The organism is Cryobacterium soli, assembly GCF_003611035.1.
GTDB lineage: Bacteria > Actinomycetota > Actinomycetes > Actinomycetales > Microbacteriaceae > Cryobacterium > Cryobacterium soli.
Window position 1 is genome coordinate 2,456,022 of record NZ_CP030033.1, and the last position, 908,616, is coordinate 3,364,637.

The 908,616-nt window shown below is 68.6% G+C and carries 854 protein-coding genes, 7 tRNA genes, 7 pseudogenes and 2 riboswitches (2 of these 870 running past the window's edge); of the genes and pseudogenes, 449 read left to right on the top strand and 419 right to left on the bottom strand.

All coding sequences use genetic code 11. The features are described from left to right. Both DOE79_RS20550 and DOE79_RS11270 read right to left on the bottom strand, forming a co-directional pair. Positions 1–149, bottom strand: partial view of a hypothetical protein gene (locus tag DOE79_RS20550; protein ID WP_162942718.1) — the 5' portion only. 13 nt of this gene lie to the left of the window's left edge; the window shows 149 of its 162 coding nt (coding positions 1–149); its start codon is at positions 147–149; its stop codon lies off the left edge, out of view. 62 nt (positions 150–211) lie between these two features. Then, positions 212–1,012 carry a class E sortase gene (locus DOE79_RS11270; protein ID WP_245976902.1) on the bottom strand — a complete coding sequence of 267 codons (801 nt, stop codon included), beginning with the start codon at positions 1,010–1,012 and terminating at the stop codon, positions 212–214. An 83-nt stretch (positions 1,013–1,095) separates the two neighbouring features. On the opposite strand from DOE79_RS11270, the gene DOE79_RS11275 reads away from it, so the two are divergent. Next, positions 1,096–1,338 carry a cell division protein CrgA gene (locus DOE79_RS11275; protein ID WP_120338567.1) on the top strand — a complete coding sequence of 81 codons (243 nt, stop codon included), beginning with the start codon at positions 1,096–1,098 and terminating at the stop codon, positions 1,336–1,338. A gap of 189 nt (positions 1,339–1,527) precedes the next feature. On the opposite strand, the gene DOE79_RS11280 is transcribed toward DOE79_RS11275, so the two are convergent. Continuing rightward, positions 1,528–2,376: a rhomboid family intramembrane serine protease gene (locus tag DOE79_RS11280; protein ID WP_120338568.1), complete on the bottom strand. Its 849-nt coding sequence runs from the start codon at positions 2,374–2,376 to the stop codon at positions 1,528–1,530. A gap of 11 nt (positions 2,377–2,387) precedes the next feature. Continuing rightward, the gene (locus tag DOE79_RS11285) at positions 2,388–2,927 is read right to left on the bottom strand and encodes a peptidylprolyl isomerase (protein ID WP_066591458.1); all 540 of its coding nucleotides are present in this window, start codon (positions 2,925–2,927) and stop codon (positions 2,388–2,390) included. Between the two features lie 123 nt (positions 2,928–3,050). On the opposite strand from DOE79_RS11285, the gene DOE79_RS11290 reads away from it, so the two are divergent. Then, positions 3,051–3,587, top strand: coding sequence for a hypothetical protein (locus DOE79_RS11290; RefSeq protein WP_120338569.1), 537 nt, complete (start codon positions 3,051–3,053; stop codon positions 3,585–3,587). Between the two features lie 158 nt (positions 3,588–3,745). Here the strand turns inward: DOE79_RS11290 and DOE79_RS11295 are convergent, their stop codons facing one another. The 12 genes from DOE79_RS11295 to dnaA form a co-directional block, all read right to left on the bottom strand. Then, positions 3,746–4,441, bottom strand: coding sequence for a cation efflux transmembrane domain-containing protein (locus DOE79_RS11295; RefSeq protein WP_120338570.1), 696 nt, complete (start codon positions 4,439–4,441; stop codon positions 3,746–3,748). Next, positions 4,438–4,791, bottom strand: a complete 354-nt coding sequence (gene cmtR, locus DOE79_RS11300) for a Cd(II)/Pb(II)-sensing metalloregulatory transcriptional regulator CmtR (RefSeq protein ID WP_120338571.1) — start codon at positions 4,789–4,791, stop codon at positions 4,438–4,440. The genes DOE79_RS11295 and cmtR overlap by 4 nt, the downstream gene beginning before the upstream one ends. Positions 4,792–4,897: 106 nt before the next feature. Beyond that, a tRNA-Ala gene (locus DOE79_RS11305) sits at positions 4,898–4,970 on the bottom strand. Positions 4,971–5,028: 58 nt separating this feature from the next. Beyond that, a tRNA-Ile gene (locus tag DOE79_RS11310) sits at positions 5,029–5,102 on the bottom strand. A gap of 83 nt (positions 5,103–5,185) precedes the next feature. Continuing rightward, entirely contained in the window at positions 5,186–5,593 is a 408-nt protein-coding gene (locus DOE79_RS11315; RefSeq protein WP_066591452.1) for a DUF3566 domain-containing protein, read from the bottom strand. Next, entirely contained in the window at positions 5,586–8,129 is a 2,544-nt protein-coding gene (gene gyrA / locus DOE79_RS11320) for a DNA gyrase subunit A (RefSeq protein WP_245977323.1), read from the bottom strand. The genes DOE79_RS11315 and gyrA overlap by 8 nt, the downstream gene beginning before the upstream one ends. Positions 8,130–8,169: 40 nt before the next feature. Further along, complete coding sequence (gyrB, locus tag DOE79_RS11325) at positions 8,170–10,149, bottom strand: DNA topoisomerase (ATP-hydrolyzing) subunit B (RefSeq protein WP_120338573.1); 1,980 nt, start codon at positions 10,147–10,149, stop codon at positions 8,170–8,172. A 121-nt stretch (positions 10,150–10,270) separates the two neighbouring features. Continuing rightward, a complete protein-coding gene (locus tag DOE79_RS11330; RefSeq protein WP_120338574.1) occupies positions 10,271–10,759 on the bottom strand; it encodes a DciA family protein in 489 nt (162 codons plus the stop codon). Then, entirely contained in the window at positions 10,752–11,939 is a 1,188-nt protein-coding gene (gene recF / locus DOE79_RS11335; RefSeq protein ID WP_120338575.1) for a DNA replication/repair protein RecF, read from the bottom strand. Before recF ends, DOE79_RS11330 begins: the two co-directional genes overlap by 8 nt. A gap of 6 nt (positions 11,940–11,945) precedes the next feature. Further along, complete coding sequence (gene gnd, locus DOE79_RS11340; RefSeq protein WP_120338576.1) at positions 11,946–12,833, bottom strand: phosphogluconate dehydrogenase (NAD(+)-dependent, decarboxylating); 888 nt, start codon at positions 12,831–12,833, stop codon at positions 11,946–11,948. A 49-nt stretch (positions 12,834–12,882) separates the two neighbouring features. Continuing rightward, positions 12,883–14,031 (bottom strand): DNA polymerase III subunit beta, encoded by a 1,149-nt coding sequence (gene dnaN / locus DOE79_RS11345; protein WP_120338577.1) that lies wholly within the window; start codon positions 14,029–14,031, stop codon positions 12,883–12,885. A gap of 364 nt (positions 14,032–14,395) precedes the next feature. Beyond that, complete coding sequence (gene dnaA, locus DOE79_RS11350) at positions 14,396–15,817, bottom strand: chromosomal replication initiator protein DnaA (RefSeq protein WP_066591434.1); 1,422 nt, start codon at positions 15,815–15,817, stop codon at positions 14,396–14,398. A gap of 396 nt (positions 15,818–16,213) precedes the next feature. On the opposite strand from dnaA, the gene rpmH reads away from it, so the two are divergent. The 8 genes from rpmH to DOE79_RS11390 all read left to right on the top strand — a co-directional run bounded on the left by rpmH (position 16,214) and on the right by DOE79_RS11390 (position 21,256). Next, positions 16,214–16,351: a 50S ribosomal protein L34 gene (rpmH, locus tag DOE79_RS11355; protein ID WP_010204566.1), complete on the top strand. Its 138-nt coding sequence runs from the start codon at positions 16,214–16,216 to the stop codon at positions 16,349–16,351. A 71-nt stretch (positions 16,352–16,422) separates the two neighbouring features. Beyond that, on the top strand, positions 16,423–16,701 hold the full coding sequence (locus DOE79_RS11360; RefSeq protein WP_245976903.1) for a ribonuclease P protein component: 279 nt from the start codon (positions 16,423–16,425) through the stop codon (positions 16,699–16,701). Next, entirely contained in the window at positions 16,698–17,030 is a 333-nt protein-coding gene (gene yidD, locus DOE79_RS11365; protein ID WP_084021326.1) for a membrane protein insertion efficiency factor YidD, read from the top strand. The genes DOE79_RS11360 and yidD overlap by 4 nt, the downstream gene beginning before the upstream one ends. Then, positions 17,018–17,992 carry a membrane protein insertase YidC gene (yidC, locus tag DOE79_RS11370; RefSeq protein WP_120338579.1) on the top strand — a complete coding sequence of 325 codons (975 nt, stop codon included), beginning with the start codon at positions 17,018–17,020 and terminating at the stop codon, positions 17,990–17,992. The genes yidD and yidC overlap by 13 nt, the downstream gene beginning before the upstream one ends. 5 nt (positions 17,993–17,997) lie before the next feature. Continuing rightward, positions 17,998–18,534 carry a Jag family protein gene (locus DOE79_RS11375; protein WP_120338580.1) on the top strand — a complete coding sequence of 179 codons (537 nt, stop codon included), beginning with the start codon at positions 17,998–18,000 and terminating at the stop codon, positions 18,532–18,534. 14 nt (positions 18,535–18,548) lie between these two features. Then, positions 18,549–19,178, top strand: coding sequence for a 16S rRNA (guanine(527)-N(7))-methyltransferase RsmG (gene rsmG, locus DOE79_RS11380; protein WP_120338581.1), 630 nt, complete (start codon positions 18,549–18,551; stop codon positions 19,176–19,178). 87 nt (positions 19,179–19,265) lie between these two features. Beyond that, on the top strand, positions 19,266–20,204 hold the full coding sequence (locus tag DOE79_RS11385) for a ParA family protein (protein WP_120338582.1): 939 nt from the start codon (positions 19,266–19,268) through the stop codon (positions 20,202–20,204). Then, positions 20,204–21,256 carry a ParB/RepB/Spo0J family partition protein gene (locus tag DOE79_RS11390; protein ID WP_120338583.1) on the top strand — a complete coding sequence of 351 codons (1,053 nt, stop codon included), beginning with the start codon at positions 20,204–20,206 and terminating at the stop codon, positions 21,254–21,256. Before DOE79_RS11385 ends, DOE79_RS11390 begins: the two co-directional genes overlap by 1 nt. A gap of 1,099 nt (positions 21,257–22,355) precedes the next feature. On the opposite strand, the gene DOE79_RS11395 is transcribed toward DOE79_RS11390, so the two are convergent. The 6 genes from DOE79_RS11395 to DOE79_RS20895 form a co-directional block, all read right to left on the bottom strand. Beyond that, the gene (locus DOE79_RS11395; protein WP_120338584.1) at positions 22,356–23,315 is read right to left on the bottom strand and encodes a D-alanine--D-alanine ligase family protein; all 960 of its coding nucleotides are present in this window, start codon (positions 23,313–23,315) and stop codon (positions 22,356–22,358) included. An 81-nt stretch (positions 23,316–23,396) separates the two neighbouring features. Beyond that, entirely contained in the window at positions 23,397–24,716 is a 1,320-nt protein-coding gene (locus tag DOE79_RS11400; protein ID WP_120338585.1) for an aminotransferase-like domain-containing protein, read from the bottom strand. Positions 24,717–24,863: 147 nt separating this feature from the next. Continuing rightward, positions 24,864–25,187 (bottom strand): thioredoxin, encoded by a 324-nt coding sequence (trxA, locus tag DOE79_RS11405; RefSeq protein WP_066598673.1) that lies wholly within the window; start codon positions 25,185–25,187, stop codon positions 24,864–24,866. Positions 25,188–25,197: 10 nt separating this feature from the next. Then, positions 25,198–26,172, bottom strand: a complete 975-nt coding sequence (gene trxB, locus DOE79_RS11410; RefSeq protein WP_120338586.1) for a thioredoxin-disulfide reductase — start codon at positions 26,170–26,172, stop codon at positions 25,198–25,200. A 141-nt stretch (positions 26,173–26,313) separates the two neighbouring features. Continuing rightward, on the bottom strand, positions 26,314–27,933 hold the full coding sequence (murJ, locus tag DOE79_RS11415) for a murein biosynthesis integral membrane protein MurJ (RefSeq protein ID WP_342767914.1): 1,620 nt from the start codon (positions 27,931–27,933) through the stop codon (positions 26,314–26,316). After that, positions 27,926–30,304 (bottom strand): DUF6049 family protein, encoded by a 2,379-nt coding sequence (locus tag DOE79_RS20895; protein WP_245976904.1) that lies wholly within the window; start codon positions 30,302–30,304, stop codon positions 27,926–27,928. Before DOE79_RS20895 ends, murJ (DOE79_RS11415) begins: the two co-directional genes overlap by 8 nt. A gap of 91 nt (positions 30,305–30,395) precedes the next feature. Between DOE79_RS20895 and DOE79_RS11420 the strand changes: the two genes are divergently transcribed. The 6 genes and pseudogenes from DOE79_RS11420 (at position 30,396) to dnaB (ending at position 35,803) form a co-directional block, all read left to right on the top strand. Continuing rightward, a complete protein-coding gene (locus DOE79_RS11420; protein ID WP_120340300.1) occupies positions 30,396–31,826 on the top strand; it encodes a CCA tRNA nucleotidyltransferase in 1,431 nt (476 codons plus the stop codon). Positions 31,827–32,142: 316 nt separating this feature from the next. Further along, positions 32,143–32,511: pseudogene (rpsF, locus tag DOE79_RS11425) on the top strand (30S ribosomal protein S6); the annotation flags it as partial. Between the two features lie 141 nt (positions 32,512–32,652). Next, complete coding sequence (locus tag DOE79_RS11430; protein ID WP_066598661.1) at positions 32,653–33,162, top strand: single-stranded DNA-binding protein; 510 nt, start codon at positions 32,653–32,655, stop codon at positions 33,160–33,162. Positions 33,163–33,216: 54 nt separating this feature from the next. Further along, positions 33,217–33,480, top strand: coding sequence for a 30S ribosomal protein S18 (gene rpsR, locus DOE79_RS11435; RefSeq protein ID WP_035835236.1), 264 nt, complete (start codon positions 33,217–33,219; stop codon positions 33,478–33,480). Between the two features lie 11 nt (positions 33,481–33,491). Beyond that, a complete protein-coding gene (gene rplI / locus DOE79_RS11440) occupies positions 33,492–33,941 on the top strand; it encodes a 50S ribosomal protein L9 (protein ID WP_066598659.1) in 450 nt (149 codons plus the stop codon). A gap of 443 nt (positions 33,942–34,384) precedes the next feature. Then, positions 34,385–35,803: a replicative DNA helicase gene (gene dnaB / locus DOE79_RS11445; protein WP_066598657.1), complete on the top strand. Its 1,419-nt coding sequence runs from the start codon at positions 34,385–34,387 to the stop codon at positions 35,801–35,803. A gap of 31 nt (positions 35,804–35,834) precedes the next feature. Here the strand turns inward: dnaB and hrpB are convergent, their stop codons facing one another. Continuing rightward, complete coding sequence (hrpB, locus tag DOE79_RS11450; RefSeq protein ID WP_120338588.1) at positions 35,835–38,393, bottom strand: ATP-dependent helicase HrpB; 2,559 nt, start codon at positions 38,391–38,393, stop codon at positions 35,835–35,837. Positions 38,394–38,600: 207 nt separating this feature from the next. After that, positions 38,601–40,508 (bottom strand): BCCT family transporter, encoded by a 1,908-nt coding sequence (locus DOE79_RS11455; RefSeq protein ID WP_245976905.1) that lies wholly within the window; start codon positions 40,506–40,508, stop codon positions 38,601–38,603. A 429-nt stretch (positions 40,509–40,937) separates the two neighbouring features. Here DOE79_RS11455 and DOE79_RS11460 point away from each other — a divergent pair, with 429 nt between their 5' ends. From DOE79_RS11460 to DOE79_RS11470, 3 genes are read left to right on the top strand one after another with little or no spacing between them, the layout of a single operon-like run. Beyond that, complete coding sequence (locus tag DOE79_RS11460) at positions 40,938–42,083, top strand: Re/Si-specific NAD(P)(+) transhydrogenase subunit alpha (RefSeq protein ID WP_120338589.1); 1,146 nt, start codon at positions 40,938–40,940, stop codon at positions 42,081–42,083. Continuing rightward, entirely contained in the window at positions 42,083–42,391 is a 309-nt protein-coding gene (locus tag DOE79_RS11465; protein WP_120338590.1) for an NAD(P) transhydrogenase subunit alpha part 2, read from the top strand. Before DOE79_RS11460 ends, DOE79_RS11465 begins: the two co-directional genes overlap by 1 nt. Next, positions 42,388–43,761, top strand: coding sequence for an NAD(P)(+) transhydrogenase (Re/Si-specific) subunit beta (locus tag DOE79_RS11470; RefSeq protein ID WP_120338591.1), 1,374 nt, complete (start codon positions 42,388–42,390; stop codon positions 43,759–43,761). The genes DOE79_RS11465 and DOE79_RS11470 overlap by 4 nt, the downstream gene beginning before the upstream one ends. Before the next feature lie 24 nt (positions 43,762–43,785). On the opposite strand, the gene DOE79_RS20555 is transcribed toward DOE79_RS11470, so the two are convergent. Further along, entirely contained in the window at positions 43,786–44,598 is an 813-nt protein-coding gene (locus DOE79_RS20555) for a HEAT repeat domain-containing protein (RefSeq protein WP_220094215.1), read from the bottom strand. 142 nt (positions 44,599–44,740) lie between these two features. Between DOE79_RS20555 and DOE79_RS11485 the strand changes: the two genes are divergently transcribed. The 3 genes from DOE79_RS11485 (at position 44,741) to DOE79_RS11495 (ending at position 48,564) form a co-directional block, all read left to right on the top strand. Further along, entirely contained in the window at positions 44,741–45,340 is a 600-nt protein-coding gene (locus DOE79_RS11485) for a DUF308 domain-containing protein (protein WP_120338593.1), read from the top strand. Next, on the top strand, positions 45,337–45,606 hold the full coding sequence (locus DOE79_RS11490) for a hypothetical protein (RefSeq protein ID WP_120338594.1): 270 nt from the start codon (positions 45,337–45,339) through the stop codon (positions 45,604–45,606). Before DOE79_RS11485 ends, DOE79_RS11490 begins: the two co-directional genes overlap by 4 nt. A gap of 129 nt (positions 45,607–45,735) precedes the next feature. Further along, positions 45,736–48,564: a cation-translocating P-type ATPase gene (locus tag DOE79_RS11495; protein WP_120338595.1), complete on the top strand. Its 2,829-nt coding sequence runs from the start codon at positions 45,736–45,738 to the stop codon at positions 48,562–48,564. Here DOE79_RS11495 and purB read toward each other — a convergent pair. After that, positions 48,509–49,891 carry an adenylosuccinate lyase gene (gene purB, locus DOE79_RS11500; RefSeq protein ID WP_120338596.1) on the bottom strand — a complete coding sequence of 461 codons (1,383 nt, stop codon included), beginning with the start codon at positions 49,889–49,891 and terminating at the stop codon, positions 48,509–48,511. The genes DOE79_RS11495 and purB overlap by 56 nt on opposite strands. Further along, entirely contained in the window at positions 49,888–50,415 is a 528-nt protein-coding gene (locus tag DOE79_RS11505; protein WP_120340302.1) for a low molecular weight protein-tyrosine-phosphatase, read from the bottom strand. The genes purB and DOE79_RS11505 overlap by 4 nt, the downstream gene beginning before the upstream one ends. Before the next feature lie 126 nt (positions 50,416–50,541). Between DOE79_RS11505 and DOE79_RS11510 the strand changes: the two genes are divergently transcribed. After that, positions 50,542–50,838 (top strand): hypothetical protein, encoded by a 297-nt coding sequence (locus DOE79_RS11510; RefSeq protein WP_120338597.1) that lies wholly within the window; start codon positions 50,542–50,544, stop codon positions 50,836–50,838. Further along, positions 50,835–52,439: an alpha/beta hydrolase family protein gene (locus DOE79_RS11515; protein ID WP_120338598.1), complete on the top strand. Its 1,605-nt coding sequence runs from the start codon at positions 50,835–50,837 to the stop codon at positions 52,437–52,439. Before DOE79_RS11510 ends, DOE79_RS11515 begins: the two co-directional genes overlap by 4 nt. A 16-nt stretch (positions 52,440–52,455) precedes the next feature. Here DOE79_RS11515 and DOE79_RS11520 read toward each other — a convergent pair whose 3' ends face one another. After that, positions 52,456–52,851 (bottom strand): phage holin family protein, encoded by a 396-nt coding sequence (locus DOE79_RS11520; RefSeq protein ID WP_120338599.1) that lies wholly within the window; start codon positions 52,849–52,851, stop codon positions 52,456–52,458. 115 nt (positions 52,852–52,966) lie between these two features. Between DOE79_RS11520 and DOE79_RS11525 the strand changes: the two genes are divergently transcribed. Genes DOE79_RS11525 through DOE79_RS11540 form a run of 4 tightly spaced genes read left to right on the top strand, consistent with a single transcriptional unit; the run spans position 52,967 to position 57,750 of the window. Further along, positions 52,967–54,073 (top strand): histidinol-phosphate transaminase, encoded by a 1,107-nt coding sequence (locus DOE79_RS11525; RefSeq protein WP_120338600.1) that lies wholly within the window; start codon positions 52,967–52,969, stop codon positions 54,071–54,073. Positions 54,074–54,083: 10 nt separating this feature from the next. Next, the gene (locus DOE79_RS11530; protein ID WP_425455722.1) at positions 54,084–55,226 is read left to right on the top strand and encodes a thiamine pyrophosphate-dependent dehydrogenase E1 component subunit alpha; all 1,143 of its coding nucleotides are present in this window, start codon (positions 54,084–54,086) and stop codon (positions 55,224–55,226) included. Next, positions 55,226–56,239 (top strand): alpha-ketoacid dehydrogenase subunit beta, encoded by a 1,014-nt coding sequence (locus DOE79_RS11535; RefSeq protein WP_120338601.1) that lies wholly within the window; start codon positions 55,226–55,228, stop codon positions 56,237–56,239. Before DOE79_RS11530 ends, DOE79_RS11535 begins: the two co-directional genes overlap by 1 nt. 26 nt (positions 56,240–56,265) lie before the next feature. Next, entirely contained in the window at positions 56,266–57,750 is a 1,485-nt protein-coding gene (locus DOE79_RS11540) for a dihydrolipoamide acetyltransferase family protein (RefSeq protein WP_120338602.1), read from the top strand. Positions 57,751–57,905: 155 nt separating this feature from the next. On the opposite strand, the gene DOE79_RS11545 is transcribed toward DOE79_RS11540, so the two are convergent. Then, the gene (locus tag DOE79_RS11545) at positions 57,906–58,733 is read right to left on the bottom strand and encodes a CPBP family intramembrane glutamic endopeptidase (RefSeq protein WP_162942719.1); all 828 of its coding nucleotides are present in this window, start codon (positions 58,731–58,733) and stop codon (positions 57,906–57,908) included. Between the two features lie 100 nt (positions 58,734–58,833). Here DOE79_RS11545 and DOE79_RS11550 point away from each other — a divergent pair, with 100 nt between their 5' ends. After that, positions 58,834–59,403 (top strand): TetR/AcrR family transcriptional regulator, encoded by a 570-nt coding sequence (locus tag DOE79_RS11550; RefSeq protein WP_162942720.1) that lies wholly within the window; start codon positions 58,834–58,836, stop codon positions 59,401–59,403. Positions 59,404–59,529: 126 nt separating this feature from the next. Here DOE79_RS11550 and DOE79_RS11555 read toward each other — a convergent pair whose 3' ends face one another. Then, positions 59,530–60,303: a putative protein N(5)-glutamine methyltransferase gene (locus DOE79_RS11555; RefSeq protein ID WP_425455646.1), complete on the bottom strand. Its 774-nt coding sequence runs from the start codon at positions 60,301–60,303 to the stop codon at positions 59,530–59,532. Between the two features lie 80 nt (positions 60,304–60,383). Further along, on the bottom strand, positions 60,384–60,983 hold the full coding sequence (locus DOE79_RS11560; protein ID WP_120338606.1) for a GNAT family N-acetyltransferase: 600 nt from the start codon (positions 60,981–60,983) through the stop codon (positions 60,384–60,386). 224 nt (positions 60,984–61,207) lie between these two features. Between DOE79_RS11560 and DOE79_RS11565 the strand changes: the two genes are divergently transcribed. From DOE79_RS11565 to DOE79_RS11615, 11 genes are all read left to right on the top strand, one after another. Continuing rightward, positions 61,208–61,927: an AAA family ATPase gene (locus DOE79_RS11565; RefSeq protein WP_120338607.1), complete on the top strand. Its 720-nt coding sequence runs from the start codon at positions 61,208–61,210 to the stop codon at positions 61,925–61,927. A gap of 51 nt (positions 61,928–61,978) precedes the next feature. Beyond that, positions 61,979–62,998: a metal ABC transporter substrate-binding protein gene (locus tag DOE79_RS11570; protein WP_245976907.1), complete on the top strand. Its 1,020-nt coding sequence runs from the start codon at positions 61,979–61,981 to the stop codon at positions 62,996–62,998. Between the two features lie 7 nt (positions 62,999–63,005). After that, entirely contained in the window at positions 63,006–63,797 is a 792-nt protein-coding gene (locus tag DOE79_RS11575; protein ID WP_245976908.1) for a metal ABC transporter ATP-binding protein, read from the top strand. Next, on the top strand, positions 63,798–64,721 hold the full coding sequence (locus DOE79_RS11580; RefSeq protein WP_120338610.1) for a metal ABC transporter permease: 924 nt from the start codon (positions 63,798–63,800) through the stop codon (positions 64,719–64,721). Next, a complete protein-coding gene (locus DOE79_RS11585) occupies positions 64,721–65,557 on the top strand; it encodes a metal ABC transporter permease (RefSeq protein ID WP_120338611.1) in 837 nt (278 codons plus the stop codon). Before DOE79_RS11580 ends, DOE79_RS11585 begins: the two co-directional genes overlap by 1 nt. Further along, positions 65,554–65,961, top strand: coding sequence for a Fur family transcriptional regulator (locus tag DOE79_RS11590; protein ID WP_120338612.1), 408 nt, complete (start codon positions 65,554–65,556; stop codon positions 65,959–65,961). Before DOE79_RS11585 ends, DOE79_RS11590 begins: the two co-directional genes overlap by 4 nt. A gap of 176 nt (positions 65,962–66,137) precedes the next feature. Then, complete coding sequence (gene rpmB, locus DOE79_RS11595; RefSeq protein WP_066598603.1) at positions 66,138–66,374, top strand: 50S ribosomal protein L28; 237 nt, start codon at positions 66,138–66,140, stop codon at positions 66,372–66,374. Continuing rightward, positions 66,374–66,541 carry a 50S ribosomal protein L33 gene (gene rpmG / locus DOE79_RS11600; protein WP_066598602.1) on the top strand — a complete coding sequence of 56 codons (168 nt, stop codon included), beginning with the start codon at positions 66,374–66,376 and terminating at the stop codon, positions 66,539–66,541. The genes rpmB and rpmG overlap by 1 nt, the downstream gene beginning before the upstream one ends. A 2-nt stretch (positions 66,542–66,543) precedes the next feature. Next, a complete protein-coding gene (rpsN, locus tag DOE79_RS11605) occupies positions 66,544–66,849 on the top strand; it encodes a 30S ribosomal protein S14 (protein WP_035835254.1) in 306 nt (101 codons plus the stop codon). A 321-nt stretch (positions 66,850–67,170) separates the two neighbouring features. Then, on the top strand, positions 67,171–67,458 hold the full coding sequence (locus DOE79_RS11610; RefSeq protein WP_066598601.1) for an HU family DNA-binding protein: 288 nt from the start codon (positions 67,171–67,173) through the stop codon (positions 67,456–67,458). Between the two features lie 168 nt (positions 67,459–67,626). Continuing rightward, complete coding sequence (locus DOE79_RS11615; protein ID WP_181445820.1) at positions 67,627–69,603, top strand: bifunctional copper resistance protein CopD/cytochrome c oxidase assembly protein; 1,977 nt, start codon at positions 67,627–67,629, stop codon at positions 69,601–69,603. Here DOE79_RS11615 and DOE79_RS11620 read toward each other — a convergent pair whose 3' ends face one another. Beyond that, positions 69,604–70,674: a hypothetical protein gene (locus DOE79_RS11620; protein ID WP_162942721.1), complete on the bottom strand. Its 1,071-nt coding sequence runs from the start codon at positions 70,672–70,674 to the stop codon at positions 69,604–69,606. It lies immediately after the preceding gene. Positions 70,675–70,790: 116 nt separating this feature from the next. Between DOE79_RS11620 and DOE79_RS11625 the strand changes: the two genes are divergently transcribed. The 3 genes from DOE79_RS11625 to DOE79_RS11635 all read left to right on the top strand — a co-directional run bounded on the left by DOE79_RS11625 (position 70,791) and on the right by DOE79_RS11635 (position 74,554). Further along, positions 70,791–71,585: a Gmad2 immunoglobulin-like domain-containing protein gene (locus DOE79_RS11625; protein WP_120338614.1), complete on the top strand. Its 795-nt coding sequence runs from the start codon at positions 70,791–70,793 to the stop codon at positions 71,583–71,585. 131 nt (positions 71,586–71,716) lie between these two features. Then, positions 71,717–73,036 (top strand): ATP-dependent DNA helicase, encoded by a 1,320-nt coding sequence (locus DOE79_RS11630; RefSeq protein ID WP_120338615.1) that lies wholly within the window; start codon positions 71,717–71,719, stop codon positions 73,034–73,036. Positions 73,037–73,162: 126 nt separating this feature from the next. After that, positions 73,163–74,554: a serine hydrolase domain-containing protein gene (locus tag DOE79_RS11635; RefSeq protein WP_120338616.1), complete on the top strand. Its 1,392-nt coding sequence runs from the start codon at positions 73,163–73,165 to the stop codon at positions 74,552–74,554. 8 nt (positions 74,555–74,562) lie between these two features. Here the strand turns inward: DOE79_RS11635 and DOE79_RS11640 are convergent, their stop codons facing one another. The 5 genes from DOE79_RS11640 to DOE79_RS11660 are packed head-to-tail and all read right to left on the bottom strand — an operon-like array spanning position 74,563 to position 76,999. Beyond that, on the bottom strand, positions 74,563–74,736 hold the full coding sequence (locus DOE79_RS11640) for a CsbD family protein (RefSeq protein WP_066598595.1): 174 nt from the start codon (positions 74,734–74,736) through the stop codon (positions 74,563–74,565). Further along, a complete protein-coding gene (locus tag DOE79_RS11645; RefSeq protein WP_120338617.1) occupies positions 74,733–75,422 on the bottom strand; it encodes a hypothetical protein in 690 nt (229 codons plus the stop codon). Before DOE79_RS11645 ends, DOE79_RS11640 begins: the two co-directional genes overlap by 4 nt. Beyond that, positions 75,419–76,081, bottom strand: coding sequence for a hypothetical protein (locus DOE79_RS11650; protein ID WP_120338618.1), 663 nt, complete (start codon positions 76,079–76,081; stop codon positions 75,419–75,421). Before DOE79_RS11650 ends, DOE79_RS11645 begins: the two co-directional genes overlap by 4 nt. Positions 76,082–76,118: 37 nt before the next feature. Then, entirely contained in the window at positions 76,119–76,490 is a 372-nt protein-coding gene (locus tag DOE79_RS11655) for a hypothetical protein (RefSeq protein ID WP_120338619.1), read from the bottom strand. Next, positions 76,487–76,999, bottom strand: coding sequence for an Asp23/Gls24 family envelope stress response protein (locus DOE79_RS11660; RefSeq protein ID WP_120338620.1), 513 nt, complete (start codon positions 76,997–76,999; stop codon positions 76,487–76,489). The genes DOE79_RS11655 and DOE79_RS11660 overlap by 4 nt, the downstream gene beginning before the upstream one ends. A 206-nt stretch (positions 77,000–77,205) precedes the next feature. On the opposite strand from DOE79_RS11660, the gene DOE79_RS11665 reads away from it, so the two are divergent. The 3 genes from DOE79_RS11665 (at position 77,206) to DOE79_RS11675 (ending at position 79,493) form a co-directional block, all read left to right on the top strand. Then, a complete protein-coding gene (locus DOE79_RS11665; protein WP_120338621.1) occupies positions 77,206–77,778 on the top strand; it encodes an RNA polymerase sigma factor in 573 nt (190 codons plus the stop codon). Then, complete coding sequence (locus DOE79_RS11670; RefSeq protein WP_162942722.1) at positions 77,775–78,368, top strand: Asp23/Gls24 family envelope stress response protein; 594 nt, start codon at positions 77,775–77,777, stop codon at positions 78,366–78,368. The genes DOE79_RS11665 and DOE79_RS11670 overlap by 4 nt, the downstream gene beginning before the upstream one ends. Positions 78,369–78,470: 102 nt before the next feature. After that, positions 78,471–79,493, top strand: coding sequence for an arsenic resistance protein (locus DOE79_RS11675; RefSeq protein ID WP_120338623.1), 1,023 nt, complete (start codon positions 78,471–78,473; stop codon positions 79,491–79,493). On the opposite strand, the gene DOE79_RS11680 is transcribed toward DOE79_RS11675, so the two are convergent. The 4 genes from DOE79_RS11680 to DOE79_RS11695 all read right to left on the bottom strand — a co-directional run bounded on the left by DOE79_RS11680 (position 79,456) and on the right by DOE79_RS11695 (position 85,844). Continuing rightward, a complete protein-coding gene (locus tag DOE79_RS11680) occupies positions 79,456–81,888 on the bottom strand; it encodes a glycoside hydrolase family 31 protein (RefSeq protein ID WP_120338624.1) in 2,433 nt (810 codons plus the stop codon). The two genes, DOE79_RS11675 and DOE79_RS11680, sit on opposite strands and share 38 nt — an antisense overlap. Before the next feature lie 66 nt (positions 81,889–81,954). Beyond that, positions 81,955–82,896 carry a sugar ABC transporter permease gene (locus tag DOE79_RS11685; RefSeq protein WP_120338625.1) on the bottom strand — a complete coding sequence of 314 codons (942 nt, stop codon included), beginning with the start codon at positions 82,894–82,896 and terminating at the stop codon, positions 81,955–81,957. Continuing rightward, complete coding sequence (locus DOE79_RS11690; RefSeq protein ID WP_120338626.1) at positions 82,893–84,503, bottom strand: ABC transporter permease subunit; 1,611 nt, start codon at positions 84,501–84,503, stop codon at positions 82,893–82,895. Before DOE79_RS11690 ends, DOE79_RS11685 begins: the two co-directional genes overlap by 4 nt. A 66-nt stretch (positions 84,504–84,569) precedes the next feature. Next, on the bottom strand, positions 84,570–85,844 hold the full coding sequence (locus DOE79_RS11695; RefSeq protein ID WP_120338627.1) for a sugar ABC transporter substrate-binding protein: 1,275 nt from the start codon (positions 85,842–85,844) through the stop codon (positions 84,570–84,572). A gap of 231 nt (positions 85,845–86,075) precedes the next feature. On the opposite strand from DOE79_RS11695, the gene DOE79_RS11700 reads away from it, so the two are divergent. The 3 genes from DOE79_RS11700 (at position 86,076) to DOE79_RS11710 (ending at position 88,337) form a co-directional block, all read left to right on the top strand. After that, entirely contained in the window at positions 86,076–87,107 is a 1,032-nt protein-coding gene (locus tag DOE79_RS11700; protein ID WP_120338628.1) for a LacI family DNA-binding transcriptional regulator, read from the top strand. A 176-nt stretch (positions 87,108–87,283) separates the two neighbouring features. Beyond that, positions 87,284–87,652, top strand: a complete 369-nt coding sequence (locus DOE79_RS11705) for a hypothetical protein (protein WP_120338629.1) — start codon at positions 87,284–87,286, stop codon at positions 87,650–87,652. A gap of 112 nt (positions 87,653–87,764) precedes the next feature. Beyond that, positions 87,765–88,337 carry a YdeI/OmpD-associated family protein gene (locus DOE79_RS11710; protein WP_120338630.1) on the top strand — a complete coding sequence of 191 codons (573 nt, stop codon included), beginning with the start codon at positions 87,765–87,767 and terminating at the stop codon, positions 88,335–88,337. A 24-nt stretch (positions 88,338–88,361) separates the two neighbouring features. Here DOE79_RS11710 and DOE79_RS11715 read toward each other — a convergent pair whose 3' ends face one another. Next, positions 88,362–89,033 carry a response regulator transcription factor gene (locus tag DOE79_RS11715; protein ID WP_120338631.1) on the bottom strand — a complete coding sequence of 224 codons (672 nt, stop codon included), beginning with the start codon at positions 89,031–89,033 and terminating at the stop codon, positions 88,362–88,364. Beyond that, positions 89,030–90,340, bottom strand: a complete 1,311-nt coding sequence (locus tag DOE79_RS11720; RefSeq protein WP_120338632.1) for a sensor histidine kinase — start codon at positions 90,338–90,340, stop codon at positions 89,030–89,032. The genes DOE79_RS11715 and DOE79_RS11720 overlap by 4 nt, the downstream gene beginning before the upstream one ends. Positions 90,341–90,694: 354 nt before the next feature. Between DOE79_RS11720 and DOE79_RS11725 the strand changes: the two genes are divergently transcribed. Both DOE79_RS11725 and DOE79_RS11730 read left to right on the top strand, forming a co-directional pair. Continuing rightward, the gene (locus tag DOE79_RS11725; RefSeq protein ID WP_120338633.1) at positions 90,695–91,447 is read left to right on the top strand and encodes an ABC transporter ATP-binding protein; all 753 of its coding nucleotides are present in this window, start codon (positions 90,695–90,697) and stop codon (positions 91,445–91,447) included. Then, entirely contained in the window at positions 91,444–92,733 is a 1,290-nt protein-coding gene (locus tag DOE79_RS11730; RefSeq protein WP_120338634.1) for an ABC transporter permease, read from the top strand. Before DOE79_RS11725 ends, DOE79_RS11730 begins: the two co-directional genes overlap by 4 nt. A 231-nt stretch (positions 92,734–92,964) precedes the next feature. Here the strand turns inward: DOE79_RS11730 and nhaA are convergent, their stop codons facing one another. Beyond that, positions 92,965–94,356 carry a Na+/H+ antiporter NhaA gene (nhaA, locus tag DOE79_RS11735; RefSeq protein WP_120338635.1) on the bottom strand — a complete coding sequence of 464 codons (1,392 nt, stop codon included), beginning with the start codon at positions 94,354–94,356 and terminating at the stop codon, positions 92,965–92,967. Between the two features lie 251 nt (positions 94,357–94,607). Between nhaA and DOE79_RS11740 the strand changes: the two genes are divergently transcribed. The 5 genes from DOE79_RS11740 to DOE79_RS11760 all read left to right on the top strand — a co-directional run bounded on the left by DOE79_RS11740 (position 94,608) and on the right by DOE79_RS11760 (position 100,428). Then, positions 94,608–95,531 carry a sensor histidine kinase gene (locus DOE79_RS11740; protein ID WP_162942723.1) on the top strand — a complete coding sequence of 308 codons (924 nt, stop codon included), beginning with the start codon at positions 94,608–94,610 and terminating at the stop codon, positions 95,529–95,531. Continuing rightward, the gene (locus DOE79_RS11745; protein ID WP_120338637.1) at positions 95,524–96,225 is read left to right on the top strand and encodes a response regulator transcription factor; all 702 of its coding nucleotides are present in this window, start codon (positions 95,524–95,526) and stop codon (positions 96,223–96,225) included. The genes DOE79_RS11740 and DOE79_RS11745 overlap by 8 nt, the downstream gene beginning before the upstream one ends. 167 nt (positions 96,226–96,392) lie before the next feature. Beyond that, positions 96,393–97,451, top strand: a complete 1,059-nt coding sequence (locus DOE79_RS11750) for an ABC transporter substrate-binding protein (RefSeq protein ID WP_120338638.1) — start codon at positions 96,393–96,395, stop codon at positions 97,449–97,451. Positions 97,452–97,484: 33 nt separating this feature from the next. Continuing rightward, positions 97,485–99,233, top strand: a complete 1,749-nt coding sequence (locus DOE79_RS11755; RefSeq protein WP_120338639.1) for an ABC transporter permease — start codon at positions 97,485–97,487, stop codon at positions 99,231–99,233. After that, positions 99,211–100,428, top strand: a complete 1,218-nt coding sequence (locus DOE79_RS11760; RefSeq protein WP_245976909.1) for an ABC transporter ATP-binding protein — start codon at positions 99,211–99,213, stop codon at positions 100,426–100,428. Before DOE79_RS11755 ends, DOE79_RS11760 begins: the two co-directional genes overlap by 23 nt. Before the next feature lie 27 nt (positions 100,429–100,455). Here the strand turns inward: DOE79_RS11760 and DOE79_RS11765 are convergent, their stop codons facing one another. Together DOE79_RS11765 and DOE79_RS11770 are read right to left on the bottom strand one after the other, a co-directional pair. Then, positions 100,456–100,815 (bottom strand): SdpI family protein, encoded by a 360-nt coding sequence (locus DOE79_RS11765; RefSeq protein WP_120338640.1) that lies wholly within the window; start codon positions 100,813–100,815, stop codon positions 100,456–100,458. Between the two features lie 17 nt (positions 100,816–100,832). After that, positions 100,833–101,927, bottom strand: coding sequence for an SDR family oxidoreductase (locus DOE79_RS11770; RefSeq protein WP_120338641.1), 1,095 nt, complete (start codon positions 101,925–101,927; stop codon positions 100,833–100,835). 360 nt (positions 101,928–102,287) lie between these two features. Here DOE79_RS11770 and DOE79_RS11775 point away from each other — a divergent pair, with 360 nt between their 5' ends. Continuing rightward, on the top strand, positions 102,288–103,547 hold the full coding sequence (locus DOE79_RS11775) for a sodium:proton exchanger (RefSeq protein ID WP_245976910.1): 1,260 nt from the start codon (positions 102,288–102,290) through the stop codon (positions 103,545–103,547). Between the two features lie 33 nt (positions 103,548–103,580). Here DOE79_RS11775 and DOE79_RS11780 read toward each other — a convergent pair whose 3' ends face one another. Continuing rightward, a complete protein-coding gene (locus DOE79_RS11780; RefSeq protein WP_120338642.1) occupies positions 103,581–104,291 on the bottom strand; it encodes a metal-dependent transcriptional regulator in 711 nt (236 codons plus the stop codon). 149 nt (positions 104,292–104,440) lie between these two features. Here DOE79_RS11780 and DOE79_RS11785 point away from each other — a divergent pair, with 149 nt between their 5' ends. Together DOE79_RS11785 and DOE79_RS11790 are read left to right on the top strand one after the other, a co-directional pair. After that, a complete protein-coding gene (locus DOE79_RS11785; RefSeq protein ID WP_120338643.1) occupies positions 104,441–104,728 on the top strand; it encodes a hypothetical protein in 288 nt (95 codons plus the stop codon). A gap of 58 nt (positions 104,729–104,786) precedes the next feature. Next, the gene (locus DOE79_RS11790) at positions 104,787–105,134 is read left to right on the top strand and encodes a VOC family protein (RefSeq protein ID WP_162942724.1); all 348 of its coding nucleotides are present in this window, start codon (positions 104,787–104,789) and stop codon (positions 105,132–105,134) included. A gap of 43 nt (positions 105,135–105,177) precedes the next feature. Here the strand turns inward: DOE79_RS11790 and DOE79_RS11795 are convergent, their stop codons facing one another. After that, complete coding sequence (locus DOE79_RS11795; RefSeq protein ID WP_120338645.1) at positions 105,178–106,089, bottom strand: D-hexose-6-phosphate mutarotase; 912 nt, start codon at positions 106,087–106,089, stop codon at positions 105,178–105,180. Between the two features lie 246 nt (positions 106,090–106,335). Between DOE79_RS11795 and pepE the strand changes: the two genes are divergently transcribed. Then, on the top strand, positions 106,336–107,100 hold the full coding sequence (gene pepE, locus DOE79_RS11800; protein WP_120338646.1) for a dipeptidase PepE: 765 nt from the start codon (positions 106,336–106,338) through the stop codon (positions 107,098–107,100). A gap of 143 nt (positions 107,101–107,243) precedes the next feature. Here the strand turns inward: pepE and DOE79_RS11805 are convergent, their stop codons facing one another. Next, complete coding sequence (locus DOE79_RS11805; RefSeq protein ID WP_162942725.1) at positions 107,244–107,747, bottom strand: MarR family winged helix-turn-helix transcriptional regulator; 504 nt, start codon at positions 107,745–107,747, stop codon at positions 107,244–107,246. Positions 107,748–107,876: 129 nt separating this feature from the next. Here DOE79_RS11805 and DOE79_RS11810 point away from each other — a divergent pair, with 129 nt between their 5' ends. Continuing rightward, positions 107,877–109,349: an MFS transporter gene (locus tag DOE79_RS11810; RefSeq protein WP_120338648.1), complete on the top strand. Its 1,473-nt coding sequence runs from the start codon at positions 107,877–107,879 to the stop codon at positions 109,347–109,349. A 315-nt stretch (positions 109,350–109,664) separates the two neighbouring features. Here the strand turns inward: DOE79_RS11810 and DOE79_RS11815 are convergent, their stop codons facing one another. From DOE79_RS11815 to DOE79_RS21050, 7 genes are all read right to left on the bottom strand, one after another. Next, positions 109,665–110,369 (bottom strand): response regulator transcription factor, encoded by a 705-nt coding sequence (locus DOE79_RS11815; protein ID WP_120338649.1) that lies wholly within the window; start codon positions 110,367–110,369, stop codon positions 109,665–109,667. After that, the gene (locus DOE79_RS11820; protein ID WP_120338650.1) at positions 110,366–113,026 is read right to left on the bottom strand and encodes a sensor histidine kinase; all 2,661 of its coding nucleotides are present in this window, start codon (positions 113,024–113,026) and stop codon (positions 110,366–110,368) included. The genes DOE79_RS11815 and DOE79_RS11820 overlap by 4 nt, the downstream gene beginning before the upstream one ends. Positions 113,027–113,029: 3 nt before the next feature. Beyond that, positions 113,030–113,662, bottom strand: coding sequence for a potassium-transporting ATPase subunit KdpC (gene kdpC, locus DOE79_RS11825; RefSeq protein WP_120338651.1), 633 nt, complete (start codon positions 113,660–113,662; stop codon positions 113,030–113,032). Between the two features lie 75 nt (positions 113,663–113,737). Further along, positions 113,738–115,945, bottom strand: a complete 2,208-nt coding sequence (gene kdpB, locus DOE79_RS11830) for a potassium-transporting ATPase subunit KdpB (RefSeq protein ID WP_120338652.1) — start codon at positions 115,943–115,945, stop codon at positions 113,738–113,740. 3 nt (positions 115,946–115,948) lie between these two features. Next, on the bottom strand, positions 115,949–117,622 hold the full coding sequence (gene kdpA, locus DOE79_RS11835; protein WP_120338653.1) for a potassium-transporting ATPase subunit KdpA: 1,674 nt from the start codon (positions 117,620–117,622) through the stop codon (positions 115,949–115,951). Beyond that, on the bottom strand, positions 117,622–117,711 hold the full coding sequence (locus DOE79_RS11840; protein WP_120338654.1) for a potassium-transporting ATPase subunit F: 90 nt from the start codon (positions 117,709–117,711) through the stop codon (positions 117,622–117,624). Before DOE79_RS11840 ends, kdpA begins: the two co-directional genes overlap by 1 nt. Further along, positions 117,708–117,833 (bottom strand): hypothetical protein, encoded by a 126-nt coding sequence (locus DOE79_RS21050; RefSeq protein ID WP_281270238.1) that lies wholly within the window; start codon positions 117,831–117,833, stop codon positions 117,708–117,710. Before DOE79_RS21050 ends, DOE79_RS11840 begins: the two co-directional genes overlap by 4 nt. Before the next feature lie 145 nt (positions 117,834–117,978). Between DOE79_RS21050 and DOE79_RS11845 the strand changes: the two genes are divergently transcribed. Continuing rightward, on the top strand, positions 117,979–118,395 hold the full coding sequence (locus DOE79_RS11845) for a GNAT family N-acetyltransferase (RefSeq protein ID WP_120338655.1): 417 nt from the start codon (positions 117,979–117,981) through the stop codon (positions 118,393–118,395). Between the two features lie 199 nt (positions 118,396–118,594). Here the strand turns inward: DOE79_RS11845 and DOE79_RS11850 are convergent, their stop codons facing one another. Both DOE79_RS11850 and glgX read right to left on the bottom strand, forming a co-directional pair. Beyond that, positions 118,595–119,107: a septum formation family protein gene (locus DOE79_RS11850; protein ID WP_120338656.1), complete on the bottom strand. Its 513-nt coding sequence runs from the start codon at positions 119,105–119,107 to the stop codon at positions 118,595–118,597. A 242-nt stretch (positions 119,108–119,349) separates the two neighbouring features. Beyond that, complete coding sequence (gene glgX / locus DOE79_RS11855; protein ID WP_120338657.1) at positions 119,350–121,392, bottom strand: glycogen debranching protein GlgX; 2,043 nt, start codon at positions 121,390–121,392, stop codon at positions 119,350–119,352. 197 nt (positions 121,393–121,589) lie between these two features. Here glgX and DOE79_RS11860 point away from each other — a divergent pair, with 197 nt between their 5' ends. The 3 genes from DOE79_RS11860 to DOE79_RS11870 all read left to right on the top strand — a co-directional run bounded on the left by DOE79_RS11860 (position 121,590) and on the right by DOE79_RS11870 (position 123,390). Beyond that, positions 121,590–122,090 (top strand): Dps family protein, encoded by a 501-nt coding sequence (locus DOE79_RS11860; RefSeq protein WP_066598564.1) that lies wholly within the window; start codon positions 121,590–121,592, stop codon positions 122,088–122,090. Between the two features lie 180 nt (positions 122,091–122,270). Beyond that, complete coding sequence (locus DOE79_RS11865) at positions 122,271–122,726, top strand: SRPBCC family protein (protein WP_120338658.1); 456 nt, start codon at positions 122,271–122,273, stop codon at positions 122,724–122,726. Between the two features lie 358 nt (positions 122,727–123,084). Continuing rightward, a complete protein-coding gene (locus DOE79_RS11870; protein WP_120338659.1) occupies positions 123,085–123,390 on the top strand; it encodes a hypothetical protein in 306 nt (101 codons plus the stop codon). A 9-nt stretch (positions 123,391–123,399) separates the two neighbouring features. Here DOE79_RS11870 and DOE79_RS11875 read toward each other — a convergent pair whose 3' ends face one another. Next, positions 123,400–123,780, bottom strand: coding sequence for a DUF5655 domain-containing protein (locus tag DOE79_RS11875; RefSeq protein ID WP_120338660.1), 381 nt, complete (start codon positions 123,778–123,780; stop codon positions 123,400–123,402). A 156-nt stretch (positions 123,781–123,936) separates the two neighbouring features. Between DOE79_RS11875 and DOE79_RS11880 the strand changes: the two genes are divergently transcribed. Continuing rightward, positions 123,937–126,240 (top strand): MMPL family transporter, encoded by a 2,304-nt coding sequence (locus DOE79_RS11880; RefSeq protein WP_120338661.1) that lies wholly within the window; start codon positions 123,937–123,939, stop codon positions 126,238–126,240. A 181-nt stretch (positions 126,241–126,421) separates the two neighbouring features. Here DOE79_RS11880 and DOE79_RS11885 read toward each other — a convergent pair whose 3' ends face one another. Further along, entirely contained in the window at positions 126,422–127,177 is a 756-nt protein-coding gene (locus DOE79_RS11885; RefSeq protein WP_120338662.1) for a DeoR/GlpR family DNA-binding transcription regulator, read from the bottom strand. Between the two features lie 55 nt (positions 127,178–127,232). On the opposite strand from DOE79_RS11885, the gene DOE79_RS11890 reads away from it, so the two are divergent. The 4 genes from DOE79_RS11890 to DOE79_RS11905 all read left to right on the top strand — a co-directional run bounded on the left by DOE79_RS11890 (position 127,233) and on the right by DOE79_RS11905 (position 130,289). Then, entirely contained in the window at positions 127,233–127,631 is a 399-nt protein-coding gene (locus DOE79_RS11890) for a DUF4406 domain-containing protein (protein ID WP_245976911.1), read from the top strand. A gap of 116 nt (positions 127,632–127,747) precedes the next feature. Beyond that, positions 127,748–128,401 carry an NUDIX domain-containing protein gene (locus tag DOE79_RS11895; protein WP_120340307.1) on the top strand — a complete coding sequence of 218 codons (654 nt, stop codon included), beginning with the start codon at positions 127,748–127,750 and terminating at the stop codon, positions 128,399–128,401. A gap of 80 nt (positions 128,402–128,481) precedes the next feature. Then, the gene (locus tag DOE79_RS11900) at positions 128,482–129,051 is read left to right on the top strand and encodes a helix-turn-helix domain-containing protein (protein ID WP_120338663.1); all 570 of its coding nucleotides are present in this window, start codon (positions 128,482–128,484) and stop codon (positions 129,049–129,051) included. Beyond that, positions 129,048–130,289 (top strand): MFS transporter, encoded by a 1,242-nt coding sequence (locus DOE79_RS11905; RefSeq protein ID WP_120338664.1) that lies wholly within the window; start codon positions 129,048–129,050, stop codon positions 130,287–130,289. Before DOE79_RS11900 ends, DOE79_RS11905 begins: the two co-directional genes overlap by 4 nt. A 16-nt stretch (positions 130,290–130,305) precedes the next feature. On the opposite strand, the gene DOE79_RS11910 is transcribed toward DOE79_RS11905, so the two are convergent. The 6 genes from DOE79_RS11910 to DOE79_RS11935 form a co-directional block, all read right to left on the bottom strand. Then, entirely contained in the window at positions 130,306–130,992 is a 687-nt protein-coding gene (locus DOE79_RS11910) for a DUF2306 domain-containing protein (protein WP_120338665.1), read from the bottom strand. 12 nt (positions 130,993–131,004) lie between these two features. Then, positions 131,005–131,235: a hypothetical protein gene (locus tag DOE79_RS11915; RefSeq protein WP_120338666.1), complete on the bottom strand. Its 231-nt coding sequence runs from the start codon at positions 131,233–131,235 to the stop codon at positions 131,005–131,007. Continuing rightward, positions 131,216–131,992 (bottom strand): hypothetical protein, encoded by a 777-nt coding sequence (locus DOE79_RS11920; protein WP_120338667.1) that lies wholly within the window; start codon positions 131,990–131,992, stop codon positions 131,216–131,218. Before DOE79_RS11920 ends, DOE79_RS11915 begins: the two co-directional genes overlap by 20 nt. 164 nt (positions 131,993–132,156) lie before the next feature. Further along, the gene (locus tag DOE79_RS11925; protein WP_220094216.1) at positions 132,157–134,874 is read right to left on the bottom strand and encodes a winged helix-turn-helix domain-containing protein; all 2,718 of its coding nucleotides are present in this window, start codon (positions 134,872–134,874) and stop codon (positions 132,157–132,159) included. Between the two features lie 164 nt (positions 134,875–135,038). Further along, positions 135,039–135,554: a hypothetical protein gene (locus tag DOE79_RS11930; protein WP_120338669.1), complete on the bottom strand. Its 516-nt coding sequence runs from the start codon at positions 135,552–135,554 to the stop codon at positions 135,039–135,041. A gap of 75 nt (positions 135,555–135,629) precedes the next feature. After that, complete coding sequence (locus DOE79_RS11935; protein ID WP_120338670.1) at positions 135,630–136,223, bottom strand: helix-turn-helix domain-containing protein; 594 nt, start codon at positions 136,221–136,223, stop codon at positions 135,630–135,632. 141 nt (positions 136,224–136,364) lie between these two features. Here DOE79_RS11935 and DOE79_RS11940 point away from each other — a divergent pair, with 141 nt between their 5' ends. Further along, positions 136,365–136,613, top strand: a complete 249-nt coding sequence (locus tag DOE79_RS11940) for a putative antibiotic biosynthesis monooxygenase (protein WP_162942550.1) — start codon at positions 136,365–136,367, stop codon at positions 136,611–136,613. Between the two features lie 52 nt (positions 136,614–136,665). Here the strand turns inward: DOE79_RS11940 and DOE79_RS11945 are convergent, their stop codons facing one another. Next, positions 136,666–137,157: an SRPBCC family protein gene (locus tag DOE79_RS11945; RefSeq protein WP_120338672.1), complete on the bottom strand. Its 492-nt coding sequence runs from the start codon at positions 137,155–137,157 to the stop codon at positions 136,666–136,668. Between the two features lie 409 nt (positions 137,158–137,566). Between DOE79_RS11945 and DOE79_RS11950 the strand changes: the two genes are divergently transcribed. From DOE79_RS11950 to DOE79_RS11960, 3 genes are all read left to right on the top strand, one after another. Beyond that, complete coding sequence (locus DOE79_RS11950; protein WP_120338673.1) at positions 137,567–138,472, top strand: hypothetical protein; 906 nt, start codon at positions 137,567–137,569, stop codon at positions 138,470–138,472. 46 nt (positions 138,473–138,518) lie between these two features. Continuing rightward, positions 138,519–138,902, top strand: a complete 384-nt coding sequence (locus tag DOE79_RS11955) for a hypothetical protein (protein WP_120338674.1) — start codon at positions 138,519–138,521, stop codon at positions 138,900–138,902. 140 nt (positions 138,903–139,042) lie between these two features. Further along, positions 139,043–139,363, top strand: coding sequence for a DUF7882 family protein (locus DOE79_RS11960; RefSeq protein ID WP_120338675.1), 321 nt, complete (start codon positions 139,043–139,045; stop codon positions 139,361–139,363). 38 nt (positions 139,364–139,401) lie between these two features. On the opposite strand, the gene DOE79_RS11965 is transcribed toward DOE79_RS11960, so the two are convergent. Beyond that, positions 139,402–140,217, bottom strand: coding sequence for an MBL fold metallo-hydrolase (locus tag DOE79_RS11965; RefSeq protein ID WP_120338676.1), 816 nt, complete (start codon positions 140,215–140,217; stop codon positions 139,402–139,404). A 365-nt stretch (positions 140,218–140,582) separates the two neighbouring features. Next, on the bottom strand, positions 140,583–141,140 hold the full coding sequence (locus DOE79_RS11970; protein ID WP_120338677.1) for a TetR/AcrR family transcriptional regulator: 558 nt from the start codon (positions 141,138–141,140) through the stop codon (positions 140,583–140,585). 88 nt (positions 141,141–141,228) lie between these two features. Here DOE79_RS11970 and DOE79_RS11975 point away from each other — a divergent pair, with 88 nt between their 5' ends. Further along, on the top strand, positions 141,229–142,311 hold the full coding sequence (locus tag DOE79_RS11975) for an SDR family NAD(P)-dependent oxidoreductase (protein WP_120338678.1): 1,083 nt from the start codon (positions 141,229–141,231) through the stop codon (positions 142,309–142,311). 186 nt (positions 142,312–142,497) lie between these two features. Here the strand turns inward: DOE79_RS11975 and DOE79_RS11980 are convergent, their stop codons facing one another. After that, positions 142,498–143,502 (bottom strand): SDR family NAD(P)-dependent oxidoreductase, encoded by a 1,005-nt coding sequence (locus DOE79_RS11980; RefSeq protein ID WP_245976912.1) that lies wholly within the window; start codon positions 143,500–143,502, stop codon positions 142,498–142,500. A 54-nt stretch (positions 143,503–143,556) separates the two neighbouring features. Here DOE79_RS11980 and DOE79_RS11985 point away from each other — a divergent pair, with 54 nt between their 5' ends. Beyond that, entirely contained in the window at positions 143,557–144,201 is a 645-nt protein-coding gene (locus tag DOE79_RS11985; RefSeq protein WP_120338680.1) for a TetR/AcrR family transcriptional regulator, read from the top strand. A 22-nt stretch (positions 144,202–144,223) separates the two neighbouring features. Here the strand turns inward: DOE79_RS11985 and DOE79_RS11990 are convergent, their stop codons facing one another. From DOE79_RS11990 to DOE79_RS12015, 6 genes are all read right to left on the bottom strand, one after another. Further along, entirely contained in the window at positions 144,224–144,634 is a 411-nt protein-coding gene (locus tag DOE79_RS11990) for a VOC family protein (protein WP_120338681.1), read from the bottom strand. Between the two features lie 10 nt (positions 144,635–144,644). After that, entirely contained in the window at positions 144,645–145,112 is a 468-nt protein-coding gene (locus DOE79_RS11995; RefSeq protein ID WP_120338682.1) for a helix-turn-helix transcriptional regulator, read from the bottom strand. Between the two features lie 54 nt (positions 145,113–145,166). Further along, positions 145,167–146,279, bottom strand: coding sequence for a DUF418 domain-containing protein (locus DOE79_RS12000; protein WP_120338683.1), 1,113 nt, complete (start codon positions 146,277–146,279; stop codon positions 145,167–145,169). A 78-nt stretch (positions 146,280–146,357) separates the two neighbouring features. Beyond that, positions 146,358–147,176: a DeoR/GlpR family DNA-binding transcription regulator gene (locus tag DOE79_RS12005; RefSeq protein WP_120338684.1), complete on the bottom strand. Its 819-nt coding sequence runs from the start codon at positions 147,174–147,176 to the stop codon at positions 146,358–146,360. A 115-nt stretch (positions 147,177–147,291) separates the two neighbouring features. After that, positions 147,292–148,242: a carbohydrate kinase family protein gene (locus DOE79_RS12010; protein ID WP_120338685.1), complete on the bottom strand. Its 951-nt coding sequence runs from the start codon at positions 148,240–148,242 to the stop codon at positions 147,292–147,294. Positions 148,243–148,361: 119 nt separating this feature from the next. Next, positions 148,362–150,347 carry a bifunctional aldolase/short-chain dehydrogenase gene (locus tag DOE79_RS12015; protein ID WP_120338686.1) on the bottom strand — a complete coding sequence of 662 codons (1,986 nt, stop codon included), beginning with the start codon at positions 150,345–150,347 and terminating at the stop codon, positions 148,362–148,364. A 289-nt stretch (positions 150,348–150,636) separates the two neighbouring features. Between DOE79_RS12015 and DOE79_RS12020 the strand changes: the two genes are divergently transcribed. The 7 genes from DOE79_RS12020 (at position 150,637) to DOE79_RS12050 (ending at position 158,386) form a co-directional block, all read left to right on the top strand. Continuing rightward, positions 150,637–151,689: a substrate-binding domain-containing protein gene (locus DOE79_RS12020; RefSeq protein WP_120338687.1), complete on the top strand. Its 1,053-nt coding sequence runs from the start codon at positions 150,637–150,639 to the stop codon at positions 151,687–151,689. 164 nt (positions 151,690–151,853) lie between these two features. Continuing rightward, positions 151,854–153,416, top strand: a complete 1,563-nt coding sequence (locus tag DOE79_RS12025; protein ID WP_120338688.1) for a sugar ABC transporter ATP-binding protein — start codon at positions 151,854–151,856, stop codon at positions 153,414–153,416. Then, positions 153,413–154,441 (top strand): ABC transporter permease, encoded by a 1,029-nt coding sequence (locus DOE79_RS12030; protein ID WP_220094218.1) that lies wholly within the window; start codon positions 153,413–153,415, stop codon positions 154,439–154,441. The genes DOE79_RS12025 and DOE79_RS12030 overlap by 4 nt, the downstream gene beginning before the upstream one ends. Before the next feature lie 23 nt (positions 154,442–154,464). Next, positions 154,465–155,571, top strand: coding sequence for an ABC transporter permease (locus tag DOE79_RS12035; RefSeq protein WP_120338689.1), 1,107 nt, complete (start codon positions 154,465–154,467; stop codon positions 155,569–155,571). Then, positions 155,568–156,155 carry a phosphoheptose isomerase family protein gene (locus tag DOE79_RS12040; RefSeq protein WP_120338690.1) on the top strand — a complete coding sequence of 196 codons (588 nt, stop codon included), beginning with the start codon at positions 155,568–155,570 and terminating at the stop codon, positions 156,153–156,155. Before DOE79_RS12035 ends, DOE79_RS12040 begins: the two co-directional genes overlap by 4 nt. A 21-nt stretch (positions 156,156–156,176) precedes the next feature. Next, positions 156,177–157,913 (top strand): dihydroxyacetone kinase family protein, encoded by a 1,737-nt coding sequence (locus DOE79_RS12045; protein ID WP_120338691.1) that lies wholly within the window; start codon positions 156,177–156,179, stop codon positions 157,911–157,913. Continuing rightward, a complete protein-coding gene (locus DOE79_RS12050) occupies positions 157,910–158,386 on the top strand; it encodes a ribose-5-phosphate isomerase (RefSeq protein ID WP_120338692.1) in 477 nt (158 codons plus the stop codon). The genes DOE79_RS12045 and DOE79_RS12050 overlap by 4 nt, the downstream gene beginning before the upstream one ends. 105 nt (positions 158,387–158,491) lie before the next feature. Here the strand turns inward: DOE79_RS12050 and DOE79_RS12055 are convergent, their stop codons facing one another. The 3 genes from DOE79_RS12055 to DOE79_RS12065 form a co-directional block, all read right to left on the bottom strand. After that, on the bottom strand, positions 158,492–158,884 hold the full coding sequence (locus tag DOE79_RS12055) for a hypothetical protein (RefSeq protein ID WP_120338693.1): 393 nt from the start codon (positions 158,882–158,884) through the stop codon (positions 158,492–158,494). Then, on the bottom strand, positions 158,881–159,435 hold the full coding sequence (locus DOE79_RS12060) for a PadR family transcriptional regulator (RefSeq protein ID WP_120338694.1): 555 nt from the start codon (positions 159,433–159,435) through the stop codon (positions 158,881–158,883). The genes DOE79_RS12055 and DOE79_RS12060 overlap by 4 nt, the downstream gene beginning before the upstream one ends. A 75-nt stretch (positions 159,436–159,510) precedes the next feature. Next, the gene (locus DOE79_RS12065) at positions 159,511–159,969 is read right to left on the bottom strand and encodes a MarR family winged helix-turn-helix transcriptional regulator (RefSeq protein ID WP_120338695.1); all 459 of its coding nucleotides are present in this window, start codon (positions 159,967–159,969) and stop codon (positions 159,511–159,513) included. Positions 159,970–160,172: 203 nt separating this feature from the next. Between DOE79_RS12065 and DOE79_RS12070 the strand changes: the two genes are divergently transcribed. Next, positions 160,173–160,988: a bacteriorhodopsin-like gene (locus DOE79_RS12070; RefSeq protein WP_120338696.1), complete on the top strand. Its 816-nt coding sequence runs from the start codon at positions 160,173–160,175 to the stop codon at positions 160,986–160,988. 240 nt (positions 160,989–161,228) lie between these two features. Here the strand turns inward: DOE79_RS12070 and DOE79_RS12075 are convergent, their stop codons facing one another. From DOE79_RS12075 to DOE79_RS12085, 3 genes are all read right to left on the bottom strand, one after another. Beyond that, complete coding sequence (locus tag DOE79_RS12075; RefSeq protein WP_162942726.1) at positions 161,229–161,843, bottom strand: DUF2238 domain-containing protein; 615 nt, start codon at positions 161,841–161,843, stop codon at positions 161,229–161,231. Between the two features lie 10 nt (positions 161,844–161,853). Next, entirely contained in the window at positions 161,854–162,732 is an 879-nt protein-coding gene (locus tag DOE79_RS12080) for an endonuclease/exonuclease/phosphatase family protein (RefSeq protein ID WP_120338698.1), read from the bottom strand. Between the two features lie 75 nt (positions 162,733–162,807). Further along, entirely contained in the window at positions 162,808–163,707 is a 900-nt protein-coding gene (locus DOE79_RS12085; protein ID WP_120338699.1) for a LysR family transcriptional regulator, read from the bottom strand. A gap of 88 nt (positions 163,708–163,795) precedes the next feature. Between DOE79_RS12085 and DOE79_RS12090 the strand changes: the two genes are divergently transcribed. The 6 genes from DOE79_RS12090 (at position 163,796) to DOE79_RS12115 (ending at position 171,169) form a co-directional block, all read left to right on the top strand. Further along, the gene (locus tag DOE79_RS12090) at positions 163,796–165,142 is read left to right on the top strand and encodes an aspartate aminotransferase family protein (protein ID WP_120338700.1); all 1,347 of its coding nucleotides are present in this window, start codon (positions 163,796–163,798) and stop codon (positions 165,140–165,142) included. A 107-nt stretch (positions 165,143–165,249) separates the two neighbouring features. Beyond that, the gene (locus tag DOE79_RS12095) at positions 165,250–166,782 is read left to right on the top strand and encodes a glycoside hydrolase family 32 protein (RefSeq protein ID WP_120338701.1); all 1,533 of its coding nucleotides are present in this window, start codon (positions 165,250–165,252) and stop codon (positions 166,780–166,782) included. A 104-nt stretch (positions 166,783–166,886) separates the two neighbouring features. Beyond that, a complete protein-coding gene (locus DOE79_RS12100) occupies positions 166,887–168,242 on the top strand; it encodes an ABC transporter substrate-binding protein (RefSeq protein ID WP_120338702.1) in 1,356 nt (451 codons plus the stop codon). 61 nt (positions 168,243–168,303) lie between these two features. Beyond that, positions 168,304–169,185, top strand: a complete 882-nt coding sequence (locus DOE79_RS12105; protein ID WP_120338703.1) for a carbohydrate ABC transporter permease — start codon at positions 168,304–168,306, stop codon at positions 169,183–169,185. Further along, positions 169,182–170,093 carry a carbohydrate ABC transporter permease gene (locus DOE79_RS12110; protein ID WP_120338704.1) on the top strand — a complete coding sequence of 304 codons (912 nt, stop codon included), beginning with the start codon at positions 169,182–169,184 and terminating at the stop codon, positions 170,091–170,093. The genes DOE79_RS12105 and DOE79_RS12110 overlap by 4 nt, the downstream gene beginning before the upstream one ends. A 29-nt stretch (positions 170,094–170,122) precedes the next feature. Further along, the gene (locus DOE79_RS12115; RefSeq protein WP_120340310.1) at positions 170,123–171,169 is read left to right on the top strand and encodes a LacI family DNA-binding transcriptional regulator; all 1,047 of its coding nucleotides are present in this window, start codon (positions 170,123–170,125) and stop codon (positions 171,167–171,169) included. Positions 171,170–171,484: 315 nt separating this feature from the next. Here DOE79_RS12115 and DOE79_RS12120 read toward each other — a convergent pair whose 3' ends face one another. Both DOE79_RS12120 and DOE79_RS12125 read right to left on the bottom strand, forming a co-directional pair. Then, positions 171,485–172,525 carry an LLM class flavin-dependent oxidoreductase gene (locus DOE79_RS12120; RefSeq protein ID WP_120338705.1) on the bottom strand — a complete coding sequence of 347 codons (1,041 nt, stop codon included), beginning with the start codon at positions 172,523–172,525 and terminating at the stop codon, positions 171,485–171,487. 198 nt (positions 172,526–172,723) lie between these two features. Continuing rightward, positions 172,724–173,374: an NADPH-dependent F420 reductase gene (locus DOE79_RS12125; RefSeq protein WP_120338706.1), complete on the bottom strand. Its 651-nt coding sequence runs from the start codon at positions 173,372–173,374 to the stop codon at positions 172,724–172,726. Between the two features lie 126 nt (positions 173,375–173,500). Here DOE79_RS12125 and DOE79_RS12130 point away from each other — a divergent pair, with 126 nt between their 5' ends. Then, entirely contained in the window at positions 173,501–173,923 is a 423-nt protein-coding gene (locus tag DOE79_RS12130; RefSeq protein ID WP_120338707.1) for a winged helix-turn-helix transcriptional regulator, read from the top strand. 65 nt (positions 173,924–173,988) lie between these two features. On the opposite strand, the gene DOE79_RS12135 is transcribed toward DOE79_RS12130, so the two are convergent. Both DOE79_RS12135 and DOE79_RS12140 read right to left on the bottom strand, forming a co-directional pair. Beyond that, positions 173,989–174,411 (bottom strand): DoxX family protein, encoded by a 423-nt coding sequence (locus DOE79_RS12135; protein WP_120338708.1) that lies wholly within the window; start codon positions 174,409–174,411, stop codon positions 173,989–173,991. Positions 174,412–174,464: 53 nt separating this feature from the next. Then, entirely contained in the window at positions 174,465–175,223 is a 759-nt protein-coding gene (locus DOE79_RS12140; RefSeq protein WP_157109297.1) for a hypothetical protein, read from the bottom strand. Positions 175,224–175,403: 180 nt separating this feature from the next. Between DOE79_RS12140 and DOE79_RS12145 the strand changes: the two genes are divergently transcribed. Continuing rightward, complete coding sequence (locus DOE79_RS12145; protein ID WP_162942727.1) at positions 175,404–175,697, top strand: hypothetical protein; 294 nt, start codon at positions 175,404–175,406, stop codon at positions 175,695–175,697. Positions 175,698–175,817: 120 nt separating this feature from the next. Here DOE79_RS12145 and DOE79_RS12150 read toward each other — a convergent pair whose 3' ends face one another. The 12 genes from DOE79_RS12150 to DOE79_RS12205 all read right to left on the bottom strand — a co-directional run bounded on the left by DOE79_RS12150 (position 175,818) and on the right by DOE79_RS12205 (position 189,497). Further along, the gene (locus DOE79_RS12150; RefSeq protein ID WP_162942728.1) at positions 175,818–176,606 is read right to left on the bottom strand and encodes a carbonic anhydrase; all 789 of its coding nucleotides are present in this window, start codon (positions 176,604–176,606) and stop codon (positions 175,818–175,820) included. Between the two features lie 174 nt (positions 176,607–176,780). Then, positions 176,781–177,731: a carbohydrate kinase family protein gene (locus DOE79_RS12155; protein WP_245976913.1), complete on the bottom strand. Its 951-nt coding sequence runs from the start codon at positions 177,729–177,731 to the stop codon at positions 176,781–176,783. A gap of 56 nt (positions 177,732–177,787) precedes the next feature. Beyond that, entirely contained in the window at positions 177,788–178,801 is a 1,014-nt protein-coding gene (locus DOE79_RS12160; protein WP_120338711.1) for a glycoside hydrolase family protein, read from the bottom strand. 8 nt (positions 178,802–178,809) lie between these two features. Continuing rightward, positions 178,810–179,601 (bottom strand): carbohydrate ABC transporter permease, encoded by a 792-nt coding sequence (locus DOE79_RS12165; protein WP_420480701.1) that lies wholly within the window; start codon positions 179,599–179,601, stop codon positions 178,810–178,812. 161 nt (positions 179,602–179,762) lie between these two features. Next, positions 179,763–180,716 carry a carbohydrate ABC transporter permease gene (locus DOE79_RS12170; protein WP_120338713.1) on the bottom strand — a complete coding sequence of 318 codons (954 nt, stop codon included), beginning with the start codon at positions 180,714–180,716 and terminating at the stop codon, positions 179,763–179,765. Positions 180,717–180,773: 57 nt separating this feature from the next. Continuing rightward, entirely contained in the window at positions 180,774–182,009 is a 1,236-nt protein-coding gene (locus DOE79_RS12175; protein ID WP_245976914.1) for a sugar ABC transporter substrate-binding protein, read from the bottom strand. Between the two features lie 167 nt (positions 182,010–182,176). Then, complete coding sequence (locus tag DOE79_RS12180) at positions 182,177–183,196, bottom strand: LacI family DNA-binding transcriptional regulator (protein WP_342767920.1); 1,020 nt, start codon at positions 183,194–183,196, stop codon at positions 182,177–182,179. Between the two features lie 191 nt (positions 183,197–183,387). Further along, positions 183,388–184,323, bottom strand: coding sequence for a ComEC/Rec2 family competence protein (locus DOE79_RS12185; RefSeq protein WP_245976915.1), 936 nt, complete (start codon positions 184,321–184,323; stop codon positions 183,388–183,390). Between the two features lie 104 nt (positions 184,324–184,427). Continuing rightward, positions 184,428–185,054 carry a hypothetical protein gene (locus DOE79_RS12190; RefSeq protein WP_162942730.1) on the bottom strand — a complete coding sequence of 209 codons (627 nt, stop codon included), beginning with the start codon at positions 185,052–185,054 and terminating at the stop codon, positions 184,428–184,430. Between the two features lie 25 nt (positions 185,055–185,079). Next, on the bottom strand, positions 185,080–187,146 hold the full coding sequence (locus DOE79_RS12195) for a sensor histidine kinase (RefSeq protein WP_120338718.1): 2,067 nt from the start codon (positions 187,144–187,146) through the stop codon (positions 185,080–185,082). Position 187,147: 1 nt separating this feature from the next. Further along, positions 187,148–188,431, bottom strand: a complete 1,284-nt coding sequence (locus tag DOE79_RS21160) for an N-6 DNA methylase (RefSeq protein ID WP_120338719.1) — start codon at positions 188,429–188,431, stop codon at positions 187,148–187,150. A 619-nt stretch (positions 188,432–189,050) separates the two neighbouring features. Continuing rightward, positions 189,051–189,497: a hypothetical protein gene (locus DOE79_RS12205; RefSeq protein WP_120338720.1), complete on the bottom strand. Its 447-nt coding sequence runs from the start codon at positions 189,495–189,497 to the stop codon at positions 189,051–189,053. Positions 189,498–189,589: 92 nt separating this feature from the next. On the opposite strand from DOE79_RS12205, the gene DOE79_RS12210 reads away from it, so the two are divergent. Next, positions 189,590–190,102: a hypothetical protein gene (locus DOE79_RS12210; RefSeq protein ID WP_120338721.1), complete on the top strand. Its 513-nt coding sequence runs from the start codon at positions 189,590–189,592 to the stop codon at positions 190,100–190,102. Between the two features lie 391 nt (positions 190,103–190,493). Then, complete coding sequence (locus DOE79_RS20560; RefSeq protein WP_162942731.1) at positions 190,494–190,973, top strand: hypothetical protein; 480 nt, start codon at positions 190,494–190,496, stop codon at positions 190,971–190,973. 26 nt (positions 190,974–190,999) lie between these two features. Here DOE79_RS20560 and DOE79_RS21165 read toward each other — a convergent pair whose 3' ends face one another. After that, positions 191,000–191,170 (bottom strand): hypothetical protein, encoded by a 171-nt coding sequence (locus tag DOE79_RS21165; RefSeq protein WP_425455723.1) that lies wholly within the window; start codon positions 191,168–191,170, stop codon positions 191,000–191,002. Between the two features lie 199 nt (positions 191,171–191,369). Further along, entirely contained in the window at positions 191,370–192,236 is an 867-nt protein-coding gene (locus DOE79_RS12220; protein ID WP_120338723.1) for an AraC family transcriptional regulator, read from the bottom strand. Between the two features lie 90 nt (positions 192,237–192,326). On the opposite strand from DOE79_RS12220, the gene DOE79_RS12225 reads away from it, so the two are divergent. The 5 genes from DOE79_RS12225 (at position 192,327) to DOE79_RS12245 (ending at position 200,448) form a co-directional block, all read left to right on the top strand. Next, entirely contained in the window at positions 192,327–195,731 is a 3,405-nt protein-coding gene (locus tag DOE79_RS12225; RefSeq protein WP_120338724.1) for a DUF5107 domain-containing protein, read from the top strand. Positions 195,732–195,766: 35 nt separating this feature from the next. Further along, positions 195,767–196,810 (top strand): substrate-binding domain-containing protein, encoded by a 1,044-nt coding sequence (locus DOE79_RS12230; RefSeq protein WP_220094219.1) that lies wholly within the window; start codon positions 195,767–195,769, stop codon positions 196,808–196,810. A gap of 140 nt (positions 196,811–196,950) precedes the next feature. Beyond that, positions 196,951–198,522 (top strand): sugar ABC transporter ATP-binding protein, encoded by a 1,572-nt coding sequence (locus DOE79_RS12235; protein ID WP_220094220.1) that lies wholly within the window; start codon positions 196,951–196,953, stop codon positions 198,520–198,522. A gap of 26 nt (positions 198,523–198,548) precedes the next feature. Beyond that, entirely contained in the window at positions 198,549–199,586 is a 1,038-nt protein-coding gene (locus tag DOE79_RS12240) for an ABC transporter permease (protein ID WP_198418635.1), read from the top strand. Between the two features lie 10 nt (positions 199,587–199,596). Then, entirely contained in the window at positions 199,597–200,448 is an 852-nt protein-coding gene (locus tag DOE79_RS12245; RefSeq protein ID WP_162942732.1) for an aldose epimerase family protein, read from the top strand. Between the two features lie 14 nt (positions 200,449–200,462). Here DOE79_RS12245 and DOE79_RS12250 read toward each other — a convergent pair whose 3' ends face one another. From DOE79_RS12250 to DOE79_RS12270, 5 genes are read right to left on the bottom strand one after another with little or no spacing between them, the layout of a single operon-like run. After that, complete coding sequence (locus DOE79_RS12250) at positions 200,463–201,281, bottom strand: ABC transporter permease (protein ID WP_120338726.1); 819 nt, start codon at positions 201,279–201,281, stop codon at positions 200,463–200,465. Continuing rightward, the gene (locus DOE79_RS12255) at positions 201,278–202,048 is read right to left on the bottom strand and encodes an ABC transporter ATP-binding protein (RefSeq protein ID WP_220094221.1); all 771 of its coding nucleotides are present in this window, start codon (positions 202,046–202,048) and stop codon (positions 201,278–201,280) included. Before DOE79_RS12255 ends, DOE79_RS12250 begins: the two co-directional genes overlap by 4 nt. Further along, on the bottom strand, positions 202,045–203,439 hold the full coding sequence (locus DOE79_RS12260) for an amidohydrolase family protein (protein WP_120338727.1): 1,395 nt from the start codon (positions 203,437–203,439) through the stop codon (positions 202,045–202,047). Before DOE79_RS12260 ends, DOE79_RS12255 begins: the two co-directional genes overlap by 4 nt. After that, a complete protein-coding gene (locus tag DOE79_RS12265) occupies positions 203,436–204,575 on the bottom strand; it encodes an ABC transporter substrate-binding protein (RefSeq protein WP_120338728.1) in 1,140 nt (379 codons plus the stop codon). The genes DOE79_RS12260 and DOE79_RS12265 overlap by 4 nt, the downstream gene beginning before the upstream one ends. Before the next feature lie 29 nt (positions 204,576–204,604). Then, entirely contained in the window at positions 204,605–205,186 is a 582-nt protein-coding gene (locus DOE79_RS12270) for a helix-turn-helix domain-containing protein (RefSeq protein WP_120338729.1), read from the bottom strand. A 339-nt stretch (positions 205,187–205,525) separates the two neighbouring features. Here DOE79_RS12270 and DOE79_RS12275 point away from each other — a divergent pair, with 339 nt between their 5' ends. From DOE79_RS12275 to DOE79_RS12285, 3 genes are read left to right on the top strand one after another with little or no spacing between them, the layout of a single operon-like run. Then, the gene (locus DOE79_RS12275) at positions 205,526–206,077 is read left to right on the top strand and encodes a dihydrofolate reductase family protein (RefSeq protein ID WP_120338730.1); all 552 of its coding nucleotides are present in this window, start codon (positions 205,526–205,528) and stop codon (positions 206,075–206,077) included. Positions 206,078–206,121: 44 nt separating this feature from the next. Further along, complete coding sequence (locus DOE79_RS12280; RefSeq protein ID WP_120338731.1) at positions 206,122–206,655, top strand: NUDIX domain-containing protein; 534 nt, start codon at positions 206,122–206,124, stop codon at positions 206,653–206,655. A gap of 4 nt (positions 206,656–206,659) precedes the next feature. Beyond that, entirely contained in the window at positions 206,660–207,772 is a 1,113-nt protein-coding gene (locus tag DOE79_RS12285; protein WP_120338732.1) for a hypothetical protein, read from the top strand. A gap of 124 nt (positions 207,773–207,896) precedes the next feature. On the opposite strand, the gene DOE79_RS12290 is transcribed toward DOE79_RS12285, so the two are convergent. The 8 genes from DOE79_RS12290 to DOE79_RS12325 form a co-directional block, all read right to left on the bottom strand. Beyond that, positions 207,897–209,684: an HNH endonuclease signature motif containing protein gene (locus DOE79_RS12290; protein ID WP_162942733.1), complete on the bottom strand. Its 1,788-nt coding sequence runs from the start codon at positions 209,682–209,684 to the stop codon at positions 207,897–207,899. Positions 209,685–209,796: 112 nt separating this feature from the next. Further along, positions 209,797–210,342 carry a nitroreductase family protein gene (locus DOE79_RS12295; RefSeq protein ID WP_120338734.1) on the bottom strand — a complete coding sequence of 182 codons (546 nt, stop codon included), beginning with the start codon at positions 210,340–210,342 and terminating at the stop codon, positions 209,797–209,799. Positions 210,343–210,448: 106 nt separating this feature from the next. Further along, on the bottom strand, positions 210,449–211,624 hold the full coding sequence (locus DOE79_RS12300; protein ID WP_120338735.1) for an alcohol dehydrogenase catalytic domain-containing protein: 1,176 nt from the start codon (positions 211,622–211,624) through the stop codon (positions 210,449–210,451). A gap of 177 nt (positions 211,625–211,801) precedes the next feature. Next, the gene (locus DOE79_RS12305) at positions 211,802–213,085 is read right to left on the bottom strand and encodes a GNAT family N-acetyltransferase (RefSeq protein WP_120338736.1); all 1,284 of its coding nucleotides are present in this window, start codon (positions 213,083–213,085) and stop codon (positions 211,802–211,804) included. 77 nt (positions 213,086–213,162) lie between these two features. After that, positions 213,163–214,389: an ABC transporter permease gene (locus DOE79_RS12310; RefSeq protein WP_120338737.1), complete on the bottom strand. Its 1,227-nt coding sequence runs from the start codon at positions 214,387–214,389 to the stop codon at positions 213,163–213,165. Then, positions 214,386–215,075 (bottom strand): ABC transporter ATP-binding protein, encoded by a 690-nt coding sequence (locus DOE79_RS12315; RefSeq protein ID WP_120338738.1) that lies wholly within the window; start codon positions 215,073–215,075, stop codon positions 214,386–214,388. The genes DOE79_RS12310 and DOE79_RS12315 overlap by 4 nt, the downstream gene beginning before the upstream one ends. Next, entirely contained in the window at positions 215,072–216,199 is a 1,128-nt protein-coding gene (locus DOE79_RS12320; protein WP_120338739.1) for a peptidoglycan-binding protein, read from the bottom strand. The genes DOE79_RS12315 and DOE79_RS12320 overlap by 4 nt, the downstream gene beginning before the upstream one ends. After that, positions 216,196–216,687 carry a hypothetical protein gene (locus tag DOE79_RS12325; protein ID WP_120338740.1) on the bottom strand — a complete coding sequence of 164 codons (492 nt, stop codon included), beginning with the start codon at positions 216,685–216,687 and terminating at the stop codon, positions 216,196–216,198. The genes DOE79_RS12320 and DOE79_RS12325 overlap by 4 nt, the downstream gene beginning before the upstream one ends. 359 nt (positions 216,688–217,046) lie before the next feature. Between DOE79_RS12325 and DOE79_RS12330 the strand changes: the two genes are divergently transcribed. Further along, complete coding sequence (locus DOE79_RS12330) at positions 217,047–217,778, top strand: hypothetical protein (RefSeq protein WP_120338741.1); 732 nt, start codon at positions 217,047–217,049, stop codon at positions 217,776–217,778. Here the strand turns inward: DOE79_RS12330 and DOE79_RS12335 are convergent. After that, positions 217,733–218,623 carry a helix-turn-helix transcriptional regulator gene (locus tag DOE79_RS12335; RefSeq protein ID WP_120338742.1) on the bottom strand — a complete coding sequence of 297 codons (891 nt, stop codon included), beginning with the start codon at positions 218,621–218,623 and terminating at the stop codon, positions 217,733–217,735. The two genes, DOE79_RS12330 and DOE79_RS12335, sit on opposite strands and share 46 nt — an antisense overlap. Before the next feature lie 102 nt (positions 218,624–218,725). Further along, on the bottom strand, positions 218,726–219,673 hold the full coding sequence (locus tag DOE79_RS12340) for a 5'-3' exonuclease (protein WP_120338743.1): 948 nt from the start codon (positions 219,671–219,673) through the stop codon (positions 218,726–218,728). A 205-nt stretch (positions 219,674–219,878) separates the two neighbouring features. Here DOE79_RS12340 and DOE79_RS12345 point away from each other — a divergent pair, with 205 nt between their 5' ends. From DOE79_RS12345 to DOE79_RS12355, 3 genes are all read left to right on the top strand, one after another. Further along, a complete protein-coding gene (locus DOE79_RS12345; protein WP_120338744.1) occupies positions 219,879–222,959 on the top strand; it encodes an esterase-like activity of phytase family protein in 3,081 nt (1,026 codons plus the stop codon). A gap of 290 nt (positions 222,960–223,249) precedes the next feature. After that, positions 223,250–223,612, top strand: coding sequence for a PadR family transcriptional regulator (locus DOE79_RS12350; RefSeq protein WP_120338745.1), 363 nt, complete (start codon positions 223,250–223,252; stop codon positions 223,610–223,612). After that, on the top strand, positions 223,612–224,988 hold the full coding sequence (locus tag DOE79_RS12355) for a permease prefix domain 1-containing protein (protein ID WP_120340315.1): 1,377 nt from the start codon (positions 223,612–223,614) through the stop codon (positions 224,986–224,988). The genes DOE79_RS12350 and DOE79_RS12355 overlap by 1 nt, the downstream gene beginning before the upstream one ends. Positions 224,989–225,106: 118 nt before the next feature. Here DOE79_RS12355 and arr read toward each other — a convergent pair whose 3' ends face one another. After that, the gene (arr, locus tag DOE79_RS12360; protein WP_120338746.1) at positions 225,107–225,535 is read right to left on the bottom strand and encodes an NAD(+)--rifampin ADP-ribosyltransferase; all 429 of its coding nucleotides are present in this window, start codon (positions 225,533–225,535) and stop codon (positions 225,107–225,109) included. Positions 225,536–225,677: 142 nt separating this feature from the next. Between arr and DOE79_RS12365 the strand changes: the two genes are divergently transcribed. Next, the gene (locus DOE79_RS12365; RefSeq protein ID WP_120338747.1) at positions 225,678–226,556 is read left to right on the top strand and encodes an ABC transporter ATP-binding protein; all 879 of its coding nucleotides are present in this window, start codon (positions 225,678–225,680) and stop codon (positions 226,554–226,556) included. Continuing rightward, positions 226,556–227,797 (top strand): ABC transporter permease, encoded by a 1,242-nt coding sequence (locus tag DOE79_RS12370; RefSeq protein WP_120338748.1) that lies wholly within the window; start codon positions 226,556–226,558, stop codon positions 227,795–227,797. Before DOE79_RS12365 ends, DOE79_RS12370 begins: the two co-directional genes overlap by 1 nt. Positions 227,798–227,842: 45 nt before the next feature. On the opposite strand, the gene DOE79_RS12375 is transcribed toward DOE79_RS12370, so the two are convergent. Further along, the gene (locus DOE79_RS12375) at positions 227,843–228,982 is read right to left on the bottom strand and encodes a pyridoxal phosphate-dependent aminotransferase (protein WP_120338749.1); all 1,140 of its coding nucleotides are present in this window, start codon (positions 228,980–228,982) and stop codon (positions 227,843–227,845) included. Between the two features lie 119 nt (positions 228,983–229,101). On the opposite strand from DOE79_RS12375, the gene DOE79_RS12380 reads away from it, so the two are divergent. The 4 genes from DOE79_RS12380 to DOE79_RS12395 all read left to right on the top strand — a co-directional run bounded on the left by DOE79_RS12380 (position 229,102) and on the right by DOE79_RS12395 (position 231,783). Beyond that, on the top strand, positions 229,102–229,605 hold the full coding sequence (locus DOE79_RS12380) for a DUF6328 family protein (RefSeq protein ID WP_120338750.1): 504 nt from the start codon (positions 229,102–229,104) through the stop codon (positions 229,603–229,605). A 108-nt stretch (positions 229,606–229,713) separates the two neighbouring features. After that, the gene (locus DOE79_RS12385) at positions 229,714–230,592 is read left to right on the top strand and encodes a cation-transporting ATPase (RefSeq protein WP_120338751.1); all 879 of its coding nucleotides are present in this window, start codon (positions 229,714–229,716) and stop codon (positions 230,590–230,592) included. Positions 230,593–230,744: 152 nt separating this feature from the next. Then, on the top strand, positions 230,745–231,119 hold the full coding sequence (locus DOE79_RS12390) for a thioredoxin family protein (RefSeq protein ID WP_181445821.1): 375 nt from the start codon (positions 230,745–230,747) through the stop codon (positions 231,117–231,119). Positions 231,120–231,135: 16 nt separating this feature from the next. Next, a complete protein-coding gene (locus DOE79_RS12395) occupies positions 231,136–231,783 on the top strand; it encodes a GPP34 family phosphoprotein (RefSeq protein ID WP_120338752.1) in 648 nt (215 codons plus the stop codon). A gap of 104 nt (positions 231,784–231,887) precedes the next feature. Here the strand turns inward: DOE79_RS12395 and DOE79_RS12400 are convergent, their stop codons facing one another. From DOE79_RS12400 to DOE79_RS12465, 14 genes are all read right to left on the bottom strand, one after another. Then, entirely contained in the window at positions 231,888–232,694 is an 807-nt protein-coding gene (locus tag DOE79_RS12400) for a class I SAM-dependent methyltransferase (protein ID WP_120338753.1), read from the bottom strand. Beyond that, positions 232,691–233,497: an ABC transporter ATP-binding protein gene (locus tag DOE79_RS12405; RefSeq protein WP_120338754.1), complete on the bottom strand. Its 807-nt coding sequence runs from the start codon at positions 233,495–233,497 to the stop codon at positions 232,691–232,693. Before DOE79_RS12405 ends, DOE79_RS12400 begins: the two co-directional genes overlap by 4 nt. Then, positions 233,494–234,504, bottom strand: a complete 1,011-nt coding sequence (locus DOE79_RS12410; protein WP_120338755.1) for an ABC transporter substrate-binding protein — start codon at positions 234,502–234,504, stop codon at positions 233,494–233,496. Before DOE79_RS12410 ends, DOE79_RS12405 begins: the two co-directional genes overlap by 4 nt. A gap of 91 nt (positions 234,505–234,595) precedes the next feature. Beyond that, positions 234,596–235,747: a FecCD family ABC transporter permease gene (locus tag DOE79_RS12415; protein ID WP_120338756.1), complete on the bottom strand. Its 1,152-nt coding sequence runs from the start codon at positions 235,745–235,747 to the stop codon at positions 234,596–234,598. Positions 235,748–235,964: 217 nt separating this feature from the next. Further along, positions 235,965–236,204 carry a hypothetical protein gene (locus tag DOE79_RS12420; RefSeq protein WP_162942734.1) on the bottom strand — a complete coding sequence of 80 codons (240 nt, stop codon included), beginning with the start codon at positions 236,202–236,204 and terminating at the stop codon, positions 235,965–235,967. Positions 236,205–236,285: 81 nt separating this feature from the next. Continuing rightward, positions 236,286–236,957, bottom strand: coding sequence for an HAD-IA family hydrolase (locus DOE79_RS12425; RefSeq protein ID WP_162942735.1), 672 nt, complete (start codon positions 236,955–236,957; stop codon positions 236,286–236,288). After that, positions 236,947–238,014 carry an ABC transporter ATP-binding protein gene (locus DOE79_RS12430; protein ID WP_120338759.1) on the bottom strand — a complete coding sequence of 356 codons (1,068 nt, stop codon included), beginning with the start codon at positions 238,012–238,014 and terminating at the stop codon, positions 236,947–236,949. The genes DOE79_RS12425 and DOE79_RS12430 overlap by 11 nt, the downstream gene beginning before the upstream one ends. Continuing rightward, on the bottom strand, positions 238,011–238,832 hold the full coding sequence (locus DOE79_RS12435; protein ID WP_120338760.1) for a carbohydrate ABC transporter permease: 822 nt from the start codon (positions 238,830–238,832) through the stop codon (positions 238,011–238,013). The genes DOE79_RS12430 and DOE79_RS12435 overlap by 4 nt, the downstream gene beginning before the upstream one ends. Next, a complete protein-coding gene (locus DOE79_RS12440) occupies positions 238,819–239,760 on the bottom strand; it encodes a carbohydrate ABC transporter permease (protein ID WP_120338761.1) in 942 nt (313 codons plus the stop codon). The genes DOE79_RS12435 and DOE79_RS12440 overlap by 14 nt, the downstream gene beginning before the upstream one ends. Beyond that, positions 239,757–241,109: an ABC transporter substrate-binding protein gene (locus DOE79_RS12445; RefSeq protein WP_120338762.1), complete on the bottom strand. Its 1,353-nt coding sequence runs from the start codon at positions 241,107–241,109 to the stop codon at positions 239,757–239,759. The genes DOE79_RS12440 and DOE79_RS12445 overlap by 4 nt, the downstream gene beginning before the upstream one ends. Then, positions 241,106–241,942: an MBL fold metallo-hydrolase gene (locus DOE79_RS12450; RefSeq protein WP_120338763.1), complete on the bottom strand. Its 837-nt coding sequence runs from the start codon at positions 241,940–241,942 to the stop codon at positions 241,106–241,108. The genes DOE79_RS12445 and DOE79_RS12450 overlap by 4 nt, the downstream gene beginning before the upstream one ends. Positions 241,943–242,069: 127 nt before the next feature. Beyond that, positions 242,070–242,969: a LysR family transcriptional regulator gene (locus tag DOE79_RS12455; RefSeq protein WP_120338764.1), complete on the bottom strand. Its 900-nt coding sequence runs from the start codon at positions 242,967–242,969 to the stop codon at positions 242,070–242,072. Positions 242,970–243,083: 114 nt separating this feature from the next. Further along, entirely contained in the window at positions 243,084–243,860 is a 777-nt protein-coding gene (locus DOE79_RS12460) for an SDR family oxidoreductase (protein ID WP_120338765.1), read from the bottom strand. A 120-nt stretch (positions 243,861–243,980) separates the two neighbouring features. Beyond that, positions 243,981–245,255 (bottom strand): MFS transporter, encoded by a 1,275-nt coding sequence (locus DOE79_RS12465; protein ID WP_120338766.1) that lies wholly within the window; start codon positions 245,253–245,255, stop codon positions 243,981–243,983. Between the two features lie 145 nt (positions 245,256–245,400). Between DOE79_RS12465 and DOE79_RS12470 the strand changes: the two genes are divergently transcribed. Beyond that, positions 245,401–246,258: a LysR family transcriptional regulator gene (locus DOE79_RS12470; protein ID WP_120338767.1), complete on the top strand. Its 858-nt coding sequence runs from the start codon at positions 245,401–245,403 to the stop codon at positions 246,256–246,258. A 112-nt stretch (positions 246,259–246,370) separates the two neighbouring features. On the opposite strand, the gene DOE79_RS12475 is transcribed toward DOE79_RS12470, so the two are convergent. Both DOE79_RS12475 and DOE79_RS12480 read right to left on the bottom strand, forming a co-directional pair. Then, on the bottom strand, positions 246,371–246,631 hold the full coding sequence (locus tag DOE79_RS12475) for a GlsB/YeaQ/YmgE family stress response membrane protein (RefSeq protein ID WP_066598486.1): 261 nt from the start codon (positions 246,629–246,631) through the stop codon (positions 246,371–246,373). 72 nt (positions 246,632–246,703) lie between these two features. After that, the gene (locus DOE79_RS12480) at positions 246,704–247,000 is read right to left on the bottom strand and encodes a hypothetical protein (RefSeq protein ID WP_120338768.1); all 297 of its coding nucleotides are present in this window, start codon (positions 246,998–247,000) and stop codon (positions 246,704–246,706) included. A gap of 188 nt (positions 247,001–247,188) precedes the next feature. Here DOE79_RS12480 and DOE79_RS12485 point away from each other — a divergent pair, with 188 nt between their 5' ends. The 4 genes from DOE79_RS12485 (at position 247,189) to DOE79_RS12500 (ending at position 250,152) form a co-directional block, all read left to right on the top strand. Next, complete coding sequence (locus DOE79_RS12485) at positions 247,189–247,734, top strand: MarR family winged helix-turn-helix transcriptional regulator (RefSeq protein WP_120338769.1); 546 nt, start codon at positions 247,189–247,191, stop codon at positions 247,732–247,734. Positions 247,735–247,762: 28 nt separating this feature from the next. Beyond that, the gene (locus DOE79_RS12490) at positions 247,763–248,269 is read left to right on the top strand and encodes a MarR family winged helix-turn-helix transcriptional regulator (RefSeq protein WP_120338770.1); all 507 of its coding nucleotides are present in this window, start codon (positions 247,763–247,765) and stop codon (positions 248,267–248,269) included. Positions 248,270–248,377: 108 nt separating this feature from the next. Beyond that, the gene (locus DOE79_RS12495) at positions 248,378–249,382 is read left to right on the top strand and encodes an ATP-binding cassette domain-containing protein (protein WP_120338771.1); all 1,005 of its coding nucleotides are present in this window, start codon (positions 248,378–248,380) and stop codon (positions 249,380–249,382) included. Beyond that, positions 249,379–250,152, top strand: a complete 774-nt coding sequence (locus DOE79_RS12500; protein ID WP_120338772.1) for an ABC transporter permease — start codon at positions 249,379–249,381, stop codon at positions 250,150–250,152. The genes DOE79_RS12495 and DOE79_RS12500 overlap by 4 nt, the downstream gene beginning before the upstream one ends. A 10-nt stretch (positions 250,153–250,162) precedes the next feature. Here DOE79_RS12500 and DOE79_RS12505 read toward each other — a convergent pair whose 3' ends face one another. Together DOE79_RS12505 and DOE79_RS12510 are read right to left on the bottom strand one after the other, a co-directional pair. Beyond that, the gene (locus DOE79_RS12505) at positions 250,163–253,162 is read right to left on the bottom strand and encodes an ATP-binding protein (protein WP_120338773.1); all 3,000 of its coding nucleotides are present in this window, start codon (positions 253,160–253,162) and stop codon (positions 250,163–250,165) included. Between the two features lie 136 nt (positions 253,163–253,298). Next, on the bottom strand, positions 253,299–254,024 hold the full coding sequence (locus DOE79_RS12510; RefSeq protein WP_245976917.1) for a flavin reductase family protein: 726 nt from the start codon (positions 254,022–254,024) through the stop codon (positions 253,299–253,301). A 171-nt stretch (positions 254,025–254,195) separates the two neighbouring features. On the opposite strand from DOE79_RS12510, the gene DOE79_RS12515 reads away from it, so the two are divergent. From DOE79_RS12515 to DOE79_RS12525, 3 genes are all read left to right on the top strand, one after another. Next, positions 254,196–254,882, top strand: coding sequence for a response regulator transcription factor (locus tag DOE79_RS12515; RefSeq protein ID WP_120338774.1), 687 nt, complete (start codon positions 254,196–254,198; stop codon positions 254,880–254,882). Continuing rightward, a complete protein-coding gene (locus tag DOE79_RS12520) occupies positions 254,879–255,985 on the top strand; it encodes a sensor histidine kinase (RefSeq protein WP_120338775.1) in 1,107 nt (368 codons plus the stop codon). Before DOE79_RS12515 ends, DOE79_RS12520 begins: the two co-directional genes overlap by 4 nt. 125 nt (positions 255,986–256,110) lie before the next feature. Then, complete coding sequence (locus DOE79_RS12525; protein WP_245976918.1) at positions 256,111–256,689, top strand: M15 family metallopeptidase; 579 nt, start codon at positions 256,111–256,113, stop codon at positions 256,687–256,689. Positions 256,690–256,726: 37 nt separating this feature from the next. On the opposite strand, the gene DOE79_RS12530 is transcribed toward DOE79_RS12525, so the two are convergent. The 9 genes from DOE79_RS12530 to DOE79_RS12570 form a co-directional block, all read right to left on the bottom strand. Continuing rightward, entirely contained in the window at positions 256,727–257,722 is a 996-nt protein-coding gene (locus DOE79_RS12530) for an asparaginase (RefSeq protein WP_220094223.1), read from the bottom strand. A gap of 4 nt (positions 257,723–257,726) precedes the next feature. Continuing rightward, complete coding sequence (locus tag DOE79_RS12535) at positions 257,727–258,239, bottom strand: hypothetical protein (RefSeq protein ID WP_162942736.1); 513 nt, start codon at positions 258,237–258,239, stop codon at positions 257,727–257,729. 123 nt (positions 258,240–258,362) lie between these two features. Next, positions 258,363–259,262, bottom strand: coding sequence for a polysaccharide deacetylase family protein (locus tag DOE79_RS12540; protein ID WP_120338778.1), 900 nt, complete (start codon positions 259,260–259,262; stop codon positions 258,363–258,365). Between the two features lie 98 nt (positions 259,263–259,360). Continuing rightward, positions 259,361–260,224: a hypothetical protein gene (locus DOE79_RS12545; RefSeq protein ID WP_120338779.1), complete on the bottom strand. Its 864-nt coding sequence runs from the start codon at positions 260,222–260,224 to the stop codon at positions 259,361–259,363. Next, entirely contained in the window at positions 260,224–261,882 is a 1,659-nt protein-coding gene (locus DOE79_RS12550) for an ABC transporter substrate-binding protein (protein ID WP_162942737.1), read from the bottom strand. Before DOE79_RS12550 ends, DOE79_RS12545 begins: the two co-directional genes overlap by 1 nt. A gap of 32 nt (positions 261,883–261,914) precedes the next feature. Further along, complete coding sequence (locus tag DOE79_RS12555) at positions 261,915–262,793, bottom strand: ABC transporter permease (protein ID WP_120338781.1); 879 nt, start codon at positions 262,791–262,793, stop codon at positions 261,915–261,917. A gap of 3 nt (positions 262,794–262,796) precedes the next feature. Continuing rightward, positions 262,797–263,789, bottom strand: coding sequence for an ABC transporter permease (locus DOE79_RS12560; RefSeq protein WP_162942738.1), 993 nt, complete (start codon positions 263,787–263,789; stop codon positions 262,797–262,799). Between the two features lie 113 nt (positions 263,790–263,902). Beyond that, a complete protein-coding gene (locus DOE79_RS12565) occupies positions 263,903–264,715 on the bottom strand; it encodes an ABC transporter ATP-binding protein (RefSeq protein WP_220094224.1) in 813 nt (270 codons plus the stop codon). After that, the gene (locus DOE79_RS12570; RefSeq protein ID WP_162942739.1) at positions 264,712–265,593 is read right to left on the bottom strand and encodes an ABC transporter ATP-binding protein; all 882 of its coding nucleotides are present in this window, start codon (positions 265,591–265,593) and stop codon (positions 264,712–264,714) included. Before DOE79_RS12570 ends, DOE79_RS12565 begins: the two co-directional genes overlap by 4 nt. Positions 265,594–266,056: 463 nt before the next feature. Here DOE79_RS12570 and DOE79_RS12575 point away from each other — a divergent pair, with 463 nt between their 5' ends. The 4 genes from DOE79_RS12575 to DOE79_RS12590 all read left to right on the top strand — a co-directional run bounded on the left by DOE79_RS12575 (position 266,057) and on the right by DOE79_RS12590 (position 269,205). Further along, on the top strand, positions 266,057–266,821 hold the full coding sequence (locus DOE79_RS12575) for an SDR family NAD(P)-dependent oxidoreductase (protein ID WP_120338784.1): 765 nt from the start codon (positions 266,057–266,059) through the stop codon (positions 266,819–266,821). A 34-nt stretch (positions 266,822–266,855) separates the two neighbouring features. Then, on the top strand, positions 266,856–267,914 hold the full coding sequence (locus tag DOE79_RS12580) for a LacI family DNA-binding transcriptional regulator (protein ID WP_220094225.1): 1,059 nt from the start codon (positions 266,856–266,858) through the stop codon (positions 267,912–267,914). Between the two features lie 145 nt (positions 267,915–268,059). Next, positions 268,060–268,416, top strand: a complete 357-nt coding sequence (locus DOE79_RS12585; RefSeq protein ID WP_120338785.1) for a hypothetical protein — start codon at positions 268,060–268,062, stop codon at positions 268,414–268,416. Between the two features lie 48 nt (positions 268,417–268,464). Then, the gene (locus tag DOE79_RS12590; RefSeq protein ID WP_120338786.1) at positions 268,465–269,205 is read left to right on the top strand and encodes a phosphotransferase; all 741 of its coding nucleotides are present in this window, start codon (positions 268,465–268,467) and stop codon (positions 269,203–269,205) included. 104 nt (positions 269,206–269,309) lie between these two features. Here DOE79_RS12590 and DOE79_RS12595 read toward each other — a convergent pair. Then, positions 269,310–269,383: transfer RNA gene (locus DOE79_RS12595), tRNA-Gly, on the bottom strand. A 69-nt stretch (positions 269,384–269,452) separates the two neighbouring features. Between DOE79_RS12595 and dcd the strand changes: the two genes are divergently transcribed. Then, complete coding sequence (gene dcd / locus DOE79_RS12600; RefSeq protein ID WP_120338787.1) at positions 269,453–270,058, top strand: dCTP deaminase; 606 nt, start codon at positions 269,453–269,455, stop codon at positions 270,056–270,058. Positions 270,059–270,191: 133 nt separating this feature from the next. Then, a complete protein-coding gene (locus DOE79_RS12605; protein ID WP_120338788.1) occupies positions 270,192–270,713 on the top strand; it encodes a hypothetical protein in 522 nt (173 codons plus the stop codon). Positions 270,714–270,719: 6 nt separating this feature from the next. Here the strand turns inward: DOE79_RS12605 and DOE79_RS20900 are convergent, their stop codons facing one another. Next, positions 270,720–271,901 (bottom strand): haloacid dehalogenase type II, encoded by a 1,182-nt coding sequence (locus DOE79_RS20900; protein WP_120338789.1) that lies wholly within the window; start codon positions 271,899–271,901, stop codon positions 270,720–270,722. Between the two features lie 335 nt (positions 271,902–272,236). Between DOE79_RS20900 and nrdD the strand changes: the two genes are divergently transcribed. Together nrdD and nrdG are read left to right on the top strand one after the other, a co-directional pair. Beyond that, positions 272,237–274,486, top strand: a complete 2,250-nt coding sequence (gene nrdD, locus DOE79_RS12615) for an anaerobic ribonucleoside-triphosphate reductase (protein ID WP_245976919.1) — start codon at positions 272,237–272,239, stop codon at positions 274,484–274,486. Positions 274,487–274,495: 9 nt separating this feature from the next. Beyond that, positions 274,496–275,098 (top strand): anaerobic ribonucleoside-triphosphate reductase activating protein, encoded by a 603-nt coding sequence (nrdG, locus tag DOE79_RS12620; RefSeq protein WP_120338791.1) that lies wholly within the window; start codon positions 274,496–274,498, stop codon positions 275,096–275,098. On the opposite strand, the gene DOE79_RS12625 is transcribed toward nrdG, so the two are convergent. Both DOE79_RS12625 and DOE79_RS20905 read right to left on the bottom strand, forming a co-directional pair. Further along, a complete protein-coding gene (locus DOE79_RS12625) occupies positions 275,095–275,592 on the bottom strand; it encodes a MarR family winged helix-turn-helix transcriptional regulator (RefSeq protein ID WP_245976920.1) in 498 nt (165 codons plus the stop codon). The genes nrdG and DOE79_RS12625 overlap by 4 nt on opposite strands. Beyond that, complete coding sequence (locus DOE79_RS20905) at positions 275,585–275,839, bottom strand: SRPBCC family protein (protein ID WP_245976921.1); 255 nt, start codon at positions 275,837–275,839, stop codon at positions 275,585–275,587. The genes DOE79_RS12625 and DOE79_RS20905 overlap by 8 nt, the downstream gene beginning before the upstream one ends. Before the next feature lie 308 nt (positions 275,840–276,147). On the opposite strand from DOE79_RS20905, the gene DOE79_RS12635 reads away from it, so the two are divergent. The 4 genes from DOE79_RS12635 to heR all read left to right on the top strand — a co-directional run bounded on the left by DOE79_RS12635 (position 276,148) and on the right by heR (position 279,478). Continuing rightward, the gene (locus DOE79_RS12635; protein WP_120338794.1) at positions 276,148–277,422 is read left to right on the top strand and encodes an endo-1,4-beta-xylanase; all 1,275 of its coding nucleotides are present in this window, start codon (positions 276,148–276,150) and stop codon (positions 277,420–277,422) included. 174 nt (positions 277,423–277,596) lie between these two features. Continuing rightward, entirely contained in the window at positions 277,597–278,607 is a 1,011-nt protein-coding gene (locus tag DOE79_RS12640; protein ID WP_120338795.1) for a TerC family protein, read from the top strand. Between the two features lie 67 nt (positions 278,608–278,674). Continuing rightward, a complete protein-coding gene (locus DOE79_RS20910; RefSeq protein WP_245976922.1) occupies positions 278,675–278,884 on the top strand; it encodes a hypothetical protein in 210 nt (69 codons plus the stop codon). Beyond that, complete coding sequence (gene heR, locus DOE79_RS12645; protein ID WP_245976923.1) at positions 278,885–279,478, top strand: heliorhodopsin HeR; 594 nt, start codon at positions 278,885–278,887, stop codon at positions 279,476–279,478. A gap of 76 nt (positions 279,479–279,554) precedes the next feature. Here the strand turns inward: heR and DOE79_RS12650 are convergent, their stop codons facing one another. Next, a complete protein-coding gene (locus DOE79_RS12650) occupies positions 279,555–280,496 on the bottom strand; it encodes an SDR family oxidoreductase (RefSeq protein WP_120338796.1) in 942 nt (313 codons plus the stop codon). Positions 280,497–280,657: 161 nt separating this feature from the next. On the opposite strand from DOE79_RS12650, the gene DOE79_RS12655 reads away from it, so the two are divergent. Beyond that, positions 280,658–281,497, top strand: a complete 840-nt coding sequence (locus tag DOE79_RS12655) for a helix-turn-helix transcriptional regulator (protein ID WP_120340320.1) — start codon at positions 280,658–280,660, stop codon at positions 281,495–281,497. Between the two features lie 15 nt (positions 281,498–281,512). On the opposite strand, the gene DOE79_RS12660 is transcribed toward DOE79_RS12655, so the two are convergent. The 4 genes from DOE79_RS12660 to DOE79_RS12675 all read right to left on the bottom strand — a co-directional run bounded on the left by DOE79_RS12660 (position 281,513) and on the right by DOE79_RS12675 (position 284,980). Then, positions 281,513–283,003 carry an MFS transporter gene (locus DOE79_RS12660; protein WP_425455647.1) on the bottom strand — a complete coding sequence of 497 codons (1,491 nt, stop codon included), beginning with the start codon at positions 283,001–283,003 and terminating at the stop codon, positions 281,513–281,515. 111 nt (positions 283,004–283,114) lie between these two features. Continuing rightward, positions 283,115–283,402, bottom strand: coding sequence for a DUF1905 domain-containing protein (locus tag DOE79_RS12665; RefSeq protein WP_120338797.1), 288 nt, complete (start codon positions 283,400–283,402; stop codon positions 283,115–283,117). A 56-nt stretch (positions 283,403–283,458) separates the two neighbouring features. Continuing rightward, entirely contained in the window at positions 283,459–284,232 is a 774-nt protein-coding gene (locus DOE79_RS12670) for an isocitrate lyase/PEP mutase family protein (protein WP_120338798.1), read from the bottom strand. Positions 284,233–284,311: 79 nt separating this feature from the next. Beyond that, complete coding sequence (locus DOE79_RS12675; protein WP_245976924.1) at positions 284,312–284,980, bottom strand: GntR family transcriptional regulator; 669 nt, start codon at positions 284,978–284,980, stop codon at positions 284,312–284,314. Between the two features lie 332 nt (positions 284,981–285,312). On the opposite strand from DOE79_RS12675, the gene DOE79_RS12680 reads away from it, so the two are divergent. From DOE79_RS12680 to DOE79_RS12695, 4 genes are read left to right on the top strand one after another with little or no spacing between them, the layout of a single operon-like run. Next, on the top strand, positions 285,313–286,476 hold the full coding sequence (locus DOE79_RS12680; RefSeq protein WP_245977329.1) for an NRAMP family divalent metal transporter: 1,164 nt from the start codon (positions 285,313–285,315) through the stop codon (positions 286,474–286,476). 28 nt (positions 286,477–286,504) lie between these two features. Next, positions 286,505–287,290 carry a LamB/YcsF family protein gene (locus tag DOE79_RS12685; RefSeq protein ID WP_120338800.1) on the top strand — a complete coding sequence of 262 codons (786 nt, stop codon included), beginning with the start codon at positions 286,505–286,507 and terminating at the stop codon, positions 287,288–287,290. Position 287,291: 1 nt separating this feature from the next. Beyond that, positions 287,292–289,052, top strand: coding sequence for a 5-oxoprolinase subunit B/C family protein (locus DOE79_RS12690; protein WP_245976925.1), 1,761 nt, complete (start codon positions 287,292–287,294; stop codon positions 289,050–289,052). Beyond that, positions 289,049–290,791: an acetyl/propionyl/methylcrotonyl-CoA carboxylase subunit alpha gene (locus DOE79_RS12695; RefSeq protein ID WP_120338801.1), complete on the top strand. Its 1,743-nt coding sequence runs from the start codon at positions 289,049–289,051 to the stop codon at positions 290,789–290,791. Before DOE79_RS12690 ends, DOE79_RS12695 begins: the two co-directional genes overlap by 4 nt. A 100-nt stretch (positions 290,792–290,891) precedes the next feature. Here the strand turns inward: DOE79_RS12695 and DOE79_RS12700 are convergent, their stop codons facing one another. From DOE79_RS12700 to DOE79_RS12720, 5 genes are all read right to left on the bottom strand, one after another. Continuing rightward, a complete protein-coding gene (locus tag DOE79_RS12700) occupies positions 290,892–291,344 on the bottom strand; it encodes a VOC family protein (protein WP_245976926.1) in 453 nt (150 codons plus the stop codon). A gap of 87 nt (positions 291,345–291,431) precedes the next feature. Then, the gene (locus DOE79_RS12705; protein ID WP_120338802.1) at positions 291,432–291,770 is read right to left on the bottom strand and encodes a nuclear transport factor 2 family protein; all 339 of its coding nucleotides are present in this window, start codon (positions 291,768–291,770) and stop codon (positions 291,432–291,434) included. A 58-nt stretch (positions 291,771–291,828) separates the two neighbouring features. Then, positions 291,829–292,677 carry an SDR family oxidoreductase gene (locus DOE79_RS12710; protein ID WP_120338803.1) on the bottom strand — a complete coding sequence of 283 codons (849 nt, stop codon included), beginning with the start codon at positions 292,675–292,677 and terminating at the stop codon, positions 291,829–291,831. A gap of 72 nt (positions 292,678–292,749) precedes the next feature. Beyond that, entirely contained in the window at positions 292,750–293,565 is an 816-nt protein-coding gene (locus DOE79_RS12715; protein ID WP_120338804.1) for a MerR family transcriptional regulator, read from the bottom strand. 54 nt (positions 293,566–293,619) lie between these two features. Continuing rightward, a complete protein-coding gene (locus DOE79_RS12720; RefSeq protein WP_120338805.1) occupies positions 293,620–294,510 on the bottom strand; it encodes an aldo/keto reductase in 891 nt (296 codons plus the stop codon). A gap of 158 nt (positions 294,511–294,668) precedes the next feature. On the opposite strand from DOE79_RS12720, the gene DOE79_RS12725 reads away from it, so the two are divergent. Next, on the top strand, positions 294,669–296,621 hold the full coding sequence (locus DOE79_RS12725; RefSeq protein WP_162942740.1) for a glycosyltransferase family A protein: 1,953 nt from the start codon (positions 294,669–294,671) through the stop codon (positions 296,619–296,621). Positions 296,622–296,624: 3 nt separating this feature from the next. Here DOE79_RS12725 and DOE79_RS12730 read toward each other — a convergent pair whose 3' ends face one another. Continuing rightward, complete coding sequence (locus DOE79_RS12730; protein ID WP_120338807.1) at positions 296,625–297,233, bottom strand: TetR/AcrR family transcriptional regulator; 609 nt, start codon at positions 297,231–297,233, stop codon at positions 296,625–296,627. A gap of 33 nt (positions 297,234–297,266) precedes the next feature. Here DOE79_RS12730 and DOE79_RS12735 point away from each other — a divergent pair, with 33 nt between their 5' ends. Continuing rightward, the gene (locus tag DOE79_RS12735; RefSeq protein WP_120338808.1) at positions 297,267–298,241 is read left to right on the top strand and encodes a DMT family transporter; all 975 of its coding nucleotides are present in this window, start codon (positions 297,267–297,269) and stop codon (positions 298,239–298,241) included. On the opposite strand, the gene DOE79_RS12740 is transcribed toward DOE79_RS12735, so the two are convergent. Continuing rightward, the gene (locus DOE79_RS12740) at positions 298,214–298,594 is read right to left on the bottom strand and encodes a DUF2255 family protein (protein ID WP_120340325.1); all 381 of its coding nucleotides are present in this window, start codon (positions 298,592–298,594) and stop codon (positions 298,214–298,216) included. The genes DOE79_RS12735 and DOE79_RS12740 overlap by 28 nt on opposite strands. 209 nt (positions 298,595–298,803) lie before the next feature. On the opposite strand from DOE79_RS12740, the gene DOE79_RS12745 reads away from it, so the two are divergent. From DOE79_RS12745 to DOE79_RS12755, 3 genes are read left to right on the top strand one after another with little or no spacing between them, the layout of a single operon-like run. Then, on the top strand, positions 298,804–299,928 hold the full coding sequence (locus DOE79_RS12745) for a DNA alkylation repair protein (protein ID WP_120338809.1): 1,125 nt from the start codon (positions 298,804–298,806) through the stop codon (positions 299,926–299,928). Between the two features lie 55 nt (positions 299,929–299,983). After that, the gene (locus DOE79_RS12750; protein WP_120338810.1) at positions 299,984–300,574 is read left to right on the top strand and encodes a TetR/AcrR family transcriptional regulator; all 591 of its coding nucleotides are present in this window, start codon (positions 299,984–299,986) and stop codon (positions 300,572–300,574) included. A 7-nt stretch (positions 300,575–300,581) separates the two neighbouring features. Further along, positions 300,582–301,076 (top strand): FBP domain-containing protein, encoded by a 495-nt coding sequence (locus DOE79_RS12755; RefSeq protein WP_120338811.1) that lies wholly within the window; start codon positions 300,582–300,584, stop codon positions 301,074–301,076. Between the two features lie 9 nt (positions 301,077–301,085). Here the strand turns inward: DOE79_RS12755 and DOE79_RS12760 are convergent, their stop codons facing one another. From DOE79_RS12760 to DOE79_RS12775, 4 genes are all read right to left on the bottom strand, one after another. Continuing rightward, the gene (locus DOE79_RS12760) at positions 301,086–302,171 is read right to left on the bottom strand and encodes a carboxylate-amine ligase (protein ID WP_162942741.1); all 1,086 of its coding nucleotides are present in this window, start codon (positions 302,169–302,171) and stop codon (positions 301,086–301,088) included. A 118-nt stretch (positions 302,172–302,289) separates the two neighbouring features. Continuing rightward, positions 302,290–303,141 carry an alpha/beta fold hydrolase gene (locus DOE79_RS12765; RefSeq protein ID WP_120338813.1) on the bottom strand — a complete coding sequence of 284 codons (852 nt, stop codon included), beginning with the start codon at positions 303,139–303,141 and terminating at the stop codon, positions 302,290–302,292. A gap of 69 nt (positions 303,142–303,210) precedes the next feature. Further along, entirely contained in the window at positions 303,211–304,011 is an 801-nt protein-coding gene (locus DOE79_RS12770) for an isocitrate lyase/PEP mutase family protein (protein WP_120338814.1), read from the bottom strand. Between the two features lie 84 nt (positions 304,012–304,095). Further along, positions 304,096–304,749: a DNA-3-methyladenine glycosylase gene (locus DOE79_RS12775; RefSeq protein WP_120338815.1), complete on the bottom strand. Its 654-nt coding sequence runs from the start codon at positions 304,747–304,749 to the stop codon at positions 304,096–304,098. A 113-nt stretch (positions 304,750–304,862) separates the two neighbouring features. On the opposite strand from DOE79_RS12775, the gene DOE79_RS12780 reads away from it, so the two are divergent. The 3 genes from DOE79_RS12780 to DOE79_RS12790 all read left to right on the top strand — a co-directional run bounded on the left by DOE79_RS12780 (position 304,863) and on the right by DOE79_RS12790 (position 306,385). Beyond that, positions 304,863–305,129 carry a hypothetical protein gene (locus DOE79_RS12780; RefSeq protein WP_120338816.1) on the top strand — a complete coding sequence of 89 codons (267 nt, stop codon included), beginning with the start codon at positions 304,863–304,865 and terminating at the stop codon, positions 305,127–305,129. A gap of 220 nt (positions 305,130–305,349) precedes the next feature. Continuing rightward, the gene (locus tag DOE79_RS12785) at positions 305,350–305,841 is read left to right on the top strand and encodes a hypothetical protein (protein WP_120338817.1); all 492 of its coding nucleotides are present in this window, start codon (positions 305,350–305,352) and stop codon (positions 305,839–305,841) included. Positions 305,842–305,845: 4 nt separating this feature from the next. After that, positions 305,846–306,385 (top strand): hypothetical protein, encoded by a 540-nt coding sequence (locus tag DOE79_RS12790; RefSeq protein WP_120338818.1) that lies wholly within the window; start codon positions 305,846–305,848, stop codon positions 306,383–306,385. Positions 306,386–306,391: 6 nt separating this feature from the next. Here the strand turns inward: DOE79_RS12790 and DOE79_RS12795 are convergent, their stop codons facing one another. The 3 genes from DOE79_RS12795 to DOE79_RS12805 form a co-directional block, all read right to left on the bottom strand. Continuing rightward, a complete protein-coding gene (locus DOE79_RS12795; RefSeq protein ID WP_120338819.1) occupies positions 306,392–307,714 on the bottom strand; it encodes an MFS transporter in 1,323 nt (440 codons plus the stop codon). Positions 307,715–307,789: 75 nt separating this feature from the next. Next, complete coding sequence (locus DOE79_RS12800) at positions 307,790–308,293, bottom strand: GNAT family N-acetyltransferase (RefSeq protein WP_120338820.1); 504 nt, start codon at positions 308,291–308,293, stop codon at positions 307,790–307,792. A 9-nt stretch (positions 308,294–308,302) separates the two neighbouring features. Beyond that, positions 308,303–308,788 (bottom strand): VOC family protein, encoded by a 486-nt coding sequence (locus DOE79_RS12805; protein WP_120338821.1) that lies wholly within the window; start codon positions 308,786–308,788, stop codon positions 308,303–308,305. A gap of 101 nt (positions 308,789–308,889) precedes the next feature. Between DOE79_RS12805 and DOE79_RS12810 the strand changes: the two genes are divergently transcribed. After that, positions 308,890–309,891 (top strand): helix-turn-helix transcriptional regulator, encoded by a 1,002-nt coding sequence (locus tag DOE79_RS12810; protein ID WP_120338822.1) that lies wholly within the window; start codon positions 308,890–308,892, stop codon positions 309,889–309,891. 24 nt (positions 309,892–309,915) lie between these two features. Here the strand turns inward: DOE79_RS12810 and DOE79_RS12815 are convergent, their stop codons facing one another. Then, positions 309,916–310,341: a winged helix-turn-helix transcriptional regulator gene (locus DOE79_RS12815; RefSeq protein WP_120338823.1), complete on the bottom strand. Its 426-nt coding sequence runs from the start codon at positions 310,339–310,341 to the stop codon at positions 309,916–309,918. A gap of 153 nt (positions 310,342–310,494) precedes the next feature. On the opposite strand from DOE79_RS12815, the gene DOE79_RS12820 reads away from it, so the two are divergent. Next, a complete protein-coding gene (locus DOE79_RS12820) occupies positions 310,495–311,367 on the top strand; it encodes an aldo/keto reductase family oxidoreductase (RefSeq protein ID WP_120338824.1) in 873 nt (290 codons plus the stop codon). A 180-nt stretch (positions 311,368–311,547) separates the two neighbouring features. Here the strand turns inward: DOE79_RS12820 and DOE79_RS12825 are convergent, their stop codons facing one another. Then, positions 311,548–311,985, bottom strand: a complete 438-nt coding sequence (locus DOE79_RS12825) for a DUF805 domain-containing protein (RefSeq protein WP_162942742.1) — start codon at positions 311,983–311,985, stop codon at positions 311,548–311,550. A 243-nt stretch (positions 311,986–312,228) separates the two neighbouring features. Between DOE79_RS12825 and DOE79_RS12830 the strand changes: the two genes are divergently transcribed. Both DOE79_RS12830 and DOE79_RS12835 read left to right on the top strand, forming a co-directional pair. Continuing rightward, complete coding sequence (locus tag DOE79_RS12830) at positions 312,229–312,723, top strand: hypothetical protein (RefSeq protein WP_162942743.1); 495 nt, start codon at positions 312,229–312,231, stop codon at positions 312,721–312,723. A gap of 143 nt (positions 312,724–312,866) precedes the next feature. Next, complete coding sequence (locus DOE79_RS12835; protein WP_120338827.1) at positions 312,867–313,493, top strand: hypothetical protein; 627 nt, start codon at positions 312,867–312,869, stop codon at positions 313,491–313,493. Here the strand turns inward: DOE79_RS12835 and DOE79_RS12840 are convergent. Then, entirely contained in the window at positions 313,423–314,703 is a 1,281-nt protein-coding gene (locus DOE79_RS12840) for an MFS transporter (RefSeq protein WP_120338828.1), read from the bottom strand. The two genes, DOE79_RS12835 and DOE79_RS12840, sit on opposite strands and share 71 nt — an antisense overlap. Before the next feature lie 31 nt (positions 314,704–314,734). On the opposite strand from DOE79_RS12840, the gene DOE79_RS12845 reads away from it, so the two are divergent. Beyond that, positions 314,735–315,778, top strand: a complete 1,044-nt coding sequence (locus tag DOE79_RS12845) for a LacI family DNA-binding transcriptional regulator (RefSeq protein WP_220094226.1) — start codon at positions 314,735–314,737, stop codon at positions 315,776–315,778. Between the two features lie 33 nt (positions 315,779–315,811). Here the strand turns inward: DOE79_RS12845 and DOE79_RS12850 are convergent, their stop codons facing one another. Both DOE79_RS12850 and DOE79_RS12855 read right to left on the bottom strand, forming a co-directional pair. Continuing rightward, positions 315,812–316,459, bottom strand: coding sequence for a class I SAM-dependent methyltransferase (locus tag DOE79_RS12850; protein ID WP_120338830.1), 648 nt, complete (start codon positions 316,457–316,459; stop codon positions 315,812–315,814). Continuing rightward, positions 316,456–317,358 carry a LysR family transcriptional regulator gene (locus tag DOE79_RS12855; protein ID WP_120338831.1) on the bottom strand — a complete coding sequence of 301 codons (903 nt, stop codon included), beginning with the start codon at positions 317,356–317,358 and terminating at the stop codon, positions 316,456–316,458. The genes DOE79_RS12850 and DOE79_RS12855 overlap by 4 nt, the downstream gene beginning before the upstream one ends. Positions 317,359–317,430: 72 nt before the next feature. Between DOE79_RS12855 and DOE79_RS12860 the strand changes: the two genes are divergently transcribed. After that, positions 317,431–318,360, top strand: coding sequence for a DMT family transporter (locus DOE79_RS12860; RefSeq protein ID WP_120338832.1), 930 nt, complete (start codon positions 317,431–317,433; stop codon positions 318,358–318,360). Here DOE79_RS12860 and DOE79_RS12865 read toward each other — a convergent pair. Both DOE79_RS12865 and DOE79_RS12870 read right to left on the bottom strand, forming a co-directional pair. Beyond that, entirely contained in the window at positions 318,341–319,690 is a 1,350-nt protein-coding gene (locus DOE79_RS12865; RefSeq protein WP_120340326.1) for an LCP family protein, read from the bottom strand. The two genes, DOE79_RS12860 and DOE79_RS12865, sit on opposite strands and share 20 nt — an antisense overlap. A gap of 175 nt (positions 319,691–319,865) precedes the next feature. Next, complete coding sequence (locus DOE79_RS12870; protein WP_120338833.1) at positions 319,866–320,906, bottom strand: LacI family DNA-binding transcriptional regulator; 1,041 nt, start codon at positions 320,904–320,906, stop codon at positions 319,866–319,868. Positions 320,907–321,017: 111 nt separating this feature from the next. Here DOE79_RS12870 and DOE79_RS12875 point away from each other — a divergent pair, with 111 nt between their 5' ends. The 11 genes and pseudogenes from DOE79_RS12875 to DOE79_RS12925 all read left to right on the top strand — a co-directional run bounded on the left by DOE79_RS12875 (position 321,018) and on the right by DOE79_RS12925 (position 334,293). Further along, positions 321,018–322,211, top strand: a complete 1,194-nt coding sequence (locus DOE79_RS12875; RefSeq protein WP_120338834.1) for a Gfo/Idh/MocA family protein — start codon at positions 321,018–321,020, stop codon at positions 322,209–322,211. Then, the gene (locus tag DOE79_RS12880) at positions 322,208–322,912 is read left to right on the top strand and encodes a ThuA domain-containing protein (protein ID WP_120338835.1); all 705 of its coding nucleotides are present in this window, start codon (positions 322,208–322,210) and stop codon (positions 322,910–322,912) included. Before DOE79_RS12875 ends, DOE79_RS12880 begins: the two co-directional genes overlap by 4 nt. Next, on the top strand, positions 322,891–323,991 hold the full coding sequence (locus tag DOE79_RS12885) for a Gfo/Idh/MocA family protein (protein ID WP_120338836.1): 1,101 nt from the start codon (positions 322,891–322,893) through the stop codon (positions 323,989–323,991). The genes DOE79_RS12880 and DOE79_RS12885 overlap by 22 nt, the downstream gene beginning before the upstream one ends. A 231-nt stretch (positions 323,992–324,222) precedes the next feature. After that, positions 324,223–324,744: pseudogene (locus DOE79_RS12890) on the top strand (recombinase family protein). Between the two features lie 564 nt (positions 324,745–325,308). Beyond that, positions 325,309–326,250 (top strand): carbohydrate ABC transporter permease, encoded by a 942-nt coding sequence (locus DOE79_RS12895; RefSeq protein ID WP_120338838.1) that lies wholly within the window; start codon positions 325,309–325,311, stop codon positions 326,248–326,250. Continuing rightward, positions 326,250–327,167 (top strand): carbohydrate ABC transporter permease, encoded by a 918-nt coding sequence (locus DOE79_RS12900; RefSeq protein ID WP_120338839.1) that lies wholly within the window; start codon positions 326,250–326,252, stop codon positions 327,165–327,167. The genes DOE79_RS12895 and DOE79_RS12900 overlap by 1 nt, the downstream gene beginning before the upstream one ends. A gap of 48 nt (positions 327,168–327,215) precedes the next feature. After that, positions 327,216–328,646 carry an ABC transporter substrate-binding protein gene (locus DOE79_RS12905; RefSeq protein WP_120338840.1) on the top strand — a complete coding sequence of 477 codons (1,431 nt, stop codon included), beginning with the start codon at positions 327,216–327,218 and terminating at the stop codon, positions 328,644–328,646. A gap of 58 nt (positions 328,647–328,704) precedes the next feature. Beyond that, positions 328,705–329,616 (top strand): nucleoside hydrolase, encoded by a 912-nt coding sequence (locus DOE79_RS12910; protein ID WP_162942744.1) that lies wholly within the window; start codon positions 328,705–328,707, stop codon positions 329,614–329,616. Further along, on the top strand, positions 329,613–330,605 hold the full coding sequence (locus DOE79_RS12915; RefSeq protein ID WP_120338842.1) for a LacI family DNA-binding transcriptional regulator: 993 nt from the start codon (positions 329,613–329,615) through the stop codon (positions 330,603–330,605). Before DOE79_RS12910 ends, DOE79_RS12915 begins: the two co-directional genes overlap by 4 nt. Before the next feature lie 151 nt (positions 330,606–330,756). Beyond that, the gene (locus tag DOE79_RS12920; RefSeq protein ID WP_120338843.1) at positions 330,757–333,396 is read left to right on the top strand and encodes an alpha-L-rhamnosidase; all 2,640 of its coding nucleotides are present in this window, start codon (positions 330,757–330,759) and stop codon (positions 333,394–333,396) included. Between the two features lie 72 nt (positions 333,397–333,468). Further along, positions 333,469–334,293, top strand: a pseudogene (locus DOE79_RS12925) (ribokinase). Positions 334,294–334,414: 121 nt separating this feature from the next. Here the strand turns inward: DOE79_RS12925 and DOE79_RS20565 are convergent. The 5 genes from DOE79_RS20565 to DOE79_RS12950 form a co-directional block, all read right to left on the bottom strand. Beyond that, entirely contained in the window at positions 334,415–335,683 is a 1,269-nt protein-coding gene (locus DOE79_RS20565; RefSeq protein WP_162942747.1) for a hypothetical protein, read from the bottom strand. 841 nt (positions 335,684–336,524) lie between these two features. After that, positions 336,525–337,487 (bottom strand): sugar kinase, encoded by a 963-nt coding sequence (locus DOE79_RS12935; protein WP_245976927.1) that lies wholly within the window; start codon positions 337,485–337,487, stop codon positions 336,525–336,527. Next, positions 337,480–338,115: a bifunctional 4-hydroxy-2-oxoglutarate aldolase/2-dehydro-3-deoxy-phosphogluconate aldolase gene (eda, locus tag DOE79_RS12940; protein WP_120338846.1), complete on the bottom strand. Its 636-nt coding sequence runs from the start codon at positions 338,113–338,115 to the stop codon at positions 337,480–337,482. Before eda ends, DOE79_RS12935 begins: the two co-directional genes overlap by 8 nt. Next, entirely contained in the window at positions 338,112–338,879 is a 768-nt protein-coding gene (locus tag DOE79_RS12945) for an SDR family oxidoreductase (RefSeq protein WP_120338847.1), read from the bottom strand. The genes eda and DOE79_RS12945 overlap by 4 nt, the downstream gene beginning before the upstream one ends. Next, positions 338,876–339,904 carry a zinc-dependent alcohol dehydrogenase gene (locus tag DOE79_RS12950; RefSeq protein ID WP_120338848.1) on the bottom strand — a complete coding sequence of 343 codons (1,029 nt, stop codon included), beginning with the start codon at positions 339,902–339,904 and terminating at the stop codon, positions 338,876–338,878. The genes DOE79_RS12945 and DOE79_RS12950 overlap by 4 nt, the downstream gene beginning before the upstream one ends. 211 nt (positions 339,905–340,115) lie before the next feature. Here DOE79_RS12950 and DOE79_RS12955 point away from each other — a divergent pair, with 211 nt between their 5' ends. The 14 genes from DOE79_RS12955 (at position 340,116) to DOE79_RS13020 (ending at position 354,290) form a co-directional block, all read left to right on the top strand. Continuing rightward, a complete protein-coding gene (locus DOE79_RS12955) occupies positions 340,116–341,306 on the top strand; it encodes a CaiB/BaiF CoA transferase family protein (RefSeq protein ID WP_120338849.1) in 1,191 nt (396 codons plus the stop codon). Then, on the top strand, positions 341,303–342,430 hold the full coding sequence (locus tag DOE79_RS12960; RefSeq protein ID WP_120338850.1) for an extracellular solute-binding protein: 1,128 nt from the start codon (positions 341,303–341,305) through the stop codon (positions 342,428–342,430). Before DOE79_RS12955 ends, DOE79_RS12960 begins: the two co-directional genes overlap by 4 nt. Positions 342,431–342,472: 42 nt before the next feature. After that, complete coding sequence (locus tag DOE79_RS12965) at positions 342,473–342,922, top strand: MaoC family dehydratase (protein WP_120338851.1); 450 nt, start codon at positions 342,473–342,475, stop codon at positions 342,920–342,922. A gap of 20 nt (positions 342,923–342,942) precedes the next feature. Beyond that, positions 342,943–343,956, top strand: a complete 1,014-nt coding sequence (locus DOE79_RS12970; protein WP_120338852.1) for a LacI family DNA-binding transcriptional regulator — start codon at positions 342,943–342,945, stop codon at positions 343,954–343,956. Positions 343,957–344,057: 101 nt separating this feature from the next. Further along, the gene (locus DOE79_RS12975; protein WP_120338853.1) at positions 344,058–344,384 is read left to right on the top strand and encodes an L-rhamnose mutarotase; all 327 of its coding nucleotides are present in this window, start codon (positions 344,058–344,060) and stop codon (positions 344,382–344,384) included. Beyond that, positions 344,381–345,271 (top strand): amidohydrolase family protein, encoded by an 891-nt coding sequence (locus tag DOE79_RS12980; RefSeq protein WP_120338854.1) that lies wholly within the window; start codon positions 344,381–344,383, stop codon positions 345,269–345,271. Before DOE79_RS12975 ends, DOE79_RS12980 begins: the two co-directional genes overlap by 4 nt. A gap of 279 nt (positions 345,272–345,550) precedes the next feature. Beyond that, complete coding sequence (locus DOE79_RS12985; protein WP_245976928.1) at positions 345,551–346,897, top strand: ABC transporter substrate-binding protein; 1,347 nt, start codon at positions 345,551–345,553, stop codon at positions 346,895–346,897. A 117-nt stretch (positions 346,898–347,014) separates the two neighbouring features. Next, positions 347,015–347,989, top strand: a complete 975-nt coding sequence (locus DOE79_RS12990; RefSeq protein ID WP_245976929.1) for a carbohydrate ABC transporter permease — start codon at positions 347,015–347,017, stop codon at positions 347,987–347,989. Then, entirely contained in the window at positions 347,986–348,942 is a 957-nt protein-coding gene (locus DOE79_RS12995) for a carbohydrate ABC transporter permease (protein ID WP_120338857.1), read from the top strand. The genes DOE79_RS12990 and DOE79_RS12995 overlap by 4 nt, the downstream gene beginning before the upstream one ends. Continuing rightward, positions 348,939–350,123 (top strand): Gfo/Idh/MocA family oxidoreductase, encoded by a 1,185-nt coding sequence (locus DOE79_RS13000; protein ID WP_120338858.1) that lies wholly within the window; start codon positions 348,939–348,941, stop codon positions 350,121–350,123. Before DOE79_RS12995 ends, DOE79_RS13000 begins: the two co-directional genes overlap by 4 nt. Next, positions 350,120–350,971 carry a fumarylacetoacetate hydrolase family protein gene (locus DOE79_RS13005; RefSeq protein ID WP_120338859.1) on the top strand — a complete coding sequence of 284 codons (852 nt, stop codon included), beginning with the start codon at positions 350,120–350,122 and terminating at the stop codon, positions 350,969–350,971. Before DOE79_RS13000 ends, DOE79_RS13005 begins: the two co-directional genes overlap by 4 nt. A 57-nt stretch (positions 350,972–351,028) precedes the next feature. Further along, positions 351,029–351,778 carry an SDR family NAD(P)-dependent oxidoreductase gene (locus DOE79_RS13010; RefSeq protein ID WP_120338860.1) on the top strand — a complete coding sequence of 250 codons (750 nt, stop codon included), beginning with the start codon at positions 351,029–351,031 and terminating at the stop codon, positions 351,776–351,778. Between the two features lie 170 nt (positions 351,779–351,948). Beyond that, positions 351,949–352,971 (top strand): aldo/keto reductase, encoded by a 1,023-nt coding sequence (locus DOE79_RS13015; RefSeq protein WP_120338861.1) that lies wholly within the window; start codon positions 351,949–351,951, stop codon positions 352,969–352,971. After that, a complete protein-coding gene (locus tag DOE79_RS13020) occupies positions 352,968–354,290 on the top strand; it encodes an L-fuconate dehydratase (protein WP_120338862.1) in 1,323 nt (440 codons plus the stop codon). The genes DOE79_RS13015 and DOE79_RS13020 overlap by 4 nt, the downstream gene beginning before the upstream one ends. Here DOE79_RS13020 and DOE79_RS13025 read toward each other — a convergent pair. From DOE79_RS13025 to DOE79_RS13040, 4 genes are read right to left on the bottom strand one after another with little or no spacing between them, the layout of a single operon-like run. Continuing rightward, complete coding sequence (locus DOE79_RS13025; RefSeq protein WP_120338863.1) at positions 354,287–355,048, bottom strand: FadR/GntR family transcriptional regulator; 762 nt, start codon at positions 355,046–355,048, stop codon at positions 354,287–354,289. The two genes, DOE79_RS13020 and DOE79_RS13025, sit on opposite strands and share 4 nt — an antisense overlap. Next, complete coding sequence (locus DOE79_RS13030) at positions 355,045–355,557, bottom strand: 2'-5' RNA ligase family protein (RefSeq protein ID WP_120338864.1); 513 nt, start codon at positions 355,555–355,557, stop codon at positions 355,045–355,047. The genes DOE79_RS13025 and DOE79_RS13030 overlap by 4 nt, the downstream gene beginning before the upstream one ends. A 59-nt stretch (positions 355,558–355,616) precedes the next feature. Next, positions 355,617–357,239, bottom strand: a complete 1,623-nt coding sequence (locus DOE79_RS13035; RefSeq protein ID WP_220094227.1) for a sensor histidine kinase — start codon at positions 357,237–357,239, stop codon at positions 355,617–355,619. Beyond that, positions 357,236–357,940, bottom strand: coding sequence for a response regulator transcription factor (locus DOE79_RS13040; protein WP_181445894.1), 705 nt, complete (start codon positions 357,938–357,940; stop codon positions 357,236–357,238). The genes DOE79_RS13035 and DOE79_RS13040 overlap by 4 nt, the downstream gene beginning before the upstream one ends. Positions 357,941–358,226: 286 nt before the next feature. Here DOE79_RS13040 and dnaK point away from each other — a divergent pair, with 286 nt between their 5' ends. Genes dnaK through DOE79_RS13060 form a run of 4 tightly spaced genes read left to right on the top strand, consistent with a single transcriptional unit; the run spans position 358,227 to position 362,207 of the window. Then, entirely contained in the window at positions 358,227–360,092 is a 1,866-nt protein-coding gene (dnaK, locus tag DOE79_RS13045; RefSeq protein ID WP_120338865.1) for a molecular chaperone DnaK, read from the top strand. After that, a complete protein-coding gene (locus DOE79_RS13050) occupies positions 360,092–360,778 on the top strand; it encodes a nucleotide exchange factor GrpE (protein ID WP_120338866.1) in 687 nt (228 codons plus the stop codon). The genes dnaK and DOE79_RS13050 overlap by 1 nt, the downstream gene beginning before the upstream one ends. Continuing rightward, positions 360,771–361,784 (top strand): DnaJ C-terminal domain-containing protein, encoded by a 1,014-nt coding sequence (locus DOE79_RS13055; RefSeq protein ID WP_066598365.1) that lies wholly within the window; start codon positions 360,771–360,773, stop codon positions 361,782–361,784. Before DOE79_RS13050 ends, DOE79_RS13055 begins: the two co-directional genes overlap by 8 nt. Before the next feature lie 9 nt (positions 361,785–361,793). Beyond that, positions 361,794–362,207, top strand: coding sequence for a heat shock protein transcriptional repressor HspR (locus DOE79_RS13060; RefSeq protein ID WP_120338867.1), 414 nt, complete (start codon positions 361,794–361,796; stop codon positions 362,205–362,207). A 99-nt stretch (positions 362,208–362,306) separates the two neighbouring features. Here the strand turns inward: DOE79_RS13060 and DOE79_RS13065 are convergent, their stop codons facing one another. Beyond that, a complete protein-coding gene (locus tag DOE79_RS13065; RefSeq protein WP_120338868.1) occupies positions 362,307–363,179 on the bottom strand; it encodes a helix-turn-helix transcriptional regulator in 873 nt (290 codons plus the stop codon). Between the two features lie 101 nt (positions 363,180–363,280). Here DOE79_RS13065 and DOE79_RS13070 point away from each other — a divergent pair, with 101 nt between their 5' ends. The 3 genes from DOE79_RS13070 to DOE79_RS13075 all read left to right on the top strand — a co-directional run bounded on the left by DOE79_RS13070 (position 363,281) and on the right by DOE79_RS13075 (position 365,015). After that, positions 363,281–363,754, top strand: coding sequence for an SDR family NAD(P)-dependent oxidoreductase (locus tag DOE79_RS13070; protein ID WP_245976930.1), 474 nt, complete (start codon positions 363,281–363,283; stop codon positions 363,752–363,754). Beyond that, the gene (locus DOE79_RS20915) at positions 363,715–363,960 is read left to right on the top strand and encodes a Rossmann-fold NAD(P)-binding domain-containing protein (RefSeq protein WP_245976931.1); all 246 of its coding nucleotides are present in this window, start codon (positions 363,715–363,717) and stop codon (positions 363,958–363,960) included. The genes DOE79_RS13070 and DOE79_RS20915 overlap by 40 nt, the downstream gene beginning before the upstream one ends. A gap of 119 nt (positions 363,961–364,079) precedes the next feature. Continuing rightward, the gene (locus DOE79_RS13075; RefSeq protein WP_120338869.1) at positions 364,080–365,015 is read left to right on the top strand and encodes a LysR family transcriptional regulator; all 936 of its coding nucleotides are present in this window, start codon (positions 364,080–364,082) and stop codon (positions 365,013–365,015) included. Between the two features lie 14 nt (positions 365,016–365,029). Here DOE79_RS13075 and DOE79_RS13080 read toward each other — a convergent pair whose 3' ends face one another. The 7 genes from DOE79_RS13080 to DOE79_RS13110 form a co-directional block, all read right to left on the bottom strand. Continuing rightward, positions 365,030–365,332, bottom strand: coding sequence for a putative quinol monooxygenase (locus DOE79_RS13080; RefSeq protein WP_120338870.1), 303 nt, complete (start codon positions 365,330–365,332; stop codon positions 365,030–365,032). Positions 365,333–365,426: 94 nt separating this feature from the next. Beyond that, positions 365,427–366,287: an aldo/keto reductase gene (locus DOE79_RS13085; protein WP_120338871.1), complete on the bottom strand. Its 861-nt coding sequence runs from the start codon at positions 366,285–366,287 to the stop codon at positions 365,427–365,429. A 28-nt stretch (positions 366,288–366,315) separates the two neighbouring features. Continuing rightward, the gene (locus DOE79_RS13090; protein WP_245976932.1) at positions 366,316–367,317 is read right to left on the bottom strand and encodes an NAD-dependent epimerase/dehydratase family protein; all 1,002 of its coding nucleotides are present in this window, start codon (positions 367,315–367,317) and stop codon (positions 366,316–366,318) included. Then, entirely contained in the window at positions 367,314–368,285 is a 972-nt protein-coding gene (locus DOE79_RS13095) for an aldo/keto reductase (protein WP_120338873.1), read from the bottom strand. The genes DOE79_RS13090 and DOE79_RS13095 overlap by 4 nt, the downstream gene beginning before the upstream one ends. Positions 368,286–368,400: 115 nt before the next feature. Further along, positions 368,401–369,372 carry a hypothetical protein gene (locus tag DOE79_RS13100; protein ID WP_120338874.1) on the bottom strand — a complete coding sequence of 324 codons (972 nt, stop codon included), beginning with the start codon at positions 369,370–369,372 and terminating at the stop codon, positions 368,401–368,403. Positions 369,373–369,504: 132 nt separating this feature from the next. Continuing rightward, positions 369,505–370,437 (bottom strand): carbohydrate kinase family protein, encoded by a 933-nt coding sequence (locus DOE79_RS13105; RefSeq protein WP_120338875.1) that lies wholly within the window; start codon positions 370,435–370,437, stop codon positions 369,505–369,507. Positions 370,438–370,579: 142 nt separating this feature from the next. Next, positions 370,580–371,143 (bottom strand): dihydrofolate reductase family protein, encoded by a 564-nt coding sequence (locus tag DOE79_RS13110; RefSeq protein ID WP_120338876.1) that lies wholly within the window; start codon positions 371,141–371,143, stop codon positions 370,580–370,582. A gap of 242 nt (positions 371,144–371,385) precedes the next feature. Here DOE79_RS13110 and DOE79_RS13115 point away from each other — a divergent pair, with 242 nt between their 5' ends. Then, positions 371,386–373,026 carry a carboxylesterase/lipase family protein gene (locus DOE79_RS13115; protein ID WP_120338877.1) on the top strand — a complete coding sequence of 547 codons (1,641 nt, stop codon included), beginning with the start codon at positions 371,386–371,388 and terminating at the stop codon, positions 373,024–373,026. A gap of 162 nt (positions 373,027–373,188) precedes the next feature. Then, on the top strand, positions 373,189–373,566 hold the full coding sequence (locus tag DOE79_RS13120) for a cupin domain-containing protein (RefSeq protein ID WP_120338878.1): 378 nt from the start codon (positions 373,189–373,191) through the stop codon (positions 373,564–373,566). Positions 373,567–373,665: 99 nt separating this feature from the next. On the opposite strand, the gene DOE79_RS13125 is transcribed toward DOE79_RS13120, so the two are convergent. The 3 genes from DOE79_RS13125 to DOE79_RS13135 form a co-directional block, all read right to left on the bottom strand. Next, the gene (locus tag DOE79_RS13125) at positions 373,666–374,166 is read right to left on the bottom strand and encodes a glutathione peroxidase (protein WP_120338879.1); all 501 of its coding nucleotides are present in this window, start codon (positions 374,164–374,166) and stop codon (positions 373,666–373,668) included. Positions 374,167–374,352: 186 nt separating this feature from the next. Continuing rightward, the gene (locus tag DOE79_RS13130; RefSeq protein WP_120338880.1) at positions 374,353–375,201 is read right to left on the bottom strand and encodes a DUF1206 domain-containing protein; all 849 of its coding nucleotides are present in this window, start codon (positions 375,199–375,201) and stop codon (positions 374,353–374,355) included. Between the two features lie 3 nt (positions 375,202–375,204). Continuing rightward, entirely contained in the window at positions 375,205–378,567 is a 3,363-nt protein-coding gene (locus DOE79_RS13135) for a DEAD/DEAH box helicase (RefSeq protein ID WP_120338881.1), read from the bottom strand. 112 nt (positions 378,568–378,679) lie between these two features. Here DOE79_RS13135 and DOE79_RS13140 point away from each other — a divergent pair, with 112 nt between their 5' ends. Further along, on the top strand, positions 378,680–379,837 hold the full coding sequence (locus DOE79_RS13140; RefSeq protein ID WP_120338882.1) for a class I SAM-dependent methyltransferase: 1,158 nt from the start codon (positions 378,680–378,682) through the stop codon (positions 379,835–379,837). Positions 379,838–379,945: 108 nt separating this feature from the next. On the opposite strand, the gene DOE79_RS13145 is transcribed toward DOE79_RS13140, so the two are convergent. Continuing rightward, entirely contained in the window at positions 379,946–380,557 is a 612-nt protein-coding gene (locus tag DOE79_RS13145) for a histidine phosphatase family protein (RefSeq protein ID WP_120338883.1), read from the bottom strand. 46 nt (positions 380,558–380,603) lie between these two features. After that, positions 380,604–381,917, bottom strand: coding sequence for a glycosyltransferase 87 family protein (locus tag DOE79_RS13150; RefSeq protein WP_120338884.1), 1,314 nt, complete (start codon positions 381,915–381,917; stop codon positions 380,604–380,606). A 378-nt stretch (positions 381,918–382,295) separates the two neighbouring features. Between DOE79_RS13150 and DOE79_RS13155 the strand changes: the two genes are divergently transcribed. The 4 genes from DOE79_RS13155 (at position 382,296) to DOE79_RS13170 (ending at position 390,983) form a co-directional block, all read left to right on the top strand. Further along, entirely contained in the window at positions 382,296–384,563 is a 2,268-nt protein-coding gene (locus tag DOE79_RS13155; protein ID WP_120338885.1) for a fibronectin type III domain-containing protein, read from the top strand. A gap of 101 nt (positions 384,564–384,664) precedes the next feature. Next, positions 384,665–388,858 carry a metallophosphoesterase gene (locus DOE79_RS13160; RefSeq protein WP_162942748.1) on the top strand — a complete coding sequence of 1,398 codons (4,194 nt, stop codon included), beginning with the start codon at positions 384,665–384,667 and terminating at the stop codon, positions 388,856–388,858. A 120-nt stretch (positions 388,859–388,978) separates the two neighbouring features. Next, complete coding sequence (locus DOE79_RS13165) at positions 388,979–390,247, top strand: MFS transporter (protein WP_120338887.1); 1,269 nt, start codon at positions 388,979–388,981, stop codon at positions 390,245–390,247. Next, positions 390,234–390,983, top strand: coding sequence for a MerR family transcriptional regulator (locus tag DOE79_RS13170; protein ID WP_120338888.1), 750 nt, complete (start codon positions 390,234–390,236; stop codon positions 390,981–390,983). The genes DOE79_RS13165 and DOE79_RS13170 overlap by 14 nt, the downstream gene beginning before the upstream one ends. Positions 390,984–390,987: 4 nt before the next feature. On the opposite strand, the gene DOE79_RS13175 is transcribed toward DOE79_RS13170, so the two are convergent. Genes DOE79_RS13175 through DOE79_RS13190 form a run of 4 tightly spaced genes read right to left on the bottom strand, consistent with a single transcriptional unit; the run spans position 390,988 to position 396,924 of the window. Beyond that, positions 390,988–392,529 carry an APC family permease gene (locus DOE79_RS13175; protein WP_120338889.1) on the bottom strand — a complete coding sequence of 514 codons (1,542 nt, stop codon included), beginning with the start codon at positions 392,527–392,529 and terminating at the stop codon, positions 390,988–390,990. 35 nt (positions 392,530–392,564) lie between these two features. After that, positions 392,565–393,437 carry a universal stress protein gene (locus tag DOE79_RS13180; protein ID WP_245976933.1) on the bottom strand — a complete coding sequence of 291 codons (873 nt, stop codon included), beginning with the start codon at positions 393,435–393,437 and terminating at the stop codon, positions 392,565–392,567. Beyond that, positions 393,434–395,452, bottom strand: a complete 2,019-nt coding sequence (locus DOE79_RS13185) for a primary-amine oxidase (RefSeq protein WP_245976934.1) — start codon at positions 395,450–395,452, stop codon at positions 393,434–393,436. Before DOE79_RS13185 ends, DOE79_RS13180 begins: the two co-directional genes overlap by 4 nt. Before the next feature lie 29 nt (positions 395,453–395,481). Further along, positions 395,482–396,924 carry an aminobutyraldehyde dehydrogenase gene (locus tag DOE79_RS13190; RefSeq protein ID WP_120338891.1) on the bottom strand — a complete coding sequence of 481 codons (1,443 nt, stop codon included), beginning with the start codon at positions 396,922–396,924 and terminating at the stop codon, positions 395,482–395,484. Between the two features lie 249 nt (positions 396,925–397,173). On the opposite strand from DOE79_RS13190, the gene DOE79_RS13195 reads away from it, so the two are divergent. The 4 genes from DOE79_RS13195 to DOE79_RS13210 all read left to right on the top strand — a co-directional run bounded on the left by DOE79_RS13195 (position 397,174) and on the right by DOE79_RS13210 (position 401,580). After that, positions 397,174–398,553, top strand: coding sequence for an LLM class flavin-dependent oxidoreductase (locus DOE79_RS13195; RefSeq protein WP_120338892.1), 1,380 nt, complete (start codon positions 397,174–397,176; stop codon positions 398,551–398,553). A gap of 37 nt (positions 398,554–398,590) precedes the next feature. Continuing rightward, entirely contained in the window at positions 398,591–399,613 is a 1,023-nt protein-coding gene (locus tag DOE79_RS13200; protein WP_120338893.1) for a methionine ABC transporter ATP-binding protein, read from the top strand. Continuing rightward, positions 399,610–400,389 (top strand): methionine ABC transporter permease, encoded by a 780-nt coding sequence (locus DOE79_RS13205; RefSeq protein WP_120338894.1) that lies wholly within the window; start codon positions 399,610–399,612, stop codon positions 400,387–400,389. The genes DOE79_RS13200 and DOE79_RS13205 overlap by 4 nt, the downstream gene beginning before the upstream one ends. Positions 400,390–400,653: 264 nt before the next feature. Beyond that, positions 400,654–401,580: a MetQ/NlpA family ABC transporter substrate-binding protein gene (locus DOE79_RS13210; protein WP_120338895.1), complete on the top strand. Its 927-nt coding sequence runs from the start codon at positions 400,654–400,656 to the stop codon at positions 401,578–401,580. A 9-nt stretch (positions 401,581–401,589) separates the two neighbouring features. On the opposite strand, the gene DOE79_RS13215 is transcribed toward DOE79_RS13210, so the two are convergent. Continuing rightward, positions 401,590–402,243 carry a TetR/AcrR family transcriptional regulator gene (locus DOE79_RS13215; RefSeq protein ID WP_120338896.1) on the bottom strand — a complete coding sequence of 218 codons (654 nt, stop codon included), beginning with the start codon at positions 402,241–402,243 and terminating at the stop codon, positions 401,590–401,592. Between the two features lie 77 nt (positions 402,244–402,320). Here DOE79_RS13215 and DOE79_RS13220 point away from each other — a divergent pair, with 77 nt between their 5' ends. Continuing rightward, positions 402,321–403,778 (top strand): MDR family MFS transporter, encoded by a 1,458-nt coding sequence (locus tag DOE79_RS13220; protein WP_120338897.1) that lies wholly within the window; start codon positions 402,321–402,323, stop codon positions 403,776–403,778. A 1,138-nt stretch (positions 403,779–404,916) separates the two neighbouring features. On the opposite strand, the pseudogene DOE79_RS21170 reads toward DOE79_RS13220, so the two are convergent. From DOE79_RS21170 to DOE79_RS13235, 3 genes and pseudogenes are all read right to left on the bottom strand, one after another. Continuing rightward, positions 404,917–405,072 (bottom strand): annotated as a pseudogene (locus DOE79_RS21170) (DapH/DapD/GlmU-related protein); the annotation flags it as partial. A 392-nt stretch (positions 405,073–405,464) separates the two neighbouring features. Then, entirely contained in the window at positions 405,465–406,613 is a 1,149-nt protein-coding gene (locus DOE79_RS13230) for a substrate-binding domain-containing protein (protein ID WP_120338898.1), read from the bottom strand. Beyond that, positions 406,610–408,631 (bottom strand): heparinase II/III domain-containing protein, encoded by a 2,022-nt coding sequence (locus tag DOE79_RS13235; protein ID WP_245976936.1) that lies wholly within the window; start codon positions 408,629–408,631, stop codon positions 406,610–406,612. The genes DOE79_RS13230 and DOE79_RS13235 overlap by 4 nt, the downstream gene beginning before the upstream one ends. A 118-nt stretch (positions 408,632–408,749) precedes the next feature. Here DOE79_RS13235 and DOE79_RS13240 point away from each other — a divergent pair, with 118 nt between their 5' ends. The 11 genes from DOE79_RS13240 to DOE79_RS13290 all read left to right on the top strand — a co-directional run bounded on the left by DOE79_RS13240 (position 408,750) and on the right by DOE79_RS13290 (position 420,116). Then, entirely contained in the window at positions 408,750–410,792 is a 2,043-nt protein-coding gene (locus DOE79_RS13240; protein WP_245976937.1) for a DUF2264 domain-containing protein, read from the top strand. A 78-nt stretch (positions 410,793–410,870) separates the two neighbouring features. After that, the gene (locus DOE79_RS13245) at positions 410,871–412,169 is read left to right on the top strand and encodes an ABC transporter substrate-binding protein (RefSeq protein ID WP_120338900.1); all 1,299 of its coding nucleotides are present in this window, start codon (positions 410,871–410,873) and stop codon (positions 412,167–412,169) included. Positions 412,170–412,276: 107 nt separating this feature from the next. Beyond that, on the top strand, positions 412,277–413,224 hold the full coding sequence (locus DOE79_RS13250) for a carbohydrate ABC transporter permease (RefSeq protein ID WP_120338901.1): 948 nt from the start codon (positions 412,277–412,279) through the stop codon (positions 413,222–413,224). Next, positions 413,224–414,141 carry a carbohydrate ABC transporter permease gene (locus tag DOE79_RS13255; protein ID WP_245976938.1) on the top strand — a complete coding sequence of 306 codons (918 nt, stop codon included), beginning with the start codon at positions 413,224–413,226 and terminating at the stop codon, positions 414,139–414,141. The genes DOE79_RS13250 and DOE79_RS13255 overlap by 1 nt, the downstream gene beginning before the upstream one ends. A gap of 3 nt (positions 414,142–414,144) precedes the next feature. Then, positions 414,145–414,831 carry a ferredoxin-NADPH reductase gene (locus tag DOE79_RS13260; RefSeq protein ID WP_120338902.1) on the top strand — a complete coding sequence of 229 codons (687 nt, stop codon included), beginning with the start codon at positions 414,145–414,147 and terminating at the stop codon, positions 414,829–414,831. An 11-nt stretch (positions 414,832–414,842) separates the two neighbouring features. After that, a complete protein-coding gene (locus tag DOE79_RS13265; protein WP_120338903.1) occupies positions 414,843–416,024 on the top strand; it encodes a glycoside hydrolase family 88 protein in 1,182 nt (393 codons plus the stop codon). Beyond that, a complete protein-coding gene (locus DOE79_RS13270) occupies positions 416,021–416,908 on the top strand; it encodes a fumarylacetoacetate hydrolase family protein (RefSeq protein WP_120338904.1) in 888 nt (295 codons plus the stop codon). The genes DOE79_RS13265 and DOE79_RS13270 overlap by 4 nt, the downstream gene beginning before the upstream one ends. Next, a complete protein-coding gene (gene kduD, locus DOE79_RS13275; RefSeq protein WP_120338905.1) occupies positions 416,905–417,669 on the top strand; it encodes a 2-dehydro-3-deoxy-D-gluconate 5-dehydrogenase KduD in 765 nt (254 codons plus the stop codon). Before DOE79_RS13270 ends, kduD begins: the two co-directional genes overlap by 4 nt. A gap of 29 nt (positions 417,670–417,698) precedes the next feature. Further along, a complete protein-coding gene (gene kduI / locus DOE79_RS13280) occupies positions 417,699–418,538 on the top strand; it encodes a 5-dehydro-4-deoxy-D-glucuronate isomerase (RefSeq protein ID WP_120338906.1) in 840 nt (279 codons plus the stop codon). A gap of 10 nt (positions 418,539–418,548) precedes the next feature. Next, positions 418,549–419,472, top strand: coding sequence for a sugar kinase (locus DOE79_RS13285; RefSeq protein WP_120338907.1), 924 nt, complete (start codon positions 418,549–418,551; stop codon positions 419,470–419,472). Further along, positions 419,469–420,116, top strand: a complete 648-nt coding sequence (locus DOE79_RS13290; RefSeq protein WP_120338908.1) for a bifunctional 4-hydroxy-2-oxoglutarate aldolase/2-dehydro-3-deoxy-phosphogluconate aldolase — start codon at positions 419,469–419,471, stop codon at positions 420,114–420,116. The genes DOE79_RS13285 and DOE79_RS13290 overlap by 4 nt, the downstream gene beginning before the upstream one ends. A gap of 11 nt (positions 420,117–420,127) precedes the next feature. On the opposite strand, the gene DOE79_RS13295 is transcribed toward DOE79_RS13290, so the two are convergent. Next, positions 420,128–420,556, bottom strand: coding sequence for a hypothetical protein (locus DOE79_RS13295; RefSeq protein ID WP_120338909.1), 429 nt, complete (start codon positions 420,554–420,556; stop codon positions 420,128–420,130). 108 nt (positions 420,557–420,664) lie between these two features. Between DOE79_RS13295 and DOE79_RS13300 the strand changes: the two genes are divergently transcribed. After that, positions 420,665–421,138 (top strand): MaoC family dehydratase, encoded by a 474-nt coding sequence (locus DOE79_RS13300; RefSeq protein ID WP_120338910.1) that lies wholly within the window; start codon positions 420,665–420,667, stop codon positions 421,136–421,138. Positions 421,139–421,172: 34 nt separating this feature from the next. Here the strand turns inward: DOE79_RS13300 and DOE79_RS20920 are convergent. Then, positions 421,173–421,268 (bottom strand): annotated as a pseudogene (locus tag DOE79_RS20920) (short-chain dehydrogenase); the annotation flags it as partial. A 93-nt stretch (positions 421,269–421,361) separates the two neighbouring features. On the opposite strand from DOE79_RS20920, the gene DOE79_RS13310 reads away from it, so the two are divergent. From DOE79_RS13310 to DOE79_RS13340, 7 genes are all read left to right on the top strand, one after another. Then, entirely contained in the window at positions 421,362–422,276 is a 915-nt protein-coding gene (locus DOE79_RS13310; protein ID WP_220094228.1) for a VOC family protein, read from the top strand. Then, positions 422,273–422,926 (top strand): alpha/beta hydrolase, encoded by a 654-nt coding sequence (locus DOE79_RS13315; RefSeq protein WP_120338912.1) that lies wholly within the window; start codon positions 422,273–422,275, stop codon positions 422,924–422,926. The genes DOE79_RS13310 and DOE79_RS13315 overlap by 4 nt, the downstream gene beginning before the upstream one ends. 151 nt (positions 422,927–423,077) lie before the next feature. After that, positions 423,078–423,455 (top strand): LexA family protein, encoded by a 378-nt coding sequence (locus DOE79_RS13320; RefSeq protein WP_245977330.1) that lies wholly within the window; start codon positions 423,078–423,080, stop codon positions 423,453–423,455. A gap of 7 nt (positions 423,456–423,462) precedes the next feature. After that, positions 423,463–424,758 (top strand): Y-family DNA polymerase, encoded by a 1,296-nt coding sequence (locus DOE79_RS13325; protein WP_162942749.1) that lies wholly within the window; start codon positions 423,463–423,465, stop codon positions 424,756–424,758. A gap of 198 nt (positions 424,759–424,956) precedes the next feature. Continuing rightward, the gene (locus DOE79_RS13330; protein WP_120338915.1) at positions 424,957–427,119 is read left to right on the top strand and encodes an ATP-dependent Clp protease ATP-binding subunit; all 2,163 of its coding nucleotides are present in this window, start codon (positions 424,957–424,959) and stop codon (positions 427,117–427,119) included. A gap of 122 nt (positions 427,120–427,241) precedes the next feature. Further along, positions 427,242–428,894 carry a sensor histidine kinase gene (locus DOE79_RS13335; protein ID WP_120338916.1) on the top strand — a complete coding sequence of 551 codons (1,653 nt, stop codon included), beginning with the start codon at positions 427,242–427,244 and terminating at the stop codon, positions 428,892–428,894. Positions 428,895–429,049: 155 nt separating this feature from the next. Continuing rightward, a complete protein-coding gene (locus DOE79_RS13340) occupies positions 429,050–430,099 on the top strand; it encodes a zinc-dependent alcohol dehydrogenase family protein (RefSeq protein WP_120338917.1) in 1,050 nt (349 codons plus the stop codon). Between the two features lie 110 nt (positions 430,100–430,209). Here DOE79_RS13340 and DOE79_RS13345 read toward each other — a convergent pair whose 3' ends face one another. The 3 genes from DOE79_RS13345 to DOE79_RS13355 form a co-directional block, all read right to left on the bottom strand. Next, positions 430,210–430,785, bottom strand: a complete 576-nt coding sequence (locus tag DOE79_RS13345; RefSeq protein ID WP_120338918.1) for a nitroreductase family protein — start codon at positions 430,783–430,785, stop codon at positions 430,210–430,212. 119 nt (positions 430,786–430,904) lie between these two features. Further along, the gene (locus DOE79_RS13350) at positions 430,905–432,620 is read right to left on the bottom strand and encodes a long-chain-fatty-acid--CoA ligase (protein ID WP_120338919.1); all 1,716 of its coding nucleotides are present in this window, start codon (positions 432,618–432,620) and stop codon (positions 430,905–430,907) included. Continuing rightward, positions 432,617–433,687: a threonine aldolase family protein gene (locus DOE79_RS13355; protein WP_245976939.1), complete on the bottom strand. Its 1,071-nt coding sequence runs from the start codon at positions 433,685–433,687 to the stop codon at positions 432,617–432,619. Before DOE79_RS13355 ends, DOE79_RS13350 begins: the two co-directional genes overlap by 4 nt. A 245-nt stretch (positions 433,688–433,932) precedes the next feature. Between DOE79_RS13355 and DOE79_RS13360 the strand changes: the two genes are divergently transcribed. Genes DOE79_RS13360 through mtnB form a run of 4 tightly spaced genes read left to right on the top strand, consistent with a single transcriptional unit; the run spans position 433,933 to position 437,679 of the window. Continuing rightward, positions 433,933–435,024 carry a translation initiation factor eIF-2B alpha/beta/delta subunit family protein gene (locus tag DOE79_RS13360; RefSeq protein WP_220094229.1) on the top strand — a complete coding sequence of 364 codons (1,092 nt, stop codon included), beginning with the start codon at positions 433,933–433,935 and terminating at the stop codon, positions 435,022–435,024. Then, positions 435,021–436,304 (top strand): phosphotransferase, encoded by a 1,284-nt coding sequence (locus DOE79_RS13365; protein ID WP_120338920.1) that lies wholly within the window; start codon positions 435,021–435,023, stop codon positions 436,302–436,304. The genes DOE79_RS13360 and DOE79_RS13365 overlap by 4 nt, the downstream gene beginning before the upstream one ends. Then, the gene (mtnC, locus tag DOE79_RS13370) at positions 436,301–437,017 is read left to right on the top strand and encodes an acireductone synthase (protein ID WP_120338921.1); all 717 of its coding nucleotides are present in this window, start codon (positions 436,301–436,303) and stop codon (positions 437,015–437,017) included. Before DOE79_RS13365 ends, mtnC begins: the two co-directional genes overlap by 4 nt. After that, entirely contained in the window at positions 437,014–437,679 is a 666-nt protein-coding gene (mtnB, locus tag DOE79_RS13375) for a methylthioribulose 1-phosphate dehydratase (RefSeq protein WP_120338922.1), read from the top strand. The genes mtnC and mtnB overlap by 4 nt, the downstream gene beginning before the upstream one ends. Positions 437,680–437,750: 71 nt before the next feature. Here the strand turns inward: mtnB and DOE79_RS13380 are convergent, their stop codons facing one another. The 3 genes from DOE79_RS13380 to DOE79_RS13390 are packed head-to-tail and all read right to left on the bottom strand — an operon-like array spanning position 437,751 to position 441,426. Next, positions 437,751–438,797: an ABC transporter permease gene (locus DOE79_RS13380; RefSeq protein WP_120338923.1), complete on the bottom strand. Its 1,047-nt coding sequence runs from the start codon at positions 438,795–438,797 to the stop codon at positions 437,751–437,753. Next, positions 438,794–440,356 (bottom strand): sugar ABC transporter ATP-binding protein, encoded by a 1,563-nt coding sequence (locus DOE79_RS13385; RefSeq protein WP_220094230.1) that lies wholly within the window; start codon positions 440,354–440,356, stop codon positions 438,794–438,796. Before DOE79_RS13385 ends, DOE79_RS13380 begins: the two co-directional genes overlap by 4 nt. Beyond that, positions 440,353–441,426: a substrate-binding domain-containing protein gene (locus DOE79_RS13390; protein WP_245976940.1), complete on the bottom strand. Its 1,074-nt coding sequence runs from the start codon at positions 441,424–441,426 to the stop codon at positions 440,353–440,355. Before DOE79_RS13390 ends, DOE79_RS13385 begins: the two co-directional genes overlap by 4 nt. A gap of 155 nt (positions 441,427–441,581) precedes the next feature. On the opposite strand from DOE79_RS13390, the gene DOE79_RS13395 reads away from it, so the two are divergent. Beyond that, a complete protein-coding gene (locus tag DOE79_RS13395) occupies positions 441,582–442,157 on the top strand; it encodes a 1,2-dihydroxy-3-keto-5-methylthiopentene dioxygenase (RefSeq protein ID WP_120338925.1) in 576 nt (191 codons plus the stop codon). A 63-nt stretch (positions 442,158–442,220) separates the two neighbouring features. Here the strand turns inward: DOE79_RS13395 and DOE79_RS13400 are convergent, their stop codons facing one another. The 7 genes from DOE79_RS13400 to DOE79_RS13430 all read right to left on the bottom strand — a co-directional run bounded on the left by DOE79_RS13400 (position 442,221) and on the right by DOE79_RS13430 (position 449,459). Further along, positions 442,221–443,363: an ABC transporter permease gene (locus DOE79_RS13400; RefSeq protein ID WP_425455648.1), complete on the bottom strand. Its 1,143-nt coding sequence runs from the start codon at positions 443,361–443,363 to the stop codon at positions 442,221–442,223. After that, a complete protein-coding gene (locus DOE79_RS13405; protein ID WP_120338926.1) occupies positions 443,360–444,244 on the bottom strand; it encodes an ABC transporter ATP-binding protein in 885 nt (294 codons plus the stop codon). The genes DOE79_RS13400 and DOE79_RS13405 overlap by 4 nt, the downstream gene beginning before the upstream one ends. Positions 444,245–444,350: 106 nt before the next feature. Further along, on the bottom strand, positions 444,351–444,857 hold the full coding sequence (locus DOE79_RS13410; RefSeq protein WP_120338927.1) for a universal stress protein: 507 nt from the start codon (positions 444,855–444,857) through the stop codon (positions 444,351–444,353). Between the two features lie 108 nt (positions 444,858–444,965). Continuing rightward, positions 444,966–445,556 carry a GrpB family protein gene (locus DOE79_RS13415; RefSeq protein ID WP_120338928.1) on the bottom strand — a complete coding sequence of 197 codons (591 nt, stop codon included), beginning with the start codon at positions 445,554–445,556 and terminating at the stop codon, positions 444,966–444,968. Between the two features lie 65 nt (positions 445,557–445,621). Then, a complete protein-coding gene (locus DOE79_RS13420; RefSeq protein WP_162942750.1) occupies positions 445,622–447,202 on the bottom strand; it encodes an HNH endonuclease signature motif containing protein in 1,581 nt (526 codons plus the stop codon). Between the two features lie 131 nt (positions 447,203–447,333). Continuing rightward, positions 447,334–448,038: a response regulator gene (locus DOE79_RS13425; protein WP_120338930.1), complete on the bottom strand. Its 705-nt coding sequence runs from the start codon at positions 448,036–448,038 to the stop codon at positions 447,334–447,336. Then, positions 448,035–449,459, bottom strand: coding sequence for a sensor histidine kinase (locus DOE79_RS13430; RefSeq protein WP_120338931.1), 1,425 nt, complete (start codon positions 449,457–449,459; stop codon positions 448,035–448,037). Before DOE79_RS13430 ends, DOE79_RS13425 begins: the two co-directional genes overlap by 4 nt. Before the next feature lie 129 nt (positions 449,460–449,588). On the opposite strand from DOE79_RS13430, the gene DOE79_RS13435 reads away from it, so the two are divergent. The 4 genes from DOE79_RS13435 to DOE79_RS13450 all read left to right on the top strand — a co-directional run bounded on the left by DOE79_RS13435 (position 449,589) and on the right by DOE79_RS13450 (position 454,785). Further along, positions 449,589–450,233 (top strand): TetR/AcrR family transcriptional regulator, encoded by a 645-nt coding sequence (locus DOE79_RS13435; protein WP_120338932.1) that lies wholly within the window; start codon positions 449,589–449,591, stop codon positions 450,231–450,233. A 100-nt stretch (positions 450,234–450,333) separates the two neighbouring features. Continuing rightward, positions 450,334–452,868, top strand: a complete 2,535-nt coding sequence (locus DOE79_RS13440; RefSeq protein ID WP_120338933.1) for an MMPL family transporter — start codon at positions 450,334–450,336, stop codon at positions 452,866–452,868. A gap of 164 nt (positions 452,869–453,032) precedes the next feature. After that, entirely contained in the window at positions 453,033–453,629 is a 597-nt protein-coding gene (locus tag DOE79_RS13445; RefSeq protein ID WP_120338934.1) for a TetR/AcrR family transcriptional regulator, read from the top strand. A 109-nt stretch (positions 453,630–453,738) separates the two neighbouring features. Further along, positions 453,739–454,785 (top strand): medium chain dehydrogenase/reductase family protein, encoded by a 1,047-nt coding sequence (locus DOE79_RS13450; protein WP_120338935.1) that lies wholly within the window; start codon positions 453,739–453,741, stop codon positions 454,783–454,785. Between the two features lie 80 nt (positions 454,786–454,865). Here DOE79_RS13450 and DOE79_RS13455 read toward each other — a convergent pair whose 3' ends face one another. Together DOE79_RS13455 and DOE79_RS13460 are read right to left on the bottom strand one after the other, a co-directional pair. Beyond that, the gene (locus tag DOE79_RS13455; protein WP_120338936.1) at positions 454,866–455,543 is read right to left on the bottom strand and encodes an SDR family NAD(P)-dependent oxidoreductase; all 678 of its coding nucleotides are present in this window, start codon (positions 455,541–455,543) and stop codon (positions 454,866–454,868) included. Further along, positions 455,536–456,942 carry a DUF6421 family protein gene (locus DOE79_RS13460; protein ID WP_120338937.1) on the bottom strand — a complete coding sequence of 469 codons (1,407 nt, stop codon included), beginning with the start codon at positions 456,940–456,942 and terminating at the stop codon, positions 455,536–455,538. The genes DOE79_RS13455 and DOE79_RS13460 overlap by 8 nt, the downstream gene beginning before the upstream one ends. Positions 456,943–457,267: 325 nt before the next feature. Between DOE79_RS13460 and DOE79_RS13465 the strand changes: the two genes are divergently transcribed. The 6 genes from DOE79_RS13465 (at position 457,268) to DOE79_RS13490 (ending at position 464,114) form a co-directional block, all read left to right on the top strand. Beyond that, the gene (locus tag DOE79_RS13465; protein ID WP_120338938.1) at positions 457,268–457,921 is read left to right on the top strand and encodes a nucleoside/nucleotide kinase family protein; all 654 of its coding nucleotides are present in this window, start codon (positions 457,268–457,270) and stop codon (positions 457,919–457,921) included. Between the two features lie 122 nt (positions 457,922–458,043). Further along, on the top strand, positions 458,044–459,219 hold the full coding sequence (locus DOE79_RS13470; RefSeq protein ID WP_120338939.1) for an ROK family transcriptional regulator: 1,176 nt from the start codon (positions 458,044–458,046) through the stop codon (positions 459,217–459,219). Between the two features lie 70 nt (positions 459,220–459,289). Further along, a complete protein-coding gene (locus DOE79_RS13475; protein WP_120338940.1) occupies positions 459,290–460,639 on the top strand; it encodes an extracellular solute-binding protein in 1,350 nt (449 codons plus the stop codon). A gap of 114 nt (positions 460,640–460,753) precedes the next feature. Continuing rightward, on the top strand, positions 460,754–461,695 hold the full coding sequence (locus DOE79_RS13480; RefSeq protein WP_245977332.1) for a carbohydrate ABC transporter permease: 942 nt from the start codon (positions 460,754–460,756) through the stop codon (positions 461,693–461,695). Continuing rightward, on the top strand, positions 461,692–462,564 hold the full coding sequence (locus DOE79_RS13485) for a carbohydrate ABC transporter permease (RefSeq protein ID WP_120338942.1): 873 nt from the start codon (positions 461,692–461,694) through the stop codon (positions 462,562–462,564). The genes DOE79_RS13480 and DOE79_RS13485 overlap by 4 nt, the downstream gene beginning before the upstream one ends. Beyond that, on the top strand, positions 462,561–464,114 hold the full coding sequence (locus tag DOE79_RS13490; RefSeq protein ID WP_120338943.1) for a glycoside hydrolase family 3 N-terminal domain-containing protein: 1,554 nt from the start codon (positions 462,561–462,563) through the stop codon (positions 464,112–464,114). Before DOE79_RS13485 ends, DOE79_RS13490 begins: the two co-directional genes overlap by 4 nt. Before the next feature lie 22 nt (positions 464,115–464,136). On the opposite strand, the gene DOE79_RS13495 is transcribed toward DOE79_RS13490, so the two are convergent. After that, positions 464,137–465,090, bottom strand: coding sequence for an ROK family protein (locus tag DOE79_RS13495; RefSeq protein WP_245976941.1), 954 nt, complete (start codon positions 465,088–465,090; stop codon positions 464,137–464,139). Positions 465,091–465,222: 132 nt separating this feature from the next. Here DOE79_RS13495 and DOE79_RS13500 point away from each other — a divergent pair, with 132 nt between their 5' ends. Beyond that, on the top strand, positions 465,223–466,251 hold the full coding sequence (locus DOE79_RS13500) for a zinc-binding alcohol dehydrogenase family protein (protein ID WP_120338944.1): 1,029 nt from the start codon (positions 465,223–465,225) through the stop codon (positions 466,249–466,251). Here the strand turns inward: DOE79_RS13500 and DOE79_RS13505 are convergent. After that, complete coding sequence (locus DOE79_RS13505; RefSeq protein ID WP_120338945.1) at positions 466,236–468,590, bottom strand: ATP-binding cassette domain-containing protein; 2,355 nt, start codon at positions 468,588–468,590, stop codon at positions 466,236–466,238. The two genes, DOE79_RS13500 and DOE79_RS13505, sit on opposite strands and share 16 nt — an antisense overlap. Before the next feature lie 140 nt (positions 468,591–468,730). Here DOE79_RS13505 and DOE79_RS13510 point away from each other — a divergent pair, with 140 nt between their 5' ends. From DOE79_RS13510 to DOE79_RS13525, 4 genes are all read left to right on the top strand, one after another. Further along, entirely contained in the window at positions 468,731–470,353 is a 1,623-nt protein-coding gene (locus tag DOE79_RS13510) for a peptide chain release factor 3 (RefSeq protein WP_120338946.1), read from the top strand. A gap of 117 nt (positions 470,354–470,470) precedes the next feature. Further along, the gene (locus DOE79_RS13515; RefSeq protein WP_120340339.1) at positions 470,471–470,647 is read left to right on the top strand and encodes a DUF1059 domain-containing protein; all 177 of its coding nucleotides are present in this window, start codon (positions 470,471–470,473) and stop codon (positions 470,645–470,647) included. A gap of 62 nt (positions 470,648–470,709) precedes the next feature. Continuing rightward, the gene (locus tag DOE79_RS13520; protein ID WP_245976942.1) at positions 470,710–471,744 is read left to right on the top strand and encodes an EAL domain-containing protein; all 1,035 of its coding nucleotides are present in this window, start codon (positions 470,710–470,712) and stop codon (positions 471,742–471,744) included. A gap of 31 nt (positions 471,745–471,775) precedes the next feature. Continuing rightward, positions 471,776–472,270, top strand: coding sequence for a hypothetical protein (locus tag DOE79_RS13525; RefSeq protein WP_120338948.1), 495 nt, complete (start codon positions 471,776–471,778; stop codon positions 472,268–472,270). A gap of 11 nt (positions 472,271–472,281) precedes the next feature. Here DOE79_RS13525 and DOE79_RS13530 read toward each other — a convergent pair whose 3' ends face one another. From DOE79_RS13530 to DOE79_RS13555, 6 genes are all read right to left on the bottom strand, one after another. Continuing rightward, complete coding sequence (locus tag DOE79_RS13530; RefSeq protein ID WP_120338949.1) at positions 472,282–472,722, bottom strand: SRPBCC family protein; 441 nt, start codon at positions 472,720–472,722, stop codon at positions 472,282–472,284. Between the two features lie 84 nt (positions 472,723–472,806). Next, the gene (locus DOE79_RS13535; RefSeq protein ID WP_120338950.1) at positions 472,807–473,889 is read right to left on the bottom strand and encodes a sulfate/molybdate ABC transporter ATP-binding protein; all 1,083 of its coding nucleotides are present in this window, start codon (positions 473,887–473,889) and stop codon (positions 472,807–472,809) included. Beyond that, on the bottom strand, positions 473,886–474,704 hold the full coding sequence (locus DOE79_RS13540) for an ABC transporter permease (RefSeq protein ID WP_120338951.1): 819 nt from the start codon (positions 474,702–474,704) through the stop codon (positions 473,886–473,888). The genes DOE79_RS13535 and DOE79_RS13540 overlap by 4 nt, the downstream gene beginning before the upstream one ends. A 4-nt stretch (positions 474,705–474,708) precedes the next feature. Continuing rightward, positions 474,709–475,506: a molybdate ABC transporter substrate-binding protein gene (modA, locus tag DOE79_RS13545; protein ID WP_120338952.1), complete on the bottom strand. Its 798-nt coding sequence runs from the start codon at positions 475,504–475,506 to the stop codon at positions 474,709–474,711. Further along, the gene (locus DOE79_RS13550) at positions 475,503–475,907 is read right to left on the bottom strand and encodes a TOBE domain-containing protein (protein WP_120338953.1); all 405 of its coding nucleotides are present in this window, start codon (positions 475,905–475,907) and stop codon (positions 475,503–475,505) included. Before DOE79_RS13550 ends, modA begins: the two co-directional genes overlap by 4 nt. Positions 475,908–475,964: 57 nt before the next feature. Then, on the bottom strand, positions 475,965–476,963 hold the full coding sequence (locus tag DOE79_RS13555; RefSeq protein WP_120338954.1) for an epimerase: 999 nt from the start codon (positions 476,961–476,963) through the stop codon (positions 475,965–475,967). A 103-nt stretch (positions 476,964–477,066) separates the two neighbouring features. Here DOE79_RS13555 and DOE79_RS13560 point away from each other — a divergent pair, with 103 nt between their 5' ends. From DOE79_RS13560 to DOE79_RS13575, 4 genes are read left to right on the top strand one after another with little or no spacing between them, the layout of a single operon-like run. Beyond that, on the top strand, positions 477,067–477,342 hold the full coding sequence (locus tag DOE79_RS13560) for a helix-turn-helix transcriptional regulator (protein WP_066598277.1): 276 nt from the start codon (positions 477,067–477,069) through the stop codon (positions 477,340–477,342). Then, complete coding sequence (locus DOE79_RS13565; RefSeq protein ID WP_120338955.1) at positions 477,339–477,824, top strand: hypothetical protein; 486 nt, start codon at positions 477,339–477,341, stop codon at positions 477,822–477,824. The genes DOE79_RS13560 and DOE79_RS13565 overlap by 4 nt, the downstream gene beginning before the upstream one ends. A 52-nt stretch (positions 477,825–477,876) precedes the next feature. After that, positions 477,877–478,470 (top strand): sugar O-acetyltransferase, encoded by a 594-nt coding sequence (locus tag DOE79_RS13570; RefSeq protein WP_120338956.1) that lies wholly within the window; start codon positions 477,877–477,879, stop codon positions 478,468–478,470. Continuing rightward, on the top strand, positions 478,467–479,006 hold the full coding sequence (locus tag DOE79_RS13575) for a TetR/AcrR family transcriptional regulator (RefSeq protein WP_120338957.1): 540 nt from the start codon (positions 478,467–478,469) through the stop codon (positions 479,004–479,006). Before DOE79_RS13570 ends, DOE79_RS13575 begins: the two co-directional genes overlap by 4 nt. Positions 479,007–479,028: 22 nt before the next feature. Here DOE79_RS13575 and DOE79_RS13580 read toward each other — a convergent pair whose 3' ends face one another. The 5 genes from DOE79_RS13580 to DOE79_RS13600 all read right to left on the bottom strand — a co-directional run bounded on the left by DOE79_RS13580 (position 479,029) and on the right by DOE79_RS13600 (position 483,848). Continuing rightward, positions 479,029–480,498, bottom strand: coding sequence for an amidohydrolase family protein (locus DOE79_RS13580; RefSeq protein ID WP_120338958.1), 1,470 nt, complete (start codon positions 480,496–480,498; stop codon positions 479,029–479,031). Between the two features lie 62 nt (positions 480,499–480,560). After that, entirely contained in the window at positions 480,561–480,926 is a 366-nt protein-coding gene (locus DOE79_RS13585; protein ID WP_120338959.1) for a hypothetical protein, read from the bottom strand. Beyond that, positions 480,923–481,783, bottom strand: coding sequence for a DODA-type extradiol aromatic ring-opening family dioxygenase (locus tag DOE79_RS13590; RefSeq protein WP_120338960.1), 861 nt, complete (start codon positions 481,781–481,783; stop codon positions 480,923–480,925). Before DOE79_RS13590 ends, DOE79_RS13585 begins: the two co-directional genes overlap by 4 nt. A gap of 26 nt (positions 481,784–481,809) precedes the next feature. Further along, the gene (locus tag DOE79_RS13595; RefSeq protein ID WP_120338961.1) at positions 481,810–482,601 is read right to left on the bottom strand and encodes a citryl-CoA lyase; all 792 of its coding nucleotides are present in this window, start codon (positions 482,599–482,601) and stop codon (positions 481,810–481,812) included. Further along, positions 482,598–483,848 (bottom strand): CaiB/BaiF CoA transferase family protein, encoded by a 1,251-nt coding sequence (locus DOE79_RS13600; protein ID WP_120338962.1) that lies wholly within the window; start codon positions 483,846–483,848, stop codon positions 482,598–482,600. The genes DOE79_RS13595 and DOE79_RS13600 overlap by 4 nt, the downstream gene beginning before the upstream one ends. Positions 483,849–483,987: 139 nt before the next feature. Between DOE79_RS13600 and DOE79_RS13605 the strand changes: the two genes are divergently transcribed. Both DOE79_RS13605 and DOE79_RS13610 read left to right on the top strand, forming a co-directional pair. Beyond that, positions 483,988–484,794, top strand: coding sequence for an IclR family transcriptional regulator domain-containing protein (locus DOE79_RS13605; protein WP_120338963.1), 807 nt, complete (start codon positions 483,988–483,990; stop codon positions 484,792–484,794). After that, positions 484,791–485,342 carry an NADPH-dependent FMN reductase gene (locus DOE79_RS13610; RefSeq protein ID WP_120338964.1) on the top strand — a complete coding sequence of 184 codons (552 nt, stop codon included), beginning with the start codon at positions 484,791–484,793 and terminating at the stop codon, positions 485,340–485,342. The genes DOE79_RS13605 and DOE79_RS13610 overlap by 4 nt, the downstream gene beginning before the upstream one ends. 236 nt (positions 485,343–485,578) lie before the next feature. Here DOE79_RS13610 and ald read toward each other — a convergent pair whose 3' ends face one another. Continuing rightward, entirely contained in the window at positions 485,579–486,685 is a 1,107-nt protein-coding gene (gene ald, locus DOE79_RS13615) for an alanine dehydrogenase (RefSeq protein ID WP_120338965.1), read from the bottom strand. Between the two features lie 211 nt (positions 486,686–486,896). Further along, positions 486,897–488,600 carry a cation:proton antiporter gene (locus DOE79_RS13620; RefSeq protein WP_162942751.1) on the bottom strand — a complete coding sequence of 568 codons (1,704 nt, stop codon included), beginning with the start codon at positions 488,598–488,600 and terminating at the stop codon, positions 486,897–486,899. 67 nt (positions 488,601–488,667) lie between these two features. Between DOE79_RS13620 and DOE79_RS13625 the strand changes: the two genes are divergently transcribed. Together DOE79_RS13625 and DOE79_RS13630 are read left to right on the top strand one after the other, a co-directional pair. After that, positions 488,668–489,021, top strand: a complete 354-nt coding sequence (locus DOE79_RS13625; RefSeq protein ID WP_120338967.1) for a VOC family protein — start codon at positions 488,668–488,670, stop codon at positions 489,019–489,021. Between the two features lie 157 nt (positions 489,022–489,178). Beyond that, the gene (locus DOE79_RS13630) at positions 489,179–490,558 is read left to right on the top strand and encodes an NAD-dependent succinate-semialdehyde dehydrogenase (RefSeq protein WP_120338968.1); all 1,380 of its coding nucleotides are present in this window, start codon (positions 489,179–489,181) and stop codon (positions 490,556–490,558) included. Positions 490,559–490,584: 26 nt separating this feature from the next. Here DOE79_RS13630 and DOE79_RS13635 read toward each other — a convergent pair whose 3' ends face one another. Genes DOE79_RS13635 through DOE79_RS13640 form a run of 3 tightly spaced genes read right to left on the bottom strand, consistent with a single transcriptional unit; the run spans position 490,585 to position 492,109 of the window. Continuing rightward, positions 490,585–490,998: a TipAS antibiotic-recognition domain-containing protein gene (locus DOE79_RS13635; protein ID WP_220094231.1), complete on the bottom strand. Its 414-nt coding sequence runs from the start codon at positions 490,996–490,998 to the stop codon at positions 490,585–490,587. Positions 490,999–491,014: 16 nt separating this feature from the next. Next, complete coding sequence (locus DOE79_RS21175; protein WP_220094232.1) at positions 491,015–491,173, bottom strand: MerR family DNA-binding transcriptional regulator; 159 nt, start codon at positions 491,171–491,173, stop codon at positions 491,015–491,017. Positions 491,174–491,200: 27 nt separating this feature from the next. Beyond that, positions 491,201–492,109 carry a DUF2268 domain-containing putative Zn-dependent protease gene (locus DOE79_RS13640; protein WP_120338969.1) on the bottom strand — a complete coding sequence of 303 codons (909 nt, stop codon included), beginning with the start codon at positions 492,107–492,109 and terminating at the stop codon, positions 491,201–491,203. 151 nt (positions 492,110–492,260) lie between these two features. Between DOE79_RS13640 and DOE79_RS13645 the strand changes: the two genes are divergently transcribed. Continuing rightward, on the top strand, positions 492,261–492,647 hold the full coding sequence (locus DOE79_RS13645) for a PadR family transcriptional regulator (protein WP_120338970.1): 387 nt from the start codon (positions 492,261–492,263) through the stop codon (positions 492,645–492,647). Then, positions 492,644–493,369 (top strand): hypothetical protein, encoded by a 726-nt coding sequence (locus DOE79_RS13650; RefSeq protein ID WP_120338971.1) that lies wholly within the window; start codon positions 492,644–492,646, stop codon positions 493,367–493,369. The genes DOE79_RS13645 and DOE79_RS13650 overlap by 4 nt, the downstream gene beginning before the upstream one ends. Here the strand turns inward: DOE79_RS13650 and DOE79_RS13655 are convergent. The 4 genes from DOE79_RS13655 to DOE79_RS13670 all read right to left on the bottom strand — a co-directional run bounded on the left by DOE79_RS13655 (position 493,360) and on the right by DOE79_RS13670 (position 495,593). Beyond that, positions 493,360–493,743 (bottom strand): fluoride efflux transporter FluC, encoded by a 384-nt coding sequence (locus tag DOE79_RS13655; RefSeq protein WP_120338972.1) that lies wholly within the window; start codon positions 493,741–493,743, stop codon positions 493,360–493,362. The genes DOE79_RS13650 and DOE79_RS13655 overlap by 10 nt on opposite strands. Next, on the bottom strand, positions 493,740–494,183 hold the full coding sequence (locus DOE79_RS13660) for a FluC/FEX family fluoride channel (protein ID WP_120338973.1): 444 nt from the start codon (positions 494,181–494,183) through the stop codon (positions 493,740–493,742). Before DOE79_RS13660 ends, DOE79_RS13655 begins: the two co-directional genes overlap by 4 nt. Next, positions 494,183–494,929 (bottom strand): 2,3-bisphosphoglycerate-dependent phosphoglycerate mutase, encoded by a 747-nt coding sequence (locus DOE79_RS13665; RefSeq protein ID WP_245976943.1) that lies wholly within the window; start codon positions 494,927–494,929, stop codon positions 494,183–494,185. The genes DOE79_RS13660 and DOE79_RS13665 overlap by 1 nt, the downstream gene beginning before the upstream one ends. Before the next feature lie 35 nt (positions 494,930–494,964). Continuing rightward, a riboswitch (Fluoride riboswitch) is annotated at positions 494,965–495,037 on the bottom strand. Positions 495,038–495,047: 10 nt separating this feature from the next. After that, positions 495,048–495,593 (bottom strand): universal stress protein, encoded by a 546-nt coding sequence (locus tag DOE79_RS13670; protein WP_120338974.1) that lies wholly within the window; start codon positions 495,591–495,593, stop codon positions 495,048–495,050. A gap of 87 nt (positions 495,594–495,680) precedes the next feature. Between DOE79_RS13670 and DOE79_RS13675 the strand changes: the two genes are divergently transcribed. Beyond that, the gene (locus tag DOE79_RS13675; RefSeq protein ID WP_120338975.1) at positions 495,681–496,088 is read left to right on the top strand and encodes a RidA family protein; all 408 of its coding nucleotides are present in this window, start codon (positions 495,681–495,683) and stop codon (positions 496,086–496,088) included. A gap of 32 nt (positions 496,089–496,120) precedes the next feature. Here DOE79_RS13675 and DOE79_RS13680 read toward each other — a convergent pair whose 3' ends face one another. The 3 genes from DOE79_RS13680 to DOE79_RS20570 are packed head-to-tail and all read right to left on the bottom strand — an operon-like array spanning position 496,121 to position 497,743. Continuing rightward, positions 496,121–497,011, bottom strand: coding sequence for an alpha/beta fold hydrolase (locus DOE79_RS13680; protein ID WP_245976944.1), 891 nt, complete (start codon positions 497,009–497,011; stop codon positions 496,121–496,123). 41 nt (positions 497,012–497,052) lie between these two features. Continuing rightward, complete coding sequence (locus DOE79_RS13685; protein ID WP_120338977.1) at positions 497,053–497,397, bottom strand: transcriptional regulator; 345 nt, start codon at positions 497,395–497,397, stop codon at positions 497,053–497,055. Then, a complete protein-coding gene (locus DOE79_RS20570) occupies positions 497,387–497,743 on the bottom strand; it encodes a hypothetical protein (protein ID WP_162942752.1) in 357 nt (118 codons plus the stop codon). Before DOE79_RS20570 ends, DOE79_RS13685 begins: the two co-directional genes overlap by 11 nt. Before the next feature lie 237 nt (positions 497,744–497,980). Between DOE79_RS20570 and murJ (DOE79_RS13690) the strand changes: the two genes are divergently transcribed. Then, positions 497,981–499,558 carry a murein biosynthesis integral membrane protein MurJ gene (gene murJ / locus DOE79_RS13690; RefSeq protein WP_162942753.1) on the top strand — a complete coding sequence of 526 codons (1,578 nt, stop codon included), beginning with the start codon at positions 497,981–497,983 and terminating at the stop codon, positions 499,556–499,558. A 2-nt stretch (positions 499,559–499,560) separates the two neighbouring features. Here murJ (DOE79_RS13690) and DOE79_RS13695 read toward each other — a convergent pair whose 3' ends face one another. Next, positions 499,561–500,415, bottom strand: a complete 855-nt coding sequence (locus DOE79_RS13695) for a siderophore-interacting protein (protein ID WP_120338979.1) — start codon at positions 500,413–500,415, stop codon at positions 499,561–499,563. A gap of 270 nt (positions 500,416–500,685) precedes the next feature. Here DOE79_RS13695 and DOE79_RS13700 point away from each other — a divergent pair, with 270 nt between their 5' ends. Together DOE79_RS13700 and DOE79_RS13705 are read left to right on the top strand one after the other, a co-directional pair. Then, on the top strand, positions 500,686–501,093 hold the full coding sequence (locus tag DOE79_RS13700; RefSeq protein WP_120338980.1) for an SRPBCC family protein: 408 nt from the start codon (positions 500,686–500,688) through the stop codon (positions 501,091–501,093). A gap of 7 nt (positions 501,094–501,100) precedes the next feature. After that, positions 501,101–501,712 carry a YdeI/OmpD-associated family protein gene (locus DOE79_RS13705; protein ID WP_120338981.1) on the top strand — a complete coding sequence of 204 codons (612 nt, stop codon included), beginning with the start codon at positions 501,101–501,103 and terminating at the stop codon, positions 501,710–501,712. An 11-nt stretch (positions 501,713–501,723) separates the two neighbouring features. Here the strand turns inward: DOE79_RS13705 and DOE79_RS13710 are convergent, their stop codons facing one another. The 3 genes from DOE79_RS13710 to DOE79_RS13720 all read right to left on the bottom strand — a co-directional run bounded on the left by DOE79_RS13710 (position 501,724) and on the right by DOE79_RS13720 (position 504,061). After that, the gene (locus tag DOE79_RS13710) at positions 501,724–502,278 is read right to left on the bottom strand and encodes a TetR/AcrR family transcriptional regulator (RefSeq protein ID WP_120338982.1); all 555 of its coding nucleotides are present in this window, start codon (positions 502,276–502,278) and stop codon (positions 501,724–501,726) included. Then, a complete protein-coding gene (locus tag DOE79_RS13715) occupies positions 502,275–503,249 on the bottom strand; it encodes a ketopantoate reductase family protein (protein ID WP_120338983.1) in 975 nt (324 codons plus the stop codon). Before DOE79_RS13715 ends, DOE79_RS13710 begins: the two co-directional genes overlap by 4 nt. Positions 503,250–503,344: 95 nt before the next feature. After that, on the bottom strand, positions 503,345–504,061 hold the full coding sequence (locus tag DOE79_RS13720; RefSeq protein ID WP_120338984.1) for an MBL fold metallo-hydrolase: 717 nt from the start codon (positions 504,059–504,061) through the stop codon (positions 503,345–503,347). A 53-nt stretch (positions 504,062–504,114) separates the two neighbouring features. On the opposite strand from DOE79_RS13720, the gene DOE79_RS13725 reads away from it, so the two are divergent. Both DOE79_RS13725 and DOE79_RS13730 read left to right on the top strand, forming a co-directional pair. Continuing rightward, entirely contained in the window at positions 504,115–504,672 is a 558-nt protein-coding gene (locus DOE79_RS13725; RefSeq protein ID WP_120338985.1) for a TetR/AcrR family transcriptional regulator, read from the top strand. A gap of 97 nt (positions 504,673–504,769) precedes the next feature. Next, a complete protein-coding gene (locus DOE79_RS13730; protein ID WP_120338986.1) occupies positions 504,770–505,285 on the top strand; it encodes a hypothetical protein in 516 nt (171 codons plus the stop codon). Between the two features lie 119 nt (positions 505,286–505,404). Here the strand turns inward: DOE79_RS13730 and DOE79_RS13735 are convergent, their stop codons facing one another. Genes DOE79_RS13735 through DOE79_RS13750 form a run of 4 tightly spaced genes read right to left on the bottom strand, consistent with a single transcriptional unit; the run spans position 505,405 to position 510,727 of the window. After that, the gene (locus DOE79_RS13735; protein ID WP_120338987.1) at positions 505,405–506,316 is read right to left on the bottom strand and encodes a carbohydrate ABC transporter permease; all 912 of its coding nucleotides are present in this window, start codon (positions 506,314–506,316) and stop codon (positions 505,405–505,407) included. Further along, positions 506,313–507,251, bottom strand: a complete 939-nt coding sequence (locus DOE79_RS13740; protein ID WP_120338988.1) for a carbohydrate ABC transporter permease — start codon at positions 507,249–507,251, stop codon at positions 506,313–506,315. Before DOE79_RS13740 ends, DOE79_RS13735 begins: the two co-directional genes overlap by 4 nt. Before the next feature lie 2 nt (positions 507,252–507,253). Further along, positions 507,254–508,564 (bottom strand): ABC transporter substrate-binding protein, encoded by a 1,311-nt coding sequence (locus DOE79_RS13745; RefSeq protein ID WP_120338989.1) that lies wholly within the window; start codon positions 508,562–508,564, stop codon positions 507,254–507,256. A gap of 33 nt (positions 508,565–508,597) precedes the next feature. Beyond that, positions 508,598–510,727: an alpha-galactosidase gene (locus DOE79_RS13750; RefSeq protein WP_120338990.1), complete on the bottom strand. Its 2,130-nt coding sequence runs from the start codon at positions 510,725–510,727 to the stop codon at positions 508,598–508,600. Positions 510,728–510,939: 212 nt separating this feature from the next. On the opposite strand from DOE79_RS13750, the gene DOE79_RS13755 reads away from it, so the two are divergent. Further along, positions 510,940–512,091, top strand: coding sequence for an ROK family protein (locus tag DOE79_RS13755; protein ID WP_120338991.1), 1,152 nt, complete (start codon positions 510,940–510,942; stop codon positions 512,089–512,091). 44 nt (positions 512,092–512,135) lie between these two features. On the opposite strand, the gene DOE79_RS13760 is transcribed toward DOE79_RS13755, so the two are convergent. The 4 genes from DOE79_RS13760 to DOE79_RS13775 form a co-directional block, all read right to left on the bottom strand. Then, positions 512,136–512,333, bottom strand: coding sequence for a hypothetical protein (locus DOE79_RS13760; RefSeq protein ID WP_120338992.1), 198 nt, complete (start codon positions 512,331–512,333; stop codon positions 512,136–512,138). Between the two features lie 99 nt (positions 512,334–512,432). Next, complete coding sequence (locus DOE79_RS13765; protein ID WP_120338993.1) at positions 512,433–513,515, bottom strand: D-2-hydroxyacid dehydrogenase; 1,083 nt, start codon at positions 513,513–513,515, stop codon at positions 512,433–512,435. Further along, a complete protein-coding gene (locus DOE79_RS13770; RefSeq protein WP_120338994.1) occupies positions 513,512–514,540 on the bottom strand; it encodes a sugar kinase in 1,029 nt (342 codons plus the stop codon). Before DOE79_RS13770 ends, DOE79_RS13765 begins: the two co-directional genes overlap by 4 nt. Further along, entirely contained in the window at positions 514,537–515,310 is a 774-nt protein-coding gene (locus tag DOE79_RS13775) for a fumarylacetoacetate hydrolase family protein (RefSeq protein WP_120338995.1), read from the bottom strand. The genes DOE79_RS13770 and DOE79_RS13775 overlap by 4 nt, the downstream gene beginning before the upstream one ends. A 38-nt stretch (positions 515,311–515,348) precedes the next feature. Between DOE79_RS13775 and DOE79_RS13780 the strand changes: the two genes are divergently transcribed. Then, on the top strand, positions 515,349–516,125 hold the full coding sequence (locus tag DOE79_RS13780) for an IclR family transcriptional regulator (RefSeq protein ID WP_220094233.1): 777 nt from the start codon (positions 515,349–515,351) through the stop codon (positions 516,123–516,125). A gap of 25 nt (positions 516,126–516,150) precedes the next feature. On the opposite strand, the gene DOE79_RS13785 is transcribed toward DOE79_RS13780, so the two are convergent. After that, positions 516,151–517,578, bottom strand: a complete 1,428-nt coding sequence (locus tag DOE79_RS13785; protein WP_120338996.1) for an MFS transporter — start codon at positions 517,576–517,578, stop codon at positions 516,151–516,153. A 222-nt stretch (positions 517,579–517,800) separates the two neighbouring features. Between DOE79_RS13785 and DOE79_RS13790 the strand changes: the two genes are divergently transcribed. Continuing rightward, positions 517,801–518,379: a TetR/AcrR family transcriptional regulator gene (locus tag DOE79_RS13790; RefSeq protein ID WP_120338997.1), complete on the top strand. Its 579-nt coding sequence runs from the start codon at positions 517,801–517,803 to the stop codon at positions 518,377–518,379. A gap of 67 nt (positions 518,380–518,446) precedes the next feature. Here the strand turns inward: DOE79_RS13790 and DOE79_RS13795 are convergent, their stop codons facing one another. The 3 genes from DOE79_RS13795 to DOE79_RS13805 all read right to left on the bottom strand — a co-directional run bounded on the left by DOE79_RS13795 (position 518,447) and on the right by DOE79_RS13805 (position 520,825). After that, positions 518,447–519,553 (bottom strand): Gfo/Idh/MocA family protein, encoded by a 1,107-nt coding sequence (locus tag DOE79_RS13795; protein WP_120338998.1) that lies wholly within the window; start codon positions 519,551–519,553, stop codon positions 518,447–518,449. Then, positions 519,550–520,353 carry a sugar phosphate isomerase/epimerase family protein gene (locus DOE79_RS13800; protein ID WP_120338999.1) on the bottom strand — a complete coding sequence of 268 codons (804 nt, stop codon included), beginning with the start codon at positions 520,351–520,353 and terminating at the stop codon, positions 519,550–519,552. The genes DOE79_RS13795 and DOE79_RS13800 overlap by 4 nt, the downstream gene beginning before the upstream one ends. A gap of 106 nt (positions 520,354–520,459) precedes the next feature. Further along, positions 520,460–520,825 (bottom strand): VOC family protein, encoded by a 366-nt coding sequence (locus DOE79_RS13805; protein ID WP_120339000.1) that lies wholly within the window; start codon positions 520,823–520,825, stop codon positions 520,460–520,462. Between the two features lie 61 nt (positions 520,826–520,886). Between DOE79_RS13805 and DOE79_RS13810 the strand changes: the two genes are divergently transcribed. The 3 genes from DOE79_RS13810 to DOE79_RS13820 all read left to right on the top strand — a co-directional run bounded on the left by DOE79_RS13810 (position 520,887) and on the right by DOE79_RS13820 (position 523,845). Then, positions 520,887–521,327: a MarR family winged helix-turn-helix transcriptional regulator gene (locus DOE79_RS13810; protein WP_120340342.1), complete on the top strand. Its 441-nt coding sequence runs from the start codon at positions 520,887–520,889 to the stop codon at positions 521,325–521,327. 135 nt (positions 521,328–521,462) lie between these two features. Continuing rightward, on the top strand, positions 521,463–522,812 hold the full coding sequence (locus tag DOE79_RS13815) for a hemolysin family protein (RefSeq protein ID WP_120339001.1): 1,350 nt from the start codon (positions 521,463–521,465) through the stop codon (positions 522,810–522,812). Continuing rightward, complete coding sequence (locus tag DOE79_RS13820; protein WP_120339002.1) at positions 522,805–523,845, top strand: hemolysin family protein; 1,041 nt, start codon at positions 522,805–522,807, stop codon at positions 523,843–523,845. The genes DOE79_RS13815 and DOE79_RS13820 overlap by 8 nt, the downstream gene beginning before the upstream one ends. A gap of 162 nt (positions 523,846–524,007) precedes the next feature. Here DOE79_RS13820 and DOE79_RS13825 read toward each other — a convergent pair whose 3' ends face one another. Next, complete coding sequence (locus tag DOE79_RS13825) at positions 524,008–525,276, bottom strand: MFS transporter (RefSeq protein ID WP_120340343.1); 1,269 nt, start codon at positions 525,274–525,276, stop codon at positions 524,008–524,010. A 216-nt stretch (positions 525,277–525,492) separates the two neighbouring features. On the opposite strand from DOE79_RS13825, the gene DOE79_RS13830 reads away from it, so the two are divergent. Then, complete coding sequence (locus DOE79_RS13830) at positions 525,493–525,873, top strand: DUF1622 domain-containing protein (protein ID WP_120339003.1); 381 nt, start codon at positions 525,493–525,495, stop codon at positions 525,871–525,873. On the opposite strand, the gene DOE79_RS13835 is transcribed toward DOE79_RS13830, so the two are convergent. The 3 genes from DOE79_RS13835 to DOE79_RS13845 all read right to left on the bottom strand — a co-directional run bounded on the left by DOE79_RS13835 (position 525,870) and on the right by DOE79_RS13845 (position 528,772). Beyond that, complete coding sequence (locus DOE79_RS13835) at positions 525,870–527,030, bottom strand: methyltransferase (protein ID WP_120339004.1); 1,161 nt, start codon at positions 527,028–527,030, stop codon at positions 525,870–525,872. The two genes, DOE79_RS13830 and DOE79_RS13835, sit on opposite strands and share 4 nt — an antisense overlap. 92 nt (positions 527,031–527,122) lie before the next feature. Next, a complete protein-coding gene (locus tag DOE79_RS13840; RefSeq protein WP_120339005.1) occupies positions 527,123–528,115 on the bottom strand; it encodes an LLM class F420-dependent oxidoreductase in 993 nt (330 codons plus the stop codon). 69 nt (positions 528,116–528,184) lie between these two features. Beyond that, complete coding sequence (locus DOE79_RS13845; protein WP_245976945.1) at positions 528,185–528,772, bottom strand: signal peptidase II; 588 nt, start codon at positions 528,770–528,772, stop codon at positions 528,185–528,187. Positions 528,773–529,028: 256 nt separating this feature from the next. Here DOE79_RS13845 and DOE79_RS13850 point away from each other — a divergent pair, with 256 nt between their 5' ends. From DOE79_RS13850 to DOE79_RS13860, 3 genes are read left to right on the top strand one after another with little or no spacing between them, the layout of a single operon-like run. Then, the gene (locus tag DOE79_RS13850) at positions 529,029–530,054 is read left to right on the top strand and encodes a diacylglycerol/lipid kinase family protein (RefSeq protein ID WP_120339006.1); all 1,026 of its coding nucleotides are present in this window, start codon (positions 529,029–529,031) and stop codon (positions 530,052–530,054) included. Continuing rightward, on the top strand, positions 530,051–530,911 hold the full coding sequence (locus tag DOE79_RS13855; protein WP_120339007.1) for an alpha/beta fold hydrolase: 861 nt from the start codon (positions 530,051–530,053) through the stop codon (positions 530,909–530,911). The genes DOE79_RS13850 and DOE79_RS13855 overlap by 4 nt, the downstream gene beginning before the upstream one ends. Beyond that, complete coding sequence (locus tag DOE79_RS13860; RefSeq protein WP_245976946.1) at positions 530,908–531,618, top strand: esterase/lipase family protein; 711 nt, start codon at positions 530,908–530,910, stop codon at positions 531,616–531,618. The genes DOE79_RS13855 and DOE79_RS13860 overlap by 4 nt, the downstream gene beginning before the upstream one ends. 140 nt (positions 531,619–531,758) lie before the next feature. Here DOE79_RS13860 and acs read toward each other — a convergent pair whose 3' ends face one another. Beyond that, positions 531,759–533,909, bottom strand: coding sequence for an acetate--CoA ligase (acs, locus tag DOE79_RS13865; RefSeq protein ID WP_120339009.1), 2,151 nt, complete (start codon positions 533,907–533,909; stop codon positions 531,759–531,761). A 336-nt stretch (positions 533,910–534,245) separates the two neighbouring features. On the opposite strand from acs, the gene DOE79_RS13870 reads away from it, so the two are divergent. From DOE79_RS13870 to DOE79_RS13905, 8 genes are all read left to right on the top strand, one after another. Beyond that, complete coding sequence (locus tag DOE79_RS13870; protein WP_120339010.1) at positions 534,246–535,082, top strand: SDR family oxidoreductase; 837 nt, start codon at positions 534,246–534,248, stop codon at positions 535,080–535,082. Positions 535,083–535,214: 132 nt separating this feature from the next. Continuing rightward, positions 535,215–536,249, top strand: coding sequence for a LacI family DNA-binding transcriptional regulator (locus tag DOE79_RS13875; protein ID WP_120340345.1), 1,035 nt, complete (start codon positions 535,215–535,217; stop codon positions 536,247–536,249). Further along, the gene (locus tag DOE79_RS13880) at positions 536,246–537,751 is read left to right on the top strand and encodes a sugar ABC transporter ATP-binding protein (protein WP_120339011.1); all 1,506 of its coding nucleotides are present in this window, start codon (positions 536,246–536,248) and stop codon (positions 537,749–537,751) included. The genes DOE79_RS13875 and DOE79_RS13880 overlap by 4 nt, the downstream gene beginning before the upstream one ends. 20 nt (positions 537,752–537,771) lie before the next feature. Next, positions 537,772–538,758 (top strand): ABC transporter permease, encoded by a 987-nt coding sequence (locus DOE79_RS13885; RefSeq protein WP_120339012.1) that lies wholly within the window; start codon positions 537,772–537,774, stop codon positions 538,756–538,758. A 47-nt stretch (positions 538,759–538,805) separates the two neighbouring features. Next, the gene (locus DOE79_RS13890; protein ID WP_120339013.1) at positions 538,806–539,750 is read left to right on the top strand and encodes a substrate-binding domain-containing protein; all 945 of its coding nucleotides are present in this window, start codon (positions 538,806–538,808) and stop codon (positions 539,748–539,750) included. Continuing rightward, a complete protein-coding gene (locus tag DOE79_RS13895; RefSeq protein WP_342767923.1) occupies positions 539,747–540,730 on the top strand; it encodes a ribokinase in 984 nt (327 codons plus the stop codon). Before DOE79_RS13890 ends, DOE79_RS13895 begins: the two co-directional genes overlap by 4 nt. Next, complete coding sequence (gene rbsD / locus DOE79_RS13900) at positions 540,727–541,110, top strand: D-ribose pyranase (RefSeq protein WP_120339014.1); 384 nt, start codon at positions 540,727–540,729, stop codon at positions 541,108–541,110. The genes DOE79_RS13895 and rbsD overlap by 4 nt, the downstream gene beginning before the upstream one ends. A gap of 115 nt (positions 541,111–541,225) precedes the next feature. Next, positions 541,226–541,993 carry a VIT1/CCC1 transporter family protein gene (locus tag DOE79_RS13905; protein ID WP_120339015.1) on the top strand — a complete coding sequence of 256 codons (768 nt, stop codon included), beginning with the start codon at positions 541,226–541,228 and terminating at the stop codon, positions 541,991–541,993. Positions 541,994–542,218: 225 nt separating this feature from the next. Here the strand turns inward: DOE79_RS13905 and DOE79_RS13910 are convergent, their stop codons facing one another. The 5 genes from DOE79_RS13910 to DOE79_RS13930 all read right to left on the bottom strand — a co-directional run bounded on the left by DOE79_RS13910 (position 542,219) and on the right by DOE79_RS13930 (position 547,016). After that, positions 542,219–542,926, bottom strand: a complete 708-nt coding sequence (locus DOE79_RS13910) for a M50 family metallopeptidase (protein WP_120339016.1) — start codon at positions 542,924–542,926, stop codon at positions 542,219–542,221. Further along, entirely contained in the window at positions 542,927–543,505 is a 579-nt protein-coding gene (locus DOE79_RS13915) for a GNAT family N-acetyltransferase (RefSeq protein WP_162942754.1), read from the bottom strand. It abuts the gene before it with no gap. A 124-nt stretch (positions 543,506–543,629) separates the two neighbouring features. Further along, the gene (locus DOE79_RS13920) at positions 543,630–544,484 is read right to left on the bottom strand and encodes an ABC transporter permease (RefSeq protein ID WP_120339018.1); all 855 of its coding nucleotides are present in this window, start codon (positions 544,482–544,484) and stop codon (positions 543,630–543,632) included. Positions 544,485–544,548: 64 nt separating this feature from the next. After that, entirely contained in the window at positions 544,549–544,920 is a 372-nt protein-coding gene (locus tag DOE79_RS13925) for a DUF488 domain-containing protein (protein ID WP_120339019.1), read from the bottom strand. Positions 544,921–544,949: 29 nt separating this feature from the next. Further along, positions 544,950–547,016: a heavy metal translocating P-type ATPase gene (locus DOE79_RS13930; protein WP_245976947.1), complete on the bottom strand. Its 2,067-nt coding sequence runs from the start codon at positions 547,014–547,016 to the stop codon at positions 544,950–544,952. A 208-nt stretch (positions 547,017–547,224) separates the two neighbouring features. Here DOE79_RS13930 and DOE79_RS13935 point away from each other — a divergent pair, with 208 nt between their 5' ends. Continuing rightward, positions 547,225–547,458, top strand: a complete 234-nt coding sequence (locus DOE79_RS13935; protein ID WP_245976948.1) for an SHOCT domain-containing protein — start codon at positions 547,225–547,227, stop codon at positions 547,456–547,458. A 28-nt stretch (positions 547,459–547,486) separates the two neighbouring features. Here the strand turns inward: DOE79_RS13935 and DOE79_RS13940 are convergent, their stop codons facing one another. Beyond that, a complete protein-coding gene (locus DOE79_RS13940; RefSeq protein WP_162942755.1) occupies positions 547,487–548,116 on the bottom strand; it encodes a GNAT family N-acetyltransferase in 630 nt (209 codons plus the stop codon). 104 nt (positions 548,117–548,220) lie between these two features. Beyond that, positions 548,221–553,917 (bottom strand): SCO7613 C-terminal domain-containing membrane protein, encoded by a 5,697-nt coding sequence (locus DOE79_RS13945; protein ID WP_120339022.1) that lies wholly within the window; start codon positions 553,915–553,917, stop codon positions 548,221–548,223. A gap of 499 nt (positions 553,918–554,416) precedes the next feature. Between DOE79_RS13945 and DOE79_RS13950 the strand changes: the two genes are divergently transcribed. Continuing rightward, positions 554,417–554,698 carry an HPr family phosphocarrier protein gene (locus DOE79_RS13950; RefSeq protein ID WP_066598207.1) on the top strand — a complete coding sequence of 94 codons (282 nt, stop codon included), beginning with the start codon at positions 554,417–554,419 and terminating at the stop codon, positions 554,696–554,698. A 213-nt stretch (positions 554,699–554,911) separates the two neighbouring features. Here the strand turns inward: DOE79_RS13950 and DOE79_RS13955 are convergent, their stop codons facing one another. Further along, positions 554,912–555,727, bottom strand: coding sequence for an alpha/beta fold hydrolase (locus tag DOE79_RS13955; RefSeq protein WP_120339023.1), 816 nt, complete (start codon positions 555,725–555,727; stop codon positions 554,912–554,914). A 92-nt stretch (positions 555,728–555,819) separates the two neighbouring features. On the opposite strand from DOE79_RS13955, the gene DOE79_RS13960 reads away from it, so the two are divergent. From DOE79_RS13960 to DOE79_RS14015, 12 genes are all read left to right on the top strand, one after another. Next, positions 555,820–556,740 carry an AEC family transporter gene (locus tag DOE79_RS13960; protein WP_120339024.1) on the top strand — a complete coding sequence of 307 codons (921 nt, stop codon included), beginning with the start codon at positions 555,820–555,822 and terminating at the stop codon, positions 556,738–556,740. A 134-nt stretch (positions 556,741–556,874) separates the two neighbouring features. Further along, positions 556,875–557,657 (top strand): BtpA/SgcQ family protein, encoded by a 783-nt coding sequence (locus DOE79_RS13965; RefSeq protein WP_162942756.1) that lies wholly within the window; start codon positions 556,875–556,877, stop codon positions 557,655–557,657. A 65-nt stretch (positions 557,658–557,722) separates the two neighbouring features. Beyond that, positions 557,723–558,907, top strand: a complete 1,185-nt coding sequence (locus tag DOE79_RS13970; RefSeq protein WP_120339026.1) for an SIS domain-containing protein — start codon at positions 557,723–557,725, stop codon at positions 558,905–558,907. Further along, positions 558,900–559,799, top strand: a complete 900-nt coding sequence (locus tag DOE79_RS13975; protein WP_120339027.1) for a carbohydrate kinase family protein — start codon at positions 558,900–558,902, stop codon at positions 559,797–559,799. Before DOE79_RS13970 ends, DOE79_RS13975 begins: the two co-directional genes overlap by 8 nt. Then, positions 559,796–560,533 (top strand): aspartate/glutamate racemase family protein, encoded by a 738-nt coding sequence (locus DOE79_RS13980; protein ID WP_120339028.1) that lies wholly within the window; start codon positions 559,796–559,798, stop codon positions 560,531–560,533. Before DOE79_RS13975 ends, DOE79_RS13980 begins: the two co-directional genes overlap by 4 nt. Beyond that, positions 560,530–562,050 carry an amidohydrolase family protein gene (locus tag DOE79_RS13985; RefSeq protein WP_120339029.1) on the top strand — a complete coding sequence of 507 codons (1,521 nt, stop codon included), beginning with the start codon at positions 560,530–560,532 and terminating at the stop codon, positions 562,048–562,050. The genes DOE79_RS13980 and DOE79_RS13985 overlap by 4 nt, the downstream gene beginning before the upstream one ends. Further along, positions 562,047–562,967 (top strand): polysaccharide deacetylase family protein, encoded by a 921-nt coding sequence (locus DOE79_RS13990; RefSeq protein WP_120339030.1) that lies wholly within the window; start codon positions 562,047–562,049, stop codon positions 562,965–562,967. Before DOE79_RS13985 ends, DOE79_RS13990 begins: the two co-directional genes overlap by 4 nt. Further along, positions 562,957–564,813, top strand: a complete 1,857-nt coding sequence (locus DOE79_RS13995) for an oligopeptide/dipeptide ABC transporter ATP-binding protein (protein WP_120339031.1) — start codon at positions 562,957–562,959, stop codon at positions 564,811–564,813. The genes DOE79_RS13990 and DOE79_RS13995 overlap by 11 nt, the downstream gene beginning before the upstream one ends. Next, positions 564,810–565,673: an ABC transporter permease gene (locus DOE79_RS14000; RefSeq protein ID WP_120339032.1), complete on the top strand. Its 864-nt coding sequence runs from the start codon at positions 564,810–564,812 to the stop codon at positions 565,671–565,673. Before DOE79_RS13995 ends, DOE79_RS14000 begins: the two co-directional genes overlap by 4 nt. A gap of 10 nt (positions 565,674–565,683) precedes the next feature. Further along, on the top strand, positions 565,684–566,670 hold the full coding sequence (locus DOE79_RS14005) for an ABC transporter permease (protein ID WP_120339033.1): 987 nt from the start codon (positions 565,684–565,686) through the stop codon (positions 566,668–566,670). Positions 566,671–566,728: 58 nt separating this feature from the next. Next, entirely contained in the window at positions 566,729–568,321 is a 1,593-nt protein-coding gene (locus DOE79_RS14010; protein WP_120339034.1) for an ABC transporter substrate-binding protein, read from the top strand. A gap of 103 nt (positions 568,322–568,424) precedes the next feature. Continuing rightward, positions 568,425–569,117 (top strand): GntR family transcriptional regulator, encoded by a 693-nt coding sequence (locus tag DOE79_RS14015; protein WP_120339035.1) that lies wholly within the window; start codon positions 568,425–568,427, stop codon positions 569,115–569,117. Between the two features lie 12 nt (positions 569,118–569,129). Here the strand turns inward: DOE79_RS14015 and DOE79_RS14020 are convergent, their stop codons facing one another. Continuing rightward, on the bottom strand, positions 569,130–569,654 hold the full coding sequence (locus tag DOE79_RS14020) for an ASCH domain-containing protein (RefSeq protein ID WP_120339036.1): 525 nt from the start codon (positions 569,652–569,654) through the stop codon (positions 569,130–569,132). A 133-nt stretch (positions 569,655–569,787) separates the two neighbouring features. Here DOE79_RS14020 and DOE79_RS14025 point away from each other — a divergent pair, with 133 nt between their 5' ends. From DOE79_RS14025 to DOE79_RS14040, 4 genes are all read left to right on the top strand, one after another. Then, complete coding sequence (locus DOE79_RS14025; RefSeq protein ID WP_120339037.1) at positions 569,788–570,822, top strand: S41 family peptidase; 1,035 nt, start codon at positions 569,788–569,790, stop codon at positions 570,820–570,822. A 64-nt stretch (positions 570,823–570,886) separates the two neighbouring features. Further along, the gene (locus tag DOE79_RS14030) at positions 570,887–571,891 is read left to right on the top strand and encodes a phosphotransferase family protein (protein ID WP_120339038.1); all 1,005 of its coding nucleotides are present in this window, start codon (positions 570,887–570,889) and stop codon (positions 571,889–571,891) included. A 129-nt stretch (positions 571,892–572,020) separates the two neighbouring features. Next, entirely contained in the window at positions 572,021–573,364 is a 1,344-nt protein-coding gene (locus DOE79_RS14035; protein ID WP_120339039.1) for a sensor histidine kinase, read from the top strand. After that, complete coding sequence (locus DOE79_RS14040) at positions 573,361–574,020, top strand: response regulator transcription factor (protein ID WP_120339040.1); 660 nt, start codon at positions 573,361–573,363, stop codon at positions 574,018–574,020. Before DOE79_RS14035 ends, DOE79_RS14040 begins: the two co-directional genes overlap by 4 nt. Before the next feature lie 22 nt (positions 574,021–574,042). Here DOE79_RS14040 and DOE79_RS14045 read toward each other — a convergent pair whose 3' ends face one another. After that, positions 574,043–574,636: a CGNR zinc finger domain-containing protein gene (locus DOE79_RS14045; protein WP_120339041.1), complete on the bottom strand. Its 594-nt coding sequence runs from the start codon at positions 574,634–574,636 to the stop codon at positions 574,043–574,045. Positions 574,637–574,699: 63 nt separating this feature from the next. Here DOE79_RS14045 and DOE79_RS14050 point away from each other — a divergent pair, with 63 nt between their 5' ends. Next, the gene (locus DOE79_RS14050; protein WP_120339042.1) at positions 574,700–576,022 is read left to right on the top strand and encodes an MFS transporter; all 1,323 of its coding nucleotides are present in this window, start codon (positions 574,700–574,702) and stop codon (positions 576,020–576,022) included. Here DOE79_RS14050 and DOE79_RS14055 read toward each other — a convergent pair. Together DOE79_RS14055 and DOE79_RS14060 are read right to left on the bottom strand one after the other, a co-directional pair. After that, positions 575,970–576,587 carry an antibiotic biosynthesis monooxygenase gene (locus DOE79_RS14055; RefSeq protein ID WP_120339043.1) on the bottom strand — a complete coding sequence of 206 codons (618 nt, stop codon included), beginning with the start codon at positions 576,585–576,587 and terminating at the stop codon, positions 575,970–575,972. The genes DOE79_RS14050 and DOE79_RS14055 overlap by 53 nt on opposite strands. Before the next feature lie 25 nt (positions 576,588–576,612). After that, entirely contained in the window at positions 576,613–577,257 is a 645-nt protein-coding gene (locus tag DOE79_RS14060; RefSeq protein WP_220094235.1) for an SDR family oxidoreductase, read from the bottom strand. Positions 577,258–577,469: 212 nt separating this feature from the next. Here DOE79_RS14060 and DOE79_RS14065 point away from each other — a divergent pair, with 212 nt between their 5' ends. Further along, the gene (locus tag DOE79_RS14065) at positions 577,470–578,033 is read left to right on the top strand and encodes a TetR/AcrR family transcriptional regulator (RefSeq protein WP_120339044.1); all 564 of its coding nucleotides are present in this window, start codon (positions 577,470–577,472) and stop codon (positions 578,031–578,033) included. Here the strand turns inward: DOE79_RS14065 and DOE79_RS14070 are convergent. Then, positions 578,030–578,866: an exodeoxyribonuclease III gene (locus DOE79_RS14070; RefSeq protein WP_120339045.1), complete on the bottom strand. Its 837-nt coding sequence runs from the start codon at positions 578,864–578,866 to the stop codon at positions 578,030–578,032. The two genes, DOE79_RS14065 and DOE79_RS14070, sit on opposite strands and share 4 nt — an antisense overlap. 69 nt (positions 578,867–578,935) lie before the next feature. Between DOE79_RS14070 and DOE79_RS14075 the strand changes: the two genes are divergently transcribed. From DOE79_RS14075 to DOE79_RS14090, 4 genes and pseudogenes are all read left to right on the top strand, one after another. Then, positions 578,936–579,937 carry a TIGR03557 family F420-dependent LLM class oxidoreductase gene (locus DOE79_RS14075; protein ID WP_120339046.1) on the top strand — a complete coding sequence of 334 codons (1,002 nt, stop codon included), beginning with the start codon at positions 578,936–578,938 and terminating at the stop codon, positions 579,935–579,937. A gap of 8 nt (positions 579,938–579,945) precedes the next feature. Beyond that, positions 579,946–580,731: pseudogene (locus DOE79_RS20925) on the top strand (coenzyme F420-0:L-glutamate ligase); the annotation flags it as partial. A 455-nt stretch (positions 580,732–581,186) separates the two neighbouring features. After that, on the top strand, positions 581,187–581,903 hold the full coding sequence (gene cofC, locus DOE79_RS14085) for a 2-phospho-L-lactate guanylyltransferase (protein ID WP_120339047.1): 717 nt from the start codon (positions 581,187–581,189) through the stop codon (positions 581,901–581,903). Next, positions 581,900–582,280 carry a hypothetical protein gene (locus DOE79_RS14090; protein ID WP_120339048.1) on the top strand — a complete coding sequence of 127 codons (381 nt, stop codon included), beginning with the start codon at positions 581,900–581,902 and terminating at the stop codon, positions 582,278–582,280. Before cofC ends, DOE79_RS14090 begins: the two co-directional genes overlap by 4 nt. A 300-nt stretch (positions 582,281–582,580) precedes the next feature. Here DOE79_RS14090 and DOE79_RS14095 read toward each other — a convergent pair whose 3' ends face one another. The 4 genes from DOE79_RS14095 to DOE79_RS21055 form a co-directional block, all read right to left on the bottom strand. Beyond that, entirely contained in the window at positions 582,581–583,309 is a 729-nt protein-coding gene (locus DOE79_RS14095) for a PTS sugar transporter subunit IIA (protein WP_120339049.1), read from the bottom strand. Between the two features lie 175 nt (positions 583,310–583,484). Beyond that, positions 583,485–585,839 (bottom strand): arylsulfatase, encoded by a 2,355-nt coding sequence (locus DOE79_RS14100; protein ID WP_120339050.1) that lies wholly within the window; start codon positions 585,837–585,839, stop codon positions 583,485–583,487. Positions 585,840–585,972: 133 nt separating this feature from the next. Continuing rightward, on the bottom strand, positions 585,973–586,950 hold the full coding sequence (locus DOE79_RS14105; RefSeq protein ID WP_425455649.1) for a formylglycine-generating enzyme family protein: 978 nt from the start codon (positions 586,948–586,950) through the stop codon (positions 585,973–585,975). A gap of 212 nt (positions 586,951–587,162) precedes the next feature. Then, on the bottom strand, positions 587,163–589,094 hold the full coding sequence (locus tag DOE79_RS21055) for an HNH endonuclease signature motif containing protein (protein WP_162942757.1): 1,932 nt from the start codon (positions 589,092–589,094) through the stop codon (positions 587,163–587,165). A gap of 378 nt (positions 589,095–589,472) precedes the next feature. On the opposite strand from DOE79_RS21055, the gene moaA reads away from it, so the two are divergent. Both moaA and DOE79_RS14120 read left to right on the top strand, forming a co-directional pair. Next, complete coding sequence (gene moaA / locus DOE79_RS14115) at positions 589,473–590,537, top strand: GTP 3',8-cyclase MoaA (RefSeq protein WP_425455724.1); 1,065 nt, start codon at positions 589,473–589,475, stop codon at positions 590,535–590,537. A gap of 45 nt (positions 590,538–590,582) precedes the next feature. Beyond that, positions 590,583–591,320, top strand: a complete 738-nt coding sequence (locus tag DOE79_RS14120) for a helix-turn-helix transcriptional regulator (protein ID WP_120339053.1) — start codon at positions 590,583–590,585, stop codon at positions 591,318–591,320. Positions 591,321–591,354: 34 nt separating this feature from the next. Here the strand turns inward: DOE79_RS14120 and DOE79_RS14125 are convergent, their stop codons facing one another. After that, complete coding sequence (locus DOE79_RS14125; protein WP_120339054.1) at positions 591,355–592,008, bottom strand: DedA family protein; 654 nt, start codon at positions 592,006–592,008, stop codon at positions 591,355–591,357. A gap of 152 nt (positions 592,009–592,160) precedes the next feature. Then, positions 592,161–592,499, bottom strand: a complete 339-nt coding sequence (locus DOE79_RS14130) for a non-heme iron oxygenase ferredoxin subunit (RefSeq protein ID WP_245976949.1) — start codon at positions 592,497–592,499, stop codon at positions 592,161–592,163. A gap of 129 nt (positions 592,500–592,628) precedes the next feature. Between DOE79_RS14130 and DOE79_RS14135 the strand changes: the two genes are divergently transcribed. From DOE79_RS14135 to DOE79_RS14145, 3 genes are read left to right on the top strand one after another with little or no spacing between them, the layout of a single operon-like run. Further along, positions 592,629–592,952 carry a DUF2249 domain-containing protein gene (locus DOE79_RS14135; protein WP_120339056.1) on the top strand — a complete coding sequence of 108 codons (324 nt, stop codon included), beginning with the start codon at positions 592,629–592,631 and terminating at the stop codon, positions 592,950–592,952. A 21-nt stretch (positions 592,953–592,973) separates the two neighbouring features. Continuing rightward, complete coding sequence (locus tag DOE79_RS14140) at positions 592,974–594,134, top strand: hypothetical protein (RefSeq protein WP_220094237.1); 1,161 nt, start codon at positions 592,974–592,976, stop codon at positions 594,132–594,134. Next, positions 594,131–596,815 carry a multicopper oxidase domain-containing protein gene (locus DOE79_RS14145; RefSeq protein ID WP_120339057.1) on the top strand — a complete coding sequence of 895 codons (2,685 nt, stop codon included), beginning with the start codon at positions 594,131–594,133 and terminating at the stop codon, positions 596,813–596,815. The genes DOE79_RS14140 and DOE79_RS14145 overlap by 4 nt, the downstream gene beginning before the upstream one ends. A 42-nt stretch (positions 596,816–596,857) precedes the next feature. Here the strand turns inward: DOE79_RS14145 and DOE79_RS14150 are convergent, their stop codons facing one another. The 11 genes from DOE79_RS14150 to DOE79_RS14200 form a co-directional block, all read right to left on the bottom strand. Next, positions 596,858–597,577 (bottom strand): lysoplasmalogenase, encoded by a 720-nt coding sequence (locus DOE79_RS14150; RefSeq protein WP_162942758.1) that lies wholly within the window; start codon positions 597,575–597,577, stop codon positions 596,858–596,860. 106 nt (positions 597,578–597,683) lie between these two features. After that, positions 597,684–598,454, bottom strand: a complete 771-nt coding sequence (locus tag DOE79_RS14155; RefSeq protein ID WP_162942759.1) for a DUF4386 family protein — start codon at positions 598,452–598,454, stop codon at positions 597,684–597,686. Next, positions 598,438–599,391, bottom strand: a complete 954-nt coding sequence (locus tag DOE79_RS14160) for an alpha/beta fold hydrolase (protein WP_220094238.1) — start codon at positions 599,389–599,391, stop codon at positions 598,438–598,440. Before DOE79_RS14160 ends, DOE79_RS14155 begins: the two co-directional genes overlap by 17 nt. A 107-nt stretch (positions 599,392–599,498) precedes the next feature. Further along, positions 599,499–599,984: an ASCH domain-containing protein gene (locus DOE79_RS14165; RefSeq protein ID WP_120339061.1), complete on the bottom strand. Its 486-nt coding sequence runs from the start codon at positions 599,982–599,984 to the stop codon at positions 599,499–599,501. Then, entirely contained in the window at positions 599,981–601,042 is a 1,062-nt protein-coding gene (gene cofD / locus DOE79_RS14170) for a 2-phospho-L-lactate transferase (protein ID WP_120339062.1), read from the bottom strand. The genes DOE79_RS14165 and cofD overlap by 4 nt, the downstream gene beginning before the upstream one ends. Positions 601,043–601,072: 30 nt before the next feature. Further along, entirely contained in the window at positions 601,073–601,885 is an 813-nt protein-coding gene (locus tag DOE79_RS14175) for an ABC transporter ATP-binding protein (RefSeq protein WP_120339063.1), read from the bottom strand. A 164-nt stretch (positions 601,886–602,049) separates the two neighbouring features. Then, positions 602,050–603,174 carry a putative F420-0 ABC transporter permease subunit gene (locus DOE79_RS14180; RefSeq protein WP_120339064.1) on the bottom strand — a complete coding sequence of 375 codons (1,125 nt, stop codon included), beginning with the start codon at positions 603,172–603,174 and terminating at the stop codon, positions 602,050–602,052. A 54-nt stretch (positions 603,175–603,228) separates the two neighbouring features. Beyond that, positions 603,229–604,221 carry a putative F420-0 ABC transporter substrate-binding protein gene (locus DOE79_RS14185; RefSeq protein ID WP_120339065.1) on the bottom strand — a complete coding sequence of 331 codons (993 nt, stop codon included), beginning with the start codon at positions 604,219–604,221 and terminating at the stop codon, positions 603,229–603,231. Positions 604,222–604,705: 484 nt separating this feature from the next. Continuing rightward, positions 604,706–606,016, bottom strand: a complete 1,311-nt coding sequence (locus tag DOE79_RS14190; protein WP_162942760.1) for an FAD-binding oxidoreductase — start codon at positions 606,014–606,016, stop codon at positions 604,706–604,708. Positions 606,017–606,249: 233 nt separating this feature from the next. Then, positions 606,250–606,726, bottom strand: a complete 477-nt coding sequence (locus DOE79_RS14195) for a DUF2231 domain-containing protein (protein WP_120339067.1) — start codon at positions 606,724–606,726, stop codon at positions 606,250–606,252. 246 nt (positions 606,727–606,972) lie between these two features. Further along, entirely contained in the window at positions 606,973–608,310 is a 1,338-nt protein-coding gene (locus DOE79_RS14200; protein WP_120339068.1) for an aminotransferase-like domain-containing protein, read from the bottom strand. Between the two features lie 237 nt (positions 608,311–608,547). Here DOE79_RS14200 and DOE79_RS14205 point away from each other — a divergent pair, with 237 nt between their 5' ends. The 9 genes from DOE79_RS14205 (at position 608,548) to DOE79_RS14245 (ending at position 619,081) form a co-directional block, all read left to right on the top strand. Continuing rightward, positions 608,548–609,426 carry a nitrilase-related carbon-nitrogen hydrolase gene (locus DOE79_RS14205; protein ID WP_120339069.1) on the top strand — a complete coding sequence of 293 codons (879 nt, stop codon included), beginning with the start codon at positions 608,548–608,550 and terminating at the stop codon, positions 609,424–609,426. 186 nt (positions 609,427–609,612) lie between these two features. Beyond that, a complete protein-coding gene (gene hydA, locus DOE79_RS14210) occupies positions 609,613–611,046 on the top strand; it encodes a dihydropyrimidinase (RefSeq protein WP_120339070.1) in 1,434 nt (477 codons plus the stop codon). Between the two features lie 8 nt (positions 611,047–611,054). Beyond that, on the top strand, positions 611,055–612,071 hold the full coding sequence (locus tag DOE79_RS14215; protein WP_120339071.1) for a TIGR03842 family LLM class F420-dependent oxidoreductase: 1,017 nt from the start codon (positions 611,055–611,057) through the stop codon (positions 612,069–612,071). After that, complete coding sequence (locus tag DOE79_RS14220) at positions 612,068–613,012, top strand: ABC transporter permease (RefSeq protein ID WP_220094239.1); 945 nt, start codon at positions 612,068–612,070, stop codon at positions 613,010–613,012. The genes DOE79_RS14215 and DOE79_RS14220 overlap by 4 nt, the downstream gene beginning before the upstream one ends. Continuing rightward, a complete protein-coding gene (locus DOE79_RS14225; protein WP_120339072.1) occupies positions 613,009–613,836 on the top strand; it encodes an ABC transporter ATP-binding protein in 828 nt (275 codons plus the stop codon). Before DOE79_RS14220 ends, DOE79_RS14225 begins: the two co-directional genes overlap by 4 nt. Beyond that, on the top strand, positions 613,833–614,663 hold the full coding sequence (locus tag DOE79_RS14230) for an ABC transporter permease (protein ID WP_120339073.1): 831 nt from the start codon (positions 613,833–613,835) through the stop codon (positions 614,661–614,663). The genes DOE79_RS14225 and DOE79_RS14230 overlap by 4 nt, the downstream gene beginning before the upstream one ends. A 164-nt stretch (positions 614,664–614,827) precedes the next feature. Next, positions 614,828–615,979, top strand: coding sequence for an ABC transporter substrate-binding protein (locus tag DOE79_RS14235; RefSeq protein ID WP_120339074.1), 1,152 nt, complete (start codon positions 614,828–614,830; stop codon positions 615,977–615,979). 87 nt (positions 615,980–616,066) lie between these two features. Next, the gene (locus tag DOE79_RS14240) at positions 616,067–617,419 is read left to right on the top strand and encodes an aspartate aminotransferase family protein (RefSeq protein ID WP_245976950.1); all 1,353 of its coding nucleotides are present in this window, start codon (positions 616,067–616,069) and stop codon (positions 617,417–617,419) included. A gap of 162 nt (positions 617,420–617,581) precedes the next feature. Further along, positions 617,582–619,081 carry a CoA-acylating methylmalonate-semialdehyde dehydrogenase gene (locus tag DOE79_RS14245; protein ID WP_120339075.1) on the top strand — a complete coding sequence of 500 codons (1,500 nt, stop codon included), beginning with the start codon at positions 617,582–617,584 and terminating at the stop codon, positions 619,079–619,081. 112 nt (positions 619,082–619,193) lie between these two features. Here the strand turns inward: DOE79_RS14245 and DOE79_RS14250 are convergent, their stop codons facing one another. Together DOE79_RS14250 and DOE79_RS14255 are read right to left on the bottom strand one after the other, a co-directional pair. Continuing rightward, positions 619,194–619,448: a zinc ribbon domain-containing protein gene (locus DOE79_RS14250; RefSeq protein WP_120339076.1), complete on the bottom strand. Its 255-nt coding sequence runs from the start codon at positions 619,446–619,448 to the stop codon at positions 619,194–619,196. A 94-nt stretch (positions 619,449–619,542) separates the two neighbouring features. Next, positions 619,543–619,821 (bottom strand): GlsB/YeaQ/YmgE family stress response membrane protein, encoded by a 279-nt coding sequence (locus DOE79_RS14255; protein WP_066598176.1) that lies wholly within the window; start codon positions 619,819–619,821, stop codon positions 619,543–619,545. A 145-nt stretch (positions 619,822–619,966) separates the two neighbouring features. On the opposite strand from DOE79_RS14255, the gene DOE79_RS14260 reads away from it, so the two are divergent. The 4 genes from DOE79_RS14260 (at position 619,967) to DOE79_RS14275 (ending at position 623,572) form a co-directional block, all read left to right on the top strand. Further along, positions 619,967–620,629, top strand: a complete 663-nt coding sequence (locus tag DOE79_RS14260; protein ID WP_120339077.1) for a LuxR C-terminal-related transcriptional regulator — start codon at positions 619,967–619,969, stop codon at positions 620,627–620,629. 106 nt (positions 620,630–620,735) lie between these two features. Then, complete coding sequence (locus DOE79_RS14265; RefSeq protein ID WP_120339078.1) at positions 620,736–621,152, top strand: hypothetical protein; 417 nt, start codon at positions 620,736–620,738, stop codon at positions 621,150–621,152. Between the two features lie 61 nt (positions 621,153–621,213). Next, positions 621,214–622,830, top strand: coding sequence for a xylulokinase (locus DOE79_RS14270; protein ID WP_120339079.1), 1,617 nt, complete (start codon positions 621,214–621,216; stop codon positions 622,828–622,830). 37 nt (positions 622,831–622,867) lie between these two features. Continuing rightward, positions 622,868–623,572 carry an alpha/beta hydrolase gene (locus DOE79_RS14275; RefSeq protein ID WP_120339080.1) on the top strand — a complete coding sequence of 235 codons (705 nt, stop codon included), beginning with the start codon at positions 622,868–622,870 and terminating at the stop codon, positions 623,570–623,572. Between the two features lie 12 nt (positions 623,573–623,584). Here the strand turns inward: DOE79_RS14275 and DOE79_RS14280 are convergent, their stop codons facing one another. Further along, the gene (locus DOE79_RS14280) at positions 623,585–624,454 is read right to left on the bottom strand and encodes a helix-turn-helix domain-containing protein (RefSeq protein WP_342767924.1); all 870 of its coding nucleotides are present in this window, start codon (positions 624,452–624,454) and stop codon (positions 623,585–623,587) included. A gap of 132 nt (positions 624,455–624,586) precedes the next feature. Between DOE79_RS14280 and DOE79_RS14285 the strand changes: the two genes are divergently transcribed. Further along, positions 624,587–625,786: an MFS transporter gene (locus tag DOE79_RS14285; RefSeq protein ID WP_245976951.1), complete on the top strand. Its 1,200-nt coding sequence runs from the start codon at positions 624,587–624,589 to the stop codon at positions 625,784–625,786. Positions 625,787–625,843: 57 nt separating this feature from the next. Here the strand turns inward: DOE79_RS14285 and DOE79_RS14290 are convergent, their stop codons facing one another. Further along, entirely contained in the window at positions 625,844–626,779 is a 936-nt protein-coding gene (locus DOE79_RS14290; protein ID WP_120339082.1) for an AraC family transcriptional regulator, read from the bottom strand. A gap of 117 nt (positions 626,780–626,896) precedes the next feature. Here DOE79_RS14290 and DOE79_RS14295 point away from each other — a divergent pair, with 117 nt between their 5' ends. Further along, a complete protein-coding gene (locus tag DOE79_RS14295) occupies positions 626,897–627,634 on the top strand; it encodes an SDR family oxidoreductase (RefSeq protein ID WP_120339083.1) in 738 nt (245 codons plus the stop codon). Between the two features lie 64 nt (positions 627,635–627,698). Here the strand turns inward: DOE79_RS14295 and DOE79_RS14300 are convergent, their stop codons facing one another. From DOE79_RS14300 to DOE79_RS14325, 6 genes are read right to left on the bottom strand one after another with little or no spacing between them, the layout of a single operon-like run. After that, the gene (locus tag DOE79_RS14300; protein ID WP_162942761.1) at positions 627,699–628,106 is read right to left on the bottom strand and encodes an MFS transporter permease; all 408 of its coding nucleotides are present in this window, start codon (positions 628,104–628,106) and stop codon (positions 627,699–627,701) included. Between the two features lie 31 nt (positions 628,107–628,137). Then, positions 628,138–628,755: a hypothetical protein gene (locus DOE79_RS14305; RefSeq protein ID WP_120339085.1), complete on the bottom strand. Its 618-nt coding sequence runs from the start codon at positions 628,753–628,755 to the stop codon at positions 628,138–628,140. Continuing rightward, positions 628,752–629,327 (bottom strand): Asp23/Gls24 family envelope stress response protein, encoded by a 576-nt coding sequence (locus DOE79_RS14310; RefSeq protein ID WP_120339086.1) that lies wholly within the window; start codon positions 629,325–629,327, stop codon positions 628,752–628,754. The genes DOE79_RS14305 and DOE79_RS14310 overlap by 4 nt, the downstream gene beginning before the upstream one ends. Then, positions 629,324–629,719 (bottom strand): hypothetical protein, encoded by a 396-nt coding sequence (locus DOE79_RS14315; protein WP_120339087.1) that lies wholly within the window; start codon positions 629,717–629,719, stop codon positions 629,324–629,326. The genes DOE79_RS14310 and DOE79_RS14315 overlap by 4 nt, the downstream gene beginning before the upstream one ends. Then, entirely contained in the window at positions 629,719–629,907 is a 189-nt protein-coding gene (locus DOE79_RS14320; RefSeq protein WP_120339088.1) for a DUF2273 domain-containing protein, read from the bottom strand. Before DOE79_RS14320 ends, DOE79_RS14315 begins: the two co-directional genes overlap by 1 nt. Continuing rightward, entirely contained in the window at positions 629,904–630,386 is a 483-nt protein-coding gene (locus DOE79_RS14325; protein WP_120339089.1) for an Asp23/Gls24 family envelope stress response protein, read from the bottom strand. The genes DOE79_RS14320 and DOE79_RS14325 overlap by 4 nt, the downstream gene beginning before the upstream one ends. 209 nt (positions 630,387–630,595) lie before the next feature. Between DOE79_RS14325 and DOE79_RS14330 the strand changes: the two genes are divergently transcribed. The 5 genes from DOE79_RS14330 to DOE79_RS14350 all read left to right on the top strand — a co-directional run bounded on the left by DOE79_RS14330 (position 630,596) and on the right by DOE79_RS14350 (position 635,870). Next, positions 630,596–631,042 (top strand): DUF2975 domain-containing protein, encoded by a 447-nt coding sequence (locus tag DOE79_RS14330; RefSeq protein ID WP_120339090.1) that lies wholly within the window; start codon positions 630,596–630,598, stop codon positions 631,040–631,042. Positions 631,043–631,139: 97 nt separating this feature from the next. Beyond that, the gene (locus tag DOE79_RS14335) at positions 631,140–632,429 is read left to right on the top strand and encodes an ROK family transcriptional regulator (RefSeq protein ID WP_120339091.1); all 1,290 of its coding nucleotides are present in this window, start codon (positions 631,140–631,142) and stop codon (positions 632,427–632,429) included. A gap of 80 nt (positions 632,430–632,509) precedes the next feature. Further along, positions 632,510–633,595 carry a sugar ABC transporter substrate-binding protein gene (locus tag DOE79_RS14340; RefSeq protein WP_120339092.1) on the top strand — a complete coding sequence of 362 codons (1,086 nt, stop codon included), beginning with the start codon at positions 632,510–632,512 and terminating at the stop codon, positions 633,593–633,595. 107 nt (positions 633,596–633,702) lie between these two features. Beyond that, on the top strand, positions 633,703–634,569 hold the full coding sequence (locus DOE79_RS14345) for an ATP-binding cassette domain-containing protein (protein WP_120339093.1): 867 nt from the start codon (positions 633,703–633,705) through the stop codon (positions 634,567–634,569). Then, positions 634,566–635,870, top strand: coding sequence for a sugar ABC transporter permease (locus DOE79_RS14350; RefSeq protein ID WP_120339094.1), 1,305 nt, complete (start codon positions 634,566–634,568; stop codon positions 635,868–635,870). The genes DOE79_RS14345 and DOE79_RS14350 overlap by 4 nt, the downstream gene beginning before the upstream one ends. 183 nt (positions 635,871–636,053) lie before the next feature. Here DOE79_RS14350 and DOE79_RS14355 read toward each other — a convergent pair whose 3' ends face one another. Together DOE79_RS14355 and DOE79_RS14360 are read right to left on the bottom strand one after the other, a co-directional pair. Further along, positions 636,054–636,608: a GNAT family N-acetyltransferase gene (locus tag DOE79_RS14355; RefSeq protein WP_120339095.1), complete on the bottom strand. Its 555-nt coding sequence runs from the start codon at positions 636,606–636,608 to the stop codon at positions 636,054–636,056. Between the two features lie 90 nt (positions 636,609–636,698). Next, entirely contained in the window at positions 636,699–637,616 is a 918-nt protein-coding gene (locus DOE79_RS14360; RefSeq protein WP_120339096.1) for a LysR family transcriptional regulator, read from the bottom strand. Between the two features lie 143 nt (positions 637,617–637,759). On the opposite strand from DOE79_RS14360, the gene DOE79_RS14365 reads away from it, so the two are divergent. Further along, positions 637,760–638,722: an NADP-dependent oxidoreductase gene (locus DOE79_RS14365; protein WP_120339097.1), complete on the top strand. Its 963-nt coding sequence runs from the start codon at positions 637,760–637,762 to the stop codon at positions 638,720–638,722. A 36-nt stretch (positions 638,723–638,758) separates the two neighbouring features. Here the strand turns inward: DOE79_RS14365 and DOE79_RS14370 are convergent, their stop codons facing one another. Beyond that, on the bottom strand, positions 638,759–639,685 hold the full coding sequence (locus DOE79_RS14370) for a LysR family transcriptional regulator (RefSeq protein WP_120339098.1): 927 nt from the start codon (positions 639,683–639,685) through the stop codon (positions 638,759–638,761). Positions 639,686–639,818: 133 nt separating this feature from the next. On the opposite strand from DOE79_RS14370, the gene DOE79_RS21060 reads away from it, so the two are divergent. The 3 genes from DOE79_RS21060 (at position 639,819) to DOE79_RS20575 (ending at position 642,504) form a co-directional block, all read left to right on the top strand. Beyond that, entirely contained in the window at positions 639,819–639,941 is a 123-nt protein-coding gene (locus DOE79_RS21060; RefSeq protein WP_255579372.1) for a hypothetical protein, read from the top strand. Positions 639,942–640,012: 71 nt separating this feature from the next. Next, on the top strand, positions 640,013–640,558 hold the full coding sequence (pyrE, locus tag DOE79_RS14375) for an orotate phosphoribosyltransferase (RefSeq protein ID WP_162942887.1): 546 nt from the start codon (positions 640,013–640,015) through the stop codon (positions 640,556–640,558). Then, complete coding sequence (locus tag DOE79_RS20575; RefSeq protein ID WP_162942762.1) at positions 640,558–642,504, top strand: septum formation family protein; 1,947 nt, start codon at positions 640,558–640,560, stop codon at positions 642,502–642,504. Before pyrE ends, DOE79_RS20575 begins: the two co-directional genes overlap by 1 nt. Positions 642,505–642,584: 80 nt before the next feature. Here DOE79_RS20575 and DOE79_RS14385 read toward each other — a convergent pair whose 3' ends face one another. The 4 genes from DOE79_RS14385 to DOE79_RS14400 all read right to left on the bottom strand — a co-directional run bounded on the left by DOE79_RS14385 (position 642,585) and on the right by DOE79_RS14400 (position 646,817). Continuing rightward, on the bottom strand, positions 642,585–643,385 hold the full coding sequence (locus DOE79_RS14385; protein WP_120339101.1) for an HAD-IIA family hydrolase: 801 nt from the start codon (positions 643,383–643,385) through the stop codon (positions 642,585–642,587). A gap of 124 nt (positions 643,386–643,509) precedes the next feature. After that, complete coding sequence (locus DOE79_RS14390; RefSeq protein ID WP_120339102.1) at positions 643,510–644,154, bottom strand: metal-dependent transcriptional regulator; 645 nt, start codon at positions 644,152–644,154, stop codon at positions 643,510–643,512. 26 nt (positions 644,155–644,180) lie between these two features. Continuing rightward, on the bottom strand, positions 644,181–645,461 hold the full coding sequence (locus DOE79_RS14395) for an Nramp family divalent metal transporter (protein ID WP_120339103.1): 1,281 nt from the start codon (positions 645,459–645,461) through the stop codon (positions 644,181–644,183). Positions 645,462–645,470: 9 nt separating this feature from the next. Next, complete coding sequence (locus DOE79_RS14400; RefSeq protein ID WP_120339104.1) at positions 645,471–646,817, bottom strand: MFS transporter; 1,347 nt, start codon at positions 646,815–646,817, stop codon at positions 645,471–645,473. A 55-nt stretch (positions 646,818–646,872) separates the two neighbouring features. On the opposite strand from DOE79_RS14400, the gene DOE79_RS14405 reads away from it, so the two are divergent. Next, on the top strand, positions 646,873–647,829 hold the full coding sequence (locus DOE79_RS14405) for an ArsR/SmtB family transcription factor (protein ID WP_120339105.1): 957 nt from the start codon (positions 646,873–646,875) through the stop codon (positions 647,827–647,829). 25 nt (positions 647,830–647,854) lie between these two features. On the opposite strand, the gene DOE79_RS14410 is transcribed toward DOE79_RS14405, so the two are convergent. After that, a complete protein-coding gene (locus DOE79_RS14410; RefSeq protein WP_120339106.1) occupies positions 647,855–648,148 on the bottom strand; it encodes a DUF7882 family protein in 294 nt (97 codons plus the stop codon). 378 nt (positions 648,149–648,526) lie between these two features. Between DOE79_RS14410 and DOE79_RS14415 the strand changes: the two genes are divergently transcribed. The 6 genes from DOE79_RS14415 to DOE79_RS20745 all read left to right on the top strand — a co-directional run bounded on the left by DOE79_RS14415 (position 648,527) and on the right by DOE79_RS20745 (position 652,689). Then, a complete protein-coding gene (locus DOE79_RS14415; protein WP_120339107.1) occupies positions 648,527–648,940 on the top strand; it encodes a hypothetical protein in 414 nt (137 codons plus the stop codon). Positions 648,941–648,947: 7 nt separating this feature from the next. Next, positions 648,948–649,622, top strand: a complete 675-nt coding sequence (locus DOE79_RS14420) for a hypothetical protein (RefSeq protein ID WP_120339108.1) — start codon at positions 648,948–648,950, stop codon at positions 649,620–649,622. Between the two features lie 166 nt (positions 649,623–649,788). Next, complete coding sequence (locus DOE79_RS14425; protein ID WP_120339109.1) at positions 649,789–651,051, top strand: sensor histidine kinase; 1,263 nt, start codon at positions 649,789–649,791, stop codon at positions 651,049–651,051. Further along, complete coding sequence (locus tag DOE79_RS14430; protein ID WP_120339110.1) at positions 651,048–651,698, top strand: response regulator; 651 nt, start codon at positions 651,048–651,050, stop codon at positions 651,696–651,698. The genes DOE79_RS14425 and DOE79_RS14430 overlap by 4 nt, the downstream gene beginning before the upstream one ends. Positions 651,699–651,764: 66 nt before the next feature. After that, positions 651,765–652,103 (top strand): PadR family transcriptional regulator, encoded by a 339-nt coding sequence (locus tag DOE79_RS14435; protein ID WP_120340354.1) that lies wholly within the window; start codon positions 651,765–651,767, stop codon positions 652,101–652,103. After that, on the top strand, positions 652,096–652,689 hold the full coding sequence (locus tag DOE79_RS20745) for an HAAS signaling domain-containing protein (protein WP_120339111.1): 594 nt from the start codon (positions 652,096–652,098) through the stop codon (positions 652,687–652,689). Before DOE79_RS14435 ends, DOE79_RS20745 begins: the two co-directional genes overlap by 8 nt. A gap of 34 nt (positions 652,690–652,723) precedes the next feature. Here the strand turns inward: DOE79_RS20745 and DOE79_RS20750 are convergent, their stop codons facing one another. Continuing rightward, positions 652,724–653,413 (bottom strand): DedA family protein, encoded by a 690-nt coding sequence (locus tag DOE79_RS20750; protein WP_066598147.1) that lies wholly within the window; start codon positions 653,411–653,413, stop codon positions 652,724–652,726. Between the two features lie 204 nt (positions 653,414–653,617). On the opposite strand from DOE79_RS20750, the gene DOE79_RS14450 reads away from it, so the two are divergent. The 6 genes from DOE79_RS14450 (at position 653,618) to DOE79_RS14475 (ending at position 661,099) form a co-directional block, all read left to right on the top strand. Then, positions 653,618–654,247, top strand: a complete 630-nt coding sequence (locus tag DOE79_RS14450; RefSeq protein ID WP_120339112.1) for a TrmH family RNA methyltransferase — start codon at positions 653,618–653,620, stop codon at positions 654,245–654,247. Between the two features lie 33 nt (positions 654,248–654,280). Then, positions 654,281–654,655: a DUF4440 domain-containing protein gene (locus DOE79_RS14455; protein WP_120339113.1), complete on the top strand. Its 375-nt coding sequence runs from the start codon at positions 654,281–654,283 to the stop codon at positions 654,653–654,655. A 46-nt stretch (positions 654,656–654,701) separates the two neighbouring features. Continuing rightward, a complete protein-coding gene (locus DOE79_RS14460; protein WP_120339114.1) occupies positions 654,702–655,322 on the top strand; it encodes a TetR/AcrR family transcriptional regulator in 621 nt (206 codons plus the stop codon). A gap of 13 nt (positions 655,323–655,335) precedes the next feature. Further along, positions 655,336–657,012, top strand: coding sequence for an MDR family MFS transporter (locus tag DOE79_RS14465; RefSeq protein WP_245976952.1), 1,677 nt, complete (start codon positions 655,336–655,338; stop codon positions 657,010–657,012). A 216-nt stretch (positions 657,013–657,228) separates the two neighbouring features. Further along, positions 657,229–658,416 carry an NAD(P)-dependent malic enzyme gene (locus tag DOE79_RS14470; protein ID WP_120339116.1) on the top strand — a complete coding sequence of 396 codons (1,188 nt, stop codon included), beginning with the start codon at positions 657,229–657,231 and terminating at the stop codon, positions 658,414–658,416. 319 nt (positions 658,417–658,735) lie between these two features. Beyond that, positions 658,736–661,099: a type VI secretion system tube protein Hcp gene (locus DOE79_RS14475; protein ID WP_162942763.1), complete on the top strand. Its 2,364-nt coding sequence runs from the start codon at positions 658,736–658,738 to the stop codon at positions 661,097–661,099. An 87-nt stretch (positions 661,100–661,186) separates the two neighbouring features. Here the strand turns inward: DOE79_RS14475 and DOE79_RS14480 are convergent, their stop codons facing one another. After that, positions 661,187–662,230: a Y-family DNA polymerase gene (locus tag DOE79_RS14480; RefSeq protein ID WP_162942764.1), complete on the bottom strand. Its 1,044-nt coding sequence runs from the start codon at positions 662,228–662,230 to the stop codon at positions 661,187–661,189. 216 nt (positions 662,231–662,446) lie between these two features. Here DOE79_RS14480 and DOE79_RS14485 point away from each other — a divergent pair, with 216 nt between their 5' ends. Next, positions 662,447–663,463 (top strand): aldo/keto reductase, encoded by a 1,017-nt coding sequence (locus DOE79_RS14485; RefSeq protein WP_120339119.1) that lies wholly within the window; start codon positions 662,447–662,449, stop codon positions 663,461–663,463. A 74-nt stretch (positions 663,464–663,537) separates the two neighbouring features. On the opposite strand, the gene DOE79_RS14490 is transcribed toward DOE79_RS14485, so the two are convergent. Then, positions 663,538–665,895 carry a YhgE/Pip family protein gene (locus tag DOE79_RS14490; protein WP_245976953.1) on the bottom strand — a complete coding sequence of 786 codons (2,358 nt, stop codon included), beginning with the start codon at positions 665,893–665,895 and terminating at the stop codon, positions 663,538–663,540. Then, positions 665,892–666,563, bottom strand: coding sequence for a hypothetical protein (locus DOE79_RS14495; protein WP_245976954.1), 672 nt, complete (start codon positions 666,561–666,563; stop codon positions 665,892–665,894). Before DOE79_RS14495 ends, DOE79_RS14490 begins: the two co-directional genes overlap by 4 nt. 76 nt (positions 666,564–666,639) lie before the next feature. On the opposite strand from DOE79_RS14495, the gene DOE79_RS14500 reads away from it, so the two are divergent. From DOE79_RS14500 to DOE79_RS14530, 7 genes and pseudogenes are all read left to right on the top strand, one after another. Beyond that, positions 666,640–667,212, top strand: a complete 573-nt coding sequence (locus DOE79_RS14500; RefSeq protein WP_162942765.1) for a TetR/AcrR family transcriptional regulator — start codon at positions 666,640–666,642, stop codon at positions 667,210–667,212. A gap of 116 nt (positions 667,213–667,328) precedes the next feature. Then, positions 667,329–667,847, top strand: coding sequence for a DUF3151 domain-containing protein (locus DOE79_RS14505; RefSeq protein ID WP_120339121.1), 519 nt, complete (start codon positions 667,329–667,331; stop codon positions 667,845–667,847). Between the two features lie 3 nt (positions 667,848–667,850). Then, on the top strand, positions 667,851–669,137 hold the full coding sequence (locus DOE79_RS14510) for an adenylosuccinate synthase (protein WP_120339122.1): 1,287 nt from the start codon (positions 667,851–667,853) through the stop codon (positions 669,135–669,137). A 78-nt stretch (positions 669,138–669,215) separates the two neighbouring features. Beyond that, complete coding sequence (locus DOE79_RS14515) at positions 669,216–669,881, top strand: GNAT family N-acetyltransferase (protein ID WP_120339123.1); 666 nt, start codon at positions 669,216–669,218, stop codon at positions 669,879–669,881. 92 nt (positions 669,882–669,973) lie between these two features. Next, positions 669,974–670,915: a DMT family transporter gene (locus DOE79_RS14520; protein WP_342767925.1), complete on the top strand. Its 942-nt coding sequence runs from the start codon at positions 669,974–669,976 to the stop codon at positions 670,913–670,915. 76 nt (positions 670,916–670,991) lie between these two features. Further along, positions 670,992–671,318, top strand: a pseudogene (locus DOE79_RS14525) (chorismate mutase); the annotation flags it as partial. A 140-nt stretch (positions 671,319–671,458) separates the two neighbouring features. Beyond that, positions 671,459–672,400 (top strand): SDR family NAD(P)-dependent oxidoreductase, encoded by a 942-nt coding sequence (locus DOE79_RS14530; RefSeq protein WP_120339126.1) that lies wholly within the window; start codon positions 671,459–671,461, stop codon positions 672,398–672,400. A gap of 183 nt (positions 672,401–672,583) precedes the next feature. Here DOE79_RS14530 and DOE79_RS14535 read toward each other — a convergent pair whose 3' ends face one another. Further along, positions 672,584–673,498 (bottom strand): endonuclease domain-containing protein, encoded by a 915-nt coding sequence (locus DOE79_RS14535; RefSeq protein ID WP_120339127.1) that lies wholly within the window; start codon positions 673,496–673,498, stop codon positions 672,584–672,586. A gap of 372 nt (positions 673,499–673,870) precedes the next feature. On the opposite strand from DOE79_RS14535, the gene lhgO reads away from it, so the two are divergent. Next, a complete protein-coding gene (lhgO, locus tag DOE79_RS14540; RefSeq protein WP_120339128.1) occupies positions 673,871–675,079 on the top strand; it encodes an L-2-hydroxyglutarate oxidase in 1,209 nt (402 codons plus the stop codon). A 317-nt stretch (positions 675,080–675,396) separates the two neighbouring features. Here the strand turns inward: lhgO and purL are convergent, their stop codons facing one another. After that, positions 675,397–677,703 (bottom strand): phosphoribosylformylglycinamidine synthase subunit PurL, encoded by a 2,307-nt coding sequence (purL, locus tag DOE79_RS14545; RefSeq protein ID WP_066598116.1) that lies wholly within the window; start codon positions 677,701–677,703, stop codon positions 675,397–675,399. A 310-nt stretch (positions 677,704–678,013) separates the two neighbouring features. On the opposite strand from purL, the gene DOE79_RS14550 reads away from it, so the two are divergent. Beyond that, complete coding sequence (locus DOE79_RS14550; RefSeq protein ID WP_120339129.1) at positions 678,014–678,658, top strand: TMEM175 family protein; 645 nt, start codon at positions 678,014–678,016, stop codon at positions 678,656–678,658. 195 nt (positions 678,659–678,853) lie between these two features. Here DOE79_RS14550 and DOE79_RS14555 read toward each other — a convergent pair whose 3' ends face one another. The 5 genes from DOE79_RS14555 to DOE79_RS14575 all read right to left on the bottom strand — a co-directional run bounded on the left by DOE79_RS14555 (position 678,854) and on the right by DOE79_RS14575 (position 683,775). Then, a complete protein-coding gene (locus DOE79_RS14555; protein WP_120339130.1) occupies positions 678,854–679,657 on the bottom strand; it encodes an energy-coupling factor transporter transmembrane component T family protein in 804 nt (267 codons plus the stop codon). Next, positions 679,654–681,471, bottom strand: a complete 1,818-nt coding sequence (locus DOE79_RS14560) for an ABC transporter ATP-binding protein (RefSeq protein WP_162942766.1) — start codon at positions 681,469–681,471, stop codon at positions 679,654–679,656. Before DOE79_RS14560 ends, DOE79_RS14555 begins: the two co-directional genes overlap by 4 nt. Before the next feature lie 68 nt (positions 681,472–681,539). Further along, entirely contained in the window at positions 681,540–682,166 is a 627-nt protein-coding gene (locus DOE79_RS14565) for an ECF transporter S component (RefSeq protein ID WP_120340357.1), read from the bottom strand. Between the two features lie 184 nt (positions 682,167–682,350). After that, entirely contained in the window at positions 682,351–682,995 is a 645-nt protein-coding gene (locus DOE79_RS14570; protein WP_120339132.1) for a YkoF family thiamine/hydroxymethylpyrimidine-binding protein, read from the bottom strand. Positions 682,996–683,028: 33 nt separating this feature from the next. Further along, a riboswitch (TPP riboswitch) is annotated at positions 683,029–683,138 on the bottom strand. A 166-nt stretch (positions 683,139–683,304) separates the two neighbouring features. Further along, positions 683,305–683,775: a DUF3817 domain-containing protein gene (locus DOE79_RS14575; protein WP_245976955.1), complete on the bottom strand. Its 471-nt coding sequence runs from the start codon at positions 683,773–683,775 to the stop codon at positions 683,305–683,307. A 121-nt stretch (positions 683,776–683,896) separates the two neighbouring features. Between DOE79_RS14575 and mgrA the strand changes: the two genes are divergently transcribed. Next, entirely contained in the window at positions 683,897–684,922 is a 1,026-nt protein-coding gene (gene mgrA, locus DOE79_RS14580; protein ID WP_120339134.1) for an L-glyceraldehyde 3-phosphate reductase, read from the top strand. Positions 684,923–685,009: 87 nt separating this feature from the next. Here mgrA and purQ read toward each other — a convergent pair whose 3' ends face one another. Genes purQ through kynA form a run of 5 tightly spaced genes read right to left on the bottom strand, consistent with a single transcriptional unit; the run spans position 685,010 to position 689,167 of the window. Then, the gene (gene purQ / locus DOE79_RS14585; RefSeq protein ID WP_120339135.1) at positions 685,010–685,708 is read right to left on the bottom strand and encodes a phosphoribosylformylglycinamidine synthase subunit PurQ; all 699 of its coding nucleotides are present in this window, start codon (positions 685,706–685,708) and stop codon (positions 685,010–685,012) included. Then, entirely contained in the window at positions 685,708–685,977 is a 270-nt protein-coding gene (gene purS, locus DOE79_RS14590; protein WP_066598101.1) for a phosphoribosylformylglycinamidine synthase subunit PurS, read from the bottom strand. Before purS ends, purQ begins: the two co-directional genes overlap by 1 nt. 39 nt (positions 685,978–686,016) lie before the next feature. Further along, complete coding sequence (locus DOE79_RS14595; protein ID WP_120339136.1) at positions 686,017–687,345, bottom strand: kynureninase; 1,329 nt, start codon at positions 687,343–687,345, stop codon at positions 686,017–686,019. Next, a complete protein-coding gene (locus DOE79_RS14600) occupies positions 687,342–688,316 on the bottom strand; it encodes an amidohydrolase family protein (protein WP_162942767.1) in 975 nt (324 codons plus the stop codon). Before DOE79_RS14600 ends, DOE79_RS14595 begins: the two co-directional genes overlap by 4 nt. Continuing rightward, positions 688,313–689,167 (bottom strand): tryptophan 2,3-dioxygenase, encoded by an 855-nt coding sequence (kynA, locus tag DOE79_RS14605; protein ID WP_120339138.1) that lies wholly within the window; start codon positions 689,165–689,167, stop codon positions 688,313–688,315. The genes DOE79_RS14600 and kynA overlap by 4 nt, the downstream gene beginning before the upstream one ends. Positions 689,168–689,352: 185 nt before the next feature. On the opposite strand from kynA, the gene DOE79_RS14610 reads away from it, so the two are divergent. Beyond that, entirely contained in the window at positions 689,353–690,054 is a 702-nt protein-coding gene (locus DOE79_RS14610) for a TetR/AcrR family transcriptional regulator (protein WP_120339139.1), read from the top strand. 10 nt (positions 690,055–690,064) lie between these two features. On the opposite strand, the gene DOE79_RS14615 is transcribed toward DOE79_RS14610, so the two are convergent. The 4 genes from DOE79_RS14615 to purD form a co-directional block, all read right to left on the bottom strand. Next, positions 690,065–690,892: a VOC family protein gene (locus tag DOE79_RS14615; protein ID WP_120340358.1), complete on the bottom strand. Its 828-nt coding sequence runs from the start codon at positions 690,890–690,892 to the stop codon at positions 690,065–690,067. 130 nt (positions 690,893–691,022) lie between these two features. Beyond that, positions 691,023–691,829 carry an alpha/beta hydrolase gene (locus tag DOE79_RS14620; protein ID WP_120339140.1) on the bottom strand — a complete coding sequence of 269 codons (807 nt, stop codon included), beginning with the start codon at positions 691,827–691,829 and terminating at the stop codon, positions 691,023–691,025. A 34-nt stretch (positions 691,830–691,863) separates the two neighbouring features. After that, entirely contained in the window at positions 691,864–692,763 is a 900-nt protein-coding gene (locus DOE79_RS14625; protein WP_120339141.1) for a phosphoribosylaminoimidazolesuccinocarboxamide synthase, read from the bottom strand. Continuing rightward, positions 692,763–694,031: a phosphoribosylamine--glycine ligase gene (gene purD / locus DOE79_RS14630; protein WP_120339142.1), complete on the bottom strand. Its 1,269-nt coding sequence runs from the start codon at positions 694,029–694,031 to the stop codon at positions 692,763–692,765. Before purD ends, DOE79_RS14625 begins: the two co-directional genes overlap by 1 nt. A gap of 89 nt (positions 694,032–694,120) precedes the next feature. On the opposite strand from purD, the gene DOE79_RS14635 reads away from it, so the two are divergent. Beyond that, entirely contained in the window at positions 694,121–694,483 is a 363-nt protein-coding gene (locus tag DOE79_RS14635) for a sterol carrier family protein (RefSeq protein ID WP_120339143.1), read from the top strand. A gap of 111 nt (positions 694,484–694,594) precedes the next feature. Here DOE79_RS14635 and DOE79_RS14640 read toward each other — a convergent pair whose 3' ends face one another. From DOE79_RS14640 to DOE79_RS14675, 8 genes are all read right to left on the bottom strand, one after another. Beyond that, a complete protein-coding gene (locus DOE79_RS14640; protein ID WP_120339144.1) occupies positions 694,595–696,163 on the bottom strand; it encodes a glycoside hydrolase family 32 protein in 1,569 nt (522 codons plus the stop codon). After that, positions 696,160–697,236 carry an ATP-binding cassette domain-containing protein gene (locus tag DOE79_RS14645; protein ID WP_120339145.1) on the bottom strand — a complete coding sequence of 359 codons (1,077 nt, stop codon included), beginning with the start codon at positions 697,234–697,236 and terminating at the stop codon, positions 696,160–696,162. Before DOE79_RS14645 ends, DOE79_RS14640 begins: the two co-directional genes overlap by 4 nt. Next, on the bottom strand, positions 697,233–698,216 hold the full coding sequence (locus tag DOE79_RS14650) for an ABC transporter ATP-binding protein (RefSeq protein WP_120339146.1): 984 nt from the start codon (positions 698,214–698,216) through the stop codon (positions 697,233–697,235). The genes DOE79_RS14645 and DOE79_RS14650 overlap by 4 nt, the downstream gene beginning before the upstream one ends. Beyond that, positions 698,213–699,154, bottom strand: a complete 942-nt coding sequence (locus DOE79_RS14655) for an ABC transporter permease (RefSeq protein WP_120339147.1) — start codon at positions 699,152–699,154, stop codon at positions 698,213–698,215. Before DOE79_RS14655 ends, DOE79_RS14650 begins: the two co-directional genes overlap by 4 nt. Positions 699,155–699,167: 13 nt before the next feature. After that, positions 699,168–700,145, bottom strand: coding sequence for an ABC transporter permease (locus tag DOE79_RS14660; protein WP_120339148.1), 978 nt, complete (start codon positions 700,143–700,145; stop codon positions 699,168–699,170). A 93-nt stretch (positions 700,146–700,238) separates the two neighbouring features. Then, complete coding sequence (locus tag DOE79_RS14665; RefSeq protein WP_120339149.1) at positions 700,239–701,906, bottom strand: ABC transporter substrate-binding protein; 1,668 nt, start codon at positions 701,904–701,906, stop codon at positions 700,239–700,241. A gap of 65 nt (positions 701,907–701,971) precedes the next feature. Beyond that, entirely contained in the window at positions 701,972–702,988 is a 1,017-nt protein-coding gene (locus DOE79_RS14670) for a LacI family DNA-binding transcriptional regulator (RefSeq protein WP_120339150.1), read from the bottom strand. A gap of 133 nt (positions 702,989–703,121) precedes the next feature. Continuing rightward, positions 703,122–704,117 (bottom strand): ribokinase, encoded by a 996-nt coding sequence (locus DOE79_RS14675; RefSeq protein WP_220094240.1) that lies wholly within the window; start codon positions 704,115–704,117, stop codon positions 703,122–703,124. Positions 704,118–704,335: 218 nt separating this feature from the next. On the opposite strand from DOE79_RS14675, the gene DOE79_RS14680 reads away from it, so the two are divergent. The 3 genes from DOE79_RS14680 to purM are packed head-to-tail and all read left to right on the top strand — an operon-like array spanning position 704,336 to position 707,505. Then, the gene (locus tag DOE79_RS14680; protein WP_162942768.1) at positions 704,336–704,800 is read left to right on the top strand and encodes a hypothetical protein; all 465 of its coding nucleotides are present in this window, start codon (positions 704,336–704,338) and stop codon (positions 704,798–704,800) included. 15 nt (positions 704,801–704,815) lie between these two features. After that, positions 704,816–706,405, top strand: a complete 1,590-nt coding sequence (gene purF, locus DOE79_RS14685; protein WP_120339151.1) for an amidophosphoribosyltransferase — start codon at positions 704,816–704,818, stop codon at positions 706,403–706,405. Continuing rightward, a complete protein-coding gene (gene purM / locus DOE79_RS14690) occupies positions 706,402–707,505 on the top strand; it encodes a phosphoribosylformylglycinamidine cyclo-ligase (RefSeq protein ID WP_120339152.1) in 1,104 nt (367 codons plus the stop codon). The genes purF and purM overlap by 4 nt, the downstream gene beginning before the upstream one ends. A 342-nt stretch (positions 707,506–707,847) precedes the next feature. Here the strand turns inward: purM and DOE79_RS14695 are convergent, their stop codons facing one another. Further along, on the bottom strand, positions 707,848–708,087 hold the full coding sequence (locus tag DOE79_RS14695) for a DUF3073 domain-containing protein (protein WP_120339153.1): 240 nt from the start codon (positions 708,085–708,087) through the stop codon (positions 707,848–707,850). Between the two features lie 148 nt (positions 708,088–708,235). On the opposite strand from DOE79_RS14695, the gene DOE79_RS14700 reads away from it, so the two are divergent. Further along, entirely contained in the window at positions 708,236–709,333 is a 1,098-nt protein-coding gene (locus tag DOE79_RS14700; RefSeq protein WP_120339154.1) for an NAD(P)-binding domain-containing protein, read from the top strand. A gap of 161 nt (positions 709,334–709,494) precedes the next feature. Here DOE79_RS14700 and DOE79_RS14705 read toward each other — a convergent pair whose 3' ends face one another. The 4 genes from DOE79_RS14705 to DOE79_RS14720 form a co-directional block, all read right to left on the bottom strand. Then, positions 709,495–711,648 (bottom strand): APC family permease, encoded by a 2,154-nt coding sequence (locus tag DOE79_RS14705; RefSeq protein ID WP_181445823.1) that lies wholly within the window; start codon positions 711,646–711,648, stop codon positions 709,495–709,497. 191 nt (positions 711,649–711,839) lie between these two features. Further along, a complete protein-coding gene (locus DOE79_RS14710) occupies positions 711,840–712,460 on the bottom strand; it encodes a PadR family transcriptional regulator (protein ID WP_120339155.1) in 621 nt (206 codons plus the stop codon). Beyond that, the gene (locus DOE79_RS14715) at positions 712,457–713,332 is read right to left on the bottom strand and encodes a DUF4097 family beta strand repeat-containing protein (RefSeq protein WP_162942769.1); all 876 of its coding nucleotides are present in this window, start codon (positions 713,330–713,332) and stop codon (positions 712,457–712,459) included. The genes DOE79_RS14710 and DOE79_RS14715 overlap by 4 nt, the downstream gene beginning before the upstream one ends. A 145-nt stretch (positions 713,333–713,477) precedes the next feature. After that, complete coding sequence (locus DOE79_RS14720) at positions 713,478–714,317, bottom strand: CPBP family intramembrane glutamic endopeptidase (RefSeq protein ID WP_342767926.1); 840 nt, start codon at positions 714,315–714,317, stop codon at positions 713,478–713,480. Positions 714,318–714,560: 243 nt separating this feature from the next. On the opposite strand from DOE79_RS14720, the gene DOE79_RS14725 reads away from it, so the two are divergent. Continuing rightward, positions 714,561–715,769 (top strand): M20/M25/M40 family metallo-hydrolase, encoded by a 1,209-nt coding sequence (locus DOE79_RS14725; RefSeq protein ID WP_120339156.1) that lies wholly within the window; start codon positions 714,561–714,563, stop codon positions 715,767–715,769. A 151-nt stretch (positions 715,770–715,920) separates the two neighbouring features. Then, on the top strand, positions 715,921–716,676 hold the full coding sequence (locus DOE79_RS14730; protein ID WP_120339157.1) for a MerR family transcriptional regulator: 756 nt from the start codon (positions 715,921–715,923) through the stop codon (positions 716,674–716,676). Between the two features lie 30 nt (positions 716,677–716,706). Here the strand turns inward: DOE79_RS14730 and yczE are convergent, their stop codons facing one another. After that, a complete protein-coding gene (gene yczE / locus DOE79_RS14735) occupies positions 716,707–717,318 on the bottom strand; it encodes a membrane protein YczE (RefSeq protein WP_120339158.1) in 612 nt (203 codons plus the stop codon). A 63-nt stretch (positions 717,319–717,381) separates the two neighbouring features. On the opposite strand from yczE, the gene yczR reads away from it, so the two are divergent. Together yczR and DOE79_RS14745 are read left to right on the top strand one after the other, a co-directional pair. Beyond that, complete coding sequence (gene yczR, locus DOE79_RS14740) at positions 717,382–718,833, top strand: MocR-like transcription factor YczR (RefSeq protein WP_120339159.1); 1,452 nt, start codon at positions 717,382–717,384, stop codon at positions 718,831–718,833. A gap of 97 nt (positions 718,834–718,930) precedes the next feature. After that, complete coding sequence (locus DOE79_RS14745) at positions 718,931–722,239, top strand: efflux RND transporter permease subunit (RefSeq protein WP_425455725.1); 3,309 nt, start codon at positions 718,931–718,933, stop codon at positions 722,237–722,239. Positions 722,240–722,262: 23 nt separating this feature from the next. Here the strand turns inward: DOE79_RS14745 and DOE79_RS14750 are convergent, their stop codons facing one another. Continuing rightward, positions 722,263–723,306 (bottom strand): M23 family metallopeptidase, encoded by a 1,044-nt coding sequence (locus tag DOE79_RS14750; protein WP_120339161.1) that lies wholly within the window; start codon positions 723,304–723,306, stop codon positions 722,263–722,265. A gap of 334 nt (positions 723,307–723,640) precedes the next feature. Here DOE79_RS14750 and DOE79_RS20585 point away from each other — a divergent pair, with 334 nt between their 5' ends. Then, entirely contained in the window at positions 723,641–723,880 is a 240-nt protein-coding gene (locus DOE79_RS20585; RefSeq protein ID WP_162942770.1) for a hypothetical protein, read from the top strand. Between the two features lie 405 nt (positions 723,881–724,285). Here the strand turns inward: DOE79_RS20585 and DOE79_RS14760 are convergent, their stop codons facing one another. Both DOE79_RS14760 and DOE79_RS14765 read right to left on the bottom strand, forming a co-directional pair. Next, entirely contained in the window at positions 724,286–725,455 is a 1,170-nt protein-coding gene (locus tag DOE79_RS14760) for an alpha/beta hydrolase (RefSeq protein ID WP_120339163.1), read from the bottom strand. Between the two features lie 110 nt (positions 725,456–725,565). Further along, complete coding sequence (locus DOE79_RS14765) at positions 725,566–726,672, bottom strand: FUSC family protein (protein WP_120339164.1); 1,107 nt, start codon at positions 726,670–726,672, stop codon at positions 725,566–725,568. Positions 726,673–726,980: 308 nt separating this feature from the next. Here DOE79_RS14765 and DOE79_RS14770 point away from each other — a divergent pair, with 308 nt between their 5' ends. Beyond that, positions 726,981–729,191 carry a DEAD/DEAH box helicase gene (locus DOE79_RS14770; RefSeq protein ID WP_120339165.1) on the top strand — a complete coding sequence of 737 codons (2,211 nt, stop codon included), beginning with the start codon at positions 726,981–726,983 and terminating at the stop codon, positions 729,189–729,191. Positions 729,192–729,449: 258 nt separating this feature from the next. Here the strand turns inward: DOE79_RS14770 and pstS are convergent, their stop codons facing one another. Continuing rightward, positions 729,450–730,529 carry a phosphate ABC transporter substrate-binding protein PstS gene (pstS, locus tag DOE79_RS14775; RefSeq protein WP_120340362.1) on the bottom strand — a complete coding sequence of 360 codons (1,080 nt, stop codon included), beginning with the start codon at positions 730,527–730,529 and terminating at the stop codon, positions 729,450–729,452. 100 nt (positions 730,530–730,629) lie between these two features. Between pstS and DOE79_RS14780 the strand changes: the two genes are divergently transcribed. The 13 genes from DOE79_RS14780 (at position 730,630) to pip (ending at position 744,760) form a co-directional block, all read left to right on the top strand. Beyond that, on the top strand, positions 730,630–731,247 hold the full coding sequence (locus DOE79_RS14780; protein ID WP_120339166.1) for a hypothetical protein: 618 nt from the start codon (positions 730,630–730,632) through the stop codon (positions 731,245–731,247). A gap of 110 nt (positions 731,248–731,357) precedes the next feature. Continuing rightward, the gene (locus tag DOE79_RS14785; RefSeq protein WP_120339167.1) at positions 731,358–732,011 is read left to right on the top strand and encodes a YcnI family copper-binding membrane protein; all 654 of its coding nucleotides are present in this window, start codon (positions 731,358–731,360) and stop codon (positions 732,009–732,011) included. A gap of 8 nt (positions 732,012–732,019) precedes the next feature. Further along, a complete protein-coding gene (locus tag DOE79_RS14790) occupies positions 732,020–732,664 on the top strand; it encodes a copper resistance CopC family protein (protein ID WP_120339168.1) in 645 nt (214 codons plus the stop codon). A 64-nt stretch (positions 732,665–732,728) separates the two neighbouring features. Beyond that, positions 732,729–733,343, top strand: a complete 615-nt coding sequence (locus DOE79_RS14795; RefSeq protein ID WP_120339169.1) for a hypothetical protein — start codon at positions 732,729–732,731, stop codon at positions 733,341–733,343. A 163-nt stretch (positions 733,344–733,506) separates the two neighbouring features. Continuing rightward, positions 733,507–734,085: a copper resistance CopC family protein gene (locus tag DOE79_RS14800; protein ID WP_120339170.1), complete on the top strand. Its 579-nt coding sequence runs from the start codon at positions 733,507–733,509 to the stop codon at positions 734,083–734,085. Beyond that, positions 734,082–734,654: a copper chaperone PCu(A)C gene (locus DOE79_RS14805; RefSeq protein ID WP_120339171.1), complete on the top strand. Its 573-nt coding sequence runs from the start codon at positions 734,082–734,084 to the stop codon at positions 734,652–734,654. Before DOE79_RS14800 ends, DOE79_RS14805 begins: the two co-directional genes overlap by 4 nt. Further along, positions 734,654–735,877: a Dyp-type peroxidase gene (locus tag DOE79_RS14810; RefSeq protein ID WP_120339172.1), complete on the top strand. Its 1,224-nt coding sequence runs from the start codon at positions 734,654–734,656 to the stop codon at positions 735,875–735,877. The genes DOE79_RS14805 and DOE79_RS14810 overlap by 1 nt, the downstream gene beginning before the upstream one ends. A 29-nt stretch (positions 735,878–735,906) precedes the next feature. Continuing rightward, positions 735,907–737,340, top strand: a complete 1,434-nt coding sequence (locus tag DOE79_RS14815) for a PepSY-associated TM helix domain-containing protein (protein WP_120339173.1) — start codon at positions 735,907–735,909, stop codon at positions 737,338–737,340. Between the two features lie 79 nt (positions 737,341–737,419). Then, complete coding sequence (gene recQ / locus DOE79_RS14820) at positions 737,420–739,474, top strand: DNA helicase RecQ (RefSeq protein WP_220094241.1); 2,055 nt, start codon at positions 737,420–737,422, stop codon at positions 739,472–739,474. Positions 739,475–739,670: 196 nt separating this feature from the next. Then, positions 739,671–741,767 (top strand): acyl-CoA dehydrogenase family protein, encoded by a 2,097-nt coding sequence (locus DOE79_RS14825; protein ID WP_120340364.1) that lies wholly within the window; start codon positions 739,671–739,673, stop codon positions 741,765–741,767. A gap of 164 nt (positions 741,768–741,931) precedes the next feature. Beyond that, positions 741,932–742,894, top strand: coding sequence for an ABC transporter ATP-binding protein (locus DOE79_RS14830; RefSeq protein ID WP_120339174.1), 963 nt, complete (start codon positions 741,932–741,934; stop codon positions 742,892–742,894). Then, positions 742,891–743,718 carry an ABC transporter permease subunit gene (locus tag DOE79_RS14835; RefSeq protein WP_120339175.1) on the top strand — a complete coding sequence of 276 codons (828 nt, stop codon included), beginning with the start codon at positions 742,891–742,893 and terminating at the stop codon, positions 743,716–743,718. Before DOE79_RS14830 ends, DOE79_RS14835 begins: the two co-directional genes overlap by 4 nt. An 85-nt stretch (positions 743,719–743,803) precedes the next feature. Continuing rightward, on the top strand, positions 743,804–744,760 hold the full coding sequence (pip, locus tag DOE79_RS14840; protein WP_120339176.1) for a prolyl aminopeptidase: 957 nt from the start codon (positions 743,804–743,806) through the stop codon (positions 744,758–744,760). A gap of 35 nt (positions 744,761–744,795) precedes the next feature. Here the strand turns inward: pip and DOE79_RS14845 are convergent, their stop codons facing one another. Then, positions 744,796–746,082: an oligosaccharide flippase family protein gene (locus tag DOE79_RS14845; protein ID WP_162942771.1), complete on the bottom strand. Its 1,287-nt coding sequence runs from the start codon at positions 746,080–746,082 to the stop codon at positions 744,796–744,798. Between the two features lie 103 nt (positions 746,083–746,185). After that, positions 746,186–747,166 carry a hypothetical protein gene (locus tag DOE79_RS20590; protein WP_162942772.1) on the bottom strand — a complete coding sequence of 327 codons (981 nt, stop codon included), beginning with the start codon at positions 747,164–747,166 and terminating at the stop codon, positions 746,186–746,188. A gap of 377 nt (positions 747,167–747,543) precedes the next feature. Between DOE79_RS20590 and DOE79_RS20595 the strand changes: the two genes are divergently transcribed. Both DOE79_RS20595 and DOE79_RS20600 read left to right on the top strand, forming a co-directional pair. Next, entirely contained in the window at positions 747,544–748,767 is a 1,224-nt protein-coding gene (locus DOE79_RS20595) for a hypothetical protein (RefSeq protein ID WP_162942773.1), read from the top strand. Then, positions 748,764–749,828 (top strand): acyltransferase family protein, encoded by a 1,065-nt coding sequence (locus DOE79_RS20600; protein ID WP_162942774.1) that lies wholly within the window; start codon positions 748,764–748,766, stop codon positions 749,826–749,828. Before DOE79_RS20595 ends, DOE79_RS20600 begins: the two co-directional genes overlap by 4 nt. On the opposite strand, the gene DOE79_RS14855 is transcribed toward DOE79_RS20600, so the two are convergent. Next, a complete protein-coding gene (locus DOE79_RS14855; RefSeq protein WP_120339178.1) occupies positions 749,808–750,326 on the bottom strand; it encodes an FAD synthase family protein in 519 nt (172 codons plus the stop codon). The two genes, DOE79_RS20600 and DOE79_RS14855, sit on opposite strands and share 21 nt — an antisense overlap. Before the next feature lie 250 nt (positions 750,327–750,576). Between DOE79_RS14855 and DOE79_RS20605 the strand changes: the two genes are divergently transcribed. The 6 genes from DOE79_RS20605 to DOE79_RS14900 all read left to right on the top strand — a co-directional run bounded on the left by DOE79_RS20605 (position 750,577) and on the right by DOE79_RS14900 (position 762,390). Continuing rightward, positions 750,577–752,304, top strand: a complete 1,728-nt coding sequence (locus DOE79_RS20605) for a hypothetical protein (protein WP_162942551.1) — start codon at positions 750,577–750,579, stop codon at positions 752,302–752,304. 194 nt (positions 752,305–752,498) lie between these two features. Beyond that, positions 752,499–754,592, top strand: a complete 2,094-nt coding sequence (locus tag DOE79_RS14875) for a PKD domain-containing protein (RefSeq protein WP_162942775.1) — start codon at positions 752,499–752,501, stop codon at positions 754,590–754,592. A 96-nt stretch (positions 754,593–754,688) separates the two neighbouring features. Continuing rightward, the gene (locus tag DOE79_RS20610) at positions 754,689–755,387 is read left to right on the top strand and encodes a hypothetical protein (RefSeq protein ID WP_162942776.1); all 699 of its coding nucleotides are present in this window, start codon (positions 754,689–754,691) and stop codon (positions 755,385–755,387) included. Between the two features lie 165 nt (positions 755,388–755,552). Beyond that, positions 755,553–760,385, top strand: coding sequence for a LamG-like jellyroll fold domain-containing protein (locus DOE79_RS14890; RefSeq protein ID WP_120340367.1), 4,833 nt, complete (start codon positions 755,553–755,555; stop codon positions 760,383–760,385). Beyond that, on the top strand, positions 760,382–761,308 hold the full coding sequence (locus DOE79_RS14895) for a glycosyltransferase family 2 protein (RefSeq protein WP_120339184.1): 927 nt from the start codon (positions 760,382–760,384) through the stop codon (positions 761,306–761,308). The genes DOE79_RS14890 and DOE79_RS14895 overlap by 4 nt, the downstream gene beginning before the upstream one ends. After that, entirely contained in the window at positions 761,305–762,390 is a 1,086-nt protein-coding gene (locus tag DOE79_RS14900; protein WP_120339185.1) for a glycosyltransferase, read from the top strand. Before DOE79_RS14895 ends, DOE79_RS14900 begins: the two co-directional genes overlap by 4 nt. Here DOE79_RS14900 and DOE79_RS14905 read toward each other — a convergent pair. The 7 genes from DOE79_RS14905 to DOE79_RS14935 form a co-directional block, all read right to left on the bottom strand. Continuing rightward, positions 762,292–763,419 (bottom strand): glycosyltransferase family protein, encoded by a 1,128-nt coding sequence (locus DOE79_RS14905; protein ID WP_181445824.1) that lies wholly within the window; start codon positions 763,417–763,419, stop codon positions 762,292–762,294. The two genes, DOE79_RS14900 and DOE79_RS14905, sit on opposite strands and share 99 nt — an antisense overlap. Further along, complete coding sequence (locus DOE79_RS14910) at positions 763,419–764,882, bottom strand: tyrosine-protein kinase domain-containing protein (protein ID WP_162942777.1); 1,464 nt, start codon at positions 764,880–764,882, stop codon at positions 763,419–763,421. Before DOE79_RS14910 ends, DOE79_RS14905 begins: the two co-directional genes overlap by 1 nt. A gap of 79 nt (positions 764,883–764,961) precedes the next feature. Continuing rightward, positions 764,962–766,203: a glycosyltransferase gene (locus DOE79_RS14915; RefSeq protein ID WP_120339187.1), complete on the bottom strand. Its 1,242-nt coding sequence runs from the start codon at positions 766,201–766,203 to the stop codon at positions 764,962–764,964. Beyond that, positions 766,200–767,156 carry a glycosyltransferase family protein gene (locus tag DOE79_RS14920; RefSeq protein ID WP_181445825.1) on the bottom strand — a complete coding sequence of 319 codons (957 nt, stop codon included), beginning with the start codon at positions 767,154–767,156 and terminating at the stop codon, positions 766,200–766,202. Before DOE79_RS14920 ends, DOE79_RS14915 begins: the two co-directional genes overlap by 4 nt. Beyond that, complete coding sequence (locus tag DOE79_RS14925) at positions 767,140–767,907, bottom strand: CDP-alcohol phosphatidyltransferase family protein (protein WP_245976957.1); 768 nt, start codon at positions 767,905–767,907, stop codon at positions 767,140–767,142. Before DOE79_RS14925 ends, DOE79_RS14920 begins: the two co-directional genes overlap by 17 nt. Before the next feature lie 50 nt (positions 767,908–767,957). After that, positions 767,958–769,220, bottom strand: coding sequence for a DUF1972 domain-containing protein (locus DOE79_RS14930; RefSeq protein ID WP_120339189.1), 1,263 nt, complete (start codon positions 769,218–769,220; stop codon positions 767,958–767,960). Between the two features lies 1 nt (position 769,221). Then, positions 769,222–770,823, bottom strand: coding sequence for a sugar transferase (locus tag DOE79_RS14935; RefSeq protein ID WP_245976958.1), 1,602 nt, complete (start codon positions 770,821–770,823; stop codon positions 769,222–769,224). A gap of 576 nt (positions 770,824–771,399) precedes the next feature. On the opposite strand from DOE79_RS14935, the gene DOE79_RS14940 reads away from it, so the two are divergent. The 10 genes from DOE79_RS14940 (at position 771,400) to DOE79_RS14985 (ending at position 785,539) form a co-directional block, all read left to right on the top strand. Further along, positions 771,400–772,461 carry a Gfo/Idh/MocA family protein gene (locus DOE79_RS14940; RefSeq protein ID WP_245976959.1) on the top strand — a complete coding sequence of 354 codons (1,062 nt, stop codon included), beginning with the start codon at positions 771,400–771,402 and terminating at the stop codon, positions 772,459–772,461. Further along, positions 772,461–776,426: a DUF4082 domain-containing protein gene (locus tag DOE79_RS14945; RefSeq protein ID WP_120339192.1), complete on the top strand. Its 3,966-nt coding sequence runs from the start codon at positions 772,461–772,463 to the stop codon at positions 776,424–776,426. The genes DOE79_RS14940 and DOE79_RS14945 overlap by 1 nt, the downstream gene beginning before the upstream one ends. 53 nt (positions 776,427–776,479) lie before the next feature. Then, positions 776,480–777,478 carry an NAD-dependent epimerase/dehydratase family protein gene (locus tag DOE79_RS14950; protein WP_120339193.1) on the top strand — a complete coding sequence of 333 codons (999 nt, stop codon included), beginning with the start codon at positions 776,480–776,482 and terminating at the stop codon, positions 777,476–777,478. Then, a complete protein-coding gene (locus DOE79_RS14955) occupies positions 777,475–778,623 on the top strand; it encodes a DegT/DnrJ/EryC1/StrS family aminotransferase (RefSeq protein ID WP_120339194.1) in 1,149 nt (382 codons plus the stop codon). Before DOE79_RS14950 ends, DOE79_RS14955 begins: the two co-directional genes overlap by 4 nt. Next, entirely contained in the window at positions 778,616–779,260 is a 645-nt protein-coding gene (locus tag DOE79_RS14960) for a NeuD/PglB/VioB family sugar acetyltransferase (RefSeq protein ID WP_120339195.1), read from the top strand. Before DOE79_RS14955 ends, DOE79_RS14960 begins: the two co-directional genes overlap by 8 nt. After that, on the top strand, positions 779,257–780,381 hold the full coding sequence (locus DOE79_RS14965; protein WP_220094242.1) for a DegT/DnrJ/EryC1/StrS family aminotransferase: 1,125 nt from the start codon (positions 779,257–779,259) through the stop codon (positions 780,379–780,381). The genes DOE79_RS14960 and DOE79_RS14965 overlap by 4 nt, the downstream gene beginning before the upstream one ends. Beyond that, the gene (locus DOE79_RS14970) at positions 780,372–781,892 is read left to right on the top strand and encodes an oligosaccharide flippase family protein (RefSeq protein WP_120339196.1); all 1,521 of its coding nucleotides are present in this window, start codon (positions 780,372–780,374) and stop codon (positions 781,890–781,892) included. The genes DOE79_RS14965 and DOE79_RS14970 overlap by 10 nt, the downstream gene beginning before the upstream one ends. Before the next feature lies 1 nt (position 781,893). Further along, complete coding sequence (locus DOE79_RS14975) at positions 781,894–783,129, top strand: glycosyltransferase (protein WP_120339197.1); 1,236 nt, start codon at positions 781,894–781,896, stop codon at positions 783,127–783,129. Positions 783,130–783,407: 278 nt separating this feature from the next. Continuing rightward, the gene (locus DOE79_RS14980; protein WP_245977335.1) at positions 783,408–784,298 is read left to right on the top strand and encodes a glycosyltransferase family 4 protein; all 891 of its coding nucleotides are present in this window, start codon (positions 783,408–783,410) and stop codon (positions 784,296–784,298) included. Continuing rightward, complete coding sequence (locus DOE79_RS14985) at positions 784,292–785,539, top strand: glycosyltransferase family protein (protein ID WP_120339199.1); 1,248 nt, start codon at positions 784,292–784,294, stop codon at positions 785,537–785,539. The genes DOE79_RS14980 and DOE79_RS14985 overlap by 7 nt, the downstream gene beginning before the upstream one ends. A 56-nt stretch (positions 785,540–785,595) precedes the next feature. Here the strand turns inward: DOE79_RS14985 and DOE79_RS14990 are convergent, their stop codons facing one another. Continuing rightward, entirely contained in the window at positions 785,596–787,071 is a 1,476-nt protein-coding gene (locus DOE79_RS14990; protein ID WP_245976960.1) for a DUF4082 domain-containing protein, read from the bottom strand. A 362-nt stretch (positions 787,072–787,433) separates the two neighbouring features. Between DOE79_RS14990 and DOE79_RS14995 the strand changes: the two genes are divergently transcribed. Further along, a complete protein-coding gene (locus tag DOE79_RS14995; RefSeq protein WP_162942778.1) occupies positions 787,434–788,111 on the top strand; it encodes a hypothetical protein in 678 nt (225 codons plus the stop codon). Here DOE79_RS14995 and DOE79_RS15000 read toward each other — a convergent pair. The 7 genes from DOE79_RS15000 to DOE79_RS15030 form a co-directional block, all read right to left on the bottom strand. Further along, positions 788,108–788,962 carry a glycosyltransferase gene (locus tag DOE79_RS15000; protein WP_162942779.1) on the bottom strand — a complete coding sequence of 285 codons (855 nt, stop codon included), beginning with the start codon at positions 788,960–788,962 and terminating at the stop codon, positions 788,108–788,110. The two genes, DOE79_RS14995 and DOE79_RS15000, sit on opposite strands and share 4 nt — an antisense overlap. Beyond that, complete coding sequence (locus tag DOE79_RS15005; protein ID WP_120339203.1) at positions 788,959–789,849, bottom strand: glycosyltransferase family 2 protein; 891 nt, start codon at positions 789,847–789,849, stop codon at positions 788,959–788,961. The genes DOE79_RS15000 and DOE79_RS15005 overlap by 4 nt, the downstream gene beginning before the upstream one ends. Next, positions 789,846–791,198, bottom strand: a complete 1,353-nt coding sequence (locus DOE79_RS15010; protein ID WP_120339204.1) for an O-antigen ligase family protein — start codon at positions 791,196–791,198, stop codon at positions 789,846–789,848. Before DOE79_RS15010 ends, DOE79_RS15005 begins: the two co-directional genes overlap by 4 nt. 1 nt (position 791,199) lies before the next feature. Next, positions 791,200–791,943, bottom strand: a complete 744-nt coding sequence (locus tag DOE79_RS15015; RefSeq protein WP_120339205.1) for a hypothetical protein — start codon at positions 791,941–791,943, stop codon at positions 791,200–791,202. Beyond that, positions 791,930–793,834: an asparagine synthase (glutamine-hydrolyzing) gene (gene asnB / locus DOE79_RS15020; RefSeq protein WP_120339206.1), complete on the bottom strand. Its 1,905-nt coding sequence runs from the start codon at positions 793,832–793,834 to the stop codon at positions 791,930–791,932. Before asnB ends, DOE79_RS15015 begins: the two co-directional genes overlap by 14 nt. Before the next feature lie 5 nt (positions 793,835–793,839). Then, on the bottom strand, positions 793,840–795,201 hold the full coding sequence (locus DOE79_RS15025; protein ID WP_245976961.1) for a glycosyltransferase family 4 protein: 1,362 nt from the start codon (positions 795,199–795,201) through the stop codon (positions 793,840–793,842). A gap of 71 nt (positions 795,202–795,272) precedes the next feature. Then, positions 795,273–795,857 (bottom strand): acyltransferase, encoded by a 585-nt coding sequence (locus DOE79_RS15030; RefSeq protein WP_120339208.1) that lies wholly within the window; start codon positions 795,855–795,857, stop codon positions 795,273–795,275. A gap of 378 nt (positions 795,858–796,235) precedes the next feature. On the opposite strand from DOE79_RS15030, the gene DOE79_RS15035 reads away from it, so the two are divergent. From DOE79_RS15035 to DOE79_RS15045, 3 genes are read left to right on the top strand one after another with little or no spacing between them, the layout of a single operon-like run. Then, positions 796,236–796,937, top strand: coding sequence for a hypothetical protein (locus tag DOE79_RS15035; protein WP_220094244.1), 702 nt, complete (start codon positions 796,236–796,238; stop codon positions 796,935–796,937). Positions 796,938–796,948: 11 nt separating this feature from the next. After that, positions 796,949–798,229: an MFS transporter gene (locus DOE79_RS15040; protein ID WP_120339210.1), complete on the top strand. Its 1,281-nt coding sequence runs from the start codon at positions 796,949–796,951 to the stop codon at positions 798,227–798,229. Then, positions 798,226–799,245, top strand: a complete 1,020-nt coding sequence (locus tag DOE79_RS15045) for a TolB family protein (RefSeq protein ID WP_120339211.1) — start codon at positions 798,226–798,228, stop codon at positions 799,243–799,245. The genes DOE79_RS15040 and DOE79_RS15045 overlap by 4 nt, the downstream gene beginning before the upstream one ends. Positions 799,246–799,262: 17 nt before the next feature. On the opposite strand, the gene DOE79_RS15050 is transcribed toward DOE79_RS15045, so the two are convergent. From DOE79_RS15050 to DOE79_RS15065, 4 genes are all read right to left on the bottom strand, one after another. Continuing rightward, the gene (locus tag DOE79_RS15050) at positions 799,263–800,054 is read right to left on the bottom strand and encodes a transglutaminase-like domain-containing protein (protein ID WP_120339212.1); all 792 of its coding nucleotides are present in this window, start codon (positions 800,052–800,054) and stop codon (positions 799,263–799,265) included. Positions 800,055–800,180: 126 nt separating this feature from the next. Next, positions 800,181–800,253 (bottom strand) — tRNA-Phe (locus DOE79_RS15055). Between the two features lie 67 nt (positions 800,254–800,320). Next, positions 800,321–800,397: transfer RNA gene (locus tag DOE79_RS15060), tRNA-Asp, on the bottom strand. A gap of 67 nt (positions 800,398–800,464) precedes the next feature. Next, positions 800,465–800,537 (bottom strand) — tRNA-Glu (locus tag DOE79_RS15065). A 313-nt stretch (positions 800,538–800,850) separates the two neighbouring features. Here DOE79_RS15065 and DOE79_RS15070 point away from each other — a divergent pair. Further along, entirely contained in the window at positions 800,851–802,251 is a 1,401-nt protein-coding gene (locus DOE79_RS15070; RefSeq protein WP_120339213.1) for a M23 family metallopeptidase, read from the top strand. Then, a complete protein-coding gene (locus DOE79_RS15075) occupies positions 802,244–803,605 on the top strand; it encodes a C40 family peptidase (protein WP_245976963.1) in 1,362 nt (453 codons plus the stop codon). The genes DOE79_RS15070 and DOE79_RS15075 overlap by 8 nt, the downstream gene beginning before the upstream one ends. 70 nt (positions 803,606–803,675) lie before the next feature. Here the strand turns inward: DOE79_RS15075 and DOE79_RS15080 are convergent, their stop codons facing one another. Beyond that, positions 803,676–804,167: an inorganic diphosphatase gene (locus DOE79_RS15080; RefSeq protein ID WP_066597972.1), complete on the bottom strand. Its 492-nt coding sequence runs from the start codon at positions 804,165–804,167 to the stop codon at positions 803,676–803,678. A 45-nt stretch (positions 804,168–804,212) separates the two neighbouring features. On the opposite strand from DOE79_RS15080, the gene tilS reads away from it, so the two are divergent. The 16 genes from tilS to cls all read left to right on the top strand — a co-directional run bounded on the left by tilS (position 804,213) and on the right by cls (position 818,120). Continuing rightward, positions 804,213–805,244, top strand: a complete 1,032-nt coding sequence (gene tilS / locus DOE79_RS15085; protein WP_120339214.1) for a tRNA lysidine(34) synthetase TilS — start codon at positions 804,213–804,215, stop codon at positions 805,242–805,244. Continuing rightward, the gene (hpt, locus tag DOE79_RS15090) at positions 805,231–805,791 is read left to right on the top strand and encodes a hypoxanthine phosphoribosyltransferase (protein WP_120339215.1); all 561 of its coding nucleotides are present in this window, start codon (positions 805,231–805,233) and stop codon (positions 805,789–805,791) included. Before tilS ends, hpt begins: the two co-directional genes overlap by 14 nt. An 83-nt stretch (positions 805,792–805,874) precedes the next feature. Beyond that, positions 805,875–807,887 (top strand): ATP-dependent zinc metalloprotease FtsH, encoded by a 2,013-nt coding sequence (ftsH, locus tag DOE79_RS15095; RefSeq protein WP_120340370.1) that lies wholly within the window; start codon positions 805,875–805,877, stop codon positions 807,885–807,887. A 10-nt stretch (positions 807,888–807,897) separates the two neighbouring features. Next, the gene (gene folE, locus DOE79_RS15100; protein WP_120339216.1) at positions 807,898–808,467 is read left to right on the top strand and encodes a GTP cyclohydrolase I FolE; all 570 of its coding nucleotides are present in this window, start codon (positions 807,898–807,900) and stop codon (positions 808,465–808,467) included. A 13-nt stretch (positions 808,468–808,480) separates the two neighbouring features. Then, the gene (folP, locus tag DOE79_RS15105; RefSeq protein WP_120339217.1) at positions 808,481–809,287 is read left to right on the top strand and encodes a dihydropteroate synthase; all 807 of its coding nucleotides are present in this window, start codon (positions 808,481–808,483) and stop codon (positions 809,285–809,287) included. Next, the gene (gene folB / locus DOE79_RS15110) at positions 809,284–809,709 is read left to right on the top strand and encodes a dihydroneopterin aldolase (RefSeq protein ID WP_120339218.1); all 426 of its coding nucleotides are present in this window, start codon (positions 809,284–809,286) and stop codon (positions 809,707–809,709) included. Before folP ends, folB begins: the two co-directional genes overlap by 4 nt. Further along, positions 809,706–810,278 (top strand): 2-amino-4-hydroxy-6-hydroxymethyldihydropteridine diphosphokinase, encoded by a 573-nt coding sequence (gene folK, locus DOE79_RS15115; RefSeq protein ID WP_120339219.1) that lies wholly within the window; start codon positions 809,706–809,708, stop codon positions 810,276–810,278. Before folB ends, folK begins: the two co-directional genes overlap by 4 nt. Continuing rightward, the gene (locus DOE79_RS15120) at positions 810,275–810,766 is read left to right on the top strand and encodes a DUF3180 domain-containing protein (RefSeq protein ID WP_120339220.1); all 492 of its coding nucleotides are present in this window, start codon (positions 810,275–810,277) and stop codon (positions 810,764–810,766) included. The genes folK and DOE79_RS15120 overlap by 4 nt, the downstream gene beginning before the upstream one ends. Beyond that, a complete protein-coding gene (locus DOE79_RS15125) occupies positions 810,759–811,295 on the top strand; it encodes a PH domain-containing protein (protein WP_245976964.1) in 537 nt (178 codons plus the stop codon). The genes DOE79_RS15120 and DOE79_RS15125 overlap by 8 nt, the downstream gene beginning before the upstream one ends. Then, complete coding sequence (locus DOE79_RS15130) at positions 811,292–812,965, top strand: PH domain-containing protein (protein WP_120339221.1); 1,674 nt, start codon at positions 811,292–811,294, stop codon at positions 812,963–812,965. Before DOE79_RS15125 ends, DOE79_RS15130 begins: the two co-directional genes overlap by 4 nt. Next, positions 812,962–813,723, top strand: coding sequence for a Rossmann-like and DUF2520 domain-containing protein (locus DOE79_RS15135; RefSeq protein WP_120339222.1), 762 nt, complete (start codon positions 812,962–812,964; stop codon positions 813,721–813,723). Before DOE79_RS15130 ends, DOE79_RS15135 begins: the two co-directional genes overlap by 4 nt. Before the next feature lie 2 nt (positions 813,724–813,725). Beyond that, a complete protein-coding gene (panC, locus tag DOE79_RS15140; RefSeq protein WP_120340372.1) occupies positions 813,726–814,601 on the top strand; it encodes a pantoate--beta-alanine ligase in 876 nt (291 codons plus the stop codon). A 55-nt stretch (positions 814,602–814,656) separates the two neighbouring features. Beyond that, positions 814,657–816,207, top strand: a complete 1,551-nt coding sequence (lysS, locus tag DOE79_RS15145) for a lysine--tRNA ligase (protein ID WP_120339223.1) — start codon at positions 814,657–814,659, stop codon at positions 816,205–816,207. A gap of 4 nt (positions 816,208–816,211) precedes the next feature. Beyond that, positions 816,212–816,364, top strand: coding sequence for a hypothetical protein (locus tag DOE79_RS20615; RefSeq protein WP_157109259.1), 153 nt, complete (start codon positions 816,212–816,214; stop codon positions 816,362–816,364). A 113-nt stretch (positions 816,365–816,477) separates the two neighbouring features. Further along, on the top strand, positions 816,478–816,654 hold the full coding sequence (locus DOE79_RS20620; protein WP_162942781.1) for a hypothetical protein: 177 nt from the start codon (positions 816,478–816,480) through the stop codon (positions 816,652–816,654). A gap of 11 nt (positions 816,655–816,665) precedes the next feature. Further along, on the top strand, positions 816,666–818,120 hold the full coding sequence (gene cls / locus DOE79_RS15150) for a cardiolipin synthase (RefSeq protein ID WP_425455726.1): 1,455 nt from the start codon (positions 816,666–816,668) through the stop codon (positions 818,118–818,120). Between the two features lie 6 nt (positions 818,121–818,126). Here cls and DOE79_RS15155 read toward each other — a convergent pair whose 3' ends face one another. The 4 genes from DOE79_RS15155 to DOE79_RS15170 form a co-directional block, all read right to left on the bottom strand. Then, positions 818,127–819,122, bottom strand: coding sequence for a pirin family protein (locus tag DOE79_RS15155; RefSeq protein WP_120339224.1), 996 nt, complete (start codon positions 819,120–819,122; stop codon positions 818,127–818,129). Positions 819,123–819,131: 9 nt separating this feature from the next. After that, complete coding sequence (locus tag DOE79_RS15160; RefSeq protein ID WP_120339225.1) at positions 819,132–820,685, bottom strand: hypothetical protein; 1,554 nt, start codon at positions 820,683–820,685, stop codon at positions 819,132–819,134. Positions 820,686–820,802: 117 nt separating this feature from the next. After that, the gene (locus tag DOE79_RS15165; RefSeq protein WP_120339226.1) at positions 820,803–821,033 is read right to left on the bottom strand and encodes a helix-turn-helix domain-containing protein; all 231 of its coding nucleotides are present in this window, start codon (positions 821,031–821,033) and stop codon (positions 820,803–820,805) included. Continuing rightward, positions 821,033–821,677: a hypothetical protein gene (locus tag DOE79_RS15170; protein WP_120339227.1), complete on the bottom strand. Its 645-nt coding sequence runs from the start codon at positions 821,675–821,677 to the stop codon at positions 821,033–821,035. The genes DOE79_RS15165 and DOE79_RS15170 overlap by 1 nt, the downstream gene beginning before the upstream one ends. Before the next feature lie 242 nt (positions 821,678–821,919). Between DOE79_RS15170 and DOE79_RS15175 the strand changes: the two genes are divergently transcribed. The 6 genes from DOE79_RS15175 to DOE79_RS15200 all read left to right on the top strand — a co-directional run bounded on the left by DOE79_RS15175 (position 821,920) and on the right by DOE79_RS15200 (position 831,956). Beyond that, entirely contained in the window at positions 821,920–824,445 is a 2,526-nt protein-coding gene (locus DOE79_RS15175) for an ATP-dependent Clp protease ATP-binding subunit (protein ID WP_120339228.1), read from the top strand. A 128-nt stretch (positions 824,446–824,573) separates the two neighbouring features. Next, positions 824,574–825,086 (top strand): amino-acid N-acetyltransferase, encoded by a 513-nt coding sequence (locus DOE79_RS15180; protein WP_120339229.1) that lies wholly within the window; start codon positions 824,574–824,576, stop codon positions 825,084–825,086. 280 nt (positions 825,087–825,366) lie between these two features. Continuing rightward, entirely contained in the window at positions 825,367–828,141 is a 2,775-nt protein-coding gene (locus tag DOE79_RS15185; RefSeq protein ID WP_120339230.1) for an ExeM/NucH family extracellular endonuclease, read from the top strand. A gap of 122 nt (positions 828,142–828,263) precedes the next feature. After that, a complete protein-coding gene (locus tag DOE79_RS15190; protein ID WP_120339231.1) occupies positions 828,264–830,756 on the top strand; it encodes a bifunctional metallophosphatase/5'-nucleotidase in 2,493 nt (830 codons plus the stop codon). Positions 830,757–830,809: 53 nt separating this feature from the next. Next, positions 830,810–831,445: a hypothetical protein gene (locus DOE79_RS15195; RefSeq protein WP_120339232.1), complete on the top strand. Its 636-nt coding sequence runs from the start codon at positions 830,810–830,812 to the stop codon at positions 831,443–831,445. 100 nt (positions 831,446–831,545) lie between these two features. Next, the gene (locus DOE79_RS15200; protein ID WP_245976967.1) at positions 831,546–831,956 is read left to right on the top strand and encodes a dehydrogenase; all 411 of its coding nucleotides are present in this window, start codon (positions 831,546–831,548) and stop codon (positions 831,954–831,956) included. A 49-nt stretch (positions 831,957–832,005) separates the two neighbouring features. On the opposite strand, the gene radA is transcribed toward DOE79_RS15200, so the two are convergent. After that, on the bottom strand, positions 832,006–833,370 hold the full coding sequence (radA, locus tag DOE79_RS15205) for a DNA repair protein RadA (RefSeq protein WP_120339234.1): 1,365 nt from the start codon (positions 833,368–833,370) through the stop codon (positions 832,006–832,008). A gap of 46 nt (positions 833,371–833,416) precedes the next feature. After that, positions 833,417–834,199 carry an SGNH/GDSL hydrolase family protein gene (locus DOE79_RS15210; RefSeq protein ID WP_245976968.1) on the bottom strand — a complete coding sequence of 261 codons (783 nt, stop codon included), beginning with the start codon at positions 834,197–834,199 and terminating at the stop codon, positions 833,417–833,419. Between the two features lie 76 nt (positions 834,200–834,275). On the opposite strand from DOE79_RS15210, the gene DOE79_RS15215 reads away from it, so the two are divergent. Next, positions 834,276–834,365: transfer RNA gene (locus DOE79_RS15215), tRNA-Ser, on the top strand. Between the two features lie 372 nt (positions 834,366–834,737). Here DOE79_RS15215 and DOE79_RS15220 read toward each other — a convergent pair. The 3 genes from DOE79_RS15220 to DOE79_RS15230 all read right to left on the bottom strand — a co-directional run bounded on the left by DOE79_RS15220 (position 834,738) and on the right by DOE79_RS15230 (position 839,567). Continuing rightward, positions 834,738–837,233, bottom strand: coding sequence for a S8 family serine peptidase (locus tag DOE79_RS15220; RefSeq protein WP_162942782.1), 2,496 nt, complete (start codon positions 837,231–837,233; stop codon positions 834,738–834,740). Continuing rightward, a complete protein-coding gene (locus DOE79_RS15225) occupies positions 837,223–838,410 on the bottom strand; it encodes an ATP-binding protein (protein WP_120339236.1) in 1,188 nt (395 codons plus the stop codon). The genes DOE79_RS15220 and DOE79_RS15225 overlap by 11 nt, the downstream gene beginning before the upstream one ends. A gap of 296 nt (positions 838,411–838,706) precedes the next feature. Next, on the bottom strand, positions 838,707–839,567 hold the full coding sequence (locus tag DOE79_RS15230; protein ID WP_120339237.1) for a tyrosine-type recombinase/integrase: 861 nt from the start codon (positions 839,565–839,567) through the stop codon (positions 838,707–838,709). Positions 839,568–839,640: 73 nt separating this feature from the next. Between DOE79_RS15230 and DOE79_RS21205 the strand changes: the two genes are divergently transcribed. Further along, entirely contained in the window at positions 839,641–839,883 is a 243-nt protein-coding gene (locus tag DOE79_RS21205) for a DUF8175 domain-containg protein (RefSeq protein ID WP_484066188.1), read from the top strand. Positions 839,884–840,111: 228 nt separating this feature from the next. Continuing rightward, positions 840,112–840,861: a TrbL/VirB6 family protein gene (locus DOE79_RS15235; RefSeq protein WP_162942783.1), complete on the top strand. Its 750-nt coding sequence runs from the start codon at positions 840,112–840,114 to the stop codon at positions 840,859–840,861. 307 nt (positions 840,862–841,168) lie between these two features. Here the strand turns inward: DOE79_RS15235 and DOE79_RS15240 are convergent, their stop codons facing one another. Together DOE79_RS15240 and DOE79_RS15245 are read right to left on the bottom strand one after the other, a co-directional pair. Continuing rightward, positions 841,169–841,405: a hypothetical protein gene (locus DOE79_RS15240; protein ID WP_120339239.1), complete on the bottom strand. Its 237-nt coding sequence runs from the start codon at positions 841,403–841,405 to the stop codon at positions 841,169–841,171. After that, positions 841,405–841,572 carry a hypothetical protein gene (locus tag DOE79_RS15245; RefSeq protein WP_162942784.1) on the bottom strand — a complete coding sequence of 56 codons (168 nt, stop codon included), beginning with the start codon at positions 841,570–841,572 and terminating at the stop codon, positions 841,405–841,407. Before DOE79_RS15245 ends, DOE79_RS15240 begins: the two co-directional genes overlap by 1 nt. A 437-nt stretch (positions 841,573–842,009) precedes the next feature. Here DOE79_RS15245 and DOE79_RS15250 point away from each other — a divergent pair, with 437 nt between their 5' ends. The 4 genes from DOE79_RS15250 to DOE79_RS15265 all read left to right on the top strand — a co-directional run bounded on the left by DOE79_RS15250 (position 842,010) and on the right by DOE79_RS15265 (position 847,288). Continuing rightward, complete coding sequence (locus tag DOE79_RS15250; RefSeq protein ID WP_162942785.1) at positions 842,010–842,807, top strand: hypothetical protein; 798 nt, start codon at positions 842,010–842,012, stop codon at positions 842,805–842,807. Between the two features lie 284 nt (positions 842,808–843,091). Further along, positions 843,092–844,234, top strand: coding sequence for a hypothetical protein (locus tag DOE79_RS20810; protein ID WP_220094245.1), 1,143 nt, complete (start codon positions 843,092–843,094; stop codon positions 844,232–844,234). A gap of 128 nt (positions 844,235–844,362) precedes the next feature. Next, positions 844,363–845,220, top strand: coding sequence for a hypothetical protein (locus tag DOE79_RS15260; RefSeq protein WP_162942786.1), 858 nt, complete (start codon positions 844,363–844,365; stop codon positions 845,218–845,220). A 313-nt stretch (positions 845,221–845,533) separates the two neighbouring features. Next, positions 845,534–847,288: a GmrSD restriction endonuclease domain-containing protein gene (locus tag DOE79_RS15265; RefSeq protein ID WP_120339243.1), complete on the top strand. Its 1,755-nt coding sequence runs from the start codon at positions 845,534–845,536 to the stop codon at positions 847,286–847,288. An 839-nt stretch (positions 847,289–848,127) separates the two neighbouring features. Here the strand turns inward: DOE79_RS15265 and DOE79_RS15275 are convergent. Then, a complete protein-coding gene (locus DOE79_RS15275; RefSeq protein WP_120339245.1) occupies positions 848,128–849,018 on the bottom strand; it encodes an alpha/beta fold hydrolase in 891 nt (296 codons plus the stop codon). A 93-nt stretch (positions 849,019–849,111) separates the two neighbouring features. Here DOE79_RS15275 and DOE79_RS15280 point away from each other — a divergent pair, with 93 nt between their 5' ends. Both DOE79_RS15280 and DOE79_RS15285 read left to right on the top strand, forming a co-directional pair. Next, positions 849,112–849,585, top strand: coding sequence for a MarR family winged helix-turn-helix transcriptional regulator (locus DOE79_RS15280; RefSeq protein WP_120339246.1), 474 nt, complete (start codon positions 849,112–849,114; stop codon positions 849,583–849,585). A gap of 127 nt (positions 849,586–849,712) precedes the next feature. Then, positions 849,713–850,174 (top strand): SRPBCC domain-containing protein, encoded by a 462-nt coding sequence (locus tag DOE79_RS15285; RefSeq protein ID WP_120339247.1) that lies wholly within the window; start codon positions 849,713–849,715, stop codon positions 850,172–850,174. Positions 850,175–850,270: 96 nt separating this feature from the next. Here DOE79_RS15285 and DOE79_RS15290 read toward each other — a convergent pair whose 3' ends face one another. Further along, entirely contained in the window at positions 850,271–850,585 is a 315-nt protein-coding gene (locus tag DOE79_RS15290) for a winged helix-turn-helix domain-containing protein (RefSeq protein WP_120339248.1), read from the bottom strand. A gap of 211 nt (positions 850,586–850,796) precedes the next feature. On the opposite strand from DOE79_RS15290, the gene DOE79_RS15300 reads away from it, so the two are divergent. Then, positions 850,797–851,633 (top strand): MBL fold metallo-hydrolase, encoded by an 837-nt coding sequence (locus DOE79_RS15300; protein WP_120339249.1) that lies wholly within the window; start codon positions 850,797–850,799, stop codon positions 851,631–851,633. 26 nt (positions 851,634–851,659) lie between these two features. On the opposite strand, the gene DOE79_RS15305 is transcribed toward DOE79_RS15300, so the two are convergent. The 11 genes from DOE79_RS15305 to DOE79_RS15355 form a co-directional block, all read right to left on the bottom strand. Then, positions 851,660–852,589, bottom strand: a complete 930-nt coding sequence (locus DOE79_RS15305) for an alpha/beta hydrolase (protein ID WP_120339250.1) — start codon at positions 852,587–852,589, stop codon at positions 851,660–851,662. Next, complete coding sequence (locus DOE79_RS15310) at positions 852,586–853,785, bottom strand: N-acetylglucosamine-6-phosphate deacetylase (protein WP_120339251.1); 1,200 nt, start codon at positions 853,783–853,785, stop codon at positions 852,586–852,588. The genes DOE79_RS15305 and DOE79_RS15310 overlap by 4 nt, the downstream gene beginning before the upstream one ends. Beyond that, complete coding sequence (locus DOE79_RS15315) at positions 853,782–854,756, bottom strand: DUF4862 family protein (protein WP_120339252.1); 975 nt, start codon at positions 854,754–854,756, stop codon at positions 853,782–853,784. The genes DOE79_RS15310 and DOE79_RS15315 overlap by 4 nt, the downstream gene beginning before the upstream one ends. Beyond that, complete coding sequence (nagB, locus tag DOE79_RS15320; RefSeq protein WP_120339253.1) at positions 854,753–855,532, bottom strand: glucosamine-6-phosphate deaminase; 780 nt, start codon at positions 855,530–855,532, stop codon at positions 854,753–854,755. The genes DOE79_RS15315 and nagB overlap by 4 nt, the downstream gene beginning before the upstream one ends. Then, complete coding sequence (locus DOE79_RS15325; protein WP_120339254.1) at positions 855,532–856,236, bottom strand: N-acetylmannosamine-6-phosphate 2-epimerase; 705 nt, start codon at positions 856,234–856,236, stop codon at positions 855,532–855,534. The genes nagB and DOE79_RS15325 overlap by 1 nt, the downstream gene beginning before the upstream one ends. Beyond that, a complete protein-coding gene (locus DOE79_RS15330) occupies positions 856,233–857,183 on the bottom strand; it encodes an ROK family protein (protein WP_120339255.1) in 951 nt (316 codons plus the stop codon). The genes DOE79_RS15325 and DOE79_RS15330 overlap by 4 nt, the downstream gene beginning before the upstream one ends. After that, entirely contained in the window at positions 857,183–858,127 is a 945-nt protein-coding gene (locus tag DOE79_RS15335; protein ID WP_120339256.1) for a dihydrodipicolinate synthase family protein, read from the bottom strand. Before DOE79_RS15335 ends, DOE79_RS15330 begins: the two co-directional genes overlap by 1 nt. Before the next feature lie 26 nt (positions 858,128–858,153). Then, positions 858,154–858,960, bottom strand: a complete 807-nt coding sequence (locus tag DOE79_RS15340; protein WP_120339257.1) for an ABC transporter ATP-binding protein — start codon at positions 858,958–858,960, stop codon at positions 858,154–858,156. Beyond that, on the bottom strand, positions 858,957–861,026 hold the full coding sequence (locus tag DOE79_RS15345) for a dipeptide/oligopeptide/nickel ABC transporter permease/ATP-binding protein (protein ID WP_120339258.1): 2,070 nt from the start codon (positions 861,024–861,026) through the stop codon (positions 858,957–858,959). The genes DOE79_RS15340 and DOE79_RS15345 overlap by 4 nt, the downstream gene beginning before the upstream one ends. Positions 861,027–861,030: 4 nt before the next feature. After that, the gene (locus DOE79_RS15350) at positions 861,031–861,987 is read right to left on the bottom strand and encodes an ABC transporter permease (protein WP_120339259.1); all 957 of its coding nucleotides are present in this window, start codon (positions 861,985–861,987) and stop codon (positions 861,031–861,033) included. A gap of 79 nt (positions 861,988–862,066) precedes the next feature. Next, positions 862,067–863,662: an ABC transporter substrate-binding protein gene (locus DOE79_RS15355; protein WP_120339260.1), complete on the bottom strand. Its 1,596-nt coding sequence runs from the start codon at positions 863,660–863,662 to the stop codon at positions 862,067–862,069. A gap of 132 nt (positions 863,663–863,794) precedes the next feature. Between DOE79_RS15355 and DOE79_RS15360 the strand changes: the two genes are divergently transcribed. Then, entirely contained in the window at positions 863,795–864,508 is a 714-nt protein-coding gene (locus tag DOE79_RS15360) for a FadR/GntR family transcriptional regulator (RefSeq protein WP_245976969.1), read from the top strand. A gap of 9 nt (positions 864,509–864,517) precedes the next feature. On the opposite strand, the gene DOE79_RS20625 is transcribed toward DOE79_RS15360, so the two are convergent. The 4 genes from DOE79_RS20625 to DOE79_RS20635 form a co-directional block, all read right to left on the bottom strand. After that, a complete protein-coding gene (locus DOE79_RS20625) occupies positions 864,518–864,655 on the bottom strand; it encodes a hypothetical protein (RefSeq protein WP_162942787.1) in 138 nt (45 codons plus the stop codon). Positions 864,656–864,680: 25 nt separating this feature from the next. Then, positions 864,681–865,892 (bottom strand): NAD(P)/FAD-dependent oxidoreductase, encoded by a 1,212-nt coding sequence (locus DOE79_RS15365; RefSeq protein WP_120339261.1) that lies wholly within the window; start codon positions 865,890–865,892, stop codon positions 864,681–864,683. Between the two features lie 37 nt (positions 865,893–865,929). Then, complete coding sequence (locus DOE79_RS20630) at positions 865,930–866,139, bottom strand: RNA polymerase sigma factor (RefSeq protein WP_162942788.1); 210 nt, start codon at positions 866,137–866,139, stop codon at positions 865,930–865,932. 236 nt (positions 866,140–866,375) lie between these two features. Beyond that, positions 866,376–867,080, bottom strand: a complete 705-nt coding sequence (locus tag DOE79_RS20635; RefSeq protein ID WP_162942789.1) for a type 1 periplasmic-binding domain-containing protein — start codon at positions 867,078–867,080, stop codon at positions 866,376–866,378. Positions 867,081–867,221: 141 nt separating this feature from the next. Between DOE79_RS20635 and DOE79_RS15375 the strand changes: the two genes are divergently transcribed. The 3 genes from DOE79_RS15375 (at position 867,222) to DOE79_RS15385 (ending at position 871,632) form a co-directional block, all read left to right on the top strand. Then, positions 867,222–868,472: a HupE/UreJ family protein gene (locus tag DOE79_RS15375; RefSeq protein WP_245976970.1), complete on the top strand. Its 1,251-nt coding sequence runs from the start codon at positions 867,222–867,224 to the stop codon at positions 868,470–868,472. A 133-nt stretch (positions 868,473–868,605) separates the two neighbouring features. Beyond that, a complete protein-coding gene (locus tag DOE79_RS15380; RefSeq protein ID WP_120339262.1) occupies positions 868,606–870,438 on the top strand; it encodes a purple acid phosphatase family protein in 1,833 nt (610 codons plus the stop codon). A 114-nt stretch (positions 870,439–870,552) separates the two neighbouring features. Next, positions 870,553–871,632, top strand: a complete 1,080-nt coding sequence (locus DOE79_RS15385; protein ID WP_120339263.1) for a WxL protein peptidoglycan domain-containing protein — start codon at positions 870,553–870,555, stop codon at positions 871,630–871,632. A gap of 39 nt (positions 871,633–871,671) precedes the next feature. Here the strand turns inward: DOE79_RS15385 and DOE79_RS15390 are convergent, their stop codons facing one another. From DOE79_RS15390 to DOE79_RS15405, 4 genes are all read right to left on the bottom strand, one after another. After that, a complete protein-coding gene (locus DOE79_RS15390; RefSeq protein ID WP_120339264.1) occupies positions 871,672–872,715 on the bottom strand; it encodes an NAD(P)-dependent alcohol dehydrogenase in 1,044 nt (347 codons plus the stop codon). A gap of 115 nt (positions 872,716–872,830) precedes the next feature. Next, positions 872,831–873,142 carry an AzlD domain-containing protein gene (locus tag DOE79_RS15395; protein WP_120339265.1) on the bottom strand — a complete coding sequence of 104 codons (312 nt, stop codon included), beginning with the start codon at positions 873,140–873,142 and terminating at the stop codon, positions 872,831–872,833. Continuing rightward, positions 873,139–873,882: an AzlC family ABC transporter permease gene (locus tag DOE79_RS15400; protein WP_120339266.1), complete on the bottom strand. Its 744-nt coding sequence runs from the start codon at positions 873,880–873,882 to the stop codon at positions 873,139–873,141. The genes DOE79_RS15395 and DOE79_RS15400 overlap by 4 nt, the downstream gene beginning before the upstream one ends. A 42-nt stretch (positions 873,883–873,924) precedes the next feature. After that, positions 873,925–874,365, bottom strand: a complete 441-nt coding sequence (locus DOE79_RS15405) for an Lrp/AsnC family transcriptional regulator (RefSeq protein WP_120339267.1) — start codon at positions 874,363–874,365, stop codon at positions 873,925–873,927. A gap of 68 nt (positions 874,366–874,433) precedes the next feature. On the opposite strand from DOE79_RS15405, the gene DOE79_RS15410 reads away from it, so the two are divergent. Next, positions 874,434–875,108: a LysE family transporter gene (locus tag DOE79_RS15410; protein WP_120339268.1), complete on the top strand. Its 675-nt coding sequence runs from the start codon at positions 874,434–874,436 to the stop codon at positions 875,106–875,108. Here the strand turns inward: DOE79_RS15410 and DOE79_RS15415 are convergent. The 3 genes from DOE79_RS15415 to DOE79_RS15425 all read right to left on the bottom strand — a co-directional run bounded on the left by DOE79_RS15415 (position 875,105) and on the right by DOE79_RS15425 (position 878,121). Next, positions 875,105–875,890: a glucosamine-6-phosphate deaminase gene (locus tag DOE79_RS15415; protein WP_120339269.1), complete on the bottom strand. Its 786-nt coding sequence runs from the start codon at positions 875,888–875,890 to the stop codon at positions 875,105–875,107. The genes DOE79_RS15410 and DOE79_RS15415 overlap by 4 nt on opposite strands. Before the next feature lie 86 nt (positions 875,891–875,976). Beyond that, on the bottom strand, positions 875,977–877,221 hold the full coding sequence (locus DOE79_RS15420) for a PTS transporter subunit EIIC (protein WP_120339270.1): 1,245 nt from the start codon (positions 877,219–877,221) through the stop codon (positions 875,977–875,979). A 150-nt stretch (positions 877,222–877,371) separates the two neighbouring features. Continuing rightward, positions 877,372–878,121 (bottom strand): GntR family transcriptional regulator, encoded by a 750-nt coding sequence (locus DOE79_RS15425; RefSeq protein ID WP_120339271.1) that lies wholly within the window; start codon positions 878,119–878,121, stop codon positions 877,372–877,374. 209 nt (positions 878,122–878,330) lie between these two features. On the opposite strand from DOE79_RS15425, the gene DOE79_RS15430 reads away from it, so the two are divergent. The 7 genes from DOE79_RS15430 (at position 878,331) to DOE79_RS15460 (ending at position 886,233) form a co-directional block, all read left to right on the top strand. Further along, positions 878,331–878,564, top strand: a complete 234-nt coding sequence (locus DOE79_RS15430) for a PTS sugar transporter subunit IIB (protein WP_066597867.1) — start codon at positions 878,331–878,333, stop codon at positions 878,562–878,564. Next, entirely contained in the window at positions 878,561–879,085 is a 525-nt protein-coding gene (locus DOE79_RS15435; protein WP_245976971.1) for a PTS sugar transporter subunit IIA, read from the top strand. Before DOE79_RS15430 ends, DOE79_RS15435 begins: the two co-directional genes overlap by 4 nt. An 8-nt stretch (positions 879,086–879,093) precedes the next feature. Beyond that, positions 879,094–880,299, top strand: a complete 1,206-nt coding sequence (gene nagA / locus DOE79_RS15440) for an N-acetylglucosamine-6-phosphate deacetylase (RefSeq protein WP_120339272.1) — start codon at positions 879,094–879,096, stop codon at positions 880,297–880,299. Positions 880,300–880,551: 252 nt separating this feature from the next. Next, positions 880,552–881,376: an ABC transporter ATP-binding protein gene (locus DOE79_RS15445; protein WP_120339273.1), complete on the top strand. Its 825-nt coding sequence runs from the start codon at positions 880,552–880,554 to the stop codon at positions 881,374–881,376. After that, positions 881,373–883,940, top strand: a complete 2,568-nt coding sequence (locus DOE79_RS15450; RefSeq protein ID WP_120339274.1) for an ABC transporter permease — start codon at positions 881,373–881,375, stop codon at positions 883,938–883,940. Before DOE79_RS15445 ends, DOE79_RS15450 begins: the two co-directional genes overlap by 4 nt. 98 nt (positions 883,941–884,038) lie before the next feature. After that, positions 884,039–884,563, top strand: a complete 525-nt coding sequence (locus DOE79_RS15455; RefSeq protein ID WP_120339275.1) for a pyridoxine/pyridoxamine 5'-phosphate oxidase — start codon at positions 884,039–884,041, stop codon at positions 884,561–884,563. 98 nt (positions 884,564–884,661) lie between these two features. Beyond that, complete coding sequence (locus DOE79_RS15460; RefSeq protein ID WP_162942790.1) at positions 884,662–886,233, top strand: HNH endonuclease signature motif containing protein; 1,572 nt, start codon at positions 884,662–884,664, stop codon at positions 886,231–886,233. A gap of 4 nt (positions 886,234–886,237) precedes the next feature. Here the strand turns inward: DOE79_RS15460 and DOE79_RS15465 are convergent, their stop codons facing one another. Next, the gene (locus DOE79_RS15465; RefSeq protein WP_120339277.1) at positions 886,238–886,633 is read right to left on the bottom strand and encodes a ChaB family protein; all 396 of its coding nucleotides are present in this window, start codon (positions 886,631–886,633) and stop codon (positions 886,238–886,240) included. 170 nt (positions 886,634–886,803) lie between these two features. Further along, positions 886,804–887,427: a superoxide dismutase gene (locus DOE79_RS15470; protein ID WP_120339278.1), complete on the bottom strand. Its 624-nt coding sequence runs from the start codon at positions 887,425–887,427 to the stop codon at positions 886,804–886,806. Between the two features lie 48 nt (positions 887,428–887,475). On the opposite strand from DOE79_RS15470, the gene soxR reads away from it, so the two are divergent. Next, on the top strand, positions 887,476–887,952 hold the full coding sequence (gene soxR, locus DOE79_RS15475; protein WP_245976972.1) for a redox-sensitive transcriptional activator SoxR: 477 nt from the start codon (positions 887,476–887,478) through the stop codon (positions 887,950–887,952). A gap of 43 nt (positions 887,953–887,995) precedes the next feature. Here the strand turns inward: soxR and DOE79_RS15480 are convergent, their stop codons facing one another. After that, positions 887,996–888,793 (bottom strand): IclR family transcriptional regulator, encoded by a 798-nt coding sequence (locus tag DOE79_RS15480; protein WP_120339280.1) that lies wholly within the window; start codon positions 888,791–888,793, stop codon positions 887,996–887,998. A gap of 300 nt (positions 888,794–889,093) precedes the next feature. On the opposite strand from DOE79_RS15480, the gene DOE79_RS15485 reads away from it, so the two are divergent. From DOE79_RS15485 to DOE79_RS15515, 7 genes are all read left to right on the top strand, one after another. Beyond that, a complete protein-coding gene (locus DOE79_RS15485; protein ID WP_162942791.1) occupies positions 889,094–891,505 on the top strand; it encodes a tagaturonate reductase in 2,412 nt (803 codons plus the stop codon). A 37-nt stretch (positions 891,506–891,542) separates the two neighbouring features. Beyond that, on the top strand, positions 891,543–892,928 hold the full coding sequence (uxaC, locus tag DOE79_RS15490) for a glucuronate isomerase (RefSeq protein WP_120339282.1): 1,386 nt from the start codon (positions 891,543–891,545) through the stop codon (positions 892,926–892,928). 125 nt (positions 892,929–893,053) lie between these two features. Beyond that, on the top strand, positions 893,054–894,514 hold the full coding sequence (locus DOE79_RS15495) for a glycoside-pentoside-hexuronide (GPH):cation symporter (protein ID WP_120339283.1): 1,461 nt from the start codon (positions 893,054–893,056) through the stop codon (positions 894,512–894,514). Positions 894,515–894,563: 49 nt separating this feature from the next. Continuing rightward, entirely contained in the window at positions 894,564–896,108 is a 1,545-nt protein-coding gene (locus DOE79_RS15500) for a UxaA family hydrolase (protein ID WP_120339284.1), read from the top strand. Next, positions 896,084–897,115, top strand: a complete 1,032-nt coding sequence (locus DOE79_RS15505) for a sugar kinase (protein ID WP_245976973.1) — start codon at positions 896,084–896,086, stop codon at positions 897,113–897,115. Before DOE79_RS15500 ends, DOE79_RS15505 begins: the two co-directional genes overlap by 25 nt. 5 nt (positions 897,116–897,120) lie before the next feature. Next, positions 897,121–897,762 (top strand): bifunctional 4-hydroxy-2-oxoglutarate aldolase/2-dehydro-3-deoxy-phosphogluconate aldolase, encoded by a 642-nt coding sequence (locus DOE79_RS15510; RefSeq protein ID WP_120339286.1) that lies wholly within the window; start codon positions 897,121–897,123, stop codon positions 897,760–897,762. Positions 897,763–897,800: 38 nt separating this feature from the next. Beyond that, positions 897,801–900,131: a putative bifunctional diguanylate cyclase/phosphodiesterase gene (locus tag DOE79_RS15515; protein ID WP_120339287.1), complete on the top strand. Its 2,331-nt coding sequence runs from the start codon at positions 897,801–897,803 to the stop codon at positions 900,129–900,131. Here DOE79_RS15515 and DOE79_RS15520 read toward each other — a convergent pair. After that, a complete protein-coding gene (locus DOE79_RS15520; protein ID WP_120339288.1) occupies positions 900,117–900,530 on the bottom strand; it encodes a PLDc N-terminal domain-containing protein in 414 nt (137 codons plus the stop codon). The two genes, DOE79_RS15515 and DOE79_RS15520, sit on opposite strands and share 15 nt — an antisense overlap. Positions 900,531–900,711: 181 nt before the next feature. Here DOE79_RS15520 and DOE79_RS15525 point away from each other — a divergent pair, with 181 nt between their 5' ends. Next, positions 900,712–902,277, top strand: coding sequence for a GGDEF domain-containing protein (locus DOE79_RS15525; RefSeq protein WP_120339289.1), 1,566 nt, complete (start codon positions 900,712–900,714; stop codon positions 902,275–902,277). A 14-nt stretch (positions 902,278–902,291) separates the two neighbouring features. Here DOE79_RS15525 and araA read toward each other — a convergent pair whose 3' ends face one another. Beyond that, a complete protein-coding gene (gene araA, locus DOE79_RS15530; protein WP_120339290.1) occupies positions 902,292–903,821 on the bottom strand; it encodes an L-arabinose isomerase in 1,530 nt (509 codons plus the stop codon). After that, positions 903,821–904,531 (bottom strand): L-ribulose-5-phosphate 4-epimerase, encoded by a 711-nt coding sequence (locus DOE79_RS15535; protein ID WP_120339291.1) that lies wholly within the window; start codon positions 904,529–904,531, stop codon positions 903,821–903,823. The genes araA and DOE79_RS15535 overlap by 1 nt, the downstream gene beginning before the upstream one ends. A 209-nt stretch (positions 904,532–904,740) precedes the next feature. On the opposite strand from DOE79_RS15535, the gene DOE79_RS15540 reads away from it, so the two are divergent. Then, on the top strand, positions 904,741–905,778 hold the full coding sequence (locus DOE79_RS15540; RefSeq protein ID WP_245976974.1) for a LacI family DNA-binding transcriptional regulator: 1,038 nt from the start codon (positions 904,741–904,743) through the stop codon (positions 905,776–905,778). A gap of 56 nt (positions 905,779–905,834) precedes the next feature. Here DOE79_RS15540 and arfA read toward each other — a convergent pair whose 3' ends face one another. Next, positions 905,835–907,340 (bottom strand): arabinosylfuranosidase ArfA, encoded by a 1,506-nt coding sequence (arfA, locus tag DOE79_RS15545; RefSeq protein ID WP_120339293.1) that lies wholly within the window; start codon positions 907,338–907,340, stop codon positions 905,835–905,837. After that, a complete protein-coding gene (locus tag DOE79_RS15550) occupies positions 907,337–908,392 on the bottom strand; it encodes a LacI family DNA-binding transcriptional regulator (RefSeq protein ID WP_120339294.1) in 1,056 nt (351 codons plus the stop codon). The genes arfA and DOE79_RS15550 overlap by 4 nt, the downstream gene beginning before the upstream one ends. A 111-nt stretch (positions 908,393–908,503) precedes the next feature. Here DOE79_RS15550 and DOE79_RS15555 point away from each other — a divergent pair, with 111 nt between their 5' ends. Further along, positions 908,504–908,616 carry the 5' portion of an ABC transporter ATP-binding protein gene (locus tag DOE79_RS15555; RefSeq protein ID WP_245976975.1) on the top strand. It continues 847 nt past the right edge of the window, so the window shows 113 of its 960 coding nt (coding positions 1–113); the start codon lies at positions 908,504–908,506; its stop codon lies beyond the right edge, outside the window.

Here is a 908,616-nt window from a genome sequence, read left to right on the forward strand (position 1 = left end):
ACCGTCACTTCCTGGTTGTCAACGAATGTGTTCACCCAGGGGTACACCCAGGTGGCGAGGCTGTAGAGCACGGCGCCCAGCAGCACCAGCACGATCAGGATGCGCACCCATACCGGTCCGGGCAGTATCCGCCAGAAGGCTGCGTACATGGGTTGGTCCTCGATCTTCGTGTGGCTGGATGGTTGGGGGTTCCCGGCATGTGGCGGGACTGTCAGGCTGCGGGGATCATGGCCGCCAGCTCGGCGGGCGGACCGGCCGAGGTCGGTTGCCAGGATTCGAATACACCGTAGGCGATGATCCGCTCGGCTGTCGAGAAGAGCGGGTTGCAGGTGGTGAGCGTGATCAGCCGGTCGACCGCCGTCGCCTCAGGGGCGTGCGGCACCGGGGCGATGGCGTCGATCGCGCTCGGCGGCACATATTCGAAGTCGCGGAACCGGTAGGTGTAGTACCCATCCGCCGTCTGCACGTAGATCGCGTCGTTCAGCTGCAGCTCGTTGATAACGTGCATGCCGCCGCCGTTGGCGCTGCGGTGCGAGGCGATGGCGAAGTTGCCCACCTCACCGGGCATCTGGGTGCCCGGGTAGTGCCCGATACCCAGCTCCGGGCTGTTGAGCACGTCGGTGCCGGTGCCCTGAGCAATGGTGCGCTGGTAGGTCGCCCCGAACCGGGGCACGTAGAGAACCGCGAAAGCGGCGGCGTTGTCCGGCGCGGCGGCCACGATCGGGTCGCCGTATCCCTCGTCGGCCACGGGCGCGGGCTTGGGATCCGGCCCCGCGTTCTCGATCCAGCCCTTGCTGATCGCTTCGGCGGCCCGGGACTGGGACGCCGCCATGACCGCGTCGTTCCACCAGAGCTGCCAGGCGAGGAAGAGCAGCACGATCACCCCGCCGGTGATGAGCAATTCGCCCAGCACACCGATCACGCTCACGCGCCGGCGAGCAGGTTTCGGCGAGGCGCGCTGGGCTCGCCGCCCGCGCAGGGCCGGTACTGCGGACGGGGCAGGCTCGGTCATGCAGTCGATTCTAATCGGCCTCGGATGCGGATCCGCCGGGCCCCCGGCAGGCCCGCGCAGGCGGGGACGCTAGAATCTCAGGCATGGCACGCACAAATCCCCGCACCAAGCCCGCCCGCCCCGAGGCCCGCTCGGGCGAGGACGCCCCCAACGCCGTCTGGTTCAAGCCGGTGATGTTCGGTTTCATGCTGATCGGCCTCGCCTGGATCATCGTCTTCTACGTGAGCCAGGGCGCACTGCCCGTGGCGTCCTTCGGATCGTGGAACATCCTGGTCGGCTTCGGGATCGCCTTCATCGGCTTCCTGATGACCACCCGCTGGCGCTGACGCACCCACAATTCACGGATTGTTCCCCACGCGATAACCACTCGTTCGGGTAGTCAATTACAGCCGTGTAATTATCCCCAGTGTGGAAACTCCTGTGGATAACTTTCCCACTCGGTGTGGATAAGTCCTGTGGAAAGTCGGCAGATCACCGCCGGCGGCAGGTGCCGAACGGTTTCACACGTCGCCGTCTCAGACGAAGAACTTGGCCAGGCTCAGCGCCACCAGCAGCGCGCCGAAGCCGCCCAGCAGCACGAATTGCAGAGTGCGCTTGCTGCGTTGGCGGGTCTGCACGAAGATCAGGCCGATGATCGCCCCGCCGATGAGGCCACCCACATGGGCCTGCCAGGCCACGTTGAGTCCGGGCAGGAACCCGATGACGAGGTTGATGCCGACCAGGATCAGGAGCTGGGTGGCGTTCCCGCCGAGCTTTCGCTGGATCACCAGGAACGCGCCCATCAGTCCGAAGATAGCCCCGGATGCGCCGACGACAGGCACGAGCGGTGAGGCCAGGAAGAGCACGCCCAGAGACCCGGCCAGCCCGCTGAGCAGGTACAGCGCGAGGAATCGGCCGCGTCCGAGCATCCGCTCGAGGATCTGGCCGAAGATCCACAGGGTGTACATGTTCAACAGCACGTGGAAGATGAAGCCTGTGGAGTGCACGAAGACACTGGTCAGCATCCGCCAGGGTTCGAACGAGCCGGGGTAGGAGTACACGCCGGCGTAGCGCAGGGCGTCGGTGACGCCCAGGCCGGGGATGAGCTGCAGCAGGAAGACCACCAGCGTCAGCGCGATGATCGAGTAGGTGACCACCGGTTCGCCGGGGGCGGTCAGGCGGCCCAGCCGGGTGCGGGCGGCGGATTTGGTGCGTGGAGCGCTCTGGCGCTGCTCGCGCATGCATTCGGGGCAGATGACGCCCACTGCGGCCTGGGTCTGGCACTCTGGGCAGATCGTGCGGCCGCACCGCTGGCAGAGGATGAAACTCTGCCTGCCCGGATGCCGGTAACAGAAGTTGGCGGCGGTTCCGGGCAGGCTGGTCATAGCTGGAGGTCCTAGACCTGCTCGACGGTGATGCTCTCGATGACGACATCGGTGAGCGGACGGTCGCGACCGTCGGTGGGCACCACGGCGAGCTGGTCGACGATCGCACGCGACGCCTCGTCCTCGACGGCGCCGAAGATGCTGTGCTTGCCCTGCAGCCAGGTGGTCGGCACGACGGTGATGAAGAACTGCGAGCCGTTGGTGCCGCGGCCGCCCTGGATGCCGGCGTTCGCCATGGCGAGGACGTACGGCTGGGTGAAGTCCAGCTCGGGGCTGATCTCGTCGTCGAACTGGAAGCCGGGTCCGCCGGTGCCCTGGCCCAGCGGGTCGCCGGCCTGGATCATGAAGTCCTTGATGATGCGGTGGAAGACTGTGCCGTTGTACAGCGGGTCGTTGGAGGTCTTGCCCGTGGCGGGGTGCTTCCACTCGATTTCGCCGGTCGCGAGACCGACGAAGTTCTTGACGGTCTTCGGGGCGTGGTTACCGAAGAGGTTGACCTTGATCGGTCCGAGGGTGGTATTGAGCGTTGCGACGGCAGTGTGCTTAGACATAGGCATAATTCTTGCACAGCAGCATTGAGCGAATCCGACTCCGTGCTAGGCACCCAGAGCGCTCACAGGCTATTCAGTGGCAAGATGGTCACTAATCACCACAAGAATCGATGGAGGGTCCAGATGAGCCTGTCACGCAAGCGCCGAAAGGAACTCACTCGTCTGCGCAAGAGCGCGGACGAACTGTGGAGTCACCAGCAGGAAGTTCTCGACCGCGCGAACGAGATCGCACGCGAAGCCGGCCGCCAGGCTGGTGTGTTGACTCGTGAAGAAGTAGTCCCGCGCGTTCGCCAGGGATACGAGCACTACCTGCTCCCCGGCGTGCACGCCACCCAGGATTTGGCCGGTGGCGTTCGTCACCAGGTCGTCGACAAGGTCCTGCCGGGCATCGGCACGGCCTTGGGCACCGTCATGTCGGTCGGTGACATCGCCAAGGAGGCGCGCGCGGCCACGCTGGACCGGATTCGTTTCCAGAAGCCCGTCGTGGTTCAGAAGCAGGGTCCCGGCGCCGGCACGTACATCGCCATCGGCGTCGGCATCGCTGCCGCGGCCGGAGTGGCGTACGCCATCTGGCAGACGTTCCGCGCCGACGACGAGCTGTGGGTCTCCGAAGACGAGTCCCTCCTGGACTCACCGATCGAGAAGCCCACGGACGTCTAGTCCGCTGATCTTGCAACAAGGCCCCCGTCTGAGACGGGGGCCTTGTTGCGTGTGGGGCGCAGGAGGCGCTGGGTGCCGCTGTGGCGGCCGTGAGCGGCGTCCGGATGCGCGGGGCCGTTCGCCGCGTCACGCGGGGGCAGAAAGCCGCTGAGGGCGTCTCAGCGCTCCCGGGCGTCCCGGGCTCGTGGGGCGGCGTTCTCCTCGGCATCGGCGTCGGCGTCCAGGAGCATCCCGATCGGGGTTGCGCAGGTGTCGCCGCTCCAGGCCTCGAGGCCCTCCCGCACGGCGAACCCGGCGATGACCAGCCCGGCCACGGCGTCGGCCCAGCTCCAGCCCAGCGTGCTGTTGAGCAGCAGGCCGAGCAGGACCGCGGCCGAGAGGTAGCTGCAGATCAGGGTCTGCTTGGAGTCCGCCACCGCGCTGGCGGAGCCCAGCTCGGTCCCGGTGCGCCGCTCAAACCAGGACAGGGCCGGCATGACCGCGAGGCTCACGGCCGCGAGGATGATGCCCGCGCCGGAGTGTTCGGGCGTGACGGCGCCGGTGAGAGAGAGAACCGACGACACGGTGACATACCCGGCGAGGGCGAAGAATGCGACGGCGATCACCCTCAGGGTGGGCGCCTCGTAGCTCTCCGGGTTCTTGCGGGTGAACTGCCAGGCCACGGCCGCCGCTGAGAGCACTTCCACGACGGAGTCGAGCCCGAACGCGATGAGCGCCGTGGACGAGGCCACGGAACCGGCCGCGATCGCGATGATCGCCTCAATCACGTTGTAGCCGATGGTCCCGGCCACGATCCAGCGGATCCGCCGCTGCAGCACCGCTCGACGGGCGGGTTCCAGGGTCGTCACGCTCATGACGCGGCCTCACAGCATCCGGGCACCGGGCAGTCCGCGTCCAGGCACGGGGCCGAGTCGTCGACGGCGAGTACCACCGCCACGAGCTCGCCGAGTGCGCGGGTGAGGTGAGCGTCGGCGATTCGATAGCTCATCTGGCGGCCCTGGGGCACCGCCACGACGATTCCGCAGTCCCGGAGACAGCCGAGGTGGTTGGAGACGTTCTGACGCGTCAGCGCGAGATCCTCGGCCAACCCGGCGGGATAGGCCGGCCCCTCGAGCAAGGACATCAGGATCCTGGACCGGGTGGGATCCGCCATCGCCCGGCCGAGCCGGTTCATGACATCAAGACGGGAGGTCGTGGTCTGCACTCTCAAAACAATACAGCGTTCGCTGTATTGAGCGAGCAGGGGATTCTTCGGCCCTCAGACGCGGAAAACCCCCAGCCGGCTGCTGCCGAGTGGGGGTTCTGTGCTGTGGAGCCACGGGGAATCGAACCCCGGACCTCCTGCTTGCAAAGCAGGCGCTCTACCAATTGAGCTATGGCCCCGAACCGGTTCCTCACGAGGAGGGAACTGGTGGAGATGTCAGGCTATGAGAGTAATACGTGGGGATACCGGGATTTGAACCTGGGACCTCTTCGTTATCAGCGAAGCGCTCTAACCAACTGAGCTATATCCCCCTATTGGGCAGATTTGAGACTACCGGAAACCGGCGAAAAGTCCCAATCGAGGCCGTTGCCGGCCCCGATCGGGCATCCGCCGCTTAGTTATTGGTGAATCCGACGAGCAGGCCACCGGTGACCTTGACGCTCAGGTTGTACAGCACAGCGAAGATCGCGCCCAGGGCGGTGATCACGACGGTGTTGATGACGGCCACGACCACGGCGAAGCCCATGACGTTGCCGATCGACAGGATTGTCGTGAGCTCAGACGCGCTCCCGGCGATATCCGTGTACAGGGCGTCGATCTCGGTGAAGATGCCCGTGCCGTTGAGTACCGTGAAGGTGAGGAACGTCGCGACGATGGTCACGACGGCCAGGCACACGGCGATCAGGAAGGACAGCTTCACGCTGGACCAGAAATCGATGTAGACGAGCTTCAGGCGTACCTGCTTGGACGACATTGCACCTCGACTCGACTTTTTGGCCAGTTTCTCGGCAACACTACTCATCTGCTGATTCTACTTTCCCCGGTTCGCTCTCCGGTGCAGCCTCGATTTCGGCGACCAGATTGCGTTCGGTGTTCTTCGCGATGGCGATGATCCTGTCTTCGTCCGCGAATTTTGCAAAAACGACGCCCATGGTGTCCCGGCCCTTGGCCGGCACTTCGGCGACGTCAGAGCGTACCACCTTGCCACTGGCAAGGACCACGAGCACCTCGTCTTCCTCGTCGACGATGAGCGCGCCGACCAAGTCGCCGCGGTCGTCGTTGAGTTTGGCGACCTTGATGCCCAGGCCGCCGCGGTTCTGCAGACGGTACTGGTCGGCAGAGGTGCGCTTGGCGTAGCCGCCCTCTGTGACGACGAAGACGAAGCCGTCGTCGGCGACCACGGAAGCGTCCAGCAGGCTGTCCTGGCCGCGGAAGTGCATGCCGATCACGCCGGAGGTGCTGCGGCCCATCGGGCGGAGGGCCTCGTCGGAAGCGGTGAACCGGATCGACATGCCCTTCTTCGACACCAGCAGCAGATCGGAATCCTCGTCGACGAGCAGCGCGGAGACGAGTTCGTCACCCTCGCGCAGCTTGATGGCGATGATGCCGCCGGTGCGGTTGGTGTCGTACTCGCTCAGCGCGGTCTTCTTGATCAGTCCGTCGCGGGTGGCCAGGGTCAGATACTGGGCCACGCCGTAGTCCCGGATGTCCAGGATCTGGGCGATCTCCTCGCCGGGCTGCAGCGCCAGGAGGTTGGCCACGTGCTGGCCCTTGGCGTCACGGCCGGCTTCGACAGCCTCGTAGGCCTTCGCCCGGTAGACCCGTCCGGTGTTGGTGAAGAACAGCAGCCAGTGGTGGGTGGTGGTGACGAAGAAGTGTTCGACCACGTCGTCGGCGCGCAGCTGCGCGCCCTTGACGCCCTTGCCACCGCGGTGCTGGTTGCGGTAGTTGTCGCTGCGGGTGCGTTTGATGTAGCCGCCGCGGGTGACGGTGACCACCATCTCCTCTTCGGGGATGAGGTCTTCGACCGACATATCGCCGTCGAAGCCGAACATGATTTCGGTGCGGCGGTCGTCGCCGAACTTCGCGGTGATCTCGGTCAGTTCTTCGCTGACGATGCTGCGCTGGCGCTCGGGGCTAGCCAGGATCGACTTGAATTCGACGATCTGCAGTTCGAGTTCGGCGGCCTGGTCGATGATCTTCTGACGCTCGAGGGCGGCCAGGCGGCGCAGCTGCATGGTGAGAATCGCGTCGGCCTGGAGCTTGTCGACCGTGAGGAGGTCCATCAGGCCCTCGCGGGCGTCGTCCACGGTGGGGGAGCGGCGGATCAGGGCGATGACCTCGTCGAGCGCGTCGAGCGCCTTGAGGTATCCGCGCAGGATGTGGGCATCCGCCTCGGCCTTGTTCAACCGGAACTGGGTGCGGCGCACGATGACGTCGATCTGGTGGGCGACCCAGGCGCTGATGAAGCCGTCCAGGGCGAGTGTGCGCGGGATACCGTCGACGATCGCGAGCATGTTCGCGCCGAAGTTCTCCTGCAGCGGGGTGTGCTTGTAGAGGTTGTTCAGCACGACCTTGGCCACCGCGTCGCGCTTGAGCACGATCACGAGGCGCTGACCGGTGCGGCCGCTGGTCTCGTCGCGGATGTCGGCGATGCCGGTGATCTTGGCATCCTTGACCAGGTCGGCGATCTTGATCGCCAGGTTGTCGGGGTTCACCTGGTACGGCAGCTCGGTGATGACCAGGCAGGTGCGGCCCTGGAGTTCTTCGATGCTCACGACGGCGCGCATCGTGATCGAGCCGCGGCCGGTGCGGTAGGCATCCTGGATGCCCTTGATGCCCAGGATCTGCGCACCGGTGGGGAAGTCGGGGCCCTTGATGCGCTGGATCAACGCTTCGAGCAGCTCTTCACGGGTGGCGTCGGGGTTCTCCAGGTACCAGAGCGCTCCGGCAGAGACCTCGCGCAGGTTGTGCGGCGGGATGTTGGTGGCCATGCCGACGGCGATGCCGACGGACCCGTTCACCAGGAGGTTGGGGAAGCGGGCCGGCAGCACGGTGGGCTCGAGGGTGCGACCGTCGTAGTTGTCCTGGAAGTCGACGGTGTCCTCGTCGATGTCGCGCACCATCTCGAGGGCCAGCGGGGCCATCTTGGTTTCGGTGTATCGCGGGGCGGCGGCGCCGTCGTTGCCGGGGGAGCCGAAGTTGCCCTGGCCAAGGGCCAAGGGGTAGCGGAGGCTCCAGGGCTGCACGAGGCGCACGAGAGCGTCGTAGATGGACGAGTCACCGTGCGGGTGGAACTGGCCCATCACGTCGCCGACGACGCGGGCGCACTTGGAGAACGCCTTGTCGGGGCGGTAGCCGCCGTCGTACATGGCGTAGATCACGCGGCGGTGCACGGGCTTCATGCCGTCCCGCACGTCCGGCAGTGCACGTCCGACGATGACGCTCATCGCGTAGTCGAGGTAGGAGCGCTGCATTTCCAGCTGCAGGTCGACCTGGTCGATCTTGCCGTGCTGGGTGAGGTGTTTGGCTGCCGCCGCGGCGTCGGCCGCTTCCACGGTGTTGCCCGGTTCGACGGGCAGGCCGCCGGTGGTGTCGTCAGATGTCAAGGAAACGCACGTCCTTCGCGTTCTTCTGGATGAAGTTGCGTCGGGATTCGACGTCTTCGCCCATCAGGGTGGAGAAAATTTCGTCGGCGGCTGCCGCGTCGTCCAGGGTCACCTGGAGCAGGGTGCGGGACTCGGGGGCCATGGTGGTTTCCCACAGCTCCTTGTAGTCCATCTCGCCCAGACCCTTGTAGCGCTGGATGCCGTTGTCCTTCGGGATCCGCTTGCCGGCGGCGGCACCGTCGGCGAGCAGGGCATCCCGCTCCGCGTCGGAGTAGACGTACTCGTGGGCCGAGTTGGCCCACTTGAGCCGATACAACGGCGGCTGGGCCAGGTACACGTAGCCGAGGTCGATCAGCGGGCGCATGTAGCGGAACAGCAGGGTGAGCAGCAGGGTGGTGATGTGCTGGCCGTCGACGTCGGCATCGGCCATCAGCACGATCTTGTGGTACCGCACCTTGTCCGGGTTGAAGTCCTCGCCGATGCCCGCGCCGAACGCGGTGATCATGGCCTGCACCTCGGCGTTGGCGAGGGCGCGGTCCAGACGGGCCTTCTCCACGTTGAGGATCTTGCCGCGCAGCGGCAGGATCGCCTGAGTCTCGGGGTTGCGGCCCTGAACGGCAGAGCCGCCGGCCGAGTCACCCTCGACGATGAAGATCTCGGATGCCGCGGGGTCCTTGCTCTGGCAGTCCTTGAGCTTGCCGGGCATGCCGCCGCCCTCGAGCAGTCCCTTGCGGCGGGCGGTTTCCCGCGCCTTGCGGGCGGCCATGCGGGCCGTGGCGGCCTGCAGTGACTTCCGGATGATTTCCCTGGCCTGCACCGGGTTGCGGTTGAACCAGTCGGAGAGCTGGTCGCCGACCACACGCTGCACGAACGCTTTGGCCTCGGTGTTGCCGAGCTTGGTCTTGGTCTGGCCCTCGAACTGCGGCTCAGCGAGCTTGATGGACACGACGGCGGTCAGGCCCTCGCGCACGTCGTCGCCGGAGAGGTTGTCGTCCTTCTCCTTGAGGATGGCCTTTTCGCGTGCGTACTTGTTGACCAGAGTGGTCAGTGCGGCGCGGAAGCCCTCCTCGTGGGTGCCGCCCTCGTGGGTGTTGATGGTGTTCGCGTAGGTGTGCACGCTCTCGGTGTACGCGGTGGTCCACTGCATGGCCACCTCGAGCGCGATCTTCTTCTCGGTGTCCTCGAACTCGAACGAGATGATCTCCTCGTTGACCAGTTCGGCCTTCTTGGCCCGGTTGAGGTAGGCCACGTAGTCCATCAGGCCCTGCTCGTAGAGGAACGAGTTGCTGATCGGCTTGTCGTCGTCATCGCGGCTCTCCGGGCGCTCGTCGGTGAGCGTCAGGCGGAGCCCCTTGTTAAGGAACGCCATCTGCTGGAAGCGGGCGCGCAGCGTCTCGTAGTCGAAATCGATCGTCTCGAACGTCTCACTGCTCGGCCAGAAGGTGATCGTGGTGCCGGTCTCGTCCGAGACCTCGTCCTGGTGCAGTGACTCGTTGGGCACACCGTTGTGGAAGCTCTGGCGCCACACGTAGCCCTGCCGGCGCACCTCGACCTCGAGTCGGCTGGAGAGGGCGTTCACGACGGAACTGCCCACGCCGTGAAGACCGCCGGAGACCGCGTAACCGCCGCCGCCGAACTTTCCACCGGCGTGCAGCACGGTCAGGACGACCTCGACCGTGGACTTGCCCTCTGCCTTGTGGATGTCGACGGGGATACCGCGGCCGTTGTCCTGCACGCGCACGGCGCCGTCGGCGAGAATGCGGATGTCGATGGTGTCGCAGTACCCGGCGAGGGCCTCGTCGACGGAGTTGTCGACGATCTCGTAGACCAGGTGGTGCAGACCGCGTGGACCGGTCGAACCGATGTACATTCCGGGTCGCTTGCGAACAGCTTCAAGGCCTTCGAGAACCTGGATGTCTTCCGCGCCGTAAGCGTGCTGCTCCGGCTCGGTTTTCGGTTCAATTGTCATGTGAAATTGGGCTCCTGACCGTCGCACAGGCGACCCTTCAGCCTACCAAACACCCCGCACCCCGGAGGCCAAATCGGCCGTTTGACGCGTTTATTTCGCATGGTTGACCTGTTTTGGCTACCTAGCCGTAGGTATCGCGTGGACCCCGCCCTGGGATTGATCTGGGACCCTTTTTCCAGGAGGGCGCGTTGGGCCCTTGAAAACGAATTGCGGCGATGCCGGCGTCGGGGAACTTCTGCATGATCTGAGTCATGATTTCCACACGCATCATTCGCAACTGCGTCGCCCAGGCCGTCGACTCGCAATGCACGGTGAGAATACCCTCGTCGATACCGGCCGGGGTGGAGTGTTTGGCGGTCTCCTCGCCGGCCAGTTCGATCCACGAGGCGAGCAGGTCGGACTGGGCCATCGGCGAGTTCCAGCCCAGCTGAGCGGTGAGGGAGCTGATCGTCTCACCCAGTCCCTTGGGGTCCCGGCCGGCGCCGAACGGAACACTCGAACCGATCTGGGCGCTGGGCTTGCGGCGGGCGCGCATCCGTTTGGCGTTCGGGTCGCCGAAGACGTCCTTGAACCGTAGGTAGACCTTGGCGGCCTCGCTCTGCTCAGCCATCGGAGGCGCCGTCCGGTCCGGTGGGCCCGTCCACGACGGCTCCGGCGTTGATGTGGATGGTGTGCGCGGCGAGGACCGCGGGCACGTCCTCGTAGACGGCCGCGGTGATCAGTACCTGCTCGAATCCGGTCACCGCTTCGGCCAGGCGCCGGCGCCGGGACTGGTCGAGTTCGGCGAACACGTCGTCGAGGATCAGCACGGGGTCGCCGCTGGAGGATTCCCGGCGCAACAGCTCCGCCGAGGCCAGCTTGAGCGCCAGCGCGAACGACCAGGATTCACCGTGGCTGGCGTAGCCCTTGGCCGGCAGCGCGTTGAGCTCGAAGACCAGGTCGTCCCGGTGCGGGCCGGCCAGGGTCATCCCTCGGTCCAGTTCCTTGCGACGCAGCCCGGCTAGGGCGGCGCGGAAGGTGTCGGCGGTCTCCGACCCGGCGCCGGCCTGGGCAGCAGCGGGGGAGGCCGCCTCGTCGGACTCTTCGTCGGCGCCGAGGATGCTCAGGGAGGCAACGAGGGTAGGACCGTGGTCGGCGCCTGCCACTGCTTTATAGGCGTCGTGCAGCGGCGGCAGCAGTTCTGCAACAAGGTCGGCGCGGGCGTCGATGATCTCGGAGCCGAGGGCGACGAGTCTCTCGTCCCAGATGTCGAGGGTGCCCAGCTGGGTGGTCTTCAACCCGGAGGCGCGCGCGGACTTGAGCAGAGTGTTTCGCTGCTTGAGCACCCGGTCGTAGTCGGTGAGCACGCCGGACATCCGTGGGCTCCGGAGGATCAGCAACTGGTCGAGGAACCGGCGTCGGCCGGACGGGTCGCCGCGCACCAGGGCCAGGTCTTCAGGGGCGAAGAGCACGCTGGAGAAATACCGCGGCAGGTCGCGGGTCTTGATCACCGACCGGTTGATCTGCGCCCGGTTCAGCCCGGACCGGTTGATCTGCACCTCGGCGAGGATGTCCCGCCCGTTGTGCTCGAGCCGGGCCCGGATGATCGCCGCGTCCTGGCCGGAGCGCACCATGGCTCCGGTCTGGGAGACCCGGTGTGAGCTCAGCGTGCTGAGGAAGCCGAGCGCTTCGACGAGGTTGGTTTTACCCTGGCCGTTGCGCCCCACGATGAGGTTGGCGCCCGCCCGGAACGGAACCTCGGCTTCTGCATAATTGCGGAAGTCGGTCAGGGAGAGGTGGGTGACCCGCACAGCGGATCAGTCTGCCTTCTTTATGGCATGGCCACCGAACTGGTTGCGCAGCGCGGCCACGGCCTTCATGGCCGGTGAGTCTTCCTGGCGGGAGGTGAACCGGGCGAAGATCGACGCGCTGATCGCGGGCACCGGAACGGCGTTGTTGATGGCCTCTTCGATGGTCCAGCGGCCTTCACCGGAGTCTTCGACGTAGCCTTCGATGTCGGCCAGCTTCGGGTCGTCCTTGAGGGCGAGCACCAGCAGTTCGAGCAGCCAAGACCGCACGACGGTGCCGCGCTGCCAGGCGGTGAAGATACCGGGCACGTCGTGCACCAGGTCATCGCGCTTCTCGAGCAGCTCGAAGCCCTCGGCGTACGCCTGCATGAGGGCGTATTCGATGCCGTTGTGCACCATCTTGGCGTAGTGGCCGGCGCCCACCTTACCGGCGTGCACGAAGCCTTCTTCGCGGGGGCCGGCGGGGCGCAGCGCGTCGAAGACCGGCATGGCCCGCTCGATGTCGGCCGCGTCGCCGCCGACCATCAGTCCGAAGCCGTTCTGGAGTCCCCACACACCACCGGAGACGCCGGCATCGACGTAGTGCACGCCCTGCTCGGCCAGGAGTGCTGCGTGGGTGAAGTCGTCGGTGAACCGGGAGTTGCCCCCGTCGATGACCAGGTCCCCGGGGGAGAGCTTGGTGGCGAGGTCTGCGATCACCGAGGTGGTGATGGCACCGGCCGGAACCATGACCCAGACCAGGCGGGGAGTCGGCAGCGCCTCCACCAGCTCGGCGGTCGACGCCACGTCGGAGACGTCTGGGTTACGGTCGTACCCGGTGACCGTGAGGTCCGCCGCGCGAAGCCTGTCGCGCATGTTCGCGCCCATTTTTCCGAGGCCGACGATTCCGATGTGCATGGCTGTCCTTCGTGGTTCTGGTAGTTCTTGTCCTGCGGGTGGGGCGGGGTCAGCGCAGCAGCAGGTTCGGCTGCAGCAGGTACCGGTAGCTGTCCGCTCCGGCCTGCTCCCGAGACGTCTGGCTGGTGATCAGCACGGGACCGGGCTTGTTGGGGTTCTCGGTCTTCGTGAACGAGATGCGCACGAACTCCGAGTGCACGGCTCCCAGACCGTCGAGCAGGAACTGCGGTTTGAGCGACACCACGGTGTCGCCGCCGGAGAGAATCGCGTCGATGGTCTCCGACGCCTGGGCCTGCTCTGAGCCGATGGCCTCGAGGGTGAGCCCGTCGGCGGTGAAACTGAACCGGAGCGCCGCCTCGCGCTCGAGCACCAGCTGCACCCGACGGGTGGCCTCGATGAGCTCGGCGGTGTTCATGACGGCGTAGTTGTCGACGTTGTCGGGGAAGAGCCGGCGCACGGGCGGGTAGTTGCCCTTGATCAACAGCGACGTCACGGTCTTCTTGTCGGCCGTGAAGGCGATGAGCTCCCGGTCGTCGGTGTTGGTGATGGCCACCGAGATCGTTCCGCTGTGCCCGAAGGTCTTGCCGACCTCTTGCAGCGTGCGGGCGGGAACGAGGGCGGTGATCGGTTCCTGGGCCTGGTTGGCTCCCGGGTCCCAGTCGATCTCGCGCACGGCGACCCGATACCGGTCGGTGGCGACCAGGCTGATGCTGTTCTCGGTGATCTGCAGCTGCACGCCGGTGATCACCGGGGTGACGTCATCCCGCGAGGCGGCAACGGCGACCTGGGATACGGCTGCGGCGAATTCCTCGGCAGGTACGAGCCCGGATTGGGCGCTGACCTGGGGAATGCTAGGATATTCCTCTACCGGCATAGACAGCAGGGTGAAGTTTGCACTGCCGCAGCTGACGGTGATACGGGACTCGTTGGTGGAAAAGCGCACGGGTGCGTTCGGCATCCGGCTGGCGATCTCGGCCAGGAGGCGACCGGAGACGAGAACGCGTCCGGTCTCTTCGACATCGGCGGCGATTTCGGTCTGCGCCGAGACCTCGTAGTCGAAGGACGACAGGATCAGGCCGGTTTCGGTCGCCTCGATCAACACACCGCTCAAGATGGGCAGGGTGGTGCGCTGGGGAAGGAGTTTTACAGCGAAAGATACGGCTTCACTGAAGACGTCCCGGTTGGCCTGAAATCTCACGAAGTCACTCCTGTCGATGGAGACCTGGATACGGCCTCAATGCTAGTCGGGTTTCTCGACGGCCCATTTCTTGTGAGCCGTGGCGAGTAAAGGTTGTTGGACCTGGAGCTAATTAAGTTAAACGTTAATCTTCTTAACCGTTGTGGAAACTGTGGATAACTCGGTGGATAGTGCTGAACGACAGGGAACTACAAAGTTGTAACTTGTGGAGCGCCTGTGAGCGTTAAGCCCAATGAATGACACGAATCACTTTCTGTAATTCACAGTTTTCACAAGCGGACGATGCGTTTCTACAGGTTGTGCCCGGTTGTCCCGGCAGTTTCCACAGGGTTATCCACAGGTACGAAACACAAAAAAATTTTCTTTACTTGTAGCGGTGATCCTGCTTGATGCGGTTGGTGAGCTCGGTGACCTGGTTGTAGATGGACCGACGCTCCTTCATGAGTTCGCTGATCTTCTTGTTCGCGTACATCACGGTGGTGTGGTCGCGGTTGCCGAACAACTGGCCGATCTTGGGAAGAGACAGGTTCGTCAGCTCCCGGCACAGGTACATCGCGATCTGCCGGGCCGTGGCAACGGCCTGCGATCTGGAGGACCCGTAGAGGTCGTCCACGGTGAGCTTGAAGTAGTCGGCGGTGTTGGTGATGATGTCCACCGGCGCGATGACGTTGTCCTCGTCGAGGGTGATGACGTCCTTGAGAACCGTCTGCACGAGGTTCATGTCCACCGGGGTGCGGTTCAGGCTTGCGAACGCCGTCACGCGGATCAGCGTTCCCTCGAGTTCGCGAATGTTGGAGGACACCTTCGAGGCCATGAACTCGAGGATGTCGTGCGGCACTTGGAGCTTCTCGCTCTGTGCCTTCTTGCGGAGGATGGCGATGCGCGTTTCCAGGTCGGGCGCCTGCACGTCGGTGATCAGGCCCCACTCGAAGCGGGAGCGCATGCGGTCTTCGAAGCCGGTCAGGGCCTTGGGCGGCAGGTCGCTGGTGATCACGACCTGCTTGTTGTGGTCGTGCAGGGTGTTGAAGGTGTGGAAGAACGCTTCCTGCGTTTCCGCCTTGCCCTGCAGGAACTGGATGTCGTCGATCATCAGGATGTCGATGTTGCGGTAGCGGTTCTGGAATGCCGAGCCGCGGTTGTTCGCGATCGAGTTGATGAAGTCGTTGGTGAACTCTTCCGAGCTGACATAGCGAACACGGATGCCGGGATACAGGCTCATGGCATAGTGCCCGATGGCGTGCAGGAGGTGGGTCTTGCCCAGTCCGGAGGAACCGTAGATGAACAGCGGGTTGTAGGCCTTGGCCGGGGCTTCGGCCACGGCGACGGCCGCGGCGTGCGCGAACCGGTTGGACTGCCCGATCACGAAGTTGTCAAAGCTGTACTTGGAGTTCAACCGGGTGTCGTGGGGACGTTCGGGCGAGGTGTTCTCGAAAACCGACTGCGGGGTGGCGGGAGTCTCGATGTCGGGCTGGTGCACGATCGGCTCCTGCACCGGGCGCAGGGACTCCTGCTCAAGCTCCGGGTTGACCACCACATAGAAGGTCGTGACCGCGACGGATTCGCTCAGCTGTCCCATCGCGGTGAGCAGCGGCACCCGCATCCGTTGGTTCAGCATGCTCGCGGTGAACTCGTTGGGAACCTCGAGGTAGAAGGTGCCGGCCGCGATGCCCTTGGGTTCGACCAGGTTCAGGAAGCCGTACAGCATCGGCGTGATGGAGTCATCGGACTCCAGAATGGTCAGAACCGACCGCCATGTTTCACTGATGGGCTGTTCCCCGTCTGGCATGGTTCCCCGCAATCTTGATCTTTACGCTCAGCCGCCGCGAGGCGGGCATCCGTCAGTCGACACAGAATGTCGCATCGGACGATTCATCCACAACGTTATCCACCGCCTGTGGGCAAATAACGACTGGATTCTCAGGCTTTACCCACAACCTGTGGATAACTTGTCCTCACGGTAGTCAATGACCGGCGGTCAGGCCAAATTAGCTCGAAGAACCACAGCGTGTCTGTACCAGAAATGGGAAATCAATGGGCAGAATCGTACGTTTGGGCCTCGTCAGTTTGACCACGGGCGAGCGAAGCCGTAGTTTTAATCAGTTGACCCCAGCCCGTGGGCTACCTCACTCTTTCCCGGCCGCTCGTTTAGGCCTGCGGAGATCCAATACGTGGAGATTGAACAATGAGCAAGAGAACGTTCCAGCCGAACAACCGTCGTCGCGCGAAGGTGCACGGTTTCCGTCTTCGTATGCGCACCCGCGCCGGACGCGCCATCCTCGGTGCTCGTCGTCGCAAGGGTCGCACCGAACTCTCCGCGTAAGCGATCCCGTGCTCGCTCACGCCAATCGCATTACGAGCGGGAGCGACTACAAAGCTGTCGTTCGACGAGGTATGCGGGTCGTCGGCCCGCACACCGTGACGTATCTGCGCCGCAACCCCGAACCCACTCCGGTGCGGTTCGGGTTCATCGTGGCGAAGAATGTTGGCGGTGCGGTGGTGCGTAACCGCATCCGTCGTCGAATGAAGGCCGCAAGTTTCGATCTCCTTCCTGGCGTTCCCGCCGGGACGGAGGTCGTTTTTCGCGCACTCCCCACATCAGTGGACGCCAGCTGGCCCGTACTCGTGGCCGAGCTGTCGACCGCCTTGGTCAAGGGCCAGCGCGGACGATGAACAGGGCGATCCTCACGCTGGTGCTGCTCCCCCGCAATGTCGGGGTGGTGCTCCTGCGCGTGTATCGCGCGGTAATCTCACCGTTGTACGGCGATGTCTGCCGGTATTACCCCTCGTGCTCGGCGTATGCCCTTGGCGCCGTTCAGGAATATGGCCTGATCGTCGGCGCTTTCTTCGCCGCACGCCGGGTCTTGCGTTGTCATCCTTGGGCTGAGGGCGGAATCGATGATGTTCCCCTGAAACGACACCGTCGCTACACCGTGACGTCGTTTGGATTTGTAGTTCCTTTAGCCACGGAAAGGGCTGACTCGCACGCATGGACCTCTTAGGTACTATTCTCTGGCCGCTGAAATGGGCCGTTGAGCTTCTGCTCGTCGCCTGGCACTGGCTGTTCTCCAACGTGGGGCTCAACCCGAACGACGGCCTCACCTGGGTGCTGTCCATCGTGGGCCTTGTGCTCGTGGTGCGTGCCGCACTGATCCCCATCTTCGTTCGGCAGATCAAGAGCCAGCGCAAGATGCTCGAGGTCGCCCCGCAGCTCAAGAAGATCCAGGACAAGTACAAGGGCAAGAAGGACCAGTTCTCCCGCGAGGCCATGTCCCGCGAGACCATGGAGCTGTACAAGCGCACGGGCACCAACCCGCTCGCCTCCTGCCTGCCGTTGCTGCTGCAGATGCCGATCTTCTTCGCCCTGTTCTCGGTGCTCAACGACGCCCAGAAGTCCAACGCCGGCGTCGGACCGCTCAACCAGGAGCTCGCGACGAGCTTCGGCAACGCTACGCTCTTCGGCCGGGCCCCGCTGCACGACACCTTCGCCCAGCAGTGGACCCTGATGACCGGTGGGGCCGACTTCAACCTCTCCGTCATGATCATCGCCGCCACCATGGTGGTCCTGATGACCGCGTCGCAGTTCATCACCCAGCTGCAGATCGTCTCCAAGAACATGTCGCCGGAGACCAAGGCCAGCCCGATGTTCCGCCAGCAGAAGATCATGTTGTACCTGCTGCCGCTGGTCTTCGCCTTCTCCGGTGTGGCTTTCCCGCTCGGCGTCATGTTCTACTGGCTCACCTCGAACATCTGGACCATGGCCCAGCAGTTCCTGGTCATCCGCAACATGCCCACCCCCGGCAGCGAGGCCGCCAAGGCGCGCGAAGAGCGCATGGCCCGCAAGGGCAAGCTCATCGCAACCGACGGCGACATCATCGTCGTAGAAGAGGCCAAGAAGCCGGCCCAGCGTCAGCAGCCCGTGGGCAAGAACCGGGCCAAGAAGCAGACCGGGCCCAAGAAGTAACAGGGATGGACAACAACGTGACTGAGAACACCGACGTGGTCAACGCGGATGCTGCTGCCGACGCCCCCGACGCGCTGCCGACCATCGGCCAGTTGGAGCAGGAAGGCGATATCGCCGCCGACTACATTGAGGAATTCCTCGATATCTGCGACCTCGATGGGGACATCGATATCGATGCCCGCAACGGACGTGCCTACCTTTCGGTGAACTCGTCCGATGCCACCAACCTGCGTCTGCTGTCCAAGCCCGACACCGTCAACGCCCTGCAGGAGCTCACCAGGCTGGCCGTGCAGAACAAGACCGGCTCGTTCTCCCGTCTGATCCTCGACGTCGGTGGGTCGCGTGAAGCCCGCCAGGCCGAGCTGACCGACCTTGTCGGCCGTGCCATCGAACGTATCGAAGGCGGCGCAACGGAGGCCTCCCTCCCCCCGATGTCGTCGTACGAGCGCAAGCTGGTGCACGACATCGTGTCGGAGCGCGGGTTCGTCTCCGAGTCGCTGGGCGAAGGCCGTGACCGTCACACGGTCATCACCGCCGCGTAGTTTCACGTGAAACAGTGACCCTCTCTCTCGAGGCCGAGCCGGCCGTCGCCGCCGAGTTGTTCGGCGACCGCATCGACGTGGCGCGCGATTTCACCCGACACCTCGCCGAACAGGGTGAGGAGCTGGGGCTGATCGGTCCGCTCGAGCTCCCCCGGCTGTGGAGCAGGCACATCCTGAACTGCGTCCTCGTGGCTCCGTTGCTGCGCCCGGGGCGGGTCGGGGATGTCGGATCAGGCGCGGGGCTTCCCGGCTTGGTGCTCGCGATCGCTCGCCCCGACGTCTCTTTCATCCTCATCGAGCCGATGGAGCGTCGCGTCGCCTGGTTGACCGGGCAGATCGCCGCGCTGGGCCTGACCAACGCGACCGTGCTTCGGGCCCGCGCCGAGGACATCCGGTTGGATGCCCCGCTCGACCAGGTCACCGCGCGGGCCGTGAGTGCACTCAAGACGTTGATTCCCCTGACCGCGCCGCTGCTGCGGCCGGGCGGAGAACTCGTCGTCATGAAGGGCGCCGGGGCCGCGGGCGAGATCGGCAACGCCGCCAAGGCCATCGCGCGGTTCCGGCTGCGAAATGTCGAAGTTCTCACCCTCGGCGAGGGCGTGCTGCCGGACGTCACCCGGGTCATAAGGGCTACAGTGGACTAGTCCCGGCAGCGTCCGTTCCGTGCGAACGGGCATCCGCCGTGGCTCACTCTCGGGTGGCTCATCAACCGTCGAACGCAAAGGTTTCACGTGAAACATCCTGGCGAAGACCAGCAGGCCGGCTCCCCCGGTCCCGGCCTCGACAACAGCACCCCCTTGGCCCGGGAAATCTCGGACCTGACCCGTCGGCGGCAGGTGATCGCGGCGGAACGACTGCCCAAGCCCGCCATCACCCGCGTGATCACGATCTCCAACCAGAAGGGTGGGGTCGGCAAGACGACGACGGCCGTGAACCTCGCGGCGGCACTGGCCCGTCAAGGCGCGCGTGTGCTCGTGATCGACCTCGACCCGCAGGGCAACGCTTCGACTGCCCTCGGTGTTGAGCACCGCGCAGAAACCCCCAGTGTCTACGACGTCATCATCAACGATCTGCCCATGGTGGACGTTGTACAGAAGAGCCCCGAGTTCGGGGCGCTCTACTGCGTGCCAGCCACCATTCACCTGGCCGGCGCCGAGATCGAACTCGTGTCGCTCGTGGCCAGGGAACAGCGCCTGCGCCGCGCCCTCGACCTGCACATCAAGGAGATGACGGACCCGTACGATTACGTCTTCATCGACTGTCCCCCGTCGCTCGGCCTGCTCACGATCAACGCGTTTGTCGCTGCCCGCGAGGTTCTCATCCCTATCCAGTGCGAGTACTACGCTCTCGAGGGTCTGAGCCAATTGCTCAAGAACATCGAGTTGATCGAGAAACACCTCAACCCCCAGCTCGTCGTGTCCACGATTCTGCTCACCATGTACGACAGTCGAACCAATCTGGCCAACCAAGTGGCGCAGGATGTGCGCGACCACTTCCCGAAACAGGTGCTGGAGACGCTGATTCCGCGCTCTGTGCGCGTTTCTGAGGCGCCCAGCTACGGTCAGAGCGTGATCAGTTACGATCTGAACTCCGCAGGATCGCTCTCCTACCTCGAGGCAGCGGCAGAAATAGCCCGTCGGGGCGTTCCAGAATCAGGAGATGAGCAGTAATGGCAAAACGTACAGGGCTTGGTCGTGGCATCGGGTCACTGATTCCCGTGCAGGAGAACCCCTCCCAGGCGCGTCCAGTCGACGTCTTCTTCCCGTACAACGAGAATCCCCATGCCGAGGGGACCGCCGGGGCCTCCCCCGTGCACGGAACCGCTCAGGCCCTGGCCGTGGACGTGGCCATCGCGACCTCACCCAGTGAACCCGTCGAGTCCGGCAGTGCCTCCGACACGGATCTGCTCGCGGTGCCCGGCGCCCGACTCGCGCACCTGAACCCTGCCGATATCGTGCCGAACGCGGTGCAGCCGCGCAGCGTCTTCGACGAAGACGACCTCGCCGAATTGGTGCACAGCATCCGCGAGGTCGGCGTGCTGCAGCCGATTGTGGTGCGGCCGCTCGCAGAACAGCCCGGTAAGTACGAACTCGTCATGGGTGAGCGTCGTCTGCGGGCGACCAAAGAGGTCGGCCTCGACAGCATTCCGGCCATCGTGCGGGACACCGCCGACATCGACATGTTGCGGGACGCGCTCCTGGAGAACCTGCACCGGGCCCAGCTCAACCCGTTGGAAGAGGCATCGGCGTACCAGCAGCTGCTCTCCGACTTCGAGATCACACAGGAGGAACTGGCCAGCCGCATCGGACGGTCACGCCCGCAGATCACGAACACCCTCCGGCTTCTGAAGCTGCCCGAAGCGGTTCAGCTGCGCGTGGCGGCCGGGGTTCTCTCCGCCGGCCACGCCCGTGCGGTGCTCTCGGTGGGTGACCACGACGGCATGGTGCGTCTGGCCGACAAGATTGTGAACGAAGACCTCTCGGTGCGCGCGGCCGAGGCCGCAGCAGCGGCCGGCCCGAAGCCTGTGGCCGTGAAGCCGTCGCCCGGAAAGCGACAGGGGCACCTGAATGAGATCGCCGAACACCTCGGTGATCGCCTGGACACCCGAGTGAAGATCAGCCTGGGAGCAAGAAAAGGCCAGATCACAGTCGATTTCGCCACCATAGGCGATCTGAACCGCATCCTCGGTGTCCTCGGTGAACCCGGCTTCGGAGCGAACTAGTCTCTTTACGTTTCACGTGAAACATCCGCGCTTCACGCGCAGCCGGTGAGCTGAGTCCCGCTGCTCGAGCCTGGTGAGACGCACGGACGCCTGGCGTTGTTCGAGTGTTTCACGTGAAACCATTGCTACCGTGAACGACCGTGTGGAGTCGAGTCGTCTGCAGTTCGGGGCGAGTGTCGGCACTCGACCGCGTGCTGGCCGAGCCTGCCGAGACCAGCCCGGCTAGACAGTCACTCTCCGAGAGGGGTGTGTGAGGCCTAGTGGGCCGAACCGTCGGCGCACGAGTGTTTCACGTGAAACATTCCGCATGAGATCACGTTCCCTTGGATGGGTACGGGTCGTTCGTCCAGACTCGGCTCGGATTCATCCACCCGTCGGCCGAGCTCGTCGAGTGGCAGACGAAGACACTCAACCACACGGTGGTCGAGCTTGTCGAGACCCCGTGCACGCTCGATCTCTGAATTCACGCCTGACGCGAACCAAGCCAATGTTGAAATACGGCCGCTGTGGGCGCGTCTGTACACCGAAATACCGGGCTCCGTACGGGACCCACGTCAACATGGCGGCCGGAGATGGCCTCTCAGAACGCCGAAATCGACCGTTTCACGTGAAACATCGAGACAAATTCGCCGTAGTTCGCCGATGTGGATGGGGTCAACCCCGCCGCTGGCGCATATCCGTGAGCCAGATTGGCTCGGGTCGTCGGTGTTTCAAGTGAAACTGCCGCGCGATTCGGATGCAGCTGGCTCGTGCAGATCTTGCGGGCGGCGAGAGCTCGAAGCAGGCCTCGTTCCTCGTTGGTGTCGCTGTAGGGATGTCCCTGGTGCTGGCTTCGATAGGCTCAACCAGCGTGCCATCGCGATGACATGCGCCAGCACCGCGCGCCGGGGCAAGTGTTTCACGTGAAACAGTCTGTGGTGCGGGGTGGGCAATGCTCTCGACGGTCGCAACCCAGTGTGAGGGGCCGGTGCGAGTACTGGTCTGGGATCGACCAGCGCGGCCAGTGGCCGGCCGCCCCGTTGGCCGGCGTGGTCTGCAGGAGTGGGGGAGGGGTGGTCGGTGCGCCAGGACTAGTGTTTCACGTGAAACACGGCTGCGTTCAGCGCAGGCTCACCGAGGCGGCTCGGGCGAGGGCGGCGTACACGGAGCCGAGGGTCTCGCCGGATGCCTCGATCGACTGGGGTGCGAGCGAGGTTTCGGTGAGACCCGGAAGCACATTCGCTTCCAGGAACCACGCGACGCCGTCGGCATCCACCATCAGGTCGATACGGGACAGTTGAGCAAGGCCGAGCAGTCGGTGAATCGCCACAGCGGTCTCGGCGACAGTGGTGGCGACGTCCGGCGCAATGCGCGCGGGCGTGAAGAACAGTGTCTCGCCGGCGTTGTAGCGCGCTTCGAAGCTGAAAACCCCGCTGACGGGCACGATTTCCACTGCGGGAAGGGCCTGGGGGCCGTCTCCGGTGTCGATGACCGTCACCGCGAGCTCGGTTCCCTCGATTTTGGCCTCCACGAGGGCGGTGTCGGCGTACGTGTAGGCATCTACCATGGCCCGGGGCAGGCCGGCGGCCGTCTCGACGATGGTGACCCCCTGCGCCGAGCCGCCCTGAGCCGGCTTGACGACCAGGGGGGTGCCGAGCGCTGTGACCAGGTGTTCGAGTACGCTGGCCGCACCGAGGTCCCGGAAGGTCTCGCGGGACAGGGCGATCCACGCGGGGGTGGAGTACCCGGCCCGGCGCACGAGTTCCTTGGCGGTGGGCTTCGACCAGGCCAGGCCGGCTGCGGTTCCGCGGGGTCCTACGTGCGGGATCCCCGTGGTCTCCAGGAGAGACAACAGGGCCCCGTCTTCTCCGGTCGCTCCGTGCAGGACCGGCCAAATGACATCCGGCCGGTGCTCGGCGAGCTGTGTGAGGAGGCCGGCCTGCGGGTCGATCAGGGTGACCCGGTGGCCCAGGTTGGTCAGCTCGTCGGCAACGCGCCGTCCACTGCGGATGGAGACGTCCCGCTCGTGCGAGATGCCGCCCGCGAGAACCACTACGTCAAGGAACTCGGATTCGCTCATGATCTGGGGTTTTCCTTTGGTTGTGCCGGTCTCGGGGTGATGTCACCGCGGCTGGGAGGGCAGCGGGTCAGGTGTGTCTGGTCAGTTGATGTCGGGCGGCGGGGCGCCGAAGCGACGACCGTCATGGGCCGGAGAGAGCGAACCGGTGCCGGCGAAGGTGTCGAGCAGCTCCAGCTCGTCACGCACGACGGTAGCCAGGCGACGGATGCCCAGGCGGATGTGCTCGGGAGTCGGGTAGCAGAACGACAACCGGATGTTCTGGCGGCCCTGACCGTCGGCGAAGAACGCCGTGCCGGGGGTGTACGCCACCAGCTCCTTCACCGCACGCGGCAGCATGGCCTTGGAGTCCAGGGTCTCTGGCAGGTTCAGCCACACATAGAAACCACCGTTGGGGTTGGTCCAGGTGAGCTCCGGCAGGTACTCCGTCAGGGCCGAGAGCATGGCGTTCTTGCGCTCCCGGTAGACACCGCGGAACGTGTTGATCTGGCCCTTCCAATCCGCCGTGGCCAGGTACTCGGAGATCACCAGCTGGCTGAACGAACTGGGGGAGAGCACAGCGGCTTCATTGGCCAGCACCAGCTTCTCGCGGATGGCATGCGGGGCCAGTGCCCAGCCCACCCGGAACCCGGGCGCGAGGGTCTTGGAGAAGGTGCCCAGGTAGATGACGCCGTCCCGTTCGACCGAGCGCATCGCATCCGGTGCCTTCTGGTCGAAGTAGAGCAGGCCGTAGGGGTTGTCCTCGAGAACCAGGATCTGGTTCTCCTTGGCGATCTCGAGGATCTCCAGGCGACGCGCCCAACTGAGTGTGACGCCGGCCGGATTGTGGAAGCTGGGAATCGTGTAGAGGAATTTGATGGTGCGGCCCGCGGCCTTCAGCCGAGCGATGTGCTCGCGCAGGGCCTCAGGGATCATGCCCTGGTCGTCCATGGGCACGTGGTCCACGTCCGCCTGGTACGACTTGAAGATCACCATCGCGGTGACGTAGCTCGGTCCCTCCGAGATGACGACGTCGCCCGGGTCGAGGAAGAGCTTGCTGACCAGTTCGAGGGCGTGCTGGGACCCCGTGGTGACCACGACGTCGTCGGCGTTCGCCCGGATGCCCTCGAGCGCCATGACCTCGAGAATCTGCTCTCGGAACAAAGGAACTCCCTGACCAGAGCCATATTGCAGAGCTACGGGACCCTGCTTGCGCATGACGTTCTCGAGCGCGTTCATGACGAGGTCCTGCGGCAGGGCGGCGACGTAGGGCATTCCGCCGGCCAGCGAGACGACTTCGGGGCGGGAGGCGACTGCGAACAGGGCGCGTACCTCGGAGGCGCGCAGGGCGGCGGCTCGCTCGGCGTAGTGGTGATACCACGGGTCGAGGTTGTTACCGGCCTGGGGGGTGCCTATCGCTGTCACGTCATGTCCGTTCTGGTGAGGCCTTAATCGTATGGGGTGCCACGCGCGGTGTCCGCATAAGCCGGCGGATGCCCGGGTGAATACGCAAAAACACCCGCCCGGCGAGTGCCGGGCGGGTGTTGGGGTTCGCGAGGAACCGGCCGGCGGCTACTTGAGGTAGGCGGCCAGGTCGGCTTCGAGGGCGGGCTTCGGCTTGGCGCCGATGACGGTCTTGACGACCTCGCCCTTCTGGAAGACCTTCATCGCGGGGATGGAGGTGATCATGTACTTCGCGGCGAGGGCCGGGTGGTCGTCGACGTTCAGCTTGACGATGTCGATCTTGTCGGAGTTCTCAGCGGCGATCTGGTCGAGGATCGGGCTGACGGCGCGACACGGGCCACACCACTCGGCCCAGAAGTCCACCAGGACGGTCTTCTCGTTGTTGATGACTTCCTGGTCGAAGGTGGCGTCGGTGACGGCGCGTGCAGACATGTGGTGCTCCTTAGTTGGTGACGGTTGCAAATTCGGGGTCGCCGGCCTGAGCCAGCAGATCCTCGGGAAGGGTAGCCAGGTAGTGCTCGGCGTCCAGAGCCGCCACGGTGCCGCTGGCGGCCGCGGTGACGGCCTGGCGGTACGTGGGGTCGATGACGTCTCCGGCGGCGAACACGCCCGCCTGGCTGGTCTTGGAGGACCGACCGGCGACAGCGATGGTGCCGTCGCTGGTGAGGTCGAGCAGGTTGTGCACGAGGTGGGTGCGCGGGTCGTTGCCGATCGCCACGAACAGGCCGCCGATCGGGAGGCTGCTTTCGGCGCCCGTGACGGTGTCGCGCAGGCGCAGGCCCTCAACGGCCTCTTCACCATCGATGCCGACGACCTCGGTGTTCCAGACGAACTCGATCTTCGGGTGCGACTTGGCGCGCTCCTGCATGATCTTGGACGCCCGCAGGGTGTCCTTGCGGTGGATGATGTACACCTTGCTGGCGAAGCGGGTGAGGAAGGTGGCCTCCTCCATGGCGGAGTCGCCACCGCCGACGACGGCGATGACCTTCTCCTTGAAAAAGAACCCGTCGCAGGTGGCGCACCAGGACACGCCCCGGCCGCTCAGACGCTCTTCATCGTGGATGCCGAGCTTGCGGTAGGCGGAGCCGGTGGCGAAGATCACCGAGAGGGCCTCGTGCGTCTCGCCGTTGCCCAGGGTCACCGACTTCACGGTGTCGCCGAATTCCAGCTTCGTGACGTCGTCGTAGATGACCTCGGTGCCGAACTTCTCGGCCTGCTCCTGCATCTTGGCCATCAGCTCAGGGCCCTGGATTCCGTCGGCGAAGCCGGGGAAGTTCTCCACGTCGGTGGTGTTCATCAGTTCACCGCCGGCCTCGACCGAGCTGGCGATCAGGAGCGGCTTCATGTTCGCCCGCGCAGCGTAAATGGCGGCCGTGAACCCGGCAGGGCCCGAACCGATGATGATGATCTGACGCACGCGTAGACTCCTTGAAATCAGTGGGAGAGACGCCCTTCGGCGCCTCACTTTCGGGTACAACACATCCTAATCGGATGCTATTCCGCGCCGGCCGGCCTCGGGCCCTGGTGCACAGCCGGCGCTCAGCGATCGGGCACCGGGTCAGCGGCGGAAACGCGCCTTCAATGGGGCCACAAAGCCGTGCAACTCGCTGCTGCGCATGAGCAGCAGCAGCCCGAAGTAGAGGCCGGACATGACCAGGCCGATGATGCCCATGCTGATGATCGCCGGGGCGATGCCCGACACGGCGAAACCGTCGGCGCGGGTGCCACCGAGCGTCACGAGCAGGGCGAGCCCAGCGGCGACGGGCACGACGGCCGCGACGAGGTACTTCACCAGGCTGCGGAGGATCCGCCGACCGTCAATCCCGCCGAGGCGTTTGCGCAACAACCAGGCGGCCAGGACGGCCTGCAGCGTGCCGGACACCGTCACGACGAGGGCGATGCCGAACGCGGTCCATTCCCGGGGGAGCAGCAGGCAGCCGAGCACGCCGACGACCACGAGAACGACCTGGAAGAGCGTGAAGAAGAACGGCGTGCGGGTGTCGCCGAGGGCGTAGAAGGTGCGCTGCACGACGAAGAGCACGCAGAAGGCCACCAGGCCCAGCAGATAGGCGATGATGACGTTGCCGATGGCCTGGGTCTGGGTGAAGCTCTCGTGCACGAACACGGCCGCGAACGGGTAGGCGCACACCATGATGACGGCGCTGGCGAGCACGATCAGCAGGGTGGTGCCGCGGATCGCGGAGGACGCATCAGTGCGGAGCCGGGTGGTGTCGCCGCGTGACGCGTGCTCGCTCATCCGGGTGAAATAGGCCGTGGCGACCGAGACGGTGATGATCGAGTGCGGCAGCATGAAGATCAGCCAGGCTGTGCTGAGGACGGCCGTCGAGGCGTCCTCGCCGGAGGCGCCGGAGACGACCTGGGTCTCCACGATGCCGGCCGCGGTGGTGAGCAGCAGCATGCCGAAGGTCCAACTGGCCATCTTGCCCGCCGCGCCGAGACCGACGCCGCGGAACTTGAAGTCGGGCCGGTACCGCAGCCCGATGCGGTGCCAGAAGTAGTAGAGCACCACGGCCTGCAGCACGACACCCAGCGTTGCGCTGCCGGCCAGCAGGGCGATCATCCCGGGGGTGAAGTCGGTTGCCAGTCGCTGGCCCAGCGGGTCGGCGCCGAACAACGCCATGAACACCAGCAGCCCGGCGATGGCGATGACGTTGTTGAGCACGGGGACCCAGGTGAACGGGCCGAAAGACTTCCGGGCATTGAGCACCTCGCCCAACACCGTGTACAGGCCGTAGAAGAAGATCTGTGGCAGGCACCAGTAGGCGAACGCGATGGCCAGGGAGAGCTGTTCGGGGGAGTATCCCGGACCGATGAAGCGAGTGATGACGGGCGCGAGGAGGCTGGCGGCCAGGGTCGTGACGGCCAGGATGCCCAGGGCGAGGGTGACGAGCTTGTTGATGTACGCCGTGCCGCCGTCGTCGTGCAGACTGGCGCGCACGATCTGGGGAACAAGCACCGCGGTGAGCACACCCCCGGCCACGATCGTGTAGACCGTGTTGGGCAGCTGGTTGGCCAGGGCGAACGCGTCGGCGCTCTGGCCGAACTGGCCGATCACCCGGGCGAAGACGATCACCTTGAGGAACCCGAGGAGCCGGGAGACCATGGTGCCGGAGGCCAGGATCGCGCTGGCGCGGCCGACGCCGCCCTGGCTAGCCACGGGGAGCCGTCGGCAGGTCGTCGGGTTCGATGGTCGGTGCGGTGGTCGGCTCGGGGTCGACGGCGGGCCCAGAGTCGGTGGCCGGTTCAGAGTCGGTGGCCGGTTCAGCGGAAGCGATGGGCGCGGCGTCGGCGCCGGACTCGGCATCCGGGTCCGCCTCCGCGCGGGCCGCGAGGGCCCGGTCGCTGCGACGGTGCACGATGTTGCGCCAGACGCCGAAGCCGAAGAAGAGCACCACGAGCGCGGCGAAGATTCGCGATCCGATGCCTTCCCAGTCGGCGCGGACATTCACCGAGATCAGCGACGGCTGGTCGATCGCGGCGCCGGACGGGGTGAAGAGGGAGACCCGCAGGGTCACCGCGCCGTTGCCGACCGCGGCGGTGACCGGAATGGATACGGTCTTGGCGGAGCTGGCATCGAGGACGGCCTCGACGTCGTTGCCCACCACCAGGCGGCCGTTGGACGGCACCACCTGCACGCGCACGGTGACGGCCTGGCCGAGGGCGTTGTTGAGGGTGATGGGGATGTCGACCTTGCTGCCGACGACGTTGATGGGCCCGGTGGTCGTGACCGTGATGGACTGCAGCACCTTGTGCGACTCCGCGAGATCGTCACCGACCGCAGCGCGCCACCCGGTGCTGTCGGACTGCCAGGCGGGCGCCAGCAGGGCGAGCAACGCCAGCCGGTTGGGCGCCGTGACGGCGACGGGGTCCGCGAGGGCGGTGGAGAAGTCGTTGAGTTCTCTCTCGCGGTCGACCAGGCGGGTGGCCAGGTCGACGGTTCCGGTCGGTTCGGTCCGTGGGGCGAAGGTGACGCTCGTCGAAACGGGCGTCGCCGCGGCTTCGGTGAGCGTGGTGGGCGCATACCAGGGCAAATCGTTGAGGGCCTGGATGGTCTGGGCGAGCCGCGTGGCGGTGGGCGGCCAGCCGCGGTCCATCGTGGCGAGGAGGGTCCGTGCGGCGCCGGGATTCGCGGCGGCGACCACGGCAATCTGCGACGAAACCTCGGCCATCGCGGCGCGCCAGGCGTCGTCTGTGGTGGCGGTGGCGGCGGCGCGCAGCGCCGTGGAGATGGCGGAGTCGTCCACCAGACCGAGCTCGTCCGAACTGAGGGCGGTGGTGGTGCTCGCCGTGACGTCCTCGTCGGACTGCGTGACGTTACCGGAGGCGAGGATCGTGGTGGTCAGGCCCGCGGCCGCGAACGCGGCCAGGTCGCCCTGGGCGACGACGTTGTCGGCGGGCCAGGCGATCGTCGTGGAGGTGTAGTCCCAGGCGAGCAGCTGCTCCAACGTGGGCACCGTGCTCGTCGGTGACTCGGGGGTGGACGTGGGGGCGGGAGTGGCCGGATCTGTGGCGTCGGACGGCCCGGCCGGCGGTGTGACCGGTTCCGACGCGGCAAACAGGTTCGGGTCGATGGCGAAGTCGAGCGAGAGCGCAGCGGGCACTCCGGAGGCCCCGGCCTGCACGGCCAGCGAGGGGTCGGCATCCGCATACCCGAGTGGGAATATATCGTTCTCGGCCTGGTCGAGCCGGGCCAGCCACTCGACGGCGGTGGGCGGTGCGGCGCTGCCAAGCAGCCGGATCGACGCGATGATCATGGGGTCGATGGCGATGGCGACGGGTTTGTCGATGATGCCGTCGAGCTGTCGGGTGAGGATCCCGGAGGAGGCGGTGTACGCGGCGAGGTCCTCCGCGCCGATGATGCCGGTGCGGCCGGCCGGGGTGGTGATGGGCATCGCCACGGCGAGGTCGACCGGGGTGACCGTGGGCACCTGGGTCGTCGATGTGTCGGGGTACCAGACGAAGGTGGACTGGCCGGACGCCCGGACGGTGTCGTCGGTGCTCAGTGTCGCGGCGATGCCGCGCGGTCCCCACGGGCTCCAGTCGAACAGCCCCAGCGACGCGTTGGGCACGGTGACGTCCACGCTCACGGTGCTGTGCGGTTGCACGGGAGCGGTCAGCGGCACGTTCAGCATCAGCTCACCGGAGTCGCGGTCATCGTCGGGGTCGAGCCAGTCGTTGAGGGCGGTGCGGGTGGTGAGGGCGCGCTCGGCCAGGTAGACCCCGACCGTCGCGGAGGAGAGCGGGGAGACCGAATCGTTGGTCACGCTGACGGACAGGTGCAGGTCTTCGCCGATGTGCAGGATCGACGAGGTGCTCGGCGAGAGGGCCAGAGTGATGGAGTCGTCATCCTTCGCCGTGGGAACCGCATTCGTTGCCGCCGTGGCGACCGGTGCCGGTGCGGCCGCAGCGGACTGGCCCACTGCCAGGGCGGGAAACAACACCAGCGGGGCAGAGAGCAGCAGGGCGAGAAGACGGCGCCGTGTTCTGGGGAGCGCGGGCCGACGCGCGTTATTCCGATCGGCCACCATGTACGGGATTCTACGGCGTACGCAGCGCAGAACCCTCCGCGTGCGCTGGGCGGCACGCGGCAGCGCGGGACGAGCCAGTACCATGGGGGTCATGCAGAGCGTCGCGGCAGCCCTCGCAAGACTGGGCGACCTGGCTGCCTCCCCCACCATTTCCCGTTTGGCGGATGCGTTCGCGGACGCCGGTTTCGAACTGGCCCTCGTCGGCGGTCCGGTGCGAGACGCGTTCCTGGACCGCGTCACCAACGACCTCGATTTCACCACCGACGCCACCCCGGAGCAGATCCTCACCATCGTGAAGCCGATCGCCGAGGCGCATTGGGACATCGGCCGGGCCTTCGGCACCATCGGCGCCCAGATCGCCGGCGAGAAGGTGGAGATCACCACCTACCGCGCCGACAGTTACGACGGCCAGACCCGTCGCCCCGACGTGGTGTTCGGCTCCAGCCTGGAGGACGACCTGCTGCGCCGCGATTTCACGGTGAACGCCCTGGCGCTGCGGCTGCCGCAGGTGACGCTCGTCGATCCGTCCAACGGAATCGACGATCTCCTCAACGGGGTTCTGCGCACGCCGACGGCGCCCGAGATCTCGTTCGGCGATGACCCGCTGCGGATGATGCGGGCCGCGCGGTTCACCGCGCAGCTCGGCTTCACCCTCGAGCTGGAGACCGCGGTGGCCATGTCGGCCATGGCCTCGAGCATCGACATCATCTCGGCGGAACGCGTCGGCGACGAACTCGGAAAGCTGCTGCGGGCGGACAACCCGCGGGCCGGCATCGAACTGCTCGTGGAGTCGGGCCTGGCCGCCATCGTTCTGCCGGAGATCCCCGACCTGCGCCTCGAGGTGGATGAGCACCACCACCACAAGGACGTCTACCAGCACACCCTCACGGTGCTCGATCAGGCCATCGGATATGAGAGGTCGCGCAAGAACCTCGCCGAGCCCGACCTCGTGGTGCGCTTGGCGGCGCTGCTGCACGACATCGGCAAGCCGGCGACCCGGCGCCTCGAGCCCGGCGGCGTGGTGAGCTTCTACCACCACGACGTGGTCGGTTCGAAGCTGGCGAAGAAGCGACTGCGCGCGCTGCGTTTCGACAACGACACCATCTCGGCCGTCTCCCGGCTGGTCGAACTGCACCTGCGGTTCTTCGGCTACACCGAGGGCGCCTGGACCGACTCGGCTGTGCGCCGCTACGTGCGCGACGCCGGGGACCAGTTGGAACGGCTGCACATCCTCACCCGCGCCGACGTGACCACCCGCAACCGCCGCAAGGCCGACCGGCTGGGCTTCGCGTACGACGACCTCGAGCAGCGCATCAGTGAACTCGCCGCTCAGGAAGAAATGGAAGCGGTACGCCCCGACCTCGATGGTGAGGAGATCATGGCGGTACTCGGGCTCACGCCCGGACGCGAGGTCGGCGAGGCCTACCGTTACCTGCTGGAGCAGCGCCTGGACGACGGCCCGCTCGGCACCGAGGAAGCCACCCGCCGGCTGCAGTCCTGGTGGGCCGCGCGCGAGGCTTGACCCCTCTGGGATGAGCTCCTCCTCCACAGCCTCGTCGCGTGGTGCCGTTCTGCACAGCATCGCGCCCCACGGCGGTGGTGGCCCCGGCGGCAGGCACTGTCGGGGCATGGAAACCACCGAAGCGCCCTTGTTCCACGTGAAACGTCGCACCCTGCTCGGACAGTCCGACACCGAGCGGTGGCGCTTGGCTCGCCGTTCGGGTAGTCTTGGCAGGTTGTCTGTGTGCCGGAGTCCCGGCCTCCACGTTCAACACATGCACAACCCTCCTGTTGCAGAAATACTGCAGCCGTTTTAGTCCGAAGGAGGTGGGTTAGTCATGCATCAGTACGAGTTGATGGTTATCCTCGATCCCGAGATCGATGAGCGCACCGTAGCTCCCAGCCTTGACAAGTTCCTCAACGTTGTTCGCAACGATGGTGGAACCATTGACAAGGTTGACGTTTGGGGTCGCCGCCGTCTCGCATACGAGATCAACAAGAAGGCCGAGGGCATCTACGCCGTCGTCGACTTCACCGCGAACGCTTCAGCAACTGCCGAGCTCGACCGCCAGCTGAAGCTGTCGGAAGCCGTCATGCGCACCAAGGTTCTCCGCGCCGAAGAGGGCATCGCCCAGGTTGCCGTCGCAAGCAAGCTTGCCGCCGAGAAGGCCGCCCGCAAGGCTGCCAACCCGAAGGCTGCTGCTGCTCCGGTCAAGGCCGACGCTCCTGCCGCAGCTCCCGCTGCCAAGGTCGCCGCTTCCGCGAAGCCCGCAGCTGCCCCGGCAGCTCCGGTCGCCGTGGACGCTCCTGCCGAGGCAGACGCCGACAAGGCAAGCGACAAGTAGCCCATGGCCGGCGAGACCGTAATCACCGTGGTGGGCAACCTCACCAGCGATCCGGAACTGCGTTACACGCAGAACGGGCTGGCGGTAGCCAACTTCACCATTGCCTCCACTCCGCGCAATTTCGATCGCGCGGCCAACGAGTGGAAAGATGGCGAGGCACTGTTCCTGCGCGCGAGCGTTTGGCGTGAATTCGCCGAACACGTGGCCGGTTCACTGACCAAGGGTTCCCGTGTCATCGCTTCCGGGCGTCTCAAGCAGCGTTCGTATGAGACCAAGGAAGGTGAAAAGCGCACGAGCATGGAGCTCGAGATCGACGAAATCGGTCCTTCGCTGCGCTACGCCACCGCCTCTCTCACGCGTGCGCAGTCCTCGTCCGCTCCTCGCGGCGGCGCGCCCGTCGCGCAGCAGCAGGGCAACGACGAGCCCTGGGCACCCAGCGCCCCCGCAGCCAACACCGGCGGCGGAGATGTCTGGAACACCCCGGGCAACTTCAGCGACGAGACCCCCTTCTAAGCCGAACCTCACGGTTGACGGCTGCACACACACGTTTAAGAAAGTAAGGAAATCATGGCTGGAAAGTCGAGCGGCGACCGCCGCAAGCCGCTCCGCGGTGCTAAGGGTGGCAAGAACGCCGCCCCCGCGAAGTCGATCCGGGTTGGTGTCATCGATTACAAAGATGTCCCCACTCTTCGGAAGTTCATCTCAGAGCGTGGAAAGATCCGCGCCCGCCGCATCACCGGCGTCTCCGTCCAGGAGCAGCGCCTGATCGCGCGTGCCGTCAAGAACGCCCGCGAAATGGCCTTGCTGCCCTACGCCGGCTCAGGCCGGTAAGGAGCCCTCACATGTCGAAACTGATTCTGACGCACGAGGTCTCCGGCCTCGGCACCCCCGGTGACATCGTTGATGTCAAGAACGGGTTCGCTCGCAACTACCTTCTCCCCCAGGGCTTCGCTGTTGCGTGGACCCGCGGTGGCGAAAAGCAGATCGAGCAGATCAAGGCCGCCCGCGTAGCCCGCGAGCACGCCACCCTCGAAGAGGCCCAGGCCCTCAAGGTCGCCCTTGAGAGCACCAAGGTCAAGCTGGTCGTCAAGGCCGGCGCCGGCGGACGCCTGTTCGGCTCCGTCAAGACCACCGACGTGGCCGAAGCGGTTGCCGCTGCCGGTCTCGGTGCCGTCGACAAGCGCAAGATCGAGCTCAGCCCGATCAAGGCGACCGGCGAGCACACGGCGACGGTTCGTCTGCGCGACGAGCTCAGTGCGACCATCACCCTTCAGGTGGTAGCCGCTAAGTAAGCGTCTGTACCCGGGTGTGGCGGTGGTTCCTTCGGGAGCCACCGCTACACCTCTTTAACGCTGCCGCAATTCCCCCGTTGGTGGCACAATCCGGGCCGCGTTTTCCACCCCTTTGTGCACAGGTGTCCACCTATTTCATCAACATTCAAGCGAGTATTGAAACAAGTTTTTCCACACACATGTGAATAGAATAAAAACCTGGTCAAACGCATTTTTAGGTTTAAAACTCGTGAGTTGTCCACAGGTGAGTGCACAGCTTGTGCACAAGCGGGGCGGCGTTTCACGCAGATTCCCCACAGGGTTATCCACAGGGCGGTTTGGCTGGGGAGGCAAGCCTCTCTAGGGTAGGCAAGCGGGTCGATCACCGGATGCGCCTGCGTGCCGGGCGGCTGGTGTCATCGGCTCCTGATAGACCTGAATCACACCAACAGAGGAGGCCCGGCGTGTCGATAGCTCACCTGGGTTACGCAGACCAGCGCGGATCGGATCAGCGCGGTTCTGACCGCGGTTCCGAGTACCGGAGCACCTCCGAACCTCGTCACTCCGAGCGCACGCCGCCGCATGACCTGCTGGCCGAGCAGAGCGCCCTCGGCGGCATGATGCTGAGCAAGGATGCCGTCGCCGACGTCGTCGAGACGGTGCGAGCCGCTGACTTCTACGTGCCCAAGCACGAGATCATCTTCGACGCCATCCTCTCGCTGTACGCGCAGGGTGAGCCCACCGACGTCATCACGGTCACCGACGAACTCACCAAGCTCGGTGAGATCTCCCGAGCCGGCGGCGCGGACTACCTGCACACGCTCACCAGCCTCGTGCCCACGGCCGCCAACGCCGGGTTCTACGCGACCATCGTGGCCGAACGGTCCATGCTGAGAAAACTCGTGGACGCGGGCACCCGGATCGCCCAGATGGGTTATGCCGGCGAGGGCGAGGTGCTCGACCTGGTGAACACGGCGCAGGCCGAGATCTACTCCATCACCGGCAGCACCGAGACCGAAGACTACGTTCCCCTCACCGACGCCGTGACGGCGGCCATCGAGGACATCGAAGCGGCCAAGCTCAAGGACGGCCAGTTCACCGGTGTGCCCACGGGCTTCGCCGACCTCGACGAGCTCACCAACGGCTTCCACGGTGGCCAGCTCATCATCGTGGCCGCCCGGCCCGCCCTGGGTAAGTCCACCCTCGCGCTGGACTTCGCCCGGGCCGCGTCCATCCACCACGACATGCCCAGTATCTTCTTCTCCCTGGAAATGGGCCGCAGCGAGATCGCCATGCGCCTGCTCGCCGCCGAGGCCTCCGTTCCCCTGCAGAGCATGCGCAAGGGTAACGTCGAGGCGCGCGACTGGACGACCATCGCCGCCACCCGCGGCCGCATCAACGACGCGCCGCTCTACATCGACGACAGCCCCAACATGACGCTGGTCGAGATCCGCGCCAAGTGCCGCCGGCTCAAGCAGCGCGTCGGCCTCAAGCTCGTCGTGATCGACTACCTGCAGCTGATGACCTCGGGCAAGAAGGTCGAATCCCGCCAGCAGGAGGTCAGCGAGTTCTCCCGGGCGCTCAAGCTCCTGGCCAAGGAACTGCAGGTCCCCGTGATCGCGCTGTCCCAGCTGAACCGTGGTCCGGAGCAGCGCGCCGACAAGATGCCGGCCATCTCCGACCTCCGTGAATCCGGTTCGCTGGAGCAAGACGCCGACATGGTCATCCTGCTGCACCGCGAGAGCGCCTACGAGAAGGACAACCCGCGCGCCGGCGAGGCCGACCTGATCGTGGCCAAGCACCGCAACGGCCCCACCCGCACCGTCACGGTGGCCTTCCACGGCCACTACTCCCGCTTCGCCGACATGGTGCCCGGCGCATAGCGCTCAGCCGACCGCAGGGTGTGTCGCGGCCCTAGCCCAGGGCAGCGCGGCGCGTGGTGTGCCGGGTGGGTACGGCGGACCAGGGGTCCTGGGGCCACGGGTGCTTCGGGTAGCGTCCGCGCATCTCCGCTCGCACCTGGGAGTACGGACCTGCCCAGAAGGATGCGAGGTCGTCGGTCACGGCAAGAGGATGCCCGGCGGGGGAAAGCAAGTGGAACAACACCGGCACTCGTCCTCTGCAGATTCGTGGGGTCTCTGCCCATCCGAAGCATTCCTGGAGTTTCACAGCCACAACGGGACGAGCCGACGAATCATCGGCGGGTGGGTAGCCGAGACGGACCTGCGAACCGCTGGGAACCCGGAGGCGCTCGGGAACCAGAGCGTCAAGGTCGACCGCGGCGGGCCCGGGCAGTATACGTCGGAGTGCAGGGGCAAGGTCGATGCGCGCGGCCGGAGTGCCGACGGCCAGGTCGCTCAGCTCGGGACCGAGCCAGGCATCGAGCGTCGCGAGCAGAACGGTGTCTGAGACATCCGGCCAGGGCGGTCCGAGCTCGCGATGCAGCAGCGCGAGGCGACGCCGCAGAGCGTCCGCGGCGTCTGACCAGATGAACACTCCGAGGCCGTGCGCTGTGACGGCACGGCGGACGGCATCCCGTCCGCCATCGTCCGCCGGTACGCGCACCGGCACGGACGAGCGAATGATCGCACCGATCCGACGTTCGCGGCGGGCCACGACGCGCCCGTCCACGAACCGTGCATCGACCCGGTCGGTGCAGAGCTGGGGCGCCGCCTGCTCCGCCTGGTCCTCGGAGATGACGGCGGCAGAGCGGATGAGTGCCCCGGTTCCTGCGGCCGCTCGTCCCTCTGCCCGAGTGACGTCCGCCACCGCCAACCAGTCGGCACTCGCGAGCTGACCGGTGATCCCGGCACGGGTGCCGGAGGCGAGGAGGAAGGTCGCACCGTTGGGCGATTGATCGACGCGGCGGGCGATCCACTCGGGAAAGGCGAGCGCGATGATCAGTCCGGTCTGATCATTGCCTCCTCGCGCCGTGTCAGTCGCCCCGGCGAAGCGCTCGAGACGGCGGACATCCTGCTCCCATCGGCGGGCATCCGGGCTTCGTCCCGTACGCAGCGCGGTGAGAGTGGCCTGGGCGTCCCCGTCGGCAACGCGGAGATCGCCGCTGAGCAGCGCAATGACTTCGGCCGCTGTGCGCCCGCCGACCAGATCACTCCCGGCGCGCAGTGCGTGGGCGAGGCGCGGAGCTGTCGGGATGCGGGCGAGCGCTCGCCCGTGGTCGGTGGCGCGTTCAGCGGCATCGATCGCGCCGAGCCCACGCAGCGCGGCGAGGGCCTCGCCCAGGCTGACAGGGGGAAGGGGATCGACCAGTCGCAGCCCCACACCGCTCGGGGCGCCCCAGCAGGCGAGGAGCAAGGCTGCGTCGGTGAGATCTGCCGCCTGGATCTCGGGGGCAGCGTGCGACGGCGCCGTGGCGAAGGTGCGCTCGTCGACGCAGCGGACCACGATGCCCGGCCCCTGCCGGGTGGCGCGCCCCGAGCGCTGGATGGCGGAGGCCTTGGGCGTCGCTCCGGTGACGAGACCGCTCATGCCGCGCGCAGCATCCCGCTGCGGAGCACGAGACAGGCAGGTGTCGACGACCAGGCGTACGCCGGGCACGGTCAGAGAGGATTCGGCCAGTGACGTCGTGACGATGATCCGTGCCGCCGCATCGGGGCTCCGCCCACCGATCACCGCATCCTGCTCGGCGGCCGGGATCTGGCCGTGCAGTTCCCGCACGTCGAACTCCGCGGCGAGACGACGGATGCGTCCGGCGATCTCGGAGACCTCACGCGCACCCGGCGCGAAGACGAGAGCATCGGCGGCCGGATCGCTCTGCACGAGGGTGCGGTGTGCGTCAACCGCGGTGCTCGCGACGTGGTCGAGGAAAGCCCAGGTGACCCCCCGCTCATCCAGTCGAGGTGTGGGAGAGGGCGCCCAGCGTACCTCGAGCGGATGGGCCGGCGCGGTCTGGGTCACGATCGGGGCCGGGCACGCATCCGTACCGAGAATTGTCGCGAACCTCTCGGCGTCGAGGGTCGCGGACATCGCGATGAGGACGAGGTCGTCGCGCAGCTCGCGGACCTCGCCGAGTAGCCCGATCAGCAGGTCCGTCTCCAAAGCCCGTTCGTGCACTTCGTCGATGATGACCGCATCGATCCCGTCGAGACCAGGGTCATCGAGCAGTCGGCGCAGAAGCACACCGGCGGTGACGAACTCGATCACGGTGGTTGGACTCACCTGACGTTCGCCCCGGACGGTGTAACCGACGCGAGAGCCCAGAGCGGATCCGTCCAACTGCGCGAGTCGTCGGGCGGCAGCGCGGGCAGCAACCCGGCGTGGCTGCGTGACGATCACACGACCCGGAACCCGATCGGCGAGGATGGGCGGCACGAGTGTGGTCTTTCCCGTCCCCGGCGGCGCGCTGACGACCACGGTGCGGCTCCGATCAAGCGCCGCACCCAGATCATCGATCGCCGAGGCGAATGCGAGCCCGCGACCGAGTCTCGACGGATCGAACGAAATACGGGTCACGTGCTCAGTCTGTCGCGTTTGGGTGTGTGTGTGTGCTCACGTGTCGCCGGTACCGAGCCGCGACTCTGGGCCCACGAGACGCAACTCAGAGCCAGTGGCCCCCTTCGACAACCGTCGAAAAAAGCCTGACAGCGGGGATGGCCCCGCCTGTCAGGCCTTTTCGGCGTGCGGCGCGTCAGGCCCGGCCGGCCCGGTGCGCCAGACGGCTCACGACGTGCGCGGGTCCTCCGGATCGGCGTCCGGCGCGAGAGCGACATCCGGCGTCACGGCGTCGGGTTCGGCGTGGTCTGCCGCCGACGGGTGCGCCGCCGACGTGTCTGCCGTGGGCTGCGGGTCCTGCGGCATCAGGTCACCGAGGTCCTGCATCTCCTCCGACGCCGGGTCACCCAGGTCAGGCCGGTCTTCCAGGGGTGTTGCCGCGCGCGCCCGGCGCGACCAGAAGGCACGCCGTTCCCGCGTCTGGACGGACACGTTGCCGGCGGCATCCGTGATCGCGGCGGTGATGCGGCCGTCCATCTGGTCGCCGAAGTGCTCGTCGAAGTTGTTCTCCAAGTGGTTGGTGACGCTCTTGCTGATCCGGCGGGCCATCTCCTCCCGGCGCACCCGGCGTTCGACCTGCACCAGCACCTGGTGTTCGGCGCGGAAGGCGCGGTAGGTGGCGATGCACATACCGATCATCACCACACTGACGGGGATCGCCGTGAGGATGGCACCGGTCTGCAGCGCGGATAGCCCGCCGGCCAGCAGCAGCGCGATCGCGACGACGCCGACCAGGCTCGCCCACAGGATGCGGCTCCACTTGGGCGGATCCGTCTCGCCGCCGGAGGCGAGCATGTCGATGACGAGAGAGCCCGAGTCGGCCGAGGTTATGAAGAAGATCGCCACGATCACAACGGCGAGCACCGCCAGCACCGGGCCAAGGGGAAGCTGAGCCAGGAAATCGAAGAGCACGTTCTCCGGAACGATCCCCACCTCGGGGTCGACAAGGGCGGCGGGGTTCTCCCAGACCTGCTTGATGACGCTGCCACCCATGACGGCGAACCAGAGGAAGGTGACGAGCGTGGGAACCAGGAGCACACCGGCGACGAACTCACGCACGGTACGGCCACGGGAGATGCGGGCGATGAAGACCCCGACGAACGGTGCCCAGGAGATCCACCAGCCCCAGTAGAAGACGGTCCAGCTACCCTGCCAGTCCAGACCGGCCGAACCGGTGAAGGCGCTCGCGTCGAAGGTGAGACCCACGATGTTCTGGAAGTAGCCGCCGAGGGACTGCACGAAGACGCGCAGCAGGTACATCGTGGGTCCGAGCAGCAGAACGGCGACGAGGAACAACGCGGCCCCACCGAGGTTGATGTTGGAAAGCCATTTGATGCCCTTGCCGACGCCGCTGACGACGCTGGCGATGGCGATGAGGGTGATGATCACGATGAGGACCACCAGCAGGGTGTTGCTGACCGAGTCGACGACACCCAGATGGCGCAGCCCCGCGGCAATCTGCTTGACACCGAGCCCGAGCGAGGTGGCCACACCGAACAGGGTGCCCACGATCGCGGTGACGTCGATGGCGTCGCCGAGACGACCCTTGACCTTGTCGCCGAGCAACGGCTCCAGAGCCCACCGGATCGACACCGGTCGGCCCTTGCGGTGAATCGCGTAGGCCAGCGAGAGCCCGACGACGGCGTAGACCGCCCAGGCGTGGAAGCCCCAGTGCAGGAAGGTCTGCGACATGGCTGCCGCCGCCAGCTCCGGCTTGCTGCCGTGCACGCCGGGCTTGGGTTCGAGGAAATACGTGAGCGGCTCGGCGGCGCCCCAGAACACCAGGCCGATACCCATTCCGGCGGCGAACAGCATCGCGAACCAGGACATCAGTCCGAACTCCGGCGCATCGTCGTCCTGGCCGAGCTTGATATCGCCGAACCGGCTCAGGCCCATCCACACCGCGAAAATGACAAAGAATGCGACCAACACCACGTAGTACGGGCCGAGGCCCGCCACGACCAGGGTTTGCAGTTGCGCGAGAACGGCGCCCGTGCGGACGGGGAAAAGGATGCTGATGAGAACCACGGCGACGATGATGCCCAGCGCGGGGTAGAAGATCCGCGGGGCCGCCACGTGCACCCCGAAACGGCGCCGCCGGGTTGTCAAAGCGGCTGAAGTGGGTGGGATCAACGGGGCCGGGGTCGCGCCGGGAGTGCACGCGGTGTCTTCGGGTTCGGTGGAACTGATAACGGGCAACCAATCGAGTCGGGGCGTCCCGGGTGCCGAGCTCTGCTCGGGCGTGGACGCCGGCGGCAGTGCGGGAAGATCGTGCGATTCGAGAAGGGGCGGCCGCCGATGTGCGGAACGGCCAACCCTCCACCTTAGGTCGTCCGACCGGCCCCTGGCCAGCCGGGCACGGTCATGGGCAGGGTCTTAGGGCCCGGAAAATCGCCCCGGGCCGGGAAACGACGACGGTACGCTACGAAGTGAGATCGCCCTGGGACGCGCGAACGACCCCGTTTCGCTCGTCCGGTGGCAGATGCGTCAAAGGAGTGGTTGCTCGTGAAGGTTGGCATTGGGCGTGAACGCCGAGACGGCGAAAAACGTGTCGCAGCAACACCGGAAACGGTGCTCCAACTCACCGCGCTGGGCGTGGACGTCACCGTCGAGTCCGGCGCCGGACTGGCCTCCGGCTACTCCGACGCCGCCTACGAGAAGGCCGGAGCGCACCTCGCTCCCGTCTTCGACGCCACCACGTTCGACGTGCTCTGCCATGTGCGTCCGCTGAGCCCCGAACTCGCCGCCACCCTGCCCGCCGGCACCATCACCGTGGGCCTGGCCTCCCCGGCGTCCGAGCTGCCCACCGTGGCCGCCCTCGCCGCCGCCCGGGTCACCTCTTTCGCCCTCGAGCTGGTGCCGCGCATTTCCCGTGCCCAGTCGATGGACGCCCTCACCTCCCAGGCTCTCGTCGCCGGCTACCGCGCGGTGCTCGAGGCCACCATTCGCTTCCCCCGCTTCTTCCCGCTCTACATGACGGCGGCCGGCACCATTCCGCCGGCAAGGGTCCTCGTGCTCGGCGCCGGTGTGGCCGGGCTGCAGGCCATCGGAACGGCCAAGCGCCTCGGCGCCCGGGTCTCCGCGTACGACGTGCGCCCGGCCTCGGCCGACGAGGTCACGTCGATGGGCGGCACCTTCATCGCCCTCGACCTGGACGCCGTGGAGGGCGCCGGCGGGTACGCCACCGAACTCGCCGAGGACCGGGCCGTGCGGCAGCGCGAGCTGCTGGCGCCCTACGTGGCCAAGGCGGATGTGCTCATCACCACCGCCGCGATCCCCGGCCGGCCGGCCCCGCTCCTGGTCACCCGGGAGATGGTCGCCGCCATGCCGGCCGGCTCCGTGGTGATCGACCTGGCCGCCGAAACCGGCGGCAACGTCGAGGGTGTGCTGGCCGGCGAGGACCAACGGGTTCCCACCAGCGCCGGCGACGGAGTCGTCACCCTGGTGGGTATGCGGGACGCCGCCAGTGCGATGGCCTCCGACGCATCCCGGCTGTACGCCAAGAACGTCGCCAACCTGCTCGCGCTCATGACGACCGACGGCCAGGTCGTTCCCGACTTCGCCGACGAGGTCGTCGCCGGCGCCTGTCTCACCTCCGGCGGCGAGGTGCGCCACGCACCCACCGCGGCCGCGTTGGAAGGAAAGAACTGATGGATCCGATCACCCTCCTGACGGTCATCGTGTTGACCGTCTTCGTCGGCTTCGAGGTGGTCTCCAAGGTGTCCAGCACCCTGCACACCCCGCTGATGAGCGGCGCCAACGCCATCCACGGCATCATCCTGATCGGCGCGATCATCGTCGCCGGCCAGCTCGACGACCCGTGGCTGCTGGCCGTCGCGCTGCTCGCCGTGGCCCTGGCCACCGCGAACCTCGTGGGCGGCTTCGTCGTCACCGACCGCATGCTGGGTATGTTCCGCGGCCGGAAGCCCGCCGTCACCACGAAGGACACCACCAAATGAGCCTCTTGTCCGCCGAGTGGACCGCTCTGCTCTACCTGGCCGCGGCCGTCTGCTTCATCCTCGCCCTCAAGGGCCTGAGCTCACCGAAAACCGCGCGCCGGGGCAACCTGATCGGCGCCGCCGGTGCCACCGTCGCCGTGATCACGGTGTTCCTGTCGGCCAAGCTCGACAACATCCCGTACATCCTGCTGGCCATCGCGGTGGGCTCCGCGATCGCCGCCCCGATCTCCCGCCGGGTGCAGATGACCCAGATGCCCCAACTGGTTGCGCTGTTCAACGGTGTCGGCGGTGGCGCCGCCGCGCTCGTCGCGATGCTCGAACTGGGCCACAGCGACGGCCCCTGGGTGCTCGTCGCGGTGGTCTTCACCATGCTCGTCGGCGCGGTCTCCTTCGCCGGCTCCGCGATCACGGTGGCCAAGCTGCAGGAGCTCATCACCACCCGGCCGGTGGTCTTCCCCGGCATGAAGTGGGTCATGAGCCTCGCGGCCGTCGCGGCCGTGGTCATCGGCGGGGTCGTCGTTGCCACCGGGTCCACCGGCTGGGCGCTGCTGCTGCTTGTGATCGGCCTGGCCGTCGGGCTGCTGCTGGTGCTGCCGGTGGGCGGTGCGGATGTGCCCATCGTCATCTCGCTGCTCAACGCCTTCACCGGACTCGCGGTCGCCGCCTCCGGCGTGGTGCTGGACAACGTGCTGCTCGTGGTCGCCGGCACCCTCGTGGGCGCCAGCGGCACCATCCTCACCCGCGCCATGGCCTCCGCCATGGGCCGCGGGGTGAGCGGCATCATGTTCGGCGCGTTCCGCGGCGGTTCCACCGCCGGGTCCACCGTGCAGTCCAACCGGCCGGTGCGCTCGTCCAACGCGGAGGACGTGGCCGTGATGCTCGCCTACGCCCAGCGCGTCGTGATCGTGCCCGGCTACGGCCTGGCCGTGGCCCAGGGCCAGCACACCATCGCCGAGCTCGCGACGACCCTCGAGGCGCGCGGTGTGGAGGTGGCCTTCGCGATCCACCCGGTGGCCGGCCGCATGCCCGGGCACATGAACGTGCTGCTCGCCGAGGCAAATGTGCCGTACGAGTCGCTCAAGGAGATGGCCGAGGTCAACCCCGAGTTCAAGAACTCCGATGTGGTGCTCGTCGTGGGCGCCAACGACGTGGTCAACCCGGCCGCCAAGACCTCGCCGGGTTCGCCCATCTACGGGATGCCGATCCTCGAGGTGGAGGACGCCCGCCAGATCGTCTTCCTCAAACGGTCCATGCGCCCCGGGTTCGCCGGCATCGAGAACGAGCTGCTCTTCGACCCGAAGACCACGCTGCTGTTCGGCGACGCCAAGGACTCCCTCACCAAGGTGCTCGGCGCCGTCAACGCCCTCTGACCCGGCACGTCACGCTCAGGGCGATCAGCCCAGGGCGCCCCAGAGGTTGTGTTCGGCGAGCACCGTGCGCAGCCGGGCCTTGGTGAGGTTGGAGCGCACGATCCACCGGGCATCCGGGTTCTCGCTGGCGGAGAGCGTGCGGAACGCGGCGAGGCCCTCCTCGGGGCTGGCCGCGATGGCCACGCTCCAGCCGTAGCCGAGCGCCTGACGCAGCACCCGGTGCGCCTCCCGGGCTCTGACCGGGTCGGTCACGATCGGCCCGCTGCCGAGCAGCAGGGCGGTGGCCCGGTCGCAGGTGCGCAGCGCCAGCTCCTGGGCCGGGCCGGTGTGCAGCAGCCGTGGTTCACAGATCGCGGCCACGGCGGCGCGCGCGAGCCAGGCATCCGCCGCGTTCGACCACTCGTCGACAATCCCGCGCATTACCTCCGGGTCGGCGTCACCGACCAGTTGCAGGGCCCTGGCCGCACCTTCCCGCACCCGCCAGCGTTCGTCGGCGGCGGCACGACGAAGGGCGGCGAGGGCGCCGGGGCGGTCGGCGGGGTCAAGGGCCAGCCGGCCGAGTCCCTCCGTGCCGCAAAAAGCGAGGTACTCGTCGGCCGAATCGGCCAGGCTCCAGATCAGGTCGGCGGGCGCGGCGGCGGCGAAGGCGTCGGCGAGCGGCAGGTTGGCACGCGGACCCGGCAACCCGGACCGGCTGCTCAGGTAGCCGGGAACGGCATCCGGATCGCGGGCGAACATCTCGGTCAGCGTCGCGAGGTGGTCGGCCGGGTCCGGGCGCGCGGCGGTGCCCGGTGCCGCGTTGGCCGCAGCTCTGGCCGGTGTGCCTGGATCGCCCATGATGACCCCCTATTTCGCCGACCGTAGTCTCCCCGCTGCCCTGGCGCAACGCCTGGCCGGGCCGCGGGTGCCGGCGGCACCGACCGGGCCCGGGTGCGCCGCGTAGACTGGACGGACTCCCTGCGACGAAAGAGGTCCCCGCGTGGCGAACGCCCCGGCAGCAGCCGTCATCGGCACCCGGTACTGGACCGTACCCATCGCGCGCGCCGTGGTGGCGTTCGTGCCGGCGGCCGTGATCACGTTCAACGCCGACCATTCCGCCCAATTCGGCCTGCTCGTCTTCGGCGCCTTCGCCCTGGCGACGGGCCTGGTCACCGCCCTGCTCAGCTGGCGCACCGTGCTCGACCCCCGCGACCGCACGCTCTTCGTGGTGCAGGGCGCCGTGGGCGTCGTCGCCGGAGCCCTGGCCCTGGCCCTGCACGCCGGCGGGCTGGGCTTCTTCCTCTACCTGGTCACGGTCTGGGCGGCCGTCACCGGAGTCCTGGAGCTCTACACGGGCATCCGGGTGCGCGGTCGCGGACCGGTCACGCGGGACTGGCTGGTCGTCGGTGTGTTCACCGCCGTGCTGTCGCTGGCCTTCCTGCTCCTCCCGCCGCACGCGGTCGTCTCGGTGGGGCTGTTCGGCGCCTACCTGGTCATCGTCGGCGTCTACCTCGTCATCGCGGGTCTTTCCCTGTCGTGGGCGCACACGGATGCGCAGCGCGGCCTGGCCCACTCCTCCACAGATTCGGACACCCAGTGACCCAGAACACCCCGCACAAGCCCACCAGGTCCGAAATCCTCAAGCCCGTCGAGCTCGTGGGCATCTCCGCTGTCATGGCGCTCTTCGTGGGCCTGACGATCCTGCTGGCCACCCGCAACCTGGTGCTGTCCTCGATCGCGCTGGGCATCACGTTCATCGTGGCCCTCGTCGTCATCGCCATGCTCGCGCTCGGCATGAAGCCCACCCCGGCCGAGAAGGACGACCTCGACGAGCAGAACAAGGGAAGCAAGGGGCCGGGCCACTAGCCCCGTTTCTCCCGGCACCGCCCCCGAACCCCCACCCGCCGGTGGGGGTTCGGTGCTTTAATCGGCGCATCGTGGTCGCGAACCGATGTTGCGGCCCTGGAAGGGGCAGCCGTGAGTACCCGTGGGCCGATGGAGCCGACGGAAGACCCCGGCCCGGGACCGGCCGCGTCGGCGGAACCGCACGCCTCCAGCCCCGAAGCCGTCTGCGCTGCCCTGCAGACCAGCCGGCACGGCCTGAGCGCGGCCGAGGCGACCGTCCGGCTGCTGCGGGTGGGCGCGAATGCGCTGCCCCGGGTGGCGAAGAAGAACCCGGTGCTGCGCTTCCTCGGCCACTTCAACGACGTGCTCATCTACGTACTGCTCGGCTCGGCCGTGCTCACCGTGGTGTTCGGCGACTGGATCGACGCCGCTGTGATCGTGGCCGTCGCCGTGATCAACGCCGTGATCGGCTTCCTGCAGGAGGGCCGCGCGGAGAAGGCGCTCGACGGCATCCGGCGGATGCTGTCGCTGAACGCGAAGACCCGGCGGGACGGCCACTGGGTGAACGCCGATGCCGGCACCCTGGTGCCCGGCGACGTCGTGCGGGTGAAGTCCGGCGACAAGGTGCCTGCCGACGTACGGTTGATCGAGGCCAGCACCCTCCGGGTCGACGAGTCCGCCCTGACCGGCGAGTCCGTTCCCACCGCCAAGCACGTCGCCGCGGTCGCCAAGGACGCGGGCCTCGGTGACCGGCACTGCATGCTCTTCTCCGGCACCATCGTGGCGGCGGGCAGCGGCGTGGGCGTGGTCACTGCCACCGGCTCGCACACCGAGATCGGCCGCATCCAGACCCTGGTCAGCGACACCGAAGACCTGGCCACCCCGCTCACCCGCCAGCTGGACGCCTTCAGCACCCGGGTCTCACTGCTGATCCTGGCGGTCTCGGGGCTGATGCTCGTGATCGGACGCCTCGTGCACGACCGCGGCTTCGCCGACCTGTTCGCTGCCACCATCGGCTTCGCCGTCGCGGCCGTGCCCGAAGGGCTGCCGGCGCTCGTGACGATCACGCTGGCCCTCGGCGTGCGGCAGATGGCCGCCGAGAACGCCATCGTGCGCAGGCTCACGGCGGTGGAGACCCTCGGCTCGGTGACCACGGTGTGCACCGACAAGACGGGCACCCTCACCCGCAACGAGATGACCGTGCGCACCGTGGTGACGGGATCCGCCCGATACGAGCTGAGCGGCTCCGGCTACGACCCCGCCGGCGCCGTCCTGCGGGCCGGGCGGCCGGTGACGGCCGCCGACCATGCCGACCTGAGCCGGCTCGTGGAGGTGATGGCGGTGTGCAACGACGCCAGGGTCGCCGCCGTCGACGGCGTCTGGCGGGTCGTCGGCGAACCCACCGAGGGCGCGCTCCGCACCCTGGCGCTCAAGGCCCGCTTCGACACCTCCGGGTACGAGCGGCTGGCGGCGATCCCCTTCGAGTCCGCAAACAAGTTCATGGCCACCCTCGACCGGCACCGCGACGGGCCGGGCCGCATCCTGCTCAAGGGCGCACCCGCGCGGCTGCTGGAGCGCTGCAGCCGGCAGCTCGACGCGTCAGGACTGCCCGAACCGCTCGACGTGGCGCTGTGGGAACAGCAGACCGACGAGCTCAGCGGCTCGGGTCTGCGCGTGCTCGGCGCCGCGATCGCGGATGCGCCCGCCGGCCTGACCACCCTGCACCGGGGTGACATCGACGATGGCCTGCTCTTCCTGGGCCTGGTCGGCATCGTCGACCCACCGCGGTCCGAGGCGATCACCGCGATCTCGGTCATGCACGCCGCCGGGATCCGGGTGAAGATGATCACCGGCGACCACCACGGCACGGCCGTGGCGATCGCCCGCGAGATGGGCCTGGTCGGCGGCGAGGCCCGGGTGCTCACCGGCAGCCACCTGCAGAAGCTCTCCCAGGACCAGCTGGCCCGGGTGGTGCAGAGCGTGGATGTCTTCGCCCGCACCAGCCCCGAGCACAAGCTGCGCATCGTGCGTGCCCTGCAATCGCGCGGGGAGGTCGTGGCGATGACCGGCGACGGGGTCAACGACGCCCCGGCCCTCCGGCGTGCCGACGTGGGCGTGGCCATGGGCATCAAGGGCACGGAGGCCACCAAGGAAGCGGCCGACATCGTGCTGGCAGACGATGACTTCGCGACCATCCAGGCGGCCGTGGAAGAAGGCCGGCGTATCCGGGACAACCTGCAGAAGTCGATCATCTTCATCCTGCCCACCACGGCGGCGCAATCCCTGGTGGTGCTGCTGGCTGTGCTGTTCGGATTCGCTCTGCCGCTGCAGCCCACCCAGATCCTCTGGGTGAACCTGATCACCGCCGTCACCCTGTCGCTGGCGCTGGCCACCGAGCCGGCCGAACCGGGCATCATGCTGCGCCGGCCGCGCCCGCCGGGAGGATCGGTGCTCGACTCTGAGTACCTCGGCCGGCTGCTCTGGGTGTCGACGCTGATCACCGCCGCGACCATCGGGGTGTTCTTCTTCGAGCGGGCGATCGGCCAGGCCCGCGCCGAGGCGCAGACGACGGCGGTCACCATGATGGTGCTCAGCCAGCTGGCGTTCCTGTTCAACTCGCGGTTCTTGCGCGCGTCGAGCCTCACACCGGCGGTGCTGCGCGGCAATCCCACCGTCTGGATCTCGGTGGGCGCGATGCTCGCGCTGCAGCTGCTCTTCGTCTACACCCCGCTGATGAACCTGTGGTTCAGCTCCACCGCCATCGGGCTGCGCGAGTGGGCGTACACGCTGGGCCTGGCGCTGGTGATCTTCCTGCTCGTCGAACTGAACAAGCTGATCGGCCGGCGCCGGGCCCGCCGCAGGGCCGCGCGCACCCCTCAGGGAGGGGCCGCGCCGGTTCAGCCCGAACCGGCGCGGCCGGGGATCAGCCCAGGTAGTCGACCAGCGAGTCGGCCAGGCCGACATAGCCGGCCGGGGTGAGCCCGAGCAGGCGCTCCTTGGCGGCGTCGCCGATCTCGAGCTCCTGCACGAACGCCACCAGGTCGGCGCGGTTGATGCGCTTGCCTCGGGTGAGTTCCTTGAGCAAGGCGTAAGGGTCGGCGATCGAGGAGCGTCCGGCGCTGACCTCGGCACGGATGACGGTCTGGATGGCCTCGCCGAGGATCTCCCAGTTGGTGTCCAGGTCGTGCGCGAGCAGGTCCCGGTCCAGGTCGATCTCGCCGAGCCCGCGCAGCAGGTTGTCCAGCGCGAGCAGCGAATGGCCGAAGCCGACGCCGATGTTGCGCTGGGTGGTGGAGTCGGTGAGGTCGCGCTGCAGCCGGGAGGTCACCAGGGTGGCGGCCAGCGAGTCCAGGATGGCGCTGGAGAGTTCGAGGTTCGCCTCGGCGTTCTCGAACCGGATCGGGTTGATCTTGTGCGGCATGGTCGACGAGCCGGTGGCGCCGGCCTGCGGCACCTGGCGGAAGTAGCCGATCGAGATGTAGGTCCAGATGTCAGTGGCGAGGTTGTGCAGCACCCGGTTGGCGTGGGACACCTTGCCGTACAGCTCGGCCTGCCAGTCGTGCGACTCGATCTGGGTGGTGAGCGGGTTCCAGCCCAGGCCGAGACCCTCGACGAACTCGCGCGACACCGCGGGCCAGTCCACATCGGGGTCGGCGGCGACGTGTGCGGCGAAGGTGCCGGTGGCGCCGCTGAACTTTCCGAGGTACTCGTTGGCCTCGACCTGCTTCTGGATGCGCTCGAGCCGGTAGACGAACACCGCCAGTTCCTTGCCCATGGTGGTGGGTGTGGCCGGCTGGCCGTGAGTGCGGGCGAGCATGGCGTCGGCCCGGTAGTCGGCGGCCAGGCCGCGGAGCGCTCCGATGAGCGCGCGCAGCTTGGGCAGCCACACCTCGCGCACGGCTTCCGCGACCGTGAGGGCGTAGGCGAGGTTGTTGATGTCCTCGCTGGTCGCGGCGAAGTGGGTGAGTTCGCTGATCGACTCGAGGCCCAGCGGAACCAGGCGGCGGCGCACCAGGTACTCCACGGCCTTCACGTCGTGCCGGGTCACGGCCTCCAGGGCGGCGAGCTCATCGATCTCGGCCTGGCCGAAGTCGGTGACCAGGGCGCGGAGTCCGCTCTTCTGCTCGGCGCTGAGCGGGACCGAGCCGAACAGGCTGCGATCGGTGAGGGTGATCAGCCACTCCACCTCGACCTTGACCCGTGCCCGGTTGAGTCCGGCCTCTGACAGGTGCTCGCCCAGTTCGGTGACGGCGGCGCGGTAACGGCCGTCTAGTGGACTGAGGACCTGCGGGGGTAGTGGACTCATCGGACTCCCTGTCTGATTGCGGGTGCGAGCTGCGCGAACAGCGCGATATTTGCTCTCTCAATCATGCCTAAAACGGAGTCAAACAGTGCATCGTCGGAATAGTACGGGTCGGGCACATCCCGCAGGGCGGCCTGGTCCCGGTCGAAGCTGAGCAGCAGGCGCACCTTGTTGCGGTCCCGTTCGGTGGGCGCCCAGTTGCGCAGGATGCGTTCCTGCGAGCGGTCCAGCACCACCACGAGGTCGAGGTCGTCGAACCAGCCGGCGTCGAACTGCCGGGCCCTGTGGTGGCTGCCGTCGTAGCCGCGTTTGGCCATCGCCGCGATGGCCCGGGTGTCCGCCTGCTCGCCCACGTGCCAGTCCCCGGTGCCCGCCGAACTTGTCGTGATGAGGCGGCCGAGGCCGGACCGGTTCACCAGGTCGCGCAGCATCACCTCGGCCATGGGAGACCGGCAGATGTTTCCGGTGCAGACGAAGATGATTCGGAACGGCGTCGCCTCATCTGGACTGAGCGCGGCGAAATTCATGAGTCCATTGTGTTCCACATTCCCCTCCTCCACACCCGCCCGGCCCGGCGACTTCTCCCGGTTCCCGCTCCCAACCCGACAGTGCCCTTCAGGGTGGCACAGTCTGGGGCTCGACGAGGAGGTGTGATGAGCGGTGCGGGTGACAGCATCCTGCCGGACATGCACGGCGAGCCGGCGGCGGAGGCGTTGGCGCGGTTGCGCGAACAGCGCCGGCTCGTGCGGCAGGTGCGCGACGGCGTGGAGGCCACGGGGCGCCGATTGACCGCCCGACCGGCCGTTTCCGGCTGGCGGTCGCCGGCGCAGCGGGCATTCGAGGGCCGTCTGGCCGAGCTGGCCGGCAGGCTACAGGGCGCCTGGCGGGCCCTGGACGACGCGTTGTGGGCCGTGGACGAGGCCATCGCCCGGGTGAAGGCGTCGCTGTGACGGGATCGGACGATCACGCCGGTCCCGGCGACCTCAACGGCGATCTCATCATCTCCGGCGGCGGCAGCAGCCTGGTGGCCACCGATGTGGTCTTCGCCGAGATGGCGATGCTGCGGATCGTGCAGGAAGACGCCGAAGGCTGGCACGACGGGCTCGCGCGGGTATCGGCGCTCGGCGTGGGTCCGGCGCCAGGCTGGCGGCCGAACGACCTGGGGGCCTGCGTCTTCGGGGCGCTGGCGGCGATCGACGACGTCGCCGAGCGCAGCCGCACCCTGGCCGACGCGTTGGCCGCGACCGCCGAGGACTACGGCCGCCTCGAGGGCGGCCTGGCGGCGATGCTGCGGATCACGGGCTCCTGGCTCGGCTACGCGCTGGGCGCGCTGGGACCGCTGATCGCCCTGTCGGCCGCCACGCCGCTGGCGTACCTGGCTCTGGGGTCGCTGCTGACCAGCACCCTGTCCGGCCGCACGCCGACGGTGGTTCCCCCCGCGCTCACCGACTGGATGAGCGCGAACCCGCAGTTGCTCACCAGTCCGCTGACGGTGGCATTGGTGCGCACGCTGGCCTCCTCGGCCGACGATGCGGCGCTCGGCCGGGTGGGGGTGCCGTTCCCCGTGGCCGCCCTGTTGGGCGACGGTGGGGCCGGGCTGCTCGGCGCGGCGTCCTCGGCGCTCGGGCTGCTCGTGGCGGGCCGGGCGGCCGGCATGCTGCGCGAGACACCGGTGCGGGTGACCCCGGTGGGGGCGTCGGCGGGCGCAGGGACAACGGCCGGTACGACCGCAGGGGCGGTTCCCCTGACGGTTCCGACTATGGGTCAGCTGGCCGTGCCGCGGCGGGGACCCGCGGCGGGAGGGTCAGCCAGGACGCGCACGACGCCCGGCCAAGTGCCGGTCGCCGTTCCTCGTGCCGCGCTGGCCGCGCCTGAGCCGCCCACCGGGTTCGCCGACCTGGCCGACCGGATCCCGACCAGGGGCGACGGCGGCCAGGTGCGGGTGGAGCGCTACGGCGATGCGGCGCATCCGTCGTGGGTCGTCTACCTCGGCGGCACCCTGGAGTGGAGCCCGACCGGCTCCACCGAACCGTGGGACACGACCTCGAATGTCACCGCCGTGGCCGACCAGCGGTCCGGCTCCTACACGGCGGTGCTGCAGGCGATGCAGGCGGCCGGCGTGGCGCCGTCAGACCCGGTGCTGTCCGTGGCGCACTCGCAGGGCGGCCTCCTCGCGGTGGAGCTCGCGGCGCGCGGCGACGCGAACGTGGTGGGAGTGGTCACCTTCGGGGCGCCGGCGGTGCCGGCGACGTTGCCCGAGGGGATGCCGGCTATCGCGATCGAGCACTCCGACGACATCATTCCCGCCACCGGCGGCGCTCCGGCCGACGACGACGCGCGGCTGTATGTGCGCCGAGAACTGTTCGCGGACCGGCAGGTGCCCGCGGATGAGACCCTGCCGGCGCACCAGATGACCGCCTACCAGGACACCGCCAGGCTGGTCGACGAGTCGGAGGAACCCCGGCTGCTGGCGTTCCGGAAGACCCTCGCCGGTCTGGTGGGCACCAAGCCGGGCGAGCAGACCGTCTGGCACGCCGAACGGGTCGGCTGAGCCGGGTCGTTTGGGCCTAGGAGCTCGAGTTGTTCAGCGGCCGCACGAGCACGCCGAACAGCCAACTGAAGATCCCCAGCACGAAAGCGCCGAGCACGCCCCACCAGAACGAGTCGACGACCAGGCCGAAGCCGAGCAGGCCGGAGAACCAGGCCACCAGCATGAGGAGCAGGCCGTTCACGATGAACGAGAGCAGCCCGAGCGTGAGCACGTAGAGCGGGAAGGCGACGATGCGCACGAAACCGCCTATGAAGCCGTTGACGAACCCGAAAATGAGCGAGATCAACAGATAGGTCAGTACCACGGCCGTGGTGTCCGGCGCGTACGGATCGACCCGCACCCCCGCGACGATGAGAGTGGTCACCCAGAGGGCCACGGCGTTGACGATGAGCTTGAGCAGGAAGCGTCCCATACCTCCACTATGACAGTCGAAGCGGCGCGATTCGCAGCGGACCCGGGCGATCCGGGCCAACCCGGCGGTGTCGAGCATGCGGCAGTGCGAATATGTCGCGGCGTAGACTCGCCGAGTGAGCCCTTCTGACCAGCCATCAGTCCGCCTGCGCCCCGAGATCGTTGCGCTGCCGGCGTACCGGCAGGGCAAGGCGGCCAACGCATCCGCCTTCAAGCTGTCGAGCAACGAGAACCCGTTCGACCCGCTGCCCGGGGTCGTCGACGCCGTCAACGCCGTCTCGGCGTTCAACCGGTACCCGGATGCCTCCGCCCTCGCCCTGCGCGAGCGGCTGGCCACCCGCTTCGGCGTTTCCGCCGACGAGGTGCACATCGGCGCCGGCTCTGTGGCCCTGCTCGCCCAGCTGATCACCGCCGCCGCCGGCCCCGGCGACGAGGTGCTTTACTCCTGGCGCTCCTTCGAGGCCTACCCGAGCCTCGTCACGGTGTCCGGCGCCACCAGCGTGACGGTGCCGAACCGCGCCGACCACGGCCACGATCTGCCGGCGATGGCCGCCAGGATCACCCCCCGCACCCGCGTCGTGATCGTCTGCAGCCCGAACAACCCCACCGGCGTGGTCGTCACGGCCGCCGAGTTCGCGGCCTTCATGCGACAGGTGCCCGCCGACCTGCTCGTCATCCTCGATGAGGCATACGCCGAATTCGTCACCGACCCGGCCGCCGTCGACGGCACCACACTGCTGGGCCGCTACCCCAACCTTGTGGTGTTGCGCACCTTCTCCAAGGCGTACGGTCTCGCCGGTCTCCGCGTCGGCTACGGCATCGGCCCTGTCGGCATCCTCGACGCCGCCCGCGCCACGGCCATCCCGCTCTCCGTCACCGGCCAGGCCTCCGCGGCGGCGCTGGCCTCGCTCGACGCCGAAGCCGAACTGCTGGCCCGCGTGGGCATCATCGCCGAGCGCCGCGACGGCATCCAGCAGGCCCTGGCCGTTGCCGGCCTGCACAGCCCGTCGTCGCAGGCGAACTTCGTCTGGCTGCCGCTGGGCGAGGCCACCGCGGCGGCCACCGAACGTTTCACCGATGCCGGGCTCGTCGTCCGGCCCTTCCACCCGGAGGGCATCCGGGTCTCGATTGGCGAGGAGGAATCTGTGGCCACACTCCTACGGATCAGCGCTGAGATTGTGCAGGATCTACCAACGGGGCATCCGGCCCGGCGGCTAGGTTAGTACGGTGCCAGTGACCTCGAACGACGCACCCGTGCTCACCGCTGCGTCTCCCACCGTGCAACTCCTCTCCGCCGACGGGACCTTCTCCCCGTCCGATTCCGCGGCGGAATTCCTGCCCTACTTCGAACGGCTGACCGAGGCCGACTACCGGAAGTTCTACCGCGACATGGTCGTGGTGCGGAAGTTCGACACCGAAGCGGCGAACCTGCAGCGTCAGGGCCAGCTGGCCCTGTGGGTGCCCAGCCACGGCCAGGAGGCCGCCCAGGTCGGCTCCGCCTACGCCACCCGCGCGCAGGACCACGTGTTCCCCTCCTACCGCGAGCACGTCGTCGGCATGATCCGGGGCCTGGACATGGTCGACATCCTGCGGATGCTGCGCGGCGTGACCCTCGGCGGCTGGACGCCGGAGGAACACGGAAACTTCCACCTCTACACGCTCGTGCTCGCCTCGCAGACGCTGCACGCCACCGGCTATGCCATGGGCATGCAGCTCGACTGTTCCACAGCGACCGGCAACCCCGAGACCGACCAGGCCGTGATCGTCTACTACGGCGACGGCGCCTCCTCGCAGGGCGACGCCAACGAGGCCCTGGTCTTCGCGGCCAGCTACCAGACCCCGCAGGTGTTCTTCATGCAGAACAACCACTGGGCCATCTCGGTGCCGGTCTCCCGCCAGTCCCGCTCCCCGCTCTACCTACGGGCCGGCGGCTTCGGCATGCCCGGTGTGCAGGTCGACGGCAACGACGTGCTGGCCAGCTACGCCGTCACTGCCAAGGCCATGGACGACGCCCGCGCCGGCCACGGGCCGTCGCTCATCGAGGCGCTCACTTACCGCGTCGGCGCGCACACCACGGCCGACGACCCCACCAAGTACCGGGATCCGGAAGAGCTCGCCTACTGGGTCGCTCGCGACCCGATCGTGCGCTTCCGCAGCTACCTGCAGGGCCTCGGCGTTGAGCAGGAGTTCCTCGACTCCGTCGACGAAGAAGCCGCAGACTACGCCGCGGATGTGCGCCGCCGCGCCCTCGAGATCACCGCCCCCGACCGCTCGGTGATCTTCGACAACGTCTACGCCGAACCGCATCCGCTGGTGGTCGAGCAGAAAGCCTGGCTCGACGCCTACGAAACCTCGTTCGACGGGAGTGAGTCCTGATGACCACGCAGGACACTGTCACCACGGCCGCGCCCACGAGCGCGAACCTGCCGATGGCCAAGGCCCTCAACCAGGGCCTGCGCCAGGCGATGCTCGACGACCCCAAGGTGCTCATGATGGGCGAGGACATCGGCCCGCTCGGCGGCGTCTTCCGGGTCACCGAGGGGCTGCACGCCGAATTCGGCGAGAAGCGGGTGCTCGACACCCCGCTGGCCGAATCCGGCATCATCGGCACCGCCATCGGCCTGGCCCTGCGCGGCTACCGGCCGGTCTGCGAGATCCAGTTCGACGGCTTCGTCTTCCCCGGCTTCGACCAGATCACCAGCCAGCTGGCCCGCATGCGCAATCGCCACGAGGGCGGCGTCACCATGCCCGTCGTCGTGCGGATCCCCTACGGCGGCCACATCGGCTCGATCGAACACCACCAGGAGAGCCCGGAGGCGTACTTCGCGCACACCCCGGGTCTGCGCGTGGTGAGCCCGTCCAACTCGCACGACGCGTACTGGATGATGCGCGAAGCGATCGCCTCGAACGACCCGGTGATCTTCTTCGAGCCCAAGAGCCGCTACTGGCCCAAGAGCGAGGTGGACTTCACCGGCGCCGGCACCCCGTTGCACGCCGCCAAGGTGGTGCGCACCGGAACGAGCGTCACGGTCGTCGGCCACGGCGCCATGGTGAGCGTGCTGCTGCAGGCCGCCGACCTGGCCGCCGCCGAGGGCATCCACCTCGAGGTCATCGACCTGCGCTCGATCTCACCGATCGACTACGCGCCGATTCTCGAGTCGGTGCACAAGACCGGCCACCTCGTCGTGGCACAGGAGGCCGCCGGCTTCGTCAGCGTCGGCTCCGAGATCGCCGCCACCGTCACCGAGCGGGCGTTCTACTCGCTCGAGGCGCCGGTGTTGCGGGTGTCCGGCTTCGACACCCCGTTCCCGCCTGCCGCGGTGGAGACGCACTTCCTGCCCAGCCCCGACCGGGTGCTCGAAGCCGTCGACCGCTCGCTCGCCTACTAACCGTCCCCCTGCCCGAAAGGCACCCCATGAGCGTCTCCCGATTCACCCTCCCCGATGTGGGCGAGGGCCTGACCGAGGCCGAGATCGTCGAGTGGAAGGTCGCCCCAGGCGACACCATCGCCATCAACCAGGTGCTCGTCGAGATCGAAACGGCCAAGTCCCTCGTCGAACTGCCCTCGCCGTACGTCGGCGTGGTCGGTGAGATCCTCGTCGAGTCCGGCACCACGGTCGATGTGGGCACGGTCATCATCACCATCCTCTCCGAGGCGGGCGCCACCGATGACGCCCCGAGCGACGCGCCAGCCGCACCGGAGGCCGCCTCGGCCGACGACGAACTCGCCGCGGCCGCGCAGGATGCCGGCGGCACCATCTCGCAGGAACCCGCAGAGGAGTCCCCGCAGGTGCTGGTCGGCCGGGGCGCCGCGGCGTCGATGCCCACCCGCCGCCGCCGGCACGTGGTGCCCGCCGCCGCTCACGAGGCCCTCGCCTCTGCCCCCACCGCGCCCCCGCAGGGCGGCCCCGCCGCCTCCGGCCCGCGCACGAACACCGCGTCGACCGGCCCGGCCCGCACGGCCCCGCCCGCCCCGCCCACGCGTGCCGCCGTGGCGCCCGCCGCACCCGCCAAGCCCGCCGCCTCGCCGCGCTCGGCCGGCCCGGTCATCACCAAGCCGCCGATCCGCAAGCTGGCCAAGGACCTCGGCGTGGACCTCAGCCAGGTGGAGCCGACCGGCCGGTTCGGCGACGTCACCCGGGAGGACGTGCTGCGCGAGGCCACCCAGGCCAGCGTGTTCCGCAACATCCAGACCCCGGAGTGGCCCACCGACCGCGAGGAGCACATCCCGGTCAAGGGCGTGCGCAAGGTCATCGCCCAGACCATGGTGAAGAGCGCCTTCACCGCGCCGCACGTGAGCCTGTTCGTCGACGTCGACGCCACCCGCACCATGGAGTTCGTCAAGCGGCTCAAGGTCTCCACCGACTTCGCCGGCGTCAAGGTGTCGCCGCTGCTCATCATGGCCAAGGCCATGATCTGGGCCGTGCGGCGTAACCCCACGGTCAACTCGGTCTTCACCGACGAGGAGATCGTGATCAAGCACTACGTGAACCTCGGCATCGCGGCGGCCACGCCACGCGGCCTGATCGTGCCGAACATCAAGGAAGCCCAGGATATGAGCCTGCTCGAGCTGGCCAGTGCCCTCGAGAAGCTCACCATCACGGCTCGGGACGGCAAGACCAGCCCCGCCGAGATGTCCAACGGAACCATCACCATCACCAACATCGGCGTCTTCGGCATGGACACCGGCACCCCGATCCTCAACGCCGGCGAGGCCGGCATCGTGGCGCTGGGCACCATCAAGCAGAAGCCCTGGGTAGTGGACGGCGAGGTGCGCCCGCGTTTCGTGACCACCATCGGCGCGAGCTTCGACCACCGCGTCGTCGACGGGGATGTGGCCAGCCGGTTCCTGGCCGATGTGGCGAGCATCATCGAAGAGCCGGCGCTGCTCCTCGAATAGCCGCCGGGCTCGTCCGTCGGGCGGCAGGCGCCTCCCGCCTCGTGCTCCTGCCCCTCGGGAACGCTCACTGCACCTCGTATGGCCCAATGCACCGGCTATAGCTGACGCATCCAGCCATACGAGGTGCAGTGACCCTTACGGCGCGGCACCGTGCCTCACATCGGTGTCGGCGTAGTTCCGAGTGCGGTGCTCCAGCTGGTGGTCCCGGCACCCGTCGCCTGATTCTGCAAGGTGCTGCTCCGCCGGATGCCCGCCCAGAGCCAGACCGCGCCGGCCAGCAGGATGACGGTCATCACGGCATCCACCGCGGGCGGTGTTTGGCGCACGCTGCTGAGCTGCGCGAGGTCGAACAGGGCGTGGAAGGCCAGCAGGGGCCAGAGGCTGCCGGTGCGTAGGAACGCGCAGGCCGCGAAGAGCCCGTACGCGGCGGCGAAGCCGATCTGGGCGAGGGTGCTGGGCAGGTCCTGGCCGCCGAGCAGATTGACGGCGTGCGCCAGGGCGAACGCGGCGCTGGAGACGAGCACGGCCGCGCGGGCGCCCCTGGGGGCCAGCAGCCGAAGGAGGACCGCCCGGAAGAGGGTCTCCTCCACGAACGCGACGAGGGCCACGAAGCCGATCAGCCCGAGCCAGGCCCCCAAGGTCTGCGTCGCGGCGCCGCCGGTCGACACGAGCACCAGCAGGAACACCGCGAGCAGCGGAAGCAGCACGAGTCGCCACGCCGCCCGGTTGCCGCGCACCCGCGGGCGGCCGAACCCGAGCATCCCCCACCGCCGGGTCACGCTCGCCCAGATCACCAGGCCCGCGGCGATCGGCGCGAACACCAGCGGAACCGGCGACGCGAGCGGCAGGCCGGTCAGGTAGATCACCGTGCCACCCAGTCCCAGTAACAGGATGAGGGCGATGGTGGTCAGGATGACCGTCGTGACCGGATGGGTGCTGGTGATCGGGCGGCTGGGCACGGTGTCCTCCTGGTGTTCAGGCATCTGCGCTGGCGGATGCGCGCGTGAATACGCTTGTATTCCGAGAATACGACTGTATTCTGGGTTTGTCGAGCACCACCAACACCCACAAAGGGAGGGCAGCATGGACCGCACGGACGAACTCGCCGCCGCGGCTCTTCGCCTGGTCACCGTCGGGGGCCTGCCGGCCGTGACCTTCCGCTCGGTCGCCGCGGAGTCGGGCTGGTCGCTCGGCGCCGTGCAGAAGACCTTTCCCACCAAGGACGCGCTCGTCCGCGCCACATTGGCCTACGCTCAGTCGTCCATAGCCGTGCGGCTCAGCGTCGACCCCGGCCGGCCCACCCTGCGCGCGTGGCTGGTGGAGCTCGTGATGGCCACCCTGCCCCTCGACGCTGCCCGCCGCAGTGCCTGCCTGGTTGGGGTGGCGGTGTCGGACCGGGCGCCGTTCGACCCCGAGCTCGCGGGTTCCCTGGCTGCCTGGGACGCCGAGCTGCGCGGCAACCTCGCTCGGCTGGCCGGCCGGGCCCGGCATGAGGGCGAACTGCACCCGCTCGTGGATGGCGAGAACCTGGCCCGGGCGGTGCTGGCGTTCGCCGCGGGGCTGGCCGGCCAGCTGCTCTACGACCCGGTTGACGAGGCCACGGTGCTGGCCCTGGTTCAGGGCGTCGTGGCGGGCCTGACGCCCGGTCCGTAGGTCGGGTGCGGCCCCGCGCTGAGGACTTCCGGTCCGATTCCACGAGGTGGACTGTGCCCCTGGGCTGCGGGACCCGCGCCGTTCCAGCCCGGACTGTGCGGCCCGCGCCCGCCGTTCGCGCCAGCCTTAGGCGGGCATCGTACCGATCACGACGGTGGCGTCGAGCGCCGCCGACCGGCGGATGCGCGCTCGCAAGCCGTGCCGGGTGAAGAGCGCCGCGGTGTGCGGCGCCTGGGCGGCACTGGTCTCCACGAGTAGATGCCCGCCGGGTGCCAGCCACTCGGGCGCGGCAGCGGCGATCCGTCCCTGCACCTCGAGGCCGTCGGCCCCGCCGTCCAGCGCCACCCGGGCCTCGTGCAGCCGGGCCTCCGGCGGCATCCGCTCGATCGCCTCGGTGGGCACGTAGGGCGCGTTGGCCACGACGAGGTCGAACTGGCCGCGCAGTTCGGCCGGGAGCGGGCCGAACAGGTCGCCGGTGAGCACCTCACCGCCCAGCGGGCTCACGTTCAGGCGGGCGCAGGCGGTGGCGGCCGGGTCGATGTCGACCGCTAACAGCCGCAGCGACGCGTCTGCGGCGAGCAGGGCGGCACCGACCGCGCCGGACCCGCAACAGACGTCGAGCACCAGGCTGTGGGGGCGCGCCAGCCGGGCTGCCTCCCGAACCAGCAGGCCCGTGCGGCGCCGCGGCACGAACACCCCGGGGCGCAGGACGATGCGGAGCCCGTAGAACTCCGCCCAGCCGAGCACCTGTTCGAGCGGCAGACCCGACACCCGCCTCGCCACCAGCTCGTCCAGTTCGGCCGGGGTCTCGGCCGCCGCCGCGAGGAGCCCGGCCTCCTCCTCGGCGAACACGCAGCCGGCGGCCCGCAGCCGGTCGACGATCTCGGCTGGAGGTGCCACGCGCCGTGCCATCGGTCAGCCCGCCGGGGTGTGCGGCGGGCGTGCCGGGGCGGCGCGGGAGTCGAGGGGCATGGACCGTCCTAGGTCGTGTACGTGGGCAGCGGGCTCAGCGGCGGGGGCGCATCCGTGCGGAGCCTGGCGTGGGTTTCGACGTCGAAGCGTTCGGTGCCGTACTTCAGCTTCTGCCTCTCGATGCCTTCGGTGGCGAACCCGGCCTTGGTTGCGACCCGGCAGGACGCCGGGTTGTTGGTGCGGTGGCCCAGTTCGAGCCGGTGCAGCCCCTGTTCGGTGAAGGCCCAATCGGCGATCGACACCAGCGCGAGGGTCGCCAGGCCCTGCCCGCGCGCCTCGGCGGAGACCCAGTAGTAGACCCAGCCGGTGCCGTGCCGGTGCTCCATGCTGCCGACCCCGACGTTGCCCACCGCGACGCCGTCGAGGGTGATGGCGAAGTTCTGCCGCGACACGGTGCCGGTGGCGAGGTTGTCGGCGATGAAGGTCTGGCAGCGGGCCAGGGTGGACAACTCCACGGCACCGAGCTGCGCGGCGAGGTCGCCGCTGACGACGAACGCCCGCTGCAGGTCGACGGCGTCTTCGATCCGCCACGGTCGCAGCACGGCGCCGCCGGCCGCTGGCAGGCACCCGGCCCAGGTGCCGCCGCCCCTCGCGGCTCGTGCTCTCATTGCAACAGAGTAGAGCGCGGGGCGTCTCCACCGCGAGTTGCCGCAAACACCCCGCTGCCGGGCGCTGAGGGGGATGCTTGCCGCAAGTCGCGGGGAGCCCCCTGCGCCGAGATGCCGCAAACGCCCCCCTAAAGACTGATGAGAGGGATGTTCGGCGCATCTCGGGAGCGACCCGAGCGGAAAGATGAGGGCGCGGATCGCCGCGCGGCGAGGGAGGATGGGGCATGGCCTTCGAGACAACGCCCCTGCGCCGGGTCGAGGAAGATCCGCAGCATCCGCTGGACCGGACAGTCTGGCCGGCCACGCTGCCGCCCGTGACCCAGCTGCTGACGGACGGCCTCGACCTGGGCGCGGCCACGGTCTTCGTGGGCGAGAACGGCGCCGGCAAGTCCACCCTCGTGGAGGCGATCGCCCTGGCCTGGGGCCTCTCGCCGGAGGGCGGCTCCACGGGGGCGCGCAACTCCACCCGGCCGAGCGAATCGGCCCTGCACGACCACCTTCGCCTGGTGCGCACCGGGGGCGCCACCCGGCACGGCTACTTCCTGCGCGCCGAGACGATGCACGGCTTCTTCACCTACCTCGAGCAGAATCCGGGCAGTCGCCCCGAGCCGCGTTTCCACGAGATCTCGCATGGCGAATCGTTCCTCGAACTCGCCATCGACAGGTTCCGCGGCCGCGGCCTCTGGGTGCTCGACGAACCGGAGTCCGCACTCTCCTTCTCCGGCTGCCTCGCCCTGCTCGGGCACCTCAAGGACCTGCTCGCCGCGGGCGGCTCCCAGGTGATCATGTCGACGCACTCGCCGCTGCTCGCGGCCCTGCCCGGCGCCCGGATCCTCGAGGTGGGCGAATGGGGCTTGCGCGAGACGGCTTGGCGGGACCTCGATCTGGTCACCAACTGGGCCAGCTTCCTCGATGCGCCGGAGCGGTATCTGCGGCATCTGTGACCAGCCCTAATGGTTTTGACAATCATTATCATTAGGCGTACCGTTTCCCAGGTGAAGACCCCCAAACTCCTCCTCCCCGCCCTGGCCGTCTCGGCCGTCCTCGTGTTGGCCGGCTGCTCCGCCTCGACCCCCGCGGCCTCCGCCGGGGCGGAAGGTGACCTCAAGGTCGTCGCCACGACCACCCAGATCGCCGACCTCACCCGCAACATCGTCGGGGACACCGCCGGCGTGAGCGTCACCCAGCTGATCCAGCCCAACCAGAGCGCCCACAGTTACGACCCGTCGGTCGCCGACCTCACCGCGCTCGGCGAGGCCGACGTGCTCGTGATCAACGGCGTCGGCCTGGAGGAGTGGCTCGACGACGCGATCGCCGCCTCCGGCTTCGACGGCGTCACCATCGACTCCGACGAGGGCATCACCATCCAGGACGGCGAGGCCGGCCACGAGGGCGAAGACGCCACCGAGACCCACACGGATGACGCTGAGCACGACCACGCCGGCGGCAACCCGCACATCTGGACCGACGTGAGCAACGCCGAGGCCATGGCCGGCACCATCGCCGACGGTCTCGCCGCCGCCAGCAGCACCCACGCCGCCGCGTTCGAAGCCAACGAGACCGCCTACACCGGCAAGCTCGCCGAACTCGACGGCTGGATCCGGGACAACATCGACGCCGTACCCGCCGCCGAGCGCCTGCTCGTGAGCAACCACGATGCGTTCGGCTACTTCACGGCCGCCTACGGCATCACCTACGTCGGCAGCGTCATCCCGAGCTTCGACGACAACGCCGAACCGAGCGCAGCCGAGATCGACACTCTCGTCGCCGCGATCAAGGCCACCGGGGTCAAGGCGGTCTTCTCCGAAGCCTCCATCAACCCCAAGGCCGCCGACACCATCGCCAGCGAGGCCGGCGTCACGGTGTACTCCGGTGAGGATGCCCTCTACGGCGACTCCCTCGGCCCGGCGGACAGCGACGGTGCCACCTACATCGCCTCCCAGCTGCACAACGTGCGCCTGATCCTGGAATCCTGGGGCGTGACGCCCAGCGCCGTGCCCGCCGACCTGCAATAGTTGACGAGTGAACGAGAACCCTTCTCAGCAGCGGATGCCCGCTTCGGTCGCCCTCCGCGTCTCCGGAGCCTCGTTCGCCTACGCGCATACTCCCGCCCTCACCGGCATGGACTTCGACCTCCATGCCGGTGAGGCCATCGCCCTGATCGGTCCGAACGGTTCGGGCAAGTCCACGCTGCTCAAGGGCATCCTGGGCCTGATCCACCGCACCAGCGGCACCGTCGAGGTGCTCGGCCAGGACACCGCGCCGGCCGGCAGCATCGGCTACGTGCCGCAGACCGACGAACTCGACCCGGAGTTCCCGGTGACACTCGAGCAGGTCGTCATGATGGGCCGCTACCGCCAACTCGGCTGGTTGCGGCTGCCCGGCAAGAAGGACCGCGCGGCCGTGGCCGCCGCCCTCGAGACCGTTGGCCTCGGGCACCGCGCCAAGACCCGGTTCGGGGAGCTCTCCGGCGGTCAGCAGCAGCGTGGCCTGCTCGCCCGCGCCGTGGCCGCCGGCCCCCGGCTGCTGCTGCTCGACGAGCCGTTCAACGGGCTCGACCAGTCCAATCGAGACGCCCTCGTGGGCACCGTCGAGAGACTCAAGGCCGACGGCGTGGCCGTGCTGGTCTCCACCCACGACCTCGAACTGGCCCGCGCGGTCTGCGAACGCGTGCTGCTGCTCAACGGAACCCAGGTGGCGTTCGGGCCGCGCGAGAGCGTGCTCACCCTCGAGAACGTGCAGCGCACCTTCCACGAGGTGGGCGTCGAGATGGACCAGCACACCCTGGTCATCCCCGGCCACGAGGGCCACTGAATGATCGACCTGCTCGGCCCGCTCGTCACCGCGTTCTCGCTCCCCTTCATGGCGCGGGCGCTCGTGGTGCTGCTCGCGCTCAGCCTCGTTGCCGGCATCGTGGGGGTGCTGGTCAACCTGCGCAGCCTCGAGTTCATCAGCGACGGGCTCACCCACTCTGTCTTCCCCGGCATCGCCATCGGATTCGTCTGGGGCGGCCGGGACGGCCTGTTCCTCGGCGCCATGATCGCCGCGGTCCTGGCGGCCGTGGTGCTCACCCTGATCACCCGGCGCGCGGTCTCCGGCGACGCCGCCATCGCGATCGTGTTCACCGCCATGTTCAGTATCGGCATCCTCGTGGTGTCGCGGCAGACCAACTACGCCGGCCAGCTCGAACAACTGCTCTTCGGCCGGCTGCTCACGGTCACCCCCACCGAGGTGACGCAGACCCTGGTGATCTGCGCGCTCGCCCTGCTCCTGGTGGGCCTCACCCTCAAGCAACAGGTCTACCGCGCCTTCGACCCCACCGCCGTCGCCGCGGCCGGCTACCGGCCCCTGTTGCTCGACCTGCTGCTCAACGTCGCCATCGCCCTGGTCGTCGTGGCCGCCTCCAGCGCCGTCGGCAACCTCCTGGTGCTCGCCGTGCTCATCGTGCCCGGCGCCGTCGCGCGGCTGATCACCGCGCGGCTCTGGCTGCTCTTCCCGCTCGCGGCGGGCTTCGCCGCGCTGTGCGCCTGGGTGGGCCTGGCGCTCGGCTTCGAGGCCTCGGTCACCGCCGGCATCGACCTGCCCAGCGGTGCCACGGTCGTGCTCGTCCTCGTGGCCGGCTACCTCCTGGTGCTGCTGGTGCGGGTCCTGGCCGACCGGATGCGCCGCCCCGCCGACGCCGACGATGCCGACGATGCCCCCGTCGCCGACCCAGCGCCCCAGGCGGTGCGCGCCTGATGGGCTACTTCGAGAAGGCCCTCCTCGCCGCCGTGCTCATCGGCGCGCTCAGCGGCCTCGTCGGCACCCTCGTGGTGCTGCGTCGGCGCACGTTCTTCGCCCAGGCGCTCACCCACGCCACCTTCCCCGGAGCGGTCGCGGCGGCGATGCTGGGCATCAGCATCCCCCTCGGTGCCGCGGTGGCCAGCGCCCTCATCGTGGGCATCATGACCGCGCTCGGCCGGGTGCGCCGCCAGGGCAGCCAGGTGGCCTCCGGGATCATGCTCACCGCCGGCTTCGCGCTCGGGGTTCTGCTGCAGGCGCTCAACCCGTCGCTGCCCGTGCACGTGGAGTCCTACCTGGTGGGCTCGATCCTCACCGTCACAGACGGGGACGTGATCCTCGCCGGCGCCGTGCTGGCGGTGGCCGTGCTCGCGGCGGTGTTCCTGGGCAAGGAGATCCTCTTCTCCACCTTCGACCGCACCGGGTACCGGGCGGCCGGCTACCGGGAATGGGCCATCGAGGCGCTCACCCTTGTGCTCATCGCGGCCACCGTGGTGTCCGTGATGCCCGCCGTCGGTGCCATCCTGGCCATCGCGCTGATCGCCGCCCCCGCCGCCGCGGCCCGCCTGCTGGTGCAGAGTGCCGCGCACATCGCGCTGCTGGCCCCGGTCATCGGCGCCGGCTCAGGCGTCGCCGGCGTGCTGCTCTCCCGGGCCCTGGACGTGGCCGCCGGCCCGGCCATCGCGCTCACCGCGGCCGCCTGCTTCCTCCTCGCGCTGGGGGCCCGCGCACTGGCCACGCGCCGCCGCGGGGTTCACGAGCCGGCCCGGGCCGGGCTACGGTTGGACACATGAAGCGAAACACCTGGCAGCGAGAGGCCGTGCGCACCGAGCTCGGTCGCGCAGAGGGCTTCGTCAGCGCTCAGGGCCTGCACGCCGCCCTGCACGCCACCGGATCCCCGATCGGCCTCGCCACGGTCTACCGCGCGCTGTCCGACCTCGCCGTGGAGGGCGACGCGGACTCCCTGCAGTCGCCCGACGGCGAGAGCCTCTACCGGGCCTGCACCACCACTGAGCACCACCACCACCTGATCTGCCGCAACTGCGGGCTCACTGTGGAGATCGAGGTGGACGCCATCGAGAACTGGGCCACCGCCGTGGCCGCCGAACATGGCTTCACCGAGGCCGCGCACGTCGTAGATGTCTTCGGCCTCTGCGCGGCCTGCACCGCGCTTGCATCGGTGCGCCCGAACCCGTAGTCTGGGTAGCTGCTGCGCATATCTGTGCGTGCATTGCTTGTTCGTGTCTTTTCCTCCCATCGAATCAGCCGCCGGAATTCACTTTTCGGCCGGCCGCTTCCGGGTGGAATCCAACGCGAACCGGCCGACAAGAGATCTTGGGAAGGGCATTCGCCCTTCGGTATTGGAGGAAAACCATGGCAGCAACCTGCCAGGTGACCGGAGCCGTTCCCGGCTTTGGACACAACATTTCGCACTCGCACCGGCGCACCAAGCGTCGCTTCGACCCGAACGTGCAGACCAAGAAGTACTTCGTGCCGTCGCTTCGCCGCAACGTCACGCTGACCCTCTCGGCAAAGGGCATCAAGGTTATTGATGCTCGCGGCATCGAGTCGGTTGTCAAGGACCTGCTCGCACGTGGGGAGAAAATCTAATGGCTAAGGCTCAGGACGTACGTCCGATCATCAAGCTGCGTTCGACGGCAGGAACCGGTTACACCTACGTGACCAAGAAGAACCGTCGCAACAACCCCGACCGACTCGTGCTCAAGAAGTACGACCCCGTAGTGCGCAAGCACGTTGACTTCCGTGAGGAGCGCTAAAAATGGCGAAGAAGAGCATGATTGCCAAGAACAACCAGCGCAAGGTCATCGTTGAGCGTTACGCCGCGAAGCGCCTCGAGCTGAAGAAGGCTCTTGTCGACCCGGCCGGCACCGACGAGTCCCGCGAAGAGGCTCGCAAGGGCCTCCAGAAGCTGCCCCGCAACGCCTCGCCGGTTCGCCTGCGCAACCGCGACGCGGTTGACGGTCGTCCCCGTGGCCACCTCTCCAAGTTCGGCATCTCGCGCGTACGTTTCCGCGACATGGCGCACCGCGGCGAGCTGCCCGGCATCACCAAGTCCAGCTGGTAACCAGCTCCTGATCGCGTAAGCGATCCAGGCACACCTCAGGGGATGCCCGACTCCGGTCGGGCATCCCCTGTTGCGTACCCGCCGCGTGCCGCTCGGCCTCCACCCTGATCGGGGGCCCGGGAGCCCGCATCGGTTCGCGCACAGCGCAAAGGCAGCCAATTAGCCGGGCAAAGCGGCCCGAAACGCCGTAAATCCGCGGATTTCCGCGGATCAATGCTAGATTCAACGCGGTCGAACCGACCAACGGAGGCGTTGTCACAACGTCGCCCGCTTCACGTGAATACCTGTTTTTTACAGACGAAGGTCCGAGGAGGACACTCAATGGCTGACAAGTCGCTGAACAAGACCGAGCTCGTTGCCAAGGTTGCCGCAGACTCTGGCCAGAGCCAGGCTGCTGTCGACGGCGTTCTGAACGCTTTCTTTGCAACCCTCGCCGACACCGTTGCTAACGACGGCAAGGTCACCATCCCGGGATGGCTCGGCGTCGAGCGCACCGCGACGGCTGCTCGCACCGGTCGCAACCCGCAGACCGGCGAAGAGATCGCCATCGCTGCCGGCCACCGCGTCAAGCTGACCGCTGGTAGCAAGCTCAAGGCTGCCGCCAAGTAGGTTGCAAGCTTCGTAGTACCACTGGGCGTCGACTTCGGTCGGCGCCCATTGTGTTTTCCAGGCTTGTGTTTTCCACGCTTGTGTTTTCCACGCGTGTTTCACGCGCGTGTGGTTTCGGCACGGCCTGCACCGGACCGACGGGCATCCGCCGCCGGTTAAGCTGGAGTGGTGCCCCGTTACGTTCGAATCATCGGGCCGGCAGCGCTGCTGCTGGTCGCCATTGTGGCGACGCTGGCGGGACTCGCCTACGGCGGCGGGGCGGATGCCCAACTCCTCGCCGACCCGGGCGCCGTCGTGCGCTGGGGTCTGCCTGTGGCCAAGCTCCTGGTCAACCTCGGCGCGGCCGGCACCATCGGCGCCCTGGTGCTCACCTGTTTCGCCCTGAGCCCGCGGGAGCGGGAGTTCGGCACCGCGATCGACCTGGCCGCCGCGTCGGCCGCGTTCCTCACCATCGCCTCCGCACTGACCGGCTTCCTCACCTTCCTGCAGGTGACCAACGTGACCGTGAGCCTGGATGACCGGTTCAGCGCCACGGTGGGCCAATTCTTCAGCCAGATCGCCATCGGGCAGGCCTGGCTCACCACCACACTGATCGCCGCGGCCGTGACCGTGCTCTGTTTCGCGGTGCGCAACCAGACCGCCCTGGTCTTCGTCACTGTGCTGGCCCTGCTGTCGTTGCTGCCGATGGCCCAGCAGGGTCACTCGGCGGGCGCAGAGGGCCACGACGCCGCGATCACGGCGCTCGGGCTGCACCTGGTCTTCGCCGCGGTCTGGTTGGGCGGCCTCCTCACGATCATCCTGCTGCAGCGCCAGCTGAGCCCAGCGCGCCTCCGCGAGGTCATGGGCCGGTACTCCACCCTCGCGCTGGTGAGCTTCGTCGTCGTGGCCGCGTCCGGGTACGTCAGCGCCGAGCTGCGCGTGGGCAGCTGGGACAAACTGCTCACCGGCTACGGCGTCCTGGTGCTGGCCAAGGTGGCCGTACTGCTCGTGCTGGGCGGTTTCGGCGTGCTGCAGCGCCGGTACCTGCTCAGCCGGATGCGCACCGTCCCCGGCACCGTCGACCCCTGGTTCTGGTGGCTCGTGGTGGGCGAGATCGCGTTCATGGGCCTGGCCAGCGGCGTCGCCGCGGCCCTGGCGAGGACCGCCACCCCGGTGGCGCAGGTGGTCACAACGGCCATCCCCACGGCCACGCCCGCGCAGATCCTCACGGGTGAGGTGCTGCCGCCCGAACTCACCTTCGCCCGGTACTTCACCGAGTGGAACTTCGACCTCGCCTGGGTGTTGTTCTGCGCCTTCGGCATCTTCTTCTACCTCGCCGGCGTAGTGCGGCTGCGTCGCCGCGGCGACAAATGGCCCCTGCACCGCACCATCCTCTGGGTGGCCGGGCTGATAACGCTGTTCTACATCACCAACGGCGGCGTCAACGTGTATGAGAAGTACCTCTTCTCCACGCACATGCTCGCCCACATGGCCCTGACGATGCTGGTGCCGGTGCTGCTGGTGCCGGGCGCTCCGGTCACGCTCGCGGCCCGCGCCATCCGGATGCGCCGTGACGGCAGCCGGGGCCCGCGCGAGTGGATCCTGCTGGCCGTGCACTCCAAATTCGCCGGGGTCATCTCCAACCCCATCGTGGCCGCGGTGCTGTTCGCCGGCTCACTGTGGGTCTTCTACTACACCTCGCTGTTCAGCTGGGCGACGACCGACCACATCGGCCACCAGTGGATGATCGTGCACTTCCTGATCACCGGGTACCTGTTCGTGCAGTCGCTGATCGGCATCGACCCGGTGCCGTACCGCCTGCCGTACACCTTCCGGCTGCTCCTGCTGCTGGGCACCATGGCCTTCCACGCGTTCTTCGGCCTGGCGCTGATGACCGGCACCGGCCTGCTCCTGGCGGACTGGTACGGCGCCATGGGCCGGGACTGGGGCGTCAGCGCCCTGGCCGATCAGCAGGCCGGCGGCGGCATCGCCTGGAGCGTGGGCGAGATCCCCACCATCGCCCTGGCCATCATCGTGGCCATCCAGTGGGGCCGCAGCGACGAGAAGGAAACCAAGCGTCGCGACCGCAACGCCGACCGCACGAATGAAGCCGAACTCAACGAATACAACGACCGCCTCGCCCGGCTGGCCGCGCACGACCGCTGATCAGCGCAGCTGAATGGCCAGGGCGCCGCCGGGCTGGATCGTGACGCTGATGCCGAGGGTGAACGGCACGTCCTCGTCGCGGGTGCTGCGGTCGCCGTCGTACAGGGACTGCACATCGACCACGATGTGGGCCTGGCCGATGGTGTCCGGCATGTCGAACGAGCTGTCGCCGCCGGCCAGGGCCACCGCGGGGTATTCGGCGATCGACCAGACCGGGGCCGAGGTGACCCTGTCGTCGATCTCGATCCCGAAGGGGCAGCCCGACGGCTGCAGCACCTGCTGGGTCGCGCAGTCGTCGAGGTACTCGTTGAGCTTGGTCTGCACCTGCTCGGTGAAGGCATCGTTGGGCATCGCGTCCACGGCGATGTCGGTGGCGCCGGACGTGACGACGGGCAGGCTCTGCACCGGAGCGGTCAACAGCGCCGAGTCGTGGGAGACGTTGTAGACGGTGGGGGCGAAGGCCAGGTAGGCCGCCTGGTTGGAGAAGGTGGCGGGCGCATCCGCGGCGGCGTGCGCCCGGGTGTCGAGGGTGAGGCCGTTCACCGTGAACGCGGCGTCGTGCAACACCGTCACCTGCAGGACGGCCAGGGGGCTGGCGGCGAATCCCCAGGTGCTGAACAGCCCGGCCACGGTGCCGAGGCGCTGGACCGTGAACTCCATCGACGTCTTCGCGCCGTCGAGCCTGAACTCGTAGACGACGGTGTGCTGGCTCTTCTGGGCCTCGCCGGCGGCGGCGGCGCTGGGCTCGTCGCTGACCAGTTCGATGTCGGTGATCGACCCCAGCACCGAGGGGCGCAGCAGCGTGCGCGGCAGGTCCTGGGGCAGGCCGGCGGCCTCGAGCGCGGCATCCGTGGGTTCGGCGCCCGGCAGGGCCAGGGCGGTGTCGGTGTCGTGGGCGGCCAGCGCGGTGAGGTATTGGCGCACAAAACCGCCGGCACTGTACAGATCGCGGTTGAGCGAGCCGATCGTGGCCACCACGGCGGCGGCGAGGAGCACCATCACCAAGCAGACGGCGATCGAGGCACGCAGATAGCGCCCCCGTGGTACCGCGTCCCCGACCCCATAGCTCACCTCCATATCCTACGGGGAGGCTTCGCGGCCCGGGCCCACGCCGGCCGTTACGCGGTGGGCAGGGCTGCCCGGTGGCGGTCGGCCGGGCTATGCTCCCAGCGTCGTGAGGAGTTGTAATGGTTCTGCGCAGCGCTCGGTCGGCCCCGCGAGCCGGGCGGAAGCGGCGCGTTCTCGCCGTGGCCGCACTGCTGGTGTGCGTGCTGGCCGCCTGTGCGCCCGGGCCGCGGCCGGAACCGTCGGGACGCGCATCCGCCACGCCGACGCCGTCCGTGACGGCCACCAGCACCCCGGCGGCACCGATGGTCACGATCGACAGCCCCATGGCTGAGGCGCCGGTGACCGTTCCCGTGACGATCAAGGGAACCGCGGGAACCGCCGACTCGACGCTCGTGGTCGACCTGCTGGATGCGGACGGCCACCCCCTCTGCGTGCGGCACATCACAACCACGCCGGGTGCCGGCACCCCCGCAACCTGGCATACCGACCTGGCCTTCGAGCCTCCGGATGCGCAGCAGGACGTCACGCTGCGGGCCTATACGCAGAGCGCCGCTGACGGCAGCGCTGAAAACGTCGTCGAGGTCCCGCTCACCCTCACCACGGAGCGTCCGCCGATCATCATCACCTCACCAGGATGCGGCGACACCGTCACTCCGGGCGGCGCCCTGACGGTCCTGGGCCGGGCCCTGGTGCCGGAGGCGCAGTTCACGCTGGAGCTGCGCGACGCATCCGGTGCCGCGCTGCTCACTCAGGATGTGACGGCGGCGGACGGGACCCAGGAGTCGGACTTCAGCGCGACGCTGGACATCCCGGCCGGACTCTCCGCCGGGTTCTATGACCTGGTCGGCTTCGACAACAGCCTGAAGGACGGCAGCGAACAATACGACTTCCCGGTGCAGCTCATCGTGCAGTGAGCGGCAGCGTAAGTTATCCACCGGCCCGGCGGGGAGTGGGCCGGCCGCGGCCGGGCGGTTACAGTGGAAGTGGTCATCGACCGCACTCGAGCCACTGTCGCACCACCTCCCCACCCCACCGAAAGTACCCCGTGACCGCGCTTCCCAACGAGATTCCGCTTTCACGCGAACAGGCCGAGGTGTTCGCTGCCATCGAGGGCACGAAACAGAACGTATTCGTCACCGGACGCGCCGGCACCGGTAAGTCGACGCTGCTCAACCACCTCTCCTGGAACACCAGCAAGCAGATCGTCATCGCCGCGCCCACCGGTGTCGCCGCACTGAACGTGGGTGGGCAAACGCTGCACTCGCTGTTCCGGCTGCCGATCGGGGTCATCGCCGACCACGCCATCGACCAGAACGACCAGCTGCGCAAGCTCCTCAACACCATCGACACGGTGGTGATCGACGAGGTCTCCATGGTCAACGCCGACCTGATGGATGCCATCGACCGCAGCCTGCGGCAGGCCCGGCAGCGCCCGCACGACACCTTCGGCGGCGTGCAGATCGTGCTCTTCGGTGACCCGTACCAGCTGGCGCCGGTGCCGGGCGACCCCGAGGAACGCGCCTACTTCGCCGACACCTACCGCTCGATGTGGTTCTTCGACGCCAAGGTGTGGCAGAGCGCAGAGCTGAAGATCTTCGAGCTCACCGAGATCCACCGCCAGCACGACGCCGGCTTCAAGACCATGCTCAACGCGGTGCGATACGGCCAGGTGACCCCCGAGATCGGCGGGGCGCTCAACGGTGCGGGCGCCCGCACGCCGCCGTCCGAAGGCGTCATCACGCTGGCGACCCGCAACGACGCCGTGAACCGCATCAACGCGGCCGCGCTCAAACGACTCTCCGGCAAGTCGCTCTCGGCCAAGGCCGAGGTCACCGGCGACTTCGGTGGTCGCACCTACCCCGCCGACGAGGTGCTCGAGCTCAAGGTGGGCGCCCAGGTGATGTTCCTGCGCAACGACAATCCGCTTGACGGTGGCCCGCGCTGGGTGAACGGCAGCATCGGCACCGTCACCCGGGTCGATTCCACTGTCTACGTCGACATCGACGGCACCACGCACGAGGTGGAACCCACCGTGTGGGAGAAGTACAAATACACCTACAACGCCGCCACCAAGAAGCTCAGCAAGGACGTCGTCGCCGAGTTCACCCAGTTCCCGTTGCGTCTGGCCTGGGCGGTCACCATCCACAAGTCGCAGGGCGCCACCTACGAGAAGGCGATCGTGGACCTGGGCACGCGGGTGTTCAGCCCGGGGCAGACCTATGTGGCCTTGAGCAGGCTCACCAGCCTGAACGGGCTCTACCTCACCCGGCCCCTGCGCCCCAGCGACATCATCGTGGACGAGAACGTCCTCCGCTTCATGGAGGGTCTGCGCGTCACGCCCCCCATCGACCGCGTCAAGGACTAACCCCCGCCCTCCCACCTACCCGCGAACTGTGAGGTAAGCCCCAAATCCGGCGCGTTTTCGCATATCTCACAGTTCGCGGACGGGGTGGGCGCTCGGCAGCGGGACACTCTGGGTACACTGCCCGGCATGGGCCCCCAGCCGATCCCTCCCGCGGCGCGAGTGCGAGCGCGGCGCCGGTGGAGACGCGCCGCAGCCCTGGTCCTGGTGGGCCTGGTGCTTCCGCTCAACGGATGCGCCGATGCCCGCACCTCGATTCCCACCGGGCCCGAGCAGACGTCGGGCACCCTGCCGGCAGCCACGGTGGCCTTCCTCGATGAGGCGCTGGCCGAGGGCATGCGGTTGGCCGGGGCATCCGGGGCCATAGCCGGCGTCTGGGTCCCGGGGGTGGGCCGGTGGCTGGCCAGCCCGGGCCGGGTGGGCGCCCAGCGCGAGCCCGGCACCGGTCTGCCGACCGGGGGCGCGGCGGTGAACGCCGGCATGCAGTTCCGGATCGGCACCCTCACCAGCGCCATGACCTGCACGGTTCTGCTTCGCCTCGTCGACGAGGGCAGGGTGGGTCTGGACGATCCGGTCTCCAGCTACCTGAGCCGCCCGCCCGGACTGGAGGGCATCACGCTCCGCCAACTGTGCCAGCACACCTCAGGGCTAGGCCAACCCGCGCTCGACCCGGAGTTCGTCGCCAACCCGACCCGGCAGTGGGCTCCGATGGAGCTGATCTCGGGAGGTTTGGGCTCGGTGCGGGCGGGACAGCCCGGCCGGAAGTGGAACCGTTCCGAGGTGGGCATCCAGCTGCTCGGTCAGGCCCTGCAGGCGGCGACGGGTGAGCCGTGGGCGGATCTCTACCGGCGCTACGTCTTCGACCCGTTGGGACTGGAGAACACGGCGTACCCCGGGCCGGCTGCTCTCGAGCCTCCGCTCGACCATCCGCACGGATGGGCCGCAGCGACCGGCCCTGACGGCTCACCGGACTGCACCATCGTGCAGGACGTGACGCTCCTGTCGACGTCGATGACCGGTGTGGCGGGCGGGGTGGTCTCCACCCTTGAGGACCTCAGGACCTGGTCACTGGCGCTGGCCACGGGGAGTCTGCTCGAGCAGGGCACGGCAGGGGAACAGTGGGAGACCGTGCCGGAGGACGGCGCCTCCAGATGGCGACGGCAGGGACTGGGAGCCGAGCAGGTCGGTCCGTTCCGCGGCGGAGCCGGCGTCATACCCGGTTTCCTGTCGGCCACGCTCACCGATCCGGTGAGCGGCCTGATGGTGGTGGTGACGGTGAACAACTCCAGTGCCGGCGAGGAGTTCGTCCTGGCCCTGGCCCGGTGGCTGGCCGCGCTCGCCGCCGACGCGCGGCCCGACGGTGCACAACCGGCCGGTGCACAGCAGGCCGGTGCGCAGCCCGCTGACGGCACAAGGACGGCGATGACGCTGCCCTGGACGGCGCGGGAGGCCCAGACGGATGTGCGCCGAGCGGCGGTCTGCCCGGCCGGCGCCGCGGATCAGGCAGCGCCGGCCGGGTGACCTGTCGGTTACTTCTTGAACGCGTCCTTGACGTTCTCGCCGGCCTTCTTGAGGTCGGCCTGAGTCTGGTCGGACTTTCCCTCGGCGACCTTCGAGTCGTCGTTGGTGGCCTTGCCGAAGGCTTCCTTCGCCTTGCCGGCGAGGTCCTGGGCGGCGTTCTCGATCTTGTCTGATCCACTCATCGTGTTCTCTCTTTCTCTAGGGGGTGGTTCTGGGGGGTCGGATGGGACTGGGGGCCGGGCGCCGGCCGGGCTGCGCCGGTGGGGTGGAGCCGGGCGCGGCCGGTGAGCCGGCTGTGCAGGCCGCCACCGAGCCGAACGAGCACGGGGACCTCGGCGCCGAGGTCGGCGTCGAGTCCGTGCACGGCGGTCTCGACCACCGTGATCGCGTCCCGCGGTGAGACCCCGCGGCGTACGGTGGCAGACACCGCGAGCACGGGCGTGCCGTGCACCGGGTAGGTCGAGACGGCCACCGCCACGAACTCCTGGCGGTCCTGCAGGGCGGCGGTGAGCATCTGCTCGGCGACCGCGGCGTCCACGATGGTGGCCCCGTCCGCTGTCGGTTCGACGTCGATGAGCCGGTCGGTGCGGCCGCGGCCCTGCCGCGCGATGAACACGACGAGCCCCGCGATGACGAGCGCCGGCACGAGAAGGGCCACGAGCGGCACCCAACTGCGCCCGGTGTCGCCCACGGCCGTGCCGGCGAGCAGCTCGGTGAGCCCGGCGGTGACGTCGGGGGCGGTGCGCGCCCAGGCCCGCATGAAGTCGGGCACGGCGACCAGGGCCACCGCGGCGGCGCCGAGCGCCACAGCCAGCAACCCGCTCACCAGGACCAAAGCCCGGTTGAGAATTCGGTTCGCGCCGTTCATGCGTCCACCCGTCCGGTCGGGGTGATCACCACGGTGGGTTCCAGGGGCGGCCGCAACGCGTCGAAGGCGATCGCCTCGGCGATCGCCTTCTCCGCCGTGAACCGGTTGGGCAGCACACCGGGTTCCGGGGTGAGGCTCACGGTGGCGCTCCGCCTGGACACCGTGACAGCCACACTGCCCGGAGCGATGTGGGCCGCCACGGATGCCCGACGCTCCAGCGACGCCGCGATCACGTCGTCGTCCACCACGACGGCCGCCCGGTCGGAGTCCACCTCGTGCCGGGCCCGGCGGCCGGGAAGCAGGGCCACCAGAACGAGGGCGATACCGGCCAGCCCGGCGAGGATGCCCACCGTGAGCAGGATCGCCGGCGCTAGCCGGTTGACCTGGCTCACGTAGGCCACGGCATCGGTGGGCGCGACGAGCAGAGCCGGCCGGTCGAGCAGCTCGAGCACCAGTTCCGTGCCGCCGTACAGGCATCCGGCGATGATCACCGAGGCCACCGAGACGGCGGCGACCGTGCGCGGCGAGTGTGTCTCGCGTCGCAGCATCCGCTTGTAGGTCGACCGGTGCGCCCGGCTGACCGGGCGCAGGTGCGGCACCGTCACGGCCTGGCGCCGGGGCAGGGTGCCCGGTGCCGATGTGGTGACGCTGCCGTTCATGGTGTGCCGATCGTTTGGTGGAACTGTGGTGAGCGGGTCAGTCGACCCGGTCGGGGCGGCGGATGCGTGCGCCGGTGAGCCGCACGACCACCCCGGCGATCTCGGCGCCGGTGAGGTCGGCCACGGTGCCCCGGATCTGGTGCTGGGCCCGGTCGGTGCGGTCGAGGATGGTGCCGTCCGCGGGGCTGTCCGCTGCGGCGTCGAGGGTGGAATCGTCGAGGGGGAGGACCCGGATCGGGGCGCGCACCGTGAGGTCGAGCCCGCCGTCGGCGTCGGCCAGGCGCACGGAGACCTGGCTGGGACGCACGCCGAGCGCATCCGCCGCGACCGCCGAGACCACCCGGGTCATCGCGCGTGCCGTGATGCGGGTGCTCCCGCGTCGGTGCAGGATCACCGTGGCTCCGGTCACAGGTCGCCGGCTTCGTCGGCTTCGTCGGCTTCGTCGGCTTTGTCGGCTTTGTCGGCCTCGTCTGTGTCGTCGGTCTCCGCGGGCAGGTGCACGTCGGTGATGGTGACGTTCACCTCGGTGACGTGCAGGCCCACGAGGCTTTCGATGGCCTCGATGATGGCGGTGCGGGCGTCTTCGGCGACCTGCTGCAGCGGTGCGGGGTACGTGGCGACGAGGGTGACGTCGACGGCGACCTGGCCCTCGCCCACGTCCACGCTGACGCCCTGCGTGTGGTCGGTGCTCTTGATCGCGTCACGGATGGCGCCGAGCGCGCGGGCTGCGCCGCCCCCGAGAGCGTGCAGACCGGCCACATCGCGCAGAGCCAGTCCGGCGATCTTGGCGACGACCGCGTCGTTGATCACGGTCTTGCCGCGCGACTCGCCGCTCGGGGTGACGGTGGGAGCGCTGGTGCCATCGGGAAGAATCGGGGTGGAGCCGTGGACGGTGCTGTCCGGGGTGAGGTTCGTCATGAGTCGTGCTCCTGTGTCGGTGGTTCGGAGAAAGCGGTGCGGCCTGTGGGATGCCCAGTTAGCCACTATGCTGCACGCAGCGGTGCCGTCGGGTGATTTTTTCTCCCCGAAACTCATTGATACTGTTCAGACGCATCTCGCGGACTGTTCGTCACGAACATCGAGTATTTGCCACGAGAGCGGGCTTGAGTAGAGAGAGGTCTCCGGTGACAACCACGGGGTCAGATGAGCGGTCGCCACTCGGCGACGCCACCGACGCGATCCTCGCCGCACGTGCAGCCGACGGTGACGTGCGAGCGTTCGAGGTGATTGTGCGACGGCACGGGCCGTTGATGCGTGCCTACGCCACCCGTATTTTGGGTTCCACCAGCGATTCCGATGACGTGGTGCAGGAGACCTTCATCACGGCGTGGGAGCGCCTGCCCGAGCTGCAGGACCCCGCGGCGACGAAGGCGTGGCTCATGCGGATCACCAGTCGAAAGGCGATCGACCGCATCCGTTCACGACGCCAGGATCAGCCCCTGGCGGACTGGGACGTTGCCGCGCCAGAATCAGAATCTCCCCACCATCAGGCCGAAGCTGCGTCACAAAGGGAGCGGCTCACACGTGCACTCGATACTCTGAGCGAAGCGCAGCGACAATGCTGGACTTTGCGGGAGATCGGCGGGCATAGTTACGCCGAAATCGCCGAAGAGCTTGACGTGCCGCCGTCCACGGTGCGGGGACTCCTCGCCCGGGCCAGGCAGAAGCTCATGCAAGAGATGGAGGAATGGCGATGACACTCCCTCACGACGACGCGAGCCGCGACCTCATCGCCCACCTCAGCGACTACCTCGACCGCGGAGAGACCCCGCCGGACGACTTCCTCAGCGAGGCCCCCGAGCACCGGATCGCCTACGACGCGCTCAGCCGCTTCCGCGCCCTCGCCGGCAACATCCTGGCCCAAGACGTCTCGGCCGAACCGGCCAGGGACGACAGCTGGGTGACCGGAATCCTCAACAACATCCACCGGGAAGCCCGAGCCGGGCGCACCATCCCGGTGTCGCACCCGTCACCGAAGGCCACCCTCAGCCTCACCGAAGGAGCCGTCAGAGGCCTGATCCGCTCTGCAGGCGACGGTGTTGCCGGCACCTTCATCGGCAAGTGCCGGCTCGAGGGCGACGTGGCGACCCCGGGCAGCCCGGTCACCGTCAACGTCGAGGCCAGCGTGTTCTGGGGCGAGCGGATGCCGCAGACGGCACAGCGGTTGCGCGACGCCATCACGACGTCGCTGTTGCACCACACCGAGCTGAACATCGTGGCCGTGAACGTGACGATCACGGATGTGCACCTGCGCCGGAACGCCAAGCCGGAGGAGTCCGGCAGCTGACGGTGCGCCGGGAGTAGCGGGGCCGCGCTGGGTCTCGACAGGTTCGACCGACGGGCGGGGTGCGCTCGACGGGCGGCCTCCGTGCGCCCCTAAGGTGGGACGATGACGGGGATCGTGCAGCGGCTGGAGCGCCGGCAGGTGGCGCTGTACCTGGCCGCCATCGCCGCCGGGGCGCTCGCCGGGTGGCTGTTTCCGACCGTCGCGCCGGTGTTCGCCGCCATGATCACCCCGGCGCTCGGGCTGCTGCTGTTCGCCACCTTCCTGGGCGTTCCGCTGGTGGACGTGGGACGGTCCGTGCGCGACCTGCGCTTCCTCGGCGCCGTGCTCGTGCTGAACTTCGCGATCGTGCCGGTCGTGGCGTTCGCTCTGACCCGGGTGATCGCCGGCGACCGCGCACTGCTGCTCGGCGCACTGCTCGTGCTCCTCACCCCGTGTGTGGACTACGTGATCGTGTTCACCGGCCTTGCCGGGGGTGCCCGGGACCGGCTGCTGGCCGCGACACCACTGCTGATGCTGCTGCAGATCCTGCTGCTTCCGGTCTACCTGCTGCTCTTCGCCGGGCCGTCGGCCACGGCGCTGATCGAGGTGGGCCCGTTCATCGAGGCGTTCCTGCTGCTCATCGTGCTGCCCCTGGTCGCCGCCGCGCTGGTGCAGGCGGGTTCCCGGATGCCGCGCACCGCCCGTGCCGCGCGCGCCACGGAGTCACTCATGAGCGCGCTCATGGTGCCGCTGATGATGCTCACCCTCGCCGTGGTCGTCGGTTCGCAGGTCTCCGCCGTGGGCGCCCAGGCGGCGGCCTTGGCGGGACTGGTGCCGGTCTACCTGGCCTTCCTTGTCGTCATGGTGGCCGTCGGGGTGCTCGCGGCCCGGGTCTGGCGCCTCGACGCCCCGGCGGCCCGCGCCCTGGTGTTCAGCGGTGCCACCCGCAACTCCCTGGTCGTGCTGCCGATGGCTCTCGCGCTGCCGGCCTCGCTGCAGCTCGCCCCGCTGGCCGTGGTGACCCAGACCCTCGTCGAACTGCTGGGCATGGTGATCCTGGTGCGGCTGGTGCCCCGGTTGGTGCCCGGCCGGGGCCCCGGACGCCCGTCTACCCGGCCAGCGGATCGGCCAGGATCAGCTCGCTGAGCGCACCCAGCAGGTCAGGTGCCAGGTCCATGGTCTGCAACTGGCCGATCAGGAGCGCGGGGTGTGCCGACAAGGTGATGGTCTCGAGGATCCGCGCCTTGAGGTCGTATTCGATTTGCGCATCCGTCAGCAGGGTGCGGGCGCGGCCCGGCACGTCGGTGCCGGCAACCACCAGGCCGTCGGCGAATCGCACGACCAGCCCGGCTGCGGAGGCGACGTCGGGCACCCGCACCGTGAGGGTGCGGGTGGCTTCGGCGTACTCCGTGCGATAGTCCGCCGGATGCCCGCCGACCGTCACCGAGATCGCGTCGGTCGGCGCCACCCCGACGAAGTCCAGGCTGAAGTCCCGAGTCGGCGGCACGCAGCGCCGGTTGCCCGTGGTGGGGGCGATCGTGAAGGTGCCACCGGTGACGGTCATCGCGGTGCGTGCCCAGGCGGACTCCACGACTAGGCTGCCGCCGCCATCGTCTTCGAGAAGGTCGAAGGAGCCGTCCGCTCCGGGGAAGATCCGCACCTGCAGGCGGGCGGGTGTCTCGGTGGTGTTGCCGACGTCCTCCGCGGGAACCAGCGGCACGATCGCCCCGGCCCTGGCCAGCACCGGGATTGACTCCAGGCCGCGGTAGAGGTGCAGCTCGCGGCCGCCGCGGTAGCGGAGACCCGTGAAGAAGTCGATCCAGGTGCCCTCGGGAAGCCAGGCCAGTACCCGGCCGACGCCCACGGCGCTGTTCAGCGGTTGCGTGATCGGGCACACCATGAGCTGGGTGCCGAAGAGGTACTGGTTGGGGGCCCGGTACGCCCCGGCTTCCTCGGGGTAGTCGTAGTAGACCGGCTGCACGAGCGGCAGCGCGTACCCGCTGGCCAGGTAGTTCATCGAGTACAGGTACGGCACGAGCTGGTGGCGCAGCCGGAGATGGTTGCTCATCACCTCGGCGGCGGCGGCGCGGAAGTTCCACGGTTCCTTCCCGCTGAACGGGTTTCCCTGGCTGTGCAGCCGCATGATCGGCGAGAACACACCGAACTGGGTCCAGCGCACGGCCAGGTCGTCGTCCTTGATCCCGCCCATGTGGCCGCCGATGTCGTGGCTCCACCACCCGTAACCCACGTTCGCCGCGGTGGCGGTGAAGTAGGGCTGGAAGTCCAGGCTCTCCCAGCTGACGATGGTGTCCCCGGAGAAGCCGACCGGGTAGCGGTGGCTGCCCAGCCCGGCGTACCGGGAGAAGGTGAGCGGTCGGGCGCCGGCACGGGCGCTGTCGAGGAAGTGGAAGTGGTTGAGCATCCAGAGCGGGTCGAGTCCCACGACCTTGGAGTGCGGTCCGGACTGCCAGTCCAGCCACCAGAAGTCCACGCCGCGTTCCTCGAGCGGGTGGTGCAGGCACTCGAAGTAGGCCGAGAGGAACGCCGGATCGGCGATGTCGAAGACGATGGGGTCCTCGTTCTCCGCGTCGACGCCGAGACGTCGGGCCATGGACGCGTAGGCATCCTCGTGGGCCTGCACGCCGTCGGCCGGGTGCACGTTGAGGGTGAGTTTCAGGCCGCGCTCGTGCAGCCACGCCATGAAGTCGTCGGGGTCGGGGAAGAGCTCGGTGTTCCAGCTGTAGCCGGTCCAGCCGCTTCCGTACTTCGGGTCGATGTCGACCCGGTGCCAGTCCATGTCCACGACGGCCACCGAGAAGGGTAACTTCTCGCGCTCGAACCGTTCGAAGAGTTCCCTGTAGTCGGCGTCGGAGTAGCGGTGGAACCGGCTCCACCAGTTGCCGAGAGCGAATCGGGGCAGCAGCGGGGTGGGCCCGGTGAGCGCGTAGAAGTCGGCGAGGCAGTCGCGGTAGCTGCGCCCGTAGCCGAAGAAGTATAGGTCGGTGCCGGTGCCGGAGCGGGGCTCGAGCCATCCGGCGTCATCGAAGACCAGGGAGGCGCTGTCGTCGACGACGGAGAACCCGTGCCGGCTCATCAGGCCCGGCTGCAGCGGAACCGCGCCGTCGATGTCGTCGAGGGTGCGCGCCGTGCCGCCGAGGTCGGCCGCCGGTTCCCCGAACCGCCACAGGCTCTTGTGGTCGCTGAGCTTGCCGGTGACCTGCACGCTCAGGCCGTTGGGGGAGAACGGCTTCTTGTCGTAGGCGAGCTGCAGGTGGGCGGTGATGATCTGCAGGTGGGTGCCGTGGTCGACGACCCGGAACTGCGGCAGCGGGAATTCGCGCGAGAGCACGAGCTGGCTGGCGCGGTCCTCGAACCGGTTGTCGACGCTGTACTCCATGCGGATCAGGCGCGAGGTGAGCACCGTGAACCTGTAGTTGGGGCCGGTGACGACGGCGGCCGGATACGCCTGGGGCGCGACGGGGAGGGTGGGGCGAACGACGGATGCCGGGGCGAGGTCGGGGGAGGTGGAGCTGTGGGTCATGGGAGAACAAGTCCTTCTTTGGAAGAGTGGGCGGGCGGGCGGGCGGCGCGGGCGGGCGGGGTCTGGTCAGCCCTTGACCGACCCGTCGGTGAGCCCGCCGACCAGGTATTTCTGTAGGCCGAGGTACACGATGAGCACGGGCATCGAGGCCAGTAGCGCGCCGGCGCTGAAGACGCCGAAGTTGGCGTTTCGCTGACCCTGGATGAGCCCGTAGAGGCCCACGGCGAGGGTCTTCGCATCGGAACTGGTGAGGAACACCGATGCGAGCATGATCTCGCTGTACGTGGCCACGAAGGTGAGCAGCGCCACGGTCGCGAGGATCGGCTTGACCAGGGGCAGCACGATGAGGAAGAACGTCTGCGCGTGCGAGGCGCCGTCGATGCGGGCCGCCTCGTCGAGCTCGCGCGGCACGGTGTCGTAGTAGCCCTTCAGGAGCCAGACGTTGCCGCCGAGCACCCCGCCGAGGTACGCCAGCACCAGGCCGAGGGACGCGTTCAGCCCGAAGGCCGGGAAGATGCCGCCGATCTCCACGAACATCAGGTACAGCGCGATGAGCGCCAGCAGCGACGGGAACATCTGCAACAGAAGCAGTCCGACCAGGAACTGGTAGCGGCCGCGGAACCTCAGCCGCGAGAACGCGAACGCCGCCGCGGCGGAGATCAGCACGGTGACGACAGTGGCCGTGAGGGTGACGAGGATCGAGTTGAAGAACCACGCCCCGAACTGGATCTCCGGGTTGTTGAACAGGTCGCTGAAGTTCTGCAGCGACGCGCTCGTGGGCACCACCGAGGTGCTCTGCAGGGTGCCCAGAGGGTTGAGGGCCGCAGAGACGATGAACAGAACCGGGAACAGCGCGAACGCCAGGGCCAACAGGGCCACGAGGTAGCGCCATCCGGTTCGCTGCCACCAGGATCCCTGGATGCCGGCGGCGAACCGCCCGCCGCGACGGGGCGGGCGGGCCGCGGCGGTCTCGGCCGGGACTGCGGGGGCGAGGGGCGTGATCGTCATGAGTTGACCTCCTCGAGGGCAAGCGCTCGTTTGAACGTGGAGATCGACAGGATCGCCACGATGATGAAGATGAAGATCGAGATCGCCGCGGCGAAGCCGAACTGGGAGCCGCCGTCGCCGAAGGCGAGCCGGTAGGTGTAGCTGATCAGCAGGTCGGTCGCGCCGGCCGACGGGTTGTCCGCCGGGAAGGGCCCGCCCTCTGTGAGCAGGAAGATCAGGGTGAAGTTGTTGAAGTTGAACGCGAAGGACGCCACCAGCATCGGCGCGATCGCCGTCATCAGCATCGGCAGGGTGATGGAGCGGAAGACCCGGAACGGGGATGCGCCGTCGACGATGGCCGCCTCGGTGAGGTTCGCCGGCATCGACTGCAGCGCTCCGGTGCAGATCAGGAACATGTAGGGGAAACCGAGCCAGAGGTTGGTGACCAGCAGGGCCGCCTTGGCCCACCAGATGTCGCCGAGCCAGTTGATGTCAAGGCCGGTGAGGTTGTTGATCAGGCCGAAGTCCTTGTTGTACATGCTCGCCCAGACCAGCGCGGTGATGAAGCCGGGCAGGGCGTAGGGCAGCAGGAGCAGGGAGCGGGTGAGCCGTTGGCCGATCATCTTGCGGTTGAGCACGATGGCCAGCAGTAACCCGAGCCCGAAGGTGCTCAGCACCGACAGGCCGGCGAAGGCGATGTTCCAGATCAGGATGCCGATGAAGCTGTTGCGCACGGTGTCGTTGGTGAGCACCTTGGCGAAGTTGTCGAGGCCGACGAATTGCTTCCAGCCCGGTGCGAGCGTGGCGCCGCCGTCTTCCGGAACCCAGCTGGCGTTGTCGGCGACGTAGACGGTGCCGTCGGTGCTGTCGATGATGGTGTCGCTCGCGGCGTCGTACCGGTACTGCACGGTGCCGGAGAAGGCCTCGGACAGGCCGATCTTCTTGACCGCCTCGTCTCGGTCGAGGGGCACGCTGAAGGTGTCGAATTCGCGGGAGCGGTCGTTGATCTGCACCCCGGTGAGCAGGCTGTAGCCGTCGGCGGCGCTGACCTTGCCGTTGTCGATGGTGACGCTCGAGTCGGGCACCGGGGCGATGCCGCTCTCGTCGCCCTGCAGCACGCTGCCGTCGGCGGCTACGAGGAGGTAGACGAAGGGGGCGGTGTCCGGGTCGGCGCCCTCCGGCACAGCGATGCTGAGCGCGTACCGTTCGGCGTCGGCGCGCTCGACGATCGGGCCGTCCACCGTGATGGCCTCGATCGACTCCTCCTTGGAGATGGTGTGACCGTCGGAGGCGTTGGTGAACGAGGTGTAGAAGGTGTACAGAACCGGGTAGATCTGGAACATCAGCATCAGCAGGATGCCCGGGATCAGGTATTTGAGCGGGATGGCCCGCCGGGTGGCATAGGTGCCGATGACGGCAAGGGTGGCGGCCACCACGATGGCGCTCGCCCACCACTGTTCGTTGGCGATCGTGATGGAGAGGGCTTGGATGGCGACGGCCAGCACGATGGCCAGCATGAGGTAGCGGATCACCACGCCGAGACCACCGTTGCCGGCGCGGAGCCGCGGTGGGCGGGATGTCGGTGCCGACGTGCCGGCGGGCTCGGGGCGTTTCTGCAGGACGGTCATGATGCTGGCCCCTTCGCGGCCGGGCAGCGGTGCGGGCTCGGGGAGCCCGCACCGCACGCGGTGGACTTAGTTGGCGTCGGCGATCTGCTGGCGGATGGTGGCGGCGGCTCCGGTGAGAGTGCTCGCCGGGTCGGCCCCGCCGATGATGGCGGCCTCGGCCTTGCTCAGCGGGTCCCACACCACGGCCATGGCCGGGAAGGTCGGGCTGGGCTGGCCGAGGACGCCGGCATCGCCGAGGCCCTTGATGTCGGCGTTGGTGCCGGACTGCTGCGTGAACGCCGCGGTGACGGCGGAGGGGCGGCCGTTGGCCTCGCTGAAGGCCAGGGAGGTCTCGACGTCGCTGCCGATGAAGTTCGTGACGAACTCCTGGGCGAAGGACTTGTTCGTGGCCTTGGACGAGATGTAGAGACCCTGCACGCCCACAAACGGCTTGGCGGTGCCGCCGGTGAAGCCGGGAACGGCGGTGATCTCGTAGTTCAAGCCGGCCGCCTTGAGGGCTTCGATGGCCCATCCGCCCGACACCATGTACGGCGTCTTGCCCTCGGCGAAGAGGGAGATGCTGTTGTCGGCGTCAATGGAGGTGGTGAGCACGCCCTGGCTGGCGAGTTCCTGGATCTTGGTCATCGCGGCGATGGACTCCGGGGAGTCCAGGCCGAGGTCGTCGGGGTTGTAGGTGCCGTCGGCGTTCAGGCCGAACAGGTAGCCGCCGGCCCCGGTGAACAGGGGCTGCAGGTGGTAGGAGTCACCGTTCTGGCCGACCGGCAGGGAGAGCACGTTCTGCACAGTGCCGGCATCCACGAGCTGCTGGCCCGAGGCGACGAGGTCTTCGATCGACGCCGGCACCGTGGGCACGAGGTCGGTGTTGCGGAACAGGGCGACGTTGTCGATCGCGTAGGGAACGCCGTAGACCTGGTTGTTGTAGGTCATCGCGTTCACCGCAACGCCCTGGTAATTGGCGAGCTGGTCGGCCGACAGGTTGAGCGGGTCGATCGCGTCGTTCTGCACGAGGTTGCCGATCGCATCGCTGGCGGTCACCAGGATGTCCGGGCCCTTGCCCGAGTTCGTGGCGGTGACGTAGGTGGCGCGCAGCTCCCCGCTGATGGCCTGCACCTCCACCGAGATGCCGTTCTCCTCGCCGAAGGTGGCGGCGAAGGGCTTGAGCATGGTCGCCTGTTCCTGGGAGGTCCAGATGACCAGGTCCGCGTTGGCGCGGACGGGCGCTTCCGTGGCCGACGCGCTGCTCGCCGCGGGGGTGCCCGGGCTGCTGCTGCATCCGGTGGCGAGAAGGCCGACGGCCGCGATCACGGCAAAGCCGGACACGAGGTGGGTTCGATGACGCATGAAGACTCCTTTATCTTCGAGGACACCCCGCCAGGGAATGACGGGGCTGTCGGGGGTGCAGTGCAAGGCCGGCGCCCCGGAGAGATTTCCCGCCCCAAGGTTTAGCGCTATACCTCGAGAAGCTAGCAGCCGGGATTCTTCGTGTCAAATACCTCCTGAGCGACGGATGCACCGGCCGCCGACTGCCTAAACTGAGGTGCGCCTGCAGCACGGCGCACGGAGGACTCGGAGGTGAGTGCGGTGGCGGTGACGCTCAAGGACATCGCCAACGAGGCCGGCACCACCCTGATGACCGTCTCCAACGTGATCAACGGCCGCTACGACAAGGTCTCGCAGGCGACGGTGGACAGGGTGCGGGCGATCGCCGAAAAGCTCGACTACGTGCCAAGCGCCACGGCGCGCAGCCTGGCTGCCCGGTCGTCACGGCTGGTCGGCGTGCTCCTGCCCGACTCCGCGGGCCACGACGTGCTCGTCAGCCCCCACAACGTGGCGGTCATCGGGGTGATCGAGGGCATGCTGCGGGAGAACGGGTACTACCTGCTCCTGCGCAGCATCCCGCCGTCCGATCCCGCTTCGGTCACCGCGGCCCTACGCTCCTGGAATCTCGACGGCGCCGTCTTCATCGGCTTCCTTGACAGCCAGATCCGCACCATGCGTCCCACGCTGGACACCTCCATGGTGGTGCTGGACAGCTACGAGAAGAACTCCGACGTGATGAACGTGCGGCTCAACGACCGCAAGGGCGGCTACATCGCCACCCGGCACCTGCTCGACAAGGGGCACACCCGGATCGCCTTCGTGGGGCCCAAGATCACCGAACGCGGCGTGGTCAAGGAGCGGTTCAGCGGCTACCGCAAGGCGCTGCGTGAGGCCGGTATCCCCGTCGACGAGTCCCTCATCGTGGCCACCGACGTCGCCCACGCCAGCGGCGTCGAGGCCGGCCGGTTCCTCAGCACGGAGCATCCGGACGTGACCGCGGTGTTCGCCACCGCCGATTTGCTGGCCGCGGGAATCATGGAGGGTGTGCGGGCGGCGGGGCGCGATGTGCCCGCGGACCTGTCGGTCGTGGGCTTCGACAACCTCGACCTGGCCACCTATGTGTCGCCGCAGCTGACCACGGTGACTCAGGACCTGACCGCCAAGGCCACCCGGGCCGTGGAGCTGCTGTTGATGAGCATGCGGTCGGAGAGCATTCCGGCCGCCGAGACCGTCATGGACGTGCAGCTCGTGGAGCGCGGCTCGGTGCGGGACCTCACGGCCTGAGCGGCTGCGGCCGTGCGTGGCCGGGCGTGATCATGCCGGCGGGGCCTGCGGCTGAGCCGAGCGAGGGCTCGGGGCATGTTGCGTTCCGTGACAGCGCGCCGTGACATCGGAAAAACCCGAACCTACACTCGAGGCAACGCTCGCCGGCTGCGAAGGCCGACCGCGAAGGAGGCTTGATGATCACCCATCCGCTGCACATGCTGCGCTGCAATGACACGGGCCACGACGCCTGTGTCAACCAGGGCGCCGGACACGAGATCCGGCCCATGCAGGCGCGGCTCGCCGCCGCCGCCCCCGGTCAGTGGAGCGACGGCATCGTGGTGCGCGCGACCACCGACGGATGGATCGGGATCGCGATGCTCGGCCCGGCCGACGAGGCAGACCCGAGCGACGCTCTCCCGTATGACGCTCTTCCGACAACCCTGTGGGTCTGGAACCACGCCGACCACAGCGCACAGCTCACCAACGGTCAGCCGGTGGCGGTGCATCCCCTGCACAACGTGCTGGCGCACGGCTCGAGCCGCATCAGCATCGTCACGATCTGACCCGGCGAGCCGACTCAGCTCGCCGGGGTCATCACCTCAGCGCTGAACCGTCCGTTCACGAGAGTCCTGACCCCGACCCCAAGAGAGTGCTGTCGGTTTGTAAAATAGGCCCATGGTGGGCATGAACGACAGGGTGACCCTCGACGTCACGGTCGCAGAGTGGGAGGCCTACCTGCGCGGCGCTCCTGACCAGGGTGGGGTGCGCCTGAAGCTGCGCAAGAAGAACTCCGCGGCGCCGGGGATGACCTGGTCAGAGGCCCTGGATGTGGCGCTCTGCTACGGCTGGATCGACGGGCAGACGAACCGGCTCGACGAGGACTACACGCTCACGGGCTTCTCGCCGCGCCGCAAGAACAGCCCCTGGTCGCAGGTGAACCGGGAGCACGTGGCCCGGCTCATCGCGGAGGGTCGGATGCAGCCGGCGGGGCTCGCCGAGGTGGAACGGGCCCAGGCCGACGGCCGCTGGGACGCCGCCTACCGGCAGAAGGATGCCGTGCCGCCCGACGACCTGCAGGCCGCGCTGGACGCCGACCCGGCCGCCGCCGCGTTCCTGGCCGGGCTGACCAAGGTCCAGAGGTTTCAGATCTACTTCAGACTCGGCAGCATCAAGACGCCCGCGGTGCGGGCGGCGCGCATCCGTGACGTGGTGGAGAAGGCCGCGCGGGGCGAGCGGCACTACAGCTGAGCCGCCGGCCGCTTGCGGCGGCGGTCAGGTAGGCGAGCCAGGCACGAGCAGGCCGGACTCGTACGCGATGATCACGAGCTGGGCCCGGTCGTGGGCGCCGAGCTTGGTCATCATGCGGTTCACATGGGTCTTGGCGGTGTGCGGGCTGATCACCAGTTCGGCGGCGATGTCGCCGTTGGCGTGGCCGCGGCCCACCAGCAGCAGGATCTCGCGCTCCCGGTCGGTGAGCGACGCCAGCGCGGCCGGCACCACGAGGGCCGTGGGCGCGTCGGGGGCGGTGTAACGGTCGATCAGGGCCTTGGTGGCGCGCGGCGAGAGCAGGGCGTCGCCGCCGTGCACGGTGCGGATGGCGTTCATCAGGTCGGGCGCCTCCGTGCCCTTGCCCACAAATCCGCTGGCCCCCGCGCGCAGGGCCTGCAGCACGTACTCGTCCTCCTCGAACGTGGTGAGCACGATGATCCGGGTCGCCGCCAGCAGCGGGTCGGCGCAGATGGCCGCGGTCGCCTGGATGCCGTCCATGACGGGCATCCGGATGTCCATGAGCACGATGTCCGGACGCGTCTCGCGCACCAGGTCGACGGCTTCGCGCCCGTTGGCGGCCTGCCCGGCCACGGTGAACCCGTCCTCGTGCGAGACGAGCTCGGCCACGGCCGTGCGGATCAGGGTCTGGTCATCGGCGAGAACCACGGAGATCATGACGCACCATTCGGTCGGGAATTGGCGGGAAGGTCGGTGGGCAGCCACGCGGTGAACCGGAACACCGGCCCCGGACCGCGCACGGCGGTGAGGGTGCCGGCCACAGCGCTCACCCGTTCGCGCGCGCCGAGCAGCCCGTGCCCGGCGGTGCCGGCCGCGGCGCTCGCCGCATCCGTGCCCGTCGATGCCGCGCGCGAGGGCGTAGCCACGGTGTTGGTCACCGTGATCTCGATGCCCGCTGGCTGGTAGTCCAGGTGCAGCAGGCAGGAGCGGTCCGCACCGTGCTTGTGCGCGTTGGTGAGTGCCTCCTGCACGACGCGGAAGGCGACGCTGTCGACGGCGCCGGGCAGCGGCCGGGGCGTGCCGACCACCCGGTGTTCCACTCGCAGGCCGCTCCGTTCGAAGTCCAGCAGAAGCGGCTCGAGGTCGGTGAGCCCGGCGACGGGCGCCGTTGTCTGGTCGGTGGCGGCATCCGGGGCCCGCAGCACATTGAGCAGGCTGCCGATCTCGCCGAGCACGGTGCGTGCGGCCTCACGGATGGTGGCCAGCGACTTCTCGGCGTCGGACGGCCGGTCGGGCAGTGCCTGGGAGGCCACGCTCGAGTGCAGGTTGATCACCGCGATCTGGTGGGCCAGCAGGTCGTGCAGGTCGCGGGCGATCCGCAGCCGCTCCTCGGCCACCCGGCGCAGCGCCTCGGACTCCTTGGTTTCCTCGGCCCGGCGGGCCCGCTCGGTGATGCCGCGGATGTAGGCGGCATGCGACTTGTTGGCGTCGCCGGCCGCGGTGGCGAAGCCCACGAAGGCCGCCAGCTGCAGCACCGCCCGCGCGTCGTTCCACGGGGTCTCGAGGAACGCGACGGTGGCGGCGGCCAGCAGGAGCACCGCGGCGGCGGAGAACAGCAGCGAGGTCCGCCGCGGCCGCCAGCGGGCCACCGCGAACACACCGATCAACACCGCAATCAGATACGACACGATCGGTCCGTCCACGGCGAGCCCGAGCACGCAGGCGACGACGGCCGCGGATGCGCCCACCAGCGGCGCACGCCGGCGCACCAGCACCGACCCGGCCGAGACCAGCACCAGCAGGCCGGCGGCGACGCTCGAGGTCGCCGCACCGCCGAGGCTGTGCGGGGCAAGGCTCGGGCCGAGCACGATCAGCACCACGATGACGTCCCGCAGCCAGGCCGGCAGCCGGGACAGCGGCGAGAAGGAGCGATCGACCGGTTCGGGCTCGGTGACCGCGGGCGTCGGCCGGCGGAAAGGGGCGCGGGAAGGATGCGGTGCTGCGGTTTCGCGCGAGTTCGGCATGCTGTCCTCCCGCCCGGTGATCGGGCTCGTCTTATTCTGTCAATCGAACCGGGGCCGCGTCTGCCCGCGGGCGTGGGTGCTCGGCGTACCACGATCGCGGTACGCTGCCGCCGAACCATGCTCCGCCGGCACCATTGGCGGTACGGCCAGGTTCCTACGCCGGGAGGACGACCGGCCCGGCGCACCCCGCGAGACTGGGGGAGTGCCGTTGGGCCGGTTCGTTGGTGGGCCGGCCCGGCAGGCACGCCAACGCCGGCAGCCGCATCCGACCCGCCGCACACGTTGTCTTGCACCGGCCGCAGTCGCACCATTCGCAACCGCATCATCGACGCATCTTTCAGGAGAGCCACCCCCATGACCGTGCCCATTCTCGCCGCCCGCGACATTCACAAGTCGTACGGTCGCGGCGCCACCCGGTTCGACGCCCTCAAGGGCGTCTCCCTCGACATCCAGCAGGGCGAGTCCATCGCCATCGTGGGCAAGAGCGGATCAGGCAAGTCCACGCTCATGCACCTGCTCGCGCTGCTCGACAACCCCACCACAGGGGCCGTCGAACTCAGCGGACGCGATGCCGGCTCGCTGAGCGGCCGCGTCGTCAACCAGACCCGCAACGAGACCTTCGGGTTCGTCTTCCAGCAGTTCTTCCTCACCCCCAACACGAGCGTGCTCGACAATGTGACGTTGCCGCTGCAGATCGCCGGCGTGAGCGGGGCCGAACGCAAGCGCCGCGGCATGGCGGCGCTGGAGCAGCTGGAACTGGCCGACAAGGCGAAGAACAAGGCCACCGACCTCTCCGGCGGCCAGAAGCAGCGTGTGGTGATCGCCCGGGCGTTGGTGAACAACCCCAGCGTGATCTTCGCCGACGAGCCCACGGGCAACCTCGACTCCGCCACCGGCAAAGTCGTGGAGGACATCCTCTTCTCGCTGCAGAAGGAGAAGGGCATCACCCTGATCATCGTGACCCACGACGAGGACCTCGCCGCCCGCTGCGACCGCCGGGTGTACATCCGCGACGGTCTCATCACCGACACCCTGCACGGGGAGCCGACTGCCACCGCGGCCCCGGCCCCGACGTCCGCACCGATCACCGGGGAGGTACGCGCGTGAACGCCTTCGACCTGATCCGCACGGCCGTGAAGAACAGCCTGCGCAGCAAGACCCGCACCACCCTCACCGTGCTCGCCATCTTCATCGGCGCGTTCACCCTCACCCTCACCAGCGGGGTCGGCACCGGCATCAACCAGTACATCGACACCACGGTGGCCTCGATCGGCGCCGACGACGTGATCACGGTCACCAAGGCCGCCGAAGACACGACGGATGGCCCGGTCGAGTACGATCCCGACGCCAAGGCCGTCGCGGCCGCGACGGGCCGCCCCGGCTCCACAGTCGTGGCCCTCACCTCCACCGACCTCACCGCCATCGAAGGCGTCGACGGGGTGCTCTCGGTCGAACCGCAGCTGCGGGTGAGCCCGGACTACGTGCAGGTCGGCGACGGCACCGCCTACGAGGCCTCCGTCGGCAGCTTCATCCCCGGCATGGCCCTGGATCTCGCCGCCGGCGCCGAACCCGACTCTGCAAGCACCACCAATGAGGTCGCCATCCCGGTCTCCTACGTCGACGCCCTCGGGTTCTCCGACGCGGATGCCGCGGTGGGCCAGACGTTGACCTTCGGCGTGACGGATGTGCAGGGCACGCAGTCGCAGCTCACCGCCACCATCGTGGGCGTGGCCGAGGAGGGCCTGGTGGGCTCGACCGCTTTCACCGCGAACGAGGCACTCACCCAGACCCTCTACGACACCCAGAGCGTCGGCCTCTCCGACGCGGGCAAGGACAGCTACGCGCAGGCCATCGTGCGGTTCGATCCCACCGGAACGGATGCCGATCTCAGCGCCCTCAAGGGGTCACTGAGTGACCTGGGCTACACCGGCACCACCGTGCAGGACACGATCGGCGCCTTCAAGGCCGTCATCGACGGCATCGTGCTGGTGCTCAACGCCTTCGCCGTCATCGCCCTGCTGGCCGCCGGTTTCGGCATCGTGAACACTTTGCTGATGAGCGTGCAGGAACGCACCCGCGAGATCGGTCTGATGAAGGCCATGGGACTGGGCGGCGGAAAGATCTTCGGCCTGTTCAGCCTCGAGGCGGTGTTCATCGGATTCCTCGGCAGCGCCATCGGCGTGGCCGCCGGCATGCTGGCCGGCACGGCCGCCAACGCCCTGCTCGCCGACACCCTGCTGGCCGACCTGCCCGGGCTCACCCTGGTGGCGTTCGACCCGGCGGCCCTGGCCACGATCGTGCTCACCGTGATGGGACTGGCCTTCCTGGCCGGCACCATCCCGGCCCTGCGCGCCGCCCGCCAGGACCCGATCGAGTCGCTCCGCTACGAGTAGTGCCGCCGGCCTTCCGGGCCGGTTCTGACAGAGGGTGCGCCGGGTGGCGCGCCCTCTGTTTCGTGTGTGCACTTCCGCCGGCGGCGAGCGTCGCGGCGCAGGAAAAGCGTCGTGGCGCAGGAAAGGCGGCACTCTTGCCTGCGCCACGAGGCTGAACGTGCGCCACGAGGCTGAACCTGCGCCACGAGAGGAGTGCGCGGGGAGATGTCGATCAGGTTGCTCTGGCGCCGGTCAGGCTCCGGGCGTCACGTCGGCCCGGCTCAGGGGAGTCTGCCGCGGGTCCTGCTGCTGGTAGACGTCGGGGATGCCGTCACCATCGGCATCCACCGCTTCGGCCTGCTCGATGCGGCGGTAGAGCCGGTTGCGGGAGCGCAGGATCACCGAGGCCAGCAGCGCCGACGTGAGCGACGCCACCAGGATGCCCACCTTGGCGTGGTCATTGGCCAGCGACCCGGCGCCGAAGCTGAGATCGGCGATGAGCAGCGACACCGTGAAGCCGATGCCGGCGAGGATCGCGACGCCGGTCAGGTCGATCCAGCGCAGCGTCGGGTCCAGGCGCAGCGGGGTGAGCTTGGTCATCAGCCAGGTGGTGCCCACGATGCCGACGGGCTTGCCGAGCACCAGGCCCACGATGATGCCGATCGCGACGGGGTCGGTGACCGCGCCGATCAGGCCGTTCCAGCCGCCCACGGTGACGCCGGCGGAGAAGAACGCGAAGACCGGCACGGCGAATCCGGCCGAGAGCGGGCGGAACCGGTGTTCGAAGTTCTCCGACAGGCCCGGTCCGGCCACCGCGGGTGCACCCGCGCGGCTGCGGCGGTGCAGAACCGGCACGGCGAAGCCCAGCAACACCCCCGCGACCGTGGCGTGGATGCCGCCCGCGTGCACGAGGGCCCAGACCGCGAAGCCCAGGGGCAGCAGGATCAGCCAGGCGGCCCAGGCCCGCTCCGCGAAGAAGCGCCGGTACTTCTGGGCCAGGAACGTGTACAGCGCCAGGGGGATCAGCGCCAGCAGCAGCGGGCTGAACTGCACGTCGTCGGAGTAGAAGATCGCGATGATCGAGATGGCGAGCAGGTCGTCGACCACGGCCAGGGTGAGCAGGAAGATGCGCAGCGCGCTGGGTAGGTGCGAGCCCACGATGGCGAGCACCGCGACCGCGAACGCGATGTCGGTGGCGGTGGGGATGGCCCAGCCGCGCAGGGTCTCGGGGCTGACGAGGTTGACGCCCGCGTAGAACAGGGCGGGCACGGCCACGCCGCCCATGGCGGCGGCCACCGGCACGATCGCCCGGGACGGGTTGCGCAGGTCGCCGGCCACGAACTCCTTCTTGAGCTCCAGGCCCACCAGGAAGAAGAAGATCGCCAGCAGCCCGTCGGCCGCCCAGGCACCCAGGCTCAACTCCAGGTGCCACGGTTCGTAGCCGATGCGGAAGTCGCGCAGGGCGAAGTAGCTCTCCGACGCGGGCGAGTTGGCCCAGATCAGCGCCACAGCCGCGGCGAACACCAGCAGGAACCCGCCGACGGTCTCACGACGGAGGATCTCGCCGATGCGGAGCGTCTCGCGGTAACTGCCTCGCGAGGGAACGCTCTGCGGGGAGGGGGAAAGAGGGGTGTCGCCGGACATGGCACTCCTGAGGTTTGGGGGTCGGTCGTACGAGTGCTGACCAGACTTCCCAGCTCACCTGCCATCTAGCCTACGCGGCTCGGCTGATCAGGTCATGTGCGACCGGGCCGCTGGGGCCGCAGCCCCGACCGGAGATGAAGTAGTCTCGAAAATCGAGGTTCCCGGGGTGGGGCCGGGATGCAACCGGGCGCCCCGTTTCCCACTCCACGACGAGGTGACGGGTGCGAATGACGAGGCGGATGCCGCGGACCATGCCCGCACGCCCGGGGATCGCCGAGGTTGGTCTCCTCGATGCCATCGGGGCGCCCACCGCCGTGACGCTCGCCCTGTCGGGTGTCTGCGGTCTGACCGCCGCCGTCCTCGCCCTGGCCGGCCGGCCTGGGCTCGCGCTCCTGACCAGCGCGGTGGCACTGCTCGCCGGCTGGCTCAGTGTTGCCGGTCTCGTGCGGAAACGCCGCACCCAACTCACCACCAGTCTGCACCTGCACCGGCTTGAGGCACGTCGGGCCGAGCAGGTTTCGGTGCTCAGCCATGAGATCCGCACGCCCCTCGCGGTGATCCTCGGCTCCGCGGAACTGCTCGCCGAGCAGGCGCCCGGCCCCCTCACCGAGCGGCAGAGCGTCTTCATCCGGCGCATCCTCGACAACGCCACGAGAATGCAGTCGCTGGCCGAGCAACTGCTGATGCAGGCCCGGATCGAAGCAGGCCTGTTCGAGGTGCACCCGGCCACCGTCGATATCCGCGCCCTCATGCGCAGCGTGGTCGAAGACCTGGCTCAGGTGACCGAGGTGCCGATCGTGCTGGACACCCTCGGCGCGCCCGTGCGCGCGTACATCGATGCCCAGCTGATCCGGCAGGTGGTCACGAACCTGATCATGAACGCGGTGCACAGCGACCCGCACAGCAGCCGGGTCGAGGTGCGGGTCGTCGCGGGTGACGACCAGGTCATGGTGTCGGTCAGCGACGGCGGAACCGGCATGACCGACCACCAGCGCGACCGGCTGTTCCGCAAGTTCTCCAGCGGACAACCGCTGGGCAACGGCACCGGGATCGGCCTGTTCATTTCGCAACAACTGATCGAGATGCACGGCGGCCGGATCTTCGTCGACACCATCTCCGGAAAGGGCACCACCATGATGTTCACCCTGCCGCTCACCGGACGTTCCCGTGGTTGACGCCGGCCCGCTGGCCTTCGTCGTCGACGACGAACCCGCGATGCTCGACATCATCACCTTCGCCCTGCAGACGCAGGGCATGCGGTTCGAGAGTTTTCGCTCGGCAGAGGCGGCCTGGTCGGCCCTGCAGGTCACCCGTCCCGACCTGATCGTGCTCGACGTGATGCTGCCGGGAATCTCTGGAGTCACGCTGTGCCGGCGGATCAAGGCCAACTGGGACATCCCCATCATCTTGCTCACCGCGAAGGGTGAACCGGCAGATCGCATCGAAGGCCTCGAGGCAGAGGCGGACGATTACATCGTCAAGCCGTTCCATCCGCGCGAACTGGCGTTGCGCGCGCAACGCCTGCTCAAGAACGGCGGGGACTCCACCCGTCTCGGCACCGTGGTGGGCACCGTTCAGCTCGACCCGTCCGGCGTTGAGGTGGTCATCGCCGGAACCCGCATCGCCCTCACCTCGAACGAATTCAAGGTGCTGTCGGCGCTGATGACGCAACCGAACGTGCCGCTCGGTTTCAACCGGTTGCTGACCGCCGGGTGGGGCGACATCGACCGGCTGGGTGGGCGGGAAATGATCAAGACCACCGTGTACCGACTGCGGCACAAGCTTGACGCCGCGGTACCGGAGAGCGGCCAGCTTGTGGAGAGCGTGCGCGGCACCGGCTACCTGCTCAGGGGCACCGTGGGTGCGTGAGCCCGTCGGGCCGAACCGCGCCGCCATGCTGAGTGGCAAAACTGTCACCATCTGTCACTGACCTGTCACCGACCCGGCGCCCGCGGCTCCCTAGCCTTGAACCACTTCCCCCGGCGCCGCACCAGGCGCCGTCACAGCTCTGCTCATGAACGAAGGAGTTCATTCCCATGCCACGTCTCGCCCGTGCTTCTGCCACCGCCCTCGCCGCCGGCGCCCTTCTCCTCACCGGATGCGCCGGTCCGGCCGGCTCCACAGGCTCAGACCCGGCCGCTTCAGACCAGTCGCTCACCTTCGTGTGCAGCCCCCAGGAGGACTGGTGCCAGCTCATCGCTGCCGAGTTCACCAAGGACACCGGCATCAACGCCAACTACGTGCGGCTCAGCGGCGGCGAAGCCGTCGCCCGGCTGAGCGCGTCGAAGGAGTCCCCGGAGTTCGACGCCTGGTTCGGCGGCGGCGCAGAGGGGCACATGGCCGCAGACGAGCAGGGCCTGATCGACACGTACACGTCGAAGAATGCCGACCAGATCCCCGAGGAGTACAAGGACGCCGACGGAACCTGGACCGGCGTCTACGTCGGCGCGCTGAGCTTCTGTTCCAACACCGACGTGCTCGACGACATCGGCGCCAGCGCACCGAAGTCCTGGGCCGACCTGCTGAATCCCGCGTTCAAGAGCAACATCGCGATGGCGCACCCCGGCACCTCCGGCACCGCCTACCAGGCCGTGTGGACTCAGGTGGAACTGAACGACGGCGACACCGACAAGGCCATGGACTACTTCGGTGCCCTGCACAAGAACATCCTGCAGTACTCCAAGAGCGGCAGCGCGCCCGGTCAGATGGCCGGCCGCGGTGAGGTCGCCGTGGGCATGATCTTCGCCCAGGACTGCCAGAAGTTCATCAACGAGGGGTTCACCAATCTCACCACCACCTTCCCCAAGGAAGGCACCGGTTACGAAGTCGGTGCGGTGTCGCTGATCAAGAATGCGAAGAACCCCGACGCCGCCAAGGCGTTCATCGACTGGTCGCTCACCGCGAAGGCGCAAGACCTTGCCGCCACCGTCGGGTCCTACAGCGTGCCCACCAACCCGGATGCCGAAATCACCGACGACATGGTCGACCTCGCGTCGCTCACGCTCGTGCACGCCGACATCGCCGAAGCCGGAGCGGCCCGCAACGAACTCACGGCCCGGTTCGACGCCGAGGTCGCCCCGGCGCCCAAAGAGTAGTCCCGGCTCCGAGTCCTCCGAGAGTAGATCACCATGACCGCACTACTGGGCCCGGCGACGATCGCCGCGCCACCACCAGGGCCGGGCGCTGCGTCGCCCGCCCGCCCGAGACGTTCCAAAGACCGCAGCGTCATCCTGCTCGGCACCGCAGTGGCCGTTCTCCTGCTGTTCCTGATCGGCTACCCGCTCGTCAGCCTTCTGGGGTCGGCCTTCTCGCCCGGCGGGCAGGCGGTGCTGCTGAGAATCGTCACCGACCCGGTGAATCACCGGATCGTGGGCAACACGATGACGTTGGGTCTCATCGTCGGAGTCACCGGCACCCTGATCGGTTTCCTGTTCGCCTACGCCCAGGTGCGACTGAAGTTCCGGGGCAAGCGGGTGCTGCACCTGCTGGCCATGATTCCCATCGTGGCGCCGCCGTTCGCGGTGGCGACGGCGGTGATCACCCTCTTCGGGCGCAACGGGGCGATCAGCAACGGCGTCTTCGGCCTGCACCCGAACATCTACGGTTTGCCCGGCCTGGTGCTGGTGCTCTCGCTGTCGTTCTTCCCGGTGGCGTATATGAACCTCAAGGGGATGCTCGAGAGCCTCGACCCGTCACTCGACGAGGCGGCTGCCGGCCTCGGCGCCAGCAAGCTGCGGGTCTTCCTGACCGTGACCATTCCCATGATCATCCCCGGTCTGGCCGGATCGTTCCTGCTGTTGTTCGTGGAGTCGATCGCCGACCTCGGCAACCCGCTCGTGCTGGGCGGGGACTACACGGTGCTGGCCAGCCGCGCGTACCTTGCCGTCACCGGTGAGTACAACACCAGTGCGGGTGCCGCCTACTCGCTGGCCATCCTGATCCCGGCGCTGCTGGTCTTCATGGTGCAGCGGTACTGGGTATCGCGGCGCAGCGTGGTGAGCATCACCGGAAAACCGACCGGGACCTCAGAGCTCATCACGGCTGCGAGCATCCGTGTGCCGATTCTCGCCCTGGTTGCTTTCATCTCGGTGCTCATCGTCACCATCTATGCCACCGTGCTGGCCGGCGGGTTCATGAAGGTCCCCGGCGTCAACAACGCGTTCACCCTTGACCACTACGCCTTCGTCTTCGGTGGTCTCGGATCGAAGGCGATGACGGACACGACGATGCTGGCCCTGATCGCGGCTCCCATCGCCGGACTGCTCGGCATGCTCATCGCCTGGCTGGTGGTGCGGAAGCTCCGACGCACAGCGGGACTGCTGGACTTCGTGGGGATGCTCGGACTGGCGGTGCCTGGGACGGTGCTCGGCATCGGGTACGCGTTGAGCTACAACTCACCCACGGTGTTCTTCGGTATTCAGGTGCTCCCGGCGTTGGCCGGAGGGTCAGCGGCCTTCGCCGGCGCGGTCGCGATCGTGATGGTCTACATCACCCGGTCGCTGCCGTCCGGCCAACGAGCCGGCGTCTCGGCGCTGCAGCAGATCCATCCGGCCATCGAGGAAGCGTCAACGTCGTTGGGTGCTGACTCGGCCACGACGTTCCGCAAGGTGACCCTCCCGCTGATCCAGTCGGCGTTGCTCACCGGCCTGACCTTCGCCTTCGCCCGGTCGATGACCACGCTGTCCCCGATCATCTTTCTGACCACGCCGGGCATCAAGATCATGACCTCCCAAATCCTCGCCGAGGTGGACTCCGGCCGGTTCGGAAACGCCTTCGCGTACTGCACGGTGCTGATCGGCATTGTGCTGGCACTCATCCTTCTCCTCAACGTCTTCGTCCGAAAGGTGGTCTTCCGTGGCCGAACTCACCGTCGCTAAGGGCTCGAATGCCCCCGACATCCAGCCCACCCGCGGCTCGGGCGCGACCGCCCCGTTTGCCGATGACGTCGCCGATCTGGCGCGGACCGAACCCACCGGCCGAATCACCCTCGACAGGCTGACCAAGCGTTACGGCGCGAAGAAGACCGACCCCGTGGCGGTGGACGCCGTGAGTTTGGACATCCGCCCCGGTGAATTCGTCACCCTGCTGGGGCCCTCCGGCTGTGGGAAGACGTCGACACTGCGCATGATCGCCGGATTCGAGGAACCCACCTCGGGGTCCGTGCAACTGGACGGCGCCGACATGACCCACGTCGCCCCGAACCGGCGACCCATGTCGATGGTGTTCCAGTCCTACGCGCTCTTCCCGCACCTCACCGTGCGCGAGAACGTGTCGTACGGGCTGCGCCTGAAGAAGCTGGGTGACAAGCAGCTGCGCGAAGAGGTCGACATCGTTCTGACCATCATGAACCTCAACGCCTACGCCGACCGCGCACCCCACCAGCTCTCCGGAGGGCAGCAGCAGCGTGTGGCGCTGGCACGTGCCCTGGTCATGCGACCCAAGGTGCTTTTGTTCGACGAACCGCTGTCCAACCTGGACGCGAAGTTGCGGGTGCAGATGCGCAACGAGATTCGCCGGCTGCAGAAGCGGCTCGGTATCACCAGCATCTTCGTCACCCACGACCAGGACGAGGCGATGACCCTGTCTGACCGGGTGGTGGTGATGAACCGTGGGCGGATCGAGCAGATCGACGCGCCGGAGATCGTCTACCGCCGTCCGGCATCCGTGTTTGTGGCGGACTTCATCGGGCGGGCGAATTTTCTGGACGCCACCGTCGTCGCGGCGCCGAAGGACGGACGCACCAGGGTGCACGCCCTGGGCCGGGAGATGGACGTGGCCTGCCATGACGCTGTGACTCTGGAAAGCGACGTGCTGCTCATGATCAGGCCGGAGTCGGTGCTGTTGTCGCCGCACGAGGACCAGGCCGATGTGCACGGCGATGTGGGCCGGGTGTTGAATGTGATCTTCCATGGCGAGACCGTGGAATACGAGATCGAAACCGACTCAGGCACCCTGGTCGCGTCGGTGGCGGATCCCTCCGTCGAGGAGATCTTCCGCCCGATGGATTCGGTGCGGGTGGGCATCACACCCGACCGCGGCTGGGCGCTGCCGCAGGACACCGACCGCGGGTAGCCCCGTGTGCGGCGGCCTCCGACCGGGCTACTCGGCCGCGAGGTCGTCGATCAGGGCGCGGTTGGCGGCCGGGGTCGCAACGACGGCCCCGATCACGATGAGAACCACCGAGGCGACGGCTGCCGACACCACGATCGCGCCGGTGGCGGGCTCGCCCAGGCGAAACACCAGAGCGACGGCTCCAGCCAGGAAGAGCACGAGTCCGGCCAGGTCCATGGGGATCCGGGCGGCTCGGTGTCCGGCGGTCCATGCGGCTTCTGAGGCCATCAGCGCGCCCGTGCGGATGCCCGCCAGCGAGTTGATGCCCAGTCGCCCGCTGGCCGCGCGCTCGCTGACCACCACCACCAGGATTCCGGCGAGCATCAGGACTAGTGCGGAGATGAGCATGCCTGGAGACTATCGGGCTACGGGATGAGCCGCTCGGCCCGGTAGCGCTCGAACAGGTCGAGGAAGGCCTGTTCGGTGTTGCGGTAGCCGGTGAAGCCCGCGGCGCGGCTGCGGCCCATGTCGGCGAACACCTCCATGGTGCGGCCGAGGTCGGCGTCGGTGTGCCACCAGGACGCCAGCCGGGAGAGGTCGGCTTCGACGAGGTCGTGCTTGGCCGCGATGGCGGTCCAGACCGGTTGGGCATCCGCCATCTGGGCCTCGAGGGGGCGTGGTGCGTCGGCGAAGCCCTCCCACTCCACGCCGAAGTGCGCGGCCAGGCGCGGCCACAGCCAGCGCCAGCGGAAGGTATCGCCGTTGACGATGTTGAACGCGGTGTCGGCGGCGGCCGGGGTCGTGGCGGCCCAGACCATCTGCTCGGCCAGCAGGCCGGCATCCGTCATGTCGGTGACGCCGTTCCACTGGGTCTCGGAGCCGGGGAACACGAACGGACGGCTGAGTTCACGGCAGACGGCCGCGTAGACGGCGAGGGTCGAGCCCATGTTCATGGCGTTGCCGACGGCGTGGCCGATCACGGTGTGGGCGCGGTGCACCGACCAGGTGAAACCGCGCGCCCGGGCGGCGGCCCACAGCTCGTCCTCCTGCGCGTAGTAGAAGTTCTCGACCGACAGGCGCGGCTCGTCTTCGTGGAACGGGGTGTCGGGCACGTCGCCCTGACCGTAGGCTTCGAACGGGCCGAGGTACTGCTTGAGCCCGGTCATCAGGGCCACGTGCTGCACCGGGGCGTCGGCGAGGGCCGCGAGCAGGTCGCGCACCATGGCCGAGTTGACCAGAATGTTCTCCGCCTCGGTGTTCTGCCGCAGCCACGCCGTGAAGAACACGTGGGTGGGCGCGTGGCCGGCCAGGGCGGCGCGCAGCGAGGCGACATTGCGCAGGTCGGCGCTGACCGGGATCACGCCGGGCCGGGCGGCGATCGGAGTGCGCGACAGCGCGATCACCTGCCAGCCGTCTGCCGAGAGCTGGTCCACCAGCGCGGAGCCGGCGATGCCGCTGGCGCCGGCGACGAGGGCGGTTCGGGTGGGAATGTCGGTCGGGGTCTCGGCTTCACTAGTCATCACCAGGCACAACGTCCAGATCGGGCCGCGAATTCCGGGGCCAGCCGGAGCCTCAGATCATGACGGGCCGCCGAGAGAGCGGATGAGCCTGGGCGTACCGCTGAATTCGGCATGCCGAACATATGCGAAAAGTGGAATATTGCCGAAGGGGTGTGGTTGGCTGAGGGCATCGAAGGGGAGTAGTTCCCATGGTTCGCGCCTCGTGTGCGTGGACAGAGCGGTACGTCGACATACTGGCGATCACGATGATCGCCCGGCGTCCCACCCCGGCTTTTCCGGGGCGAACGAGACCTTCGGCCAGTTCCTGTGGCCGAAGTCTCGCTGTGCGCGCTTCCGGTTGCAGCCGACCGAGAGTTCATCGTGCCCGCACCCCTTCTCCGCCGCATCCTGCTGTGCCTGACCATCGCCGCACCGGCCATGGTCTTCCGCATCCTGGGCCTGGCGCCCCACCCCGTTCTCGATCTCGTCATCTTCGGCGCCGCCGTTGTCGCGGCGTCGTTCATGCTCGCCTGGGCCGCCGAGGCCGCCCAGAAAGACATCTCCGGAGCCCTCGCTATCGCCATTCTGGCGCTGATCGCGGTGCTGCCCGAGTACGCCGTCGACCTGTACTACGCGTTCCGGTCCGGTTCAGACCCGGCCTACGCCCAGTTCGCGGCGGCCAATATGACCGGGTCCAACCGGCTGTTGCTCGGCTTCGGCTGGCCGCTCGTGGTGGTCGTCGCGCTCATCGTGGCCCGGCGCGCGGCCGCCGTCCGCGGGGTGGCCGGTAGAGGCCTGCCGCGTGCGCTGCAGCTTCCGAAGAGCAGCCGCCTCGACATCGGCGTGCTCGCGATCGTTGCCGTGCTGGCCTTCGCGATCCCGCTGATGCAGACGATCGCCATGTGGTTCGGTCTCGTGCTGATCCTGATCTTCATCGCCTACCTGTGGCGGGCGAGCAAGGTTCCCGACAGCGGCGAGGAAGAGTTCGTGGGCATAGCCGCGCACATCGTGGAAATGCCGCAGCGCCAGCGCCGCATCCTCGTGGTGAGCATGTTCGTGGTGTCCGCCGCGATCATCCTGGCCTCGGCCGAACCGTTCGCCGAGGCGCTGGTGGAGTCCGGCAGTTCGTTGGGCATCGACAGCTACTTCCTGGTGCAGTGGCTGGCGCCGCTGGCCTCCGAAGCCCCTGAATTCATCATCGCCGTGCTGTTCGCCCTGCGCGGCATGGGCACCGCCGCCATCGGCACCCTGATCGCGTCGAAGATCAACCAGTGGACTCTGCTGGTGGGCTCGCTGCCCATCGCGCACTACGTCGGCGGCGGTGGTCTGGACCTGGCGCTCGACCCGCGGCAGGTGGAGGAGTTCGTGCTCACCGCCAGCCAGACCGTGATGGGCGTGGCGATCATCATCGCCCTGCGCTTCCATCGCTGGTCGGCGCTGGCCCTGGTAGCGCTGTTCGCGGTGCAGTTCGCGGTCACCGACACATCCGTCCGCTACGTGCTCAGCGCCATCCACCTCGGCATCGCCGCTGTGCTGTTCTGGGTGCACCGCCGCGACATCCTGCCGGCCCTGGCGGCCCCGTTCCGGCGCAGCCTGCCGGAGCCGGCCGACGACGAGCGGGAACCCCAGCTGGCGCGCTGACCGGGCGCCCCGCTGGCCCGGGTGCCCCGGGGCTCAGGCTGCGGTCACCCAGATCGCGTTGGCGGCCACCGTGGCCAGTTCGACCGGGGCCGGATAGGCGGGGGCGGGTGCGGCATCCGTTGTCGCATCGTCATCGACCCGGCTGACAGCCATCGACCCGGCGTAGTCGCGGCGGGCGTGCACCGTGAGCGTGCTGCCCACGGTGATGCCGAGCGAGTGTAGATAGCGCAGTAGTGCAGGGTCGTGGTCGGAGACCCGCAGCACGGTGCCGGTCTCGTGCTCGGCCAGCTCGTGCAGGCGTCGTCCGTCGGGGCGGGCGACCGTGCCGTCCTTGCGGGGGATGGGGTCGCCGTGCGGGTCCTGCAGGGGGTTGCCCAGCTCGTCGTCCCAGATCTCCAGCAGCCGGTCGGACACGGCGTGCTCGAGCACCTCGGCCTCCTCGTGCACCTCGTCCCAGCCGTACCCGCATTGTTCGACGAGGTACGTCTCGATGATGCGGTGCCGGCGCACCATCTGCACGGCGATGCTGCGCCCCGCGTCGCTGAGCAGGATGCGCCCGTACGGCTCGTGCAGGATATAGCCGTCCCGCGCGAGCTTGTTCAGGTTGCCCGACACCGACGAGGCGGCGACGCCGAGCGTGGCGGCGATCTCGTTGGTGGTGATGCCCTCGTCGGACCACTCGTGCGATTTCCAGATGACCTTGAGATAGTCCTCCGTCATCGTGGTGGGGGTGGAGGCGGCCATCCCTCGATTTTAGGTGCCCTTGCGCGCGGTGCACGGCCCGCTTACGGTGACCGCTGAATGCGCCACCGGGTCAGAGCGGAGGAACCATGCGCAGGTCGAGGACGGGCGGGCCGACGATCGGCAGGTCGGAGGTCACGACGCTCGCGGTCGTGACGCTGCTCACAGCGCTGGTGCTCACCGGATGCGCCCCCGGACCCAACGACGTGGGGGCGATCACCCCGCCGGAGGCGCAGGCTGGGTTCTGGCTCGGGCTGTGGCAGGGCTTCATCAGCCCGATCACGTTCATCGTGTCTCTGTTCAACGCCGACGTGAACATCTACGAGGTGCACAACGACGGCAACTGGTACAACTTCGGCTTCATGATCGGGGTGGCCCTCGCCTTCGGCGGGCCTGCGAGCGCCGGCGGCTACGCCACGCCCGGCCGGCGCAAGGGCTGACCCGCGCAACCCGCCCGCACCCTTGCGCCGCGGCGCCCGGCACGATGGGATGGGTTCCATGACCGTGACGAGCGCAACCATCGGACTGCCCGTGAGCGACCTTCAGGAGGCCGAGAAGTGGTACCGGCGGGTGTTCGAGCTGACCTCGCCCAGTGTCGAGCCCGCGCCCGGGGTGGTCGAGTTCGTGCTGGGGCCGATCGAGCTGCAGCTCAGCGAGGAGTCGACAGAGCGTTCCGGCGCGCAGTTGGTTCTACGCCTGGGGGTGGATGACGCTCCGGCCGAGTACCGGCGGCTCACCGAGCTGGGGCTGTCGTTGGGCCCGCTGGAGCACGTCGAGGGAGCCGTGGACTACTTCGACTTCACCGACCCAGACGGCAATCCGCTCAGCCTGTACTCCCTGGCCTGAGCCGGCCGGATACCCCGCGCCGGTCAGGTCAGGTCAGGTCAGGTCAGGCCACGGAGTAGCTGACGCTGATCTCGTGGCTGTCCCCGGGTGCCAGGGTGATCCTGTTGTCACGGATGTTGCACGTCTCCACGCACACCATGCCGGTGTACTCGGTGTCACCGAAGTCCGCCATCGCGGCGGCCTTGTCGATCCACGGGTTCCACACGACGGTGCTGGCCGAGCCCTGCTTGGCGACCGTGATGACCCGGCCGGTGGACGCATCCGTCACGGTGGTGGTGGCCGTCGTGTCCAGGTAGATCCGGTCGGTCTCGGAGTCGAAGCGCACCGGTGCGCTCTCGGAGGGGCACGGGCCGGTGAGCCGGTCGGTGAACGGGACGCCCTCGAGGCCGGCGACCTCGGTCTGGCGGATGTCGGCGACCGCGAGGTAGGTGTGCAGGGCCTCCTCGAAGCTCACCTCGTCGCTGTCGCGGTTCGTGACCTCGAGTGCGAGCGTGAGCCGGGCTCCCACGGTGACCGTGTATCGGGCCTCGAACCGGTGCGGCCAGGCCGAGGCCCGGCTGGCGGCAGTGTCGGTGAGCACGAAGACGAGCACGACATCGTCGCCGGCCTCGCGCGCCTCGGCCAGCTGCCAGTCGGCCAGACGGGCGAAGCCGTGCGACGGTGCGGCGGCATCCGTGGGGTGGGCGGCGAACCACGGGAAGCAGATCGGCACGCCGCCGCGCAGGGGCACGCCGGGGGCGTATTCGCTCTGCTCGCTCATCCAGAGCACGCCGGTGCCGCCGGCGGGCGTCCAGGAGCTCACGTGCGCGCCGCGCAGGTACACCTCGGCGGTGCCGGACGGGGCGTAGACGCGTGCGACGGCCAAGCCGCCCTGCCCCTGGCCGAGTTCGACGGAGGACGGAAGCTCGAGCGTGCTGGGAACGGCGGGCATGGTGCCTCCAGGGTCGATGGACATGCTCCCATCCTAGGAAGCCTCGTCCCGGCGCGCCCCGGCGAGAGTGGAGCCAGGACTTCTCCCCGCACTCCCAAGCCCTCAATCCAGGCCCAACGCCCCTTCCGCCCGTCCCGTTCGTGTCACAAAATAGGCGCACTGTTCCCCAACCGGACATATGCGCCCGACGCACCGAGCACAGTAGTCCGCACCGGCAACACTTACCCCGCCCCATCCGCCCCGCCGCCCCAGCTGACCCGAAGGATCGCCATGCACCTGCTCCTGTTGTCCAACTCCACGAACCACGGCGGGGGTTACCTCGAACACGCCCTTGCCGAGGTGCTCGCGTTCCTGGATGGGGTGACCGAGCTCACCTTCGTGCCGTTCGCCGGAGCCGACCACGACGCCTACACGGCGTCGGTGCGTGACGCCTTCGCGCCGCACGGCATCGCCGTGCGCGGCTTGCACGAGACGGATGACCCGGTGGCCGCGGTGGCCTCCGCGCAGGCGCTCTTCGTCGGCGGCGGCAACACCTTCAGACTGCTGGCGGCCCTGCAACGTCTCGGCCTGGTACCGGTCATCCGCGCCCGGGTGCAGGGCGGCCTGCCCTACCTGGGCGCCAGCGCCGGCACGAACATCACGGCGCCCAGCATCCGCACGACCAACGACATGCCCATCGTGCAGCCGGAGTCGTTCGAGGCGCTGGGGCTGGTGCCGTTCCAGATCAACCCGCACTACCTCGACGCCGACCCGGCCAGCGTGCACAACGGCGAATCCCGGGCCACCCGCATCACCGAGTTCCTCGAGGAGAACGACGTGCTCGTGCTCGGGCTGCGCGAGGGCGCGCACCTCAGCATCACCTCCACCGACGCCTGCGCCCTGGCCGTGATCGGCGGAGAGTCGGCCAATCCGCTCTCCGCTCGGCCGGCGATCCTCTTCGAACGTGGCCAGGTGCCGCGCGACATCGCCGGCGATGTCAGCCCCCTGCTCGCGCACCCCGCACGCTATGACTCCCCGCGGGTGGCCGTGGCCTAGCGGCGGCTGCCCCGCCTCTGCCGTTCCCGCTGGCCCGTCGGGCCGTTCGCTGCGCCCCGTATGGCTGGATGCGCCCGTTATAGGTGGCGCATCCAGCCACAGGGGGCGCAGTGACGGTTGACCCGGGCATCCGAGTGACGGAATCAGACCATGGCGCCGTCGTAGGCCGCGATCACCTTGTCGAGGAAGGCGCTCGCCGCCGCGCGCTCGTCCTCGTCCATGGACGCGACCACGGCTTCGAGCCCGTTGATCAGCGGCAACACGTGGCTGTAGGCGAGCCGCACGGAGTCATCCGTGGCGGCCACGATCAGGCGACGCCCGTCAGACGGATGCCGCTGGCGGGTGATGTGCCCTGCCGCCTCCAGGCGCTGCAGCACCAGGCTCATCGCCGCCGTGGAGATGTCGATCTCGTGGGCCAGCTCGGTGGGGCTGGACGAGCCGCGGGACATGAGGTGGTCCATCACCTCTAGACCCATCTCGTCGACGGCGATCTGGTCGGCCAGGAACCGCCGGAACGCCTGCTCCTTCAGGCCGAGGCGCTGGATCCGGGCGCGAACGTCCTTCTCCGGCATCGCCTTGCCGTCCCGCCGCGCGGCCGCGCGGGTCGCGTTGTATTCGGTCCCGAACAGTTCAGGTTTGACATCCATGATCTCCATGGTAATACTCAATATTGCCAATCACATTGATTACCTCCGGGAGCGACCTCCCGGCACCCCTCGCGCCTTGCGGTACCAGCATTCTGGGCCGTTTCCCCACCCCTGCACTGGAGCCCTCCCATGCCCTCCAATCCGTCTCCTTCGACGTCCACGTCCACATCCGCCGACCCGTATCGGTTCAAGTGGCTGATCCTGGCCGTGATGCTCACGGCCGAGATCCTCGACCTCATCGACGCCACCATCGTCAACGTCGCCGGACCGTCCCTCGAGGCGAGCCTGGGCGCCGGCTCCACCGGACTGCAGTGGGTGATCGGCGGCTACGCCCTCACCCTCGGCGCCGGCCTGATCCTCGGCGGACGCCTGGGGGACCGGTTCGGCCGCCGCACCATGTTCCTGATCGGCCTGATCTCCTTCACCCTCATGTCCCTGCTCTGCGCGGCGGCACCCACGATCGGCACGCTCATCGTCTTCCGCCTCATCCAGGGCTTCTCGGCTGCGATCCTGCTTCCCCAGGGACTCGGCCTGCTCCGCGCGGCGTTCCCGCCGCGGGAGATCGGCAAGGCCTTCGCCGTCTTCGGACCCGTCTTCGGCCTGGCCGGCATCGCCGGCCCCATCATCGGCGGCGCCATCATCCAGGCCGACCTGTTCGGGTTGGGCTGGCGGGCGGTGTTCCTGGTGAACCTGCCGGTGGGCATCGCGGCCATCGTGATCGCGTGGATCGTCGTGCCGCGTACGGCCGGCGACCGCACCATCACCATCGACCTGGTCGGATCGGCCATCATGGTGCTTTCCAGCGCATTGCTCGTGCTGCCGCTGGTGCAGGGCGAGAACGCCGGCTGGCCGGCCTGGACCTGGCTGTGCATCGCCGCCTCCCTGGTCGGCTTCTACCTGTTCACCCGTCGGCAGAAGTCCCGGCTCGACGCCGGCAAGACCCCGCTGGTGACGCCGGGCATCTTCCGCAAGCCCGCCTATCTGGTGGGGCTGGGCGGCATCGGCCTGTTCTTCTGCGGAACCGTGGGAGCGCAGCTGGTCTTCACGCTGTTCCTGCAGCTCGGCGAGCAGTTCAGCGCCGGGGAAGCCGGCGTGAGCAGCCTTCCGCTGGCCATCGGCACCCTGATCGGCGGCGCCGTCAGCGGCGCGCTGCTCGCCGACAAGCTCGGCCGGGCCGTGCTGCAGATCGGCGGTCTCTTCCAGATCGCGGGCGTCGTCTGGCTGTTCATCGCCCTCGGCGACATCGCCGCCTTCAGCATCTGGCAGCTGGCTCCCGGCCTGCTGCTCACGGGCATCGGCAGCGGCTTCGTGGTCGCCAGCCTGTTCAACGTCATCCTCGGCACTGTCGACGACGACGAGGTGGGGTCGGCCTCCGGTGTGCTCACCGCCGTGCAATCGATCTTCTCCGCGGTCGGCGTGGCCGTTCTCGGGTCGGTCTTCTTCGCCGGCCTGGATGCGGGCGACCCCGGCCAGGGATTCCGCACCGCCCTGCTCGTGCAGGGCGGCCTCATCGTGGTGTTCCTGCTGCTCAGCCCGCTCTTCCCCGTGCGGGCCCGGCCCGAGGAGCCGGCGCTCGCCGAGGAGCTCGCCCTGGCCGACTAGCGGCTCGGGCGGGCGGCTCACGCAGGGGCGGCGCCGCTTCGCGGGTGGCGCGCCAGGCGCGCACCGGCGTGTGACCCGCGCCAGACGCATCCGGTCGGGTCTGGTGGGCGGGTCGGCCGGGTGCCGGCGGGTGACCTGCGCACCGGCGTGTGTCCCGCGCAGTGCGCATCCGGTCGGTCAGGCGGGTGCGGCAGGCGCGACGCGGGCGGGTTGGGCGGGCGCGGCGCCGCTTCGCGGGTGGCACGCCGGGCGCGGATCGGCGTGTGTCCCGCGCAGCGTGCTTCCGGTCGGTCAGGCGGGTGCGGCGCGGTCGAGTCAGGACGGCGCAGCGGGCGGATCGGGCGCGAAGCGGTAGCCCATGCCGGCCTCGGTGAGCAGGTAGCGCGGGTGCGAGGGGTCGGCCTCGAGCTTCTTGCGCAGCTGGGCGAGGTAGAGCCGCAGGTAGCCCGTGTCGGTCATGCGCACCTGCCCCCACACCTCCGCGTAGAGGGCCTGCCGGCTCACGAGCTTGCCCGGGTTGCGCAGCAGCAGCTCCAGAATTTGCCACTCGGTGGGGGTCAGCCGCACCGGCTGCGGCCCGGCCGGCCCGGCGCGCACCACGGTCTTGGCCGGCAGGTCCACCGTGAGGTCGCCGAAGGTGATGACGGGTTCGTCTCCCGGCCCCGACAACCGGCGGGTGAGTGCCCGGATGCGTGCCAGCAGCTCGTCGATCGAGAACGGCTTGGTGACGTAGTCATCGGCGCCGCGGTCCAGGGCCTCCACCTTGTCGGAGGCTCCGCTGCGCCCGCTCACCACCAGGATCGGCACGCTGTTCCAGGCGCGCAGCGAGTCGATGACCGTGAGCCCGTCGAGGTTGGGCATGCCGAGGTCGAGCATCACCAGGTCCGGGTGGTACTCCACCACCGCGGCCAGGGCGCTGACCCCGTCGTGGGCGGTGATGATCTCGTAGCCGCGGGCGCCCAGGGTGATGCGCAGGGCGCGCAGGATCTGCGGGTCGTCGTCGGCGATCAGGATTCTCATACGGTGTCCTCGGTCCTGGAGTTCTCGGCGGAGCCCGCACCATCGGCGCCGTCGGCGACCGCGTCCAGCGACACGACCATGGTGAGCCCGCCGCCCGGGGTGTCCTCGGCCTCGAGCGTGCCGCCCATCCCCTCCACGAAACCCTTCGACAGGGCCAACCCGAGGCCGAGCCCGGTGGTGTTGTCGGTGTCGCCCAACCGTTGGAACGGCACGAAGACGTCCTCCCGGCGGTCGGGCGGGATACCCGGGCCGCGGTCCATGATGCGCAGCTGCACAGTTCCGGCGAACAGACTGGCCGACACCCGCACCCGCTCGCCGGACGGCGAGAAGCGGATGGCGTTGCTGAGCAGGTTCACGACCGCGCGTTGCAGCAGACCGGGGTCGGCCAGCACCGGGGACAGCTCGCCCGGCAGGTCGAGCTCGACGGCGTCCGGCCCCAGGCCCAGCTCGTCGAGGGCGGGAAGCACCACGTCGGCCAGGTCGACGGGGGCGAGTGCCACCGCGAGGGCACCGGCCTGCAGGCGGCTCACATCGAGCAGGTTGGTCACCAGGTCGGAGAGGGTGTCGAGGCTCTCGCCTGCGGTGGCGAGAAGTTCGGTGCGGTCAGCTGGAGAAAGGGTGATGTCGGGGGAGCGCAGGCCGCTGATAGCGGTGGTCGCGGCGGCAAGCGGGCGACGCAGGTCGTGGCCGACGGCGGCGAGCAGAGCGCTGCGCATGCGGTCGGCCTCGGCGAGCGGGCCGATCTCGCTCGCGGTCTGCTCCAGAGCGCTGTGTTCAAGGGCCGCGTCGATCTGGCTGACGATCACGCTGAGCAGCCGGCGCTCGGATGCGGCCAGGACGGGACCGTACAACTCTAGGGTGGCGCGGCTGCCGATCGGGATGGTCGTGGCCCCCGGCGCCTCAGCCGCGCGCGCACCGGTGCCCGCCGCATCCGCCGCGGCCGCACCGGCGCCCGCCGCGCCGCCCGACGGCTCCGCAGCGCCCGACGCATCCGCAGCGCCCGCATCCGCAGCGCCCGCATCCGCATCACCCGCCTCGCCCGCATCCGCCTCGACCAGCACGGCGCCCGCAGACACCAGCCGCACCCGGCTCAGCCCGAACGCCTCGCGGGTGCGGGTGACGAGGGCCTGCAGGGCGTCCTCGCCGCGCAGCACGCTGCCGGCGACGGTGGCCAGCAGTTCGGATTCGGCCGCAGCGCGGCGGGCCGAGCGGCTGCGCCGGGCCGCCTGGTCCACGACGTAGCTCACCAGCACCGCGTTCACCAGGTAGAGCGTGAGCGCGAAGAGGTGCAGCGGCTCGGCCACGGTGATCGTGTAAAGCGGCTGCACCAGGAAGTAGTCCAGGGTGAGCCCGGACAAGAGGGCCGCGAACACCGCAGGCCAGAGTCCGCCGACGAGCGCGACGACCACCACGAGAAGCTGGTAGCTGAGCACGTCGCTGGTGATGGACTCCTCGCTGCGGAAGGTGACGAGCAGCCAGGTGAGCAGCGGGCCGCCGGCCAGGGCGAGCGCGAAGCCGGCGAGCCGGCGAGCCGGGGTGAGCGCTCCGCCCAGCCGGGGCAGCGCGAGGCCGCCGCCGGCCGCGGAGTGCGTGACGATGTGCACGTCGATATCGCCGGACTCGCGCGTGATGGTGTTGCCGATCCCCGGCCCGGACAGCGCGGCGGTGAACCGGTTGCGCCGGCTGACGCCGATCACGAGCTGGGTGGCGTTGGCGGCGCGGGCGAAGTCCACGAGCGCGCGCGGGATGTCGTCGCCGACGACCTGGTGGTAGCTGCCGCCGAGTTCCTCCACCAGCGCCCGCTGCGCGGCCAGGGCACCCGGATGCGGCGTGGCCAGGCCGTCCTGGCTGATCACGTGCGCCGCGATGAGCTCGCCGCCGGCCGACCGGGCCGCGATGCGGGCGCCCCGGCGAATCAGGGTGTCGCCCTCCGGGCCGCCCGTGAGCGCCACGACCACTCGTTCCCTGGCCTCCCATTTGTCCTGGATGCCGTGCTCGGCCCGGTAGGTCTGCAGCGCCGTGTCGACCTCGTCGGCCAGCCAGAGCAGCGCCAGTTCGCGCAGCGCCGTGAGGTTGCCCAGCCGGAAGTAGTTCGACAGCGCCGCGTCGATGCGCGCCGCCGGGTAGACGTTGCCTTCGGCGAGCCGGTCCCGCAGCGCCTGCGGGGCCAGGTCCACGACCTCCACCTGGTCGGCGCCGCGCAGCACGGCATCCGGCAGCGTCTCCCGCTGGGCTACCCCGGTGATCTGCCGCACAACGTCGGCCAGCGAGTCGATGTGCTGGATGTTGACGGTGGAGATGACGTCGATGCCCGCCGCGAGCAGCGCCTCCACGTCTTGGTAGCGCTTGGTGTGCGCCGACCCGGGGGCATTGCTGTGCGCGAGTTCGTCGACGAGCGCGATCTGGGGGCGGCGGGCCAGCACGGCCGCCAGGTCGAGTTCGCTCAGCTCGATGCCGCGGTGCTGCACCCGCATCCGCGGTACCAGCTCGAGACCCTCGGACATGAGCGCGGTGGCGGCGCGGCCGTGGGTCTCCACCACCGCGACGACCACATCCTTGCCCTCGTCCCGCAGCCGGCGGCCCTCTTCGAGCATGCTGTAGGTCTTGCCGACGCCGGGGGCGGCGCCGAGCAGCACACGCAATCGACCGCGTTTCATGGGTTACCTCACTGTGGAGTCGAGCTTGGCCAGCTCGAGGTTCAAGTTGAGCACATTCACGGTCGGTTCGCCGAGATAACCGAGGTCGCGTCCCTGTACGAGCGAGTCGACGAGTGCGCTCACCTCGGCCTCCGGCAGGTCGCGGGCGGCGGCGACCCTGGCCACCTGCAGGCGGGCGTACGCCGGGCTGATCTGCGGGTCGAGGCCCGAGGCGGATGCGGTGACCGCGTCGGCGGGGATCTCCGAACGGCTGACGCCGTCGAGCTTCTCGATCGCGGTCTGCCGGTCGCCGATGGCCTGGATCAGGTCGGGGTTCTCCGGGCCCCAGTTGCTGCCGCTGGATGCCGCGGCGTCGTAGCCGTCGCCGGCGGCGGAGGGACGGGACTGGAACCATTCGGGCAGGGCGTTGCCGTCGGCGTCCGTGAAGGACTGCCCGATCAGGCTCGACCCCACGACCGTGCCGTCGGCGCTGTGCACGAGCGACCCGTTGGCCTGCGCGGGCAGGGCCACCTGGCCCACCACGGTGATGGCCAGCGGGTAGGCGATGCCGAGCACGACGGTGAAGACGAGCATGGCCTTGAGGGCCACCCAGTAGGGCCGGCTGAGGGGGCCGGTGCGGGGGCGGGAGGCGTTCATGGGAGCAAGGTCCGTTCTGTGTGGCGCTCAAGGATTGGGCGCACGAGGTGAGGAAGAGGGAAGGAGGTCATGGCCCTAGAACCCGGGTAGCAGCGACACGACGAGGTCGATGAGCTTGATGCCCAGGAACGGGGCGATCACCCCGCCGAGACCGTAGATGAGCAGGTTGCGGCCCAGGATGCTCGACGCGCTCGCCGGGCGGTAGCGCACCCCGCGCAGCGCCAGCGGGATCAGCGCCACGATGATGATGGCGTTGAAGATGATCGCCGAGAGGATCGCCGACGCCGGTGAACTCAGCTGCATGATGTTGAGCACCGCGAGCCCGGGGAACACCCCGGCGAACATGGCCGGGATGATGGCGAAGTACTTGGCCACGTCGTTCGCGATGGAGAACGTGGTGAGCGCCCCGCGGGTGATCAGCAGTTGCTTGCCGATCCGCACGATGTCGATGAGCTTGGTGGGGTCCGAGTCGAGGTCGACCATGTTGCCGGCCTCCTTCGCGGCGGAGGTGCCGGTGTTCATCGCCACGCCCACGTCGGCCTGCGCCAGGGCCGGGGCGTCGTTGGTGCCGTCGCCGGTCATCGCCACGAGGTTGCCGCCCTCCTGTTCCCGGCGGATCAGCGCGAGCTTGTCCTCCGGAGTGGCCTCGGCGAGGAAGTCGTCGACGCCGGCCTCGGCCGCGATGGTGGTGGCGGTGAGGGCGTTGTCGCCGGTGACCATGATGGTGCGGATGCCCATCGAGCGGAGCTCGGCGAAACGCTCCTTGATGCCCTCCTTGACGATGTCCTTGAGGTAGACCACCCCGAGAACGGTGCGCTCGCCGAGGTCGGCGGCAGCCGTGCCGGCCGCAACGGATGTGCCGGTCGCGGCTGTACCCAGGGCCACGACGAGCGGAGTGCCGCCGAGCCGGGAGATGCGTTCCACCTCGGCGGTGAGCTCGGCCAGCACGGTGTCGGGCACGGGCCCCGCCTCGCCGACCCAGGCGAGCACGGCCGAGCCGGCGCCCTTGCGGATCTGGCCTCCCGCGGCCAGGTCGATGCCGCTCATGCGGGTCTGCGCGGTGAACGGCACAATGTCACCGGCCAGGGTGTCGGGCCGGTGGAATCCCCGCTCCGCGGCAAGGTCCACGATCGACTTGCCCTCCGGGGTGGGGTCGCTGAGCGAGGAGAGGGCGGCGGCCCGCACCAGCTCGGCCTCGGTCACCCCGGTCAGCGGGGCGAACTCGCGGGCCTGCCGGTTGCCGTAGGTGATGGTGCCGGTCTTGTCGAGCAGCAGGATGGTGACGTCACCGGCCGCCTCCACGGCTCGGCCCGACATGGCCAGCACGTTCCGCTGCACGAGCCGGTCCATGCCGGCGATGCCGATCGCCGAGAGCAGCGCGCCGATCGTGGTGGGGATCAGGCAGACCAGCAGGGCCACGAGCACGGGCAGGCTCACCGTCGCCGCGGAGTAGCTGGCGATCGGATTGAGGGTGAGCACCACCACGAGGAACACGATCGACAGGCTGGCGAGCAGGATGTTCAGCGCCAGCTCGTTGGGCGTCTTCTGCCGGGCGGCTCCCTCGACGAGGGCGATCATGCGGTCGACGAAGGTTTCGCCGGGTTTGCTCGTGATGCGCACCACGATGCGGTCGGACAGCACCCGGGTGCCGCCGGTGACGGCGCTGCGGTCGCCGCCGGATTCCCGCACGACGGGAGCGGATTCCCCCGTGATCGCGGATTCGTCGATCGAGGCGATGCCCCAGACGATGTCCCCGTCGCCGGGGACCAGCTCGCCGGCGACGACGATGACGGTGTCGCCCAGGGTGAGGTCGGCCGAGGAGATCGTGCGCACCGACGCGCCCTGGGCGCCGGGGTTGGTGTCGGCCTGGTAATCGAGCACCTGGGTGGCGCTGGTGCTCGTGCGGGTCTGCCGCAGGCTGTCGGCCTGGGCCTTGCCGCGGCCCTCGGCCACGGACTCGGCCAGGTTGGCGAAGATCACGGTGAGCCAGAGCCACACCGCGATGCCCCAGGTGAATGAACCGGGCACGGCGGAGCCGCCGGACTCGCCCGGGCCGCCGAGGAACGGCTCGGCCACGGCGAGCAGGGTGGTGAGCACCGCCCCGATCTCGACGATGAACATCACGGGGTTGCGCCACATCAGGCGCGGGTCGAGCTTGCGCGCGGCCCCAGGAAGCGCGGCCAGCAGTTGCGCGGCGCTGATCGTCTTCTGGGGCGTGGACGAGTGCGGTGTGGGGCGCTGGTCAGGGGCGACCGATTTTGGGGTATTGGACAGTGTGGTCATGGCTTACTGCAGCCCTTCCGCCAGGGGACCCAGCGCGAGTACGGGGAAATAGGTGAGGGCGGTGATGATGAGCGTCACGCCGATGAGCAGGCCCACGAACTGGGGCCGGTTGGTGGGCAGGGTGCCCGCGGTGGCCGGCACCCGGTCCTGCGCGGCGAAGGAGCCGGCCAGGGCCAGCACGAACACCATCGGCAGGAACCGACCGAGCAGCATCACCACACCGAGAGCCGTGTTGAACCAGGGCGTGTTGGCGGTAAGGCCGGCGAACGCCGAACCATTGTTATTGGCCGCGGAGGTGAAGGCGTACAACACCTCGGAGAAGCCGTGCAGGCCGGGGTTCCAGATCGACGTGGTCTCCACATCCGCCCGAATCACTGGGATGGCGAAGGACAGCGCGGTGCCCAGCAGCACCAGGGTCGGCGTGATCAGGATGTACAGGCTGGCGAGCTTGATCTCGCGCGGGCCGATCTTCTTGCCCAGGTACTCCGGGGTGCGGCCCACCAGCAGGCCGGCCACGAAGACCGCGATCACGGCGAGGATCAGCATGCCGTAGAGGCCGGAGCCGACTCCGCCGGGGGCGACCTCGCCGAGCATCATGTTGAGCATCGGCATCATGCCGCCCAGCGCCGTGTACGAGTCGTGCATGGAGTTCACCGCGCCGGTGGAGGTGAGGGTGGAGGTCGTGGCGAACAGGGTGGATCCCCAGATGCCGAACCGGGTCTCTTTGCCCTCCATGGCGCCGCCGGCCAGGCCCGGCGCGGTGCCGGCGCCGCCCAGTTCGAACAGGGTGAGCGCCGTGAGCGAGACGACGAAGATCGTGGCCATGGTGGCCAGAATCGCGTAGCCCTGGCGCTTGTCGCCCACCAGGGTACCGAAGGTGCGCGGCAGGCTGAACGGGATCGCCAGCATCAGCACGATCTGGAACAGGCTGGTCCAGGCGGTCGGGTTCTCGAACGGATGCGCCGAGTTGGCGTTGAAGAACCCGCCGCCGTTGGTGCCGAGCTCCTTGATCGCCTCCTGGGAGGCCACCGGACCGCCCGGGATCGACTGGGTGGCACCGCTGAGGGTGCTCACGTCGGTGAATCCGGTGACGTTCTGGATCACGCCGCCGGCCAGCAGCACGATCGCGCCGATCACCGCCAGCGGCAGCAGCAGACGCAGCACGCCGCGGGTGAGGTCCACCCAGAAGTTGCCGATGGTGCCGGAGCGGCGCAGCATCAGGCCGCGCACGAGCGCGATGGCCACGGCCATGCCCACGGCGGCCGAGACGAAGTTCTGCGCCGCGAGCCCGGTGAGCTGCACCGTGTAGCCCAGGGTCACATCGGGGGAGTACGACTGCCAGTTGGTGTTGGTGACGAACGACGCGGCGGTGTTGAAGGAGAGCCCCTCGGGCACCGCGGGGAAGCCCAGCGAATACGGCAGAACGGCCTGGGCGCGCTGGATCGCGTAGACGAGCAGCACCCCCACGAGGGAGAACGCGAGCACGCCGCGCAGGTAGGCCGACCAGGTCTGCTCGCCGCGGGGATCCACGCCGATCAGCCGGTAGAAACCGCGTTCAACGGCGAGGTGCTTGCGCGAGGAGTAGATGGTTGCCATGTAGTCGCCGAGCGGACGGTAGATGACCGCGAGCACGGCCACGAGAGTGAGGGCCTGCAGAATGCCCAGCCAGACCGGCACTAGAACCGCTCCGGTTTCGCGAGGGCGAAAACCAGGTAACCGATGGCGGCCACGGCGAGCACCGCGGCGACGACGTTGAAGACGATCACAGTTTGGCCACCCCCCAGGCCACCAGGGCGATGAGCGCGAACACGGCGATGACGCCGAGCACGTAGACGATGTCGAGCATGCGTTCACTCCATTCATGGGCCGTCGAATTGGCGGCCGGCACGTGTGCTCCGCACGAGCACGAACTGAGTAAACACCCGCCCGGCACCGCTCACCGGAATCCTTACGAACCCCTAACGCCTCCCATCCGACGCGGTTCGCGCGGGGCAGGTTTGCGCTTGCGCGGTCGGGTCCGGTTGAGTGATCGCATGACGGATGCCGACTACCGCTTTTCTTCAGACACCGCCGAGATGGACCGCGCCCTCGTGCACGCCTGGCTGAGCACCGAGGCGTACTGGGCGCTGGGGCGCACGAGAGTCGTGCAGGATGCCGCGATGGACGCATCCGTGAACTTCGGTATGTTCGATGCGGCGACTGGCCGGCAGGTCGCTTACGCGCGTCTGGTCACCGACTCGGTCACCTTCGCCTGGCTCTGCGATGTGTTCGTGGACCCGGCCGTGCGCGGCAGCGGCGTGGGCGTGGCGCTCATCGAGAACGTCGCCGCGGTGCTCGACGCCCTGAACCTGCGGCGCGTGGCGCTGGCCACCTCCACCGCCCACGGTCTGTATGCCAAGTTCGGTTTCGACACCGTGGCCGCACCCGATCACTGGATGGAGCGCCGCTGACGGTAGACGGTTCAGGGCAGCGAAAAGCCCCGGTGCCGCTCACGCTTTGGGGGAAAGGGAGCGGGCGCCGGGGCCGATGTTTGGAGTGGGGGAACTCCGAGTACTACGGTACGCCCTCGGACCTGCGTAGAGGGTGTTCAGACTCTAAGAATCCTCTATGTGTTTGTGATGCGGAGAGCGGTTTCGCGGCGGGCGAGGCTCAGAGAGCGGCCCCGGCTAGGGAACCGGTGGTCTTGTCGGGGCCCATGATGAGGCAGAGGATCTCGTGGTCGCCGCCCTCCCAGCTGCCCTCGGTGGGGGAGAGGTAGTTGAAGTCCAGCGGTGCCGCCTCGCTGTAGTTCTTGCCGTAGAAGGTCTCGAACTCGGTCATGCAGCGTTCTTCGGCCACGGTCGTGATCGCGTCGGCGCCGGGGTAGGCCTCGTCGTCGCTCACGTCGAACGCGAAGTAGGCCTCGTAGTCGTGGGCGTCGGTGCAGGGAATCGCCTGGACGCTGTCGATCTGCTCGGCATCCTGGTCGTTGAAGCAGTCGCCGACGGCCAGGGTGAACACATCGGCCTTGCCGGCCTCGCTGATCTCCTGGGTCTCGGCGTCGCGGGCGGCTTCCTTGGGGAAGAGATCGGTGATCGCGCTGCAGCCCGACAGGGTGAGGGCGCCCACCGAGAAGACGGCGGCGGCGAGGAGGACCCTCAAATGGGACGTGGTGCGGGACATGGAAGTGCCTTTCGAATGGATGCGGGCACCATCGACGGCACGCGGGTCCGGGCGTGCCGAGACGGTGCAGAGAACTGCACGCCGGCGCTCGAACCCCGAATATTGGCGCTGGCGGCGTTTCTATACTGGCCGAATTCGAAACAAAAGCGCAAGCGTCTCGGGCGCCGCAGTGGCGGCCGGCCTCAGGCTTACCCTGCCTCCGACCGCCTGCGCCGGGCCGTCTCAGGCCTCCCGCCTCACACTCAGCGGCGCGACCGAAGCAGCGTGAAGGATCCGTCCCGCACGATCAGGGTGCTCACGGGCGCCGTCACCTGCTGGCCGGGGTCGCTGGACGCCGCCAGTTCCCACTCCCCGTTCGGCGCCTCGGGGATGCTGAACTCCACCCCGTTCGCGGCCGCGTTCAGCAGTAGGGCGAACGCGTCCTCGCCGGCATGCTCCAGCACGAAGGTGATGGCGTGGGCGTCGTCATCGGTCCAGTCCTCGTCGGTGAACTCCTCGGCATCCGCCCGCAGCACCCGCACGGTGTCTGTCGACTGGGCACTCGGCGCCTGCCGGAACCAGTCGGGGCGGAGCGCGGGGTTCTCGCGGCGCAGCTCGAGCAGGGTGCGGGTGAAGTCCAGCAGTTCGGTGTCTGTGTTGGCCCAGTCGAACCAGGAGATCTCGTCGTCCTGGCAGTAGGCGTTGTTGTTGCCGCCCTGGCTGCGGCCGAGTTCGTCGCCGCCGAGGATCATCGGCACACCGGCGGAGAGCAGCAAGGTGGCCAGGAGGTTGCGGCGCATCCGGTCACGGCGCTCGTTCACCTCGGCGTCGTCGGTGGGGCCCTCGATGCCGTTGTTGGTGGACTGGTTGTCGCTCTCGCCGTCGTTGTTGTCTTCGCCGTTGGCCTCGTTGTGCTTCTCGTCGTACATGGTGAGGTCGGCCAGGGTGAAGCCGTCGTGCGCGGTCACGAAGTTCACGCTCGAGAGCGGCGAGCGGCGGTCGGCCTCGTAGACGTCGGGGCTGCCGAGCACCCGCTGCGACAGCGTGCTGAGCAGGGAGGCGTTGCCGTGCCAGAACCCGCGCACGTCGTCGCGGAACTTGCCGTTCCACTCGGACCAGTCGGCGGGGAAGCCGCCGACCTGGTAGCCGGCGGTGTCCCAGGGCTCGGCGATCATCTTGACCGGCGCGAGCACCGGGTCCTGCTGGATGAGGGTGAGGAAGGCGCTGTGCAGGTCGGCGTCGCCGCCCTGCCGGGTGAGGGTGGTGGCCAGGTCGAAGCGGAAGCCGTCGACGTGCATCTCGGTGACCCAGTAGCGCAGCGAATCCATGATCAGGCCCAGCGCGGCCGGGTGGCTCACATTCACGCTGTTGCCGGTGCCGGTGGTGTCGAAGTAGTTGCCCCGGTCGCCCTCAACGAGGCGGTAGTACGCCTCGTTGTCGATGCCCTTGAACGAGAGGGTCGGGCCCATGTGGTTGCCCTCGGCGGTGTGGTTGTAGACCACGTCGAGGATCACCTCGAGGCCGGCGGCGTGCAGGGCCTTGACCATGTCCTTGAACTCGGCCACCTGGGCGCCGGTGTCACCGGCCGCGGCGTAGTCGCCGTGCGGGGCGAAGAAGCCGATGGTGTTGTAGCCCCAGTAGTTGCGCAGGCCCTTCTCCTCGAGGTGGCTGTCCTGCACGAACTGCTGCACCGGGATGAGCTCTACCGCGGTCACACCGAGGTCGGTGAAATGCTTGATCGCCGCCGGGCTGGCCAGGCCGGCATAGGTGCCCCGGATGTCTTCGGGCACATCGGGGTGGGTCTGGGTGAAGCCCTTGACGTGCACCTCGTAGATGACCGATTCGGCCAGCGGCGTGAGCGGGGCCGCGTCGTCGGCCCAGTCGAAGGCCGGGTCGGTGATCACGCACAGCGGGGTGTGGCCGGCGGAGTCGCTGGTGTCCAATTCGAGCGGATTCTGCTGGTCATGACCGAAAACCTCCTGGCCCCAGGTGTAGTCCCCTGACACGGCGGTGGCATGCGGATCCAGCAGCAGCTTGTTCGGGTTGTGGCGTACGCCGTTCGCCGGATCCCAGGGTCCGTGCACCCGCAGGCCGTACCGGGTGCCCACTCCGGCGCCGGGCACGATGCCGTGGAAGACGTGGCCAGTGCGCTGGGTCAGCGCCGTGCGCGTCTCGGTGCCGTCTTCGTCGAAAACGCAGAACTCGACGCTGTCGGCCGTCTCGGAGTACACCGCCATGTCGACGCCTCCGTCGACGAGGGTGGCACCCAACGGGTAGGGCAGGGAACGGGGCGCGGCGGTGGTCATGATGCTCTTTCGGTCTGAAATTATTCGCACGAAGGTGCGAGAGAGTGGAAACGATATCCGGCGGATCGGCGGCGAAACTGAGAAGAACCTGAGTCCCTTCCCTGTCGGGGGACGCTGCTAGTGTGCTGTCTCAAACAGGCGGAACGCCGGCTGAACCCTCGGCCGCCACCGTTCCCGCTGGTGATGAAGGGAATCCCATGAAGGCATCCGCAGAGCTCGGCAGCAACCTCCAGTCCGTGCTCGTCGACTTGATCGAGCTTCACATTCAGGGCAAGCAGGCGCACTGGAGCGTGGTGGGCACGAACTTCCGTGACCTGCACCTGCAGCTCGACGAGATCATCGACGACGCCCGCATCTTCACCGATGAGCTGGCCGAGCGGATGCGCGCGCTCGACGCCCTGCCCGACGGACGCACCGAGACGGTCACCAAGACCACCCACCTGGCCAAGTTCCCCGCCGGCGAGGTGGACACCACCGAAACCGTGACCTTGGTCACGGCGATGCTGACGGCAACCGTTGACAACATCCGCGAGATTCACGAGGCTGTCGACGAGGCGGACCCGGCCAGCGCGGACATCCTGAACGGCTTCATTCTGAAGCTCGAGCAGTACATCTGGATGGTCAGCGCGGAGGACCGGAAGCCCCGCAAGCCCACGGCCAAGGACTCCACCAGGCCGACCGGCAAGGCCACGGCGTAAGCGATACAGCGATTCCGGACCAATCCGGCCGGTCAACGTGACGAATCACCTCGTGGCACCGTCACAGCTATGAACCCAATGGTTTGAACCTCGTGGTTCGAACCGAATGGCTGAGACCGTGACATCGCGGAATCTACCCTGCGGCGCTCATCCGCCGCACGAAGAGGACAGAGGAAGACGATGACCCAAGTAATCGAGACCATCGACGTCGACGTTCCCGTACGCACCGCGTACAACCAGTGGACCCAGTTCGAGTCGTTCCCGCACTTCCTGGACTTCGTGCAGTCGATCACGCAGATCGACGACACGCACACGCACTGGGTGGTCAAGATCGCCGGAGCCGAACGTGAGTTCGACGCCGTGATCACCGAGCAGCACCCCGACGAGCGGGTCGCCTGGAACAGCACCTCCGGCGAGGAGAACCACGCCGGCGTGGTCACCTTCCACAAGCTCAGCGACACGACGTCCAGGGTCACCGTGCAGTTGGACTGGGAGGCGGAGGGCTTTCTGGAGAAGGTCGGCGCCGTCTTCGGTGTGGACGACCACGTGATCAAGAAGGACCTCAAGAACTTCAAGGAGTTCGTCGAGAACCCGGCCAACCAGAACGACGGCTGGCGCGGCGAGGTACAGATCTAGTCGCACGCGAATATCGGAAAGGGGCCGCACACTGTGCGGCCCCTTTTCCTGTGCCGTACCTCGTTAAGAGGAGAAATTGATTTTAGAAGGACGGAATTGGCCAAAACGTCCTCTTTTTCGACCGATGTCCTCACAAACGGCGGCTGCCGCCCGAGTCCTGCTAGATTTCGGCCACGACCACGGGTGGCGACGAGCGGGGGCTCTCTTGCAACGCAGGACGAAGACCGGACCGGCCAGGGTGGCTGGGCTGCTGGTCGCCGGAGTGGCCGTGGCGCTCTCGGGATGTGCCGCAGGCACTGCCAATCCCCATATCGGTGCCGTGCTGGACACTCCTAGGGAGGCGGAGGATGCCTGGCCCGTGGACACCGAAGACCTCGATATCGATCTGGACTCGAGCCGGCTCGTGGGAACGCTCGATCACGTGGACTACTTCGTGGCGTCCTACTCTGATGCGGACACGGATGACGGCGTCTGTCTGCTGCTCTCGGGCCCCGACGGCCACTTCGTGGCCGCGTGCAGCCCCAGCGAGAGTGGGATGTCGATGTTCGGCATCGGAGTGGGGAGCGCCCGTGTCTCTGCCGACATCGTGACGTATCCAGCCTCGGCCGGGTGGGTGCAACTCACCGACTTCCTCCTGGTGAACCCCGGCGCCTCCACACCCTGACGATGAGGATCAGCCGGCTTTGGACCAGGCCTCCCGCAGGCAGTCCAGCACGGCCGGTTCGAGGTCCGACATCCGGCGCAGCTCGAGGTGGTGCATGAAGTGGTTGAGGGTGGGTTCCACCACTTCCTTCCAGCGCGGTGACGTGTCGAACCGGTCCAGGTCGATGGTGAGCACGAGCGGGGCGACGGCGCCGGAGAGGAACTGCCCGGGCAACCAGGTCCACGCGAACGAGCGGCTGCGGCGGAACGCGACCTGGCTTTTGGTGACCCGCATCTCGGTCGGTCCGATCCGGAGGAGGGCCGAGCGCACGGCGTCGAAGAGGGGGCGGGCCAGCGGATCGCGCCCGGCGAAAAACTGTTCGAGCGGAATGGGTTTACCGACTGCGGTCATGTGCAGCAGGGTAGCCCCGTCGACCCGATGCCGGGCGGGAGCGCTGCGACGGGAGTAGTTTGGCAGCGGTACGACCGTCAGCGGGTATGCGGGGATGCGCGTTCACAAGCCGAGGAAGGCCATGGGATGCCGAGGTACACCGAGGAATGACCCGTCATGTTGCGTAAATTGGGGGTGAGCGTCGCCCGCCACCGGCTGATCTCGGTGCTCTGCTGGGCGGTGGCGCTCGCGGCTTGTGCGGCCACGGCCCTGTTCGGGGTCACCGGCGAGAGCCTGTTCCAACGCCTGTCCAGCGAGGGGCCCTCGGTGCAGGCCGAGGCGCAGGCCGCTGCCGACCGCCTCGCCGGTCCATCCGGCCAGCAGACCGAGTCGCTGTCGCTTCTCGTGCACCCCACCGATCTCAGCTCACCCGACCTGGCGGCCATCCTGGATTCCGCCACGCTGCGGCTGCAGCAGGTCGACGGGGTGACCCAGGTGATCAACCCGCTCACCATACCCCCGCTGCCCGACGGCACACCCAACCCCGCGGCCGCGCCGCTGCTCTCCGCCGACGGCGAGGGTCTGCTGTTCACCGCCGAGATGGAGGCCACCGACGGCACCGTCAGCGACTCGCTGCTCACCTCGGTGGAACGCCGGCTCGATGTGGCGGCCGACGAGGTCAGCCAACTCGACCCGGGCGCCCAGGTGGAGGTGGGCGGGGCGCCGCTCGTGGTCGAATCGCTCGTCGCCGTGGCCGAGTCAGACCTGCAGAAGGGCGAGCTGATCGCCCTGCCCATCGCGCTGCTGGTGATGCTGGTGATCTTCGGCGGATTCCTGGCCGCCGGCATCCCGCTGGTGGGCGCCATCGCGTCGATCATCGGGGCGCTCGGGATGCTCTACGCCTTCACCTTCGTGCTGGACATCGGCATCACCGTCATGAACGTCATCACCGTGATCGGGTTGGGCCTGTCGATCGACTACGGCCTGCTCATGGTCAGCCGGTTCCGGGAGGAGTTCCGGGCCCGGGTGGGCGGGGAGGGTCCGGGCGCCCCCGCCGGGCGGCCAGGCCCGCCGGTCGCGGAGGCCACCGAGCTGGCCACCGGCGAGCTGTTGACCCTGCCGCACCATCGGCATAGTCGGCACGAACTCATGCTGCAGGCTGTGGGTGGCACGGTGAACACGGCTGGGCGCACGGTGCTGTACTCGGGGTTGACCTTCGCGATCGCCACAGCGGGCCTGCTGGTGTTCGAGCCGTCCATCATCCGGGCCATCGCGATCGGGGCCATCTGCGTGGTGCTCATCGCGATCCTCACCGCGCTGGTTCTGGTGCCGGCCCTGCTCGGTTACCTGGGCGACCGGTTGTTGCAGCCGGGCCTGCTCACCCGCATCCCGGGCCTGGGCCGTTGGCTCACCCGGTTCGGCGACATCGCCCCCGAGGAGGGCGTGTTCTCCCGGCTGGCCCGCGGCGTGCAGCGGGCGCCGCTGCTGATCGCGCTGGCCGCCACGGCCGTGCTGCTGTTGCTCGGCAGCCCGGTGTTGTCGATGACGGTGTCGAACAGCGCCGACGACGCCATTCCGCCGTCGTCCACCCAGTACGACTTCCTCACCACCCTCTCCGAGGAGTTCCCGCTCGCCACCGCGCCGCGCGTGCAACTGGTGTCGAGCACCGACCAGTCGGCCGCGGCAGCCTGGGCCGACGACGTGGCGACCCTGTCCGGGGTGACGGATGTCTCGCCGCCGGTCGACCGGAACGGCTACTGGGTGTCCCGGGTCGATGTGGAGACCCACCAGGGCGCCGACGTGGTGCGGGAGATCCGGGCCGACCGGCCGGACTTCGAGAACTGGGTCGGTGGGGCCGATGCGCAGGCCGTCGACTACCTCGATTCCCTCGCGCAGGGGGCGCCCTGGGCGGTGCTCATCATCGCCGTGGCCACCTTCGTCTTGCTGTTCCTCATGACCGGGTCGGCCGTCATCCCGCTCACCGCCCTGGCGATCAGCGCCATCTCGCTGGGGGCGGCGGCCGGGGTGCTGGTCTGGGGGTTCCAGGAGGGCAACCTGTCGGGCGTGCTCAACTTCGACCCCGACAGCATCTCCGGCGTCGACGCGCTCGTGCTCACGCTCGTGCTCACCTTCGGGTTCGGCCTGGCGATGGACTACGAGATGTTCCTGCTGGCTCGTATCAAGGAGCACCACGACAGGGGCGAGAGCACCCGGAAGTCGATCGAGACCGGCCTGCAGAGTTCGGGGCGCATCATCACCTCGGCGGCGCTGATCATCGTGCTGGTCTTCGCGGGCTTCGCCACGGGCGAGCTCATGCAGATGAAGCAGATCGGCACGGCCCTGGCGGTGGCGGTGCTGCTGGATGCGACGCTCGTGCGCATCGTGCTGGTGCCGGCGGTGATGACCTCGCTCGAGCGCGTGCTCTGGTGGTCGCCGCGCTGGACGGCGCCCATCCACGCTCGCTTCGGCCTGCGCGAGTAGCCGCCCGCCGCCCGTCCCTGACTGTTCCCGCCCCGGACATGTGCGCCTCGCGCACCGGGCGCACATGTCCGCTCTGGGCACAGTTGGGCCGCCGGGGCGAGGAACAGGTGGGGACGGTGCAGGTGGGATTGGTGCAGGCAGCCAGGCAGCCAGGCAGCCAGGCCGTCAGGCAGCCAGGCCGTCAGGCGGCCAGGATGGCGACGCCGGCGCCGCGCAGGTCGACCAGAGCCGGGTGGTCCGCGGCGGTATCGGTGACGACGCCCGCGACCTCGCCGAGAGGCAGCACCCGGTAGGGGGAGGCCGCGCCGATCTTCTCCGCGCTCGCCAGAACATAGGTGTCGGCCGCCCGCCCGGCCAGGGCCCGCTTCATCGCGGCCTCCTCCACGTCCCCGGTGGTGAGCCCCGCGGTGGCATGCACGCCCGTCACGCCGAGCAGGAACAGGTCGGCTGACACCGCCTGGGCGGCCTCGACCGCGGCGGCTCCGCAGGCCACCGCCGAGTGCTTGAACAGGCGCCCGCCGATCAGGTACACCTCCACACCCTCGTGCGGCACCAGGGCGGCTGCGATGGTGGGGCTGTGGGTGATGACGGTGCAGACCAGCTCGGCGGGGAGCGCGTGCACCACGGCGAGGGTTGTGGTGCCGCCGTCGAGGATGACGGTGCTGCCCGGGGTGATCAGCTGGGCCGCGCGCGCGGCGACCCGGTCCTTGCTGGCCGGCTGCACGAGGGTGCGGTCCGCGTACTGTGCGAGTGCCGCCGACACGGGCAGCGCCCCGCCGTAGACGCGCTGGCACAGGCCGGCCGCCGCGAGTTCGCGCAGGTCGCGGCGCACACTGTCGTCGGACAGGCCCAGCTCGGCCGCGATCTCCTTGGCGACCACCTTGCCGTCGCGGGCCAGTCGAGCGAGGAGGAGGGCCTGTCGTTCCGCAGCCAGCATTACACGTTCCTTCCGATTTGTGCATGTTTCTGCACGTTGTACTACTCTAGCGGACATGACCGCATCCTTGATGATCCTGATCGCCGGCCCGTACCGATCGGGCACGGGCGACGACCCCGTGCTGCTCCGCCAGAACCTCGACCGGCTCGAGCAGGCGGCCTGGCCGATCTTCCGTGCCGGCCACCTGCCGATGATCGGCGAGTGGGTGGCGCTGCCCGTGCTCGCCAGCGCCGGGGTGACGGATGTCGCGCATCCGTTGGCCGCCGACGTCATGTACCCCACGGCCGAGCGCCTGCTCGAGCGGTGCGACGGCGTGCTGAGGCTCCCCGGCGCGTCTCAGGGGGCCGACCAGGATGTGGTCATCGCCCGCCGTCTGGGCATCCCCGTGTACACGAGCCTGGCCGAGGTCCCCGGCGTGGGCGCGCCGTTGCCGCAGCCGTTGCCGCAGCCGTGACCGCCGCTCCTGCCGCCGACTCCGGCGACTCCGGCGCCTCCGCCATGAATGACGCGGCCGTGACCGCCGCAATCGACGTCACCCTCACCGGCCGGCCCGGCATGGACCGACCCGGCATGGACCGACCCGGCATGGACCGGCCCGACGGCCGCGGCCGCACCGGACTGCACCTGACCGCGGCCGGGCTGGGCGGTAATCCAGACGTCACGGTCGGCCGGGTCGAGGTGACCAGCGACGGCTGGCACGTGCTGCGCCGCACCACGTTCGACTACCGCCGCCGCGACGGCCGCGTGGTGCGCGAGCAACGCGAGACCTACGACCGCGGCAACGGCGCCACCATCCTGCTCTACGACCCGGTGCGTCGCACGGTGTTGCTCACGCGCCAGTTCCGCTACCCCGCCTACGTCAACGGGCACCCCGACGGCATGCTCATCGAAGCCGCCGCCGGCCTGCTCGACGACGATGCGCCCGAGGTGGCCATCCGCCGCGAGGCGACCGAGGAGCTCGGCGTCGTCGTGGGGGAGCTGCGGCACGTCTTCGACCTCTATATGAGCCCAGGTTCGGTCACCGAGCGGGTGCACTTCTACGTGGCCGCCTACAGCCCCGCCGATCGGGTCGCCGCGGGCGGAGGCCTGGCCGAGGAGGGCGAAGACATCGAGGTGCTCGAGATCCCGGCCGACGACGCCCTGCGCATGGTGGCCGACGGCCGGATCGTCGACGGCAAGACCGTCATCCTGCTGCAGTGGGCGGGGCTGACGGGGCTGCTCTGAACCCCCTGCGCCGCCACCTGCGCGCACTCACCTCCAAAGGGTTGTTTGACAGTAGGCGAACGGATGTCTAACCTGAACACATGCCCACTCCCCACGAACTCGAGGGCCTGCGCGTGGTGGCCCATCCGCTCCGGCTCAAGCTGCTCTCGCTGCTCACGGCCGAGAGCCTGAGCGCCGCCGAGGCCGCCCGGATGCTCGGCGAGAGTCAGGCGAACGTGAGCTACCACCTGCGCCGGTTGGCGCAGGCGGGCCTCGTGCACCTGGTCGAGGAGGCCCGGGTTCGCGGCGGTGTCGCCAAGCGCTACCGGCACGATCCGTCGTCGGGGGAGGCCCTCGCCAGCGGGGACGCGGACGGGCACCGGGCGTTGATGTCGGCCCTGTCGTCCGAACTGGTGCAGCGCAGCGGCCGCTACGAGCCAGGCGAGCCGATCGTCTTCACCGACGCCGAGGTGCTGTTGCCCGCCCAGGCGTGGCAGCGGGTGCGCGATCTCGGGCGTGAGCTGGGCCGGCTCCTGCACGACGAGGCCGTGGCCGCCGGCACGCCCGGCGCCGTGCGGGTGGCCGCCACCGTCGCCCTCTTCCCGGTCGCCCCGGCCCTCGCTGCCCCGGCCACCGAAGCCCCGCCCCCCTCCGATCCCGGCGCGGAGTGATCGCCGGATACCTGCAGGCGCTCCGCACACCGGGAGCCCTCCGGGTCTTCCTGCCCGCCCTGCTGGGGCGCCTGTCGTTCGCCATGGTGACGCTCGCCCTGCTCTACAGCGTGCAGACCAGCACCGGCTCCTTCGCCGCGGCGGGCGCCGCCACGGGGGCGTTCGGGCTGGCGAACGTGATCGCCTCGCCCTACCGCGCCCGGATCGTCGACCGGGTCGGTCAGCGGATGGCGCTGGGCACCATGAGCATCCTCTTCGCGCTCGGCCTCGGCGGGGTGGCCTGGGCGACGACCCGGACCGACGCACCCGTCGGGCTCGTGGTCGGCATCGCCGCCCTCACCGGCCTCTTCCCGCCGCCGCTCGGCGCCGCCATGCGGGTGATCTGGGGGTCGCTGACCGCTCCGGGCCCGCAGCGCACCCGCGCGTACAGCATCGACGCCGTGTGCGAGGAGGTGCTGTTCACCGCCGGGCCCTTGATCGCCGCGGCGATCATCGCACTGACGAGCCCCGCGACAGCACTGCTCGTGACGGGCGGCATCGCGGTGCTGGGAACCCTGGGCATGACCGGGGGTGCGGCCTCCCGGCAGCGCGGCGCCCGCCGCACGCCGGCGCCACCGGCTCTGCGCCCGCTGCGGCAGCCCGGCTTCGCCCTGGTGCTGGTGGCCCTGCTAGCGGTGGGATGCGTGCTCGGCACAGCCGAGGTGGCCGCCCCCGCCGTGGCCGAGCGGGCGGGCTCGGTGCAGGTGGCGGGGATGCTTCTGGCCGCCTTCGCCGCGGGCAGTGCGATCGGCGGGCTGCTCTATGGGCAACGCGTCTGGCGGGCCTCCCTCGGGGTGCGGCTGCTGGTCACCGGCACGACGATGACCGTGCTGTGCGCGGCCCTCGCATTGCTGTCCGGGCTGCTCGCCCTCGCCGCAGTGCTCGCCCTGGTCGGCTTCTTCCTGGCGCCCGCGCTGATCACCGGCTACCTCAGCGCCGACGAGCTCACGGCGGCCGAGGTGCGCACCGAGGCCTCCAGCTGGATCAACACGGCCGTCAATGCGGGTGCGGCGGGGGCCGCGATCGCCGTCGGCGCCGTGGTCGACGTGGCCGATCCGCAGCTCGGCTTCCTCGTCGGAGCGGTCATCGCGCTCGTGCTCTTGCTCGTCGTTGCGCCCCGGCTCGCGCGGGGTGCCGGCCGGACTCGACCGCCGGACCGGACTGCCCTCGAGGCCGCCCGGTCCGGCGACGCCCACTGACGGAACGGGACCGCCGTCACCGAACCGACCGGGCGGCGTGCCGTGCGCGGCGCCGGATGATCCCTTCGGCCACGGCCAGATTCAGCAGCCAGGCGGCGCCCATGATCGCCGTTCGGGAGGGCTCGTCGGTGGGCCCGAACAGCATGGCTCCGGGGATGAGCAGGAGTGCCTGGGTGCCGGCTGCCACCCCGATCGCATAGGCCCGGGTCATCCAGCTGCCGTGGCCGACAAGGTCGCGGCGCGAGATCGCGCGGATGCCCAGGACGAGGCCGGCCACCATCGCGGCCCCGAAGAACAGGCGAAGCAGCGACATGACCAGGCCGTCGCCGGGCGGATGCGGGTAGAACGCCGCCATCCACATGCCGGAGAGGGCCGCGAGCAGCCCGGCCGGAAGGAGGAGGATGCGGCCCGCGACCCGGTGCCAGCCGGCACGGCCCCTGCGCAGGGCCGGCACGAACTGGAAGGCTCCGACCAGGCTGAAAACCGTGGCACCCACGATGTGCGCGAGCACCGGAACCGGGGAATCGAGGAACCGGGCGTTGTGCGCGGTCGGCGCGGCTCCGCCGGTCAGTTCGCCGACCCGGGCGGCGCCGGCGAGCACCGGGATGAGGCTGAGCAGGATCAGCCCGGTGGGAACCAGCCATGAGGAGCGGGGGCGCGAGCGCTGGCTTCGGGGCGTTTCGGTGATCTGTGCGTCGTTCATCAGCGTCAGCTCCTAGGGGTGGGGCGGCGTCGGGTTGACCGAGAGGAGGGTGAGTCCCACGTCGCCGATGCGCCGCAGGATCCCGTGCAGGGCGGCCTGGTCGGTGACCGGGCCGGTCAGAATGGTGGTTCCATCTCGGCAATCGGTCAGCTCGAAGCCGTCGAACCAGTCGCTCCAGCCCGCATCCAGCTGTCCCTGGATGCGGATCTCGAAGCGGTGCGGATCAGCGAGTCTGGGTGGCACGGCTGGTGCCTCGCTCGGTACCCGTGGTGCCCTCACTGGCTTCGGCACCTTCGGTGGGCTGCTGCACCGCTCGGCGCTGGGTCGACCACAGCGAGTAGCCGAGCCAGATCAGCGCCAGACCCATCGGAATCGCGGCCATCCGTTCGACGGCGTGCGGAAGCAGGCCGGCCACGGGCGTCAGCACGGCCGCGACGATGAGCAGGATGCCCGCCCCGCGGGACAGGACCCGGGCGCGGAGGAGCGCGATGCCGAACACGAGGGCGCCGACGAAATAGAGGGCGCTGCCCACGGGCACCACCAGCGCCAGCGGGCCGAGGTCGGTCGTGCTGGCGTAGCGGCCGAACAGGCCGACGAAGTCCGTGGCGAACTGGGGCGCGGCATCCGTGAGCAGGGGCGCGATGAGGGCCTCGGCGAAATTGAAGGCCGACTGCAGGATGAAGAAGAGACTGAACATGAGATAGCCGATCAGGCCGAGCACCCCGAGCCGGCGCACCTGGCTGAGGTACAGGCCCGCCAGCCCGATGAGCGCGAGCACGGCCATGCTCATACTGAGCAGGTGCACGACCAGCCACATCGGGGTGGTGATCGACGTGATGACATCCCGGGGATGGATGAACTGGATGACGATGTAGATCAGCCCGGCCAGCGCGGCGGATGCGCCGGCGGCGCGGGTGAGGCCGGACGGGGTCACGGTGGCACGGGTCACAGTGGTTCGGGCCGGGGTGGCCGGGGACGGTGCGGAACGGGTGGCGCTCATGGTGTTCTCCTCGAGTGGTGATGTCGATTGGCAGGGATCCCCGGGCGGCAACCTGAGGATGACTGGAATCTACGGAGACACCTGGTGACGCGGCATCACCCGGCATGGTGATCGACGTGGTGATTGTGCGCATGGCTGTGCCGAGGATCGTACGGATTCCTGGGCTAGAGCAAGCCCAGCGCTTCCGCCCGGCGCACGGCAGCGGGGCGGCTGTTCACCTCGAGCTTGCCGAAGATGTGCCGGGTGTGGGTGCGCAGGGTGTTCAGCGAGATGTAGAGCTCCCGGGCGATATCGGGGCCGCTCAGTTCGCTGGCCAGCAGCCGCAGCACGTGCCGCTCGCGTTCGCTCAGCGGCTCGGCGAGTCCGCCCACCGATGTCGCACCCGCACGTACCGGCAGCGCGCCCGCGCCCGGCGGGAGGGCGCCGCTCAACCGTCGGACGGCGTCGGGAGCGATGCCCGCGGCCGCGGCATCCCGCACCAGCACCGCCAGCGGTTCTCCCTCGTCGAGGAACAGCCGGCAGTACCCCTCCGGCTCCGCCCGGCGCAAGGCCTGCTCCAGGGACTCCAGCGCCCGCGCGGTGTCGCCGTTCGACGCGTGCGCGAGCGCCTGCAGCAGCTGGATCTCGGTCACGCTGCCCCACCGCCGCCCGGTCTCGGCGGCCGCGAGCAGGCGGCCCAGCAGGTTCAGCGCCTCGCGGAGCCGGCCGGCGCCGGGGTCGGCCCGGTGCCCGGCGAACAGCAGGCGGGCCAGGGTCAGGTGCTCGAATTCGCGCAGGTAGCTCGGGGCATCCGTGCTCGACAGGCCGCGCCCGGTCGCCCACGCGGTGGCCTCGCCCAGGCGTCCCTGGCGGATCCACACCCGGGCCGTCTGCGCGTCGATCGGGCGCAGTTCAGGCAGGAACCCGCGCCGGTAGTGCTGCTCCGCCGCGCCGAGCAGCTCGAGCGCGGCCTCGGGGTCTCCCTCCGCCTGTCGGATGCGTGCCATCGACACGAACCAGCGGTACCGGTTCTCGTGCGAATGCGCGCTCTCGCCGAGCGCCTCGCTCGCGGCCAGGCGGGCCAGGGCGGCGGGCAGGTCGTTCTGCTCGCACAGGACCTCGCTGAGGCCCACCTCCAGGTCGCCGGTGGCCTGCGGGGGAGCCCCCTCGGCGATGCTCAGCCGGAGCGCCTCCCCGAGTGCTTCCTCATAGGACCGCTGGGCATCCCGCAGCCGGCCCTGGCCCAGCAGCATGTCGGCGGTGGGGATGGTCGTGCCGAGCGCATCCGCCAGGTTGCCGGCCCGCCGCAGGCTGCTTCGGACCTCACCGAACGCCCGCACCCCGGCGTCGAGGTCGCCGGTGGCCCACGCGGCGAGCCCGAGGAACCCGGCCGCCGCACCCCGGCCCAGATGGTCGCCGGGTTCGGTGACGTCGAGGGCCCGTTGCGCGTGGGTTCTCATACCGGCCAGGTCTCCGTGGGCCTGCGCCACCGCGGCCCGGTACACGGCGATCGTCACGGGCAGGGTGCGCAGTTCCTCGCTGGGTGCCGAGTCGTGCGTGGGCCGCCCCGTCTCATCGCGGGCGGCCAAGGCGCCTTCTGCGGCGGCCAGCCGGGGCTCGACGGCGTCCACATCGCCGGCGACGAGCGACGACCACGCGTGATAGACACCCAGAACGGGCCGGCGACGGATGACGGGCGCCGGCAACAGCGCCAGCCAGCGCAGCAGGGTGGTGTCGTGCCGGCTCAGCCGCACGGCCGGAACGGCGAGCTCGATCAGCCGGGCCGCCCGCTCGACATCGTCGGCCGCCAGCGCGTGCGTCACGGCGTCCTCGATGAGATCGTTGCGTTCGTACCACTCGCTCGCTCGGGTGTGTAGAACGTGCAGGCCGGGATCGTGCCCGGTCAGCCGGGCCCGGAGCACGTCGGCGAACAGGTGGTGGTACCGGTACCACTGCCGCCGGTCGTCCAGCGGAACCACGAACAGGTTGTCCCGCTCCAGGGCGGCCAGCATCTCGCTGCCGCCGGTGAGTCCGGTGACGGCGTCGCAGAGCGCACCGTTCAGCCCGTCCAGGACGGATGTCCGCAGCAGGAAGTCACGCACCGTCGCGGGTTGGCGCTGCAGCACCTCCTCCACGAGATAGTCGAGGACGAACCGGTTGCTGCCGGCGAAGCCGGCGATGAAGCCCGATACGTCGTCGCGTTCCCGCAGTGACAGGGCGGCCAGCTGGAGCCCGGCGATCCACCCCTCCGTGCGGGCCTCGAGCACCGCGACATCAGCCGCGGACAGGTTCAGCCCCATCATCTCGGTGAGAAAGCTTGCAGCCTCGGCCGGGGTGAAGCGCAGGTCAGACGCCCGCATCTCGGTGAGCTCACCGCCGGCGCGCAGGCGGGCCACCGGGAGGAGCGGGTCCGACCGGCTGGCCAGGGCGAGATGCATCGTCGGCGGCTGGTGGTCGAGCAGGAACGAGACGGCGTCACGGACCGGCTGGGCCTCGACAGCCTGGAAATCGTCGAGCACCAGGATGATCGGGGTGGCGCTCGCGGCAAGGGCATTGATCACAGCCGTCAGGGTCTGGTCGACCGGCCCCGGTTGGACCGCCGCGGCGCCCAGGTCCAGCGTGGGGTCGGCTGTCTGCAGGGCGCTGACCAGGTAGCCGAGGAACCGGGCCGGGTCATTGTCGGCCTCGTCGAGCGAGATCCAGGCGACCCTCAGCAGAGGATCCCGCCGCAGGGCGTCGGCCATCCACTCGCTGAGTGCCGAGGTCTTGCCGAACCCGGCCGGGGCCGATATGAGCGTCAGTTTGCGGCCCAGGCGGCGCCCGTCGTGCAGCTTCTCGATGAGCCTCGGCCGCAACACGGCGTGCGGTCGCACGGCCGGAACGAACAGCTTGGTGGTCAACACCGGCAGCGCCATGGCCGGTCAGCTCAGCGTCACCGGGGCGGACCGGGCGAGCAGGCGGATGCACTCGCTCCGATCGTTGATCAGGACACGTCAATCAGGAGAGTTGTGCGCGCGGTGTGCATGAGGGAAGACTAGCGCCGCGCGGTGGGCCGGGCCAGGGTGCATCAAGCCTGATCCGAGTTGCCGTCTGCCGTGCTCCCCGCGTTCGCCGCTTCCGCGGCCTTGGCCTCGGCCAAATCCTTGAGCTTGGCCAGCCCCTGCGGCCACAGCTCGCCGAAGAGCTCGGCGTAGGTATCCGCCGTGTCCACGGCGACGGTGACCGTCGTGACTCCATCGACCTCGTCGAGCGAGTAGGACTCCCGAGCTCCGATCAGCTGCCGTGCCTCGCGGCTGGTGGTGTCGTCGACGTCGTTGACGATCTGGCCCTGGTATTCGATCAGAACGAATTCATAGGGGCGGTTCTCGGTGATCACGCCGAACATCCCGGTCAGGCCGCCGTAGGCGCCATCCGGATTGCTGCCCAGGAACCGGATCTCGCTGCCGGGCAACCAGTCACCCTCGAAATACGAATCCGGATTGAACACGCTCGTCCACTGACGGTACGTCGTGTCGTCGAACATGGTCTGCCAGACGACGACGGCCGACGCGTGCACCTGGATCGAGAATTGCTGGCTCTCCATGGCGCGAGTGTAGCTCCGGAACAAGGGTGTCCCCAGGCCCCGCGAGTGAACGGGAGACGGCAGCCCCGTGGCCGGTCAGCTCGACGTCGCCGGTGTGGAGCGCGCGCGCAGGTGGATCCGTTCGCCCTGCTTGCCGAACATGGAGAGGATCTCCACCGAGTCGGTTCCGGTGGAGCCGAACCAGTGCGGATTACGGGTGTCGAACTCCGCCGCCTCCCCGGTTCCCAGGACCACATCGTGTTCACCGAGGATCAATCGGAGCCGACCGGAGAGCACGTAGATCCACTCGTACCCCGTGTGGGTTCGCGGCGATGGAACGCGGTCGGTCGCGGGAATGACGATCTTGAACGCCTGCGGTTCGCCCTGGTGTTGAGAGAGCGGGGTGAGGGTGCGCCCGTCGGCGCGGGTGGGCTTCTGAGGCACGCGCGGGTCCTGCACCCTCGGCGGGCTCACGATCTCCTCGAACGGCACCGCCAGCGCGGCCACGATCGGCAGAAGGAGTTCGAGGTTGGGCTTCCGCTGGCCGGACTCTAAACGGGACAGGGTGCTTTTGGAGATACCGGTGGCCGCGGCAAGTTCCGCCAGCGTCACGTTCTTCTTCTCCCGGGCCCGGCGCAGACGGGCCGCGATTTGTCCCAGTTCCTCGGCTATCCGCGGCGTGGCGCTCATGCGACCACCTAATCACAGTGTCCCGGTTTCGGCAACGGATGTTCCACCTTGAGGCTCCGCCGGCGCACGCTGGAGCCAAGCGGTCGATCCATCCGCTGCCGCACGTGGGGCGCCCCGACCCCTCTTTGGAAAGGACCGCTCATGACACTCCCTCAGCCACCACGTCCCACCGTTGGGCCGCCATCGGTGCACGTCAGGGCCGTGATCACCTGGATCGCGATCTTCCCCCTGGTGACCCTCGGGCTCTACGCCATCGCGCCCATCTCCGGCGATTGGAATCCAGTGCTTCGCGCCTTCGCGCTATCCATCGTCGTGGTACCCGTGGCGGTGTACCTCGTGGTGCCACGGCTCCTTCGCGGGTATGCGGCCATCCGCTCGATGCGCCGGTAGCCAGCATCGGGCGTGCTGCCGGAATGCTCGAGACGTCGGGCAGCGCTCCGGCTCAGCCCTCCTGGTCGACCGGATGCTGCCCGCGGGTGTGCGCCTCAGCCTCGGAGAGGTCCCGGAGCGCGAGGAGAGCACGGGGCCACATCTCGGCGAACATCTCGGCGTATTGGTCGTCCACGTCGATGTCCACCGAGACTGTGGTGACCCCGTCGGCCTCGGTGAAGGTGTAATTCTCGTGTGTGCCGGCGATGGCCCGCGCGTCGTCGCTCGTGGTGTCCTCGATCCCGTTCACGATCTGCCCGCGGTATTCGATCGAGACGAACTCGTGGGGGCGGTGTTCGGCGATCACCCCCACCATGCCGCTCGCCGTGCCGTCTTCGTTGTCACCCAGGAAGAGGATCTCGCTGCCCTGCAGCCAGGAGCCCTCGAAGTAGGAGCCGGGATAGAACGCGCCCGCCCAGAGGCGGTACGTCGCATCGTCCAGCATCGTTTCCCACACCACCTCGGCCGGTGCGTGCACCGTGATTTCATAATGTTGGGTCTGCATGCGGGGGAGTGTAGCCCGCATCCGTTCGGGGCTCTACGTCATTCCGGACCCAAGCTGGCGAAGTTTCGAATGTGCATTCGTGTTCACACCTGTGGATAAGTCTGTGCACAGGGTGTGGAAACCCGCGCCCTGACTACTCACGGGCTGTGGAATGTCGTGTGGATAACCTGGGGATAGCCCTGTGCACTCGGCTGCGACACGACCGGCGCGGCGCTGTCACGGGTGGCCCCGATCGTGCTAGCAGTGTCGAAGATGGCTACGTCGGCACTCCAGGGCGGATGCGTCGCCACGACGAGCGGTCCGCTCGCGCCGTTCACACGGTCTACTCTGAGCATCAGCGGCACAGCGGCCGTGGGCGGGCGCGCACCGGAGCGCAGCTCGCAGAAGGCGGCCAGTGAGTGCGACGGATATGACCCGATCGGCGGAGTTCGACGCGTTCGGCCCCTGGGTGGACCAGGTACAGAACGCCTCCGAGGTGCCCGGCCTCTACCGGGACTACCCGGTGGACTTCACTGCGAGCCGCCTGGTGCTCAAGGTGCCTCGCAACATCAGCCGCCGGGACGCGCTGCCCACGATGGACCTCTACGACCACCTCATCATCGTGGCCCCGGCGGCACTCACTGTGCTCAGCCGCACGGGCAGCAGCTTCACCGATTGCTCCCTGGGCTACGCCGACATCGTGGCGATCACCGACACCGTCGACCTCGTCGACGGCCGTCTCAGCATCCTCACCCGCGCGGGCGACACCCTCGCCGTGCCCTACAACGGGTCGTCCCAGGAGGTGATCACCCGCCTCATCGATGTGCTGGGCGAGCTGACCCGCGCGGCCCCGAGATCCGCCGCGGCCATGATCCTGCCGGCAACGGATGCGCCGCCGGCGCTCGACCTGCTCGACCTCGGCAAGCACGACGTGGGCCTGGTCACCTCGTATTTCGATCTGTTGCGCCACCACTTCGGCGCGAGCCTGCTCGCCGCCCACGGGCGCGCAGGGCTCATCCCGCGCGGCGGCCTGCTCACCCGGGCCGTGCATACCCTCTACCCGATGACGCTGCACGGTGCCGTGCTGTGCCGCACCGAGACCGAGTTGCACATCCTGGGGCGGAAGGCCTGGCTGGTGCGCGGAAACGCCCCCGACCTGTCCCGGTCGCACAGCACCATTCCGCTCGGTGCGATCGACCGGGTCACCGTGGCGCCGCATCCGAAATACCTGGCTGCCGTGGTGGTCACCGTGCGGTTGGGCGAGGCGACCTTCGACATCGTGCTGCCCGCGGGGTCGGCAGCGGAACGGGCCCTCGGGGCGCACCCGGCGGCCTGACCGCGGGTCATTCCCAAGACGCCCTGCCGCGGCTATCGTCGGTGCCATGAAGCGCATCAGCTATGCGGGCGGTTCCATCCTCACCGGCGACGATGTGGCGCAGGCGCTGCTGGACTACGTCACGGAGCACTCCCGGGGCGACGCCAGTGTGGCCGTCAATATCCGGGTGCAGGAGTCGGACGGCACCACCCGCACCCACACGCTCGTGCTGGGGCCGGCCACCGAGCTCGATGTGGCGGATGTGGCGGAGGAGACCCTCGCGGGTGAGCTCGAGCTGTTTCCGTTGCCGGTCTTCCCGGCCGGCCGGGTGTTGGCGGTGGAGGAGCCGTCCGCCGAGAGGGAGGCCGAGGCCGAGATGCACGCCGAGGAGTTCAATCGGGCCGTGGAGGAGATAGACCAGGGCGCGAGCCACGAGAGCTATGAGCAGTGAATGCAACGGGTAGGCGCCGCGGCGAGACACTGCCCGGTGTCGTAGTCAGCGACGCCACCCCGGCCTACACTCCCCACTGAGACAGCGGGTCGCGCCGGCAGCAGATCGTGCGGGCCCTTCACCTGCGAGCGAGGATTTCGATGGGTAAGTTCATCTACGGGTCGCCGGCGATCTCGGTGGACATCGACGACCGTACGTTGGCGCACCTCAAGGTCGTGATCGTGGCCAAGCTGCGCCGCGGGGAGAGCTTCGCGTTCTCCTGGGAGCGGTCGAAGGATTCCGGCAGCGGGCACAGCTCGATCTGGCTGAACCCGGCGGTGCCGCTCGACTTCGAGTTCTCCGGCAAGCGCGAACCCACCCTCAACCGTGCCTGGATCGACGAGCTCGTGCAGGTGGCGAACACGCCCGCTGGGCTACGCATCCTGCCCGAGCCGCCCGAGCGGCCGCCGCGACCCGCCTGACCGGATCCGCGGCGGGCCGTCGGCCGGACCGCCCGCGCTCAGGTCAGATGGTCGAAGTCGCCGCGCACCCAGCCCCAGTGCCGGTCGGCCGACCGGCGCACGACCGCCCGGGCATCCGCCGCGATCACGGTGTCGAAGTTGCCGTACAGGCGGTCGAAGTCGAATCGCTCCAGAGTGCGCGCGATACGCTCCACGACCGGGCCCGACAGGGGCAGCCGGTTGGGGTAGCTGCGCATGAAGCTCACCGAGCTGCGGTCGGGGTTGGCGAACACGGTGTCGCCGCTGAGCAGCACGCCCCGCCCGCCCGCCCCGTCCGCCCAGTGGATGACGGCGCTGCCGGGGAAGTGCCCGCCCACCTGCACGAGCGTCACGCCCGGCAGCAGGTGCACCTCCCCGGACCAGGGCTGGATCACCGGGTCGGGCCTGGCCACCCACGCCAGGTCGGCTTCGGCCACGAGCACCGGCGGATGGCCGAGCGCCCGGCTCCACTCCACCTGAACACCGAACATGTGCGGGTGGCTCGCCACGACCGCCCGTACCGGCCCGTGCTCGAGCACCTGGGTGGCGATGTCGTTGTCGACGAACCCGATCGGGTCCCAGAGCACCGTGCCGGAGGGCGTGCAGAGCAGCTTGGCCTGCTGGCCGATGCCCACGGTGGGGGTGCTCTCGATGCCGAACAGATCGGGTTCGAGGTCGAGCAGTCTGGCCTGGGTGCCGGCCTCGTGCAGGTCGTAGAGGGTGGTCCACTGCTGTCCGCCCGCCGGCACCCACTGCCGTTCGTCGGCGCAGATGGCGCACACTCCGGCATTCTCGGCGTGCTCGACGCCGCACGTGGCGCAGATCCAGAAGCTCACGGTGGTCCCTCCCGATTGGCCCGGCGCCGCAGGATTCGGCGTGTCATGGCACCTGCCGTCAGTATGCCCCGCACCCGGCAACTCCGTTGCCTCCTGCCGGCAACTCCGTTGCCTGCTGCGGTGCCAGGTTCGCGGCATCCAGCGTGCCTGTCGTGCCGTGCCTGCTCGCCGAGTTGCCGCAAGAAGCCCTCTGGAGGAGCGCGAAAGGGGCATTTGTCCGAAGTGGATGCGAGCTGCTGCGCTGAGTTGCGCCAAAGTGCCCCTTCGCGAGCGGTGAAGGGGCGGTTCGGCGCGAGTCGATGGCCGGCCGGTGCACCAGCCGGGCGGCAGCCTGCGGCCGGATGCGCCTGCGCGGGCCGGCCTGCTCAGCGGGGCGCGAATGCGGCGTGGAAGAGCCCCCAGGCGCGGCGGGCCACGTCCGGACGGTCCTCGGCGTCGCTGCGGGCCAGCACCCCGGCCAGCATGGAGACGGCCAGGATCACGTCGGGCGGAGTGACGTGCTCACCGAGCCGTCCGGCCGCCTGCTCTCGGGCGAGCAGCCGGCTCACCACGGCGTCGAGCCGCTCGGCCAGGTGCGCCGTGTGCGGGTCGTGCGGGTTGGCGGAGACCAGGTCGATGAGCGCCGTCGACGCCAGCGCCTGTTCGATCACCCGGTCGAGCAGCCCGTCGAGGGTGCTCTCCGGCCGGTCCACGAATGTCTCGAGATCCGCGAGGTTCTCGTCGAAGATCGCGATCGCCAGCGTCGTGCGATCCGGGAAGTGCCGGTAGAGACTGCCCTGGCCCACGCCGGCCCGGCGCGCGATCGTGCTGAGCGGCGCCGCGAACCCCTCGGCGGCGAAGACCTCCCGGGCCGCGGTCAGGAGCGCGCGCCGGTTTTCGGGCCCGGCGCTCGGTCCACGATTCGCTTTGGATTTTGAGGTCACCGAGGTAGGTTACATCCGGACAGCGTTGTCCGGATCGGAACCGCGCCTCCCGCGCAGCCGATCACCGACCAGAGAAGGAACCCCGCGCATGCCTCAGAACACCCTCACCGCCGACTCCTCAGTGGGATCCTGGCTCGACGACCCGATCGGCGGCCCGATCCTGCGGGACCTCCTCGCCCAGGCCGGCCAGAGCGCCGACGTGCTGCGCCCGGTGCGACGCCTCGCGATCAAACGGCTGGTCAAGCTCAGCAAGGGGCAGTTCCCACCCGAGCTGATCGACGACCTCGTGCGCCGGGCCGCGGCCGGCGAGGTCCCCGGGTCCGCCGGTGCGACGGATGCGGCGGCGGCCGCGACCGGCGCGCCCGCCGCCGCGGACGCATCCGCCCGGCCGCCCGTCGTCGAGCGCCCGGAGTGGGTGGAGCGGGTCAGCGCCGGACGGTTCACCGGCCAGACCGTGGTCGTCACCGGGGCCGGCTCCGGCATCGGCCGGGCCACCGCCTCCCGGGTGGCTCGGGAGGGCGGCCGGGTGATCGCGGTCGACATCTCCCGGGAGCGGCTCGATGACTTCGTCGCCGAGCACGCCGGCTCCGACATCGTGCCGGTCGTGGCGAACATCACCGACGACGACGCCATCGCGGGTGTGCTCGCTGCGGCCGGGGACCGCATCGACGCCCTCGCCAATGTGGCCGGCATCATGGACGACATGACCCCGGTGCACGAGGTGACCGACGCCGTGTGGAAGCGGGTCTTCGCGATCAACGTGGACGGCACGATGAAGCTCATGCGCGCCGTGGTGCCCGGGATGCTCGAGCGTCAGACAGGGTCGATCGTCAACGTGGCCTCGGAGGCGGCGCTCCGCGGTTCCGCCGCTGGGGTGGCCTACACGGCGTCCAAGCACGCGGTCGTGGGGCTGACCAAGAGCAGCGCGTACATGTACGGGCCCAGCGGCATCCGGGTGAACGCGGTGGCGCCCGGCCCCACCATCACCAACATCGAGGCCACCTTCGCGTCGCCGCTCGGCGCCGAGCGGGTGCGGGCCGGTATGGCCCTGCTGCCCGATGCGGTCGAGGCGGATGCGCTCGCCGCGTCGATCACGTTCCTGCTCAGCGACGACGGCGTGAACGTGAACGGCCAGGTGCTCGCCAGCGACGGAGGCTGGTCGGTCGCCTAGCCGTACTCGGTCGCCGGGTGCACTTCGACAGGCTCAGCACGGCGTCGACGCACTCGGCCGCCGTACGGGTCGCGACTCTGGACCAGGTCGCCAGGTCTGGACAGGCTCGACCGCCGCACTGGTCGCGACTCCCCGCGGGTCGCGCTCCCGCTCGCTGGTCGAGCCTGTCGAGACCCCCGTGAGCCGTCAGACCGAGGCGACCAGCTCGGCCGAGACCTCCCACAGCCGGCGAGCGGCCTGCGCATCGAGCGCGTGCGGCAGCACCCCGTGGATCCCGTCGACGATCATTGGCACCACCTGGGCCGGGTGGCAGTCCTCGTAGTAGCCGGGCGTCCCCACGCCGAGCGTCGCCCGGGTGGCCACGAACACCGAAGTCGCGGCCCCCTGCGCCGGGCTCTTCCCCGGATGCCGGCGCTTCATCCCGGCCAGCACCTCCGGATCCCAGTGCCTCTGCAGGTTCGTCCAGATGCCTCCGGGCATCAGGGCGGCCGCGGTGATGCCGTCGTCCGCCCACCGCCGGGTGGCCTCGAGTGCGAACAGCACGTTCGCGGTCTTCGACTGGCCGTACGCCAGCCCGGAATCGTACGCATCCTGCTCGAAGAACAGGTCGTCGAACCGGATGCCGCTGGACCCGTGCCCGCTCGAACTCACCGCCACGATCCGGGCGTCGCCGGCCGCGGCCAGGGCCGGATGCAGCGCCGTCGCGAGCGCGAAGTGGCCGAGGTGGTTCACGGCGAACTGCATCTCCCAGCCGGCCGGGGTGCGCAGCTCTGGCGTGTGCATGATCCCGGCGTTGTTCACCAGGATGTGCAGCGGCCCGGCCCAGCCCGCGGCCAGCTCCCGCACCGAGCCGAGGTCCGCCAGGTCGAGACGGGCCACCCGCACCGCGTCGTTGCCGGTGCTCGAACGGATGTCCGCGGCCGTGCGGGCGCCGGCTTGAAGGTTCCGAACGGCGAGAGTGACGCTCGCGCCGGCCGCGGCCAGCGCACGGGCGGTTTCCACCCCGATGCCGGAGCTCGCCCCGGTGACGAGGGCGGACCGCCCGTGCAGATCGAGCCCCTCCACTACCTCGAGCGCGGTGGACTCGGCCCCGAACGGCAGGGCCCCGAACGGAACGGACCCATCAGACGCAACGTCGGTCATCCCCGATCGGCGGGAGACAGGCTGGAGGTCGTCGCTAGTGGACTTCATGGTCCATTCGTACCACAATCTGGACTAAACGGTCCAGTGAGCTACGATCGACGGATGGAGGAGAAGAAGATCACCGCCCGGGGCCGGGCCACCCGGCAGCGGATCATCGAGGCCACCGGCGAGCAGATCCTCGCCGCCGGGATCGGCGGCACCACTCTCGACACGGTGCGTGCAGCCACGCTCACCAGCAAGAGCCAGCTCTTCCACTATTTCCCCGGCGGCAAGACCGAGCTGGTGCGCGAGGTCGCGACCTGGGAGGGCCGGCAGCTTCTCGAGGCTCAGGAACCCTTCATCCACGACCTGAGCACCTGGGCGTCGTGGAACCAGTGGCGGGCCGCTCTGGTGGAGTACTACCTGGGTCTGGGCCGGTGGGCGTGCCCGATCGGGTCGCTGGCCACGCAGGCCGCCATGACCGATTCCGCCCTGGAGACCTTCCTCGGCGCCAGCATGGCCGAGTGGCGGGACCTGCTGGCCCTGGGCGTGACAAAGATGCAGGCCAACGGCCAGATCGACCGGGGGGTCGATCCTCAACGCATCGCCGTGGTGATCCTCGCCGCCATCCAGGGCGGGCTCGTGCTCAGCCAGCCGATGCGCTCGGCCTGGCCGCTCGAGGCGGCTCTCGACTCAGCGCTGGAGCCGCTGCACCAGGCGGCCCTCGCCGACCGCCGGGTTCCGCCCTCGTCGCCCGCGGACGCCTAGGCTCTCGGCGCCTGCACGGTGCCTAGTCGGCCGGCGCCTGCGCGATGCGCACGGTGTTGCCCGACGGATCGCGGAAGGCGCAGTCGCGCGGCCCCCAGGGCTGGTCGATCGGTTCCTGCAGCACCTCGGCACCCGATGCGCGCAGGGTCTCGAAGGTCGCGTCGACGTCGTCGGAGCGGAACACGAGCATCGGCAGCACGCCCTTGGTGAGCAGCTCCTGCATCGCGTCGCCGTCGGCCGGCGAGCGGCCGGCGTGGGGTTCGGAGAGCACGATCTCGAGCCCAGGCTGCGCGTCGCTGCCCAGGGTGACCCAGCGGTACCTGCCCGAGGGCACATCGCTTCGCACCTGCAGGCCGAGCGCGCCGCTGTAGAAGGCGAGGGCCTCATCGACGTCGTTCACGGTGATGTTGCAGTACTGGAGTGAGATTGTCATACCGGCGACTTTAGGCCGCCGCCGCGCCGCCGGCTTCTTCGATCCTGCTCGAAACGGGACCGCTCGATACGCCGGATGCGACCGTGCGGGCCGGACGAGTGTGCGCCATCGCCACGCAGGCCGGCATGGCCTTGACCGCGCCGTGCTCGTGGCGGCGGTACGCGCTCGGGCTCTCACCCACTATCTCGGTGAACCGGGAGCTGAATGAGCCGAGCGAGGTGCAGCCGACCGCCATGCACGCATCCGTCACGGTCGCACCGGCCCGCAACAGCTGCATCGCCCGCTCGATGCGGCGGGTCATCAGGTAGTTGTACGGTGTTTCGCCGTACGCCGCACGGAACTGACGGGAGAAATGCGCGGGCGACATCAGTGCGCGCCGGGCGATGGTGGGCACGTCCAGCGGTTGGGCATACTCCCGGTCGATGAGGTCACGCGCGCGGCGCAGGCACACCAGGTTCTCGAGCTCCTGCGGGGTCATGCCCCGACGGTAGCACGCGCCATAAGGCTCCGCGAGAGCGGGGATATGGCTACCTCAGCGTCGTGAAGCGGCACTTTCACCGCTCTCGCGGGCGCCGGAGAAGCCGGGGCGGTACCGACCGCTGACCACGCCGATCAGCCATTCGATCGGCCCTCGGCCCACGAACCGCCACCAGAGGATGCCCACGATGGGCACGCCCACGACGAGGACCAGCCAGGCCACCGGGTCGGTGCTGCCGAAGCGGATGCCGTTCTTGTACATCAGCGCCACCACCCCCACCTGGAACACGTAGAGCGACAGCGAGATCGAGCCGATCGCCCGTAAGGGCAGGAAGACCGCGCGCACAACGGTCTCGGCAGGCCGGTGGCGGATCGAGTTGAGCAACATGATGAGGCCGAGCACCAGCAGCACCAACCCGGTGTCGTGCAGGGTGTCGAGATAGCTGCCCGTTGGGCTGAATTCGGCGCCGGTGATGCTTCGGATCAGCGGGTCGGCGAACCACGCGGGCACGGCGATCGCCAGCAGCACCCAGCCGGCGGTGCGGCCGCCGAAGCGGATGCGGAACAACAGCGCGCCGAACAGGAACCAGGGCAGCAGATTGGTCACCCGGTAGTGCGGGCTGAGGAAGATCCACTCGAGCAGGAAGCTCGCCGGGGTGCGCTCGCCCTCGGTGATCAGCGGGCCGGTGGCCGCCAGGACCGCCTCGTTGAGCGGCGCGCCCAGCACGAGCACCACGCCGAGCACGGCGATCAACAGGCGGGTGCGCAGCAGCACCAACGGGGTGCCGACGGCCAGCACGATGCCCAGGAACGACAGCACGACCGCGATCCAGCTGCCCCAGGTGGCCAGCCACAGGCCGAGCCCCACCAGGATCGCGCCGCGGATGACGTTCTGCACGATCACGGCCCGCACCGCCCCGCGATTGCTGCCCGCCTTGGCCAGCACGATCGCCGCGGCGGCGCCCATCGTGGTGGCGAACAGCGGCGAGGCGACGTCGTTGAGCTGCCCCTGCAGGAACAGGGTGGCGGCCGGTTGGGCGGTCATGACCGGCCCGGCGTGCGCGACGAGCATCGCCATGATCGCCACGCCGCGCGCCACATCGGGCACCGGGTAGCGGTCGGCCTGGAGGCGCGGTGCGATCGGCGTGACTACGGCGGAGCCGGTCATCGGGTCACCTCTCGACGATGGTCTGACGGGTACTGTGCTGACCATCGTGGCACGCGCCGGTGTTGAGCTGGGCGCCGGTCAGGAGGCGACCAGGACGATCACGCCGGCCTCTTCGAAGGTCTTGACCACAGCCGGATCCACCTTGTCGTCCACGATGATGTGAGTGAACTCGTCGATACTGCCCAGCCGGTGGAGTGCACCGTGGTCGATCTTGCTGTGATCGACCATCAATACGCGGGTCTGCGCGGCGGCCATCATGGCCCGCTTGGCAGTGACGATGCGCTGGTCCTGGTGGTAAACGTCCACCCCTCGCACCGCGGACGAGGAGGCGAACAGCACATCGGCGTACAGGTCGGCCAGACTGCGCTCGCACATCACGCCGAGAAACGATTGGTAGCGCGGTGTGTACTCGCCGCCAAGCGCGATCAGGTGGACGTCGGGGTGGTTGCTCACCTGTTGAATGGCCGGCAGGAAGTTGGTGATGATGGTCACAGGAGACCGGGAGATGAGCAGTGGCACCACCTCCAGAGAGGTGGTCGAGTCGTCCACGATCACGACGTCCCCCTCCGAGACGAGTTCGGCGGCCACCTTGGCCATCTTCTTCTTCTCTTCGATGGCGCTCATCGAGCGAAACTGGAGGTCGCTCTCGAACTGCGTCGACCGATGAGCGGATGCGCCGCCGCGCACCTTGCGCAGAATACTCATGCGCTGCAGTTCTTCGAGGTCGCGATGCACGGTCATGCGGCTTACGCCCAGCTGCTCCGTGAGGTCGTCCACGCTCACGAACCCACGTTGGTTGACCAACTCACCGATCAGGCTGAGCCGGGCAGCCTTTGTTCGGGCGCGCGCATGCGGGGCGTCGTGAGGCGTCGCGTCGTCAACCGGTGTGTCAGACATGGGTCACGGGGTGGATTGTCGGCATGATCAGCATCCGTCCTTTCTGTGGCGCCAGCGGCATCGCTAGCTTGGCACATTGCCGTCCTGGCGCGTGCGGTTGGGGCGGTCCGGAGCTTCAGACCGCGAGACGGGGCTGGCTACGCTGGAACTCGGCGACCTGTTCGCGGTCGACTATGCCTGCATCCGAGCCGAGCCCGGTGGCCACGAGGCTGCCGCAGGCAAGTCCGCGCTCGGATGCGCCGATCACGTCAAGACCGTCGAGAAGGCCTGAGATGAGGCCGGAAGTGAATGCGTCGCCGCAGCCGGTGGTATCGACCACGTCGATCGCATAGGCGGGCAGCACGGTCTCGGCGTCGCCATTCGCGGCGATGCTCACGCCGTCGCCGCCCATGGTGAGCACCGTGTGCCCGGCACCCTGGCCGTGCAGCCAGGTGATGATCTCCTGCCGGTCCTCGCTGCCGACCAGCCAGCCAGCCTCTTCGATGTTGGGCATCAGGTAGTCCACGTACTGCAGCGACGGCCCGATCAGACTCTGCGCGTCGTCGCGCGGGCTCATCAAGAAGTCCATCGTGACGGTGAGGCCGAGCTCCTTCACCCGCTTGAGCACCCGGGCCATCGGGGCGCCGTCAAGGCCTGGCAGGATGAAGGCCCCGCCGAGGTGGAAGATCTCGGCCTTCTCTACGATGTGCCAGGGCACATCCGCTTCGGTGAGGCCGGCGTTGGCACCGATCACGTGTAGCGCCGGCCGGGAGCCGTCACGGCGGATCGGCAGCAGGCTGGCCGACGTCTGCCGGGTGGGGTCGACCACGAGGTGTTCGGTGTTGACCCCGTATCCAGCCATGGTGGCGCGCACGAAGTCACCGATGGTGTCTTTGCCGATACGGCCGACGGTGGCCACGTCGACACCGAGCTTGGCCAGGTTCACCGACGGCGCGGCGGCGGTGCCGGCCACGGTGAACTTGATCTGCTCGATGAACTCGAGGTGTTGGCCGGGCGGCACGGCCGTGAATGGCCAGCCGAGCGCATCGGCGATGTGCGCCCCCATGGAAATCACTCGAGACGTCATTGTTCCTCCGTTGGATGTGGTGCAGCCATTGCCGCGTTCAGTGAATCTTGCTGGTTCGGATGCCGCACCGCCAACCCCCTGACGGCGGCAGCGGTGTGGCGGATGCTGCTGAGCTCGAGCTAGATGACCCTGTCGTTGCCACCGTCGACGGGTACCTGCGCGCCGGTGGTGGACTGGAAGGTGGCGGTGACCATCGCGCCCACCATGTGGGCCACGTCTAGGCTGGTCACCTCGGTGGAGAGCAGGTTGCGGCGCTTGTACTCGTCGATGCTCACGCCGTACTTCTCGGCCCGCTCGGCTAGCAGCTCTGGCGTCCACAGGGCGGTGTCGAAGACCGCGTCGGGGTGCACGGTGTTCACCCGGATGCCGTCACGCGCCCACTCCAGGGCGGCCACCCGGGCCAGCTGCGTGAGCGCAGCCTTCGACGCGGAGTAGGCGGCGGCGCCGGGTCCGGGGGCGGCGAAGTTCTTCGAGCCGATCACGACCACCCGGCCGTAGCTGGGCGACTCGGCCAGCAGCGGCTGGGCTAGCGCGAACAGGGTCTGCACCGAGCCCACGTTGATGGCCAGGGTGCGGTCCCAGACGGCGCCATCCAGCGAGGTGATGGGGGCGCTCTCGGCGAAGACTCCGGCAGCGACCACGAGGATGTCGAGACCGCCGAAGTGTGTGACGGTCTGACTCAACGCGTCGGCCAGCGCGGCCCGGTCCCGCACGTCGGCCGGGATGCCCAGCCAGCCCGCTCCCGAGAAGCTGTCGGTCACGCCGGGCGAGATGTCGATGCCGACCACGCAGGCGCCGAGGTCGAGCAGGTGTTTCGCGATGCTGCGGCCTATACCGGACGCCGCCCCGGTGACCAGGGCCACCTGGCCGGTGAGCTCGGCTGGTGCGCCGCCCATGCGCAGCTTGGCCTGCTCGAGGTCCCAGTATTCGATGTCGAACAACTCACCCTCCGGCAAGGCCGTGTAGCTGCCGAGCCTTTCGCCGGCTTCGATCACGTCGAAGGTGTGCAACGCGATATCGCGCACGATGTTGGCATCCTTGATGGTTTTGCCCACCGTGAACATTCCCTGTTCCGGGTCGAGGATGAACCGTGGGGTGGGGTCCAGAATATCCAGCGGCACTGCCGAACGGCCCCGGTTTCGCTCAAAGTAGGCCCGGTAGTCGGCAACGTAGCCGTCTACTCCGGCGGCATCGACACCTCTACCCACCAGCGGCAGCCGCTTGGTGCGAATGATGTGGTCGGGGGTGGCCGGCCCGCGGGAGGCGATCTCGGCCAGGTCGGCGCGGCCGACGAAATCCCACACCCTGGTCGCGGTGTGGTGGCCCACGATCATCGGGCGGCCCGCGTGCGCAGAGATGGCACGGCGTAACCGGGCGGTGGCCAGCGGGTCGGCCGCGGCTGGCTCGACGGATGCGGCCGATGCTGCCGGCTCCGCGGCGTCGCCCGTGACGGCAGCCTCGGCGGTCGAGATGAACTCGAGGTGCCGGCTGTAGGCCTCGGCCATGGTGTCGCCGAAGGTGAATAGGCCGTGGTTGAGCAACACCATGCCCCGGGTCTTCTCGGTCGCAAGCTTCGGCCAGAGCTCGTTGGCGAGCCGGGCGAGGTCGAAACCAGGCATGACATAGGGGATGAGCACCACCGAGTCGCCGAAGAGCTCGGTGACGGCCGCGGCCGGATCGGGCTGGTTGGTGAGCGAGACGATCACGTCGGCGTGCGAGTGCAGCACCGCCCGGTAGGGCAGCAGGGCGTGGAGCAGCGACTCGATCGACGGGTCGGGTGCCGACGCATCCAACAGCGCGCAGCGCAGCTCGTTCACCAGCGCGGCGTCGGTGATGGCGTCGATCGTGAGTAGCTCGCGCAGCCGGGTGAGCCGCAACGGGGCGAACCCCTGCGGCTTGATCGTGGCCATGTCCCAGCCACTGCCCTTGACGTAGATCACGTCGAGGTAGGCGCCGGTGACATCGGTGATGGTGTCCTTGATCGAGGAGTTGCCGCCGCCGTGCAACACCAGGGCCTCATGCGCCCCGATAGTGCGCGACCCTTGCACGCATTCGTCGAGGGCGCTCTGCCCGTCGGATGTGGGCGTCTGCCACAGACTCTTCACTGGAACCCCTTTGTTCGTGTTCGCCGCGCAGGATGGTATCTAACCGTTACAAACGGCACGACCGAGGGCGATGTAACGAAACGTACCAGAAATGTCACAATCTGTATTGCCTCGGCTTGGTCGGCATTTCTCGGTTTTCCTGCACAATGGCGGGTGGTGGGCAGGGATCTGGGCGGAGAAAAGATTTACTCGCTTTCGTGACAATTTGTGCTTTACTGTTACAACCGTCCCGGCTGTTGCGATTGCCAGGGGTTTCTTGTAACACAGCTACGTTCAAAGGAGAACAGTTATGAAGCGTCCAACCAAGCTTCTCGGCCTCACGGTCACCGCGATCGCGGCGACCGCCCTGCTGGCCGGGTGTGGCACCGTCGGAGAGACCGGGGGCGCCACCGTTGCCGGCGGCTCCGACGGTGAAGTCTTCCGCATCGCCACAGTGTCCAAGGTCGAGGGAATCTCCTGGTTCGAAGCCATGCGCACCGGCGTCGATCAATTCAATGCCGACAACGGCGATGTCGTCGAGGCCTGGCAGACGGGCCCGGACACCGGCGACCCTGCCAAGCAGGTGCAGATCGTCGAGGACCTCATCGCCCAGGGCGTGGATGCCCTCGTCGTAGTGCCCAACGACCCGCAGTCGATCGCGCCGGTGCTCAAGAAGGCCCGCGACGCAGGCATCGTGGTCATCACCCACGAGGCCCCGGCGCTCGCCGCGACCGAGAGCGTCGACTACGACCTCGAAGCTTTCGACAACGCCGAGTTCGGCGAGAAGATGTTCGAGCAGCTCGCCGGCCAGATGGGCGGCAAGGGCACCTTCGTCGGCGAGGTCGGCTCGCTCACCAGTGAGACCCACATGGCCTGGTACAACGCCGGCGTCGCCTACCTCGAGGCCAACTACCCCGACATCACCCCGGTGTCTGCGCAGCCCTACGAAGACGACAACGACGACTCCAAGGCCCGCGACAACGCCCTGGAGATCCTCAAGGCGTACCCCGACCTCGGCGGCTTCATCGGCACCTCGGTCTCGGCCGGCGCGAACTTCGCCGCCGTGCTCAAGGAGAAGAACCTCACCAACATCGCCACCTCGATGCTGAGCCTGCCCTCGGTGGCCGGCCCCTACCTCGAAGAAGACGTGGTGGGTTCGGCACAGGCCTGGAACCCCGCAGGCGCCGGCTACGCTGCCAACGCCGTCGCCTTGGCCGTGCTGCAGGACCGGGCCGTGGAGTCGGGTAACGACCTCAAGTTCGAGGGCTATGACGACGTCACCGTCGACGGCAAGCTCATCACCGGTGCCGCGATCCTGATGATCGAAAAGGGCCAGTACCCCGGCGGCAAGTACCCGTTCTAGGCAGCACCACGCACGACCGATTCACCGGATTCCGGTGGTGGCGTCCAACTCCCGCTGACGCCACCACCCGGCTCCGCACGATTCCCCGCAGCACGCCCCCTTCTTGCGCGACCGTCCTCCCGTGACGGGGCCGCGCTCCTCTTCTACTCACGAATAGAGCGATCATGGGCAACCCCATCCTCATCGCGGAAAACCTCTCCATCGCATTCGGTGGGGTGACCGCACTCGACACCATCAACCTCTCGATCGGCGAAGGCGAGATCCTCTGCCTCGCCGGCGAGAACGGCTCGGGCAAGTCCACCTTCGTCAAGATCGTCTCCGGCGTCTACGCGCCCAGCGCCGGCAGCGTGGCCATCGACGGCAGCCGGGTCGACAGCCAGGGCCCGCGGGCCGCGATCAGCGCCGGCGTGCAAGTCATCTACCAGGACCTCTCCCTCTTCGACCATCTCTCGGTGGCAGAGAACATCGCGATGAACCGCATGATGCACGACGGCTCCCGCCTGGTGAAGCGCTCCACGATGCGCACCATCGCCTCCGAACAGCTCGCCAGGGTGGGCGTCGAGCTTCCCCTGGACGACCGGGTCTCCACCCTCTCGGTGGCTAACAAGCAGCTCGTGGCCATCGCTCGGGCACTGAGCATGGATGCGCGCATTCTGTTCATGGACGAACCGACCACCGCCCTCACCACCAACGAGGTGAAGCGGCTGCTCAAGATCGTGCTCGAACTCAAGAGCCGCGGCCTGTCGATCGTGTTCATCAGCCACAAGCTCGACGAGGTCTTCGCCATCGCCGACCGCATCATCATCTTCCGCGACGGCCACAAGATGGGCGACTTCACCGCCGCCGAACTCGACGAGGAATCGCTGAGCTTCCACATGACCGGCCGAACGGTCTCCTACGCCCGCTATCACAGGCAGATCGACGACGAGACGCCGCTGCTGCAGGTGCAGGGCCTCGGCCGCACCGGCAATTACCAAGACATCAGCTTCGACGTGCGCAAGGGCGACATCCTCGGCCTCACGGGCCTGCTCGGCGCCGGCCGCACCGAACTGGCCCTCTCGCTGTTCGGCCTCAACACTCCCGACTCCGGCCGGATCCTGATCGGCGGCAAGCCGGTGTGCATCCGCTCGCCCTTGCAGGCGATGGAGCACGGCATCGCCCTGGTGCCGGAGGACCGCAAGACGCAGGGCCTGTTCGGCGCCCAGTCCATTCGCAACAATGTGTCGTCGAACGTGATCGACTCGCTGCTGGGCCGCACCCGCCTGATCGACCGCAAGGCCGAGCAGGCGCTGGCCGTGGCCACGGTTCACGAGATGAACGTGAACAACAAGAACGTCGACACCCTGGTGCAGAACCTCTCCGGCGGCAACCAGCAGAAGGTGGTGATCGGCAAGTGGATCGCCCGGCACCCCACCATCTTCATCCTGGACAGCCCGACAGTCGGCATCGACATCGGCTCCAAGCAGGAGATCTACGACCGAATCCACACCCTCGCGGCCAGCGGCATCGGCGTGATCGTGATCTCCGACGAGCCGGAGGAGATCATCGCCAACTGCAACCGAGTGCTGGTCATGCACGAGGGCACAGTGCTCGACCGGTTTGAAGAAGCCGACCTGCGGGCGCCCGAGTTCAAGGACCGGCTCGCCACCATCATCAGCGACCCGGAGGCGCACGTGAAACACGCCACCGCAGCGCTCACCACGATCAGCACTGGAGACCAGCGATGAAGACATCCCCGTTCCGCGCCGTCTTCAAGCGGCCCTCCACCGCGATGGAGAAGTACCTGCTGGCCATCATCATCGGCTACATCGTGATCGTGGCCCTGAAGAACCCGCTGTTCTTCAGCGTCGAGACCCTGTTCGACATGCTGCGTAGCGGCTCCGGCGTGATGATCCTCGCCATCGGCGTGCTTATCGTGCTCGTGTCCGGAGGCATCGACGTTTCGTTCACGGCCATCGCCGTGGTCTCCGGCTACACGTCGGTGAAGCTGATGCTGGCGCTCGGCATCGACAACATCCTCTTCGCCTTCGTGGTGTCGATCGTGGTCGGCTGCCTGCTCGGAGCAATTAACGCCCTGATCATCCACCGGTTCAATCTGCCCACCCTGATCGTCACCCTCGGCACCGCCAGCGCCTACCACGGCCTGATGGCCACGGTGCTGGGCACCAAGTCGTTCCCCACCGCGGCAATGCCGCAGTCGCTGGTGAACTTCGGCTCCACTGACCTGATCGTGATCGACTCCGACACCGGCCGCTACGGTCTCACCGTGTTCTTGCCGATCGTGATCGCGGTGCTCGTGCTCACCTGGTTCATCCTCTACCGCACCATGCTCGGCCGGCAGGTCTTTGCCGTGGGGAGCAACGAGGAGTCGGCCTCCCGACTCGGTATCAACATCTTCCGCACCAAGCTCTTCGTCTATTCCTACTCCGGCGCACTCTCGGGCCTGATGGGCATCATCTACTTCAGCGAGCTCAAATACGTCAACCCGGTCTCCCTGGTGGGCACCGAGCTGATGATCATCGCCGCGGTCGTTATCGGCGGGGCCAAGCTCACCGGAGGTGAGGGCACAATCCTCGGCACAATCCTGGGCATCGTCGTGGTGCAACTGTTCCAGTCAACCCTGGTCTTCCTCGGCCTCGGCTCCTCCTGGAACGACCTGTTCTTCGGCGCCGTGCTGCTGATCAGCCTGGGCGTCATGTACTACCGCCAACGCATCCAGGACCGCAAGAACCTCGTCTTCGCGACGGCCTAACCGGGAAGTCAGAGAACCAGACCATGAACTCCATTGCGCGTCTCGTCGCCCGAGACAAGAACCTCTCCGTGCTGCTCGTGATGACCGCCGTCACCCTCGTCGCGCTCATCACCCTGCTCGGCGGCCGGTTCCTCTCCGCCGGCAACCTGCAGTCGATGTCCTCTCAGGTGAGCGAATTCGGCTTCCTCGCCCTCGCCATGGGCCTGGCCATGCTCACCGCCGGCATTGACCTGTCGATCGTCTCTGCGGCGGTGCTCTCCGGCATCGTGGGGGCCACCGTGATGAGCGGCCAGCTTGTGCCGGTCACCGCTTCGAACTCGAACACCCTGATGCTCGTAGGCATCCTGGCGGCCCTAGTGACCGGCATGCTCTGCGGCCTGCTCAACGGGCTGCTGATCGCCAAGATCTCGATCCCGCCGATCCTCGCCACCCTCGGCACGATGATCTTGTTCACCGGCATCGGCATGGTCATCACCAACGGGCAGAGCGTGCCCATCGCCATCAGCAGCTACTCCGCGCTCGGCGCCGCCACGGTGGCGAACATTCCGATCATCTTCATCCTCATGGTCGCCGCGTTCCTCGTCGTGGGCTTCATGCTGCGCCGCACCCGCTTCGGCCGCCGCATCTACCTCTTCGGCGAGAACGATGTGGCGCTGCGCTTCTCCGGGGTGCGCAACGACCGGGTGATCATCCTCACCTACGTCACCATCGGCCTACTGGTGGGCCTGGCCGCCGTGATCATGGTCTCCAGGGTGAACTCCGCCCGGGTGGGCTTCGGCGAGAGCTACCTGCTGCAGGCGATCCTCGTGGTGGTGCTCGCTGGCTTCAACCCCTACGGTGGCCGCGGCCGGGTGGTCAGCGTGGCCCTCGGCCTGATCCTGCTGCAGTCCTTGCAGAGTGCCTTCACCATCCTGCAGTTCAACCCCTACGTGAAGAACCTCATCTGGGGCTCCATGCTGCTGCTGGTCATGGTGGTCAACTACTACGTGGCCCGCTGGAACCCCCGCGGCGCCGCGAAGACCAAGGGACCCGGCTCCACCCCGGTGATTCCCGCGAAGTCGGCGCCGCTGGCCGCCGCCGAGACGCACCGGGCGACGGACGGCGTGACCCTGGGCGGGCGGGCGCTGTGAGTACCGTGACGAGCAGCTTCCACGGCGCTGATTTCCACAGCCAAGCCGCCACCATCGTGGCGGAGCTCGCAGGTACGGTGGCGCGGATCGACAGTGGCGAGATAGAGCGCACGATCGAGGCGCTCCTGGCCGCGGACACCGTCTTCGTAATCGGGGTGGGCCGCGAAGGCCTGGCCGCCCGCGGATTCGCGATGCGACTGGCGCACCTCGGTCTCACCGTGCACTGGGCCTGGGATGACACCACTCCCGCCGTCACCGCGGAAGACCTGCTCGTGATGGTGAACGGTCCCGGTACCATCGGCCACCTCGACTACGTCTTCGACCGGGTGCGAGAAGTGGGTGCCACGACCCTCGTGGTGTCCGCCATCGCTAGCGCCCGCACCCCGGCCCTGGCCGACGTTGCCCTGATCGTGCCCGCCACCGTCTACCGTGGCGAGGGCGACCTGGTGTCGTCGATCCAGCCGATGGGCAGCCTGTTCGAGCAGGCAACCCAGCTGGTCTTCGACACCCTGGTGCTGCAACTGGCCGAACGCCTCGGCCTGGCTTTCGCCGACCTCGCCCCGCGACACCGCAACTTCGAATAACTACTCAACGAGGAGTCCCCCATGACCCGCATCCACAACGACCCTGCCGACTTCGCCGAAGAGGCGCTCGCCGGGTTCGCGCTGCTGCACGGCCGCTACGTGCGCCCGGTACCTGGCGGGGTCGTGCGTCGCCACCCCGGCCCCCGGGGGAAGACCGTGGTGATCTTCGGCGGCGGTAGCGGCCACTACCCGGCCTTCGCCGGCCTGGTCGGCCCCGGCTTCGGCGACGGCTCGGTGGTGGGCAACATCTTCACCTCGCCCTCGGCGCAGTACGCCTACTCGGTGGGCCGGCAGGCCAACCGCGGCGGCGGTGTGATCTTCAGCTTCGGCAACTACGCCGGTGATGTGATGAACTTCGGCATCGCCTGCGAACAGCTTGCCGCCGAGGGCATCGACGCCCGCAACGTGATCGTCACCGACGATCTGCTCAGCGCCTCGGTGGAGGAGAGCCACAAACGCCGCGGCATCGCCGGTGACTTCGTGGTCTTCAAGGTGCTCGCCGCGGCCGCCGAGACCGGCGCCGACATCGACGAGGTGGAGCGGCTCGGCCGGCTGGCCAACGACCGCACCCGCACCGCCGGCATCGCCTTTGACGGCTGCACCTTCCCTGGAGCGATCGACCCGCTCTTCACGGTGGAGCGCGGCCAGATGGCGGTGGGCCTGGGTATCCACGGCGAACCCGGCCTGGAGACCGTGCCGCTGCAGTCCGCCGCGGAGATCGGCGACCTGCTCGTGCGCACCGTGCTGGCGGAGGCTCCCGCCGACAGCGACGGCCGGGTCGGCGTGATCCTCAACGGCCTCGGCTCCACCAAGTACGAAGAGCTCTTCCTGCTCTGGGGCGAGATCGCCCCGCGCCTGACCGCTGCCGGGTTGAGTCTTGTGGACCCGGAGGTGGGCGAGCTCGTCACCAGCCTCGACATGGCGGGCGTCTCGCTCAGCCTGGTCTGGCTCAACGACGCACTCGAACCGCTCTGGACCGCCCCTGCCGACACCCCGGCCTACCGTAAGGGCTCCGCGCTCGCCGTGGGGACCGATGACGATGATAACGGCGTCGTGGCGGATGCTGTCGCCGAGGCGGTCGAACCCGGCAGCCCGGTCTCCGGGCAGGCCGCCACTGAGGTGGTGGCGCTCGTGAGGGCGGCGTTCGCCACCGTGCGGGAACACGAAGACACCCTCGCGCAGATGGACGCCATCGCCGGCGACGGCGACCACGGGCGCGGCATGGTGCGCGGCCTCGACGCCGCACTCACCGCCGCTACCGCAACGGCCGCCCAGGGCGCCGGGGCGGGCACCACTCTCGCCCGGGCGGGCGACGCCTGGGCCGAACATGCCGGCGGCACCTCCGGAGTGCTCTGGGGTTCGGCGCTGCGCGCGGCTGGCCAGGTGCTCGGCGACGAGAGCGCCATCGACGCCGCGGGCATCCTCGCTGCCGCCGCCGCGTATGCCGGTACCCTCACCAGGCTGGGCAAGGCCACAGTCGGCGACAAGACAATGGTCGACGCCGTCACCCCGTTCGTGGACGAGCTGCGCCGCGCGATCGAGGCCGGAGCGACGGCAGCAGATGCACTGACCTCGGCGGCCGAAGCGGCCACAGAAGCCGCCGCTGCGACCGCCGACCTGCTCCCCAAGCTTGGCCGGGCCCGACCGCACGCCGCCAAGAGCCTGGGCACCGCCGACCCCGGCGCCACCTCCTTCGCCCTCATCGTCACCACCCTGGCCAACGCTCACGTTCCCGTACGAAAGGCGCACCTCTCATGACTCTTCAGCCCCTCACCATCATCATCGGCGCCGACGATGCCGGCTACGTCTACAAAGAGGTGCTCAAGGCCGACCTCGAGGCCAGCCCGCTCGTAGCCGCCGTGATCGACATCGGTGTGGATGCCTCCAGCCACACTCCGTACCCCAGCGTGGCCATCGAGGCGGCCACGCTGGTGGCCGCCGGCACTGCCGACCGGGCGCTGCTCGTCTGCGGTACCGGGTTGGGCATGGCCATCGCGGCCAACAAGGTTCCCGGTATCCGCGCCGTCACCGCCCACGACGGCTATTCGGTGGAGCGTGGGGTGCTCAGCAACAACGCCCAGGTGCTTGCCTTCGGCCAGCGCGTGATCGGACTCGAGGTCGCTCGCCGGCTCACCCGGGAGTGGCTGCACTACCGATTCGACACGTCGTCGGCGTCGGCCGAAAAGGTGCGTTTGATCAGCGACTTCGACGAGGCGGCGACGCCCGTCTGACGACCCTCACTGGTCGCGGGAATCGATGGCAGGCACGCCGAGCTGAGCACACGAGCGCGACAGGTCGCCGGTCGCCCGGACGGGGTGCGGTGAACCTCCGCGGGCTCAGCCCAGCGCGACCACCACGGTGAGCGCCGCGAGCAGCGCGCAGAGCGGGGCCATGGTCCAGCGCTCCGGCCGCGACCGGGAGGCCGCGTTCATGATGATCCCGAGCGCGAAATATCCCGCCAATACCCAGACCGCCACAGCCACGGCACCCGGCCAGGGCAGCACGGTTGCCAGGCCGGCCCGCTGCAGCACCAGCACCCCGAAGATGAGGTACAGCCCGATCGAGGTGGCGCTGCCCAGCCGCTTCTGCACGGGCAGCACCCGGTCCTGGCCTCCCCAAGCAAAGTGGCCGAGCGGGGCTCCGGCGATGAGAGCGGCCTGGAAGATGATCAACCCGGCCATCAGGGCGCTGAAGAGCAGGGCCGCTCCCGTCACCAGGTCCGCGTTCATTGCGACCTCTGGGTGGCTGCGGCCTGGCGCTCGAGAACGTCCAACGCGTCGTGGGCCCAGGCGAGGGTGGCCCGGGCGGCGTGCTCGCCGGCCATGACCGTGAGCAGGATGTAGGGGGCATCCGCACTGTCGTCGGCCTCGACCTCGGAGCGGACGGCGCCCAGCCCGGCCAGGTCGGCCTCGGCACGGCTCTGGGCGTCCAGCACGAGTTGCCGGCACGCGTCCGCGCCCAGCTGACGCCCGAAGAACAGCCGGAGCAGCAGGCCATTGCGGGGTTTTTCCGGCGCAGGAGGTCCGGCCAGCAGCTCACGCAGCCGCTGCACTCCGCCCGGTGTCACGGCGAAGATCGACGAACCGGAGCGGACCGTCTCCCGGCGCTCGATCAGGCCGTCGCGTTCCAGGAGTGCCAGTGCGGGGTAGATCTGGCCGAAGCTCTCGGACCAGAACTGCCCGAGTGTGTCGCGGATCTGTTCCCGCAGGGCATACCCGGTCATCGGAGCAAGGCTGAGCCCACCGAGCACGGCCATCTGGGTCTGGTCTGACACCGCCATCGTCAGCTCCGTTCTGTTCCTCATATATCTACCAGATATATGCCTGGGTGGCAACGGGCAACCTGCCGGGGTGGGTTAGGGCTGCGCTGAGCGGGTGCGCACCTCGGCGGCGACCGAGGTGAGGGCGGCGGTGAAGTCCGCCAGCTGGTCGGCGCTCAGGCTCGACGTGGAGGCGGAGAGCATCTCTGCGAAGTCGTGGTGGATCTGGCCCATCACAGCATGGCCCTCCGGCGTGAGCTCCAGGTAGAGACTGCGTCGATCGCCGGGGTGGTCGGTGCGGGTGACGAAGCCGGCGTCGACGAGACGCCGGGCGATCGCGGTGACGGCGCCGGTCGTGAGGCCCAGGTGGGCGGCCAGGTCCTTGGGCGTGATGCTCACGGCCTGGGCCACTCGGAACAGCGCGCGAAGCTCGGTTCCGGTCAGGCCTGCGTCCTCGGCGATCCGGCGCCGGTTGGCCTCGAGGGCGCTGACGAACGCGGAGGCGGCGGCCGGAAAGCCGGTGAGCGTGTGCGACGCCCGATCGGGATTGTGCATGTCTCCTCCGGCTGGAGCGGCGAGCCGGATGGGTCGCGGCGGGTGAAAACAGTCTATCGACACTCCCGGCAAAGAAGTTCATTGAATAGTTGACTTAGTAAGTCACTTAACGGTTCAATGAACCTGCCATCGCGTTTCGCGGGTGGTTCTCACACGTTCCTGCACCCGTTCCACTCACGCCGTTCCTTACAGAGGAGTGCACCATGATTCCCGACATCCTGTCGCCCGGGCAATACGACACCGTCTACAACTTCCTGTCCCTGGTGATCGCCGCGCAGCTGTTCACCGCGGTTTTCCTGCTCATCTCGCTGCCGCGCATCCTGCCGCGCTACCGCGCTGCGATCACCGTGGCCATCGTGGTCTGCGGCATCGCCGCGTATCACTACTTCCGCATCTTCGACTCGTTCAAGGCGGCCTTCGTCACGGATGCGGCCGGCGGGCAGGGCGACTACGCGCAGGCAGCCGGCGTGGGGTTCAACGAGGGCTACCGGTATGTGGACTGGCTTCTCACCGTGCCGCTGTTGCTCGTGGAGCTGATCGCGGTGCTGGCGCTCGCGCGTTCGGTGCAGAACCGGCTGCTGCGCGGGCTGGTTCCGGCGGCCGCGCTCATGATCATCCTCGGTTACCCGGGCGAGATCAGCTCGGATAACGGGGTGCGCGGGCTGTTCGGCCTGTTGTCCACCATCCCGTTCCTCTACATCCTCTACGTACTGTTCGTGCAGCTGAGCAAGTCGCTCGACCGGCAGCCGAAGAGCGTGCGTGCCACCCTGGGACGGCTGCGTTACCTGCTGTTGCTCAGCTGGGGCGTGTACCCGATCGCCTATCTGCTGCCGCTGCTCAACATCGCCGGGTCCGACGCCTGGGTCTACAAGCAGGTGGGCTACTCCGTGGCCGATATCCTCGCCAAGGCCGTCTACGGACTGATCATCTTCCAGGTGGCCCGCATGAAGTCCTTCGACGACGACCCCACCTTTGCCGCCATCGAGCTGTCCCGCGACGAAGAGCCGGCACGTAGCTAGGCGAACGGATGCGCCGTGGGCCGCGCGCACCGACGGGGCACGCGGCATCGCAACCAGCAGCGCACGCTGCAGGGCGGGTGCCGGAGTTCGGGTCACCGACACCCACCCTGGCACCGGCCGTGGCGAGCCCCACCCGGCGCATCCGCCCCCGGCCTGGTGCTACCGGCGGTCGCCCGTCGGCCCAGGTTTTGTCCCCTGCTTGGAGTTCGGAGCGCCGCCCGGGGCGGTTTGGTCGGCCGGTCAGGCTTCGGTGTCGGTGAAGCTGTCGCGGGGGGCCTTCGCGCTGACGGCTCCGTCGGTGAGGTAGGTCATGCAGCAGCCGGCGAGCAGCGCCCCGGCGCCGCCCCAGACCAGGTCGCCGATCGAGTCGGTGTAGCCCACGAAGATGGCCGGGTTGAGGAACGTGTGCCCGATCCACTCGAACACCTCCCAGATCACGCCGAGGCCGAGCCCCAACGCCGTGGTCACCACGACGGTCGACAGCATCGGCCGGGGTAGGGAGTCCTGGGCGGCGACGATCCGCAGTTGCACCAGCACGATGTAGAGCAGCGCGGCGCAGAGGCCGTTGGTGACGAAGTGCACCGGCAGATCCCACCAGCGGGTGGTGATGTAGATGTCCAGAACGCTGCTCCATACGGCTACGAGCACAACAATGCCGAATGCGATGTCCACGCTCGCTCGCAGCCCCAGCAGCCGCGGCACCAGCATCCCCACAGCCACGACGGCCAGGCTCACCCCGGAAAGCGGGCCCCACCCCACGCTCGCCACGATGATGCCCACCACGGCCAGCGCGCGCAGCACGTCGGCCGCCGTCTCTGCGATTCCCGACGGGCGCCGAAGCAATGTCTGGATCATGCGCAGCACATTAGTCGATGTGGGGCCGAACGGGGTGGGGCCGATCCGGGGTGCCCGCGGCTCGCAGCACGGCCTGAACGGGCTCGTGGTCGGACGCCGCTCGGCCGTCGAACCGAACGGCGTTGATGCCCGCGCTCAGCACGTCGACGCCGGGACCCACCAGCACGAAGTCGATGCGGGTGCCGCCCGGCTGCGGCCGCCGGTAGTGCGAGAAGGTGCCCCACTCCGGCGTCACGCGATCGGATGCCGCAGCCCAGCTGTCCCGGAGCCGGCCCGGCGCGGTGAGCCGCCGGTAGACCTCCGAGTTCACCGAGGTGTTGAGGTCGCCGGTCACCGCCACCGTGGTGGCGGGGTCGCGGCGGTACGCGTCGCGCACCAGGGTGAGGATGAACCCGGCCGAGCGCAGCCGGGAGCGGCGGGAGAGGTGGTCGAAGTGCGTGTTGACCGCCAGCACGGAGGCCCCGGTGACGGCGTCGGTGAACGAGGCAGCCACCGCGACCCGTCGGGTGAGGTTGCCCCAGGATCGAGAGCCGTGCTCGTGCGGCGTGTCCGAGAGGGCGTGCTGCCGCCAGTCGGTGAGCCGCAGCCGCGTGGCGTCGTAGAAGATCGGGTTGTGCTCGTCGTGTCCGTCGGGGTGCCGGCCGCGGCCGACCCAGTCATAGCCGGCCCCGAGGGCGTCGGAGAGGAACTCGACCTGGTCGGGCAGCGCCTCCTGCACGCCGATCAGGCTGGGCTGCTCGGCCGCGAGCAGGCGCCCCACGAGCGCCTTGCGGGTGTCCCAACGGTCGGGGCTGCCCGGTCGCAGGGTGGGCAACCGGCGTCGGATGTTGAAGGTCATCACGTGCAGATCGGGTGCGTTCACCCTGCCGATCAGCGCTGCATCCGCCATGTACTCAGCGTACGCGCGCCCTGCCGCGGCCGCACGGCCGCACGGCCGCACGACCGCTGGCCGCCGGTTCGGCGGTCAGACCCCGGGGCGAGCGGCGTGCCTGAGCGACTCGATGACGGTTGTGATGGCCGGCCGGCGGGCGCTGCCGGTGCGTACGGCCGCCACGATCTGCCGGTCGGCCAGGCCGATCACCGGGCGGGCCACGATGCCGGTGCGTGGTTCGATCGCGAGCTCGGGCAGCACCGCCACCGACAGCCCGGCGGCCACGTGCGAGAGCAGCACTCCGTAGCTGGTGAAGCGGCCGGCGACGACGGGCTCGAACCCGGCCAGCCGGCAGTGCCGGGGCACGAGTTCGCCCAGGTAGGTGCCCGGGTCGTCCAGTGCCCAGCGCTCGTGGGCGAGGTCGGCCAGCGCCACGTGGTCACGCTCGGTGATCGGGTGGCCGGTGGCGGCGACGACCATGAGCGGGTCGGTGGCCAGCGGGACCGTCGTGATGGTGGGGCTCAGCAGGGTGCCGTCGGCCTCGTCCACGGTGACGATGAGGTCGCAGCGACCCTGATCGAGGGCGGTCGTGGCCGCTTTGGGTTCGATTTCGAGAAGCTCCAGGGTGAGCCGCGGATGCGTACGGGCCAGCTCCACCGCCGCTCGGATCAGGATCGGTGCCATCGAACTCGCGAAACCGCCCACCCGTACGTGCCCGGCGGGGTGGGTGCTGATCTCCGCGAGTTCCGCCTCGATGGCGTCCATGTGGTCGCGCAACTCGCGCGCCCGCTCCACCAGGAGCAGCCCGGGGGCCGTGAGCGTGAGGGTGCGGCCCACCCGGTCGAACAGGGGCACCCCGGCCTCGCTCTCCAGCGCGGAGAGCTGTTGCGACACCGTCGACGGGCTCAGCAGTACTTCGGCCGCCACGGCTCGCACCGTGCCGACCCGCGCAAAGACGTCGAGCAACCGCAGGCGCCACGGGTTCAGGGTCATGGCCTCATCCTATTGTTCGGTTTTGTCGAACAGAGCAGTCGATCACTGGTGCTGGACGCGCACAGGGCGGCATCGTTAGCGTCGAGCCATGACCACCACATCACCATCTCCCGCGGTGCCGTCCGCAGCACCGACCGACACCGCGTTCTGGGCGGATGTCGACAGCCACGTCGTGCGGTACGGCAGCCCGTTCGTGCCCGAAATCATCACGCGCGCCGAGGGCAGCTTCGTCTACACCGAGTCCGGGCGCCGCATCCTGGACTTCACCTCGGGCCAGATGAGCGCCATCCTCGGGCACTCGCACCCCGACATCGTGGCGACGGTGCAACGCCAGGTCGCCACCCTCGACCACCTCTACAGCGGCATGCTCTCGCGTCCCGTGGTGGATCTATCGCGTCGGCTGGCCGAGTCTGTGCCGCAACCGCTCACCAAGACCCTGTTGCTCACTACCGGCGCCGAGTCCAACGAGGCGGCCATCCGCATGGCCAAGCTCGTGACCGGCAAATACGAGATCGTCTCGTTTGCGCGGTCCTGGCACGGCATGACCTTGGGGGCCGCCGGTGCCACCTACAGCTCGGGCCGCAAGGGGTACGGGCCGGCAGCGCCCGGCAACATCGCCATCCCGGTTCCGGATTCCTACCGGCCCGACATGGTGGATGCCGAGGGTCGGCTCGACTGGCGCCGCCAGCTCGACGCCGCCTTCGCGCTCGTCGACGCGCAGTCCACCGGCAGCCTGGCCGCGTGCATCGTGGAGCCGATCCTGAGTTCCGGCGGCATCATCGAGCCGCCGCTGGGCTACCTGGCCGCGCTCAAGGTCAAATGCGAGGAACGCGGTATGTTGCTCATCCTCGACGAGGCCCAGACCGGGCTGTGCCGCACGGGCACCTGGTACGCGTTCGAGCGCGACGGTGTCGTGCCCGACATCCTCACCCTGTCGAAGACGCTCGGGGCCGGGCTGCCGCTGGCGGCGCTGGTCACCACCGCCGAGATCGAGCAGGCCGCGTTCGAGCGCGGCTTCCTCTTCTTCACCACGCACGTGTCCGACCCACTCGTCGCCGCCGTGGGCAACACCGTGCTCGACGTGTTGCAGCGTGACCGGCTGGATGAGCGGGCTGGGCGGCTCGGTGAGCGGTTGCGGGTCGGGCTGCTCGACATCCAGAACCGGCACGCGGTGGTGGGGGATGTGCGTGGCCGCGGCCTGCTGCAGGGGGTGGAACTCGTGCTCGACCGGGAGACCAAGCAGGGCTCCGACGTCCTCGGGGCCGCGATCACCCGGCGCTGCCTCGAGCTGGGCCTGCACATGAACATCGTGCAGTTGCCCGGCATCGGCGGCACCTTCCGGATCGCACCGTCGCTCACCAGCACCGAGGCCGAGATCGCGCTGGGCCTTGAGATCCTCGACCAGGCAATCGGGGAGCACTCGCCCGCCGCCTGAAAACAGCCTGCACGGCCCGCTGTGGTTAATTTTGATTAACCGCTTGATCTTTCATTTGTTAACCACTTATGGTTCTGATTAAGCGATTAACCAAAGGATCAGCGCCGATGCCACAGCACGTCTTCTTCCAGCCGCCACACGCGTGGGTCGGCGACATCATCCCCTTCGTAGCGAACGGAGAGTTCCAGCTCTTCTACCTGCACGAGGACCGCAGCACGCCCAAGCCCGGCACCCCGTGGCACCTGGTCACCACTGCGAATCTTGTCGATTTCGACGACCAGGGGGTGGCGTTCGAGCACGGATCGCCCACGGCGGGGGACTTCAACGTCTACACCGGCAGCATCGTCGACGACGGTGCCGGAACGCACCACCTGTTCTACACGGGCCAGAATCCCGCGATCGTGGGCCAGGACGGCCTGCCGCTCCAGCTCGTCATGCACGCCACAAGCACCGACGGCCTGGCGAGCTGGCAGCGGTTCCCCGAGCACACCTTCGGGGCATCCGCGGGGTACGAGACAGGCGATTGGCGCGACCCCTTCGTCTTCCGCGACGACGAGGCCGGACTCTGGCGGATGCTCATCGCCGCCCGCCACACCGACGGGCCGGAGCGCCGCCGGGGCACCATCGCCCAGTGCGTCTCCACCGACCTCGTGCACTGGGAGCCCACCGAACCCTTCTGGGACCCGCGCCGCTACGTGGCCCACGAGTGCCCCGACGTCTTCCGCTGGGGTGACTGGTGGTACCTGGTGTACTCCGAGTTCTCGGAGAACTTCACCACCCGCTACCGCATGGCCCGAAGCCTCGCCGGTCCCTGGCTGGTTCCCGAACACGACAGCATCGACGGGCGCGCGTTCTACGCGGCCAAGACCGCCGAGCTGCACGGCCGCCGGTTCTTTTTCGGCTGGATCGCCAGCCGGGAAGACAACCACGACGACGGCGCCTGGCAGTGGGCCGGAACGATGTCCGTTCTCGAGGCGACCCAGAACGACGACGGCACGCTCGCCTTCGCCTTCGCGCCGGAGACCCTGGCGAGTTTCACCGAGAACGTGCCCCTCGGGGCCCTCGGCGCCGAGGCCACCGGCACCTCGAGCCCGCTGCGGCTGGATGCGCCGGACGGCTACTCCGTCCGGCTCTCCGACACCGAGACCCCGCGCCGCTTTCGCCTCTCTGTGACCTTCGACATCGCGGCCGGCACGACCGAATGCGGGGTGCTCCTGCGGGCGAGCGACGACGGAGACTCCGCCTACATCCTCCGGCTCGAGCCCAAGCGGGGGCGGATGGTGTTCGACCGCTGGCCGCGCCGCCGCACGGGAGACGGCCAGTGGGAGATCTCCGGGGATTCGCCCTACGTGATCGAGCTCGAACGCCCCTGCGACCTTTCGCCGGGCACGCACACGCTCGAGGTGATCGTCGACGGCGACCTGTGCGTGGCCAACCTCGACGGCCGCACCACGCTCAGCACCCGCATCTACGACCGGCCGGTCGGCCGGGTGGGTGTCTTCGTCGGAGAGGGCAGCGTCGTCGTCCGCGACCTCAGCCTGAGCACCGGCACGGCGCCCAGCCGTCCTGACCCGAACGCCCTGGATGGCTCCGCAGCATCCACCGAGACCCTGCCCGAGCGGCAGTACGCACACAACTGAACGACCCCGACCACTGAACGACTGAACGACTGAACGACTGAACGACTGAACGACCCGATCAAGACAACCCGATCACTCACATTCGATCAACGGAGATGGAAACAATGAAAACAACCCGATCACGGCTCGCCGTCGCAGCCGCCGCCACCGCTCTGGCGCTTGGGCTCACGGCGTGTGGCGGTAGCGGAGGTGCCGTCGGCAACGCCGACTCCACCAACGTCGACCCTGCCGGCGAGATCAAGCCCCGCGAGATCTCCTGGCTGCTCTCCCGGCCGGCCGACGGCGGTGTCATCACGGCCATGGAACAGATCGCCAAGGAATACGCGACGGATCACCCCGGCTTCGCGCTCAACCTGATCACCACGCCCGATCGCCCGTCCTACATTCAGAAGTACCAGACCCTCGCGGCGGCGAACAAGCTGCCCGAGCTGTTCGACACCGACGCCACTCCCTACGCCCAGAAACTCGCCAAGCAGGGTCGGATGATGGACGCCGAGGCGCTGCTCAAGAGCCTGGACCTCTACGACGACTACCGCCCGGCCGCGCTGAACTACCAGCGCTTCGACGACGGGTCGCTCTACATGGTGCCGTTCGAGTTCCAGCTCGAGTTCTTCTGGTACAACAAGGCCCTGTTCCAGCAGGCCGGCGTGCAGATCCCCACCACGCTCGATGAGATTCCGGCGATGTGCACGCAGCTGCGCGAGGCGGGCATCACCCCGATCGCCCTGGACGGCCAGGATCAGTGGCCCCTCGAGCGGTACATGGCGTACCACCCGTTCCGCACGGCAGGACCCGGCTTTGTGCAGGACCTGAAGAAGGGCGACGCGAAGCTCAGCGACGCCGACGGAGCGGCGGCCGTCGACTGGATGAGCCAGCTCGGTTCGTCCGGCTGCTTCCAGGAGGGCTTCTCGTCAACGGGCTACTCGGATGCGCAGAACCTGTTCACCTCGGGTAAGGCCGCCGTGTACAACATCGGCACCTGGGAGCTGGGCAGCCTCGCCACGGACGCCCTCGACGCCGGTGTGCGCGACGACGTCGACTACTTCACCCTGCCCGTCACATCCGGCTCGGCGACGGCGGCCAACGAGTACGTCTCACCGTCCGGTATCGGCATGGCGGTCAGCACCAAGACCTACGACCCACTGGTGCGCGACTTCCTCGCTTTCGCCCTCAAGCGCTACCCCGAGGTCTACGCCGCCACCGGTGCGCTCTCGCCCACCACGAACGTCGAAACCACCATCCCCGCCAACGCCACGCCCCTCTACGAGCGGGCCGTGCAGCAGGCGAACGATGTCGGCGAGACCACGGCCATGCCGTGGGACACCCAGCTTGACCCCACCTCCAACACCCGGCTGCAGCAGGAGCTGACGCTGCTCGTACAGGGCGAGGTCACGCCAGACGAGTTCATCTCGACGATGGACGGCGTCATCGCGCAAAACGGCCCAGCCGCGTTCAAATAACCCGCTTCATCACACACATCCGCACGTGGGGGCCCGAGGGCCCCCACGGGAAGGCGCACTGATGCTCCCCAACCGGTCACGACTCTCGGTCTTGATCTTCCTCGTGCCGCCGCTGCTGCTCTACGCAGTGGCCGTGCTGCTGCCCATCCTGCAGTCCCTGTTCCTCAGCTTCTTCCAGTGGGACGGTGTCACGGACATGCAGTTCGTGGGCCTGGGAAACTACATTTACATGCTCACCGGGGACACGGTCTTCTGGACGGCATTCCTGAACACCCTCGGCTACCTCGCGATCTGCCTGATCCTGCAGTTGGGTGGCGCACTGCTCGTGGCCAGCCTGCTGACCATGCTGCGCCGCGGCCGGGAGCTCGTGAAGACGCTCTACCTCCTGCCGGCGGTCATCTCCACGGTCGCCATCGCGTTCCTGTTCCAGCGCATCTACTCGTTGGAGCCGGCGGGCCTGCTCAACCGGGCGCTCGAACTGATCGGTCTGGGAGGGCTGCAGACCGCCTGGCTTTCCGATGTGGGCACCGTGCTCGCGGCCGTGTCGGTGCCAGAGGGGTGGCGGTTCACCGGTCTCTACATGCTCATCATCTACGCCGCGCTGCTGGCCGTGCCGCAGGAACTCGAGGAAGCGGCCAAGCTCGACGGCGCCTCGTGGTGGCAGACGTTCTGGCGGATCAAGTTTCCGCACATCCGCCCGGTCTGGATCACCACGACCATCATCGCTACTACGTATGCGCTGCGCGGGTTCGACATCCCGTACCTGCTGACCAACGGCGGGCCAGGGCAGGCCTCCGAGCTGCTGACCACCTATATGTACAAGACGGCCTTCACGAGCACCGATTACGGATACGCGAGCACCATCGCCGTCTTCGTGGTCATCGAATGCCTCGTGGCTGTGGGCCTCATTCTTCTCCTCCTCCGACGGAAGGCCGACGCATGACCACCACCACGGCGCCCCGGCGTCCGGCCCAGCGACGTTCGGTATCACGGCTGTCGCCGCCACCCCTGCGCCAGCACCGCCGCCTGAACGTGCACCGCACCCTCACCAGCATCGTCGTCGCGCTCATCGTCGTGGTGCAGGTGTACCCGCTGGCCTGGCTCTTCCTCACCAGTGTGCGCACCGAGCAGGACTTCGCCAACGGCGACCCGTTCGGTCTGCCCACCGGATTCACGCTGGAGAACTACTCCCGCGCGTTCTCCACCGGCAACCTGGCCCTCAACATTCTGAACAGCTTCATCGTCACCTCGGGAGCGATCGTGCTGATCGTCGTGCTGGGCATGATGGCGGCCTACGCTCTGCAGGTGCTGGGCTTCCGCGGCAGCAAGTTCGTGCGCGGCCTGTTCCTCATCGGCATTGTCGTGCCGGTGCAGATCGCCTTGGTGCCGCTCTTCATCGACTACGCCGCCGTGAACCTGCTCGACACCTATCAGTCGATCATCATCCCGCTGGCCGGCTTCTCGCTGCCGATGTCGATCTTCTTGTTTTCGTCGTTCTACGAGTACATCCCGCGAGAGACTTATGAGGCTGCATCGCTCGATGGCGCGGGTCCTTATCGGATCTTCGCCCAGATCACCTTTCCACTGTCGCTCAACACGATCGTGACCGTGGTCATGGTGAACAGCATCTTCATTTGGAACGACTTCATCTTCGCCAACACCTTCGTGCTGTCGGACGGCCTGAAGACGATCCCGCTGGGGCTGCAGAACTACATCGGCGCAATGGGCAAGGTCGACTGGACCGCGACATTCGCGGCCGTCTGTGTGAGCATCACCCCTCTGCTGCTCGCATTCCTGGTACTGAACAAGGCCATGATCTACGGCCTCTCGAGCGGGGGATCGAAGGGATGACGCATGACGAGTCCGTGCAGGAGGGCACCATGACGACGAAGCGAAAGCGTGGATCCACCGCTGCGGCCGAATCCGGTCACTCCGGGCATCCGGTCACGATGCGCGATGTGGCGGAGGCGGCCGGGGTGTCGGTCGCGACGGTGTCGAACGTGGTCAACGACAAGAAGAGCGCACGAATCGGGGCGGATGCGCGCCAACGCGTGCACGACGCCGTGAGCGATCTGGGCTACCGGCCCAACGCGCTCGCGAAGACGCTGTCCAGCGGCAGCTCGAAGTTCATCGGGCTGGTCGCCGACGCGATCGCCACGACCCCCTTCGCCGGTCAGATCATTCACGGCGCCCAGGACGAGGCCTGGAAGCACGGCTTCGTGCTGCTGGTGGCCAACACCGAGGGCGACCCGGCGGCCGAAGAGGCGGCCATAGCGATGATGCTGGAGCACAAGGTGCGCGGCGTGCTCTACTCCACCTGGTACCACCGGGCCGTCGTGCCGCCCCAAGCCCTGCGGGAAACCGACTACGTGCTCGTGGACTGCTTCGAGGCCAACGCCGCATCGCCCGCCGTGGTGCCCGATGAAGTGCAGGGCGGGTACACCGCCACCGGGCTGCTGCTGGAAGCCGGCCACCGTCGCATCGCGTTCATCAACACCACCTCGTCGTCTCCGGCTCGGTCGGGTCGGCTCAAGGGTTACCGCCGGGCGCTCGCCGAGGCCGGAATCGAGTTCGATCCGGCGCTGGTCTTGGAGGCGCATCCCGACCAGGAGGGCGGCTACGCGGCCACGGACCGGCTGCTCGAGCAGAAGGTCACCGCGGTGTTCTGCCACAACGACCGGGTCGCCATGGGACTGTACGACGGAGTGCGTGAGCGCGGGCTGACGATCCCGCGCGACATCGCCATCGCCGGCTTCGACAACCAGGAGGTCATCGCGGCCCACCTTCGTCCGCCGTTGTCCACCGTCGCGCTTCCGCACTACGAGCTGGGTGCCGCCGGGGTGCGCGTGCTGCTCGGGATCGACACCGTCCCGAAGAATTCCCCGATGCTCATCTCCTGCCCGGCGGTCTCCCGAGCATCCATCTGAGTGACCCGGCCTCGGGGGCCCCGAGTCGTCGGTCGAGCCTGTCGAGACCTGGCACCCTGGTCTCGGATACGTCCAAATCCCGTCGGTCGAGCTTGTCGAGACCTCGCACCCAGGTCTCGGGTTCGTCCCCATCCCGTCGGTCGAGCTTGTCGAGACCTGGTGACCAGGCCTGACCGACGGATGCAGCGCACGGGATCTCGACAGGCTCGATCAGCGAGACGCGGCTCGATCAGCGAGATGCGGCTCAATCGGCGAGATGCGGCGCGATCGCCGAGTTGGTCGCTCGATCAGCGAGTCCCGTGCTCGCGTGACCGCCTACTTCGCGGCGAGCAGCCGGGCCACGCGGGGCTTCACCTCGGTGGCGAGCAGCGTGAGCGACTCCAGCAGGTGCTCGTGCGGCAGGCCGCCCAGGTCGCCCTGCAGGAAGTGCCGCATGTGGCCGAGGTAGCCGTGCAGGTGCACAATGCGCTCGGCCACATCGTCGGGGTCGCCCACGTAGTACGCACCCGGTGCGTGGCTCTGGGCCAGGTACTGCCGACGGTCGGGAGCGCCCCAACCGCGCAGGCGACCCATCTCCACATTGAGGTTGTGCCAGCCCGGGTAGAACCGGTCCAGTGCCTCCTGCTTCGTCGGCGCGACCAGGCCGAACGTGGCGACCGACACCTTGATGTTCTCGGTGTGCCCGGCCTGCGCGGCCGACCGGCGGTACAACTCGGTGAGCGGGGCGAACCGGTGCGGCTCGCCGCCGATGATGCCGTAGGACACCGGTAGGCCGAGCTTGCCGGCCCGCGCCGACGACGCCGCGTTGCCGCCGGTGGCCAGCCAGATCGGCAGCCGACCGGCGACCGGTCGGGGCACCACGGCCAGCTCGTCGAGCGTGGGGCGCACGGTGCCCGACCAGCTCACGGTCTCGGTGGGGCTCTCGTTGATGGTCATCAGCAGGTCAAGCTTCTCCGCGTAGAGCCGGTCGTAGTCGGCCAGGTCGTAGCCGAACAGTGGGAAGGTCTCGACCGAGGAGCCCCGGCCCGCGGTGATCTCCACCCGGCCGCCGCCGGAGATGGCGTCGGCGGTGGCGAGCTGCTGGAACACCCGCACCGGGTCATCCGTGCTGATGATGCTGGCCGCGCTGCCCAGGATGATCTGGCTGGTGGCCGCGGCTGCCGCGGCGATCAGGGCGCCGGGGGAGGACGCCGGCATGCTCACGGTATGGTGCTCGCCGATGCCGAAGTAGTCCAGTCCGGCCCGGTCGGCCGCCACGATGGCGTCGAAAAGGTTGCGGATGCCCTCTGCCGTGCTGCGCGGGCTCCCGTCGGGGTTCAACGGGGTGTCGCCGAAGCTGTAGGCGCCGATTTCCATGGGTCTGTCCTCTGTCTGCGGTGGAGCGGGTCTGAAGCGGAGTGGATATGTGGTGGACCGGGTGGCGGATGCCTGCGTAACTGTTCCCGAAGCGGACTTCTGCGGCCGGCGTACCGGCCGCACTTGTCCGCGCGGGCAACAGTTCCGCCCGGGTCCCGGCCCGGTCGCGGGCGCGGGCGCGGGCCCGTGGGGGCGGGGCTACGCCGCTTCGCTCTCCTGCGCGGCCCGCTCCAGCTCGGTGGTGAGTTCGGCCGCGGTGTGCCGGCCGCCGAACACCGGCGAGCCCGGTTCGAACGCCACGCCGGCCTCGAGCGGGCCGGCATAGACGGCGTCGAAGCCGAAGCGCTCGATGACCTCGGCCACGACGGATGCGGCATCCGCGTCACCGGCGATGGCCAGCGCGTGCCGGTCGGCCGCGCCGGCGGGCCGGGCATCGGTCTCCAGGTCGTGGTAGCCGATGTGGTTGAGGGTCTTCACCAGGCGGGCGCCGGCGAAGTACTCGGCCACGACCTCGCTGCTGCCGCGCTGGTCGCCCGCGAACTCGTCGAGCTGGCCGTCGATGGGCTGCCAGTAGTTCATAGTGTCGAGCACAAGGCGGCCGGCCAGGGAGGTCGGGTCGACCGAGCGGAACTTGTGCATCGGCACGGCGAGCACCACCAGGTCGGAGGTGGCGGCCACCTCGGCGGCGGTCATCGCCACGGCGCCGGGGGTGACGATGTCGACGATCAGCTGGATGTCTTCGGCCGGGCCGGAACCGGCGATGTGCACGGCGTAGCCGGAGGCCAGGGCGGTGCGGGCGATGGCGGAGCCGACGCGGCCCGCTCCGAGGATGCCGATCGTGGTGACCATGGGGACCTTTCTGCAGGAACGCTGGCGCCCGAGTGCGAACGCCGATATCCAACGATGGCAAACCTCGCGGCCAAGCGCCAACCGGTGGTAAGCTGCTAATAAATAGTTAGTGAGCAAGGGATCAAAATGAGCCAGACCGTAAGCCACTCCGTCGAAGGCAGTGTTCTCAACGACAGTGTTCTCAACGACAGTGTTCTCAACGACAGTGTCAGCGACTCGACCTTCGCCCTCGACGAGGAAGAGTGCCGCCGGTTCCAGATCTCGGTGGAGCTGGCCGGCCGCAAGTGGAGTGCCGCGATCCTCATGGCCGGAGCCCGCGGCGCCCGTCGGTTCTCCGAGTACCGCGTCCTCGTGGAGGGCATCTCCGACCGGTTGCTCGCCGCCCGGCTCAAGGAGCTGGAGCAGGAGGGCCTGATCGAACGCGATGTTCAGCCCACCACCCCGGTGTCGATCAGCTACAACCTGACCCCGTCTGGCCTCCAGCTGATCTCGCTGCTGCATCCGCTGGTCACCTGGAGCCGCACCCGGCAGGGCGTCGAGGCGCCATAGCCGACCGCGATTCGCAGGTTGGGTCGCTTGATTTCGACAAGCTCAACCAGCGTGCGGTTGAGCCGCTATTTGGTGCGGCGCACCAGGGCCGCGGTGCTCCACAGCGCCCAGGCCACCAGTAGCGGCTGGCCGAACAAACGGCCGATCCGCTTGGCGTCGGTGTCCAGCCCGAACGCATCCTTGTGGTGCACGGCCTGGGCGATGTTGCCGGGAAAGATCGCGGTGAAGAAGGTTGCCGCGAGCAGCCCCACCTTGCCGCGCAGGCCGGCCGGGGCGAACAGCAGCGCGCTGCCGAGCGAGATCTCGGCCACGCCGGAGAGCAACACCGTGGTGTCTTCCTTCAGCGGCACGAACTCAGGTACCTGGGCGCGAAAGTCATCCCGCGCAAAGGTGAGGTGACTCGTGCCCGCCAAGACGAGGATCGCGCCGAGTGCGATCCGGCCCGCGGTGCGTGCCTTGGATGCGGGCGGGGTGCGTCGGTTCGTCATGGGGGCTCCTTGTCGATAGGGCGGAACGGGTCGATGAACGGAACGGGATGCGGCTAGCGGATGCCCGCGATGCGCTCCAGGCCGGCCCGCAGGATGAGTTCCTCGGGGTCGGCGAGCAGGTGGTGGTTGAGGTAGAGGCCTTCCAGCCACTCGAGCACCTCGGCCTCGGGCAGTCCGACGGCGTCCCAATCCACCCCGGGCCGGGCGAGCACGGCCGGCTGGCCGCTGGTCGGGTCGGTCCAGGCGGAGGCCAGGGGCAGGTCGGGCTCATCGTGCTCGGCGTTCCAGAGCAGCGCGATCGGGTGGTTGGGCCCGTCGATATGGTCGTGGCCCACGTGCCCGGCGCCGAGCCACGGCAGCATCAGCTGCTCGCCCTCGAGCTCCAGGTCCACGACCTCCAGCTGCACGGGTTCTTCAGGGCTGGTCGCATAGACGGTGAGGCCCAGGGCGCTCCACTCGGCGGCCTCAGCGGCATCCATCGTGAGTTCTTCGAGCAGTTCGCTCACGTGGTTCACGAACGGCACGGCCCAGGCCAGCAGCTTCGCGGTGTCGGCGCGCGGCCACGGGCTGATGTCGCTGTCGACGCCGTCGGCGTTGTGGAAGTGGTGCTCGATGCCGCGCTCGGTGACGTCGAAGTGCAGCTCGCCCTCTTCGAAGCCGATGTAGACCGCGGCGCCGTCTTCCAGCCACTGCGCATCCAGCACCGGGTACGCGAAGCGGGGCGGCAGGGGAGGTGCCACCAGGGGAAGCACGCCCAGGTTGAGCACCGCGCAGAACTGCGTGTTGGGCAGGCGAAGGCTGGGGTCTGACACCGGTCTCATCTCCGTGAATCGTGGCGGGCGGATGCCCATCCATCCAAGTATGGAGCAGGTCGCCGACGCCGCAGGATGCGCGGTGCAGGCAATCCATGACCTCCCGCCTGTAGCGGCCGTCGCACCATTGGTCGAATTCGCGTCGCCGCCGCGAGCCTGACTACGGTTGCACAGGTCGAAATGGCCAACACAGCTAGGACGCGAGTGCAGGACGGGGCCTCACAGCCCGCGCCTGAACGCGTACGGTGCGGTGGCAATCGGGGCCATTCGGGCTCCGAATCGGGACCCTCCCCACGGCGCGGGCCTGACCAAGATGACCGAGCCGAGTGGCTCTCGAACTTCGAGATCGACCTGCCGACGCTGACCTCGCTCGAGTCCGCCCTGCTTGTGGACTACACCGGTGACGACTACGACAAGCCCGTCGCCGCCTGGATCGAGGAGAACCGCGAGTGGGTCGACAGCCTCACGGAGTAGTCCCTTCAGAGCGGCCGTCCCTCAGTCGGACGGCCCCGCTGGCGTCACTGCACCCCGTATGGCCCAATGAACCCTCTATAGAGGGTGCACCGAGTGGGCCCGCGCGGCTCGCTGCCCGAGCTACCCGAGCTCGACGGTCCCGCCCACAACCGCTCGGTCCCCGATCGGCTGGGTGGGACGGGCGTTGTGGCTGTGCGCCGCCTCGAGAGTGTCGATCTGCTCGGCGGACATCGAGATCGGCGTACCAAGCACCACCCACTGCACGTCCTCGGTGCACGGCGGCGTGGTCAGGCTGCCCGAGTACTCGTAGTTCTCCAGCGACGCAGGCAGTACCGCCGAGACATCCAGTGTCACGTCTTCTTCGTCGGCCACGTGGGTGGCCTCCTCGATGAACGGCGCCAGCGCTTCGGATGCGTCGCCCTCGGCGACGAGGATGCCGAGCACCAGCAGCTTGCTGTCGGCATCCGCGTTCACCAGGTGCAACTCGGCCGCGGCCGGCTGGCCGTTCACGGTGTGCTCCGACGGCACGTGCGCGTGCATCTGCTGCAGACTGTACTCGTCGTCGGCGAAGGTGAGGGTCTCGCCCTCGCCGTCGGACTCGAACTCCACCGCGTGCCCGGTGTCGAACACGTCGCCCTCCGCGGTCTCCGCGCTCAGCTGGATGCTGGTGCTCGCCGCGGGCACGGACGCCGGAAGGTCGATCGGGGACTGGTCGGTACCCACGGCGCAGGTCTCGAAGTCGGCGTCCACGTCGCCCCACGACTCCGGGCCGGTGTCGCCGTCATAGGACCAGTGTGCAGGCGCCGCCGCCGGGGTGGCGCTCGGCTCTGGTGCGGCTTGGCCGCAGCCGACAAGGGTGACGGCGGTCACCGCGAGGGCTGAGGAAATGAGCCGGGTTCGTGCGGACATGGGAACTCCTAGAACTGCAGAGGCGACGCCGCATCTATCGTGCGGCGTGACCACTCTCCGGAGAGAGCCGCCTTCCCGAATCATCCTCCGTGTCACCGGGCGAACTGCAGTGGTTGCAGGGCCGAAGGGCCCCCCCGGAAGCGGTGTAGCGCGCGCCCGCGCCCGCGCGGCGCGTTAGGCTGCCGCCAGCTCCGCCCGGGTGGGCGGGTCGGCGCCGGGGCGGGAGACCGTGATGGCCGCGGCATCCGCGCTTCGTCGCATGATCTGCTCGAGCAGCCCCAGGGGCAGCTCGCGCAGGGCGTCGCGGCGGTCGGCGCCCACGAGGTCGGCCTCGAGCAGCCCGTCGATCAGCGCACCCATGAAGGTGTCGCCGGCGCCGACGGTGTCGACCACGGTCACGAGCGGGGCCACGATCGACACCCGGCCCGCGGCGGTGAGCGCGAACGCACCGCTGCCGCCGAGGGTGACCACCACAACGGATGGCCCGGCCGCCAGCCAGTCCGCCGCCGCCTCCGCCAGGCTCAGGTCGGGCTGCAGCCAGCGCAGGTCCTCATCGCTGACCTTCACCACATCGGCCAGGCGCACGAGCTGCTCCACCCGCGCCCGGGCCGCGTCAGCGTCGTCGATCAGCGCCGGGCGCACGTTCGGGTCGAAGCTGATCGTCGCCGTCGCGCGCCGGTCCGACACGAGACGGGCCACCTCGGAGGCGCCGGGCTCGATCACCGTGGCAATCGACCCGATGTGCACCAGATCGGCCGCGCCCACCAGCGACGCATCCACCGACCAGGCCAAGTCGAACTCGTAGCTGGCGGCTCCGGTCGCATCCAGCACGGCGGTGGCCGTGGACGTCGACCCGGCGGCGCTCGCCGTGACCCGCACGTGCGACTCCTCCAGCCAGCCGCGCACCAGTCGGCCGCGGTCGTCGTCGCCCAGGTGCGTGAGCAGCTGCGGATGCCGCCCCAACCGCCCCAGCGTCAGGGCAACGTTGGCCGGGCTGCCGCCGGGCGCCTCGTGCCGGGAGCCGTCGGCCCGCTGCACGAGATCCACCAGTGCTTCGCCCACCACGAGCACCTGGCGCTCGGCCGGATCGGCGCCGGTCGCCGCGGAGCTGCTGTTGTCGGGCACAGCGCTGCCGCCCGCCCCTCCACCGGCACCGCCGCCGGTCACCGCATCGCCCCCGCTCACAGCGCTGCGGCGGCGAGAGCGTCGTCGGCGACGGCGGTACCAGGAGCGGCGGCACCGGCGACCGGCCGGTGCACCAACCCGAGCACCGGATCCGCCGTGACCGGGATCGGGTCGCTCAGCGTGCCGACGAACTCGCCGTCGACGATGTTGATGAAGCCGAGCAGCACCCAGCCGCCGTCGGCATCCCGCAGCAGCCGGGAGGCGTATAGGTCGGTGCGGTCGAACAGCACCGAGCCGGTGAAGTCCACCTGCTCCAGCCGAGCATCCACCGGCACGCTGTACACGCCGCCCGCCTCGCCCGAAGCCTGGCGTTCGGGGGAGAGCTCGGAGACGCCGCAGCAGAACAGCAGCACAGGCACGCCGTCGACGACCTCGAACTGGAACACCTCGAGCTGACCGAAGCCCTGCCCGGGCTGGCTGAGCGGCGGCTGCACCGTCCAGTTGCGCAGGTCGGGGCTGGTGGCGTGACCGAGCACGCCGCGCACCCGCGGGTCGCCGGAAGAAGAACGGGCGGTGATCAGCATCTGCCAGGTGCTCTCGCCGGGGAAGCGGAACACCCACGGGTCGCGCCAGGCTTCGTCGTGCCAGACCGACAGGTCGAGCTTCTCGTAATACGCGGGGTCGGCTTCCACGAGCGGTTCGGTCGACACCTTGGTCCAGGAGAGCAGGTCGGACGAGGTGGCCGCACCCACCCGCTGCACCATGGTGTCTTCCGCGCGGGAGGTGCCGGTGTAGAACATCCACCAGAGGCCGTCGTCGTCCCGCACGACCGAGCCGGTCCAGGTGGTGCCATCGTCGAAGGCGGGCGCATCCGAGATGATGATCGCGTCCTGCACGACCGTCCAGTTGGTGAGGTCGGTGCTGACAGCGTGGCCGACGATCGGATGCCGGTGCCGGCGGTCCGGGTCACCCAGGGCCTTGCTGGCGTGCAGGTAGAAGGCGTGCGTGACGCCGTCGACCTGCACGTACCAGGAGTCCCAGATCCACTTATCGGGCAATTGGAGCGACATAACCGGGCCTAACCTTTCACACCGCTGGACGCGATGCTGTTGACGAATGAGCGTTGGAACGCGATGAACAGGGCCACCACGGGCAGGGTGATCAGCGTGGAGTACGCCATCACCTCACCCCAGGAGACGTTGAGTTGGAAGAAGTACTGCACGCCCACCATCACCGGGCGCAGCTCCTCGGTTTGCACCACCATGAGTGGCCAGAGGTAGGAGTTCCAGGCGGGCAGGAACGTGAGGATGGCGACGGTGGCGATGGCCGGGCCGGAGAGCGGCATGACCACCTGCCGGTAGATGCGGAACCAGCCGGCGCCGTCCATGCGGGCGGCCTCGTCGAGCTCCTTGGGGATCGACTCGAAGTACTGGTGGAACAGGTAGATCGAGAAGGCGTTGGCGATGAAGGGGATGATCTGCACCTGATAGGTGTCGATCCAGCCCTTGGTGAAGAGGAAGCCGAACTCGGTCAGTTCGAACGAGGGCAGCTGGTTCACCCACCACACCAGCGGCAGCGCGAGGGTCTCGAACGGCACGATGAGGGTGGCGATGATGAGGGTGAGGATGACGGTCTTGCCGCGCACGCGCATCCGGCTGAGCGCGAAGGCGGCGAGGCTGTTCACCAGGATGCCGGCGACTACGGTGATCGCCGAGATGCCGATGGAGTTGACCAGGAACCGGGCGGCGGGCACCCGGTCGAACACGGCCGCGTAGTTGTCCATCGAGATGTTGCCGATGGGCAGGAACGCCGCGATCGAGGAGAGGTCGCCGAAGATCTGCTGGTCGGGCTTGAGCGACGAGACGAACATGAACAGGATCGGGAAGAGGAACAGCACGGTGAGGCCGATGCGGAGGATCCAGCCGCCGACACCGATCACACGCTTCTTCTTGGCCGTCTTGCGGCCCACCACCACATGCGGGGCGGATGCCGGCGTGACTTCGGGAATCGCTGCTTGTGAGATCGCCATGATCAGGCCTTCTCTCTGCTGAGGAAGCGCTGCACGACCGAGATCAGCAGCACGATGACGAAGAACACGAGGGAGATCGCCGAGGCGTAGCCGGTCTCCTGCTGGGCGAAGCCGCTGCGCACGGCTTCGTAGACCACGGTGGTGGTGGAGTTGAGCGGGCCGCCCTGGGTCATCACGCTGATCTGGGTGAACAGGCTGAGCGCCTGGATGGTGATGGTCACCAAGATGAGGCTGCGGGTGGCCGAGAGGCCGGGCCAGGTGATGTACCGGAACCGCTGCCAGGCGGTGACGCCGTCGAGGTCGGCGGCTTCGTAGAGGTCGGCGGGGATGGTCTGCAGGCCGGAGAGCCAGATGATCATGTGGAAGCCCACGCCCTGCCAGACCGACATGAGGATGATCGCGGGCATCGAGGTGGAGGTGTCGTTGAGCCAGTCGGGGCCGGTGACCAGGCCCAGGGTGACGCGTTCGATGATCACGTTGATGAGGCCGTCTTGCCGGTACATGAACAGCCAGAGCAGCGACACGACGACCATGGAGGTGACCACCGGGAGGAAGTACACCGTGCGGAAGAAGGTGGTGCCGCGCACCTTCTTATTCACCAGGATGGCCATCACCAGGGCGAGGCCGGCCTGGAGCGGAACGACGACCACGGCGAAGTAGGCGACGTTGAGCAGCGCGCGGAAGAACGCGGCATCCGCGAACAGGCGCACGAAGTTGTCGAGACCCACGAACACCGCCGGGTAGGGCGAGATGAGCCGGGCGTTGGTGAAGGCGAGCCCGAAGGCGAGGATCGCCGGGACGAAGATGAACAGGGCCAGCAGCAGCACCGCGGGGGCCAGCATGGCCAGTCCGGTGATGTTCTCGGTCTTGCTGGTGCGGTCCCGTTTGGGCCGGCGGGGCCGGGCCGGGCCGCCGGCGGTGGGGGCCGCCGGGGGTCGTTCGATCGTGCTGGTCATGAGAGTCTCCCTGAGCGAGGGCGGGGGTGCGGCGGCGAGCCGCACCCCCGCGGTCGACTACTTCTGCGTGTAGCCGCCGTTGGACTTGATGTTGGCGTCGATGGCCTTGACCGCCGAGTCGAGGGTGCCCTGCGGGTCACCGCCGTTGATGATGTCCTGCGTGGCCTTGGTGAACTCCGTTGCGATGAACGGGTAGGCCGGGGTCTCCGGGCGGAGTACCGCGCTCGTGGCTGAGAACTCGCGGAAGATGGCGAGGTTGCCGCCCTCCTCGAAGCCGGGCACCAGGGCGGCGGCGGCATCCGTGGCGGGGATGGTGGCGGTGGCCACCGCGACCGCGGCGATGTTCTCGGGGGAGAGCGAGTAGGAGAGGTAGTCCATGGCTGCTTCGGGGTTGGCGCAGCCGGTGGTCACGCCCCACTGCCAGGAGCCGCCACCGATCTTGGTGCCCTCGCCGAGGTCGACGGAGGGCATCACGGCCAGGTCGTCGCCGAGCGCGGCGGCGTTGTTGGCCGCGGCCCAGCTGCCGCCGTACTGGATGGCGGTGACGTTGTTCTGGAAGTCGAGGGCGGAGTCTGCGCCGCTCTTGGTGGCGATGTAGCCGTCGGTGGCGAGGGACTGCATCCACTCGGCCCACTTCAGTGCTTCGGGTCCGTTGAGCGCGCCGTCGGCCGACTGGTAGTCGTCGCGGTTGATCAGGTCGCCGCCGAAGGACTGCAGCAGCGGGGAGAACGCGTAGGGGTACCACTCGCCCACGTCGCCGGTGCCGATGTCGAGCGGGTTCTTCCAGGTGCCGGTGGCCTTGAGCTTCGCGAGTGCGTCGTCGAACTCCTCCTGTGTCCAGGGCTGGTCGATGGTGGCCTGGCGGATGCCGTTCTCGGCGAGCACGGACTTGCGGGCGAACATCGCCAGCGCGACGTCGTAGTAGCCCACCGAGTAGGTCTCGCCGTTCCAGATGCCCAGCGTGCTGGGCAGGTTCTCGTCCAGGTCCACGCTGAGGTCGAGCGGGGTGAGGTACTTGGCCCAGGCCCAGTTGGGCACGTTGGGGCCGTCGATGTCGACGATGCAGGGCAGCTTGCCGGATGCGGCGGCCGCGATCACCGAGTCGTTGTAGGAGGCCTGCGGGAACGCCTGCAGCTTCACCGTGGTCTCGTCCTGGCTCTTGTTGTAGCCGTCCACGATGGCCTGCACGGCGGCGAGTTCTTCGGTGTTGCCGCCGTTGTGCGTCCAGATGGTCAGTTCGCCGTTCTTGCCGTCGGAGCCGCTTGCGGCGGTGCCGTTTGCACAGCCGGCCATGCTGGCAACGAGACTCGTGGCAAGTAAACTCGCAACGATCAGGCGCTTCTTTGCGTGTCTCATCTTCATTCCTTCTTTATCGGTTGGGTGGGGTGTCTCGGCGAGGGGTGCCGATCGTCGTGACCGTTCCAGCGGTCGCGAAGTGTGGAGGTGGGCTCGTCGCCGCGTTAGCGCGGAGGCGGGCCGACTGACTGCCGCAAAACGAGCGGGCACGGCATCTGAATCTGTTGCGGCTCCGAGTCGCCGTCGCCGGCGAGTTCGGCGGCGAGCCGTTCCACGGCCCAGCGGCCCATCTCGTAGTGCGGCAGGGCGATGGACGTCAGCCCGGGCAGCAGCGCGTCGGCCACGAGCTCGAAGTTGTCGATGCTCACGATGCTCAGGTCGTCGGGGATGCTCAGGCCCGCCAGCTGTGCCGCCTGGTACGCGCCCATCGCCATCCGGTCGTTGAAGCAGAACAGGGCCGTGGGTCGGTCGGTCAGCGCGAGAAGCTGGCCGGCGGCCTCCCGGCCGACCCCGGTGGTGGACTCGGTGGCGGTGACCAGGGTCGCGTCGAAGGCGATGCCGTTCTCGGCGAGCACGGCCTTGTATCCGGCGAGACGGCCGTGGGTGGCGGGGATGTCGTCGATGTTGCCCAGGTAGCCGATGCGGCGGTGTCCGGCGGCGATGAGGTGCTCCATCGCGGTGCGGGCGGCGCCTTCTTCGTCGGGAACCACCGAAGAGAGGTCGGCCCGGTCACTGTAGGCGTCGAGCAGCACGATGGGTACGCCGGTGAGGGCCTCGGGCAGCTTGACCGCCTGGTGGTACATGCGGGCGTAGATGATGCCGTCGACGCTGTGCTGCAGCAGGGCGTCGATGCCGCGGCTCTCGAGGCGGTCGTCGCGGCTGGTGTTGACGATCATCAGCACCTGGTCGTTGGCGGCAGCGGCTTCCTGCGCCCCGAGCAGAACGCGGCCGGCGTAGGGAGTGGTGGAGATCTCGTCGCTGATGAAGCCGATGATCTGCGAGCGCTTGCTGCGGAGTCCGCTGGCGAGGCGGTTGGGCGTGTAGTTGAGGCCCTCGGCCACTGACTTCACACGTTCCCGAGTGGCGTCGCTGAGCTGTCCGCCGCCGCTGAGCGAGTGCGACACGGTCGTCACAGAGACGCCGGCCGCGGCCGCGACCTCTCGAATACCCACACGCTTGCTCATCATTGAACCCATTCCCAAAAACGTTTTTGTTGATGGGTGAGAGCTTACATAAACGTTTTTGTGGATGTCAAGAGCTCTATGTTCCTTGCCTCGAGCCCTTGTCGCACCGTCTGAGCTCTGGTCGATGTATTTTCACTTACGGCGTGCTCCTTGGGGCAAGCCGTGGTCACTCGTGGCGGGTCCAGGGCGGGCTACGGAGCGTCCACTGCGGGTGCGAGCGCTGCCTTGCTGTGGCACAGCGCCCCTGGCGCGTGACGGGCCATGAAAGCGTCATGTCTGCTGGTGTCACGATGAACACGTATGCCGTCGCTACTCGTAAGGCGGATGGTGCCTGCACAGCTAAACCCAGATTCCTGACCCTGAGCGTAGGGAGAGGCAGACGAGGGGTCCGTTGGGCCGGGCAATGCACCGCAGCGAGTCGACAATTGCGCACACGCGATACGAGCCAGTGGAATCGTCTGTCGCACCGTCCCTACGACCACGGGTTGAGGGTTATGAGAGCCCCCACGTCCGTTCGAAATGAACACCTCTTTCGGGCCGACCGCCAAGCACAGTGCCTCCAGAGCAAGAATGGTCTTGCTTGAAGTCCCCATGAAGCCGCCATGGTGCGGAAGAACGAGGTAGTCAGCACTCAGATCAATCTTGGAATCAAGGAGGTGGTCGCAACCCACGGAATCAATGTCACCCGTAAATAGGAGCAAGGGGTACTCAGAGACGCGGATCATAGCCACCACGCTCATGGTGTTGGACTTGATCAGTTTGTGCTCAAGATCGGTGCCGCCGGCTCCGATCTTGGTCAGGCGGAGTCGAGGGGCAAGAAGCTCAATCTTTACCGAAGGTGCGACTGTGTCGATTCTCACACCCTCCACCGCCTCGATTACTTCCAAAAGCTTCCCACTACGCTTCAAATCGTCCACGGAGTAAACAAATGCGGTCCAAAGCTTGCTTGACTTCGCTGCATCGCTGTTGAACACAATCCGCTTCACGGGGAATCCCGCATCAAGCATGGCGATTAAACCTCGAATGTGGTCACTGTCTGCGTGAGACAGGATGACAGTGTCAATCTCCTGTATACCCTCGACGCGCAGGTACTCGAGGATCGGTCCTCCCGGCCCGCTATCGATCATCGTGCCTCTGTTGCCATCTGTGAGAACTATCGCACTGCCGTGACCGACATCGACACAGTCAATGCGGAATCCGAAAGGTAGAGCGGAGGGCGTTGTCAGCGCGTTCACCGCACTTCCCATTCGCACAGGTAGATCTCGTCAATGTCTTCAGAGCCCAGGTTTGCTTGGGCGTAGCAACGGAAGCCAGGTTTGACCGATCGTCCCAGAGCTGCGGGTAGGTCTTTTATCTTCACTGCAAAGACTTCGTCGCGTTGCCACGCTGGCAGCTCCACGAAGAATGATCCTGCGTATTCAGGATCCTCTTCGACAAAATGCACCTGCGCTCTCCAAGGTCTGCGAACCGGACGGAAATTGCCCTCAAGCTCGAAAAGGCATGCTTCGAGTCCCTCCATGAGGCTGTCCGGATTCAAGTCATCCGGAGCCATCAGGACTGGTATCCACCGAAGGTGGGGGCGGATCCTGGCGATTTCCGCACGATCGTACCGAGTGCAAAGCAGGGCGGGGAAATTGTCGCGGTGCCATGCCGATACAAGCTCCGCGCCGTTGAAAGCAGCGTAGCCTCCAGGGCTCAGCTTGTAGTCGCTGATGGCTGCGTCGGCATGTCGAGGCAGCTTGAGGAAATCCGGCAGCGTACCTAGTTGGGGGCCAATCTCTTCCACCGACTCTAGGTCGGCGAATTCGACCTGGTAACGAAGGCTCTGACGAACGAAAGGGTCATCATCAACCAACATGACTCGCCTGATCCCCTGAATCCCGCTACTCATCATCGACCCCAAGCAGGGTTAGGCGGACAACAAACGTTGCGCCCCCCAACTGACCGTGCGCGGAAGCCTCAACGGTTCCGCCGAGATCCGATACAGCATCCCGAACGATTGTGAGCCCCAATCCCGTACCTCCATCCCGCCTGGTTTCACCTGGCAGCCAGATGTCTTTTACCGCAATGCCTTCGATGCCGGGCCCGTTGTCCGCAACTGTAAGCTCCCACATGCCGTCAAGGACACGAGATGAGATGCCAATCATCCTTTTTGGTATGTTGATGCGCTCGAAAGCAGAAAGGCTGTTGTTGATCAGGTTCGTGATCACAGACTCCAGGGCGGCATCAGTCCCGCGCACAAAAGGGCGGCCAGGAGCTAACTCCAAACTCACGGTGACCGAGCGGCCCGTCAGAAATGGCTGGTAGGTGGCGACGACGCTTTCGATGACACTGTGAAGCCCAACCTTTGCGACCCGACGTTTGTCGGGATTGATCAGACTCAGAGTCGCGGCGGAAAGCACATTTAGGGACGCTGTTGCGTTAAGGATGCTATCGATTGGTGCAGCGTACTTCGCCTCGTAAGCTGGTTTGATGTCCCTTTGGAGCCCGAACCGAATTGCGTTCGTTGAGTACGCGATGACTTTGAGCGGATTTCCATTGCTCTCATGAGCAAATGTCGCGCTTGTAATTCCTGCGGTGCTTAGGGTGCGGTAGAGCTGAACTTCTCGACGCAGACTGTCGGTCTCCTTCTCCCTAGCTTTGTCGTACTTCGCAAAAGCTGTTTCAACTTCGCGTTTCTTTTGCTTGTCGGAGATCTCGGCGATTTGTTGTCGAACGTCCTGTCGAGTGCCCTGAGCGGCAGTCGCATTCTCTTTGACCGCGGTCCGGCGTCGTTGCTCGGCCGTATTCAGCCGCTGTCGCGCCATCCAATCCATCGCGTCCGTAGCGGCTTCCCTGATCGCGTCGAACTCAGCGCTCTCGATGAAGCCCGATCTGTTCGTATTTTGGACCAGAACTCCTTCCACGTCGTCCACTTTTACTCGGCCAATAGAGTTATTGGTGGAAGGGCGGAACTCCGGGTTTCTCGCTCTGGCCAGGTTCATTTCGAGCCAATCGTTGCCCGCATTCCCGTACGGAGAAACTCGTAGCCCATTGGAGTAAACATGGACGCCACCGAAGCTTCGGAGCCACTCTTTGACCTCGCCCAGGCTGGCCGATCGAGTGCTGAAGGTCGCGCCGTCGAGGCTAAAGGCCCACAAGTCAAAGTGCAGGTTTGGGGCGTCGTACAACGACCCGTTGGCCTTTACGCGCAGCTCCGCGTGCTCAGCCTTGTAAAGCGCGTTTCCCCGCCAGTCGGAAACCTGAGCAGTCAGCTTTCCCTCTGAAAGCACAGCGGAGAGGTGATAGTCGGCCTCACTGAAATAGTGATCTTCGACGACCCGAGTGAGGTCTGCGAATTCTGGCGCGTATAGATGTGGGCGGAAGGAATTTTGGTCTTCACCGAAAGGATCGGATAACAAGACGAGCGAGCGCACGAGTCGCTTGACCTCAACTCGCCCGATCGGCTTTCGCAGGTCGCCAATTTCAATCAACGTACCCCTGAAATCTGTGTGATCGGTGTTCTCAGCAACCACGACGGTTGTCTCGTCGACTGTTGAGGCGCGATCGAAAGCGTCCCAGTCGAAATGAACCTCGAACCGACTGTTGCTGGAGGACGGTCTTGATGTCATGTGCGCTTGCCGACCAAGCCTGAGCGCTGCAAGTCGACCAAGGCCTTTGTTACCTGCCGGCCTGCGTCCGAGTGCTGTCACCTGACCAGTCGTCTTTTTCGAGCTGCCCAGAACTAGCCAGCCGTCAACAATGTCTGCCGAATTCATGCCTTCCCCATCATCAGAGACCGTGATGCGCGGCAAGTTATTCTCGTCGCGTATTAGCGACACAGTGCACTCGAGGGCGTCTGCGTCGTAGGCATTTTTGACGAGCTCGAGAATCCCTTGATCGATATTGGGATTAAGTTCTTCACCAAGGCGACTCAGGATGCTGGTGGCGAAGCGGATGTGACCGTCCACTTCAAGCCGCCGCTTCTAGCCACGGGATTTCACGAACGGAACCAACCGTAAGGTGGCGACATCGAATTCTCTCGTCGAGGTAGTCGCTGGTCCGTTGATCCGATAGAACATCACGCAGACGCAAGCAGGTGGCCACCTCTTGGTCGAGTGGCATGAGAAGAATGAGATGGTTTTCTACTGCGACTGGTGCTGCGTCGAGCCACAGAGTTGCTCGAGCTCTAGGGAGCTGACCTGGACGCGACGTCCTACTGACTAGGACCATCGGTCCGTTGTATAGTTTTCCGTTGTACTGACGCCTCTGGTGGGGGTGACTTCTCGAAGCGAGATTTTTGGTGGTCAGATAGAGGGACGATGGGCCGCTTTCAGGGTCGCGGTGCGGGACAACTGGGCCTACTCTAACCTCGAACAAATCGGATACCTTCACGGGCGATGAGGCAGATGCCATCCACTTTGCAGCAGTAACGCCATCAAAGTTGGGCGCACCAATGATCATCTCGAGAACGAAGACGTGCACGTCAGTCTGCTGATCAAACTGCCCGAGCGCCTGAACTCGAATCAACTGGCCAAGGCCGGAGAGTCGGCTTCGCCATTTCGCGTATCGGGCTCCGCTGCGAAGGACATCGGGGAGAATCGCAAGCAGTCTCGACCCAGGGGCCATGGACTCGGCAGCTTGCATCGCGAAAAGCGCAGCGCTGTTCACTTTTCCCGCTGCCCAATCACAAGTGTCGGGCGCCGTCGTTGCGAAAAACGGGGGGTTCATGACAACGTGTGAGGCGTCGCGCACAACATCCGGGCTGTGAAGAAAGTCTCGAAGTATGAAATGACTGAAGTCTTCATTTCTGTGCACGCTCCTCAGGCGGGCGCGCGCAGTTCTGAGAAATGAGTCTTCAAGATCCGCGCCACGAATCTGGTTTGTAATCGATGCCCGGGGGTGCATCCTTGACAGGTGCGCCGCAGGCAGAAACAGGAGGTCCCCAGCGCCGCATGCGGGATCCACTACGATCGACGTTTCCGTCAGACTGCTTAGAGTCGGCGACCAAAGCCTTTCAGCGAGTTCTGGGCCAGTGAAGAACACGCCGGCAGCGCGTAAGTCTTTCACCGGGATAAGCGCTCTAAGCGCCTCATAGGGGGCGGGTCCGTCGAAGTGGCCACTCGCGTTTTCTGGCGCGTCGTCGTACCCGAGACTCGCGTCTACGAAGGCCTCGAACTCAGAAGCATAGGGCGCAAACAACTTCACTTGAAGAACCACCGAACGTGATAGCAACAGCCCATCCGACTTTGACATCGATGGAGCTGTAATTGGGCTAATACATGCTGTAGAAAGCGCTCTACCGGCGCAGTTGGTGAACACTCGCAAGCGCAACGGTGTAAGTCCTCTGACGTTAGAACAGAATCGAAGCCTAGTGTGTGCGACGTTCAATCAGCGGTCTCCGGGGACTTGTCTCAGCCGCAACTGTCATCTCTTTCTCAGCTAGTGCTTGATCGCAACTTTACGCCTTGAAGGACTGATCGATCGCTTGTGCTGATCGCTGCCCTCTCTCACTCTTCGCCCCCGACCTGCGGGTCGCCCCGGGCAGCATGGTCGGCCTGCCCGATCGGGGCTTGCGGCGAAGAGCGAGCTCACCATCGTGCTGCACGCGGTGTCCGCGCGACTCGGCTTATATCACCACGGATCCATCCGGCGCCTTCAGCACGCAGGACACAGTCCAGAGAGGCACCAAAGCGGTCCAGCATCGCATCGTGGACACAGGCGCGATCGCTCGGAACGTGAGCACGCCGCCGACGCCAGAGCGGCCCTGTCCAAAACCGAATTCGGCTTGCTTGCCCCAATGGCCGCACCTGCCGCTGGGCGAGCTCGTTGAGGCCGCACGATCCGGCCCTTGAGGACGAATCACGGGATCCGTTCAGCTCGGCCGTCGTTGATGATCCCGCTGTACCTCAACCAAGTGGGCGGGTGAGACCCAGAAGACCCAAATCCCAATCGATCGAAGGGCAGGGGCAATGCGCTCGACTTCGAGGCGGTGGAACTCGGAAGCGGGCAAGGCCACCGCCGCAAAAGCCAGCCCTGTCGATGCGACTTGCATGGCTCGGACGACCGCGACGGACACGTGAGTCTTGACCTGATTGCGGGTAAATGGCTTGCCGAATCGAGCCGAATTGCTTTTCGAGCTGCCGTCACCCTTTGCTTCGATAATCAGGTGCTGCGCGCCACGACTGGCAACGATGTCGTCCCCATGCTGATGGCTTAACGCGAACGAATCGATTGTCCACCCGTCAGCCGCAAGGTACTCGATCACCGCTCGCACAACGTCATCCTCGTAGAGGAAAGGACTGGGCCCGGTGTGCGTCACGTCATCAACCTACATTGGTGTGGCCGGGCCCTCGCACCCACAGTCAGAGCACCCATTATCATGAGCGCAGGACCGAGATTTTGGGGGGCGTAATGGCCGACGAGGACGAAGAGCCGCAGCTCGACGAGGAGCCCGCAGCGGCTATTGAGTCGGAAGAGCAGGAGCGGCGTGCGGAGCCTTCTCTAGAAGAAGCAGAGAAGCTGATCAAGAATGCTGAACCAGTCTTGCGAAAGCTTCGACTGGACCCGGATATGGCCGAGCGCGCAGGCGAAGGATTTCGCGCGCTCAGGGAGGGCCTAAGTGACTTTCTTGTAGCGAGCGACCGAGGCGCAGGACGACACAAAGACACGGCAGACAAGATCATCGATCTGGTCAAGCGTGAGCTCGACCGGGAGGGGTTGACCCCGCAGGAGCGGCTGGAGTTCATGCAGGCCGGTGAGCGGATGGTCGGTCAGGTCGGTGATGTCGAGAAGGACGTGCGGGAGTCAAACGCGCGCACCCTCACGAAGGTTGTCGCCATCGCAGCCGGAGCCGTCGTGGGCGCTGCACTGCTCGGTTATCTGGCGAAGGAGGGGAAATTGCCGACTGCGCCCCCTATCGCCTGACACATAATCAGAGCTGCTCCCGTCCAACTAGACACTGGACCCAATGCGCCCGGTAGGGGATCCCTTGTCGGACGCTTACTGCCACCGGGCCCTGCCACGCCACAGGCGACGACTGTTGAGGCCCTTCGCGCCGAGTTCGCCCGCCAGGCCGAGCAGAAGCGTGAACGGCTGGGCCGCGGCGGCCTGAACGTCAAGGCCGCGAGGCTACTGATATGCGTAACCGACCCAACGAGCTTGAGAGATGAAGGCCGAGAACGCTAGCTCTATCAACGCTCCGGCGCCCTTCTTCGTAGATCGAGAGCCAGGATCTGCCACTATGCGCAGTATGGAGTTAGAAACAGTAAAGAAACTTACGGCAGCCGACCAAAGAATCTTCTTGCTAGGCAGAGTAGTGGCGCAGACGTCCAGTCTTGATATCGCGCTTAGGTTTGTGAATTCGGCGCTGCATGGACATCACAACGTAGACGCCTATCTGGATGCGCCGGACAACTTCAGTAAAAATGTGCGCTCTTGCTCTCAGCTCGCTAGAGCACATGTCGACTTAGAGGAGAGCACTCGGTTAGCGGTCCTGGACGCGATAGCTGCAGCGGAAACCGTGTACAAACAGCGAAATCGGTACATGCATGACTTCCTACGGGAAGACCTTTTAAGCCAAGGATGGGAACTCGCGCGGCTGACGCGCCAGCCCGACGAAATGGCAGAATCCATGCCAGTAAGTTTCGACGACATGGTGACTCTCGTTCTTGAACTGACTACCGTGACATGGCGGCTGCGGGGCTGCGGGCTATACGTTCTCGGCGGCCAATGGGAAGCAATGGCTCTCGGCACCGTGCAAGGTCTCTGGGATGGCAAGGCTACGACATCGCGCTAGAGATTCCATTGCTGGTTTCCCGGTCCCTACGAGTCCCTAGGCCGAACACTTCCACATTGTCGGGCCACGGCCGAGACGGTGCCCTTAGTTTCGAAGAGGTGTCTTCGGGCGCGGTCACAGAACCGGAACGGGCCATTCGCGCCGTCGAGTAGAACGGCCGAGTGACGGTCCCAATCGTTGGTCCACCAGGCCGACATCGCGCTGAGATCATCGTCCAGCTCGGCGGCCACGTGAGCTGCGACGAAGCTGGTCGTCGACCAGGGCAGCCCGGAAATCTGCCTAGCCGGCGTGCTGCGCAGGAAGTTTCCGGTCTTCACCTATTCCCGCTGCCCTGCCCCGCATGTGATGGCGCCATCACCAACGGATCCACATGCGTGCTGCAGGTACGGGATGGTGCTACCCCTTCCGCTGCCCCCGGTACCCAAACGGCGTCACCCCGTGCACCTTCTTGAACTGGCGGGCGAAGTAGAAGCTGTCGGGGTAGCCGGTGGCGGCGGCGACCGCGGCGATGGATTGGTCGGTGGTGTCCAGGAGTTCGCGGGCCCGGGCCATCCGTAGCTGGGCTTGGTATTGCAGGGCGGGGTAGCCGATGCGGCTCTTGAAGAGGGCGGCGAAGTGGGAGCCGCTCAGACGCGACATGGCGGCGAGCTCGGCGACGCTCACGTGGTCGTCGATGTGGGTGCGCAGGTACTCGGCGGCGCGGTCGATGGCGGCGTAGCGGCCGTCGCCCGTGGAGCGATCGGAGGCGAGCAGGGCCATCAGGTGCCAGGCGGCTCCGGCGGCCGCGAGCAGGCTCGCGGTGGTGGTGTCGCGCTCCATCGACTGCAGCACCTCGGCGATCAGCGCCACCACCCGGTACACGTCTGACGGGGTGCGGATCGGCGCGTCCGGGGTCATGCCGGCGGCGGTGAGGAACTCCGGCAGGTCGCGGCCGGTCACGTGCAGCCACCACAGCGTCCACGGGGTGTCTTCGTTCGAGCCGTACGAGTGAGGATGCCCCGGCGGCAGGATGATCACCTGCCCGGCGGTGACCGGGAAGCGGCCGGCCGGTGTTTCGCACCAGCCGCTGCCCTTGGCGCACACGATGATCACGGCCTGCGAGATCGGGGTGGCACGCGCCCGGCCGTGCGAGTGCGCCTCGGGGAAGTAGCCGCAGTCGGTCACTACCAGGTGCGAGGTGCCGGGCTGCTGCAGGGCCTCCCGCACCCGGGGGCGGGGGAGCACGAGCATGCGCTGGCCTGGGAAACCGTCGGCGATCGTCATCCGCTCAGTGTGACGGCAAATCAGCGTTTCGTCCAGAAAGCCCGGAGAAATCTCCTACGTATCCGTGAAAGTGCCTCGTAATGTTGCACCATGCTCAAAGCCGAGAACGACTTCCCCGCCACGCCTGACCGCGTGATTCCGCCGATTGACGGCGAAACCCCGGTCACCGATGGGGAGTCGACGATTGAGCTTCCGCCCGTTCCGGCCGAGTTCGCCGGCGACAAGGTCGCGGCCTGGTCCGAGCCCCTGATCATCGATACCTACCTCCCGGTGGAACCGGAGGACTACCCCGCCTTCCTGGAGAACCGCGTCTACCAGGGCTCCTCGGGCAAGGTCTACCCGCTGCCCTTCCACGAGCGCATCGAGCAGGAGAAGCGCCCCTACGCCTGGGACGCCATCCACCTCGAGAACGAGTGGGTGCGCCTGGTGATCTTGCCGCAGCTCGGTGGCCGCATCCACATCGGCTACGACAAGGTGGCCGACTACGACTTCTTCTACCGCAATAACGTGATCAAGCCCGCCCTGGTGGGCCTGGCCGGCCCGTGGATCTCGGGAGGCGTCGAGTTCAACTGGCCCCAGCACCACCGGCCCGGAACGTTCCTGCCCACCGACTGGGAGATCGAACGCGAGGCCGACGGCGCCATCACCGTGTGGTGCAGCGACCACGACCCGATGAACCGGATGAAGGGCATGCACGGCATCCGCCTGCGCCCCGAGAGCTCGGTGGTCGAGGCCCGCGTGCGCCTCTACAACCGCACCGATGCCACCCAGACCTTCCTCTGGTGGGCCAACGTGGCCGCCGCCGTGAACGACGACTACCAGTCGTTCTTCCCCACCGACGTGGAGTTCGTCGCCGACCACGCCAAGCGCGCCGTCGCCACCTTCCCCGCCGTCGACGGCCACTACTACGGCGTCGACTATCCCGCCCAGGTCACCGCCGACCGTCCCGACGGCGACCGGCTCGACTGGTACCGCAACATCCCGGTGCCTACCTCTTATATGGTCGTGGCCACCCAGGACGACTTCTTCGGCGGCTACGACCACGGCCTCGAGGCCGGCTTCGTGTACTGGGCCGACCACACCATGGCACCGGGCAAGAAGCAGTGGACCTGGGGCAACGCCGAATTCGGCTGGGCCTGGGACCGCAACCTCACCGACGGCGATGGCCCCTACGTGGAGCTGATGGCCGGCGCGTTCACCGACAACCAGCCCGACTTCAGCTTCATCGCCCCCGGCGAGACCAAGACCTTCAGCCAGTTCTGGTACCCGATCACCCGCATCGGCGCCGCCCACCAGGCCTCCCGCGACGCCGCCGTGCGCCTCGACGTCACCGCAAGTGCGGACGCTGGCACGACGGTGGTGATCGGGGTGGCCGCCACCCGGGTCGTCTCCGGCGCCACCATCGAGCTGACGGATGCCGGCGGTCGCGTCGTCTTCACCGCCACCGCCGATCTCGCCCCCGGCCAGGCCTACCGGCACGAGCTGAGCCTTGATGGCGCGTACCGTGCCAGCGAACTGACCCTCACCGTGCGTGACGGCGGCACCGTGCTCGTCACCTGGACCCCGCGTGATCCCGCCGAGGACACCGTGACCCCCGCCCCGGCCACCGAGCCGGCCGATCCGGCGAGCATCGCCTCGATCGACGAACTCTTCTACACCGGGCAGTACCTCGACCAGTACCGGCACGCCACCCGCGCCCCCGAGCCGTACTGGGAGGAGGCCCTGCGCCGCGACCCCGGCGACGTGCGCTGCAACGTGGCCCTGGCCGCCCGGCGGGAACGCGCCGGCCGGCACGCCGATGCCGAGGCGCACCTGCGCACTGCCATCGACCGGTTGCTCGCCCGGGTGCCCAACCCCGCCGACGGTGAGGCGCACTACCGGCTCGGCATCACGCTCGTGCACCAGGGGCGTGACGCCGAGGCGAAGGACTACCTGGCCAAGGCCACCTGGAACGACGCCTGGCGGGTTCCCGCCGGCCACGCCCTGGCCCGGCTGCACGCCCGCGCCGGCGACCTGACCGCCAGCCGCGACGCGCTGCTCGAACTGCTGCGCCACAACCCGGAACACCTGCAGGCCAACGCGCTCCTCGCCCTCACCCTGCGGGGCAGCGGTGCCGTCGCCGAGGCAGACCGAGTGTTGGCCGAGCAGCTGGCCCGCGACCCGCTCGACCAGTGGACCCGACACCTCGCCGGCCTCGAGCTGTCCACCGACGCGCCCACCCTTCTCGACGTGGCCCTGGAGTACGCCGAGACCGGGCACACCGACACTGCGATCGAGCTGCTGGCGACCGCCGTGAGCGCCTCCACCGACACCGCGCTCGGCCAGGTGCAGGTGGCGCCGCTCGCGCACTACCACCGGGCCCGGCTGCTCGACGCGGCCGGCCGCCCTGCCGAGGCCGCCGCCGCCCGGCAGGATGCCCGTGCCGCCGACGCCCGGCACTGCCTGCCCTCCCGGCTCGCCGATGTTGCCGCACTCGAGGCGGCCCTCGTCGCCGACGGCACCGACGCCCGCGCCGCCACGCTGCTGGGCTCCTGGTACTACGACAAGAAGCGCTACACCGACGCCATCACCGTGTGGCAGGCCGCCGCCGAGCACGCCCCGGATGCCGCCACCGCCGCGCTCGTGCACCGCAACCTGGGTATCGCCGCCTACAACGTGCAGCGCGACCCGGCCGCCGCCCTCAAGCACTTCCAGACCGCCGTGGGCCATGCGCCGCAGGACGCCAAGCTGCTCTACGAATACGACCAGCTGCTCGCCCGCACCGGTGCCGCCCCCGCCGACCGGCTCGACCGGCTCGAGGCGCACCGGCAGCTGGCCGGCCGCCGCGACGACCTCACCGTCGTGCACGCCGGCCTGCTCACCGCCGTCGACCGGGCCGGCGAGGCGCGTGAGCTCATGCTCGGCCGGGTGTTCCAGCCCTGGGAGGGCGGCGAAGGCCAGGTGCTCCTGGCCTGGCAGAACGCCTGCACCGCCCTGGCCGAGAAGGCCCTCGCCGACGGGGACCCGGCCGCCGCGCTGGAGCACGTGCACGCCGCGATCACGCCGCCGGAATCGCTCGGCGAGGCCCGGCATCCGCTCGCCAACTCGGCCGATCTGCACTGGCTGCTCGGCGAGGCCCTGCTGGCCGCGGGCGACGACAAGGGCGCTCGCGCGGCCTGGACCTTGGCCGCACACGCCACCGGTGACTTCATCGACATGAGCACCCGTCGCTTCAGCGAGCAGACCCTGTTCTCGATTCGTGCCCTGCGCCGGCTCGGCGACCACGGTGCGGCGGTTACGCTCGTTGACGAATTCGACGACTACCTCGTCGAGCTCGCGGTGACGCCCGCCCGCGTCGACTACTTCGCGACATCGCTGCCAGCGATGCTGCTCTTCCACGACGATCCCCAGAGCGTGCACGACACCTACGTGCACACCCTGCGCACCAAATTGGGCGAACTCACCGCGAGTTCAACCGCTTCGGCCGCTTCGGCGGCCGCCCCTCACCGGCAGTGACGCTGATGAGCAACCTAGGGAAGAAGGAACACAGCATGAATGTAATCAGTAGGAGCTCGACCCGGCAGCGCCGCCGCATGGGCGCTCTCGCCGTCGCGATGATCGCGATCGTGGGACTCAGCGCCTGTTCGTCGGGCATGGAGACCACCGAGGGACCGGCCGCGGCCGGACCCAAGAGCGGCAAGCTCACCATCGCGTACCTGCAGAAGCAGGGCGACCAGCAGTACTTCGTCGACCAGGCCGACGGCGCCAAGGCTGCCGCAGCCGAACTCGGCGACGTGGACATCAAGGTGGTGAACCTCGGCACCGACTCGAACAAGGCCATCAGCGAGCTCGACTCCGTGATCGCCCAGAAGGTGGACGGCATCGTCATCGTGGTGCCCGACCAGCAGATCGGCCCGCAGGTGATCGAGGCCGCCAAGGCCGCCGGCATCCCGCTGATGGCGTCGGACGACATCATCGCCGACGCCAGCGGCGCCGAGGCCCCGTTCTCCGGCTTCGACGGCACCTCGATGGGTGAACTCGTCGGTGGCGAGGCTGCCCGCCTCTACGCCGAGGCCGGCTGGAACGCCGCCGACACCCGCATCATCTCCGCGTACAAGCAGGACCTCACCGCGTGCACCCAGCGCGTCGAGGGCGCCGCTGCGTCGTTCGGCGAGGCCGTGTCTGACATGCCCGAGGTCGTCGACATCGGTACCGACAACTCCGCCACGGATGCCCAGAACAAGGCTGGCGCCATCATCACCGCCAACGCCGGCGTGAAGAACTGGGTCGTCTGGGGTTGCAACGACGAGAGCGAGACCGGCGTCGTCACCGCGCTGCAGAACTCCGGTGTGGCTCCGGCCAACATCATCGGCGTGGGCCTGGGCGCGTACCTCACCTGCAAGGACTGGGCCGCTGGCCAGGACACCGGCAACAAGGCGTCGCTGTTCATCTCCGGCGCCGAGGTGGGCAAGGCCGCCATCAACTCGATGGTGGGCCTGCTGCGCGACGGCACCGCACTGCCGCCCGTGTCGATCGCCAACACCGAGATCGTGAACGCCGACAACTGGGAAGAGAAGGGCGTGGTCTGCACCTAGGCCGACCTGCTCCGCTCGATTGACTGACCGGGGCGGGGACGACCCTGTCGCCCCGCCCCGCGCACCACGATCAACCCCCCGCTTCACCCCAGTTTTCCCCGCACCTCAGCCACCCGGCCACCCGAAAGGCACATCCAGCCATGGTCAAGACAATCGCACCGGCGGCATCCGGCATCGATCCGGCGCCGCCCGGCACCGTGATGCTCAGCGCCGCGGGCATCGAGAAGAGCTTCGGCCCGGTGCGCGCGCTGCAGGGCGTGCAACTTGAGCTGCGCGCCGGCGAGGTCACCGCCCTGATGGGCGAGAACGGCGCCGGCAAGTCCACGCTGCTCAAGATCCTCACCGGCGACCTGCAGCCGGATGCCGGCACGCTCACCCTTGCCGGCACCGAGGTGCGGTTCACCGATCCCCGGCAGTCCCGGCTCGCCGGCCTGCGAGTCATCGCCCAGGAACCCGAGGTGCTGCTGCACGTCTCCGTGGCCGAGAACATCTACGTGGGCGCGCTCGGCCGGCAGGGCCTGATCTTCAACCGGGCGGCCCTGTTCGCCCGCGCCGACGAGGACCTCCGCCGCTACGGCTTCGAGAAAGTGATCCGCCCGGAGACCCTGGGCAGCGCCCTCTCGCCCGCGCAACGCCAGATCGTGGAGATCATGCGGGCCCTGGTAGATAGCCCCTCGGTGATCTGCTTCGACGAACCCACCTCCTCCCTCGGCGACGAAGAGGTCGTGATCCTGTTCAAGCTCATCCGCCAGCTGCGCGCCGAGGGCGTGGCCATCGGCTACGTCTCGCACCGCATGCAGGAGATCTTCGAACTCTCCGACAACATCACCGTGCTGCGCGACGGCAAGTTCGTGGGCACCAAGACCACCGCCGACACCAACCACGACGACCTGGTGCGCATGATGGTGGGCCGCGACCTCTCCCAGTTCTTCCACCGCGACCCCGTCGTACCGGGGGAGACCGTGCTCGAGCTCCGCGGCGTCACCAACAGCCACGTCACCGACATCCACCTCGAGGTGAAGGCCGGCGAGGTCGTCGGCGTCTCCGGGCTCGTCGGCGCCGGCCGCAGCGAACTGATGAAGACCATCGTCGGCGACCTCCGCGTCGACAGCGGCGAGCTGCTCATGGGCGGCACCATTATGAGCTTCAAGGCGCCGGCGGATGCGATCGCCGCCGGCATCGGCTTCGCCCCCGAGGAGCGCAAAGCCGAGGCCCTGCTGCTCAAGCGGTCGGTGCGCGACAACGTGGCGCTCGCCCGGTTGCGCAGCCTCAGCCGCTGGATCTTCGTGAAAGCCGCCGACGAGAAGGCTCTCGCCGCCGAGTACATCGCACGGTTGGGCATCCGCACCCCCTCCAGCGAACAGCTGGTGGGTAATCTCTCGGGCGGTAACCAGCAGAAGGTGGTGCTGGCACGGTGGCTGGCCACGCATCCGCGTCTGCTGGTGCTCGACGAACCCACCCGCGGGGTGGACGTGGGCGCCAAGTCGGAGATCTACGCGATCATCGACGAACTCGCCCAGGCCGGTGTGGCCGTGCTCGTGGTCTCCAGCGAGCTGCCCGAGGTGATCGGGCTCTCCGACCGCATCTATGTGATGGCGGGCGGCCGCATCACCGGCGAACTCGCCCGCGACCACGTCACCGAAGAGCAGATCCTGGCGCTCGCCATGGACGAATCTGCCGCCGACCCCGATCTCAGCACCTCCCTCTCATGAGCCGCCCCCTGGAAAGGAGCACTCCGGTGCCCACAACACAGTCCACCGCGACACTGCGGTCGCAGCCTCCCATCGAGACCGGTGCCCGACCGGGCGTCTTCCGGCGGGTGCTGGAGGTCGTGGGAGTGCAGAACATCTCCCTGCTCATGGCCATCGCCTTGGTCGTGGCCGTCATCGGCAGCCAGAACGCGCTCTTCTTCACCGTCGGCAACCTGCGCGTGATCGGCACTGCCATCGCCATCTCGGGGCTGCTCGCCGTGGTGCAGACCATCGTGATCATCATGGGCGCCCTCGACATCTCGGTCGGGTCGATCGCCGGCCTCACCTCGGTGTCGTCGGCCATGATCTTCACCGCCACCGGGCCGTTCCTCGGCGTGGTCGGGGCGGTGGGCATCGGGATGCTCTGCGGCCTGCTCAACGGCTGCATCATCGTGTTCGGCCGGGTCAACCCGGTGATCGCGACGCTGGCCACCCTCGCCGCCTACAAGGGTGTGGCGCAGCTCATCTCCGACGGCCGCGCCCAGGGCTACACCGGTGCCGACGGCTTCTTTGTCTTCCTCGCCCGCGGCTCCATCCTGGGTGTGCCGACGCTGATCCTGGTGCTCGTGATCATCGCCCTGCTCGCTCACGTGGTGCTGCGGTACACGAGCATCGGCCGCAATATCTACGCCGTCGGCGGCAACGACATCGCCTCCCGTCTGGCCGGTATCAACATCAACCGCTACCTCATCGGTGTGTACGTGGCCACGGGCGCCGTTGCGGCCATCGCCGGGGTGCTCATCACTGCGCGCACCGGGTCGGGGCAGCCGGTCTCCGGCTCGGAGGGACTTGAGCTCGAGGCCATCACGGCGGCCGCTTTGGGTGGTGCGGCCCTGAAGGGCGGCAAGGGCACTATCGCCGGCACCATCCTCGCGGTGATCCTGCTTGGCATCCTCACCAACGGTATGACGCTGCTTGGCGTCAACTCGTTCTGGCAGAACGTGGCCAAGGGCGCCCTGCTGGTGCTGGCCGTGGTCATCCAGCAGCTGCGCTCGGGCGAACGTCGCATCGGCCTGCCCGGTTGATGCCCGCTTGATGTTTACGGTGCAGGGCGGCGGCGGCATCACCGTTCGGGTGGATGTCGCCGATGGCGCCCGCCTCACCAGTCTCACCTCCGGCGGTCGGGAGTGGCTCGCCCCCGGCGGCCCCCGGTCGCCGGGGGTGTTCGTGCAGCCCGGCAGCGGCGGGTGGGACGATGTGGTTCCCACCGTCGCGGCATGCACACTGCCCGGCGGCACTGCATTTGCCGGCACTGCATTCGCCGGCACAGCTCTTGCCGGCAGAGTGCTCGCCGACCACGGTGACGCCTGGCAGACCGAGTGGACGCTCGACTCCAGCGACGACACCCACCTGCAGACCAGTGTGCGGCTGGCCAGCCTGCCGATCAGCCTCACCCGGCGCATCGAGGCCGTCGCGTCGGGCCTCCGGCTGTCGTGGGAGGCGAGCACCGATGGGCCAGGGCCGGTGCCGCTGGCCTGGTGCGCGCATCCGCTCTTCGCCGCGGATGCCGACACCCGGATCGTGCTGCCAACGCCGGCACCCGCGCTCATCGAGGACTACCCGCGCGACCGGGTACCCCGGGACTGGCCAGAAGCCGTGGGGTCTGCGGCGGTCAAGGCCTTCGCCGCGGAACCGCAGTCGAGCGCGTCGGTCGTGCACGGCAACGGCGACGCCCTCACCCTCAGCTGGGACCCGGCGCTGCTGCCCTATCTCGGGCTGTACTGGGACGGCGGGGAGTTCACCGACACCCCGGTCGTGGCGATCGAACCGTCCACGGCGTTCGGCGACTCAGCGGCTCGGGCGGTGGCCGAGGGGCGCATCCGGATGCTCGAGCCCGGCCGGCCGTTCAGCTGGTGGCTGCAGCTCTCCGCGACCCCGGGGCCCTGATCCGACACCCGGACTCAGGCCCAGAACACCACCTTGCGGCGTGCCATACGCACGAGGGTGTTGAGTACGATCCCGAGCGCCGACAGGATGATCAGCAAGGCGAACACCGCAGCAGTCTGCATGCTCCCTTGCGCCTGCAGAATGAGCACACCCAACCCGTGTTGAGCACCCACGAACTCCGCCACGATGGCGCCGATCATCGAGTTGGCCACCGCCAGTTCCAGCCCGCTGAAGATACTGGGCAGGGCCGCGGGCAGGAGCAGCTTCATCCGGATCTGGCCGGGGCTGGCTCCATTGGCTTCGAACAGCTCGATCTGGTCGCGGTCGACCCCGCGAATGCCGTGAATGGTGTTCACCAGGACGGGGAAGAAGGCGAGGAGCACCACCACAACGATCTTGGAGGGCAGATCGAAGCCGAACCAGATGATGAACAGCGGCGCCACGGCCACCTTGGGGATCGACTCGATGGCCACGATGTAGGGGAAGACGATCTCGTACACCGTGCGGAACTCGGCGAGCGCGATGCCGCCGAGCAGTCCGATCGCCACACCGATGCCGAGGCCCACCAGCACTTCGGTGAGGGTGGTGCCGGCGTTCGAGATGTAACGCGGCAGCGCGGTCGGGTCGGTGAGCGCCGCGAGTACATCCGACAGCGCGGGCACGACATAGCTCGGCGTCCCCGTGAGCCCGGGCAGAACCTGCCACGCTGCCAGCAACACGACTCCCAGCAGCACACTGCCCGCGATCGTCTTCATGCGCGCCCGCGAAGGCCGGCGCGACCGGATGGCTCGTTGTCCCGTCGACGGCGGTGTCACGATGGTCTGGGTGGTCATGCGGTCACCTCGAAGTAGCTGCGGATGCGGGCGTTGAGATCGGCGAACTCGGGCGAGCCGAGCAGGTCGAGGGTGCGGGTCGGGCCGAAGGGCACGTCGATGACGTCGATGATGCGGCCCGGCCGCGGGCTCATCACGATCACCCGCTGCGCCAGGAACACCGCTTCAGGAATGCTGTGCGTGATGAGCACGGCGGTCTTGGAGGTCTCCCGCCAGATGCGGTTCACCTCTACGTTCAGCAAGTCGCGGGTCATGGCATCAAGCGCTCCGAACGGCTCGTCCATCAGCAGCACCGCGGGATCGTGAACCAGCGCCCGGCAGATCGCGGCGCGCTGCTGCATGCCACCGGACAACTCCTTCGGGTACTTCGACGCGAAGTCGCCCAGTCCCACCATCTCGAGCAGGTTCTGCGCGGCCGCCTTCTCGGCGCGCCCCACCTTGCGGTGCAGCTCGAGCGGAAGCAGCACGTTCTGGCCGATCGTGCGCCACGGCAGCAGCACGGGTTTCTGGAACACCATGCCCACGTCGCCGCGGGGCTTGGAGATCGGCGCGCCGGCGATGGTGGCGGTGCCGCCGGTGTGCGTCTCCAGACCGGCCAGAATCTTCAGCAGGGTGGTCTTGCCGCATCCGCTGGGCCCGACGATGGCGACGAACTCGCCGTCGGCGATGGAGAGACTCACATCGGACAGGGCATGGATCTCACCGCTGGAGGTCGGGTAGATCTTCTCCAGGTGGTCGATGCGGATCAACGGTTCCACGGCGCTCACCGCTCGAACCCATAGACGTCGCGCAGGTTCTGATGCATCACCCGTTCGGCGAGCCAGGCAGCCTGGCGGGAGCTCCACAGCCCGGATGCCCGCCCACTGGACAGCGCAGAGTCCAGCGCGACCCGGCCGCGTCGGGTGCCGGAGACGTGGAATTCGGGTGAACCGGTGTCGGTGCCGAACATCACCTTGTTGGCCGGCAGCAGCTCCAGCCACTCCTCGAGCAGGCGGTGCAGGGAGTGTTCTTGCAGATAGGTCATCCAGGAGAAGTCGACGAACACATTGCCCCGCGCCTGCGACATCGCCGCGAGGTAGGAACCGTAGGGGTAGCCGCCGTGAATCAGGATCACCCGCAGCCGGTTGAGCGCGGGAGTATCGAGAAACTGCTCGAGCAGGATCGGGTTCGCCCCGGCGAGCTTCAGGCCGGGTTCCGAATGGCCCATTCCGGTGTGGATCTGCAACGGCAGGTCGAGCTGCACGGCGTGCTCGGCGATGGCGTAGACGAGGTGGTCGGCCAGGGCCTTGTGCTGCGCTCCCGGCAGATCGGATCCGGTCTGCGCCGCCGTTCGCAGCGTTGTGTAGGCGAGGCGCGCGTCGATGAGCGGGGTGCGCACGAATTCGAGCGAACGCACATAGGCCGACGCGATCTTCAGGCCGACGAATCCTTCCTGCCGGCGCCGGGTGATCGAGGCGCGCACCACATCGAGGTACTCGTCGAGGGTGGTGGGCGGTTCTGCCAGACCGGCGAGGCGCAGCTGGTCGTCGAGGATCGAGCCGAAGATGCGGCGGAATCGCGGCGCATCCGCCCCTCTCTCGGTGAAGACCGGATGCCCGAACGGGTACAGGTAGGGATCGATGCGGGCGATCGGCCTGTAGCGGCTGTGCGGCCAGATCGACGAGTCGATGGCGGGGATGTCGGTGAGCACCGCCTCGGTGTCCGAGAGCACGAGCGCCTTGTCGTAGAGACCCAGGAAGTCGTTGCGTCGGCCGTCGGCGCTGGCCACCGCGAGGTCGGCCGGGCTCCGGTCGCCGAAGAGGGCGACGGTTCCTTCGGCCAGCGACGCGGCGTGCACGGTCGTGGACTGGAAGAGCACGCTCTGGTCGATCAGCGCGGTGATGTTCCACTCCGTTTCCAGCCGGCCGAGTGTGTCGGCATCGTGCGCGAACGTGGCCCGGGTGTACTGCGCGTAGACGTCATGGGGCAGATTGGCCTCGACGTGACCCATGGCGTTTTCGCGCTCGTAGCCGTCGTAACCGTGGATGTGCTCGCCGGGACGCACGTAGCCGGCATGGGAGTGGTGGTCGATGGCCGGCACGCCTTCTGACCAAGTCAGCGGTGTGTGAGCGGCGCGTCGGGCGAGGGACGGGGTCGGGGTCGGCAGGGGAGCGCTCATTTCGCGGCCGTCCAGTCCTTGGCGGCGGTGATGACGGCGTCGGTGTCGAAGTCGTTGTACTCGCTCACGAGTGTGTCGCTGTAGAGCGTCGTGGCATCGACGGGGGCGGTGATGATGCCCGCAGAGGTAGCGAAGTCGACCCAGGCCGTGGCCGCGGAGGGCTCGTACGAACCGAAGTCCTTATTCGCTACGGGGTCGCCGGCCGTCAGCAACACGATCCGGCGTTCGAGGGCGACCAGGTCGGTGGCGAGCTGCTCGTCTTTAGAGGTGCCGGCGATGAGCGTCTCGGGGTAGTCCTCGTACATCATCGTCAGCGCCGCAGTGGGGTTGGTGGCCGCGAACAGGGTGGCCTTGGCCATCGCCCGGCCGAAGCCTGCGGCCTTGTCCGCATCGTTGTCGAGGAAGCTGGTGGTCGTGAAGTAGCTGGTGGAGAAGAGCTTCTCCACCTCGGGGATCGTGAAATAGCGCAGTTTCACGCCGGTGGCTTCCATCGCCGCGTATTCGGTATCCCAGAGCGAGAGGCCGTCGACCTGACCGGATTCGAGGGCCTGCCTGGCCGCGGCGCCGGTTCCGACCGCCAGGTTGGAGAAGTCGGTGTCGGCCTCGAGTCCGGCAGTGTGCAGGATGCCGTTGGAGAGCAGCATATTGCTCGTGCCCAGGCTGGCCTGGCCGATGGTGGCGCCCGTGAAATCGTCGAGCGACCGGATGGGGCTGTCGGCGAGCACGGCGATCGAGCCCGTTTGCTGGCGGATGTAGTTGTACATGAGCACGAGGTCGTCACCGTTGCCGTTGGCCTTGGCCTGCAGAATCGGCTCGGGCGGCGTGCTGCCGATATCGAGAGAGCCGGAGTCGACCCCGGAGATGATCGACGCAGAGTCCTTGGTGATCACGATCTTCACATTCAGACCCTCGTCGGCGAAGTATCCGAGGTGCTGGGCGACGGCCATGGGCGAGTTGTTGGCGCCCATCTGCGTGGGCAGGCCGAATTCGATCGTGGTGAGGGCGGTGCCATCGGAGCTCTGGGCGGGAGCGCTGCAGCCGGTGAGAACAAGGCTGGCCGCGGCCACCAGGCCGAGGGTGAGGCGACGGATGGCTGCACCGCTTTTGGGCGCACTGAAGGAGGGGATGGTGTTCATGGGGGTGTCCTGTTCGAGGTGTGACTGGGTCAGGCAGGAGGGTCGGTCGAGGGGTGACCGGAGGGAGGAGTGACGACCCAGAGGGCCTCACCCGCTGTATCGCCGATGTTTGTGATCATGTGGGGCGTGGAGGTGCGGTAGTCCAGGCTGTCGCCTTCGTGCAGTTCGAACTCCTGGTCGAGGAGACGGAACAGGAAGGTGCCCTTGAGGATCACAACGATCTCGTGAGAGTCGCCGTGGGTGTAGTTTTCGTCGCCGACGGCCATGCCTGGCTCATATTCAGACACGAGTACTTCAACGTCGGTGACCGGGGGTTTGGTGATGCCGAAGTGCCGAACGGTGGTGGTGGCAGACAGCTTCGGGCGATCCGCTTTGCGCAGGATCTCGCCGTGCCGGGGCTGGGCTTCGAAAAGCTCGATCCACTGCACGCCGAAGGCGTCGGCAATGGCGCGCACGGTCTGCAGACTCGCGTTCGCCTTGCCGGTCTCGATCTGGCTGATGTACCCGGCACTCACTCCGGCCCTGCCCGCAAGATCGCGGGTGGAGATCTTCCGGAGGGTGCGCAGTTCTCTCACTCTGCGACCGAGCGTCACTCCATCGGTGTCGTCCATGTCCGCCCTTCGGGGTGTAAGCACTTTGCTTACTCCCAATAATCAAAACGTATAGCGTTGAGTGTTCCCCAATGATTCATCTTTATTACGGATTTGTAAATGAATCGCGGGAAGTCCGTGGTGAACCGGCGCATCCGGATGTTCGAGCCGGGCCGGTCGGTCAGATGGTGGATGACGGCATCGGTGAGCAGCCCCTGCTGACGAAGCCGGGGCGGAGGCTCTTGCCGACGAGGCCTGCTTGGTGCGAATGTAAGCGTGTGATGGGCGCGACGTGCAGGCGCGGTCACCAGGTTTCGACAAGGTCAATCAACGAAATTTCTCAGATGTGGAGAATCCGTTATGCGCACACTCACTGCGGGCCTCTTCTACTCCGTTGACGGAGTGGTGGAGTCGCCCAACCTCTGGCAGTTCGACAGCTTCGATGCCGAGATGGGCGAGGAGATGGGCGCGGTGATGAGTCGCGTCGACACGGTGCTGCTCGGGCGAACGGGCTATCAGGAGTGGTCGGGCTACTGGCCGAACGCCGGCGCCGACGATCCGTTCGGCGGCTTCATCAACCCGGTGCAGAAGTTCGTCGCCTCCCGCACGCTCACCGGCGATCTCGAGTGGCAGAACTCGAAGCTGATGGATGCGCCGCTGGAGGACTTCGTCACCGCGCTCAAGCAGACCGAGGGCGGCGAGATCAGCGTCATGGCCAGCATCTCGCTGGTGCGCCAACTGCTGTTCGCTGGGCTGCTGGACTCGCTGACCCTCATGATGCACCCGGTGATCGCGGGGCAGGGGCGGCACCTCTTCGAACCCACCGACCCCGTGACCCGGCTCAGCCTGCAGAACTCCCGGGTGACCAGCGCGGGCAACACCATCCTGAGTTACGGGCTGCGCTCCGAGTAGCGCGCCGGCGGGGCGTGGTTGGATGGGACCGAGAGGCGGTGCCCATGATCGAAGCCCTGTCAACGCGGGAGGCTTACCGCAATGCCTGGATGACCGTGCGCGAGGACGTCGTGCGCCGGGAGGACGGCTCGACCGGCCTCTACGGAGTGGTCGACAAGCCCGACTTCGCCATTGTCGTGCCGTATGCCGACGGGGGCTTCTGGTTGGTGGAGCAGTTCCGCTACCCGGTGGGGCGCCGGGCGTGGGAGTTTCCGCAGGGCTCGTGGCCGGCCGACAAGGGCGGCAGCCAGGAGGACCTGGCCCGGGCCGAGCTGCAGGAGGAGACCGGGTTGCGGGCCGCCGACGTGCGCCATCTCGCGCACTTCTACAGCGCCTACGGCCACAGCAGCCAGGGCTGCGACCTCTACCTGGCCACCGCACTCGCCGAGGGGGCTCCCGAACGCGAAAGCACCGAGCAGGACATGGTGCACCGCTGGTTCAGTGAGGCCGACTTCGTGCGCATGATCCGCGAAGGCGAGATCGTGGATGCGGCGACCATTGCCGCGTACACCTACGTGGTGCTCGACCGGCAGGCCTGAACCCATGGGGCTGAGCGCCGCCGCCCTGCTGGCCGGCCCCCGCGGGCGGCGGCTGTGCCTCGAGCTGGCGCTCAGCCAGCGCACCACCGAGAGTGCGGCCACCGAGGCGCTGCGGACGGCCGCGTTCTACGCCGCCTACGACCTCGACCCGGGGCGCGGGACGTCGCGGGTGCTGTTCGGGCCGGGAGTGGATGAGCGGTCCGGGCCGCCGCCAGCGCCGTCGCCACAGGAGGTGGCGCGGTTGCTCGATGACGTGCCGTTGCCCTCCTGTGACGAACGCACCCTGTTGCTCGCGCTCCAGGCTGCCGTCGACCGGGCGATGTACTGGCAGGAGCCGGACGGGGAGGATGTGCTTGCCGGTTCGCCGGAGATGCGCGCGGGGCTCGCGCGAGTGGCCGCATCCGTTGCCGCTCTGCCCGCAGCCGCCTGGTGGGCGGAGCCCGTGGACCGGCGCGAGGAGTGGGTGGTCAGCTTCGTGGACACGACCGGCTCGGCTCCGGTGCCTCCGCGGACCGCCCGGGAGGCGCTCGGAGCGTGGGAGACCGCCCAGATTGAGGAGGAAGCGCTGGCACAGCGGGACTGGCCGGCCGATCCCGCGGCGCGGTTCGGCGGGCCTTGGTGGTCGAAACCGCCTAACGCCCTGACGAAATCGACCCGGATGCTGCCCGGCGGTGTTCCCGTGGGACTGTCGTTCGTGGAGGACGGGCTTGGCTGGGAAGACGCCACAACCGAGCGGGTGGGTGTGCCCGACGGCGCCCGGGTTTACGAAATCGACGGTCCCGACGCGTGGGCAGAGCTGAACCGTCGCTATCCACTGCAGGTCACGGCGGCCCGACGGCAGGTCTGGTACCTCACGACGGGGCGTGCGGGCACATGGGTTCTCCCCAATTGGGCGCAGGTGCAGCGCGACTTCGACGCCGTTCACCTGTCGGTCGCCGGTTACCTCGCCACGGCCGGCGTCGCCATTCCCCTCGACGACGAGCGGTCAACCGTGCTCGCCGGGTGGGACCCGGATGCCACTCATTGGCTGTGTGAGGTCACTCACGACGAGGCAACCCGTCAGCAGTGGCGCCACCCACGGAATGCTGACAAGTGGGAACTCTCCAGGAGCGAGTAATCGCACCGCACACTCTCTCGAAAGCGGTCTTTCGGTCACCTCACGATTCTGAGCTGACCACTTGGCCGCTCTCGCGGTTGTGCTCTCTTGCTCACGTTTACGTCCTCACTTTCAGTCCCTCACGTTAGAACGGTGGGTTTTCGGGGACCGGGGCTGCGGGGCGGCGCGTGGGTTGGTGTCGGGGCTGTAGGTAGCTGTCGTCGGCGGGGCGGGTCCGGGTTTTCGGGCCGGTGGTCGGCGGCAGGGGCCGCGGTGGTGCCACGGGGTTGGCGGGGTCGGTGCGGTAGCTGCGTTGTCCGGGCGAGGTCCAGAGCAGAATTCCACCGGGCTCCTGGGTGACCCGCCACCGGGACAGGTGCTTGAGCCGGTGGTGGGCTTCACAGAGGTGCGCGAGGTTGTCGCTGTCGGTGGTGCCGCCGCCGGCCCAGGGGTCGGTGTGGTCGACGTCGCTCTTGACGGCGGGGCGGGAGCAGCCGGGAAAACGGCAGGTTTCATCGCGCATCCGCAGCCATTTGCCCATGGCTTTGGTCTTCTTGTACTGGGTTTTGCCCAGGGAAAGCACCACCCCGGATTCCGGGTGGGTTAGCAGCCGGGTGAAGCCTGGTGCGTTTCCGGCGATCTCGCGGGCGGTTTCGGGGGAGATCGGTCCGTAGCCTTCGAGGGTGGCGGGTTCATCGTCCAGGCCCAGGAGGGTGAGGACGGGAACGGTGATCATGACCTTGCCGCGGATTCCGACGCCCATCCCGTCAGGGGTGACGCCGTCCAACAGCAGGGCGCGGGTGATGTCGGCGCGCAACTGGTCGAGCGTGCGCCGCTTCTCCTCCTCGTCCCTCATCGCGGCCGTGCCCAACCCGAAGCCCGTGCCGGCACCCGGGCCGAAGCTCTCGCCAGCTCCGGCGGCTGCTGTCGCTGTCGCCTCCGCCGCGGTCGAGGCGTCGGTCTTCTTCAGGCGCACGGCCATCGAGTCGATGCGGTCGAAGGCGGCTTTGGTGTCGTGGGCGGTGCCGTACCAGTGCAGCCACCCCATCCCGTCCGGTGCGGCCTCCCAGCAGCTGCGGCGGTCAGCGAAAGCGTTCTTGTTACGCGTCGCGATCGATTCCGGGTGCGTGCGTTCCCGCACCCGGCGGGCCTTGTCGTTGAAGCGGCCCACGGGCAGGACCTTCGCGGCCGGGAGGACCGCTTCCACGAACGCGGCCTGGTCCTCGTCCGGGAGGGTGCGCACCTGGTCCAGGAGCACGGTCGCGTGACGGTAACTGATCTCACCGGCGGAGAGAGCCTGAAACGCGGCGGGGGTCGAGAGCAACCACAGGGACTGGTCCAGCAGCCGTTCCACGGCCCGTTCGGCGAGCTTGAGCAGGCAGGCCAGTTCGCTCACGATGGTGCGGCGGGCCACTTCCCCGTCCTCCCACCGGGAGTACGCGGCGGCGCGGGCTTGGTACGTGGTCATGGTCGCCGTGTTCCGGTCGGCCGTTCGGATGGCGTCCGGGTCGTTGTGCAGGCGGGACGACACGTGCGGGTCCTGACTCCAGCACTGCAGGTCAGCGAGGTGCTCGGCCTGCCGGGCCTGCGCCTGGGCGATCAGGCGGGCGTCGGCCGCGACCAGTTCGGTGCGGCGGGCCAACTCGCTGCGCACGAACTCGTCCCGAGCCTCGTTGGGCATGTAGGGGTCGTCCTCGTCGGGCTCAGCTGGTTCGTTGGGTGGCGTGGGCTCGACGGGCTCGGCTGGGTCGGTGGCCCCGGCGGACTCGGCGGGCGGGGCCGAAGTGGTGCCGTGACCCAGCGCGTCGGGTGGTGTTGGTGTGACGTTGTCGGTCGGGGTTGCAGCGGTGGGGGTGGTGCCAGGTGGAGCGGACTCCGGAGAGTAGTCGTCATCGTCCGGAGTGGGCGGTGGTGCCTGGTCTGGGCTACTCATAGTGAGATCGTCTCACCTACCACTGACATTCCAGCGGCCCACACACGCCCCCGTCACACCCCTCCGCGAACCGTGAGAAAAGCCCCGAAAACGCGAGATTCCGGTGCCTAATTCACAATTCGCGGGAGGTGCCGAGGGGGAGGGAGGTGGTCAGCAGGCTCTGGGTTGGGAGTCGGCCGGACGGCAGGGCGAGGGCGCCCGAGACGGTGGCTCCGGGGTAGCCGAGGGAGATCGCGTGCCGGGGCAGCCATCCGCTGTCGAGGTGCAGAAGCCGGGCCGCCGCCGCCACATTGGGGTCGGGGTAGAGCGTGGCCAGGCAGCTCCCCAGGCCCAACGCCGTTGCCGCCAGGATGACGGTCTGGGTCACTTTGCCGAGGTCGAACTCGGTGTCTTGAAAGCCGTTGTCGGCCGAGAGCAGCACCAGTGCGCAGGGCGCCGACGCCAGGTGCTGGGCGTACGCGCCGCGGCGGCCGAGCTCCTCCAACGTGGGGCGGTCGAAGACGGCAACAAATCGCCACGGCTGCCGGTTGCGAGCCGAACCGGTCCAGCGAGCTACCTCGACGATCTGCTCCACGAGCTCGGGTTCCACCGGGTGATCGGAAAACGATCGCACCGAGGCCTGGGCGGTCAGGGAGCGGAGCAGCGCCAAGGAGTCCATGCTCCCAGCCTTCCATCCCGTGCGCCTAGCGGATGCGCCCGATCGCACCAGAATGCCGAGCGGTCCCGGAATTCCGGGACCGCTCGGCATGAGGGGAAACGCGCCGTTAGGGCTTCAGCACGACCTTGATGCAGCCGTCGTCCTTGGCGCTGAAGGTCTCGTACATCTCCGGCGCCCGGTCCAGCGGCACCTTGTGGGTGACGAGGTCTTCGACGCCGAGCGGGTCGGTGGGGTCCTCCACAAGGGGGAGCAGGTCGTCGATCCAGCGCTGCACGTTGCACTGGCCCATCCGCAGCTGGATCTGCTTGTCGAACATGTTCATCAGCGGCATCGGGTCGGCTACCCCCGAGTACACGCCGCTCACCGAGACGGTGCCGCCGCGGCGCACGAGGTCGAGCGCCATGTGCAGGGCGGCCAGGCGGTCGACGCCTACCGTGGTGAACACCTTCTTGGCCACCTTGTCGGGCAGGAGTCCCGCGGCGTACTGGGTGAAGGCCGCACCGGGGTTGCCGTGCGCTTCCATGCCCACAGCGTCGACCACGGAGTCGGGGCCGCGGCCATCGGTTGCGTCGCGCAGGGTGGTGACGAGGTCGTCGGCCAGGTCGAAAACCTCCACGCCGTACCGCGCCGCCATCTCACGGCGCTCCGGCACCGGGTCGATGCCGAGCACCCGGAAGCCCAGGTGACGGCCGATGCGGCTGGCGAACTGGCCGACCGGCCCGAGGCCGATCACGGCGAGAGTGCCGCCCGCCGGCACATCCGCGTACTGCACACCCTGCCAAGCGGTGGGCAGGATGTCGCTGAGGAAGAGGTAGCGCTCGTCCGGAAGGTCGGCACCGACCTTGACCGCGTTGAAGTCCGCGAACGGCACCCGCAGCATCTCGGCCTGGCCGCCAGGAACCGAGCCGTAGAGCTCGCTGAAGCCGTAGAGGCTCGCGCCCGTGCCGGAGTCGCGGTTCTGGGTGGTCTCGCACTGGGTGGTGAGGCCCTGGTTGCACATGAAGCAGTCGCCGCAGGCGATCACGAAGGGGATGACGACCCGGTCGCCCACGCTCAGCTTGCTGACATCGCTGCCGACCTGCTCCACGACACCCATGGTCTCGTGGCCGAGCACGTCATCCTGAGCCAGGAACGGTCCCATCACGTTGAACAGGTGCAGGTCTGAGCCACAGATGGCCGCCGACGTGACGCGGATGACCACATCCGTGGGCTTCTGGATGACGGGATCGGCGACGGTCTTGACCTCGACCTTTTTGGTGTTCTGCCAGGTGAGTGCTTTCACGGGGTCCTCTTCTTGGTGCGTTCGGGCCGGATTGTCAGACGTGCCCGGATGGGGCGAATCTGACCAGCCTTATGCAGCAGAAGATGGATTTCAAGCAACCTGGACGTATCTCCAGGCTTGCGTCGGAGGCGTGACGAATCCCGGATTTCTCCGTCTCACCAGCGCCGCAGCGTCGTTCTAGAAGTGCGTCAGGCAGTGCGCCGGGCGCTCCACCGCGAAGAGCCTGGCGGCCAGGAACGCCGCGCCCTCGGTGTGCTCATGCACCCGGCCGGCCGCCGCCAGCGAGACCGGGTTCACCGCACCCAGGTAGATGGACGAGAGCGCGGCGATGTCCAGCTCGAGGTCGGCCGCAGTATCGGATGCGCTCACCCGCGCGGCTCCGTCGCGCACGTCGACCGAGAACGTGCCCGCGGTGAGCCCCAGGCCGTCGCCGACCCGGAGCACCAGCGTGCCGTCGGCGGCGAAGGCGCGCGCCTCCAACGCCTGGCGCACATCGAGGATGCGCAACCAGAGCAGGTCTCGAGGGTTGGCCGCGGCGACGCAGCGCGGGTCGGTCAGGGCCCAGGTGAGCGGGTTGTCCACCGGCGCCTCGTTCCAGGTGATGCGCTCCACAAGGTCGATGGCCGCCAGGTACTGCCAGAGCTCCAGGTAGGCGGCCGGGGTCGCAGCCACCAGGTCAACGATCTCCATGGTTGCGGGCGTCTTGTCCCAGCCGCCGAATCGGTAGGACACGTAGCCGTCGACTGTGCCGTCGAGCGCAGAGTGCAGCGCCGCCTTGACCTTGGCGTCGGGGCCGCCCTCGCGGCTCGACGCCCCGGCGGCCAGCTGACGGTAGAACTCCTGCCGACCGATGGACCCCGGCTGTTCGTTGTGCAGCCGGGCGAAGACCTGCGGGGCCAGCTCGAGAAGCACTGTGGGGTCGGCGACCTCCACGGTTCCCACCGGAGTGTGGTTGAGCTGGAACTTCGCGGAGGTGTCGACCGTGATGCTCTGCTCCGCGGTGGCCACGCCGAAGCCGAATCGACCGTAGATCGAGGCTTCCGACGCGGTGAGTGCGGCGATCGCGATGCCGTTGCCCTTGGCCAGGGTGAGGTCCTCGGTCATCATGCGGCGGAGGAGCCCGCGACGCCGGTGCGACGTGCGCACCGTCACGCCGGTGATCAGATGCGCATCCAGCAGTCTGCCGAAGCCGATGTTGAGAGTGCTCGGCTGGGACCCGAACGTGGCCACCGGCACCTCGCTGCCCAGCGAATACGGGGCCGGCTGCCCGGTTTGGTAGGCCCCCGTGTAGACGGCGCCGTCCACACGGCTCCTGGCGATGGACTCCTGAACGCGCTCGTCGGTGCTGCGTTCCTCATGGAACCCGAACGACACCGCGCTATCCCAGGCTGTCGCTGCGGGGTATCCGGGCTCGCCGGGTGCTGCCGGCTCAAACCGACGGATCTCGTACTCTGCGTTCATCGGGGACATGCATCCGAGTGTACGGAACCCCGTCTCGTCAGGCCCAGGAGGCCCCGCCGTGTTCGCGAGAAGGCGGGTCAGCTGTTCAGAGCGGCCGTCGGCGGGGTTCGGGCGGCGCGAATGGCCGGGTAGAGCCCCGCGACGGCACCGACCACGAGAGTGGATGCGGCACCGACGATCAGTACCAGCGGCGGCACGACCGGTGGCCAGCCGCTCGCGAGGGCGACACCCCAGGTCACGAGGTACCCGATTCCGGCGCCGGCGACCCCGCCCAGCGCGGAGAGCACGAGGGCCTCGGTGAGGAACTGCAGCCTGATATGGCGGCGGGTGGCGCCGAGGGCGCGCCGGAGGCCGATCTCACGTCGTCGTTCGATGACCGAGATGACCATGGTGTTGGCCACACCGATGGCGCCCACGAGAAGGGCAATCGACCCGATGCCGACAAGCATGCCGGTGAAGCTCTCATCGACGGCGTTGATGGCGGCCAGGGCATCCGAGGGGCGTGACACCGCCACGGCCGCAGGGGCGGCCGGTTGCACCGCGGGGCCGATGAGCGGGCGCACCTGCTCGACGGCGGAGTCGTCCACCCGTTGGTAGAGCTTCGTCGGGTTGCCCGTAAACGCGTACTCGACGGTGGCGACCGGTACACCGATGAGGGCTGCGACATCCAGTTCGGGCGCGAGCGGAACGGGGCCGAGGATGCCCACGACGGTGGTGTTCCGCCCGCCGAGCCACACGAGAGTGCCGGGTTCGGTGACGCCGAGGCGCATGGCCGCGGTGGCGCCCAGCACTGTGGTGGGGAACACGGCGGTGGTGCGATTCAACCAGCTCCCCGCCCGCACGCTGCCGGCGACGGTGTCGAGCAGATTCAGCTCTGCGGCGGTGACCGTGAGCCCGCCGGTGCGGTCGGGATCGCTGTACGAGCTGCGGTACACGTGCACGTTCGGGAGATCGGCGATAGCGGAGGTGTCCTCGATCCCGGGCAGACGGGCGAGGCGGTCGGTTGCGTTCACCGGCAGCGGGATCGGGTCGCCCGACGTGGGAGGGGCGACGGTGGCGGTCAACAGGTTGGTGCCGAGGGCCGCGAGCCGGGCGTTCAGGCCGGCCTGGCTGGAGGCGGAGATGCCGAGAACGGCCACCATGGCGGCGACACCGATGGCGATCCCCAACGCCGAGAGGATGGCGCGTGCCGGCTTGGCGCGCAGCCCTGACGAGCCGAGGGCGAGCAGGTCGGCCGGGCGCAGCCGGGAGGGGGTGGAAGCAGACGGTTGGTGGGTGGACCGGCGAAGGCGTGACGCGCTCATAGGAGGGCTCCAGAACTGGAATCGGAGAGGACGACGCCATCGCGGATCGCCACGCGACGAGGCAGGCGGGCAGCGAGACCCACGTCATGGGTGATCACGACGATGCTGGTGCCCATGCTGTGTAGGGAGTGCAGGAGCTCCACGATGCTCTCGCCGGAACCGGAGTCGAGGTTGCCGGTGGGCTCGTCGGCCAGCAGGAGCGGCGGATCGCCGATCACCGCTCGGGCGATCGCCACGCGTTGTCGTTCACCGCCGGACAGCTGGTGCGGCAGATGGGTGAGCCGGTGGCTCAATCCCACCCGTTCGAGCGCGGTGCGGGCGCGCTCGCGGCGTTCGCCACGAGGGGTGCCGGTATAGAGGAGGCCATCGGCGACGTTCTCCAGAGCGGTGACGCCGTCGCGCAGATGGAACTGCTGGAAGACGAATCCGATGCGGCTTGAGCGCAGCGCGGAGAGCTCGGCGTCGGAGAGAGTACCGGTGTCCAGGCCACCGATGCGGATGCTGCCCGCGGTGGGCCGGTCAAGAGTGCCGATGAGGTTGAGAAGCGTCGACTTGCCCGACCCGCTGGCCCCGACAATGGCGACGAACTCACCCTCCTCAATGGTCAGGCTCACGCCCGCGAGCGCCGTGACGGGCGGCGACCCGTAGCTGCGAACCACATCCGTGAGCTCGATCAGCGCCGTCATCGCGCGGGCACCACGACGGACAGCCCGGCGACGATCTTCGGGCCGGAGATTTCCACCAGTCCCGATGCGAACGCACCCACCGTGACGGGGATGAGTGTGCGTTCGGCTTCGGGCTTCTTGCGGGGCACCTCGACGGCGAACTCGGTGTCGCTGATCGGAACGAGCGCATCCACTGGGACGGTGAGCACATCGTCTCTCACCGCGCCGGCAAAGCTCACGGTGACACCGGATAGGGCCAGGTCGGCCACCGCGGCCTGATCGGCCACCGTGATGCGTACGGGCACGACGATGCTGCTGCTGCCCGAGCCGTCGGCATCCGGCTTGTTCACCGGCGCGGCGACGGACTCGATGATGCCGTCGGCGCTCACCCCGGTCGGCAGGGCCACGGTGACGGCGCCGCCGACAGCGGCAACCTGCCGGTCGGATGACTTGACGCTGACTTCAACGACCAGTTGCCGGCTAGTGGCCCGGTACAGCGAGGAGCCGGCGTCCACCTGGGCGCCGACGCGGCTCTCGACGGTGTCGACGCGCAGTTCCTGGTCCGAGATCAGAATCATGGACCTCTCGAGCGTGCCGGTGCGCTCCACGCCGAGGGACTTCTGCCACGCGCGGAGGGCGACGGTGGTGTCCCAGGTGAAACGGTTGTCCGGTTCGCCGCTGAAGACACCCAGTGCGCGGAGGTTCTGCTCCAGCTGGCGCACGTCCTCCCCGTCGGTCATGTCCGAGGAGAAGTCGCGCCAGGCCGGCACGGTTCCGGACAGCATGATGACCGGGCGGGTATCCACGCGGTAGGCAACCGAACCGGTGCCGAGAGTCGTACCCGGGGCGGGCAGTTCCGTGACCACCCCGGCCAGGCCGGAGGTGATCGGCACGGTGCTTGCGTACTGCACAGTGCCGGCGACCTTGGTCTCGGATGCCACGCTGCCGGCGGTGACCTCGGCCGTGGACACGGCGAGGGGCGGTGGAGATTGGTCCTCCTCGCCGGGAGCCCAGACGGCGAATCCAGAGACAAGGGCGGCGAGAGCGACGCCGGCGGTCGCGATTCCCCAGCGGCGCTTGCCGCGGCGAGCCGTCAGCGGTGCGTTGGGCACGGGAGCGGCGTTCTCAGCGGAGATGTCGTTCACAGGGTCAGATCCGTGCAGGCCGCCACGACCTCGTCCGAGGCGTCGTTGGGGATCACGAAGGCCTGGCCGCTCGTGGGCTCGCTGACGCCGAAACCGGCCTGCCGGAAGCAGTCCGCCCACTTGAGCTGAAGAGTGAGGGTCTCGGCGTCGCTCATCGACGATGCGGCGGTGGGCGGATCGCCGATCTCACGCATGCACGTGGAGGCGGCCTCGTTGATCTCGGGGCTGCTCTCCTGGATTCCCTGACCGGGCTGCGGATCCTTGACATCCAGCCCCTTGTCGCGCAGGCACTGCGCGAGCTTGAGGTCGTAGGCGTCACGCGCCGCCTGGAACGCCGCGTCGCTGACCGATGCGCCGTCACCGCCGGATGCACTGGTGGGACTGCTGGTTTCTGCCGGCGCAGCGCATCCCGCGAGGATGACCAGAATCGCTGCCGTGGCCGTGAAGCCGGCCAGGGTGCGGGACAGAGGGGTGGAGAGCAGGTTCATGGGGGTGTCCTTCTGTTGAGAAGTGCTGTTGAGAAGTGGCGTTCACAACGCCGGTACACACCAGCCAACCGATGCCGCTGTTGCGACACCGTAAGGGGTTCTTAAGACGGTCCCGATATGTCTCTCACGGTGTCTCCCGCCGGCCTCCCGCCTCCCTCCCGCCGGCAGGCCTACCCCGGTTCGCGAGGGGGAGGGTAGCGGCTGAGGCGTCACCTGGCGGTACTCGTGAGTCGGTCGACTAACAGCTGGCCGATCTTCTGGCGTGAGCGCCGCCGAGGTAGAAGAGTCACTCCCGTTCCCGGGAAGCGATGAACCAGTTCCGGGGAGCGATACGCACATCGAATTGGTTAGGACACGTCATGCACACCGACACGAACACGATGACACCGACGCACTCCCCGGCACGCTCATCGACGCACACCCCGTCGCACACCCCGACGAAGGGGCGCCGCCGCCTCGCCGCCGCCGCGGGCATCGCCGGCCTGGTGTTGGCCGGCGCCCTGGTTCCCGCCACCGCGGCCTCGGCCGACGACCGATTCGGCCCCGACAACCTCAACCGCGTCTGCAACGGCGACGCCGGCATGTACACGAGCGGGATCACCGGCGACTGCACCTTCGAGGTGCAGAGCGAATCCGGAGAGCGCGTCGAGTGGCTGCGCTACGGCGAACCGGTCAGCAACTGCAACGCCGGCACCACCACCGCGATCAGCTCACAGGTCGGCGATGTGCGTTCCTTCGCCGAGACATGGAAGTCCGGCGGGGGCGTGAGCCTGGAGATCAAGAACGTGCTCACCATCGAGGGCGGCGCTGAGTATTCGCAGACTCGCACCACCACCAGCGAACGCCGCGATACGGTGACCGCCAATCCGGGCCGGAAGACCGCCGTCACGCTCGGGACCGGGTTCGCCGAGCAGACCGGACGCATCCGGGTGGATGTCGACATGTGGGACAACGGGGCGCGCTGGGGACCGCGCTGGACCGGCACCAAGGCGTACTACATCGATGACGTGCACCGCACGGTGCCCACCGGTTACACCGAGAAGGGTCAGGACGAGGTCGGCTGCGACAGCGACTTCCGGGTTCCCGCCTGATCTGACGCAGGCAGAGCCCGGGGTGCTCGTGGCGCGGATCGCGCTATGAGCACCCCTTTCACGAACGCCACCGCCACCAGCGCCGTGCGGTTGGGCGTCTTCCAGGCCCGCATGATGCGGGACAGGTGCCAGCCCACGGCCTGGCGGCTGTAGCTGGTGGCCCGGGCGATGTGGTCGTTGGAGTGCCCGTAGGCGGCGAGGGTCAGCATCCGCGCTTCGGCGTCGCTGAGGTCAGGGTCGGCGGCGACGAGTTCGATCGAACCGCCGTCGAGAGCCGTGACGGATGTGCGCGGCGGGCCGGTGACGGATGCCGCCGTTGCCGATGCCGATGCCGATGCCGATGCCGGTGCTGCCTCTTGCGCCGGCTCGGGCGCGAGGTGTCCCTTGGCCGCGCGCGCGTCGCTCCACGCCTCCACCCAGCAGCTGCCCAGTTCGTGGGCCACGCGGGTGGCCCTGGCCATGGCGAGCACGGTCTGGCGGGGGTCGGCCGGCGCGGTCTCGTGCATGAAGGCGGCGAACACGCGCAGCGCCGGCAACGCCCCGCGGAGGATCACCGACAGCTGCACATCCGTATCGCTGGCCGACCCCGCCGCCACCGCCCGCAGGGCGCGAAGGCACTCGGCCGGAAGCGGCTCACCGGACTCGACGGCGTGCAGCGCCGCGGGCAGCACCAGCGGCACGATCTCTGCGTAACACCGCTGCAGCCAGGCCTGCCCGTCGTCTCGCACGTCACTGAACGACGGGTTCTGCAGCAACCGGGCGAAGTCGTCGACTCGCTTGGGAAGGCCGAGACCGAGGTGTTCAGGCGCGGCAGCGACGGCCGAAGCGCTCGTTCTGGTGGTCATCGTGTGTCCTCCCGACGGCAGGAACCGCACATCTGCCGTGTAGTGAACCCTAGGCCACCGCCGTGAACGCTCCGGCGGGAGGGGTCGGGGATGTGGGGAGAGTTAGGAGGAGGAAGAGGATGCGGCGGCGAGGGCCTCCTGGGCTCGGGTGAGGGCGGAGCCCAGGCCCCAGCGGGAGGCGAGACGCTCGAGGTCGGCCAGTTGCTCGGGCGTCGCCGGGCGGATGCGGGCGTCGAACGCCGGCAGCTGCAGGTCGCGCACCACATTCACCACCTTCGGCGCCACGAGCAGGTAGTCGGCGGCGGCCACGATCTTCGCCCGCACCGACGCGCTCAGCTTCACCGTGGGGTCGGCCGCGGCCGCGACGATGCCGTCGAGGTCGCCGAACTCGGCCAGCAGGGTTGCCGCGGTCTTCTCGCCCACCCCGGCCACACCGGGCAACCCGTCGGAGGCGTCGCCGCGCATGGCCGCGAAGTCGGCGTACTGCGCCGGGGTTACCCCGGTCTTGGCCGTCAGCGACGCATCCGTGAGGATCTCGAGCCGAGCCATGCCGCGACCGGTGTAGATCACCCGCACGTCGCGGCTGTCGTCGACGAGCTGGAACAGGTCGCGGTCGCCGGTGACCACATCCACCGGGATGTCGGAGTGCGAGGCCAGGGTGCCGATCACGTCATCGGCCTCGTGGTGGGCGGCGCCGACCACCGGGATGCCGAGAGCGGCGAGCACCTCACGGATGACCGGCACCTGCGGGCTGAGCAGGTCGGGCACGGTCTCGATCGCGGAGTCGGCATCCGTCGCCGGCTCGGCATCGGCGGGCGCAGCGGCCACCCGGTGGGTCTTGTAGGTGGGGATCAGGTCGACCCGCCACTGCGGGCGCCAGTCGTCGTCCCAACAGGCCACGATCTCGGTGGGCCGGAACTCGGTGGTGAGCCGGGCGATCATGTCGAGCAACCCGCGCACGGCATTCACGGGCTCGCCGCCCGGCGCGACGACGGTATCGGGCACCCCGTGGAAGGCGCGGAAATACAGGGCGGCGGTATCGAGCAGCATCCGGCGTGCGGGTTGAGTGGTCACGGCAGGAATCCTGCCACATCGAACAGTGCACTGGAATACCCGCTGCGCCGACCCGTTTGCCAGTCGTACATCGTGCCGTCGCCTCTCGGACCCTTCCGGGTCACCCCGATGTTCCCGGCGACCAGCACGCTCGACGAGTACCTGTGAACTCGCACAGGTAACGCTCGCGACAAGGGAACCCATGACTTTTTCGAGACCAGCCCGCCGCATCACTTTCATCGCGGCGGCAGCTGTCATGGCCAGCTGCGTGGTCGTCGCCCCGGCGCTCGCCGCGGCCGGCACCCCGGCCGCGGCGCCCACCACCTCAGCGTTCCACCGCACCGCCACCTACCCGGTGTACCTCAACGCGCCTGGCGGCGTCAGCCCCGCCGACACCACCGCCGCCGAGATCTCCGGCGTCACCGATGACGGCAAGACCGTCATCTATACGGATGCCCCGGGCAAGCGCATCGGCTTCCTCGACATCTCCGACGTGAACAAGCCTGTCGGCGCCGGCAGCATCTCGCTGGCCGATCTCGGCCACGCCGACGACCAGCCCACCTCCGTGGCCGTCTACGGCGACTACGTGCTCGTGGTCATCGACGAGAGCGGCGGCGACTTCGTCTCGCCGTCCGGCCGGCTCGACGTGATCCGCATCAGCGACCGCACCCTGGTCACGAGCATCGACCTGGCCGGCCAGCCCGACTCGATCGCCATCAGCGCCGACGACACATTCGCGGCCATCGCCATCGAGAACCAGCGCGACGAGTCGGCCACCCCGACCGGTGGCAAGAAGGGCGACCTGCCCCAGCTGCCCGCCGGGTTCGTTCAGGTGATCGACCTCAACTCCGACCCCACCACCTGGGTGGCCACCCCGGTGCCGTTCGTGGCATCCGACGGCTCGGCACTGCCCTCGTTCACGGCGGCCGGCCTCGACTCGCCCACCGACCCCGAGCCCGAGTACGTGACCATCAACAGCGCCAACCAGCTGGCGGTCACCCTGCAGGAGAACAACGGCATCGTGCTCGTCGACCTGCCCAGCCGGGCCATCACCAAGGTCTTCAGCGCCGGCACCGCCACCGTGACCGGGATCGACACCAAGAAGGACAAGGTGATCAACCTCACCGGCTCGATCACCAACGTTCCGCGCGAACCCGACTCCATCGCCTGGGTGGACGACACCCACCTGGCCACCGCCAACGAGGGCGACTGGAAGGGCGGCAGCCGCGGCTGGACCATCTTCGACGCCACGACGGGCGCCGTGGCCTGGGATGCCGGGAACTCCTTCGAGCACCTGGCCGTGGCCGGCGGCCTCTACGCCGACAGCCGCGCCGACAAGAAGGGCAGCGAACCCGAGGGCCTGATGGTCTCCACCATCGACGGCACCCGCTACGGATTCGTCGCCTCAGAGCGCAGCAACTTCGTGGCCGTTTACGACCTCACCGACCCGGTGAACCCGGTCTACCAGCAGATGGTGTTCGCCACCAACGGGCCCGAGGGCCTGCTCGCGGTGCCCAGCCGCAACCTGCTCGTCGCCTCGAGCGAGACCGACGACGCTAGTGTCGGCGTGCGCGCATCCGTCGCCCTGTACGAGCTCGGCGACGGCGGCAGCACGGCGGGCCAGCCGAGCATCGTCTCGGACGATGTCGACGGCCTGCCGATCGGCTGGGTAGCGCTCGGCGCGCTGAGCGCCAAGCCCGGTGACACCGACCACGTCTACACGGCCAGCGATTCGGCCCTGTCGCCCAGCACCATCTTCACGGTCGACGTCACGGCCACCCCCGCGCGCATCGACTCCAGCCTGGTCGTCACCGAGAACGGCAAGCCGGCCGTCTTCGACATCGAGGGCCTGCACGCCCGCGAGCAGGGCGGCTTCTGGCTCGCCGCCGAGGGCGTCACCGGTGCCGGCAACCTGCTGTACCGCACGGATGCCGACGGCGCCGTTCAGGAGACCGTGGCCCTGCCCACCGACATCTCCGCGCACATCTCCAAGTGGGGCTACGAGGGCGTGACCGCGACGACGGACGCGGACGGGAACGAAGAGCTGTACGTCGTCATCCAGCGCCCGCTGTGGACCGACCCGGCCGACCCCACCGCCACGGTGGACGGCGACGGCGTGACCCGCATCGGCCGGTACGACGTGACCGAGAAGACGTGGACCTGGTTCGGCTACCAGCTGGAGGCCGACGCCGGCGGAAGCGACTGGATGGGCCTGTCCGAGATCGTGGCCGTGGACGAGAACACCCTCGCCGTGATCGAGCGGGACAAGCTCAACGGCCCGGCAGCCGCCGTCAAGCGCATCTACACCGTGACCCTGCCGGCCACGGATCCCGCCACTGGTGTGCTGCCGATACTGCCCAAGAAGCTCGCCTATGACGTGCTGCCCGACCTCGAGGCCACCAACGGCTGGACCCAGGAGAAGCTCGAGGGCCTCACCATCGGCGCCGACAAGAACGTCTACGCGGTCACCGACAATGACGGCCTGAAGGACGCGACCGGCGAGACGGTGTTCCTCAAGCTGGGCACCGCAGCCGATGTGTTCGGGCTCGTCGCGCCGACGCCGACCTCAACCCCGACGCCGGACCCGACCGCCGAGCCCACTGCGACGCCGACCGCAACTCCGGAGCCCACTTCGACGCCGGAGCCCACCGCCACGCCGACCCCGACCGCGACGCCGGAGCCGACGCCGACCGCCACGCCGACCCCGACCGTGACGCCGGAGCCGACTGCGACGCCGGAGCCGACGCCGACGCCGACCGCTACGCCGGAGCCGACCGCCACGCCGGAGCCGACCGCGACGCCGGAGCCTACTGCGACACCGACCGCCACCCCGACCCCGACCCCGACTGGCACGGCCGTGCCCACTCCGGTGCCGAGCGACATCGGCACCGCGCCATCCGTGGCGCTGGGTGACTCCGACCTGCGGGTCACCGCCGGCAGTGCCGTCGGCATCTCCGGGCGCGGCTTCGCGGCCGACACCGCACTCACGGTGACGCTGCACTCCACCCCGGTGCGGCTCGCCTCGATCACGACCGACGCGGATGGCGCCTACGCCGCCCGGGTCACCATCCCGGCGAGCACGGAGGCGGGGGCACACCGCATCGTGGTGACCGCAGCCAACGGTGACAGCGCCGAGATCGCCTTCACGGTGGTCGCGGCGGGGTCGGGGTCCTCCCTGGCCAACACCGGCGTCGGATTCCTCACCCCGATGCTCGGCGGCGCCTTCGCGCTTCTGGCCGCCGGAGCCGGCGCCCTGTTCCTGCGCCGCCGCCAGCAGGCCTAACGACCGGCGTCGGGAAGACGCCAGGGGTCACACGACAACCCGCCCGGCCTGGAGAATCCAGGCCGGGCGGTTGTGCGAGGCGGGTCAGGCCTGAGGCGGGTCAGGCCTGTTGGCCACGACGGTTCTCCTCATCTGGGCGGGCCCGGCGCCCGCGCCTGCAGCCACAGTAAGCAGGCCCTCAACGGCCGTCCACGGTCAGCGCCCCGCATCTGCCCGGTGCTTTCGACGTGCGAGTGATACCTAGTGGTGCTAGGGTTCAATGCATTGCAGCTCTAGGTATAGGAGGCGCCATGCGCATCGAGAAAGACCTGGTCGCCGCGGCCGCCACCCCGCTGGTGCTGGGGATCCTGATGGAGGGTGACCTCTATGGGTACGCCATCCTCAAGCGGGTCGGCGAGCTCTCCGGTGGCAGCCTGCAGTGGACCGACGGCATGCTCTACCCCCTGCTGCACAGACTTGAACGGCTCGGCTACGTCACCTCACTCTGGGCTACTTCCGACGCCGGTCGCCGGCGTAAGCACTACGCCATCACGGAGGCCGGTCGGCAGCAGCTGGCCGAGCGCCAGGAGCAGTGGACCGTGGTGGCCGATGCCCTGCGCCAGGTGTGGCAGACCGTGCCCCGACCGTCCGCCGTGACGGAGGGGTGGGCCTGATGCCCCTGCACGACGACCTCGAAGCCCAGATCGATCGTTGGCGCGGCTATGTGCAGCGCCGCCAAGCGATCGGCGCCGCCGACGTGGAGGAGCTGGAAGACCACCTGCGCGAGCAGATCGAAGACCTGCTCGGCACCGGGCTCGATCACGACGAGGCATTCCTCGTGGCGATCAAGCGGCTGGGCAACCTCGATGCCGTCTCCCGGGAATTCGCCCGCGAGCACTCCGACCGGCTGTGGAAGCAACTTGTGCTCGTGCCCGACGAACCCGACACCCGCACGCGGGCCCGGCGCGAACTCGCCGTGGTGCTCGGCTTCGCCGTGGGCGCGGGCCTGGCGGTCAAGGCCGGCCTCCTCTGGTCGGCCGGCGACTGGGCCGGCGGCGACACCGGCCTGGTCCGCAACCTCGGCCTGCTCGTCTTCCCCTTCCTGGCCGGCTACTTCGCCTGGAAGCGCCGGCTCACTGCGTCGGTGTTGGTCACGCTGGCACTGTCGTTCGGCCTGCTCGCGGTGGTGCTCAACGTCTACCCGTTCGGCACCGGCCAGTACAGCGAATTCGGGTCCACCGAGGTGCTCGCCGCCCTGCACGCCCCGGTGCTGCTCTGGGTACTGGTCGGGGTGGCCTACGTGGGTGGCCGGTGGCGCTCCGATGCCCGGCGGATGGACTTCGTGCGCTTCACCGGCGAGCTCGCCATCTACTACACGCTGCTCGCCCTCGGCGGAGGGGTGCTGATCGGGCTCACTGTCGCGGTGCTGCAGGCGGTGGGCGTGGACCCTGGCCCGGTCCTGGCCGAGTGGATCCTGCCGTTCGCCGTGCCCGGCGCGCTGGTGGTGGCGGCGTGGCTGGTGGAGGCCAAGCAGAACGTGGTGGAGAACATCGCCCCGGTACTCACCCGGGTGTTCACGCCGCTCACGATCCTGATGCTGCTGGCCATGCTCACTGTGCTGGCCACTGCAGGCGGCCTGGGCGAGATCGACCGCGATCTGCTCATCCTCATGGACGCGATCCTGATCCTCGTGCTCAGCCTGCTGCTGTACTCCATCTCGGCCCGCGACTCCCTGGCCCGCCCGGGCCTGTTCGACGCCTTGCAGCTGGTGCTCGTGGTCGTGGCCATCGCGGTAGACGCCGTGATGCTCACCGCGATGCTGGCCCGCATCACCGAATTCGGCTTCAGCCCCAACAAGATCGCCGCTCTTGGCCTCAACCTGCTCCTGCTGGTGCACCTGCTGCGCTCGGCCTGGCTCACGATCGGGTTCCTGCGCGGACGCCGTACGTTCGCCGCGCTCGAGCGCTGGCAGACCCGCTACCTGCCGGTCTACGGGGTATGGGCGCTGATCGTCGTCGTGGTCTTCCCCCCGGTGTTCGCCTTCGCCTGAGCCGGAACCGGCCCCAGGGTTCATGGTCGATCCAGGCTGACACCGGCGCCCCGAGCCCGCGGGGAGACCCCGGCGCCCCGAGCCCGCGGGGAGACCCCGGCGCTCACGGCCGTGAGTCTCAGTCGTAGATGACCGCGCCGCCGTTGCGCTCGAGCGCGGCGAGGCCGTCCCGCATGGCCTGCAGCTGCGCGGGCGTGTGCCCCACCCAGTCCGTGAGCTCGCCGATCACCTTCACGGGCTCGCGGGTGCGGTACGACCGGGTCGGGTTGCCGGGAAACTTCTTGTCGGTCACATTGGGGTCGTCTTCGACCGCGCCGAGCGGTTCGACGATATAGATGTGGCCGCGGCCCTCGCCGGCGGCCAGCTCGGCGCCCCAGGTCGCCGCATCCAGGGTCGCGGTCACGTAGACATGATTCGCGGTGCGTCCCGCGCCGAAGTTCGACTGCCGGCCTGGGAGCAGTAGGTCGCCTACCGCCAGCTCTGCCTTGGTGCCGTGGAACAGCGCGCCGGATTCGTGCACCTCGAACGGTATCGGTTCAGCACTCATGATTCCCCTTCCTGGTTGACGTGCGGAAGTCTAAACCGGACCAGAGCCGGCACGCACGCCCGTGCGGGCCTCACCACCGCACCGTTAGGGTGTGGGCATGACGCTTCATGAAGAGCCTCTTGTTCACATCGAGCATTTTCGGATGGACTTCGCCAGCACCACTGTCATCGAGGACCTCTCCTTCGATGTGCGGCGCGGCGAGACGTTCGGGTTTCTCGGCTCCAACGGGTCGGGAAAGACGACCACCCTGCGCGCGCTGCTCGGAATCTATCTCCCCAGTGCGGGGGTGCTGCACATCGACGGCCGCCCGTTCACCCCGGAAGCCGGCAGCCGGCTGGGCTATCTCCCCGAGGAACGCGGACTGTATAAGAAGGAGTCCGTCATCGCCGTCATGGCGTATTTCGGCGCCCTCAAGGGGCTGAGCAAGAAAACGGCGACCGCCTGGTCGATGGACTACCTCGAGCGGGTCGGTCTGGCCGACAAGGCCAAGACCCGGGTCGACAAGCTCTCGGGCGGGCAGCAGCAGAAGGTGCAGCTGGGCGTCACGATCATGAACGACCCCGAACTGCTCATCCTCGACGAACCCACCAAGGGGTTCGACCCGGTCAACCGGCGTCTGCTCATGGACATCATCGAGGAACAGAAACGTAACGGCGCCACCGTGCTCATGGTCACGCACCAGATGGAGGAGGTGGAACGCCTCTGCGACCGCGTGATCCTGCTCAAGAACGGACGCGCGGAGGCCTACGGAACGATCCCCGAGGTGCAGAACCAGTACGGCGGAACCATGATCCGAATGAGCTACTCCGGTGACATCCCGGCATCGGCGCACTACGACATCAGCACCCGTGACCGCAACTACGCCGAACTCACCCTCACCGACAGCACCGACGAAGCTCTCATCCTGCGCGACCTGGTCGCCGCCGGAGTGCTGGTGCGCAGCTTCGCCACCAGCAAGCTCTCGCTGGACGAGATCTTCGTGAGCGTCTATGGCGAACAAAACGAAATGGCGGCACGCTGATGGCCCGGCACAACCTCCGCACGGTCATCGGATTCGAGGTCGGTCGCACGCTCAGCAAGCGCCGGTTCTGGATCACCACCCTGCTGGTGCCGATCGGCATCGCCATCGTGATGACCCTCATGATCATCGGCAACACCTCGGCCGCGAGCACCGCAGATGCCCAGGCCGACGCCGCTATCACGTTCACCTACAGCGACGCATCCGGCTACGTCGACCCGGCGGTGGCGTCGAAGATGGGCGGCACGGCGGTGACGGATGACGCGGCCGCGATCGCCGCCGTGAAGGCGGGCACCGAAGACGCCCACTTCGTGTACCCGACCGACCCGAGCGCTGACGCCGTGCAGGTGTCCGGCGTCGACAAGGGACTTTTCGGCAACGGGGCCTACGACGCCGTGGCCACGCAGCTGCTCGTGCTGAGCGCGCAGAACGAGATCGGGGATCCGGCGTTGGCCGAGCTGGCCAGGGGCAACGTCTCGGTGGACGCCACCACGTACGCCGACGGTGAGAAGGCCGCCGGCTTCATGGGCGTGATCCCGCCGCTGATCTACGTCGTGGTCTTCTTCCTTGTGTTCACCCTGCTCTCGAACCAGATGCTCACGAGCACCCTGGAGGAGAAGGAGAACCGGGTCACCGAGATGATCCTCACCACCCTCAACCCCACCACCCTGATCACGGGCAAGATCATCTCGTTGTTCATCGTCGGGTTCACCCAGGTTCTTGTGTTCCTGGCGCCCGTAGCCATCGCCTACGCCTTCTTCCGCGACTCGCTCAACATCCCGGAGCTGGACTTCTCGGCGCTCACCTTCGACCCGGTGCAGATGATCGTGGGAGCGTTGCTGGCCATCGGCGGGTTCGCCCTGTTCACCGGCACGCTGGTGGCCATCGGGGCGATCATGCCCACGGCCAAAGACGCGGGCAGCCTGTCGGCTGTGCTGATCATCCTGCTGATCATGCCGTTGTACGCGGTCTCGTCGATCGTCTCGAGTCCGCACAGCTTCGTGGTGCAGGTGTTCACCTACTTCCCGTATTCGGCGCCGCTCACTGCGATGCTGCGGAACGCATTCGGCACCTTGAACGGGTGGGAGGCGGCCGTGATCATCATCGAGCTGTTCCTGCTCGCCGCACTCGTGCTCCAGCTGGCCGTGCGGCTCTTCCGGTACGGGTCGATCCAGTACACCAGCCGGGTGTCGCTGAAGACGGTGTTCGCGCGCACCCGCTCGGACGTGGCGCCGACCGTCTGATCGCCAATGTAGTGGGGCGGGCTGCGCGGATGCCCGTTCCGCTGCTTAGACGGCAGGCAGCCGGGACAGCGCGGTGAGCAGCGGTTTGCGCTGGCCAGCGGCGCAGATCCTGATCCAGCCCTCCCCGCCGGCGCCGAAGGCCGAACCGGGCGCCACCGCCACCCGCTGGCTGAGCAGGAACTCCTCGGCCCACTGGGCGACGTTCCCGTTCGAACAGTACGAGACGTTGATCCAGAGGTAGAACGCCCCGTCGGGGCGGTAGTACTCGATGCCGCGGGCATCCAGCGCAGCACCGGCCGCCGCGAGGTTTCTGCTGTAGTGCTCCCGGGCATCCGCGACCGCCGACTGGTCGCCCTCGATCGCGGCCAGGGCGGCGAGCTGCGCCGGGGTGTTCACGCAGCTGACGATCGCCTCTTGCGCCGCCCGGAAGGTGCCGGCCACGCCGGGCGGGGTCACCAGATAGCCGATCCGGCCGCCCGTGAGGCCATAGGTCTTGGAGAGCGAGTAGACGCTGAACACCCGGTCGTTCGGGTCCAGGCTCGCCACGCTCGTGTAGCCGCCGTGGAAGGTGAAGTACTCGTAGACCTCGTCGCTGATCACCCAGAGGTCGTGCCGGGCGGCGAAGTCGAGCAGTTCCCGCAGCACCTCCGGCTCGAAGACGACGCCGAGCGGATTGGACGGGCTGTTGATCAGCAGCACCCGGGTGCGTGGGCTCACCAGCTGTTCGAGGTCATCGATCCGCGGCCGGAAGGCGTGCTCGGCCGTGAGCCGGTACGGCACCGGAATGGCGCCGACGAGCCTCGAAGCCATGGAGAAGGTGGCGTAACCCGGGTCGGGAATGAGGATCTCGTCGCCCGCGTCGAGGGTGAGGAGCATGGCCATGTGCAGGGCCTGCGACCCGCCGGCCGTGATGTGCACCTGGTCTTCGTCCACGGCATACCCGTTGAACTCGCCGAGCTTGCTCACGATAGCGCTCCGGAGCAGCAGCAGACCGCTGTTGGGGGTGTAGTTGGTGGCGTCGTTCCGCCACGCTCGGGCGCCCGCATCGAGAATGTGCGGCGCGACGCGTTCCTCGGGCTCGCCCACGCTGAGCTGGATCACGTCGGGCAGGTCGGCGGCGAGCTCGAAGATGCGGCGGATGCCCGACCCGGGAACCGACCGCGCCGTGGACGAAATCTGGGGCATGACAACTCCAAACTCTGGCCGGGGCCGTGGGTAGGGCCCTGGGTATGGTGGATTGGACCGGGTGGGGCTACGTCCATTCTCCCCAATCCGCCATGTGCCGCCTCGGAAAGGGCTCACCGATGACCGATTCCTTTTCTCCGCTTCCGGAGGAGCCTGACGCGGCCCACGACGGCCGGGACGAAACCGTCACCGAACGGTTGGACCGCAACTGGAACGAGTTGCTGCAGGAGTTGCGCGTCATCCAGACCGGCACTCAGATTCTCACGGGCTTCCTGCTGGCCGCGGTGTTCCAGTCCCGGTTCGACGAGCTCGACGACTTCCAGCGCGACACCTACCTGGTGCTGGTGGTCACCTCCATTCTCACGACGCTGGTCGGCCTGGCGCCCGTGAGCCTGCACCGGGTGCTGTTCCGCCGGCAGGCCAAGGGCACGATCGTGCGGTACACCAACCGCTTCGTGGAGGTCACGCTGGCCGGGGTCGCCATCACGGTCGCCGGCATCGGCCTGTTGATCTTCGACCTGGTGCTCGGCCGGGCCTGGGGCATCGCGTTCGCCGGGTTCATCTTCGTGGTGGTGGTGGTGATCTGGATCGTGGTGCCGCGGCTCATCCGTCGCGGCATGTAGCGCACCGCGGGCCCACGGACGCGCCGCACACCGAATCCAAGGCCGGTTGGGGGACATCGCTCAGGTGGGGCCGGGAAACTGGGGACTCGTCAACTTGAGGGGCTTTCCGTGAGCAATTTCCAGCGCATTCTGAACATGGCATCGAAGGCACTCGGCACGTCGGGCCCGTCAACCGCGAACGGCAACGGCAACACCGATTGGCGGGACGTGGTGCGCGCCGCCGCCGACAAGGTCACCGGGGACACCCGGCCCGGCGCTACGGCGGGCCAGTCGGGCTCGGCCGTTCGGTCGGACTCCGCCGTGCGCCCGGCAGCCAGCCGCCCGGGCGCCGCGCCGCGCCCGGCCGCCGCGCCCCAGCCGGCCGCGCAACGCCCGGCCAGCCCGGAGGATGCCGCGGCCGTCGCCCGGTACGACTACCTGCTCAAGACGGCCAAGCCCGAGCAGCTCGAGCAGGTGCACCGCGACGCCTTCGCCCGCCTCACACCCGCGCAACGCGAACAGGTGAACGCGCAGCTCACGGCCGAGCTGCCGGCGACGGAACGGCCCGCCTCGGCCGAACCTGCCGACCTCGCCCGCGCCGCCGCCCGCGGTGAGGCCCACAACCCCGGTTTCCTGCGCTCGCTGTTCTCGAAGCCGGCCGGTCGAGGCGGAGCCGGTGCGCTCGCCGGGGCGGGCCTGGGCGCAGTTGCCGGTGCCGGAGTGGGTGCCGCCGGCGGACTCCTCGCGGCCGTGGCCGGAGGCGCCGTGCTCAGCAGCGTGGCCGCGCCGATCCTGGAGCAGGCCGCCGGATTGGGCGTGGACTTCGAGAACCTGACCGGGGGCCTCGGCGACGTCACCGCGGGCGCCGAGGAATACGTCGGCGGCCTGGGCGAGCAGGTGACCGACCTCGGCTCCAACCTCGACACCTCGGGTTTGTCCGACGCCGTGTCGAACTTCGAGATTCCGGGACTCTCCGACCTCGGGCGGCTGTTCGGCCGCGAGAGCTAGGGCCAGCCGGCTCGGGCCCGGCCGACACAGCCGGGCCCACCTGGCCGCCGCGCCAAGCTGAGGAGTGACCGAGAGCCGGAATAGCCGCGGGGCGGAGGCGTTGCATCCAGTACCGCGGTGATGCCAATATTCGCCGCGGCAGGAAGCCCGCAATGCACACAGCTCCACGCCCGCTCACCGCGGACCCAGCCGTGCACTTCGAGCTGTTCTCCACCTCTTTCTGCGGCGCCTGCCGCACCACCCGGATGGCCCTCGACCGGGTCCTCCAGCTGGTTCCGGGCTCGACCGTGGCCGAATTCGATGTGGCCGCCGACCCGCAACGCGCCGAGTCGCTGAACATCGAGCACACCCCGACCACGATCATCCGTGACGCCCACGGCCGCGAGGTATTCCGTGCGGCCGGGGTGCCCTCGCTGCCCCAGCTTCTGGTGGCCACGGCCCGTGCCCGCGAGACGGCGCAGCCCGCCCCGGCCGCCGGACCACCCCCGACTTCCCTGATCGACGGCGCTCAGACCACCACACGATGATCAGAGGAGCCCACCCGTGCCCAACTGCGACCTGAATACGCGTTCCGATGTAACGACCACAACGCTGAGCCTGCCCGAGGAACTGCAGCTGGCGCTGCCGCCCCTCACCGGACACCTTCGCTTCGGAGCGATGGACCTCGCCGTCGCCGCGATCATCGACCTCGCCCTGCGCGGCCGGCTCGTGGCCAAGAAGTCCCGCTTCGGCCAGCCCTCCAGCGCCACCCTCACCGTTGCGGATGCCTCGCCGACCGGCAACCTGCCGCTCGACGCTGTGCTGGAGGCGTTTGTGGCCCGCGGGAAGCCGTGGAAGGTGTACTTCGCCGTGACCGACCTGTGGGCATCCGTCTCGGAGGCGACCACCGCCAGCCTGGTCGACCGGGGTGCGCTCAGCGCCCACGGCACCCCGCGCGGCCGCGGCGGTCACCTCGAGCCCGTCGATGTGTACCTGCGGGAAGAAGCCATGGCACGCCTGGAGCGGGAACCGTCGCCGGACGACCCGAGGGCGGCCATGCTGCTCGACATCCGCCGGCACTCGGCCTGGGGCTGGAGCCCGAAGGACGGGCTGCGCAGGCCGCCGGTGCTCGGCGACTACCCGGAGAACGTGGCCATCACCGCCCGGGGCGCCCTGAGCGCGCTGTACATCGCCACCGGCTCCGCCGTCTGAGGCTTCGCCGACCAAGGCCGTCCGCCGACTAAGACTGTCCGACGGCCAAATCGCACCGATGACGTGTCCGCACCGGGGTGCGGGCCGCGCCGGCGAACTCGGCGCTACCGCACCGCGTAGAGCACGTGATCGTCGAGGTACTGCCACACCGTGCCGGTCTGGCGGAATCCCGCGCTGCGGAGCGCCTGCAGGTGCAGGCCGAGCGTCGCCTTGGGCGGCGCCTCGTGCAACTCCGCGCCCCACACGCCGGCGCGACGCTCCATCGCCCCGGCATACCGGGGCGTCTCGGCGACCGCCCGCCACCACTCGTCCCAGGTGTCCACGGCGCCGGTGAACGTCTCCCGCTGCATGGCCTCGTCGTCGGCCAGGGCGATGCCCGCGAGCACGCTCTCGTGCCCGGCGTCATAGGAAAGGTGGTCGCCGTTCAACACGATCCCACCCGGCCGCACGAGCGTGGCCAGGCGCCGGTAGACGTCCACCAGGGTGCCCGGCTGCAGCCAGTGCAGAGCCGTGGACGAGACCACGGCGTCGAACGGGGCGGCGGCGATGAGCGGATGTTCCGCCCAGCCTCCATCGGCGAGGTCCACCTCGGCTACCTCGAACCGGCCGGTCCCGGCGGCGAGGTCGGCGGCGATGGCGAGCAGCGCGGGGTCCTTGTCGGCCACGACCGCGCGTGCGCCGGGCACCCGGGCGAGCACCTCGATCGCGAGGGAGCCGGGACCGCCGGCGAGGTCGAGGATGCGCGGCTCGGCGACGTCGGCGCAGACCCCGGCGACGACCCGGGCGATGGTGTCGAAGCGCTCGGCGCGGTGCCGGATGTAGCCGGTCTGCTGGGCGTTCCAGCGGTCAGCGAGGGCGCGGGCGTCGGCCAGCGTGCGCGCATCCGTCTGGTGAGTGGTGGTGTCGGTCATGGGAGCAGGATCCTTTCGGGAACGGGAGACGCCTGCGCGGGCGCGGGCGGGAGGGAGAAGGAGAAGTGCGGGTGGCCGTCCGGGTCGGCGACCACGCGCGTGTGCACGTCGTAGACGGTGTCGAGCAGCTCGGGCCGGAGCGCCTCGGCGGGTGGCCCGGCGCTCACGACGTGCCCGGCGGCCAGCACCACGACGTGGTCGCAGGTGCGGGCGGCCAGCTCGAGGTCGTGCAACACGATCACCACGGTGGGCGCGATGCGGCGCAGGAGCCCGACGATCTCGAGCCGGTGCCGCACGTCGAGGTGGTTGGTGGGCTCATCCAGCAGCACGTGGTCGGCGCCGTGCGCGAGCGCCCGGGCCAGGGCCACGCGCTGCAGCTCGCCGCCGGAGAGGGTGGCGAGGCTGTCGGCGGCGCGGTGGGTGAGCCCCACCGCGTCGAGGGCCGAGGCCACGGTGTCATCGAAGCTTGCGCCGAGGGCGCGCAGCACCCCGCGGGCCGCGAGGCCGCCCAGGGCGACCTCGTCGGCGACGCAGAGCGAGGGGTCGGGGTCGAGCCGCTGGCCGACCACGGCGATGCGCTGCGCGATCCAGCGGCGTGAACGATGCCTCAGGTCGTGGCCGTCGACGCTGACGCTGCCGGCGGCCAGCGGGGTGGCGCGCAGCAGGGCCCGCAGCAGCGTGGTCTTGCCGCTGCCGTTCGGCCCGACGATGCCCGTGACGGCGCCGGTGGGCGCCTCGACGGTGACATCGTCGAGCAGCCGCCGGCCGCCGGCCGTGACGCTCAGGCCCTGCGTGCGGATCATGCCAGTGTGGCCAGCAGGGCGCTCAGCTGGGCGGGTCCGGCGATCGAGAGCATGCTGGGCGGGTCGGTGTAGGGGAACTGCAGCGCCACCACCCGGTTGTTCTGCACCGCGCCGAGCCCGGCGACTCCGGGCGCGCTGAGGAAGGCGTCGATGGTCTCCTGCGGGTCGCCGCTGGAGTAGAGCAGCACGATCGTGCCCGGGTCACGGGCGATGATGTCTTCGATGTTGGCGTCGAAGACCCGCTCGGTGGAGTCGGCGTACACGTTCGTGAGCCCGGCCGCGGCGAATACCGGCGTCACCATGCTCGGCCCGCCGTAGGGCGAGAGCACGCTGCCGCCCGACGAGACGTAGAGGGCCGCCGCGGTGCCGGCATCCGGTGCGTCCGTCTCGACGCCTGCCTTGCCGGATGCGATGACCTGGTCGGCCAGGTCGGCTTCGCCCAGCAGGGCGCCGAGGGTGGTGATCTCGCTGAAGACCCGGTCGAAGGTGGCCGGTTCGCTGAGCTCGGCGCCGGGGTTGGCGCAGTAGGCGGTGGGTGTGTAGAGCGCGATGCCGGCCGCGGCCAGGGCGGTGCGGTCCACGGCGTTCTCCGGCGCGATGACCAGGTCGGGCTCGGCGCCGAGGATGCCCTCGAGCGACACGACCGAGCCGCCGGTGGCGTTCTTCTCGGTGGAGAGGGTGCTCAGGCCGGCCAGGGTGTCGTAGGTGGCATCGGCGTAGAGCCCGGGCTGCAGCGCGGAGGTCACAGCGACGACCCGGTCGACGGCCTGGAGCGCCTCGAGGTTGGGCAGCGCGTCGTTGTTGACGAGCACGATGCGTTCGGCCGCGGAATCGAGGGTGATCTCGCTGCCGCAGTTCTCCACGGTGGCGGGAAACGCCGCGGCGCTCGCCGAGCCGGCGGAGCCAGTGCCGGTGGTGGGCGTGGTCGAGCAGGCGGCCAGGCCGGCCAGGGTGGCGGCGCTGAGCATCAGCGCCATCAGGGTGCGTGCGGGAGGTACGTGTTTCATCGGGTTCTTTCTGGGTGGGGGAAGCGGGAACGGTGGGGCGGGGCAGGCGAGGCAGAAGTGGGTCGGGCTATGCAGACGAGAGCGGGGCAGGTCAGGCGCCGGCCCCCGGCGCCGAACGGCGCAGGAGCAGCAGGAGGATGGGGGCGCCGATGATGCCGGTTATCACGCCCACCGGGATCTCCTGCGGGGCGAAGGCGGTGCGGGCCACGGTGTCGGCGGCCACGAGCAGCATCGCGCCCAGCAGCGCTGCCACCGGCAGCACCAGCCGGTGCCGGCCGCCCACCAGCCGGCGAGCCAGGTGCGGCACGACGAGTCCGATGAATCCGACGCCGCCCACCCCGGCGACGATCACGCCGACCATGGCCGAGACGCCCACCATGAGCCAGATACGGGCGCGCTCAGGGTCGATGCCGGCGGAGCGGGCCGAGTCGTCGCCGGAGGCGAGCGCATCCGTGAGCGGGGCGATGAGGATGAGCACCGCCAGACCGAGCACGGCGGCACCGGTGGCGGCGGCCAGGGCCACGGGCTGCACGGCCGCGAGGGAGCCGAGCAACCAGAACAGCACCGAGCGGGCAGCCTCGGGGGAGTCGCTGGAGAAGACCAGGAAGCTGGTGGCCGCGTTCAGCGCGTAGCCGACCGCGAGGCCGGCGAGCACCAGGCGGAGCGGCCCACGCCGGTTGGCTGCTCCGGCGAGCAGCAGCACCAGCAGCACTGCGCCGATCGCGCCGGCCAGGGCGGCACCGGAGAACAACAGTGCGCTGCCGCCGCCCACGGTGAGCACGATGAGCGCGACCCCGGTGGAGGCGCCCGAGTTGAGGCCGAGCAGGTACGGGTCGGCCAGGCTGTTGCGCACCAGGGCCTGCAGCATGGCGCCGGCCGCGGCGAGCACGGCACCCGCAACGACGGCCATGGCCACCCGCGGCGCGCGGGCCAGCCAGACGATCTGTTCCACCGAGTCCGGCCAGGCGCCGTGCCCGGTGCCGAGCAGTCGGTCGCCCAGGATCGCGGCCACCGTGGCCGGGTGGATGGCGACCGGCCCGATGGCCAGGGCGGCCAGGACCACCGCGGCGAGGGCCACACCGAGACCGGCGAGCATCCAGCTACCGCGCCGGCGGGACCGCCGGATTGTGGCGACCACGTGGTCATGGGCGCTGGGGTGCGCGGGGTCCTGGGGGCCGGTGCCGATCGGCGTGCCCGTGGCGCCGATGGCGGCGCTGACGCGCGGCGGAGTGCTGATGCTCATGCGAACCGTCTCTATTGATAACAGTTCTCATTAATAGCAGGTCGGCGGATGCGCGCGAAATCGAGCGCGGTCTCGTGCCCCCGAAGGGCGCGGGGTTGCTGAGGGGAATCAGCAGGAATGCAGGAATGCAGGCGCACGGACGCCGCACGCGCCGACGGAGGGCATGGCAAAGCCGGGCCCGCACGGGCCCGCACGGGCCCGGCAGGTCAAGTGCCTGTTACTGCTGGGAGAACTTGTTGGGCTTGAGCCCGGCAATGCGGTGCGCGTGCTCGCGGAGGACCTCGTCGGTCATCTCGTGGCCGCCGTCGGCGAGACGTTCGCGCAGCGCATCCAGAACCTCGGCCTCATCGTGGCCGGCCAGGTCGGCCTCGTGCTGCACCAGGATGCCCGCCACCATGTCGTCACCGCTGAAGGTGTGCTGGTCCTGAATCGGTTCGTCCTGGGTGTCGCCGCTCATGCTGTCCTCCATTGGAACTCGTCTGCCCATTCTGCCCCACGATGGGGGTCATCGTCACCAACGACCCTCACCGCGTCGACCTCACTGCGTCGGCATCAGTGCGCGCAGGGTGGCGATGGTGTGCTCCGTCGAGACGTGGTGGATGCCCGTCCAGCCGTGGGCATCTGCCGCCTTGCAGTTCGTGATGATGTCGTCGATGAGCACCACCCGGCCGGCGATCGGGTGCAGCTGGAGGTCGGCGTGCGCGAAGATCCGCGGATCGGGCTTCGCGAGCCCGATCTCGTGCGACCGCACGACGGCGTCGAAGACCTCGACGCCGGCCAGCATCCGCGCCCGGTGCGGTTCCCACTCGGCGACGCTGTTGGTGAGCATCCCGATGCGCACGCCGGCGCCGCGCAGCCGGTTCAGTTCGGCGAGGAGTTCGGTGTTCACCGGGCGATTGAGGTACCAGTACTCGTCCCATCGGCCGAGGTCCACCCGGCTCGCCACATCCATCGGCAGGGCGGCTTCGACGCGGGCCCCCCATTCCGCCTGGCTGATCAGACCGAGTTCCAGCGGGCCCAGTCCGGTGACGCCGAGGTCTTGGGCGACCTGCGCCGCCGCATCCATCAGCACGCTCCAGGTCACGCCGCTGGCATCGACGATGTGCCCGACGGCCTCATCGAGGTGGGGCGTGAGCACACCGCCGAAGTCGCACCAGACGATGTCGAGGGTGGTGCGGTCGGACGTGGAGGGGGAGAGTTCAACTGGCATGACGGCGGTGTCCGTTCGAATCGAAGTGGTGCAGACGGGAGGCGGGAATGATGGCGTGCATGGGCTCGCCCGGGCGAAGCCAGGAGTCGCCCTCGTGTTGGGTGATGGTGAAGCTGCGCTCGTCGTTGCGCACCAGCACCTGCTGGCCGTCCCCGGTGAATTCGCAGAGCTCGGTGGTGCCGGAGACCACCAGATCGCCGGATGCCGGCACGGCCGCCGGATGGCGCACATCGGGCAGCACCGTGGCGTCGGTGGCACGCCAGCCGACGCGGCCGTCGCCGGTCTGCTCCGGTTGCAGGTTCATGGCGGGGGAGCCGACGAAGGTGGCGACGAACTCCGTCGCCGGACGGTGGAAGAGCTCTTCGGCCGTACCGGACTGCGCCACCCGGCCGGCGTCCATGACCACCAGGTGGGTGGCCATCGAGAGCGCCTCGTGCTGGTCGTGGGTGACGAGCACCAGGGTTGCGCCGATCTCGCGGTGCAGCCGCAGGATCTCGGCGCGTGCGCTGGCGCGCAGCTGGGAATCGAGCGCAGAGAGCGGTTCGTCCAGAAGCAGCACCTGAGGCCGGCGGATGATCGCCCGGCCCAGTGCCACCCGCTGCCGCTGCCCACCGCTGAGCTGGGCGGGCTTGCGCTCGAGCAGGGCGTCGAGCCCGAGCAAGCCGGCGACGTCGGCCACGCGGCGGGTGATCTCGGCCTTGGACGGTCCGTTGCGGCGGTCATGCCGGGCCTGCAGCCGCAGGCCGAACGACAGGTTCGCGGCGACGGACATGTGCGGGTACAGGGCGTAGTCCTGGAAGACCATGGCCACGTCGCGGTCGCCGGCGCGCTGGTCGGTCAGGGGAGCGCCGCCGAGGAGCAGGCCGCCGGTGCTCGCGGTCTCCAGCCCGGACAGCACCCGCAGCAGGGTGGACTTGCCGCAGCCCGACGGGCCGACGATGACAGTGAGCGAGCCGGCGGGAATGTGCAGGTCGATGGCGTCGAGCGCGGTCGCACTGCCGTAGGTCTTGGTGAGGCCGACGAGCTGGATGTCGCCGGCGAGAGTGCTAAGGGTCATTTGAGTCCCGACTGGAGGAAGGCGTCCGTGATCCGCCGCGACGCGACGAGATAGACGATGAGGATGGGCAGGCTGGTGAGGGTGGCGGCCGCGAGCAGGCCGCCGAAGTTGGTGCCTTCCGCGGTCTCGAATTGCCGCAGCCCGATCTGCACGGTGGTGTCGATCTGGCGGGGCGCCACGAGCAACGGCCAGAGGTATTCGTTCCAGGTCGTGATGAACACCAGGATGCTGACCGCGGCGATTGCCGGACGGAGCGCCGGCAGGACGATGCTCCACAGCACCTCGAGGGGACGAGCGCCGTCGAGTCTGGCCGCGTTCAGCAGGGAGCCGGGCAGCCCGTCCACGTGCTGCAGGAGAAGGAGCACGGCCAGGGCGGATGAGCCCAGTTGCGGCACGATCAGGCCCACGTCGGTGTTCAACCAGCCCAGCTTCGCCGTCATGAGGAACTGCGGAATGATCAGCGCCTGTGGCGGGATGGCGAGCGAGATCGTGAGCAGGGTGAGCACCAGATTGCGGTACCGCGGTGCGAAGTAGGCCAGGGCGAACGCCCCGAGAATGGCGATGAGAACCTGGCCGATCACCACCCCGGCCGCCATCACGAAGGTGTTGCCGAGCAGCAGCCCCACCGGCCAGGCCGTGAGGGCGTGAACGTAATGGTCGAGGGTGGGCTGGGCCGAGAACGGGGTCAGGGAGTAGATGTCGTTGGCCGGTTTGAACGAGGTGAGGATGCCCCAGAGCACCGGGAAGGTCATCATCAGGATCACCCCGATGAGCACGACGTGCCAGGCGACGGAACGCGTACGGTCAGCGGTTGGCACTGGATCTCCTCAGGTTCGATCGAGTCAGCAGTACCCAGCCGAGGCTGGCGAGGGCGAAGAACAGCAGCACGATGGCTGCCGCGGCCGACGCCATCCCGGTCTCGAAGAATTCGAACCCGAGGGTGTAGATGCGGTAGTAGACGTTGTCGGTGACGCCGTCGGGCCCGCCCTGGGTGAGCACGGAGACATTGGTGAAGACCCATTGGCCGGCCAGCACGATGCTGAGCACCCCGAGCAGCAGGGTGGTCTTGTGCAGCTGCGGGATCACGATGAACCGCGTCGTCTCCCAGGCACTGGCGGATTCGAGCCGCGCGGCCTGCAGGGTGCGCCGGTCCAGCGTGGAGAGGGCGGCGCTGTAGAGCAGCATGTTGAAGGCGGTGACCTTGGCGGCGGTCACCAGCACGATCACGATGAGGGCGCTCGCCGGGTTGCCCAGCCAGTTCATCGGCGGCAGCCCGATGACCCCGATGACCTCGTTGGCCAGGCCCTGCAGCGGATTGAGCAGGAACCGCCAGGACACGGCCACCGCAACCGGAGCGACCATGACCGGCAGGAAGAGCAGCGAACGATAGACGGTGCTGGTCCGGCCGGGTCGCTGCCAGAGCATGATCGCCAGGAACATCGGCACGATGGTGGAGAACGGCAGGAGGGCCGCCGCGTAGAGCATGGTCTGGCCCGCCGCCTGCCCGAACTCGGGCTCGCGGAGCAGGCGGGCGTAGTTCTCCAGGCCTACGAACCCGCCGGGAGCTCCCGTCAGGTTCCACTCCAGGAACGACAGGACGCCGGTGAACAGCGCCGGTCCGTACACCCAGGCGAACAGCAGCACCAGCAGGGGGGTGAGGTACGGCCAGGCCCGGCCGGCCCGCGGCCCACGGCCCCGGCTGCTGTCAGCGACAGCAGCCGGGGCAGCGGTGAGCACTACCGTCACGGAGCGCCGACGAGATCGCGGATGCGGTCGGCCACCTCGGTGAGCGTGCTCTTCACGTCGGCGTCGCGCAACACGATGGGGGAGACCGCGTTGTCCTGGAACAGCACGGTGGCCTGGTTGGCCTTGGCGGACGGGAAGGACAGGTACGGCGCCAGCGTGGCCAGCTGGTCGAGGGCGGGTACCAGCAGCTTGTTCTCGGCGAAGTAGCCGGCCAGGTACTCGGGGTCCTCGGCGAGGTCCGCGCGCAAGGGGAGGTAGCCGATCTTCTCGGTGATCATCGTGTAGCCCTCCTTGCTGGTGAGGAACTTCACGAACTCCCAGGCGGCCTGCTGCTTGGCCTCGTCGTCGCTGAGCACAACCAGGCTCGCGCCGGAGTGGGTGGGGCGGGCCTCCTCGTCGGAGAAGGTGGGGAAGGCACTCGTGCGCAGCTCGAAGTTGCCCTCGGCCGCGGCGCTGATGTTTCCGAGCACCGCGGTGGTCATCACGAGCATGCCGAGGTCGCCGGACGAGAACGCGGCGACAGCATCGTCCACGGCGACGGCGGGCTGCAGTCCCTGCGTGGTGAGGTCCTGAACCGCGGTGAGGCCGGCGATGGCCTCGGGGGAATCCAGGGTGATGTCGCCGCCCTCGTTCACGATCGCACCGCCTGCGCTGTTGATGACCGACTGGGTGAGGTAGTCGGACTTGCCGCTGTCGACGGCGCCGAAGTAGACGCCGTAGTGGCCCGCGGCCGTGATGGCCTCGGCGGCCGCGGCCACCTCGTCGATGCTCGTGGGCGGGGACTCGGGGTCGAGCCCGGCGGCCGTGAAGAGATCGGCGTTATAGAACACCGTGGGAATCGACACCGTGTACGGCAGGGCGTGTGCGGTTCCGTCGCGTTCGCCGGTCTGGATCAGAGCCTGGTTGATGCCCTCGGCGTGGTCGGTCCACTCGTCGCCGGCGATGTCTTCGATCGACTGGATCGGCAGGGTCTCCAGCGCCTCGGCGAGCTTGCTGTAGCCCAGCTGCACCACGTCCGGCGCGATGCCGGCCGCCACGGCGGTCTTGGTCTTGGTGAGCACATCCGCCACCGGAACCGCCTCGGGGACCACGGTGATGTTGGGGTGCTGTTCGGCGAACGCGTCGAGCAGGGCCTGGGTGCCCTCTCCGGCCGCGCCTGCGGTGCCGTAGTTGTAGGAACTGAAGGTGATGGTGATGTCTTCGGCGGGGCCGGCCTCGGCGGCGGCGGCGCATCCGGTGACGGTCAACACCGAGCCGACCGCGAGCAGGGCGGCGAGCCGGCGACGAGCAGGGTGTGACGACAGTGCTGAGGACGACAGCGCTGAGCGGGACGGGCGGAACACGTTCATGCGGAAACCTTCTTCTGGGTGGCGGCGACGGTGAGGGGGATGGTGGGCTGGGCGATGGACACCGGGCCGGCGAAGATCCGGGCGGCCCGGTCGCGGTGCCAGGCGTGGTCGGCGGCGTCGGTGCTGCTGAAGTGAGTGAGCACGAGCTCCGCCACTCCGGCGGCGCGCGCGGCGTCCGCGGCCTCGGTGGCGGTGAGGTGGCCGTGGCCGCTCCGGTCGGTTTCGCGCAGCGTGCTCTCGCTGAGCAGGGTGCCGGCGCCCTCTGCCAGCGCGGGAAGCGCATCCGTGACGCCAGTGTCGCCGGTGTAGACGAGGCTGTCGTCGCCGGCCCCGATGCGGATGCCGCAGTTGGGCGAGACGTGCTGCAGCAGCTCGAAGCGCAGTGCCAGGTCGTTGACGGTGTGCGTCTCGCCCGGCTCGTACTCGTGCACGTCGAAGGCCAGGTCGAAGGAGCGGTCCAGCAGCGGATGCGTCGTCACCGGGAACAGCTGGGCCAGGGTGACGAGTGCCTTGAGAGCGCCGCGCGGCACGAACAGCGGCACGGCGGCGACGGCCTCGTTGACCGCGAGCTCGCCGGTGCGCTCGTCGCGGTGCAGGCGCCGGCCGAGCAGCATCTTGCCCAGCGGCAGCAGGTCGTAGATGTGGTCGCTGTGCTGGTGGCTGATGAAGACCGCGTCGAGCGGCCGGTCATCGAGGTAGCGGCTGAGCGTGAGCGCGGTGCCGGGTCCGGCATCCAGCAGCAGCGACGAAGCGGAGGTCTGCACGAGATAGCCGGAGCTGCCCTGGCCGGAGCTGGGCATCCCCGCGAGGACGCCGAGTGGGGTGAGTTGCATGGGTCACTTTCGTTGGCGGCCGCAGGAGAGCGGGCCGGTCGTGCACCATCGTGTCTGCTGCGGCGACGGGCATCAACGACCAGAATCCGAACGTTCGATTGCTCTGAACAATCGATGAAAGTGGGCACTATCGGGCAAAACGCAGCGTCTCGGCAAGCTCGACGAGGCTCTCGATGACAGAGTTCACCGAGGGTTCACGATTCAGTCCGTTCCATGCCACGTGGATCTCCACGACGGGTTCGACCGGGGTGAGACGCAGGATGTGCAGCCCGTTGGCTTTGCTCTGCTCCGCCCGCGGCAGCGAGCTGAAGCCGATGCTGTCGGTGGTCTCCACCTCGAGCTGGTAGCTGGCGTGATCGGTGCTGGAGTTGGCGGCCCGCAGCGGCACGCCCTGGGCTCGCGCCGCCGCCAGAATCGATCCCTCGACGATCGGGCTGGCCGACACGATCCCGGTCAGGTAGGGGAAACGGGCGATCTGTTCGAAGCTGACCTCATCGGTGCCGGCAAGCGGATGCCCCGCACGCACCAGCGCGACAACGGGCACGCTGAGCAGGTACCTGCTCGTGATGCCCGGCTCGGTGAGCGGGCCGTAGACCAGGCCCAGATCGAGGTCGCCGCGGGCCAGGGCGTGCAGCTGCGCTGGGGAGCCCATCTCCCGCAGGATTGTGGTGGTGTCGGGCTCGCGCTTGCGCAGGTCCTCAAGGAGCGGCAGAAGCAGCAGCCGGCTGGCCGGGTAGTTGGTGGCGATTCGCAGGGCGCCGCCCCGCCCCGCGGCCTGTTGGGCCAGCGCCACGGCCCGGTCGGCCGCGGCGAAGACCCGGTCGAGCTCGGCCAGGAACACCGATCCGGCCGGGGTCAGCTGCACGCTCCGGGAACTGCGATGCACAAGAAGGACGCCGACGTCGCCTTCCAGCTTCTGCAGCATCTGGCTCACCGACGGTTGGGCGAGGAAGAGCCGCTGCGCGGCTCGGCCGAAGTGCAACTCCTCGGCGATGACGCGAAAGACTTCCAGGTGGCGAAATTCCATGACACCGACGAGTGAACTGCGTGGACGTGAACGCCCGGTGTCCTGTTGGGGTCAGCGGGTCGGGTGCGCCGGGCCATGGCTCACGAGACCGTGCAGCTCACCAGACCGTGCAGCTCACCAGACCGTGTCGGAGCGGGTCAGCGCGTCGTAGCCGCCGTCGATGAAGACGATCTGGCCGGTCACGTGGGAGTTGCCCTCGCCGAGCAGCCAGCAGAGGAGATCGGCCACCTTCTCCGGCTCCACCGGCCCGTTCAACGGCATCGGCACCATCTCCAGCAGGGCGGCGACGGACTCCGGCGTGGCCATCAGGTCGCGCGTCATCGGCGTGATCACCACGCCGGGGCCCACTCCGTTCAGTGCGATCCCGGCGCCGGCCCAGTCCGCTGTCGGGGCCGTGCGGCGCAGCCAGCGGGAGAGGGCCTGCTTGGAGGACGCGTAGATCTGATGGGCCTCCGCGCCCGCGGCCAGCGCTTCGGCCCGCGCCAGAGCGCCGGCTTCGTCGCCGGCCAGCATCAGCTCCACCAGGGCGGTGTCGGCCGGCTGCAGCGAGGAGATCGACGAGACGGCAACCGCCCGCGGCGCAGGGGACGTGGCGAGAAGCGGCCGGGCGCCCGCGAGGGTGCCGATGGCGCCGAAGTAGTTCACCGCAGCGGTGGCCGCGATGGGGGCGGCGAGGCCGGCGATCGCCGCGACGCCGTCGAGGGTGCCGCCGCTCAGCTCGCCGGCCCGGGCGATGAGTTCCTCCCGGCCCACGGCGGTGGACAGGTCGACCTGGATATCGGCGTCGTGGAGGTCGGCGCCGATGACGCGGTCACCCTGGCTGCGGAGGCGTTCAGCGGTGGCCTGGCCGATGCCGGAAGCGGCGCCGGTGACGAGATAGGTGCGGGACATGGGGGCTCCTTGGGCTCTCCCGCTCAGGATGCTCGCCGGGGGCGGGCGATGGCCCCGACCTGCCCCTCGATAGTAACCAGGAACCGGTATCCGGCAATGGGTGCCATGGGCGGGTTCGGGTCAGCTCCAGTGCCGGGGAGCGAGCAGGGGCAGCGCAGTGGCCAGCGCTAGGGCGATGATCACGACGGCGAAGCCGACGAGCGCGGCGGCGAGGCTCACCGTGAGAGTGGCCACCCCGATTCCCACCACGGGCAGGGTGAGGCCCACGTACCCGATCAGGAAGATACCGGCGAGCACCTCACCCCGGTTCGTCGAGGAGGCCAGTGAACCGGCCACGGCCAGGGCCGCTTTGAAGAGGATGCCCGCGCCTGCGCCGGCGACCACGCCGCCGAGCACGAAGAGGAGGACGTTGCCGGCCGCGACCACCACGGCGGCGACGCCGGCGAGGCCGAGCGTGAAGAGCACGGTTCCCACCAGGATCTGGGTGCGCGGCGTCAGGCTCCGCACGGCGACCTGGGAGAGGGCGGCGGCTGCGAAGGTGCCGAACACGACGAGCCCGGCCACGGCATGGGAGGTGATGTGAAGCCGGCCGGCGACGAAGCTCGGCGCGAGGGAGGTGAACAGTCCGAGTACCGCGAAGGCCGCGAACGCGACACCGCCGGCGAGCAGGAATCTCCCGGTGTGCTCGGGCACGCTCACCCGCTGCGGCCGGTACCGCGGCGCCACCGCCGGCCGATGGGCCGTCTCGGGCACCAGCAGGATGCCGACGAAGGCGAGGGCGAGCAGCACGAGGAACACGACATACGGGGTGACGAGAGGGTCGGGTGCGAACTGGGCGAGGAGGCCCGACCCCAGGGCGCCCACGCCGAAGCCGCCGAGGTTGGCCACGCCCGACACGATCTGCCCACGGGTGGGGTCGGCGGAGGAACGTGCGGTGAGGTGCAGGTCCACGATGTGCGCCGTTGCGGTGGCGGTCAGCATCCCGATGCCGAGGCCGGAGACGACGCGAGCCGTGATCAGCCCCGCCAGCTCGGGCCAGGCGATGAATATGACGGCCGACACGATCTCGAGCGCGAGGGCCACGAGCAGCAGCCGCCGCCGCCCGACGGTGTCGCCCAGGTGCCCCGCCAGGAAGAGGCTGACCACCACGCCGACCGCGTAGGCGGCGAAGGCGATCGTGATGGCGAACGTGGAGAAGCCGTCACGCACCTGATAGAGCGACCAGAGCGGTGTCGGCACCGTGCTGTAGGCCATCACGATCAGGAAGGCGACCGCGGCGATCCAGAAGCCGGTTCCGTGGCTGACCCGGCCGTTGCGCCTGGCGCCGGCCGGCGTTTGGCCCGAGGGCGGGGCGGCCGCCACGGCGGGGGCGGTCAAGCCGCTGGGTGTGTTCATCGGGAGGCCTTTCAGACGGAACCTAGATGCGGCATCCCTGTCGGTGCCACGTCTGATCCAAGCCTGTGTGGGTCTCAGATAGTCCTCATTTCTGGTGATGATCGGAGATAGGGTGTATCTCAAAATCAGATGACAAAGGGACACCATGGAGCTCAAGCAGCTGGAGTACTTCGTGGCCGCGGCCGAGGAGCTCAGCTTCACCCGCGCCGCACGGCGACGCCACGTGGTGCAGTCCGCGATCAGCACGCAGGTCAAGGCACTCGAGACCGAACTCGGGGTGTCGTTGTTCGACCGCTCCACCCAGAAGATCAGCCTGACCCAGGACGGCGAGCTGCTGCTGGAGCGGGCCCGCGGCATTCTGAAATCGGTCGACGAGACCCGGGAGCTGCTGGCGCCCGATCGGGCCGAGCTCCGGGGGCGCCTCACCATCGGCGTCACGCAGGGCGCCTGGCGCGGGATGGTCACCGCGCTCACGTCATATCGCGCCGCCCATCCCCACGTGCGCATCGAACTGCGCCAGGCGCCGATCATGGACCTCTTCGCCGCGGTGAGCGACGGCGCCCTCGACGTGGCGGTCGTGCCGCTGCGGCGCACCACTGAGCCGGGGTTGCTCGTGCGCCAGCTGCACAGCGAGGTACTCACGGCCGTTGTCGGGCCGATGCATCCGCTGGCCGGACGGGAGTCGGTGTCGCTGACGGAACTCGCGGAGCTCGATCTGGTGGGATTCACCTCGACCTGGGCACTGCGGGCCATGACGGACCGGGGATTCGAGCGCGCCAGGGTGGCGCCACACCTGGCCTACGAGGTGAACGATGTGAACACGGCAGCCGACATCGTGCTCAGCGGGCTGGCCGCGATGGTGCTGACCACCCACCTCGCCGACCGGTTCGAGAACCTCGTGCACGTGCCGCTGGTCGAGACCATCGAGTGGCGGGTGGGCGTCATCGCCTCGGAGCGCCGGTGCACACGGGCCGCGGCGGCTCTCATGGAGCTGCTGGCCTGACCCGCCGGAACCCGGACCGCCAGGCGCGCGAGGGAGCGGCGGTTAACTGACGCGGCACCGACCCCGGAGGGGCCGGTGCCGCGTCGTGACGTGCCCGGGTGCGAGGTGCTGCCTAGCGGCGGCGTCCGGTCAGAGCGCCGTAGATCACGAGCACGATGATCGAGCCACCGATGGCCAGGAGCCAGGTCTGCAGTGAGAAGAAGTCCTGCAGCGGTGCGTTGAAGAGCAGTCCGCCGAGGAACCCGCCGAGGAGTGCGCCGACGACGCCGAGGACGAGGGTGACGACCCAGCCGCCGCCATCCTTGCCCGGAAGGATGAGCTTGGCGATGGCGCCGGCGAGGAGGCCGAGGAGGAGGAATCCGAAGAAGCCCATGAGTATGTCTGCTTTCTGATCTTGGTGCGGTGAGGGGTGGTGCGGTGAAGGGTGGTGCGGGTAAGGAAGGGACTAGGCGGCGATGGAGTCGCGCAGGTAGACCGGGCGCGGCTCACGGCGGAAGAACGAGCGCGGCGGTACCGAGGTAGGCGCGTCGATGTGGCGAGCGAGGGCGGCCTGGGCGGCGGGGATGCTGCTGGCTTCGGCCACGATCTCTCCAGTGCCACTGCGCACCGTGAAATGGCCGTCGACGAATTCGACCATGCCCGCGTGCTCGCCGTTAGCGGCGGCGACCCACAGGTTGTGTTCGGGGGTGTACCAGGCGATGGCGGGGGCTTCCGTGCCCGATCCGGTGATACGAAGCGTCATTACTCTGCCCTTTACTGTTCTTCAGCCCGTGCTGTTTAGCTAGTCGGTCTATTAGTTCGGCTGTCTAGTAATAATTTACACGAGAGAAAAAGAAACGCAAATAACACTCAGTTCCCCCTCGATTCCCCCTCGATGTGGCACTTTCGGCCACCTGGGCGACAAGTTGTTAGATGAACTAGTATTTATAGATGGCATATTCGGTTCAGGACGCGGGAACGCATTACTGGTACTCCGACGACGCCCAGCGCGAGCGGAGTGTGGCCGTACTCGAGGCGATGAGAACGTATCGAGCGGCGGAATCCGCCATGCGCAGCCGCACCCAACGCTCTATGGGCCTGGGCGAGAACGACCTGCTGGCCCTGCGCTACCTCATCACGGCGAAGCAGGACGGCCGCTCCATCGGACCGAAGGAACTGACCGCCTACCTGGGCATCTCCAGCGCCTCGACCACCGTGCTGATCGACCGCCTCGAAAAGGCCGGGCAGGTGCGGCGCGAGCACAGCCCGTTCGACCGCCGGGCGCTGATCCTTATTCCGACCGCCACGACGGATGCCGAAATCCAGGCGGCACTGGGCGACGTGCCCGCGCGCATGGTCGAGGTGGCCAATCGGCTGGACCCCGCCCAGGCCAAGGTCGTCGTCGACTTTCTGCAGAATATGCGGGCAGCGGTGGACGAGATCGACGCTCACGTCGACACCGAGGTACCGCCTGCCCGGTCGGCATCCGCTCAGTAATAAGTCCGCTCAGTAATAAACTTGCTGAATGGAAAATGTCCCCCACCAACCGGAGGGCCTAACCGGCCCGGTTAGTGCGCCACATGCCGATGAGGTCATCGCGACCCTGTTGGACTATCGGCTGGCGGAAGAGGCAATGCGCCGCCGCACCCGCGACTCCATGCGGATGGGAACAACGGATCTCCAGGCGCTCCGGTTTCTCATCAAGGCTCAGGGCGAACAGAGAATCGTGTCCGGTCGTGACCTCGCGGATCACCTGGGTATGACCAGCGCATCCGTTACCGCGCTGCTCGACCGGCTGACGAAAAGCGGGCACGTTCAGCGCACGCCGCATCCCACCAACCGCCGGAGCAACATGGTGACCGCCACCCCGGGTTCTGACGACGAGGTGCGCCAGGCCCTGGGCTCCATGCACTCCCGGATGATCGCCGCCGCCCGCGCGCTCAGCCCCGACGACGCCGCCCTGGTGCGGGAGTTCCTCGAGTCGATGACGGCCGCCGTCGACAGCGTCGACGTGGGGAGCGCGACTACCTAGCCGGAACCGGTCAGCCCGGGCGGCCGGCGCTGACAGCGCGTGACAGCGCACGGCAGCGGCGCGACAGGACTGCAAACGCACACTGGTGTCCTACCCACAGGAGGCACCATGACCGCAGCAATCGAAGCACACGGGCTCACCAAGAGATTCGGCACCACCCAGGCCCTGGCCGGAATCGACCTCACCGTCGAACCCGGCCGGGTGCTCGGCGTCCTCGGCCCCAACGGGGCAGGAAAGACCACGGCCGTGCGCATTCTCGCGACACTGCTGAAACCAGACGCCGGCACCGTGAGGGTCGCCGGATTCGACGTCGTCTCGCACCCTGTCGACGTGCGCAGCCGCATCGGCCTGACCGGCCAGTACGCGAGCGTCGACGAAGACCTGCGCGGTGTCGAGAACCTCGTGATGATCGGCCGCCTCCTCGGGCTGTCCAGGTCGGACGCCAAAGCCCGCGCTGCCGAACTGCTCGAGGAATTCGGGCTGACCGACGCCGGAAGCCGGCTTGCCAAGACCTACTCCGGCGGCATGCGGCGCCGCCTCGACCTGGCCGCCTCGCTGATCGGGCGGCCGAGCGTCGTCTTCCTCGACGAGCCGACGACGGGTCTGGACCCAGCCAAACGCGACGATGTCTGGGAGATGGTGCGCATTCTCGTCCGCCAGGGCACGACAGTGCTCCTGACCACGCAGTACCTCGAAGAAGCGGATGCCCTCGCGAACGAGATCACTGTCATCGACCATGGCCTCGTCATCGCCCACGACACTCCTGAGGGGCTCAAGCGCCAGGTCGGCGGCCAAACCCTCGAGGTGCGTCCGGCGCACGACCGGGACCTGACCCGGGTGACCGAACTCCTCGCATCCGTCGGCACACGCGCGCCGGAATTCCCCTCGCCCAGTCTCGTGTCCGTCCCCGTGGCCGACGCTGACGCTCTCACCGCGACTGTCGCCCGGCTGCATGCCGAGAACATCGCCGTCACCGAGCTCTCCCTCCGTCTCCCGAGCCTCGACGAGGTCTTCTACTCGCTGACCGGCCACACGTCGTCAGCCCCGGCCGGGGCCGAACCGGCACCCGCGCCCGCCACCTCCGGTCTCGTCACGAAAGGCGCCGCGTCATGATGGTTCGCGACTCAGTCATCCTTGCCCAGCGCACAGTCACCAAGATGGTGCGCAATCCCGAACAGTTCCTCGACGTCTCGGTTCAGCCGATCATCATGACGGTGATCTTCGTCTTCATCTTCGGAGGCGCCATCGCCGGAACCAGCCAGGACTACCTGCAGTTCGCCCTACCGGGCATCATCGTGCAGACGATCATGACCACGGCCATGACCATCGGCGTCAATCTCAACTCCGACCTGAAAAACGGTGTCTTCGACAGGTTCCGCTCGCTTCCGATTGCGAGATCGGCACCCCTGATGGGCGCCGTGACCGGCGACATCGTGCGGCACAGCATCGCCATCGGCGTCACGCTCGTGTTCGGCGCGGCCATCGGTTTCCGCTTCCTGACCCCGTGGTACTCGGTCGCGGGGGCCATCGTGCTGATGATTCTCTTTGCGATGAGCCTGTGCTGGACCTCCGTGTTCATCGGCATGCTGGCCCGCAGTTCGGGAGCGGTCCAGGGGCTGTCCTTCCTGATCGTCTTCCCGCTCACGTTCGGGTCATCCGCCTTCGTGCCGGCAGCGACCATGCCCAGCTGGTTGCAGGGCTGGGTGGCGATCAACCCGGTCACCCACGTCACCGACGCGATGCGTGGTCTGCTGGTCGGCAACTCGATCATGACCCCGGGGACCAGCATTGGTGGCGAGGTGCTCTGGGTTCTGGCGTCCTGCGTCGTCCTCGTCGGGGTGTTCTTCCCTCTCGCCATGCGTGCCTATCGCACGAAGCTGTGACCGCTCGCTCTCACCGTGCAGCGTCGCGTCGCGGCAGTCCGGTGCCGGCGTCGACCAGCTCGCGGAGGATGTCGAGGGCCTGCCAACGGGAGGAAACCTCCGGTGAGGTGCGGTAGACACCGGCCGTCGCCGCGGCGGCCTCGATCGCGATGGCCTGCGGCTCGAGGCGGTCGTACGCTCCGATGATGGCAGCCGACAGGTCTAGCGCCCGAAGCGCCCCGGCCGCGTCCCCGCGAGCGAGGGCGAGGCTGCCCAGGCCCAGCGCTACCTGACCGATCACGGGGTGATCGAGGCTGGCGATGGCCGCCCCGGCGGCCAGGTGGACGGCGTGCTCGGCGGCATCCGCATCGCCCTCGAGCAGCAGCAGCGCGGAACGGCGCAGTTCGATCATCGCGACGACCTGACGCGGAACCGCCGGCCAGTCGGCGGTGAAAGCGTCGATGCGAGCGAGACGGGCACGCAACGGTCCGGCCTTCTGCTCGGCCACGTCGAGGTAGGCGGCCGTGGCTTCGGCGAGAACGACGGCGAGGATGTTGCCTCCCTCGAGAGAGTCGGCCAGCAACCGATCCGAGCGCTCCCTGGCTGCGGCCGGGCGCCCTTGCCGCAGCATGATCGACACGGAGAGAGCCTGCTGCTGCACAAGGTCCCCGCTCGAACTGATGCTGAACATGTTCCCCGTGGCCGTCTCGGTCAGGGCGAGCGCCTCGTCGAGCCTGCCGAGGAGGCTGAGCCACTCCGCCTGGATCTGCTGGGCGAGGGCGAGGCCCCACAGGTCGCCGTTGGCCTCGAACGCGCGCACGGCGCTCGCCGATGCCTCGCCTAGCTCCGTTATGTCGCCGCGGTTCTGCGCCGTTGCGGCTCGGATCACGTGCAGCATGGCGCACGGCCACGCACCCAACCCGAGCTCCTCGCCGCGCGGCACCGCCACCCGCAACATCCAGCTGTCCTGCCCCAGTACCGTGCTGAAGGCCGAGAGCAGCGGGAAAACGAGTTGAATCAGCTCTCCGCCCTGGGCCGGAGGCTGGCGCGCCCACGTGTCGAATGCGTTCCGCGCCTCCTCGACGAGAGTGTCCGGCAGGTCGTCCGGGCCGGTCCCCGCGCTCGCGAAAGCCCGAACGACCGGCGTGAACAGCACCAAGGCTCGGGCCTCGTCGCTGTCCACGTCCGCGGCCAGGTCCCCGATCGCACTGAACCAGCCGCGCAGCTCATCGTGCCTGTCCCGCACGACCCAGTACCAGGAGCACGCGACGACGAGCCGCACCGCCGTCGAGGACCGTCCGGCGCTCGTGGCATACCGAAGCGCCGCGATGACGTTGTCGTCCTCTGCGTCGAACCACTCGATAGCCTCGAGAATTCGTGGCCCGCGCATCAGGGCGTCGGCGGCCTGGGCCCGTTCCGCGGCGTAGTCGGCCTGTGCCTCGCGTTCGGCGGCGAGGGTTCCCGCCTCGGCGAGGCGCTCGATGCCGTATTCGCGGATGGTCTCGAGCAGACGGTACCGTCCCCGTTCCCGCTGCAGCAGTGACTTGTCCACGAGGGACTCGAAGACGGATGCGTCGGTCAGGCCGGCCCCGGAGGCAACGTCGGCCGCGTCACGCGAGTTGATCCCGGCCGGGTACACCGCGAGCCGCCCGAGCGCCGTGCGTTCGTCGGTCGAGAGCAGGCTCCAACTCCAGTCGATGAGCGCACGCAGAGTTTGATGTCGAGGCAGCACCGTGCGATAGCCGCCGGTGAGGAGGGTGAAGCGGCTGTCCAGGCCGGAGAGGATCTCCTGCATGCTCATCGTGCGCAGTTTCGCCGCGGCCAGTTCGAGGGCGAGGGGCAACCCGTCCAGCCTCACGCAGATATGTGCGGCCACGATGAGCTCGTCGTCCGTGAGTGCGGTGCCGCGCGCCGCAATGGCTCGCTGGCCAATGAGTTGGAGCGCCGCGTAGTCGCGGAGGTGAACGGGCGTTTCGTCGGATACAGCGGCATCCGCCTCGAGGTCTGCCTCGCTGGGATGCCCGAGCGGGCCGACAGTGACGAAGGCCTCCCCGGGCACTCCGAGCGGTTCGCGGCTCGTAGCGAGAATCGTGAGGCCCGGCAAGGCTCCCAGTAGCGTCTCGGCGAGTCGGGCGGCGACGTCGATGACGTGCTCGCAGTTGTCGACAACCAGCAGCACCCGGCGGCCGAGCAGTGCCTCGACGACCCGCTCCAGGGTCCCGACGGGCTCGACGGAGGCGTCGGTCGTGCGCAGCTCCCGCCCGGTGGCAGCGAGCACGGCGGCGAGCACGTCACCGGGTCCCACCGGGGCGAGCTCCACGAGCACGGACCCCCGAATCGCCCCTGCGGTCTCGACGGCCAGCCGGGTCTTGCCCGCTCCTCCGGTTCCGATGACCGTGACGAGCCTGGAGACGGCGAGCTGGCTCCGGATCGCGGCGAGTTCGCGCTCGCGCCCGATGAGAGGGGTGAGCGAGACAGGGATCAGGCGGGCGGCCTGTGCCGGATCGCCACCCGGCGCCGCGGCGTCGTTGCGAGCGGAATCCCCGGGACCGTCGGGAGTGGCGGCTGCGAGTTCGAGCGCCTTGGCCTTGTCTCGGGCGAGGTCGCGGAGGAACCAGTCGAACTCCGGCGAGGGGACCCAAGGCTCGCCCGTCCAGAGAGCGAGGGCCGCGCGCGCCGCGTGGCGGGCATCCGTTACAGAGGTCGCCGCCGCTGCCTCGGCGACGAGGTCTGCGAAACGCAGCGCGTCGACGTCTGGCCGGGCGACCCGCAGGCGATAGCCGCCCGACGTGGATTCGATCGTCGCCGGCGGAAGCTGGGCGCGGAGCCTGGAGACTATGGACTGCAGCGCCGCCCGCGTATTCTCCGGCGCGTCGCGCGACCAGACGTCTTCGCTGATGGCTCGATAGCTCACGGCAGTTCCAGCGTCGACGGCAAGCCGGAAGAGCACGGCGAGCTGCATCGCCCCGGTCACGGGAACGCTGCGTCCGTCGTGCGTGATATCCAGCCCGCCGAGCAATCGAATCAGCACGCGGTCAACTCTAGGTGCCCGGCCCGGTGCATCACGCGCGTCTTCTCGCGGTTCCGCGGGAGACCGCCACACCTGCTGGACGAGGCAGAGGGGTACGCCCGCGACTGTTCCTCAGAGGCTGGAACGGCTGATGGCGCTACCGGTACCACTCTTCGTCGACCTGCGAGAGCCGGGAGGGACGCAGCTCCTCGCCGAGTCCGTAGAAGCGCTGGAAATTCATGATCAGCGGCCGCCACAGGTCGGGGTCGATCCGGTTCTTCGTGCCGCGGAGCCGGATCGACTCGTGCACGTGCACCCGGGTCACCCGGGCCTCGAAGACGAAGGTGTCGCCATCGCCTGGGTGATCCTTCTGCAGAACCCGCGAGCTCACGATCCGGGCCTCGAGGTTGACCGGGCACTCGTCGATGCGCAACGCCCGGACGGTGTCGCCGGGGCGCGAGTGCAGCTCGGCGCTGCCTATTTTGTCGGCCTCGTGCCGATAGCCCACGGCCGCTTTGTCGGCCGGGACCGGAAACCGGCCGGTGGTGAGGGCCATTCGGTCGACGGCGTCGACCTGGTGGCTGGCCGGCAGGTTGATCACGCACTCGCCGGTGCGGAGGAGATTCTGCGCGGTGACCGACCGGCCACCCATGCCGAGCAGCGCGGTCTGGCCGAGCCAGAAGACCGACGACATCGGTGCGGTGTTCGTGGTTCCCTGCTCATCGATGGTGCTGAGGAGCACGACGGGAGTACCGAAGTACAGAATGGCGGGGTCGATGACGGTGTGCGTGGGCGCGGTGTGTGTGGGTGCGGTGTCCGTGGGTAGGGCGTCCGTAGACAGGGTGTGGTTGGGCATGGTGCCTTTCTCGGCGATCGGGCTCACCTGGTGAGTCGCTCCTTCGAGAATCGTGCAACTGGGCCCACGGCACTGGCGGGAATCCGACCTGCAGATGCGCGTGTGGCCCGTCCGCGCACCTCATGGCCTTTGCCGAACCAGCCTCAATTACCGTGCCCGCATACGCTGACAATATCCACCGGTGCTTACGATGAGGGGATGCGCGTACTGATCGTCGAAGACGAGCCCTACCTGGCCGAGGCGATCCGCGATGGTCTCCGGCTGGAGGCCATCGCCTCGGACATGGTTGGCGACGGCGATACGGCGCTCGAGTACCTGGCGGTGAACGAGTACGACGCCGTCATCCTCGATCGGGACATTCCGGGCACCCATGGCGACGACGTCGCCCGCTGGATCATCACGACCGGGCTGCCCTGCCGCATCCTGATGCTGACCGCGGCCGACCTGCTCGACGAGAAGATCCGCGGCTTCGAGATCGGCGCCGACGACTACGTCACCAAGCCGTTCGAACTGCGCGAGCTCGTCATGCGCCTGCGGGCCCTGGGCCGGCGCCCGGCCGAGGGTGCGCCTCCCGTGCAGGAGTATGCCGGGCTCAGGCTGGACACGTTTCGGCGGGAGGTGTACCGGGACGGCCGTTACGTGGCCCTCACCCGCAAGCAGTTCGCCGTGCTCGAGGTTCTCCTGGCCGCCCGAGGCGGAGTGATCAGCGCCGAAACGCTGCTCGAACGGGCCTGGGACGAGAACGCCGACCCGTTCACGAACGCCGTGCGCATCACCATCTCGTCGCTGCGCAAGCGGCTCGGCGACCCCTGGCTCATCCACACGGTCGCCGGCGTGGGCTACCGGCTCGACGTCGCGGATGCCGCCGCCCCGGAGCATCCATGAGCGCCCGGCTGCGTCTCACTCTGAGCTATGCCGGGTTCCTGCTTGTGGCGGGCATCGCCCTGATGGCGCTGGTGTTCTACATCCTCCGGTTCGTGCCCGACGGCAACATCGACACTGGCGGGCCGTTCGTGCCCAATCGCGGCGACCTGGTCGCCGCGCTCTGGCCGCGCACCTGGCAGGTGCTCCTTGTGCTCCTGGTGATCGGGTTCGGCGGCGGCTGGTTTCTGGCCGGCCGGATGTTGCGCCCGCTGCAGCAGATCAACGGGGTCGCCCGACGGGTCGCCGCCGGCTCGTTCGACGACCGGGTGCACCTGGGCGGCCCGCACGACGAGTTCCATGAACTTGCCGACACGTTCGACTCGATGCTCGACCGGCTGCAGGCCTCATTCGACGACCAGCGCCGGTTCGCCGCGAACGCCGCGCACGAGCTGCGCACCCCCTACGCGATCGAACGGTCGATGCTGGATGTCGCGCTGGCCGACCCGGCCGGCCTGGACATCGAGAAGCTGCTGCGCCGGCTGGACGAGACGAACCGGCGCGGTATCGAGGTGGTGGAGGCCCTGCTGTCGCTGGCGACCATCGACGAAGGCCGGGCGATCACCCGCAGCCCGCTCGACATGGCCGAGATCGCGGGCGACGTGATCCGGGAACTCCGCCCATTGGCCGACGAGGCCGGGGTCACCGTGACGAGTGAGCTCGGCGAGGGCGACTTCGACGGCAGCGGCACGCTCGTACGCCAGGTGACGGCGAACCTGATCCTCAACGGGATCCGCCACAACACGGTGCCGCCCGGCTGGCTCGAGGTGCGCACCGAGACCGTGGCGGACGGGTCCGTGCAGCTCACGGTGAGCAACTCCGGCCCGGTCGTGGCCGCCGAGCTGCTCGGCAGCCTCACCGAGCCCTTCGTTCGTGGGGTCGCCCGCGTCGGCACGCGCTCGGCCGGCCCGGGCCGCGTGCCGGTGGGCAGCGGGCTCGGCCTCGCCCTTGTCGCCCGGGTGGTCGACGTGCACGACGCGGTGCTCGACATCGCAGCGCGCCCCGCCGGCGGACTCACCGTGACGGTGCGGTTCCCCGGACCCACTGCCTCGAACGCCGGGGAGTGACCGGCGCGGCTGTGCAGCTCTGCTGACCGGCGGTGTATCGGGAGCGTATGCGCTTCTCGCAACGCTGCGGCAACGGCCGCCCTGTTGGACTGATGTCTCCGATCAGTTACGAAGGAGACCCATCCGTGTCGAAGACGAAAAAACTCGCGATTCTGAGCCTGGTGCTGGTCGGCGCCCTGGCGGCCGCTGGAACGTTTCTGGCGACAACGCCCCGTGACGGCGCATCCGCCGGTGGGGAGTTGTGGACCGCTGACCCCCACGTCATGGGTGCCGCAGACGGCCTGATCGAGGAGGGAGAGGCGGTGTCGCCCTTCGCCGACGATCTGCCGGCGATCGCCAACCTCAACCCCGAGCTGCGCGCGGCCATGCAGAACGCCGCCCGTGACGCCATTGCCGACGACATCGACTTCGTCGTCACCAGCGGTTGGCGGAGCGCCGCCTATCAACAGTCCCTGCTCGACGCCGCTGTGATCGAGTACGGCAGCCTCGAGGCGGCGGGGGAGTTCGTGCTCTCCCCCGAGCAGTCCAGGCACGTCACCGGCGAGGCCGTCGACATCGGCCGAACGGATGCAGACAGCTGGCTGAGTCAGCACGGAGCCGATTACGGGCTCTGTCAGATCTACGCCAACGAGATGTGGCACTTCGAGCTCGCGACGGAGCCGGGCGGGGACTGCCCCGCGCAGCTGCAGAACGCCGCCGGGTAGCAGACGGGGTCGTTGGGAAGCGCATGACGAGCGCCGCTCAGGTGCGTGCCGAAAATTCTCTCCGGATGGCGGTCTGATCGGCTCCAGAAGCGATGAGCATGGTCAGCAGTACACGGGCTTTGAGCGGATGCAACGACCCGGCAGAAATGAGACCCGCTTGTAGGAGTTCTGTTTCGCTGCCTGGGAAGGCATACGTGCGCGAGAGCACGGTCCCTGCGCCGGTGCGGGAGGCCAGGACGACGGGGATGCGTTGCACCAGCTCACGCATGACAGGCATTCCCTCTGAGCGAAGATGCCCGCCTCCGAAGGCCTCTATCACCACCCCTTCGTAACCCCAGTCAGGAAGGGCCTCCACATAGGACATCCCGTCCCCGAGTACGGCCGTCACGAGTGCGATCCGCGGTATGGAACGCACAGGGGCATTGATTCCGAGGCGTCGGAGGGTTGAGGTGTGAAAGCGGGGCTCACCTTCATCGACCGTGCCGATGGGGCCCGTGCGCCAGGACCGAAAGGCAGAAATCGACGAGGTGTGCGTCTTGATCACGTCGCGCGCTGTGTGGATCTCATCGTTCAGCACGACAAGAACACCCCGGTCGCGGGCGGAGGGGTTCGCCGCAACCTGTACGGCGGCGAGCAGATTCGCGGGGCCGTCTGACCCGGCAAGTGAGGGGTTGCGCATAGCTCCGGTGACTGCGATCGGTTCGGGCCGGTCCCACAGGAGGTCGAGCGCGTATGACGTCTCCTCGATCGTGTCCGTTCCTTGTGTTATCACCACTCCGGACGCACCTGCTTCCACCGCCTTGAGACAGGTGGCGATGAGCGCGGTCAGATCTGGGAAATCGAGCTCGACGGACGGTTTCTGCGCTTGCTGTACGCATGTGATGTCGGCGTGATCGCCCACCCCGGGCACACTCGCTACAAGGTCTTCCACTGTGAGAGTCGGCACTGCACCCTTCAAGTGTGCGTCCGGCACACTAGCGATGGTTCCCCCAGTGGCGACCAATGCGATCGTGGGCCGATTTTGTGTCTTCACTGATCTACCTTCGGCTGTCAGCGCGCGGCGCCGACCTGGTCATTACATCTTTGAGCGATTTGAGCATTTCGGTTTCGGTTCCAGTAGAGAGTGATTCGCTGAAGGTGAACTGCACGGATCCGCGTCCAGGCAGGGCGGAGATGGGCGACGCACGGATGCGCCCGTCGATGAACTCCACCGCGACCGGCCCTCGCTCGGTGTGAGCGAGAGCCGACGCGGAAATCAGCGATCCGTGGCGTGCCGAGATGATGGCGGCGAACCACCAGGCGAATGCCTCCCAGTGCACGCCCGACGGGAGGGAGGTCGTGAATGTGCCCGCCTGGGCGTCCCCGTGATCGTGGTCGTTGGTGCAAGCCGCCTCGAGCGGAGCCGAGTCGTGCGGCAGAGCGAAGAGCGCTCGGAACGCCTCGACGGCGGACGGGACGCCGGTGACGATCCTGCTCCCGCCGGTCGGCGACGCGACCAGGAGTGCGGTGCCTGCAAGTGTGACTGAGATGCGCCCAGCACGCTCAGACACAACAGGATGGAGAATCGCCACAAGTCGCAGCAGGGACTCTGCACGTTCGGACTTGCCGTTCGGAACCCCCATCGCATACCAGTCGACCGTGGGCCGTACTCCGCACGCACCGCACATCTCCGGTCAGTACTCGCGCGGTCGGTCGGTTTGGTCGAAGGGAAAGCGTGTCCGGAAATCGGTCGCGATCTCGTCCATGGTGACGAATTTGACGCCCTCATGTTGACCGATGTACTCGATCAGCCGCTCGAGCATGAGCAGAACCTGTGGACGACCCGCCACGTCCGGGTGGATAGTGATGGGGAATGTTGCATAGTCGAGTTCGCGGTAGACCCAGTCGAACTGGTCGCGCCACATCTGCTCAATGTCGCGCGGGTTCACGAAGCCGTGGCTGTTGGGACTCGACTTGATGAACATCATGGGAGGCAGGTCGTCGACATACCAGTTCGCTGCGATCTCGACCAGGTCGACCGGCTTTCCGTGCTGGAGCGGAACCATCCACTCGTTGGGGTGCTTCGAATAGTCGATCGGCGTCCACGAGTCGCCGACGATCGAGTAGTACGGCACGAAGTCCTTGTGCTGCTGGCTGTGGTCGTAGGAGAAACCGAACTTCTTGAGCAGTCTCGGGGTGTACTCGCTGAGCTCCCACCACGGTGCGACATAGCCTTTCGGAGGCTGTGACGTCAGCGCCGTGATGAGCTCGACGGACTTCTCCATGACCGCGTCCTCCTGGGCTTCGGTCATCGCGACGGGGTTCTCGTGGCTGTAGCCGTGTGCCCCGATCTCGTGACCGGCGTCGAAGATCATCCGTGCCTGGTCAGGGAACGTTTCGAGGGAGTGCCCGGGGATGAACCAGGTCGTCTTGATGTTCTTGCGCTCGAAGAGCGTCAGGAGCCGAGGCACGCCGACCTGGCCGGCGAAGATGCCGCGCTGGATGTCTGACGGGGAATCGGCGCCGCCATACGAGCCCAGCCAGCCGGCTACCGCGTCGACGTCCACACCGAAGGAGACGAATATTTCTTTCACAGTGCTAGTTCCTTTTCTGGCCGCCCGCACGGCCGATCGTTGGTTGACTTGCGGGCCGGGCCCCGTGGGCGCTGACGCGCCACACGGGGTGGGGTCACCTAAACCTGCTGCTCGTGCCCCGGGGCGGTTGAGTACGCGCCCCAGGGTTCGGTCCTGGGGCGGTCTGCTTCGAATGGAGTGACGTCGAGATACTCCGTCACTCTCTCGAGGCCTCCCGGCCGGTGACCGAAGTCGGTGCGGTACGGCTCAAGCGCGTGATGGATCATCAGGCTTCCCCACTGGGTGCCGAAGGGGCCGTGCAAGGTCCCCGCCGGGTTGGCGTGGTAGCTCGAGGTGCCTGCATTGCCGCGCTCCACCATGAAGAAGTCGCCGTCGAGATAGATCATTTCTTCCCAGGTGTTGTGAAACTCGACCTCGTCAGAAACGAAGCCCGGCAGAAAGAGTAGGAGATTGAGAAATCCCACCGGGGAGGTCCCGGCGTTCTCAGTGCTTCCCTGCCGAAGACGTTTCACGGCGACGCCTCGGTTGCCGACGATTTCCCACGGCAGCTCGCGGCTTGCGGCGATGAAGACGCGTCCGCCGGGGTAACAGTCTTCCGTGGCGAATTGCTCGTTGACGAAGAGGAGGAATGAGGCTCCTTCGACGCTCGTCAGTGAGAGAGAGCCGGCTTCGTGGGGAATGCCGACAAACCCGCCGACGGAAACCTGGGCGCTGTCAGTGCTCAGGCTTCCGCCCGTCACGAAGATCTCGGCGACACCGGGGCCCGCAACGGCGCCAGTCCAGCCCGCCGGAACGCTCAGTGCCCACGTCCGGCTCAGCCGGTCATCCGATTCGCTGAGGAGGCGACTTTGTGCACCATCGAAGGTGCCCCAGGCATCCGTCGGATACGGCATCCACGCTTGGTCATCGATGCTGTGCCATCGGACGGCATCGCGAGATCGCGTGGTGGAGGAGGACTCCATCAGTCGGCATCCGTGAACGACGCCTGCGAGAGATCCACGCCGCCGTCGGTACGCCACGTCCAGCCGGTCAGATCGCTCGCGAAAGCGACTGTCGGACCCACGCCGGCGATCGGGATGTTGGGGGCGTCCTGCATCCAGATGACCTCAGCCTCGTTCCAGGCGCGTGCCGCTGCCTCCGACGTCACATCGCCGGCGGCGTACCCGCGCTCGAGGGCGTCTGTGAACGGCTGGCTGGTCCAGCCGGTGTCGGTGCTGCCGGGGTTGTTCACCCACTGCAGAACGTACGGCGGCGAGAGGTTCCAGGGCGCACCCCAGCCGATGTAGGCCTCTCCCTGTTGCTTGTCCTGCTTCTCAGAGACCTGCGCCGGGGTGAGCTCTTCGATGGAGAGCGCGAAGCCTGCGTCGCTGGCGGTGTCGCGAAGGATCACGGCGATGTCCGAGGCGATCGGATCGGCGTTACTGATGGTCAGCGTCACCGGAACCGGCGTGGTGATGCCGGCGGCGGTCAGGAGAGCCTTGGCCGCAGCGGGGTCGTAGTCAGGCTTCGGAAGGCCCTCGTCGGTGTAACCGGTCACGTCGGGATTGAGGAAGCCGAACTGCCGCTCGGCCTGACCGGAGTAGACATCCTTGATGATGCGCTCGTAGTCGACCGCGTGGGACAGGGCCTGGCGTACTTCCACCTTGTCGAACGGGGCTTTGGTCACGACCAGGGTGAGGAAGAGTCGCTGGTTCGTGGCGATGGCGGGGATGAAGACCGCGGGGTTGTCCGCGAGAGAGGCCATGTCGGATGGTCGAAGGGCGACCGCGACATCAGCGTCGCCCGAACGCACCGCGTTCAGCCGGTTGCCGACTTCGGGTACGACGCGTCGTACGATGCGATCGATCGCGGGGGCCCCGCCGACGTGGTCTTCGTTCGCAACGAGCACGGTTTCTGCACCGTCGGTGAGACTCTCGATTTCGTACGGACCGAATCCGTAGTTGTCGTAGCTCGTGGCGGCCCACTTGACCGCATAGGGGTCTTCAGCCGTGGCCTGCTCCTGCAGGAAGGTGGAGTCGTAGACGATTCCCATCGGAAGCGCCAAGGAGCCGAGCAGTGTCAGGCCGTCCGACGCCCGCGGGATCGTGATCGCGACCGTGGAGTCGTCGACCTTGGTCACCTGGTCCGCGCTGGTCAGTCCCGCAGTCGCGAGGAGACCTGCTGAGATGCCGACAGTGTTCTCGTCGAACTTGCGCTGGAACGACCAGACGACGTCATCGGCGGTCAGCGGGTTGCCTGCCTGGCTGACCACCCCGTCAGCGAGATGGAAGGTGTACGTGAGACCGTCCTCGCTGACATCGTAGGTCTCGGCCAGGTAGCCGGCGAAGTTGGAGATGTCCTGCTTGATGACGCCCTCATCCTCGCCCTCCACGTAGTCCATCCGAACGAGCGTGCCGTTCAGGAGCGTCTGAAGATCGATGTAATCCTCACTGTTCACATACCCGGAGTCCCAACTGATCTGGGTCGCCTGGCTGGGCATCACCATGATGGCGGTGTCCCCGGTTGCCGCGTCGTTTCGGGGTGCGCCGCTGCATCCGGCAAGCAGCACGCCTGCAGTCGTGAGGACGCCCACGATCGCGCCCAAGCGACCAAGTCGGGTCTTCTTGTGTGTTCGATTCACTGGGTGTTTCCTTTCAATTGTTAGGTGAGAATTCAGGCTCGGGGTCGTCCGAAGACGGTGTTCGCGGCCGCGGAGAAAGCGGAGACGGTCGCCGCGAGTGCGGCGGCGGGGAAGGCTGCGGACCACCACTGGCCGGCGAGTGCGTCGCTGGCGCCGCTGGCGATCATCCCGCCCCACTCCGGCGTGGGCGGCGGCATGCCCGCGCCGATGAACCCCAGTCCGGCGGTGAGGATGATGCTGATCGCGAAGATGACGGACGAGTTCTGCAACGCCGGCCAGGCGGCGTTGGGCAGGACGTGCCGGATAGTGAGAGCGAACTCGCTCTCACCCGCCATCCGGCCGGCATCGACGAAAGCCTCGCGGCGGATGCGCAGGACCTCAGTGCGTGTGAGCCTGGTCTGTCCGGCGCAGAGGACCACTGACATGAAGGTGACGAGCGTTGTCGCGTTCGCCCCGAACATCGCCACCACCACAAGACCGAGCACGACCGCGGGGATGGACTCCATGAGGTCGATGAGGCGCGCCAGGCCCCGCCCGACCCACGCCCGTAGGCCGCGCGATGACTCGCTCATGCCGATCACGAGACCGAGGGCGATCCCGATGACGGTCGCGAACAGGGCGGTGAGCAGGGCAATCGGTAGATCGACCTGAAAGGCGGCTATCGTGCGGGAGAAGACGTCCAGACCCGCGGAATCGGTGCCGAACCAGTTCGTGGCACTGGGCGGCTGTGACGCGCTTCCCGCGCCACGTTCGGGATCGAACGGCGTGATGAGCCGGGCGAATACCGCGATGAGCAGAACGACGGCCAGGGGCACGAGCATCGGCCAGTGGTGGCGGTACTGGGAGGCGGCCGACCGGAAACGGGCCGACGCCGCGTTGCGTTGCGGCACAGTGGGTGCTGTCGTGGTCATGGGTCAGTCCTCCTTTTCCGCGCCGGGCCGGCGGCGGGGGTCGATGATCATGTTCAGGACGTCGATAACGAGGAAGACGACGAGAACGAGCGCGGCGGCCACGAGCAGGAATCCCTGGAGGGCGGGGTAGTCGCTGCCAGCCACGGCAGTGGAGGCGTAGGAGCCGAGTCCGACGAATCCGAAGAGCTGCTCGATGATGATGGCGCCGCCGATCAGGCCGGCGAAGATCGAGCCGGCGATCGTCACCGCGGACGGAATCGCTCGGCGATACACGCTCAGGTACACGGTGAATCGGCTCGCGCCTGTCGCGATGCGGAAGAGGGTCGACGGTGAGTCGATCGACTTGCGCAGACCCGTGATGAGGAGGTTGGTCATGATCGGCGCTTGGGACAGGGCGAGGACCGCGATAGGCAGAACAAGATGTGCGGCCATGTCCCCGGTCGCGTCCCAGTAGCCCTGCAGCATCGTGTCGAGGAACGGGAAGCCGGTGACCGTGTTGGGCTGGGCCAGTCCTGGACTCAGTCGCCCCATCGGTGCAGGCAGGACGCGCAAGGTCGCGTAGAGGAAGATCAGCCCGAGTACCGCGAGAACGAAGTCGGGGATCGCGCCCGCGGCGCGGGAGTATGCGGTCATGATGCGCGCGACGATGCTCTTCGGACGCACAACGGCTAGCAGAGAGGCGATCACGCTCACCAGAATGCAGGCAACCATTCCCAGGGCCGCGAGCTCGACGGTGGCGGGGATACGTACGGCGAGCTCCCCGCTGACCGGACGCAACGAGACCAAGGACGTACCGAGGTCGAGTGCCAGGAGTCCCTGAAGGTAGGTCAAGAACTGTTCGGGGATGCTTCCGCTGAGGCCGAGCGATTCCTGGAGCCTGTTGTAGTCCTCCCGGGTGAACGGTTGATCACCGAGGATGGCCGCCACCGGGTCGCCCGGCATCAACCTGAGCAGTCCGAACGCCAGAACGGCGAAGACAAGCAGGTGGACGGGCATGACGGCTATCCGGGTGATCCACCAGCGATTGTTTGAGAACGCGGCGTTCACCCTGTGCCCCAGCGTGGGACGGGGACGATCGTCGATAACCTGCAATGCAGGACTCATAGTGCTCATGCGCTGTGCTCCGTGATGACGTTCTGGCCGCCATAGGCGGCGAGTAGGGAAGCGGTGTAGTGGTGCACGGGACGGTGAAGAACCTGTGCCACCGGACCGTCTTCGACGATTTCTCCCCGGAGCATCACCTTCACGTTGTGAGAAACGAATGCGGTCGCGGGTAGCCCGTGCGAGACGAAGACCAGAGCTGAACCTCGCTCAAGGCAGATTCTCTTCAGGTGGTTCAGCACAACGGCCTGCACCGACACGTCCAGGGCCGAGACGACCTCGTCGCAGATCAGCACGTCGGGCTGAGTGATGAGGCCGCGTGCCAGGGCCATCCGTTGTCGTTGGCCGCCCGAGACCTGGTGCGGCAGCCTATCGGCGAGCTCCACCGGCAGGCCGAGCGTTGACACGATGTCGTCCACAGCCTCAGAGGCCACCGAGCGCGACCAGCCGAGCAGGTTGCGGGCGGGCCTGGCGAGGGATTCTCGCAGCGTGTGGCGGGGGTCGAAGGATGATGTCGTATCCTGGCCGACGAACTGAACGGTCTTGCGCATCTCCAGCCGGCTCTCCTGCTGCCGCAGCGCGCCCGAGAGTTCGATGTCGTTATAGAAGACGGCGCCGGTCGTCGGCCTCGCCAGACCGCTGAGCATCCGGGCCAGCGTGGACTTACCCGAGCCGGATTCACCGACGATGCCGGTCATCGAACCGCGTGAGAAGGTGATGTCGGTGGGTTTCACGGCAACGTGCTTCGTGATCGTGCCGAAAGACTTGGACACTCCTTCGGCCCGGATCACGGCCGGCTGCACTGCGTCGGATTCGTTCACAGTTCGACCTCTTCCCGAGTCATCATGAATGTGGCTAGCGTGGGGAGGAATTCGTCCTCTGCGTTGCCCAGGGTGGGGACGCAGTGGAGCAGGCCCTTGGTATAGGGGTGCTGAGCGTTCGTGCTGAGGTTCGCCGTCGTTCCGGCCTCGACGATCTCGCCCTGGTACATGACGGCGACCTGGTCGACATAGCGCATGCAGAGTTCCAGATCGTGCGTGACCATCAGCAGCGACACACCTGTCTCCTCGGCAAGCTCGACAAGCAGGTCCATCGTGGCGCGGGCGAGGCTCGCGTCGAGGGCGCTGGTGGGCTCGTCGGCAATGAGCAGACGCGGCTTGCTGGCCAGGGCGAGCGCGATCATCACGCGTTGCCGCATGCCGCCCGACAGCTCGTACGGGCGGGCCGCGACGACTCGCTTCAGGTCGGTGAGCCCCACCCGCCTCAACCACTCGTCGGCCCGGGTGCGAGCCGCGCGGCGGCTGCAACCCTCGGCCGTTCGGATGATCGCGGTGAGCTGACTGCCGATGGTCCACACGGGATCGAGCGACGTCATCGCATCCTGGAAGACGACCGCAATTCCCGGGGTGGCGTGTGGAAGCATGCCCGACTGGGCCGGCTTGGAGGTGACGCCCTGAAACGTGATGGTTCCCTCGACGAGATCGAGGTCGCCCTCCCTCAAGAAGCCGGCGATGGCCATTGCGAGGGTGGACTTGCCCGAACCTGATTCGCCGACCAGCGCCACCCGCTGCCCTGTGGACACCGTGAGAGAGGCCGTCTTCAGCGCCTGCGTTCCGTTGCGATAGCGGACGCTGAGGCGGTCGACTCGGAGAAGAGTCGTTTCTCCGGGCGAGTCCGCTCCGGTGTGTCGTGTCGACATAACCATCCCTGTTTCCTCCTTGATTGGAACGGCGCGCCATCGACGCGTGCTCACAGCTGCAATCACGCAATCGATTGCAATGGAGACAGCTAAACGCCTGCATGTTTCGGCGTCAAGTTAAATATGTGACTTGCGTGTTACGTCTTCACGGTGGCCCGAGCGTGTCGTGTGCGCTCACCGTCACCGGCAATCGCCCAGATGATTCCAAGCGAAAATGTAACTTCAGGCCCGCTGACACAGCCGCGATGCCGGTCGTGGCCTGCTCGGCAGCCAGCCCGGGTGTTCGGTCGTCAGCCGCCGGCATCGGGTGATCTCGCGCCGAGCGGGAGCGTCTTTTGACCTCCAATCGGCCGTGTCTTCACAATCGTTTGCAATTGCCATAAGATCCCTCTAGAGGCGCTACGTGATGCTCACGGTTTGTGAACGGGGGCGTCCAAGCGAGACGGAAAAGGGACTCAGGACTATGACGAATAGCGCATATGGCAACTGCCTTGCCGGGCGAACTGCCCTGGTGACAGGAGCGGCCAGCGGGATCGGGCGTGGGATCGCTGAGCACATGGTTGCTGCCGGTGCCCGCGTTGTTCTCGCGGACCGTGACCCGAAGGTCACGGATGTGGCCCTGTCGATCTCGGGCGAGACGGGTAACGCGTTCGGAGTCGTTTTTGATGCGCGAAACGAGGAGAGCATCGAGGCCGCGGTGGCGCAGGCGCAGGCTCTGCTCGGACGGATCGACACCCTGGTCACATCACACGGGATCCTCAACGAGCACACTCTCGACGGCATGCCCTTGTCGCAGTGGAATGAGGTTCTGCAGGTGGACCTCACGAGCGTCTTCTTGCTCACTCGCGCAGTGCTACCCGGGATGCTCGACCGAGGTGATGGCCGCATCATCAACGTCGCGTCACAGCTGGGCCAAAAGGGCGGCGCGGGCATGAGCCACTATGCAGCCGCCAAGGCAGGGGTGATCGCGATGACGAAGTCGCTTGCCCAGGAGGTGTCGTCGCGCGGCGTGCTCGCAAATTGCATTGCTCCGGGGCCGATCGACACACCCATGGTCGCCGGCATCAGCGAAGACTGGAAAGTCGCCAAACGGGCGGAACTGCCGCTCGGGCGGTTCGGGCAGATCGACGAGGTCGCGCCGACCGCCGTGATGCTGGCCTCTTCCCCCTTCGGCGACATCTATGTCGGGCAGACCCTGGGTCCCAACAGTGGCGACGTGATGCTGTGATGCTCTGTGCGGTTGTCGTTTCTACCCAGGGGAAGTGATCGACCTCGTGCCGGCGAAAGGTTCGTCCTTGGGGCCGATCGCGGTCGAGAAATTCACGTCAGGGGTCAAAACGCCGGTGACGCTTCGAACGATCGCCGAGATGGCTGGCGTCCATCCCTCGACCGTCTCGCGAGCTCTCCGATCAGACGCCGCACCAAACGAAACGAACCGTCGTATCGCCCAGCTCGCCGATGCGCTCGAGTATCGCCCCGATGTCGCCGCGGCGAGTCTTCGTACACGACGGTCGGATGCGGTCGGCGTGCTGGTTCACCGGCTCACGGACGTCGTACAGGCCATCCTTTTCGAAGCCATTGAGTCCACACTGACCGAGCATGGGTATCAGGCGATCGTGGCGAATACCTACGACGACCCGGGCGAGCAGCGTCGGCGGGTCGAACTGCTGCAGAGCCGCAGAGTCGACGGACTGATCCTTGCCGACGCTCATCTCGACGCCCGCTATGTCGACTGGGTGGCGTCGCGGGGCATCCCGTTCGTCTTGGTAAACCGGCACGCGGGCGGATATCCGGCGGTCACCTTGGACGACTACGAAGGCGGCCGGCTGGTGGGGAACCATCTGAGCGATTTGGGGCATCGCCAGGTGGCGATCCTTCGTGGGATCGAGCACTCGAGCGCGTCTTCCGAGCGGGTGAGAGGCTGCCTTGACGCACTGGCTGCTCGGGGAATAGCCGTGCCACCCGACGCGATCGAAGCGACGACCCTGAGCGCATCAACCGGGCGCGATGCCGTGCACCGGGTCCTCGAGCGTCATCCTGGAGTCAGTGCTGTGTTCGCGGTGAACGACTTCGACGCACTTGGCGCGATGATCGGTCTGCGTGAACTCGGTCGCGAACCTGGCATCGATGTTGCCGTCGTGGGTTTCAACGATGTGCCCGTGGCCGAGGCGGCCCGCCTGACTACCGTTCGAAGTCCGCACAACGTGATGGGCGCTGCGGCGACGACGATGTTGCTCGACGTCATGCAGGGCAAGACTGTGGAGAGCGTGCGGCTGGCGCCGGAACTCATCGTTCGCGCCACGAGCTGCCCGCCCGCCTAGTTCGGCCGCGGGCGCGAACATCGCGTCTGGTCTCCCGCCCGCAGCCGCCCTCTCAATGTGGGCGCTGTCCAATGCCCCGCGCAGCTGCGGGACGCCGCCGGGTAGCCGCCTGCTTAAGGAAGGTCGCCTGCTAGCGTCGGGGAGCATGTTGCCTGAGCACTGGATCGAACACCGCCGCGAGGATCGCGAACCCGTGGGCTGGATCGTGCCCGAGGGTGACGGCTTCCTCCCGGTGGACCGGCTGGGTCGCTGGGTGACGGCCGAACCGGTCGACTGGCTGGAGGCCGAGGAGATTCTGGAGGAACTGGGAATCGGCTTCCTCGCCGACCGGTACCTGCTGCGGCTGCCGGACGGCACCGAACGCCCCGTGCGCATCAGCGAAGCCAGCGGTGACGGGATCACCGTCGTGGCCGACGAGTACGGTGCCGCCTCCGCGGTGGGCGCCAACAGCGACCGCTACCGGCTCCCCTTTCCCGCACCGGACACGCTCCGCCCAGAGTGAGACGGTTCCCGCCGCGACGCGGGCAGGGCAGTCGCGTAGCCTGAACGGATGACCCCTGAGCCTTCGACCACCGTTCTGGCCGGCGGCAACATGAACGAGGTCCACCGCGACGGCGGCACCGTGCTGCGCACCGGCGGTCCGTGGACCCCGACCGTGCACGCCTACCTCGACTACCTCGCCATGGCGGGTGTCGACTGGGCGCCGAGGCCCCTCGGTGTCGAGGGCGACCGCGAGCGGTTGACCTTCATCGACGGCGACGTTCCGGTCTACCCGCTGCCCGACTGGGTGTGGGCGGAGAGCGTGCTCACGGAGGGCGCCCAGTTCCTCCGCCAGCTGCACGACGCGAGCATCGGCTTCGCCTTGGACTACCGCATCTGGCAGTCGCGCACCAAGGTGCCCAGCGAGGTGATCTGCCACAACGACTTCGCCCCGCACAACCTCGCGTTCACGGATGGCCGTCTCATTGGCGCGATCGATTTCGACATGTGTTCACCAGGCCCGCGCCTCTGGGACATCGCGTACTTCGCCACGAGGGCGGTGCCGCTCACTGGGGTGACCCCGCCGAACGCTCCCGGCATGGAGGACGCCCGGCGGCGCACCCAGCTGATCCTCGACGCCTACGGGTCGGATGCGTCATGGGCGGATGTGCTGCGAGTCGCGATCATCCGCCTGCACGACCTGGCCGACATGTCGAGGCTGAAGGCCGACGAGCTGGGCAAGCCGCACCTGTTGGACGAGGCCGAGGGTTACGCTCGCGACGCCGCGTTCCTGCGTGCCTGGAACGGCTGAGTCCGCGCCGCGAACTGCGCGGCACTGAAAACAATGAGTAAATAGCGGATCGACACAAAAAACCCCCTCCGACACGAAGGTAGAAGGGGCTTGCATCCCAGCGATGGAGCGGATGACGGGAATCGAACCCGCGCTATCAGCTTGGGAAGCTGAAGTTCTACCATTGAACTACATCCGCGCGTCCAGGCTGCCGAAGCCGCATGGAACCGTGCCAGCCTATCAAGACTTGCGCCTATAGGCTGGCAGCGTGCTTCTCTCGGATCGTGACATCAAGGCCCAGATCGACGCGGAACGTATTGCGCTTACGCCGTACGACCCGGAGATGATCCAGCCGTCGAGTATCGACGTGCGGCTGGACCGGTTCTTCCGGTTGTTCGACAACCACAAGTACCCGTTCATCGACCCGGCCGAAGACCAGCCCGAACTCACCCGGTTGATCGAGGCCAAGGGCGACGAACCGTTCATCCTGCACCCGGGCGAATTCGTGCTCGGCGCCACCTTCGAGTCCGTCACCTTGCCCGACGACGTGGCGGCCCGCCTCGAGGGCAAGAGCTCGCTGGGCCGGTTGGGCCTGCTCACCCATTCCACCGCCGGGTTCATCGACCCGGGCTTCACCGGGCACGTCACCCTGGAGCTCAGCAACGTGGCCACCCTGCCGATCAAGCTCTGGCCCGGCATGAAGATCGGCCAGCTCTGCTTCTTCCAGCTCAGCTCGCCGGCCGAGAAGCCCTATGGCTCGGCCTCCTACCTCTCCCGGTATCAGGGCCAGCGCGGCCCCACCGCATCCCGCTCGCACCTCAACTTTCACCGCACCGACACGACCGCAACGGATGCCGGCAGCCTCGGCGCCTGAACCCTCGCCACCCCGCTCGCGAACTGAGAAAAAAGCCCCTTCGGGGGGCATTTTTTGGGGCTCTTGTCTCGGTTCGCGGGGACTGGAACACCCAGTTCACATGCACGTTACGTGCGCCCGGTAAAATCGGGGTATGACCACCTCAGAGTCCCGTTTTGCCGAGGCGCTGATCGCCGACGGCCCGACCCCGGAATACCCCGGGCGTATGCGCCGTTTCGGCCAGCTCGTGGGTACCTGGGCGGCGCACGGCAGCCGGCTTGACGAGGCCACGGGGGAGTGGGCTGAACGGGACTTCACCTGGATCGTGCAGTTCATCCTCGACGGCCGCGCGGTGCAAGACGTCGAGGTCGTGGCCAGCGACACGCATCCGTCGGGTTTCGAGACCGTGGCGACCGCCGTGCGGGTCTACGACCAGCTGGCCGGCGCCTGGCGGGTGAGCTACTTCGCCCCGACCATCGGCGAGTACTGCCACCTGATCGCAACCCCGTACCGCAACGGCCTACGCCAGGACGGCACCGGCACCGACGGCCGCCCGGTGCGCTGGAACTTCACCTCGATCACCGAGGACGGCTATACCTGGGAAGGCTGGGTGAGCGACGACGAGGGTTCCACCTGGCACCTCGTGGAGCACAACGAGGCCGTGCGGGTGCACTGACCGTTCTTATTCGGATGCGTCCGCGACGGTGGTGTGCACGATGATCTCCGAGTGCAGCGTACGGTGCACGGGGCACTTGTCGGCGATCTCCGCCAGCCGCTGACGCTGATCCTCATCGAGGTCTCCCTCGAACCGGAGCACCCTCTCGATGTGGTCGATCTGGCCGACCACGGTCTCGCAGTCGGCGCAGTCCTTGGCGTGGATCCGGTTGTGCCGGAGGGTCACGGTCACCTTCTCCAGCGGCCACTTCTTGCGCTCCGCGTACATGCGCACGGTCATCGAGGTGCAGGCGCCGAGGCCGGCCAGGACCAGATCGTAGGGGGACGGCCCGGTGTCGGTGCCGATGGGCCGGGGTTCGTCGGCGGTGAGCCGGTGCGGACCCACGGTGATCTGCTGGGCGTAGCCGCCCGATCCGCTCTCGGTCACCACGACGAGGCCCTCGGCCGGGTCGTCCGTGCTCGAGTCCGCTGTCGTGTCTGTCGTGGAGAGCGGTGACGCATCCGCGGCGGGCGCATCCGCCAGCAGAGTGGCCAGTTCGGCCAGCCGGGTGACGGTGTAGTCGGGGGCCGTGAAGTAGCTCGGGTAGGTGTCGCCGCCGCGGTTCAGCCAGGCGGTGGCCAGGCCGGCCTCGGCGGCCCCGTGGATATCCCAGGGGTGCACTGCCACGAGCAGCAGCTCGGCCGGCCGCACACCGCAGGCCTCGGACGCGTAGTCGTACGCAGCCCGCGTCGGCTTCCACACCCCGGCCTCCTCGACGCTGAGCAGCGCCTCGAAGTGGCCGTCGAGTTCGGCCGCGGCCAACAGAGACCGGGCCACCTCGGCGGACCCGTTGGACAGCGTGACCAGGCGTACCCCCGTGCCCGTCAAGGCGCGCACCCCCTCAGGCACATCGGAGTGCAGCTTGAGCAGGCCGAACCCCGCCATGATGTGCTCCACGGCCTCGTCGGGCTCGCGCATGAGAGGCGCATCGCGCAGCACCTGACGCAGCAACTCGGACCCGATCACCGAGAACGGCGCCGTGCCGCCGGCCGCGGCGAGGGCGAAACCGTCCCGCAGCAGCGCCGCGAACCACGCCGACGCGAGGTGGGCGGGCGCGCCGACCTGCACGAACCGGGCCTTCATGGCCGACATGTCCGAGAGCGTTTCGTTGACATCGAAGACGATCACGGCCGGGGTGGTGCGGGTCATGGGATCGGTTCCTTTCCGTTCAGCCGGTGGTGCGGGGCACGCGGTGCAGAATGCCGAGGGACACGTCGGCCAGGGTGAGTTGTGCGGCCAGCATCTGCCCCTTCCATCCTTGCCGCTCCTGTGGTGGAAGAGGCGTCTATCGAACCCTCAATATCCGTGGATTTGAGACACGCCGAGGCCTCTGAGATGCACACATGTGCAGCGGAATCCGCGGCCGGATCGTGCGGCGTGTTTCCGGCCATCCCGGCAACCCGACCACTACATGTAGCGGCGCTAGGGACCAAAGGCACCCAAATATAGTGATTTTCGGGCGTCCCCGTCCCTATGCTGAGAGCGTGAATTCACCCATCAGCGCCCCGGCCCAGACCAACGCCACCCGCGACGACGCCGTCGCCCACACGCTCGCGGCGCCGGTGCTGAACGCTATCCAGGTCGTCAAACGTGACGGCCGCCGGGTGCCCTTCGACAACACCAAGGTGTACGAGGCCCTGGTCAAGGCGGCCGTGGAGATCCACCGCGAAATGACCCCACTGGTGCACCGGGCGATCGTCGACATCGTCGCCGCGGTCGACCGCGAGATCGCCGGCCGGTTCAGCACCGACATCAAGATCTACGAGGTGCAGAACATCGTGGAGCACGCGCTGCTCGAGAGCCACGAGTACGACCTGGCCGAGAAGTACATCGGCTACCGCACCCAGCGTGACTTCGCCCGCAGCAAGTCCACCGACATCAACCACTCGATCATCAACCTGCTCAGCAAAGACTCGAGCGTGGTCAACGAGAACGCCAACAAAGACAGCGACGTCTTCAACACCCAGCGTGACCTCACCGCCGGGGCTGTCGGCAAGGCCATCGGCCACAAGATGCTGCCGCCGCACGTCTCGAACGCGCACCAGAAGGGTGACATCCACTTTCACGACCTGGATTACAGCCCCTACGCGCCCATGACCAACTGCTGCCTGATCGACTTCACGGGCATGCTCAGCCGGGGTTTCCGCATCGGCAACGCAGACGTGGAGCCGCCCCGCTCCATCCAGACCGCCACCGCACAGATCTCTCAGATCATCGCCAACGTGGCGTCGAGCCAGTACGGCGGATGCTCCGCCAACCGCACCGACGAACTCCTCGCCCCCTACGCCCGCGCCAACTTCGCCAAGCACCTCGCCGACGCCGAAAGGTGGATCGCCGACGAGTCCCAGCACACCGCCTACGCCCAGGAGAAGACCCGCAAGGACATCTACGACGCGATGCAGAGTCTCGAGTATGAGATCAACACGCTGTTCACCTCCAACGGGCAGACCCCGTTCGTGTCGCTCGGCTTCGGCCTGGGCACCGACTGGTTCGAGCGGGAGATCCAGCGGGCTATCCTGCAGATTCGCATCGACGGCCTCGGCAGCGAGAAGCGCACCGCCATCTTCCCCAAGCTGATTTTCACGCTCAAGCGTGACCTCAACCTCGCCGAGGGCGACCCGAACTACGACATCAAGCAGCTCGCCCTGGAGTGCTCCACCAAGCGCATGTACCCGGATGTGCTCAGCTACGACAAGCTCATCGACATCACCGGCAGCTTCAAGGTCCCGATGGGCTGCCGCTCCTTCCTGCAGGGCTGGACCGACGCGGACGGCAACGACGTCTCCGAGGGCCGGATGAACCTGGGCGTGGTGACGGTGAACCTGCCCCGCATCGCACTGGAGGCCGCCGGCGACCAGGCCAAGTTCTGGAGCATCCTCGAGGAGCGCCTAGCCATCACCCGTGACGCGCTGGTCTACCGCATCGAACGGTGCAAGCAGGCGACCCCTGCGAACGCCCCGATCCTCTACGTGTATGGCGCGTTCGGTCAGCAGTTGGCGCGCACCGACTCGGTCGACACCCTCTTCAAGGACGGCCGCTCAACGGTCTCGCTGGGTTACATCGGCCTGTATGAGGTGGCCGCGGCCTTCTTCGGCGGCGCCTGGGAGGGCGACGCCGAGGCGAAGGCGTTCACGCTCGACATCCTCAAGTCCCTCGACGCGCAGACCAAGGCCTGGACCGCCGAGTACGGCTACCAGTTCAGCGTCTATTCGACCCCGAGCGAGAGCCTCACCGACCGGTTCTCCCGCCTCGACAAGGCCAAGTTCGGCTCGGTGGAGAACATCACCGACAAGGACTACTACACGAACAGCTTCCACTACGACGTGCGCAAGAACCCGACCCCGTTCGAGAAGCTCGACTTCGAGAAGGACTACCCGGTGTTCTCCTCGGGCGGCTTCATCCACTACTGCGAGTACCCGGTGCTGCAGCAGAACCCGAAGGCCCTCGAGGCCGTCTGGGACTACGCCTACGACCGGGTGGGCTACCTGGGCACCAACACCCCCATCGACCGATGCTACAAGTGTGATTTCGCCGGCGACTTCACCCCCACCGACCGCGGTTTCGCCTGCCCCGACTGCGGCAACGACGACCCGGCCAGCTGCGACGTGGTCAAGCGCACCTGCGGCTACCTCGGCAACCCGCAGGCCCGCCCGATGGTGCACGGCCGCCACCAGGAGATCGTCTCCAGGGTCAAGCACATGGCCGGCGCCACCGGCAGCAGCGGCTCGCTCTAGGAACCCGGCATGCGTCATCCGCAGCCCGGGGAGTGGCTCGCCGACAAGCTCAGCCAGGGCTTCGTCGGCGACTACAAGCCGTTCATGTTCGTCGACGGCGAGGGCGTGCGCTGCAGCCTCTATGTGAGCGGATGCCTGTTCGCCTGCGAGGGTTGCTTCAACCGGGCCACCTGGAACTTCCGCTACGGCACTCCGTACACGGCCGAGCTCGAGGAGCGGATCCTCGCCGACCTGGCCCAGTCGTACGTGCAGGGCCTGACCCTGCTTGGCGGCGAACCGTTCCTGAACACCGGGGTGTGCCTGTCGCTGGCCCGCCGGGTGCGCGCGGAGTTCGGTGCGACCAAGGACATCTGGTCGTGGACCGGCTACGTCTTCGAGGAACTGCTGCTCGACAGCCCCGACAAGCTCGAGCTGCTCGGCCTGATCGACGTGCTCGTGGACGGCCCGTTCGACGAGGCGCTGAAAGACCTGCGCCTGCAGTTCCGGGGCAGCAGCAACCAGCGCATCATCGACGTGCAGAAGTCCCTGGTCACCGGGAACACCGTGCTCTGGGCGGCCCGGGTCGACGCCAGCAGGAGCTACGAGCAGGTGGAGAAGCGCCCACTGATCTAGCGCTCGCCCTCGCGGTGCGCCTTCGGGTCAGCGGCGAGGAGCGCCAGCTGCGCCACGAAGGCGGACGTGTGCGCGTCTAGTGGGGCGAAGAAGGTTCGGTCCGCGGCTTCGATGTCGTGGGTCGCGCGTTGCGCGGCCGCGATGCCGGCCGGTGTCGCCCGCAACGACCGGGCGCGACCGTCGCTCGGATGGTGATTCCGGTGGATGAGTTGCTTAGTCTCCAAAGCGCGGAGCACTTGGGAGGTCATCATCCGGTCGGTCGCGGCGAACTCGGCCAGATCGGCTTGACTGATGGGCGCGTCGGTGTGCGACTGACTCCATACCAGGGCGGCCAGGAGTACATACTGCACGTGGGTGAGCTCGTGTGGTTTGAGAGTGGCACGCATCACGGCCTGCCATCGATTCGTGACCTGCCAGAGCGCTAGTCCGGGACTCTGCCCAGCGGCATCGAAATCGCTGCCGAGCGAGGGCCGTTCGCCCAGGGGTTCAGGCACGCACGCCTCGCGCTGCTCCCGCGAACAGCTCGGTCATGGCGAGAGGGAAGTCGCTGCTGACCTGCGGGCCGAGCTCGGGGCCGATGTCGTCGGCGCCGACGCCGGAGATTTCAAGAGTGTGAGTGACCTCGGTGCCGCCGGCCGTCGTGGCAGCGAGGTGGTGGCGAAATGTGAGCAGGATGTCTCCGAACGAGGTCTGGTCCGCGTAAACGGCAGTCGGCTCGAGCTCGGTGATGACGGATCGCATCGGCTCCTGTCCTTGCGGGGTGACCGTGACCTCAGTGCCGACCTCGAACGGGCCATGGAGTTCGAAGTTGTCAGACGATGCTCCAAGAGGGACGCCGGAATGAAGTGCGCGGAGAGCGTCCCACACGTCCGCCGGGGGTGCGCTGGTTTCAGCGGTATACGTCGTTGTCCACATGACAAACCTCCTAAGTAATATGCGCACATACTATATCCGGGTGAGTTCGAAAGTAAAGCGAAAACTAGGCGACGATCTGGCTCCGGACTGTAGCTTCAGGAGGGATCGCACCAGACAGCGAAGGAACCCCGCTCATGTTTGACGTCACCCACCGCATAGCCGACTCGCGTATCCGCCTGGTGGATCGCGACGGACGCCCCCTCGCCGACGCCGACGTGACCGTGGAGCAGACCCGGCACGCGTTCGGGTTCGGCAATATCGGTTTCGACTTCATCGACTGGCTCGGCGGGCCACTCGGTTCCGGCCCGTCCGGCTCCGAAACCGCGCCGCCCGATGTGGACACGCTCGCGGAGGACTGGCTGGGCCTGTTCAACACCATGACGCTGCCCTTCTACTGGCGAGGCTTCGAGCCGGAGCGCGGCCGGCCGGACACCGAGCGTCTCCGCCGCACCGCCGAATGGTTCGCCGAGCGCGGGGTCACCGTCAAGGGCCACCCGCTGGTCTGGCACACCCTGGCCCCGGAGTGGCTGCTCGAGCTCGACGACACGGAGGTCGAAGCGGCCATCCGTGAGCGAATCCGCCGCGAGGTCACCGACTTCGCCGGCGTCGTGGACCTGTGGGACGCGATCAACGAGGTCGTGATCCTGCCGGTCTTCACCGCGGAGGACAACGCGGTGACCCGGCTCGCCCAACGCCGCGGACGCGTGGGAATGGTGCGGCTGGCATTCGAGGAGGCGCGGGCCGCGAACCCGAACGCCCGGCTGGTGCTCAACGACTTCGACCTCTCCGCCGACTACGAAAGGCTGATCGACGAATGTCTTGCGGCGGGTATCCTGATCGACGCGATCGGGCTGCAGACCCACATGCATCAGGGGTACCGGGGCGAGGAACAGGTGTGGGGGATCCTGGAACGGTTCGCCCGGTTCGGGCTGCCGCTGCAGCTGACCGAAACGACGCTGCTATCGGGCGACCTGATGCCCTCACACATCGTCGATCTCAACGACTACCGGCCGGAGTCGTGGCCGTCGACACCCGAGGGCGAGGCCCGCCAGGCCGACGAGATCGTGCGCCACTACCGAACTGTGGTGTCGCACCCCGCTGTGGAGTCGCTGACCTACTGGGGCATCACCGATCACGGGGCCTGGCTCGGCGCTCCATCTGGGCTGGTCCGCCGGGACGGCACCAGGAAGCCCGCCTACGACGCTCTGCACGCGCTGGTGCGCAGCGAGTGGTGGCACCCCGAGACACGCACGGCGACGGATGCCGACGGTGTCGTGGTGGTGCGCGGCTTCGCCGGCCGGTACCTCATCGAGACCCCGGCCGGGTCTGCAGAGGTGGAGCTAGAGGCGGGCGCTGGTGCGGTGACCGTCAGACTGGACGCGGTTCCCGCGGCGCTCGGCAAACTCTGATCCTGACCTCTTGACGGGTCGGGAAATCCCATGATCTGATAGTTGCCAGGAGGGGAGTATCCCCCAATCGCATCATCGCCAGTACGGCCCCACGGCTCGGTGATGTGAGCTCGACCCGAGCGGGAAAGACCTCCGAGACGACGCACCGTGCGTCCTCTCGGAAGGGTGCTTACCGTGAACGTCCCGCTCTGGGCCTGGCTTTCCGTCGTCGCCGTCATCCTCGTGATGCTGGCCATCGACCTCGTGGCCCACCGCACCGCCCACGTGATCAGCCTGAGGGAAGCGGCCGGGTGGTCGATCTTCTGGGTTGCCTCGGGGATCAGCTTCGGCGTGATCATCTGGCTGCTCTTCGGCGGCGAGCTGGGTCAGCAGTATTTCGCCGGCTTCCTCATCGAAAAGTCACTGGCCATCGACAACGTGTTCGTGTGGGCCATCATTTTCGCCAGCTTTGGTGTGCCGGCCAAGTACCAGCACCGCATCCTCTTCCTCGGCGTCCTGGGTGCATTGGTGTTCCGCGGCATCTTCATCGCCGCCGGAGCCACGCTCATCGAGAGCTTCGGATGGATCCTTTACGTCTTCGCCGCCCTCCTGGTGGTCACCGGCATTCAGATGCTGCGCCGCCGCAACGAACACGCCGACCCCACCCAATCGCGCATCTACCGGGCGTTCCGCCGAGTCGTCCCCACGACCGACGTCTTCTACGGGCAGCGGCTCGTCGTGCGAGCCGGCGGGGTGCTCGTGGCGACACCCCTCCTGGCGGTGCTGGTGCTCATCGAATTCACCGACATCATCTTCGCCATCGACTCGATCCCCGCGATCTTCGCCGTCACCGACGAGGCGTTCCTGGTCTTCACCGCGAACGCCTTCGCCATCCTGGGGCTGCGCGCCATGTACTTCCTCTTGGCCGACCTCATCCACCGCTTCATCTACCTCAAGATCGGGTTGGCGGCCATCCTCATCTGGGTCGGCGTCAAAATGGCGCTGCACGACCTGGTCAAGGTCCCCACCACCGTCTCGCTGGCCGTCATCATTGTGATCCTCGCCGCGGCGGTGGGCGCCAGCCTCATCGCCACCCGCGGGCAAGGGCGGCGGACGGTTGAGCCGACCGGAGCCCAGATGTTCCGCGATGCCACAGCGGGCGAGTTGGCCAGCCTCAGCCCGGTTGTCGCCCGGAGGCATCGATGAGCCTGCGGGAACTGCCAAGATGACCACACGGGCGCGTGGCGCCCACGGGATGCAAAGGAGCTCACCCATGGCCAAGAGGGACTACACACCGGACCAGCAAATCGATCGGCTGCGCATCTACAACGTCGTCGCGGGGAGCCTGCACCTGGTTCAGGCCATCGGGTTCGCGGTGATCCTCACACTGCTGAGCTCGCAGGTTCTGTTCTCCGTGACGGCCGACTACCTGGCCGGCCCGCCCGGAGTCCCGATCCCGCCGGAACGAGTCACACTCTTCTAAGTGAACATCGGTGTCGGTGTCGTCGCCTTCCTCGCGCTGAGCGCTCTCTTCCACTTCCTCATCTCGAGCCCCTGGTTCTTCGAGCGCTACAAGACCGGTCTGCTGAACAACCACAACTACTTCCGGTGGGTCGAGTACTCCCTGAGCTCGTCGATCATGATCTGGCTGATCCTGGCGATCAACGGTGTCACCGACATCGGCGCGCTGTGCGCCGTCTTCGCGGTCAACGCGGCCATGATCATGTTCGGTGCACTTCAGGAGAAGTACGAGCAGCCTGGCACGGGCCGGTTGTTGCCCTTCATCTTCGGTTCCATGGTCGGCATCGTTCCCTGGATCCTGATCCTGATCTACTTCCTGCGCCCGGGCAGCGCCAGCGACGTCGCGGCCCCCGGCTTCGTCGTCGGCATCGTCATCTCGCTGTTCGTGTTCTTCAACACCTTCGCGATCAACCAGTGGCTGCAGTACAAGCAGGTGGGCAAGTGGAAGAGCTACCTGCAGGGCGAACGCACGTACATCACGCTGAGCCTCGTGGCCAAGACGGCTTTGGCCTGGCAGGTGTTCTCAGGCGCCATCATCCCCGCCATCGCCAGTTGAGAAGGTGCGCACGGCTACCGGCCCACGGAGAAGCGCCCGCTGATCCAGCGGTATAGTCCGGATGCAGTCCAGGAGCTCAGGCGGCCGGAAAGGTCGCGCCGGTCTGTTCCTCGGATACCTGCCAGATGCGGCGGGCGTCCGCCTCATTGCGGAGGCGCGAGAAGAGCTTCTGCTCGGCCGGAGCGCCGCCGGTGTGCCCGGGGCCCTTCGGGCCGTAGAACCGCCCCGCGGCATCGGGTGCGGTGGCGGCGGCGAGGGCCGGGAGCGCCGCGGTCTCGGGAGTGCCGACGAGAATCCCGCGCGCAGACAACCAACGGATGATGCGCACGCTCTGCGTATCCTCGCCCCGGCCCAGCTCCGGACGCGCTGCGAGCAGGCTGGTGGGAGCGACTCCCGGGTGGGACAGATTACTGCCGATGCCCCATCCGTGCGCCACGCTTCGGCGTTGCAGCTCGAGACCGAACAGGCCGAAGGCGATCTTCGACTGGCTGTAGGCGCGCATGCCGTGGTAGCTCCGTTCCCAGTTGAGGTCGCCCCAGTTGATGGCACCCTGGCTGGCCGCGACGCTCACCTGCGAGGTGACCCGAGCGCGGCCGGCCCTCAGCAGCGGCAGAAGCCCGGCGACGAGGGCGAAGTGGCCCAGGTGGTTGGTGCCGAACTGGGACTCGAACCCGTCGACCGTGCTCTGCCGGGCCGGCGGGGTCATCACGCCGGCGTTGTTGATCAGAAGGTGGATCGGGTCTCCCTCGCCGCGGAGAGTGCCCGCGAGGGCCGCCACCGACTCCAGTGACGACAGATCGAGCTGGCGTAGCGTCACGGATGCGGACGGGGCCTTCTGGCGGATGCCGGCGATCGCGGCCTCGCCCTTGCGGGAGTTGCGCACCGGCAGCACCACCTCGGCACCGGCTAGGGCCAGTCTGGTGGCGATGCGCAGCCCGATACCGTCGCTGCCGCCGGTGAGAACGGCGCGCGTGCCGGTGAGGTCGGGCATGGTGATGTCGATCGGTGTGCGTGGCATGGAGTGGCTCCTCGGTTCGGGTTGGTTCTTCGACTGTGACGGCGATGCCCGGCGCGAACCAGGACTCGTCAGGTCACTGATACCGAGGGGTGGATCATCAATCAGTGGATGAAGCCAAGCGGGTCCGCTAGAAAGAAGACCTAGTGAAAGAGAGACCCACCGTGATCGACAGAACCGGTCTGGCCGAGTTCCTGCTTGGGCGGCGGGAAGCGCTGCAGCCTGAGGACGTGGGCCTCACGCGCGGGCAACGTCGCCGCACCACCGGCCTCCGCCGCGAAGAAGTGGCCGTGCTCTGCCACATGTCGACCGACTATTACGCCCGCATCGAGCGTGGCACCGGGCCTCACCCGTCGGAGCAGATGATCGCGTCGATCGCGCAGGGTCTGCACCTGACCGTTGCGGAACGCGACCACCTGTTCCTTCTTGCGGGCCACCAGCCGCCGACCCGCGGCATCTCCAGCGACCACATCAGCCCCGGGTTGCTGCGGATCCTCGACCGGCTGCAGGACACCCCGGCCGAGATCGTGACCGAGCTCGGTGAGACGCTGCGGCAGAGCCCGCTCGGCATCGCGCTGACCGGAGACACCACCCACTTCGATGGCCCGGCCCGCAGCATCGGCTACCGCTGGTTCTCCGATCCGACCAGCCGGGCGCTCTACGCGCCGACGGAGCATCCGTTTCTGTCCCGGCTCTGGGTCTCGGGGCTGCGCGAGGTCTCGACGCTGCGGGGCCCGTCCTCCCGGGCGGCCCGGATCGCCGAGGCTCTCCTCGAGCAGAGCGAGGAGTTCCGCTCGCTCTGGGAACGACACGAGATCGGGGTGCGCCCCCAGGAGACGAAGAACTTCGTGCACGCCGAACTGGGCGAACTCGAACTCACCTGCCAGACCCTGATCGATCCCGCCCAGTCGCACTTCCTGCTGGTCTACACGGCATCCCCCGGAACCGAGAGCTACGAGAAGCTGCAGTTGCTCTCGGTGATCGGCAGCCAGGCGCTCCGCTGACCGCTCAGCGCACCCTCAGCCCGTCGCTCCCTCGGATTGCGGTGCACGCCGCGGTGAGCGGGCGACGCCGATCCCGACGAGCACCGCAGCGAGGAGGGTGAGGGACAGCCCCGCCACGGTGACCGCCGTTTGGAACTGGGAGCTCTGGGCGGCGGTCCAGTTCGCCGTGGCGATGCTCCCGGTGAAGAGCGCGGCGAGGATCGTGCCGGTGATGGCGATGCCGATGGCGGTGGCGAGCTCACTCGAGGTGTCCACCAGAGCCGCGCCCATCGAGGTGCGGCTGGCCGGCAGCCCCTTGAGCACGTTGGTGCCGGCGACCACACCGACCACACGCATTCCCGCGGCGACCAGCACGAGGGCGACGAGCACCCAGCCGTAGCCGAAGCGGCTGAACAGGCCGAAGACCGCCAGACCCAGCACGACGGCGGCGGCGCTGATCCAGGCGGCGCGACCGAGGCCGAGCTTCCGTACGAACGGGCCGACCAACCGGCCGCTGGCGAGAAGCACCACCACCTGGGGCAGCATCCCCACTGCCGCCAGGGCCGGCGGCCAGCCCCAGGCGAACTGGAGCTGCAGGGTCACCAGATAGCCGAGGCCGGCCACGGCCAGCCCGGCCGCCGCCTTGTACGCGAGTCCGCTCGAGACCAGCGGCAACGCGAGGAGCCGCAGATCGAGAAGCGGTGCCCGAGCGGAACGTTCCCGCACCACGAAGGCGATCGCCAGAGCGACCGTGGCGGCGGCACCCGTCCACGGCACCCACGACCCGGACCCCTCCTCAATGAACAGAGTCGGAGTGACGAGAGCGAGCACGATCGTCGCCGTGCCGAGAACGGCTCCCACGATGTCGATCGGATCGTGATGCAGCTCCTCCGCCAGGTCGGCAGCGATGCCGAGGCGGATACCGACGAAGGCGAACGCGGCGATGGGCACGTTCACCAGGAGCAGCACCTGCCACGGCGCGACCGCGAGCGCCAACCCTCCCGCTGTCGGGCCGACCGCGAGCCCGACGAGGCCGGCGGTGGAGATAAGCGTGAGCGCGCGGACGCGCAGGTCCTCCGTGTCGAACAACCGGAAGGCCAGTGCCATCGACCCCGGGGTCGTCATGGCGGCGGCGACCCCCATGGCCGCACGCACCCAGATCAGCTGGTCCGCGGTGGTGACGAACCCGGTGGCCAGACTCGCCGCTCCGAGCAGGACCAACCCGACGAGCATGATCCGGCGGCGGCCGAACCGGTCGGCGATCGCGCCGAACACCAGCATCAGCCCGCCGAACACGACGGCGTACGCGCCGGTGACCCACTGCAGGGCCGTCGTCGACGCGTGCAGCGCTCTGCCGATGGTGGGCAGCGCCACATTGAGGATCGAGTTGTCGAGCATCTCGATGAGGAACACGGCCGACAGGCCGGCGAGTGCGAGCCAGGCGCCCCGCAAGGTTGGGGCCGGGTCGGACCCGGTCGTGGACGCTCGTGCGTCGAGTTGTGGCTGGTCGGGCGTCAAGGTGCACACTCCTTCATAGTGAAGAAGTGGCGACTCGTTCGATGCCGCGTGTATGCGCAGGCCAGCAGGGCTGGGATGCGTTTTTACCTCAGATGCTCACGCTACACCGGTCGTGCCGGGTCAGGTCAACCGTTCCGACAGCAGCACGGTGACAGTGTCCCCGAGATCCTTGCCGAGCTTGGTGCGCAGTTTGGCGCTGATCGAGAGCATGTGCCCACCGGACCCGGTGGGTATCAGCCCGGCCGTGACCGGCTGATCATCCACCTGAGCGACCACGCGCACGGCCTTCCCGGTGCCGAACAGCTCCACGGAGTCCGGAATCTCGACGCAGGACCACAGATCGCCCTTCACCAGCACCCCGATGGGAGCGGTGAAGGAAAGGTGCATCGGGCCGGTAACCGTGCTCATCGTCACTCCAAGTGTTGAGAATCTGGTGTCCCTCGACCCTATGCGGTGTGGCGCCGTCAGTCGCTGAATGCCTCGAGCCGCGACTGCATCTCCCAGTAGGACGTCGCGGTCGGCGTCCGTTGGTTGTCGCGGAGCGCCACAACGACGTTCACCGCGGCGTCGACGGCTGCGCGGTAGGGCAGGGATCCCGAACTCACCCGGCGGATGCCCAGGGCGCCGAGTTCAGCCACCGTCAGGGTGGGGTGGGCCAGCACGTTGACCGGCAGGTCGATGCCGGCGGTGATGCTGCGGATGTCCACCGGGTCAGTCACCCCGGGCACGAAGATCCCGTCGGCGCCGGCATCGGCGTAGGCAAGCGCGCGGAGCAGGACGGCCTGCACCGTGGCCTCCTCGTCGAACCAGAAGTTGTCCACCCGGGCGTTCACAAATACGTCGGGACTGTGTCGCTTGATCGCGGCGACCTTGGCGGCAAGCACCGCGGGATCCACCAGGCGCCCGTCCCGGCTGTCCTCCAGGTTGACCCCGACGACCCCCAGGCCGGCCAGTTCGGCCACGAAGCCCGCGACCTCGGTCGGGTCGTCGGAGTACCCGTCCTCGATATCCGTGGTGATGTGCACCGGCAGACGGCACAGGAGCGCCGCGAGGGCCATGGTTGCCGCACGGGTGGACCCACCGCCGTCGGGCAGGCCGGTGCCGGCAGCGATGCCGAAGCTCGTGGTGCCGATGGCTGGGAAGCCCGCCGCCTCGAAGGCGAGGGCGGAGCCGACATCCCAGGCGTTGGGCAGCAGCAACGGGGCATCACCGTGGTGGAGTTCCCGGAAAGTGTCCATGCTCGATCCTCCCGTACCAGCGCTACCTGCTGTCACGCTACTAGCGTGCGGTCCCGGCGCAAGAGGGGCGGCAGCAGGCTCAGGCGGGAAGCTGCCGCGCGTAGGCGGCCACGATGGTGCGCTCGGAGAGCAGCAGGTAGTCATCCAGAACGGATGCCGCCTGGGTCGCCTCGCCCGCCAGGTAGAGCTCGAGCACGGCCACGTTGCGGTCCACGTAGGGGCGGTGCAGGTAGTCCGGGTCGTCGAGCAGACCGAAGGCCAGGCGCAGCTCGGCGGAGATGTTGGCGTAGAGCCTGTCGAGGTGGTCGCTGTCGGCCAGGGCCACGATTGCCGAGTGGAACTCCATGTTGGCGGTGCCCACGGCGATCCAGTCGTCGGCCTCGCGGCTGGCCAGTGCGGACTCGACGGCGGCGCGCATCCGTCGGCTGGCGGGATGCCGGGCGGGGGCGGCCCGCAGCGCCTGGCACTCGATCATGCGGCGCACGCGGTAGATGTCGATGATCGACGCGAGTGACGGCACGGCCACGAACACCCCGGCGTGCGGCTTGTGCACGAGCAGGCGCTCGTGGGTGAGCACACGGAACGCCTCACGCAGGGTGTTGCGGGAGACGCCGAGGCGCTCGCTCATGGCGCTCTCGGAGAGGCGCTGGCCGGGCACGAGGTCGCCGACGATGAGCATCCGGCGCAGTGTCTCGGCGGCCTGATCGGCGCGCGAGTTGCCGTCTTCAGCATCGTCGAGTTGGGCCACGACGCCACTCTACCGAAGCCGGCCCCAGCCCCGGCAGCGATGCCCTGCCCTCCGTTCACCGAAACATGACTGAAACACACTATTTACTCGACTGATTGTTCAACAATCACTAACCTGTCGTTCACGCGCTTAGGCTCGTTGCGTGGGGTTCCGGTCCCCGCGAGTAGCAGTACACCCGCAGGATCCTTCCCCCCGACGAAATGGATGTGCCCGTGACCGACCCCCTCAAGACCACCGCACCCGCGGACCCCACCGCGCAGAACATCGACCAGCCCAGCGTCCGCAGCGTCGCCAAGAGCCGCCGCACCGCGCTGATCGGCGCCCTGTTCCTCATGGCTACCTCGGCCATCGGCCCCGGCTTCATCACCCAGACGGCCACCTTCACCGCGCAGATGGGTGCGGCGTTCGCGTTCGGCATCCTGGCATCGATCCTGATCGACTTCGCCGTGCAGCTGAACATCTGGCGCATGATCACGGTCAGCGGCAAGCGCGCCCCCGAACTGGCCAACCTCGCCATCCCCGGCAGCGGCTTCGTGCTCGCCTTCCTCGTCATCCTCGGCGGCCTGGTCTTCAACATCGGCAACATCGCCGGCGCGGGCCTGGGCCTGAACGTGCTGACCGGACTCGACGCGAAGATCGGCGGGCTGCTCAGCGCGCTCTTCGCCGTCGCCATCTTCCTCGCCAAGCGGGCCGGAGCGGTCGTCGACCGGGTCGTGGTCATCGCCGGGCTCGTCATGATCGTGCTCACCGTGATCGTGGCCTTCATCTCCCAACCGCCCATCGGGGACGCGCTGCGCCAGACCGTGCTGCCCGACGAGATCAACTTCGCCACCATCACCACCATCGTCGGCGGCACCGTCGGCGGCTACATCACCTACGCCGGCGCCCACCGCCTGCTCGCCAGCGGCACCGCCGGGGTCGAACACGTCAAGGAGGTCTCCCGCGCGGCCTTCAACGGCATCCTGGTCACCGGCATCATGCGCTACGTCCTGTTCCTGGCCATCCTCGGCGTGGTTGCGAGCGGCGTCGTCATCGACACGACGGGCGCAGCCGCCAACCCGGCCGCCCAGGCGTTCCAGGCCGCGGCCGGCGAATTCGGTCTCCGCGTCTTCGGTGCGATCTTCTGGATCGCCGCGATCACGAGCATCATCGGCGCCGCGTACACCTCGGTGTCGTTCCTGCCGGTGTTCTCCAAGAAGATCGTCGGACGTGCCGCCGATTTCGCCACGATCGCCTTCATCGTCGTGTCCCTCGCGGTCTACCTGCTGATCGGCACCGCCCCGGCCACCCTGATGGTGTTCGTCGGCGGCTTCAACGGCCTGATCCTGCCGATCGGTCTCACGATCTTCATGTACATCGGCTGGTTCCGCGGCGACCTGATGAACGGCTACCGCTACCCCAAGTGGCTGCTGATCATCGGCACCCTGGCCACGCTGCTCACCTGGTACATGGCCGTGATGGCCGTCGGGCCGATCTTCTCGCTGCTGACCCTGTAACCTCCCGGCACAACCGAAGGACTCCCTCATGAGCTTCATCGACCTGAACAGCGACCTCGGCGAAGGCTTCGGCCGGTGGAGCCTCGGCGACGACCTGGAGATGCTCGGCATCGTCACCAGCGCGAACATCGCCTGCGGTTTCCACGCCGGCGACCCGCTGGTGATCCGGGAGACCGTGCTCGGAGCACGGGATGCCGGGGTGTCGATCGGCGCGCACGTGGGCTACCGGGACCTGGCCGGGTTCGGCCGGCGCAACATGGACGTTTCCAGCGCCGAGCTGATCTCCGATGTGATCTACCAGATCGGTGCGCTGCAGGGCATCGCCCGGGCGGCCGGCACCACGGTCACCTACGTGAAGCCGCACGGCGCCCTCTACAACACGATCGTGCACGACGCGCGACAGGCCCAGGATGTGGTGACGGCGATCCGCGAGATCGACCCGGCCCTGGCCATCCTGGGCCTGCCCGGCTCTGAGGTGTTGCGGGCGGCGGAGGCGGCGGGCCTCCGCAGCGTGACCGAGGCGTTCGCCGACCGGGCCTACACGCCGGCCGGCACCCTGGTGTCGCGGAAGGAAGCCGGTTCGGTGCTGCACGACGCCGCGCTCGTGGCCGCGCGGATGGTGCAGCTGGCCACCGAGGGCACCCTGACCGCCATCGACGGCAGCACCATCGCCGTGGCGGCGGACTCGATCTGCGTGCACGGCGACAGCCCGGGCGCCACCGAGCTGGCCCGGCAGGTGCGGGCCGCCCTCACCGAGGCCGCCATCGACATCACCGCCTTCGCCCCACGGTCGGGCGCCGAGCGAGCCTCCTAGGGTGAGCACCACCATGCGGTTCCTCCCCGTGCGCGATGACGCGCTGCTGATCGAGCTCGACGACCTGCCGACCACCCTGGCGCTGTTCGACTCGCTCAGCAGCGACCCCATCGACGGTACCGGCGAGCTGATCCCGGGCGCCCGCACGCTGCTGGTGTTCTTCCGGCCCAGCGCCGTGAGCCCGGCGCAGATCGTGCGGGCGGTGCGCGCGCGCGACCTGGGCGGGCGGGTCGCGGGGGAGGGCGCGCTCATCGAGATCCCGGTGACCTACGACGGCGAGGACCTCGACGAGGTCGCCGGGCTGCTCGGAATCGGCGCAGCCGAGGTGGTGCGGCTGCACACGGTGGCGGACTACGCCGTGGGGTTCACCGGCTTCGCCCCGGGCTTCGCGTACCTCTCCGGCGGCCACCCGGCCCTGGACGTGCCGCGCCGCAGCTCCCCGCGCACCCGCATCCCCGCCGGATCGGTGGCCCTCGCGGGCACCTTCAGCGGCGTCTACCCGCGCGAGAGCCCGGGCGGCTGGCAGCTCATCGGCACCACCACCGCACGGATGTGGGACCTGTCGCGCGACCGCCCCGCCCTGCTGCTGCCCGGCGACCGGGTGCGCTTCGTGGACGTGGCCGGTGGCGGCCGCGCCACTGCGACGGTCTCCGGCACGACGGGAGCAGGGGACCTGGCCTCGGCCGCGCCAACGCACACTTCCACGGCCGCGGCCGACCACGCTCTGGAGATCCTCGACCCAGGGATGCTCACCCTGCTGCAGGACCTCGGCCGCCCCGGCTACGCGAGCATGGGCGTCTCCAGCTCCGGCGCCCTCGACCCGGTGTCGCTGCGCACGGCCAACCGGCTGGTCGGCAACGACAGCGGGGCGGCCACCCTCGAGACGACCTTCGGCGGGCTTCGGCTGCGGGCCCGAGGCGAACTGGTTCTCGCCGTCACCGGGGCGCCCGTGCTGCTGAGCATCCGCACGCCTGCCGATGCTGGGAGCAACCCCGCCGCTGATGCCACCGAGCGTGACGCCGGCGATGCCGCCTCAGGCTCCCTCGACGAGATGCGCAGCCGCCCCGCCCCGTTCGGCACCCCGTTCGCGCTCGGCGCGGGCGAGGAACTCAGCGTGGGCCGCCCGGCAGCCGGGCTCCGCAGCTACCTCGCCGTGCGCGGCGGCTTCGACCTGGAGCCCGTGCTCGGCAGTCTCTCCACCGATGTCCTGGCCGGGCTCGGCCCGGCGCCGGTCACGGCCGGAACGGTCCTCCCCGTCGGCACTGCCGCGCGCGGCCTCGCCGCGGTCGCCCTGCCCGACGGTGGCACGGCCGACCCGGTCGGCAGCGCGCTCGGTGCCGGGCCCGACAGCGCACCCACGGAGGTGGTGCTCGACGTGGTGTTGGGCCCCCGCACCGACTGGTTCTCCGCCGACGCCATCGACGTTCTGACCGGGCAGAGCTGGCTGGTCAGCTCCCGGTCCAACCGAGTGGGACTCCGCCTGGAAGGCGAGTCGCTCACGCGCGTCGTCGACGCCGAGCTGCCCAGCGAGGGGACCGTCTCCGGGGCGATCCAGATCCCGCCGAACGGCCAGCCCGTGCTGTTCCTCGCGGATCACCCGCTCACCGGCGGCTACCCCGTGATCGGGTCGGTCGCCACCCACCACCTGCCGCTCGCCGGCCAGCTGCCGCCGGGCGCGCGCATCCGGTTCAACCCGGTCGGCCCATTCACCGATTACTCCGTCACCGACCACTCAGCCGAACTCCCCGAGGTCACAGCATGAAGAAAGTCCTGATCGCCAACCGCGGCGAAATCGCCGTGCGCATCATCCGCGCCTGCGCCGACCGGGGCCTGGCCACCGTGGCCGTCTACGCCGACAGTGACGCCGATGCCGTGCACGTGCGCCTCGCCGACGAGGCCTGGGGTCTGGACGGCGACAGCCCGGCGGCGACCTACCTCGACGCCGAGAAACTCATCGCCCTGGCCATGCAGAGCGGCGCCGACGCCGTGCACCCCGGCTACGGATTCCTCTCGGAGAGCGCCGACTTCGCCCGCCGGGTGATCGAGGCCGGTCTCACCTGGATCGGCCCGAGCCCAGAGGCCATCGACCTGCTCGGCGACAAGATCGCCGCGCGCCAGCTGGCCGCCAGCGTGGGCGCACCGCTCGTGGCCGGCACCCCAGACCCGGTGGCCACCGCGGCCGAGGCCGTCGCCTTTGCCGAGGAGCACGGTCTGCCCATCGTGATCAAGGCGGCCTTCGGCGGCGGCGGCCGCGGAATGCGCGTGGCCCGTAGCCTCGACGAGGTCGCCGAACAGTTCGACGCCGCCGTGCGTGAGGCCGTCACCGCGTTCGGCCGCGGCGAGTGCTTCGTCGAACAGTTCCTCGACGCGCCCCGGCACGTGGAGGTTCAGGTGCTCAGCGACAGCCACGGCAACGTCGTGGTGCTCGGCACCCGGGACTGCTCGCTGCAGCGCCGCAACCAGAAGCTCGTGGAGGAGGCCCCGGCGCCGTTCCTCACCGACGAGCAGCGGGACCGCCTGCACAGCTCGGCCGCCGCCATCTGTGCCGCCGCGCACTACCGGGGCGTCGCCACGGTGGAGTACCTGCTCAGCGTCGACGGCACCATCTCGTTCCTCGAAGTCAACACGCGACTGCAGGTTGAACACCCGGTCACCGAGGAAACCACCGGGGTCGACATCGTCGCCGAACAGCTGCGCATCGCCGAGGGCCTGCCGCTGTCGGTGCAGGCCACCCCGGCACCCACCGGGCACTCGATCGAGTTCCGCATCAACGCCGAGGATGCCGCGCGCGGGTTCCTGCCCACCCCCGGGCTGCTCACCCGGTTCGAACCTCCCACCGGGCCCGGCATCCGGGTCGACTCCGGCGTGGAGACCGGCACGCTGGTCTCCGGCCGCTTCGACTCCATGATGGCCAAGCTCATCGTGACCGGGCCCACCCGCGAGATCGCCATCCGCCGTGCCCGCCGAGCCCTGGACGAGTTCGTGCTCGAGGGCGTCGCCTCGGTGCTCCCGTTCCACCGGGCGGTGCTCCGCGACGACGACTTCGCCGGCGGTGAGGCGCTGAACGTGCACACCCAGTGGATCGAGACGACCTTCGCCGAGCGGATCCCCGCCGACACGCTCCGCCCCGAACCCGTCGAGCCCGGCGTGACCAGCAGCTGGATCGAGATCGACGGCCGCCGGCACACCCTGCGGATGCCCGCCGGCACGGCCCCGGCCGCCCTCCCGCTCGCCGCGCTCGCCGGCGCCGGGGCTCCCGTGCGCGACGCGGCCGACACGGCTGCGGCATCCGTGGCGGGACTGGTGGCCCCGATGGCCGGCACCCTCATCACCTGGCTGATCGGCGACGGCACCGCGGTCGCCGAGGGGGACCCTGTGGTGGTGATGGAGGCCATGAAGATGGAGACCACCATCGTGGCCACCGGCCCGGGCACCCTGCGGCACCGGAGCGCCCCCGGCGATTTCCTCGCCGCGGGGGAGCAGCTGGCCACCCTCGACTGAGCCGGGCCCGCACGCAAAATAGGAAAAAGTGAGATTAAGAGGATGCAATGGGAAATTGCGTCCTAGAAAACTCACTATCTGCACATAAACGACCGGCCGGTCAGCCGGCCGGATGCCCGGCGCGGGCCGCCTCGCCGTCGGGGGTGGCGTCGGCGAGCACCTGCAGATAGTGCGGGTTGGTCATCACGCCGAGCACGTTGCCGAATGGATCGAGCACGGCCGCCGTGGTGAAGCCCTCGCCGCGCTCCCGGATCTCCTCGCGCATGGTGGCACCGAGCTCGAGCAGCCGGTCGAGGGCCACCCGGATGTCATCGACGTGCCAGTTGAGCACGGCGCCGCCGGGCACATCCGCCCACGGTTGCGGAGCGTACCTGGCGTCGATGAGGCCGAGCTCGTGGCCATAGTCGCCGACCCGCCACTCGGCGTAGCCGGGCATCTGGAAATAGGGCGGCATGCCGAGCAGCTCGGTGTACCAGGCCGTCGCGACCTCGTGGTCGGCGGCCCAATAGCTCACGTTGCTCATGCCGCGCAGGATGCCGGTCGGTGCGTTCATGGTGCGATCCTCTCGTCTGGGGTGCGGATCGTCCACGCTACGCACGGTGGCGAAGAACGCTAGGGGGCAGTGCAGCCGGCGACGGGGTCACACCGTGATCAGCAGGCTCTCGATCAGCCCCGAAGCGTCCAGCGCGAAGACATTGCGCAGGTCGACGATGCCGCCGGGAAAGTTCCCCTCCAGGCGCGTGGTGACGGTGATGGTTCCGCCCACCACCTCGGCCGACAACCGGGTGCTGGTGACCGTGTACTCGCTGGCGGCAGTATCGAGCCAGGCTGCGATCTGGCCGCGTCCGCGATAGCTGCGGCCATCGTCGGTGACCACGGCGTCCGCAGTGAACAGGTCGACGATGTCGCGCTTCTCGGTGGTATCCATCAGGGTGAAGTAGGCGGTGACAGCGGCGGGCAGTGCAGTGCTGGGGGTCATTGTTCTTGTCCTTGTCTTGTGGGCGTGTTGCATCGTGTGGGCGTGCTGCTGGGGAGGGTCAGGCGGTCTTGACGGTGCCGCCGTCGACGGTGATGTCCGCGCCCACCACCGAGGCGGCACCCGGAGAGACGAGGAACCCGATCACCTCGGCGATCTCGGTCGCCGGCGCGAACCGGCCGTCGGGGACGCCGCCGAGTGAGTCCATCATCAGCTGCATGCCTTCAGCCTCGGTGAGGCCGCGGGCCTCGGCGATGCGTTGGGCGAGCGCGATGGAACTCGGGCTCTGGATGCCGCCGGGCGAGACGGTGTTCACCCGGATACCCTGCGGGGCGAGTTCATTGGCGAGACCCTTGCTGTAGGTGCGCAACGCGGCTTTCGCGGCGGCGTAGCCGAGAGTGCCGTCGAAGAGTGGCATCCGCCCCTGGATCGAGCCGACGTGAACGATGGCGCCGGCGCCGCGCTCGAGCAACAGCGGGGTGAGCGCACGGTCGACCCGCACGGCGGCGAGCAGGTTGCGGGACAGCTCGTCGTCCCAGTGATCGTCGGTCATGGTGGCGTGGCCGCCGCCGGGAGTGGAGGAGCCGCCGACGACCTGCACCAGGATGTCGAGGCCGCCTTCTTCGCGCACGACCGTGGCGATGAGGTCGGCGGTACCTGGTCGGGTGGCATCCGCGAGGATCGTGCGAGCGGCGGCGGCGGTGGTGGCGTCAGGTGAGGTGGTGTCAGGTGCGGTGGTGTCAGGTGCGGTTCGGCCGACCGCGAGCACGCGGGCGCCGGCATCGGCCAGCCGGTGCACCACGGCGGCGCCGAGGCCCGAGGTTCCGCCGACGACGAGGGCTTGGCGGCCGGCGAGCGAGAGGGCGGGCGGGTAGCTGGCCGGTGGGGAACTGGGGCTGAGAGCGGTCATGTATTCAGACTGGGCCTTCCCCCGAGGGGAGGGTCAAGCTCTGTATGGATGCGTGCGCGTGGCGGCCGGAGGTCAGCGACCGGTGCGGAAGATCGGCCAGCCGATCTCCGTCGTGGCCACGCCGTCTGCCGTCTCGTCCAGGTAGGTCTCCCGGATCGGTCCGTCGATGCCCAGCTCACGAGCGGTGACATACTCACCGAGCGCGCCATAGACCTGCGCGATGGTGTCGTCGGTGCCGTGGTGGGTGGCCACGGCCAGGTCCACCGCCGGCAGCAGTTCGAGACGCGCCCGGCCGAGCGGCTCCGCGGGCTCGTCGAGCGAGGTCACAGGCACGAACAGGATGGCCTCACCGCGCTCGTCGAGGAACAGCTCGGTGCTCCAGATGCCGCCGCGCGAACCCGTTGCGCTGAGCGCCGTGCTCTGCAGCAGTCGCGCGAGCTCGCGGCTGGCCGCGGTGTAGAACCTGCCGAGGTCGGCCAGGTCGATGGTCTCGCTGATGACGAGCGCCGGCATCTCCGGCACGCTGCGGTGGGACACCGCCAGCGGGGTCGTCGATGCCGCGAGCAGGCCCTGCAGCCCGGCCACGGCCGCCCGGGTCTGCTCGAGCTGGTCCTGCAGCCGGCCGAGGTGCCCGGCGATCAGTTCGTTCCGCTGCTCGATGCCGGGTGCGGCGAGGACCTCACCGATGAGCTGCACCGGCATATCCAGGGAGCGGAAATGACGGATGACCTGGGCATCCGCTATCTGCCCTGCGCTGTACATGCGGTAGCCGTTGCCCGGATCCACCTGGGCCGGCGCGAGCAGCCCCACCCGGTGGTAGAACCGCAGCGTCTTCGCGCTGAGGCGCGTCGCCCGGGAGAAATCCCCGATCGTCATCATGGTGGTCATGCGTCTATCCTCGCCCTTCCCCCGAGGGGAGGGTCCAGGCGCCCGAAGCGGGCTTCAGTTCTCGGGAATGCTGAACTGGCCGGGCGGGCGCACCGCGTCGGGGTCGGGGCCGCTGCGCACGCCCAGGTCCAGCGCATCGATCTGCGCGAGCTGGTCGGCGCTGAGCTCGAAGTCGAAAATGTCGAAGTTCTCAGCGATGCGCTCTGGGCGCACGGACTTGGGGATGGCGCTGCGCCCGTGCTGCACGTGCCAGCGCAGCATCACCTGCGCATTGGTCTTGCCGTGTTCGGCGCCGATCGCGGCGATCACCGGGTCGTTGAGCGGGTTCTTGCCCGTTCCGTCGTTCCAGTTGCCCGGGTAGAAGGTGATTCCGCCGATGGGGGACCAGGCCTGGGTGACGATGCCGAGCGCGGTGTTGGCGGCCTCGTTCTCCTTCTGGGCGAAGTAGGGGTGCAACTCGATCTGGTTCACGGCCGGAACCACGGTGCGCTCCGCCATCAGCCGCTCCAGGTGGGCCCCGGTGAAGTTGCTGACCCCGATCGCACGCACCCGGCCGTCGCCCAGCAGGGTCTCGAGCGCCCGGTAGGCCTCGAGGGTGGTGTCGAATTGCCACGGGGCCGGCTGGTGCAGGATCAGCAGGTCGAGGGTGTCGACGCCGAGCTTGCGGGTGCTCACGTCGAACGCGTGCAGGGTCTCGTCATAGCCGTACTGGCTGATCCACGCCTTGGTTTCGATGAAGATCTCGTCGCGGTTCACCCCGGATGCGCGGATCCCCTCGCCGACCTGTCGCTCATTCAGGTAAGCCGCCGCCGTGTCGATGTGCCGGTACCCCGTGCGCAGGGCGGACTCGACGGCGGCGGCCGTGTCCTCCGCGGAACTCTGGAAGACGCCGAGCCCGAGAGCGGGCATCCTGACGTCGTTGTTGAGCGTGATGAAATCAGTCATGGCTCCACCGTAGAACCCGGGCCGGCCGCGAGGGAGGCCCTGCCATGGCCTGCCTCTCCGAACCCGGCGATGTGCGCCCGAATCGTTCATCTCGGCGACGTTTCCGGCTGCTATCGTGTGCCGACTTCCGACCCCAGGACCGATTGGACGAGACGCGCATGGTCATCTTCGAGACATCCGACTCTCTGGCGAGGCCGTCCTCGAAACGACGGTTCCCCGCCGCGCTCCGCGGCCAGCGGGCCGACCGGCCGCGCCGGCCCGAGCGGCAGCCAACGGGGCCGGGCACGCTCTCCAGCGCCGACCTGGGTGTGGCCGTGCAGTGGGCCGATTCCCGCCGCGCGCGCGACCTGCTCGCCGCCCGCGCCACCACGGACCGGGTGGCCACCGAGGAGTTGCTGCGCCGGTTGCGCGAGGCGGTGCCGACGCCCTCGCCCACCCGCCGCCAGGCGCACGCGCTGGTGGCACTGGCCGGGGTGTTGCTGCACGAGGCCACCAACCCTGCCGGCTTCGCCGACGCCGCCCTGCTCTACGAGGCCGCGTTCACCGCCCACGGCGCCCGGGTTCTGCCTGAGCACGCACAGCACCTGTTCGCATCCGCTCTGATCGGCGCCGGTCGTCACGCACACGCGGATGCCCTGCTCGCCACCTGGTCGCACGCAGACCCCGCGCAACGCCAGGTGGACGCCGACCGGCAGAACCCGCACCACCGCACCGAGACGCCGGTGTCGCCGGATGCGTGGCGGCACGCCTTCAACCACGTCTTCGCGGCGGCCGGACTCGAACCGCCCCGGCACGCCGAGGCCACCCTCGAGGGCTCCGAGACCGCGTTCGACCGGCTGCGTGCGCCCCAAGTGACGCTCGTGCAGGGTCCCCTGGTGACCGTGATCATGAGCTGCTACCGGCCCGGCCCCGAGATCCACACGGCCATCGCGTCCATCCGGGCGCAGAGCTGGCAGAACCTCGAACTGCTCATCATCGACGACGGCTCGCCCGCAGAATACGACGGTATCTTCACCGAGCTGGCCGCGCTCGCCGTGCTGGATCCGCGCCTGCGCCTCGTGCGGCAGGAGCGCAACCGCGGCACGTACGCCTGCCGCAACATCGCCCTCGACCTGGCCCGCGGGGATTTCGTCACCATGCACGACTCCGACGACTGGGCCCACCCGCGCCGGCTCGAGACCCAGGCCGCCCACCTGCTCGAGAACCCGGATGCGCCCAGCAATTCCTCCCACGCGCTGCGGGTCACGGACAGCCTGGGTCTGCTGCAGCCGCGCGGCCGCGACCTCAAGCTCTGCGAACCGTCGCTGATGTTCCGCCGCGAGCGGGTGCTGGGCCTGGTGGGCTACTTCGACACCGTCACCAAGGGCGCCGACAGCGAGTTCCGCCGCCGCATCCAGGCCGCGTTCCACCGCCCCAGCGACCTCGTGCGCCCGGAGGCACCGCTCACTCTGCAGCGCTACCGGTCCGCGACCCTCACCGGCGAGGAGATCCGGCCGTTCTGGATGCACGACTCGCGCATCGCCTACGCCAGCGCCTACCCGCTCTGGCACGCCGCCATCACGGCCGGCACCGCGTCGCCCTACCGGAGCACCGCGGTGAGCCCTCGGCCGTTCCCCGCGCCCCGCGACATCGTTCCGGGGGAGCGCGGCAACGAACCGCTGCAGCTGGACGTGCTCTTCGTGCTCGACCTGGTCACCCGGGAGCGCGACCGCCGGAACTTCCGGGCGCTCGAGCTGCGCATCCGCACGCTCGCGGCCACCGGACAGCGCGTGGGCCTGGCGCACCTGTGGGGCATCGGGCCCAAGCCGCTGCTGCCGGTGCACTTCGACCCCCGGTTGCAGGCGCTCGTGGCCGAGGGCGTGGTGCAGCAGGTGCTCACCGGTACGCCAGTGATGGCCGGGCGGGTGGTGCTGCCCGACCCGTCGGCGCTGCAATTCGCCGCATCCACCCCGCTGCCCTGGCTGGTGGGCAACGTGGTGGCTGCCGCACGGGTGCCCCGGGCGCTGCGACACCGCGGCCATGTGGCCTGGCGGCACCGCGACGTTCTGGAGCGGGCCACCGAGCTGTTCGGGGTGGCGCCCACGTGGGCCGACGGGCGTCGGCGCCGGTAGCTCCTAAACCGCCGCCGCCAGGATCGCCGCCGCCGCGGCGCGGCCGGCCGCGAACGGATCCGCGAACGTCTCCATGCCCACGGTCACCAGGGCCCCTTCGTAGAGCAGCATCAGGGTGTTCGCGACGCGGTCTGTGTCACGAACGGCCGCCTCCTGGCAGAGCCGGGCGAACACCTCGCGCATCCACTTCTTCTGGCGAATGGCCTCGAGGGCGATCGGATGCGCCGAATCGTCCATCTCGGCACGCGCGTTGATGGCGCTGCAGCCTTTGGAGCTGTCGGAGATCGCCCAGCGGCCCGACACGTCGAACACCGCGAGGATCCGCTCGACGCTTCCTGGCGGCTGCAGGGCGAGCTCACGCTCCAGGTGCTCCCGCCATCGGGCGTCGCGCCCGCGGAGGTAGGCAACGGCCAGCGCCTCTTTCGACCCGAACCTGTCGTAGAGGGTCTTCTTGGTCACCCCGGCCGCGGCTGCGATGGCATCCACGCCGACCGCGTGGATACCCTCCCGGTAGAACAGCTCGGAGGCCGCGGCGAGCAGTTTCTCGGCGCCGGGCGTGTAGTGCGGGTTCACCTCGGGCGGAGTCGTAACGGGTGGGGTCGCAACGGTCATGCGCCAACTATACCGTTCTGTATAGTCGAGGGCATGAGTAAACAGATCGGTATACCTTCTCGGCTCCTCCTGGCCGCCGCCGCGGCCGCCTTCGTGCTGACCTGGAGTTCGGGTTTCATCATCGCCAAGATCGGCACCGAGACCGCCCCCGTGCTCACGGTGCTCGTCTGGCGCTTCCTCGTGGTCGGCGGCCTGCTGCTGGTGGGGATGGCGGTGCTCAGGCTGCGCAGCGCCCCCGCCGCGATGCCGCCGTGGCGGGACATCCGGCCGCACCTCACCATCGGGCTCTTCGCTCAGGTGGGCTACGTGCTGCCGATCTACCTGGCCGTGGCCGCCGGCGTCTCGTCGGGCACGACGGCCCTCATCGACGCGGTGCAGCCCCTCGTCGTGGCCACCCTGGTCGGGCCGATCCTCGGCCTCAGGGTGCGCGCGGCGCAATGGCTGGGTCTGGTGCTCGGAGCCCTCGGGGTGGTGCTGATCGTGGCGGCGGATGCCTCCGGCTCGGTCTCGCCGACCCCGGCATATCTGTTGCCGCTGGTGTCGCTGGCCAGCCTCGTCACCGCCACGTTCCTGCAGCAGCGCACCACCTCCCGGCTCGGCATCTTCGCCACCATGGCCATCCATGCCGCAGTGGCGCTGGTGGCCGTGACCCTGCTGGGCGCCCTCACCGGAGCGCTGATCCCGCCGGCCAGCCTGACTTTCTGGGTCACCACGGTGCTGATCGCGGTGTTCCCCACGCTCACGGCCTATGCCCTGTACTGGTATCTCCTGCGTCGTCTGGGCATCACCGCCCTCAATGCGCTGCTCTACCTGGTGGCCCCCACCACGGCCGTCGCCGGCGCCCTGCTCTTCGGAGAGCCCTTCACCCTCGCCACTCTCCTGGGCCTCGTGCTGGGCGGGGCCGCGGTGGCGCTGGTCATCGCGCCACCGCGCGGGGCGGCATTCGCTGTCGGAGGGTCCCGGGAGAGCGCCGGCGCGCGTCAGCCGGCCCGCGGTACGAGCCGGTAGGTCGTCGCCTCGGCATCCGACCCGGTGACCGTGCCCACGATCGCCGGCCCGTGGCGGTCGTACTTGGCGTGGTACGCGGCGTCGATCGCGGCGTGTGCCTCGGGGCTCGCGGCGGCGAACGTCACGTCCTTCTCCACCCCGCCGGCACGGATGCGCCCGGTGCCGCTTCGCCCGGCCCGCACGAACCACGGGTTGGCCGATCCGTACGCGGAGCGGATGTAGATGTCGTCGCCCGCGCGCACCGCCCAGATGGTGACATAGGGGCGCAGTGTGCCGTCGGTGCGGGTGGACGAGACCTGCAGTTCCTCGGCGGTGCCGATGCGAGTGAGTTCGTCAGCGGTCCACGTGCTCATGGGGGAGCTCCCTTCGTTGTGGCCGGGCATCGAGCGGATGATGTGATGCGAGGCCATGTGCCGCGCCTTCGACGCTACCCACGGCGGCTTCTGCGCAACAGGCTCTGCGCAACAGGCTCTGCCAGTGCCCGCCTCCCCGGTCTGCCCGCACCCCTTGGTCGGTGTGCCACGCTGGAGACCGACCACACCTCTTCCCCACCTGGAGCCCCATGCCCTTCGCCGACGAACTCATCGGAGTCTCCACCGCCCGCGCGCTCACCGCGGCGATCCAGGCCGCCGTCCCGCATGCCGACCTTCCCGCCTTGCAGGCCGCGGCCACGGCGCTCGGGCCGCTCTCGCTGCGGGAGCGCAGTGACCTGCTGCGCGACGCACTGCTGGCCGATCTGCCCGGCGACTATGACACGTTCGCGGGAACCATCCGCGCCGCCGCCGCCGGCCCGCTGGCGTTCGGCGGCTGGCTGATCTGGCCGGTCACCACGGCCATCGCCCAGAAGGCCATCGACGCCGGCACGGGGGCGGCGTTCGACGACGGCATGCGGATGCTCGCCGCCCTCACTCCGCGGCTCACGGCCGAGTTCGCCATCCGGGTGCTGCTCGACCACGACCTCGCCAGGGCCCTGCCGATCGTGCTCGACTGGACCGGTTCCGCCGACCCGGCCGTGCGCCGGCTGGCGTCAGAGGGCACCCGGCCGTTCCTGCCCTGGGCCATCCGGGTGCCGGCCCTGCTGAACGACCCCACCGCCACCCTGCCGGTGCTGCACGCGCTCTACCGGGACGACGACGAGGTGGTGCGCCGGTCGGTGGCCAACCATGTCAACGACCTCAGCCGGCAGCAGCCCGACCTGGTCACCGCCACCACGGCCGCCTGGTTGGCCGCACCGGATGAGAACACCGCCCAGCTCGTGCGGCACGCGCTCCGCACCTTGGTCAGGAAGGGCAACCCGCAGGCGTTGGCCCAGCTCGGCTTCCACCCCGCCGAGGTGGAGGTGCACGGGCCGGAGCTGGACGCCACGACCGTGGACTTCGGTGGCACGATCGGCTTCACCGTGAGCATCCGCAATGCCGGCGACGCGTCGGCCCGGCTCGCGGTGGACTACGTCATGCACCACCAGAAGGCCAATGGCAGCCTGGCCGGCAAGACGTTCAAGTTGACCACGGTGACCCTGGCGCCGGGCGAGCGGGTGGAGCTGCGGCGCACTCATTCGTTCCGGGCCATCACCACCCGGCGCTACTACCCGGGTGCGCATGCGCTCGAGGTGCAGGTGAACGGGGTGGCCTCTGGCCGCGCGGAGTTCCAGCTACTGGCGGGGGCCGGCGCCCCGACGCTCGACTGAACCGGCCACTTCCTATAGACTGTAGTTAATCCACTACACCCCATAGGAGTTCGGAATGCAACGACCGGGACTGACCGAGGCGCGACTCGTTGAGGCCGCCGCCGAGCTGGCCGACGCCAGCGGGCTTGCCGCCGTGACGGTGTCGGCGCTCGCCCGCCGGTTCGACGTGCGGCCGGCCAGCGTCTACTCGCACGTCGCTGGGCTCGACGCCCTGCTCGATGCGACCGCGGCCTTCGCGCTGGCGGAGCTCGCCGACCGTCTGGCCGAGACCCTGCCGGGAAAGGCCGGCCGGGATGCACTCTTCGCTTTCGCTGACGCGCATCGCGACTACGCCCGTGCCCACCCCGGTCGGTGGCAGGCCGCGCAACGCCGCGCCGCCCCCGATACCGCAGCCATCGCCGCCGGCGGCCGGATCGCCCGCGCGGCCCGCGGAATCGTGAGCGGCTACGGCCTCACGCCCGACGACGAGGTGCACGCCGTGCGCCTCATCGGCAGCGCGGTCAACGGTTTCGTCGCGCTCGAGGCCGGCGGCGGCTTCGAACACTCGACCCCGCCGGCCGCCGAGAGCTGGGCGCGAGTGCTCGACGCCGTCGACATGTCGCTCCGCAACTGGCCCGCACACCCCGTCGACCCCACCACTGATTGAGACCCGCATGCTCCCCCTCACCCCCACCGCCATCAAGGCCTCGTTCGTGAACGCGTCTCGCAAGGTCGTCGCCGACATCACCCTGCCGACGGGTTTCGACGAGATCGACTGGCCCGGCGTGGACTTCCTCGGCTGGACCGATCCCAAGATGAAGCGCCGCGCCTACGTGGTCGTTCCCGTCGACGACGGCGAGCCTGTCGGAATCGTGCTCCGCCAGGCGGATGCGTCGCCGGCCCGCCGCGCCCAGTGCTCCTGGTGCCGGGACGTGAAGCTGCCCAACGAGGTGGTGCTCTTCAGCGCCCAACGCGCCGGGGCCTCCGGCCGCAACGGCAACACCATCGCCACCTGGGTCTGCGCCGAGTTCCAGTGTTCCGTCAACGTGCGGAAGCTGCCCTCCATGGCCTACATCGGCTTCGACGTGGCCGCTGCCCGTCTGGACCGAATGGCTATGCTCCGCACCCGCTCGGCCGGGTTCGTGGCCGAGGTCCTCGCCGCCGGTTGAACGCCCCGGTCAGGCGCGCGCCGGGTCGTACAGCTCGCGCAGCCCGGCGAGACCGCCGCTCTGCAGCGCACGCCGCTGCGCCTGCGCGCCCGTGCCCGACACCCAGAGGCGGTCGAGCAGGGCGGCGACCCGCAGCCGGTCCCCGGCGATGCTCAGGGCATCATCCACGTGGCGCAGCAAGCCGTCCACCACAGTGCGGGCCGGTGCCAGCTCCCGGGTCACGGGGTGGAGCAGGCGGCCGCCGACGCCGTCTCTTGAGGCGTGGAAGAGCGACGCGTCCAGCAACTCCGGCTCCAGCTCCGGCGGCGGCACGCCCCGGTGGGCGTCTGCCAGGCCGGTGACGACCAGGGCCCGGACGAGCGCCGCCAGGAGCACCGCGGAGCCGGGATCGATCTGGGCGTCGGCGACCCGCACCTCCAGGGTGGGATAGCGCTCCGACAGCCGGGCATACCAGGCCACGGTAGCTGTGTCCACGGTGCCGGCCACCCCGACCAGCCGGCGGAGGCGTCTGTCGTAGTCGGCCGCATCCGTGAACGCGGGCGGGCATCCGGTCGTGGCCCAGCGCCGCATGATCACGGCCCGCCAGGACTCGAACCCGGTGTCACGGCCCCGCCAGAACGGCGAGTTGCCGCTGATCGACAGCAGAGTGGGCAGCCATACCCGCACGTGGTTGAGCGCCTGCACCCCGGCCTCCCGGTCGGGCACCCCCACGTGCACGTGGGTGGCGCAGATCTGGTGGTCCCGCACGATATCGCCCAGGCCTGCCCGGATCTGCTGGTACCGGCTCGACCGCGTGACGCCCGTCACCGCCTCCGCGTCGAACGGGGTGCCCGTCGCGACGGCCAGCACGCCGTGCGACCGGGCCGCGGAGGCGAGGCGGCCCCGAAACCGGGCCAGGTCGGCTGCCGCCTCGTCGAGGTCGGTGAAGACGGGGGTGGCCCGTTCCACCTGGGACGTGAGGAACTCGTGTGTGACGAGGCCGGTCTCGGTCGTCTCCGGCCCCAGCTCGTCCAGAACCACATCCGCCGCACCCACCGGCCGGAGGGTGTGCGGGTCGATGAGGAAGTACTCCTCCTCAACACCAAAGGTCGTCATGCTTCCCCCTCGAGAGATCGGCTTGCCCACCGCTCGAATCGAGGCGCACGAGACAGCCCGGGCAGCAGCATCCTGACACCGACCGGGCACGAGGGAAACGGGCTGTGCCCGGCGCCACCTACACGGGATAGAAGTCATTCAGTGCGGATGCGAAGGCATCCGGCTGTTCGACCCAGGGGTAGTGGCCGGCGTCGGCGATGCTCACCGCGCGACCCTTCCCGAAGAGATCGGCCAGCGCCCGCACCGGCCCATGCCCGGTCAGGCCGTCCTCGGCGCCCGCGACCACGAGCACCGGGCAGCGCACCTCGGCCAGGCGCTCGGCGATTCCAGTGGGGTCGGCCAATCCGAAGAAGGCGTCCTGGGCCGCCGGATGCCACGCTCCGGTGCCCTCGTGGGCTCGGGCCTCCGGCGTCCAGCGGGCCCAGGCGATGGGTGCCACGAAAGGGAACTGGCGGTTGAGGGAGGCGGCGGACGTCGCAGACCACGCATCCGAGCGGTGGGCCACGTACTCGGCGAACCAGGGCTCGTCGCGGTGCGCCGCGATGATGTGCTCGCTGTCGTCTGGGGCCGTCACGATCCATCCCACCGGGGGCGTGAGCAGGCAGAGGCTAGCGAGGTTCTGGGGGTACCGGGCCGCGTAGGACAGTGCCACGCGGGTGCCGGCAGAGTGGCCGAGCAGCTCGATCGTGTCCATGCCCAGCTCGCGTCGCAGAGCCTCGACGTCCTCGGCCAGTTCGGGCCAGGCGGCGGCGGCCGCGGTCGGAGAGCCCGCGGACTCGCCCACGCCACGCTGGTGCAGCACGAGGAGGGTGCGCCGCCGGGTGAGCCCGGCGAGGTCGCCCAGGTAGACCGGATGCCGGGCGGGTCCGCCGGCCAGCACGATCAGGGGTGGATGTCCGGACGAGCCGTCTTCCGCTGCCCGAACGTCATAGTGCAGGATCGTGCCGTCGTGGCTGGCGAAAGTGGGCATATCCCACCCTAGCCAGCCCAGAATCCCACCCGCCCCCGCCGTCGTGGGGCGGGGGAGGGAGGGAGCGGGTTAGATCTCGAAGGGGAAGCCGAGGTCGTCGGGGTAGTCGCCGAGGGCGGTGAGCTGGGTGGCGGCCCGCTGCAGCGAGCAGAGGGCCAGGCCCAGGGTGCCGGGGCCGAAGCTCACCCGGGAGATGCCGAGTTCGGCCAGCCGGGGGAGCGGCACGGCGCCGGGGTGGCCGATCACCGAGATGCGGCCGTTCACCTGGTCGAGGGCGCGCTTGACCTTGTCCTCGTCGCCGAGGCCGAGGAAGAAGATCACGTCGGCGCCGGCATCGAGGTAGGCGTTGGCGCGCTGCACGGCTTCGGCCCACTCGCCGCCGCCGGCCAGGGTGTCCACCCGGGCGTTGATCACCAGGGGAACACCGGCCTCTTCGGCGCCCGCGCGGGCGGCCGCCACGCGCGCTGCGGCGGTGGCGATGTCGAACTGCGGGGCCTTCGGCGCCCCCACCGAGTCCTCGATGTTGATGCCCGCGGCACCCGCCTCCTCGATGAGGCGACGCACGTTCCGGGTCACGCCCGCGGCATCCGCTGCGTAGCCCTTCTCGAAGTCGATCGAGACCGGTAGGTCCGTGGCGCCGGTGATGATGCGGGCGGCGATGATGGCCTCGTCCACGCTCAGGCCCTCGCCGTCCTGCAGCCCGCGCACGTTGGAGACGGAGTGCGAAGCGCTGGCCAGGGCCTTCACGCCGGGGGCTTCGGAGACGATCTTCGCCGTGATGGCGTCCCACACGTTGGTGACGACGAGCGGCGTGCCGGGCACGTGCAGAGCGTTGAGGAGTTCGGCCTTCTGGATGAGTGAGTTGGTCATCGCTCCAGTCTGCCCCGACAGCCCGCGCCGGCGCCGGTGGATTTCGGACCGAGACGCAATGGTCAGGCTGCGTTCAGCGAACCGTCAGGATGCCGACGAGGGGCGGGCCTTCTTATACGTGGACACCGACGGCTCGCCGGGCAGCCAATAGCGCCACGGGAAGGCGTCACCGTCTCCGCTCGGGCCGCTGAGGCCCACGCGCGGCCCGGTGAGGTGCGGCACGGCGGCCGGATGCTCGGGTACCCAGACGCTCCACTGCCCGCCGAAGAGATCGTCGCCGTCGTTGTCCCGGGTGGCGGCCAAGCTCTGTGCCACGCACGCCGGGCCGCGGGCCAGTTCCCAGTCGCGCAGTGGGCTGCTGCGCGGTTTGGCCAGGCGCCGGGCCCGGGCCAGGTCGGCACCCGCCACTACCTCGCCGGCGCGGATCAGGCAGCCGTACGGTTGCCCGGCCCGGCCGGTGACGAGGTTGATCGCGTGGTGCATCCCGTAGGTGAAGTAGCAGTAGAGGTGCCCGGGTTCGCCGAACATGCTCGCCGTGCGGGCCGTCCTGCCCCGGTAGGCGTGGGCGCCCGGGTCGCGCTCGCCGCCGTACGCTTCCACCTCGGTGAGGCGGATGGCCACGGTGCCGTGCGCATCCGCCCGTTGCAGAACGCAGCCCAACAGCTCGGGCCCCACCTCGAGCGAGTCGCGGGCGAAGAAGTCCCGCGTCGCCGGCCGGAAGCCCGTGAGATGGTTCATCGCTCCACCGTACCCGTGAGCCGCCCGGTTCATCCATGTGGAGCCGGGCGCTGTCAAGCTGTATACAGTCACGCTCTTTAGGCCTAGCCTGAGGTGTCGATCGAGGAGGCGTGATGCAGGCGTATACCCTCACGGTCGGCGATCGCCCGTTCCGGTTGCACAGCTCGTGCGATGTGGCCGAACTCACGACGGCACTGACCAGCGCGGTGCGAGCCGGCGGCGGAATGGTCTCGCTGCCTGTGGCCGGAGACGTCGCGGTGGCGGTTCTCGTGTCGCCGGGCGTGTGCGTGGTGCTGGAGATCCACGAGGTGGAACCGGCGACGGCCGTGGCCGGCGAGGTCGACTTTCCGTGGCTCGCCGCGGACGATCTCGAGTACTGACCCTCCGGCCTCCGCCGAAATCGTATGCAATTCGGCCGCCCACACACGGCTCGAGCGGGTCAGCAGCCGGCGGGCAGGAATGCCGAAATCCGTCGGGACCGGCCCGCAGCAACACGCCCGGGAACGATCCTGCCTGTTGCCGGGGCCTCGACTGCGGTTGACTGAATCGATGGGGAACACACGGAACACCTGTCGAACCGTCTTTGTCACTCTGGGGGGAGTGGCCCTCGTCGCCGCATTGGCGGCGTGCACGACGGCGCAACCCGAGCCGACCGCCAGCGCTCCAGACGCATCCAGCGCCTCTCCCACCGCGACCACGACGCCTGCTCCAACGGCCTCCATCGACCCGGCTGAGACCACCGCCTGGGCCGCCGGCACCGTGCCCACCAGCGGGGCGGACGGATTCATCCTGGCCCAGAACGGACAATTCCAGGGTGATGCACCCGGGTCGTTCTCCCTCACGGCGTCGACCCTGCCGGCCGGCAGCTACTCGGTGTATCTGGCGTGCCGAGGTGACGCTGACACCACCGTGACCCTCAGCGCGAACAACGATGCCGGCACGACGCTGACCAGCGGATGCTCCGACCTCTCCTCGGGCATCACGTTCTCCACCACCAGCGATGGTACGGAGTTCACCCTGCTCAGCGACAGCGAAGCGCCCGTGGAATGGGCACTCGCTGTCACCGAGCTCCTGCCCGGTGCGGAGGGGTGATCCCATGGGCCGCACGCAGAGAAGTTCGCGCACTCTCATCGGCGCCCTGGGGATCCTGACCGCGACCGTGGGACTGGCGGCATGCGGCAGCCCCGGCGGACCAGCCGCCGGCGGCAGCCCCGCGCCGACTCCCAGCGCCACAGCCACTGCCTCGCCCACCCCCACGCCCGCGTCGACCTGGAACTCCGAGGCGTCGGCGGACTTCGCCGGCGAGGTGTTCCCGATCACCGGAACCGATCAGTACGTCTTCTACACGAACAGCCAGATCACGGCAGCCCAGGACAGCGGGTCCGGCGTCACAGCCGACGTCGCTCCCGGCAGCTACGAACTGCGCTTGGCCTGTCAGGGTGGCGACGGCAACTCGATCACCGTCACCGCGTCATCACCGGGTGTCGAACCCACCGAGGTCACCGCGTCCTGCGACGAGTCCATACAGTCGGTGCCCTTCACCATGGTCAACACCGGGGCCACGCTGAATTCGGTCGGCACCGGAACCGATCCGGTGCTCTGGGCCGCCGTCATCGCCACCCTGCCGGGCGGGTAGGCCGGCTCAGGCCATCCGGCTGGGCTTGGCCCGCACCGGTAGCAGCAGGAGCAGCCCCACCAGCAGCACGAGCACGATACCCAGGATGCCCCAGTAGGTTTCGCCGAACACCGTCACCATGAGCGCAAAAGCGGTGGGTGCCAGGAAGCTGGCGGCGCGGCCGGTGGTGGCGTACAGGCCGAACACCTCGCCCTCGCGTCCGGCTGGGATGATGCGGGCCAGGAACGTGCGGCTGGCGGACTGGGCCGGGCCCACGAATAGGCACAGAGCGAGTCCGGCCGTCCAGAAGACGATCTGGCCGCCGTCGTGCAGCAGGAACACCAGGCTGCCGCTGACGATCAGGCCTATCAGCGCCGTGATGATCACGGGCTTGGCACCGAGTTTGTCGTCGAGCACTCCCACGCTGATGGTGGCGATGCCGGCGACCACGTTGGCGGCGATGGCGAAGATGATCACCTCGCCGGGCGAGAACCCGAACGCCGACGCCGCGAGCACACCGCCGAAGGTGAACACCCCGGCCAGGCCGTCCCGGAACACGGCACTCGCCACGAGGAAGTACACCGTCTGGCGGCTGGTGCGCCAGAGCCGGGCCACGTCGCGGCCGAGCTCCACGTAGGACTGCAGGAAGCCCACCTTGGCGCGCCGTTCGGCATCCGGTGCCCGGTATTCGGGCACTCGGAGCAACAGCGGCAGCGCGAACAGCCCGAACCAGGCCGCGGCGATGAGCATGGTCACGCGCACCGAGAGGCCGTTCTCGCTGGTGACGCCGAACAGGCCCACCTCGGGGTTGATGAAGCCGAAGTACACGATGAGCAGCAGCACGATGCCGCCGATGTAGCCCATGCCCCAGCCGAAGCCGCTGACCTTGCCGATTGTGCGCGGGGTGGACACCTGGGCGAGCATGGCGTTGTAACTCACGCCCGCCAGCTCGAAGAACACATTGCCGGCGGCGAGCAGCACCAGACCAAGGAGCAGGAAGTCGGGGGAGGCCTGCACGAAGAACATGGCGGCGGTGAGGGCCACCACGATGAAGGTGTTCACGCCGAGCCAGTATTTGCGTCGGCCCGACGAGTCCGAGCGGGCACCGGTGACGGGGGCCAGTACCGCGATGAGGAATCCCGCGATCGCCAGCGCCCAGCCCAGCTGGGCGGCGATGACGTCCTTGTCGCCGAACGACGAGCCGGTGAGGTAGACGGCGAAGACGAAGGTGGTGACCACGGCGTTGAACGCGGCCGACCCCCAGTCCCACAGGCTCCAGGCGAGCACGGCCGCGCGGGTGGGGGTGGGGCCGGCCGGGCTGGAGGTGGCGCCGTCGAGTGTCTCGGTCATGAGGCCAGACTAAGGCCGCACGGTGAACAGCGGGCGACGGATGTGCCCGCGCCCACGATCGGATTCCGGCCGGGCTCAGGCCGGCAGGGGCGTCTCAAGGGAGCGGTACATCACGTGCAGGCCCACCGGGCCGTTGACCGGGTGCCGGAAGGCAGCCGGAACCGTGGCCAGCACCGTGAACCCCAGCGACTTCCACAGGCTGACCGCGTTGTGGTTGGACTCGACCACGGCGTTGAACTGCATGGCGTGGAAACCGGCGTTCGCGGCCTGCACCAGCACGTGCTCGGCCAGGGCCCGGCCGATGCCGCGGCCGGCGGCCTGCGGGGCCACCATGAAGCCGGCGTTGGAGACGTGGCTGCCGGCCGCGGGCTGGTTGGGGTGCAGCTCGGCGGTGCCGAGCACCTGGCCGTTGTCGTCGGCCACGAACACGCGCCCGCCCGGCTTGGCCATCCACCAGGCCTGGGCGGCCTCCTCGGTGGTGTCGCGCGGCCAGCAGTAGGTTTCGCCGGCCGCCACGACGTCGCGCAGGAACGGCCAGATCTGGGCCCAGTCGTCCGCGCGTGCTTCCCGAATTTCCATCCCCCTAAATTAGCGGGTCTCCGGGGTCGCCACGTCGAGAATCCAGGTGACGCCGAAGCCGTCGGTGAGCATGCCGAAGCCGTCGGTGAGCATGCCGAAGCCGGGGCTCCAGGCCGAGGCGCCGAGGGGCTCGACGATCGACGCGCCGACCGAGAGGGCGGTCCAGTACCCCTGTACCTCATCCAGCGATTCGCCGCGCACCGAGACGAAGAACGGCTGGTCGGTGATGGTGACGCCGTTCTCCCGGCGGGTGGAGCCCGAGACGGCAGCAGTGCCGCCGGACTGCCCGGGGATGTCGTACGCCATCACCCGGAAACCGTCGGGGGAGTCGACCTGGCCGAAGACGACATTGTGGGCGCCCGGCGCATCCGTGGGCATGCCGAAGTCGGCGTAACTGGCGATGGTGAGCCGGCCGCCGAACACGGACTGGTAGAACTCCAGGGCCGCTCGCGCGTCGCCGCGGAAATTGAGGTGGGTGGTCGTGGTGATGGTCATCTCTGCTCCTAGTGAGAAGGTGCCGGGCGTGATCCCGACAACAACCACTCTGGCAATCGTCTAGGTCAGTTTCGGACCTACACTCGACTTACGATCGAGACATGACCACGACCACCTCCCGGCTGCTCACCCTGCTGTCGCTGCTGCAGACCCGGCGCGACTGGCCGGGCGCGCTGCTGGCCGAGCGGCTATCGATCAGCCATCGCACGGTGCGCCGCGACGTCGAGCGCCTGCGCGAGATGGGCTACAGCATCCAGGCCACCATGGGGCCGGTCGGCGGCTACCGCCTCGACGCCGGCAGTGAGCTGCCCCCGCTGCTCTTCGACGACGACCAGGTGGTCGCCCTCACCGTGGCCCTGCAGGCGGCGGCCGTGACCGGGGTGGGGATCGAGGAAGCGGCGCTGCGTGCCCTCACGACCGTGCGGCAGGTGATGCCGGCGCGCCTCCGCCACCGCCTCAACGCCCTCGAGTTCACGACCCTGCCGCGTCGGCCGGGCGACCCTGCGCTCCAGGCGGTGTCGACGGATGTGCTCATCGCCATTTCGACGGCCGTGCGCGCCCGCGAGGTGCTGCGCTTCGGGTACGTGGGCCGAGACTCGGGCAGCGGGGATGAGGCGCCGCCCCGACGCGTCGAACCGCACCACCTGGTGACAAGTCAGGGGCGCTGGTACCTCGTGGCGTGGGATCTCGATGCCGACGACTGGCGGCTCTTCCGCGCCGACCGCATCACCCCGCGCATCCCGACGGGGCCGCGATTCACCCCGCGGGAGATCCCCGGCGGCAGCGCCGCCGACTACGTCGCCAGCCGCTTCACCGGGTCCGACCAGGCCGGCAGGTGGCCGTGTGTCGGCACGGTGATCCTCGGCCTGCCGGCCCGCGACGTGCTCCCCTTCGCCGGCGACGGCATCGTCGAAGACCTCGGCCCCGACCGCTGCCGCCTGGAGGCAGGATCATGGTCATGGATCGCGCTCGCCGCCTCGCTCAACCGCTTCGACACGGACATCGAGGTGATCGGCCCGCCCGAGCTCAGCGCCGCCTTCGGCCGCCTTGCCGCGCGCAACGCGGCAACGGCGGCCCCGGGTCCGCTGGACTCAGCGCGCTAGCGGCGCAGCGGCCGCGAACTCGACTCAGGCCGCCTGGGCGTCGTGTGCGGCGCGGTTGGTGAGGACGTCGTCCATGTTCAGTTCGGCCCAGGACTTGAGGCCGCGCATCAGCTCGTGCAGGGAGAGGCCCAGGGCGGTCAACTCGTAGCTGACCGTGACAGGCACCGTGGGGGTGGCCGTGCGGGTGATCAGGCCGTCACGCTCGAGGGAGCGCAGCGTCTGGGTGAGCATCTTCTGGCTCACTCCGGCGAGGAGGCGGGCCAGCTCCGAGAAGCGCATGGGACGCGGGTCACCGTCGCAGTCGGGGCCGCTGCCGAGTGCGGCGAGGATCAGCGTCACCCATTTGTCGGAGATCCGATCGAGCAGCTTGCGGCTGGGGCACACCGCCAGGAAAGCGTTGTACCGGGCCCGGGCTTCTTCTCGGCGTTCCGCGGCGGTCGAGGTCGTCATTCATCGCTCCTTCAGTGGGTGTGGGGGCAGGTCGGGTGCCTTAGGCACTTCACAGTGCCTTCTTCTCAACGGGAAGTTACTTCACGATACTGGGGCAAGTATCCGTTGGGAACCTTACGCACCCAGCCAATCTGATCGGAAGGGCACAACCACATGAACACGTCCACCACCTCGCTCCCCGGCGCCACCTGGACCCTGGGCGACCTCACCGTCACCCGATTCGGCTATGGCGCCATGCAGCTCGCCGGACCCTGGGTCATGGGTCCGCCCGCCGACCGTGACGGCGCCATCGCGGTGCTCCGTGACGCCATCGACCTGGGCATCACGCACATCGACACCAGCCAGGCTTACGGCCCGCACATCACCAACCAACTGATCCGCGAGGCGCTGCACCCTTATGCGGACTCGCTGCACGTGGTCACCAAGGTCGGCGCCAACCGCGATGCGCAGGGCGGATGGCCCACGGCCCGTCAGCCCGCAGACCTGCGTCGTTCCGTACACGAGAACCTGGAGACCCTCGGGCTCGAGGTTCTCGACCTGGTCAATCTGCGGCTGGGCAACGCCGAGGGCCCTGTGGCCGAATCGATCGCCGAGGCGTTCGGGGCCCTGGTCGAGCTGCAGCAGGAGGGGCTGATCCGTCACCTCGGGGTGAGCAACGCGACGGGGGCGCAGGTGGCCGAGGCTCGAGCGATCGCCCCCATCGTGAGCGTGCAGAACATGTACAACCTGGCGTTCCGGCACGACGACGAGCTGATCGACACCCTGGCTGCAGCTGGCATCGCGTACGTGCCGTTCTTCCCGCTCGGCGGCTTCACGCCGTTGCAGTCCGTGGCGCTCTCGTCCGTGGCCGTACGACTCGAGGCCACGCCGATGTCGGTGGCACTGGCCTGGCTGCTCCAGCGCTCACCCAACATCCTGCTGATCCCCGGCACCTCGTCGGTCGAGCACCTGCGCGAGAACCTGGCCGGTGCGGCCCTGATGCTGTCCGCCGATGACCTCGCCGAGCTCGACGGGATCGGTCGGTAACCCTCAGGCGCTGGCGGAGCCTGCGCCGCTTGTGCCATGGCGTCGTTGGCTGGGGTGACGGACCTCGAGATGGGGCCCAGTGGGTGTGCCGGTGGTGGGAGTCCGGGTAGTGCTCGTGCGTGTGGGTGAAGACAGCGTGCGTGCTCGGCTCGGGCCTAACCGCACGGTAGACCCACGGAACTAGACGTCGAAACGCATTCCCTCAAGCCGGGAGCGACGAGCAGCGAGCAGGAGCAGGACGTACGAGCCGATCGGAACCAGCACGAGCAGCCCCCACCAGCCCGACAGATTCGAGTCGTGAAAACGGCGGACCGCCACGGTGAAACCCGGGATGACAGTGAGGATGAGCCACAGCCCGGCCAGGATCAAGAAGAACGCCGCGGCAGGTGAGCTGGGCGCGTCAGTCTGATTCCAGTTGATCAGCTCGATGGTTGCGAACAGCCACGAGCCGAACGGACCCACGAGCAGGGTCGGTTGCGGAGTTCGTCCCGAGATCAGTGCAGGGAGGACAAGCTGCGCGAGCGCCAGCACCACGACGTTCACGATCATCCACCACCAGTACTCGCTGCGGCTCGCCCGGCCGCGGAGGCGGAAGGCGCCGCTCACGAATCGAGTCATGGCCTGCGGCAACGACGCTCCAGGCAGGGGCGCTGTCTCAACACAGTCTTGACGGGTATCCGGCACAGGGCCCATGGTAGAGGACGCGCTCACAGAACCCCGTCTGAGGAACGCGCAGTGACCGCTCTGGAGCGCCCTGGGTAGTATGGGCGATTCGATGGCAATGCATCAGGGGGACCCAATCAGCGCTACCGCCAGAATTCGTGACACATGCGAACGTCGACGCTCGATCGGCCACCCTGCATGAGAAACGCAGCGTGGGCGCTCGCCGGAGTTGCAGTCAGTCTCGTGTTCGTCTTCGGAATCGGAATTCTCACCATCCAGAGAACCGGCCTCATGGGCGGCGCCCACTTCGACCTGAGCAATCAGCTGGTGCGGGTGACGCAGCCTGGGCCAGCGCTCCTGCCGCTGCTCGCCATCGCCGCGTGGAGTGCTCTCGTGGTGTTCGTCCTCGTTGCCGCGGTGCGGAACCGCCCCAGGCGATCGCAATTCCTGTTCCGCGTGAGCTTTGCCACGGCAACGGCCGCGCTCATCGGTGTCTCACTGTGGTCGCTCGTGGCCGGGTACGCGCAGAACGGTCTCACACAGGGCTTCTCGCTGGGGATCCTCGGCTGGATCGAAGAGGGCGGCGCCAGTTCGGTGGTGCATGTCGTGCTGCTGTTCATGCTGGTGGTGCTGTGGGTGCGACATGACAGCGGGCGTACTCGGACCGGGCGCCCGGCCGATGCGTCGATCTGAGCCTGGCCGTTGAGGGTAAGGCACGGTTTTCAGGGCTCGGTCTGACGGTGGCGTAGCGTGGGCGTGCTGCCCGGCTTTCGAATGAGCCGCGCTCGTACGAAGACCCTGCTCCGCACAGCTCCGTCGAGACCAGAGGTTCACAGATGACCGACTCGTTCTTTCCCGAGATTCCCGCCCGTTCGTATACCGACGACGACGACCTGACGCCGTTCGACGCTGCCGGATGGATGGGGCCGGGCTGGCACGAGATGCCCGTGTCCGTCGGAACGCCGGTAGAGCTGGGCAGGTCCGACTCCACGGTGATCCTGGTCGACGGGTTCCGCTGCTTCAGTGAGGGGTTCCTGCTGCGGCTGAACATCCGTATCAATGAGGTCGGACTGCAGGCGCGTCAACGAGTCTTCGCATACCTGAACCGGGCGCACGGTCGCGGCCACATGGACCAACAGTTCCAGCCCGATGGGCTGCGGTGGGGTGTCCGATACAGCGACGGGCGGATGGTCTCCACCCAGAGCGAGTCACCGTGGGCCGGCACCGGGGAGATCGAGACGCTCGCCGGCGACGGACCTGTGATCGAGGGCATGGACCGTCCCCAGGTCTTCATGGATTCCTGGGCCCGCGACTTCTGGATCTGGCCGACGCCGCCCCAGGGCGAACTCCTCATCGGCGTCGAATGGGCCGAGCGTGGTGTCGCGGAGACGGTCACACGTTTCGACGCCGAGCCTCTGCGGGAGGGGTCGCGGTTGGTCCGACCCCTGTGGCCACGTCCCTGACAATGACCCGGTCCGCTCGCCGACTGCCGTACCCGGACAGGTGGAGGAGGGGCACCGACACGAGCGACAGGATGACGCCGAGGGCTGCGACAGCCAGCATCGCTCCGCGCAAGCCCGTCAGCTGTGACCAGATGCCGACATAGACCGGTCCGAGGAGGAAACCGATGTACGACACCGTGGTCACAATCGCGGTGGCTCTGCCGCGGTAGGCCTCGTCCACGCCGCGGGAAACGAGGCTGAGCATGGTCGGGTACAAGGCCGCGGTGCCCGCTGCGGCCACGATCAGCCCGAGGATGGCCATCAAGACGGTCGCAGATCCCGCGATGATCAGGGCGCCGGCTGCCGCAGTAACCGACCCCAGGATCAACATCAGCTCCTCGTTGCCCCGCTGGATGTGCCCCAGCGAGAACCGGGTGACGGCCACGACGCCGGCGAAGACCGCCGGCGCCACGGCACTGAACCCTGGGCCGGCACTGAGTTGGTCCTCGAGAAAAACCGCACCCCAGCTCTGGTGCGCGTTCTCACTGGCGAATGCCAGTGCCCCCAGTGTCCCGACCAGCAGGAGTGGTGTCCAGCGCAGCCGGCGGCTGCGGTCGGACGCGGGCACCGGGGCACCGGGCGCTTCGCGCTCCGCCTCTGTGAGGGGTTGAGCCGGGAGGGAACGCAAAAGGTTCACACACGCGGCCAGGGAAAACACTGCCACGACGAAGAACGGAGTGGCCACCGGTGCGCCCACCCACGAGGACGCCCCCGTAGCGATGCTCGCCAGCACGACGAAGCTCGAGAACACGCCCCCTGAGCGAAGAATGATCGCCACGCCCGACGCCTGCTCTGCGCGCCCGGCGATGGAATTCATCGCGACATCCGTGGCCCCACTGGCGACTCCGACGACCGCCAGCCCAACGCAGAGGGCAATGAAGTCGTGCGCGGTGAGCGCGACACCCAGTCCGGCTGCGCCGAGGGCAATGATCGCGGCCGCGGCGAAGCGCAGTCCCCATCTGTCCAGTGCCCGGCCCGTGACGAGCATCGCCGGCAGGGCGCCGGCGCCGACGAGAAGAAGGGCGACGCCCAGTTGGCCGTCATCTACTCCAGCCTGCAGCCTGATGCGCGGGATGCTGGCCCCCCACGCTCCCCAGAAGGAGCCGAAGGACGCGGCGGCAAGGTACGCGGCCACCACCAGTTTGTGAAGGGATTGCTCGTGAGAGACCATGTGTGTGACGTTACACAGTTACACTGGGGTTATGCAATCGCCTGCGCATCGTCGCCCCACCATGACTCAGGTCGCCGAGCGAGCTGGCGTGTCCGTCATGACGGTGTCGTACACGTACAACCGTGCCGACCGGGTGTCCATCGAGAGCCGGAACAAGGTGCTTCACGCCGCTGCCGAATTGGGCTACGTGGGACCTGACCCCGCCGCGCGGTCGCTGCGTTACGGCAGCACCCGCACGCTCGGGGTGATCCTGGGCGAGCACCTCACCTACGCCTTCGACAACCCGCAGGCGGTCGCCTTTCTGGCCGGCATCGCAGAGGTCTGTGCCGATCGCGGATACGGAATGCTGATCGTGCCCACCGCTGGGACAGCAGACGACAGCGTCCGCGTGGGTCAAGCCGCCGTCGATGCCTTTGTCATCTGGACGATGACCGACGACGACCCCGTCCTCGACGCTGTCTCAGCCAGCGGTCGGCCCGCGGTCATCCACGGTGGGCCCGCTCGCGGGGGACTCCAGCTGGTGAGCATCGACAACCGGGCTGCCGCTTTCGCAATGGGCATGAAGACCTTCGCCGGCGCGCGTCGCCCCGCAATCCTCAGCTTTCCCCTCGATTCCGCGCGTCAGACGGTGATCGCGTCGGGCGTCGACCCCGAGACCGTGCAGTTTCCTGTCACCCGGGATCGCCTCCTCGGCTACCGGGACGCCATCATTGCGCTGGGACTCGAATGGAGCGACGTGGTGGTCGCTGCCACCGCAACCAACGACGAGCGCGAGGCCGAGTCGCTCGCCGAGCAGCTGCTGTCCGTCGACCACCCCGTTGACGCGATCGCGGCGATGAGCGACGAACAAGCGGTCGGCGTTCTGACGGCGGCGGCAACCATGGGAGTCAGCATTCCCCGGGCCCTCGCTGTGAGCGGTTGGGACGATTCGAGAGCGGCTGCCGCGAACCGGCTGAGCTCCGTGGCCCAAGACTTGCGAGCCCAGGGAGCGTCGGCGGCCAGGCTGGCTCTTGGCGCGCAGGACGAAGCTGCCCCGGTGGAATGGTCAGTGGTCCTCCGATCTACAACCAGTTAGCCGGTCTTCACTGCCCATGCAACGCTGTTTTGCTCAGCGGGGCGCGTCGTAGACCAGCGAATACCGCCAGAACAACCGTCGACGGATTCGTGCGCCGGGTAGCAGTTGAGCGGCGTGAGCGGAGATCTCTGCAAGTGAATCGCGTGCGGGCGCGGTGGGAGCCGTCATGCTCTCCGGAGTGACACGTGTGCGTCGCGGGTGCTTCACGAGGCCCATCAGCGGATTAAGCACCAGTGCGGCGAGCGAGACCAGCCGATCAGTTCGAGTTGCCTCGCGATAGCAGCCCACGATCACGAGTCGACCCCCGGGCTCGAGGGCAAGGGCGAGGTCTCTCATCGCGTCCCGGAGTGGAAGATGGTGCAGTACCGCGACGAGAGTAACGGCTCCGAACCTCTCACGAGGGTCTCTGCCCTCAAAGGACTCCGCCCGGATCCTCACACCCTCCATGCCTTCGAATCGCTCGGCCGCGATTCTCGCCGTTGCGTCGTGGGGCTCCAGCCCCGTGAGCGTCACCGCCCTCGGAATCAGCCGCGCCAGAAGATTCCCGGTTCCGCACCCAACGTCGAGCACCGTGCGAGCTCCACTCGACATCACTTGGCGGACAACCCACGGGCCATAGAAGTCGTTGTGGCTCCACGGGTGAGCGGCGTTCACACGATTGAGCCACCCGAGGAGAGTCACCGGACAAGACCTTCGGTGATGGTCCTGATCTGCGAGAGCACGGCCTTCACGTTGGCGCGCTCCAGGGTCTCTGGTCGAGCCAGGCAGTCGATGTGCCGGCCGAGGTCGGGGCGGGCGAGCGGGCGAAGAACTAGGTTCGGGTGGTCGCGCAGGTCGGTCGTGTAGCGGGGCATGAGCGCGACGCATCCGCTCGCCTCGACGACCGAGGCCGCAACCGCGAACTCGTTGATCTGGTGCAGCACGCGAGCCTCGCGTCCGCCTATGCCCGCGATCACAGACAAGGCTTGCCGAAGTGGGAATCCCTCGTGCACGGCGACCCAGGCCTCGTCGTGGAGATCCGTGGGCTCGATCGCGGCCTTCGCGGCGAGCGGGTGATCGCGCCGGACCGCGATGTCGAGGGGCTCGTACACAAGCGGCTCCACCCGAACCGAACCCGGCCAACGCGGGCTGCCGACCATTCGGTGCGCCAGAACGAGATCATGATCGGTCGTGAGGAGTGGAAAGTCCTCCTGGGCCACGTCGAAATCACTCAGCTGAACGTCGGGGCGGTCGGGGCTTAGTGTTGCGGCGATCAGCGGTCCGAAGACGGCCAACCCCACGCTATGGAAGGCCGCCACCGATACCGCGCCCAGCTGGTCGCCCTGGAAGCGTGCCACCGCTTGTCCGGCGCGTTCGAGCGCCACTTCCACGTCGATCGCCGCCAGTGCCAGGGCGCGCCCAGCGTCAGTGAGCACCGTGCGACGACCGTCTCTGGCCGTCAGCGGAGCGGTCGAGGTGCGTTGCAGCGCACTGATCTGTTGCGATACCGACGAGGGCGTGACGTACAACGCCGCTGCCACGGCCGCGATGCTGCCGCGGTCGCCCAACTCCCGCAACGCGCGCAGCTGACCCAATTCCATAAGTTCAAACTAAAGCATTCGGCACAAAACCTCTGTCTTGTCTTGAGTCTGCGAGTCCCCGACGATGGTGACATGCCCGCCTTGCTCAGCCGATTCCGCGTCGACCTGCTCCTGCTCCTGGTCGCCGCCAGCTGGGGATCGACCTACCTCGTCGCCAAGGAACTCGTCACACCACAATCCGTCGTCGCACTCCTCGCGCTGCGGATGCTGCTGGCTGCGGCCGTCATGGCCGCAATCGTGGCCGTGCAGCGGCAACGCATCACCGCAGCCGAACTGCGCTTGGGGGTGCTGCTCGGCATGGTGTTGGCGGCAGTGTTCGTGTTCGAGACCTTCGGGATCGCCCACACGTCGGCCACGAACGCCGGGCTGATCATCAGTCTGACGATCGTGTTCACCCCGCTTCTTGAGTCGGCGGTCTCCGGTCGCCGGCTTCCCGGCCGGTTCTTCATCGCTGCCACAATCGCCGTCGTCGGCGTCGCGTTGCTGGCCGGCAACGGTGTCTTCCAGGTGCCGAGTCTTGGGGATGTGCTCATCCTCATCGCCGCGGTCATCCGCGCCGTGCACGTCACCTCGATGTTCGCCCTGTCCGGCACGAGGCCGATGAACTCGCTGCACCTCACCACCGTGCAGCTGGCCACCTGCGCGATGATCTTCTCGGCGGTCTCCCTGTTCTACGGCGACTCCATCCCGCACTTCCTGGGCCGCCTCGATCCGGGGCGCTGGGCCCTGTTCCTCTATCTCGTGCTGGCCTGCACGGTCTTCGCGTTTCTCGTGCAAACGTGGGCGGTGCGGCGCACCTCACCCTCAAGAGTGAGCCTCCTGCTCGGCACCGAGCCGATCTGGGCCGCCGTCGTGGGCATTGTGGTCGCCCGTGACGCCGTGGGCCTTGCCGGTTACCTCGGCATCGCCCTCATCCTCGCCGGCACCGCCTGGGGCCGGTCCATCGAGGAGCGGCGCCGCCGCGAGGTCATCGTGCCCGAGGCTACTCCGGTGCCGGGGTGAGGGCGGCATCGATCAGGCCGCGTATGTACTCGTAGTCCGGATCTTCCGGGTCGACGCCGTTGTCCGGGACGAGCTCAACGGTCGCCATTGGTAGAGCCTTCGTTTTGCCGGCCAGATTGGTGAAATAGCCCAACGCACCCTGCGGGATGTCGGTCTTGACGACTTGCTGGCCGGCCGCGGCGATCCCCTGGAATTTGGTGAGCACGTTCGCCGGCGTGAACTGCGTGAGAATCGCCTGCTGCAGGACACGCTGGCGGGCCATGCGGTCATAGTCATCCGTTGTGTGGCGTGACCTGCCGTACCACAGTGCTGTCCACCCATTCATATGCTGCTGGCCCGCCTCCACCCAGCCTTCGACATCGCTGAGATCCTCAAACCGACCACCGATCGGCAGCCGCTCGGCCACGTTGATGTCGACGCCCCCAAGCGCGTCGATGAGGTCAGAGAATCCCTGCATATCGATCAGCGCGTAGTACTGAATCGTGAGACCGGTGATGCCCCTGGCTGCATCGCGCATGCCCTCGATGCCTGGTTCGCTTCCCGCCGCCTCAGCGTCCGGATACATCTCCGGGCTCTTCTGATCCACCTCGGTGTAGATCGAGTTGAGCATGCAGGCGTCCACGTCACAGTGGTCCTCGTACCCATATCCGTCCGGGTAGGACGCGTGTAGCGGCGAGTCCTCAGGGAAGGGGATCGGGTTGAGATCTCGAGGCAGTCCAATAATCACGGCTTGTCCGGTATCGGCGTCGATGCTGACCACCGACATGCTGTCCGGGCGCATACCCTCTCGATCGGAGCCGGAGTCCCCACCCATGACCAGGATGTTGTAGCGCCCGTCGGCGGGCGGCTCAGACGGTGCGGTGATGAACATCGTCGAGAGGACCCCACTGGCTGTGGTGGCCACGTAGGCACCGTATCCAGACGTGCCAGCGACGGCGACCATGACCACGGTCGCCAGCCCGGCGATGTAGGGACGGGACTTGGGCCGGGCCTTCACCAGGCGCACCAGGCGCAGGGTGTCGAGGGTGAGGACCACCCACAGCACGCTGCAAAACAGGAGCCCTGCGGCGAGGATCCACAATCCGATCGAATTGGTGGCCACGGTGAACACCAGCTCAGGGTTCAGTGCGTAGAGAACTCCAGCTGACGCCAACACCAGGAAGAGGCCGAGGGTGGTGCGCAGACCGAACCGGCCCAGCCCGCGGTTTCCGGCGAGCACCTGCGCCGAGCCGGGGAGGACGATGTTGAGCACCACGAGCCACCACGCCCGCTTCGTCATCTGCGAGCGAGAACCGGCATCCGGGTGACGGAGCGGGCTACCGGTGCTCACGACTGCCACTTCTCATTCGCTGGGAGAGAGTTCACGATCCGACTATAGGAGCAAGTTGAACTCGATCCGCTGATCAAGTCTCATAAATGACGGAGCGCCGGCCTCTCGTGTGCGAGCCGGCCGGGTCGGGTGGCTCATTTTGTGTGAAGCGGTTCCTCGGCCTCGGCCTCGGCGATCAGCGTTGTGCGTGGCGCGCACCGACGTGCTCCGGTCGGAGGGTGGACCGGCGGAGCACGAGGCGGGTGGGCAGCTCGACCCGGTCGAAATGTTCGCCGCCGCGGTCCCGCAGCTCCTGCACGAGGGCCACGGCGCGCGCCGCCATCTGGCCCAGCGGTTGGTGCACGGTGGTCAGCGGTGGGGAGGCCACAGCTGACCGTGGCTCGTCGTCGAAACCCACCACGCTGATGTCGTGGGGGATGCGCAGACCGGTCCGCCGGGCCGCGGGGTAGACGGAGAGGGCCATGGCGTCGTTGCACGCGAAGATGCCCAGCGGCGTGCTGTCGGCGGCGAAGAGCTCGGCGATCGGCGCGCTGAGATCGCCGCCGCTCCATCCGAGGTCAAGGCGGGTGACCGGGGCTCCGGGCGCGTGCTCGGCGATCGCCCGGCGGAAACCCTGTTCGCGTGCCTTGCCGAACCGGAACCGCGGGGTGCCCGTGATCACGGCGAACCGGCCCAGTCCCGTGCCGGCCAGGTGTGCGCCGGCGTCGTAACCGCCCTGCTCGTCGGTGGTCCCCACGCTGGCCAGCTCGCCGCCGGGATCCGAGCGCGGGTCGAGCAACACAAGCGGGATATTGAGCCCGCGCAGTTCGGTGAGCTGCCGCCGGGTGGGCCGGATCAGGCCGAGCACCACGCCGGAAGGCCGCCGGGTGGCCACCCGCGCGGGCCAGTCGTCGGCCGGCTTGTCGCGCTCGAGGGTGAGCACGAGGTCGTAGCCGTGCTCGAACGCGCTGCGCCGGGCGCCGGCGGTGACCTCGTCCGTCCACGCGTCGTCGAAGGAGCCGAGCACCAGCTCGATCAGGCGCGGGTCCAGCGTGCTGGGCCGGCCCCGGGCCGAGGCGCGCCGGTCGTAGCCGAGCGCGGCGGCGGCTGCGAGCACCCGTTCCCGGGTGGCCCGGCCGAGATCGCCGCGGCCGGCCAGGGCCCGCGATGCCGTGGCGATGGAGACCTCCGCGCGGGCAGCGACATCGCTGAGCGTGACCTTCGCCGTGCCGACCATGTGACTCCACCCCTCCCGCCTATTTTTGCGCAAAAAGATGCCACCGGGGCGGCTCCCTGGCAGTCTCGATGAAACATAAGTTGGACGACGACGTCGAATGAGGAAACACGAATGGCTGAGAAGACTCCGTTGCGGGTGGCGTTGATCGGTACCGCGTTCATGGGCGCGGCGCACTCGCAGGCCTGGCGCACGGCGCCGCGGTTCTTCGATCTGCCCCGGGAACCCGAGCTGGCACTGCTGGTGGGCCGCTCGCCCGAGACCACCGCCGCGCGCGCCGCCACCCTCGGCTGGCAGGAATGGTCCACCGACTGGCGCGAGGCCGTGGCCCGCGACGACATCGACGTGATCGACATCTGCACGCCGGGCGACAGCCACGCCGAGATCGCGCTGGCCGCCCTCGCCGCCGGCAAACACGTTCTCTGCGAGAAGCCGCTGGCCAACTCCGTGGCCGACGCCGAACGGATGACCGACGCCGCCACCCTCGCTGCCGCCCAGGGGGTGCTCGCCATGTGCGGGTTCAGCTACCGGCGCACACCGGCGCTGGCCCTGGCCCGGCGGTTCATCGTCGAGGGCCGGCTGGGCGGCATCCGTCACGTGCGCGCCAGCTACCTGCAGGACTGGCTGCGCGACCCTGACGCCCCGCTCAGCTGGCGGCTCGACAAGTCCCTGGCCGGCTCGGGCGCGCTCGGCGACATCGGCGCGCACAGCATCGACACCGCGCAGTGGCTCACCGGCGAGAGCATCACCTCGGTCTCCGCGACCATGCACACCTTCGTCACCGAACGCCCGCAACGCGCTGCCGCGGCCGGGCTCGGCGGTGTCGCCGATGTACAGGCCGCCCGTGGGCCGGTCACGGTGGACGACGCCGTGGCGTTCACCGCCGCCTTCTCCGGCGGCGCCCTGGGCGTCTTCGAAGCCACCCGCATGGCCACCGGGCGCCGCAACGCCAACCGCATCGAGATCAACGGCGAGACCGGGTCTATCGCGTTCGACTTCGAACGGATGAATGAACTCGAGTACTTCGACGGCCGCGGCACCGACCCAGAAGCCGAGGGGTTCCGCCGCATCGTGGTGACCGACCCCGTGCACCCCTACGTCGCCAACTGGTGGCCGACCGGGCACGGGCTGGGCTACGAGCACCTGTTCACCCATCAGGTGGTGGACTTCGTCACCGCCATCGGCGCCGGAACCGCGCCGTCGCCGAGCTTCGGCGAGGCGTTGGACGTGCAGAGGGTGCTCGCCGCCGTCGAGGCCAGCGCGGGCGCCGCATCCCGAATGACCACAGTGGAACGGAAGGAATCATGACCGACAAGACAGCCCTGATCGTGCGCGGAGGCTGGGACGGCCACCATCCCGTCGCCGCCACCGAGATGTTCCTGCCGTTCCTGGCCGACAACGGTTACGCCGTGCAGATCGAGGAGTCGCCAGAGGTCTACGCCGACGCCGCCACCATGGCCGGCGTCGACCTCATCGTGCAGAGCGTGACCATGTCCGAGATCACGGGGGAACAGGTCGCCGGCCTCCGCGCCGCCGTCGAGGCCGGAACGGGCCTGACCGGCTGGCACGGCGGCATCGCCGACTCCTTCCGCGCCTCGGCCGACTACCTGCAGCTGATCGGCGGCCAGTTCGCCACGCATCCGGGCCGCCCGCCGGCGGAACGCGTCGACGGCGCCCAGGAGAACAACTATCTCGACTACACCGTGGAGATCACCCCGCTCGGCCGCGAACACCCGATCACCGCGGGGCTGGCCGACTTCGACCTCAACACGGAGCAGTACTGGGTGCTGCACGACGACCTCATCGACGTGCTCGCCACCACCACGCATCCGGCGCCCGCCTGGGAACCCTGGCACCGCCCGATCACCTCACCCGCGGTGTGGACCCGGCTCTGGGGAGCGGGTCGACTGGTCGTCACGACACCCGGGCACAGCCCGGAGGTTCTCGCCGACCCGTCCGTGCGCACCATCATCGAGAGGGGCATGTTGTGGGCCACCCGCACCGCCTAGGAATCGTCGGACTCGGCAACATCTCCACCGCCTACCTCGAGACTCTCGTGGGCAGCTCACAGGTGCAGATCACGGCGGTCGCCGACCTCGACGCCGAGCGCGCCCGGGCCGTCGCGGCCACGCTGCCGCAGGCGCGGGCGCTCACCGTGGCGGAGCTCCTGGCCAGCGACGAGGTCGACACCGTGCTCAACCTCACCATCCCGGCCGCGCACGCCGAGATCGCGCTGGCCGCCATCAAGGCGGGCAAGAACGTCTACGGCGAGAAACCCCTGGCCGCGACGATGACGGATGCCCGCGCCATGGTGGCCGCCGCGCTCGCCGCCGGCGTACGCCTGGGCAGCGCCCCCGACACCGTGCTCGGGGAGGGACTGCAGACCGCGCGGCACGCCGTGGACGCCGGCCTGATCGGCCGCCCGCTCGCCGCATCCGCCGTGATGATGACCCCCGGTCACGAGCGCTGGCACCCCAATCCCGACTTCTACTACCAGGCCGGCGGCGGACCGCTGCTGGACATGGGCCCGTACTACGTTGCCGCACTCGTGCACCTGCTCGGGCCGGTGCGGTCGGTGACCGGGGCGTCCAGCCGGCTGCGGAGCGAGCGTACGATCGGGAGCGGCCCGCGGTCCGGAGCGGTGCTCCCGGTGGCCGTCGACACGCACGTGTCGGGGGTGCTGGAGCACGCCAGCGGGGTGCTGTCGACGATCACGACGAGTTTCGACGCCGTGACCACCACGGCTGCTCCGATCGAGGTGCACGGCGAGACCGGCACCCTGTCGGTGCCCGACCCCAACCGGTTCGACGGCGAGACCCGGATCTTCGAGCTCGGCGCCACCGAGTGGCGCCAGCTGCCCGCCGCGGCCGGGTACCGGGATGGATCGCGCGGGGTGGGCCTGGTCGACTTCATCATGGCCACCCCGGCACGGCAGGCCCGCGCCACCGGCGACCTGGCCCTGCACTCCCTCGACGTGATGACGGCCCTGCTGCAGTCGGCGGCCGAGGGGCGGCGGATCGACCTGGGCACCACGACCGAGCGGCCCGAACCGGTGCCGCTGACCGGGCGGGTGGCCTGGCTGCGCTGAGCCGGGCGCGCTCAGCAGCGTCCCTGTACGAAAGAGTCTGTGTTTTCAGGCCTGCACTAACCGGGTGATGCTCGGTCTCCGCCCTGAGACCGTGTCGCTCGAATGACTGAGCCGTGGTGCTCGATTCGGGTGCCAGCGCACACCCGCTCTGAACTGCACCCGAATAATGCCCATTGCCTGGGGGATGCTGCCCGGAGCTGCCTAGTTGGCTACACGCCAGCTTGACGTCAGATCGCGCTGCCCAGCACGCTCGATCAGAACACAGCCCGCTAGCTCGAGGTCTTTGCAGACGAGGCGTCAGGGAAGGATGTGAACCGGCCCGAGCTGGAACGGATGTTCGATTTCGCCCGGGACGGTGACACCGTTCTCGTCCACTCGATGGACCGCCTGGCCCGCAACCTCGATGACCTCCGCGCGATCGTGCGTCGGCTCACGGAAAAGAAGGTGCGGGTCGAGTTCGTCAAAGAACAGCTCACCTTCACTGGCGACGACAATGCCATGGCGATGCTTCTGCTGAATGTGATGGGAGCGTTCGCGGAGTTTGAGAGATCGCCGATCCGTGAACGTCAGCGCGAGGGCATCAACCTGGCGAAGCAGCGAGGCGCATACCGCGGCCGCACACCATCGCTGGACGCCAAGAGCGCTATCGAGCTGCGCGAGAAGGCCGCGGCCGGCCTACCGAAAGCTGCCCTCGCCCGCCACTATGGCGTCAGTCGAGAGACCGTCTATGCGCACCTCTGCGCCGAGGCCTGAACGTCGCATCGTGCACACGACCTTGAACCGCTGACCGCGCGAGGTGGCCTGAACCCGCCGCGGAGACACGCATCAGGCCGTGCAGGCGACCTCGAGGAAAGACAGATCCGGCATACCCCTCGCTGACTCGGACAAGCCCGACCGCTTGTAGCGGATACGAACGTATCCGCTACAAGCGGTCTGACTAGTTGACATAGGCTCGGGTACTTCCCAGAGTGGTTTTTTTGGGTTTGCGCCGTGCCGCAGCGGCTCGCATTTCAGGCATCTCAGCCAGCAAGGTCTCCTGCACGAAAAGGACATTGCTCATGTAATCGCCTTGGACGTGAACGTCGAGGGCGTGGTGGTCGGCTCATTGTTCGATGATGACGAATCGGGTGGGATCATCGATGCCTTGGTGCACGAACGTCGAGGAGGCATCCTTCTTCGGCGTGGGTGGGATCGATGCCGTTGGCCAGGGCGGCACCTAGATCGGCCACTTTCCCAGGCTGGGCTCGAAGAAGCAATTTGCGGTTGGAAGCGTCTTAGGGTTATATTAAATCGATTTAATATCTCAAAGGAGAGAAAATGACAGAGCAGTCGGTTTCGCCGGCGCCAGCAGCTACCCGTAACAGGCGGGGGCGGCGCAGGTTCCCTTGGTACGCATATATTTCTCTCCTTCCCATCGCCGTTGTGCTCGTCGCCTTCCAGTACTACCCAGCGATAAGCGGGATGATCTACTCATTCTTCGACTGGAATCCGGCTGGTTCATCGCCGTTCATCGGGTTCGAGAACTACGCGCGGATGATGAGCGACGAACTGTGGTGGCTGTCCTTCCGCAATCTAGGTGCGATTTTCGCGTTCAGCATCGTCGCGTGGGTGCTTCCGCTGTTGGCAGCAGAGCTCGTCTCATCCGTTCGCAGCCAACGAGCACAATTCATCTACCGCACGCTGCTCATTCTTCCCATGGCGTTCCCGGGAATCGTGACCGCTCTGATCTGGGCGTTCATGTATCAACCGAATCGCGGTCTCTTTAACGAGGCACTCAAATCGATAGGTCTTGGTGCGCTGGCGCGAAACTGGGTGGGCGACCCGAGTCTGGCCCTTATCGCGCTCTTGTTCATCGGATTTCCCTTTATTGCTGGGTTGCCCTTCCTCATCTTCTACACGTCTTTGCAGAACATTCCGAAGGAAGTATTCGAGGCTGCAGACCTAGACGGTGTCGGGCGTGTGCGTCGCGTATGGACTATTGATCTCCCGCTCATGATGACTCAATTGAAGCTCTTGGTTTTTCTCGCAGTCGTTGGGACAGTTCAGTACGGATTCGTAGCCTATGTGGTCACTGGAGGGGGTCCCGACAATGTCACTCTCGTTCCACTGCTCCGTATGTTCGCGGTTGCTTTCCAAGCCCAGGATTGGGGCTATGCGGCCGCGTTGTCGACCACCCTCTTCCTGATCACCCTTGTCTTGAGTTGCGTGATCGTCTTCGTGAAGCGCAAGTCGGACACGTCCGATGTGAGAGGAATGTGATGACGACCCTGAGTCATCTGGATGCAGGGCCGACCGCTCCTGCACAGTTCAAGCCTGAAGGACGGTCTGGTCGCGGACCGTTCGTCTCCCGCGGCAGGGCGCGAAGCCGACGGCAGGCGCCGCTGCACTTAGCCATCATCTTTCTCGTGCTCGTTGGCTTGGCTCCGTATTTGTTCATGCTCACTACTTCAGTAAAAGACAACCAACAGTTTGCAGAGAGCTACTGGCTGCCGGCCTTTCCCTTGCATTTCGAAAACTACTCGACGGCATGGGGGCAGATCTCGCCGTATCTCCTTGCCTCACTGATAGTTGCAGCCGGTTCGATCGTCCTCATCATCGCAATCTCGCTACTCAGCGGATTCATCCTCGCTCGGTATCGTTTCGTCGGCAGGACGTTCTTCTTCACGATGATCGCCGCGCTGATGATGATTCCGGGAATCGCGAGTCTGATTCCGCTCTTCGTAATGGTCCGCGACCTCGGACTGATCAATACGTACTGGGTGCTGATGGTTCCTCACGTCGGCGGTGGAGTGGTACTGGGCACCATTCTCATGAAGACGTTTATTGAGAGTATTCCTCAATCACTGTTCGACGCTGCCCAGATTGATGGAGCCGGTGGTGTGCGCCTTTTCTCATCAATCATGTTGCCTCTCTCCTTGCCGGTCATCGGCACCGTCGGTCTAATCACTATCAACGGAGTGTGGAACGACTTCTTCTGGCCGTTGCTCACAGTCACGGAGAACGAACTGCGCACGGCCTCCGTTGGTCTCCTTTTCTTTCAGTCGCAGACCGGCTCCAACTATGGCCCGATGTTCGCTGGCTATTTGCTGGCAAGCCTGCCTCTCCTTCTGCTTTTCACCTTCCTTTCCAAGTACTTCCTGGCGGGAGTACAGGGAGGGCTACCTGGGTCGCACTGACGCGGCTCGGATTCACGGCACCCGCCCCTTAGCAAGAATGGACACACGATGTATAAAAGAACACCCGCTCTCGCCGGAATTGCACTACTCGGCGTTTCCTCCCTCCTTCTCGCGGGCTGCGCTTCAGGAACCCCTGCAGATGGGTCCGTAGAAATCACGGTCGCGGGCCCAAATCAGTGGAATTCGGAGACCACGACCTTCGGCGCTGGCTGGGACCAGCTGATCGCCGACTTCGAAAAGGCAAACCCAGGAATTCGCGTCAAGACGAACGTGTTGCCAGGAGCGGACTGGTCTCAGACGCTGTCGACTCAATTGTCAGCAGGGACAGCCCCCGAACTAGTCTTCAATCAGGCACCACATAGCCCCGAGCAGATCGTGCCGCTCGATGAGTACCTCAACGAGCCGAATCCTTACGTCGAGGGCAACGAGCGTTGGATTGACGGATTTAGCCAGGCTTACTTCGGCGAGTCGGCCACGCGTGCTCGGAATGCCGCGGGAAATTTCGAGTGGGTTCCGTTCAACCTCGTGATTGCCGGTATGTTCTACAACGCGGATGCCCTTGAGGCCGCCGGAGTAACGGCACCTTTCGAGTCTGTCGGAGATTTGGTTGAAGGTTGCGCGAAGCTGAAGGACGCCGGTTACGACGGTATTGCTGCAGATCGCGGACCGCTCACGTCGACGTGGATCTTCAACACGATCAGCTCCGCGCTGCTTGACAAGTACCAGAACAAGCTCAACCAGTTTGATGCGGAGGGCAATCCGGGAACCGCTGCCGAAGTCACACAGAAGAGCCTGGCAATGGCGTACCTCACTGGCGAGCTTGACCCGACGACGACACCAGAGTTTGGTGAGAGCCTCCGGTTGTTGAAGGAGGTATACGACGCTTGCATGACGCCGAACTGGTCAGGAATCAACGGTGGGGGCGCTTTCCACGGTGCAGAGGATTTCCTCAGCGGGCGTGCAGCAATCGCGTGGGGTTCCAACTTCTCCGCGCCGGCACTTGACGTAGTCGATTGGGAATGGGGCACCTTCGGGTTCCCTGACGTATCTAAGGAGGACTCGACCTACTCCGACGGCACCCCGTCGCGCTTCGGTGCAGCTCCCGGCGGCACCAGCTACATGATTCCCGCCACGACCAAGGGGGACAAGCTGGACGCCGCAGTAAAATTCATGCAGTTCATCACGTCCCCGAACGCGCAGGGGTGGCTTGACTCATCCGGCGGAATCCCTTCGACCAATGACACCGTCGAAGCACCTGGTCTTGAGGGGCTCACATCTGGCGAATGGGCTCTAACTCCCGTTGTCAAGGACATCGGTATTAGCTCGAAAGCTCAAGGCGGCCTCCCTGACTTCAGCGGGTTCCTCCTAGGAACCAAGACCGAGGCAAAGCAGCTTGAGGAACTGAAAGCCGACTTCATCCTGTGGGCTCACGAGCTCGCAGCTGATGGAGGATGGACAGAGGACTGGGCCCAGAACTGAAGTCCGGGGTGTGGGCCGAGCATCTGGGCCTACACCCCACTACCTGGAGACTGAAACAATGCCAGCAAGAGTCATTATCGACACTGATTTCCACATGGATGTGGACGATGTCGGAGCCCTCGCAGTGGCGCACGCACTTGCGGACCGCGGAGATCTGAACGTCCTCGCCGTTATGCTCAACACGCCAAGCGAATGGGGAGCACCTGCCATTGACATTGTCAATCGCTGGGCCGGTCGCCGTCTACCGATAGGTGTGCTCCCGCAGACGAATGACGCAGTCCCCGATCCCGAGTATGCGATGGCTCTCGTCGCCAGATTCGGTGCAGCGGTGGACCTGCCAACCGAACCCGCTGTGGCACTCTATCGGCGCCTTCTCTCTCAAGCTGAGCCAGCCTCGCTCACCCTGGTATCGATCGGGTTCTTTGATAACCTCATGGCACTACTCGACAGCGAGGCCGATGACATCGCCCCGCAAACTGGTCGTGAGCTGATCCGCTTGGCCGTCAGGCGAACCGTGGTGATGGGAGGAGTCTTTCCTCAGGGGCGCGAGTTTAATTTCGTGGGCCATGTCGCGCTAACGCATCGTTTTCTGGAGGACTGGCCAGTGAGCGTCGACTTTGTCGGGTTCGAAGTAGCCGCTGGACTCATCACAGGCTCCGATCTTTCCTCCGTGCTTGGCCCCAACCATCCGGTCGCTTTTGCTTACGCGACCTACAACAGTGGAGAGGGTGGACGAGATAGCTGGGATCCGCTCACCGTCCTCGTTGCTTCGGAAACCGAGACGTATGTCTGGAGTGAGCCGTGTCGGGTGAGCATCGATGCCGATGGCGTTGACACCTTCGAATTCACTGCCGTGGGGCCGCATCGCATAATGCTCCCTCTTAGCGATCCCGCGACCACATCCGCCAAAATCGATGACCTATTGGCGAGTAGCCGCAGTTCGTCTCTCGGGTATGGTGGCCACTTGTGAAAGACACCAAACTGGCAGAGGTCGCGCGTCTCGCGGGAGTGTCACCGGGCACCGTTTCGAACGCCTTCAATCGTCCTAATGTCGTGGCGGCCGAAACGATTACCCGAATCATGGATGCCGTTGCAGAACTCAACTACGTACCCAACGGGGCCGCACGCCAGCTGCGCGTGGGTTCGAGTAGCACCATCGGTCTCGTCTTGCACGACCTGGGGAGCCCGTTTCTTGCCTCGCTCGCTGAGGGAGCAGAGGAACACGCGAGTGGGCGAGGTTTCTCGCTGCTGATCGCGACAACCAACCGGTCACCCGACAAGCAGCGCGGCTATTTGGAGTTGTTCGAAGAGCAGCGGGTGAAAGGTATTCTCCTTCAGCCCAATGGGCTTCCCCAGGACTCGTTGGAGCGGCTAAAACTCCGCGGGATTCCGGTGGTCCTTCTCGACCCGCCCCCCTCTGACGCCAACATCTCCTCCGTATCTGGCGACGACTTCGAGGGGGGACGAATAGCTGCACGCCACTTGCTTGAGATCGGCTGCCGCCGGATTCTTGTCCTTCCCGGTCCGACTGGAGTGCGCTCGTTCGACGAGCGCGAGTTAGGGGCGAAGGAAGAGATCGACCGAGTTCCGGGCGCATCGTGTTTCACATCGCGAAGCGACACCACGATGACCGCGGGGCGGGCGGCAGGAGAACAACTCACTCGCGAAGGCGGGTTCGACGGCGTCTTTGCTGGCACCGACATGATTGCCCTTGGTGTCTTGCAGGCGCTCGCCCAGCACGGCGTGAGTGTGCCGAACGACGTTGCAGTGATCGGTTACGACGACATTGAGATCGCGAGTGTGGCAACAGTCCCCCTTAGCTCGGTCCGGCAGCCGGCCCGACGGATGGGCCAGACCGCGATCGACCTGCTCTTCGAGCGCTTCGATGCTCCTTCATCAGCGCGTCATCAGGTTGTTTTCCGCCCCGAGCTGGTTGTGCGGAGTTCAACTCGGAGGTAGCCGCTCGGCGAGATGCCTGCTATCGAGCACCCGAGGTGAGCTGACGCCAATTGACGGTGATGAACCGTATTGCAGCATCTGCGAACCACCGATATAAAACGATTTAATCGCTTGACCCACTAACACCGGCCATGTTTATGAAAAGGAAATCATGCTCACCGCGTACTCACTATCCGTCGACGGACTTCACCGGCAAACGGCGGACGGATTGCAGTTGCGGTTCCGTTGGCGTCTTCGCGGCAAGCGGCCCGGTGCAAACCAGGGAGCATTTCGGATAACTATTGGCCAATCTCAATCACTCTCTGCGGGGACGGGTAAAACATGGACGAGCGGATGGATCGAAACCGACGAGGTAGCACTTGAAGAGACCATCCCGTTGGCTGCAGGCGACTCCTACGTCGCCGCGCTGGAGATTCGGGACGATCTGGGGGAAGACGGTACCGGCGAGAGCCTTTGCTTCATTACGGGACCGGATATCGATACCTGGTCAGCTGCATGGATAGGCCGCAATCCCGAGCCGGCCGCGGCGGGAACAAACGTGGGAGTCCCGCTCGATTTAGGTCGCAGCTGGCAAACGATGTACTCACAACCAGCGCTTCAGCTGAGGCGGTCATTCATCCTGGCCGAGATCCCCATTTTCGGTGTTCTTCATGTCTCTGCGCGCGGTGTTCATCGAAGTTTGGTGAATGGGACAAGGGTGAGCGATCACGAGCTTGCTCCAGGATGGACCGACTATCAGACACGAATCGAAGTCGATTCCCATGACGTCACGTCTCTTCTTCGCAAGGGGGAGAATGTGCTCGCGGCCGAGGTGTCCGATGGGTGGTGGAGTGGCTATTTAGGTTTTGACACACGAAACCACGCACAGCAGTATGGGGTCGCGCCGCAGTTCACCGCGACGCTCGATCTCACTTTCGAAGACGGATCGCGCAAGCGTATTGAGTCCGACGGCGAATGGACCGAGCAACCTGGTCACATTGTTGCAGCAGACCTTTTGATGGGTGAATATCATGACCTCGGCCTCGAAACGCTGGGATGGTCGGGACCCGGCTATGACTCAAGCGGCTGGCGGCCTGCGGTGGTGCTGGCTCAAGATACATCTATGCTGGCGGTCGCTTCAGGCCCACGGGTTCGCGAACTGGATGTGCTCAGCGCCTTAAGCGTGACCGCGAACGGCGACGCCTGGGTGGCGGACTTTGGTCAGAATCTTGTTGGCCGCGTACGCATCCGACTGCGAGACCAGAAGGTCGGGACGATCGTCCGTATTCGGCATGGCGAAATGCTCGACGGAGACTCCGTATATACCGCGAACCTCCGGACCGCGGAGGCGACTGACATCGTGGCCATCGGTGCGAGTGGTGAGGGCGAAATTGAATTTGAGCCGAGGCACACGGTCCATGGCTTCCGTTACGCCTCCATTGAGGGTGTCGCTGGGGGCATAACGGCAGACGATGTCGAGGCGATAGTTATAGGGTCGGATCTCCCAACCACCGGATCGTTCGAGTCCTCTTCGTCGCTTATCAACCAGCTCTATAGCAACATCCGGTGGGGGCAGAGGGGCAATTTTGTAAGCGTTCCCACGGATTGTCCTCAACGTGACGAGCGACTGGGGTGGACTGCCGATACGCAGATATTTGCGCCGACAGCACTATTCAACTCTGATGCATCGACGTTCTTGGAGCGATGGCTCATCGACCTGCGCAGCGCCCAGCGAACTGATGGGTCTGTACCCGACGTTATCCCAGTCCCACCCTCGACATCGATCTTTGATTGGGGTGCTCCTGCATGGGGAGATGCGGCAGTGCTTGTGCCGTGGGCAATCTACCGAGCTGGCGGGGACGTCAAGGTTCTAGAAGACTCCCTTGAGAGCATGAGGCTGTGGAGCGACTACGTCGCGGAGCGTGCTCCGGAAGGGGTGTGGGACGCAAGGCTTGGCAACAACTACGGAGACTGGCTATCTGTGGATGCAGACACCTCCAAAACTCTTGTTGCGACTGCATACTTCGCTCGTGTGTCTGAACTAGCCGGTCGGGCCGCTGATGCTGTCGGGGCATTGAGTCTGGCGGAGACTTTCCGTGAGCGGGCAGAACGAGCTAGGGCTGGGTTCCAGAACACCTTCGTGGTCTCGACAGGACTTGCCGAGCCAACGCAGACCGGATGCCTGATGGCGCTCGCCTGGGACCTTCTCCCGGAGGAGTTGGTTCCATTCGTGCTCGGTCAGCTCGTTGAGGATCTCGAGGGACGCGACCGAAGGTTGACGACCGGCTTCCTCGGAGTCGCTCTCCTATGCCCCGTGCTCGCAGAGCATGGAAGAGCCGACTTGGCCTACGCGGTCCTTCTTCAAGAGGAGTATCCGTCCTGGGGCTACTCGATCAAGCACGGTGCGACGACGATATGGGAACGATGGGATGGTTGGACTGAACATCGGGGCTTTCAGACAGTTGCAATGAACTCGTTCAACCACTACTCACTCGGTTCGGTGGGCGAATGGCTGTACCGTGGCGCCGCCGGCATCGACCAAGCTTCGGACGATGCCGGATTCCGCGAACTCAGGATCAGGCCACATTTCACGGACAAGCTCGAGCGCGTCTCTGCAGGGTTTGAGTCGACCCGAGGTCTAATTCGAAGTGAATGGGCCCGCAACGAACAGTCCGGTGTAGAACTTTCGGTGGAAGTGCCACCAGGCTGTCGCGCGACGGTAGTTCTTCCCGGCGAAGAGATCCAGGTGGGCAGTGGCTCACATGTGTTTAACTTCGCTCTCCCGTTGGTCGACGCACCGGTGCAGCAGTGAACGCGATCCCCAGGATCGATCAATCAGGACGAGGTGTACGTCGTCTCGAGCTTGCCTCAACCCGGAGAAACTGTGCTGAGTCGAGACCGGCGCATGCAACTGGGAGGGAAAGGGGCCAATCAAGCGGTCGCGGCAAGCAGGCTAGGCGCGCAAGTGGTGATGGTTGCATCGGTGGGAGCCGATCTCCCCGGAGAAAGCGCCATCGAGCGACTGGCTCGTGAGGGCGTCAATTCTGCTGGAGTTCGGCGTTATGCGGCAAGCTTCACTGGAAGCGCTGTCGTTGTCGTCGAGAAATCTGGTGAAAATCTGATCGTTGTTGACTCAGGTGCTAACCACGCCGATCCGACGATCGCGACTCGTGCGGCAGAGGTGATGGGGGCGCGAGACCTGGTCGTTCTGCAGGGCGAATTGTCTGAGCGATGTACGCAAAGCGTGATCGAAAGCACGAAAACACTAGGTGCCCGAGTATTGCTGAACCTCGCTCCCGTCCAGTCGGTCGCTGCTGCCTCGTTAGGAGCGGTCGACCCTCTCGTGGTCAACGAAGGAGAGGCCAGGGGGCTGGCGACGAAATTTGGGTGTGCGAACAGGGACAGCATTGAGGTCGTGTTGCAGTATCTGCTTGGGTTCTGTCCGGCGGTTGTCATCACGCGCGGAGGCGATGGAGTCATCGTCGGGGACTCATCCGGCATTGTTTAGATCGCGGCGGAGCAGGTGTCCGTCGCCGACACGACTGGGGCGGGGGATGCATTTGTGGGCGGGTTAGCGGTGGCCCTCCTAGAGGGGGTGTCGCTGCGTCACGCCGCGCGGTTCGCAAATCATGTTGCTGCGCACGCGGTTTCGCACGTGGGTGCGATGGATGCCTATCCGATGCGGCGAGACCTCACAATATCCAGTTGATCACAACTGGACACTTCAGTGCTGATCGCCTGGCCTCTCCCCTTGGAGCCCATCGAGGAGAGGCCGGGCAATTGTGCGTATCGGGATGGCGCATGCGCGAGTGACGCCGCGCCGTCCCGGGTCAGGTCACCGTGAATCGCACATCGTCAACGAAGAACTTCGAGACCCAGGGAGCGGTTGAACCGACGGCACGGAAACCGATCTCGATCTCGGTCACCTTGTTTCGAGCCGGCCAGCCGACAAGGTCGATCGAGATTGACTGCCAGGATCCACCCGGAGATAGCACCGTCACGGTGCGTGACGACCCATCTTGAGCTCGGACGGTCACTACGGCTTCGTAGTCCGTGGCACCGGGTGCACCGCCCCAATGATCCAGACTGAGTCGAAGATATCTGTGCTGGGAGGCGTCGACCGGTCGCTCAAAGGTGCGGATGACCTTTCGCCAAGTCGCGCCAGCGACAGCTGAGGACTCTGCAGAAAGCAGCTTTGCCCCCGTTGAAGCGGCAGGAATCGAAGCGGGTGAGGAGGGGAAGACCGAGGTTGCGGTCGCGGTTCCGCTTCCTGGCAACCATCCTTCGGTCCCGGTTTCGAAGCCGCCGAGAGGCACTTGCGAATCGACGAGACCAAGCGGGAAAGGGTCGTGTGCCTTGTAGGCCGTTATGTAATCAGTCAGGTAGTCGAGATATCGAGATCCCAACGGGCCCGATGATGGTTCGATGTCGCGGCTGTACTCGTTCGTGAAGTTGTCAACGAACTGGGTCTGACCGGACCCGTTCTCGAACCGTTGCGCGATCCACTCATTCCACCACGTGACAGTGACGATTTTCGGACGCACATCGAATGCTCGTTGCCACTGACTCGCGAAGGTTGTCCCCCCTCGTCGGGGCGTCGCGGTTAACGGATGTGACATATAGCTTTCCTGGAACGCGGTGGCAACGGTCACCTGTTCTGGCATTCCTCCTGTCATCGCCACCTGCTGCGGATGCGGCTGGAGGAAAGACCACTCACTTGACCCCAGAGATGGCTGCAGACCCCACATCTTTCTTTGGGTGAAGGTGGTTGCCAGGCTCGTTGGCACTACATCTGTAGCCAGCATCAGCGGTTTCCCACCCCATTCAACGAACAGCTCGTCATACGTGCCTGGAGCGTAGAACTCGTCTCGAATCCCGATCCCTGCGAATGCCGGGTCCGGTTCAGCCGAGCTGGTTCTGTTCCAGAAGACCACGTGAGGAGTGTCTAGCCCTTCGGCGCGCATTGTCAGCATCTCGTCGAGCAGAATTCGAACGGGGTCGAGGAACAGCTGGTCGTAGTAGGCCGAGGGCCAGGTGCTGTCGGCATTTGAGTTGTCGACAATGATGAAGTCCACACCCGCCGATTCCAGCTGCGCCATGTGTCGGCGGATGACCGCGCGATCATCGGAGCGGTAATAGCCGCCAGCGGGCTGACCCCAATAGTGAAATGCACCTAATGGCCCCCAGCTTGGGACCAATCCCGCTGAGTTGGCGGCGTTGAAAATCGCACTGATGTCTGGTGGGTTTGGAGTTCAAGAGCTGGGAACGACGGGATTGAACCATACCGAGTAGAGGATCGAAACCATGTCGTCGCGATCGGTGATGTCCAGCGGGGAGGAGTCCGATATCGCAGTCGATGCTGGGGTGGTTTCACCTCCTGCGGAAAAAGGCCCGACTAGCGGGCTGGCAGTGATCAAAGCCAAACTGACCATTGTTGCAGCGAGTCTTCGTTGTCTCATGCGCCATCCAATCCATTGATTAAATCGATTTAACAAATTGCGATCTGACATTATCTAGAAAACGTCACGAAGGGAAGGCATCACCGGCTTCCCGGTCCTTGCCTTGTTCCAGGCTTCGTAGCGATCACCGTGATGTTCTCGGTAATGATCTTCTCAACGTGCTTCGCCACGAGCTTCCTCGCTGAGGTCTTACCGAGCTGCCACTCGAGATACTCAGCGACCGCGGCCTTCTCGGCGGTCAGTGGATCGGCGCATTATGCATCGGGTACCTTACGGCGCGACGAACTGCGGCATACGATGCCAAGCTGCGCGACGCTGCGCTCTCCTCGGGAAACGTCGTCTCCGGACTGCTCGGCGCCGGAGTTGTCGCCAGCTGACCGTTGCGACTTCGTCAAAACTGACATAATCATTATTTTCGGCAGAAGGTCCAGACCTCACAGCGGTCTCCGATCCGGATGCCTCGAGCCAACGTATCTGAAGCTCAGCGGGTCACCGGCTCGCTCTGGTGCAGCAGAGCGAGCTCGTGCCGGCGCGGCATGCCCTCCCAGTCCCCGGGCGTGAGGCAGGCGAACGCGCCCGTGGTCACGGCCGTGCGCAACCGCTCGGCCACGGGCAAGCCCGCCACCAGCTCGGCCAGGTACCCGGCCACGAACGCGTCACCGGCTCCCACGGTGTCCACCACCCGCACCGGAACGGCGGTTTGACGGTGCTCGGTGCCGTCGACTAGGGCGAGGCAGCCCTCGGCGCCGAGCTTGATGAGCACCTGGTCGGGGCCGAGCGCGGCGATCGACCGGGCGAGGTCGGCGGCTGAGGCGGTCTCGTCGGCGCCGGTGAGGAGCCGGGCTTCGTCTTCGCCGGCGAAGACCATCGACGAGGCTGCGGCGACCTCACGGTAGGCGGCGGCGGCATCCCGGCCGCGCCAGAGTGAGTCCCGATGGTTCACGTCGAACGACACGGGCACCCCGGCCGCCCGGGCGCGGGCCACGGCGGACAGCACCGTGTCCCTGGCGCTGTCGGAGAGGGCGAGGCTGATGCCGGTCACGTGCAGCAGGGCGGCCTCCTCGATGAGGCCGGGCGCCACATCCGCCGGCGTCAGGCGGCTGCCGGCGCTGCCGGACCGGTAGTACCAGACCTTGACAGTGTCGCTCGTGCGGCGCTCCTTGATCATCAGCCCGGTGGGGGCCTCCGAGTCGACCGTGCCGTGTACGTCCAGCCCCTCGGCCCGCAGCTCGCGCAGCACCTTCTCGCCCAGGCTGTCGGCACCCACCCGGCCCACCCAGCTGACCGGGGTGCCGAGCCGGGCCAGCGCGATCGCCAGGTTGCTCTCGGCGCCGCCGATGCCCAGCGCGAGCTCATGCACATGCGCCAGCGGCGCCGGCGTCTCGGCGCGGAGCAGCGCCATGGTCTCGCCGAGCGTCACGACCCCGCCGGTGCGCTCAGCCACGGGGCACCGCCAGGGCGTCGACGGTGCGGCGGCAGAGCGCGGTGATCTCGGCAAACCGGCCGGCGCCGATCAACGCGCGCGGCACCATCCAGCTGCCGCCGACGGCGAAGACCGACGGATGCGCCAGGTAGTCGGAGGCGTTCTCGGCCGTGACCCCGCCGCTGGGCATGAAGCGCATGCCGGGGAACGGGCCGGCCAGGGCGTTGAGCATGCCCAGACCGCCGAGCGCCCCGGCAGGGAAGAACTTGACCGCGACGAGGCCGGCGGCCGCTGCGGCCTGCAGTTCGGTGGCCGTGGCCACACCGGGCAGCACCGTCACCCCGAGCCGCTGCGCGCGGTGCACCACATCGAGGCCGAGCCCGGGGCTCACCACGAACCGGGCCCCCGCGGCCACGGCCTCGTCGGTCTGCGCCGCCGTGAGCACGGTGCCTGCGCCCACGAGGATGTCGTCACGGTGCGCGAGCGCCTGCACGGCGGCCAGGCCGGCCGGGGTGCGGAGGGTGATCTCGGCGCAGTCGATGCCGCCGGCCAGGAGCGCGTCGGCCAGCGGCCCGGCGTCGGCCGCGTCGTCGAGCACGATCACGGGCACGATGCGCGCGACCGCGAGCCGGTCGAGCACGCCGGTCACCGGCCCAGCCAACCGCCGTCAACCGGCAGCACGATGCCCGACACGTAGTCGGCGGCACTGCTGGCCAGGAAGACCGTGGCCCCGCCCAGGTCGTCGGCGCGGCCCCAACGGCCCGCCGGGATGCGCTCGAGGATCGACCGCGACCGGTCGGCGTCATCTTGCAGCGCCTGCGTGTTGTCGGTGGCGATGTAGCCGGGCGCGATGGCGTTCACGGTCACGCCCTGGCCGGCCCATTCGTTGGACAGCGCCCGGGTGAGGCCGGCGATGGCCGACTTGGATGCGGCATAACCGGGCACGGTGACGCCGCCCTGGAAGCTGAGCAGCGACACCGTGAAGATGATCTTGCCGCGCCCGCGGGCGAGCATGCTGCGGCCCACGGCCTGGCTGAGCACGAACTGGCTCGACAGGTTCACCTCGAGCACCCGGTCCCACGAGTCCAGCGGATGCACCGCCGCCGGCGCCCGCTCGATGGTGCCGGCATTGTTCACCAGCACGTCGACGGGCCGCTCGAGCCCCTCCAACCAGCCGGCGAACTCGAGCACGGCGGCCCGGTCGGCGAAGTCCACGGCGCGCGCCGTGAACGAACGGCCGAGCGCGGTGACCCGCTGCTCGATGGCGCTGCCGGAGGCTTCGAGCGTGGCGCTCACCCCGATGATGTCGGCGCCGGCCGCCGCGAGGGCCTCGGCCATGGCGAAACCGATGCCGCGCTTGGCGCCGGTGACCACCGCGAGAGTGCCGGTGAGGTCGAAGGGTGAGGTGCTCATGCGCGGGCCTCGCTCTGGCAGTCGATGAGGATCTTCATGGCCTGGCCGCTGGCCAGCGCTTCGAAGGCGGCGGCGGTGCGGGTGATCGGTTCGATCCGGGTGATCATCAGGTCGGCCGGGATCACGCCGCGGGTGAGCAACTCCACCGCGGTCTCGTAGTCGGCCCGCTGGTAGACCCGGGCGCCGATGATGGTGAGTTCCCGCCAGAACACCCGCTGCAGGTTCACCGGCCGGGGGTCGGGGTGGATGGCGACGATCACCAGCCGCCCCCGTACCCGGGCCAGGTCGGTGGCGCCCAGCACCGCGGCCGCGGCGCCGGAGACCTCGAACACCACATCGGCGCCGGCGCCGCCGGTCCACTCGGTGACCCAGGCCACCTGGTCGACGGCGCGGGGGTCGAGCACCTCGAAACCGAGGTCGGCGATGGCCTGCCTGCGGGCGGCATCCAGCTCGATCACCACGACCTCGCCGCCGAACTCGCGGGCCGTCGTGGCGATGAGCACGCCGATGGGGCCGCCCCCGATCACGACGGCCTTCTCGCCGGGCACGAGGCCGGATCGGCGCACGTCGTGCACCGACACGGCCACGGGCTCCACCAGGGCCGCGTGGTCCAGGCGCAGAGTGGCGGGCAGCGCCACGAGCACCTCGGCGGGTACGTTCCAGTACTCCTGCAGCGCACCGGGGGAGTCGATGCCGATGAAATCGAGGTTCTGGCAGATGTGCTCGTTGCCGGCCAGGCAGGCCGGGCAGGTGCCGTCCCAGGCCAGCGGCATGACGGTCACGGCGTCGCCCACGTTCCAGCCGTGCACAGCTTCGCCGACGGCGGCGATGGTGCCGCTCATCTCGTGGCCGATGATGGCGGGCGTGGTCACCCGCTGGTCCATGTGGCCGTGCAGGATGTGCAGGTCGGTGCCGCAGATGCCCGCGTAGGCCACCTTGATCTGAACCATGCCGGCGGCCGGAGCTGCAGGCTCGGCCTCGCGCACATCGATGGTCTGGTTGCCGACGTAACTGGCAGTGAACACAAGATCTCCTTTGATCCTCGGGGTCTGGGCGACTTTCAGGCTAGCCCATTCAACGCTAATAGGTCGGATGAATATTCTCGCCCCGACAATGATTGCTTCGAGGCTACAGGTGCGACTACGATCTGAACAAACGATTGAGCAACGGGCTTTCGCAACGAAGCGCACCCGCCGGGTGTCTGCTTCCGCGAGCCCTCCACAGGCTGGAGACACTATGAACGATGAGGTGGTCAAACCTCTCGAGGGGATCCTGGTGCTGGACTTCAGCCAGTTCCTCGCCGGCCCCGTCGCGGCGATGCGGCTGGCCGACCTCGGCGCCCGGGTGATCAAGATCGAGCGACCGCAGACCGGCGACATCGGCCGCACCCTCGCCTTCGCCGGCCGCACCGCCGACGGCGACACGATCTCGTTCCACGCCATGAACCGCAACAAAGAGGGCATCACGGCCGACCTCAAGAACGCCGACGACCTCGAGCGGGTCAAACGGCTCGTGGCACAGGCCGATGTCATCATCCAGAACTTCCGGCCCGGCGTGATGGAGCGCATCGGCCTGGACTACGAGTCCGTCAAGGCGATCAACCCCCGCATCGTCTACGGCAGCGCCAGCGGCTACGGCGACGACGGCCCCTGGAAGGACCGGCCGGGCCAAGACCTCCTCGCCCAGTCCATCTCCGGCATCCCCTGGCTCAGCGGGTCGCACGACGACGGCCCGGTACCGGTGGGGCTCTCGATCGCCGACCACCTCACCAGCTGCCACATCGCCCAGGGCGTGACCGCCCTGCTGCTCCGCCGCGAGCGCACCGGCCTCGGTGGTCACGCCCAGACCAGCCTGCTCGAGGCCATGCTCGACCTGCAGTTCGAACTGCTGAGCACCCACCTCAACGACAGCACGGTGAGCGTCACCCGCGGCGGCCGGCACTCCGGCCACGCCTTCCTCGCCGCCCCCTACGGCACCTATCCCACCAGCGACGGCTACCTGGCCATCGCCATGAACCCGCTACCCAAGCTCGGCGAGCTGCTCGGCCTGGTGGAACTGGTCGACCTGGCCGACCCCGCCGACGCCTGGGTGCAGCAAGAGCGGGTAGAGGAGCTGCTCGCCGAGCGGTTCGCCACCGACAGCACCCAGCACTGGCTCGACATCCTCGATTCCTCAGACGTCTGGTGTGCCCCGGTGCTCACCCTGGAACAGCTCGTGCAGCACGACGGCTTCGCCGCCATCGGCATGACCCAGCAGATCAGCCGCGCCGCCGGCGACACCCTGGACGGCGCCCGGCTCGACCTGGCGACCACCCGCAGCCCCATCCGCATCGACGGGCACACCCTCACGAGCAGCCGGCCGGCACCCCGGCTCGGCCAACACAATGCCGCCGTGCGCGCCGAATTCTTCGCGGAGGAGCCGGTATGAGCGTGTTGCGCGGTATCACCTGGGAGCACCCCCGCGGCTACGACTGCATGGTCGCCGCCGCCCGTCAGTACGCCGAGCTGGTGCCGGGCACCAGCATCCAGTGGGAGTTCCGCTCGTTGCAGGCGTTCGCGGATGCGCCCATCGAGCGTCTCGCCGCCGACTTCGACCTGCTCGTGATCGACCACCCGCACATTCCCGAGGCCGCGGAGGGCGGCCACTTCGCCCGGCTCGACGGCGTGGGCTTCGACGCCGAACTGGCCGAGCTGGCCGGGCAGTCCGTGGGGCGCTCGCACGAGAGCTACGCGCACCGGGGACACCAGTACGCCCTGGCCAGCGACGCCGCCGCCCAGGTGTCGGTGTACCGCCCCGACCTGCTGGCCGAGCCGCCGCGGGAGTGGGGCGCCGTGCTCGAACTCGCCCGCGAGGGCCGGGTGCTTTGGCCGCTCAAGCCCATCGACTCGTTCTCCAGCCTGGTGACCATGGCCGCCAACGCCGGCACCCCGCCGGCCGTCGTGCCTGGGGAATTCCTGGCCGCCGAGCAGCTGCTGCCGGTGCTCGAGCTCCTGCACGAGATCGCGGCCCTGGTGCCCGAGGTCAACCTCGGCCAGAACCCCATCGAGGTCGCCGAGATGCTCGCCAGCGACGACCGCTGGCTGTACGCACCGCTCGCGTTCGGGTACACCAACTACTCCCGCGCCGGCTTCCGGCCGGCCCGGCTGCGCTACACCGACATCCCGCGCGGCGCAGCCGGCGTCACCGGGTCGCTGCTCGGCGGGGCGGGCATCGCGGTCTCCGCCCGCTCCAGCCACCTCGACGAGGCCCGCGCCTTCGCCTTCTGGGTGTCGTCGGCCGCGAGTCAGACCGGGGTGTACTACGACGGCGGCGGGCAGCCAGGCAACGCGGCGGCGTGGACCGACGACAGGCTCAACGCCGACTCGCTCGACTTCTTCCGCGGCACCCGGGCCACCCTCGAGGGCGCCTACCTGCGCCCGCGGTCCACCGGGTACATCGACTACCAGGACTCGATGTCACCCCTGGTGACCCAGGCCCTGCGGGGCGAGCTCAGCGACGCCACCCTGGTGCGGCGCCTCAACGATGCCGCCGCCGACCTGCTCGCCGACTGATTCCGCACCGACACCCGACCCCGCCACGACCGAAGGATCCCCATGCACACCATCGACCGCTGGTTCGAGGACTACGCCGTCGGCGAGAGCCGCGCCTCCGTGGGCCGCACGATCACCGAAACGGATGTGGTGATGCACGCCGGCCAGACCGGCGACTTCTTTCCGCACCACATGGACGCCGAGTGGACCAAGACCCAACCGTTCGGCCAGCGCATCGCGCACGGCACCCTGGTGATGTCGGTGGCGGTGGGCATGACCGCCGGCGACATCAACCCGCAGGCCATGAGTTACGGCTACGACCGGGTGCGCTTCATCAAGCCGGTCTTCATCGGCGACACCATCACCGTCACCGCCGAGATCAGCGAGAAGAGCGACCACCAGCGGCGCCCCGAGCAGAGCGGATACGTGCACGAACTGGTCACCGTGACCAATCAGCACGGCGAGGTGGTGCTCGTTCTCACCCACCTCTACCTGGTGGGAAAGCGCCCGTAGGGCCCGCTTACACTGAGCCTATGGTTACTCTCAGCGACGTTGCGGCCCGTGCGGGCGTCTCAGTCTCGGCCGTGTCCCGGGTACTCAGCGACGCGCCATCCGCCCGGGTGAGCGAGCACACCCGGCAGCGCATCAAGGAGATCGCCGCCGAGTTGGACTACCGGCCCAACTTCGCCGGGCGCGCGCTCAAACTGGCCCGCAGCAACGTCATCGCCCTGATCGTGCCCGACCTCACCAACGCTGTGTTCACCGAGCTGATGGAGGGCGTCGAGGACGAGGCGCTGGCCAACGACTACCTGGTGCTGCTGGGCCGGGCCGAGGGCATGCAACCCGGCGGCGACACGATCCGCAAGCTCATCGGCGAGGGAAGGGTGGACGGCCTGCTGGTGCAGCTGGCCGACACGGTCACGCCCGCCGACGTGCAGCAGCTGGTCGATGGGCCGGCCCCGGTGGTGTTCATCAACTCCATCGAACCCGGCCACTCCGGGTCGGTGGCCCTGCAGGACGCGCTCGGAGCACGGCTGGGCACCCAGCATCTGATCGACCTCGGCCACCGCCGCATCGGTCTGGTCGGCGGTTCGCCGTCGAGCTACACGGCCCAGCAGCGCCGGGCCGGGTTCCTCGCCACCCTCGCCGACGCGGGTCTGACGGCCCGCCCGGACCACCTCCTCGATCTCGGCTATGCACCCGAGGACGGCAAGCGCGGTCTCGAGACGATCATGGCCACGCCTGACCCGCCCACTGCGGTGTTCGTGGCCAACGTGAACGCCGCGATCGGCGTGCTCTCGGCCGCCCGCACCCTGGGCATCCGGGTGCCCCAAGACCTCTCCGTGGCCGCCATGCACGACGCCTGGACCGTGGAGAACAGCTGGCCCCCGCTGACGACGGTGAAGATGCCGCTCTACGACCTCGGCCGGCGCGGCTTCCGGGCCATCCACGATCGCCTGCTCGGCCGCGAGGTGGCCGACATCGTGGTGGACGACCGGCCGCCGGAGCTGATCCTGCGCGAGTCCACCGCGCCGCCGTCCCGCTGACCAGTCGGCCAGCCACCCCAACCAGCCATTCGCCCCCCCTGCATCTCGCACCGAACCTGCGCCACCGCACCGCCTCGAACAAGAACATAGGAGTTTTTGCCATGACGACAGTTGCCCTGCATACCCGGCTCCTGGCCGGCAAGGAAGCGGATTACGACCGCATCCATGCCGTGATCCCCACCGAGCTCGATGCGGCCCTGCGGGACGCGGGCGTGCACGGCTGGACCATCTACCGATCCGGCCGGGAGCTCTTCCACCTGGTGGAGTGCGACGATTACGCCGCCATGCGGGCGTTCCTGCGGGACCACCCCGCGAACATCCCCTGGCAGGCGCGGATGGACGAACTGCTCGAGGTCGGTGACGACTATTCGGGCTCGGACACCGGCATCTCGCTGGTCTGGGCGCTGCCGGCGGAGCCGGCCCGGTGACCGCGCCGATCGTGATCGACGCCCACCAGCACGTCTGGGACCTCACCCGGGCCCGCTACGGCTGGCTGGGGCCCGACGTGCCGCAGATCAACCGCACCATCGAGATGGCCGAGCTGCTCCCGCAGCTGTCCACAAGCGGTGTGCAGGCGACGGTCCTCGTGCAATCGGCCGACAACGCCGAGGACAGCGACTATATGTTCGACGTGGCCGCTCAGCACGACGCGGTGGTGGGGGTTGTGGCCTGGCTGCCGCTGGACCGCGCCGCCGAGGCGGCCGACAGGCTCGCCGCGCTGCAGCAGAACCCGCTCTTCGTGGGTGTGCGCTCGCTCATCCACGACCTGCCCGACCCCGACTGGCTGCTCCGCCCCGAGGTCGACGAGGGGCTGGCCCTGCTCGAGGCCGCCGACGTGCCCTTCGACCTCGTGGCCGTGCTGCCCCGGCATCTGGAACTCGTGCCGATCCTCTCCGAACGCCACCCCGGCCTGCGGATCGTGATCGACCACCTGGGGAAGCCGCCGCTGGGCGATGCCGATCCCGAACCGTGGCGCAGCCTGATCCGCATCGCGGCGGCGAACCCCCGGGTGTTCGGCAAGGTATCCGGGCTCTACCCGCCAGCGGGGCCGGGCACCGCGGCGGCGACCGAGCAGCTCCGGCCGGTGGTCGACCACGTGCTCGAGGTCTTCTCTCCGGATCGTCTGATGTATGGCGGTGACTGGCCCATTTCGGTGCTCTTCGGCGGCTACTCGGCCGTGCACGGCGACCTGGCCGGCGTGCTCGCCGACCTCGACCCCCGGGAGCGGGGCAGGGTCTGGGGAGAGACGGCCCGCGAGTTCTACCGGTTGGACGATTCCCGGGGGGCTGCCGCGACCGCAGTGACGGTCGAATAGTCATATCTCTGAGGGCAAGGATGGCGCTAGCGGCTCGCAATCGATGGTTGCTGCCCATTTTCTGGCCTATTCATCCAATCTATGATAGAAATGCCGAGGATTCCCCTCGCTTCAAAAAATCTTGAGCAATCGTTTGATCACGCGGCTGTTTTGGGCTAACGTTTGAGCACGGCCGGCGGGGCGGCATCAGGGCCCGTTGCGGGTCGGAGTTCTTCCACACAGTTCGACAACTCAGTCCGACTACACAGTTCGACCACACAATCCAACAAGGGAGTGTCAGTGCAGACATCATTTGTTCCTAAAAGAGGTTTCCCCCGGCTGGCGACCGCGATCGGCGTATCGCTCGCGATGGTGGCCCTGGCCGGCTGCAGCGCGGGCGGCAACGGAACCGCATCCCAGGTCGAGCAGACCGACACCGGCGGCGCCGTCACGGTCTGGGTCGACCCGCCCCGGGTGCCCGCCGCCGAGGCGTTCAAAGCTGCCAACCCCGACATGGACTTCGAGTACGTGCAGATCGACGGCACCGTCGGAGGCAAGACCCTGCAGCAGCAGTTCGCGCAGTTCAACCAGGCCGGCAAGGGCTGGCCCGACGCGATCTTCTTCCCCTCCAACGACGACATCGCCTGGGCGAGCGGGGCGCAGATCAACTACACCGCCGACCTGACCGAGTCGCTCTCCGACGTGATCGACGGCTACGACCCTGCCGTGATCGCCCCCTGCGACATCGACGGCAAGATCGTGTGCCTGCGCAACGACGCCGCCCCCGACGTGTTCTGGTACAACAAGACCTTCTTCACCGAGAACGGGTACACCCTGCCCACCACGTGGGAGGAATACGCCGACCTGGCCGTGAAGATCGCCGCCGAACACCCCGGCAAGATCAGCGGGTTCCTCGGCGACGCCTACGCCCCGGACCGGTACCTCTGGGCCAGCGGATGCCCCACCAACGACCGGGTGAGCGAGACCGAGGTGCACATCAACCTCGATGACCCGAACTGCGTGCGGGCCAAGGACCTGCTGACCACCCTCACCGAGGGCAAGGCCGTCTCGTCGCTGGGCATCTTCGACGCCGACGCCGCCACCGTCGGACCTGAGCTCGTGATGAGCCCCGGCGCCGTGTGGTGGGGCGACTACCTGTTCAACCAGACTTGGAAGATCCCGGCCGGCAACATGTCGGCCGTGGCTCCGCTCACCTGGGAGGGCGAGTCCACCCCGGCGACGGGCAACGAGGGCGGCGGCCTGTGGGGCGTCTCCAGCCACATCACCGGCAAGCAGCTCGAGAACACCCTCAAGTTCGCCACCTTCGTGGCCACCGACCCGGCCTGGCAGGTCGACCTCACGACCGGACTGCCCGGCTACGGCCCGGTGCAGGACGACTGGATCGCCAAGCAGGCCGGTGCGGGCTACTTCGCCGACAACGACACCACCTTCGCGGCGTTCAAGGAAGCCACCACCTACGTGCAGGGCGACCACGCCTACATGCTCTACAACACCGGCGGCATCTGGGCCGAGACGATCACCCCGGCCCTCGTGTCCGGCGGCAGCATCGAGGACGCCTGGGCAACCTTCGGCACCGAACTGAACAACCAGGCGAAGTCGTTCGGCTACACCGTCACCACCGAGTAGCCACACCCCGGCGCCGGCTGCGGGGTGTGTGAGAAGATCACGCACCCCGTGGCCGAGGCCCGGCCGGCACCCCGGCCACCCCAGCCAGACCCCCAGAGCTTCAAGGAAGAGGCCCCCGTGAGCCGAGGCACACTCGAATCCCCCATGCGGCCGCGCACCACACCGGCGTCAGCCGGCACCCCGCCCAAGCGGAAGCGCCACGTTCACCACACCGAGGTGCGCGGCGCCTGGGCCCTCCTGACGCCCTACGTGCTCCTCCTGCTCGTGGCCGGCATCATCCCCATCGTCTACGCCTTCGCCATCAGCATGCAGCGGGCGCCAACACCCCTGCAGCCCGAGGCCGGCTTCGGCGGCTTCGACAGCTTCGTCACGGTCCTCACCGACTTCCGTTTCTGGCAGACGTTCACCAACATCTTCTCGGTGCTCATCATCTGGCTGCCGATCATGATGCTCGGCATCGTGGGCCTGGCGCTGCTCGTGCACGCCAGCCCCGGCCGGTTCGGCAACACCATGCGCTTCCTCTACTACGTGCCGGGCGCGGTCGCGGGCATCGCGAACTTCGTGCTCTGGGTCTACCTGCTCAACCCCGCCCAGTCGCCCATCGAGGGCTTCTGGAACATGCTCGGCCTCACCACCATCAAGGCGGTCGTGGCATCCCCGGGCAACCTGCCCTTCATCCTCACCGCGATGCTCTTCTTCCAGGGCGTCGGAACCTGGATCGTGATCGTCAACGGCGGGCTGAACGGCATCCCCGACGACGTGCTCGAAGCGGCCAGCCTCGACGGCGCCGGAGCCTGGAAGGTGGCCTGGCACATCAAGCTGCCGATGATCCGGCCCTGGCTCGGCTACGCCGCCCTGATGAACCTGGCCTACGGCTTCCAACTATTCCTCGAGCCCTACCTGCTCGACCAGGTGGCGTCAAACGCGCTGCCCGACCAGTGGACGCCCACCCAGCTCGGCTACGCGTTCGCGTTCTCCAACTACAACTTTCCGGCCGCGGCCGCTATGTCGATCATCCTGCTCGTGATCACCCTGGGCATCGGCCTGATCGTGGTCTTCAAGAGTGGACTCTTCGGGGAGGAAGAAAAATGACCCTCAGCACTCGCCCGCCCCGGCTGTCCCATCTCGAGGAACACCCCGTCGGCAGCAGCAAATGGACCCCGGGCCGGATCGCCCGGATCGCCACCATGCTCTTCGTCGCCACGCTGTTCATCGTGCCGATCGTCGGCTTCATCGCCATGGCCTTCCGCGACAACGACAACGTCCAGGCCGGAGCCGACGGCTTCCTCGGCCTCGGCGGGGTGTCGTGGGAGAACGTCGTCTACAGCTGGTCACAGGTCAACGGCTTCGGCCCGGCCGGCGGCGGCCTCTTCGTGCAGTGGATGGGCAACTCGCTGTTCGTGTCGGTCGGCGGCGCGCTGCTGGCGGTGCTGGCGGCCATCCCGGCCGGGTACGCCCTGGCCCGGCTGCGCTTCCGCTTCCGCAAGACCGTTCTCGTGGTCACCCTGATCACCATGGTCATCCCCAACACCGTGCTGGTCATCCCGCTCTTCCTCGAGGTGAGCGCCATCGGCGCGGTGGGCGAACTCTGGCCGGTGCTGGTGATCATGGGCTTCTTCCCCTTCGGCGTGTACCTCTCCTACATTCATTTCATGACCACGATGCCCGCCGAACTCGTCGAGGCGGCCCGCATCGACGGCCTGGGCGAGATCGCGATCTTCTTCATGGTGGGCCTGCCCATCTCCAAGCAGGCCGTGGCGCTGGTCGCGTTCTTCTCCTTCGTGGCCAACTGGACCAACTTCTTCCTGCCCCTGGCGCTGCTCTCCTCCAACCAGAACAGCAAGACCGTCTCGATCGGCCTGCAGGAGCTCATCGGCGCCAGCCCGCTGTTCAACCCCACCGTGGCTGCCGGTCTCGACGTCAAGCTGTACATGCCGCAGCTCGCGTTGGCCACAGTGATCAGCATGCTGCCGCTCCTCATCCTCTTCATCGGTGCGCAGCGCTACCTGATGAGCGGGCAGACCGTGGGGGCGGTGAAGGGATGACCGGCGACCTGCCCGAATTCCAGCCGGCCGCCGCTTACACCCTGGAGCTGCCGCGCGAGCCCCGCCCGATCGTCATCCTCGGCGCCGGCGGCATCGTGCGCGACGCCCACCTGCCCGCCTACGCCAAGGCCGGTTTTCCGGTGCTGGCGATCTACAACCGCACCAAGGCGCGTGCGCAGGCTCTCGCCGAGCAGTACGGCATCCCGGCGGTCTTCGACGACCTGGCCGAGATCGTGGCTGCGGCGCCGGCGAACACAGTCTTCGACATCGCGCTGATGCCCGAGCAATACGCCGAGACCCTCGAGGCACTGCCGGATGGCGCGGCCGTGCTCATCCAGAAACCCTTCGGTCATACCCTCGCCCAGGCCGCCGAGCTGCTGGAGATCTGCCGGCGGAAGCGCCTCGTGGCGGCCGTGAACACCCAACTGCGCTTCAGCCCGTACGTGGCCGCGGCCCGGGCCGCGATCGCCGCGGGCCAGATCGGCGAGCTCTACGACGTGGAGGTGCGGGTGCAGGTGAACACCCCGTGGGAACTCTTCCCGCACGTGCTCACCCTGGACCGGCTCGAAATCAACATGCACAGCGTGCACTACATCGACCTGCTGCGCTCCTTCCTGGGCGACCCGGCCGGCATCTCGGCCAGCACCGTGCGGCATCCGCAGAAGAGCCACGCGAACAGCCGGTCGAACATCCTCTTCCACTACCCCGACCGTGACCTGCGGGTGGCCATCTCCACCAACCACGACCACCACTTCGGCGAGAGGTACGAGGAGAGCTACATCAAGTGGGAGGGAACCCGGGGCGCCATCCGGGCCCAGATGGGCCTGCTGCTCGACTACCCCGTTGGCGGTGAGGACCGGCTCGAGATCCAGCTGGACAGCGCACCCGAGCTGGGGTGGCGGCCGCTCGATTTCACCGGCAGCTGGTTCCCGGATGCCTTCATCGGGTCCATGGGCGCCCTGCAGCGCTACCTCGACGGCTCCGTGCCCACCCTCCCCACCAGCGTCGAAGACGTCTACCGCACCATGGCCGTCGTCGAAGCGGCGCACGCCGCCAGCGATTCCGGCGGGCTGCCGCCGGACTACGACGCGCCCGCCGCCGTCCGGTCCGGCGCCTCCCTACAGTCCGCACCAGCCACATCCGCCGCACCCGCCACATCCGCACCAGAAGGACAGTCATGAAGATCACCCGCCTCGGCCCCGTCGGCGCCGAAGTCCCCGCCCTGCTGCACGAGGGCGACCACTACGACCTCCGCGCGGTCACCGACCGGGTCGACGGCGCCTTCCTCGCCGGCGGCGGCCTGGACCGGGTCGCTGCCGCGCTCGCTGCCGGCTCGCTGCCCGTGCTGGCCGGCGCCGCGGACCTGCGGGTGGGCGCGCCCATCGACCAGCCCACGAAGATCGTCTGCGTGGGGCTGAACTACCGCGAGCACGCTGAGGAGACCGGCGCGGCGATCCCGGCCGAACCCGTGGTCTTCATGAAGGACCCGTCCACCATCGTGGGCGCGTTCGACGACGTGCTGATTCCGCGCACCAGCGTGAAGACCGACTGGGAGGTGGAACTCGGCGTGGTGATCGGTCGCGACGCCCGCTACCTCGCCTCGCCCGCCGCGGCCGCCGACCACATCGCCGGCTACGTGCTCTCGCACGACGTGTCCGAACGCGAGTTCCAACTCGAACGCGGCGGCCAGTGGGACAAGGGCAAGAGCTGCGAGACGTTCAACCCGCTCGGCCCGTGGCTGGTGACGCCCGACGAGATCGCGGATGTCGGCGCGCTCGGCATGCGCCTGTCGGTCAACGGCGTCGCGCGACAGAACGGCAGCACCGCCACCATGATCTTCGACGTGCCCTACGTGGTCTGGTACCTCAGCCAGTTCATGGTGCTGCGCGCGGGAGACCTGATCAACACGGGCACCCCGGCCGGCGTGGCCCTGGGTATCGAGGGCAACCCATACCTGCGCGCCGGCGACGTCGTGGAGCTGGAGATCGACGGCCTCGGCCGCGCCCGCCAGCGCTTCGTGCAGGCCTGACCCCGGCCTGCAGCCACCAGAACCCAGCTCACCAGAACCGGAACCAAGGAGCAGCTCATGGCAGAATTCAGCGGACTCGTCGCGGTCGTCACCGGGGGAGCGTCCGGCATCGGCCTGGCCACCGCCCGGCTGCTGGCCGAACGCGGCGCCACGGTGGCGGTGCTCGACCTCGCCCACGACGGCCTTCCCGAACCGTTGCACGGTTTCACGGCCGACGTCTCGGACCGCACGTCGGTCGGCGCGGCCATCGAAGCCGTCGCCGAGCGCTTCGGCGGCATCGACATCGTGGTGAACAACGCCGGTATCAGCGCGGTGGGCACGGTGGAGGCCAACGACGACGCCGAGTGGGCGCGGGTGCTGAGCATCAACGTCACCGGCATGGCCAGGGTCACCGCTGCCGCGCTGCCGCACCTGCGCCGCTCCAACGCTGCCTCGGTGGTCAACCTCTGTTCCATCGCGGCGCTGAACGGGCTGCCGGAACGGGCCCTATACGGCGCCTCGAAGGGCGCGGTGCTCGCCCTCACCTACGCGCTGGCCACCGACCACGTGCGGGAGGGCATCCGGGTGAACTGTGTGAGCCCCGGCACGGTGCACACCCCGTTCGTCGACCGGATGCTGGCCGGTTTCGCCGACCCCGTCAAGGAACGCGCCGCCCTCGACGCCCGGCAGGCCACCGGTCGCATGGTCACGCCGGATGAGGTCGCCGGCGCCATCGCCTACCTGGCCAGCCCGCTCGCCGGCTCCACCACCGGATCGGCCCTTGAGGTGGACGGCGGCGTGCACAACCTGCGGATGCGCCCCCTCTAGCCCCGAGACGCTGCCGCCCGGTGCGGTCGATGAATGTCCAGGCATCCGATGATTCGTCGCCTTATCAAAACAACTCACCCATTTACAGCAACCAGATCTCGTATTCATCCAATGTATATACTGAACCATGACGAGCGGGGCGGTTTCGGCCCGCTGAGGAGGGAGGCTCCATGCGCACACGTGCCCTGCGCACCGGCCTGGAGGTGACCGAGCTCGGACTGGGCCTGGCCCAGTTCGGCAACCTGTACCGCGAGACCACCGACGCCGAGGCCGCCGGCGCGGTCGACTCGGCGTGGGCCGCCGGAATCCGCTACTTCGACACCGCGCCGCACTACGGCCTCGGACTGTCGGAGCGGCGCGCCGGCGCCCTGCTGGGCGGGCGCGCTCGGGGTGAGTTCGTGCTCTCCACGAAGGTCGGCCGGCTGCTGATTTCCCAGCCGGACGGTGCCGACCGCCAGGACGACGAGGGCTTCGTCGTCCCCGCCACGTTCCGCCGTCAGTGGGACTTCAGCCGGGACGGCGTGCTGCGCTCCATCGAGGAGAGCCTGACCCGGACGGGCCTGGACCACATCGACATCGCCTATCTGCACGACCCCGACGACTTCCGCGACCAGGCCACCACCGAGGCGCTGCCGGCACTGGCGGAGCTGCGCGACCAGGGGGTGATCGGCGCCATCGGCGCGGGCATGAACCAGTCCGCCATGCTGGCCCACTTCATCCGTCACGCCGACGTGGACGTGGTCATGCTCGCCGGCCGGTACACGCTGCTCGACCACGAGGCCACGACCGAGCTGCTGCCGCTCGCGCTTGAACGCGGCGTGGGAATCGTCGTCGCCGGCGTGTACAACTCCGGTTTGCTCGCCCAGGAACGGCCCGCCGCCGACGGCAAGTACAACTACGACACCGCGCCGCCGGAGATCGTGCAGCGTGCCCGCCGGATCGCCGAGATCTGCGCCGGCCATGGGGTGACCCTGCCCGAGGCCGCCATCGCCTACCCGCTTCGGCACCCGGCCGTCGTGTCGGTCGTGGTCGGCTCCCGCACCGCGGCGCAGACCGAGAGCAATGTCGACCGCTACCGGGCCACCGTGCCCGACGCACTCTGGGAGGAGCTTCGCGCGGAGGCCCTGCTGCCGCCGGAGCCGTCGCGGAACCCGTCACCGACCATCCCCGCCCCCACCCAGGAGACCCCATGACCACCATCACGTCCGTCGACGTCGTCGACGTCCGCTTTCCCACGTCGCTGAGCATGGACGGCTCCGATGCTATGAACAAGGACGGCGACTACTCCGCCGCCTACGTGATCCTGAACACCGACGATCCCACCCTGGCCGGCTACGGGTTCACCTTCACCATCGGCCGCGGCAACGACATCTGCGTGCTCGCCGCCGAGCAGCGGGCGCTGCCGCTGATCGGCCGCGACGTGGACGAGCTCGTGGGCGACCTCGGAGCCACCTACCGCGGCCTCAAGTCCGACTCCCAGCTGCGCTGGCTCGGGCCGGAGAAGGGCGTGGAGCACCTGGCGATGGCCGCGGTGATGAACGCCGTGTGGGACCTCGCCGCCCGCAAGGCCGGCAAGCCGCTGTGGCGCCTGCTGGCCGATATGACCAGCGAAGAACTCGTCGACGTCGCCGACCTGCAGTACCTCTCCGATGTGCTCACCCGTGACGAGGCCATCGGCATCCTGACCGAACTCGAACCGACCCGCGGCGAGCGGATCGCCGAGCTCGAGGGCACCGGCTACCCCTGCTACACCACGAGCGCCGGCTGGCTGGGCTACTCCGACGAGAAACTGCGCCGGCTCTGCCAGGAGGCCGTGGACTCCGGCTACCGGCACATCAAGCTCAAGGTGGGCGCCGACATGGCCGATGACGTGCGCCGGCTGGGCATCGCGCGCGAGGTGATCGGCGCGGACGCCAACCTCATGATCGACGCCAACCAGGTCTGGGACGTGCCGCAGGCCATCGAGTGGGTGAGTGCCCTCGCCGAGTTCAAGCCACTCTGGATCGAGGAGCCGACCAGCCCCGACGACGTGCTCGGCCACGCGGCCGTGCGCCGCGCCGTGGCGCCGATCGGGGTAGCCACGGGGGAGCACGGCATGAACCGGGTGCTCTTCAAGCAGATGTTCCAGGCCGGCGCGATCGACTACTGCCAGCTTGATGCCGCCCGGCTGGCCAGCATCAACGAGATCCTCGCGGTGTACCTGATGGCCAAGAAGTTCGGTGTGCCGGTATGCCCGCACGCCGGTGGAGTGGGGCTGTGCGAACTCGTGCAACACCTGTCGGTGTTCGACTACGTGGCCGTCTCCGGCTCGCTCGAGGGCCGCGTCACCGAGTACGTCGACCACCTGCACGAGCACTTCACCGACCCGTGCATCGTGGAGAACGGCGCCTACCGGCTGCCGTCGCTGCCCGGCTACAGCGCCCAGATGCACGCCGCGTCGGTGGCCGAGTTCGCCTTCCCCGACGGCGGCTACTGGCAGGCTGCGCTGGGTACGGCCGGTTCGGCTGCCTAGGACTCGGTGTCGGCGCCGGTCGGCGGCGTGCTGTCCGCATCCGTCTGGGTGCGCAGGAACTCCTCCACGGCGAGCAGGTGCACGCCCATGCGCAACCGGGCGGTGTCGGGGTCGTGGTTCGCCACGGCCGTGAGCACCGCCCGGTGTTCGGCGTGGGTGGCCTGCTCGGCACCGTCCTCGGTGATGGCCCGCCACATCCGCCCGCGCACGGTGCGGCTGGCGAGCGCCTCGATGAGGGCCTCGAGGGCCGGGTTGCCCGAGGCCTTGGCGATCACCCGGTGGAAGGCGATGTCGGCGTCCATGATGGCGTCGTGGTTGGCCTCGGAGCCGGCGAGCAGAGGTTCGACGCTCGACAGGATGGCCTCGGCCTCGCCGATCGTCGCCGCGTCGATGCGGAGGGCCGCGCGGGCCGCGGCCTCAGATTCGAGCACGCGGCGCACCGACTGCAGGTGCACGCTGCCCTCGGGGGTCTGCAGGTCCACCAGGAAGCCCATCGGGGCCAGGAGCAGGCTGGAGTCGAGCGAGGTGACGTAGGTGCCGTCGCCCTGCCGGGTCTCCAGGACCCCCATGATGCACAGCGCGCGCACCCCCTCGCGGAGCGAGCCGCGCGAGACGCCGAGCTGGGCCGCGAGGTCCTTCTCGATCGGCAGTCGGGCGCCGGCGCTGAGCTGGCCGGCGATGATCAGGCGCTTCACGCCGTGAACCACCACATCGGTCTGCGAGTGCGGCACGTGCTCCGGAGCGGCCTGGGTAGTCATCCGACCATTTTACCCACCCGCGGGGTTTCGGGGGTGCGGAGGGGGTGGGCAGCCAGGACCGTGCGGCCGGCGGCGTGCGCGCGGGGGAGCATGTCGACCAGGGCGATCTGGCTTAGCGTGAGGGTGTCGCCGGGGTGCAGCCGGGCGGGCGGTTTGTGCGTCACGTGGGCGCGGAAGTCCGGGCCGGCGAAGGCCGGTTCGTCGGGGTCGGCGGCGAACGGGCGGATGGCGTCGACCACGGCGTCGCGCAGCCGGCCGAGCCCCGCGTGCGCCAGGAGCAGCGTGACGGGGATGTCGTGCCGGCGCCCGAACAGCTCGTCGGCGCCGGCGACGAGGGTGAGGGGAGGCTGGCCGGCCGCGGCCGAACGGAGGGCGTCGCCGATGGCGGCGGGGGCGGCATCCGTCTGGAACGGCGCCAGCACCGTGACGTGCAGCGGCCACTCGGCCACCGCGAAGCTCGCGCCGACCGTCAGCGGCGCCAACGGGAGCACGACAACGAGGCGAGGCATGCCCAAACGTTACGCGAGCTGTGACTTGAGCCGCAAAATTCGCCGGGGATTCCTGGGGCTTAGCTCACGGTTCGCGGGAGGGGGAGGGCGACCGTGAAGGTGGTGCCGGCGGGGGAGGAAAAGGCCCGGATGGTGCCGCCGTGCGCCTCGGCGATCGACTGGGCGATCGCCAGGCCGAGGCCGGTGCTGCGGGTACCGATCGACCCCGTGGCCCGGGAGGCGTCGCCGCGGGCGAACCGTTCGAAGATCACCGGGAGCAGGTCGGCGTCGATGCCCGGTCCGTTGTCCCGCACGCTCAGCTGCACCGGCAGGCCCGGGTCGTCCACGCGCAGCGTGGTGGTGACGATGCTGCCCGCCGGGGTGTGCCCCTGGGCGTTGGAAAGCAGGTTCACCAGCAACTGGTGCAGCCGTTCCCGGTCGCCGCGCACGACGACCGCCGTGTCCGGCACCTCCGCGATCCAGGTGTGCCCCGGCGCGGAGGCGCGGGCGTCGTTGACCGCGGTGAGCAGCAGGTCCGCGAGGTCCACATCGTCGACGTGCAGGTCCTGCCCCTCGTCGAGGCGGGCGAGCAGCAGCAGGTCGGCCACGAGCGAACTCATGCGCCGGGCCTCCGACTCGATGCGCGCGAGCGAGTATTCGGTCACCTCGGGCAGCTCCGCGCTGTCCTGCCGGGTGAGCTCGGCGTAGCCCTGGATGGCCGCGAGCGGGGTGCGCAACTCGTGCGAGGCATCCGTGACGAACCGGCGCATGCGCCGGTCGGTCGCGGCCCGTACGCTCAGCGCCGTGTCGACGTGGTCGAGCAGCTGGTTGAGGGCCTCGCCCACCTGGCCGGCCTCGGTGCGGGGATCGGTGTCGGCGGGCGCGACGCGGGGCGCGATGCCGTGGTCGCCCGCGTCGAGTTTGAGCGAGGTGACGGCCACCGCCGTGTCGACCACCCGGCCGAGCGGGCGAAGCGCCAGGCGCACCACCACGATGGTGCCCACGATCGTTCCGAGCAGGGCGAGCACGGTCAGGATGGCGATGCCCACGCCCTGGCGCAGCTGCGCCTGGTCGGCCGCTGCGAGGGGCACGGCGGCCACGAGCACGTCACCGTCGTTGACCACCGTGGCCAGGCGGTAGCTGCCCAGTTCGCCCAACTCGAGGGTGCGGTTGGGTGCGGTGCCGCCGGAGGCCGCAACCGACCGGGCGATGTCCGTGGCCACATCCGTGGTGAGCACAACGGCTCCGGTGTCGGAGAACAGGGCGGAGTCGACCACCTCGCCGCGCCAGAGGATGGCGATGACGCTGCCGCGCCCGTGCCCGACGAAGTCGACGAGGGACTTGGTGCGCACCTCGCCGGTGTCCCGGGCGGCAGCGTCCGGGCGATCGGAGCCCTGGCCGCCGCCGGTATAGTCCGTGTCGGCGTCGCCGGCCTCGCTGTAGCCGCTGCCGCTGTGCCCGGTGCCGCTGTGGCCGGCCCGGCCGTGGTCGGTCCCGTCCGTGGCGCCGCCCGGGCTGTGCCCGAACTTGTCGACAGACCGGCTCAATGCCGAGATCGAGGCCGTCAGTTGCGCATCCGCCACCGTGATCGTCGAGGTGCCCAGCGCCACGATGCTCAGGATGCCCGAGGCGAGCATCATGCTGGCCACGACGCCCGCGATGCCCACCACGAGCCGGCGCCGGAGGCTCCAGCGGGTGGTCACTCCGCGGCCCGCAACAGGTACCCCACACCGCGCACGGTCTGCAGCATGGGAGGCCGGTCGGCGTCGATCTTCTTGCGCAGGTAGGACACGTACAAGTCCACGATGCTCGCCTTGCCGGCGAAGTCGTAGTTCCACACCTCGTCGAGGATCTGCGCACGGCTGAGCACCCGCATCGGATTGCGCATGAAGTAGCGCAGCAGGTCGAACTCGGTCGTGGTGAGCATGATGTCGGTGTCGCCGCGCCGCACCTGGTAACTGGTCTCGTCGAGACTGAGATCGCCGACCACGAGCCTGGAGCCGTCGTCCGGCGCCGCCTGCACGGTGCGCCGCAGCAGCCCACGCAGCCGGGCCACCAGCTCCTCCAGATTGAACGGCTTGGTCATGTAGTCGTCGCCGCCGACGGTGAGGCCGATGATCCGGTCGTCCACGGAGTCGCGCGCGGTCAAGAACAGGGTGGGGGTGCTCGATCCATTGTCGCGCAGATGCCGCAGCACGCTCAGCCCGTCGGTGTCGGGCAGCATGATGTCGAGGATGATCACATCGGGCCGGTTGGCACGGTACGCGCGCAACGCATCCTGGCCGGTGTGCGCCACATCCACCAACCAGCCCTCATAACTGAGCGCGAGGCTGACCAGAGTGGTGAGGGTGTCTTCGTCATCGACGAGCAGAACCCGGATGGCCGTGCCGTCGAGCCGGGAGATGCGCGGGAGCTTCGCGAGCACGGCGCGGCGGCGCACGGAGTCCGCGATCGGGTCGGGCGGGGGCAAGGCTGGCACACGATATTGTCTCAGGGTTCACCTGGGAGTGCCTCCCACGGGGGACATCCGGGCCCCCGAGCTTGTGAAGATGCTGAGAGTTGAGCCCGCATGACTCAAGTTTGCCCGCGTCAACTTGACGGTTTTTTCTGCCGGTGCCACACTTGAGTCAGCAACACTCAAGTCTTAGCAATACGCCTTGAACCCCATCTTTTGAAGGAGATACTCTCACATGGCTCGTGCAGTCGGCATTGACCTCGGAACCACTAACTCGGTGGTGGCCGTTCTCGAGGGTGGAGAACCCACCGTCATCGCAAACGCTGAAGGTTTCCGCACCACCCCCTCGGTGGTCGCATTCACCAAGGACGGCGAGGTTCTCGTCGGTGAGACCGCCAAGCGCCAGGCCGTCACCAACGTGGACCGCACCATCTCGTCGGTCAAGCGCCACGTCGGCACCAACTGGACCGTCGCCATCGACGACAAGAAGTACACCCCGCAGGAGATCTCCGCCCGCATCCTGGCCAAGCTCAAGCGCGACGCCGAGCAGTACCTGGGCGACAAGGTGACGGATGCCGTCATCACAGTTCCCGCCTACTTCAACGACGCCGAGCGTCAGGCCACGAAGGAAGCCGGCGAGATCGCCGGCCTCAACGTGCTGCGCATCATCAACGAGCCCACCGCGGCCGCCCTGGCCTACGGCCTGGACCGCGGTAAGGAAGACGAGCTCATCCTGGTCTTCGACCTCGGTGGCGGAACCTTCGACGTCTCCCTCCTCGAGGTGGGCAAGGACGACGAGTTCTCCACCATCCAGGTGCGTTCGACCGCCGGTGACAACCGCCTCGGCGGCGACGACTGGGACCAGCGCATCGTGGACCACCTGATCAAGAAGTTCAAGGAAACCACCGGCGTCGACGTCTCCAAGGACAAGATCGCCAAGCAGCGCCTCAAGGAAGCCGCGGAGCAGGCCAAGAAGGAACTTTCCTCGAGCATGTCCACCAGCATCCAGCTGCCCTACCTCTCCCTCACGGAGAACGGCCCGGCCAACCTCGACGAGACGCTCACCCGCGCCCAGTTCGAGAAGATGACCGAAGACCTGCTCGACCGCACCAAGAAGCCGTTCCAGGACGTCATCCGTGAGGCCGGCGTCAAGGTCGAGGACATCGCGCACGTCGTTCTCGTCGGTGGCTCCACCCGGATGCCCGCCGTGTACGAGCTCGTCAAGAGCGAGACCGGTGGCAAGGACCCTAACAAGGGTGTCAACCCCGACGAGGTCGTCGCCGTCGGCGCCGCCCTCCAGGCCGGTGTGCTGAAGGGCGAGCGCAAGGACGTTCTGCTCATCGACGTCACCCCGCTCAGCCTCGGCATCGAGACCAAGGGCGGCATCATGACGCGCCTCATCGAGCGCAACACTGCCATCCCCACCAAGCGCAGCGAGACCTTCACCACGGCCGACGACAACCAGCCGTCCGTGGCCATCCAGGTCTTCCAGGGCGAGCGCGAGTTCACCCGCGACAACAAGAACCTGGGCACCTTCGAGCTCACCGGCATCGCGCCGGCGCCGCGCGGCATCCCGCAGGTCGAGGTCACCTTCGACCTCGACGCCAACGGCATCGTGCACGTGTCCGCCAAGGACAAGGGCACCGGCAAGGAGCAGTCGATGACCATCACCGGCGGCACCGCGCTGGGCAAGGAAGACATCGAGCGCATGGTGCGCGAGGGTGAAGAGCACGCCGCAGAAGACAAGCGTCGCCGTGAAGCCGCCGAGACCCGCAACACGGCCGAGCAGCTCGCTTACTCGATCGAGAAGCTGATCAAGGAGAACGACGACAAGCTGCCCGAGGACGTCAAGACCGAGGTGCAGGGCGACGTCGACGCTCTCAAGTCCGCTCTCGCCGGAGACGACGACGACGCAGTGAAGACCGCGTTCGACAAGCTCAACGAGAGCCAGGGCAAGCTCGGCGAGGCCATCTACGCCTCCAGCCAGGCGGATGCCGCGTCCGGCGCGTCCGAGAACGCCGAGCCCGCTGACGCCGGCAAGACCGACGAAGACGTTGTCGACGCCGAGGTTGTCGACGACGAGGACGAAGCGAAGAAGTAATGGGCGACTCCAAGCGCCCGGACGAGAACCGTCCCGAAGAAGAATCCGCCTCTGCTGCGGGAGCGCCCGACTCGGGCGCCTCCGCGGCGGGCGGGTCCGACGCCGCGACGGACGCGGAGGCCGAGCTGGCCGCCGCGGTCGGTGCGACCGAGGCGTCCGAGGTGAAGCAGGGCGAGACGCCCGACGCCGCGAGCGCCGAGGGCATCGAAGAGGACGAGCTGACCGTGCAGGACATCCTGGACGCGGCCAACCTCGAAGCCAACGATCCCTCGAACGAGCACCTCGCCGACCTCAAGCGGGTCACCGCCGAGTACGCGAACTACCGTAAGCGCACCGAGGCGAACCGCGAGATCGAGCGCGAGCGCGTCACCGGAGAGGTCGTCAAGGTGCTGCTGCCGGTGCTCGACGACCTGTACCGGGCGGAGAAGCACGGCGACCTCGAGGGCGACACCGCTTTCGCGACCATCGCGGCGAAGCTGCGCGCCAGCACCGAGCGCATCGGCCTCAAGCCGTACGGTTCGGTCGGCGACGTCTTCGACCCCACCGTGCACGAGGCCATCTTCCAGCAGCCCAGCCCGGACGTCGAGGTGGAAACCGTCGGCGATGTCGTCGAGACCGGCTACTACCTCGGTTCCTCGCTGCTGCGGGTCGCCAAGGTCGTCGTGCAGGTACCGAGCGATGGCTAGCCAGGACTGGTTCGACAAGGACTTCTACAAGGTTCTCGGGGTCTCGAAAGACGTCTCCGCCGCCGACCTGAAGAAGGCGTACCGCAAGCTCGCGCGGAAGTACCACCCCGACTCCAACCCGGGCAACCCCGCAGCGGAGGCGAAGTTCAAGGAGATCAGCGAGGCCCACTCGGTGATCGGTGACCCCGAACAGCGCAAGGAGTACGACGCCGTGCGCGCCATGGGCGGTGGAGCTCGCTTCACCGCCCCTGGCCAGGGTGGCCAGCAGGGTGGGTTCGACGACGTCTTCGGCGGCATGTTCGGCGGGGGAGCCCGGCAACAGGGCTACTCCTATGAGCAGGCCGGCTTCGATGACATCCTCGGTGGCATGTTCGGCCGTGGCGGACAGGGCGCCGGCGCTGCCGGTGGCCGGTTCGGCACGCCGAGCGGCGGCTACCGCGGTTTCGGCGGCCCCAGCAAGGGCCGCGACGTCATCGCGTCCACCACGGTCGACTTCATCACCGCCACCCACGGCGATCAGATCACCCTGCAGACGCAGGAGGGTCGGCCGATCAAGGTCAAGATCCCCGCGGGCGTCGCCGACGGCCAGAAGATCAAGCTGCGCGGGCAGGGGCAACCCAGCCCGGATGGCGGCGAGCCCGGAGACATCGTGCTCACCGTGACCGTGCGCAAGCACCCGGTCTTCGAGCGTGAGGGTCTGAACCTGCGCGTGAACGTGCCGGTGACCTTCGTCGAGGCCGCTCTCGGCGCCACCATCGAGGTGCCCACCCTCGGCGGGCCCCCGGTGAAGCTGCGCGTGGCCCCCGGCACCCCCAGTGGCCGGGTACTCCGGGTCAAGGGCCGCGGCGTCGTCACGCCGAAGGGCACCGGCGACCTGCTCGCCGTAGTCCAGGTGGCCGTGCCGTCGCACCTCTCGAAGGACGCCGAGGAGAAACTCCTCGCCTTCAACGAGGCCCTGCCCAAGGAGAACCCGCGCGACGAACTCATCGCCCGGGCCAAGGGGTAACGAACGCCGATGGATGAGAACACCCGGGTCTTCGTGATCAGTACCGCCGCAGAGCTTGCCGGGATGCACCCGCAAACCCTGCGGCAATACGACCGCCTGGGCCTCGTCAGCCCCGACCGCACGCCGGGCCGCTCGCGCCGCTATTCAATGCGCGACGTGGCCCGGCTGCGGGAGATCGCCGACCTGGGCGCTGAGGGCGTGAGCCTGGAAGGCATCCGGCGCATTCTCGCGTTAGAGGACACCGTGCGTTCACTGCGGAACCGGGTGGGCGACCTCGAGGCCGCCCTGGCCGACGAACTGCTCAACCGGCCGGGCCGCCGTGTCTTCGCGGCCGGCTCCGCCGGCGAGGTCATCTCGATGCGCGCGGGAACCCGCACCCGCCGCTCCAACCAGATCGTGATCTGGCGCCCCCTCGACAAATAGCGACCCGATCCGGCGTGTATTCGCGCCCGTCTCGTCGGTCGAGCTCGTCGAGACCTCGTGAGCCGGCCTGTCGTCGTACGTCGCCTGGGTTCGACGAGCTCAACCGGCGGGTTCACTGGCCGAGCCGGTGGCATCGAATGCTGGGGTGAGCGACTGCAGGCCCGTGACCCGCAGCAGGTCGAGCTTCTGCTCGTCTGCACTGCCGGGCACGACCGTGTAGACCACGATGCGCAGGTCGCCGCCGGGCACCGTCATCACGTCGCAGTCGACGGTGATGGGCCCGACCGCGGTGCGGGTGACGGTTTTCCGGCTCCAGCGGTGCTCGGCCACCCGGGCCTCGCCCCAGCGGCGTTCGAATTCGGGCGACGCGGCACGCAGCCGGGCCACCAGCTGCGCCAGTTGGCCGTCGTGCGGGTACCGGCCCACGGCCGTGCGCAGGTCAGCCGCGAGGTCGCTGGCGAAGTCCTCTTCGTGCTGGGCGTCGAACTCGACACCCTCATGCCCCCACATGAAATGCCGCCAGACCAGATTGCGTTCGATGCCGACATAGCGCGACGGGTCGCCGGTCAGGGCGGCCCAGAGCGGGTTCCACAGCAGGATGTCGTGGGACGCGGTGAACACAGCCATCGGCACGTCCCCCAGCCTGTCGATGATCCGCTGCACGCCAGGGGTCACGTGCTCAGGCACTGTCCCGCGGGCCGGAGGGGCGACGCCGGCGACCCGGTAGAGGTGGTCACGCTCGGCCGGGGTCACGCGCAGGGCGAGAGCCAGGGCGCCCAGCATCTGCGGGGAGGGATTGACCGCTCGGCCCTGCTCGAGACGCACGATGTAGTCCACGCTCACGCCGGCGAGGGCGGCGAGCTCTTCGCGGCGGAGGCCGGTAGTTCGGCGTCCAGCGCCGGCCGGCAGCCCGACATCCGCTGGCCGCACGCGGTCGCGCCACGCACGCAGCACGCTGGCGAATTCACTCATGGCCCCATTCTGCCCGGCGCCGCTCGATTCATCGTGGTACTCGCAGTCCCACCGTCGAGGGGTGCCTGGGTGAATGCGGGTGCGGGCCGCAGCATGGACCAATGACACTCACACTCATCACCGGGGCCAACAAGAGCCTCGGCCTCGAAACCGCCCGCCGCCTCATCGAGGCCGGCCACACCGTCTACGCCGGGATGCGCGACCTTGCGAACGGGGATGCCGCCCGTGAGCTGGGCGCCCACCCCGTGCAGCTGGACGTCACCGACCAGGCGAGCGTCGACGCCGCGTTCGCCTCCCTGCCCGACCTGGACGTGCTCGTCAACAACGCCGGCATCCTCGGCACCTCGTTCGGGGTCGATGACCTATCGACCGAGACGATGGCCGCGGTGTTCGACACGAATGTGCTGGGGATCGTGCGCGTCACCCAGGCCGCGTTGCCCGCGCTTCGCCGCTCGGCGCATCCGGTGATCGTCAACGTCGCGTCAGGCGTCGGCTGGCCCGTTTTCTCAGCACCGAGGGACACGACGAGTTCCCGGTGCCAGCCATCCCCTACGCGGCATCGAAGGCCGCGGTGATCGCGCTTACCGTGCAGTACGCGAAGAACCTGCCGTCGTTCCGCATCAACGTGAGCGACCCCGGGTACACCGCCACGGACTTCAATCGCCACGGCGGCCACCAGACGGTGACCGAGGGCACGGATGCGACGGTGGCCCTGGCCCTCCTGGGCCCGACCGGCCCCACCGGCGAGTTCCACAACCGAACCGGCCGCATCGACTACTGAGCAGTCCCGCGGTCTCGACAGGCTCGACCAGCGTGTGGGGGTTTCGACAGGCTCAACCAGCGGGCTCGACCAGCGTGCCGTCTTCTGATCGCCGCCGCACTCAGTAATAAGATTGCTGAATGGAATTGCGCCAGCTTGAGCACTTTGTGACGGTCGCCGACGAACGCCACTTCACCCGGGCAGCCGAGCTGCTGCACATCTCCCAGTCGGGGCTCTCCGCGTCCATTCGGGCGCTCGAGATCGAGCTGGGCACGTCGCTGTTCATCCGCAGCACCCGCCGGGTCGAGCTCACGGCCGCCGGCCAGGCCCTGCTGGCAGATGCGCTGCGCACGCTCGCGAGCGCCGCCGCCGCCCAGAACGCGGTCGCCGCGGTGCGCGGCCTGATGCGCGGCCGCCTCACCGTGGGCGCCGAGCCGTGCCTGGGCTCCGTGGACCTGCCCGCCGAGCTCGCCCGCTTCCGCACCGCCAACCAGGGGGTTGAGGTGCGGCTGCGCCAGGTGGGCTCCGTCGAGCTCATCGAGGGCGTGGCGAGCGGCACCACCGACGTTGCCCTGGTCGTGGTGACAGGCGACACCCCGCCCGGGGTGCGCCTGCACCCGTTGAGCAGCCAGAAGATGGTGGTGCTCTGCCACCCCGACCACCCCGTCGCGTCCCTCGACGAGGTAGACCTGGAGACCCTCCGGGCCGAGCCCCTGGTCGGCTTCCAGGCCGGCTGGGGCGCGCATATGCTCGCCCGGCGCGCGTTCGCCGCGGCCGGCTTCGAGTACCGGGCGGCGCTGGAGGTCAACGACGTGCATCCGCTGCTCGAATTGGTGGGATACAACCTCGGTGTGGCGATCGTGCCCACGAGTTTCGCGCAGAAGCGGCCGGATGACCTCGTGGCCGTGCCGCTGCCGGCCAGCGTGCCTGAGTGGACCGTGGCCGTCGCCGTGGCCGACGAGCCGAGCCCGGCCGCGTCGGCGTTCCTCGAGCAACTACTCGAAGACGTCGCCGCCGCCCGGACCGGCACCGAGGTCCTCGGTGCAGCAGACGACCGCGTGGGCACTGCGGCCTGAGCAACCGTCTGGGGCTAGAGGCCCAGCGGGATCCGCTCGGAGAAGACAGTCTTCACGGGCGGGGCGGCCAGGATCTCGCCGAGCCGGTTGACGCCCTCCGGGGTGGTGCGCCACTCGGCGTAGGCCGCGTGGTCGGCCGCGTTGGCCCAGGTCTCGACCACGATCACGTGTGTCGCGTCGGCGTCGTCCACGATCACTTCGAGTCCCTCGTTACCGGGCCAGGCGCGGGTGGCGGTCAGGGTCTCGGTGAGCACAGCGGCTGCGCGATCGAGCGCGTTCGGGTCGAGCTGCAGGGTGAGATGAACGGTGGCGGTCATGGGTGCTCCAGTTTCGGTTGTACTGACAGACAACACGGCGGCCGGAACAGAATTCCCGGCCGCCGTGCTGGTCATGCGGTGTGCTCGGTGCGGTTCAGGCCGCGTTGAGCGCGGCCAGTTCCTCGGCCGAGAGGGTGAGGTCGGCCGCGTGGGCCGAATCCCGGATGCTCTCCGGCCGGCTCGCCCCGGGAATGGGGATCACCCGGGGGGAGGCGGCCAGGTGCCAGGCCAGCGTGACGACCTGCGGGCTCACGCCGTGGGCATCCGCCACCTGCTGGAACGGGGCGAACCGGGTGCCGAGGTCGGCGGCGGACTTGATGCCGCCCAGCGGGCTCCAGGACAGGAACGCGACACCGAGTTCGGTGCAGAGGTCCAGCTCGGCCTGGCTGCTGCGGAACGCCGGCGAGTACTGGTTCTGTACACTGGCCAGCCGGCCGCCGAGGATCTCATACGCCTCGCGGATCTGCTCCGGGTTGGCGTTGGAGATGCCGGCGAGGCGGATGACACCGTCGTCGAGCAGGTCGCGGATGGCGCCGATGGAATCCGCGTAGGGAACCGCCGGGTCGGGCCGGTGGTGGTGGTACAGGTCGATGGCGTCGCCGCCGAGCCGCGCCAGCGACGCCTTCGCCGCCTGCTTGAGGTACTCGGGCCGCCCGTCGACGTACCAGCTGCCGTCGCCGGGGCGCAGGTGCCCGCCCTTGGTGGCCACGACCACCTGCGAGGTGTCGCCGCCCCAGGATGCAAGGGCGCGGGCGATGAGCGACTCGTTGTGGCCGACCTCGTCGGCGTGCAGGTGGTACGCATCCGCCGTGTCGATCAGGGTCACGCCCTCCTCGAGGGCGGCGTGGATGGTGGCGATGGAGCGGGCCTCGTCTGGCCGGCCCTCGATCGACATGGGCATGCCGCCCAGGCCGATGGAACTCACGGTGCGGTCGCCGAGTTGACGGGTCTTCATACGGTGTCCAATCTGGTCAAACGGATGGTCAGGAACGGGTGGAATGCGCGCTCACGAGCCGGTCGAGCGTGGCGTTGAGCGCCGCATCCACGACCTGCTGCTCCGGATGCGCGTCGAACCAGGCGATCGCCTCGCGGAAGCCGAGGGCGACGGGAGTGGTGCAGACGAAGTCGGGCACGAGCGCTTTCACCTTGGTGTTGTCGAAGATGACCGAGTGTGATCGGTCGCCGAGCAGCCCGCCGCTCCACTCCGGGTTCTCGGCGGCCATGGTGTCGCTGGCCACGTGCACGATCTCGGGCGCGGGGGCGCCGGCCGCGCGGGCGTACTCTGCGTAGATGGCGTCCCAGGGCAGGTACTCGTCCGAGGTGATGGTGAAGCTGTCGCCCAGGGCCTGGGACCGGCCGAACAGGCCGACGAGAGCCTTGGCGAAGTCGGTGCTGTGCGTGAGCGTCCACAGCGACGTGCCGTCGCCGTGCACCACGACCGGCTGGCCAGTGCGCATCCGGTGGATGTCGGTCCAGCCGTTCAGCAGCGTGATCTGGGTGCGGTCGTAGGTGTGCGACGGGCGGATGATCGTGACCGGGAAGCCCTGCTCGCGGTAGGCCTCCATCAGAACGTCTTCGCAGGCGATCTTGTCGCGGGAGTACTGCCAGAACGGGTTATGCAGCGGTGTGGACTCCCGCACCGGCAGCGCGGCCGGCGGCTTCTGGTACGCCGAGGCCGAGCTGATGAAGACGTACTGACCGGTGCGACCGGCGAACTGGGCGATGTCGGCGCGTACGTGCTCGGGTGTGAACGCCACGAAGTCCACGACGACGTCGAAGGTGCGCTCACCGAGGGCGGCGGTGACCGCCTCCGCATCCCGTACGTCGGCGGTGATGAGCTCGGCGGCGGCGGGCACCTCACGCAGGTCGGACTGGCCGCGGTTGAGCACGGTGAGACGGTGCCCGCGGGCCACGGCCAGCTCCGCGGCGGCCGCGCTGATGACGCCACTGCCGCCGATGAAGAGAACGTTCACTGCGGCGCTCACCAGGCGTAGTCTTCCGGCGCGGTCTTGTAGCCGGGGAAGATCTCGTCGAGCCTCGTCAGCGCGGCCTGGTCGAGCTTCACGTCCACTGCACGCAGCCCGGCCTCGAGCTGGTCCATGGTGCGCGGGCCGATGATCGGTGCGGTCACGGCCTTCTGGTGCATCAGCCAGGCCAGGCCAAGGTCGCCCGGCTCGGTGCCGAGCTCGGCGGCGAAGTCCTCGTAGGCGCCGATGGCGTCACGGTTCTTCTCGAGCTTTTCCGCGTTGGCACCGGAGGCCCGGCGGCTGCCGTCCCGCTCCTTGCGCAGCACCCCACCGAGCAGGCCGCCCTCGAGCGGGGACCAGGGCATGATGCCCATCCCGTTGGCCTGCGCCGCCGGGATCACCTCACGTTCAATGTCGCGCTTGAGCAGGTTGTACAGCGACTGCTCGCTGACCAGCCCGGTGAAATTACGCTTGCGGGCCTCGGCCTGCGCGGTGGCGATGTGCCAGCCGGCGAAGTTGCTGCTGCCGGCGTAGAGGATCTTGCCCTGTGCCACTGCGGTTTCCATGGCCTGCCAGATCTCGTCCCACGGGGTGTCCCGGTCCACATGGTGGAACTGGAACAGGTCGATGTGGTCGGTCTGCAGCCGCTTCAGGCTTTCGTCGAGCGAACGACGGATGTTGAGCGCCGACAGTTTGCCGTCGTTGGGACGCTCGGACATGGTGCCGTAGACCTTCGTGGCCAGCACGGTGTCCTCGCGGCGCGCGCCACCCTGCGCGAACCACCGGCCGAGGATGCTCTCGGTGGCGCCGCGGCCCAGCTTCGAGCCGTAGACGTTGGCAGTGTCGAAGAAGTTGATGCCCGCCGAACGCGCGGCGTCCATGATGCCGAACGAGGTGGGCTCGTCGGTCTCCGGTCCGAAGTTCATGGTGCCCAGGCAGAGACGCGAAACCGACAGGCCGGAGCGGCCGAGGTGTGTGTATTCCATACCCTCAGGCTGCTCCTTGCGCCGCGTCGCTGTCCAACAGGAGAACCGGATGCCATCCAGCAGTCCGGCTTCTCAATCGGACGGACCGGGCACGACGTGGGGCGGGGCGGTCCTGTCAGTCGGTGTCGAGACTGCCGGATCGCGGGTGTTCGACTGGGTGTGCGGTGGGTTGCCGGGTGGCGGTGACCGCGAGCAGGTCCAGCGACAGCCGCGGGTCCAGCCGCAGCGGCAGGTCGACGACCGACCGAATCTCCCAGCGCACGTGCAGGTTGCCGATGGAGAGCGACGGAGCCGGCAGCCCGGCGGGCGTCTCGACCGCGAACGGCAGGTCCACCACGGTGCCGGGGGTCAGGGTTCCCGCGGGAGCCAGCGTGACGGCGGCCATCACCGCCTCGGAGTGCCGGTATCCCTCGGATTCGCTCGCGTCCGGGTTCGCGTCTTGGCCGGGCCCGCCCCAGACCTCCTCGCAGCGCACGAGCTGTACCCGTACGCCCCGGGTGGCGACGGCGTCGTGGGCGCGGAGCCGCAGGACCCCGGTGAGCGGGGTGCCGGGTTCGAGCACGCGGGAGGAGAGCGCGATGAACTCGAGGGCGACGTGGCCCAGGTTCTCCCCGACCGGCGGGTGGCCGATATCGGTGGCGCTGGTCTGGCCCCAGGACTGCACGTCGATGAGGCGCTCGCGCTTGATGATCTGCCCGCCGGCGGCCCGCAGCACGCACCGCACGGACCAGCCCACGTCGATGAGGTCGCCGCGCACCGAGGGCGGGCCGTCACTGGGGATGTTGAGGCTGCCAGTGAGCACCCGCGACTGGCCGGCCGGGATCGCGCCGGGTGCCGGCACCGTGATAGCGGCGAGTACCTCGGTACTGCGTTCCCGGGCAGGGAAGACACCACCGTAGATATTGCCGCGGCCGTAGGTGTAGTTGACCTTGCGGATCAGCGAGATCTCGGCTGTGTCGATCAACGCGGCGCGGAGCGCCGTGATCCGGATGGTCACCCCCAGCGAATTGCCCTCGATCACCACGCCATCCGTGGGGGTGAGTTCGACCGAGACTTGTACCGCGGTATCGGTTGTTGTGACCACCATGTCGCACCAGACTTCCTGTAACCCGCTGTCAGAGACCCGTAAGACGGGGACAACGTACGCACAGTAAAGCCAGGCTTCGCCCCACGTTCAAGGGGATTGACTTGCCCGGTACGGTCTGCTTCGCCGAGCAGGTCAGCGCGCTGCGAGCTCCGCCACGGTGGGCGGGTTCGCGCCGGCGCGCGACACCGTGACCGCGGCGCTGGCCAGGGCGGTCTGGCCCAGCCGGCCGAGGTCCGTCGCGCCCAGCGCGTTCTGCAGCACGGCCTCGGTGGCCCCGCCCGCGAGGATCGCGTAGAGCAGGCCCGACATGAACGAGTCGCCCGCCCCGATGGTGTCGACCACGGCCACCGGATGCGCCGCCAGCTCGGCCGTGGCGCCGCCGGCGCGGAGCATCGCCCCGTCGCCGCCGCGGGTGATGGCGACCAGGGCCACCCCCGCCGCCACGTAGTCCCGCGTGATCTGGTCCAGGTCGCGGCCCGGGTACAGCCACGCGGCATCCTCGTCGCTCATCTTCACCACGTGGGCGGCGGCAGCCAGCTCCTCGACGGCCCGCACCACCTCGTCGCGGCTGCCCATGATCCCCGGCCGCACGTTGGGGTCATAGCTGAGCAGAGTGCCGGCCGGGGCGCCCGTGAACGCGCCGAGCACCGCCCGGGCGCCGGGCTGCAGGACCGCGGCGATCGAACCGGTGTGGATGAGGGTGCACGGAGCCGGCAGCGACAGCTCCGGCAGGTCCCAGCGCAGGTCGAAGTCGTACGTGGCGGCACCGGCGTCGTCGAGGGTGGCGGTGGCGCTGGAGGTGGCGCTCGCCGTGACCGACCCGGGCAGCAGGTGCACGCCGGCGGAGCGCAGGTGCTCGGCGATGAGGTCGCCGAACGGGTCGGCGCCGATCTGGGTGACCAGGGTGGTGGGCACGCCGAGCCGGCCCAGCCCGTACGCCACGTTCATCGGGCTGCCGCCGGCGTGGCTCACCGGCTCGGCGCCGGGCCGCCGCACGATGTCGATCAGGGCCTCCCCGATCACGAGGGCGCGGGTGGTGGCGGGCAACGAGCGGTCAGGCGTCATTGGCTGGTCCTGTCGGTGGTCTGGGTCGGGTGTTCTGTCGGGCCGTGGTCTGTCGGGCCGTGGTCTGTTGGGCGGTGCTCTGTGGGGCGCTATGGTGCTGGGCGCCGAGGCTCCGGTGGGAGCCCCAGGATAGCGCCCGGCGCTACCGGCGCACCCGGTAGCCGAGGTAGACCACACCGTTGCGGAAGGCGTACTCGTCCTTCAACTCGAGGGACAGTGACAGATGGTCGGGCAGGAACCTCGTGCCACCGCCCACCACCACGGGCGACACGAACAGCTGCACCTCGTCGACCAGCCCGGCCGCGAAGGCCTGCGCGGCCAGGTGCGGGCCGCCCACCGACAGGTTGCCGGAGGCGGTGCGCTTGAGCTCCCGCACCGCCTCCGGATCGAAGCTGCGCTCGATGCGGGTGCGCCGGCTGGACGCCTCCGTGAGGGTGCTGGAATAGACGATCTTGTCGGCGGCCTGCCAGATCGCGGTGTAGTCGCGCATCACGGCGGGCTGGTCGTCGTCGTGCAGGTGCATGGTCTCCCACGCCACCATCACCTCGTACAGTCGCCGGCCGTAGAGGTAGGTGCCCACCGACCGCTCCAGGTCGTTGACGAAGGTGTGCACCTCCTCGCTGGGCACGCTCCAGTCGAAGTTGCCCGACTCGTCGGCCACGTAGCCGTCGAGTGAGGTGATGCCCGTGCAGATCAGAATGCCCATCCGTGTGCTCCTCCCGCGGTGATGCCGACCCCGGTGAGGTGCTCACCGCGGCGTGGCGCATCCATTCTGCTCGCGGTGCCCCCGCTGAGGCCAGCCCCGTCTGGTTTCGGAGACCTGCTCATGAATGGCGTGCCTGCCTCGGGTAATCTGGTCGCCTTCAGCACAGCACAGCACAGCACAGCACAGCACAGCACAGCACAGCACAGCACAGCGCACTCCACTCCTCCGCAGGAAGGCCACCGATGGACACCGTCGACGTCAGCACCACAGCCGGGGTCGTCCGCGGCCGCCGGAGGCCCGGCTCCGCGGCCTTCCTCGGCATCCCGTACGCGGCCCCGCCGGTGGGTGAATTGCGTTTCGCCGCGCCCGTGCCGCATCCGCCGTGGCCTGGCGTGCTGGATGCCGGCAGCCCCGGCGCCACCCCGCAGCGCATCGACGGCGGCGACACCACCCTGGTGCCGGAGCCCAGCTTCCCCGGCGAGTCCACCCTGAACGTGAGCGTGTTCACGCCCGATGCGACCCCCGCTGCTGAGGGTGCTGGCCTGCCGGTGCTGGTCTACATCCACGGCGGCGGCTACACCTCCGGCTCGGCCGCCAGCCCCTGGTATGACGGCGCGGGGTTCAACCGGCACGGTGTGGTCACCGTGAATGTGTCGTACCGGCTCGGCTTCGACGGCTTCGGCTGGATCGAGGACGCGCCGCTGAACCGAGGTGTGCTCGACTGGCTGCTGGCGCTCGAGTGGGTGCAGCGCAACATCCGTTTCTTCGGCGGCGACCCGGCCCGGGTCACCATCGCCGGCCAGTCCGCCGGCGGCGGGGCCGTGCTCACCCTGCTCGGCTCGCCGCGCGCGCAACCGCTCTTCGCGCGGGCGATCGTCATCTCCGGGGTTGCCACCCACCTCACGCCCGATCAGGCGGAGCAGACCGGCCGGCGCCTCGCCGAGCTGGCCGGGGTGGCGCCCACCCGGGTGGGCCTGGGCGCGCTCACCGAGCAGCAGATCCTGGCCGAGCAGCCGCGGGCCACGGCGCTGCCCGCCGGCACCCCGGCAGGGCCGCTCGGCGAGATCGCGAACACCCTCGTGGGCGGGCTGCCGTTCGGTCCGGTGATCGACGGGGACCTCGTGCCGCTGGCCACCGGTGCTGCGGTGCGGGTTGGCATCGGCGCCGACAAGGCGCTGATGCTCGGCAGCACCGACCACGAGTTCAACTTCGCCATGAACGAGCTCACCGACGAGCTCGCGGGCGAGGACGCCGCCGAGATGCTCGGCCGGCTCGGCGTCGCCGTGCCCGCCGCGCGCGCCTACGCCGCAGCCCACGACCAGCGCGGCACCGCCGACGTCCTCGGCCAGTTCGCCTCGGACCGCGCGATCCGCGGCGTGATGCTGCAGGTCGCCGAAGCGCGCACCGCGGTCGCGGCCGACCGGGCCGCGGCCGCATCCGCCGCCCTGGCCGTCGCCGCCTCTGTCGGTGTCGCCGTGGGCCGGGCCGCGGAGGCCGCGCCCACCTGGCTCTGGGCGTTCGCCTGGCGCTCGCCCACGTTCGGCGGAGCGCTGCACTGCCTCGACCTGCCGTTCTTCTTCGACGCTCTCGACGCCCCACGGGTTGCGGTGCTGACCGGCCCGGCGCCGTCGCAGCGACTGGCCGACGAGGTGCACGGCTCCGCGGTGGCCTTCATCGCCGGCGGAGACCCCGCCTGGCCGGCCTGGACCGTCGGCGAGCCCGTCGACGCCCAGCCGGTGATCCGCTACGACGCCGCCCCGGCCGGCCCCACCGTCGCCGCTAGCGCCCCAGCTACCGAGGTCGCGACTGTCGCCGCCACCTACGCCGGAGCAGCCATGGCCTTCGTCACTGAAGCCGCCAGCGCGCCACCCCAGCCGGCCTGACGCATCCGCGCGCCCGCTTTCGCGGGTAACCCTCTCTCGATCAATCAGTGACTTTCGCCGGGCATCCGCCGGGATTACGCTGGCTCGGTCAGAGGCCGGCAGCGTCACGGTGGGCCGCGCCTCCGGCCCCCTCGTCAGGCCCGCCAGAGTTGGGAGGACATCATGTCCACCATCACCCACACCCTGCAGGTCAAGTCTCACGACAAGCCTGACGAGCGCCGCACGCCCGAGAAGACTCTGCTGGAGCTCAACCACCTGAACGAGTACTCGATCGGCCGCATGACCATGCAGCCCGGCTGGACCTGGGCGGATGACATCAAGCCGGTGGTGAACACCGACTCCTGTCAGTTGCTGCACGTGGGCTACTGCGTGTCAGGGTCGCTGGAGACGATGCTCGACGACGGCACAACGGCCACCATCAGCAGCGGGGACTCCTATGTGATCCCGCCCGGGCACAACGCCCGGGTGCTCGGCGATGAACCGTACGTCGCCATCGAGGTGCACAGCGCGGCCGACTACGGGGTTCCGAGCGGCAGCTGAGTGCCAACTGGTGCCGAAGCGGACTTCTGCGCCCGGCGTACCGGGCGCAGAAGTCCGTTCGGGGAACAGTCAGGCCGGGACCGGCGGGCCGGGCGGGGGCTACGCGGCGGGTTTCAGCTCGGCCAGGCCGGACTCGATGGCGGCGATGACCTCGGGGGAGTCGGGCAGCGTGGTCGGGCGGAACCGGGACACCGCACCGGCGGGCGAGATCACGAACTTCTCGAAGTTCCATTTCACCTTGCCGGCCTTGCCCGCGCCATCCGGCGTCTGGGTGAGCTCGGCATAGAGCGGATGCTGCGAGCCGCCGTTCACCTTCGTCTTCTCCATCAGCGGAAAGGTGATGCCGTAGGTCGTGGAGCAGAACGCCTCGATCTTCTCCTTGGAGCCGGTCTCGCCGAGGCCGAACTGGTTGCACGGGAAGCCGAGGACGGTGAAGCCCTGGTCGGCGTAGGTGCGCTGCAGCTGCTCGAGGGTCTCGTACTGCGGGGTGAGGCCGCAACGGGAGGCCACGTTGACGACGAGCACCACCTTGTCGGCGTACGCGGCCAGCGACGTGGTGGAGCCGTCGGCGGCGGTGAGCGGGATCTCGCGAATGTTCATGCCCACAGAGTACTTCGAAATTGAAGCAGATCGCCCGGTCTGCATCCAACTCTCAGCCTTGCGCGAGCTGAACGGCTATCTGTTGCCACAGCGGACAATTGCGCCTGGTGCGCCGGGCGCAATTGTCCGAACGGGGAACAGATAGCGGTTGCCGGGGTGATGCGGCAGGGCTCAGCGCGGCACGGGTCAGTGCCGCAGGAACGCTGCCCGGGCCACCAGGTACAGGCCGAATGCGATGAGGCCGGCGGCCACCACGTTCAGCAGCACCGGGCCGGACTGCAGGGTGAGCAGGTAGCGCAACCCAGCGTCGAGCCCGCCCACCCAGCGGGAGTCGGCGAACACGGCCGCGGCCACCAGCAGGGCGCCGGTGACCAGGAACGCCACGCCCTTGGCGACGTGGCCGAAGACGCCGAGCGTGAGCACCACGACCTTGGTCGGACCCCAGAGGTAGCGCAGCTCCTCGCGGAAGTTGCGCCGCACGCCGCGCCAGACCAGCCCGCCGCCGATGATGCCCACCGTGACGCCCACCACGAGCAGGAGGAACAGGCCCACCGGGCTCTCGACGATGGCGGCGTCGGCCTCCCGCACCACCTCGCTGCCCCCGGAGCGCGCACCGAGCGCCACGGCGAAGGTGACCAGGCCGAGCAGTGCGAAGCCCAGAGCCTTGCCCACGTTGAGGGAGCGGCGGAACACCAGGACCCGCCGGTTGGGCGCCACGCTGAACGCGGCATTGGTGCCCTGCCAGAGCGCCAGGCCCCACAGGGCGATGGTGGAGAGCCAGAGCACCACGGTGCCGCCGGGGCCCGTGGAAATGGCCGTGAGGGCGCCGAGCTGGTCGGCCTCGCCGGTGCCGCCGTTCGCGACCCCCAACGCGGTGCCGCCGATGAGGGCGTGCACCAGGCCGTTGGCCAACAGGCCGAGCCGCGCGGAGGCGCGCACCGACTTGTTGCGGTGGGCGCGCTGAGCGACCTGCTTCAAGCGCTCGCGGGCCTCGTCGGCCCGGTCTGCCGCCGGTTCGGCGGACAGGTCGGTCACCGGTTACTCGAGCAGTTCGCGGATGTCGGACGCAGTGAGCCCCTGGCCGGAGCCCTGGGTGCCGCCGCCGTCGGTCATCACGTTGTCGAAGAGCTTGGCCTTGACGGCCTTGAGCGCCATGACCTTCTCCTCGATGGTGTCGGTGGCCACCAGCCGGTACACCATGACGTTCTTGGTCTGCCCGATCCGGTGCGCGCGGTCCACGGCCTGCGCCTCCGCGGCCGGGTTCCACCAGGGGTCGAGCAGGATGCAGTAGTCGGCCTCGGTGAGGTTGAGACCGAATCCGCCGGCCTTGAGGCTGATCAGGAACACCGAGGTGTCACCGTTCTTGAACCCGTCGATGGCCGCCGCCCGGTTGCGGGTGCGCCCGTCGAGGTAGGAGTAACTCACCCCGGCGCCGTCGAGTCGGGCGCGCACCTTGGCCAGGTAGCCGGTGAACTGGCTGAAGATCAGGGTGCGGTGCCCCTCGGCGACCACGTCTTCGAGCAGCTCCATGAGCACATCCAGCTTGCTCGAGGGGATGTCGGCGTACTTGTCGTCGTAGAGCGAGGCATCCAGGCTGAGTTGGCGCAGCATGGTGATCGACCGGAAGATCTCGAACCGGTTCTGGTTGAGGTCGCCGAGCAGGCCGAGCACCTTCTGGCGCTCCCGCTGCAGGTGGGTCTGGTACACCCGCCGGTGCCGCGGGTGCAGTTCGAGCTGCAGCACCTGCTCCTGCTTGGCCGGCAGGTCGCTGGCGACCTGGTCCTTGGTGCGGCGCAGCATGAACGGGCGGATGCGCCGGCGCAACTGGCCGAGCCGGTCGCCGTCGGCCTGGGTCTCGATGGGGCGCTGGTAGTACTCGGCGAACCGGGCGGCGCTGGGGAACAGGCCGGGGGCGGTGATCGAGAGCAACGACCACAGTTCCATCAGGTTGTTCTCCAGCGGGGTACCGGTGATGGCGAGCTTGAATGGGGCCTGCAACCGTTTGGCGCAGTGGTGCGCGCGTGACTTGTGGTTCTTCACGAACTGGGCCTCGTCGAGCAGCAGCCCGGCCCAGCTGACGGCGTCGTACTCGTCGAAGTCGAGCCGGAAGAGCGTGTACGAGGTGATGACGACATCCGCCGTGGCCACGGCGTGCGAGAGGGAGGCGCCGCGTTTGGCGGTGGTCTCGGTGATGGCTGCCACGTTCAGGCCGGGCGCGAAGCGGGCGCACTCGGTGGCCCAGTTGTGCACAACGCTGGTAGGCGCCACGACGAGGAACGGTTTGCGCTCGGTCTGGCGTTCCCGGGCGTCGACGATCAGGGCGATGGCCTGCAGGGTCTTGCCGAGCCCCATGTCGTCGGCGAGCACGCCGCCCAGGCCCGTGTCGAAGAGGAAGCCGAGCCAGTCGTAGCCGGTCTGCTGGTACGGCCGCAGCGAGGCGTTGACCGCGCCGGGCAGCGCGCGGTGGGCGATCTCGGCGCCCTCGGCCAGTCCGGCGAGGGTGTCCCGCCAGGCGGCGGCCTCGGCCTCGGCGCTGCCGAGGTCCTGCAGCTCCTCCCAGAGGTCGGACTGGGCGCGGTTGATGCGCAGGGAGTCGTTGGGGGAGTCCTGCAGGCCGCGGGCCTCTTCGATGAGGTTGCGCAGCTGCTGCAGTTCGGGCCGGTCCAGGCTGAAGTAGGTGCCGTCGGCGAGGATCATCAACTCCTGCCCGGTGGCCAGGGCGCGGAACACCTCGTCGAAGGGCACGTCTTCACCGTCGACCGTGACCCGCACCGACAGATCGAACCAGTCCCGGCTCTCGGCGCGCGCCGTGGTGGCGAAGGTGAGCCTGGGCGGCTCGGCGGCCTCCCGGTACTCGGGGGCGTCGCCGACGAACTGCACCTGGATGTCGTCGGCGTTCTCCAGCGCCGGAAGCACGGCATCGAGGAACTCGATCATGCGGGCGCCGTCGAGCGTGGCGTCGGCGCGGAGGATGCCGGGGGAGCCGGCTGGGTCGTGCGTCTCGGCAGTGTCGGCCGGGTCCGCGGCGTACAACGACGGCTGGTGCGCAGGGAACGCCGCGAATATGCCGTTCAGGGCATGCAGGATGCGGCCCTCGTCGACGGTGTCCCGGTAGCCGGCCGGGGCGTCCTCGGTGGCCGGTCCCCGCAGCGGCGCGACGGCCGGTCCTGAGGTGCCGGGGCCGCCGGTGTAGTGCCACTCCCAGTGCAGCGTGATGCGCGCATCCGCCTGGGCGCTGATCGAGAGGGCCAGTACCGGCCGGGCGGTGTCCGGCAGATCGAACGACCCGTCGGTGCTGGTGAGCGTGAGCTGGCCGCGCAGGAACGGGTAGAAGTCGGCCAGGAAGACGTTCTCTTCGTCGGGCGGCACGGTGATGGGCTCGTGCGCCGACGCGAGTACCCGCAGGTCCCGGCCGAGTTGGCGGGCCAGCGGCGCAATGGTGAGGCGCACCTCGGTGCCGTGCGTGGTCCAGGTGAACAGGCCGTGCGCCGGGTCGCCGATGTAGCCGAGGGCGGAGCGTTCGAGCACGTGGCCGTCGAGGGAGACGATGGGGGAGAGGGTGAGGCCGTCGTCGTCGCGGCGGATGTCGAGGGCCAGTTCGGCGGGCTCCGTCGACACCGTCACGGCGTGCTGGGCCGAGGTGGTCCCGATGAACGGGATGCCGGCCTCGCGGGCCTCGCCGAGCAACCCCCAGAGCGCCCGGTTGGCGAAGCCGTCCAGGTGCAGCCAGGGGTCGGTGACCACGTGATAGCGCTGGCCGGACGAGTACAGCTCGAACAGGGCCGTGAGCACCCGCAACTGGGTGCGGTTGAGCATGCCGCGGGAGTAGGCGAGGTTGTCCCAGGTGAGGTTGCCGCGGATCCACTTGCCCTTCTTGCCGCGCACCATCGGGCGCACGCCCAGGCGGGCGAGCGAGACGGCGGGGGCGGCGATCCGGGCGGCGCGGGGCGGCGGCAACAGTTCGAACTGCAGCGCGAGGGCGGTGCCCGTGCTGGGTTCGGCCTCCGGGACCCGGGTGAGCGGGGCCAGTGCGCTCTGCCAGGTCGCGGGCGCGGCCGTGACGCTTCGCTGGGAATCCGCCGCACGCGGCGCGCGGGCCAGGTCGGCGGCGCTGGACCGGCTGGCCAGGAGCAGGGCCACGACGTGTTTGCAGTTGATGCCCATCGGGCAGCTGCAGGTGCCGGAGGCGCGCACGACGGTGCCGCTCGCGTCCTGCTGGAAGGTGACCACCACGTCGTAGGGGCGGGCCTGCGTGCCGCCCACGGTGCCGAGCAGCCGGCTGCCGCCCAGCTGCCAGACCTGATCCTCGACCCGGCCCTCCTTGGCGTAGCGCACCCCGCGCGAGTACGCCTGTGGCCCGACGAGGCGCGCGATCTGCAGATCGCTGAGGTTGTGGGCCATAAGGTGCGGTGTCCGTGACGGTGAGGTGAACAGGGGTCTCTCATTGTCCCACGCCGCACGGACCTCCCCGAGCCGCGCGAGTTCCCGGCCGGCAGGCGACTATTCTGAGCGGATGCCTGAGTTCCCGTTCGAGAGCCTGCGCCGCCGGCCCGATGTGGAGGCGGCCAACCTCTTCGCCGTCGACGCCGGCGACCGGTTGATCCTCGACGAGGCCGCCGCGGCGCTGGCCGTGGCCGGGCCCGGCGAGGTGGTCGTGCTCGAGGACCACTACGGCGCGTTGACGCTGGCCGCCGCCGCCCGGGTAGGCGCAGGGGCGGACATCCGCGTGTACCAGGACGCGTTCTCCGGTGAGACCGCCCTCGACCTCAACGCGGCCGACCTGGCCGGTTCGGTGCCCGAGCTTGTGAGCATCGTCGGGGACTACCGGCACCTGCCGCTCGGCGCGGAGCTGCTCACGGGCGCCCGCCTCGTGCTGCTGCAGCTGCCGCGGAGCCTGGCCGCACTGGACGAACTGGCCGGCACCATCGCCCGGTTCGCCGCCCCGGACGTGACCCTCGTGGCCGGTGGCCGCATCAAACACATGACCGTGGCCATGAACGAGGTCGTGCGCCGGCACTTCGGCGAGCTGACGGTGACCCCGGCCCGGCAGAAGTCCCGGGTGCTCGTGGCCAGCCGGCCGATCCAGGGCGACGCATCCGCGGAGACCTGGCCGCGGTCGGTGGTACACCCCGACCTCGGCCTCACCGTGTGCGCGCACGGCGCCGCGTTCGCCGGCACCACCATCGACATCGGCACCCGGTTCCTGCTCGACTTCATCGACCGCATGAAGCCGGATGCGACCACCGCGATCGACCTCGGCTGCGGCACCGGCGTGCTTGCCGCGGCCATCGCCCTGCGCCGAACCGGCCTGGAGGTGCTGGCGACCGACCAATCGGCCGCCGCCGTCGCATCCGCTACGGCCACCATGCAGGCCAACGGCGTCGCCGACCGGGTACGCGTGCTGCGCGACGACGCGCTCAACGCCCAGCCGGATGCGTCGGCCGAGCTGATCGTGCTCAACCCGCCGTTCCACATCGGCTCGTCGGTGCACGCGGGCATCGCGCTCAAGCTTTTCGAGGACGCCGCCCGGGTGCTGCGCCCCGGCGGGGAACTGTGGACCGTGTGGAACACGCACCTCGGCTACCGCCCGGCGCTCACCCGCATCGTGGGGCAGACCCACCAGGTGGGCCGCAACACGAAGTTCACCGTCACGGTCTCCACCCGCCGCTGACCTCTCCCGCCGGTCGGGCCATCCCGCCCGTCGAGCTTGTCGAGACCCGGTGAGCCGGCTTCTCGACGCATGTCACCTGGTTTCGACAGGCTCAACCAGCGTGTGGGCTTAGAGGGCGGCGACGGCGTCCAAGGCGTCGTCTTCGAGGGCCTCGTTGTTGATCACCGACGCGGTCCAGCCGGCCTCCGGGCTGAACTGCACGACCGAGATCGCGGCGTTGAGGATCGGGGGGATCTCCACGTCGAGGGCGGCCGACAGGCTCAGCCGGATCAGGGTGCCGTGGCAGACCACAATGATGCGGGCGCCCGGATAGTCCTCGGCCAGCTGCAGGAGGGCCCCGAGCCCACGGGTCGACACGCTCACCTCGGATTCGGCCCCGCGGAAGCTGCCGTAGCTGCCGTCCACGCGCAGGGCGTCGAGCTTCGGGCCCGCCGAGAGTCCCTCGGCCGGACCGTAGTTGCGCTCGACCAGGCCGGGCAGGTGGCGGGTGACCTCGAGGCCGAGGTCGGCCGCGATGATGTCGGCGGTCTCGGCCGCGCGCGCGAGCGGCGACGACACGATGAAGTCCCAGGCGTAGTCGGAGAGCGGCGCGACGGCATCGGTCGCCTGTCCCCGGCCCACGTCGTTGAGGGGCACATCCGTGGCCCCCTGGATGCGCCCGGCGGCGTTCCAATCGGTCTGGCCGTGGCGGACGAGGGCGAAGGTCGTTGTAGCAGTCACCCCCCTATTCTGCCGTGCGTAGCCGGGCCACCCCACGTGAGGGGTGTCAGTTGGCCGCCAGGCCGCGCGATGAGGCGGTGTGCCGCACCGACACGGATGCCGGCGAGCCTGCCCGAGCCGTCCGCCACAGACCCAGCACCGACCAACCGAGCATCACCATGAGCAGCCCGTTGCGCAGGGTGAGCAGCAGCAGGGCCCCAGCGTCGCCGTGCACGAGCGGCAGGTAGAAGATCGGGAAGATCAGGGTGGTCAACCCGCCGATCACGAGCATCAGGTAGGCCGGAACCCGCCACCTGGCCCAGTCGTGCGCCACTCCGACGGCCACGACCGGCGCGATCCAGAGCATGTACTGCGGAGAACCCACCTTGTTGAACACCACGAAGGTGCTGACCAGGGCGAGCGCTCCCAACAGCACGAGCTGGGCGTTGTCGCGGCTGCGCCGCAACGCGAGCAGCACGAGCACGAAGATGGCCGCCATCGCCAGGAACATCACGGGCGTCATGAGTGCGGCCACCAGGGTGGTGCCTGGCCCGCTCACCTCGCGCGTGGCGATGGCCTGGTTCTGGTAGATCGTGGTGCCGTGGTGCCCCATGGCCGCCAGCCACACCCACGGGGTCGTCACGGGTGCCTCGAGCTGCAGGGCCCGGTCGGACTGCATGGTGACGAAGCCGGTGAGGAAGCGCAGCCCGCCGGCCGCCCAGACCGCGAGCGCGATGCCGACCGAGATGGCGGCTCCCGTGACGATGACGCTGAGCCGGCGGCGGCTGGCCGCCACGACGGCGAGCAGCACCGCGGCCGGCCAGACCTTGATCCAGGTGGCGATGGTCAGCAGTGCCGCGGCGATCACCGGGCGCCGGGCCAGCAGCACGAGTCCCATGATCACCAGCGGGGCGCTGAGCCCCTCCAGCCGCAGCAGGCCGACGGGGCTGAGCACCAGGCTGAACGCCAGCCAGAACCAGGCCGCCTTGTAGCCGCCGCGGTTGCGTCCCCAGTCGGTGAGGATGCCGATGGCCGTGGCGTTGAGCGCCATTGTCATCAGGAACCACAGCAGCTGGTAGAGCAGCGGGCCGGCGACATCCGCCAACACCACGGGCACGAGCGCGCCGATGGGGTAGACCCATTCCACGTCGATGCCCTGCCAGACCCCGTTCCGCAGGGCCTGCTCCGCCCAGACCCGGTACAGGGGCAGGTCGCCGAGCACCCGGCCGGTGAGGATCGTGGGCAGCAGGGCGAACAGGAAGAGCGTGTGCAGGCCGAGGAAACCGAGCAGGAGCGTGCGCGGGCTCCGCAGCCATTCGCGCCTGGCTGGAGTGACCAACCGGCCCAATCGGTGATCGACCAGCTCAACGAAATAAGTCATGCACACGTCGCTTTCAACCCGGACCTGGAGCACGCGGAGGCGGCTTCTCTGTGGAGTGTACGAATCGAAGGTGAAAGCCAGACAAAGGGAGGCTGTCCATCAGGGTCGCTGGCCTGAGAGTGCACTCAGGCCTGCGCCGAGAACAGTGAACGGATGGTGCCCGAACGGTAGCCGACGCCTGGCGTTCCGACTGCCCCGCGGTGGACCTCCCACGAACATTTCGCCACCATATGAACAGCTCCTGAACGTGCGCGTCCGACGCTTTCTGTGTGTTTGCACAGCCTCCTAAAGTTGGCCTCGCCGAGGGCCCGTGTGCCCTCTGGCCTGTTTCCAAGACCAGACGCGACGCGTCTCATGACCTAAGGGGCATCCACCCGGATGAATGGCGTTCTCACGCGCATGGTGAACTCACCGAAAAGGCGCAATACCGTGCTGGCGGGCGGCCTCATCGCCGCGCTGGCACTGACCACACTCGGCAGCGGCATCGCCTACGCGGCGGGCGGCCTGGCGCCGCCGGCCGTGAAGCCCGCCACCATCTACACCGCCACCGCCGTGCCCGACCGGGTCATCCTCACCCCGACCACCACCCCCGCCTCGACCCAGAACGTGTCCTGGCGTACCTCGACCGATGTCACCGCACCCCAGGTGCAGCTTGCGGCGATGACCGACGGGCCCGTCGCGAGCTGGACCACCATCTCGGCCGTGAGCACCACCGAGTTCGCGACCGACCTCGGCTACCCGATCAAGTACCACACGGCCACCCTCACCGGGCTGGCCGAGGCCACCAGCTACCTCTACCGGGTCGGCGACGGCGACACCTGGAGCGAGTGGTTCGAATTCGCCACGGCGTCCTCGACTCCGCAGCCGTTCTCGTTCCTCGTGCAGGGCGACGCCCAGAACGACGTCAAGTCCTACGCCTCCCGCACCTTCCGCGCCGCCTTCGAGGCCCGCCCCTACGCCAAGGCCGTCGTGCACCTCGGCGACCTCATCGACACGGATGTCGCCGACGCCGAGTGGGGCGAGTGGTTCTCCGCGGCCGGCTACGAGAACGCGTACCTCAACGTCATGGCCACCCCCGGCAACCACGAGTACTACCCGGGGCCGCTGCTGACCAAGTACTGGAAGGCGCAGTTCGAGTTCCCCGAGAACGGCCCGGCGCAGACCCCCGAGATCCAGGCCACCTTCAGCGAAAACACCTACTTCACCGACTACCAGGGAGTGCGCTTCATCTCCCTGAACGGCTCGCAGATCAACACGGCCGACCTGGCAGCCCAGACCGAATGGCTCGACCAGGCGCTCGAGGAGAACCCGGGCAAGTGGAGCGTCGTCTCGTTCCACCAGCCGGTGTTCTCGGTCACCTCAGGCCGCGACAACAAGATCATCCGCGAAGCCTGGCTGCCGATCTTCGAGAAGCACAACGTGGACCTCGTACTGCAGGGCCACGACCACGCCTACGGCCGCGGCAACCTGTTCGCCAACGAGCAGAACCTGCCCGCCGGCGCCGACGCGGCAACCAGTCAGACCGGCCCCGTCTACATGGTGACCGTCGCCGGTCCCAAGATGTACGTGCCCGACGACTTGGCCACGAACAACTGGATCACCAACGGCGCCAACCTGCGCAGCATGAACCGCGACACCCAGATGTACCAGACCGTCGACGTGACGAACGACGAGATCTACGTGGAGAGCCGCAAGGTCACCGGCGAGCTCTTCGACGCCTTCTCGATCACCAAGACGGATGACGGCGTCAAGCTCGTCACGGATGTCACGGTGGGCCGCGACTCCGGCCCCGGCTCGGCCCGCAGCACGGTCAACGCCCCAGAGCGGCCGACCCCGGTCGTGCCCGGCGCGGTTCCCACACCGGAGCCGACCACCCCGCCGACCACCCCGCCGACCACGCCGGAGCCCACCGCCCCGCCGACGCCGGAGCCGACAACCGCACCCACGCCGCAGCCGACGGTCGAACCGACCAGCGAGCCGACGGCCGAGCCCACGGCCGAGCCGACCAGCGAGCCGACGGCCGTGCCCACGGCCGAGCCGACCGCCGAACCGACTACCGAGCCGACCACCACGCCCACGACCGAACCGACGACGGAGCCCACGACCGGGCCGACCGCCGGGCCGACATCCGCGCCCACGACGGCGCCTACGACGGCGCCGACCACGGTGCCCACCAGCGCGCCAACCACCGACCCGCAGCCGACGCCCACGTACACCCCCGGCGCCCTGCAGCTCTCGGCCACCGGCGTGGCGGCGGGCGGCCAGATCAGCCTGAAGGGGTCGGGCTTCAAGCCCAACGAAGACCTCGAGGTGCAGCTGCACTCCGACCCGGTCACCCTCGGCTACCCCACCGCGGATGCCTCGGGCAACTTCTCCTTCACCGGCCGGATCCCCGCCGGTATCCCGGCCGGCACCCACACCATCGTGGTGCGGGGCCTGGAGTCCGGCGTGACCGCTGAGGCGACCATCGAGGTCCTGCCGCTCGGTGCCCCGAGCACCGGTGTGCGGGACCTGGCCAACACGGGCGTCGTCGCGCTGGGCCTGTGGCTCGCCGCGGCGGGAATCGCCCTGCTGCTCGGCATCGGCGCCGTCCTGTTCGGCCGCCGCTTCAACCGCACCGGCACCCGCCAGGGCGGCACTGCATGACCGGGCACGGCATGACCGGGCACGGCATGACCGGGCACGGTGCTGCGGCACCGACCCGAACGCACCCCTCGACAACTTCTTCCAGGAAAGGCCGTCATCCCATGGCGAATTCGTCCTCCCGGCGTGCCCGGAGGAGCGGCCTGATCGCCGCCCTCACGGTGGCGACCGTGGCGGGTGCCCTGCTCGCGCCCATCGTCGGCGTTGCCGCACCCGCATCCGCTGCCACGGTCACCCCGATCGTGCAGCACGGGCCGTCACGCATCCCCGACCGGATCGTGCTCACCCCGGCCGCCGATCTGGCCACCTCGCAGGCGGTGACCTGGCGCACCAGCACCGACGTCACCACCGCGCAGGCCCAGATCCGGGTGGCCACGGCCGAGCCGTACCGAATCGACTACACCGTGGTGAAGTCCACCGACACCGAGAAGGTCACCACCGAGGAGGGCTGGGAGGAGTCCTTCCACACCGTCAACTTCACCGGCCTGGCCGCGGCCACCCAGTATCAGTACCGGGTCGGCGACGGCACCAACTTCAGCGAGTGGCAGCACTTCACCACCGCCGCCGCCACCGCGGAGGACTTCTCGTTCATCTACCTCGGCGACGTGCAGAACGGCATCAAGTCCGACGCGTCCCGCGTCATCCGCAACGCCTTCCGCGACCGACCGGATGCCAAGATCGTGCTGCAGGCCGGCGACCTGATCGACGACGCCAACAACGACGCCCAGTGGGGCGAGGTGTTCGACGCGGCCGGCTACAACTTCGGCACCCAGAACTTCCTGTCGGCGGCCGGCAACCACGAGTACAGCGGCGAGGAACTCTCCCGCCAGTGGCAGGCACAGTTCGAGTACCCCGACAACGGCCCGACGGCGCCGGAGGTTTCGGCGCTGCTGGACGGCACGGTGTACTACAGCGACTACCAGGGCGTGCGGTTCATCTCCCTGAACAGCAACGTCACCGAGGCGGCCGCCCTGGCCGTGCAGACGCAGTGGCTCAAGGAGACCCTCGAGACCAACCCGAACAAGTGGACCGTGGTCTTCTTCCACCACCCGGTGTTCTCGCTCGACGAGGGACGCAACAACCGCGCCATCCGCGAAGCGTGGGTGCCGTTGTTCGAGGCCAACAACGTCGACCTCGTGCTGCAGGGCCACGACCACAACTACGGCCGTGGCAACACCTCGGCCGCCGAGGACGGCAACCCCGCTGACTGGAACGCGGAACTCAACTACGACGGACCCGTCTACGCCGTCTCCGTCGTGGGCTCCAAGATGTACTCAGGGGCCGGTCCGCGCCTGTGGACCGAGAACGGCGCCACGCTCAAGAAGCTCGGCGGTGGAATCGAGCTCTACCAGCTGATCGACGTCTCCGGCGACGAACTGCGCTACGAGTCCCGCACCGCCGACGGCGAGTACTACGACGGGCTCACCATCGTGAAGAACGACGCGGGCAAGGCCGTCACCGACGACACCGCTCCGCAGGTCATCGACCCCGGAACCGGTCAGCCGTGCCTGGGCTGCAACCCGAACCCCGACCCCGGTACCGACCCCACCGACCCCGGCGACCCCGTCGGAACCGTGGACTACACGGTCGTCGGCGGACTCGATTCGGTGAACAAGACCAATGCGAAGCTTCCGGCCGGGTCGGCGTTCTCGCAGGAGAAGGACCGCCTGTACCTGGGCGACCAGAACAGCCGGACGATCTTCGAGCTCGACCCGGATACCGATGAGGTGACCCGGCAGATGACCTTGCCGGAGAACATCCGCGACGTGGGTATCGATGACGCGAACGAGTTGCTCTATGTGGGCCAGCAGAACCGGAACTGGGTGGTGGTGTCGATCGCTGATGCCACGTTCGGCCAGGTCGTGCGGGGCCCGTTCCCGTTCATCGAGTCGAACCGGTCGATCGACGTCGACCCGGTGCGCGGTTACGTCTACGGGGCGATTCCGTCCCGCGGTATCGAGGTGCTCGACGCAGAGTCGGGTGAGCCGATCGGTGTGATCGACGGAACGGCAGACTCGTACTATGTGGCGGCGGACCCGGCTAATGGGATCGTCTCGACGGTGTACTTCAGTGATGTGCCGGATGCGGTGAACATCGAGGCGTTCGATGTGGACAACGGCTTCGTGTCGCTGTGGGAGAAGACCAGCCGGGCCAGCCCGCGTCAGCTCGACGCGGACTCGACCAACGGGCTGCTCTACGTGGGGTACACCGGCACAGCCGCGGGTTCAGGCGGCTTCTCGGTGCACGACCCGAAGACCGGCGCCCTCCTGGGCGACTTCGCGGATCCCTCCTACGGCAAGGACGGCTACGGCATCTCGGTGGACGAGGAGAGTCAGCGGGTCTTCGTGTCCAACCGCGACTTCAGGCTCAACCCGCCCGGCTCCGAACTGGACGCGATGGCCGTGACCATCAGCGAGCGTGTCCTGGACGAGACGCTCGACTACACCCAGGTAGCCAGTCTCGATTCGGTGAACAAGACCAATGCGAAGCTTCCGGCCGGGTCGGCGTTCTCGCAGGAGAAGGACCGCCTGTACCTGGGCGACCAGAACAGCCGGACGATCTTCGAGCTCGACCCGGATACCGATGAGGTGACCCGGCAGATGACCTTGCCGGAGAACATCCGCGACGTGGGTATCGATGACGCGAACGAGTTGCTCTATGTGGGCCAGCAGAACCGGAACTGGGTGGTGGTGTCGATCGCTGATGCCACGTTCGGCCAGGTCGTGCGGGGCCCGTTCCCGTTCATCGAGTCGAACCGGTCGATCGACGTCGACCCGGTGCGCGGTTACGTCTACGGGGCGATTCCGTCCCGCGGTATCGAGGTGCTCGACGCAGAGTCGGGTGAGCCGATCGGTGTGATCGACGGAACGGCAGACTCGTACTATGTGGCGGCGGACCCGGCTAATGGGATCGTCTCGACGGTGTACTTCAGTGATGTGCCGGATGCGGTGAACATCGAGGCGTTCGATGTGGACAACGGCTTCGTGTCGCTGTGGGAGAAGACCAGCCGGGCCAGCCCGCGTCAGCTCGACGCGGACTCGACCAACGGGCTGCTCTACGTGGGGTACACGGGAACCGGTGCCGGTATGGGCGGGTTCAGTGTGCACGACCCCAAGACCGGAGAGCTGCTGCTCGACAAGGCCGACCCGGCCTTCGGTAAGGACGGCTACGGCATCTCGGTGGACGAGGAGAGTCAGCGGGTCTTCGTGTCCAACCGCGACTTCAGGCTCAACCCGCCCGGCTCCGAACTCACTGAGGTTGCCGTGACCGTGTCGCAGCGAGTGGGCGTCACCACGCCGACCGATCCGACCGATCCGACCGATCCGACCGACCCGACGGACCCGACGGATCCCACCGACCCGACGGACCCGACGGATCCCACCGACCCGACGGACCCGACGGATCCCACGGACCCGACCGAGCCTGAGGCGCCGTCTGGGCTGGACTACACCCCGGTCGCCCTCACGGCGATCGCCTCGGCGGCCGACAACCCCGACGCCGACACCAAGCCGGTCGGTTCGGTTGTCGACTCCGACACCGGGCACCTGTTCGTGGGCAACGAGCAGCGGCCGGCCCGGGTGCTGGAGATCGACCCGGTCACCGACACCGTCGTGGCGACGCACCTGATCCCGGGCGGCACCTCCGAGGGGGTGCGTGACGTGGCCATCGATACCGCGAAGGACGAGCTCTATGTCGCCTACGGTGCCGCCTGGGCCGTCGTGAAGCTGAGTGACGACACCCTGGTGCGCGGTCCGTTCGCCTTCTCCGGCAATGTGCGCGGCCTGGACGTCGACCTCGCCAACGGGCGGGTCTTCGGTACCACCCGCGGAACCGGGTTCGACGTCATGGACGCCACCACGGGCGCCCTGATCCAGACGGTGACGACGGACGGCGCCAACTGGCGCTCGCACGGCATCGCCTGGGATCCCGTCGCACAGCGGGTGTACGTCAGCAACTCCGACGTGTCCGGGGCCACGGCATCCGTGCGGGTGTACGACCCGGCCACGTTCACGGTGGAAGCCGAGGTGCTGACATCGGCCGCGCCCGACCTGCGCAGCGTCGCGGTCGACCCGATCGCCAAGCGCCTCTACCTGGGGCACCAGAGCGATGCGTTCGACGCCAGTGGTGTGCTGGTGCTCTCGAGCACCGACCTCACGACCATCAAGGACTACCCGACGACCGCCTACGGCAACAAGGTCTACGGCGTCTCGGTGGATGCGGCGAAGGGCGTGGTCTACGTGTCCGCCCGGGACCGGTTCCCCACCGGCCTGATCGCGTTGCACCGCTCGGAGAAGTAGCCCGGCCGGCCACCGCGGCCACAGAACCCGGGTCCCGTCACGCAGGTGGCGGGGCCCGGGTTCTCCGCATCTGGGCCGTGGCCTTGACCCCGCCGCAACGTCATAGTTTTGAGTTACAGCATGAGACCCGTTCCCGTGCTGTACCTCGCGTCGTACACCCTGTCCCTGCTGGGCAATTCGATCGCCGCCGTCGTCTTCCCGCTGATCGTGCTGCAACTGACCGGCAGCCTGATGTCCACCGGAATCCTGGTGGCTGCCACGGCCCTTCCCGCGTTCCTGGCCGGACTGTTCGCGGGCGTCGTGATCGACCGCGTCAACCGGCGTACCTCCTCGGTGGTGGCCGACCTCATCTCGGCGGCGTCCATCGCTGCCCTGCCGCTCGTGGACCTGATCACCGGGCTCGACCTCGGCTGGTTCATCCTGTTCGGCATCATCGGCGCCTTCGGCGACGTGCCGGGCATGACCGCCAGGGAGGCGATGCTGCCGGCGATCGTGCGTCACTCCACCCTCACGGCCGAGAGACTGATCGGCCTGCGCGAGAGCCTGTCCGCGCTGGTGATCATCGTCGGGCCTGCCGCTGCCGGCACTCTGATGGTGCTCTTCGAGGGAACGACAGTGCTCTGGATCACCGCCGGCACCTCCCTGGCGGCGGCGCTGTTGACGGTGCTCATTCCGCGCCGGGTGGGCGCCCAGCTGCCGGCCGGGGCACCCGGGCATCCGGATGCGTCCGCGGTGCTGTCGGTCTGGGCGCAGCTGATGGCCGGCTGGCGGGTGCTCTTTCGCAGCAACCGGTCCCTGCGGGCCGTGACGCTGCTGAGCCTCGCGATGGTCGCGGTGCTCACCGCTCTGCAGGGCATGCTGCTGCCCGCGCATTTCGCCTTCATCGCCCAGCCGGGGCTGCTCGGGTTCGTGCTCACGGCGATCGCCGCCGGCACCATCGTGGGCGGCGGCCTCTACGCCGTGTTCGGGGCCAGGGGCCGCCGGCGCAGCTGGTTCGCCGTGGGACTGACCGGCACGGTGGCCGGCATCGGCACCGTCGCTGTGCTCCCTGCCCTGCCCGTGCTCTTCGCCGGCGCGTTCCTGTTCGGATTCTCGTCGGGCCTGTTCGGCAGCCTGATCGGGGTCCTCATGCTCGAGGGCATCCCCGAGCGGATGCGCGGCCGCATCATGGGCACCCAGAACTCCCTGATGATGATCGCCGCGCCGGTGGGCATGGTGGCGGTCGCCCTCCTCGGTGAGCAGTTCGGGCTGCGTACGGCCGGCGCCTGCGTGGCCGCCGTGTGGCTGGTCGCCGCCATTCTCGCCCTGGCCGCACCCGCGCTGCGTACTCTGGAGGCACCCGCACCCGCCGCCGAGAAGGAAGGGACCCTGGTCGATGAAAAGCCATGACCTGGCCACGCTCGCCCAGGTGAGCGTGCGTACCCTGCGCCACTATCACCAGGTGGGCGTCCTGCCGGAGCCCGAACGCACCCGCAACGGTTACCGCGAATACACGGTGCACGACCTGGTGCGCCTGCTGCGCATCAAACGGCTGGCCGCCCTCGGTATCCCGCTCGAGCGGATGCCCGCCATGTTCGAGGCCGACCCGGCGGATCAGGCCGCCACGCTGCGGAAACTCGACGCCGACCTCGACGCCCAGATCGCCCGGCTGCAGGCGCAGAAGACCCTCATCACCCTCATCCAGGCCAACGAGGGCGCCGCCGATTTCCCGCCGCAACTGGCCCCCGCGATGGCGGTGTTCGCGGCATCCGGCGTGTCATCGGCGATGACCATGATGGACCGCGACCAGGTGATCCTGCTCGCCCACCTGGTGGGGGAGCAGGGCCTTGAGCGGCTGGTCGAGCTGTACGACCGGATTGCGGAACCCGGCATTCAAGCCGCTGCCCTGCAGGTCACCGTGCGATTCGACGCTCTCTCCGCGGAGGCACCCGCGCCGGAGATCGAGCGGCTCGTCACCGATTTCATCGGCCTCTTCGCGCCCCTCCTCGCCGAGCTGAGCGCCGCCCCCGGCATCGCCTTCCTCGACGAGGCGGCGGCGACCTCACTCCTCGACGCCTACCAGAAGGACACCCTCAACCCGGCCCAGCGCGCGGTGCTGGCGCGCCTGACCGAGCGGCTCGGCTGACCGGTCAGGTGTCGCGCGAGGTGCCCTTGGTGAGGGTCTTTCCCTGGAAGAACGCTGGGTCGACGGCCCGCATGATGAACATCAGCACGATGCCGGCGATGAAGAGCACCATCGCCAGGATGAACACCAGGCCGACACCGCCGATCTCCGACCCGCTGCCGTACTCGGGGTTGGTGCTGTCGATCAGGGTGGTGGCGAAGATCACGGCGAGGATGATGCCGCCGATGAGCGGCGCGAGCAGCTTGAGCAGGAACGCCCGGGTGCTGGAGAACACCTCGCGGCGGAAGAACCAGACGCAGGCGAACGCCGTGACGCCGTAGTAGAAGCAGATCATGATGCCCAGGGTGAGGATGGTGTCGGTGAGCACATCGGTGCTGAGCACCCGCATCACCGCGTAGAAACCCCAGGCCACGACCCCGGCGATCACCGTGGCGAAGCCCGGCGACTTGAACCGCGGGCTGATCGCCGCGAAACGCTTGGGGAAGGCCCGGTAGTGGCCCATCGAGAGCATGGTGCGCGCCGGCCCCACGAAGGTGGACTGCAGCGACGCGGCAGAGCTGGACAGCACGGCCAGCGACATCAGGATCGCGAACGGGCCCATCACCGGCCCGGCCAGCGCCGCGAAGACATTGCCCTGGATGTCTTCGTTACCGAGGCCCAGCTCGCCGGTGCCGACGCCGGAGAACATCAGCGCCGAGACCGAGACCAGGATGTACAGCACGAAGATGATGCCCACCGTGAGGGTGGCCGCCCGGCCAGGGGTGCGCTCCGGGTCCTTGGTCTCCTCGTTCATGGTGAGGGTCACGTCCCAGCCCCAGTAGATGAAGATCGACAGCGAGACCCCCGCGGCGAACGCGGAGAACGACGGGGTGAGGAACGGGTTGAACCAGCTGGCGCTGAAGCCGAGCGCGTCGAAGGCGGTGCCGTCGGCGAAGTGCACCAACGCGGCCACGCTGAACCAGATCAGCACGATCAGTTGGAACGCGACGAGCACGTACTGCACCATCTTGGTGGTCTCCATGCCGCGATAGGAGACATAACAGGCCAACACCATGAAGACCAGACAGGTGAAGATGTTGATCCACACGTTCGCGGCCAGGTCGGCCAGATCCGGGTTGCCGAACAACTGGGCGAGCATGAGGTAGAAGAAGTCCACCGCCACCCCGGCCAGGTTCGAGAGCACCACCACGGTGGCCACGATCAGGCCCCAGCCGCCCATCCAGCCCAGCCAGGGGCCGAACGCGCGGGTCGCCCAGGTGAAGGAGGTGCCGGCATCCGGCATGGAGTTGTTGAGCTCACGGTAGCCGAGCGCCACGAGCAGCATCGGGATGAACCCGACCATGAAGATGCCCGGCATCTGGGTGCCCACCGCCGCGACCGTTGGGCCGAGCGAGGCCGTGAGCGTGTAGGCCGGGGCGATGCAGGAGATGCCGATAACGGTGGCGCCGAGCAGGCCCACCGAACCGGCGCTGAGCCCCTTGGCGGAGAGACCGCCGGCGCTCGGAGCCGCTGCGGGCGTGGCATTCGAAGCGGATGACTGGGCCATGGTCTCGTCCTTTGTTCGGATCGAAGGGGTGCGGGTCAGCTGCGCAGCGAGGTCGGAACGACGACGAGCGGAACCGGCAGGGCATGCAGCATGCGGTGCGCGGTGATGCCGAGGAAGATCGTGCGCGGCGCCGCCAACCGGCTGGAGCCCACGAAGGCGATCTCGTCGGTGCGCCAGTCCAGCGCCTCCACGGCCTCTTCGACGTTCTTGCCCGTGCCGACCTCGGTGGTGATGGTGCCGTGGCTGCGGGAGTGCCGTTCGTAGTACGCCAGCACGGCGTCGAGGTGGGCGGTGCTTCCGGCGGCGGCGGGGGATTGCTTCTCACGGCTGGCGTCCACCTCCACCAGGGTGACGAACCGCAGGCTCACGTCGAGGTTCTCGGTGAACGCCACGAGCGAGTCCAGCAGGGCCTCCCATCCGGGCCGGGTGCCGATGGCGCAGGTGATCCGGCTGAGCCGCGCGGGGGCGCGGTAACCGTGCGGGGCGAGCGCGACGGGCACCGGGGATGCGTGCAGCAGCGCGTTCGCGACGCTGCCGATGGTGAACCGGTTCAGGATGCCGCCGCGGGCGGCGCCCACCACGATCCGGTCGGAGTCGAGGTCGTCGGCGGCCTGGATCAGGCCCTCCGAGGTGGAGTCGGCCCAGAGCAGGTGGGTGGAGGCGGTGACGTCGGCGGGGACCCAGCCGGCGGCCTGCTCGAGCCAGGCCTTGGCCTGGTCGGCGAGCAGGATCTCGTAGTCGCTGCTCGCGGCGTGGATCTTCGCCGGAGCGGCGCTGACCCGTTGCAGCACCAGGCAGATGCGCAACTCCGCCGCGGTGAGCCGGGCCATGGCGATGCCCAGCTCGAGGGAGTCGCGGCCGTGGGCGGTGGCCTCGTAGGCCACCACGTAGTTCGGTGTGCGGGTCACGCTGTTCTCCTCGGTTCGGTGCCGGGCGCATCCGGCTCATGGCTGCCGTGCTCGTGCCCGGCGTGATCGTGCTCGTGCTCGCCGTGGTCGTGCCCGGTGTGGTCCATTCCCGGTGCGCAGTGCGCCGGGCTCGGCTCCACGTCGAGCGACGGGTTGCGGTCGAAGAAGCCCACGGGCTTCAGCCAGAACGACACGATGTCGGCCGGCATCACCGGCCATTCCTCCGGCCGGGTGATGTGGTGGATACCGAAGGTGTACCAGAGCACCACATCGGTGTCGCGCACCGACCGGCCGGCCGTGATCCATTCGGGCAGGCCGTGGTCGACGCCGCTCTGGTTCACGAACTCGCCGCAGGGCCAGCGTTCGCTCTCGTCGTTGGGGGTGACCCACACCGTGTGGCCGATCACCTGCGCGCGGAGCAGCGCGGGCGCGGTGGGGTGGAAGAACGACGGGATCGCGCCGCCCGGCACGAGCTTGTACGACACCGGGGTGCCGAGCCCGTTCAGGGTCTGCTCGTTCACGACCTTCCAGGCCCGCTGGGTGTTCCAGTCGAAGTCGTCGAAGCCCTCGGTCTCGATCGGGGTGTTCTGCTGGGTGATCGCCAGCCCGAGCGGGTTGCCCTCGTCGATCGGTTCGATGCGCGTCTCGCTGCGGTACACGGTGTTGGCCGGTCCGTCGATGTCCAGGTCCATCCGCGCCACCAGGAAGTGCTGGTGGAACGGCGCATAGGTGCGCTCGTCGACGAGGGTGCCGTTGGGATGCGGCTGGCCGGGTTCGAGGTGGGTGACCACCATGATCCCGGTGGCGCGCACCTCGCACTCGATGTTGCCGTCCTGGTAGAACCGCCAGTAGACGAGGTACTCGTAGTTGGCCACGGTGACGTGGAAGGACACCACCAACCGGCGCATCCGGCGTACCTCGGCGCCGCCGTCGTGGTCCACGTGCTTCCACAGCACGGCGTTGTCCTCCTCGTGGATGCAGAACGCGTTGGGGATCGCATACGGCTCGCCGGCGCTGTTGTGCAGCACGGCATCGAGGTACCGGATCTCGCCCAGGCAGTCGCAGCCGAGCTCCAGCGAGGTGGTCATGAAGCCCAGGCCCCACTCGCCGATGTCGAACGCGGTGCGGCGGAAGTGGTCGACGCTCGGGTCGCGGTACGGCACCACCATCTCGGCGAACGACAACCGGTTGGCGACCGTGCGCTCGCGGCCGGCATCCGTGTAGGTCACCCGGTGCAGCGTCATGCCCTCGCGGTAGTTGAAGCCCACCCGTAGCGACCAGTTCTGCCACTGCACCCGGTTGCCGTCGACGGTGAAGCTCGGGCCCTCCGGCTGCACGATGTCCAGCGGCTTCAACGGTGGTCGTGTACTGGCGTTGCGGATGCGCTCCGGTACCAGGTGCGGCACGTACTCGCCCATCCCGTTCGGCGGATCCACCGTGAAGGTGTCCTCGATCTCGAGCAGGTTCATGGTGTTCACGTCGATCACGAAGTGCAGCCCGCTGACCGGCCCTGCGTAGGGGTTGGCCCCGGCCTGAGCGCGCACCCAGACATCCGCCCAGCCGAGCCGCAGCCCCTGGTAGACGTCGGGGATCACGGCATCGCCGTAGGTCCAGGTGTCGATGAAGACGTTGGTCAGGTCCGTGATGCCGCGTTTGGCGAGGGCCGCCACGACCTCCGGATGCGCCCGCAGCGCGGCATCCGCCTCCTCCCATTCGTCGACCGTGAAGTTGGCCTGCACTCCGGGAACCTGCGCCCACTCCAGCAGCGTGTCGCTGTCGAGCGACACCACGGCCACCCAGGTGCGGTTCTCCGCGCGATGCAGCACCACGAGCCGGGCGCGACGCTCGGGGGCCACGCCGGTGGTCTCGAACGCGGCGACGGCGGCCTTGGCCGGTTCGACGAGTTCGATGGACGCGAAGCGCCACCCCTCGCCCACTCCGTGCTCCCGGGCGAGGATCGCGGCGGCCTGGGTGAACTCCGCCCCGGTGAGCGGGTCGAGCGGGTGGAAAGTCATGGTGTTCCTCTTCTGGTCGGCGGGCGCACTCATTCGAGTGCGCTCATCACGTGCTTGATGCGGGTGTAGTCCTCCACGCCGTACATCGACAGGTCCTTGCCGTAGCCGGAGTACTTGAATCCGCCGTGCGGCATCTCGGCGGTGAGCAGGATGTGGGTGTTGATCCACACCGCGCCGAAGTCGAGGTCCCGGGAGACCCGCAGCGCCCTGGCATGGTCTCGGGTCCACACGCTCGACGCGAGCGCGTACCGCACGTCGTTGGCCATCGCGATGGCCTCGGCCTCGGTGCCGAAACTCTGCACGGTGATCACCGGACCGAAAGTCTCGTCCTGCACGATCGCATCCCGCTGCCGCACCTGGGTCACCACGGTGGGTTCGAAGAAGAAGCCGGCCTCGCCCACCCGGTGGCCGCCCGTGCTGATCACGGCGTGGGCCGGCAGGGCCTCGACCTTCTCGACCACATCGGTGAAGTGCCGCGCATTGTTGAGCGGGCCGAAGTAGTTGTCGGCGTCGTCGGCCGAGCCGGTGGTACGCAGCTCGGCCTCCGCAGAGAAGGCGTCCACGAACCTGTCGTGGATGGTCTCGTGCACGAGCACCCGCGTGATGGCCGTGCAATCCTGGCCGGCGTTGTAGAACGCGAAGTCGGCGATGGCGGAGGCCACCTTGGCCACGTCCACGTCGGGGAACACCAGGGCGGGCGCCTTGCCGCCGAGTTCGAGGTGGGCGCGTTTGAGGGTGTGCGCGGCTCCGGAAGCCACGGCCATGCCCGCCCGTACGCTGCCCGTGATCGACACCAGGCCGGGCACCGGGTGTTCCACGATGAACGCGCCGGTCGTGGCGTCGCCGAGCACGATGTTCATCACCCCGTCGGGGAGGATGCCCTGGCTGATGCGGGCCAGCTCCAGGGTGGACTCCGGGGTGGTGTCGCTCGGTTTGAGCACCAGCGTGTTCCCGGCCGCCAGGGCCGGCCCGATCTTCCACACGGCCATCAGGAAGGGGAAGTTCCACGGCGTGACCTGGCCCACCACCCCGATGGGCTCCCGGCGCACCCAGGAGGTCATGCCCTCGAGATACTCGCCGGCCGATCTGCCCTCGAGCAGTCGGGCCGCGCCGGCGAAAAAGCGCAGCTGATCGGCGCCCGCGGCCACCTCGTCGGCGGCGATCGTGGCCCGGGGTTGACCGGTATTGCGGTGCTGGGCCTCCACGATGGCATCGCTGTTCGCCTCCACGGCATCGGCGAGCAACAACAGTGCCCGCTGCCGGTCGGACGGGGTGCCGCGGCCCCAGGCCGGGAACGCGGCCGCGGCGGCACGCATGGCGTCGTCCACATCCGCCGCCGTGGATATCGGCGCCCTGGCCACGATGGTGCCCGTGGTCGGATCGATCACGTCGAGGCGGGCGGTTCCGGCCGGCGTGACGAATTGGCCGTTGATGAAATTGGACAGGATCGGCGTGCTCACGGTGCTCCTCATCGACAGAGAAATCGTGTCGGTGCCGCGGTCTCCCGCAACACCGCAGGCAAGACATTTCTCGGCCAGTATGGCACCTGGCCGGGCAAAAAGGCAGGTGCCTTTCTGGCCGGCCGGGCGGGCCCAACCGAAGGATCTTGCATGGCGGCGCCGCTGGCCGAGCGCAAAACGCAGATGCTTCGGCGGCGCCCAGTGTGACGCCGTGTTTCATGAAGGGATGTGCCCGGTCCGTGAAAACGTGAGCATAGGTCCATGCCCAGACAGATCCGCTTCAACGCCTTCGACATGAACTGCGTCGCCCACCAGTCCTCCGGCCTGTGGCGCCACCCCGACGACAGGTCGCAGAGCTACACCGACCTCGCCTACTGGACCGAACTCGCCAAGCTTCTCGAGAAGGGCCGCTTCGACGGCATCTTCCTCGCGGACGTGCTGGGCACCTACGACGTCTACGGCGGCACCAACGAGGCGGCGATCCGCAACGGCGCGCAGATCCCCGTCGCCGACCCGCTGCTGGTCATCCCCGCGATGGCCTACGTCACCGAGCACCTCGGGTTCGGCGTGACCGCCGGCACCGCCTATGAGCACCCGTACCCGTTCGCCCGGCGCATGTCGACGCTCGACCACCTCACCAAGGGCCGCGTGGGCTGGAACGTCGTCACCGGCTATCTGCCCTCCGCCGCGCGCAACATGGGCCAGGACGACCAGCTCGAACACGACGACCGCTACGACTACGCCGACGAGTACCTCGAGGTGCTCTACAAGCTGTGGGAGGGCTCCTGGGAGGATGACGCCGTCGTGCGCGACACCGAGACCGGCGTCTTCACCGACCCGAGCAAGGTGCACTCCATCGGACACTCCGGCAAGCACTTCCAGGTTCCGGGCATCCACCTCTCCGAGCCGAGCCCGCAGCGCTCACCCGTGATCTACCAGGCCGGCGCATCCAGCCGCGGCATCGCGTTCGCGGCGGGCAACGCCGAGGCGATCTTCGTGGCCGCGTCGACCAAGCACGTGCTCAAGGACACCGTCACCAAGCTGCGCGACGCCCTCGAGGCCGCCGGCCGTGACCGCTACTCGGCCAAGATCTACACGCTGCTCACGATCATCACCGACGAGACCAGCGAGAAGGCCCAGGCCAAGTACCTCGACTACCTCAGCTACGCCAGCGAAGAAGGCGCCCTGGTCTTCATGTCCGGGTGGATGGGCGTGGACCTGTCCGGCTACGCGCTGGACGAGCCGATCGGCAACGTCAAGAGCAACGCCATCCAGTCCACCGTGGCCAACTTCCAGGCCGCGAACCACGACGGCTCCGAGTGGACGGTGGGGGACATCGCCCGGGCCGGCGCGATCGGCGGGCTGGGCCCGTTCATCGTCGGCTCCGGCAGCGAGATCGCCGACCAGCTCGAGGAGTGGGCCGACGAGACGGATGTGGACGGGTTCAACCTGGCCTACGCCATCACGCCGGGCACCTTCGAAGACGTGGTCACCTGGGTGGTGCCCGAGCTGCAGAAGCGCGGCGTGTACCCCACCGAGTACACCGAGGGCACGCTGCGGCAGAAGCTGCACGGCCGCGGCGACCGCCTGCCCGACGAGCACCGCGGCGCGAACTACCGCGTCGGCGTGCCCGTCGCCTGACTCTCCCGCCCACCCATCCGCTCGACAGGAGCCCCGCATGATCAGCCTCGAACAGCTGACCAAGGTCTACGGCCACGGTGATGCGCAGACCGTGGTGCTCGACCGCCTCGACTTCAGCGTCGACGCCGGCGAGATCTTCGCCGTCGTCGGCCCGAGCGGGGCCGGCAAGAGCACCCTGGCGCAGTGCGTCAACCTGCTTGAACGACCCACCAGCGGGTCGGTGCTCGTGAACGGCGAGAACCTCTCCCAGCTCAGCGAGAAGCAGTTGCGGGTGGCGCGTCGCCGGATCGGCACCATCTTCCAGTCGGATGGCCTCTACTCCCGGCGCACCGCCGCTGCGAACGTGGCGCTGCCGTTGGAGTACCTCGGTGTCACCGCCGCGGAGACCCGCGCCCGGGTGTCGGAACTGCTCGACCGCGTCGGGCTGTCGAACAAGGCCGGGCACTACCCGCACCAGCTCTCCGGCGGCCAGCGGCAGCGGGTGGGCATCGCCCGCGCGCTGGCGCTGCGCCCGAGCGTGCTGCTCAGCGACGAAGCCACCTCGGGTCTTGACCCCGACTCCACCCGGTCGATCGTGGCGCTGCTCAAGGAGCTCCGCGACGACCTGGGCCTGTCGATCCTCTTCATCACCCACGAGATGGACACCGTGTTGCAGGTCGCCGACTCCGTCGCGCGCCTCGACCACGGCCGCATCGTGGAGAGCGGCCGCATCGTCGAGCTGTTGCGCGATCCCGCGTCTGGGCTCGGCCGGGCGCTGCGTCCGGCGCGCTCGCACGAGAGCGCCGCGGCCGACGCCACCGAGTGGTTCGTCAGCTACACCTCCGCCGCGGTGCCGGCCGACTGGCTCACCCGCCTCGCCGACCAGCTCGGCACCACGGTGTCGCTGCTCGGCGCCTCCATCGAGACCGTCGACGGCGCCACGGTGGGGCACGCCAGCATCGGCGTCACCGGCGCCGACCGGGAGCACCTCGTCGCCGTCGCCCGCAGCCTGGGGCTCGACGCCCGCCCGGAGCCGACCGGGGAGTCTCTGCCGGCCGAGATCCTGGAGCAGGTCGCATGAGCATCCTGAACGGCGCCGTGCACCTGAACAGCGTGCACCTGAACAGCGTGCACCTGAGCAACAACGTGCCGCTGGCCGAGATCCCCGCGCTGGTCTTCCCCGCGCTGCTCGACACCCTGATCATGGTCGGCATCGTCATGGCGATCGTCGTGCTCGTCGGCATCCCGCTCGGCGCCCTGGTGCACAACCTCGCCCCCGGCGGACTGTTCGAGAATCCCGCCCTGCACACCATGCTCAGCTGGATCGTGAGCATCGGCCGCTCGTTGCCGTTCCTCATCCTGATGGCCGCGATCGTGCCGTTCACCCGGTTCATCACGGGTACCAACATCGGCATCGCGGCGGCCGTCGTGCCCATGTCGATCGCCGGAATCGCGTTCTTCACCCGCATCGTGGAGAACTCCCTGCGCGGTGTGCCGCCCACCCTGGTGCGGGTCGCCAAGGCCTCAGGGGCGTCGCCGCTGCAGATCATCCGCACCGCGCAGCTCAGCGAGGCGCTGCCGTCGATCATCGGCGGCCTCACCATCAACACCATCGCCATGATCGAGTACTCCGCCATCGCCGGCACCATCGGTGCCGGCGGCATCGGCTACGTGGCAGTCACCTACGGCTACCAGCGATTCGACAACACCGTGATGCTCGCGACCATCGTGATCCTCGTCGCCACGGTGGCGTCGGTGCAACTGATCGGCGACCGGCTCGTGCGCCTGACCACCCCGCACAGCCGCACGCAATCCCGGCGGCCGCGCGCCGCCCGCCGCGAAGCGAGCCTGGTGTGAGCCGCCGCCCGGTGCGGATGCCGCCACGCACGTCCGCGTCGACGCCGCGTCCCCTGTCGTGCCGAATGCCGTGGGCGAGCTGTCCGGCCTGACGCGCATTCCTGACGCCTCGGCCTGACTCGCCCAACCACACCTGACCCGCGCCTGCTCGCGGGCGGGACCTCGCCTGCGCGCGCCGCCTGCGCCCGCCCGCTCCTTTCCCGCACGTTCTCGCCCTCCCCGCACCTCTGCACAGCACGCAGACCACTCCCCGAAGGAACCCCCATGTCTACGCCCAGCACCCCCACCCCCTCCACTCCTGCTGCCTCCAGCGAACCGCACGGCTTCGAGCTCAAGAAGCGTCGCCGCTGGCCCTGGATCGCCGGCATCACCGTCGTGGTCGTCGGCGCCGCCGCAGCCATCACCATCCCGCTGATCAACCCGCCCACCTCCGCCAACGCCACCGAGGGCGCCACCCTCATCGTCGCCACCGCGGAGGGCAACGCCGCCGAACAGGCGCTGGTGAACTTCGTGGCCGAGGAAGTGGCGCCCAAGTACGGCATCACCGTGAAGTTCAAGGGTCTCTCCGACAGCAACACCATCAACCGCGCGGTGAGCGAGGGCGAGGTGGCCGGCACGGTCTACCAGCACAAGCTCTGGCTCAGCCAGGTTCTCGAGTCCAACCCCGACTTCAGGGAGACCGCCGCCGCCCCGGTGTTCCGCTGGGGCTTCGGACTGTGGAGCGACAAGTACACCAGCGTCGACCAGGTCCCCGACGGCGGCACCGTGTCGCTGTACTCCGACCCCGCCAATGAGGCCCAGGGCCTGTGGCTGCTGCAGGAAGCCGGGCTCATCACGCTGAAGGCCGGCACCACGGCCGGCACCGCCACCCAGGACGACATCGCCACCAATCCGAAGAACCTGAAGTTCACGCTGCTCGACTTCGCCGCGCAGTCCCGCGCACTGCCCGACCTCGATCTCGCGGCCGGCTACACCGAGTACTACCTGGCCGCAAGCATCCCGATCGAACAGCAGATCTTCGCCCCCGCCGCGCCCGACGAGTTCGCCGGCCAGCTCACCATCGGCAGCGACTTCGCCGACACCGAGAACATCAAGAACCTCGTCGCCGCCTTCACCGACCCGGCGGTGCAGGAGTTCCTGGCCACCGACCCCACCGTGAAGGGCATCCTGCTCCCCATCGACGCAAAATAGCCCGCGGAACTAGTCCCGGCCCGTGCCGGCCTCGCGGCCGTAGGCGCGGAGGAAGGCGCGCACTCCGTCGACGATGATCCGGCGCGTCTCGGCCGGCGGCCGGGCGGTCGGGCGGCCGAGAGAGTACACGGAGGGCGACAAGGCCAATGCCACGAAGTGATCGGCCGCCACTCGGGGCTGGGGGGTCCTGAGCAGGCCCTGGCGGTCGAGCTCGACGAACCGCGCTGCGACGGCGTCCTCGGGTTCGACCCCGTCCCAGTGCCGGTCGCGGAGCTCGGGCAGATTCTCCGACTCAGTGGAGAGCAACCGCATGAGCGCGCTGTAGTCGGCCGAGCCGATCGCCGTGGCGGTGATGCTGTCGGCAAAACCGATCAGGGCCTCCTCGACGTCGGTGACGCCGGTGAGGTGCGTGTCGATCGCCTGGGACACTGTGGTGCCAAGCGCCTTGACCGCTTGCTCCACGACGGCGAGGAGCAAGGTGCGCTTGTCACCGTAGTAGTCGTAGACGGTGCGCTTGGACACCCCGGCCGACGCTGAGATCGCGTCCATACTCGTGCGGTCGAAGCCGTCGGACAGGAAATGGGTGCGCGCCGCACCGATGATGGCTGCGCGCTTCTGCACCGAACCCTCACGAATGGTCTTGCCCACGACGGCTGCCGTCATCAGTCCTCCCGACTGCGTAGAAGTCGATCTTACTCCCCGGTGTACTTAACTACACTGCACCGTGTAGTGTCGCTGCCATGTCATCAATTACCTCACCCGCGCCGGTCAGCGCGCGGCGGCTGAACCTCATCAGCCTCGTCCTCGTGCTCGGCGTCATCACCACGATTCTCGACACCACGATCGTCAATATCGCCCTGGACACCCTGCACTCCGTCTTCCACGCCACCGTCGCGGATACCCAGTGGGTGGTGACCGCGTACCTCCTGGCCTACGTGGCCGTCATCCCGGTGTCCGGCTGGGCATCCGAAAGGTTCGGTACTCGCCGCGTCTGGATGGTCGCGCTGGCGGTCTTCATGAGCGGTTCGCTGCTGTGCGGGCTGGCCTGGAACCTGCCGGCGCTGATCGGCTTCCGAGTGCTGCAAGGCATCGGCGGTGGCATGGTGCTGCCCGTCACGCTCACGATCCTCACCCGCGCGGCCGGCCGGAACCGGATCGGCCGCGCCATCGCGACCATCGGGCTCGTCGGCCAGCTCGGCCCGATTCTCGGCCCGATCCTCGGGGGCACGATCGTCGATTCGGTGGGATGGCACTGGCTGTTCTTCGTGAACATCCCGATCTGCCTGGTGGCGCTGGTGCTCGCCCCGATCTTCCTCCCTGCGGGCGAGAAGGATCGCTCCCACCCGCTCGATTTTCTCGGGTTCGCCCTGCTGACCCCCGGAGTGGTCGCCCTCGCCTACGGTCTCAGCCAGGCGACCGGAGCGGACGGCTTCGCGGCGACGGAGGTCTGGCTGCCGATGGCCCTCGGGTTCGTCTTCCTCGCTTCGTTCACGATCCGGTCGCTGCGTGCCAGGCGTCCTGCTCTCATCGATGTGCGCGTGTTCGCCCGGCGCAGCTTCGGCATTGGAAGCGTGATGACGTTCGTGAGCGGGTTCTCGATCTATGCCCTGATGTTCCTGCTGCCGCTGTTCTACCAGCAGGTGCGCGGCGAGTCGGTCTTCACCACCGGATTCCTGCTGATCCCGCAGGGGGTCGGCACCATGTGCTTCATCCTGGTCAACCGATACCTCGCCGGGCGCGTCGATACCCGCTTTGTGATCGCGGGGGGAGTGCTCCTGACCATGGCCGGCACGTTGCCGTTCGCGCTCGCCGGGGCCGCCGGCGGCGAGGCCCTCCTTCTCGCCGGGCAGTTCTTCCAGGGCTTCGGCATGGCGGCCGTGTCCCTGCCGGTGATGACCCTGGCCTTCGCCAGCCTGAGCAACGCCGAGACGCCCAGGGGCAGTGCCGCGTTCAACGTGGTGAAGCAGGTCGGCGCGCCGTTCGGTGTCACCGTGATCGCCGTGGTGCTGCAGAACAACCTCGCCGGTGCCGTCACCGCGACCCAGGCGCTCGCTGCCTTCAACGCCTCCTTCTGGTGGGTCTTGGCTCTGAGCGCCGTCCCGCTGCTCCTGGCCTTCCTGCTGCCGGCGTCGCCGCGACGCGAGGTAGCCGGGGTTGCCGATGTTGCCGAGGTGCGAACGGCCGACGTGCCCGGCTAGAACGGCGGTGTGGTCAGCTGCCTGCGACAGGGCCCGCGGGCGGCATCCCGGCCGGCTCCGGCCGGTGCACTCCGCGCGGCCGGTAGCCGAGCGCGTCGGAGAGTCCGGCCAGGTCGGCCAGGTACCAGATGATCGCCAGCCACATCTCGGTCCCTTGCAGCCCCGGCGTGGTCTCGGCCGATCCGGCCGTGTCACTGCCCGGAGCCCGGAAACCGAAGCCGCAGCCGTCCGTCCAAAAGCCTAGGGCGTCGTGCAGCAGCCGGCGGGCCAGCGCCGTCACCTCGTCGGCGCGATAGCCCGTCGCCCGGGTCAGCCAGAGCGGATGCACGATGTCGAGCACGTTGCAGGCGTTCTGCCGGTCGGGGGCGAAGAACCGGTGGTCCCGCGCATGCTGCAGCACGGTGTCGATCACGCGCTCCGGGTACGGCAGCGGCAGCCCGAACTGCGCGAAGGTGCCCCGCGAGGCCCGGTAGAACCCGTTGACGAGGTGCAGCAGCCCGTCGACCTCGTTCGGGCGTCCCCACATCCCGGTGCGGGGATCGGCGTGCCGCAGCAACCAGCCGAAGAGGGCATCGGTGGCGCCGGCCGGCACCGGGTCGCCACGCAGCCGGCTTACGTGCAGTGCGGTGCCGATCGCATCCACCCGGTGGCCGGCACCCCAGGCGTCCGTCTGCCACGGCAGGCCGTCCAGGGTTGCGACGGTGTCGGCGGCGGAGGCCGTGGTGACCAGGGTGAGGCCGTGGGCGAATCCGCTGCCCAGCAGTTGCAGCGCGTACCCGACACAGAGCACGTGGTACAGGGCGTCAGGGTCATCGGATGCCGTGCGTGCGGGATGGCCGGCATCAGCCGGGAGCGGGCCGACGACTCCGGTGTCGGCGTGCTGCCAGCCGCGAAGGCGTTCCACGAGGGCTCCCGCCGGAAGTTGCGGTGGTGCGGTTCCGAGCAGCAGGTCGGCGATCTCCACGGCGTCGCACTGCGCGCGCACCGTCGGGGCCGTCCCTGGGCCGTCCGCGAAGAGACCGGTGCCGGCATCGAAGGATCGGTCGAGCAGCGCGACAGCCTGGGCCCGGGCGGCGACGGCGAACGCCTCGACCCGGGCCCCGAGCGCGCCGCGAGCGGGATCGGCGGGCGGCGCGAGCCTCGACCGGATCAGGCGTGCCGGGTTGCCGCCGACGATCGCCCCCGCCGCGACGTCCTTGGTCACCACGGCGCCGGCCGCGAGCACCGCGTGGTCCCCCACGGTGATGCCGTCGAGGATCACGACGTGGGAGCCGATCCAGACATCGTTGCCGATGCGGATACCGCGGCTCTCCAGAGGCTGACGGAAGAACTCGACATCCGTCGTCGTCATCGTGTGGTTGAACCCGATGATCGAGGTGTGTGCGCCGATCCGCACGGCGTCGCCGAGGCGCACGTCGCCGCGGATGACGGTGTACGGGTTCACGCTGCAGTCGCGCCCGGTGCGGAGCGAGCCGGTGAGGTAGGCGCCGGCCGCGATGTAACTGCGCGCACCCAGGTGGAGCACGTCGTTATCGACCGAGGCGAGTTCGGAGACGAAGCAGTCTGTGCCGAACGACCACTCCGGTCGGGCGGCGACGAGGTCGCGCTGCACCTCGAGCTGGTGCTGCCTGGCCGCCTCATCGGCGGACGACCAGAAGTCCCACGGCGAGAAGTCGAGCGGATCGATCACGACGATCCGGCCCCCGGCGGCACGGAGCCGCTCCGCGGCGGCGCGGTGGACCCCCGCACGTTGAGCCGCGGATTGAGCGTGACCCGCTGCACCGGCCGCGTCGGGTCGGCGATCCGGCGGAGCAGCAGGTCGACCGCCGCCTCGCCGACGGCCCCGCGCGGTGGGCTCACCGCGGTGAGCGCCGGGGTGAAGAGCTGGGCGACCTCGTCGTCGTACGCGATGATCGACAGGTCGTCGGGGATCGAGATGCCCCGGGTGAGGGCGAGGTCCACGAAGGCCATCGCCTCGGGGTCGGAGTGCACGAGCAGGCCTGTGATCCCCGTGCGCAGCGCCATGTCGAGGGTGGCGTCCACGGCGGCGGAGAAGTCCGGGCTGCTGCGGTCCGGCAACATCTGTTCGAAGTGATCGGTCGGGGTGAGCCCGAGCTCCTCGCAGGCGGCCTGCCACCCTGCCGCGATCTTCCGCGAGGTCGGCGAGAACCGGGACAGCATCAGGCCCACCTTGCGGTGACCGAGGGCCGCCAGGTGCCGCGCGGCGAGCATGGCGCCGAGGGCGTGATCGGTGGTCACCGATTCGACCGGGGTGCCCTCGGGCAGCAGCACGCCGTCGCGCTCCACGAGCACGCTGGGTTTTCCGCATGCGGCCAGCCACTGGATGACATCCTGGGCGTGGATGGTCTCGGTATTCGGGGCGACGATCACGCCGCGCACGTCGTCACGCAGCACCAGGCGTTCCAGAACGGGCCGCTCGTCCTGCAATTCGTAGGATGCGCCGCGCAGCAGCACCTTCATGCCGTTCTTCTCGGCGGCCACCTCCATGCCGCGGATGACGCCGGGCCAGTAGTAGTTCAGCGACGGCACCAGCACTGCGATCGATCCGGTCACCGTGGCGTCGTCGTCGGGAGAGGCCGCGCGAGCGGCCCCGGTGCTCTTGGTGTGCCCGCCCGCGGGAACGGCGCCGCCGTGCACGCGGACGAGCAGGCCTTCACGCTCCATCTGGGCGAGGTCGCGGCGCAGGGTCACCGGGGCGACGCCCAGTTCGTCCATCAGCTCGGACACCCGAACCACGCCGTCCCGCGAGAGGGCGTTGAGTACGTGGGTCCGTCGGCGGGCGGCCAACGGGATGTGTTGAACCTGATCGGTCATCGTGCGCCCCCTGTTGTCGAGTGGTCAATGGCTACCGTGACGGCGATCGAGGTCCGTCCGGTGACGTCCAGGTCGAGCCTGCCGAGGCTCGGCCCCCAGACATCGGAGAGCATGGGGTCGTCGAGTGGGCGCATGGTCAGTATGGCCGGAATTCCGGCCGGCCACCGCACGCGCAACGCCGGAGCTCCGCAGAGCGGGGTGACGAGGGCGGTGCCGTCGCCGAGCTCCACCTCGCCGGCCAGGAGCAGGCGCACCGTGGTCGCCGGTTCGGCGACGGCCGGGCCTGCGTCGTTCGCCCAGGGGGCGAGGGCCCAGGCGTCGGACACGGTGACACAGGCCGCGGCATCGTCGGCCTGCGCGGCGCGGTCCAGCCGCACGGTGCGACGCCACGACGCGAGGCCGGTCACCGGGTAGGCCGCAGCAAGGTCGAGGGAGAGCGACGATCGATCGGTCGTGACCTCGGCCACGACATCAGCTGCCGCAGAAGTGCGGCCCGCGGGCTGCGAGGTGCCCCGCACCTCCGGAACGTTGTGCCAGGAGCTCTGCATCGCCCAGGAGTCGTACCGGTCCGGGCCGAATGTCGCAAGCGTGTAGGTGGGCCGGCCGGCGTCGACGATGACCGGCACGCCGTCGGAGGCGACGATGAACGATCCGACGTCGTTGTGATTGTGGTGCTCACCGTTGGTGCCGCCCTTGGCCGCAATGCTGAGCCCGGTCGGGGAGCCGGCGCTCTCACGGGCGACGAGCACCTGCACCGAGTCCAGCCACACGTCGCGCGGCAGCGGGGGAGCCGTCTGCTGGGCGCTGCCGGCGGCGGTCCAGGCCGGGTCGGTCAGGCCGCGCAGCAGCCGCCCGAGCCCCTCCATCTCGCTCGCGACCGGCCGCCCGGCCACCCGATGTGAAGCCGCATGGTCGGCGGCCGCCTGGTCGCCGACCCGGTGCGCGGCGCGGAAGAGAGCGTGCCACGGTTGGTCGGCCGACGGCCTGGCCTGGCCGTCGGCGTGATTGACGTACCAGGCGCCGCCGAGATGCATCCGGTGCGGAAAGGCCACGGTCTCGCGGAGCGCGGGCACGGAGGCCGCGGCGTCGAGCCGACCGCCCGTGGCGTGGGCGAGGATGTCCAGAGCCTCGAGGGCCCGGCAGGCACCGTTCCACCAGTACGAGTAGCCCTCGTCGATCGCTCCGTCGGCAGGGAGCGCCGTGACGTAGCGGTCGAGGCCCTGGATGACGAGGTCCACGATCCGTGAGCGTTCGGCCTGCTCGGCCGGCGCATCCAGAAACCGGAGGGCGGCCACGAGCACGTTGCCCTGGATCCACGGGCTCCAGTTGTGCACATCTCCGTCGAGGCCGAGCCAGTGCCAATCGCGGCGGCTGACGAACGGGTCGAAGACTCGGATGCGCGCCTCGCGCCGCATCCGCGCCCGCAGCCCCGGGTAGCGGGCGTCGAGCTGGGAGCCGAGCAGCTGGTCGATCCAGGCGAGTTGCCCCACCACCTCACCCGCACCGAGGTCGAGAAACGGGTCGTCGACGGTGGCGAGAACGGATCCGGACCTGCGGAAGGAGTCGTCGTGTGCCGGCCAGCACCACGACGTCTGCTCGCACAGCAGCACGACACCGTCTGCCACCTCGTCGAGCCAGCGGTCGTCCAGGGTGATCGCGGCGCTCACGGCGGCCCGGCTCAGCCTGTGTTGCCGAGCGAAGGCCGGAGTCTCCCAGATCTCCCGGTCGCCGTCCCGGTTCACCCGTGCGGCCGAGCTGGCGAGGGGGAGAGGCCAGGGCAGGGCGAGATCGCGGTCGGCGCGGGTGTGCAGGTCATCGAGCGTGAACGCATCGGCGCCGGCCGCCCCCGCGGCCCAGGCGTCGCGCCGGTCGGCCGGCGGCACCGGAAGGCAGGAATCCGCAGGAAGCAGCAGAGCGGGAAGGAAGAGGCCCAGGCCGCCCGCTGTGGCACCGGATTGCTCGTCGAACACGGCCGCGAGGTGTCCTCGAAACGGCGTTGTCTCGCTAATTGTGATCACCAAACGATCATAACCGATCACACTCAATCAAAAACAGCTTGTAATGAACGAAAAAGGTTGCTATGTTCGCACAACGGTCATTCGCACACGTCGGCCGCACCATTCAAAGGAGAAACCGGTGATCACCGAACCCCACGCCACTCGCTCGAGTGCAGCCGGTTCCGCTGATGCGTCGCACGACGTGGTGACCGCCGCAGACTGGTCCCGAACACAGTGGGTGGCCTATGCCGACACGATCCTCGCCGGCGCCCAGGCCTGGGCATCGCCCGGCCACGGGCGCATCACCCCTCCCGGCGCCGAAGGCGGTTACGGCCGGGCGGTCGACGGACTCGAGGGCTTCGCCCGCACCTTCCTGCTCGCCGGGTTCCGCATCGCGGGGGAGCGGGGCCAGGGCCTGGACGACCTCATCGAGTTCTACCTGCAGGGCATCACGACAGGTGTCGACCCCGACGCGGCCGACCGGTGGGTGCGCCTGGACGAGCACTCCCAGGCCAAGGTGGAGGCGGCCTCGATCGCCCTCATCCTCGACCTGACCCGACCGTGGATCTGGGACCGCCTCGACGTGCTGACCCAGCGCCGGGTGATCGATTACTTCTCGCCCGTGGTCGGCGACACGACCTACCCGCAGACCAACTGGGTGTGGTTCCGCCTGGTCGTGCAGACGTTCCTGCGGTCGGTCGGCGGCCCCTGGTCGGCCGATGACATCGCGGCCGACCTCGCCCGGCACGACTCCTTCGGACGCGCCGACGGGTGGATGTCGGACGGCGACGAACGGTCGTTCGACCACTATGTCGGCTGGGCCCTGCACCTCTACCCGGTGTTATGGTCGCGCATGCAGGGCGCCGACGAGCTCGCGAACGGACGAACGGCCGCGGACCTCGCGGGCCTTGACCGGTTCCTGCTCGACGCCGTCGCCCTCATCGGCGCGGACGGCTCACCGCTCCTGCAGGGACGCAGCCTGATCTACCGGTTCGCCGCGGCCGCACCGTTCTGGGTGGGGGTGCTCGCGGAGGTGCCCTCCCTCTCCGCCGGCGCGTTGCGCCACGCGGCCAACCGGGTCGTCGCTCATTTCGCCGACCGAGCGGTGCCGAACTCCGAGGGTCTCCTCACGCTGGGCTGGCACGAGGAATGGCCGACCCTTGCGCAGTCCTACTCAGGTCCGGGATCACCGTACTGGGCGGTCAAAGGACTGCTGGGCGTGCTGCTTCCGGCGGACCACCCGGTCTGGTCCGCACCGGCCGAGCCGCTCCCCGTCGAGACCCGCGACAGCCTGCGCGCGGTGCGGGCCGCCGGCTGGATCGTCTCGGGCACCACATCGGATGGCATTGTGCGCGTCATCAACCACGGAACCGATCACGCCCAGGAGAACACCCTGGTCGGCGACTCCCCGCTCTACGCCCGCATCGGCTACTCCACGGTGACCAGCCCGCTGCTCGACGCCGAAGCGTGGGAGTTCCCCCTCGAACAGTCCGTCGCCATCGTCGACGCCGCCGGCAAGGCCACCCACCGCGCGGCCCTCAGGCTGCTCGAGGCGCGGGTGCAGGACGACGCCCACGGCATTGTCGGCATCGCCGCTTCCAGCTCGGATGCCCATTGGCTCGCCGCGGACACGACGGGCCCACGGCACGGCTCCGGTCTGACCGGTACCGTCACCGTGGCCGGCCCCCTCACCGTGCACTCCCTCGTGCGTGGCCCCTGGGAACTCCGTCTCGCACGCCTGGAGTCGCTCGAGCAGGGCCTGGACCCCGCCACCCTGCGCCTGCGGATCGGCGGCTGGCCCGTCACCGGCCCGGCACCGGAGACCCGGGCGACCCTCGGCGAGGCGCGCGTGACCAGCGGTGATCTCCAGAGCGGCATCCGCAGCGTGCTCGGCGCCGCCAGCGCGACCGTGTCGCTGCGCCCCGACGCCACCCCGCTCACCGGGGTGACAGCCGTGCCGTCGATCGACTACCCGGTGGTGGTCGGTGAATGGATCGCCGCCGTCATCGAACTCACCGGCGCGCGGGCGACCGCGGCGCTGGACGCCACGGCCCCCCTCGACTGCACGGTCGACCTCGTCACCGACGGGGAGCGCTGGACGGCGACCATCGGATGGCCGGACGGCGACAGCACGACGAGCATCCTCACCGACCACCGAATTGCCGTGACGGCAGAACGGTAGAACGACGGCTCCGCGTTGCGGATTCCGACAGCACTCACAACAGCACTGATTCACACGAGCACTAACAAAGGAGCAGCAATGAAGCGCAAGTTTGTAGCCGCAGCGGGCGTGGCGATGGTAGCCACGCTCGCCCTCGCCGCCTGCAGCGCCAGCCCGGCGGCCGACACCGCCGAAGCGGGCGGGCCGGTGACGCTGAGCGTCTCCGGGTGGAGCATCGCCACCACCCCGGAGTTCCAGCTTCTGGCCGACGGGTTCGAGAAGAAGTTCCCCGACGTCACGGTCGAACTCAAGGAGTACGACCCGGTCAACTACAACACCCTGCTCACCGCGGACCTCGCGGCCGGGTCGGGCCCAGACATCATCACCCAGAAAGAGGTGAAGTTCGTCTCGACCTACCAGGAGGGCGGCCAGCTCCTCGACGTCTCGGACGTGGAACTGCCCGACGGGATCGGCGGCACGCAGGCCTACGACATCGACGGCGCCAGCTACGCGGTGCCGTACCGCCAGGACTCCTGGGTCGTCTACTACAACAAGGCGCTCTTCGACGAAGCCGGCGTGGAGTACCCCGACGGGTCCTGGACGTGGGACGACTACGCCGACCTGGAGACGGAGCTTTCTACCGCGCTCGCCGCCAAGCCCGCCTTCGGTGGCTACCAGCACACCTGGCAGTCCACGGTGCAGGGATTCGCGAACGCGCAGACCCCCAAGGCCGACATCCTCAGCGGCGACTTCGCACACCTCAAGCCCTACTACGAGCGCGTTCTCGGCATGCAGGACGACGGCGGACAGGTGGACTTCAATACCCGCAACGCCAACCAGCTCACCTACCAGGGCGAGTTCGGCAAGCAGAAGGCCGCGATGATGCCGATGGGTTCCTGGTACGTCGCCACCCTGATCGCCCAGCAGGCTTCCGGCGAGGCCGACACCTTCGACTGGGGCGTGGCTCCTGCACCGCAGTACGACAAGAAGACCGCCGGAATCGACAACGTGCCGGTGACCTTCGGTGACCCGACCGGACTCGGCATCAATGCCGCCATCTCCGACAACAAGGTGCAGGCGGCGAAGGACTTCCTCGCTTACGCCGCGAGCGAAGAGGCAGCGCAGGCCCTGGCCGCGATCGGCATCACCCCCGCCCTGCTCAACGACGATGTCGTGGAAACCTACTTCTCCGTGGCGGGCAGCCCCACCGACGAACTGTCCAAGTTCGCCATCTCCACCCACGAGACCCTGCCGGAGAACCCCACGTCGAGCAAGACGGCGGCGATCCAGGGCATCCTCGGCGACCTGCACACGGCAGTCATGTCGGGTTCGGAGTCCATCGACAGCGCGATCACGGGCGCTGAAGACCGCGTGAAGAACGAAGTCGGGCTCGACTAAGCCCCTCGGTGGACGGCCGGCTCCTCGCCAGGGGCCGGCCGTCCACCCGCAGTCCCCGCATCAAGACTTCCCCCATCGAAACTCCCCCTCATCGAAGGAGATCCACCATGGCGACCACCACCGCCACCGATGTCGACACCGACGTCGCCGCCGGGCCGACGCCGTCGCTGCGTCGCCGGCGATCCCGGCTCGCCCGGAGAAACGCCCTCATCGGGTGGAGCTTCATCCTGCCGAACTTCCTCGGCTTCGCCCTGCTGACCCTGGTTCCCATCCTCGTGCTGTTCTACATGTCGATGACGAACTGGAACGTGTTCGGCACCGCGAACTGGGTGGGACTGGCGAACTTCCAGCGCCTCGTCGGCGACGGCAGCTTCCGCATCGCCCTGTTCAACACCCTGTACTACTCGGTGCTGCACATCCCCCTGACCTTCGTCGTGGCACTCGGCCTTGCGCTGCTGCTCAACAGCAAGCTGCGCGGCGTGGCGTTCTTCCGCACCGCAGCCTTCTTCCCGTACATCACGTCCATCGTGGCCATCGCCATCGTGTGGAACCTGCTGTTCAGCCCCGACTACGGCCCGATCAACGAGGTCCTCCGCGCGTTCGGCTTCGCCAACCCGCCCGGCTGGCTCACCTCGTCGGACTGGGCGATGCCCGCCGTGGTCATCGTGAGCACCTGGCGCGATATGGGCTACTACATGATCCTGTTCCTCGCCGGGCTGCAGACCGTGCCCCGCGAACTGCACGAGGCCGCCCGCATGGACGGCGCCAACGCCATCCAACGCTTCTTCAACGTGACCATGCCGAGCCTGCGGCCCACCACATTCTTCGTCACGGTCATGCTCACCATCAACTCGTTCAAGATCTTCGACCTCATCCTCGTCATGACCGAGGGCGGCCCCGGCCAGTCGACGCTCGTGCTCTCCCAGTTCATCTACACCAAGGGATTCGAGGAGAGCCAGTTCGGCTACGCCTCCGCCGCTTCGGTGGCGCTGTTCTTCCTCTGCATCACCGTCACCGTGGCGCAGTTCCTCGCCAATAAGAGAAGGAGTGCCTGATGACCGGTCTCATGGTTCCCATCGAGGACCGTCGCGGCCTGCGCAAGCTCGCCGACTCGTCACCGTCGCCGCGGGGCGGGCGCTCGGCCACACCGTTGCGCCGGGTGGGCCGGATCGCGGGCTACGGGGTGCTCATCGTCGCCGCGCTGGCACTGTTCACCCCGTTCATCTGGATGGTGATCAGCTCGCTCAAGACCTCGAACGAGGTGTTCTCGGTGCCGGTGACCTGGTTCCCCGAGATCTTCGTCTGGAACAACTACGTCGAAATCTGGACGAAGTCGAACATGCTCACCTGGATCCGCAACACAATGTTCCTCTCGGTGGTCGTCACGTTCCTGCAGGTGCTCACCGGTTCGTTCGCCGCCTACGGCTTTGCCCGCATCAAGTTCCCGGGCCGTGACGCGCTCTTCCTCGTGTACATCGGCACGATCGCGGTGCCGTGGCAGTCCTACATGATTCCGCAGTTCATCCTGATGTCCGAACTCAAGGTGTCCAACACCCTGTGGTCGATCGTGCTCCTGCAGGCCTTCGGCGCCTTCGGTGTCTTCCTCATGAAGCAGTTCTACGAGACCATCCCCGAGGAACTGTCCGAGGCCGCGCGGCTGGACGGACTCAGCGAGTACGGCATCTGGCGCCGCATCATGCTGCCGCTGTCGATACCGGCGCTGGCCAGCCTGGCCCTGCTCACCTTCGTGAACACCTGGAACGACTACCTCGGACCACTCATCTACCTGCGCGACCCCAACCTGTGGACCGTGCAGCTCGGCCTCAAGAGCTTCGTCAGCAACCTCTTCGACACCAACTACGCCCTGCTTTTCGCCGGACTCACCATCTCGGTGATCCCGATCGCGATCATCTTCTTGCTCGGGCAGAAGTACTTCGTCGAAGGACTGGCCACGAGCGGGATGAAGGGCTGACCCATGAAGCCCCTCGCTCACGGCACCTTCACCGCGATCGCCGGCGTGGTCTACCTGGCGTTGATCACGAACCTGCTGCTCATCGTCTCCGGACTCCCCTTGGTGCTGCTGCTGATCACCTCCGACCCGGCCCGGTCCTGGCCGCTCCTCGCCCTGGCGGCACCGTTCTCTGCCCCCGGCATCAGTGCCGCGTTCTGGGCCTTCCGCGACTTCAGCCGCGGAGGAACCGCTCCGGCCCGTGCGTTCCTCGCCGGGTGGGTGGCCACCTGGCGCCGGGCCTTCCAGCTCGGCGCGCTGGTGACCGCCGTCGTGGTGGTGCTCATCGTGGACCTGCGGTTCTTCGCCGACAGCGCCCTCTCGGTGGCCGTCGTTCCCGTCCTCGGCCTGCTCACGGTGATGGCCCTCGCCCTCGGGCTCATCGGCCTGGTCGCCATCTCCGATGCCCCGGGCGCCCGGCTGGGCGATGTGATCCGGGCGAGCCTCTATCTCAGCGTGCGCCGGTGGTACCTCACCGTGGTCTCCCTGATCGTGATCGGCACCCAGGCGGCGTTGTTCACCGCCATGCCGGCGATCGCGCTCGGCCTGACCATGGCTCCGGTGCTCTACCTCGCCTGGGCGAACTCCCGGTACACCCTTCGACCCGTTCTCTCCAACGACGATGTCCCGGCGCACGCGCCGGGACGCAGCTAAGGAACACCCCGATGACGACCTCACCCACGCCGGGCACGACCGCACCCGCGGTAGACCTGGCGATCTCCGCCGCGCTGGCCACCGTGCGCCGCAACAGCGACACGTTCGGCACCGGTTACCCCGACGACACCACCACGAACGATCGGTACCTGCCGCGTCCAGCGGCCGCGGGGTTCCCGATCGCCGGAAACCGGGGCTGGACGACGAGCTTCTTCACCGGCATGGAGTGGCTGGCCTGGGAGCTGAGCGGCGACGAGGCCTTCCGCGACGCCGCCCTCGCGCACGCCGCCGACTTCTCCCGCCGGGTGCGCGCCGGTGAAGACCTCGACACCCACGACCTCGGCTTCCTCTACACGCTGTCGACCGTGCCCGCGTGGCAGCTCCTGGGCGACACCGACGGCCGGGAGGCCGCGCTCCTCGCCGCAGAACACCTGATGTTGAGGCTCCTCGAGCCCGCCGGCATCATCCAGGCGTGGGGAGATCTCTCCGACCCCCGCCAGCGCGGTCGCACCATCGTGGACAGCCTCATGAACATGCCGCTGCTCACCTGGGCGGGCGAACAAACCGGCGACGCGCGCTTCACGGATGCGGTGCGCCGCCACACCACGCAGCTGCGCGAGAACATCGTGCGCGCCGACAACTCGACCTTCCACACCTTCTACTGGGATGTCGAGACCGGGCAGCCCCTCCGCGGAGCGACCGAGCAGGGCGCCTTCGATGACTCCTGCTGGGCGCGCGGCCAGGCCTGGGGCATCTACGGATTCGCCCTCAACTACCGCGCCACGGCAGACCCGCTGCTCCTCGAGGCCGCCTGGCGCTGCGCCGACTACTTCCTGGCGCACCTTCCGGCCGACTCCGTGCCGTTCTGGGACCTCGTCTACGTCGACGGTAGCGACGCGCCCCGCGACAGTTCCTCCGCCGCCATCGCCGTATGCGGGCTGCTCGAGCTCGCGGCGATCGAGAGCACCGGCGAGCGGGCGGAACGGGCCACGGAGGCCGCGCACACCATCCTGGCCTCCCTCATCGAGAACTACACGCCCGCGAGACCCGAGGACTCCGACGGACTGCTCCTGCACGGCGTCTACGACCTGCCGAAGAACAACGGTGTCGACGAGGGCACCCTGTGGGGCGACTACTTCTACCTCGAGGCCCTCACCCGGGTGGCCCGTCGCGACTGGACGGCCTTCTGGTGAGGCTCGTCACCCACGCCCACCCGTCCGGCGACCGCGCAGCGGCCGTCGTCGCCTCGAGCGACGGCGACCGCCTCGTCGACCTCGACGGGCTCAGTCTGGTGGAGATCCTCCAGGATGAAACGGCGCTCGCCGCCGCCCGGCTGAGAGTCGAGCACGCCGCGGGATCGCCCGAGACGTTGCCCCGGCTCTCCGACACCCGGCTGCTGCCTCCCGTGCGACCCGGCAAGATCCTCTGCCTCGGCTACAACTACCGCGGCCATGTGGCCGAAGGAGCGGACCCGACCGCCGACGATCCGGCCTTCCCCGATGTGTTCGTCAAGACCCCGAACGTCGTGAACGCCCCCGGCGACCCCGTGGTGCTGCCGGTCGCGAGCACCAACGTGGACTACGAGGGAGAGATCGCGGTCGTCATCGGCCGACGAGCCCACCGGGTTCCGCTGGTCTCGGCACTGGACTACGTGGCCGGATACGCGCTGTTCAACGACGTCTCCGACCGCGACTGGCAGGGCCGGTCGAGCCAGTGGGAGCTCGGCAAATGCTTCGACGGGTTCGGCCCGCTCGGTCCCGAGCTGATCACCGCGGACGAGATACCGGACCCGCAGGACCTGCTGCTCGAGGTGGAGCGGGACGGCGTCGTGACGGTGTCGCAAAGCACCGCCACCATGATCTTCCCGATGGCGTTCATCGTGCACTACCTCAGCCAGGTCATGACCCTCGAGCCCGGGGACATCATCTCGACCGGAACGCCGCAGAAGCTGCCGCAGGCGTTGAACGACCACCGGCCGCTCGGCCCCGGCGACGCCGTCACCATCCGCGTCGCGGGTCTGGGCGAACTGACCACGACCTTCACCGCACCGACCGATACGGAACGGACCCCCGCATGATCCTGGATTCCTTCAACCTGCACGGACGCGTCGCCCTCGTCACCGGCTCGTCCCGGGGCCTGGGGCAGGGCGCGGCCGTCGCCCTCGCCGAGGCCGGGGCCGATGTGGCGCTGCTCGATCGCGGCGACGCGAGCGAGACCGCCGACCGGATCCGCGGCCTCGGCCGCCGGGTGCACCTGGTGCGCCGCGACCTGGTCGAAGCCACCCCCGACGAGATCGCCGCGGCGGTGACCGAGGTGGTCGACGAACTCGGAGACCTGCACATCCTGGTGAACAACGCCGGCATGATCCACCGGGCGCCGGCGGTGGACTACCCCGCCGCCAAGTGGAACGACGTGCTGACCGTCAACCTCGACGCGGTCTTCCACCTCTCCCAGGCCGCCGGCCGGCACATGCTCGCGGCCGGGCAGGGGCGCATCATCAACGTGGCATCCATGCTGTCCTTCCAGGGCGGTGTGTTCGTGCCTGCCTATACGGCGTCCAAGCACGCCGTGGCCGGTCTCACCAAGGCGCTCGCCAACGAGTGGGCGGCATCCGGCGTCACCGTCAATGCCATCGCCCCCGGTTACATGGCCACCGACAACACCGCGGCCCTCCGCGCCGACCCCGACCGCGAGAGCGCGATCCTGGCTCGCATCCCGGCCGGCCGGTGGGGAACACCCGCCGACCTGCAGGGCGCACTCGTCTTCCTCGCGTCCGACGCATCGGCTTACGTCACCGGCACCGTGCTGCCGGTCGACGGCGGCTGGCTCGTGCGCTGACCCGAACCCGATACCGACCAAGGAGCACCATGGAACAGCGATACGCCACCAACCCCACCCAGATCCCGGGCATGACCACGAGCGACCTGCGGGCGCAATACCTCGTTCCCGAGCTGTTCGTGCCCGGTGAGGTGCGCGTCACCTTCACCCACCACGACCGCATCGTCCTCGGCGGTGCCGTGCCGGCCGGAACCGACCTGGTGCTGCCGGGCTACCCCGAGATCCGTAGTGAGTATTTCCTCGAGCACCGTGAGGTGGGCATCATCAATGTCGGCGCCGCCGGCACCGTGACCGCGGACGGCGACAGCTACGAGCTGGCCACCGGAGCCTGCCTCTATCTCGGGCGCGGCATCCGGGATGTCGTCTTCGCCGACGCTTCGGGGGTCGCCGCAGACGCCGGCGCCCAGTTCTACCTGTTCTCCGCACCCGCGCACACCAGCTACCCGGCCACCCTCGTCGCGCCCGGTGAGGGCACCGTGCGCGAGCTCGGCGACCAGGTCACCTCCAACCGGCGCACGCTCAACCAGTACATCCACGAGAACGGCGTGCGCTCCTGCCAGATCGTCATGGGCGTAACGCAGCTGCACCCCGGCTCCATGTGGAACACCATGCCTGCGCACACCCACGACCGGCGCACCGAGTGCTACCTCTACTTCGACCTGCCGGCCGACGCCCGCGTCATCCACCTGCTCGGCGAGCGGGAGGAGACCCGGCACCTCGTCGTCGCCGACCGGCAGGCGGTCATCTCGCCGAGCTGGTCGTTGCACTCCGGCGTCGGCACCGCGGCCTACTCGTTCGTCTGGGCCATGGCCGGGGAGAACCAGGCCTTCGACGACATGGATGCCGCTCCGGTCACCGAGCTCAAGTGACGGCCCTGACATGACTGCCGCACTGCCCGCCGCGCGGCATGAGCGTGGAACGGAGCTGCTCGCGATCGGCGAGACGATGGCTATGCTCGCACCCGTCGAGGGGGACCGCCTCGCCGATGCCGAGAATTTCCGGCTCGACGCCGGCGGTGCCGAGTCGAATGTCGCCGCTCACGTGGCGGCGCTCGGCCACCGCGCCGCGTGGTTCAGCCGGCTCGGCGCCGACGCCCTCGGCCGCCGGGTCGCGGCGCAACTGAGCGCACGCGGGGTCGATGTGTCGACGGTCGTCACCGACCCCGCGCATCCGACCGGGCTGTATGTGAAGGACCCCGGCCACGGCGTGCGGTACTACCGCGCCGGATCGGCCGCCGCGCATCTCTCACCCGCGGATGCCGACCTGGTGGCCCTGACCGGCGTGCGCATCGTGCACGTCTCGGGCATCACCGCGGCCATCTCCCCGTCGGCGGCCGGGTTCCTCTCCCGCATGATCGACCGTGCCCACGAGGCCGGGGCGTTGGTCAGCTTCGACGTGAACCACCGGCTCGCGCTCTGGGACTGCGCGTCGGCGGCCGATGCCCTCGCCGCACTCGCCTGCCGGGCCGACCTCGTCTTCACCGGCCGCGACGAGGCGGAGAGCCTCTGGGGAACCGCCAGGCCCGGCGACGTGCGCGCACACTTCCCGGACGTCCCCGAGCTCGTGGTCAAGGACGGCGCCGTCGGCGCGACGGCCTACCTGAACGGCCAGGAGGTCTTCGAACCGGCCCTCGAGGTCGACGTGGTCGATGTCGTGGGCGCCGGCGACGCCTTCGCCGGCGGATACCTGGCCGCCCTGCTCGAGGGCGCATCCCCCGCCGAGCGGCTTCGGGCCGGGCACCGGCGCGCAGCACTCACTCTCCTGACCACGGGAGACTCAGTCGACGAAAGAGTCCGCTCATGAGCCACAGCACCCACACACCCACCTCGACCGAGGCGACGGCGGCCTGGTTCGATCAGACCTTCGCCGCGGCGCCGCTCATGGCGATCTTGCGCGGCACGGGCGTCGAGCGGGCGGTGGCGCTCGCCAGCACGGCCTGGGACCTCGGGATCGACTCCGTCGAGGTCACTCTGCAATCCGACGAGGACCTGCAGGCCCTCCGCGAGGTCGCGCGCCTCGGCGACGAGCGCGGCAAGGTGGTGGGGGCAGGGACCATCGTCTCGGCCCGGCAGATCCCGCTCGCCGCCGCCGCCGGCGCCCGGTACCTGGTGTCGCCGGGACTCGACCCCCGGCTGGTCCACGCTGCCGGGGAACACGGCATCCCGATGCTGCCCGGCGTCTCCACTCCCAGCGAGGTGCAACTGGCCTGTGACCTCGGGCTCACCTGGATGAAGGCCTTCCCCGCGCTCTGGCTCGGTGCCGACTGGTTCCGGCACATCCGCGGCCCCTTCCCGCAGGTGCGCTTCGTGGCCACCGGCGGGATGGACGCCACGAATGCCCGGCAATTCCTCGACGCCGGAGTGCGGGTGGTGGCCGTGGGCTCGGCCCTCGAAGACCCGCAGCAGCTCGAGCTGCTCGCCGGGCTGCTGCACCGCACAGATATATAGGGGAGCCTCGCTCAGCCCCGTCCGACGATGCCGATGATCAGGTTGACGACCCCTATCGCGGCGATCGGGTAGGGCCAGAAGCGCATCGGGATGAAGAAGAACGTCGATGACGGACGCGTCCAGATCTGCTGGCCGGTCTCCTGGTTCACCACGGCCACCGGTCGGTGGGTGACCTTCACGCCACGCTCGTTGAGCGCGGGTTCGGGCAGCTGCTGGTAGACGAACGACGGCCGGGCCTTGTCGAGGCGCGGCAACACGTACGTCGAGAAGGCCCACAGGGCCGCGGCGCCGAGTACGAAGCCGGTGCCGAGGAACGTGTTCGTGGCCGGCTCGTTCGAACCGACGGCAGGGGCGAACACGCCCTTGAGGGCGAATCCGAGCCCCACCGACAGGCCGAAGAAGACGAAGACGAGAATGCCCCAGCGGGTCCAGATGATCATGGTTCACCGTACGACAGAGGTGCCGTGGGGCACGATGGGCAGGGGTGCCCTCATCGCGGTCGACGCCGTGAGCATCCGCACTCGGCTCGGTGCGTACAGTGGCAGCCTATGGATGATTTCTTGGCCGTACCGCTTGCCGACCGCTATTTCGAGGACTATCAGCCCGGCGTTGTGGTGGAATACGGTGCGGTCGAGGTCAGCGAAGCGAGCATCGTGGCCTTCGCCGCCGCGTTCGATCCCCACCTGATGCATGTGGACCCGGTCGCCGCGCTCGCCGGCCCGTTCGGCGGTCTCATCGCCAGCGGCTGGCACACCACTGCCGTGATGATGCGGATCATGGTGGACAACTACCTGAATGAACGAACGAGTCTGGGATCGCCGGGAGTGGACGACCTGCGGTGGCTTCGTCCGGTGCGCGCTGGCGACATCCTTTCGGCCCGGTTCACTGTACTGTCGGCGCGGGCGTCGGCGTCCAAGCCCGATCGGGGCCTCGTGCGCACTCGGATCGAGGTGAACAACCAGGCCGGTGAGCCGGTCATGTCCCAGGTGATGATGAACCTGATCCTGCGCCGCGGGTCATGACGGCCGATAGACGCTGCGCGACTCGCGTCGAGGGCTACTGGGCGGAGTAGCCGCCGTCGACGAGGCGGTAACTGCCGGAGATGAAGGAGGCGGCATCACTCAGCAGGAACAGCGTGAGTGCGGCGAGCTTGGCCCGGCCGTGTTCACATTGGTTGCAGCTACAAGCATCTCTGATATGGTTGTAGATACAAGCAATGCAACCACCACAGCCGGGAGCGAAATCATGAGTGTCGACCTGAACCAGCGGATTCTCAACGCCGACACCTCGATGGGCGCGGTCACCCTGCGGGTCGGCGATCTCGAGACCATGTCGGACTACTACTCCCGGGCCTTCGCCATGGAGCCCCTCGAGGAGCGCAGCCGCTCCCGCGAGGTGCACCGCGTGCTCGGCCGGGGCACGACGCCACTCGTGCGGCTGATCCACACCCCGGACCTGCCCGGCGGGGACCCCCGCCAGGCTGGACTGTTCCACACCGCGTTCCTCTTCGAGACTCCCGAAAGCCTTGCCGCCACGGTCTACCGTGCCGCGCAGGACCCGCGCAGCCGCTTCATCGGATCCAGCGACCACCTCGTGAGCGAGGCGTTCTACTTCACCGACCCGGAGGGCAACGGCGTGGAGCTGTACACCGACCGGGATCGCGACACCTGGATCCACGACGGTGAGGAGATACGGATGGCCACCGAGTACCTCGACCCCAACGCCTACCTGCAGACGCACCTCGACCAGAGGGCCATGGATGCCGGCCCCGCCCTGCCGGGGGTCGTCGGACACGTCCACCTGCAGGTCGGCGACCTGCAGGTCGCGCGGGCGTTCTACGTCGACGCGATCGGATTCGAGGCCACCCAGGGTAGCTACCCGGGCGCGCTCTTCGCCTCGGCCGGCGGCTACCACCACCACATCGCCATGAACACCTGGAACAGCCGCGGCTCAGGTCCGCGCGCGGCGAGCCTGGGCCTCGGTGATGTCTCGGTGACCGTGCCCGCCCCGGCCGACCTGCAGTCCCTCACCACGCGCCTGACCGCCCGCTCGATCCCATTCGCCGGTGACGGTCGCTCGGTGTCGATCGCCGACCCCTGGGGTACGCAGGTCACGGTCTCGCTGCCCGACGCCTCCACCGACGAACTCATCGCCCGATGACCGCGCAGCGCTCCGGCATCCGTTCGCCCGGATGGGCCGCGGAGGTGGCCGAGGCATCCGCCGTGGTCCTGCTGCTGCACGGCTACGGTTCGAACGAGTCCGATCTGGCCGGGCTTGCGCCGGCGCTGGGGCTCGCTCTGCCGTGGGCGGCCCTGCGCGCACCGCTCGAGCTGGGCAACGGGGGCGCGGCATGGTTCACCATCACGACCCCCGGAAACCCGGACGCGGAGCCCGTCGCCCAGGCCACGGACGCGATCTGGGCCTGGGTCGACGCCAACCTGGCCTCCACCACGTCGGTGATCCCGATCGGCTTCTCGCAGGGTGGCCTGATGGCCAGCCAACTTCTGCGCACCCGGCCCGAGCGGGTGCTGGCGCCCGTCGTGCTCGGCGGCTTCGTGCTCGGTGCGGACCAGCCCGGCGACGCGACCCTCGCCGGGACCCGCCCACCGGTGTTCTGGGGCCGCGGCGCCGACGACCGCGTCATCGGGGAGCCCGCGATCGCACGCACGAGCGTGTTCCTGCCGACCCACTCCGCCCTGGTCGAGAAGAGGTACCCGGGCCTGGCGCACGGAATCAACGCCGCCGAGATCGACGACGTCCGGACGTTCCTGGCGCTGAACGCCGGCGCCGAATCCGTCACCGCCGGATGACGGCTTCTTGCGTCGAGGCCGACCGGCACGCGAGACAATAGGAGGAGCGCGAACGACTGGCAGCGTCGCAGAAGGGAATCACGCCGTGCACGCAGTGAACCCGATCGTCCGGCCACTCTCCGGCGTATCGTCGGATGCCGGCCAGCGTTTCATCCAGGAAGCACTCGAGTCCGTGCACGCCGGTTTCCCCTCCCCGGCGCAGGGCTACTACAACGGCCCTGTCGACCTCAATCGTCATCTGATCAGGGATCCCACCTCCACCTTCATCGTGCGGGTGAGCGGCGACAGCATGACCGGCGCCGGAATCTTCGACGGCGACGAGGTGATCGTCGACCGGTCCCTCGAGGCCCGCGACGGCAGCGTGGTGATCGCGGTGGTCGACAACGAACTCACCATCAAGCGGCTCCGTCTAGAGGCCGGCACCGTGCGCCTGGTGCCAGAGAACCCGGCCTACCCCGACATCGTGCTGCACGAGCTGAGCGAACTGTCGGTGTGGGGCGTCGTCACCAGGTGCCTGCACCGTGTCTAGCCGTACCGTGTCTAGCCGTACCGGGTCCCCGCCGCCCTCCATCGCGATCGTCGACGCGAACAACTTCTATGTCTCCTGCGAGCGCATTTTCGACCCGCGCCTCGAGGGCAAGCCTGTGGTCGTGTTGTCGAACAACGACGGATGCGTCATCGCCCGCTCGCAGGAAGCGAAGACCCTCGGCATCGACATGGCGGCGTCGTGGCAGAGCATCGCCGCCGAAGCCGCTGCCAAGGGCGTCATCGCCCGCTCCAGCAACTACGAGCTCTACGGCGACATCTCCGCCCGCTGTGTGGAACTGCTCGGCCGGTTCACCTCCTCGCAGGAGGTGTACTCCATCGACGAGAGCTTCATCCGGCTCACCGGAAGTGCCGAGCAGGTCAGCGGGATCGCCCGGGAGATCCGCGTGGCCACCAGGAAGATGATCGGCCTGCCGGTGAGCATCGGCATCGCGCCGAGCAAGACCCTGGCCAAGCTGGCGAACAGGGGCTCCAAGTCATCCGCGGCGCTGCAGGGGGTCTGCAACCTGGGCGCCTACGCCCCGGCGCAGGTCACCGCGATTCTCGCGTCGGTTGACGCTAGCGATGTGTGGGGGATCGGCTCCCGCACGGCGCAGAAGCTGGCGGGGATGGGCATCCACACGGCGGCCGACCTGCGCGACACCGACGCCGTGCAACTGCGCCGGCGGTTCGGTGTGAACCAGGAGCGGGTGGTGCAGGAGCTGCGCGGCGTCGACTGCCTGCCGCTGGAGGAGGAACGGTCGGACCGGGAGCAGATCCAGTTCTCCCGTTCGTTCGCCGTGCCGATCAGCACCGTGGCCGAGCTCGAAGAGGTGCTCTCTGTCTACACGCAGCGGGCCGCCGCCCGGCTGCGCGAGCAGGGCTCGCTGGCCCGCATGATGGGCTGCACGGCCTCGACGTCACCGTTCCGGGACAACCATGTCAGCCACGCGGTCTCGCTCGCGTTTCCCGGCCCCACCGACGACCCGGTGCAGATGTACCGGGCGGCCATCACCGCGCTCGGCCCGCAGCTGCAGGCCGGCCAGCAGTACGTGCGGGTGGGCGTGAGCCTGTACGAGTTCTCGTCGCGCGACTCGCACGCCACCCTCGACATCTTCGGCACCGAGCCGGCCCCGTTCGCGGCCGGCGCGGTGCTTGACTCCATCGCCGCCAAGTACGGCCAGGAGAACCTGGGTCTCGGCCGGGCCGGCCTCAAGACCAACCGGGCCTGGACCATGCGCCGGGACATGGTGTCGCCGCGGGCCACCACGCACTGGGACGAACTCATCACTGTCGCCGCCAAGTGAGCTGAACGTGCGGTCGTGACGAGCTCGACGTTCCGAGGACGTCCCGCGGGATCTCGACAAGGACAAACTCGATCAACGAGTGGGCGCGACACCTGCGCGGCAGCCGCCGCTGGAGCAGATTAGTCTCGGTAGCGCATCCGCCGCGCTCGCTGTAAACTTGAGTCGAGTCAACTCAAGTATTTGCGAAGGATGTTTTTGATGGCCAATATGCAGGGCGCCCCCGGAACCGACGAGAAGCAGAAGACCGCGCTGGAACAGTACGGCGTGAACCTCACCGAGATCGCCAAGAGCGGCAAACTCGACCCCGTGATCGGGCGTGACGCCGAGATCCGCCGGATCAGCCAGGTGCTCACCCGCCGCACCAAGAACAATCCTGTGCTCATCGGCGAACCCGGCGTGGGCAAGACCGCCGTGGTGGAGGGCCTGGCCCAGCGCATCGTGGCCGGCGACGTGGCCGACTCGCTCAAGGACAAGCAGCTCGTGGCCCTCGACCTGGCCGCGCTCGTGGCCGGAGCCAAGTACCGCGGCGAGTTCGAGGAGCGCCTCAAGGCCGTGCTCAAGGAGATCAACGACGCCGACGGGCAGATCATCACCTTCGTCGACGAACTGCACACCCTCATGGGCGCCGGCGGCGGCGAAGGCTCGGTGGCCGCATCCAACATGCTCAAGCCCATGCTCGCCCGCGGCGAACTGCGCCTGATCGGCGCCACCACGCTCAATGAGTACCGCGAATTCATCGAGAAGGATGCCGCGCTCGAGCGCCGCTTCCAACCCGTGCTCGTCGACGAACCGACTGTCGAAGACACCGTCGCCATCCTCCGCGGTCTCAAGGAACGCTACGAGGCGCACCACAAGGTCTCCATCGCGGATGCCGCGCTGGTCGCCGCGGCTGCGCTGTCGAACCGGTATATCACCGCCCGGCAGCTGCCGGACAAGGCCATCGACCTGATCGACGAGGCCGCCAGCCGGCTGCGGATGGAGATCGATTCCTCGCCGGTGGAGATCGACGAACTGCGCCGCAGCGTCGACCGGCTCAAGCTCGAGGAACTGGCCCTGAAGAAGGAGAAGGACGACGCCTCCAAGGCCCGCCTGGAGAAGCTGCGCGAAGACCTGGCCGAGCGGCAGGAGAAACTCGGCGAGCTGCAGGCTCGCTGGGACAAGGAGCGGTCGTCGCTGAACCGCGTCGGCGACCTGCGGAAGCGCCTGGACAGCGCCCGCAGCCAGGCCGAGGTGGCCGAACGCCGCGGTGACCTGGAGAAGGCATCCCGGCTGCTCTACGGCGACATCCCCGTGATCGAGCGGGAGCTCGCGGAGGCCGAGCAGACCGAGCAGGAGGGCCCCCGGATGGTGAACGACCAGGTCACCGCCGAGGACATCGCCGCCGTCGTGGCCGCGTGGACCGGCATCCCTGTCGGCCGGCTGCTGCAGGGGGAGACCGAGAAGCTGCTCAACCTCGAGGGTGAGCTGGGTCACCGGCTGATCGGCCAGAAGCAGGCCGTGCGCGCCGTGGCCGACGCCGTGCGCCGCTCGCGCGCGGGTATCTCCGACCCCGACCGCCCCACCGGCTCGTTCCTCTTCCTCGGCCCCACCGGGGTGGGCAAGACCGAGCTGGCCAAGGCGCTGGCCGAGTTCCTCTTCGACGACGAGAAGGCCATGGTGCGCATCGACATGAGCGAGTACGGCGAGAAATTCTCCGTCTCCCGTCTCGTCGGCGCCCCTCCCGGCTACATCGGCTACGAACAGGGCGGCCAGCTCACCGAGGCGGTGCGCCGCCGGCCCTATTCGGTGATCCTCTTCGACGAGGTGGAGAAGGCGCACCCCGAGGTGTTCGACGTGCTGCTGCAGGTGCTCGACGACGGACGGCTCACCGACGGCCAGGGCCGCACGGTCGACTTCCGCAACACCATCCTGGTACTCACCTCCAACCTCGGCTCGCAGTACCTGGTGGACCCCACCCTGAGCTGGGAGGAGAAGGAGGAGGCCGTGCAGCAGATGGTGCGGCAGGCGTTCAAGCCCGAGTTCGTCAACCGGCTCGACGACATCGTGGTGTTCTCCTCGCTGTCCACCGACGATCTCGCGCAGATCGTGGAGCTCTACGTCGACCGGCTGCAGCGCCGTCTGGGCGAACGCCGGCTCGAGCTGGCGGTGACCCCGGATGCCCGCGCCTGGCTGGCCGAGCGCGGCTACGACCCGATCTACGGGGCCCGGCCGTTGCGGCGGCTGATGCAGACCGAGATCGACGACAGACTGGCGACGGCGTTGCTGGGCGGGCGCATCCGCGATGGTGAGACCGTTCTGGTGGACCTGGCCGAGGACGGGGAATCGCTCACTGTGTCGCCGACTCCGCTCGGGCATGCCTGACGGAGGTTCTCCCACCGAATAATGTCCCCGAAAAGGGGGACATCTGGGCCCGGACCTGCTTGAATGCTCAAGAGGGCTGGCAAGTGCGCCGGTGACGCCTCAGCCAGCGTGAGGATCGTCGATTGTCGCACGACACTGAGTGGCCCGTTCCGGACTTCGTGCAACCGCGCACACGGGAAGTCCCGTACGCTCAGCTGCCGTTCGTGGCCGGGGTGCTGTTGATCGTGGGCTTCGCCGCCGCGGGGGCGCCGGAAACCTTGTCCAAGACCGGTTTCCTGGTGGGGCTGACTCTCACGTTCGCCGTCACCCTGGCCGGCCTGATCGTGCCGTGGGAGCGGCACGGCTACCAGTGGTTGGTCATTGTTCCTTTGGTGGACGTGCTTGTGGTCGCGTTCCTCCGCGACGGGGTGCGGGAAACCCTGCCGGCCGTGAGCATGCTCGTCGTCGTGCCCGTCCTGTGGCTGGCCTACGGTTTCGCCTGGTGGGCACTGGGCCTCGCGCTGGTCGGCGCGTTCTTCGTCGGTGCCTTCCCCCTGTTCCAGGCCGGCGAGCTGCCCACCGAGGCGATCGGTTGGGGAAGCGTGCTGCTGCTGCCGATCACGACGGCGTTCATCGCCATCACGGCCCGCGTCGCCGCCAACGGTCTGCGGGCCCAGCAACGCCGGCTGGTGGTGGTCTCCCGGGAGCTGCGTGAGGCGCTGCTCGAGGCCACCGACCGGCGGGCCACCTTCGAGGCTGTGATGGAGACCGTTGACGCGGGCATCGAGCTCTATAACCCGCGGGGGGAGGTGGTGCTCAGCAACGCTGCGGCCCGCAGGTTGGCCGTGCGCACCGACTCGGCCACCGGCGCCTACGGCAGGGATGCCTCGCTGGTCTTCGACGTGGACCGCACCACCCTTGTCGCCCTCGACGACCAGATCGCCGCCCGTGCGCTCCGCGGCGACCTCGTGGACAAGCGGGTGTACTGGGTCGGCGGGCACGACGATCAGAGCGCGATCATCGCCTCCTCCGGGGTAGTGGAACGGGAGAACGGGTTTGCCCTTGGCACGGTTGTGGTGGCCACCGACGTCACTCCGCTGGTGGAGGCGATCGCCGTGCGCGACGACTTCCTCGCCACGGTCTCACACGAGCTGCGCACCCCGCTCACGTCGATCATCGGTTACCTCGACCTCATCGACGCCGAGGAGCTGGGCATCACCATGGAGATCGACGTGATCGAGCGGAACGCCCAGCGCCTGCTGTCGGTGATCGCGCATCTGCTCAGCGCCACCGACGGGCAGCCCGCGATCCGCCGGGTCGACACCGATCTCGGCCAGATCCTGCAATCCTGCCTGGACACCGCCGTGCCGCGTGCGCAGAGCGCCGGTGTCACCCTGCACGCACGCGATGGCGCCACGGTGGTCGCCCAGGTCGATCCGGTGGCCATCGAGCAGGTCATCGACAACCTGCTCACCAACGCCATCAAGTTCTCCCGGTCGATGGGCACCGTCACCCTGAGCGTCGACACCGAGGGCACGGATGCGGTGCTGCGCGTGACCGACGACGGCATCGGCCTCAGCCAGGAGGATGCGCGCCAGGTCTTCGACAGGTTCTTCCGCGCCCGCTCCTCGACCGAGCTGGCGATCCCGGGCATGGGCCTCGGCCTGGCGATCGTGCGGGCCTTCGTCACCGCACATTCGGGCACCGTCGAGCTGAGCAGCGTCCTGGGCGAGGGCACCACCGTCACGGTGCGCCTCCCGCTCCAGGCCGCCTCCGCCCTCGTCCGCGACCTGTGACTTCAACACCCAGAATCTCGGATTTCCGGGGCTTGAGTCACGGTTCGCGGACGTGGCGGGCGGGGTTCCGGGGCCCTGAGTCACGGGCTCTGAGAAGATGCCCAGACCCGGCGTCCGCCTGGGCGCGGGCGAGGGCTCGGCGTTAGGCTTTTCGGATGCGTGCAACAGTGATCTACGGCGAGCGGGACATCCGACTCGAAGAAGTACCCAACCCCATCCTCTCCACCGGCGGCGACGCCATCGTGCGGGTCGTCGCGGCCTGCGTCTGCGGCTCCGACCTCTGGCCGTACCGCGGCGTGACTCCCACGGACGAACCGCACCGGATCGGCCACGAGTTCGTCGGCATCGTCGACGAAATCGGGCCCGATGTGCAGACTATCAAGGTGGGCGACTTCGTCATCGCCCCGTTCTACGACTGCGACAACACCTGCATCAACTGCCAGAACGGCGTCAGCACCTCCTGCCTGAACGGCGGCTGGTGGGGCTCCGACGATAGGCTCGGCGGCTTTGCCGACGGCGCCCAGGGTGAGCGCGTGCGGGTTCCACACGCCGACGGCTCGCTCGTCGCCACTCCCGTGCAGCCGACGGATGCCCAGGTGCCCGGCCTCCTCACCCTGGCCGATGTCATGGGCACCGGCCACCACGCCGCCGTCTCGGCCGGCGTCACCGACGGCAGTACCGTCGTGGTGGTGGGCGACGGGGCCGTGGGCCTCTGCGCGATCATCGCCGCCAAGCGCCTCGGCGCCTCCCGCATCGTGGCGATGTCCCGGCACGCCGACCGGCAGGCCGTGGCCCGCGAGTTCGGTGCCACGGACATCGTGGAGGAGCGCGGCGACGCGGGCGTCGCGCGCATCCACGAGATGTTCGACGGCGTCGGAGCCGACTGCGTGCTCGAGTGCGTCGGCACCCAGGAATCGATGGACCAGGCGATCCGCTCGGCCCGCCCCGGCGGCATGGTGGGCTACGTGGGCGTGCCCAACGGCGGCGCCGAGCTGCCGATCAAGGCGCTCTTCGGTCGCAACGTCGGCGTGAACGGTGGCGTCGCATCCGTGCGTGCCTACATCGAGGAACTGCTGCCGGAGGTGCTCACCGGCGAGATCGACCCCGGCCGGGTCTTCGACCTGCAGCTGCCGCTCACCGAGGTGGCGCAAGGCTATGCCGCCATGGACGAGCGTCGCGCCATCAAGGTGCTGCTGCGCCCGTAGTCCGCACGGTTTCACAACGAACGCCCCCTCGCTCGATGCGAGGGGGCGTTCGTCATGTGTACGGGATGCGTGGTGCCGAGGTGCACCCAACTGGCAACTCGGGGAACGACCTAGTCGTTGACGAGCAGCACTTCGGAGAGCGGCTTGCGGGTGCGCGGGGCGATCTCGCGTTCGAGCAGCTCCGGGGTGAGCGAGTCGGCGTCACCGAGTACACCGAGCACCGTCACGGTGACGGCATCCTGGCCGGGCTTGAGGTGGAACGCGTCGGCCAGGCCCTTGCGGTCGATGCCGCCGAGCTGGTGGGTGAACAGGCCCTCGTGCTGCGCCTGGATGGTGAGGTGGGCGACGGCCTGGCCGAGGTCGTACTGCGCCCAGGGGTTGTCGCCCTCTGCGATGTTGAGGATCAGCACGGAGGCCTTGTCGGCCCAGGCCTGGTTGAAGCCCATCAGGTGCGAGTGGATCTTGCGGAAGCTCTCGGAGCCGCGGCGGGCGACGATGAAGCGGGCCGGCTGGTTGTTGTTGCCGGACGGCGCCCAGCGGGCGGCCTCGAGCACGGTGGTGAGGGTGTCTTCGTCGATGACGGCGGTGGGGTCGAATCCGCGGGGGCTCCAGCGCGCGGCCAGCGCGGGCAGGATCGGCGACGTGGTGTCGGCGGAACGGCTGTGGGTGTCGGTGATGAGGGTCATGGTGCCCGGCTTTCTGTGTTGCCTGTGCGAGTGGAACGGGTGCGGGGCGCCATCGACCCAGTCATATCAACGCCGAACGGACGCACTTATTCCATGCATCCGCATCTTTGCGGTGGGCGTCAGGTTGCCGGGTTGGCGGCGGCATCCGCGGCGACGAGGTTGTCGCGCACCTGGCGGCGCATCACCTTGCCGATGAGCGACCGGGGCAGGTCGTCGACCTCGACGATGCGGCGCGGCACCTTGTAGGCGGAGATACGGGTGCGGCAGTACTCGCGCAGGCCGTCCACATCGAGGGTGGCGCCGGCGATGAGCACCACGGCGGCCACGACATCCTCGCCGCCGCCGGCGCTCTTGAGCCCCACCACGGCGGCGTCGGCGATGTCGGGGTGCGACAGCAGTGCGGCCTCAACTTCGGACGGCGACACGTTGAAACCCCCGGTGATGATGAGTTCCTTGATGCGGTCGACGATGGTGACGTAGCCGTCGGAGGAGACCGTGACGATGTCGCCGGTGCGCAGCCAGCCATCCGCCAGCAGGGTCTGGGCCGTCTCGGTGGGGCGGTCCCAGTAGCCGGAGAAGACCTGCGGGCCGCGCACGAGCAGCTCTCCCTCTTCGTCGAAACCGCGGTCCACGGTGGGGTCGGCGGGGTCGACCACGCGGATCTCCGTGCTCGGGAAGGGCACGCCCACGGTGCCGGGCCGCCGGCTCGGGCCCATCGGGTTGCCCACCGCGATGGGCGAGCACTCGGTCATGCCGTAACCCTCCACGAGGAGGCCGTCGGTGGCGGTCTCCCACAGCTCGACGGTCTTCAGCGGCAGGCTCATCGCGCCGGAGATGGCGTACTTGGTGCCGTGCAGGCTGATGCCCTTGTCGTTCGCGGCCGTCACGAGCTTCTCGTAGATCGGCGGCACGGCGGGCAGGAAGGTGGGCGGGGTGCGTTTGACGGCGTTGAGCACCAGGCCCACATCGAACTTGGGGAAGAGCACCAGACGGGCGCCGATGGACATGGCGACGGTGAGGCACAGGGTGAGGCCGTAGGCGTGGAACATCGGCAGCACGCCGTAGAACACCTCGTTGCCGCGCTCGAGCCCTGGCACCCAGGCCTCGCTCTGCTGCGCGTTGGCCTGCAGGTTGAAGTGGGTGAGGATGGCGCCCTTGGGCGCCCCGGTGGTGCCGCTGGTGTACTGCAGCACGGCGGTGTCGCCGAGCAGCGGGCGCGGATGCGCGGTGCGCAACCGACGCGAGCCCACCAGGGCCGGCCATTCGATGGCGTCCTTGAGCGGCTGGGCCACCGTGAGGGCGGCACGGGCGGTGCGGGACTTGGGGATCGGCAGGCGCAGGGCCAGCCGGGTGGCCAGCGGCATCGACTTGGTGACATCCACGGCCACGACGGTGTGCAGGCCCATGTCGCGCGGGAACCCGCGCACCATGGAGTAGACCTTGTCCCAGACGATGGCGACGCTCGCGCCGTGGTCCTCGAACTGGTGGCGCAGTTCACGTTCGGTGTAGAGCGGATTGTGCTCCACGACGATCGCGCCGAGGCGCAGCACGGCGTAGAACGCCACGATGTGCTGCGGGCAGTTCGGCAGCACGAGCGCCACCCGGTCGCCGGGCTTCACGCCGAGCCGGCGCAGCCCATTGGCCACCCGGGAGATCTCGTCACCGAGCTGGCCGTAGGTCATGGTGCCGCCGAAGAAGTCCAGCGCCACCTTGTCGGCAAACCGGCGGGCGGAGCCCTCGATCATGTCGACCAGGGTCTCGGTGGGGTCCGCGATGGCGTTGGGCACGCCCACCGCGTAGGAACTCAGCCACGGCTTGCTCGCGAAAACGTTCATGCTGCGGCCAGCTCCTTCGTCAGGGCCGCGACAAAGTCGTCGACGTCCTCGGGGGTGGTGTCGAACCCGCACATCCAGCGCACCTCGCCGGTGGCCGGGTTCCAGTCGTAGAAACGGTACAGCTCGCGCACCTTGTCGGCGACGCCCGCCGGCAGCACGGCGAAGATCGCGTTGGCCTGGGTGGGCTGGCTGAACGAGACCCCGGTGAGCGAGCCATCCGCCAGACCCTCTTCGAGCGCACCGCGCAGGCGTGCGGCCATGGCGTTGGCGTGGTCGGCGTTGCGCAGCCACAGGTCGCCGTCGAGCAGGGCGATCAGCTGGGCGGAGATGAAGCGCATCTTCGAGGAGAGCTGCATGTTGAGCTTCCGCAGGTACTTCAGGCCCGTGGATGCGTCGGGGTTGAGAACCACGATGCACTCGCCGAGCATCATGCCGTTCTTGGTGCCGCCGAAGCTGAGCACGTCGACACCGGCGTCTCTGGTGAACTCGCGGAACGGTACCCCGAGGGCGGCTGCGGCGTTGGAGATGCGGGCGCCGTCCATGTGCAGCAGCATGCCCTTGGCGTGCGCGTGATCGGCGATGGCGCGCACCTCGGCCGGGGTATACAGCGTGCCGAGTTCGGTGGTCTGGGTGATCGACACCACGAGAGGCTGCGCGCGGTGCTCGTCGCCCCAGCCCCAGGCCTCCTGGTCGATCAGCTCGGGGGTGAGCTTGCCGTCGGGAGTCTGCACGGGCAGCAGCTTGAGGCCGCCGACCCGCTCCGGGGCTCCGCCCTCGTCGGTGTTGATGTGCGCGGTGCTCGCGCAGATCACCGCTCCCCAGCGCGGCAGCATCGACTGCAGGCCCGTGACGTTCGCTCCGGTGCCGTTGAACACCGGGAACGCCTCGACGCCCTCGCCGAAGTGGCGGGCGAAGACCCGTTGCAGTTCGGCCGTGTACACGTCGTCGCCGTAGGCGATCTGGTGGGCGCCGTTGGCGCGCACGATCGCGTCGAGGATCTCCGGGTGCACGCCCGAATAGTTGTCGGAGGCGAAACCACGGGAGAACAGGTCATGGAGAGAAGTCACCCCACTATCTTGGCGCAAACGCCTGCGGCGCATCTGTGTGTTTGCCCCGGTCAGGGGGACCATGGTCACACCGTGACGGCGCGCGTGTCGTCACACTGCTTAACAATCGGGCTGGCTTCCCGCCGCGGAATCACGCGGCGACACGGCCGGACCCGGAGGCAGGCCGTGCCCGGTGCGGCTGCCGCCGGTATTCTCGGGGGATCGACCCGGCCGACGGGTGACCCCGCCCGACACCGGAGGACGACGTGAGCGATCAAGACCCGCACGGAATCCTGCTGCCCGCCGTGCCCGCCCTCGACGGCTCGGTGCGCGTGCAGGACGGTGCGGTCTGGATCCTGGACCGCCGGGTCTTCCCCGCCCGGATCGAGTGGGTGCGGGCCGATTCGGCCGACGCCGTCTCGGCGGCCATCACCGCCATGGTGACCCAGAGCTCAGGCCCGGCCTTCGCCGCCTGCGCCGGCATGGAACTGGCCGCGCTGCAGGCCGCCGCGCTACCGCTGCCCGAGGCCCAGGTGGCGCTCCGGCGGGCGGCGCTGGTGCTCGCCAACGCCCGGCCCACCAACAACCATCCGCGTGAGGCGGTGGAGTTCGTGCTCGCCGCCCTCACTGGCGCCGCGAGCACCGCTGAGATCGTGGAGTCCGCCGTCGAGGCGGCCCGTGCGTTCGCGCTGCTCTACCGCTCGCGCAGCCGGGCCCTCGGTGAACACACGGTTGCGCTGCTCGACGACGGTGCGCGCATCCTCACGCACTGCTGGATGGACACCTACCTGATCGAACTGGTGCGCGCCGCCGAGTCCGCCGGCAAGCGGTTCGACTGGGTCGCCACCGAGACCCGCCCTTACCTGCAGGGCGCCAGGCTCACCGCGCACACGCTGCGGGAGATGGGCCAGCGGGTGACCCTGATCACCGACGGGATGGCCGCTGCAGCACTGTCGCCCGGGTCGTCGATCGGGCCTATCGACGCCCTCGTCACGGCGGCCGACCGGGTGAGCATGGACGGCAGCGTCGCCAACAAGGTCGGCACCCTCGGTCTCGCCGTCGCCGCGGCCGCGTTCGACGTGCCGTACTACGCGCTCATCCAGGCCCCGGACCCGACGCTGCCGACCGGCTCGGACATCGTGATCGAGCACCGCGACCCGGCCGAGGTCTTCGAGACCCTCGGCGTGCGCACGGCCTCCGCCCTGCTCACGGATGCCTGGTATCCCGCCTTCGACGTGACCCCGCCGCGGTTCGTCAGCGCGCTCGTGACCGACCGCGGTCCGTTCCGGCCGGCCGACCTCGCGCAGTACTTCGAGACCCCCCACCCGACCATCTCCCAGGATCGAGCTCTCCGGTGAGCAGTGACAGCCCCCAGCCTCAGACCAGCCCCGCCCTCCCCGACAGCGCCGACTACGCCCTCCTCGTCGACCGCGACGACGTCGTGGCCTACCTCGACGGCGCCGGCTACCTGCCGCGCCTGGCCGCATCCGCCGACCAGATCGAGGTGGACGAGGTCACCGCGGGCAATATGAACCGGGTCTTCATCGCGCGCGGCCCGCTGGGCAGCCTGGCCGTGAAGCAGGCGCCGCCGTGGGTGCAGGCCGTCGGGCCCGCGTGGCCGATCGACCCCAACCGGATCGCCTCGGAGGCCCGCGCGTACGCGATGCTCGCCGACCTCGCGCCGGCGAGCGTGCCATCCGTCGAGCCTGTCGACCTGGATCGTTACGTGCTGGTGATGGAGGACCTCTCCGACCTCGACGTGCTGCGCGATGTGCTCGTGCGCCAGGTGGCGGATGTCGTCGCCGGCGCCGAGCCCGTTGCCCTCGACTTCGAGGCCCTCGGCACCGTCGTGGGGCGCTTCAGCGCCGAGCTCACCCTGGCCACGAGCCGCGCAGGCCTCGGCCCGGACGAGCACGCCGCACTCATCGAGACCGCGGCCAACCCCGAGCTCTGCGCCCTCACGGTGGACGCCGTGCTCGACGAGCCCTACCGACTGAACGACCACAATCACTGGATCCCCGAGCTCGACGCGGAGGTGCGCGCGCTCTACACCGACACCGAGCTGCTCGCCGCCGTCGCCGACGTGCGGGAGATCTTCGCCACCCGCGCCGAGGCGCTCATCCACGGCGACCTGCACTCCGGATCGCTCATGGTCGGCGTGCGCGGTGGTGAGCAGGCCACCAAGGTCTTCGACCCCGAGTTCAGCTTCGTCGGCCCCGCCGGCATGGACCTTGGCCTGTTCTGGGCCAACCTCACGATCGCCTCGATCGCGGCCACCCAGGTGGATGCGACCGCGCTCGCCGCGGCCCGCGCCTCGGCGATCGAGTCGAGCTGGAGCGCTTTCGGGGCCCTGGTCGCCGAGCGCTGGCCGCAGCGGGTGGGCACCCCGGACGGCCTCGACCTCGACGCCTGGCTCGCCCGCATCCGCAGCGACGCCTGGCGGTTCGCCGGGGTGGAGGCCGTGCGCCGGGTGGCCGGCTACTCGCACGCCGCCGACTTCACCACCCTGCCCGCCGAGCGCATCCCGGCCGCCTACGCCGATCTGCTCGGCCGCGCCCGCGCTTGGATCATCACCGGCACCAGTGCCGCCAGCACCGAAAGCACCGCCAGCACCGCCAGCACCGAAGGAACCCTGTGACCCTGCACATCACCGCCAGCACCCTGGTGCTCGACCTCGAGGGCACGACGAGCGCCGCCGGGTTCATCCTCGGCGACCTCTACGACTACGCCCGTCCCCGCCTGGGCGCCTGGCTGGACGACCACGCCGCCGACCCCGTCATCGCCGAGGCCCGCGCGCAGGTCATCGCCGACGGCGGGCTGGCCGCCGACGCCTCGACCGCCGAGGTCGTGGCGGTACTGCACGCCTGGATGGCCGCCGATGTGAAGGCCACCCCGCTCAAGACCATCCAGGGACAGATCTGGGCCGAGGGTTTCGCCCGCGCCGAGATCAGCTCGCATTTCTTCGACGACGTGATCCCGCAGCTGCGCCGCTGGCACGACGACGGCGTCACCCTCGCCGTGTTCTCCTCTGGCTCGGTGGCCAGCCAGGTGCCGTGGTTCAGGCACTCCCCGGACGGCGACCTGACGCCGCTCATCGTGGACTACTTCGACACGGTCACGGCCGGGTCGAAGAAGGAGGCGACCTCCTACGACGCCATCCGCACCGCGCTCGGCGTCGACGCGAGCGACCTGGTGTTCTTCACCGACCATCCGGAGGAGGTCGCCGCGGCGACCGAAGCCGGCTGGCAGGTCGTCGCGTTCTCCCGGCCGGATGAGCCGTGGTTCGGCGCCGACTTCGGTGCGGCACCCGTCGTGGCCTCCTTCGACGAGGTCGAGGTGGCGAGCCGATGAATCAGTTCTCGCCGCTCGGACTCACCGAGCAGACCCTGCACGCCGCCGGCGCCGCCCTGGCCGCCGAGGCCGCGCGCTTCGCCGGGCTCGGCTGGATGCGAGGCACCTCCGGCAACCTCTCGGTCACCCTTGAGCGCGACCCGCTGTTGCTGGCCGTGACCGGTTCAGGGCTCGACAAGGGCGAGTTGACCGCATCCGACTTCGTCATCGTCGACCGCGACGGCGAACGCGTCGAGGGCCGCGGCGGCTCCGGCCACAAGCCCTCGGACGAGTCCGGGCTGCACGCCCGCGTCGCCCGGGTCACCGGAGCCGGCGCCGTGGTGCACGTGCACGCCCTGGCCGCCGTGGTCGCTGCGCACCACTGGCCCGATGGCGTGGTGCTGCGAGACCTCGAGATGCTCAAGGGCATCGGCCACCTGGCCCACAACGAGACCGTGGTCATCCCGGTGGTGCAGAACAGCCAGGACATGGTGGAGCTCGGCGACGCCTTCGAGGCGGTGTACCTCCGCCCCGGCGCAGGGGTGGCGGAGGTCCCGGCGGTGCTGGTGGCCAACCACGGCATCTACGTCTGGGGCGCCGACCTGCGGCAGGCCCGCTGGCACGCCGAACTGATCGAGTGGATGCTGCGCTTCACCGTCGAAACCCGCGGCTCAACCCCATGACTGGCCCATTTTTGCTAGTTGAGGCGGCTCCCGACTAGCAAAAATGGGCGACCCATGGTCTTGGGGCGGGGTTAGTTGGTCATGCTCCCGGCCACCACCACGGTGCGCTTGCGGGAGAACGTGAAGCTGAACAGCAGGGCCACGAGCAGCACGATGCCCTTGCCGAAGTCCTGCGCGTAGTAGGGGAGCCCGATCATCGTGAAGCCGGTCACCATCACGGCGATCAGCACGGCGCCGAGGGCCGTGCCCCACGCGTTCGGGCGGCCCATGCCGAGCACCGAGACGCCCACCAGCGAGACTGCCATGGCGTCGAGCAGGAGCGAGTTGCCCGCGCTCACGTCGCCCTGACCGATGCGGGCGGCCAGCAGCAGTCCGGCGACCGAGGCGAGCAGGCCGCAGCCGATGTAGGCGGCGGTGCGGTAGACCTGCACCCGGATACCGGCGAGCCGGGCCGCCTCGGCGTTGGCGCCGACCGCGTAGAGCGCACGGCCCCACTTGGTGCGTTCGAGCACGAACCAGAGCAGCGCCGTGAGGGCCACGAAGATCAGCACGGGAACCGGCACAGGCCCGATGCTGCCGCGGTCCAGCCAGAGGAAGTCGGTGGTGAACCGGCCGGGCGCCGTGGAGCCGTCGGAGAGGGTCATCTGCGAGGAGATGGACTTGCCGTCCACGATGAGCAGTTTCAGCCCCACGATCACGAACATCGTGGTGAGCGTGGCCAGCAGGTCGGGGATGCGCGCGACCACGATCAGCAGAGCGTTGAGCGCCCCGATCAGGGCGCCGCCGGCCAGCACCACGCCGATGGCCACGCCGCCGACCTGGTTGCCGACCACCATGGTCCAGGCCGCGATCGAGACCGCGAACCCGGCGGATGCGCCCACCGACAGGTCGATGCCGCCCACGGTCATCGCGAGCATCACGCCGAGCCCGGCGATGGCCGTGGGGGCGATGAACTTGAGCATGCCGAACATGTTGTCCACCGTGCGGAAGTTCGGTTCGGTGATAGCGAAGAAGCCGATCAGCAGCACTGTGACGGCGACGAAGCCCCAGCGCACGATACCGGCGGACGCGGACTCGAGGGCGCTGCCGCGCACGCGGTCGATGGAGATGCGGCTCATACTGTGGTTCTTTCCGGTTGGTGATCGCCGAGGAAGGCGTTGACGATGGCGGCGCGGTCGAGAGCGTCGGCGTAGCCGTCCAGGGCGATCTCGCCGGCGACGAGCACCACAATGCGGTCGGAGACCTCGAGGATCTCGTCGACGTCGCTGGAGAACACGACGGCGGCGCTGCCGGTCTGGGCGAGGGTGCTGAGGTGGGCGCCGATGCCGCGGCGGGCCGCGATGTCGACCCCTCGGAACGGCTCGTCGAGCACGGCCAGCCGCGGAGCGGCCGACAGCCACCGGCCCACGACCACCTTCTGCTGGTTGCCGCCGGAGAGGTCATCCGTTGAGGTCTCGATCGAGTCGGCGACGACCTCGAGGTCGGCCACCACGGCCCGGGCCCGGTCGGACTCGAGGCCCCGGCGCAGTGTTCCCCAGCGCGACGATTCGCTCAGGAACGGCACGCTCACGGTGCGGGCGATCGACCAGCCGGGCAGGATCGCCTGGCGCTGCCGGTCCTCAGGCACCAGGACCACACCGGCCGCGATGGCGTCGCCGGGGCGCCGGGGAGCATACGGTTCACCGTGCAGGGTGAGGCTGCCTCCCGCCGGGCGGGCCAGCCCGCCGAGGACCTCGGCGAGTTCGCTCTTGCCGGCGCCGATGAGGCCGAGCACCCCGAGCACCTCGCCGCCGCGGATGGTGAGCGACAGCGGCTGCGCCTCGGGGAACAGGGGCACGGCGAGTACCTCGGCGACGACGGCGGTGCCGCGGTGCACATGCTCGCGTTTCTGCGCGAGTTCGGTGGCCCGCCCGAGCATGTCGTGCAGGATGCCGTTCCAGGCGAACGGACGCTCGCTGTGGCTCTGCACGGTGCCGTCGCGCAGCACGACGACGCTGTCGGCGAGGGCTTCGATCTCGCCGAAACGGTGCGAGACGTAGACGATGGCGAGCCCGTCGGAGCGGAGTGACCGCAGCACGTCGAAGAGCCGGTCGGCCTCGGCGGAGGTGAGCGCCGAGGTGGGCTCGTCGAGGATCAGCAGCCGCGGCGTGTGCCGCAGGGCGCGAGCGAGGGTGACGAGTTGGGCATCCGAGATGCGCAGGTCGCGGGCGTCCTGGGAGAGCACCCGGTCGGACCAGTCCAGGCCGAGCAGCGCCAGGGCGCTGCGGGCGGCGGCCAGGTCGCGGCGGCGGTTGCGCAGCACGCCGCCAGCGCCGGCGAGGTTGTCGAGCAGCACGTTCTCGGCCACGGTGAGGCCGGGCACGATGCCGTCGGCCACCTTCTGGTGCACGGCGGAGATGCCGTGCTGCCGGGCGACGGAGGGGCTGGTCAGGGCCACCTCGGTTCCGAGGACCCGGATGGACCCGGTGTAGCGGGGGTTGGCGCCGGACAACGCCTTGATCAGGGTGGACTTGCCGGCGCCGTTCGCGCCGAGCAGGGCGGTGATGCGGCCGGCCGCGAAGCCGAGGTCCACCCCCTGCAACACGGCATTGGAGCCGTAGGAAAGTGACACACCACTGAGGGAGACGACCGCGGTGCGGTCGTCCCCCTCAGGGCGTATGCGCAGATCGTGGGTCACGATGTGGCGGGCAGCCAATCGGCCACGACGGTGGTGTCCAGGGTCAGGCTCGGCTCGGCGTCGCGCAGCGCGGTGACGTTCTGCACGCTGTTCGTCGCCAGGAAGTCCTGGGTGATGACGATGGCGGGGAACTGCACGTCGGTCGCTTCGAGCTGGCCGGCGAGCGACAGGGCCAGCGAGCGCACGACGGCGGCGCCCACGGCGGCCGGGTCGGTGGCGGAGGTCGCGACCCAGGGGCTGTCCGCGGCGTTGATGACCTCGAGGTCGGCGTTGGAGATGTCGATGCCGTAGACCTTGACGGACGACTGCAGGTTGTTCTGGATGACGGCCTGCACGGCGCCCTTGGTGATCTCGTCGTACGGGGCGAAGATCGCTTGCACGTCGGGGTTCTGCTTGAGCGCGGCGTCCACCAGCGGGATGTTGTCGCTGGCGGTGGACTCGCTCACCTTGCCGGTGGAGAAGACCACGTCGAGGTTGTGGTCGGTGACGTACTGGTTCCACACGACCGCGCGACGGTCGAGGGCGGCGAAACCCGTGGCTGAGACGTAGCCGACCTTGGCACCCTCGCCGACATCGTCGATGAGCTGGTCGAGCACACCGGAGGCCATCGACTCGTCCGACTGGGAGGTGGTGATGACACCGGTCACGTCGGTGAGCGCCAGGTCGTAGACGACCACGGGGATGCCGGCGTCCACGGCCTGGGTGATCAGCGGCTGCAAGGTGTCGGTCTGGCCGTGGTCGACGATGATCGCGTCGGGCTTGGAGGCGATGGCCTGCTCGAGGTCGCTGGCCTGCTTGGCGTTGTCGTTGCGGGCATCCGTGATGGTGAGGTCGATGTTCGCGGCCTTGGCCTGCGCCTTGGCGCCGGCTCCCCAGGCCTCGAAGTAGTCGCCGGCGCCGCTCTGACGCACGAGGGCGACGGAGACCGGGTCGCCGTCGAACGGCGCGGGCAGCGGAGCGGTCGCGACGGCGGCCGCGGCGGTGCTGGACTCGGAGGGGCCGGCGGTGCTGGACTGCGCGCATCCGGTGAGGGCCAGAACGGCGGAGGCCGTGAGGGCAAGAACTGACAAGCTGCGTGCGTGGGCCATGGGGCAGGTCTCCAGGAAGTTCGGGGGAAAGCCCATGGAATCAAGCCGGTCGGCTCCGCGCACAATTGCGTGACCTCGTGTTACGTCACGGCGTTCCTGAGCGCGACGATCTTTCTCGGGCTCAATATATTCGTCTCATGACACTTCTCACCGTCTGGGACGAAACCGACGAAACCACCCCCACACTGCAGACGCGGGACGCCGCCGTCATCTCCGACGTGCTCTCGCCGCTGGGCGTGCGATTCTCCCGCTGGGAGCTCAAGGAGCTCGCGGAGAACCCCACCCCCGACGAGGTTCTCGAGGCCTACGGCACCGAGATCGCCGCAGTGAACGACGCCCAGGGCTACACCCTGGTGGATGTCGTCTCCATCACCCCGTCGGACGACCCCGCCTACGCCGACCTGGCGGCCGTGTCCCGGCAGAAGTTCCTCAGCGAGCACCAGCACGACGACGACGAGGACCGTTTCTTCGCCCGCGGCTCCGGCGTGTTCTACCTGCGCGTCAACGGTTTTGTGCACGCCGTGTTCTGTGAGGCCGGCGACCTCATCTCGGTGCCGGAGAACACCACCCACTGGTTCGACATGGGCACCCGCCCGGACTACGTGTCGGTGCGGTTCTTCCACGACGACGACGGCTGGGTGGGCAACTTCACCGGCAGCACCATCGCTACCAAGTTCGCCACCTACGACGAGCTCGCGGCCGTTCCCGCCTGAGCCGCGGCACCAATCCGGCTGCCATGACGAACGGGCCGCATCCTGGATGCGGCCCGTTCGTGGTCAGCCGCGCAGCGCCTGCTTGTAGGTGACCCGGCCGCCCATCCGCAGCAATGAGTTGCGGTAGATGCGGGAGCCGAACAGGATCACTCCCGCGGTGGTCACCAGCAGGAGGGCCAGCGACAAGAGCGGCTCCCACCATTCGGCCGTGCCCAAGAAGATGCGCACGGGCATCCCGACCGGCGCCGCGAACGGAACGTACGACATGATGCCGAGCACGAGCGGGTTGTCGTTGAAGAAGATGACCGCGAAGTAGGGGATCATCACCAGGTAGGCCACCGGGGAGGTGGCCGTTCCCACGTCTTCCTGCCGGGACACCATGGACGCCGTCGCCGCGTAGAGCGACGCGAGCATCACGAAGCCGAAGGCGAAGAACACCGCGAACCAGCCGATGGCCGGGCCCAGGTCGGCCAGGAGCACCCGTTGGCCGGTGACGGCCATGCCGATGGCCACGAGCAGGGCTATCGCCACAATCTGGCCGAACGCCATGATCGAGTTGCCGAGCACCTTGCCGGCCAGCAGGGCGCGCACCGGAATGGTGCTCATCAGGATCTCGACCACCCGGGTCTGCTTCTCCTCGACGACGCTCTGCGCGATGGTGGAGCCGAAGGTGAGCGCCGACATGAAGAACACCAGGCCGAAACCGATGGCCACCAGGTAGACCAGGAAGCCGCCCTGCGCTGCGGGGTCGAGCAACTGCACGCTGGGCGAGACGCTGAGCGCGTTGATGACGTCCATGGGGGCGGAGTCGAGGGCGATCACGGAGACGCCGAGCAGCGAATCATCGGCCGGCACGACGGCGGCGGCCACGGTGCCGTCACGCACGAGGGCTTCGGCGTCGGCCACGCTGTCGGCGGACACCGCAGTGAGCCCGTCGGCCTGGCCGACCACGGCGCTGGCGGAGCCGACCACGGCGACCTGGGTGCTCGACGGGTTGGCACTGAGCAGGCCGCCGGCCACGACCGAACCGATGGCCAGCAGCAGCAGGATGCCGGTGGAGATGAGGAACGCCTTGCTGCGGAGGCGCGCCGTGATCTCGCGGGAGGCCACGAGCCACACGCTGCTCCAGAAGCCGGGCGCGCTGTGGGCGGCCCGGGTGCGCGGCTGGGTGGGGGAGTCCTGACGGGAACCGATGTCCGTGCTCACTGCACGACCTCCTTGAAGATGCTGGCGAGGGTGGGCCGGAGATGGCCGAAGGAGTGCACCGCACCGCGCGAGAGGGCCTCGCGGAGCACGGCCTGGCTGGCGGCATCCGAGTCGGCCTCGAAGACCGCCTCGCCGCCGTCGAAGCCGATGACGGTGATGCCGTCGACGGCGCGCATCCAGCCGGCGTCGGCGTCGGTGCTGATCTCGAAGCGCGGGGTGCTGAACTGGTCGCGCAGGCGCTCGCGGGAGCCGTTGGCTCGGATCTCGCCGGCGGCGATGATCACCAGGTCGTCGCAGAGCCGCTCGACGAGGTCGAGCTGGTGGGAGGAGAACAGCACGGGGGCGCCGGCGGCTGCGTGCTCCTTGAGCACGGTGAGCACTACCTCGACGGCGATCGGGTCGAGGCCGGAGAACGGTTCGTCCAGTACCAGGAACTCGGGATCGTGCACCAGCGCGGCCGCGATCTGGGCGCGCTGCTGGTTGCCCAGGGAGAGCGCCTCCACCAGGTCGCCGGCGCGCTCGCCGAGACCGAGGCGCTCGAGCAGGTCGTCGGTGTTGCGCTTCGCGGCGGCCGGGCTGAGGCCGTGCAGCCGGGCGAGGTAGACGAGCTGTTCGCCCACCTTCATCTTCGGGTACAGGCCGCGTTCCTCCGGCATGTAGCCGAACCGGCGTCGGTCGCCGTCGGTGAGCGGCGTGCCGTCGAGCAGCACCTCGCCAGAGTCGGCCGAGAGCACGCCGATGATGATGCGCATGGTGGTGGTCTTGCCGGCGCCGTTCGCGCCGACGAAGCCGGTCATCCGGCCGCTGCCCACCGTGAAGCCCACACCGGTGAGTACCTGATGCGCACCGTAGTGCTTGTTGATTCCCCTGATCTCGAGCATGAGTGCCCTTTCGTCGCGTGACTCTAACGCTAAGGATGGCCGTGGTCCGCCGCATCCGCCGCGGGGTGGAGCGTGCGCGTCAGCCCCGCGGGGGAGGCGGCGGGGTTCACGGTTCCTCCCAGGGCAGTTCGGTGCCGAACGGCACGGGGTTCAGCGGAATGATCACCACCGGGCGCTGCTGGCCGTGGGCGAGGCGAACGGCCACCGAGCCGGTGAAGAACGTCCGCAGGTTGTGCCGGATGGTGGGTTCGCGGGAGCCCACGATGATCATCACGGCCCGCACGGTGCCGGCGAGCTGCCCCAGGGCCCTGGCCGGGTCGCCGGCGAGGGCTCGGGTCGACCAGGTGACCTTCCTTCCTGCGAGTACTCGTTCGATCTGCGCGCGCAGGCCCTCGTCGAAGACCGTTGTCGGCAGCTCCAGCGAGTCGGGGTCGAAGGAGGCCGAGGTCGTGCTGCCGTCGGGGAGTTCCTCGAGCGTGTAACGGCTCGGGTCGACGGATGCGCAGATCAGCTCGGCGCCGAACATCGCGGCGAACTCGGAGGCTGCCAGCACCACCGCATCCGGCTGGCCCGAGGTGACGCCGACGACGACGGGCGGTGGCACTCGCACCATGGCAGCTCCTTTGCGAAGGAGGGCCCCGGAGTGCCGGATCACCCGGTTCCGGGCTCTCCCTCCGACACTACCGGGGAGCGCGGCCGGGAAGACAGGTACCTGACCAGATCAGCGTCCGAGAGCTGCTCGCGCTCGCGCCTTGATCGCCAGGATGACGTCGGTCTTCGCGTCGGCGTAGTCGTTCATGTCGTCCCATTTCTTGGCGAGCAGGGCTCTCTTGGTGCTCTCGTACAGGTCGCGGTCGCCGGCGTCGGTGCGGAGATGATCCCGGAGGAGGAGGTACTCCGTCACTGCGGGATCATGTCGTTCGTAGAGGTGCACATGAACGTCCCGGGCCGGCGTGCGCACGAGGCGGTGCCCGGGCTCGCGTACCCGCAGCTCGTAGCCGGCGGCCAGGAGCGGCTCGAGGTAGTCCTCCTCGGCCGTGATGTCGTTCACCGCGACGACGATGTCGATGATCGGTTTCGCGGCCAGGCCGGGAACGGACGTGGAACCGATGTGTTCGATGACGATCTGTTCGACATCGACATCGACATCGACACCGGACGCGGTGAGAGCCGCCCGGATGCGCGACCGATGCTCGAGATAGGCGCCTGGCCAACCGTCGTCATAGCTCTGCAGCTGGATCTCGACTCGCTCGGGACCACCGACCAGGTCGAGTGCCGTGACGTCGGGGCGTCGCTGTGCTCGATGTTTCATCACCAGAACATCCTCGCAGGGCCGACCACGTAACTGCAGGGCCCATGCACGTCCCAGCCACAGGGCTAGAAGGGTGCCTCTTCTTCGTCTAGAGGAGGTGGCCCGGACGCTGGAGGCACCGGAGGTGGTGATGTGAGCCCCTGTGCCTCCGGCTTCCTGGGCACGACCGGTTCCAGGGCGGCGCGGACGAGGTCGTGGGCGCGGGGGTTTGTGTAGGTCTTGCCGCCGGGGCTGGTCCAGGTGAGGGTGCCGTCTGGCGCTTGGCGGGTGGTGAAGCTGGATTGGTGTTTGAGGCGGTGGTCGGGTCGGCAGAGGCTGACGAGGTTGTCGGCGCTGGTGGTTCCGCCGGCGTTCCAGGCTTGGGTGTGGTCGATTTCGCTATGGATGGCTTGCCGGTTGCAGCCGGGTCTTTGGCAGGTGTTGTCTCGGATCTGCACGTACCGGCGAAGATCGGCCGGTGGGGTGTACGAGTCTCGGTCGACGGAGAGGATGGTCCCGGTGTGCGGATGGGTGAGGATGCGGGTGAAACTCGTCGCTGTGCCGGTGAGGCGCCGGGCGGTTTCGAGGTCTATGGGTCCGTAACCGTCGAGGATGGCGGGTTGGTCGCTGTGGCCGAGGAGGGTGAGGACCGGGACGGTGATGTTCACGGTGCCGCGGATCCCTCGGCCGAGTTTCCCATCGGCGCCGATGCCGTCCAGCAGCAGGTCGCGGTAGGTGTCGGCGCGGCGCTGGTCGCGGGTGCGGCAGACGATGGCGTCCGGCTGCGGTGGGGTGAACGCGCCGTCAGTGCCAGTGTCCGCGACGCTGTCCGTGTTGGCTGAGCTGGCTTCTGTCTCGTCTTCGTCGTTGAGTGTCTTGGCGATCTGGGTGAGCCGTTCGTAGATCGCTGCGGCTTCGTCGGCCTTCAGATAGGCGTTGAGCCAGGACATTCCGTTGATGTCTGGTCGAAGCACGACCCGGCGCTCGCGGATACCCGCGTTGACACGGTCCTGCAACGGGATGGGGTGGAGGGATTCCCTGAGTTCCCGGGCGACCTTGGCGAACTTGCCGGGAGTGAGCTTCTCGGCCGCGGTCAGCGTCATCTCTTCTAGTCGCGGCAGCACATGCTCGGGCAGGTCCACCGGAAGCGACGCCGTGACCTCCATCATCTTCATGACGTGACCCCAGCCGATCCGGCCCTCGGCCAGAGCCCGGTGGAACAGGGGGAGTTGCTCTGTGAAGCGGGCGGCGTCACAGATCATCATCGCTGCGGTTTGGAAGTTCATCCGCAGCGCGCAGCCGACCTCGGCCGCCATCGCCCGACGGGCGAGCTCCTCGTCGTCCCACGCCGGGCCGTGTTTCTGGGTGTCGGGGTCGTTGCGGCCGGACTCGATCGGGTCACCGGCGAGGCCGGCGATGATCCACCGGTCGTGGCCGAGCCGGTCCAGCTCCGCCAGCAAACGGGTGCGCTCGGCGTACGCGGCGGCGATGACCTTCGCGTTGGCGATCAGCGGGTCGATGACCGCTCTGATGGCTTCGGCGACCGGGTCGGCATAGTCGTCCAGCTCGCCGGCGGCGCCGGCCGGGTGAGGGTGTCCGGTGAGGCGTGCAGCATCATCCGGGGTGTCATCCGGGGTGCTGTCTGGTGTGGCATTCGAGGTGGCCATAGGGACAGTGAAGCACCAGCCACCGACACCCTGCATCCCAATGAATCAGCGGTGGAGAACCCGTTGACGCTGCCGCCTGTGGAGGAGCAGCGAGGGCGAGTGCAGCGGCCGTTGGGCCACACGCGCGACGGTCAGCGCGACCTGCTGGCGCCGGGTACGACGATGCCGTGCTCATACGCGTAGACCACGGCCTGGATGCGGTCCCTCAGCTGCAGCTTCTGCAACACCTTCGAGACGTGGGTCTTCACTGTGGCCTCGCCGAGGTAGAGACGGCCGGCGATCTCGGAATTGGCCAGGCCGAGCGCGAGCAGCTCGAAGACCTCGCGCTCCCGGTCGGTGAGCTCGCCCACGGCCGACGGCTCGGGCGGGCGCCCGCGCTCGATTGTGTTGGCACCTGCCGGCCCGGACTCGGCGAACCGTTCGATCACGCGGCGGGTGATCTCGGGGGAGAGCAGCGCGTCACCGCGGGCCAGCACCTGCACGGCCTCCACGAGCGCCTCGGGCGTCGAGTTCTTGAGCAGGAACCCACTGGCGCCGTGCTGCAATGCCTGGAACAGGTAGTCCTCGCGGTCGAAGGTGGTGAGCACGAGCACGGCGGCCCGGCTGGCCGGGTCGGCCACGATCACGCGGGTCGCGGTGAGGCCGTCCATGCCGGGCATCTGCACGTCCATGCAGATCACGTCGGGTTGCAGAGCCGCTGCCTGACGGATGGCGGCGGCACCGTCGGCGGCGTCGCCCACCACCTCGATGCCCGGTTCGGACTCGAGGATGACGCGGAAACCGGCCCGCACCAGCGCCTGGTCGTCGACCAGGAGCACCCGGATCGGCGCGGTCATGACTGTGCTCCCGTGCTCATGTCATGTTCGTTCCTGTCGAGTTCGGTGCTGATCCGCTCGGATGACGCGCCGGACTGGGGTGACGCCAGGGGCACCCGGGCGCGCACGAGGTAGCCGCCGCGCGGGCGGTTGGCGAGCTCGAGGCTGCCGCCCACGGCCGCGATCCGCTCCCGCATGCCGCGCTGGCCCAGGCCGCCGCCCGGTCCGCCCGATGTCCCGCCGGCCGCGCCCGGCTCGCCGCCCGCGGCCCCCGTCCGCGCGCCCCGGCCGGTGTCGGTGACCTCGAGCTCCACGGCATCCGTCTCATAGCGCAGCCGCACCTCGGCCGTGGCGCCGGCGCCGGCGTGCTTGCGGGTGTTGGTGAGGGCCTCCTGGGCGATCCGGTACAGGCTGAGCCCGATGGTGCCCGGTACCGGGCGGGGGTCGCCGATCACCTGTACCCGCACGGGCAGGCCGGCGTTGGTGGTTTCCAGGGCGAGCTCGGCGAGCTGGTCGACCCCACGGGTGCTGGTGCTCTGGTGCGCCGGCTGGGCGCCCTCGCAATCATTCTCGTCGGCACGCAAGGCGCCGAGCATGGTGTGCAGCTCCTCCACGGCGGTTCGGGCGCTCTCCTCGATCACCGTGATCGTCCGGGCGGCGGCAGCGGGATCCCGATCGAGGATGCGCCTTGCGGCTCCGGCCTGCACCCCCATCAACGACACGTGGTGCGCCACCACGTCGTGCAGTTCGCGGGCGATCCGCACCCGCTCCAGCGTGACGGCCTGGGTGGCCGTGCGTTCCCGCTCCGCGGCCAGTTCGCGGGTGCGGGTCTCGAGCGCGTCCGAGCGCCGGGCGGCCTGCCAGGCCGTGTCTCCGAAGTGGTACGCGGCCCAGAAGTAGACCAGGTTGATCAGCACCTGCAGCAGACCGTAGGCGGCGTAGGGCGAGAAGAAACCCTCGCGGGACAGTTCGGGGATCGCGGTGGCCTGATTGGCGTGCTCGAGCAGAGTCCAGAACAACCAGACGAACATGCTCGCGATGATGCCCAGGCGCGTCCAGCGGGCCACAGTGCGGTGGTGGCTCCACGCGCCCACCGAGTAGATCGCCACATAGAGGCAGATGCTCGAGAAGAGAGGGTCGTTCACCCCCATGCTGCCGAAGACGCCGAACACCAGCGAGACGACCAGCGCCACGGCTTCGGGCCAGCGACGCCGGGCGGCCAGCGGCAGGGCGATCAGCGCCACCCATAGGGCCGCGAGCCACCCGGGCGCGTCGTCCATGATGCCGGCGCTGCGGGTGAGCATGAGGCTCAGAGCGGTGCCGACGGCCAGCGCCAGCGCCACCCAGGCATCCACCCGGTAGCCGGAGCGGGGCCCGCGCGGCCGCCGCCAGCCGTCTGCCAACGGGTCGATGCTCTCGGGCGGGCGGTCCTGGATGCTCATGCGACCACGCTAGCGCCGTGCGTCCCCCAGCGCCTCAGCCCTGCGGGGGAGGAACCGAAGAGCGACAGAACGCGCCGACGATCCCACATCCGGTTGCACGCCGTGCGTCGTTGCACTTAGTGTAATCATGTGAGTCCCAGCCTTATCGCCCCCGACCGTCGTGCCGAACTCAAGGCGCGGCACCGTGAGGCCATCCTGGATGCCGCCGACGCGCTCATCCGCGAACGCGGCAAGCCGCAATTCAGCGTCGACGAACTCGCGGCGCGAGCGGATGTCTCCCGCCGCACCGTGTTCAATCACTTCTCGTCGCTCGACGAGGTCCTCATGACCACCTGCACGCGACTGCTCAGCGACGTCGTCAACGACTTCCGGGCAGCGACGCAGACGGCTCCCGCGGCCGACGGCAGCCTGGTGGCACTGTTCGACGAGATCACCTCGGCGGTGCGCGCCATCGACCTGCCGACCGTGGTCGCCTACCTGTGGGGTGTGCTCGCCGAGGAACGCGAGAACGGACGCTCCCCGCACGCGCTCGGCGACGTCTTCACCCGCGCCACCGAACAGCTTTCGCTGGAGATCGCCGACCGCAACCCCGCGATCGACCGTTTCGAGATCGCTATCCTCCTCAGCTCGGTGATGAACGGCGTCGCCGTGGTGTCCGGCCACTGGATCACCCGCACGGGCGGTCTGCTCGACGAGTCCTCCCGGATCGTGTGGGACGACCTGGTCGACCGCTTGATCGCCTCCATCCGGGCCGGCTACCCCGCCGGCAGCTGACCAGCCCTCTTCTTCCGCCCGACCGACCAGCTCTCTTCCCGATGACGCGATGCGAGATCCAGCAGTGACAACCCGACATCAAGAAAGAACCTGAAGACACATGGCATCCCTTCTCTACCGACTCGGTCGGTTCTCCGCGCACCGAGCGTGGCTGGTCATCGTCGCCTGGGTGGTCATCCTGGGCCTGGCCGGCGGTGCGTTCGCACTCTTCGGCGGAACCCTCACCTCCTCCGTCAGCATCCCCGGCACCGCCACCCAGGCGGTCAGTGACGAGCTCGCCGAGAAGTTCCCCGCCGCCAGCGGCGGCCGGGGCACCGTCGTGTTCACCACCACCGACGACTCCGCTTTCACCGACGAGCAGAAGACCGCGGTCGGTGAGCTGCTCACCGGCCTCGTCGGAAGCGATCATGTGAAGTCGGTGACGAACCCCTTCGACACCCAGGCCCAGATCGACGATCAGGCGCAGAAGGTCGTGGACGGCCGCCAGCAGATCGCGGACGGCAACGCCCAGATCGACGCCGGCCAGGCGCAGATCGACGCGGCCACGGCCCAGCTCACCGCCGGCCAGGCGCAGCTCGATGCCGCCCGCGCCCAGGCGGAGGCCGCCGGTCAGCTCGCGGCCGCCCAGGCGACGTTCGACGCGCAGCAGGCCCAGATCGACGCGGGCACCGCGGCGATCGCCCAGCAGCAGGCCATACTCGATGCCAGCCGCACCGAGCTGGAGACCCAGAGCACCACGCTCGAGCAGGGCTCCGACCTGCTCGACCTGGCCGCCGGCATCCGTCAGGTCTCGACCGATGAGACCACCGCCGTCGCGAGCCTGCAGTTCGACACATCGCTCAACCAGGTGCCGGCCGAGTCGAAGGAGGCGATCGTCGAGGAGATGGAGAACGCCGGGATCGACAACGTCACGGCCGAGGTGTCGAATGACATCGCCGCCAGCATCCCCGAGATCCTCGGCCCGGGCGAGATCGGCGGCGTGATCATCGCTGCTGTCGTGCTCTTCATCATGCTCGGCACGCTCATCGGCGCGGGCCTTCCGCTGCTGAACGCGCTCGTCGGCGTCGGCGTCGGCGTGCTCGCCTCGCTCGCCCTCTCCGGCTCCATCGAGATGCTCTCCGTCACCCCGGTCCTGGGTGTGATGCTCGGCCTCGCGGTCGGCATCGACTATTCGCTGTTCATCCTCAACCGGCACCGCACCCAGTTGCGCAACGGGGTGCCGATGCAGGAGTCGATCGGCCTGGCGAACGGCACCTCGGGCAACGCCGTGGTGTTCGCCGGCGCCACCGTGCTCATCGCGCTGCTCGCCCTCAACCTCACCGGCATCCCGTTCCTCGGGCTGATGGGTACCGTCGGCGCCGTCTGCGTCTTCGTCGCGATCCTCATCGCGATCACCCTCACGCCGGCACTGCTGGGCCTCGTGGGCACGAAGATCCTCACCAAGAAGGCCCGCGCGCACCTGGGCACCCCCAAGATCAAGGTCGTGGCGCCCGACAAGCCGATGAACACGGTGCGCGCGGTCGTGACCGTGATCGCCGGCATCGCCGTGCTGCTGATCGTTGCGATCCCCGCCCTGTCGATGCGCCTCGGCCTCCCGGCCGGCTCGTCCGAGCCGCTCGACTCGAGCGCCTACCGCGCCTACAAGCTGGTCGACGACAAGTTCGGGGCCGGCATCAACGGCCCGCTGCTCGTGGTCGCCGACCTCGACTCGGCCATCACCGACGAGGATCTCCTCGCCGAACAGGTGCGCATCGGAACGGCCCTCAAGGCCGTCAACGACGTCGTCGCGGTCGCACCGATCGGCGCGTCCGACGACGACCTGCTGCTCGCCTTCCAAGTCATCCCCGAGGAGGGTCCGACCAGCGAATCGACCGAGCAGCTCGTGCGCGACCTGCGCGGCCTCGACGTCGACGGCGTGAGCGCACTCGGCGTCGCAGGCAACGCATCCGGCAACATCGACGTGAGTGAGAAGCTCGCCGACGCGTTGCCGCTCTACCTGCTCGTGGTCGTGGGGCTCTCGTTGATCATCCTGATCTTCGTGTTCCGGTCGATCCTGGTGCCGGTCACCGCCACCCTGGGCTTCGTTCTGTCGCTGTTCGCGGCATTCGGCGCCATCACGGCGGTCTTCCAGTGGGGCTGGCTCGGGTTCCTCTTCGGCATCCACGATCCGGGGCCCATCCTGAGCTTCCTGCCGATCCTCGTGGTCGGTGTGCTGTTCGGCCTGGCCATGGACTACCAGCTGTTCCTGGTCAGCGGGATGCGCGAGGCGTACACGCACGGCGCGCCGGCACGGTTGGCGGTGCAGCGCGGCTTCCACGCCGGGCGCACCGTGGTGATCGCGGCGGCCTTGATCATGGCCTCGGTGTTCTCCGGGTTCGTCTTCTCGAACTCCGTGATGATCCAGTCGATCGGTTTCGGCCTGGCCGTCGGAGTGCTGCTGGATGCGTTCGTCGTGCGGCTGCTCATCATCCCGGCCGTGATGCACCTGCTGGGCGACGCGGCCTGGTGGCTGCCGAAGTGGCTCGACCGCATCCTGCCCAACGTGGATGTTGAAGGCGCCTCGCTGGAGCGCACCCACCCGGTGCACCCCACGGCTGAGGCGGAGCCCGAGCCGGTCGCTGCACCGCGGAGCTAATCGGCGATAGCGCAGCGAGCTGACCACGCGCGGCCCAGTCCTCTCCAGGACTGGTCCGCGTCGTGGTATCTGACGACGCACGCTTCCGGTGTTGTCGCAGCCACCGTGGACCGATTCCGGCCGCCGGCTTGACATTCGGCACTTGTGACTGTTCAATCACATACATGACCTCCACCCCGCAACGTTTGATTCCCGGCCGCTCCAGGTCCACCGCCGAGCAGCAGCGCACACGAATCCTGCAGAGCGCCGTGGCGGTCTTCGCCCATGCGGGCTATCACGCCACTCCGGTGACGGAGATCGCGGAGAAGGCGGGGGTCTCCCCGGCCTATGTCTTCAGGCTCTTTCCGGGCAAGCTCGCCCTCTTCGTGGCGGCGGTGAACCAGTGTTATGCACAGGTCGCTGATGCTCTGGTCGCCGGCGGAGAGGCGGCCGGCCCGGTCGGGCCCGACGGAATCCTCGACGCCATGACCGACGCCTACGTGGACCTCATCGGCGACCGCGACCTGATCATGCTGCAGGTGCACGCCCAGAGTGCGTGTGACATCCCTGAGATCCGCGAGGCGGTGCGCGCGGGGGTCTCCCTGGTCGTGCGGGCGGTGGCACGGGTCTCCGGCGCCGAGCCGGCGGCCGTGCAGCGGTTCATCGCCTTCGGGCAGCTGTGCCACCTGATCGTGCAGGCCGATCTGCACGAACTGACCGACAGCTGGGCCGAAACGCTGACCGCCGGCATGCGCCACAACGGACCTCAGGCCACCCGCTGAGGGCTTGCGCCCCGCACGGGCCCTTTCTATACCCAAAAATGTGACTGACCAGTCACACACCTAGTGCCATCCCTCACCACAACCACAACCGCAACCAAGGAGCACCCCGATGAACACTCTCAACCTCACCCCGGCCACCACCGTGCGCGTCGTGCTGCCCGGGCTGGTGGAACCCGCCGGACTGCAACTGCGGACCGATCCGATGCCGGCGCCCGCGGCCGGCCAGCTCCTCGTAGCCGTCGAGGCCACCGGAATCTCCTACGCCGAGCAGGCCATGCGACGGGGCCGCTATTTCGGCCAACCCGACTTCCCCTTCACTCCGGGCTACGACCTGGTCGGCCGGGTGCTGGCCGCCGGATCGCCCGGTGACGCCGGACTCGTCGGGCGCCGGGTCGCCACGCTGACCAAGACCGGAGCCTGGGCGACGCATGCCGTCGTCGCGGCACGCGACAGCGTCGTCGTTCCCGAGACCGTCAGTTCGGCGGATGCGGAAACCGTCGTCGTCAACGGCGTCACCGCGTGGCAGATGCTGCATCGCGCCGCCCGGGTGCAGCCGGGGCAGACGATCCTGCTCTTCGGGGCCAACGGCGGGGTCGGCGGCATCCTGATCCAGCTAGCCCGGCACGCCGGCATCCACGTGATCGGAGCGGCGTCACCACGGCACCATGACGCCCTGCGCGCCGCCGGCGTCACCCCCGTCGACTACAACGACCCCGACCTCGCGGCCCGGGTGCGCCAGATCGCGCCCGGTGGAGTCGACGCCGTCTTCGACAACATCGGCGGCGAGATCACAAGAACCTCCTGGACGCTTCTGACCCCCGGCGGGGCCCTGGTGTCCTACTCGCTCATCTCCGCGCTCGGCGGGCAGCGGAGCCTGCTGATGCCGTTCGTCGCGGCCATCGGTCAGGCCCTGCTCTGGAGCGCCCTGCCCAACGGCAAGCGCGCCACCTTCTACGACCTGTGGTCCGGCCACTCGGTCCGGCCGGCTCGCTTCCGTCGGCACCTCGAGGAGGACCTGGGCACCGTCTTCGGCCTCCTGGCCGATGGCGTGCTCACCGCGAACATCGCCGCGAGCTTTCCCCTCACCGAGGCGGCCGCAGCGCTCACCCTCGCCGAGTCCCGCACCCTCAACGGCAAGGTCATCCTGCTGCCGTGACCGGTCGCGCTGCGCGGGCCAGGCGCCGGCTCGCGCCTGGCGCGCCACCCGCGCAGTGGCGCCTGACCCGCGCGGCGCGGTCAGGGAGTGAGGATGTGGCGGGTGTTGTTCAGGGCATCCGCAGGGGAGTCCCACAGGGCCACGACCTCGGCGGCCAGCCGGGACTCGAGCCCCTCGAGGGCGCGCACCGCGAAGATCACGGCTGCGGTGGTGTCGCCGGACTTGGCGAAGCCGTGGCCCACCGCCCTGGTCCAGGTCTCGGCGGCGGCCTTGGCGCTGGCGTAGTTGGCGCCGCCGGGCGTGGGCGCATCCACCGACACCGACGACACGATCGCCAACCGGCCGGCAGACGACGCGAGCAGGTCGGCGTTGAAGGCTCGGGTGGTGTTGCGGAGGGTCGTGAGAACGCGCTCGTGCAGGAAATCCCAGTCCTGGTCGCTCTGCCCGGCGAGTCCGCCCCCGCCCCGCCAGCCGCCGACCAGGTGCACGAGAGCGTCGATGGGGCCGTGATCGGCGTGCACGCTAGCGGCCAGGGCCGCCACCTGGGCGGGGTCGGCCAGGTCGCAGACGTAGACGGACGCGTCCGGTGCCACCGCGAGCACCCGCTCGAGGCGCTCCTCGTTGGAGCCCACGGCCAGCACCGTGGCGCCGGCGCCGGCCAGGGCGGCCGCGACGGCCACCCCGGCGGCGCTGGTGGCACCCGCGATGAGCACCGTGCGCCCGGCGGCGCCGGGCCGGTCAACGCCGGCGTCAGGCATCCGCGGTGATACCCACGGTCGACTCGATGACCGGCTTCATCTTCTTGTCGAGCGCCTCGAAGAACATCGAGAGCGGGAATTCGTCGTCGAGGACGAGGTCGGTGTAGCCCTTGGGCGGCCCGGCGAGCACCTCGAGCGGAAGCCCGCGTGCCCACGTGGACGCGGGATTGGGCGTGAGGGTCTTCGTGAGCATCTCGTAGGCGGCCAGCCAGTGTGCCTTCTTCGGCCGGTCGATCGACTCCCAATACAGCTCGTCGATCTCTGCGCCGAGCGCGACGACCACGTCGGGCACCGCGTCCCAGTCGAACGACAGCGCCGTGTCGGTCCAGTGCAGCACGTGGTGCTGGTGCAGCCAGGCGAACAGCAGCTGTCCGCCCAGGCCGTCGTAATTCCGCACCCTCGTGCCGGTGATCGCGAACCGGAAGATCCGGTCGAAGATCACCGCATACTGCACGAGCTTGGCGTGCCGGCGGGCCTCCGGGCTGGCGGAGTCGTCGCGTTCGATCTTCACCGATTCGCGGAACGCGGTGAGGTCGCAGCGCAGTTCCTCGAGCGAGTAGAGGAAGAACGGCATCCGCTGCTTGATCATGAACGGGTCGAACGGCAGATCACCGCGCATGTGCGTGCGGTCGTGGATGAGGTCCCACATCACGAAGGTCTCTTCGGTGAGGTGCTGGTCATCAAGCAGCGCCGCGACGTCGGCGGGCAGCTCGAGCCGGGTGATCTCGGCCGCGGCCCGCACCACGGTGCGGAATCTCGCGGCCTCGCGATCGGCGAAGATGGCACCCCAGGTGAACGTGGGGATCTGCCGCATGGCCACGGTCTCGGGAAACAGCACCGCAGAGTTGGTGTCGTACCCGGACGTGAAGTCGAGGAACCGGATGGGCACGAACAGCTTGTTGGTGTACTCCAGCTCCAGCTCGGCGACGAACTCCGGCCAGATCACCTCGATCAGCACGGCTTCAACCAGCCGGTTGGCACTGCCGTTCTGGGTGTACATGGGGAACACGACGAGATGCCGGATGCGGTCGACCCGGTGATGCTCGGGGTGGAAGGCCATCAGCGAATCGTAGAAGTCGGGCACGCCGAAGCCTTCGGTCGCCCAGCGGTCGAAGTCCACCACCACCGCGGCCAGGTACTCCGCGTCGTGCGGGAACTGCGGCGCCAGCTCGGTGACGGCGCCCGTGATCTCGGCAACCCGGCTCCGCGCCTCCGCGTGTGCATCGGCCTCGGGAATCGAGCCGTCCTGTGCCTGCACGGACTGCAGGGCGGCGGCGGCCTGCTTGAGCCGGAGCCACGCGGGCGACCCGGTCAGGGCGGTAGCGGCCCTGTCTTCGTGAACTGTGTCTTCGAGAACCTCGGGCTCACCGACCAGTGCATCTGCAATGTAATTCGACATGGGAACCTCCCGTCCTCGTGAGTGCCGCGGGCGCGACGTGCGTGCGGCGCACACCGCTGTGCGCCGCCACCAGCGTATCCGGGCCCTCGCGGCGTTTTCATGCAGCATCCCGCAGCGAATCGCCGCATCCGAGCGGTTTGGCGCCGGATAGCGCTGCCGCCGACGTCCCCGACTTGCGGCAAAGCGCCCCCTGGATGCCTCCATGGGGGACTTTCGCGGCAAGTCGCGGCAGAGCCGGTGCTCGACATGCCGCAAAGTGCCCTGTCAGCGGCGGTGAGGGGGACTTATGCGGCAATTCGCGAGGGGATGCCTGGATAGTTGTCACATGGACATTGACCCGTCGACCGTCGACACCCTGGCCGAGCGGGCGGTCGGCCTCCTGGGCGGCGCGTCCCGCATCATCGTGGGCATCACGGGAAGCCCCGGCGCGGGGAAGACCACCCTGGCCAAGGAACTCGTCGACCGGCTGAACGCCGGGGGTGGCGGCGCCCGGGCGGTCTACCTGCCGATGGACGGTTTCCACCTGGCCAACGCCGCGCTCGACAGGCTCGGCATCCACGACCGCAAGGGCGCCGTCGACACCTTCGACGGCTGGGGCTTCGTCGCCCTGCTCGCGCGGGTGCTCGACGAGCAGGACCACACCGTCTATGCCCCGAGCTTCGAGCGCACCGTCGACGAGGGGATCGCGGGGGAGGTCGCGATTCCGGCCGACACCCGGATCGTGATCGTGGAGGGCAACTACCTCCTGGTCGACCATGAGCCGTGGAACCGGATTCCGGGACTCTTGGCCGAAACGTGGTTCTGCGAGACGGCCGCGGACGAGCGGCTCACCCGGCTGGTCGACCGGCACACCCGGCATGGCCGCAGCCCCGAGGCGGCACTCGCCTGGGCGAACTCGGTGGACGGCGCCAACGCCCGGCTCATCGAGACCACGCGGGACCGGGCCGACCTGGTCGTCCCCGGCGGCGCCCCGTCCTAGCCGAGCGCCGGATGGCGACCGGCATGGTGCGCACAGGTCGCCGCGTTACGAATTGGTAAACAACCCGGCCAATAGTTTGTTCTCCCTTGCGCGCATTTAGTTCGTAAGATTTACTAACAAACATGACAGCCACCGGCACCCCGCGGACGATCCAGGACCGGGCCCTGCGCCCGACCACCAAGGTGCTTCCCGAGCACATTCGCCTGAACAACCGCACCCTGGTGCTGCAGACGCTCTACCGATCCGGCCTGCAGAGCCGCGCCGATCTGGCCCGAGAGACCGGGCTCACGCGGGTCACGGTGTCCGACCTGATCAGCGAGCTGATGGGGGAGAACCTCGTCATCGAGCTCGGCCAACGCCAGGAACCTCGCCCCGGCAAGCCGGCCACGCTGCTGGACATCAACCGGGCCGCGTTCCAGATCGTCTCGCTCGACCTGTCCGGCCACACCCGGCTGCGGGGCGCCGTGCTCAGCCTCGACGGCGCCGTGTTGTCGAGCTCCGACCTCGAGCTGAACGGAGCGCGCGGGGAGGCGGCCTACGACACCGTCGCCGAACTGCTCGAGCGGGTCATCGCCCGGGCCACAGCGCCCATTCTGGGCGTGGGGATCGGGTCGCCCGGCATCGTCGACCGGGCCGGTGTCGTGCGCAACGCCCCCAACCTCGGCTGGCGCGACCAGCCGCTGCAGGCCCGCCTGCAGCAGGCCACCGGGCTCCCGGTGCGGGTGGTCAACGACGCCAACGCCGCGGTCCTGGCCGAACACAGCTTCGGCGGAGCCGACCACGACCTGCTCCTGGTGAAGGTCGGCCACGGAGTGGGCGCCGGTCTGCTCGTCGGCGGCCGGGCCATCTTCGGCGAGCGCTTCGCCGCCGGAGAAATCGGCCACGTCGTCGTCGGCACCGACGACGGCCCGCTCTGCGCCTGCGGCAAGTTCGGCTGCCTCGAAGCCTGGCTCTCCGTTCCCCGGCTGACCAGCGCCATCCAGGAGGCCACCGTCTCGGCCAGCACCCCTGCGGAGGCCGAGCTGGCCGTCGACCGGGTCCTCACCGAGGCCGGCCGGCGCCTCGGCATCATTCTCGCTCCCGTCGTGGGCGCGCTCAACCTGCTCGACATCGTGCTCAGCGGTCCCCCCGAACTCCTCGACGGCACCCTCTCCGCCGCCACCGTCGAGACCCTTCTGGCCAGAACCATGGCCACCGAGACCGGCGATCTCACCCTCCGGATGACCGAGCAAGGCGAGGACATTGTTCTGCGCGGCGCGGCCGTCATGGTTCTTTCCGCACAACTCGGGGTCTCCTGACCCGACGGATCCACCTGGCACCAACGATGTGGCGACCGCCAACGTCGGCAATCCACGAAAGGAAGATCTCATGAAGAGACAGCTCGTATCTCTCGCCGCGTTGGCCACGGCCTCCGCTCTCGTGTTGGCAGGATGCTCGTCGGATGCCGATGACAGCGAGGCCTCCGCGGACAACAGCGACACCACCATCACGCTGTGGCTGGCCGGCGGTGACACCCCGGATGAGCTCCGCAACTACCTCAAGACCGAGTTCACCAAGGAGACCGGCGCGACCCTGGACATCCAGCAGCAGGACTGGGGAGACCTGGTCACCAAACTGACCACCTCGTTGCCCGATGCCAACAACACCCCCGACGTGACCGAGCTGGGCAATACCCAGTCCTCGACCTTCACCAACGTGGGCGCGTTCCTCGACATCACCGACATGTACGACGAGCTCGGCGGTGACAAGCTGCTGCAGTCGTTCGTCGATGCCGGCATGGTGGGCGACAAGAACTTCGTGCTGCCGTACTACTTCGGCTCCCGAGCCGTGTTCGCCCGCTCCGACGTCTGGGCGGCGGCCGGTGTCGAGACCCCCACCACCCTCGACGAGTTCAACGCCGGCGTCGCCGCGGTCAACGCGGCCAATCCGCTGAACATCCCCGGCTTCTCGGGCTTCTACCTGGGCGGCCAGGACTGGCGGAACGGCATCTCCTGGATCTTCGCCAACGACGGGGAGCTCGCCACCGTCAAGGACGGCACCTGGACCTCGACCCTCGCGTCGGAGAACACCCTCACAGGGCTCGCACAGCTGCAGGACCTGTACCGGTCCGCCTCCAACGCGCCCAACGACGCCAAGGACAGCAACCAGTACATCTACCTCAACGACAGCGACGAGATCAAGGATGCCGAGGGAGCCGTCACGGCCAACACCTCGCTCTCCGCCGCCACGATCATGGCCCCCACCTGGGCGCACTGGTCGATCGGAACCCTGGGCACCGACGCCGATGGCAAGGCCACCCGCACCTGGGACGACACCAAGAACACCGTCTTCGCCCTCCCCGGCAACGACGGCAAGCCCGCTCCGGTCTTCGCCGGTGGGTCCAACATCGGTATCTCGGCCACGAGCAAGCACCCCGACCTGGCCAAGAGCCTGATGAAGATCATCTTCTCGGAGGACTACCAGACCATGCTCGGCACGAACGGGCTGGGACCGGCGAACAGCGACTACGTCGACTCGCTCGGCGACGACCAGTTCGCCACGGCCCTGATCGCGTCGGCGTCGAACTCGAAGCTCACCCCGGCCGCGCCGGGCTGGGCCACGGTGGAAGGCTCGCTCGTGATGGAAGAGTTCTTCAGCAAGATCAAGGACGCGACCGATCTCAAGGCCCTCGCGCAGGAGTATGACAAGAAGCTCACGCCGATGCTGAACGGCGAGTAGCCTCCGGGCAGCACCCCCGGCCCCGGCGGGCCCGCCCCTCCTCACGAGGGGCGGGCCGGCCGGCTCCCCACCCGGCAGTACCGAAAGGAGAGCGGCGTGAGTACGCAGAATCTCGTGGTGGACCAGGCCGCTCCGGCGGGCCCGCTCCCACCCCGCCCGCCCCGGCCGCCCAAGCGCGGAAGGTCCACGCCGTACCTACTCGTGATCCCCGCCTGCGGAGTCCTGATCCTGGCGCTGGGCTACCCGCTCGTCTGGCAGTTCGTCACCTCGATGCAGAAGTTCGGGCTCTCCCAGCAGTTCGGCCAACCGCCGGAGTTCGTCTGGTTCGACAACTACGTGACCCTGTTCACCGACCCGTACATGTGGACCGTGGTGGCCAGGTCGCTGGCCTTCTGCCTGGTGACGGCCGGCGTCACTATGGCCATCGGCACCCTGATGGCCCTGCTGATGGATGCCGTGCCCGCCGCGGTGCGCATCACTCTGCAGATCTCGCTGCTGCTGGCCTGGGCCATGCCCGCCGTGGCGGCCATGACGGTGTGGAACTGGCTGATCGACTGGCGCCGCGGCGTGCTGAACAGCGTGCTCACGGGCATGGGTCTGGACTTCCAGAACCACAACTGGCTGGCCGAGCCGCTGTCGTTCTTCTTCATCGCGATGGTGATCGTGGTGTGGATGAGCGTGCCGTTCGTGGCCTTCTCCATCTACGCCGGCCTCACCCAGGTCTCCACCGAGGTGCTCGAGGCCGCCCAGCTCGACGGGGCCGGGCTCTCCCAGCGGCTGCGGTTCATCATCGTGCCGATCATCCGGCCGGTGCTCGCCATCATCCTGCTGCTGCAGGTGATCTGGGACCTGCGGGTCTTCACCCAGATCCGGCTGCTGCAGGACGCCGGATCGATCGCCTCCGAGACCAACCTGCTCGGCACCTATATCTACCAACTCGGCGTCGGCTCCAGCGACTTCGCCATGGCCAGCGCCGTGTCGATCTTCGTGCTCGTGCTCACCGTGGCGCTGAGCTGGTTCTACGTGCGCAGCATGCTCAAGGAGGACGACTCATGACCTCGACCGTTCAACCCGCCGGCACAGTTCGACGCCGCACCCGCCCGGTTCGGATCGTGCTCGGAGTCGTGGGCATCGTGGTCGCGCTGGTCTGGGCGTTCCCGGTCTACTGGATGCTCAATTCGGCGCTGCTGCCCAACGTGGTACTGCAGAGCAGCACCCCCACCTGGCTGCCGTTCGGCGGCTCGTTCGACAACTTCGCTGCCGTGTTCGCAGGCGGCACCTTCCTGCCCGCCCTGGGCATGAGCACCGCGATCGCCGGCATCACTGTGGTGTTCTGCCTGTTCTTCGCCTTCCTCGGCGCCCTGGCGATCAGCCGGTTCCGGTTCCGCGGTCGCACCGGGTTCGTGCTGGCCGTGCTGCTGATCCAGATGCTGCCCGCCGAGGGCCTCTTCATCGCCCAGTACAAGCTCATGGGCAGCCTCAACCTGCTCAACTCGATCGTGGGAGTGAGCGTCATCTACATCGCCGCCGTGGTTCCGTTCACGATCTGGATGCTGCGCGGTTTCGTCGCCGGGGTGCCGGCCGACCTCGAAGAGGCGGCCATGATCGACGGCCTGAGCCGCACCCAGGCGTTCCTGCGGATCACCTTCCCGCTCCTCGCCCCCGGGCTCGTGGCCTCCGGCGTGTACGCCTTCCTGCAGGCCTGGAACGAGTTCACGGTGGCCCTGGTGCTGCTGCAGGACAACTCCAGCCAGACGCTGCCGCTGTGGCTCCGCGGATTCATCCAGGCCAGCGCGAGCCGGGCCACCGACTGGGGCCAGGTGATGGCGGCGTCGACGCTGGTGGCCATCCCGGTGATCATCTTCTTCCTCATCGTGCAGGGCCGGATGACCAGCGGGCTGGTCAGCGGGGCGGTCAAGGGATGAGCACAAACCCGGCCGCCGCCGGTTCCGCCGCCGAGCCAATCGCCGAGCCCGTTGACGCCGACCTGCGCCGACACATCCGGACCACCCTGATGCCCGGCTTCGTGGGCACCGAGTTGCCCGGCTGGCTGGCCGAGCGCCTGAGCGACGGGCTGGGCGCCGTGTGCCTGTTCGGGCAGAACATCGTCTCGTCCGGGCAGTTGCGTGCGCTCACCGACGCCATCCGCGCCGCGAACCCGCTCGCGGTCATCGCGATCGACGAGGAGGGCGGCGACGTCACCCGGCTCTACTTCTCCTCGGGTTCGCCCTACCCGGGCAACGCCATCCTCGGCCGTATCGACGACGTCGGCTACACCGAGGAGGTGGCCCGCCAGGTGGGCTGGGAGCTGCGGAACGCCGGCTGCACCCTCACCTTCGCGCCGGACGCCGACGTGAACTCCAACCCGCTCAACCCGGTGATCGGCGTGCGCAGCTTCGGCGCCGACCCGGCCACGACGGCCCGGCACACCGCCGCCTGGGTGCGGGGCGTGCAATCCACCGGGGTGGCGGCGTGCCCCAAGCACTTCCCGGGCCACGGCGACACCGCGCAGGACTCCCACCTGGCCATGCCTGTGGTGGATGTGCCGCTGGCCACCCTGCGCGAGCGGGAGTTGGTGCCGTTCCGGGCCGCGATCGCCGCGGGGGCGAAGACCATCATGACCTCGCACATCCTGTTGCCCCGGATCGACCCGGAGAACCCGGCGACGCTCTCGCCAGGCGTGCTCGGCGGGCTGCTCCGCGGCGAGCTGGGCTTCGACGGTGTCATCGTCAGCGACGCCCTCGACATGGCGGGCGCCAGCGGCACCCTCGGCGTGCCAGGGGCGGCCGCAGCCGCCCTCGCCGCGGGCTGCGACCTGCTCTGCCTCGGCACCGAGAACACGGCCGAGCAACTCGACCGGATCGAGGCCGCGGTGCTCGCCGCCGTCGAAGCCGGTCGCCTGAGCGGCGACCGGCTCGCTGAGGCCGCTGGCAGAGTGCACGGCCTCGCCGGCGGGCTGCTCGGGGAGGCCCGGCAGGTACCGCTGCCGGAGGCCGCGCCGACGGCGGCCGAGCCGGCCTTCGACACCGCGCGCATCACGGCCTCCTTCGCCGTGAACGAGCAGGCCCGGCGCTGGCTGGCGGCGGCGCCGGCGGTCGTCACGGTGGTGCGGATCGACACCGAGAGCAATATCGCGGTGGGCGGCGCCCCGTGGGGACCGTTCGCCGAGGTGCTCGTCGACCCGGGCTCACGCCCGGCGGCGTTCTGGCAGGCCGGCCCCCTGATGCGGGCGAGCGCCCAGTCCTCCGCGCCCGAACCTGCCGCCGGGATACCGGTGCTGGTGATTGGCAAGGACAACCACCGGCATCCGTTCGCCCGCGACCTGATCGCTCTGCTGCGCACCCAGCGCGACGACGTGCTCGTGATCGACATGGGCTGGCCGTCGGACGACCTCGCCTATGCGGACATCGCCACCTTCGGCGCCTCCCGGCTGGCCGGTCGGGCCCTGCTCGAGCTGCTCGTGCCGGTCACCTGAGAGCCGGTCATCTGACCGATGGTCACCTGACGAGGTCGCGGGCGCGCAGGGCGCCGCCGAGCAGGCCGGCGTTCTCGCCGATCGACGCCGGCACGATCCGGGGCCGGCGGTGGAAGCTCAGCAGGGCGTCCACCCGCTCGCGCAGCGGAACGAAGAGGCGATCGCCGGCCTGGGCCAGCCCGCCCCCGATCACCACGGCCTCGGGGGCGAGGATCGCGGCCAGCTGGGCGATGCTGAGCGCGAGGGCATCCAGCGCCTCGCTCCAGATCGCGGTCGCCGCCGCGTCGCCGGCGTCGGCCCTGGCCAGCACCTCGCGCGCGCCCGTGACCGTTGTGCCGGTGCGCTGCTCGTAGCGGCGCACGATGGCGCCGGCCGACGCGATGGTCTCCAGGCAGCCGCGCGCGCCGCAGCCGCAGAGCGGGCCGGCCGGATCGACGATGGAGTGACCGATCTCGCCGGCGTACCCGCCACCGGTGTGCGCCCGGGAGTCGATGAACAGGGACCCGGCGATGCCGGTGCCGATGACCAACACCACCACGGTGCGAAACGGCCGGGCGGCGCCGAGCCGGAACTCGGCCTCACCGGCGGCCCGCACGTCGTGTGAGAACGTGGTGGGCAAGTGGATGTGTTCTTCGGTGAGCTGTGCGAAGGGCACGTTCGACCAGTGCAGGTTGGTGGACAGCACGCCGATGCCGGCGTCGTCATCGACAACACCGGGAACCAAGAGCCCCACCGCGCGCGGGTGGATGCCGGGGAAGTCCGCGGCGAACTGCTGCCGCAGCTCCTCAACCCGGTGAACGACCGCGAGTGCGGTGCCGTCGCCCCTGCGCGGGGTGGGTGTGCGGCTGAGCCCGAGCATGCGACCTGCCTCGTCGAAGAGGGCCGCCTTGGTGTCGGTGCCGCCCACGTCCACCGCGATCACGGCCTCGCCGGAGCCGAGCGGGAGAGCCTGGTCGACCATCGAGGCGAGGGTCATGGCGGGGGCTCCTCAGCGGTCGATTGGTGTGCCAATTCTCCCACGCTCAGATCACGTTTGTAAAGGTCGGTAACAATTAGTCGCCCGGTGTGGGCCCGCGGCGTACAGTGTGCGGCGTCAGGGAATCCACCGATGCTGGAGGCGCTCGTGATCATCACCGAAGCCTGGGTCACGACCGGCGACCACCGCATCTCGCGCCGGGACCGCGCGGTCGCGGCACCCGAGGCCGACGAGGTGCTCGTGGAATGCCTGGCCTGCGGCGTCTGCCGCACCGACCTGCACGTCGTGGACGCAGAGCTGCCGCCGCACCGGAGCGCCGTGGTGCCCGGGCACCAGGTGGTCGGCGTGGTCATCGCGACCGGCCCGGCCGTGCGCCGGCTGCACCGGGGCGACCTGGTGGGGATCGCCTGGCTGAGGGAGACCTGCGGCAGCTGCGACTACTGCCTCACCGGGCGGGAAAACCTCTGCGCCTCCGCCCAGTTCACCGGCTACGACGCCGACGGCGGCTTCGCCCGGCACGCCGTGGTGCGGGAGCCGTTCGCCTACCCGCTGCCGGCCGGCACCGACCCTGTCGCCGCGGCGCCGCTGCTCTGCGCGGGCATCATCGGCTACCGGGCGCTGCGCCGGGCCAATCTGCCGCCCGGCGGCCACCTCGGCCTGTACGGTTTCGGCTCCAGCGCGCATCTCACGGCCGCCCTCGCGCTGGCGGCCGGGGCATCCGTCTCGGCGATGACCCGTGGCGACGCCAACCGGGACCTCGCCCGCACGATGCCGCTCCGCTTCGTCGGCGACGAGACCTCCCGGCCGCCCGACGACCTGGATTCCGCGATCCTGTTCGCCCCCGCCGGCGGGCTCGTGCCCGTGGCGCTCGCGGCGACCCGGCCCGGGGGCACTGTCGTGGTCGCCGGCATCCACCTCAGCGACATCCCGGCGCTCGGCTACGAGGAGCACCTCTTCCACGAGCGCGACCTGCGCAGCGTCACCTGCAACACCCGCGCGGACGGCCGCGAGTTCCTGCGCCTGGCCCAGAACCTCGGCCTGCACCCAACGGTGACGACCTACGGGTTCGACCAGGTCGACCAGGCGCTCGACGACCTGCGCGCCGGACGCGCCTCGGGGTCGCTGGTGGTATCGATCGGGCGGGCTCAGGCCCCCACGTAGGACGCGAGGTGCTGGCCGGTGAGGGTGGACCGGTCGGCCACGAGGTCGGCGGGCGTGCCCTCGAAGACGATTCGGCCGCCGTCGTGGCCGGCACCGGGGCCCAGGTCGATGATCCAGTCGGCGTGCGCCATCACGGCCTGGTGGTGCTCCACCACGATCACCGACTTGCCGGAGTCGACCAGCCGGTCGAGCAGGCCGAGAAGCTGTTCCACGTCGGCCAGGTGCAGGCCGGTGGTGGGTTCGTCGAGAACGTAGATGCCGCCCTTCTCCGAGAGGTGGGTGGCCAGTTTCAGCCGCTGCCGTTCGCCGCCGGAAAGGGTCGTGAGCGGCTGCCCCAGACTGAGGTAGCCGAGTCCCACATCCGCCATGCCCGTGAGGATCGTGTGCGCGGCCGGCGTCTTCGCCTCGCCGGAGGCGAAGAAGTCCACGGCCTCGGTCACCGACATCGCGAGGACCTCGCTGATGTCGCGTCCGCCCAGGTGGTACTCCAGCACGGATGCGTCGAACCGCTTGCCCTCGCACACCTCACAGGTGGTCGAGACGCTCGCCATGATGCCCAGGTCGGTGTAGATCACGCCGGCGCCGTTGCAGTTGGGGCAGGCGCCCTCGGAGTTGGAGCTGAACAACGCCGGTTTCACGCCATTGGCCTTGGCGAAGGCCTTGCGGATCGGTTCGAGCATCCCGGTGTAGGTGGCCGGGTTGCTGCGCCGGGACCCCTTGATGCCGGCCTGGTCGATGGACACCACGCCCGCGCCGGCGGGAATCGAGCCGTGCACGAGCGAGCTCTTGCCGGAACCGGCGACCCCGGTGAGCACCACGAGGACGCCGAGGGGGATGTCGACGTCGACGTCCTGCAGGTTGTTCGCCGTGGCGCCGCGGATCTGCAGACTGCCGGTGGCCGTGCGCACGGCCGGCTTCACGGCCGCCCGGTCGTCGAGGTGCCGCCCGGTGAGGGTGTCGCTGGCCCGCAGTCCCTCGAGGGTGCCCTCGAAGCAGATCTCGCCGCCCGCGGTGCCGGCGCGGGGGCCCAGGTCGATCACGTGGTCGGCGATGGCGATCATCTCCGGCTTGTGTTCCACCACGAGCACGGTGTTGCCCTTGTCGCGCAGCCGCAGCAGCAGCTCGTTCATGCGCTGGATGTCGTGCGGGTGCAGGCCGATCGTGGGTTCGTCGAAGACGTAGGTGACATCGGTGAGCGACGAGCCCAGGTGCCGGATGATCTTGGTGCGCTGCGCCTCCCCGCCGGAGAGGGTACCGGAGGGGCGGTCGAGCGAGAGGTAGCCGAGCCCGATCTCCACAAAGGAGTTGAGGGTGTGCCGCAGCTCAGCCAGCAGCGGCGCCACCGACGGTTCGTCCAGCCGGTTCACCCACTCGGCCAGGTCGCTGATCTGCATCGCGCAGGCTTCGGCGATGTTCAGACCGTCGATGCGCGACGACCGTGCGGCCTCGCTCAGCCTGCTGCCGCCGCAGTCGGGGCAGGTCGCGAACGTCACGGCCCGGTCCACGAAGGCGCGGATGTGCGGCTGCATGGCCTCCCGGTCCTTCGACAGCATCGACTTCTGCACCTTGGGGATCAGGCCCTCGTAGGTCATGTTGATGTCGCCGACCTTGACCTTGACCGGCTCCTTGTAGAGGAAGTCCTGCAACTCGCGCTTGCTGTAGTCCCGGATCGGCTTGTCGGCGTCGAGGAAGCCCGAGCCGGTGAAGATGCGCACGCCCCAGCCATCCGCGGTGTAGCCGGGAATGGTGAGCGCGCCCTCGTTCAGCGACTTGGAGTCGTCGTAGAGCTGGCTGCGGTCGATGTCGTTGACCGTGCCCATGCCCTCACAGCGCGGGCACATGCCGCCCGTGACGCTGAAGCTGCGCCGCTCCTTCACGGTGACGCCGCCGCGTTCCATGGTGACTGCGCCCGCGCCGGAGACCGAGGCGACGTTGAAGGAGAACGCCTGGGGCGCGCCGATGTGCGGGTCGCCGAGCCGGCTGAACAGGATGCGCAACGCCGCGTTGACGTCGGTGGCGGTGCCAACGGTGGAACGGGAGTTGGCGCCCATCCGCTCCTGGTCCACGATGATCGCCGTGGTCAGGCCGCTGAGCACGTCCACATCGGGCCGGGCCAGCGTGGGCATGAAGCCCTGCAGGAAGGCGCTGTAGGTCTCGTTGATCATCCGCTGCGACTCGGCCGCGATGGTGCCGAACACCAGCGAGCTCTTGCCGGAACCGGAGACCCCGGTGAACACCGTGAGCCTGCGCTTGGGGATCTCGACAGTGATGTCCTTGAGGTTGTTTTCCCTGGCCCCCTGCACCCGGATCAGATCGTGACTATCGGCGAGCATGCTCATGGTGTCTCCTCGTGCGTCGTCTGGCTTGATTCAAGCAGAGCCGGTGCCACTGGTCGAGCCACGCCGGGTAGATTTGAAGGTAGTGCGCGTATTTCCGTGCACTACAAGAGGTAGGAATTGAGCACGTGGCTGACACAACCATGACCCCGGGCACCGAGGTGTCCCCGAAAGAGGTCGAGGCCCAGGCCGTGCGCCGGCGCACCTTCGCCGTCATCTCGCACCCCGACGCGGGTAAGTCCACGCTCACCGAGGCGCTGCTGCTGCACGCCCGCGCCATCACCACCGCCGGCGCCACGCATGGCAAGGCCGGCCGCCGCGGCACCGTCTCCGACTGGATGACCATGGAGCAGGAGCGTGGCATCTCGATCACCTCCGCCGCCATCCAGTTCGAGTACCGCGACAGCGTGATCAACCTCGTCGACACCCCCGGTCACGCCGACTTCTCCGAGGACACCTTCCGGGTGCTCTCCGCTGTGGATGCCGCCGTCATGCTCGTCGACGCCAGCAAGGGCCTCGAGGTGCAGACCATGAAGCTCTTCGAGGTGTGCAAGCAGCGGGGACTGCCCGTCATCACCGTGATCAACAAGTGGGACCGGCCCGGCTCCGCCGCCCTCGACCTGATGGACGAGATCCGCACCCGCACGGGCCTGATCCCCACCCCGCTCACCTGGCCGGTCGGCATCGCGGGCGACTTCCGCGGCGTGATCGAACGGGAGAGCAGCGACTTCATCCGCTTCAACCGCACCGCCGGCGGCGCCACCCGCGCCGACTCCGAGCGCACCACCGCCGACGAGGCCGCCGCCGCCGAGGGCGACGCCTGGGTTGCCGCCGCCGAGGAGTCCGAACTCCTCGCCGAAGAGGGCCAGAACCACGACGAGGAGTCGTTCCTCGGCGGCGTCACCACCCCGGTGCTGTTCTCCGCCGCGGTGCTCAACTTCGGTGTGCAGCACATCCTCGACACCCTGGTGGACTTCGCCCCACCCGCCGAGGCGCGCCTGGACGCCGACGGCGGCCACCGCCCGGTGACCAGCCCGTTCTCTGGCTTCGTCTTCAAGGTGCAGTCCGGAATGAACTCCTCGCACCGCGACTACGTCGCCTTCGTGCGGGTCTGCTCCGGCCAGTTCCGCCGTGGCATGGTCGTCACCCACTCCGCCACCGGCCGGCCCTTCGCCACCAAGTACGCCCAGCAGCTCTTCGGCAAGGACCGCGAGGTGGCCGAGGAAGCCTGGCCCGGCGACATCGTGGGCCTGGTCAACGCATCCGCGCTCCGCGTCGGCGACTCCATCCACGAGGGTGTCCCTGCCGTCACCTTCCCACCGCTGCCGATGTTCGCGCCCGCGCACTTCCGCGCCGTGCGCCCCGCCGACACCAGCAAGCACAAGCAGTTCCGCCGCGGCATCGACCAGCTCGACCACGAGGGCGTCATCCAGGTGATGCGCTCCGACCTCCGCGGCGACCAGGCCCCGGTGCTCGGCGCCGTCGGCCCGATGCAGTTCGAGGTCGTCGAAGAGCGGATGTCGCACGACTTCGGCGCCGCCATCCGCAGTGATGTGCTGCCGTACCAGCTGGCCCGCCGCACCGACAAGGAGAGCGCGGCGATCCTCGGCCACGACCGTCAGGTGGAGGTGCTGCGCCGCAGCGATGGCACCCTGCTGGCCCTGTTCAGCACCCCGTGGCGGCTGCGCAATACCGTGCGCGACCACCCGGAGCTGCTGCTCGAAGACCTCGCCGGCGGCGGGCCCATCGACGAGGTGCGCTACTAGCCTCTGCGCCGGGCCGGGCCGGGCCGGATCCAATCCGGTTCCGTCGTGCCGCCGAACTACACTCGAGTACATACATACACATAGAGTTGCCGAGTGGCGATGATAGGGGAGAGTGTCATGAAGTCTTTTGCCTGCGGTGACGTGGTTCCGGGTTGTGCGGCCAGCTGGGTCAGCACGACCGATGACGAGATTCTTGTTCTCGTGGCCCAGCATGCCGCCACAGCGCACGGGATCACGACGGTGACTGACGAGCTGGTCGCGAGCATCACCGACCGGATCGTGACCGTCTCCTGACGCACGCCCTGTCCGACGCGGACTGGACCGCCCTGCTGGACGCCGTCGGCGCCGGAACCGGGGTGTCGGCCGCCTTCCAACCGATCGTCGACACCGCCCGCGGCGTCGTGGTGGGGTTCGAGGGCCTGGCCCGCTTCGAGATGCCCGACGGCGCCGGTGTGGAGGACCTGTTCGCGCGGGCGCGCGCGACGGGCCGTGCCGCGGAGATCGAGGCAGCTTGCCTGCGCGTGATCCTCGCCGAACGAGGGACGCTGCCGGCCAATTGCTTCCTCACCGTGAACGTGTCGCCGCCGGTGCTCCGGGCCGAGGTCATCCGCGCGGTCTGGCGGGAGCACCCCGATCTGCAGGGCGTCTTCGTGGAGCTCACCGAACAATCGTCGATCGAGTCCACCACCGAGCTGGAGCCGGAGCTCGACGCCATCCGTGCCGCCGGCGGCCTCATCGCCGTGGACGATCTCGGCTCGGGATATGCCGGGTTGTCGCGCCTGCTCGCCTTGAAGCCTGCGCTGATCAAGCTCGACCGGGAACTCATCAAGGGCATCGACGCCGACGAGGCGAAGCGTGCCCTCGTGGAGATGATCGGCACCTTCGCGAGCCGAATCGACTCCTGGGTGCTGGCCGAGGGCATCGAGACAGCCGCGGAGTACGACACCATCACGGCACTCGGGGTTCCCCTCGCCCAGGGGTACTACCTCGCCCGGCCCGGGCCCGCCTGGCCGGCCCTGGCGACAACGGTGCTGCCGGCCAAGGTGTCGAATCCGGTGCCCACCGTGCGCGACCTGCTCGACGTGGCCCCCGCCGTGGCGAGCGTCGCGTTGGCCGCCCAGATCTTCACCGACGAGCCCGGGGTGCGCACCGTGGTTCTCATCGACCACCACACCCGACCGGTCTCGGTTCTCGACAGCGAGAGCGCCCACCTCGGCATGGCCGTGGATGCGCTGCGGGTCACCCTCGACACCCCGGTGCGGGATGCCCTGCTCCGGGCGATCACCCGCGACCGGGCCCACCGTTACGATCCGCTGATCGTCACCGACAACGCCGGCCGCTACGCCGGCATCGTGCGTCTGGAACGGCTGGTCACCACCGCGGTTCGGTGACCGGTCCCTCAGCCGCGGCTAGGGTATCGATGTGACCACTGATCGGCGCACGGCCCTGAGGCGCAGGTATCTGAATCTCGGTCTGGGTGAACTGGCCGCGTGCCTCGTTTTCACCGTGGTGGCCGGCGCCATGGTGGTTCCCCGGCTGGAGTCCGCCGGGGACACGGCCGCTGTGTGGTCGGCGCTGCTCCCGCTGCTCGTGGTTCTCGCGCAGGCCGGCGCCTATTGGCTCCTGGCCTTCAGCTGGGTCGAACGGGCGGCGATGCCCGCTTCGCTCGCGGCCGTGAACCGGGCATTCCGCATGCTGGATGTGCTGCTGCTGGCGGTCGGCCTCGTCGGCGTAGTGATCTGGTGGCCGGAGAACATCGCCGTCGCCGTGCTCATAGTGGCCGTGTGGGCATTCGGGGCGGTGGAATACCTCAACTACTTCGTCGTGCGCCTGGCCTACCCCGCCACACGCTGGCTCACCTCGGTGCGCCGCGCGCAGACGCCCCGACTGGTGCTGGACCTGCGGGATTCGGCCTAGCCGCGCCCGGGTCAGTCGCGGCCGGACAGCAGGAGGTCCAGGCTGTCGAAGAACTCGTTGTAGCCGACCAGGGTCTGAGCCAACTGCTCGGTGGTGAGGTCGTCCCGGGGTTGGGTGAGCCGCATCTCGGTGCCGCCTTCGGCCGGCGCAAAGGTCACCACGACGGGTTCCACGGTGTCGGTTGCCGGGTCGTCGTCCATGGTGAAGGCCAGGAGGTGCGGTGGCTCGACCTCGGTGTAGCGGCCGTGCCATTGGATGGCGGTGCCGTCGGGAACCCGCATCTCGGCAGTCCAGAGTCCGCCCACCCGCACGTCCATCGACACGGTTTCCGGGGGAACCTCGACGGCCGGGCCGCCGAACCACACGGCGAACTGCTCGGGCTTGGTCCAGGCGGCGAACACGCGCTCGGGCGGCGCCGCGATGGTGCGGGTGATGGTCAATCCGACGCTCATGAGCGGCCTCCTCAGTCGGCGACGCGTTTCGCCACGACAATAGCGCGCCTGCGCGCGCCGGTGTGGTCGGCAGGGTCAGGTGTCTCAGCTGCCGCCCGAACCCTCGGCGCGGACGCTGGGGTAGAGCGTGCCCGCGCTCGCCGGAAAAAAGAACCAGACCGGGGAGCCGACGGCCGGGTCGAGCCGGGCCGCCTGCTGTGGGCTGACATCCGCGGCCAGCACGGAGCTGCGGACTCGCACGACGTCGCCGCGGGGTTCGAGGTCGATCATGCGCGCGCACACCCGGGTGACGTTCGGGTCGGTGGGCTGCTCGACGGTCACCGTGACCGCGGCGGGACGAACCGCGAGTGACAGCAGGGCGCCCTCTGGCGCGGTCCCGTCGGCGGCGAGGGTGATCTCGTCGCCCTCCGCAGTCAGGAGGGTGTGACCGCGACGGATGCCGGTGACCAGGTTGACCCCGGCCAGCCCGGCCGCGAAGGCGCCCCGGGGAAGGTCGAAGACCTCGGCGGGGGTGCCCTGGTCGCTGATCCGGCCGTTCTCCACGATGACCACCCGGTCGGCGAGCGTGTACGCGTCGAGCACATCGTGCGTCACGATGACGGCGCTGCGATCGACAAGCACGCGGCGCAGCATCCGCCGCACCGCGGGCGCCACCGAGACGTCGAGGGCGGCCAGCGGTTCGTCGAGCAGGAGCAGGCCGGGGTCGGAGGCCAGGGCGCGGGCCACCGCGATGCGTTGCGCCTGCCCGCCGGACAGCTCGGCCGGGCGGCGCGCCGCGAGCGGTTCGGCATCCACTTCGCCGAGCCAGCGGGCGGCCGTCTCGCGGGCGCTGGCCGCCCCGGCGCCGGCGCTGCGCGGGCCGAACGCGACGTTGTCGAGCACGCTGAGGTGCGGAAAGAGCAGGGGCTCCTGGGCGAGGAGGGAGACGCCGCGCTGATGCGCCGGCCGCCAGATACCGCGGCCCGGCCCGGCCGGCAGGTCGAACAGCACCGTGCCGTCCAGCTCGCTCCGCCCGCTGTCGGGCCTGATCAGGCCGGCGATCGCGCCGAGCAGGGTGGACTTGCCGGCGCCGTTCGGGCCGAGGACCGCGACCGTCTCGCCGGCCGCCACGGTGAGGTGCAGGCGCACATCCCGCTCGGCGACATGCACGTAGACGGAGAAGCTCACGAGGGCACCCGAGCCGGCCGCACGGCGGGCACACCCACGCGGTGGGCCAGGCTCACGATCACGATCGCCACGAGCACCAGCACGAGCGAGAGGGCCACCGCGGTGTCGGGGTCGGTCTCGCGCTGCAGGTAGATCTCCAGCGGCAGGGTGCGGGTGGTGCCCTGCAGGCTGCCGGCGAAGGTGAGGGTGGCGCCGAACTCGCCGAGCGCGCGGGCGAACGACAGCACGGCGCCGGAGATGACGGCCGGCACGACGAGCGGCAGGGTGATGCGCCGCAACACCGTCGTGGGGCTCGCGCCGAGGGTGGCGCCGACGGCCTCGTAACGAGTGCCCACCGTGCGCAACGCGCCTTCGAGGCTGAGCACCAGGAAGGGCAGGGCCACAAAGGTCTGCGCGATGACGACGGCCGTGGTCGAGAAGGCGATCTCGATGCCGAGTGCCTGGAAGGTCTGGCCCATCAGGCCCCGGCGGCCGAAGGTGTAGAGCAGGGCGATGCCGCCCACCACCGGCGGGAGCACAAGCGGCAGCAGTACCAGCGAGCGGAGTACCTTCTGACCCCAGAAGTCGGTGCGGGCCAGCACGAGGGCCATGGGTACGCCGAAGAGCACGCAGAGCGCCGTGGCCGCGAGCGAGGTGCGCAGGCTGAGCAGCAGCGCGGCGACCGAGGACTCCGAGGTGATCAACGGAACAAATTCCGCCCAGTTGACCCGCAGCACCATCGCCGCCAGGGGCAGCAGCACAAATGCCGCGCCGACGACGGCGACGGCGGCGACCCAGGCAGGGACGCCGGAATACTGTTTCGCTGCCGGGCTCATGCGGCTACGGGGCCCCGAACCCGGCGGCCGCCAGCACGCGCTGACCGGCGCTACCGGTGACGTAGTCGATGAAGGCCTGGGCCAGAGCGGCTGCGGCAGAGTCCTCAAGCGCCACGATCGGGTAGGTGTTCACGGCCTCACCGGACTCGGCGAACTCGATGCCCTCGACGGCGTCACCCGCCGCCTGGACATCCGTGACATAGACGAGGCCGGCATCCGCCTGGCCGGAGGTGATCTTGCCGAGCACATCGGTGACCGACGACTCTTCGCTCACCGGCGTGAGGTTCACTCCGGCCGCCGTCGCCACGGCGGCGGTGGCGGCGCCGCACGGTACCTCGGGGGCGCACACCACGAGTTGGAGGCCGGGGGAGGCCAGGTCGGCGAAGTCGGTGATGCCGGCGGGGTTGCCCGGCGGCACGGCGATCTCGAGCACATTGGTGGCGAAGTCGACGGGGCCGGTCTGCTGGAGGCCGGCATCCGTGAGCTTGGTCATGTTCTTGGTGTCGGCGGAGGCGAACACGTCGGCCGGGGCGCCCTCGGTGATCTGGGTGACGAGGTCGGAGGAGCCGGCGAAGGTGAGCGCCACGGTGGTGCCGGGGTGCTCGGCCTCGAAAGCGTCGGCGAGTTCGGTGAACGTGGCAGTGAGCGAGGCCGCGGCGAACACCGTGATGCTGCCCTCGAGGCCGTCGGCCGAGGATGTGGGGGCCGTCCCGGCGGGTGCAGCGCAACCCGTGAGACCGGCGGCGAGGATGCCGAACGCGGCCAGCAGAGCGAATGGACGGAGGCGACGTGTGCCGGTCACGATTTGCCCGCCGGGGTCTCGACGATGACTGTGGTGGCCTTGACGACGGCGATGGCCACCGAGCCGAGTTCGAGGCCGAGCTCGCGCACGGCCTCGCTGCTCATCAGCGACACCACCCGGTGCGGACCGCACTGGATCTCGACCTGCGCCATGACGGTATCCATGACGATGTCGGTCACCAGGCCGACGAAACGGTTGCGGGCTGAGCGGCCGATCCCGGACGGGTCGTCGGGCAGCACCGCGTTCTGACGGGCCAGCCGGGCCAGCGCGAGGCCGTCGACGACAGTGCGGGAGGAGGCATCCTTCGAGCTGGGCAGGGTGCCGTTGTCGATCCAACGCCGCACGGTGTCGTCGCTGACGCTGAGGAACGCGGCGGCGTCTTTGATCCGTATCTGAGGCATGAAACGTACTCTATATCCGTTTTCACGGAAATGAACTCGCGTGGGGGCGCAGCGACCTCAGCGTTGACGGCGTCGTCGTCGTGGCACGACGTCGTCGATTGCCGGGGCGAGGTCGGGCCAGGCGAAGGTGTACCCGGCGGCGAGCAGGAGTTCCGGCTGCACCCAGCGACTCTTCAACACCAGCTCGGGTTCGGTGCGGAGCAGCCACATGGCAGGCTCGAGCATCCAGCGGAATGCCGGCAGGCCAATCGGGGCCCCCACCGCGCGGCGCAGCGTGGCCATGAGCGTGCGATTGTCGCTCGCGTGCGGCGCGGCCAGGTTGACCGGCCCGGCGATCTCTGGGTGGGCGACGATGAACGCGATGGCGCCGATCACATCGTCGATGTGGATCCAGCTGAAACGTTGCCGCCCGCGGGAGCGGTGGGACGGAGCCCTGCGGTCGCCGGAGGGATGGGCGCCGATGCCGCGGTAGCGCCGGTGCGGGAACCACCGGCCGTCGAACTGAGGCCCGCCCAGCCCGGCCCTGGCCAGGCGTTCGAGGATCGCGGTGGCGGGGCCGTCGCCGAGCACGATCGCCATCCGGAGCGCCACCCGCCGGGTCTGGGGCAGGTCGCCGGCGAAGAACTCGCGCTCCCAGTCGCGGGCGATGTCCACCGAGAAGCCCGAGCCGATCTCCCCGGTGGTCTCGGTCATCGGGCGGTCCAACGCGTATCGGTAGATGGTCGCCGTGCTCGCGTTCAGCCACAGCCGTGGCGGCCGCTCGCTCGCCGCGACAGCCTCGTGGAGCTTTCTGGTGGTGCCGACCCGGGAGCGCAGGATCTCGGCGCGATTGGCATCCGTGTACCGGCAGTTCACGATCTTTCCGGCCAGGTTCACCATGAGATCGGCGCCGTCGACCAGTGACAGCACGGCGTCGTCGTCGTCCCACCTCGCGTCGGGACCGGAGCGGCCGATGCAGGCGACCTGGTACCCCTGGTCGCGGAGCTCGCGAACGAGCCTCTGGCCGATGAATCCGGATGCCCCGGCTACCACTGCGCGTTTTCTCGTGTCCCCCACGGGCTCAGCTTACGAGGTGCGGCACGGGGCGCGAGCGTCTGACCGGGGGCTTTCTCTCCCTGGCATCTTGTGCAAATACAAACAGATGTAGTAAATTTACTACATGAAGAAGCAAGTGCAGGATGAGCAGCCTCAGTTCTACACGCGGCTGCCCGTGCTGCGCGCCGAGCGCGGCATGAGTCGCAAAGAGCTCGCCGAGTTGGCCGGGGTGCACTACCAAACCATCGGCTACCTCGAGCGCGGGGAGTACAGCCCGAGCCTGGTGCTCGCGCTGCGCATTGCCGCGGCACTGGGGGTTCCGCTCGATGCCGTCTTCTCGCTGACCCCGTTCGCCAGCATGGCCGACCAGCTCTACAACACCGAAGGAGAACGCCGATGAACGCATCCTTGACCTCCCAACAGCGCCGCGCGGCCCGACTGGACGACCCGTCGATGGAGAACCTGCGCAACCCGCGCGCACGTCGCCTCTTGGCTGCCGGACTCATCGCCATCCTGGTGGTGGAGGGGGTGCTCATCGGCATGGCTGGGCTGATGGCCGTCGGCGTCTTCGTCGGCGGCATGGTGGTGCTCATGATTGCGATGGTGATCACGCTCGGCGGTCTCAAGGCCTCCACGCGCGGCGTTGAAGAGCTGTCGCCCGAGGTGCTCGACGAGCGGCAGGCACAGATCCGTGGCCTGGTCTACGCGCAGTCGTACCGGGTGCTCTCGGTGGTCTTCGTGATCACCGTGGCGCTCATGCTTCTGACCCAGAGCCCCTGGTGGGCCGCACCTGCCGAGGTGATGGTGATCATCCCCGTGATCGCCTGGCAGCTGATCATCACCATCCCGACCTTCGTGACGGCGCTGCGGATGAAGGTGTAGGCATTCGACCTCTGTGTGTACGAACGTACGCGAGTAGTGTACGTTCGTACGCATGATTGACTATTTCGCGGGAGACGACCGCACCAACCGCGAGCGGATGCTCGCCGGAGATCCCTACATCGCCGACGACCCCGACCTCGAGAAGGCGGCCCACCGCGCTGTGCGGCTGGCCGGCGACTATCAGGCGGCGTTCGCGGCCGATGCGGCCACGGCCAGGCCGATCCTGGACGACCTGATCGGAGACCTGGGCGAGGGCGCCTTCATCAAGCCGCCGCTGTTCGTGGACTACGGCGAGCACATCACCGTGGGCGCCGGCACCTTCATCAACTACAACCTCACCGCCCTCGACGTCGCCACGATCACCATCGGACGGGACTGCCAGCTCGGCCCGAACGTGCAACTGCTCACCCCCACTCATCCGCTCGCCGCCGAGCCCCGCCGCGACAAGGTCGAGGCCGCGCTGCCCATCGTGCTGGGTGACAACGTCTGGCTCGGCGGCGGTGTCATCGTGCTGCCCGGGGTGAGTATCGGCGACAACAGTGTGATCGGAGCCGGTTCCGTGGTCACCAAGGACGTGCCGGCGAACGTGATCGCCGTGGGTAACCCGGCCCGCGTCATCCGTGCGCTGCCGGACGACGAGCGGTGACCCGCCGTCTCGACCCCGACCGGCGCGACCGCATCATCGACGCCTGCCTGGAGCTGATCGCGGAGGTCGGCGTGGCGGGCACCTCGCATCGCAAGGTCGCCCAACGGGCGAATGTGCCGCTCGGCTCGATGACGTACCACTTCACCGGCATGGACGAACTGCTGCGGGAGGCCTTCACCCGGTTCTCGGACACCGTGGTGGCCGTGTTCGAGAGCCGGCTGGCGGCGGCCGGGAGCCTGGCCGAGGCCCGGGCTGCGGTGGTCGGAATCATCAACGACGACCTGTTCGCCTCCCCGCACGAGCTTGTGCTGACCCACGAGCTGTACGCCCTGGCCGCGCGCAATCCCGAGTACCGGCAGATCACCCACCGATGGATGGGCCGCAGTCGCATCGCGCTCGAACGCCACTTCTCCCCGGACACGGCTGCCCAGCTGGATGCGCTGATCGAGGGTTTGTCCATCCACCGGGCCCTCGACACCGCACCGGCCGACCCGCACCGTACGGTGGACGCCGTGGCGCGGATCACGGCACGGTAGCGGGCCGGCAGGCAGTGGGCGGCTAGACCTCCGCGGCCTCGTGCGTCGAGCTCGTGCGGTACTCCGTGTAGGTGTACGGGTTGTCGAGGATCTTCGTGGCCGGGATGTCGGGGTTCATGCCCGCGTTCCAGACCTCCTCGCCGAGGGTGGACTGCAGGTGGGTGATGGTGTCCTCCACTGCGGTCCGGGCCGCGGCGAGCTGGTCGCCGACGAGGGCGTTGGCGTACTTGACGATCTTCCCGTTCACGAGCACGGTGTGCACGTCGCCCCGGTTGGCCTGCAGGGCGATGTGCCCGTAGGGGTTCAGGACCGGGAACATCGACGGTGAGGCGTCGTTCTTCACCAGCACCACATCCGCCTTCTTGCCCACTTCGATGGAGCCCAGGGTGGCCTCCTTGCCGAGCGCCGCTGCGCCGCCGCGGGTGGCCCAGTCCACCACGTGTTCGGCGCGCAGGTGCGAGTGCGTGACGGTGTCGCCCAGCTCGTGTGCCTTCATGTGCTCGATCGAGCGGTCGGCGCCGAGGGTGGTGCGCATGGCGGCGAACAGGTCGCTGCTGAACCAGACGCTGGTGTCGACCGACAGCGACACCGGGATGCCGTGCGAGCGCAGCACCCACGACGGCGGGTAGCCCTGGCCGCAGCTCTGCTCGCTCTCGGTCGACAGCGACACCGATCCGCCGGTGGCCGCGATGCGCTGGTAGGAGTCGTCGGAGAGGGTGGCCGCGTGCACGTAAACCGTGCCGGGGGTCATGAAGCCGTTCTCGTACATCAGCCGGATGCCGTCGTCGTTGGTCGCACCCCACACCCCGGCGTGCGTGGTGACGGCCAGGTCGAGGTCGCGGGCCACCTCGAACGCGCGCCGTTCGGGAAAGGTCGGATCGCCGGTGACGTCGAACGCCATCTGGAAGCCGAGCATCTCGTTGCCCTTCTCGCGGGCGGCGGCGAAGGCCGTGAACTCGTCGGAGTCCGACCACTCCCAGGGGCCGGCGAAGATGTTGCCGTAGGCCAGCACCGAGCGGCCGGGCGCCTCCTGCAGCGCCGCGAGCGCTGCCTCGGCGTGCTCGATGGTGCGCAAGCCGTGCGACCAGTCCACCGTGGTGGTGATGCCGGCGTCGATGGCGTCGAGGGAGGAGAGCAGGTTGCCGGCGTAGACATCCTGCGGGCGGAAGTGCTTGCCGTGCTCGAGGTAGTACCAGACGAAGTACTGGGTGAGGGTCCAGTCGGCGCCGTAGCCGCGCATCGCGGTCTGCCACATGTGCCGGTGGGTGTCGATCATGCCCGGCATCAGGATGCCGCCGGCCGCGTCGATCTCGAAGGTGCCGTCGGGCACGACGAGGTGCGGGCCGATCGCCGCGATGCGCTCGTCGACGATGAGCACATCGGTGTGCGGCAGGATCTGCCGGCCGGCATCCATCGTGAGCACGGTGGCGTCGCGGAAGACAGTGGCGGGCGGCGTGTGGTCGGGCAGGGCGGGAACGGGGGTGACGGGCATGACGGGCTCCTTTGCCGGGACAAGCGAATGACGAATGGAGGAACTGGGGGCTGGTGGCGGTGTTACAGGGCGACGCTCGGGTACTCCTTGCCCATCCAGTGGGCGAGGTTGGCGCCGTACTCCCGTTGGAAGGAGAGCGGGCCGGACCGGGCGGCGTAGTCGGCGTCGTAGATGGCGATGAAGATCGTGAGCGAGAGGAAGAAGTGCGCGCCGAGTTCGAACAGGGTCACGTAGTCGTGCTCGACGAGCGCGCGGCGTTCGGTGTCGGTGAAGCCCAGCCAGGTGGTGCGTTCCACCCGGTTCAGCCAGAGTCCGCGCTCGGTTTCCCACCAGGCCACCAGCTCGGCCGGATCGGCCTTGTACCGGGCGAGCAGCTCGGGGTCGGCGTCGACCTGGAAGAGGAACTTGTTGACGTAGTAGGTGCTCACGATGGCGCCCCCTCCGGGTACCAGGTCACGTAGGCCTCGCGGGTGTGGAAGAGGTCGAGGCTGTCGACGTAGGACGCCTCGATCGGCCCGGCGATGCCCATCATCAGGATCAGGTCCATGAAGCCGTGGGTGGCGTTGCCGGCGCCCGACATGCTCTCGTGGGTGACGTTGGCGAGGATGCCGTCGATGTCGCCGGTGCGCAGCCACTCGATGGCCTGCAGGTCGAACTCGGGGTCCGGCCCGGTCTCGCCGAACTGGCGCGGGCCGCCGAGCTCGAGCGAGAGGTGCCCGCTGCCCACCGCGGCCACCCGCAGGTCGCTGGGCCACTCGTCGATGATCGACCGGATGGCGCGGCCCAGGTCCCAGAACCGCTTGGGGCTGGGCAGCGGGGGAGCGAAGATGTTGGTGTAGATGGGCACGATCGGCAGGTCGGCATCCGGCCGGGTGGTGATGATCGGGCAGATGATCGAGTGGTCGATCTTGAGCTCGTGGCTGACCGAGAAGTCGAAGCCGCGGTCGAGCAGCCCCTGCAGCATGTAGCCGGAGAGCTCCTCGTGGCCCTGCAGCAGGAACGTCGGCAGGCCGAACTCCCGGGTCTCGTTGTAGAAGGTGGCGTCGTACATGGGCTGCTTGCCGATGAGGAAGGTGGGGTAGTTGTCGGAGAAGAACTGGTGGAAGTGGTCGGCGCCGACCATCACCAGGATGTCGGGCTTGGCCACCGTGAGGGTCTGGCGGTAGGCCTCCACCTTGCGCTTCCACTCGTCGGCCTGCGGCATCCGCTCTTCGGGCGGCGCCGTGGTGGCCTTGAGGTAGAACGGGTGGTGGGTGGTGGCGAGCACCGCGCTCAGGGTGGCCATTTCTCTCCTTCGAGGCTGACGCTGGACTAGTTGGTGGGTGTGGCGGGCACGTACACGGCGTTGCGGTCGACCTCGGCGTAGATCGCCGGGGCGATGGGATTGATGCGCTCCTCAGCGAGGTGGCCGATCAGCCCGGCGGTGCGGGCGAGCAGGGCGAAGCCGCGCAGCAGTTCGATGGGCAGGCCCAGGTCGGCCAGCGCGGCGCCGGCCACGCCCGCGCCGTTCAGGGGCAGGTCCTTGCCGAGCACCTGGCCGTTGGTGCGGCCGATGGCCTCGAACAGGCGCAGGTGCGCACCGCGCAGGCCCTGCTCATCGGCGATGCGGATGATCACGTCAGTGCGCGGGTCGCGCAGTTTGTGCACCGGGTGACCGAGGCCGGGCACCCGGCGGCCGGCCTGCTTCGTCTGGGCGAGCAGGGTGAGGGCCGCGGCATCCCACTGCTCGTCAGTGAAGCTGCTCGTGTCGCCGAGGTCGGCCAGCGCGGTGTGCAGGAACAGGCCGGTGTCTTCGGTGACGCCGAGGAAGCGGCTGCCTCCACCGAGCAGCCCGGCCGCGATGGCACCCTGGAGTGAGTCGGGCGCGGAGTAGTAGGTGAGTCGGGCGGCGATGGCGGTGGGGGTGAAGCCGTGGTCGGCCAGCGACACGAGTACCGCCTCGAACACGCGCAGTTGCCCGGGGGCGGGCCGCTGCTGGGTGGCCATCCAGAAGGCGAGTTCACCGAAGGTGACGGTGCCGAGCAGGTCGCCGGCGAGGTCGTGGCCGAGCAGCGAGATGGTGTCGCGGTCGCTGGTGCCCAAGCCGGTGGGGTAGTCGGTCACAGGTCGAACTCGCTCTCGTCGTAGGGGATGTTCTCGTGGTCGGCGTCAGGTCGGGAGAGCCACTGGCGGATCTCCGCGGCGTCCTGGCCGAGCGCGGGCGGCGGCGACAGGTAGCGGGCGGGGGTGAGGGAGAAGTCGATGGGGTTGCGCACCATGGGGATGGCCGCGTCGCCGTCACCCACCTGCACGACCGGCTTGAGGCCCAGCCGTTCGGCCAGGGCCACGCCGTCGTCGATGGTGTTGATCGGTCCGCAGGCCACGCCGGCCAGGGTGAGCCGGTCGAACCACTCCGCGGTGGTGTGGGCCGAGAGAGCCTCGACGAGGAGGGGGCGGAGTGCCTCCCGGTTCTGATTGCGGGACACTGTGCGCGCGAACCTGTCGTCCTCGGCCCACTCCGGGTGGCCGAGGGCGGCGGCGAGCTTGACGAACTGCGGATCGTTGGCCGCCACGATCACGATGTCGCCGTCGCTGGCCGGCAGGGGCTCGTAGGGGAACAGGCTGGGGTGGGCGTTGCCCATGCGGAACGGCACCTGGCCGCCCGCGACATAGGTGGAACTGTGGTTCGCCATCGCCGACAGGGCGGTGGAGAGCAGGTTCACCTCCACCTGCTGCCCCTGCCCCGTGCTGTTGCGGTGGTTGAGGGCCGCCAGGATGCCCACGGTGGCCTGCATGCCCGTCATGACATCGAACACCGAGACGCCGCTGCGGAACGGCGTGCCGTCGGCGTCGCCGGTGAGACTCATCAGGCCGCTCATGGCCTGCACGATCAGGTCGTAACCGGGCAGGCTCGCGCCGCCGGCGGTGCCGAAGCCGCTGATCGACGCGTAGATCACGGCCGGGTTGCCTTCCCTCACCGAGGCGTAGTCCAGGCCGAATTTGGCCAGGCCCCCCGGCTTGAAGTTCTCGATCACGATGTCGGCCCGGCGGGCCAGCTCCTGCGCGAGGCCGCGATCATCGGCGTCGGCGAGGTTGAGCGTGATGCTGCGCTTGTTGCGGTTCACGCCCAGGTAGTACGTGGAGACCCCGTCGCGTTCGGGCGGTGCCCAGTCGCGGGTCTCGTCGCCGGAGGGGCCCTCCACCTTGACGATGGTGGCGCCGAGGTCGCCCATCAGCTGGGTGGAGTACGGACCGGCCAAGACGCGGGAGAAGTCGGCCACGAGCAGGCCGTCGAGCGGGCCGGCCTGGGGCGCGGCAGCCTCGACGGAGCGCGCGGTATCCGTAGGGGTCGGTGCGAATGGGTGAGGCATCTTTGCCTTTCAATTCTGCGGACGACTGTCCGCTGGGCGGACAGTGATCTATAGTGAACCCCAGAAGCGATCGACGGTCAAGGGTGGCGGGCAGATTTCCCGTGGTCCGCCCGGTGTGGCCCGACGCGGAGAGGTTGTGATGGCGCGCGCCACCGAGAGTCCCGATTTCATCGAGGCGATTGCCCGGGGCCTGGACGTGCTCACGGTCTTCGCTCCCGGCCGCCCGGTGCTCAACCTCAGTGAGGTGGCGTCCGCGACAGGGCTCGCCCGGCCCACCGCTCGGCGCATCCTGATCACCCTGGCCGAGCTCGGTTATGTGCGGAGCGACGATGTCGGCTTCAGCCTCACCCCGCGGGTGCTGGAGCTGGGCATGGCCTACGTGTGCTCGAGCAACATCTGGGAGCTCTCCCGGCCGCACCTCACCGATCTCAGCACCCGGGTGAACGAGTCCTGCTCGGTGGCCCAACTCGACGGCGCCGATGTGGTCTACGTCGCCCGGGTGGCCGTGCCCAAGCTGGTGGCGCTGTCGGTCACGATCGGCACCCGGTTTCCCGCCTACGCGACCTCGCTCGGCAAGGTGCTGCTGGCCGGGTTGACCCCCGCGGCCCTCGAGACGACGCTGAGCAAGCGGAGCCGGTCGCCCGTGACGGCGGTCTGGACGCCCAGCCGGACCGAGATCGATGCGGCGCTCGCCGAGGTGCGGGAACGCGGCTGGGCGATCACAGACCAACAGCTGGCTCCGGCCATCCGGTCGGTCGCGGCACCCATCCGCAATGGCGCGGGTGCGGTTGTCGCGGCCGTCAATCTCAACACGCATGCGTACGAGACGAGCATGCAGACCCTGGTCGACGACTACCTGCCGCAGCTGTTGCGCGCAGCCGAGGGAATCAGCGCCGATTGGGCACGCTGGGATGCGCGGCCCGTGGGAGAGGTGGCCGACAGATGAGAGTGATGGTTGTGATCGCGAGCACCCGGGTGGGCCGGGTCGGCGGGCCGGTGGGCGACTGGGTCGCGCAGGCGGCGCGGCAGGCCGGCGATGTCGAGGTGGATGTGGTGGACCTCGCCGCGTTCGTGCTGCCGATGCTGGCCGAGCCCAACCATCCGCGCCTCAAGCAGTACACGAGCGAGCTCACCTGGGAGTGGAGCCGCCGGGTGGAGGCGGTGGACGCTGTGATCTTCGTGCTGCCGGAGTACAACCACAGTTACTCCGCGCCGCTGAAGAACGCGATCGACCACCTGCACGGCGAGTGGGCCGGAAAGCCCGTTGGGCTGGTCAGCTACGGCGGGCTCTCCGGCGGCACCCGGGCGGTCATCGCGCTGCAGCCCGTGCTGGTCAACCTCGGCATGCGGATCCTCTCCGCGAACGTGGAGATCGCCTGGGTGGCCGAGCACGTCGTCGAGGGGGTGTTCCTGCCGTCCGAGCGTCACGAGCGGGCGCTCGCCTCTCAGCTGGCGGAGCTGGCCGCGTTGGTGCCGGCCGTCGACGTCGCCTGAGCGCGATCCGCAAGGGATGAGGCCCCGCGCGCCGGTGCTGCGCCGCGAGGATGGTTTCTGCCGTTGCGCCGGTGCCGCGCCGCTAGGCGGGTGGCACGCCACCCGCGCAACGGCGCATGCCCCGCGTGGCGCGTGGGGACGCATCCGCCGGTCTCGTTGCGCGGGTGCCGCGCCGCTGTGCGGGTGCTGCGCCCAGAGGGGATGCCGCACCGCAGTGTCGGGCGAGCCGACTCGCGCTAGCCGCGGGCGGCGGCCAGGGGCAGGCCCAGCGCGGCGGCGACGCCCGCGTTCGTGACGGCGCCGGCGTGGATGTTGAGGCCGGCCTCGAGCGCCGCGTCGTCGGCGATGGCCAGCTCCCAGCCCTTGTCGGCCAGCGCGATCACATACGGCAGGGTGGCGTTGGTGAGGGCACGGGTGGAGGTCTCCGGCACGGCGCCCGGCATGTTGGCCACGCAGTAGTACACGGAGTTGTGCACGGCGAAGGTGGGTTCGTCGTGGGTGGTGGGCCGGGAGCCCTCGAAGCAGCCGCCCTGGTCGATGGCGATGTCGACGAGCACCGACCCCTTCTTCATACCGGCGACCATTTCGTCGGTGACGAGCTTGGGCGCTGCGGCTCCGGGGATGAGCACCGAGCCGATCACGAGGTCGGCGTCGGCAAGCTGGGCGGCGATCTCGTATGCGGTGGAGACCCGGGTCTGGATCGTGCCGTCGAACCGGTTCTCCAGTTCGCGCAGGCGCGGCACGGACAGGTCGATGATGGTGACGTCGGCGCCCATGCCCAGGGCGTTGGCCGCCGCGTGCTCGCCCGCGACGCCGCCGCCGATCACGACGACTTTGGCCTTGGGGGTGCCGGGCACGCCGCCGAGCAGGATGCCGCGCCCGCCGGCCGCGCTCATCAGGTGGTACGCGCCCACCTGGGTGGCCAGTCGCCCGGCGACCTCGCTCATCGGGGACAGCAGCGGCAGGGTGCGGTTGGACAGCTGCACGGTCTCGTACGCGATGGCGGTGGTGCCGGAGGCGAGAAGCGCCTCGGTCTGGGCGCGATCGGCGGCGAGGTGCAGGTAGGTGAAGAGCACCTGGTCGGCGCGGAGGTAACCGTATTCGGCCGCGATGGGCTCCTTGACCTTGAGCAGCAGCTCGGCGGCGGCCCAGACCTCGGCCGCGGTGTCGAGGATGGTGGCGCCGGCCAGGGCGTAGGCGTCGTCCGTGATCGAGGAGCCGAGGCCGGCCCCACGCTGGATGACCACGTCGTGGCCGCGACGGGTGAGTTCGGACACTCCCGCGGGGGTGATGGCCACTCGATTCTCGTTGTTCTTGATCTCGCTGGGGATTCCGACGCGCATGATTGCTCCAGTTGGGGAAGGGGGTGGATGCGGGGTCAGCCCGAAGAATCAACTGGTCCCTGCAGGAAATACTGCTGGCTTCCTGTTTCAGATGGGTTTCGGCCGAACAATCACGCGCAAACTCGGTCGGGCGGTTTTATTTTCCGACGATGATCCCTCCCTCACGCCGCGGTGACCGTAGATTGTTCGGTCGCCAGGCCGGGCGCATCCGTCAGTCGAGCAGGGGCGTCACGCCGGCCTGGAGGGCGTCGAGTTCGTGCCGCACGTCGCCGGCGCTGGCCGGGGAGATCCGGCGTTCGACGACGGCCTGGGTGAGGGCGGCCCGCTGCAGGTCGAAGTACTCGCCGCTCGTGCGGTCTTCGCGGCCGGCGACGGCGGCCGCAGCTGCCGCGCGGGCCTCGGCCCGCCCCTCCTCGACCTCGGCGTCTTCCGCGGTGGTGTCGATACGGAGCGTCTTCGCCAGCAGCGGCAGGGTGGAGCCCTGCAGCAGCAGGGTGCCGACCGCCACGATGAACGCCACGGTCTGGATGATGGTGCGGCCGGGGAACGGGGCGCCGGAGGCGATGGTGAGCGGGATGCCGCCGGCCGCGGCGAGCGTGATGATGCCGCGCATACCGGTCCAGGACACGAGCAGGTTCTCGGCCGGGGTGAGGACGGTGATGTGCCCGCGGTCGCGTCCGCCCTGCCGGCCGCCCGGGCCGCGGCGGCCGCCCCGCCCGCCGCCTGGTCCGGTCGCGCTGTCCAGCCTCGGTTGCATGCGCAGCCTCTGCACGCTGTCGGACCGCTGAGACCTGTCAGCTCTCCCCGGCCGGCCCTCGACGGGTTGCGCAGGCCCGCCGCGCCGGCGCTGCCGCCGTGCGGCGGTGGGGTCGAGCGAGGCGGCCATCCGCTTGGCGTAGATCAGCAGGGCGAGCTGGGCGCGGCCGTAGCTGAAGTAGACCCAGGCGAACCTGCAGAGGATCACCGCGAGCAAGACGATCAGGCCCAGGCCGATGGTGGACCAGGTGGGGGTGCTCGACTCGGCGAGGTCTTCCAGCACGAACCGGAACTGCAGACCCATGTAGGCGAAGACGAACGCCTCGAGGATGAGGTCGACGACGGGCCAGAGTGCGGCTTCCTGCAACCGGGTGCGGTAGGCCGTGGAGGGCGCCGTGCTCGGGCGCACGGTGAAGTGCGACATGCTCACGGTGAAGCCGGCCGCGACGACGGCGATGATGCCGGAGGCGTGCAGCTGCTCGGCGGCGAAGTAGGCCAGAAACGGAACCAGTAGGTTGAGCCCGCTCTCGATGGTGGGGTTGCCCACCCGTCGGCGCACCGCGATGACGACCCGGCCGACGACCACGCCGAGGATCAGGCCGATCAGGGCCTCCCAGCCGAAGAGCAGGAACGGGTTCTCGATGAACTCGCTGTCCCCGGTGACGGCCGCCACCGCCACCGCGAACAGGGTCAGCGCGGCCGCATCGTTCACCAGGCTCTCCCCGGTGAGGATCGAGATCGTGCGCCGCGGCAGCCCGATCTCGCGGCCATGGCTCACGGTGGTGACCGAGTCCGGCGGTGAGACCACGGCGGCGAGCACGAACGCCCCGGCCAGGCCGATCTCCGGCGCGATCCAGGAAGTGAGGAAGCCCACCACCACGGTGGTGAAGACCACCAGGCCCACGCCGAGGCCGAGGATGCTGCGCAGGTTCTTGACGAACGCGAAGAAGGAGAAGTTCAGGGTGGCGGAGTAGAGCAGCGGCGGGATCACGACCCCGAGGATCAGCTCGGGATCGAGTTCCAGCCGGGGCAGGCCGGGGATGAACGAGATGGCCGCCGCCAGGGTGACGGTGACGATGCCGGCCTGCAGACCGCGCAGGTGGGCGAAGGCGGCAATGATCAGAGCGCCGGTCATGACGAGGAGCAGCTGGACGTCCATGGTGCCTGTCTTTCCGCGATCGGTGTCGTGCCAGTCTTCCGTATCGGTGCCGTGCCAGGATGTCGGCATGGAACGAGTACTGGGAATCGGTGGATATTTCCTGCGGTCCGCGGACCCTGTGGCGCTCAGCGCCTGGTACCGCGAGTGCCTGGGCCTGGACGTCGACGACAACGGCCTGTGGAGCCAGGCGGCCGGGCCGACGGTGTTCGCGACCTTCGACGCCGATAGCGACTACTTCGGCTCGCGGGCGCAACAGACCATGCTCAATTTCCGGGTGAACGACCACGACGCCATGCTCGCACAGCTGCGCGCTGCCGGGGCGGAAGTGGCCGACGACATCCAGGAGATGGATGGCGTGGGCCGGTTCGGTTGGGTCACCGACCCGGAAGGAAACAGGATCGAACTGTGGCAGCCGGCGTGAGCTCGCATCCGCGCTGGGCATATCGATCTCAGGGGTTCATATGGCACTATGGGGGCGGATTCGTCCGAAATAAGCCCGCTCGGCTGCGGAAAGAGTTGCCAGAACGATGGATCGCGCATCCATTGGCCGAACCGTGCGTCACCGAAGGAGAACCAGCATGAGCCACTACGCCGTCATCAATCCCGCCACCGGTGAGACCCTGCGGGAGTACCCCACCATCACCGCGGATGAGCTGGAGGCGGCCGTGGCCACGGCCGACGCCGCCCGGAGCGACTGGTCCCGCACAGCAGACGTTGCCGCGCGCACCGCCCTCGTGCAGAAGGTCGCCGAGCTGCACACCGAGCGCCGCGACGAGCTGGCCGCGATCATCGTCCGCGAGATGGGCAAGACACTGGACCAGGCCCTGGGCGAGGTGGACTTCGCCGCCGCGATCTACCAGTACTACGCCGACAACGGCGCGGCCTTCCTCGCCGACGAGCCCATCGAACTCTCCGACGGCGAGGGCAGCGCGTTCATCCGTCGCGGCGGCCTCGGCGTGCTCCTGGGGATCATGCCGTGGAATTTCCCTTACTACCAGGTAGCCCGTTTCGCCGGCCCGAATGTCGTGGGCGGCAACACCATCCTGCTCAAGCACGCCCCGCAGTGCCCGGAGTCCGCGGCCGCTATCGCCGACATCTTCGCCGAGGCCGCCCAGACTGTGGGCGCCCCGGCCGGGGTCTACGTGAATATCTACGCCACCAATGAGCAGGTCGCGACCCTGATCGCCGACCCGCGGGTGCAGGGCATCTCGGTCACCGGCTCCGAACGGGCCGGCGCGGCCGTGGCCGAGCTCGCGGGCAAGCACCTGAAGAAGGTCGTGCTCGAGCTCGGCGGGTCCGACCCGTTCATCCTGCTGTCCACCGACGATCTGGATGCCGCGGTGCAGGACGCCGTCAACGCCCGCCTGGACAACAACGGCCAGTCCTGCAACGCCGCCAAGCGGTTCATCGTGATCGACGACCTCTACGAGCAGTTCGCCGAGAAGTTCACCGCCGTGTTCACCGCCGCGCAGCCGGCCGACCCGTTCGCCGACGGCACCCTGCTCGGGCCGCTCTCCTCTGCCGCCGCCACCGAACGTCTCGAGGAGCAGCTGGGCCGGGCCGTTGCCCAGGGTGCGACCGTGCTGGCCAGCGGTACCGCCACCGGCAACTTCTTCCCGCCGGCAGTGCTCGCCGATGTCACGCCCGAAATGGACGCCTACCGGGAGGAGTTCTTCGGCCCCGTCGCGGCGCTCTACCGGGTCTCTTCCGAGGAGGACGCGGTGCGGGTTGCCAACGACACGCCCTTCGGCCTGGGCTCCTACGTCTACACGACCGATCAGGACCAGGCGTTGCGGGTAGCGGATGCCATCGACGCCGGCATGGTCTGGGTCAACCTGGTGCTCGGCGACGCGGCCGAACTGCCGTTCGGCGGCGTCAAGCGGTCGGGCTCGGGCCGTGAAATGGGCCGGTTCGCCATCGAGGAGTTCACCAACAAGAAGCTGATCCGGCTGGGCTGATCGCGCCGCTCCCCGGCACGTCGGTGTCAGTGCTGCTGCACGTGGCTGCGAAGCGCGGCCGCCGCGAACCGTGCGGCGGCCGCGCCGCCAAAACTGAGGTGGAAGTCAGGGTCTGACTCGTATTGGTCGGCAGCCCCGAGCAGCATCGCGGCCGATTTCTCCTCGTCGCCGTCGTGCATCGGCGTTCCGGGGATCGCGGCGAACCAGTCCAGGTGCACGGCGGCGTGCTCCTGAGCCACCACGGAATCGGGTTCGTGGCCCTCTTCCTGGATTTCACGCCAGCGCGTCAGCAGAGCCTCGGCGTTGGACTTCCAGTCGAGCTGTTGGTGAACCGACTTTCCATGCCACCACTGGTTCGAGGCTTCGAACGCTGCGCGCCCCCAGCGCTCGACGACTTCTGCTTCGTAAGCATCGTTGAAGCCTTGGAGCATGACATCCATCTGTGGTTCGCGACCCTCACGACGCATCATGAGGGTGTGCCGAACCGCTGCGGTGCGTCGATCCAGCGTTGTCTCCGATGCGGTCGGGGTGAAGCAGCCCGATGCGGTGATAATGACGCAACGTACGTCCGCTGATTCCCGCGCGCTCAGCGAGCTCCTTGACCGTCCATTCCATGACGCACCCCCGGTGTGCTCTCAATTGTCAGGCCCGACCGGGCGGCGTGAGACCGAGTCGAGGCAGCGCTTCACGGAGAATATCGGACGAGGGCGTTCGCACACTCTGTGCAGCGCTGGTGCCAGTGGCGTGCAGATAGGCGTCGACCAGGCGTGTGCCGGCGGCATAACCCGCACCGGTCGGCAGACCGACAGGTGCCCCACCGAAAAGCCGTGCCGTGGAATCGCCGAGGACCCAGGCAGCGAAGTTCTGCATCCCTGTGACGTCGAGTCCGGTCGCGACCTTCGCCAGCACGTCGTTGTCGGCGCGGGTCGCCTCGGCGACGAAGTGGGTGTAGCCCGCATCACCGAAGAGCTCTGTCGCGAAGGTGTCCGCAAGGCCTTCGGATACGACGTGCTCGCCGACCGTCACGATCGCAGGGTCCCAGACCACGCCGCCGGCTGCGTAGCGGACGTTGTGGTGGAGCTCGTGGACGGCGATGGCTTCGAGCCGGTCCAGGACGCGTGCCGTTGGCCACACGGTGAGGGTGATGTATCCACCGATACCGCCGAACCCGGATAGCCCCTGAATCTCATCGAGGAAATGACCGTTGGTGTGATCGCCCAGCACCAGCAGGACTTTCAGGTCGGGCACTCGCACAGCGGGATCGGCGGACTCCACTGCTGCGGCGCCCATGTCGAGAGCGTTGGCGATTCGTGTCCAGGCGTCGGCGGCGACCAGCGCAGCCAACCCGTCGCGCAGCGTGGCAGAAGAATCCTCCCAGTCGAAGCCGAAGTTCTGCCGGTGCACGGTGGCCATATCGATGCCGCCGGGGATGAAGTGATACATGCCTGCCATCGGTGCCCACATCTTGCGCACGAGGTCTGCACGCGCTTCCGGAGCCGCATCCAGAATGCTTGCGGTGGCGGAAGCGCTGTCGATCACGGAGATGGTCATAACGCTTGACTCTAAACATTGCCGCTAGGGCAACGTCAAACTCCGTTTCACTCACGTATCCGGATTGCAGTCGGGAACACCATCGCCGCCCACTGGGATGCAGCGCAGACGATGGCTTGACAGTCATACTACTTAGACACACAATGTAGTCATGCTCTCTCACCAATCCGACCTCCCAGACCCGATCCCGGGGGACTGGCCGAGCGACTGGCTGCGGGCGACCCTGGGCCTCATGGCGTTGCGCGCGCTCGAGGCCGGACCCTCCTACGGGTACGCGATCATCGCCGACCTCGAGCGCAGCGGCTTGGGGGTGATCAAGGGTGGAACGCTCTATCCCTTGTTGACCCGCTACGAGACGGCGGGTCTGGTTGTCACCGAGTGGCGGCCGGGCGCTGCCGGCCCTGGCCGGAAGTACTTCGCCCTCACCGACCGCGGTCGTGCCGAACTGGACCGGCTGCGCGCCGACTGGACCCGGTTCACGGGAACCACGATCACGTACCTCACCGAGCATCGACCGACCAAGGAGAACCTGTCATGACCACGAACATCAGTACCTCGGACAAGAAATGGTTCGACGACCTCATCGTGGAACTCCGGCTGCGCCAGGTGAACGGCCCCGCTATCGGAGACACTGTCGCGAGTGCCCGAGAGCTCCTCGCGGACAGCGGGCAGCACGCCGAGGATGCGTTCGGCCCCGCCCGCGACTACGCCGCCGCGCTTGAACTACCCCGGGACGTTCAAAGCCGCTGGCGTAACGCAGCGCTCTGGCCCGCCCTGGGCGGACTCGCGGCATTCCTGGGGTTCATGCAGGCTCTCGTGCCCGGCGCGACAGGCGAGCCCCTCCTGGTCTCACCCGCTCAACTGGCCCTGCTGGGGGTGACGGTGGTGCTCATTGCCCTGCTGCCGTTGTATCTCGACGTGGCCATCCGACACCCGTGGGTCCTCGGACTTCTGTTCGTCATCGGGGGCGCAGCCGGTTTCTTGTCCTCCGTCGTGGCGCCCGGAACGATCGACGACGCGTGGCTGGTGCTGGCGGCCTGGCCGTGGCTGGTCGGCCTGGCGGCCACCATGATCGTGATTTCGGTGGGGAACACCATCCGCACGCTTCGACGGGGAAACGTCGATGACATCACGGACCCCCGACAGGCGCCCACGGCCGGTCGCAAACGCTCCACCTTTGTGCTCGCGCTGGTCACCGACTGGCTGTTCCCTCTCTTCTCGGCGATGATGTTCGCCGTGGTGATGCTGACTCAGCCGTAGACGCTGAGGCCCAGCCAGAGGCCGAGGAAGGCGCAGGCGACCGCGAGCACGAGCATCCCGAGCCCGTTGACGAGGGCGGAGAGCGATCGGCGGTCCCGGGCCAGCCGCACCGTTTCGACGCTCGCGGTGCTGAACGTGGTGAAGCCACCCATCAGGCCACCGCCGAGCACGAGGTGCCAGGCCTCGGGCAGCCAGAGTGCCAGGGTCAGACCCGTGATCAGGCCCAGCAGCAGCGACCCGAGCACGTTGATGAGCAGGGTGCCCACGGGAAGCGTCGTTCGCACCCGGGCCCGCACGACGCCGTCGAGGGCCAGGCGCAGCGCGGCGCCGAGTCCGCCGGCCAGGGACACGGCCACGAACAGCAGCGGGGTCACGAGTCGGCTCCCCGCCGGCGGTGCAGGGCGGCGCCGCAGGCGATGCCGGCCCAGGCCGTGATGGCGCCGACGATGACGGTGCCCAGCGCGTAGAGCAGGGCCGTGCCGACGCGGTCGTCGGCGAGGAGCAGGCTCGTGTCGGTGGCCAGGGCGCTGTAGGTGGTGAAGCCGCCGAGCACGCCGGTGCCGAGCAGCAGCCGCAGCTGGCGGCGGCGGCCGTCGTCGGGGCCGCTTCGCGCCAGGGTCTCCAGCAACAGGCCGAGCAGGAAGGCGCCGACCACGTTGATGCCCACGATCACCACGGCGACGCCGGCCACGGGCGGCACCGAGATCGCCAACAGCTCGCGGAGGGCGGTGCCGACGGTTCCGCCGGCGAACACCAGGGCGAGGTACTGCCAGCGCAGGTGCACCGGCCGTGCCAGGGCGTCCGGGTCGATCATCAGGTGCCGCCGTCGAGGGTGAGGGCCAGCGCGGCCGCCTCGGCGCGGGGGGCGTCGAGGTAGCGCCGGCCGCCGTCCCGGTAGACCAACGGATGCCCGGTGGGCAGGTTGAGCGCGTGGATGGCGGACTTGTCGAGCTGCTCGAGCACGGCGCAGTAGGCACGCAGCGAATTGCCGTGCGCCACGACCAGCACGGTTCGGGCATCCGTCAAGAGCGGTTCGACGCGTTCGGCGTGGAACTCGGCAACGCGGCCCATCACGTGACGCAGGGATTCGGTGCGGGTGAGCGCCCGGGCGGGCAGACCGCGGAACAGCTCGGTCGCGGCGAACTCGACAACCTGCTCCGCCGACATCTCGGGCGGAGCCGTGTCGACGGACCGGCGCCAGGCCAGGAACTGGGCCTCGCCGAACTCGGCCCGCACGTCGTCTTTGTGCCGACCGGTGAGGGCGCCGTAATTACGCTCGATCAGCCGCCAGTCGATGGTGACCGCGGTCTCCGGCAGGCCCAGCTCGTCGGCGACCAGCCGGGCGGTCTGGGTGGCGCGCCGCAACGGGGAGACGAGCAGGGCATCCGGAACCAGGTCGTTGGCGGCCAGCAGGGCCGCGGCCGCGCGTGCCTCGTCGGCGCCGGGCGCTGACAGGGCGGGGTCGAGGATGCCGGTGAAGAGGCCGGCTGCGTTCGCGGTGCTCTGGCCGTGTCGCAGCAGAACGAGGGATCCGCCGCTCGGCCTGCTCGTCACGCTCACCCACCAGTCTCATCGGCCGATCCGGCGCGACCAAGAAGTCGGTAGGAACCATCAGCGCAAATGGCGGTTCGAGCGGGTGCTCAGGTGGGATCCATCACCACGCAAAAGGGTACACCGCTCAGTCCGACTCCCACGGCAGGTCGTCGTCGAAGGACTCCGGCGCCAGGGGGATCACCACCACTGGGCGGTGCTGGTGGTGGGCCAGATTCATGGCTATGGAGCCGACGAAGAACTCCTGCAGGGTGCCCCGCACGGTTCCATCACGCGTGCCGACCACGATCATGGCGGCGCGGAGGGACTCGGCGAGCTCGCCGAGGGCGCGGGCCGGGTCGCCGCTGAGGTGGCGGATGCTCCACCGAATGGCGTGCCCGCCCAGGATGCGCGTGAGGTGCGCGGCGAGGTAGGGGTCGAAGGCGTCCGCGGGCGTGGACGGTTCGGAGGCAGCGGCTAGGTGCGGCGCATCCGTGAGGGAGTCGATGGCGGGCGGTGCGGCCGGTTGGCGGGTGGCGGCGTCGGGGTGGTGGGATCGTGGCTGCCGGCACGGGTCGGCCCAGGCGCAGACGAGTTCGGCGTCGAAGCGGGCCGCAAAAACCGCCGCCTGCAACACCACGCCGTCGGCCTGGCCGGGGTAGACGCCGACCACCACATGGGCTCGGATGCTCATGGCGCACAGCGTGGCAGAAGACCCGGTTCGGCGGTAGGCCCCTATGCAAGAGTTGGGTGCCGTGCGGGTGGGCGATATCTTGTGGGGATGTCCTCAGCCGTCAGCCTGATCCGGTCCGCTGCACTCTCCAGTTCCGCCGAGTACGCCTACGCGGCCACCGCTCCGGCCGGAGCGCGGCTGATCTTCCTGGCCGGAGCGTGCCCGCTGAATCTCGACGGAAGCACGGCGGGAGTCGGCGACGTCCAGGCGCAGGCCGCGAAGGCCATGGAGAACCTCGTGATCGCTCTGGCTGCTGCCGGAGCAGGACTCGACGACGTGCTGAGCACCCGGGTGCTCGTCGCATCCGCCCGGCACAGTGATCTCGTGGACGCCTGGACGATCGTGCGCGGTGCCTTCGGGGAGCACGACGCGCCGAGCACCCTCCTGGGCGTCACCGTGCTGGGCTACACCGACCAGCTGGTGGAGATCGAAGCCGTCGCCGCGGTGCTGGACTAGGTAGCGCTCTCGTCCTCAACCGATAATCGCGCTCACACAGGATCTGTGCTGCGCCCTCGTCGGGTCGATGTGGCAGGTCCATCCAGGAATGCGGTGAGGGCGGTGACCCACAGATCGTGGGCTTCCAGGTGGGCATCGTGACCGCCCGCGGCCAGATCGACGTGCTGCACACGGCGACCGCGACGGAGGAAATCGCGTTTGGCCACCGCGTCGAACATACCGTCGCGACCGAAGACGGCGAGAGTGGGCACCGCCACGGTCGTCCACTCATCCCAGCGGGCGCGGGCGTCGACGGGTTCGATGGTCGCGATCATGATGTCGGTATCGAAGCGCCGCCAGAGTCCGTCGGGGCGACGCTCCAGGTCGTCAATCCACGCACGCGACAGGGCAGAATCGCCCAGAAAGAGCTCGGCCTCGCTCCGGTCTGCAAATGGCGTGGGCCAGGAGCCGAAGAACTGGCGCATCCCCGCCCGGCTCTCCGCGGTGCCGTCACCGCCGACGCCGGCCTCCAGAAGAACGAGCCGATCCACGAGGTCAGGCCTGGCGGATGCGACGAGCAGTGCCGTGTGCCCTCCCATGGACTGGCCGACCAGGGCAACAGGTTCGCCGACGACCGACTCGAGCAGATGGATCACATCGGCCACGTGAGCCTCGCGCGAGACGTCGTCGGGGCGACGGGTACTCCGGCCGTGACCGCGCGCATCCATTGTCAGGACCCGATGGTGGGGGAGCGCACGCGCGGTGGCCAGCATCTCGGTGCTGCTCCCCGCCAAGCCATGCAGAAGCACGACTGGTGACCCCGTACCCGCGGTATCGGTGACGTACAGTTCGACCGGCCCACGCCGCACGGTGAATTCCGAGGTGCCCATGTGTCCATTCTGGGTGGCGGGGCCCGGTCGCTTCGCCGCGCCGGCGGCGAACACCAGACCAGGTGTGCCTCTGGCGGCAGGAACGTATCGCCTGCTTACGGGACGGGCGGTGGCGCGGTGGGGATGGCGTCGACGCGCGACGAGTCGGCCAGGTCCTGCAGTGCGGCGAGGTGCCGGTCGAAGGCTAGGCGGCCCGTGCCGGTCAGCGACACGTTCGTGCGGCGGCGTGAATCCGGTCGGTCCGGGGACGTCTCCTTCGACGTGGCGACGTAGCCGAGATCGACCAGGTTCTTGACGGTCTTGGAAAGATTCGCCTCGCTGACTGCCAGGGTCGCCGTGATGGTCGAGAATTCGGCATAGTCCACCGGCCGGAGCAACGCGCAGAGTCGCAGCCGGGTGGGCGCGTGGATGGACTCGTCGAAGCGTGCGTCAGAGCCCACGCTGCAACTCCGCTGCGTAGATTCGGTCGTAGAGCAAGCCGCCCGGGAACATGGTCAGGAAGCCGATTGCCGCGGTCGCGATCACCCAGGCCGGCTGGTCGATTGTGGTGGCAAGGGACGACGCGGCGAGCATCGCCAGCACCACCGCACCCATCCCGATCAGGATCAGCAGGCTGCGTGGCCCGGGAACCCGGTTGGTGGACAGGCCGGTTTGCTTCTTGTAGGCGTATTCGAGGGCGACGGCGACGGCGCAGGCGCCAGCGATGAGTACCAGCATCCAGACCGGATCGGCGATCACGGGCGACGCGACGATACCGGCGGTGGACAGCCCCAGAATCGGGTACATCCATCCCGGTGCCTTCGCCCGCACAGCGAGTTGCCGCCTATCCGCCGCGATCGCGTTGAGGGACGCTTGGGCACCCGTTGGATTTTCCCGGCCAATCGGATTACTTTCCATGTGGTTGAGTCTTTCACTTGCCAACGAGTTATGCAACCGTGGAGGGTTCGGGTTGTGGGACGCTGGGCGCATGGGGGAATATACGTCGGCGTGCCGACTCTGCCGGGCTGGTGCGAGGCGTCCGCTGTGAGCGTGCGACGTTCGATCGGATCGATGATGGTCGCGACCTTCGTGTCGCGGGGCCTGGGGTTCGTGAAGACGATGCTGCTCGTCGCTGCCATCGGCGCGACGAGCGCTTACGCGGGCGGCCAGGCCTTCGAGACCGCGAACACGGCCCCCACGTATCTCTTCGCGCTGATCGCCGGCGGTGTGCTCGGTGCGGTGCTCGTGCCCCAGATCGTGCGGAACCTGGACGCCGGTCCCGTCGGCCGGGAGAACACCGATCGGCTGCTCACCGTGGTGCTCGTGGGCGGCGCCGCCGCCACGTTGCTGCTCACCCTGTGCGCCCCGGCCATCGTGGGGATCTATACGGTCGGTTGGTCGGACGAGTGGCGCACCCTCGCGACCTCGATGGCTTACTGGTGCCTGCCGCAGGTGTTCTTCCTGATCGCTTTCGCCGTGCTGTCCCAGATGTTGAACGCCCGCGGCGTGTTCGGCGCCCCCGCGTGGGCACCCGCGGTCTCCAATCTGATCGGCATCGCCGGCATCCTGGTGTTCCTCCTGGCACTGCCGTCCGGGCTGGATGACGCCGCGTCGTGGAGCCCCCTCATGATCGCGGTGCTCGCAGGCTCCGCCACCCTCGCCATCGCGGTGCAGGCGCTGCTCCTGATCATTCCGCTGCGCCGGATCGGGTTCCGGATGCGATTCCGCTGGGGATTCGGCGGGCTCGGTCAGATGTCGACCCTGGCCGGCTGGACGCTGCTCGGCGTCGTGGCCGGCCAAGCTGCGTATCTGGTCACCGCCAACGTCGCCAACAACGCGGGGCAGACCCTCTACGGATTGCACGTGGAAGGCGCCAGCCTGAACTCGCTCTCGACTGCGTACCTCCTCGTGCTGTTGCCGCACGGCATCGTCACGGTATCCCTGACCACGGCGCTCTATACCCGGATGAGCGGACTGGCCGGGCGGAACGATCTGGCCGAGACCGACAAGCTGTCGTCGGTGGCGACCCGGCCGGTCGCCTATGTGTCGATCGCCGCCGCTGCCCTGTTCGTGGCCGTGGGGCCGCTGCTCACCCAGCTGATTTTCAGTAGCGCGGTCGTCGGGCACGTTCTCGCGGTGCTGTCACTCGGGCTGGTGGGCTTCAGTCAGGCGTACGTGCTCAACCGCACGTCCTTCGCGCTGCAGGATGCCCGGGGGCCGTTTTGCACCCAACTCGTCATCGCCGGGCTCTCCGCGGCCGGATCGGCGGCGGCACTGCTGCTCCCCCCGGAGTTCACCGTGCTCGGCATCGCGGCGGGCATCTCCGTCGCCAACCTCGCCGGCTGGCTCACCGCTCACCTCGCGCTCCGACGGTCATTCCGGATGCGCGGCCACCTGCCCGCGAGACGTCCGCACGAGGCCTTGTACTACCTGCGCCTTTTCGCCGCCGCCGCGGTCAGCGCCGGGGCCGGGTCGATCCTGCTCTCGGTCGTCGGCACTCCGGCTGGCTTCGTCGCCCGGGCCGCGCTGCTTGCGGGGGCGGGCGCCGGGGTCGCCGGCATTTTCGCGGGTTTTGCCCGGCTGCTCGGCGATCGCAGCTGGGACGGCATCCGCCGGCGGTGAGACTACCCCGGAACCGGCAGGATCACGCCGACGGGTTCGCGCTTCTCGGCCTGGAAACGGTCCTCGGTGCGGCCCACGGCCCAGTAGCCCGAGAGGGAGAGTTCGGACTTGTGCACCCCGCGCCCGGCGAACACCTCGCGCAGCCCCTTCATGGCGGAGCGCTCGCCGTGGGCGAAGATCTGCGGGCGGCCGGACAGCCAGGTGGCCGCATCCACCTCTCGCACCAGGATGGCAAGGTCGTCGCCGAACAGCCAGCGAACCTGCACCGCCGCCGGGGCGTCGAGGGCGAGGACCTCGCTGGCATCGGGCACCTGGATGAACGCGAGGCCCGACGCGGTGGCGGGCAACGCGGCCAGGGCCGAGGCGATGGCCGGCAGCGCCGACTGGTCGCCGGCGAACAGGTGCCAGTCGGATGCCGGATCGGGCGCGTAGCCGCCGCCGGGGGCGGAGAGGGTGAGGAGGTCGCCGGGCTGGGCGGCGTTCGCCCACGGGCCGGCCAGTCCGGTGTCGCCGTGCACGACGAAGTCGATGGTGAGCGTGCGAGCTTCCGCGTCGACGGCCCTGACGGTGTACGTGCGGGTAACGGGCAGGTCGTCCGGAGCCAGCGTCTGGCGCAGCACGGTGAGATCGAAGGGAGCAGTGAGGCCCAGTTCGGGCTTGGTGAAGTAGATCTTCACGTATTTGTCGGTGGAATCGTTGGTGACGAAGTCGTCGAACTCGTCCCCGGAGAGCACGATCCGCACCAGGTGTGCGCTGAGCTGTTCCCGCCGCACGACCTGGAGGGTGATCTGCGGCCGGGCGGCCCGGGCGGGAGCGATCCGGGTGGCGGGCGTGGGTGTGGCGGTGGGGGAAGTCATCACCTTCGACCCTAGGTTAGGCAACCCTCACTTGGCAATGGCGGGGTGCACCACGACGGCGGGGTGCACCACGACGGCGGGTACCGCGCCGGCGAGAGTCACACTGGTGGTCGCCGGCACCCAGGTCACGCCGGTGGCCAGCGGTGCGCATTGAGCCGGTGAACACGGGTCCAGTTCGGTTACTATTCCGTCACCAGTATTCGGCGGACTGGCGTTTGTCGGTCCAGCCGGCACCTGCGCATCGACCGACTGTCAGAAGGGTTCACTCATATGACCGACTACACCGCGACCATCGACCTTCCCCAGTCGCTGGATGATTCGTTCGCTTTCATAGCCGACCCCCGCAACCTCCCGTACTACTTTCCCCGCATCACCTCGGCCGAGCTCGTGGGGCCCGAGCTGGTGCGCACGACCGCGGTCATCGATCCGGACGGTGCCGATGACGACAGCGGTGAGCCGGTCACTGCCGACGCCTGGTTCCGTTCCGACCCCACCAGCCACGGCATCTCGTGGGGCTCGCCCGACAACGACGAGTACCACGGCCGACTCAGCGCCGAAGAAAGCGACGATGTCACTCGCCTGAACCTCACCCTCACGACGTCGGCGAGCTACCCGGGAATCCAGGACAGTCTCGACGAGGCGTTGAGATCGATCGCGGCCAAGCTCGCCGACGGTTAGGCGACTAGTGGCTGCCCCCGCCACCGCACCGCGGGTCCATGCGGAGACTCGCGGTCAGTGGCGCGGTTGGCTGATCGCACACCACGAACACGAAAAAGCCGTCTGGCTGGTGTCGTGGAAGAAAGCCACGGGCAGGCCCTCGGTCAGTTACGACGATGCCGTCTCAGAGGCTCTGTGCGTGGGCTGGGTGGACAGCAAACCGCAGAAACTCGACGAGGAGCGAACGATGCTCTATTTCTCTCCACGAAAACCGACGAGTGCCTGGTCCCGGCCGAACAAGATCCGGGTGGAAACGCTCCGTGCAGCCGGACTCCTGCTTCCCGCCGGTGAAGCGGTGATCGCGCAAGCGATCAACAACGGCTCGTGGACGCTGCTCGATGATGTCGAGGACCTGATTGTTCCAGCGGACCTCGACGAGGCGTTCGGCGAGAAGCCTCCCGCACGGGCGAACTGGGACCGGTTTCCCCCGTCCGCCCGCCGCGGCATCCTCGAATGGATCGTCCAGGCCAAACGTCCCCAAACCCGAGCCGCCCGGATCCTCGAAACGGCAGAGCGCGCCTCCCGAAACGAACGCGCAGCCCAATGGAGCAGGACGACCGACGGCGGAGGCGCCGCCTGAGTACACCTCCGCTAGAGGTCGGGTCGTTCGGCCAGCAGCCGGAGGCTCTCGAGTTCGGTGCCGAGGTCGCCGGCATCGAGGGCGCCGGCGATCGCGGCCAGCGAGAGGCCCTCGATGCGGCGCACGATGTGGCGGGCGAGGTAGTCGCGTTCTGTGTCACTCACAGCGTGGGGGAGGAGGGCGGATATGGCTTCGGCGCCGTTCTGGAAACGGGTCTGGAGGATATCGCGGCGTCGCACGGGATCCAAGCCGAGGATGTATTCGTAAACCACAGGCCGCAGGGTCTGCTGCACGTCAGACAGGGCCGTGCGTTGTTCTGCGAGGAAGTCAGCGAATCCGGTCGGCCCGGAGTGCACCACATCCGCCGACCGCTCGTGCTCCAGAAGGTCGAACAGGATCTCCTCGGTCGACCCGTACTGGTAGTAAAGGCCTCCGCGGGAGATACCGGCACTCACCCGGATGTGGTCCATCGTCGTCGCCGTGAAGCCGCGCTCCTTGAATTCGGCTGTTGCTGCGCGACGAATGCGCTCCCGTGCGCGTGCCGAGGTGGCGCTGATGTCCGTCATAGCTTTTCGACGACGAACTGCGCGCGGCCGTAGTCCCGATCGAACCCGGGAGTGGAGACGCCTCGGTCACGCGCGGTTCGTTCAACGTCAGTCATGAGCGCAAGAATATCGTCCAGATTGTGGTGCAACTCCATGATGCGGCGGCTCAGCACGTCCCGGCGGAACATCGCCACCATCAGTCGCGAGGACAGCGCTGTGGGCATCAGGAACGCCGCGACGTCGGGCAGGTGGTGCCGCAGCCGGACTCCGCGCGCCGTTACGACCCGGAGGCATTCGCGAATGTTCCGGATTCCGGAGCTCAGGGTGCCGGGGTCGCTGAGGGCTGCTCGCACCGTGCCGCCCAGATCGTCGCCCGGGGCGTGACGGGCGGCGATCGCCGCGATGATCCCCGCGTTGACGGCCTGATGCAGCCACAACCATTCGAGCATCCGGCCCGACTGTTGCACGGTGAGGCCGGCGCTCCGCAGGGCGGTCACCGCGTCGGCGTGAAGAGAGCCGGCCGGTTCGACCGGTCGTTGCAGCCGCACGGAGTCGAACAGCACGGTCTCGTAAACACTGCCGTCCCGGCGTCCCCCGGCGATCGGGTACCCCAGCACGTAGTCGTGATGCCCGACGATGTCGTCGAGCTGCTGACCGGACAGCCAGACCCCGCCCATCAGGACGAGCCGCCGGTTGTATCCCCGGGAGCGGAGGTCTTCGAGTGCACCGGCGAGTGCGTCGGCCGGCACGCTGACGAGGACCAGGTCGACGTCGCCGGGAGGGAAGGACGCGGGGGTGAAGGTGTACTCAGACATGTGCTCGGTGGGAGGGTGGTCCCGCCCGTCCAGCATCGTGAGGTGGACGGTGCCCTCGGCTGAGCCCGCTCTGGTGTCCTGACCACGGAGGAGGTGCTGCACGGTGTGGCCTGCTGCCGACAACACGCTGCCGTAGGCGGTTCCGATGACGCCGCGGCCAACGATGATGATGTTCATACCCGAACCATATCCGACAGCAATGTCGGATTCAAGTTCTCGCCACGTCCCGTCGCTGAGAAGCGCTCGGAAGAGGCGTTGGCGGGGGGATGTCGTCAGGCGTGCGCCGCCTTCTCGACCGCGGCGACCGCGGCGGCGACCCCGCCGTTCCACGGGGCGCCGTGGCCGGGCAGTACCCAGGTTGCACCGGTGGGCAGCAGGGCCCGGAGCGAGGCGATCGCCTGGTCGGGTTCGTCGGTGAACGGCGCCGGCTGCGGGCCCATCTGGCCGGTGAGCACGTGACGGGTGGTGAGTCCGTCGCCGACGAAGACGGCGTCGGCGACCGGAACGTGGATCGCGATGCTGCCGGCCGAGTGTCCGGGCAGCGCGATGATCCGGGGTGCGCCGGGCAGGTCGAGAGTCTCGCCGTCGTGCGCGAGGGCGACCTCGGTCAGGTAGGTCGCGCGTATCCCGCCCTTGCGGAGGGAGTAGCCCACGAAGCCCAGGAGGGGACCGAGTTTCATGGACTGCTTGGCGTTGGCCGGCTTCTTGCCGCCCTTCGCGCGGTCGGCGTCACCGGGGTGCACGAAGACGGGCACGCCGTGATCGCGGCGCAGGCGTTCGGCGAAGCCGACATGATCGCCGTCACCGTGGGTGAGGATCACGCCCTTCACGTCGGCGAGGGTGCGACCCATCGAGGAGAGTTCGGTGAGGAGTTCGCGCCAGAGTCCGGGCAGCCCGGCGTCGATGACGGTCACTCCCTCGTCGGTGTCGACGAGGTAGACGGCGACGATGTCGTTGCCGATGCGGTGGAGGTGAGGTCCGAGTTTCATGATGGCTATGCTACATAGCCATCATGGCTATCGTCAATAGCTATACTCGGATCATGCCTACCCCAGACCGGACTTCTCTCGACGCGATCGTGCTCGCCGCTGCTGACCTGCTCGAGCAGAGCGGGCTCGCGGGGGTGACCATGCAGGCCGTCGCCCAACGCGTCGGGGTGCGGGCGCCGTCGCTGTACAAGAGGGTGCCCAGCAGGGACCGGCTGATCCAACTGGTCGCGGAGACGACGATCACCGAGCTTGCCGGCCGGCTGGATGCCGCCGTCGGGCCGGTCGAGCTGGCGAACGCGCTGCGCGCGATCGGTCACGAGCGACCGGCCGCCTTTCAGCTGATCATGACGCCCGGCCCTGGCGTGCCCGCCGTCGGCGACGAATTCCTATGGGCGGCGAGCGCGGCCATCCTGCGCGTCGCCGATGAGCTGGCGGGCGAAGAGCACGCCCTCGAGGCGGCCCGCACCCTGACCGCCTGGGCGGCCGGCTTCATCAGCATGGAGCTGAACGGCGGCTTCAAGCTCGGCGGAGACGTCGAGAGCGCGTGGGAGTACGGCGTCGACCGGATCGTCGCGGCGATCACGGCCACGCGGGAGGCGCCGGTCGGCTGAGGGTGCCGTTCCGCCTGCGGGCAGGCCTAGACGCCGGTCGGGGGTCGGGGCACAGTTCGTAGCGAAGCTGCCGATGTGCGGCAGGGGATGGATACGAGTGGATGCGGATGCGACGGGCCGCTGGTCGGCCGCGAGCCTGCGCCGGCGGTTCATCAGCCCGGAGCTGATCTCCGGGTCGGTTCTCGTCTGCGTCGTGATCGCCGTGGCGGACGAGGGCGGCGGCATCCTGGATGTCTTCGCGATCACGCTGATCAGCGTGCTGGTGTTCTGGGCGACCGAGGTCTTCGCCTACACGGTCGCCGCGCAACGCAAGCGGCCGGACACCGAGACCGTGCGGGTGGCGGCCTCGGTGCGCGGCGCGCTGGCCGAATCCGAGGGGCTGCTGCTGGCCGGAGTGCTGCCGTTGGTGTTCCTGCTGCTGGGCCTGCTCGGGGTGCAGGAGGGCGAGGTGGCCTACTGGACGGCGTTGTGGGTGGAGGTGGGGCTGCTCGCCGTGGTGGGCTGGATCGCCTTCGGCGGAACCGGGGTCACCTGGTACTGGCGCGCTTGCGGCGCGCTGGCCACCGCGGCGCTGGGATTGCTGGCCGTGCTGCTGAAGATCCTGGTGCATTAGGTTGCCTCGCGGGCCCGCCCTGGCCCAGGCAACCTGCCGGGCGACGTCCTGCATCGAGCGCGATTCGTGGTCGGCGCCTCGACGCAGGGCGTCGGTCTCGGTCGGGCCCGGGGAGCCGGCTACTTCACCGAGCCGCGGGTGACCCCGCTCACCACCCACTTCTGCGCGATCACGTAGACGATCAGCAGCGGCGCCAACGCCATCAGGTAGGAGGCGAACGCCACCGGGTAGTTGGTGTTGAACTGGCCCTGGAAGATGAACTGCGCCAACGGCAGGGTCTGCGCCGACGGGTCGGAGAGCACTACCAGGGGGAGTAGGAAGTCGTTCCATGCCCACACGCAGGTGAGGATTCCGACCGTGGCGTTCATGGGGGACAGCAGCGGGAAGATCACCTTCCAGAACACGCCCCAGGTGCTCGCGCCGTCCAGCCGCGCCGCCTCCTCGAGCTCCACCGGGATGGAGTTGATGTAGGCCACGAAGATGAAGATGTTGAACGAGAGCCCGTAGACCGTGTACAGCAGGATCAGGCCCACCGGGGTGTCCAGGCCCAGCAGCGCGGTCTCCTTCACCACCGGAAGCATGATGATCGGGAACGGCACGAAGATCGCCGCAAGGAAGTAGAAGTACAGCCCTTTGAAGAACTTCTTGTGCATATTGCGGGCGATCGCGTAGGCGACCAGCGAGTTGGTGAGCAGGGTGAGGAACACCGCGCCCACCGTGATCAGGGCCGTGTTCAGCAGCGCCCGGGGGAAGTTCGTCAGCTGGTAGGCATCCGCGAAGTTCTCCCAGCGGATGCTGGTGGGCAGCTCGAACCCGGTGCCGCCGAGCTGGTCGGGCGTCTTGAGCGCCGTGACCACGGTGAAGTACAGCGGGATCAGCACCGTGAGGGAGCACACCGCGATGAGGGCGGTGAGCCACCAGTTGGTGCCGCCGTTGCCGCCGTCGAGCCGCCGGCGGGTGCGCGGGGCGCGCGGGGGCGCATCCGGCGTCTCGGGCAGTGGGGCCGTGGTGCTGGTGAGTGTGTCGGTCATGAGAAGGTCGCCTCCCGGCGCTGCAGGATGCGCAGCTGGAGAAATGAAACGATGATGATGACGAAGAGGTACACGACGGCGTTGGCCATCTGGTAGCCGTACTCGCCGCCCTGGAAGCCGCCTCGGAAGATGACCAGGGCGATGGATTCGGTGGACGTGCCCGGTCCCCCAGCGGTGAGGGCCACGATCTGGTCGAAGACCTGCAGGAACGACTTGAACGACAGCACCATGTTGATGGTGAAGTACGCGCCGATCAGCGGGAAGGTGATCGACCGGAACCGGCGCCAGCCGCTCGCGCCGTCGATGGCGGCGGCCTCGTAGAGGTCGGCGGAGATGGTCTGCAGCCCGGCCAGGTAGAGGATGACGTTGAACGCCGCCGCCTGCCAGACCGTGGTGATGACGATGCCGATCCAGGCGAAGTCGGGGCTGGCCAGCAGGTTGCCCGACAGGCCCGGTAGGCCCAGCGCCGTGAAGATCGCCGGGAACGAGTTGGCGAACAGGTAGTTGAACACGTAGCCGATGATCAGGATCGCGAGCACGTAGGGGATGAAGAACACCCCGCGGAACGCCGCCTGGAACTTGATCTTCGAGTTGAGGCCCAGCGCGATCGCCAGGGCGATCACGTTCACCAGCACGGTCGACACGATGGCGAAGCCGAAGGTGAACCCGTAGGAGTTGAGTACCCGGTCGTCCTGGAACAGGTTGATGTAGTTGGAGAAGCCGACCAGGTCCCAGGTGCCGTAGCCGGCGTAGTTGGTGAGGCTGAAGAACATGCCGGAGAGCACCGGAATGGTGTGCAGGCCGAAGAAGATCACGACGGCCGGCACCACCATCCAGTAGAAGGTGCGGGGCGTGCGGGCGATGTTCGACCTCACCCGTGCCGGTGTGCCGGGTGACGCGGCGGGCCTCTTCGCCCGCGTGGCAGTGGCGGTCATGCTCACTTCCCCTGTCTCTGTGTGGTGGTTCGGGCGGCGACCTTGTCCCATTCGGAATCCAGGTCGGTGAGGAAGGTCTCGGTGTCGCCGGTGATCACCAGCGTCTGGAGCAGGTTCACCAGCGGCACGGCCGCGGGAATCTGGTGGTCGATGAAGCCGATGATCTTGCCGGCGCTGAAGTACGGCTCGAGTCCGGCCAGAGCGGGGTCATTGTTCGGCGCGGCGTCCAGGAGCGGTGAGAAGGTGCTCTGCGCCTCGGAGTACGCGGCCACGACATCGGGCGACATCAGGTAGTCGACGAACTTCTGGGCTTCGGCGGCGTGAGGGGTGTTCCGGCCCACCATGATGCCCACGTCTACGCCGGACACCACGACGCGGCTGTCGGCGTCGTCGGTGACCGGGTACGGGAACGAACCGATGGCGGCGTCCGGGTTGTTCGCCCGGATGGCGGGGATCGCGTAGGACCCCTGTAGGTACATGGCCGATTCGCCGTCGGCGAAGGCCTTGTTGCCGGCGTTGTAGTCGCGGCTGGCGAAGTTGTCCTGGCAGTAGCTGAAAAGCTCCACCTCCTTGTCGGCGGCGTCAGCGAAGTCCTCCTGGAACGAGACCGTGGCCGTCGCCGGGTCTTCGTCGCGGAGGGTGTCGAAGAAGCCGTCGGGCATCAGCGTGCCGCCGAGGTTGACGAACGCGGGCGACGCGGTCCAGGAGTCCTTCAGGGTGCAGTAGAAGGGCGAGACCCCGTTGGCCTGGAAGGTGTCGGCGGCGGCGATCAGCTCGGACCAGGTTGTCGGCACTTCAACGCCGTTGGCGGCGAAGATGTCAGGGTTGTAGAGGATGCCGCTGGCATTGCTGGCGAACGGCAACGCGTTCACCTCGTCGGCGCCGTCGGCCGAGCAGGTGCCGAGCGACTGCACGATGTCCTGTACGGCCGGGTTCACGGTCTCGGCGGCCGGGTCGCCGCTGAGGTCGGCGAAGATGCAGGCCCGGGCGAGCTCACCGTAGTTGCCGTTGACGTTGAGAGTGAGCACATCGGGCACCTTGTCCTTCACGAGCAGGGTGCGGATGGCGGTGTCCGGGTCAGGCACCGAGTTCTGGATGACCCGGATGCCCGGGTTCTCTGCCTCGAAGTCCGTGATGATTGCCGCGAAGTCACCTACGGCCTCGGGCTTGAACTGGAAGAAGTTCAGCGTGACCTGGCCGTCGTCGCCGGCGGAGCATCCGCTCAACGCCGCCAGGGTCGCGGCGGCGGCCACCAGGGCGGTCGCCCGCCGCAGTCGTCGCCGCGGATGGGGGATGGTGCTGGGGGATTTCATGGCGCCTCCTTGCGCTTGATCCGCTAAAAAACTTTAGGCGGAGGTGATCTCGAAGACTGCGAGATGTTCGGGGAAGAGAACGGGGCCCTGCACGCCGATCGTGCGCAGGGCCCGTCCGGTGAGGGTGAGAGGGCGCTGGCTCCAGGGCAGGTCCGACTGGCCGTTGCCGGTGCCGGTGGACTCGAGGGCGAGAGGCCGCACCGTGTACCGATGGGCGTCGTCGAGGCCCGGGAAACGGAGGGAACCGACCGGGTAGAAGGTACTCGCGGCCACCTGGGTGAACACGAACAGGGCGCGGCTTCGGTCTGCCGCGACAACGCCGCGGAGGTCCACGGCCGGGTCGGGGTGGTCGGCGTGCACGCTGGTGCCGGTGTGGAGAAGGTCGCGATTGGCCTTGTACAGGGCGATCCAGCCGGCCAGCTCGGCGTACTCGGTCTCGGAGAGGGAGGCGATGTCCCACTCGATGCCGAGGTGGCCGAGCAGGGCCACGCCGGCCCGCAGCGAGAGCTCGTGGCGCCGGCCGGTGGAGTGCGAGACGGGGCCGCTGATGTGGGCGCCCAGCAGCTCGTTGGGAACCAGCAGGCCGGTGTACTTCTGGATGGTGAGGCGCTCGATCGGGTCGATGCAGTCGCTGGTCCAGATGCGGTCGGTGTGGTCGAGGATGCCCAGGTCGACGCGGGCACCGCCCGAGGCGCAGCTCTCGATCTCCAGGCCTGGGTGCCGGGCCTTGAGCTCGTCGAGCAGCGCGTAGAGCGCCAGGACGTTGTCGTGCACGGCCGCGGCGCCCGTGCGGGTGCTGCCGGCGTCGACGAGATCGCGGTTGTGGTCCCACTTGAGGTACCCGATCGGGTACTCCACGAGCAGGGCGTCGAGCCGGTCGAGTAGGTAGGCGTAGGCATCCGGGTGCGACAGGTCGAGAACCTGCTGCTGGCGGCCCTCCACGGGCAGGCGGCCGGCGGCCTGCAGCATCCAGTCGGGGTGCGCGCGGGCCAGGTCGGAGTCGGGGTTGACCATCTCGGGTTCGACCCAGAGGCCGAACTGCATGCCGAGGCCCGTGACGGTGTCGATCAGCGGGGCGAGGCCGTCAGGCCAGACGTCGGAGTCCACCCACCAGTCGCCGAGACCCGCGGTGTCGTCGCGGCGGCCGTGGAACCAGCCGTCGTCGAGCACGTACCGCTCCACGCCTACTCGCGCGGCGGCATCCGCCAGCGCCGTGAGCCGGCCGAGGTCGTGGTCGAAGTACACGGCCTCCCAGGTGTTGAGGGTGACCGGGCGCGGCGTGGTCGGGTGCGTCGCGCGGGCCCGCAGGCGGGTGTGGATGCGGGCGGAGAGTTCGGTGAGCCCGTCGCCCCACGAGGCGATCACGTCGGGTGTCGTGTAGCTGGCGCCCGGGGCGAGCCGGATCTCGCCCGCGGCGAGGAGTTCGCCGGCTTGCAGGAAGCTGGAGCCGGTGACGAGTTTCTCGGCGGCGAGGCGGTAGTTGCCACTCCAGGCGAGGTGCACGGCGTGCACGAGGCCGGTCTCGAAGCCGAAGCCGGGGGTGCCGGCGGCGAGCAGCAGGGTGGCGTCAGCTCCGGGGCGGCCCTTGCGGCTGTCGCGCTGGTGCCGGCCGATGGTGAAGCCGTGCCGCTGTGGGGTGCGCTCGCGCAGGTGCCGCCCGGTGGTGTCGAGGATCTCGGTCGCGGTCGCCGGTACCGGCACGGTCACCGTGAGGTCGACGAGGTCGTAGTCGTCATCGCCGGTGTTGGTGACCGTGAGGTTCTGGCTGAGCACGCCTGCGGCATCGACGACCAGGTCGGCGCGGAGGGTGAGCCGGGCGTCGGGGTCGCTCGCCAGCGCCGACAGCGTGGTCGACGTGTGGCTGACCTCGGTGGTGCGGAGGAGGGGGGAGAAGGAGCGTCCGGTGCGGCTGCCGGTCAGGCCGGGGGTGCCCTGCCAGCCGGCCGACTCCTGCGGAAGGAGGCTGAGGCGGGCGGGTTCGTCGAGGCCGCCGGACACCCGCTGCGGCAGGGAGGCGAGCACGATGGCGTCGAGGTCGGCGGTCTCGAGGTCGCCCAGGTCGGCGCCCCAGTGCACGATGACGGGCAGTGAGGGTGCGGCTACGTCGACGATGACGCTGGTGCCGCCGTTGCGGAGGTGGACGACGGTGTTGCTCTGGGACATGCATATATTTCTATATTGCAAGGAACTCAATGTCAAGCGTCAAGTTTGTGCGGTTCAGGAGGAGGTTTTGTGGCGTTCGGGAACTATTTAGTTGCGGGATGCAATAAAAAGGGCGGCCGTGGACCGGTATTCTGATCGTATTCACCCTCCTGAGAGCGCGAACAGTCTGCGGGCGCACGGAATGCGCTGCCTGATCGAAAGTTGCCGAGCCCATGTCATCCGTTGAGGCCGCTGAACGCCGCTACCGAGCACCGTCCAGCGAGCTGGCGCGGGAAGTGCTTGTGCACGGGCCGATCCTGCGAAGCGTTCTGGCAAAGCGGTTGGGCCTGTCCTTGGCCACCCTCACCCGGCTGGCCCGCCCCCTGCTCGACGACGGACTGTTCGTGGAAGTGACCGAGGAACTCGACGGCGCCATGGGCCGACCGGCCAAGCCGCTCGATGTGCGCGCCGAGGCGCGGCAGTTCCTCGGGGTCAAGCTCACCGGCGACACCGCCGTGGCGGTCACGACCGACCTCCGCGCCGCGGAGGGGCGCCGGGCCGAACGCCCGCTGCCGAGCCACGAGCTTGACGACGTCGTGGCGGTGATCGTGGAGCTGGCCGGAGAGCTCGCGAACGAGCAGGAGTTCACGGCCATCGGCATCAGCGTGGGCGGACAGGTCTCCGACAACCGGGTGATCGACCGGGCGCCATTCCTCGGCTGGCGCGGGGTGCCGCTGGCGGACGCCGTCGAGGCGCGGCTCGGCGTGCCGGTCATGGTGGAGAACGATGTGGTGGCCCTCGCCGCCGCGGAGCACTGGTTCGGCCTGGGCCGCGGCTTCTCCAACTTCGCGGTGCTCACCGTGGGCGCCGGCGTGGGCTACGGGCTGGTCATGCATGACCAGGTGGTCAGTACCTCGGAGGCCGGGCTCGGTCTGGGCGGGCATTTCCCACTCGACCCCACCGGTCCGCTCTGCTTCCTGGGCCACCGGGGCTGTTCAACGGCGATGCTCACCATTCCCAGCATCCGGGCGCAGGTGGAGGTGGCCCTTGGACATCCGGTGAGCTATGCCGAGGTGCTCGAGATGGCCGCGGCCGGCCAACCGGTGGCCCTCGCGGTGCTGCGCGCCGCGGGCACTGCCCTCGGGCGGCTCATCGCGGCCGTCGCCAACCTTGCGATGGTCGAGCACGTGGTGCTCGCGGGTGAGGGTCTGGGTTTCCTCGACATCGTGCGGGGCGAGATGGATGCCGCGATTCTCGCCGACCGCGACCCGGAGGCCGCCCGGGTGGACGTGCTGCTCGACCCCAGCGGCTTCATCTCCTGGGCCCAGGGCGCCGCGGCCATCGCCATCCAGCGCACTGTAGACACCCTCGCCGCCGGCGGCTGACCTGCCCACCGGTTCGCGAGAGGTGTTTCGCGGGCTCGGCGGTGTCAGCGCTTGCGGGGGCCCCGACCGGATGCGCTGCGGGACGCGCGCGACGGGGTGGTGCGGGCGCGGGCCCGACGGGCATCCGCCGCTCGCAGCCGCTCGGGGTCGCCGTTGCCGCCGCCCACCCAGTAGAGAACGAACTGGGCGGCCTCGGTGAGGGCCGCAGTGCATCGGTGGCTGACTCGCACAAGGAGGTTCATGCGGCCACCCTAGCGGTCCCACCCGCCCGCGAACCGTGAGAAAAGCACCTCAAAATGCGCTTTTTCGGCACTTCTGTCACCGTTCGCGGGCGGGGGAGGCTAGTAGAACTCGACGGTGTCGACGATGTTGAGCAGGGGTCGACCGTCGAGGAAACGGGTGGCATTCTCGGCGAACAGCTCGGCGATACGGCGTTCCTCGCCGGCGTCCAGGGCCGCCGTGTGCGGGCTGACGAGCACATTCGGCAGGTCCCAGAGCGGGCTGCTCGGGGGCAGGGGTTCGCTGGCGAACACATCGAGCGCGGCGAAGCCGACCTGCCCGTTCTGCAGGGCCACGGTGAGGGCGGCCTCATCGATGACGGTGCCGCGGCCCACGTTCACGACGGTCACGCCGGGCGTGGCGGCGGCGAAGACGGCCGCGCCCACGAGTCCGTCGGTGGCGGCGGTGCCCGGCAGCGAGACCACGATGGCGTCGGCCCGGCCGGCGTGCTCGGCGAGGTCGTCGATCGAGACATACTCATCGACGTGCTCCACGGTGCTGCTGCTGCCGGGGCGGCGGGTGCCGATCACGTGCATGCCGAGGGCCTTGCTGAGGCGGGCGATTTCCTGACCGATGCCGCCCAGCCCCACCAGGAGCACGGTCTGTTCGCGCACCTGGCCGAGCGGTCGGCGGGCCGGCCACTCGTGCTTCCGTTGCTGCAGCTGCAGCTGCGGCAGCCGTTTGGCGCCGGCGAGGATGCCGAACAGGGCGAACTCCGCCAGTGGGCCACCGTGCACACCGGCCGAGGTGGTGAAGGCCACCCGGGTGAGGTCATCGTCGGCGAGGTCGGCCGACTTCACCTGGGCGCCGCCGCCGGCGGCCATCAACTGCACCCAGCGCAGCTTCGGGTTGGCCGTTACCGTGCGACGGAGGGCAGCCGGGTCCACATCCGGGATGCCGTAGAGCACGTCGGCGGAGTCCACGAGGGTCTCGAACTCGGCCTGCTGGGCCGGGGTACGCGCAAACGCCGGGTCGCCGCGGTAGTCGGCCGGATGCCGCATGGGCGGCAACAGGCTCTGGTCCCGAATGAGGTCGATGCGTGGTTCCGCCCGCTCGATCAGTCGGCAGAGCTCCTCCGAGAGCGGGGAGGCTACGACGACACGGAGGGCCGGGGAGACCGGGGGAGAGGTGGTGGGGGTGGTCATACTGAGGCCCTTTCTGCGGGGGTGGTGTCGTGGATACGAGTCTGGTCGGTGGCGGCGAGGAATGCGTCGAGGCCGGCGCGGTCGGGCAGTCCCTCCTGGTCGCCGTGGCTGGTCGTGGCGATGGCGCCCACCGCCGCTGCGCGGCTGAGCCACTCCGGTGCGGGCCGGCCGTCCAGGGCGGCGCTGATGAACCCGGCCGCGAAGCCGTCGCCGGCTCCGACGGTGTCCACCGGGCGCACCGGGAACGGCGGGCAGAGAACGTGCTGACCGTCGTGGGTGAACAGTTCGGCGCCGGCCGCGCCGGTTTTCACCGCCACGGTCCGTACACCGCGATCGAGGTACCAGCGGGCAACGCCGGCCGGGGTGGTCGCTCCGGTGAGGATCCGGCCCTCGGGCAGGCCCGGCAGGACCCAGTCGGCCTGCAGCGCCAGATCGTTGACGGTGCGCACCATGGTGGCGGTATCTGGCCAGAGCGCCGGGCGCAGGTTGGGGTCCACGCTCACGGTGGCGCCGGATTGCCGCGCGGCGGCCACGGCCTGCGCGGCCAGTGCGCGCGGCCCCTCGCCGAGCGCGAGCGGGATGCCGGTGAGGTGTAGGTGCCTGGCGCGCCGCAGGTAGGCATCCGTTGCCGTCGTCGGGCCCATGCCGCGCGCGGCGGAATGCGCCCGGAAGTACACGACGGTGGGGTCGTCGCCGTCGCCGGTGCGGTTCTTGAGTTGGAAACCTGTGGGCGCGGTGGCATCGACGCTGACCTGGCCGTCGTCGATGCCGAGCTGTCGCAGACGGGCCTGCGCGAACTCGCCGAACGGGTCGGCGCCGAGACGGGTGAGAAAGCCCACCCGGTGGCCGAGCCGGGTCAGGCCCACCGCCACGTTGAACTCCGCCCCGGCCAGCCGGCGCGTGAAATGCTCGGCGCTGGCCAGGGCGCCCGGCGCGTCTGCCACGAACATGGCCATGATCTCGCCGAGCGTGACGACGTCCAGTTCGGGGGCTGGAGCGGGCAGGCGAAGCGTCGCGGTGTTCATGCGGGGACCTTCCGGTAGTGCTCGAGCAGGCCGACGGGTTGGCTGGCGCCGATGACCGGGTTCTGCAGGGTGAGCCCGGCCACGGTGACGGTGACCTGCCCGCCCGGGCGGAGTTCGGCATCGGCTCCAGGGGCCCCGGTGAGAATCACGTCGCCGGGCTGCAGGGTGGTGATGCTGCTCAGGTAGACGATGATCTCGGCGAAGCCACGGGCCAGCGCCGTGGTCGTGGTGCGGGAGACCGGCGCGCCGTCGAGGTCCAGGCGGATGTCGGCCTCGACGGGCAGCTCGGTATCGATCACGGGGCCGAGCGGCGTGAACCCGTCGAAGCCCTTGCCCGCCAGCCACAGGGAGTCCTGCGCCTGCATGTCCCGTGCTGTCACGTCGTTGGCGGCGGTGTAGCCCAGCACCACCTCGAGCGCATCGGCGAGGGTGCGGTGACGCGCCGGCCTGCCGATCACCAGCGCCACTTCGGCCTCCGCCACGACCGGTCCGATTCCCTGCGGCACCGGAATGGGGTCGCCGGGGCCGATGGCAGCGTGCCCCGGCTTGAGGAACGCCTGGGGCGGCAGCATCCGGTCGGCCGGCCCGGTGTTGTGCGCCATGCCGTAGATGGTGCCCGGCCGCACCGGTGCCAGCAGTAGGTGCGGGGTGAAGGGCAGCTGCACTCCCGTGGGCCGCAGATCGGTCAGACCGTGCACCAGCAGCAGCACGTCACCGTGCACGATTCCGTGCCGGGGTCCGCCCCCGGTGGCCACCCGCGCGATCAGCACGGCGCGCCTGCCCAGACGGATGCCGGTACGATCGACGCGTGACGACCGGTGACACCGACACGGTGGGCAAGGACATGGTGGGCAAGGCTCTGAGCCTGCTGACCGTGCTCGGCCCGCACCCCGACGGGGCCACCCTGTCGGACCTGGCGCGCTGGACCGGCTACCCGGTGACCACGACGCACCGGCTGCTCGGCTCGCTGGTGCGCGACGAATTCGTGAGTTTCAACCCGGAGACCAAGCTCTACAGCCTGGGGCTGCGCCTGTTCCAGCTCGGCGCCGCGGTGTCCAGCGCCCACGGCTTCCAGGGCGTGGCCCTGCCCGTGCTGCGCACGCTGTCCCGCGCCACCGGAGAAGCCAGTCTGATGTCGGTTCTCGACGGTGAACACCAGCTCTACATCCACCACATCGAGGCGCGCCACCACGTCGGTGTGCGCGGCGAGACCGGCAAGCTCGGCCCGCTGCACTGCACCTCGATGGGCAAGGTGCTCATAGCCTTCGCCGACTGGGAAACCCGCGACCACCTGGTCACCTCGCTCCCGCTGGAGCGGTTCACCACCCGCACCATCACCGACAGGGCGGCGTTCGCGGCCGAGATCGCACGGGTGCGCTCGCAGGGCTTCGCGGTCTCCAATGAGGAGCACGAGGAGGGCATCGTGACGGTGGGCGTTCCCGTGCTGGACGCCATGGGCATCGCGGTGGCCGCCCTCTCGGTGCCGTCTCCGGCCTACCGCACCACGGTGGAGCAGGCCATGCAGTTCCTCGGCCCGCTGCGCGATGCCGCCGCGGAGCTGGCCGTTCTGCTGCCCCGGCGCTGAGCGCACCGTACCGATCGGGTCGCGGTCAGGCACGAGAAGTTCCGACGGGGACGGACGCGGGGGTTGCGGCGGCCGCAGGGGTGCGAACCGCGTCGTCGAGGGCATCCGTCTCGAGGTCGAGGTCACGGCCCCTGGTCTCCGGCGTGATGAAGGTGACGGCGATGGTCACGCCGGTCAGCAGGAGCAGGTAGGCCGCAAGCGGTACCCAGCTGTCGGCGAACCAGGCCAAGAGCAGCGCGCCCACTAGCGGCACCAGGCCGCCGGCGATGACGGCGGAGAACTCGCGGGCCACCGAGACGCCGGTGTACCGGTGCCGGGAGCCGAACAGCTCGGGCATCAGGGCGCCCTGGGCGCCGAACATGCCCCAGGTGCCGATGCCGAGCGCCACCGAGATGGCCGCCACGGTGGCGACGACGTTGCCGGTTGAGAGGATCCACCACACCGGCACGGCGATCACGAACTGGAAGATCGCGAACCCGCGGTACACCCGGACCCGGCCGAACCTGTCACTGAGCAGCCCGGCGACGGGCACGGTGATCGCACCGACGGCGGCGGCGAACACCAGCGAAATGGCGCCGATCGGCCCGGCGGTGACCGACGAGCCCAGCGCGACGGTGACGACGTAGCTGATGGCGAGCACCTGGTAGATCGAGGAGCCACCGTTTTCGGCCATGCGCAGACCCATGCCGATCAGCACGGTCTTCCGCGAGGTACGCAGCAGGTTGCGCAGGGGCTTGTCCTGAACCTGCTCGTGGGCCTTGAGCTTCGAGAACGAAGGCGACTCCTTGAGCTTGAGCCGGATGTACACGGCCACGCCGATGAGGATCGCGCTGGCCAGGAACGGAATGCGCCACAGGCCGTCCAGCACGACCTGCTGGCTGGGAATGAGCAGCAGGAAGAAGACCAGCGCCGCGATCACGGTGCCGATCTGGATGCCCATGAACGGCAGCGAGGCGAAGAAGCCGCGGCGGTGTCGGGGCGCGTATTCGGTCATCAGCGTGGCCGCGCCCGCCTGTTCGGCGCCGGCCCCGAAGCCCTGCAGGATACGCAGCACGATGAGCAGGATCGGCGCCAGGATGCCGACCTGGTCGTAGGTGGGCAGCAGGCCCATCGCGGTGCTGGCCCCACCCATCAAGAGCACGGTGAGCAGCAGCACCGACTTGCGGCCGATGCGGTCGCCGAGCGATCCGAAGAACAGGCCGCCGAGGGGGCGGACCGCGAAGCCGATGAAGTAGGTGGCAAACGCCAGGATGCGTCCGGTGGTGGGGTCGCTGTCGGTGAAGAACAGTTCGCTGAAGATGAGTGCCGACGCCAGGCTGTAGAGCGCGAAGTCGTAGTACTCCAGAGCGCTGCCCAGCGAGCTGGCCCAGCCGGCCCGGCGCAGATCCGCCTCGGAGATGCTCGAGTCCGCGGTGCGGGGTGGCGCGGCCGGAGCGGGGGTTGACGATGACATGGAGACCTCTCTGTCTGTTGTCTGAATCCAGTGTGCGGAATCTGCTCGTTGAGCGTGCGACCGGTGACCGGCGCGGGATCAGAATCACACAGTGTTTCCACCATGTGGGTGAGCTTTCCGCGATACGGAAAGCAAGATCTCACGAACCGTGAGATAAGTCCCCTCAACCGTGGGTTTGAGGTGCTGTGCTCACGGTTCGCGGAAGGTCGGTAGCCTGGGGCAATGGCGAGCGTGGGCAGGTACCCGAAGGGCGTGGCAAAGCGTGCCGAGATACTGGAGACCGCGCTGGCGCTCGTGGCCCGCAACGGCTTCCGCCAGACCTCGGTGCGGGACATCGCGGCGGCCGTGGGGCTCACGCAGGCCGGACTGCTGCACTACTTCGAGTCCAAGGACGACCTCTGGGTGGCCATTCTGCGCACCAGGGACGCGATCGACGAGGCGAAGGACCCGGACGATCCCGACCCGGCGGCCACCTATGCGGCACTGATCCGGCACAACGCAGAGGTGCCAGGGCTCGTGCAGATGTTCGCCAATCTGTCGGCCGCGGCGGCGACCGATCCTGGGCATCCGGCCCACGAGTATTTTCGGCAGCGGTACGCGCAGTCCCGGGCCACCATCGCGGCGGGGCTGCGGCGGATGCAGGAATCCGGGCGGCTCGACACCACGGTCGACCCCGAGATGTTCGCGTCCATCCTGATGGCGGTCAGCGACGGCATGCAGGTGCAGTGGATGTTCGATGAGACGCGCGACATGGGTGCCCATGTCGAGGCCGTTATCGCGCTACTCCGCCGCGAACTGTGAGCTGAACCCCGAAAAGCCAAGCCGGGTTGAGGGGGCTCAGGCCACAGTTCGCGGGCGGCGGAGCGGCCTACAGGGTGGCCGCGGCGGGATCCCAGTCCTCGGCCAGCGGTGTCGGCTTCGTGATCCTCGACGTCACGTCCACCATGCTGCCGGTCTCGGCGGCTTCGGAGACGGCCAGCAGCACGTCGAGCACGTGCGCCGCGATCGCCCCGCTGGCACGCTCTGGAGCTCCGGCGCGGATCGACCGGGCCAGATCGAGCACGCCGGAGCCGCGACCGTAGGTGGAGCCGACCGGGGTGATCGTGCTGGGTTCCTCCTGGCCGAACCGCCACAGGGTGGACTCGCCCTCGAAGGTGTTCGGGTCTGGCAGCACGATCGTGCCGTCGGTGCCGCTGATCTCGACGAAGCCCATCCGGGGCAGGGCGTTCTGGAAGCTGAACGTGGACTGCGCGGACTGGCCGCTCTCGAAGGAGAGCACGGCGGCATGGTGCGTGGGCACCTCGACGGGGAACTCGGTGCCGGCCCTCGGGCCGCTGCCGATGGTGCGGACGGCGCTGGACTTCGACGACACCGCACCGACCCGGCTGGCGGAGCCGAAGGCGTGCACCAGGGTCGTGACGTAGTACGGCCCCATGTCGAAGAGCGGACCGGCGCCGTAGGCGAAGAGGAACTCCGGGTTCGGGTGCCAGGCGTCGGGGCCGGGCACGTGGAACATCGTGGTGGCCGTCAGCGGTTCGCCGATGTCGCCGCGAGCGATCGCGCGCATGGCCGTCTGGATGCCAGCGCCCAGCACGGTGTCCGGCGCACAGGCGACCCGGAGGCCGGCGGCGTCGGCCGTGGCCAGCAGCGCCGCGCCGGACTCGTGGTCAAGGGCCAGCGGCTTCTCACTCCACACGTGTTTGCCGGCGGCGATGATCTGCTGCCCCACCGCGGTATGCACGGCGGGGATGGTGAGGTTCACCACGATCTCGATGTCGTCCCTGGCCAGCAGCGCGTCGACCGAGCCGTGGCCGGGCACCCCGTAGGCCTCCGCCTGCGCCTGGGCGCGGGCAAGGTCGAGGTCCGCGACGAAGAGCACGTCGAGGTCGGCGAACGCCGTCATGTTCTCCAGGTAGGTGCCGCTGATGACGCCGGCGCCGATGACGCCGACGCCGACGCGTCCCGTGCGGCTCACTTGTCGTTCTCCGCAAGCCAGGCGAACGACGCCGCGATGCCGTCGAAGACGTCTCCGGTGTAGCCGTCGAACTCCACGACCCGCAGGGCGTTCGGCGCGGCGGCGAGGATGGCGGCGACGCCGACATCGCCACTACCGGCCGGCAGCTGGTTGGCGAAGGCTGCGGCGAGGGCTTCCGGCACGCTGAGGGCGCTCTCGCTGCTGGGCAGGGCCGTGGCGATGTCTCCGCGCACCGGACCGTCCTTGACGTGGATGAATTTCACCCGGTCGCCGAGGCGGCGCAGCAGGGCCGGGGTGTCGACGCCGCCGACGGTGGACCAATAGGTGTCGACCTCGAGGGCGACCTCGGGCGAGAGGGCCTCGACGAACAGCTCGTAGATGGGCCGGCCGTCGACGAGGTTCGCGAACTCCCACTGGTGGTTGTGGTAACCGAAACCCAGCCCGGCCTCGGCCGCCAACGCCTGCAGAACGTTGACCCGGTCGGCCAGGCGGGCGGCGTCATCCGCGCTCTGCCAGCGGTCACTCGGAATGAACGGGTCGATGACAGTGCCGATGCCCAGCTGCGCTGCGGCAGCGAAGGTGCGCGCCGGGTCATCGGAGTCGATGACCGGAGCGTGGCCGGACGGCGCCGTGACACCGGATGCCGCGAAGGCCTTCTCGAACTCATCGGCGCGTTCCACGAACGAGTAGGGCTCGACCTGGGTGAATCCGATCTCGGCGACTCGGGCGACGGCGCCCTGCAAGTCGGCGGAGATCGCATCCCGCACCGTGTAGAGCTGGACCGAGGGGGTGCTTGACATGCTTGCTCCTTTGAAAGTGTGGGGAGGGGCCTTCGCCCGTCCTCATATCTGCAGGAACAAACCTAACGTCGCTCGGTTTTAATTGCCAGCGTTTGCCACGAGATGCTCAGGCTCTGTCGTGCAGGGTGATCTGGTAGCCGTCGAGGTCTGCGAAGGTGAACGTGCGACCGAACGGGCCGTCGACGGGTGCCGCGGTGATGCGGATGCCGTCGGCGACGAGGCTGTCGTGAATCGCCTGCGCATCCGGAGCGTGCAACCACAGTCCGACGCCGAAGCCGAGCTGGCCCACCGCGTCCAGGTCGACGCCCGGGAGGGCCGCGCGCACCGCGAACGCCGCCGGGGTGGTGTTGAAGACGATGGCGTGAGGAGGGCCGGCCTGCCGAGTCAGGCCCAGGTAGTGCTCGTAGAACGCCGCTGCGCGATCGATCTCGCGCACCTGCAGGGAAATGAAGCCGGGACCGGATGCGGTCATGATGATTCTCCTTCGTGAGTGTCAGGTAGTTGACATACGACCAGTATGTCAGAATATTGACATGAGTGACAAGGATGCTCGCGTCGAGTTGGAGACGTCCGTGGGGTACCTGCTCAAGGAGGCCGCGAGCGCTCTGCGATCGGCTATGGAGGCGGTGCTGCGACCGCTCGGCATGAGCATCACGCACTATGCCTGTCTCGAGCTGCTCGCCCAACGGCCCGGGCTGTCCAACTCCGACCTGGCCCGCGGTGCCTTCGTGTCCCGCCAGTCGATGAACGTGCTGCTGCAGTCCCTCGAGCGAGACGGGTATGTGACCCGACCGGAGCGCGCATCCGAAGGCCGGGTGCTGCCCACCCGGCTGACAGCGCTGGGCCGGAGCCGCCTGGACGTGGCCAGCGCCGCAGTGCGGGGAGTGGAGGATCGGATGCGATCGGACCTTGATGCCGTCGAGCGCGAGCAGTTGCGTCTGTTGCTCAGGAAGTGCGTGGCGGCGCTGAACTGAGCCCGTGCAACATCCTGTGCGTTTGTACAGGATGCGCCGGTATGCTCGACGGACTATGGATGACCCTCCCACGCATAAACCCATGCTCCCTGCCCGCCCCGAACGCTTGAACTTCCGGGCACAGGGAGCCACCTCGTGAACGAATGGATCATGGTGGGCCTCGGGCTCATTCTGACCTTCGGTACCGGCGTGTTCGTCGCCGCCGAGTTCGCCCTCGTCACCCTCGACCGCAATGAGCTCGAGGCTCGCCGCGATCGCGGCGAGAAACGCCTCGGCCCCACCATCAAGGCGCTGCGGATCACTTCCACGCACCTTTCCAGCGCGCAGCTGGGCATCACGCTGACCACCCTGCTCACCGGATACACCTTCGAGCCGGCCATCAGTTCGCTGCTGCGCGGCCCGATGCTCGACCTCGGCGTGCCAGAGGGCCTCGTGCCCGTGCTGGGCACCGTGATCGGCATCTCGCTGGCCACCCTGTTCTCCATGGTGATCGGCGAGTTGGTGCCGAAGAACTTCGCGCTGGCCGTTCCGCTGGCCACCGCCAAGTTCGTCGTGCCCATGCAGGCCGCGTTCACGGCCGTGTTCAAGCCCGTGATCTTGCTGTTCAACAACACCGCCAACGCCCTCATCCGCCTCGTCGGCATCGAGCCCAAGGAGGAGCTCTCCGGCGCCCGCAGCGCCGAAGAACTCGGCTTCCTGGTGCGCCGGTCAGCCATGGAGGGCCTGCTCGACGCGGACCACGCCGAGATGCTGAACCGCACGCTGCGGTTCTCCGACCACTCGGCCGCCGACGTGATGACCCCGCGCGTGCAGATGGCGTCGGTGCACGCCGACGACACCGCTGAGAGCATCGTGGCGCTGGCCAGCGCCACCGGCTACTCGAGGTTCCCGGTGATCGGCCGCGACACCGACGACATCCTGGGCGTGCTGCACGTCAAGCAGGCCTTCGCCGTTGCCTTGGAGCGCCGCACACTGGTGCGAGCGGACGAACTGATGCTGCCCGCGCTGCGGGTGCCGGAGTCGATGGGCGTCGACCGGCTGCTCGGGGCACTCCGCCAGCAGGGCCTGCAGATCGCCGTGGTGTCCGACGAATACGGCGGCACCGCCGGCATCGTCACGCTCGAGGACCTCGTGGAGGAACTCGTCGGCGAGCTGGAGGACGAGCACGACCGGGCCAAGGCCGGGATCGTGCGCACCGGCCGCTCGATCGTGTTCGACGGCGGCCTCCGCCCCGACGAGCTCCTCGAACGGGTGGGCCTGACGGTGCCCGACGACGGCGACTACGAGACCATCGCCGGTTTCGTCACCGACCGGCTCGACCGCATGCCCGAGGTGGGCGACACCGTGCCCATCGACGTGGGCACCCTGCGGGTCGAGCGGATGGATGGTGCGCGCGTGTCGCGCATCCGTCTCACCCCCAGCGAAACCGCGGCCGACCTCGACCCGGTCACGGCCATCATCGAAGGGAGGCTGACCCATGAGTGAGTATCTCCCCGGGCTGCTCTGGCTCGTTGTGCTCCTGGCGGTCAACGCCTTCTTCGTCGGCGCCGAATTCGCCGTGATCTCGGCCCGCCGGTCGCAGATCGAACCTCTCGCCGCGCAGGGCAACAAGGCCGCCAAGACCACCCTGTGGGCCATGGAGCACGCCACCCTGATGCTGGCGACCTCGCAGCTGGGCATCACCGTGTGTTCGCTGGTGATCCTCAACGTGTCGGAGCCGGCGATCCACCACCTGCTCGAGATCCCGCTGGGCTACACCGACCTGTCGCCCGCGGCCATCAGCGGAATCGCCTTCGCCGTGGCCCTGGGCCTGGTCACCTTCCTGCACGTGGTGCTGGGCGAGATGGTGCCCAAGAACATCTCGTTCTCGGTGCCCGATCGCGCGGCACTGATTCTCGCGCCGCCGCTGGTGTTCGTGGCGCGCGTGTTCCGGCCGGTGATCTTCAGCCTCAACTGGCTGGCCAACGGCGTGCTGCGGTTGTTCCGCGTCACGCCCAAGGACGAGGCGACGAGCGCATTCACCCTTGACGAGGTGGCCGGCATCGTGCGCCAGTCCACCCGTGAAGGCATGCTGATGGATGCCTCCGGCACGCTGTCGGCGGCGTTCGAGTTCACCACCAAACGGGTCTCCGACGTGGAGGTGCCGCTCGCCGGAATCGTATTCCTGCCGGTGCATGCATCGCCGGCGGACCTGCAGCGGGCCGTGGCCGAGCACGGCTTCTCCCGGTACATCCTCACGGATGCGGCTGGAGCGCCGACCGGCTACCTGCACCTCAAGGACGTCATGGACCTCACCGGCCCCGACGCCTTCAGCCAGCCGGTACCGGCCAAGCGGATCCGCCGCCTGGCCAGCGTGCTCCGCGACAGCGACCTCGAGGACGCCCTGGCCGCCATGCGCCGCACCGGCTCGCACGTGGCCAGTTCGTTCGACGCAAACGGTGTGGCCACCGGGGTGCTCTTCTTGGAGGACATAATCGAGGAGCTCGTGGGCGAGGTGGACGACGTCACGAGCGTGTAGCCGCGCCCGCCGCCCACCCCGTCTCCGGAGAACTGGGCGCACGTTCGTGAGGCAAAAGTGAGTCTAGAAGGACGGAATTCGGCATTACGTCCTTCTAAGCGGCCGATGTCCTCATAAACGTGCGTGCCGTCCGTCTCCGCCCCGCCCCGCCGGGCCTCCGCCTCAGCTGAGGGCGGGGGCGGCCGGGCGGCGGAGCAGCGTCCACACCGTGACCACGGCGACCAGCGCCATCGCGGCCACCCCGAGGCCCGAATAACCAACCAGGATGAGGACCGGTCCGGCCAGGGCGCCGCCGAGGGCGCCGGCGGCGTTCATCGACAGGTCCGAGAAGCCCTGCAATGCCGAGCGGTCGTGCACACCGACCGCCTCGGCGATGAGGGCCGAAGCGGCCACGACGGATGCCGACCAGCCGAGCCCGAGCAGGATCAGCCCCACGGTCACGGCCGTGCCGTTCTCGCCGGCGAGCCCGAACAGGGTGAGGGCGGCCAGCAGCAGCGCCTGCCCGGTGAGGATCACCGGCATCCGTCCGAGCCGGTCGGCCAGGGCGCCGAACACGGGCGACAGCGCATACATGCCGGCCACGTGCAGGCTGATGGTGAGTCCGACGATCGTGAGGGAAGCCCCGTGCTCGGTGAGGTGCACGGGCGCCATCGACATGAGGGCCACCATCGTGGCGTGGCTGAGGGCGATCACGACGACGGCGTAGCGGGCCAGCGGGTTGCCGCGCACGATGGCGAAGCCCCCGTGCGCTCGGGTGCCGGTGGGACGGTCTTCGCGCACCGACAGTGCCGTGAGCAGCGGGTCGGGGCGCAGCCCGATCGTGTAGACCAGCGCGGCGCCCACCTGGGCGGCCAGGGAGAACGCGAACGCCCCGGTGAGCGGGGGCAGCCCCAGTTGTGCGCCGACGACCTCGCCCGGGCCGAACAGGTTGGGCCCGAGCACCGCGCCGATGGTGGTCGACCAGACCACAATGGAAAGGTCACGCGCCCGGTACCGGGGGCTGGCCAGGTCGGTGGCGGCGAACCGGGCCTGCAGGTTGGTGGCCGACCCCGCTCCGAGCAGCATCAGGGCCAGCAGCAGGAGCGGGAAGGTGTCCACCGCGACCGCGGTGACCGCGAGCACGGCGCCGACGCCGGCGATCCCCGCCCCGGCTGCCAGTGATCGGCGGCGTCCGTTGGCTTGGGCCAGCCGGGCCAGCGGCACGGCCGCGAGGGCTGCCCCCAGGGTGCTCATGGTCGCCGCCATGCCCGACCAGGCGTTGGAGCCGGAGAGCTGAGCCGCGAGCAGGGCGCCCAGGGAGAGCGTGGCACCCATGCCGATGCCGCCCAGGACCTGGCCGAGGACGAGAATGCGCACCACCCGGCGTTGGATGTCGGTGTGCGCCGGCGCGGCGGCATCCGTCGCGGTGGGTGGGCGACGGCGTACGGTCATGGAGGGATCCCTGTCGAAGAAGCGGGTGGTGCGGCCGACGACGACCAGCCTATTGACTTCGCGCCGCTCCGAGGCCCAGGCGGAAGATTTCGGCATAGCCGTTCGAGGTGCTCGCTCACCCCGCCTTTTTCGGCGAATCACCGGCGCCGGCACCGCGGCGGGCCGGGACGGGGGAGTATCTTCGCGTCAGGCGGGTGACGGCGGGAGTGCAGGCGGATGACGTTCGAGCAGGTGGTTGAAGCGGCCGTACGGGTCGTGGAGGTGGTCGGCGCCGCCATCATGGTGCTCGGCGGGCTGGCGGCGCTGGTCGGCGGGATCCCGCGGGCGCTCCGCCCGGACACCCGGTCGACGGCGTACCAGGCCATGCGGCGGAACCTCGGTCGAGCCATCCTGCTGGGCCTGGAGGTGCTGATCGTGGCCGACATCATCCGCACCATCGTGGTCGAACCCACCGTGGAGAGCGTGCTGGTGCTCGGCGCCATCGTGATCATCCGGGTGCTGCTGAGCTTCTCGCTCGAGGTGGAGATGGACGGGGTGTGGCCGTGGGCGCGCTGGCGGGCGGCGGGCACGTCCGGCGCCACGAGCGTGTCGGACTAGGCCCGGCCGAGCCTCCAGAGCGAGGTGACCTCGGCTGCGCGCGCCGCGTGCAGCGGGTCGGTGGTGTCGGCCGCCTTGCGGTGGGTGGGGCGGATGTCGAGGCGCGCGACCACGGCCAGGCCCGCGTCGTCGATGAGGTCGAGCAGCTCGCCGCGGGAGCGCAGTCCGAGCAGTTCGCCGAGGTTGGAGATGATCAGCCAGCCCTCACCGTGCTCGGTGAGGTGCCCGGCCAGGCCGGCCAGGAAGCCGCGGAGCATGCGGCTGTCCGGGTCGTACACGGCGGCGTCGGTGCTGGTGGCGGCGGAGGCGGGCAGCCACGGCGGGTTGCAGACCACGAGGTCCGCGCGTCCCGCCGGGAACAGGTCGGCCTCGATCACCTCAACCTGGTCGGCGTACCCCAGGCGCTGTAGGTTCTCGCGGGCGCAGGCCAACGCGCGCGGTTCCATGTCGGTGGCCACCACGTGGTCGATGCCGCGCTGGGCGAGGATCGCGGCGATCACCCCGGAGCCGGTGCCGATGTCGAACGCCATCCCGGTGGCCGGCAGGGGAGCCGACGCGACGAGGTCGAGGTACTCGCCGCGCACGGGCGAGAAGACGCCGTAGTGCGGGTGGATGCTCGCGCCGAGCGCTGCGACCGGAACTCCCTTGACCCGCCACTCGTGGGCGCCGATCACGCCGAGTAGTTCGCGCAGTGAGAGCACCACCGGGCCGGAGCTCGGACCGTACGCCTCGGCGCAGGCCTGCCGTGCGTCTGGGGCGCGCCGGATGTTCAGGGTGTGGTCGGCGTCGAGCGGCACGAGCACCAGGCCCAGCAGGCGCGCGCGGCGGAGGGCCTCGGTGCGGCCCGCCTCGAACGCGGCCTTCATGTTTGAGGTGGGAGTGCGCCGGTGCCGGTCCACCCGGCGGGCGAGCGCGGAGAGGAGCTGCCGGGCGTTCTGGAAGTCGCCCTGCCAGAGCATGCCGGTGCCGGCTTTGGCCATCCGGTAGGCGGCATCCGCGGTGAGGGTGTCGTCGACGACCAGCACACGTTTGGGGGCGGGCCAGCCGCCCTCGGAGTGCCACTGGGTGGTGTGTTCGGTGTCGCCGGTCTGCCAGCTGATCGTCTCGGCGGCCGCGCTGACGGCACCGGCGGCGGCCGGGGAGTTCGTGATGGCCATGGTGTCCGCTCTCGTGCCGCTGGGTTCGGTACTACCTCGAGTATCGCATCCGCGCCCGGTGCCGGCCGGGCCGACGGATGGGACGGGGCCGGTCACAGCAGCGCTGGCATGACCTCACGCTCGAAGAGTTCGATGCCTGAGCGGTCGTAGGCCGCCTCGGGGAAGTAGTGGATGGCGTAGCCGAGCCCGCGAGCCTTCATGCCGTTCAGCCGCTCCACGACCTGTTCGGGCGTGCCGACGGCCTGCGCGGTGCCGCTGCGGTACTCGGCCATGAAACTCGCCGCGCCCTCCGCGCCGAGGTACGGCGTGACGCGGTCCTGGATGGCGTCGAGCCGGTCGGCCACTTCGGCCTCGGTGGCCGCGATGACGGTGTTGTAGTTGGCCGACCGCACGATGGCGTCGAAGTCGGTGCCGAGCGTGGCACAGTGCTCGCGCAGCAGGTCGCTCTTGTGGGTGAAGCCCTCCGGGGAGCCGTCGAAGTTCGTGTAGTTCGCGTACTGCGCGGCGATGCGCAGTGTGACCTTCTCGCCGCCGCCGGCGATCCAGATCGGGATGCCGCCCTCCTGCAGCGGGAGCGGTCGCACGATGGCGCCGTCGACCTGATAGTGCTCGCCGTCGAGGGTGGCGGTGCCCGTGGTCCAGGCCTGGCGCATGATCTGCACGCCCTCGTCGAGGCGGGCGAGGCGTTCGCCGGCCCGGGGGAAGCCGTAGCCGTAGGCGCGCCACTCGTGCTCGTACCAGCCGGCGCCGATGCCCATCTCGACACGGCCGCCGGAGATGATGTCGATCGTGGACGCGACCTTGGCCAGGTAGGCCGGGTTGCGGTAGCTCATGCAGGTGCACATCTGGCCCAGTCGCACCCGGCTGGTGGTCGCCGCGAAGGCGCTCATCAGGGTCCACGCCTCGTGGGTCGCCTCGGCGCTCGGCACCGGAACGGTGTGGAAGTGGTCGTACACCCAGATCGATTCCCAGGCGCCGGCATCCGCGTGCGCGGCCAGGCCGCTCATGGCGGCCCACTGCTCGGCGGGGTCGATACCGACCAGATCGTGACGCCAGCCCTGGGGAATGAAGAGTCCGAATCGCATGGGCCCAGCCTAGGGGCGACAGATCAGCGGCGGATGAGGCAGGCCCGCCGAGTCGCGTCCGGGAGCGCCCTACTCGGGCTTGTCGGTCGATTCGCCGGACTGTGTCGGCGCATCCGGTGTGGTGTCTGAGCCGGATTCGGGGCGGATGCGCACGCCCGTCACCGTGAGCACCAGGAGCATGACGGCCCCGGCGAAGATCGCGATGTCGGCGACATTGCCGATGAAGAGGTTGCCGTAGCCGATGAAGTCCACCACGTGGCCGCGGGCGAAGCCCGGTTCGCGGAAGAGCCGGTCGCCCAGGTGCGTCGTGGCACCGCCGAGCAGCAGGCCTAACGCGACCATCCAGCCGCGGGACTCCACCTGCCAGGTGAGCCGGGCGATGAACACCACGGCAGCCGCGGCGAGCAGCGCGAACACCCAGGTGAAGTCGGAGCCGATCGAGAACGCGGCGCCCGGGTTGTAGACCAGCACGAACCGGATCAGGTCGCCGATCACGGGGATGGTCTGCCCGTCGCCGAGTGCTGCCTCGGCCCACCACTTGCTGGTCTGGTCGAGGATGATCACGAGCAGGGCGATGCCGAAGGCAGGCCAGGCCAGCCGGGATGCCCGCCGCGAGCGGGTGCGGGCCGGCGGCGGAGTCGGGGAGGCAGAAGTCACCTCTCCATCATCTCAGCCCCAGCCCGGGGCGGGAGCCTGCGCCGGAACGCCGTAGCGGGCGTATCGTCCTCAGTGAGTTTCACGCCCGGGGTCCCGCTGCGGCCCTCGCCCGGGTGTGCGCCGCGCGGTGCGCCGTACGTAAGAACCCTTACGGAGGGAGCCGTGTAGCGTTATTGCACCTGTACGCCGCACCTTCCCGGTGCGGCGGGATCGACCCGAGTGTGATCATCCGCTCACGTGCCTGAGGAGACCACGCATGTCATCACCCACCGACACCCCGACCGGCGCCCCCGCCGGCGCGCCCGCTCCGTCGCCCGCCGCGGATGCCGCCGGCGTGGCCGCCGTGGTCTACAACCCCATCAAGGTCGACCTCGAGGCCATCAAGCGCGTCGTCGCGACCGCCGAGGCCCAGGCCGGCTGGGGCGAGACGCTGTGGTTCGAGACCTCGAAGGAGGACCCGGGCCAGGGCGCCGCGAAGCAGGCCCTTGACGCCGGGGCCACAGTGGTGATCGCCGCGGGCGGCGACGGCACAGTGCGGGCTGTGGCCGAGGTGGTGCACGGCAGCGACGCCGCGCTGGCCCTGTTGCCGTCGGGCACGGGCAACCTGCTGGCCCGCAACCTCAACCTCACGCTCGACAACCTCGAGCACTCGATCAACACGGCCTTCACCGGAACCGACCGCCGGATCGACATCGCCCGGATCGAGATCCGGCACGACGACGACAGCGTCAGCAAGCACGCGTTCCTGGTGATGGCCGGCCTCGGCCTGGACGCCAAGATGCTCGCCAGCACCAACGACGAGCTCAAGGCCCGTATCGGCTGGCTGGCCTATGTGGGCGCGATCATCACGGCGCTGCGCGACAAGAATCAGCTGCGCATGAAGTACAGCCTCGACGGCGGCAGCACCAAGTCGGTGCGCGCGCACACCATGATCGTGGGCAACACCGGCCTGCTCACCGCGAACGTGCTGCTGCTGCCCGAAGCCGTGATCGACGACGGGCAGTTCGAGATCGTGATGCTCCGCCCCGAGGGGTTCCTCAGCTGGGTGCAGATCCTGGTGAAGGTGCTCTGGGAGAACGGCGTGCTGCGGCGCACCCCGATCGGCCGCCGGATGATGTCCAAGGAGGTCGACGCGCTCAACTACGTGAAGGGCCGTGAGATCGTCGTGAAGCTCAACCACCCCGAGGAGATCGAACTCGACGGCGACGGCTTCGGCACCGCGACGGCGTTCAAGGCCCGGGTGGATGCCGGCGGGTTGCGCGTGCGGGTCCCGCAGGCGTGAGCCGGGTTCCCACCAGTCCGAACGCTGCACCGGCGTACCCGCGACCACGCGGCCGGCGCCGCCTGGGCGAGGTGCTGCTGCCGGTCTCCGGCGCGACCGTCACCGTGGCGTCCACTCCCGGCCCCGGCACCGCGGATGCGCCGGTGTTCGTGCTCGTGCACGGGATCGGCATGTCCCACCGGTACCTCGAGCGACTGCACCGGGAGCTTTCCGCCGCCGGCGCGGTGCACTCGGTGGACCTGCCCGGGTTCGGCCGGTCGCCCAAGCCGGAACACGGCGTCTCGATCGAGCAGTACGCCGACTACCTCGGCGAACTGCTGCCGAGGCTCAGCGCCGGCCCCGTCGTGTTGGTCGGTCATTCCATGGGTGCCCAGTTCGTGACCGAGACCGCGGTGCGGCACCCGGCGCTGGTGTCTCACCTGGTGCTGATCGGCGGCGTCACCGACCCGGCCCGCGGGACGCTGCCGCTGCAGGCCCTCGACCTGGCCCGGGACACCTTCAAGGAACCCGCCAGCGGCACGTTCATCGTGCTGGGCGACTACCTGCGCTGTGGTCCGCGCTGGTATCTGGCCACGCTGCGGCCCATGCTCGCCTATCGCACCGACCTGCGGCTGCGGGAGGTGTCCGCTCCCACCCTGGTGATCCGCGGGCAGGACGACCCGGTGTCGCGGCACGAGTGGGGTGTGCACCTCGCAGGGCAGGCCCCGCGGGGCCGTCTGCTGGAGCTGCCGGGACGGCACCTGGTGCAGTTCAGTGCCGCTGCCTCGACGGCAGCCGGCATCCGCGTGCACGCCGGGGCTCCGGCGCGGGGCGGGGCCACGGTCGACCACGCGGTCGACGAACCGGTCGCGCCATGACCTCCCGAATGCCGACCTGGGGCGGGCTGCGCCGGGTCTCCCGCAACGCGGGGTCCTGGCTGCTCGACTACAGGTACGCCGTGATCGGTCAGGTGCGGGCCGCCCTCTCCCGCACCCGGCCCCACGACTTCGCCACGGGAGACCGGGCGCCGGTGCTGATCCTGCCCGGTATCTACGAGAGCTGGCATTTCATGCGCCCGCTGATCGACGTGCTGCACGAGGCCGGGCACCCGGTGCACGTGGTGACGCTGCTGCAGAGCAACCGGCGGCCGATCGTCGAATCGGCGCGCATCGTGGCCGAGCAACTGCGCCGACAGGACCTGCGCGGTGTGGTGATCGTCGCCCACAGCAAGGGTGGCCTGATCGGCAAGTACCTGATGAGTCAGCTGGATCCCGACGCGCGGGTGGCGCGGATGGTGGCGGTGAGCACCCCGTTCTCAGGGTCGCGATATGCCCGGTACATGCCCACGCCCAGCCTGCGTGACTTCGCGGCGAAGCACCCAGCGCTCGTCGCCCTGGCAGCCGACGAGCGGATGAACGGACGCGTGGTTTCGATCTTCGGCCGGTTCGATCCGCATATCCCTGAGGGCAGCATCCTGCCCGGCGCCGAGAACGTGCGGATCGACACCGGCGGCCACTTCCGCATCCTCAGCCACCCCGAGACGCAGCGACGCGTGCTCGCCGCCGTCGGAGCCGCCCGCCGGTAGCCGCCGCCACACCCGCATCCGGGCCGTCTGCGCTGAACTGGTTCCCGTGCGGACATCTGCGTCCGGCGCACCGGGCGCAGAAGTCCGCTTCGGGAACAGTTCTGACGGATGCGCGCGCTAGCGCCGGCCGGGTCGATGGGCTAACGGGCGCGGGCGGCCTCCACGATGGCCTGGATGCGGCCGGGCACGGTGTCATCCTGCAACGAGGTGACATCGCCGAGGGTGCGGCCGTCCACGATGTCGCCGAGCAACCGGCGCATGATCTTGCCCGAGCGGGTCTTGGGCAGGTCGGGCACCAGGAACACCTCCCGGGGCTTGGCCACCGCGCCGATCTCGTGGGTGATGTGCGCCCTCAGCTGCGGGGCCAGCTCGGTCGCCAGCGCCAGCCAGGCGGCCGGGTCATCCGTGACCGGGGCCACCGCGGGGATCACGAACGCGGCGATGCCCTCGCCGGTCGTCGCGTCGAAGACCCCCACGACGCCTGACTCGCCGACGGCCGGGTGCGACACCAACGCCGACTCGATCTCGATGGTGGACAGCCGGTGCCCGGAGACGTTGATGACGTCGTCGACCCGGCCGAGCAGCCAGATGTCGCCGTCGTCGTCGTACTTGGCGCCGTCGCCCGAGAAGAAGTAGCCCTGCTCGGCGAAGCGCGCCCAGTAGGAGTCGCGGTAGCGCTCCGGGTTGCCCCACACCGTGCGGGCCATGCCCGGCCAGGTGCCGGCGAGCACCAGGTAGCCGCCGGTGCCGTGCGCAACCGGCTGGCCCGCGTCATCCACCACCAGAGTGGTCAGCCCGGGCAGGGCGCGCAGGGCCGAACCGGGCTTGAGGGTGCTCACCCCGGGCAGCGGTGCCATCACGGCCGCGCCGGTCTCCGACTGCCACCAGGTGTCCACGATCGGGGCACGGCTGGCGCCGACGTTTTCCCGGAACCAGACCCAGGCTTCAGGGTTGATCGCCTCGCCGACCGAGCCGAGCAGGCGGATGCTGGACAGGTCGTGTTCGGCGGGCAGACCATCGGGGAACCAGGTCATGAAGGTGCGGATGAGCGTGGGCGCCGTGTAATAGGTGGTCACCCCGTAGCGCTGGATGATCTCGAAGTGCCGGCCGGGGTGCGGGGTGTTCGGGGTGCCCTCGTAGATCACCGAGGTGGTGCCGTTGGAGAGCGGCCCGTAGTGCACGTAGCTGTGCGCGGTGACCCAGGCGAGGTCGGCGGTGCACCAGTGCACGTCGTCCTCCTTGGCGTCGAAGACGGCCCAGTGGCTCCAGGACGCGTGGGTGAGGTAGCCGCCGCTCGTGTGCACCAGGCCCTTGGGTTTTCCCGTGGTGCCGGAGGTGTAGATGATGAAGAGCGGCGTCTCGGCGTCGAAGAACTCCGGCTCGTGGGTGTCGGATGCCGTGTCGACGGTGTCGTGCCACCACACGTCGCGCCCGGTCGTCCAGGGGATGCCCGGGGTCAGGTCTCCGGTGCGGCGCACCACGAGCACGTGCTCGATCGAGTTCACTCCGGCCACGGCCTCGTCGGCGGCCTCCTTCACCGGCACGGCCTGACCGCGGCGGAATTGGCCGTCGGTGGTGACGAGCAGCTTGGCGCCGGTGTCCTCCACCCGGAAGCGCAGCGCCTCGGCCGAGAAGCCGCCGAACACCAGCGAGTGGATGGCGCCGATGCGGGCGACCGCGAGGGTGATGATGATGGTCTCGGGGATCACCGGCAGGTAGATGACGACCCGGTCGCCCTGCACGATGCCGAGGTCGGTGAGCGCGTTGGCGGCCCGGGCGACCTCCTTCTCGAGGTCGGCGTAGGTGAGGGTGCGCCGGTCGCCGGGCTCGCCCTCGAAGTGGAACGCGACCTTGTCGCCGCGCCCGGCGGCCACGTGCCGGTCGACGCAGTTCACCGCCACGTTGAGCCTGCCGCCGGCGAACCACTCCGCGCGCGGCACGCTCAGCACGCCGTCGGCATCCGGAGCGGTGGGCTGCCAGCTGTGGTCGGTGTGCCACGGTTCGGCCCAGTCGAGCCGGTTGGCCTGTTCGGTCCAGAAGCCCACCGGGTCGGCCGCGGCCTTGGCGTACCAGGATGCGTCGACGTTGGCCTGGGCGGCGAACGCGACCGGGGCCGGGTAGCGGCGGTGTTCGGTGGAGAGGTTGCGGATCGTGGCGCTGGTGTCGCTCCAGTCGGCGGTGGCGGCGCGGGTGGCCGGGGTGTTCGTGGTGCCGGAGTCAATGGTGGAGCCGGTGCTGGTGTCGATGCGGGCACCGATACTGGCACCTGTACTGGTGTCGGGGTTCGGCATGGGCACACTCCGGCGGTCGGTTCTGGGGGCGGGACTAGCGGGCGCCTTCGACGCTACGCAGCAGGGGCGTCCGTTGCAGTGTGCGGTGCAACGCGGCGTAACGTGCGCGGCCCGGTGGCCCGCACCGATCTCGCGGCGTGTGAAAGACGTCGCAGCACGCGATATTCGGTGCTTTTTGCACGCGGCCAGCTTCTTACCGGGCCGGGCACTGGCCGCTGCCGTTTCCGGCGATCGGGCGGACACGGGCACGCACCTCGCGCTGAAACACGAGGTGCCAGTCGGGGCCAACATCCGGATCTGTGACCGGGGACAGCCGGGACTTGGGATGATTGATCCATGACACGAACCGTTTCCGGAGCCCGGGTGCTGATCACAGGTGCAGGCATGGGCATGGGCCGCCTCTATGCCGAACGGGCCGTCGCCGAGGGCGCACGGGCCGTGATCCTGTGGGACCGCGATGCCGCGAGCCTCTCCAGCACCGCCGCGATCCTCACCGAACGCTCCGGCGGGGCCACCCAGATCGCCCCCTACGTCGTGGACGTCTCCGACCTGGGCGCGATCGCGCAGACCGCGCAACGGGTGCGCACCGAGGTGGGCAACCCCGACATCGTGATCAACAACGCCGGTATCGTGCGCGGTTCCTTCTTCTGGGAGCACGACAACGGCGACGACACCCGCGCCACCATGCAGGTGAACGCGCTCGCCCCGATGTACATCACCCGCGAGTTCCTGCCCGCCATGATGCGCAACCCCCACCGCGAGTCCCGCATCGTCAACATCGCCTCCGCGGCCGGCATGCTCTCCACGCCGCGCATGAGCGTCTACGCGGCGTCGAAGGCGGCCGTGATCGCCTGGAGCGACTCCCTGCGTCTCGAGCTCAAGCAGCAGGGCTTCGACCACGTGCGTGTGAGCACCATCGCCCCCAGCTACATCTCCACGGGCATGTTCGACGGCGCCCGCGGGCCGTTGTTCACGCCCGTGATGACCCCGGAGTACGTGGTGGACCGGGTGTGGCGGGCGATGCTCGCCGGGTCGCCGCAGCTCCTGATGCCCTGGACGGTGGGCCTGTCCAAGACGGTGCGCGGCGTGCTGCCGCTGGCCGCGTGGGACGTCGTGGCCGGCCGGGTCTTCGGTGTGTACCGCTCCATGGACACCTTCATCGGGCGGCGCTGAGCCCTGCCGGCACCTCCAGGGTCGGCCGGACTCGTCGGTCCGGTTGACATCTTCTGATCTCCCGACGTACGATGGAAACGATTCCATGGAAACGATTCCACAGGATCCTCGCACGTACACAAGGGAGTGGCTGTGGAAGCCGTAACGATCAAGGACGTCGCCGCCCTCGCGGGGGTCTCGGTGGGTACCGCATCGAGAGTCCTGTCGGGCAACCCCGCCACCTCAGCCGACACCCGTGAACGCGTCGCCGCCGCAGCCGCCGAGCTCGACTACCAGCCCAACGCCCAGGCCCAGGCCCTGCGCTCCACCAGGTCCACCTCCCTCGGCCTGCTGGTGCCGGATGTGCGCAACCCGTTCTTCGCCGACCTCGCGCACGCCGCCGAGCAGGCCGCCCTCTCGGCCGGCTACGTCACGCTGCTCGGCAACGCCAACGAGCAGGGCGACCAGCAGGACCGCTATCTCGACACGCTCATCTCCCGTCGAGTGGACGGCGTGATCGTCGCTCCGGTCGGCGACGACGGGGGCCGGCTGCGCGCCCTGATCGACCGCAAAATTCCCACGGTGCTCGTGGACCGCACGGTTCCCGGCCTCGACCTGCCCAGCGTCACCACCGACAGCGAAACCGGCATCCGCCAGGCCGTGCAGCACCTCGCCGAGCTGGGCCACACCCGCATCGGATACATCTCCGGCCCGCAGGCCACCTCGACCGGCCGGGACAGGTTCGCGGCGTTCACCCGCGCCGTCGCCGAGGCCGGCCTCAGCCAAGACCCCGAGCTGGTCTACTTCGGCGACTACCAGGCCGCCAGCGGCTCGGCCGGTGTGCACGCCCTGACGAGCCTCACGAACCCGCCGACAGCGCTGCTCGCCGCCGACAGCCTCATGGCCGTCGGCGCCATCAGCATCCTGCACAAACTCGGCCTGAGGATCGGCACCGACATCGCGCTCGTCGCCTTCGACGACATCGAGTGGTTCGCCTTGCTCAACCCGGCCCTCAGCGTGATCGCGCACAGCGTGGAGGACATGGGCCGGATCGCCATCGACCTGCTGCTGCAGGTGATCGGCGGCCAGACCCCTGACTCGGTCGTGCTTCCCAGCGAACTGATCGTGCGGGCCTCGTCGGCCACGCCGATCCTCCCCACGACATCTCGGCAAAGGAGCCAGAAATGACCGACCACCCCCTGATCACCCTGCAGAACGTCACCAAGACGTTCGGCCAGGTCACCGTCATCCAGGACGTCACCGTGAGTGTCTACCCCGGCCAGGTGCAGGTGCTGCTCGGCGAGAACGGCGCCGGCAAGTCCACCCTGATCAAGATGGTCGCCGGGGTCTACCAGCCCGACGGCGGCCAGATCCTCGTTGACGGCACCGTCACGACCCTGCCCACCACCAAGGCCGCCGAAGCACACGGCATCGCCACCATCCACCAGGAACTCAACCTCGTCGCCACCATGAGCGTGGCCGAGAACGTGATGCTCGGCCGGATGCCCACCAGACTCGGCATGGTCGACCGCAAGGAACTCCGCCGCCAGGCGCGCGCGGCCCTGGCGCTGATCGGCCTCGAGATCGACGTGGACACCCCGGTAGGCCAGCTCGGCATCGCCCGGCAGCAGCTGGTCGAAATCGCCAAGGCCCTGAGCATCAACGCCCGGGTGCTGATCCTCGACGAACCCACCGCCGCGCTCACCCGGCACGAAACCCAGGCCCTGTTCGCCGTGATGGCGGACCTCCGCCGTCGTGGCGTCGGCATGCTCTTCATCAGCCACCACCTCGACGAGATCGCGGAGGTCGGCGACACCGTCACCGTCATCCGCGACGGCCACTTCATCGCCGAAGTCCCCGCTTCCACCCCCGAAGACGACCTCGTCAAGCTGATGGTCGGCCGCAGCATCGAAGACCAGTTCCCGCGCCGCGTCGACGAGACCCCGGCGCTCACCGAGGTGCTCACCGTGTCGAACCTCACCAGCGCCGGCCAGTTCGACGACATCAGCTTCACCGTGCGTGCCGGCGAGGTGCTCGGCATCGCCGGGCTCGTCGGCGCGGGCCGCACCGAACTGATCCGCGCCATCGCCGGCGCCGACAAGTACGACACCGGCTCCGTCACCGTGCGCGGCACGAAGCTGCCAAAGGGCGACATCAAAGCGGCGATCAGGGCCGGCATCGGCCACGTTCCCGAGGACCGCAAGGGTCAGGGCCTGGTGCTGGATGCTTCCGTCAACGACAACCTCGGCTATGCCACCCTGGCCTCCAGCTCCAAGCTCGGCCTGGCCGACTTCACCGGGCAGCGCACCCGCGCGGAGGCCGTCGCTGCGAAGCTGCGCATCCGGATGCACACCATCGACCAGCCGATCCGCTCGCTCTCCGGCGGCAACCAGCAGAAGGCGGTGTTCGGCCGCTGGATCATCGCCGCGTCCACTGTGCTGCTGCTGGACGAACCCACCCGCGGCGTGGACGTGGGCGCCAAGGTCGAGATCTACGAGCTGATGAACTCGATCACCGCCGCCGGCGGAGCCATCGTGATGGTCTCCAGCGAGCTGCCCGAGATCCTGGGCATGAGCGACCGCATCCTCGTCATGCGCGACGGCCGCCTGGCCGGCGAACTCAGCGCCGCGGATGCCACCCAAGACACAGTCATGACCCTCGCCGCCCGCGACATCTCGGCGCAGCGCTGAACCAGAAGGAACTCACACCCATGTCAACGACGACCGCCACCCCGTCCACCGAGACGCCCACCCGACGCTCCTTCGACTACAAGACCTTCCTGGCCAACAACGGCGCCCTGGTCGGCCTGGTGGTGCTCTGCATCGCCCTGGTCATCGCCACCCCGGACTTCCTGACCGGGCAGAACCTGCTCAACATCGGCATCCAGGTGTCGACGGTCGCCGTACTCGCCTTCGGCATGACCTTCGTCATCGTCGCCGGCGGCATCGACCTCTCGGTCGGCGCCGTCGCGGCGCTCTCGGCCATGGCTTCCGGCTGGTTCTTCATCAGCGCCGGCCTGCCCGGCTGGATGGCACTGATCGCGGGCCTGGTCGTGGGCCTTCTCGCCGGCGTCGTCAACGGCGCTGCCAATGCCTACGGTAAGCTGCCCTCGTTCATCGCCACGCTCGCGATGCTGAGCGTGGCCCGCGGCCTCACCCTGGTGATCTCCGACGGCCGGCCGATCAAGACCGCGCCGGAGGTGTCGTTCCTGGGCGGCAACATCGGCCCGGTTCCGATGCCCATCGTCATCCTGGTCCTGGCCGCGCTGGTGGCCTCGTTCATCCTCAACCGCACCGTGCTCGGCCGCTCCATGTACGCGGTCGGCGGCAACGCCGAGGCGGCCCGGCTCTCCGGGCTGCCGGTCAAGCGCATCATCGTCACGGTCTTCGCTCTCGCCGGCCTCTTCGCTGCCCTGGCCGGACTTCTCCTGGCCGGCCGTCTCGACTCCGCCCAGCCCCAGGCCGCCGCCGGCTATGAACTGGATGCGATCGCCGCGGTCGTCATCGGCGGAGCATCGCTCTCGGGCGGGCTCGGCAAGATCTCCGGCACCTTCATTGGCGCCCTGGTGCTCGTCGTCATCCGCAACGGCCTCAACCTGCTCAACGTGTCGTCGTTCTGGCAGCAGGTCGTCATCGGCCTGGTCATCGCCCTCGCGGTGGGCGCGGACGTGCTGCGCCGCAAGACCCGCAACAGCTGATCACATACTTTTCGCCTCTCCCGCCCCACCACAACAAAGGAACCACAATGAAGTCATCCTCCTTTCGCCGTATCGCCGCCGTCACCGCCACGGCCGCTCTGATCCTCGCCGGCACCACTGCCTGCGGCCGTGGCGGCGGCGACGAGGCCAGCGGACCGAAGGTCGTGCTCGCGATCTCCACGCTGAACAATCCGTTCTTCGTCGAACTGCGCGACGGCGCCCAAGCGGCAGCGGACGAGGCCGGCGTCGACCTCTACATCGTGGACGCCCAGAACGACTCGGCCACCCAGGCCAACCAGCTGGCCACGGCGACGGCCGGCAGCACCAAGGCCGTGATCGTCAACCCGGTCGACTCCGACGCCGCAAGCGCCTCGGTGAACGCGCTGACCGCCGCGAACATTCCGGTCATCGGGGTGGACCGCACGGTCAACGACGCCACACTGACCTCTCTCGTGGCCAGCGACAATGTGGCCGGCGGCAAGCAGGCCGCCGACGAGCTCGCGGCGGCCATGGGGGAGAAGGGCACCGTGATCTCCCTGCAGGGTGTCTCCGGCACCTCCGCCAGCCGCGACCGCGGCGCCGGCTTCGACGAGGGCATCGCCGCGTACCCCGACATCACCGTGGTGGCCGAGCAGACCGCGAACTTCGACCGGGCATCCGCTCTGGACGTCACCACCAACCTGCTGCAGGCCAACCCGGGAGTCACCGGCATCTTCGCCGAGAACGATGAGATGGCCCTCGGCGCGATCCAGGCGCTCGGCGCCCGCGCAGGGTCAGAGGTCATGGTCGTCGGATTCGACGGCACCGCGGACGGCCTGACCGCCATCTCGGACGGGTCGCTGTACGCCACCGTCGCCCAGCAGCCCGCCGAGCTCGGCCGGCTCGCCATCGAACTGGCCGTCAAGGCCATCGACGGTGACGATGTCGACGCGACAGTTCCCGTCGACGTCGTCGCCGTGACGAAGACGAACGTGGGCGACTTCTCCAAGTGATCCCGTCAACAGAGGCCCCGGTCGCCGGGGCGGTGCTCAGCGGGGTGGTCGTGGTCGGCTCGATCAACGCCGACCAGGTCACCAGCGTGGGGCGCCATCCGCTGCCCGGCGAGACCCTGATCGGCTCGTCGATCGTGATCCTGCCCGGCGGGAAGGGCGCCAACCAGGCCGTCGCCGCGGCTCAGCTCGGTGCCACGGTGAGCATGGTCGGCGCGATCGGCCGGGACGCCTACGCCCAATCCGCCACCGCGATCCTCGACACCGCGCACGTCGATTTGTCGGCTGTGCGGGCCGTGGACGGGCCGACCGGTCTGGCCGTGATCACCGTGGCCGCCGACGGGGAGAACACCATCATCGTGATTCCCGGGGCGAACGCCGCGGTGGATGCCGAGGCCGTCGGCCGGAACGCGGACCTCATCGCCGGGGCCGCCGTGGTGGTGCTGCAGGGGGAGATCCCCGCGGCCGCCAGCGCGGCGGCCGCACGGCTGGCCCGCGGCCGGGTCGTTCTCAACCTGGCACCCGTGATCGACTTCGACCCGGCGACCATCGCGGCCGCCGACCCCCTGATCGTGAACGAGCACGAGGCGGCCCTGCTGCTGGCGCAACTCCTGCCCGGCTCACCGCCGCCGGCCTCGGACGCCGACGCGGTGGCCAGGCTGCGCGAGTGGGGGGTGACGTCGGTCGTGCTGACCCGCGGTGCCCTCGGCGCGATCGTCGCCGACGCCGACGGCACCGACTCCGTGGCCTCGCCCGTTGTGACGTCGGTCGACAGCTCTGGCGCCGGAGATGCTTTCGTGGGGGCGCTGAGCGCCCGTCTCGCTGCCGGTGACGGCCTCCGCGAAGCGGCCGAACTGGCCGTACGGGTCGGCGCGTTCGCCGTGCGGTCCCGCGGAACCCAGCCGTCCTACCCGCACGAGGGTGACGCTCTACCCGAGGTCGGCGCCAGCTCAGCACCCATGAAGGACGAGGCACACCCGTGAAACGCTCCGGCATTCTGAACGCCGACCTGAATGCGGCGATCAGCCGCCTGGGCCACGGGGACATCGTGCTCGTGGCCGACTGCGGGATGCCCGCACCCGTGGGCGTGACCGTGATCGACCTCGCGCTGGTGCACGGCGTGCCCCGGTTCGAGCAGGTGCTCGATGCCCTGCTGGGCGAACTGGTGGTGGAGCGTTGCGTGGCCGCGGAGGAGGCGAAGGGCACGGTGGCGGATGACTGGTTGAGCGCTCGCTTCACCGATATCGAGTACATCGGGCACGGCGACCTCAAGCAGCTCTCCGGGTCGGCACGGGTCTTCGTGCGTACCGGGGAGGCCACCGCCTTCGCCAACGCCGCTCTCGTGTGCGGGGTGCCGTTCTAGACGTTCTCGGCGGTGGCGAGGGCAGTTTAGGTTAGCCTTTCCATCCTCTGACCAGGGGGATTAGGCAAGGCTTTCCACGCTGGCGGCGCCCGTGATTGGTGCCTAGGGTGACTCTATGGCCATCCTCTCGACTCCTCTTTTTCGTCCCGTCCGGGCCGCTCAGGATGCCGCGCCGCGCGACGCGACGGCCGTCTCCGCCCACACGGGGAGCCTGGCCTCCCGGCTCAACTGGCTGCGCGCCGGTGTGCTCGGCGCCAACGACGGCATCGTCTCCGTGGCGGCCATCGTGGTCGGCGTGGCCGGCGCCGGTGGCAGCACCCCAGCGATCATCGCGGCCGGCACCGCGGGCCTCGTCGGCGGGGCCATCTCGATGGCGCTCGGCGAGTACGTGTCGGTGAGCAGCCAGAGCGACAGCCAGCGCGCGATGATCGAGAAGCAGAAGCGCGAGCTGCGGGACGACCCGGCCGGGGAACTCCAGGTTCTCACCACCCTCTACGAGGAGCGCGGGCTGGCCCCGGCCACGGCCCGCCAGGTGGCTATCGAACTCACCGAAAAGGATGCGCTCAAGGCGCACCTGTCGCTCGAGCTGAACATCGTCGAGGAGGACGTGGCCAGCGCCTGGCACGCCGCCGGCGCGTCCGCCCTGGCGTTCACCCTCGGAGCGATCCTGCCGCTGCTGGCGATCCTGCTGCCGCCGGAGGGCCTCCGGGTGCCGGTGACCTTCCTGGCCGTGCTCGTGGCGCTCGCCCTCACCGGCGCGCTCGGCGCCCGGCTGGGCGGCAGCCGCCTCGCCCGTGCAACCGTGCGGGTAGTCACCGGCGGTGCGGCGGCGCTCTTCGTCACCTGGCTGGTGGGCACCCTGCTCGGTGTGACGGTCTTCTAACGGCCCTCGGCCGCCCGTACGGCCCCGCCAGCACTAGCTGCCTCCGTCCGAGACCATGCGGGTGCGCAGAACTCCTGCAGAATTCTGCCGCCGCGGTGATCGTTCGCGGAATTCCGGGTCACCGCAGGGGCGTGCCGGTGACGGATCGGAGAAGTGCAGGAGTTATGCGCGCCGACCGGGGGGTGGCGCAGACCCGGGCGGTGTGGGGTGCGAGAGCGGCGGGTGCTAGACCAGGGCGAGCAAGCGGGCGGCTCCCACCAGGCATGCGCCTGCCACACCGATGAACACGACCACCCAGAGCAGGCCGGGCAGATGGCTGAGCCGGGCCAGTTGGTCGGCGTCCGAGGCGCCGCCGCCCCGCCGGGACCGGGTGATCTGCAGCTCCACGACCGTGCGGAGCGCCCCGATCAGCAGGAACGCCGTGACCAGCAGCGCAAAAATGCTCTGCACGACAGGCGAACCGAACCAGGTGACCCCGAACACCAGGGCTGCGGTTACGGCCACCGACCAGAGCCCGAACCAGTTGCGGATCTGCACGAGGAGCAGCGCCAGCGCCGCAAGCAGTGCCCAGAGCAGGCCGACGTCATGGCCGACACTGAGCATCCAGGCGGCACCGAGACCGAGCAGCGCGGGCGCCGTGTAGCCGGCGAGCAGCGTGAGCACCATGCCCAGGCCGCGCGGTTTGCCGCGGCTCACGGTGAGCCCCGAGGTGTCCGAGTGCAGTCGGATGCCCTGCAGCCGGCGGCCGCCGAGCGCCGCGACCAGCCCGTGCCCACCCTCATGCACGATGGTGATGCCGTGGCGGGTGACCGTCCACGCCTGCGGCACGAGCACCGCCAGCGCGGCGGCGGCGATCGTGAGCCACACGGTCAGCGTCGGCAACGGAGCGTTTCGCGCCGAGACCCGCGCCCAGAATTCGAGGAGCAGATCCATTCAGCGGGCCGGGCCGAGAACCATCTCGAGGTGGCGTTCCGTGGGTCGGCGTGGGTCGGGGATGTACTCCCCGGTGGTCACGGCCCCGTTCTTCTCGTAGAAGCGGATGGCCCGGTGATTGCTCTCGTGCACGTGCAGATAGAGGCGGTCGAGCTGCTGCTCGGCGGTGACCCACTCGCGCACGGCGGCGAGCAGGCGCGTGGCCACCCCGGTTCGACCGCGGTAGCTGGGGTCCACCCAGACGCCGACGAGGTTGGCCCGCACGGGCGCATCCGCCGACAGCGCACCGGGCTGGTAGGTCGGCGGTCCGGTGGACACGAAGGCGGCCATGGTGCCCACCCATTGCTCACCCGGCGTGCGCGCCACGACCTGGACGCTGGTGGGTTCGGCGTTGCGGGCGCCGCGCTCCCGCCAGTCTGCCTCGGTGAGTGCGAGGGCTGCGGCGAAGGATTCGAAGAAGGCCAGCGGGAAGTTCGCGATCGACCGGAGACGGATATCGCGGAGCCCGGCCCAGTCATCGGCGACGGGTCGGTACAACTCCACTTCGCGGGGCGCGGCGGGGGTGCGTATTTCGGCCATCATTGGAGGGTAGTCGCCTTGGCTGTCCGGTGGGTTCCTTTTCGGGGGCCAAGTGCGGCCGAGGGTGCCCGCGGCAGGTGTCGGAGCGCAGAGGGAGTGCGGTCGCGACGGGTGCGAGGCGCGCTCAGGCGTCGCGGCGCATAAGCAGCACGGCAGCCGTGCCGAGCACCGCACCGCCGGACCCGAGCATGATGAGCAGCGCCTGCCAGGGCTCGAAGGGGCTCGCGAGCACGCTGTTTCCCCAGAAGAACAGCTCCTGGCCGGCCACTCCGGGCAGCCAGGCCATCAGGTCGGTGGCCCACTGGGCCGGAACGAGGCGCAGCACCGATGGGAGCACCAGGATCAGGCCCATGGTCGCCGCGATGCCGCCGGGCACCGACCGGGTGATGGCGCCGATTCCCAACGCGATGACCCCGGTGAGCGCCAGGTAAAGAGCGCCGCCGGCCATCCGCAGCCAGAGGCTGGAGTCGCCGCCGTCGGGGTGGATGCCTGCCCCGGCGAGGATCGGCAGGGCCGCCAGGTAGGCGATCACGATCGCCGCGAACCCGACGACGAAGGTGAGCAGGAAGAAGACGGCGACCTTCGCCCAGAGCACCGGCAGCCGGGTGGGCACGGCGGTGAGGGTGGAGCGGATCTGGCCCGTGGAGTACTCCCCGCTGATGAGGAGCACGCCCTGCACGGCGATGGCGAGTTGGGCGGCGACCAGACCAAGGGTGGCGGTGATCACGGCAAGATTCGTGGCCACAGCGGCGCTCCCGTCGCCGGGCATGCTCATGGTCAGAGCCATCAGGATGGCGAAGGCGAGTTGCACCACCACGATGATCGAGAAGGACCACACCGTGGAGCGCAACGACCGAAGCTTGATCCACTCACCACGGAGGATACCGCCGAAATGCACCGGGCGGCCCGCCGGGTGCAGGGCGGCCGCGGGGGGTGAGTCCGGGGACAGCACACTGTCGAGCTGAGGTGCAGGGAGCATTGTCAGGTCCTCGTCGTGAGATGGCACCGGGATGTCTCTGCGTCAGACACTAGCGGCAGGCCGGTCACGGATGCGGCAGTTCGGCCAGATATTCGGCGAGGATGCGGGCGTGGTTGACGTGCGGGTCCTTGGCGCCGTAGAGCAGGGTCGTGGTCGGCGGGTTGTGGGCGGCCAGCTGGCGCAGCTCATCGACCGCCCGCTGGGTGGCGGCGTCGCCCTCCAGCTCGGCACGGTACCGGGCGCTGAACTCGTCGAGCCGGGCGGGGTCGTGGTTCCACCACGCGCGGAGCGCCGGCGACGGGGCGACCTCCTTCAGCCAGGCGTCCAGTCGGGCACGCTCGGTCGAGACGCCGCGCGGCCAGAGCCGGTCCACCAGCACGCGGCATCCGTCGTCGGCCGCAACGTCGTCGTAGATGCGCTTGATCTGGAAGGTCATGCGCACACCATAGACCGCGCGCCGGCCGACTACCGCGCCCCGACCGGGGCGCCGTGAGCCACGGGAGGGCGCGTGCCGAGCGCCCGGGCCGCGCTCGCCTCCGGCCGCAGGTCGAGGCGGCGGAGCAGTTGGGCGTTGACGGCCACGACCACAGTCGACGCCGACATCAGCAGGGCGCCGATCTCCATCGGCAGCACAAACCCGATCGGTGCGAGCACACCGGCGGCCAGCGGCACGGCTAGCAGGTTGTACCCGGCGGCCCACCACAGATTCTGCTCCATCTTGCGGTATCCGGCCCGGGAGAGCTCGATCACCGAGAGCACGGACCGGGGATCGTCACTGGCCAGGATGACGCCCGCCGACGCTATCGCGACATCCGTGCCGGCGCCGATGGCGATACCCACATCGGCCTGCGCCAGCGCGGGGGCGTCGTTGACGCCGTCGCCGACCATGGCCACCCGGTGGCCCTCGCGTTGTAACCGCACCACGGTTTCGGCCTTGTTGTCAGGGTGCACACCGGCGAAGACCCTGTCGATGCCGAGCTGGGCGGCCACCGACCGGGCCACCGCTTCGGCGTCTCCGGTGATCATCACGACGCTCACGCCCCGGGCGTGCAGGGCGTCAACGGCCTCGCGGGACTCCGGGCGCACCTCGTCGGCCAGGCCCAGAGCGCCGATCACCCGGCCGTCCTGCAGCACGTGCAGCACGATGGCACCCTCGGCGGCCCAGCTGTCGGTGGCCGGGAGGGGCGCTGCGCCGTGTCGTTCGAGCAGGCTGGGACCCCCCACCGAGGTCTCCCGGCCGTCGACAGTCGCCGTGACGCCCACGGCGGTGGCCGCCTGGAACCCGCTGGCGAGGGGAATCTCGAGGCCGCGGCTGCGGGCCGCGGTCACGATGGCCCGGGCCAGCGGATGCTCGCTGTCGGCCTCGACCGCGGCCGCCAGGGCGATCAGCTCGTCGTCGGTGTGCCCGTCGCCCGCGTGCACGTGGGCCAGCACCGGCTCGCCGCGGGTGAGGGTGCCGGTCTTGTCGAACAAGACCGTGTCGATGGTGCGCATGCTCTCCAACGCGAGCCGGTCGGTCACCAGCACCCCGCCGCGCGCGGCGCGTTCGGTGGCGATCGACACCACGAGAGGGATCGCCAGCCCGAGGGCGTGCGGGCAGGCGATCACGAGAACCGTGATGGTGCGCACGACGGCGTCCTGCGGGTTGCCGAGCAGGGTCCAGACGACCGCGGTGATCACGCCGACCCCGAGCGCGAACCAGAACAACCAGCCGGCAGCCCGGTCGGCCAGGCGTTGCGCCCGTGACGACGACCCCTGCGCCTCGGCGACGAGCCGGCGGATACCCGCCAGCGCGGTGTCCTCGCCGACCGCGGTCACCCTCACGCGCAGGGCCGTGTCGGTGGCCACGGTGCCGGCCACCACCGGGGCGCCAGGCCCGCGGCTCACCGGTCGGGACTCTCCCGTGATCATCGACTCGTCGACATCCGCCGTACCCTCGGTGACCAGCCCGTCGGCGGGAATCCGGCCGCCGGGCCGCACGATCACAACGTCGCCCACGCGCAGGTCGGCCGGAGCGACGATGGTGATTTGGCCGGCGTCAAGGCGTTCGGCCTCGTCGGGAAGCAGCGCAGCGAGCGACTCGAGGGCCGAGGACGACCGGGCCAGCGAGCGCATCTCGATCCAGTGGCCCAGCAGCATGATCACGATCAGCAGGGCCAGTTCCCACCAGAAGTCGAGCTCCATGCTCAGGATGCCCAGGCTCGCGCCCCAGGAGGAGAGGAACGCCACAGTGATGGCCAGGGCGATCAGCAGCATCATGCCGGGGGAGCGTCGCCCCAGTTCGCTGACCGCGCCGGTGAGGAACGGCCGGCCGCCCCAGACGTACATCACGGTGCCCAGCAGTGGGGAGATCCAGGCGGCCCACGCCGCGTCGGGCAGCGGGTAGCCGATCAGGTGGGCGAACATGCCGCTGAAGCCGACGACGGGCACGGCCAGCGCCAGCATCACCCAGAACAGGCGCCGGAACTGGCCGACGTGGTCACCGTGCCCGGCGTTGCCCATGGCGCCGTGGTTCATTGAGCTGTGCTTCATTGAGCTGTGATCCATGGTGCTGTGATCCATATCGCTGTGGTTCATGACGGCGTGGTCAGTGCCGTGCTCCGGTGTGTCGTGCGAGGAAGTCATGCCCTCACCTTATACCCCCTAGGGGTATCGGACAAGGAAACGGGACTACCGTAGTGAGCAGATCCACCCGCGCTCGACCGACGAAAGGGGACCCAAGATGATGTGGGGATACGGAATGAACCCCGCCTGGCTGTGGCTCTACGGATTGCTGTCGGTGGCCGCCGTCGTGGTGCTCATCGTCTGGACCGTGCGAATCTTCCGCACCGACTCAGCCGGCATGTCCGGTCCGCCGGGGCCCGGCCCGGTCGCGCCTCGCAGCGATGCCCGGCGCATCCTCGACGAACGCTACGCGCGCGGTGAGCTGACCACGGAGCAGTACAACGAACAGGTGCGCTCGCTGGGTCAGTGAGCGCCGCCTGCGAGCTGGGCCCTGCGAATCAGCCGAGACGGATGACCGCGGCCAGCAGGTCGGGCGCAAGCGGGCGGTCGGCGAAGATCACGCGCTGCAGCGCCGTGGTGTCCGGGCGGCCGGTCCCGGTCGGTACCCCGGCTGGGGTGCCCCCGCCGTGGCCGATCCAGACGCGTGTGAGCCCGATGCGCTCGAGCACGCGTACCGAGGCCGGATTGCCGGCCAGCGCTCGCGCGGTGACCGGGAACCTCGAGCTTCGGGCCTCGGCGAGGGCTGCCGTCGCGGCTTCGGTGGCGAGACCGATGCCCCAGGCCGCTGGGGTGAGGCGGTAGCCGAAGTTGCGCATGCCGCAGTCCAGCAGCGTGGCCGACACCACACCGACGAGGGCGCCGGACGGAAGGCCTGGCAGAGCGGTGCGAGCGCGGACCGACCAGCGGCCGAGACCGGAGCGCGCCCAGCTGCGCTCGCTGTCGCTGACCAGCAGAGCGGACTGCTGCAGTTCGGTGTGCCGGCCGGCCGGCAGGTGCAACCAGGTGCCCGGGTCGGCATAGATGTCGTGCACCTCGGCCAGGTCGGCCGCGCTCAGCGGCGCCAGGCTGAGCCGCGGAGTGGTCAGACGCTCGGCGCTGGAGCCATGGGCGGAGAGGGTGGCGGGCACCTCCCTATGCTTCCACAGGCCGCGCTTCCGCAGGCCGCGCTTCCGCAGGCCGCGCTTCCGCAGGCCGCGCTTCCGCAGGCCGCGCCGACTGCGTCCCAGAGGGCCTATCGGAGCGCAGAGACTCGCAGCGCCACGGCCTTGAGGTTCTGGATGCGCTGCTCGTAGCGTGCGGCCAGGGCGATCAGCAGAACACCGCCGATGCCGAGCCACAACCACCAGTACACCGCGGTGTACGCCAGCGCGATCCACGGCCACAGCTGGGCGAGAGCATGCACCAGGAGCACGACGCTGCCCAGCACGAACGGGGCCTGCAGCTTGCGCCGCACCCCAAGGAGGAGCACCGCGGTCGCGACGATCCCCAGGCCCACCACCCGCCAGAGCGGACTGGCCGTGAGGTCGAGCAGCAGCGACGGCACCAACAGCAGCAGCAGACCCGGAGCCAGTGCGCCCCAGCTGCGCGCGGCGGGAGCGCGACCCAGGTGCAGCCATCCGCTCACGATGAGCGCGACGGCCAGGGGCACGCTGACGAGCTCGACGGGGTCGGGCACACCACGGGCGCCGCCGGCGCCGAGCATGGCGGCGGCCGCCGCGAGCGTCACCCAGGCCAGCAGCCGGCCGAGCGGGCTCGGGTCGAGGGCGAACACGGCCAGGTACGCCGCGGCGAGCAGCCACACGATCACCAGCATCCGCACGGTGGCCAGCGGGTCGTACTGCAGCGCAGGCGCCTCGGCCAGGACGATCCCGATGACGACACCCATGGCCAGGCCGTAGCCCGTGCGACGTAGACCCTGACCGGCGGCGGCCGGCACCCGGCCTGCCGACCAAACCATCCCGGCACCGGTGGCCAGCACGAGACCCGCTGCCGGAAGCAGCCACGTCTCGAGCTGCCCGGTGGGGCCCGCCGGGGTTCCGTACAGGGGCAGGAGGCGCAGCCCGGCCGTAACCAGCACGGCGAAGACACCCACCAGGGTGGCGGGCCCGCCGAGCACGCCCCACCGCGGATGTGCCACGAGCCGCGCACCCACGATGCCGAGCGCGCCGGCCGCGACCAGCACGAGCACCGGCCGCAGCATCGTGCCGTCGCCACCCGCGACGGCGCTCGGGAGCAGCGCGAGCGCGAGGCCGACGGCGACAACACCCTGGTGGCGCAGCCGGGCGGATGCGGGAAGCGCCGCGCCGGTCTGCCGGCTTGCCGGTGCGCCGAGCGGAGCCCTGAGGAGCCCGGCGGTGACCAGCTGACCGGCCACGAGGGCCAGACCGAGCGGGACCGTGCCCAGTTCGATGGGCGTGAACAGGTCGCGTCCGGCGCCGGCCACGAGCGACAGCAGCCCGGCGGCGAGGGCGAGCCAGGCCAGCACGGTGCCGGCCCGGCTGCGGTCGAACCGGAGCACGGCGACGTGCACCAGAGCGAACAGGACCACCAGGGCGATCGCGCGACCCGGGGCGTACGGGGCGAAGCCGAGGGCGCCGGTTTCGGCACCGAGGATTCCCAGCAGCGCCACCCCGACCAGGGTGTACCCGAAGATGCGCTCGGCGGTCCAGCCGTCGACGGATGAGGCGGGCACGGGAGTGCCGCTTGCCGACGTGACCGGCGTCGCCGTGATGAGCCAGCCTCCGGTCACCACGAGGAGCAGGGCCGTGGGCAGTAGCCAGGCCTCGACCCGCCCGTCGGCCGGGCCCGTGGCGAGCAGCGCCTGCAGCCGCCCGGCGGCGGTCACGATGACGGTGGCCACCCCGACGAGCACGGCGGGCCAGGCCAGCGGTGCCCAGCGGACGCGGCCGAAGGCGGCCGCGCCCGCCAGGGCGAGCACCCCGCCGACCGCGAGGGTGCCGATCTGCCGGAGCCCGTCGGCGGTGATGCCGCTCAGGATGCCGCCGGTGAGCGGCGGGGTGCCGACCGCTGTGAGGGCGCTGGGCAGCACCGCGAGGGCCAGTCCCACGCCTATCCAGATCGATGATGCGGAGAGCGGGCGGGAAGCGGACGGCACCGGGCCCGTCGAGCCGGTCATGCCCGCCGACTCAGCCAATCCCGTGCTGCCGGCGGGGGCCGTCATTCCGCCCGTGGCGAGGGCGCCCGCAGACGCAGACGACCACGGGCGCAGCCGCACCAGCTGCCCGGCCGCGAGGGCGAGCGCGACGGGCACGGTGACGAGCTCGAACGGCTGCACGGCACCGGCGAGCAGGGCCGCGGACGCCGCGACCCCGGCCAGCACGAGGGCCGGCCAGGCGGTGACGGCACCGAGGTGCGCCCACTCTGCCCGGAACGCCACGACGGCGAACACCGAGAGCGCCGGCACCAGAAGCAGGGGGCGCGCTGCGCCGAGAGCCGAGGAGTCGAACGCCGCCGCCTCCAGAAGGGTCAGCGTGACCAGGCCCACCAGCAGCAGCGCGGTGCTCGCGCGGCTCCGGATGGTGTGAGGGCGGTCATCCGGCTGCCGCAGCAGCAGTGCTGCGGCCAGGATCAGCAGGCCCACGGTGGGCAGCAGCCACGCTTCGAGTGCTGGCCCGGCCGGCCCGGCGGCCGTGACGATGCGTTGGGAGCGGGCGATGCCGCAGGTCAGCAGACCGAGCGCGCCGGCCAGCCCCATAGCGGCGAGGTAGGCCGAACGGGGCGGGGTGTTACGCAGAACGCTGGCGCCCACGAGCAGCACCGCGGATGCCCCGCCCACGATCACCGGGCGCAGCACCGAGCCGGTCTGCCCGGTCACGGCGAGGGGGAGCAGGGCCACGACCAGCCCGGCCAGGGTGAGCAGCGCGGAGCCCGGGCTCGCGGCGACGGCGCGGTCGACCCGGCCGAAACGCCAGAGCAGTGCGGCCAGGAGTAGCAGCAGTCCGGCCAGCGGCAGCACATAGGCCTCGACCGGGGTGGTTCCGGCGCTCGCCAGGCCCCACCAGAGCGCAGCGGTCGCGGTGACCACGGCGAGCCAGCCGAGGTGGCGGCGCCACGACCGCGACGCGAACAGGCCGTCGGTGTCGACCGCGGCGAGCAGCAGGATCACGCCCGTGATGAGCAGCACCAGCCAGCCGAACTCGGTGACGTTCGGTCGCAGGAACGCCGAGGCGAGCACCAGCGCGGCGCCGAGCTCGAGGCCGACGACGGCGGGCCGGCGCCCGACCAGGCGGAGGACCAGCGCGAGGGCCACGGTGACCAGGGCCGCGACGGGGGCAGCGAGTACGGAGGCGGCGGCGGGCGCATCCGTGATCAGAACGAGGTTGAGCGTGAGCGACAACAGCGCCGGCGCCACAAGGAGAGCCGCCGTCAGCCGCTCCCACGACCGGGTGCCCGGGGCGCGCGAATCGCGGCCCAACGCCCAGAGCAGCAGCGCCGCCACGACCAGGACCGTGACGACAACACCGGCAACCGGTACGACCGGGGCCATCGCGGCGCGTTCGGAGAACGACAACCCGTCGAGCAGGAGGCCGAGGGGCAGCGCGAGCACCACGAGGGTGGGGGCGAAGAGGGTCCAGAAGGCCCAGCGGCGTTCGGTGGTGGTCAGCCCGCCGACCTGGTTCTGGGCGGCGAAGACCTGCACCAGTGCGGTAGCCAGGCCCAGGCTGAGCGCCACGAGCAGCCACAGCACAGCCGTGACCGGCGGGTCGGCCAGGGTGAGCGCGATGGGGGTGGCGACGGACCCGATCAGGCCGAGCACGATCGCCCCGCACAGCAGCGCACCGCGGCGGGCAGCGTGAGTCTCCCGGTCGAGCACCAGGCGGGCGAGAACGAGCATGAGCACCGCCGAGAGGGTGCCGAGCCACCAGCTGGTGCTGCTGGACCAGCCGATCAGGTACCCGAGGGTCCCGGCGCTCCACAGAACCGTCACGATCAGGCGGCGGTACCCGCCGAGCGGGTACGTGCGGCGGCGGGCGATCAACAACGCGGCCAGGGCGCCGGCGCCGAGCAGCACATAGAGGGGAAGGATCAGCCACAGCCACTGGGTGAAGGGCACCGCCAGTAGCAGCGCGACCGCGCCGAACCAGGCCAGAATGCGCAGCCGGGTTGCCAGCACCGCGCCGACCCGCCAGAATCCGGTTGCCAGCACCGCGACGCCCGCCAGCGTGGCCAGGGCCCACCCGCTCTGGGTGGGAACCTCGGTGAGCGGGCCGGACACCCGGTCCATCGTGCCCACCAGGGCGCCGGCCAGTGGCACCGAGGCCACCAGAACCGTGAGGAGGCCGAGGGCCGTGGCCAGCACGGTCGCCGTGAGTGTTCCGGTGAGCAGCGCCTGCCGGGTCGGTCCGGCTGTGCGCCGTCGCCAGGCCAGTTCCCCGCCGAGGGCGAGCAGCACGGCGGTCAGCAGTGGCACGGAGACGAGCAGCTCGGTGCTGCCGGTGCGCCAGCTGACGGCGATAACGCCCAGCACCACGGCCAGTCCGGCCAGGCCCACGGATGCGGATGCGGCGGCCCGGTAGCCGGCATCCGTTCGCCGGCTGGTCAGCGTGGTGAGGGCGTGGGCAACGGCGAGCACGGCGACGGCGCCGAAGGTGAGCAGCGGGACGGTCTCGGTGCCGGGCTGCACGAAGCCGGCCACGGCGAGGGCGCTGACCAGGGCCAGCCCGGCCAGGATGAGCAGCGCGGCCCGTTCGGCCCGGCGGTCGAGCGCGGGCCAGAACCGGGCCGTGCCCGGCAGGGTGAACCTGTGCACGAGGGTGCCGGCGGCCACGCCGAGGGCGGCCAGGAAGAACCGGGTGAGCGGGGGCGCATCCGTCGCGAGCCCCGCGGCCAGCAGCCCCAGGCCCGGAGCGGCGGTGGCGAAACCGGCCACGCTGGCCACGCGCAGGCCCGACACGGCGTGCCAGAGCAGGAACACCGCGGAGCACACCAGCAGGGCCACGCCCCAATAGAGCAGCGCGTCGGTCGCGCCGAGACCGCCCAGGTCGTTGCGCTGCAGCGCCCAGACGTCCAGGAGCACCAGCACCACGGCCAGGGCGCCGATGCCCTCCGCGGTGCTCACCAGGCGGCGCCGGCGCAGGAACGCCGCAGTGGCCAGGGTGGCGAGGGTGAAGGCGCCCACCACGACCGACCGGAAGGCCAGCCCGGCATTGAACCAGGCCACCGTGAGGAAGAAGATCGCCGCCACCGAGACGAGCGAGACGCCCACGATGAGCAGCACGATCTGCACGCTCGACCGCCGCCGCGCGGGTGGGCCGGCTGTTGTCGTGGGTGCGGGTGGTACGGATGCAGGCGGTGCGGACGCGGGCGGGACTGACGCGTGCGGTGCGGATGCGGGCGGGACTGACGCGTGCGGGACCGGCGGCGCGAACGCTGCCGGCGCGGCCTGCGTCGGCGCGGCGTGGATCGGCGCGGTGCGTGACTCAGCGGCCGCGGTCACCGAGGGGTCGCGCGGCTGCACCAGCGAGGCCTCGTGCGCCGCCGCCAGTGAGGCTGCCCGCGCCGCGGCCTGGGCGACAGCGTCGGCCACGGACGGTGCCGCCGACCGCACCGCAGCGTCGCGCGCCGCCGCTTCCAGTGCCTCTCGTCGGACCGAAGCTGCGTGTGTCTCTGTCTGGGTCTTGGCCTGCTGCGCCTCGGCGGCCGAGCGGGCCGCGGCCACGTCGAAGCGGATGCGGCCGATCAACTCCACCCGGCGGTGCAGCGCGGTGGCGGCATCCGTTGACGCGCCCAGGAGTTCGCGGGCGGCCGGATGGCGCAGGTCGAGCCCGCAGGACGCACAGACCGGCGACGGCAGGCGGGTCAGGCAGGCCGGGCAGAGGGTCGTGTCGGTCAGCTCGGACGCGCTCCGGGGCCACAGGTGCCGGCCGGCGTACTGGGCGAAATCGCGAATGGAGCTGCTCGGTGACATCAATCCCCCTGATGAGTGGTGCGGCCACCACAGGTTATCGGCTGCCCGCGCGCGCCGGGCGAGTTGTGCACACACTCGCCGTGGCGCTCCCGCGCACCTGCCCGAGCGGTGGCCTGGCCCGGCGCCCGGCACCCCGCCCGGCACCCCGCCCGGCACCCCGCCCCGCGTCCGCGCACGTCCGCGCACGTCCGCGAAAGCGGGCGAACGGTTGCCACGGCGCGCTCGAAGCAGCCGAATCACCGCTTTCGCGAGGTGGCACGCGCGATTTTGACGCCGTCGAACGGGCGGGTACAGTTCTGGTGCACTGGAAACGGTGCACTCACAGGATTGTGACCGCGTCAGTGGGCAAGACCTGATCTGAAGCTTCGGCTGATGATCGGGTCTTTTTTTTGCCCTGAGGATCTACCCCCCGGTACCCCGCCGGAAGATCCCTCCGTATCGGTCCGGCACCCTGCCAACAGCCTCAACCGTGCCACTCTCACCATCTCCAGGAGGAACCATGTCAGAACGTACCGCCACCATCGCCAGCCGCGTCGGCCTGCACGCCCGCCCCGCGGCGATCTTCGCCGAGGCCGTCAACGCCCAGGATGTGGACGTCACCATCGCGCTCGAGGGTGACCCGGCCGAGGAGGCCATGGATGCCTCGAGCATCCTCAGCCTGATGAGCCTGGGTGCCGCACACGGCCAGGTCGTCGTGCTGCGCGCCGAGGGTGCGGGCGCCGATGAGGCCCTCGAGGCCCTCGCGCAGATCCTCGAGACGGACCACGACGCCGCCGAGTAACACACTCGCGGCGGCCCAACGGGTAGCAACGAAACAGGGGGCCCGGGAGACCGGGGCCCTTCCTGCATCCCGCGTTGCTCTGCCTCGGGGGTGACACGTTGACTGCGCCTCGTATGGCCCACTGCGCCAGCTATGGCTGGCGCAGTGGGCCACCCCGGGGTGCAGCGACCGGCACGAGGTGCGGCCGCCGGGCGGGGCGCGAGAGTAGCGGGCCTAGAGGCCGTTGTCGGCCAACCAGCCGAGCAGTACCCGCTCGACGTCGGCGGGCTGCTCCACATTGGGCAGGTGCGCGGCGTCGCGGAACACGCATCCGCTCGCCTCGGGCACCGTGCTGACCAGGTATTCGTACTGGGCGAGCACCTCCGAGATGTCGTACTCGCCGACCGTGACGAGGGTGGGCACGGTGATGTCCACGACCCTGTCGAAGGCGGGCGGGTCGAGGGGGAGCGACACCGGGTTCTCCTCGGCGTGGATGACGTTCACCCGGTTCAAGGCATAGGCGGTCGAGACGAACTCGGGATCGAGGTCTTCCTCGCGCCGCAGCGGACCGAAGTCCCAGAGCGCCGCCTCGAGGCGCGCCTGGCGGTGCCAGTCCTGGGCCTCGAAGGCCCGGTCGATCTCGTCGAACTTGGCGTCCTCCACATCGGTGAGCTCCGTGGGCGGAAACCCGCTCGGGCCGGAGCCGATGGTGACCAGCCCGGCCACGCGGTCCGGGTGCTCCACAGCGAGGTCGATGGCGATGGAACCGCCGCGCGAGCAGCCGATCAGGGTGGCCCGGGCCACGCCGAGGTGGTCGAGCACGGCGAGGGCATCCGCTCGATTGGAGAACTCGACGTCCTCGGTGCTGGTCTGGCCGAAGCCGCGGGTGTCGAAGCGGATGACGTAATGGTCCGCGGCCAGCGCGGGAACCTGGGGATCCCACATGCGCAGATTCGCGATGCCGGCGTGGATCAGCAGCAGCGCGGGCTTCGACACGTGACCGTGGGCTTCGTAGTACAGGCTCGCGCCCGGAACATCGAGGTGAGGCATGATTCGAGCGTACGACCACCACGCTGATCGGCGGGATTTTTTACCGATCCGGCGCGCCCGGCCGCATCGAGGCGTGGCCGTAGGCTCAAAGGGTGGGCGGTGTATTGGTCGGTTTCTCGATCATCGGGTTTGTGATCCTGGTGGGCTACGTCGTCGAGCGCACCGGCGTGGCCGGCGACAGCGCCGGCCGGGTGCTCAACCGCATCGCCTTCTTCGTCGCCACCCCCGCCCTGCTGTTCACGGTGCTCGCCCACGCGGATGTGCACGTGCTGTTCTCCGCGTTCCTCGCCACCGTGCTGTGCAGCGTGATCATCGGCATGCTGCTCTACCTGCTGCTGGCGCGGTTGTTCTTCCGGGCGCCCGTGCCTGAGACAGTGCTCGGCGCGACGAGCGCCACCTATGTCAACGCGAACAACATCGGGCTGCCGGTGGCCATCTACGTGCTCGGCAGCGCCCAGTACGTGGCGCCCGTGTTGTTGCTGCAGCTGCTCGTGCTCGCGCCCATCACCCTCACCATCCTGGACTCCTCCACCCGTGGCCGGGTGTCGGTGCGCGGCATCCTCACCCAGCCGCTGCGGAACCCCATGATCATCGCCTCGGTGCTCGGCGTGCTCGTGGCCACGTTCGGTGTGACGGTGCCCGATGCCGTCATCGCTCCGCTGGAGATCATCGGCGGTGCCGCGATCCCGCTGGTGCTCATGTCGTTCGGCATGTCGCTGCACGGGCAGAGGCTGCTGCAGGCCGGAACCGGGCGCAAGCAGGTGGTGGCCGCCTCCGTCATCAAGGTCGTGCTGATGCCGGTGATCGCCTACCTGATCGGCCGGTTCGTCTTCGGCCTTTCCGGCGCCGAACTGTTCGCCGTCGTCACCGTGAGCGCCCTGCCCACGGCGCAGAACATCTTCAACTTCGCCTCCCGGTACGGACGCGGCGAGGTCGTGGCCCGGGACACTGTGCTGGTGACGACCATCGGCGCGATCCCGGCCCTGGTGATCATCGCGGCGCTGCTGGCCTGAGTCGTTCGGAATCACCCGTTTGGACCAAACGGCATACAGATTCCCCGTGTAACAGGGAGTTTACGGCGGTTCATCTGTTGGAAACAACCGATTGTATACCGTTTGAATATGCCTTCAACAGTAACGATGTCCCGGTGACCGGCTTCCGACTCGTGGGAGTCCTGCACCTGCCGCCGCTGCCCGGCGCTGCCAACTACACAGGCCAGCCGGTCAGGGAGATGGCGGAAGCCGCGGCCGAGGATGCTGTCGTTCTGCACCGTGCCGGGTTCACCGACGTCATGATCCAGGACGCCAGCGACAACCCGCAGCCGACGACGGTCGCCGTCCCCACAGTCGCTGCCCTCGCGGTGGTCGGGGCCGAGATCCGCCGGCACAGCCCGGTCTCGCTGGGCGTCGTCGCGGGGCACAACGACGGCCCGGCCGCCGTGGCCATCGCCCACGCCATCGATGCTCAGTTCGTACGGGTGAAGGTGCTCACGGGCGTCTCGGTCGGACCCACCGGGTTTATGGAGGGGTGCGCGCTGCAGGTTGCCCAGATGAAGCGCCTCCTCGGCAGCAGCGTCGAGGTCTGGGCGGATGCCCACGAGGCCACGAGCCGCGCCGTCACCGGCGACCTGCACTGGGCCGCGGCCGAGGCACTGTCGTTCGGGGGAGCGGATGCGTTGGTCGTCACCCGCGACAGCGGGGTCCCCGACGCCATCAGCGACATCGCCGCCCTCAAAGCACAGCTCGGCTCGGGCACCCGGGTCATGATCGGCGGCCGAGTGGGCACCGGCACTCTCGACGCCGCCATGCACGGCTCCGACGGGGCCATTCTCGGCAGCGTGCTCAAGACCGGATCGGGCTACGACGCGCGCATCGACCCGGAGGTCGCCGGCCGGCTCGGCGCGAGCTACGCCGCCTTCCTCAACCGCTGACCTCTCCCTCCACGCCATCCCTCGCACCCCTGGCCGCACCGGCCCTGTTCGAAAGACGCACACCAATGACCGCAGCCACCCTCCAGAGCCCCCTTCTGGCATCGGACAGCCCCCTCGACGAACGCCAGAAGAGCGTTGTGGTGCGGGTGTCCGAGGCGGAACGGGCCGGGATCCTGGCCCTGCCGACCGACGACCCGCTGGACCCCAAGCGTCGCGCCCGGGTCGAGGCCACCCGCGGGGAGATGTTCGGACAGGCCACGGCCATCACCGCCACCTGGTTGCGGAACGAGACGGAGCTGTCGGTCGTCAGCGACCGGCTCGCCTCCGGCGGATTCGACAGGGTCTTCCTGGTCGGTGCCGGAGACTCGCTGGCGGTCATGATCGGCGCGCGGATGGCCCTCGAACTGATGCTGGGACTGCCCTGTGAGCCCGTGCAGAGCCTGGACTTCGCGTACTACCAGCGGCACCTGGTCACCGACCGCTCGGTGGTCATCGCCCTGTCGAGCTCGGGCGAGACGACGCGCACGGTGGAGGCGCTCCTGGTGGCCCAGAATGTGGGTGCCCTGACGATCGCGCTCACCAACACCGTCGGCTCCACCCTCGATGTGGAGAGTGAGAACACCCTGCTCATCTCGGCCACCCGGGTGGGCTGGCCCACCCAGTCCTCCAGCGCCGCCCTCGCGCTGCTGCTGCGCCTGGCCGCACAGACCGGAGTGGCCCGGGGAACGGCCGGCGCCGCCGAGCTGTCCGCCGAACTCGCCCAGATGCCCGCGCTCATCGAGCGTGTGCTGGAAGACAACGACGCGGCGATCGCCGCGATCGCCCGGGCGGAAGCACAGCGCACGATGTTCCTGTTCTCGGCCGGCGGCCCCAGCTGGGCGGCCGCGATCATCGGCGCCGCGAAGGTGAAAGAGACCTCCCCCGACCATGCCCTGGAGATCCAGGTCGAGGAATACCACCACTACAACTCCCAGAAGCCCGGTGAGCCGCTCTTCGTGTTCGCCCCCACCGGTCCGTCGGTTCCCCGGGCCGTCGACACCGGCCGGGATGCCCTGCGGTACGGGGGCCAGCTCTACGCCATCACGACCGTGGGCGAGACGGCGTTCACCGACATCGCCGCCACGGTCATCGAGCTGCCGGCCGTCGCCGAGGTGCTCAGCCCCCTCCTGTTCGTCGTTCCCGCGCAGATGATCGGCTACCACGTCGGCATGGCGAAGTTCGCCGCCGCGGAGGCGGAACTCAATGCCTGAGCAGACCACCGCACCCGCGCTCGTCTGCGTCGGCAACCTCACCCTGGACGAGGCGATCCACGACGGAACGCGCTCACCCGTGGCGATGGGAGGAGACGCTGCCTACGCCGCCCTCGCCGCCCGGCTCTACCTGCCCCGGGTGACCCTCCTCGCTCCGGTCGGAACCGACGCTCCCGCCGAGCTCCTCTCCGGTCTCGAGGCCGCCGGTGTGAGCGCACCGGATCTGCCCCGACGTGACCTGCCCACGGTTCGGAACGTCATCACCTACCACCCCGACGGTTCGCGCAGTTGGGAGATGCTGGCGTCGGAAGCCGACTTCGACGCGTTGTCGGTCTACCCGGCGGATGTTCCCACCGCGCTGCTGGCCGCCGACGGGTTCGTGCTGTCGGCCATGAGCCTCGACGCCCAGGTCGCCCTGACGCCGTGGCTGCGCGCGAACAGCAGCGCCCGGCTCTACCTCGACCTGCAGGAGGACTACCTCGCCGGAAACCGGGAGGCCCTGTTCGACCTGATCGCACTGTGCGACGTGTTCCTACCGAGCGAGATCGAGGCGACCACCCTCGCCGGCACCACCGACCTCCAGGCCGCCGCCCGACTGTTCCAGGATCTCGGTCCCACCACCGTGGTCATCAAACGCGCCGAGGCGGGAAGCCTCGTGCTGGACGGCGACGTCGTCACCGAGGTGCCGTCCGACCGGGTGCAGGCCGTCGACAGCACCGGCGCCGGCGATGCATTCTGCGGCGGCTTCGCCGCGGTGCACCTGGCGTCAGGAGACGCCGTCGCGGCCGCGGTCGCCGGATCCCGGGCGGCCCGCATCGCGATCAGCACCCTCGGCATCGACGGTCTGCTCGTCGCCGCCACCGCCGCAGCCGGGGCGGAGGCCGTCCGATGACGCGCACCCGCATCGCCATCGTCAACCCCAACACGACCGACAGCATGACCGCCTCCGTCGTCGCCGCGGCGCGTCCGGCGGCCCGGCCCGGCACCGACCTTCTGGGCATCACCGCGCGGTTCGGCGTCGCAAGCATCGAGAGCCACACGGACGAGGTCTGGGGTGCTCTCGCCGTATTGCAGGAAATCGAGCGGCTGGAGGACTCGGCCACGCCGCCCGATGCCTACGTGATCGCCTGCTTCGGTGACACCGGCCTGCCCGGCGCACGGGAGGCCGCGTCCGGACCCGTGGTGGGCATGACCGAGGCGGCGCTGATGACGGCGGCTCTCCTGGCGCACCGGTTCAGCATCATCACCATGCCGCGGCGCACCATCGAACAGTCCGACCGGGTCGTGCGCACCCTCGGGCTGGGGCACCGCTGCACGGTCCGAGCCGTGGACGAACCGGTCGCCGAGGTGCACGACGGGTCGGCGCACCTGCTCGGCCTGTTCGTCACCGAGGCCCTCCGCGCCATCGCGGACGACGGCGCCGAGGCGATCGTGCTCGGATGCGCCGGCCTGGCCGACCTGGTCGCACCCCTCCAGCAGCGGGTGGGCGTGCCGGTCATCGAGGGCGTCAGCGCCGCGGTCGCGCTCGCCGACGGGCTCCTCGCCCAGAACCTCACCACCTCCCGCTCGCAGACCTGGGCGCGGTCCACCTCGCCCCGTCCCGCTCAGGCAGGAGAACACCGATGACGACCCTGTTCACCCGCGTGTACGTCTACGACAGCGCTCACGAGTCCGGCCTGTTCGGCCCCACCGACGTGCTGATCGAGGGAAACACGATCACCGGCATCGGAACCGATGTCGCTCCGGTCGCCGGCGCCGATGTGCGCGTCATCGACGGCAAGAACCACCAGATCCTGCTGCCCGGCCTGATCAACGCGCACTTCCATTCCCCCGCCAACCACCTCAAGGGCTCGCTCCCCTCGCTGCCGCTCGAACTGTTCATGCTCTACGAATCGCCGGTGGACGCCGAGTTGGCGCCCACCCCGCGTGAGGCGTACCTGCGCACCATGCTGGCGGCCCTCGAGATGCTCCGCACCGGCACCACGACCGTGCAGGACGACGCCTTCCTGATGCCGTATCCGACGCCGGAGATCATCGACGCCGTGATGCAGGCGTACGCCGACTGCGGCATCCGCGCGAGTGTCGCCCTCGACCAGCCGGAGCTCGCCGAGGACCAGAAGCTGCCCTACCTTTCCCGCAACACGGATGCGGCGTTCGTCGACTCACTGGCGGCCCCGCCGCCCCTGGACTCCGCCGGCCTGCTCGGCATGTACGACTACCTGCTCGAGCGGTGGCACGGCAGCCACGGTGGCCGGCTCACCGCCGCCGTGTCGGTATCCGCTCCCCAGCGCGTGAGCGTGCCCTACTTCGAGGCGATCGACGACCTCAGCCGCCGCTGGGGAATCCCCCTCTTCGCGCACATGCTCGAGACCAAGGTGCAACGGGCGCTCGCCACCGAGCAGCCCCGGTTCGCCGGTCGGTCCCTCGTGCAGTACACCGCCGATCTCGGCCTGCTCAGCGAGCGTATGAACGTGATCCACGCCGTGTGGACCGACGACCGCGATCTCGCGCTCATCGCCGAGGCCGGCGCCGTGATCGCCCACAACCCGGTGAGCAACCTGCGACTGGGCAGCGGCGTCGCCCCCTTCCGCCGGATGAAGGACTTCGGCATCCCCGTGGCCCTCGGCATCGACGAAGCCATCTGCGACGACTCGGCCAACCTCTGGGGAGTGGTGAAGACCGCCGGTCTCATCCACAACGTGTCCGGACTCGACAGCGACCTCTGGCCCACCGCGGGCGAGGTCCTGGACAGCCTCTGGGCCGGGGGAGCGGCGGCACTGCTGCAGGCCGACCGCCTGGGCGCAGTCCGCGAGGGCTACCTGGCCGACCTGACCCTCCTGGACCTGCACGGCGCCGCCTTCACCCCGTTCAACGACCTGCGCGGCCAGCTCGTCTACTGCGAGTCGGGCAGCGACGTCGTTGTCACGATGGTCGACGGTCGCGTCGTGTTCGAGGCCGGCTCCGTGACCACCGTCGACGAGGACGCCCTGCTCGCCGAGGCCAGGGAACACTTCGCCGGCAAACTCCCCGTCGTGCAGCGGGCACGTGCCGCCGCCGGCACCGTGTATCCGCACTACCAGGCGATCGTGCGCGAGGCGGCCGCCGCCGACCTCGGAATGAACAGATGGATCGGAACCCGATGACAGTCCCCACCCCCGTTGCCCCCGATGAGCGGTACGACTACTCACCCATCACCACACGCCTCGACGCGGTCTGGCCCGAGGGCAAGAAGCTGGCCGTCTACATCGCCATCGGCCTCGAGTCCTACACCTTCGGCACCGGGATGACCGAGAACCTCATGGAGGGTGTGGCCGCTCCCGACCTGGTGAACACGAGCTGGCGGGACTACGGCAACCGCGTCGGCGGATTCCGGCTGTTGCAGCGTCTCGAGCAGTTCGGCATCCCCTCGACAGTGCTCCTCAACACCGCGGTCTACGACGCCGCTCCGGAACTCCTCGCGGAGGCCCGCCGGCTGGGATCGGAGATCATCGGCCACGGCATCTCCAATTCCGACTCGCTCTCGGGCATGACCGAGCAGGACGAACTCGCCTACCTCGACGCTGTCGCCGCACGGATTTCCGTCGAAGAAGGGGCGGCGCCGCGGGGCTGGTCCAGCCCCTGGCTGACCCACACCGAGCGCACCATCGACCTGCTCGGCGAGGCCGGCTACGAATACCTGCTCGACCTGCGCCTGGACGACCGCCCCGTGTGGCTGAACACGCGTGAAGCCCCGCTGCTCGCGTTGCCCTACGCGCTCGAGCTCAACGACAGCACCACCATCATCGGGCGCGGGGCGAGCGCGAGCGAGTTCGCCGACATGATCATCGACGAGTTCGACGAGCTGCTCGAGGCTGCCGGCGAACAACGCCTGGTGATGAGCATCGTGGTGCACTCGTTCATCTCCGGTGTCCCGTTCCGGCTGAAACAGCTCAGTCGTGCGCTCGAACACCTGACGAACCATCGGGCAGATGTGTGGTTCGCACAGCCGCGCGACATCCACGAGGCGATGACGGCCCAGTCCGCCCAGCTCCTGCCCCAGGCGGTGGACGATGTTCGGTAGCAGAGCGGATGCCCGCGCCGCCGGTAGCCGCCCCGGCGGCAACGTGGCCAGTATCGACGATCTCCGCATCAGCCTGGAGCGCAACGGGGTTCGCTCCGACGTGATCCGGGGTGTCGACCTGGAGGTCCGCTCGGGAGAGATCATCGGGCTCGTCGGTGAGTCGGGGTCGGGCAAGAGCGTCCTCGCGCTCGCCATGATGGGCCTGCTGCCCCAGCGCTCGCACCCGCGGGTCGAGGGCACGATTCGCATCGTCGGCACCGACATGGTCTCGGGCACGGCGGAACAGCTGCGGCGACTCCGCCGCGATGAACTGGGCGTGATCTTCCAGGACCCGATGACCTCGCTGAATCCGACCATGCGGGTGGGAAACCAGATCACGGAATCGTCGGGCGACCCGGCCACCAGCATCACCCTGATGAGCGCGGTGGGGATCAACGACCCCGAGCTGCGCTTCCGGGTGTTCCCTCATGAACTCTCGGGTGGACTGCGCCAGCGCATCATGGCGGCGATCGCCGTTGCCGGACGTCCCTCGTTGATCATCGCCGACGAACCGACCACGGCCCTGGATGTGACCGTGCAGGCGCAGGTGCTCGAGCTGCTCAAGAGCCTGCGCGACGAATTCGGCTGCAGCGTCGTGTTCATCACCCACGACCTCGCGGTCGCCGCGCAGATCGCCGATCGTGTCGCCGTGCTCTACGCGGGCCGGATCGCCGAGATCGGCCGCACCGCCGACATCCTGCAGCGACCGACGCACCCGTACACCGTGGGCCTGCTGCGGTCCCGGCTGGCGCTCAGCACCCCCCGCGACACCCTGCTGGAGACACTGCGCCCCGAAACGGCCTCGGCCGAGGAGCGCGGCCAGGGCTGCGCGTACTCCTCGCGGTGCCCGCTGGCCGTCGACCGCTGCGGCACCGAGCAGCCGCCGCTTGCCGCCGCCGACATCGCGGTCCCGCCCATCCCCGGTGTGGCCGGCGAGCACGTCGCCCACAATCGTGCCTGCTGGCGCGCCGAAGCGGATGTGCACGCGTACGCGCAGCACTCGCCCGCTCGCCCGCTGCCGCTCGTGGACGTCTCCGGGTTGGTCTCCCGCCCGGTCGACCGATCCGTTCCGGCGGTGAGCGTGACCGGCCTGCATGCGCGGTTCGTCCTCAAGGGCGGCGCCGGTCGCCGCCGCGAGGTCCACGCGCTCCGGGGAATCGACCTGTCGGTCCGGCCCGGGGAATCCGTGTCCATCGTCGGGGAGAGCGGCTCGGGCAAGTCGACGTTGCTGCGGGTGATCGCCGGTCTGACCCCGGCCGCCGCCGGCTCGGTGACCCTCGCGCCCGGCGGCGCCCAGATGGTGTTCCAGGACGCCGGATCGTCGCTGACGCCGTGGCTGACGGTGGGGGAGACCCTGCGCGAGCGGCTGCTTCCGCTGGGTCTCGGCGGTGCCGAGACCCGGAAGCGCATCGAGGCGGCCCTGGACGCCATGGGCCTGGCTGCCTCGATCGCCCGCTCCAGGCCCGGCGAACTCTCCGGCGGGCAACGCCAGCGCATTGCCCTGGCCCGCGCCACCATCATCCCGCCGGCCGTGCTGCTCTGCGACGAGCCCACCAGCGCACTCGATGCCTCGTTGGCGGCGAGTGTGCTGAACCTGATCAGGGAGATGCGCACCGCCCTGACAATGACCGTGTTGTTCGTGACCCACGACCTGTCCGTGGCACGCCTGATGGGCGACCGCATCGTGGTCATGACGGGCGGCGAGATCGTCGAGACCGGGTCCACGGACGAGGTCATCACCGCACCGAAGCATCCCTACACCCGAACCCTGCTCGGGTCGGTACCCGAGATCGGAGCCCTCCGATGACTGTGCCCGCTCTGACCTCCCGCCGCTTCCCGATGCCCGCACTCTCCCTCGGGGTGCACACCGGTCGGAGGGTGAACCTCACCCTCGTCGCCCTGCTGGTGGTGGTCACCCTGGTCGCCCTGGCCGCGCGCCTGCTCGCGCCGTACGATCCCATCCAACCGATCGGGGCGCTCAACCTGCCGCCGGGTTCCGAGGGGCACTGGCTCGGCACCGATTCGATCGGGCGGGATCTGCTCAGCCGCACCCTGTGGGGAATCCAGGTTAGCTGGTTCGCGGCGCTGATCATCGTGGCCTCCGGCCTCGTCATCGGCGGTCTGGTCGGGACGGTGGCCGGCGTCGCCGGTGGCCGGATCGACGGGCTGCTGATGCGCGTGACCGACCTCTTCCTCGCCCTGCCGGGCACCCTGGTGGCGATCGCGATCGTCGCCGCGCTCGGCTACAACCTGCAGAACACCCTGATCGGGATCGCCGTGGTCTGGTGGCCGTACTACGCCCGGATCATCCGGGGCGAGGTGAAGTCGATCGTCGCCCAACCTCATGTCGAGGCGGCACGGCTGTCCGGCGCCTCCCGCGGGCGCCTGGTCATGCGGCACGTGGTTCCCGGCATGGTGCCCACCGCGATCGTGACGGCGAGCCTGGACGTGGGCAACGTCGTGCTGCTGCTCGCCGGGCTCTCCTTCCTGGGGCTCGGTCAATCCGCCCCGGCACCGGAGTTGGGCGCGGATACCGCCCGGGCGCTGTCGCAGCTGCTCACCGAATGGTGGATTCCCGTCGTGCCGGGGCTCGCGGTCCTGCTTCTCAGCCTGATCGCCAACCTCGGCGGCGACGCCATCCGCAACCTCGTCTCGACCCACAGCTGAGGACCTGACCATGACCCGATTCATCCTCCGCCGGCTGGGCGCAGCCGTGATCCTGATCTTCGTGTTGTCCGCGGCCATCTTCGTCCTCCAGGCGATCTCGCCCGGCGACCCCGTGAAGGCCTACCTGGGAGCCAACGCCTCTCCGGCGGCGATCGCCGCCCAGCGGGCAGCCCTGGGCCTGGACGACCCGATCTATGTGCAGTACCTGCGCTTTCTGGGCAACCTTGTGCAGGGCGACCTGGGCGTCTCGTTGCGCACCCACCGCGCTGTCCTGACCGATCTCGCCGCGTTTTTGCCGGCCACGGTCGAACTGGTGACGGTGTCCTTCCTGACGGCTCTCCTGCTGGGCACACTCTTCGCGGTCTCGGGCGCGCTGCGCTGGCCGGGCGGGGCGGTCTTCCGCGGTCCGCTGCTGGTCCTGGCGACGGCTCCTCCGTTCCTCCTCGCGCTCGGCGGCATCGTGCTCTTCTACGCTCAGTGGCACTGGCTCCCAGCCGGCGGCCGGGGCGAGGACAGCACGTCCCCGACCGGGTTGCTCGTTCTCGACAGCGTGCTCGGCGGCAGTCTTCCCCGGGCCGGCGACGCTCTGGAGCACCTGATCCTGCCGGCGGTGGTGTTGGCCATCGCTCCCTCCATCGCGATCGGACGCATCCTGCGCGCCAGCCTGGACGCGACACTGCGCTCGGACTACGTCCGGACGGCGCAGTCCAAGGGGCTGACCTCGCTGACCGTGCTGCGCAAGCACGTCGTGCGCAACTCGCTCGGCCCGGCCATGTCGATGGCCGGACTGCAGCTGGGCTTCATGTTCGCCGGTGTCGTCGTGGTGGAACAGATCTTCAGCTGGCCGGGAATCGGCAACTACCTCGCCAACAGCATCCCCGTCTCCGATTTCCCCGCCATCGCCGGCGTCACCCTCGTGCTCGGAACGATCTACATCGTCGCGAACGCGGTTGTCGACGTCCTCCAAGCCGCCGCGGACCCACGCCTCAGCGCGTAGGGCCGTGTCATGTTCCGCCCCCTCCCCATCCGTTCCATCACACACACAGGAGTTGACCGTGAAATCTCGACTGCACCGTAAAACACCCCGAGGCGTCCTCGCCGCGCTCGCGGTGGTCCCGCTGCTCGCGCTCGCCGCGTGCTCGGCCGGCGGGAGCGACACCGCGCCCAACGCCGCGCCGAGCGACGGAACCCTCACCATCGGCCTGTTGGGCGACATCGGGCAGCCACCCGACCCCGACGTGTACTACGCGAACAACGGCCTGGCCATCGTGCTGAACACCTACGAGGGCCTGGTGCAGTACCAGAACGACCTCGACACCGTCGAACTGGCACCGCGCCTGGCCGAGTCGTGGACGGTGTCCGACGACAACACCGTGTACACCTTCGCCCTGCGCAGCGGCGTCACCTTCCACGACGGAACCCCGTTCACGTCCGCGGCCGTGAAGACGTCGTTCGACCGGCGCACCGCCGTCGACGGCGGCGCGGCGTACATGACCGCCGGCGTCGCATCAGTCGAGACACCGGATGACCTCACCGCGATCGTCACGCTGTCCGAGCCGAACGCGGCCTTCCTGGACTACCTGGCTTCTCCGTTCGGCCCGAAGATGGTCTCCCCGACGGGCCTGGCCGAGAACGCCGGATCCGACAACGCGCAGACGTACCTGCAGACCCACGACATCGGGACGGGCCCGTACGAGCTCTCCGACGTGCAGGTGGGAGCGAAGTACTCGCTGACCCAATACGCCGACTACTGGGGGACGATCTCGCCCTTCACGACAGTCGAGCTGCCCGTCTACAGTGACGCCAGCGCCATCCAGCTGGCCCTGGACAACGGTGACGTCTCCGCGGTCGTCGCGGCCCTGCCCTCCTCGAGCCTGGCCAAGTACGACGACAACGACGCGTTCAACAGCGACATGCTGCCCACCCTGCAGTCTGCGCTGCTGACGTTGAACCCGAGCCTGGACTTCTTCAGCAACCAGGAGGCCCGGACCGCCTTCCTGCAGTCCATCGACCAGGAGAAGCTGGTCAAGCAGGTGCTGGGCGCCCGCTCGGAGCCGGCGACCACCCTGTACGCCAAGGGAATGATCGCGGATGGGTCCGACGCGCAGAACATCGACTATGACCCGAGCGTGTTCGCGGCCTACGCCGCGACCCTTCCGGCCAAGACGCCTCTGGTGGTGGGATTCGCATCGGACAACTCGAACGCCGAGCAGATGGCCAACATCGTCACCGCGCAGCTGCAGGCGGTCGGTCTCGCCGCGACGGCGCAGGGCTACCCGACCTCGCAGGTCTTCGACTGGGCCAACGACCCCACCAAGGGACCGGATGCGTTCATCGACGGCAACAACGGCCCCGACGGCGGCAGCCCGTACATGTGGGGCCACGTGTTCTGGGACGCCAGCGGCGGAATCAACTACTTCCTCTGTGAAGACCCGAACACGAACGCCGATCTCGAGGCCGCCGTGCGCTCGGGCGACACTGCGCTCTTCGCGCAGGCCGCCCAGACGTACTCGGCGACGGGGTGCTACATGAACCTGTCCTACAACAAGGACTGGGTCGTGTCGCAGACCTGGCTGACCGGCGTCGCCGAAGCCCACAACATCGGCGCGAACGAACTCGACTTCAGCAAGCTGGGCATCGCGAAGTAGACGTTCTTTCGCCAGCGGTGGGACGGCGCCGAATGGCGCTGTCCCACCCGCTGTCGTTACCATCCAGAAAGCACCCCCACCACCCATGACTGAGGAGAACCCGATGGCCGCACCGGTCGATGTTCCCGTCGAAACCACGCGTCCCGACTCGCTGTCCCGTCAGGCCTACCTCGCGCTGAGCGAGGGAATCATCCGCGGCCGGTACCCCCAGGGAGCCCGGCTGGCCGAGCAACGCCTGGCCGAGGAGCTCGAGGTCTCCCGGGTTCCACTGCGGGAAGCCGTACCGCAGTTGGAGATGGACGGCTTCGTGCGCACCTTCCCCCGCCGTGGCGCCGTGGTCGCTACCTGGGACGAGAAGGGGGTCAATAACCTCTTCGATCTACGCCTCTGCCTCGAGGTGGGTGCAGCCCGGTTCGCGGCCCGCCAGGTGTCCCTCGGCGCGTCGATGGACCAACTCGACCACGCGCTGCGCTACTCGCAGGACGTGGTGCACGGCGACGACCCGTACAAGATCGCCCAGGCAAGCACCTGGTTCCACGAGGCGATCGTGGACCTGACCGACAACGCCCTGATGAAATCGCTGATGCGCTCGGTGTCGGGTCGGATGATGTGGCTGTTCTTCCTCACCTCCCAGCTGGATGTGGACGAAGCCTTCGATGACCACCGGGAGCTGTGCGAGGCGATTCGTTCGGGCAACGAACGGGTGGCGGAGTCGATTGCCTACACCCACATCGAACGCGACCGCATCCCGTCGTTCACCGCCCTGAAGAGCCAACACGTGATCGAGCTTTCCTAGGCCGGCAGGGGTTCAGTTCGACGCGTCGGCGTGCTCGGGCGGCCAGACGACCGCGAAGCGCTCGAAGATGATGTCGTCGTCCTCCGTCCACTCTGCTCCGCGCGCGGCGCTGACGCGCTTCCAGTAGATGCGATGTTCCTTCTGCCAGCTGGCCAGCGATCCGTCGTCCTCGCCTTCGTCCGCGGCGAACGCGGCATCGGCGCTGGTGAACGGACCCACCCGGAGCTCCACACTGCGGATGATGATTCGAGGTGCACCGGTGCTGTCACACGCGATCCAGTGTGAGCCGATTCTGGGCACCTGATCACCACGGGCAACGAAGTCGGCCACGAGCTCAGCCGTCGCGCGCTTCCGGCCGGTCAGAACGATCGCCAGCAGTTCGTCGGCCAGACGCGCCGAATCTCCGAAATGCTCCACCGTGTACTCAGGGCCCGCGAGGGCGGCCTGAGGATTCGAGCGGCAGTACGCCTCCCAGAACGCCGTCGACGCAGCGATGTCCGGCGGGGTGAGCGGTTCCGGTATGGATGGTCCTGTCATTGCTCCATGGTTTCACGCATCCGGGTCACCTTGAGTCCGGCCCACATTCTCCCGCCAATCTCCTCCTCGCGGCGGCGCGGATCATTCCCGGGAGCGATGCCCGGGCGCCGGACTGCTCTTCATACTGTGATTCATGTCCCGAGCACCCAGGTCCCGTCAGCGCATCGTCCTTCTCGTCTTCTCGTCGCTGTTCCTCTTTCTCACCGGATGCGTGTGGGTGCTGAATCCGATTGCGGAGCGGCTGAACATCTTCATCGTGCCGCCTTCGCCGCAGCGGTATGCCGCCCTCGCCGTGGAGCAGATGCGACCGGGTCTCCGAGCCGACGACGCGACGTACGCGGCGGTGGTGCGTGAGGTCGACCGGCGGGTCGCGGCCGCGAGCATCCTCAGCGACACCTACCCGGCGCTCCAGGATGCTGCCGTGCGACTCGGCGGGGAGCACAGCGCATTCCTCGACCCGGCCGCCGCGGACACCTACTTCGGCTCCGGGGGCTCCGGGGACGAGACCGGCGCGCTCCCCACTGTCGTCACCGAGGACGGGGTGTCGACGCTCTCCCTCCCCACCCACGTGGGCGGAGGAGGTGCCGCCAACCAGCGGTACACCGACGCTGCGATCGACGGCCTCGCCGCGGCCGAACCGGTGACGACGGCCGGGTGGGTGCTCGACCTGCGCGGCAATCACGGCGGCAACGTCTGGCCGATGCTGGCGGCGGTGGCTCCGCTCCTCAGCGACGGCCAGGTCATGTCCTTCGACTACGCGGACCGATCCGATGCCGTCACCGTCGAGGGCGCCACAGTCTCCCTGCGCGGAGCAGAGCAAGCGACCTCCACGGCCCGCACGACGAAGACGAGCCTCCCGATCGCCGTCCTCATCGACGGCATGACCGGCAGCTCTGCCGAAGCGGTCGCCATCAGCTTTGTCTCCCAACCCAACGCGGAGCTGTTCGGGCAGCCCAGCTACGGCTTCAGCACGGTGAACGAACCGCGGCGCCTCTACGACGGCGCCGCGATCAACCTCACCACGGCGGTCGACGCCGACCGTTCCGGCACTCGGTACGGCACCCCGATCGTTCCCGATCACGTGATCGACGACCCCGGCGCCTTCGACCCGGCGGTGCGGCAGTGGTTAGCGCGCCGAGCGCAGACCGACGCCGATGCTGCCCGGTAGTGGGCCGCAGTCGCGGCTCTTCCCGCCGTCGAGCGCGCGTCGGCCGGAGCGATAGGTTCGAACCGTGACCACTGCCGCCTCCACTGCCGACGTCTCGACCAGCACTCAGGCCGCCCTGCGCCGTCTCCTCGACTCGCTCGGCGAGGTGACCGGCGTCGAGGTGCTCACCGGGGGAATGTTCGCTACCACCTACCGGGTCTGCTTGGCCGACGGCACTCGAGTGATCGTGAAGACGGCCCCTGTCGACACCGATCGACTGCTGACCTACGAACGCGACCTCGTGCGCACCGAAGCTCTCGTGTACGGGCTGGGCGCCGGCCGGCCCGAACTGCTCATGCCCCGGGTACTGCACACCGACTTCAGCCGCAGCATCCTGCCCACCGACGTTGTCGTGGCGACCCACCTCGATGGTGTGCCGCTGCTCGGCCTCAGCACGGCCACGGGCGAATCGGCAGCCGACCAGCCCGAGCTGCTGCACGACCTCGGTGCAGTCATGGCACACCTGCACACGGTGACCGGCAGCGACTTCGGGTATCCCAATCGCGCGACCGGGCTCGTCGCGCCGACCTGGCCGGAAGCGTTCGGGTTGATGGTGGAGGCGTTGTTGACGGATGCCGAGCGCTGGGCGACGACAGTGCCGGCGGCCGACATCCGCGCGGCGCTCCAGCGCCACCGGGCCGCCCTCGCCGAGGTCACCGTGCCCGTGCTCGTGCACACCGACCTCTGGGCGGGCAACCTCTTCGTGGACCCCGTCACCGGGCGCCTGACCGGTGTGATCGACCCGGAGCGGGCGGTCTGGGGCGACCCGTTGTTCGAGTTCGCCGGGGCCGACCAGCTCGGCGGGGGACCGGTACCGACAGCGTTGCTGGACGGATACGCCTCGGGTGGGGCGCGCCCGGCGCTCGGGTCCCCGGCCGGGGACACCCGGCTGCTGCTCTACCGGATGTATCTGGCCCTGGTCCAGCTGGTGGAGATCGTTCCGCGCCACTATGCCGGCGACTGGGTCGCCGCACACCGGGCCGCGGTCGACGGCAGCCTCCGCGCGGCCCTGACCGCGCTCGCAGGATAACCTCGCGCCGAGGCACAGCACTCACAGAACGGGGGCTAACCCCGTGGTGGCCCCGCACAGCATCCGGAATGCTGGAGACAGCCACCAGGGCCGCACCACGACACCTCATCACGAAAGAAAAGATCTCCCATGCTCAGCGCCGCAGTGCCACAGTCCGTTCCGCTCTCTCCGAGCCGGCCCCGCTGGGCGCTCGCGGCGTTCTCTCCGCTGACGTGGCGCGAGTTCGCCTTCCACGCGGCGCACCTCCCGATCGCGATCGGCGGGCTGGTCTGGTTCACCGTGGCGATTTCGGTGGGGCTGCCCCTCGGCGTCACCTGGGTCGGCCTGGTCGTGTCCGCGTTCCTCCTGGCGGGGTCCGGATGGTTCGCGGCCGCGACCAGGAACCTGTCCCGCCGCCTGCTCGGGCAGCCGGTCGCGGTTCCGCGCAGGTTCGACCGCAAGCCCGGGGCGGTCGGGTATGTGACCGGGCGATTCGGCCACGCCGCGACCTGGCGGGAGCTGGCGTTCCTCCCCGTGTCGTTCGTCCTGACGGTTGCCACATTCTGCATCTCCGTGGCTCTTCTGGTGAGCGCAGGGGGAGCGATGACGCACTCGGTCTGGGGCCGGTTCCTGCCGGAGCAGACCGGGAATGACGGCCGGCTGCACCGTGGTGCACAGTTCCTGGGGGTCTTCGTCGACACCGTTGCCCTGCAGGCCGGCTTCGCCGTGCTGGGCCTGGTCCTCTTCCTGTTCGTCTGGCCGAGCGTGAACCACGGACTCTCGTCGCTGCAGCGCGTCGTTATCCGCTCCATGCTCGGTGCGAGCCGGGCCGAGGCGCGGCTGACGGAGGTCACCCGCTCCCGCGCTGCGGTCGTGCAGAACGCCGACGACACCCTGCGCCGTATCGAACGCGAACTGCACGACGGAACCCAGGCCCGTCTGGTCGGGTTGGCCATGACTCTCGGTGATGCCCGCGACCGCCTCCAGAACGGTGCCGAACCGGGCACCATCGCCCCACTGGTCGACCAGGCGCATTCCTCCACGAGGGAGGCCCTCGTCGAGCTGCGCGAACTGGCCCGGGGCATGCATCCGCCGGTGCTCGACGACGGTCTCGAGTCTGCCCTCATGTCGGCATGCTCCCGGGTCCCGTTCCCCGTCACCCTGGAGGTCTCGCTCAGCGCCCGGCCGTCGACCGTGATCGAGTCGATCGCCTATTTCAGTGTCCTGGAACTGCTGACGAATGTGTCCAAGCACGCCCAGTCCACGCAGGCGCACGTGACGGTCTCCGAGCGGCCCGGCCGGATCGAGCTCGAGGTGCGCGACAACGGGCGCGGAGGCGCCCATGTGTCGCCCGGGGACGGCGCCGGGCACGGAACAGGTCTCGCCGGCCTGCTCGACCGAGCGCGGTCCGTGGATGGGACCCTCGACGTCATCAGCCCGGTCGGAGGTCCGACGCTCGTCACCATCTCCCTGCCCGTGGCCCCCGCCTCGTGAGGATCATCGTCGCCGACGACAGCACGATCGTGCGGGAAGGACTCGTCGCGCTGCTTCGCAGTCGTGGCCATGAGGTCGTGGCTGGAGTGGCCAACGGCGACGAGGCCGTGGCGGCGGCCGAAGCGGCGGTCTCCGCGGGCGGTGTCGACATCGTGGTCATGGACATCCGCATGCCCCCGACCCACACCGACGAGGGGGTCAGGGCGGCCGTGCGCATCAAGCGGCACAACCCCGGGGTCGGCGTGATGCTGTTCTCCCAGTACGCGGAGGTGCGCTGGGCGCAGACACTCCTCGACGTCGCGACCAGCGGCGTCGGGTACCTGCTCAAGGACCGGGTGGCCGACGTGGGTTCCTTCCTCGAGTCGTTGCAGGATGTCGCGGGCGGCCGGCTGGTCCTCGACCCGGAGGTGGCGGCGGCGCTGATCGGGGCGCCACGGTCCTCGTCCGGCACGCTCGACCTGCTCACTCCGCGTGAAACCGACGTGCTCCGCCTGATGGCCGAAGGGCGCTCGAACGCGGCCATCGCGAGCAGCCTGTTCCTGTCCAACGGCAGTGTCGAGAAGTACGTCACCGCGCTGTTCGCCAAGCTCGGCCTGCAGATGACGGCACACGATCACCGACGGGTGCTGGCCGTGCTGCAGTACCTCTCGAGCTGAGCCGCGGGGCGCGACCCGGCGGTCAGGCCCTCTTTCTGGCCTGGTGGCGTGCCACCCGATTGCGGTTGCCGCACCCGGCGGATGTGCACCAGAGGCGGTTGTGCCGCGGCGAGGTGTCCAGGTAGACCCAGCCGCACGCGTCGTCGGCGCACTGGCGCGCGCCGCTGAGGTCCGAACGAAGCAGATCGTGGGCCAGCTCCGCCACGGCGGCCCGGGGGCCGGTGAGATCGGCCGGGGGCCGCCACGACCAGGTCGCACCATCCGCCGCGGGCACCAGCGACGACCGGTCGAGCGCCGCGAGGTATTCCCGGGCGATGACCTGGGCCGCCGCCTCGGACGACTCGAAGACGGCCGAGTAAATCGCCTCCCTGAGCTCCACGACCGCGGCATGCTCGCGGGCGGCGGCATCCGGTGCGGCCGCGGCCAGCCGGCGCGATTCGCGGGAGCCGCCGGGCAGCAGGCCGAACTGCTCGCACCAGGCGACGACGTCGTCGAAGGAGGCGAGAGTGTCGATCGACCGGTCGGCGTCGAGCCTCCAGTGCACAGTGTCGACCAGGTCGAGAGCAGAGTGCCCAGCGACAGCGGGGAACTCGGGGCGGGCCGGCGCGAGGGACATGCATCGATGCTAACGCCTGATCTGCCATTGCGCCATTAGCCCGGTTCTGCCAGGGTCTAATGTGTGAACAACAAAACACCCATTAGAAGCCGACCGTCCTCTCTCGGCCGGGACTTCCGGCTGTTCTGGCTGGCCCAGGGTGCGTCATCCGCCGGCGGGCAGATCAGCGAACTCGCGATCCCTCTCCTGGCCGTGGTGGTCCTGAACGCCTCGGTGGCCGAGGTGGGACTCCTCGGCGCGGCCCGATGGTTGCCCTTTCTGCTGCTCACCCTCCCGCTCGGCGTCATGGTGGACCGGTTGCGCCGCCGTCCGGTGCTGGTGTTCTCGGATCTCGCACGTGCCGCGCTCACCCTGGTCGTCGTTGCCTTCGCGTTCACGGGTGCGCTGACGCTGTCGACCCTCGTGGTCCTGGTCGCGTTGATCGGGGTCTTCACCGTCTCCTTCGAGGTCAGTTACCAGTCGTACCTTCCCGCCGTCGTCGGCAGGGACGAGCTCGAACGCGCCAACGGCCGCCTCCAGGCCACCACTGCCGCGACCGAGGTCGGCGGCCCGGGCCTCGGGGGCCTGTTGATCCAGGCGCTCTCCGCCCCGTGGGCGCTCCTCGCGCACCTGCTCACCTATCTCGTCTCCGCCACCGCGCTGCTGGGCATCAGGACGGTGGAGAGCGCGCCACCACGAACAGGCCGGAGCGCCCTGAGGGACCTCGCCGACGGCCTCGCGTTCGTGCGTCGGGACCGCTACCTCGTCTCACTGATCGGGTTCGCGGCCATCTACAACCTCTTCGCGCAGTGGATCATGGTGCTCTTCACCGTGCACGCCGTGCGTGAACTCGGCCTCTCGGCGGGGCATCTGGGCCTCGTGTTCAGCCTCGGTGCGATCGGCGCCGTCGTCGGAGCCGCCCTGGCCCCGGTCAGTGTGCGCAGGTTCGGGGCCGGCCCCGTGCTGATCGCCTGCGCCGCGCTCGAGTGCGTCGCCCTGGCCGTGCTGCCCCTGGTCGGCAGCTCCTGGCCCACGCCGACCATTGTCGCTGTTCTCATCGGAGTCTTCGCCGTCAACGGCGCCGGCACCTCCCTCTCGAGCGTTGTCGCCCTCACCCTGCGGCAACTGCGCACCCCCGACCACATCCTCGGCCGGGTCAATGCCACCATGCGCTGGATCTCCTACGGTGTTATCTCCATCGGCGCCGCCCTGGGCGGCGTGGTCGGCGAGCTCCTCGGCACTCGACTGGGTCTCGCCGTGGGCTGCGCCGGCACGCTGCTGACCGTCGTCTGGGTCGCCGCGTCCCCGCTCCGCCGCATCGGGGACCCGCAACGTCTCGCCGTTCCACACACGGTCACGCCTTCGGGGTCGGAGCCTTCTGCAGCCAGGGCCGCAGCCGCCGGGTGATGAACGGCATCACGAGGTAGGTCATGGTGGGCGCCATCACGAACGTGGTCAGCAGGATGCGCAGCACCGTCGGGATGTCGTTCCACTCCGGGTCGACCCCGGTGACCAGGTAAGTGAAGAGCACGTTCAGCGGGAAGAAGCCCAGCCCGATGGCCACGGCCTGCTTCCACCGCGGCGGCTGGAACGGCGCTGAGGGGCCCGCGTTCTCCTGCGATTCGTCGAACCAGCCCTCGATGCCGGTGCGCTTGACCACGTGCGATTCGAGCACCAGGCCCTCGCCCTCGTGCAGCCAGCTGGTGCGGGCGATCGAGTTCTCCCAGGCCTCCAGCGACGCCGCATCCTGGAATTTGTAGAGCATGTGCCAGTGACCGCTCCCGGCATGCGCGCGCACCCAGCCGGAGCCGAGGAAGCCGGGGTACTCGTTGGCGAGATCCATGCCGGTCTGCACCCAGTGGGTGGCCTCGTCGAAGCGCTCGGGCGCGACGCGGCGCCGGATGGACACGGTGACGGGAACGTCTGCGGGAGCTTGTGGCGCGCTGTCGTTCCCCGCTGCAGCTGGAGACATGGGTTAAGTATGAGCGACGGCCTGGTCAGCCCTGGCGCGTCGGCCTGATCGTCAGGTCGCCTATTTCGACGTCGTGGGGCTGCTCGATCGCGAACGCGATCGCCCGGGCAACCGCTGCGGCAGGGATGCCTATAGCGGCCATCGAAGCCTGCGCGGCCTCACGGATGCGGACATCTGCGATGGCGTCGACGAGTTCGGTCTGTATGTAGCCGGGGGAGATCGACGTCGTGCGCAGGACACCATCCGTCGACTCCTGTCGCAGGCCTACCATCAAGGTTCTGACGGCGTTCTTTGTGGCCGCGTAGACGGCCTGCGTCGGCACGATCTTGATACCCGATGTGGACACGGTGGTCACGAAATGTCCGCGCCCCTGCGAGTGGAAGACCGGCATGGCCGCGGCGATGCCGTTCAGAACACCGCGGAGGTTCACATCGATCATCGACGACCAGCCATCGGTGTCGAGTTCCATGATCGGGGACAACGCTGAGACCCCGGCGTTGCTGACTAAGACATCCAGGCGGCCGAACACATCAACCGTCCGAGCGACGAAGTCCACCAGTGTCGGTGCTGACGTGACATCGACTTGGCACGCGATGGCACGACCTCCCGCCTCGACTATCTCAGCGACGATGCCGTCAAGACGCTCGGCACGACGCGCCCCGAGCGCCACGAGGCCCCTCGCTCCGCGAGTAACCGGGCCGTTGCTTCGCCGATGCCGCTGCTGGCTCCCGTGACGGCAACCACCGTGCCTGCCATGTCGCTCATTTTCGTTGCCAATCGATCGGTATCACTAGAGTGGACACGTGTCCGCTTCGGGTCAACAATACGGACACGTGTCCGCTTAAGCAACCGAGAGCGCCCTGGAGACCAGTGAACCCGTCAATGCCCCGCGCAGACGCCCGGAACAATCGCGCTCGCATCGTCGAGGCGGCCCGCGACGCGATTGCGCTTGCAGGGCCGGACGGTGAGTTGCGGTTGAACGCGATCGCCCAGAAAGCCGGCGTGGGCCAGGGCACTCTCTACCGGCATTTTCCGACCCGCGCAGACCTGCTGGTCGAGGTCTACCGGCATGATGTCGACGAACTCGTTGCGGTGGCCAGCACGCTCCTCGAGACCGAAGCGCCGTTCACTGCGCTCGCGCTCTGGTTCGACCGCGTTGCCGATTACGCCCGCGTCAAACGCGGAGTCTTCGCGGCTGTCGAAGCCTCGGTGTGGAAGGATCTCAGCGCGCACAGCCTCGGTCCCATCGGTGAGGCGCTCACTCTGCTGCTCGATGCCGGTCGCAGCGCCGGCGTCATTCGAGCGGATGTCGACGCCGCGGACGTCATCAGTCTGATCGGCTTTCTCACCCGTCTGGAGGAGACCGATTGGGACGTACGAGCCCGGCATCTGCTCGCGATAGTACTCGACGGCCTGCGGGCACCCGGGGACGGGAGCGAGAGCTAGAAGATCATCGGGCGGTCGTCGTCCTCGTCCTCGGTCTCGAGGTCCACGAGCACGGGCACGTGGTCGCTGGGCGCGTCGCCCTTGCGCTCATCGCGGTGGATGCTCGCATCCGTCACCAGCTCGCCGAACGCCGGCGAGCCGAGGATGAAGTCGATGCGCAGGCCCTCATTGCGCGGGAACCGCAGCGCCTTGTAGTCCCAGTAGGTGAACCCCTCAGGCACGATCGGGCGCACCACGTCGGTGAAGCCCGCCGCCTCGAACGCCTCGAAGGCGCTGCGCTCTGCCGGCGAGATGTGCGTGGAGACGCCGGGAATGAGGGTCGGGTCGCCCACATCGGAGTCCAGCGGGGCCACGTTCCAGTCGCCCATCAGCGCCATCGCCAGCTTCGGGTTGCGGGTCAGTTCGTCGACGGCGTGGGTCTTCAACCGGGCCAGCCAGTCCAGCTTGTACACGTAGTGCGGGTCGTCGAGCGAGCGGCCGTTGGGCACGTAGAGGCTCCACAGCCGCATGTCGTTCACGGTGACGCCGAGCGCGCGGGCCTCCAGCGGCAGCCCGGGGCCCTCTTCACCCTTGAGGAAGCCGGGCATCTCGGGGAACGCGGTGGCCACATCCGTCATCTCGTGGCGGCTGGCGAACGCGACGCCGTTCCACTGGCTGAGGCCGTGCACGGCCAGCTCGTAGCCGGCGTCTTCGAACGCCTGTGCCGGGAACTGCTCGGGCTTGCACTTGATCTCCTGCATGGCGAGCACGTCGATGTCCTCCCGCACCATCCAGTCGACCACCCGGTCGACGCGGGCACGGATGGAGTTGACGTTCCAGGTGGCGATGCGCATGCACCCCAGCCTATTTGGCGCGGGCGCGCGAGAAACCTCGCTGACACACGTGAGTGGCAGGATGGTTGCATGTCGGAATTGCAGATCGGTTACGCGGCCATGTTGGAGCAGTTCGCCCCCGCCGAGGCGGTGGCCCTGTCGGCGTATGCGGAGGAACACGGGTTCTCCGGCGTCATGGCGGCGGACCACTTCCAGCCGTGGGTGCCCGCCCAGGGCGAATCCTCGTTCGTGTGGAGCGTGCTCGCCGCGATCGGCGAGCGCACCAAGGGCGATATGGGCCCGGGCGTCACCGCGCCCACGTTCCGCTGGCACCCGGCCATGGTGGCGCAGGCCTCCGCCACGCTCGCCTCGATGTACCCGGGACGGCACTGGCTGGGGCTGGGCTCCGGTGAGGCGCTCAACGAGCACATCGTCGGCGGCTACTGGCCCGAAGCGCCCGAGCGGATCAACCGCATGTTCGAGGCCATCGAGATCATCTCCAAGCTGTTCGCCGCGTCGATCGCCGGTAAGGACGTCAAGCACTCCGGCCAGTTCTACAAGCTCGAATCCACCCGGCTGTGGACCATGCCGGAGGTGGCGCCGGAGATCCTCGTGGCCACCGCCGGCCCGGTCACGGCCAAGCGCGCCGGCCGGCACGCCGACGGCCTCATCACTGTGGGCGCCCCGCTCGAGAAGATCTCGATGCTCTTCGGCAAGTTCGACGACGGCGCCCGCGAAGCAGGCAAGGACCCGTCGACCATGCCCAAGGTGCTGCAGCTGCACATGAGCTGGGCCGAGACCGACGAAGAGGCCATGCGCAACGCACTGCACGAATGGCCCAACGGCGGCATGAAGTTTCCCAAGGGCGACATCCGCTCACCGTTCGAGTTCGAGCAGATGGCCAAGATGGTGCGCCCGGAGGACTTTGAAGGCCGCATGATCATCTCGGCGGACCCCGACGAGCACCGTGCCTACATCCAGAAGTTCGTCGACCTGGGCTTCGACAAGATCTACCTGCACAACGTGGGCCGCAACCAGCGCCAGTGGATCGACGTCTTCGGCCGCGACGTGCTGCCGAAGCTCGCCCGGTAGCGATGGGCATGTCCGGTGCGGCCGGGCCGGATTCCCGGCTTGAGGTGTTCGTGCTGCCCGGAATCGGCGAGATCCACGCCGGCGACGACCTAGCCGCGATCATCCTTGCTGCGGCAGGCGCCCTGCTCGCCGATGGCGACATCCTCGCCGTGACCAGCAAGATCGTCTCCAAGGCCGAGGGCCGCCAGGTCGCCGCGACCGACCGGGAGCAGGCGATCACCGACGAGACCGTGCGCGTGGTGGCGACCCGCGCACATCCGGGCGGCGTGACCCGCATCGTTGAGAACCGGCAGGGCCTGGTGATGGCCGCCGCCGGGGTCGACGCCAGCAACGTGGCCGCCGGCACCGTGCTGCTGCTGCCGGTCGACCCGGATGCCTCCGCCCGCGCCCTCTGCGCCGCCGTGCGGGAGGCCACCGGGCTGCGGGTTGGCGTGCTCATCACCGACACCGTGGGCCGTCCCTGGCGGGACGGCCAGACCGACATCGCCATCGGCGCGGCGGGTGTGGCGGTGCTCGACGACCTGCGCGGCACGGCGGATGCGCACGGTCGCCGGCTCGACGTCACCGTCGCCGCGGTCGCGGACGAGATCGCCGGGGCCGCCGACCTCATCAAGGGCAAGACCAGCGGCAACCCCGTGGCCGTGCTGCGCGGGCTCGCACAGCTGGTGGGCCCGATCGACGCGGGCGATCGCGGCGCCCGGCGCCTGCTGCGCGATAGCGCGAACGACATGTTCCGCGTCGGCAGCGCAGAGGCCTACGCGGAGGGGTACGCGGCCGGGCTGGCGGCGGCGGCGGGTGCACTCGCATCTGCATCTGCGCCAGCACCAGCGTCAACGCCCGCATCCGCATCCGAATCCGCATCCGAATCCGAATCCGAATCCGCATCCGAATCCGAATCCGCATCCGAATCCGCACCCGCATCCGCTGCGTTGCGCGAGCCAACGGGAGCAGAAGATGTTGCCGAGTTGCGGCAAAACGCCCCTTCAACGCTCCCGAACGGGAAGGATGCGGCAACTCGCGAAATTCCGTCCGCCGAGTTGCGGCAAACTCCTCCTTCCGAGCTCCCCACGGGGCACTTCGCGGCAACTCGCGAGACGCCCGCGGGTGACTTGCCAGTTGGAGCCCCTTCCGCAGCCGCCAATGGGCCTCAAGTGGCAACTCGAGTCGGATCCGCGGGTGAGGTGGCAGTTGCGGCCCCTTCAGACGGCGCGAATGGGCCTGAAGTGGCAACTCGCGGAACCGTATCCTGGTGAGCTGGGTGTGCGTGGTGCCCGTGAAGGGCAGTGCACGCGCCAAGAGCCGGCTGGGTGAGCTGCCCGAGCCCTTCCCCGCGCGCGGTGCACTCGCCGAGGCCTTCGCGCTCGACACCGTGGCGGCGCTGCTCGCGGCCCCGATGGTGCAGCGGGTCATCGTGGTGACCGCCGACCCCGCTGCCGCCGGGCCGTTGGCCGCCCTGGGCGCTCAGATCGTGCCTGAGTCGCCGCAAACCTCCCCATCGGATGCCGCGAAGGGGCACGTCGCGGCACCTCGCGACCCGCTCAACGCCGCCATCGCCGAGGGTGTGCGGGTGGCTCAGGAGCTGTATCCGCAGAGCAACATCGCCGTACTCACCGGAGACCTGCCCGCCCTCACGGTGGCGGATGTCGAGATGACCCTCGCCGCCGCATCCGCCCACGATCGTGCCATGGTCGCCGACGAAGAGGGCACGGGCACCACCACTCTGCTCGCCCGAGCCGGCCTGCGCCTGGTGCCGAGGTTCGGTCCCGGTTCCCGCGCCGCGCACGAGGCGGCCGGTCACGTGCCGCTGGACATGCCCGCCACGGCGTCGATCCGCCGCGACGTCGACACCGTCGCCGACCTCGCCGAGGTGCTGCGCCGCGGCGTCGGAGCGCACACCAGCGCCCTGATCGCGCTGTCGCAGCCCATGCCGACGGAAACCCCTGACCGGCCCGGTCCGACCGCGTGACCTACGCGCGGGTTGCCGCCATCATTCTGATCGTCCTCGGCCTCCTTGCCGCCGTCACCGGCGCGGCGTTCTCCTACGCGACAGGCGTCGCAAAAGGTGCAGACCACGGCTGCCTCGTCGAAGGGCCGTATTCCCCGCTCGCCGATGTATCGGAACGTTCGGACATCGTCGCCGGCAGCTTCTCGATCTGGCCGCTGGGCCGCTCCTGCGCCTGGGACAGGGCGGACGGCACGGGAACGGTTGTGGCTGGGCCGGGCTGGGGCGAGACGGTCTTCGTCGTCGGCGCGCTCGGGGTGAGCGTCGTGGGCGTAGGGCTGCTGGCGACGCGGCGTGGCCGGGCGACCCGGCCGACCGAGCCAGGCTCGCCGGGTGACTGAACCCTGGGCGATTGACATTGACGCAGGAGCCTGTGAGGCTCGACCTGAATCAATGTTCATCTTAATTTCCCGATTGGCCAGCAAATCTAGCCAGGAATGACGTCGTCTCGTCACACCCGGCCGGCACAGCCGAACCGATCGCGTCGGATGGCCGGCAGGGGAGCTACGAGCCACTCCTTACCTGGAGGGCCTTGCGCCATACCTACTTTTCAGTTGGGTGCCGACGGCAATTGTCATCACAATTGTCGGGCTCATCCGCTTCAAGCGCGCAGAACGAAGAAGTCGCTGAGGAGATCGAGGTCAGCGCTCACTTATCGGACGCACCGTCGCGGCCAGCGCGGCGAGCACGTCGGCCGGGGTGGCCGCCATCTCGATGGAGGCGCGGAACGAGGGCTTCATCAGACTGCGGGACAGTTGGGCCAGCACCCGCAGGTGTTCGGTGCCGGCACCCGATTCGGGTACCGCGATCATGAAGATCAGGTGGGCCGGCGCCTCGTCGAGCGAGTTCCAGTCCACGCCGTTGCGGCTGCGGGCGAAGGCGAGCACCGGGCAGGTGGCGGCGTCGGTGGTCGCGTGCGGGATGGCGATGCCGTCACCGATCCCGGTGGTGCTGATGAGCTCACGCTCAAGCGCGGCGCGCACCACGGCGTCCTCATCGACGACGCGGCCGGTCGCGGCCATGAGCCGGGCGAGCCGACGGATGACGGCGTCCCGGTCGGCGTCGTCGACATCGAGCACGATGGTGCGGTCGTCGATGTAGTCCAGCACGGTCTTCGGGTGCACCTCCCCAGCAGCCGCGGCGTCCGGTGCACCGCCCGCAGCAGCGCCCGCCGCACCGGCAGCGCCCGCAGGCTCCCCGGAATCCGCGGTAACGATCTCGCGGGCGTCGGCCGTCGTCGCGGCGACACCTTCGTCATCCGCGGACCGGCTCTTGCGCACCCAGCGCGCGATGAACAGCACCACCACGAGCACAACGACAAGTACGACGATGACAAGCGCGGTGGAGGCGTCAGCAGGGATCGCGGGCATGGTGCGGTGTCCCTTCAGACGTGGCCGGGCGGCGGCTGGCCCGAGGGCCGTGGCGCGGCTGCCATCCGGGCGACGGATGCGGCAGCCTGCCCAGCGTACAGTCTGCCCCTGGCAGGGCCGAGTGACTTTCGGCCCTGCCAGAGGCAGAGCACCCGCCCGGGCATCCGCCGTCGGGCTACTCCCTCATCAGCATCGCCTGGGCCTCGCGCTCGAGGTCCACATACGGTTCGCCGCTCACGTCGACGGCCACCCGGTGGATGGTGCCGCCCGTGAACGTCCACGGCGCGGTGCCGGCGTACCCGGTGACGGCCTCGCCGCTGTCCCGCCCCACGCTGAGGCCCTCGCCCGCGATGGAGAACTTGGCCGGTTGCGTCTTGATACGCCCCTCACCCACCTTCGTGTCGCCGTAGTACAGGCTCAGGATGCCCGTGGCCACGTGCGGCGGGTCCTCGCCGTCCTTGTCGAAGGAGGCCGACAGGATCAGGTTCTCACCGAGCGGCAGGTCGACGTCCGCGTCGATCATCTGCTCGAACAGGCCCACGAAGTTGTTCACGTAGTGCAGCCGGTTGTCGGCCACATAGAGGGCGTGGCCGCCGAACCGGGAGCCCTGCGCGTAGAGCACCCCCTCGGCGCCGGGCGCGGGCAGGTCGACGAGCGCCCCGATCACGAACGACCGGTTGCGCAGGTTCACCGCCTGGGACTCGGGCACCTCCGCGGTGTTCGGGTAGTAGACATACCGGTTGCGCGGAGGGGAGAGCACCGGCCTCGGGGTGACGGAGATTTCGAACGCCGACCTGTCGTCCAGGGGGAACGCCCCGTTCGCGCCGGCCTCGGCGAACCACAGGTTCTCCAGTTCACGCACCTTTTCCGGATACTCGGCCGCCAGGTTGTGCAGCTCGCCGCGGTCCACATCGGTGTGGTAAAGCTCCCACTCGTCCTCGTTGAAGTGACTCCAGCCGCTCAGAGTAGGGTGCGTCGTGATGGCCTTCCACCCGTCGTGCCAGACCGCGCGGGAACCCAGCATCGAGTAGAACTGGGTGCGGCGGGTGGTCGGGGCGTCGGCATCCGCGAAGCCGTAGCGCATGCTGACGCCGTCGATGTGGCTCTGCACGTGCCCCTTGAGGCGTTCGGGCGCATGCACGCCGAGCACGTCAAGGATGGTCGGCACAATGTCGACGGCATGGTGGTACTGCTCGCGTAGCTCGCCGCGGGCGGGCATCCCGGCCGGCCAGGAGATCACGCAGGGGTCGCAAGTGCCGCCGTTGAACTCGTAGCGCTTCCACATCTTGAACGGGGTGTTGAACGCCATGGCCCAGCCGTTCGGATAGTGGTTGTAGGTAGCGGTGGTGCCGAGCTGGTCGAGCATGGAGAGGTTGTCGGCCATCTCGTCGGGGATGCCGTTGGCGAACTTCATCTCGTTGACCGAGCCGTTCGGACCGCCCTCGCCGCTGGCGCCGTTGTCTGAAACCACGATGACCAGGGTGTTCTCGCGCTCGCCGAGCTCGTCGAGGTAGTCGAGCAGCCGGCCGATCTGGTGGTCTGCGTGCGAGAGGAAGCCCGCGTAGACCTCGGCCATGCGGGCGAAGAGGCGCTGCTCGTCGGCGGAGAGTGAGTCCCACGGGCGGGTGAGGTCCATCAGCGGGAATGGCTGGCCATCGGGGCCGGAGCGGGTTTCCGGCGTGCCGAGCGGGTTCAACGGCGGCAGCTCCGTGTCGGCCGGCACGATGCCCATCTCCTTCTGCCTGGCCAAGGTCTCTTCCCGGATCGCCTCGTAACCCATGTCGAACCGGCCCCGGTACTTGTCGGCCCACTCCTTGGGCGCGTGGTGCGGCGCGTGCGCGGCTCCGGGGGCGTAGTAGAGGAAGAACGGCTTCTCCGGGGCGATCACCTTGGAGTCCTTGATGAACTCGATGGCCTTGTCGGTGATGTCGACCGAGAAGTGATAACCGTCCTCGGGAAGCGCGGGCTGGTCGACCGGGTGGTTGTCGTAGACCAGCTCGGGGTACCACTGGTTGGTCTCAGCACCGAGGAAGCCGTACCAGCGTTCGAAGCCGCGCCCGGTGGGCCAGTTGCGCCGAGTGGAGGCCACGTTCATCTCGTCGTCGGGGCAGAGATGCCACTTGCCCACCATGTAGGTGTTCCAGCCGAGTTCGCCCAGGATCTCTGGCAGCATCCCGTTCTCCGGCGGGATGGTGCCGCTCGCGTTCGGGAACCCGATAGCGGCCTCGGTGATGCAGGCCATGCTGTTGCGGGTGTGGTTGCGCCCGGTGAGCAGGCACGAGCGGGTGGGTGAGCAGAGCGCCGTCGTGTGCCACTGGGTGTAGCGCACCCCGGCATCCGCAACCCGGTCGATGTTCGGGGTCAGGATCGGCCCGCCGTAACCGGACATGGCCGAGAATCCCACGTCGTCGAGCACGATGTAAACCACATTGGGGGATCCGGCGGGGGCCTTGGGCGGTTCGAACGGCGCCCAGTCCGGCTCCGAATCGCGGATGTCGACGTTGATGATGCCTCTGAACGGTACGGGCATGGGGTTCTCCGTTTCACAGCGGATGTTCACGATGGAGGGAGCCGCCCCACGAAGGGCCCACACGTCGGCGGACGCCGACGCGAGCGACTGTATATCCGCTCTCGCCCCTCTTCAAGGCGGCGGCGACGGATGCTCAGGCCAGCGCGACTGTGCGGAAGCCCACGTTGCCGGCAGCCGAGTCGGCGGTGTTCGAGGCCCGGGCCGAGTTGCGGTACCGGTTGCAGTAGGAGTCGTGGCAGAGGTACGAGCCGCCCCGCATCGAGCGTTGCTCCCCGCTGGCGGGCCCGGCCGGGTTGTGGGCGGGGGAGGCGGCGTAGTAGCCCTCGACCCACCAGTCGGCGCACCACTCCCAGACATTGCCGACGCTCTGCCACAGCCCGTACCCATTCGGCTCGAACTCGCGCACGGGAGCGGTGGTCAGCCAGCCGTCCGCCAGGGTGTTCACCGCGGGAAACCGGCCCTGCCAGATGTTGCAGCGCTGTCCCTCGTCCCACTCGTCGCCCCAGGGATACCGGGCGCCGGCCAGGCCGCCGCGAGCCGCGCACTCCCATTCGGCCTCGGTGGGCAGCCGTCGGCCGGCCCAGGCGCAGTAGGCCCGCGCGTCGTTCCAGCTCACCTGCACCACCGGATGCTCAGCCAACCCGGCCAACGACGAGAGCGGCCCGGCCGGATGAGCCCAGTCGGCGCCGCGCACGCCCAACCACCACGGGGTCTGCGGCGGCTGCCCCACCACATCGTCAAGGTCGGCCGCCAGCGCCAGGTGGAACACCGCCGAATAGCCGAACACCTCCGACTCGGTGCGGTACCCGGTGTCGGCGATGAACCGGGCGAAGGCGGAGTTGGTGACCGTGGTCGCATCGATCGAGAAGGCATCCACCCACACCTCGTGCACGGGCGTCTCGCCGTCGCCGGGGTTGCCCGCGCCGTCGGCGTCACCCATCCGGAAGGCCTGGCCGGGCACGGCCGCCTGCTCGATATCGTGCCGGCTACCGGTCGACGTCGCGGCGTCCACAGGCGCGACCTCGCTGTCGCCCCGTGCCTTGTCGGCGACGGATGCGTCGACGAATATGTCGTGTGTGGGAGCGCAACAGCCGTGCCCTTCGATCGTCACGCACAGACCCTAGCGCGCTACCCCGATGACGACGACCCTGCTCCCCGTCGGTGCCCGACCGGCCCGTTCGGCCCGCCCGTGGATAGCGAGGTGCCCGTGAAAGGCTCCCGACACGCCGGTCGAGCCGGTCGACGCTGTGCTGGGCCTGTCGTCGTAGACGACGGTGACTACCTCGTCGGTCGAGGTTGTCGAGACCCGATGAGGTGCCGGGGTTACGTGCTGCTCGGCGGGTGGTGGCTGGGCATCTCGATGAGTGTTTGGCCGGGGTCGATGGTGGCGGGTGGGCGCAGCCAGTAGGTGCCGGTGTTCTCGAGGATTTGCCAGCCTTGGTTGTGGAGCAGCATGTGGTGGGCGTGGCAGAGCAGGATGCCCTGGTTGATGTCGGTGCGGCCGTGGTCGCGTTTCCAGTGTTGGATGTGGTGGGCTTCGGTGAAGGCGGGTGGTCGGTCGCAGCCGGGCCAGCGGCAGCCGCCGTCGCGGGCGGCGAGGGCGCGGCGTTGGGCCCGGTTGAAGAGGCGTTGTTCGTGGCCGACGTTCAGGGGCCGGCCCAGGTCATCGACGGTGATCTGGATGGTGGCCGAGTCGCAGATGAGGCGTTCGATGGTTTCTTGGGAGACGGGTGCGGTGTTGCCTTCGAGGTAGCCGTGGCCGGGTTGTCCGGGTTCGCAGACCAGGATGTTGTCGGCGTCGCGGAGGAATCCCGGCGGGAACGGGCTGTCCGGCGGGCAGGGCCCGGTGGATTCCGCCATCCCGGGTGGTCGAGGCTGCCCGGTGGACCCGGTGGACCCGGTGGACCCGGTGGACCCGCTGGATCCGGTGGACCCGGTGGATCCGGTGAACCAGGTGGTACCGGTGGTCTGGGTGGTGTCGCCGGCCGGGTTCGGGGTGGCGGGGGTGCCGCTGGTCGGGTTTTCGATGGCTGCGGGCCGGTCGGTCGGGGCTTCTGTGGCTGCGGGCCGGTCGGCCGGGGTTTCTGTGGCTGCGGGGCGGGCTGCGGGGGCGCGGGTGGTGAGGATCTGCACGGTGGGGCGGCGGCCGCCGAGCATCTCGTTCGGGTTGATGGTGGTGCCGGCCTCGATCAGGTCGATGAAGCCGTCGCAGGTGATCTGTTCGGTGCTGCGGGGGTCGTTCTGGACGCGTTTGGCCCAGGCGGCGCGTTCGGTGTCGACGAAGCGCACGCCGCCGCGGCGGGGGCTGGTGAGGCTGTCGAAGGTGGCCTTGATGAATTCGCCCTGTTCCGGTGGGAACAATCCGTCGACCCGCACCTGGCCGGTGTTCAGGGTCCAGATGCGCAGGTAGCGGTCGTCCCAGGCTTTCTGTTCCCGCACCCGGATGCCGGCTTCGTCGAGGCTGTCGCGGGTCTGCCGGGCGCGTTTGAGGAGTTGGTCCACGTTCATCGTCCCGGCGTCGGCGAGTAACCCCTCCAGGGCGTCGGCGAGGACCGGTGCGGTGACGACGGTGTCGATGTCGCCCAGGCCGGTGCGGATCGCGTGGGCGGCATCGACGGAGAGGGTACCGGCGTTCACCGCGCGGCTGATCGGCGCGTGCCACGGCGCCGGCAGCAGGGGAGTGGCCGGTTCGAGCGCGTCCGCGTCGGGGCCAAGGGCGGGGTCGAGGGCCGTGTCGGCGAGCTGGCGGGCTGCCTCAGCTTCGGCTTCGGCGGCCTGTATCTCGGCGGCTTCGGCCTCGGCGAGCATCTGGCCGACGCCGACGAGTTTGCGGGACTCGACCTTGCTCGCACCGGTCAACTCCTGGATCAGGGCTTCGGGGGAGAGGAAGCCCTGCTTCTTCGCCAAGCCCGCCTGGCCCAGCTCCCACCGGGACCGGTGAGCGAGGGTCTTCGCCATCCACGCTTTGCGGGTGTCCAACTCGCGTTGGGCGCGGGCGAGGGTCTGCTGCCCGGCCAACACGTCGGCATCCGACAGGGCGTCGTAATCGGCACTCGAACAGCCCAACCGGGCCACATTCGCCGCCGCGACCACGAGGCCGTCGCCACCGCCCACAGCAGCATCGACAGCCCCTTCGACAGCGATCGCAGCACCCCGGTCAGTGGTCCCTGCAGCAGCACCCGTTGCGGCACGAAAATCACCGTCGGGAGGGTTCCCGACGGTGAACGTGTCTGCGATGCTCGACCGGATTGCCATGCCCCGAATCTAGCCCGATATCGCATCCTTGTGTGAGCAAAACTCAACGTGTGGATAAGTTTTTTGGGGCCCCGATCCCAGTCCTGGTGTGGCGCGCCAGCACCACAGTCACGCACATCCGTGAACCCGGTCCAGCATGTGCATAACTCCTTCAATTTTCCTCTTACCGAGCCGAGGGCCCCGGAGTTCCTCGCCCGGATTCCCCGGGCGGCTACGAGCGCAGGAGTTAGGCATCACCAGAAGTGTGGGGCGAAATTTCCGCCGGGGAAGAACCGAGCCCTGATCACGGCGCGAGGAACGTGGAGGATTCGGGGTTAGGGTCGATACGTGTCCGGTACACCGCTCCCCGTACCCTTCGTCAGGCTTCAGGCCGGTGAAGTGCCGGCTTTGCCTGCCCCGCACACGGATGCGCCGCTCGTCGACACCCTCAACCGGCCGCTGCACGACCTGCGCCTCTCCGTCACCGACCGGTGCAACTTCCGCTGCGTGTACTGCATGCCCAAGGAGGTCTTCGGCAAGGACTTCGCTTTCATGCCGCGCGACGAGATGCTCTCGTTCGAGGAGATGACCCGTCTGGCCCGCATCTCGGTGGCGCACGGCGTGGAGAAGATCCGGCTCACCGGCGGCGAGCCGCTGCTGCGGAAGGGCCTCGAAGAACTCATCGCGATGCTAGCCGAACTGCGCACGCCGGCCGGCCGGCCGGTCGACATCGCCCTCACCACCAACGGTTCGGCCCTGGCGATGAAGGCGCAGGCGCTCAAGGACGCCGGCCTCAAGCGGGTGACCGTGTCCCTCGACTCGCTCGATGACACGACCTTCCGCGCCATGAACGACGTCAACTTCCCGGTCGCCCGCATCCTGGCCGGCCTCGACGCCGCGCACGCCGTGGGCCTCGGCCCGATCAAGATCAACATGGTGGTCAAGCGCGGCCAGAACGACCACGACATCGTCAACATGGCCCGCTACTTCAAGGGGACCCCCTACATCCTGCGCTTCATCGAGTTCATGGACGTGGGCACGAGCAACGGCTGGGACATGGCCGCCGTGCTGCCGTCCAGCGAGGTGCGCGACCGCATCCACGCCGAACTGCCGCTCGAAGAAGTGGCCCCCAACTACACCGGCGAGACCAGTCGGCGCTGGCGCTACCTCGACGGCGAGGGCGAGATCGGCCTCATCTCCAGCGTCACCCAGTCGTTCTGCCACACCTGCTCGCGCGCCCGCGTCTCCACCGACGGCAAGCTCTTCACCTGCCTGTTCGCCAGCGAGGGCCACGACCTGCGCGCGCTGCTCCGCGACGGCAGCACCGACGAGCACCTCTCCGCCGCCATGGGCGCCATCTGGCGCCAGCGCACCGACCGCGCCTCGCAGCTGCGCAGCGCCCAGACCGGCGCGGTGCGCTCCTCCGGCCGCAAGAAGATCGAGATGTCCTACATCGGCGGATGAGCATAGCCCCGCCAGCATTTAAACGCACGCTGCTACTCTAAAATCATGGTTTCGACCGATCTGAGTGCCGCCCGGCACGCCGCCCTGGCCAGTGAGCCACGGCGCCGGGCCCTGGCGCTGCTCAGCGACTCCGCCCTCCCGCTGGAGGTGGGCGCCGTTGCCACGGCCCTCGGGCTGCACGTCACCACGGCCCGCTTCCACCTCGAGCAACTCGAGGCCGCCGGACTCGTGGAGCGCCAGGTCGCCCGGGCCGGCCAGCGCGGCCGCCCGCGCGTGCTGTTCAGCGCGGCAGTGGTTCCAGTGCCTGCCGATGAGGCTCAACAGCAGCTCACCCAGGCCCTCGCCGCGGTGATCGGTGAGGACGCCGACGGCGGCCGCGCCCGCGCGGTCCGTGCCGGCGAACGCTGGTCGGCGCAGTACGAGACGGTCGCCGCGGCTGCCGCCGGTGCCGCATCCACACCAGGCCTCCCGGCCGCCGCCGCATCCGCCGACGACGTAACGGATGCCGCACCAGGCGCGGACCTCGTGCCGCCCTTGATGCGGGTGCTCACCGAGATCGGTTTCGAGCCCGAGCTGCGCGCCGACGAGCGCACCATCGCCTTGCCCGCCTGCCCCTTCCGGGCCGAGGCGCGAGCCAACCCCGACGTGGTCTGTTCCGTGCACCTCGGCCTCATGAAGGGCCTCGCGCGCTCCCTCGGACACGACGCCACGGGTATCCGCCTGCAGCTCTTCGTGCAGCCGACCCTGTGCCTCGTGCATCTTCCCGCCCCCGTCGCGAACTGAGACTCAGGCCCCAGAAATCGCCCGAAAGTGGGGCTCAGCTCAGAGTTCGCGAGGGTTGCGGGCGGGTGGGGAGTTCTGGCAGTGCCGAGGTGCGGCGGCGGTGGGCGATCATGGCCGCGACCCGGTCGACCAGCACGCCGAGGCAGAGGGCGAGCACGACGCCGATAGTGGCACCGAGCATCGGCTGGTCCCGGAACGCGTTGCCGGCCAGGACGCCGATGAGCACGGAGTAGACCGCCCAACAGGCTCCGGCCAGCACAGTGAGCGGCCAGAAACGCCGGTGCGGCAGGCCGGTCGCGCCGGCCGTCATGTTCACGGCGACGCGGCCCACCGGGATGTACCGGGCCACGAGGAGCAGGCTGGCCGGACGTCGGGCGAGGCCACGGCCCGCCCGGTCGAGCGCGGCGGCGGTGCGGCGGCCGCGCATCCAACGGAACCGATCGACACCGATCCGGCGACCCAACCAGTAGGCGATGTTGTCCCCCACGGCGGCGCCGACGGCCGCCAGCACCACGATCACCACGGGATTGGGCGTTCCTGCGCTGACACCGAGCGCGGCTGCGACCACAACGATGCTCTCGCTCGGCACCGGCGGGAAGAAGCCGTCGATCACGACCACGGCGAACACCACGAGGTAGACCCAGGGCGAGCTCACGGCAGCGAGCAGGAAGTCGGTGAGCAGGTCCATGGGGTCGATTCGATCGGGTGCCGATGCGCGGGATGCGTTACTTCGAGGCTAGAAAATCCCTCGCGAAACGGCGTCCACCCTGGGTGCCCTGCGGGTCATCCCCGGGAATGACATCCCGGTCGCCGCCCGGCGGACCCCCGGCCGCCCGACCGTCAGGCGACGTAGGCCGACACGTCCACCTGCGTGCTGACATCCACGTAGACCTCGCCGTCGACGATGGTGAGCGGATACACCGGCACCGGTTCCGACGCCGGCAGGGTGCGCGCCCGCCCGGTGGCCAGCTCGAACCGGCCGCCGTGCGCCCAGCACTCCAGGTCGTCGCCCTCGACGAAGCCGTCCGAGAGCGAGATGTCGGCGTGCGAGCACATGTCGCCCAGCGCGAAGCAATTGCCGGCGCTGTCTTTCACCAGTGCCACCGCCACGCCGTCGACGATCACCTTGATCGCTTCGCCGAGCTCCAGCTCGGATTCCGCGCACACCCTGGTTGGCACCTGCTCCTCATTCCCGCCGTCCTCGTGGGTCGGCATCCGTTGTCGACGTAGGTCTAACGTCCTAATTGAAAGGATAGCTTTCCTCTAAAGTGGGCCCATAGGGTCGTCCGACCCACCCGAGGAGGAACCATGACCGCCGAACCGATCATCCTGTCGTCCAGCCGTCCGGGTGACGTCGATGAGACAGCAGATCCCTCCGCCTGCGCCTGCGGCCACGAGGATGCCGAGACCATCGTGCTCGACGCCCGCACCATCCCGCACGCCATCCGTCACGCCACGATCTTCGGCGCACTCGAGGTCATCCGGCCCGGTTTTGCCCTCGACCTGATCGCCCCGCACGACCCGCTGCCGCTGCTCGCGCAGCTCGAGCGCACCCACCCGGGCGCTTTCACAGTGTCCTATCTCGAGCGCGGCCCGGAGGCCTGGACCATCCGCCTCACCCGCGCGCAGTAACGCCGCCTGCCGCGCCCGCCCATGACCGCGCTCAGCCCCCTCCGTCGCACCGGCAGCGCCGCGCGCGGCACCGGCCCGGCGGCGCGGCCGCGGGTGACCGCGCGGCTCGGCTTCCTGCTACTCGGCGGCATCGCCCTGCTGGCCGGGCTGGACGGCGCCCTGCAACTCCTCGGTCTGACCGCGCCAGTCACCAGCGAGCGGCTCACCGAGGTGCACGGCCCGCTGATGGTGTTCGGCTTCGTCGGCACCGTGGTGGTGCTCGAACGGGCCGTTGCCGTGCGCCGCGCCTGGGCCTATCTCGCTCCCGGGCTGCTCGGCGCCGGTGGCATCGCGCTCATCTCACCGCTGCCCGTGGTCGTGGGCCAGGTCGCCCTGGTCGGCGGCTGCGTCATATTGCTGGCCATCTACGCCGAGATCTGGCGCAAGCAGGGGTCGGTCTCCACCGCGGTGCAGGTGCTCGGCGCCCTGAGCGGGCTGATGGCCACGGTCTTCTGGCTGCGCGGCATCGGCATCCCGCAGCTCGCACCGCTGCTCGTCCTCTACCTGGTGCTCACCATCGCCGGCGAACGCCTCGAACTCTCACGCATCTCGCCCACAGTGAACCGCCGGGCCGAACAGTGGATGCTGGGCATCACCCTCACCCTCAGTTTCGGCTCGGTCGTGGCCCTGGTCTGGCCCGTCGCCGGGTACCCCCTGCTGGGCGTCGGCGTGCTGGCGCTGGTGGCCTGGCTGTTCCGGCACGACATCGCCACCCGTATGGTGCGCTCCACAGGACTGCCCCGCTACATGGCCTGCTGCCTGCTGGCCGGCTACGGCTGGTTGCTGGTGGTGGGCGGCATCTGGCTGCTGCGGGGCCCGGTCTACTCCGGCCCCGCCTACGACGCCATGATGCACGCCGTGTTCCTGGGTTTCGTGATGTCGATGATCATGGCGCACGCGCCCACGATCCTGCCCGCCGTGCTGCGCCGGCCGCTGCCCTACCGGCCGGTGATGTACCTGCCGGCGGCGCTGCTGCACGTCTCCCTGCTCACCCGGCTGCTGCTCGGCGACGCCTACGGCAGGCCGGTGCTGGTGCAGTGGGGCGGGGTGTTCAACATCGTCGCCGTGCTGCTGTTCGTGGGTGTGGCGGTCGTCTCGGTGCTGCGCGGCACCACATCCCTTCTGCGGGGGCCGCTCTCATGAAGGACAAGCTCTGGCACATCGTCTCGGGCAGCCTGGTGCCCGCCTGGCTGGCCGCCGCGGTGATCCTTACGGTGGTGCACCGCCAGCTCCCGTCGTCGGGCTGGTTGCTGGTGCACCTGGTCTTGCTGGGCGCGGTGAGCACGGCCATCCTGATCTGGAGCCAGCACTTCGCCGACACCCTGCTGCGCCGGAAGGCCCTCGGCCACCGGCTTTCGCTCGGGCTTCGCCTGAGCACGCACACTGTGGGCGCCGTGCTGGTGATGGCAGGCGTGGTGGCCGGCTGGTTCCCGCTCGTGCTGGTCGGCGGCATCCTGGTGGGGCTGAACGCCCTCGCCCATGCCGGCGTGATCGTGAGCCAGTCCCGCGGCGCACTGCCGGGCCGGTTCGCCCCGCTCGTGCGGTATTACGTCGTCAGCGCCGTGATGCTTGCGGCCGGCGTGACCCTGGGCATCCTGATGGCGCGGCTCGACGGTGGCGGCGAATCCTACGAACGCCTGTTCATCGGCCACCTCGGCCTCAACCTGCTCGGCTGGGTGGGCCTCACCGTGATCGGCACCATCGCGCTGCTCTGGCCCACCGTGCTGCACACCCGCGTCGACGGCGCCACGGTGGCCGCCGGCAGCACGCTGGCCGTGCTGACGGGTGGGCTCGGCCTCATCGCGCTCGGCTGCCTGGCCGACCTGCGCCTGGTCGTGGCGCTCGGTGTGCTCGTCTACCTGGTGGCGCTGGGCCGGGTGCTGTGGGAGGGCATCGGGCACCTGCGCCGGGCGCCCGCCGTGACGTTCGCCGCCTGGAGCCTGGGCGCGGCGCAACTCTGGTTCGCGCTGTGCACCCTCGGTTTCGGCCTGCGGGTGGCCCTCGCCCCCAGCTGGACGGCCGCGGCCGCCGGCGTCGAGACCCTGGTGCCGTATTTCGCGGTCGGCTTCGCCGCGCAGATCCTGCTCGGCGCCCTCAGCCACCTGGTGCCGGTGGTGCTCGGCGGCGGCCCTGCCGCCCTCAAGGCCACGGCGGCCGAGCTCGACCGGGCCGGCCTGTTTCGGGTCGTGGTCGTCAACGGCGCTCTGGGCCTGTCGCTGCGCCCCGTCTCCAGCACCCTCACGGTGGCACTGTCGGTGCTGGTCGTGGCCACCCTCGCGAGCTTCCTGGTGCTGTTCGCCCGGGCCCTCCGCGCCAACCGGCGGGTACGCGCGCTGCCCCTGGTGCGCGTCGCGCCCGGCGAACGGCCGACTCCGGGCGAGCGGCCGCGCAGCACCGGGCGGATGCTCGCGGCCGCGACCGCGCTGCTGCTCACGGTCACCGTGGGTATCGTGGCCGACCCGGCCTCGGTGGGCCTGTCCACGGTGTCCACCCAGGCCGCCGCAGCCGGTTCCGCCGCCGCGACCGGGCACACCACCACGGTGGCCGTGGACATGGTCGGCACCCGTTTCGTGCCTGACCGCGTCGAGGTGCCGGTGGGCGACGACCTCGTGATCACCCTCACCAACCGCGACGAGATGACCCACAACCTGGTGCTCGAGTCCGGTTTCGTCTCGGGGTCGCTCGACCCCGGCGCCACCGAGAGCGTGGCCGTGGGCGTCATCGGCGCCAGTGTGGACGGTTGGTGCTCGATCGCCGGGCACCGGCTGCTCGGTATGACGATCAGGATCGTGGCGGTCGGCGGCAGTGATTCAGCCGCAGGCAGCGAATCGAGCGGTGGTGCGGCCGCCGACGGCGAGGACACGACGATGGACGGCATGGACGGCATGTCCGCGGATGGCGGCCACACCGGCCACGCCAGTGCGGCCGGAGCATCCGCCGCCGCCGACCTCGACCCGATGGCAGAGCCCGATGCCGGCTTCGAGGCGCGGGATGCCGCGCTGCCGCCTGCTCCAGGCGTCACCGTGCACCGCCAGACCCTGGTGGTGCGGGACCTCAAGACCGAGGTGGCACCCGGCGTGACCCAGATGCTGTGGACCTTCAACGGCACCGCGCCCGGCCCCACCCTGCGCGGCACGGTGGGGGATGTCTTCGAGATCACCCTGGTGAACAAGGGCACGGTTGGGCACTCCATCGATTTCCACGCCGGGGGAGTCGCCCCGGATGCCGTGATGCGCACCATCCAGCCCGGCGGGAGCCTGGTCTACACGTTCACCGCCACCCGGTCGGGCATCTGGCTCTACCACTGCTCCACCATGCCCATGTCGGTGCATATCGCCAACGGCATGTTCGGAGCCGTCATCATCGACCCGCCGGGCCTGGCCGCGGTGGACCGCGAATACCTCGTCGTGCAGTCCGAGCTCTATCTCGGCGCGCAGGGCGGCGAGGTCGACGCGCTCAAGGTTGCGGCGCAGACCCCCGACCTGGTCGTCTTCAACGGCTACGCCAACCAGTATGTCGCCCGCCCGCTCACGGCCCGCGTCGGCGAGACGGTGCGCGTCTGGGTGCTGGATGCCGGCCCCAACGTGGGCAGCGCCTTCCATGTCGTCGGCGGCCAGTTCCACACCGTCTACAAGGAGGGCGACTACGTCTTGAAAGACGGCGGCAGCACTGGCACGGGTGGGTCCCAGGTGCTCGACCTCGCCGCGGCGCAGGGCGGTTTCGTCGAGCTCACGTTCGGCCAGGCCGGACACTACCCGTTCGTCAGCCACGTCATGTCGGATGCCGAGAAGGGCGCCCGCGGCATCATCGAGGTGGTGCCGTGAGCGAGCCGGACCGCGTCGGGGTTCAGGCTCCGGGCGCGGCCATCACCCGGCCGCGGAGGCGACCTCCAGCGTCGCCACCCGTGCCCGTTCGTGCCGCAGGATGCCCCACACGATCAGGGTCTGTGCCGCGAGATAGGTGACCATTATGAGGAAGTCCGCCAGGGGCAGGCTGAAATCCGGCAGGAACTTGTTCAGCGCCAGGATCGAGTCGGAGGCCACGAACAGCGCCCCGCCGACCGCGACCCAGCGGTTGCACCGGGAGGCGACCGCTGCCATGGCGCAGAGCACGGTGCCGTAGGCGATCACCGGAATCAGCAGCGCGCCGGTGCCCGGTGCGAGAAGCGCGAGCAGCACGACGAGCCAGACCGCGTAGACGAGCGCCCACCAGCGCATCCGCTGCACGGCCAGCCGGCTGACGAAGAGCACCAGGTAGACGATGTGCGCCATCAGGAAGCAGGCGAGCCCGATGACGAACCACCGGAGGGTGATGTCGCCCAGCCAGGAGAGCGTGAGGGCGAGCGTTCCGAGCAGGATCGCGGGCGCGCGACTCTGTGGCGCGGCCCAGAGCAGCCCGATCAGCAGCGCCGGCATGAGCAGCGGCTTCGTCCACTCCACGACGCCGTCGAGCGAGAGCAGGATGGCTCCCAAGTGGATCACACCGACCACGAGGATCGGCAGGAATGCACGGACTGGTGGCGCCGGCCGGGCCACGTCGCGGGTTTCTGGCACTGTGCTCACTTCGTCGAGGGAGGTGCGTGCCACTCACTGTAGCGACCCGGGCCCCCGACGCATGGCGGTATTTCCGGCCGGGTCGTGACGAATCCGGCCGGTTGCGCGTCACAGTAGTGGCGGCAATGGAGCCGCTGCCTCAGCTGCCCTGCCCTGCCTTGGATCGAGGTGGGGCCGGGGCGGTTGTGGGGTGCGGCCGGCCGAGACGGAGTAGCACGAGCCCCGTCCACACGACCCAGACCCACTGCAGCAGTGCGCCCAGGTACAGGTCGGGCACGACGAACCGCAGCAGCTCCGCGGCCACCCCCAGCACGCCGGCGGCGACGCCGAGCCAGCCCAGGATCGAGGGGAACACGCCCCGGGTCATCGCCAGCGCGGCCACCAGAAGGCCGATGGCGGAAAGTGGACCGGTGAGCGTCAGGGTGTTGTTCTCCGCGACCACGGCCTCGGCCGCCGCCACGATGGCGGGCCGCTCGCTCGCCGCGGCCGTCACAAACCGGTCGCTCAGGGTCACCAGGATCAGCGACCCCCTGGTGGAGACGGGGATTGCCAGCGACAGCGCCCAGGGCAGCGCACCGAGCAGCCCGGCGAGCACCGCCCAACTGCGGCCCACCGGCGCCAACGCCACCCCAAGGGTGACGAAAACCAGCACCATCAGGTAGCCCGGCGCGATCCAGAGCACCTGCTCGGCGACATACACGGCCTTGTTGTCGGCGATGAACAGCAGCGTTTCCACGCTGCCCGTGACCGGCGGCGGCGCCAGCGCGTCGAGCACCAGCGCGATCAGCAGTAGAGCCACGAACAGCAGCGCGGCCACGCCGCCCACCCGGTAGAGCGGATGCCAGGCGGCATGCCACGCCGTCGCGGCCTCCGCCGCCGTGGGAGGAGAGCGGTCAGCGCGCCAGGTCATCGTGACCGGAGCGCGGTCGGGCCGAGGTGCTCGGCTGGTCTGGTCTGCCGTCGGCCGGCCGGCCGGGTGCATCAGGGGGACGTTCGGCGGTCGGCGCGCCTGCCGGGTCGTCTGCGGTCTCGTCGGGCGGGTCGATGAACGAGAGCACGTCGGAGACGAACCGCGGGTCGCTCGTCGTGGCGAGATGACCCCGGCCGGGGTAGAGAGCGAGCCGGCCGTGGGGGATCCCCGCCGCCGTCTGCTGGAACAGCTCGGGCGAGTAGAACGCATCCCGTTCCCCGCCCACCACCAGAGTGGGCGCGGTGATCTCACCCAGCCGGCTGTACAGCTCGAAGCCGTCCTCGGCCCGGATGGTGGTCATCAGGTCGGCGCTGGCGTGCGCGAAGTAGTTCTTGCCGAGCAGCCAGCCGATGCCGGCGAGCATCCGCTGCGAGCCGGCGCCCGATCCGAGCATCCGCATGAGTTCGGCGTAGGCGGTGCGCGGCCGGCCGTCGAGCACGTCGTCGGAGACCCTCAGCGCGGTGTCGCGGCCCTCGGTGCCCAGACGGTGTGCGGCTGACACGATAACGAGGCGTTTCACCAGGTCCGGATGATCGGCCGCAAGCTGTAAGGCCACGCTTCCGCCGGTGGACTGCCCCATCACATCGATGGGGCCGTTGAAGCGCTGCCGCATGGCGAACGAGTAGTCCGCCGCGATGTCGGCCATGGTGGCGTCGGGGTCGAGGCCCGGCCGCCGGTTGACCCACCACACCCGGCGGGTGGCGGCGAAGGGCAGCAGCATCCGGGTCTGGAATCGGCGGTCAGCACCGGTGGGCGGCTCATGGTTGGGAGTGAGGCCCGGCAGGAAGAGCAGCGGGGTGCCTGACCCGATGGAGAGGTAGGGCATCCCGCCGGGCCAGGTGCCGTGGATGCGCGGTAGCGGGGAAGGTGCTGGCATGCGGCTGCCCTTCGCTCGGGTGCGGTCGGGCGACCGCGGGGCTGTGCGACGTAGGCGAGAGTAGCGCGGGCGGGGAGTGCGGGGGAGTGCCCCGGCCGGCCGCGGGGTCAGGAGCGGTGCTGTTCCCCGGGTAGGAGTTCCACCACGCGCAGCCGCTCGAGTACCACCGGGGTGTCGTCGGTGACGCTGAAGGTGGGGTCGTCCAGGTGGCCGCGCATATCGGGGCTGGTCCAGAACGCCTCGTGGGCGGCGCGCCAACCGGCCACCGAGTCGTGGCCCTCGCCCTCGTCGCGGGCATGGCGCACGTCGACGTCGGCCAGGCGCACCACCTGCACCGCCGTCGTCTCGATGATCGCCACCGGCTGCCCGGCGGAGTCGATGAGCACCTGGCGTGCCCCGACCTCGGGCAGCGGCTCGTTCTCGACGCCGTACTCCACCAGGGTGGACGTGGTCGCGGTCTTCGAGCCGTCCAGAATCGCGGCGACGAGCCGGTCCCGCAGCGGTCCGGGGAATGCGAACTCGGCGACCGGAAGCGAGTCGGGTGCCGCGTGGTCCCCGCCGGTGCCGGCGGACGGATCGAACGGATCCGTCATCGGGCCGCCACCTCGCTGCGCAGCGCCTCGGCCGCGATCTGAGCGGTGGCGGCCACATCCGTCATCCAGAGCGGCACCGCGGCCGAGCGGATGCCGGCGGCCTCGAGCTCGGGCACGGCCGCGGCATCCGTCTCGTCGACCAGCCAGGCGTCGAGCACCCCGTCGCCCTGCCGGGAACCGTAGTGCAGCCCCACCGCGAGCGCCGACGTCTCCACACCGATCGTGCTCAGGCAGGCGTCGGCCATGCCGCGCACCGCGGAGCCGGCGATGATGGGGGAGATGCCCACCACGCGGGCCGAGGTGGTGCGCAGGGCATCCCGGATGCCGGGAATGGCGAGGATGGTGCCCACCGACACGACGGGGTTCGACGGCGGCAGGATCACCACGTCGGCGTCACGGATGGCCTCGAGCACGCCGGGCGCCGCGACGGCGTCGGCCAGGCCCACCTGCACGAACTCGGTGACGGGCACCGTGGCGCGGTAGCGCACCCACCACTCCTCGAAGTGGATGAGGTCGCCGGCGCGGTGCTCATCGGTGTCCTCGGCGAGGCGCACGTGGGTCTCCACGAACTGGTCGCTCATCGGCAGCAGCCGGGCGCCGGGCTGCCAGCGGCGGCAGAGGAACTCGGTGGCCGCGCTGAGCGTGGCGCCGTTCTTGAGCAGGTCCGTGCGCACGATGTGGGTGGCCAGGTCGAGGTCGCCGAGGGTGAACCAGGACCAGCCGCGGCCGTAGGCGGCGATCTCGGCCGAGGTGCGCCGGGACTCTTCGGCCCGGCCCCAGCCCTGCTCCTCGCTGATGCCGCCGCCGAGCGTGTACATCACGGTGTCGAGGTCGGGGCAGATGCGCAGCCCGTCGAGCCACATGTCGTCGCCGGTGTTGACGATCACGGTGACCTCGCTGCCCCGCCCCTCCGCCGAGTTGCCGGAAGGTGCCCCTTCCGCGCCGCCGATGGGGACATTCGCCGCATCTCGTGCGTCCTCGGAGGCCAGGTGCTGCAACAACCCGCGAGTGAAGCGGGCGCCGCCGACGCCGCCGGCGAGAACTGTGACTCGGGTCATGGGGGTTCCTTCGGTAGATCAGTGGGGCTGTCAGGTGCCGGTTGGCGAGGGCCCGGAGAACACGATCACTGGATGCCCGGTGCGCGGATGCGGCACGATGTCGCAGTCGACGCCGTAGACCGCTTCGATGATGTCGGGGCGCAGCACCTCGGCGGGCGTGCCGAATGCGGCCACCTGCCCGGCCTGCAGCAGCACGATGCGGTCGCAGTATGCGGCCGCGAGATTGAGGTCGTGCAGGGCGAGCACCGAGGTGAGGCCGAGGCCGCGCACCTGGTGCAGCAGCGACAGCTGCGCGCTCACGTCGAGGTGGTTGGTCGGTTCGTCCAGCAACAGCAGGCTCGGCCGCTGGGCCAGCGCCCGGGCGATCTGCACCCGCTGCTGCTGGCCGCCGCTGAGCGTGTGCCAGCGCCGCTCGATGAGGTCGGCGGCGCCAACCATCGCGAGGGCCTCGGTGGCCACGCCGAGGTCGTCCTCGCTGCCGAAGCTGCCGAGCAGCCGGCTCCGGTGCGGGATGCGGCCGAGCAGCACGACCTCCCGAACGGAGAGGTCCACACTGGGCGCCACGTTCTGCTCGAGAAGGGCGATGCGCCGCGCGGCCTCCCGCCGGCGGAGCAACCCCACGACAGTGCCGTCAAGGCTGACGGTGCCGGCATCCGCCCGGTCGATGCCGGCGATGATGCGCAGCAGGCTCGACTTGCCGGCGCCGTTGGGCCCGAGCAGCCCGGTGACGGTGCCCGACGGCAGGCGCGCCGAGATCTCGTGCAGGATGTGCGCCCCCTCGAGGCTGAGGGAGATCCCGTCGAGCACCACGCCGTCGTCCGGCGCGCTGAACTCGCCCGTCATGGCGCTCGGAGCGGAGCCCTGCGCTCGCGAGTTGCGTGAAAGCTCCCCTTCAACGCCCTCGAGAGGGGTTTTTGCGGCAAGTCGGGATGCGGGTGAGGCAGCAGCGAAGGCGGCCGCACTTACGGATGTCTCGGCGCCCGATGCGGCAGACTCGCGCTCGGCGCTCATGCCCAGGCCGCGCTTCGCTTGCGCTTGATCAGCAGGATGAACACGGGCACCCCGATGAACGCCGTGATGATGCCCACGGGCAGCTCCCGGGGGTCGAACACCGTTCGGGCGAGGGTATCGGCTAGCACCAGGAACAGCGCTCCGACCACCGCGACGAGCGGCAGCAGGCGTCGGTGCCCCGGACCGCTGAGTCCGCGCACGAGGTGCGGCAGGATCAGCCCCACGAACCCGATCGCCCCGCTCACCGCCACCATCGCGCCGGTGAGTAGCGCGACCGCCACGAGGAATCCCCAGCGGGTGGCGTTCACGTTGATGCCCAGCGACGCGGCGTTCGTGTCGCCGAAGGTGAACGCATCCAGCCGGCTGGCGGCGAGCAGGATGCCCGTGCCCACCACGACCAGGGCGGTCGCGGAGATCAGCACGCTGGTCCAGGAACTGCCGGCCAGGGAGCCGAGTAGCCAGTTGAGGATTTCCCGGTAGGAGTCGCCCTTGGCGGCCCAGAAGATGATGAACGAGGTGCCGGCCGAACCCAGCTGGGCGATCGCCAGCCCGGCCAGCACGGCGCGGCCCGGGGTGATGCTGCCGCCGACACGGGCGATGTTGAGGGTGGCGAACAGGGCTACAAGGGCACCGGCGAACGCCGCCGCCGGCAGCGCGAACCCCACGCCGAGGATGACCACGCAGACCGCGCCGAGCGACGCCCCTGACGACAGTCCGAGCAGGTACGGGTCGGCCAGCGGGTTGCGGGTGACGCTCTGCATGACCGCACCGCTGAGGGCGAGGCCCGCGCCCACCATCGCGGCCGTGAGCACGCGCGGCATCCGCAGCTGCCACACGATGGCGTCGGTGAGCGGCGGCACCGGGGTCCCACCGGCGAGCCCGGGCAGGCCGAGGTGGCTGCCGACGCTGCCCAGGACCTGCGCCAGACTCACGTTGGCCGGGCCGATGGTCACGGCGACGGCGCAGCCGAGAAGCAGGGCCACGAACGCGGTGACCAGCCAGAACAGGTACGGGCCCGGCCGGCCGCGACGCACTGTGACGGATGCCGCATCGCGGCTCCCGCGGGGGGCGCGCTCCTGCAACGACGGAGGAGTGTTGCGGGGGTGCGTCGTTCCGGTCATCCCTGCTCCCTCATTCCTGCTCCTCGGTGCGAACGGTCGATGCGTTCGAGCGACTTACTTCGCGTCGAGAGCGGCAAGCTGGTCGATGATCGACCCGGCCGCCTCAACGTTGCGGATGCCGGCCTCACCGGCCGCGAACGGCACGGTGATGTAGCGGTGGTTCACGACGGCGTCGAGCCCGGCGGTGGCCGGGTTGCCCTCGAGCAGCGCGATCTTGGAGTCCGCGGTGTTCCAGGTGGCGTCCACGAGCACGATCACGCTCGGGTTGGCCGCAACGACCGACTCCCAGCCGGCCGAGGTCCAGGTGTCGTGCACGTCGGCGAAGATGTTGGTCAGGCCCGCGGCATCCATGATCATCTGAGGAGCGCCGATGCCGGCGCCCACATACGGAGTATCGGTGCCACTCGAGTACCAGAGCGCCGTGGTCTCCCCGGTGGCGGGCTCCAGCGCGGCCAGCGCGGCCTCCTGGTCGGAGACGAGCGTGGCGGCAGCATCCGGAACCCCGAAGAGCGTGCCGGCCTCATCGATCTCGCCGAACACCGTGTCGAAGGTGAGCGGGTCGGGCATCGCGTCGCCCTTGCAGGCGGCCGGCGACACGTAGCTGCCGATGCCGAGGGCCTCGAGTGCGTCGCGTTCGCCCACGCCGTCGGCCGAGAAGTTGGACTCCCAACCGCCGTAGACGAAGTCGGGGTTCAGCGCCAGAACAGCCTCCTGGCCGGGAACGAAGTCGCTGATCACATTGAGATCGGCACCCTCTTCGGCGAGGGATGCCGGCAGCGGGCCGTCGAGGAACGCCGAGCCCACGATGCGGTCGCCGAGTCCGAGGGTCAGGAGCAGCTCGGTGGTGGTGGACTTGATCGTCACGATCCGCTCGGGGGCGGCCGTGAGGGTGAGCGAGGTGTCGCAGTTGTCGAAGGACACGGGGTACGCGCCCGGGCCTCCGGGCGAGGCCGTGGCGACAGGCGCGGCACCGGTCGAGCCGGATGCGCAGCCGGCCAGCAGCAGCACGGCCGCGGTGGCGGCGAGAGCGGGGTAGCGAGTCTTCATGAGGCCAATCTGAGGCGGGAGCCCGGCATCCGTCGGCGGCGCCGACACAGCGGCGACGGCGTGAGAACCACACCGCAACGCAGTGGCGAGAGGCTGTGCCTCCAACGGAGGAGCTCGTACAAGGTGGGGGAGAGAACTGGAGGCAATGCCCCGACCTGCCGCCCAAATCCGGGCCAGCGCAACCGGTCAGATCGAACCGGGGGTCATATCCAGCCTAAACCCATCCGCTTTCGGGCGGATGCGTCCGAGCTGCCGTCCGTCGCCTGGGCGGGGCGCCCGCGTAGCGGCGCGTCTCCCGCGCTACTCGGCGCGCGGATGCAGCCCGGCGCGATGCGCGGGTCAGGCGCCGATTCGCCCCGGGCGCGCCACCCGCCCAGCGGCGCCGTGCCCGCGCAGCTGTTTCTGCCACCCCGCCCAGCCACTCTGGTTTCTCACCAGGTCTCCCGCCCCCAGCGGAGCGCAATGCGACCCCCGCCCCGGCCGCCTACGGCACGATGTTGTGGTTGAACGCGAGCACATTCCCGGGGTCGTAGTGCCGCTTGGCCGCGCGCAAGCGCTCCGCGGTGGCCGGCGGGTACATGCTCGTGATCGTGTCGGAATCCGGGTACGGGGTGAAGTTGCCGTACACACCCGGCATGGCGTCGGCCACGGCTCCCCAGCCGTCATGGATGCGTGCTTCCGCGTCGGCGGGAGCGTCCGGCGGCAGGAACGCCGCCGCCACGACGAACGCCTCGGCGTCGCGGTACGCCACCGCGGTCGCATCCGCCGCCGTCCGGTTGAAGGCACCGCGCAGATACCGCAGCATGAGCGTGGCCGCGCCGATCGCGCTGAGGCTGGAGTGAGTGGCGGCAAGCCTGGCGATGAGACTGTCATCGAGGTCGCTGGCGAAGCCGTTGTGGGTGACCATGCGCATCGGCACGGGAGCGGGTGTGCCCTGCTCGAACATCTCCAGGTACGGCTTGGGCGCCACATCCTCCGTGCGCACCCCCGGCAGGTCGAGCAGGGGCTGGATCGCCGCCAGCGCCTGAGCGGAGTCGTCGCCGCCGAAACAGACCAGGATTTTCGTCACGACCGGCATGCCCGGCCCGAACACCGGCATCGCGATCACCGTCGAGTTCAGTTCCTCGGGCGCCTGCCGCATCACATCCCGCCAGTCATGCAGCGTCTCGGCCAGCAGGGCGGGGTCCACGTCGATCGACCCCGCGATCACGCCGGGCAGTGGATGCGCCTGGAACAAGAACCGGGTCACCACCCCGAAGTTGCCGCCACCGCCACGCAACGCCCAGAAAAGTTCAGGCTCGGCCGTGGCACTGGCGGTCACGACATCGCCGCTGGGAAGCACCACCTCGGCCTCGACCAGGCTGTCGATGGCCAGGCCCTGCTGACGCACCAGCCAGCCGATACCGCCGCCCAGGGTGAGACCGCCGACACCCACCGAATAGGTGTCGCCCGAGGAGATCGCGAGCCCATACGGCTGCAGCTTGAGGGCCACGTCGCCCCAGATCGCGCCGCCGCCCACGCGCACCCGGTCGCCTTCGAGCACCTCCACCCCGCGAATGTCGCCGAGGTCCAGCACCATCCCGCCGTCATTGGTGCTGAACGGGCTGTGCCCTCCGCTGCGCACCGCCAACGGCAGCCCCTGGGCCCGCGCGTACCGCACCGCGGCCGAGGCGTCCGCCGCGTTTGTCGGTCTCGCGATCACCGCCGGGCTGCCGAGCGTGCCGAAGGCGGTCGCGGCCACCGGGTAGTCTTCCGACCCGGGCACGAGGATGGTGCCCGCAAATCCGTCGATCATTGTTCCTCCCACGCGTCGCGCATGCGGCGCCGGGCGAGCCCCCGCCTCCGTCCGGCCCGCACTGCTTTCGCGACCCAGCATGCCCCCGCCCCGCAGCGCCCGCGACCCCGCCGTGCCGTCGACCCGCCACCGCGGCGCGCACCGAACTGCGGACATCCCGCCTTCGTTTCCGCAGTGAAGGTGGGATGTCCGCAATTAGATGACCGCGCTCGCACGCGGTTGGCCGGTGAGTCCTACGTCGGCGGCGTTCCCACGCTGTCCGACCACACGGCCGCGGCACCGCTGTGCCCGATCCTGACGGCCTGCACGACGGTTCCGGTCGACACGAGGGCTGCGGCAACGATCAGAGCGATCGTCACCCACTTCAGTGGCTTCCGCGGCGAACGCTCAGACCAGTTCCACCAGAGCAGCACAGCGGCCAGCACGACCAGGCCGATCACCCACGGCAGCAGCCCCTCGGCCAGGTCGGCGTGGGTTTCCACCAGCGCCGACTCCGAGACGCGTTCCTCCAGGGCCTCGCCGGACTCGGTGGAGAGCGGCACGAGCACCAGCGCAGCCAGGGCCAGGCCGAGCGGCAGGAAACGGGCCCAGCGGCGGAAGCGTGGCCACGCCGCGGCGAGCAGGAGTACCAGGGCGGCCGTGGGAACGATCACCTCGGTCGCGTGCACAACGAGGGGGTGAAGCGGCAGACCGAAGAAGGTGTCGAACATGGGTCTCCTAGCTGAACGGATACGGCTGGACCGATTCACACACCGGCGCCGCTGTGCCAGCAATGCTAGGCATCGGCCGGGTGCCCCGCCACGAAGGACAGGCTCGGCTTATGGGGCGGGCTGACTGCCGACACCGCGCGGGTTGCGGGTCATCACCCGGGCGATTCCTGTGCCGGCTGTGCAGGCTGTCTCACGGGCTGTCGACGGGCTCGACCGGCGCACCGTGCACGCTCCCCGCCGAGCCCGTCAGACCGGGAGTACCCCGGCCGCGGCCGCGATCGCACGGGCCACCGGCAGCACGTCGTCGGGCAGCGCCCCGGCCGTCACCCGGATGAACGACTCCGGCCGCTCCGATGCGAGAAACGGGCTGCCGCCGGCCACCCGGATGCCCGAGGCCGCCAACCGCACGATGGCGTCGCGTTCGTCGGCCACCGGCACCCACGCGTTGATGCCGTCGGCGCGGGCCAGGGGCAGGCCGAACCCGGTGAGGGCATCCGCCAGCGCCTTCTGCCTCGCGAAGTACACGTGCCGGGCCTCGTTGACCTGCGCCATGCTCGCGCCGTCGGTGAGCAGCTCGTGCAGGATGGTCTGCAGCATCCGGCTGGTCCAGCCCGGCCCGAGCATGCGGCGGGCCACGATGCGGTCCACGAGCGCCGCCGGTCCGCCGAGCGCGGCGATGCGCAGGTCGGGCCCGTGCGATTTGGAGTAGCTGCGCACGTGCAGCACCCGCTCGGGCAGCCAACGGCCGAGCGACACATCAGGGGAGGTGCTGATGGCGCCGGAGTGGTCGTCCTCGATCACCACGGTGTGCGCCGCGCGGGGGTTGGCGCCCAACAGCCGGGCGAGTTCGGCGGCGCGGTCGGCCGACATCGACGCGCCAGTGGGGTTGTGCGCCCGGGGCTGCAAAATGACGGCGGCCGGCGACAGCGCGAGCGCCGCCTGGAAGGCGTCCGGCACGATGCCCTCCGCGTCCACGGCCACGGGTAGCCGTTCGATGCCCATCTGCTCGAGCAGGTCGAAGAACGGCGGGAAGCCGGGGTCTTCGACGATGACCCGGTCGCCGAACCTGGCCACCTGCTCAAGGCTGCGCGAGACGGCGTCGAGGGCCCCGTCGACCACCGTGATCGCCTCAGCCGGGTAGGGCCACGAGCCCGTGAGCACGGTGAGCAGCTCCGGAATCACCGGGAGCGCCTGGTAACTGGGTGTCATGGCCCGCAGGGAGACCCGGGAGAGCGCCGGCCCGAGCGCGGGCAGCAGGAGCGGGTCCGGGGTACCCCGCGAGAGGTCGATCCGGGCGTCGCTCACGTGCCCGGCCAACGATTGGGTGCGTGCGGGTAGCCAGTGCCGGGACGGCTCCCGCACGAAAGTGCCGCTGCGGCCCCGGGAGACGATCAGGCCCGCCGACGACAGCGCCTGCCAGGCGTGACTCACCGTGGCCGGGCTCACGCCGAGGAGTGCGGCGAGGTCGCGCACCGTGGGCAGGCGCTCGCCGGGGGCGAGCCGGCCGGAGCTGATCAGGCGGCCCAGTGCAGCGGCGATACCGGCCGGAGTGGCCTGTTCGATCGCGTCGAGATAGAGCTGCATGGTGTCCTTCCTAGCCCGGATGCTTGCCAAAAAGCATGCCCGAACGACAGGATGATTTACGCATGCGTCATATGAAGAAACAGAACAGAAATGTTTACGTCGAATAATAACAAAACCGGACACCGTAATGTGGCTCGATCTCGACAGGCTCTTCCCCGTATGGCTCGCCCATAAAGCGATGTCTTGCTCTCTTGCTGACGAGGTTCCCACCGTGTGAGACCCAGTGGAGGCAAGAGCATGAGCACTGACCCATCCAGACTCGGCACATCCAACATCGTGCGAGCGGCAATCACCCAGACCACGTGGACGGGGGATATCGACTCGATGCTCGATAAGCACGAGAAGTTCGCCCGCGATGCGGCCGCCGACGGCGCCCAAGTCATCTGCTTCCAGGAGCTGTTCTACGGCCCCTACTTCGGCATCACCGAAGACGCCAAGTACTACGACTACGCGGAGCCCGCCGACGGCCCCATCGTGCAACGCTTCGCCAAGCTGGCCAAGGAACTGAACCTGGTCATGGTGCTCCCCATCTACGAGGAGGAGCAGCCCGGCGTGTACTACAACACGGCCGTGGTGGTGGATGCCGACGGCACCATACTCGGCAAGTACCGTAAGCACCACATCCCCCACCTCGACAAGTTCTGGGAGAAGTTCTACTTCCGTCCCGGCAACCTCGGCTACCCCGTCTTCAACACCGCCGTCGGACCGATCGGTGTTTACATCTGCTACGACCGGCACTTCCCGGAGGGCTGGCGGGAGCTGGGCCTGAACGGCGCGCAGATCGTGTTCAACCCCAATGCCACCAAGCCGGGGCTGTCGAACCGGCTCTGGGAGATCGAGCAGCCGGCCGCCGCCGCCGCGAACGGATACTTCGTAGCCGCGCCCAACAGGGTGGGCCGGGAGGACAACGAATACGGCGAGCTCGCCGTGACGTTCTACGGCACCAGCCAGTTCGTCGACCCGCAGGGCAACTACGTGGGCGCACTCGGCAGCGGCACCGACGAGGAGGTCGTGATCCGCGACCTCGACCTCGGCATGATCCGCCAAGTGCGCAACAACTGGCAGTTCTACCGGGACCGCCGCCCGGAGTCCTACACCTCGATCCCCAAGCCGTAGCCGCAGCCGTCGCTCAGTCTCGAGACCCGGCCATACGTTGGTCGAGCTTGTCGACGCCGTACTGAGCTTGTCGAAGTAGACCCCGCGACCCGGCCTACGTTCCGAGAACGGCTCACGAGGTCTCGACAGGCTCGATCGACGACGTGGTGACGACCGCAGACGAACTAACGAACAGGAGAACCACTCATGAAGACCCTGATCAAGAACGGCACCGTGGTCAATTCCACGGGCACGGCCATGGCGGATGTGCTCATCGACGGCGAGAAAATCGCCGCGGTGCTCGCCCCCGGCTCCACCCTGCTCGGCTTCGACATCGAGCGGAACGTCGACACCGTCATCGACGCCGCCGGCAAGTACGTGATCCCCGGCGGCATCGACGCGCACACCCACATGCAGATGCCGTTCGGCGGTACCGAGGCCAGCGACACCTTCGAGACCGGCACCCGCGCCGCCGCCTGGGGCGGCACCACGAGCATCGTCGACTTCGTGGTGCAGTACGCCGGCGAGAACGTGCTCGACCAATACGCCGCCTGGCAGGACAAGGCCCGCGGCGAGTGCGCCATCGACTACGGCTTCCACCAGATCCTCTCCGACGTGCAGGACTCCTCCCTCGTCGCGATGGACGAGCTCGTCAACGAGGGCGTCTCCAGCTTCAAACTCTTCATGGCCTACAAGGGTGTGTTTCTCTCCGACGACGGCCAGATCGTCAAGGCCATGCAGAAGGCAGCCAGCAACGGCAGCATGATCATGATGCACGCCGAGAACGGCAGCGTCATCGACCTGCTCGTGCAGCAGGCCATCGCCGCCGGCAACACCACGCCGTACTATCACGGCCTCACCCGCCCCTGGCAGGCCGAGGAGGAAGCCACCCACCGGGCCATCATGCTCGCCAACCTCACCGGGGCACCGCTCTACGTCGTGCACGTGAGCGCCAAGCAGGCCGTCGAGCAGATCGCCATCGCCCGCGACCGCGGCCAGAACGTGTTCGGCGAGACCTGCCCGCAGTATCTCTACCTCTCTCTGGAAGACCAGCTCGGTGCCCAGAGCGAGGAATGGGGAACCTTCGAGGGCGCGAAGTGGGTGTGCTCCACTCCCTTGCGCTCCAAGGCCGAGGGCCACCAGCACCACATGTGGCAGAGCCTGCGCACCAACGACATCCAGATGGTCTCCACCGACCACTGCCCGTTCTGCATGAAGGGTCAGAAGGACATGGGCCTGACCGACTTCTCTAAGATCCCCAACGGCATCGGCTCGGTCGAACACCGGATGGACCTTCTGTACCAGGGCGTGGTCGACAAGCAGATCTCCCTCGAGCGCTGGGTGGAGGTCACCTCCACCACCCCGGCGCGCATGTTCGGCATGTACGGCCAGAAGGGCGTCATCCAGCCCGGCGCCGACGGCGACGTGGTGATCTACGACCCGAACGGGCACACGTCCATCGGAGTGGGCAAGACCCACCACATGAACATGGACTACTCGGCCTGGGAAGGCTACGAGATCGACGGCCACGTCGACACCGTGCTCTCTCGCGGCAAGGTCGTCATCGACGACAACACCTACCTCGGCGCCAAGGGCGATGGCAAGTACATCAAACGCGGCCTCAGCCAGTACCTGATCTAGGGGACACCATGGACTTCGGCGCAGTACTCCAGACCAACCCGCCCTCGGCGCGCACCGTGCAGCTGGCCGTGTTGGCCGAGAACCACGGCTTCAGCCACGTGTGGACCTTCGACTCGCATCTGCTCTGGCAGGAACCGTATGTGATCTACAGCAAGATCCTTGCCGAGACCCGCAAGGTGATCGTGGGGCCCATGGTCACCAACCCGGCCACCCGGGACTGGACCGTCACGGCCTCCACCTACGCCACCCTCAACGAGATGTACGGCAACCGCACGATTTGTGGCATCGGCCGCGGTGACTCCGCGGTGCGGGTCACCAACGGCCGACCCAGCACGCTGAAGACCCTGCGCGAGTCGATCCACGTCATCCGCGAGCTCGCCAACTCCCGGTCGGTCGAATACAACGGCGCCACCCTGCAATTCCCCTGGAGCCAGGGCTCTACCCTCGACGTGTGGGTGGCCGCCTACGGCCCGCTCGCGCTCAAGCTCACCGGCGAGGTCGGTGACGGCTTCATCCTGCAGATGGCCGACCTCGACGTGGCCGAGTGGATGATCAAGACCGTGCGCACCGCCGCCACCAACGTGGGCCGCGACCCCGACGCGATCAAGTTCTGCGTGGCCGCGCCCATGCACATCGGCGACGACTGGCAGCACATGCGCGACCAGAACCGCTGGTTCGGCGGCATGGTCGGCAACCACGTCGCCGACATCGTGGAGAAATATGGGGAGGGCTCCGCAGTGCCCAAGGCCCTCACCGATTACATCAAAGGCCGCGAGGGCTACGACTACAACGAGCACGGCCGCGCCGGCAACACCCACACCGACTTCGTGCCCGATGAGATCGTCGACAGGTTCTGCCTGCTCGGCCCCGCCGAAGCGCACATCGAGAAGCTCAAGGCCCTCAAGGAGCTCGGCGTCGACCAGTTCGCCGGCTACCTGCAGCACGACAACAAAGAGGAGACGCTGCGGGTCTACGGCGAGACCGTGATCCCCGCCCTCGCCGACCACATCACGGCCAAGGCATGACCCAGGCCGGCTCCGTCAGCACCGCCCCGGCGAGGGCGACCACTGCGCCGCGCGGCCGGTCCTGGCTGGCCCAGGGGATGCCGCGGCGCATCCTGGTGGGCGCGCTCGGTGTGCTCGCCCTCGCACTGCTCTGGGAGCTCTATATCTTCCTCGGCCCGGCCGACGGGGTGATTGTGGGCGGCGTCACCGTGCTGCCGCGGGCCAGCGAGATGGCCATGCCGCACCTCTGGGTCATGCTCGAACGCGTCCTCGAGCCGGTCACCGGCAGCTCCAGCGCGGTCCCGATGTGGCAGGCCGTGCTCGAAGCCGCCCTGTTCACGCTCGGTATCGCCGCGGTCGGCTGGCTCGTCGGTGTCACGGTGGGCCTCGCGCTCGCGCTGCTCATGCAGCGGTTCAAACTGGCCGAATCGGCCATCCTGCCCTGGATCATCCTCAGCCAGACCGTGCCGCTGATCGCCCTCGCCCCGCTGGTGCGGCGCTGGGGTGCGCAGATCGAGTTCGGTGCCTTCACCTGGGAGAACTGGATGTCGGTGGCGTTGATCGCCTCCTACCTCGCCTTCTTCCCGGTCTCGATCGGCGCGCTCAAGGGCCTCGGCTCACCCGACGCCAACCACGTTGACCTCATGCACTGCTACGCGGTGGGCTGGTGGAAGACGCTCTGGCGGCTGCGCCTGCCGGCCAGTGTCGGCTACCTGCTGCCCGCCCTCCGCCTCGCCGCGGCCAGCGCCGTGATCGGCAGCGTCGTCGCCGAGGTGTCCATCGGCCTGCGCGGCGGCATCGGCCGGCTCATCGTCGAATACGCCGGCGCCGCCGGCAGCGACCCGGGCAAACCCTGGGCCCCCATCTTCGGGTCGGTGCTTGTCGGCCTCGTGGCCGCCGGGTTCGTCGGCCTTATCTCACTGTTCCTACGTCGATTCCGCAGGGGAGAGGTGGCCGCATGACCACGGCAGCACTACCGGTACAGCACGCCGTGGAGGTGCACGCGGTCAGCCGCGTCTTCGCCGGCCGCAAGGGCGCATCCGTCACGGCACTGGATGCGGTGAGCCTCACCGTCGCCCCCGGCGAGTTCGTGTCGTTGATCGGGCCCTCCGGCTGCGGCAAGAGCACCCTGCTGCGGCTCATCGCCGACCTCGACACCCCCACCGACGGCTCCATCGAGGTGTTCGGCAAGAGCGCCAGGCAGGCCCGCATCGACCAGGACTACGGCATCGCGTTCCAGCAGGCCGGTCTGCTGCCCTGGCGCACGGTGGCCGGCAACATCGAACTTCCCCTCGAACTGCACGGCACCGGCAAGGCCGCCCGCCGCGAGCGGGCCACCGAACTGATCGAGCTCGTGGGCCTGAGCGACTTCGCCGGGCACTACCCCGACCAGCTCTCCGGCGGCATGCAGCAGCGCGTGGCGATCGCCCGGGCGCTGGCCGAGAGCCCGAGCCTGCTATTGATGGACGAACCGTTCGGCGCCCTCGACGAGATGACCCGGGAGCGCATGCAGAACGAGCTCGTGCGCATCTGCGCCGAGACCAGCGCCGCCGTGGTCTTCGTCACCCACTCCATCCCGGAGGCCGTGTTCCTCTCCAACCGGGTGGTGGTGATGTCGCCTAGGCCTGGCCGCATCCGCGACGTGCTCAGCGTCAACCTCGGCCGCATGAGCGACCGCGGCGAGAACCTGCGTGAAGACGAGGACTTCTTCCACTCGGTCAGCCAGGTGCGGGAGCTGCTGCACGGCGCCACCCCCACCGGGGCGCGCGGGGTCGAGACGCGATGAGCGCCGGGGCGAGCACCAGTGTGGCGGCTCCGGCAGCCGCCGGGCCGGCGCGCCAGGGAGCCTCGCGCTCCGGCCTGGCCCGTACGGTGCTGCCGCCGGTGCTGCTCGGACTCATCGCGATCCTGCTCTGGCAGGGCGCCGTCACGGTGCTGGCGATCAAGCCGTTCATCCTGCCCGGCCCGTTCGCGATCGGTGAGCAGTTCACGGCCAACCTGCAGAACGTGGTGAATGGCATGGTCGTCACGGGCCGCAACGCTCTGATTGGGCTGGTGCTCGGCGCGATCGTCGGCGTGCTGCTGGCCATCCTCTCGGCCCTCGTGCGGGTGTTCGACGAGATGACCGCGCCCGTCGTGGCGGCCTTCGCGGTGGTGCCCATCGTGGCGCTGGCGCCCGTGCTCTACACGATGTTCGGGGCCAACGCCGAGACCGCCCGGCAGCTCGTGGCCGCGCTGGCGGTGTTCGTGCCGGTGTACTTCAACACTCTCAAGGGCCTGCGCATGGTGCGCCCGGTGCACCGCGACCTGATGCGCTCCTACGCCGCCTCGAGCTGGCAGGCCACCAAGACCGTCACCCTGCCCACCGCGGTGCCGTTCGTGTTCACGGGCCTGCGCATAGCGTCGTCGCTGGCCGTGATCTCCGCCCTCATCGCCGAGTACTTCGGCGGCCCCGTCGGCGGCCTCGGCAAGTCGATCACCTCCGCGGCCTCCAGCAGCAACTATGGGCTGGCCTGGGCGTACGTGCTCGGCTCCATCATCCTCGGCCTCCTCTTCTACTGCGCGGCGCTCGGCCTGGAGAAACTGGTCAGCCGCCGCGCCCCCACCGCCTGAGCCCCGCCCAGGCCCACACCCGTCCGACACACCAGGTCGGTCACCCCGCATCACCCACCGCAGTACCAAACGCAGTACCGGCAGCACCAGCACCATCCGTTACCCGCCTTGCAGCATGACCCCCCGCAGCAGCACCCCGCAGCAGTACTACTCAGGAGGAACCCATGAAACACAGCACACGATGGCTCACGACGGCCGGCGCCATCGCCGCGGCCGGCGCACTCGTCCTCTCCGGATGCAGCGCCTCCAACGACACCGCCTCGACCGATGACTCCGCAGGCGGCGAGCTGACACCCGTGACCCTGCAGTTGCAGTGGGTGGCCCAGGCCCAGTTCGCCGGCTACTACGCCGCCGTCGACCAGGGCTACTACGAAGACGAAGGCCTCGACGTCACCATCGAGGAGGGCGGCGCCGACATCGTGCCGCAGGACGTCCTCGCGTCCGGCGACGTGGACTACGCCATCTCCTGGGTGCCCAAGGTGCTCGGCTCGATCGAGCAGGGCGCCAACATCACCGACGTGGCGCAGATCTTCGAGCGCAGCGCCACCACCCAGATCTCGTTCAAGGACAAGAACATCACCAGCCCGGCCGACCTCAAGGGCAAGAACGTCGGCAGCTGGGGTTACGGCAACGAGTGGGAGCTCTTCGCCGGCATGCAGAAGGACGGCGTCGAGGTGGGCGACATCAGCCTCGTGCAGCAGGCCTTCGACATGAACGCCTTCCTGGCCGGCGACATCGACGCGGCCCAGGCCATGACGTACAACGAGTACGCCCAGGTGCTGGAAACCATCAACCCCGCCACCGGCGAGCTCTACCAGCCCGAGGACCTCAACGTCATCGACTGGAACGACGAGGGCACCGCGATGCTCCAGGACGCGATCTGGGCCAACACCGACAAGCTCGCCGACGACGAGGCCTACGCCGATCAGACGGTGAAGTTCATCAAGGCCTCCATCAAGGGCTGGATCTACGCCGCCCAGAACCCGGAAGACGCCGCGACCATCGTGGCCGACGCCGGTTCTGCCTTGCCCGCCGGACACCAGCTCTGGATGACCAACGAGGTCAGCAAGCTGATCTTCCCGTCCACGAACGGCGTCGGCCTGATCGACGAGGCGGCGTGGGCCAACACGGTCGACATCGCGATGAACACGAAGAACGAAACCGGTGCCACCATCATCACCACAGACCCGCCCGAAAGCGCATACTCCAACGAGTACGTGCAGAAGGCTCTGGATGAACTCACCGCGGAGGGAGTCGACGTCATGGGCGCCGACTGGACTCCGACCGACGTCACCCTGAAGGAGGGCGGCGAGTAGAACAACCCCGACCGGGCGGCGGCACACCCCGCCGCCCGGTCACCACCGCCCCGCCTGTGCGGGGCAGAAGCGAAGGAACAAAGCATCGTGACCGACATCGACAGCACCACCGACACCGGCACATCCACCGACACCGAGCTCGGACTCAACGACCTCACCACCGAACTCGACAAGGCCCACGTCTTCCACTCCTGGTCGGCCCAGGGGGCGCTGAAGCCCCTCGTCATCGCCGGCGGTCTCGGCTGCCGGGTCTGGGACCACGAGGGTCGCACCTACCTCGACTTCTCCAGCCAGCTGGTCAACGTCAACATCGGCCACCAGCATCCGGCCGTGGTCAAGGGCATCATCGAGCAGGCGCAACTGCTCACCACCATCGCCCCGTCCACGGCCAACCTGGCTCGCGGCGAGGCCGCCAAACGCATCGTCGATCGGGCGCCCGATGGCTTCAACAAGGTCTTCTTCACCAACGGCGGTGCGGATGCCAACGAGAACGCCATCCGCATGGCCCGCCTGCACACCGGCCGCGACACCGTGCTCTCCACCTACCGTTCGTACCACGGCAACACAGGCGCGGCCATCGTCGCCACCGGTGACTGGCGGCGCATCCCCAATGAGTTCGCCCGCGGCCATGTGCACTTCTTCGGCCCCTATCTCTACCGCAGCGAGTTCTGGGCCCGCACCCCCGAGCGCGAGTGCGAGCGGGCTCTGCAGCACCTGGAACGGGTCATTCAGAGCGAGGGCGCCACGTCGATCGCGGCCGTGCTGCTCGAGTCGATCCCCGGCACCGCCGGGGTGCTGATGCCGCCGCCCGGCTACCTCGCCGGAGTGCGGGCGCTCTGCAACAAGTACGGCATCCTGCTGATCCTCGACGAGGTGATGGTGGGCTTCGGCCGCACCGGACGCTGGTTCGCTTTCGAGGGCTCTGGCGTGGTGCCCGACCTGATCACCTTCGCCAAGGGCGTGAACTCCGGCTATGTTCCCGTTGGTGGCGTGATCATCTCCGATGCCATCGCCGCCGACTTTGACACGACCGTGTTCCCCGGCGGACTCACCTACAGCGGGCATCCGCTGGCGATGGCCTCGATCGTGGCGGCGCTGGATGCCATGGAGAACGAGGGCATCGTGGAGAACGCCGCCCGGATCGGCGCCGAGGCCATCGCCCCGGGGTTGGAGGCGCTCATGGCGAAGCATCCGATCATCGGGGAGGTGCGCGGCGAGGGCGTCTTCTGGGCGATCGAGCTCGTGGCCGACCGGGAGACGAGGGCGCCCGTGGCGCCGGCCGTGATGGCCCGGATCAAGACCGAGCTGCTGGCCCGCAACCTGCTGCCGTTCCTGATGGACAACCGCATCCACGTGGTGCCGCCCTGCGTCGTCACCGACGACGAGGTCGCCGAGGCACTCGCCATCTACGACGAGGTCCTCTCCCTCGACCTCCTCTAATCGCAAGACGATCTCGACACCGCGCCGATCGCTGGTCGAGCTTGTCGAGACCCGGTGACCATGCCTACGTTCAGAGGACGGCTCACGAGGTCTCGACAAGCTCGACCGACGGGATGGTCGCGACCCGCGCACGTCCTCTCACCCCCAACAGAATCGGATGACATGAACGACCTTCCCGTCCTCACCCACTGGATCGACGGCGCCGCAGGCACCGGAACCTCCACTCGAACCGCCCCCGTCTATAACCCGGCCACCGGCGCAGTGCAGCGCCTGGTGTCCCTGGCCTCCGCCGCCGACGTCGACACCGCTGTCGCCTCGGCCCAGGCCGCCTACCCGGCCTGGCGCGACGCCTCCATCGCCAAACGCCAGGGCGTCATGTTCACCTTCCGCGAGCTGCTCAACGCCCGCAAGGGCGAGCTCGCCGACATCCTCACCAACGAGCACGGCAAGGTCACCTCCGACGCCCTGGGCGAGATCGCCCGCGGCCTCGAGGTCGTCGAGTTCGCGCTGGGCCTGCCGCACCTGGCCAAGGGCGAGTTCTCCGAGAACGTCTCCACCGGCGTCGACGTCTACACCCTCCGGCAGCCGCTCGGCGTGGTCGGCATCATCAGCCCGTTCAACTTCCCCGCCATGGTGCCGCTCTGGTTCTTCCCCATCGCCATCGCCGCGGGCAACACCGTCGTGCTCAAGCCCAGCGAGAAGGACCCGTCCGCCGCCAACTGGCTCGCCGCCCTGCTGACCGAGGCCGGCCTGCCCGACGGTGTCTTCAACGTCGTGCACGGCGACAAGGAGGCCGTCGACGCCCTGCTGGTCAACCCCCACGTGCAGGCCATCTCCTTCGTCGGCTCCACCCCGATCGCCAAGTACATCTATGAGACCGCCGCCCACCACGGCAAGCGGGTGCAGGCCCTCGGCGGCGCCAAGAACCACATGCTGGTGCTGCCGGATGCCGACCTCGACCTGGCCGCGGATGCCGCGGTCAACGCCGGCTTCGGTTCGGCGGGCGAGCGCTGCATGGCCATCAGCGTGATCGTGGCCGTGGAGCCGGTCGCGGACGAGCTCATCGCCAAGATCGCCGAGCGCGTGAAGGGACTCAAGGTCGGTGACGGCATGCGCGGCTGCGACATGGGCCCGCTCATCACCGAGGCGCACCGCGACAAGGTTGCCGGCTACATCGACATCGCCCACGCGGACGGCGCGGAGGTCGTGATCGACGGTCGCGGCATCGAGGTCGACGGTGACGCATCCGGATTCTGGCTCGGCCCGACCCTGTTCGACAAGGTCAGCCTGGACTCGGCCGTCTACCGGGACGAGATCTTCGGCCCGGTGCTGAGTGTGTTGCGGGTGGCCAGCTACACCGACGGCGTGGCCGTGATCAACGCCAGTAAGTATGGCAACGGCACCGCCATCTTCACCAACGACGGAGGTGCGGCCAGGCGGTTCCAGCACGAGGTGCAGGTGGGCATGGTCGGCATCAACGTGCCGATCCCGGTGCCGGTGGCGTACCACTCGTTCGGCGGTTGGAAGGACTCCCTCTTCGGCGACGCCAAGGCGTACGGCCCCGCCGGCATCACCTTCTACACCCGGGAGAAGGCCGTCACCGCCCGCTGGCTCGACCCCAGCCACGGCGGCATCAACCTGGGCTTCCCGCAGAACACCTGACGCCGCTCGCAGCGTGCGGCAGTGCTAGAAGCGGAGGAAAATGCTCGCGGCGTGCGAAAAAGCGCTCACAATCGCACGCTACGAGCATTTTCGCGGGCCGCGAGGCGCACCGCTAGCCTGCGTTGCGCGCTCGCGCCCAGTCCAGGGAGTGCCGGACCTGGGCGGTAGTCAAACTGGTGCGGCCGCCGCAGTTGGCGCAGACATTAACGTGGCACGACGAGATCGGGAACAGCGGGACGAAGAAGAGCGTGACCTTCGTCGATCGCTTCACAACGTGCTGCTCGGCCATGGTGTTGCAGTAGGCGCACACGAACGAGACGACGTTGACCACGGCCTCTGAAGTGCGGGTGCCGAAGAGCAGGAACATCGTTAAATTCTTTCAGGTTTCAGTACGCGAACGAGAGCGGATGACGCCGAATCGGCCCCGGTGGCCGGCTATCTGGCGGCCACCGGGAAGCCGGTTAGCCCCGGGCGGTGCTGCGGCCGCTGACGCGGATGTAGATCAAGAGCACGATGATCGCGCCGATGATGGATCCGATGATCCCGGCGGGCTGGAAGAACCCGTCCATCGGGTCGTGCTGGAAGATCAGGAAACCGAGGAATCCGCCCACGAAGGACCCGACGATGCCGAGCACGATGGTCATCGGGATGCTGATGTTCTGCCGACCGGGCACGACGAGGCGGGCGACGGCGCCGGCGATGATGCCGACGACGATGAGGCTGATGATGAGACCAAGCATTGTGGTCTCCTTCCTGTTTGGTAGAACTGAGCGTTCGATGTGACCAGCGGTTGCTGGGCACCAAACAGCAAAACACCCGCAAGGAGGCGGCGGTACACCCCTAGGGGTGTAGCCCAGGACAGGGCCTGGCGGTAGCGTCGTTCCCATGCCGCCGTCCCAGCCCGTGACCGTCGCCCTGGTCGACGACTACGACATCGTGCTGAAGGGCCTTGCGCACATGTTCGACCACTACCGGGATCGGGTGCTGGTTGCCGAGATCGATGCGAACACCGGTCTCTCCGACGCAACCGATATCGTGCTCTACGACTCCTTCGCCCAGCCCGAGTCGGATCTCTCGGAACTCACCGCTCTCGTGCGCAACCCCCGCGCCGGCCGGGTGGTTGTGTACACCTGGAACTTCCAGCCCGCGCTCATCGCGGATGCGTTGGAACGGGGCGTCAGCGGCTACCTGTCGAAGACACTGCCGGCCCGCGACCTCGTGGCGGCCCTCGAGTCGGTGCACGCCGGCGAGATCGTCGTGAGTGACCCGCCGAAGCGAGCGGGCAGCGCGCCCGGACTGGACTGGCCGGGCCGGCGCGAGGGCATCACCGACCGCGAGTCCGAGATTCTGGCGCTCATCACGCAGGGCAAGAGCAACGCCGAGGTGGCCGCGCTCACCTATCTCAGTCCCAACACCGTGAAGTCCTACATCCGCAGCGTCTACGGCAAGATCGGGGCCGAAAGCCGCACCCAGGCCGTGCTCTGGGGCGTCAATCACGGATTCACTCCCGACCACCATCGGATCGACAGCTGGCTCGGCGGGCCCTGAGTCCGCACCCCCGCCCGCGAGCAGAGCAGGATCCGAGAAGCGCGCCGCCCGGGTTGCTCCTACTCTGGTGGCCAGAGACTCATCCGGGACCAGTAAGGAACAGATCATGAGCACAACCTTCAGCAAAGAGGAAAAGGCGGCGATGCGGGCGGCGGCGGCCGAAGCCAAGGCCGCGAAACTGGGCGCCGACCTGGAGGCCGCGTGCCTCACGGCTATCGAGGAGATGGCGGGCACTGACAAGGAGCTGGCCGAGATCCTGCACCGGCTGGTGAAGGAGCACACCGGCCTGGGCGCGAAGACCTGGTACGGCATGCCGGCGTACGCCAACGCCGACGGCAAGGTGGTGGTGTTCTTCCAGAGCGCCGCCAAATTCAAGGTCCGCTACGCCACCATCGGCTTCCAGCCGGACGCCGAACTGGATGACGGGAACCTCTGGCCGACGTCGTTTGCGGTCGTCAACCTCTCCGCCGCCGATCAGGCCCGACTGGTCGAGCTGCTGAAGAAGGCCGTCGGTGCGGCGTAGCCCCCGTTTCGGTGTCTCCTGACGGGGAATACGGCCGCTCAGATACCGCCATAATCGAGGTATGACGAGCAATGATGCACATGAGGCCGCCCGCAACTCCATCCTCAGCGGACGAACGTCGCTGGGAATCGAGCTGGGGTCGACCCGCATTAAGGCCTGCCTGATCGGCGAGGACCTGTCCGAGGTCCTCGCCGTCGGCAGTCACGAGTGGGAGAACAAGTTCGTCGACCGGGTCTGGACCTACTCGCTGGAGGATGTGTGGTCCGGCATCCAGGCCGCACACGCCGCGCTCATCGCCGACATCGATGAGAAGTTCGGCATCCGGCCCGAGGGCTACGGCGCGATCGGCGTCTCGGCGATGATGCACGGCTACCTCGCCTTCGACGCCGCCGGCGACCAGCTGGTGCCGTTCCGCACCTGGCGCAACACCACCACCGGCCCCGCTGCGGCCGAGCTGACCGAGCTGTTCGGCGTGAACATCCCGTTGCGCTGGTCGATCGCCCACCTGCACCAGGCCGTCGTCGACCACGAGCCCCACGTGCCGCAGCTCGACTTCATCACGACCCTCGCCGGCTATGTGCACTGGCGCCTCACCGGACGCAAGGTCCTCGGCGTCGGCGACGCGTCGGGAATGTTCCCCATCGACTCCGCCACCGGTGACTACGATGCCGAACTCCTCGCCCGTTACGACGGTCTGGTCGCCGAGTCCGCCCCCGACCTCAACCTGGCCGCGCTGCTGCCGACGGTGCTCGTGGCCGGCAAGCCGGCCGGCGAGCTCACGGCCGCGGGAGCAGCCCTTCTCGACCCCACGGGTGCGCTGCGCCCCGGCGCCGTACTCTGCCCGCCGGAGGGCGACGCCGGCACCGGCATGGTGGCCACCTGCTCGGTGGCCCCGCGCACCGGCAACGTCAGCGCCGGCACCAGCATCTTCGCGATGGTCGTGCTCGAGCGCCCGCTCACCCAGGTGCACCACGAACTCGACCTCGTCACCACCCCGGCCGGCGACCTCGTCGCCATGGTGCACTGCAACAACGGCGCGAGCGAGCTCGCCGCCTGGGCCGGCATGTTCGGCCGCTTCGCCGTGGCCGGCGGCAACCCCGTCGACAACGACAAGGTGTTCGACACCCTGTTCCGCGAGGCCCTGCTGGGCGACGCGGATGCCGGCGGGCTGCTGGCCTACAACCACCTGGCCGGTGAGCCCATCGCCGGCCTCACCGAGGGGCGGCCGCTCTTCGTGCGCACCCCCGACAGCCGGCTCACCCTGGCCAACTTCATGCGTGCCCAGCTCTACGGCGTGTTCGGCACGCTCGCCCTCGGCATGCGGGTTCTCGCCCAGGAGGGCGTCCAACTCGACGCGATGTTCGCGCACGGCGGGCTGTTCCGCACGGCCGGTGTCGCGCAGCGCTTCCTCGCCGGATCCCTGGACGCCCCGGTCTCCGTCGCCGAGACGGCATCAGAGGGCGGCGCCTGGGGCATCGCGGTCCTGGCGTCGTACACGGCCGCCGTGGCATCCGGTGTCGACCTCGACCTCGACGGTTACTTGCGTGAGCGGGTTTTCGCCGGGCAGGAATTCGCCACCGTCGCCCCCGACCCGGCCGACGTCGCCGGCTTCACCAGCTACCTCGACCGGTACGCCGCGGGCCTCGCCGTGGAGCAGACGGCGGTAGACACGCTCTGACCCCACCTCTGCGCCACCCAACTGGAAAGGAACCGACATGGAACTGATCTTCGTCCACGGCGCTCTGGTGCGCGACGGGCAGTGGTGGTGGCAGCAGAGCGCCGACCTGCTCCGGGAACGCACCGGCATCCGCAGCCGCGCGCTGGCGCTGCCGTCGTGCGGCGAGACCACGCCGGAGCAGGTCGCGGGTGGCTTGATCGCCGATGCTGCCGCGTTGCGTCGTGAATTGGACGATGTGGACGAGGCGATCGTGGTCGGACACTCCTACGGGGGCACCGTCATCGCCGAGGCCGGCCGGCATCCGGCTGTCGCGCACCTGCTCTACGTGTCCTCCTATCTCCCCGAGGTCGGCCAGTCCCAGGGCGCGATCCTGAGCGGCGAGAGCGACCCGGTGTCGATCGGAGCCCACGACGACGGCACCCTGAGCCTGACGGGCTACGACGTGAGTTCCTTCGGCGCCAGGTTCCTGCAGGATGCGGATGCCGATATCCAGCAGCAGGCCTGGCAGCGGCTGACGGCGCAGGCCGTCGGTGCGTTCGTGATGCCGACCACAGTTGCAGGCTGGGAGGGGGTCGACTCGACCTACCTCGTTTGCGGGCAGGACCGCAGCACCTCGGTCGAGTTGCAGCGCTTCCATGCCGCTTGCGCCACCCGCTCAGTCGAGATCCCGACGGGCCACCATCCGTTCATCACCCGCCCAGATCTGGTCGTCGGCCAGATGGAGGCGCTTCTGCGGCTCTGACGGCTGCCGGTTCTACGACTCGACGACGGCGCCGCTGGCGGCCCAGCTGGCCAGAAGCTGCAGCCGTTCGGCGCTGGGGGAGCCGGGCTCGGCGGTGTAGATCAGCATGCCGAGTCCGGGGTCCGCGGTGATCGCGAGTTCTTCGTAGGCGAGGGTGAGCTCGCCGACGACGGGATGGTTGAAACGTTTGGTGCCGGCACCGTGGGTGCGCACATCGTGTGCGCCCCACAGCTGCCGGAAGGTATCGCTGCGGGTGGATAGCTCGCCGACGAGGTCCTGCAGGCCTTTGTCGTTGGGGTCGCGTCCGGCCCGGGTGCGCATGATCGCGACACACATCGCGGCGAACCGGTCCCAGTCCGGGTAGAAGTCGCGGGAGGCCGGGTCCAGGAACTGGAACCGGGCGAGGTTCGGAACACGTCCGCCGTCGCCGATGACGGGGGAGTAGAACGCGCGCCCGAGTTCGTTGGTAGCCAGGATGTTCTGGTGTTGGTCGAGGACCACCGCGATCGCCCCGGTGAGGGTGTCGAGCGCCCACTGCAGGCTCGGCCGGGTCACTGCAGGCTTGGCCGTGCGGCGGCGCGGGCGTCCGGAGAGTGGGATGCCGTCGGCCGCGCGGGCCAGGTCGAACAGGTGGGTGCGTTCGGTGTCGTCCAGCTGCAGGGCTCGGGCGATGGCGTCGAGCACCGACGAGGATGCGCCGGCGATGGCGCCGCGTTCGAGCTTGGCGTAGTACTCGACACTGACACCGGCCAGGGCGGCCACCTCGCTGCGGCGGAGCCCCGCCACGCGCCGGTTCGGGCCGGAGCTGAGCCCGACCAGCTCGGGGGTCAGTTTCGCGCGCCGTGACATGAGGAACTCGCGCACCTCGGGTTGATTGTCCATGACATCGACGTTACGTCCCTTCGGGGCGGGGTGGGGTGCTCTCTCGGTACACCCTTCGACAGTGACTCCCTCCCCTCGGGCCCGGCGCCTTGACTGGAGCAGTACCCCAGCCCCCACCGCCCAAGGAGCACCGTGATCAGCACCATCCCTGCCGTCGCACCGGCCGGCCGTCAGACCGTGCAGCGGCTTCCGCTCGTCACTCTCATCGGCCTCGCAACGATCGGGTTCGTGCTCGTGGCCACGGAGACGATGCCGGCCGGACTGCTGCCCGTCATCGCGGCGGGACTGAACACCAGCGAGGGGTCCGTCGGGCTCCTTGTCAGCGCCTATGCCCTGGGCGCCGTGATCGTCACGATCCCCGCGATCAGCCTGACCCGGCGGATGCGCCGCAAGCCCCTGCTGCTCACCGCGCTCGCCGGGCTCATCCTCGCCAACAGCATCACCGCCGTGTCCACTGACGTCGGCGTTGTGCTGCTCTCCCGTTTCGTCGCGGGCTCGTTCTCCGGGGTGCTCTGGGGAATGCTCGCCGCCTACGGCCTCAAGATCAGCCCGCCCCGCCGGGGTGGTCTGGCGTTGGCGATCGTGTCGACCGGAGCGCCCATCGGCTTCGCGTTGGGCACACCCCTCGGGTCCTGGCTCGGCACGACCTTCGACTGGCGATGGGCCTTCGCCGGCCTCACCCTCGTCGCCCTCGTCGCCGGCACGCTCCTAGCCCTGGTCGCGCCAAACGTCCCCGGTCAGAGAGGCGACGGCACCCGGCTCCCGGTGCTCCGGGTGCTGCGTCTGCCGGGTATCGCCGTCATCCTCGGTGTCATCTTCGCCTGGATGCTCGCCCACAACACCATCTACACGTACATCTCGCCGTATCTGCGCACCACCGGCATCAGCCTGACCGTCGATGTCCAGCTCCTGTTCTTCGGAATCGCCTCGATCGGGGGCATCATCCTCACCGGAGCGCTCCTCGACCGCTTCCCGCGTGTGCTGCTGCACGGCAGTCTGATGCTGTTCGTGGCAGCGGCCGTCACCCTCCTCGTCTTCCACACGTCGACCCCCGCCATCATCGGCGCCACCATCGTGTGGGGCGCCACCTTCGGCGGCGCGTCTGCGCAGCTCCAGTCTTTCCTCACCCGCGCCGGTGGTGACGAATCGGATGTCGCAAACTCGTTCCTGCCCGTCGCGTTCAACGTGGCGATCTTCGTCGCCGGAGTTCTGGGCGCCGGCCTCCTGACGGTGCTGGATGGTCTGATCCTGCCCGTCGTGATGATCGTCTTCGGCGCGGTCGCGCTCCTGCTCACGCTCTCCGGTCGGCGCACCGCGTTCGCTAAGGGATGAGCCTCTGGTCGCGCAAGCTCTGGAAGATCCGCAGGAACATCTCCTCGGTCTCGACGCTCAGGCTTGCGCTTGTGCCGACGCCGCGCGCATCCGGGTGCGGTACGCCAGCGGGCCCTCGCCGACATGCCGCTTGAAAGCCGTGCTGAAGGCGCTCTCCGAGGAATAGCCGAGCTCACGCGCGAGTGCGCCCACGCGGGTGTCTCCCGAGCGGAGCTCTCGTTGGGCTAGGAGCATCCGCCAGCTGATGAGATACGCCAGGGGTGGGGTGCCGGCCGCGGCCCGGAAGCGCTCTGCGAACGTGGTGCGCGACATCGATGACGCGCGGGCGAGGTCCTCAAGACCCCAACTCCGCGCCGGTTGCTCATGGATCATGTCCAGGGCCGGCCGGAGCCGTTCATCGGTGAGTACTTTCAGCCACCCCGCCGGCATGTCGGCGTTCTGCATGAAGCCGCGCACGACATCGAGGACCAGCAGCTGTCCGTACTGGCGGATGGCGAAATCGGCGCCGATCCGGCCGGCGACGATTTCCGAGAAGAGGCGCTGCACGTGGCCGCGCAGGTGCGGACCCACCGCACTGGTGGCCCCGACGTGGGCGACGGCAGGGAGTGCGCGCAGGAGCAGATCCTTGCCCGTGGAGTTCAGCTCGACCCGGCCCCCGATGAGGATATCGACGTCGTCTGCGGCGGCGTCGGCATCGCTGATGGTCGAGCCCGCGGACGGCGGCACCACGGTGACGGGTTCGCCTTCTCCGTCGCCGCCCTCCAGGGTGAGCCACGAGCGGCCGTTCAGGATCGCGACATCGCCGGCGGCGAGCTCTACCCGGTCGGCGCCGTTGGTGGTCAATGAAGCGCTGCCGCGCACCACTGCGATGAACTTCAGGTCGTCATCGATGGAGCTGTGCGTGCGCCAGCGCCCGCGCAGCGCCGAGCCGCCGGAAACTACGCTCCGTACCTCGATGAGGTCCAGTACCTCGGACAGTCGATCAGTCGCCATATTCGTACTCTAGGACACAAAAAGCGCACGGAACATGATTCCAAAGCCGGACTCCTGTCTGCATGCTGGTGTGACAGCACAGCCGTGACCCACTCACGGCTCGAAAAGGAGTTACCCATGAACAACCCCATGATCGTTCTGGTCACCGGTGGCAACAAAGGCATCGGACGCGAAATCACCGCGCAGCTGGCGGCGCTCGGCCACACCGTGGTGATCGGCGCGCGCAGCCTGGAACGCGGCGAAGCGACCGCGGCACAACTGCGGATCACCGGCGGAGACGTCACGGCCGTGGCCCTCGACGTCACGGACCCGCCATCCGTCGCGGCCGCGGCGGCAGCGATCCGGGAGAAATTCGGTCGCCTGGACGCTCTGGTCAACAACGCCGGAATCAGCCACCAGCCCGGGGCCGACTTCGCCGGGCAGGTGCCGCGCTTCGCCGACGTGAACCACGTCCGCGCGGTATTCGAGACCAACGTCTTCGGGGTCATCACCGTCACGAGCGCCTTCCTGCCCTTGTTGCGGCTCTCGACGGCTCCCCGAATCGTCAACGTGTCCAGTAGTGCCGGCTCCCTGACGTCGATCTCCGACTTCGCCAACACCGATCCCATCGCGCTGGGCTACGTTCCGTCCAAGACCGCGCTGACCGCGGTGACCATGATGTACGCCAGGGACCTGGTCGATGAGGGGATCCTGGTCAACGCTGTCTGCCCCGGCTTCGTTGCCACCGACCTGAACAACCATCGCGGAATCCGAACCCCCGCTGAGGGCGCCGCCTCGGCCGTGCGCATGGCCACGATCGAGGCTGACGGCCCCACCGGGACCTTCACCGACGACCAGGGACCGGTTGCCTGGTAGGCACGCCGTGTCGTGCGCGGAAGTGGTCGCTGAGGGCTGCTCGGTCCATCGATGCTCCTGGCCCTCAGGACATGAATCCGGAGGCCCGATCAATCCAGCCGAGAATCCACGGCATGAATTGACTGCCCTGCTCCACCCCGGCTTGGGCCACGGCCACGGCCGGGTAGAGGCTGGTCAGCAGCACGCAGAACAGCGCCGCGCTTGCGAGCACCCAGGCAAGCGGCACGCTGCGCACCCGGGTGATGAGTGCGAGCATGCCCAGGGTGAGCACGAACCCGACGGTGCACACCAGGGCGATCGTTCCGAACGGAACAGGCACGAACCAGGCCGTGCCGGCGCTGCTGCCGATCAACCCCAAGAGTGGCAAGAGCACGAGCCCGAAGAGAAGCACGCAGCCCAGCACTCCCGCGCCGAGAGCGACCCACACGCCCCGCGGCCGCGAACGGCCTCGGGACCGAGTCCAGCGGGTCATCAGGCAGGTCCACGCATTCGGATCGAAACGCTCAACGCACGCGCTGGTCGTGACCGAGCTTCGCACGCAGGCCCGAGTGGATGGTCAGGCACGTGGCAGGGGCATCGCCCACGACTCGGGCGAGGTTGTCGAGCAGGATGCCGGCCTGCTCGGCGATCAGCCGGGGCGACGCGCCCTGCCGCGGGGTGACACCGAGGTGCAACACCGGTTGGCGCTTCACGGTGAAGGCTCCGACGGTGCTGCCGACAAGGTCGGGTCGCTTGTCGAGGGAGTGTGTGAGCGCTTCGGTGGCGAACGAGGTGTCCACCAGCACGTTGTCGGAGCTGCCATCCTGCTTGCTGATCGGTCGCCGATAGATCTCCCGGCTGCCGCCCCCGCCGACACTGGCGATGATCATGATCATGATGATCACGACGAGTAGGAGGACTGCGACGGCAGCGACCAGCCACCAACTGAAGTCGGTGCCCGGCATTGTGCTGGCGGCGAATGCGTCGGTCAGCACCGTGTTGGCGCTCCCACCGAACTCTTGCCAGCGGGATGCCCACCAGTCCCAGAACGGAAGGGCTGCGACGGCGGCGCCGACGCCGAGCAGAATCAAGCCGACCACGAAGATGAACACACGGTTCAGGGCTCTGTTGGTGTCGTTCATGAGCCGATCGCTCCAATCTGTTTGATGCGCACGGTGTGGCGCAGGGCCGGGCGCACGTCGTAGGAGGCGATTTCTTCCTCGACGGCCCGGCGCACGGATTCCTCGTCGACCGGGATGCCCGAGGTGGGGGTGACCTCCACGATGGCGCGCCGGTGCGAGACCGACACCGCCGCCTGCCCCTGCGGCACTCGAGCGACGGTCTCGACACGGCGGGCGATAGCCGAAGCGAGAACCCCGTTGTCGACGATCACCGCTCGGTCGCCGAGAACCATCTCATGGCGGGCCAACCTGCCCGAGCGGATGGAATGCAGAATCAGGAGGAGGCCGATCGCCGCCACGAGAGTGCCGCCGGCCGAGATGGCCGCCAGCGGTTCCAACGTGGGCAACGTCGCCACCCAGGTCCATGCATCCGCTGGGGTCACCAGAAGGGCCGGTTGCCCCAGCATGTGCAGGATCAACTCGGTGCCGGCATAGGCGCATGCCAGGATGATCAGCACCGCCAGCAGAATGGTCGTGGCCGTGCGGGGTGAGTGTGTCTCGCGACGCACGATGCGAGCATATGGAGCGCTCATCTGGGCACCCTTCGTTCCTGTTCTATGTGGGCACCGCGAACGCGGATGTCCACTCGCCCGACCTGATTTCCGGTGATGCGTGTCGTGCCCGCACGGATGACGGTTTGTGCGTCGCTGATCCGTTGCAGCAGCGTCGTCCCCGCGTACCCGGCGCCCACGGTGTCGAGGTCGGGAATGCTGATCGGGGTGACGACGTCGAGGCCGAGGAGGCCTGAATCGTCACGCAGCGTGACCGATACCTGACCGGGATCGACACCGAGGGATTCGGCCGTCACCGCTCGGGCCACGGCCGTGAGCGCGCGTTGCCGAACGGTGATGAGGCCGGGATAGCCTGCCCCACCGGCCGCGAGGGTTGGCTCGCGGCCGGCGGGGTCGTCCGTAACCGTGGACATCAGGAGGTTCGTTTTCCGCTCAGCGCATTCGCAAGCCCGCGCGGGTCGAGCTTGCCGTCGAGGATCCGCCCGATCAGGAGGCCGACGGCCATGAACACGGCCACGAGGAGAAAGCCCCAGAAGCCGAACACGAGGATCGCGAACGCGAGAACGGCGCCGACGGCGATGCCGGTGACTGATGCACTCATGAGACGCGAGCCTCAGCCTGTTCGTCCTGGTCGTCGGTGGGCAGGTGGACGTCGTTGACGGCCACATTGACCTCGACGACGTCCAGACCGACGAGGTTGGTGATGGCGTTGGTCACCTGGGTGCGCACGGCGTCGGCGACCTGCTGGATCGGCGCGGGGTACTCCACCACGATGGTGATGTCGACGGCGGCCTGGGTCTCGCCCACCTCGACCTTGATGCCCTGGCTCAGGTCGTCCTGGCCGACCGCACCACGGATGGCGCCGAGGGCACGGGACGCCCCGCCGCCGAGCGCGAAGACGCCGGGGACCTCACGGGCAGCGATGCCGGCGACCTTGGACACGACGTTGTCGGAGATGGTGTTCTTGCCGTGGGCTTCACCGCTCACGGATTCCGTGGTGCGGGACTCCGGCCGATCCACCCGCGCGCCGGTGGGGCTCGCAACGGTGGGGGCGGTGGGGCGGATGTCTTCGTTAGCCATGGTGTGTCCTCAAATCCTGTTGAGTTCCGGCTGGGCGGAATGGCTCGGCCGGGGCGATCGGATCGCCTTATCCCTAAGAGGTGTCGAACCGACGACTTGTCACGGAACCTGCGGAACTTCCAGTCGTGATCCAGCGAGTTCACAGAATCAGGGTGGGAGTGCCACTCAGCTGGGATAGTGTCGCAACCAGACGAGTGCTGGGGGGCAGGATGCGTTCAGGAATGTGGTCCGCGCTGACGGTGCTGCTCATCGTGGTACTCCTCGGGACCGCGGCCGTGCAGGTGTGGGTGCTACCCGCGTCGGTGGCGGCAGTGGTCGCCACCTTCCCTGTTGTGACGCCGATCGCGCTGCCCGGCGTGATCTGGGGCATTCTCGCCATCGCCTGCTGGCAGGCCATCGCCGTCATCGGCCTGAGACTGGTGGCGCTCGCCAGGGGCCAGAGGCTCGAGCGGGCACTGCGGGGCTGGTTGCGCGCCATCGTGGGTTGCCTGCTGGTGTTCGTGCTGCTCGTGGCCGCGGCCTTCATCGCGCTGAACATGCTGGAGTATGCGACGCCGGGGCTGATGTTCGCGCTGCTCGGCAGCGGCGTTCTGGCCGTGGTCGCTGCCGCAGCAGTCCTTCGCTATTTGGGAGTAAGGCCCGCGCCGCTCGTGTGACCCTACGGCTCGGGCTGGCAGAAGCCGGGCGGCGCGGCGAACCCCCGTTCTGGGCGAAACCGGATGTGACGGATGGGGCAGTTGTATCGTGTGTCCTGTGAGCAGCCGCCGCAATCCCGGGTCGCAGTCGTCCCTGCGAGAGGCCAATCGCGCGCGCATCGTTGACGCGATCACCCACCACGGCGCCCTCACCCAGGTCGAACTGGCCGCCGTGACCGGACTGTCGCCGGCCACGGTCTCCAACATCGTCAAGGAGCAGGCCGCCGCCGGGGTGCTGCAGACCGCGCCCACCTCACGCAGCGGACGCCGGGCGGTGCGGGTCACGCTCGCCCGTGAACTGGGCCTGGTGGTGGGGCTGCACGTCTCGAACCGGCAGCTGCGGGTGGCCCTGGCCGATGCCGGGCATCAGGTGCTGGCCGAGCGGATGCTGCCGCTCGCCCGCGACCACCGCGCCGACAGCGAACTAGACAGGGTGATGCTGCTCATCCAGGACATGGCCGAGTCGGTGGGCGCGGGGATGACCGAGGTGCTCGCGGTGGGAGTGGGCCTGGCGGCGCCGGTCGATCCGCGCACCGGCATCATCGCCACCCGTGGGCTCCTCCGCGGCTGGGACGGCGTTCCGGTCGCCCAGGAGCTCGAGGCCCGGCTGCACCGGCCGGTCTTCGTCGACAACGAGGCCAACCTCGGCGCCCTCGGCGAGTACCGCATGGGAGCGGCGCGCGGCATCCGCCAGGCGGCCTATCTGCGGGTCTCGCATGGCGTCGGAGCCGGGCTGATCGTGGACGGCCGGGTGTACCGCGGCGGCAGTGGCAAGGCCGGCGAGATCGGGCACCTCACCCTGGACGAGCAGGGACTGGTGTGCCGCTGCGGAAACCGCGGCTGCCTGGAGACCCTGGTGGGGGCATCAGCCCTCGCCGCCAGGTTCCCGGCCGCTCACGGCGAGGTGAGGTTGCGCGACATCCTGCTGCGTGCCGAGGCCGGCGAGGCCCGCGCCCGCCGGGTGATCGCCGATGCGGGCCGGCACCTGGGCATCGCCTTGGCGGGACTGAGCAACCTCGTCGATCCGCACCGCATCGTGGTGGGCGGTGAGCTGGCCGAGGCCGGCGAGCTGCTCCTCAGCCCGCTGCGGCACGCGCTGGAACGCTCCACCCTGGCCACCCAAGCGGGCGTGCCCGAGGTGGTCAAGGGGGAGCTGGGGGAGCGTGCAGAGGTGCTCGGCGCGGTGCTGTTCGCCATCGACCGGGCAGAGATCTCGGCCGGCCGCCCGGGGCAGTTGCGACGTACCCTGGCCGTTGGCCCGACCCCCGACATCCTGCCCGGAATCGGGCCGTTCGTGCCCGAAGACACTGCTGAAATCACTGTGGACAGGGGCGGCATCGCCTCTTGAGTTCAAGCCTTGACGGCATTATGCACCGGGGCCATGCTCGTTACACCGCCAACGAGGGTGGTCACAGTAGGAGGCACATCATGAGAAAACCCAGGAAGAGGTTCGCGCTCCTGGCGATCACCGTGATCGCAGCTACAGGCGCATTGACCGCATGTTCAACGTCTGGCTCCAGCGACTCCAGCAGCGACGGAGGCGGTTCGGGCGAGACCATCAAGATCGGCCTGCTCCTCCCCGAATCCAAGACCACCCGGTACGAGAGCTTCGACCGGCCGCTCTTCGAAGACAAGCTCACCTCCCTGGGCGACTACGAGGTCATTTACGCCAACGCCGACCAGGATGCTGCGAAGCAGCAGCAGCAGGCGGAGTCGGCGCTGACCGAGGGCGTCAAGGTCCTCGTCCTCGACCCCGTGGACGGGGCGGCAGCAGCGAGCATCGCCGAATCAGCGGCGGCACAGGACGTCCCCGTGATCTCCTACGACCGGCTCATCAAGAGCGACAAGGTCGACTACTACATCTCCTTCGACAACGAACAGGTGGGCGTGCTGCAGGGCACCGCACTCGTCGACAGGCTCAAGCAGGACAACACGACCTCGGGCCTGATCATGATCAACGGATCGCCGACAGACGCCAACGCGGCCGAGTTCAAGAAGGGCGCGCATTCGGTGATCGACCCGAGCGGCATCCCGATCCTGGCGGAGTACGACACTCCGGACTGGAGCCCGGACAAGGCGCAGGAATGGGCGGCCGGTCAGATCACCCAGTTCGGCACCGAGATGTCGGGTATCTACGCGGCCAACGACGGCACGGCCGGCGGTGCGATCGCCGCGGTGAAGGCCGCCGGGACCGAGCCGATCCCGCCCGTGACCGGGCAGGACGCCGAGCTCGCCGCGATCCAGCGCATCGTCGCCGGTGACCAGTTCATGACCGTCTACAAGGCCATCAAGCTCGAGGCCGAGAAGGCGGCCGAGGTTGCCGACCAGCTGGCGCAGGGTGACACCCCGAGTCCGGACACCACCTTCCAGGACATCCCATCCACGCTGCTGACCCCGGTGGTCGTCACCGTCGACAACATTCAGGAGACCGTGATCGATGACGGCTTCTACACCGTCGACGAGATCTGCACGGCTGAGTACGCTGACGCGTGCGCAGCGGCCGGACTCCAGTAGCCGCACGCAGCCACCGCACAACTCAACAGCATCGAAACGGCCGGCCGGGATACCGCACCCACGATTCGGGTCCCGGCCGGCTCCCATACCAACCCAGAGGAATCACAATGTCTGTGCTTTCCAGCCCTGCGGCCCCCGCCGACGACCTTGTGCTGTCGTTGCGGGGGATCGACAAGAACTTCGGCGCCGTGCAGGCGCTCACCGACATCGACCTCGACATCTACGCGGGCGAGGTGGTCGCCCTCGTCGGTGACAACGGTGCAGGCAAGTCCACCCTGATCAAGATCCTCGCCGGAGTGCACCCGCAAGACGGCGGCACCATCAGCCACGGCGGCAAGACCGTCTCGATCAACAACCCGGCGGACTCCAACAACCTGGGCATCGCCACCGTCTACCAGGACCTGGCGCTCTGCGACAACCTCGACGTTGTCGCCAATCTCTTCCTCGGCCACGAGCTGGGACGCGGCACCATCAACGAGGTGGAGATGGAGAAACGTTCCTGGGGCCTGCTCCGTCAACTCTCCGCCCGCATCCCCTCGGTGCGCATCCCGGTCGCCTCGCTCTCCGGCGGCCAGCGGCAGACAGTGGCCATCGCCCGGTCGCTCATCGGCGACCCGCGTATCGTCATCCTCGACGAACCCACAGCGGCCTTGGGCGTGGCCCAGACCGCCGAGGTGCTCAACCTCATCGAACGACTCCGCGAACGGGGCCTGGCCGTGGTCCTGATCAGCCACAACATGGCGGATGTTCAGGCCGTCGCCGACCGCATCGTGGTGCTGCGCCTCGGCCGTAACAACGGCGAGTTCAAGGTGGCAGACGTCACCTACGAAGACATCATTGCCGCGATCACCGGCGCCACCGACAATGCCGTCACCCGGCGGGCCCAGGCGCGGGTGGATTCCGCCGACGCCGCCGCCGTGGCCGCGGCGGGCACCCGAACCGACACCGCACTCCCCGAGGAGGAACGGCCATGACGACACCAACTTCGGCCCCGCCGCCGGCCGGCCCGGAAGACACGGCTCCGCCCACCGAGACCGTGCGGCTGGCCGCCGTGGCGGCCGACCTGCAGGACGAACGACTGATCCAGCCACACGGCCTGGGCGGCACCCTGCGGGCCTTCGGCAAGCGGGTGCGCTCAGGCGACATCGGGTCGCTGCCCGTGGTGATCGGACTCATCGTGATCTGGGTGGCGTTCTCGCTGCTCAACCCCAACTTCCTCTCCAGCACCAACCTGGTCAACCTCACCCTGCAGTGCGCGGCGGTGGGTACCATTTCCATCGGCATCGTCCTGGTGCTGCTCCTCGGCGAGATCGACCTGTCGGTCGGATCGGTCAGCGGTCTGTCCGCCGCCATCCTCGCCGTGAGTTTCGTCAACCTCGGCTGGCCGCTTCCGGTGTCACTCCTGGCCGCGCTCCTGACCGGCCTCGTCATCGGGCTGCTCTACGGCTTCCTCTACACCCGGTTCGGCGTGCCGAGCTTCGTCATCACCCTCGCCGGCTTGCTCGGCTTCCTGGGCCTGCAACTGTGGGTGCTCGGCTCGACGGGCTCGATCAACATCCCGTTCGACTCCTGGATCGTTCAGTTCGCCCAACAGTCCTTCCTGCCCGACTGGCTGTCCTATGTGCTGGTGGTGCTCACGGCGCTCGCCTATGCGGCTCAACTCTTTGTGACCGCCAACCGCCGTGCCGCGGCGGGGCTCTCCGCCGTGCCCGCCACCTCCATCGTGGTGCGGAGCGTTTTCCTGCTCCTGGTGCTCGGAGTGCCGACCTGGTACCTCAACCAGACCCGCGGGGTCGGCGCCATGTTCCTGCTCTTCCTGGTGCTCGTCGTCGTGATGAACTTCTTCCTCACCCGCACCAAGTGGGGCCGGTCGGTGTACGCGGTCGGCGGCAACGTCGAGGCCGCCCGGCGGTCAGGCATCAACGTCACCGGTGTGTACCTGAGCGTGTTCATGCTCTGCTCCACCTTCGCGGCCCTCGGCGGACTGCTCGCCGCCGGGCGACTGGCCGCGGCCAACCAGGGCTCGGGCGGCGGCGACACCAACCTCAACGCCATCGCCGCGGCGGTGATCGGCGGGGCCAGCCTCTTCGGCGGCCGGGGCAGCGCGTTCTCGGCCCTCCTGGGGATCCTGGTCATCCAGTCGATCTCCAGCGGGCTCACCCTGCTCAACCTGGACTCCTCGATCCGCTACATGATCACCGGCGCCGTGCTGTTGCTCGCGGTCATCGTCGACTCCCTGTCGCGCCGTACCCGGGTATCGCACGGTAGAGCCTGACCGCGGTCTCGCCGACATGCGCGAAAGCACCCTCTGGGGAGCCCCGAAGGGGACATTCGCGGCATCTCGAAAACGGATGCCGCGCCGACTTGCCGCGAAGCACCCCCTCCGCGCTCCCGGAGGGGTCATTTGCGGCGACTCGGCGTCGGGTGCCTGGTGCCGGGGTGCCGGGCGCCGGAGGCGCTAGACCTCGAGGCCGTCCCGGACGACCGTACCTCCGGTCGGCCAATCTGCGAACGACGCCCGCACGGGAAGCACCATCGCGGGGCCGGTGAAGGATTCGGGTTGCAGCCGGGTATCGATCATGCGAGTCGTCAGCCCGACGGCCTGCTGCCATCCGCCGGCGGAATAGAACGGCACCAGCTCGGGGGCGCAGGTGAGGAAGCCGAACGGCAGCGCCTGGCTGTTGAGGGCCAGAGCCGCCTCGGCGAGCAACCGGCGGCCGAGTCCCCGACCCTGATAGTCGGGATCGACGCCAACCAGCCCCACATCGCCGACCAACTGTGACCCGCCGGACTCGAGGCGCAGCATCCGCCGCACGAAGCCGATGTGGGCCACCGGACGGTCGCCGTCGTAGCCGATCACGCGGGCCTCCGGGCGGGCTCCCATCCAGCTGCGGGCACCGGTGAACGTGACGTGATCCTGGGGGTAGTAGCGCGAGAACAGCGTCGCCAGGGCGGTGTGGTCGTCGGCCGACAGGTCGGCTTCCCAACGTAGGATCCACTCGATGTCAGCCATCCGCCCAGCCTAATCGGCAGGGTCGGCGCCGGGCCGGGGAGCCGGTCGCGACGAGTGCTTCTGTGGCTTGGCGCATCGTGATTGTGCGTCTCATCGGGGTGCCGGCAACGAAGCGGCCGCGGCGACCATCGCAGCCCTGAGCCATCGAGAGGCGGGGTCCGCGTCGGCACGTTGATGCCATCGTTGTTCGACAGTGGCGATGGGGAGATCGACGGGCACCTGATGTACTCGGATGGGAACACCCCGCTCGTGAAGGTGGGATGCCAGTCGGGACGGTACAAGGCAGAGCACATCGTCTTCCAAAGCCATGAGAGCGCCAACGGCGTACGTCGGAACGACGGCGACGACTCTCCTGGATAACCCGATCCGGTCGAGCGCGTCGTCCAACGGGCCGCGGTCGAGCCCGCGTCGCGATGCCGACACGTGCGGCACCGAGCAAAGGTCGTTCACGGTCAGAGACGGCTTCCTTCCTAGGTCGGATGCGGCTGAGACGACAGCAACGAAGATGTCCGTGAAGAGCACCGAGGTGAGCACATCGGGTGGCGGGGGGTTTCCCACACCGACGTCGAGATCCAGAGTGCCATTGCGGAGAAGGTCGGCTTCTTTGGACTCTTGGGAGACAAAGCGCAGTTGAACGTGCGGCGCTTGAGCGGCGACGAGGCGTGTCAGGCGTGGTGCGAGGACGGGGGAGAGTGCGTCGTTGATGCGTATCGCGAACGTTCGCCGCCATGTCGCAGGGTCCCCGACCGTCTCCAAACGCAAACGATCAGCGTCCTCGAGCAGTGCCTTGACGCGAGCAGCGGCCCGCTGCGCGAAAGGTGTGGGGAGCATCCCGCGACCCGCGCGCACGAGGATCGGGTCGTTCATCGCATGACGGAGGCGACCCAGGGCTCGACTGGTCGCAGGAATGGACAGGTGCAGCCGATCAGCGGCTTTGGAGACGCTACTGCTGTCCAGGAGAGCGTCGAAGACTCGCAAGAGGTTCAGGTCCAACTGTTCGGCTGCCACAGCCGTATTGTGTCAGACGCAACTTTGGTTTGCGAATGTTGCGCTTCCTGATCTGCCCGCGAATGATCAGTATGGATTCAGAGCCGGTTGGCTCGCTCTTCTCAGCCCAGCCAGAAACTGGGCTCTGATCCCTTGGAGGTTTCATGGCCAGGATTGTGCGTCCGCGAGCATACGGCGGTTCCGACGTTCTCACCGTTCAGGAGGTCGATGTCCCCACTCCTGCGGCGGGCGAAGTCGTCATTCGGGTTCGAGCGGCAGGCGTCAACCCGCTCGACTGGAAGCTATACAGCGGCGCCTTCCACGACGTTGACGAGGACGAAAAGAATGCCGCTGGCCTTGCAGAATCGCTCCCCAGTCTGGGGATGGATTGCGCCGGAGTCGTGACCGCCGTGGGCCCGGGCGTCGAGAACGCCGCCATTGGTGATGAAGTGATCGTCTATCCCGTCACGGCCGCCTACGCCGACTACGTCACCGCCGCCGCCTCGGCCCTGATCCCGAAGCCTGATGGGCTGAGCTGGGAACAGGCGGGAGGGCTGATGTTGGCAGGGCTGACGGCCTTGCACTCCATTCACGCCGCCGGAGTCCAGGCCGGCGACACAGTTCTCATCCACGGCGGTGCCGGAGGCGTCGGTCTCATGGCGGTACAGCTCGCCACCAACATCGGCGCGTCCGTTGTCGCGACTGCAGCCGAGCGAAACCATGACCTGCTCCGCGAGCTCGGCGCAACCCCTGTCGTGTACGGCAACGGACTCGCAGACCGTGTTCGTGCTGCCGCGCCCCACGGAGTGACCGCGGCCATCGATGCTGCCGGCTCCGACGAGGCCCTTGATGTGTCGCTCGAACTCGTGGCCGACCCGGCGCGAATCGCCTCGATCACGGGCTCGGACCGCCGTCTTGGCACCGGAATCAAACTGCTCGGTTACGGACCTGGCCAGGACGCCGGAACCGAATACCGGTCTTCCGTCCGATCGCACCTCGCTGAACTCGCCGGTGCCGGTCACGTTCGCGTAACCGTCGCCAAGTCCTTCCCACTGGCTGATGCCGCGCAGGCTCACGAATTCGGGCAATCCGGCCGCGGTACCGGCAAGATCATTCTCCTGCCGTAGTCGAGCGCGCTGGCTGAGACGCTCGAACCCGCGTGCTCAGCCGGCGGCCGCCGCGTGTTCGGCCTGTACCTGGGCCGCCCGCTTGCGCAGCGCGCCGATCACGGTGCGTACGGCCAGCCGTTCCGCGCGGTCGGGCCGCATCAGGGCCACGATCTGACGTTCGGCGTCGAGCCCGCGCAACGGCTTGAGCACCATGCGGCCGGGCTGATTGCCGCCCGAGGTGTAGCGCGGCACGAGGGCGATGCCGAGGCCGGCCATGATGAAAGACTCGATCAGGCGCATATCGGCGAAGCGCTGGGTCACCCGGGCGCGCCCGCCGGTCTGCTGCTCGATGTCGTGCAGGATGCGTTCGAACGGGAACCCGCCCGGCACGCCGATCCAGGTCTCGCCGACCACGTCGCTTGCGCCGAGCGACGCCCGGCCGGCCAGGCGGTGGTCGGCGGGCAGTCCCACATCCAGAGGCTCGGTCATCAACGGCACCGAGGTGAGCCCACGCCCGCCCCAGCCGAGCTGCCCGCGCATGCTGTGCGCGAGCACGATGTCGTAGTCGGAGGTGAGCGCCGGAAAGTCGCTGAGCTCCGGGTCCATGTCGGTGCAGTGCACGGCAAGCCCGTCGATCGCGTCGAGATCCTGCAGTACGCCCGGCAGCAGCATCTGCCCGGCCGTGGGGAAGGTGACTAGGCTGACGTCGCCCGTGGCGCCGTTGCGGAACGTGTCCCAGACCGCCGTTGCACGCTCGAGCGCGACAGCGATATCCGTGGCGCTCGCGGCCAGCGCACGACCGGCATCCGTGAGCACCAGGCCGCGCCCGTTGCGCTCGGTGAGCGGCAAACCGGCCTCCCGTTCGAGCACTTTGAGCTGCTGCGACACCGCTGACGGCGTGCGGTGGGTGGCCCGTGCCACGGCCGTCACACTGCCGCGCTCGGCCAGTTCGCGGAGCAGTTCCAGACGTTGCACATCCATGTAGCTACCCTACATAGTCAGTACAGAACTGTGTGATTGTGCTGAAAGGTTGTTGGTGGTCTTATAAAGGTGTCGGTTACCGGGCACACGCCCGCACTAACGCGGCCATCCACTTCCTTCGAAAGGCACGACCGTGTTCGTTTTCATGATCCTCATCTCCCTTGTGGCCGCTGGCTCCATCGTCGGCACCGTTGTCGCCGTCAACAAGGATGGCTACGGCCGCGTGCCGGAGAAGAAGCTCGTTCGCAGCTTCTAAACAGTGCGGTCCCGGTGCGCCTGCAACGTGCGCGGGACTCACGGCGGGTGTTGGCCTAAAGTAGCTCTGTGATGGATACCCGCAAGCAACTCATCGACTACATCTCGGCCGACGCCGTCTTCCACGGTGATTTCACCCTCACCAGCGGCAAGAAGGCCACGTACTACGTGGACCTCCGCAAGGTCAGCCTGGATCACCGGGTTGCCCCCCTGATCGGCCAGGTCATGCTCGACCTCATCCAGGACATCCCCGATGTCGTCGCCGTCGGCGGGATGACCATGGGCGCAGACCCCGTCGCCACCGCGATCCTGCACCAGGGCGCCGCTCGCGGCCTTGCCTACGACGCCTTCGTCGTTCGCAAGGAGCCCAAGGACCACGGCCGCGGTCGTCAGGTCGAGGGCCCCGATCTCGCCGGCAAACGCGTCATCGTCCTCGAGGACACCTCGACGACGGGTGGCTCGCCGCTGGCGGCCATCGAGGCTCTGCTCAAGGTGGGTGCCATCATCGCCGGCGTCGCCGTGGTCGTGGACCGCAGCACCGGCGCCCGCGAAATCATCGAAGCGGCCGGCTACCCGTACTACGCGGCCATCGGACTCGAGGACCTGGGACTGAGCTGATGCCAGACCAGCAGGGCGGACACGACGAGAACGACCTCGGCATCGACTGGCTCGAGGCGCAGTTGAGCGCCGATGACGGCACCGACGATTCCGAGGCGGGCTCCGAGGCGTCCGACAGCGAGACCGGTGGCGCGGCCGATGATGACAAAGGCGACTCACGCGCCGAGCGCACTGCTGAACGCCCTGGCCCGGATGCCCGGCCCGATTCCGCTCCGACAGTCGCCCTGCCGATTCCGCCCGCTGAGCCCTCTGGTGCTGTCTCCGCGCCTGCTGTCGACGAATACGTGACCCGCGCCGAGCGCGCTGCGGCCGAGCGTGCAGCCGCCGATCGAGCGGCTGCTGACCGCGCCGCTGCCGACAAGTCTGCGGCTGACCGCGCCGCCGCCGAGAAAGCAGCTGCTGACCGCGCTGTGGCTGACCGAGCTGCTGCCGAGAAAGCAGCTGCTGACCGCGCGGCGGCCGACCGAGTCGCTCTAGAGAGTGCTGCCGCCGCCGAACGAGCGTCCGCCGAAAAGGCTGCTGCTGACCGCGCCGCCGCAACACCGGTCGAAGCTCCGCCCGCCGATGAGTCCGCAACCGGAACCTCCTCGGCCGCCGAGGCCGAGCCGGCTCCCGGTGGCTTCCGCTGGGGCCTCACACCCAAGATCGAGCCCGACCCGACAGTTCCCCCGTCGAGGCGTCCCACCCCGCCCGCCGACGCTGCTGCTACCGCTGCCGCTGTCGCTCCTGCTGCACCGCCCGCCGCACCGACCCCGGTCGCCGCGCCCGTTCCTGCCGCGTCCGTGATTCCCCCCATCGTGCCTGCGGCCCCTGTGATTCCTGTGGCCGCCGCTCCGCGGGCTGCCCCGCCGGCACCGACTGCCGATGCACCGGCCGCGACTCCGGCAGTTCCTGAGGCCGCACCCGCTGCGCCGCCGCTCGGCGTCACCCCAGCGCGTCCTGTGCCCGCGGTCCCCGCGGCCACGGCTGTGCCCGAACCCACGGAGCCGCTCACCAAAGCTCCAGCCGAACCGCGCCGCGCTGCCGATGTCGAACCGGCACCGTGGTGGACGACGCCCGCCCAGTCCCGCCTCGTCCCTACCGACGAGGAGCAGGAGGCGCGTCGCCGTCGCACACCGCCGAGCCCCCTCGATACCGGAGTGCAACCGCCCTTCGGAGCACCCGCCGCGGCGGCTCTGGCGCCCTCGCACCGCGCGGCCCCAGGTGCCACAACGCCGCCGTCGACGAGGCGTTCTCCGGTACCCGCGGCCCTCCCCGAGTCGGTTCTCGCTGCCGCCGCACCGCCCGTGACGGCCGCTGCTGCGGTAGCTGCTCCGCACGACGACGACGACGACGACCGCCCCGCCCGCCGGGCCGGCGCCGGTGGACCGCCCAGGCGTCCCTCCGCCCGCACCCTCTACTGGGCCGGTGGCGCCGTTCTCGCCGTGCTCGTGATCGTCGGGCTCTTCTTCCTGGGCCAGGCCCTCGGCGGCACGCCCGTGGCCGCTCCGACCGCCTCGGCACCGGCATCCGCGAGTGCCACCCCCACACCGACTCCCACCCCGACGCCTGAGCCCACCGCGCCGCAGCCGGCCGGTGTGCATGCCTGGGACACCATGTTCGGCTCCGAGTGTCTCGAGCCGTACACCTCACCGTGGGACGAAGAGTTCACGGTGGTGGACTGCGCTACCCCGCACACCGCCCAGCTCGTCTACCGAGGCACCCTCGAGGGCGAGACCGGCTCCGCGTTCCCCGGCGAAGAGGCGTTTGCGCAGCAGATCAATGTGCTCTGCTCGGCCCCAGGCACCATCGACTTGGCCGCGGCCGGAGCATACTCCGACGTGCAGCTGCAGGGCAGCTACCCGGTGACCGCCGAACAGTGGGATGCCGGTGACCGGTACTTCTACTGCTTCGCCAGCCGCTCCTCCGGAGAGCCGCTCACCACGAGCCTCGCCCCGGTGGCCTGACACCGCCGCGCATCGCGGCCGTACAAGAAACTCAAGCCGGGCCCGCTGGCCCGGCTTGAGTCGTATCGACGCGGCGAAGGTCAGATCGCGTCGGACTCCACAGGCTCCGCGGAGAGCAGCTGGTGCACGCCGTCGAGGATCTCGTCGGGGCGGAACGGGTAGCGGGCGATCTCGGCGGTGTCGCTGATGCCGGTGAGCACGAGCACGGTGTGCAGCCCGGCCTCGATCCCGGCCACGATGTCGGTGTCCATCCGGTCTCCGATCATGCCGGTGTTCTCCGAGTGTGCGCCGATGCGGTTCATCGCGGAACGGAACATCATCGGATTGGGCTTGCCAACCACGTAGGGCTCCATGCCCGTGGCCTTCGTGATGAGCGCGGCGATGGCGCCCGTGGCCGGCATCGGTCCCTCGGCACTGGGGCCTGTCGCATCCGGGTTGGTGACAATGAAGCGGGCGCCCTTGAGCAGCAGACGGATGGCCTTGGTGATGGCTTCGAACGAGTAGTTGCGGGTCTCGCCCACCACCACGTAGTCCGGGTTGGTCTCGGTCATGATGAAGCCGGCCTCGTGCAGCGCGGTGGTGAGCCCGACCTCACCGATCACGAAGGCGGTGCCGCCGGGGCTCTGCTGCTTGAGGAAGTCGGCCGTGGCCAGCGCCGAGGTCCAGATGCGCTCCTCGGGAACATTGAGGCCGGAGGAGCGCAGCCGCGCCGACAGGTCACGCGGGGTGAAGATGGAGTTGTTGGTGAGTACCAGGAACGGAGTGCCTGCATCGGTCCACTGCTGTAGCAGTTCGGCCGCACCGGGCAGGGCCTGGTTCTCGTGCACCAGGACTCCGTCCATGTCGGTGAGCCAGCATTCGATCTCGTCACGCGTTCTCATGGCGGGCTCCTTCGTGTGGGGGCGGTGCGGTCGGCGGTCTCTGTGACGCCGCCCTCTCAGACTATCGGGCGAGGTCCGCCGGGCGTTCGGCTGGGTGCTCTCAGCACGGACGCCCAGCCCGCGCTCAGCTGGTGAGCCAGATGGCCACGGCCGCGTCGGGTGCGAGCGGATGCAGCCCGCCGGCAGGCAGCCGCACGGTGGCCGCATCGACGACGTCGAGCCGGCTGCCCGGCACAATGCCGGCATCCGCCAAGGCGCGCAGGATGGCCGGATCGCGGTCGCTGACCCGCAGCACGGTTCCGGAATGGCCGGGTACGGCATCGGCGAGCACCACCGCGGGCACCGGTGCCGTCGAACCGTCCGCGGCGGGGATGAGATCCCCGTGGGGGTCGGCCGTGGGATGACCCAGGTGCGTGTCGATGGCTTCGAGGAGACGGTCGGAGATGGCGTGCTCGAGCACCTCGGCCTCGTCGTGCACCTCGTCCCAGGTATAACCGAGCTCCCGCACCAGCCAGGTCTCGATCAGGCGGTGCCGGCGCACCACAGCGGTCGCCTGCAACCGGCCGGCCGGGGTGAGCGTGAGTGGCCCGTAGGGCACATGGGAGATCAGGCCATCTGCGGCCAGCTTCTTCACCATCTCGGTCACCGATGACGGCGCGATGCCCAGCCGGGTGGCCAGGGCCTTGGGCGTGATCGGCTCCGCCTGCCACTCGGTGTGGGCGTAGATGGTCTTGAGGTAGTCCTCGGCGGCTGCAGTGGGGGCTTTCATGGCGTCTTCAGGGTATCGGCCCTGGCTTATCCGGCGCTGAAGACCAGCACCAGGAGCACGGCGTTGAGTGCCACCAGCAGCACGGCCGCCACGGCCCCCGCGGCCGTGGTGAACCAGCGGTTGGTGAAGTCGCCGAGCAGGCCCCGCTGCGCGGTGAGCCAGACCAGCGGGATCAGGGCGAACGGGATGCCGAACGACAGCACCACCTGGCTGAGCACAAGCGCCTGGGTGGGGTCGAAGCCCACGCCCAGGATCAACAGGGCCGGGATGAGGGTGACCACGCGGCGCAGCAGCAGCGGCACCCGCACCTTGAGCAGGCCGTGCATGATCTCGGCGCCGGCGTACGCTCCAACCGAGGTGGAGGCCAGCCCAGAGGCCAGCAGGCCCACGGCGAACACCGTTGCGACGACCGGGCCCAGACCGCTCTGCAGGGCGAGGTAGGCGCCCTCGAGGGAGTCGGTGCCCGGCACGCCCTGCAGGGCCGAGGCCGCCAGCAGCAGGATGGCGAGGTTCACGGTGCCGGCGATGAGCATCGCGATCGACACATCCCACTTGGTCGCCCAGAGTAGTCGCCGGGTCGCCGCCGGCCCCTCCTGCATCGGGAACCTGTCCCGGGTGAGCGCCGAATGTGCGTAGATCGCATGCGGCATGATCGTGGCGCCCAGGATCGACGCCGCGAGCAGCACCGAGTCGGTGCCCTCGAAGCGCGGCACGAGCCCGGCGACGACACCGCCGGCATCCGGCGGTGAGAAGAAGACGCCGGCGGTGAACCCCACCGTGATGATCAGCAGCAGCGCCACGATCACCCGTTCGAAGACGCGCGGGCCCCGCCGGGTCTGCACGGTCAGCACGATCATCGAGATCACGCCGGTGATCACACCGCCGGTCAGCAGCGGTAGCCCGAAGAGCAGGTTCAGTGCCACGGCCCCGCCGATGATCTCGGCCAGGTCGGTGGCCATGGCCACGAGCTCGGCCTGCACCCAGTACAGCCGCCGGGTCGCGGGCCGGCGCAGCCGCACACCGAGCACCTCCGGCAGGCTCGTTCCGGTGACGATGCCGAGCTTGGCGGAGAGGTACTGAATCAGCCAGGCCATCAGGTTTCCGGCCACGACCACCCACACGAGCAGGTAGCCGTAGCGGGCGCCGGCGGTCATATTGCTGGCCACATTGCCCGGGTCGAGGTAGGCGACCCCCGCGACCAGGGCGGGGCCGAGCAGCCAGAGCAGGCGGGTCGATCCGACGCCGCGCACGGCGGGCGGCGAGGCCGGGGCTTCGATGGCGGAAGCGGACCTGTCGGTTTGAGGCATGCCTAAACCCTACGTCTTTTTTAGGCTCGCCGAAAGATCAGGTGCCATGGTGTCGGTATCGCGGCGGGCGATGACCATGATCCCCGCGGCGGAACCGGCGAAGAGGGCGGCCAGCAGGGCCCAGCCCACCGGCCCGTGGGTGAGCACGGTGGCGGTGATCACGAGGGGTGCCACCATGGCGCCGAGGGAGAATCCCATCGAGAAGACGCCCTGGTAGGCGCCGGCCCGATCGGGTTCGGCCAGCTCGAAGCTCAGACCCCAGGTGCCGGCCGACGAGAGCACCTCTGCGAAGGTGTGCAGCAGCATCGCCACGACGAGCAGCGCGACGGCGGCCACGACCGGCACCGCACCGGACCCCGCGTAGGCCAGGCAGGCGACCAGCATCAGCAGCCCGGCCAGGCCCACCGCGTTCCCAGCGCGTCGCACGTCGTGGGTGCCCCGCGACAGCGGAATCTGGAAGGCGATCACGAGCGTGGTGTTCACGATCAGCAGCACCGAGACCATGACCGTGGGCGCCTCGGTGAAATTCACCACCCAGAGCGGCAACCCGATCTCGGCCAGCCCGAACTGGATACCGAAGAGTCCGGACAGGGCGGTCAGGGCCAGGTAGCGGGGGTTGCGGAATGGCGGGCGGCCGCCGGGCGCCGGAGAAGGGCCGGTCCGGGTGGTCGCCCGAGCCGGCGCGTTGACCCGTCTGGGCAGCCGCCACACCACCAGGGTGCTGGCGAGCGTGGCCGTGCCGGCGAGCACGATCGCCAGCCGGAACGCGTCCCCGGTGCCGATCAGCAGCGGCACGCTCGCGAGGGCCGAGCCCAGGGCGATGCCGACGTTGGTGATAGTGCGGAGGATCGCACGGGCATCCACCCGGGCGCCTCCCGTGAAGGCGCGGGCGATGATCGCAGCACGGGTGCTGTTGGCGGCCCGGTCTGCCCCGGTCACGATGCAGGCGATCAGCAGCACCAGGCCGAAGCTGGTGGCCTGCGCGTAGGCGATCAGGGCCACACCCTCCAGCACCACGATGGCGAACAGCAACCGCCGGGAGCTGATGCGGTCGGCCAGCTGACCGCCGAGCAGGCCAGTGAGCACGCCGACCGCGCTCGCCACCGTGAGCACGATCGCCACTTCGGCCGTGGACAACCCCACGATCAGGGTGAAGTACAGCACCGTCAGGGTGAAGAACACGCCGCGTCCCAACGTGCTCACGAGAGCGTACGCCGACAGGATGCGCAGCACCGGGTCCGTGAACGGCCCGGCCAGGCGCATCCGCCAGGAGCCGCGCTGCGGGTTTGACGGCGCGGCGTCCTCCGCCGGCAACGCGGGAATGAGGCCGGTGGACGGGGAAGGCGTGAGAGGCATTCGTCAGTTATGCCAGCGCACCGAAGGTTGCCGAACTTATGTAGCGTTGGGCTTCATGTTGCGATACGAGTTGAGCGAGGCCGATGTCGGCGACATCAAGTTCGGGGTGTCCCCGCTCTGCGAGATGGGCCTGTCGCTGCGGGCGCTCACAGAACCCGGCCGGTATCCGCTGCAGTCGGCCTGGCTGGCCCGCACGGCGTCGGCCAGGGCAGGAGCCGACACCGCCGTGCTGCTCGCCCTCATCGACGAGAGGCTCTGGACCCCCGACTTCCTCAACCCGCGCCCGAGTTCACCGCTCACCCGGCTGCCCGACGAGCTGGCCGATCTCGGCCGCCGCGATCCACGGGTGGTGCTCGGCCAGCTGGAGAACCTGCACGGACGCGTGCCCCAGCAGTTCAGGGGCGACCCCGCTGCGGCGCTGCGGTTGATCGTGACGGCGCTGGCGGACTACTGGGAGCGCGCGTTCGCACCGCACTGGCCGCGGATGCGCAGCATCCTGCAGGCCGACATCGTGCACCGCGGCCGCCGAGTGGCGCAAAGCGGCCTCGCCGTGATGCTCAATGAGCTCGCACCGGAGATGAGCTTCGCCGACAACGTCGTCTCGGTGAAGAACCGCGAGGTCAACACCCGGGTCGTCGCCGCTGCGGGGCGAGGGCTCACGCTCGTGCCCACAATGTTCGCCAACCGTGCGTCGGTACCGTCGGAACTCGACGAGCCGCCGCTGATCCTGTATTCCGCACGCGGTCAGGGCGTGATGTGGCAGACGGAGAATCCCGTCACCGTGGCCGCGGTCGCAGCGCTCCTCGGCCGAACCCGCACGGCCCTGCTCCTGGCACTGGCCGAGCCGGCGTCATCCACCGAACTCGGCCTGCGGTTCGGGGTGACGGCATCCGCCGTCAACCAACACCTGCGCGCGTTGCGCGACGGGGGACTGGTCACGTCCACCCGCTATGGCCACAGCATGCTGTATTTCCGCAGCGAGTTGGGTGCGGCGCTGATCGATCACCACTGATGGTGGTGCCGGCCGGCGCCAGGTGTCAGGGGTCGATGACCAGCAACAGGCCACCCGGGCTGTTCGCCTGGGCGTACATGTCGTTGATCCGGTCCCGGTCCAGCGCGGCGCTGAGCGCCCGCCGGTAGTGGAACTGCAGGGGAATGTGCGGCGTGAGCCAGATCGTGGAGCGGTACTCGCCGGTGTTGGCCGGGCGGGTCCAGGTGAAATAGAACGACTGCTGGAGGCGGAACTTGGCGCCGATGACGGCTTGCAGATGGCCGAGCTCCTCATCGTCCAGCAGGATGTTGAGCGTCGAGTTGTAGACGAACCGGCCCATCGATCAGCCTTTCGCCCGCGACCGAGTTGCCGATGTGCTCGGGCGTGAGATCGGTTCCTGGTTCATCGCGACGCCCCCCGGGTCGTGTGTTTCCTACACCTCGACAGTGTCGCCCGAACCCGGAACGTGCCCGAGTCCGTGCGCGTACATCGGTGTGCATCGATTTCTCAATGTAGTGAGCGGATCCACCATCGGTCAGTCCCCCGTCCGGGGCTGGTCCCGCGTTCGGGGGGCTTATCGGCCTCGTCCGCGGTCCCTAAGCTGGCGAGGCATCACACGAAGATCTGTCCTCGTCATTCCCATCGTGAGCGCTTGGTGCCGCGAGCGTGATGGGTGACATCACCGGCAAGGTCAACGGCATGGGATTCGAGGCCAGGAATGGGCGACACCGAACACGATCAGGCGCGGCCGGTGCTTCGGGGCTGGTCGTTGTGGCAGTGGGGCAGATTTACCCTCTGGACCGCATTCGCGATCGTGCCGTTGTCGTTTCTGCTGGGCGGGACCATCATCGCTACCGAGTCTTGGGTGTCCAATCCGGTGGTTTCGAGTCTTCTCATCGTCCTAGGGGTAGCTTTCCTCGCAGGAATCGTCGGCAACATCATGGTTCGAGTGGTCCGGGACAAGGAGTTCGCTGCGGGCTACACGACCAGCCGAGGCGGATTCCTGCAGTACGACCAGGTGGACGAATCCACCGGCCTGGTGGTGCGGGAGGCAGGGGAGCCGGCGCTGACGCGCGCGGAATACCGAGCGAAGATCGCCGCGTTCCACGCGGCACAAACGGAACGGAAATAACACGAAAATGACCCCGCCCGCCTGGAGGTGGAGCTTCCTGCTCACCCGAATCCTGTTCGCATTGCTCGTGGTTTCGGTTCCGCTGTCTCGCATCTTGCGATCCCTGTCGGACGACACCGACCGAGCGTTTTCGAGCGCGCTCGCGGGGATCACCGCTGTCGCCGTTGTCGGCATCGTCACGGTGGGTTTGTCGATGCGGGTGCAAGCAAACGCGACCGTTCGCAAGCTGCGGGACACGTTGGCCGTTCAGCACCCGGGCGGGGCTTTTCTGGTGCTCAAGACGAGCCGGATGCAGTCAGACCTGAAGTCGTTGAAACCCGACCTGTACGAGACCGGGTGGAACCGGTGGTCGACCGCGCTGGTGGTCACGGTGGACGACGAGTCCTTCACCATCTGGGATCGCGACGGACAGCGGGCCGCCGAAGTGATGAGCATTCCGTGGAGTTCGGTCATGACGGCCACGATCAACCGCGCCGGGGTTGGCGCCCAGTGGATGGATGCGGTCGTCACCCGAGTGCACTCCGGGCCGATCAAGATCGACCTGGTGTTTCCGCCCGGGGCTGTGCGCCGCGGACTTCTGTGGCCGGCGGAGCCTGCCGAGGCCGCCGCGATGTCGGCGTTGTTCGCTGCCCGCATTCAGGTCAGCCACGATCAGGCAGAGCCGCTCGAGAAGGCGGAATAGCCCTATCGAGGTGTCGGGCGTGTGTTCAAAGCACGCCTGTGAATTCACCCGAGCAATCCGGGTGCAACGGCGGATCGGTTCGGAACGGATGATTTCCCTCCTCCTTCGGGAGGAACTAGCGCCGATCGGCTGATCCGGGGTGTGGTGGCGGCTCTAACGTGAGGGCATGACGAAAATGACGAGGGTGCTGCGGGCCGCTAGCAAACCCGCTGTCGGGGCAGGATTCGTGCTGTTCTGGGTGATGGCCGAGGTGGGGCGATTCGATCCGGATGCCGTCCCGGTGGCGGTGTTGCCGTTTCTGCTGATTGGCATCGCCATCGCCGTGGCACGTGTCGCCCCGGGGGTGGCTCTCGGTATCGGTGGGGCGCTTCTGCTGGCCCAACTCATCGTCCCGGCGCTCAGATTCGACCAGTCGGCGTTTCCGGCCTACCTCGGCCTGGCGGTCGTCGCGGTGGTGGTCGGTGCCGGCCAGGGTGGCCGGTTGCGAACCGCCAGCCTTCCGCTTCTCATCCTGTATGGCATCGTGGCCGGCCTGTTCTACACGGTTCCGGCGCTCTCGCCGGCGGGCGACGCCAGTGTCGTCACCGGCTGGGGACCGGCCAATCCGAACCTCGGTGGCAACATCGCCGGCTGGTGTGCCGGATTCGCGGTGGTCGCGGCGGCGGGGTGGTTCATCGGCTTCGGCATCCGCGCCCGCGACGAACGTAACCGCAGCGAGGCGCAGCGTCTGGCGGTGGAGGCCGACCTCGCCGGCGCGGAGACCGAACTCAGACTCGCCAGCGAGCGGGACCGGATCGCCCAGGACGTGCACGACATCATGGCGCACTCGCTCTCGGTCATCGTGGCCCAGGCGGACGGTGCTCGGTACCTGGGTGATCGCCGACCGGGCAGCACGAACGACTCCCTTGCCGCGATCGCGGAGTCCGCCCGAGAGTCGCTGGTCGAGGTGCGGATGCTCATCGAATCGCTCGACCCTGCCTCTGACGGGCACTCGCACCCCACGCTGGGCGACCTCGACGCCCTCCTGGCGCGGATGCGGTCCGCCGGGCTGCTCGTCGGCCACGCGGTGTTCGGGGAGCCGGGTACGCTGACCGCCGGGCAGCAGTTGGCGGTCTACCGCATCGTTCAGGAGGGCCTGACGAATGCGCTCAAGCACGGTGGGGCATCCGCTGACGCCCAGGTGATGTTCGACTGGCGGGGGCCCGGCCTGTCGCTGACCATTTCGTCCCGCGGCGCGGGCGGCCTCCCGGCAGAGCCGTCCTCGGGGCGAGGCCTGCGTGGAATGCACGAACGCGCGCGCTTGGCTGGAGGCTGGCTGGCGGCGGGACCCGACGACGATGAGCCCCATCGATTCGTCGTGACCGGGTTCGTGCCTCGCGCCGATGTGGTTATGGGTAGCCTGGTGCCGTTTGGCGGGGCCGCCTCATGATCCGCATCGCGATCGCGGACGACCAGGTGCTGTTTTGCTCCGGGATCCAGATGCTGATCGAATCCCAAGATGACTTGGAGTTCGTCGGCTCTGCCTACGACGGTGAGGCGATCCGTGAACTCGCAGCTACCGAGCATCCCGATGTGATCCTGATGGATATCAGGATGCCCAAGGCGGACGGCATCACGGCGACCGCGCAGATCCTCCGGGACAGCGGCCCCGCCGCGCCACGCGTCATCGTGCTCACGACCCACCAGCGCGACACCGCGGTGCTGCAGGCCATTGCCGCCGGCGCCAGCGGCTTTCTGATGAAGGACTCCACGCCTGAATTCCTCCTCGCCTCGATCCGCACGGTGTATGACGGGAAGTCGGTGATCTCGCCGCACGGCTCGCTGGCCCTCCTCCACGATCTGTCGCCGCGGCGGCAAGGCCCGGCCAACGAGGCCGTGATCGCGGGGCTCACCGTGCGGCAGAAGGAAGTCTTCCACCTGGCAGCGCGGGGGCTGAGCAACGCGGAGATCGCGGCATCCGCCTTCATCAGCGAGACCACCGTGAAGAGCCACGTCTCGAGCGTGCTGGCCAAGCTGGGCCTGGCGTCCCGCCTTCAACTCGTCGCCCTGGCCTACGAGAACCGCCTCGTCGTATAGCGGCTGTGCGGCACCGGCCACCCATACCCGTGTCACTATCTTGTTAAACAAGGTAGTGTGACGGGCGTGAGCACAGACGTCTGGACACAACTCCGCAAGGGGGTCGTGGAATTCTGCGTGCTCGGGCTGCTCGCGGAGCGGCCCAGGTACGGCTGGGAGCTCGCCGACACGCTCATCACGAACAATCTCATCGCCAGTATCGGAACGCTCTATCCGATGCTCACCCGCCTGCGCTCCCAAGGCCTTGTCAGCACCTACGACGAGGTCTCAGGCGCGGGGCCGGTGCGCAAGTACTACGAGCTGACCCCGGCGGGAATTGCTCAGCTGGCCAGCTTTCGGGCCCACTGGGGGCCTTTTTCCAGCACCGTGTACAGGATCGTCGGAGGGGACGAACACCATGACTGAATCGACACTTGCCGACGTGGCAGGCCGCTATCTCGCCGCGCTGGACCAGGCGCTGGCCGGGGTGCCCGGCGAGGTTCGCACCGGCATCCTGACGGGCGTCCGGGAGGAACTTGAGGGCTTGAGCGCCGCGGACGCCGCGGTGCGGATCCGCGAGCTGGGCGACCCCGAGTTCATCGCCGCCGACGCCCGCAGCGACACTCCGCAGCCGATATCCGCCGCGCCCACGCCCGCGCGGGAGGCCCGGTGGTACCCGGTTGTCGCTGCCCTGTTGGTGATGGTGGGCGGAATCGTCCTGCCGGTGCTGGGCACCGTGGCCGGTCTCGTGATGGTGTGGTTCTCCACGGCCTGGACCCGCACGGAGAAATGGGTCGCCACGCTCATCCCCGTGGCCGTCGTCGTGCTCCTGGGCGCGACGGGCGTGGTCGTCGCTGTCGCATCCACCGGCCAGGCGGGCCCAGCGGGAGACGGCCCCTCGCCGCTGATCCCCGGCCCCGTCGACGTCGTCACGCTCGGCATCGTCCTACTGGTCGTGGTGCAGGTCGGCGTCGGCATCTGGCTGCTGGTACGGGCCGCGAAGCGGGGCTGAGCCCACCAGATCCGGCCGAGCTGATTCCCGGGCGCTACTCGCGCACGTCCTCCGGAATTTCCACGGGCGGCACGACGGCCTTGCCCCGGGTGCGCAGGTTCTCCCGGCCGGCCTTGTAGAGCTCGGTGAGTATGGGGATGCCCGAGAGCAGCACGATGCCGATGATGAAGTACTCGGAGTAGCGGGCCACGAAGTCGATCTGGCCGAGCAGGAAGCCCACCATGGTGAGTCCGACGCCCCAGGCGAAGGCGCCGATCAGGTTGAAGGTGACGAACGTGCGATAGCTCATCTTGCCGACGCCGGCCGCGAGTGGCACAAACGCCCGGAAGACGGGCAGGAACCGGGCGATGATCACGGCCTTGCCGCCGTGCTTGGCGAAGAACGCGTTGGTGCGCTCCACGTTCTTCGGGTTGAAGAACCGGTTCTGCTCACGGGCGAACACCGCTGGCCCGGCTTTGCGGCCGATGCCGTACGCGAGCTGATCGCCCGCAAAGGCCGCGACGAAGATGATCGCGCAGGTCACGAAGATCGGGAACGGAATGTCCCCGGTGGCGGTGAGCAGCCCCACGGTGAAGAGCAGCGAGTCGCCCGGAAGGAACGACAACACGATGAACCCGGTCTCCACGAAGACCACGGCGGCCACGCCGAGCAGCACGAAGGAGCCGAACCAGCCGATCAGCCACTCGGAGTCAAGGAAATCAATCCCGAAGAGTGTGGGTTGCATTCAAATACCTTCCGGTCGGGGTCATGAGTACGGTCTCGATCGGATGGTGCCGGCTTGCGGCGCGAACTCGCACCTGTCGGGCCGGCAATGAGCACCCTGCGCACAAGGCTAGCGAACCCGAAATGGGCGGAAGCTGAGTATGCGCCGCCAGTCGCGGTCGACAGCCCCGCGTTGGCGGCCGCCCAGCCGGGATACGGTGGTCGAGTGCCAGAACCGTTGAACCCCACGCCAGAGCTGTCCACCTACGGGGTCGGCCCGTGGATCGGCGACTGGCCGGACGAGCCGTACTACGATCCCGAACTGCTTGAGCGGGGCGATACCCGCAACGTGATCGACCGCTACCGCTACTGGAAAATGGCGGCGATCGTCGCCGACCTCGACGAGAAGCGCAACCCGTTCCACGTGGCCATCGAGAACTGGCAGCACGACATGAACATCGGCTCCATCGTGCGCAGCGCGAACGCGTTCGGTGCCGACACCGTGCACATCGTGGGGCGTAAGCGCTGGAACAAGCGCGGCGCGATGGTGACCGACCGCTACCAGCACGTGATGCACCATCCGGATGTGGCGGCGTTCGTCGAATGGGCGCACTCCGAATCCCTGCCCATCATCGCCATCGACAACCTGCCCGGCAGCGTGATCATGGAGACCTATCGCTTCCCCGAGCGGTGTGTGATGCTCTTCGGACAGGAGGGCCCCGGCCTCTCACCGGAGGCCGTCGCCGCCGGCGACGCCATGGTGGAGATCAGCCAGTTCGGCTCGACTCGCTCCATCAACGCCTCCGCGGCAGCGGCTGTGACCATGCACTCCTGGATTCTCCAGCACAGATTCTGACCATCCGCACCCCGCCGGGTCTAGCGTGGGGTCATGACTGTGATCACCGACGATCTCCCTGCCAGGCTCCTGCACGAAGCCCACGACGGATGGCGCGCCATCCTCGCGGGTAAGGGCGGCGACTACTACCAACGCACCATGACCGGTGACGCCCTGCTCATCCTCCCGGGCCAGGTGGTGGACCGGGACCACGTGCGCGCCGCCCTGGCCGCCGCCGGCCCGCTGGACCGCTACGAATTGCACGATCCGGCCGTGATTCGGGTCGGTGAGCACGCCGGCGTGCTGGTCTACCGGTCGCTCGCTTGGCGGGGCGACGTGGTCACCGAGCTGCAGACGTCCACGACCTATCTCTTCGACGAGAACAACGGCGGCTGGTCCATCGCGGCCCATCAGGAGTCGCCCGTCTAAACGCAAAGACTTGCACTTCGTCACGCAAAGTGCAAAGCTGCACTCTATGTCTGAGAGTGCAACGCCAACGCGCGTCGAGAAACGGATGCGCCAAACGGCCGCCGGCCTCACCTCTGTGTCTCGTCGCCTCACGGCGGAGCGCGGCCTGGCGGGCTTCACCATCGAGGAGGCCTGCGACTCCGTCGGGGTATCGCGCCGTACCTTCTTCAACTACTTCGCCAGCAAGGAAGACGCCGTCATCGGAGCCAACCCCGACGACGAGTACCGCAGCTTCGCCGAGCGGTTCCTGGCCCGCGGCGCCGGTACCTGGCCCCAGGTGCTCAACGACCTCATCGACCTCGCCGTCGAGCACATCGAATCCAACGCCATGGATCCGCGGGAACACGCCGACCTCATGGCGGCCCTGGAGCGCGAGCCGCGGCTGTTGGCCCGCTTCATCGGCATGACGCGGGACCGCGACCGCCAGATGCGCGGGCTCATCGCCGAACGGCAGGGCGTCGACGCCGACGATCCGCGTGCCGTCGCGATCGTGAGCATCCTGGCCACCCTCATGAAGGCCTCCGCGGAGACCCTGGTCGACCCGGCCAACGACACCGACTTCGCCACCATTCTCACCACCTCGCTCGATGCCATGCGCCTCGTCCTGGCCGTGCCCACCCACCTCTGAAAGGCAACATTTCGTGACCATCACTTCCGAGGCGCCGCTGCTCCTCACCAAGCGGCGAATCTGGATCATCTTCGGCGCCCTGATCGCCGGCATGCTCCTGTCGAGCCTCGACCAGACCATCGTCTCCACCGCGATGCCCACCATCGTCGGCCAGCTCGGCGGCGTGGAGCACCAGGTCTGGCTGACCACGGCCTACCTGCTCGCGACCACCATCGTGATGCCGGTCTACGGCAAGTTCGGTGACGTGCTCGGCCGTCGCAACCTATTCCTTATCGCGATCGCGCTGTTCACCCTCGCCTCGGTGGGCTGTGCCTTCGCGGGTGACTTCACCCAGCTGGTGGCCTGGCGCGCCGTGCAGGGCCTCGGTGGCGGTGGCCTGATGATCCTCTCCCAGGCGATCATCGCCGACATCGTGCCGGCCTCGGAGCGCGGCAAGTACCTCGGCCCGCTGGGCGCGGTGTTCGGACTCTCCGCCGTCGGCGGACCCCTGCTCGGTGGCTTCTTCGTCGACCACCTCACCTGGCAGTGGGCGTTCTACATCAACATCCCCGTGGGCATCATCGCTTTCGCGATCGCCTGGTTCACCCTGCGGCTGCCGAGCAAGAAGGCCACCCAGCCCATCGACATCCTCGGTGTGGTCTTCCTCTCCGCCTTCACGACCTGCCTGATCTTCTTCACCGACTTCGGCGGCGACTCCGCCCACGGCTGGGACGCCATCGAGACCTGGCTGTTCGGTGCCGGTCTCGTCGTGGCCGCGCTCCTCTTCGTGCTCGTCGAGGCCCGCGCCAAGGACCCGATCATCCCGCTGTCGCTGTTCCGCAACCCCACCTTCATCAATGCCACCGCGATCGGCCTCACCCTGGGGCTGGGTATGTTCTCGGCCATCGGCTTCGTCCCCACCTTCCTGCAGATGTCCTCGGGCACGTCCGCCGCGGCATCCGGTCTGCTCATGCTGCCGATGATGGTGGGCCTGATCGGCACGTCGATCATCTCGGGCATCGCCATCACCAAGACCGGCAAGTACAAGATGTTCCCGATCCTCGGCACCATCCTCACGGCGCTGGCCATGGTCGCCATGACCACCCTGGCCGCGGAGACGCCGATCTGGCTGATCTGCGTCTACCTGTTCGTGTTCGGCGCCGGCCTCGGCCTGATCATGCAGGTTGTCGTGCTGGTCTCGCAGAACTCGGTCGCGCCGTCCATGATCGGCACCGCGACGAGCACGAACAACTACTTCCGCGAGGTCGGGGCGGCGCTCGGTGTGGCCGTGTTCGGCACCATTTTCACCACCCGCCTCACCGCCAACCTCACCGAGGTCTTCGCCGGCGCCGGCGCGAACGCGACGGATGCAGCCAGCGCCACCGCCAGCATCGACCCGCAGACGCTCAACGCCCTGCCCGACGCCGTGCGTGACGGTGTTGTGGCAGCGTACGCGGATGCACTCGCTCCGGTGTTCTGGTACCTGCTGCCGTTCATCGGCATCGCGTTCATCCTGGCGCTCGTGCTCAAGCAGATCCCGCTCTCCGACGTGGCCGGCATGGTCGCCCGGGGCGAGGCGGTCGGCGGAGCCGAGGCCGAGGCTCTCGAGGCCGCTCACCACGGCCACACGGGTGCGGGTGCCGCTTCGGGGGCTGCCACGCCCGCGGACAACCGCGCCGACGACGCGCTGAAGGAGCCCGAGCCCCGCTAGCTACTCGCCGAGTTGCACCAAAATGCCTCTTCGCCGTGTGCGAGGGGGCATTTTGGCGCGAGTCGCTTCCGTCGCTGAATCAGGTTCGGTCGGCAGAGGCGCCATAGGCCAATGGTCCCGGGTGTTCGGGCCGCGGGGGCCCTAGCCTGAATCCAGGCCGGTCTCGGGTAGTCCCCACGAGTGTGCGGCTTTCCCTCGACTGCGAAGGCCCGTGCCATGTCCCTCACTTTGCCCGCCCCGACCACCGTCCCCGGTGCCGACATCAGTATCCCCGTGAGCACCGACGAGATCTTCGCTGCCCACGAGGGCGGCAAGCTGCGCATCGAGCTGGCCCGCCCCATCGACACCGCGCGCGACCTGGCCGTCGTCTACACCCCCGGCGTGGCCGAGGTCAGCCGGGCCATCCACACGGATGCCGCCGTCGCCGCCTCGCACACCTGGGCCAGCCGACTCGTTGCCGTCGTCAGCGACGGCACCGCGGTTCTGGGTCTGGGCGACATCGGCCCGGCGGCGGCTCTGCCCGTGATGGAGGGCAAGTCCGCGCTGTTCCAGCGCTTCGCGGGGCTCAACTCGATCCCGCTGGTGCTCGACACCACCGATGTCGACGAAATCGTCGAGACCCTGGTGCGGTTGCGGCACAGCTTCGGCGCCGTGAACCTCGAAGACGTCTCGGCGCCGCGCTGCTTCGAGCTCGAAGCCAAGCTGATCGAGGCCCTCGATATGCCCGTGATGCACGACGACCAGCACGGCACGGCCGTCGTGGTGCTCGCAGCGCTTACTAACGGCGCCAAGGTGTCGGGCCGCGACCTCCGCGGGCTCCGGGTCGTCGTCTCCGGAGCGGGCGCCGCGGGCATCGCCATCGCCGCCCTCCTGCTGGAGGTAGGTATCGAAGACGTGCTGGTGCTGGACTCGAAGGGCATCCTGAGCAATCGCCGGTTCGACCTGTTGGGCGTCAAGGCCCGGTTCGCACTTCGCTCCAACCCCCACCAGATCCACGGCGGCCCGGCCGAGGCGCTGGTGGGCGCAGACGTCTTCATCGGCGTCTCCTCGGGCACGGTCGACGAGAAGTTGCTCGCCACGATGTCCGAGGACGCCATGATCTTCGCCCTCTCCAACCCCGACCCGGAAGTGGCGCCCGAGGTGGCCGCCCGCTACGCCAGGATCGTCGCCACCGGACGCAGCGACTACCCCAACCAGATCAACAACGTGCTGGCCTTCCCCGGCATCTTCCGCGGCGCACTGGATGCCGGTGCCCGCCGGATCACCACCGCCATGAAGATCGCCGCCGCCGCGGCCATCGCCGACCTGGTCGGCGACGACCTGGCCGCCGATTTCATCGTGCCGAGCCCGTTCGACGAGCGCGTCGCATCCGCCGTGGCCGCCGCGGTGATCGCCGCCGTCTGACCCTCCAGCGGCGCCGTCCGAGTCCGCCGCCCGTTCCCCCTCGTTCCCCCTCGTTGGTCGGGTTTGTCGAGACCCGCGGAGCCGGTCTGTGGTTGGTCTCCGACCGTCAGTCGACCCTGTCGAGACCCGCCTGGACACGTCTGTTTCGGCACACTACATCCGCAATTGAATTCGTGACGAAAGAATCTAGATTGTGCCCCTACAGACCTGCTATAGCCAGTAGCCTTCGCTAGCACCCGTCTGATCCGCCTCCTTATGGAGGAGGTCAAGCCCACTGCCTGGGTGCTCCCCATCGTTCAGTTTCCGAGGAGCACCTTCCATGGTTCGTAGCGCCAAGACACCACGCCTGTCCCTAGTAAGTGCCGCCGTGGTCGCCTCCTTGCTGTTGGTGGGCTGTACTCCTCAGGAACCGGACACGTTCAACGCCTGCCTCGACAGCGCCACGCTGCAGTTCTCAGCCGTCTCGTTCGGGTCGGATACCGCGCCATCCTGTGGTCCCTCTGAAGCCGCAGTCTCCTGGTCTGCGGCGGTGGCCGTGAACGGTGACCAACCCGCACAGACCGTCCCGGGCGTGCCAGCGACCGGTGCACCGGGCGTAGACGGTACGAACGGCGTTGATGGCGCGCGCGGGGAGAAGGGTGATACCGGAAGCGCGGGTGCCGATGGGGAGGACGGTGCCACTGGAGCGGACGGTGGCTCGGGTGCAGACGGCGCTGCCGGCGAAAACGGTACCAACGGTATCGACGGCGCCACAGGTGCGAATGGCGCTGACGGCACCAATGGCACAAACGGTGTTGATGGCGCCAATGGCGCTGATGGTGCTGACGGCACCAACGGCACCAACGGCACCAACGGCGTTGATGGCACCAATGGGACCGACGGTGTTGACGGCAGCGACGGCGCTGATGGCGTCAACGGCACCAATGGCACCAACGGCGCACAGGGGCTCGATGGTGCGACAGGTGCGGCGGGTGCCAAGGGTGCCACAGGCGCGGATGGTGTCAACGGCACGGACGGTACCAACGGCACCGATGGAACCAATGGCACTGACGGAACCAACGGAACCAATGGAACCAACGGTGCGGACGGAACCAACGGCGCGGACGGAACCAATGGCACTGACGGCACCAACGGAACCAATGGCACTGACGGCACCAACGGAACCAATGGCACTGACGGCACCAACGGAACCAATGGCACTGACGGGGTCAAGGGTGAAACCGGAGCGACCGGAGCGACCGGGGCGACCGGTGTGGCCGGGGCGAACGGCGCGAACGGGGCGAATGGCGCGAATGGCGCGAACGGCACCGATGGTGTCGACGGCGCCCAAGGTGCGACTGGTGCGAAGGGTGACGTCGGGGCCACCGGTGCCACGGGTGCAAACGGGAGTGCCGGCGCAACGGGCGCAACGGGCCTTCCGGGCACGAATGGGGCGAGCATCCTCAACGGATCGGGCCGGCCCGCGGACGCCGTGGGCGCTGACGATGACTTCTACCTGGACACCACGAATTTCGTCGTCTTCGGTCCGAAATCTGCCGGCGCATGGCCGGGAACCTCGCAAAGCCTCATCGGCCCGCAGGGGCCGATCGGCCCGCAGGGAATCGCGGGACTGACCGGTGCTGCCGGTGCTGCCGGTGCTGTCGGCGCCGATGGTTCCACAGGGCCGCAGGGCGCTCAGGGCATTCCTGGGGTAGCCGGCAAGGACGGCGCCGCAGGGGCGCAAGGACCTGCCGGGCCTGCCGGTCCCGCCGGCGGCACGGATGCCGTCGACCCCAACCCGAACGATCTCACCTACCGGATGGTGCTCGGCACCGACCCGGCCGTACAGATCACCGGTTTCACCCAAGAGATAACCAACTCCGGAACTACGCAAATGGGTGCTGGCGCCGGCACGGGCAAGGTTTCTTTCGGAGACGTCGTAGCGACGCTCCCGATGAACTCGGCCATGGTCAACAAGCTGATCGCCCTCGCCAAGGGCACCCATCTGGCCGAAGCCAGGGTCGAGATGTGCAAACCTGGTGAGGTCTCTGGGAGCTGCACTCTGGAGCTCTCCATGAGCGACGTGTTGATCGTGAGCCTTGATTTCCAACAGGAACCAACACAGTCAACTGTGGTCGTTCAGCTGAACTTCAGCACCGAGAAGGTCTCGACTCTCCTCCGCACGCCGCAGGCGGTCAGTTACACCTGGGACATCGCTCAGAGCCTGTTAGTCACCGCGAACGGCGCGACCCGGGCTGCATCGACGAAGGACACGACGTACACCACCACGATTTTGGCCGGATCGGGCCCCCCTTCCGTTCTTTCCACCCGCAGCTGGAGCCAAATTTTCACCCAAACCGGCACCACCCACGTTGGGGCGGGCGGGGGCGCCGGCAAGCCGTCTTTTTCCGACATCGTCGCGGAGACCCGCACCGGCCCTGGCACCCTGGCCTTGTTGCGTGGCGTCACCAGTGGCGTGCCTTTTCCCACGGTTGAAATCGCCGGATGCGAGTCCTCCACCTGCACCGCCAAGACCGTCCTCACCGGGAGTATTGTCACCAAACTGGTTCTCGGTTCGCCCTCTCTGTTCGACCAGGTGCAATTCAACTACCCGGCCATCACATGGAACCGTGACGACGACGGCCTCGGCGGTGGCGAGAATGAGACCTTCACCTGGAACGTCGCAACCAATACCGGCGAGTGACCTGCTGCGCTTCATCCTGAATCAGTGTTTCCTAACCAGGCGCCTCATGCTCTCGGAGCGTGCCTTGCTCGAGCATTCGCGTGTCGTTCAAAACAGCGTGTGCTGCACCCGGTCGAGGGGGAGAAGTCCGGTCAGGGTGACGCGCAGTCCGGCCAGCCGGGGCACTCGCTCGCCGGCGAGTAAATCGGCAGCCACGGCCAGCCAGGTGTCCCGGCCGGTCGTCGCCGCCACGAGCGTGCGCTTGAGCACGATCGCCTTGCCGCCGGGCTCCGGCCGCAGGGCGAGCGTGATCCCCGTGCCGGCGAGCCCGGCCCGCTCCGCTCGCTTGCAAAGTCGGTCGACACAGGCCTGCACCAGTTCGGTCGGGGTTTTGTCGGGACGTTCGTAGCCGGCCGTTGATCCCTCGGCGGTGAGAGAGGTGCGTGCCTCAACCGGTCGCACGACGGCGTCGTCCGTGCCCTCGCGGATGCGCCACAGGCGGCGGGCCATGGCGGTACCGCACACGTGTTGCAGCTCGTTCTGCGGAATCCCGTCGACGTCGGCTAGCCGGACCACCCCGATCCGGTTCAGCCGCGTCAGAGTCGTGGCGCCGATGCCCCAGACCTCGCTGAGCGGCAGGGTCGTGCGCAAGACGGTCTCCTCGGCGGCGTCGATGACGAAGAGCCCGTCAGGCTTGGCCCGGCGGGAGGCCAGCTTGGCCATGAGCTTGGTACGGCCCACGCCCACGCTGATCGGGATGCCCAGTTCACGGGCCACCCGTCGGCGCAGCACCTGCCCGGCCTCCACGGCGCCCGCCTGATCGGCCGCACCCACGTCGAGGAAGGCCTCCTCGATGGAGCCCGGCTCGACGGCGACGGCCGAGTCATGGAAGATGTCGAACAGGGCGTCGCCCACCTCCTCCACCTCCGCCCGGGGCACATCGATCAGAATCAGCTCCGGACACTGCCGAAGCGCATCCTGGGCCAGCATCCCGGCGCGCACACCGCGGGCGCGAGCCGGATAGGTGGCGCTGGCGATGTACACGTGGGCCACGACGGCGACGGGCTGCGCGGCCAGTTCCGGCCGGGAGCGCAACGCGACCGAGGCGAAGAAGGAGTCGGCGTCGGCATGCAGGAGCGGGCCGGCCGTCATCGTCGTTCCGTCCCCGCTTGCGCCATCCCTCAATCGTACAGGTGTTCGATTTCGCACGGGTGCCGGCCCGGCATCCGGGCCTGAGCCAGAGGGGCCCCGACAGAGCCTGTTTCGCGCGGAGACGCCCGCATACGCTCGACAGGAGGCCGGGGCGACTCCAAACTCCCCGGTCATCCACAGACACGCGCACCAACGACGAACAGCTTGGAGAACACCATGGAGTACCGCCTACTGGGACGCACCGGAGTCGAGGTCAGCCCGCTCTGCCTGGGCACGATGATGTTCGGGGCCTGGGGCAACCGGGATGTCGACGACTCGATTCGCGTCATCCACCACGCCCTGGATGCCGGCATCAACTTCGTAGACTCCGCAGACGTCTATTCCGGCGGCGAGTCCGAGGAGATCGTGGGCAAGGCGCTCGCGGGCCGGCGCGACGACGTCGTGCTCGCTAGCAAGTTCTTCATGCCTATGGGCGCAGGTCCCAATCAGAGCGGCGGGTCGCGTCGCTACATCGTGCGCGCCGTCGAAGACTCGCTCCGGCGCCTGAACACGGACTATATCGACCTCTACCAGGTGCACCGCCCCAGCCCGCTGATGGATGTCGAGGAGACCCTCGGCGCCCTCACCGACCTCGTGCACCAGGGCAAGGTGCGCTACATCGGCTCGTCCTCCTACTCCGGCAGCCAGATCGTCGAGGCCCAGGTCGCGGCCCGCGACCGCCACCTCGCCCGGTTCGTCACCGAGCAGCCGCCGTATTCGATCCTCGTGCGGGGCATCGAGGAGGACGTGCTGCCGACCACCCAGCGCTACGGCATGGGAACCCTCAGTTACAGCCCCCTGGCCGGCGGCTGGCTCTCGGGCAAGTGGCGGAAGGACACCGCGCCCACCCCCACATCGGCGGCCCGCCCGGGCGCCCGGTTCGACATGACGAGCGTCGCCAACCAGCAGAAGCTCGAGGTGGTCGATGCGCTCGCCCAGGTCGCCGACGACGCCGGGATCACCCTGATCGAGCTGGCGATCGCCTTCGTCATCAACCACCCAGGCATCACTTCGGCCATCATCGGTCCGCGCACGATGGAGCAGCTGGACTCCCAGCTGACAGCCGCGGACGTGACCCTGTCGGCGGAGATTCTCGACCGCATCGACGAACTCGTCGCCCCCGGCGTCACGATGAACCCCGACGACAACAGCTACGGCGCGGCCGAACTCAGGCCGGCGGCCCGTCGCCGCTGAATCCGCGGCGCCAAGCTGGACAGATCTGAAACGGCCGCCGCCGTCGCATTGAGCGGGGGCGGCGGCCGTTCCGGTTAGCCAATCAGGCTGGGCTTGAGGTCGCGCAGGGTGCGGAAGTGCGTCATCCGCACCACGCCGATCGCGGCGAGCACAAGCGCCCCGGTGAGCCAGAGCAGCAGCACACCGGCGTCGTTCAACGCGGTGGCCGGGTTGCCGCCGTACATCAGCTGACGGATGCCGTCGACCGCGTAGCTCATCGGCATCACGTGGTGCAGGAACGCCAGGGGAGCCGGCAGGGTCTGCCACGGGAAGGTGCCGCCCGCGGTGACCAGCTGGATCACCATGAGCACGAGGCCGACGAACTGGCCCACGCTGCCCAACCACACATTCAGCGCGAGGATGATCGCGGCGAATGTCATCGCGGCCAGCCCCATCATCGCGTAGGTGCCCAACGGGTTGTGCACCTCGAAGTGCAGCACGCCGGTGAGGATCCCGAACAGTGCCGCCATCTGCAGCAGCCCGAGGATGCCCGGGGTGAGCCAGCCGGCCAGGGTGATCTTCAGCGGCGAGTGCAGTGCCGTGATGGCGCGGCGGGAGACCGGCTTCACGATCAGGAACAGGGCGTAGATCCCGATCCAGCCGGCCAGGCTGGCGAAGAACGGGGCGAGCCCGGCGCCGTAGGTTCCGGCGGAGGTCACGGCCGCCTTCTGCAGGTCGACAGGGTCGGCGATGGTGGAGCCCTGCAGGTCGCGGGTGGCGGCATCCGTGTCGGGGATGCTGTTGACCCCGTTGGTCAGCCCGTCGCGGAGGGTGCCCGCCCCGGTCTTGAGCCCCAGCAGCCCGTCGCTGAGCGAAGATGCGCCGGTGGCGAGGCTCTCCGCGCCGGTCTTCGCCGAGCTCGCGCCCGTGCTCAGGGTTGCTGCGCCGTCGGCGGCGGAGGCCGCCCCGGTGCTCAGGGTCGCCGCGCCCGCGGCGGTCTTGTCGGCTCCGGCGGCCAGGGTGGCCGCTCCGCTGGCGGCCTGTCCGGCTCCGGTGGCGAGGGCGGCGGCGCCGTCGGCGCTCTGGTGGGCGCCGCTGGCGAGGGTGGCGGCCCCGTCGGCCGTCTGGCGGGCTCCGGTCGACGCGGTGGCCGCGCCGGTGGCCAGGGTCGTCGCCCCGGCGGCGCTCTGCTGGGCGCCGGCAGCCGTCGCGGCGGCCCCGGCGGCCAGCTCGGTGGTGCCGGTCGACAGGGTGGCGATGGCGGTGCCGGCCTGGGTGAGGGCTGCTCCACTCTGGGTAAGGGTGGTGCCGATCGGGGCCAGGGTGGCCAGGGCCGCCTCGACCTGGGTGGGACTCAGGCCGTCGGCGGTGAGTTCTTTGGCCAGGGCGGCCTGCGCGTCGGTGTAGACGGCCCCGGCCCCGGCGACGCCGGCGGATGCCTCCTGCGCGGCCGTGTTCAGCTTTGTGGTGCCGTCGGCCACCTTCTGGGCGGCGGCGGAGACCTGATCGGCCCCGGCCGAGACCTTGGCCGTGCCCTCGACGAGGGAGGCGGCGCCCTGAGAGAGGGCGGCGGTGCCGTCGGCCACCTGGCCCGTCGCCGTGGCGAGCGAGTCGGCGCCCGTGGCAACCTGGGCGGTGCCTGCGGCGAGGCTGCCGGCGCCCGTGCTCAGGGTGCCCGCTCCCGTGGCCAGGGCATCGGCACCTGAGGCCACCTGGCCAGTGCCGTCGGCCACCTGGCTGGCGCCGTCGGCGACCTTGCCGGTGCCGTCCGCCAGGCTGCCGGCACCCGTGGCCAGCTGGCCGGTACCGTCAGCGAGCTGGCTGGCGCCATCGGCCAGGCTGGAGCCGCCGTCGGCGGCGGTGCCCGCGCCATCCGTCAGCTGGCCCGCGCCGTCGGCCGCGTCCACCAGGCTCGAGCGGATGTCGGAGAGCCCGATGAGCAGCTGGTCGGCGGCCTGCTCGTTGACCCGGGCCACGATGGCGTCGCGGATGCTCTGCGCCGCCTGGCTGCCGATCGTGGAAGCGAGGTAGCTGTTGGTGTCGTTCGTGGTGAGGGTGATCGTGGCCTGGTGCGGTGAGTCGGTCGACGAGGAGGCGATCGAGCTGGAGAAGTCGGCGGGGATCGTGACGCTGAAGTCGTAGGTGGCATCGGCGACGCCGGCCTTGGCGGTGGCGGCGGTCACGGTGTGCCAATCGAAGGTGCCGTCGTCGATGAGCTGCTCGGCGACATCCGACCCGTAGTTGGTGGTCGTGCCGTCGGACTCGGCGCCGGTGTCGGCCACCACCAGGGCGACCGGCACGCGGTCCAGGCCCGCGTACGGGTCCTGGTTGGCCCACAGGTACAGGCCGCCGTAGAGCACGGGAACCAGCATGAGGGCCACGAGGGCGACCCGGGACATGGTGGTGGCGGTCAGGCGCGCGAGTTCGGCGCGGATCATGGCGAAGATCTTCACAGTTCGGCTCCGGAGCGGTCGAGGGCGTTGATGGCGTGGGCCGACGCGTCGCCGGCGATGACGAGCACGGCGTAGCCGCGCACGGCGAGGTCGCCGGCGAGTTGCCACCAGCCCAGCGGATCGCCGCCGTGCCGGTCGGGGGAGGTGAGCACGATGCCCCGCACGTCCTCTCGCAGCACGGCCAGTTCGGTGAGCAGGTGGATGCGGGAGTCTGGGGCGAGGTCGGCCATATTGGCCCGGGCCTGGTCGGCCAGCCCCAGCTCGCTCAGCAGCTGGGAGACGGCGCGGCGGTGGCCCACGCGGCCGGCGAACATGAGTTCCTCCGACACCACCTCGGCCACTGTCACATCGGGCGCGGGCTCGGAGACACCGAGCGCGTCGATCAGGGCGATGTGGCGGCGGAGACCCGCGTAGTCGGTGTGGCCGTCAAGGGTGACGGTGCCGGCATCAGGTCGCATCCGGCCGGAGGCGATGAGCCCGAGCACCGTGGGGCGGCGTTCGGTTTCGGCCTGGGCGAGCGTGACGGCGCCGGACTCGAATTCGAGTGAGGTGAGGGGGAGGGCCGAGTCCTTCGGACCCTTGGTGACGTTGGTCAGGGTGATGCGCATGCTGGAGCCTTCTTCGAGGTGGGGCGGCACCCGGTAGCCGGATGTCTGTCCGGGCGGCATGCTCCATTGCAGCGGGGCCGAATCCCACTATACTGACTAGTCAGTACAAAGATCAAGGGGTGGAAGCATGGTTCGGATGACCGGCACCAAGCGGGCGATTCTCGACGCGGCGCTCGAGATCGCGGCAGAGCGCGGCATCAGCGGAACCACCATGGACGACGTCGCCGAGCGCGCCGGCGTGGCCAAGGGCAGTCTCTATTACAACTTCGCGTCCAAGGACAAGCTCTTCGAGGGCCTGCTCGGCGAGGGCATGGCAGCGCTCACCGAGGTCCTGCGCGAGGCCCGCACCGGCCTCGAGGGCTGGAGCGCCATCGAGGCCCTCGTCACCACACTCCTCGGCAGCATCGCGCGCAACACCGCCCTGGCCAAGATCATCGCCGGCGACATCTTCCGCACCGACCGGGCCTGGAAGGAGACCTCGTTCGCGTTCCGGCACGACGCCCTCGCCGAATTCGAGATCGCGATCACCGAGGCGCTGCCGGAGGCATCCACCGTGGGCGCCTCGGCCCTCATGGCCAGCAGCGTGTTCGGCGCTACCCTCATGGCCGGGCTGGAATGGCTGCTCTTCGACGAGGAACGCCCCCAGGCCGAGGTTGTCGCCGCCGTCCTGTGCACCTTCTCCGGCCGCCTCGTGCCCGCCATCCACTAGGTATCCGGCGCCCGGTGCCCCCACCGCCCCAGTTCGCGAACTGAGAGCAAAGGCGCGAAATCGGGCGCGGATGCGTGCTTAACTCACGGTTCGGCGCCGTCTTGGTAGGATTCAGTGTGACCGGCGCAAATCTGCTTGACCAGCCCGAGACCCTCCTACCCGCGGAACCGGAGGTGACTGAGGCGCTCAGCCGAACCGGAACGCAAGATATTGCAACCGTTGTGGCGGCGCATCCGAAGTCGTCGCTGGCCTGGGCAGCCCTCGCGGACGTGACCCACTCCCAGGGCCGACTGCTCGAGGCCTACGCGTATGCCCGGGTGGGCTACCACCGCGGCCTTGACGCGCTGCGCAAGGCCGGCTGGCGCGGCCAGGGCCCGATCCCGTGGTCGCACGCACCCAACCGCGGGGTGCTCCGCGCCCTGTTCGCCCTCCGCCGCGCCGCGGCCGAGATCGGCGAGACCGACGAGTTCGAACGCCTCACCGAGTTCCTGAACGGGGCCGACGCCACAGTCATCCCCCTGCTGCGCTCCGAGGCGGCCGATTCCCAGAGTTTCCCGGCGGCCCCGCCCGCCGTTTCACCAGGCGAGGACCCGGCCCCGCCGACCGCTGCCTTCTTTATCCAAGGAGAAAACTAAGCTATGCCAGCCATCGTTCTGATCGGCGCCCAGTGGGGCGACGAAGGTAAGGGCAAGGCCACCGACCTGCTCGGCAGCCGGGTCGACTACGTCGTCAAGTTCAACGGCGGCAACAACGCCGGCCACACCGTGGTCGTCGGCACCGAGAAGTACGCGTTGCACCTGCTGCCGTCCGGCATCCTCACGCCCGGCGTCACCCCGATCATCGCCAACGGTGTCGTCGTGGACATCGAGGTGCTCTTCGAAGAGCTCGACGCGCTCAGCTCGCGCGGCGTCGACGTGTCGAAGCTGCGCGTCAGCGCCAACGCCCACGTCATCACCCAGTACCACCGCACCATGGACAAGGTCACCGAGCGGTTCCTGGGCAAGCGCCAGATCGGCACCACCGGTCGCGGCATCGGCCCGACCTACGCCGACAAGATCAACCGCGTCGGCATCCGCATCCAGGACCTGTTCGACGAGAACATCCTGCGCCAGAAGGTGGAGGGCGCGCTCGGCCAGAAGAACCACATGCTGGTCAAGGTGTACAACCGCCGTGCCATCACCGTCGACGAGATCGTCGACGACCTGCTCAGCTACGCCGAGCGCCTGCGCCCCATGGTCGCCGACACCGCGCTGCTGCTGCACGAGGCGCTCGTCGACGGCAAGACCGTCTTGTTCGAGGGTGGCCAGGCCACCATGCTGGATGTCGACCACGGCACCTACCCGTTCGTCACGTCGTCGAACGCCACCTCGGGTGGCGCGGTGACCGGCTCAGGGATCGGCCCGAACCGCATCGACCGCATCATCGCGGTCGTCAAGGCGTACACCACGCGCGTCGGTGCCGGCCCGTTCCCCACCGAGCTGTTCGACGAGTCCGGCGAGTTCCTGCGTGCCAAGGGCTTCGAGTTCGGCACCACCACCGGCCGCCCGCGCCGCTGCGGCTGGTACGACGCCCCGATCGCCCGGTACACGGCCCGCATCAACGGTGTCACCGACTTCGTGCTCACCAAGCTCGACGTGCTCACGGGCCTGGCGACCATCCCGGTCTGCGTCGCCTACGAGGTCGACGGCGTGCGCTACGACGAGGTGCCGGTCTCGCAGTCCGACTTCCACCACGCCAAGCCCGTCTACGAGGAGTTCCCCGGCTGGACCGAGGACATCACGATGGTGCGCCACTTCGAGGACCTCCCGAAGAACGCCCAGGACTACGTCCTCGCGCTCGAGGCCATGAGCGGTGCCCGCATCTCCGCCATCGGCGTGGGCCCCGATCGCGAAGCGATCCTCACCCGTCACGACCTCATCGACTAACTCGCGACCTGTGAGCTAAGCCCCGAAGACTCGAGTTTTTCGGAGCTTGACTCACGGCTCGGCGAAGGGAGAACGCCCGTGAGTGCCCACCGGCCTGACGAGCATGTGCTCACGGGGCGCTTCGTGTGCCTGGAGCGGCTCAGCCACGCGCACCTGCCGGAGCTGCACCGCGCCATCGCGCATCCGGCGGTCTTCGCCGGCGGCTACGGCGGCGGCCCGCACGGACTGCCCGCCGACCTCGACGAGTTCGTCGCGTTCGCGTCGAAGTACTACCAGTGGGATGCGCTGCCCTACGCCGTGCGTGTCGTGTCCGGCCCGCACGCGGGCGACCTGGTCGGCACCTCCACGCTCGGCGATATCGACCTTCCCAACGAGGCGCTGCACCTGGGCTGGACCGCCTACGCCCCGCAGGTCTGGGGCTCCGCGGTGAACCCCGAGACGAAGCTGCTGATGCTCGGCGCCGCGTTCGATCACGGCTTCGGCCGGGTCAAGATCCAGGCCGACGTGCTCAACTCCCGATCCCGTGCCGCGATCCTCGGCATCGGTGCGCAGTTCGAGGGCATCAACCGGCGAGTACAGCGCCGGGCGGATGGCTCCTGGCGTGACACCGCCGTGTACTCGGTGCTCGCCGACGAGTGGCCCGTGGTGCAGGCCGGGCTGCAGAAACGCCTGGAGGGTTTCGCCGGCACGTCGGTCGAGTACAGCAACCCGCGCGCTCCCCGCCGCCGCGTCACCCCCGCCTGATTCCGGCCATTCGCCCGCGAATTTCGGACATCACCCTCGGCCCCGAACCGGCTTGGGGTGGGCACGGCGCACCGGTGGGCTAGGGTCGGCAGGTGAGTGATGTTACGACGCCCCGCAGCCCCCTGGTCGCCCTGCAATTCCTGGGCATGGGCGTGGTCTGGGGTGCCAGCTTCCTGTTCATGAAGATCGCCCTCGAGGGCGTGAGTTTCGGCCAGGTAGCCTGGTCGCGCCTCGTGCTCGGCGGGCTCACGCTGGGCCTGATCGTGCTTGTCACCCGGCCGCGCATCAACAACGGCCCGGTGCTGCCGCGGGAGCGCGTGGTGTGGTTGCACTTCCTGGTGATCGCGTTCACCGGTTGCTTCATCCCGCACCTGCTCTTCGCCTGGGCCGAGCAGTACGTCTCGTCGAGCCTGGCCAGCATCTACAACGCCGTGACACCCATCATGACCGCTCTCATGGTCACCGCGGTCTTCCGGGTCGAGAAGCTCGCCCGCGACCAGATCGTGGGCGTGCTGGTCGGCATCATTGGTGTGATCGTGATCATCGCACCCTGGCAGTACACCGCGCTCACCGGCGACCTCTGGGGTCAACTCGCCTGCCTCGGCGCGGCGCTCTGCTACGGCTTCACCTTCGGCTACACCCGCAAGCACCTCAGCGGGCGGCCCATCGCCGGCACCACCTTCGCGTTCCTCAACATCGGCCTGGCCGGCGCGGCGATGCTGCTGTTCACGCCGGTCCTGGCCTGGCAGCCGGTGGCCCTGACCACGCCGATCGTGCTGAGCCTGGTCACCCTGGGCGCGCTCGGCACCGGATTCGCGTACATCTGGCACATCAACGTTCTGCGGGCCTGGGGTCCCACCACGACCTCCACGGTCACCTACGTCACGCCCGTCGTGGGTGTGCTTCTCGGCGTGCTCATCCTGTCCGAGACCTTCTCCTGGCACGAACCGCTCGGCGCCCTCCTGGTCCTGATGGGCATCCTGCTCACCCAGAAGCGCGTGCGCCTGCCCCTGCGGGCGCCCCGCCCCGCCTGACCGCCCCGCCGGCCATCGGGACGGGTGACGGGCGAGCCCGGAGCGGGCATCCGGGCCGGTGCAATATCGTAAAGACATGGCTGTAAACGAGGAATTGCCCGCCGGCGCGGGACAGGACGCGATCAATGAGTTGCAGGGCATTCGCCAGAGCATCGACAACATCGATGCCGCACTCATCCACCTGTTGGCTGAGCGGTTCAAGTTCACCCAGAGCGTGGGACGGCTGAAGGCCGAGCACGGCCTGCCGCCGGCGGACCCGGCCCGCGAGTTCCTGCAGATCCAGCGGCTGCGCGGCTTGGCCGAAGACGCCAGGCTCGACCCGGCGTTCGCCGAGAAGTTCCTCAACTTCATCATCGCCGAGGTCATCCACCACCACGAGAAGATCGCCGGCGACAGCTCGAGCGGCCTTCGGTCGGCGGGCAACACTGTCGCTGGGGCTGTTTCCGGCGACGCCGCCGTCAGCACTCCGGCCGGCGATGCACCGACCGATGCGCCGGACGCATCGGCCCCGGGCGACGGTCAGGCCTCCGCCGGCCCCGCCGCGTGACCTGGAACCCCCGGGCGCTGCCCGACCAGACCGGCCGCACCATCGTGGTCACGGGCGCCAACGCAGGCCTGGGCTACTTCACGAGCGAGCAACTCGCGCGTGCCGGCGCCCACGTGGTGCTGGCCTGCCGCAACCCGGTCAAGGCTGCCGCGGCGGTCGCCGTCATCCGCGGGCGCGTCCCCGGCGCATCCGTGTCGACCATGGCCCTCGACGTGGCCGACCTCGCCTCGGTGCGCCGGGCAGCAGAGCGGATGCTCGACCTTCCTCAGCTGCACGGCCTCATCCTCAACGCCGGCATCGTGCACCCGCCCACCGACCGTTCGGTGAGCCTGGACGGCACCGAGCTGGTGCTCGCCACCAACTACACCGGTCACTTCCTGCTCACCGGCCTGGTTCTGCCCGTGCTGCAGCGCACTCCCGGCAGCCGGGTCGTGTCGCTCGGTTCGCTGATCACCCGGCTGCTGGACTCCTCGCTGGAGGACCTGCAACTCGAGACCACGTACAACGGGGGCAAGGCCTACGCGCAGTCCAAGATCGCGATGCAGGTGTTCGGCTTCGAGCTGGACCGGCGCCTGCGCTCGGCTGGCCTCGACGGCCCCGGCGGGGTGCAGAGCCTGGTGGCGCACCCCGGCTACTCGATCTCGGGCCTCACACCCGGCATCCGCGGCGTCAACGAGGTGCGCCGCACCAAGCGCTTCGTCGACACCCTGCAGGGCTTCATCGGCGCCCAGGGCAAGGATGCCGGTGCCTGGCCGACCGTGCGGGCGGCGATCGATCCCTCTGCCGTCGGCGGCCAATACTACGGCCCCCGTTTCCTCACCCGCGGCACTCCGACCCTGCAGCGCCCCACCCGTACCTCGCTCGACCGCGGTATCGCCGACCGCCTCTTCGCCCGCACCGAGGCCCTCGTCGGGGCCCCGTTCCCGCTCCCCGCCTAACCCCCGCCCGGCTCGCCCCCTCGCTGTCGCTACGTCTCGCGAAAGCGGCCAAATGGCTACCTCAGCCGGCTGAGGTCGCCGTTTCGCCGCTCTCGTGGACTGTTGTTTTCGCGAAAGCGGCCATATGGCTGCCTCAGCTGCGTGAGGTCGCCGTTTCGCCGCTCTCGCGACCCCCGCCGCGGGTCATGGGCTCCACCCCGCTGCGGCGAGGGCCGTGGTGATCTTCCGTAGGGCCGGCGAAGGCGACATCCTCAGATGCGATTTATTGATGCGGATGACGCGCCAGCCGGCCTCCATGATCGCATCAAGACGGTCCACGTCCCAGTGATACTGCTCCTCGTCGGTGCGGTGCTGCTCGCCGTCATACTCCACGAGCACCTTGTACTTGCGAAACACCAGGTCCCCGGTCGCGATCTTGCGGCCCCGCCTGTCGAAAATCTCACCGTTCACCTCCGGTTCGGGTAGCCCTGCCCGCACGATCACCAACCTGGTCGCCGTCTCCTTGGCTGAATCCGTCCGGGGCCGCACAGACTCGAAGGCCTCGCGCAGCTTCTTCGCCCCACGTTGCCCGGTGTACCGCAACACGCCAGCGCGCAGCTCATCCATAGTCGCGAGCGGCTGCTTCCGACGTACCAGAGCATCTCCCGCTTCGATCAGGGCGTCCAATGACAACATTGTGGATAGCTGACACCACGTATCGACCGGAGAGGTCACCTGCATGCCGGTCACGACCACGACGCGAACCCGGTCGCGCTGTACCTGATGCCCCACGACGCCGCGGCCGGCGTGCCTCGATGATGCGATGTGAGTCGAGACGTGCACGCGTGGATCCTGGGCGAGGCGCAACGGCAGCGGCATATTGTGGATGAGAGCAGCGCTGGTGTGGCTGAAGAACTGTTCCCCGCTGAGATGGGGCAGGTACGAGCGGATACGGGCGAGCGGGTCGGTCGAGTCAGACGGCACCACACGGATGCCGTGGTACGGCCGCGCCAGGTCGTCACTACGCATACGCGCCCGTGTCATGCCCTCGGACAGCCCTTCCTGATGGCTGAATGCGCGCCCTCGCAGCGCTCGCGGTATCTCTGTGCGCCGTTTCATCCCCAGAGGATGCGCCGTGAGCGTGTTGCCGTGCCGAAGTTATCCCCAGCCTCCACCCGGTATTCCGCGAGAGCGGTCGTGTGGTCGCTTCAGCGCGCTGAGGTAGCTATTTCGCCGCTTTCGCGAGAGAGGTGAGCGTGGGAGGGACGGCGACATCTCGCGAGAGCGGCCGTGTGGTTCCTTCAACCTGGTGAGATAGCCGTTAGGCCGCTTTCGCGAGGGGTGGCAGGGGCGGCAGCTGGCCGCCGCCGGTCCTGATGAACGGGTCCGTCGAGCCGGGCATTGCCCGGTCCGCCGCGACGGGGCAGGATGCCACCGTGCGGCGGCTCGTCGAACCGATGATCCGTGACGGGCAGCTGAGAACGGATGGCTATGGGCGAACGCATCGCGATCATCGGCGGCGGCATCGTAGGGGTGGCCCTGGCGCGGGCCCTCGCCCTGCGCGGACTCGGCGACGTCACGGTCTTCGAGAAAGAGGACCGACTCGCCGCGCATCAGACCGGACGCAACTCCGGCGTGGTGCACGCCGGCCTGTACTACCAGCCGGGCAGCCTCAAAGCCCGGCTGTGCGCCGCGGGCCGCACCAGCATCCGCGAGTATTGCGCCGAGAAGAGCCTGCCCTACCGTGAGGTGGGCAAGCTCGTCGTCGCGGTCGACGAGAGCGAGCTGCCGGCCCTCGCCGAGATCGAACGGCGGGCGAACGCCAATGGGGTGCCAGACCTGCTCCGCGTGGATGGCCTGGTCCGCCTCCGGGAGATCGAACCCCACGTGGCAGGCATCGCCGCCGTGCACTCGCCGCATACCGCGGCCGTGGACTACTCCGCGATCACCGAGGCGATGGCGACGGATGTGCGCGCCGCCGGCGGCAGCATCCGCACCGGCCACGAGGTGGTGGCGATGCAGCTCGAGGGAGCGAGAGTGCGTGTGCGCACCCGGGAGTCCGAGCATGTCGTCGACCGGGTGATCGCCTGCGCCGGGCTGCAATCCGACGTGGTCGCCCGTCTGGTCGGCGCGGACCCGTCGCCCAAGATCCTGCCGTTCCGCGGCGAGTACTGGGCGCTGGACCCGGCGCGCACCGACCTCGTGCGGGGCATGATCTACCCGGTGCCCGACCCGCGGTTCCCCTTCCTTGGTGTGCACTTCACCCGCGGTGTCTACGACGACGTGCACGTGGGGCCCAATGCGGTGCCGGCGCTGGCCCGGGAGGGGTACACCTGGCTGACCGTCTCGCCCAAGGACACCTGGGAGTCCCTGCGCTGGCCGGGCGCGGGCGCCTTGGCCAGACAGCATTGGCGGATGGGGCTCGACGAGATCAGCGGCTCCCTGGTCAAGCCCCTCTACTACCGCAAGGCCCGCCGGTTCATCCCCGAGCTGCGGATGGGTGACCTCACCGCCAAGACCGCCGCCGGCGTGCGCGCCCAGGCCTGGGGCCGCGACGGCACCCTCCTCGACGACTTCGCGGTCGACCAGGTCGGCCCGGTCACCCTGCTGCGCAACGCCCCGTCACCCGCCGCCACCTCCTCGATGGCGATCGCCGAGCACGTGCTCGAGAACTACGTGCTCGCCCGTACGCCCGAGTAGAGCAGCGGATGCGCACCGTGCTGGCTCACTGCACCTCGTGCGGGTGACCGCGCCCGCTATAGCGGGCGTGCCGAACGGTACGAGGTGCGGTGAAGCGGCGCGCACCGAGCATCCTGCCCGCTGCACCTCTGGTGGCTGGATAAGCCCGCTGTGGGTGGCCGAGCCCTGGGTGGCTGGATGAGGCCCCTATAGGGGGATCATCCAACCAGAGCAGGCGCACCCAACGCACCAACGGCCGGCCACCGGTGCCGACTTGCCGAAAAATGCCCCTTCCCGGAGAGGGAAGGGGCATTTCGCGGCAACTCAGGCCGAAGGCTTTACGCGAACGCGTTCGGCAGCGTGCTGCGGTGACGCGACTGCAGTTCGGTCAGCGGCACCGTGAAGTAGTCCTGGATCTCGAGCACCGGGGCGGTCGCGTCCGTCACCCCGATGCGCAGCACCGGGTAGTCGCGGCCTTCGCAGAGGCCGAGGAACTTGACGTCGTCCTCACGCGGGACGGAGACGAGCACACGGCCGGTCGACTCCGAGAACAGGGCAACGGATGCGTCGATACCGTCGCGCTCGAGGATGTCGCCGAGCCAGACCCGGGCGCCAACGCCGAACCGGAGCACGGCCTCGGCGAGGGCCTGCGCGAGGCCACCCGTGGAGAGGTCGTGCGCGCTGTCGATCAGGGCCTCGATCGACGCGGCGTGCAGGAGACCGGCGAGGTCGGCTTCGCGGCCGAGGTCGACGATGGGCGGCACGCCACCGAGGTGGTCGTGCACCACGGCGCTCCACGCCGAGCCGTCGAGCTCTTCGCGGGTGATGCCGAGCAGGTAGATGTTGTGTCCGTCGTCCTGCCAGCCGCTGGGCACGCGGCGGGCCACATCGTCGATCACGCCGAGCACGGCAACGACCGGGGTCGGGTGGATCGGCTGGTCGCCGGTCTGGTTGTAGAACGACACGTTGCCGCCGGTGACCGGGATCTCCAGCTCGAGGCAGCCATCCGCCAGGCCTTCGACGGCCTGGGAGAACTGCCACATGACCTCGGGGTTCTCGGGGGAGCCGAAGTTGAGGCAGTCGCTGATGCCCACCGGCACGGCGCCGGTGACGGCCACGTTGCGGTACGCCTCGGCAAGGGCCAGCTGCGCGCCGCGGTACGGGTCGAGCTGGCAGTAGCGGCCGTTCGCGTCGGTGGAGATGACGAAGCCGAGGCCCGACTCCTCGTCGATGCGGATCATGCCGGCGTCGTCCGGGAACGAGAGGGCGGTGTTGCCCATCACGTAGCGGTCGTACTGGTCGGTGATCCAGCTCGGGTCGGCCAGGTTGGGCGAGCCGAGCAGCGCGAGGAATTGCTCCTGCAGCGTCGCGGCATCCGTCGCCCGGGGCAGGGCCGAGGCGGTGTCGGCCTGCAGCGCGTCGATCCAGGTGGGGTAGGCCACCGGGCGGTCGTAGACCGGGCCGTCCACGGCCACGGTGCGCGGGTCGACGTTGACGATCTCTTCACCGTGGAAGTCGATGATCAGGCGACCGGAGTCGGTGACCTCGCCGAGCACGCTGGTCTCCACGTCCCACTTCTCCACCACGGCGAGGAAGCCGGCGAGCTTCTCCGGCGTGACGACGGCCATCATGCGTTCCTGGCTCTCGCTCATCAGGATCTCTTCGGCGGTGAGCGACGGGTCGCGCAGCAGCACCTTCTCCAGCTGGATGTACATGCCGCCGTCGCCGTTGGAGGCCAGCTCGCTGGTGGCGCAGGAGATACCCGCGGCGCCCAGGTCCTGGATGCCCTCGACGAGCTTCTCGCGGTACAGCTCGAGGCAGCACTCGATGAGCACCTTCTCGGCGAACGGGTCGCCCACCTGCACGGCGGGGCGCTTGGTCGGGCCGCCCTCGCTGAACGTGTCCGAGGCCAGAATGGATGCGCCGCCGATGCCGTCGCCGCCGGTGCGGGCCCCGAAGAGCACGACCTTGTTGCCGGCGCCCGAGGCGTTGGCCAGGTGCAGGTCCTCGTGGCGCAGCACGCCCACAGAGAGCGCGTTGACCAGCGGGTTGCCCTGGTAGACGGAGTCGAACCAGGTCTCGCCGCCGATGTTGGGCAGGCCCAGGCAGTTGCCGTAGAAGCTGATGCCCGAGACCACGCCGTGCACAACACGGGCGGTGTCGGGGTCGTTGATGTCGCCGAAGCGCAGCGCATCCATCACGGCGACCGGGCGGGCGCCCATCGAGATGATGTCACGCACGATGCCGCCGACGCCGGTCGCGGCGCCCTGGAACGGCTCGATGTACGAGGGGTGGTTGTGCGATTCGATCTTGAAGGTGACGGCCCAGCCCTCGCCCACGTCGAGCACGCCGGCGTTCTCGCCCATGCCCACCATCAGGTTCTTCTTCATGGCGGGGGAGACCTTGTCGCCGAACTGGCGCAGGTACTTCTTCGAGCTCTTGTATGAGCAGTGCTCGCTCCACATCACCGAGTACATGGCGAGCTCACCCGAGGTGGGGCGGCGGCCCAGGATGGTGCGGATCTCGGCGTATTCGCCGGGCGTCAACCCGAGGGCAGCGTACGGCTGCTCCTTCTCGGGAGTGTTGATCGCGTTGGTCACGGTGTCAGCGACGCCGCGGGAGGATGTGTTGGAAACAGCGGTCACGAGTGGCGTTCTCCCAGAGATAGCGGATGCTTGACCGGGCAAGTCTACCCGGCGACCCCGCCCTGCGGCGGCGGCATCGGCGCGGTCTGGCGCTGCGCCCGCGCACCGGCGCCTGGCCCGCGCTCCCGGGCGTCGAGACGGGCTTCTCCGTGTTGCGCTGGCCACGCGCCGTTTCGCGGGTGGCGTGCCTCCCGCCCAGCGGCGCCTGCCCCGCGCGGCGCTGCTCTCGCCCGAGCAGCGGCGCCCGGCCCGCATCCGGGGATCTGCGCATTCGTAGGGCCCGGACATGACGGGAGAGTAGGTTTGCGTCATGGAATCGGCGCGGGCGCGGTACCGGCGGCTCCTCGACACCGGGCGCAACACCGAACGCGTCGAGTTCTTCAGCGATGCGGTGTTCGCCATCGCCATGACGCTGCTCGTCCTCGACATCCGGTTGCCCGACACGTCGTCGGCCGACCTCGGCCCCGCTCTGGCCGCCCTCGCGCCGGAGTACCTGGCGTACGCGCTGAGCTTCGCGGTGATCGCGGTCAACTGGGCAGCCCATCATCGCAAGTTCCGGTTGATCGCTGGTTACGACCGGCGGCTCGTGCAGCTCAACCTCCTGCTCCTGCTGCTGGTTGCGTTCCTGCCGTTCCCCACCTCGGTGCTCAGCGAGTACGGCGGCGAGACTCCGGCGGTGGTGCTCTACGCGGGCACGGTGGCCGCCATCAGCGGGATGCAATGCCTGGTCTGGGCCTCGGCGCGGGCGTCCCGGCTGCTCGAACCCTCTGTCGACCGAGCGATGTTCTTCTACGTCTTGCGCACCATGCTCGTCACGGTGGTGGTCTTCGCCGCATCGATTCCCGTGGCCCTACTCGGCGCACCGGATGCGGCGATGTACAGCTGGATCATCGCCGCGCCGCTGAGCGTGGTGGCCGCTCGTTGGGTGCCGGAGCCGGCAGCTGCCCACAGCTGAGATCGCTTCTGCAGGCGACCGCACCGCAATTCGCTCCGGAGAGCATGCGGCTGGTTGCCGACCGCGGGTCGGGCGCCATTACGCAGGTGGCGGGCCTCCAGCGCAGCGGCGCGCGGCCCGCGCTGCGCCTGGCGTGCTGCCTCCCGCGTAGCGGCGGCTGCCCGCGAGGCCTGGCTCGGCCGCGCGACGCTCGACTCAGAACAGCACGCCCGGTCCAACGCCCAACCCCAGCGTGCCGACCCCGTCGATCACGAGCGCCAGAACGCCCAGCGTGCCGGCGAACAGTAGCCAGTCAGCCGGGCCGAGCGGCACCGGCCGCCACACCGTGCGGGCGCCCAAGCCGAGCCCGCGCGACTCCAGCGACTGCGACATCCGTTCCCCGCGCCGCAGGGACACCACGAGAAGGGTGAACGCGGCGCGCCCGAATTCGCGGATGCCGAACCGGGTTGCACCGTCGGAGCGGACGGGCGCCCGCACGGACTGCGCCTGCCGGATGACCTGCCATTCCCGTGGCAGCTGCTGCAGCATCCGGTAGCCGGCCAGTACCGCGAAGGTCACCCGGGCGCTCAGCCGGGCGTGCTGGTGCAGGCTGGTCATCAACGCCACCGGGTCGGTCGTGCCGATGAAGCCGATCGACAGGATGCCGATGGCCATCGTGCGCAGGGCCAGCGCCGATCCCACCTGCAGCCCCTCCACCGTGACCCGGATCGGCGGCAGGTCGACCAGGACCTCGCCGGGTCGGCTCAGGGCGTTGACCACGAGGATCCCCAGGGCGAACCCGACGAAGGGCAGGTGGGCCAGCACGAGGGTGCGGAGCGGGATCCGGGCGAAGCCCAGCACCGCGGCGAGGCCGAGCAGGTACAGCAGTGCCGGGGTGACCGGGTCGAACACGAAGAGCAGTGCCAGCGAGACGATGAAGAGGATCGCCAGCTTCACCGTGGGGTTTCGCCGTGCCAGCGGTGAGGGAGCCACTGCGCCGAGGGCGCTCGACGCATTCATCGAGCCTCCGCAGCGGGCACGGTATCGCCCGCATCCACCGTCGCGTCGAGGGCGTCGAGCACCCGCCGCACCTGGGCGACGGAGTCCAGCCGGGTGACGAGCCAGCCGAGAAGCGGCGGCACGGTGATCCCGGCCCGCGCGAGCAGGTCGCCCTGGCGCAGCACCTCGATGACCGAACCGTCCGCGACGATCCGGCCGCCCGCCACGACGAGCACCCGGTCGGCGAAGGTCGCGACGGTGCGCAGGTCGTGGCTGCACAGCAGGATGCCGCGCCCGGCCCGCGCGGCCCGGCGGAAGGCTGCGATCGTGGCGATGGTCGAACGACGGTCGAGGCCGAGCGTCGGCTCGTCGGCGAGCAGGCTGGGTCGTTCGTGAACGAGCATCGCCGCGAGGCTGACCTTGCGTTTCTGGCCGCCGGAGAGTCGGTACGGGTTCCGGTCGGCGAGCGGGCCGAGCCCGTGCTCGGTGAGCACCCGGTCCACCCGCGCGGAGCCGGCCGGCAGCCCCACGGCGATCTCCTCCCGCACTGTGTTGCCGAGGAACTGGTGCTCCGGGTTCTGGAAGACCAGGCCGGGCCGCGCACCGGTCACGGTGCCGCCGGCCGGAGCGAGCAGGCCTGCCAGGGTGAGCAGCAGCGATGACTTGCCGGCACCGTTGCGACCGAGCACGGCCACGATCTCGCCTGCGCGCAGCTCGAGGTTGACGCCGCTGAGCAGCACCCGCCGACCCTCGGTTCGTCCGTCGCCCGCAGGATGTCCGCCGCGTGCGGCATGCCCGTCGCCCGCGTCGAGCGCGGCCCGGCGGAACGGCCACTGCCGACGCCGCACCGGCCGAGGTGCCAACTCCCGGCTGACCGCGAGGTCGCGGCCGGCCAGCACCACCGGGCCGAACGCCTCCGATACACAAGCCCCAGGCCCCTCATTCGCCAGCCTCAGCAGCGCCCGCTGCACGTCCGGCGCAGCGAGCCCGCCGGAGAGGCCGAGCGCGGCCTGCAGTTCGATCTCGCCGGGCAGCCAGCAGCCGGCCCGGTGCAGCTCGCCCGCTGCCGCCGGCAGCACGGATGCGGTCGGCCCGTCGTGCGTGATTCTCCCGTTGGCGCCGAGCACGATGCACCTCTCCGGCAGCCCGGCGACGCCGAGGCTGCCCGCGTACTCGTCGAGACGGTGTTCCACCAGCAGCACCGCGACGGTGCCGGGCCGGGCCGCGGCGTCGACAGCGTCGCGCACCTGACGCAGCCCGTCGGCATCCAGCATCGAGGTCGGCTCGTCGAGCACCAGGATGTCGGGGCGGCCGATCAGCGCCGCCGCGAGCGCCACACGCTGGCTCTCCCCGCCCGACAGGGAGCCGGTCTGACGGTCGCGCAGCCGGCCGGCGCCCACAATTGCGAGGACGGCATCGATGCGGTCGGAGATCCCCGCCGGTGGCACGGCCCGGTTTTCCAGAACAAAGGCGAGCTCCTGTTCCACCCCGGGCAGGCACACGGCCGAGTCCGGGTCCTGCGGCAGCACGCCGAGGTGGCGGGAGAGCTCCACCACCTCGGTGGCGAGGGCGTCGCGGCCGGCCACGGTGACCGATCCGGTGACCTGGGCGATCACAGAGTGCGGTACCACCCCGGTGATCGTGGCCAGCAGGGTGGACTTGCCGGCCCCGGACGGGCCGAACAGCACCACACGCTCCCCGGCGGCGATGGTGAAGCTGGCGCCATGCAGCACGGCGCGGTCCTGCCGGGGAAAGGTGACGGTGACATCCCGGAACGCAACCGCGGGCAATGCGACCGCGGGGACAGCAGCGGCAGGCACAGCGACGGCAGGCACAGCGACAGTCGGCACAGCGCCAGTAGGCACAGCCGCGGCGGGCACTCCTGTGTCGGACACGCCCCGGCCTAGGAGTTCAGCGCGCGGCCGATGGCGTAGTTGTCGACCACGCCCGTCTTGGCCAGCGCATCCACGATCACCTTGGCCAGCAGACCCCCCAGGATGACGCCGGAAGCCAGCTGGATACCCAATCGGAGGAAGAACAGGTCCTGGCCGAACCAGCCGGACCGGAAGGCGGAGAAGATGAACACGAAGCCCGATCCGAGCAGCCCGGACAGCGCGTAACTACCCCAGCCGAAGGACGAATATCGGCGCAGCGCGAAGGGCAGTTCGCTGCCGGCTCCCTGGATCGCGGCGGCGACGAAGAGCATCGGCCCGACCGCCGAACCGAGGAAGACGACTTCGATGACCGACGCCAGAACCTCGGCGATCACCCCGGCGAACCGGGTGCGCACGATGGCGACGGCGATGGGCGCCACGAGCAGCCACCCGCCCAGCAGCACGTGCTGCGCGAGGTCGCCCGCCGGTCCGAGCAGGATCGACAGCCCGGTCCACGCCTGCACGAGTGCCCAGTAGAGGAAGCCGAAGACCACCCCGAGTACGACGATGAGCACGAGGTCCTTGAGGGTGAAACGGTGGATGGGGCGGGTGGCGGATGCGGTGGAGGCGACGGTGGAGGAGGGTGCAGCAGGCATGGTGGTGTCCTTCATGAGAGAGGGAAAGAGGGGTGTGCCAGACGATGGCAGGGGATGCACACGGAGGCGTGCCGGGAACGGCCACGGTGGCCGAATAGAGAATCGGAATCGGACGTGCCGAGCCGACGCGGGAGGTCCGCGGGTGTTCTGCCGCCAGGTCAGACGGCGCCCGGCGTGGGCCGGATCAGCGCGCGGAGGGGCTGTTGATCGACAGCGTGAGGTGACTGGTGACGTGCTGCACGCTCTGCCCCACGAGGATCCAGCCGGCCGCGGCCGTCTGCAGCACGGTGGCGAGGTCGCCCTGCAGTCGCGTCACGAAGTGCTCGGACGCGACGAAGCTGCCGTTCGCCTTGGCGAAGTCGATCGCGGCATAGATGTCGCGCATGTGGTCGGGCTGTGTTCCGGGGCGGCCGCCGTCGTCGAGCGGGTACAGCGCCCACTCGCCCGCGGCGATGATGCCCACGGGAGTCGCCGCGGGGATCTCGCTGCGCAGCGGCCCGGCACCGCCGGGCAGGGCGCAGACGACCTCGCCGGGGCATCCGCGGGAGAAGTGCACGGTGGCGGTCACATGGCGGCCGCTCCGCGCGGCCGCGCCGATGAGGTCGGTGAGGTAGCGCAGAATGTCGGCCTCGGCGCCGCCGACGAAGGTGCTCACGACACCGGTGTCCACGGTGAGGCCGGCGGTGTCGGTGCTCCGGATGGCGTCCAGGATGATGTCGGCGTAGCGGTCGCTCATCACGGCAAGCGTGATGCGAGCGCCCACGCCGAATTCGAGCGGCGTGAAAGCCGCCGGCGCCAGGTCGGGCAGGGTGGGGGTGGGATGTGTCATGTCGCGCCTTCTGTCGGTGAACAGGGCACGGGATGGTGTTGAGTGCGTTCTCCCTGCGCTGGCATGATCCAGATCAGGTTCAACGGTCGAAGCTTAGGAAGCTTCCTCTCAGCCCGGCTTACCGGACTCCCGTGTACAGCACCGACCATACACGGTCGCGACGTTCGCGCGTTCAGCGTGACGCCGCGGGTCAGGCGTGATGCGCGGGCACGGCGCCACTGCGCCCGTGGCACGCCACCCGCGGAGCGGCGCGTGACCCGCGCACGACGAACGGGCCGCGTCGAGCGCTGGCCGCGGTGTCGGCGAAGGTCAGGCGCCGCCGCCGGGCGGGCCCATCACGAGCAGGGTCGTGAAGACGGCGACCAGGCCGACCACCAGAACGGATGCCAACAGTAGCGGCCGTGCCAGACCGACGCGGAGCAGCCGGCTCACCACGGTGTGGTCCCGGGGGTCGTCCGTGGCCTCCCGGCGCCAGCCGCCGTCGAGCAGGTTGCGGCGCTCGAGCCAGCGGTCGAACGGGATCGTGGCGTAGGGCACCACGGCGGTGGACACGGCGAGGAGCATCAGCCGGGGACGCCAGTGCTGGTTGACACCCACGAGCACAGCGGTGATCCCGTACGCCAGGAACACCAGCCCGTGCACGAAGCCGCCCACCCGCACCGCGCCGTCCCCGAAGTCGCCCGGCGCGAACACGTACTTGAGCAGCATCGCGGTGATCAGGATCGTCCAGGTGATCGCCTCGGCGATGGACAGGATGCGGTAGAGCAGGCGGGGTGACACGGGGAGGACTCCTGGAAGCGTGATCGGCGGGCAGGTCAGACTCCAGCCTGTCAGGCCCGCCTGAGCGGAGCATCCGTCGAAGGATGGAACCTCTGCCAGGCCGCTGTGCCAGCATGAGGTCATGACGTACCTTCCCGCAGACACCCGTTACGAGTCCATGCCGTACCGCCGCACCGGGCGCAGCGGCCTCAAGCTGCCCGCGATCTCGCTGGGCCTCTGGCAGAACTTCGGCGGCACCGTGCCCGTTGAGACGCAACGCGCGATCCTGCGGCGGGCCTTCGACCTCGGGGTCACCCACTTCGACCTGGCCAACAACTACGGCCCGCCCTACGGCAGCGCCGAGACAAACTTCGGCCGTATCTTCGGCGAGGACTTCTCCGCCCACCGCGACGAGGTCGTCATCTCCACCAAGGCCGGCTACGACATGTGGCCGGGGCCGTACGGTGACTTCGGCTCGCGCAAGTACCTGCTGTCCAGCCTCGACCAGTCGCTGAACCGGATGGGTCTGGACTACGTCGACATCTTCTACTCCCACCGCGCCGACCCGGAAACCCCGCTCGAGGAGACCATGGGCGCGCTGCACACGGCCGTCACGAGCGGCCGGGCGTTGTACGCCGGCATCTCCTCGTATTCACCGGAGCGCACCCGGCAGGCCGCCGCGATCCTGGCCGATCTGGGCACGCCGCTGCTGATCCACCAGCCGTCCTATTCGATGTTCAACCGCTGGGTCGAAGACGGCCTGCTCGACACCCTCGACGACCTCGGCGTCGGCTGCATCGCGTTCTCCCCGCTGGCCCAGGGGCTGCTCACCGACCGCTACCTCAACGGGGTGCCGGAGGGCTCGCGCGCGTCGCAGGCCGGGTCGATGAGCCACGACATGGTGAACGAGGCGACGGTGGGGCGCATCCGTGCCCTCACCGAGATCGCGGATGCGCGCGGCCAGTCGCTCGCGCAGCTCGCGCTGTCCTGGGTGCTTCGGCGGGGCACCGTCACCTCGGCGCTCGTGGGTGCGTCGTCGGTCACCCAGCTGGAGACGAACATCGCCGCGATCGACAATCTCGTCTTCACCGATGAGGAGATCGCCGCGATCGACGAGCACGCCGTCGACTTGGGCATCAACCTTTGGGAACCCTCCAGCGCCGTCTAGGCCCCACACCCACCACCGAGTCGTCCCTTAACGCACGAATTGCCCCGGCGCACCGGGGCAATTCATGTCAAACAGAGGCGCAGAAACCTAGGCGTTGACCAGCGCGCGCTCGATCACCGAGGTGAAGAACGCCAGGCCGTCCACGCCGCTGCGCATGGCCAGCGCGGTGTCGGGGCCGAAGCCGGGTTCCACGGCGTGCTCAGGGTGCGGCATCAGGCCCACGACGTTGCCACGCTTGTTGGTGACGCCGGCGATGTCGTTGAGCGAGCCGTTCGGGTTCACGTCAAGGTAGCGGGCGATGACCCGGCCCTCGCCCTCGAGGCGGGCCAGGGTGTCGGCGGAGGCGATGAAGCCGCCCTCACCGTTCTTCAGCGGGATGGTGATCTCCTGCTTGTCGGTGAAACCGTTCGTCCAGTCGGTCGAGTTGTTCTCGATGCGCAGGCGCTGGTCGCGGCAGATGAACGCGCCCGCCTCGTTGCGAATGAGCCCGCCCTCGAGCAGGTGCGCCTCGGTGAGCATCTGGAAGCCGTTGCAGATGCCGAGCACGGGCATCCCCTTGTTGGCGGCGTCGATGACCTCGGCCATGATCGGCGAGAGGCTGGCGATGGCGCCGCAGCGCAGGTAGTCGCCGTAGCTGAAGCCGCCGGGCAGCACGATGGCGTCCACGCCGTGCAGGTCGTGCTCGCCGTGCCAGAGGGCAACGGGCTCGGCGCCGGCCAGGCGGATGGCGCGCTGGGCGTCGCGGTCGTCGAGCGAGCCCGGGAAGGTGACGACGCCGATGCGCATCAGTGCGTTTCCCCGGCGGCGACCTCGAGCACGTAGACGTCGGTCACGTCCTCGATCACGGAGTTGGAGAGCACAGTGTCGGCGAGTTCCTGTACCTCGGCGAGCAGCGCGGCGTCCGCGGGACCCTCCACGGTGAGTTCGAATCGCTTGCCGACGCGCACGCCGGTGAACTCGGTCTTGCCGAGGCGGCGGAGGGCGCCGGCGACGGCCTTGCCCTGGGGATCGAGCAGTTCTGCCTTGGGCATAACTTCTACGACGATGGTTGGCATGGCTCACTCCGTAAGACGTCGGGGGCGGATGCGTCGATTCTACAGGCCTGCAGCCGGGGCGAGTCCGGCCTGACCGAGCAGGATGCCGCGCAGCACGTCGCGCACGGCCGCGACGCCCTCGTAGGTCTCCACGAAGCTGGTGCTCAGCGGCGACAAGCCGATCCGCAGGCCCTCCGGGGCGCGGAAGTCGGGGATTACGTCGTGTTCCCAGAGAATCCGGGTGACCTGGCGCATCGCCGGGTGGTCCACGGTGAGGTGGCCGCCGCGGTGGGTGTGCTCGCGCGGGGAGGCCACGGTGACGCCGAGCGGCACCAGCCAGGCATCCACCAGTTCGAGCGCGAACTCGGTCAGCGCCACCGACTTGGCCCGTACCTGGTCGATGCCCACCTCGTCGATCATGCCGATGGTGTCCTGCATGGCGAGCATGCCCACGATCGCCGGCGTGCCGCTCATGAAGCGACGGATGCCCTCGGCCGGCACGTACTGCGGCCCCATCGCGAACACGTCGGCGGCGCCCATCCACCCCTGGATCGGCTGGGACAGATCGGGCTGCAGCTCGGCGCGCACGTAGCCGTACGCGGGAGCTCCCGGGCCGCCGTTGAGGTACTTGTAGCTGCAGCCCACGGCCAGGTCGACGCCGTCGAGATCGAGGTTGATCGGGACCGAACCGGCCGAGTGGCAGAGGTCCCAGAGCACGAGCGCGCCGGCCTCGTGCACGGCGGCGGTGATCGCGGGCACGTCGGCCAGGAACCCGGAGCGGTAGGCCACATGGCTGAGCACCACGAGCGCGGTCTGCGGGCCCACGACGGCGCGCACCTGGTCCACGGTGACGCCGCCTGTGGTGCTCGACTCGATCCAGCGCAGGGTGAGGCCGCGTTCGGCGGCGATGCCGGCCAGCACGTAGCGGTCGGTCGGAAAGTTGTCGGTGTCGAGCACGATCTCGCTGCGGGCCGGCAGCGAGTCCACGGCCGCGCGGGCGAGCTTGTACAGGGTGACGGTGGTGGAGTCGCCGATGTACACCTGGCCGGGGGCGGCGCCGAGCGCGGCCCGGCCGAGGGCGTCGCCGATGGTGAGGGGCAGCTGCATCCACTCGTCGTCCCAGCCGCGGATCAGCCGGGTACCCCAGGCACCGGTGAGGAATTCGTTGATGCGCTCCACGCTGGCGATAGTGGGCCGGCCGAGGGAGTTGCCGTCGAGATAGGCCACCGGGTTCGCCGGGGCGGATGCGCCGGCCACGCCGGCCGATCTGTCGTCGAGCCCCACGAACCGGCGGCGGTAGTGGCCGAGGCCGTCGATGCGGTCCATCCGGCGGGCGAAGGCGAGGTGGGCGTCGAGGCCCTCGGTCACGCTGCTGTCGTGCTGGGTCATGAGTGGTGGTCCTCGAGGTCGGGCCGGGTGAGCGAGCGGGAGTGCGGCGGACGGGTGGTCACTGAGGGAACGGGCTGTGAGCGAGCGCCGAGCAGCCAGTCGGTGAATCCGGCCAGGTCCCGCGGGTCGGCGGGGCGGTCGCCGGGTATAAAGGTAACCCGGTGCCCGGCTGCGTCCGGCCCGGCGGCGCGGTGAGCCGGGGTGCGGCTCGGGAAGTCTGCCGTGAGCGCGGCGAGCACCTCGTCGGGTGTGAGGCCGCAGGCCAGCAGCGCCTCGATCTCGCGCCGGTTCAGCCCCACCGGCAGCGGACCGTTGCCCAGGTCGGTGCCGTAGAGCACCCGGCCGCCCGCGGCGTGGAATCGGGCCAGGTTGTCGCTCGCCACCCCGAACGCCCTGGACGGGTCGCCCCAGCCGTGGATGTCCAGGGTGCTGATCCAGGTCATCCGGCCGGCCATGGCGGTGAGCAACTTCTCCGGCAGGGGCTCGCTGAACGGCGTGTGTGCGAGCAGGTCGACCCCGGCGTCGAACGCGGCGGACGCCTGGCCGGCGCCCTCGGTGTGGGCGGTGACGGGCAGCATCCGGTCGTGTGCGGCGGCCACGATCGCCGCGAGGGTATCGGCGGCGAGCACGGGCCCGGCGGCGGAGTTGAGGGTGACCTTGATCACGGATGCGCCGGCGGCGGCCTGCCGGGCCACGGCCGCGGCGGCGTCGGTCGGGCCGGCCACCGCGCAGGCGCTGCCCGCGGGGGCCCAGGCCTGCCGGCTCGGGTATCCGCCGGGGGCGCCGAGAAACTGCCCGGCAAAGCGCGCCTCGGGCGCGTCGTCGGCAGCGGGGCCGGCGTCGCCGGCCGAGCCGGGCGTCCAGCCGCCGAGGTCGAGCACCCGGGAGATGCCACCGGCGGCCAGCCCTGCTGGGTCGATCAACGCCAGATGAACGTGAGCGTCGAGGAACCCGGGCAGCTGCACCGTCACCGGCCCACCTCGGTGCGCACGGCGAACAGCTCGGGGAAGAAGGTGAGTTCGAGCGCCTTCTGCAGGAATGCGGCTCCGCTGGATCCGCCGGTGCCGGGCTTCATGCCGATGATGCGCTGCACGGTCTTGAGGTGCCGGAACCGCCAGAGCTGGAAGTTGTCCTCGAGGTCGACGAGTTCCTCGCAGGCCTCGTACACGTTCCAATTGTCGGTGTGGTTCTCGTATATTCCACGGAAGGTATGCACCAGTTCGGGGTGCAGCACCCAGGCCTCGGTGACGTCGCGGTCGAGTACCGTGGCCGGCACGTCGAAGCCCTGGCGGTGCAGGTAGCGCAGGAATTCGTCGTAGATGCTCGGCGCCTCGTACACCTCGGTGAGCAGGGCATGGGCCTCAGCATCCGCGGCGAACAGCTCGAGCATGCGCGGATGCTTGTTGCCGAGCACGAACTCCACCGCACGGTACTGGTAGGACTGGAATCCCGAGGAGCTGCCGAGGAAGTCCCGGAACTGGGCGTACTCGGTCGGGGTCAGGGTGGCGAGCACCGACCACTGCTCGGTGAGGGTGCGCTGGATGTGCTTGACCCGGGCGATGCCCTTCAGCGCCGGCGGCAGCCTGTCGTTGCGGAGGTTCTCCGCGGCCGCGCGCAGCTCGTGCAACACGAGCTTGAGCCAGAGCTCAGTGGTCTGGTGCTGGATGATGAAGAGCAGCTCGTCGTGGTGCTCCGGCGCACTCACGGGCTTCTGCGCCGACAACAGGGTGTCGAGGTCGAGGTAGCCGCCGTAGCTCATCCGCTCCCGGAAATCGGTGACGATCTCCGCCTCGAAGTCGCGGGTGTTGTTCTCGACTGACACAGTGGCCTTCCCGCCGGGAACTCGTCGCGCCGCGGCTGTCCCTGAATTGTGTCTGTTCGGCACTGCAGGGTGCAACACGAGGTGTGCGGCCGACACGCCAGAGTGTTGCGCGCCATTCGCCCGCACTGACCGGCGAGGAGGCCACCCTCCGAGGCCTCGGAGGAAGGGGATCTAGAATCAACCCCATGACTACCTCTGCCCGGCCCCCGCAGGACGCGTCCCAGCCGCGGCGCCGCGACGCCAGGCAGAACCGCGAACGCCTCATCGACGAGGCGCGTAGGCTCATCGCCGAGGACGGGGTGGACGCCTCGCTCGAGGAGATCGCCCGCCGCGCCGACGTGGGCGTGGCCACCCTGTACCGCAACTTCCCCACCCGCGACGACCTCGTGCGGGCGCTCTACGACATCGCGCTGGCCGAACTCTTCGCCGTGCGTGAGGAGATCGCCGCTGCCCCCACGGCCTGGGCCGGAGTGGTGCTCTACACCGAGCGTCTCGCCGAATGGCTCGTCGCCGACCCGTCACTGCCGCCCATCCTCAAGCGGATGGCCACCATCGACCCCACGGCCCGGCCGTCGGTCGAGTTCGAGGGTTTCATCGCGTCCTTGGTGGCGCAGGCGAAGAAGGACGGTGACCTGCGCCCCGACGTCGACTCGATGGACCTGGCCGTGCTGGTCACCATGATCGGATCCCTCGGCACCCTCGGTGGCGGTTACACCGGCCAGTGGCGCCGGCAGCTCTCCCTCGTGCTCGACGGACTGCGGATGCCGGAGAAGCCCCGGCCGAAGCTGCCCGGGCGTCCCCTGAGCGTCAAGGAGTTCCAGGCCACCGTGCACGGACTCACCCGGCGTGCCACGCGCGCCGCCCGCGGTTCCCGCGCAGCCCACTGACCCCGGCGGTTCAGGCGGTGCGCACCCGGATCTGGTTGGCCCAGGGGTCGTCGAAGCCGAGCACCTGACCGTCGTTGCTGGTCTGCACGCCGTAGTGCGTCATCCGCTCGCCGAGCTGGCCGAGGTCGTCGCTGGTGGGAAGCACGATCTCCACCTGGCCGAGGCCGAGCGCCAGGCGGCGCTTACCGGAGCCGGCGCTGTTCCAGGTGTTCATGGCCATGTGGTGGTGGTAGCCGCCGGCGGAGACGAACAGCGCCGAGCCGCCCATCTCGGCGGTGGTCTCGAAACCGAGCCGGTTCACGTAGAACTCGCGGGCGGTAGCGACATCGCCCACCGACAGGTGCACGTGCCCCACCACGGCGTGGCCGGCCGACGGGTCGCTCAGGCCCTGCTCGGTGAGGTGTTCGGAGATGAACGCGTTCGGATCCACGTAAAGGGTGGCCATCTCGATCTGGCCGTGCTTCCAGCTCCACTCCGAGCGGTCACGGTCCCAGTACAGTTCGATGCCGTTGCCCTCGGGGTCGGTGAAGTAGAACGCCTGGCTCACCAGGTGGTCGGCGCTGCCGGTGAAGGTGCCGGGATGCTTGGTGCCCACCGAGTACACGGCCGCGGCGAGCTGGGCCTGGGTATCGAACAGGATCGCGGTGTGGAACAGCCCGGCCGCGCGTGGCTCGGCGGCGGCGAGTTCGGGGGCGTGCTGCAGGATCACGATCGGGGTCGTGCCACGGCCGAGCACCGCGACGGGGCCGTCGTGGCTGAGCAGCGTGAGGGTCACGGCGTCGCGGTAGTAGGCGATCATGGCGTCGAGGTTGCCCACCCGCAGGGTCACCGCACCCATTCCGGTGTCGGCGGCGAGCAGTTCGGCAGAAGATCGGGTCACGCTTGCGTCAACGGATGCGCCGCCCCGGCTATTCCCCCGGTCCACGTGGCGTCCCGGCAGGCAGGGCCGTCACCACGGCCGGTGGCTCCTAGATCCGCCGAGCCCACTCCGCGATCATCCCGGTGGCTTGGGCGAAGGCAGGGTCCCCCGGCCGGTTGAGGAAGGCGTGCACGGTGCCGGGCAGCACGTGGTACTCCACCGGCACCGCGGCATCCGTCAGTTCGCGGGCGAACTGCTCGCCGGAGGCGCGCATGGAGTCGCCCTCGGCATCCAGCATCAGCGCGGGTGGGAAATCGTGCAGCGGATGCCCGCCGGGGAACGCGAACGGTTCGGCGGCGGCGGCGGCAGTCCCGGCATAGTTGCGGTTGGTCAGGTTCAGCAGTGCGGGGAGGTGGGTGTACCGGCGGCGGCCGCGCAGGCGCCCGATCACCTCGCGGGAGCGCACGGGCAGGGCGGCGTGGAAGAAGCCGTAGGCGAGGAACACCCCGCGGAGCGGCGGGGCGCCTTCGGAGGCCAGCCGCAGTACCGTCGCGGCTGACAGGCAGGCGCCCGCGCTGGCACCGCCGAGGATCACACCGTCCGGAAACTCCTCCTGAACGGCCCGCAGCACCGCCACCACGTCGTCGACCGGAACCGGGTAGCGGATCCCGCGTCGCCCGAGCCTGGGCCCGACGGTCGCGAGCCGGTAATCCACCGTGACGACCGGGAATCCGGCCAAGGCCAGGGCGCGGGCCACCTCGTGGGTTTCGGGCAGGTCGAGGTCGCCCTTGAAGAACCCGCCGCCGTGCACCCAGACGATCGGCGGTCCGGTCGTGATTCCCGCAGGTGTATACCGTCGCACCGGAATAGGGCCGTGCGGTCCGGCGACGGTATCGGCGCGGGTGTTCAGGGGCATCCCCCGAGACTAGGGCCTGCCGGCCTGGGCAGGCTTAGACCGCGGTGAGCCGACCGAGTAGCTCGCGGTACCGGGCCGCGGTCTGCTCGACGATCTCGGCGGGCAGCACGGGCGGGGTTCCGGTCTGGTCCCAGTGGGCGGAGAGCCAGTCGCGCACGATCTGCTTGTCGAAGCTGGCCATCCGCTCTCCCGGGGTGGCACCGGCAAGCCACTGGGCGGCATCCCAATACCGGCTCGAGTCGCTCGTGAGCACCTCGTCGCCCAGGGTGAGCACCCCGGTGGCGCGGTCGGCGCCGAACTCGAACTTGGTGTCGGCCAGGATCACGCCGGCTGCCTCCGCGATCGCGGATGCGCGGCGGAAGATCTCCAGCGATGCGTCGCGCAGCGCGGCGGCCACGTCGGCTCCCACAAGCTCCACGGTGCGTTCGAACGAGATGTTCTCGTCGTGCTCGCCCATCGGGGCCTTCCAGGCCGGGGTGTAGATCGGTTCGGGCAGCCGGTCGCCGTTCTGCAGGCCGTCCGGCAGCGGGATGCCGCAGACGGTGCGGCTGGCCACGTACTCGAGCCAGCCCGAACCGGTCAGGTAGCCGCGCACGACGCACTCGATCGGGTACATGTCCAGGGTCTTGCAGAGCATCGCCCGGCCGGCCACGGCGGCGGGGATCAGGCTCGACGCATCCACTCGGTGGTCGGGTACGAGGTGATTGGGCACGCCGTCGAGCTGGTCGAACCACCACAGGCTGAGCGTGGTGAGCAGCTCGCCCTTGCCCGGGATGCCGGGTTCGAGAACGTGGTCGAACGCGCTCACCCGGTCGCTGGCCACGACAAGCACCCGGTCGGCGGTCGCCAGGTCGGTGTCGTCCGCGGGAACGTAGAGGTCGCGTACCTTGCCCGAGTACACGTGCTGCCAGCCGTCCAGCTGCAGCGCGGCCATCAGTTCGCGACCTTGGCGGCGATGTCGCTACGGTGCTGAGAGCCCTCGAGGCCGATCAGCGACACGGCCTCGTAGGCGCGGGCGCGAGCTTCGGTGAAGTCGCTCCCCACGGCGACGACGCTGAGCACCCGGCCACCGGTGGCGAGCAGGTCGCGACCCGAGAGTTCGGTCGCGGCGTGCGCGATGGTCACCCCGGGCACCCGGGCGGCGTCGGTCAGTCCGGTGATGGGGCGGCCGGTCACCGGGGTCTCCGGGTAGTTCTCGCTGGCGATGACCACGGTCACGGCGGCATCGGCGGAGAACTCCGGCCGGGGCAGCCCGGCCAGTTCGCCGGTCGAGGCGGCCAGCAGCAACCCCGAGAGCGGCGTGACGAGGCGGGGCAGCACGACCTGCGTCTCCGGGTCGCCGAAACGGGCGTTGAATTCGATCACACGGATGCCGGCATCCGTGAGAATCAGCCCGCAGTAGAGCAGCCCGATGAACGGGGTGTCTTCGCCGGCCAGCTGGCGCACGGTGGGCAGGGCGATGGTCTCGATGACCTCGTCCACGAAAGCGGTCTCGCTGCCGAACCCGGCGTCGAGCCAGGGCAGCGGCGAGTAGGCGCCCATGCCGCCGGTGTTGGGGCCCTCGTCGTTGTCGGCGAGACGCTTGTAGTCCTGCGCGGGGGAGAGCGGTAGTACCGTGTGGCCGTCGCTGAGGAGGAACAACGAGACCTCCTGGCCGGCGAGGAATTCCTCGATCAGCACGGCGCCGTGCTGCAGCCAGCGCACGGCGTGGGCGAGGGCGTCGTCGCGGTCGGTGGTCACGAGCACACCCTTGCCGGCGGCCAGGCCGTCGGCCTTGACCACGTAGGGGGCGCCGTATTCGTCGAGCGCGCCCTGCGCCTCGGCGAGGTTGCCGGCCCGCACGGCACGGCCGGTGGGCACACCGGCGTCGTCCATGATGCGCTTGGCAAAGGTCTTGCTTCCCTCGAGGGCAGCGGCGGCCTGGCCCGGGCCGAACACCGGGATGCCGCGGGTGCGGAGGGCATCGGCGACACCGGCCACCAGGGGGGCCTCCGGGCCCACCACGACGAGGTCGATGTTGTGCTCCTGGGCGAAGTTGGTCACCACGTCGGAGTCGGTGGGATCGAGGTCGACCACCGGCACATCCGCGGCGATGCCGGCATTGCCGGGCGCGGCGATCACGTGGGGCCGCGGCTCCTCTCGCAGGAGGGCAGTGACGATGGCGTGCTCGCGGGCGCCGGAACCGAGGACCAGTATTCTCACCGGATCAGGCTACCCGGCCCACACGGTGGCGCGCACCTCGGCCGCCACGCGGTGTCACGGGAGGGCCTCGGAGCGGGCAGACTGGAGCCATGGCACGCGCGAGGATCGACGACGGACTGGGCCGCACCGCGGTGAAGGCCTACCTGGCCGACGAAGCCGGCGCGAGCCGCGATACCAAGGCGCTCGCCGTGCGGTACACCCTGCAGCTGCTCGCCGAACAGGCCGAGGGCAACACCGTCGAGGTGCGCGTGCCGCCGTTCGGCGCCGTGCAGTGCATCGCCGGCCCCCGGCACACGCGCGGCACCCCGCCCAATGTGGTCGAAACGGACGTTGCCACGTGGCTGGCACTGGCCACAGGCGCCCTCCTCTGGGCCGACGGCATCGCCTCCGGACGCATCCACGCCTCCGGAGCGCGCGCCGACCTCGCCACCGAGCTGCCGCTCTTCCCCTAGCCCCGCTCGGCCACGAGGGCGCCACGAGCGCTCCGACGTCAAGGCGGAGCGCTCGCTTGTCCCCTCAAGTCCCAGATCGTGCCGTCGTGTCGACAGGCTCAGCCGGGATCTCTAGAGTGCCGGCCACAGCCGGCGCGGAGAGTGCCAGATGTCTGCCATACGCCACGAAGCGGCCTCCCGCACGTGCACCCGGCCCCGGATGCCGACGAACTCGACGCCCTGCGCGTCCTCACGAGTCGGGTAGACGCGGCATGCCAGAGGTTGCCCGTTGGCGAAGATCTCCAGCGCAGAGTGATCCGCGAGCACCCGCAGGTGGATCCGCCCGTCGACGTGCTTGATCGGCCCGCTGCGAGGGGTCGCGTCAACGGTCGGGTCAAGGCTGCTCGCCGTGCGGATGAGCTCAAGAGTGATGGCGGCGTGCGCATCGCCCGGCCGGGTGATCCGGATGACTGTGCGCTCGGCCTCGTCCTGGGTGGCCCGCACGATCAGCTCGACCTGTGACCCCGTCTCCAGGTGCAGCTCGGCCACGATGTCGATCTGGTCGCCCCTGGTCAGGCCCGCACGGCGTTCCCCGCCGGTGAGGGTGAATCCGCCCAGCCGCACGTGGTCTCGGCGCAGCGTCTCCAGCTCGGGCACCGGCTGCTGGTGCAGGGTGCCGTCCGGCGCGCGGGTGACGAGTCGTGGCAGCGACATGACGCCCGACCACCCCGCGGTCTCGGCCGCCGCGTCGGAGCGGCCCTCCTGAAGCCAGCCGAACATCACCCGGCGGCCCCGCGCGTCCTGGGTGGATTGAGGCGCATAGAAGTACCGTCCGCCGTAGTCGAGTCGATGCACTGCTGTGCGGTCGAAACGGGTGCCGCTGTAGTGACCCGTCAGGTACAGCGTGTGCCGGGTCACCCCGTCGTCCCACGCGGAGAACACGAGAATGTCCGGGTCGACCGGTTCGTCGTCGGCGCCCGCGGGTTCGAGGCGGAACAGGTCCACGCACTCCCACATGGTGCCGGTCCAGTCGTCGGCGGTGGTCTCCCGGTCGCCGCTGTCGCCCACGATCAGCGGGCCGAGGTAGCTCCAGTTGCGCAAATCCGGGGACGCGTAGAGCAGTGCGGTTCCGCCCTGTCCACGGATGCCGGAGCCGATGAGCTGACGCCAGCCACCGCCCGGGTGCGGCCACACGCAATGATCCCGAAAGGCCGTCAGGTCCAGCGATGCCGGCGGTGCGGAGATCACCGGGTTGGCCGCATCGGCGACCCACTCGGTCAGATCCATCGACCCCACGGCGACGCAGGGCAGCTCCCGGTCACCACGGCGGCCCGAATACACCAGCGTCGGCACTCCGTGGTCGTCCACGAGCACCCCAGACCAACAGCCGTCGGCATCCGCGGCGTTCGCGGCGTCCCCCGGCACCAGGGCCACAGGGGCGTCGGTCCAGGTGATCAGGTCGGGGCTCGTCGCGTGCCCCCAGTGGATGCGACTGTGCACAGCCTTGAGCGGGTTGTACTGGTAGAAGAGGTGGTACACGCCGTTCCAGTGGCTCAGGCCATTCGGGTCGTTGAGCCAGCCGGCCGGGGACACGAAGTGGAACCGTGGACGGTGCCGGTCGCCCTCCGCGAGCGCCACGAGGGCATCCGGCTGGTCTGGGGAATCGGAGCGGTCCTCGTCGGTCGCGAGTAGCGGGTTCACTGGTCAGCCTTCCTGGCCGATGCCGGTGCGGGGTCGAGCTCGGTGTCGTGGTCGGTAAGGAGCGGATTGCTTGCGGCGGAGACCTGCGGCGCGTACAGGTGGCAGCGCACCCAGTGATCGGGGCCGACGGTGTGCCGCACCGGCACGCTGGCACTGCAGTCCGGTCCCTGCCATGGACATGAGGTCGGCGTCAGCACCGCCTGCCGCAGCCGCGCCCGCTCACGCGGGTCGTAGCGCACGGATCGACCGGGATCCGGAACGGCTGACAACAACAACTGGGTGTAGGGATGGGACGGGTTCTGCATGAGCTCCAGGGATTCTCCGCCCTCGACGAGGGCTCCGGCGAACATTACGAGTGTGGTGTCGGCGACATACCGGGCGGAGGCCAGGTCGTGCGTGATGAACAGCATCGAGATGCCGCGCTCGTCACGTAGCCGGGCCATGAGGTTGAGGATGCCGATGCGCACCGAAACGTCGAGCATCGACGTGGGCTCGTCGGCGAGGATGATCTCGGGGTCCACGGCGAGCGCCCGGGCAATCGACACTCGTTGGCGCTGCCCACCGGACAGCTCGTGCGGGTAGCTGTCGAGCATGTCTTCGGTGAGTCCGACCGTGCGCATCAACTCAGCGGATCGGCTGCGCACCTCGGCGCGGGTTCGTGCCTTGCCGTGGATGCGCAGGGGCCGTTCCAGAAAGTGCTCCACCCGGTGCGCCGGGTTCAGCGAGCCGAACGGGTCCTGGAAAACCATCTGCACCGTGCCTCGGTACCGCCGGGAGGCCGCCGACTTCTCGGTCTTGAGCACATCCCGGCCGCCGACGACGATCGACCCGGCCGTGGGCCGTTCCAGGCGGGCGAGGGCTCGAGCCACGGTGCTCTTGCCGCTGCCGGATTCCCCGACCAGAGCGACGATCGTGCCGCGGGGGATGTCGAAGTCGACGTTGTCCACGGCGCGCATGTTTCGTCTGGAGAACAGCCCTCCGAGCGGGAAATCCTTCGTGAGCCCGCGCACCCGCACGCTGACGTCGTCGATCGGGGCCGTGCTGGGTCGGCGCTGGCCGGTGTCGGTCGTCATGCTGCGGTTCCTTCGATGCTCGTGCGCGGGTGCTCGGCCACAAAGCGTCCGGGCTCGACCTCGCGCAGGTCGGGGATGTTGCCGGAACAGTTGGCCCGGTCGGGTGGGCAGGAAACGTGGAAGGAACAGCTCCCCGAGGAGCCATCGCCCGCCCGCACTGAATCAGACAGGCCGGTCAGGCGAACGCGCGGACCGGTCAACGGCGGAAACGCGTTCATCAGCGACAACGTGTACGGGTGCAGGGGACTGGCGAACATGAGCTCCGCGGCGGCCATCTCCACGAGCCGGCCGCTGTGCATCACGGCCATGCGGTGAGACAGTTCCACCATGAGGGACATGTCGTGGGTGATGAAGAGCACCGAGAATCCCAGCTGCCGCTGAAGATCGCTGATCTGCGCCATGATCTCCTGTTGCACGACCACGTCGAGCGCGGTCGTCGGTTCATCCATGATGAGTAGAGAGGGCTCCAGCGCCAGGGCCATCGCGATCACGGCCCGTTGGCGCATGCCGCCGGAGAGCTGATGCGGGTAGGAGTCCAACCGCACCGGATCGATGCTCACCAGGCGCAGTAACTCGGCCGAACGGCTGCGGGCCTGCTTCGCCGACAGCCCCTCGTGGGTGGTGAAGATGTCCACCATCTGGCTCCCGATGGTCATCACAGGGTTGAGCGAGTTCATCGCGCTCTGGAAGATCATCGCGATCTCCATCCAGCGGAACCGGCGCAGTTCTTCTCCGCGCAGGGCCAGAAGGTCTCGGCCCTTGAACCTGATCTGCCCGCCCGTGATCTCGGCGGGGTCCTTGAGGAGCCGCATGATGGCGTTGGCGACCGTGGACTTGCCGCAGCCGGATTCGCCGGCCAGGCCGAAGATCTCGCCCTCACCGATGCTGAACGACACGTCGTTGACGGCGACCACCTGGCGGTTGTCGCCGTGGTATTCCACTCGCAGGTTGGTGACCTCGAGGATCGGGGTGGTACTCATGCGCGGGTCCGTCCTTTCTTCGTCGTACGCAGCCGGGGGTTCGTGACCTCGTCGACGGCGTAGTTGACCATGGCCAGGGCAAATGCCACCAGAGCGATGCACAGGCCGGACGGTACGAAGGCCCACCACGCACCGGTGAACAGCGCTCCGTCGTTGCTTGCCCAGTACAGGTTGGTGCCCCAGCTCACGACGCTTGCGTCGCCGAGCCCGAGGAACTCGAGGCCCGCCTGGGCGCCGATGCCGAAGATGACGCAGGCGAGGAAGGTGCTCATCACGATGGAGGCCATGTTCGGCAGAATCTCGCGGAACATGATGCGCAGCGGATGTTCGCCGGTCACGACGGCGGCGGCGACGAAGTCCTTGCTGCGGATGGATAGCGCCTGTGAGCGCAGCACCCGGGCTGAACCGGCCCAGCCGGTGATGATCAGCACGACGACGACGGTTCCGATGCCCGGCGGCAGGAATGCCGCGAGGATCACCAGCAGCGGCAACCCGGGGATCAGCAGGAAGACGTTGGTGACCAGGGAGAGCAGGTCGTCGATGACCCGCCCGAAATAGGCCGAGGCCACGCCCACCAGGAGCCCGACCAGGGTCGCCGCCGCTCCCACGACGAAGCCGACCAGCAGGGAGGTCCGGGCCCCGTGCATGGTCAGGGCGAGAACGTCCTGGCCCTTGGCGGTGGTGCCGAACAGGTGCTCCAGTGACGGGGGCTGCGAGGCGATCGCCGTGATCAGCGACGGGTTTCCGGGAGCCAGCAGCGGCGCCGCAAGCGCGACCACGCCGAACAGAAGCAGCACAGCGGCCCCGAAGGCAGCTTTGCGATTGCCCAGAATGCCGCGAAGCAGGCCCCGGCGTGGCCGACGGCCGGACGCCGGCGCGTCGGAAGGGGCATCCGTCGTGGCCAGCGCCACGGTTTCAGAGGGATTGGTGACAGACATGGTGTTCTCCGTCTCAGCTCACGCGCACGCGCGGGTCGAGGCGCACGTACACGATGTCAACGAGGAAGTTGGCAACGAGCACGGCGGCCGTGATGGTGAGGAAAATGCCCTGCATGAGCGGGTAGTCCAGCCCCTGCACGGCGGCGAGCAGCTGATAGCCCACGCCCGGGTAGGCGAAAACCACCTCGGTGAGTAGCGCACCGCCCACGATGAAGCCGAAGGACATGCCGAAGGCGGTGACGCTGGGCAGCATGGCGTTGCGGGCGGCGTAGCGGAACATGATGCGGTTGTTCGTCAGGCCCTTCGCCTCGGCCATGAGGATGTAGTCCTCGGCGGTCGTGGCGATCATGGTGTTGCGCATGCCGAGCATCCAGCCTCCGATCGAGACCAGCACGATGGTCAGGGCGGGCAGGAACAGGTGCGTGGCGACGCTGGAGACGAAGGTCCAGGAGAGCTCCGGCATCATTCCGGCGTCGAAGGCGTGTCGGATGGGGAACCAGCCGAGCACCACCCCGAACAGGTAGAGCGCCGCCATGGCGAGCCAGAAGTACGGGAACGAGCCCACGAAGACCAGAATCGGCGGGAAGACGGAGTCCAGGACTCCTCCGCGTCGCCAGGCGGCGAGGATGCCCAGGAGATTGCCGATGACGACGGCGATGACCAATGCCGTGCCGCCGAGCAGGAGCGTCCAGCCGATCTGGCTTCCGATGACCTCCGAGACGGGGGTGGGAAAGCGGGAAATCGATACGCCCATCTGACCGGTGAATATGTTCTGCACATAGGTGATGTATTGCTGCCAGATCGGCCGTTCGTCCAAGCCGAACAGCTGGCGAAGCTGCTCGATCTGGTCGGGCTGCATCTTGTTCGCTGCCTGGGCGAACATGCGGGTGACGGGGTCGCCGGGCATGAACCGAGGGAGGAGGAAGTTCAGGGTGATCGACACCCAGAAGGCGAGGAGGTAGAAAGCCAACCGCCGCACTATGAATCGCACTGGTTGTGCTCCGTTCTTGACATGGCTATCGGGCGGATGCCGGTGCCCGACAACCGCAGAGGGCGGCACCCCGCTAGGGGGTGCCGCCGAACGCTACTTCGTGACGGGTTCCAGGCTGGTCAGCACGAGAACCGTCGTGGGGGACTTGGTGGAGAGCGTCGCGTACGGGTCGCTGGCTGTCGGCCATCCGGTGAAACGGGTGTCGGTGAACATCCCCCACTCCGGGCCGGCGAACAGTGGGATGACCGGCGCATCAGCGGCGAACTGGCCCTGCAGGCCGTTCACGGCCTCGGTCTGGACCGCCGGGTCGGAGCTGGCGGCGAATGTTGCGAGCAGGGCGTCCGCTTCCGGGCTGGCAAAGCGGTGGTAGTTCTCGAAGGTCTTCTCGCCGACCGGCTTGACCGTGTCGGTTGACATGACACCGCGGTAGAACTGGTACGGCGTCGGGGCGTTGTTGCTCCAGACGATGCCGGTGTCGAAACTGCCGTCTTCGTAACTGGCCGAGACCGTGGGCCAGTCGGGAGAATCGACTCTGGCGGTGATGCCGACCTCGGCCAGGTTCTGCGCGATGATGGTGGCCGCGGAGAGCCAGTCCGACGAGGCGGAGCCCACCGAGATGTCCAGGGTGAACGCAGACCCGTCCGGAAGCGTGCGGGTGCCGTCGGCGCCGAGGGGGTACCCGGCGGAGTCGAAGAGCGCATTGGCCGCGTCGACATCATGGTTCGTCCAGTCGCAGGATGCGGCGATGTCGGCATCCACCCAGGTCGTGTACGCGCCGGAGAGGCCGGTGCAGTCGGCCGGGGACGTGTAGCCGTTCATCGCGATGTCGGTGACCTGCTCGCGATCCACCGCCATGCTCAGCGCCTTGCGCACGTTGACGTCATCGAAGGGAGCCTTGGTGGTGTTCAGCTGCCAGTTGATCATCGAACCCGTGGACGGGAACCAGAACTGGCGGTGTTCAGGGTCTTTTGCGACAAAGGACTTCTCGATGTCCGGCATGAACTGATACGCCCAGTCGACCTCGCCGTTGACCGCGGCGAGGTTGGCCCCGTCGTTGCCGGCGAAGGCGAGCATGCGGATACCCGCGATCTTCTGCTTTTCCGGCTGCCAGTAGTTGGGGTTCTTGCCAAGGTCGAAGCTCTGGCTCTGGAAGCTGGTGACCTCCGTGTACGGGCCGGTCCCCACCGGGGTGCCGTTTGTATCCTTGGCGGGGTCGTCGATCTCCTCCCAGATGTGCTGGGGAACGATGATCTGCTGGCCGATCTCGTAGAGAGCGGGGGAGTAGGGGCGGTTCAGGACGAACCGCACCGACTGGTCGCTGTCTGCTTCGACGCTGTCAAGATAGTCGAAGCCGCCGAGAAGCTCCTTCTGGAGTTCAAAGGTGTACGCCACGTCCCCGGCAATCATAGGTTCACCGTCGGACCAGGTAACGCCGTCGCGCATCGTGAAGGTGAGCTCGAGTCCGTCGTCGCTGGTGGCCCATTCGGTGGCCAGCCACGGAGTGGTTCCGCCGTCGGCAGGGTTGTACACCAGCATCGATTCGTAGACAGCCTGCTGCGTCATCGGTGCTGCGTTGGGAGTGAACGGATTGAAGTTGCGCGAGAAGGTGCCCATGTCCTCACGCGGAATGGTGAGCAGCTGGTCGCCGGAGGTGTCCACGGCGGTGCCGCCGGCTGTGCACCCGGTCAGCAGCACCGCGCCGGTGAGAAGCGCGGCCAAAGCCAAGGCCGATCGGCCCTTTCGTATGGAGTGTGGCATCATGATTGTGTCCTTTCATCGACGCTGAGCGCGTGGTGGGGTGGCAAATGCGTCGGTCTGATTCACAGTCAGACCGACGCACGTTCAAGCAGGGGGCAGTCGATCAGCATCCGGTTGGTGCGAAGCGGTGCTCCAGCTATGAGATCGGCGAGCATGGTGACGCCGACGGCGCCCATCTGCTCGAAAGGCAACGCCACCGTCGTGAGGCGGGGGCGAAGGAATTGGGAGATGATCTCCTGGTTGTCGAAGCCGACCACGGCGATGTCCTGCGGGATGCGCAAGCCGCGCTCTTTGATCGCGTCGTACGCACCCATTGCCATGCGGTCATTGCCGCAGAAGAACGCCGTGGGCGGCGCAGGAGAGTCCAGCAGCGCGGCGGCGGCGTCGTACCCACCGTCGGCCTCGGCATGCCCGTACACCATCAGGTCGGGGTCCACCGTGATGCCGGCTTCGGCGTGGGCCCGGTCGAAACCGGCTCGCCGCCCGACGGCAGCGGGCATCGCCGGATCAAGGTTGATGAACGCGACTCGGGCATGCCCCGCGTCAAGGAGACGTTTCGCTGCCCGGTAGCCGCCCATCTCTTCGTCAGGCACCACACAGGCGAATCGGTCGTCGGGGTCGAAGCAGTTGATCAGCACGGTGGGCACTTCCAGGGCGGCCGGCGGCAGAGTGACGGAGCGGTGCCAGGTGGTGGCGTAGATGAGCCCTTCGACCCTCTGCTCGAGCAGCTTCTCGATTGCCGCGGTCTCCATAGCCGGGTCGCCCTCGCTCGAGGCGATCAGCACGAACTTGCGTTCGTCCCAGGCTTTGTCCTGCACACCCTTGATGATGTCAACGGCGAACGGCGCGGTGACGATCTCCGTGATGAGGCCATACCAGTCGCTCTTCTGCGCGGCGAGGGCCTGCGCCCCGGCGTTAGGCCGATAGCCGAGCGCGTCGACGGCTTCAAGGACGCGCTGGCGCGTGCTGTCAGGGATATTCGCATTCTCGCGGTTGCTCAGGACGAAGGAGACCGTGGTGCGGGATACGCCGGAACGGGTCGCGACATCGGTCATGGTCACGTTGCGGGTCCGTTTGATCGCCATTGCCCACTGCCTTTCGTCATTGAACTGCTGCTCGACTATCTCGCGTTACTAACGCGCGTTACTCGATGGTGCAACTCTAGCGAGCGCAATTCAGCGGTGTCAAGCGCCCGCGCGCATCCGACCTCGGCGAGGCTCAGGCGAGGATCGCGGCGACCTCTGCCAGCGTCGGCATCGAACTCGTGGCTCCGGGCCGGGTCACCGAGATCGACGAGGCCACGGTGGCCCAGCGCACGGCGTCGATCATCCGCTCGTCGGAGATACCGACAGACGCGGCGTCAACGGGCCCACCCTTACCGGGCCCATCGCCGGCCAGCACACCGCCGGCCAGCACACCGCCGGCCGAAGCCAGCCGGGCCACCAGCGCGCCCACGAAGGTGTCGCCTGCGGCGGTGGTGTCCACGGCCGTAACCGGCCGGGCCGGGGCCAGGCCCAATACCTCGCCGTCATAGGCCACGACGCAGCCCTGGGAGCCGAGCGTTACGATCGCCCAGGTCTTCCCGGCGCTGAGCAACTCGGCAGCCCGCACCGGGTCGCTCTCGCCGGTGAGCTCGGTGGCCTCGATCTGGTTGGGCACCACCAGGTCGACGGAGGCCAGGAAGCCCTCGGGCAGCGGCACCACCGGGGCCGGGGTGAGCACCGTGAAAACGCCATGGGCCCGGGCCACCGCGATGCCCGCCGCGAGTGCGCCGACGGGCAGCTCGCACTGCATGACCAGGAACGCGGACTGCCGGATGATCTCCTCCTGGCCGGCGGTGAGCGCCGTCACGGTGGCGTTGGCGCCGGAGACCACGACGATCGAGTTCTCGCCGGAGTCGACGACCGAGATGTGCGCGGTTCCCGTGGGCTCCCCGGCCTCGGCCAGGCCGGCCGCACCGATTCCCTCCGCGGCGACGAGGTCGCGCAGTTCGTGACCGTAGGCGTCCGCGCCCACCGCCCCGAGAAAGTCAACGTCGCCGCCCTGCCGGGCCGCGGCGACGGCCTGGTTGAGTCCCTTGCCGCCGGGCACCGTGCCGTACCCGCTGCCGAAGATGGTCTCGCCCGGTTGGGGCAGCCGTGGCTGCCTCACAACGAGGTCCATGTTGGCGCTGCCGAGCACGGCGATCCGGGTGGTCTTGCTCACATCGTTCACCCGCCCAGTCTGACGGATGCGGCGGCACGCCGCCCCTCTCTTGCCGACGGATGCGCGATTCGCGCGTCCCGCGCCGAAGCGCGCGTGGCGCGCGCCCAGCGAAACGGCGCCGTCCCCGCGTTCCGCGAAGTTCGCACCCGCCGGCCTGGCCGGGGTCGCAGCCGCCGGGGGCGCACTGGGCCGGGCCGCATTCGCCGGCGTCGTGCGACAATAGAACCGTGAGCTCTGCAGATCAGCACGGTGACGCCGAGTCGCGACAGCCCGGCAGTGTTTCGCCAGCCGCGGAGACGCCCAGCGTCCCGGCCGGCCCAACCGGAATCCCGGTGCCCGCCGAACCCACCGAGACCGTCGTCTCGGAGGAGACTCTCGTGGTGCGCCGGTCGCCCCGCTACATCAGCTTCATGATCGTCGGCGCCGTCGCTGGTGCCGTCCTGGCGCTGCTGCTCACGGTGCTCTTCCCGCAGAACGCCGAATTCGACCCGGCGCAGGTGTTCGGTTTCCTGCTGCTCGGCGGCGTCACGGTCGGGGTCGCGCTCAGCTGCCTGATCGCTATCGTGCTCGACCGGTTTGTGGGACGCTCGGCGACCACCGTCGTCGCGGATAGACTTGACGCGAACTTCACACGCGCCTTCGAGGCTCCGGATCCTGGATCCGACCCCCAACCTTCCAACGAGAATTCCTAGTAAAGGGGCTGCGGCTTGGCCGGTGGCGACGGACGACTGAATCACGATCTTCTTCCTGGCGAGAAGGGCCCGCAGGATGCCTGCGGAGTCTTCGGTGTCTGGGCCCCAGGTGAAGAGGTAGCCAAGCTCAGCTACTTCGGGCTCTACGCCCTCCAGCACCGCGGCCAGGAATCGGCGGGCATCGCCACGAGCGACGGCTCGAAGATCCTCATCTACAAGGACATGGGCCTGGTCTCCCAGGTCTTCAACGAGGCCTCGCTGAGCACCCTGCTCGGACACCTCGCGGTGGGTCACACCCGCTACTCCACCACCGGCTCGTCGAGCTGGCAGAACGCGCAGCCCACCCTGGGGCGCACCGCCGGCGGCACCGTGGCGCTCGGCCACAACGGCAACCTCACCAACACGGCCGAGCTGCTCGAGCTGGTGCGCGAGCGCTACCCCAAGGTCGACGGCGAACTCGCCCGCGGCAACACCACCGACACCGCCGTGATCACCGCGCTGCTCACCGGTGACCTCGACCACACCCTCGAAGCCACCGCCATGGAGGTGCTCCCGCGTCTGCGCGGCGCCTTCTGCCTGGTCTTCATGGACGAGACCACGCTCTACGCCGCGCGCGACCCGCAGGGCGTTCGCCCGCTGGTGCTCGGCCGGCTCGAGCGCGGGTGGGTCGTCGCCTCCGAGACCGCCGCCCTCGACATCGTCGGAGCAAGTTTCGTGCGCGAGGTCGAACCAGGTGAGCTCATCACCATCGACGAGAACGGCCTGCGCACGCAGCGGTTCGCCGAGGTCAAGCGGGCCGGATGCGTGTTCGAGTACGTCTACCTCGCCCGGCCCGACACCACCATCGCCGGCCGTGGCGTGCACGAGGCCCGGGTCGAGATGGGTCGTCAGCTCGCCGCCGAGTACCCCGTCGAAGCGGACCTGGTCATCCCCACCCCCGAATCCGGCACCCCCGCGGCGATCGGCTACGCGCAGGCGTCCGGCATCCCGTTCGGCCAGGGCCTGGTGAAGAACACCTACGTGGGCCGCACCTTCATCCAGCCCTCAGAGACCATCCGCCAGCGCGGCATCAAGCTCAAGCTCAACCCGCTCAAAGAGGTCATCAAGGGCAAGCGACTCATCGTCGTGGACGACTCCATCGTGCGCGGCAACACGCAGCGCGCCCTGGTCAGCATGCTCCGCGAGGCCGGCGCCGCCGAGGTGCACGTGCGCATCTCCAGCCCGCCCATCACCTGGCCCTGCTTCTACGGCATCGACTTCGCCTCCCGGGCCGAACTGATCGCCACCGGCCTCGGCGTCGACGAGGTGCGCCAGGCCATCGGCGCCGACTCGCTCGGCTACCTGTCGGAGGACGGCATGATTGCCGCCACCGAGCAGCCGAGGGAGAGCCTGTGCACCGCCTGCTTCACCGGCGTGTACCCGATCAAGCTGCCCGAGACCCAGCACCTGGGCAAGAACCTCCTCGAGCGCGACTTCTCCTCCAACGGCTGCGACCCCGGTCCCGACGCCGAGTTCGAGGGCGTGCTCACCCCTGAGTCGACGCTGGCGGATACCCTCGCCCAGCACGGCCAGGTCCCGTTCGGCGATCCCGGAAGACCAGAATGAGCAACGCAACCTACGCCGCCGCCGGAGTCGACACCCACGCGGGTGACCTCGCGGTGTCGCTGATGAAGAAGGCCGTCTCGGCCACGCACGGCCCCGAGGTGCTCGGCGGCTTCGGCGGTTTCGCCGGGCTCTACGACGTGTCGTTCCTCACCAACTACACCCGGCCGTTGCTCGCGACGTCCACGGATGGCGTGGGCACCAAGGTCGCCATCGCCCAGGCGCTCGACAAGCACGACACCATCGGGCAAGACCTCGTGGGCATGGTCGTCGACGACATCATCGTCGTGGGCGCCCGCCCGCTGTTCATGACCGACTACATCGCCTGCGGCAAGGTCGTCCCCGAGCGCATCGCGTCGATCGTCGAGGGCATCGCCAAGGCCTGCGCCGCGACCGGCACCGCCCTCGTCGGCGGCGAGACCGCCGAGCACCCCGGTCTGCTCGGGCCGGATGACTACGACGTCGCGGGCGCGGCGACCGGTGTCGTCGAGGCAGACCAGGTCCTCGGCGCCGAGCGGGTGCAGTCCGGTGACGTCGTCATCGCGATGGCCTCCTCCGGCCTGCACTCCAACGGCTTCTCCCTGGTGCGGCACATCCTCGCCCAGAAGGGCATCGGCTACACCGACACCTCCGCCGAACTCGGCGGCGTCGTCGGCGAGGCCCTGCTCGAACCCACCCGCCTCTACACCGGACCGCTGCTCAGTGTGCTCTCCGACCCCGAGCTGGCCGGCGTCGTGCACTCGCTCAGCCACGTCACCGGCGGCGGCATCGCGGCCAACCTGGCCCGCGTGCTGCCCGTGGGCAGCTGGGTCGAGGTCGACCGGTCCACCTGGTCGCCCGCGCCCGTCTTCCGGGTGCTCGGCGATATGGCCGGCACCACGCTGGAGAGCGCCGAAGGCACCTGGAACCTCGGCGTGGGCATGTTCGCCGTCGTCGCGGCCAACGCCGCGTCATCCGTGATCGCTCGCCTGAAGTCTGAGGGCATCCCGTCCTGGGTCGCCGGCCGCGTGTCGATGGCCCCGCATGACCTCACCGGCTTCGAGCAGGGCGCCAAGGGCGTCAACGGCGGCGCCGTGCGCCTCGTCGGCGCCTACGCCGCGTAGCCCGACCGCTTCGCAGCGCGCGGAATCCCTCGCGGCGTGCGATGAGTCTCGCGGCGCACGATAAGTCTCGCGGCGCACGATAAACACCGGCTTATCCTGCGCCGTGAGTCTTTTGACGAGCCGCGACACTTTTCACGCGCTGCGACATCCTTCACGCACTGAGGCAGAGGTGCCCCGCACGGCGGAAGCTGCTCAGGGCGCCCCAACAGAGGGCGCACCACGGCAACCGGGCGACGACGATTATCCGCGAGCGGGCAGGCTGGGAGTTGCCCGAAAAACGGGCTACGGGCGCGCCGTCGGAGCCGGCGCGCATCCACTCACCGCCGAGGGCGGTGCATCGACTCAGGCGCGCTTCTTCTCGTCCTCGGTGTCGTAGTGGTCGACGTAGTCGTCGGGGTCGTCTGACGTCGCCTTGTTCGCTTCGTATTCCGGCCACTTGGCCAGGTCTTCGTCGAGCCGCGGGTCGGTCACCGGATGCCCGGTGAGCTCGCGTTCGAGCGCGTTGTAGTTGGTGTCCGGGCTGAAATACTTCAGCTCACGGGCGACCTTGGTGTGCTTTGCTTTTTGACGGCCGCGCCCCATGCGTGACCCCCTAACGATGCCAGGCCGAGTGAGGAATGAGTCACCCGGGAGTTGCCGAACGGAATGGTGAAATCTAGCCGCTAGTTTAGCATGGTGGGCCTGTCGCCCCGATGACGCGGTTCTCGCCCGGACCGGGGGAGGAATCCGCATGGCCACGAACACTGCCACAACGACGACTGTGCCTGTCGTGATCATCGGCGCCGGACAGGCTGGACTCTCCGTGGCGTACCACCTCAAACGCTTCGGACTCACGGCGGGCCGGGACTTCGTGGTCTTCGACCGCGGCGCCGAGGCCGGCGGGGCCTGGCAGTACCGCTGGGAGTCCCTCCGGCTGGGAGCCGCACACCGCGTCAACGACCTGCCGGGGCTCTCCGAGCTGGGGTTGAGCTTCGAGACCGCCGATCGCAGCCGCCCGGCCCGCGACGTCGTGACGGAGTACTACCGCCGCTTCGAGGAGCACTTCGAGCTCAACGTCGTGCGCCCGGTCGCCGTGCACTCGGTGTTCAACCGCCGCGCCGACCTGGTCGTGCGCACGAGCTCGCCGGCCTACGGCGAACGCGAGACCTTGGCGGGCCTGCTGGTCAACGCCACGGGAACCTGGGGTGCACCGTTCGTTCCGCACTATCCGGGAGCCGCGTCCTTCACCGGTCGCCAGCTGCACACCAACGGCTTCGTGGATGCGGCAGAGTTCGCCGGTCAGCGCGTGGTGGTCGTGGGAGGCGGCACGTCCGCCATCGGGTTCCTGTTGGAGCTCGACGGGGTGGCCGAGAGCCTGACCTGGGCGGCCAGACGGCCGGTCGACTGGGTGCACACCGAGCACCTCGACCTGGAAGGCGCCTCGGCGGCCGTGGCTATGCAGGACGAGGCCGCTCGCACCGGCAGGGCCCTGCCCAGCATCGTGAGCGGCACGGGCGTGCCGGTGAGCCGGCGCATCCAGGCCGGAATCGACCGGGGCCTGCTCGTGGAACGACCGATGTTCGCCGCCATCGAGCCGACCGGTGTGCGGTGGCCCGACGGCACGTTCACGGAGGCCGACGCCATCATCTGGGCCACCGGCTTCCGGCCGGAGCTGCGGCACCTGGCGCCGCTCAAGCTGAGGGACAAGGCCGGCGGACTCGTGGTCGGGGCTGGGTCGTCCTGGACCGACCCTCGTATATTCCTGGCCGGCTATGGCCCGCAGGCCAGCACCATCGGCGCCCGCCGGGCTGGCCGCGTGATCGCCCGGCAGATCATCGCCCTGCTCTGACCCTCCCGCTGCTCGCCCCGACCGGTACCTCACCGGGTCTCGACAAGCTCGACCACCGAGGCGGTAGCGCCGCGCAGACAGCCTCGGGCAGGCGACCCGGCGCAGATCGAGCCTGTCGAGATCCCGCGAGTCGACGGCGTTCGTGCCGACGGCGGCGGGCGCTAGTTGCGCTTGCGCCGGTTCGGGTTGACAGGTCGTGAGCGCGGCTTCATCGGCGGGCTGGCCGGGCTCGACTTCGGGCCGGTCGGCGTCTCGGACACCGTGACGCTGGTGGTGTCGACCGCCACCGGCTCGAGGGGCTTCCGCGGGATCGGGTGCGACCGCACGGGCTCACCACGACGCTCCTGGCCGGGGATCGGCCGGGACCGGCGTCCGTAGATGAGCTCGGACGAGTCCAGCAGCCACGGAACGAGCGCGATGGTCACGCCGTGCACGAGCATCAGCTTCTGGCGCAGGCGACGGGCCTTGTGGTTGTGCAGCAACGACTCCCACCAGTGCCCGACGATGTAGATCGGCGTGTACACGGTGACGACCTCGGAGCCGTATTCCTCGCGGCGGTCCTTGATGTAACAGATCAGCGGCCAGCTGATGTCGCGGTACGGCGACGCGACGATGTTCAACGGAACCTGGATGTTCTGCTTGGCCCAGTCGATGATGAGGTTCTCGGTCTCCTCCTCGTCGATCGACACGTGCACGGCCTCGAGGCTCACGTGGCGCGCCGCGATGGCGTAGTCAAGGGCCTTGAGCACGGGCTTCTGCATCTTGCCGACGAGAACGATGGCGTGGTCGCCTTGCGAACCGAACGTCGTGATCGGGTCGACCTCGACCTCCTTGGCGACGTCGCGGTAGTAGCGGTTCACGCCCAGCATCAGCATGAACAGAATCGGCATCATCAGGAACACCAGCCACGCGCCGTGGGTGAACTTGGTGATCGTGACGACGATCAGCACCACACCGGTGAGCAGGGCGCCGAAACCATTGATCGAGAGGCTCCGGATGATCGAACCCCGGTTGGGCGGGTCGGTCTTCAGCAGGGTGAGCCAGTGCTTGACCATGCCCGTCTGCCCGATCGTGAATGACACGAACACGCCGATGATGTACAGCTGGATCAGCACCGTGAGGTTGGCCTGGTAGACCACGATGATCAGGATCGCGGCCAGCGCGAGCAGCACCACGCCGTTCGAGTAGATCAGGCGGTCGCCGCGGGTGCTCAGCGACTTCGGTGCGTAGGAGTCGCGGGCCAGCACACTGCCGAGCAGCGGGAAGCCGTTGAACGCCGTGTTCGCGGCCAGCAACAGCACCATCGCCGTGGCGCCCTGCAGCACGAAGAACATCAGAGAGTTGTTGCCGAAGGTGGCGGCCGCGATCTGCGCGATCAGGCTGCGCTGCGGCTCGGTCGCGCACTCGGCCCAGCCGATCAGGTCACAGGGGTTCTCCGCGTAATGCACCTTGGAGAACAGCGCCAGCGCGGTGAGGCCCACGAACAGCGTGATCGCGATGGCGCCCATGAGGGTCAGGGTGATCTGGGCGTTCTTGATCTTGGGGCGTTTGAAGGCCGGCACGCCGTTGGCGATGGCCTCAACTCCGGTCAGGGCGCTGCATCCGCTGGCGAATGACCGCAGCAGCAGCAGGATGAACGCCGTCTGCGCCAAGTTGTGTGCCTGCACGTCGAAGCCGGCCGACTCGGCCACCGGTGCGTCGCCGAGGGCCACCCGGCCCAGGCCGACCACGATCATCAGCAGCACGCTGCCGATGAACAGATACGTGGGCAGCGCGAACGCCTTGCTGGATTCGGCCACACCGCGCAGGTTCACCGCGGCGAGCAGGATCACGAAGATCACGGCCAGCTCTACCCGGAAGGGCGCGAGGCCCGGCAGTGCCGAGATGATGTTGTCCACGCCGCTGGCCACCGAGACCACAACGGTCATCACATAGTCAACGAGCAGGGCGGATGCGACGACGAGGCCGGCCTTTTCGCCGAGGTTCTTCGACGCGACTTCGTAGTCGCCGCCGCCGTTCGGGTAGGCCTTGATGAGCTGGCGGTACGAGGCCACGACCACCACGAGGAGGAGTACGACCACGGCGGCGACCCAGGGCGCGAAGCTCAGGAAGGCCAGCCCGCCGAGGGTCAGGATCATGAGCAGTTCCTGCGGCGCGTAGGCGACGCTGGAGAGCGGGTCACTGGCGAAAATCGGGAGCGCCAGGTGCTTCGGAAGCAGCTGCCCGTCCAGGTGTTCGCTGGGGAGCGGTTCGCCGATGATCCACCGTTTCGGTGATCGGGCTTCTGGTGCTGGGGGGTTCCCCTCTGGAGTCACGAGGGACGACACTACTCCGATGCATCCCACTGTCAAGTTGCCGGGGAATACCCAGGTTGCCTTGGGCGTTTTAGCAGCAACTTCGGGCTCAGGCGGGCCTGGTGTTCGTGCTGATGGGCGCGCAGATCGGCGTGAGTGTGCCGGGAGGCCGGGCCCTCAGCGGGCCCGGAGCCTCCCAGCCGCCGCGCGGGTCACCGCTTGAGCGAGTCGAGGATGCTCGCGCGCACGGCGTCAAGCTGCCGGCGCAGCTCCGGCACGGTGTCCTCCGGCATCGTGGAGCGGTAGGCCTGCGTGCGCAGGTCGGCGCGCAACTGCTGCCGGAAGTCGTTGAGCACCATGTCGGCCTCGCGGAGCGCCCGGTTGGCGTCGCCGGCCGGGCGGGCGTCCGGAGTGGGCTTGGTGTGCTCAGCGCGGGCGTGCTCAGCCTTGGCCTGCCGGGCTGCGCTGGCCAGGTCGGCGCGCAGGCTCTTCATGGCCTCGGTCACGCCGGTGCGCACCTCGTCGGCCAGGCGGCGCACCGAGTCGGTCACCTCGTCCTCGATGTTCTGCAGATCGTCGGCGCGGGCGGCCAGTTCGGCCCGTCCGGCGTCGGTGATCTCGTAGACGGTCTTGCGGTCGCCGGCGGTCTTGGTCACCAAGCCTTCTTCTTCGAGCTTTGCCAGGCGCGGGTAGATCGTGCCGGCGCTGGGGCTGTAGGTGCCGCCGAAGCGGTCGCTCAGCGCCTGGATCAACTCGTAGCCGTGCCTTGGGCGCTCGGCCAGCAGGCTGAGCAGGTACAGGCGCAGGCTGCCGTGGGCGAATGTCGGGGTCATGACCAGGCTCCTTCACCGGTCGCACCGGCGGCTCCGCCCGAAGCACCACCGGTTTCGCCGACGTCGACGTTGTGCCGACGCACGACGGAGATGTTGCCGGACACCGAGTTCGCGCGCAGGTCCAGCCAGGCGCCGTCGAGCTGCCCGGTGCTGCCCTCGTAGCCCTTGCCCAGGGTGCCGCGGATGGTCTGCTCGTCCAGCTGCAGGGTGCCAGAGACGGTGTTGATCTTGTAGCGCGTGGGCACCTCGGCGCCCAGGCGCACGGTGAGGTTCCCGCTCACGAGGTTGGTCGAGATCTCGTCGGGGGTGCCCTCGACATCGAGGAAGATCGCGCTGGTGACCCCGTCGACCGTGAACCGGCGGATGCCGCCGCTCGCGGTGATGTCGCCGGAGACCGTGTGCGCGAAGATGTTGCCCGTGTGGTTGCGCACCGACATCTCGCCGTTCACGCCGTTGAGCTCGAGGTCGCCCGTGACGTCGTCGATGACGAGGTCGCCGGAGACCGTGCTGAGTTTGGCGTCGTTGCGGAGCCCGGTGACGAGCGCATCCGCCGTGACCACGCCGAACTTCAGTGCCACGTCGCGGGGCACGGTGACGCTCACCTCGGCCTTCGCGCTGCCGCGGAAGGACGCGAAGACGTCGATGAAGTTGTCCCAGCGCAGCTGGGGGTGATCGATTTCGAGGGTGTCGCCCACGACCGAGACCTTGAGGTCCTTGCCGGTCACGCTGTGCACCTCGATGCGCGCGCCGGGGTCATCGCTGCCGATCACGTCGATCTTGCCGCCGATGAGGCTGACCTTGAGTGAGCGCACGAGCTCCACGTCGATGATCTTCGTCTGCCCCGGGGCGATCAACCATTTTTCCTGCGTCATGACTATTCTCCTTCGCGATATATCGCGTCTTGTTGGATCTCAAGATATATCGCGTCTGCGCCGACCGCAATGCCCTCTCGGCAAACCCGAAGGGTCGGTACAGGAGGGCCGGCGCCGCAGGTGGAGCGGGACATCCGAGCAGGGGTCAGTACAGGAAGACGGCGAGCCAGTCCCGGTTGTGGGCGTGTACCAGAACGAGGAACACCACCAGGTCGAAGAGCAGGTGCACGCACACCACGTAGGTGAGCGACTTCGTGATCGAGAAGGTGTAGCCCTGCAGCAGCGCGAACGGGATAGTCAGCAGCGGCCCCCAGCTGCGGTAGCCGAGCTCCCAGAGGAATGACACGAAGATCACCATCTGCAAGAGGTTCGCTGTCCAGAAGGAGAAGTGCCGCCTGAGCAAGGCGAAAACCAGGCAGATGAAGAACAGTTCGTCCCAGATCCCCACGAAGCCCACGCCAACGAACAGCCGGCCGAGTTCGTCGGGAGCGCTGATGCCCGGCCAGTTGAGGTAGGCGCCGGAGCGGATGAAATAGGTGGGCAGGATCAGGTAGCCCAGCAGCAGCACGCCTACGAGGTACCAGCGCTCCAGGGTCGTCCAGCGTTGCCCGGTGCGGATCGGGAACCACACCTCCTGGTCGCCGAGCAACCGGCGGGACAGCAGGTACGGCACGAAGACGGCGGCCGAGAGCACCACACCCATCAACGCCATGTTGGGGTAGCTGATGTTCGCCTCGACCGAGATCGTGCTGATGATGAGCAGCCCCACGGCGATCAGGGCCAGGTCCCGGAAGAGCGCGCGGTCCGCCAGGAACGCCACGAGCAGCGCCGCCGCCAGTGCCGCGTAGCCGGGCAGGGGCAGTCGCAGCCCGAACAGGAGCACCGCCGACACCGAGACGAGCGCGGCCGCCAGCACGCGAACCAGTGCCCGCCCGGATGCCCGCCCCGGCATCGCCGGCACGGTCACGGTCGCTTCATCTCCCATCCAGCAAGTCTGGCGGACATCCCCCTCCCGGTAAACAGTCCCCCTGTCCCACCACTCACCCACGCCAAGGGATGCATAACTCCTGCTGGATTTCGGTGGGGTCCGGTCAGGCGGCAAATCCTGCAGCCCCGGCGGGCAAATTGCAGGAGTTATGCTCCTCCACGGCAGCGTGAGGGGCTCGTGGACGGCGCGATGGGACGTCCGTCCCTCCCGGGCGCGGCCATCCGGCAGTAGGTTCGGTAGATGGCGACCCCCACCGAGCCCGGTCCCGTCGACACCGGTCGGCACAGCACGCTCGAGCCTGCCGCGAACGGTCACCTCGATCCGGTCGCGCTGGCCGCCCGCCTCATCACGATCGACTCGGTCAACCCCGACCTCGCACCCGACGGTGCCGGTGAGACGGAGATCGCCGCCTGGTGCGCCGAGTGGCTCGCGACCCGGGGGTTCGAGGTGCACCGCCTGGAGGAACGCGTCGGGCGGCCCTCCATCGTGGGGATCAAACGCGGCACCGGCGGCGGCCGGTCGCTGATGCTCAACGCCCACCTCGACACCGTCGGCGTCGACGGCTACGAGGGTGACCCCTTCGCGGGCGAACGGCACGCCGGCCGGCTGCACGGGCGCGGTGCGTTCGACACCAAGGGCGGCCTGGCCGCCGTGCTCGTCGCCGCGCAGCGGGCCACGCTCACGCCGCTGGCCGGCGACGTGCTCGTGACCCTGGTCGCCGACGAGGAATTCGGCAGCTCCGGCACCGAGGAGGTGCTCCGGCGTTTCAGCGCCGACTCGGCCGTCGTGGTCGAGCCCAGCGAACTCAGCCTCACCGTCTGCCACCGGGGCTTCGCCTGGTTCGACCTCACCCTGCGCGGCCGCGCGGCCCACGGCTCGATGCCGGAGCAGGGCGTCGACGCCATCCGGCACGCCGGCCTGGTGCTGCGCGCCCTCGACGACCTCCGCACCGGGCTCGAGCAGAAACCCCCGCATCCGCTGCTCGGCCACGGCACGGTGCGGGTGGCCGTCATCGCCGGCGGCACGGATGCGGCCACGGTCGCCCCGTCCTGCACCCTGACGATCGAGCGGCGCACGCTCCCCGGCGAGACGCCGGACGCGGTCGAGGCGGAGCTGCGCCGCCTGCTGGACCACCTGGCGCAGGGCACCCCTGACTTCGCCTACACCCTCACCCGGCTGGTGGCCCGAGCCGCCTTTGAGGCCGATCCCGACTGGCCGATCGTGCTCGAGCTGGCCGAACAGGCCGAGCGGGTTCTCGGGCACCCGGTCGAACAGCGCGGCGAGCCCTTCTGGACCGATGCGGCGCTGGTGCTCGAGGCGGGCATCCCGTGCCTGCTCTTCGGCGTCGACGGCGGCGGGGCACACGCGACCGAGGAGTGGGCGACCGAGCGTTCCATCCACCAGGTGGCCGAGGTGCTGGAGACAACCATCGTCTCGATCTGCGCCTGATTCGGGAGAATCTCCGTGGCACGGGCTTGACCTTGACGTAACGTCAAGAAATAGCGTGGAACCCGTCGGGCAGTCCGCCCGGCACCGTGCACCACACGACCCGGACACCGCAGCTCATCCGCCGCTCCGCCCGGGGGGAGAGCGAGGACTCGTGGACTACTCGATCCAGGACATCGCCCGCCTGGCCGGAACCACCAGCCGCACCCTGCGCCACTACGACGCCGAGGGGCTGCTGCTGCCCAGTCGCATCGGAAGCAACGGCTACCGCTACTACGACGAGCGGGCGCTCGTGCGGTTGCAGCGCATCCTGCTGCTGCGGGAACTCGGTCTCGGCCTCCCGGCGATCCGCGAGGTTCTCGACCGCGAGGTCGACGAAGGGGCGGCCCTGCGCGCCCACCTCGGTTGGCTCGAGCAGGAGCAATCCCGCCTGCAGCGCCAGATCCGCTCGGTGCACAGCACGATCACCGCATTGGAAGGAGAGGAACCCCTCATGGCAGACACAATGTTCGACGGCTTCGACCACACCCACTATAAGGAGGAGGTGGAGGAGCGCTGGGGCCAGACCGCCTACGCCACGGGGGACGACTGGTGGCGGTCCAAGTCCCCCGCCGAGCGCGACCAGTGGCAGGCCACATCCGGCACGCTGCAGGCCGACTGGGCGGATGCCGCCACCCGGCAACTCGACCCGGCCGGCGACGAGGCGCAGTTCCTGGCCCGTCGCCACGTGGAGTGGCTCGGATCCATCCCCGGTCTTCCGCGGACCGACGGGCATCCGGCGGCGGACTACGTGCGGGGCCTGGGCGAGATGTACGTCGCCGACGACAGGTTCGCGGCGAACTACGGCGGCCCCACCGGCGCCGCGTTCGTGCGCGACGCCCTGACCGTCTACGCGGCCGAGCACCTCTAAAGCTCTCGCGAAAGCGGTCGAATGGTCGGCTCAGGCGGCGGAGGCGACCACTTCGCCGCTCTCGCGAACGGGCCGCCGGGCGAACAGAGGCAGCGTCCACTGGCAGAGCGGCCCCACCAAGAGTGCGAACGCCACGGTGCCCAGCCCCACGTTGCCGCCGAGCAGCCAGCCGATGGCCAGCACCGAGCCTTCGATGCCGGTGCGCACGGCCCAGATCGGCCAGCCGGTGCAGGCGTGCAGCCCGGTCATCAGGCCGTCGCGCGGGCCGGGGCCCAGACTCGCCCCGATGTAGATGCCCGAGGCGACAGCCAGCAGCACCAGTCCGGCGGCGAAGAGCAGCACGCGCAGCCAGAGGGCCAGATCGGCGGGAATGAGCCAGAGCCCCACATCTGCCGCGGGCCCCACCAGGAGAGCGTTGGCGATGGTGCCCACTCCCGGCTTCTGGCGCAGCGGAATCCAGAGGAGCAGCACACAGCCGCTGATGATCGTGGTCACCACGCCGAAGCCCAGGTGCGCGTGGGAGTCGATGCCCTGGGTCAGCACGTCCCACGGAGCCACGCCAATCGCTCCGCGCACAATCAATGCGATGCCGATTCCATACAGGAAGAGGCCAATGAGGAGCTGAATCAAGCGACGTGTCATAAGCACCAATCCAATTGCGTGAAAGGGTTGGAATCAAGTAGCCAATCTGCCTAGAGTGGCCTTATGTCGCCGAATCAGCTGACCGCTCGCGCCCTCGAAACCCTGTTGGGGGAGTGGCGCACCAACGGTACCGCCTACCGGGCACTGGCCGACCGCATCCGGCTGCTCACCCTCGACGGCCGCATCCCCACCGACAGCCGGCTGCCCGCCGAACGCGACCTCGGCACCCGGCTCGGGCTCAGCCGCACCACCGTCACCGCGGCGTACGGCCAGTTGCGCAGCGCCGGGTACCTGCACAGCGTGCAGGGCTCGGGCAGCGTAACCCGCCTTCCCGGTGCACCCGAGCCGACGGATGTGCCGTCCCAGCCCCCGGTGCTTGACCTCGGCCAGGCCGTGCTGCCGGCCTGGCCCGGCCTGGCCGAGGTCGCCGCGCTCGCCGCGGCCGACCTGCCCCGGTACCTCGGCGGATCCGGCTTCGACCCGGTGGGACTGCCCGAACTCCGGCAGGCCATCGCGGAGCGGTACCGCGCACGGGGCCTGCCGACCGAGCCCGACCAGATCATGGTCACCGTCGGGGCGCAGCACGCCATCGCCCTGCTGGCCCGGGTGCTGGTGAACCGTGGCGACCGGGTACTCATCGAGACGCCCACCTACCCGCACGCCTATGAGGCCCTCCGCGCGGCCGGCGGCCGCCTGATGCCAGTGTCGGTCACCGCCGCGCTGCCCGGCGCCGACCCGGGCTGGGACGAGGCCGCCCTGCTGCAGACCTTGGAGCGCAGCAACCCGGTGCTCGGCTACCTCATGCCCGACTTCCAGAACCCCACCGGGCAGACCATGCCGGTGGCCCAGCGCGAACGGGTGCTGGCCGCCGCTTCCCGCCAGGGCACCCTGCTGATCAGCGACGAGACCATCGGCGAACTGGACATCGACCGGGTGGGCGACTTCGGCCCGTTCGCCGCCTCGGCGGATGCCGCCCGGCCCGACCTCGCCGTCACCGTCGGGTCGGTCGGCAAGTCCGTCTGGGGCGGGCTGCGGGTCGGCTGGATCCGGGCCGACCCCGGCCTCATCCGCAAGCTGGCCGCAGCCCGCCTGGCCAACGACCTCGGCACCCCGGTGCTCGAGCAGCTCATCGTGACCCGGCTGATCGAACAACTGCCCGACATCCTCGAGTCCCGGCGCCTGCTTCTCCGCGCCGGCCGGGACCGGCTCACCGAGGGCCTGGCCCAGCGGTTCCCCGAGTGGCGGGTGCCGGCGGTGGACGGCGGCATCACCCTCTGGGTCAACCTCGGCCGCCCGGTGAGCTCGCAGCTGGCGCTCGCCGCCCGCACCCAGGGCCTGCTACTGCCGGCCGGCCCGCGCTTCGGCATCGACGGGGCCTTCGAGAGGTTCCTGCGCATCCCCTTCTGCTACGGCCCCGACGAGATGCCCCGGGCCCTGGACGCCCTGGCGCTGGCCTGGGAGTCGCTGCTGCGGCATCCGCTGCCCGACACCGGCTACCTCGCCGACGTCGTGTAACCGTAACGAGACCGTCACTTCTGCGGCCCCGCACGCCGGGGGGTCTGCGCGCGCTCGATGAGATACTGATCGGGTGTATTTTCTCTCGGTCTTGAGCATGAAGAACCGGGCGCTCATCGCGCTCATCACCATCGTCGCGGCGATTTTCGGCAGCCTGGCCCTCACCAGCCTCAAGCAGGAACTGATCCCGTCCCTGCAGTTGCCCACGCTGCTGGTCTCCACGAGCTACCCGGGGGCCTCGCCCGAGGTCGTCAACGACGACGTCTCCACGCCTATCGAGCGGGCGATCCAGGGCATCGAGGGCCTCGAGTCCACGTCCACGACGAGCAGCACGAACTCCTCGCTGGTCAACGCCACGTTCACCTACGGCACCGACCTGGTCAAGGCCGAATCCAAGATCAGCCAGGCCATCAACCGCATCAAGACCACGCTGCCCGAGGACCTCGACCCGCAGGTGATCAGCGGCACCATCGATGACTTCCCGGTGCTGTCGCTGGCCGTGTCCGGCGGCGACGCCGACACCGTCGCCGACCAGCTCACCCGCAGCGTGCTCGGTGACATCCGCGACGTCGACGGGGTGCGCGACGCCACTCTCGTCGGTGACATCGGCCAGCGCGTCACCATCACGCCGGATGCCGCGCAGCTGACCGCGCGCGGCCTCACCACCGCCGCCATCCGCGACGCTCTGCAGCAGAACGGCTCGCTCATCCCGGCCGGTTCGCTCACCGAGGGCGACCAGACCCTGTCCGTTCAGGCGGGGACCAAGCTCGGCTCGGCCGACGACATCGCCGCCCTGCCGCTGATCGGTGCCGCGAATCCGACCGCCCTCCCCACCGCGGCCCCGGCACCGGTGACCATCGGCGACGTCGCCGCGGTCACAGTGCAGGACAACCCCGTCACCAGCATCTCCCGGGTCAACGGCGAGCCCGCGCTCACCATCTCGGTCACCAAGGTGCCGGCCGCCAACACCGTCGACGTATCCACGGCCGTGCGCGCCATCCTGCCGCAGCTCGAAGACGCCGTCCCAGGCACCAGCATGACGGTCGTGTTCGACCAGGCCCCGTTCATCCAGGAGTCCATCGACGCGCTCACCCAGGAAGGAATCCTCGGCCTGGTCTTCGCCGTCCTGGTGATCCTGGTGTTCCTGCTGTCGGTGCGCGCCACGCTCGTCACCGCCATCTCCATCCCCACCTCGGTGCTGATCACCTTCATCGGCCTGCAGACGGTGGGCTACTCGCTCAACATCCTCACCCTCGGTGCGCTCACCATCGCCATCGGCCGGGTCGTCGACGACTCCATCGTGGTGATCGAGAACATCAAGCGGCATCTGGTCTGGGGTGCCGACCGAGCGGATACGATCGTGCGCGCCGTCCGCGAAGTGGCCGGCGCCATCACCGCGTCCACCATCACCACGGTCACCGTGTTCCTGCCGATCTCCTTCGTGGGTGGGTCCACGGGCGAGCTCTTCCGCCCGTTCGCGCTCACCGTCACGATCGCGCTTCTCGCGTCGCTGCTCGTCGCGCTCACGATCGTCCCGGTGCTGGCGTACTGGTTCCTCCGTGCACCCAAGCCCGTCGCTGTCGCCGAGCCGGCCGTGGCCTCGCCCGTAGCCGAGCCCGCCGTGGCCGGCACGCTCGGCTCAGACTCCACCGGTACGGTTTCTCCCGCTACCGGTCCGGCCGTTGTCGTGACGGATGCCGCCACCCCGGTCGGCACCACACCGAACCCGGCCACCGGTCCGGCCACCCTGGCCTCGGTCGCCACCGGCACCGTGACCACCGCCACGGCCGTGCTGCCCCGCAACCGGCACGCCGCCCCCGAGGCCGACGGCTTCGACGAGCGCGATGCGCGCGAACAGCCCAGCCGCCTGCAGAAGGGCTACCTGCCGATCATCCGCTGGACCCTGCGGCACTACGTGAGCACGCTGCTGCTCGCCGCCCTGGTGCTGGTCGGCACCGTCGCCCTGCTGCCGTTCATGAAGGTGAACTTCCTGGGCTCCACCGGCCAGTCCACCTTCCAGGTGACCCAGGAACTCCCGGTGGGCACCAGCCTCGCGGCGCAGGACTCCGCGTCCACGGCCGTGGAGGACGCCATCCGCGAGGTGGACGGCGTGAGCATCGTGCAGGTGTCGATCGGCGGCGGCAGCGCCTTCGCGGCCTTCGCCGGCGGCGGCTCGTCGTCGAGCACCGTCACCTACTCCGTCACCACCGAGGATTCCGCCGACTCCGACGCCGTGCAGGCCGAGGTGCGCACGCAGCTCGACGGCCTCGACGACGCCGGCGAGGTCACGGTGTCCGCCGGCTCAGGGTTCGGCGGATCGTCCGACATCGAGATCGACATCACCGCGGCCTCCGGCGCCGACCTGCAGACCGCCTCCGACGACATCCTCGCGGCCGTCGGCGACCTCGGCTCCGTCACCCAGGTCAGTAGCAACCTGGCCGCCTCCCGCCCGTATGTGGCGGTCACCATCGATCGCACGGCCGCGGCCACGGCCGGGCTCAGCGAGCTCGCCCTCGGCACCCTGGTGTCGCAGGCGATGCAGCCGAGCACGATCGGTTCGATAGTGATCGACGAGGCCACCCTCTCGGTCTACCTGCAGTCCGCCACCTCCCCGGCCACCACGGCCGATCTCGCGGCGCTGCAGATCCCCACGCTGGCCGGCCCGGTCGCCCTCGACACCCTCGCCACCGTGGAGCAGGTCGACGGTCCGTCCACCCTCACCACGACAAAGGGGCTGCGCACGGCCACGATCTCTGCCACCCCGAACAGCGATGACCTGGGCACCGCGACCGCCGACGTGTCGACCGCGCTGGCCGACACGGACCTGCCTACCGGCGCATCCGCGTCACTCGGTGGCGTGTCGGCCGACCAGACGGATGCCTTCCAGCAGCTGGGAATCGCGATGCTCGTCGCCATCCTGATCGTCTACATCGTCATGGTCGCCACCTTCCGCTCGCTGCTGCAGCCGCTGCTGCTGCTCGTGTCGGTGCCCTTCGCGGCCACGGGAGCCATCGCTTTGCAGGTCATCACCGGCATCCCGCTCGGGGTGGCCTCCCTCATCGGGGTGCTGATGCTCATCGGCATCGTCGTCACCAACGCCATCGTGCTCGTGGACCTGGTCAACCAGTACCGGAGACGGGGTCAGAGTGTGTTCGACGCCCTGGTGCACGGGGCGTCACGACGGTTGCGCCCGATCCTCATGACAGCTCTGGCCACGATTTTCGCTCTGTTGCCGATGGCGAGCGGGCTCACCGGTCACGGCGGGTTCATCTCCCAGCCGCTGGCGCTCGTGGTCATCGGCGGACTGGTGTCGTCGACGGTGCTGACCCTGGTGGTGCTGCCGGTGCTCTACCTGGTCGTCGAGGGCGGGCGGGAGAACCGCCGGCTGCGCCGAGCGACCCGCTGAGCGCACACTGTGGAGCGACCTGATCAGCCGGCGCCGAGCGTGATACCGCGGGCGGCGAAGAACGGTTGCGGATCGATCGGCGTGCCGTCGACCCGAACCTCGATGTGCAGGTGGCAGCCCGTCGACGCGCCGGTGCTGCCGACCCCGGCGATGACCTGGCCTGCCGTGACCGTCTCGCCCAGGCTCACCCATGTCTCGCCATCCCGGATGTGCGCATACCCGGTGGCCACACCGTCGCCGTGATCGATCAGGATCCAATTGCCGTACGTGCCCAGTTGGCCGGTCTGGGCCACGACTCCTGTGCTGGCCGCATACACGGGCGTGCCGCAGGCGGCGGCGAGATCGGTGCCGGAGTGGAATGGTTCGACCCCGGGCAGCGGCAGGTTGGGGCGAGGTCCGAATCCGTCGTTGACGATGCCAACGGCCGGCGTGGCCCAGCCTTGCCCGCTGAGGCGAGCGCCGACGGTACCGGCCAGCTGGCTGGATGCGGCAGCGGATCGAAGCGCGGCGGTGGACGCTGATTCGGCCAGCACCGCCTGCGCCGCAGTCGTCGCGGACGCCAGGGCTGCGGTCGCCTGACCGAGGGCAACCTCTGCCGTCGAGAGGGCAGCCTGTTTGTCGGCCAGGGGGAACGACTGGGCGGCGGCCTGTGCGGCTTCCAAGTCCGCCTGCAGGCGAGATGCTCGGAGCTGGTCCTTGTCGACCCGCTCCCGCAGCTTGTCGAGACTCCCCGTCAGCTCCGAGATCCTGTCGACGATTCCCAACCGGGACAGCAACTCGGCGGAATCCTGGTCGCCCAGCAGCGCATCAAGCGTGGTGGTGTCGGCCCCGCGCTGGACCATCGCTCGGACCAGGGTGGCCAGGGCCCTTGACGAGATCGCGGCCTGGGTGGATGCCGCCTCGGCCAGGGCTCGGACCTCGTCGACTCGGGTTGTCGCTGACACATGATCGGCCACCGTTGCCGCAAGGTCGACCCTGGCGGCGTCGTAGGCGCTCTGCGCGGCGGCCCGGGCGCCTTCCGCGGTCGCGACGGCCGTGGCGGCGCGGGCATAGTCCTGACTCTGCACCGCCTGGGCGGAATTCGTCTGCGCAGCACCCGGCCCCCGGGGTGTCCTCGACGGGGGTGACTCGGTGGTCGCCTGCGGGTCCCCGATGCTCGCCGGAGGCGGGCCCGCCTCCAGCTGGGGCGGAGCGGTCGGGCCTGCGCTCGGCTCGGGGCGAGGGGTTGCCTCCGGTGTGCCGGCCGAGCCGGGGTCGGTCCCGTGGTCCGGGCCGCTGCCGGGGACGCCAGGGGTGGGGGAGGAGGTGGGAGCGGGAGTGGGAGTCGGCGCGCCTGCCGAATCCGTCGGCTTTGGCGTTGGCGTTGGCGTTGATGGGAGTGGAGTCGCGGACGGATCGGGCGTGGGCGTGGGCGTCGGCGTCGGGGTTTGGGTCGGCGGGACGGGAGTCGTGGACGGATCGGGAACGGGCCTGCCTGTGGGCGTGGGAGTGGGCGTGGACGTGGGAGTGGGAGTGGGTGTGGGTGTGGCGGTGCCGGGCGTGGGTGGTGTCGGCGGGGATGCCGCCGTCGGTGGGTCGCCGAGCTGGATGACGGCGTTGGCCGATGTCGGGCTGCCCGCGGTCGCCACGAGCACGGCGTAGGTCAGAACGCTTCCCACGGCGAGGGCGCGTGCACGGCGAGGGCGCGTGGCACCTCGCTTGCTGTGCCCGTTCGTCGTCAGATCCATGCCGTTTCGCAATCCCGGAGCGGTAGGGGGTGGCCGGTCCACCGGCAAGTGGCGCCAGTATCGCACCGCCCCACGACCCCCGCTACGACCCGCCGCTCGTCCTGTGGTGGGTGCCCCTCTCGCACGTCGTCTCACCGGGTTTCGACAAGCTCAACCAGAGACGGGGCGCGACATGCACGCCCGTCCCGCATCCGGAAAAGCGAGCCCCGACAGGAGGTGCAGCGAACCTCAGAGCGCGGGCCCGGTCACCGATCGTCAGCCCGCGGGATGCCGCACCAGTGCCGGCCGCGTCGCCCTGCGCTCGACACGATGTCGGCGGTCAGCTGCCGAGGTGGGTGTGCAGGAAGGCGGCCACCTCGGCCCGCATGGCGGCATCGAGGATGCCGATGGAGTGCAGGCTGCCGGGTACCGTGACGAGCCGGTTGGCGATGCCGAGGGCATCGAGGTCGGCGGCGAACCCGGTGGACTGGCCCAGCGGGATGAACTCCTCGGTGGAGGTGCCGATGAACACCGGCGGGTCCGTGCGGTCCAACGAGCCGACGGCCGAGGCATCCTTCGCGGCCGGGCAGTTCAACAGCGACGTGCAGTCGAGGTAGTCGAGCACGATCCGCTCAAGCCCCGAGGATCCGCCGGACACGACGATGCCCTCGTAGCTGAGGTCCACGGGCCCGGAGAGCTCGGCGACGGCCGCCACGCGATTCCCTTCGGTGAGCGGCCCGCGGCCCCGGGCGCCCAGCAGCGCCGCGAGATTGCCGCCGGCCGAGCCGCCGAAGGCCCCGATCCGGTCGGGGTCCACGCCGTAACTGCCGGCGTTCGCGCGCATCCACTCGACGGCCCGGCCCAGGTCGTCGATGGCCGCGGGGAAGGAGACCGCGGGCACGAGGCGATAGTTGACGGAGAAGCCCACGAAGCCTTCGGCTGCGAGCCATTCGCACACATTGCGCCAGTCGCTGTTGGCCTTGTCGCCACGGGCCCAACTGCCGCCGTGGATCGACAGCACAGCCGGCAGCAGGGCCGGTTCGGCGGGAGCCTCCGTCGACGCGCTCGGATCGGTGTCCGCCGAGACCTCGGAGCCGGCGTCCGCCGTCCCCGCAGCGGCATCCGCGCCGGCGTCCGCGGCAGCATCCGCGTTCGCGGTGCCCCCATCCCCGGTGGCCGTGGGCGCATCGCTAGCCGTCACCGGATCGACGGCTGCCGGCGGTGAGCAGACATCGAGGGTGAGCTGGGTGCCGTCCGGTTCGGTGGCATAGACCACGTCCTCGTCGATCACGGCGTCGCCGGGGGCCACGAAGGTGCGGATGCCCACGACGGCCGTGGTGTCGACCTCGCTGGCCGTGCCGCCGGCCTGTGCGGGCGCCACCGGGCGCAGGTTCCAGTGGAATCCACCGAGCAACGCCGCCGCCACGACGGCCATTCCGACGACGAGCGCGACGGAGAGAATGATGAAGCGTCGGGAGCCGAGTCCGATGGTGCGGCGACCGGTGCTCACGGGTGCTCCTGAATGCGCTGGGTGCGGGTACTCCCGAGAATAGATCGGTGCGCCCGGCCCTGCTAATCGGCCCGCGCGCCCGCCCCGGCCCGGGCGCGTCGCGGGCGCGCTCAGGCCGGAGCCGGCGCGTCCCGCACGATACCCGGGCTCAGGGCCGCCAGCATCCTGGTGAGGTCCAGAGCGGCCGCACTGGCCGCCACCACGGCGTCGGCGCCCAGCTCCCGGTGGTCGTGCACGGCCTTTGTCACGGCGGCCAGCGCCTCTTCTGCGGTGTGCAGGGTGTCGAGGCTCGTGGAGCCGGTGTCCCATTCGATCACCACGGCGGCGGTCGCCCGCACGGCCGCGCTCAACGGCGGGCGCAGCACGGCGGGCAGGTCCACCGGCACCGGCGTTCCCCAGGCGGCCCCGGCGAGCACGTCGGTGAGGTCACGCACATAGAAAGTCACGTTCTCGAGCGCCGCCAGGTCGTCGTGGTCGGTGCTGAGGTCATGCGGCCGGATGCGCGCCCTGGGGTTGATCCGACGGCTCTCGTCGGCCTCGGCCAGCGCGTGGCGCACCGCCTTCGTGGTGCTCGCCAGGGTCTGGCCCTGCGTGGACCACTCGCCTTCTTCGGGCGGCCAGTCCGCGTCGAGCGCATCCGCCAGCGACTCGAGGTGCCGCCCGAGCGCGCCCCGCAGCCGGGACAGCTCCTTCACCGCCGCGGTCACCCGCAACGGCGGCGCCACCAGCAGATTGACAGCCAGTCCCACCACGATGCCCAGGCTCATCTGCGATACGTAGCCGATCGAGTAGCCGTCAGCGTTCGGTCCGCCCACGATGAGCACGAAGAGCCCTGCGATCGGCACATAGTCCCGGCCGGCGCCGAGTTGGCGGATGCCGCCGAAGAGGATCCCGATGCCCACCACGAGGGAGACGGTGATCACGCTGGGTTCGCTGAAGATGATCACGGCGGCGGCGAGCGCGATGCCGATCACGAGCCCGGCCAAAGTCTGCGCGGCGTTCTTGATCGACCCCATCAGGGTGGGGAAGCTGGCCACGATCACACCGAGCGGGGCGTAGTAGGGGTAGTCGTTGGCGACGCCCGGCAGGTAGGGGGCCAGCTTCCAGGCGATCGCCACCGCCACCGCGGTCTTGACGGCCTGAAGGAGTCGGGGTTGCCAGACCGCCGCCTTGACCCGGGAGCCTGTCGCGCGCAGGGGCAGATCGGAAGAGAGCATTTCTCGATTGTGCCCGATCGAGGCGTCCGCACCGAATCGCGACGACGGTCGCGACCGAGCGACGGACAAAGTCATCCGTGACTTTTGGGACTCGATCAGGTAACGTAGACAAGTCGGCTCTTGACACCGCGTGTTTTATTGTGTGCGCGGATGGGTTTGTAAGTCAGGATGGGCCGGTTTCCCAGTAATCCGCTGGTGAAAAATCACTGTATGTGAACGGCCCCGGCCATAGACTGCCCGGGTTCTCAGGTTGCGTCGCTGTGCGGCGTTGTTCTGCCATGTACTCAACACAACCCAGGAATACTTCTATGCCTACTAGCAAGAAGCCGGCCGTCGGCCGCGCAGCCAAGAACTACGACCCGAGCTACTCCAAGGGCGGCCCCAAGGGCGCACCCAAGGGTGGCAGCAAGAGCCCCGGACACCGCGGATACCGCGCTGACGAGGGCGCCCCCAAGAAGCAGCGCTGGAACGCCGACGAGCGCGCCGCGCGCTCCGGCGAGCGCTCCTCCTCCGACCGTCCCGCCTACGGCGACCGTCCGGCCTACGGCAACCGCACCGAGCGTCCGGCCGCCGGCCGCTCCGAGCGTCCCGCCTACAACGACCGCGCCCCGCGCACGGATCGTCCTGCTTACAACAACGACCGCAACAACGACCGTCCCGCCCGCGGCGGCGACCGTCCCTCCTACGGCGACCGTGCCCCGCGCACCGACCGTCCCGCATACAACAACGACCGCAACGATCGTGGCGGCGAGCGTCCCTCTTACGGCGACCGCGGCCAGCGCAGCGAGCGTCCGTCTTACGGTGACCGTGCCCCGCGCACCGATCGCCCGGCGTACAACAACGACCGTCCGTCCTACGGCGACCGTGCCCCGCGCACTGACCGTCCGGCCTACAACAACGACCGTCCCGCCCGCGGCGGCGACCGTCCCTCCTACGGCGACCGTGCCCCGCGCACCGACCGTCCCGCGTACAACAACGACCGCAACGACCGTGGCGGCGAGCGTCCCTCCTACGGCGACCGCGGCCAGCGCAGCGAGCGTCCGTCCTACGGTGACCGCGCCCCGCGCACCGACCGTCCGGCGTACAACAACGACCGTCCCGCCCGCACCGAGCGTCCGTCCTACGGCGACCGCCCGGCTCGCACCGACCGTCCGTCGTACAACAACGACCGTCCGGCCCGTGGCGAGCGTCCCGCGTACAGCAACGACCGCGCCGCCCGCAACGACCGGTCCAACGACGGCGGCCACTCCAGCAACTTCTACCCCGACCGCGACTCCAAGCCCAAGTTCGCCGCCGGCGACGACGTGGTCCTCGAGCGCCTCGAGGCCATCGCCACGACGGCAGCGGATGTTGTCGGCGTGACGTTCGGCGACCTCGGCCTCGGTGGCAACATCGTGCGCGAGCTCGCCCTCCTCGGCGCCCCGAGCCCGTTCCCGATCCAGGCCGCGACCATCCCCGATGTGCTCGCCGGCCGCGACGTGCTCGGCCGCGGCAAGACCGGCTCCGGCAAGACCATCGCGTTCGCCGCCCCCATGATCGAGAAGCTCATGGAGAACAACGGCGCCAAGGACCGCAAGATGGCCCGCAAGCCCCGCGCGCTCATCCTGGCCCCCACCCGCGAGCTGGCCCTGCAGATCGACCGCACCGTGCAGCCCATCGCCCGCAGCGTCGGCCTCTTCACCACCCAGATCTACGGCGGCGTTCCGCAGTACCGCCAGGTCAGCGCCCTCCAGCGCGGCGTGGACATCATCATCGGCACCGCCGGCCGCATCGAGGACCTCGTCGAGCAGGGTCGTCTCGACCTGTCCGAGGTCGTCATCACGGTTCTCGACGAGGCCGACTACATGTGCGACCTCGGCTTCCTCGAGCCGGTTCAGCGCATCCTGCGTCTCACCAAGAAGAACAGCCAGCGTCTGCTGTTCTCGGCCACCCTCGACAAGGGTGTCGCCTCGCTGGTCAAGGAGTTCCTGACCAACCCGGCCGTGCACGAGGTCGCCGGTGAAGACCAGGCCTCCAGCACGATCGACCACAAGGTCCTCCTCATCGAGCACCGCGACAAGGCCTCCATCATCGGCCAGCTCGTCGACCGCCAGGGCAAGACGCTCATCTTCAGCCGCACCCGTGCGTACGCTGAGCAGCTCGCCGACCAGCTCGAAGACGCCGGCGTCAAGGCCACCAGCCTGCACGGCGACCTGAACCAGGCCCGCCGTACCCGCAACCTGCAGATGCTCACCAGCGGTCGTGTCAACGTCCTGGTCGCCACGGACGTCGCCGCCCGCGGCATCCACGTGGACGACATCGACCTGGTCATCCAGGCCGACATGCCCGACGAGTACAAGACCTACCTGCACCGCGCCGGCCGCACCGGCCGCGCCGGCAAGTCCGGTACCGTCGTCACGCTGATCCCCAAGCAGCGCCGTCGTCGCATGGAAGACCTGCTCGACCGGGCCGAGATCGACTCCAGCTTCACCACGGCCACGCCGGGTGACGCGTCGATCACCGCTCTGGCGAACCTGTAACACCTCCGCACACGACAGCAGGGCATCCTCCGTTTCGGGGGGGTGCCCTGTTGCTGGTTAACCGGCGTGTCGCGCCCGGGTGACCCCTCCCGCCGAGAATATCCTTCACGTGTCGCCGACCGGGATACGGTACGGTTTTCTGGTTCGGGTGCGTCCTCACAATTCGGGTTTGTGACAGCGCACACGACTCATGGATATCTGTGGGGCATCGTATGACGCTCCACAGATATCCATCTGCCGTTCGGGCTCAGCTGCGGTTCAGCGGATGCTCGCGACCGCGTCGAGCACACGGGCCGAGAACTCCGCCGACAGCGGAGCCGATCCCGCACTCTCGGCGGCAGCGTTCTGGCCCTCAGGGCTGGCCACATAGCCCAGGTACGCGGCCACGAGTTCGGCCTGGTCGGGGTCGGGGTACTCCTGGCAGGCGATGAGGTAGCTCACCAGCACGAGCGGGTACACCCCGGCCGCCGTGGACGTGCGGTCCACGTCGACCACGAGGTCATTCGGGTTGTCCCGGGCCACCAGCGGGGACTCATCGATGATCGCGGCGGCGGCCTCCGTGGAGTAGTCGACGAAATCGTCGCCCACCTTGAGCGCGGCGACCGACAGGTCGCCCGCGCGTGACGCATCCACGTAGCCGATCGTGTTGCGCCCGTTGGCGACGGCGCCCACCACCCCGGAGTTGCCCTGCGCGCCCTCTCCGGGGTATGGGAAGGCGTCGGCGGGCTCGTTCGTCCACACGTCGGGCACGTTCTGGTACAGGTAGTCGGCGAAGTTCTTCGTGGTGCCGGAATCGTCCGAGCGGTGCACAGCGGCGATCGGCTCGTCGGGCAGGCCGGCGCCGGGGTTCAGGGCCACGAGGGCCGGGTCGTTCCACCGGGTGATGGCGCCGGAATAGATGCTGGCAATGGTCCCCGGATCCAGGCGCAGCGAGTCCACCCCGTCAACGTTGTAGACCAGAACCAGCGGGGCCACGTAGACGGGCAGGTCGATGGCGGCCGAACCCGGCGCGCAGGCCCCGAAGGAGCCGGCGAGTTCGTCGTCGCTGAGCGCGGAGTCGGAGCCGGCGAAGTCGACGCCACCGCCGATGAACTGCTCGCGGCCGGCACCGGAGCCGGTCGGGTCGTAGTTGATGGTGACGCTGCCGTTGGCGCGTTGGAACTGCGAGATCCACACGTCCTCGGCCGACGCCTGAGCGCTCGATCCCGCACCGTCGAGGGTGCCCACGAGGTCACTCGGCTCGTCGCCGGCCTCATTGGCGGCGCAGCCCGACAGGAAGAGCATGGTCGCTGCGAGTCCCGCGCCGAGGAAGGTTGCCGGGTATCGATTCGTTGCCATCACGGTTCCCATTCTGCCTGACCGTGCCGGAACGTTCCCCGGGAGGCACCTGGATGCCGTAGCCCTGATAGATTCGATGCACGTTCGTAGAGGGAGAATCATGACCACACGCTGGGCGCGCTTCGCCCGTGGGTGGATCGTCGCGGGTTTCTCCACGTTCGTCGCCGCGCTCTCGCACACCCTGGGCGGCGGCGCCGTTCCGGGGCTGTTGGCCGTCGTGGTGTCCCTGGCGTTCGCCGGTATCGTCTCGATCGCGTTGTCCGGGCGCACCCTCTCCACCTGGCGTCTGGCCATTGCGGTCCTGGTCAGCCAAGTGATCTTCCACGGTCTGTTCTCCTTCGGCGGTGCTGGGGGGCAACTGGCCGTGGCGGATGCTCCTGCCGGTCACGCTCACGCCGCGGGCCAGGCCGTCATGCTGATGCCGGGTGAGACCGGCGAGATGTCCGCGGCCGGCCACGGCCTCATGATGCCGATGTACCACGTGCTTGCCGCGGTCATCACCGTGCTGGCGCTCCGGTTCGGTGAGCGTGCCTTCTGGAGCCTGTTCACCACCCTGAAGGTGGCTCTGGGCGTTCTTGTCCGTGTCATCGCTCTTACTCCGGTACCCGGCATCCCGCGGGCCATTGTGGCCGTCTCGGCCTGGCTGCCGCCCCGCGACCAGCTCGTTCTGCTCAGTCCAATGCGGCACCGTGGGCCGCCGGTGCGCCTCGTCGCCTGAAGCAGCCCTCAGGCTTTCCGACGTTGTGCCCCCATTTTGTCGACCCTGCCTGCCCGCCGTTCTGAGCGGTCCGCAGCCGGGGCGACCAGCCACGATCCCAAGGACCATTCATGAAGCTCTCCACGCCCGTCTTCGCCGCCACCACGCTCCTCGGTGCCGGCCTGCTCGCCTTGTCTGCCCCGTTGGCCGCCAGCGCCCACGTCGAGGTCGAACCGTCCTCGACCGCCGCCGGCTCCTACAGCCTGCTCACCTTCTCCGTCGGCCACGGCTGCGACGGTTCGGCCACCACGGGCATCACCATCGACATCCCCGACACCATCACGAGCGTCACTCCCACCGTCAACCCCGGCTGGGACATCACCCCGTTGACCGACGGCCAGGTCAGCTACACCGCCCAGACACCGCTGGCCGACGGCTTGCGTACCACGTTCGCACTCAGCCTGCAGATCCCCGCCGATGCGGCCGCCGGCGACACTCTGGCCTTCCCTGTGCTTCAGACCTGCGAGGTCGGCGAGACCGACTGGTCAGAGCCCGTCGTCGAAGGTGAGGCCGAACCGGCGCACCCCGCACCGACACTGACCGTCACCGAGGCCGACGCCGAATCCGGCCACGACCACGGTGCCGCCGGGGAGGTCGCCGCCGCGGCCACCACGAGCACGGCCACGGATGACGTCCTCGCGCGGCTCCTCGGCATCGGCGGCCTCATCGTCGGCGCCGTCGGCCTGGTCGTGGCCGTCGCCTCCCGCCGCAAGAACGCGGCGTAGGCATCCCGATGGCACGCCAGGGCACGGCCCGCCGGCACGCCGCACTCCTGCGGCGCTCGGCGCTGGCCGGGGTCGCGCTGGTCGTCGCAACGCTGGGTTGGTCCGCCGCCCCGGCGTTCGCGCACAACTACGTGGTCAGCACCACGCCGGCGGCTGGGTCGGTGGTGACCGAACAGCCCGGCACCGTCGTCGTCACCACCAATGACAACCTGCTGGACCTCTCGGGGGAGGGCGCGGGGAGTGCCATGCAGGTGAGCGGCCCCACGGAAGCGCCGCGCTACTACGGCGACGGCTGCGCTACGGTGTCCGGGCCAAACCTCCAGGCCGACGTGCAGCTCGGCCAGCCGGGGCAGTACACAGTGGTGTGGCAGACGGTGTCGACCGATGGGCACTCCATCTCCGACACCTTCACCTTCACCTGGCAGCCCGACGCGAATCAGGTTCTCGCCGACGGGTCCGCCACGGCACCGACGTGCGCGACCACCGGCGCCGGCACCGCCGCGGCCGACACGGATGCGGCAACCGACGCCGCCGACTCCGGCGACACGGCCGTCGGCGGCACAGACCTGCTTTGGATCGGGGGAGCCCTCGTGGCGATCCTCGCCGCGATCGGTCTGACCCTGCTGGTCCTGCGCAAGCGCCCCACCAACTAACAGCGCGCCCGCACGCCCCCGCCGGTCGACGACCGGGTCGGGCTCACCTCCCCAGGAGACGCAGATGGATACCAGATGGGCGCGGCTCGCTCGCGGCTGGGTCACCGCTGTCGTCTCGGTCGTCGTCGCCGCCGTCTCGCACGTCGCGGGCGGCGGCGCACTCCCCGGTTCCCTCGGGGCGGTGCTCGCTCTCACCTTCGCGGGGCTGGCCAGTGTGGCCCTGGCCGGCAAGACACTGTCCAAGCTGCGTCTGTCAGCGTCCGTGATGGTCAGCCAGTTCGCTTTCCATGCCCTGTTCGGGCTGGGCGCCGGTTCGGCGCCGATGTCGATGACCGACCCTGGTTCAGGACACCAGCACGGAACCATGATGGTCGGGATGACCGCGCCGGCCGGCTCTCCCCAGGCGATGAACGTCGATACGTCGATGTGGCTCGCACATGCGGTCGCTGCAGTGATCACCATCGTCCTGCTCCGCCGGGGAGAGCGGGCGTTCTGGGCGTTGCTGGCCCTGGCCCGCACCGCACTCGTTGCCGTGCTCCCACCGTTTCTCCACACGTTCTGCCCCACCTCGGCCGCACCGGTCCGGCTCCGTTTCGCGCTCGGCGACCGTCCCGTGCTGCGAGATCTCGTCGTGCTGGGGGCGGGGCGTTCGCTCCGCGGACCGCCGGCGCTGGCCTGACCCCGACTGGACCGGCCCCGCTGATCCAGTAGTCCCGCCGCGGTGACATCCTCGTCCCCGCGCCGGCCCGCCGCGCCCGCTGCGCACCACCCGGGCGTTGCCTGCCGACGGCATTCCCGTTGTCGACCCATTCCGGTTCCTGAACGACCCTTGGAGCAGATGCATGTCCAGATCCACTGTCTCTCGCCGTGCAGCCGTGACACTGCTCGGCCTGCTGGCCGGAGCGCTGATCGTCGGGGCGACCCCTCTGTCGGCCAGCGCACACGACCAGGTGCTGTCCACGGCGCCCGCCTCGCAGGAACATCTCGAGGTCGCGCCCACCGAGGTGAGCATGGTGTTCTCCGACGCCGTGCTCGACCTCGGCGCCACGATCCTCGTCGTCGACGAGGCCGGCGCCGACTGGGCGCAGGGCGACGTGCGCATCGCCGGGAGCGCGGCCAGCCAGGGATTGAACGGTGATCTACCCGACGGGCGTTACCAGGTGCGCTGGCGCGTCGTCTCGGCCGACGGCCACCCGATCTCCGGCACGTTCGATTTCGCGATCGGCGAGGTAGCCCCTGCGGCACCGGACCGTCCGGCCTCACCGTCGGTGGCGCCGACACTGCAGGCCGCCACAGACTCCGACTCCGGCCGGAACTCTGTGGCCGAACCGTCCTTCATCCTGATCGGGCTCGGCGGCGCCGTCGCCGGTTTCCTCATCTTCGTCCTCATCCTTACTCTCAGAAAGAGAACCACCCCATGAACACAGCGTTCACCACCAAGACCAAGACCAAGACCCTGCCGACACTGCTGCTGCTGGCCGTGACCACCCTCTTCGCGGCCACGGGATGCGCAGCCTCGTCAGAGTCCGCGACTCCCACAGCCAGCGCCTCGGCCGCCGATTCGATCACCATCGAGGATGCCTGGGTCAAGGCGGCCGACGATGGCATGTCCGCGGCCTTCGGCACTCTCGAGAACTCCGGCGACACCGACATCACAGTGGTTTCCGCGGAGTCCCCGGCCTCGACGATGATCGAACTGCACGAGACCGTGGAGAACGACGCCGGCGAAATGGTCATGCAGGCCAAGAAGGGAGGCTTCGTCATCCCGGCGGGCGGGTCCCTCGAGCTGGCCCCCGGAGCGAACCACATCATGCTGATGGGCCTCACCGCGCCGCTGGTCGCCGGTGACGACGCCACCTTCACCCTCACTCTGTCCGACGGATCCAGCTACGAGTTCACCGCCCCGGCGAAGGACTACACCGGAGCCAACGAGACCTACGAGGGCGACATGGACATGGACATGGACATGGACTCGGACACGGCGAACTGATGGACGACGATCAGCACTCCGCTGATCGCCGGGTCAGCCGGCGGCATCTCCTCCTGGGGGGTGCCGCCGCCGGGCTCGGCGCCGCGGCCTCTGTCGGCATCGCGGCAGCGGTCACCCACACCGGTGAGCCGGTAGCGGTCGCCGATGTCGACCTCAACGGGAGGCGCACCGTGCCGTTCTACGGTGTGCACCAGGCCGGCATCGAGACCGTGCCGCAGGCGCAGGTGACCTACCTCGCCCTCGACCTGCTCGACACCGTCGACGCCGGCGCCCTGAAACGGATGATGCGGATCCTCACCGGGGATGCCGCTCAGCTGACTCAGGGCGAAAGCGCGCTGGCCGATTCCGAACCCGAACTCGCTCTGGTGCCGGCCCGGCTCACGGTGACCTTCGGCTTCGGGCCCGGCCTCGTCGCGCGCACGGCCAAGCCGGCGCCGAGCTGGCTGCGACCGTTGCCGGCCTTCACCATCGACCGCCTCGAGGACGCCTGGACCGGCGGTGACCTGCTCATCCAGGTCGCCGCGGACGATCAGCTCACGGTGGCCCACGCCACCCGGATGCTCCTGAAAGACACCAGGTCCTTCGCCAGCCTGCGCTGGACCCAGTCGGGTTTCCGCCGGGCGCCGGGCTCGGAGAAGCCGGGCACCACCATGCGCAACCTCTTCGGCCAGGTCGACGGCACCGTCAACCTGACGCCCGGCAGCGCGGACTTCGAGAAGCTGGTCTGGGGCACATCCTCCCCGGGCTGGCTCGCCGGCGGCACCGGCCTGGTGTTCAGGCGCATCGCGATGGACCTCGACAAATGGGACAAACTCGACCGCGGCGGGCGGGAGTCCGCCGTGGGGCGCACCCTGGCCGTCGGTGCACCGCTGACGGGCACGAAGGAATCCGACGAACCCGACTTCGCCGCCACCACGGCGATCGGGTTCCCGGTCATCCCCGAGTACTCGCACATGCGCCGGGCCCGCTCCGAGAACCCCGACGAGCGCATCTTCCGCCGCGGCTACAACTACGACGACGTGCCGACCCACACAGCGGTGTCCAACTCCGGGTTGCTGTTCGTGTCGTTCCAGGCGGATGTCGACGCCCAGTTCGTACCGGTGCAGAAGCGCCTCGACGACCTCGACCTGCTCAACGAGTGGATCACCCCGGTCGGCTCCGCCGTCTTTGCCGTCCCACCCGGCTGCACCAGCTCGGGATACATCGGCGACACCCTTTTCTGACTCACCTCCACCACCCCGAAGGACTTCTCATGACCACCATCCTCACCACCGAAGACACCCCGCCGCCCACCCCGGACCAGCCCGGTACCCCACCCGGGAACCAGCCCTGGTTCGGCGCGTTCCTGCTCCGTCTGCACTTCTACGCCGGCGTCCTGGTCGGCCCGTTCATCCTCGTCGCCGCCCTCAGCGGCGCCCTCTACGCCGCCACCCCGCAACTCGAGCAGGCCGTCTACGCGCACGAGCTGCACGCGCCGGTCTCCGACACGACCCTGCCGTTGGCCGACCAGATCGAAGCCGCCCAGGCCGTCGTCGGTGACGAGGGTGCCCTCGTGGCCGTGCGCCCAGCGCCCAACGACGGCGACACCACCCGGGTCATGTTCACCGGCGAGGGCCTCGGCGAGAGCGAGTCCCGGGCCATCTTCGTCGACCCCGCCACAGCGGAGGTCCGGGGCGACCTCACCGCCTACGGCACCAGCGGTGTGCTGCCGCTGCGCACCTGGATCGACCAGTTCCACCGCAACCTGCACCTGGGCGACGTCGGTCGCCTCTACAGCGAGCTCGCCGCGAGCTGGCTCGGCGTCGTGGTCCTGGCCGGGGCCGCCATGTGGGTCATCCGCATCCGCCGGGTTCGCGCCAAGAAAGACCTGCTGCGGCCCAACAACAAGGTCAGGGGATACCGCCGCTTGTTCAGCTGGCATGCCTCCACGGGCATTTGGCTTCTGGTCGGCGCCCTGTTCCTCTCGGCGACGGGCATCACCTGGTCGCAGTACGCGGGCCAGAACGTCTCCGACCTGCGGGCCGCGTTCAACCTCGGCACGCCGTCGATTTCCACCGACCTCGGCGAGGCTGCCACGGTGCCCGCCGGTGAGCACGCCGGCCACGGCACCGCCACGGCATCCACGGCGGTCATCGAGCCGGCCACCTTCGACGCGGTCCTAGCCGTGGCGCGGACCGTCAACGTGAACACCGGACTTGTCGAGATCCGTCCGCCGTCCGCCGCGGGGCAGGCCTGGGTGGTGCAGGAGATCCAGCGCAGCTTCCCCACCGAGGTGGACTCCGTCGCCGTCGACGGCAGCACCCTCCAGGTCACCGACCGGGTCGACTTCGCCGACTTCAACCTGGCCGCCAAGCTCACCCGCTGGGGCATCGACACCCACATGGGCACCATGTTCGGGCTGGCCAACCAGCTCGTCCTCCTGGCCACGGCCCTCGGCCTGGCCGCGATGGTCGGCTGGGGGTACCTGATGTGGTGGAAGCGTCGCCCCACCCGCGGCGGGGCGAGAATGGGCCGCCCGGCCCCGGCCGGCGCGCTCGCCCGCGCCCCGTGGTGGGGTGTGCTGGCGGTGATATTCGGCGCCCTCGTGGTCGGACTGTTCTTCCCGCTGGTGGGCATCAGCCTGCTGGTCTTCATCGTGGTCGACGCCCTCCTGAGCCTCCGCGCTCCGCGGAGCACCCCGAGCTGACCCCACCACCACCGGGCGACCGCTCACAGATCGTGAGGTGCCGCCCGGTGGCGTCGGTGGGCGCGGGTAGAGTTGGCGGGTGAGTTGGAACGCCGAGATACCGTGGGATCCTGACGAGTTCGAGCCACCGGACGACTTCGATGCCCCACCGCCCCCAGACCCCTACGGTCAGGGCGGTTCCGCTCTGCCCGCCGCCCGGCAGGGTGCATCCGCCCCAGCCGGCGCCGGCCCTGTCGACTTCGGCGACTACGCCCCGCCCGCCGGCGGCGCCACGCTGCTCGCGCCGCCGCCGCCGAAGCGCGCCACCGCCAAGTTCGCCTCCGCCGCCGAAGCCCTGCACACGGTCTTCGGTTACGACTCCTTCCGCGGCGAGCAGGCCCAGATCATCGACCAGCTCATCAATGGTGGCGACGCCGTGGTGCTCATGCCCACCGGTGGCGGTAAGAGCCTCTGCTACCAGATCCCGTCGCTCGTGCGCGAGGGCACCGGCATCGTCATCTCCCCGCTGATCGCTCTCATGCAAGACCAGGTGGATGCGCTCACCCTCGTCGGTGTCCGCGCCGCTTTCCTCAACTCCAGCCAGGACTCCGCCGCCCGCAGCCAGGTCGAACGCGACTACCTCGCCGGCAACCTCGACCTGCTCTACGTCGCCCCGGAGCGGCTCAGCAACGAGGCCACCAAGCGGTTCCTCGACCGCGGAACCATCGCCCTGTTCGCCATCGACGAGGCGCACTGTGTGTCCCAGTGGGGCCACGACTTCCGCCCCGACTACCTCGCGCTGTCCGAGCTGGCCGACCGGTGGCCCGACGTGCCGCGCATCGCGCTCACCGCCACGGCCACCGACGCCACCCACAAGGAGCTCACCGAGCGCCTGCAGATGGGCGAGGCGCAGCACTTCGTCGCCAGTTTCGACCGGCCCAACATCCAGTACCGCATCGTGGGCAAGAACGAGCCCCGCAAGCAGCTGCTCAGCTTTATCAAGGCCGAGCACCCCACCGACGCCGGCATCGTCTACGCGCTCAGCCGAAAAACCGTCGAACAGACCGCGGAGTTCCTCCGCGCCAACGGCCTCAACGCCTATCCGTACCACGCGGGCCTCGACCAGGGACTGCGTGCCCGCACCCAGTCCAGGTTCCTCCGCGAAGAGGGCGTCATCATCGTCGCCACCATCGCGTTCGGCATGGGCATCGACAAGCCGGATGTGCGCTTCGTCGCCCACATCGACCTGCCCAAGTCCGTCGAGGGCTACTACCAGGAGACCGGCCGGGCCGGACGTGACGGCCTGCCGTCCACCGGCTGGCTCGCCTACGGCCTGCAGGATGTCGTGCAGCAGCGCCGTATGATCGACGAGTCGCCCGGCGACCTGGCGCATAGGCGCAAGATGAGCGCCCACTTGGATGCCATGCTGGCCCTCTGCGAGACCGTGCACTGCCGCCGGGTCAACCTGCTGCGCTATTTCGGCCAGGCCAGCGAGCCCTGCGGCAACTGCGACACCTGCCTCACCCCGCCAGAGGCGTGGGACGGCACCGTGCCCGCCCAGAAACTGCTCTCCACGATCGTGCGCCTGCTCCGGGAGCGCAACCAGCGTTTCGGCGCCGGCCAGCTCATCGACATCCTGCGCGGCAAGACCACACCGCGCACCACCCAGCACAGCCACGATCAGCTGGCCACCTGGGGGATCGGCGCCGACCTCACCGACCAGCAGTGGCGCGGCGTCGTGCGACAGTTGCTCGCCCAGGGTCTCATCGCCACCTCCGGCGAGTACGGCACCCTGATTCTCACCGAGGCCGCCGCCGAGGTACTGGCCGGCACCCGCGCCGTGCAGCTGCGCAGCGAACCCGACCGGCCGCTCAAGCGCACCCCCGCCGCCCGCGCTGCCACCGCGAAGGCCGGGCTCGCCGAGCTCAGCCCGGAGCAGGAAACCCTGTTCCAGGCCCTGCGCGCCTGGCGCAGCACCACCTCGCGCGAGCAGGGCGTGCCCGCCTACGTCGTCTTCGGCGACGCCACCCTGATCGCCGTCGCCGCGGCGAAGCCGCGCACCCTGGCCGACCTCGACGGCATCACCGGCGTCGGCGCCAAGAAGCTCGACTCCTACGGCGAGGCTCTGCTCGAAGTCGTCGCCGCCAACGCCTGACCGGACCCGGTCGCGCGCCACGGTCTTTGTCGCCCATCGCAGGTGCATCCGTCGCCTTCTTGTAGAAGAGCTACAGTCCGAGCGCGGGGGCCCGCGCCCTTTTTTGTAGCCCCGTCACGCACTATTTCCGCGCGCGAGCCGCCCGACCTAACGTGGTCGAACACTCCCCAGCCGCGCGAAGACGTAAGGACCAATGATGGTTGACACTGCCCAGCGCCCCACCCCCTCCCGGCCCGACGCGGTCGACACCGACACCGGGCCCGTGCGGGTCGCTGGGGACCCGGATGCCCCGCGCATCGACCTGCCCGCGCTGCAGCACACCCTGCTCGGCACCTGGGCCGACGTGCGTCTGAAAGCCCGCGAACTCACCGCCCGCCCCGACCTGCAGCGCATCGAAGGTCAGTCCATGGCCGACCACCGCCTCCGGGTGCTCGACCAGCTCAAGATCCTGGCCGACAACGGGCACGTGCACCGCGCGTTCCCCGTCTCCCTCGGCGGCTCCGACGACCACGGTGGCAACATCGCCGGTTTCGAGGAACTCGTCACCGCCGACCCGAGCCTGCAGATCAAGGCGGGTGTGCAGTGGGGCCTGTTCGGCGCCGCCGTGCTGCACCTGGGCACCACCGTGCACCACGAGAAGTGGCTGCCCGGCATCATGAGCCTGGCCGTGCCCGGTGTCTTCGCCATGACCGAGACCGGCCATGGGTCGGATGTCGCGGCCATCGGCACCACCGCGACCTACGACGTCGAGGCGGGCGACTTCGTGCTGCACACCCCGTTCCGCGCGGCCTGGAAGGACTACCTCGGCAACGCCGCCAACGACGGCATCGCCGCCGTAGTCTTCGCCCAGCTGATCAGCCAGGGCGTCAACCACGGGGTGCACGCGTTCTATGTGCCGCTTCGTGATGAGACGGGCACCTTCCTGCCCGGCATCGGCGGGGAGGACGACGGCCTCAAGGGCGGCCTGAATGGCATCGACAATGGCCGGCTGCACTTCGACGCGGTCCGGGTGCCCCGGGAGAACCTGCTCAACAGGTACGGCGACGTCGCCGCCGACGGCGGCTACACCAGCCCGATCGGCAGCCCCGGCCGGCGCTTCTTCACCATGCTCGGCACTCTCGTGCAGGGCCGGGTGTCCCTCGACGGCGCCGCCACGCAAGCCTCGGCGCTCGCGCTCACGATCGCCATCCGCTACGGCAGCGAACGCCGCCAGTTCACCGCCGGCAGCGACACGGACGAGGAGGTCATCCTCGATTACCAGCGGCACCAGCGCCGTCTCATCCCGCGCCTGGCCACCGCCTACGCCCAGACGTTCGCGCACGACGAGTTCCTGGTGAAGTTCGACCAGGTCTTCAGCGGCGCGGCAGACACTGATGTCGACAGGCAAGATCTGGAGACCCTGGCGGCTGCGCTCAAGCCGCTGTCCACCTGGAATGCACTGGACACGCTGCAGGAGGCCCGTGAGGCCTGTGGTGGTGCAGGCTTCCTGGCCGAGAACCGACTGGTGGGCCTCCGCGCCGACCTTGACGTCTACGCCACCTTCGAGGGCGACAACAACGTGCTGCTGCAGCTCGTGGCCAAGCGTCTGCTCACCGACTACAACCGCAAGTTCGCCGGTGCGGATGCCGGTGCTCTCGCCCGGTACGTCGTGCAGCAGACCGCCGGCCGGGCGTACCACGGCTCTGGTCTGCGGCGGCTGGGCCAGTCGGTTGCCGACCTCGGTTCAACGGCCCGCAGCGTCGGGCAGTTGCGCGAGACAGTCACCCAGCGAGCCCTCCTCACCGATCGGGTGGAGACCATGATCGCCGGGATCGCCCAGTCGCTGCGGAACGCCAGCAAATTGCCCAAGAAGGAGGCGGCGGACCTCTTCAACAGCCACCAGAACGAATTGATCGAGGCCGCCCGCGCGCACGCCGAGCTGCTGCAGTGGGAGGCGTTCACCCGGGCGGTCGAGTCGACCACCCACGCGGGCACCCGGCAGGTGCTCACCTGGCTGCGCGACCTCTTCGGCCTCCGCCTCATCGAGGAGCACGCGGCCTGGTACCTCATCAACGGACGCCTCTCCGGCAAGCGCGCCCAAGCCGTGACCGCCTACATCGACCGCATCATCGCCCGGCTGCGGCCGCACGCGCTCGACCTCGTCAACGCCTTCGGCTACGCCCCCGAACACCTGCGGGCGGCTATCGCCACCGGGGCCGAGCGTGAACGTCAGGTCGAGGCCAGGCAGTATTACCGCGATCAGCGTGCTGCCGGCACCGTCCCCGTCCCCGAGAAGCCGGCCCGCCGCTCCTGACCTCACGCGCCCCAGAACTGGGGGTAGGTCGGGCGGGCGGATGAGGCCGGACGCGGCAAAACCATCCGCTCGACGGATGCCGCGCCCGGCCGGTGCCCCTACTCTCGTGTGTGGGGGACGATGCGGCATGCATCTTTTCCCGCAGACGAAGGGAAGAGAACCGGATGATCCAGGCACAGTCCCTGACCAAACGCTACGGAAGTAAGACCGCCGTCGACTCCGTGGACTTCACGGTGCAGCCCGGCCGGGTGACGGGATTCCTCGGCCCGAACGGCGCAGGCAAGTCCACCACCATGCGCATGATCGTGGGCCTGGACCGGCCCAGCCACGGCTCGGTGACCGTGAACGGCAAGCAGTACCGCGAGCACAAGGCACCGCTCCGCGAGGTCGGCGTGCTCCTCGACGCCAAGGCAATCCACACCGGCCGCAGCGCCTACAACCACCTGCTCGCCATGGCCGCCACCCACTCCATCCCGGCCAGCCGGGTGAAGGAGGTCATCGAACTCACCGGGCTCGAATCCGTCGCCCGCAAGCGCGTCGGCGGTTTCTCCCTCGGCATGGGGCAGCGCCTCGGCATCGCCGCGGCCCTGCTCGGCGACCCCGCCACGCTGATCCTCGACGAACCGGTCAACGGGCTCGACCCGGAGGGCGTGCAGTGGGTGCGGCAGCTGGTGCGCCACCTCGCCGGCGAGGGCCGCACCATCCTGCTCTCGTCGCACCTGATGAGCGAGATGGCCGTCACCGCCGACCACCTCATCGTGCTCGGTCGCGGCCGGGTGATCGCGGATGCCCCCGTCGCCGAACTGATCGGCGCGGCCAACCGCAACACGGTGCGGGTCCGCACCCCGTACGCACCCGAACTCGCCGCCCTGTTCCAGAGCCCGGACGTCACCGTGACCCAGTCCGAGGCCGACCTGCTGGAGATCTCCGGAGTGACCGCGGCCGAGATCGGCAACCAGGCCGCCCGCGCCGGCATCGCGCTGCACGAGCTCACCCCCATCAGCGCGTCTCTCGAAGAGGCCTACATGGCCCTTACCCAGAACGACGTCGAATACCGCACCGGCGGTTCCGCCGGCGACCCCGCCGCAGAGCACCGCGCGGCCGACCTCCAGGAGAGTGTCCGATGACCACGACAGTGGCTCCCACTGCACCATCCGCCGCCCCCGCCTTCGTGGCCTCCGGATCCGGCCTCAGCTTCGCCGGCCTGTTGCGCTCCGAGTGGATCAAGCTCCGCACCGTGCGCTCCACCATCTGGTCCTACGCCACGGTCATCGTGATCTCCCTCGGCCTGGCGCTGCTGATGTCGAGCACCCTCACCCTCCAGGGCGTGCAGGTCGCCGAGTCCGAACAGGCGAACTGGATGATCCAGGTCTCCACATTCGGGATCATCTTCGGCCAGCTCGTCGTCGCCGTGCTCGGTGTGCTCTCGATCAGCGGGGAATACAGCACGGGAATGGTGCGCTCGAGCCTCACCGCGGTTCCCCGCCGACTGCCCGTGCTGGCCGCCAAGGCCGTCGTGCTGTTCGTCTGCACCTACATCGTGGGGCTCGTGAGCGTCGTCGGCTCGTATCTGGTTGCCGCGCCCATCATGGCCGACAAGGGCATCTCGGCCAGTCTCGCCGATCCCGACCTGTTCCTTCCCCTAATGAGCGCGGCACTGTATCTGTCGCTGGTGGCCGTCTTCAGTCTCGGCCTGGGCACGATCCTGCGCAGCAGCGCGGGCGGCATCGCCGCGGCGCTCGGTGTCATCCTGCTGCTGCCGACGGTGTTGCAGCTCATTCCGGCGGACTGGGTGGCGGACATGATGCCCTACATCCTCTCCAACGCGGGTACGGACAGCTTCGCCATGACCGGCACGATGGAGCCGTGGCAGAACATCCTCATCGTGCTCGGCTGGGTGGCCGTCTCGCTCGCCGGGGCAGGGGCACTGCTCAAGCGTCGAGACGCCTGAGTCCCGGCGGAGGCTCGTGGCGCGCCCCGGGGGCGTGCTCCGCGAGCCTCCGGCCTCCCCGGGGGCCGGGCCCTAGGCTCGGAACATGAGAGAGTTCTACCCCGAGATCGAACCGTACGACACCGGCATGCTCGACGTCGGCGACGGCCACACCCTCTACTACGAGGTCTCCGGCAATCCGGACGGCAAGCCGGCGGTCTACCTGCACGGCGGCCCGGGCGGGGCCTCCAGCCCCACCCAGCGCCGCGTGTTCGACCCGGAGAAGTACCGCATCGTGCTCTTCGACCAGCGTGGCTGCGGGCGAAGCACCCCGCACGCCAGCGAACCGGATGCCGACCTCACGCACAACACCACCTGGCACCTGGTCGCCGACATCGAGCGCCTGCGTGAGCACCTCGGCATCGACACCTGGCTCGTCTGCGGCGGCTCCTGGGGCAGTTCGCTCGCCCTGGCCTACGCGGAGACGCACCCGGAGAAGGTCACCGAACTCGTGCTGCGCGGCATCTTCACGCTCCGCCCGATCGAGCTCGACTGGTTCTACGAGGGCGGCGCCGCGGCCATCTACCCCGACCTCTGGGAGGGCTTCATCGCCCCGGTGCCCGTCGCGGAGCGCGGCCGTCTCATCGAGGCCTACAGCCGCCTGCTGCACGACCCCGACCAGTCGGTGCGCGAACGAGCGGGCGTGGCCTGGTCCACCTGGGAGTCGTCCACCATCACCCTGCTGCAGCACCCCGAGACGATCGAACGGTTCACCGAACCGGCCTTCGCCGTGGCGTTCGCCCGCATTGAGAACCACTACTTCATGAACAAGGGCTGGTTCGAACCCGAACAGCTGATCCGCGACGCCGGCAAGCTGAAGGACATCCCCGGCGTCATCGTGCAGGGCCGCTATGACATGTGCACGCCGGCCTTCACGGCCTGGGCGCTCCATCAGGCCTGGCCGGAGGCCGACTTCCAGATGATTCCGGATGCGGGCCACTCGTTCGAGGAGCCGGGCATCCGCGCCGCCTTGCTGGACGCCACCGACCGTTTCGCCGGGTAGCCGCGCCGGGCGAGCCCTGGCCCACGGCTCGTCGCTCAGCGGGGTCGACGGGAAAGCCTGTCGGCCCCGCGTCGGGCGTACCTGCCCAGCGTGGCAAGGTCGTTCTGTCGCAACCCGTAGAACCGCAGCGGGTTGATGCCGAAAACCCGGGCGAGGAACACCAGGTTGAGGTTGCTCGACAGCAGGTTGCCCGCCAGGGTCGCGAGCGCTGCGCCCATGGCGCCCCACAGCGGCGCCAACAGCACGAGCAGCGCGATGTTGAGCAGGCAGGCGATCGTGAGACTGAGGCTGCGCAGGCCCGGTCTGCCCCGTGCGCTCAGCCCCGAGCCGCCGATAGACCCCGGAGTTCCCACCACCACAGCGCAGAGGAGCACCGCGGCGACGGGCACGGCGTCCCGGAAACCCTCACCGAACAGGAAGGGCAGCCACCAGAGCATGCTCACTCCGAGCAGCACGGCTGCCAGAGAGCACAGGAACGTCGAGATCCGGGCGGATGAACTGAGCCGTTCGTCCACCGAATCGGCGGCATCGGTGACGAAGGTCACATCGCGCACGGCCTGGTTGATGATCAACGGCAGCTCACTCACACTGACCGCCACCACGTAGAGCCCCAACTGGTAGGTGCCGGCCAAAGGGGTCATCAGCACCTGGTCGATCCTGGAGAGCAGCATGCCGGACAACGACCCCACCCAGACCCGCACGCCATAGCCCAGGAGCCCGCTCGTGCGGGCGAACCGGGGGATTTCTGCCGCGGCGGGCGGCAGACTGCGCATCTTGCCCAGATACACGAAGGCGCCGGCCACCGGCATCACGGCAACGGTGAGTGTGGCGATGAGGGGAGTCAGGGTGCCGGTCAGCCAGAACGGGATCAGGACGACCAGGCGCAAGGCAGAGGTGAGGATGCGTTCGGTGGCCACCAGCCGCCAGCTCTGGGTCGCGGCGGCCACACCACGAAACACCCCGACCAGGAGGTTGGGCACGATGGCGAGGGAAGCCACGAGGACCAACTGGCCCACGGCCGGCGATCCACCGCTGAGCCACTGAGCGCTTGCGAAGACGGCGGCCATGGCGACGAGGCCCGCCGCCAAGAGCAGCAACAGTCCGCGGCGCGCAGCGTTGCGTGCCAGCTGCGGCGATCGGGCGATGGTCCAGGTCACGGCCTCAGGCACCCCGAACGTGGCCAGGGTCACCACCAGGGCGAGGGGCGCCGTGGCGGCGGCGACCTCGCCGCGTCCGGCGACGCCAAGGGCCTGCGCGAGGATCGGTCCGGAGAACACGGCGACGAGGGGCGGGAATGCGTTGCCGATCATGGCAATCGACATGTTGCGAGACAGCGTTCCCGACGGGGGTGTGGGACGCGGAAGCGAGCCGGCCGGCGGCGTCGGAACGAGGGGAACGGCCGGCGCCCCGGCGGGGCGGCGGCGCCTAGCGGACATGACCGCCGGGCTCGCCTCTGGCCGCGAGGGGTTCGCTTGCCGCGACGTCCGCGGCGCTCGCGCCGGCTGCAGTGCCGAGATCAGCACCGGCATCGTCCTCGCGCATTCGGAGCAGTTCCCCGACCCCGAAGCACGCGTGGATCTGTGCGTCGTTGCCGCCGTCTCGCACGTTGCGTCCGTACAGAGTGCCGCGTTGGGTGCCGGGGATGGCCGGATACTCGGCTTGCCGCTCGGCCACCTGGCGCCCGCGGAACCCGTGCCGCACCATGACTGAGTGCACCCACACATCGTCGGCCCAGGGCGCCAGGCGCACGAAACCATCGCCTTCCGCTGCGAGTGCCGAGATCAGAGCAGGAGGGTAGAGGATCCCCGAAACACCCGTGCAGAACGTACGGAAACTGGCCTGGGTCCCGGTGCCGGCGCTCCAGCGCTCGTATGGGGCGAGTCTGCTCCCGTCGAACTCGATCCGGTGCGTCCGGTGGGCGTGCACATCGTCCGGGTGCCGGACGTGGCGGACAAGCAGGTCAGACAACCACCGGCGCGGGTACAGCACGTCATCATCCGCCGCCACCAGAGGGAGGGTCGGGGAGGGGGCCGTGCTCGCGTAGGCGAACTGCTTCTTGTGGGGACCATAGTCGGGGCAGTACATCAGCTCGAGCCCGCGGGAACGCAACCTGGTGAGGGTGCGCGGCGGGTCGGCAAGCACCGCGGGGTCGGCCAACCAGAGGATCAGGCGACGTGGGCGCACGGTACCGGCGGCGATCGATTCGATGGAGTAGAAGACCGTGTCGATCCGGTGGCCGTAGCTGGTCAGGTTCACCACGACCGCGCCGTCGCCCGTGACAGGCCGTGAGGCGAAGCGGGACCGGGTACGCAGACGGCGAAGACGCAGGTCGAGGCGAATTCGCGCCCCGACGGCCGCCGGGTCTCGCACGAGTCCGAGCAGGAGCCGGGAGAGTCGACCGGTCACGGTGATGTGCCTCCCTGCCTGACCATCGGATGTGCTCGCCACGTTCGGGTGTCGACCATCGACGGGCCCTGAGGCACCACACAGTACTCGGGGGCCTCGGACCCGCATACCTCCCACCTTCGGGGGACACCCGGGCCTCCGGGCGGCCTCCGCCCTTGTCGACACCCCGATAGCGCCCTATGGTGTGCTCGAATCGGCCACGGGGCAGCGAGCAACCGTCTCGCCGGCTGCGGCCTGGGGCGGCGAGACGCATGACGGTGCAGGGATACCCGACGGCAGGGGCGCGATCGACGAGACCGCCTGCCTCACCGGCGCCTGCCCGGTCGGCGACCGGGCCGTCGGGGCCGCACCGCCGCGTCCGGCCCGACGATGCGCTGTTGTCGGCCGCCCTGGTTCGCCCGGTGGCGATCGCGGTCCTCGTGTTGCTGGCCATGAGGATCGAACTGGCTCAGGGACTCACCGTCGGCTACCTCATCGTGCTCGTCCTCGCTCCGCTGTGGCTTCCCGTGCTGAGGCAGTTCAGGGGTGCCCGGGCGCTCTTGGGCACGGGAGCCGTGGCCCTGGTCAGCGGTGTCTGGCTGACCGTGTATTCGGCGTCCGCCCATACGGGCAGCACCGGGCAAGCCGTGGCGGTATCGGTCGGTCTGGTGGGCATCCTCGGCGGGATCGGATTCGTGCTCTGGTGCCGCACCCTGCTGCCGGACGCGCAGGTCGCGCTGTGGTTCGGGCTCGGCCTCCTGTTCGGCGTCACGCCGACGAGCGAGCTGTACCAGTCAAACCCCTGGCGTTTCGGCTATTCGGTGGCGCTCACGGTGATGGTTCTCGCGGTGGCCAGGCTGACCGGCCGCCGTTGGCTGGAGCTCCTGGCCGTGGCCGGGTTCACCGCGATTGCCGCAGTGACGGATGCCCGGTCCTCGTTCGCCATCCTGCTGTTCACCGGGCTCCTGGTGCTATGGCAGATGCGCCCCGGGCGGCGCAGCCGGTCGGGTTCGGCGGTTCGGGTCGTCGTAGCCCTGGGTGTCCTCGCCCTGGTGGTCTACAACCTCGGGCAGGCGCTCATTCTCGACGGGGCGCTCGGCGCGGAGACTCAGCTGCGCAGCAGCGTCCAGCTACAGACCTCAGGCTCTCTGATCCTCGGTGGCCGGCCGGAACTCGCTGCGACCGCAGGGCTCATGTTGCACCAGCCGATGGGTTTCGGCGCCGGAACCGCGCTGAACAGCCACGATGTGCTCGCGGCCAAATCGGGCATGGCCGCGATCGGCTACGACCCGAACAACAATTATGTCGATGTGTATATGTTCGGCGGCCACATCGAATTGCACTCGGTCCTCGGCGACATGTGGGCCTGGTTCGGGCTTCCCGGCCTGGTGCTGGCAGGAATGCTGGCCCTGATCGTCGTGGCCGGGCTCGCGCGGTCAGTGGCGGGCGGCACCGCGGCCGCTGTCGTCGTCTACCTGGGGGCGAAGACGCTGTGGGCGTTGCTCTTCGGCCCGCTGTACAGCTCAGCGACCCTGATCATCATCGCCGTGGGCCTCGTGATGCTGCGCCGGGAACCCCGCCAGGAATTGGTGGGGAACGGTGCCGGAATCGTCGGCCAGTGACCGGGCCTCAGCCCCCGCAACGGATCGGGTGGATAGACACCGGGCGCGGCCTGGCAATCCTGTTGGTGGCGCTCTACCACTCGGTGAACTGGCTGGGCAGTGCGGGGTTCGACCTCGGCTATTGGAGGGAGGTCAACGAGGCGCTCTCGTCCCTGCGCATGCCCCTGTTCTTCGCTCTGGCCGGGATATTCGCACCCAAATGGCTGGCCACGCCTTGGACGGCCCTGTGGAACTCCAAGCTGCGATTGTACGTGTGGGTGTTCCTGGTCTGGGAGGTGATCGGTTCCCTCGTGTTCCTGGTCGGCACCGGGATGCAAGGTCAGGGCTTCGGAGTGCGTCAGAGCCTTCTCGCCCTGCTCGTCTCGCCCGTCGCGCCACGTTTCGAGCTCTGGTTCATCTGGGCGCTCACACTCTTCTTCGTGGTCGCGAAGGTGACGAGAGTCGCTCCGGCCGCGTGGCAGTTGCTTGCAGCCGGTCTGCTCTCCTTCGTGGCGCTCAGCGGCTGGGCAACCGCGAACGTGGGCTGGACCGGCTCTGTGCGGTACTACTTCTTCTTCCTCGCCGGCATCTACCTGCGCCCGGTGATTCTCCGACTGGGTACCGTCGCCGTCCCGCTGGCGGCGGGAATCGTCGTCGCCTGGGCCGGGTTCTCGGTGGGCGTCGCCCTGCTCGACTTGCGGGCCGTACCGGGGGTCTACTTCACCAACTGCCTGCTCGGTGTCGCCGCGGGCATCGGTCTCAGCCGGGCACTGACCGGAATCGGGCGGCTCGCCGTGCTCGGCCGCACCACCCTGCCGATCTACCTGGCGCACACGCCGATCATCATTCTGCTGTCGTTCGTCCTCTCGGCCCCGCTGGTCAACCCGGCCGTCGCGACAGTGGCCGTCGCGGTGCCGCCGGCCCTGGCCGCCGTCGCGGTGGCGTTGGCGCTGGCGCTGCACCGGGCGACGGCTCAGACGCCCCTGCGCCACCTGTACCAACCACCCGCCGGGGTGCTCACAGTCGGCCGACCGGCCACGGATGCGTCAGGGACCCTCCGGTCAGGCCCTGATCTCGTCTGACCGGCCGGAGCCGGGAACGGCGGGCCCCGACGAGGGAGAACCGGGAGAAAGCGCTTCCAGTGCTCGGCGCAGGGCGGTGCTCGAGGTGTGCATCGTGTACGGGAAATACACGACGTCAACCCCCACTGCAGCAAACTGGCGTTCGAGGTCCAACCCGCGCGGAGTACCGCGCCAGTCGTCGCCCTTGAAGAAGACATCGAACCCGAGCGTGCGCCAAGTGTCGATCTTGTCCGGCACGGTTTCGGCGACGGCCTCATCGACGAACGTGATGTGCCGAACGATTTCGAGACGCTCTGCGAGGGGCACCACCGGGAGGGCGCCCTTCGTCAGGAGCAGCATCTCATCCGAAACTACCCCCGCGATCAGGTAATCACAGGCGGTCTTCGCTTGCCGGAGGATGTTGAGGTGGCCCACATGGAACAGGTCGAATCCGCCGGCGGCATAGCCGGTCCTGAGCGCGGTGCGGGGTGTTGCTGGCGCAGGTCGATCGGTGCTCATGACGATCTCGATTTCTGCCGGGCGACGGTCGAAGGGCCGCGGAACCGAAAGGTTGCCGGGTCGTAGCGGACAGTATCCAGACCCGTCTCTTCTGGCTAGGGTTTCCGCCGCCCGAATCTTGGAAAACCATGTAAGCGTTTGACCAATGACCGAAAGTGAGCAATGCTTGACAACTTATCGGCGGCCCCCAGCGGTTGCTCCATCCCGCCCGTTCCGAACGAGTGCACCAACAGAAATTTCATTTTTCTCCATGATCTCCACACTTCAGCGTTCCTCGTCTACACCGACAGTCCCCTCCACCGACAACCTCTCCTACTCCGGCTCCGACCGGTCGGCGGTCCGCAAGCGGCCGCTCATCGCCGCGTCTGCTGCTCTCGCCGTCGTCGTCGGCCTCTCCGGCTTCGCGGCGGCTCCCGCCCAGGCTGCCCCGGCCACGCCAGTCTCCGCCGCGGCGGCCGCCGCGGTGTCGACCGCCCTGGAATCCGTCGTCGTGCCGTCGGGCGGCCAGAAGACCATCTCTCTGGGCGCCCTCCCCGCGACGGCAACGTCCGTCACCCTCAGCATCCAGGGCGCCGGCGCCTGGCAGGACACCGTGGTCAAGGCGTCGATCGGACCCGACGGCGCCCAGAAGACGGTCTTCACGGCCACCAAGGACGGCAACCCCTCCGGCACCGTGACCCTGCCCCTGCAGTCCGGTCACAACGGCAAACTGACGCTCACCAGCAGTCAGGCCAGCGTGCGGTTGAACACCACCGTCACTGATGTCGCCGTGACCGCCCCGGCTGCCCCGGCCAAGCCGGCCGCCCCGGCTGCTGCCGGAGCTCTCGAGACCGTGGTCGTTCCGTCCGGCGGACAGAAGACCATCCCGCTGGGCACGATCCCGGCAGGAGCCACCTCCGTCACCTTCACCCTCACGGGCTCCGGCGCGTGGCAGAGCACGCTCGTCAAGGCGTCCATCGGCCCGAACGGCGCCCAGAAGACTGTCTTCACGGCCACCAAGGACGGAAAACCGTCCGCCACCGTGACCCTGCCCCTCCAGTCCGGCCACAACGGCTCCCTCACCCTCACGAGCAGCCAGGCCAGCGTGCAGCTCAAGACGACCGGAGTGAGCTTCGGCACGACGTCGGCGACGCCGGCTCCCGCGCCGGCGCCGGCGCCGGCCCCGGCTCCGGCCCCTGCGCCCGCTCCGGCGCCGGCCCCCACCGGCACCCCGGGCAGCGGCAACACCGGCGTTCCGGCCGGAACCAAGCTCACCGTGCACAACGGAGACCTGAACGTCACGGCCGCCGGTACCGTCATCGATGGTCTCGATGTCCGGGGATTGGTGAAGATCAGCGCCCCCAACGTGACCATCAAGAACTCGGTGATCCGAGGGAAGAAGCTCACCGGGGTCGCCCCGCTGATCAACAACCTCGGCGGCAATGCCGGGCTCAAGATCATCGACACCGAACTGTTCCCTTCGACGGCCTCTCCCTATGCGATGGGGATCTACGGCTACAACTTCACCGCGACCCGAGTGAACATCCACGGCGTGATCGACAGCATCCACCTCACCGGGGGCAACGTCTCGATCGACAAGTCCTGGTTGCATGACAACCTGCACTACGCCAAGGACCCCAACCACGGCGGGAGCCCGAGCCACGACGACTCGATCCAGATCCAGAAGGGGAGCAACATCAGCGTCACCAACAGCAACATCAGCGGCGCTTTCAATTCCGGGATCCAGATCACCCAGGACACCGGGAAGGTCTCCAACTTCACCTTCACCGGCAACTACGCCAACGGAGGCGGCTGCACCGTCAACATCGCCGAGAAGTCCTACGGCCCGGTGCAGGGCGTCAAGATCGCCGACAACACCTTCGGGCGCGACACCAAGGTGTCCAACTGTGCTGTGATCGCCAAGTCCACCACCAAGATCGACCTGGCCCGCAACTTCTACACGCCCGACGGCGCAGCCGTCGTCGTGCACAAGGGCTAGTCACCAGTCGCCGCGTCACTGCGGCTCGCATCACCGGAATCCCGCGTGCCCGTGCACGCGGGATTCCGCCGTTGCGCCAGGATGCCGCACGGGAGCAGTGCGCCCCGAAGAGGGGGCAGCGCAGCTGAGAATTCATCATATACTCACCAAATCGTGCCGGTCACCCGAATGCCGGCCGCGGATGGATGAGGCTGATGATGATCTCGCGTGCCCGGAACCCGCTCCTCGCCCTGTTGAGTGTCATCGTCCTGAGCGTGGCGGCCGTCCTGACCGGCACGGCAGCGGTGGCCGACACCAACCCGCCCGACTCGGCCACCCCCGCCACCGTCGCGGCCGACGCCTTGCCGACCCCCCAGATCAACGGGGTCGTATGGTCCCAGCTGATCGTGGGAAATACTGTCTTCGTCGGCGGCGAGTTCACTCGTGCGCGGCCGGCAGGTTCGGCGGCGGGCACCAACGAGGTCGTGCGGAACAACCTTCTGGCCTATGACCTCACCACCGGAGCGCTGTCCTCGTTCAATCCGAACATGAACGGCACCGTCCGTGCGCTGGTGGCGGCCAGGGACGGCTCGCGGATCTTCGCAGGCGGCACCTTCACCAAGGCCGGGTCGACGACCCGCAACCGGCTGGCCGCATTCACCCCGTCCACCGGGGCTCTGGTCACCTCCTGGGCGCCCCAGGTCAACGGTCGGGTCGCCGCGCTGGCCGTGAGCGGATCGGCACTGTATGCGGGTGGTGCTTTCACCTCCGCCGGCGGGCAGGCCCGTACCTACATGGCCAGCTTCGCGCTCTCGAACGGCGCTGTGCAGGGCTGGTCCGGTAAACCGGCCGGCGGCACGGTGAGCGCGCTGACGGTCTCCCCCGACAGCACGAAGGTGATCATCGGCGGGTCCTTCACCAGTTACAACGGGAGCAACAATCCCGGGTACGGAATGGCGGCAACCAATGCGACAACGGGTGCAGCGTCGGCCTGGAAGGTCAACTCCGTGGTCCGCAACGGCGGCAGCACCGCGGCGATCCTCAGTCTCACCTCCACCAGCGCGGGAGTCTTCGGCACGGGATACGACTTCGGCAGCGGCGGCAACTTCGAGGGAACCTTCCGGGCCACCTGGGCGGACGGCACCCTGACCTGGATGGAGGACTGTCACGGTGACACCTACTCAGCGGCCCCGACCGCGAACGTGGTCTACACGACGGGGCACGTGCACTATTGCGGCAACATCGGCGGGTTCGGCGAGACGAATCCACGGTCGTATCACCGCACACTGTCGTTTTCGATGAATGCGACAGGGACCATCACCAAGAACGCCGTCGGCAGTTATACGAACTTCGCCGGAAAGCCGCGGCCGTCTCTGCTCACCTGGTATCCGGACATCAACACGGGAACGTACACCGGACAGGGGCAGGGGCCATGGAACGTCGCCGCCAACGCGCAGTACGTGCTGTACGGGGGCGAGTTCACCTCCGTCAACGGTAAGAAGCAGCAGGGTCTGGTCCGGTTCGCCATCGCGTCGATCGCACCGAACAAAGAGGGACCCAGAGTGACCGGCGCCGACTTCGTGCCCACACTCAGCTCCCCGGCGGTGGGATCGGTCAAGGTCAGTTGGGCCTCGAACTACGATCGCGACAACGAACTGCTCACCTACGCCGTGCAGCGCGGCGGTGCAACCGTCGCAACCCTGACCGGGCGGTCGACGGACTGGAAGCGGCCGACACTGACCTGGACCGAAAGCGGCCTTGCCGCCGGTACGTATTCGTACCGCATCAAGGTCACCGACCCGCGCGGCAACACCAAGACCGGTAACGCGGTCAGTATTACGGTGCGCGGTGCCGCGGCAAACCGTCAGGTCGATCCCAGCGGCTCGAGCTTCGCCGCCACGGCGACTGGATTGACCCTCGCCGTGGACGCCTCGGCAGTGACGACGCCATCCGGTGCCCCGATGAGTTCCTACGTGTGGGACTTCGGCGACGGCACGAGCGCGAGCGGGGCCACCCAGAACCACGACTACGCGAAAGCGGGCACCTATCAAGTCGCGCTCACGGCAACGGATGCCGACGGTTCGGCGGTGACGATCACGCAACCGATCGATGTCACGGTGCCGGTCGCGCCCGAGCCGGCCCCAACGGCCGACCCGACCCCGACCCCGACCCCGACCGGAGAGCCCGTCCCCACGGCGACACCTCCCATTCCACAGGAGGCCGTCACAACCCCGCCTGCGACGCCGACGCCGACGCCGACGCCGACTCCCACGCCCCCGCCCACGCCGACGGGCACCGGTGCGCGGTAGCACCCCCTTGGCAGACGGTCGGGACAGTGTCTAGATGACAGCACGAGGTAATCGACCGGCTCGCCCATCCGCTCAGCATCACCGTCAGGAGCCCCCATGGCAACACAGCAGCCGGATCCAACCTCTGCCACGTCACCTCGACGCTGGCGCTGGGTGGGAGTAGCCGGGGTCGTCGGTGTCGCGGTTCTCCTGCTCGTGGCCACGATCTGGTTGTCGCAGGGCGGGGGATCGCCCCTGGTGGGGGCGACGGGAGCGGCGTCGACGGCAAGCGCGACGCCCCCGGAGCCGTCCGCACCGCCGACAACGCCCAGCGATCCGCCGGCCGCGACGCTGCCGCAGGTCACGACCGAGGCCCCGGCTCCCGCGCCCACCGAGGGGTCGAACGCTCCGCTGGCTGAACTGCCTCCGGTTCCCCTCACCGAGCAGGTCGCCCCCGTGCCTGGGGTCGTCTTCGGAATCGACGGGTTGGAGTCCGTCGAGGGCGTGGCCCAGGGCCCGGGCGAGGTCGGTGGCCCCGCGCTCCGATTCACCCTGACCGTTCGCAACGACACCGGTGCGACGGTGTCCCTCCTGTCCACGGTCGTGAACCTCTACGCCGGAACGGAGCAGCTGCCCATGATCGACCTGCAACAGCCTGGCGCGGTCCCTCTCCCCGGCGAGGTCGCGGCCGGCGGAACCGTCACGGGGGTTTTCGTCTTCGCGGTTCCCGTTGAGGAACGCGGCCGGGTGAAGATCGGCGTCGACTACACGGTGGGCGTCCCGATCGTCGTCTTCGAGGGCGAGGCGCCCGCGTAGCGCCCGAGATGTCAACGCCCACCCCAGCCCCGAAAAGGGGACAGCGGGTCGTGAGACATCGTCACTATGCTCACTGCGTGCGGTGGCCACCCGACGGCGACCCTCCCTACCCGAACTGAGGCATTCATGGGTGCTCCGGCCCTGTTCCTGTCGCCACGTGTCCCGATGCCGTCATCTGCCACCCTGCGCCGGCTGATCCTCGCAGTCTGCGTCGTCGTCGCCATCTTCGCCTCGCTGCTTCTACCCGTGCCCCCCGCGCAGGCGGACACGGCACCCGACGGCGCCGGGACACCGACGACGGTGGCGGCCGACGCGCTTCCCACGACGCAGATCAACGGAGTGGTATGGACGCAGGTGATCGTTGGCAACACCGTCTACGTCGGTGGCGAGTTCACTCGCGCCCGCCCGGCCGGAGCCGCCGCGGGAACCAGCGAGGTGGAACGCAACAACCTGCTCGCGTACAACCTGACCACCGGTGTGCTGTCGACGACGTTCGCCCCCAGCGTCAACGGCGCGGTCCGGTCCATCGTCGCGTCCCCTGACGGCAGCCGGATCTACCTTGGCGGGGCATTCACGGCGATCAACGGTGTCGCCAGATACCGGTTGGCCGCCGTGACCACCAGCACGGGCGCACTCGTCACGTCATGGGCGCCGCAGGTCAATGCCCGGGTCACCACCGTGGGCGTGAGCGCGTCAACGGTCTACGTCGGCGGCGCCTTCTCGTCCGCCAACGGTGTCGCCCGTCAGGGCCTCGCCGCCTTCTCATCCGGCACCGGAGCTGTGCAGGCCTGGACGGGCAAGCCGACCGGCGGCACCGTCAACACTCTCACGGTGTCGCCCGATGGTGCGAAGGTCATCGTCGGAGGCAGCTTCACGGCCTACAACGGCGCCTCGGAACCTGGCTACGGGATGGCCGCGACCGATGCGACCACCGGGACATCTCTGCCGTGGAAGGTGAACTCGTTGGTGCGCAACGGCGGGCCGCAAGCGTCGATCCTTAGCCTGACCTCCTCGCCAGAGGGAGTCTTCGGCACCGGGTACGTCTTCGGCTCCGGCGGCAACCTCGAGGGCGCCTTCCGAGCGAGCTGGACGGACGGCAGTCTGATCTGGCTGGAAGACTGCCACGGCGACACCTACTCGGCAGCTCCGGTCCGGGACGCCGTGTACACCACGGGTCACGCGCACTACTGCGGCAACATCGGCGGATTTCCTCAGGCCACCCCGTGGACGTACCACCGCACTCTCACCTTCGGTATGCAGGCCACCGGGACCATCACCGCCGATCCCCTTGGCTACTACAACTTTGCCGGAACCCCCCGGCCGAGTCTGCTCACCTTCTACCCGGACATCAACACCGGAACCTACACCGGACAGGGCCAGGGTCCCTGGAGCGTCGCAGCGAACCAGGACTACGTGCTCTACGGCGGCGAATTCACCATTGTGAACAACAAGAAGCAACAGGGTCTGGTGCGCTTCGCCACCTCCGCCATCGCCCCCAACAAGGAGGGCCCGCGCCTCACCGGCGCCGACTTCGTGCCCTCGGTGGCCTCGTTCGTCTCCGGAACGGCCCGGCTGAGCTGGCAGGCCAACTACGACCGCGACAACGAGAACCTCAGCTACGAGGTGCTCCGCGACGGGGTGAGCGTCAAGACCATCGTCGCCGCCTCGTCCGACTGGAACCGTCCCCTCCTCAGCTGGACGGACACCGGCCTCACGAGCGGCCGGGCCTACTCGTACAGGCTGCGGGTCACCGACCCGTTCGGCAACGTGAAGACTGGCAATTCGGTGTCGGTGACCGTCGCCGCGGGCTCGCAGAGCGAGTACACCACGGCAGTTCTCGCAGATTCCGCACACTCGTATTGGCCCCTGGGCGAATCCAGTGGCAGCACGGCTTTCGACTGGGTCTCCGGGCTCGACCTGAGCGTCCACTCCGGAGTCACCCGCGGTGCGCAGGGAGCGATCATCGGCAGCTCAGGCACTGCCGCCGCATTCGACGGCAGCGCGAACGGGTATGCATCCACTGACATCGCGCAGCCGTCAACCGACACGTTCAGCGTCGAGGCGTGGGTGAAGACCACAAGCACGACGGGGGGGAAGATCGTCGGGTTCGGTGCAAACAGCAGCGGCACCTCCTCCTCCTACGACCGGCATGTCTACATGGACGACTCGGGCAAGATCTGGTTCGGCGTCTACCCGGGCGACGTGCGCACGGTGAACAGCACCACCGCCTACAACGACGGCCGCTGGCATCAGGTCGTTGCGACTCTGAGTTCGGCGGGCATGGTGCTGTTCATCGACGGCCGCAAGGTCGCCCAGCGTTCCGATGTCACCAGCGGCCAGGCCTACACCGGGTACTGGCGGATCGGAGGGGACAGCATCGGCGGGTGGCCGAGCCAGCCGTCGAGCTCGTTCATCTCCGCCGACATCGACGAGGTCGCCGTCTACCAGGCACCGCTCAGCCTCGCCCAGGTCATCGCGCATTACGAAGCCTCCGGGCGCACCTCGCCGGTTCCCGTCGCTCCGACGGACGCCTATGGCGCTGCCGTGTACAACGCCGCCCCCGAACTGTACTGGCGCCTGGGCGAAACGTCGGGCTCCGTCGCCGCGGACTCGTCGCGGGCCATGACCCCCGGGACCTACTCCGGCCAGGTCACCCGGGGTGCTGCGGGATTGGTCACGGGCACCGGCAACACGGCGGCCACCTTCTCCGGCGGGATTGTCAGCAGCACGGCACAGGTGACCGATCCGCGCGTCTACTCCCTCGAAGCTTGGTTCTCGACGACGTCGACCCAGGGCGGCAAGATCATCGGCTTCGGCGACCAGCAGACCGGTCTGTCCGGCAACTACGACAGGCACGTCTATCTCCAGGACGACGGCAGGCTGGTCTTCGGAACCTGGACCGGCACGGCGAACACCATCACCACACCGAACGCCTATAACGACGGTCGCCGCCATCACGTCGTCGCGGTCCAGTCCGGCAGCGGGATGACGCTCTACGTCGACGGCGCTGTCGTCGGCACCAACCCGCAGACCGGCGCCCAGGCCTACTCCGGCTATTGGCGGGTGGGCGGCGACCCGACCTGGGGGTCGAGCAGCCCGTATTTCGCCGGCGTGATCGACGAGGTCGCAGTGTACGCACGTGACATCGGAGCTGTCGCCATCCGCCGCCACTTCACCACGGGAACGGCAGGGGAGCCGGAGAACTCTCCGCCGACCGCGGCCTTCGACGCCACGATCGACGAGCTGGCCCTGAGCGTCAACGGTTCCGCCTCGACAGATGCCGACGGCAGCATTGCCGGGTACGCCTGGAACTTCGGCGATGGCGCGACAGCGACCGGTGTGACGGCCAGCCACGGCTACGCGGCCGCGGGGGATTACGCGGTGAAACTCAGTGTCACCGATGACGACGGCGCCACCGCCACCACCGTGCGCACCGTGACGGTGGCCTCCGCCCCCACGACCAGCTCGTTCGCGGCGGACGCCTTCGAACGCACCGTCACCGGAGGGCTCGGCCTGGCCGACCAGGGCGGGGCATGGACGGTCAGCGGCTCGACAGGCAACTATGCGGTGGCCGGCGGAACAGGCACGCTCCGTGCACCCACCGCCGGCTCGACCGCCACCGCCACCCTGCCGGGAGTGAGCTCGACCGACACCGAAGTGCGGGTCTCCGCCACCCTGAAACAGGCTGCGACCGGCTCCGGCGCCTACCTGTCCGTGCTCGGTCGCACGATCGGCACCGAGGACTACCGCAGCAGGGTCAAGGTGTCCGCGACCGGTACGGTCCAACTGCAGCTGCTGCGCGGGGCAACGACTCTCAAGGCAGCCACCATCTCCGGTTTGCTCTACGCACCGGGCGATCAGTTGAATCTCACAACGCAGGTCACCGGCACGTCGCCGACCACCCTGCGCGCCAAGATCTGGCGCGCCGGAACAGCTGAGCCGACGGACTGGCAGGTCACGGCGGCGGACAGTGCGGCGTCTCTGCAGAAGGCGGGGTCGATCGGACTGTCCCTGTACCTGGGCGGCACGGCAACCACGGTGCCGGTCACTGCGGCATTCGACAACCTCTGGGCCGGTCAGACCGGGGCGGTTCCACCGCCCACACCCGCCAATGCGCCCCCGGTGGCCGCCTTCACCACGACGGCCACGAATCTGAGCATCGCCGTCGACGCAGCAGGGTCCACCGACTCCGACGGCACCATCGCCGGATACGCGTGGGACTTCGGCGACGGCGCCACGGCCACCGGCGCCACGGCCAGGCACGCATTCGCGGCGCCGGGAACCTACCAGGTCTCCCTCACGGTCACCGACGACGTCGGCGCCTCCGCGACGACAGTGACACCGGTCCCTGTGACCGTCGCCCCGGTCGGAGGCGACGTGGCCACGGACGCCTTCGGCCGCACGGTGGCCGCCGGCCTCGGCGTCGCCGACCTCGGTGGGGCCTGGTCGACCACCGGCTCGTCGTCGAATTACTCCGTCGGTGCGGGCGTGGCCACGCTGCGCTCACCGACAGCCGGCGCCATGGAAACCGCCACGCTCGGCACAGTGTCGTCCACTGCCACTGACGTTCGCGTCGTCGCAGCGGTGCAGCAAGCGGCGACCGGATCTGGGACGTACCTCTCGCTCCTCGGCCGCACCGTCGCCCCCGACGACTACCGTGCCCGGGTCCGGCTGAACGCCGACGGCACCGTGACCCTTCAAGCGATGCACGGATCGACGGCGTTGCGATCCCTCCTGGTACCCGGGCTGAAACCGGCCGTGGGCGACAAGATCACCATACGGCTCCAAGTGTCCGGAACGTCACCGACCACGCTGCGCGCCCGGGTGTGGCCGACTGCGCAGAGCGAACCGACCATCTGGCAGGTCGAGGCAACGGACACGACGCCAACCATGCAGGTGCCGGGCGGGATCGGCATCGCCCTGTACCTCGGGGGCTCCACGACGAACGCCCCGGCGACGGCCCGATTCGACGACCTCGTTGCTGGACGGTTGCCGTGACCGAGCGGGTGACCATCGCGGTCCTCACTTACCGTCGCCCGTCCGACCTCGCCGAGCTGTTGCCGATCCTCGTCCACCAGGCCCTGGCCGCGCCGGAGGATATCGACATCCTCGTCGTCGACAACGATCCGGTGGGCGGAGCGGAAGAACAGGTCAGGGCGGCCGGAACCCAGGCGCCGATCCGGTACGCCCACGAACCCGAGCCGGGGATCGCCAGCGCCAGGAACCGCGCGCTCGATGGATGCGCCGGCGAACTGCTCGTCTTCATCGACGATGACGAGCGCCCCACCGAGCCCTGGTTGGCGACGCTGCTGGCCGCCTACCGCAGGTATCGACCGGTCGCCGTCGTGGGTCCGGTGGTGTCACGGTACGACGTCACGCCGAGCCAATGGGTGCAGGCCGGTCGCTTCTTCGACAGGCGCAGGATGCCGACGGGAACCCCGGTGACTGTCGCGGCCACAAACAACCTCCTGCTTCACCTGCCCTGGGTGCGGGCGAACGGGCTGCGTTTCGACGGCCGGTTTGGGCTGAGTGGCGGGTCGGACAGCCTGTTCACCCGCCAGCTGGTTCAGCGTGGCGGGAGCATGGTCTGGTGCGATGAGGCCGTGGTCATCGATGTGGTGCCCGCGTCCCGGCTGACCCGCGGCTGGGTGCTGCGCAAGGCCTACCGCATCGGAAACGCCTCCAGCCGGGTGGTCCTGGATGGCACCCGGCCCGCCAGACGGCTCCTGCTGCGCGCGAGCCTGCTGACTCTCGGCCTGGCCCGACTGGCCATCGGCTCGCTCCGCTGCTGTGCCGGAGTTCTCACCGGGCAGCTGCGCCACCGCGCCCGAGGCATGCGAACTGTCGCGAGAGGCGCCGGCATGGTATCCGGATCTCTGGGCGCTGTGTACAGCGAATACTCCCGGAGCGCAGTGCGATGACCGGCGTCGCCGCCGAGCGCGCGCGGCTGTATCAGACGGTGCGTTCCGCGCACCTGGAACGTGCCAGAGTGTTGGCCCCGGCCACCATCCTCTACCGGGCGACGCGCTACGACTTCGATCGTGCCCTCGCCCGTGATCTCGACCTGGTACCCGCCGGACCCGTCAGGGCCGCTTGGCTCCTCGCCCGCTCCCAGGTACGGCAGCTCGAGGTCAACGAGCCCCTGATGCTCGCCAGTCTGCGACGGACGGCCCTGGCCCTTGCTGTGCTGCGCCTGCGGCATCGCTTCGGCGGCCCGCGCACACAGTGCGTGAGCTACGCCATCGAGAACGCCAACCCGTTCGCGCGCCCGGCACATGGGCGGGCACGGCTGACCAGGCTGCAGGACCGGCTGCTGGCTCGGTTCGTCTGGGCCTCGCTCGACAGGGTGGCCTTCGGCACGGAGGCGGCGCAGCACACCTACGCGTCGGTGTTCGGCACCGCTGCCGGCCCCGCGCAGCGCACCCACATTCCCGCACTTCCTGCTGCATGCTCGTGCGCGGACGACGGCAGCCCGTCCGCACCCCAGATCGTCTTCCTGGGCGCGCTGGCCGCCCGAAAAGGGTTCCCACAACTACTGGATGCATGGCCTTATTTAAAGGTATGGCGTCCAGACGCCCGTTTGGTCATTCTGGGCAGCGGACCGCTCGAAGGCCGGGCCAGGGCGCTCGCCGACGCCGACGCCGCTGTCGAGCTGCATATCGATCCGTCCAGGGCCGGTATCCATGCCCATCTACGCCGAACCAGCGTGCTCGTGTTGCCGTCACAGCCGGCGCCCGGCTGGCGCGAGCAGGTGGGCCTGCCGATCTGCGAGGGACTTGCGCACGGCAGCACTATTGTCACCAGCGGCGAGACCGGCCTAGCGGGGTGGTTGGAGGCCCACGGTCACGCAGTCCTCAGGGCATCCGCCGGCCCCCAGGAGTGGGCGACGGCCGTGGACGGCGCCCTACGGGCGGACCGTTCGAAGTTCGCTGTGCTCCAGGATCTGCCGCCCATCGATGGCCGTCTCGCCGCCGACGACTGGCTGTTCGGCGACGCGCCCTGACCGGTCGGCGTTCCCACGCAGCAGAGACAGGGCTGCGGCATACGCTTCCCGGTGTTGGTCGGCGATGACGGACCAGGCCCGTGCCGACAGGTCGGGACGGGCGGTGGACCCGGCCGGGTGTTCGACCCGGCACCGCGCCAGCGCCCCGCCCAGGAGCGCCGCAGTGAGCACGCCTCGGTACGTGAAAACCCAGCCTCGACCGACCTCAACCTTGAGCGCCTCGGTGACCGGATTCGACGGCACCAGGATCGGCCGCCCCAGGGAGAGCGCGAGCATGGCGGCGCCCGAATTGTGCATCTCGCGATACGGCAGAGCGACCAGCTCGGCCTGGGTCACGTCCCTGGCCAGTTCGGTGTCGGACGCGTGACCCAGGGACACCGAGACCCGGTCATCTGCCAGAGCGGCCAGCAGAACCTCAGCGCCGATGTCAGCCGTGGTGGGGCGGCCGATCACCCGGAGCGAGAGCGCATCGCCCTCCGGGCCGGCGGGAAGGGCTGAGAACGTCTCGATCAGATCCGGAACGCCCTTGTACGGGCGGATCAGACCGAAATACACCACCCGCCCAGGCACGGCACGCTCGACGGGCGTGGATTGGAACCAGCTCCGGTAATCGCCGTGCACGATGGTACGGACCGGCGACCCCGCGGGTACCTCCGTTGTCGGATTGAGTCGGATCCAGAGCGTGGTGCGGCGGTCGAACCGGGCCAGCAACGCGCGCTCGGCCCGGTTGCCGTCCTCGTGACTGCGCACGTTGTGCACCGTGCGCACGACCGCTGTGCGATTGCGGCGCAGCCACAATCGCACCAGCAGAGCGCGGAAGAGGAGACGCCTGACCAAACTCCGCGTGGCCGTCGAGCCATGCAACAGCGCCTCCGGCCAGTGTGCATGGAACACGTCATACGGCTCGGCCAGTGCCCGCCGCCAACTGAATCCGAGAACCTGCGGGTCCGGGGCCAGCTGGTCGGCCAGTTGCACCAGATACGGGTTGGTTGTGGAGCGGCCGGTCGGGAACGACTGCAGGACGAGCATTACCCGGCCGTCGTCTTCTCGCTGGCCTGGGCGGCGCGCCGACCGGTCGCGCCGAGCGGGGTCGCCGGCGCGCGGCCGGACTCGCCCGCCTTCGTGGCGGTGGCGGCCGGGGCGGTGGCGTCGGGCACGGACTCCGTCCCGTAATAGGAGGGCGTCGTGCGCTCCTTCACGAAGTTCAGCACGATACCGAGGACACGGGCGTTGACGTTCTCCAAGGACTCGATGGTGTCCTTCAACTGGGCACGTCTGGTGGTGCGGTAGCGGGCGACGACGATGGCGCCGTCAGCGAGGTGGGCGAGCCCGAGGGTGTCCGTGGCGGACAGCAACGGCGGTGAATCGATCACAATGTAATCGAAGCGTTCCGACAACATTCCCAACAGGCTGCGCATGGCGTCGGAGCCCAGGAGCTGGCCGGGGTTGGGCGGTAGCGCACCCGCTGACAGCACCGAGAGGCTGTCGCCGCAGGGCACGATCGCCTCGTCGGGGGAGATCGCGCCGACCAGTACGGTGGTGAGACCGACATCGCCGTCCACCCCGCAGATATCGGCGATGCTCGGCCGCCGGAGGTCGGCATCGATCAGGAGTACCCGAGAGGAGCGCTCAGCGAGGGCGAGGGCCAGGTTCACGGAGGTGGTCGACTTGCCGTCCTTGGTGACGGCCGACGTCACCACGATGGTGCGCGGGCGATGGTCGACGTCGATGAACTCCAGATTCGCCCGGATACGCCGGTAGGCCTCGGCGAGGGGACTCCGCGGCATGACCCGCATGGCGACGCCGGTCGGGTCCTTGCGGCCTTTCTGACCGACCTTACCCAGCAGCGGAGCGTCGGTGACCCGCTCGAGGTCCTTCTCGTCGCGTACCCGGGCATCGAGCATGTCCCGCAAGACCGCGTAGGCCACACCCAGTCCCAGCCCGAGCAGGAGGCCGGTGACGACGATGAGCGGCGTGTTGGGCGAGAACGGGCGGGCGGGCGGTTGGGCGGTGGAAACCGTCTCGAGCGTGACGGACGGCGAGCCCGCCGGGCCCTGGGGTGCCAGTTCCTGCCCCGTCGTTGCGAGTGATCTGGTGATAGCGTTCGCAATCGCTGCTGACTGCTCCGCTGACCTATCGACCACGGTGACCTCGATGATCACAGTGTTCAGCGGTGTCGAGGCCGAGACTCTGGAGGCGAGAGCTGTCGGGGTGGTGTCCAGTTCGAGTTGGTCGATCACCGGCTGAAGCACGGCGGGCATCGTCGCCAACTGTGCGTACGACTGCACGAGTTTTTCGGTGAAGGTGAAGCCTTGAACCAGCTCGCTGGTGGTCTCGCCGCGCGGGCTCGACACGAAGACGCTGCTCGTGGCCCGATAGAGGAGGGGCAGCGACGTGGCATAGGCGAATCCTGCCCCGGCGCCCAGCACCCCGAGCAGGATGACGGCCAGCCATCTCCGCGCTATCGACCTCAGGTATTCGACCGGTTCCATGATGTTGTCCCCTTTGTTCCGCCGCTGACGCGTGTGATGGATGAATGGTTCCCGGCTCTCCTGCATGGCCGGGTGTTGCTCAGCCGTGAGCGACTCCGCCGTGCACGGAGCGGGCCGGCGCCGCTCTCCCGGTGACAGCGACGGCGCGGCGTGCCGTTCCGTCGGGGGAGCGGGCCGCGGCGAGGACGGTATCCCGGATGCTGGACCGATACCCCGCCAGGCTGTGGCGGTCGCGGGCGAGGAACTGATCCGTGCCTGCCGCCAAGCGATAGTGCGGCCAGTCGGCGACGATCCGGCTCAGGGCACGTGCCACGGCATCGGAGGCCCCGGGGGATACCCTCACTGCGGAGGCGAACCCCGCCGTGGCCTCACTCAGCCCGGAGGTGTCGCTCACCACCACCGGCCGTGCGGCCAGGGCGCCCTCGACGGCCGTGTTGCCGAACCCTTCCTCGAGCACAGAGGGAACCAGGACGATATCGCTTCGGGCCAGGAACGGCCAGACATCGCGCTGGTATCCGTGGAAGTGCACGTGGTCGCTCAGCCCCTCGGCGCGCACCAACTCACGCAGGTGGTCCAGATACCACTCATAGCCGGGGAAGATATCTCCCACCAGGTGCAGCTCCGCGTCCTGGCCGGCCGAGCGGTACGCGGCGAGGGCCAGGACCGCGGTATCGACGCCCTTGCGTTCGGAGAGCCGTCCCACATACAGCAGTTGCAGCCGGCCAACGAGTTCGGCACGCGCGTACTCTGTCTGGCCGGGCCAGCCGATCGGGTTCCGCACCACCGTGGCGAGTGTCCGCAGCCGGGGAAAGGACTCGCTCAGGACGTCGACGCAGTATTGGCTGTTGGAGACGACGGTGTCGCAGAGCAAGAGCGGTGCGGCCAACGCCCACCGAACGAGGCCTGCGGCGCTGCGCTCGGCCTCGTGCACATGGGCGATCACCGGAACCTGGGCGGCTCGGCCGAGCAACACCCACAGCGGGACCGTCACAGTGTTGACGTAGACGACGGTAGGCCGCACCCGCCGGAGCAGGCGGAGCCCCGCGACGACACCACGCAGTGTGTCCCGGAGAAAGCACAGGGCCCCGAGGGGCCGCAAGATGCTCTTGCGCAAGACCGGCGTGGGGCAGAGCTCGATCTGTGCCCCTCGACGGGACAATTCCTCGACCAGAGATCCGAGTACAGGAAGTGCGACGGTGACCCGCATCCCGGATCCCACCAGCGCGGACACGGTCTCGAGCAGCACCAGGTCAGACCCGTAGAGTTCGGCACCGGGGTGCGCGATCAGCACAGAGCCTTCCACACCGGCCGTCCCCGTCATGAGTCTTCGCCAACCGGGTGGAGACACCGGAACACCGTCTGACGCGTGCGGGGCGGTCGTGTTGCGAGCGAGCGAACCGCCAGCAGCGCGCCGGCACCGGTTCCGCGCGCGGCGGCCAGGACGAGAGGCCCCGCATGGCGTGCCAGGTCGCGGCGACCGCCGCGTTGCAGCACCTGTACTGCATAGCCGGGGCTGAGCAGCAGCCACCGCACGAGCTGGCCACGGCTGAGGTGACGAGCCGCGAAAACCAGCCGGTTGCGGCAGTTGGAATACACGTACAGCGCTGACTTCCCCGAGCCGGACTGGGTACCCCCGACACTGTGCACGACGGTGACGTCGTCGCGCACCACGAGGCTGCCGCCTGCCGCCACACACCGCCAGGACAGGTCCACGTCTTCCCAATAGAGGAAGTACCGCTCATCGAATCCGCCGAGCCAGCACCACAGGGATGCGTGGATCATCAGGCATGCTCCGCTCAGCCACCCGTACGGTGCTGAGCTGTCGGCCCCGCTGCGGGTGCTTGTGCGTCCCCGACCTATCTGCACGGTCCCGCCTCCGAACCACAGGGAACCGTCGGGGCGCTCGATCTGCGGGCTGAGGATGCGTTGCGGATCTTCGGCGCAGCCTTCAGCAAGGGCGAGGACTCCCGCTTCGTCGATGCGAGCGTCCGGGTTGAGCAGCAGTAGTCGCCGGCATCCGCGCGCGATGAGCAGTCGGGCGCCGGCGTTCATCCCGGCTCCGAAGCCGAGGTTCAGCCCAGGGGCGAGCAGAGTCCACCCCTCGCGTCGGCACAATGCCGTCGTGGCCGCCCGGTCCGCGAGGTCGCAGAAGTTGTCCACGATCACGACGCGCTCGCCGGGAAGCGTCCGGGCGAGGTCGACGAGGTTCAGTTCCAGGAGTCCGGGAGAACCGTAGTTGACGACAACAACCCCCAGATCATCGGGCAGGGACATGGTCGCTCCACTCGTCGGAGCGGTGTCGGGGGGCGGTTGCGGCGCTGGGTCCCGTGGCAGGCGCGGCGCCCAGCGCACGCATGTCGCGGAACCACTTCACCAGGGCCAGGGCCAGATACCCCGCGTTCGCAGCGAGGAGGGCGGTGTACACGCCGAAGAACACGGCGGGGAGGCCGAGCGCAACGAAGGACAGGCACAGGACGCCGTAGTCGGTGGGCAGACCGAGGAGCGAACGCAACGGTGTGCTTGCCGTGCGCTGCGAAGGTTCGGCGGCGTATTTGGCCTTGAGCAGGTCGTTCAGGATCAGGGCGAAGAATGAGACGGCCGCCACGATTGTGAAGAGCACGGGAACGAGCAGCCAGGCCGGACTGGGCAGATCGAGGTGCCGGTAGACCAGCACCAGCACGGCAAGGTGCACGCTGGAGATCTTCCACGAATCTATGACGTGGTCCAGCCACTCTCCGCTCGGGCTGCCGCCACCGAGGAGCCTCGCCAGCTGGCCGTCGGCAGAATCCAGGACATACCCGCCCGCGAGCAACAGCCAGACGGTGATCCCCATCGGCAGGCTGGGCGGCACCAGAACGATCACCAGCACGCCGGCCAGGCTGGCGATGCCGCTCAGCGCGGTGACCATGTTCGGCGTCCAGCCCGCTCGGAAGGCGAGCGCCGCGGGTACCCGTCCGAGCGGGCGATTGACGAACAGCGAATAAGCCGGCGCACCCCGGGCCGCACTCTTCTGGGCCGACGCCAAGCGCCTGACTGTCGCGAAAAACGTGTCCGGCGGGGCTCCGACACCGGCGGTCACAGCGAGCCCCGCACTGCTGTGGCGGGATGCTGTGTCTGTTCCGGCTGGTTCCACGGCTTCCGGACGATGCGACCCGCGCTCATTCCCTGTGTGCTGTACCCGGAGACGAGGCGCTGGGCGAGGTCCTCGTAGCCGTCCGTGACGTGACCCCAGTTGTACAGGTCGGCCGCCCGCCCTTGGAGCGCCTTCGCGACCTCCTTGGTGTGGTGCGGGTTGAGCTCCGCATCCTCGATCAACGAGGCGAGCGTGACCGGGTCTCGGAAGTACGCACCGTATGCGCCGAGAACCTCCCGGTTGAACGAGACATCCCAGGCGATCGCCGCCGTACGGGCTCCCATCGCACGCAGGAGCGACGGATTCGTGCCGCCGACCGAGTGTCCGTGCAGGTAACTCACCGAGTGGGCATACAGCTGGTCGAGTTGATCCTGGTCCCACATACTGCCGAGCATCCGTATCCGCGAGTCTCCGGCCAGGGCGGCGATCTTCCGGCCGTAGGCGCCGGCATAGGGCGCAGAACCGACGACGACCAGGGGTAGCGCTGCGCTGCTGCGCCGGTAGCCGTCGATGATCACGTCGACATGGTTCTCTGGTTCGAACCTGGCGACCACGAGGTGATAGCCCTTGGGGGTCAGACCCAGTTCGGCCAGGCGGGTGGCCGGCGGGTCGTGCAGCACCCGGGCGCCGTAGCTGATCAGTTCCGTGGAGATCGCGAATTCGTCGCGGTAGTAGTCGGCGATCCCCTGCGCGTCTGCGATCAAGGCGTCCGCCGATCGCACCGACAGCCGCTCGGCCCAGCGGTAGTAACGGCGCGCGGTACCACCCCACTTGTCACGCTTCCATTCGAGCCCGTCCACATGCACCGTCGTGGGGATCCCGCGCTGCCGCAGGAACGGGACGAACGGCGCATTCGCCGCGTTGAAGACGAACGCTGCGTCCGGGCGTCGCCTGGTCGTGGCATGGGCCACCGAGAACGCCGTGTGGCTGAGAGTCTCCAGGGCCTTCATGTGCAGCGCCGGAAGGTGCACGAGCCGCATGCCGAGGTAGTCGGTGGGCGGCCGGACCTCTCCGCGCGTGACGCTCTGCGACCGGCAATAGACGGTGACGGCGTGCCCACGATCCACCAGGCGGCGTCCGATCTCCTCCACGGCCGTCTCGAAGCCGCCGTAGGCCGCCGGCACCCCTCTGGTTCCGATCATGGCGAGGTGCAGGGCGCGTACGCTTCCGGCGGAGCTCGGTTCTGTCTCGTTCGATGCAGCCATGTCAGTACGCCCCCAGTGGTCGAATGATGATTTTGAAGGTCCGCCAGATGATCATGAGGTCGCCGGCCAGCGACCAGTTCTCGACGTAGTACAGGTCCAGCCGCACGCTTTCCTCCCAGCTGAGGTCTGAGCGACCGTTCACCTGCCACATGCCGGTGAGACCTGGCTTGATGTACAGGCGCCTGTGCATGTGCGCCTCGTATTTCTGCACCTCGGCGGGCAGCGGCGGTCGTGGGCCGACGATGCTCATCTGGCCGACCACGATGTTCCACAACTGGGGTAACTCGTCGAGGGAGTATTTGCGTAGGATCCGCCCGACCTTGGTGATGCGCGGGTCACTGCGAATCTTGAAGAGCACCCCCGCGCCCTCGTTCTGGTCGAGCAGACCGGCCAGATCGTCTTCGGCGGTGCGGACCATCGACCTGAACTTGAGCATGTGGAACGGTGCGCCGTTTCGACCGGCACGCTCCTGCCGGAACAGGATGGGCCCTGGGCTGTCCAGCTTGACCAGAACCCCGATCACCACGAGAACCGGGCTTACCGCGATCAGCGTCACGGCGCCCAGGATGATGTCCAGAGCACGCTTGAGGACGTGTTTCGCCCCGTCGTACTGCGGGATCTCCACGTGGATGAGCGGGAGCCCCTCGACCGGCCGGAAGTGGATGCGGGGACCGGCCACGTCGGTCAGGCGGCTGGACAGCACAAGTTCGGCCGACGTTTTTTCGAGGTCCCAGCCGAGGTTGCGTATGAAGGTGTTTCCGAGGCTCGGGTGCCCTGCGACGATGACAGCGTCCACCCCCAACGACTGGGCGGCGCTGGCCACGTGCTCGAAATCAGCCACGACGGGAACCAGGTTCCCTGCCGCGGTGATGCTCATGGCGTTGTCGCCCTCCAGTGCAGCCCCCACCACTTGATAGGCTGCGCCGGACTTGTCGTTGATCTGCCTGACGACGTACTCGACATCCTCCCGAGCGCCGACGACGATCGCCCTGGCGAGGTAATGGCCGTAGCGACGCTGCCGGATCAACCACTTGCGCCACAGCCAGCGCTCCAGAATCAGTGCGGCCACGCCGAGCGGCAGAGCGAAGACGAAATAGGCGCGGGCCGTATCCACCTGCAGCAGTAGAAACGCGATGGCCAGCATGCCGAAGGCCAGAGCGCTCGCGTTGATCACGAGCTTGTATTCGGTCGCGCCGACCCCGACGACCCTGGCGTCGCGGGTGGGGAAGGTGGCGAGGGTGATGATCCAGGTGATCGCGACGATCCCCGTGAGGGCCCAATACGAGAGGGGGATCCGCGCGGCATCGGCGATCGGGTTGACGATAGCGAAGCGCGCGAGGAACGCGACGGTGACGGCGGAGCCGATCACGGCGGCATCGGTGAGGATCAGCCTGGCGCGATACTGCCGCGCCCAGGCCGCCCCGGAGAGTCCGCTGACGGCGGGAGCCGACGAGATCGCGGGGATCGCGTCGGCCGGAGCGATTCCGGCGGGCGGATCCGCCGTCAGAGAGCCGGTAGCCACCGGCCCGACCAGGCGCAACGGTGCCCGGTACCCGGCCGGCATCTCCGCTGCCAGAGAAGGTCCTGGCTCGGGCGTGCTCATCGGCTACCGGCTCTCCAAGCCGGATTCGGGTAGGCGGAGCGCTGATTCCCGCTACCGGGTTGGGGCAGCTGGCACTTTCGGGGTCGACCACCAGGCCGACACGTCACTGACGTATTCACAATTGTCCCCTGCATTTCGGGTTACAGGTTCGGGAAGAGACGAAGCGGGTGGAGCGAACGGCCACTGGGTGCGTGGGCCGGGGATGAGCGTGTTGGAGCGGGCACGGCGGGAGGCGGTGTGGGCCGCTGAAATCGAGCGGGCCGATGGCGCCGGCCGCGATCGGGAAGGCGCGGATGGTGCGGGTGTGGCAGTAGTGAAGGATTCTCAGCGACTCACGAGGTGAAGATAACCCGAAAGCCGATCGTGGCGCTGTGACCTGAACAGGGGCCAGCTGAGGTGGCCGGATCGTACCCCCGGTTGGGGGACTGCGGGATGACAGCGGCGGTGGCACTGTGGGCGGTTGAGCGACCCTCAGATTCGTGGTGCTCGTTCGAACAGGGTGCCGACACCCTGAGCACACGGCATCACCCGCAATCCGCACCCCCAGAGAAAACACCCAGAGGCAATGAGGATCATGTGATTGAGAAGCTGCGCGTGGCCGTTATCGGGGCCGGGTATTGGGGGCCCAACCTGGCCCGCAACTTCAGGTCGAGTCCGGAGTGGGAACTCGCGGCCGTCTGTGACCTCGACCTCGACAGGGCACGGCGGCTCGCTGAGCAAGGGGGCGGGACCAGGGCCGAATCCTCGCTCGCGGCGGTCCTCGCCGCCGATGACATCGATGCCGTCGCCATCGCGACACCCGCGACGACCCACCACCGCATCACAACAGCAGCCCTGGCGTCGGGCAAGCATGTGCTTGTCGAGAAGCCGCTCGCCGACACCGTGGAGCACGGCGCGGACATGGTCGGCCGGGCCGCGGCCGGAGGCCTGGTGCTGATGGCGGATCACACGTATTGCTATACCCCGGCCGTGTTGAAGATGCGGGAACTCATCGAGGAGGGCGCGCTGGGTGACATCCTCTTCATCGACTCCGTGCGAATCAACCTGGGTCTGATCCAACCCGACGTGGACGTCTTCTGGGACCTCGCCCCGCACGACCTCGCCATCATCGACTTCCTCCTGCCCGGCGGGCTCAGACCGCTGGCGGTATCGGCGGTCGGTGCCGACCCGCTCAGGTCCGGCAAGGCGTGCGTGGGCTATCTCACCCTTCCGCTGCAGAACGGTGCCATGGCCCATGTGCACGTCAACTGGCTCAGCCCGACTAAGGTGCGCCAGATGATCATCGGTGGCACACGGCGCACACTCGTGTGGGACGATCTCAATCCACAGCAGCGACTGAGCGTCTACGACCGCGGGGTCGACCTCGATATCCAGTCGCTGGACGGCGTGGAACGCAGTGCTGCCACGGTCTCCTATCGTCTGGGCGACACCTGGTCTCCGGCCCTGCCGGAGACGGAGGCGCTGAGATCCATGGTCGACGAATTCGCCGGCGCGATACGGGGCCGCCGGTCGCCGCGCACGGACGGCCGCGCCGGGCTCAGGGTCCTGACGATCCTGGACGCGGCCAGACGGAGCCTCGCGGAGGACGGTGCCGCGACGGCACCGATCGCGGACCTGGCGCTGGCGGGGAACTCCTGATGGGCGCCGTACGGGGCCGTGGCCTCACCGGCCGGCTGCGTGCCCTGGTCCTCGCTGTCGTGGTGGGGTCCGGCCTGTTGGTCGCGTTCAGCGCCCCGGCCCAGGCCGCCACGGGCTGCGCTGCCGCCGCCAACCCGATCACCTGCGAGAACGCGCTCACGGGCACTGCCGCTTCGGTCTGGGATATCGACGGCGCCGGGGACGACAGCATCCAGGGGTTTTCCACCGATATCAGCGTCAACGTCGGTGGGTCCATCGGATTCAAGATCGACACCAACGCACGCTCGTACACGATCGCGGTCTACCGCACCGGCTGGTACCAGGGGCTCGGCGCTCGCAAGATTGCCGACGTGACCCCGTCTGCGACGCTGCCCCAGACCCAGCCACCGTGCCTCACCGATCAGGCGACCGAACTCTACGACTGCGGCAACTGGGCGCAATCGGCGTCATGGACCGTGCCCTCCGATGCCGTGTCCGGGGTGTACTTCGCCCTCCTGACGCGCACCGACACCGGCGGCCAAAGCCACATCACCTTCGTCGTGCGCAACGAGGCCAGCCGTTCCGCAGTGCTGTTCCAAACCTCGGATCCCACCTGGCAGGCGTACAACACCTACGGCGGCTCCGATTTTTACGAGGGTGCCGCGAACGGCCGGGCGTACAAGATCAGCTACAACCGGCCCGTGGCGACCAGGGACGGCATCGATGGTCGTGACTTCTACTTCAGCAACGAATACCCGATGGTGCGATTCCTGGAGAAGAACGGTTATGACGTGTCCTATTTCAGCGGTGTCGATACCGACCGTTTCGGCGCGAGCCTGAAGAACCACACCGTCTTCCTCTCTGTCGGCCATGACGAGTACTGGTCGGCCGGACAGCGGGCCAACGTCGAGGCCGCCAGGGATGCCGGAGTCAATCTCCAGTTCCTGTCGGGGAACGAGGTGTACTGGAAAACCCGATACGAGTCGTCGACCGTGGGAACCCAGACCGCCTATCGCACCCTCGTCTCGTATAAGGAAACCTGGAGCAACGGCAAGATCGACCCCAGCGCAGCGTGGACGGGGACCTGGCGTGATCCACGGTTCGCCTCCCAGGCCAACGGGGGTGGACGGCCGGAGAACCAGCTGACCGGAACCCTCTACCAGTCGAATTTCTCCGACCTGCCGGTCACGGTCTCGGCGGCCGAGGGCAAGTACAGGCTCTGGCGCAACACCAGCCTGGCGAGCCTCTCCGCGGGTGCGTCGGTGGCTCTCGCCCCACACACCATCGGCTACGAATCGGACGAGGATCTGGACAACGGCTTCAGGCCTGCCGGGCTGATCACGCTGTCGACCACGACAGGGGCCGTGCCGGAATACCTCCAGGACTTCGGCAACACGGTCGGTCCCGGAAACACGACCCACCATCTGACTCTGTACCGCGCGCCGAGTGGCGCCCTCGTGTTCTCGGCGGGGAGCGTCCAATGGACCTGGGGACTCGACCAGACCCACGATGGCGCTGGGGCGGCGGCAGACGTGCGGATGCAACAGGCCCAGGTGAACCTGCTGGCCGACATGGGGGCCCAACCGGGTTCCCTGGCGAGCGGCCTCACGGCAGCGACAGCCAGCACGGACAAAACGGCGCCGACTGCCACCATCACCAGTCCCGCTGCCGGCGCCTCGCTGGCCAACGGTTCCCTGGTGACAGTGACGGGAACCGCGGCCGATTCCGGCGGTGGAGTCGTCGCCATGGTCGAGGTCTCGTCCGACGGCGGCACCCTGTGGCACCGCGCGACGGGCACCACCTCATGGACCTACTCCTATCTCCAACAGGGTGTCGGAGCGGCGAGCATCCAGGTGCGCGCTGTAGATGACAGCGCCAACTACGCCGCAACGCCCGTATCGCGCACCGTGACCGCCACCGGGCCCTTCACAGTGTTCGGGCAGCAGACGCCGGCCCTCCCCGACGCCGGAGACGGCTCCGCCGTCGAGCTGGGGCTGCGCGTCACCGCCAGCCAAAGTGGCTTCATCTCCGGGATCCGGTTCTACAAGAGTGCGGCGAACACCGGCAGCCACACGGGCTCGCTCTGGAGCGCGGCCGGCGTGCGGTTGGCGACGGTGGCTTTCGCCAACGAAACAGCGTCGGGGTGGCAGACCGCTGCGTTCACGCCACCCGTTGCCGTGACGGCGGGCACGACCTACGTCGTGTCCTATTCGGCTCCGGCAGGACACTACGCGGCCGCGGTCGACTATTGGGCGTACCGCGGCAGCCCCGCAGAACCGCTCACGGTCGCCGGTGGGTTCGGCTCGGCCCCTGCCGGGGTGTACAACACCAATATCGGCGCGTTCCCAACCAGCGATTACCGGCAGAGCAACTACTTCGTCGACGCGGTCTTCACCAACGTCGACAATTCGCCGCTCACTGCGGGCAGCCAGTGGCCGTTACCCGGGGCCTCGAGTGTGCCGGTGAACAGCACGGTCAGCGCCGTTTTCTCCCGCGACGTCACATCCTCCAGCATCGCCTTCACAGTGAAAGACCAACTCGGGGCGACGATCAGCGGCACCGTCGGCTACAACGCCGCCACTCGCACGGCCACCTTCACTCCGGTCGCGCCGCTCAGCGGCTTCGTCACGTACTCGGTGGCCCTGACCGCCACTGCCACCGGTGGCGGCGGCGCGCTCACCTCCGGTGGCACCTGGTCATTCACCACAGTGCGTCCGGCACCCGACGACGGCCTGTGCCCGTGCAGCCTCTACACGGATGCAACGGTGCCGACGATCCTGCAGGTCTCGGACCAGACCCTCGTCACTCTCGGCGTGCGGTTCTCGAGCTCCGCCGCCGGTACCATCTCCGGGATTCGCTTCTACAAGAGCGCTGGGAACACCGGCACGCACACCGGGACACTGTGGAACGCCGCAGGCACACAGCTGGCAACGGCGACCTTCACGGGGGAGAGCGGCTCCGGGTGGCAGACGGTTGCCTTTGCGACTCCGGTCACCATCGCGGCCGGCACCACCTACGTCGCCTCGTACACCAGCCCGACGGGCACCTACTCGGCGACACCAGGCGAATTCAGCGGCTCGGGGATCACTCGCGGGCCGTTGACGGCGGGGAACAGCGCGGGGGCGTATACCTACTCCGCTGGTTTCCCCGGAGCCCAATCCGGGGCAAGTTACCTGGTGGACGTGGTGTTCAACCGGGCTGCTGACCCGATCACCGTGGTCAGCCTGAGCCCGCCGGACGGCGCTATCGAGGTCGACCCGGCGACACCCGTCGCGGTCGAGCTCTCCACCGCGATCGCCCCGGGATACACCCTGGGGGTGACGGCCGCAGCCGCGACGATCGCCGGCACGACCGGCCTGTCCGCGGACGGGAAGACCGTGACCTTCACACCCGCACAGGCGCTCCCGGCCGACACCGCCCTCACCGCGACGCTTTCTGGAGCAACCTCGACCCTGGGGGTGGCTGTGCCCACGCAGAGCTGGAGTTTCCGCACACGGGCCGCCGCCGCTCCCACGAGCTACAGCCTGCTCGGGACGGTCACGCCCACGGTGTTGTCCGCCACGGACGATTCGTCCGCCGTCGAACTGGGGATGTCCTTCACCTCATCGCAGGCCGGTGAGATCAGGGCGATCCGGTACTTCAAGGGCGCGGGCAACACCGGCACCCACACCGGTTCGATCTGGTCGGCGACCGGAGCCAGGCTGGCGACGGTGACGTTCACCGGTGAAACGGCCAGCGGATGGCAGACCGCGCAACTCAGCACGCCCGTGGCGATCAGCGCCGGCCAGAGCTACACGGTGTCCTACTTCGCGCCGGTCGGGCACTACTCGTACACGCCGTCCTATTTCGCCCAGACCCGCACGAGCGGGCCCCTCACGGCGGTGGCGACCACGAACGGGCGCTACGTGTACGCGGCCGGAGGGGGCCTGCCGGTCTACTCGTGGAACGCCACCAACTACTTCGTCGACGTGGTCTTCGTCCCCTAGCGGGCGTCGGCTCCTCGCGATCGTCCACATCCGAACCAACCAGGAGTGAAGCTATGAATGAAGTTCAGGGGGCCGCCGTACTGGTGACCGGCGGAGCGGGAACGATCGGGTCGACCATCGTGGACCGGCTGCTCGACGCAGGGGCCGGCCACATCGACGTCCTCGACAACCTGGTGCGAGGAAGGCGATCGAACCTGGCCGGCGCACTGGCTTCGGGGCGGGTCACACTCGTCGACGGTGACATTCGGGACCGGGATCTTGTGCATGACGTCACCAGGGGCAAAGACCTGGTCTTCCATCAGGCCGCCATCCGGATCACGCAGTGCGCCGAAGAACCGCGGCTGGCCCTCGAGGTTCTCGTCGACGGCACTTTCACCGTCCTGGAGGCCGCGGTCGAGCACAAGGTCGGCAAACTGATCGCCGCGTCGAGCGCGTCAGTGTATGGGCAGGCCGAGTACTTTCCCACCCCGGAGCAGCATCACCATCACGCGAACGACACACTCTACGGCGCGGCCAAGTCGTTCAACGAGGGGATGCTGCGCAGCTTCAGGGCGATGTCCGGCCTCGACTTCGTGGCGTTGCGCTACTTCAACGTCTACGGGCCGCGGATGGATGTGCACGGCCTGTATACCGAGGTGCTCGTTCGATGGATGGAACGTATCGCGGATGGCAAACCGCCCCTGATCTTCGGCGACGGCAGCCAGACCATGGACTTCGTCTTCACCGACGACATCGCCAGGGCCAACCTGCTGGCCGCGAGCAGCGATGTGGCAGAGGGCGTCTACAACATCGCCAGCGGCAGGGAGACGAGCCTTCTCGAACTGGCCGAAGCCCTGCTCCGGGTGATGGGCTCAGACCTGGCCGTCGAACACGGACCGGAGCGGGCCGTCAACGGCGTCGCCCGGCGGCTTGCCGACACCACGGCGGCCCGTCGCGATCTCGGTTTCACCGCGGAGGTGCCCCTCGACGCCGGGCTGCGGCGCTTGGTCGACTGGTGGCGTCCACTGCGCGGCCAGTTGGCGTCGGAACGGTTCGCCGGAGTCGGCGCATGAACCGGATCAATGTCATGAAACCGTGGCTCGGGGCCGAGGAGGTGGCCATGGTGACGGCCGTGATCGAATCCGGCTGGGTCGCGCAGGGCCCGCGCGTCGCGGCGTTTGAGGAGCAATTCGCCCAAGCCATGGCCGTGCCGTTCGCGGTGGCCACCTCGAACTGCACGACCGCGCTGCACCTCGCGCTCGTGGTGGCCGGGATCCAACCAGGCGACGATGTCGTCGTTCCGTCGTTCTCCTTCATCGCGACCGCCAACGCCCCCTCCTACGTCGGCGCGAGGGTCGTGTTCGCCGACGTCGACCTGAAGACCGGCAACGTGACCGTGGAGACCATCAGATCAGCCCTGACCGGCGCAACGCGCGCCGTCATCGTGGTCGACCAGGGCGGCGTGCCCGTCGACCTCGAACCGATCAGGGCGCTGTGCGATCCGCTCGGGATCATCGTGATCGAGGACGCCGCGTGTGCCGCGGGCTCCGTCTATCAGGGCCGACCGGTCGGCGCCGGTGCCGATCTCACCGCCTGGTCCTTCCATCCCCGCAAGATCCTCACGACAGGCGAGGGAGGAATGCTCACCACTGCACGGGGCGATTGGGCCGAGCGGGCCAGGAGACTGCGCGAACACGCCATGAACGTTTCGGCGGACGCCCGGCACGCCTCGGTGCTCGCTCCTGCCGAGGAATACCTTGAGATCGGATTCAATTACCGCATGACCGACCTTCAGGCGGCCATCGGGATCGTCCAGCTGAGCCGGCTTCCCCAGGCCGTGAGACGGCGCCGCGAGCTCGCGGCGGGGTACCGGTCCGCCTTGGGCGGAGTGCCGGGACTGCGCGCGATCACCGATCCAGCCTGGGGGCGGACCAACTACCAGTCATTCTGGGTGGAGGTCACCGACGACTACCCGGTGGACCGGGATGGCCTCCTCGAGCGACTCGCGGGGGCAGACATCTCGGCCCGGCGCGGAATCATGGCCGCCCACCGGCAGCCTGCCTACGCGAACCGCGACACCGGGGATGCGGCGCTGCCCGTCACGGAGTACCTCACCGATTCCACGCTGATCCTGCCCCTCTACCACGATCTCACCGCGGCCGACCAGGAGCGCATCATCGGCGTGCTCCAGCTGGAAGGGGCGCTGCGCCATGACTGAGCTGATCCTGATCGGGGCGAGCGGACTGGCCAGGGAGGTCCTCGCCCTGCTGCGTTCGGCGGGAGATCCGCGCACTCTGGCCATCGTCGACGACGCACCGGCTCGCTGGGGCACCCGGCTGGACGGAGTGCCTGTCGTCGGGCCCGTGGCGGACGTGCAGGATCGCCCCGAGGCGCAGCTGCTCCTGTGCGTGGGCCAGGGGGCGGTCAGGGCCAGGCTCGCCGGTCGGCTGACCGACGCCGGCGTGCTTCCCGACCGTTTCCCGGCGGTCGTGCACACGGGTGTGGACGTACCGGCAGGCTGTCGGATCGGTGCGGGGACGATCGTGCTGGCCGGCACGGTGATCACGGCCGACGTCACGATCGGTTCCCACGTCGTGGTGATGCCGAATGTGACCCTCACTCACGGGAACCGGATCGGGAGTTTCGCCACCCTCTGCGCGGGGGTGTCGCTGGGTGGAGACGTGAGGATCGGCACCGCGGCCTACCTGGGCATGAATTCGGCCGTGAGGGAGCAGTCGACGGTGGGGGCGGGCGCCGTCATCGGAATGGGGGCGGTCGTGGTCACCGATGTGCCGGCCCAGGAAACCTGGCTGGGAGTCCCGGCGCGACACCACATGAGGAGGGTCCTGATATGAGCATCTTCGAAGCATTACCGACCGTACAGGGCGTCCCCATGCTCGACCTGGGGATCCAGCACCGGCAGATCGCCGATCGCGTCCGGGACGGCTTCGACCGGGTCCTGTCGGGCACTGGCTTCATCCAGGGCCCCGAGGTGCACCAATTCGAGGACGAGTTCGCTCGCTACTGCGGAGTCGCCCGGGTCATCGGGGTCGGCAACGGCACCGACGCTCTCGAACTCGCACTGCGTGCTGCCGGCGTCGGCCCGTCAGATGAGGTCATCGTCCCGGCGAATACGTTCGTGGCAACTGCCGAAGCCGTTGTCAGGGCAGGTGCGACCCTGCGCCTGGTCGACTGCGACGCCAACTTCCTCCTCGACCCGGCGGCGCTGGACCGTGCGGTGACGAGCCGTACCGCGGCCGTCGTGGCCGTGCACCTGTACGGGCAGACCGCGCCGGTCGACGACATCCGTGCGGTGGTCGGACCGGACAGGCTGATCGTCGAGGATGCCGCCCAATCCCAGGGTGCGCTCTACCACGGGCGCCGGGCGGGCTCACTGGGTGATGTGGCCGGCACCAGCTTCTACCCGGGCAAGAACCTGGGGGCCTACGGAGACGCCGGTGCCGTCATGACCTCGTCGACGGAGATAGCCGACCGGGTGCGAATGCTCGCCAACCATGGCGGGCGGACCAAGTACGAGCATCTGGTCGTCGGCACCAATTCGAGGCTGGACAGCCTGCAGGCGGTTGTCCTCTCCGCGAAGCTCGCCTTCCTGGATGAGTGGAATGCGCAGCGGCGGGCCCTGGCGGAGCGTTACGACGCCCTGATCGACGGCCTGCCCGGGGTGATCCCGCCACGAACGGTGGCCGGTAACGAACACGTCTACCACCAGTACGTGGTCAGGGTGCCCAACCGGGACACGGTTCTCGCCCACTTGACCGATGCCGGCATCGGTGCGGGGATCCACTACCCGCATCCGCTGCACATGCTGCCGGCTTTCGCCTCCGCCCACTGGCCCGTCGGGAGCTTTCCGGTCGCTGAGCAGCTTGCCGGGGAGATCCTGTCCCTGCCGATCTACCCCGGCCTGACCGAGGCGCAACAGGACAGCGTTGTGAGCGTGCTCCGGTCATGCCTGTAGGACCGGCCGCCAGGTCGACTCTCGAGGACAGGGTGCGCAGCGGCGCCCTCTGGGCCGCGGCGAGCACGGTCGGACTGCGGTTCGCGAACATCGCGATCATGGCTTTTGTGGCGCGTATCGTGGCGCCGGAGGCCTTCGGCGTTTTCGCGCTCGCGATGGTCGTGCAGGGAGTCGTCGTGAGCCTCGCCGAGCTGGGGGTGTCGTCGGCGATCCTGCGCTCCGATCTGGATCCTGACACCATCGCGCCCACCATCGCGACCCTGTCGATTGTGACGAGTGCCGGTCTGGCCGCCCTGATGGTGATCTTCGCCGAGCCGTTGGCGGCTCTCCTGGGATCTGTGGATGCGGCCGGACCGTTGCGGGTCATGGCCGTCTCGGTCGCTCTGGTCGGCCCGTTCGCGGTGCCGTCCGCTCAGATCCAACGGGAATTCCGGCAGGACGTCGTCTTCAGGGCAGCGGCGATCGCATTCATCCCCAGCAGTCTCGTACTGGTCGGCCTCGCGCTGGTTGGTGACGGGGCAATCGCGTTCGCCTGGTCCAGGGTGGCGGCGCAGCTCGTGAGCGGGATCATTCTCAGCGTGACCGTGAAGAAGCGCTACTGGCCGGGATTCCGCCCCGATCAACTCCGGATGCTGATCGCCTTCGGCCTCCCGCTCGCCCTTGCCAACCTGCTGAGCCAGGTGCTGCTCAACGTCGACTACGTCTTCGTCGGCCGGAACCTGGGGGTGACCGAGACCGGGCTCTATGCTCTGGCCTTCACTATTTGCGCGTGGTCGACCGCCGTGATCGGGTCGGTGCTGAACGGCATCGTCCAGCCGGCCTTCTCCAAAGTTCGGCACGAACAGGGCGACCTGGCGGATGCCCTCTACCGGGCGACCCAGACAGTGGCACTTGTCGCCGTGATGATCGGAGCACTCACCCTCGCCCTTGCCGAGCCCTTGATCACCACGGTGTACGGCAGCCAATGGTCTGCTGCCGCCCCCGCACTGGTGGTGTTGAGCGGATACGGGATCATCTTCGTGATCTGCCTGCTCTTCGCCAACATCATCATCTCCACCGGTCGAACTGCCGCGTTGTTCCTGGTGCAGGTGGTGGCGCTCGCCGCGCTCCTCCCGGCTATGGCCGCCGGAGTCCAGTGGGGTGGGCTCGTCGGCGTCGGACTCTCGCACATCGTCGTCACGGCCGGGATCACCTTTCCGCTGTATCTGCTCCTGATCCGCAGGAGCATCGCCCGCGCACCCGGCGTCGTCTTCCGCGCACTGGCGTGGCCGGGACTGGCCGGTGGTGTCGCGGCGGCCTCGGCGTGGTCGGTGGCATTGACCGTGCCGACCGCGCCGCTGAAGCTACTGATCGGCGGCTGCGTCGGCGCCCTGGTCTACCTCGTCCTGACCGCGCCCCTGGTCGTCCGGCTGCTCCCGCCCGCCCTCGCCCGGCTGCGCCTCGTTTCAGGGGCGGCGACCCAGCTGGTGCGTCCGGCCGCGTGGGCACAGCGTCGCTGGGGCAGGGTCTGACATGCCCGCCGGAGTGCACCGGCGCGTCCTGGTCCAGGTGATCGGCTTCACCCTGGGAGGACTCCAGGCCAATGCCGTCGACCTGGCCTGGGCCGGCAGGGAGCACGGCTACGAGTCCGTCCTGATCGCCCCACGCGACACCATGCCCACCGGGCCGTCCCTGCAGGAGGTCGCTGAGGAGCGGGGCGTCCGGCTGGTGCCGTACGACCGCCCGACGTCGATCCTGGATGGTGCCAGAACGCTCTCTAGGCTGGCGCGCGAACACGGTGCGGACATCGTGCACACCTACAGCGGATGGTCCTATCGGGCCGCGTTCTGGGGGCCGTGCCTGGGAGGACGGCGGCCGTTGGTCATGACCAACTACGAGATGGCGGCCATGCCGGGCACGTACCGAGCGGCGAATCTGATCGTCGGAACGGGGTACCTGAGGGATGAACTCGCCGGGAGCCAACGAAGGGTGGACCTGATCAGTCCTCCGGTCGATCTCGACCGGGACAACAGGCGTGCAGTCGACGGGACCGCGTTCATCGCCGAGTGGGGCCTGGACCCACTGCACACCCGGGCTGTGGTGGTGAGCAGGCTCGACGAAGAGATGAAGGCGAAGAGCGTGGAGGTGATGATCAGAGCGGTCGAGCGCCTCAACCAGCCCGCGCTGGACCTGATCGTTGTCGGTGACGGGAACGCCGGGGAGCGCCTCCGGCTGGTGGGCCAGGCGGTGAACTCGGCAGTGGGGCGTACTGTGGTGACCTTCACCGGGTCGATGGCCGACCCCAGACCGGCCTACGCCAGCGCGGATATCGTGTTGGGGATGGGGAGTTCGGCGGCCAGGGGACTCGCGTTCGGTAAACCCCTGGTCGTGGTGGGGGAGCGAGGGCGCGGCGAAGCGTTCGGCCCGGGAACGGCTGCCGGACTCTTCCGCAGCAGTTTCTGGAGTGACGACGCCCCGGTGGACCCCGTCGCTGACCTGGCCAGCCTGCTCGAGGCGATGCTCGACCGTCGCTCCGGATGGGTTGGCCTGGGAGAATTCGGACGGCGCTTTGCCGAGGAGAATTTCGGCCTCACTGCCATGGCCGCCAGGCTGGCCGCGGTCTATCGGGATGCCGAGGCGAGCTATGGTCTTCGGGCCTGGTGGTCAGAGCGGGACCTGGAAGTGGCGGCGGCGCTCCGGCACCTGCCCTCACACGGTGGAACTCGCAGGGCCGGCACGCGAGTGCGTGACCGCGTGGACCTGGCATGAGAATCGCTGTGCTGAACCCGCAGCCAGACCCGCTTTCGTCGAAGAACTGGTCGGGTACCCCGCGCGGAATCGCGGACGGTCTGGCGGGCCGTGGTGTCGAGGTCGTTCCCATTGGAACGAAACTTCCCCAGGGCCTTCACCAGCTGGTTGCTGTGGCATCGCGTATCGGTGGTCAGCGGGGAGCCGTGGCCGACCGCACCCCCGTCAGGCAGCGGTCACGGACCTGGGCACTCCGGCGTCACCTTGATGGAGCGGGCCCGCTGGACGCGATCGTGGCTATGGGCCAGGAGACCTTCGACCTGGCCCGGTTGCGCCGCCCGGGAGTCCCGATCCTCACCTACGACGACACGACCCTGCGCCAGATGTGGCAGCACCCCGACTCCGACATCCGTTCGGCCGGCTTTCCGGAGCGGGCCGTCGACCTGTGGTGTGCTCGGCAGCAGGCCTCCAGTCGTGCTGCTGACCTGTGCTGTGTGAGCACGGAGTGGGCGGCCGGTTCCTTCATCACCGACTACGGCCTCGCGCCGGAACGGGTGCGGGTCGTCGGCATCGGTCATCGTCCCCGTGCCAGGGATACGACACAAGCGCGGGACTGGGACACGCCGCGGTTTCTGTTCGTCGGCGTGGACTGGCGGCGCAAGAACGGCGACGCCGTGGTGCGGGCCTTCCGCAGGGTGCGACAGACGCACCCCGGAGCGACGTTGGACCTTGTGGGCAATCATCCCCGCGTGGACGAGCCAGGCGTGCGCGGCCACGGCTTCCTGGCCAGGGAGAACGCGCACTCCCAGGCCCGGCTCGATGCGCTGTTCGCCCGGGCGACAGCATTCGTGCTGCCGAGCCGGTTCGACCCGGCCGGCATCGCGTACCTGGAAGCAGCCTCGGCCGGTCTCGCGGTGATCGGGACGTCACAGGGCGGCGCCTCCGAGTTGCTCGGGACGGCTGCGATCACCGTGCATCCCGACGACGACAGCGCGCTGGCCGCAGCCCTGGAACGGATCAGCAGTCCCGCTGAGGCACAGTCCCTGGGTCAACGCGCGGCCGCCATAGCCGCGCGTTCCCGTTGGGTAGATGTTGCCGACCGGATACTGGCGGCCATCGACCGCTCGCCCGTGCGGATGCGACCGGACCTGACCGGCAGCCCCATGACCGAGGAGGAGACATCGTGGTGAAGACCAGGCCAGGCGTCATCGAACTATTCGAACGCACCCGGCGTGCCGGAATCGCCGACACCGGCCGGCGAGCATTGCGGAGACTCTCCGAACGGATGGATGTGGAGTCGCTCGACTTCCCCCTCCTGACCGAGGACATCGCTGACTCGGCCCGGATGCGCGCTCGCGCGGGCATCGAGGGGCACAGGGGAGCGGGGCCGCTGACGGTCGGCTGGGTGTGCACCCCGCCGAAGCCCGGGTCGGGCGGCCACACCACGCTGTTCCGCATGGTGGAGGCGTTGGAAGCAGCGGGGCACCGGTGCGTGATCTTCCTCTACGACCGCCACGGCGGCGACCTGACCCGGCACGCCGCTGTGGTCCGTGAGTACTGGCCGGCGATGAAGGCGGAGATCAGGGATGCCACCATGGGGCTGGCCGGGGCGGACGCCTACGTGGCCAGTTCCTGGGAGAGTGCGCACGTCGTCGCCGCCAGGGCGACCGGCCAGGCGGCGCTGTTGTACTTCATCCAGGACTACGAGCCCTTCTTCCACCCGCACGGCACCCTCTATGCGCTCGCGGAGGACAGCTACAGGTTCGGCTTCCGCAACATCGCCCTCGGGGAACTGGTCTCGCGCCATCTCACTGCCGCCGGTGTCGAGCACGCGGTGGCGCCGTTCGGCTGCGATACCGATGTGTACCACCTGCTCGGCGGCGCGGCGCCGCGCTCCGGGGTGGTCTACTACACCAAACCGGGCTCGGACCGGCGAGGGTACCTCCTGGGCCGGCTGGCGCTTGAGGAATTCCACAGTCGCCACCCGGAGGTGCCCGTGCATCTCTACGGGGACGCGGTCGACGACTGGACCATTCCCGTGGTGCAGCACCATCGATTGTCACCGACCGAGTTGAACCGCCTGTACAACCGGACACTCGCCGGCCTGGCGATCTCGTTCACCAACATCACGCTCGTGGCGGAGGAGATGCTCGCAGCCGGGGCGCTGCCCGTCGTGACCGAGGTGCCGTATGCGCGGGACGTGCTGCCGAACCCGAACGTAGTCTGGTCGCCGTCCACCCCCGGGGCTCTGGCTGATGCCCTGAGCCGTGCCGTGGAGCAGTCGGCGGACGTCGGGTCCCGCGCGCTCATCGCCGGCTCCGTGCGTCAAGGGTGGGGGGCCGCGCAAGCCGTCGTCGCCTCGGAGATCGCCGCCGCCGTCATGGGCCGGTCTGCGGACTCCGCGATGCTGCCCGCACCCGGGCAGTCATGACAGGTCCCGGCCGTCTGGGAAGACGGCCGGGACCTGTCATGCGGAGTGCACGTGAGCTACGGGGCGGGAACCGTGGTTCCGTTCTGCCACACGTTGCCGCTCCAGGAGTTGCCGTTGCCCGGGTTGTAGGCAGTGGCGGCGCCGTATCCGCCGCACTTCGGCCTCAGCTCGGTACCGAAGGTGTTGCCGATGATGTCGACATTGCTGGCCACGATGTCAGCGTCTGAGCCCGCGTACAGGCAGTAGCCGCCACCGTTGAACAGGTTTCCCTGCACCAGCGCGTTCTGGGTCTGGGAGCCCTGGCTGTACAACGCCAGCGCAGCCGAGAAGTTACCCTGGGTGCCCGCATCCAGTCGGTTGCCGACGATCGTGAGGTTCTTCGCGCCGATCGCGAGGATGGGCTCGTTGTGGCTGCCGCCGTTGCCGGGGTCGCCGAATACGGGAAGATCGTGGATCCAGGAGTTCTTGATCACGACGTTCTGGTCCGCATAGACGCCCTTACCCCAACCGTGGATGTTGCAACCGTCGCAGGTGAAGTCGTACGAGGCGATCCCTGGACGGTCGCTGTCGGGGGAGGACACACCGGGACCGATGATCTCGACCCGCTGGATCATGGTGTTCGTCGAGCCCTGGAACACCTCGATCCGTCCGGTGACCTTCGAGTTCTTGATCGTGACGTTGGCCGCACGGACCTGTACTCCGCCGGAGATGTCGCGACCGTCGATGACGGTGCCCGGCGTGGTGATGTTCAACGCGCCCGACTTCGTGAGGGAGGTGCCGGCCGGCACTCCCGTGGTCGAGGCGCTCGGCCAACCTGAGGCTGCCGGGGTGGTGGGAGCCGGCGTCGGGGTCGGGGCCGGAACCGCGGTCGGCGCGGGTGAGGGTGCCGGAGCCGGAGCCGGGCTGGTCACCGGGGGCGTGGGAGCCGCGACGGTGGCCGGGGTGAATTCGACGTCGACGAAGTAGTTCGTGGACTTGTAGGAGCTGGTGGGGAAGCCGCCACCGGAGCCGTAGCGGTACAGGCCGTTCTTGGACGCGGCCACGGTCAGAGAGCCGCTCTTCTTCGCGGAGGCGAAGTAGTTGCTGGTGTACGCGTACTTGCCCTGTGGTGCGAGGTAGGACACCACGTAGCGCGTAGCGGCCTTCACCGCCACGGGCTTGGACAGCTTGGCCGTCTGCCATCCGCTGGCAGTCTCGTTGGTGAACGTCACCTTGGCGAGGCTGGTCCCTGTGGAGGACCACAGCTGCCCGGTGTGGGTCCCGGTGTTGCCTGCGCCCTTGTAGAACTTGATCGCGGTCACGGAGCCGGCCTGTGCCGAGGTGAACGAGACACCGAGCTCCACCGCTGACGTGTCGGTCTTCGCCGCGGCTACGGCCGGCTTTTCGGCCGCGAACAGCGTGGTGGGTGATGCTGCGGGGGCTGCCGTCGCAGCCGTCGTGCCTCCTGCCACCAGGCCGGCGGCCACGATGAGCGCCAGAAGCGATTTTTGGGGCCAGGAGCGGCCCGCCTTGATGGTGCGTTTCTTCTTCACTGCCAATTACCTTTCCTTGCGTCCTCGATGGATGGATCGGAGACGCGCCCTCTGGGCGATTGCGCCGGGTCGGGAATTCCCAGCCGGCATTCGCACGACCTTAACCCGCGGCAAGACCGAATCCCAAACCCGTTTTCACCGATTTCGGCGCCATCGGCAACATGAGCCGGGACGGTTTGGCCACCATTCCCGGCCGGTTGGCAACGGCCCGTCGAGCAGGACAAGTGAGAAAAAATCACAGGATGCCACGAGAGGATCCACCGGTCAACCCTCTTTTCAAATGAGCTTGGAGGGAGTACTTTCCCCAGCGCGTATACGCCTGCAACCCAGCTCGGCGGGAGGGTGTTCGAGAGGGGTGAAAAATGACCGCAAATCAATTTCTGAGAATCGCAATTCGGCGCTGGTACATCGTGCTCCTGTGCGCCGTCCTCACGGTCATCGGCATGCTCATCGCCTCCAGGCCGAATCCGGTGTTCTGGACTCGCGTCAATGTGGTTTTCCTGGCGCCGACCAGTCTCGACAATCCCAACGCGCTGCGCGACACGACCGAGAACCTGGTGAGCTTCGCGGCCCTGGTCGACCGGCAATACAACGGGAACGCCGCGGTGCCACGATTCTCGTCGCAGGAGGCCAGGCTCTACGGTGCGGGGGAGCGGGCTGGCTCCGCGGTCTCGTTGCTGAACTCCGGCGGGCAGTGGAACGACTCGTTCATCCGGCCGGAGCTGACCGTCGAGGTCGTCGGCGACAATGAGGCTGACGTTCTCACGACCCTGGGCCAGATCACGGAACGGATCGACCGGATCGTCGACGAGCAGCAGGACGTCGTCGGGGTGTCCGGCGCCGACCGCATCACCACTCTGATGTCGCCGCAAACCGCTGTTGTTTCCTCTGCTCAGGGGAACCGGCTGCGTGCGCTGGGGGCGATCCTGCTGCTGGGTGCCGGCGCCTGCGTGGTTGCGACGGGTTTCGTCGACCGCCTGCTGCTGCGCCGCGCGGGAAGCCGGCTCTCCGCAGAAACGGCACGTGTCGAGGTCGACTAGGCAAGGGTTCCCTCCCTGGAGCTGGAGTCCCGTTCCCAGGCTGGGCCCGGCGCGCGCGCGAACCTCACCTGCATCCTCGCCAGCAGGATCACGAAGGCATAGACGACAACGTCACCGGCAGAGCTGGGCCGTCGCCGCAGGAGGGCGGCCAGGTCGCGGATCTGAGCGCGCTGACCGGTCGAGATCCCGGGGTCCCTGGCTACGTCATCCTGGCTGCGATAGGTACGTCGGAGTATCCGGAGCAGGTCGCCGGTCCGGCGTGGCGCGCGGACGATCACGGGATCGGTCGGAACGATGATGCGCTCAGTGGGCCCGAACAGGCTGTCGACGAAGAGGTCGTCCGACACGATATCGGGGAACTCGCCGAAACGGGCCCGGCCCTCCGCTGACACCGCATACGTGCCCGCACCCCAGAGCACCCGACTGAGAGAGGGCAACTGGGCGCGAACCCGGTACCAACTGCGAACGATTCGGCCCGAACCGGAACTGTCGAACTCGAGAGGCGGACGGCCGGCCGGTGCGCCGCCAGGCCCTAAAGCGTCGACGACGGCCAGGGCTGTCGGAGCCGACATGACCACATCGGCGTCCAGGTAGATCCGGGGCCCGCTGACGGCTATGGCGTCGCCGGACCGGAGGGCACCGGTCTTCGAGGCCACGGGAAGGTCGAGGACCGTGACGCCGCGGTGGGTCCGGGCGATCGGTGCGGTCCCGTCGGTGCAGCCGTTGCAGACGACGATCACCTGCAGGGTTCCGGCGGCCAGGACAGGCTCGAGGGCCTCGAGGCAGCGCCCGATCACGGATTCCTCGTTGTAAGCGGCTATCACGATCGCGCCGGCCGGGTGGTCTGTCATGGGGCGCCCCCCGGCAGCATGGCGCGGGTCGGAGCGGAGAAGAGCGCCCTGAGCGCTAGCCGGGACGACGGTCGCCGCAGCCGGAGCAGGTTGTGGGCGACGGCCACAGCGAAGAAGGCCGCGCTCGGGACCCGCCCGTGCCATTTCCGGTAGTACCGCACCTTGTTCACCGCGAGTAACGCATCGAGCTCGGCAGAGCTGCCGGAGCCTGCACCCCGGTGCCGGACGACCGAATGGGGGACGAACTCAATCCGGTAGCCACAGCCGCGGATGCGCCTGGCGTAGTCGGTCTCCTCCGAGTAGAGGAAGAAGCGCGCCGCATCCCAGTCCCCGACAGCCGCCAGAATCTCAGAGCGAACAACCAGGGCCGCCCCGGTCGCCCAATCCACCGGGCCGGCTGACCGGTAGCTTTCCGGGTCCCTCAGCATCTCGGCGAGGTAGGCGGGACGGGTCGGCCAATGGTCGCCGAAGACAGCTTCGCCCAGCGACCGAAGTGTTGACGGCTCGCGGCGCAGCGAGGGTTGTGCCGCGCCGTCGGCGTCAAGGACCAGCGGCACAGCCGCACCCACCCCCGCCGGCGTGCAGGCCTGGGTGAGAGCCGCGAGCGAACCGGGGTCGAGCTCGAGATCCGGGTTGAGGAAGGCCGTGAAACGGGATGCCGGGGCGCAGTCGAGGGCGAGGTTGAGGCCACCGGAATAGCCCAGATTGGTGCCGCTCCGCACGATCTCCACCAGGGGATCGTCCGTCGTCAGCTGGTCCTCGCCGTAATTGTCGACGACAACGGCGCGCCAGTCCAGATCGCCGGCCGCGCTGTGCACCCCGGCGAGGAGGCGGGGTAGGTCGGCGGCGCTGCGGTAGGCCACAATCAGGATCGCGAGGTCGATCATCCGGTCAGCACCTCCGGCCTGCCCTGGACGAGGTCACGGACGGGATCCGCCGCCGGGGAGCGGGTGAGCCGCCAATAGGCTCCGCACAACCCGAAGACCAGGACCAGCGTTCCGGCCGATTGCGGGAAAGACAGTGCATCGAACAGGCTCAGTGCGACGAGTCCGGCAGTGACGGAGCCGGCCAGGGCGAATCCGAGATCGCCGGAAGCGGTGTGGGCGGACCGGTTCGCACCGGTCACGGCGCACACGATCGAGGCCGCACCCACGACGAGGAAGAGGATGAGCCCGACCAGGCCGACCTCGAGCAGGAGGAGGACGTACTGGTTGTCCAGGATCCGGTACCGGGGCAGAAAGGTGCCCAGCCCACGGCCGACCATCGGGTTGAGTCCGACGAGGTGCCAGAGCAGCGCGAAGCTGTCCGACCGGGAGGTGACACTGGGGTCGTCGAAAACGGCCAGGAACATGTAGCGCATATTCGTCACGACACGGGGTGAGATGACGTAGACCACGCCCACGATGGCGACAGCGGCGAGGGCGAGCCGCCAGCGCACCCGTGCAGACCAGGTCGGGATGAGAACTATCAGCCCGGCGAACATCCCGACCAGGGCAGACCTCGATCCGGACAGCGCCAGGCCGAGGATGATGAGAAGGACGGGCAACCAGCGCCATACGGCCTGACGCTGACGCTCTCGCAGGGCGAGCGTCAGGGCGAGCGGCAGGACCATCGCGAGCACCATGGCGAACTCCAATGGATGCACGGCGGTGCCGGCCGAGCGGACCAGACCGCCGCGCACTTCGACGGCGGCATAGCCTGTCACAGGCTGCAGCCCGGGAGTCGGAATGAGGTCGAGCCAGGACGCCTTGGTGAAGAACTGCACGATTCCGAGCGTGGCGAGCACGGCGCCCGCCGTGACCATGCGCCGGGCCAGAGTGAGGAGCCGCGCAAGGTCGGAGATGCCGTCGTTGGCGATGAACACGATCCCGGCCCAGGCGATCACCCTGATCAGACCGGTATCGGCGACACTGACCTCGTCGCTCGGGATCGCCCTCGTCATGGCAGAGAGGTAACTGATCAGGACGGCCACGACGAACAGGGAGAAGGCGACCCGCACAGGGGTCGACCGCGAGAGCGGTCGCGCGCCGAGCTGGACCTGCACGAGGAGCCACAGGATGGCCAGGCCGGCGGCCCACAGGACAGCCAGCGATCCTGCCGTGCCCAGGTTGGCAATCGAGCGGTTCGACGGAACGGCATACAGCAGCACCACATAGACGGTCAGCATGGTCACCGCGTCGGGGAATCGCTCCGGTCGTGACCGGAGCCGCCCGAGGAGTGAGTCCTGGGTAGGCATGTCAGTTCACGAGGGCGGACGGCACGGTGTCCTCGGCTGTGGCGTCGGTGTCGGCGGGGGCCGCTGCAGGCCCGTTCTGCCGTGCCGGTCCGTCCTTGGCGGTGTGAGTGGGGTCGCGCCGTTGTCGGCGTGGCCGGCGTCCGTCGGGATACCGTGCCGCTAGGCGCCCGTCCCTGCGGACGGCCAGAAGCAGGGTGAGGACCACGCCGACCGCGGCGGCCGCGCCCGCCGCCTGGATGCGGTTCTTGGCATCGATGGTGGGTTTCTCGTCCACGGCGACAGGAGTGATGGTGATCAGGGCGTTTTCGGGCACGGCCAGGCTGGTCTGCAGGGTGAGCAGGGTGTCGGGGGTGAGGCGCGCCGCATCGTTCATCACGGCGAGGGCGTCTGCCGACGTCGCCCCGGTGCCTTCGATGACGAGTATGGGGCCGCTTGTCGAGGTGTCGGCGAACACCACGAATTCACTGCCCGGGTGGGCGTCTTCGACAGGCTTGGTGAACTCGTCGGCATTGAGCTTGCGGATGAGGACATCCAGCGCCTGGCCCAGGCCGCCGAGATACAGATACGGGTTCCCTCCCTCGCCCACCACCAAGGACGGCGGGAGGAGCACGAGGCTCGAACGGGCGACATAGGACACAGGGACCTGTGTGGCCAACCCGGCGCAGAGCCCGGCAGTGACCAGAAGGCCCCCCAGGACGACCAGCCAGCGCCGGGCCAGAATTGCGGTCAGGTCACGCAGGTTCATGATTGTCGACTTCCTCAGTGTTGTTCTGGTGCCGCGCAGGTCGCGCGGCCTCGGTTGCCGCACCGAAAAACGTCTCGTGCCACACCTCAAGGCTCATGAGCGCCCAGATTCGGCTCTCCTCGTTGAAACGACCGGTCTCGTGCCGCTGCAACAGAGATGTCACCGCTCTGCGGTCGAGGGTCTCTGCCACGAAGGACCCGGACCCGGTGAGTCTGTCCCACATCGAATCGCGCAGATCGGACCTGAACCACTCACGCAACGGAACCCGGAAGCCGGACTTCTTCCGGTCGACGATCTCGGCGGGCAGGTATCGGCGGGCAACTTCCTTGAGCACCCATTTGGTGGTGCCGTGGCGCACCTTCATGGACGAGGGCAACCTGAAAGCCAGGTCCACCAGGCGGTGGTCGAGCAAGGGCGGACGGAGCTCGAGGGACGCGGCCATCGACATCCGGTCACCGCGCTCCAGAAGGTTGTCCGGCAGCCAGCCGTCCAGGTCGCCGAGCAGCATCTGGCGGATGACATCGTCATCGGACACGCGTGGGAGCCAGGCGCGCGACGGAAGCTCCCCGAGCAACTCGCGGCGCTCGGTGGCGGTGAACGGGGCAAACCAGGTGCGATGCCGTTCCTCCGCAGTCCCGGCCCCGACAACTCGCAGCGCGATCCTGGCCCTCGACATCCGGTCAGGCAGGCGGTGATCGAGGAACCCCGTCACTCCGGCCCGGACGGGCGCCGGCAGCCTTCCGGCCGCAGCCACGGCGCGCGCCGCGACGTACTTGGGGTACCCGGCGAACAACTCGTCGCCGCCTTCGCCGGAGAGTACGACGCGAACCGATTCCCGCGCGGCCTGGGCGAGACGGTAGACGGCGATGTCGGCCGGCTCCGAGACGGGGGCATCTCGGTGATAGGTGAGTTCCGCCCACAGCGACTCGAAATCCTCTGCGTGCACCATCACCTCCCGGTGCTGCGTGCCGACGTGGTCGCTGACTCTCCGTGCCCAGTGGAGTTCATCGGTGCGCGGGTCGCCGAAGCCTGCCGCGAAGGTGCGCACCTGCTGATCCGGCGCAAGCTCCGCGACCTTGGCGACGATCAGGCTGCTATCGACCCCGCCGCTGAGATAGGCCCCGACGGGGACATCTGCGACGAGGGCGGATTGGACCGCGGTTGTGATCATGGCGTCGACGGCGTCGACGGCCGATGCCGCCGTCCAGGTCCCCGGCGGATCGGCCGCGGCAGGATGCCAGTAGCGTGTCAGGGTCACCGACCCATCAGCGGTTACCTCGGCGCGGTGGGCGGCGGGGAGTTTCGACACTCCGGCGAAGAGCGTGTCAGGAGCCGGCACAGAGCGGCCGGCCAGATAGGCGTCCAGGCTGGACAGGTCCACCTCCGGTGAGCGGCCCATCGCCGGGACGAGCGCTTTGATCTCCGACCCGAAGGCCAGGTGGCTGGGGGTCATCGTGTAGTAGAGCGGGAGAACACCCAAACGGTCTCGAACAAGATGCGTGGTGCCGGAATCCCGGTCATGCAACGCGAAGGCGAACTGTCCGACCAGGGACGTGACGAATCCGATGCCGTGGATGCTCACCCCGGCGAGTATGACCTCGGTGTCCCCGTTGGTGCGGAAGGGGTAACGCAAGCCTTCGCGGAGGGCGCGATAGTTGAAAATCTCGCCATTGAAGCTGATCACCCAGCGTCCCGACGCGCTGGCCATCGGCTGGCGGGAACCGGACAGGTCGATGATCGACAAGCGAGTGTGGGCCAACCCGACCGGGCCGTGATGCCAGATCCCATGGTCGTCCGGTCCCCGGTGAGCGAGGGTGCTCCCCATAGCGGTGAGTATCGATGCATCGACGACGTGCCCGTCGAATCGTTGAATGCCTGCAATTCCGCACATGGGTGCTACTCGAGGACAGTCGTGGTGGTCAGACGGCCCCGGGCACCGTGGCCGGGGCGGCCACGGGTGACCAGGAACCGCGTGAACGCCGCCTCGTCGGCAAGGTCGACGACTCTCGAAACGCCCCCAGGGTGGTCCGGGGCCGAGTGGTCCGGGGCTGAGCGTTCCGGGGCTGAGAACGGCCACTCTCCGGTCCTGGCGGTACCTGCCGGGCGGTGCAGTACCCGGCTGAACACGCCGACGTACTCCTTCGCCTGGGCTTGCCAGTCAAGGACCTGTTCGGCGCGGGCCCGTGCGGCTCGTCCGAGCGCCGCCCGTTTGACGGGGTCGTCAAGAAGGCTCTCGACCTCGTCCGCGAACGCACCGATGTCCCCTGAGGGCACATACACGGCGGCGTCGCCACCGGACTGTCTCGTTTCCGTCAGGTCGAACGACACCGAGGGCAACGCGAACGCCATGTACTCCATGGTCTTGTTCATGGTGGACAGATCGTTGAGCGGGGTGTTCAGGTCCGGTCCGAGGCCGATGTCGGCAGCGCTGAGGTATTCGGCGATGGTCTCGGGACCGACCCGTCCCGTGAACGTCACGTAGGGGTCGAGGCCGGCGGCGGTGCACTGTTCGCGCAGGCTCTCAAGGCAGTCCCCGAAACCCATGATCACGGCACGAAGGTCCAAGCGGCCCCTGACATTCACCAGTTCGTGCACGAGGGTGAGAACCTGGTCGACACCGTCTTGCGGGCCCATGATGCCCAGGTAGACCAGCACCGGCCCGGCATGCCGCCGGATGTCGGACGCCGGGTAGACCGGACGCATCGACCGGGTGTCCGGCCCGCTGCGAACCACGGTGACCGCGTCGGGCCGCATCCCGCCACGACGCACGGCGATCGCGCGGTAGGAAGCGTTCGTCGAGATGACGTGGTCGGCCGTCCTGAAGGTTCGTCGCTCCAACCAGAGGAGGGCCCGGAGCTGCGCGCGAGCCACCATGGACGACGGCCGGCCGAATCGGGAGAGATAGAGTTCGGGGTTCAGGTCATGGTGGTCGAAGACGAACGAGACACCGCGTCGCTTCCACAGCCGGGCGAGGGCCCAGAAGGTGTCCGGCGGGTTGCAGGCCTGGATGACGTCGAATCCGCGCTCCCGCCGGACCCGGATGGACAGCAGTGCAGTGCGCACCCAGCAGTAGGCGAATTCGAGCGCGAAACCGACGGCGCCGGTAGCGGCAGGCGGCGGAAGGTACTTGTAGATGGCGATCCCGTCGATGGTTTGCCTGGCCGGGTCGTGCGGTCCCTTCGGACAGATCACGGACACCGTGTAGCCCTGCGCGGCGAGGGCCTGGCACTCCAGCCACACCCTTCGATCGAGGGGCACCGGCAGGTTTTGGACGATGATCAGGACACTCGGTCGCAGCCGTTGCGTCCGAGGGCTCGCAGGTGCGTGGCTCATAGGAGCGTCAATTTCCCTTCGTGTTCGCGGTACCGTTCCCCGGTCACGGGGCAGGTGTAGGTGTCAGGGCCGTTCGCTTCCAGCGGCACGCCGCTGCGGCCGACCCAACCCACCCGCCTGGCCGGTACACCGACCATGAGGGCGAAGTCGGGCACGTCCCTGGTGACGACGGCTCCGGCAGCGATGGTCGCCCAGCGGCCGATGGTGAGGGGGGCTATGCAGACGGCCCTGGCGCCGACGGACGCGCCGCTGCGAACGGTCACACCGACCAACACCCAGTCCTCGGCCGACTTCCGCACACCGGCGACCGTCACCGCCCTCGGGAACTGGTCGTTCGTGAGCACCGCGGCCGGCCCGATGAAGACTCCGTCCTCGAGCAGGGCGGGCTCGTAGACGAGCGCGAAGTTCTGCACCTTGCAGTTCTTGCCCAGGATGACGCCCGGCCCGATGTAGGAACCGCGGCCGAGAATGCAGCCGGGCCCGACCCTGGCGTACTCCCGCACCTGGCTCAGGTGCCAGACCATGCTCCCCGGGCCGATCTCGGCCGTCGGATCGATATCGGCGGTGGCCGAGACCGCCATCAGCGTTCCCACTCGGCTGTGCCGGCACTGGGGAGGAATGATCGTCGACGGTATCGACCTGGCCAGCACATGCTCACGTGGACTCCTGCAATTCGGGTGTACAGGTATCGGGCGGTTCGAGGGAGGGCCGTGTGCCCCGAACGCGGGGTGACAAACCCTCACGTCTGTGTTCACGGTGACAGTAGCGTGGTGTCGGCCGACTGCGCTGTGACCCGTCCGGGGGTGCAGCGCGCTGCGCGGGCGGGGCGGCGAGCGCCGGTATTGCCCCTCGAATGCGGGCCGCCCCGGTTCCCCGACCTGGCTATGCTGCCTTCGCCGACGTACCCATGAACCCTGAATCGAGGTCGATGCGTGAGCACCAGGAGCAGGCGTCTGAGAGTGGCTGCCGGCGTCGGGGGAGTGGCTCTCCTGGCGGCCGCGGTGATCGGCATCGCCCTCGCCAACGCGGCGCCAAGCCTGACCGGGCCGAGTGGCGCCGCCCCTTCGGCGGTCGAAGCGCCGGACGCATCCGCCGCGCCGGGCGGATCGGAGGACGCCTCCGCCGTGCCGGGCGGACCGACGGACGGTGCCCTGCCCGTCATCCCCGGGACGCCGGAGGTGGAACCGCCGGGCGAACCCACCGCAGATCCGGCAGAGGACCCCGCCTCTGAACTCCCCCCGGCATCTGACGGAGACGATTCGCCTGCCGAGGGGCTGCCGGTGTCTCCGGCGCTGCGGTCGCTGATCAGCGGGCCTGCGCCCGCGACGGCGACGGCCGAGGGCGCTCTGGTCGACGGGTTCCCGGACGGCATCCCCATCGCAACCCGGTCTTCCGTGGCGACCTCCGATGTCTCGGTGGAGAAACAACGGGTGCGCGCCTCGCTGACGGCGACCACTCCGGAGGCGGGTGCAGCTGTGCTGGCCGAGTACGACACGGCCTTCGCAGCGTTCGGCTTCACGCCCTCCGACACGCCTGCCGGCGGCGGATCGACGGCCCGCGCCTACGGCCGCGGCGCTGAGTCGGTCACGGTCACCGTGACCCCGACCGCCACGGGAGGCAGCGGCTACACGGTCTTGGCGCTCCTCGTGGCCGCAGAATAGGTCTCCGGCCGGTGTACATCTCTTTCGCCGATCGCGCCGCCCGTAAGAATGAACCGGCACGCCGGGGGCCAGACGCCCGGAAGGTGTCCGCGGTGGTGGTCAGTCTCGGCGTCGTCAGCCTGCTGACCGATGTCTCCTCCGAATCCGTCGCCGCGATCCTGCCGCTCTATCTCACCGGTGTGCTGGGCCTGTCGACCATCGCCTACGGCTTCATCGACGGAATCTACCAGGGCATCAGCGCCATCGTGCGGATCGGCGGCGGCTGGCTGTCCGATCGCACCGACCGGCCCAAGTGGGTTGCGTTCGCCGGTTACGGTATTTCTGCCCTCGCGAGGGTCTGGCTGCTGGTCGCCAGCGGATTCGCGGCAGTGGTCGGCGTCGTGGCCGTCGACCGACTGGGCAAGGGCATCCGCACAGCGCCGAGGGATGCCATGATCACCGCAGCGTCCGATCCGGCGATCCTCGGCCGGTCGTTCGGCGTGCACCGGATGCTGGACACCGTCGGCGCGGCGACCGGGCCGTTGTTGGCCTTCCTGATCCTGCTGCTCATCCCGAATGGCTACGGAACGGTGTTCGCCCTGTCTGCGGCATGTGCACTGCTCGGACTGCTTGTCCTCGGGGTGCTCGTGCCGAACCGGATCCGTCGCCCACAGCCGGCGGGTGGGGTGGCGGGAACCGCTGAGCGCACGCCGGCCCGCCCACCGTTCCGCTGGCGGAACCTCACCGATCCACGACTCCGTCGGGTCCTGGTCGTCGCCGGCCTGTTCGGGGTCTGCACCGTGGGTGACGGGTTCATCTACCTGGTGCTGCAGGACAACACCGATTTCGCCGCGGCCTGGTTTCCGCTCCTCTACGTGGGAACCAACGCTGTCTTCCTGGCCCTGGCAGTTCCGTTGGGCCGGCTCGCCGACCGTTACGGCCGGGCCAGGGTCTTCGTGATCGGGCACGGCGCCCTGCTCGCCGCCTACCTCTGCGCTCTGGCCCCGCTGGCGGGCGTGCCGCAGACGCTCGTGTGCCTGATATTCCTGGGAGCGTTCTATGCCGCCACCGACGGAGTGTTGGCCGCCCTGGCCGCCAGTGTGGCTCCGCCCGGCGGCACGGCCAGTGGCCTCGCCGCCGCCCAGACTGTCGTTGCGCTCGCACGCTTCCTGGCCTCGACGGTCTTCGGAGTGCTCTGGTTCGCCGTCGGCCCGGCTCTGGCTCTCGCTGTCTTCTCCCTCGCCATCGGCCTGGTCATCCCCGTGGCCATGTACCTGCTCCGCGGGTCGGCGGGGCAGCGGACCCGCGTATGAGGGTCCAGCGGCTGGTGGTCGCGCTGGCTGCCGTGGTCCTGCTCGGCGGCGCCGCGGCCTACGGGGCGACGCAGTACGCCGTGTCCCAGGCCGGACGCGCCGCGCCGAGCTCGGTGGACACCGCGGCGTTCGAACCCGGCGATGACTCCCCCCGCATCGTTTTCCGCAACACGGCCTCGGGCCAGGGCTATGGCTTCGTCGCCTCCGTGCCGCTGGACGACCCAGGCTCGGTGCGGTCGGTGAGCCCGGTGGCCTGCGACCGGGTTGACGCGACGGCCGGGGCGGAACTCTGCCTGAGTATCGACCGCGGCGTGGTCACCACCTTCACCGCCACGCTGATGGACGATTCCTGGCAGCCGGTGCGCTCGTGGCCGCTGCCCGGCGTGCCCAGTCGCACCCGTTTCTCGCCGGACGGGACGGAGGTGGCCTTCAGCGCCTTCATCACCGGGGAATCGTACGCGACCGTCGGCTTCTCGATCGCCACCAGAATCGCGGCCGTCGACGGGGCAGGCGTCGACGACCCGGTGGACCTCGAAGACTTCGCCCTGACGGTGGACGGCCAACCGGTGCTGGGCGCAGACCGGAATTTCTGGGGCGTCAGCTTCGTGCCGGACGAGGAAGCGTTCTATGCCACGGCGGCTTCAGGCGGACGCACCTGGCTGGTGCGGGGAGACCTGGACACCCGCACCCTGGTGGCCGTGCGGGACAACGCGGAATGTCCCTCCGTGTCGCCGGACGGTCGCCGAGTGGCCTACAAGACCCGGCCGGCGGGCACGGCAGACGGGTTCTGGGCCATAGCGGTGCTCGATCTGGCGACCGGGGTACAGACGATGCTGCCGGAAACGCGCAGCGTCGACGACCAGGTGGAGTGGCTGGACGACTCCACCTTGCTCTACGGTCTTCCCCGGGCGGATGCGCCGGGGGACAGCGACGTCTGGTCTGTCGCCGTGAGCGGAGCGGGCGCGCCGGAGCTGCTCATCGAACACGCTTGGTCGCCCGCCGTCGTGCGTCCCTGATCGCCAGGGATGCGCATTCAGGTCAACCGCGCCAACTTGGTGACATCGTCGCGGGGCAACGTGTCGGCGACGGCCGTGACGGTGAGCGCGTTCAGAAGCACCGCGGCGCCCGCGGACGAGAGGAACGCCGTGTCGGCGGCGTCCCGGCCTGTGGCGATCCGCATGAGTGACTGCCGGGGGGCCAGACCCGTCGCATCCACGACCTGCCAGGCGCCGTCGACGTAGGCCTCGGCCACGGCATGGAAGTCCATCGGCGACAGCCCGGGGGCGTACACCGAGACGAGGCGGGCGGGCACGTCGTGGGCGCGCAGGAACGCGATGACGAGGTGCGCGTAGTCCCGACAGACCCCCTGGCGGGCCAGCAGGGTTCGCACCGCGCCATCCGTGGGCAGGCTGGCGCCGGGAACGTAACTCAGGTGCCTGCCCACCCAGGACGTGACGGCGTTCAGCAGCGCGATGCCGGTGAGCCCGCGGAACTCGGCCTGGGCGGTCGGCCACAGATGGTCGGACTCGCAATACCGGCTCGGCCGCAGATAGCGCACGATGTCGATGTCGCTCACCTCGGCCGCCGCAGACTCACCGCTCACCTCGACGGTGTAGTCGATGTCGATGCGCCCGGCCTGCACCGAGACCAGTTGCAAGCGGGTGCCGTGCTGGTCGAGGACTTCCCGCCAGGTCAACGGCGTGCCGTCCTGAACGATCGTGAGTAGCTCGGTGGCGCTCGCATCCGCGGCGACGGCGACGGACAGGACCAGCTCGGCAGGCCCCATGGCCGCAAGCTCGAGATGTGCGGAGGCAGAGCGTGTCATGCCCACATGCTCGCATACATCCGCGACCTGCGAGAAAAGCACTGGATTCGGCCCGCTTCGGGGACCTTCTCACGGTTCGCGGGCACAAAAAAGGCCACCTGCGGTAGAAGCCCGCAGATGGCCAAGTGGCCCCGACCGGCGTCGATCCGGTGACCTTTCGATTTTCAGTCGAACGCTCTACCAACTGAGCTACAGGGCCAGAAGACGGCTACGTGAGCGCCTTCTGTAAGGAGAAAAGCCCCTTCTTTCGAAAGGGCTTGTCGCCTTGGCGACCCTGACCGGACTTGAACCGGCGACCTCCGCCGTGACAGGGCGGCGCGCTAACCAACTGCGCTACAGGGCCAAACTTTGATGCTGTCGTGCTTTCGTGCTGTCTAACTTTTCGTGCCGAGTACAACCTACAGTATGCGTAGCCCCAACGGGATTCGAACCCGTGTTAACGCCGTGAAAGGGCGCCGTCCTAGGCCGCTAAACGATGGGGCCGAACTTCCCGGAAGCTGATGACTTCCGACGCATAACTATAAGGTGAGATGCGGCCAGAGTTCAAATCGGCCGAATCCGCCGGGGCCGTCCCGACCTTGAACCTGCCCGTTTGCCGCGGAATTCCGGGCCTCGACGCACGTCCTACCGAGATGACCTTCGGCGTGTCGCATTCACCGCGCCCGCGAATGGTCGGCGATTCCGGCACCCGGCAGGTTAAGTTTTTTAGTGGACCCGGCCGTTCAGGCTGGTTTGTTATTGTGACGAGTGTTGTCACAGTGACGGATGTGACAACAAAAAGCCCGATCGGGGAGTTATGAAGAGTACGGCAACCGTGATCAGTCACGGCATTCGCGCCGGCCTGCACCGGATGCGGCCCGCACGGCTGCGACACGCACGCCGCACCCCCGCAACCCGCCGCCGCGCCATGGGACTCACCGGCTTCGCCGCCGCCCTCACACTTGCGGTCACCCTGGCCAGCCCGATCAGCCCGGCCATGGCCATCGACTACCCGACCTGGGACGAACTGCAGGCTGCCAAGTCGAATACCGCCGCGGCCGCCAACCAGGTGACCGAGATTCAGAACCTCATCGCCGGCCTGCAGACCGAAGTCGAACGCACCCGGGCCGAGGCCGAAGCGCGCGGCCTGGAGCTGCAGGACGCCCAGGAGAAGTTCGACGACGCCAGCCGACGCGCCAGCGATCTGCAGGCCCAGGCCGACGCGAGCAAGACCCAGGCGGATGCCGCCACCCGCCAGGCCGGTCAGCTCGCCGCTCAGCTCTACCGCACCGGGGGCACCGACCTCAGCGTCAACCTCTTCATCGACGGGCAGGAAAGCGGCGAAGGCGCCGACGAACTGCTGTCGAAGCTCGGCAGCATGAGCAAGCTCGTCGAACGCAGCACCGACGTCTATGAGCAGGCCCAGACGGCCAACAACACCGCGCAGTCGCTCGGCGACCAGGCCGCGGTGGCCCAGGCCGAGCGTGAGACCCTGCGCGTCGCCGCGGAGGCCGCTATGGCGGCCGCCCAGGAGGCGGCGGACGCCGCGAATCAGGCGCTGTCGGAATCCGAAGCGCAGAGCGTCGTGCTCGCGGCCCAACTCCAGTTCATGCAGGACGCAGAGGCCACCACGGCCGCTGCCTACCAGGCCGGCGTCGTGGAACGGGCGCGCCTGGCCGAGGAAGAGCGCCAGCGCGCGGCCGCCGCAGCGGCGGCAGCGGCAGCCGCCAACCAGTCATCAGGCGGGGGAGCCACCGGCAGTGCCGGAGCGGGTCTCAGCGGCGGGTCGATCGGCAGCCAGGGCTGGGCCGTCCCGGCGGGCGGACGTATCACCGACGGGTACGGCGCTCGCGCCGTCATCTGCGGCAGCGGCGGCTGCAGCGGCGGATTCCACTACGGCACCGACATCGGCACGGGCTGCAGCGCCCCCATCTACGCCGCCGCGTCGGGAACCGTCGTCTATGCGGGCCGCCAAGGCACGTACGGCAACTTCGTGAAGATCAGTCACGGCAACGGTATCGAGACCGGTTACGCCCACATCCGCGATGGCGGCATCTTCGTCTCGGTCGGCCAGCGCGTGGACGCAGGGCAGAACATCGCCAGCTCCGGCACGACCGGCGCATCCACCGGGTGTCACCTGCACTTCGAGGTCTTCAGCGGTGGCAACCGCATCAACGCCGTTCCATTCATGTCCGACAGGGGAGCCCCACTTGGCTGACACCACACCCATCCGCCGTTCACGTCGCAGCTCGGCCGCGCTGTTGTCCGCCGCGATGATCGGCTCGGTCGCCGCGTCCGTCGGCGTGGTCGCCCCCGCCTTCGCCGATCAGGACTACCCCAGCTGGGACGAGGTCGCAAAGGCCAAGGAGAGCGAAGCGGCGAAGGCCACCCAGATCAAGAACCTGACCGGGCTGCTCGAGGGCCTGCAGACCTCGTCTGCCGAAGCGTCCAGGGGCTCCCAGATGGCCGCGGAGGCCTACCGGGTGGCCCAGGACGACCTCGACGCTGCCACGGCCCGCGAGGAGAGCCTGAACAAGCAGTCCGCTGTGGCGCAGAAGGCCGCGGACACCTCGAAGATGCGCGCCGGCCTCATCGCCGCGCACCTGGCCAAGACCGGCGCCCAGGACCTCTCGCTGAACCTGTTCCTGAACGGCAACACCGCCGACGACCTGCTCAGCCAGCTCGGCACGGCCAGCAAGCTCAGCGAGCAGTCCGAAACCATCTATCGGCAGGCCGTTCAGGACAAGAACACCGCCGAGTCTCTCATCGCGCAAGCTCAGGCCGCCACCGCCGAGCGGAAGCGCCTGAGCGCCGAATCCAAGGACAAGTACGAGTCCGCCACCGACGCGGCCCGGAGCGCCCAGTCGGCCCTCGACACCGAGCTGGCGAAGTCGGCCGAGCTGTACGAGCAGCTCGCTCTGCTCAAGGACACCACGGCAGAGGTGGAGCGCGAGTACCAGACCGGTCTGGATGCCGCGGCCTCGGCCGCGGCGCTGGCCCGGGCTCAGGCCGCCGCAGCGGCCGCGGTCAACAACCCCGCCCAGGGCGGGTCGGCCCCGGCATCCGGTGGAGCGGCACCGGCCGCGCCCGCTGCTCCGGCTCCCGCTGCGCCCGCGCCCGCTGCACCGGCTGCTCCTGCGCCCGCGGCCCCGGCCCCGGCCGCGCCAGCGCCGTCGACGCCGTCGGCCCCCAACGCCTCCGCGGTCGAGACCGCGCTGTCGTTCGCCCGCGGCCAGCTCGGCAAGGCCTACCAACTGGGCGGCTCAGGGCCCGACGTCTGGGATTGCTCTGGGCTCACCAAGGCTGCCTACGCGGCCGCAGGCATCTACATCGGCACGCACTCGGCCACCAACCAGTACAACACCATGGCCAGTCAGGGCAAGCTCGTGTCGTTCTCGCAGGTGCAGGTCGGCGACCTGGTCTTCTGGGGCTCACCGGGCAACTACTATCACGTGGCGATCTATGTCGGCGGTGGGCAGATCCTCGAGGCGCCCGACGTCGGCAAGCCTGTCCGGGTGCACAGCATCTGGTCGGCCGGCGAGGTCGCGCCCTATGTGGGTCGGCCCAGCTGACCTCGGCCCGTTAACGACCGAAGCCGCTCCCCGTCAGGGAAGCGGCTTCGGTCGTTAAGCGGATGCGGGGTCAGTGACCCTCGTCCACGAGCTTCTTGAGCCCGTCACGCACGATCTGGTCGGCCTCAGCGGCGTCGCCCCAGCCCTCGGTCTTGACCCACTTGTTGGGTTCGAGGTCCTTGTAGTGCTCGAAGAAGTGCTCGATCTCCTTGCGGGTGTACTCCGGGATGTCGGTGACGTCCTGGATGTGCTCCCAGCGCGGGTCGCCAGCGGGAACCGCGATGACCTTGGCGTCTGAGCCGCCGTCGTCGGTCATGTTGAACACGCCGACGGGGCGCACGGACACGCCGACGCCGGGGAACAGCGGGAAGTCGAGCAGCACCAGGACGTCGACGGGGTCGCCGTCCAGGCCCAGGGTGTTCTCGAAGAACCCGTAATCGGTGGGGTACACGAAGCTCGTGTACAGCACCCGGTCGAGGTAGACCCGACCGGTTTCGTGGTCCACCTCGTACTTGTTGCGGCTACCGCGTGGGATTTCAATGACTGCGTCGTATTCGGCCATGGCCGTCTCTCTCCCTTATTCGAAGTCTGCGGATAACGTTACTGGATGGAGTCCACCCGCCGCCCGCGACTGTCACCGGCCATCGCCGACCTCCGCCGCGCCGTACGGGAGCTGTTGCCGGAAAGCGGCCTGGTGCTCGTGGGACTGAGCGGCGGGGCGGATTCGCTGGCGCTGGCCGCCGCGACGGCATTCGAGGCGCCGCGGGCCGGGCTGCGCGCCGGAGCCGTGATCGTCGACCACGGCCTGCAGCCGGGCTCGGCCGGGGTCGCCCTCGCCGCCGCCGCCCAGGCCTCCGGCCTCGGCCTCGACCCGGTCCTGGTGCAGACGGTCGCCGTGACGGATGCCGACGGCGACGGACCAGAGGCCGCCGCCCGCACCGCACGCTACGCGGCCTTCGACACCGCCCTGGAGCGGACCGGGGCCACCGCCGTGCTGCTCGGCCACACTCTCGACGACCAGGCCGAGACGGTGCTGCTGGGCATCGCCAGGGGGTCGGGGGCCACGAGCCTGCACGGAATGGCGCGGGTCGCCGGACGCTACCGGCGCCCGCTGCTCGGCATCCGCCGCGCCCAGACCCGGCAGGCCTGCCTCGACGCGGGACTCACCGCCTGGTCCGATCCGCAGAACGTCGACCCCCGGTACGCCAGGGTGCGGGTGCGCGAGAGCGTGCTGCCGCTGCTCGAGACCGAGCTCGGCCCCGGCATCGCCGAGGCGCTGGCCCGCACCGCCGTGACGCTGCGGGAGGACGCCGCTGCCCTCGACGCACTGGTGCCCGAGTTGCTGGCCGGCGCGGTCACCGTGGGGGAGTCCGGCACGTCGGTGCGGGTGGCTGCACTGGCCGCCCAGCCGGCCGCCCTGAGGCAGCGGATGATCCGGACGGTGGCCGCCGACGGGTTCGGCGCGGCGCTCGAACGGAGCCACACCCTGGCCGTCGCCCGGCTGGTCACGCATTGGCACGGGCAGAAGGCTCTCGACCTGCCAGGCGTTAGAGTGGAAAGGCAGGGGGACATGCTCTTCTTTTCGGCACCTCGACACACCCAGAACAAAGGACCTTTCCGCTCCCATGGAACCTCGTGACATTGACGGCGACCTCACCGAAATCCTGATCGAGGAGGCCGAGATCCGGGCCCGACTGGCCGAGATGTCACGGCAGATCGAAGCGGACTACGCCGGCAAGGACCTGCTCCTGGTGGGCGTGCTCAAGGGCGCGGTCATGGTCATGGCCGACCTGGCCCGCGAACTCGTGCACCCGGTGACCATGGACTGGATGGCCGTCAGCTCGTACGGCTCCGGCACGCAGTCCAGCGGAGTGGTGCGCATCCTCAAGGACCTCGACACCGATCTGCACGGCCGTCACGTGCTCATCGTCGAGGACATCATCGACTCCGGCCTCACCCTCTCCTGGCTGATGGCCAACCTCAATTCGCGCGGCCCCGCCTCGCTGGAGATCTGTGCGCTGCTGCGGAAGCCCGCTGCTGCGCGCGTCGAGATCGACGTGAAATACCTCGGCTTCGACATCCCCAACCAGTTCGTCGTGGGCTACGGCCTGGACTACGCCGAGAAGTACCGCAACCTGCGCTCGGTCGGGGTGCTCGCACCGCACGTGTACTCCACGGGCGAGTAGCGCCACTTCCCGGGGTACTCCAGTTCCCCTTTGGGCGAACACTCGGTGTTCCCCCAGTGCGGGAGCGGTAGCCTGTGACCACCATGAACGTCAAGAAACTTCTGCGCGGGCCGCTCCTCTACATCATCCTTGCGGTAATAGCCGTCTGGGTGGGGTCGAGCCTCCTCACCATGTCGGGCTTCCGCGAGATCTCCACCCAGCAAGGGTTGGACTTCCTGAAGGACGGCAAGGTCTCCGAGGCCAAGATCGTCGACGGCGACCAGCGCGTCGACCTCACCCTCACCAAGGCCGATGCCACCTACGGCGAGCAGGTGCAGTTCTACTACGTCGCCCCGCGCGGCGAAGAGGTCGTGAACGCCGTCACGGCCGCTGACCCCAAGGACGGCTTCACCGACGAGGTGCCCCAGTCCAGCTGGTTCCTCTCGCTGCTGGGCATCCTCCTGCCGGTGCTCCTGATCGGTGCGTTCTTCTGGCTGATGCTCTCCGGCATGCAGGGTGGCGGCAACAAGGTCATGCAGTTCGGCAAGTCCAAGGCCAAGCTGGTCTCCAAGGAGACCCCGCAGGTGAGCTTCGCCGATGTCGCCGGAGCCGACGAGGCCATCGAGGAACTGCAGGAGATCAAGGACTTCCTCAAGGAACCGGCCAAGTTCCAGGCCGTCGGCGCGCGGATCCCCAAGGGTGTGCTGCTCTACGGCCCTCCCGGAACCGGTAAGACCCTGCTGGCCCGCGCCGTCGCCGGCGAGGCCGGGGTGCCGTTCTACTCCATCTCCGGATCCGACTTCGTCGAGATGTTCGTGGGTGTCGGCGCCAGCCGGGTGCGCGACCTGTTCCAACAGGCCAAGGAGAACTCCCCGGCGATCATCTTCGTCGACGAGATCGACGCCGTCGGCCGCCACCGCGGTGCCGGCATGGGCGGCGGGCACGACGAACGCGAGCAGACCCTCAACCAGCTGCTGGTCGAGATGGACGGCTTCGACGTCAAGACCAACGTGATCCTCATCGCGGCGACCAACCGCCCCGACATCCTCGACCCTGCGCTGCTGCGCCCCGGCCGCTTCGACCGGCAGATCGGCGTGGACGCGCCGGACATGCTCGGCCGCAAGCGCATCCTCGAGGTGCACGCCAAGGGCAAGCCCATGGCCGCCGGAGTCGACCTCGAGGTGCTCGCCCGCAAGACGCCCGGCTTCACCGGTGCCGACCTGGCCAACGTGCTCAACGAGGCCGCGCTGCTCACCGCGCGCTCGAACGCCCAGCTGATCGACAACCGCGCCCTCGACGAGGCCGTCGACCGTGTGATGGCCGGCCCGCAGCGTCGCACCCGCGTCATGCGCGACCAGGAGAAGCTCATCACCGCGTACCACGAAGGCGGACACGCCCTCGTGGCGACGGCCATGCGCAACACCGACCCGGTCACGAAGATCACCATCCTGCCGCGCGGCCGTGCCCTCGGCTACACGATGGTGATGCCCCTCGAGGACCGCTACTCGGTGTCACGCAATGAACTGCTCGACCAGCTCGCCTATGCCATGGGCGGTCGAGTCGCGGAGGAGATCATCTTCCACGACCCCACCACGGGCGCGTCGAACGACATCGAGAAGGCCACAGCCACGGCCCGCAAGATGGTCACCGAATTCGGCATGAGCTCGGACGTCGGTCCGCTCAAGCTCGGTTCGGCATCCGGCGAGATGATGTTCGGCCGCGACATGGGGCACCAGCGCGACTACTCGGAGCGGCTCGCCGAGCGGGTGGACACCGAGGTGCGCCAGCTGCTCGAGAACGCGCACGACGAGGCGTACACGGTGATCAACGCCAACCGTGCGATCCTCGACGACCTCGCCGCGAAGCTGCTCGAGCACGAGACGCTCGACCAGACCGCCCTGGTGGAGATCTTCGCCGGCGTGCAGAAGCTGCCGCCGCGTCCGCAGTGGCTCTCCAGCGACAAGCGTCCGGTCTCCGACCTGCCTCCCATCGCGATGCCCGCGCCGAAGGCCCCTATTGACGGTGCGGCCGTCGACGGCGGCATCTCCAGCGGCGGCGCCGAGACCGACAAGCCCAAGCGCGCGCCGGCCCGCAAACCCCGCCCCGCGACCGCGTAGAGCGGCGCCCGTGGGAGTCGACCAGCCACGCATCCAGGCGGCCGTCGCCGAGATCCTCGCCGCCATCGGCGAGGATCCCGGGCGGCCCGGTCTGGAGACCACGCCGGAGCGGGTTGCCTCCGCGTACGCGGAGTTCTTCTCCGGCCTCGGCACCGACCCGCTCGAGCACCTACGGGACAGCGTGCCCGTTGGGGAGCGCACCGGCGAGCTCGTGCTGCTGCGCGACATAGAGTTCCGGTCCGTCTGCGAACACCACCTGCTGCCCTTCCTCGGCACCGCGCACCTCGCCTACCTGCCCGGCGACCGCATCGTGGGCCTGGGCAAGCTCGCCGCCGTGGTGGAGACACTCGCGGCCCGGCCTCAGCTGCAGGAACGGCTCACCGAGGAGATCGCTGACGCCCTCGAGGCCGGCCTCGCGCCGCGCGGCATCCTCGTTGTTCTCGACGCCAGCCACGGATGTGTCACCACGCGCGGTCCGCGCCAGTCCCGCAGCTCCACCGTCACCATGGCCAGCCGCGGCGAGCTTGCCCAGCCGGTGGCGCGTTCCGAGATCATGGCCCTCATCGGCGGCTCGCTGTGACCGGGGCACCGCGGTGACCCTCGTCATGGGTGTGCTCAACGTCACACCGGACTCCTTCAGCGACGGCGGACGCTGGGCCAGCACTGAAGCGGCCGTTCGCCACGCCCTCGACCTGCACGCCGACGGCGCCGACCTCATCGATGTCGGCGGCGAGTCCACCCGGCCCGGTGCCGCCCGGGTGACTCCCGAGGTGGAGCAAGGCCGGGTGCTCCCGGTGATCGCCGAACTGCACCGCCGCGGCATCGTCACGAGTGTCGACACTCTCAACGCCCAGACCGCCGAGCGGGCCGCTGACGCCGGCGCCGACATCATCAACGATGTCTCCGGCGGCCTGGGCGACCCCGGCATGGCAGCAGTGGTGGCACGCACCGGGCTCACCTACATCGCCATGCACTGGCGCGGCCATGCCCGCACCATGGACACCCTCGCCGTCTACGACGACGTGGTCGCCACGGTCGTCGCCGAACTGACCGACCGGGTCGCCGGGCTCGAAGCGGCCGGCGTCAAGCGCGGCCAGATCGTCCTCGACCCCGGGTTGGGCTTCAGCAAGGACGCCGAGCAGAACTGGCGCCTGCTCGGCCGGCTGGACGCGTTCTCGGAGCTCGGACTGCCCGTCATGGTCGGCGCCTCGCGCAAGCGGTTCCTGGCCGCTCTGCTGCCCGATGACGCGCCCATCGTGGACCGCGATCTGCCGACCGCAGTGCTCAGCGTGCTCGCCGCCCAGGCCGGCATGTGGGCCGTCCGCGTGCACGACGTGGCCGGAACCCGAACCGCCCTTAACGTGCTGGCCCGGGTCGAGTCGGCCAGAATAGGGTCATGAGCACCGACTCGATCACCCTCACCGGGCTGCGGATCACCGCCCACCACGGTGTCTTCGACTTCGAACGCGAGAACGGCCAGGAGTTCGTCATCGACGTCACCGTGTGGCTGGATTTCCGCGCGGCGGCCTCCGGCGACGACCTCGCCCGCACCATCCACTACGGCGAACTAGCCGTCGAGGTGGCGGACGCCGTGCGGCGCGACCCCGTAGATCTCATCGAGACCCTGGCCGAGCGGATCGCCGACGTGGTTCTCGCGCACGAGGCCGCCGAACGGGTGCGCGTCACGGTGCACAAACCGCAGGCGCCCATCGAGATCCCGTTCGCGGATGTCTCGGTTCAGATTGAACGCGCGCAGATTGAACGCACGCAGATCGAACGCGCGCTGCCGGCCACGGCCCACTCGGAAGGGAGCCGAGCATGACGCGGACCAACGACACGCCGCAGACCGCCGTGCTGGCCCTCGGCAGCAACCTCGGCGACCGGGAGGCCACCCTGGCCGCCGCCGTGCGGGAGATCGCCGACCTGACCGGCGCGGAACTCACCGCGATCTCACCCGTGTACGCCTCGGACGCCGTGAAACCCGACGGTGTAGACCTCGACGCCCCCGGCTACCTCAACCTCGTGGTGAGCCTGCTCTGGTCGGGTGACCCGCACGCCCTGCTCGACGCCGTCAACGACATCGAGAACGCCCACGGCCGGGTGCGCGAGGAACGCTGGGGCGACCGCACGCTGGACATCGACCTCATCTGCGTGGGCGACCTGCAGATCGACGACGACAGGCTCACCCTGCCGCACCCCCACGCCGCCGAGCGCGACTTCGTGCTCGCGCCCTGGGCCGATATCGACCCGGACGCCGAGATCCCCGGCCGCGGCCGGGTCACCGAACTTCTGGCCGTGGCCGACCGCACCGCCAGGGCGCATCCGGTCTCGGCCAGCACCGACCCCGCCCACACCGAGGTCGCCCCCGGTCTGCAGGAGCCCCGGCCATGAAGCGCACCTCGCCCACCCCGCTGATCGCCCTCGGCCTGGTCGGCCTGGTCGTCGGGTTCCTGGCCGAATTGGCGGCCACGGCCTTCAGCGCGCCCATCTTCGTTCCGCCGCTCACCCTGCCGCTCGCGCTCGTGCTGATCGCGGTGATCCTCGTCGCCCTCGCCTGGCCGATCCGGCAGGCCACCCGGGGCCGCTCCACCCGGCGGGTCGACCCGTTCCGCGCCATGCGGGTGGCCCTACTGGCCAAGGCATCCAGCTTGAGCGGGTCGCTCCTGCTCGGCGTGGGCCTGGGCATCGTGCTCTTCATCCTCACCCGCTCGGTGGTACCGGCGGTAACATCGTTGTGGCTCGCAATCGGGATGGCACTCGGCGCGGTGATCCTCCTGGTAGGTGGTCTCGTGGCGGAACACTTCTGCACACTCCCGCCGGACGACGACCACGATCACGACAACGGGGGACCGAACAATGGTGGAGCAGCCCATGCCTGACAACCTCGGCGGCGAGATCGCGCCGATGCCGGTTCCGCCGGTCGGGGCACGACTGGACCTCCCCGAGGCCGGCGAGTGGAAGCGCGTGTCGCCCAAGTACGTCATGGTCGAGATCGTGGGCACCATCGTGTTCCTGCTCATCGTCTGCGCGGTCACCGGTTTTCTCTGGCTGGTCCTCGAACAGGACTGGGCCCTCTGGGTGGGGGGCGCCGTCGCCCTCATCACGCTGATCTCCCTCGTGCTCGAGCCCCGCCGGGTGCGCTCGATCGGCTACCAGCTGCGTGCGGACGACCTGCTCTTCCGCCGCGGCATCATGTACCAGCGCTTCGTCTCGGTGCCCTATGGCCGCATGCAGCTCGTGGACATCACCCGCGGCCCGGTCGCCCGTCTGCTCGGCCTGGCCGACCTCAAGTTCGTCACCGCCGCGGCCTCCTCCGGCGTGGCCATCCCCGGCCTGGCCGAGGCGGATGCCGACGCCCTCCGCGACCGTCTCGTGGAGCTGGCCGAGAGCCGGCGGGCCGGGTTGTGACCTCCCTCGCCGACGGGGACTGGCACCGCCTGCATCCCGCGAGCCCGCTGCTGCGCGGCGGTATCTTCGTCTTCGCCCTGCTCGGGTTCGTCATCGCCAACTTCCGCGAACGCGTCGTCGACCTGGTCTTCGGCATCCCGCGGGAGTCCGGCGACCCGTTGGACACCATCTACGAGCGCGGCGCCGTGGGCTGGGCCCTGCTCATCGCCGGCGGCATCCTGGTGGTCATCCTCATCGCCTTCAGCCTCTCCTGGCGGATGCACACCTTCCGGGTGACCGACGAGTCCGTCGAGGTGCGCAGCGGCATCCTGTTCCGCAGCCACCGGAAGGCCAGGCTCGACCGCATCCAGGGCGTCAACATCGTGCGCCCGCTCATTCCCCGCCTCTTCGGCGCCGCCAAGCTCGAGGTGAGCGTGGCCGGGCAGGACGCCAACGTGCAACTGGCCTACCTGGGCTCCGCGCTGGCCGACGGGCTGCGCCGCGACATCCTGCAGCTGGCCTCCGGCGCCCGGCAACCGCGCGTGGCACCCGGTGAACCCGGCGAGCCCGGCCAGAGCGCTGAGATCGCAGGGGCCGCCGCGGTGAACGGGCCCGGGCTCCGGCAGGGGCTCGGGGACTACGCCACGGCACGCGTGGGCGAATTCCTCGCGCCGGAGCTGGACCCGGATGCCGCGCCGCCGCAGTCGGTCGTGCGCATCCCGGTCCTCCGGTTGATCGGGTCGATCGTGTTCAGCGGGTTCACTCTGTTCCTGCTGGTGGGCGTGGTGGCCCTCGTCACCTCGGTGGTCGTCGGCGGCAGCGAATGGCTGCTCATCGCCATCGTCCCCGGCCTGATCGGCAGCCTCGGTTACTACTTCTCCCGATTCACCAAGTCGTTGCGCTACAGCATCGCGGGCACCAGCGACGGGGTGCGGGTGGGCTTCGGCCTGCTCACCACGAGCAACGAGACCCTGCCGCCCGGGCGCATCCACGCCGTGGGCGTGAACCAGCCGCTGCTGTGGCGCCCGTTCGGCTGGTGGCAGATCCGTATCAACAAGGCCGGGCACTCCACCAACGAGGGCGCGGCGGGTGCCGCCGCCACGACGGTGCTCCCGGTCGGGTCGCTGCGCGACGTCGAACGGGTGCTCGAGCTGATCCTGCCGGCCTTCTCCGACGACGCCCAGCGGGCGCTCATCGGCCGTGGCCTCACCTCCCGAGGCGGCGACGACGGCTTCCGCAACGCCCCGCGCCGTGCGGCGTGGCTCCGTCCCTTCTCCTGGCGGCGCACCGGGTACGCGGTTGCCGCCGACGTGGCGCTGCTGCGCCGTGGAGTGCTGGCCAGAGACCTCGTGCTCGTGCCCTTGGCCCGCCTGCAGAGCGTCGGCATCGACCAGGGCCCGATCCGGCGGCGCCTGCGCCTGGCCACCGCCCGCCTGCACACCGTGGCGGGACCGGTCAGCGCGACCCTCGGCGTGATCGACACCGACGAAGCCGTGCGCCTGTTCGAGGCCGTCTCCGCCGGCGCCGTCGCCTCGGCGGACTCCGACACCAGCCATCACTGGAGCCGCACAGCGGCGGCTCCGGCCGCCGCCGACCAGCCGGCCGCCCCGGCCCCCGCCTCTGAAGCGCCGCCCGCCAGCGCGCCGCCCGCCACCACCCCGCTCGGCCCGAGCACCGAGGTGACCTGGTGAGCCAACGCCCCGGTCGGCTCGGCATCGGCGTCATCGGCGCCGGGCACGTCGGCCCGATCCTCGCCGCGGCCCTCGCGGGGGCCGGACACGCCCTCGTGGGTATCTCCGCCATCTCCCAGGCCAGCCGCGACCGGGCCGAGGCGATCCTGCCGCAGGTGCCCGTGCTCACGGTGCCCGAGGTCGTGGAGCGCAGCGAACTGGTCATCATCGCCGTGCCGGACGACCAGCTGGACAGCCTGATCACCGGGCTCGCGGCCACCGGAACCTGGCAGCCCGGCCAGCTCGTGCTGCATACCTCGGCGCGCTACGGCACCGATGTGCTCCTGCCGGCCCTGCGCGCCGGCGCGATCCCGCTGGCCATCCACCCGGCCATGGCGTTCACGGGGACCAGCCTGGACATCAGCCGGCTGGCCGACAGCTACTTCGCCGTCACCGCCCCCGCCCCCGTGCTGCCGATCGGGCAGGCGCTGGTGGTGGAGATGGGCGGCGAACCGGTGATCGTGGCCGAGGCCGACCGTGCCGCCTACGCCGAAGCCATCGAGACCGCCACGGCGTTCTCCACCTCGATCGTCGAGCAGTCCACCCGGCTGCTGCAGGGAATCGGCATCGAGCAGGCCGGCGCTGTGATCGCGCCGCTTGTGCGATCGGCCATCGAGAACGCGCTCACCCGCAACGGAGCGACGCATCCGCTCGACGGCCTCGACACCTTGCCCCACCCGTTCGACCTGCCATACCCGTTCGACCCGGAGGACCAGTGACCGTGCTCACCAAGCCAGAAGTCATCGACACCATCGATGAGCTGCGGGGCCAACTCTGCCTCGCCAAACAGAACGTCGCCGCCCAGGGCGGCGACGCCCACGTTGTGCTCGTGCCGACCATGGGCGCCCTGCACGCCGGCCACCGCGCCCTCGTGCGCCGTGCCGCCGACCTCGGCGCGATCGTCGTGGTCTCCATCTTCGTGAACCCGCTGCAGTTCGGTGTGAACGAAGACCTCGACACCTACCCGCGCACCCTCGACGCCGATGTGGCGGTGCTGGCCGAGGAGGGCGCCGCGTTCGTGTTCGCACCCACGATTCGCGAGATGTACCCGGACGGAGCGTCCTCCACCCGCGTGACCGCCGGCGGGATCGGCAGCCTGTACGAGGGCGCGGCCCGGCCCGGCCACTTCGACGGCATGCTCACGGTGGTGGCGAAGCTGTTCAACATCGTCGAACCCGACATCGCCGTGTTCGGCCAGAAGGACGCCCAGCAGGTGTTCCTCGTGGAGCGTATGGTCGCCGACCTCAACCTCCGGCTCGGAATCGAAGTCGTCCCCACCGTGCGGGAGGAGAACGGCCTGGCCCTGTCCAGCCGCAACCGCAACCTCGACGACCCCGCCCGCGACGCGGCCCGCTCGCTGTCGGTGGGCCTCGCGGCCGCTGCCGCTGCCGCCTCCGCTGGAGTGCCGGCCGCGATCGTGGCGGCGCACGCGGTCATCGGTGCCCAGCCACTGGTTAAACTGGACTATCTCGTTGTCGTGCACCCGCACACCTACCTGCCGGTCGCCGACGACTACCGAGGCCCGGCCAGGATGCTGGTCGCCGCGGTGGTCGGCAGCACCCGGCTCATCGACAACATCGCACTGGACATCCCCTAACCGCCTTTCCCTGGCGCTGGCCGCGGCCCGCGCACGCCCACCGACGGAGAACCGCATGAGCACCACCCCCGACGCCGCGCCCGGCTACACGCCCGGCACTGACGAGCAGGACGCACAGGCCGCAGCGGCCGAACTGTCCGAGCAGAAGGCCGTGCGCCTGACCAAGCGCGACCGCCTGAACGCGGCGGCGACCAACGCCGGCGGTGGTGCCTACCCGGTGTCGGTGCCCGTCACCCACACCATCCCCGCCGTGCGCGCCGAGTACGGCGACCTCGAGGCGGATGCCGCCACGGGCGTCACGGTCGGCCTGGCCGGCCGCATCGTGCACCTGCGCAACACCGGCAAGCTGTGCTTCGCGAGCCTGCAGTCCGGCGACGGCAGCCGCATCCAGGCCATGGTGTCGCTCGCCGCCGTCGGCGAGGAATCCCTCGCGGCCTGGAAGGACCTCGTCGACCTCGGCGACCACGTCTTCGTGTCCGGCGAGGTCATCTCCTCCCGCCGCGGCGAACTCTCCATCATGGTCTCCGAGTGGCAGGTCGCCGCCAAGGCGCTGCTGCCGCTGCCCAACCTGCACTCCGAACTCAGCGAAGAGACCCGGGTGCGCAGCCGCTACCTCGACCTCATCGCCCGCGACCAGGCCCGCCGCACCGTCGTGCAGCGCTCGCAGGCCGTCGCGAGCCTGCGCGCCACCTTCACCGCGCGCGGCTTCCTCGAGATCGAGACGCCCATGCTGCAGACCATGCACGGTGGCGCCTCCGCCCGGCCGTTCTCCACGCACAGCAACGCCTTCGACACCGAGCTGTTCCTGCGCATCGCCCCTGAGCTCTTCCTCAAGCGCGCCGTCGTCGGCGGCATCGACCGGGTCTACGAGATCAACCGCAACTTCCGCAACGAGGGCGCCGACTCCACCCACTCGCCCGAGTTCGCCATGCTCGAGGCCTACGAGGCGTACGGTGACTACACCTCGATCGCCGAGCTCACCCAGACCCTCATCCAGGACGCCGCCGCGGCCATCACCGGCGGCTCGCACGTCGTGACCTGGGCCGACGGCACCGAGTACGACCTGGGCGGCCAGTGGGACCGCATCAGCATGTACGACAGCCTGTCGGCGGCCGTGGGGCGCACCGTCAGCCCCGCCACCCCACTGGCCGACCTGCAGGCTCTGGCCGCGGTCGAGGGCGTCGAGGTCGACCACCCGATCCACGGCAAGTACGTCGAGGAACTCTGGGAGCACTTCGTCAAGGGCGACCTCGTGCGCCCTACCTTCGTGCTCGACTTCCCGGTGGACACCAGCCCGCTCGTGCGCGGGCACCGCTCCATCGACGGCGTCGTGGAGAAGTGGGACCTCTACATCCGCGGTTTCGAACTGGCCACCGGCTACTCCGAGCTCGTCGACCCCGTCGTGCAACGCGAACGCTTCGTGGAACAGGCCCGGCTCGCCGCCGGCGGCGACCCCGAGGCGATGCGCCTGGACGAGGAGTTCCTGCGTGCGCTCGAGCACGGTATGCCGCCCACCGGCGGCATGGGAATGGGCATCGACCGGCTGCTGATGGCCCTCACCGGCCTTGGCATCCGCGAGACCATCCTCTTCCCGTTGGTAAAGTGACCGCATGATGACTTTTCTGCCCAAGGACGAGCTGAAGCCCGACGACGACGGCGGCAAAAAGGGCCCGTCGACCAACCGGATCATGATCTGGATCGTGGTCGGCGGTATCGGCCTCTACCTGCTGGGTTCGGGCATCTGGGGCATTCTCGTCAAGTAACCCCCGGTCCACCTCGCGAAGTGTGAGAAAAGCACGCAAAAACGGGGAATCCCGGTGCTTAAGTCACAGCTCGCGGATGGGGCGGGGGCGGGACCGCGTAGGCTGGTGTGACTATGGATGACTTCTGGGCCAACGCACTGTTCTCGCTCGCGCCCACGGTTCTGGTCGGCGTGATCTTCTGGATCATCATGCGTGCCATCATCCGCGCCGACCGCACGGAGCGAAACGCCTACGCGCGCATCGAAGCCGAAGAACGGGCCAAGCTCGGCCTCGACAAACCGGCCGGCTAAGCGTGTTCGGCATCGACCTGTCCACCATCCTCCTCGTGGTGGCGTTCCTTGTTGACTTCGCGATCCGGGTTGTGGCCATCATCGTGGTCCCGCGCAACCGCAGGCCCACCTCCGGGATGGCCTGGCTGTTGGCGATCTTCCTGATCCCGTACTTCGGGGCGCTCCTGTTCCTGCTGATCGGCTTCCGCACACTGCCTAAGAAGCGCGTCGAGAAGCAGGCTGAGATCAACCAGTTCATCCTCGACAGCACCGAGGGCATGGAACGGGTGACCCGGGAGCACCCGTGGCCGGGCTGGCTGGAGTCGGTGGTGGAGCTCAACCGCAATCTCGGCGCCATGCCGTTGGTGGGCGACAACCGGGCCCGTCTGCACGGCAACTACGAAGAGACTCTCGCCGCGATGGCCGCCGACATCGACAGGGCCACCAAGTACGTGCACGTGGAGTTCTACATCCTCTCCCTCGACCACACCACGGCGGGGTTCTTCGACGCCATGGAGAACGCGGTCAAGCGCGGCGTGACCGTGCGGGTGCTGATGGACCACATCCAGTCGGCGCGGAAACCCGGATTCAAGCGCACGAAGCGGCGTCTCACGGACTCCGGCGTGAAGTGGGAACTGATGTTGCCGCTGCAGCCGTTCACGGGCAAGTGGCAGCGACCCGACCTCCGCAACCACCGCAAGCTCGTCATCGTGGACGGGCGGGTCGGGTTCATGGGCTCGCAGAACGTGATCGACCGCACGTACAACATGAAGTCCAACATCCGCCGCGGGTTGAAGTGGAAGGATCTCATGGTGCGGCTCGAGGGGCCCATCGTGTCGGGCCTGAATGCCATCTTCATCACCGACTGGTACAGCGAGACCAACGAGCTGCTCACCCGCGACATCGAGCCCGTGCACCCGGAGGACATCTCCGACGCCATCGACTGCCAGGTGGTGCCCAGCGGTCCCGGCTTCGTGGGCGAGAACAACCTGCGTCTCTTCCTCGCGCTGCTCTACTACGCGCAGGAACGCATCGTGATCACGAGCCCGTACTTCGTGCCCGATGAGTCGATCATGTACGCGATCACCACGGCCGTGCAGCGGGGCCTGCACGTTGAGCTGTTCGTCTCCGAGATCGGCGACCAGGCCCTCGTCTACCACGCCCAGCGCTCCTACTACGAGGAACTGCTGCGCGCGGGCGTGAAGATCTACATGTACAAGGCGCCGTACGTGCTGCACGCCAAGCACTTCACCATCGACGACGACGTGGCGGTGATCGGGTCGAGCAACATGGACATGCGCTCGTTCAGCCTCAACTTCGAGGTGTCCCTGATGGTGCGCGGGCACTCCTTCGTGGAGGCGCTGCGTGAGGTGGAAGACGGCTACCGGGCGGACAGCCGGGAGCTCACCCTCGACGAGTGGATGAAGCAGCCGCTGCGGTCGACGATCCTGGACAACCTGGCCCGGCTGACCTCGGCCGTTCAGTAGGCGCGTTCAGTCCCGGGGCTTCAGCCGCACAGTGGGCAGCGCCGGTGCCGGCAGGGCGGTGCCGTGGTAGGCGACGTGGCCGAACCGGCCGGCCGCATCCGTTTCGTCGATCACCTCGGTCTGCCACTGGGCCCGCCACGCGGTGATCTCCTCGTGGCTGCGGCCGATGAAGTTCCACCACATCACGATCTGTTCGCCGAGCGGCTCGCCACCGAGCAGCAGCACGCGGGCGTGGGCCTGGCCGGTGTTCTCCAACCGGATGCGCCCGCGCCCGGCGTCGACGAAGCCCAGCTCGTTCTGCCGCACCGGCGTGCCGGCGACCGAGACGGCGCCGGTGTCGACGAGCACCCCGTGCTCGAAGGAGCTCTGCACGTCCAGGTCGATCCAAGCCCCGGCGGCCAGGTCGAGTTGGGCGCCGACCAGCGGGGTGTCGCCCCGGGCAGCCGCGGTCTGCCCGGCCAGGCTGCCGATGAACACGTGCAGGGTGACGCCGTTCAGGGTGACGGGGGTGATGACGTGGTTCTCGAAGCGCGGGGCCTGGTGCCGGGTGAGCTCGGGCAGCGCGATCCACAGCTGCACGCCGTGCAGGGCCGTCGTGGTGGGCGTGGACACCTCGGAGTGGCTGATGCCGGCCCCGGCGGTCATCAGGTTGAGCTCGCCCGGCCGTACCAGGGCCAGGCTGCCGACGCTGTCGCGGTGCTCGACCTCGCCGGCGAAGAGCCAGCTCGCGGTCTGCAGTCCGGTGTGCGGATGCGGCGGCACGACCATGCCGCCGGTGACGGAGACGTCGTCTGGGCCGTAGTGGTCCACGAAGCACCAGGCGCCGATCAGGCTGCGCCGGCGCTGGGGGAGCGTGCGGCGCACCCCCATGGCGCGGGGCCCGCCCAGGGGGACGTCGCGCGGCTCGAGGATGACGACGGGGGCGGACGCCTCGGTCACGGTGCCGAGCGGCGTACTGCCGTCGCAGAGGAGTTCGGCCGGTTCGGTTTCCAGGTTGCTCACCCTCCGACCCTAATCCGTGTCGCTCTTGGACGATAACGGTGGCAGAGGCTCGGTGGGGGCGGTCTGGTTGCGGTCGCCGAGTCCGTCCGGCGGCAGCGGCCTGGTGGATGCGAGGACCTCCTCACGCTGCTCGGACTCGGAGGTGGGCGGCTCGGTCGGCCCCAGCGGTTCGGGGGCGATTTCGGCCGTAACGGTTCCCGTCGACTCGGTGGGCGGCCGCTGCAGCAGCTCCACGAGGAGCACCGCGAGCAGTGCGAGCACGGCCGTCCAGATGATCACCGGGGGAGTCAGCGGCCGCCAGAAGATTGCGACGGCGGCAGCGGCCAGACCGATGAGCACGTGAGCGAGCCGGCGGTAGTGGTAGAGGAAAGCGCCGAACCGACCGGTTGTGACACCGGCATTGGCCGCGGCGAGGCGGAGCCGGGCGGAGGTGTTGACCGTGGTGCGCCGCACGATGGTGGAGCCGCGGAACGGTCCGGCGAGGTAGGCGACGACGGCCACGGTCACGCCGACCAGGCCCACCGACAGCGCCGTGGCGTTGATGATCGGGACCACCGCGTCGTAGAGCGCCTGGGCGGTGTCGCTGGGCAGGTAGGCAGGGGCGACCGAGTTGACGAACACGATCCGGCCCACGGCGACGCCCGCCGCCAGCAGCGCCATCGATGCCGCCAAGGTCAGCCCCGCCCAGATCAGGGCACGCGCCCGGCGCCGGGCCAGCAGGATGCCGATCGCGATCAACCCCAGGCTGACCAGCGGGAGCACGAAGCCCAGCACGTTCAGCAACTGATATGCGGTGCGCGCCTGCACGAGGGAGTCGGACTGGGCGACCACGATGGTGCGGTTGACGTCGGGGATGTTCTGCGCCAGCGTGAAGCCCCGATTGACCAGCTCGGTCTTGACCTCGGAGATGATCGGGCCGAGCTGGATGCCGAGTTCGCCGGTGCCGCTGATCACAAGTGCGGAGGTGGGGTCGCCTTCGAGGGCGGCGACGATCTGGGTCTGGCTCACCCGGACGGCCTGCGCCCAGAGCTGGGCGAACGCATCCGAGGTGACGATGCTCGACGCGGCCGACCGGATCAGCCCCTGGATGCCCTGCACCGCCGGTTTCTCCAGCAGTGCCAGGGCGTCCTTGGCGCCCTGAGGCAGGTCCAGGCTCTGCAGACCGGTGAAGAGGTCGCCGGTGATGGACTCGATGTCGACGTTGTCGTTGACCACGGTGACGATCTCGTCGACGAGGTAGGCCTGCACGGCCGGGTCCTTGGCCAGCGGGGCGAGGGAGGACACCACCTGGTCGGTGTTGTTGACGTACCCCTTGGTCCAGTAGGCCACCACGCTGACCGGGGCCAGGAGCACACCCACGGTGATCAGGAGCGCCGCGAAGAACGCCCGCCACCGCGCCCCCGCCCGGTGGTCGGCCGCAGGGCCGGCCTGCGCGCGCAGGCGGGCGTTCTCGGCGGAGAGCCGGGCGATCTCCTCGGCCGGGTCCGGCGGGGCGCCCGCGCCCCTGGCCGTGCCGGGGGGCGAGCCGTCGGCTTGGGGTGCGAGATTCTGAGTGCCGTCCATGGTGCCGCCGCCTTTCGCCTGCGGTTCTGGGTCGGTTGGTCGCGCTGAACTGGATGCAGCCAGTATTTGCGCACTCCCGAGCCCTCGCAAGGGCACCGCACTCGGCGAAGACCGCGGTCAGTCGGCCCGCACCAACAGGTCGCCGACCTCGCAGTCCAGCGCCACGCAGACCGCGGCCAGGGTCGAGTAGCGGATGGCCTTGGCCCGGTCGTTCTTCAGCACCGACAGGTTCACCACGCTCACCCCGACCAGCTCGCTGAGCCGGGTGAGGGTGAGGCCGCGCTCGACCAACAACTCGTCGAGCCGGCAGTGGATGCCGGTGCTCTCGTCGTCGTCGACGGGGGCCACTAGATGAGGCCGTCGGTGTCGCGCTGCATGCGCTGGCCGATCGAGATGGCCGCGGCGGCCACAAGGAGCACGAGCCCGGTTCCGGCCGGGCCGAGATCGACCTGGGTGGCCAACGGCCAGAAGCCGTCGACACCGGTGCCGTTCAGCTCGCCGGCCGCGATCATGCGGCCGAGCCCGCCGAAACCCTGGCCGAGGACCGTTCCCAGGAGCAGGGCGTAGCCGACCAGGGCCACCAGGGCGAACACCGGGCGGCTGAACGGGCGACGGCGCAGCACACCCCAGCAGAAGTAGGCCACGGTCGCCGAGACGAGAAGCGTCGTCGCCACGGCCGTGGCGCCCTCCAGGGTGAGCAGGAACCGGGGCAGGGCGCTGAGCCCGGTGACGGTGACCTCGGCCGTGTCGAAGGAGCCGTCCACCAGGCGGGCCGTGCCTCCGGATGCCGCGTCGGGCAGGGGTGTGTCCGCGAGCAGGGTCACGTCGAAGCGGTCCTGCACGAGCTGGGCCAGCACGGTGACGATGCCGGCCACGGTGGCCAGCAGCCCCCATCCGACGGCCCCGACGAGCACGGTCCAGGTGAGCCCGCGGCCGAATCGGCGTTCCCATCGGGCGGTGCGCTCGGTGCGGGTGCGGGTGGTGTTCGTCATGGGATCCTCGTCCTAACGATTATCGATATGTCTTGTGCACTGAACATATCGATTGTCGATGTGTTGCGCAAGCGTTTCCGCGGAATCGTCGCGGTGCCGCCGACCCGTTTCGCACGTGGCGCGTGACCCCGGGTGTCGGCATCCGTCACGCCCACGGCGAACAGAGGCCCGGTTCGGCGCTCGCGCTGGTTACTCTCTTTGTATCGGTGCCATAACCGCCCTGGCGCCAAGGGAGTGTTCATATGTTTGAGAGATTTACCGACCGAGCTCGTCGTGTCGTCGTCCTGGCCCAGGAAGAGGCCAAGATGCTCAACCACAACTACATCGGAACCGAGCACATTCTGCTCGGTCTCATCCACGAGGGTGAAGGCGTGGCCGCCAAGGCCCTGGAGAGCCTCGGCATCTCCCTGGATGCCGTGCGCGAACAGGTGCAGGACATCATCGGCCAGGGCCAGCAGCAGCCCACCGGGCACATCCCGTTCACGCCTCGTGCCAAGAAGGTCCTCGAGCTGAGCCTGCGAGAAGCCCTGCAGCTCGGCCACAACTACATCGGAACCGAGCACATCCTGCTCGGGCTCATCCGCGAGGGCGAGGGCGTAGCCGCCCAGGTGCTGGTCAAGCTCGGCGCCGACCTCAACCGGGTGCGCCAGCAGGTCATCCAGCTCCTTTCCGGCTACCAGGGAAAGGAGCAGGTGCAGGTGGGCGCGAACGAGACCGCAGCCGGCCCCGCGGGCAGCCAGATTCTCGACCAGTTCGGGCGCAACCTCACGCAGGCGGCGCGCGACAACAAACTCGACCCCGTCATCGGGCGCGAGAAGGAGATCGAGCGGGTCATGCAGATCCTCTCCCGCCGCTCCAAGAACAACCCCGTGCTCATCGGTGAACCCGGAGTCGGCAAGACCGCCGTCGTCGAGGGCCTCGCCCAGGCGATCGTCAAGGGCGATGTGCCTGAGACGCTCAAGGACAAGCAGCTCTACTCGCTCGACCTCGGCTCGCTGATCGCGGGCAGCCGCTACCGCGGTGACTTCGAAGAACGCCTGAAAAAGGTCACCAAGGAGATCCGCACCCGCGGCGACATCATCGTGTTCATCGACGAGATCCACACCCTCGTCGGTGCGGGTGCCGCCGAGGGCGCCATCGACGCGGCCTCGATCCTCAAGCCGCTGCTCGCCCGTGGCGAACTGCAGACCATCGGTGCGACCACGCTCGATGAGTACCGCAAGCATTTCGAGAAGGATGCCGCGCTCGAGCGCCGCTTCCAGCCCATCCAGGTGAACGAGCCGTCGCTGCCGCACACCATCAACATCCTCAAGGGTCTGCGCGACCGGTACGAGGCGCACCACAAGGTCTCCATCACCGATGGCGCCCTCGTGGCCGCGGCCAACCTCGCCGACCGCTACGTCTCCGACCGGTTCCTGCCCGACAAGGCCATCGACCTGATCGACGAGGCCGGCGCACGCCTCCGCCTCTCGATCCTCTCGAGCCCGCCGGAGCTGCGCGAGTTCGACGAGAAGATCGCCGTGGTCCGCGCCGCCAAGGAGACCGCGATCGAGGACCAGGACTTCGAGAAGGCAGCGGGACTCCGCGACGAGGAGAAGAACCTCCTCGGCGAGCGTCTGCGCCTGGAGAAGAAGTGGAAGTCCGGCGACGTCAAGACCACCGCCGTGGTCGACGAAGGCCTGATCGCGGAGGTTCTGGCGCAGGCCACCGGCATCCCCGTGTTCAAGCTCACCGAGGAAGAGTCCTCGCGGCTCGTCTTCATGGAGAAGGCACTGCACCAGCGCGTCATCGGTCAGGAAGAGGCCATCTCGGCGCTCGCCAAGACCATCCGTCGCACCCGTGCAGGCCTGAAGGACCCCAAGCGTCCGAGCGGTTCGTTCATCTTCGCCGGCCCCACCGGTGTCGGCAAGACCGAGCTGGCCAAGGCGCTAGCCGAGTTCCTCTTCGACGACGAGGCCGCCATGATCTCGCTCGACATGAGTGAGTACGGCGAGAAGCACACCGTCTCCCGCCTGTTCGGTGCGCCCCCCGGGTTCGTGGGCTTCGAAGAGGGCGGTCAGCTCACCGAGAAGGTGCGCCGCAAGCCGTTCTCCGTGGTGCTGTTCGACGAGATCGAGAAGGCTCACCCCGACATCTTCAACTCGCTCCTCCAGATTCTGGAAGAGGGCCGGTTGACGGATGGCCAGGGTCGCGTGATCGACTTCAAGAACACCGTCATCATCATGACCACCAACCTCGGCACGAGGGACATCAGCGGTTCGCCGGTCGGTTTCCAGCTCGAGGGTGACACGTCTACCAGCTACGACCGGATGCGCGGAAAGGTGAACGAGGAGCTCAAGAAGCACTTCAAGCCCGAGTTCCTCAACCGCGTCGATGAGATCATCGTCTTCCCGCAGCTGTCCAAGCCTGAACTTCTGCAGATCGTGGACCTGTTCGTCAAGCGCCTGGGCGACCGGCTGCTCGACCGCGACATGACCATCGACCTGACCCTCGCGGTGAAGGAACACCTCATCGAGGTGGGCTTCGACCCCGCCCTGGGCGCCCGGCCGCTGCGTCGCGCGATCCAGCGTGAGGTGGAGGACCGTCTGAGCGAGAAGATCCTGCACGGCGAGCTCAACTCGGGCGACCACGTGCACGTGGACTTCGTCGACGGGGAGTACGTGTTCACCACGACGAACCGCAACGAGGCCGTCTCGGTGGGCATCAACGCCGCCGCGGGCGTGGGCACCGGTCCGGGCACGCCCGACCTGGCCATCACGAGCGACTAGCACCACCCTGAGGAACGGCCCGGCGGATTCCGCCGGGCCGTTCCCTTGTTAACCCGGCCCAGACGTCGCCCTAGACTGGACCTTTCAGTAAAATCAACGGCCCGAAGCGGCCAGGAGAGTGGGCGGACGTGACAGAGCAGGGTTTCACGGTCCGTCGGGCCCGCACGAGCGATGTGCCGCTCATCCAGGACCTCGTCGAACCGCTCGTCCAGCAGCGCATCCTGCTCGGCAAGGACCGAGTGGTCTTCTACGAGGCCGTGCAGGAATTCCGAGTCGTCGAAGACGCCGACGGTGCCCTGGTGGGCTGTGGTGCGCTGCACGTCATGTGGGAGGACCTCGGCGAGGTGCGCACCCTCGCGGTGTCGCAGGACTGGCTCGGCCGCGGGGTGGGCCACGCCCTGCTCGACCGGCTCGAAGCGGACGCTCGTGAGCTCGGGCTCAGCCGGTTGTTCTGCCTCACCTTCGAGGTGGGCTTCTTCACCCGGCACGGCTTCCTCGACATGGGCACCGAAACCGTCGACCCGCACGTCTACGCCGAGCTCGTGCGCTCTCCCGACGAGGGTGTCGCCGAGTTCCTCGACCTCGCACGCGTGAAGCCCAACACTCTCGGCAACACCCGGATGCTCAAGCGCCTGACCTGACATCCGCTCAGATGTGCGCCGAGGGATCTTTTTTCTGCTCATCTGAGCAATTGGATCTCTGGTAACCAACCGGACACAGTCGGTCGTTAAGCTCACCGGACAGCACTTCCCGGCCGACTGGCCTCGGGTGTGCGCTGCCCGCCTCGGTGTGTGCGGCGCGCCCGAACGCCTGCTCGGTGTGCTGTGTGCGGAACCCGAATTCCACCCCTGTACGACCTGCTGCCCTGCTGCCCTGCACCCTGTTCATTCAGTCGTTCATCGCAATCACCAGGAGTCTTCAATGTCGTTCGCCCCACCCCGCCCGCTCCGGCTGGCCCTCGCCTCGGTGCTCGGAGCGTGCCTGGCACTTGCCCCGCTCGTGGCGGTCCCTGCCCAGGCCAGCACCGCCGGCACCGGAGTCGTGATCAACGAGGCCTACCTCAGCGGCGGCAGCGCCGGCGCCGCCTTCAGCAACAAGTTCGTGGAGCTGTACAACCCCACCAGCGCCCCCATCGACCTGTCCTCCTGGTCGCTGCAGTACCGCAAGGCGAGTGGCGTGATCACCGACAACCCCGCCGCCGTCGCGCTGACCGGAACCATCCCCGCCAACGGGTACTTCCTCGTCTCCGGCGGGTCCAACGACGTCAACGGTGCCGCGCTGCCCACCCCCGACCAGGTCTCCACTCTCAACCCCAGCGGCACCAGCGGCACCCTGATCCTTGCTGACTCCACCTCTGCCCTGAGCCTGGAGGCCGGTGACGCGGCCAACAACACCGCTGTCATCGACCTGGTCGGCTACGGCTCCTCCCTCACCTTCGAGGGCGCCGTCGCCCCGGCTCCGTCATCCACCACCGATGTCAGGTCGCTGAACCGCACCACGTTCGCCGACACCGACAACAACGCCGCCGACATCAGCCTGTCGGCGAGCATCACGCCCACCAACGCGGCCGGCCAGACGGCGGCCACCCCCACCCCGCCGCCCACCGACACGCCCGAACCCACCACCCCGCCGACGGACACCACCGCGATCAGTGCCATCCAGGGCACCGGCGACACCAGCCCGCTGGTTGGCAGCACCGTGAAGACCGTCGGCGTCGTCACCGCCGCCTACCCCGTCGGCGGGTTCGCCGGCTTCTACCTGCAGACGCCGGGCACCGGAGGCAGCAGCACCGATGCGGCCTCGCACGGCATCTTCGTGTACACCAAGACCCTGGTGAGCCCGGTCGCGGTCGGCGACTACGTGAGCGTCGTCGGGGCCGTCAGCGAGTACTACGGCCTCACCCAGCTGACCATCGGCACCCTGGCCGACATCACAGCCCTCGACGACAGCGGCATCACCGCCCCCGTCGCCAGCGAGCTGCGGTTGCCGAGCACCGACGCCGAGCGGGAACGTCTCGAAGGCATGCTCGTCAGCCCGGTCGGCGACTTCACGGTCACCAACAACTACACCACCAACCAGTACGCCGAGATCGGCCTCGCGGCTGGCACCACGCCCCTGGTCAACCCCACCGTGACCGACCGTCCCGGCAGCGCCGGCTACACGGCAGCCGTGGCCGCGAACGCCGCGCGGGCGATCACCCTCGACGACGGCGCCAGCACCAACTACCTCAGCTCCAGCAACCAGGACAGGCCGGTTCCCTACCTGTCCACCGAGGCCCCCGTGCGCATCGGCGCGGCCGTCACCTTCACCCGGCCGGTGATCCTGGACTACCGCAACTCCGCCTGGAAGCTCCAGCCGCGAGAAGCCCTGGTGCCGGCCAACGCCGCCACCGTGCAGCCGGCCACATTCGCCGACACCCGCACGACCGCTCCAGAGGACGTGGGCGGCGACATCCGCCTGGGCACCTTCAACGTGCTCAACTACTTCTCCACCACCGGCGATACCCTCACCGGCTGCAGCTTCTACACCGACCGCGCTGGCGCCGACATCACCGTGCGCAGCGGATGCGACGCCCGCGGCGCCGCCGACCAGGCGAACTTCCTGCGCCAGCAGGCCAAGATCGTCGCGGCCATCAACGCCCTCGACGCGCAGGTCGTCTCGCTCGAGGAGATCGAGAACTCCGCCGTGTTCGGCAAGGACCGCGACACCGCGCTGGCCACCCTCGTGGCCGCGTTGAATGCCGATCTCGGCCAGGACACCTGGGCGTACGTGCCGTCCCCGACGGTTCTCCCGGCCAACGAGGACGTCATCCGCACCGCCTTCATCTACCAGAAGGCCGCGGTCGAGACCGTGGGCGCGTCGACCATCCTCACCGGCTCCGCCGCGTTCAGCAACGCCCGCCAGCCGCTCGCGCAGGCCTTCCAGCTGGTCGGCGACACCGGCAGCCGATTCCTCACCATCGTCAACCACTTCAAGTCGAAGGGGTCAGGCACGGGCGTGGACGCCGACATGGGCGACGGTCAGGGCGCGTCCAACGCCTCCCGCGTGAACCAGGCGAGAGCCCTGGTGGCCTTCGCCGACACTATGTCGGCCCAGACCGGGATCGACCGGGTGTTCCTCACCGGCGACTTCAACGCCTACGACCAGGAAGACCCGATCACCGTGATCACTGACGCCGGCTACCTCAACCAGGAGGCCAAGAGCGGCGAGTACACCTACGCCTACGACGGTTCGGTCGGCTCCCTCGACCACGTCTTCGCGTCGGCCGCGGCGGATGCCGCCGTGGCGGCCGTGGACGTGTGGAACATCAACTCGGTCGAATCGGTGGCCCTCGAGTACAGCCGGTACAACTCGAACGTCACCGACTTCTACGTCGCCGACCCGTACCGCTCGTCCGACCACGACCCCGTCGTGCTCGGCCTGAACCTGGCGACCCCGACCGAGCCGGCACCGGAGCCCACCACCCCGGCACCGGCTGCCCCGGCACCGGCCATCCCGGCCCCGACCATGCCGGCGTCAACCCCGGCCGGAGTGCCGGAGACTCTCGCCGGAAAATCCAGCGCGGGCGGCCTGGCGAGCACGGGTGTTGAGCCGCTGCCCGTTCTGGGCGGAGCCATGCTCCTGCTGTTGCTCGGCTCCCTGCTGACGGGCACCGTACTCGCTCGCCGGCGCCGCAGCACCGTCCCGGGCGCCTGACCGGCGCTCACTCCCATCCACGGGCGGGCGCTGGTCTCAGCAGCGCCCGCTCCACCCCCCGTCATCCCGCGTCCCGTCATCCCGTCATCCCGTCATCACAGGTTCCTATCTCGAGGAGAACAATGTCGCTCACTACGTCCCGCCCGCTCAGGCTGGCCTTCGCCGCAATGATCGGAGCGTGCCTCGTGGCCGCTCCCGTCGTGGCAGTACCGGCGCTCGCTGCGCCGCAAGCTCCGGTGCAGCTGAACCTGCTGAACATCAACGACTTTCACGGGCGTATCGACGCCAACACCGTGAAGTTCGCCGGAACCGTCGAGACGCTGCGCGCCCAGCACCCCGACAGCACCCTGGTCCTCTCGGACGGTGACAACATCGGCGCTTCGCTGTATGCCTCTGCGTCGCAGAAGGATACCCCGACCATCGATGTGCTCAACGCCCTCGAACTGTCGGTCTCCGCCGTCGGCAACCACGAGTTCGACCAGGGCTTCGCCGACCTCACCGGCCGGGTCTCCGACGAGGCCGACTTCGACTACCTCGGGGCTAACGTCTACCTCGCCGGCACCGAGGACCCCGCCCTGCAGGAATACACGATCCGGGAGGTGCAGGGCGTGAAGGTCGCCATCATCGGCACCGTCACCGAGGAGACCCCCACCCTGGTCTCGCCCAACGGCATCTCAACCCTGAGCTTCGGCGACCCCGTCGACGCGGTCAACCGGGTCGCCGCCCAGCTCACCGACGGCGATGCCGAGAACGGCGAGGCCGACGTGATCATCGCGGAGTACCACGAGGGTGCCGGATCCGGCACGGTGGAGAACGCCACCCTCGAGCAGGAACTCGCCCTCACCGACAGCGCGTTCGCGAAGATCGTGACGCAGACCTCTGCCGCCGTCGACGCCATCTTCACCGGTCACACCCACAAGCAGTACGCCTGGAACGCCCAAGTTCCCGGCGCCGCGCCGGGCGTGACCCGCCCTGTGCTGCAGACCGGCAGCTACGGCGAGAACGTCGGCCAGGTCGTGCTCAGCTACGACCCTGACACCCAGAGCACCAGCACGGTCACCAATCAGAACGTCTCACGCAGCACCGACGACGACGCCGACCTGGTGAACGCATTCCCGCGCGTGGCCACGGTCAAGTCCATCACGGATGCCGCGCTCGCCCAGGCGGCAGTCACCGGTAGCGTCGCGGTCGGATCGATCACCGCGCCGATCACCCGCGCGTCAATCGACGGCGCCGCCCCAGTGGTCGAAGACCGGTCAGCCCCGTCGACGCTCGGTACCCTGGTGGCGAACTCGCTGCGCGCCTCCCTATCCGACCCGCTCAAGGGCGGCGCCGAGATCGGCGTTGTGAACCCCGGCGGCATGCGCGCCGATCTCTCCACCACGCCGGACGCGGAGGTCAGCTTCGCCGAGGCCAACGCGGTGCTGCCGTTCCTGAACAACCTGTGGACCACCACGCTCACCGGCGCCCAGTTCAAGACGGCTCTCGAGCAGCAGTGGCAGCGTGACGACGAAGGCGCCGTGCCCAGTCGCGCGTACCTGCAGCTTGGCCTCTCCGACAACGTGAACTATACGTTCGACGCGACCCGCGCCGAGGGTGACCGCATCACCGGCATCTGGATCGACGGCGACCCCATCGACCTCGCCCGCGGTTACCGGATCGGCTCGTTCAACTTCCTGCTCACCGGCGGCGACAACTTCCGGATCTTCGCGCAGGGCACCGACACCCGGGACTCCGGTCTGATCGACCGGGACGCCTGGATCTCCTACATCACCGACAACAGCCCGCTGTCACCGTCGTTCGCGGCCCGCCAGGCCTCCGTCACCGGTCTGCCGGCCACGGCCGTCAAGCCCGGCGACAGCGTCAGCTTCTCCGTCTCGCAGCTGAACCTCACCTCCACCGGCGCGCCGAAGAACAGCCAGCTCACCGTGGCCTGGGACGAAAGCAGCACGACCTTCGCTCCGGCATCCGTTGACGCCAACGGCGCCGCCACCGTCACCGTCACGGTGCCGGCCGACGCCGCCGCCAGCAGCGTCCTCACCCTGACGGCCAAGGAATCCGGCACCGTCGTGCGGGTGCCCCTCGCGGTCACCGCAGCGGTACCGACCCCGACCCCGACGCCCGCTCCGACGACGGAACCGACCCCGCTGCCGACGACGGGACCGTCGGCACCGGCCACAGCGCCCACGGCTGCCGCCGAGTCCGCGCTGACGGCGGCCCTCAAGGGCACCATCGCGCTGTCCGACTCCACCGTGGCGCCCGGCGACACCATCACCATCGCCGTGGGCACCGCCTTCGCCGGTCAGTACGTCTCCGCCTGGGTACGGTCCACGCCGGTCAACCTCGATGGATGGAAGCAGGTCAGCGCCGCGGGCACCATCACAGCCGCCCTGCCGACCGACTTGGCCGCGGGAACCCACCGCATCATCGTGCAGGACGCCTCCGGTGCCGTGATCGGCTGGACCGAGATCACGGTCGCCACGGCCGGCACCACCGCGACGGGCCTGGCGAACACCGGGCTCGAGGCCGGCCCCTGGCTGGCCGGCGGCCTGCTGATGCTCGTGCTCGGTGGCGTGCTGCTGCAGCGTCGTCGCCGGGTTTCGATGGAATCGTAACCGACACGCAGGACATTACCGGCGGCGCCGGTAGACCTCGCTAGCCTGGAACCATGTCGACGACCAAGCCCCCCGTCGGCCCCCAGGCCAGCGCCGTCTACCGGCGCCGTCGTCTTGTCGTGGGCCTTGGTCTGCTCGCTGTGCTGCTCATCATCGTGCTCATCTTCGTGCGGCCCGGCAGCGGCGGCGACCAGGTGGCCCCTCCCGTCCCGGCGGCGACCGGCACCGCGACCGACCCGGCCGCCGACACCGACCCTGCCGCCGAGGCCCCAACCGCCGGTGCCGCGTGCGACCCGGCGAATGTCGTCGTCGAGGCCATCACCGATGCGGGCTCCTACGACCCAGGTGACGAGCCCCGGCTCTCCCTGCGCGTCACCAACACCGGCACCATCTCGTGCACCCTGAACGCCGGCACCTCCACCCAGGTGTTCACCATCACCAGCGGGGCGGATGTGTACTGGACCTCCACGGACTGCCAGACCGACCCGGCCGACGCCGAAGTCACCCTCGAGCCGGGCGTCGCGGTGAGCACCAAGACCCCGGTCACCTGGGACCGCACCCGGTCGAGCCCGGAGACCTGCGAGATCACCGACCGGGAGCCCGTCCCCGGCGAGGGCGCCTCGTACTACCTCTCGGTGAGCGTGGGCGGGGTCACCTCTGCCAGCCCCACCCAGTTCCTGCTGAACTGAGCCGGCCCTCCGCACCCGCGAGGAGTATCCGCCCGCGCGTTCGCTGCCGGCTGAGCCGCGAGGTGGGCCCCGCTCGGGCGCGGATGATTGAATGGAACACGTGACAGACGCAACCCCGGACACCCGCTCAGACGCCCTTGCCACCGCCCTGGCCAAGCAGGACGTGGCCGCCGTGGCCTATGCCCTCCGCAACGACGTGGTGATCGTGCCCCAACTCGTGGTCAACGGCACCGCCGAGCAGGTGCGAGTCTTCGGCCGTGAGGGCAGCGACAAGCGGATGCTGCTGCTCTTCTCCTCCGGTGAGAACTACGCCCAGATGATCCCCGACGAGGTGAACCCGCAGGTGATGGTGGGCGACGCGCAGTGGCTGCGCGAGTTCCTCACTGTGCACAGCAATACCCTCGAGATGGTGTTCTTCGACATCGCCGGCCCGCACGTGATGCAGGCGGCCCCCGCCGACCTGCTCAAGGCGCTCGGACCGATCGGCGACGACAGCGGCCCGACCGCTTGAGTCCCGCCTGCTCATGTGCCGCGTGGCACCGACCGCGGCCCGAACGGCCCTAGCCGAACGCCTTGTCGAGCTCGGCGTCGCGGCGGGAGAGCCCCGTTCCGAGCGCCCGGAGGACGGCGGTCTGCACGGTGCTGCTGGATGCGTCGATGCGGGTGGTGAAGCCCAGCCGGGCGGCCTCGGTGGCGCGCTGCTTGGCGGCGGAGACCGGCCGGATCTCACCGGCAAGGCTGATCTCCCCGAACGCCACCACGTTGTGCGCGATGGGCTCGTCTTTGAGCGCTGACGCCACCGCGATCGCGATGGCCAGGTCCGCGGCCGGTTCCACCAGTCGCACCCCGCCCACAGTGGACACGTAGACGTCCTTCTTCGACAGCGGGTAGCCCACCCGCTTCTCCAGCACCGCGAGAAGCATCGCCACCCGGGAGCCGTCCACACCATTGGTGACCCGGCGCGGGTTGGGCATGGCGGTGTCGATCACCAGCGCCTGCACCTCCACGGGCAGGGCGCGGCGGCCCTCCAACGACACGGTCACGCAGGTGCCGGACACCGCGGTGGTGCCGCGGCTGAGGAACAGTCCGCTCGGGTCGGCGACCTCGCTGATGCCGTCTCCGGTCATCTCGAAACATCCCACTTCATCGGTGGAGCCGAATCGGTTCTTCAGCGCCCGCACGAAGCGCAGCGCCGTGTGCCGGTCGCCCTCGAACTGGCACACCACGTCGACGAGGTGCTCGAGCAGGCGGGGGCCGGCGATGGTGCCGTCCTTGGTCACGTGCCCCACCAGGAGCACCGGCAGGTTGCGGTCCTTGGCGAGCCGGATCAGCGTGGACGCCACCTCGCGCACCTGCCCGGGCTGGCCGGCCTGTCCGTCGTTGAGCGAGCTCGAGACGGTCTGCACCGAGTCGATGATCACCAGGTCGGGCTTGACCGCGTCGATCTGGCCGAGGATGGTGGCCAGGTCCGTTTCGGCGGCGATGTAGAGATCGGGCTGCAGCGCCCCGGTGCGTTCCGCACGCAGGCGAACCTGCGCCACCGACTCCTCGGCGCTCACGTAGAGTACCCGGGACTTCGCGATCGCGGCCTTGGACGCCACCTCGAGCAGCAGCGTGGACTTGCCCACCCCGGGCTCGCCGCTGAGCAGGATCACCGAGCCGGGCACGATGCCGCCGCCGAGCACCCGGTCGAACTCGTCGATGCCGGTGGGCCAGTGCGCCACCGCCGTCGTGTCAACGTGAGTGATCGGCCGGGCGACGCCGGGGCCGCTCACGACCGACGGGGTGACCGAGCGGCTGATGCCGGTCTTCTCCGCGGCTTCCACCACGGTTCCCCATTGCTGACACTCGCCGCAGCGGCCCGCCCATTTCAGCGTGGTCCAGCCACATTCGGTGCACCGGAAGTTGGAGACGGGTTTGGCCATGTCAGCGAGCCTAGCTGCGGCCGCCGACAGTCCCGGTTCAGCCCGCCTAGTCGGCCAGCGCCGCCTGGGGGACCCGGCGGGCCGCCACCGCGCTCACGTCGGGCAGGAAAGCCTCCGCCCAGACGCGGTAACCGCGGTCATTGGGGTGGAAGAAATCGTTGGCGACCTGGGTGAACACGCTGCGCCAACCCTCACGGTGGGTGGTCGCGTGCAGCGGCACCACGGTGAGGCCGTGCTCGGCGGCCACGTCGCGCACGATCCGGTTGGCCACCATGACCTTGCGCTCGTTGTGCGGCAGGTGGAAGCAGGGCAGATCGGCCACCAGGGCGTGCGGCGGCAGTGCCGCGAACACCTCCCGGATGCCCGCCTCGAAGCGGGCCGCGTCCCACTGGGCGATGTCGTTGGCGCCGATCGCCACGGTCACGAAGTCGGGCTGCAGCTTGGTGAACCGCGGCAGCTGGTCGCGCACGGCCAGGTCCACGGTGGCGCCCGAGACGCTGAGGTTGACCACCCGCAGGCTCCGTCCGGTGGCCAGGCGGATGTGGTCGGCCAGGATCCCCACGTAGCCGCGGTTGGGCGTGCTCGCGCCGATGCCCTGCGCCGCGCTGTCACCGATGGCGACGTAGAGCAGGTCGCCCTTCTCCTTGGCGTGGGTGCGCCACCAGAGCGAGTTGACCGGCAGCGTCTCATTGAGCTCGGCGGCGTTGGCGGCCAGGCGCAGCCGGAACTTGCGATAGTTGACCATGGCGGCGGCGCCGAGGCCGGCGGTGGCGGCCACGGCGCCTGCGGTGAGGGCAAGGGTGCGGGGAGTGGAGGTGTCGTTTGTCACGGAGGAGAGAGTACCTCCAGGCACTGACAGTTGCCCGGATTCGCGCCGCACGCGCAACTCAACTACAATCGCTCTCGGTACCGTGTCCGAGCGGCCGAAGGTGCAACTCTCGAAAAGTTGTGTGGGGGAGACTCCACCGTGGGTTCAAATCCCACCGGTACCGCCACAGATAAACCCTCTGCTTCCCTTTGTTTTCAAGGGACGCAGGGGGTTTTCTCATGTCTGACGGCGTCCTTCGGACGCGGATTGGACACATCTGAAACTCGTTCTGCAATATCGAGGGCTACCCAGACGGCGTCCAGGTCATCATCGAAGAGATAACCGTAGGCGTCGGGTGTGATTGCGTCGCAGGCATGCACGAGCATCCGCTGGACCAATTCCACAGGGTAGGTAAGGCTCGATGGCTGAAGACGCCCGCGACCGGACTTGATCGCTCTAGATCTTCTCCTGAGCGAAGAGGGACTCACCGTTTGTGCCTGTCCCTCCGGCCGTGGGACGCGACGGCCTCAGAAGTATAGTTGCGCCGGACGGCGCACCACTACGTGCGAGTTCGCGTCTGCACGCTCGTGCGGATGTCGCCGGTTTCGATATTCTGGCGAATGAGCTCCTGACGCATCTGTTGGAATACCGGTGCCACCCCAGTAGGATCTGCGATGGTCAGAATCGCAGCGAAGTGAACGCCGGCCTCCGGCGGCGCCTCGTCGAAACGCGGCAAGTAGTCAACTGCAAGCTTCCAGTTTGACGACGGACCAAGCCCTGTCATGCGCCGGTGAAATGACTTGACTACCTGCCACTTGAGGGCTTCATCCATGAGATCCTTCTCCGCGTGTGGTTCGCCGGAGCTGGCGCGGGGAGCGTTCACGGGCAGGAGACGGTTCTGGAAGCCACCATCACGTTTCTGCTGCATCAACCGGGCGCCAACGTTCATGCGCACACGCTCGGCGCCGTGCTCGTAGGCAAGGAGCGGTCTAGCCACCACGGTGAGTCGAGCCTCCCCGCGGCACTTGCCTTCTTTCACGAGGGCCTCGGGCCAAGAGAATTCGAGCTCAGCGTCCTCCTTCGGTCGCAAAACGCTGTCCACAACGAGCGTGATTTCGGAATCGGCGCGTTGCAGCATCTCATCGGCAGCGATTGGCACACCGAATCCAACTAGGTTTCGCGCAACATGCTTGAGGTCCTTGTGGGTGAATAGCTCCGGAGTGCGTGCATAGTGCACGAGGAGAGCGAGGAGTACTTCTCTTGAAACTTCGCCGTCGATGAGCGACTCGAGGTCGGCGAGGCTCCGCGCGACGAGCGGGGCTGCATAACTGGTGCCGGCCTCTGCGACGAGCGTGCCAAATTCATTCACTGAGACCAGCCCGGATCCCTCTGTCGGGGTTGGAGAGCCTGATCCGCCGATGTGTCCGAAATCGGGCTTTATCGCTCCTCTGAGGCCCGGGCCGCGCTTGCTGTACCGCGCAGGGGCGAATGGAACGTGGTTTTCGAGCCCGGGCGGATTCAGGGCTGATACGGAAACGTTGTAGAGACTCTCCCCTGGCTCGGCTAGCACCCCCGAAGTGTCGCCCACAAGGCTCGATAGCGCGGTCGCGTTGTCGGGCGCCCACTCGGTTCGGAACTGGCCAAGCGACAGGTTCCCAGCCGAGATGACCACAATGACGTCATGGGTAGCCGCAATCTGGTCTAGACGACGAGCTACGTATCCATAGCGGTTCGGTTCGCCGGGACCGGTGAAATTCATGCTGAAGTTGAACACTCGTACGCCGTGGTTTCGACGAAAATCCGCGATGGCCGCTTCGATCTCATCCATGAAGTCTGGGACGCCACCTGGGTAGTAGCTATCGAAGGGCAACCCCGTTTGACCGGGGTCGTTTGGCAGCACATCGATATCGAATATTCGGCACCCGTGGGGCTGCGCCAGGTACCAGTTCAACGTTCCCGCGGCTACGAGCAAGCCCGAGATGAAGGTGCCGTGCCCGAGCTCGCGGTCCTGCGGAGCGAGCTGTCCCCAGCGGTTCTCAACCCATGCCCCAATGGTGTCGCTTACTCCTCCGTCGATCACTCCGACGGCCGAAGCCGACACTTCTTGGTCACGCTCGAAAGTCGTATTGGGCGCAGGGGAACCGAGTGCGAACGACGCAGAAGCGGATGGTGCGATGACCGGTGGCAGAAGGATGTGGCGGACCATCGGGTTGGCCTCGATGGCGGTCAGAGCCTCGTGGTGAGCGTTTGGTTCGACAGTGATGACCGTCCTAGCAGCTGGGAAGGGCTCAACATGCCCACCTACTCCACGTGGCTCGAACGTCAGCTCCCGGACATTATGGTCAGCTATAACTCGCGAATGCAGCACAAGCGGACCAGAGCTGGCCAACACCTCAGCACTGACACCGACGGCAACGAGGGACGAACGGAGTTCCAGCAAAGCAGCGGTTTCGGCGGCCGCAAGCAACTGATCGTGAGTGGCGCTTGCTCGGGGGAACAACTCAACGAGGTACGCGCCTCCGGTCCCTGGGCGGCTCAGCCAAGCCGCACCAGTTTCTGCGCTGAAGGCTCGCTTGTTTTCGTCGGACCACAAGGAGATTGACTCGATCGCCGACGCCTCACAACGATTCCGACTCGGGTTCTGGCGCGGCTCGCCGTTGGCATCCAGACGCACATCAATAACAGTCTCAGCTTGCTCGATCGCGTCGAGGACGAGTCGAAGCGATGCAGGTGTCGCCGCGAAAATCGGTTCGCCGATGTCTACCGTGGCCACGTGCGGAGTCCAACGGGAGCGGAAGATACTCTTCTGCGGTCGGTGCGATTTGGCGATTGCCTTACGGGCCATCGTCACTTTGACGTGGCCGAGGCCGAGGCCGCCGGCCTCAAGCGCCGCGATGATATGTCTGACCGAAGCCGCGATCAACTCCCTGTGCGCGGCGAAAGCTTCGTTGCGTCCGGCGTAAAAATCTCGTCCGTGACCCACCGGGGGCGTACGCTCGCGATCAATATTGATCGTGCGTGGATTCAGGACGATCTGTACCGGCTCATTCGCCACTGTTCGGGCCTTCCCCTACGGATTCACTCAGCCGCCGCTGAATCGTCTTGGTGCTGCATTTGAAGAGCTGTGCAAGCTCAGCATGGTTAAAGAGACCATCGGCAGCGGCGAGCTCGGCGGTTAGTAGTACTTCGTCAAGTTCGATCTGACGTCTGCGATCGGACTCGACTCGAATGGACGTAGATCGCGCCACTTGTAGAGCGGTTTCGATGGGCGCAGAGTTGGGATCGTCGCGGAGCAAGCGACGCTTGCGATACTTCGTAGCCATCGTTTGCACTTCAGCTCCGGACGCACTGTCACAGAGCCACGCGATGAGCTTGGCCTCGGCTGTGAGTCCATCATCAAGCAGCCGGCTTGCGATCACGGTTCGTTGTTCGAGGCCTGGCAGCGGAACGGCGAGCTGGACCTCAAATCGACGCCAGATTGCCGGGTCGAGTAGCATCTCGTGGTTCGTGAGACCGATAGTGACGCCTCGCCCGTCTCGGGCGTCCATGTTCTGAAGCAGCGCGTTCACTACGCGCTTTATCTCACCCACTTCGTTGGGATCGTCGCGTAACTTGGCAATCGCGTCGAATTCATCGAGTACGAGCACGCACTCGTAGCGGTTAGCGAAGTCGAAGAGAGCGCCGAGGTTCCGAGCGGTGTTGCCAAGGAAGGAACTGATCAAACCGTCCAAGCGCGCAACGACTACGGGAAGATGCAATTGCTGAGCCAACCACATCGCGACCGTGGTCTTCCCTGTACCTGGCGCACCGTAGATCAAGAGCGATTGGGATGGATGCATGCCGGCCTCGATTAGTTGGTCAGCCTTCGCCCATTCACGAACCAGCGCATCAACGTTGTCTTGAACGGATGCCGGAAACAGTGGCAGCGTCGCGTCGAGCGTCTCTGGCATGTGTATGGTCGCGAGAGGGGCAGCCGAATCTTTGTCCACGGGCACGCGGACGCTGGCCGTCATGCGCTCCCCAGCGGTAACGGCGCTGCGCTTCATCCGGCTTGGCGCGAGCTTGGTCGATCGCTCACGGCTGTGCAATAGCTGAACCAACGCGGCGGCGTCGCGGCTATCGCCTGCGTCCGTCATCGCTGCCGCGAGCCGCTCTACTTGATGGCGCAGTGGCTCACTATCGTTCGCCAAAGCGACACGGACAAGGGATTTCAGGATAGAAAAGTGCTGCATGTGGACAGCCTAGCCCCGACAGCGGACAAACATCAGCGAACTATGGACACGTCTCTGGGGGATAGTTCTGAAATTCTGCTCTTGTCGCGACGTGAGACGCCCGACCGGCCCGGACCCCAACAGCGATTCTCGACTATGTATAGGAGCTTGAGAATCAAGCACTGTGGCCTGCGTAGGCCTAGCCTTGGCGACGCGCAGCGAGTTGAGGACGCGATGCCTTTGGAGAAGGTAGGGCAACGCTCAGTACCCGTCGGACGGCCTAGCGCGCACCCATGCTCACAGGGCCCTCAGGGTCCTTAGTCGCCGAATGGCGCTTTGGGGCGTGAACCGGACACATCTGAAACTCGTTTGGCGTTATCGAGGGCTACTGAGACGGCGTCCAGATCATCATCGAAGAGGTCCGCATAGGTGTCGAGTGTCATTGCGGCGGAGGCGTGACCGAGCATCCGTTGGACTGCTTTCACGTTCGCACCCGACGAAACGGCCAGGCTTGCGGCGGTGTGACGCAGATCGTGGATGGTGACCCGGGGAAAGGCCTCGTCGACGAGTTGCGCCTTGGCCACTGCGGCGACGAACCAGCCGCGCCGTCCGTCCGGCTGCGCCTGGTGAACCAGCCCCGTTCCAAACACCAACGCATCATGGCTCTTACCCTCGCACTGCAGCGCCAGAGGGTTGGTTAGGAACTCCGGATAGGGCACGCTTCGCGCCTCGTGTGATTTCGGGGTGCCGACGATCACGTGACCGCCAACGTTGACGGCATTCTCTTGCACCCTCACGCGCCGCCTAAGGGCGTCGAGGTGTTTGAGACGAAGTCCAGTGGCCTCTCCCCATCGGAGGCCCGTGTAGGCAAGCGTGAGGACGAGCGTGGCGTGTCTGCCAGCGTTGTCGGCGAGCAATTGCACCTGGTCGTGCGAGAGGTACACGCGGGCCTTGCCGGTCTTGCGGGGGAGAGCGACGCCTCGGGCTGGGTTCGAATGGAGGCGTCGGTCTTTCACCGCTGCATCGAGGATCGCGGCGAGAACCCCATAGGCCCGCAGGACTGTGGTCGCAACCTTCCCGGCAGCCTCGCCAGTGCCGGCCGTCAACGACGATACCCAGGCCTGCACTGCTGTGTGGCGGATGTCCCCGATCGCGACGCGGCCCCATGTTGGCAGCACGTAGAGTCGCCAAGCAATCTCAACAGGACGCAGTCAGACTCCATCAGGGGCTGTACTTGCAGCCGCAAACTACATCGCCTTCGGAAGTGGGAGACCGGACCACGGGGCGGAACTTGCCGCCTCGGCTATCGCCCCGGGCCTCGGACAGAACGCCGCCATCGAAGCGGCGGGCGCCGCATCCGGTGCGACCCCGGGGACCGTTCAGATCGCTGGCTACCGCCTTGATCGGTACGACCCAGAATGGACGGACGTGGCTCTCGTAGTGCGTATAGACGACGGCTCTTATGCCAGCGGTGATCTGGTTTTGTGGATCTAGCTTGCGATCTGCATTCTCAGTCTCTTCGTGGTGGGAATCCGCCTAGTTGTGCGTCCCAGGGACGCCGGAAACTCGATATTTCGTCTTGGCGTGGTACTCGCGGCGGTCCTCCTAATCAGCGGGGCGGTCGGCGTAGTCAGTGCCATTCTGCAGAACCCCAGCACCACGACAAACGCGTCATCGCCGGTGGCGTTCATCCAATCGTCGCTGACCTACTACGTGGGAGGAATGGCCATTCTCTCCATCGTCATCGGCGGGGGACGAATGGCGTGGCAACAACGATTGTCGCCGGGTCAGGACCTGTTCCGAAGCCTTCTGACGCTGACCGTTGTGTCAGGAGCGGGCCTCGCCGCCATCCAATTGGCCGTCATCGCAGCCGACAGGCTCGCGAGTTGGATCCTGTCGTCCTCGACAGCGGGGACGGACTTTGGGCAAAACCTCGTCACCCTCATTGCGTTGTCGGGCGCAGCGACGGGCGCTTTGGGGCCGATCGTGGTCATCGTTCTGGGCTCTATCGCGATGTTGGCGTCTTTAGTCCAGATTGCGTTGATGGTTCTTCGAGCAGGAATGCTGGTTCTTCTCGGCGGCATCTTTCCCCTCTCCGCGAGCTTCACGAACACTGCCACTGGCAAAGCCTGGTTTCAGAAATGCCTGTCGTGGTTGATCGCATTCATCCTGTACAAGCCTGCAGCGGCCATCGTTTACGCAACGGCGTTCCAGCTGGTGGGCAGCGATCTCTCAATGGATGACGGAACGGGATTGCTGAAGATCGTCACCGGCCTAGTGATGATGGTGCTCGCCCTGAGTGCGCTACCTGCGCTCATGCGATTCCTGGCACCGATGGTTTCACAGGCCGGAGGTGGCGGTCAGACTGCCCTGGCCTTGGCCGGAGCAGGTGGCGGAGCGCTCGGCGAGATGGCTACAGGTGCGGTGCGGCGGGTCGGTGGGGGGCGCGGGAAAGGCCGTAGGTCCAGGTGATGCCTCCTCCCAGGCAGCGACCGGATCCGCGACCACGGCATCGAAGCCTCCCGCTGTGAGTAGTTCGGCGAGTGCGGGCAGCGGGGTCGGTTCGAGTGCCGCTGTGGGCAGCCAAGCTGCGGCGGGTAGCGCCGCTGCTACCGCGGCCGGGCCGATCGGCATCGGACTTGTCGCCGCTCAGAAGGTGGGCGAGGCCGGGAAGACGGCCGGGAGTGCCGCCAAAGGGGCGGCAGAGGATGCCCTCGGGGGTGCTCCTACGGCTGAATAAGCCTGCATAGGAGCGCGCTCGAACCGCTCGGCGCGGCCATCAGCTTTCGTCGTCCGCGGCGGGCAGCCCGATTTCAGCCTGCGCCAGCACCTTGAACTGCTCGGTGGAAATCTGGTCCGTGGACAGGAGCACCATCAGCTCAACGTCGCGGCGGGTCGCGTCGTAACCTTCTTGCGCATCGCTCGCGAAGTTGCTCGCGATTTGCTGCCTTAGGCCCGGGTCGACACCCTCGAATAGATCGGGGTGAAGCGCTTGAACGTCATAGCCACCGGCCATCAGATGCCCTCTCGCGAAGGCGCGATGCGGTCGATGCCAAGTTCAGCAAAAGCTAGATCTTGAAACTCCCGTGGCGAGATCTTCTTCGTTGCCACAAGGAGCGCCAGCTCGAAATCGCGGTAAGTCGCCTCCCGCCCCTCGTGCGCATCGCTTCCGAAATTGCTCACAACCCGCCTCGCAGTCACCGCATCAACGCCCCCAAAAGATCGGGATACACCTCGTGCGCATCGTAGCCTCCGGCCATCAGAAGTCCTCTCGGGAATCTGCATCATCATCCCCCCTGCACCGTGAGCTCGGGAAAACGCCCTCCCACGACTGCCGCAGTTGAGGCGGCAAAGCTTTGGCGACATAGCTACGAAACGATCACGGGTGAGGATCTGGACCCGGTCCGGAGTGAGGCACTCCTGAATCGTCGCTTGGTAGGCACGGATCGCGTGACCCTCCACGTCGAAGTTCGCGATCGAACTTGGAGCGCGTAGACCCGTAGCGGACGCCCCGCGGGGACGCTCGCTGGCTCGTGAAGCTCATCGAACTGCGCAGGTGCGTCGTAGGGATACTCTTCCAATGTGAGAGTCGAACGCTTGAGTCAACGAAGGTACGTCTCATGAGCGACCTGGCGGGCAGGCTTGGGGCGATCGGTTCTCGACACTCACGAACATTGACCGAGCAGGCTCCTCCTCGCCTACGAACGTTGTTACGCGAAATTGTCGTCGGAGAGCGGGGGATGATCGAGGCATACCGCGAGCTTTCCGATTTAGCCGGACAGTCCGTCGACGATATCTGGAGCTACGATTGGGCGGCTCCCCGAGTGCGTGAGCTTGCGGACAATCTCAGTTGGGATCTGGTGTATGCCGCGCTTGAGAAGTACGCGCCAAGACCTGCGCGTGAACTTGCTTCTTACGAGACGAAGGTGAACGACGTACTTGCGCGCGAGGGCATCGCGTACGAGATGGTGCACGGTAGATTCCAGGCGTTCGATCCGGAAGCAACCGACTTCGACCTCGATCTTGTTAACCCTGTGGATGGTGAGAATCTTGCACCAGTGCGCAGGCAGTACCAACGCGCACTGGACGCGCTCAACGGGCGCCCGGCCGATAATCTCGCAGCGATACGAGAGTCGCTGAATGCGCTCGAAGCCCTCGGCCGAATCATAATCGGGAAGCCCAAGGCGTCCCTCGGCGAAGCAATGGACAAGATCCTGGGTAGTTCACCGCACCGGAGAGCGCTAGCCGCCGTCTTGAAGTCGCTCTATGGGTATTCGAGTACTGTGCCGGGCGCACGACACGGAGAGCATGAAACTGTCCAAATTGACTATCCCGAGGCCGCCTTCGTTGTGAGGAGCGCGGGAGCGGCAATTGCAATGCTCATTGCAGAGGACCGCCTGGAACATCATTCAGATTAAACGGCTGTTAGCAACTCTAATCAGCCGTCTCAGATAGCTTCAACGACCACCTGACGCCCCCGGGGTGTTGTCGACTTCATCGAGGCGATGGACGGGACAACGATTCCTAGCTATAGTTTGGCTACGGCAGTCTGGACTGCCACTCTCCGAGTCTTAGTTCCCACGCGACTGAGATGCAGAGGACAACGGGTGCCGATCCAGAGATGCAGTATCTGTCAAATTCGAGATCTCTCTCAAAACAGGACTTGCACGCGCGGGATGCACAGTCCGGAACGAAGATTGAGATGACCTCCAACAACCACGCCAACAATCGCGAGCTCCAGCAAGATGCACGAGCCTGGGCAACCTTCACAGGCACGAAGTACACCGCCTCACTGCGACAAGTGACCTCTCCGTACGCACAGGGATTCCTCGGTGAACGGGTCAGCGCACGGCAGTTGATCGCTGCACTCGACAACCATCCGCTGGTCGGCGCCGACGGTGGCGATCCCGTCCTTGGCGAGAATGGCTGGTACGCCGAAGAGCCGTGGCAATTCAACGGAGAGACTGACTTCATCGAGCTGGCACTCATCACAGAGTTGCTCCGCATGTTCACCACCATCACGAATTCCGCGACGCCGGACGTGAGCAGCTACTCGTTGAAGCACACCGCTGAACACTTTCTCAGTCCACATACCTCCTACGTATCTAACGGCAAACTGATCTGGGCTGCAGCAGCACTGGGGCTTCCAATCGCCGAAGCCCGGGACGGCAGCCCCAACCTCCTCATCGGGGTGTCAGAGCGCGAGCATGACTATGTCAGCCGAATGGTGGGCGGAGGACCCAAACCGCGTGGACACCACTACCGCCCGGCCGGATACGCTCACTTGCAGACAGCGCTTCAGCGCGCTGAGTCTGGCGCGCATGCCGAGGACCGCTGGGTCCAGCCGGCACCTGGGCTAGAGGCAGCGCCGTTCCACGACTGGCTGGTACAGCAAGCCAATCGCCAGGATGCGGTAGGCGATCTCGCGAGCGATTATTCCGCGGGCATTCGAGACAGTGACCACCGCATTGCGCGAACATCCGACGAGCTGCTGGTTGTCCTCAGCGAAGTTGGATACTCACCAGAGGCGTACCAGGCTGCGGAGCACGCGATCGCCGAATGGAAGAAAAAGTCGACGCCGTCGAGACCATTTCGAACTGAGCGAATTGGTGCCGATTCTAACGACCACGATGGGTGGGGCGCCGGCGCGGGTACGACGGAGCGCTATGAGTATCTATGCGTTTGCGGCGATGGCACGATCATCGAAGAGCATGAGAACACGCCGGGCTTCCGAGAACACGATGTTTGGATTGATTGCGACAAGTGCCGCGAGGAGTGGCGCTTCGTCACCGACAGATCCGTGAGGGATTGGGCACTGGAACCTAACTCAGGCGGGCATGAATAGCGCGTAGCTCCACAGCGTTTTTCTGTGTGCGTCCGGGCATGGGCTAGCCGTCTGGACGCACATAGAGCGATGATATTGCGGGCACGGCTAGGGCAAGAGCCAAGAACGCGCTGCCATATGATCCGAGGATGATCGGAAAACACGACCGACAGGAGTCGGACGAACAGATGCGGGTCGCAGTCCGCGCCGTCCAAAGCGCGCGCGCTCTGTATGGCCACCTTGCTGATCATCTTCCTGCCCCGCTTGCAGGATCCATGCTGGACATGGAACGTGCCCACACAGCGAGAGAGCCTATGGACGCGCTCGTGATGGCACATCGTGCTCGAGCTCGCGAAAACCTCGATCGAGTGTTCGAGATGATGATCGACAACGATAACGGGCGATTGCTCGCTTACCCGTTCTCCCTCTATGCCCTCATCCGTGCGGCGGTTGAGGCCGCCGCGACATCACTCTGGCTTGTCAAATCCTCAAAGAAGAAGGACCGAGTGCTGCGTTCGCTCCAACTTTCCTACCGGAATGCGCAAGAGGCGCTCAGATTTGCAGAGTTGATGAAAGGCAAAGGCGGTGCTACTCCAGCGCGACAAGGCGCCGCTAAGACCCTGGACCGTCTCAACCAGTTGAAGGACACAGTCGGGCCGCTTCGACAAATAAAGCTTGGCCCGCCACCGAGGTACACGGCTATATTGATGGCTGTTTCGACCAAGAGGTACGGCAGTAACCCTGCAGGTTATGAGATTTCGTCGCCGCTAATGGTATGGAGCGTCAGTAGTGCCTTCCTGCATGGAAGCGAACAAGTCATGCGGGCGCTAAGCGACGTCCGGCAAATGGACGATTTCACCGATGGTGTTGCGTCCTTCGAGATAACGCCTAGCATCCAGATGCTGGCGGTTTCGATCCGGACGTGTGTCGAGCTCATTGATGAGCTTGACGAGCGTTATGTCTACCTTGCTACGCATGACTACGCGGGTCATGACGTCTCGATCTAGGTTGGAGTGCACCTATCATTGGCCCTATGGCGCTGTCACAAACAGGCCAGACAAGGGGATCGGCTTGAGTGGCGATGGGCCTCGCGAGAAGCTCTGTGGCCTGGAACCTCTTAGAGATGTCCTACACCGTCCTACAGCGGTGTGAAAATTGTGATCTTGCCAAGACCCTCAGATTCCAAAGTCGTCTCCAGGACAACGGTTCCGATGCCTTCGTGAGGTTCCTTAGAGCGTTGTCCGCGCGCTAGCTGGCCTGGCCGCAATTTGCATTTGTGGTCGCGTCGTCGTGACTGCCATGATTCACGCATGCCCACGCATGCCCACGCTTGATCCCGCGCCCCGCAGTATTCAATCCATATACAACTGGCACAGCGACCATGACCTTTTTGTCAATCGCCGATATCAGCGAAAACTCGTGTGGACATTGCTTGAAAAGCAAAAGCTCATCGAGTCGATTACGAGTCAGTTTCCGGTTCCCGCCATACTTCTGGCGGAACGTGACGGCGGGGGCTTCGAAATCATTGATGGAGTGCAGCGTCTTTACGCGATCATCTCTTTTATAGAGAACAAGTTCCCCACCCTCGACGGTCAATATTTCGATATCGCGCATTTCACTAGCGCGCAACTGCGTGCCGACGAAGGCGCGTTCGAAGCAACGACGGAATCGGCCAAGCTATCCCAGCGCGAGGTGGCCGGCGTGCTGGATTACGTTATGGCAATCACTGTGATGCGCGAAGCAACAGAAGCAGAGATTGACGACGTCTTCGCGAGGATCAATACCTATGGCCATCGCCTTAGCGATCAAGAGCGGCGCCAATCGGGCGTCCAGGACGAATTCTCGATCATGATCCGTGAGCTAGCCACCACGCTGAGGGGTGACGTTTCCAGCGACGTCCTTGAACTTTCGGACATGCCATCGATTTCCATAGATTTGCCCATGAGTAAACACGGTTACCAAGTTCAGGCCGAAGATGTATTTTGGGTCAGCCATGGAATTCTGCGATCAACGGATCTTCGCGACAGTCTTGATGAGCAGTACATCGCAGACATCGCAGCATGCGTGGTCGGCGGCGCAGTCATTGAACGATCGAAGGCCGCACTGGATGCGATTTACGACGGAGGAAGTGACGAAAACACCCGTGTACAAAACGCCCTCCAGATATATGGAGTGGACAAGTTCGCGGACGAGTTCAAATTCGTCATTGATGAGATCGAGAAAATCTGTGGGGCTTGTGCACCTCTGAAGCTTCGCAACGTTCTCTTTACATCCCCGAACACCAATGGGTTCCCTTCGGTGTTCGCAGTTTTGTTCTTCGCCATACATGAGACGTTGGTGCAGCAGAAAAACGTCATCTCTGACTATGAAGGTATGAAGAAAGCTATAACCGGTCTTGCGCTTCACTTGACCGTGAAAGCCACAGGCGCTGAAAAGCGGCGACGAAACATTGACGTGGTCAAAGGGCTTATTAGCTCTCATGTCGTTCCGGGTGTTGCGCCCAACATCTACGGTGCTCAAGCGACTTCAGACATAGATGGGCTGATCCGTCGTTCGCAAATAGAGTTGCCTCACTACGAGCTGAAACAGGGTGTGCTAACTCTCGCGCCGTCGGGGCGCGGACTGGACTCGGGAATGATCCCGAAGTTGGTCAAGACAATTTGTGCCATCGCGAACAACGGAGCATTCGCGGGAGCGCTCTTGATTGGTGTGACTGACACACCGAGCGATGCAATTTCCGTGAAGAATCTGGACCAGATTGAGCCGAGAAAAGTTGGACCACGGTTTGTCGTCGGCGTGCAGCGTGAAGCAAAGTTCCTGGGTGAGACGACGGAGGACTACTTTGCCCGGATAAAGGACGGTATCAAAAACTCTGATTTGAGCGCTGCGCTGAAGGCTGACGTCTTGTCCAGCATCGACTACAACGATTACTTCGGGCTTGGCATTGTCGTAATTCCTGTGCCGGCACAAAGGAACCCTTCCTCGGTCGGAGATAAATTCTACTGGCGTTCGGGTGACTCAACTGTGGAAGCGACGGGACTAGAGATAGTGACCATAACGCAACGCTTCAGCTGAAACGTCTTTTCCAGAAACGAGCGAGCCGCCACTTAGCTAACTGAGCACTGTCAAGCGCTGCCCGGGGTCCGGGTCGGCCACGGGCTCTGGATGGAGGAATAGTGAGCTTGCCGCTCGACCTGATCTTGATGGCCTGGCTTGGCCAAAGAGACTATTTCGGTCAGTTCCAGGTCCTCGATGCCTGACATGGTCGAGAGACTTGGGAGCCTGTTGAGCATGAATGATGCAGACACGGCTATGGACGACTCCAGCGCACCCTATGACGATGTAGCGGAGGCTCACTTCCGGGAGAGGCTTGGATGGCGATCCGCCCGGTCCGAGGGCCGATCGGATCTATATTTCGACCAGTGGACTTGGACAGAGACCGAGAGACCTCCTTGGCGGAGCCCGACGCTTGTCCAATGCGTTGGCGACGGCAGATACCAGGTCGTATGGGCTGATGTACCGTTCGAACCGAGCGCTGAACCGTACACCTTTCACAACTGGTCGGATCTCATGCGCGCAATCGGATTGATTGAGAAGTGGGAGGGGCTAGCTGGCGATGCGCCGCCGCAACTTAGCCACTAAGCGACGGCATCGGCCTGACCGTGCCACGCGCGCGGTGGACACAAAATGGACACAATCAGACCAGCTCGTCACAGATCCGCCAACACAGATGTGATCGAAAAGGCCCCAAATTCCGGCGATTTGTGTCTCTTTCCTTTGTCCGGCACGACTCCCGGTAGAGTTCAAATCCCACCGGTACCGCCACGAAAACCCCCTGATTCCCTGTTTTTCCGGGAAATCAGGGGGTTTTCTCGTCTCCGGTGCGGTCTATCCGAGACGGCCAGGGATGTGCCTCAGTCGCGATCGACGCGAGCCAGGAACCCAAGGACAGCGAAGGCCAGCTGCTCGGGAGATTCCTGAGCGACGAGGTGGCCAACTCCCTCGATGTGCACTGAGCTGAACTCACCCGAACTGACCTGCTGGAACGAGGTCGCGGTGAAGGGATTGTGTGCCCCGTCGACCGTGAGTACCGGCACGTCGATCGGATGCGCTTCAGCCAACTCCTGGGTGGCACCCTTGTCGGTGAAGATGGCCCGGTAGAGGCTCTCGGTGCCGCGCCATCCGCCTGGGCGGGAGTAGGTGCGGATGAACTCGTCGAGGTCGGCCTCGCTGACGGCGCCGTCGGTGCCGTTCATCATCGGATAGGCCCACTCGGCGAGCAGCGTGCGTTCACGCCCCGGGAGCAGAAGCGAGGGGATGCCGGGTGCGCCGAGGAAGCCGACATGCCACGATCCGAAGCCGTTCACGTCCGCGAGCATTTCCAGACCGAATCCGGCCAAGGTCGATTCGATCGCCGTGAAACTGAGCAGATCGCCGGGATGGGTCGCGGCGAAGCGGAATCCGACGCCTCCGCTGATGTCCTGGACCAGGACGTGCACGGGGCCAAGGTCCAGGTGCTCGACGAGATGGTGCAGGTCGTCGGCTGCGACCTGCTCCTCCCATCCGCTGTCCCCGGTGCCGGAGTCTCCGAATCCTCGGAGGTCCAGGGCATACACGCGGTGCGTCTGTGCCAGGAGCGGAATGAGCTTGTGGAAGGCCCACCAAGTCTCCGGCCATCCGTGCACGAGCACGATCGGCGAACCGTCGCTCCCCGCTGAGACGAAGTGGATCGGGGCGCCGTTCAGGTCGACGACATGGTGCGTGACCTCCGGAATGGTTGCACCGGCGGGACGGGTAATAGTCATAAGATCGATCTCCAATAGACAAGTGGCTTGTCTTTCTGAATATAGACAAGGGGGTTGTCTAAGTCAAGCCGGGGCGAGTCGTAAGCTGAACCCATGTCTCGATCAGGTGCTGACCTCGCGCTGCTACTCCTCGCCGGCTTCCGGAAGATGGCGGACCAGGGCTCGATCGAACTGGCGAAGCTCGGCTACGACGATGTTCGGCCGGTGCACGACTTCGCTTTGCATTCCATCCTGTCTGGGGCGGATAGCGCCTCGGCACTGGGGCGAGCGATGTCCATCACTAAACAGGCCGCCGCCAACACGATCAGCCTGCTCGAGGATCGGGGTTACGTGGCCCGGGAGCCGGATCCGACGGACAAGCGTCGCATCAGGCTGAGCGTGACCGAGCGCGGACAGGCGATGCTCCGCGATGGTGAGGCTGTTTTTGACAGACTTCGCGAGCGATGGGAGCAGGAGGCAGGCGGAGACGCCGTCGCAGCCCTCCAGGACACGCTGCGCCAGTTCGTCGGCCCCGACGCCATCCAGGTCAACGTCCCGGGCTGGGACGCGCGCGACCCGGAGTCGTAGGTGCCCCCCGCCGTAAACGGATTCGCAATCATGGGTACGCTCGATGAGGCGCGTTTGCTGAACTGGTTGACGTGCCGCTCGGCGGGCAGCGTCCCGTCGCGCTCAGCTCTCACGTGAAGGAAATACCGTGTCTGACCATGCAAGAATCAAGGGCCACACCGTGACCCGCACCGTGCACATCGAGGCCTCCCGTGACCGCGTCTGGGAGGCGCTGACCGACCCTGAGGTGATGGTCAAGTGGTTCGGAGACGCTGCGGGGTTTGCCGCGCTCGAGCCCGGCGCGACCGGCAGTATCGACTGGGACGACTACGGCAGCTTCCCGATCGAGATCACCGAGGTAGTGCCCGGCGATGCGTTCGGCTTCCGGTGGTCGGGAATTCCCGCTGAAGCGCTCGACGAGTACTCGACGCACGTGCGCTTCACCGTCGCGGATGCTGGCACCGGCACGGATGTCACGGTGGTCGAGTCGGGCTTCGACACGCTCCCCGGCGGCACCCGCTACCGTCGCGCCCGTCTCGAGCAGAACCGAGAGGGCTGGGACGTCGAACTCGACGAGCTTGCGATCTTCCTCGAAGGTGCCGACCAGTAGGTCACGATTGCGGGGAAGTCGCTGGACGCCGTGTCCGCGTGGCTCGGTCTGTCGTCCGGCCGTGAGTCGAGCGCAGCGGGTGTGGCGACCCACCGACTAGGGCGTGACGTCGCCGGCGATTTCCCGCAGCGTCGCGAGGTGGGCTTTCCACGCCGTCCGGCCCTGACGTGTGAGGGTCAGCGAGGTGCGCGGCATCTTTCCTGCGAATGACTTCCCCACCGAGAGGTACCCGGCAGACTCCAGCAATGTGACCTGCTTGCTCAGTGCAGAGTCGGTGATCTCGACCGCATCGCGAACCTCACGGAAGCCGAGCGTGCCGGCGCGGTCGAGAGCCGCCACGATTGAGAAGCGAACTGGATTCTGGAGGAGATCATCGAGTCGGTGCCTGGGGTGCTGGTCCGTGGCGGTCACGAGCGTGCCTCGCGGGCTGCGCAGACGAACGCCACGATGAGCACAAGGCCCGATGCGATCCCCGCCAGGAGAACAGATCCGTGCGCCCAGATGACCACGGAGATGGCGGCTGCGTAGGAGACGAACCAGCTCGCGATGTACCCCGTCCAGCGGCGGCTGCGCGCGAAGGCCGACCGGCCCTGGATGCCAGGGAAACGACTAGCCTCGAGCCATGACCGAATCAGGCTGGGCTGAGGTGGGCCGCGGCGTCTTCCAGCGGCGGTACGAACCGATGGATGTCTCGGTGGTCGTGGTGGTCGGGCCCACCGGTCTCACTGTCGTCGATACCCGCAACAACCCGGCCGAGGCCGAAGAAATCGTCCGGGACGTCGATGCCCGGTTCGGGCTCCCGATTGTCGCTGTGGTGAACACCCACGCCCACTACGACCACACCTTCGGCAACCAGACCTTTGCCGCGCTCCCGTCGGTGCCCGTCTACGGCCACCACCGCATCCCGCAGCACTTCGGCGAGTACGAGGGACCCCGGCTCGCCGCCCAACAGGCCGACCCGTCCCGGGAACCCGACAAGGACTGGGCGGATGTGGTGTTGACCCCGCCCGACGTGCTCGTCACGGCCCCGGTGACACAGGTGGTCGGCGGGCGCGCTCTCGAGTTGATTCCGCTGGACCCTGGCCACACCGACACCGACCTTGCGGTCCTCGTTCCGGACTGTCGCGTGTGGCTGCTCGGCGACGTCATCGAGGAATCCGGTCCACCGATGTTCGGCTCGGGCAGTTACCCGTTCACCTGGCCCGCGGTTCTGGCGGGACTGCTCGAAGCGATCCGGCCGGGCGACGTCATCGTGCCCGGCCACGGTGCGGTGGTGGACCGGGATTTCGTGGTTCGCCAGATGGAGGCGCTGCAGAAGGTGGCCGACACCATCCGTGCGAGCGTGACCACCGGCACCGCACTGGAGGATATGCCTGCCGACCACGACCTCTTCGGTCTCTGGCCGAAGGTGATGCTGGAATCCGCCTTCGCCCGCGGCGCTGACCAGCTCGACGGTTGAGCGGACAGTCGCCCCACCGCCACCCGCTACAACTCGTCATCGAGCCAGCGACGAATCCACCCGCCCCGGACTCGATGCGATTCGGCCGAGCCGGAGGCATCCTCGGCGGCGCTGTCAAACCCATGGAAGCCGCCGGACCACACGTGCAGCTCCGCACGGTTGCCGCGGCGCCAGAGGGCTCTGGCAAAATCTGTCACCGCGTCGCGGAAGAGCTCTGCCGATCCTGCGTCGAGGTAGGTCGGCCCGAGTTCGGGGATCTCGTGGCGCTCGCCGGGCGGCGTGTGCGCGCTCTCGCCCAACGCCGCAGTCCAGGCGGCCGCATCATTGGCGGCACTCCACGAGCGGTCGCCGTGAAATGGAAGAGCCGTCACGGCGTCCGCCCGGGCCAGCATCGGGCACACGAGCAACTGTCCGCCGATACGCACGCCAGACGAGGCGGCGCGCAGGGCGACTTCGGCGGCGATACCGCCCCCTGCGCTCTGGCCGGCGAGCAGGATCCGCATCCCGTCGCGGCCGGCCTCCCTGGTGACCGCGAGGACAGTCTCGACGATGTCACCGAAGTCGTGCTCAGGGGCGAGCGGGTATTCGACGCACCAGACCTCGAGTCTCAACTCGAGAGCATGCCGGGCGACGATGTCTGCGCCCGCGAACCGGTCCCCGGCGATCAGGCCCCCGCCGTGCAGAAAGATCACCCGAGCGAGCGCGGGCTCTGCGGGTGCCTGGAAGACGGTTACCGGGACGCCGCCGGAGGAGCGCTCGGAGGACGTCAAGCCGCAGCGCGCTGCGACGGCCTCGGCCGTTGTAGCACGGGACCGGGCCTGAAGACGGTACGCCATCATCCCCCCGGGCACGCCGATGTCAGTGGGCAGAGCATCGCCCAACGCACGGAGGGCCGGTTCGAACTGTCGAGCCACCGGCACAGCGTTGTTCTTTGAACGTGTCGCGGCGACGGTCATCCGGCCACTCGCGGATCGTCGTGTGCATCGGTGTCCGTGACGATACGGACACCGTCACGCCAGACGGCACGAGGGAGCAGGGCGCTGTCCCAGATCACCAGGTCGCCGCGGCAGCCCACCTCGAGTCGGCCGAGGTCGTCGCGCTGTATCGCTCGAGCGGGCACGGCAGTGGCCGAGGCGATCGCCGCACCGAGCGGAATGCCCCACGACACAACGTTGCGCAGGGCCCGGTCCAGGGTCAAGGTTGAGCCGGCGAGAGTGCTGGTGCCGTGCAGCGTGGCGAGCCCGTCTCTCACAGTCACCTGTTGGGCGCCGAGCAGGTATTCGCCATCGGACGCTGCCGCGGCGGCCATCGCGTCGCTGACGAGTGCCACCCTGCCGGGGGCGGCGGCGAAGAGCATGCGGACGACTGTGGGGTCGACGTGACTGCCGTCAGCGATGATCTCAAGGATCATCCTGTCGTCCGCCGCCGCCGCACCGATCGGGCCCGGCGCCCGATGATGCACCGGCGGCATTGCATTGAACGTGTGGGTCAGCAGGCTGGCTCCGGCATCAATCGCGCGCAGCGTGGTGCCCGCATCAGCGCCGGTGTGCCCGATCGCCGCAACGCTCCCGGCGGCGACAATCTGGCGCACCGCCTCGATGCCGCCGGTGAGTTCGGGTGCGAGCGTCACCTGCTGGACCACCCCCGTCGCGAGCAGGCGGGCGAGCTCGTGCGCCTCTGGCGGGTGAAGGGCGGCTGGGTCGTGGGCTCCGCAGCGATCGCTGTCGATGTATGGACCCTCGAGGTGGGCGCCGAGAATGCCGGGCTGCTCGCGCCGGGCGGCGGCGATCCGGGTCAGCTGGGCCTCAAGGGCTCGGGGATCGGCGCTCACCAGAGAAAGCACGATTCGGGTCACGCCGTGGGCGGTATGAGCGCCGACGGCCTGCAGGATCTCGTCGATGCTGCCGTCAAACGCGAAGGTCGCTCCGCCGTGGTTGTGGATATCCACGAGGCCGGAGGTGATGATCGCACCCGGCCCGCCGATCTGGCGGGCGTCGACCACGTCGTCCCCCTCTGGGGCCCAGTCGCCGGTCGTGCCGGTGGCTGTCACGATGCCGTCGCGGATGCGCACCCAGCCGGCCGGGTCGTCGCGGATGTCACCGTGTGAGTTGGCGGTGATGAGGCGCGCGGAGTGTACGAGCAGACCGGTCATGCCGTCACCTCACGGGCCGTTCGAACGTTGCGGATCGCCGTGAGGTTGCTCTCGACGGTGCGAACTATGTCCGCCGCCGTCCGGTCGTGCGGCCGACGGCTGACCTTCACTCCCAGCCAGTCTGCGGCGGCCGCGGCGCTGAGAGCCGCCCGCACATGTGCGTCGTCGAGGAGCGAACCGGAAGCCGGGTCGGCGCTGAGGACGGGAAGATGCGCGTCGCTCCAAGCGTCGCCGTAGGGTCCGTCGGCGGCACTCGCCCCCGAGAACGTGAGCCCCGTCAGGAGCCCGGAGGCGGCAACCGCCGCGATCTGCGAGGTGACGGAGTCCGCGCTGCGCAGTTCAATGGCTGAGCGCCCCCAGTTCAGCCACATGCCGATGGACGCTCCCGACTGGGCGGCCACGGAGATCTCGTCGGCGACCGGGAGGAAGCCCTTCTCGAACGGGTGGTTCGGCATGACAGTGTCGCAGTGTTCGATGACGAGCTGCGCCCCCTTCCAGTCGAGGTCGGTGAGCTCGGCCAGCGACTCGGCGAGAGCCGTGGCGTCTCCGACCCCGGTGGGAGCGGTGTGCAGGCCGACCATGGTCACCTCGGCATCAGACTGCTCGGTGAGCACCCGCACATCCGCGGCCAGGCGCCGCAGGTCGGCGAGCGCGGCCGCCCTGCCCGCACGATCCGGAGACGCGATCCCATAGCGTGGAGCTTCCCGGCATCGTTTCATGACGAACGGCAACGCGGTCAGAGACAACTGGGCGCCGGCAGGGACATTGTGCAGGAACCACGCATTGTCGTGCGGATGGAGCGCGCCCAGCCAGGGTATTTCAAGTCCGACCACATCGGGCAGCGCGCACAATCCCCGGAGTAGTTCCCCCTCCAGGACGGGATCCCAGCTGCCATGCGCGGGCGAGGCGGCGTAAGCGCTGACGAGCACTCCGCGAGGTGCCAGGGGCTCGGCCGGCGGCTCGTGCCTCATCGGATCACACTGTCTCGGTGAGCGTACGTGGAGCGGTAGTAGTCGGCCAGTTCCAGTTGCGCGGCCGCCGCGTCGTCGACGAACACGGTGACATGCGGGTGGTGCTGGAGGATTGTGGCCGGCCAGAGCGCCGACACAGCGCCCTCGACGAGCTGTCGCACCGCTTCAGCCTTGCCGGCACCCGTCGCGACCAGCACCACGTGACGAGCCTCCATGATCGTGCCGAGCCCCTGGGTGAGGCAGTGCACGGGAACCGCATCAACGTCGCCGTCGAAGAACCGCGCGTTGTCGAGGCGGGTCTGCTCTGTGAGGGTCTTCACCCGCGTGCGCGAAGCGAACGACGAGGCAGGCTCGTTGAAGGCGATATGGCCGTCGGTGCCGATCCCCAGGATTTGCAGGTCGACACCGCCCGCCTCCCGCATCGCACTCTCGAAGGAAGCGCAGGCGGCGGCCAGGTCGGCCGCGCCACCGTTCGGGCCCTGCACGGCGTCTGTGGGCAGATCGACTCGAGACACGAAGTCCTGCTCGATCACCGTGCGATAGGAGCAGGGGTGTCCCTCAGCCAGGCCCACGTATTCATCCAATGTGAACGCGCGGGCCCGGGCCAGTGAGATCGTGCCGTCGGCGACCCGGTCGGCCACAGCGTCGTAGATTCGCAGGGGGCTGGACCCGGTGGCGAGCCCCAGGACGGCGTCAGGCTTGCGTGCCATGAGCGCCGCGATTTCGTCGGCGACGAGTTCGCCGATCCGGTCTTCCCGGACAATGATTACTTCCACTAGCTGACTCTCTCTGACGTGGTCGCCAATGCTTCGACGAACCACGATGTGATCGTGGATGGATGCGTGATCGCGGTACCCACGCACACGGCATGGGCGCCCGCTCGACGTGCAGCTGCGGCGTCGGCCGGTGAGTGGATTCGCCCCTCCGCGACGACAGGTTGGGCGCAATGCGTGGCGATGCTCTGGATGAGATCAAGGTCGGGCCCTGACGTCTTTTCGCGCTCCCCGGTGTAGCCGGAAAGGGTCGTGCCCAGGACGTCTGCGCCCGCTTGCCCGGCAGCGATCGCGTCGTCGAGAGAACCGCAATCGGCCATCACGAGCACGTCCGGATGCGTTTCCCGCAGCCCCGCGACGGTCTGGGCCAGCGTGAGCCCGTCCGGGCGAGGTCGACGTGTGCCGTCGATCGCGACGATGCTCGCCCCCGCGTCCGCCACGGCACGGGCGTGCTCGAGCGTCGGGGTGATGAATACGCCGGAACCACCGTCCTTGACGAGCCCCACGATCGGAACGGTGAGGTCGGCGGCAGCCCGGATGTCGGCGATGCCCTGCAGCCGCACGGAGACGGCGCCGCCGAGCACGGCGGCGCGGGCGATCTGGGCCATCGTGCTGGGGTCGCGCATGGGCTCGCCCGGGTAGGCCTGGCAGGAGACGATCAGCCCACCGGTGAGGAGGCCGAGAATGTTCTCGGCACGCATTGTCATGACTCTCCCCTCAGAGCGGCCCACGCGGATGCGGCAGCACCGCGCAGCGGAGCGTCGCCGCCGAGGGTGCCGGCGACGAGCGGGACCCCTTGGAGGGCGTCGATCACGTCGGCGCGGAACGCGGCGTCCATGGCACTCCACCAGGCGTCGCCGATCATGGGCACACTGCCGGTGATGACGACCCGCTCGGGATCGAGCACAGTCACCACCGCTGCGATCGCACGCCCGACCGCCGCAGCGGAATCGCGAACGGCGCGGGCGGCGAGAACATCGCCGTTTGCGGCCCGGCCGGCCACACCCCGCGCATCCGTTTCGGCGGGGTCTCCGCCGAGCCAGAGGTAGTGCCGGTACAGGCCCAGACCCGACCCGATCGCTTCGAGATGGCCGGAGCGTCCGCACGTGCACCTCAGGTGTTCGGCGCCGGGAGTGGGCATGTGCGCAATTTCTCCGGCGACGTGGCGCGCCCCCCGGAGCGCGCGACCGCCGAGAATTACACCGGCACCGACACCGGTGCCGACCGCCACGACCAGCACGCTGTCGGCGCCGAGTGCTGCGCCGTGGCGAATCTCGCCTGCGGCGTGAGCGTCGACGTCGTTCTGCACATGCACAACCGCGTCGACCGGGAGTCGGGTGCCCATGCCGCTGCGCACAGCGTCGGCGAGCGGAGTGCCGGCCCAGCCGGCAAGAGTGTCGGTCGAAGACACGATCGATCCCGAGCGCACGTCGACGACCCCGGCGGTACCGATGCCGACACCACGGAGAATCGCGTGCGGCATCCGGTCGAGCAGCTCGGTGGCCAGGCGCACCACGGTGCTGACGACCGCACCTGGTCCTGCCGATCCCGGTGTCGGCCGTGTGGCCCGGCTGAGGATGACGTCCTCCGAGTCGACGAGGGCGACGGCGGTTTTTGTGCCTCCGATGTCGACGGCGAGCATGACGTCGTTCATCACACCGACAACAGGTCGTGGTCCGCGAGAATCGCGCGGATCTTCGTCACCGCGGCGTCGTCAAGAGCTTCCACGCCGGTCGCCACGGTGGCGTGATCGATCAGGCCGCGCGCGAGCATGGCTGCCTTGAACGCGCCAACGCCTGTCGCGTCGCCGGACAGGCCCGACGGCTGAAAGACCACCTCGAACAGGCGGTTGATGCGCACCTGCTCCGCCCGCGTGGCCCCCCAGTCTCCGAGAGCGGCGGCCTCCCACAGGCGCACGTATCCCTCGGCTTCGACGTTCGCGAAGCCGGGGACCACGCCGTCGGCACCGGCAAGAAGCATCGCGTCGACGACCATTTCGTGCCCGGTGAGAACCTGCAGCGGATGCCCGGCGGCCTCGTTGGCCGCCAGAAGGCGACGGAACCCGACGTCATCGCCGGATGAGTCCTTCACGCCGTGCAGAACTCCCTCAGCGGCCAGCTCCATGAGGAGGTCCAGGGCGAGTTTCGAGTGAACGCGCACGGGAACGTCGTAGGCCCACAGCGGTGCGTCGATGGCGGCCGCGATGGTGCGGAAATGTGAGGCGACCTCTGCGGTCGAATTCAACGTGTAGAGCGGGGCGGTCGTGACGATCGCATCGACCCCGACCTTGATGAGCTGGCGCGCGACCTCGATGACGCGAACGGCAGTCAGTTCTATGGCCCCGGCGATGATCGGCACGCGCCCTGCCGTGGTGTTGACAATGGTGCGGGCGATCTCTACTCGTTGTGCGTTGGTGAAGTACGCGGTCTCGCCGGTAGAACCCAGCGCGAAGAGGCCCGAGCAGCCGGCGCCGATCAGGTACTCCACGAGGCGGGAGAGGGACGCGTGGTCGATGGTCCCGTCCGGATGGAGAGGAGTTGCGACCGGGGGAATGATGCCGGCGAAACGGATGGTGGAGGCAGCGGTGAGCGAAGTCATCTGTATGTCCAATTGAGGTTGATGTGTCAGGCGGGTGTATGCGGGTTGAGCAGGGAAGGCGCGGCTCCGAGGAGGCTGCGTGTGTAGGGATCAGTGGGGTCGTTGAAGACGCGGGCGGCATCCCCGAACTCGACAACACGGCCCCTGTTCATCACAGCGATCTCGTCGGAGAGGTAGCGCACGGTCTGGATGTCGTGGGAGATGAAGACCATGCCGAGGTTCAGTTCGTTCTTGAGGTCGGTGAGCAGGTTCAGGATCTGCGCTCTCACCGAGACATCGAGGGCTGAGGTGGGCTCGTCAGCGACGATCACCTGCGGGTTGAGAGCCAGCGCTCGCGCGATTGCGACGCGTTGACGCTGACCACCGGACAGCTGGGCGGGGAAAGCGTCCAAGGCAGAGGTCGGTAGGCCGACCAGGCCGATGAGCTCCTTCACTCTGCGTTCGCGTTGTGAGGGCTCGCCGACGTGGTGCACCTGCATTGGATCCAGCAGCGCGTCTCGCACCGTCATGCGGGCGTTCAGGGCGGTCGCCGGGTCTTGAAAGACGACCGACAGGATGCTGCCGAGGCGACGGCGCACACTGGGAGTGAACGAGGAGACGGCTTCGCCGGCGAACACCACCTGACCTGCCGTCGGCTGCTGCAGACCCACGAGAACTTTCGCGGCGGTGGACTTTCCCGAGCCGGATTCCCCGACGATGCCGAGGGTCTGTCCCCGCCTCACCGTGAGTGAGACACCCGCGAGCGCATCAATGTAGCTCTTGGTGAACAGACCGGAGGTGCGGGTCTTGAACCGTACATGTACGTCCTGAAGCTCGATGATGGGGTGACTCATCGTGTGCCTCCTAGTGGCAGGATCGGCGCGTCCTCGGGATGCGCGGCATAGTAGTGATCCGTCCCGTCGAGACGGCGGCGCACGGGGGTGACCCCGCGGCCCCGTGCCGGGGTGGACGATCGTGGAGCGAAACGGTCGCCGGCCGGAAAGTCTCGCGGCGACGGTACGGTCCCCGGGACCTGGTGGAGGCGATCGGAACCGGATTCGATCGAGAGCACAGCGCCGAGCAGCCCGCGAGTGTATTCATGCAACGGCTGGGTGAGCAGCTCCCGTGTCGTCGCTTGCTCGACGACCTGGCCCGCGTACATCACGGTGATGCGGTGCGCGAGTTCGGCGACCAAAGCAAGGTCGTGGGAGACGAACACCATGGCGAATCCGAGTTCCTCGCGGAGCGAGTTGAGCAGATCGACGACCTGAGCCTGAACTGTCACATCCAGAGCCGTTGTCGGCTCGTCCGCGATGACCAGCCGTGGGTTTCGGGTGAGGGCCATCGCGATGAGCACTCGCTGACGCTGCCCGCCGGACAACTCATGCGGATACGACGCGAGAGTGCGTTTCGGCTCGAGGCCGACCAGGTGCAACAGCTCCTCCGCGCTGCGGGTGCCGCCTCGCGAGGTCAGTTGCTTCATCTGCGAACGGATCAGCATGGCGGGATTGAGCGAGCTCAGAGCATCCTGGTAGATCATCGCGATGTCGTGACCACGGAGCGCGTTGCGCTCCTTGGGCGCCATCTTCAGAAGGTCCTTGCCGTCGAAGATGATCTGGCCGGTTATCGTCGCCCGGGGGTCGAGCAAACCCATGATGGCGAGGGAGGTGATCGACTTGCCGCACCCGGACTCACCGACCAACGCCATGGTCTCGCCTGGGCGGACCGTGAAGTTGACGTTGTCGACGACGCTGACGTCACCGTGGCGAGGGAAGGAGATTGACAGGTTCCTGACCTCGAGCAGCGGCTGCACGTCGAGAGTGAACCGGAGCCGGTCCGAGCGCCCGAGCTCGATGTCACGAAGGTCGGCGAGGCGCTCTTCCAGTGGGACGGCTGTCGTGGTGGCTTCCAGCGTGGGTATGGCGACCGTCACGATAGGCACATCGGCGCCGTCGGACCTGGCGCCCCCGGCGAGTCCAACCCCGGAGCCTGCACCTTCCGACTGCGACTGGCTGGCTTCGAGCGTGCTCGTCGCCTCGTCGGTCGCAGCCGCTTTGCTGGTGATCTTGCGCGTCTTCTGCGTGAGCATGGCATCGGTCATCCCCTCGGAGAGGATGTTCAGGCACAGCACGGAGAGCATGATGAGCAGGCCGGGGAAGAAGGTCGCCCACCACGCACCGCTCATCAGAAGATTCCGACCAGACGCGATCACATTGCCCCAGGAGGGCTCAGGGTCGGGAACGCCGGCCTGAAGGAACGACAGGGATGCTTCGAAGACGATCGCATCGGCGACAAGAACCGTGGCGAACACCAGCACCGGTGCCATGGTGTTGCGGGCGACGTGCTTGACGATGATCCGTGGTGTTGATGCACCCATCACCCGCACGGCAGCGACGTAGTCGTCGCCGTACTGGTCGAGGATGTTGGCGCGGACGATGCGGGTCAGCTGGGGGACGTAAAGGAAGGCAATGGTGAAGATCAAGACCGGAAGCGACTTGCCGAACACCGCAACAAAAACGGCCGCCAAAGCGATTCCAGGAAATGACATGACGACGTCCATCACGCGCATCAGGGTTTCGGAGATCCACTTGGATGCCGTGGCGGCGATTGCACCGAGCACCGAAGCCACCGCGAGGGCGCTCAGCGTCGCGCCGAGGCCGATCGCCAGTGAGTACCGGCCGCCGTAGAGGAGCCGCGAGAAGATGTCGCGCCCCTGCCGGTCCGTGCCGAACCAGTGTTCAGCGCTGGGCGCCTGAACCGGCGGGCCGGACGAGAGTGGATCGAATGGAGCCACCAGCGGTGCGAAGACCGCGGAGAGGGCGATCACGGTGATGATTGCCAGACAGATTCTTGACCCGATGGACAGGCCGGCAAGGCGCAGGCCCGGTACCGAAAGTCGTTCGGCTAGTATGCGTCGCATGGTCTCAAACCGCCCTAATTCTTGGGTTGATCAGCACGTACAGGAGATCGACGATGATGTTGATCACGACAAAGGCCAGGGCGACCGCGAGGGTGACCCCCTGCACGAGATTGGGTTCGTTGTTGGTCACGCCGTTGAGGATCAGCGTTCCCATTCCGGGGATGGCGAAGATGACCTCGATGACGACGGCACCGCCGATGAGATATCCCACGCGAAGTCCGAGCACCGTGACCGGGGTGATCAGAGCATTCCGCAGCACGTTCCGGGCGACCACGATGTGTCGGGGGATGCCGGCGCCGAGCGCAGTCCGCACGTAGTCCCGGTCGAGCTCCTCCACCATGGATGTGCGGACGACTCGCGACAGCTGACCTGTCACGGGGATGGCAAGCGCGACCGCCGGCAGGGCCATCCGGGCCAACCAGCCCACCGGATCCGAGGTGAAGTCCGGAAGCCGGCCTGAGGCGGGAAGGATCGAGAGCTGCAGGGTGAACAGCTGGATGAGAAGGATGGCGAGCCAGAAGGACGGAGTGGACAGCGACGCGACACCCAGGATGCGGATGATCTTGTCTGGCCACCGATCGCGGTAGACGGCTGCGAGGACTCCGAGCGCCAGGGCGAGGACGACGGCGATCACCAGACCGAGAAAGGTGAGGGAGAGCGTGATGGGGAAGGCTCGGGCGACTTCTTCGCTGACGGGGAGGCTCCGAGCGGAGTATGTCCCCAGATCGCCGCGCAGCAGACCGACGAGGAAATCGCCGTACCGAACGAGCAGGGGGTCATTGAGGCCTTGCGCATTGCGGTAAGACTCCAGGGCGTCCGGGGATGCGGTCTCGCCGAGTGCGGTGCGTGCCGGGTCGACGGGAGAGAAAGACATCACGAAGAAAACGAGGAATGTGATGCCCAGGATCATGATCGGCAGCTGCAGGAGCCGACGGCCGATGAGGCGGAGGGTGTTGGACACGGACCGCTCCTTCCTATGAGTGGGGGGGGGGGGGGGAGGTGCGCAGTGGTGCGCACCTCCCCCTTGGGCGGGTGGACGGTTAGTTTGCGGCTACGCCCACGTCGAGAAAGGACAGCCCTGTGGTGGGTACGGGCTGGAAACCGGTCAGTTCCTCGCCGCTCCACGCGGTGGGGAACTTGCGGTGGAAGAGCGGGTAGAGCACGGCCTGTTCGGAGATCAGATCGAATGCTTCGTTCCAGGTCTCCTGCTGTGCGCTGCCGTCCTCCTGCACTGCGCTGTCGAGCAGGCCGCGCAGCTGGGCGTATTCCTCCGAGTCCGCCCAGTTGGTACGGGTGTTTGTCCACACGTTGTCGCCGTACCACCAGTTCATGAGGAGGTCGGGGTCGTTGCCGAACACCGACGGGTCACCCGGGGCGACCATGACCGTGTAGTCGCCGGAATCGACCTTGGCGTAGGCAGCGGCCGACTGGCCGATGTCCAGGGTCACGTCGACTCCGATGGCGTCCAGCGACTCCTTGATCAGCGGAGCGACTTCTTTCACCCAGCCCGTGTCGGTGGTGAGGAGCGTGATCGAGAGGTCGGACACGCCAGCGTCATCGAGCAGTTCTTCGGCCTTGTCGGGGTCGTAGGTGTAGACCGTGGACGCCTCGTGGTAATTCGCGTAGTCCTCGGGAAGGAAGGACGTAGCCGCGGTCGCGTTGCCGAGCATGCCGGTCTCGATGATCTTGTCCATGTCGAGCGCGTAGAAGAACGCCTGGCGCACGCGGGGGTCGTCGAACGGAGCCGCATTCGTGTTGAACATCATGAACAGGAGTCCGAACGATTGGACGCTGTCGACATCGGCCGATGAGGCGAGCTGGTCGACATCGATGTACGGAACGTCTTCCATGGCTTGGATCGTGCCGGACGACATGGCCGTCACGCGAGCGGCGGCATCAGACAGGAGGTTCCAGTTCATGCCGGCCGCGAGCGCTGGGCGCGGGCCGTTGTAGTCCTCGAAGCGCTCAAAGACCAACTTGTCCTCGGGAACCGCGGAGACCAGCGAGTACGGTCCGGAGCCGATCGGGTTGGCACCGAATCCTTCAGGGTCCGCCTCGACGGCAGCCTTCGGGACGATTTTGACGATGCCGAGGCGTTCGTTGATCAGCGAGAACGGGTAATCGGTGGTGATTCGAACGGTGTCATCATCGACGGCGGTGACCGAGTCGATGAAGTCGATGTAGGTCGTGAACAGCGAACCGCTGTCCGGGTTGAGGACCCGCTCATAGCTGTACACGACATCGTCCGGTGTCACGGGGTCGCCGTTGTGGAAGGTTGCACCCTTTCGGAGGTCGATGTCGAAAGTGGTGTCGTCGACCTTTGTCGGGAGATCCGCTGCGAGTGCCGCGTAGGGCTCTTTGGAGACGGGGTCCAGATCGACGAGTCCTTCGAAGATGTGCCAGTTGGCCGCGACTGTCACCGCGCCTGAGGCGATCATCGGGTCGAAACTGCCGTTCAGGGAATACGAGATTCCCGCTTCGATGATGCCATTGGGATCGACCTCGGCCGAGGCGCTGTCCTCGCTAGTATCGGGGGTGGATGCTCCGCAGCCGGCTAACACGATGGCGGTCACGACGGTGCCGGCTACTGCGGCAGCGAGACGACCCATACGACGGCGGGTGGGTATTCGATTCATGAGTTCTCCAAGAGGGACGGGAAAGCATTGCAGGACATCTGACGTCTGATGTACTGTAGACACAAGTTCGGCCCCGACGCAATGGTGGAAACCAAATTGTCACGTAGGGCAAACCGAGGGGACGGAGACTGGATGTCACAGATCGACAAGCACACGTCGCGCATGCGGCGTTCTACCGCGGCCGACGAGATCAAGAAATTGATCCTCACCCGAAATCTCAAACCGGGTGACCTGCTGCCGACCGAACCCGAACTCTGCGAGACCCTCGATGTGTCCCGATCGTCAGTTCGCGAGGCGATCAGGACCCTCGCGACCCTTGACATCGTCGACGTGCGCCACGGGCACGGAACCTATGTCGGCGCCATGTCGCTGGACCCCATGGTCGAGGCGCTGGTCTTCCGCGGCGTGCTGTCGCCGGAGGGATCGCTGGCGGCCCTCCGCGAGGTTGTGGATGTGCGGCTCGCCCTGGACCTCGCCATGGCCGATGTCATTGTCAACGGTGCCCTTGAAGCAGACTCGACAGAGCTGGCGGCGCTCGTGGACGAAATGATCGACAAGGCATCCCGCGGTGAAGGTTTTCTGGAGGCGGACCGTGCTTTTCACACGAAACTGTTCGCCGTGACCGGTAACCGCCTGGCCGTGCAGTTGGTCGGCGCCTTCTGGGATATCCACACCGCGGTGATTCCCCAACTGGGAATCGCCATGCCTGCGGACATCAGGCACACCGCCGAAGCCCACGGCGATATGCTCGCCGCCGCCCTGCGCGGCGACGTGGAGGGCTATCGAAAAGCGGTGGTCGAGCACTACCGCCCCCTGCAGAAGTCGATCTCTGCGGCGACGGCGTAAGCCCCTTCGTCACCCGAGCTTGAAGCCGCCATTGCTGTTCAACAGCTGACCGGTGATCCACGAGCCCGGCTCCGAGAACAGGATCCGCAGCGCCCCCTTGCTCGCACTCGTCGGCGACGGCTTCGGGATCGTCCGCACTGCGCTCATAGCCGAGCCGGTCGTCGTAGGGACGCTAGGCGCGCCCCGTGAGGATGAGGTGCCAGTAGACCCAGGGCAGGATGTGCCGGTCGAAGACCCAGGTGAGCCTGCGCTCGCGGGCCAGCCCCGTCCAGAGAGGGATCGTGGGCCGGGGCTGGTAGCTGTCGTCGAATTCGGCGAAAACCACCGTTCCCCGTGACACCGTGAAGGGGCAGACGGAGTAGCCGGTGTACCTCTTCGGCAAGGGTGCGCCCGTCATGGCGGCAGTGAGGTTCTTCGCCAGGACCAGGGTCTGCTCGCGCAGGGCGCCGCCGGACTTGGAGTTGCGGGTGGCCGCCACATCACCCAGCGCCCAGACATTGGAAAACCTCGTGTGACGCAGGGTCTCCGGGTCGACCTCGACGAAACCCCGCGAATCGGTGGGCGCCGGCAGCGGGGTGGCCTTCAGCCAGTCCGGCGCCGACTGGGGCGGGACGGCGTGCAGGACGTCATAGTGGAGGTGCTCCCGCACACTGCCGTCGGCCCGGCCGATGACGACACTGCGCGTGCCGGCATCCACCTCGAGTAGTTCGGACTGGGGCTTGAGCTCTATGCCGTATTCGGCGATCTTGCGCGCCAGCTCCTCGTCGATCAGGGGCATCCCGAAAACCGTGGGGTCCGGCACGACCAGCACCACGCGGATGTCGCCCAGGACCCCGATCGTGCGCCAGTAGTCGCACGCCAGGTACATCGGCTTCTGCGCGGCGCCGGCGCAGCTGGCCGGGCCGGCCGGCTGGGTGAAGACCACCGTGCCGCGGCGCAGGTCGCGCAGCAGCCTGGACGCCTTGACCGCGAGGTCGAACTCGTAGTTGGACGCCCCGGCCGGCGAGGCCATGGCGTCGGCCAACCCCGGCACACTGTTCCAGTCCTTCTGAATCCCCGGGCAGACCACGAGTTGGTCGTACCCGAGCGTGCGGCCGGAACCCAGCTGCACAGAATCGCAGTCCGGCCGGACGTCGGTCGCACGGTCCTGCACCCAACGGATGCCGCGCGGCGTCACGGCTGCCTGCGGACGTGTCGCCAGACTCGCGCGGGCGGTTCCGCCGGCGATGTGCGAGAGCAGCGGTTGGTACACGTGCTGCTCGCGGGGTTCCACCACGACGATGTCGTCGAGACCCTCGCGGCGCAGGCGGCCCGCGACCGACAGGCCGGCGTTGCCGCCGCCGATGATCACGACGCGATGATGCTCGGGTGCCTGGTCAGCCATACGCCGACTGTAGACGCGGCCGGGCGCAACGGGAAGGTCAGGCGGCGACGCGCAGAGCTTCGCGGAGGTGCGTGAGCCCCTCGCTGAGGCGGGAGTCGGCGACGTCGACGCTCACCCCGAGCAGGTCGGCGACCTGGCCGTTGTCGAAGCCGGCGTAGTAGGCCAGGTGGATCGCCTGGCGGTATTCGGGGGCCAGGGTGTCGAGGGCATCCGTGGCGTTGTCGAGGTTGATGGTGGGAGTGAACATGTGAAGCAAACTTTTCGTTGTGACGTGTGAAGGCGGCGCGCAACATTGCGCACGCCGAGATTCTGCAGCGTGAATGACCGACCGGTATTCCGGTCGAGTGGTTCCGAATGGGGATGAACCCGATCGGAGGGTGTGCGGCTCCGGCCATGGATTGGGGCAGCGGAGGGGTCGAATCGTGATAAAGATCGACGCGCAACCACCAACACTAACACAACCAGGGCATGCGCCGGCCCAGCTCAGAAAGTCAGCCGCAGCACGATCCCGGTGTGGCCGTGCAGAACGCTCGCGACCCCGGCCGTGACGGCGTCGTCGGCCCGGCCGGCGGTGATGGTCGTCTCGTCGTAGTCGGATGCCGCGCTCAGCCCCGTGCCGCGGAAGGTCGCGCCTTCCCACACCACCGCGGTGAGGTTCTCGGTGGGCTCGGGCAGCTCGGCGCCGACTACCAGGAACTGCTGGGCCAGATGCTGCGGAGTGAGCAGGGCGAACACGTCCACGACGGCGTTCCCCGCTCCGATGACGAGGTCGGCGTCTCGCAGGACGGCCGTGTTGATCTGGGCTTCCACCTCGTCGTCGGTCGACGCCGTGAGCCGTTCCAGCTGCACCCCGGAGCGCGCGGCCCAGTCCTGCACGGCGCCGGCCAGGGTGGCAGTCCCGGCATCGTAGCCGGCCGAGATGAGCACCACCCGGTAACCGACGGGCGGCTCCACGCCGTCCCACGACCCCGGCTCCGGGTTCACGGTCGCCTCCGGGGTGGGGGCGGTCACGTCGCCGAGGAACCCGGCACCGAGGGCGGCGACGCCCGGTACGCCGGTGGCAGCGGAGGTGGGCACAGAGGCGACGGGCGGGGCCGTCGCGCATCCGCCGAGGAGCAGGCACACCAGGAGTGCTCCGGCGAGGGCGCCGGCGGCGGCCGGAAGCGAGGGGACTGGTCTTCGGAGCACGCTCCATGGTGGCAGCGGGCCGGGACGCGCCGGCAGCGGCCAGATGAACACCCGGAGAACAGCCGGCCGTAGCCGGCCTCGTTTGCCGACGGTTGGCCTGCGGGTCGTGTCGCGTTCATCCGGCTTGGCCAGGTTGTGCGGGTGATCCAGAATCCCAGACCCAGCGCCCGACCCCGTCGCACGATCCCCGTCGCAGTGGCGCTCGGGCTGTTGGCCGCCGCGGTCGGCAGCACCCTGGCGGCGTCCCCTGCGCTGGCGCACGGGTTCAGCTCGAGCGTCTACGTGGATGCCACCGCCACCGCCGACGGGGCCGTGCGCACCACCCTCGACCTGGAGTACGACCTGCTGATCGTCTCGGCGGCGGAGAGCGGCACGGACCAGGCCCTGTTCGACGACGGCATGGACCTCTTCGAGACCGGCGAGGAAGCCGCGGCCCTGGACGCTCACACCGACACCGTGCTGGCCTACGTCACCGACCGCTTCACGGTCACCGCCGACGGCACCGCGTGCCTGCCGACGCAGGTGGGTTCCTTCACCGCGCACCAGCGCGACGAGGTGCCGTACGCGACGCTGATTCTCGACTACGACTGCACTGCGGCGACGGATGCCGACGGCAGGGTGGCCCACGAGATCCGCAGTGAGCTGTTCCCCGACGCCGAAGACTACGTCACCGGCACCACCACGATCGTCAGCTACGACCTCGACGGGCAAGCCGGCAGCGCCGCCCTTGACGCGGCGCATCCGTCGTTCTCCACCGGGCAGGGCTGGGCCGACCGGTTCGGCGAGTTCTTCCTTCTCGGCGCCGAACACCTGCTCGGCGGCCTCGACCACATCCTGTTCCTACTGGCGCTCATCGTCGGTTCACGCCGGCTGCGCGATGTGGTGCTGGCCGCGACGACGTTCACGCTCGCGCACTCGCTGACCTTCCTCCTCGCCGCACTGGGCCTGGTGACGATGCCGTCCGCGATCGTGGAACCGGTCATCGCCCTGTCCATCGCGGTTGTGGCCGCCTGGTACCTCTGGGGCGTCTGGCGCCGACGAAGGCTCACCGCCATCGTGGACCCCGTGCGCACCGGGCCCCTGGGCCTGGACCGGGCCGACTGGTCGCGGTTGGCGGTGGTGTTCTGCTTCGGCCTCGTGCACGGCCTGGGCTTCGCCGGCGCCCTGGGTATCGAGGAGGCGTGGTCGTGGACGTTGCTCTGGTCGCTGCTGGTCTTCAACGTGGGCATCGAGGCGGTGCAACTGGGCATCATCGCCGTGGTCTTCCCGCTCCTGGCCCTGCTGCGCCGCCGGTCTCCCCGGGTAGGGCTGGGCCTGGGCGTGGCGATCGCGGGGATCGTGACGGCCACAGGTCTGGTCTGGTTCGTCGAACGCCTCCTCGGTCTGGGCTAGACCCAGGTTGACCGGTGACCGCTACCGGCACGGTCCTTGCCATTCACACAGGATTCACTCGGCGCAATCACAGTGGATGAGCGCACTCGCGTACCAGCGCTTTCCTCTCACTCCCGAAAGGCACTGCACACACATGTCTAGCCAAGACACCACGCGGTCCATCAAGCCCGCCCAGCACCGCACCACGACCCGGCTCGCCGCCGCGGCCGTCTGCCTGTCCGTCGCCCTGGGCGGAAGCGTCCTCACGGCGACCTCCGCCTTCGCGGCCACCGCCGCCCAGACCGACATCGTTCTGGGTGTCGGGTCCAACGAGACCCAGCGCAACCTCTCCTGGTACACCGCAACCGACACCGCGCAGGTGGCGCAGCTGGCCCTGGCCGCGGATGTCGTCGGCGGCGCGTTCCCGTCGCTGGCCACCACGATCGACGGCGCCGGCGGCCCCACCACCAGCGGCGAGTTCAACAGGTTCGCGACCTTCACCGGGCTGAAGGAGAACACCTCCTACGTCTACCGGGTCGGCAGCGCCGGCAACTGGTCCGCCACCTACAGCTTCCGCACCCAGGACTTCGACGGCGACTTCAATTTCCTGTTCTTCGGCGACCCGCAGATCGGGTCCTCGGGCAATGTCGGCAACGACGCGGCCGGCTGGGTCGACACCCTGGGCGTCGCGACGGCCGCCTACCCGGATGCCGAAATGCTGTTCTCGGCCGGCGACCAGGTTGAGTCCGCGGCCAACGAGGCCCAGTACGAGGCATTCCTACAGTCCGACGCACTACGCCAGATTCCCTTCGTGGCCACCAACGGCAACCACGACGTGGGCTCGAAGGCCTACGAGCAGCACTTCAACACGCCCAACGTGGACCGCACGGCCGGCGCCGGTTCGTCGACCGGCTCGGGCGGTGACTACTGGTTCATCTACAAGGACGTGCTCTTCCTCGACATCAACTCGAACAGCCGCGACGCGTCGCACATCGCCTGGATGAACAAGGTCGTCGCCGAGCACGGTGCAGAGGCCAAGTGGAAGGTTCTCGCCTTCCACCACTCGATCTACTCGTCGGGCCCACACGCCACGGACTCCGATGTGCTGGACCGCCGCAACGTGCTGCCGACCGCCATCTCCGACCTCGGGATCGACATGGTGCTGCAGGGTCACGATCACAGCTACGCCCGCAGCTACCTGATCCACAACGGCGAGAAGGCCAACCCGGATGAGGCGGCCGGCGCGGACTCCGTCGTCGCGGGCCCCGGCGGCGTGCTCTACGTCACCGCGAACTCGGCCTCGGGTTCCAAGTACTACGACCTGCAGAACAAGGGCTTCTGGTGGCTCTCCGTGCAGAACCAGGAGAAGGTGCGCAACTACAGCGCCATCGACATCACGGGCGACTCGATCACCATCAAGACCCTGCGCAGCCAGGCCAACGGCACCGACAAGCCCGTGAACAGCATCGTGGACCAGGTCACCCTGAGCCGCGCCGAGGTGCCCGACACCGACAGCCAGCAGTTGCAGGTGGAGGTCCCCGAGGCCGCTCCGGGCGAGTTCGTCTGGAACATCGATGGCACCAACAACCTGGTCGACCTGGGTACGGCCATTGAATCCGGTGACCACTACGCCGCGATCGGCACGATCAACCCGATCCGCGTCACCGACACCCGTGCCGCCGGACCGGAGTGGTCCGTCTCCGCCCAGGTCGGCGACTTCAGCGCCGGTGCCACCTCCTTCTCGGGCAAGTACCTGGGTTGGTCGCCCGCCGTGGTGCAGGCCGGCGGCGACGCCGAGGCCGGTGCCCGGGTCGAATCGGGCTTCATCGGCGGAGACGGCCTCTCTGTCTCCTCCACCCTCGGCCACGCGGCCGCAGGCCACGCGCTCGGCTCGTCCAAGCTCGGCGCCGGCCTCGACCTCAAGCTGCCCATCGACGTCACCGATGGCACCTACAAGGCCACGCTCACGCTCACCGCGCTGAGCTAACCGGTTCCACCCCTCGGGGCGGGCGTCTTGCGGCGCCCGCCTCGATTCACTTCTCGTGTGGGTCACCACTTCTGCCCAGCCGAGTCCGCCCCGTCAGCCCGTCGAGGAACCCCGATGACAACGCGCTCCCCCCGCTCCATTGCCCTGCTCGTGCCAACCCTGCTGCTGGCCGCGGTGCTGCTGATCGGAACGGCCGCGACCTCGGCCGGCCCTGCTCTGGCCGCCAACGGCGACCTCACCTGGGGTGTGCGAACGGCCTCGAACGACAACGGCACCGACCGGCAGAACTTCAGCTACACCCTCGACCCCGGCGGTTCGGTGACGGACGCCGTCATCGTCAGCAACCATGACTCGGAGCCCCTCGCCCTCGACGTGTACGCGGCCGACGGCTTCACCACCACCAGCGGTCAGCTCGACCTCGTCACCAAAGACACCGAGTCGGTCGACGTGGGCGCCTGGTCCGCCGTCGGTGCCGCGCAGGTGCAGATCCCGGCAGGCGAAACCGTCGAGATCCCCTTCACCGTGACCATCCCGGCGGATGCGACGCCCGGCGACTACGCCGGCGGCATCCTCACGTCCCTGCCCCAGCCCGGGCAGGAACAGGGCGTCAACGTGGACCGGCGGTTGGGCATCCGGATGCACGTCAGGGTCACCGGCGAACTGGCGCCGGGCCTCACCGTCGAGAAGATGCAGGTGGACTACGCGGGCACCCTCAACCCCTTCGGCACGGGCAACGCCACCGTGACCTACACGGTGCACAACACGGGCAATGTGCGCCTCGCCGCCGGGCAGAGCATCAGGCTGGCCGGCCCGTTCGGCCTGCTGCCCAGCACCGTGGACACCGTCGAGCCTGTGCCCGAACTGCTGCCGGGCGAGTCCTGGGACGTCACGGCCTCGGTCGGCGGGATCGTGCCGGCCTTCTGGCTCTCGGCGACGAGCGTGCTGTCGCCGGAACTGGCCGTCGTGGCCGGGGCGACCCCCGGGCTCGAGGCCGTCGAGGCCAGCACCGGCACCTGGACGATCCCGTGGTCGCTGCTGGTGCTGCTCCTTCTGACCGTCGCCGCGGCCATCGCCGCACGGCTCCTGCTGCGGCGCCGCAGCCGCCAGCGCAGGCTGCGCGAAGACGCCCGGGTGCAGGAAGCGGTCGATCGGGCGCTCCGTGAACAGGTGAAGGCGCCGGCCCCGGTCGAGTAGTCGGCCAGGGGCGGGCGCCTTCTGCGGTTCTCCGACTCGCTAGACCATGGTCGCAACGTCGATCACGAAGCGGTAGCGCACATCCGACGCCAGCACTCGCTCGTACGCCTCGTTGATGTAGTCGGCCGCCACGAGCTCGGTCTCGGGCGCGATGCCGTGCTCGGCGCAGAAGTCGAGCATCTCCTGGGTCTCGCGGATGCTGCCGATTCCGGAGCCCGCGAAGGAGCGGCGGTTGCCGAACAGGCTGAACACCTGCACCGGCAGAGGCTCGGGCGGGGCGCCGACGCTCACCAGGGTGCCGTCCAGTCGCAGCAGCGACAGGTAGGCGTTGATGTCGATCGAGGCGCTGACCGAGTTGATGATGAGGTCGAAGGTGTTCGCGAGGGTCTCGAAGGTGGCCGGGTCGCTCGTCGCGTAGTAGTGGTCGGCGCCGAGACGCAGGCCGTCTTCCTGCTTGCTCAGGCTCTGCGAGAGCACGGTGACCTCGGCGCCCATGGCGTGGGCGATCTTCACGGCCATGTGGCCGAGGCCGCCCATACCCACCACGGCGACCTTGCGGCCTGGGCCGGCCTTCCAGTGCGCCAGGGGCGAGTAGGTGGTGATGCCCGCGCAGAGCAGCGGTGCCGCGGCCTCGAACGGGATGCTCTCGGGAACCTTGAGCACGAAGTCCTCGACCACGACGATGTGGGTGGCGTAGCCGCCCTGCGTGATGGTGCCGTCGCGGTCCACGCTGGCGTACGTGCCGGTGTTGCCGCGAAGGCAGTACTGCTCCTCACCGGCCAGGCAGTTCTCGCACTCGCGGCAGGAGTTGACCATGCAGCCCACGCCCACCCGGTCGCCGACCTGGTGCAGGCTCACGTCGGAACCCACGGCCGAGACGATGCCCACGATCTCGTGGCCTACCACCTGCGGGTACTGGATGGGGCCCCACTCGCCCCGGACCGTGTGGATGTCGGAGTGGCAGATGCCGGAGTACTTGACGTCGATGAGAACGTCGGCCGGGCCGAGCTCCCGTCGCTCGATGGTGGTCCTGACGAGGGGCGCGGTCGCAGACGGCGCCGCATAGGCGGTGACGGTGGGCATGGTTCTCCAGAAATCTCGAAATCTAATGCGGTCTGTCAAGCATCGCTCACCCGGGGGCCGGTGCGCGCAGCGAAGGGTGCCCTGTCGTGGCACCCCAGCGCGGGGGAGCGGCCGGCTACGGCATCCCGAGCAGCCGCAACCCGGCCGCGGCGGCGGCGCCCACGACCACGACCACCAGGAACGGCGCCTTGAGCCACAGGGCGACCGCCGCGGCCGCGAGAGCGCCCAGCCGGGAGTCCAGCACCAAGGCCTGACCGGACGCCGCGGCATTGGCCACGGTGAGCGAGGCCAGCAACCCGATCGTCAGGGTGCCGGCCACCCGGGCGACGCGCGGGTTGGTCAGCCAGTTGCGCGGTACGAGGTAGCCGAGCAGCTTCGTAAGGAACCCGACGACGCAGGCCACCACGATCCAGAACCAGAGCGTCATGACAGAGGGCTCCGTCCGTCGCCGTGCGGGTACGGGTCGACATCGGGCTCGAGACCCTCGCGGGGTGGGGCATCCCGGTAGCCGAACCAGCCGATCAGCCCGGCCACGACGGCGGCCACAAGGATCGGGATGCCCGGTGGCACGAACGGCACGGCGAGCAGGGTGGCCAGCGCAGAGACCACGGCGATGGCACCGGCATCCCGCGACCGCAGCCGCGGCCAGAGCAGGCCGAGGAAGGCGGCGACCGCGGCGCCGTCGAGACCCCACTGCTTCGGGTCGCCCAGAGCGTCGCCGGCGAGCGCCCCGACCAGGGTGAACAGGTTCCAGAGCAGGAACACCCCCACTCCGGCGACCCAGAAGCCGCGCTTCTGCTCGAGCGGGTCGGTCTGCCCGGTGCTGGTGGCGAGGGACTCGTCGATGGTCACGTGTGCTGCGGCGAACCGGCGCCAGCCCCGCGGATGCAGCAGAACGTTCATCTGCATCCCGTACACGGCGTTGCGGATACCCAGCAGCGCGGCCGCACTTGCCGCGGCCACCGGGGTGCCGCCGCCGGCGATGACCCCGATGAACGCGAACTGCGAGCCACCGGTGAACAGCAGCAGGCTCAGAACGGCGGTCTGCCAGACGTCGAGGCCCGACGCTACCGACAGCGCGCCGAAGGAGATCCCGTACAGCCCGGTCGCCACGGCGATCGACACACCCACCCGGGTGCCGGGGGAGTGACGGAGGGAGAGCGACATCCTGCCAGCGTACCGAGCGCCGGCGGCGTCAGCGGCCGCGGATCACTCCCTCGCGGTGGCGGGCGGACGCAGGGCCAGCCGGGTCTGGGTCTGGCCCGCGCCGGCCTTCTTCTTCAGGCGGTGCAGCAGGCCGTTCAGGTGCGTGGTGTCGGCGACCCAGACGTGCAGCAGGTAGTCGTATGGGCCGGTCACGTGCACCGCGTCGCGCACCTCGGGCTCGCCCAGTGCGGCGTGCAGGAAGGCGTCGGAGTCCGCGTCGGCGCGCAGCCGGACATCGATGAACGCCTCCAGACCGAGGGCGCCCAGCGGGGTGTCGTCGGCCAGGATCGCCCGGTACCCCACGATCACGCCGTTGGCCTCGAGTTTGCGCACCCGGGCCGCGGCGGCGTTTGTGCTGAGCCCCACCGCGGCGCCCAGCGCGCTGAACGAAATGCGGCCATCGTCGCGCAGAACGCCGATGATTTCGCTGTCGAGACTGTCCATGCCGAGAGTGTAGCCGTGCCGCCGCAAAAATCTAGGTCACGACCGGGGAACCGGAGCAGGATCGGCCCATGGAGATTCTGGGACTGTTCGCGGCGGGTGCGCTCGCCGGGTTGGGGGTGGCCGTTCCGCTCGGCGCGATCGGGCTGCTGCTCGTGCGACAGGGGGTGACCGGCGGGTTCGCGGTGGGCGCGGCCGGCGCGGCCGCGGTGGCGCTCGTGGACACGGTGTACTGCGTCGTCGCGCTGGGCGCCGGGGCGGTCGTGGCGCCGGTGCTGGGGAGGTGGGGCGGTGCAGCCGGGCTGCTGGCCGGCGCCGTGCTGGTCGCGATCGGTGTGGCCGGCCTGCTGCGGGAGCGGCGCCGCCGGACCGGCAGCCGGACCCGGCCGGAGCATCAGCCGGGCCCCGGCAGCGTGCGGCGCCCGGCACCCGCCCGGTTCTTCCTGCTCATGCTCGGCCTCACCGCGATCAACCCGGCGACCCTGCTCTACTTCGCCGCGCTGATCACGGCGCTGCGCCACACCGTGGCTGCGGCCGGCGGTGCGGCGGCGGCCACGGCTTTCGTGGCCGGGGTGGCCATCGCCTCGCTCGCCTGGCAGGTTGGGCTGGTGGCGGCCGGGGCGTTCTGGGGCGGCCGGATCACGCCGCGCCGTCAGGTCCTCGTCGGCCGCGCCGGGTACCTGCTGGTGATCGTGCTGGGGGCCGGGGCGGTGCTGGCCGCCCTGGCCGCTCCGGCGACCGTCTAGATGCCCTGTCCGGTGTACTTGTTCGCCCAGGCGTAGCGGTAGTAGGCGATGTTCTCCAACCGGGAGGCCGCCGCCTCGTCGACGAGAACTGTGACGTGCGGGTGCAGCTGGATAACCGACCCGGGTTTGCTCGAGGTGACCGGGCCCTCCACGGACGCGGCGATGGCATCCGCTTTCTCGGCGCCGAAGGCCAGCAGGATCAGGTGCCGGGCCCGCCGGATGGTGCCGAGCCCCTGTGTCATGCAGTGGATCGGAACGTCGTCGGGGGAGGCGAAGAAGCGGGCGTTGTCGATGCGGGTCTTCTCGGTGAGCGTCTTGACCCGGGTGAGCGACGCGAACGACGAGCCGGGCTCGTTGAAGCCGACGTGGCCGCTGCGTCCGATGCCGAGGATCTGCAGGTCGATGCCGCCTGCCGCGAGGATGGCGTTCTCGTAGTCGATGCCTGCCGTGGCGAGGGTGGCGGGGGTGCCGTCGGGAACCTGGATGTTGCCGGGGGTGAGGCCGAGGGGTTCGACGACGTCGCGGGTGATCACGGCGCGGTAGCTCTCCGGGTGGCCCTCCGGCAGCCCCACGTATTCGTCGAGCGCGAAGCCGCGCACCCGGGAGACGTCCAGGGGGTCAAGGCGCAGGGACTCTGCCAGCGCGCTGTAGACGGAGAGCGGGGTGGATCCGGTGGCCAGGCCGAGGACGGCATCCGGCCGTCGGTCGATGAGGTCGCGGATCGCTGTGGCGGCGAGGATTCCCGCCGCGGTTTCGTTCTCGAGGATGACTACTTCGGCCACGGGGTGCTCCTGGTGCGGATCGGTGTTCGGTGAGGGGAGGTCGCGGGCCGGGCGCTGGAGGGCGCCCGGCCCGCGGCCGGGTGAGGTTAAGCGGTTGTCGCCGAGGTGGAGTCCGGCGCGCCGGCCTCCGAGATCTCGTCGTCGCCGCGGCCGGGGGTGCGCAGGTTCCAGCGGCGGATGACGAACCGGAACAGGAAGTAGTAGATCGCCGCGTAGGCGAGCCCGATGGGGATCAGCAGCAGCGGTTTCTCGGCCAGTCCGAAGTTGAGGATGTAGTCGAAGGCGCCGGCGCTGAAGCTGAAGCCGTCCCGGATGCCCAACGCGTTGACCAGGGCGAGGGACGACCCGGTGAGCACGGCGTGGATGGCGTAGAGCGGGAATGCGACGAACATGAAGGAGAACTCGAGCGGCTCGGTGACGCCGGTGAGCATCGCCGTGAGGGCGCCGGTGAGCATGATGCCGCCCACGATCTTCTTCTGCGAGGGCTTGGCTTCCTGCCAGATGGCCAGGGCGCCGGCCGGGAGCGCGAACATCATGATGGGGAAGAACCCGGTCATGAACGAGCCCGCGGTGGGGTCGCCGGCGAAGAACCGGTGCAGGTCGCCGGTGGCGCCGTTGTAGTCGCCGATCACGAACCACATCATCGAGTTGAGGATGTGGTGCAGCCCGACCGGGATCAGCAGCCGGTTGGCCGTGCCGTAGAGGAATCCGCCCCAGATGTCGTTCGAGCTCACGAATTCGCCGAACCCGGTGAGCCCGCTGCTGAACGCCGGGTAGATGAAGCTGAGCAGCACCCCGAGCACGAGGGCGACCACGGCGGTGATGATCGGCACGAACCGGCGGCCGCCGAAGAAGGCCAGGTAGCTGGGCAGTTTGATGCGATGGTATTTCTGCCAGAGCACCGCGGAGACGACGCCCATGAGCACGCCTCCGAGCACGTTGTAGTTGACGAGCACCTGGTCGGCGCCCTCGGCGGGCAGGCCCATCACGGCCGGCGACATGGCCTTGCCCACGTTGCTGAACACCAGGTACCCCACCACGGCGGCCAGGGCGGTCGAGCCGTCGGCCTTCTTCGCGAAGCCGATCGCCACGCCGAGGGCGAACAGCAGGGGCAGGTTGTCGAACAGGGCGCCGCCGGCCGAAGCGATCACGGCCGCCCCGGTCTCGAAGCCGGGGATCGCGCCGAGCAGGTCGGGCTGGCCGAGGCGCAGGAGCAGGCCGGCGGCAGGCAGTGCCGCAATGGGCAGCATGAGGCTGCGACCGATGCGTTGGAGCTGGGCGAGGCCGGGGACCTTGCGTCCCGTCCCGGCATCTACGGTGGTGCTGGACATAGATTCCTCCTGGTGGTTATCGCGTGTGCATGGGGTGTGGCGGGGACTGCCGTGCATGGTGCTGCGGATCGTCTCGCGACGGCGCGCCGAAGAGCGCCGGGGTGCGGCGTCGACGGGCGCTCCTGAACGGGGCGGGAAAGGTCTGTGGGGTTACAACTCGTGGTGCAGGTCGAGAGTCATGTGGATCTGGTACCGGTCACCGCGGTACCAGGAGGTGATGTACTCGAGCGGGGTCGACCCGGCAGAGGACGTGCGGCGGAAAACCAGGAGGGGCGTGCCCGGCGGGGTGTCCAGCGAGTCGGCGAGAGGCGCATCTGCGGTCTCGGCCCAGGCGGTCTGCTCGGCATGGTCGATGCGCAGCCCGTACTCGGTCGCGAAGGTCGCATAGAGCGACCGGGTCAGGTCCTGCTCGCCCAGCCCGGGAACAAGGGCGACCGGGTAGAAGCCTCGTTCGAAGGCCATCGGGATGCCGCCGGCCAGGCGGAGCCGCTCCACCTGGTAGACCTGGGCGCCGGACTTCAGTCCGAGGGCCGCCCGCACCTCCAGGGGGGCGTCGATGAGCGCCGCCGCCATCACGACGGTCGCCGGCACCAGGCCGCGCCGCCGCATGTCCTCGGTGAACGAGGCGAGGTGCAGATCGCTCTGCACGCGTTCGCCGGCGACGAAGGTGCCCTTGCCCTGGATGCGATACAGCACGCCCTCCTCCACCAGCTGGCGGATGGCTTCACGCACCGTCGACCGGCTCACGCCGTACTTGGTCATGAGCTTGCGCTCCGGGGGGATGGCGGCGTGCGGGGCCAGCGTGGTCTCCACCCGGTCCAGCAGGATCGAGCGCAGCTGCGTGTGCTTGGGCACCGCGCCGCCGGCGAGCACCGGTCCTTCGTCGAGCTGTGTCGCCACGGCGAACCTTTCTTTCTGACGGATGGCCCGTTGCCTGACCAGACCACTTTCGCTTTTTGGTCCGTACTGGTACGGTCCAATTACTTCGATACTGAAGGTGCGGCGGTTCGTTGTCAAGAGCCGGTTCGCACGAGGATCTCGATCCACGAGGTGCTCCTTCCCGACCGTTCCCGGCACCCAGGTGCCACGCAGTACCCGAGGAGAAGATGATGACGAGCAAGGCAGAGCAGATCCTGGCGGGCCTCGGTGGCTCCGGAAATATCGTGGATATCGAGGCCTGCATCACTCGGCTGCGTACCGAGGTGACCGATGCCGGCCTCGTGGACGAGGCGGCGCTCAAGGCCGCGGGTGCCCACGGTGTCTTCCGCAACGGAACCATCGTTCAGGTCGTCGTGGGCCCTGAGGCGGACAACCTCGCCGACGACATCGAGGACCTCAGGTGACCGCAGTGCAGCCAGGGGCCGAACCGGCGGTCGAGCTCGGGGCTGACCCTGCGCTCACGCCGCTCGTCGTGCTGGCACCGATCCCCGGCCGCGCGGTGGCCCTCGAGACGGTGCCCGACCCCACCTTCGCGCAGGAGATCGTGGGTCCCGGCGCGGCCATCGACCCGCCCCGAGAGGTTGTCGATGCCATCGCGCCGATCGCCGGCACGGTGCTCAAGGTCTTCCCGCACGCCTACGTCATCGTCTCCCCGCAGGGGGTCGGGGTGCTCGTGCACCTCGGCATCGACACCGTGGAACTGGCCGGTGCGGGCTTCACCCTGCGTGTGGCGCAGGGCGACACCGTGGCGGCCGGCGACGTGATCGTCAGTTACGACGTACCGTCCGTCGTGGCCTCGGGCCGCGACCCGATCGCTCCCGTGATCGTCCTGGACCGCACCCGCGCCGACATCGGGTTGTCCGACGCGGTCGTGGCCGGACTCGGGCTCACTGCCGGGGATGCCTTCCTCACTGTGAACGCCTGAGACCCGTCATGACACCGCTCACTTCCGGCCCGCCGCCCGTCCATGTCACGGTCGCACCGTCACTGCCGGGTGATGCCGGGCCGGAAACCGACACCCCGCTGCTGATCGCGGCGGGCACGGTGATCCTGCCCGACCGGGAGGTCTCCCCGGGCTGGGTCGAGGTGCGCGCCGGCCTCATCGCGGGCTACGGCGGCGGCACGCCGCCCCGTCCGGCGGATGTGACGGTGCCGCAGGGCATCCTGGCTCCTGGCTTCGTGGACGCGCACAGTCACGGCGGCGGCGGGGTGAGCTTCAATGACCCGGACACCCGGGCCGCAGCGCACCGCATCGTGACGACGCACCGCAAGCACGGCACCACCACCATGATGGCCAGTCTGGTGACGGCGCCCATCGACGAGATGGAGACCCTGGTGGCGGCGCTCGCCGAGCTGGTGCGCGATGGCCTGCTGGCCGGCATCCACCTGGAGGGGCCCTGGCTGAGCCCGCTGCACCGCGGGGCCCATGCCGAACGGCTGTTGCTGCCGCCCACCCCGCAGAGCGTCGACAGGCTGATGCGGGCCGGCGGGGGATCCGTGCGCATGGTCACCATCGCTCCCGAGCTCCACGGTGGCCTCGCCGCGGTCGCCCGTATCGTGGGATACGGCTCGGTCGCCGCCATCGGGCACACCGACGCGGACTACGAAACCTCCCGCGCCGCCATCGACGCGGGCGTCACCGTGGGCACCCACGTCTTCAACGCCATGCGCCCGCTGCACCACCGCGAGCCTGGGGCCGCCCTGGCCGTGCTGGAGGATCCCTTCGTGTTTGCCGAACTGATCGCCGACGGCGTGCACCTGCATCCGGCCGTGGTGCGTCTGATCGTCGAGAGCCGCGCCAAGCCGGTCTTCGTGACGGACGCCATGGCCGCGGCCTGCGCAGAGGAGGGCGACTACAAGCTCGGCGACCTGGATGTGACGGTCGCCAACGGCCAGGCCCGGCTGGCCGACGGCACCATCGCCGGCAGCGTGCTCACCCTGAGCAAGGCCGTGCGCTTCGCGGTGCTCACCGCCGGCGTGCCGCTGGCGTTCGCAGTGCGGGCGGCCACCCAGAATCCCGCCGACCTACTCTCACTCACCGATCGCGGCCGCATCCACCCCGGCCTCCGCGCCGACCTGGTTCTCCTCGACGCCGCCCTGCACGTGACCGCCACCCTGCACCACGGCACCTGGGTCTGACCCTCCCTCCCGCGGGCTGTGACGTGAGCCCCACACATCGTCCGGATCCGGGGCTCAGCTCGGAGTTCGCGGGGGTGCGGACGACTGCAGCGACCACATTTGGTACCCCTGCGACCTCCCGGGTTGAGGGCTATCGCTCAGGGTTCGCTCAGGGATAGGTCAGGGTGTATCCGGATGCCGGCGTGGGCGGCTCCGGAGCACACTGGGGCTCGACACCAGCGCGCCCGCGCTGTTCGAATCCTAAGGACCGGCATGACAACCCCGACGCTTTTCTCGAACCATCCGGCGCGCTCGCTTCAGGCACCGCCGGCATCCGTGATCGCGTACGCCAGGGGACTGGTCAAGACCTACGGCTTGGGAGAAACCGAGGTGCGGGCATTGGACGGCATCGACGTCGACTTCGCGCGGGGCGAGTTGACGGCCATTATGGGCCCGTCGGGCTCGGGCAAGTCATCCCTGATGCACTGCATGGCGGGCCTGGACACCGTCACGGCCGGCACCGTAGTGGTCGATGACCAGAACGTGGGTCGAATGTCCCAGCGCCAGCTCACTGCGCTGCGGCGCACCCGGCTCGGATTCATCTTCCAGTCGTTCAACCTCATCCCCACCCTCACCGCCGCGGAGAACATCACGCTGCCGCTCGACATCGCCCGCCGCCCGGTGGACCGCGCACACTTCGACGCGATCGTCGCGGCCGTTAGGCTCCAAGACCGCCTGCATCACCGGCCTAGCGAGCTCTCCGGCGGCCAGCAGCAGCGGGTGGCCTGCGCGCGTGCCCTGGTCGCTCAGCCCGCTGTGGTGTTCGCCGACGAGCCCACCGGCAATCTCGATTCGAAATCCGCCGGCGATCTGCTGAGTTTCCTGCGCGGCTCGGTCGACGACCTCGGCCAGACCGTGGTCATGGTCACCCACGATGCCCGCGCGGCGGCCTTCGCGCACCGAGTGCTCTTCCTGGCCGACGGCCGGCTTGTCCACGAGCTCACCGACCCCAGTCAGGCGTCGGTGCTCGACGTGATGCGCTCCCTCGGCGACGAATCAGAAGCCGACTCCACTCCCACCGCGACGGCCCGTCGATGACCAGGGTCGCGCTTCGCGGCATCCGTGCCCATCTGGTGCGCTTCCTGTTGTCGCTCCTCGCCGTGACTCTCGGGGTCGCGTTCGTGGCGGGAACCTTCTCGCTGCGCACCATGATGGGGTCCACCTTCTCCGGCATCGTGGCCAGCTCGATGCAGGGCGATGCCTATGTGCGCGGGAGCGAACCCGCCGCCAGCGCCGCCCAAACCGGCAGCACGGCCGGTGACGTGCGCGGCCTCGTGCCCGCGTCCCTCGCGCAGACCATCGAGCGGGTCGATGGCGTGCGTCTGGCGCTGCCGGCCGTATCCGGGCCGATCGTGCTCGTCGGCGCCGATGGGACCGCCGTCGTGAGTACCCAGGCTCCGAGCTTTGGCATGGCGCTCTACCCTGAAGACGACACCGCAGACATTGTCACCGGTCACGCGCCCATCGGGGCGGGCGAGATCGCACTGGAGTCCGCCACCCTTGAATCTTCCGGGCTGGCCGTCGGCGACGACACCACCGTGGTCCTCTCGGGCGCGGTGCACACCGTCACGGTGGTGGGCGAGGTGTCGGTGGGCGCCCCCATGGCCGGCGCCACCATCGTCTACCTCGATGTGGCCACCTCCACGGCTGCCTATGCCGCAGACGGCATGGTGGCCAGCATCGACGTGTTCGCTGACGACGGCGTGGACGAAGAGTCACTCGTCTCCAGTGTCGACGCGGCCCTCAAAACTGCAGCAGCCACCGATGTTGAGACCGTCAGCGGAACCGATTTGCGCGCTGAGGCCACGGCAGACATCAACGAATCACTCGGGTTCGTGCAGACGTTCATGCTGGTCTTCGCCGGTATTTCGCTCTTCGTGGGTGCGTTCATTATTTCCAATACCTTTGCAATGTCGGTGCAACAGCGGATGCGCGAATTCGCGCTGCTACGTGCCATCGGAGCCTCGCCTGGGCAGGTGTTCGGTTCCATCCTGATCCAGGCGGCGCTGGTGGGCCTGGCGGGCTCTACCCTCGGTATAGCTGCCGGTTTGGGCCTGGTGTCTCTGGTGCGCATCGCGGTCGGCCAGATCGGAATGAACCTGTCCGGCAGCATTCCGCTGGATGCCGGCACCGTGGTCGCCTCGCTGCTGGTGGGGACCCTGGTGAGCATAGCCGCGGCGGCTTTGCCCGCACGCCGGGCCGCGCTCACCCCGCCGGTCGAGGCCATGCGGGACGCCGGCGGTGCCCGGTCAAAGTCGCTCAGGTCGCGGGGCATTGTCGGAGCGGTCGTCACGGTTGCCGGCATCGCCGGGCTGGTCTTGGCCTGGTCCCGGCCGGACCCCGACGGTCCCGTGCTCCTCGGGCTCGGTGCCACGGGACTCGTGCTCGGCGTGCTGGTGCTCTCCCCGGTCATCGCCCGGTACTCCTTGAGCGCCCTGGCCGCGGTCTTTGTGGTCGCGTTCAGGCCGCTCGGCCGACTGGCCAGGGGCAACATCATCCGCAACCCACGCCGCACAGCCAACACCGCCGGGGCGCTCATGATCGGCATGGCCTTGGTTGGAGCGGCTTCGGTGCTGGCCGCCTCAGCCACGGTCTCCACCCGCGCGATCGTCGACGACGGCTGGATCGCGGATTACTCCGTGCAGTCGGCCGCTGAGGCGGTTCCGGTCGGCGCGGTGGCCGACCTCCGCGACCTCGATACGGTGAAGTCTGTGGACGTGCTCCGCTATGGGCCGGCGCTGCTGACGCAGGATGCCGGCGGATCCGCCGCGGATCGCTCACTCATTGTGGTGGCCATTCCCCCGGAATCGCTCGGACACACCCTCGACTTCGATGCCGTCGATGGCACTCTCGACTCGTTCGCCCGCGGGGAGGTCGCGGTGCAGCAGGGGATTGCCAAGGACCACGACTGGCAGGTCGGCGACGACGTGACGTTCACAACGACCGTGGGGGAGACATCCGTTCAAATCGGGGCCATCGTCGACACTGCCCTGATCGGTGCGCCGATCATCATGCCGGACGAGTCCTTCAACCGGATCGTGCCGGAATCGCAGACCGTGATCGACTCGCTGCTGATAACCGCGGCGGCTTCGTCGGCACCGGCCGAGGTGCGGGCTGACGTCACCGCCGCGGTGGCGCCTTACGTGGTGCTGTCGGTACTCGACAAGGACGAGTTCGCCAGTCAGCTGGCGGGGCAGGTGGACCAGATCCTGGGCATCCTCTACGCCATGCTGGCACTCTCGATAATCATCGCCATCCTGGGCATCGTGAATACCCTGGCGCTGTCGGTCATCGAGCGCACCCGTGAGATCGGCCTGATGCGTGCCGTCGGCCTCGGTCGGCTGCAGTTGGCCGGCATCATCACCATCGAGTCGGTGCTTACTGCGCTGTTCGGCACTGTCATCGGCGTGGCGGTCGGCGTGGGCATAGCGGCTGTGATGCCGGCGGTGTTCACCGAGGTCGGGCTCACCGAACTGGCCGTTCCCTGGGGGCAGCTGGGCTCGATGTTGGGAGTCGCCGCCCTGGTCGGTGTGCTGGCGGCGCTCTGGCCGGCCGTTCACGCGTCCCGGCTGCCCGTGCTCGATGCCGTGGTCTCCGACTGATCCAGCACATGGTTGAGCGGGGTCGTGGTGACGCCAGTTCCCGTGGGGAACGTTCGATCCACGGCCCTGTTCTCAGGCGGCATGGCTAGGCTCGAACGGTGAGCGAAAACCTCAGAACCCGGCTGCGTGCCCTGCCCGATTTTCCCGACGACCTGCCGCGCTTCGACCCGGCCACGGCTCCGGCCGATCCCACAGTGCTGTTTCTCGACTGGCTCGACGAAGCGCTCGAGGCCGGGGTACGCCAGCCGCATGCCTTCAGCCTGGCCACGGTGGGAGATGCGGGCCTGCCGTCGTCGCGCATGCTGATCCTCAAGAATCTGGATGCGGAGGGCTGGCAGTTCGCCACCGCGCGCACGTCACGCAAGGGACGGGAATTGGCCGGGAATCCGCAGGCGGCGATGAACTTCTACTGGTCGGAGCTGGGCCGCCAGGTGCGACTGGTCGGCTCCGTGGTCGAGCTGTCCGCCGAGGCCTCCGCCAGGGACTGGGCCGAACGCCCCGCCGCCGACGCCGCCGCGAACCCGGCCTGGCAGCTCTACGCGTTGCGCCCCACCGAGGTCGAGTTCTGGCAGGCGAGCGCGGACCGCCACCACATCCGCCACCGCTACCAACTGCCGGGATAGCGGCCGCGCCGCTCCTCCACAGGCGGTCGTGTTTTCGGGTTCTCCACCGCTGATTCATTGGGATGCAGGGTGTCGGTGGCTGGTGCTTCACTGTCCCTATGGCCACCTCGAATGCCACACCAGACAGCACCCCGGATGACACCCCGGATGATGCCGGACGCCTCACCGGACACTCCGCCACGGCCGGCGCTGCCGACGAGCTGGACGATTATGCCGACCCGGTCGCCGAAGCCATCAGCCAGGTCATCGACCCGCTGATCGAGAACGCGAAGGTCATCGCCGCCGCGTACGCCGAGCGCACCCGTTTGCTGGCGGAGCTGGACCGGCTCGGACACGACCGGTGGATCATCGCCGGCCTCGCCGGTGACCCGATCGAGTCCGGCCGGGACGACCCCGACACCCAGAAACACGGCCCGGCCTGGGACGACGAGGAACTGGCCCGTCGGGCGATGGCTGCCGAGGTCGGTTGTGCGTTGCGGATGCATTTCCAGACCGCGGGCACCATGATCTTCGAAGCCGCCCGGCTCCTCGAACAGTTCCCCCGGTTCCACCGGGCACTGGGTGAGGGGCGGATCAGCTGGAACCACGTGATGAAGATGCTCGACGTCACCGTCGCCCTCCCTATCGACCTGCCGGAGCACGTACTGCCCCAGCTCGAGGATATGACCTTGACGGCGGCGGAGAAGCTCACCCCGGGCAAGTTCGCCAAGGTCGCCCGGGAACTCCTGGACTCCCTCCATCCCATCCCACTGCAAGACCGGGTCGATGCAGGTGTGCGCGAACGCCGGGTGGTGCTCCGGCCCGACATCAACGGGATGTCGTGGTTGAACGCGTACCTCAAGGCCGACGAAGCCCAGGCGATCTACGAACGCCTCACCCAGATCGCCAAGACCCTCACCGACGACGCAGAAGCCGACGTCACGACCAGCGAGACCACCGGCGCCGCGCCCGGCGCCGCGCCCGGCGCCGCGCCCGGCGCCGCGCCCGGCGCTGCGTTCACCGCGCCGCGGCCCGACGCTACCGTCCGCCGCACCCGCGACCAGCGCCGCGCCGACACCTACCGCGACCTGCTGCTGGACGGCATCGGCGCCGATGGGAAACTCGGCCGAGGGATCCGCGGCACCGTGAACATCACCGTCCCGGTCCTCACCCTCCTCGGCCAGAGCGACCAACCGGCGATCCTCGACGGTTACGGGCCCATCGACCTCGAAACCGCCCGACGGCTCACCGGCACAGCGACGAGTTTCACCCGCATCCTCACCCATCCGCACACCGGGACCATCCTCTCCGTCGACCGCGACTCGTACACCCCACCGGCCGATCTTCGCCGGTACGTGCAGATCCGAGACAACACCTGCCAAAGACCCGGCTGCAACCGGCAAGCCGTCCATAGCGAAATCGACCACACCCAAGCCTGGAACGCCGGCGGAACCACCAGCGCCGACAACCTCGTCAGCCTCTGCCGACCCGACCACAGGCTCAAACACCAAAGCAGCTTCACCACCCGCCAAGCGCCAGACGGCACCCTCACCTGGACCAGCCCCGGCGGCAAGACCTACACAAACCCCCGCGCCCACGACCTCGTCCGCGCCGCGCTGAACCCGCCCGGGACTGAACCGTCTCCGCCTCCAGTATCACCACCCGACACCGATACCGCGCCGCCGTTCTGAGGTCCTACCCCGCCGCGGCCCTCGTGCGCTTGGCGTTCTCCTTCTTGATGGCCTCTACAAGCTCGTCCTTGGTCATCGTCGACCGCCCGCGGATCTCCAGCTTCCGCGCCACATCGACCAGGTGCGTCTTGGGTGCGTTGGCGTTCACGCCTTCCTGGGTGTGGGCGCGGGTGCCGACACCGCCGGCTGCCTTGTCGTCGGAGGGTCCTGGCTCAGCCTTCTCCTCCCAGCGGTCGCCGACCTTCTCGTAGGAGTGCTTGAGCGCGGCAAAGGCCGTGCGGTGGGCGCGCTCACCCTCGCCGTAAGTCTCGACGGCGGCATCGTGGGCCTTGGCCCAGATCTCCTGGGCGTGCTGGGGCGAACGAGCGATGGTCGAAGGCATTTCCTCGGATGCGGGCATCGTCGGTCCTCTCTGCGCTTGCTCGAACTGCGGTTGATCAGCAAAACCAACGCTAGACAGGTGCCGCCCATGCCGCAACGGGAGGGAGCGGTCGGGGACGCTGGCATCTGCGAACCGGAATGACAAAGGGGCGCCCGGCGACTGGCCGGGCACCCCTTCAACGTTGTGACTTAGAGCGTGATCAGGCCCGAGGTCGTGTCGCGTGCCTTCTCGAAGCGAGCCGAGACGTTGGCCCAGTCGGTGACCGTCCAGAACGCTTTCACGTAGTCAGCGCGAACATTCTGGTAGTCGAGGTAGTAGGCGTGCTCCCACACGTCGAGCATGAGCAGCGGAACGATGCCGGCGGGGAGGTTGCCCTGCTGGTCGTAGAGCTGCACGATGACGGGCTGCTGGCCCAGGGTGTCCCACGCGAGGATCGACCAGCCGGAGCCCTGAACGCCCATGGCGACGGCCGTGAAGTGCGCCTGGAACTTCTCGAACGAGCCGAAGGTGTCGTCGATCGCCGCAGCGAGCTCGCCGGTGGGCTTGTCCCCGCCGTTCGGGGACATGTTCGTCCAGAAGATGGAATGGTTGACGTGGCCGCCGAGGTTGAACGCCAGGTCCTTCTGCAGCTTGTTGACGAAGGTCAGGTTGCCCGACTCGCGCGCTTCGGCGAGCTGGTCCAGCGCGGTGTTCGCACCGGTCACGTAGGCCTGGTGGTGCTTGCTGTGGTGGAGTTCCATGATGCGCCCGCTGATAGCAGGCTCGAGGGCGGCGTAATCGTAGGTCAGCTGGGGAAGCGTGTATGCGGTCATTTGTTTACGCTATCGTCTCAAGTGCACTTGAGATCAAGGAGAATGTCCGTGTCAGAGCACTTATCCAGCCACGATCTCCTGCCGATCGGCCAAGTGGCGGCCCGTGCCGGCGTGCCCGTGTCCACGATTCGCTACTACGAGACGCTCGGACTCATCCCCGCGGTGCGCTCCAGCGCCAATGCTCGGATGTTTCCCCGGCACGTTCTACGCCGCATCGCGCTGATCCAGGTTTCCGTGCGATACGGCATCGCCCTGGCAGAGGTGGCCGACATGCTCAGTGATCTGCCCGACGGCCGTCCGCCCAGCCGCGCCGAGTGGGGCACGATCTCGGCTACCTGGGGCGAGCACCTCAAACGTCAGCAGGCGGTGCTCGAACGGATGCAGGCGGAGTTGACCGGCTGCATCGGCTGCGGCTGCCTGTCGCAATCGCGGTGCGCGGTGCTGAACTCGGAGGACCGGTTGCGTACGGACGGCTCCGGCCCGCGCCGCGTGCTCGGCTCGCCGGCCACGACCGGCACTGACTGACACTGACTGACTATCCGGCACGGCACCGCTCGGAACTATGACGCTAGAGCAGCGTCATCACGTCGCGCGCCGCGGTCATCAGCAGGGGCGCGTACGCCTCGAGCTTCTCCCGGGGAACCAGGGGAGCGATGGTCGTGATGCCGATGCCACCGATGAGGTGCTGCTGTGTGTCGAAGACCGGCACGGCCATGCAGCGGATGTGCTCCTCGTTCTCCTGGTCGTCGATGGAGAACCCGCGGTTGCGCACCAGCCGGCCGTCGGCGAGCAACCCGGCCACGTCGGTGATGGTGTACTCGGTGCGCGTGTGCAGTCCGGTGCGCGCCGCATAGCTGCGCACCTCGCTCTCGGGGAGGTGCGCCAGGATCGCCTTGCCGATGGCGGTGGAGTGCAGTGGAATCTGCGCGCCCACCCGCGAGGCGATCTGGATGGGCTGCGCGGTGTCCTCGATCTTCTCCACATAGGTGGCATAGTCGCCGGTGCGCAGGGCGAAGTGGATGGTGCTGTGAACGTCCGCCTGCAGGCGCCGCAGCCGGTCACCGATCAGGTCTGAGTCGTCGGGCGCGGCCGTGAGCTTGAGAGCGAGCAGGCGCAGCGCCCGCCCGGGTGCGTAGCTTCCGTCGGGCCGGCGGGCCACGTACCCGCTGTCGATCAGTTCAGACAGCAGGCGGAACACGCTGGTCTTGGCGAGCCCGGTCTCCTTGACCAGATCGCTGAGCCGGTGGGCGTCGCCGGGGTTCGACACGGCCTCGAGCACCCTCAGCAGTTTCTGGGCCGCGTTGTCCTTGGCGGTGGTCGCGGGCGCGCTCGCGCCTTCGAGGTCGCTGGTTAACGAAGGTCCCATGTGTCCTGCCTCTGTGCTGTCACCGATGATCCGGCGTTCTGTCTTACGGACAGTCAACCACGGTTGTGGAATTTGTGTACGGTTCAGCGGTCCGCCTCTCGGAATTCAATGTCGTCGGACCCTTGACAAATTCGGATCCGTCAGATTCGTGCCCCTAGTTGGGGTCTGAGGGGGATTGAGGCTGTCCGCAAGTTGCGGACCGAAACTGAACGTGGTTATGGTGAGTTCATGTGGCGGACTTGCATTCTGCCAGACGGAACAGTGAGAAGTTCACAAGCTGATTCTCAACGAGGAGGAAACATGAAGGCAACCGAGAACGAACCGGTGACAGGTGTCGTAACCCTGCCGTCGGGCATCCGCCTGGTGACGGCCCGGGGCGACCTGCCGGCCGTCGAGGTGTCCCTCCCCGCTGCCACGGCCCTGGTCTACCTGCATGGCGCCCACGTCGCCGAGTGGACGCCCGCCGGCCAGAAGCCCGTGCTGTGGATGAGCGAGAGCGGCGCCTTCACCCCTACGGCGGCCCTCCGCGGCGGCATCCCGGTCTGCTTCCCGTGGTTCGGCCCCAACCTGACAGACGCCACCGCGCCCAACCACGGTTGGGCTCGCATCTCCCCGTGGGCCCTCACTGCCGCCGCCCTCGAGGGCCCGGATGCCCTGCTCACTTTTGAACTGGCCGGCGCGCACCGGGATTCCACCGGCACGGCCCAGCCCGTTTCCCTGCGCTACACCGTGCGGATCGGCGCCACCCTCGCCCTCGCTCTCACGGTACGCAACGACGGTGCCGCCCCCGTCTCGGTGGAGACGGCCTTCCACACCTACTTCGCGGTGGCCGACGCCCGCCGCACCACCCTGCTCGGCCTGCAGGACCTGCCCTACCTCGACCGCACGGTCTCCCCGCCGGTCACCGCCTCGGCCGCCCTGCCGGTGGCCTTCACCGGCGCCGAGATCGACCGGGTCTACCCCATGCCGCGGGTGGTCACGATCGAGGACGCGGGCAATCACCGCACCATCCTGGTGGGCGAAACGGATGCGGCCCAGACCGTGGTCTGGAACCCGGGCAGCACCAAGGCCGCCGCGATGGGGGACTTCGGGGACGAGGAATGGACCCAGACCGTGTGTGTCGAAGCGTGCAACGTGCAGGGCCAGGCCCGGGTTCTCGCCCCCGGCGCCCAGCACCGGATGGGCGTCACGCTCAGCGTCGAATCAGAGCCCGCACGCGACGAGCCGACCACCCCCACGAACGCTCAGCCGCACCAGAACGCAGAGGACACCCACACCATGGAACGACTCACCCGCACCATCCACCCCAGCGACACCCTGCCCACCCGGGCGATCCAGTTCGGTGAGGGCAACTTCCTGCGGGCGTTCGTGGACTGGCAGCTGCAGCAGATGAACACGCAGGGCCTCTTCAACGGCGGCGTGACCATCGTGCAACCGCTCGCCGGCGGCCTCGTCGCCATGCTCGAGGAGCAGGACAACCTCTACACGGTGCTGCTCGAGGGCAAGCAGGACGGCGAAGAGGTGCAGTCGCACGAGGTCATGACCGTCGTCACCGGCACGGTCAACCCCTACACCGACTACGACGCCTACCTGGCCCTGGCCGAGAACGACGACATCGAGTTCATCTTCTCCAACACCACCGAGTCCGGCATCGTCTACAGCGAAGCAGACCTTCGCACCGACGCCCCGCACGCCAGCTTCCCCGGCAAGCTGACCGCGCTGCTCTACCGGCGCTTCGAACTGGGCAAGAAGGGCTTCACGCTCATCCCCTGCGAGCTCATCGAGCACAACGGCGACAAGCTCAAGGAAACCGTGCTCGCCACCGCCGCGCACTGGGAACTCGGCGACGCGTTCACCGCCTGGGTCAACACGAGCAACATCTTCTACTCCAGCCTCGTCGACCGGATCGTCCCCGGCTACCCGAAGGACCGGGCCGACGAACTGTGCGCCGAGTTCGGCTTCGAGGACCGCCTGATCGTCAAGGCCGAACCCTTCCTGCTCTGGGTGCTCGAAGGCCCAGCCTCCCTCGCCGAGTCCCTGCCGCTGGCCAAGGCCGGCCTCAACGTCACCGTCACCGACGACATGACCCCGTACCGCGAGCGCAAGGTCTTCCTGCTCAACGCCCCGCACACCACCATGGCCTCCCTCGCCCGCCTCGCCGGCGTCGAAACCGTGCGCGATGTCATGCTCGACCCCGACTTCGGCCCCCTCGTGCACGAGGAGATGTACGAAGAGATCATCCCCGTGCTCGACCTGCCGCACGACGAGCTCGCCGCCTATGCCGAGTCGGTCAAGGAGCGCTTCGAGAACCCGTTCATGCACCACGAACTCGCCTCGATCGCCCTGAACAGCGCCTCGAAGTACAAGAGCCGCCTGCTGCCGATCCTGCTGAACTTCCACGCTGCGCACGAAACCTTCCCGCCCCGCGTCACTCTTGCCCTTTCCGCGATCCTTCTCACCTACAGCGGCGACCCGAGTGTCGCCGTCACCCCCGTCGACAGTGCCGAGACCATCGCGGCCTTCCACGCGGCCTACGCCGCAGCGGCCGGTGATGCGGATGCCTACGTCGTCACGATCCTCGCCGACAGCACCCTGTGGGGCACCGACCTCAGCGCTCTCGACGGTCTCGTCGAACAGGTCTCCACCGGGCTGACCAGCCTCCGCGACCGGGGTGTGCGCGCCACCCTTGCCGACCTCACCGTCCTCGCCTGACCCGCACCACCCACCCTCGACAAAAGGACCGCAGATCATGCTCCTCAACGACGACTTCCTGCTCGGCACCGACATGGCGAAGAAGCTGTTTCACAACCACGCCAAGAACATGCCCATCATCGATTTCCACTGTCACCTGAACCCGCAGGAGATCTACGAAGACGAGAACTTCACCAGCATCACCGAGGTCTGGTTGAAGGGCGACCACTACAAGTGGCGCCTGATGCGCGCCAACGGCGTGCCGGAGAACCTCATCACCGGCGACGCTGACGACTTCGACAAGTTCTACGCCTGGGCCGGCACCGTGGAGAAGGCCCTCGGCAACCCGCTCTACGTGTGGACCCACCTGGAGCTGCGCCGCTTCTTCGACATCGACCTGGCACTCAGCCGCGAGACCGCCCGTGAGGTCTACGACCGCGCCAACGCCCTGCTGGCCACCGCCGGGTTCTCCCGCCGCAGCCTGATCCGTTCCAGCAACGTCACGGCCATCTGCACCACGGATGACCCGGCCGACGACCTGCACTGGCACGAACTACTGAAGACCGAGAAGGCCTTCACCGTCGTCCCGGCGTTCCGCCCCGACAAGGCCATCAACATCCACGCCGCCGGCTACGCCGACTATCTCGTCACCCTCGGCGCATCCGCCGGCGTGAAGATCGGTGCCTTCGCCGACATCGTCGCCGCCCTGTCCGCCCGGGTGGACTTCTTCCACTCCATGGGCGCCCGGCTGTCCGACCACGCCCTCGACACCGTCGTGTACGCCGAAGCGACCGAGGCCGAACTCGACACCATCGTCGCCGCGGCCATCGACGGCGGCGCCCTCAGCGACACCCAGATCGCCCAGTACCGCACCGCGATCCTACAGGCGTTGATGCGCCTGTACACGGCGAAGAACTGGACCATGCAGCTGCACCTGCACGCCCTGCGCAACACCAACCGGCGCATGCTCGACATCCTCGGCCCCGACACCGGCTACGACGGGATGAACGACCGCCCCGTCGCCGAACCGCTGGCCGCGCTGTTCGACTCGATGGAGTCCGAAGACTCGATTCCGCGCACCATGCTCTACTCGCTCAACCCCAACGATTACCTGCCGTTGGTGACCCTGATGGGCTCGTACCAGAAGGACACCGTGCAGAAGATGCAGCTCGGCAGCGCCTGGTGGCACAACGACACCCGCTCCGGCATGCGTCTGCAATTGCAGACTTTCGCCGACGGGAGCCTGCTGTCGAACTTCGTCGGGATGCTCACCGACTCACGCAGCTTCCTTTCCTACCCGCGGCACGAATACTTCCGCCGTATCCTCTGCGAGCTCATCGGCGAATGGGTCGAACTCGGCGAAGTCCCCGACGACGAAGCGATCCTCGGCCGGATGGTCGAGGACATCTCGTACAACAACGCGCACACCTACTTCGGCCTCTAAACGGCCGTTCCGCACCACCGCACCATCCGCTGTCCCGCAGTACCCGCTATCCCGCACCACGACGAGCCGCACCGATGCGACCCGTTCTGCCTGAATATCGAGAATTGAAAGAGTGTATGTGAGTCATGGCTATCCACGATGGTATTGACGTCGGCGCCTCCGCCGGCCCTGCCGGCCAGGCCGGTTCCACCACCACGATCGACGCACCCGCCGTCATCGAGCGCATTTCCACCAAGGAAAAGGTCTCGTACGGCTTCGGTGACTTCGGCAACGGGTTCATGTTCGACCTGGGCCAGTCCTACCTGACCAAGTTCTGGATCGACACCTGCGGCATCGCCGCCGGCGTCGTGGCCCTGATCTTCTCCCTCGCCAAGATCTTCGACGCGTTCATGGACCCGATCGCGGCCGCCTACATCGACAGCCGCAAGTTCGGCAAGCGCGGCAAATTCCGCCCCGTCATGATGATCTCCTCGATCCTCCTGGGCGTGATGACCGTCGTCACCTTCACGATGCCCGACGTCACCATGGGCTGGAAGATCGCCTTCGCGGCCGGCAGCTACGCCATCTGGGGCCTCATCTACTCCTTCACCAACGACCCCTACGGGTCACTGGCCTCGGTGATGACCCGCCACGTCAAGGACCGCGCGCAGCTCGCCACCACCCGGCAGGCCGGCTCGCTCGGCGCCCAGTGGATCTGCGGTTTCGCGTTCATCCCGATCATGATGATGTTCGGCGGCATGACCGGCACCAACTACATGTGGGCCTCCGCGGTCTTCGCCCTCATCGGCATCGCGTCCTTCTACGTCTGCTACCGCGGCACCAAGGAACGCGTCTACGTCAACCGCGCCGTGGGCTTCGAGAAGAACGGCATGAAGGACTACGCCAAGGCGATCTTCACCAACCGTCCCCTCCTCGGTCTGGTGCTGATGACCCTCTTCACGATCTCCGCCATGAACGTGAACAACATGATGATGATCTTCTTCGCCCAGTACAACCTCGGCAACATCGCCCTGCAGCCGATCCTCAACCTCGTCATGATCGGCGCGTCCATCATCGGCATCATGTTCGTGCCGCGCCTGGTGGCCCGGTTCGGCAAGAAGCGCACCGCCATGGGCGGGTTCATCATCGGCGTCATCGCCAACGGTCTCAACTTCATCATCCCCACCAACCTGTGGACCTTCATGCTCCTGGTGACCATCGGCTACATGGCCCTGGCCATCCCGAACGCCGTCACCTGGGCCTTCGTCTCCGACACCATCGACTACGGCGAATGGCACACCGGGGTGCGCAAAGAGACCATGACCTACGCGGCCTTCAACTTCTCCCGCAAGATCGCCCAGTCCATCGCCGCCCTGGTGGGCGCCGGGATGCTCGCCGTCACCGGCTACATCGCTCAGGGAGCCAGCCAGTCGGAGGAGACCCTCTTCGGCATCAAGGCAGTGATGACCCTCTACCCGGCCCTCGCCCTCGCCGCCGCCGCCGTGATCGTCTACTTCCTCTACAACCTGTCCGACGACAAGTACACGTCCATCGCCCTCGACCTCGAAGCCGGCCGTTGGGAAAAGGGCATCATCGGCCAGTCCTAACCGGGCCGACCGCACCTGAGTAACCAGAGCACCTAACGAATCGATTCTCATGTCACACATTGAAAGCATCACGACCGGCACCTCCGTGCTGGTCATGGCCGAGGGCGACGACGTCGCAGTCGCCCTCCGGGACCTCCTCCCCGGCGAGTCCCTTCCCGTCGGCGACGGCGTCCTCACCGTCACCACGCTCGTTCCGAGCGGCCACAAGATCGCCCTCACCGATATGAGCGTCGGCTCCACCGTGCACAAGTACGGCCAGTCGATCGGCGTCGCGACGGCGCCGATCCACCGCGGCGAGCAGGTGCACAGCCAGAACATCGGCATGGACCTCGCCGCCCGCACCCACGAGTTCGGCACCGTGCACACCGAGCTGCCGAAGCCGGCCGAGCGTCGCTTCTTCGACGGCTTCCGCCGGGCCGACGGCCGGGCCGGCACCCGCAACTACATCGCAATCCTCACCACCGTCAACTGCTCCGGCACCACCGCCAAGCTCATCGCCGACCGGTTCCGCGGCGACGCCCTCGACAGGTTCGAGAACGTCGACGGCGTCATCGCGCTCACCCACCAGAGCGGATGCGGCCTGGTCCTGGAAAGCGAAGGCGCGCAGGTACTCCTCCGCACCCTCAACGGATACGCCCGGCACCCCAATATCGCCGGTGTGCTGATGCTCAGCCTCGGCTGCGAGATGACCCCCACCAGCCTGGTTCTGGCCGAGGGAGTCCTGCCCAGCGACACCGTCGTGGAGTCCCTCTCGATCCAGGAGACCGGCGGCATGCGCGCCACCGTCGCCGCGGGCGTCGAGAAGATCCTCGCTCTGGCGGAGCAGATCAACACCCGCCACCGCGAACCCATCGACATCTCCGAGCTCGTGCTCGGTCTCAACTGCGGCGGCTCCGACGGCTACTCCGGCATCACCGCCAACCCGGCCCTCGGCTGGGCGTCGGACGTTCTCGTGGCGCACGGCGGAACATCCGTTCTCGCCGAAACCCCTGAGATCTACGGGGCAGAGCACCTGCTCACCGCCCGCGCCGTCACACCCGCCGTGGGTCACAAGCTGATCGAGCGGATCGACTGGTGGGAGACCTACATCCACGCCAACGGCGGCACCATGGACAACAACCCCTCCCCGGGCAACAAGGCCGGCGGCATCAGCACCATTCTCGAGAAGTCGCTGGGCGCCGTGGCCAAGGCCGGCCACGCCGACCTCGCCGCCGTGTACGAATACGCCGAACCGATCGACACCCGGGGCCTGGGGTTCATGGACACCCCAGGCTATGACCCGGTCTCGGTCACCGGCCTCGTCGCCGGCGGCGCCACGGTCGTGGTCTTCACCACCGGCCGCGGCTCGGTCTTCGGCTGCAAGCCCACCCCGAGTATCAAGGTGGGCACCAACACCGAGCTGTTCCTGCGCCAGGGCGACGACATCGACATCGACGCCGGCCGCATCGCCGACGGCAACGCGAGCGTCGACGAGGTCGGCGCCGAGATTCTTGACATGATCATCGCCGTCGCCAGCGGCAAGCAGACCGTGAGCGAAGAGTTCAACGTGGGCCAGGAAGAGTTCGTGCCGTGGCACATCGGGGCCGTGACCTGATGGGCGACCACCACGACACGACACCCGCGGTGCTGTGCTTCGGCGAGACCATGGGTATGTTCACCCCCACCACATCGCTGCCGCTCGACGAAGCCAGTGCCTTCACCCTGGGCACCGGCGGCGCAGAGTCCAACGTGGCCATGCACCTGGCCGAGCTCGGCCACACTGTGGCCTGGGCCAGCACGGTGGGCACCGACCCCGTCGGCAGCAAGATCGTCGCCGCGCTGCGCGGCGCCGGTGTCGACACCCGGTGGGTCGGCCGCTCATCCGATGCACCAACAGGGCTCTACCTCAAGGAGCCCGACACCGGTAGTGGAGCCCACGTGTTCTACTACCGCCAAGGCTCGGCGGCATCCACGCTGAAGATCGCGGATGCCGTCGGCTGGCCCCTGGCCGGCGCCCGGTGGGTGCACACCACCGGCATCACCCCCGCGTTGTCGGAGTCCTGCTCCGCCCTCGTGGAGCACGTGCTCGAGCACGCCGCCGAATGGGGCGTCTCTGTCTCGTTCGACATCAACTTCCGTCCGGGCCTCTGGCCCGTGGCGGAGGCCGCACCGCGTCTGCTCGCCCTGGCCGGCAAGGCCACGGTGGTGCTCGTCGGACTCGACGAGGCCGCCGTGCTCTGGGGCTGCGTCACCGCCGCCGACGTGCGCGCCCTGCTGCCCGGCGTGCCGTACCTGGTCGTGAAGGACTCGTCGATCGACGCGACCGAGTACGCCCTGGCCGCCGACGAAACCGACACCGTCACCGTGGTGCCGGCCCGCCGGGTCGAGGTCGTCGAACCCGTGGGGGCCGGCGACGCCTTCGCGGCAGGCTATCTGTCCAGCCTGATACTCGCGGCCCCCTCCGCCGAACGACTCGAACGCGGCCACTCCCGCGCCGCGTGGGCGCTAGGCAGTCGCGAAGACTTCCGGCCCGGGCTCGGCCGGCGCATGTCGGCCGACGAACCCACCGATCACACACACGCCACGGCACACGCCGAACGCGTCGCAGCCCTCAGGAGATGACCCGCATGACCGCACCAGCCAGCACCATCCAGCCCTTCAGCACCGACCAGTGGTTCCCCCGGGACTTCTTCCGGGTTCCCGTGATCGCCGTGTTCCGCGGACTGTCCGCCGCCGAGGCCGTGCGCCTGTCGGTGCGAGCCTGGGACGCCGGCGTCGAGCACGTCGAGATCCCGATCCAGACCAGCGACGCCGTCCCCGTGCTGCAGGCCGTGGCGGATGCCGCCGCCGAACGCGGACTTGTCATCGGCGCCGGCACCGTCACCACACTGGAGCAGCTCGACGCCGCCACCAATGTGGGCGTCGCCTTCACCGTCTCACCCGGACTCGACCCGGCGATCGTGGCCGAGAGCGTGCGCCGCGGCATCCCGCACCTGCCGGGCATCGCCACCGCCACAGAGATCCTGCAGGCCCGCGCTCTTGGGCTCAGCTGGGTCAAGGCGTTCCCTGCCTCCCTTCTCGGCGCCGCCTGGGTGAAAGCCCAGAAAGGTCCATACCCCGAGACGAACTTCATCGCCACGGGTGGTGTCACCGCGCTCAACGCTCCGGAGTTCCTCGCTGCCGGCACCAGCGTCGTTGGGCTGTCCGGCGCCTTCGCCGACGACGCCCAGCTCGACCTCGTACGCGCTCTGATCGCTCGCTCGCGCTAGCCCGGTCGACGCCGGCCGTTGCTAGGCTGAGCGAAGACATGAGGGGGAGTCACGTGCGGGTGAACGGGCGTGGCACGGCTTGGTCGGGCACTGCCCGGGCGGGCATCCCCCGGCTGGGCGCGAACGGTCACGGGCTCGGCGAGCGATGGCCGATCTGGCTCGTGTTCGCCCTCGTCGCGGCGTACACCATCGGGCTGCTGCTACACGGGGACGGCCCGAACCCCCTCGTCGACACCTGGTTGGGCGAACTCACCCAGTGGGCCCCCGTCGCGGTGTTCTGGGTCGCCACGGTGCGCACCGGCTTCGCCAGGGGAGACGTGCTCTTCGCCACCCTTGCGGTCACGCTCAACGCCGCCGCCGACACTTTCTACGTCACGGCTATGAGCGCCGGCGGCGAACTGCCGTTCCCGTCCCCGGCCGACGTGGGTTACCTCCTGTTCTATCCGCTGATGCTCGCCGCCCTGGTGGCGCTCGTGCGCAGCCAGATGCGCGGACTGGCCTGGTCGGTTCTCCTGGACAGCGCCGTCGGCGCCATCGGTTCCGCCGCCATCCTCACGGCGCTGCTCGGGCCGGTGCTCTCGTCGGCCGTCGACGAGTCGGAGATTCTGGCCACGGCAGTCGCGGTGGCGTACCCGGTGTTCGACCTGCTCCTCGTGGCCGCCGTCGCCGGCATCGCCGCCGCCCCTGCGCTCACCATCGGGCGCCGCTGGACCTTCCTGGTCGGCGGTCTCCTGGTGTTCGCCGCGGCCGACATCGTCTACGCGCTGCTAGAGGTGGACGGCCTCTACCTGGTCGGTCTTCCCCTCGACGCCGCCTGGGCGCTGGGCCTGGCGCTCATGGCCGTGTGGGTCAACGCGGCGGGGCGACCGAACAGCCGGCCCGCGCTCGGCACCTCGAAGACCCCCTCGCTCTTCGTCCCGGCCGTCGCCGTCGCCTCGGGCCTGGGCGTGCTCGTGCTCGGCACCCAGGTGGCCCAGCCGGTGCTCGCCGTCATCCTGGCCGGCCTCACCGTGGCCCTCGCCGCGATCCCGCTGGTATTCCGGCAGCGGATGCTGCGCCGGCAGTCCCGCACCGACGACCTGACCGGCCTGCCCAACCGGCGAGCCCTCTACGCGGATGCGCCCGCGCTGCTCGTCGTCGGCCGTACCGCGGCCCGGCAGCGGCACAGCGCCCTGATGCTGCTCGACCTCGACAGGTTCAAGGAGGTCAACGACAGCCTCGGCCACGACGTGGGCGACCGGCTGCTCGTGCAGGTGAGCGCCCGGCTGGCGGCGGCGCTGCCGCCGAATGCCCGGCTGGCCCGCCTCGGCGGCGACGAGTTCGCCATCCTGCTCGCCGGCGCCGGCGAGGCCGGGGCCACCGTCGTGGCGCTGGGCCTGCGCGATGCGCTCGCCCCAACATTCGCCCTCGACGGCCTGTCGGTGCAGACCAGCGTGAGCATCGGCATCGCGCTGTTTCCCGAGCAGGGGCACGACCTCAGCGACCTGCTGCGCCGCGCCGATATGGCGATGTACCGGGCCAAGGCCAATCGGCTGGGTCATCACGTGTACCGCTCAGAGGACGACAGCCACGGGGACACCCGGCTGCGCACCCTGCAGGAATTGCGCACGGCGCTGAGCGAGGACCAGCTGGTGGTGTACTACCAGCCCAAGGTCGAGATGCAGAGCAACGCCGTGATCGGAGTGGAGGCGCTCGTGCGCTGGCAGCACCCGACCCGGGGGCTGCTGCTGCCCGAGGAGTTCCTCGACCTCGTCGAGGAATCGGGGCTGATGCACAGCCTCACCCGGATCGTGCTCACCAAGGCGCTCGACCAGGCTGCGCTCTGGCAGGCTCAGGGTCGTACGCTGCCCATCGCCGTCAATATGTCGGCCAGCTCCCTCGTCGACGTGGATCTGCCGGAGGAGATCGCGGACATGGTCGCCGCCCGAGCGCTGCCGCCCTCGTCGCTGATGCTGGAGATCACCGAGGACTTCCTGATGAGCGACCGGGACCGGGCCAGGGCCGTGCTGTTCCGGCTGCGCGAGGCGGGCATCCAGATCTCGGTGGACGACTTCGGCACCGGCTACAGCTCGCTGTCGTACCTCCGCGACCTGCCCATCGACGAACTGAAACTCGACAGGTCGTTCGTGCTCCCCATGGCCGGCGACGCGCGCGCCTCCTCACTCGTGGCGTCCACCATCGAACTGGCCCACAGTCTGGGCCTCCGCATGGTGGCTGAAGGCGTCGAAAGCGGTGTGGCGTACGACGAACTGGCCCGGTACGGCTGCGACCTCGCCCAGGGGTTCTTCATGTCGCAGCCGGTTCCGGCGCCGGAACTCGAGAACTGGTTGGCGGCCCGACCAGCCCTCGAGTCGTCAAACGATATCTGAGCGCGCCTGAGTGTTGCCCAGCGCGCGGTCCTTCAGAACCGCGTACTCGCCCTGCGTGATGGCGCCGCTGTCCAGGAGGTTCTTGGCCTGGGCGATGTCCTGGGCTGGGTTGCTGCCGGCGACCGAACGGATGTAGTCGTCGGTGCTTGCCCGCTCCTGCATGCCGGCCTTGGCCTGGCGCTCTGCCATACCGCGCCCGCGCGCGATCACGTAGACCAGCACCGTGAGGATCGGTACGAAGACCAGGAAGATCAGCCACACAGCCTTCAGCCATCCGTTGAGCTCGCGATCCCGGAACACGTCGATGATCACGGCGAAGAGTGCGAACAGGTAGGACACGAACACGAATGTCCAAAAGAAGAATCCGATGAAATCCCAGAAACTAGACCAGAAACTCATGGTCGGCACCCTTTCTCGGTAACGTCTGGCCGAGGTCCTGCCGCCGCTGGGGGCAGCGTGTCACAGTCCTCGACTGCTCTTCACGGTAATCACACAGGCAGGTTCTGGATCACCCGGACTGGGTGAGAAACACCGGGGTGTTGGCCTGTGGCGGCGGCTAGGCTGGGGCGAAACAGGGGGAGTGATCGCGGTGGCGACGGTGGGGAACCGCTCGGCGGAGGCTCGTTTGGCCTGGGTCGAGCGTCAATACTGGATCGACAAGGACGTGGCGCTCGAGGTAGCCCAGGAGTGGCTGGCCGAACTGTCCGACATCGGTGTGCACGGAGTGCTGGGCCGTCGCCTTGAGGTGCAGATCGCCTCGATCCTCACCCGCCGCGGCGATCCGCGCCAGGGCGCCGTCGAGATGCAGCGCATGCTCGACTGGGCGGAGCGGCACGGCGAGCTGGCCCTCCAGTCCCGCTGTCACGAGGTGCTGGGCTCCATCTTCGAGCTCGTTGGCGACCGGGCACTGTCCCTCGAGCACGCCGTGGCGGCCAACAGTCTGCTCGACGACTCCGAGGTGCCGCTGATGCGGGCGGCCGCCCGGCTGACACTGGCGGATGCCCTCGGCTCGGCGGGGTCGTTCGACGAGGCGCGCAGACGCTACAACGAGGCGCTCCGGCTGGTCATCGACGACCCGGAGACCAGCATCCGCTATCAAATTCTGAACAACCTCGCCTACACCGAGTACCTCGCGGACAACCACGACGAGGCGATGACCGCCGTGGAGAGCCTGATCGCGCTGTCGCAGCTGAACAACCGCCCGATCGGCATGTACGCGCGCGACACCATCGCCCGGGTCTACCTGGTGGCGGGCCGGCTCGACGAGGCCGCGGCCACCCTCGAAACCGCCCTTGAGGCCAAACCGGTGGACTACCACCCCGACAGCATCGCTGCGGCGCTGGTCACCCTGGCCGAGACGTATCGCACCCAGGGTCACTTCGATCAGGCCCAGGCAGTCATCGACCGGTGTCTGGCGCTGAGCGAAGCCCACGGCCTGGTGCGCTGGGCCACCGAGGTCACCCGGGAACAGGCGGAGACCTACGCGGCCAAGGAAGACTTCCAGGCGGCGTTCGAGTCGTACCGGAGCTACCACGCCCAGTCCATCGCGCTCAGCGCCAGCGAGAACGAGGCCAAGGGGCGCATCCTCGAGGCTATGTTCCAGACCGCGGAGTCACGTCAGGAGAGTGAACGGTACCGCGAGATGGCGGAGCGCGACCCGCTCACCGACCTGCACAACCGCCGATTCGTCGACGAGCACCTCACCATGCTGCTCATGCTGCACCGGGAGGGCGGCAGCCCGGTGGCCATCGCCATGCTCGACGTGGACCATTTCAAGAGCATCAACGACACCCTGTCGCACGAGGTGGGCGACCAGGTGCTGCGGGCGCTCGGTCGCATTCTGACGGATGCGCTCGCAGCGGTGCCCGGTGCCGTCGCGGCCCGCCTGGGCGGGGAGGAGTTCCTGCTGATCCTCCCCGCGCTGGCCGAGGCCCGGGTCATCGAGCTGTCCGAGCGGGTGCGGGTGGCCGTGTGTTCGCACGACTGGTCACCGATATCCGCCGGGCTGCACGTCACCGTCAGCCTGGGCGTGGCGCTGGCGCCCGCCGACGGCGACACCAGCACCGCGCTGCTGCGGGCCGCCGACGTGCGCATGTACATCGCTAAACGCGACGGCCGAAACCGCGTCGTGCACGCCGACGCCTGAGGCGGGCCCGCGGGTCACAAGCCTTGCGCCAGGCGGTAGTAGGCCTGGTTCCAGCGCACCTCGCGGGTGAAGTCCCGCAGGGTGGTGGTTTTATCGATCACGAGGAGCTCGGTGCGGGCTATCTCGGCGAAATCGTGGAACACCTCGATGCCGACGGCTGTCGACATGACGGTGTGGTGGGCGGCGCCGGCGGTGAGCCAGGCTGCGGCGGAGGTCGCGAAGTCGGGTTCGGGCGCCCAAACGGCCCGGCCGACCGGGAGCTTGGGCAGGGCCTCGGTGGGTTCGACGACCTCGACGACGTTCGCGACGAGGCGGAATCGGTCGCGCATGTCGCTCATCGCGACGACCACGGCGGGGCCGGGGTCGGCGTTGAAGACCAGGCGTACGGGGTCTTCGCGGCCGCCGATGCCCAACGGGTGGATCTCCAGAGTGGGCTTGGCCGTGGACAGGGCGGGGTTGACCTCGAGCATGTGGGCGCCGAGGATGAGTTCGGCGCCGGGGGTGAGGTCGTAGGTGTAGTCCTCCATCAGGCTCGCCCCGCCGGGCAGGCCCGCGCCCATGACACTGGCCACACGCACGAGAATGGCGGTCTTCCAGTCGCCCTCGGCGCCGAAGCCGTAGCCCTGCGCCATGAGGCGCTGCACGGCCAGGCCGGGCAGCTGCTTGAGCGCGCCGAGGTCTTCGAAGCTCGTGGTGAATGCGCTGAAGCCGCCCGCTTCCAGGAATGACTTCAACCCGATTTCGATCGCGGCGCCATAACGCAGCGACTCGTGCCGCTCCCCGCCCTTCCGAAGCTCAGGGACCACGTCGTAGAGGGTTTCGTATTCGGCCACGAGAGCATCAATGTCCGCGTCGGAGGCGGAGTGCACGGCGTCGGCGAGTTCGTTGACCGACCAGGTGTTCACCTGCACGCCGAACCGCAGTTCCGCTTCGGTCTTATCGCCCTCGGTCACCGCGACGTAACGCATGTTGTCGCCGAACCGGGCCAGCTTCATGCTCCGAGACGCCGCCCACCCGGCCGCAGCACGCGTCCAGGTGCCGATCGACGCGGTCACGGCCGGGTTCGACACATGCCCGACAACGGTCTTCCGCGACACACCGAGACGGGTCTGGATGTAGCCGAACTCCCGGTCACCGTGCGCGGCCTGGTTCAGGTTCATGAAATCGAAGTCGATCTCGGCCCACGGCAGCTCCACGTTCGCCTGCGTGTGCAGGTGCAGCAGGGGCTTGCGGAGCGCGTCGAGGCCACCGATCCACATCTTCGCCGGCGAGAACGTGTGCATCCACGCGATCAACCCGATGACGTTGTCATCACTGTTGGCGTCCAGGGCGGCCCGGCGGATGGACTCCGCGTCCTTGAGGACCGGCTTCCACACGATTCGGACCGGCACGTCGGCGGAGGCCCCGAGGGCACTAGCGATCTCCTGAGACTGGTCAGCAACCTGCCTGAGCGTTTCTTCGCCGTAGAGGTTCTGGCTTCCGGTGAGGAACCACACTTCGTAGGCGTCGAGGCTCGTGGAGAGGGTGTTCGTGGGTGATGTCATTACTTGAGTGCTCCTTGCGGTGCTTGTCCGTAGACGTTCTGGTAGCGGTTGAAGAGGGAATCGATCGCGTCCTGCGGGATCGGGATGAGCTTGCCGCCCTGACGGGCCAGATGCACGGTGCGGGCGACGTCCTCGACCATCACGGCGGCCTTGACGGCGTCGCGGGCATCCTTGCCGATGGTGAACGGGCCATGGTTCTGCATCAACACCGCACGCGAGCGGTGCCCCGTCAACGCCTCCACGATGCCCTGCCCGATGGTGTCGTCGCCGATGATCGCGAATCGGCCCACCGGAATGGGACCGCCGAACTCATCAGCCATCGCCGTGATCACGCACGGGATCTCCTCACCGCGCGCCGCCCACGCCGTCGCGTAGGTGGAATGCGTGTGCACCACCCCGCCGACCTCGGGCATGTGCCGGTACACATACGCGTGCGCGGCAGTGTCGCTGGACGGTGACCGGTCCGAACCCGGCGTCTCCGGAACAACAGCGCCGTCCAGATCGCACAGGATCATGTTCTCCGGCGCCAGATCCGCGTAATCCACCCCACTGGGCTTGATCACGAACAGGTCCGCACCCGGCACCCGACCCGACACATTCCCGCCAGTCCACACGACCAGACCATTGCTGGTCAGCTCCCCGTGCAACCGCGCGATATCCGCCCGCACCCGGGCAATCGCCACCTCGATCTGCGGTCCAAAGCTACTCATGCGCGCTGCGGCGAGGTGATGGTCACTGTCGACGTCCTTGTCAGGTGGGGTGGGGTCAGTCTGGCTGGTTCAGCCGATGCTAGCGCACTATCAAGAATGAGACCAGCGCACATATGTGCACTGTGTCCAGTCGTGTGCCGACGATAGTGCGCTATCACACCCTGCTGAATGGTTCAGTGCTGCGCCGCTCGTGGTCTTATCCTGAGAGGATGCAGACCGAGACCCGACCAGTGCCGACGCCGCGCAGCGTACGGATGATCGACGTGGCCAGGCTGGCCGGGGTGTCTCAGCAGACGGTGTCGCGGGTTGTCAACGGCCACTCCAATGTGGGCGCCGAGGTGCGCGAGCGCGTCGAACAGGCCATCGTGCAGTTGCGGTACAACCGCAACTCCGCAGCACGGGCGCTGGCGACGAACCGGTCGATGAATCTCGGAGTGATCAGCTACTCGCTTCCGGTGCACGGTTCGACCATGGTGCTGTTCGGGGTGGCGGAAGAGGCTCGCCGCAACGGGTACTCGACGAGCCTGGTGAGCATTTCGGATGTGGACCCGCGCACCATCCGCACGGCACTGGACACCCTGGTCGGCGACTCCGTCGACGGCATCGTCGTGCTCGCGCCGATGTCTGCAGCGGCACCGGTGCTCGACGGGCTGGACCTCCCCGTTCCCATCGTGCGGTTCGAGCAGGGAACCCCGGCCGGACCGCACACCGTGACCATGGATGATGTCCTCGGCGCACAGCTGGCCACTCGACATCTTCTGGACCTCGGCCACGAGACCGTGTGGCACGTCGCCGGACCGCCCGGCTGGACGGCGTCGGACGCCCGGCGCTCCGGCTGGCTCTCGGAACTCGCCGGGCGCGGGCGCCCGATGAATCCCGACTTCGCCACCACGGACTGGACGGCAGAGTCGGGTTACCGGGCCGGGCTGCTCATCGCCCAGAACCCGACGATCACCGCTGTGCTCGCCGCCAACGACGCCATGGCCCTCGGCATCATGAAGGCGCTCACCGAGCAGGGGCGTAGAGTTCCGGCCGACGTGAGCGTGGTCGGCTTCGACGACATGAGCGAGGCGCGGTACTTCCAGCCCGGCCTCACCACCATCCGGTTGGACTTCGACGAGGTGGGCCGGGTTGCCGTCGAGCGGCTGCTGCACCTGATGGGCGGGGAGCCCGCCGAGCAGATTCCGGCCATCGCTCCCGAACTCATCGTGCGAGCCAGCACCGCCCCGCCCCGCCCCCGCGCCTGACCCCGCCCGCGGCACCCCGCTGCGCGCAGGTTCCCGTCGCGTCGGTCGAACCGGGATCAAGCGCAGGCGACGGCGGACCAGGAGACGGGCGGCAGTGTGACCGTGAGGATGCCGTCGGCCAGCTCCGCCCCGGCCAGTGGCGACAGGCCCACCCGGGTCTGGTCGGCGAGGGTGTTCTTCGCGTAAGGATCGTCGTCGTGCAGGGTCACGGCCTCGACGATGCGGCCGGCGCCGACGTCGGACAGGTCGACCACCACGTCGATCGACTCGGTCTGACTGCGGTTCACCAGAAACACGGCCGACGTGCCGGTCTCGGAATCCGCCGTCACCACGGCGTCGACCAGCGCGACCGAGCCGTGCAGGGCCGTGTCGTACCGGCCGGTGTCGATCCGCGGCCGCAGCACCTCGCCGCGGGCGAGCCGCGACGTGACCGAGAACGGGAAGAACGTGGTCTGGCGCCAGGAGTCGCCGCCGGGTTCGGTCATGATCGGTGCGATCACGTTCACCAGCTGCGCGAGCGACGCCGAGGTGACCCGGTCGTGGTTCTGCAGCAGGGTGATGAGCAGGTTGCCCAGCACCACGGCATCCGCCACCGAGTAGACGTCTTCGAGCTGGCGCGGGGCGACGCGCCACTCGTCGTTGACTTCCTCGGAGGCCTGGTGCTCGTCGAGGTACCAGATGTTCCACTCGTCGAAGGAGAGCTGGATGGTCTTCTGGCTGCGCAGCTTGTGCTTGACGTGGTCTGCGGTGGCCACGACGGTGTCGATGAAGTAGGTCATCTCCACCGATGAGGCCAGGTAGGAGCCCAGGTCGCCGCCGCGCTCCTGGTAGTAGGCGTGGCAGGAGATGTAGTCGACGTTGTCGTAGCTCGCCTCGAGCACCACCCGTTCCCACTCGCCGAAGGTGGGCATCGCCGAGCCTGAGGAGCCGCAGACCACGAGTTCGAGGTTCTTGTCGGCGGTCTTCATGGCCGACGCGGTGCGGGCGGCGATCTTGCCGTAGTCCTCGGCCGACATGTGGCCGATCTGCCAGGGGCCGTCCATCTCGTTGCCCAGGCACCACATCCGGATGTCGTACGGCTCCGCGCGGCCGTTGGCCACCCGCTGGTCGGCCAGGGCCGTGCCGGGCTCGCCGTTGGCGTACTCGAGCAGGTCCAGGGCATTCTCGATGCCTCGGGTGCCGAGATTCACGGCCATCATGAGCTCGGAACCGGTGAGCTCGCACCAACGGCCGAACTCCTCCAGGCCCACCTGGTTGGTCTCCAGCGAGTGCCAGGCCAGGTCGCGGCGCACCGGCCGTGTCTCGCGCGGGCCCACGCCGTCTTCCCACTTGTACCCCGAGACGAAGTTACCGCCGGGGTAGCGGATGGTCGTGGAGCCCAGCTCCTTGACCAGCTCGACCACGTCGAGGCGAAAACCGTCGGCGTTGGCGGTGGGGTGGCCGGGTTCAAAGATGCCGTCGTAGACACAACGGCCCAGGTGCTCCACGAAGGAGCCGAAGATACGCCGGTTCAGCGGGGCGACCACGTTCGTGCGGTCGACGGTGATGTGGGTGCGGGTCACGCGGGCTGGTCCTGTCTGTTGTGGGGGTGGTGTGCGTTTCGGTCGGGGCCGATGGACTCGCGCTCGACCAGGCGGAAGTCGGCCTCCACGCGGCGCGTCGGCGCCTTCGGCCCGGTCTCGGCGATGCGCTCGAGCAGGAGGCGCACCGCGGTGTCGGCAATCTCGTCGCGGCCGGCATCGATAGTGCTGAGCGAGGGGTGCGAGTACTCGGACTCGTCAAGGTTGTCGAAGCCCACCACCGAGACGTCCTCCGGAACCCGCACGCCGGCGGCCTGCAACGCGCGGATCGCGCCAAGAGCCAGTGTGTCGTTGAGCCCGAAGACGGCGTCGAAGGGCACACCCGTCTCGAGCAGGCCGCGCACCGTCGTGGCACCGTTGGCCCGGTGCCACATGTCCGAGTGCCGGATGAGCGCGGCGTCGACGGGCAGGCCGGCCTCCTGCAGGGCGTCGCGGTAGCCGCGGATGCGCAGCGCGGCCGACCCGTACACCTCACCCTCGTGGGCGCCGATGACGGCTATGCGCGTTCGGCCGGCGGCCAGGAGGCGCCGGGTGGCGGCCGCGGCGGCCTCGACGTTGCGCATGGTGACGTGATCGGCCGGGGCGTCGAAGATCCGCTCGCCCAGGAGTACCAGCGGGTAGCCCACGGCGAGGAGGGCCGCATCCTCGTTGCCGAGTCCCAGCGGGCTGAAAATCAGGCCGTCGGTGAGCTGCCGCCGGGCGCTGGTGATGAGGGCGAGCTCGCGGTCGCGGTCGCCGTTGGTCTGCTCGATCTGCACGCCGATGCCGTGCCGGTCGGCGGCCCGGATCACGGCGTCAGCCAGCTCGGCGAAGTAGCTCAGCCGCAGTTCGGGAACCGCCAGCCCGATCACGCCGGTGCGGCCGAGGCGCAGTCCGCGCGCCGTGAGATTGGGCTGGTAGCCGAGCGCGGCGATGGCCTCGAGCACCCGGGTCTTGGTGGAGTCCTTGATATAGGGATACCCGTTCACGACATTCGACACGGTCTTGATCGACACCTTCGCGAGCAGTGCGACATCGTGCAGGGTGGCGGCCATGCGGCTCAATCTACAACGTTGTAGAAACCCGTGCAAGGGGTTTCGATCCGTTTTCCAACGTTGCAGAGATGGCCCTTGTGACCCGGTTGGCGGATGCCTAGGCTCAGCACTGTGAGTACCTCGAACTCCGAGTCGTCTCCCGCCATCGTCGCGGTCGACCTCGTCAAGAAATTCGGCAGCACCGTAGCACTCGACGCCGTGAGCTTCACCGTGCCTCGCGGCAG

Coding starts and splice junctions, on each gene's coding strand:
- DOE79_RS11270 (WP_245976902.1), bottom strand. CDS start 1,012: ATGACCGAGCCTGCCCCGTCCGCAGTACCGGCCCTGCGCGGGCGGCGA.
- DOE79_RS11275 (WP_120338567.1), top strand. CDS start 1,096: ATGGCACGCACAAATCCCCGCACCAAGCCCGCCCGCCCCGAGGCCCGC.
- DOE79_RS11280 (WP_120338568.1), bottom strand. CDS start 2,376: ATGACCAGCCTGCCCGGAACCGCCGCCAACTTCTGTTACCGGCATCCG.
- DOE79_RS11285 (WP_066591458.1), bottom strand. CDS start 2,927: ATGTCTAAGCACACTGCCGTCGCAACGCTCAATACCACCCTCGGACCG.
- DOE79_RS11290 (WP_120338569.1), top strand. CDS start 3,051: ATGAGCCTGTCACGCAAGCGCCGAAAGGAACTCACTCGTCTGCGCAAG.
- DOE79_RS11295 (WP_120338570.1), bottom strand. CDS start 4,441: ATGAGCGTGACGACCCTGGAACCCGCCCGTCGAGCGGTGCTGCAGCGG.
- DOE79_RS11315 (WP_066591452.1), bottom strand. CDS start 5,593: ATGAGTAGTGTTGCCGAGAAACTGGCCAAAAAGTCGAGTCGAGGTGCA.
- gyrB (WP_120338573.1), bottom strand. CDS start 10,149: ATGACAATTGAACCGAAAACCGAGCCGGAGCAGCACGCTTACGGCGCG.
- DOE79_RS11330 (WP_120338574.1), bottom strand. CDS start 10,759: ATGGCTGAGCAGAGCGAGGCCGCCAAGGTCTACCTACGGTTCAAGGAC.
- gnd (WP_120338576.1), bottom strand. CDS start 12,833: ATGCACATCGGAATCGTCGGCCTCGGAAAAATGGGCGCGAACATGCGC.
- dnaA (WP_066591434.1), bottom strand. CDS start 15,817: ATGCCAGACGGGGAACAGCCCATCAGTGAAACATGGCGGTCGGTTCTG.
- rpmH (WP_010204566.1), top strand. CDS start 16,214: ATGAGCAAGAGAACGTTCCAGCCGAACAACCGTCGTCGCGCGAAGGTG.
- DOE79_RS11360 (WP_245976903.1), top strand. CDS start 16,423: ATGCGGGTCGTCGGCCCGCACACCGTGACGTATCTGCGCCGCAACCCC.
- yidD (WP_084021326.1), top strand. CDS start 16,698: ATGAACAGGGCGATCCTCACGCTGGTGCTGCTCCCCCGCAATGTCGGG.
- yidC (WP_120338579.1), top strand. CDS start 17,018: ATGGACCTCTTAGGTACTATTCTCTGGCCGCTGAAATGGGCCGTTGAG.
- DOE79_RS11375 (WP_120338580.1), top strand. CDS start 17,998: ATGGACAACAACGTGACTGAGAACACCGACGTGGTCAACGCGGATGCT.
- DOE79_RS11390 (WP_120338583.1), top strand. CDS start 20,204: ATGGCAAAACGTACAGGGCTTGGTCGTGGCATCGGGTCACTGATTCCC.
- DOE79_RS11395 (WP_120338584.1), bottom strand. CDS start 23,315: ATGAGCGAATCCGAGTTCCTTGACGTAGTGGTTCTCGCGGGCGGCATC.
- trxA (WP_066598673.1), bottom strand. CDS start 25,187: ATGTCTGCACGCGCCGTCACCGACGCCACCTTCGACCAGGAAGTCATC.
- DOE79_RS20895 (WP_245976904.1), bottom strand. CDS start 30,304: ATGGTGGCCGATCGGAATAACGCGCGTCGGCCCGCGCTCCCCAGAACA.
- DOE79_RS11420 (WP_120340300.1), top strand. CDS start 30,396: ATGCAGAGCGTCGCGGCAGCCCTCGCAAGACTGGGCGACCTGGCTGCC.
- DOE79_RS11430 (WP_066598661.1), top strand. CDS start 32,653: ATGGCCGGCGAGACCGTAATCACCGTGGTGGGCAACCTCACCAGCGAT.
- rpsR (WP_035835236.1), top strand. CDS start 33,217: ATGGCTGGAAAGTCGAGCGGCGACCGCCGCAAGCCGCTCCGCGGTGCT.
- rplI (WP_066598659.1), top strand. CDS start 33,492: ATGTCGAAACTGATTCTGACGCACGAGGTCTCCGGCCTCGGCACCCCC.
- DOE79_RS11465 (WP_120338590.1), top strand. CDS start 42,083: ATGGATCCGATCACCCTCCTGACGGTCATCGTGTTGACCGTCTTCGTC.
- DOE79_RS11470 (WP_120338591.1), top strand. CDS start 42,388: ATGAGCCTCTTGTCCGCCGAGTGGACCGCTCTGCTCTACCTGGCCGCG.
- DOE79_RS20555 (WP_220094215.1), bottom strand. CDS start 44,598: ATGGGCGATCCAGGCACACCGGCCAGAGCTGCGGCCAACGCGGCACCG.
- DOE79_RS11495 (WP_120338595.1), top strand. CDS start 45,736: ATGGAGCCGACGGAAGACCCCGGCCCGGGACCGGCCGCGTCGGCGGAA.
- purB (WP_120338596.1), bottom strand. CDS start 49,891: ATGAGTCCACTACCCCCGCAGGTCCTCAGTCCACTAGACGGCCGTTAC.
- DOE79_RS11505 (WP_120340302.1), bottom strand. CDS start 50,415: ATGAATTTCGCCGCGCTCAGTCCAGATGAGGCGACGCCGTTCCGAATC.
- DOE79_RS11510 (WP_120338597.1), top strand. CDS start 50,542: ATGAGCGGTGCGGGTGACAGCATCCTGCCGGACATGCACGGCGAGCCG.
- DOE79_RS11520 (WP_120338599.1), bottom strand. CDS start 52,851: ATGGGACGCTTCCTGCTCAAGCTCATCGTCAACGCCGTGGCCCTCTGG.
- DOE79_RS11535 (WP_120338601.1), top strand. CDS start 55,226: ATGACCACGCAGGACACTGTCACCACGGCCGCGCCCACGAGCGCGAAC.
- DOE79_RS11540 (WP_120338602.1), top strand. CDS start 56,266: ATGAGCGTCTCCCGATTCACCCTCCCCGATGTGGGCGAGGGCCTGACC.
- DOE79_RS11545 (WP_162942719.1), bottom strand. CDS start 58,733: ATGCCTGAACACCAGGAGGACACCGTGCCCAGCCGCCCGATCACCAGC.
- DOE79_RS11550 (WP_162942720.1), top strand. CDS start 58,834: ATGGACCGCACGGACGAACTCGCCGCCGCGGCTCTTCGCCTGGTCACC.
- DOE79_RS11560 (WP_120338606.1), bottom strand. CDS start 60,983: ATGAGAGCACGAGCCGCGAGGGGCGGCGGCACCTGGGCCGGGTGCCTG.
- DOE79_RS11565 (WP_120338607.1), top strand. CDS start 61,208: ATGGCCTTCGAGACAACGCCCCTGCGCCGGGTCGAGGAAGATCCGCAG.
- DOE79_RS11580 (WP_120338610.1), top strand. CDS start 63,798: ATGATCGACCTGCTCGGCCCGCTCGTCACCGCGTTCTCGCTCCCCTTC.
- DOE79_RS11585 (WP_120338611.1), top strand. CDS start 64,721: ATGGGCTACTTCGAGAAGGCCCTCCTCGCCGCCGTGCTCATCGGCGCG.
- DOE79_RS11590 (WP_120338612.1), top strand. CDS start 65,554: ATGAAGCGAAACACCTGGCAGCGAGAGGCCGTGCGCACCGAGCTCGGT.
- rpmB (WP_066598603.1), top strand. CDS start 66,138: ATGGCAGCAACCTGCCAGGTGACCGGAGCCGTTCCCGGCTTTGGACAC.
- rpmG (WP_066598602.1), top strand. CDS start 66,374: ATGGCTAAGGCTCAGGACGTACGTCCGATCATCAAGCTGCGTTCGACG.
- rpsN (WP_035835254.1), top strand. CDS start 66,544: ATGGCGAAGAAGAGCATGATTGCCAAGAACAACCAGCGCAAGGTCATC.
- DOE79_RS11610 (WP_066598601.1), top strand. CDS start 67,171: ATGGCTGACAAGTCGCTGAACAAGACCGAGCTCGTTGCCAAGGTTGCC.
- DOE79_RS11625 (WP_120338614.1), top strand. CDS start 70,791: ATGGTTCTGCGCAGCGCTCGGTCGGCCCCGCGAGCCGGGCGGAAGCGG.
- DOE79_RS11635 (WP_120338616.1), top strand. CDS start 73,163: ATGGGCCCCCAGCCGATCCCTCCCGCGGCGCGAGTGCGAGCGCGGCGC.
- DOE79_RS11640 (WP_066598595.1), bottom strand. CDS start 74,736: ATGAGTGGATCAGACAAGATCGAGAACGCCGCCCAGGACCTCGCCGGC.
- DOE79_RS11645 (WP_120338617.1), bottom strand. CDS start 75,422: ATGAACGGCGCGAACCGAATTCTCAACCGGGCTTTGGTCCTGGTGAGC.
- DOE79_RS11650 (WP_120338618.1), bottom strand. CDS start 76,081: ATGAACGGCAGCGTCACCACATCGGCACCGGGCACCCTGCCCCGGCGC.
- DOE79_RS11660 (WP_120338620.1), bottom strand. CDS start 76,999: ATGACGAACCTCACCCCGGACAGCACCGTCCACGGCTCCACCCCGATT.
- DOE79_RS11670 (WP_162942722.1), top strand. CDS start 77,775: ATGACACTCCCTCACGACGACGCGAGCCGCGACCTCATCGCCCACCTC.
- DOE79_RS11675 (WP_120338623.1), top strand. CDS start 78,471: ATGACGGGGATCGTGCAGCGGCTGGAGCGCCGGCAGGTGGCGCTGTAC.
- DOE79_RS11680 (WP_120338624.1), bottom strand. CDS start 81,888: ATGACCCACAGCTCCACCTCCCCCGACCTCGCCCCGGCATCCGTCGTT.
- DOE79_RS11685 (WP_120338625.1), bottom strand. CDS start 82,896: ATGACGATCACGCCCCTCGCCCCCGCAGTCCCGGCCGAGACCGCCGCG.
- DOE79_RS11690 (WP_120338626.1), bottom strand. CDS start 84,503: ATGACCGTCCTGCAGAAACGCCCCGAGCCCGCCGGCACGTCGGCACCG.
- DOE79_RS11695 (WP_120338627.1), bottom strand. CDS start 85,844: ATGCGTCATCGAACCCACCTCGTGTCCGGCTTTGCCGTGATCGCGGCC.
- DOE79_RS11705 (WP_120338629.1), top strand. CDS start 87,284: ATGATCACCCATCCGCTGCACATGCTGCGCTGCAATGACACGGGCCAC.
- DOE79_RS11710 (WP_120338630.1), top strand. CDS start 87,765: ATGGTGGGCATGAACGACAGGGTGACCCTCGACGTCACGGTCGCAGAG.
- DOE79_RS11715 (WP_120338631.1), bottom strand. CDS start 89,033: ATGATCTCCGTGGTTCTCGCCGATGACCAGACCCTGATCCGCACGGCC.
- DOE79_RS11720 (WP_120338632.1), bottom strand. CDS start 90,340: ATGCCGAACTCGCGCGAAACCGCAGCACCGCATCCTTCCCGCGCCCCT.
- DOE79_RS11725 (WP_120338633.1), top strand. CDS start 90,695: ATGACCGTGCCCATTCTCGCCGCCCGCGACATTCACAAGTCGTACGGT.
- nhaA (WP_120338635.1), bottom strand. CDS start 94,356: ATGTCCGGCGACACCCCTCTTTCCCCCTCCCCGCAGAGCGTTCCCTCG.
- DOE79_RS11740 (WP_162942723.1), top strand. CDS start 94,608: ATGCCCGCACGCCCGGGGATCGCCGAGGTTGGTCTCCTCGATGCCATC.
- DOE79_RS11750 (WP_120338638.1), top strand. CDS start 96,393: ATGCCACGTCTCGCCCGTGCTTCTGCCACCGCCCTCGCCGCCGGCGCC.
- DOE79_RS11755 (WP_120338639.1), top strand. CDS start 97,485: ATGACCGCACTACTGGGCCCGGCGACGATCGCCGCGCCACCACCAGGG.
- DOE79_RS11765 (WP_120338640.1), bottom strand. CDS start 100,815: ATGCTCATCTCCGCACTAGTCCTGATGCTCGCCGGAATCCTGGTGGTG.
- DOE79_RS11770 (WP_120338641.1), bottom strand. CDS start 101,927: ATGACTAGTGAAGCCGAGACCCCGACCGACATTCCCACCCGAACCGCC.
- DOE79_RS11780 (WP_120338642.1), bottom strand. CDS start 104,291: ATGGCCGCCTCCACCCCCACCACGATGACGGAGGACTATCTCAAGGTC.
- DOE79_RS11790 (WP_162942724.1), top strand. CDS start 104,787: ATGACCGTGACGAGCGCAACCATCGGACTGCCCGTGAGCGACCTTCAG.
- DOE79_RS11795 (WP_120338645.1), bottom strand. CDS start 106,089: ATGTCCATCGACCCTGGAGGCACCATGCCCGCCGTTCCCAGCACGCTC.
- pepE (WP_120338646.1), top strand. CDS start 106,336: ATGCACCTGCTCCTGTTGTCCAACTCCACGAACCACGGCGGGGGTTAC.
- DOE79_RS11805 (WP_162942725.1), bottom strand. CDS start 107,747: ATGGATGTCAAACCTGAACTGTTCGGGACCGAATACAACGCGACCCGC.
- DOE79_RS11810 (WP_120338648.1), top strand. CDS start 107,877: ATGCCCTCCAATCCGTCTCCTTCGACGTCCACGTCCACATCCGCCGAC.
- DOE79_RS11815 (WP_120338649.1), bottom strand. CDS start 110,369: ATGAGAATCCTGATCGCCGACGACGACCCGCAGATCCTGCGCGCCCTG.
- DOE79_RS11820 (WP_120338650.1), bottom strand. CDS start 113,026: ATGAAACGCGGTCGATTGCGTGTGCTGCTCGGCGCCGCCCCCGGCGTC.
- kdpC (WP_120338651.1), bottom strand. CDS start 113,662: ATGAACGCCTCCCGCCCCCGCACCGGCCCCCTCAGCCGGCCCTACTGG.
- kdpB (WP_120338652.1), bottom strand. CDS start 115,945: ATGACCACACTGTCCAATACCCCAAAATCGGTCGCCCCTGACCAGCGC.
- DOE79_RS11845 (WP_120338655.1), top strand. CDS start 117,979: ATGACGGATGCCGACTACCGCTTTTCTTCAGACACCGCCGAGATGGAC.
- DOE79_RS11850 (WP_120338656.1), bottom strand. CDS start 119,107: ATGTCCCGCACCACGTCCCATTTGAGGGTCCTCCTCGCCGCCGCCGTC.
- glgX (WP_120338657.1), bottom strand. CDS start 121,392: ATGACCACCGCCGCGCCCCGTTCCCTGCCCTACCCGTTGGGTGCCACC.
- DOE79_RS11860 (WP_066598564.1), top strand. CDS start 121,590: ATGAAGGCATCCGCAGAGCTCGGCAGCAACCTCCAGTCCGTGCTCGTC.
- DOE79_RS11865 (WP_120338658.1), top strand. CDS start 122,271: ATGACCCAAGTAATCGAGACCATCGACGTCGACGTTCCCGTACGCACC.
- DOE79_RS11875 (WP_120338660.1), bottom strand. CDS start 123,780: ATGACCGCAGTCGGTAAACCCATTCCGCTCGAACAGTTTTTCGCCGGG.
- DOE79_RS11880 (WP_120338661.1), top strand. CDS start 123,937: ATGTTGCGTAAATTGGGGGTGAGCGTCGCCCGCCACCGGCTGATCTCG.
- DOE79_RS11885 (WP_120338662.1), bottom strand. CDS start 127,177: ATGCTGGCTGCGGAACGACAGGCCCTCCTCCTCGCTCGACTGGCCCGC.
- DOE79_RS11890 (WP_245976911.1), top strand. CDS start 127,233: ATGACCGCATCCTTGATGATCCTGATCGCCGGCCCGTACCGATCGGGC.
- DOE79_RS11895 (WP_120340307.1), top strand. CDS start 127,748: ATGGACCGACCCGGCATGGACCGGCCCGACGGCCGCGGCCGCACCGGA.
- DOE79_RS11900 (WP_120338663.1), top strand. CDS start 128,482: ATGCCCACTCCCCACGAACTCGAGGGCCTGCGCGTGGTGGCCCATCCG.
- DOE79_RS11910 (WP_120338665.1), bottom strand. CDS start 130,992: ATGAACGACGCACAGATCACCGAAACGCCCCGAAGCCAGCGCTCGCGC.
- DOE79_RS11920 (WP_120338667.1), bottom strand. CDS start 131,992: ATGAGCGCCACCCGTTCCGCACCGTCCCCGGCCACCCCGGCCCGAACC.
- DOE79_RS11930 (WP_120338669.1), bottom strand. CDS start 135,554: ATGGAGAGCCAGCAATTCTCGATCCAGGTGCACGCGTCGGCCGTCGTC.
- DOE79_RS11935 (WP_120338670.1), bottom strand. CDS start 136,223: ATGAGCGCCACGCCGCGGATAGCCGAGGAACTGGGACAAATCGCGGCC.
- DOE79_RS11940 (WP_162942550.1), top strand. CDS start 136,365: ATGACACTCCCTCAGCCACCACGTCCCACCGTTGGGCCGCCATCGGTG.
- DOE79_RS11945 (WP_120338672.1), bottom strand. CDS start 137,157: ATGCAGACCCAACATTATGAAATCACGGTGCACGCACCGGCCGAGGTG.
- DOE79_RS11950 (WP_120338673.1), top strand. CDS start 137,567: ATGACCCGATCGGCGGAGTTCGACGCGTTCGGCCCCTGGGTGGACCAG.
- DOE79_RS11955 (WP_120338674.1), top strand. CDS start 138,519: ATGAAGCGCATCAGCTATGCGGGCGGTTCCATCCTCACCGGCGACGAT.
- DOE79_RS11960 (WP_120338675.1), top strand. CDS start 139,043: ATGGGTAAGTTCATCTACGGGTCGCCGGCGATCTCGGTGGACATCGAC.
- DOE79_RS11975 (WP_120338678.1), top strand. CDS start 141,229: ATGCCTCAGAACACCCTCACCGCCGACTCCTCAGTGGGATCCTGGCTC.
- DOE79_RS11980 (WP_245976912.1), bottom strand. CDS start 143,502: ATGAAGTCCACTAGCGACGACCTCCAGCCTGTCTCCCGCCGATCGGGG.
- DOE79_RS11985 (WP_120338680.1), top strand. CDS start 143,557: ATGGAGGAGAAGAAGATCACCGCCCGGGGCCGGGCCACCCGGCAGCGG.
- DOE79_RS11990 (WP_120338681.1), bottom strand. CDS start 144,634: ATGACAATCTCACTCCAGTACTGCAACATCACCGTGAACGACGTCGAT.
- DOE79_RS11995 (WP_120338682.1), bottom strand. CDS start 145,112: ATGACCCCGCAGGAGCTCGAGAACCTGGTGTGCCTGCGCCGCGCGCGT.
- DOE79_RS12000 (WP_120338683.1), bottom strand. CDS start 146,279: ATGACCGGCTCCGCCGTAGTCACGCCGATCGCACCGCGCCTCCAGGCC.
- DOE79_RS12005 (WP_120338684.1), bottom strand. CDS start 147,176: ATGTCTGACACACCGGTTGACGACGCGACGCCTCACGACGCCCCGCAT.
- DOE79_RS12010 (WP_120338685.1), bottom strand. CDS start 148,242: ATGACGTCTCGAGTGATTTCCATGGGGGCGCACATCGCCGATGCGCTC.
- DOE79_RS12020 (WP_120338687.1), top strand. CDS start 150,637: ATGAAGCGTCCAACCAAGCTTCTCGGCCTCACGGTCACCGCGATCGCG.
- DOE79_RS12025 (WP_120338688.1), top strand. CDS start 151,854: ATGGGCAACCCCATCCTCATCGCGGAAAACCTCTCCATCGCATTCGGT.
- DOE79_RS12030 (WP_220094218.1), top strand. CDS start 153,413: ATGAAGACATCCCCGTTCCGCGCCGTCTTCAAGCGGCCCTCCACCGCG.
- DOE79_RS12035 (WP_120338689.1), top strand. CDS start 154,465: ATGAACTCCATTGCGCGTCTCGTCGCCCGAGACAAGAACCTCTCCGTG.
- DOE79_RS12045 (WP_120338691.1), top strand. CDS start 156,177: ATGACCCGCATCCACAACGACCCTGCCGACTTCGCCGAAGAGGCGCTC.
- DOE79_RS12050 (WP_120338692.1), top strand. CDS start 157,910: ATGACTCTTCAGCCCCTCACCATCATCATCGGCGCCGACGATGCCGGC.
- DOE79_RS12055 (WP_120338693.1), bottom strand. CDS start 158,884: ATGAACGCGGACCTGGTGACGGGAGCGGCCCTGCTCTTCAGCGCCCTG.
- DOE79_RS12060 (WP_120338694.1), bottom strand. CDS start 159,435: ATGGCGGTGTCAGACCAGACCCAGATGGCCGTGCTCGGTGGGCTCAGC.
- DOE79_RS12065 (WP_120338695.1), bottom strand. CDS start 159,969: ATGCACAATCCCGATCGGGCGTCGCACACGCTCACCGGCTTTCCGGCC.
- DOE79_RS12070 (WP_120338696.1), top strand. CDS start 160,173: ATGATTCCCGACATCCTGTCGCCCGGGCAATACGACACCGTCTACAAC.
- DOE79_RS12075 (WP_162942726.1), bottom strand. CDS start 161,843: ATGATCCAGACATTGCTTCGGCGCCCGTCGGGAATCGCAGAGACGGCG.
- DOE79_RS12080 (WP_120338698.1), bottom strand. CDS start 162,732: ATGGCGGATGCAGCGCTGATCGGCAGGGTGAACGCACCCGATCTGCAC.
- DOE79_RS12085 (WP_120338699.1), bottom strand. CDS start 163,707: ATGACCCTGAACCCGTGGCGCCTGCGGTTGCTCGACGTCTTTGCGCGG.
- DOE79_RS12090 (WP_120338700.1), top strand. CDS start 163,796: ATGACCACCACATCACCATCTCCCGCGGTGCCGTCCGCAGCACCGACC.
- DOE79_RS12095 (WP_120338701.1), top strand. CDS start 165,250: ATGCCACAGCACGTCTTCTTCCAGCCGCCACACGCGTGGGTCGGCGAC.
- DOE79_RS12100 (WP_120338702.1), top strand. CDS start 166,887: ATGAAAACAACCCGATCACGGCTCGCCGTCGCAGCCGCCGCCACCGCT.
- DOE79_RS12105 (WP_120338703.1), top strand. CDS start 168,304: ATGCTCCCCAACCGGTCACGACTCTCGGTCTTGATCTTCCTCGTGCCG.
- DOE79_RS12110 (WP_120338704.1), top strand. CDS start 169,182: ATGACCACCACCACGGCGCCCCGGCGTCCGGCCCAGCGACGTTCGGTA.
- DOE79_RS12115 (WP_120340310.1), top strand. CDS start 170,123: ATGACGACGAAGCGAAAGCGTGGATCCACCGCTGCGGCCGAATCCGGT.
- DOE79_RS12120 (WP_120338705.1), bottom strand. CDS start 172,525: ATGGAAATCGGCGCCTACAGCTTCGGCGACACCCCGTTGAACCCCGAC.
- DOE79_RS12125 (WP_120338706.1), bottom strand. CDS start 173,374: ATGGTCACCACGATCGGCATCCTCGGAGCGGGCCGCGTCGGCTCCGCC.
- DOE79_RS12130 (WP_120338707.1), top strand. CDS start 173,501: ATGAGCCAGACCGTAAGCCACTCCGTCGAAGGCAGTGTTCTCAACGAC.
- DOE79_RS12135 (WP_120338708.1), bottom strand. CDS start 174,411: ATGACGAACCGACGCACCCCGCCCGCATCCAAGGCACGCACCGCGGGC.
- DOE79_RS12145 (WP_162942727.1), top strand. CDS start 175,404: ATGGCCAACACAGCTAGGACGCGAGTGCAGGACGGGGCCTCACAGCCC.
- DOE79_RS12150 (WP_162942728.1), bottom strand. CDS start 176,606: ATGTCCGCACGAACCCGGCTCATTTCCTCAGCCCTCGCGGTGACCGCC.
- DOE79_RS12160 (WP_120338711.1), bottom strand. CDS start 178,801: ATGTCGCTCCAATTGCCCGATAAGTGGATCTGGGACTCCTGGTACGTG.
- DOE79_RS12165 (WP_420480701.1), bottom strand. CDS start 179,601: ATGTTCGTCTCGTCGCTCAAGCCCGACCAGCAGATCTTCGGCGACCTC.
- DOE79_RS12170 (WP_120338713.1), bottom strand. CDS start 180,716: ATGACCAGCACGATCGAACGACCCCCGGCGGCCCCCACCGCCGGCGGC.
- DOE79_RS12175 (WP_245976914.1), bottom strand. CDS start 182,009: ATGGCCGGCTGTGCAAACGGCACCGCCGCAAGCGGCTCCGACGGCAAG.
- DOE79_RS12180 (WP_342767920.1), bottom strand. CDS start 183,196: ATGAGCAAGCGTGTGGGTATTCGAGAGGTCGCGGCCGCGGCCGGCGTC.
- DOE79_RS12185 (WP_245976915.1), bottom strand. CDS start 184,323: ATGATCGATAGCGGGCCGGGAGGACCGATCCTCGAGTACCTGCGCGTC.
- DOE79_RS12190 (WP_162942730.1), bottom strand. CDS start 185,054: ATGTTGGTTGATGATGACCCTTTCGTTCGTCAGAGCCTTCGTTACCAG.
- DOE79_RS21160 (WP_120338719.1), bottom strand. CDS start 188,431: ATGTCAAAGTCGGATGGGCTGTTGCTATCACGTTCGGTGGTTCTTCAA.
- DOE79_RS12210 (WP_120338721.1), top strand. CDS start 189,590: ATGGCCGACGAGGACGAAGAGCCGCAGCTCGACGAGGAGCCCGCAGCG.
- DOE79_RS21165 (WP_425455723.1), bottom strand. CDS start 191,170: ATGTCGGCCTGGTGGACCAACGATTGGGACCGTCACTCGGCCGTTCTA.
- DOE79_RS12220 (WP_120338723.1), bottom strand. CDS start 192,236: ATGACGATCGCCGACGGTTTCCCAGGCCAGCGCATGCTCGTGCTCCCC.
- DOE79_RS12225 (WP_120338724.1), top strand. CDS start 192,327: ATGCTCAAAGCCGAGAACGACTTCCCCGCCACGCCTGACCGCGTGATT.
- DOE79_RS12230 (WP_220094219.1), top strand. CDS start 195,767: ATGAATGTAATCAGTAGGAGCTCGACCCGGCAGCGCCGCCGCATGGGC.
- DOE79_RS12235 (WP_220094220.1), top strand. CDS start 196,951: ATGGTCAAGACAATCGCACCGGCGGCATCCGGCATCGATCCGGCGCCG.
- DOE79_RS12245 (WP_162942732.1), top strand. CDS start 199,597: ATGTTTACGGTGCAGGGCGGCGGCGGCATCACCGTTCGGGTGGATGTC.
- DOE79_RS12250 (WP_120338726.1), bottom strand. CDS start 201,281: ATGACCACCCAGACCATCGTGACACCGCCGTCGACGGGACAACGAGCC.
- DOE79_RS12260 (WP_120338727.1), bottom strand. CDS start 203,439: ATGAGCGCTCCCCTGCCGACCCCGACCCCGTCCCTCGCCCGACGCGCC.
- DOE79_RS12265 (WP_120338728.1), bottom strand. CDS start 204,575: ATGAACACCATCCCCTCCTTCAGTGCGCCCAAAAGCGGTGCAGCCATC.
- DOE79_RS12270 (WP_120338729.1), bottom strand. CDS start 205,186: ATGGACGACACCGATGGAGTGACGCTCGGTCGCAGAGTGAGAGAACTG.
- DOE79_RS12275 (WP_120338730.1), top strand. CDS start 205,526: ATGCGCACACTCACTGCGGGCCTCTTCTACTCCGTTGACGGAGTGGTG.
- DOE79_RS12280 (WP_120338731.1), top strand. CDS start 206,122: ATGATCGAAGCCCTGTCAACGCGGGAGGCTTACCGCAATGCCTGGATG.
- DOE79_RS12285 (WP_120338732.1), top strand. CDS start 206,660: ATGGGGCTGAGCGCCGCCGCCCTGCTGGCCGGCCCCCGCGGGCGGCGG.
- DOE79_RS12290 (WP_162942733.1), bottom strand. CDS start 209,684: ATGAGTAGCCCAGACCAGGCACCACCGCCCACTCCGGACGATGACGAC.
- DOE79_RS12295 (WP_120338734.1), bottom strand. CDS start 210,342: ATGGACTCCTTGGCGCTGCTCCGCTCCCTGACCGCCCAGGCCTCGGTG.
- DOE79_RS12305 (WP_120338736.1), bottom strand. CDS start 213,085: ATGAACGCAGAGTACGAGATCCGTCGGTTTGAGCCGGCAGCACCCGGC.
- DOE79_RS12310 (WP_120338737.1), bottom strand. CDS start 214,389: ATGAGCGCGTCACGCCTTCGCCGGTCCACCCACCAACCGTCTGCTTCC.
- DOE79_RS12315 (WP_120338738.1), bottom strand. CDS start 215,075: ATGACGGCGCTGATCGAGCTCACGGATGTGGTTCGCAGCTACGGGTCG.
- DOE79_RS12325 (WP_120338740.1), bottom strand. CDS start 216,687: ATGAACCTGCTCTCCACCCCTCTGTCCCGCACCCTGGCCGGCTTCACG.
- DOE79_RS12330 (WP_120338741.1), top strand. CDS start 217,047: ATGCACACCGACACGAACACGATGACACCGACGCACTCCCCGGCACGC.
- DOE79_RS12335 (WP_120338742.1), bottom strand. CDS start 218,623: ATGACCACCAGAACGAGCGCTTCGGCCGTCGCTGCCGCGCCTGAACAC.
- DOE79_RS12340 (WP_120338743.1), bottom strand. CDS start 219,673: ATGCTGCTCGATACCGCCGCCCTGTATTTCCGCGCCTTCCACGGGGTG.
- DOE79_RS12345 (WP_120338744.1), top strand. CDS start 219,879: ATGACTTTTTCGAGACCAGCCCGCCGCATCACTTTCATCGCGGCGGCA.
- DOE79_RS12350 (WP_120338745.1), top strand. CDS start 223,250: ATGCGCATCGAGAAAGACCTGGTCGCCGCGGCCGCCACCCCGCTGGTG.
- DOE79_RS12355 (WP_120340315.1), top strand. CDS start 223,612: ATGCCCCTGCACGACGACCTCGAAGCCCAGATCGATCGTTGGCGCGGC.
- arr (WP_120338746.1), bottom strand. CDS start 225,535: ATGAGTGCTGAACCGATACCGTTCGAGGTGCACGAATCCGGCGCGCTG.
- DOE79_RS12365 (WP_120338747.1), top strand. CDS start 225,678: ATGGACTTCGCCAGCACCACTGTCATCGAGGACCTCTCCTTCGATGTG.
- DOE79_RS12370 (WP_120338748.1), top strand. CDS start 226,556: ATGGCCCGGCACAACCTCCGCACGGTCATCGGATTCGAGGTCGGTCGC.
- DOE79_RS12375 (WP_120338749.1), bottom strand. CDS start 228,982: ATGCCCCAGATTTCGTCCACGGCGCGGTCGGTTCCCGGGTCGGGCATC.
- DOE79_RS12380 (WP_120338750.1), top strand. CDS start 229,102: ATGACCGATTCCTTTTCTCCGCTTCCGGAGGAGCCTGACGCGGCCCAC.
- DOE79_RS12390 (WP_181445821.1), top strand. CDS start 230,745: ATGCACACAGCTCCACGCCCGCTCACCGCGGACCCAGCCGTGCACTTC.
- DOE79_RS12400 (WP_120338753.1), bottom strand. CDS start 232,694: ATGACCGACACCACCACTCACCAGACGGATGCGCGCACGCTGGCCGAC.
- DOE79_RS12405 (WP_120338754.1), bottom strand. CDS start 233,497: ATGATCCGCACGCAGGGCCTGAGCGTCACGGCCGGCGGCCGGCGGCTG.
- DOE79_RS12410 (WP_120338755.1), bottom strand. CDS start 234,504: ATGAAACACGTACCTCCCGCACGCACCCTGATGGCGCTGATGCTCAGC.
- DOE79_RS12415 (WP_120338756.1), bottom strand. CDS start 235,747: ATGAGCATCAGCACTCCGCCGCGCGTCAGCGCCGCCATCGGCGCCACG.
- DOE79_RS12420 (WP_162942734.1), bottom strand. CDS start 236,204: ATGAGCGGCGACACCCAGGACGAACCGATTCAGGACCAGCACACCTTC.
- DOE79_RS12425 (WP_162942735.1), bottom strand. CDS start 236,957: ATGCCAGTTGAACTCTCCCCCTCCACGTCCGACCGCACCACCCTCGAC.
- DOE79_RS12430 (WP_120338759.1), bottom strand. CDS start 238,014: ATGACCCTTAGCACTCTCGCCGGCGACATCCAGCTCGTCGGCCTCACC.
- DOE79_RS12445 (WP_120338762.1), bottom strand. CDS start 241,109: ATGAACGTGTTCCGCCCGTCCCGCTCAGCGCTGTCGTCCTCAGCACTG.
- DOE79_RS12450 (WP_120338763.1), bottom strand. CDS start 241,942: ATGCAACTCACCCCACTCGGCGTCCTCGCGGGGATGCCCAGCTCCGGC.
- DOE79_RS12455 (WP_120338764.1), bottom strand. CDS start 242,969: ATGGAATTTCGCCACCTGGAAGTCTTTCGCGTCATCGCCGAGGAGTTG.
- DOE79_RS12460 (WP_120338765.1), bottom strand. CDS start 243,860: ATGTCCCGCACCTATCTCGTCACCGGCGCCGCTTCCGGCATCGGCCAG.
- DOE79_RS12465 (WP_120338766.1), bottom strand. CDS start 245,255: ATGAACACACCCAGCGGCTTGACCGCCCCCGCCGTGGCGGCCGCCCCG.
- DOE79_RS12470 (WP_120338767.1), top strand. CDS start 245,401: ATGGAGCTCAAGCAGCTGGAGTACTTCGTGGCCGCGGCCGAGGAGCTC.
- DOE79_RS12475 (WP_066598486.1), bottom strand. CDS start 246,631: ATGGGCTTCTTCGGATTCCTCCTCCTCGGCCTCCTCGCCGGCGCCATC.
- DOE79_RS12480 (WP_120338768.1), bottom strand. CDS start 247,000: ATGACGCTTCGTATCACCGGATCGGGCACGGAAGCCCCCGCCATCGCC.
- DOE79_RS12485 (WP_120338769.1), top strand. CDS start 247,189: ATGGCATATTCGGTTCAGGACGCGGGAACGCATTACTGGTACTCCGAC.
- DOE79_RS12490 (WP_120338770.1), top strand. CDS start 247,763: ATGGAAAATGTCCCCCACCAACCGGAGGGCCTAACCGGCCCGGTTAGT.
- DOE79_RS12495 (WP_120338771.1), top strand. CDS start 248,378: ATGACCGCAGCAATCGAAGCACACGGGCTCACCAAGAGATTCGGCACC.
- DOE79_RS12500 (WP_120338772.1), top strand. CDS start 249,379: ATGATGGTTCGCGACTCAGTCATCCTTGCCCAGCGCACAGTCACCAAG.
- DOE79_RS12515 (WP_120338774.1), top strand. CDS start 254,196: ATGCGCGTACTGATCGTCGAAGACGAGCCCTACCTGGCCGAGGCGATC.
- DOE79_RS12520 (WP_120338775.1), top strand. CDS start 254,879: ATGAGCGCCCGGCTGCGTCTCACTCTGAGCTATGCCGGGTTCCTGCTT.
- DOE79_RS12545 (WP_120338779.1), bottom strand. CDS start 260,224: ATGGAGTCCTCCTCCACCACGCGATCTCGCGATGCCGTCCGATGGCAC.
- DOE79_RS12555 (WP_120338781.1), bottom strand. CDS start 262,793: ATGACCACGACAGCACCCACTGTGCCGCAACGCAACGCGGCGTCGGCC.
- DOE79_RS12560 (WP_162942738.1), bottom strand. CDS start 263,789: ATGCCCGTCCACCTGCTTGTCTTCGCCGTTCTGGCGTTCGGACTGCTC.
- DOE79_RS12570 (WP_162942739.1), bottom strand. CDS start 265,593: ATGTCGACACGACACACCGGAGCGGACTCGCCCGGAGAAACGACTCTT.
- DOE79_RS12575 (WP_120338784.1), top strand. CDS start 266,057: ATGACGAATAGCGCATATGGCAACTGCCTTGCCGGGCGAACTGCCCTG.
- DOE79_RS12585 (WP_120338785.1), top strand. CDS start 268,060: ATGTTGCCTGAGCACTGGATCGAACACCGCCGCGAGGATCGCGAACCC.
- DOE79_RS12590 (WP_120338786.1), top strand. CDS start 268,465: ATGACCCCTGAGCCTTCGACCACCGTTCTGGCCGGCGGCAACATGAAC.
- DOE79_RS12605 (WP_120338788.1), top strand. CDS start 270,192: ATGACCACCTCAGAGTCCCGTTTTGCCGAGGCGCTGATCGCCGACGGC.
- DOE79_RS20900 (WP_120338789.1), bottom strand. CDS start 271,901: ATGACCCGCACCACCCCGGCCGTGATCGTCTTCGATGTCAACGAAACG.
- nrdG (WP_120338791.1), top strand. CDS start 274,496: ATGCGTCATCCGCAGCCCGGGGAGTGGCTCGCCGACAAGCTCAGCCAG.
- DOE79_RS20905 (WP_245976921.1), bottom strand. CDS start 275,839: ATGCGATCCGTCATCACCGAGCTCGAGCCGACTGCCGTTTACGCGGAC.
- DOE79_RS12635 (WP_120338794.1), top strand. CDS start 276,148: ATGTTTGACGTCACCCACCGCATAGCCGACTCGCGTATCCGCCTGGTG.
- DOE79_RS20910 (WP_245976922.1), top strand. CDS start 278,675: ATGGCCAAGAGGGACTACACACCGGACCAGCAAATCGATCGGCTGCGC.
- DOE79_RS12650 (WP_120338796.1), bottom strand. CDS start 280,496: ATGCCACGCACACCGATCGACATCACCATGCCCGACCTCACCGGCACG.
- DOE79_RS12665 (WP_120338797.1), bottom strand. CDS start 283,402: ATGAGCACGGTTACCGGCCCGATGCACCTTTCCTTCACCGCTCCCATC.
- DOE79_RS12670 (WP_120338798.1), bottom strand. CDS start 284,232: ATGGACACTTTCCGGGAACTCCACCACGGTGATGCCCCGTTGCTGCTG.
- DOE79_RS12680 (WP_245977329.1), top strand. CDS start 285,313: ATGGCTACCTCGGCCATCGGCCCCGGCTTCATCACCCAGACGGCCACC.
- DOE79_RS12685 (WP_120338800.1), top strand. CDS start 286,505: ATGAGCTTCATCGACCTGAACAGCGACCTCGGCGAAGGCTTCGGCCGG.
- DOE79_RS12695 (WP_120338801.1), top strand. CDS start 289,049: ATGAAGAAAGTCCTGATCGCCAACCGCGGCGAAATCGCCGTGCGCATC.
- DOE79_RS12700 (WP_245976926.1), bottom strand. CDS start 291,344: ATGAACGCACCGACCGGCATCCTGCGCGGCATGAGCAACGTGAGCTAT.
- DOE79_RS12705 (WP_120338802.1), bottom strand. CDS start 291,770: ATGACCCCCAGCACTGCACTGCCCGCCGCTGTCACCGCCTACTTCACC.
- DOE79_RS12710 (WP_120338803.1), bottom strand. CDS start 292,677: ATGACCGCTCTCAGCCCCAGTTCCCCACCGGCCAGCTACCCGCCCGCC.
- DOE79_RS12715 (WP_120338804.1), bottom strand. CDS start 293,565: ATGACCACCATGATGACGATCGGGGATTTCTCCCGGGCGACGCGCCTC.
- DOE79_RS12720 (WP_120338805.1), bottom strand. CDS start 294,510: ATGACTGATTTCATCACGCTCAACAACGACGTCAGGATGCCCGCTCTC.
- DOE79_RS12725 (WP_162942740.1), top strand. CDS start 294,669: ATGGTCATCTTCGAGACATCCGACTCTCTGGCGAGGCCGTCCTCGAAA.
- DOE79_RS12730 (WP_120338807.1), bottom strand. CDS start 297,233: ATGACCGTTGCGACCCCACCCGTTACGACTCCGCCCGAGGTGAACCCG.
- DOE79_RS12735 (WP_120338808.1), top strand. CDS start 297,267: ATGAGTAAACAGATCGGTATACCTTCTCGGCTCCTCCTGGCCGCCGCC.
- DOE79_RS12740 (WP_120340325.1), bottom strand. CDS start 298,594: ATGAGCACGTGGACCGCTGACGAACTCACTCGCATCGGCACCGCCGAG.
- DOE79_RS12745 (WP_120338809.1), top strand. CDS start 298,804: ATGCCCTTCGCCGACGAACTCATCGGAGTCTCCACCGCCCGCGCGCTC.
- DOE79_RS12750 (WP_120338810.1), top strand. CDS start 299,984: ATGCAACGACCGGGACTGACCGAGGCGCGACTCGTTGAGGCCGCCGCC.
- DOE79_RS12755 (WP_120338811.1), top strand. CDS start 300,582: ATGCTCCCCCTCACCCCCACCGCCATCAAGGCCTCGTTCGTGAACGCG.
- DOE79_RS12760 (WP_162942741.1), bottom strand. CDS start 302,171: ATGACGACCTTTGGTGTTGAGGAGGAGTACTTCCTCATCGACCCGCAC.
- DOE79_RS12765 (WP_120338813.1), bottom strand. CDS start 303,141: ATGCCCACTTTCGCCAGCCACGACGGCACGATCCTGCACTATGACGTT.
- DOE79_RS12770 (WP_120338814.1), bottom strand. CDS start 304,011: ATGACCAACTCACTCATCCAGAAGGCCGAACTCCTCAACGCTCTGCAC.
- DOE79_RS12775 (WP_120338815.1), bottom strand. CDS start 304,749: ATGAACCATCTCACGGGCTTCCGGCCGGCGACGCGGGACTTCTTCGCC.
- DOE79_RS12780 (WP_120338816.1), top strand. CDS start 304,863: ATGCAGGCGTATACCCTCACGGTCGGCGATCGCCCGTTCCGGTTGCAC.
- DOE79_RS12790 (WP_120338818.1), top strand. CDS start 305,846: ATGGGCCGCACGCAGAGAAGTTCGCGCACTCTCATCGGCGCCCTGGGG.
- DOE79_RS12795 (WP_120338819.1), bottom strand. CDS start 307,714: ATGACCGAGACACTCGACGGCGCCACCTCCAGCCCGGCCGGCCCCACC.
- DOE79_RS12800 (WP_120338820.1), bottom strand. CDS start 308,293: ATGGAAATTCGGGAAGCACGCGCGGACGACTGGGCCCAGATCTGGCCG.
- DOE79_RS12805 (WP_120338821.1), bottom strand. CDS start 308,788: ATGACCATCACCACGACCACCCACCTCAATTTCCGCGGCGACGCGCGA.
- DOE79_RS12810 (WP_120338822.1), top strand. CDS start 308,890: ATGACCACGACCACCTCCCGGCTGCTCACCCTGCTGTCGCTGCTGCAG.
- DOE79_RS12815 (WP_120338823.1), bottom strand. CDS start 310,341: ATGACGACCTCGACCGCCGCGGAACGCCGAGAAGAAGCCCGGGCCCGG.
- DOE79_RS12820 (WP_120338824.1), top strand. CDS start 310,495: ATGAACACGTCCACCACCTCGCTCCCCGGCGCCACCTGGACCCTGGGC.
- DOE79_RS12825 (WP_162942742.1), bottom strand. CDS start 311,985: ATGACTCGATTCGTGAGCGGCGCCTTCCGCCTCCGCGGCCGGGCGAGC.
- DOE79_RS12830 (WP_162942743.1), top strand. CDS start 312,229: ATGAGAAACGCAGCGTGGGCGCTCGCCGGAGTTGCAGTCAGTCTCGTG.
- DOE79_RS12835 (WP_120338827.1), top strand. CDS start 312,867: ATGACCGACTCGTTCTTTCCCGAGATTCCCGCCCGTTCGTATACCGAC.
- DOE79_RS12840 (WP_120338828.1), bottom strand. CDS start 314,703: ATGGTCTCTCACGAGCAATCCCTTCACAAACTGGTGGTGGCCGCGTAC.
- DOE79_RS12845 (WP_220094226.1), top strand. CDS start 314,735: ATGCAATCGCCTGCGCATCGTCGCCCCACCATGACTCAGGTCGCCGAG.
- DOE79_RS12855 (WP_120338831.1), bottom strand. CDS start 317,358: ATGGAATTGGGTCAGCTGCGCGCGTTGCGGGAGTTGGGCGACCGCGGC.
- DOE79_RS12860 (WP_120338832.1), top strand. CDS start 317,431: ATGCCCGCCTTGCTCAGCCGATTCCGCGTCGACCTGCTCCTGCTCCTG.
- DOE79_RS12870 (WP_120338833.1), bottom strand. CDS start 320,906: ATGGTCGGCACGGCGAAGGTCACGCTCAGCGATGTCGCTGCCCGCGCG.
- DOE79_RS12875 (WP_120338834.1), top strand. CDS start 321,018: ATGGCTGAGAAGACTCCGTTGCGGGTGGCGTTGATCGGTACCGCGTTC.
- DOE79_RS12880 (WP_120338835.1), top strand. CDS start 322,208: ATGACCGACAAGACAGCCCTGATCGTGCGCGGAGGCTGGGACGGCCAC.
- DOE79_RS12895 (WP_120338838.1), top strand. CDS start 325,309: ATGACAGAGCAGTCGGTTTCGCCGGCGCCAGCAGCTACCCGTAACAGG.
- DOE79_RS12900 (WP_120338839.1), top strand. CDS start 326,250: ATGACGACCCTGAGTCATCTGGATGCAGGGCCGACCGCTCCTGCACAG.
- DOE79_RS12905 (WP_120338840.1), top strand. CDS start 327,216: ATGTATAAAAGAACACCCGCTCTCGCCGGAATTGCACTACTCGGCGTT.
- DOE79_RS12910 (WP_162942744.1), top strand. CDS start 328,705: ATGCCAGCAAGAGTCATTATCGACACTGATTTCCACATGGATGTGGAC.
- DOE79_RS12920 (WP_120338843.1), top strand. CDS start 330,757: ATGCTCACCGCGTACTCACTATCCGTCGACGGACTTCACCGGCAAACG.
- DOE79_RS20565 (WP_162942747.1), bottom strand. CDS start 335,683: ATGGCGCAGCTGGAATCGGCGGGTGTGGACTTCATCATTGTCGACAAC.
- DOE79_RS12945 (WP_120338847.1), bottom strand. CDS start 338,879: ATGAGCACCTCACCCTTCGACCTCACCGGCACTCTCGCGGTGGTCACC.
- DOE79_RS12955 (WP_120338849.1), top strand. CDS start 340,116: ATGAACGATGAGGTGGTCAAACCTCTCGAGGGGATCCTGGTGCTGGAC.
- DOE79_RS12960 (WP_120338850.1), top strand. CDS start 341,303: ATGAGCGTGTTGCGCGGTATCACCTGGGAGCACCCCCGCGGCTACGAC.
- DOE79_RS12965 (WP_120338851.1), top strand. CDS start 342,473: ATGCACACCATCGACCGCTGGTTCGAGGACTACGCCGTCGGCGAGAGC.
- DOE79_RS12970 (WP_120338852.1), top strand. CDS start 342,943: ATGGTTACTCTCAGCGACGTTGCGGCCCGTGCGGGCGTCTCAGTCTCG.
- DOE79_RS12975 (WP_120338853.1), top strand. CDS start 344,058: ATGACGACAGTTGCCCTGCATACCCGGCTCCTGGCCGGCAAGGAAGCG.
- DOE79_RS12995 (WP_120338857.1), top strand. CDS start 347,986: ATGACCCTCAGCACTCGCCCGCCCCGGCTGTCCCATCTCGAGGAACAC.
- DOE79_RS13000 (WP_120338858.1), top strand. CDS start 348,939: ATGACCGGCGACCTGCCCGAATTCCAGCCGGCCGCCGCTTACACCCTG.
- DOE79_RS13005 (WP_120338859.1), top strand. CDS start 350,120: ATGAAGATCACCCGCCTCGGCCCCGTCGGCGCCGAAGTCCCCGCCCTG.
- DOE79_RS13010 (WP_120338860.1), top strand. CDS start 351,029: ATGGCAGAATTCAGCGGACTCGTCGCGGTCGTCACCGGGGGAGCGTCC.
- DOE79_RS13015 (WP_120338861.1), top strand. CDS start 351,949: ATGCGCACACGTGCCCTGCGCACCGGCCTGGAGGTGACCGAGCTCGGA.
- DOE79_RS13020 (WP_120338862.1), top strand. CDS start 352,968: ATGACCACCATCACGTCCGTCGACGTCGTCGACGTCCGCTTTCCCACG.
- DOE79_RS13025 (WP_120338863.1), bottom strand. CDS start 355,048: ATGACTACCCAGGCCGCTCCGGAGCACGTGCCGCACTCGCAGACCGAT.
- DOE79_RS13030 (WP_120338864.1), bottom strand. CDS start 355,557: ATGCCTCGCCTCGTTGTCGTGCTCCCGTTGGCGCCGCTGACGGTCGGC.
- dnaK (WP_120338865.1), top strand. CDS start 358,227: ATGGCTCGTGCAGTCGGCATTGACCTCGGAACCACTAACTCGGTGGTG.
- DOE79_RS13050 (WP_120338866.1), top strand. CDS start 360,092: ATGGGCGACTCCAAGCGCCCGGACGAGAACCGTCCCGAAGAAGAATCC.
- DOE79_RS13055 (WP_066598365.1), top strand. CDS start 360,771: ATGGCTAGCCAGGACTGGTTCGACAAGGACTTCTACAAGGTTCTCGGG.
- DOE79_RS13060 (WP_120338867.1), top strand. CDS start 361,794: ATGGATGAGAACACCCGGGTCTTCGTGATCAGTACCGCCGCAGAGCTT.
- DOE79_RS13065 (WP_120338868.1), bottom strand. CDS start 363,179: ATGAGTGAATTCGCCAGCGTGCTGCGTGCGTGGCGCGACCGCGTGCGG.
- DOE79_RS13070 (WP_245976930.1), top strand. CDS start 363,281: ATGACACTCACACTCATCACCGGGGCCAACAAGAGCCTCGGCCTCGAA.
- DOE79_RS13075 (WP_120338869.1), top strand. CDS start 364,080: ATGGAATTGCGCCAGCTTGAGCACTTTGTGACGGTCGCCGACGAACGC.
- DOE79_RS13080 (WP_120338870.1), bottom strand. CDS start 365,332: ATGACCGCCACCGTTCATCTCACCCTGCAGCTCGACCCGAACGCGCTC.
- DOE79_RS13085 (WP_120338871.1), bottom strand. CDS start 366,287: ATGAAGACCCGTCAACTCGGCGACCGCACCGTGAGTTCCATCGGCCTG.
- DOE79_RS13095 (WP_120338873.1), bottom strand. CDS start 368,285: ATGGAATACACACACCTCGGCCGCTCCGGCCTGTCGGTTTCGCGTCTC.
- DOE79_RS13100 (WP_120338874.1), bottom strand. CDS start 369,372: ATGGTGGTCACAACAACCGATACCGCGGTACAAGTCTCGGTCGAACTC.
- DOE79_RS13105 (WP_120338875.1), bottom strand. CDS start 370,437: ATGACGCCTGACCGCTCGTTGCCCGCCACCACCCGCGCCCTCGTGATC.
- DOE79_RS13110 (WP_120338876.1), bottom strand. CDS start 371,143: ATGGGCATTCTGATCTGCACGGGCATCACCTCACTCGACGGCTACGTG.
- DOE79_RS13115 (WP_120338877.1), top strand. CDS start 371,386: ATGGACACCGTCGACGTCAGCACCACAGCCGGGGTCGTCCGCGGCCGC.
- DOE79_RS13120 (WP_120338878.1), top strand. CDS start 373,189: ATGTCCACCATCACCCACACCCTGCAGGTCAAGTCTCACGACAAGCCT.
- DOE79_RS13125 (WP_120338879.1), bottom strand. CDS start 374,166: ATGAACATTCGCGAGATCCCGCTCACCGCCGCCGACGGCTCCACCACG.
- DOE79_RS13135 (WP_120338881.1), bottom strand. CDS start 378,567: ATGGCCCACAACCTCAGCGATCTGCAGATCGCGCGCCTCGTCGGGCCA.
- DOE79_RS13140 (WP_120338882.1), top strand. CDS start 378,680: ATGCCTGAGTTCCCGTTCGAGAGCCTGCGCCGCCGGCCCGATGTGGAG.
- DOE79_RS13150 (WP_120338884.1), bottom strand. CDS start 381,917: ATGACTTATTTCGTTGAGCTGGTCGATCACCGATTGGGCCGGTTGGTC.
- DOE79_RS13155 (WP_120338885.1), top strand. CDS start 382,296: ATGAATGGCGTTCTCACGCGCATGGTGAACTCACCGAAAAGGCGCAAT.
- DOE79_RS13160 (WP_162942748.1), top strand. CDS start 384,665: ATGGCGAATTCGTCCTCCCGGCGTGCCCGGAGGAGCGGCCTGATCGCC.
- DOE79_RS13165 (WP_120338887.1), top strand. CDS start 388,979: ATGAGACCCGTTCCCGTGCTGTACCTCGCGTCGTACACCCTGTCCCTG.
- DOE79_RS13170 (WP_120338888.1), top strand. CDS start 390,234: ATGAAAAGCCATGACCTGGCCACGCTCGCCCAGGTGAGCGTGCGTACC.
- DOE79_RS13175 (WP_120338889.1), bottom strand. CDS start 392,529: ATGGCCCAGTCATCCGCTTCGAATGCCACGCCCGCAGCGGCTCCGAGC.
- DOE79_RS13185 (WP_245976934.1), bottom strand. CDS start 395,452: ATGACTTTCCACCCGCTCGACCCGCTCACCGGGGCGGAGTTCACCCAG.
- DOE79_RS13190 (WP_120338891.1), bottom strand. CDS start 396,924: ATGAGGAGCACCGTGAGCACGCCGATCCTGTCCAATTTCATCAACGGC.
- DOE79_RS13195 (WP_120338892.1), top strand. CDS start 397,174: ATGCCCAGACAGATCCGCTTCAACGCCTTCGACATGAACTGCGTCGCC.
- DOE79_RS13200 (WP_120338893.1), top strand. CDS start 398,591: ATGATCAGCCTCGAACAGCTGACCAAGGTCTACGGCCACGGTGATGCG.
- DOE79_RS13205 (WP_120338894.1), top strand. CDS start 399,610: ATGAGCATCCTGAACGGCGCCGTGCACCTGAACAGCGTGCACCTGAAC.
- DOE79_RS13210 (WP_120338895.1), top strand. CDS start 400,654: ATGTCTACGCCCAGCACCCCCACCCCCTCCACTCCTGCTGCCTCCAGC.
- DOE79_RS13215 (WP_120338896.1), bottom strand. CDS start 402,243: ATGACGGCAGCCGTCGTGGGCAAGACCATTCGTGAGGGTTCGGTGCAG.
- DOE79_RS13220 (WP_120338897.1), top strand. CDS start 402,321: ATGTCATCAATTACCTCACCCGCGCCGGTCAGCGCGCGGCGGCTGAAC.
- DOE79_RS13230 (WP_120338898.1), bottom strand. CDS start 406,613: ATGACCGATCAGGTTCAACACATCCCGTTGGCCGCCCGCCGACGGACC.
- DOE79_RS13245 (WP_120338900.1), top strand. CDS start 410,871: ATGAAGCGCAAGTTTGTAGCCGCAGCGGGCGTGGCGATGGTAGCCACG.
- DOE79_RS13250 (WP_120338901.1), top strand. CDS start 412,277: ATGGCGACCACCACCGCCACCGATGTCGACACCGACGTCGCCGCCGGG.
- DOE79_RS13255 (WP_245976938.1), top strand. CDS start 413,224: ATGACCGGTCTCATGGTTCCCATCGAGGACCGTCGCGGCCTGCGCAAG.
- DOE79_RS13260 (WP_120338902.1), top strand. CDS start 414,145: ATGAAGCCCCTCGCTCACGGCACCTTCACCGCGATCGCCGGCGTGGTC.
- DOE79_RS13265 (WP_120338903.1), top strand. CDS start 414,843: ATGACGACCTCACCCACGCCGGGCACGACCGCACCCGCGGTAGACCTG.
- kduD (WP_120338905.1), top strand. CDS start 416,905: ATGATCCTGGATTCCTTCAACCTGCACGGACGCGTCGCCCTCGTCACC.
- kduI (WP_120338906.1), top strand. CDS start 417,699: ATGGAACAGCGATACGCCACCAACCCCACCCAGATCCCGGGCATGACC.
- DOE79_RS13285 (WP_120338907.1), top strand. CDS start 418,549: ATGACTGCCGCACTGCCCGCCGCGCGGCATGAGCGTGGAACGGAGCTG.
- DOE79_RS13290 (WP_120338908.1), top strand. CDS start 419,469: ATGAGCCACAGCACCCACACACCCACCTCGACCGAGGCGACGGCGGCC.
- DOE79_RS13295 (WP_120338909.1), bottom strand. CDS start 420,556: ATGATCATCTGGACCCGCTGGGGCATTCTCGTCTTCGTCTTCTTCGGC.
- DOE79_RS13300 (WP_120338910.1), top strand. CDS start 420,665: ATGGATGATTTCTTGGCCGTACCGCTTGCCGACCGCTATTTCGAGGAC.
- DOE79_RS13310 (WP_220094228.1), top strand. CDS start 421,362: ATGAGTGTCGACCTGAACCAGCGGATTCTCAACGCCGACACCTCGATG.
- DOE79_RS13315 (WP_120338912.1), top strand. CDS start 422,273: ATGACCGCGCAGCGCTCCGGCATCCGTTCGCCCGGATGGGCCGCGGAG.
- DOE79_RS13330 (WP_120338915.1), top strand. CDS start 424,957: ATGGCCAATATGCAGGGCGCCCCCGGAACCGACGAGAAGCAGAAGACC.
- DOE79_RS13340 (WP_120338917.1), top strand. CDS start 429,050: ATGCGTGCAACAGTGATCTACGGCGAGCGGGACATCCGACTCGAAGAA.
- DOE79_RS13345 (WP_120338918.1), bottom strand. CDS start 430,785: ATGACCCTCATCACCGACACCCACAGCCGTTCCGCCGACACCACGTCG.
- DOE79_RS13350 (WP_120338919.1), bottom strand. CDS start 432,620: ATGAACGTTTTCGCGAGCAAGCCGTGGCTGAGTTCCTACGCGGTGGGC.
- mtnB (WP_120338922.1), top strand. CDS start 437,014: ATGAATCAGTTCTCGCCGCTCGGACTCACCGAGCAGACCCTGCACGCC.
- DOE79_RS13380 (WP_120338923.1), bottom strand. CDS start 438,797: ATGAGCCGCATCTCCATCGACCGCGTGCGCGGCAGCGCCCTCGAGTCC.
- DOE79_RS13395 (WP_120338925.1), top strand. CDS start 441,582: ATGACACTTCTCACCGTCTGGGACGAAACCGACGAAACCACCCCCACA.
- DOE79_RS13405 (WP_120338926.1), bottom strand. CDS start 444,244: ATGCTCGAGATCAGGGGAATCAACAAGCACTACGGTGCGCATCAGGTA.
- DOE79_RS13410 (WP_120338927.1), bottom strand. CDS start 444,857: ATGGTGCGAGTGCCACCGCCCGTCGTCGTCGGCGTCACCTCGGGCCAG.
- DOE79_RS13415 (WP_120338928.1), bottom strand. CDS start 445,556: ATGAAACATCGAGCACAGCGACGCCCCGACGTCACGGCACTCGACCTG.
- DOE79_RS13420 (WP_162942750.1), bottom strand. CDS start 447,202: ATGGCCACCTCGAATGCCACACCAGACAGCACCCCGGATGACACCCCG.
- DOE79_RS13425 (WP_120338930.1), bottom strand. CDS start 448,038: ATGACCGCGCCGATCCGGGTGCTCCTGGTCGACGACCAGGCGCTGGTG.
- DOE79_RS13430 (WP_120338931.1), bottom strand. CDS start 449,459: ATGAGCATCCAGGACCGCCCGCCCGAGAGCATCGACCCGTTGGCAGAC.
- DOE79_RS13440 (WP_120338933.1), top strand. CDS start 450,334: ATGGCATCCCTTCTCTACCGACTCGGTCGGTTCTCCGCGCACCGAGCG.
- DOE79_RS13445 (WP_120338934.1), top strand. CDS start 453,033: ATGACCTCCACCCCGCAACGTTTGATTCCCGGCCGCTCCAGGTCCACC.
- DOE79_RS13450 (WP_120338935.1), top strand. CDS start 453,739: ATGAACACTCTCAACCTCACCCCGGCCACCACCGTGCGCGTCGTGCTG.
- DOE79_RS13455 (WP_120338936.1), bottom strand. CDS start 455,543: ATGCCTGACGCCGGCGTTGACCGGCCCGGCGCCGCCGGGCGCACGGTG.
- DOE79_RS13460 (WP_120338937.1), bottom strand. CDS start 456,942: ATGTCGAATTACATTGCAGATGCACTGGTCGGTGAGCCCGAGGTTCTC.
- DOE79_RS13465 (WP_120338938.1), top strand. CDS start 457,268: ATGGACATTGACCCGTCGACCGTCGACACCCTGGCCGAGCGGGCGGTC.
- DOE79_RS13470 (WP_120338939.1), top strand. CDS start 458,044: ATGACAGCCACCGGCACCCCGCGGACGATCCAGGACCGGGCCCTGCGC.
- DOE79_RS13475 (WP_120338940.1), top strand. CDS start 459,290: ATGAAGAGACAGCTCGTATCTCTCGCCGCGTTGGCCACGGCCTCCGCT.
- DOE79_RS13485 (WP_120338942.1), top strand. CDS start 461,692: ATGACCTCGACCGTTCAACCCGCCGGCACAGTTCGACGCCGCACCCGC.
- DOE79_RS13490 (WP_120338943.1), top strand. CDS start 462,561: ATGAGCACAAACCCGGCCGCCGCCGGTTCCGCCGCCGAGCCAATCGCC.
- DOE79_RS13495 (WP_245976941.1), bottom strand. CDS start 465,090: ATGACCCTCGCCTCGATGGTCGACCAGGCTCTCCCGCTCGGCTCCGGC.
- DOE79_RS13500 (WP_120338944.1), top strand. CDS start 465,223: ATGCTGGAGGCGCTCGTGATCATCACCGAAGCCTGGGTCACGACCGGC.
- DOE79_RS13505 (WP_120338945.1), bottom strand. CDS start 468,590: ATGAGCATGCTCGCCGATAGTCACGATCTGATCCGGGTGCAGGGGGCC.
- DOE79_RS13510 (WP_120338946.1), top strand. CDS start 468,731: ATGACCCCGGGCACCGAGGTGTCCCCGAAAGAGGTCGAGGCCCAGGCC.
- DOE79_RS13515 (WP_120340339.1), top strand. CDS start 470,471: ATGAAGTCTTTTGCCTGCGGTGACGTGGTTCCGGGTTGTGCGGCCAGC.
- DOE79_RS13530 (WP_120338949.1), bottom strand. CDS start 472,722: ATGAGCGTCGGATTGACCATCACCCGCACCATCGCGGCGCCGCCCGAG.
- DOE79_RS13540 (WP_120338951.1), bottom strand. CDS start 474,704: ATGAGCCCGGCAGCGAAACAGTATTCCGGCGTCCCTGCCTGGGTCGCC.
- DOE79_RS13550 (WP_120338953.1), bottom strand. CDS start 475,907: ATGCCTCAGATACGGATCAAAGACGCCGCCGCGTTCCTCAGCGTCAGC.
- DOE79_RS13560 (WP_066598277.1), top strand. CDS start 477,067: ATGAAGAAGCAAGTGCAGGATGAGCAGCCTCAGTTCTACACGCGGCTG.
- DOE79_RS13565 (WP_120338955.1), top strand. CDS start 477,339: ATGAACGCATCCTTGACCTCCCAACAGCGCCGCGCGGCCCGACTGGAC.
- DOE79_RS13570 (WP_120338956.1), top strand. CDS start 477,877: ATGATTGACTATTTCGCGGGAGACGACCGCACCAACCGCGAGCGGATG.
- DOE79_RS13580 (WP_120338958.1), bottom strand. CDS start 480,498: ATGCCCGTCACCCCCGTTCCCGCCCTGCCCGACCACACGCCGCCCGCC.
- DOE79_RS13590 (WP_120338960.1), bottom strand. CDS start 481,783: ATGGCCACCCTGAGCGCGGTGCTCGCCACCACCCACCACCCGTTCTAC.
- DOE79_RS13600 (WP_120338962.1), bottom strand. CDS start 483,848: ATGCCTCACCCATTCGCACCGACCCCTACGGATACCGCGCGCTCCGTC.
- DOE79_RS13605 (WP_120338963.1), top strand. CDS start 483,988: ATGGCGCGCGCCACCGAGAGTCCCGATTTCATCGAGGCGATTGCCCGG.
- DOE79_RS13610 (WP_120338964.1), top strand. CDS start 484,791: ATGAGAGTGATGGTTGTGATCGCGAGCACCCGGGTGGGCCGGGTCGGC.
- ald (WP_120338965.1), bottom strand. CDS start 486,685: ATGCGCGTCGGAATCCCCAGCGAGATCAAGAACAACGAGAATCGAGTG.
- DOE79_RS13620 (WP_162942751.1), bottom strand. CDS start 488,600: ATGGACGTCCAGCTGCTCCTCGTCATGACCGGCGCTCTGATCATTGCC.
- DOE79_RS13625 (WP_120338967.1), top strand. CDS start 488,668: ATGGAACGAGTACTGGGAATCGGTGGATATTTCCTGCGGTCCGCGGAC.
- DOE79_RS13630 (WP_120338968.1), top strand. CDS start 489,179: ATGAGCCACTACGCCGTCATCAATCCCGCCACCGGTGAGACCCTGCGG.
- DOE79_RS13635 (WP_220094231.1), bottom strand. CDS start 490,998: ATGGATGTCATGCTCCAAGGCTTCAACGATGCTTACGAAGCAGAAGTC.
- DOE79_RS21175 (WP_220094232.1), bottom strand. CDS start 491,173: ATGGAATGGACGGTCAAGGAGCTCGCTGAGCGCGCGGGAATCAGCGGA.
- DOE79_RS13640 (WP_120338969.1), bottom strand. CDS start 492,109: ATGACCATCTCCGTGATCGACAGCGCTTCCGCCACCGCAAGCATTCTG.
- DOE79_RS13645 (WP_120338970.1), top strand. CDS start 492,261: ATGCTCTCTCACCAATCCGACCTCCCAGACCCGATCCCGGGGGACTGG.
- DOE79_RS13650 (WP_120338971.1), top strand. CDS start 492,644: ATGACCACGAACATCAGTACCTCGGACAAGAAATGGTTCGACGACCTC.
- DOE79_RS13660 (WP_120338973.1), bottom strand. CDS start 494,183: ATGATCGACCCGGACGCCCTGGCACGGCCGGTGCACCTGCGCTGGCAG.
- DOE79_RS13670 (WP_120338974.1), bottom strand. CDS start 495,593: ATGAGCATCCGAGCCCATGTGGTGGTCGGCGTCTACCCCGGCCAGGCC.
- DOE79_RS13675 (WP_120338975.1), top strand. CDS start 495,681: ATGTCCTCAGCCGTCAGCCTGATCCGGTCCGCTGCACTCTCCAGTTCC.
- DOE79_RS20570 (WP_162942752.1), bottom strand. CDS start 497,743: ATGTACCCGATTCTGGGGCTGTCCACCGCCGGTATCGTCGCGTCGCCC.
- DOE79_RS13695 (WP_120338979.1), bottom strand. CDS start 500,415: ATGACTTCCCCCACCGCCACACCCACGCCCGCCACCCGGATCGCTCCC.
- DOE79_RS13700 (WP_120338980.1), top strand. CDS start 500,686: ATGACCGACTACACCGCGACCATCGACCTTCCCCAGTCGCTGGATGAT.
- DOE79_RS13710 (WP_120338982.1), bottom strand. CDS start 502,278: ATGACGGACATCAGCGCCACCTCGGCACGCGCACGGGAGCGCATTCGT.
- DOE79_RS13715 (WP_120338983.1), bottom strand. CDS start 503,249: ATGAACATCATCATCGTTGGCCGCGGCGTCATCGGAACCGCCTACGGC.
- DOE79_RS13720 (WP_120338984.1), bottom strand. CDS start 504,061: ATGAAACTCGGACCTCACCTCCACCGCATCGGCAACGACATCGTCGCC.
- DOE79_RS13725 (WP_120338985.1), top strand. CDS start 504,115: ATGCCTACCCCAGACCGGACTTCTCTCGACGCGATCGTGCTCGCCGCT.
- DOE79_RS13735 (WP_120338987.1), bottom strand. CDS start 506,316: ATGACCGACACACTCACCAGCACCACGGCCCCACTGCCCGAGACGCCG.
- DOE79_RS13740 (WP_120338988.1), bottom strand. CDS start 507,251: ATGACCGCCACTGCCACGCGGGCGAAGAGGCCCGCCGCGTCACCCGGC.
- DOE79_RS13745 (WP_120338989.1), bottom strand. CDS start 508,564: ATGAAATCCCCCAGCACCATCCCCCATCCGCGGCGACGACTGCGGCGG.
- DOE79_RS13750 (WP_120338990.1), bottom strand. CDS start 510,727: ATGTCCCAGAGCAACACCGTCGTCCACCTCCGCAACGGCGGCACCAGC.
- DOE79_RS13755 (WP_120338991.1), top strand. CDS start 510,940: ATGTCATCCGTTGAGGCCGCTGAACGCCGCTACCGAGCACCGTCCAGC.
- DOE79_RS13760 (WP_120338992.1), bottom strand. CDS start 512,333: ATGAACCTCCTTGTGCGAGTCAGCCACCGATGCACTGCGGCCCTCACC.
- DOE79_RS13765 (WP_120338993.1), bottom strand. CDS start 513,515: ATGACCACCCCCACCACCTCTCCCCCGGTCTCCCCGGCCCTCCGTGTC.
- DOE79_RS13770 (WP_120338994.1), bottom strand. CDS start 514,540: ATGAACACCGCGACGCTTCGCCTGCCCGCTCCAGCCCCCGAACTGGAC.
- DOE79_RS13785 (WP_120338996.1), bottom strand. CDS start 517,578: ATGTCATCGTCAACCCCCGCTCCGGCCGCGCCACCCCGCACCGCGGAC.
- DOE79_RS13790 (WP_120338997.1), top strand. CDS start 517,801: ATGGCGAGCGTGGGCAGGTACCCGAAGGGCGTGGCAAAGCGTGCCGAG.
- DOE79_RS13800 (WP_120338999.1), bottom strand. CDS start 520,353: ATGTCAAGCACCCCCTCGGTCCAGCTCTACACGGTGCGGGATGCGATC.
- DOE79_RS13805 (WP_120339000.1), bottom strand. CDS start 520,825: ATGACCGCATCCGGTCCCGGCTTCATTTCCCTGCAGGTGCGCGAGATC.
- DOE79_RS13810 (WP_120340342.1), top strand. CDS start 520,887: ATGAGTGACAAGGATGCTCGCGTCGAGTTGGAGACGTCCGTGGGGTAC.
- DOE79_RS13820 (WP_120339002.1), top strand. CDS start 522,805: ATGAGTGAGTATCTCCCCGGGCTGCTCTGGCTCGTTGTGCTCCTGGCG.
- DOE79_RS13825 (WP_120340343.1), bottom strand. CDS start 525,276: ATGACCGTACGCCGTCGCCCACCCACCGCGACGGATGCCGCCGCGCCG.
- DOE79_RS13830 (WP_120339003.1), top strand. CDS start 525,493: ATGACGTTCGAGCAGGTGGTTGAAGCGGCCGTACGGGTCGTGGAGGTG.
- DOE79_RS13835 (WP_120339004.1), bottom strand. CDS start 527,030: ATGGCCATCACGAACTCCCCGGCCGCCGCCGGTGCCGTCAGCGCGGCC.
- DOE79_RS13840 (WP_120339005.1), bottom strand. CDS start 528,115: ATGCGATTCGGACTCTTCATTCCCCAGGGCTGGCGTCACGATCTGGTC.
- DOE79_RS13850 (WP_120339006.1), top strand. CDS start 529,029: ATGTCATCACCCACCGACACCCCGACCGGCGCCCCCGCCGGCGCGCCC.
- DOE79_RS13860 (WP_245976946.1), top strand. CDS start 530,908: ATGACCTCCCGAATGCCGACCTGGGGCGGGCTGCGCCGGGTCTCCCGC.
- acs (WP_120339009.1), bottom strand. CDS start 533,909: ATGCCGAACCCCGACACCAGTACAGGTGCCAGTATCGGTGCCCGCATC.
- DOE79_RS13870 (WP_120339010.1), top strand. CDS start 534,246: ATGACACGAACCGTTTCCGGAGCCCGGGTGCTGATCACAGGTGCAGGC.
- DOE79_RS13880 (WP_120339011.1), top strand. CDS start 536,246: ATGACCGACCACCCCCTGATCACCCTGCAGAACGTCACCAAGACGTTC.
- DOE79_RS13885 (WP_120339012.1), top strand. CDS start 537,772: ATGTCAACGACGACCGCCACCCCGTCCACCGAGACGCCCACCCGACGC.
- DOE79_RS13890 (WP_120339013.1), top strand. CDS start 538,806: ATGAAGTCATCCTCCTTTCGCCGTATCGCCGCCGTCACCGCCACGGCC.
- DOE79_RS13905 (WP_120339015.1), top strand. CDS start 541,226: ATGGCCATCCTCTCGACTCCTCTTTTTCGTCCCGTCCGGGCCGCTCAG.
- DOE79_RS13910 (WP_120339016.1), bottom strand. CDS start 542,926: ATGGATCTGCTCCTCGAATTCTGGGCGCGGGTCTCGGCGCGAAACGCT.
- DOE79_RS13915 (WP_162942754.1), bottom strand. CDS start 543,505: ATGGCCGAAATACGCACCCCCGCCGCGCCCCGCGAAGTGGAGTTGTAC.
- DOE79_RS13920 (WP_120339018.1), bottom strand. CDS start 544,484: ATGCTCCCTGCACCTCAGCTCGACAGTGTGCTGTCCCCGGACTCACCC.
- DOE79_RS13925 (WP_120339019.1), bottom strand. CDS start 544,920: ATGACCTTCCAGATCAAGCGCATCTACGACGACGTTGCGGCCGACGAC.
- DOE79_RS13930 (WP_245976947.1), bottom strand. CDS start 547,016: ATGAAGCACAGCTCAATGAACCACGGCGCCATGGGCAACGCCGGGCAC.
- DOE79_RS13935 (WP_245976948.1), top strand. CDS start 547,225: ATGAACCCCGCCTGGCTGTGGCTCTACGGATTGCTGTCGGTGGCCGCC.
- DOE79_RS13945 (WP_120339022.1), bottom strand. CDS start 553,917: ATGTCACCGAGCAGCTCCATTCGCGATTTCGCCCAGTACGCCGGCCGG.
- DOE79_RS13950 (WP_066598207.1), top strand. CDS start 554,417: ATGTCAGAACGTACCGCCACCATCGCCAGCCGCGTCGGCCTGCACGCC.
- DOE79_RS13955 (WP_120339023.1), bottom strand. CDS start 555,727: ATGCCTCACCTCGATGTTCCGGGCGCGAGCCTGTACTACGAAGCCCAC.
- DOE79_RS13970 (WP_120339026.1), top strand. CDS start 557,723: ATGACCGCAGCCACCCTCCAGAGCCCCCTTCTGGCATCGGACAGCCCC.
- DOE79_RS13975 (WP_120339027.1), top strand. CDS start 558,900: ATGCCTGAGCAGACCACCGCACCCGCGCTCGTCTGCGTCGGCAACCTC.
- DOE79_RS13980 (WP_120339028.1), top strand. CDS start 559,796: ATGACGCGCACCCGCATCGCCATCGTCAACCCCAACACGACCGACAGC.
- DOE79_RS13985 (WP_120339029.1), top strand. CDS start 560,530: ATGACGACCCTGTTCACCCGCGTGTACGTCTACGACAGCGCTCACGAG.
- DOE79_RS13990 (WP_120339030.1), top strand. CDS start 562,047: ATGACAGTCCCCACCCCCGTTGCCCCCGATGAGCGGTACGACTACTCA.
- DOE79_RS13995 (WP_120339031.1), top strand. CDS start 562,957: ATGTTCGGTAGCAGAGCGGATGCCCGCGCCGCCGGTAGCCGCCCCGGC.
- DOE79_RS14000 (WP_120339032.1), top strand. CDS start 564,810: ATGACTGTGCCCGCTCTGACCTCCCGCCGCTTCCCGATGCCCGCACTC.
- DOE79_RS14005 (WP_120339033.1), top strand. CDS start 565,684: ATGACCCGATTCATCCTCCGCCGGCTGGGCGCAGCCGTGATCCTGATC.
- DOE79_RS14015 (WP_120339035.1), top strand. CDS start 568,425: ATGGCCGCACCGGTCGATGTTCCCGTCGAAACCACGCGTCCCGACTCG.
- DOE79_RS14020 (WP_120339036.1), bottom strand. CDS start 569,654: ATGACAGGACCATCCATACCGGAACCGCTCACCCCGCCGGACATCGCT.
- DOE79_RS14025 (WP_120339037.1), top strand. CDS start 569,788: ATGTCCCGAGCACCCAGGTCCCGTCAGCGCATCGTCCTTCTCGTCTTC.
- DOE79_RS14035 (WP_120339039.1), top strand. CDS start 572,021: ATGCTCAGCGCCGCAGTGCCACAGTCCGTTCCGCTCTCTCCGAGCCGG.
- DOE79_RS14045 (WP_120339041.1), bottom strand. CDS start 574,636: ATGTCCCTCGCGCCGGCCCGCCCCGAGTTCCCCGCTGTCGCTGGGCAC.
- DOE79_RS14055 (WP_120339043.1), bottom strand. CDS start 576,587: ATGTCTCCAGCTGCAGCGGGGAACGACAGCGCGCCACAAGCTCCCGCA.
- DOE79_RS14065 (WP_120339044.1), top strand. CDS start 577,470: ATGCCCCGCGCAGACGCCCGGAACAATCGCGCTCGCATCGTCGAGGCG.
- DOE79_RS14070 (WP_120339045.1), bottom strand. CDS start 578,866: ATGCGCATCGCCACCTGGAACGTCAACTCCATCCGTGCCCGCGTCGAC.
- DOE79_RS14075 (WP_120339046.1), top strand. CDS start 578,936: ATGTCGGAATTGCAGATCGGTTACGCGGCCATGTTGGAGCAGTTCGCC.
- DOE79_RS14095 (WP_120339049.1), bottom strand. CDS start 583,309: ATGCCCGCGATCCCTGCTGACGCCTCCACCGCGCTTGTCATCGTCGTA.
- DOE79_RS14100 (WP_120339050.1), bottom strand. CDS start 585,839: ATGCCCGTACCGTTCAGAGGCATCATCAACGTCGACATCCGCGATTCG.
- DOE79_RS21055 (WP_162942757.1), bottom strand. CDS start 589,094: ATGGCAATCCGGTCGAGCATCGCAGACACGTTCACCGTCGGGAACCCT.
- DOE79_RS14120 (WP_120339053.1), top strand. CDS start 590,583: ATGGTTTCGACCGATCTGAGTGCCGCCCGGCACGCCGCCCTGGCCAGT.
- DOE79_RS14125 (WP_120339054.1), bottom strand. CDS start 592,008: ATGGACCTGCTCACCGACTTCCTGCTCGCTGCCGTGAGCTCGCCCTGG.
- DOE79_RS14135 (WP_120339056.1), top strand. CDS start 592,629: ATGACCGCCGAACCGATCATCCTGTCGTCCAGCCGTCCGGGTGACGTC.
- DOE79_RS14140 (WP_220094237.1), top strand. CDS start 592,974: ATGACCGCGCTCAGCCCCCTCCGTCGCACCGGCAGCGCCGCGCGCGGC.
- DOE79_RS14145 (WP_120339057.1), top strand. CDS start 594,131: ATGAAGGACAAGCTCTGGCACATCGTCTCGGGCAGCCTGGTGCCCGCC.
- DOE79_RS14155 (WP_162942759.1), bottom strand. CDS start 598,454: ATGACCTGGCGCGCTGACCGCTCTCCTCCCACGGCGGCGGAGGCCGCG.
- DOE79_RS14160 (WP_220094238.1), bottom strand. CDS start 599,391: ATGCCAGCACCTTCCCCGCTACCGCGCATCCACGGCACCTGGCCCGGC.
- DOE79_RS14165 (WP_120339061.1), bottom strand. CDS start 599,984: ATGACGGATCCGTTCGATCCGTCCGCCGGCACCGGCGGGGACCACGCG.
- cofD (WP_120339062.1), bottom strand. CDS start 601,042: ATGACCCGAGTCACAGTTCTCGCCGGCGGCGTCGGCGGCGCCCGCTTC.
- DOE79_RS14175 (WP_120339063.1), bottom strand. CDS start 601,885: ATGACGGGCGAGTTCAGCGCGCCGGACGACGGCGTGGTGCTCGACGGG.
- DOE79_RS14180 (WP_120339064.1), bottom strand. CDS start 603,174: ATGACCGGAACGACGCACCCCCGCAACACTCCTCCGTCGTTGCAGGAG.
- DOE79_RS14185 (WP_120339065.1), bottom strand. CDS start 604,221: ATGAAGACTCGCTACCCCGCTCTCGCCGCCACCGCGGCCGTGCTGCTG.
- DOE79_RS14190 (WP_162942760.1), bottom strand. CDS start 606,016: ATGATCGACGGATTTGCGGGCACCATCCTCGTGCCCGGGTCGGAAGAC.
- DOE79_RS14195 (WP_120339067.1), bottom strand. CDS start 606,726: ATGTTCGACACCTTCTTCGGTCTGCCGCTTCACCCCCTCGTTGTGCAC.
- DOE79_RS14200 (WP_120339068.1), bottom strand. CDS start 608,310: ATGCAGCTCTATCTCGACGCGATCGAACAGGCCACTCCGGCCGGTATC.
- DOE79_RS14205 (WP_120339069.1), top strand. CDS start 608,548: ATGAGCACTGACCCATCCAGACTCGGCACATCCAACATCGTGCGAGCG.
- hydA (WP_120339070.1), top strand. CDS start 609,613: ATGAAGACCCTGATCAAGAACGGCACCGTGGTCAATTCCACGGGCACG.
- DOE79_RS14215 (WP_120339071.1), top strand. CDS start 611,055: ATGGACTTCGGCGCAGTACTCCAGACCAACCCGCCCTCGGCGCGCACC.
- DOE79_RS14220 (WP_220094239.1), top strand. CDS start 612,068: ATGACCCAGGCCGGCTCCGTCAGCACCGCCCCGGCGAGGGCGACCACT.
- DOE79_RS14225 (WP_120339072.1), top strand. CDS start 613,009: ATGACCACGGCAGCACTACCGGTACAGCACGCCGTGGAGGTGCACGCG.
- DOE79_RS14230 (WP_120339073.1), top strand. CDS start 613,833: ATGAGCGCCGGGGCGAGCACCAGTGTGGCGGCTCCGGCAGCCGCCGGG.
- DOE79_RS14235 (WP_120339074.1), top strand. CDS start 614,828: ATGAAACACAGCACACGATGGCTCACGACGGCCGGCGCCATCGCCGCG.
- DOE79_RS14245 (WP_120339075.1), top strand. CDS start 617,582: ATGAACGACCTTCCCGTCCTCACCCACTGGATCGACGGCGCCGCAGGC.
- DOE79_RS14250 (WP_120339076.1), bottom strand. CDS start 619,448: ATGTTCCTGCTCTTCGGCACCCGCACTTCAGAGGCCGTGGTCAACGTC.
- DOE79_RS14255 (WP_066598176.1), bottom strand. CDS start 619,821: ATGCTTGGTCTCATCATCAGCCTCATCGTCGTCGGCATCATCGCCGGC.
- DOE79_RS14260 (WP_120339077.1), top strand. CDS start 619,967: ATGCCGCCGTCCCAGCCCGTGACCGTCGCCCTGGTCGACGACTACGAC.
- DOE79_RS14265 (WP_120339078.1), top strand. CDS start 620,736: ATGAGCACAACCTTCAGCAAAGAGGAAAAGGCGGCGATGCGGGCGGCG.
- DOE79_RS14270 (WP_120339079.1), top strand. CDS start 621,214: ATGACGAGCAATGATGCACATGAGGCCGCCCGCAACTCCATCCTCAGC.
- DOE79_RS14275 (WP_120339080.1), top strand. CDS start 622,868: ATGGAACTGATCTTCGTCCACGGCGCTCTGGTGCGCGACGGGCAGTGG.
- DOE79_RS14280 (WP_342767924.1), bottom strand. CDS start 624,454: ATGGACAATCAACCCGAGGTGCGCGAGTTCCTCATGTCACGGCGCGCG.
- DOE79_RS14290 (WP_120339082.1), bottom strand. CDS start 626,779: ATGGCGACTGATCGACTGTCCGAGGTACTGGACCTCATCGAGGTACGG.
- DOE79_RS14295 (WP_120339083.1), top strand. CDS start 626,897: ATGAACAACCCCATGATCGTTCTGGTCACCGGTGGCAACAAAGGCATC.
- DOE79_RS14300 (WP_162942761.1), bottom strand. CDS start 628,106: ATGACCCGCTGGACTCGGTCCCGAGGCCGTTCGCGGCCGCGGGGCGTG.
- DOE79_RS14305 (WP_120339085.1), bottom strand. CDS start 628,755: ATGAACGACACCAACAGAGCCCTGAACCGTGTGTTCATCTTCGTGGTC.
- DOE79_RS14310 (WP_120339086.1), bottom strand. CDS start 629,327: ATGAGCGCTCCATATGCTCGCATCGTGCGTCGCGAGACACACTCACCC.
- DOE79_RS14315 (WP_120339087.1), bottom strand. CDS start 629,719: ATGTCCACGGTTACGGACGACCCCGCCGGCCGCGAGCCAACCCTCGCG.
- DOE79_RS14320 (WP_120339088.1), bottom strand. CDS start 629,907: ATGAGTGCATCAGTCACCGGCATCGCCGTCGGCGCCGTTCTCGCGTTC.
- DOE79_RS14325 (WP_120339089.1), bottom strand. CDS start 630,386: ATGGCTAACGAAGACATCCGCCCCACCGCCCCCACCGTTGCGAGCCCC.
- DOE79_RS14330 (WP_120339090.1), top strand. CDS start 630,596: ATGCGTTCAGGAATGTGGTCCGCGCTGACGGTGCTGCTCATCGTGGTA.
- DOE79_RS14340 (WP_120339092.1), top strand. CDS start 632,510: ATGAGAAAACCCAGGAAGAGGTTCGCGCTCCTGGCGATCACCGTGATC.
- DOE79_RS14345 (WP_120339093.1), top strand. CDS start 633,703: ATGTCTGTGCTTTCCAGCCCTGCGGCCCCCGCCGACGACCTTGTGCTG.
- DOE79_RS14350 (WP_120339094.1), top strand. CDS start 634,566: ATGACGACACCAACTTCGGCCCCGCCGCCGGCCGGCCCGGAAGACACG.
- DOE79_RS14355 (WP_120339095.1), bottom strand. CDS start 636,608: ATGGCTGACATCGAGTGGATCCTACGTTGGGAAGCCGACCTGTCGGCC.
- DOE79_RS14365 (WP_120339097.1), top strand. CDS start 637,760: ATGGCCAGGATTGTGCGTCCGCGAGCATACGGCGGTTCCGACGTTCTC.
- DOE79_RS14370 (WP_120339098.1), bottom strand. CDS start 639,685: ATGGATGTGCAACGTCTGGAACTGCTCCGCGAACTGGCCGAGCGCGGC.
- pyrE (WP_162942887.1), top strand. CDS start 640,013: ATGGATACCCGCAAGCAACTCATCGACTACATCTCGGCCGACGCCGTC.
- DOE79_RS20575 (WP_162942762.1), top strand. CDS start 640,558: ATGCCAGACCAGCAGGGCGGACACGACGAGAACGACCTCGGCATCGAC.
- DOE79_RS14385 (WP_120339101.1), bottom strand. CDS start 643,385: ATGAGAACGCGTGACGAGATCGAATGCTGGCTCACCGACATGGACGGA.
- DOE79_RS14390 (WP_120339102.1), bottom strand. CDS start 644,154: ATGAAAGCCCCCACTGCAGCCGCCGAGGACTACCTCAAGACCATCTAC.
- DOE79_RS14395 (WP_120339103.1), bottom strand. CDS start 645,461: ATGCCTCAAACCGACAGGTCCGCTTCCGCCATCGAAGCCCCGGCCTCG.
- DOE79_RS14400 (WP_120339104.1), bottom strand. CDS start 646,817: ATGCCTCTCACGCCTTCCCCGTCCACCGGCCTCATTCCCGCGTTGCCG.
- DOE79_RS14405 (WP_120339105.1), top strand. CDS start 646,873: ATGTTGCGATACGAGTTGAGCGAGGCCGATGTCGGCGACATCAAGTTC.
- DOE79_RS14410 (WP_120339106.1), bottom strand. CDS start 648,148: ATGGGCCGGTTCGTCTACAACTCGACGCTCAACATCCTGCTGGACGAT.
- DOE79_RS14415 (WP_120339107.1), top strand. CDS start 648,527: ATGGGCGACACCGAACACGATCAGGCGCGGCCGGTGCTTCGGGGCTGG.
- DOE79_RS14420 (WP_120339108.1), top strand. CDS start 648,948: ATGACCCCGCCCGCCTGGAGGTGGAGCTTCCTGCTCACCCGAATCCTG.
- DOE79_RS14425 (WP_120339109.1), top strand. CDS start 649,789: ATGACGAAAATGACGAGGGTGCTGCGGGCCGCTAGCAAACCCGCTGTC.
- DOE79_RS14430 (WP_120339110.1), top strand. CDS start 651,048: ATGATCCGCATCGCGATCGCGGACGACCAGGTGCTGTTTTGCTCCGGG.
- DOE79_RS20745 (WP_120339111.1), top strand. CDS start 652,096: ATGACTGAATCGACACTTGCCGACGTGGCAGGCCGCTATCTCGCCGCG.
- DOE79_RS20750 (WP_066598147.1), bottom strand. CDS start 653,413: ATGCAACCCACACTCTTCGGGATTGATTTCCTTGACTCCGAGTGGCTG.
- DOE79_RS14455 (WP_120339113.1), top strand. CDS start 654,281: ATGACTGTGATCACCGACGATCTCCCTGCCAGGCTCCTGCACGAAGCC.
- DOE79_RS14460 (WP_120339114.1), top strand. CDS start 654,702: ATGTCTGAGAGTGCAACGCCAACGCGCGTCGAGAAACGGATGCGCCAA.
- DOE79_RS14470 (WP_120339116.1), top strand. CDS start 657,229: ATGTCCCTCACTTTGCCCGCCCCGACCACCGTCCCCGGTGCCGACATC.
- DOE79_RS14475 (WP_162942763.1), top strand. CDS start 658,736: ATGGTTCGTAGCGCCAAGACACCACGCCTGTCCCTAGTAAGTGCCGCC.
- DOE79_RS14480 (WP_162942764.1), bottom strand. CDS start 662,230: ATGACGGCCGGCCCGCTCCTGCATGCCGACGCCGACTCCTTCTTCGCC.
- DOE79_RS14485 (WP_120339119.1), top strand. CDS start 662,447: ATGGAGTACCGCCTACTGGGACGCACCGGAGTCGAGGTCAGCCCGCTC.
- DOE79_RS14495 (WP_245976954.1), bottom strand. CDS start 666,563: ATGCCGCCCGGACAGACATCCGGCTACCGGGTGCCGCCCCACCTCGAA.
- DOE79_RS14500 (WP_162942765.1), top strand. CDS start 666,640: ATGACCGGCACCAAGCGGGCGATTCTCGACGCGGCGCTCGAGATCGCG.
- DOE79_RS14510 (WP_120339122.1), top strand. CDS start 667,851: ATGCCAGCCATCGTTCTGATCGGCGCCCAGTGGGGCGACGAAGGTAAG.
- DOE79_RS14535 (WP_120339127.1), bottom strand. CDS start 673,498: ATGAAACGGCGCACAGAGATACCGCGAGCGCTGCGAGGGCGCGCATTC.
- lhgO (WP_120339128.1), top strand. CDS start 673,871: ATGGGCGAACGCATCGCGATCATCGGCGGCGGCATCGTAGGGGTGGCC.
- DOE79_RS14550 (WP_120339129.1), top strand. CDS start 678,014: ATGGAATCGGCGCGGGCGCGGTACCGGCGGCTCCTCGACACCGGGCGC.
- DOE79_RS14555 (WP_120339130.1), bottom strand. CDS start 679,657: ATGAATGCGTCGAGCGCCCTCGGCGCAGTGGCTCCCTCACCGCTGGCA.
- DOE79_RS14565 (WP_120340357.1), bottom strand. CDS start 682,166: ATGCCTGCTGCACCCTCCTCCACCGTCGCCTCCACCGCATCCGCCACC.
- DOE79_RS14570 (WP_120339132.1), bottom strand. CDS start 682,995: ATGACACATCCCACCCCCACCCTGCCCGACCTGGCGCCGGCGGCTTTC.
- mgrA (WP_120339134.1), top strand. CDS start 683,897: ATGACGTACCTTCCCGCAGACACCCGTTACGAGTCCATGCCGTACCGC.
- purQ (WP_120339135.1), bottom strand. CDS start 685,708: ATGCGCATCGGCGTCGTCACCTTCCCGGGCTCGCTCGACGACCGCGAC.
- purS (WP_066598101.1), bottom strand. CDS start 685,977: ATGCCAACCATCGTCGTAGAAGTTATGCCCAAGGCAGAACTGCTCGAT.
- DOE79_RS14595 (WP_120339136.1), bottom strand. CDS start 687,345: ATGACCCAGCACGACAGCAGCGTGACCGAGGGCCTCGACGCCCACCTC.
- DOE79_RS14610 (WP_120339139.1), top strand. CDS start 689,353: ATGACTACCTCTGCCCGGCCCCCGCAGGACGCGTCCCAGCCGCGGCGC.
- DOE79_RS14615 (WP_120340358.1), bottom strand. CDS start 690,892: ATGGGTGCGGTGACCCTGCGGGTGGGCAACCTCGACGCCATGATCGCC.
- DOE79_RS14620 (WP_120339140.1), bottom strand. CDS start 691,829: ATGCCCCTGAACACCCGCGCCGATACCGTCGCCGGACCGCACGGCCCT.
- DOE79_RS14625 (WP_120339141.1), bottom strand. CDS start 692,763: ATGGCCGCGCTGCAGCTGGACGGCTGGCAGCACGTGTACTCGGGCAAG.
- DOE79_RS14635 (WP_120339143.1), top strand. CDS start 694,121: ATGGCACGCGCGAGGATCGACGACGGACTGGGCCGCACCGCGGTGAAG.
- DOE79_RS14645 (WP_120339145.1), bottom strand. CDS start 697,236: ATGACGACCGACACCGGCCAGCGCCGACCCAGCACGGCCCCGATCGAC.
- DOE79_RS14650 (WP_120339146.1), bottom strand. CDS start 698,216: ATGAGTACCACCCCGATCCTCGAGGTCACCAACCTGCGAGTGGAATAC.
- DOE79_RS14655 (WP_120339147.1), bottom strand. CDS start 699,154: ATGTCTGTCACCAATCCCTCTGAAACCGTGGCGCTGGCCACGACGGAT.
- DOE79_RS14665 (WP_120339149.1), bottom strand. CDS start 701,906: ATGATGCCACACTCCATACGAAAGGGCCGATCGGCCTTGGCTTTGGCC.
- DOE79_RS14670 (WP_120339150.1), bottom strand. CDS start 702,988: ATGGCGATCAAACGGACCCGCAACGTGACCATGACCGATGTCGCGACC.
- purM (WP_120339152.1), top strand. CDS start 706,402: ATGAGCAACGCAACCTACGCCGCCGCCGGAGTCGACACCCACGCGGGT.
- DOE79_RS14695 (WP_120339153.1), bottom strand. CDS start 708,087: ATGGGGCGCGGCCGTCAAAAAGCAAAGCACACCAAGGTCGCCCGTGAG.
- DOE79_RS14700 (WP_120339154.1), top strand. CDS start 708,236: ATGGCCACGAACACTGCCACAACGACGACTGTGCCTGTCGTGATCATC.
- DOE79_RS14710 (WP_120339155.1), bottom strand. CDS start 712,460: ATGACCCCGACATTCGCCCACGGCAGCCTGCGCCTGTACCTGCTCAGC.
- DOE79_RS14715 (WP_162942769.1), bottom strand. CDS start 713,332: ATGACGCAGGAAAAATGGTTGATCGCCCCGGGGCAGACGAAGATCATC.
- DOE79_RS14720 (WP_342767926.1), bottom strand. CDS start 714,317: ATGGGAGATGAAGCGACCGTGACCGTGCCGGCGATGCCGGGGCGGGCA.
- DOE79_RS14725 (WP_120339156.1), top strand. CDS start 714,561: ATGGCGACCCCCACCGAGCCCGGTCCCGTCGACACCGGTCGGCACAGC.
- yczE (WP_120339158.1), bottom strand. CDS start 717,318: ATGACACGTCGCTTGATTCAGCTCCTCATTGGCCTCTTCCTGTATGGA.
- yczR (WP_120339159.1), top strand. CDS start 717,382: ATGTCGCCGAATCAGCTGACCGCTCGCGCCCTCGAAACCCTGTTGGGG.
- DOE79_RS14745 (WP_425455725.1), top strand. CDS start 718,931: ATGAAGAACCGGGCGCTCATCGCGCTCATCACCATCGTCGCGGCGATT.
- DOE79_RS14765 (WP_120339164.1), bottom strand. CDS start 726,672: ATGCTCTCTTCCGATCTGCCCCTGCGCGCGACAGGCTCCCGGGTCAAG.
- DOE79_RS14770 (WP_120339165.1), top strand. CDS start 726,981: ATGCCTACTAGCAAGAAGCCGGCCGTCGGCCGCGCAGCCAAGAACTAC.
- pstS (WP_120340362.1), bottom strand. CDS start 730,529: ATGGCAACGAATCGATACCCGGCAACCTTCCTCGGCGCGGGACTCGCA.
- DOE79_RS14780 (WP_120339166.1), top strand. CDS start 730,630: ATGACCACACGCTGGGCGCGCTTCGCCCGTGGGTGGATCGTCGCGGGT.
- DOE79_RS14785 (WP_120339167.1), top strand. CDS start 731,358: ATGAAGCTCTCCACGCCCGTCTTCGCCGCCACCACGCTCCTCGGTGCC.
- DOE79_RS14790 (WP_120339168.1), top strand. CDS start 732,020: ATGGCACGCCAGGGCACGGCCCGCCGGCACGCCGCACTCCTGCGGCGC.
- DOE79_RS14795 (WP_120339169.1), top strand. CDS start 732,729: ATGGATACCAGATGGGCGCGGCTCGCTCGCGGCTGGGTCACCGCTGTC.
- DOE79_RS14800 (WP_120339170.1), top strand. CDS start 733,507: ATGTCCAGATCCACTGTCTCTCGCCGTGCAGCCGTGACACTGCTCGGC.
- DOE79_RS14805 (WP_120339171.1), top strand. CDS start 734,082: ATGAACACAGCGTTCACCACCAAGACCAAGACCAAGACCCTGCCGACA.
- DOE79_RS14810 (WP_120339172.1), top strand. CDS start 734,654: ATGGACGACGATCAGCACTCCGCTGATCGCCGGGTCAGCCGGCGGCAT.
- DOE79_RS14815 (WP_120339173.1), top strand. CDS start 735,907: ATGACCACCATCCTCACCACCGAAGACACCCCGCCGCCCACCCCGGAC.
- DOE79_RS14825 (WP_120340364.1), top strand. CDS start 739,671: ATGGTTGACACTGCCCAGCGCCCCACCCCCTCCCGGCCCGACGCGGTC.
- DOE79_RS14830 (WP_120339174.1), top strand. CDS start 741,932: ATGATCCAGGCACAGTCCCTGACCAAACGCTACGGAAGTAAGACCGCC.
- DOE79_RS14835 (WP_120339175.1), top strand. CDS start 742,891: ATGACCACGACAGTGGCTCCCACTGCACCATCCGCCGCCCCCGCCTTC.
- pip (WP_120339176.1), top strand. CDS start 743,804: ATGAGAGAGTTCTACCCCGAGATCGAACCGTACGACACCGGCATGCTC.
- DOE79_RS14845 (WP_162942771.1), bottom strand. CDS start 746,082: ATGTCGATTGCCATGATCGGCAACGCATTCCCGCCCCTCGTCGCCGTG.
- DOE79_RS14855 (WP_120339178.1), bottom strand. CDS start 750,326: ATGAGCACCGATCGACCTGCGCCAGCAACACCCCGCACCGCGCTCAGG.
- DOE79_RS20605 (WP_162942551.1), top strand. CDS start 750,577: ATGATCTCCACACTTCAGCGTTCCTCGTCTACACCGACAGTCCCCTCC.
- DOE79_RS14875 (WP_162942775.1), top strand. CDS start 752,499: ATGATGATCTCGCGTGCCCGGAACCCGCTCCTCGCCCTGTTGAGTGTC.
- DOE79_RS20610 (WP_162942776.1), top strand. CDS start 754,689: ATGGCAACACAGCAGCCGGATCCAACCTCTGCCACGTCACCTCGACGC.
- DOE79_RS14890 (WP_120340367.1), top strand. CDS start 755,553: ATGCCGTCATCTGCCACCCTGCGCCGGCTGATCCTCGCAGTCTGCGTC.
- DOE79_RS14900 (WP_120339185.1), top strand. CDS start 761,305: ATGACCGGCGTCGCCGCCGAGCGCGCGCGGCTGTATCAGACGGTGCGT.
- DOE79_RS14905 (WP_181445824.1), bottom strand. CDS start 763,419: ATGCTCGTCCTGCAGTCGTTCCCGACCGGCCGCTCCACAACCAACCCG.
- DOE79_RS14910 (WP_162942777.1), bottom strand. CDS start 764,882: ATGGAACCGGTCGAATACCTGAGGTCGATAGCGCGGAGATGGCTGGCC.
- DOE79_RS14915 (WP_120339187.1), bottom strand. CDS start 766,203: ATGACGGGGACGGCCGGTGTGGAAGGCTCTGTGCTGATCGCGCACCCC.
- DOE79_RS14920 (WP_181445825.1), bottom strand. CDS start 767,156: ATGTCCCTGCCCGATGATCTGGGGGTTGTTGTCGTCAACTACGGTTCT.
- DOE79_RS14930 (WP_120339189.1), bottom strand. CDS start 769,220: ATGGCTGCATCGAACGAGACAGAACCGAGCTCCGCCGGAAGCGTACGC.
- DOE79_RS14935 (WP_245976958.1), bottom strand. CDS start 770,823: ATGAGCACGCCCGAGCCAGGACCTTCTCTGGCAGCGGAGATGCCGGCC.
- DOE79_RS14945 (WP_120339192.1), top strand. CDS start 772,461: ATGGGCGCCGTACGGGGCCGTGGCCTCACCGGCCGGCTGCGTGCCCTG.
- DOE79_RS14950 (WP_120339193.1), top strand. CDS start 776,480: ATGAATGAAGTTCAGGGGGCCGCCGTACTGGTGACCGGCGGAGCGGGA.
- DOE79_RS14955 (WP_120339194.1), top strand. CDS start 777,475: ATGAACCGGATCAATGTCATGAAACCGTGGCTCGGGGCCGAGGAGGTG.
- DOE79_RS14960 (WP_120339195.1), top strand. CDS start 778,616: ATGACTGAGCTGATCCTGATCGGGGCGAGCGGACTGGCCAGGGAGGTC.
- DOE79_RS14965 (WP_220094242.1), top strand. CDS start 779,257: ATGAGCATCTTCGAAGCATTACCGACCGTACAGGGCGTCCCCATGCTC.
- DOE79_RS14970 (WP_120339196.1), top strand. CDS start 780,372: ATGCCTGTAGGACCGGCCGCCAGGTCGACTCTCGAGGACAGGGTGCGC.
- DOE79_RS14975 (WP_120339197.1), top strand. CDS start 781,894: ATGCCCGCCGGAGTGCACCGGCGCGTCCTGGTCCAGGTGATCGGCTTC.
- DOE79_RS14980 (WP_245977335.1), top strand. CDS start 783,408: ATGGGCCAGGAGACCTTCGACCTGGCCCGGTTGCGCCGCCCGGGAGTC.
- DOE79_RS14995 (WP_162942778.1), top strand. CDS start 787,434: ATGACCGCAAATCAATTTCTGAGAATCGCAATTCGGCGCTGGTACATC.
- DOE79_RS15000 (WP_162942779.1), bottom strand. CDS start 788,962: ATGACAGACCACCCGGCCGGCGCGATCGTGATAGCCGCTTACAACGAG.
- DOE79_RS15005 (WP_120339203.1), bottom strand. CDS start 789,849: ATGATCGACCTCGCGATCCTGATTGTGGCCTACCGCAGCGCCGCCGAC.
- DOE79_RS15010 (WP_120339204.1), bottom strand. CDS start 791,198: ATGCCTACCCAGGACTCACTCCTCGGGCGGCTCCGGTCACGACCGGAG.
- DOE79_RS15015 (WP_120339205.1), bottom strand. CDS start 791,943: ATGAACCTGCGTGACCTGACCGCAATTCTGGCCCGGCGCTGGCTGGTC.
- asnB (WP_120339206.1), bottom strand. CDS start 793,834: ATGTGCGGAATTGCAGGCATTCAACGATTCGACGGGCACGTCGTCGAT.
- DOE79_RS15030 (WP_120339208.1), bottom strand. CDS start 795,857: ATGGCGGTCTCGGCCACCGCCGATATCGATCCGACGGCCGAGATCGGC.
- DOE79_RS15045 (WP_120339211.1), top strand. CDS start 798,226: ATGAGGGTCCAGCGGCTGGTGGTCGCGCTGGCTGCCGTGGTCCTGCTC.
- DOE79_RS15050 (WP_120339212.1), bottom strand. CDS start 800,054: ATGACACGCTCTGCCTCCGCACATCTCGAGCTTGCGGCCATGGGGCCT.
- DOE79_RS15070 (WP_120339213.1), top strand. CDS start 800,851: ATGAAGAGTACGGCAACCGTGATCAGTCACGGCATTCGCGCCGGCCTG.
- DOE79_RS15080 (WP_066597972.1), bottom strand. CDS start 804,167: ATGGCCGAATACGACGCAGTCATTGAAATCCCACGCGGTAGCCGCAAC.
- tilS (WP_120339214.1), top strand. CDS start 804,213: ATGGAGTCCACCCGCCGCCCGCGACTGTCACCGGCCATCGCCGACCTC.
- hpt (WP_120339215.1), top strand. CDS start 805,231: ATGGAACCTCGTGACATTGACGGCGACCTCACCGAAATCCTGATCGAG.
- ftsH (WP_120340370.1), top strand. CDS start 805,875: ATGAACGTCAAGAAACTTCTGCGCGGGCCGCTCCTCTACATCATCCTT.
- folB (WP_120339218.1), top strand. CDS start 809,284: ATGAGCACCGACTCGATCACCCTCACCGGGCTGCGGATCACCGCCCAC.
- folK (WP_120339219.1), top strand. CDS start 809,706: ATGACGCGGACCAACGACACGCCGCAGACCGCCGTGCTGGCCCTCGGC.
- DOE79_RS15120 (WP_120339220.1), top strand. CDS start 810,275: ATGAAGCGCACCTCGCCCACCCCGCTGATCGCCCTCGGCCTGGTCGGC.
- DOE79_RS15125 (WP_245976964.1), top strand. CDS start 810,759: ATGCCTGACAACCTCGGCGGCGAGATCGCGCCGATGCCGGTTCCGCCG.
- lysS (WP_120339223.1), top strand. CDS start 814,657: ATGAGCACCACCCCCGACGCCGCGCCCGGCTACACGCCCGGCACTGAC.
- DOE79_RS20615 (WP_157109259.1), top strand. CDS start 816,212: ATGATGACTTTTCTGCCCAAGGACGAGCTGAAGCCCGACGACGACGGC.
- DOE79_RS20620 (WP_162942781.1), top strand. CDS start 816,478: ATGGATGACTTCTGGGCCAACGCACTGTTCTCGCTCGCGCCCACGGTT.
- DOE79_RS15160 (WP_120339225.1), bottom strand. CDS start 820,685: ATGGACGGCACTCAGAATCTCGCACCCCAAGCCGACGGCTCGCCCCCC.
- DOE79_RS15170 (WP_120339227.1), bottom strand. CDS start 821,677: ATGACGAACACCACCCGCACCCGCACCGAGCGCACCGCCCGATGGGAA.
- DOE79_RS15175 (WP_120339228.1), top strand. CDS start 821,920: ATGTTTGAGAGATTTACCGACCGAGCTCGTCGTGTCGTCGTCCTGGCC.
- DOE79_RS15185 (WP_120339230.1), top strand. CDS start 825,367: ATGTCGTTCGCCCCACCCCGCCCGCTCCGGCTGGCCCTCGCCTCGGTG.
- DOE79_RS15190 (WP_120339231.1), top strand. CDS start 828,264: ATGTCGCTCACTACGTCCCGCCCGCTCAGGCTGGCCTTCGCCGCAATG.
- DOE79_RS15195 (WP_120339232.1), top strand. CDS start 830,810: ATGTCGACGACCAAGCCCCCCGTCGGCCCCCAGGCCAGCGCCGTCTAC.
- radA (WP_120339234.1), bottom strand. CDS start 833,370: ATGGCCAAACCCGTCTCCAACTTCCGGTGCACCGAATGTGGCTGGACC.
- DOE79_RS15225 (WP_120339236.1), bottom strand. CDS start 838,410: ATGCAGCACTTTTCTATCCTGAAATCCCTTGTCCGTGTCGCTTTGGCG.
- DOE79_RS15235 (WP_162942783.1), top strand. CDS start 840,112: ATGGCCATTCTCTCCATCGTCATCGGCGGGGGACGAATGGCGTGGCAA.
- DOE79_RS15240 (WP_120339239.1), bottom strand. CDS start 841,405: ATGGCCGGTGGCTATGACGTTCAAGCGCTTCACCCCGATCTATTCGAG.
- DOE79_RS15250 (WP_162942785.1), top strand. CDS start 842,010: ATGAGCGACCTGGCGGGCAGGCTTGGGGCGATCGGTTCTCGACACTCA.
- DOE79_RS20810 (WP_220094245.1), top strand. CDS start 843,092: ATGACCTCCAACAACCACGCCAACAATCGCGAGCTCCAGCAAGATGCA.
- DOE79_RS15260 (WP_162942786.1), top strand. CDS start 844,363: ATGATCGGAAAACACGACCGACAGGAGTCGGACGAACAGATGCGGGTC.
- DOE79_RS15265 (WP_120339243.1), top strand. CDS start 845,534: ATGCCCACGCTTGATCCCGCGCCCCGCAGTATTCAATCCATATACAAC.
- DOE79_RS15275 (WP_120339245.1), bottom strand. CDS start 849,018: ATGACTATTACCCGTCCCGCCGGTGCAACCATTCCGGAGGTCACGCAC.
- DOE79_RS15280 (WP_120339246.1), top strand. CDS start 849,112: ATGTCTCGATCAGGTGCTGACCTCGCGCTGCTACTCCTCGCCGGCTTC.
- DOE79_RS15300 (WP_120339249.1), top strand. CDS start 850,797: ATGACCGAATCAGGCTGGGCTGAGGTGGGCCGCGGCGTCTTCCAGCGG.
- DOE79_RS15305 (WP_120339250.1), bottom strand. CDS start 852,589: ATGACCGTCGCCGCGACACGTTCAAAGAACAACGCTGTGCCGGTGGCT.
- DOE79_RS15310 (WP_120339251.1), bottom strand. CDS start 853,785: ATGACCGGTCTGCTCGTACACTCCGCGCGCCTCATCACCGCCAACTCA.
- DOE79_RS15315 (WP_120339252.1), bottom strand. CDS start 854,756: ATGAGGCACGAGCCGCCGGCCGAGCCCCTGGCACCTCGCGGAGTGCTC.
- DOE79_RS15325 (WP_120339254.1), bottom strand. CDS start 856,236: ATGACAATGCGTGCCGAGAACATTCTCGGCCTCCTCACCGGTGGGCTG.
- DOE79_RS15330 (WP_120339255.1), bottom strand. CDS start 857,183: ATGAACGACGTCATGCTCGCCGTCGACATCGGAGGCACAAAAACCGCC.
- DOE79_RS15335 (WP_120339256.1), bottom strand. CDS start 858,127: ATGACTTCGCTCACCGCTGCCTCCACCATCCGTTTCGCCGGCATCATT.
- DOE79_RS15340 (WP_120339257.1), bottom strand. CDS start 858,960: ATGAGTCACCCCATCATCGAGCTTCAGGACGTACATGTACGGTTCAAG.
- DOE79_RS15345 (WP_120339258.1), bottom strand. CDS start 861,026: ATGCGACGCATACTAGCCGAACGACTTTCGGTACCGGGCCTGCGCCTT.
- DOE79_RS15355 (WP_120339260.1), bottom strand. CDS start 863,662: ATGAATCGAATACCCACCCGCCGTCGTATGGGTCGTCTCGCTGCCGCA.
- DOE79_RS15360 (WP_245976969.1), top strand. CDS start 863,795: ATGTCACAGATCGACAAGCACACGTCGCGCATGCGGCGTTCTACCGCG.
- DOE79_RS20625 (WP_162942787.1), bottom strand. CDS start 864,655: ATGAGCGCAGTGCGGACGATCCCGAAGCCGTCGCCGACGAGTGCGAGC.
- DOE79_RS15365 (WP_120339261.1), bottom strand. CDS start 865,892: ATGGCTGACCAGGCACCCGAGCATCATCGCGTCGTGATCATCGGCGGC.
- DOE79_RS20630 (WP_162942788.1), bottom strand. CDS start 866,139: ATGTTCACTCCCACCATCAACCTCGACAACGCCACGGATGCCCTCGAC.
- DOE79_RS15380 (WP_120339262.1), top strand. CDS start 868,606: ATGTCTAGCCAAGACACCACGCGGTCCATCAAGCCCGCCCAGCACCGC.
- DOE79_RS15385 (WP_120339263.1), top strand. CDS start 870,553: ATGACAACGCGCTCCCCCCGCTCCATTGCCCTGCTCGTGCCAACCCTG.
- DOE79_RS15390 (WP_120339264.1), bottom strand. CDS start 872,715: ATGCCCACCGTCACCGCCTATGCGGCGCCGTCTGCGACCGCGCCCCTC.
- DOE79_RS15395 (WP_120339265.1), bottom strand. CDS start 873,142: ATGACGCTCTGGTTCTGGATCGTGGTGGCCTGCGTCGTCGGGTTCCTT.
- DOE79_RS15400 (WP_120339266.1), bottom strand. CDS start 873,882: ATGTCGCTCTCCCTCCGTCACTCCCCCGGCACCCGGGTGGGTGTGTCG.
- DOE79_RS15405 (WP_120339267.1), bottom strand. CDS start 874,365: ATGGACAGTCTCGACAGCGAAATCATCGGCGTTCTGCGCGACGATGGC.
- DOE79_RS15410 (WP_120339268.1), top strand. CDS start 874,434: ATGGAGATTCTGGGACTGTTCGCGGCGGGTGCGCTCGCCGGGTTGGGG.
- DOE79_RS15420 (WP_120339270.1), bottom strand. CDS start 877,221: ATGTCCAGCACCACCGTAGATGCCGGGACGGGACGCAAGGTCCCCGGC.
- DOE79_RS15430 (WP_066597867.1), top strand. CDS start 878,331: ATGACGAGCAAGGCAGAGCAGATCCTGGCGGGCCTCGGTGGCTCCGGA.
- nagA (WP_120339272.1), top strand. CDS start 879,094: ATGACACCGCTCACTTCCGGCCCGCCGCCCGTCCATGTCACGGTCGCA.
- DOE79_RS15445 (WP_120339273.1), top strand. CDS start 880,552: ATGACAACCCCGACGCTTTTCTCGAACCATCCGGCGCGCTCGCTTCAG.
- DOE79_RS15450 (WP_120339274.1), top strand. CDS start 881,373: ATGACCAGGGTCGCGCTTCGCGGCATCCGTGCCCATCTGGTGCGCTTC.
- DOE79_RS15460 (WP_162942790.1), top strand. CDS start 884,662: ATGGCCACCTCGAATGCCACACCAGACAGCACCCCGGATGACACCCCG.
- DOE79_RS15465 (WP_120339277.1), bottom strand. CDS start 886,633: ATGCCCGCATCCGAGGAAATGCCTTCGACCATCGCTCGTTCGCCCCAG.
- DOE79_RS15470 (WP_120339278.1), bottom strand. CDS start 887,427: ATGACCGCATACACGCTTCCCCAGCTGACCTACGATTACGCCGCCCTC.
- DOE79_RS15480 (WP_120339280.1), bottom strand. CDS start 888,793: ATGGGACCTTCGTTAACCAGCGACCTCGAAGGCGCGAGCGCGCCCGCG.
- DOE79_RS15485 (WP_162942791.1), top strand. CDS start 889,094: ATGAAGGCAACCGAGAACGAACCGGTGACAGGTGTCGTAACCCTGCCG.
- uxaC (WP_120339282.1), top strand. CDS start 891,543: ATGCTCCTCAACGACGACTTCCTGCTCGGCACCGACATGGCGAAGAAG.
- DOE79_RS15495 (WP_120339283.1), top strand. CDS start 893,054: ATGGCTATCCACGATGGTATTGACGTCGGCGCCTCCGCCGGCCCTGCC.
- DOE79_RS15500 (WP_120339284.1), top strand. CDS start 894,564: ATGTCACACATTGAAAGCATCACGACCGGCACCTCCGTGCTGGTCATG.
- DOE79_RS15510 (WP_120339286.1), top strand. CDS start 897,121: ATGACCGCACCAGCCAGCACCATCCAGCCCTTCAGCACCGACCAGTGG.
- DOE79_RS15515 (WP_120339287.1), top strand. CDS start 897,801: ATGAGGGGGAGTCACGTGCGGGTGAACGGGCGTGGCACGGCTTGGTCG.
- DOE79_RS15520 (WP_120339288.1), bottom strand. CDS start 900,530: ATGAGTTTCTGGTCTAGTTTCTGGGATTTCATCGGATTCTTCTTTTGG.
- araA (WP_120339290.1), bottom strand. CDS start 903,821: ATGACATCACCCACGAACACCCTCTCCACGAGCCTCGACGCCTACGAA.
- DOE79_RS15535 (WP_120339291.1), bottom strand. CDS start 904,531: ATGAGTAGCTTTGGACCGCAGATCGAGGTGGCGATTGCCCGGGTGCGG.
- DOE79_RS15540 (WP_245976974.1), top strand. CDS start 904,741: ATGCAGACCGAGACCCGACCAGTGCCGACGCCGCGCAGCGTACGGATG.
- DOE79_RS15550 (WP_120339294.1), bottom strand. CDS start 908,392: ATGGCCGCCACCCTGCACGATGTCGCACTGCTCGCGAAGGTGTCGATC.